810 protein-coding genes, 16 tRNA genes, 6 rRNA genes, 2 other RNA genes, 7 pseudogenes and 1 riboswitch (2 of these 842 cut by a window edge) are annotated in these 922746 nt (G+C 59.8%); of the genes and pseudogenes, 306 read left to right on the top strand and 535 right to left on the bottom strand.

The features are described 5' to 3' along the window. Positions 1 to 131: the end of an arylesterase gene (locus tag AC0J1C_RS07325; protein WP_375193775.1), read on the top strand. Its footprint begins 505 nt before the window's first position; 131 of the gene's 636 nt are visible here — the last part of the coding sequence; its start codon lies beyond the left edge, outside the window; the stop codon is at positions 129 to 131. On the opposite strand, the gene AC0J1C_RS07320 is transcribed toward AC0J1C_RS07325, so the two are convergent. Beyond that, complete coding sequence (locus AC0J1C_RS07320; protein WP_473046240.1) at positions 128 to 1039, bottom strand: YheT family hydrolase; 912 nt, start codon at positions 1037 to 1039, stop codon at positions 128 to 130. The two genes, AC0J1C_RS07325 and AC0J1C_RS07320, sit on opposite strands and share 4 nt — an antisense overlap. Positions 1040 to 1168: 129 nt before the next feature. On the opposite strand from AC0J1C_RS07320, the gene AC0J1C_RS07315 reads away from it, so the two are divergent. Next, positions 1169 to 1244 (top strand) — tRNA-Asn (locus AC0J1C_RS07315). A gap of 54 nt (positions 1245 to 1298) precedes the next feature. On the opposite strand, the gene AC0J1C_RS07310 is transcribed toward AC0J1C_RS07315, so the two are convergent. Continuing rightward, complete coding sequence (locus tag AC0J1C_RS07310) at positions 1299 to 2588, bottom strand: M18 family aminopeptidase (protein ID WP_473046238.1); 1290 nt, start codon at positions 2586 to 2588, stop codon at positions 1299 to 1301. Positions 2589 to 2720: 132 nt separating this feature from the next. Between AC0J1C_RS07310 and AC0J1C_RS07305 the strand changes: the two genes are divergently transcribed. Together AC0J1C_RS07305 and AC0J1C_RS07300 are read left to right on the top strand one after the other, a co-directional pair. Beyond that, positions 2721 to 3209 carry a hypothetical protein gene (locus tag AC0J1C_RS07305; RefSeq protein WP_473046237.1) on the top strand — a complete coding sequence of 163 codons (489 nt, stop codon included), beginning with the start codon at positions 2721 to 2723 and terminating at the stop codon, positions 3207 to 3209. Positions 3210 to 3313: 104 nt separating this feature from the next. Beyond that, positions 3314 to 3934, top strand: coding sequence for an outer membrane beta-barrel protein (locus tag AC0J1C_RS07300; RefSeq protein ID WP_473046236.1), 621 nt, complete (start codon positions 3314 to 3316; stop codon positions 3932 to 3934). Between the two features lie 22 nt (positions 3935 to 3956). Here the strand turns inward: AC0J1C_RS07300 and rlmKL are convergent, their stop codons facing one another. After that, complete coding sequence (gene rlmKL / locus AC0J1C_RS07295; RefSeq protein WP_473046235.1) at positions 3957 to 6131, bottom strand: bifunctional 23S rRNA (guanine(2069)-N(7))-methyltransferase RlmK/23S rRNA (guanine(2445)-N(2))-methyltransferase RlmL; 2175 nt, start codon at positions 6129 to 6131, stop codon at positions 3957 to 3959. A gap of 319 nt (positions 6132 to 6450) precedes the next feature. Between rlmKL and rmf the strand changes: the two genes are divergently transcribed. Then, the gene (gene rmf / locus AC0J1C_RS07290) at positions 6451 to 6663 is read left to right on the top strand and encodes a ribosome modulation factor (protein ID WP_091984597.1); all 213 of its coding nucleotides are present in this window, start codon (positions 6451 to 6453) and stop codon (positions 6661 to 6663) included. 172 nt (positions 6664 to 6835) lie between these two features. Here the strand turns inward: rmf and AC0J1C_RS07285 are convergent, their stop codons facing one another. Next, entirely contained in the window at positions 6836 to 7855 is a 1020-nt protein-coding gene (locus AC0J1C_RS07285; protein WP_473046234.1) for a quinone-dependent dihydroorotate dehydrogenase, read from the bottom strand. A gap of 410 nt (positions 7856 to 8265) precedes the next feature. Here AC0J1C_RS07285 and AC0J1C_RS07280 point away from each other — a divergent pair, with 410 nt between their 5' ends. Beyond that, positions 8266 to 9426, top strand: a complete 1161-nt coding sequence (locus tag AC0J1C_RS07280) for a cation diffusion facilitator family transporter (RefSeq protein ID WP_473046233.1) — start codon at positions 8266 to 8268, stop codon at positions 9424 to 9426. Positions 9427 to 9441: 15 nt separating this feature from the next. On the opposite strand, the gene AC0J1C_RS07275 is transcribed toward AC0J1C_RS07280, so the two are convergent. Next, entirely contained in the window at positions 9442 to 10941 is a 1500-nt protein-coding gene (locus AC0J1C_RS07275; RefSeq protein WP_473046232.1) for a RimK family protein, read from the bottom strand. A 199-nt stretch (positions 10942 to 11140) separates the two neighbouring features. On the opposite strand from AC0J1C_RS07275, the gene rimI (AC0J1C_RS07270) reads away from it, so the two are divergent. Then, positions 11141 to 12253 (top strand): ribosomal protein S18-alanine N-acetyltransferase, encoded by a 1113-nt coding sequence (rimI, locus tag AC0J1C_RS07270; RefSeq protein ID WP_473046514.1) that lies wholly within the window; start codon positions 11141 to 11143, stop codon positions 12251 to 12253. 176 nt (positions 12254 to 12429) lie between these two features. Here the strand turns inward: rimI (AC0J1C_RS07270) and uvrB are convergent, their stop codons facing one another. Continuing rightward, positions 12430 to 14490, bottom strand: coding sequence for an excinuclease ABC subunit UvrB (gene uvrB, locus AC0J1C_RS07265; RefSeq protein ID WP_473046231.1), 2061 nt, complete (start codon positions 14488 to 14490; stop codon positions 12430 to 12432). A 198-nt stretch (positions 14491 to 14688) separates the two neighbouring features. Between uvrB and AC0J1C_RS07260 the strand changes: the two genes are divergently transcribed. Both AC0J1C_RS07260 and AC0J1C_RS07255 read left to right on the top strand, forming a co-directional pair. Next, positions 14689 to 15873: a pyridoxal phosphate-dependent aminotransferase gene (locus tag AC0J1C_RS07260; RefSeq protein WP_375193785.1), complete on the top strand. Its 1185-nt coding sequence runs from the start codon at positions 14689 to 14691 to the stop codon at positions 15871 to 15873. Between the two features lie 71 nt (positions 15874 to 15944). Continuing rightward, positions 15945 to 16020, top strand: a tRNA-Asn gene (locus AC0J1C_RS07255). A gap of 466 nt (positions 16021 to 16486) precedes the next feature. Here AC0J1C_RS07255 and pyrF read toward each other — a convergent pair. The 12 genes from pyrF to purU form a co-directional block, all read right to left on the bottom strand. Then, positions 16487 to 17197 (bottom strand): orotidine-5'-phosphate decarboxylase, encoded by a 711-nt coding sequence (gene pyrF / locus AC0J1C_RS07250; RefSeq protein WP_473046229.1) that lies wholly within the window; start codon positions 17195 to 17197, stop codon positions 16487 to 16489. A gap of 31 nt (positions 17198 to 17228) precedes the next feature. Continuing rightward, entirely contained in the window at positions 17229 to 18398 is a 1170-nt protein-coding gene (gene lapB / locus AC0J1C_RS07245; RefSeq protein ID WP_375193911.1) for a lipopolysaccharide assembly protein LapB, read from the bottom strand. Further along, entirely contained in the window at positions 18398 to 18700 is a 303-nt protein-coding gene (locus tag AC0J1C_RS07240) for a LapA family protein (protein ID WP_091984573.1), read from the bottom strand. Before AC0J1C_RS07240 ends, lapB begins: the two co-directional genes overlap by 1 nt. A 59-nt stretch (positions 18701 to 18759) precedes the next feature. Then, a complete protein-coding gene (locus tag AC0J1C_RS07235) occupies positions 18760 to 19056 on the bottom strand; it encodes an integration host factor subunit beta (protein ID WP_008172061.1) in 297 nt (98 codons plus the stop codon). A gap of 134 nt (positions 19057 to 19190) precedes the next feature. Beyond that, entirely contained in the window at positions 19191 to 20885 is a 1695-nt protein-coding gene (rpsA, locus tag AC0J1C_RS07230) for a 30S ribosomal protein S1 (RefSeq protein ID WP_473046226.1), read from the bottom strand. Between the two features lie 128 nt (positions 20886 to 21013). Further along, the gene (gene cmk / locus AC0J1C_RS07225) at positions 21014 to 21694 is read right to left on the bottom strand and encodes a (d)CMP kinase (protein WP_473046225.1); all 681 of its coding nucleotides are present in this window, start codon (positions 21692 to 21694) and stop codon (positions 21014 to 21016) included. Next, positions 21694 to 23922: a bifunctional prephenate dehydrogenase/3-phosphoshikimate 1-carboxyvinyltransferase gene (locus AC0J1C_RS07220; RefSeq protein WP_473046223.1), complete on the bottom strand. Its 2229-nt coding sequence runs from the start codon at positions 23920 to 23922 to the stop codon at positions 21694 to 21696. The genes cmk and AC0J1C_RS07220 overlap by 1 nt, the downstream gene beginning before the upstream one ends. A gap of 28 nt (positions 23923 to 23950) precedes the next feature. Next, positions 23951 to 25075, bottom strand: a complete 1125-nt coding sequence (hisC, locus tag AC0J1C_RS07215; RefSeq protein ID WP_473046222.1) for a histidinol-phosphate transaminase — start codon at positions 25073 to 25075, stop codon at positions 23951 to 23953. A 23-nt stretch (positions 25076 to 25098) separates the two neighbouring features. Continuing rightward, on the bottom strand, positions 25099 to 26196 hold the full coding sequence (gene pheA, locus AC0J1C_RS07210) for a prephenate dehydratase (RefSeq protein WP_375193906.1): 1098 nt from the start codon (positions 26194 to 26196) through the stop codon (positions 25099 to 25101). Between the two features lie 2 nt (positions 26197 to 26198). Further along, entirely contained in the window at positions 26199 to 27281 is a 1083-nt protein-coding gene (gene serC, locus AC0J1C_RS07205; RefSeq protein ID WP_473046221.1) for a 3-phosphoserine/phosphohydroxythreonine transaminase, read from the bottom strand. 47 nt (positions 27282 to 27328) lie between these two features. Next, entirely contained in the window at positions 27329 to 29920 is a 2592-nt protein-coding gene (gene gyrA, locus AC0J1C_RS07200) for a DNA gyrase subunit A (RefSeq protein WP_375193904.1), read from the bottom strand. 126 nt (positions 29921 to 30046) lie between these two features. Continuing rightward, positions 30047 to 30901 carry a formyltetrahydrofolate deformylase gene (purU, locus tag AC0J1C_RS07195; RefSeq protein WP_375193903.1) on the bottom strand — a complete coding sequence of 285 codons (855 nt, stop codon included), beginning with the start codon at positions 30899 to 30901 and terminating at the stop codon, positions 30047 to 30049. Positions 30902 to 31044: 143 nt separating this feature from the next. Between purU and ggt the strand changes: the two genes are divergently transcribed. Genes ggt through ftsH form a run of 3 tightly spaced genes read left to right on the top strand, consistent with a single transcriptional unit; the run spans position 31045 to position 35020 of the window. Then, positions 31045 to 32808: a gamma-glutamyltransferase gene (gene ggt, locus AC0J1C_RS07190; protein WP_473046220.1), complete on the top strand. Its 1764-nt coding sequence runs from the start codon at positions 31045 to 31047 to the stop codon at positions 32806 to 32808. Positions 32809 to 32861: 53 nt separating this feature from the next. After that, complete coding sequence (locus AC0J1C_RS07185; protein WP_375193901.1) at positions 32862 to 33110, top strand: thiamine-binding protein; 249 nt, start codon at positions 32862 to 32864, stop codon at positions 33108 to 33110. Further along, entirely contained in the window at positions 33107 to 35020 is a 1914-nt protein-coding gene (gene ftsH, locus AC0J1C_RS07180) for an ATP-dependent zinc metalloprotease FtsH (protein WP_473046219.1), read from the top strand. Before AC0J1C_RS07185 ends, ftsH begins: the two co-directional genes overlap by 4 nt. A gap of 9 nt (positions 35021 to 35029) precedes the next feature. Here the strand turns inward: ftsH and AC0J1C_RS07175 are convergent, their stop codons facing one another. From AC0J1C_RS07175 to cysP, 5 genes are all read right to left on the bottom strand, one after another. Next, positions 35030 to 35755: a ZIP family metal transporter gene (locus AC0J1C_RS07175; RefSeq protein WP_473046218.1), complete on the bottom strand. Its 726-nt coding sequence runs from the start codon at positions 35753 to 35755 to the stop codon at positions 35030 to 35032. An 81-nt stretch (positions 35756 to 35836) separates the two neighbouring features. After that, a complete protein-coding gene (locus tag AC0J1C_RS07170; protein ID WP_473046217.1) occupies positions 35837 to 36928 on the bottom strand; it encodes a sulfate/molybdate ABC transporter ATP-binding protein in 1092 nt (363 codons plus the stop codon). 9 nt (positions 36929 to 36937) lie between these two features. Further along, positions 36938 to 37768, bottom strand: coding sequence for a sulfate ABC transporter permease subunit CysW (cysW, locus tag AC0J1C_RS07165; RefSeq protein ID WP_375193897.1), 831 nt, complete (start codon positions 37766 to 37768; stop codon positions 36938 to 36940). Between the two features lies 1 nt (position 37769). After that, entirely contained in the window at positions 37770 to 38642 is an 873-nt protein-coding gene (gene cysT, locus AC0J1C_RS07160; RefSeq protein ID WP_473046216.1) for a sulfate ABC transporter permease subunit CysT, read from the bottom strand. Positions 38643 to 38660: 18 nt separating this feature from the next. Further along, on the bottom strand, positions 38661 to 39695 hold the full coding sequence (cysP, locus tag AC0J1C_RS07155) for a thiosulfate ABC transporter substrate-binding protein CysP (RefSeq protein WP_375193895.1): 1035 nt from the start codon (positions 39693 to 39695) through the stop codon (positions 38661 to 38663). A gap of 416 nt (positions 39696 to 40111) precedes the next feature. Between cysP and AC0J1C_RS07150 the strand changes: the two genes are divergently transcribed. Continuing rightward, positions 40112 to 41746, top strand: a complete 1635-nt coding sequence (locus tag AC0J1C_RS07150) for a sensor domain-containing diguanylate cyclase (protein ID WP_473046215.1) — start codon at positions 40112 to 40114, stop codon at positions 41744 to 41746. 5 nt (positions 41747 to 41751) lie between these two features. On the opposite strand, the gene AC0J1C_RS07145 is transcribed toward AC0J1C_RS07150, so the two are convergent. After that, positions 41752 to 42153: a GFA family protein gene (locus tag AC0J1C_RS07145; RefSeq protein ID WP_473046213.1), complete on the bottom strand. Its 402-nt coding sequence runs from the start codon at positions 42151 to 42153 to the stop codon at positions 41752 to 41754. Positions 42154 to 42570: 417 nt separating this feature from the next. Here AC0J1C_RS07145 and AC0J1C_RS07140 point away from each other — a divergent pair, with 417 nt between their 5' ends. Together AC0J1C_RS07140 and AC0J1C_RS07135 are read left to right on the top strand one after the other, a co-directional pair. After that, the gene (locus AC0J1C_RS07140) at positions 42571 to 42816 is read left to right on the top strand and encodes a type II toxin-antitoxin system CcdA family antitoxin (protein WP_036149681.1); all 246 of its coding nucleotides are present in this window, start codon (positions 42571 to 42573) and stop codon (positions 42814 to 42816) included. Beyond that, the gene (locus AC0J1C_RS07135) at positions 42816 to 43133 is read left to right on the top strand and encodes a CcdB family protein (protein WP_473046211.1); all 318 of its coding nucleotides are present in this window, start codon (positions 42816 to 42818) and stop codon (positions 43131 to 43133) included. Before AC0J1C_RS07140 ends, AC0J1C_RS07135 begins: the two co-directional genes overlap by 1 nt. A gap of 59 nt (positions 43134 to 43192) precedes the next feature. Here the strand turns inward: AC0J1C_RS07135 and AC0J1C_RS07130 are convergent, their stop codons facing one another. The 14 genes and pseudogenes from AC0J1C_RS07130 to AC0J1C_RS07065 form a co-directional block, all read right to left on the bottom strand. Then, positions 43193 to 43486: a HigA family addiction module antitoxin gene (locus AC0J1C_RS07130; protein WP_473046210.1), complete on the bottom strand. Its 294-nt coding sequence runs from the start codon at positions 43484 to 43486 to the stop codon at positions 43193 to 43195. Then, positions 43486 to 43764 carry a type II toxin-antitoxin system RelE/ParE family toxin gene (locus AC0J1C_RS07125; protein WP_473046209.1) on the bottom strand — a complete coding sequence of 93 codons (279 nt, stop codon included), beginning with the start codon at positions 43762 to 43764 and terminating at the stop codon, positions 43486 to 43488. Before AC0J1C_RS07125 ends, AC0J1C_RS07130 begins: the two co-directional genes overlap by 1 nt. Before the next feature lie 118 nt (positions 43765 to 43882). Further along, entirely contained in the window at positions 43883 to 44146 is a 264-nt protein-coding gene (locus tag AC0J1C_RS07120) for a Txe/YoeB family addiction module toxin (RefSeq protein ID WP_473046207.1), read from the bottom strand. After that, on the bottom strand, positions 44143 to 44385 hold the full coding sequence (locus AC0J1C_RS07115) for a type II toxin-antitoxin system Phd/YefM family antitoxin (RefSeq protein WP_058092928.1): 243 nt from the start codon (positions 44383 to 44385) through the stop codon (positions 44143 to 44145). Before AC0J1C_RS07115 ends, AC0J1C_RS07120 begins: the two co-directional genes overlap by 4 nt. 166 nt (positions 44386 to 44551) lie before the next feature. Next, entirely contained in the window at positions 44552 to 44953 is a 402-nt protein-coding gene (maoP, locus tag AC0J1C_RS07110) for a DUF413 domain-containing protein (RefSeq protein WP_473046205.1), read from the bottom strand. A 130-nt stretch (positions 44954 to 45083) separates the two neighbouring features. After that, positions 45084 to 45914 (bottom strand): annotated as a pseudogene (locus tag AC0J1C_RS07105) (IS3 family transposase); the annotation flags it as partial. Beyond that, entirely contained in the window at positions 45893 to 46255 is a 363-nt protein-coding gene (locus AC0J1C_RS07100) for a transposase (RefSeq protein ID WP_473046506.1), read from the bottom strand. The pseudogene AC0J1C_RS07105 and the gene AC0J1C_RS07100, both read right to left, overlap by 22 nt. Positions 46256 to 46341: 86 nt before the next feature. Continuing rightward, entirely contained in the window at positions 46342 to 46770 is a 429-nt protein-coding gene (locus AC0J1C_RS07095; RefSeq protein WP_473046204.1) for a hypothetical protein, read from the bottom strand. A gap of 39 nt (positions 46771 to 46809) precedes the next feature. After that, positions 46810 to 47223, bottom strand: a complete 414-nt coding sequence (locus AC0J1C_RS07090) for an immunity 70 family protein (RefSeq protein ID WP_473046202.1) — start codon at positions 47221 to 47223, stop codon at positions 46810 to 46812. 969 nt (positions 47224 to 48192) lie between these two features. Then, positions 48193 to 48507, bottom strand: coding sequence for a DUF2695 domain-containing protein (locus tag AC0J1C_RS07085; RefSeq protein ID WP_473046200.1), 315 nt, complete (start codon positions 48505 to 48507; stop codon positions 48193 to 48195). Between the two features lie 416 nt (positions 48508 to 48923). Then, positions 48924 to 49238: a DUF2695 domain-containing protein gene (locus tag AC0J1C_RS07080; RefSeq protein WP_473046199.1), complete on the bottom strand. Its 315-nt coding sequence runs from the start codon at positions 49236 to 49238 to the stop codon at positions 48924 to 48926. A gap of 90 nt (positions 49239 to 49328) precedes the next feature. Continuing rightward, entirely contained in the window at positions 49329 to 49616 is a 288-nt protein-coding gene (locus tag AC0J1C_RS07075) for a hypothetical protein (protein WP_473046198.1), read from the bottom strand. 77 nt (positions 49617 to 49693) lie between these two features. Then, positions 49694 to 50110 (bottom strand): FxsA family protein, encoded by a 417-nt coding sequence (locus tag AC0J1C_RS07070; RefSeq protein ID WP_473046196.1) that lies wholly within the window; start codon positions 50108 to 50110, stop codon positions 49694 to 49696. A gap of 81 nt (positions 50111 to 50191) precedes the next feature. After that, positions 50192 to 50548 (bottom strand): hypothetical protein, encoded by a 357-nt coding sequence (locus AC0J1C_RS07065; RefSeq protein WP_473046195.1) that lies wholly within the window; start codon positions 50546 to 50548, stop codon positions 50192 to 50194. A 114-nt stretch (positions 50549 to 50662) separates the two neighbouring features. On the opposite strand from AC0J1C_RS07065, the gene AC0J1C_RS07060 reads away from it, so the two are divergent. Continuing rightward, a complete protein-coding gene (locus tag AC0J1C_RS07060; protein WP_473043714.1) occupies positions 50663 to 51802 on the top strand; it encodes an IS110 family RNA-guided transposase in 1140 nt (379 codons plus the stop codon). 851 nt (positions 51803 to 52653) lie between these two features. On the opposite strand, the gene AC0J1C_RS07055 is transcribed toward AC0J1C_RS07060, so the two are convergent. From AC0J1C_RS07055 to AC0J1C_RS07035, 5 genes are all read right to left on the bottom strand, one after another. Then, a complete protein-coding gene (locus AC0J1C_RS07055; protein ID WP_374843174.1) occupies positions 52654 to 53169 on the bottom strand; it encodes an ankyrin repeat domain-containing protein in 516 nt (171 codons plus the stop codon). A gap of 463 nt (positions 53170 to 53632) precedes the next feature. Continuing rightward, the gene (locus AC0J1C_RS07050) at positions 53633 to 54217 is read right to left on the bottom strand and encodes a hypothetical protein (protein WP_473046194.1); all 585 of its coding nucleotides are present in this window, start codon (positions 54215 to 54217) and stop codon (positions 53633 to 53635) included. A 452-nt stretch (positions 54218 to 54669) separates the two neighbouring features. Further along, positions 54670 to 55176, bottom strand: coding sequence for a DUF2199 domain-containing protein (locus tag AC0J1C_RS07045; protein ID WP_473046193.1), 507 nt, complete (start codon positions 55174 to 55176; stop codon positions 54670 to 54672). 93 nt (positions 55177 to 55269) lie between these two features. Further along, entirely contained in the window at positions 55270 to 55902 is a 633-nt protein-coding gene (locus tag AC0J1C_RS07040) for a hypothetical protein (RefSeq protein WP_473046192.1), read from the bottom strand. An 85-nt stretch (positions 55903 to 55987) separates the two neighbouring features. Continuing rightward, positions 55988 to 56458 carry a hypothetical protein gene (locus tag AC0J1C_RS07035; RefSeq protein WP_473046191.1) on the bottom strand — a complete coding sequence of 157 codons (471 nt, stop codon included), beginning with the start codon at positions 56456 to 56458 and terminating at the stop codon, positions 55988 to 55990. 361 nt (positions 56459 to 56819) lie between these two features. Here AC0J1C_RS07035 and AC0J1C_RS07030 point away from each other — a divergent pair, with 361 nt between their 5' ends. Continuing rightward, the gene (locus AC0J1C_RS07030) at positions 56820 to 57365 is read left to right on the top strand and encodes a phage integrase N-terminal SAM-like domain-containing protein (protein WP_473046190.1); all 546 of its coding nucleotides are present in this window, start codon (positions 56820 to 56822) and stop codon (positions 57363 to 57365) included. Here AC0J1C_RS07030 and AC0J1C_RS07025 read toward each other — a convergent pair. Both AC0J1C_RS07025 and AC0J1C_RS07020 read right to left on the bottom strand, forming a co-directional pair. Then, positions 57362 to 57637, bottom strand: a complete 276-nt coding sequence (locus AC0J1C_RS07025; protein ID WP_473046189.1) for a YrhK family protein — start codon at positions 57635 to 57637, stop codon at positions 57362 to 57364. The two genes, AC0J1C_RS07030 and AC0J1C_RS07025, sit on opposite strands and share 4 nt — an antisense overlap. 62 nt (positions 57638 to 57699) lie before the next feature. Further along, positions 57700 to 58047: a 4a-hydroxytetrahydrobiopterin dehydratase gene (locus AC0J1C_RS07020; protein ID WP_473046188.1), complete on the bottom strand. Its 348-nt coding sequence runs from the start codon at positions 58045 to 58047 to the stop codon at positions 57700 to 57702. 127 nt (positions 58048 to 58174) lie between these two features. On the opposite strand from AC0J1C_RS07020, the gene imuA reads away from it, so the two are divergent. The 3 genes from imuA to AC0J1C_RS07005 are packed head-to-tail and all read left to right on the top strand — an operon-like array spanning position 58175 to position 63411. Next, positions 58175 to 58867 (top strand): translesion DNA synthesis-associated protein ImuA, encoded by a 693-nt coding sequence (gene imuA, locus AC0J1C_RS07015; protein WP_473046187.1) that lies wholly within the window; start codon positions 58175 to 58177, stop codon positions 58865 to 58867. 6 nt (positions 58868 to 58873) lie between these two features. Next, positions 58874 to 60292, top strand: coding sequence for a Y-family DNA polymerase (locus tag AC0J1C_RS07010; protein WP_473046186.1), 1419 nt, complete (start codon positions 58874 to 58876; stop codon positions 60290 to 60292). Beyond that, on the top strand, positions 60292 to 63411 hold the full coding sequence (locus tag AC0J1C_RS07005; RefSeq protein WP_473046184.1) for an error-prone DNA polymerase: 3120 nt from the start codon (positions 60292 to 60294) through the stop codon (positions 63409 to 63411). Before AC0J1C_RS07010 ends, AC0J1C_RS07005 begins: the two co-directional genes overlap by 1 nt. A gap of 224 nt (positions 63412 to 63635) precedes the next feature. Here the strand turns inward: AC0J1C_RS07005 and AC0J1C_RS07000 are convergent, their stop codons facing one another. From AC0J1C_RS07000 to dbpA, 4 genes are all read right to left on the bottom strand, one after another. Beyond that, complete coding sequence (locus AC0J1C_RS07000; RefSeq protein ID WP_375194072.1) at positions 63636 to 64970, bottom strand: sodium ion-translocating decarboxylase subunit beta; 1335 nt, start codon at positions 64968 to 64970, stop codon at positions 63636 to 63638. A 13-nt stretch (positions 64971 to 64983) separates the two neighbouring features. Next, the gene (oadA, locus tag AC0J1C_RS06995) at positions 64984 to 66771 is read right to left on the bottom strand and encodes a sodium-extruding oxaloacetate decarboxylase subunit alpha (protein ID WP_473046183.1); all 1788 of its coding nucleotides are present in this window, start codon (positions 66769 to 66771) and stop codon (positions 64984 to 64986) included. A gap of 41 nt (positions 66772 to 66812) precedes the next feature. Then, positions 66813 to 67064 (bottom strand): OadG family protein, encoded by a 252-nt coding sequence (locus AC0J1C_RS06990; protein ID WP_091992420.1) that lies wholly within the window; start codon positions 67062 to 67064, stop codon positions 66813 to 66815. Positions 67065 to 67288: 224 nt separating this feature from the next. Next, positions 67289 to 68665 carry an ATP-dependent RNA helicase DbpA gene (dbpA, locus tag AC0J1C_RS06985; protein ID WP_473046181.1) on the bottom strand — a complete coding sequence of 459 codons (1377 nt, stop codon included), beginning with the start codon at positions 68663 to 68665 and terminating at the stop codon, positions 67289 to 67291. A 117-nt stretch (positions 68666 to 68782) separates the two neighbouring features. Here dbpA and AC0J1C_RS06980 point away from each other — a divergent pair, with 117 nt between their 5' ends. Then, positions 68783 to 69319, top strand: a complete 537-nt coding sequence (locus AC0J1C_RS06980; protein ID WP_473046180.1) for a DUF2058 domain-containing protein — start codon at positions 68783 to 68785, stop codon at positions 69317 to 69319. A 43-nt stretch (positions 69320 to 69362) separates the two neighbouring features. On the opposite strand, the gene AC0J1C_RS06975 is transcribed toward AC0J1C_RS06980, so the two are convergent. From AC0J1C_RS06975 to alaS, 7 genes are all read right to left on the bottom strand, one after another. Beyond that, on the bottom strand, positions 69363 to 69554 hold the full coding sequence (locus AC0J1C_RS06975; RefSeq protein ID WP_473046179.1) for a hypothetical protein: 192 nt from the start codon (positions 69552 to 69554) through the stop codon (positions 69363 to 69365). A 199-nt stretch (positions 69555 to 69753) separates the two neighbouring features. After that, a tRNA-Arg gene (locus tag AC0J1C_RS06970) sits at positions 69754 to 69830 on the bottom strand. Between the two features lie 26 nt (positions 69831 to 69856). Next, positions 69857 to 69933, bottom strand: a tRNA-Arg gene (locus AC0J1C_RS06965). A 61-nt stretch (positions 69934 to 69994) separates the two neighbouring features. Next, positions 69995 to 70085 (bottom strand) — tRNA-Ser (locus AC0J1C_RS06960). A 126-nt stretch (positions 70086 to 70211) separates the two neighbouring features. After that, on the bottom strand, positions 70212 to 70409 hold the full coding sequence (gene csrA / locus AC0J1C_RS06955; protein WP_008172808.1) for a carbon storage regulator CsrA: 198 nt from the start codon (positions 70407 to 70409) through the stop codon (positions 70212 to 70214). A gap of 189 nt (positions 70410 to 70598) precedes the next feature. Beyond that, positions 70599 to 71834 carry an aspartate kinase gene (locus tag AC0J1C_RS06950; protein ID WP_375193621.1) on the bottom strand — a complete coding sequence of 412 codons (1236 nt, stop codon included), beginning with the start codon at positions 71832 to 71834 and terminating at the stop codon, positions 70599 to 70601. Between the two features lie 105 nt (positions 71835 to 71939). Continuing rightward, positions 71940 to 74570 (bottom strand): alanine--tRNA ligase, encoded by a 2631-nt coding sequence (gene alaS, locus AC0J1C_RS06945; protein ID WP_473046177.1) that lies wholly within the window; start codon positions 74568 to 74570, stop codon positions 71940 to 71942. 141 nt (positions 74571 to 74711) lie between these two features. Here alaS and AC0J1C_RS06940 point away from each other — a divergent pair, with 141 nt between their 5' ends. Continuing rightward, positions 74712 to 75284, top strand: a complete 573-nt coding sequence (locus tag AC0J1C_RS06940) for an RDD family protein (protein WP_473046176.1) — start codon at positions 74712 to 74714, stop codon at positions 75282 to 75284. A gap of 24 nt (positions 75285 to 75308) precedes the next feature. Here AC0J1C_RS06940 and lptG read toward each other — a convergent pair whose 3' ends face one another. Then, entirely contained in the window at positions 75309 to 76370 is a 1062-nt protein-coding gene (gene lptG / locus AC0J1C_RS06935; protein WP_375193624.1) for an LPS export ABC transporter permease LptG, read from the bottom strand. Continuing rightward, entirely contained in the window at positions 76357 to 77466 is a 1110-nt protein-coding gene (gene lptF, locus AC0J1C_RS06930) for an LPS export ABC transporter permease LptF (RefSeq protein WP_375193625.1), read from the bottom strand. Before lptF ends, lptG begins: the two co-directional genes overlap by 14 nt. Positions 77467 to 77701: 235 nt before the next feature. Between lptF and AC0J1C_RS06925 the strand changes: the two genes are divergently transcribed. The 5 genes from AC0J1C_RS06925 to AC0J1C_RS06905 all read left to right on the top strand — a co-directional run bounded on the left by AC0J1C_RS06925 (position 77702) and on the right by AC0J1C_RS06905 (position 84116). Beyond that, positions 77702 to 79195, top strand: coding sequence for a leucyl aminopeptidase (locus tag AC0J1C_RS06925; protein ID WP_375193626.1), 1494 nt, complete (start codon positions 77702 to 77704; stop codon positions 79193 to 79195). Continuing rightward, positions 79182 to 79709, top strand: coding sequence for a DNA polymerase III subunit chi (locus tag AC0J1C_RS06920; protein ID WP_473046175.1), 528 nt, complete (start codon positions 79182 to 79184; stop codon positions 79707 to 79709). The genes AC0J1C_RS06925 and AC0J1C_RS06920 overlap by 14 nt, the downstream gene beginning before the upstream one ends. Positions 79710 to 79792: 83 nt before the next feature. After that, positions 79793 to 82645 (top strand): valine--tRNA ligase, encoded by a 2853-nt coding sequence (locus AC0J1C_RS06915; RefSeq protein WP_473046174.1) that lies wholly within the window; start codon positions 79793 to 79795, stop codon positions 82643 to 82645. 5 nt (positions 82646 to 82650) lie between these two features. Then, the gene (locus AC0J1C_RS06910) at positions 82651 to 83544 is read left to right on the top strand and encodes a ketopantoate reductase family protein (RefSeq protein WP_473046173.1); all 894 of its coding nucleotides are present in this window, start codon (positions 82651 to 82653) and stop codon (positions 83542 to 83544) included. Positions 83545 to 83558: 14 nt separating this feature from the next. Further along, positions 83559 to 84116, top strand: a complete 558-nt coding sequence (locus tag AC0J1C_RS06905; protein ID WP_091992407.1) for a cob(I)yrinic acid a,c-diamide adenosyltransferase — start codon at positions 83559 to 83561, stop codon at positions 84114 to 84116. Between the two features lie 39 nt (positions 84117 to 84155). Here AC0J1C_RS06905 and AC0J1C_RS06900 read toward each other — a convergent pair whose 3' ends face one another. The 4 genes from AC0J1C_RS06900 to AC0J1C_RS06885 form a co-directional block, all read right to left on the bottom strand. Further along, positions 84156 to 86186 carry a methyl-accepting chemotaxis protein gene (locus AC0J1C_RS06900; protein ID WP_473046172.1) on the bottom strand — a complete coding sequence of 677 codons (2031 nt, stop codon included), beginning with the start codon at positions 86184 to 86186 and terminating at the stop codon, positions 84156 to 84158. A gap of 143 nt (positions 86187 to 86329) precedes the next feature. Beyond that, on the bottom strand, positions 86330 to 87217 hold the full coding sequence (locus AC0J1C_RS06895; protein ID WP_473046171.1) for a histidine kinase: 888 nt from the start codon (positions 87215 to 87217) through the stop codon (positions 86330 to 86332). After that, complete coding sequence (gene ampD / locus AC0J1C_RS06890) at positions 87208 to 87843, bottom strand: 1,6-anhydro-N-acetylmuramyl-L-alanine amidase AmpD (protein WP_473046169.1); 636 nt, start codon at positions 87841 to 87843, stop codon at positions 87208 to 87210. The genes AC0J1C_RS06895 and ampD overlap by 10 nt, the downstream gene beginning before the upstream one ends. 69 nt (positions 87844 to 87912) lie before the next feature. Continuing rightward, entirely contained in the window at positions 87913 to 90216 is a 2304-nt protein-coding gene (locus AC0J1C_RS06885; protein ID WP_473046168.1) for a DUF1631 domain-containing protein, read from the bottom strand. A gap of 246 nt (positions 90217 to 90462) precedes the next feature. Here AC0J1C_RS06885 and nadC point away from each other — a divergent pair, with 246 nt between their 5' ends. Next, positions 90463 to 91302, top strand: a complete 840-nt coding sequence (nadC, locus tag AC0J1C_RS06880; RefSeq protein ID WP_473046167.1) for a carboxylating nicotinate-nucleotide diphosphorylase — start codon at positions 90463 to 90465, stop codon at positions 91300 to 91302. On the opposite strand, the gene AC0J1C_RS06875 is transcribed toward nadC, so the two are convergent. From AC0J1C_RS06875 to AC0J1C_RS06855, 5 genes are all read right to left on the bottom strand, one after another. Then, on the bottom strand, positions 91303 to 91638 hold the full coding sequence (locus AC0J1C_RS06875; RefSeq protein ID WP_375193635.1) for a YqcC family protein: 336 nt from the start codon (positions 91636 to 91638) through the stop codon (positions 91303 to 91305). 12 nt (positions 91639 to 91650) lie between these two features. Then, positions 91651 to 92448, bottom strand: coding sequence for a ParA family protein (locus AC0J1C_RS06870; protein WP_375193636.1), 798 nt, complete (start codon positions 92446 to 92448; stop codon positions 91651 to 91653). 61 nt (positions 92449 to 92509) lie between these two features. Then, a complete protein-coding gene (gene hda, locus AC0J1C_RS06865; protein ID WP_473046166.1) occupies positions 92510 to 93208 on the bottom strand; it encodes a DnaA regulatory inactivator Hda in 699 nt (232 codons plus the stop codon). Beyond that, positions 93205 to 93765, bottom strand: coding sequence for a CDP-alcohol phosphatidyltransferase family protein (locus tag AC0J1C_RS06860; RefSeq protein WP_375193638.1), 561 nt, complete (start codon positions 93763 to 93765; stop codon positions 93205 to 93207). The genes hda and AC0J1C_RS06860 overlap by 4 nt, the downstream gene beginning before the upstream one ends. Positions 93766 to 93789: 24 nt before the next feature. Then, positions 93790 to 95076, bottom strand: coding sequence for a DUF2066 domain-containing protein (locus tag AC0J1C_RS06855; protein ID WP_473046165.1), 1287 nt, complete (start codon positions 95074 to 95076; stop codon positions 93790 to 93792). 198 nt (positions 95077 to 95274) lie between these two features. Between AC0J1C_RS06855 and purM the strand changes: the two genes are divergently transcribed. The 3 genes from purM to AC0J1C_RS06840 all read left to right on the top strand — a co-directional run bounded on the left by purM (position 95275) and on the right by AC0J1C_RS06840 (position 97822). Then, entirely contained in the window at positions 95275 to 96339 is a 1065-nt protein-coding gene (gene purM / locus AC0J1C_RS06850; protein ID WP_375193640.1) for a phosphoribosylformylglycinamidine cyclo-ligase, read from the top strand. Beyond that, positions 96336 to 96998, top strand: coding sequence for a phosphoribosylglycinamide formyltransferase (gene purN / locus AC0J1C_RS06845; RefSeq protein WP_375193641.1), 663 nt, complete (start codon positions 96336 to 96338; stop codon positions 96996 to 96998). The genes purM and purN overlap by 4 nt, the downstream gene beginning before the upstream one ends. A 95-nt stretch (positions 96999 to 97093) precedes the next feature. Beyond that, positions 97094 to 97822 (top strand): DUF3108 domain-containing protein, encoded by a 729-nt coding sequence (locus tag AC0J1C_RS06840; RefSeq protein WP_473046164.1) that lies wholly within the window; start codon positions 97094 to 97096, stop codon positions 97820 to 97822. Here AC0J1C_RS06840 and AC0J1C_RS06835 read toward each other — a convergent pair. The 4 genes from AC0J1C_RS06835 to apbC all read right to left on the bottom strand — a co-directional run bounded on the left by AC0J1C_RS06835 (position 97819) and on the right by apbC (position 101790). Then, positions 97819 to 99096, bottom strand: coding sequence for a valine--pyruvate transaminase (locus AC0J1C_RS06835; protein ID WP_473046162.1), 1278 nt, complete (start codon positions 99094 to 99096; stop codon positions 97819 to 97821). The genes AC0J1C_RS06840 and AC0J1C_RS06835 overlap by 4 nt on opposite strands. Before the next feature lie 75 nt (positions 99097 to 99171). Then, complete coding sequence (locus AC0J1C_RS06830) at positions 99172 to 99771, bottom strand: YjaG family protein (RefSeq protein WP_473046160.1); 600 nt, start codon at positions 99769 to 99771, stop codon at positions 99172 to 99174. Continuing rightward, the gene (dcd, locus tag AC0J1C_RS06825) at positions 99768 to 100334 is read right to left on the bottom strand and encodes a dCTP deaminase (protein ID WP_008172848.1); all 567 of its coding nucleotides are present in this window, start codon (positions 100332 to 100334) and stop codon (positions 99768 to 99770) included. Before dcd ends, AC0J1C_RS06830 begins: the two co-directional genes overlap by 4 nt. 355 nt (positions 100335 to 100689) lie before the next feature. Further along, positions 100690 to 101790 carry an iron-sulfur cluster carrier protein ApbC gene (apbC, locus tag AC0J1C_RS06820; RefSeq protein ID WP_473046159.1) on the bottom strand — a complete coding sequence of 367 codons (1101 nt, stop codon included), beginning with the start codon at positions 101788 to 101790 and terminating at the stop codon, positions 100690 to 100692. 198 nt (positions 101791 to 101988) lie between these two features. Here apbC and metG point away from each other — a divergent pair, with 198 nt between their 5' ends. From metG to AC0J1C_RS06775, 9 genes are all read left to right on the top strand, one after another. Beyond that, positions 101989 to 104019, top strand: coding sequence for a methionine--tRNA ligase (gene metG, locus AC0J1C_RS06815; protein WP_473046158.1), 2031 nt, complete (start codon positions 101989 to 101991; stop codon positions 104017 to 104019). Between the two features lie 45 nt (positions 104020 to 104064). After that, complete coding sequence (gene rsxA, locus AC0J1C_RS06810; RefSeq protein ID WP_473046157.1) at positions 104065 to 104646, top strand: electron transport complex subunit RsxA; 582 nt, start codon at positions 104065 to 104067, stop codon at positions 104644 to 104646. A gap of 54 nt (positions 104647 to 104700) precedes the next feature. Further along, positions 104701 to 105279 (top strand): electron transport complex subunit RsxB, encoded by a 579-nt coding sequence (gene rsxB / locus AC0J1C_RS06805; RefSeq protein WP_375193648.1) that lies wholly within the window; start codon positions 104701 to 104703, stop codon positions 105277 to 105279. Next, complete coding sequence (gene rsxC / locus AC0J1C_RS06800) at positions 105279 to 107108, top strand: electron transport complex subunit RsxC (RefSeq protein WP_473046156.1); 1830 nt, start codon at positions 105279 to 105281, stop codon at positions 107106 to 107108. Before rsxB ends, rsxC begins: the two co-directional genes overlap by 1 nt. 21 nt (positions 107109 to 107129) lie before the next feature. Further along, positions 107130 to 108179, top strand: coding sequence for an electron transport complex subunit RsxD (rsxD, locus tag AC0J1C_RS06795; RefSeq protein ID WP_473046154.1), 1050 nt, complete (start codon positions 107130 to 107132; stop codon positions 108177 to 108179). 2 nt (positions 108180 to 108181) lie between these two features. Then, a complete protein-coding gene (gene rsxG / locus AC0J1C_RS06790) occupies positions 108182 to 108883 on the top strand; it encodes an electron transport complex subunit RsxG (protein WP_473046153.1) in 702 nt (233 codons plus the stop codon). A gap of 1 nt (position 108884) precedes the next feature. Further along, on the top strand, positions 108885 to 109601 hold the full coding sequence (locus AC0J1C_RS06785; RefSeq protein WP_375193652.1) for an electron transport complex subunit E: 717 nt from the start codon (positions 108885 to 108887) through the stop codon (positions 109599 to 109601). A 28-nt stretch (positions 109602 to 109629) separates the two neighbouring features. Further along, positions 109630 to 110268 (top strand): endonuclease III, encoded by a 639-nt coding sequence (gene nth, locus AC0J1C_RS06780; RefSeq protein WP_473046151.1) that lies wholly within the window; start codon positions 109630 to 109632, stop codon positions 110266 to 110268. 87 nt (positions 110269 to 110355) lie between these two features. After that, a protein-coding gene (locus AC0J1C_RS06775; protein WP_473044084.1) for an IS3 family transposase occupies positions 110356 to 111605 on the top strand; the annotation gives its coding sequence in 2 pieces (ribosomal slippage) (positions 110356 to 110710 and positions 110710 to 111605; 1251 coding nt in all). A gap of 28 nt (positions 111606 to 111633) precedes the next feature. Here the strand turns inward: AC0J1C_RS06775 and AC0J1C_RS06770 are convergent. The 17 genes from AC0J1C_RS06770 to AC0J1C_RS06690 all read right to left on the bottom strand — a co-directional run bounded on the left by AC0J1C_RS06770 (position 111634) and on the right by AC0J1C_RS06690 (position 130311). Then, complete coding sequence (locus tag AC0J1C_RS06770; protein ID WP_473046150.1) at positions 111634 to 112209, bottom strand: chalcone isomerase family protein; 576 nt, start codon at positions 112207 to 112209, stop codon at positions 111634 to 111636. 203 nt (positions 112210 to 112412) lie between these two features. Then, the gene (rpoS, locus tag AC0J1C_RS06765; protein WP_091992382.1) at positions 112413 to 113408 is read right to left on the bottom strand and encodes an RNA polymerase sigma factor RpoS; all 996 of its coding nucleotides are present in this window, start codon (positions 113406 to 113408) and stop codon (positions 112413 to 112415) included. Between the two features lie 202 nt (positions 113409 to 113610). Then, positions 113611 to 114477 (bottom strand): peptidoglycan DD-metalloendopeptidase family protein, encoded by an 867-nt coding sequence (locus tag AC0J1C_RS06760; RefSeq protein ID WP_473046513.1) that lies wholly within the window; start codon positions 114475 to 114477, stop codon positions 113611 to 113613. 219 nt (positions 114478 to 114696) lie between these two features. After that, on the bottom strand, positions 114697 to 115680 hold the full coding sequence (locus tag AC0J1C_RS06755; RefSeq protein ID WP_473046149.1) for a polyprenyl-phosphate transporter: 984 nt from the start codon (positions 115678 to 115680) through the stop codon (positions 114697 to 114699). Between the two features lie 2 nt (positions 115681 to 115682). Next, a complete protein-coding gene (locus AC0J1C_RS06750) occupies positions 115683 to 116339 on the bottom strand; it encodes a protein-L-isoaspartate(D-aspartate) O-methyltransferase (protein ID WP_375194043.1) in 657 nt (218 codons plus the stop codon). Beyond that, entirely contained in the window at positions 116336 to 117106 is a 771-nt protein-coding gene (gene surE, locus AC0J1C_RS06745) for a 5'/3'-nucleotidase SurE (RefSeq protein WP_473046148.1), read from the bottom strand. The genes AC0J1C_RS06750 and surE overlap by 4 nt, the downstream gene beginning before the upstream one ends. 20 nt (positions 117107 to 117126) lie before the next feature. Continuing rightward, positions 117127 to 118170, bottom strand: a complete 1044-nt coding sequence (truD, locus tag AC0J1C_RS06740; protein WP_473046146.1) for a tRNA pseudouridine(13) synthase TruD — start codon at positions 118168 to 118170, stop codon at positions 117127 to 117129. Then, positions 118167 to 118646, bottom strand: a complete 480-nt coding sequence (gene ispF, locus AC0J1C_RS06735; RefSeq protein ID WP_473046145.1) for a 2-C-methyl-D-erythritol 2,4-cyclodiphosphate synthase — start codon at positions 118644 to 118646, stop codon at positions 118167 to 118169. Before ispF ends, truD begins: the two co-directional genes overlap by 4 nt. A gap of 27 nt (positions 118647 to 118673) precedes the next feature. Next, positions 118674 to 119375, bottom strand: coding sequence for a 2-C-methyl-D-erythritol 4-phosphate cytidylyltransferase (ispD, locus tag AC0J1C_RS06730; RefSeq protein ID WP_473046143.1), 702 nt, complete (start codon positions 119373 to 119375; stop codon positions 118674 to 118676). A gap of 6 nt (positions 119376 to 119381) precedes the next feature. Continuing rightward, a complete protein-coding gene (locus tag AC0J1C_RS06725; protein ID WP_375194048.1) occupies positions 119382 to 119654 on the bottom strand; it encodes a septum formation initiator family protein in 273 nt (90 codons plus the stop codon). Between the two features lie 205 nt (positions 119655 to 119859). Then, a complete protein-coding gene (eno, locus tag AC0J1C_RS06720; protein ID WP_473046142.1) occupies positions 119860 to 121155 on the bottom strand; it encodes a phosphopyruvate hydratase in 1296 nt (431 codons plus the stop codon). 206 nt (positions 121156 to 121361) lie between these two features. Continuing rightward, a complete protein-coding gene (gene kdsA / locus AC0J1C_RS06715; protein ID WP_473046141.1) occupies positions 121362 to 122207 on the bottom strand; it encodes a 3-deoxy-8-phosphooctulonate synthase in 846 nt (281 codons plus the stop codon). A gap of 2 nt (positions 122208 to 122209) precedes the next feature. Beyond that, the gene (locus tag AC0J1C_RS06710; protein ID WP_473046139.1) at positions 122210 to 123838 is read right to left on the bottom strand and encodes a CTP synthase; all 1629 of its coding nucleotides are present in this window, start codon (positions 123836 to 123838) and stop codon (positions 122210 to 122212) included. 87 nt (positions 123839 to 123925) lie between these two features. Continuing rightward, a complete protein-coding gene (gene tilS, locus AC0J1C_RS06705; protein WP_473046138.1) occupies positions 123926 to 125281 on the bottom strand; it encodes a tRNA lysidine(34) synthetase TilS in 1356 nt (451 codons plus the stop codon). Beyond that, positions 125265 to 126218: an acetyl-CoA carboxylase carboxyl transferase subunit alpha gene (accA, locus tag AC0J1C_RS06700; RefSeq protein ID WP_375193833.1), complete on the bottom strand. Its 954-nt coding sequence runs from the start codon at positions 126216 to 126218 to the stop codon at positions 125265 to 125267. The genes tilS and accA overlap by 17 nt, the downstream gene beginning before the upstream one ends. A 139-nt stretch (positions 126219 to 126357) precedes the next feature. Then, positions 126358 to 129840, bottom strand: a complete 3483-nt coding sequence (gene dnaE / locus AC0J1C_RS06695; RefSeq protein ID WP_473046136.1) for a DNA polymerase III subunit alpha — start codon at positions 129838 to 129840, stop codon at positions 126358 to 126360. A gap of 45 nt (positions 129841 to 129885) precedes the next feature. Next, the gene (locus AC0J1C_RS06690) at positions 129886 to 130311 is read right to left on the bottom strand and encodes a TlpA family protein disulfide reductase (RefSeq protein ID WP_375193856.1); all 426 of its coding nucleotides are present in this window, start codon (positions 130309 to 130311) and stop codon (positions 129886 to 129888) included. A gap of 109 nt (positions 130312 to 130420) precedes the next feature. Between AC0J1C_RS06690 and arsC the strand changes: the two genes are divergently transcribed. From arsC to tfpB, 4 genes are read left to right on the top strand one after another with little or no spacing between them, the layout of a single operon-like run. Continuing rightward, positions 130421 to 130774: an arsenate reductase (glutaredoxin) gene (gene arsC, locus AC0J1C_RS06685; RefSeq protein WP_375193835.1), complete on the top strand. Its 354-nt coding sequence runs from the start codon at positions 130421 to 130423 to the stop codon at positions 130772 to 130774. 45 nt (positions 130775 to 130819) lie between these two features. Further along, positions 130820 to 131425 carry an NAD(P)H:quinone oxidoreductase gene (wrbA, locus tag AC0J1C_RS06680; RefSeq protein ID WP_473046135.1) on the top strand — a complete coding sequence of 202 codons (606 nt, stop codon included), beginning with the start codon at positions 130820 to 130822 and terminating at the stop codon, positions 131423 to 131425. A gap of 56 nt (positions 131426 to 131481) precedes the next feature. Beyond that, positions 131482 to 131841, top strand: coding sequence for a DUF2069 domain-containing protein (locus AC0J1C_RS06675; protein ID WP_473046134.1), 360 nt, complete (start codon positions 131482 to 131484; stop codon positions 131839 to 131841). Positions 131842 to 131875: 34 nt separating this feature from the next. After that, entirely contained in the window at positions 131876 to 133693 is a 1818-nt protein-coding gene (tfpB, locus tag AC0J1C_RS06670; protein ID WP_473046133.1) for a type IV pilus assembly ATPase TfpB, read from the top strand. Positions 133694 to 133706: 13 nt separating this feature from the next. On the opposite strand, the gene AC0J1C_RS06665 is transcribed toward tfpB, so the two are convergent. From AC0J1C_RS06665 to smrA, 9 genes are all read right to left on the bottom strand, one after another. Beyond that, positions 133707 to 134780 (bottom strand): DUF3080 domain-containing protein, encoded by a 1074-nt coding sequence (locus AC0J1C_RS06665; protein ID WP_473046132.1) that lies wholly within the window; start codon positions 134778 to 134780, stop codon positions 133707 to 133709. Between the two features lie 33 nt (positions 134781 to 134813). Then, positions 134814 to 135506: an acireductone synthase gene (mtnC, locus tag AC0J1C_RS06660; protein WP_375193840.1), complete on the bottom strand. Its 693-nt coding sequence runs from the start codon at positions 135504 to 135506 to the stop codon at positions 134814 to 134816. Continuing rightward, on the bottom strand, positions 135503 to 136063 hold the full coding sequence (locus tag AC0J1C_RS06655; RefSeq protein ID WP_473046131.1) for a 1,2-dihydroxy-3-keto-5-methylthiopentene dioxygenase: 561 nt from the start codon (positions 136061 to 136063) through the stop codon (positions 135503 to 135505). Before AC0J1C_RS06655 ends, mtnC begins: the two co-directional genes overlap by 4 nt. Continuing rightward, positions 136060 to 136686 carry a methylthioribulose 1-phosphate dehydratase gene (locus tag AC0J1C_RS06650; RefSeq protein ID WP_473046130.1) on the bottom strand — a complete coding sequence of 209 codons (627 nt, stop codon included), beginning with the start codon at positions 136684 to 136686 and terminating at the stop codon, positions 136060 to 136062. The genes AC0J1C_RS06655 and AC0J1C_RS06650 overlap by 4 nt, the downstream gene beginning before the upstream one ends. Positions 136687 to 136751: 65 nt before the next feature. Beyond that, positions 136752 to 137783, bottom strand: coding sequence for an XdhC family protein (locus AC0J1C_RS06645; protein ID WP_473046129.1), 1032 nt, complete (start codon positions 137781 to 137783; stop codon positions 136752 to 136754). Then, complete coding sequence (locus AC0J1C_RS06640; RefSeq protein WP_473046128.1) at positions 137776 to 139977, bottom strand: molybdopterin cofactor-binding domain-containing protein; 2202 nt, start codon at positions 139975 to 139977, stop codon at positions 137776 to 137778. The genes AC0J1C_RS06645 and AC0J1C_RS06640 overlap by 8 nt, the downstream gene beginning before the upstream one ends. A gap of 1 nt (position 139978) precedes the next feature. Further along, complete coding sequence (locus AC0J1C_RS06635) at positions 139979 to 140458, bottom strand: (2Fe-2S)-binding protein (RefSeq protein ID WP_473046127.1); 480 nt, start codon at positions 140456 to 140458, stop codon at positions 139979 to 139981. Positions 140459 to 140535: 77 nt separating this feature from the next. Next, positions 140536 to 140730 carry a hypothetical protein gene (locus AC0J1C_RS06630; protein ID WP_375193857.1) on the bottom strand — a complete coding sequence of 65 codons (195 nt, stop codon included), beginning with the start codon at positions 140728 to 140730 and terminating at the stop codon, positions 140536 to 140538. A 57-nt stretch (positions 140731 to 140787) separates the two neighbouring features. After that, positions 140788 to 141387: a DNA endonuclease SmrA gene (smrA, locus tag AC0J1C_RS06625; RefSeq protein ID WP_375193846.1), complete on the bottom strand. Its 600-nt coding sequence runs from the start codon at positions 141385 to 141387 to the stop codon at positions 140788 to 140790. 150 nt (positions 141388 to 141537) lie between these two features. Here smrA and AC0J1C_RS06620 point away from each other — a divergent pair, with 150 nt between their 5' ends. The 8 genes from AC0J1C_RS06620 (at position 141538) to AC0J1C_RS06585 (ending at position 152914) form a co-directional block, all read left to right on the top strand. Next, positions 141538 to 143454: a putative nucleotidyltransferase substrate binding domain-containing protein gene (locus AC0J1C_RS06620; RefSeq protein ID WP_375193847.1), complete on the top strand. Its 1917-nt coding sequence runs from the start codon at positions 141538 to 141540 to the stop codon at positions 143452 to 143454. Positions 143455 to 143471: 17 nt separating this feature from the next. After that, a complete protein-coding gene (locus AC0J1C_RS06615) occupies positions 143472 to 144179 on the top strand; it encodes a 3'-5' exonuclease (protein ID WP_473046126.1) in 708 nt (235 codons plus the stop codon). A gap of 212 nt (positions 144180 to 144391) precedes the next feature. Then, positions 144392 to 144655: a DUF4212 domain-containing protein gene (locus tag AC0J1C_RS06610; protein WP_375193849.1), complete on the top strand. Its 264-nt coding sequence runs from the start codon at positions 144392 to 144394 to the stop codon at positions 144653 to 144655. Between the two features lie 6 nt (positions 144656 to 144661). Further along, positions 144662 to 146428: a sodium:solute symporter family protein gene (locus tag AC0J1C_RS06605; protein ID WP_375193850.1), complete on the top strand. Its 1767-nt coding sequence runs from the start codon at positions 144662 to 144664 to the stop codon at positions 146426 to 146428. Between the two features lie 97 nt (positions 146429 to 146525). Next, positions 146526 to 147032 (top strand): hypothetical protein, encoded by a 507-nt coding sequence (locus AC0J1C_RS06600; RefSeq protein WP_473046124.1) that lies wholly within the window; start codon positions 146526 to 146528, stop codon positions 147030 to 147032. A gap of 52 nt (positions 147033 to 147084) precedes the next feature. Then, the gene (locus AC0J1C_RS06595; protein ID WP_473046122.1) at positions 147085 to 150603 is read left to right on the top strand and encodes a hybrid sensor histidine kinase/response regulator; all 3519 of its coding nucleotides are present in this window, start codon (positions 147085 to 147087) and stop codon (positions 150601 to 150603) included. Next, positions 150600 to 152237 (top strand): tetratricopeptide repeat protein, encoded by a 1638-nt coding sequence (locus tag AC0J1C_RS06590; RefSeq protein WP_473046121.1) that lies wholly within the window; start codon positions 150600 to 150602, stop codon positions 152235 to 152237. The genes AC0J1C_RS06595 and AC0J1C_RS06590 overlap by 4 nt, the downstream gene beginning before the upstream one ends. After that, on the top strand, positions 152234 to 152914 hold the full coding sequence (locus AC0J1C_RS06585; RefSeq protein WP_473046120.1) for a sensor histidine kinase: 681 nt from the start codon (positions 152234 to 152236) through the stop codon (positions 152912 to 152914). The genes AC0J1C_RS06590 and AC0J1C_RS06585 overlap by 4 nt, the downstream gene beginning before the upstream one ends. A gap of 73 nt (positions 152915 to 152987) precedes the next feature. On the opposite strand, the gene rrf (AC0J1C_RS06580) is transcribed toward AC0J1C_RS06585, so the two are convergent. The 9 genes from rrf (AC0J1C_RS06580) to AC0J1C_RS06540 form a co-directional block, all read right to left on the bottom strand. Further along, positions 152988 to 153102 (bottom strand): 5S ribosomal RNA (rrf, locus tag AC0J1C_RS06580). 106 nt (positions 153103 to 153208) lie between these two features. Beyond that, a 23S ribosomal RNA gene (locus AC0J1C_RS06575) occupies positions 153209 to 156102 on the bottom strand. A gap of 327 nt (positions 156103 to 156429) precedes the next feature. Further along, positions 156430 to 156505: transfer RNA gene (locus tag AC0J1C_RS06570), tRNA-Ala, on the bottom strand. 222 nt (positions 156506 to 156727) lie between these two features. Then, a tRNA-Ile gene (locus AC0J1C_RS06565) sits at positions 156728 to 156804 on the bottom strand. Between the two features lie 89 nt (positions 156805 to 156893). Continuing rightward, positions 156894 to 158433: ribosomal RNA gene (locus tag AC0J1C_RS06560) — 16S ribosomal RNA — on the bottom strand. The 16S, 23S and 5S rRNA genes sit together here with 2 tRNA genes alongside, the layout of an rRNA operon. Before the next feature lie 372 nt (positions 158434 to 158805). Continuing rightward, positions 158806 to 159996, bottom strand: a complete 1191-nt coding sequence (purT, locus tag AC0J1C_RS06555; RefSeq protein WP_375193083.1) for a formate-dependent phosphoribosylglycinamide formyltransferase — start codon at positions 159994 to 159996, stop codon at positions 158806 to 158808. Between the two features lie 21 nt (positions 159997 to 160017). Beyond that, on the bottom strand, positions 160018 to 160206 hold the full coding sequence (locus AC0J1C_RS06550) for a DUF1289 domain-containing protein (RefSeq protein ID WP_375193084.1): 189 nt from the start codon (positions 160204 to 160206) through the stop codon (positions 160018 to 160020). Then, positions 160203 to 160736 (bottom strand): gamma carbonic anhydrase family protein, encoded by a 534-nt coding sequence (locus AC0J1C_RS06545; protein ID WP_473046118.1) that lies wholly within the window; start codon positions 160734 to 160736, stop codon positions 160203 to 160205. The genes AC0J1C_RS06550 and AC0J1C_RS06545 overlap by 4 nt, the downstream gene beginning before the upstream one ends. 1 nt (position 160737) lies before the next feature. Next, entirely contained in the window at positions 160738 to 161325 is a 588-nt protein-coding gene (locus tag AC0J1C_RS06540; protein ID WP_375193086.1) for an NUDIX hydrolase, read from the bottom strand. Positions 161326 to 161422: 97 nt separating this feature from the next. On the opposite strand from AC0J1C_RS06540, the gene AC0J1C_RS06535 reads away from it, so the two are divergent. Further along, complete coding sequence (locus AC0J1C_RS06535) at positions 161423 to 161968, top strand: NUDIX hydrolase (RefSeq protein ID WP_473046116.1); 546 nt, start codon at positions 161423 to 161425, stop codon at positions 161966 to 161968. 12 nt (positions 161969 to 161980) lie between these two features. Here the strand turns inward: AC0J1C_RS06535 and AC0J1C_RS06530 are convergent, their stop codons facing one another. Then, positions 161981 to 162298, bottom strand: coding sequence for an NGG1p interacting factor NIF3 (locus AC0J1C_RS06530; protein WP_473046115.1), 318 nt, complete (start codon positions 162296 to 162298; stop codon positions 161981 to 161983). A 416-nt stretch (positions 162299 to 162714) separates the two neighbouring features. Further along, complete coding sequence (gene purL, locus AC0J1C_RS06525; protein WP_473046113.1) at positions 162715 to 166620, bottom strand: phosphoribosylformylglycinamidine synthase; 3906 nt, start codon at positions 166618 to 166620, stop codon at positions 162715 to 162717. Positions 166621 to 166968: 348 nt separating this feature from the next. Here purL and mltF point away from each other — a divergent pair, with 348 nt between their 5' ends. Then, complete coding sequence (gene mltF / locus AC0J1C_RS06520; RefSeq protein WP_473046512.1) at positions 166969 to 168468, top strand: membrane-bound lytic murein transglycosylase MltF; 1500 nt, start codon at positions 166969 to 166971, stop codon at positions 168466 to 168468. 14 nt (positions 168469 to 168482) lie between these two features. On the opposite strand, the gene AC0J1C_RS06515 is transcribed toward mltF, so the two are convergent. After that, positions 168483 to 168953: a regulatory protein RecX gene (locus AC0J1C_RS06515; RefSeq protein ID WP_473046111.1), complete on the bottom strand. Its 471-nt coding sequence runs from the start codon at positions 168951 to 168953 to the stop codon at positions 168483 to 168485. 170 nt (positions 168954 to 169123) lie between these two features. Here AC0J1C_RS06515 and AC0J1C_RS06510 point away from each other — a divergent pair, with 170 nt between their 5' ends. Beyond that, positions 169124 to 171586: a DUF349 domain-containing protein gene (locus AC0J1C_RS06510; RefSeq protein ID WP_473046110.1), complete on the top strand. Its 2463-nt coding sequence runs from the start codon at positions 169124 to 169126 to the stop codon at positions 171584 to 171586. A 14-nt stretch (positions 171587 to 171600) separates the two neighbouring features. Here AC0J1C_RS06510 and AC0J1C_RS06505 read toward each other — a convergent pair whose 3' ends face one another. Next, positions 171601 to 171864: a late competence development ComFB family protein gene (locus AC0J1C_RS06505; protein ID WP_091992162.1), complete on the bottom strand. Its 264-nt coding sequence runs from the start codon at positions 171862 to 171864 to the stop codon at positions 171601 to 171603. Between the two features lie 192 nt (positions 171865 to 172056). Here AC0J1C_RS06505 and AC0J1C_RS06500 point away from each other — a divergent pair, with 192 nt between their 5' ends. The 4 genes from AC0J1C_RS06500 to AC0J1C_RS06485 all read left to right on the top strand — a co-directional run bounded on the left by AC0J1C_RS06500 (position 172057) and on the right by AC0J1C_RS06485 (position 178666). After that, entirely contained in the window at positions 172057 to 173265 is a 1209-nt protein-coding gene (locus AC0J1C_RS06500; RefSeq protein ID WP_473046109.1) for an acetyl-CoA C-acetyltransferase, read from the top strand. Positions 173266 to 173294: 29 nt separating this feature from the next. After that, positions 173295 to 175445, top strand: a complete 2151-nt coding sequence (locus AC0J1C_RS06495) for a 3-hydroxyacyl-CoA dehydrogenase NAD-binding domain-containing protein (RefSeq protein WP_473046108.1) — start codon at positions 173295 to 173297, stop codon at positions 175443 to 175445. Between the two features lie 228 nt (positions 175446 to 175673). After that, the gene (locus AC0J1C_RS06490) at positions 175674 to 177854 is read left to right on the top strand and encodes a carboxy terminal-processing peptidase (RefSeq protein ID WP_473046107.1); all 2181 of its coding nucleotides are present in this window, start codon (positions 175674 to 175676) and stop codon (positions 177852 to 177854) included. A gap of 23 nt (positions 177855 to 177877) precedes the next feature. Continuing rightward, on the top strand, positions 177878 to 178666 hold the full coding sequence (locus tag AC0J1C_RS06485; RefSeq protein WP_473046106.1) for a helix-turn-helix domain-containing protein: 789 nt from the start codon (positions 177878 to 177880) through the stop codon (positions 178664 to 178666). A 14-nt stretch (positions 178667 to 178680) separates the two neighbouring features. On the opposite strand, the gene mtnA is transcribed toward AC0J1C_RS06485, so the two are convergent. Then, the gene (gene mtnA, locus AC0J1C_RS06480; RefSeq protein ID WP_473046105.1) at positions 178681 to 179739 is read right to left on the bottom strand and encodes an S-methyl-5-thioribose-1-phosphate isomerase; all 1059 of its coding nucleotides are present in this window, start codon (positions 179737 to 179739) and stop codon (positions 178681 to 178683) included. Positions 179740 to 179849: 110 nt separating this feature from the next. Here mtnA and AC0J1C_RS06475 point away from each other — a divergent pair, with 110 nt between their 5' ends. The 8 genes from AC0J1C_RS06475 (at position 179850) to rdgC (ending at position 185682) form a co-directional block, all read left to right on the top strand. Beyond that, positions 179850 to 181187: a TRZ/ATZ family hydrolase gene (locus AC0J1C_RS06475; protein WP_473046103.1), complete on the top strand. Its 1338-nt coding sequence runs from the start codon at positions 179850 to 179852 to the stop codon at positions 181185 to 181187. A gap of 34 nt (positions 181188 to 181221) precedes the next feature. Beyond that, entirely contained in the window at positions 181222 to 181938 is a 717-nt protein-coding gene (ubiG, locus tag AC0J1C_RS06470) for a bifunctional 2-polyprenyl-6-hydroxyphenol methylase/3-demethylubiquinol 3-O-methyltransferase UbiG (RefSeq protein ID WP_091992156.1), read from the top strand. After that, on the top strand, positions 181928 to 182596 hold the full coding sequence (gph, locus tag AC0J1C_RS06465) for a phosphoglycolate phosphatase (RefSeq protein ID WP_473046102.1): 669 nt from the start codon (positions 181928 to 181930) through the stop codon (positions 182594 to 182596). The genes ubiG and gph overlap by 11 nt, the downstream gene beginning before the upstream one ends. Before the next feature lie 57 nt (positions 182597 to 182653). Further along, positions 182654 to 183403 carry a YciK family oxidoreductase gene (locus AC0J1C_RS06460; RefSeq protein WP_375193099.1) on the top strand — a complete coding sequence of 250 codons (750 nt, stop codon included), beginning with the start codon at positions 182654 to 182656 and terminating at the stop codon, positions 183401 to 183403. After that, on the top strand, positions 183403 to 183636 hold the full coding sequence (locus tag AC0J1C_RS06455) for a glutaredoxin family protein (RefSeq protein ID WP_473046100.1): 234 nt from the start codon (positions 183403 to 183405) through the stop codon (positions 183634 to 183636). Before AC0J1C_RS06460 ends, AC0J1C_RS06455 begins: the two co-directional genes overlap by 1 nt. A gap of 12 nt (positions 183637 to 183648) precedes the next feature. Beyond that, the gene (yaaA, locus tag AC0J1C_RS06450; RefSeq protein ID WP_473046099.1) at positions 183649 to 184419 is read left to right on the top strand and encodes a peroxide stress protein YaaA; all 771 of its coding nucleotides are present in this window, start codon (positions 183649 to 183651) and stop codon (positions 184417 to 184419) included. Positions 184420 to 184443: 24 nt separating this feature from the next. Beyond that, complete coding sequence (locus AC0J1C_RS06445; RefSeq protein WP_091992151.1) at positions 184444 to 184644, top strand: DUF2788 domain-containing protein; 201 nt, start codon at positions 184444 to 184446, stop codon at positions 184642 to 184644. Between the two features lie 111 nt (positions 184645 to 184755). Continuing rightward, positions 184756 to 185682 (top strand): recombination-associated protein RdgC, encoded by a 927-nt coding sequence (rdgC, locus tag AC0J1C_RS06440; RefSeq protein ID WP_473046097.1) that lies wholly within the window; start codon positions 184756 to 184758, stop codon positions 185680 to 185682. 16 nt (positions 185683 to 185698) lie between these two features. On the opposite strand, the gene AC0J1C_RS06435 is transcribed toward rdgC, so the two are convergent. Then, a complete protein-coding gene (locus AC0J1C_RS06435; RefSeq protein WP_473046096.1) occupies positions 185699 to 188443 on the bottom strand; it encodes a bifunctional acetate--CoA ligase family protein/GNAT family N-acetyltransferase in 2745 nt (914 codons plus the stop codon). Between the two features lie 165 nt (positions 188444 to 188608). Between AC0J1C_RS06435 and AC0J1C_RS06430 the strand changes: the two genes are divergently transcribed. Continuing rightward, entirely contained in the window at positions 188609 to 189535 is a 927-nt protein-coding gene (locus tag AC0J1C_RS06430) for a histone deacetylase family protein (RefSeq protein ID WP_473046095.1), read from the top strand. A 5-nt stretch (positions 189536 to 189540) separates the two neighbouring features. Here AC0J1C_RS06430 and AC0J1C_RS06425 read toward each other — a convergent pair whose 3' ends face one another. Beyond that, on the bottom strand, positions 189541 to 190458 hold the full coding sequence (locus tag AC0J1C_RS06425) for a flagellar protein MotY (protein ID WP_473046094.1): 918 nt from the start codon (positions 190456 to 190458) through the stop codon (positions 189541 to 189543). Positions 190459 to 190645: 187 nt separating this feature from the next. Between AC0J1C_RS06425 and pyrC the strand changes: the two genes are divergently transcribed. Both pyrC and rnt read left to right on the top strand, forming a co-directional pair. Further along, a complete protein-coding gene (pyrC, locus tag AC0J1C_RS06420; RefSeq protein WP_473046092.1) occupies positions 190646 to 191677 on the top strand; it encodes a dihydroorotase in 1032 nt (343 codons plus the stop codon). A gap of 47 nt (positions 191678 to 191724) precedes the next feature. Next, on the top strand, positions 191725 to 192381 hold the full coding sequence (gene rnt, locus AC0J1C_RS06415; protein ID WP_473046090.1) for a ribonuclease T: 657 nt from the start codon (positions 191725 to 191727) through the stop codon (positions 192379 to 192381). A 49-nt stretch (positions 192382 to 192430) separates the two neighbouring features. Here rnt and AC0J1C_RS06410 read toward each other — a convergent pair whose 3' ends face one another. Next, complete coding sequence (locus AC0J1C_RS06410) at positions 192431 to 194416, bottom strand: SDR family oxidoreductase (protein WP_473046089.1); 1986 nt, start codon at positions 194414 to 194416, stop codon at positions 192431 to 192433. Positions 194417 to 194808: 392 nt separating this feature from the next. Here AC0J1C_RS06410 and AC0J1C_RS06405 point away from each other — a divergent pair, with 392 nt between their 5' ends. Beyond that, positions 194809 to 195108 carry a hypothetical protein gene (locus AC0J1C_RS06405; RefSeq protein WP_473046088.1) on the top strand — a complete coding sequence of 100 codons (300 nt, stop codon included), beginning with the start codon at positions 194809 to 194811 and terminating at the stop codon, positions 195106 to 195108. 64 nt (positions 195109 to 195172) lie between these two features. After that, complete coding sequence (locus AC0J1C_RS06400; protein WP_473046511.1) at positions 195173 to 197995, top strand: insulinase family protein; 2823 nt, start codon at positions 195173 to 195175, stop codon at positions 197993 to 197995. On the opposite strand, the gene AC0J1C_RS06395 is transcribed toward AC0J1C_RS06400, so the two are convergent. Both AC0J1C_RS06395 and AC0J1C_RS06390 read right to left on the bottom strand, forming a co-directional pair. After that, positions 197992 to 198642 carry a TIGR04282 family arsenosugar biosynthesis glycosyltransferase gene (locus AC0J1C_RS06395; RefSeq protein ID WP_473046087.1) on the bottom strand — a complete coding sequence of 217 codons (651 nt, stop codon included), beginning with the start codon at positions 198640 to 198642 and terminating at the stop codon, positions 197992 to 197994. The two genes, AC0J1C_RS06400 and AC0J1C_RS06395, sit on opposite strands and share 4 nt — an antisense overlap. Further along, positions 198629 to 199336, bottom strand: a complete 708-nt coding sequence (locus AC0J1C_RS06390; protein WP_473046086.1) for a TIGR04283 family arsenosugar biosynthesis glycosyltransferase — start codon at positions 199334 to 199336, stop codon at positions 198629 to 198631. The genes AC0J1C_RS06395 and AC0J1C_RS06390 overlap by 14 nt, the downstream gene beginning before the upstream one ends. 87 nt (positions 199337 to 199423) lie before the next feature. On the opposite strand from AC0J1C_RS06390, the gene AC0J1C_RS06385 reads away from it, so the two are divergent. From AC0J1C_RS06385 to AC0J1C_RS06325, 13 genes are all read left to right on the top strand, one after another. Beyond that, positions 199424 to 199500, top strand: a tRNA-Arg gene (locus AC0J1C_RS06385). A 295-nt stretch (positions 199501 to 199795) separates the two neighbouring features. Beyond that, the gene (locus AC0J1C_RS06380) at positions 199796 to 200053 is read left to right on the top strand and encodes a hypothetical protein (RefSeq protein WP_473046085.1); all 258 of its coding nucleotides are present in this window, start codon (positions 199796 to 199798) and stop codon (positions 200051 to 200053) included. 15 nt (positions 200054 to 200068) lie between these two features. Next, a complete protein-coding gene (locus AC0J1C_RS06375; protein WP_473046084.1) occupies positions 200069 to 200284 on the top strand; it encodes a hypothetical protein in 216 nt (71 codons plus the stop codon). Between the two features lie 291 nt (positions 200285 to 200575). Further along, a complete protein-coding gene (locus AC0J1C_RS06370; RefSeq protein ID WP_473046083.1) occupies positions 200576 to 201847 on the top strand; it encodes a hypothetical protein in 1272 nt (423 codons plus the stop codon). A 42-nt stretch (positions 201848 to 201889) separates the two neighbouring features. Continuing rightward, positions 201890 to 202171, top strand: coding sequence for a hypothetical protein (locus tag AC0J1C_RS06365; RefSeq protein ID WP_473046082.1), 282 nt, complete (start codon positions 201890 to 201892; stop codon positions 202169 to 202171). 17 nt (positions 202172 to 202188) lie between these two features. Further along, the gene (locus AC0J1C_RS06360; RefSeq protein WP_473046081.1) at positions 202189 to 203334 is read left to right on the top strand and encodes a hypothetical protein; all 1146 of its coding nucleotides are present in this window, start codon (positions 202189 to 202191) and stop codon (positions 203332 to 203334) included. A 291-nt stretch (positions 203335 to 203625) separates the two neighbouring features. Then, complete coding sequence (locus AC0J1C_RS06355) at positions 203626 to 208878, top strand: DEAD/DEAH box helicase (protein ID WP_473046080.1); 5253 nt, start codon at positions 203626 to 203628, stop codon at positions 208876 to 208878. Beyond that, positions 208875 to 211730 (top strand): helicase-related protein, encoded by a 2856-nt coding sequence (locus tag AC0J1C_RS06350; protein WP_473046079.1) that lies wholly within the window; start codon positions 208875 to 208877, stop codon positions 211728 to 211730. Before AC0J1C_RS06355 ends, AC0J1C_RS06350 begins: the two co-directional genes overlap by 4 nt. 121 nt (positions 211731 to 211851) lie before the next feature. Then, a complete protein-coding gene (locus tag AC0J1C_RS06345; protein ID WP_473046078.1) occupies positions 211852 to 212529 on the top strand; it encodes a hypothetical protein in 678 nt (225 codons plus the stop codon). Next, positions 212526 to 216761 (top strand): Eco57I restriction-modification methylase domain-containing protein, encoded by a 4236-nt coding sequence (locus tag AC0J1C_RS06340; RefSeq protein WP_473046077.1) that lies wholly within the window; start codon positions 212526 to 212528, stop codon positions 216759 to 216761. The genes AC0J1C_RS06345 and AC0J1C_RS06340 overlap by 4 nt, the downstream gene beginning before the upstream one ends. Then, a complete protein-coding gene (locus AC0J1C_RS06335) occupies positions 216758 to 219412 on the top strand; it encodes an AAA family ATPase (protein WP_473046076.1) in 2655 nt (884 codons plus the stop codon). The genes AC0J1C_RS06340 and AC0J1C_RS06335 overlap by 4 nt, the downstream gene beginning before the upstream one ends. Next, complete coding sequence (locus AC0J1C_RS06330; protein WP_473046075.1) at positions 219409 to 220644, top strand: McrC family protein; 1236 nt, start codon at positions 219409 to 219411, stop codon at positions 220642 to 220644. Before AC0J1C_RS06335 ends, AC0J1C_RS06330 begins: the two co-directional genes overlap by 4 nt. A gap of 345 nt (positions 220645 to 220989) precedes the next feature. Beyond that, a complete protein-coding gene (locus AC0J1C_RS06325) occupies positions 220990 to 221190 on the top strand; it encodes a hypothetical protein (protein ID WP_473046074.1) in 201 nt (66 codons plus the stop codon). A gap of 546 nt (positions 221191 to 221736) precedes the next feature. On the opposite strand, the gene AC0J1C_RS06320 is transcribed toward AC0J1C_RS06325, so the two are convergent. Further along, entirely contained in the window at positions 221737 to 222564 is an 828-nt protein-coding gene (locus tag AC0J1C_RS06320; protein ID WP_473046072.1) for a hypothetical protein, read from the bottom strand. A gap of 556 nt (positions 222565 to 223120) precedes the next feature. On the opposite strand from AC0J1C_RS06320, the gene AC0J1C_RS06315 reads away from it, so the two are divergent. From AC0J1C_RS06315 to AC0J1C_RS06305, 3 genes are all read left to right on the top strand, one after another. After that, the gene (locus tag AC0J1C_RS06315; RefSeq protein ID WP_473046071.1) at positions 223121 to 224020 is read left to right on the top strand and encodes a cation diffusion facilitator family transporter; all 900 of its coding nucleotides are present in this window, start codon (positions 223121 to 223123) and stop codon (positions 224018 to 224020) included. Positions 224021 to 224119: 99 nt separating this feature from the next. Further along, positions 224120 to 224962, top strand: a complete 843-nt coding sequence (locus tag AC0J1C_RS06310; RefSeq protein WP_473046070.1) for a cytochrome c oxidase assembly protein — start codon at positions 224120 to 224122, stop codon at positions 224960 to 224962. Then, positions 224959 to 225576 carry an SCO family protein gene (locus AC0J1C_RS06305; RefSeq protein WP_473046068.1) on the top strand — a complete coding sequence of 206 codons (618 nt, stop codon included), beginning with the start codon at positions 224959 to 224961 and terminating at the stop codon, positions 225574 to 225576. The genes AC0J1C_RS06310 and AC0J1C_RS06305 overlap by 4 nt, the downstream gene beginning before the upstream one ends. Here the strand turns inward: AC0J1C_RS06305 and AC0J1C_RS06300 are convergent. Genes AC0J1C_RS06300 through AC0J1C_RS06290 form a run of 3 tightly spaced genes read right to left on the bottom strand, consistent with a single transcriptional unit; the run spans position 225573 to position 230551 of the window. Continuing rightward, on the bottom strand, positions 225573 to 226196 hold the full coding sequence (locus tag AC0J1C_RS06300; RefSeq protein WP_473046067.1) for a condensin complex protein MksE: 624 nt from the start codon (positions 226194 to 226196) through the stop codon (positions 225573 to 225575). The genes AC0J1C_RS06305 and AC0J1C_RS06300 overlap by 4 nt on opposite strands. Beyond that, positions 226189 to 227616 (bottom strand): hypothetical protein, encoded by a 1428-nt coding sequence (locus AC0J1C_RS06295; protein WP_473046066.1) that lies wholly within the window; start codon positions 227614 to 227616, stop codon positions 226189 to 226191. Before AC0J1C_RS06295 ends, AC0J1C_RS06300 begins: the two co-directional genes overlap by 8 nt. After that, positions 227609 to 230551, bottom strand: a complete 2943-nt coding sequence (locus tag AC0J1C_RS06290; protein WP_473046065.1) for a hypothetical protein — start codon at positions 230549 to 230551, stop codon at positions 227609 to 227611. Before AC0J1C_RS06290 ends, AC0J1C_RS06295 begins: the two co-directional genes overlap by 8 nt. Positions 230552 to 230703: 152 nt before the next feature. Between AC0J1C_RS06290 and AC0J1C_RS06285 the strand changes: the two genes are divergently transcribed. Together AC0J1C_RS06285 and AC0J1C_RS06280 are read left to right on the top strand one after the other, a co-directional pair. Then, positions 230704 to 231354 (top strand): MBL fold metallo-hydrolase, encoded by a 651-nt coding sequence (locus tag AC0J1C_RS06285; protein ID WP_473046064.1) that lies wholly within the window; start codon positions 230704 to 230706, stop codon positions 231352 to 231354. Positions 231355 to 231491: 137 nt separating this feature from the next. Then, on the top strand, positions 231492 to 232157 hold the full coding sequence (locus tag AC0J1C_RS06280) for a hypothetical protein (RefSeq protein WP_473046063.1): 666 nt from the start codon (positions 231492 to 231494) through the stop codon (positions 232155 to 232157). A gap of 9 nt (positions 232158 to 232166) precedes the next feature. Here AC0J1C_RS06280 and AC0J1C_RS06275 read toward each other — a convergent pair whose 3' ends face one another. Both AC0J1C_RS06275 and AC0J1C_RS06270 read right to left on the bottom strand, forming a co-directional pair. Continuing rightward, a complete protein-coding gene (locus tag AC0J1C_RS06275; protein WP_473046062.1) occupies positions 232167 to 232790 on the bottom strand; it encodes an L-threonylcarbamoyladenylate synthase in 624 nt (207 codons plus the stop codon). Next, positions 232790 to 233143 carry a BolA family protein gene (locus AC0J1C_RS06270; protein ID WP_473046061.1) on the bottom strand — a complete coding sequence of 118 codons (354 nt, stop codon included), beginning with the start codon at positions 233141 to 233143 and terminating at the stop codon, positions 232790 to 232792. Before AC0J1C_RS06270 ends, AC0J1C_RS06275 begins: the two co-directional genes overlap by 1 nt. Positions 233144 to 233420: 277 nt before the next feature. On the opposite strand from AC0J1C_RS06270, the gene AC0J1C_RS06265 reads away from it, so the two are divergent. The 4 genes from AC0J1C_RS06265 (at position 233421) to AC0J1C_RS06250 (ending at position 240645) form a co-directional block, all read left to right on the top strand. Beyond that, positions 233421 to 235616: a DNA topoisomerase III gene (locus tag AC0J1C_RS06265; protein ID WP_473046059.1), complete on the top strand. Its 2196-nt coding sequence runs from the start codon at positions 233421 to 233423 to the stop codon at positions 235614 to 235616. A gap of 66 nt (positions 235617 to 235682) precedes the next feature. Beyond that, positions 235683 to 236417, top strand: coding sequence for a response regulator transcription factor (locus AC0J1C_RS06260; RefSeq protein WP_375183413.1), 735 nt, complete (start codon positions 235683 to 235685; stop codon positions 236415 to 236417). Beyond that, the gene (locus AC0J1C_RS06255; protein ID WP_473046058.1) at positions 236410 to 238044 is read left to right on the top strand and encodes a FecR family protein; all 1635 of its coding nucleotides are present in this window, start codon (positions 236410 to 236412) and stop codon (positions 238042 to 238044) included. Before AC0J1C_RS06260 ends, AC0J1C_RS06255 begins: the two co-directional genes overlap by 8 nt. A gap of 33 nt (positions 238045 to 238077) precedes the next feature. After that, positions 238078 to 240645: a CHASE2 domain-containing protein gene (locus AC0J1C_RS06250; protein WP_473046057.1), complete on the top strand. Its 2568-nt coding sequence runs from the start codon at positions 238078 to 238080 to the stop codon at positions 240643 to 240645. Between the two features lie 28 nt (positions 240646 to 240673). Here the strand turns inward: AC0J1C_RS06250 and AC0J1C_RS06245 are convergent, their stop codons facing one another. The 17 genes from AC0J1C_RS06245 to rpsB form a co-directional block, all read right to left on the bottom strand. Beyond that, positions 240674 to 241051, bottom strand: coding sequence for a fibronectin type III domain-containing protein (locus AC0J1C_RS06245; protein WP_473046055.1), 378 nt, complete (start codon positions 241049 to 241051; stop codon positions 240674 to 240676). 288 nt (positions 241052 to 241339) lie between these two features. Next, positions 241340 to 241416: transfer RNA gene (locus AC0J1C_RS06240), tRNA-Met, on the bottom strand. A 70-nt stretch (positions 241417 to 241486) separates the two neighbouring features. Further along, entirely contained in the window at positions 241487 to 242170 is a 684-nt protein-coding gene (gene rnhB, locus AC0J1C_RS06235) for a ribonuclease HII (protein WP_473046054.1), read from the bottom strand. Beyond that, positions 242170 to 243351 carry a lipid-A-disaccharide synthase gene (gene lpxB / locus AC0J1C_RS06230; RefSeq protein WP_473046052.1) on the bottom strand — a complete coding sequence of 394 codons (1182 nt, stop codon included), beginning with the start codon at positions 243349 to 243351 and terminating at the stop codon, positions 242170 to 242172. Before lpxB ends, rnhB begins: the two co-directional genes overlap by 1 nt. A gap of 18 nt (positions 243352 to 243369) precedes the next feature. Beyond that, a complete protein-coding gene (gene lpxA, locus AC0J1C_RS06225; protein WP_473046051.1) occupies positions 243370 to 244161 on the bottom strand; it encodes an acyl-ACP--UDP-N-acetylglucosamine O-acyltransferase in 792 nt (263 codons plus the stop codon). Beyond that, a complete protein-coding gene (fabZ, locus tag AC0J1C_RS06220) occupies positions 244161 to 244598 on the bottom strand; it encodes a 3-hydroxyacyl-ACP dehydratase FabZ (RefSeq protein ID WP_375192096.1) in 438 nt (145 codons plus the stop codon). The genes lpxA and fabZ overlap by 1 nt, the downstream gene beginning before the upstream one ends. Positions 244599 to 244609: 11 nt before the next feature. Then, entirely contained in the window at positions 244610 to 245635 is a 1026-nt protein-coding gene (gene lpxD, locus AC0J1C_RS06215) for a UDP-3-O-(3-hydroxymyristoyl)glucosamine N-acyltransferase (protein WP_473046510.1), read from the bottom strand. 46 nt (positions 245636 to 245681) lie between these two features. Further along, positions 245682 to 246179, bottom strand: a complete 498-nt coding sequence (locus tag AC0J1C_RS06210; protein WP_091992126.1) for an OmpH/Skp family outer membrane protein — start codon at positions 246177 to 246179, stop codon at positions 245682 to 245684. A gap of 45 nt (positions 246180 to 246224) precedes the next feature. Further along, positions 246225 to 248543 (bottom strand): outer membrane protein assembly factor BamA, encoded by a 2319-nt coding sequence (gene bamA / locus AC0J1C_RS06205; RefSeq protein ID WP_473046050.1) that lies wholly within the window; start codon positions 248541 to 248543, stop codon positions 246225 to 246227. 44 nt (positions 248544 to 248587) lie between these two features. Further along, the gene (gene rseP / locus AC0J1C_RS06200; RefSeq protein ID WP_473046049.1) at positions 248588 to 249937 is read right to left on the bottom strand and encodes an RIP metalloprotease RseP; all 1350 of its coding nucleotides are present in this window, start codon (positions 249935 to 249937) and stop codon (positions 248588 to 248590) included. Positions 249938 to 249985: 48 nt separating this feature from the next. Further along, on the bottom strand, positions 249986 to 251170 hold the full coding sequence (gene ispC, locus AC0J1C_RS06195) for a 1-deoxy-D-xylulose-5-phosphate reductoisomerase (RefSeq protein WP_473046048.1): 1185 nt from the start codon (positions 251168 to 251170) through the stop codon (positions 249986 to 249988). Between the two features lie 2 nt (positions 251171 to 251172). Next, positions 251173 to 252012 (bottom strand): phosphatidate cytidylyltransferase, encoded by an 840-nt coding sequence (locus AC0J1C_RS06190; RefSeq protein ID WP_473046047.1) that lies wholly within the window; start codon positions 252010 to 252012, stop codon positions 251173 to 251175. A 21-nt stretch (positions 252013 to 252033) separates the two neighbouring features. Next, positions 252034 to 252804: a polyprenyl diphosphate synthase gene (gene uppS, locus AC0J1C_RS06185; RefSeq protein WP_473046045.1), complete on the bottom strand. Its 771-nt coding sequence runs from the start codon at positions 252802 to 252804 to the stop codon at positions 252034 to 252036. A gap of 70 nt (positions 252805 to 252874) precedes the next feature. After that, positions 252875 to 253432, bottom strand: coding sequence for a ribosome recycling factor (gene frr, locus AC0J1C_RS06180; RefSeq protein WP_091992120.1), 558 nt, complete (start codon positions 253430 to 253432; stop codon positions 252875 to 252877). Between the two features lie 64 nt (positions 253433 to 253496). Next, on the bottom strand, positions 253497 to 254225 hold the full coding sequence (pyrH, locus tag AC0J1C_RS06175; protein WP_473046044.1) for a UMP kinase: 729 nt from the start codon (positions 254223 to 254225) through the stop codon (positions 253497 to 253499). 187 nt (positions 254226 to 254412) lie between these two features. Then, complete coding sequence (tsf, locus tag AC0J1C_RS06170; protein WP_375192087.1) at positions 254413 to 255282, bottom strand: translation elongation factor Ts; 870 nt, start codon at positions 255280 to 255282, stop codon at positions 254413 to 254415. Between the two features lie 92 nt (positions 255283 to 255374). Next, positions 255375 to 256127: a 30S ribosomal protein S2 gene (gene rpsB / locus AC0J1C_RS06165; RefSeq protein ID WP_091992117.1), complete on the bottom strand. Its 753-nt coding sequence runs from the start codon at positions 256125 to 256127 to the stop codon at positions 255375 to 255377. 253 nt (positions 256128 to 256380) lie between these two features. Between rpsB and map the strand changes: the two genes are divergently transcribed. Genes map through dapE form a run of 6 tightly spaced genes read left to right on the top strand, consistent with a single transcriptional unit; the run spans position 256381 to position 263549 of the window. Next, on the top strand, positions 256381 to 257151 hold the full coding sequence (gene map / locus AC0J1C_RS06160; RefSeq protein ID WP_473046042.1) for a type I methionyl aminopeptidase: 771 nt from the start codon (positions 256381 to 256383) through the stop codon (positions 257149 to 257151). Continuing rightward, positions 257152 to 259797: a [protein-PII] uridylyltransferase gene (locus tag AC0J1C_RS06155; protein ID WP_473046040.1), complete on the top strand. Its 2646-nt coding sequence runs from the start codon at positions 257152 to 257154 to the stop codon at positions 259795 to 259797. It begins immediately after the preceding gene. Then, positions 259794 to 260996, top strand: a complete 1203-nt coding sequence (gene dapC, locus AC0J1C_RS06150) for a succinyldiaminopimelate transaminase (RefSeq protein ID WP_473046039.1) — start codon at positions 259794 to 259796, stop codon at positions 260994 to 260996. Before AC0J1C_RS06155 ends, dapC begins: the two co-directional genes overlap by 4 nt. After that, positions 260993 to 261343, top strand: a complete 351-nt coding sequence (locus AC0J1C_RS06145; RefSeq protein WP_473046038.1) for an ArsC family reductase — start codon at positions 260993 to 260995, stop codon at positions 261341 to 261343. Before dapC ends, AC0J1C_RS06145 begins: the two co-directional genes overlap by 4 nt. Positions 261344 to 261397: 54 nt before the next feature. Further along, complete coding sequence (gene dapD / locus AC0J1C_RS06140) at positions 261398 to 262426, top strand: 2,3,4,5-tetrahydropyridine-2,6-dicarboxylate N-succinyltransferase (protein WP_091992112.1); 1029 nt, start codon at positions 261398 to 261400, stop codon at positions 262424 to 262426. Further along, on the top strand, positions 262413 to 263549 hold the full coding sequence (gene dapE, locus AC0J1C_RS06135; RefSeq protein WP_473046037.1) for a succinyl-diaminopimelate desuccinylase: 1137 nt from the start codon (positions 262413 to 262415) through the stop codon (positions 263547 to 263549). The genes dapD and dapE overlap by 14 nt, the downstream gene beginning before the upstream one ends. Here dapE and AC0J1C_RS06130 read toward each other — a convergent pair whose 3' ends face one another. Then, positions 263550 to 263768, bottom strand: a complete 219-nt coding sequence (locus AC0J1C_RS06130; protein WP_091992110.1) for a SlyX family protein — start codon at positions 263766 to 263768, stop codon at positions 263550 to 263552. Positions 263769 to 263990: 222 nt separating this feature from the next. Between AC0J1C_RS06130 and AC0J1C_RS06125 the strand changes: the two genes are divergently transcribed. Further along, positions 263991 to 264515: a cold-shock protein gene (locus AC0J1C_RS06125; RefSeq protein WP_473046035.1), complete on the top strand. Its 525-nt coding sequence runs from the start codon at positions 263991 to 263993 to the stop codon at positions 264513 to 264515. Positions 264516 to 264678: 163 nt separating this feature from the next. Here the strand turns inward: AC0J1C_RS06125 and AC0J1C_RS06120 are convergent, their stop codons facing one another. The 4 genes from AC0J1C_RS06120 to AC0J1C_RS06105 all read right to left on the bottom strand — a co-directional run bounded on the left by AC0J1C_RS06120 (position 264679) and on the right by AC0J1C_RS06105 (position 268482). Then, complete coding sequence (locus tag AC0J1C_RS06120) at positions 264679 to 266091, bottom strand: IS1182 family transposase (protein ID WP_473046034.1); 1413 nt, start codon at positions 266089 to 266091, stop codon at positions 264679 to 264681. Positions 266092 to 266173: 82 nt separating this feature from the next. After that, a complete protein-coding gene (locus AC0J1C_RS06115; RefSeq protein WP_375192080.1) occupies positions 266174 to 266548 on the bottom strand; it encodes a hypothetical protein in 375 nt (124 codons plus the stop codon). Then, positions 266520 to 267944, bottom strand: coding sequence for a hypothetical protein (locus AC0J1C_RS06110; RefSeq protein WP_473046033.1), 1425 nt, complete (start codon positions 267942 to 267944; stop codon positions 266520 to 266522). Before AC0J1C_RS06110 ends, AC0J1C_RS06115 begins: the two co-directional genes overlap by 29 nt. Before the next feature lie 97 nt (positions 267945 to 268041). Continuing rightward, positions 268042 to 268482 (bottom strand): VOC family protein, encoded by a 441-nt coding sequence (locus AC0J1C_RS06105; RefSeq protein ID WP_091992106.1) that lies wholly within the window; start codon positions 268480 to 268482, stop codon positions 268042 to 268044. A 74-nt stretch (positions 268483 to 268556) separates the two neighbouring features. Here AC0J1C_RS06105 and AC0J1C_RS06100 point away from each other — a divergent pair, with 74 nt between their 5' ends. Then, positions 268557 to 269453, top strand: a complete 897-nt coding sequence (locus AC0J1C_RS06100) for a DUF1853 family protein (RefSeq protein ID WP_473046032.1) — start codon at positions 268557 to 268559, stop codon at positions 269451 to 269453. 15 nt (positions 269454 to 269468) lie between these two features. Here AC0J1C_RS06100 and AC0J1C_RS06095 read toward each other — a convergent pair whose 3' ends face one another. Genes AC0J1C_RS06095 through AC0J1C_RS06085 form a run of 3 tightly spaced genes read right to left on the bottom strand, consistent with a single transcriptional unit; the run spans position 269469 to position 276057 of the window. After that, entirely contained in the window at positions 269469 to 270545 is a 1077-nt protein-coding gene (locus AC0J1C_RS06095) for a hypothetical protein (protein ID WP_473046031.1), read from the bottom strand. Next, entirely contained in the window at positions 270542 to 273868 is a 3327-nt protein-coding gene (locus AC0J1C_RS06090; protein ID WP_473046029.1) for a hypothetical protein, read from the bottom strand. Before AC0J1C_RS06090 ends, AC0J1C_RS06095 begins: the two co-directional genes overlap by 4 nt. Further along, positions 273865 to 276057 (bottom strand): type VI secretion system Vgr family protein, encoded by a 2193-nt coding sequence (locus tag AC0J1C_RS06085; RefSeq protein ID WP_473046028.1) that lies wholly within the window; start codon positions 276055 to 276057, stop codon positions 273865 to 273867. Before AC0J1C_RS06085 ends, AC0J1C_RS06090 begins: the two co-directional genes overlap by 4 nt. 178 nt (positions 276058 to 276235) lie before the next feature. On the opposite strand from AC0J1C_RS06085, the gene AC0J1C_RS06080 reads away from it, so the two are divergent. Next, complete coding sequence (locus AC0J1C_RS06080; protein ID WP_473046027.1) at positions 276236 to 277261, top strand: NADP-dependent oxidoreductase; 1026 nt, start codon at positions 276236 to 276238, stop codon at positions 277259 to 277261. Positions 277262 to 277295: 34 nt separating this feature from the next. Here AC0J1C_RS06080 and AC0J1C_RS06075 read toward each other — a convergent pair whose 3' ends face one another. The 5 genes from AC0J1C_RS06075 to AC0J1C_RS06055 all read right to left on the bottom strand — a co-directional run bounded on the left by AC0J1C_RS06075 (position 277296) and on the right by AC0J1C_RS06055 (position 283091). Further along, on the bottom strand, positions 277296 to 278264 hold the full coding sequence (locus tag AC0J1C_RS06075) for an NAD(P)H-quinone oxidoreductase (RefSeq protein WP_473046026.1): 969 nt from the start codon (positions 278262 to 278264) through the stop codon (positions 277296 to 277298). 72 nt (positions 278265 to 278336) lie between these two features. Then, positions 278337 to 280076 (bottom strand): sugar phosphorylase, encoded by a 1740-nt coding sequence (locus AC0J1C_RS06070; protein WP_473046025.1) that lies wholly within the window; start codon positions 280074 to 280076, stop codon positions 278337 to 278339. Continuing rightward, positions 280073 to 281296 carry a glycosyltransferase family protein gene (locus tag AC0J1C_RS06065; RefSeq protein ID WP_473046024.1) on the bottom strand — a complete coding sequence of 408 codons (1224 nt, stop codon included), beginning with the start codon at positions 281294 to 281296 and terminating at the stop codon, positions 280073 to 280075. The genes AC0J1C_RS06070 and AC0J1C_RS06065 overlap by 4 nt, the downstream gene beginning before the upstream one ends. A 15-nt stretch (positions 281297 to 281311) precedes the next feature. Then, on the bottom strand, positions 281312 to 282124 hold the full coding sequence (locus AC0J1C_RS06060; RefSeq protein ID WP_473046023.1) for an HAD-IIB family hydrolase: 813 nt from the start codon (positions 282122 to 282124) through the stop codon (positions 281312 to 281314). A 13-nt stretch (positions 282125 to 282137) separates the two neighbouring features. Beyond that, positions 282138 to 283091 (bottom strand): hypothetical protein, encoded by a 954-nt coding sequence (locus tag AC0J1C_RS06055; RefSeq protein ID WP_473046022.1) that lies wholly within the window; start codon positions 283089 to 283091, stop codon positions 282138 to 282140. A gap of 74 nt (positions 283092 to 283165) precedes the next feature. On the opposite strand from AC0J1C_RS06055, the gene AC0J1C_RS06050 reads away from it, so the two are divergent. Then, positions 283166 to 284620: a protein adenylyltransferase SelO gene (locus AC0J1C_RS06050; protein ID WP_473046021.1), complete on the top strand. Its 1455-nt coding sequence runs from the start codon at positions 283166 to 283168 to the stop codon at positions 284618 to 284620. A gap of 71 nt (positions 284621 to 284691) precedes the next feature. On the opposite strand, the gene AC0J1C_RS06045 is transcribed toward AC0J1C_RS06050, so the two are convergent. Beyond that, complete coding sequence (locus AC0J1C_RS06045; RefSeq protein ID WP_473046020.1) at positions 284692 to 286206, bottom strand: fumarate hydratase; 1515 nt, start codon at positions 286204 to 286206, stop codon at positions 284692 to 284694. Positions 286207 to 286388: 182 nt separating this feature from the next. On the opposite strand from AC0J1C_RS06045, the gene AC0J1C_RS06040 reads away from it, so the two are divergent. Continuing rightward, positions 286389 to 287162 (top strand): enoyl-CoA hydratase, encoded by a 774-nt coding sequence (locus AC0J1C_RS06040; RefSeq protein ID WP_473046019.1) that lies wholly within the window; start codon positions 286389 to 286391, stop codon positions 287160 to 287162. A gap of 99 nt (positions 287163 to 287261) precedes the next feature. Further along, positions 287262 to 290726, top strand: coding sequence for a hypothetical protein (locus AC0J1C_RS06035; RefSeq protein ID WP_473046018.1), 3465 nt, complete (start codon positions 287262 to 287264; stop codon positions 290724 to 290726). A gap of 67 nt (positions 290727 to 290793) precedes the next feature. Here the strand turns inward: AC0J1C_RS06035 and AC0J1C_RS06030 are convergent, their stop codons facing one another. Next, on the bottom strand, positions 290794 to 291852 hold the full coding sequence (locus tag AC0J1C_RS06030; RefSeq protein ID WP_473046017.1) for a CaiB/BaiF CoA transferase family protein: 1059 nt from the start codon (positions 291850 to 291852) through the stop codon (positions 290794 to 290796). Between the two features lie 192 nt (positions 291853 to 292044). On the opposite strand from AC0J1C_RS06030, the gene AC0J1C_RS06025 reads away from it, so the two are divergent. Further along, positions 292045 to 293064: an AraC family transcriptional regulator gene (locus AC0J1C_RS06025; protein WP_473046016.1), complete on the top strand. Its 1020-nt coding sequence runs from the start codon at positions 292045 to 292047 to the stop codon at positions 293062 to 293064. A gap of 10 nt (positions 293065 to 293074) precedes the next feature. Here AC0J1C_RS06025 and AC0J1C_RS06020 read toward each other — a convergent pair whose 3' ends face one another. Both AC0J1C_RS06020 and AC0J1C_RS06015 read right to left on the bottom strand, forming a co-directional pair. After that, positions 293075 to 293920 carry a hypothetical protein gene (locus AC0J1C_RS06020; RefSeq protein WP_473046015.1) on the bottom strand — a complete coding sequence of 282 codons (846 nt, stop codon included), beginning with the start codon at positions 293918 to 293920 and terminating at the stop codon, positions 293075 to 293077. Between the two features lie 5 nt (positions 293921 to 293925). Next, positions 293926 to 295587: a DNA recombination protein RmuC gene (locus AC0J1C_RS06015; protein ID WP_473046014.1), complete on the bottom strand. Its 1662-nt coding sequence runs from the start codon at positions 295585 to 295587 to the stop codon at positions 293926 to 293928. Between the two features lie 289 nt (positions 295588 to 295876). Between AC0J1C_RS06015 and AC0J1C_RS06010 the strand changes: the two genes are divergently transcribed. The 4 genes from AC0J1C_RS06010 (at position 295877) to AC0J1C_RS05995 (ending at position 299684) form a co-directional block, all read left to right on the top strand. Then, a complete protein-coding gene (locus AC0J1C_RS06010) occupies positions 295877 to 296284 on the top strand; it encodes a hypothetical protein (RefSeq protein ID WP_473046013.1) in 408 nt (135 codons plus the stop codon). Positions 296285 to 296423: 139 nt separating this feature from the next. Further along, positions 296424 to 297221 (top strand): ATP-dependent zinc protease family protein, encoded by a 798-nt coding sequence (locus tag AC0J1C_RS06005; protein WP_473046012.1) that lies wholly within the window; start codon positions 296424 to 296426, stop codon positions 297219 to 297221. Beyond that, on the top strand, positions 297218 to 298735 hold the full coding sequence (locus tag AC0J1C_RS06000; RefSeq protein ID WP_473046011.1) for an inactive transglutaminase family protein: 1518 nt from the start codon (positions 297218 to 297220) through the stop codon (positions 298733 to 298735). Before AC0J1C_RS06005 ends, AC0J1C_RS06000 begins: the two co-directional genes overlap by 4 nt. 1 nt (position 298736) lies before the next feature. Further along, positions 298737 to 299684: an alpha-L-glutamate ligase-like protein gene (locus tag AC0J1C_RS05995; RefSeq protein WP_473046010.1), complete on the top strand. Its 948-nt coding sequence runs from the start codon at positions 298737 to 298739 to the stop codon at positions 299682 to 299684. A 72-nt stretch (positions 299685 to 299756) separates the two neighbouring features. Here the strand turns inward: AC0J1C_RS05995 and AC0J1C_RS05990 are convergent, their stop codons facing one another. After that, on the bottom strand, positions 299757 to 301346 hold the full coding sequence (locus tag AC0J1C_RS05990) for a BCCT family transporter (protein WP_473046009.1): 1590 nt from the start codon (positions 301344 to 301346) through the stop codon (positions 299757 to 299759). Positions 301347 to 301610: 264 nt separating this feature from the next. On the opposite strand from AC0J1C_RS05990, the gene AC0J1C_RS05985 reads away from it, so the two are divergent. The 3 genes from AC0J1C_RS05985 (at position 301611) to AC0J1C_RS05975 (ending at position 304795) form a co-directional block, all read left to right on the top strand. Further along, on the top strand, positions 301611 to 303254 hold the full coding sequence (locus AC0J1C_RS05985) for an FMN-binding glutamate synthase family protein (protein WP_473046008.1): 1644 nt from the start codon (positions 301611 to 301613) through the stop codon (positions 303252 to 303254). Positions 303255 to 303379: 125 nt separating this feature from the next. After that, a tRNA-Pro gene (locus AC0J1C_RS05980) sits at positions 303380 to 303456 on the top strand. A gap of 89 nt (positions 303457 to 303545) precedes the next feature. Beyond that, positions 303546 to 304795 (top strand): IS3 family transposase gene (locus AC0J1C_RS05975; RefSeq protein ID WP_473044084.1). Its coding sequence is split into 2 segments (ribosomal slippage): positions 303546 to 303900 and positions 303900 to 304795, totalling 1251 coding nucleotides; the frame shifts between segments, so codons are not numbered across the junction. Positions 304796 to 304890: 95 nt separating this feature from the next. On the opposite strand, the gene AC0J1C_RS05970 is transcribed toward AC0J1C_RS05975, so the two are convergent. The 21 genes from AC0J1C_RS05970 to AC0J1C_RS05870 all read right to left on the bottom strand — a co-directional run bounded on the left by AC0J1C_RS05970 (position 304891) and on the right by AC0J1C_RS05870 (position 332048). Then, the gene (locus tag AC0J1C_RS05970; RefSeq protein WP_296932289.1) at positions 304891 to 305256 is read right to left on the bottom strand and encodes a MerR family transcriptional regulator; all 366 of its coding nucleotides are present in this window, start codon (positions 305254 to 305256) and stop codon (positions 304891 to 304893) included. Beyond that, the gene (ihfA, locus tag AC0J1C_RS05965) at positions 305237 to 305539 is read right to left on the bottom strand and encodes an integration host factor subunit alpha (protein ID WP_007151838.1); all 303 of its coding nucleotides are present in this window, start codon (positions 305537 to 305539) and stop codon (positions 305237 to 305239) included. The genes AC0J1C_RS05970 and ihfA overlap by 20 nt, the downstream gene beginning before the upstream one ends. 3 nt (positions 305540 to 305542) lie before the next feature. Beyond that, a complete protein-coding gene (gene pheT, locus AC0J1C_RS05960) occupies positions 305543 to 307915 on the bottom strand; it encodes a phenylalanine--tRNA ligase subunit beta (RefSeq protein ID WP_473046007.1) in 2373 nt (790 codons plus the stop codon). Between the two features lie 59 nt (positions 307916 to 307974). After that, a complete protein-coding gene (pheS, locus tag AC0J1C_RS05955; protein ID WP_473046006.1) occupies positions 307975 to 308973 on the bottom strand; it encodes a phenylalanine--tRNA ligase subunit alpha in 999 nt (332 codons plus the stop codon). Positions 308974 to 309124: 151 nt separating this feature from the next. Beyond that, a complete protein-coding gene (gene rplT / locus AC0J1C_RS05950) occupies positions 309125 to 309478 on the bottom strand; it encodes a 50S ribosomal protein L20 (RefSeq protein WP_008170485.1) in 354 nt (117 codons plus the stop codon). Positions 309479 to 309528: 50 nt separating this feature from the next. Next, positions 309529 to 309720: a 50S ribosomal protein L35 gene (rpmI, locus tag AC0J1C_RS05945; protein WP_007151842.1), complete on the bottom strand. Its 192-nt coding sequence runs from the start codon at positions 309718 to 309720 to the stop codon at positions 309529 to 309531. 94 nt (positions 309721 to 309814) lie between these two features. Beyond that, positions 309815 to 310360: a translation initiation factor IF-3 gene (infC, locus tag AC0J1C_RS05940; RefSeq protein ID WP_375192113.1), complete on the bottom strand. Its 546-nt coding sequence runs from the start codon at positions 310358 to 310360 to the stop codon at positions 309815 to 309817. Continuing rightward, positions 310357 to 312282, bottom strand: a complete 1926-nt coding sequence (thrS, locus tag AC0J1C_RS05935; protein ID WP_473046005.1) for a threonine--tRNA ligase — start codon at positions 312280 to 312282, stop codon at positions 310357 to 310359. The genes infC and thrS overlap by 4 nt, the downstream gene beginning before the upstream one ends. A 163-nt stretch (positions 312283 to 312445) precedes the next feature. Continuing rightward, positions 312446 to 315046 carry a TRAP transporter permease gene (locus AC0J1C_RS05930; protein WP_473046004.1) on the bottom strand — a complete coding sequence of 867 codons (2601 nt, stop codon included), beginning with the start codon at positions 315044 to 315046 and terminating at the stop codon, positions 312446 to 312448. A gap of 82 nt (positions 315047 to 315128) precedes the next feature. Further along, positions 315129 to 316112 carry a TAXI family TRAP transporter solute-binding subunit gene (locus AC0J1C_RS05925; protein WP_375192047.1) on the bottom strand — a complete coding sequence of 328 codons (984 nt, stop codon included), beginning with the start codon at positions 316110 to 316112 and terminating at the stop codon, positions 315129 to 315131. Between the two features lie 196 nt (positions 316113 to 316308). Next, the gene (locus tag AC0J1C_RS05920) at positions 316309 to 318693 is read right to left on the bottom strand and encodes an efflux RND transporter permease subunit (protein WP_473046003.1); all 2385 of its coding nucleotides are present in this window, start codon (positions 318691 to 318693) and stop codon (positions 316309 to 316311) included. A gap of 46 nt (positions 318694 to 318739) precedes the next feature. Continuing rightward, positions 318740 to 319834, bottom strand: coding sequence for a WD40/YVTN/BNR-like repeat-containing protein (locus AC0J1C_RS05915; protein ID WP_473046002.1), 1095 nt, complete (start codon positions 319832 to 319834; stop codon positions 318740 to 318742). 199 nt (positions 319835 to 320033) lie between these two features. Beyond that, entirely contained in the window at positions 320034 to 321422 is a 1389-nt protein-coding gene (locus tag AC0J1C_RS05910; RefSeq protein ID WP_375192044.1) for a DUF1329 domain-containing protein, read from the bottom strand. Positions 321423 to 321556: 134 nt separating this feature from the next. After that, the gene (gene pepN / locus AC0J1C_RS05905) at positions 321557 to 324199 is read right to left on the bottom strand and encodes an aminopeptidase N (protein ID WP_473046001.1); all 2643 of its coding nucleotides are present in this window, start codon (positions 324197 to 324199) and stop codon (positions 321557 to 321559) included. Between the two features lie 78 nt (positions 324200 to 324277). After that, positions 324278 to 325117, bottom strand: coding sequence for a DUF2797 domain-containing protein (locus AC0J1C_RS05900; RefSeq protein WP_473046000.1), 840 nt, complete (start codon positions 325115 to 325117; stop codon positions 324278 to 324280). Beyond that, complete coding sequence (locus tag AC0J1C_RS05895) at positions 325114 to 325404, bottom strand: YeaC family protein (protein WP_091992066.1); 291 nt, start codon at positions 325402 to 325404, stop codon at positions 325114 to 325116. Before AC0J1C_RS05895 ends, AC0J1C_RS05900 begins: the two co-directional genes overlap by 4 nt. 166 nt (positions 325405 to 325570) lie before the next feature. Further along, positions 325571 to 326431 (bottom strand): rhomboid family intramembrane serine protease, encoded by an 861-nt coding sequence (locus tag AC0J1C_RS05890; protein WP_473045999.1) that lies wholly within the window; start codon positions 326429 to 326431, stop codon positions 325571 to 325573. A gap of 39 nt (positions 326432 to 326470) precedes the next feature. Next, positions 326471 to 327484, bottom strand: a complete 1014-nt coding sequence (locus AC0J1C_RS05885) for a metallophosphoesterase (protein ID WP_473045998.1) — start codon at positions 327482 to 327484, stop codon at positions 326471 to 326473. Between the two features lie 2 nt (positions 327485 to 327486). After that, on the bottom strand, positions 327487 to 328371 hold the full coding sequence (locus AC0J1C_RS05880; protein WP_091992063.1) for an NAD(+) kinase: 885 nt from the start codon (positions 328369 to 328371) through the stop codon (positions 327487 to 327489). A gap of 129 nt (positions 328372 to 328500) precedes the next feature. Then, positions 328501 to 329748: a DNA repair protein gene (locus tag AC0J1C_RS05875; protein WP_473045997.1), complete on the bottom strand. Its 1248-nt coding sequence runs from the start codon at positions 329746 to 329748 to the stop codon at positions 328501 to 328503. Positions 329749 to 329978: 230 nt separating this feature from the next. Next, positions 329979 to 332048 (bottom strand): oxidoreductase, encoded by a 2070-nt coding sequence (locus AC0J1C_RS05870; protein ID WP_473045996.1) that lies wholly within the window; start codon positions 332046 to 332048, stop codon positions 329979 to 329981. A 160-nt stretch (positions 332049 to 332208) separates the two neighbouring features. On the opposite strand from AC0J1C_RS05870, the pseudogene AC0J1C_RS05865 reads away from it, so the two are divergent. Beyond that, positions 332209 to 333243 (top strand): annotated as a pseudogene (locus AC0J1C_RS05865) (AraC family transcriptional regulator); the annotation flags it as partial. Between the two features lie 11 nt (positions 333244 to 333254). Here AC0J1C_RS05865 and AC0J1C_RS05860 read toward each other — a convergent pair. Together AC0J1C_RS05860 and AC0J1C_RS05855 are read right to left on the bottom strand one after the other, a co-directional pair. After that, positions 333255 to 333331 (bottom strand) — tRNA-Asp (locus tag AC0J1C_RS05860). 137 nt (positions 333332 to 333468) lie between these two features. Further along, positions 333469 to 334500: an AraC family transcriptional regulator gene (locus AC0J1C_RS05855; protein WP_375192037.1), complete on the bottom strand. Its 1032-nt coding sequence runs from the start codon at positions 334498 to 334500 to the stop codon at positions 333469 to 333471. 266 nt (positions 334501 to 334766) lie between these two features. Here AC0J1C_RS05855 and AC0J1C_RS05850 point away from each other — a divergent pair, with 266 nt between their 5' ends. Then, positions 334767 to 335642, top strand: a complete 876-nt coding sequence (locus tag AC0J1C_RS05850) for a MaoC family dehydratase (protein WP_473045995.1) — start codon at positions 334767 to 334769, stop codon at positions 335640 to 335642. On the opposite strand, the gene AC0J1C_RS05845 is transcribed toward AC0J1C_RS05850, so the two are convergent. From AC0J1C_RS05845 to AC0J1C_RS05835, 3 genes are read right to left on the bottom strand one after another with little or no spacing between them, the layout of a single operon-like run. After that, entirely contained in the window at positions 335639 to 337216 is a 1578-nt protein-coding gene (locus tag AC0J1C_RS05845) for an ATP-binding response regulator (protein ID WP_473045994.1), read from the bottom strand. The two genes, AC0J1C_RS05850 and AC0J1C_RS05845, sit on opposite strands and share 4 nt — an antisense overlap. A gap of 45 nt (positions 337217 to 337261) precedes the next feature. Beyond that, a complete protein-coding gene (fixJ, locus tag AC0J1C_RS05840) occupies positions 337262 to 337888 on the bottom strand; it encodes a response regulator FixJ (RefSeq protein ID WP_375192034.1) in 627 nt (208 codons plus the stop codon). 40 nt (positions 337889 to 337928) lie between these two features. Further along, on the bottom strand, positions 337929 to 340337 hold the full coding sequence (locus AC0J1C_RS05835) for an AAA family ATPase (protein ID WP_473045993.1): 2409 nt from the start codon (positions 340335 to 340337) through the stop codon (positions 337929 to 337931). Positions 340338 to 340556: 219 nt separating this feature from the next. Here AC0J1C_RS05835 and AC0J1C_RS05830 point away from each other — a divergent pair, with 219 nt between their 5' ends. Next, on the top strand, positions 340557 to 340934 hold the full coding sequence (locus AC0J1C_RS05830; RefSeq protein WP_375192032.1) for a PilZ domain-containing protein: 378 nt from the start codon (positions 340557 to 340559) through the stop codon (positions 340932 to 340934). 19 nt (positions 340935 to 340953) lie between these two features. Here AC0J1C_RS05830 and AC0J1C_RS05825 read toward each other — a convergent pair whose 3' ends face one another. The 3 genes from AC0J1C_RS05825 to pncC form a co-directional block, all read right to left on the bottom strand. Beyond that, positions 340954 to 341424 (bottom strand): flavodoxin family protein, encoded by a 471-nt coding sequence (locus tag AC0J1C_RS05825; RefSeq protein ID WP_473045992.1) that lies wholly within the window; start codon positions 341422 to 341424, stop codon positions 340954 to 340956. Between the two features lie 465 nt (positions 341425 to 341889). Beyond that, positions 341890 to 342936 carry a recombinase RecA gene (recA, locus tag AC0J1C_RS05820; RefSeq protein ID WP_091992052.1) on the bottom strand — a complete coding sequence of 349 codons (1047 nt, stop codon included), beginning with the start codon at positions 342934 to 342936 and terminating at the stop codon, positions 341890 to 341892. 165 nt (positions 342937 to 343101) lie between these two features. Further along, positions 343102 to 343602, bottom strand: a complete 501-nt coding sequence (pncC, locus tag AC0J1C_RS05815) for a nicotinamide-nucleotide amidase (RefSeq protein ID WP_473045991.1) — start codon at positions 343600 to 343602, stop codon at positions 343102 to 343104. Positions 343603 to 343684: 82 nt separating this feature from the next. On the opposite strand from pncC, the gene mutS reads away from it, so the two are divergent. After that, complete coding sequence (gene mutS / locus AC0J1C_RS05810) at positions 343685 to 346306, top strand: DNA mismatch repair protein MutS (RefSeq protein WP_473045990.1); 2622 nt, start codon at positions 343685 to 343687, stop codon at positions 346304 to 346306. 152 nt (positions 346307 to 346458) lie between these two features. After that, positions 346459 to 346782 carry a ferredoxin FdxA gene (fdxA, locus tag AC0J1C_RS05805; RefSeq protein ID WP_088828887.1) on the top strand — a complete coding sequence of 108 codons (324 nt, stop codon included), beginning with the start codon at positions 346459 to 346461 and terminating at the stop codon, positions 346780 to 346782. Between the two features lie 102 nt (positions 346783 to 346884). Here the strand turns inward: fdxA and AC0J1C_RS05800 are convergent, their stop codons facing one another. The 5 genes from AC0J1C_RS05800 to AC0J1C_RS05780 all read right to left on the bottom strand — a co-directional run bounded on the left by AC0J1C_RS05800 (position 346885) and on the right by AC0J1C_RS05780 (position 352535). Next, positions 346885 to 347532 (bottom strand): LysE family translocator, encoded by a 648-nt coding sequence (locus tag AC0J1C_RS05800; protein WP_473045989.1) that lies wholly within the window; start codon positions 347530 to 347532, stop codon positions 346885 to 346887. A 41-nt stretch (positions 347533 to 347573) separates the two neighbouring features. Next, positions 347574 to 348608: a hypothetical protein gene (locus AC0J1C_RS05795; protein ID WP_473045988.1), complete on the bottom strand. Its 1035-nt coding sequence runs from the start codon at positions 348606 to 348608 to the stop codon at positions 347574 to 347576. A 148-nt stretch (positions 348609 to 348756) separates the two neighbouring features. Further along, positions 348757 to 349707, bottom strand: a complete 951-nt coding sequence (locus tag AC0J1C_RS05790; protein WP_375192026.1) for a DegV family protein — start codon at positions 349705 to 349707, stop codon at positions 348757 to 348759. Positions 349708 to 349817: 110 nt separating this feature from the next. Continuing rightward, positions 349818 to 350651, bottom strand: a complete 834-nt coding sequence (locus tag AC0J1C_RS05785; RefSeq protein ID WP_473045987.1) for a metal-dependent hydrolase — start codon at positions 350649 to 350651, stop codon at positions 349818 to 349820. A 255-nt stretch (positions 350652 to 350906) separates the two neighbouring features. Further along, positions 350907 to 352535 (bottom strand): acyl-CoA synthetase, encoded by a 1629-nt coding sequence (locus tag AC0J1C_RS05780; RefSeq protein WP_473045986.1) that lies wholly within the window; start codon positions 352533 to 352535, stop codon positions 350907 to 350909. A 152-nt stretch (positions 352536 to 352687) separates the two neighbouring features. Here AC0J1C_RS05780 and AC0J1C_RS05775 point away from each other — a divergent pair, with 152 nt between their 5' ends. Both AC0J1C_RS05775 and AC0J1C_RS05770 read left to right on the top strand, forming a co-directional pair. Beyond that, positions 352688 to 354190 carry a sensor histidine kinase gene (locus tag AC0J1C_RS05775; RefSeq protein WP_473045985.1) on the top strand — a complete coding sequence of 501 codons (1503 nt, stop codon included), beginning with the start codon at positions 352688 to 352690 and terminating at the stop codon, positions 354188 to 354190. Continuing rightward, the gene (locus AC0J1C_RS05770) at positions 354183 to 354851 is read left to right on the top strand and encodes a response regulator transcription factor (RefSeq protein WP_473045984.1); all 669 of its coding nucleotides are present in this window, start codon (positions 354183 to 354185) and stop codon (positions 354849 to 354851) included. The genes AC0J1C_RS05775 and AC0J1C_RS05770 overlap by 8 nt, the downstream gene beginning before the upstream one ends. A gap of 11 nt (positions 354852 to 354862) precedes the next feature. Here the strand turns inward: AC0J1C_RS05770 and AC0J1C_RS05765 are convergent, their stop codons facing one another. After that, on the bottom strand, positions 354863 to 356278 hold the full coding sequence (locus AC0J1C_RS05765) for an aminotransferase-like domain-containing protein (RefSeq protein ID WP_473045983.1): 1416 nt from the start codon (positions 356276 to 356278) through the stop codon (positions 354863 to 354865). A 261-nt stretch (positions 356279 to 356539) separates the two neighbouring features. Here AC0J1C_RS05765 and AC0J1C_RS05760 point away from each other — a divergent pair, with 261 nt between their 5' ends. From AC0J1C_RS05760 to AC0J1C_RS05740, 5 genes and pseudogenes are all read left to right on the top strand, one after another. After that, positions 356540 to 356824 carry a hypothetical protein gene (locus AC0J1C_RS05760; protein WP_473045981.1) on the top strand — a complete coding sequence of 95 codons (285 nt, stop codon included), beginning with the start codon at positions 356540 to 356542 and terminating at the stop codon, positions 356822 to 356824. After that, positions 356821 to 357627, top strand: coding sequence for a PhzF family phenazine biosynthesis protein (locus AC0J1C_RS05755; RefSeq protein WP_473045980.1), 807 nt, complete (start codon positions 356821 to 356823; stop codon positions 357625 to 357627). Before AC0J1C_RS05760 ends, AC0J1C_RS05755 begins: the two co-directional genes overlap by 4 nt. Positions 357628 to 357670: 43 nt before the next feature. Next, complete coding sequence (locus AC0J1C_RS05750; RefSeq protein WP_473045979.1) at positions 357671 to 358864, top strand: BaiN/RdsA family NAD(P)/FAD-dependent oxidoreductase; 1194 nt, start codon at positions 357671 to 357673, stop codon at positions 358862 to 358864. A 364-nt stretch (positions 358865 to 359228) separates the two neighbouring features. After that, positions 359229 to 360347 (top strand): RCC1 domain-containing protein, encoded by a 1119-nt coding sequence (locus AC0J1C_RS05745; RefSeq protein ID WP_473045978.1) that lies wholly within the window; start codon positions 359229 to 359231, stop codon positions 360345 to 360347. A 791-nt stretch (positions 360348 to 361138) separates the two neighbouring features. After that, a pseudogene (locus AC0J1C_RS05740) lies at positions 361139 to 361321 on the top strand (NAD(P)/FAD-dependent oxidoreductase); the annotation flags it as partial. A 32-nt stretch (positions 361322 to 361353) separates the two neighbouring features. Here AC0J1C_RS05740 and AC0J1C_RS05735 read toward each other — a convergent pair. The 6 genes from AC0J1C_RS05735 to dctP all read right to left on the bottom strand — a co-directional run bounded on the left by AC0J1C_RS05735 (position 361354) and on the right by dctP (position 367984). Next, positions 361354 to 362109 (bottom strand): maleate cis-trans isomerase family protein, encoded by a 756-nt coding sequence (locus AC0J1C_RS05735; protein WP_473045977.1) that lies wholly within the window; start codon positions 362107 to 362109, stop codon positions 361354 to 361356. Between the two features lie 21 nt (positions 362110 to 362130). Further along, positions 362131 to 363660, bottom strand: coding sequence for a malonate--CoA ligase (locus AC0J1C_RS05730; RefSeq protein WP_473045976.1), 1530 nt, complete (start codon positions 363658 to 363660; stop codon positions 362131 to 362133). Next, on the bottom strand, positions 363657 to 365018 hold the full coding sequence (locus AC0J1C_RS05725) for a malonyl-CoA decarboxylase (RefSeq protein ID WP_375193220.1): 1362 nt from the start codon (positions 365016 to 365018) through the stop codon (positions 363657 to 363659). The genes AC0J1C_RS05730 and AC0J1C_RS05725 overlap by 4 nt, the downstream gene beginning before the upstream one ends. A 22-nt stretch (positions 365019 to 365040) precedes the next feature. Further along, entirely contained in the window at positions 365041 to 366378 is a 1338-nt protein-coding gene (locus AC0J1C_RS05720) for a TRAP transporter large permease (protein ID WP_473045975.1), read from the bottom strand. A gap of 2 nt (positions 366379 to 366380) precedes the next feature. Further along, entirely contained in the window at positions 366381 to 366902 is a 522-nt protein-coding gene (locus tag AC0J1C_RS05715) for a TRAP transporter small permease subunit (RefSeq protein WP_375193222.1), read from the bottom strand. Positions 366903 to 366985: 83 nt separating this feature from the next. Beyond that, on the bottom strand, positions 366986 to 367984 hold the full coding sequence (dctP, locus tag AC0J1C_RS05710; RefSeq protein ID WP_375193223.1) for a TRAP transporter substrate-binding protein DctP: 999 nt from the start codon (positions 367982 to 367984) through the stop codon (positions 366986 to 366988). 144 nt (positions 367985 to 368128) lie between these two features. Between dctP and AC0J1C_RS05705 the strand changes: the two genes are divergently transcribed. Next, on the top strand, positions 368129 to 368803 hold the full coding sequence (locus tag AC0J1C_RS05705; protein WP_091992034.1) for a GntR family transcriptional regulator: 675 nt from the start codon (positions 368129 to 368131) through the stop codon (positions 368801 to 368803). Between the two features lie 19 nt (positions 368804 to 368822). Here AC0J1C_RS05705 and AC0J1C_RS05700 read toward each other — a convergent pair whose 3' ends face one another. Together AC0J1C_RS05700 and AC0J1C_RS05695 are read right to left on the bottom strand one after the other, a co-directional pair. Continuing rightward, positions 368823 to 369674 (bottom strand): universal stress protein, encoded by an 852-nt coding sequence (locus tag AC0J1C_RS05700; protein ID WP_473046508.1) that lies wholly within the window; start codon positions 369672 to 369674, stop codon positions 368823 to 368825. 70 nt (positions 369675 to 369744) lie between these two features. Further along, the gene (locus AC0J1C_RS05695; protein WP_473045974.1) at positions 369745 to 371232 is read right to left on the bottom strand and encodes a SulP family inorganic anion transporter; all 1488 of its coding nucleotides are present in this window, start codon (positions 371230 to 371232) and stop codon (positions 369745 to 369747) included. Between the two features lie 165 nt (positions 371233 to 371397). Between AC0J1C_RS05695 and AC0J1C_RS05690 the strand changes: the two genes are divergently transcribed. Beyond that, positions 371398 to 372678 (top strand): MgtC/SapB family protein, encoded by a 1281-nt coding sequence (locus AC0J1C_RS05690; protein ID WP_473045973.1) that lies wholly within the window; start codon positions 371398 to 371400, stop codon positions 372676 to 372678. Positions 372679 to 372695: 17 nt separating this feature from the next. Here the strand turns inward: AC0J1C_RS05690 and alkB are convergent, their stop codons facing one another. Continuing rightward, the gene (gene alkB, locus AC0J1C_RS05685; protein ID WP_473045972.1) at positions 372696 to 373346 is read right to left on the bottom strand and encodes a DNA oxidative demethylase AlkB; all 651 of its coding nucleotides are present in this window, start codon (positions 373344 to 373346) and stop codon (positions 372696 to 372698) included. 112 nt (positions 373347 to 373458) lie between these two features. On the opposite strand from alkB, the gene AC0J1C_RS05680 reads away from it, so the two are divergent. Beyond that, on the top strand, positions 373459 to 376284 hold the full coding sequence (locus AC0J1C_RS05680) for an HD domain-containing phosphohydrolase (protein WP_473045971.1): 2826 nt from the start codon (positions 373459 to 373461) through the stop codon (positions 376282 to 376284). Between the two features lie 48 nt (positions 376285 to 376332). Beyond that, the gene (gene djlA / locus AC0J1C_RS05675) at positions 376333 to 377115 is read left to right on the top strand and encodes a co-chaperone DjlA (RefSeq protein WP_473045970.1); all 783 of its coding nucleotides are present in this window, start codon (positions 376333 to 376335) and stop codon (positions 377113 to 377115) included. Between the two features lie 23 nt (positions 377116 to 377138). Here the strand turns inward: djlA and AC0J1C_RS05670 are convergent, their stop codons facing one another. Further along, complete coding sequence (locus AC0J1C_RS05670; protein ID WP_473045969.1) at positions 377139 to 377747, bottom strand: methyltransferase family protein; 609 nt, start codon at positions 377745 to 377747, stop codon at positions 377139 to 377141. A 178-nt stretch (positions 377748 to 377925) separates the two neighbouring features. Between AC0J1C_RS05670 and AC0J1C_RS05665 the strand changes: the two genes are divergently transcribed. After that, positions 377926 to 379413, top strand: coding sequence for an amidase (locus AC0J1C_RS05665; protein ID WP_473045968.1), 1488 nt, complete (start codon positions 377926 to 377928; stop codon positions 379411 to 379413). Positions 379414 to 379562: 149 nt separating this feature from the next. Then, positions 379563 to 381422, top strand: a complete 1860-nt coding sequence (locus AC0J1C_RS05660) for a putative bifunctional diguanylate cyclase/phosphodiesterase (RefSeq protein ID WP_473045967.1) — start codon at positions 379563 to 379565, stop codon at positions 381420 to 381422. Here the strand turns inward: AC0J1C_RS05660 and AC0J1C_RS05655 are convergent. From AC0J1C_RS05655 to AC0J1C_RS05645, 3 genes are read right to left on the bottom strand one after another with little or no spacing between them, the layout of a single operon-like run. Further along, positions 381410 to 382156 carry a pseudouridine synthase gene (locus AC0J1C_RS05655; protein ID WP_473045966.1) on the bottom strand — a complete coding sequence of 249 codons (747 nt, stop codon included), beginning with the start codon at positions 382154 to 382156 and terminating at the stop codon, positions 381410 to 381412. The two genes, AC0J1C_RS05660 and AC0J1C_RS05655, sit on opposite strands and share 13 nt — an antisense overlap. Further along, entirely contained in the window at positions 382156 to 385239 is a 3084-nt protein-coding gene (locus AC0J1C_RS05650; RefSeq protein WP_473045965.1) for an efflux RND transporter permease subunit, read from the bottom strand. Before AC0J1C_RS05650 ends, AC0J1C_RS05655 begins: the two co-directional genes overlap by 1 nt. A gap of 5 nt (positions 385240 to 385244) precedes the next feature. Beyond that, positions 385245 to 386327, bottom strand: a complete 1083-nt coding sequence (locus AC0J1C_RS05645) for an efflux RND transporter periplasmic adaptor subunit (RefSeq protein ID WP_473045964.1) — start codon at positions 386325 to 386327, stop codon at positions 385245 to 385247. 279 nt (positions 386328 to 386606) lie between these two features. Between AC0J1C_RS05645 and ilvG the strand changes: the two genes are divergently transcribed. Together ilvG and AC0J1C_RS05635 are read left to right on the top strand one after the other, a co-directional pair. After that, complete coding sequence (ilvG, locus tag AC0J1C_RS05640; RefSeq protein WP_473045963.1) at positions 386607 to 388307, top strand: acetolactate synthase 2 catalytic subunit; 1701 nt, start codon at positions 386607 to 386609, stop codon at positions 388305 to 388307. Further along, positions 388304 to 388582: an ACT domain-containing protein gene (locus AC0J1C_RS05635; protein ID WP_473045962.1), complete on the top strand. Its 279-nt coding sequence runs from the start codon at positions 388304 to 388306 to the stop codon at positions 388580 to 388582. The genes ilvG and AC0J1C_RS05635 overlap by 4 nt, the downstream gene beginning before the upstream one ends. Positions 388583 to 389028: 446 nt before the next feature. Here the strand turns inward: AC0J1C_RS05635 and cynS are convergent, their stop codons facing one another. Genes cynS through AC0J1C_RS05615 form a run of 4 tightly spaced genes read right to left on the bottom strand, consistent with a single transcriptional unit; the run spans position 389029 to position 392710 of the window. Continuing rightward, the gene (cynS, locus tag AC0J1C_RS05630) at positions 389029 to 389472 is read right to left on the bottom strand and encodes a cyanase (RefSeq protein WP_091992003.1); all 444 of its coding nucleotides are present in this window, start codon (positions 389470 to 389472) and stop codon (positions 389029 to 389031) included. 28 nt (positions 389473 to 389500) lie between these two features. After that, positions 389501 to 390403 (bottom strand): ABC transporter ATP-binding protein, encoded by a 903-nt coding sequence (locus tag AC0J1C_RS05625; RefSeq protein ID WP_473045961.1) that lies wholly within the window; start codon positions 390401 to 390403, stop codon positions 389501 to 389503. Between the two features lie 55 nt (positions 390404 to 390458). After that, positions 390459 to 391286, bottom strand: a complete 828-nt coding sequence (ntrB, locus tag AC0J1C_RS05620) for a nitrate ABC transporter permease (RefSeq protein WP_473045960.1) — start codon at positions 391284 to 391286, stop codon at positions 390459 to 390461. 2 nt (positions 391287 to 391288) lie between these two features. After that, a complete protein-coding gene (locus tag AC0J1C_RS05615; RefSeq protein ID WP_473045959.1) occupies positions 391289 to 392710 on the bottom strand; it encodes an ABC transporter substrate-binding protein in 1422 nt (473 codons plus the stop codon). A gap of 315 nt (positions 392711 to 393025) precedes the next feature. Between AC0J1C_RS05615 and AC0J1C_RS05610 the strand changes: the two genes are divergently transcribed. After that, complete coding sequence (locus AC0J1C_RS05610) at positions 393026 to 394936, top strand: sigma 54-interacting transcriptional regulator (RefSeq protein WP_473045958.1); 1911 nt, start codon at positions 393026 to 393028, stop codon at positions 394934 to 394936. Between the two features lie 21 nt (positions 394937 to 394957). Here AC0J1C_RS05610 and AC0J1C_RS05605 read toward each other — a convergent pair whose 3' ends face one another. The 16 genes from AC0J1C_RS05605 to AC0J1C_RS05530 all read right to left on the bottom strand — a co-directional run bounded on the left by AC0J1C_RS05605 (position 394958) and on the right by AC0J1C_RS05530 (position 416347). Beyond that, a complete protein-coding gene (locus tag AC0J1C_RS05605; RefSeq protein WP_473045957.1) occupies positions 394958 to 396310 on the bottom strand; it encodes a phosphohexomutase domain-containing protein in 1353 nt (450 codons plus the stop codon). Positions 396311 to 396393: 83 nt separating this feature from the next. Next, a complete protein-coding gene (locus AC0J1C_RS05600) occupies positions 396394 to 397869 on the bottom strand; it encodes a mannose-1-phosphate guanylyltransferase/mannose-6-phosphate isomerase (RefSeq protein WP_473045956.1) in 1476 nt (491 codons plus the stop codon). Positions 397870 to 397967: 98 nt separating this feature from the next. Next, positions 397968 to 399149: an alginate lyase family protein gene (locus AC0J1C_RS05595; RefSeq protein WP_473045955.1), complete on the bottom strand. Its 1182-nt coding sequence runs from the start codon at positions 399147 to 399149 to the stop codon at positions 397968 to 397970. Between the two features lie 33 nt (positions 399150 to 399182). After that, positions 399183 to 400607, bottom strand: coding sequence for an alginate O-acetyltransferase AlgX-related protein (locus AC0J1C_RS05590; RefSeq protein WP_473045954.1), 1425 nt, complete (start codon positions 400605 to 400607; stop codon positions 399183 to 399185). Next, complete coding sequence (locus tag AC0J1C_RS05585; protein ID WP_473045953.1) at positions 400604 to 401254, bottom strand: alginate O-acetyltransferase AlgF; 651 nt, start codon at positions 401252 to 401254, stop codon at positions 400604 to 400606. The genes AC0J1C_RS05590 and AC0J1C_RS05585 overlap by 4 nt, the downstream gene beginning before the upstream one ends. Before the next feature lie 30 nt (positions 401255 to 401284). Further along, positions 401285 to 402424, bottom strand: coding sequence for an alginate O-acetyltransferase (locus AC0J1C_RS05580; RefSeq protein ID WP_473045952.1), 1140 nt, complete (start codon positions 402422 to 402424; stop codon positions 401285 to 401287). Positions 402425 to 402433: 9 nt separating this feature from the next. After that, positions 402434 to 403870, bottom strand: coding sequence for an MBOAT family O-acyltransferase (locus AC0J1C_RS05575; RefSeq protein ID WP_473045951.1), 1437 nt, complete (start codon positions 403868 to 403870; stop codon positions 402434 to 402436). 1 nt (position 403871) lies between these two features. Then, entirely contained in the window at positions 403872 to 405461 is a 1590-nt protein-coding gene (locus AC0J1C_RS05570) for a NosD domain-containing protein (RefSeq protein WP_473045949.1), read from the bottom strand. Between the two features lie 9 nt (positions 405462 to 405470). Continuing rightward, positions 405471 to 406910 (bottom strand): alginate export family protein, encoded by a 1440-nt coding sequence (locus AC0J1C_RS05565; protein WP_473045948.1) that lies wholly within the window; start codon positions 406908 to 406910, stop codon positions 405471 to 405473. 5 nt (positions 406911 to 406915) lie between these two features. Then, positions 406916 to 408301, bottom strand: coding sequence for a tetratricopeptide repeat protein (locus AC0J1C_RS05560; RefSeq protein WP_473045947.1), 1386 nt, complete (start codon positions 408299 to 408301; stop codon positions 406916 to 406918). 4 nt (positions 408302 to 408305) lie between these two features. Beyond that, positions 408306 to 409475: a PilZ domain-containing protein gene (locus AC0J1C_RS05555; protein WP_473045946.1), complete on the bottom strand. Its 1170-nt coding sequence runs from the start codon at positions 409473 to 409475 to the stop codon at positions 408306 to 408308. Positions 409476 to 409534: 59 nt separating this feature from the next. Next, positions 409535 to 411019 carry a glycosyltransferase family 2 protein gene (locus AC0J1C_RS05550; protein WP_473045945.1) on the bottom strand — a complete coding sequence of 495 codons (1485 nt, stop codon included), beginning with the start codon at positions 411017 to 411019 and terminating at the stop codon, positions 409535 to 409537. Positions 411020 to 411109: 90 nt separating this feature from the next. Further along, positions 411110 to 412420: a nucleotide sugar dehydrogenase gene (locus tag AC0J1C_RS05545; RefSeq protein WP_473045944.1), complete on the bottom strand. Its 1311-nt coding sequence runs from the start codon at positions 412418 to 412420 to the stop codon at positions 411110 to 411112. Between the two features lie 646 nt (positions 412421 to 413066). Then, positions 413067 to 414248: a thiolase family protein gene (locus AC0J1C_RS05540; RefSeq protein WP_473045942.1), complete on the bottom strand. Its 1182-nt coding sequence runs from the start codon at positions 414246 to 414248 to the stop codon at positions 413067 to 413069. Positions 414249 to 414410: 162 nt separating this feature from the next. After that, positions 414411 to 415562, bottom strand: a complete 1152-nt coding sequence (locus AC0J1C_RS05535) for an acyl-CoA dehydrogenase family protein (protein ID WP_473045941.1) — start codon at positions 415560 to 415562, stop codon at positions 414411 to 414413. A gap of 23 nt (positions 415563 to 415585) precedes the next feature. Further along, entirely contained in the window at positions 415586 to 416347 is a 762-nt protein-coding gene (locus AC0J1C_RS05530) for a 3-hydroxyacyl-CoA dehydrogenase (RefSeq protein WP_473045940.1), read from the bottom strand. A 103-nt stretch (positions 416348 to 416450) separates the two neighbouring features. On the opposite strand from AC0J1C_RS05530, the gene AC0J1C_RS05525 reads away from it, so the two are divergent. The 9 genes from AC0J1C_RS05525 (at position 416451) to AC0J1C_RS05485 (ending at position 427433) form a co-directional block, all read left to right on the top strand. Continuing rightward, positions 416451 to 416894, top strand: coding sequence for a MerR family DNA-binding transcriptional regulator (locus AC0J1C_RS05525; RefSeq protein WP_375193243.1), 444 nt, complete (start codon positions 416451 to 416453; stop codon positions 416892 to 416894). A 26-nt stretch (positions 416895 to 416920) separates the two neighbouring features. After that, entirely contained in the window at positions 416921 to 418090 is a 1170-nt protein-coding gene (locus AC0J1C_RS05520; RefSeq protein WP_375193244.1) for an isovaleryl-CoA dehydrogenase, read from the top strand. A 188-nt stretch (positions 418091 to 418278) separates the two neighbouring features. Then, entirely contained in the window at positions 418279 to 419886 is a 1608-nt protein-coding gene (locus AC0J1C_RS05515; RefSeq protein WP_375193245.1) for a carboxyl transferase domain-containing protein, read from the top strand. A 14-nt stretch (positions 419887 to 419900) separates the two neighbouring features. Beyond that, positions 419901 to 420707, top strand: a complete 807-nt coding sequence (locus AC0J1C_RS05510) for an enoyl-CoA hydratase-related protein (RefSeq protein WP_473045939.1) — start codon at positions 419901 to 419903, stop codon at positions 420705 to 420707. Between the two features lie 2 nt (positions 420708 to 420709). Next, positions 420710 to 422707 carry an acetyl/propionyl/methylcrotonyl-CoA carboxylase subunit alpha gene (locus AC0J1C_RS05505; RefSeq protein ID WP_473045938.1) on the top strand — a complete coding sequence of 666 codons (1998 nt, stop codon included), beginning with the start codon at positions 420710 to 420712 and terminating at the stop codon, positions 422705 to 422707. Further along, positions 422707 to 423615, top strand: a complete 909-nt coding sequence (locus tag AC0J1C_RS05500) for a hydroxymethylglutaryl-CoA lyase (protein WP_473045937.1) — start codon at positions 422707 to 422709, stop codon at positions 423613 to 423615. Before AC0J1C_RS05505 ends, AC0J1C_RS05500 begins: the two co-directional genes overlap by 1 nt. A 145-nt stretch (positions 423616 to 423760) precedes the next feature. Next, positions 423761 to 424339: a peroxidase-related enzyme gene (locus tag AC0J1C_RS05495; protein ID WP_473045936.1), complete on the top strand. Its 579-nt coding sequence runs from the start codon at positions 423761 to 423763 to the stop codon at positions 424337 to 424339. Positions 424340 to 424392: 53 nt separating this feature from the next. Continuing rightward, positions 424393 to 426081 (top strand): AMP-binding protein, encoded by a 1689-nt coding sequence (locus AC0J1C_RS05490; protein ID WP_473045935.1) that lies wholly within the window; start codon positions 424393 to 424395, stop codon positions 426079 to 426081. A 102-nt stretch (positions 426082 to 426183) separates the two neighbouring features. Continuing rightward, a protein-coding gene (locus AC0J1C_RS05485; protein ID WP_473044084.1) for an IS3 family transposase occupies positions 426184 to 427433 on the top strand; the annotation gives its coding sequence in 2 pieces (ribosomal slippage) (positions 426184 to 426538 and positions 426538 to 427433; 1251 coding nt in all). A 30-nt stretch (positions 427434 to 427463) separates the two neighbouring features. Here the strand turns inward: AC0J1C_RS05485 and AC0J1C_RS05480 are convergent. Beyond that, the gene (locus AC0J1C_RS05480; RefSeq protein WP_473045934.1) at positions 427464 to 428735 is read right to left on the bottom strand and encodes an MFS transporter; all 1272 of its coding nucleotides are present in this window, start codon (positions 428733 to 428735) and stop codon (positions 427464 to 427466) included. Between the two features lie 138 nt (positions 428736 to 428873). On the opposite strand from AC0J1C_RS05480, the gene AC0J1C_RS05475 reads away from it, so the two are divergent. Further along, complete coding sequence (locus AC0J1C_RS05475; protein WP_473045933.1) at positions 428874 to 429917, top strand: TauD/TfdA dioxygenase family protein; 1044 nt, start codon at positions 428874 to 428876, stop codon at positions 429915 to 429917. Positions 429918 to 430045: 128 nt separating this feature from the next. Further along, positions 430046 to 430186: a hypothetical protein gene (locus AC0J1C_RS05470; protein WP_473045932.1), complete on the top strand. Its 141-nt coding sequence runs from the start codon at positions 430046 to 430048 to the stop codon at positions 430184 to 430186. Between the two features lie 10 nt (positions 430187 to 430196). On the opposite strand, the gene AC0J1C_RS05465 is transcribed toward AC0J1C_RS05470, so the two are convergent. Together AC0J1C_RS05465 and AC0J1C_RS05460 are read right to left on the bottom strand one after the other, a co-directional pair. Further along, a complete protein-coding gene (locus tag AC0J1C_RS05465) occupies positions 430197 to 430583 on the bottom strand; it encodes a phosphate-starvation-inducible protein PsiE (protein ID WP_473045931.1) in 387 nt (128 codons plus the stop codon). 23 nt (positions 430584 to 430606) lie between these two features. Further along, on the bottom strand, positions 430607 to 431527 hold the full coding sequence (locus AC0J1C_RS05460) for a M14 family metallopeptidase (protein WP_473045930.1): 921 nt from the start codon (positions 431525 to 431527) through the stop codon (positions 430607 to 430609). Between the two features lie 123 nt (positions 431528 to 431650). On the opposite strand from AC0J1C_RS05460, the gene AC0J1C_RS05455 reads away from it, so the two are divergent. After that, positions 431651 to 433135 carry a glutamate-cysteine ligase family protein gene (locus AC0J1C_RS05455; RefSeq protein ID WP_473045929.1) on the top strand — a complete coding sequence of 495 codons (1485 nt, stop codon included), beginning with the start codon at positions 431651 to 431653 and terminating at the stop codon, positions 433133 to 433135. After that, on the top strand, positions 433132 to 434178 hold the full coding sequence (locus tag AC0J1C_RS05450; protein WP_473045928.1) for a M14 family metallopeptidase: 1047 nt from the start codon (positions 433132 to 433134) through the stop codon (positions 434176 to 434178). The genes AC0J1C_RS05455 and AC0J1C_RS05450 overlap by 4 nt, the downstream gene beginning before the upstream one ends. Before the next feature lie 9 nt (positions 434179 to 434187). Here AC0J1C_RS05450 and AC0J1C_RS05445 read toward each other — a convergent pair whose 3' ends face one another. The 14 genes and pseudogenes from AC0J1C_RS05445 to AC0J1C_RS05380 all read right to left on the bottom strand — a co-directional run bounded on the left by AC0J1C_RS05445 (position 434188) and on the right by AC0J1C_RS05380 (position 444100). Then, positions 434188 to 434622, bottom strand: coding sequence for a hypothetical protein (locus tag AC0J1C_RS05445; protein ID WP_473045927.1), 435 nt, complete (start codon positions 434620 to 434622; stop codon positions 434188 to 434190). Between the two features lie 96 nt (positions 434623 to 434718). After that, complete coding sequence (locus AC0J1C_RS05440) at positions 434719 to 436737, bottom strand: PA domain-containing protein (RefSeq protein ID WP_473045926.1); 2019 nt, start codon at positions 436735 to 436737, stop codon at positions 434719 to 434721. A gap of 952 nt (positions 436738 to 437689) precedes the next feature. Beyond that, positions 437690 to 437971, bottom strand: coding sequence for a hypothetical protein (locus AC0J1C_RS05435; RefSeq protein ID WP_375193262.1), 282 nt, complete (start codon positions 437969 to 437971; stop codon positions 437690 to 437692). 68 nt (positions 437972 to 438039) lie between these two features. Then, the gene (locus tag AC0J1C_RS05430; protein WP_473045925.1) at positions 438040 to 438393 is read right to left on the bottom strand and encodes a hypothetical protein; all 354 of its coding nucleotides are present in this window, start codon (positions 438391 to 438393) and stop codon (positions 438040 to 438042) included. An 81-nt stretch (positions 438394 to 438474) separates the two neighbouring features. Beyond that, positions 438475 to 439290 (bottom strand): GIY-YIG nuclease family protein, encoded by an 816-nt coding sequence (locus AC0J1C_RS05425; protein ID WP_473045923.1) that lies wholly within the window; start codon positions 439288 to 439290, stop codon positions 438475 to 438477. 16 nt (positions 439291 to 439306) lie between these two features. Next, positions 439307 to 439480 (bottom strand): hypothetical protein, encoded by a 174-nt coding sequence (locus tag AC0J1C_RS05420; protein ID WP_473046507.1) that lies wholly within the window; start codon positions 439478 to 439480, stop codon positions 439307 to 439309. Between the two features lie 157 nt (positions 439481 to 439637). After that, a complete protein-coding gene (locus AC0J1C_RS05415; RefSeq protein WP_473045922.1) occupies positions 439638 to 440102 on the bottom strand; it encodes a GNAT family N-acetyltransferase in 465 nt (154 codons plus the stop codon). A 96-nt stretch (positions 440103 to 440198) separates the two neighbouring features. Continuing rightward, positions 440199 to 440657, bottom strand: a complete 459-nt coding sequence (locus tag AC0J1C_RS05410) for a hypothetical protein (protein ID WP_473045921.1) — start codon at positions 440655 to 440657, stop codon at positions 440199 to 440201. A 190-nt stretch (positions 440658 to 440847) separates the two neighbouring features. Beyond that, a complete protein-coding gene (locus AC0J1C_RS05405; RefSeq protein WP_473045920.1) occupies positions 440848 to 441246 on the bottom strand; it encodes a GFA family protein in 399 nt (132 codons plus the stop codon). Positions 441247 to 441306: 60 nt separating this feature from the next. Then, positions 441307 to 441843 (bottom strand): hypothetical protein, encoded by a 537-nt coding sequence (locus AC0J1C_RS05400; RefSeq protein WP_473045919.1) that lies wholly within the window; start codon positions 441841 to 441843, stop codon positions 441307 to 441309. 125 nt (positions 441844 to 441968) lie between these two features. Further along, positions 441969 to 442799 (bottom strand): annotated as a pseudogene (locus AC0J1C_RS05395) (IS3 family transposase); the annotation flags it as partial. Beyond that, positions 442778 to 443140 carry a transposase gene (locus AC0J1C_RS05390; RefSeq protein ID WP_473046506.1) on the bottom strand — a complete coding sequence of 121 codons (363 nt, stop codon included), beginning with the start codon at positions 443138 to 443140 and terminating at the stop codon, positions 442778 to 442780. The pseudogene AC0J1C_RS05395 and the gene AC0J1C_RS05390, both read right to left, overlap by 22 nt. A gap of 96 nt (positions 443141 to 443236) precedes the next feature. Further along, entirely contained in the window at positions 443237 to 443725 is a 489-nt protein-coding gene (locus tag AC0J1C_RS05385) for a hypothetical protein (protein ID WP_473045917.1), read from the bottom strand. Positions 443726 to 443824: 99 nt separating this feature from the next. Next, positions 443825 to 444100 (bottom strand): hypothetical protein, encoded by a 276-nt coding sequence (locus tag AC0J1C_RS05380; protein ID WP_473045916.1) that lies wholly within the window; start codon positions 444098 to 444100, stop codon positions 443825 to 443827. A gap of 984 nt (positions 444101 to 445084) precedes the next feature. Here AC0J1C_RS05380 and AC0J1C_RS05375 point away from each other — a divergent pair. The 3 genes from AC0J1C_RS05375 to AC0J1C_RS05365 all read left to right on the top strand — a co-directional run bounded on the left by AC0J1C_RS05375 (position 445085) and on the right by AC0J1C_RS05365 (position 446820). Continuing rightward, positions 445085 to 445858 (top strand): SGNH/GDSL hydrolase family protein, encoded by a 774-nt coding sequence (locus AC0J1C_RS05375; RefSeq protein ID WP_473045915.1) that lies wholly within the window; start codon positions 445085 to 445087, stop codon positions 445856 to 445858. Then, a complete protein-coding gene (locus AC0J1C_RS05370) occupies positions 445833 to 446420 on the top strand; it encodes a phospholipase effector Tle1 domain-containing protein (RefSeq protein ID WP_473045914.1) in 588 nt (195 codons plus the stop codon). The genes AC0J1C_RS05375 and AC0J1C_RS05370 overlap by 26 nt, the downstream gene beginning before the upstream one ends. Positions 446421 to 446487: 67 nt before the next feature. Then, positions 446488 to 446820, top strand: a complete 333-nt coding sequence (locus AC0J1C_RS05365) for a DMT family transporter (RefSeq protein ID WP_473046505.1) — start codon at positions 446488 to 446490, stop codon at positions 446818 to 446820. Between the two features lie 48 nt (positions 446821 to 446868). Here the strand turns inward: AC0J1C_RS05365 and AC0J1C_RS05360 are convergent, their stop codons facing one another. Continuing rightward, the gene (locus tag AC0J1C_RS05360; RefSeq protein WP_473045913.1) at positions 446869 to 448548 is read right to left on the bottom strand and encodes an NAD-dependent malic enzyme; all 1680 of its coding nucleotides are present in this window, start codon (positions 448546 to 448548) and stop codon (positions 446869 to 446871) included. A 203-nt stretch (positions 448549 to 448751) separates the two neighbouring features. Here AC0J1C_RS05360 and AC0J1C_RS05355 point away from each other — a divergent pair, with 203 nt between their 5' ends. From AC0J1C_RS05355 to AC0J1C_RS05345, 3 genes are all read left to right on the top strand, one after another. After that, complete coding sequence (locus tag AC0J1C_RS05355) at positions 448752 to 450059, top strand: short-chain fatty acid transporter (RefSeq protein WP_473045912.1); 1308 nt, start codon at positions 448752 to 448754, stop codon at positions 450057 to 450059. A gap of 147 nt (positions 450060 to 450206) precedes the next feature. After that, on the top strand, positions 450207 to 451028 hold the full coding sequence (locus AC0J1C_RS05350) for a YciI family protein (RefSeq protein WP_473045911.1): 822 nt from the start codon (positions 450207 to 450209) through the stop codon (positions 451026 to 451028). Between the two features lie 23 nt (positions 451029 to 451051). Next, positions 451052 to 451534, top strand: a complete 483-nt coding sequence (locus AC0J1C_RS05345; RefSeq protein WP_473045909.1) for a VOC family protein — start codon at positions 451052 to 451054, stop codon at positions 451532 to 451534. Between the two features lie 21 nt (positions 451535 to 451555). Here the strand turns inward: AC0J1C_RS05345 and AC0J1C_RS05340 are convergent, their stop codons facing one another. Both AC0J1C_RS05340 and AC0J1C_RS05335 read right to left on the bottom strand, forming a co-directional pair. Beyond that, on the bottom strand, positions 451556 to 453214 hold the full coding sequence (locus tag AC0J1C_RS05340) for an acetolactate synthase large subunit (RefSeq protein WP_473045908.1): 1659 nt from the start codon (positions 453212 to 453214) through the stop codon (positions 451556 to 451558). A 58-nt stretch (positions 453215 to 453272) separates the two neighbouring features. Further along, positions 453273 to 454886: an FAD-dependent oxidoreductase gene (locus AC0J1C_RS05335; RefSeq protein ID WP_473045907.1), complete on the bottom strand. Its 1614-nt coding sequence runs from the start codon at positions 454884 to 454886 to the stop codon at positions 453273 to 453275. 89 nt (positions 454887 to 454975) lie between these two features. Here AC0J1C_RS05335 and AC0J1C_RS05330 point away from each other — a divergent pair, with 89 nt between their 5' ends. After that, positions 454976 to 455986, top strand: coding sequence for an AraC family transcriptional regulator (locus tag AC0J1C_RS05330; protein ID WP_473045906.1), 1011 nt, complete (start codon positions 454976 to 454978; stop codon positions 455984 to 455986). Positions 455987 to 455989: 3 nt separating this feature from the next. Here AC0J1C_RS05330 and AC0J1C_RS05325 read toward each other — a convergent pair whose 3' ends face one another. Beyond that, a complete protein-coding gene (locus AC0J1C_RS05325; RefSeq protein WP_473045905.1) occupies positions 455990 to 456661 on the bottom strand; it encodes an SDR family oxidoreductase in 672 nt (223 codons plus the stop codon). A 90-nt stretch (positions 456662 to 456751) separates the two neighbouring features. Here AC0J1C_RS05325 and AC0J1C_RS05320 point away from each other — a divergent pair, with 90 nt between their 5' ends. From AC0J1C_RS05320 to AC0J1C_RS05290, 7 genes are all read left to right on the top strand, one after another. Continuing rightward, complete coding sequence (locus AC0J1C_RS05320; protein ID WP_473045904.1) at positions 456752 to 457984, top strand: RNA polymerase sigma factor; 1233 nt, start codon at positions 456752 to 456754, stop codon at positions 457982 to 457984. Positions 457985 to 458061: 77 nt separating this feature from the next. After that, positions 458062 to 458421: a YciI family protein gene (locus tag AC0J1C_RS05315; RefSeq protein ID WP_473045902.1), complete on the top strand. Its 360-nt coding sequence runs from the start codon at positions 458062 to 458064 to the stop codon at positions 458419 to 458421. 14 nt (positions 458422 to 458435) lie between these two features. Beyond that, positions 458436 to 458789 (top strand): DUF1428 domain-containing protein, encoded by a 354-nt coding sequence (locus AC0J1C_RS05310; RefSeq protein WP_473045900.1) that lies wholly within the window; start codon positions 458436 to 458438, stop codon positions 458787 to 458789. Positions 458790 to 458899: 110 nt separating this feature from the next. Continuing rightward, entirely contained in the window at positions 458900 to 459286 is a 387-nt protein-coding gene (locus AC0J1C_RS05305) for a cupin domain-containing protein (protein WP_473045899.1), read from the top strand. 242 nt (positions 459287 to 459528) lie between these two features. Beyond that, on the top strand, positions 459529 to 460074 hold the full coding sequence (locus AC0J1C_RS05300; protein ID WP_473045898.1) for a sigma-70 family RNA polymerase sigma factor: 546 nt from the start codon (positions 459529 to 459531) through the stop codon (positions 460072 to 460074). Further along, the gene (locus tag AC0J1C_RS05295) at positions 460071 to 460874 is read left to right on the top strand and encodes an anti-sigma factor (protein ID WP_473045897.1); all 804 of its coding nucleotides are present in this window, start codon (positions 460071 to 460073) and stop codon (positions 460872 to 460874) included. Before AC0J1C_RS05300 ends, AC0J1C_RS05295 begins: the two co-directional genes overlap by 4 nt. Positions 460875 to 460979: 105 nt before the next feature. Beyond that, positions 460980 to 461408 carry a DUF7282 domain-containing protein gene (locus AC0J1C_RS05290; protein WP_375193750.1) on the top strand — a complete coding sequence of 143 codons (429 nt, stop codon included), beginning with the start codon at positions 460980 to 460982 and terminating at the stop codon, positions 461406 to 461408. A gap of 22 nt (positions 461409 to 461430) precedes the next feature. Here the strand turns inward: AC0J1C_RS05290 and AC0J1C_RS05285 are convergent, their stop codons facing one another. The 3 genes from AC0J1C_RS05285 to AC0J1C_RS05275 all read right to left on the bottom strand — a co-directional run bounded on the left by AC0J1C_RS05285 (position 461431) and on the right by AC0J1C_RS05275 (position 464489). Further along, positions 461431 to 462774, bottom strand: a complete 1344-nt coding sequence (locus AC0J1C_RS05285; RefSeq protein WP_473046504.1) for a sensor domain-containing protein — start codon at positions 462772 to 462774, stop codon at positions 461431 to 461433. A 2-nt stretch (positions 462775 to 462776) separates the two neighbouring features. Then, positions 462777 to 463013, bottom strand: a complete 237-nt coding sequence (locus AC0J1C_RS05280; RefSeq protein ID WP_091991193.1) for a hypothetical protein — start codon at positions 463011 to 463013, stop codon at positions 462777 to 462779. 99 nt (positions 463014 to 463112) lie between these two features. Continuing rightward, a complete protein-coding gene (locus AC0J1C_RS05275; protein WP_473045895.1) occupies positions 463113 to 464489 on the bottom strand; it encodes a fibronectin type III domain-containing protein in 1377 nt (458 codons plus the stop codon). A 383-nt stretch (positions 464490 to 464872) separates the two neighbouring features. Here AC0J1C_RS05275 and AC0J1C_RS05270 point away from each other — a divergent pair, with 383 nt between their 5' ends. Beyond that, positions 464873 to 465349, top strand: a complete 477-nt coding sequence (locus tag AC0J1C_RS05270; RefSeq protein ID WP_473045894.1) for a gamma-glutamylcyclotransferase family protein — start codon at positions 464873 to 464875, stop codon at positions 465347 to 465349. A gap of 5 nt (positions 465350 to 465354) precedes the next feature. Here the strand turns inward: AC0J1C_RS05270 and AC0J1C_RS05265 are convergent, their stop codons facing one another. Further along, positions 465355 to 466635 carry an NAD(P)/FAD-dependent oxidoreductase gene (locus AC0J1C_RS05265; RefSeq protein WP_473045893.1) on the bottom strand — a complete coding sequence of 427 codons (1281 nt, stop codon included), beginning with the start codon at positions 466633 to 466635 and terminating at the stop codon, positions 465355 to 465357. Between the two features lie 228 nt (positions 466636 to 466863). Between AC0J1C_RS05265 and AC0J1C_RS05260 the strand changes: the two genes are divergently transcribed. Then, positions 466864 to 468345 (top strand): aldehyde dehydrogenase, encoded by a 1482-nt coding sequence (locus AC0J1C_RS05260; protein ID WP_473046503.1) that lies wholly within the window; start codon positions 466864 to 466866, stop codon positions 468343 to 468345. A 69-nt stretch (positions 468346 to 468414) separates the two neighbouring features. On the opposite strand, the gene AC0J1C_RS05255 is transcribed toward AC0J1C_RS05260, so the two are convergent. After that, entirely contained in the window at positions 468415 to 469779 is a 1365-nt protein-coding gene (locus AC0J1C_RS05255; RefSeq protein ID WP_473045892.1) for a glutamine synthetase family protein, read from the bottom strand. A gap of 221 nt (positions 469780 to 470000) precedes the next feature. Between AC0J1C_RS05255 and AC0J1C_RS05250 the strand changes: the two genes are divergently transcribed. The 5 genes from AC0J1C_RS05250 (at position 470001) to AC0J1C_RS05230 (ending at position 474586) form a co-directional block, all read left to right on the top strand. Further along, a complete protein-coding gene (locus tag AC0J1C_RS05250; RefSeq protein WP_473045891.1) occupies positions 470001 to 470333 on the top strand; it encodes a hypothetical protein in 333 nt (110 codons plus the stop codon). A gap of 270 nt (positions 470334 to 470603) precedes the next feature. Next, on the top strand, positions 470604 to 471710 hold the full coding sequence (locus tag AC0J1C_RS05245) for a polyamine ABC transporter substrate-binding protein (protein WP_375193742.1): 1107 nt from the start codon (positions 470604 to 470606) through the stop codon (positions 471708 to 471710). 3 nt (positions 471711 to 471713) lie between these two features. Continuing rightward, the gene (potA, locus tag AC0J1C_RS05240) at positions 471714 to 472832 is read left to right on the top strand and encodes a polyamine ABC transporter ATP-binding protein (protein WP_375193741.1); all 1119 of its coding nucleotides are present in this window, start codon (positions 471714 to 471716) and stop codon (positions 472830 to 472832) included. A 4-nt stretch (positions 472833 to 472836) separates the two neighbouring features. After that, positions 472837 to 473766 carry an ABC transporter permease subunit gene (locus AC0J1C_RS05235; RefSeq protein ID WP_473045890.1) on the top strand — a complete coding sequence of 310 codons (930 nt, stop codon included), beginning with the start codon at positions 472837 to 472839 and terminating at the stop codon, positions 473764 to 473766. Further along, positions 473759 to 474586 carry an ABC transporter permease subunit gene (locus AC0J1C_RS05230; protein ID WP_473045889.1) on the top strand — a complete coding sequence of 276 codons (828 nt, stop codon included), beginning with the start codon at positions 473759 to 473761 and terminating at the stop codon, positions 474584 to 474586. The genes AC0J1C_RS05235 and AC0J1C_RS05230 overlap by 8 nt, the downstream gene beginning before the upstream one ends. A gap of 24 nt (positions 474587 to 474610) precedes the next feature. Here the strand turns inward: AC0J1C_RS05230 and AC0J1C_RS05225 are convergent, their stop codons facing one another. Next, positions 474611 to 475501, bottom strand: a complete 891-nt coding sequence (locus AC0J1C_RS05225) for a LysR family transcriptional regulator (RefSeq protein ID WP_473045888.1) — start codon at positions 475499 to 475501, stop codon at positions 474611 to 474613. A 103-nt stretch (positions 475502 to 475604) separates the two neighbouring features. On the opposite strand from AC0J1C_RS05225, the gene AC0J1C_RS05220 reads away from it, so the two are divergent. Both AC0J1C_RS05220 and AC0J1C_RS05215 read left to right on the top strand, forming a co-directional pair. Then, positions 475605 to 476045, top strand: coding sequence for a DoxX family protein (locus tag AC0J1C_RS05220; protein ID WP_473045887.1), 441 nt, complete (start codon positions 475605 to 475607; stop codon positions 476043 to 476045). A gap of 25 nt (positions 476046 to 476070) precedes the next feature. Further along, positions 476071 to 476844, top strand: coding sequence for a dioxygenase family protein (locus AC0J1C_RS05215; protein WP_473045886.1), 774 nt, complete (start codon positions 476071 to 476073; stop codon positions 476842 to 476844). A 45-nt stretch (positions 476845 to 476889) separates the two neighbouring features. Here the strand turns inward: AC0J1C_RS05215 and AC0J1C_RS05210 are convergent, their stop codons facing one another. The 24 genes from AC0J1C_RS05210 to AC0J1C_RS05095 all read right to left on the bottom strand — a co-directional run bounded on the left by AC0J1C_RS05210 (position 476890) and on the right by AC0J1C_RS05095 (position 504356). Further along, positions 476890 to 478194, bottom strand: a complete 1305-nt coding sequence (locus AC0J1C_RS05210) for a TRAP transporter large permease (RefSeq protein ID WP_473045884.1) — start codon at positions 478192 to 478194, stop codon at positions 476890 to 476892. After that, the gene (locus tag AC0J1C_RS05205) at positions 478184 to 478678 is read right to left on the bottom strand and encodes a TRAP transporter small permease (RefSeq protein WP_473045883.1); all 495 of its coding nucleotides are present in this window, start codon (positions 478676 to 478678) and stop codon (positions 478184 to 478186) included. The genes AC0J1C_RS05210 and AC0J1C_RS05205 overlap by 11 nt, the downstream gene beginning before the upstream one ends. A gap of 61 nt (positions 478679 to 478739) precedes the next feature. After that, positions 478740 to 479735 carry a DctP family TRAP transporter solute-binding subunit gene (locus AC0J1C_RS05200; RefSeq protein WP_473045882.1) on the bottom strand — a complete coding sequence of 332 codons (996 nt, stop codon included), beginning with the start codon at positions 479733 to 479735 and terminating at the stop codon, positions 478740 to 478742. A gap of 68 nt (positions 479736 to 479803) precedes the next feature. Beyond that, a complete protein-coding gene (locus AC0J1C_RS05195) occupies positions 479804 to 480799 on the bottom strand; it encodes a branched-chain amino acid ABC transporter permease (RefSeq protein ID WP_473045881.1) in 996 nt (331 codons plus the stop codon). A gap of 2 nt (positions 480800 to 480801) precedes the next feature. Next, on the bottom strand, positions 480802 to 481689 hold the full coding sequence (locus AC0J1C_RS05190) for a branched-chain amino acid ABC transporter permease (RefSeq protein WP_473045880.1): 888 nt from the start codon (positions 481687 to 481689) through the stop codon (positions 480802 to 480804). A 105-nt stretch (positions 481690 to 481794) separates the two neighbouring features. Continuing rightward, positions 481795 to 483006 (bottom strand): ABC transporter substrate-binding protein, encoded by a 1212-nt coding sequence (locus AC0J1C_RS05185; RefSeq protein ID WP_473045879.1) that lies wholly within the window; start codon positions 483004 to 483006, stop codon positions 481795 to 481797. 72 nt (positions 483007 to 483078) lie between these two features. Further along, positions 483079 to 483801 carry an ABC transporter ATP-binding protein gene (locus tag AC0J1C_RS05180; RefSeq protein WP_375192900.1) on the bottom strand — a complete coding sequence of 241 codons (723 nt, stop codon included), beginning with the start codon at positions 483799 to 483801 and terminating at the stop codon, positions 483079 to 483081. Next, entirely contained in the window at positions 483798 to 484598 is an 801-nt protein-coding gene (locus AC0J1C_RS05175; RefSeq protein WP_091991246.1) for an ABC transporter ATP-binding protein, read from the bottom strand. Before AC0J1C_RS05175 ends, AC0J1C_RS05180 begins: the two co-directional genes overlap by 4 nt. 84 nt (positions 484599 to 484682) lie before the next feature. Next, on the bottom strand, positions 484683 to 485480 hold the full coding sequence (locus AC0J1C_RS05170; protein WP_473045877.1) for an alpha/beta fold hydrolase: 798 nt from the start codon (positions 485478 to 485480) through the stop codon (positions 484683 to 484685). A gap of 124 nt (positions 485481 to 485604) precedes the next feature. Beyond that, complete coding sequence (locus tag AC0J1C_RS05165; RefSeq protein ID WP_473045876.1) at positions 485605 to 486030, bottom strand: PaaI family thioesterase; 426 nt, start codon at positions 486028 to 486030, stop codon at positions 485605 to 485607. Beyond that, positions 486027 to 487676 carry an AMP-binding protein gene (locus tag AC0J1C_RS05160; RefSeq protein ID WP_473045874.1) on the bottom strand — a complete coding sequence of 550 codons (1650 nt, stop codon included), beginning with the start codon at positions 487674 to 487676 and terminating at the stop codon, positions 486027 to 486029. Before AC0J1C_RS05160 ends, AC0J1C_RS05165 begins: the two co-directional genes overlap by 4 nt. Positions 487677 to 487835: 159 nt before the next feature. Beyond that, positions 487836 to 488897, bottom strand: coding sequence for a proline racemase family protein (locus AC0J1C_RS05155; RefSeq protein WP_375192905.1), 1062 nt, complete (start codon positions 488895 to 488897; stop codon positions 487836 to 487838). Continuing rightward, a complete protein-coding gene (locus AC0J1C_RS05150; RefSeq protein WP_473045872.1) occupies positions 488894 to 490039 on the bottom strand; it encodes a zinc-binding dehydrogenase in 1146 nt (381 codons plus the stop codon). The genes AC0J1C_RS05155 and AC0J1C_RS05150 overlap by 4 nt, the downstream gene beginning before the upstream one ends. A gap of 130 nt (positions 490040 to 490169) precedes the next feature. Beyond that, positions 490170 to 491273 carry an AI-2E family transporter gene (locus AC0J1C_RS05145; protein ID WP_473045871.1) on the bottom strand — a complete coding sequence of 368 codons (1104 nt, stop codon included), beginning with the start codon at positions 491271 to 491273 and terminating at the stop codon, positions 490170 to 490172. A gap of 162 nt (positions 491274 to 491435) precedes the next feature. After that, a complete protein-coding gene (locus AC0J1C_RS05140; RefSeq protein WP_473045870.1) occupies positions 491436 to 492398 on the bottom strand; it encodes a formylglycine-generating enzyme family protein in 963 nt (320 codons plus the stop codon). Positions 492399 to 492550: 152 nt separating this feature from the next. Further along, positions 492551 to 493510: a formylglycine-generating enzyme family protein gene (locus AC0J1C_RS05135; protein ID WP_473045869.1), complete on the bottom strand. Its 960-nt coding sequence runs from the start codon at positions 493508 to 493510 to the stop codon at positions 492551 to 492553. A gap of 13 nt (positions 493511 to 493523) precedes the next feature. Next, positions 493524 to 495641: a LysM peptidoglycan-binding domain-containing protein gene (locus AC0J1C_RS05130; RefSeq protein ID WP_473045868.1), complete on the bottom strand. Its 2118-nt coding sequence runs from the start codon at positions 495639 to 495641 to the stop codon at positions 493524 to 493526. Further along, complete coding sequence (locus AC0J1C_RS05125; RefSeq protein ID WP_473045867.1) at positions 495641 to 496447, bottom strand: DUF4123 domain-containing protein; 807 nt, start codon at positions 496445 to 496447, stop codon at positions 495641 to 495643. The genes AC0J1C_RS05130 and AC0J1C_RS05125 overlap by 1 nt, the downstream gene beginning before the upstream one ends. After that, positions 496444 to 498567, bottom strand: coding sequence for a type VI secretion system Vgr family protein (locus AC0J1C_RS05120; protein ID WP_473045866.1), 2124 nt, complete (start codon positions 498565 to 498567; stop codon positions 496444 to 496446). The genes AC0J1C_RS05125 and AC0J1C_RS05120 overlap by 4 nt, the downstream gene beginning before the upstream one ends. A 205-nt stretch (positions 498568 to 498772) precedes the next feature. Next, on the bottom strand, positions 498773 to 499660 hold the full coding sequence (gene mmsB, locus AC0J1C_RS05115) for a 3-hydroxyisobutyrate dehydrogenase (protein ID WP_375192912.1): 888 nt from the start codon (positions 499658 to 499660) through the stop codon (positions 498773 to 498775). Between the two features lie 40 nt (positions 499661 to 499700). After that, positions 499701 to 500774 (bottom strand): enoyl-CoA hydratase/isomerase family protein, encoded by a 1074-nt coding sequence (locus tag AC0J1C_RS05110; RefSeq protein ID WP_473045865.1) that lies wholly within the window; start codon positions 500772 to 500774, stop codon positions 499701 to 499703. Positions 500775 to 500810: 36 nt separating this feature from the next. After that, entirely contained in the window at positions 500811 to 501590 is a 780-nt protein-coding gene (locus AC0J1C_RS05105; RefSeq protein WP_091991283.1) for an enoyl-CoA hydratase, read from the bottom strand. A 13-nt stretch (positions 501591 to 501603) separates the two neighbouring features. After that, positions 501604 to 502770 (bottom strand): acyl-CoA dehydrogenase family protein, encoded by a 1167-nt coding sequence (locus tag AC0J1C_RS05100; protein WP_473045864.1) that lies wholly within the window; start codon positions 502768 to 502770, stop codon positions 501604 to 501606. Between the two features lie 92 nt (positions 502771 to 502862). Then, entirely contained in the window at positions 502863 to 504356 is a 1494-nt protein-coding gene (locus tag AC0J1C_RS05095) for a CoA-acylating methylmalonate-semialdehyde dehydrogenase (protein ID WP_375192916.1), read from the bottom strand. Between the two features lie 168 nt (positions 504357 to 504524). On the opposite strand from AC0J1C_RS05095, the gene AC0J1C_RS05090 reads away from it, so the two are divergent. The 5 genes from AC0J1C_RS05090 to AC0J1C_RS05070 all read left to right on the top strand — a co-directional run bounded on the left by AC0J1C_RS05090 (position 504525) and on the right by AC0J1C_RS05070 (position 508497). After that, complete coding sequence (locus tag AC0J1C_RS05090; RefSeq protein WP_375192917.1) at positions 504525 to 505400, top strand: AraC family transcriptional regulator; 876 nt, start codon at positions 504525 to 504527, stop codon at positions 505398 to 505400. A 103-nt stretch (positions 505401 to 505503) separates the two neighbouring features. Beyond that, entirely contained in the window at positions 505504 to 505932 is a 429-nt protein-coding gene (locus tag AC0J1C_RS05085) for an SRPBCC family protein (protein WP_473045863.1), read from the top strand. 146 nt (positions 505933 to 506078) lie between these two features. Next, complete coding sequence (locus AC0J1C_RS05080; RefSeq protein WP_091991297.1) at positions 506079 to 506882, top strand: oxygen-binding di-iron domain-containing protein; 804 nt, start codon at positions 506079 to 506081, stop codon at positions 506880 to 506882. Positions 506883 to 506991: 109 nt separating this feature from the next. Then, positions 506992 to 507717: a YebC/PmpR family DNA-binding transcriptional regulator gene (locus AC0J1C_RS05075; RefSeq protein ID WP_091991300.1), complete on the top strand. Its 726-nt coding sequence runs from the start codon at positions 506992 to 506994 to the stop codon at positions 507715 to 507717. 33 nt (positions 507718 to 507750) lie between these two features. Then, positions 507751 to 508497 carry a glutamine amidotransferase gene (locus AC0J1C_RS05070; RefSeq protein WP_473045862.1) on the top strand — a complete coding sequence of 249 codons (747 nt, stop codon included), beginning with the start codon at positions 507751 to 507753 and terminating at the stop codon, positions 508495 to 508497. Positions 508498 to 508519: 22 nt separating this feature from the next. Here the strand turns inward: AC0J1C_RS05070 and AC0J1C_RS05065 are convergent, their stop codons facing one another. The 3 genes from AC0J1C_RS05065 to AC0J1C_RS05055 are packed head-to-tail and all read right to left on the bottom strand — an operon-like array spanning position 508520 to position 511285. After that, a complete protein-coding gene (locus AC0J1C_RS05065) occupies positions 508520 to 508870 on the bottom strand; it encodes an FHA domain-containing protein (RefSeq protein ID WP_473045861.1) in 351 nt (116 codons plus the stop codon). A 13-nt stretch (positions 508871 to 508883) separates the two neighbouring features. Then, the gene (locus AC0J1C_RS05060) at positions 508884 to 509636 is read right to left on the bottom strand and encodes a PP2C family protein-serine/threonine phosphatase (protein ID WP_473045860.1); all 753 of its coding nucleotides are present in this window, start codon (positions 509634 to 509636) and stop codon (positions 508884 to 508886) included. After that, positions 509636 to 511285 carry a serine/threonine-protein kinase gene (locus AC0J1C_RS05055; RefSeq protein WP_473045859.1) on the bottom strand — a complete coding sequence of 550 codons (1650 nt, stop codon included), beginning with the start codon at positions 511283 to 511285 and terminating at the stop codon, positions 509636 to 509638. The genes AC0J1C_RS05060 and AC0J1C_RS05055 overlap by 1 nt, the downstream gene beginning before the upstream one ends. Positions 511286 to 511504: 219 nt before the next feature. On the opposite strand from AC0J1C_RS05055, the gene AC0J1C_RS05050 reads away from it, so the two are divergent. Together AC0J1C_RS05050 and AC0J1C_RS05045 are read left to right on the top strand one after the other, a co-directional pair. After that, positions 511505 to 511906, top strand: a complete 402-nt coding sequence (locus tag AC0J1C_RS05050) for a PA2779 family protein (RefSeq protein ID WP_473045858.1) — start codon at positions 511505 to 511507, stop codon at positions 511904 to 511906. A 33-nt stretch (positions 511907 to 511939) separates the two neighbouring features. Next, positions 511940 to 512920 carry a PA2778 family cysteine peptidase gene (locus tag AC0J1C_RS05045; RefSeq protein ID WP_473045857.1) on the top strand — a complete coding sequence of 327 codons (981 nt, stop codon included), beginning with the start codon at positions 511940 to 511942 and terminating at the stop codon, positions 512918 to 512920. Between the two features lie 4 nt (positions 512921 to 512924). On the opposite strand, the gene AC0J1C_RS05040 is transcribed toward AC0J1C_RS05045, so the two are convergent. Genes AC0J1C_RS05040 through AC0J1C_RS05030 form a run of 3 tightly spaced genes read right to left on the bottom strand, consistent with a single transcriptional unit; the run spans position 512925 to position 514999 of the window. After that, the gene (locus AC0J1C_RS05040; RefSeq protein ID WP_473045856.1) at positions 512925 to 513563 is read right to left on the bottom strand and encodes a class I SAM-dependent methyltransferase; all 639 of its coding nucleotides are present in this window, start codon (positions 513561 to 513563) and stop codon (positions 512925 to 512927) included. A gap of 4 nt (positions 513564 to 513567) precedes the next feature. Beyond that, positions 513568 to 514554: a CobW family GTP-binding protein gene (locus tag AC0J1C_RS05035; RefSeq protein ID WP_473045855.1), complete on the bottom strand. Its 987-nt coding sequence runs from the start codon at positions 514552 to 514554 to the stop codon at positions 513568 to 513570. A 49-nt stretch (positions 514555 to 514603) separates the two neighbouring features. After that, complete coding sequence (locus AC0J1C_RS05030) at positions 514604 to 514999, bottom strand: hypothetical protein (protein ID WP_473045854.1); 396 nt, start codon at positions 514997 to 514999, stop codon at positions 514604 to 514606. Positions 515000 to 515134: 135 nt separating this feature from the next. On the opposite strand from AC0J1C_RS05030, the gene rluF reads away from it, so the two are divergent. Continuing rightward, on the top strand, positions 515135 to 516067 hold the full coding sequence (rluF, locus tag AC0J1C_RS05025; protein ID WP_473045853.1) for a 23S rRNA pseudouridine(2604) synthase RluF: 933 nt from the start codon (positions 515135 to 515137) through the stop codon (positions 516065 to 516067). A gap of 14 nt (positions 516068 to 516081) precedes the next feature. On the opposite strand, the gene AC0J1C_RS05020 is transcribed toward rluF, so the two are convergent. The 8 genes from AC0J1C_RS05020 to AC0J1C_RS04985 all read right to left on the bottom strand — a co-directional run bounded on the left by AC0J1C_RS05020 (position 516082) and on the right by AC0J1C_RS04985 (position 522282). Then, positions 516082 to 516426 (bottom strand): YdbL family probable chaperone protein, encoded by a 345-nt coding sequence (locus AC0J1C_RS05020; protein WP_473045852.1) that lies wholly within the window; start codon positions 516424 to 516426, stop codon positions 516082 to 516084. 29 nt (positions 516427 to 516455) lie between these two features. Next, positions 516456 to 516680: a YnbE family lipoprotein gene (locus tag AC0J1C_RS05015; protein WP_473045851.1), complete on the bottom strand. Its 225-nt coding sequence runs from the start codon at positions 516678 to 516680 to the stop codon at positions 516456 to 516458. Continuing rightward, on the bottom strand, positions 516677 to 518200 hold the full coding sequence (locus tag AC0J1C_RS05010) for an intermembrane phospholipid transport YdbH family protein (RefSeq protein WP_473045850.1): 1524 nt from the start codon (positions 518198 to 518200) through the stop codon (positions 516677 to 516679). Before AC0J1C_RS05010 ends, AC0J1C_RS05015 begins: the two co-directional genes overlap by 4 nt. A 24-nt stretch (positions 518201 to 518224) precedes the next feature. Further along, positions 518225 to 519793: a nitrilase-related carbon-nitrogen hydrolase gene (locus AC0J1C_RS05005; RefSeq protein WP_473045849.1), complete on the bottom strand. Its 1569-nt coding sequence runs from the start codon at positions 519791 to 519793 to the stop codon at positions 518225 to 518227. A gap of 72 nt (positions 519794 to 519865) precedes the next feature. Continuing rightward, entirely contained in the window at positions 519866 to 520408 is a 543-nt protein-coding gene (gene thpR, locus AC0J1C_RS05000) for an RNA 2',3'-cyclic phosphodiesterase (RefSeq protein WP_473045848.1), read from the bottom strand. Positions 520409 to 520412: 4 nt separating this feature from the next. Beyond that, positions 520413 to 521183, bottom strand: coding sequence for an SDR family oxidoreductase (locus AC0J1C_RS04995; protein ID WP_473045847.1), 771 nt, complete (start codon positions 521181 to 521183; stop codon positions 520413 to 520415). 17 nt (positions 521184 to 521200) lie between these two features. After that, positions 521201 to 521893, bottom strand: a complete 693-nt coding sequence (locus AC0J1C_RS04990) for an SDR family oxidoreductase (protein WP_473045846.1) — start codon at positions 521891 to 521893, stop codon at positions 521201 to 521203. A gap of 65 nt (positions 521894 to 521958) precedes the next feature. Next, positions 521959 to 522282 carry a DUF2007 domain-containing protein gene (locus AC0J1C_RS04985; protein WP_375192936.1) on the bottom strand — a complete coding sequence of 108 codons (324 nt, stop codon included), beginning with the start codon at positions 522280 to 522282 and terminating at the stop codon, positions 521959 to 521961. 109 nt (positions 522283 to 522391) lie between these two features. Between AC0J1C_RS04985 and AC0J1C_RS04980 the strand changes: the two genes are divergently transcribed. Further along, the gene (locus tag AC0J1C_RS04980) at positions 522392 to 523474 is read left to right on the top strand and encodes an alpha/beta hydrolase (RefSeq protein WP_473045845.1); all 1083 of its coding nucleotides are present in this window, start codon (positions 522392 to 522394) and stop codon (positions 523472 to 523474) included. On the opposite strand, the gene arfB is transcribed toward AC0J1C_RS04980, so the two are convergent. After that, the gene (arfB, locus tag AC0J1C_RS04975; RefSeq protein WP_375192938.1) at positions 523471 to 523884 is read right to left on the bottom strand and encodes an alternative ribosome rescue aminoacyl-tRNA hydrolase ArfB; all 414 of its coding nucleotides are present in this window, start codon (positions 523882 to 523884) and stop codon (positions 523471 to 523473) included. The genes AC0J1C_RS04980 and arfB overlap by 4 nt on opposite strands. An 81-nt stretch (positions 523885 to 523965) precedes the next feature. On the opposite strand from arfB, the gene AC0J1C_RS04970 reads away from it, so the two are divergent. Next, positions 523966 to 524634: an SOS response-associated peptidase gene (locus AC0J1C_RS04970; RefSeq protein ID WP_473045843.1), complete on the top strand. Its 669-nt coding sequence runs from the start codon at positions 523966 to 523968 to the stop codon at positions 524632 to 524634. A 115-nt stretch (positions 524635 to 524749) separates the two neighbouring features. Continuing rightward, on the top strand, positions 524750 to 525250 hold the full coding sequence (locus AC0J1C_RS04965; RefSeq protein ID WP_473045842.1) for a C40 family peptidase: 501 nt from the start codon (positions 524750 to 524752) through the stop codon (positions 525248 to 525250). 73 nt (positions 525251 to 525323) lie between these two features. On the opposite strand, the gene AC0J1C_RS04960 is transcribed toward AC0J1C_RS04965, so the two are convergent. Further along, positions 525324 to 525929, bottom strand: coding sequence for a LysE/ArgO family amino acid transporter (locus AC0J1C_RS04960; protein WP_375192941.1), 606 nt, complete (start codon positions 525927 to 525929; stop codon positions 525324 to 525326). An 88-nt stretch (positions 525930 to 526017) separates the two neighbouring features. On the opposite strand from AC0J1C_RS04960, the gene AC0J1C_RS04955 reads away from it, so the two are divergent. From AC0J1C_RS04955 to AC0J1C_RS04945, 3 genes are read left to right on the top strand one after another with little or no spacing between them, the layout of a single operon-like run. After that, the gene (locus AC0J1C_RS04955; RefSeq protein WP_473045841.1) at positions 526018 to 526899 is read left to right on the top strand and encodes a LysR family transcriptional regulator ArgP; all 882 of its coding nucleotides are present in this window, start codon (positions 526018 to 526020) and stop codon (positions 526897 to 526899) included. Continuing rightward, positions 526859 to 527275, top strand: coding sequence for a gamma-glutamylcyclotransferase family protein (locus tag AC0J1C_RS04950; protein WP_473045840.1), 417 nt, complete (start codon positions 526859 to 526861; stop codon positions 527273 to 527275). Before AC0J1C_RS04955 ends, AC0J1C_RS04950 begins: the two co-directional genes overlap by 41 nt. A gap of 34 nt (positions 527276 to 527309) precedes the next feature. After that, the gene (locus AC0J1C_RS04945) at positions 527310 to 527729 is read left to right on the top strand and encodes a DUF2721 domain-containing protein (protein WP_375192944.1); all 420 of its coding nucleotides are present in this window, start codon (positions 527310 to 527312) and stop codon (positions 527727 to 527729) included. On the opposite strand, the gene AC0J1C_RS04940 is transcribed toward AC0J1C_RS04945, so the two are convergent. Then, positions 527720 to 528340 carry a lysostaphin resistance A-like protein gene (locus tag AC0J1C_RS04940; RefSeq protein WP_473045839.1) on the bottom strand — a complete coding sequence of 207 codons (621 nt, stop codon included), beginning with the start codon at positions 528338 to 528340 and terminating at the stop codon, positions 527720 to 527722. The two genes, AC0J1C_RS04945 and AC0J1C_RS04940, sit on opposite strands and share 10 nt — an antisense overlap. After that, complete coding sequence (locus AC0J1C_RS04935; protein WP_473045838.1) at positions 528341 to 529195, bottom strand: crotonase/enoyl-CoA hydratase family protein; 855 nt, start codon at positions 529193 to 529195, stop codon at positions 528341 to 528343. Positions 529196 to 529381: 186 nt separating this feature from the next. On the opposite strand from AC0J1C_RS04935, the gene AC0J1C_RS04930 reads away from it, so the two are divergent. Continuing rightward, a complete protein-coding gene (locus tag AC0J1C_RS04930; RefSeq protein WP_375192947.1) occupies positions 529382 to 529801 on the top strand; it encodes a universal stress protein in 420 nt (139 codons plus the stop codon). A gap of 66 nt (positions 529802 to 529867) precedes the next feature. Here the strand turns inward: AC0J1C_RS04930 and AC0J1C_RS04925 are convergent, their stop codons facing one another. After that, entirely contained in the window at positions 529868 to 530311 is a 444-nt protein-coding gene (locus AC0J1C_RS04925) for a MaoC family dehydratase (protein ID WP_473045837.1), read from the bottom strand. A gap of 44 nt (positions 530312 to 530355) precedes the next feature. Beyond that, positions 530356 to 531417, bottom strand: a complete 1062-nt coding sequence (locus tag AC0J1C_RS04920) for a GGDEF domain-containing protein (protein WP_375192949.1) — start codon at positions 531415 to 531417, stop codon at positions 530356 to 530358. 194 nt (positions 531418 to 531611) lie between these two features. On the opposite strand from AC0J1C_RS04920, the gene AC0J1C_RS04915 reads away from it, so the two are divergent. Further along, positions 531612 to 532439, top strand: a complete 828-nt coding sequence (locus AC0J1C_RS04915; protein WP_473045836.1) for a M90 family metallopeptidase — start codon at positions 531612 to 531614, stop codon at positions 532437 to 532439. A gap of 63 nt (positions 532440 to 532502) precedes the next feature. Further along, positions 532503 to 532679 carry a DUF2897 family protein gene (locus tag AC0J1C_RS04910; RefSeq protein WP_091991395.1) on the top strand — a complete coding sequence of 59 codons (177 nt, stop codon included), beginning with the start codon at positions 532503 to 532505 and terminating at the stop codon, positions 532677 to 532679. A gap of 36 nt (positions 532680 to 532715) precedes the next feature. Here AC0J1C_RS04910 and AC0J1C_RS04905 read toward each other — a convergent pair whose 3' ends face one another. Together AC0J1C_RS04905 and AC0J1C_RS04900 are read right to left on the bottom strand one after the other, a co-directional pair. Next, the gene (locus tag AC0J1C_RS04905; RefSeq protein WP_473045835.1) at positions 532716 to 533243 is read right to left on the bottom strand and encodes a copper chaperone PCu(A)C; all 528 of its coding nucleotides are present in this window, start codon (positions 533241 to 533243) and stop codon (positions 532716 to 532718) included. Positions 533244 to 533349: 106 nt separating this feature from the next. Then, positions 533350 to 533925 (bottom strand): histidine phosphatase family protein, encoded by a 576-nt coding sequence (locus AC0J1C_RS04900; protein WP_473045833.1) that lies wholly within the window; start codon positions 533923 to 533925, stop codon positions 533350 to 533352. Between the two features lie 277 nt (positions 533926 to 534202). Between AC0J1C_RS04900 and AC0J1C_RS04895 the strand changes: the two genes are divergently transcribed. The 9 genes from AC0J1C_RS04895 (at position 534203) to AC0J1C_RS04855 (ending at position 544468) form a co-directional block, all read left to right on the top strand. After that, positions 534203 to 534655, top strand: a complete 453-nt coding sequence (locus AC0J1C_RS04895; protein ID WP_375192953.1) for a YaiI/YqxD family protein — start codon at positions 534203 to 534205, stop codon at positions 534653 to 534655. A 73-nt stretch (positions 534656 to 534728) separates the two neighbouring features. Further along, positions 534729 to 535691, top strand: coding sequence for a hypothetical protein (locus AC0J1C_RS04890; protein WP_473045831.1), 963 nt, complete (start codon positions 534729 to 534731; stop codon positions 535689 to 535691). Between the two features lie 207 nt (positions 535692 to 535898). Beyond that, complete coding sequence (locus AC0J1C_RS04885; protein ID WP_091991405.1) at positions 535899 to 536564, top strand: NirD/YgiW/YdeI family stress tolerance protein; 666 nt, start codon at positions 535899 to 535901, stop codon at positions 536562 to 536564. 123 nt (positions 536565 to 536687) lie between these two features. Continuing rightward, the gene (locus AC0J1C_RS04880) at positions 536688 to 538490 is read left to right on the top strand and encodes an ABC transporter ATP-binding protein (RefSeq protein WP_473045830.1); all 1803 of its coding nucleotides are present in this window, start codon (positions 536688 to 536690) and stop codon (positions 538488 to 538490) included. A gap of 73 nt (positions 538491 to 538563) precedes the next feature. Then, on the top strand, positions 538564 to 539337 hold the full coding sequence (locus AC0J1C_RS04875) for an ABC transporter ATP-binding protein (RefSeq protein ID WP_473045829.1): 774 nt from the start codon (positions 538564 to 538566) through the stop codon (positions 539335 to 539337). After that, the gene (locus AC0J1C_RS04870) at positions 539327 to 540265 is read left to right on the top strand and encodes an ABC transporter substrate-binding protein (protein ID WP_473045828.1); all 939 of its coding nucleotides are present in this window, start codon (positions 539327 to 539329) and stop codon (positions 540263 to 540265) included. Before AC0J1C_RS04875 ends, AC0J1C_RS04870 begins: the two co-directional genes overlap by 11 nt. After that, complete coding sequence (gene fhuB / locus AC0J1C_RS04865; protein WP_473045827.1) at positions 540255 to 542285, top strand: Fe(3+)-hydroxamate ABC transporter permease FhuB; 2031 nt, start codon at positions 540255 to 540257, stop codon at positions 542283 to 542285. Before AC0J1C_RS04870 ends, fhuB begins: the two co-directional genes overlap by 11 nt. Then, on the top strand, positions 542272 to 543081 hold the full coding sequence (locus tag AC0J1C_RS04860; RefSeq protein WP_473045826.1) for a (2Fe-2S)-binding protein: 810 nt from the start codon (positions 542272 to 542274) through the stop codon (positions 543079 to 543081). Before fhuB ends, AC0J1C_RS04860 begins: the two co-directional genes overlap by 14 nt. Positions 543082 to 543346: 265 nt before the next feature. Next, on the top strand, positions 543347 to 544468 hold the full coding sequence (locus AC0J1C_RS04855; protein WP_473045825.1) for a PQQ-dependent sugar dehydrogenase: 1122 nt from the start codon (positions 543347 to 543349) through the stop codon (positions 544466 to 544468). Here AC0J1C_RS04855 and AC0J1C_RS04850 read toward each other — a convergent pair. Then, positions 544462 to 544875: a GFA family protein gene (locus AC0J1C_RS04850; protein ID WP_375192962.1), complete on the bottom strand. Its 414-nt coding sequence runs from the start codon at positions 544873 to 544875 to the stop codon at positions 544462 to 544464. The two genes, AC0J1C_RS04855 and AC0J1C_RS04850, sit on opposite strands and share 7 nt — an antisense overlap. Before the next feature lie 137 nt (positions 544876 to 545012). Between AC0J1C_RS04850 and dkgB the strand changes: the two genes are divergently transcribed. Next, positions 545013 to 545822 (top strand): 2,5-didehydrogluconate reductase DkgB, encoded by an 810-nt coding sequence (dkgB, locus tag AC0J1C_RS04845; RefSeq protein ID WP_091991427.1) that lies wholly within the window; start codon positions 545013 to 545015, stop codon positions 545820 to 545822. Here the strand turns inward: dkgB and AC0J1C_RS04840 are convergent. The 4 genes from AC0J1C_RS04840 to AC0J1C_RS04825 form a co-directional block, all read right to left on the bottom strand. After that, complete coding sequence (locus AC0J1C_RS04840; RefSeq protein WP_473045824.1) at positions 545791 to 546468, bottom strand: hypothetical protein; 678 nt, start codon at positions 546466 to 546468, stop codon at positions 545791 to 545793. The two genes, dkgB and AC0J1C_RS04840, sit on opposite strands and share 32 nt — an antisense overlap. Continuing rightward, positions 546465 to 547400 carry an aldo/keto reductase gene (locus AC0J1C_RS04835; RefSeq protein ID WP_473045822.1) on the bottom strand — a complete coding sequence of 312 codons (936 nt, stop codon included), beginning with the start codon at positions 547398 to 547400 and terminating at the stop codon, positions 546465 to 546467. Before AC0J1C_RS04835 ends, AC0J1C_RS04840 begins: the two co-directional genes overlap by 4 nt. 197 nt (positions 547401 to 547597) lie before the next feature. After that, entirely contained in the window at positions 547598 to 548368 is a 771-nt protein-coding gene (locus AC0J1C_RS04830) for a glutathione S-transferase N-terminal domain-containing protein (RefSeq protein ID WP_473045820.1), read from the bottom strand. A 38-nt stretch (positions 548369 to 548406) separates the two neighbouring features. Continuing rightward, positions 548407 to 548880 carry a hypothetical protein gene (locus AC0J1C_RS04825; RefSeq protein ID WP_473045819.1) on the bottom strand — a complete coding sequence of 158 codons (474 nt, stop codon included), beginning with the start codon at positions 548878 to 548880 and terminating at the stop codon, positions 548407 to 548409. Between the two features lie 315 nt (positions 548881 to 549195). On the opposite strand from AC0J1C_RS04825, the gene dacB reads away from it, so the two are divergent. Beyond that, positions 549196 to 550767: a D-alanyl-D-alanine carboxypeptidase/D-alanyl-D-alanine endopeptidase gene (gene dacB, locus AC0J1C_RS04820; RefSeq protein WP_473046502.1), complete on the top strand. Its 1572-nt coding sequence runs from the start codon at positions 549196 to 549198 to the stop codon at positions 550765 to 550767. A 59-nt stretch (positions 550768 to 550826) separates the two neighbouring features. On the opposite strand, the gene AC0J1C_RS04815 is transcribed toward dacB, so the two are convergent. Further along, positions 550827 to 551087 (bottom strand): DUF2798 domain-containing protein, encoded by a 261-nt coding sequence (locus tag AC0J1C_RS04815; protein WP_473045818.1) that lies wholly within the window; start codon positions 551085 to 551087, stop codon positions 550827 to 550829. A gap of 138 nt (positions 551088 to 551225) precedes the next feature. Here AC0J1C_RS04815 and AC0J1C_RS04810 point away from each other — a divergent pair, with 138 nt between their 5' ends. Further along, positions 551226 to 552104, top strand: a complete 879-nt coding sequence (locus AC0J1C_RS04810; protein ID WP_473045817.1) for a DUF6279 family lipoprotein — start codon at positions 551226 to 551228, stop codon at positions 552102 to 552104. A 51-nt stretch (positions 552105 to 552155) separates the two neighbouring features. On the opposite strand, the gene AC0J1C_RS04805 is transcribed toward AC0J1C_RS04810, so the two are convergent. The 7 genes and pseudogenes from AC0J1C_RS04805 to AC0J1C_RS04775 all read right to left on the bottom strand — a co-directional run bounded on the left by AC0J1C_RS04805 (position 552156) and on the right by AC0J1C_RS04775 (position 558497). Next, complete coding sequence (locus tag AC0J1C_RS04805; protein ID WP_473045816.1) at positions 552156 to 552926, bottom strand: SDR family oxidoreductase; 771 nt, start codon at positions 552924 to 552926, stop codon at positions 552156 to 552158. A 17-nt stretch (positions 552927 to 552943) separates the two neighbouring features. After that, a complete protein-coding gene (locus tag AC0J1C_RS04800) occupies positions 552944 to 553633 on the bottom strand; it encodes a histidine phosphatase family protein (RefSeq protein WP_375192972.1) in 690 nt (229 codons plus the stop codon). Further along, positions 553633 to 554697: a phosphotransferase family protein gene (locus tag AC0J1C_RS04795; protein ID WP_473045814.1), complete on the bottom strand. Its 1065-nt coding sequence runs from the start codon at positions 554695 to 554697 to the stop codon at positions 553633 to 553635. The genes AC0J1C_RS04800 and AC0J1C_RS04795 overlap by 1 nt, the downstream gene beginning before the upstream one ends. A 42-nt stretch (positions 554698 to 554739) precedes the next feature. Beyond that, positions 554740 to 555558, bottom strand: coding sequence for an SDR family oxidoreductase (locus AC0J1C_RS04790; RefSeq protein ID WP_473045812.1), 819 nt, complete (start codon positions 555556 to 555558; stop codon positions 554740 to 554742). Positions 555559 to 555808: 250 nt separating this feature from the next. After that, positions 555809 to 556051, bottom strand: a pseudogene (locus tag AC0J1C_RS04785) (phosphotransferase family protein); the annotation flags it as partial. 21 nt (positions 556052 to 556072) lie between these two features. Further along, positions 556073 to 556894, bottom strand: coding sequence for an SDR family oxidoreductase (locus AC0J1C_RS04780; protein ID WP_288589772.1), 822 nt, complete (start codon positions 556892 to 556894; stop codon positions 556073 to 556075). Positions 556895 to 557285: 391 nt separating this feature from the next. Next, positions 557286 to 558497, bottom strand: a complete 1212-nt coding sequence (locus tag AC0J1C_RS04775; RefSeq protein ID WP_473045811.1) for an acyl-CoA dehydrogenase family protein — start codon at positions 558495 to 558497, stop codon at positions 557286 to 557288. Between the two features lie 154 nt (positions 558498 to 558651). Here AC0J1C_RS04775 and AC0J1C_RS04770 point away from each other — a divergent pair, with 154 nt between their 5' ends. Continuing rightward, the gene (locus tag AC0J1C_RS04770) at positions 558652 to 559560 is read left to right on the top strand and encodes a LysR family transcriptional regulator (RefSeq protein WP_473045810.1); all 909 of its coding nucleotides are present in this window, start codon (positions 558652 to 558654) and stop codon (positions 559558 to 559560) included. 55 nt (positions 559561 to 559615) lie between these two features. On the opposite strand, the gene AC0J1C_RS04765 is transcribed toward AC0J1C_RS04770, so the two are convergent. Both AC0J1C_RS04765 and AC0J1C_RS04760 read right to left on the bottom strand, forming a co-directional pair. After that, positions 559616 to 559972, bottom strand: a complete 357-nt coding sequence (locus tag AC0J1C_RS04765) for a hypothetical protein (RefSeq protein ID WP_375193034.1) — start codon at positions 559970 to 559972, stop codon at positions 559616 to 559618. 29 nt (positions 559973 to 560001) lie between these two features. Next, on the bottom strand, positions 560002 to 560772 hold the full coding sequence (locus tag AC0J1C_RS04760; protein WP_375193035.1) for an EAL domain-containing protein: 771 nt from the start codon (positions 560770 to 560772) through the stop codon (positions 560002 to 560004). A gap of 179 nt (positions 560773 to 560951) precedes the next feature. On the opposite strand from AC0J1C_RS04760, the gene AC0J1C_RS04755 reads away from it, so the two are divergent. Next, a complete protein-coding gene (locus AC0J1C_RS04755; RefSeq protein ID WP_375193036.1) occupies positions 560952 to 562106 on the top strand; it encodes an isocitrate/isopropylmalate dehydrogenase family protein in 1155 nt (384 codons plus the stop codon). A gap of 10 nt (positions 562107 to 562116) precedes the next feature. Here AC0J1C_RS04755 and AC0J1C_RS04750 read toward each other — a convergent pair whose 3' ends face one another. The 3 genes from AC0J1C_RS04750 to AC0J1C_RS04740 are packed head-to-tail and all read right to left on the bottom strand — an operon-like array spanning position 562117 to position 564112. Continuing rightward, positions 562117 to 562692 carry a YceB family lipoprotein gene (locus AC0J1C_RS04750; RefSeq protein ID WP_473045808.1) on the bottom strand — a complete coding sequence of 192 codons (576 nt, stop codon included), beginning with the start codon at positions 562690 to 562692 and terminating at the stop codon, positions 562117 to 562119. After that, complete coding sequence (locus tag AC0J1C_RS04745) at positions 562685 to 562876, bottom strand: CPXCG motif-containing cysteine-rich protein (protein ID WP_091991466.1); 192 nt, start codon at positions 562874 to 562876, stop codon at positions 562685 to 562687. The genes AC0J1C_RS04750 and AC0J1C_RS04745 overlap by 8 nt, the downstream gene beginning before the upstream one ends. Before the next feature lie 9 nt (positions 562877 to 562885). Further along, complete coding sequence (locus AC0J1C_RS04740; protein ID WP_375193038.1) at positions 562886 to 564112, bottom strand: pyridoxal phosphate-dependent aminotransferase; 1227 nt, start codon at positions 564110 to 564112, stop codon at positions 562886 to 562888. Positions 564113 to 564348: 236 nt separating this feature from the next. On the opposite strand from AC0J1C_RS04740, the gene AC0J1C_RS04735 reads away from it, so the two are divergent. Beyond that, positions 564349 to 565332, top strand: coding sequence for a D-2-hydroxyacid dehydrogenase (locus AC0J1C_RS04735; protein WP_473045806.1), 984 nt, complete (start codon positions 564349 to 564351; stop codon positions 565330 to 565332). A gap of 150 nt (positions 565333 to 565482) precedes the next feature. Here the strand turns inward: AC0J1C_RS04735 and AC0J1C_RS04730 are convergent, their stop codons facing one another. The 5 genes from AC0J1C_RS04730 to AC0J1C_RS04710 form a co-directional block, all read right to left on the bottom strand. After that, the gene (locus tag AC0J1C_RS04730; protein WP_473045804.1) at positions 565483 to 566571 is read right to left on the bottom strand and encodes a fatty acid desaturase family protein; all 1089 of its coding nucleotides are present in this window, start codon (positions 566569 to 566571) and stop codon (positions 565483 to 565485) included. Positions 566572 to 567043: 472 nt separating this feature from the next. Continuing rightward, positions 567044 to 567709, bottom strand: a complete 666-nt coding sequence (locus AC0J1C_RS04725; protein WP_375193041.1) for a LuxR C-terminal-related transcriptional regulator — start codon at positions 567707 to 567709, stop codon at positions 567044 to 567046. 43 nt (positions 567710 to 567752) lie between these two features. Next, positions 567753 to 569702 (bottom strand): acetate--CoA ligase, encoded by a 1950-nt coding sequence (gene acs / locus AC0J1C_RS04720; protein WP_473045803.1) that lies wholly within the window; start codon positions 569700 to 569702, stop codon positions 567753 to 567755. A gap of 338 nt (positions 569703 to 570040) precedes the next feature. After that, the gene (locus AC0J1C_RS04715; protein WP_473045802.1) at positions 570041 to 571576 is read right to left on the bottom strand and encodes a fatty acyl-CoA reductase; all 1536 of its coding nucleotides are present in this window, start codon (positions 571574 to 571576) and stop codon (positions 570041 to 570043) included. Positions 571577 to 571799: 223 nt separating this feature from the next. After that, positions 571800 to 573128, bottom strand: coding sequence for a MinD/ParA family ATP-binding protein (locus AC0J1C_RS04710; RefSeq protein ID WP_473046501.1), 1329 nt, complete (start codon positions 573126 to 573128; stop codon positions 571800 to 571802). A gap of 204 nt (positions 573129 to 573332) precedes the next feature. On the opposite strand from AC0J1C_RS04710, the gene AC0J1C_RS04705 reads away from it, so the two are divergent. From AC0J1C_RS04705 to AC0J1C_RS04690, 4 genes are all read left to right on the top strand, one after another. Beyond that, a complete protein-coding gene (locus AC0J1C_RS04705; RefSeq protein WP_473045801.1) occupies positions 573333 to 575318 on the top strand; it encodes an HDOD domain-containing protein in 1986 nt (661 codons plus the stop codon). A 24-nt stretch (positions 575319 to 575342) separates the two neighbouring features. Next, positions 575343 to 577517 (top strand): GGDEF/EAL domain-containing response regulator, encoded by a 2175-nt coding sequence (locus AC0J1C_RS04700; protein ID WP_375193046.1) that lies wholly within the window; start codon positions 575343 to 575345, stop codon positions 577515 to 577517. A 236-nt stretch (positions 577518 to 577753) separates the two neighbouring features. Next, positions 577754 to 578407 carry a class I SAM-dependent methyltransferase gene (locus AC0J1C_RS04695; protein WP_473045800.1) on the top strand — a complete coding sequence of 218 codons (654 nt, stop codon included), beginning with the start codon at positions 577754 to 577756 and terminating at the stop codon, positions 578405 to 578407. Between the two features lie 45 nt (positions 578408 to 578452). Beyond that, a complete protein-coding gene (locus AC0J1C_RS04690) occupies positions 578453 to 579460 on the top strand; it encodes a DUF2156 domain-containing protein (RefSeq protein WP_473045799.1) in 1008 nt (335 codons plus the stop codon). On the opposite strand, the gene murI is transcribed toward AC0J1C_RS04690, so the two are convergent. Together murI and nudC are read right to left on the bottom strand one after the other, a co-directional pair. Next, positions 579438 to 580310 carry a glutamate racemase gene (gene murI, locus AC0J1C_RS04685; RefSeq protein WP_473045798.1) on the bottom strand — a complete coding sequence of 291 codons (873 nt, stop codon included), beginning with the start codon at positions 580308 to 580310 and terminating at the stop codon, positions 579438 to 579440. The genes AC0J1C_RS04690 and murI overlap by 23 nt on opposite strands. Continuing rightward, complete coding sequence (gene nudC / locus AC0J1C_RS04680) at positions 580307 to 581122, bottom strand: NAD(+) diphosphatase (RefSeq protein ID WP_473045797.1); 816 nt, start codon at positions 581120 to 581122, stop codon at positions 580307 to 580309. Before nudC ends, murI begins: the two co-directional genes overlap by 4 nt. Before the next feature lie 152 nt (positions 581123 to 581274). On the opposite strand from nudC, the gene plsB reads away from it, so the two are divergent. Further along, positions 581275 to 583743, top strand: coding sequence for a glycerol-3-phosphate 1-O-acyltransferase PlsB (plsB, locus tag AC0J1C_RS04675; RefSeq protein ID WP_473045796.1), 2469 nt, complete (start codon positions 581275 to 581277; stop codon positions 583741 to 583743). 26 nt (positions 583744 to 583769) lie between these two features. On the opposite strand, the gene AC0J1C_RS04670 is transcribed toward plsB, so the two are convergent. The 6 genes from AC0J1C_RS04670 to ppc all read right to left on the bottom strand — a co-directional run bounded on the left by AC0J1C_RS04670 (position 583770) and on the right by ppc (position 590734). Then, positions 583770 to 584597, bottom strand: a complete 828-nt coding sequence (locus AC0J1C_RS04670; protein ID WP_473045795.1) for a class I SAM-dependent methyltransferase — start codon at positions 584595 to 584597, stop codon at positions 583770 to 583772. After that, positions 584597 to 584953: a UDP pyrophosphate phosphatase gene (locus AC0J1C_RS04665; protein WP_473045794.1), complete on the bottom strand. Its 357-nt coding sequence runs from the start codon at positions 584951 to 584953 to the stop codon at positions 584597 to 584599. The genes AC0J1C_RS04670 and AC0J1C_RS04665 overlap by 1 nt, the downstream gene beginning before the upstream one ends. A 120-nt stretch (positions 584954 to 585073) precedes the next feature. Then, complete coding sequence (gene tsaB / locus AC0J1C_RS04660; RefSeq protein WP_375193052.1) at positions 585074 to 585769, bottom strand: tRNA (adenosine(37)-N6)-threonylcarbamoyltransferase complex dimerization subunit type 1 TsaB; 696 nt, start codon at positions 585767 to 585769, stop codon at positions 585074 to 585076. A 34-nt stretch (positions 585770 to 585803) separates the two neighbouring features. Continuing rightward, positions 585804 to 586457 carry an adenylate kinase gene (gene adk, locus AC0J1C_RS04655; protein WP_091991502.1) on the bottom strand — a complete coding sequence of 218 codons (654 nt, stop codon included), beginning with the start codon at positions 586455 to 586457 and terminating at the stop codon, positions 585804 to 585806. Positions 586458 to 586658: 201 nt separating this feature from the next. Beyond that, positions 586659 to 588029, bottom strand: a complete 1371-nt coding sequence (locus tag AC0J1C_RS04650; RefSeq protein ID WP_473045793.1) for an HDOD domain-containing protein — start codon at positions 588027 to 588029, stop codon at positions 586659 to 586661. A 59-nt stretch (positions 588030 to 588088) separates the two neighbouring features. Continuing rightward, positions 588089 to 590734, bottom strand: a complete 2646-nt coding sequence (gene ppc, locus AC0J1C_RS04645; RefSeq protein WP_473045792.1) for a phosphoenolpyruvate carboxylase — start codon at positions 590732 to 590734, stop codon at positions 588089 to 588091. A gap of 114 nt (positions 590735 to 590848) precedes the next feature. Here ppc and AC0J1C_RS04640 point away from each other — a divergent pair, with 114 nt between their 5' ends. After that, complete coding sequence (locus AC0J1C_RS04640; protein WP_091991508.1) at positions 590849 to 591082, top strand: hypothetical protein; 234 nt, start codon at positions 590849 to 590851, stop codon at positions 591080 to 591082. Positions 591083 to 591107: 25 nt separating this feature from the next. On the opposite strand, the gene AC0J1C_RS04635 is transcribed toward AC0J1C_RS04640, so the two are convergent. The 5 genes from AC0J1C_RS04635 to cysM form a co-directional block, all read right to left on the bottom strand. Then, a complete protein-coding gene (locus AC0J1C_RS04635) occupies positions 591108 to 591452 on the bottom strand; it encodes a hypothetical protein (protein ID WP_008176163.1) in 345 nt (114 codons plus the stop codon). 133 nt (positions 591453 to 591585) lie between these two features. Then, a complete protein-coding gene (gene mazG, locus AC0J1C_RS04630) occupies positions 591586 to 592446 on the bottom strand; it encodes a nucleoside triphosphate pyrophosphohydrolase (protein ID WP_473045791.1) in 861 nt (286 codons plus the stop codon). Then, positions 592443 to 594680: a GTP diphosphokinase gene (gene relA / locus AC0J1C_RS04625; RefSeq protein WP_375193056.1), complete on the bottom strand. Its 2238-nt coding sequence runs from the start codon at positions 594678 to 594680 to the stop codon at positions 592443 to 592445. The genes mazG and relA overlap by 4 nt, the downstream gene beginning before the upstream one ends. A 69-nt stretch (positions 594681 to 594749) precedes the next feature. Beyond that, positions 594750 to 596099: a 23S rRNA (uracil(1939)-C(5))-methyltransferase RlmD gene (rlmD, locus tag AC0J1C_RS04620; protein ID WP_473045790.1), complete on the bottom strand. Its 1350-nt coding sequence runs from the start codon at positions 596097 to 596099 to the stop codon at positions 594750 to 594752. Between the two features lie 22 nt (positions 596100 to 596121). Continuing rightward, a complete protein-coding gene (gene cysM / locus AC0J1C_RS04615; protein ID WP_091991514.1) occupies positions 596122 to 597015 on the bottom strand; it encodes a cysteine synthase CysM in 894 nt (297 codons plus the stop codon). A gap of 222 nt (positions 597016 to 597237) precedes the next feature. On the opposite strand from cysM, the gene AC0J1C_RS04610 reads away from it, so the two are divergent. Then, on the top strand, positions 597238 to 600114 hold the full coding sequence (locus tag AC0J1C_RS04610; RefSeq protein WP_473045788.1) for an ATP-binding protein: 2877 nt from the start codon (positions 597238 to 597240) through the stop codon (positions 600112 to 600114). Between the two features lie 21 nt (positions 600115 to 600135). Here the strand turns inward: AC0J1C_RS04610 and pdxJ are convergent, their stop codons facing one another. The 13 genes from pdxJ to rpoE form a co-directional block, all read right to left on the bottom strand. After that, the gene (pdxJ, locus tag AC0J1C_RS04605; protein ID WP_473045787.1) at positions 600136 to 600876 is read right to left on the bottom strand and encodes a pyridoxine 5'-phosphate synthase; all 741 of its coding nucleotides are present in this window, start codon (positions 600874 to 600876) and stop codon (positions 600136 to 600138) included. Next, complete coding sequence (gene recO, locus AC0J1C_RS04600) at positions 600866 to 601594, bottom strand: DNA repair protein RecO (RefSeq protein WP_375193077.1); 729 nt, start codon at positions 601592 to 601594, stop codon at positions 600866 to 600868. Before recO ends, pdxJ begins: the two co-directional genes overlap by 11 nt. A gap of 16 nt (positions 601595 to 601610) precedes the next feature. After that, positions 601611 to 602528 (bottom strand): GTPase Era, encoded by a 918-nt coding sequence (gene era / locus AC0J1C_RS04595; protein ID WP_473045786.1) that lies wholly within the window; start codon positions 602526 to 602528, stop codon positions 601611 to 601613. Then, positions 602528 to 603217 (bottom strand): ribonuclease III, encoded by a 690-nt coding sequence (gene rnc, locus AC0J1C_RS04590; protein ID WP_091991523.1) that lies wholly within the window; start codon positions 603215 to 603217, stop codon positions 602528 to 602530. Before rnc ends, era begins: the two co-directional genes overlap by 1 nt. Then, on the bottom strand, positions 603214 to 603603 hold the full coding sequence (locus AC0J1C_RS04585; RefSeq protein ID WP_473045785.1) for a DUF4845 domain-containing protein: 390 nt from the start codon (positions 603601 to 603603) through the stop codon (positions 603214 to 603216). The genes rnc and AC0J1C_RS04585 overlap by 4 nt, the downstream gene beginning before the upstream one ends. 26 nt (positions 603604 to 603629) lie before the next feature. Beyond that, positions 603630 to 604433 (bottom strand): signal peptidase I, encoded by an 804-nt coding sequence (lepB, locus tag AC0J1C_RS04580; protein WP_375193062.1) that lies wholly within the window; start codon positions 604431 to 604433, stop codon positions 603630 to 603632. Between the two features lie 12 nt (positions 604434 to 604445). Next, on the bottom strand, positions 604446 to 606248 hold the full coding sequence (gene lepA, locus AC0J1C_RS04575; protein ID WP_375193063.1) for a translation elongation factor 4: 1803 nt from the start codon (positions 606246 to 606248) through the stop codon (positions 604446 to 604448). A gap of 105 nt (positions 606249 to 606353) precedes the next feature. Beyond that, the gene (locus AC0J1C_RS04570; RefSeq protein ID WP_375193064.1) at positions 606354 to 609080 is read right to left on the bottom strand and encodes a bifunctional diguanylate cyclase/phosphodiesterase; all 2727 of its coding nucleotides are present in this window, start codon (positions 609078 to 609080) and stop codon (positions 606354 to 606356) included. Between the two features lie 149 nt (positions 609081 to 609229). Beyond that, complete coding sequence (locus AC0J1C_RS04565; protein WP_375193078.1) at positions 609230 to 610639, bottom strand: DegQ family serine endoprotease; 1410 nt, start codon at positions 610637 to 610639, stop codon at positions 609230 to 609232. A gap of 150 nt (positions 610640 to 610789) precedes the next feature. Continuing rightward, the gene (locus AC0J1C_RS04560; RefSeq protein WP_473045784.1) at positions 610790 to 611239 is read right to left on the bottom strand and encodes a SoxR reducing system RseC family protein; all 450 of its coding nucleotides are present in this window, start codon (positions 611237 to 611239) and stop codon (positions 610790 to 610792) included. After that, positions 611236 to 612186: a MucB/RseB C-terminal domain-containing protein gene (locus AC0J1C_RS04555; RefSeq protein ID WP_375193079.1), complete on the bottom strand. Its 951-nt coding sequence runs from the start codon at positions 612184 to 612186 to the stop codon at positions 611236 to 611238. Before AC0J1C_RS04555 ends, AC0J1C_RS04560 begins: the two co-directional genes overlap by 4 nt. A gap of 81 nt (positions 612187 to 612267) precedes the next feature. Continuing rightward, positions 612268 to 612828 carry a sigma-E factor negative regulatory protein gene (locus tag AC0J1C_RS04550; protein ID WP_375193066.1) on the bottom strand — a complete coding sequence of 187 codons (561 nt, stop codon included), beginning with the start codon at positions 612826 to 612828 and terminating at the stop codon, positions 612268 to 612270. 15 nt (positions 612829 to 612843) lie between these two features. Continuing rightward, positions 612844 to 613530, bottom strand: a complete 687-nt coding sequence (rpoE, locus tag AC0J1C_RS04545; protein ID WP_473045783.1) for an RNA polymerase sigma factor RpoE — start codon at positions 613528 to 613530, stop codon at positions 612844 to 612846. A gap of 135 nt (positions 613531 to 613665) precedes the next feature. On the opposite strand from rpoE, the gene nadB reads away from it, so the two are divergent. From nadB to AC0J1C_RS04520, 5 genes are all read left to right on the top strand, one after another. Further along, entirely contained in the window at positions 613666 to 615270 is a 1605-nt protein-coding gene (nadB, locus tag AC0J1C_RS04540; protein ID WP_473045782.1) for an L-aspartate oxidase, read from the top strand. Between the two features lie 40 nt (positions 615271 to 615310). Further along, entirely contained in the window at positions 615311 to 615583 is a 273-nt protein-coding gene (locus tag AC0J1C_RS04535) for a succinate dehydrogenase assembly factor 2 (RefSeq protein ID WP_375193068.1), read from the top strand. Next, positions 615567 to 616031 carry a hypothetical protein gene (locus AC0J1C_RS04530; protein ID WP_473045780.1) on the top strand — a complete coding sequence of 155 codons (465 nt, stop codon included), beginning with the start codon at positions 615567 to 615569 and terminating at the stop codon, positions 616029 to 616031. Before AC0J1C_RS04535 ends, AC0J1C_RS04530 begins: the two co-directional genes overlap by 17 nt. Positions 616032 to 616052: 21 nt before the next feature. Further along, positions 616053 to 617045: a CAF17-like 4Fe-4S cluster assembly/insertion protein YgfZ gene (gene ygfZ / locus AC0J1C_RS04525; protein ID WP_473045779.1), complete on the top strand. Its 993-nt coding sequence runs from the start codon at positions 616053 to 616055 to the stop codon at positions 617043 to 617045. A gap of 125 nt (positions 617046 to 617170) precedes the next feature. Next, positions 617171 to 618004, top strand: a complete 834-nt coding sequence (locus AC0J1C_RS04520; protein WP_473046500.1) for an HDOD domain-containing protein — start codon at positions 617171 to 617173, stop codon at positions 618002 to 618004. Positions 618005 to 618167: 163 nt separating this feature from the next. Here AC0J1C_RS04520 and ung read toward each other — a convergent pair whose 3' ends face one another. The 13 genes from ung to ffh form a co-directional block, all read right to left on the bottom strand. Continuing rightward, positions 618168 to 618902 carry a uracil-DNA glycosylase gene (gene ung / locus AC0J1C_RS04515; RefSeq protein ID WP_473045776.1) on the bottom strand — a complete coding sequence of 245 codons (735 nt, stop codon included), beginning with the start codon at positions 618900 to 618902 and terminating at the stop codon, positions 618168 to 618170. A 3-nt stretch (positions 618903 to 618905) separates the two neighbouring features. Further along, positions 618906 to 620441: a lysine--tRNA ligase gene (gene lysS / locus AC0J1C_RS04510; RefSeq protein WP_473045774.1), complete on the bottom strand. Its 1536-nt coding sequence runs from the start codon at positions 620439 to 620441 to the stop codon at positions 618906 to 618908. Positions 620442 to 620492: 51 nt separating this feature from the next. Beyond that, a protein-coding gene (gene prfB, locus AC0J1C_RS04505) for a peptide chain release factor 2 (protein ID WP_473045773.1) occupies positions 620493 to 621588 on the bottom strand; the annotation gives its coding sequence in 2 pieces (ribosomal slippage) (positions 620493 to 621515 and positions 621517 to 621588; 1095 coding nt in all). A gap of 363 nt (positions 621589 to 621951) precedes the next feature. Beyond that, the gene (recJ, locus tag AC0J1C_RS04500) at positions 621952 to 623685 is read right to left on the bottom strand and encodes a single-stranded-DNA-specific exonuclease RecJ (RefSeq protein WP_473045772.1); all 1734 of its coding nucleotides are present in this window, start codon (positions 623683 to 623685) and stop codon (positions 621952 to 621954) included. Positions 623686 to 623691: 6 nt separating this feature from the next. Beyond that, a complete protein-coding gene (thrC, locus tag AC0J1C_RS04495) occupies positions 623692 to 625092 on the bottom strand; it encodes a threonine synthase (RefSeq protein ID WP_473045771.1) in 1401 nt (466 codons plus the stop codon). 11 nt (positions 625093 to 625103) lie between these two features. Continuing rightward, positions 625104 to 626405, bottom strand: coding sequence for a homoserine dehydrogenase (locus AC0J1C_RS04490; protein ID WP_473045770.1), 1302 nt, complete (start codon positions 626403 to 626405; stop codon positions 625104 to 625106). A gap of 131 nt (positions 626406 to 626536) precedes the next feature. After that, positions 626537 to 627268 (bottom strand): DsbC family protein, encoded by a 732-nt coding sequence (locus AC0J1C_RS04485; protein WP_473045769.1) that lies wholly within the window; start codon positions 627266 to 627268, stop codon positions 626537 to 626539. Positions 627269 to 627370: 102 nt separating this feature from the next. Further along, positions 627371 to 628273, bottom strand: coding sequence for a site-specific tyrosine recombinase XerD (gene xerD, locus AC0J1C_RS04480; protein ID WP_473045768.1), 903 nt, complete (start codon positions 628271 to 628273; stop codon positions 627371 to 627373). 108 nt (positions 628274 to 628381) lie between these two features. Then, positions 628382 to 628738, bottom strand: coding sequence for a 50S ribosomal protein L19 (gene rplS / locus AC0J1C_RS04475; protein WP_473045767.1), 357 nt, complete (start codon positions 628736 to 628738; stop codon positions 628382 to 628384). A 25-nt stretch (positions 628739 to 628763) separates the two neighbouring features. Next, positions 628764 to 629489 (bottom strand): tRNA (guanosine(37)-N1)-methyltransferase TrmD, encoded by a 726-nt coding sequence (trmD, locus tag AC0J1C_RS04470; protein ID WP_473046499.1) that lies wholly within the window; start codon positions 629487 to 629489, stop codon positions 628764 to 628766. Positions 629490 to 629525: 36 nt separating this feature from the next. After that, positions 629526 to 630053 carry a ribosome maturation factor RimM gene (gene rimM / locus AC0J1C_RS04465; RefSeq protein ID WP_473045766.1) on the bottom strand — a complete coding sequence of 176 codons (528 nt, stop codon included), beginning with the start codon at positions 630051 to 630053 and terminating at the stop codon, positions 629526 to 629528. Positions 630054 to 630081: 28 nt separating this feature from the next. Further along, entirely contained in the window at positions 630082 to 630321 is a 240-nt protein-coding gene (gene rpsP, locus AC0J1C_RS04460) for a 30S ribosomal protein S16 (protein WP_473045764.1), read from the bottom strand. Between the two features lie 163 nt (positions 630322 to 630484). After that, positions 630485 to 631870, bottom strand: a complete 1386-nt coding sequence (gene ffh / locus AC0J1C_RS04455; RefSeq protein WP_473045762.1) for a signal recognition particle protein — start codon at positions 631868 to 631870, stop codon at positions 630485 to 630487. A 181-nt stretch (positions 631871 to 632051) separates the two neighbouring features. Between ffh and AC0J1C_RS04450 the strand changes: the two genes are divergently transcribed. The 4 genes from AC0J1C_RS04450 to AC0J1C_RS04435 all read left to right on the top strand — a co-directional run bounded on the left by AC0J1C_RS04450 (position 632052) and on the right by AC0J1C_RS04435 (position 637528). Next, on the top strand, positions 632052 to 632858 hold the full coding sequence (locus tag AC0J1C_RS04450; protein ID WP_473045761.1) for a cytochrome C assembly family protein: 807 nt from the start codon (positions 632052 to 632054) through the stop codon (positions 632856 to 632858). Positions 632859 to 632944: 86 nt separating this feature from the next. After that, positions 632945 to 634228, top strand: a complete 1284-nt coding sequence (locus tag AC0J1C_RS04445; protein ID WP_375193926.1) for an HlyC/CorC family transporter — start codon at positions 632945 to 632947, stop codon at positions 634226 to 634228. Between the two features lie 291 nt (positions 634229 to 634519). After that, positions 634520 to 636733: a DUF1631 domain-containing protein gene (locus AC0J1C_RS04440; protein ID WP_473045760.1), complete on the top strand. Its 2214-nt coding sequence runs from the start codon at positions 634520 to 634522 to the stop codon at positions 636731 to 636733. A gap of 3 nt (positions 636734 to 636736) precedes the next feature. Then, positions 636737 to 637528 (top strand): TonB family protein, encoded by a 792-nt coding sequence (locus AC0J1C_RS04435; protein WP_473045758.1) that lies wholly within the window; start codon positions 636737 to 636739, stop codon positions 637526 to 637528. 24 nt (positions 637529 to 637552) lie between these two features. Here AC0J1C_RS04435 and grxD read toward each other — a convergent pair whose 3' ends face one another. Next, positions 637553 to 637879 (bottom strand): Grx4 family monothiol glutaredoxin, encoded by a 327-nt coding sequence (gene grxD / locus AC0J1C_RS04430; protein ID WP_091991581.1) that lies wholly within the window; start codon positions 637877 to 637879, stop codon positions 637553 to 637555. Positions 637880 to 638116: 237 nt separating this feature from the next. On the opposite strand from grxD, the gene argF reads away from it, so the two are divergent. After that, the gene (argF, locus tag AC0J1C_RS04425) at positions 638117 to 639031 is read left to right on the top strand and encodes an ornithine carbamoyltransferase (protein WP_375193923.1); all 915 of its coding nucleotides are present in this window, start codon (positions 638117 to 638119) and stop codon (positions 639029 to 639031) included. 4 nt (positions 639032 to 639035) lie between these two features. Beyond that, complete coding sequence (locus AC0J1C_RS04420; protein ID WP_091991585.1) at positions 639036 to 640109, top strand: ABC transporter ATP-binding protein; 1074 nt, start codon at positions 639036 to 639038, stop codon at positions 640107 to 640109. Between the two features lie 14 nt (positions 640110 to 640123). On the opposite strand, the gene glpK is transcribed toward AC0J1C_RS04420, so the two are convergent. The 3 genes from glpK to AC0J1C_RS04405 all read right to left on the bottom strand — a co-directional run bounded on the left by glpK (position 640124) and on the right by AC0J1C_RS04405 (position 644254). Continuing rightward, entirely contained in the window at positions 640124 to 641605 is a 1482-nt protein-coding gene (gene glpK / locus AC0J1C_RS04415; protein ID WP_473045757.1) for a glycerol kinase GlpK, read from the bottom strand. 269 nt (positions 641606 to 641874) lie between these two features. Further along, complete coding sequence (locus AC0J1C_RS04410; RefSeq protein WP_473045756.1) at positions 641875 to 643494, bottom strand: ATP-binding protein; 1620 nt, start codon at positions 643492 to 643494, stop codon at positions 641875 to 641877. A 22-nt stretch (positions 643495 to 643516) separates the two neighbouring features. Next, complete coding sequence (locus AC0J1C_RS04405; RefSeq protein WP_473045755.1) at positions 643517 to 644254, bottom strand: response regulator; 738 nt, start codon at positions 644252 to 644254, stop codon at positions 643517 to 643519. A gap of 245 nt (positions 644255 to 644499) precedes the next feature. On the opposite strand from AC0J1C_RS04405, the gene AC0J1C_RS04400 reads away from it, so the two are divergent. After that, on the top strand, positions 644500 to 645261 hold the full coding sequence (locus AC0J1C_RS04400; protein ID WP_473045754.1) for a GNAT family N-acetyltransferase: 762 nt from the start codon (positions 644500 to 644502) through the stop codon (positions 645259 to 645261). Between the two features lie 26 nt (positions 645262 to 645287). Continuing rightward, positions 645288 to 646160, top strand: coding sequence for a lysophospholipid acyltransferase family protein (locus tag AC0J1C_RS04395; RefSeq protein ID WP_091991593.1), 873 nt, complete (start codon positions 645288 to 645290; stop codon positions 646158 to 646160). On the opposite strand, the gene AC0J1C_RS04390 is transcribed toward AC0J1C_RS04395, so the two are convergent. From AC0J1C_RS04390 to AC0J1C_RS04375, 4 genes are all read right to left on the bottom strand, one after another. Next, positions 646078 to 646548, bottom strand: a complete 471-nt coding sequence (locus AC0J1C_RS04390) for an FKBP-type peptidyl-prolyl cis-trans isomerase (protein WP_091991595.1) — start codon at positions 646546 to 646548, stop codon at positions 646078 to 646080. The genes AC0J1C_RS04395 and AC0J1C_RS04390 overlap by 83 nt on opposite strands. Beyond that, positions 646548 to 648755, bottom strand: coding sequence for an acetyl-CoA hydrolase/transferase C-terminal domain-containing protein (locus AC0J1C_RS04385; RefSeq protein ID WP_091991597.1), 2208 nt, complete (start codon positions 648753 to 648755; stop codon positions 646548 to 646550). Before AC0J1C_RS04385 ends, AC0J1C_RS04390 begins: the two co-directional genes overlap by 1 nt. A gap of 126 nt (positions 648756 to 648881) precedes the next feature. Continuing rightward, positions 648882 to 649205 carry a hypothetical protein gene (locus AC0J1C_RS04380; RefSeq protein ID WP_091991598.1) on the bottom strand — a complete coding sequence of 108 codons (324 nt, stop codon included), beginning with the start codon at positions 649203 to 649205 and terminating at the stop codon, positions 648882 to 648884. Between the two features lie 211 nt (positions 649206 to 649416). Then, positions 649417 to 650454: an NADP(H)-dependent aldo-keto reductase gene (locus tag AC0J1C_RS04375; RefSeq protein WP_091991600.1), complete on the bottom strand. Its 1038-nt coding sequence runs from the start codon at positions 650452 to 650454 to the stop codon at positions 649417 to 649419. Between the two features lie 114 nt (positions 650455 to 650568). Between AC0J1C_RS04375 and AC0J1C_RS04370 the strand changes: the two genes are divergently transcribed. Both AC0J1C_RS04370 and AC0J1C_RS04365 read left to right on the top strand, forming a co-directional pair. Beyond that, the gene (locus tag AC0J1C_RS04370) at positions 650569 to 651789 is read left to right on the top strand and encodes a glycosyltransferase family 4 protein (RefSeq protein WP_473045753.1); all 1221 of its coding nucleotides are present in this window, start codon (positions 650569 to 650571) and stop codon (positions 651787 to 651789) included. Further along, entirely contained in the window at positions 651755 to 652333 is a 579-nt protein-coding gene (locus tag AC0J1C_RS04365; protein ID WP_473045752.1) for a phosphatase PAP2 family protein, read from the top strand. The genes AC0J1C_RS04370 and AC0J1C_RS04365 overlap by 35 nt, the downstream gene beginning before the upstream one ends. Positions 652334 to 652351: 18 nt before the next feature. Here the strand turns inward: AC0J1C_RS04365 and dinB are convergent, their stop codons facing one another. Next, positions 652352 to 653416 (bottom strand): DNA polymerase IV, encoded by a 1065-nt coding sequence (gene dinB, locus AC0J1C_RS04360; protein WP_091991607.1) that lies wholly within the window; start codon positions 653414 to 653416, stop codon positions 652352 to 652354. A gap of 115 nt (positions 653417 to 653531) precedes the next feature. On the opposite strand from dinB, the gene AC0J1C_RS04355 reads away from it, so the two are divergent. The 8 genes from AC0J1C_RS04355 (at position 653532) to AC0J1C_RS04320 (ending at position 658976) form a co-directional block, all read left to right on the top strand. Further along, positions 653532 to 653810 (top strand): DUF1244 domain-containing protein, encoded by a 279-nt coding sequence (locus AC0J1C_RS04355; protein ID WP_473046498.1) that lies wholly within the window; start codon positions 653532 to 653534, stop codon positions 653808 to 653810. Beyond that, on the top strand, positions 653810 to 654199 hold the full coding sequence (locus AC0J1C_RS04350; RefSeq protein WP_091991611.1) for a HopJ type III effector protein: 390 nt from the start codon (positions 653810 to 653812) through the stop codon (positions 654197 to 654199). The genes AC0J1C_RS04355 and AC0J1C_RS04350 overlap by 1 nt, the downstream gene beginning before the upstream one ends. Continuing rightward, complete coding sequence (gene minC, locus AC0J1C_RS04345; RefSeq protein ID WP_091991613.1) at positions 654196 to 654957, top strand: septum site-determining protein MinC; 762 nt, start codon at positions 654196 to 654198, stop codon at positions 654955 to 654957. The genes AC0J1C_RS04350 and minC overlap by 4 nt, the downstream gene beginning before the upstream one ends. A gap of 77 nt (positions 654958 to 655034) precedes the next feature. After that, a complete protein-coding gene (gene minD, locus AC0J1C_RS04340) occupies positions 655035 to 655847 on the top strand; it encodes a septum site-determining protein MinD (RefSeq protein ID WP_473045751.1) in 813 nt (270 codons plus the stop codon). Positions 655848 to 655850: 3 nt separating this feature from the next. Then, positions 655851 to 656102 carry a cell division topological specificity factor MinE gene (gene minE, locus AC0J1C_RS04335; RefSeq protein ID WP_091991617.1) on the top strand — a complete coding sequence of 84 codons (252 nt, stop codon included), beginning with the start codon at positions 655851 to 655853 and terminating at the stop codon, positions 656100 to 656102. 170 nt (positions 656103 to 656272) lie between these two features. Then, positions 656273 to 657037, top strand: a complete 765-nt coding sequence (locus AC0J1C_RS04330; RefSeq protein ID WP_473045750.1) for an START domain-containing protein — start codon at positions 656273 to 656275, stop codon at positions 657035 to 657037. 37 nt (positions 657038 to 657074) lie between these two features. Further along, a complete protein-coding gene (locus AC0J1C_RS04325; RefSeq protein WP_473045749.1) occupies positions 657075 to 657566 on the top strand; it encodes a CBS domain-containing protein in 492 nt (163 codons plus the stop codon). A gap of 24 nt (positions 657567 to 657590) precedes the next feature. Then, on the top strand, positions 657591 to 658976 hold the full coding sequence (locus tag AC0J1C_RS04320) for a PhoH family protein (RefSeq protein ID WP_473045748.1): 1386 nt from the start codon (positions 657591 to 657593) through the stop codon (positions 658974 to 658976). Positions 658977 to 659048: 72 nt separating this feature from the next. On the opposite strand, the gene AC0J1C_RS04315 is transcribed toward AC0J1C_RS04320, so the two are convergent. Further along, positions 659049 to 660743 carry a methyl-accepting chemotaxis protein gene (locus AC0J1C_RS04315; protein ID WP_473045747.1) on the bottom strand — a complete coding sequence of 565 codons (1695 nt, stop codon included), beginning with the start codon at positions 660741 to 660743 and terminating at the stop codon, positions 659049 to 659051. Positions 660744 to 660999: 256 nt separating this feature from the next. Between AC0J1C_RS04315 and AC0J1C_RS04310 the strand changes: the two genes are divergently transcribed. After that, the gene (locus AC0J1C_RS04310) at positions 661000 to 662949 is read left to right on the top strand and encodes an alpha/beta hydrolase family protein (protein ID WP_473045746.1); all 1950 of its coding nucleotides are present in this window, start codon (positions 661000 to 661002) and stop codon (positions 662947 to 662949) included. Between the two features lie 53 nt (positions 662950 to 663002). On the opposite strand, the gene AC0J1C_RS04305 is transcribed toward AC0J1C_RS04310, so the two are convergent. From AC0J1C_RS04305 to AC0J1C_RS04260, 10 genes are all read right to left on the bottom strand, one after another. Continuing rightward, positions 663003 to 664355, bottom strand: a complete 1353-nt coding sequence (locus AC0J1C_RS04305) for a sigma-54-dependent transcriptional regulator (RefSeq protein WP_375192012.1) — start codon at positions 664353 to 664355, stop codon at positions 663003 to 663005. After that, a complete protein-coding gene (locus AC0J1C_RS04300; protein WP_473045745.1) occupies positions 664352 to 666166 on the bottom strand; it encodes a sensor histidine kinase in 1815 nt (604 codons plus the stop codon). The genes AC0J1C_RS04305 and AC0J1C_RS04300 overlap by 4 nt, the downstream gene beginning before the upstream one ends. A 109-nt stretch (positions 666167 to 666275) precedes the next feature. Next, positions 666276 to 668465, bottom strand: coding sequence for a TRAP transporter permease (locus AC0J1C_RS04295; protein WP_473045744.1), 2190 nt, complete (start codon positions 668463 to 668465; stop codon positions 666276 to 666278). A gap of 89 nt (positions 668466 to 668554) precedes the next feature. Then, positions 668555 to 669529: a TAXI family TRAP transporter solute-binding subunit gene (locus tag AC0J1C_RS04290; RefSeq protein ID WP_473045743.1), complete on the bottom strand. Its 975-nt coding sequence runs from the start codon at positions 669527 to 669529 to the stop codon at positions 668555 to 668557. Positions 669530 to 669769: 240 nt separating this feature from the next. After that, positions 669770 to 670195 carry a secondary thiamine-phosphate synthase enzyme YjbQ gene (locus tag AC0J1C_RS04285; protein ID WP_473045742.1) on the bottom strand — a complete coding sequence of 142 codons (426 nt, stop codon included), beginning with the start codon at positions 670193 to 670195 and terminating at the stop codon, positions 669770 to 669772. A gap of 41 nt (positions 670196 to 670236) precedes the next feature. Further along, a complete protein-coding gene (locus tag AC0J1C_RS04280) occupies positions 670237 to 671301 on the bottom strand; it encodes a succinylglutamate desuccinylase/aspartoacylase family protein (RefSeq protein ID WP_375192007.1) in 1065 nt (354 codons plus the stop codon). Between the two features lie 3 nt (positions 671302 to 671304). Beyond that, a complete protein-coding gene (gene rimK, locus AC0J1C_RS04275; protein ID WP_091991656.1) occupies positions 671305 to 672213 on the bottom strand; it encodes a 30S ribosomal protein S6--L-glutamate ligase in 909 nt (302 codons plus the stop codon). Further along, on the bottom strand, positions 672210 to 672719 hold the full coding sequence (locus tag AC0J1C_RS04270) for an ATP-dependent zinc protease (RefSeq protein ID WP_375192006.1): 510 nt from the start codon (positions 672717 to 672719) through the stop codon (positions 672210 to 672212). Before AC0J1C_RS04270 ends, rimK begins: the two co-directional genes overlap by 4 nt. Further along, positions 672700 to 673584, bottom strand: coding sequence for a mechanosensitive ion channel family protein (locus AC0J1C_RS04265; RefSeq protein WP_375192023.1), 885 nt, complete (start codon positions 673582 to 673584; stop codon positions 672700 to 672702). The genes AC0J1C_RS04270 and AC0J1C_RS04265 overlap by 20 nt, the downstream gene beginning before the upstream one ends. A gap of 52 nt (positions 673585 to 673636) precedes the next feature. Continuing rightward, positions 673637 to 674446 (bottom strand): hypothetical protein, encoded by an 810-nt coding sequence (locus AC0J1C_RS04260; protein WP_375192005.1) that lies wholly within the window; start codon positions 674444 to 674446, stop codon positions 673637 to 673639. 225 nt (positions 674447 to 674671) lie between these two features. Between AC0J1C_RS04260 and phrB the strand changes: the two genes are divergently transcribed. Then, entirely contained in the window at positions 674672 to 676075 is a 1404-nt protein-coding gene (gene phrB / locus AC0J1C_RS04255) for a deoxyribodipyrimidine photo-lyase (RefSeq protein ID WP_473045741.1), read from the top strand. A 248-nt stretch (positions 676076 to 676323) separates the two neighbouring features. On the opposite strand, the gene AC0J1C_RS04250 is transcribed toward phrB, so the two are convergent. The 4 genes from AC0J1C_RS04250 to hemA are packed head-to-tail and all read right to left on the bottom strand — an operon-like array spanning position 676324 to position 680318. Continuing rightward, complete coding sequence (locus tag AC0J1C_RS04250) at positions 676324 to 677070, bottom strand: molybdopterin-synthase adenylyltransferase MoeB (protein ID WP_091991664.1); 747 nt, start codon at positions 677068 to 677070, stop codon at positions 676324 to 676326. 29 nt (positions 677071 to 677099) lie between these two features. Further along, positions 677100 to 677954: a peptide chain release factor N(5)-glutamine methyltransferase gene (prmC, locus tag AC0J1C_RS04245; RefSeq protein WP_473045739.1), complete on the bottom strand. Its 855-nt coding sequence runs from the start codon at positions 677952 to 677954 to the stop codon at positions 677100 to 677102. Then, positions 677944 to 679032 carry a peptide chain release factor 1 gene (gene prfA / locus AC0J1C_RS04240; RefSeq protein ID WP_473045737.1) on the bottom strand — a complete coding sequence of 363 codons (1089 nt, stop codon included), beginning with the start codon at positions 679030 to 679032 and terminating at the stop codon, positions 677944 to 677946. Before prfA ends, prmC begins: the two co-directional genes overlap by 11 nt. Beyond that, positions 679029 to 680318, bottom strand: a complete 1290-nt coding sequence (gene hemA / locus AC0J1C_RS04235) for a glutamyl-tRNA reductase (RefSeq protein WP_473045736.1) — start codon at positions 680316 to 680318, stop codon at positions 679029 to 679031. Before hemA ends, prfA begins: the two co-directional genes overlap by 4 nt. A gap of 244 nt (positions 680319 to 680562) precedes the next feature. Here hemA and AC0J1C_RS04230 point away from each other — a divergent pair, with 244 nt between their 5' ends. The 10 genes from AC0J1C_RS04230 to AC0J1C_RS04185 all read left to right on the top strand — a co-directional run bounded on the left by AC0J1C_RS04230 (position 680563) and on the right by AC0J1C_RS04185 (position 689001). Beyond that, positions 680563 to 682311 carry a tetratricopeptide repeat protein gene (locus tag AC0J1C_RS04230; protein ID WP_473045735.1) on the top strand — a complete coding sequence of 583 codons (1749 nt, stop codon included), beginning with the start codon at positions 680563 to 680565 and terminating at the stop codon, positions 682309 to 682311. Further along, positions 682308 to 682940, top strand: a complete 633-nt coding sequence (gene lolB / locus AC0J1C_RS04225; RefSeq protein ID WP_473045734.1) for a lipoprotein insertase outer membrane protein LolB — start codon at positions 682308 to 682310, stop codon at positions 682938 to 682940. Before AC0J1C_RS04230 ends, lolB begins: the two co-directional genes overlap by 4 nt. Then, on the top strand, positions 682937 to 683800 hold the full coding sequence (ispE, locus tag AC0J1C_RS04220) for a 4-(cytidine 5'-diphospho)-2-C-methyl-D-erythritol kinase (RefSeq protein WP_473045733.1): 864 nt from the start codon (positions 682937 to 682939) through the stop codon (positions 683798 to 683800). Before lolB ends, ispE begins: the two co-directional genes overlap by 4 nt. Before the next feature lie 19 nt (positions 683801 to 683819). Continuing rightward, positions 683820 to 683894 (top strand) — tRNA-Gln (locus AC0J1C_RS04215). A gap of 52 nt (positions 683895 to 683946) precedes the next feature. Next, entirely contained in the window at positions 683947 to 684897 is a 951-nt protein-coding gene (locus AC0J1C_RS04210; RefSeq protein ID WP_091991677.1) for a ribose-phosphate diphosphokinase, read from the top strand. 165 nt (positions 684898 to 685062) lie between these two features. After that, positions 685063 to 685707, top strand: a complete 645-nt coding sequence (locus tag AC0J1C_RS04205) for a 50S ribosomal protein L25/general stress protein Ctc (protein WP_375191996.1) — start codon at positions 685063 to 685065, stop codon at positions 685705 to 685707. A gap of 30 nt (positions 685708 to 685737) precedes the next feature. Beyond that, complete coding sequence (gene pth, locus AC0J1C_RS04200) at positions 685738 to 686328, top strand: aminoacyl-tRNA hydrolase (RefSeq protein WP_375191995.1); 591 nt, start codon at positions 685738 to 685740, stop codon at positions 686326 to 686328. A gap of 75 nt (positions 686329 to 686403) precedes the next feature. Next, positions 686404 to 687495, top strand: coding sequence for a redox-regulated ATPase YchF (ychF, locus tag AC0J1C_RS04195; RefSeq protein ID WP_091991681.1), 1092 nt, complete (start codon positions 686404 to 686406; stop codon positions 687493 to 687495). 91 nt (positions 687496 to 687586) lie between these two features. Beyond that, positions 687587 to 687663, top strand: a tRNA-Met gene (locus AC0J1C_RS04190). Positions 687664 to 687751: 88 nt separating this feature from the next. Next, a protein-coding gene (locus AC0J1C_RS04185) for an IS3 family transposase (RefSeq protein ID WP_473044084.1) occupies positions 687752 to 689001 on the top strand; the annotation gives its coding sequence in 2 pieces (ribosomal slippage) (positions 687752 to 688106 and positions 688106 to 689001; 1251 coding nt in all). A gap of 44 nt (positions 689002 to 689045) precedes the next feature. Here the strand turns inward: AC0J1C_RS04185 and AC0J1C_RS04180 are convergent. Beyond that, the gene (locus tag AC0J1C_RS04180; RefSeq protein WP_473045732.1) at positions 689046 to 689771 is read right to left on the bottom strand and encodes a hypothetical protein; all 726 of its coding nucleotides are present in this window, start codon (positions 689769 to 689771) and stop codon (positions 689046 to 689048) included. A 255-nt stretch (positions 689772 to 690026) separates the two neighbouring features. Here AC0J1C_RS04180 and AC0J1C_RS04175 point away from each other — a divergent pair, with 255 nt between their 5' ends. From AC0J1C_RS04175 to AC0J1C_RS04155, 5 genes are all read left to right on the top strand, one after another. Next, positions 690027 to 690209 carry a hypothetical protein gene (locus tag AC0J1C_RS04175; protein ID WP_375183424.1) on the top strand — a complete coding sequence of 61 codons (183 nt, stop codon included), beginning with the start codon at positions 690027 to 690029 and terminating at the stop codon, positions 690207 to 690209. Between the two features lie 95 nt (positions 690210 to 690304). Then, a complete protein-coding gene (locus tag AC0J1C_RS04170) occupies positions 690305 to 691582 on the top strand; it encodes an O-acetylhomoserine aminocarboxypropyltransferase/cysteine synthase family protein (RefSeq protein WP_473045731.1) in 1278 nt (425 codons plus the stop codon). Positions 691583 to 691756: 174 nt separating this feature from the next. Beyond that, positions 691757 to 692812 (top strand): lipoyl synthase, encoded by a 1056-nt coding sequence (gene lipA / locus AC0J1C_RS04165; protein WP_091991685.1) that lies wholly within the window; start codon positions 691757 to 691759, stop codon positions 692810 to 692812. An 8-nt stretch (positions 692813 to 692820) separates the two neighbouring features. Beyond that, positions 692821 to 694041 (top strand): methyl-accepting chemotaxis protein, encoded by a 1221-nt coding sequence (locus AC0J1C_RS04160; protein WP_473045730.1) that lies wholly within the window; start codon positions 692821 to 692823, stop codon positions 694039 to 694041. 48 nt (positions 694042 to 694089) lie between these two features. Then, positions 694090 to 696591, top strand: coding sequence for an efflux RND transporter permease subunit (locus tag AC0J1C_RS04155; protein ID WP_473045729.1), 2502 nt, complete (start codon positions 694090 to 694092; stop codon positions 696589 to 696591). A 418-nt stretch (positions 696592 to 697009) separates the two neighbouring features. Here the strand turns inward: AC0J1C_RS04155 and AC0J1C_RS04150 are convergent, their stop codons facing one another. Then, on the bottom strand, positions 697010 to 697477 hold the full coding sequence (locus tag AC0J1C_RS04150; protein WP_473045728.1) for a Spy/CpxP family protein refolding chaperone: 468 nt from the start codon (positions 697475 to 697477) through the stop codon (positions 697010 to 697012). A 242-nt stretch (positions 697478 to 697719) separates the two neighbouring features. Between AC0J1C_RS04150 and ylqF the strand changes: the two genes are divergently transcribed. The 3 genes from ylqF (at position 697720) to fnr (ending at position 700811) form a co-directional block, all read left to right on the top strand. Continuing rightward, positions 697720 to 698589, top strand: a complete 870-nt coding sequence (gene ylqF, locus AC0J1C_RS04145; RefSeq protein WP_473045727.1) for a ribosome biogenesis GTPase YlqF — start codon at positions 697720 to 697722, stop codon at positions 698587 to 698589. 110 nt (positions 698590 to 698699) lie between these two features. Then, positions 698700 to 699914: a beta-ketoacyl-ACP synthase I gene (gene fabB / locus AC0J1C_RS04140; RefSeq protein ID WP_375191989.1), complete on the top strand. Its 1215-nt coding sequence runs from the start codon at positions 698700 to 698702 to the stop codon at positions 699912 to 699914. 147 nt (positions 699915 to 700061) lie between these two features. Further along, positions 700062 to 700811, top strand: a complete 750-nt coding sequence (fnr, locus tag AC0J1C_RS04135; RefSeq protein WP_091991698.1) for a fumarate/nitrate reduction transcriptional regulator Fnr — start codon at positions 700062 to 700064, stop codon at positions 700809 to 700811. A 32-nt stretch (positions 700812 to 700843) separates the two neighbouring features. Here the strand turns inward: fnr and AC0J1C_RS04130 are convergent, their stop codons facing one another. Further along, positions 700844 to 701722 (bottom strand): sugar nucleotide-binding protein, encoded by an 879-nt coding sequence (locus AC0J1C_RS04130; protein ID WP_375191987.1) that lies wholly within the window; start codon positions 701720 to 701722, stop codon positions 700844 to 700846. A gap of 166 nt (positions 701723 to 701888) precedes the next feature. On the opposite strand from AC0J1C_RS04130, the gene AC0J1C_RS04125 reads away from it, so the two are divergent. Continuing rightward, positions 701889 to 702245 carry a hypothetical protein gene (locus AC0J1C_RS04125; RefSeq protein ID WP_473045725.1) on the top strand — a complete coding sequence of 119 codons (357 nt, stop codon included), beginning with the start codon at positions 701889 to 701891 and terminating at the stop codon, positions 702243 to 702245. Between the two features lie 18 nt (positions 702246 to 702263). Here AC0J1C_RS04125 and alr read toward each other — a convergent pair whose 3' ends face one another. The 8 genes from alr to rnr form a co-directional block, all read right to left on the bottom strand. Further along, on the bottom strand, positions 702264 to 703340 hold the full coding sequence (gene alr / locus AC0J1C_RS04120) for an alanine racemase (RefSeq protein WP_473045724.1): 1077 nt from the start codon (positions 703338 to 703340) through the stop codon (positions 702264 to 702266). Further along, positions 703340 to 704746 carry a replicative DNA helicase gene (gene dnaB, locus AC0J1C_RS04115; protein WP_375191984.1) on the bottom strand — a complete coding sequence of 469 codons (1407 nt, stop codon included), beginning with the start codon at positions 704744 to 704746 and terminating at the stop codon, positions 703340 to 703342. The genes alr and dnaB overlap by 1 nt, the downstream gene beginning before the upstream one ends. Before the next feature lie 233 nt (positions 704747 to 704979). Next, positions 704980 to 705426 (bottom strand): 50S ribosomal protein L9, encoded by a 447-nt coding sequence (rplI, locus tag AC0J1C_RS04110; protein ID WP_091991708.1) that lies wholly within the window; start codon positions 705424 to 705426, stop codon positions 704980 to 704982. A gap of 20 nt (positions 705427 to 705446) precedes the next feature. Continuing rightward, positions 705447 to 706313 (bottom strand): hypothetical protein, encoded by an 867-nt coding sequence (locus AC0J1C_RS04105; protein ID WP_375191983.1) that lies wholly within the window; start codon positions 706311 to 706313, stop codon positions 705447 to 705449. Between the two features lie 26 nt (positions 706314 to 706339). Then, entirely contained in the window at positions 706340 to 706570 is a 231-nt protein-coding gene (gene rpsR, locus AC0J1C_RS04100; protein ID WP_007154918.1) for a 30S ribosomal protein S18, read from the bottom strand. Between the two features lie 25 nt (positions 706571 to 706595). Continuing rightward, the gene (gene rpsF, locus AC0J1C_RS04095) at positions 706596 to 707012 is read right to left on the bottom strand and encodes a 30S ribosomal protein S6 (RefSeq protein ID WP_375191982.1); all 417 of its coding nucleotides are present in this window, start codon (positions 707010 to 707012) and stop codon (positions 706596 to 706598) included. 244 nt (positions 707013 to 707256) lie between these two features. Then, positions 707257 to 707994 carry a 23S rRNA (guanosine(2251)-2'-O)-methyltransferase RlmB gene (rlmB, locus tag AC0J1C_RS04090; protein WP_375191981.1) on the bottom strand — a complete coding sequence of 246 codons (738 nt, stop codon included), beginning with the start codon at positions 707992 to 707994 and terminating at the stop codon, positions 707257 to 707259. A 15-nt stretch (positions 707995 to 708009) separates the two neighbouring features. Next, the gene (gene rnr / locus AC0J1C_RS04085; protein WP_375191980.1) at positions 708010 to 710547 is read right to left on the bottom strand and encodes a ribonuclease R; all 2538 of its coding nucleotides are present in this window, start codon (positions 710545 to 710547) and stop codon (positions 708010 to 708012) included. A 255-nt stretch (positions 710548 to 710802) separates the two neighbouring features. Between rnr and AC0J1C_RS04080 the strand changes: the two genes are divergently transcribed. Beyond that, positions 710803 to 710889: transfer RNA gene (locus AC0J1C_RS04080), tRNA-Leu, on the top strand. A gap of 180 nt (positions 710890 to 711069) precedes the next feature. Here AC0J1C_RS04080 and AC0J1C_RS04075 read toward each other — a convergent pair. The 4 genes from AC0J1C_RS04075 to mpl all read right to left on the bottom strand — a co-directional run bounded on the left by AC0J1C_RS04075 (position 711070) and on the right by mpl (position 716444). Continuing rightward, entirely contained in the window at positions 711070 to 712950 is a 1881-nt protein-coding gene (locus AC0J1C_RS04075; protein ID WP_473045723.1) for a hypothetical protein, read from the bottom strand. A gap of 137 nt (positions 712951 to 713087) precedes the next feature. Further along, the gene (locus tag AC0J1C_RS04070; RefSeq protein ID WP_375191978.1) at positions 713088 to 714227 is read right to left on the bottom strand and encodes an acyl-CoA dehydrogenase family protein; all 1140 of its coding nucleotides are present in this window, start codon (positions 714225 to 714227) and stop codon (positions 713088 to 713090) included. Positions 714228 to 714354: 127 nt separating this feature from the next. Continuing rightward, entirely contained in the window at positions 714355 to 715002 is a 648-nt protein-coding gene (locus tag AC0J1C_RS04065) for a flavin prenyltransferase UbiX (RefSeq protein WP_375191977.1), read from the bottom strand. A 47-nt stretch (positions 715003 to 715049) separates the two neighbouring features. Beyond that, entirely contained in the window at positions 715050 to 716444 is a 1395-nt protein-coding gene (mpl, locus tag AC0J1C_RS04060; protein ID WP_473045722.1) for a UDP-N-acetylmuramate:L-alanyl-gamma-D-glutamyl-meso-diaminopimelate ligase, read from the bottom strand. Between the two features lie 155 nt (positions 716445 to 716599). Between mpl and AC0J1C_RS04055 the strand changes: the two genes are divergently transcribed. Then, positions 716600 to 717862, top strand: coding sequence for a 6-phosphofructokinase (locus AC0J1C_RS04055; RefSeq protein ID WP_473045720.1), 1263 nt, complete (start codon positions 716600 to 716602; stop codon positions 717860 to 717862). A 110-nt stretch (positions 717863 to 717972) separates the two neighbouring features. On the opposite strand, the gene AC0J1C_RS04050 is transcribed toward AC0J1C_RS04055, so the two are convergent. Continuing rightward, on the bottom strand, positions 717973 to 718227 hold the full coding sequence (locus AC0J1C_RS04050) for a GrxA family glutaredoxin (RefSeq protein WP_375191974.1): 255 nt from the start codon (positions 718225 to 718227) through the stop codon (positions 717973 to 717975). 154 nt (positions 718228 to 718381) lie between these two features. Between AC0J1C_RS04050 and AC0J1C_RS04045 the strand changes: the two genes are divergently transcribed. Next, the gene (locus AC0J1C_RS04045) at positions 718382 to 718825 is read left to right on the top strand and encodes a YqaA family protein (protein WP_091991730.1); all 444 of its coding nucleotides are present in this window, start codon (positions 718382 to 718384) and stop codon (positions 718823 to 718825) included. Here AC0J1C_RS04045 and AC0J1C_RS04040 read toward each other — a convergent pair. Continuing rightward, entirely contained in the window at positions 718765 to 720210 is a 1446-nt protein-coding gene (locus AC0J1C_RS04040; RefSeq protein ID WP_473045719.1) for an ABC1 kinase family protein, read from the bottom strand. The two genes, AC0J1C_RS04045 and AC0J1C_RS04040, sit on opposite strands and share 61 nt — an antisense overlap. A 250-nt stretch (positions 720211 to 720460) precedes the next feature. Here AC0J1C_RS04040 and AC0J1C_RS04035 point away from each other — a divergent pair, with 250 nt between their 5' ends. Beyond that, positions 720461 to 721552 carry a GGDEF domain-containing protein gene (locus tag AC0J1C_RS04035; protein WP_473045718.1) on the top strand — a complete coding sequence of 364 codons (1092 nt, stop codon included), beginning with the start codon at positions 720461 to 720463 and terminating at the stop codon, positions 721550 to 721552. A 1-nt stretch (position 721553) separates the two neighbouring features. On the opposite strand, the gene lipB is transcribed toward AC0J1C_RS04035, so the two are convergent. The 10 genes from lipB to AC0J1C_RS03985 form a co-directional block, all read right to left on the bottom strand. After that, positions 721554 to 722192, bottom strand: a complete 639-nt coding sequence (lipB, locus tag AC0J1C_RS04030; protein ID WP_473045717.1) for a lipoyl(octanoyl) transferase LipB — start codon at positions 722190 to 722192, stop codon at positions 721554 to 721556. 5 nt (positions 722193 to 722197) lie between these two features. Further along, entirely contained in the window at positions 722198 to 722467 is a 270-nt protein-coding gene (locus AC0J1C_RS04025) for an HP0495 family protein (protein ID WP_473045716.1), read from the bottom strand. Between the two features lie 30 nt (positions 722468 to 722497). After that, on the bottom strand, positions 722498 to 723664 hold the full coding sequence (locus AC0J1C_RS04020; RefSeq protein WP_375191969.1) for a D-alanyl-D-alanine carboxypeptidase family protein: 1167 nt from the start codon (positions 723662 to 723664) through the stop codon (positions 722498 to 722500). A gap of 66 nt (positions 723665 to 723730) precedes the next feature. Then, positions 723731 to 724624, bottom strand: a complete 894-nt coding sequence (locus AC0J1C_RS04015; RefSeq protein ID WP_375191968.1) for a septal ring lytic transglycosylase RlpA family protein — start codon at positions 724622 to 724624, stop codon at positions 723731 to 723733. Between the two features lie 159 nt (positions 724625 to 724783). Further along, entirely contained in the window at positions 724784 to 725926 is a 1143-nt protein-coding gene (gene rodA / locus AC0J1C_RS04010; RefSeq protein ID WP_473045715.1) for a rod shape-determining protein RodA, read from the bottom strand. Further along, entirely contained in the window at positions 725926 to 727821 is a 1896-nt protein-coding gene (gene mrdA, locus AC0J1C_RS04005; RefSeq protein ID WP_473045713.1) for a penicillin-binding protein 2, read from the bottom strand. The genes rodA and mrdA overlap by 1 nt, the downstream gene beginning before the upstream one ends. A 9-nt stretch (positions 727822 to 727830) precedes the next feature. After that, the gene (rlmH, locus tag AC0J1C_RS04000; protein ID WP_473045712.1) at positions 727831 to 728301 is read right to left on the bottom strand and encodes a 23S rRNA (pseudouridine(1915)-N(3))-methyltransferase RlmH; all 471 of its coding nucleotides are present in this window, start codon (positions 728299 to 728301) and stop codon (positions 727831 to 727833) included. A gap of 2 nt (positions 728302 to 728303) precedes the next feature. Then, a complete protein-coding gene (gene rsfS, locus AC0J1C_RS03995) occupies positions 728304 to 728654 on the bottom strand; it encodes a ribosome silencing factor (RefSeq protein WP_375191964.1) in 351 nt (116 codons plus the stop codon). A gap of 70 nt (positions 728655 to 728724) precedes the next feature. Beyond that, positions 728725 to 729375 (bottom strand): nicotinate-nucleotide adenylyltransferase, encoded by a 651-nt coding sequence (gene nadD, locus AC0J1C_RS03990; protein WP_473045711.1) that lies wholly within the window; start codon positions 729373 to 729375, stop codon positions 728725 to 728727. 5 nt (positions 729376 to 729380) lie between these two features. After that, the gene (locus AC0J1C_RS03985; protein WP_473045710.1) at positions 729381 to 730637 is read right to left on the bottom strand and encodes a glutamate-5-semialdehyde dehydrogenase; all 1257 of its coding nucleotides are present in this window, start codon (positions 730635 to 730637) and stop codon (positions 729381 to 729383) included. A 160-nt stretch (positions 730638 to 730797) separates the two neighbouring features. Here AC0J1C_RS03985 and AC0J1C_RS03980 point away from each other — a divergent pair. The 3 genes and pseudogenes from AC0J1C_RS03980 to AC0J1C_RS03970 all read left to right on the top strand — a co-directional run bounded on the left by AC0J1C_RS03980 (position 730798) and on the right by AC0J1C_RS03970 (position 734258). Beyond that, positions 730798 to 731803, top strand: a pseudogene (locus AC0J1C_RS03980) (GGDEF domain-containing protein). Beyond that, on the top strand, positions 731800 to 732798 hold the full coding sequence (locus AC0J1C_RS03975) for a GGDEF domain-containing protein (RefSeq protein ID WP_473045709.1): 999 nt from the start codon (positions 731800 to 731802) through the stop codon (positions 732796 to 732798). The pseudogene AC0J1C_RS03980 and the gene AC0J1C_RS03975 overlap by 4 nt, the downstream one beginning before the upstream one ends. Next, the gene (locus AC0J1C_RS03970) at positions 732795 to 734258 is read left to right on the top strand and encodes a bifunctional DedA family/phosphatase PAP2 family protein (protein ID WP_473045708.1); all 1464 of its coding nucleotides are present in this window, start codon (positions 732795 to 732797) and stop codon (positions 734256 to 734258) included. The genes AC0J1C_RS03975 and AC0J1C_RS03970 overlap by 4 nt, the downstream gene beginning before the upstream one ends. A gap of 15 nt (positions 734259 to 734273) precedes the next feature. On the opposite strand, the gene AC0J1C_RS03965 is transcribed toward AC0J1C_RS03970, so the two are convergent. After that, positions 734274 to 734852 (bottom strand): LON peptidase substrate-binding domain-containing protein, encoded by a 579-nt coding sequence (locus AC0J1C_RS03965; protein WP_375191958.1) that lies wholly within the window; start codon positions 734850 to 734852, stop codon positions 734274 to 734276. Positions 734853 to 734904: 52 nt separating this feature from the next. Then, complete coding sequence (locus AC0J1C_RS03960) at positions 734905 to 736161, bottom strand: HDOD domain-containing protein (protein ID WP_375191957.1); 1257 nt, start codon at positions 736159 to 736161, stop codon at positions 734905 to 734907. Positions 736162 to 736319: 158 nt separating this feature from the next. Between AC0J1C_RS03960 and ilvD the strand changes: the two genes are divergently transcribed. Continuing rightward, positions 736320 to 738155: a dihydroxy-acid dehydratase gene (ilvD, locus tag AC0J1C_RS03955; RefSeq protein ID WP_375191956.1), complete on the top strand. Its 1836-nt coding sequence runs from the start codon at positions 736320 to 736322 to the stop codon at positions 738153 to 738155. Positions 738156 to 738228: 73 nt separating this feature from the next. On the opposite strand, the gene AC0J1C_RS03950 is transcribed toward ilvD, so the two are convergent. Then, positions 738229 to 738648, bottom strand: coding sequence for a peptidoglycan-binding domain-containing protein (locus AC0J1C_RS03950; protein WP_375191955.1), 420 nt, complete (start codon positions 738646 to 738648; stop codon positions 738229 to 738231). 153 nt (positions 738649 to 738801) lie between these two features. Next, a complete protein-coding gene (locus AC0J1C_RS03945; RefSeq protein WP_375191954.1) occupies positions 738802 to 739896 on the bottom strand; it encodes an AI-2E family transporter in 1095 nt (364 codons plus the stop codon). A 153-nt stretch (positions 739897 to 740049) separates the two neighbouring features. On the opposite strand from AC0J1C_RS03945, the gene AC0J1C_RS03940 reads away from it, so the two are divergent. The 3 genes from AC0J1C_RS03940 (at position 740050) to AC0J1C_RS03930 (ending at position 741768) form a co-directional block, all read left to right on the top strand. After that, the gene (locus AC0J1C_RS03940) at positions 740050 to 740400 is read left to right on the top strand and encodes a hypothetical protein (RefSeq protein ID WP_473045706.1); all 351 of its coding nucleotides are present in this window, start codon (positions 740050 to 740052) and stop codon (positions 740398 to 740400) included. Positions 740401 to 740475: 75 nt separating this feature from the next. Continuing rightward, a complete protein-coding gene (locus AC0J1C_RS03935) occupies positions 740476 to 740724 on the top strand; it encodes a hypothetical protein (RefSeq protein ID WP_375191953.1) in 249 nt (82 codons plus the stop codon). Positions 740725 to 740868: 144 nt separating this feature from the next. Next, positions 740869 to 741768 carry a haloalkane dehalogenase gene (locus tag AC0J1C_RS03930; protein ID WP_375191952.1) on the top strand — a complete coding sequence of 300 codons (900 nt, stop codon included), beginning with the start codon at positions 740869 to 740871 and terminating at the stop codon, positions 741766 to 741768. A gap of 38 nt (positions 741769 to 741806) precedes the next feature. On the opposite strand, the gene AC0J1C_RS03925 is transcribed toward AC0J1C_RS03930, so the two are convergent. Next, positions 741807 to 742595, bottom strand: coding sequence for an acyl-CoA thioesterase (locus tag AC0J1C_RS03925; protein ID WP_473045705.1), 789 nt, complete (start codon positions 742593 to 742595; stop codon positions 741807 to 741809). A gap of 205 nt (positions 742596 to 742800) precedes the next feature. Between AC0J1C_RS03925 and AC0J1C_RS03920 the strand changes: the two genes are divergently transcribed. After that, on the top strand, positions 742801 to 744318 hold the full coding sequence (locus tag AC0J1C_RS03920; protein WP_473045704.1) for a DEAD/DEAH box helicase: 1518 nt from the start codon (positions 742801 to 742803) through the stop codon (positions 744316 to 744318). Here the strand turns inward: AC0J1C_RS03920 and AC0J1C_RS03915 are convergent. From AC0J1C_RS03915 to AC0J1C_RS03900, 4 genes are read right to left on the bottom strand one after another with little or no spacing between them, the layout of a single operon-like run. Further along, positions 744297 to 744812 (bottom strand): dihydrofolate reductase, encoded by a 516-nt coding sequence (locus AC0J1C_RS03915; RefSeq protein ID WP_473045702.1) that lies wholly within the window; start codon positions 744810 to 744812, stop codon positions 744297 to 744299. The two genes, AC0J1C_RS03920 and AC0J1C_RS03915, sit on opposite strands and share 22 nt — an antisense overlap. A gap of 21 nt (positions 744813 to 744833) precedes the next feature. Continuing rightward, on the bottom strand, positions 744834 to 745673 hold the full coding sequence (locus AC0J1C_RS03910; RefSeq protein WP_473045701.1) for a thymidylate synthase: 840 nt from the start codon (positions 745671 to 745673) through the stop codon (positions 744834 to 744836). Beyond that, entirely contained in the window at positions 745673 to 746458 is a 786-nt protein-coding gene (lgt, locus tag AC0J1C_RS03905; RefSeq protein WP_473045700.1) for a prolipoprotein diacylglyceryl transferase, read from the bottom strand. The genes AC0J1C_RS03910 and lgt overlap by 1 nt, the downstream gene beginning before the upstream one ends. 10 nt (positions 746459 to 746468) lie before the next feature. Then, entirely contained in the window at positions 746469 to 747266 is a 798-nt protein-coding gene (locus AC0J1C_RS03900; RefSeq protein WP_473045698.1) for a sulfite exporter TauE/SafE family protein, read from the bottom strand. 94 nt (positions 747267 to 747360) lie between these two features. On the opposite strand from AC0J1C_RS03900, the gene AC0J1C_RS03895 reads away from it, so the two are divergent. The 4 genes from AC0J1C_RS03895 (at position 747361) to dxs (ending at position 751446) form a co-directional block, all read left to right on the top strand. Beyond that, positions 747361 to 748134, top strand: coding sequence for an NRDE family protein (locus AC0J1C_RS03895; protein ID WP_473045696.1), 774 nt, complete (start codon positions 747361 to 747363; stop codon positions 748132 to 748134). Positions 748135 to 748189: 55 nt separating this feature from the next. After that, positions 748190 to 748444, top strand: coding sequence for an exodeoxyribonuclease VII small subunit (locus tag AC0J1C_RS03890; RefSeq protein WP_473045695.1), 255 nt, complete (start codon positions 748190 to 748192; stop codon positions 748442 to 748444). Beyond that, the gene (ispA, locus tag AC0J1C_RS03885) at positions 748444 to 749340 is read left to right on the top strand and encodes a (2E,6E)-farnesyl diphosphate synthase (RefSeq protein WP_473045694.1); all 897 of its coding nucleotides are present in this window, start codon (positions 748444 to 748446) and stop codon (positions 749338 to 749340) included. Before AC0J1C_RS03890 ends, ispA begins: the two co-directional genes overlap by 1 nt. Before the next feature lie 174 nt (positions 749341 to 749514). After that, a complete protein-coding gene (dxs, locus tag AC0J1C_RS03880) occupies positions 749515 to 751446 on the top strand; it encodes a 1-deoxy-D-xylulose-5-phosphate synthase (protein ID WP_473045693.1) in 1932 nt (643 codons plus the stop codon). 77 nt (positions 751447 to 751523) lie between these two features. Here the strand turns inward: dxs and ribA are convergent, their stop codons facing one another. From ribA to AC0J1C_RS03850, 6 genes are all read right to left on the bottom strand, one after another. Then, positions 751524 to 752138: a GTP cyclohydrolase II gene (gene ribA / locus AC0J1C_RS03875; protein ID WP_473045692.1), complete on the bottom strand. Its 615-nt coding sequence runs from the start codon at positions 752136 to 752138 to the stop codon at positions 751524 to 751526. Positions 752139 to 752272: 134 nt separating this feature from the next. Then, positions 752273 to 752755 carry a cyclic pyranopterin monophosphate synthase MoaC gene (gene moaC, locus AC0J1C_RS03870; protein ID WP_091991799.1) on the bottom strand — a complete coding sequence of 161 codons (483 nt, stop codon included), beginning with the start codon at positions 752753 to 752755 and terminating at the stop codon, positions 752273 to 752275. After that, positions 752743 to 753744 (bottom strand): Nudix family hydrolase, encoded by a 1002-nt coding sequence (locus tag AC0J1C_RS03865; protein ID WP_473045691.1) that lies wholly within the window; start codon positions 753742 to 753744, stop codon positions 752743 to 752745. The genes moaC and AC0J1C_RS03865 overlap by 13 nt, the downstream gene beginning before the upstream one ends. A gap of 13 nt (positions 753745 to 753757) precedes the next feature. After that, positions 753758 to 754975 carry a bifunctional glutamate N-acetyltransferase/amino-acid acetyltransferase ArgJ gene (gene argJ, locus AC0J1C_RS03860; RefSeq protein WP_473045690.1) on the bottom strand — a complete coding sequence of 406 codons (1218 nt, stop codon included), beginning with the start codon at positions 754973 to 754975 and terminating at the stop codon, positions 753758 to 753760. Positions 754976 to 755090: 115 nt separating this feature from the next. Then, positions 755091 to 757829, bottom strand: a complete 2739-nt coding sequence (gene secA, locus AC0J1C_RS03855; RefSeq protein WP_473045689.1) for a preprotein translocase subunit SecA — start codon at positions 757827 to 757829, stop codon at positions 755091 to 755093. 178 nt (positions 757830 to 758007) lie between these two features. Next, positions 758008 to 758961, bottom strand: coding sequence for a M23 family metallopeptidase (locus AC0J1C_RS03850; RefSeq protein WP_473045688.1), 954 nt, complete (start codon positions 758959 to 758961; stop codon positions 758008 to 758010). Positions 758962 to 759174: 213 nt separating this feature from the next. Between AC0J1C_RS03850 and AC0J1C_RS03845 the strand changes: the two genes are divergently transcribed. After that, positions 759175 to 759621 (top strand): DUF721 domain-containing protein, encoded by a 447-nt coding sequence (locus AC0J1C_RS03845; RefSeq protein ID WP_473045687.1) that lies wholly within the window; start codon positions 759175 to 759177, stop codon positions 759619 to 759621. An 11-nt stretch (positions 759622 to 759632) separates the two neighbouring features. On the opposite strand, the gene lpxC is transcribed toward AC0J1C_RS03845, so the two are convergent. The 18 genes from lpxC to AC0J1C_RS03755 form a co-directional block, all read right to left on the bottom strand. Continuing rightward, complete coding sequence (gene lpxC / locus AC0J1C_RS03840) at positions 759633 to 760547, bottom strand: UDP-3-O-acyl-N-acetylglucosamine deacetylase (RefSeq protein WP_375191939.1); 915 nt, start codon at positions 760545 to 760547, stop codon at positions 759633 to 759635. Between the two features lie 210 nt (positions 760548 to 760757). After that, complete coding sequence (ftsZ, locus tag AC0J1C_RS03835; protein WP_091991813.1) at positions 760758 to 761915, bottom strand: cell division protein FtsZ; 1158 nt, start codon at positions 761913 to 761915, stop codon at positions 760758 to 760760. A 97-nt stretch (positions 761916 to 762012) separates the two neighbouring features. Then, positions 762013 to 763248, bottom strand: coding sequence for a cell division protein FtsA (gene ftsA / locus AC0J1C_RS03830; RefSeq protein WP_008176504.1), 1236 nt, complete (start codon positions 763246 to 763248; stop codon positions 762013 to 762015). Positions 763249 to 763284: 36 nt separating this feature from the next. Further along, positions 763285 to 764124 carry a cell division protein FtsQ/DivIB gene (locus AC0J1C_RS03825; RefSeq protein ID WP_375191938.1) on the bottom strand — a complete coding sequence of 280 codons (840 nt, stop codon included), beginning with the start codon at positions 764122 to 764124 and terminating at the stop codon, positions 763285 to 763287. After that, positions 764117 to 765088 carry a D-alanine--D-alanine ligase gene (locus AC0J1C_RS03820; protein WP_375192021.1) on the bottom strand — a complete coding sequence of 324 codons (972 nt, stop codon included), beginning with the start codon at positions 765086 to 765088 and terminating at the stop codon, positions 764117 to 764119. Before AC0J1C_RS03820 ends, AC0J1C_RS03825 begins: the two co-directional genes overlap by 8 nt. 1 nt (position 765089) lies before the next feature. Beyond that, the gene (gene murC, locus AC0J1C_RS03815; RefSeq protein WP_473045686.1) at positions 765090 to 766535 is read right to left on the bottom strand and encodes a UDP-N-acetylmuramate--L-alanine ligase; all 1446 of its coding nucleotides are present in this window, start codon (positions 766533 to 766535) and stop codon (positions 765090 to 765092) included. Continuing rightward, complete coding sequence (murG, locus tag AC0J1C_RS03810; RefSeq protein ID WP_473045685.1) at positions 766528 to 767613, bottom strand: undecaprenyldiphospho-muramoylpentapeptide beta-N-acetylglucosaminyltransferase; 1086 nt, start codon at positions 767611 to 767613, stop codon at positions 766528 to 766530. The genes murC and murG overlap by 8 nt, the downstream gene beginning before the upstream one ends. After that, positions 767606 to 768805, bottom strand: coding sequence for a putative lipid II flippase FtsW (ftsW, locus tag AC0J1C_RS03805; protein ID WP_473045684.1), 1200 nt, complete (start codon positions 768803 to 768805; stop codon positions 767606 to 767608). The genes murG and ftsW overlap by 8 nt, the downstream gene beginning before the upstream one ends. Beyond that, complete coding sequence (murD, locus tag AC0J1C_RS03800) at positions 768805 to 770145, bottom strand: UDP-N-acetylmuramoyl-L-alanine--D-glutamate ligase (protein WP_473045683.1); 1341 nt, start codon at positions 770143 to 770145, stop codon at positions 768805 to 768807. The genes ftsW and murD overlap by 1 nt, the downstream gene beginning before the upstream one ends. Positions 770146 to 770160: 15 nt before the next feature. After that, complete coding sequence (gene mraY, locus AC0J1C_RS03795) at positions 770161 to 771246, bottom strand: phospho-N-acetylmuramoyl-pentapeptide-transferase (RefSeq protein WP_091991827.1); 1086 nt, start codon at positions 771244 to 771246, stop codon at positions 770161 to 770163. Further along, positions 771231 to 772619, bottom strand: coding sequence for a UDP-N-acetylmuramoyl-tripeptide--D-alanyl-D-alanine ligase (locus AC0J1C_RS03790; RefSeq protein WP_473045682.1), 1389 nt, complete (start codon positions 772617 to 772619; stop codon positions 771231 to 771233). The genes mraY and AC0J1C_RS03790 overlap by 16 nt, the downstream gene beginning before the upstream one ends. Beyond that, complete coding sequence (locus AC0J1C_RS03785; protein ID WP_473045681.1) at positions 772616 to 774100, bottom strand: UDP-N-acetylmuramoyl-L-alanyl-D-glutamate--2,6-diaminopimelate ligase; 1485 nt, start codon at positions 774098 to 774100, stop codon at positions 772616 to 772618. The genes AC0J1C_RS03790 and AC0J1C_RS03785 overlap by 4 nt, the downstream gene beginning before the upstream one ends. Before the next feature lie 4 nt (positions 774101 to 774104). Next, a complete protein-coding gene (locus AC0J1C_RS03780; RefSeq protein ID WP_473045680.1) occupies positions 774105 to 775844 on the bottom strand; it encodes a peptidoglycan D,D-transpeptidase FtsI family protein in 1740 nt (579 codons plus the stop codon). A 34-nt stretch (positions 775845 to 775878) separates the two neighbouring features. After that, on the bottom strand, positions 775879 to 776283 hold the full coding sequence (ftsL, locus tag AC0J1C_RS03775) for a cell division protein FtsL (protein ID WP_375191930.1): 405 nt from the start codon (positions 776281 to 776283) through the stop codon (positions 775879 to 775881). A gap of 2 nt (positions 776284 to 776285) precedes the next feature. After that, a complete protein-coding gene (rsmH, locus tag AC0J1C_RS03770) occupies positions 776286 to 777269 on the bottom strand; it encodes a 16S rRNA (cytosine(1402)-N(4))-methyltransferase RsmH (RefSeq protein WP_473045679.1) in 984 nt (327 codons plus the stop codon). Then, positions 777266 to 777718, bottom strand: a complete 453-nt coding sequence (mraZ, locus tag AC0J1C_RS03765; RefSeq protein WP_296933794.1) for a division/cell wall cluster transcriptional repressor MraZ — start codon at positions 777716 to 777718, stop codon at positions 777266 to 777268. Before mraZ ends, rsmH begins: the two co-directional genes overlap by 4 nt. Before the next feature lie 302 nt (positions 777719 to 778020). Next, an RNA gene (gene rnpB / locus AC0J1C_RS03760) (RNase P RNA component class A) lies at positions 778021 to 778218 on the bottom strand. 277 nt (positions 778219 to 778495) lie between these two features. Further along, on the bottom strand, positions 778496 to 779050 hold the full coding sequence (locus AC0J1C_RS03755; RefSeq protein WP_473045678.1) for a recombinase family protein: 555 nt from the start codon (positions 779048 to 779050) through the stop codon (positions 778496 to 778498). A gap of 332 nt (positions 779051 to 779382) precedes the next feature. Between AC0J1C_RS03755 and AC0J1C_RS03750 the strand changes: the two genes are divergently transcribed. Beyond that, on the top strand, positions 779383 to 781116 hold the full coding sequence (locus tag AC0J1C_RS03750; RefSeq protein ID WP_473045677.1) for a hypothetical protein: 1734 nt from the start codon (positions 779383 to 779385) through the stop codon (positions 781114 to 781116). A 316-nt stretch (positions 781117 to 781432) separates the two neighbouring features. On the opposite strand, the gene AC0J1C_RS03745 is transcribed toward AC0J1C_RS03750, so the two are convergent. Genes AC0J1C_RS03745 through AC0J1C_RS03730 form a run of 4 tightly spaced genes read right to left on the bottom strand, consistent with a single transcriptional unit; the run spans position 781433 to position 788170 of the window. After that, positions 781433 to 782140, bottom strand: a complete 708-nt coding sequence (locus tag AC0J1C_RS03745; protein WP_473045676.1) for an Abi-alpha family protein — start codon at positions 782138 to 782140, stop codon at positions 781433 to 781435. Positions 782141 to 782169: 29 nt separating this feature from the next. Beyond that, positions 782170 to 785379 carry a type I restriction endonuclease subunit R gene (locus AC0J1C_RS03740; RefSeq protein WP_473045674.1) on the bottom strand — a complete coding sequence of 1070 codons (3210 nt, stop codon included), beginning with the start codon at positions 785377 to 785379 and terminating at the stop codon, positions 782170 to 782172. After that, on the bottom strand, positions 785376 to 786620 hold the full coding sequence (locus tag AC0J1C_RS03735; protein WP_473045673.1) for a restriction endonuclease subunit S: 1245 nt from the start codon (positions 786618 to 786620) through the stop codon (positions 785376 to 785378). Before AC0J1C_RS03735 ends, AC0J1C_RS03740 begins: the two co-directional genes overlap by 4 nt. After that, the gene (locus AC0J1C_RS03730; RefSeq protein ID WP_473045672.1) at positions 786617 to 788170 is read right to left on the bottom strand and encodes a type I restriction-modification system subunit M; all 1554 of its coding nucleotides are present in this window, start codon (positions 788168 to 788170) and stop codon (positions 786617 to 786619) included. The genes AC0J1C_RS03735 and AC0J1C_RS03730 overlap by 4 nt, the downstream gene beginning before the upstream one ends. Before the next feature lie 252 nt (positions 788171 to 788422). Here AC0J1C_RS03730 and AC0J1C_RS03725 point away from each other — a divergent pair, with 252 nt between their 5' ends. Together AC0J1C_RS03725 and AC0J1C_RS03720 are read left to right on the top strand one after the other, a co-directional pair. After that, positions 788423 to 788587, top strand: coding sequence for a hypothetical protein (locus AC0J1C_RS03725; protein ID WP_473046587.1), 165 nt, complete (start codon positions 788423 to 788425; stop codon positions 788585 to 788587). Continuing rightward, a complete protein-coding gene (locus tag AC0J1C_RS03720) occupies positions 788533 to 788988 on the top strand; it encodes a MarR family winged helix-turn-helix transcriptional regulator (protein ID WP_473045671.1) in 456 nt (151 codons plus the stop codon). Before AC0J1C_RS03725 ends, AC0J1C_RS03720 begins: the two co-directional genes overlap by 55 nt. On the opposite strand, the gene AC0J1C_RS03715 is transcribed toward AC0J1C_RS03720, so the two are convergent. From AC0J1C_RS03715 to rsmI, 3 genes are all read right to left on the bottom strand, one after another. Continuing rightward, complete coding sequence (locus tag AC0J1C_RS03715; protein WP_473045670.1) at positions 788965 to 790359, bottom strand: tyrosine-type recombinase/integrase; 1395 nt, start codon at positions 790357 to 790359, stop codon at positions 788965 to 788967. The two genes, AC0J1C_RS03720 and AC0J1C_RS03715, sit on opposite strands and share 24 nt — an antisense overlap. Positions 790360 to 790411: 52 nt before the next feature. Beyond that, an RNA gene (rnpB, locus tag AC0J1C_RS03710) (RNase P RNA component class A) lies at positions 790412 to 790762 on the bottom strand. Between the two features lie 57 nt (positions 790763 to 790819). Then, on the bottom strand, positions 790820 to 791710 hold the full coding sequence (rsmI, locus tag AC0J1C_RS03705; RefSeq protein ID WP_473046497.1) for a 16S rRNA (cytidine(1402)-2'-O)-methyltransferase: 891 nt from the start codon (positions 791708 to 791710) through the stop codon (positions 790820 to 790822). Between the two features lie 82 nt (positions 791711 to 791792). Here rsmI and AC0J1C_RS03700 point away from each other — a divergent pair, with 82 nt between their 5' ends. Genes AC0J1C_RS03700 through AC0J1C_RS03690 form a run of 3 tightly spaced genes read left to right on the top strand, consistent with a single transcriptional unit; the run spans position 791793 to position 794715 of the window. Next, the gene (locus tag AC0J1C_RS03700; protein ID WP_473045668.1) at positions 791793 to 793721 is read left to right on the top strand and encodes a penicillin-binding protein activator; all 1929 of its coding nucleotides are present in this window, start codon (positions 791793 to 791795) and stop codon (positions 793719 to 793721) included. Between the two features lie 27 nt (positions 793722 to 793748). Continuing rightward, positions 793749 to 794114 (top strand): YraN family protein, encoded by a 366-nt coding sequence (locus AC0J1C_RS03695; RefSeq protein WP_473045667.1) that lies wholly within the window; start codon positions 793749 to 793751, stop codon positions 794112 to 794114. Positions 794115 to 794124: 10 nt separating this feature from the next. Next, a complete protein-coding gene (locus AC0J1C_RS03690; RefSeq protein WP_473045666.1) occupies positions 794125 to 794715 on the top strand; it encodes an SIS domain-containing protein in 591 nt (196 codons plus the stop codon). A gap of 45 nt (positions 794716 to 794760) precedes the next feature. On the opposite strand, the gene AC0J1C_RS03685 is transcribed toward AC0J1C_RS03690, so the two are convergent. The 23 genes from AC0J1C_RS03685 to AC0J1C_RS03575 form a co-directional block, all read right to left on the bottom strand. Further along, positions 794761 to 795174 (bottom strand): ClpXP protease specificity-enhancing factor, encoded by a 414-nt coding sequence (locus AC0J1C_RS03685; RefSeq protein WP_473046496.1) that lies wholly within the window; start codon positions 795172 to 795174, stop codon positions 794761 to 794763. Between the two features lie 59 nt (positions 795175 to 795233). Next, positions 795234 to 795863, bottom strand: coding sequence for a glutathione S-transferase N-terminal domain-containing protein (locus AC0J1C_RS03680; RefSeq protein WP_473045664.1), 630 nt, complete (start codon positions 795861 to 795863; stop codon positions 795234 to 795236). A 108-nt stretch (positions 795864 to 795971) separates the two neighbouring features. Further along, the gene (locus tag AC0J1C_RS03675; protein WP_473045662.1) at positions 795972 to 796727 is read right to left on the bottom strand and encodes a cytochrome c1; all 756 of its coding nucleotides are present in this window, start codon (positions 796725 to 796727) and stop codon (positions 795972 to 795974) included. Further along, complete coding sequence (locus AC0J1C_RS03670; protein WP_091991855.1) at positions 796727 to 797959, bottom strand: cytochrome b; 1233 nt, start codon at positions 797957 to 797959, stop codon at positions 796727 to 796729. The genes AC0J1C_RS03675 and AC0J1C_RS03670 overlap by 1 nt, the downstream gene beginning before the upstream one ends. Next, positions 797959 to 798552, bottom strand: a complete 594-nt coding sequence (gene petA, locus AC0J1C_RS03665) for a ubiquinol-cytochrome c reductase iron-sulfur subunit (protein WP_091991857.1) — start codon at positions 798550 to 798552, stop codon at positions 797959 to 797961. The genes AC0J1C_RS03670 and petA overlap by 1 nt, the downstream gene beginning before the upstream one ends. A gap of 242 nt (positions 798553 to 798794) precedes the next feature. Then, complete coding sequence (gene rpsI / locus AC0J1C_RS03660) at positions 798795 to 799187, bottom strand: 30S ribosomal protein S9 (protein WP_064226992.1); 393 nt, start codon at positions 799185 to 799187, stop codon at positions 798795 to 798797. 12 nt (positions 799188 to 799199) lie between these two features. Next, positions 799200 to 799628 carry a 50S ribosomal protein L13 gene (gene rplM / locus AC0J1C_RS03655; RefSeq protein ID WP_008176556.1) on the bottom strand — a complete coding sequence of 143 codons (429 nt, stop codon included), beginning with the start codon at positions 799626 to 799628 and terminating at the stop codon, positions 799200 to 799202. Between the two features lie 192 nt (positions 799629 to 799820). Continuing rightward, the gene (locus tag AC0J1C_RS03650) at positions 799821 to 800606 is read right to left on the bottom strand and encodes a TatD family hydrolase (RefSeq protein WP_473045661.1); all 786 of its coding nucleotides are present in this window, start codon (positions 800604 to 800606) and stop codon (positions 799821 to 799823) included. Positions 800607 to 800630: 24 nt separating this feature from the next. Further along, a complete protein-coding gene (gene prfC / locus AC0J1C_RS03645) occupies positions 800631 to 802211 on the bottom strand; it encodes a peptide chain release factor 3 (RefSeq protein ID WP_473045660.1) in 1581 nt (526 codons plus the stop codon). Positions 802212 to 802305: 94 nt separating this feature from the next. Continuing rightward, entirely contained in the window at positions 802306 to 802791 is a 486-nt protein-coding gene (gene rimI, locus AC0J1C_RS03640) for a ribosomal protein S18-alanine N-acetyltransferase (RefSeq protein ID WP_473045659.1), read from the bottom strand. Next, complete coding sequence (locus AC0J1C_RS03635) at positions 802791 to 803582, bottom strand: 2-isopropylmalate synthase (RefSeq protein WP_473045658.1); 792 nt, start codon at positions 803580 to 803582, stop codon at positions 802791 to 802793. Before AC0J1C_RS03635 ends, rimI (AC0J1C_RS03640) begins: the two co-directional genes overlap by 1 nt. 31 nt (positions 803583 to 803613) lie before the next feature. Next, positions 803614 to 805164 carry a 2-isopropylmalate synthase gene (locus AC0J1C_RS03630; protein WP_473045656.1) on the bottom strand — a complete coding sequence of 517 codons (1551 nt, stop codon included), beginning with the start codon at positions 805162 to 805164 and terminating at the stop codon, positions 803614 to 803616. A gap of 122 nt (positions 805165 to 805286) precedes the next feature. After that, a 5S ribosomal RNA gene (gene rrf / locus AC0J1C_RS03625) occupies positions 805287 to 805401 on the bottom strand. 106 nt (positions 805402 to 805507) lie between these two features. Further along, positions 805508 to 808400 (bottom strand): 23S ribosomal RNA (locus AC0J1C_RS03620). A 308-nt stretch (positions 808401 to 808708) separates the two neighbouring features. After that, positions 808709 to 808784 (bottom strand) — tRNA-Ala (locus AC0J1C_RS03615). Positions 808785 to 808908: 124 nt separating this feature from the next. Continuing rightward, positions 808909 to 808985: transfer RNA gene (locus AC0J1C_RS03610), tRNA-Ile, on the bottom strand. A 212-nt stretch (positions 808986 to 809197) separates the two neighbouring features. Beyond that, positions 809198 to 810737 (bottom strand): 16S ribosomal RNA (locus tag AC0J1C_RS03605). Between the two features lie 418 nt (positions 810738 to 811155). After that, positions 811156 to 811779, bottom strand: coding sequence for a protein-methionine-sulfoxide reductase heme-binding subunit MsrQ (locus AC0J1C_RS03600; protein ID WP_473045655.1), 624 nt, complete (start codon positions 811777 to 811779; stop codon positions 811156 to 811158). Next, positions 811779 to 812753, bottom strand: a complete 975-nt coding sequence (gene msrP / locus AC0J1C_RS03595; protein WP_473045653.1) for a protein-methionine-sulfoxide reductase catalytic subunit MsrP — start codon at positions 812751 to 812753, stop codon at positions 811779 to 811781. The genes AC0J1C_RS03600 and msrP overlap by 1 nt, the downstream gene beginning before the upstream one ends. 119 nt (positions 812754 to 812872) lie before the next feature. Further along, a complete protein-coding gene (gene pssA / locus AC0J1C_RS03590) occupies positions 812873 to 813691 on the bottom strand; it encodes a CDP-diacylglycerol--serine O-phosphatidyltransferase (RefSeq protein ID WP_473045652.1) in 819 nt (272 codons plus the stop codon). Between the two features lie 89 nt (positions 813692 to 813780). Then, positions 813781 to 814839: a ketol-acid reductoisomerase gene (ilvC, locus tag AC0J1C_RS03585; protein ID WP_473046495.1), complete on the bottom strand. Its 1059-nt coding sequence runs from the start codon at positions 814837 to 814839 to the stop codon at positions 813781 to 813783. A 21-nt stretch (positions 814840 to 814860) separates the two neighbouring features. Beyond that, the gene (gene ilvN, locus AC0J1C_RS03580) at positions 814861 to 815352 is read right to left on the bottom strand and encodes an acetolactate synthase small subunit (protein ID WP_070970156.1); all 492 of its coding nucleotides are present in this window, start codon (positions 815350 to 815352) and stop codon (positions 814861 to 814863) included. A 2-nt stretch (positions 815353 to 815354) separates the two neighbouring features. Then, the gene (locus tag AC0J1C_RS03575; RefSeq protein ID WP_473045650.1) at positions 815355 to 817073 is read right to left on the bottom strand and encodes an acetolactate synthase 3 large subunit; all 1719 of its coding nucleotides are present in this window, start codon (positions 817071 to 817073) and stop codon (positions 815355 to 815357) included. A gap of 523 nt (positions 817074 to 817596) precedes the next feature. On the opposite strand from AC0J1C_RS03575, the gene AC0J1C_RS03570 reads away from it, so the two are divergent. After that, positions 817597 to 818058 carry a DUF4124 domain-containing protein gene (locus AC0J1C_RS03570; RefSeq protein WP_473045649.1) on the top strand — a complete coding sequence of 154 codons (462 nt, stop codon included), beginning with the start codon at positions 817597 to 817599 and terminating at the stop codon, positions 818056 to 818058. A 109-nt stretch (positions 818059 to 818167) separates the two neighbouring features. Here the strand turns inward: AC0J1C_RS03570 and clpB are convergent, their stop codons facing one another. The 3 genes from clpB to rluD form a co-directional block, all read right to left on the bottom strand. Beyond that, positions 818168 to 820744 carry an ATP-dependent chaperone ClpB gene (gene clpB / locus AC0J1C_RS03565; protein ID WP_473045647.1) on the bottom strand — a complete coding sequence of 859 codons (2577 nt, stop codon included), beginning with the start codon at positions 820742 to 820744 and terminating at the stop codon, positions 818168 to 818170. Positions 820745 to 821042: 298 nt separating this feature from the next. After that, positions 821043 to 821804: a peptidoglycan editing factor PgeF gene (gene pgeF / locus AC0J1C_RS03560; protein ID WP_473045646.1), complete on the bottom strand. Its 762-nt coding sequence runs from the start codon at positions 821802 to 821804 to the stop codon at positions 821043 to 821045. Continuing rightward, positions 821794 to 822771 (bottom strand): 23S rRNA pseudouridine(1911/1915/1917) synthase RluD, encoded by a 978-nt coding sequence (gene rluD, locus AC0J1C_RS03555; protein WP_473045645.1) that lies wholly within the window; start codon positions 822769 to 822771, stop codon positions 821794 to 821796. The genes pgeF and rluD overlap by 11 nt, the downstream gene beginning before the upstream one ends. Positions 822772 to 822905: 134 nt before the next feature. Between rluD and AC0J1C_RS03550 the strand changes: the two genes are divergently transcribed. Then, positions 822906 to 823739, top strand: coding sequence for an outer membrane protein assembly factor BamD (locus AC0J1C_RS03550; RefSeq protein WP_473045644.1), 834 nt, complete (start codon positions 822906 to 822908; stop codon positions 823737 to 823739). A 2-nt stretch (positions 823740 to 823741) separates the two neighbouring features. Here the strand turns inward: AC0J1C_RS03550 and AC0J1C_RS03545 are convergent, their stop codons facing one another. Continuing rightward, positions 823742 to 825406, bottom strand: a complete 1665-nt coding sequence (locus AC0J1C_RS03545) for an NAD+ synthase (RefSeq protein WP_473045643.1) — start codon at positions 825404 to 825406, stop codon at positions 823742 to 823744. A 94-nt stretch (positions 825407 to 825500) separates the two neighbouring features. Here AC0J1C_RS03545 and AC0J1C_RS03540 point away from each other — a divergent pair, with 94 nt between their 5' ends. From AC0J1C_RS03540 to AC0J1C_RS03530, 3 genes are all read left to right on the top strand, one after another. Then, positions 825501 to 827156, top strand: coding sequence for a sensor histidine kinase (locus tag AC0J1C_RS03540; protein WP_473045642.1), 1656 nt, complete (start codon positions 825501 to 825503; stop codon positions 827154 to 827156). Positions 827157 to 827212: 56 nt separating this feature from the next. Continuing rightward, positions 827213 to 828601: a sigma-54-dependent transcriptional regulator gene (locus tag AC0J1C_RS03535; RefSeq protein ID WP_473045641.1), complete on the top strand. Its 1389-nt coding sequence runs from the start codon at positions 827213 to 827215 to the stop codon at positions 828599 to 828601. Between the two features lie 113 nt (positions 828602 to 828714). Next, positions 828715 to 829281 carry a GspH/FimT family pseudopilin gene (locus tag AC0J1C_RS03530; protein WP_473045640.1) on the top strand — a complete coding sequence of 189 codons (567 nt, stop codon included), beginning with the start codon at positions 828715 to 828717 and terminating at the stop codon, positions 829279 to 829281. A gap of 11 nt (positions 829282 to 829292) precedes the next feature. Here the strand turns inward: AC0J1C_RS03530 and AC0J1C_RS03525 are convergent, their stop codons facing one another. The 13 genes and pseudogenes from AC0J1C_RS03525 to murJ form a co-directional block, all read right to left on the bottom strand. Then, positions 829293 to 829688, bottom strand: a complete 396-nt coding sequence (locus tag AC0J1C_RS03525) for a type IV pilin protein (RefSeq protein WP_473045639.1) — start codon at positions 829686 to 829688, stop codon at positions 829293 to 829295. Between the two features lie 73 nt (positions 829689 to 829761). Next, complete coding sequence (locus AC0J1C_RS03520; protein ID WP_473045638.1) at positions 829762 to 833487, bottom strand: pilus assembly protein; 3726 nt, start codon at positions 833485 to 833487, stop codon at positions 829762 to 829764. A gap of 23 nt (positions 833488 to 833510) precedes the next feature. Continuing rightward, entirely contained in the window at positions 833511 to 834035 is a 525-nt protein-coding gene (locus tag AC0J1C_RS03515; protein ID WP_473045636.1) for a pilus assembly PilX family protein, read from the bottom strand. Positions 834036 to 834039: 4 nt separating this feature from the next. After that, positions 834040 to 834933 carry a PilW family protein gene (locus tag AC0J1C_RS03510; protein WP_473046494.1) on the bottom strand — a complete coding sequence of 298 codons (894 nt, stop codon included), beginning with the start codon at positions 834931 to 834933 and terminating at the stop codon, positions 834040 to 834042. A gap of 84 nt (positions 834934 to 835017) precedes the next feature. Continuing rightward, positions 835018 to 835095: pseudogene (locus tag AC0J1C_RS03505) on the bottom strand (prepilin-type N-terminal cleavage/methylation domain-containing protein); the annotation flags it as partial. Then, positions 835092 to 835481: a type IV pilus modification protein PilV gene (gene pilV / locus AC0J1C_RS03500; protein ID WP_473045635.1), complete on the bottom strand. Its 390-nt coding sequence runs from the start codon at positions 835479 to 835481 to the stop codon at positions 835092 to 835094. The gene pilV and the pseudogene AC0J1C_RS03505, both read right to left, overlap by 4 nt. 38 nt (positions 835482 to 835519) lie before the next feature. Next, positions 835520 to 835966 (bottom strand): GspH/FimT family pseudopilin, encoded by a 447-nt coding sequence (locus AC0J1C_RS03495; protein ID WP_473045634.1) that lies wholly within the window; start codon positions 835964 to 835966, stop codon positions 835520 to 835522. Between the two features lie 242 nt (positions 835967 to 836208). Further along, positions 836209 to 837162: a 4-hydroxy-3-methylbut-2-enyl diphosphate reductase gene (gene ispH, locus AC0J1C_RS03490; protein WP_473045633.1), complete on the bottom strand. Its 954-nt coding sequence runs from the start codon at positions 837160 to 837162 to the stop codon at positions 836209 to 836211. An 18-nt stretch (positions 837163 to 837180) separates the two neighbouring features. Continuing rightward, positions 837181 to 837633 (bottom strand): FKBP-type peptidyl-prolyl cis-trans isomerase, encoded by a 453-nt coding sequence (gene fkpB / locus AC0J1C_RS03485; RefSeq protein WP_091992321.1) that lies wholly within the window; start codon positions 837631 to 837633, stop codon positions 837181 to 837183. A 9-nt stretch (positions 837634 to 837642) separates the two neighbouring features. Continuing rightward, complete coding sequence (lspA, locus tag AC0J1C_RS03480; protein WP_375193575.1) at positions 837643 to 838164, bottom strand: signal peptidase II; 522 nt, start codon at positions 838162 to 838164, stop codon at positions 837643 to 837645. Beyond that, positions 838164 to 840983, bottom strand: coding sequence for an isoleucine--tRNA ligase (ileS, locus tag AC0J1C_RS03475; RefSeq protein ID WP_473045632.1), 2820 nt, complete (start codon positions 840981 to 840983; stop codon positions 838164 to 838166). Before ileS ends, lspA begins: the two co-directional genes overlap by 1 nt. 93 nt (positions 840984 to 841076) lie before the next feature. Next, positions 841077 to 842048, bottom strand: coding sequence for a bifunctional riboflavin kinase/FAD synthetase (gene ribF, locus AC0J1C_RS03470; protein ID WP_473045631.1), 972 nt, complete (start codon positions 842046 to 842048; stop codon positions 841077 to 841079). Between the two features lie 80 nt (positions 842049 to 842128). Further along, positions 842129 to 843709 (bottom strand): murein biosynthesis integral membrane protein MurJ, encoded by a 1581-nt coding sequence (murJ, locus tag AC0J1C_RS03465; RefSeq protein WP_473045630.1) that lies wholly within the window; start codon positions 843707 to 843709, stop codon positions 842129 to 842131. Positions 843710 to 843969: 260 nt separating this feature from the next. On the opposite strand from murJ, the gene rpsT reads away from it, so the two are divergent. After that, on the top strand, positions 843970 to 844239 hold the full coding sequence (rpsT, locus tag AC0J1C_RS03460) for a 30S ribosomal protein S20 (protein ID WP_091992316.1): 270 nt from the start codon (positions 843970 to 843972) through the stop codon (positions 844237 to 844239). A 69-nt stretch (positions 844240 to 844308) separates the two neighbouring features. Here the strand turns inward: rpsT and proB are convergent, their stop codons facing one another. The 4 genes from proB to rplU form a co-directional block, all read right to left on the bottom strand. Then, positions 844309 to 845433, bottom strand: a complete 1125-nt coding sequence (proB, locus tag AC0J1C_RS03455; RefSeq protein WP_473045629.1) for a glutamate 5-kinase — start codon at positions 845431 to 845433, stop codon at positions 844309 to 844311. 27 nt (positions 845434 to 845460) lie between these two features. Then, positions 845461 to 846654 (bottom strand): Obg family GTPase CgtA, encoded by a 1194-nt coding sequence (cgtA, locus tag AC0J1C_RS03450; protein ID WP_375193569.1) that lies wholly within the window; start codon positions 846652 to 846654, stop codon positions 845461 to 845463. Positions 846655 to 846798: 144 nt separating this feature from the next. Beyond that, positions 846799 to 847059: a 50S ribosomal protein L27 gene (gene rpmA, locus AC0J1C_RS03445; protein ID WP_008170742.1), complete on the bottom strand. Its 261-nt coding sequence runs from the start codon at positions 847057 to 847059 to the stop codon at positions 846799 to 846801. Between the two features lie 36 nt (positions 847060 to 847095). Then, on the bottom strand, positions 847096 to 847407 hold the full coding sequence (gene rplU, locus AC0J1C_RS03440; RefSeq protein WP_091992313.1) for a 50S ribosomal protein L21: 312 nt from the start codon (positions 847405 to 847407) through the stop codon (positions 847096 to 847098). Positions 847408 to 847672: 265 nt separating this feature from the next. On the opposite strand from rplU, the gene ispB reads away from it, so the two are divergent. Next, on the top strand, positions 847673 to 848641 hold the full coding sequence (ispB, locus tag AC0J1C_RS03435; RefSeq protein WP_473045628.1) for an octaprenyl diphosphate synthase: 969 nt from the start codon (positions 847673 to 847675) through the stop codon (positions 848639 to 848641). Between the two features lie 55 nt (positions 848642 to 848696). Here ispB and AC0J1C_RS03430 read toward each other — a convergent pair whose 3' ends face one another. After that, positions 848697 to 849683 (bottom strand): glutathione S-transferase family protein, encoded by a 987-nt coding sequence (locus AC0J1C_RS03430; RefSeq protein WP_473045627.1) that lies wholly within the window; start codon positions 849681 to 849683, stop codon positions 848697 to 848699. Positions 849684 to 849963: 280 nt separating this feature from the next. On the opposite strand from AC0J1C_RS03430, the gene AC0J1C_RS03425 reads away from it, so the two are divergent. Both AC0J1C_RS03425 and AC0J1C_RS03420 read left to right on the top strand, forming a co-directional pair. Continuing rightward, a complete protein-coding gene (locus AC0J1C_RS03425; RefSeq protein WP_473045626.1) occupies positions 849964 to 850875 on the top strand; it encodes a LysR substrate-binding domain-containing protein in 912 nt (303 codons plus the stop codon). Between the two features lie 116 nt (positions 850876 to 850991). Further along, complete coding sequence (locus AC0J1C_RS03420; RefSeq protein ID WP_473045625.1) at positions 850992 to 852521, top strand: wax ester/triacylglycerol synthase family O-acyltransferase; 1530 nt, start codon at positions 850992 to 850994, stop codon at positions 852519 to 852521. A 28-nt stretch (positions 852522 to 852549) separates the two neighbouring features. Here the strand turns inward: AC0J1C_RS03420 and AC0J1C_RS03415 are convergent, their stop codons facing one another. Beyond that, complete coding sequence (locus tag AC0J1C_RS03415; RefSeq protein ID WP_473045624.1) at positions 852550 to 853254, bottom strand: DUF2057 family protein; 705 nt, start codon at positions 853252 to 853254, stop codon at positions 852550 to 852552. Between the two features lie 213 nt (positions 853255 to 853467). Here AC0J1C_RS03415 and AC0J1C_RS03410 point away from each other — a divergent pair, with 213 nt between their 5' ends. Next, positions 853468 to 853725, top strand: coding sequence for a DUF6316 family protein (locus tag AC0J1C_RS03410; RefSeq protein WP_375193563.1), 258 nt, complete (start codon positions 853468 to 853470; stop codon positions 853723 to 853725). 21 nt (positions 853726 to 853746) lie between these two features. Here AC0J1C_RS03410 and AC0J1C_RS03405 read toward each other — a convergent pair whose 3' ends face one another. From AC0J1C_RS03405 to glyA, 8 genes are all read right to left on the bottom strand, one after another. Next, positions 853747 to 854274: a phosphatidylglycerophosphatase A gene (locus AC0J1C_RS03405; protein ID WP_375193562.1), complete on the bottom strand. Its 528-nt coding sequence runs from the start codon at positions 854272 to 854274 to the stop codon at positions 853747 to 853749. Beyond that, positions 854271 to 855227 carry a thiamine-phosphate kinase gene (gene thiL, locus AC0J1C_RS03400; RefSeq protein ID WP_473045623.1) on the bottom strand — a complete coding sequence of 319 codons (957 nt, stop codon included), beginning with the start codon at positions 855225 to 855227 and terminating at the stop codon, positions 854271 to 854273. The genes AC0J1C_RS03405 and thiL overlap by 4 nt, the downstream gene beginning before the upstream one ends. A gap of 3 nt (positions 855228 to 855230) precedes the next feature. Then, on the bottom strand, positions 855231 to 855707 hold the full coding sequence (nusB, locus tag AC0J1C_RS03395; protein WP_375193560.1) for a transcription antitermination factor NusB: 477 nt from the start codon (positions 855705 to 855707) through the stop codon (positions 855231 to 855233). Then, positions 855707 to 856183, bottom strand: coding sequence for a 6,7-dimethyl-8-ribityllumazine synthase (gene ribH, locus AC0J1C_RS03390; RefSeq protein ID WP_375193559.1), 477 nt, complete (start codon positions 856181 to 856183; stop codon positions 855707 to 855709). The genes nusB and ribH overlap by 1 nt, the downstream gene beginning before the upstream one ends. A gap of 47 nt (positions 856184 to 856230) precedes the next feature. Further along, the gene (ribBA, locus tag AC0J1C_RS03385) at positions 856231 to 857346 is read right to left on the bottom strand and encodes a bifunctional 3,4-dihydroxy-2-butanone-4-phosphate synthase/GTP cyclohydrolase II (RefSeq protein ID WP_375193558.1); all 1116 of its coding nucleotides are present in this window, start codon (positions 857344 to 857346) and stop codon (positions 856231 to 856233) included. Between the two features lie 54 nt (positions 857347 to 857400). Continuing rightward, on the bottom strand, positions 857401 to 858516 hold the full coding sequence (gene ribD, locus AC0J1C_RS03380; protein WP_375193557.1) for a bifunctional diaminohydroxyphosphoribosylaminopyrimidine deaminase/5-amino-6-(5-phosphoribosylamino)uracil reductase RibD: 1116 nt from the start codon (positions 858514 to 858516) through the stop codon (positions 857401 to 857403). Further along, positions 858513 to 859031, bottom strand: a complete 519-nt coding sequence (gene nrdR / locus AC0J1C_RS03375) for a transcriptional regulator NrdR (RefSeq protein WP_091992300.1) — start codon at positions 859029 to 859031, stop codon at positions 858513 to 858515. Before nrdR ends, ribD begins: the two co-directional genes overlap by 4 nt. Positions 859032 to 859108: 77 nt before the next feature. Further along, positions 859109 to 860362, bottom strand: coding sequence for a serine hydroxymethyltransferase (glyA, locus tag AC0J1C_RS03370; RefSeq protein WP_473045622.1), 1254 nt, complete (start codon positions 860360 to 860362; stop codon positions 859109 to 859111). 395 nt (positions 860363 to 860757) lie between these two features. On the opposite strand from glyA, the gene ettA reads away from it, so the two are divergent. Together ettA and radA are read left to right on the top strand one after the other, a co-directional pair. After that, complete coding sequence (gene ettA / locus AC0J1C_RS03365; protein ID WP_473045621.1) at positions 860758 to 862419, top strand: energy-dependent translational throttle protein EttA; 1662 nt, start codon at positions 860758 to 860760, stop codon at positions 862417 to 862419. Continuing rightward, entirely contained in the window at positions 862419 to 863795 is a 1377-nt protein-coding gene (gene radA, locus AC0J1C_RS03360; RefSeq protein WP_473045620.1) for a DNA repair protein RadA, read from the top strand. The genes ettA and radA overlap by 1 nt, the downstream gene beginning before the upstream one ends. A 311-nt stretch (positions 863796 to 864106) precedes the next feature. On the opposite strand, the gene AC0J1C_RS03355 is transcribed toward radA, so the two are convergent. The 12 genes from AC0J1C_RS03355 to AC0J1C_RS03300 form a co-directional block, all read right to left on the bottom strand. Beyond that, positions 864107 to 864475, bottom strand: a complete 369-nt coding sequence (locus AC0J1C_RS03355) for a PilZ domain-containing protein (RefSeq protein WP_473045619.1) — start codon at positions 864473 to 864475, stop codon at positions 864107 to 864109. A gap of 327 nt (positions 864476 to 864802) precedes the next feature. After that, positions 864803 to 865867, bottom strand: coding sequence for a uroporphyrinogen decarboxylase (gene hemE, locus AC0J1C_RS03350; protein ID WP_473045618.1), 1065 nt, complete (start codon positions 865865 to 865867; stop codon positions 864803 to 864805). Positions 865868 to 865994: 127 nt separating this feature from the next. Next, the gene (locus AC0J1C_RS03345; RefSeq protein ID WP_375194061.1) at positions 865995 to 867413 is read right to left on the bottom strand and encodes an FAD-dependent oxidoreductase; all 1419 of its coding nucleotides are present in this window, start codon (positions 867411 to 867413) and stop codon (positions 865995 to 865997) included. A gap of 76 nt (positions 867414 to 867489) precedes the next feature. Then, positions 867490 to 871938 carry a glutamate synthase large subunit gene (gene gltB / locus AC0J1C_RS03340; protein WP_473045617.1) on the bottom strand — a complete coding sequence of 1483 codons (4449 nt, stop codon included), beginning with the start codon at positions 871936 to 871938 and terminating at the stop codon, positions 867490 to 867492. 211 nt (positions 871939 to 872149) lie between these two features. Continuing rightward, entirely contained in the window at positions 872150 to 873709 is a 1560-nt protein-coding gene (locus AC0J1C_RS03335; protein ID WP_473045616.1) for an SPOR domain-containing protein, read from the bottom strand. A 54-nt stretch (positions 873710 to 873763) separates the two neighbouring features. Then, positions 873764 to 874861 carry a 3-dehydroquinate synthase gene (gene aroB / locus AC0J1C_RS03330; protein ID WP_473045615.1) on the bottom strand — a complete coding sequence of 366 codons (1098 nt, stop codon included), beginning with the start codon at positions 874859 to 874861 and terminating at the stop codon, positions 873764 to 873766. Continuing rightward, the gene (aroK, locus tag AC0J1C_RS03325; protein WP_473045614.1) at positions 874854 to 875420 is read right to left on the bottom strand and encodes a shikimate kinase AroK; all 567 of its coding nucleotides are present in this window, start codon (positions 875418 to 875420) and stop codon (positions 874854 to 874856) included. The genes aroB and aroK overlap by 8 nt, the downstream gene beginning before the upstream one ends. 136 nt (positions 875421 to 875556) lie before the next feature. Then, the gene (locus AC0J1C_RS03320; RefSeq protein ID WP_473045612.1) at positions 875557 to 877626 is read right to left on the bottom strand and encodes a type IV pilus secretin PilQ; all 2070 of its coding nucleotides are present in this window, start codon (positions 877624 to 877626) and stop codon (positions 875557 to 875559) included. Between the two features lie 65 nt (positions 877627 to 877691). After that, on the bottom strand, positions 877692 to 878240 hold the full coding sequence (locus AC0J1C_RS03315) for a pilus assembly protein PilP (RefSeq protein ID WP_091992290.1): 549 nt from the start codon (positions 878238 to 878240) through the stop codon (positions 877692 to 877694). Positions 878241 to 878242: 2 nt separating this feature from the next. Next, complete coding sequence (locus AC0J1C_RS03310; RefSeq protein ID WP_091992289.1) at positions 878243 to 878854, bottom strand: type IV pilus inner membrane component PilO; 612 nt, start codon at positions 878852 to 878854, stop codon at positions 878243 to 878245. Then, positions 878854 to 879417, bottom strand: coding sequence for a PilN domain-containing protein (locus tag AC0J1C_RS03305; protein WP_375193350.1), 564 nt, complete (start codon positions 879415 to 879417; stop codon positions 878854 to 878856). The genes AC0J1C_RS03310 and AC0J1C_RS03305 overlap by 1 nt, the downstream gene beginning before the upstream one ends. Beyond that, complete coding sequence (locus tag AC0J1C_RS03300) at positions 879417 to 880481, bottom strand: pilus assembly protein PilM (protein WP_091992287.1); 1065 nt, start codon at positions 880479 to 880481, stop codon at positions 879417 to 879419. Before AC0J1C_RS03300 ends, AC0J1C_RS03305 begins: the two co-directional genes overlap by 1 nt. 197 nt (positions 880482 to 880678) lie before the next feature. Between AC0J1C_RS03300 and AC0J1C_RS03295 the strand changes: the two genes are divergently transcribed. Then, complete coding sequence (locus AC0J1C_RS03295; protein ID WP_473045611.1) at positions 880679 to 883210, top strand: penicillin-binding protein 1A; 2532 nt, start codon at positions 880679 to 880681, stop codon at positions 883208 to 883210. A gap of 68 nt (positions 883211 to 883278) precedes the next feature. On the opposite strand, the gene AC0J1C_RS03290 is transcribed toward AC0J1C_RS03295, so the two are convergent. Both AC0J1C_RS03290 and rpmE read right to left on the bottom strand, forming a co-directional pair. After that, positions 883279 to 884544, bottom strand: coding sequence for a malic enzyme-like NAD(P)-binding protein (locus AC0J1C_RS03290; protein WP_473045609.1), 1266 nt, complete (start codon positions 884542 to 884544; stop codon positions 883279 to 883281). Between the two features lie 230 nt (positions 884545 to 884774). After that, complete coding sequence (gene rpmE / locus AC0J1C_RS03285; RefSeq protein WP_091992284.1) at positions 884775 to 884996, bottom strand: 50S ribosomal protein L31; 222 nt, start codon at positions 884994 to 884996, stop codon at positions 884775 to 884777. A 262-nt stretch (positions 884997 to 885258) separates the two neighbouring features. Here rpmE and AC0J1C_RS03280 point away from each other — a divergent pair, with 262 nt between their 5' ends. From AC0J1C_RS03280 to hslU, 5 genes are all read left to right on the top strand, one after another. Next, entirely contained in the window at positions 885259 to 887436 is a 2178-nt protein-coding gene (locus tag AC0J1C_RS03280; protein ID WP_473045606.1) for a primosomal protein N', read from the top strand. 129 nt (positions 887437 to 887565) lie between these two features. Next, positions 887566 to 889251 carry an arginine--tRNA ligase gene (argS, locus tag AC0J1C_RS03275; RefSeq protein ID WP_375193345.1) on the top strand — a complete coding sequence of 562 codons (1686 nt, stop codon included), beginning with the start codon at positions 887566 to 887568 and terminating at the stop codon, positions 889249 to 889251. Positions 889252 to 889257: 6 nt separating this feature from the next. Further along, positions 889258 to 889893, top strand: coding sequence for an SPOR domain-containing protein (locus tag AC0J1C_RS03270; RefSeq protein ID WP_473045605.1), 636 nt, complete (start codon positions 889258 to 889260; stop codon positions 889891 to 889893). A gap of 91 nt (positions 889894 to 889984) precedes the next feature. Next, a complete protein-coding gene (hslV, locus tag AC0J1C_RS03265) occupies positions 889985 to 890515 on the top strand; it encodes an ATP-dependent protease subunit HslV (RefSeq protein ID WP_091992280.1) in 531 nt (176 codons plus the stop codon). 12 nt (positions 890516 to 890527) lie between these two features. Beyond that, on the top strand, positions 890528 to 891856 hold the full coding sequence (gene hslU, locus AC0J1C_RS03260) for an ATP-dependent protease ATPase subunit HslU (RefSeq protein WP_473045604.1): 1329 nt from the start codon (positions 890528 to 890530) through the stop codon (positions 891854 to 891856). 61 nt (positions 891857 to 891917) lie between these two features. Here hslU and AC0J1C_RS03255 read toward each other — a convergent pair whose 3' ends face one another. The 3 genes from AC0J1C_RS03255 to AC0J1C_RS03245 all read right to left on the bottom strand — a co-directional run bounded on the left by AC0J1C_RS03255 (position 891918) and on the right by AC0J1C_RS03245 (position 896133). Beyond that, positions 891918 to 893159, bottom strand: a complete 1242-nt coding sequence (locus AC0J1C_RS03255) for a patatin-like phospholipase family protein (protein ID WP_473045603.1) — start codon at positions 893157 to 893159, stop codon at positions 891918 to 891920. Positions 893160 to 893280: 121 nt separating this feature from the next. Beyond that, positions 893281 to 895587: a phosphoenolpyruvate--protein phosphotransferase gene (ptsP, locus tag AC0J1C_RS03250; protein WP_473045602.1), complete on the bottom strand. Its 2307-nt coding sequence runs from the start codon at positions 895585 to 895587 to the stop codon at positions 893281 to 893283. 33 nt (positions 895588 to 895620) lie between these two features. Further along, the gene (locus AC0J1C_RS03245; protein ID WP_473045600.1) at positions 895621 to 896133 is read right to left on the bottom strand and encodes an RNA pyrophosphohydrolase; all 513 of its coding nucleotides are present in this window, start codon (positions 896131 to 896133) and stop codon (positions 895621 to 895623) included. Between the two features lie 172 nt (positions 896134 to 896305). On the opposite strand from AC0J1C_RS03245, the gene AC0J1C_RS03240 reads away from it, so the two are divergent. Continuing rightward, complete coding sequence (locus tag AC0J1C_RS03240; RefSeq protein ID WP_473045598.1) at positions 896306 to 896962, top strand: histidinol-phosphatase; 657 nt, start codon at positions 896306 to 896308, stop codon at positions 896960 to 896962. 8 nt (positions 896963 to 896970) lie between these two features. On the opposite strand, the gene AC0J1C_RS03235 is transcribed toward AC0J1C_RS03240, so the two are convergent. From AC0J1C_RS03235 to AC0J1C_RS03225, 3 genes are read right to left on the bottom strand one after another with little or no spacing between them, the layout of a single operon-like run. Further along, positions 896971 to 898167, bottom strand: a complete 1197-nt coding sequence (locus AC0J1C_RS03235) for a class I SAM-dependent rRNA methyltransferase (protein ID WP_473046493.1) — start codon at positions 898165 to 898167, stop codon at positions 896971 to 896973. Positions 898168 to 898172: 5 nt separating this feature from the next. Beyond that, positions 898173 to 898565, bottom strand: a complete 393-nt coding sequence (gene gcvH / locus AC0J1C_RS03230) for a glycine cleavage system protein GcvH (RefSeq protein WP_473045596.1) — start codon at positions 898563 to 898565, stop codon at positions 898173 to 898175. A 33-nt stretch (positions 898566 to 898598) separates the two neighbouring features. Further along, positions 898599 to 899513: a LysR family transcriptional regulator gene (locus AC0J1C_RS03225; RefSeq protein WP_473045595.1), complete on the bottom strand. Its 915-nt coding sequence runs from the start codon at positions 899511 to 899513 to the stop codon at positions 898599 to 898601. A gap of 129 nt (positions 899514 to 899642) precedes the next feature. Here AC0J1C_RS03225 and metE point away from each other — a divergent pair, with 129 nt between their 5' ends. Beyond that, complete coding sequence (metE, locus tag AC0J1C_RS03220) at positions 899643 to 901922, top strand: 5-methyltetrahydropteroyltriglutamate--homocysteine S-methyltransferase (protein ID WP_473045593.1); 2280 nt, start codon at positions 899643 to 899645, stop codon at positions 901920 to 901922. Here metE and cpdA read toward each other — a convergent pair. The 4 genes from cpdA to thiC form a co-directional block, all read right to left on the bottom strand. Beyond that, entirely contained in the window at positions 901916 to 902722 is an 807-nt protein-coding gene (cpdA, locus tag AC0J1C_RS03215) for a 3',5'-cyclic-AMP phosphodiesterase (RefSeq protein WP_473045592.1), read from the bottom strand. The two genes, metE and cpdA, sit on opposite strands and share 7 nt — an antisense overlap. A 264-nt stretch (positions 902723 to 902986) precedes the next feature. After that, entirely contained in the window at positions 902987 to 903472 is a 486-nt protein-coding gene (locus AC0J1C_RS03210) for a DUF1249 domain-containing protein (RefSeq protein ID WP_473045590.1), read from the bottom strand. Then, positions 903472 to 904089, bottom strand: a complete 618-nt coding sequence (locus tag AC0J1C_RS03205; protein WP_375193334.1) for an NUDIX domain-containing protein — start codon at positions 904087 to 904089, stop codon at positions 903472 to 903474. Before AC0J1C_RS03205 ends, AC0J1C_RS03210 begins: the two co-directional genes overlap by 1 nt. 61 nt (positions 904090 to 904150) lie before the next feature. Beyond that, complete coding sequence (gene thiC, locus AC0J1C_RS03200; RefSeq protein ID WP_473045588.1) at positions 904151 to 906028, bottom strand: phosphomethylpyrimidine synthase ThiC; 1878 nt, start codon at positions 906026 to 906028, stop codon at positions 904151 to 904153. Between the two features lie 88 nt (positions 906029 to 906116). Then, a riboswitch (TPP riboswitch) is annotated at positions 906117 to 906239 on the bottom strand. Positions 906240 to 906382: 143 nt separating this feature from the next. Between thiC and AC0J1C_RS03195 the strand changes: the two genes are divergently transcribed. Further along, positions 906383 to 907765, top strand: a complete 1383-nt coding sequence (locus AC0J1C_RS03195; protein WP_473045587.1) for a TolC family outer membrane protein — start codon at positions 906383 to 906385, stop codon at positions 907763 to 907765. 51 nt (positions 907766 to 907816) lie between these two features. On the opposite strand, the gene waaA is transcribed toward AC0J1C_RS03195, so the two are convergent. Next, positions 907817 to 909070 carry a lipid IV(A) 3-deoxy-D-manno-octulosonic acid transferase gene (gene waaA, locus AC0J1C_RS03190; protein ID WP_473045586.1) on the bottom strand — a complete coding sequence of 418 codons (1254 nt, stop codon included), beginning with the start codon at positions 909068 to 909070 and terminating at the stop codon, positions 907817 to 907819. A 122-nt stretch (positions 909071 to 909192) separates the two neighbouring features. Here waaA and lpxL point away from each other — a divergent pair, with 122 nt between their 5' ends. Genes lpxL through AC0J1C_RS03170 form a run of 4 tightly spaced genes read left to right on the top strand, consistent with a single transcriptional unit; the run spans position 909193 to position 913309 of the window. Next, positions 909193 to 910140 (top strand): LpxL/LpxP family Kdo(2)-lipid IV(A) lauroyl/palmitoleoyl acyltransferase, encoded by a 948-nt coding sequence (gene lpxL / locus AC0J1C_RS03185; protein ID WP_375193330.1) that lies wholly within the window; start codon positions 909193 to 909195, stop codon positions 910138 to 910140. A gap of 9 nt (positions 910141 to 910149) precedes the next feature. Further along, a complete protein-coding gene (locus AC0J1C_RS03180) occupies positions 910150 to 911154 on the top strand; it encodes an ELM1/GtrOC1 family putative glycosyltransferase (RefSeq protein ID WP_473045584.1) in 1005 nt (334 codons plus the stop codon). Next, on the top strand, positions 911151 to 912269 hold the full coding sequence (locus AC0J1C_RS03175) for a glycosyltransferase family 4 protein (RefSeq protein WP_473045583.1): 1119 nt from the start codon (positions 911151 to 911153) through the stop codon (positions 912267 to 912269). Before AC0J1C_RS03180 ends, AC0J1C_RS03175 begins: the two co-directional genes overlap by 4 nt. Next, the gene (locus AC0J1C_RS03170) at positions 912266 to 913309 is read left to right on the top strand and encodes a glycosyltransferase (protein WP_473045582.1); all 1044 of its coding nucleotides are present in this window, start codon (positions 912266 to 912268) and stop codon (positions 913307 to 913309) included. The genes AC0J1C_RS03175 and AC0J1C_RS03170 overlap by 4 nt, the downstream gene beginning before the upstream one ends. Positions 913310 to 913341: 32 nt before the next feature. Here the strand turns inward: AC0J1C_RS03170 and AC0J1C_RS03165 are convergent, their stop codons facing one another. Continuing rightward, positions 913342 to 914139: a glycosyltransferase family 2 protein gene (locus AC0J1C_RS03165; protein ID WP_473045581.1), complete on the bottom strand. Its 798-nt coding sequence runs from the start codon at positions 914137 to 914139 to the stop codon at positions 913342 to 913344. Positions 914140 to 914270: 131 nt separating this feature from the next. On the opposite strand from AC0J1C_RS03165, the gene AC0J1C_RS03160 reads away from it, so the two are divergent. Genes AC0J1C_RS03160 through AC0J1C_RS03150 form a run of 3 tightly spaced genes read left to right on the top strand, consistent with a single transcriptional unit; the run spans position 914271 to position 918618 of the window. Next, on the top strand, positions 914271 to 915692 hold the full coding sequence (locus tag AC0J1C_RS03160) for a mannose-1-phosphate guanylyltransferase/mannose-6-phosphate isomerase (RefSeq protein WP_473045580.1): 1422 nt from the start codon (positions 914271 to 914273) through the stop codon (positions 915690 to 915692). Beyond that, entirely contained in the window at positions 915689 to 916594 is a 906-nt protein-coding gene (locus AC0J1C_RS03155) for a lysophospholipid acyltransferase family protein (protein ID WP_473045579.1), read from the top strand. Before AC0J1C_RS03160 ends, AC0J1C_RS03155 begins: the two co-directional genes overlap by 4 nt. Then, positions 916588 to 918618, top strand: a complete 2031-nt coding sequence (locus AC0J1C_RS03150; protein ID WP_473045578.1) for a glycosyltransferase — start codon at positions 916588 to 916590, stop codon at positions 918616 to 918618. Before AC0J1C_RS03155 ends, AC0J1C_RS03150 begins: the two co-directional genes overlap by 7 nt. On the opposite strand, the gene AC0J1C_RS03145 is transcribed toward AC0J1C_RS03150, so the two are convergent. Genes AC0J1C_RS03145 through AC0J1C_RS03130 form a run of 4 tightly spaced genes read right to left on the bottom strand, consistent with a single transcriptional unit; the run spans position 918615 to position 922535 of the window. Beyond that, entirely contained in the window at positions 918615 to 919625 is a 1011-nt protein-coding gene (locus tag AC0J1C_RS03145) for a hypothetical protein (RefSeq protein WP_473045577.1), read from the bottom strand. The two genes, AC0J1C_RS03150 and AC0J1C_RS03145, sit on opposite strands and share 4 nt — an antisense overlap. A gap of 7 nt (positions 919626 to 919632) precedes the next feature. Then, complete coding sequence (locus AC0J1C_RS03140) at positions 919633 to 920703, bottom strand: CDP-glycerol glycerophosphotransferase family protein (RefSeq protein WP_473045576.1); 1071 nt, start codon at positions 920701 to 920703, stop codon at positions 919633 to 919635. Continuing rightward, complete coding sequence (locus AC0J1C_RS03135) at positions 920704 to 921822, bottom strand: glycosyltransferase family 4 protein (RefSeq protein ID WP_473045575.1); 1119 nt, start codon at positions 921820 to 921822, stop codon at positions 920704 to 920706. Further along, the gene (locus AC0J1C_RS03130; protein ID WP_473045573.1) at positions 921819 to 922535 is read right to left on the bottom strand and encodes a 3-deoxy-D-manno-octulosonic acid kinase; all 717 of its coding nucleotides are present in this window, start codon (positions 922533 to 922535) and stop codon (positions 921819 to 921821) included. The genes AC0J1C_RS03135 and AC0J1C_RS03130 overlap by 4 nt, the downstream gene beginning before the upstream one ends. A 153-nt stretch (positions 922536 to 922688) precedes the next feature. Here AC0J1C_RS03130 and AC0J1C_RS03125 point away from each other — a divergent pair, with 153 nt between their 5' ends. Further along, positions 922689 to 922746, top strand: partial view of a glycosyltransferase family 9 protein gene (locus AC0J1C_RS03125; RefSeq protein ID WP_473045572.1) — the beginning only. 1007 nt of this gene lie beyond the right edge of the window; only the first 58 of its 1065 coding nucleotides appear in the window; it begins with the start codon at positions 922689 to 922691; the stop codon falls past the right edge of the window.

The following is a 922746-nucleotide window of genomic DNA, read 5'->3' as shown; positions in this document are numbered from 1 at the left end:
TTTTCCTGGATGGCATTTACAACCAGGAGGGCATGATGCAGGACGACGGCATTCACCCCTCCGAGCAGGCACAAGGCAAATTGCTCGACAATATCTGGCCGGTTCTCAAGCCCATCCTCACTGAGGGCTAGCCGGCAAGCCCCTGAACGAACGCGAGAGCACGGCGCTCAGACCAGTAGAATCCGTCACGCGCGTGCTCGACAAAACCCACGTGTCCACCCCAGCGCGGCGCTTCCAGTCGCACATACTGGCCGAGCTGGCGTCGGGATTCCGGAAAGCAGGCGGGCGAGAGAAACGGGTCGTCTGAGGCGTTCACCATCAACGCGGGGACGCGGATATCCCTGAGCCGGTCGAGGGCGGAACACCGGGCCCAGTAGTCCCGGGCACTCGCAAAGCCGTGCAATGGGGCCGTGTACCGATCGTCAAACTCGTGAAAGCGCTCAATATCGTCGAAGCCTGAAACGTCAATGAGGTCGGGAAACCGCTCTGCCTTCTCCTCCATCTTCGCTTTCAGGTCCCGCAAAAACCGCTGCATGTAGATTTTACGGCTGGGCAGCGCCAGCATGTCGGCACTGCCTGCCAGATCACAGGGCACGGAATACCCCACGGCGCCACAGATGCGGCTGTCCACGCGCTCGCCCTGTTCGGCCAGGTAAAGCAGCGTAAGGTTACCTCCCATGCTGAAACCGGAGAGAAACAGGGCCTGGTAGCGCTCACCCAGGGCGCGATTGACAACCAGCCTCAGGTCGCCCGTTGCGCCGCTGTGGTAGAACCGCGGCTGCCGGTTCATGACGCCCCCGCAGGAACGGAAATTCCACGCGAGCACATCCCAGCCTTCTTTCAACAACGCCCGCGCAAGACCCAGCACGTAGGGCCGCTGACTGTGCCCCTCCAGTCCGTGAGAGACAATGGCCAGACGGTCATTGCCCTGGCGGTACCAGTCCAGATGCAGTTCGTCGTCGTCCGGCGTTGCCAGAACTTCACGCTCCGGCTCGGCCATCGGGACCTTGCGGAACAGCGTAGGCCACACCGATTGCACGTGGCCGTTCCGCAACCAGAGCGGAGGTCGGTACTGGAGGATCCTGCTTTCGTACAATTTTTAGCCTTTCAGATCAGGGGCTTGACCCCGCTAGTTAAAGCGCTTAAGATGCGCGCCACTTGATGCTGTTCCCCGATAGCTCAGTTGGTAGAGCAACGGACTGTTAATCCGTTTGTCGCTGGTTCGAGCCCAGCTCGGGGAGCCACTTATTCCGAAATGCCGCCAGGGTAAAACCTGGCGGCATTTTTCGTTTCCGGCCTCAGAAAACCTGTTCACGCTGCATGAATTCGGTCAGCACCCGGAACAGGGTGTAGCCATCTTCGTTACCGATCAGCTCACGAATGGAGTGCATGCCAAACTGGGGCACGCCGATATCCAGCGTGGTCACGCCGAGGTTACCCGCGGTCAGCGGCCCAATAGTACTACCGCAGCCCATGTCACTGCGCACCACGAAGGTCTGGTGAGGCAGCCCCAGTTCATCGCTGATGTGGCGGTAAACCGCTGCCGAGCGGCTGTTGGTGGCGTACCGCTGGTTGTGGTTAACCTTGATCACCGGCCCCCGGTTCAGGATGGGTCCGTGGTTCTCATCATGCTTGTCCATGTAATTCGGATGGATGCCGTGGGCGTTGTCAGCCGACACCATCATCGAACGGGCAATGGCCTTGCCCTTGCCGGTGCCGGCCCAGCGATCCAGTACCGAGGTCAGGAACGGCCCCTGGGCCCCCTCAGCCGACATGCTGCCCACTTCCTCATGGTCGTTGCACACAAGCAGCGCCGCTTCCTCACCCGAGGTATTCAGCAGCGACTGCAGGCCAATGTAGCAACTGAGCAGATTGTCCAGGCGGGCGGACGCGATGAACTCGTCCCGCAGCCCCACAAACGAGGCTTCCCTCGCATGGTAGAAACTCAGCTCGTAACCCAGTACTTTGCGAACCGCAAGACCGGATTCGGACTTGATCTGCGATGACAGCAGATCCACAAAACGGGTGGTGTCGCTTTCGGGTACCTGCATGACCACCGGTGGCAGATCGGTCTGGGCGTTGACCGTGCGGTTGCTGTTCGCTTCACGATCGAGATGAATGGCAAGGCTTGGAATAAAGGCAATCGGTTTGCGGAAGTCCACCAGTGTGTCCCGCACCTGACCATCTTCGTCGAGCACGGTTACCCGACCGGCCAGGGACAGGTCACGGTCAAACCAGGGGTTGAGGAGGACGCCGCCATACACCTCAACGCCCACCTGGAAAAAGCCCTTGCGGCGAAGCTCGGGATTGGGCTTGACCTTCAGGCAGGGGCTGTCGGTGTGCGCGCCGACCATGCGAACGCCCGATGTGGCGACATCGCGGCTGCCGGTTCGAAAGGCAATGATCGACGAGCCATTGCGAATCACGTAATAGCCCTGCCTCGCGGCAAGTGACCAGTCTTCGCGCTCGTCAAGCGCCTGGAAACCGGCGGCATCAAGCCGCTTTCTCATGGTATCTACCGCATGCCAGGGGGTTGGCGATGCATTCAGAAACTTCAGCAAATCTTTGTTGAATTCAGCGTGTTCCATGATGTCCCTGATTTGAAGATAATGGCCGCAACAGTATGGCATGAAGCCGCAAAGGCTTATAGCAAGTCAACGGACATCACCTATTGGTCGCTGACTCCACCCACCCCTTACCAACACAACCGGGAGCCGAACGTGCCAGCACCGAGATTTCTCGATATCGAATACTGCCAGACCGAAGACGCGCTGTTTCCCACGGCTATGGCCTGGTCCCTGGAGGACGGTCGGATGAAAACCGTCGTGATAGCGCCTTCCGACGACTGGCTGCCGGACGATGGCGACCTGGGCGATGTCGACCTGTTCTACCTGGAGGAACAGGGCGTGCCCCTGATCGAGCTTGCCCGCGAGTTGCATCAGGATCTGCCCGACCAGACGGTGTACGTGGATGGCCTGGATCCGGACGAGGTTCTGGTGGACCTCATCTTCACCGCCGTGGGTCAGGAAGCGCCTTTTGAGATCGCGCCAATCACTGAACTGATTACCGGCCTCGACAGCGACAGCCTGGAAGATCGCAGGCGCCAGCTTCTGTTCGAGGAAAGCCTGGAGCCCCAGTTGCCAGAGAACGGCGTGTATGCCCTGCTCTTGCTGGCACGGGAAGAAGGCCTGTTCGACGAGGAGTTCTGAACGGCCACACCTGAGACGGGGAAGTGTGACACGGGTCGACGTAACAAACCGTTACACGAGGCAGAATCAGCCCCTATTCGCCCATGTCAGGAAGCCCGATAACAATGAACAAGGCCGTGCGAACTTCCCTGGTCAGCGCTGCAGTTTTTACGTCCGCATCCGCCCTGCTGGCTTTTTCCCCGACGGTTCTGGCGCAGGAAACACCCCGGGCCGACAAACATTACATCGGCCTGCTGGCTACCACTTACAACCACCGGACCATTGGTGAAAACATCAAGGAATCGGCCTGGGGCACCGGCGGTACGCTGATTGTGGGCGGCCACATTACCGACCGGTTCCACGCCGAACTGCGAGCCGGTGGCGGCTTCAAGGACGCCGAGGTACCGGATTCGGACCTGAGCCTGGCGGTTGACTACTACGCCAGCTGGTACATCGGGATGCATTACCCGATCACCGAGTACGCCAACGTCTATGGACAGTTCGGGTTTTCCTACATCCAGGGCGAGGGCGACATCAGCGACCCGGACAACAACCGCAACCGGCCCTTCGAGGAACTGGACGGCGAATTCCCCGACAGCGGCTTCAGCGTCAGCTGGCTGGCGGGGCTGGATTTCGAGGTAATGGACAACACCTTCCTGGTGTTCGAGGGCGGAAAACTGTTCGAGGACACCGGCACCGACGTCAACACCTTCCAGTTTTCCGGCGGCCTCCGCTACGAATTCTGATCCGCCCTGCCCCGGGTAACGGTTACGCCTTGTGGCGAATGTGCCAGCACCGGTGGATGCGGGCGTTGCGCTGGAAATCCTTGTCCAGGGTATCCCGGGTCACTTCCGTCACTTCAAATTCGCTCTCCAGGGCTTCCTCCAGCCGGAAACGCCGGAAGTTGTTGGAGAAGATCAGAAGCCCATCGGAACTGAGCCGGGCCATCGCCTGCCGCACCAGAGCCGGATGGTCTTTCTGGATGTCCAGCACGCCAGCCATCCTTGCCGAATTGGAGAAGGTGGGCGGATCCATGAAGATCAGGTCGAAGCGCTGGTCCATGGTTTTCCGGTCGGCCAGCCAGGCCAGGCAGTCCGCCTGCTCCACTCGATGTTTCGCCGGATCGGCCCCGTTGAGCGCCAAGTTATCCTGCGCCCAGGCCACATAGGTCTTCGACATATCCAGGCTCAGTGACCGGCTGGCACCACCCACTGCCGCGTGCACCGTTGCTGCCCCGGTGTAGCAGAACAGGTTCAGAAACCGCTTGTGGGACGCATGCTGCTGAATCCAGTGGCGCACCGGCCGGTGGTCCAGGAACAACCCAGTGTCCAGATAATCTTTGAGGTTGACCTTCAGCGCACAGCCGTGCTCGTGCACATTGAAAAACTCGCCGCTCGCGGCCTGTTTTTCATACTGGCTGGTGCCGGCCTGACGCTGGCGCTGCTTGCAGACCATCTCCTCGGGATCAATGCCCAGGACCTCCGGTATCACCGCCAGGGCCTCGGCGAGACGCTCACGGGCCGCTCGCTCGTCTACCGACTTGGGCGCCGCGTACTCCTGCACGTGGACCCGCCCCTCGTAGACATCAATGGCCAGGGCGAATTCGGGCATGTCGGCATCGTACAACCGGTAGCAGCCGATGCCCTGCTTCCGGGCCCACTGGCCAATGGTTTTCAGGTTCTTTTTCAGGCGATTGCGCAGCATGGCTGCGCGCTCTTCGTTGGCGATACGTGGCGCAACCTCACCCGGTGCCGCAGGTTGCCTGGGGGTCATCGCGCTGGCTTCGTCAATGTCAAACAGCAACAGTTGGGCCGGCAGTTTGCCGTTGAAGAGCCGGTACTGCTTGAAGCTGCGCAGACCAATAGAGCGACCGAACTCGGGGGCGCCGGTGAACACACCCAGGTGCCAGCCCGGCGTCGCCCGTTTAACGGCATCACCCAGGCTCTGGTAAAGCCCGCCCAGTTCTTTGCGCTCACTCAGGCGTTCACCATAGGGTGGATTGGTCAGCACCAGGCCCTGATCGGACCAGTCGCCGTCCAGATTCAGGTCTGCCACCGCGCGAGTCTCCACGTGCACAATACCCTCAAGGCCCGCACGCTGGATGTTCTTCCAGGCCGTCGCAACCACCCTGCTGTCCTGGTCAAACCCGGCAAACCGCGGGATCCTGCGCTGCTTGGCCTCATGGGCCCGACGCTCGGCCTCCTGACGCAGCGACAACCAGAGCTCTGGCTTGTGGCCCGGCCACTGCTCGAAGCCGAACCGCTCCTGCTTTCGCCCGGGAGCGAGGTCCAGGGCCATCATGGCCGCTTCAATCACCAGGGTGCCGGAACCGCACATGGGGTCGACAAAATCGCCACCATTGGCCGCAATATCGGGCCAGCCAGCCCGCATCAGCAATGCGGCGGCCAGGTTCTCCTTCAGGGGCGCAACGCCCTTATCGGTGCGGTAGCCCCGCATATGCAGGCTGTGCCCGCTCAGATCAATGCCCAAAGCCAGGCGACCACGGTTCAGCCGCGCGGAGACAACAATGTCCGGGTCCTTCGCCGCAACTGAGGGCCGGGGCCCGCCACCTGCCCGAAAGCGGTCCACAATGCCATCCTTGACGCGCTGGGCACCAAACTGGGTGTTGCGGATGGCCTCGTTCTGGCCCAGGAAGTTCACCCGGAAACTACCGTGAACGGGGATGTGCTGTTGCCAGTCCAAATGCACAACGCCGTCATAGAGCTGATCGCCACTGGTGGCTTCCACCTCATCAATGTGAAGGATCACACGATTGGCCAGGCGCGACCACAGACAGGCCCGATAACCGGCCTCCAGCGGACCCTCGACCCACACACCCGCCGGCGCGTTGCGCACCGTGGCAAGGCCGAAGGTGGCAAGTTCGTCCGCGAGAAGATACTCCACTCCCTTGGGGCAGGTTACGAAAAAGACAGGTTTGGACAAGTTCAACTCCAGGTTGATTGGACGGCTCGAAGTAAGTTTCCGGAATAGCTGCTTTTACGCAAATCCGTGCCGTTTGTTATTTCATGCAACTATAAAAAAAGGGTCACATAGATGAAATAAATAGTGTACATGGGCGCAAAGTTCGACTTACCTTGTAACTGACGCGTCGTTCCGGAAGGGCAAACTCCCTCCGTTAACAGGATCCTGACTGCTCTGGCTTGAGCTGACAATAGTGGGTTATCCGGGATCGGATACCACAGGTCGCAGCCACTGCAGATGTGTACACGCTTGTTCTGTTAATCCATCAGTGAGGAACGGCATGAAAAGACAGAAAAGAGACATGTACGCTCGTGCATTCAAGCGGGGTTATCTCGCTGGCGTGTCCGGAAAATCCAAAGACAGCTGCCCGATTGAACAGGCGGAAATCCGCCAGGAATGGCTCAACGGGTGGCGAGAAGGCCGCACAGATCAATGGGAGGGCATGACCGGCGTATCCGGCATTCACAGACTGGCCAACGTTACGACGGCGTGACGCCACAACCAACCCCGAATCTTAATCTGATCTTTTTCTACACAATTTGACGCAGTATCAAGAGCAACCCAAACGGGGCCTCCCGCCCCGTACCATGCGATGAAGCGCCACGGGGTTCATTCCCCGCTCGGGCCCGCTAAGCGGGCCCACCTTCGTTCTGGCGCCCGGGAAATCACTTCAGCCGACGAATGGCTTCAACAGATTCCCTGATCAGTTCCGGTCCCCGGTAGATAAACCCCGTGTAGACCTGCACCAGCTTCGCTCCCGCGCGAATCTTTTCGGCCGCACTCTCACCGTCGGTAATGCCACCCACGCCGATAATAGGCAACGAATCGCCCAGCTCGGCGTAAAGCCCCCGAATGACCCGCAACGAGGCCTCCCTGACCGGCGCCCCGCTGAGCCCACCGGTTTCCTCCGCATGCCGGTGCCCTGCCACCGCGTCGCGACTGACCGTAGTATTGGTGGCAATTACACCGTCAATACCGGTATCGCGGAGTGCGTTGGCCACAAACCGGATGCCCTCATCGTCCATGTCCGGCGCAATCTTCACCGCCACTGGTACGTACCGACCGTGCTGCTTTTCGCAGGCAAGCTGCTCATCCTTGATGGCCCCAAGCAGTCCCTTCAGCGAGTCGCCGAACTGGAGATCCCGCAGGCCCGGAGTATTGGGGGATGACACATTGACCGTGATGTAATCGGCACGGCTGTAGACCGCCGAAATACCCTTCCGGTAGTCGGACTCCGACTGATCGTTCGGGGTGTCCTTGTTCTTGCCCACGTTGATACCGAGCACGCCCCGGTACTTGCGCTTATCAACACGGGCGAGCAGGTGCTCAAGGCCCTCATTGTTAAAGCCCATCCGGTTGATGATGGCCTGATGCTCCGGTAGCCGGAACATGCGGGGTTTCGGATTACCCGGCTGGGCCAGCGGCGTGACCGTTCCCACTTCAATAAAGCCAAACCCGAGTGCGCCGAGGGCATCCAGGTGATCCGCGTTCTTGTCCAGGCCAGCGGCCAATCCGACCGGGTTGGGAAAATCGAGCCCCATAACATTGACCGGCAATGCATCTATTTTTGGCGAAAAAACGCTCAGAAATCCGAGTCGGTGGGCCACATCAAGGCCGTTGAGGGCAATCGTGTGGGCTTGCTCCGGTGGCAGTTGGAACAGCAGGTTACGCAGAACGCCGTACATCTGAAAAAAACTCCGTTGATCCAGGTGGGCGGAGTATACCGGAAGTTTTCCACAGCATCCCGGAATCCACCAAAATCGTCTCTAAATGGTTGTCCTGTCAGTACCCCGAGAGCTTTTCCACGGAATCTGTGGATAACCCTGTTGAAAATCGAGGGGCAACGGTTTCTATCCCTTGATAACTGCGCCTATCTACAGATTGATCATTTTTTGACCAGTTATTTTATTGTTTATTTTCAGTAGGTTATAAATTTTTATAGCGGGTATCGACAATTCCTAAACAAAATGTTACCCAGTCACCGTTCTGCAATGATGTGTATAAATCACACAATACACCGCCTTTTGGGCCACCCCGTCACAAGTCTCTGGAATAAGGCTATACTGGCGTCTCCTCGTTGTGTCCGGAGTGGTCCATGGAAGAGTCGATTTCACCCGCCCAGCAGCATCGGGAAAACCTTGCCTCGGAAATGAAAGCCGCGTCCAGGGTCACCATTATCGGAATGATTCTCGATGCCGTGCTCGGGGTAATTAAAGTCATTTCAGGTGCTCTTTTTAACTCCCAGGCGCTGATAGTAGACGGAATCCACTCGTTCAGCGACGTGGCCTCGGACCTGGTGGTGCTCGGGGTCATGAAGGTCTCCCGCCAGGAACCGGACCAGGACCATCCCTATGGCCATCAACGCATCGAGACCTTCGGCACGCTGGTTCTCGGCAGCATACTGATTGCGGTTGGCGCCGCCCTCGCCTGGGACAACACCCTGAGGCTACTACAAGGAGGCATTGATACAGTGCCCGGTTGGCCGGTTCTGGTGGCCGCTGCCGTTTCCGTTGGCAGCAAGGAGTGGATCTACCGCTACACCCGCCATGTCGGCCAGAAAATTCGCTCAGACCTGATCATTGCCAATGCCTGGCACAGCCGTACCGACGCTTTCTCCTCGGTGGTCGTGCTGGTTTCGACGGCCGGCGCCATGCTTGGCATGGTGTGGCTGGATGTGTTGGCCGCGGCGGTGATCGCAGCAATCATCATTCACATCGGCTGGAAGTTTACCTGGGACAGCGTAAAGGAGCTGGTGGATACCGGCCTGTCCCGGGAAGATACGGAGATGCTGAAGACCATTGCCAGGGACACCGACGGGGTCCGTGATGTCCATGAACTGCGCAGCCGACGCATGGGCCACGACATTCTCCTCGACATACATCTGGTGGTGCGCCCCGAAATCAGCGTGTCGGAAGGGCACCAGATCGGTATGCGCGTAGTGGCAGGCATGCGCGACGCCCTGGACAACATTCGCAGCATCAATTTTCACATTGATGCCGAGAACGACGAGGACCAGCCGGTTACCTCCGAACGATTGCCCTCCAGGGAGGACATCCGGTCAATCCTGGCGGCCCAGCTGGGAGCGCTCCCCCACCACAGCCGGCTTCGCCTGCATTACCTGAAAAACCGCGTCCACCTCGAGCTCTTCCTGGAAGAACCCGAAGCGGACACCCCGTTCAACGCTGCCAATATCAAGGCTCGCCTTGGCGACTATCCCTGGTTTGGCAGCGTTCGGGTCTGGGTAGCCGGCCCCTGAGTATAAGACCGGCACCTAGCGGCGCCGGTTTTCTTCCATCCGGGAGAGGAATTCCTGCATGATCAGGGTGTAGAGTTCGCCGCCGAGGAAGCGGTCTTCGACACCGGCGTCGATGCTGGGGTTGTCATTCACCTCGATGACGGCCACCCGGTTGCCCGACTGCTTGATGTCTACACCATAGAGGCCGTTGCCAATCAGCTTGGTTGCATTCAGCGCAGCCTGAATCACGTTTCTGGGCACTTCGTAGGTGGGCATGGTCTCAAAGCCGCCGCTCTCGCTCTTCGACTCGCCGTGCTGGTAGATCTGCCAGTGCCCCTTCACCATCATGTATTTGCACGCATAGATGGCTCTGCCACCAAGAACGCCGATGCGCCAGTCGTAGTCGGTGTAAAGGTATTCTTGGGCCAGCACCAGGGCTGACTGCTTGAACAGATCCCGTAGCCCGGCCCGCAGGGATTTTTCATCCTCGGCCTTAGTCACACCCCGGGAAAAAGCACCATCGGGTATCTTGATTACAACCGGGAAGCCCAGCTCGCTGACCACCTGCTCCACCGCGTCTTTCTGATCCTTGGACAGGATCAGGGTTTTCGGGGTGGGCACCTTGTTGTTCTTCAGCAGGTCCGCCAGGAACACCTTGTTGGTGCATTTAAGGATCGAGACCGGGTCGTCGATCACCACCATACCCTCGGCGTCCGCCTTGCGGGCAAAGCGGTAGGTATGATGGTCAATGGCGGTGGTTTCACGGATGAACAGGCCATCGTACTCCGGCAGGCGCATGTAATCCCGGCGGGTAATCTGCTCCACGTTGATCCCCAGCTTGCGACCGGCCTTCTCGAAACGCTTGAGCGCCACCTTGTCGCTCGGGGGCATCTCCTCTTCCGGATTTACCAGCACCGCCAGGTCGTATCGGTAGCGGCGGCGGGTGCGCGGCTTGCGCCATACCATGCTGCTGAAACGGTCGAGTGCGGCCGCGAAGGCATCCTGTTCTTTCTCACCCAGGTCGGCTGGCGCCGCCGGTTTCATGGACTCGATCTGCCACTGTTTCCGCCGCTTGAAGACAACCTCGAGAATGGGGCACGGGAAGCGCTCGAACAGGGCCCTGGCCACCGGTTTGAGATCCGGGTGTTCGGCCTGCCCAAAATAGGTCCGTACCTTGACCTCGTGGGTGGCGTCCCGATCGTCGCTGGCCGGATCAATCGCTGAACCGGCGGCATCCAGCCAGTTGATCACGCTGGCGTCCAGCTCTTCCAGCTCCAGGGAAAACAGCCCTTTCCGGCTCAGATCGTTCAGAGTCATCACCGAGGGCACCACGTGATGGCCCCGGGCCTCCGCCAGCAACGAGCAATAATAGCCCCGGCTGAGGTAGCGGGCGCTCTGACACAGGTTGATTACCCGAACCCGGCTGGTGGGCGGCGCAGAGAACTGAAGGTACTGATCAAAGGTCAGCACATCTTCACTGGGGTAATACGGTGCCCAGTCTTTGGCTCGGTCTACTACAATGAGCAATCGGGACATGCAGGATGTTCCTCCCTGGAGGTTATTCTGTGATTATTTGCCGCAACAATACGCTGCCGGGCAGCCTCTCACAATCGGCGAATAATGCGTGCTTTTACGCATACTTGCGCTATTTGAGTATTGCTGTCTCTCACCCATAATAGCCCAGTAAGGGAAGCCTACCAGCATGCCCGCACGTTTCTTCTCAAGGCCCCGCCTGATGCCCGAACTTCACATTCGCCAAGCCACCGGCAAAGATCTCGATGCTATCGTCAAGCTGGAGAACCGGTGTTTTACCGAGGACCGGCTGTCCCGACGGAGCTTCCGCCGTTTCCTGGAGATGCCCAGGGACCGTCTGATCGTGGCCGAATCGGATAGCGAACTGGTGGGATATTGCCTGGTACTCATGAGCGCTGCCACACGTCTTGCGCGGATTTACTCGATTGCCGTTTCGCCGTCTGCCCGGGGCCAGGGCGTTGGCGAGACCCTGGTACGCGAAGCTGAAAAGGAAGCTGTGGACGCAGACCGGATTATCATGCGGCTTGAGGTCCGGGAGGACAACGCAGGTGCCATCAACCTCTACAAGCGGCTCGGTTACCGGCAGTTTGGCACCTATCGGGATTACTACGAGGATCACGGCAACGCGCTGCGGTTCGAGCGCCGCATTCTGTTCTATGAGCCATCGCGGGATTACCCGGCGGTGCCTTATTACCCTCAGACCACGGAATTTTCCTGTGGCCCGGCGGCATTGATCATGGCCATGGCATCCCTCGATGAACAGCAGCCTCTGACCACGCTGGAGGAGCTGAAGATCTGGCGCGAGGCCACCACCATTTTCATGCTGTCTGGCCACGGCGGCTGCGGCCCCCATGGGCTGGCCCTCGCGGCCTGGAATCGGGGGTTTGAGGCCAGCGCCTGGATCAGCATGGAAGGTGCCCTGTTCAAGGATACGGTTCGCAATGACGACAAGAAGCGGGTGCTGGAGCTGGTGCACGAGGGCTTTCTGCACGATATCGGCCAGACGGGCATCAAGCTGCACCATGACCCGCTAACACTGGAGGCCATGGAGCAGGCCCTGCACGAGGGGCAGATTCCGGTGATCCTGATCAGTACCTGGCAGTTGAACCGCAGTCGGGTGCCCCACTGGGTGACGGTGTGTGCCATGGACGATCAGTTTGTGTATCTGCACGATCCGGAAATTGATGTTGAAGCCGGGGAGACGGTGGTCGACAAGCAGTATTTGCCGGTGGACAAGCGGGTGTTCAGTCAGATTTCGAAGTATGGGCGGAATCAGCCTTTGCAGGCTGCAGTGATTGTGGGGCCCAAGCGCTAGCCTGGTCCTCGGTTCTTAAACTTCGGGGGCTGCATGGGCCGGCGTATTCTTTGCCAGAAAACGCCCGTGAATACGTCCATGTAGGGCTCGGTCGCGCCATCCCTGGCGCTCCACGTTTCTGGCAAAGAATACGCCGGCCCACGCGATGAAACCTCTCAGTGGTCGTCCAACAGAAACTAACCGGTTCGCAGCGCCGCTTCCTTGAGCTCTGCAATCTCATCTCGCAGTCGCGCTGCCGTCTCGAAATCCAGATCCGAGGCGGCCTTGTACATATCGTCTTCGAGCTTTGTGATTTCCTTGAGTACTTCTTCCGGCGATTTGTTGCCGGCCTTGGCACGATATTGCTCGGCCTCTTCAGCGGCCTTCTGGCCAGGACGCTCGGCCTTGCGCTTGCCGCGCCCGCCGCCACCGCTGGCGCCTTCCATGATGTCGGCGATTTTCTTGTTCAGGCCCTGGGGCGTGATGCCGTGCTCTTCGTTGTGGGCCTGCTGCTTGGCGCGACGGCGTTCGGTTTCGTCGATGGCTCGCTGCATGGAGCCGGTGATCTGGTCGCCATAGAGGATAGCCTTGCCGTGGACGTTCCGGGCGGCCCGGCCGATGGTCTGGATGAGGGAGCGGTCGGAGCGCAGGAAGCCTTCTTTGTCGGCGTCCAGAATGGCCACCAGGGAAACTTCGGGCATGTCCAGGCCTTCCCGGAGCAGGTTGATGCCCACCAGCACGTCGAATTCACCGCGGCGCAAGTCGCGGATGATTTCCACCCGTTCCACGGTGTCGATGTCGGAGTGCAGGTAGCGCACCTTGATGTCGTGTTCCATCAGGAAGTCAGTCAGGTCTTCGGCCATCCGTTTGGTCAGCGTGGTTACCAGCACCCGCTCCTGCACCTTCATGCGGGCATGAATTTCAGAGAGCAGGTCGTCCACCTGGGTGGAGGCGGGGCGTACTTCGATTTCCGGATCCAGCAGGCCGGTGGGCCGAACCACCTGCTCCACCACCTGGCCGGCGTGCTCGCCTTCATACTTACCCGGGGTGGCGGAGACGAAGATCATCTGTGGCGCGATGCGCTCCCATTCCTCGAATCGCATGGGCCGGTTGTCCAGCGCCGACGGCAGCCGGAAGCCGTACTCCACCAGGGTTTCCTTGCGGGAGCGGTCGCCCTTGTACATGGCACCTATCTGGGGAATGGTCACGTGGGATTCATCCACCACCAGCAACGCGTTGGGCGGCAGGTAATCGAACAACGTGGGCGGCGCTTCGCCGGGGCGCCGGCCCGAGAGGTAGCGGGAGTAGTTCTCGATGCCGTTGCAGTAGCCCAGTTCCAGCATCATCTCGATGTCGTAGCGGGTGCGTTCTTCCAGGCGCTGCGCTTCCACCAGGCGGTTGTTGTCGCGCAGTTGCTGCAGGCGCTCGTCCAGTTCCACCTTGATGTGCTCCACGGCATCGAGCACGGTCTGGCGCGGAGTCACGTAGTGGGATTTGGGATAGATCGTCACCCGGGGCACGCGGCGCAGCACCTCGCCGGTGAGCGGGTCGAAGTAGCTGAGGTTTTCCACTTCGTCATCGAACAGCTCAATGCGGATGGCCTCTTTTTCCGATTCCGCCGGGAATACGTCAATGACATCGCCGCGCACCCGGTAATTGGCCCGGTGGAATTCGATGTCGTTGCGGGTGTACTGCAGCTCGGCCAGTCGGCGCAGGATAAAGCGCTGGTCGATCTGGTCGCCACGGTCGAGGTGCAGCATCATCTTCAGGTAGGACTGGGGGTCGCCCAGACCATAAATAGACGAGACGGTTGCCACGATGATGGCGTCCGGCCGTTCCAGCAACGCCTTGGTGGCCGATAGCCGCATCTGTTCGATATGTTCGTTGATGGAGGCGTCTTTCTCGATGAAGGTATCGGAAGACGGCACATACGCCTCGGGCTGGTAGTAGTCGTAGTAAGAGACGAAGTACTCCACCGCGTTGTCCGGGAAAAACTCCCGGAACTCGCCGTAAAGCTGTGCGGCCAGGGTCTTGTTGTGGGCCATGATGATGGTGGGCCGCTGGATTTCCTGAACCACGTTGGCAATGGTGAAGGTTTTGCCGGAGCCGGTCACCCCAAGGAGGGTCTGGTGCGCAAGGCCGGAGTGGATACCGTCAACCAGGCCCTCGATCGCCTTGGGCTGGTCACCGGCGGGCTGGTACGGGGAATCAACCCTGAACACGCCTTCTCTGGCTGCAGTGGACTCTTTCTTGGCCATAATGGGCGGATAACCTCCGGATGTCTGGCACGTCCCGGCAAAACGGGCGTATACCTTCTAGAAATTTAGCGATATGCCGGCTTCATGATACCATCACTGCGATCGACGGCTGGGCGAAAACCAGCCAGTGCCAATCTGGCTCCGTTTCAAAGCCCGCCGGTCGCAGCCTAATCAGACGCAGCTTTAAGGAGCGCAAGTTTGGACCTTCAACTTTCCAGCCGAGTACAGGCGATCAAGCCTTCCCCTACCCTCGCAGTCACCAACAAAGCCGCCGAGTTGCGCGCGGCTGGCCAGGATATCATTGGCCTGGGTGCCGGCGAGCCGGACTTCGATACCCCCGATCACATCAAAAAGGCCGCCATTGAGGCCATCAACAACGGCCAGACCAAGTACACCGCCGTTGATGGTACGCCGGCCCTGAAGAAAGCGATTATTGCGAAGTTCAAGCGGGACAACGGACTGGAATACGAAGCCAACCAGATACTGGTTAGCAGTGGTGGCAAACAGAGCTTTTTCAACCTCGCCCTGGCCACACTGAACCCGGGCGACGAAGCCATCATCCCGGCCCCCTACTGGGTGTCTTACCCGGATATGGTGCTCGTGGCCGAAGGCAAGCCGGTGATCATCGAGACCGGCGCTGACACCCGATTCAAGATCACTCCGGAGCAGCTGGAAAACGCCATCACAGAGCGCACCCGTCTGTTCGTGATCAACAGCCCGTCCAACCCCAGCGGTATGGCCTATACCCTGGAAGAGTTGAAGGCGATTGGCGAAGTGCTCAAGAAGCACCCCAATATCATGATCGCCACCGACGACATGTACGAACCGATCCTGTGGACCGGCAAGCCGTTCTGCAACATCCTGAACGCAACCCCGGAACTGTACGACCGCACCTTCGTGCTCAACGGCGTTTCCAAGGCCTACTCCATGACCGGCTGGCGTATTGGTTACGCGGCTGGCCCGGCCAGGATCATAGGCGCCATGAAGAAGATTCAATCCCAGAGCACCTCCAACCCGGCCTCCATCTCCCAGGCGGCTGCCCAGGCAGCCCTCGACGGCGACCAGGCCTGCGTTGGCGAGATGGTGAAGGCGTTCAAGGAACGCCACGACTGGCTGGTGGGTGCGCTGAACAAACTGCCGGGCGTTGAGTGCCTGAACGGCGACGGAACCTTCTACGTGTTCCCGAGCTTCCAGGGTGCTATCGATGCCGACTCCAGCGTGAGCAATGACGTGGAGTTTGCCGAGAAGCTTCTCACCGACGCCGGCGTGGCGCTGGTACCCGGCTCGGCCTTCGGTTGCCCTGGCCACATGCGTCTGAGCTTTGCGACCAGCATGGAAAACCTGGAAAAGGCCATCGAGCGTCTGCAGAAAGCCCTGGGCTAAAAAGTTCGGAGGCAGGGGTTGACGGGGCGGTATAGCCAACTTAATATACGCGCCTCGTCACACGACGACGTTCCCCGATAGCTCAGTTGGTAGAGCAACGGACTGTTAATCCGTTTGTCGCTGGTTCGAGCCCAGCTCGGGGAGCCATTATTCTGAAAGCCCGCTAATTCTTTGAGTTAGCGGGTTTTTTATTGGCTTTTTTTTGTTTTGCTTCCAAGACTGACCTTGGACTTTTGGTCGTGGTGGCTGTTTCTGCACTAGCCTGCTTGCTTGGGGGGCTGTGGCGTGGGGACGCCCTCCCAAAAAACGCTACAAGCACATCCATGTGCGCTTGGCTGTGGCCATCCATGGCCACAGACATTTTTGGGAGGGCGTCCCCACCCCACCGCTCAAAATACTTAGATATCGTAGAGCAACCTTTGACTCGGCTTTAGCGTAGCTCGACATACCCTTGATGTCCGAACGGGGCGGCAGGCGGGTCTTTCCAAAACTGTAGAGGGCCATGGATGGCCCGATTCAAGCGCACATGGATGTGCTTGTAGCGTGTTTTGGAAAGACCCGCCTGCCGCCCCGCCGCCCAAACCCGAAAGCTAGGGCCAGAGTCAGCCATACATTAAACGGCAAGCACCTCAGAGTGAATGGCCTCCAGGGCAGCCAGAGGATCCGGCGCCTGGGTAATCGGGCGACCGATCACCAGGTAGTCGGAACCGGCCTTGAGGGCATCCGTGGGGGTCATGATGCGCTGCTGGTCGCCCTTGTCGGCGGTCAGGGGTCGAATACCGGGGGTGATCAGCTTGAAGTCAGCGCCCTGCTCTGCCTTGAGCTTGGGGGCTTCCTGCGCTGAGCAGACCACGCCGTCGAGGCCGCAGTTTCTGGCGAGGGTTGCCAGGCGGGAAACCTGGGCTTCCGGAGAATCGGTGATGCCGATACCCGCCAGGTCGTCGGCGTTCATGCTGGTCAGCACGGTAACGGCAATCAGCATTGGCCTGTCGGCACCGAAGGCTTCGAGTTTCTCCCGGCAGGCGGTCATCATCCTCTCGCCGCCAGAGGCGTGAACATTCACCATCCAGACTCCGAGGTCAGCGGCGGCTGCGACGGCCGCGGAGGTGGTGTTGGGGATGTCGTGGAATTTCAGGTCGAGAAACACCTCGAAGCCCCGCTTCTGCAGGCTTTCCACCAGTTGTGGCCCGGAGCGTGTGAACAGCTCCTTGCCGACTTTCAGGCGGCACTTGGCCGGGTCCAGCTGGTCGACCAGCGCCAGGGCCGGCGTCTGGGAGGGAAAATCGAGAGCGACGATGATCCTGGGATCGTTTGCGGTTTGCACGGTGTTGTTCCTGCGAAGATTGGGTAAAAGTTTATTCGGCTTCAACGCCCTGAATCGGGCGCACCGTTTCCCACTGCTTGCAGCTCGGGCACAGCCAGTGGAGCTGGCGCCCTGAAAAGCCACAGCTCACGCAGCGGTACACCGGGCGGTTGGCCAGGATCAGGTGGCCGATTCGGCTCACCAACCGGCCTTCGTCGGTGGTCATGCCTTTCTCGTAGCCAGCCATTTCCACCAGGCGCAACAGGCCTCGCACGCTTGGCCGGGTTTCCAGTTCCTGTCGGAGAAGGTCGATGGCCGCCGGTCGGCCCGAAGCCCGCTCCACCGACTCTACCAGGGCCAGCAGCAGACTGGTGCTCGGGTAACTCTCGTAAAGCTTGCGCAGTTTCCTCGCCAGTCGGCCGATGTCGCCGTGCTCACGTTCAAGTTTCATCAGCCGGTCAATGGCTTCGGGGCCAAACTCGGGGTTCTGGTCAAACACTTTGAAACAGTGACCACCGGCCTCCCGGTAGCTGCCCTGACGGACCAGCAGCTTCATAAGAATCAGCGTGGCGCGAACACAGGATCGGTCGTACTCCAGGGCCTCTTTCGCCAGTTTCTGGGCCGCCCAGCGATCGTCATGCTTGAGGGCTTCCTCCGCAAGCTCGCAGGTGAGGTAAGCCAGCACCTTGAACATGGCCGGATCGGCGTCACCACGGGTCAGGGTGCGGGCCACCTCAGCGGCCTTGCCCCACTCTTTCTCCTGCTGGTACAGGTCGATCAGTTGCTGTGCCGAATGACGGCCATAGTCCCGGTCGCCCATCAGCTGATGCAGCAATGCTTCTGCCCGATCCAACAGGCCGGCATTGAGATAATCCCTGGCCAGTTCCAGTGTAACCTGCGGAGAAAAACGCGGCGGCAGCTCTGGCCGGGCCAGAAGGTTCTGATGAATCAGGATGGCACGATCCGTCTCGCCTTTGTTGCGGAAATGGCTGCCAATGGAAAGGTGAAGGCTGACGGTGTCCTTGTTGACGGCGAGGGACTGCACGAAGTTTTCGACAGCCTGGTCAGAGTAATTGGTAAAGAGGAACTGCAGTCGATCCCTGACGGATTCTTCATCGGAGATCGTTTTTCCGGAGCGGTTATCACTGCTGCCAAGCCGGCCCACCAGCCAGCCCACTGCCACCGCAACTGTCAGCAGCAGCCACTGAAGTACCATGTCCATTAAAGAGTCCGGTCGTTCTGGGCCCTGGATTTTTCCAATGCCTGCTCGGCGCGATCAAGTCGTTTCTGCAGTGCGCGACGCGATACCGAGGTGCGCACGGTCGCCAGAGTGGTGATCAGAACGCCAACCAGAGCGCCTATCACGAATGCCATGATAATCCAGACCGCAACGCCGTGGGGCTGGGTTTCAAACAGAAGGAAATTGAGGGAAACGGCCATTTGGTTGTTGAGCGAGAACACCAGTGCCAGCAGAATCAGGAATAACACCAACAGAATAAGGATAATCTTCTGCAATCCTGCCATAGCAATAGCGCTCCAGAAGGGCCAGTTGGCCCGAATTGTACCTGTTCCCCGGCCGGCGATTAAAACCCTTTCTTCAAGCTGTCGTTAACCTGCTCTCGCAGCTCCTTGCCGGGCTTGAAATGGGGCACATACTTGGCGGGCAACTGAACGGCTTCGCCTGTCTTGGGATTACGGCCGGTGCGGGCCGCCCGGTGATGAAGAGAAAAACTGCCAAACCCGCGAATCTCAATTCTCTGCCCATCAGCAAGGGATTGGGACATGTGCTCGATGATGGTCTTTACCGCCAGTTCCACATCTTTCACAGAGAGCTGGGTTTGCTTGGAGGCAATCAGCTCGACCAGTTCGGACTTCGTCATGAGGCGTTTCCCTCTTTGATTTTTATTCGGCCGTCGGTTACCGGGTTCCCATGACTACCTAGTTTAGCCAAACCAGAAAAAAACACAAAAAAAACGGGCTCTTAGAGCCCGTTTTTTTCGTACCAACCGGAAACTTATTCCTTGTTGGCGTTTTGCTGCTGCATCTGCTCCTTGATGAGATCACCGATGGTGGTCGCACCAGAAGCGGTTTCAGCCGCTTTGCTCCGCACGTTTTCGAGTGCCTGCTTGTCGTCCTCGACGTCCTTGGACTTCACAGACAGGTTGATGATGCGGTTCTTGCGATCGATGCTGATGATCTTCGCTTCAACTTCTTCGCCTTCTTTCAGCGCGTTGCGTGCGTCTTCAACACGGTCGCGGCTGATTTCAGAGGCCTTCAGTACCGCTTCAACCTCGTCGTTCAGGGCGATGGTAGCCGCCTTGGCGTCCACGGAAGAGACGGTGCCCTTGACGATGGAGCCCTTGTCGTTCAGCTGAACGAACTCGGCGAACGGATCGCTTTCCAGCTGCTTGATGCCCAGGGAGATACGCTCACGCTCGGGATCAACAGACAGGATAACGGTCTCAACCTCGTCACCCTTCTTGTACTCGCGAACGGCTTCTTCGCCAGTCTCGTTCCAGCTGATGTCAGACAGGTGAACCAGACCGTCGATGCCACCGTCCAGACCGATGAAGATACCAAAGTCAGTGATGGACTTGATCTTGCCGGAGATGCGGTCGCCCTTGTTGAAGTTGCTGGAGAACTCTTCCCACGGGTTGGCTACACACTGCTTGATACCCAGGGAGATACGACGACGCTCTTCGTCGATATCCAGAATCATCACGTCCACTTCGTCGCCTACCTGGACTACCTTGGACGGATGGATGTTCTTGTTGGTCCAGTCCATTTCGGATACGTGAACCAGGCCTTCAACACCTTCTTCCAGCTCGGCAAAGCAGCCGTAGTCGGTCAGGTTGGTAACACGGGCCTTGACCTTGGATCCTTCCGGGTAACGACCCTTGATGTCGACCCAGGGATCTTCGCCCAGCTGCTTCAGGCCGAGAGATACGCGGTTGCGCTCACGGTCAAACTTCAGGACCTTGACGTTGATCTCGTCGCCCACGTTGACGATTTCGCTCGGATGCTTGATGCGCTTCCAGGCCATGTCAGTGATGTGCAGCAGGCCGTCAACACCACCCAGATCCACGAACGCGCCGTAGTCGGTCAGGTTCTTGACGATACCCTTGATTTCCAGACCTTCGGTCAGGGTCTCGAGCAGAGCTTCACGCTCGGCACTGTTTTCAGCTTCCAGAACGGCGCGGCGGGAAACAACCACGTTGTTACGCTTCTGGTCCAGCTTGATAACCTTGAATTCGAGTTCCTTGTTCTCCAGGTGCGCGGTGTCGCGGACCGGACGAACATCTACCAGCGAGCCAGGCAGGAAGGCGCGGATACCGGCCAGATCGACGGTGAAACCACCCTTGACCTTGCCATTGATAACGCCCTTGACCACTTCCTCAGCTTCGAAGGACTTCTCGAGTACCTTCCAGGCTTCTGCACGCTTGGCTTTTTCGCGGGACAGACGGGTCTCACCGAAGCCGTCTTCCACAGCGTCGAGAGCTACATCGACAACATCGCCGATAGCAATTTCCAACTCGCCTTTTTCGTTCAGGAACTGGGAGGCGGGGATAACGCCTTCGGACTTCAGTCCGGCGTTAACGGTGACCCAGTCGTTGTCGACGTCAACTACGGTTCCCTGGACGATGGAACCCGGTTGCATGTCAATTTCTTTCAGGCTTTCTTCAAAAAGATCTGCAAAGCTCTCGCTCATTATGAGTCCTATATGATCAACGCAAGTGTGCTCCGTGCCACCAGCAACACGGTCTGTTAACGATTCCGGAGGCAGCCTGTGGCTGGCAGTTGCGCTACATCCGGCCTTTCAACAACAAAAAGGTGTAGTCAGGCCTGGCCTGCTGCGGCCATACACCTGTCCAACACCTCTTCTATACTCAACCCCGTAGAATCAATGACTTGCGCATCATTCGCGGGCTTGAGAGGGGCGGCGGACCGGTTCATATCCCGCTCGTCGCGCACCCGTATCTCCTCTAAAAGGGCGTCAATATTAACATCGACACCCGCGTCCTTCAACTGACTGTAGCGCCGTCTGGCCCTCTCCTCGGCGCTCGCCGTGAGGAAGATCTTCACCGGCGCGTCGGGGAAAACCACCGTGCCCATATCGCGCCCGTCGGCGACCAGCCCGGGAGCCTTGCGAAAATCCCGCTGGCGCTGCAACAGGGCATCACGAACCGGCTGTATTACCGCCACTTTCGACGCGTTATCGCCGGCCGACTCGGTGCGGATTTCCGCGGTCACATCCTGTCCCGCCAGAATCACCTTCACGGGCTCACCGGCCGGCGTGGGCTCGAACTCTACGTCCAGCCCCGCCGCAACCTGCACCAGGCCGGGCTCGTCGTCCAGGGCAACGCCCTGACGCACAGCCGCAAGCGCGGTAAGCCGATACAGGGCGCCGCTGTCGAGCAGATGCCAGCCCAGCCTGCGGGCGAGCATCTGGGTAATCGTGCCTTTCCCGGACCCACCCGGCCCGTCGACGGTGATGACCGGAGCGCGGCTGTCGGCCATCACTCACTCCCCTCGGCTTTGATATTGATCCCGGTTTCACGGGCAAGTTCCACAAAACCCGGAAAAGAGGTTGCCACATTGGCGCAATCGTTGATCGTGATATCGCCCGCCGCCCGCAAGGAGGCCACCGCAAATGACATGGCAATCCGGTGATCCCCGTGACTGTTCACCGTGCCGCCACCGATCGTCTGGCCCCCATCGATGACAATGCCATCCGGCGTCACGGTGGTTTCCACGCCCAGGGCGGCAAGGCCATCGGCCATCACCTGGATACGATCACTCTCCTTGACCCGCAACTCCTCGGCGCCACGAAGCACGGTACGACCCCGAGCACAGGTGGCCGCGATAAACAGCACCGGAAATTCATCAATGGCCAGGGGCACCTGGTCCTCGGGGATGTCGATGCCCTTGAGCTCGGCAGAACGTACCCTCAGGTCCGCCACCGGCTCGCCGCCAATTTCGCGTTCGTCCAGCACCTCGATATTGGCCCCCATCAGACGCAGGATATTGATTACCCCTACCCGCGTCGGGTTCATACCAACGTGACGCAGCACCAGGTCGGAGCCGGGCGCGATACTCGCGGCCACCAGGAAGAACGCGGCTGAGGAAATGTCGGCCGGCACATCAATGTTGGTGGCGGTCATCTTGCCACCGCCGCTGACGCTCGCCGTTGCGCCATCCCGATGCACGTGATAGCCAAAACCGGCCAGCATGCGTTCGGTGTGATCCCTCGTTGGTGCCGGCTCGGTCACCGAGGTGCTGCCCTCGGCGTACAGGCCGGCAAGCAGCAGGCAGGACTTCACCTGGGCACTGGCCACGGGCATTTCGTAATGGATACCGGTCAGCGCCTGGCCACCGCGAATTTTCAGCGGCGGGCGGCCGCCCTCTGCGGTTTCGATCACTGCTCCCATGGCCCGCAGAGGCTCTGCCACCCGCCCCATCGGACGCCCCGAAAGGCTGGCATCGCCGGTCAGTTCCGAGTCGAACGGCTGCGCCGCCAGCAAGCCGGCAAACAGACGCATGGCAGTGCCGGAGTTGCCGAGATACAGCGGCCCTCGCGGCGCCTGCAGCCCATGCATGCCGACACCGTGAATCCGCACGAAGCCGTTATCCGGGCCTTCAATGGTCACGCCCATGTCACGGAAGGCCTGAAGCGTAGCGAGGCTGTCCTCACCCTCCAGAAACCCTTTTACCTCGGTCACCCCATCAGCGAGCGCACCGAGCATAATGGAGCGATGAGACATGGACTTGTCGCCGGGCACGCGGATATCACCGGTAATCGCGCCACCGGGCTGAAGACGGAACCTGACCTGTTTAGCACTGTTGTTTGTCACGTAAGCCTGTCCTGAGAGCATCTTGGAAAAATGTTCACGCGCCGCCTTGGCGCGACTGAAAACCCGCAGCAGCGTGGCACTGTCCTGATTGGCGATGGCCGTGCGCAGCTGCTCGAGGTCGTGGGTAAAATGATCAATCACCCGCAGAACCGCGTCGCGGTTCGATAGAAAGATATCGTGCCACATCACCGGATCACTGGCAGCAATCCGGGTAAAGTCCCGGAACCCGCCGGCAGCGTAGCGGAAAATGTCCATGTTCTCGTCTTCCCCGGCCAGGGTATCCACCAGCGAGAACGCGATCAGGTGAGGCAGATGGCTGGTGGCTGCCAGCACTTCGTCGTGATAGGCCACCGACATGGTCAGCACGGTTGCCCCGCAGCCTTCCCAGAGAGCCTGCAAACGCCGCAGGTGAGATTCACTGACGTTGTCCGGCGGCGTAAGAATCACCTTGTGGTTGGCGAAAAGATCGGGGTTGGCCGCCCGGATGCCGCTCTTCTCCGACCCGGCAATGGGATGGCCGGGAATAACCAGCGGCCCCTGGGAACCAAACACCGCTTCTACATCGGCCACAAAACTGGATTTGGTGCTGCCTACATCGGTCAGCACTGCCCCTGGCTCCAGCGCGGGGCGCACCTGTTCAAGCACCGACCGGGTTGCCCGCACCGGCACGGCCAGAACCACCAGGTCGGCGCCGCGAACGGCATCGGCCACCGTTGGCGCGGCCTCGTCGATAATGCCAAGCTGCTGACCCAGGTGCAGATCCTCTTCACGCTGGTCGGAACCAACCACCGTATCCGCAAGCCGGTTACGGCGCATGGCGCTGGCCAGGGAGCCGCCAATCAGCCCGAGGCCAATCACGGCAACCCGCTGGAAGAGTGGTTCCGACCCGCTCATATCAAATGCTTACCCTTGTCGTTCACCCTTAATCACTCAGGCCTGACGCTGTCAGGGCCTTGGCCAGGGCCTCAATGAAGCGCTCATTCTCTTCGGGCAGCCCGACGGACACCCGCAAATGCTGCGGCATGCCATAGCCGGCTATCGGGCGCACAATAACACCGTGAGCCAGCAGGGCCTGATAGACGCCCATGGCATTCTCGCCCACTTCCACCGCGATAAAGTTGCCAGCCGAGGGTATGTAGCTCAATCCCATGGCGTCGAACGCCTGCTCAAGCTGACGCAACCCGGCGGTATTCACCTCCCGGGACCGTTGCAGATAGGCTTCGTCACCCAGAACCGCGGTGGCGGCCGCCAGGGCCACCGTGTCAACGTTAAACGGCTGGCGCACCCGATTGAGCACGTCGGCAATGGCCGGCGAGCTGATGCTGTAACCCACACGAAGCGCGGCCAGCCCCCAGGCTTTGGAGAAGGTGCGACAGACGATCAGATTCGGGAACCGGGACAACAGCTCAACGCCATCCGGATAGTCTTCACCGGTGAGGTATTCGCAGTAGGCCTCGTCCAGCACTACCAGAACGTCCTCGGGAATCTTTTGTAGAAAGGCCTCAATGGCGTCGGCCTTGTGTACGGTTCCGGTCGGGTTGTTGGGGTTGGCAACAAACACCAGACGGGTACGATCGGTAACCGCTGCGGCCATGGCATCCAGGTCGTGCCCCCACTCTCGCGCCGGCACCGATACGCCCATGGCACCGATAGCCTGGGTCACCAGCGGATAAACCGCGAACGCATATTGGGAGAAAACCACTTCCGAGTCGGCATCCGCAAAACAACGGGTGATCACCTCAAGCACATCGTTGGAGCCATTACCCAGGGTAATCTGGTCCATGCCCACGTTCAGCCGGTTCGACAGGGCCTGCTTCAGGTTGAAACCATTGCCATCGGGATAGAGGCAAAGCTCGGCAAGCGCAGCCTGCGCCGCGGACAGCGCTTTTTCACTGGGTCCGAGGGGGTTCTCGTTGCTGGCGAGCTTGATGATCTCAGCGGGATTCAGGCCCAGTTCCCGGGCCAGTTCCTCAATCGGCTTGCCCGGCTGATAGGGCGACAGGGCCTGGACTCCGCGAACAGCCAGGCACTGGTAATCAATGGCCATAATACGTCCTCGACCTGCTTTGCTCAGAGCACGCCAATCGGGTAAGACCCAAGGCGTTTCAGTTCAACGGCTTCCTCATCCACTTCCGCCAGCACCTTGCGAACCTGTTCGTCCTCCACATGCCCCTCGAAATCGATGTAGAACACGTAGGCCCAGGTGCCGCTGGGCGACGGCCGGGTTTCGATGCGCGTCAGGCTGATGCCGTGGCGGTGGAACGGCTCGAGCAGCTTGTACAGGGCCCCCGGCTTGTTGCGCATGGACACCAGGATGGACGATTTATCGTGGCCGCTGGCCGGCACCGCTTCACGACCGATGATCAGGAAACGGGTAGTGTTATCCGGGCGGTCCTCAATGCTGCTGGCCAGCATGTCCAGACCATAGAGCTCTGCAGCCATGTCACCGGCAATCGCTGCCGTGCCGGGCTCAGCGGCAGCGCGGCGGGCCGCCTCCGCATTGCTGGACACGGTCACCCGCTCGACGCCGTAGCGATGGGTATCCAGCCACTGTCGGCACTGGGCGAACGACTGCTGGTGGGAGTAGATACGGGTAATCTCCTGGTCAGCATGCTTGGGCGAAACCAGCAGATGGTGATGAATCCGCAGCTGGACCTCACCACAGATTTTCAGGGGTGAGGACATGAACATATCGAGGGTGTGATTGATCATGCCCTCGGTGGAGTTCTCCACCGGCACCACGCCGTAATGGGCCGCCCCGGATTCCACTTCCCGGAACACGGCGTCGATGGCGGGCAGCGGAACGCTGATAACCGAATGCCCGAAATGCTTCAGTGCCGCTGCCTGGGTGAAGGTACCGATCGGCCCCAGGAAGGCGATGTGCATGGGCTTTTCCAGGGCCAGGCAGGCGGACATGATTTCCCGGAACAGCCGGGCCATTTCCTCACCGGACAACGGCCCCGGATTCTGCTCCTTGATCCGCCGGAGCACCTGGGCTTCGCGCTCGGGACGGTAGAAGAACACGTCCTGCCCCGGATTGGCGGCCATCTTCACATTGGCCACTTCCTGGGCACAGGTTGCCCGAGCGCTGATGAGCTCCATGATCTTCTGATCAATCCCGTCGATTTCGTCCCGCAGCTCCGCGAGCCTGGTCTGCTCATCGCTCATGATCAGCCACGCTCCTTCGCAAAGTCGGTCATGTAATCAATCAGCGCATCCACACCCGCTTCCGGCATGGCGTTGTAGATGCTCGCCCGCATACCACCGACCGAGCGGTGGCCCGCCAGATTCAGCAGACCACGGGCGTTGGCGCCCTTCAGGAACTCGCTGTTCAGGGCATCGTCCGCCAGAGTAAACGGCACGTTCATCCAGGAGCGGAAACGGGGGTCGATCGGATTGGCGTAGAAATCGCTGGCATCAATGAAATTGTAGAGCTTGCGGGCTTTGCGCAGGTTGATCTCACCCATCGCCTGAACACCGCCCTGCTCTTTCAGCCATTTGAACACGAGGCCCGCCAGGTACCAGCTGTAGGTGGCCGGCGTGTTGTACATGGAGTCGTTATCCGCAATCACCTGATAGTTCATCATGGTGGGCGTTTCCTTCCGGGCCTTGCCCAGCAGATCCTTGCGGATGATCACCACGACCAACCCAGAGGGGCCGATGTTCTTCTGGGCGCCCGCGTAGATCAACCCGAACTTCGAGACATCCACCGGACGGGAGAGCATATTGGAGGACATATCCGCCACCAGAGGCACATCGGGGCTGTCTGGCACGAAGTCGAACTCCAGGCCACCGATGGTCTCGTTGGGCGTGTAATGCAGGTAGGCGGCCTCGGCGCTGGTTTGCCAGTTGGCCTGATCCGGAATGGTGGTAAAGCCGCTGTCTTCGGAGCTGGCCACCACGTTCACCTTGCCGTAGCGACTGGCCTCGGCAATGGCCTTCTTCGACCAGATGCCGGTGTTCACGTAGTCGGCACTGCCCTTTTCGCCCAGGAGGTTCAGGGGAATGGTGGAAAACTGACTGGACGCCCCACCCTGCATGAACAGCACAGCGTAATCGTCTGATACGCCAGCCAGCTCACGCAGATCCTTCTCTGCAGTTTCGGCAATCTGGACAAACTCGTCGCTGCGATGGCTCATCTCCATCACCGACATGCCGGTGCCGCGCCAGTCGAGCATTTCATCTCGCGCCTGACGAAGCACGCTTTCCGGCAAGGTGGCCGGACCTGCACAAAAGTTATACGCCCTGCTCATTTTCCGTTGATCTCTCCAGTCTCGCTGACTCTCTCGGTTGCGCCGGCTTACTCTTCGCCGGCGCCTTCTTCGTTCGCTCCGTCGTTCTCGCCGTCGATGTCTTCATCGTCGGTTTCGGCAATCCGCTCGACGCCCACCAGACGCTCGTCTTCCTGGCTGAGCTTGATCAGGCGAACACCCTGGGTGTTGCGGCTGAGAACGGACACTTCATCGGTACGGGTACGCACCAGCGTGCCCTTGTCGGAGATGAGCATCATTTCATCACCCTCGAACAGCTGCAGGGCAGTAACCAGGTTACCGTTACGCTCGGAACACTGCATGGCAATGACACCCTGGCTGCCCCGGCTGTAGGTCGGGAACTCATCAATGGCCGTGCGCTTGCCGTAGCCGTTCTCGGAGGCGGTCAGAATCACGCCACCTTCCTGAGGGATGATCAGCGACACCACCTGATGGCCTTCCGGCATTCGAATACCGCGCACACCGCGAGCGGTCCGGCTCATCGGGCGCACCGCTTCCTCATTGAAACGCACCGCCTTGCCGGCGCTGGAGAACAGCATCACCTCGGCATCGCCCTGGGTGATGGCGGCGCCGATCAGGGTATCCCCCTCGTCGAGGGACAATGCAATCAGACCGCTGCTGCGCGGACGCGAGAAGTTCGGCAGCGGGGTTTTCTTGACCACACCGGCGGACGTGGCCATCAGTACGAACTGGTCTTCCGGATAATCGCGAACCGGCAGGAAGGTGGTGATACGCTCACCTTCTTCCAGAGGCAGGATGTTGACCATGGGCCGGCCACGGGATGCCCGGCTGGCGCGCGGAATCTCGAACACCCGCAGCCAGTAGACCTTGCCGCGGTTGGAGAAGCACAGGATGGTGTCGTGGGAGTTGGCCACCAGCAGCTTCTCAACGAAGTCTTCATCCTTCATGGAGGTGGCGGCCTTGCCGCGACCGCCCCGGCGCTGGGCCTGGTAATCCTCAACCGCCTGGGTCTTGGCGTAACCACTGTGGGAAATGGTCACCACCAGGTCTTCTTCGTCGATCAGGTCGGCGATGGTCAGATCACGACGGGAGCTGGTGATCTCGGTACGTCGCTCGTCGCCAAACTCGGAGACAATGGCTTCCAGCTCTTCACGGATGACCTGGAGCAGGCGCTCCGGATCGCCCAGGATATCCAGCAGATCGGCGATCTTCTCCAGGATTTCCTTGTATTCGTTCTGCAGCTTCTCGGTTTCAAGACCGGTGAGGCGGTGCAGACGCAGATCCAGGATGGCCTGGGCCTGCTCCGGCGACAGATGGTAGAGGCCGTCACGCAGGCCGTAGATTTCCGGCAGGTCGTCCGGACGGCAGGCATCCTGGCCGGCCCGCTCAAGCATGGCCAGCACATCACCCGGTGACCAGCCCTTGTCGACCAGCTTTTCCTTGGCTTCGGCCGCCGAAGGCGATGCCTTGATCAGCTCGATCACTTCATCAATGTTGGCGAGGGCAACTGTCAGGCCTTCCAGAATGTGGCCGCGCTCGCGCGCCTTGCGCAATTCGTAGATCGTGCGGCGGGTGACCACTTCCCGGCGATGGCGGATGAACGCATCCAGCAGCTCTTTGAGGTTCAGGGTCTTGGGCTCGCCGTTGATCAGGCCAACCATGTTGATACCGAATACGGTCTCCAGCTGGGTATGGGCAAACAGGTTGTTGACCACCACGTCCGGGTTCTCGCCGCGGCGCAGCTCGATCACCACCCGGATACCTTCCTTGTTGGACTCGTCCCGCAGCTCGGAAATGCCTTCAACACGCTTTTCCTTCACCAGCTCGGCGATCTTCTCGATCAGGCGGGCCTTGTTGAGCTGATATGGCAGCTCGGTGATGATGATGGCGTCGCGGTTGGTTTTGTTATCGTGCTCGATCTCATGACGGGCACGGATGTAGATACGGCCACGACCAGTGCGATAAGCCTCAACGATACCGGCACGGCCATTAATAATGCCTTGGGTCGGGAAATCCGGGCCCGGGATGAACTCCATCAGCTCATCCACTGTAAGATCCGGGTTATCGATCAGCGCCAGGCAGCCGCTCACCACTTCCTTGAGGTTGTGGGGAGGAATGTTGGTGGCCATACCCACGGCAATACCTGAAGAGCCGTTGACCAGCAGGTTCGGTACCCGGGTGGGCAGCACGTCCGGAATGCGCTCGGTGCCGTCGTAGTTATCGACGAAGTCAACGGTTTCCTTGTCCAGATCCGCCAGCAGGGAGTGGGCAATCTTCTCCATGCGGATCTCGGTGTAACGCATGGCGGCGGCGTTGTCGCCGTCGATGGAACCGAAGTTGCCCTGGCCGTCCACCAGCGGATAACGCAGGGAGAAAGGCTGGGCCATACGAACGATGGTGTCGTAGACTGCCGAGTCGCCGTGGGGATGGTATTTACCGATAACGTCACCCACCACACGGGCGGATTTCTTGTAGGGCTTGTTCCAGTCGTTGTTCAGTTCGGACATGGCGAACAGAACACGACGGTGAACCGGCTTGAGACCGTCCCGCACATCCGGGAGGGCCCGCCCGACGATGACGCTCATGGCGTAATCGAGGTAGGACTGCTTCAACTCGTCTTCAATATTGACCGGCAGGATCTCTTTGGCTAACTCACCCATCGAGAAAGGTTCCTTTGCGTTATCTGGAAGTCGTATCAGGGCCGTGCCCCAGCCCCATAGTTATTCTTCAACAAGCCGCCAAGTCTACCACAGTCGCGCCCTGTCCGGGGCAACTGTGAGGCAGCCTTAATCAAACACCACTGTCTTGTTTTCGAAGGTGATTACCCGGTCTTCGATGTGCGAGCGCAGCCCCCGGGCCAGCACGTTCTTTTCAACGTCCTTGCCGAGGCGAACCATGTCTTCGATGGAGTCGCTGTGGGTAATGCGGATCACGTCCTGCTCGATGATCGGGCCTTCGTCGAGATCCTGGGTGACATAGTGGCAGGTGGCACCGATCAGTTTCACGCCACGGCTGTAGGCCTGGTGATACGGGCGGGCACCTGCGAACGACGGCAGGAAGCTGTGGTGAATGTTGATCACCTTGCCAGCGTACTTCTCGCACAGCTCGCCCGGCAGGATCTGCATGTAGCGGGCCAGCACCACCACGTCGGCCTCATACTTCTGGAACAGCTCGTCGATGTGGGCAAAGGCCTCGGCCTTGTTTTCCTTGCTCACCGGCACGTGGTGATAGGGAATCTCGTGCCATTCCACCATTCGCCGCAAGTCGTCGTGGTTGGAGATGACCGCCACAATCTCGGCATTGATCTCCTTGCTGTGCCAACGGTGCAGCAGGTCTGCCACGCAGTGGGATTCCTTGCTGCACATGAGAATGACTTTCTTCGGGCGGGCGGAATCGGCGATGTGCCAGTTCATGTTGAACTCGCGGGCAATGGGCTCGAAGGCCGCGCGGAACTGGTCCAGGCCAAAGGGAATCGAGCTGGCCTTGATCTCGTGCCGCATGAAGAACCACCCGGTCTGCGTATCCGAGTGGTGGCTCGCCTCGGTAATCCAGCCGTTGTAGGTGGACAGGAAATTACTCACCTTGGCGACAATCCCGACCCTGTCCGGGCAGGAAATCACAAGACGATAGGTATGCTCCATGGAAGCCTTTCCTTAACTGAAATACGGGAAAGCAGGTGTGTCAGGGAATCACCACCAGCGGCGCCGGCAGGTTAACGGTACGCACCTATGAAAATGACCGGCTATCATAGCCTATCTGAACGCCAGAAACGAGGAATGGAGATATGGACAGAGGCCTCTACCAACGTGCAAACGGAAACCCTGCCAGGGTACGCTCAGGCCGCCTCGCGAGGATCGCGGCGATGGTGCTTCTGATCGGTTCGGGCCAGGCGCTCGGCCAGGCCATTCTCGAGGGCGAACGCTTCCACCCGGTCACCGCCAGCCAGGGCATGGTGGCGACCAGCCATACCGTGGCAACCGAAGTGGCGCTGGAAGTCTTGAAGAAAGGCGGTAATGCCGTGGACGCCGCGGTAACCGCCGGCTTTGCCCTGGCGGTTACCCAGCCCCGCTCGGGCAATATCGGCGGCGGTGGTTTCATGCTGGTCTCCCCGGGCGACGGCTCCGATCCCGAGGCCATCGACTACCGGGAGAAAGCACCGGCAGCCGCCACTGAAACCATGTTCCAGGACGATGCCGGCAATGTGGTACCCAACCGGAGCCGGTTTACCCACCTGGCCGCGGGCGTGCCCGGCACCGTCGCCGGGTTGGCGCTGGCCCTGGAGCGCCACGGCACCATTACCCTGCCACAGGCGCTGGCACCGGCCATCAAGCTGGCGCGAGAAGGCTTTATTGTGCCAAGACGCTTCACCGAGGGGCTGGAAGAAGCACGGGAGCGCCTTGAGCGCTGGCCCGCCACGCTCAACACCTTCTACAAACCGGATGGCAGCGCCTGGCAACCCGGCGAACGCTTCCGCCAGCCGGAGCTGGCCGCCACCCTCCAACGGATCTCCGACCAGGGCGTGAAAGGCTTCTATGAGGGCGAAACCGCCCGGCTGATTGCCGCGGAGATGGAACGCCACGGTGGCCTGATTACCCTCGAAGACCTGAAAAGCTACCAGCCGGAAGTGCGCCAGCCGGTCCGAGGCACCTACCGGGGCTACGAGATCTACTCGATGTCGCCGCCCTCCTCCGGCGGCACTCACATTGTGCAGATCCTGAACATCCTGGAAGGCTACCCGATGGCCGAATTCGGGCACAATTCTGCCGATGCCATCCACCACATGGCCGAGGCAATGAAACTGGCCTACGCCGATCGTTCAAAGTACCTGGGCGACACCGATTATGTGGAGGTGCCGCTGCGAGGCCTGACCAGCAAGGCGTATGCCGAGTCGCTGCGCAAGGGTATCGACCCGCAGCGGGCGACACCGGCCAGCGAGATCGGCCCCGGTGACCCAACGCCCTGGGAAAGCCCGGAAACCACACACTTCTCGGTGGTGGACAAATGGGGCAACGCGGTCTCCAACACCTACACCATCAACTTCAGTTACGGCTCCGGCATTACCGTGGAAGGCGCCGGCTTCCTGCTCAATAACGAGATGGACGATTTCAGTGCCAAGCCGGGCGTGCCCAACGCGTACGGTCTGATTGGCGGCGAGGCGAACAAGGTGGCGCCGGGCAAGCGCATGCTCAGCTCCATGTCGCCCACCATTGTCCGGAAAAACGGTCAGAACTGGCTGGTGACCGGCAGCCCGGGCGGCTCACGAATCATCACCACAACCTTGCAGGTGATCCTCAATGTGATTGATCATGGAATGAACATACAGACCGCCGTCAGCGTGCCCCGCATTCATCACCAGTGGCTGCCGGACGAAATCCGTATTGAGCAGGGCATCAGCCCTGACACCGTCCGCATTCTGGAAGAACGGGGCCACGCGGTGGTCGGTGGATCGGCCATGGGCGCCATCCAGAGCATCCTCAGGGAGGAGGACGGAACCCTGCACGGCGGGGCAGATCCAAGGAGAAGCACCTCCTCCGCCATGGGTTACTGAAACACGATTGAGACCGGCAATTGACCAGGGTCACATCCCTGAAAGGAGGCAGCATGTATCTTTCTGTACAACTGAGCTGGTATCCGCTCAATGAAGAGTACAAAGAGCCCATTCGTAACCTGATTGCCAGGCTTGAACAGACCGGCCTGGAGGTTTACCCGGGCCGAATGAGCACGGAAATCTTCGGCGACTACGACGAGGTGATGTCTGTACTCTCGGACACCATGAAGTGGTCCTTTGAAACCTACGGCAAATCGGTCTTTGTGGCGAAGATCATGGAGGGCGATCGGAGACCCAGATGACAACACCCGAAGGTCCGGGCAATTCCAGGCGAACCCCGGACGACAACCGGCAACCGGTGGTGCCGAACCAGTATTCCTTCCTGTGGCTCAGCGCTGCCATATTCCTGGTGGTGCTATGGCTGCAGGATGGCAACCAGCCCCGGCTCCACGAACTGGCCTACTCGGAGTTCAAGACAGCGGTGACCAACGGCCAGGTGGCGGAGGTAACCCTCAGACAGGAAGCCATCACCGGCCTGTTCACTGACAGTGGCGCCGCCACATTCAGCACTGCCAGCCCGCCCACTGGCAGCAGCCCCGGATTTCGGACCATTCGCCCACCCATGGAAGACCCGGCCCTGCTCGGCCTCCTCGAAGAAAACCAGATCACCATTCGAGCGGCTCCGTCCAGCCTGCCCTGGTGGCAGGAAATGATCCGCAGCTTTCTGCCCTGGCTCCTGTTCCTGGCCCTTATGTTCTGGTTCTGGGGCGCTGCACAGAAGCGCATGACCCAGGGCGGCGGCCCGTTCAACTTCGGACGCTCCAAAGCCCGACGGGCCCGCCGGGAAACTTCCAATACCACCCTGGACGACGTTGCCGGCATTGAGTCGGCGAAACGGGAAATCGGTGAGATTATCGACTTCCTGAAAGCCCCGGAGAAATACCGCGCGCTCGGTGCTGTCATGCCCAAAGGCGTGCTGCTGGTCGGTCCGCCCGGCACCGGTAAAACCCTGCTGGCCCGGGCCATCGCCGGTGAGGCCGAGGTGCCCTTCTACAGCATCAGCGCCTCGGAATTCATTGAGATGTTTGTGGGTGTGGGTGCGGCCCGGGTGCGGGACATGTTCGAGGAAGCCCGCAAAGACGCGCCCGCACTGATTTTTATTGACGAACTGGATGCCGTTGGCCGCTCCCGGGGTGCCGGCCTGGGTGGCGGGCACGATGAGCGGGAACAGACCCTGAACCAGATCCTGACGGAAATGGATGGCTTCGAGGCCCATGAGAACGTGCTCGTGCTGGCAGCCACCAACCGTCCCGACGTGCTCGACAGCGCCCTGCTCCGCCCCGGCCGGTTCGACCGCAAGATCACCCTGGACCGCCCCCACAAGAACGCCCGCTCCGCCATCCTTCAAGTGCATGTACGCAAGGTACCACTGGCCAATGACGTGGACCTGGAGCAGATCGCCGCCCGCACCATCGGCTTCTCCGGGGCCGACCTCAAAAACCTGGTGAACGAAGCCGCGCTCACCGCCGCCCGGGAAAACCTCAAGGAGGTGAACAACCACTGCTTCGAGCTGGCCCGGGACCGGATCATCCTTGGCGAGGAGCGAGACATGCAGCTTTCGCCGACCGAGCGCGAGGCCGTGGCCTACCACGAGTGCGGCCACGCCATCATGGCCTACTACATGCCCAATGCCGACCCCCTCACCCGGGTGACCATTATCCCTCACGGCATGGCCATGGGCGTCACCGAGCAGACGCCCCGTGAAGATCACTACACCTACACCGAAAGCTACCTGCGGGACCGCATCAAGGTGATGCTGGGCGGCCGCTGTGCGGAAAAGCTGGTCTACGGAGAGGTCAGCACCGGTGCCCAGAACGACCTGAAGGAAGCCACCGCCCTCGTGCGGAAGATGATCGGACAGTGGGGCATGAGCGAGAAAATCGGCCCCCTCGGCCTCAACATTGGCGAGGAGCACGTGTTCCTGGGCCGGGAAATGGGCCTGCCCCGGGAATTCAGCGAAAAGATGGCCGAGCTGGTGGATACGGAAATCCAGTCGCAGCTCCTGGCCCAGGAGAAAGCAACCCTGGACTTCCTCAAAGAGCACCGCCGCCAGCTCGAAGCCCTGGCCCGTGCGGTACTGGAACACGAGACCCTGTCGGCCGAGCAGATTGGCGACATTCTGCAAAAAGAGGACGCGAGGAAGATTGCCTGAACGGCCTGTTCAGACCTGGCCCACCAGGTCGTGACTGAACAGGGCAAGGCAAAACCCAACCACGGCGCCCAGGGGCGGCCCCCAGTGTTTGTCCAGCCGGGATTGCGGCGCAATGTCCTGGAAAATCAGGTACAGGATGCCCCCGGAAGCAAACAGCATGATTGCACCCAGAGCAAAGGGGCGGCCGGTCAGGAAGAAATAGCCCAGCAGGCCGGCAAGAGGCCCTGTAACCACCAGGCAGCTCATGAAGATGAGCGTCTTTCGGGAGGTGTAGCCGGGCAGGCAGACGATCTCGCGATAGGCGTTGAAGCCCTCCGGCAGGTTCTGCAGCGCAATCAACACCGCCATCAGCGCCGCGGTTTCCGGGCTCAGCACCGCCAGCCCTCCCAACGCAGTCGCCTCGGGAATGAAATCGAGCATCACGCCCATCAACTGGGGAGATTCCCGGCGTTTGAGGCCCAGTATCCGCTCGATCACAAAGAATACAAAGCCGCCGAGAATGATGGTGGGAATGGCCCAGAGCGAGTCGCCCATACTGGCCTGCCCCTCGGGAATCAACACCACCGCCACAGCGCCCAGCAGAATGCCGCCGCCGAGGGCAATCAGGAAGTGACGGAACTCCTGATCCAGCCATCCGGGGCGTATCCGCTCGAAACTGGCCAGTAATCCGCCAAGGGGAATACAGGCACCGGCCAGTACGGTAAGGCCAACGATGTGTAAGACGTGCTCCAGCATGGCAGGTTCGTGCTCCGGAAACGTGGCGTTTACTCAGCCCAGAGCCTAGCAGGTTCTGGCGAGCCTAGCGCCTCAGGGACACTAGCGCCACTCGAGCGTCTTCGGTTCCGTTGCGTGTTCGCAGAACAGGTGCCCCACATCGGGAATCGCAAAACAACGGTCGCCACGCTGGGGCTGGCGGCTGTTGAATTCAGTGTGGCTGATGCCCACTTCCCAGATCTCCTCGCTCTCCCAGCCGTCGGGCTTGAGCTCAATGCGCACCTCGGCTCCAATCAGGTTGATGGCCTCGATCCGGAACGGCAGATGGGCGCTGTCGCTGGCGTGCTGGGAAAGACGCACCTCGTGGGGGCGGAGGTAAAGCTGGCCATCATCGTTCTCGCAGCTCCGGGGCAGGCAGATCCAGGCCTCACCCTGGCGCATCACGCCATCCTGTATCCGGCCCGAGAGCACGTTTACCTGGCCGAGAAATTCGAAGACAAACCGGCTGTCTGGCCGGCCGTAGAGCTCCAGGGGCGTATCCACCTGCTCAATTCGGCCATTGCTCATTACCACCACTTGGTCGGAGAGCTCCAGCGCCTCTTCCTGGTCGTGGGTTACGAATACGCTGGTGAAGTGAAGCTCATCATGCAGGCTGCGCAACCAACGGCGCAGGTCCTTACGCACCTTGGCATCCAGGGCGCCGAACGGCTCGTCCAGCAGCAGAATCTCAGGTTTCATGGCCATGGCGCGGGCCAGGGCAATGCGCTGCTTCTGCCCGCCGGAGAGCTGCGCCGGATACCGGTTGGCCAGGTGCTCCAGCTGCACCATCTCCAGCAGTTCCTGTACCCGCTTGCGGATCTCGGGTTTGGACGGGCGCTCGTTGCGGGGCAACACATCCAGGCCAAAAGCCACGTTCTGGGCCACGGTCATGTGGCGGAAAAGAGCGTAATGCTGAAACACAAACCCGACTCGACGGTCGCGCACGTGAAGGTCGGTCACGTCTTTGCCACTGAAACGGATGCTGCCCTGCTCCGGCGTCTCAAGGCCGGCAATGATACGCAGCAGCGTGGTCTTGCCGGAACCGGACGGCCCCAGCAGTGCCGTCAGCTGACCATCCGGGATGGTCAGGTTGATGTCATGCAGGGCCTGGAACTTGTCGAAAAACTTGTTGATACCCTGTATCTCGATACTCATGGAGAACCCTTAATTACGACTCTGACGCCACTCAATGATGGCCTTCACGACAAGCGTAAGCAGCGCAATGCCCGCCAGCAGGGACGATGCGGCAAAGGCCCCGACAATGTTGTAATCCTGATACAGCAGCTCTACCTGCAGCGGCAGGGTATTGGTTTCGCCGCGGATATTACCGGACACCACGGATACCGCGCCAAATTCCCCCACCGCCCGGGCGTTGGTGAGAATCACGCCGTACAGGAGTGCCCAGCGGATATTGGGCAAAGTCACCCGGCGGAACAGCTGCCAGCCAGAGGCGCCAAGCACCACGCCGGCTTCCTCCTCTTCCCGACCGTGCTGCTGCATCAGCGGAATCAGTTCCCGGGCGACGAACGGACAGGTGACAAACACCGTTACCATCACAATACCCGGCCAGGAGAACATCAGCTGGATATCGTGCTCACCCAGCCACTGCCCGATCCAGCCGTTGCTGCCATAGAGCAACAGGTACAACAGACCGGCCACGACTGGCGATACCGCGAACGGAATATCAATCAGCGTTGCCAGCAGTTTTCGCCCGGGAAACGTGAAACGGGTAACCAGCCAGGCCAGGAAAACCCCGAACACCAGGTTCAGTGGCACAGTCAGCAGGGCCACCAGAAGGGTCAGGCCGATCGCATGCAGGGTGTACTCGCTCAGGATGTTGCTGATATAGCCGCCCCACCCGTCTGCGAAGGCCTGCACGAAAATCAGCACCAGGGGCATGAACAGAAGCAGCACGGTCATGCCAACTGCCAGGCCAATCAGGGTGCGGCGCACCAGCGGTGTATCGCCCACACGGCGATGTTTGCGGGTTGCCATATCAGCCTCCGTGCAGGCGCTTGAGATAACGCCCCTGCCAGACATTGATCGCCAGCAGCAACAGCAGCGACACCGTCATCACCACAGCTGCAATGGCACTGGCCGCCGGGAAATCGTATTCCTCAAGGCGCACAAAAATCATCAGGCTGATCACTTCACTGACGTACGGGGAATTACCGGCAATAAAGATAACGGCCCCGTATTCGCCCAGGCTGCGGGCAAACGACAGGGCGCCACCGGTGACAACCGCGGGCCAGAGCATGGGAAACAGGATTTTCCGGAACACCGTCAGATCCGAGGCACCGAGGCTCATGGCCGCCTCTTCGTCTTCCGGCGCCAGCTCCTCGAGCACCGGCTGAACGGTGCGCACAACAAACGGAACACTGGTAAAGGCCATGGCCACCACAATCCCCACAGGCGTGAAGGCTATCTCAACACCCAGTTCGGCCAGGTACTGGCCATACCAGCCGCTTTCGGCGAACAGGGTTGCCAGAGTGATGCCCGCAACCGCCGTTGGCAATGCAAACGGCAGGTCCATGATGGCGTCGAGCAGGCGTTTACCGGGAAACTCGTACCGCACCAGCACCCAGGCCAGCAGCAGACCGAACACACAGTTGAACAGCGATGCCGCCAGCGCTGCCAGGGCCGTAACCTTATACGAGGCGACCACCCGGGGATCGGTGATGACGAACCAGAATTCTTCCCAGCCCATGCCCGCTGCCCGAATAAACAGGCCGCTGATGGGGAGCAAAAGAACCAGACTGATAAAGAAAAGCGAAATGCCGAGGCTCAGTCCGAACCCCGGCAGCACGCGCTTGGTGGCAGAAGCGCTCAGCCTTTTCGCCGGGCGCTCTGCAGTGTCAGTGGTAGCCATGGATCAGTTGCGCATCCCTTAGCGGCGACGTTGCAACTGGTCCAGTTTTCCACCGCTGGCAAAGTGGGTTTCCATCGCGTTCTCCCAGCTGCCCGCAATGTCCTGGATCGGCATCAGCTTCAGTTCTGGGAACTTCTCGGCCACTTCCTTCTTAACCGTCTCGTTGTGAACCCGATAGTTGAAGCTGGCCAGCAGGCGCTGCGCCTCTTCAGAGTACAGGTGCTTGAGATAGGCCTGAGCAACGTCTTCCGTGCCCTTCTTTTCGATGTTCTTGTCAATCCAGGTAACCGGGAACTCGGCCAGGAAGCTTACCTTCGGAACCACCACCTGGAAATTCTTGTCCGGGTTCAGTTCCGGAATGTTGTTCACCTCAGACTCGAACGTCAGCAGTACGTCACCCAGGCCACGCTCAACAAAGGTGGTGGTGGCGCCACGGCCGCCGGAGTCGAATACCTTTACCTGGCCCAGCAGGTCACTAAGGAAGGCGTCAATTTTTTCCTGATCGTCGCCAAACCGGTCCTGGGCATAGCCCAGAGCGGCCAGATAGGTGTAACGGCCGTTACCGGACGTCTTCGGGTTCGGCATGATGAGCTCAACATCTTCGCGCACCAGGTCGTCCCAGTTCTGGATGTTCTTGGGGTTACCCTCACGCACCAGGAACGCCATGGTGGAATAGTACGGAGAACTGTTGTTGGGCAGGCGTGACGCCCAGTCCTCAGGAATCAGGTTGCCACGCTCGGCCAGGATGTTGACGTCTGTTACCTGGTTATAGGTCACCACATCGGCGTCCAGGCCTTGCAGAATGGCGCGCGCCTGCTTCGAAGAGCCAGCGTGGGACTGCTGGATGTTGACCGATTGACCCGTCTTCTCTTTCCAGTACTCCTGGAACAGAACGTTGTATTCCGCGAACAACTCACGGGCGATGTCGTAGGAAGAGTTGAGCAGCTCACGCTCCTGGGCAGTGGCCGGGCCCGACAGCGAGAACGCCAACGCCAGCGCGCTGAACCACAGCCCCTTGCGCGCCTTGGAACCGGAAAAACTTGAATTTGGCATACTGGGCATAGCTCCCTGTTGACAAAGAATCTTAATATGCACTTAGAGAATAAGGGTCGTGCTTGGTTAGAACGCAAAGATAAGGTACGAGATTAGTAAGAACAATGCCCGCACTAGATGATTTAAGACTGCCCTGGAAACTTTTGGTTATAACTGCTGAGCGCCTGCACAAAGGAACAGAATGACAAGCCCATCACAGGAGCAACTTGCGCCTAACAGCTACACTTATAAAACAACAGCGAGGGAAAGCGGGCATTTTCAGGCACCAAGGGATCGTTCCATTAACAGCAGACGGGACATCAGCTATCAGAACCCTGAACACGCTCAAAGTTCGACTAGTACTGTCTTTCGGCCTCCTGATCCTGGCTGCCACGGCCGTTGGCACCTGGCTGACCAGCGATCTGGCGGTGAACGCTTTGCGCAAATCCACCGGACAGAACCTGCAGGAAGTATCCGTTCAGCTCCGGGATAAAATCGAGCTGGATCTTCACGAGCGATACAGCGACCTGGCCGTAGCGGCGGCGTTATCAAACCAGCAACTCCTGAAACGGCAAACCGGCGATATCACGGTTCTTCTCAATGCACTCGCGGCAAACTTCTCGAGTTACGCCTGGATAGGCCTTACGTCCCCAGAAGGTAAGGTTCTGGCCAGTACCGGCAATCTCCTGAAAGGCATGGATGTCAGTCATCGCCCCTGGTTTCAGGAAGCACGTGACGGCCCCTATCTAGGTGACGTGCACGAGGCATTGTTGCTTGAAGAAAAACTCAACAACGAGTCCGGCGCGCCCCTGCGCTTTGTGGATGTGGCTGTGCCGCTTCAGGACGTCGACGGAAACTTCAACGGCGTACTGGGCGCCCATCTTTACCTGGATTGGGTCGCCAGTATCGGGCAATCCCTGCTCTCTCCCCTGCAGGACCGCTTGCGGGCAGAACTGTTACTGGCCGACAAGAATGGTGTGGTGATGATCGGCCCCGAGGGAAGCGTCGGGCAAAAACTGAATGAGCGACTCCTGCAGGCAGCCAACTCCGACATTCCCGGATACGTTACCCTGCCCATGGACATGGCGGGTGAAGACGGCACCGAACCCTACCTCGTGGGATACAGCCGTCTGCGCGACCGTGAGGAGTACGCCACCTTCAATTGGCTGGTCCTTGTACGAAAACCCGCCACCGAAGCGTTTCAGCCCGCGCAGGCACTGCGCAACACGCTGATCTACGGCGGCGCACTGCTGGCCCTGATGCTGATTGCCTTTGCGGTTTTCACCGCCCGGCGCACGACACGCCCCCTGCTACAGATGGCACGTGAGGCCAACCGCATCGACTTCAACAACCCCGCCACCCTGATTCAGCTTCGCGACGACTATGAGGAAGTTCGGGTACTTTCATCCGTGTTGCGGGACCTGCTTCACCGGCTGGCCCGGAAAACCCAACAGATGAACGATCTGAATGCCAGCCTGGAACACCGGGTATCCGAGCGCACCCGGGCACTGGAAGAGGCCAATCGGCGCCTGGAGGAAACCGTGCGCACTGACGCCCTGACCGGGCTGAACAATCGCCGCTACTTCTTCGAACTGGGCCGCACTGCCCTGAAAAAAGCCATCCGCGCCGGCAAACCCGTGTCTGCCATTATGTTCGACGCCGACATGTTCAAGAAAATCAACGACACCTATGGCCACGCCGTGGGTGACAAGGCGCTGATTCACCTCAGCGTTATGTCCCAGGAAGCCCTGCGCGACACCGACATACTGGCTCGTCTCGGCGGCGAGGAGTTCGCGGTATTGCTGGAGAACACGGAAGAGAGCATCGCTGGTGACGTGGCCGAACGCCTGAGAAGCACCATCAACAGCAATCCCCTGGCCCTGGAAAGAGGAGAACTGACGGTCAGTGTCAGCGCGGGCGTTGCGTGCCTGTACCCGGAGGGCGGCGATGACCTGGACGGCCTGCTGGCGCAGGCGGATAAGGCGCTGTATGCGGCCAAATCAGGCGGACGTAACCGGGTGGCTCTCTATTCGCAGCTGGACGGCCATTCGGCCTCGCCGGGTTTGAGGTGACTGGCCTACTCTGGCAACGCCCTGAACTCTGGCACGTCACCCATCGCCCCCTCCCAAACCGCCCTGCTTGAGGTGAAGATGTGGGCCGTTGGCGACACAGCAACTTCAGTGTCCAGACACCCCGCAGGAACAACAAGCAGGCTTTTGGATTGGGCTCCTGGCAGTGCTGAACCACACAATCTGCAAAAGCTTTTGCTGTGGCGAGTGCCAGGAAGCGTAAAGGAAGTCACAGCATCAGAACCCGCCTGCCAGCTCAGTGTCGCCGATTGCGAAAACAAGTTTGCCGCGTACGCAGATCCCGTACCTTTCTGGCAATACTTACAATGGCACAGGTAAAAGCTGCTGAAGTCCCCATAAATCTCAAACCGCACTGTACCACACAGGCAAGAACCGACATGCTTGGACATAGGTTTTCCTTCCATCAAGCCCGCTATTAGCCCGATTTTCGAGGGCTCACGGTTCTATGGTTCAGACTTGAGCACTTCCGCCCTATCCCTCTTGTATTCCTCATAGGACTTAGTGGAACGTTCGATGCACTCTTCATACTGAGCGGGCGGCACACCAACACATTCTTGTCGGGCGTTCCTCTGCATATTGTCATACACAGCTTTGCTGCTACATCCAGCCACCGAAACACCCATCAACAGTAAATACAAAATCTTGCTCACGGCTCATCATCCATGTGGTGCGTAACGCCTGGGCTTTGCGGCATGACTGAGCGCCAGCGTAGGCACTTCCGACAACAGTCAAAGGTTAGATGCTTGTATGCGCATATCAATGCGCATAAGATCAACTTAATATTCGACATCTTCTGGGAGGCCCTCATGGCCGAACTCTACAACTCAGCCGCCCCCAAAAAAGCAGCGAACCTCTCAATCAACAGTGATCTTCTGCGTAAAACTCGGGAATTGAACATTAACTTATCTGCCACCCTTGAACGAGCTCTGAAAGAAGAGCTTTCGAAACGCGAAGCCGCTCAATGGGTTGAAGATAATCGCGCTGCGATAAAAAGCTACAACGATTTCGTCGAACAACATGGATGCTTCGGCGACGAATTCAGAGAGTTCTGATGGCACAGTTCGATGTGTACCCCAACCCGAGCAAAATCAGCAAGGCTCACTATCCTTACCTGGTGGATATTCAAAGCAGCCTTCTGCGCGATTTGGCAACTCGCATTGTTATCCCTTTGGGCAAACGTTCTGCCTTCGGTGGCGAAGCCATGCAAGGGCTCACTCCCGAAATCAGCTTTGCCGACGAGGAGCTGTTGCTGTTAACTCCGCAAATTTCCTCCGTGCCTGAAAAACATCTCAAGAGCCCTATTGGCTCTCTCTCACATTTCAGAGACCAGATTGTTGGAGCTTTGGACCTGGCTATCACCGGTATTTAACGCCCGGCTTTGCGGCGTGCCGGAGCGCCAGCGCGGGCACGTCCGACAACAGCCATTGGTTAAGCTGCATCGAAGTCCAGGGGATGAATTTCATCAAGATTGACCGTATTGCGGGCCACCCACAGATCGTAGATATCCTGCATCGCCAACCAACTCTCAGGAGAACGTCCGAGAACCTTGGATAACCGAAGCGACATTTCCGGGCTAATGCCACTATCTCCTTTGAGCAGCCGAGACAAAGTGGAGGGAGAGACCCCCAGACTGGAAGCAAGCTGACGGGAACTGATGCCAAAAGGCTCTAGGTAAACTTCCCGAATGAATTCACCAGGATGCGGCGGATTATGCATAGACATTAGTGATAATCCTCATAATCAAGAATGTAGGCGTTGCCGTCCTGAAACTCGAACGTCATGCGCCAATTTCCGTTAACACGAATCGACCACCGCCCTTTATCTCTACCCTTCAATGGATAAAGCCGGAAACCCGGTATATCCATATCTTCCACCGAAGTGGCCGTGTCCAGAGCAGCCAGCTGCATTCGCAGCTTCTTGGCGTGGCCAGGCTGTATGCCAGACGTGTTGCCAGTCGAGTAGAACCGTTTCAGTCCTTTGTGACGGAATGATTTAATCATGAGGGAATGCTAGCATGTTGCGCATCACGCAACAACCAAGCTTAACGCCAAGCTTTGCGGCAATTTTGGAACCGCGAAGCGGTGGAAAAATTGTCCGACAACAGCGGCTGGTTATGCATTACTCGTAGTGGCTCCAGAGCCTGAGAACTTTCACCATCCGCTCGTCTTCCAGCACTTGGTAAACCAGACGATGCTGAATATTGATGCGGCGCGAATACGCCCCCGCAAGGTCACCAATGAGCTTCTCAAACGGAGGCGGCTTGCAGTATGGATCTTCCGCTATCAGCGCTAACAGTTCCTGGGCTTTCGGTTTGAGGCCACTGGAGGCCAACTTCTTTGCATCTTTCTGGGCTTGCTTGGTGTACACCAACTTCCATGTCACCAGTCCAGCTCCTCATCGCATTCATCCACGGGGGTATCCATCCCCTCACGAATGGACTCTCGCATACCAGGTACGGAGAGCAGGTAAAGTGTTTCCTGAATTGCAGACCAGTCTTCCTCGGATACCAGAACGGCTTTGTTCCGCTTACCCATAATGACGATTGGCTGGTGGGACTCGGCAGTTTCATCAATCAACCGATAAAGGTTGCTGCGCGCCTCAGTTGCTGTGATTCCGGTCATGACGCACCTCTTGCGTGTTTAACTTTTAATCAAGTGTACGTTTTTGGGTACGTACGTCAAGACGAACGAATTGCATAACGCCAGCCAGCATGCGCGGCTACGGAATGGAGGCAAAGCCGCAATGTAGTAGACGTCGCCGTGCCTGGCCTTGTTAAAATCTCTTGGGTCACTTGGAATAATGCCCCTCTACTGTAATTTGTACCGGCGTGCAGCCAACACGTCCGGCACCATGGCAGCCATAGCAGGTTTCCCTTTCCCCAGTTTTCGGGTTGTCGTAATACCCGACACCGGCGCATACCTCGCAAGGACAGCCATTTGCTGAGAGCCTTTTATACTTCAGCCATGTTTGCTCCAGCAATGTACTTGGTTCTGCCTTTCCAGTAACCACATCCAACAAATGTTGGTGCTCGGCATTGATGGGATTGAGAACACCTTGCTCTAAAGCCCTAACCCAACAACCATTCAGCTCCAGCTCCATATTTTCCTGATGGCTAAATTGTCGCTCGAGCCATGCGGGTAACAGAAAATCTATCTCTCGATATTTTTTGTGTTGTTTTTCATCGTTCATGGTGTCACCAGGGCATACCCCGTTTTAACGCCGCCATAAACGGCTGCCGAAGCAGCGCGAAGGCAGTCCGGTGGAGGCCACGTCTTTTGTGGCCGTAATGGACTTCCCCCAATAAATTGGACACGCTCCATCAGTTAGTTCCCTCGAACTCTATCGGAGTCCGGTAGCCAAGGCTGCTGTGCAGCCGTTCGGTATTATAAAAGCGCTCAATATAGTGCTTTATATGGTGTCTTAATTGGCGAAGCGTGACAAAGCTGGTTGCGTGCAGCAGTTCTCCTTTCAGGCTTTTGAAGAAGGACTCCACCTCGGCATTGTCCGTGCAGTAACCCGGTCGGCTCATGCTGTGAACAATTTGGTGACGAGCAAGCATGTCACGCATTTTAAGAGCCCTGAATTCGGTCCCCCGGTCGGTATGCAGTAACAGACCAGGTGGCGGTGAGCGGTCCGTCAGGGCTTGTTTAAGAGCGCCGCTGGATAGCTCGCCGTTCAGATTGGCCTCCAGTTTCCAGCCCACGATACGACGCGAGAACAGGTCGAGTACTACCGCCAGAAACACGTTCCTCCGACCCATTTTGATGTAGGTAACGTCGCTGCTCCATTGCTGGTTTAGGGTAACTGGCTTCTCAGTGGCCAGACGGTAGTTTGGCCATGCCCGCAGGAGGGCCCGCCGGGTGAGCAAACGCCGATAGATTCGGTAGGTCCTAGCCTTCATGCCCCATTCCCGCATCAAGCGGGCCACACGGTTTTCTCCCACTCGCACACCTTGGTTTTTCAGGGCTTGGTAAACCTTTGGGCTGCCATAGCGGCCTTCACTATCACGAAAGATCCTGCGTATTTTCAGCAGCAGATCGGCATTCTCCATCGCTCGCTTGCCAGGCTTTCGGTTGGCCCATGCGTAGTACCCAGAGCGCGAAATGTTCAAGTGGCGGCACAGAGCTTTTACGCCGTGTTCTCGTCGATGCTGCCAGACGAATCGGAACGCTTCCGTCGTTCCTCGGCCTGAAAACGTTGAAACTTTTTTAGGATGTCGTTTTCCTCCTGAAGCTCCGAAATACGGCGTTTCAGGCGAGCAATCTCATCCTGCTCTTGGATCTTCTTCTTGGCATCAGCCGGCGCTTTCTTGACCCGTTTCATGGCGAATTTTCCTTCTCGGTATTCCTTTCGCCAGCGTGACAGCATGAAGGGGTGGATATCCAGCGCTTCGGCAACGCTTTTGACACTGCGGTGGGCTTGGTGACTCCATTCCACTGCTTTGACTTTGAACTCAGCGGTGTACTGCTGAGTTTTCTTCCCAGTGAGCATTTTCGGCATCATAGTTCTCCTGTTTCGGAGTTATCGATGCGTGTCCATTAGACTGGGGGAAATGCATAACGAATTTGATGGCCTTGTTATGTGCGACCAGACTCATACGCGTCGGTTAATTCCTGAGCTTGCCAGTCAGTGAGGCTGTAGATTAGAGAACCCCGATACTGGTCAAAAGAAGCTCTATCAAACCACTCACCCAAATAAGGCCAACACCTCTTGTTGCGGCCGATGTTCTCTAAGATTCCGCAGTAGACAGCTTGCTGAATTTGGGAGCTTTTGTCACCGAGTACGCCGCTCGTACAGTAATTCAGAAAGCCAATCACTTTCTGCTGAAACTCGGAGTCTCCTCGCTCCACGGCTTTGAAAAACCAAAACTCGATTTCAATCCAAAGCTCCGATGGGGACTCAACGGCTAACAAATCCGTCTCAATATCAGGGAAAACTTTGATTGCCGCTTGCTTCCAATTTTCCATGGCTACCAGCACACATAACGCCTTGGCTTTGCGGCGCAACGGAGCGCCAGCGTAGGTGCGTCCGACAACAGCCACTTGTTAGCAATGGACAATGGCGGCTGACCTGTTATGCCTGACAGCTTCATCCAGTGCCTCTTTCAGAGTTTCAATGAGATCACGCCCTGTGGACGTTACAAAATAGTTGGCCAATGACGTGATGTCCGGTGAGATGTCCGAACCCCATGGAGGTTGCTTTGAGGGATCTTCGATATCCCAAACCACGCTCTTCGGGGAGAATTCTGCCAACTCTTCTTTAACTTGCTCTAATTCGGCTAGAGCTTTTGCAGCGAGCCCTGCTTCTAGCTCACCTTGATATAGATTGGTGAGGAGAACAGGAAAACGACTCCCCCACCGCTTTTCGAGGTTGGAGCTCACCGTGCTGAAAAAGGCATGAAAAAAGTCCGGGGTGCCAATTTCGTCTGTGATACTCCCAACTTTAATGCCCACAGCCATACTTGATCCTTTGTGGTGCTAACGCCAGCGCACAACGGCGCCCTTGTAATGGAGGCGCAGCCGCAATGTAAAGCGCGTCCGGCGGCCAACGGCCGCGTATTGATGCGCATTGTTATGCATTATTGGCACTCGTTGACTTAGTAAAGAAAACAAGAGGCAAAAATGCGAAGGCAACAAGAGTCCACGTGTAAAGATAGATAGAGCCTATTCCGTGTACGAAAATCAGTGCAAAGGCCGCCTTGGTCCAACGACCGCTCAAGAATAGAGCTGAACAGAAGAGACATATTGCGACAGATGCCAAAAGAAATATGAAAAACCAGCCAGACTCTGACGGACTCACCGAGGAAATAAAAGCGATCTTAGCTGCCTCAAAGGAGGAGACACTTTCAGGCTTTACTCCAAACAGAAATATCCACCAAATGTAGATAAAACTCCCTGCGGCGATAAGGCTGAACACCCCTGCACCCTTGTTTCTCATACATACCTCAAACTGCATAACGCCGCGCTCAGGGGCGGCTTGCTTTGGGCGCATTTTGCGCAAAAATGGGAGCGAAGCGACCTGCGCAAAAGGTGCACAAAGTAAGCCGTCCCCTGCAGCGCCTGGTTATGGCTGGCCGCGTTGCGGACTCGCTTACTGGCACGCTGCCAGCCACGGCTTGGCTGGCCACTGCCCGAATAAAACGAGGAAAGAATACCGTACTTCCCTCGACCTGTTTTTATCTTATTGGCACTCCACGATACTGCAGCGGAGTGCGCCCTCCACTGAACCCAAGCGAACGCTCTAGGAACGAAACTGCTTGAATGTGGCCTGGCAAAAAGCCAAATACTGGATGCCAAAACTGTGCGCAAAACTTGCAGCGATACAAATAATATTTTTACCGACCGGCACCATAACGCCAGCCATAAGCGGCGGCCCGACAGGGCCGTCCGGTGGAGGGCCGAAGGCCCGGAACAACCTTCATGGCCTTGTTATGTGTTTTTGGCGATTTCACTTTCCCAGCCCTCTTCAACATTTGCGAGTATTTCGCAATCACAGGAGCCGCCTTGTTCCGAAAGCCAGGGCAAAATTTCATCTGTGTTGAGATTCAAGCATACGAGAAATGAAGAGGTGATTCTCGGGGTATGGTCGCAGCCTTGTATCCCTAGCTGGACATCTGAGTGGTCGAAGAGCCTACCAAGATCTTTCAGCGAAAGCGGCATTTCTTCGATAGCCTTCTTCGTATCTTCGGCCACCATTGCCTCGACTAAAGCTGCTCGTCGCCTTTTTTCGTGCTTAGATGTCACGGTATCTCCTACACATAACGCCCGCCATAAACGGCCGAGTGAAACGAGGTCCGGCGACCGAAGGGAGCGTATTTGATGGCTTGGTTATGCATTCAGATTTACCTGTGCTCCCAGTGGCTTCTTAAGAAAGTCTCTTTGTACTCTTCTTCTGCGTGGCCGGGACAACCTTTCTCAAGTTCTTGAAATAGTTCTGTGAGGTCTTCCATAGGCCTCGATCTTAGGCCAGGTACATGATCCCACTTCCCTTCGTGCATTTCGGCAACCAACTCATCGGCGGCCTCTCTTAGCTTTACCCGAGCTTGATGCTTCTTTTTAGTCATGAAATTCACATTGATGCATAACGCCAGCCATAAGCGGCGGCCCGACAGGGCCGTCCGGTGGAGGGCCGAAGGCCCGCAACAACCTTCATGGCCTTGTTATGTGTTATTGGCGATTTCACTTTCCCACCCTTCTTCAACATTTGCGAGTATTTCGCAATCACAGGAGCCGTCTTGCTCCGAAAGCCAGGGCAAAATTTCATCTGTGTTGAGGTTCAAGCTTAAGAGAAATGAAGAAGTGATTTTCGGGGTATGGTCGCAGCCTTGTATCCCTAGCTGGACATCTAAATGGTCGAAGAGCCTGCCAAGATCTTTCAGCGAAATCGGCATTTCTTCGATAGCCTTTTTCGTATCTTCGGCCACCATTGCCTCGACTAAAGCTGCTCGTCGCCTTTTTTCCTGCTTAGATGTCACGGTATCTCCTACACATAACGCTTGCAGCATGCGCGCCCACGGAATGGAGCCGAAGGCGCAATGTAGTGGGCGTCGCCGTGCCTGCACTGGTTATGTGTTTTTGGCATCACGGTACTGTCGGTGAAATTCGCTAACTCTGATGGCCATCTCTGGGATTTGGCTGGCAAGAGTATTTCCCCATGCGCTGAGCAACGTTGATTCCCTTATGTTCTTCGGAACACCTGTGCCATTTATCAGGTCCAGAGCTTCGGCCCTTACAGTAGCTGCCTCATAGCCAAGAATGTCATGAGCATCCGATCGCACATTGTACGATTTGGAGAGATCTTCCAAATCTTGGGCAAGCCCAATTCCTGTTTTCGACAAGGCATCTACATCCATGACCTACCTTCCCTACACATAACGCTGAACGCACCGGCGGCCATTTATGGCCGTCCGAGTGCCGTGACTTGTTATGGCTAGTTCCGTACACGAGACATAGCCTTGTATTTCTGGCGCTTGATTAGCCACGACGACACGCCCGGCAACACCATGAATATACCGATCAGGTCACCAATGAGGCCAGGGATAGCAATTAGAACCAATGCTGGTACGTAAAGCCCAATGAACAACATGGGGCTGAGCTCTTCAACTTCCTCAGGTGTGGGTTTGTACTCTGGCTCTTTTGCCTTTTCTCTGAGCCCTCCTTCCAGACCTCTCATTGCCTTCATCGCGGCTGTGAATTCCGAGGATTTCAAATATAAGAGTACAGCCCCTATCGCAGTGGTAACGATATAGAGCAAAACAAGGTTTCGTGTGCCAAGCACTGAGTGGACTTGTCCGATGGTAGCGACCTCAGCAACACCCAGAACTATCAACGCCAGAATCCACTTCATACTTTTTCGCCATAACGCCAAGCACAGCGGCGGCCCGTCAGGGACGTCCGGCGGCCATCGGCCGCGTACTGCTGCGAATTGTTATAGGTTTTCCCGATACTGTGCATGACGTTCCTTGATTTTCGGTACGGCCTGGGTCAAACCAAGTTCTTCGATAAGTGGCCATATATCTCTAAGAAAACACCTAGCTTCTGGTAGAGGCAAAGAAAACATTCTTTCGGGCATCCAGTCATCATTCATGGACCACTCGATTTCATCAGCGATTCCACGATAAAGCTCCTTCACTGGTTCATCCAGTTGGTTTAGCTCAGCATTTGCACCTGAATATTCGTGTAGTTCTCTAATGTGCGCAGAGCCAGGAGCATTCTCGTTCTCCCATCGATCTGATCGAGCCGCCTCCCTGATGATTGAGACAATTGCGTCCTGAGCCTTACTCATGCCTTACCTAGACATTATGACTCCCCACTAAGGGGGCTGCCCCCACCTCGTGGGTTAGCCTCAGCCAGAGCCATAATTTACGTGTTCACATGCGTAAAATCGGGGGGCAGCACCATGAAAAAACATAGCACAGTGTTCATTGGCCTGGATACGCACAAAGACTCCATCTCCGTGGCCTACGCCACAGATTCTCGAACGGAACCGGTCACTTACCTCGGTGCTATCGGCACCCAGCACTACGCCATCCGAAAGATGGTTCGACAGTTCCAATCCCGACACCCTGGATGCCAGCTTCAGTTTGTCTATGAAGCCGGTCCCTGTGGCTACTGGCTCTATCGTCTGCTTTCAAGCTGGGACTATCCTTGCTTTGTCGTCGCACCATCACTGATTCCGAAGAAACCCGGCCAGCAGGTCAAAACCGATAAACGCGACTGCATGCAGCTCGCTCAGTTGCTGCGTAACGGTGACATCGATCCTATCTACGTGCCAGAACCGGAAGACGAGGCCATTCGCGATCTGTCACGGGCCCGGGAAACCGCCATGTGGGATCTCAAGAATGCCAAGAGCCAACTCAAGGCATTCCTGTTGAGGCACGATATCCGATACGCGGGTACGGCCAACTGGTCGGCGGCACACATCCGATGGCTCTCGGAACTGGTCATGCCAACACCAGCACAGAACACCGTGTTCCGGGAGATGCTCTACACCATCGTCGAACGCCACAAGCGTCTCGAACGGCTCGACAACGAACTCACCTATCAGGTGCGTCGATGGCGATTCTACCCACTGGTCAAAGCAGTCCAGGCACTACGGGGTGTTCAGTTGCTGGTCGCTACCAGCGTTGTCGCTGAACTGGGGGATCTCCAGCGCTTCGACAACCCCAGAAAACTGATGGCCTATGTCGGACTGACACCCAGTGAACGATCCAGCGGTAACCGGCGACGAATTGGGCCGCTCACCTGTGCTGGAAACAAACGAGCAAGGCGCATGCTCATTGAAGCGGCTCATGCCTATCGATACCCGGCCAAAACCTCCCGGATACTGCAGCAACGGCAAGAGGATCTACCAAAGGCCATCGTAGAAAAGGCCTGGGATGCCCAGGTTCGGCTCTGCCGACGCTATCGATCGCTGATGCAGCGAGGTAAACATCGAAACGTCGTGGTGGCCGCTATTGCCAGAGAACTGGTCGGTCACATCTGGGCCATTGCCCGGGAAGTCGTGATCGTCAAACCCGATCCAAGGTTGATGCTATGACAACGATTATGGGACAGGACAGGCGCTTCAGGCCGCGGAGTGTGAAGCAACCCTCGACGCGCGTTAGGAAGCCTGGCTGAAGCCTCAGACCAGACGCTCGTTCCTAGACGGAGGACCGGCTTCACGACGGAAAAGTAAGGTGGTGAGAACCCACGGATATCAGCATGAGAACCGTCGACGATTACTGGCCTCAACGTCTGTCCTGACCCGCCCTATATCAGCGGGAACCTAGCTCTGAAAAACGGGCCTGGACTGGTACGTGCTTCTTGACGTGGGGAGTCATATCAACGCTGAAAATAAGCGGCGCCCGACTAGGGCGTCCGGTGGAGGCCGTAGGCCGGAACGTACTTAATTGACTTGTTACTTGTTGCCAGCGATTTCCTCCAAGGCCCTTCTAATGCGGGAGTGATCGCTTTTCACGAGCGCGTAACCCCCAAAAGTTAGTAGGCCACAGGCGACATAGCCAAATAACGAGAAGCCCTGAGCAAACATTATTGCAACGCCCAGAGCGCCAAAAGCTATTCCAACGCCAGTGGCCAAACTTACATCGCTGAATTTCCCAACGATGCAGGCTTTACCGTCGACTTCCTGAACAAAACCATCGAATCTCCCTCTCCCAGGGAAATGGAAGGGACCTGCCCTCCGAATCAACCGGATTCGTGATCCCTCTACGCGACCATCAATCTCTTTAGGTCTCGAGTACCAAGTTTCATACTCGACGAAACTTGCAGCTCTCGCGAGAACTGTGTCCTTTGAAAAATCAGAATCGCAGCGATAGTTCATACAAGTAACGCCAGTGGTAATGGGCGGCAACGGAGCGCAGCGTAGTTGGCGTCCCGTTGACCACCTTGTTATGAGTGGAACAAACTACCGACATATTGCCGAAATTCCCCACTGTTTGACGGCGTGTCAGCGAATTCCAAAGCTCCCATATTGCCCCCAATTTCAGTAGCGGTTGCATGTATGTCGCAACCTCTCGAGACAAGCAGCCGTGTTAACTCGGCGACGCCTCGCGTGCAGGATTTGAGAAAGGGCGTTTTATCCCAATCACCTCTTCCCTCGATGTTGGCACCTTGTTCCAGCAATAGCTCGACAAGCTGAACAGCTTTCTTTGGGTCTTGGTTGGCGCCATCAATTGTTGAGAGCAGGGGAGTAAATCCAGTGCTGCCTTTTGAATTCACATCCGCTCCGGCCCTAATCAATTCACGTGCTAAATCCAGGTCTAGCGCCCGGCACACAGGCTCGAGGACAAATAGACCATCGTTATCCGGCTGACCGGGATCAAAACCATGAGCCAGCAGCTCATCAATTGAGACGTATTCACTGCTCTCAATTAGCTCATCGTAAGCTTTGAACATCTGCACCACTCAGAACTCATAACGCTTTTGTTTAGCGGCGGCCCGTCAGGGCCGTCCGGTGGAGGCCGTAGGCCGGAACAAACTACAACAACTTGTTAAATGGAGTTAGCAATCACCACCACCGCTGAGATCGCCACCAGCCAGAAAAGTTGAGCCCGTGCTTGGATTAGGCGCTGCTGAGGTATTTGCCTGCAGATCTTTGGCTAGCTTTTGTTTCGATCTCAGAATCTCATTCTTCTCTTCTGGAGTGAACCGTTGCTCAGCTTCCAAGCTTGCACCGCAATACATGCAGGTGTCGGTAACAGTCTTCTGAATTTTACGATCACAATTGGGGCAGTTACCTTTCAAATGCATGCTCCCGAAAACATTTAACGCTTTTGTTCAGCGGCGACCTTTTCGGAGCGAAGCGGAGAAAAGGGCGTCCGGTGGAGGGCCTTCAGGCCCGGAACGAACTGGAACTATTGGTTAGGACTTACCCGCTACAACCACCAAATTTTTGCCAAGCTTCCCCGGCAATTATGTCCGATACATCTCGGGCAATTTCCAAGAATTTGGCTGCCTCGTATTCTGAAATGCTTGCACTTAGCTCATGAACAGCTTTGTTTCGTAGAAGGCGCAACTCATTAATGATCCGCATATCGTTGTCGGAAAGAACACCTGCGGTTACGAGCGCCTTTATCGCTGATGAAGCAGTTACCCTCGCTCCCTCCGGCATTAGCTTAAAGTGCGTGGCGGTGGATACTGCTGAGGATTCGAGACCCAGCCATGCTTCGATGACGGCATTTCTTGGCGAGGATTCCCGAACCTGCTGCAAGTAATAGTCTAAATCTGCAACTACCGATTCGTCAGAAGGAGGAAGCGTAGTTTTTGACCGCGCGTCCCGAGCTTCTTCCCGGAGTTTGTCCAAATCTCTTTCAAACTCCAACTCCAGATCCTTGTACTTCAAGCGCTGCAACATTGGAATCAAGTCAGCGATGGGCCTCCGTAAGACGAACAGAGCGATGAGGGCCACTCCAGGCCAAGCTAAGGCTTCAATAATTCTGACTAGATGTTCCATATCGTCCTAACGCAAAGCGCAGAGGCGCCCTTGTAATGGAGGCGCAGCCGCAATGAAAAGGGCGTCCTGCGGCCTTCGGCCGCGTACTGACGCGACTGGTTAGCTGGGGGTAATTGCGATGCCTGTTCCCTGGCTAACAACATGACGGCCCACTGCGCTGCCTTGGCACCGGAAACTGCCGATGCACGTTGATGAAATCACCGCCTATGAAGCGGTGAACGAACCTGAACTTCAGACTAGCAGATCACAACCGAGTTAGCGGCGGATTGCCCCACACGGCGAACACCGGTGTTGCTGAAAATGACGGTGATCGATTTGGCTGCGATTATGACGCCGGTTTGAAACCAATGGGCACACAGCCAACAAAAAACTACGCCAAACCAAACAGATAACGCCAGTGGTAATGGGCGGCTACGGAGCGCAGCGTAGTAGGCGTCCCGTTGACCACATTGTTATGCGATTTTCTTGCCATGCACCCTGTTCGCATATATTTCCGAAACCCTCTTAACGGAAATGCCCTGTTGCTGCTCAAGGGCCAAAGGATGATCGGTAGGCTCAAGTTCAATGTATGGCCGAACTCCATCATCCCTGATGTGTACTTTGGTTTTGAGGTTCAGAGTTTCAGGATAGATATTTATTGAAGCAGAGAACCAACCGAAATACGGACCAAATTTCGACCGTTCTTTCACTTCCAGTAAGTCCTGAAACTCAAAAAAGTTGTCCTCACTTAGTGACACCCACACTCCCCAGATGAATGGATCGTCGTGGCCTATTACGGGTATTTCCAAGCAACCTCTGACGAAAAACCATTTATCGTCAATTACACAGAGATCGCTGGTTAAAAATACACGCTCTGGTCTCTCCGCCTCAGGGACGTCCAAGTAGTGGATGGGATAATCCCAACCGAAAGTGGGAATGCCCTCGACGATTTCGTCACAACAGGCACACTGAAATTTCATCCGACACTCCCTGCATAACGCCAGCCATAAGCGGCGCCCTGACAAGGGCGTCCGGTGGAGGGCCATCGGCCCGGAACAACCTTAATGGCCTTGTTAGGCATGCATTAATTCCAAATACAACTCTGACGCTTTAGCACTCGGCATCCCGCTTATCCTTAGGCCCTGAAGAATATGCCGCTCGCTTTTAAACGCATCGGAAACATTCGTGAATAGGCCCATCCGCACTAATTCCTCGCACATCCAGGTGACATTTGCGTTCAGTGTGCGAACTCCAAAATAGCTGTTTACCTGATACATGTGGAATATTTCTGAACTCATGCGCAACCAAATGAGCAACCGTTGATCTTTAATGCGATCAAGTTGCTCGGCTACTTTGCTGGCTGAAAAAGTGAATACAGGAGCTACCACCTTTAAAACGTGGTAGCTCAGATCAATGAGATGCTCACAACCCTCAATCACCTCGCAGGAACCGCGCTCGCAATACAGAAGTTGTCTCTTGGAGCCAGCAACTTCGACCCTGTGCCAATCTTCGACGTATTCACCGAATACGGGCCAGGACGACGTCTTATATGGCAGTTTTCTGGCTAAACGACGCAGTTCACGCTCATAAGCGATAGATGTATCAGCAGAAATTAAATCCGTGAAGTCAGTGAATGGAAGGTGACCTCTCGGTACGGGCTCCTCCGCCGGACGCAGAGATAGCAACTGAGTTTCATACGCTTTCATATCTATGCCTAACGCCAGCCAGCATGCGCGGCTTTGTAGTGGAGGCGAAGCCGCAACGAAAAAGGCGTCGCCGTGCCTGGCCTTGTTACGAGAGCGGCTTCCATAAATGCTCTCTCAGTCTGACCTTACTTTCCATAAGCCCTGCTTCGAGAGACTCCGCCTGATCCACCAACCGCTCTAGCTCTGAAAATTCAATTACTTCATCTTCTTTTTTTTCTGAAGCAATAGCTTCAATGAAGTTATCTTCTTCGCTGAAAAGGCATAGCACTAAAGGGTTGTGAGCGACAGCATTACGTTTTTCGGCAAGCTTTCGAGCTTTCTTAAGATTAGCGATGAATGCTTCAATTTGTTCGGCCGGTGCATCCTGCTCTCTAGCAAGGTCAACTACCAAATCGACTCTCTGTGCAAATCTCATATTCATTACATGGCAGTAGACCGAAGGCTTGAGCCACTCTTTTAAGCAGCGCAAGGTAAGGCTTTCCATTGCAGCGAAGGCGATCAAAAATCGACCAACCAACGTCGCCCACTTGTGATCAAGGTCTACGATCTTTGCCATGGTATTCCTTGCTCGTAACAGCTAATTATACGAACGCGTTCGTATATCACCCGTTCGTAAAACTCCATTCAAAAGCGCCCAAAGAAAAAGACTTTCTTTAACAAAAACAGTCCCTTTGAGCACCAACCACCACAGCTACCGTCGGAGTTATACGCCCTTTTCCGAGCTACTCCTACTTCGCCGTGGGCGTATAACTCCATCCTTCTTTCTGCAACTTTTCAACCCTATCAGATAGTTAGCAAAATTTCTCAAGCAATTTCAGGAGTTTTGCGAACGCGTTCGTATAACTCCGCCAACACCAGCCTCTTGACTTCAACGCAAACCGATATACTGTATAAAAAAACAGTGGATGAGGATGGATATGGATATTCCTACCCCGATACCTGCGCAACCAACCCGTTTTTTAGACAAAGTTCGAGGTTTTATTCGCCTGCGGGGCATGGCGTATAGAACAGAGAAAACCTACCTGTTCTGGATCAAACGGTTCATCCGCTTCCATAGTCTCCAACATCCTGAAGCCATGGGTTCGGCAGAAGTCGAGGCATTTCTGTCTCACCTGGTTTTACAGGCAAACGCCAGTGCCTCTACCCAAAGAGTCGCTCTAAACGCATTGGTATTTTTATACCGCGAATTCCTCGGCCAACCCCTGGACGACCTGAAATTCGAACATTCCAGAAAGCCGGTGAAGCTGCCAACAGTGTTCAGTAAGGAAGAAGCCAGCTCTGTTATTCGCAACCTGAGCGGAGATTACCGGTTGGTTGCCATGCTCCTGTACGGATCCGGCCTGCGTATTAATGAAGCGCTGCGTCTACGAGTGAAAGATGTTGATTTTGATATTCAACAATTGATTGTTCGAGGCGGCAAAGGCGGCTTTGGTGTTCGAAGCCCGGTCGACGAAGCCTTCTAACTCTCCCAGTTACTGGCAGGAATTCGTTTTACGTGAATGTGGCTGATCAGGCGGATGGTCGGGCGGATCAGGAACTGGAAGCTGCCGATGATGAAAAGCCAGATGGCGGCTTTCTCGTAGGCCGGGAACAGGAACAGAACACTGCCCACCAGAAACCAGATGGCGATGAAGAAGTCGTTGATGATGCTGATCATCTCGTAACGGCGGCGGATGATCAGCTCTTCGTGGCCAAATTTCAGGGTGAGCGGGTTGTCGGTACGGTCTTCAACCATTCTTTGGATGATCTCCGGTGCGGTGGGAACACGGCGAAAAGCGGGTTCCGCCGTGGTGGGAGTTATTGCAGTTCGTTGAAAGCAGCGTCGGTCCGGGCCGCCAGGATAAAGTCGTTCTTGTGCAGGCCACCGATTTCGTGGCTCCACCAGCTCACGGCAACTTTGCCATACTCCAGTACGATCACCGGGTGATGGTTTTCGGCTTCAGCCAGGTCGCCGATTTTGTTGGTGAACTCCAGAGCCTTCACAAAGTTCTTGAGTTTGTAGACTTTGTGAAGCTGCTCTTCCTTGTCTATTTCCAGGATTTCCCAGTCTGGCACGTCTTTGTGCAGTTGCTGTTTTTCTTCCTCCGTGGCCTTGGGTGCGTTCGGGCTGCAGGCTTCGCAGCTGTGTTCTTTCAGGGCACTCATGTCAACCTCCTGGTTGATGGCTGTACTACAAGCGTGGGTCGCACCTCCGGGTTTATCAACCCTTCTCTTGAAATCCCGCCGCTTTCCGAATACTGTATATTTAAACAGTATTTCGAGAGATCACACCATGAGCGAGCTTCTGAACACGCTGATGCAGGATGCCCGTGTCTGGCAGGGGCACCGTCACACCCAGACCACACAGCCTGCGGCGCCCACCGGGTATCAGGTTCTGGATAACCAGCTTGGTGGGCTGGGCTGGCCCCGCGGTGCCCTGAGCGAGTGCCTTCTGGACGCGCCGGGTATTGGCGAGCTGCACCTGTTGCTGCCGCTGATGCAGAGGGTATGCGACGAGGGCCAAACCGTGTTCTGGCTGAACCCGCCCCACACGCCCTATGCCCCCGCCCTGGCCAGGGAAGGTGTGAATCTGGATCAGGTGGTTCTGATTCATACCGAAGACGACGGGGATTTTCTGTGGACACTGGAGAACTGCCTGCGCTCGCCGGTTACCGGCCTGGTGATGGCCTGGCCGGGCAAGCTGGCCGCCCGGGAGGTACGGCGCCTGCAACTGGCGGCTGAAGCCGGCAGCAACGTGTGCGTGCTGTTCCGGGAACGGCATTACGCCGGGCAGAACTCCCCGGCCGCCCTGCGCCTGGAGCTGGAGCCCGATGAGCAGCAGGCACTCAAGGTGAATGTGCTCAAGCGCCGGGGCAGCTGGCCCGGGCAGCGTTGCTCACTGGCAATGGCGCACCGGGCAGATCTTGCCTTCCGGGACGCCACCCGGGTTGTTCGCGGCCCCTGGTCGGGTTCAGCCGGGCAATAACGCACCATGCTCTGGCTGTATCTGCACTTTCCGCACCTGGTGCTGGACCACATTCGTCGCACCCGGGAAAACCAGGGCGCGCTGGTGATTGTGGAAGGGTCTGGCCAGAAGGTGGTTCAGGCCTGCCCCGAGGCAAGAAGCCTGGGTATCCGCAAGGGTATGCGCCTGAAAACCGCCATCAGCCTGGCGCCGGATCTCGGCATGGTGCGTTCCGACCATGCCCTTGAGGCGTCAATCCTGGAGGATCAGGCCCGCTGGCTGTACCGGTACGCCGCCCACATTGTGCTGGTACCGCCCGATGGCCTGCTGGCCGAAGTGGGCAGCCTGCAAAAGCTGTACGGCGGGCTGCCCGCCGTCTGGCAAACGGTGGAACAGGGGCTCAACGAGCGCCAGCTCAATGCCTGGATCGGTATTGCCCATACGCCCCTGGCTGCCCGCCTGATTGCCCGCGCCGGTAAAGGCGAGTGCACCGACGACAAAGGCCACATTCTCAGAACCCTGGGCCAGATGCCGCTTCTGGCCGCAGAATTCGATGAGAAGGCCTGCACACGGCTGCAACGCCTGGGCCTGAACACCCTGGGGGAAGTGTTCGGGTTACCAGTCAACGAACTGGCGCGGCGCCTGTCTCCGGAACTGCTGGCCTATATCCAGAAAATCCAGGGCACCCGGCCAGATCCGCGCTCCCCCTGGCAGCCGCCCCACTCGTTCCGGCAGCAGGCAGACTTTGTGCAGGAAATCGAGCATACCCAGGGGCTGCTGTTCCCGTTGCAGCGCATCCTGAATGAGCTGGAAGAGGATCTGTGCTGGCGCCAGCAGGATACCGACAGCCTGCGGCTGGTTCTTAGGCACCGGCACTCGGAACCCACCCGGCTGCAGATCCGCACCTCCGGGCCGGAGCATCGGGCCGAGCAGTTCCTCAATCTGATTCGTTTGCGGCTTGAGCAGCACGAGCTGCGGGCGCCGGTGATTGCCCTGGTGCTGTCGGTCAAACGCTTCCTCTCCAGGGAGGCGCCATCCGGGCAGGATCTGCTGGGCGAAACCCGGGATCTGAACGAGGCCTGGCATACCCTGATCAGCCGGTTGCAGGCCAGGCTTGGCGATCAGGCGCTCAGGCAGCTCTCGCCCCAGGCGGATCATCGTCCCGAACGGGCCTGGTCGGCCTCAGATGTCCTGCGCAAACCCCGAACCTCATCAGCGCCGGCGGTAGAGCTGCCAAGGCGCCCGCTGTGGTTGCTGAAAGGCCCGCAACCGCTCACCGAGGCACCCGTTGCCTGGTTTTCCGGGCCGGAACGCATCAGCGGCGGCTGGTGGGATGGCCAGCGGGTACATCGGGACTACTACATTGCCCAACTGACCAGCGGCCAGTTGGCCTGGGTCTTCCGGGATGCCCGGGAAGGCTGGTTTGTGCATGGATGGTTTGGCTGATGGCCGAACAGCCATACGCAGAACTGTTCTGCTTCAGCAATTTCACCTTCCTGACCGGCGCCTCACACCCCCACGAGCTGGCTGAGCGCGCCCACGAACTTGGCTATACCGCCCTGGCCATTACCGACGCCTGCTCGGTGGCGGGCATACCCCGGGCCTGGGCGGCGTTGGCAGAGAGCCCGGTCAAGCTCATTACCGGCAGCTGGTTCGAGCTTGCCGACGCGCCGCCGGGCGCCTGTGAGCCGCGCTTTATCCTTCTTGCCCGCACCCGCCAGGGCTACGGCCAACTCTGCCAGTTAATCACCACGGGCCGACGCCGGGCGGAGAAGGGTCAGTACCGCCTGTTCTATCGGGATATTGAAACCCACGCCCTGGACGACTGCCTGTGCCTGTGGCTGCCACCCTCGCCCACCGAGGCTGGCTCCGACCAGGCCCTGGCCTGCGGCGAGTGGCTGGGCCGCCTGTTTGACCCAAGGCTCTGGATCGGCGCCGCCCGCACCCTGGAATCCGGCGAGGAACAGCGCCTGGCCCGAATACACTGGCTGGCAGACCAGCTGCGCCTCCCGGTAGCCGCCGTGGGCGAGGTGCACATGCACAGCCGGGAACGTCAGCCTCTGCAGGACGTGCTGACCGCCCTGCGCAACCACACCAATCTGGAAAACGCCGGCCATTGCCTGTTCCAGAACGGTGAACGATACCTGCGGCCACTGCCGGTATTGCAACGGCTGTTCCCCCAAGCCTGGCTGAACGAAACCCTGGTAATTGCCCGGCAGTGCACCTTCGAGCCCGGCAGCCTGCGCTACGAATACCCGCCCGATCTGGTGCCCGAAGGCGAAACCCCGGCCGGCTATCTGCAGCGCCTGACCCGCGAGGGTGAACGCCGGCGCTATCCGGAGGGCACGCCACTGCAGGTGCAGAGCCTGATCCGCAAGGAACTGGGCCTGATCTCGGAAATGCAGTACGAGCACTACTTCCTCACCATCCACGACATCGTGGCATTCGCCCGCAGCCAGGGCATTCTCTGCCAGGGTCGGGGCTCGGCCGCCAACTCCGCGGTCTGCTACTGCCTGGGCATCACCGAGGTGAACCCGGCCAATGTAGAGTTGCTGTTCGAACGCTTTATCTCCAAAGACCGGAACGAGCCACCGGATATTGATGTGGATTTCGAGCACGAGCGCCGTGAGGAGGTTATCCAGTACATCTACCGGCGCTATACCCGCGAGCGCGCCGCCCTGGCCGCCACGGTGATCCGTTACCGACCAAAGAGCGCCATTCGCGATGTCGGCAAGGCCCTGGGCTTTGATCCCGCCCTGGTGGAACAGCTACTGGAAGGCATCGACTGGCGAGACAAGGCCACCAACTGGCGCCAGCAGATTCTCGACAAGAACATCACCCGCAACCCCCGGGTGGCCGACCAGTTCTTTACCCTGGTCAATACCCTGCTGGGCTTTCCCCGGCACCTGTCCCAGCATGTGGGCGGCTTTGTGATCAGCGCCGGGCCACTGGCCGAACTGGTACCGGTGGAGAACGCCGCCATGGCCGATCGCACCGTTATCCAGTGGGACAAGGACGATCTCGAGAGCCTGGGCCTGATGAAGGTGGATGTGCTCGCCCTCGGCATGCTGTCTGCCATTCGCAAGGCGCTGGAGCTGATCAGCGAGGAAAAGGGCCAGACCTTCCGGATACAGGATGTGCCCCAGGAGGACCGGGCCACCTACGCCATGCTCCAGAAAGGCGACAGCATCGGCGTATTCCAGGTGGAATCCCGGGCCCAGATCAACATGCTGCCGCGCCTGAAGCCGGAAACCTACTACGACCTGGTGATCGAAGTGGCCATTGTGCGCCCCGGCCCCATCCAGGGCGACATGGTGCATCCGTACCTGCGCCGCAAACACGGCCTGGAGCCGGTAGACTACCCCAACGATGCCGTGCGCAAGGTGCTGGAACGCACCCTGGGCGTGCCCATTTTCCAGGAACAGGTGATCAAACTGGCCATGGTGGCCGCGGGCTTCTCTGCCGGCGAGGCTGACCAGCTGCGCCGGGCCATGGCCGCCTGGAAATCCCACGGCGACCTGACCCCGTTCCGGGAAAAGCTGGTGTCCGGCATGCTCGAACGTGGCCACGATGCCGACTTCGCCGAACGCCTGTACCAGCAGATCTGCGGTTTTGGCGGCTACGGCTTCCCGGAATCCCACGCCGCGAGCTTTGCCCTGCTGGTGTATGTGTCGGCCTGGATCAAACGGCACTACCCGGCCGCCTTCTACTGCGCCCTGCTCAACAGCCAGCCCATGGGGTTCTATTCGCCCTCACAGCTGGTACAGGACGCCCGTCGCCATAACGTGGCCGTACTGCCACCAGACGTGAACGCCAGCCAATGGGATCATACCCTGGAAGGCGAAACACGCCACCTGCGCCTGGGCCTGAGAATCATCCAGGGCCTGTCCGCCAGCGGCGCCGAACGTATCCACCAGAACCGGCCGGCGGGCGGCTATCGCTCCGCCGGCGAACTGCGCCGCCTGGCCGCCTTGAACCAGCGGGACGTGGAACTGCTCGCCGGCGCCAACGCCATGCCGGGCTTCACCGCCAACCGCCACCAGGCCTACTGGCAACTGCTCGACCACGAACAGCCCACCGAACTGTTTGCCGAAGACCCCGCGGTGGATTACCAACCCGAGGGGTGTCCACAGCTGCCGGAACCATCCGAAGGCCAGAACGTACTGGCCGACTACGCCAGCCAGGGCCTCACCCTCCAGCGCCACCCCCTCGCCCTGCTCCGGGAACAGGGCCACCTCCGCTTCTGCCTCACCTCCGAACAACTCAAAAGCACCAAAGCCGGCATCCCCGTCCAGGTCGCCGGTCTCGTCACCGGCCGCCAACGCCCCGGCTCCGCCTCCGGCGTCACCTTCGTCACCCTTGAAGACGAAACCGGCAACGTAAACGTGGTGGTCTGGCTGGAAACCGCACGGCGGCAACGAAAGCCATTACTGACTGCCCGGCTGTTACACGTGAAGGGAGTACTGGAGAGAGAGGGAGATATTGTGCATGTGATGGCAGGGAAACTGTCGGACCTGAGCCATCTGATTAACTCATTACCGATCAGTTCGAGAGATTTTCATTAACTCGCTAATTAGAGAGCGATAACTCCGAGCATTACAGAGTGGATGTGGGGCCTCCTTTCAGGAATGTCGGAGGCCATGGATGGCCGGAGTCAAGCGCACATGGATGTGCTCGTAGCGGTTCCTGAAAGGAGGCCCCACATCCGCTCAAACTCCAGAACTATCAGTCTTATAAAACAAGAAAACCCCGCACAAAGGCGGGGTTTCCTCAAAGCAGCGGTAAATGATCAGCTCAACAGCTTGATCATCACACCCGCAGCCACCGCAGAGCCAATAACGCCGGCCACGTTCGGGCCCATGGCGTGCATCAGCAGGAAGTTCTGCGGGTTGGCTTCCAGGCCGACCTTGTTGGAGACCCGGGCCGCCATTGGCACCGCGGATACACCGGCAGAACCGATCAACGGGTTGATCTGCTCCTTGCTCATCTTGTTCATCAGCTTCGCCATCAGAACACCGCAGGCGGTGCCGATACCGAAGGCCACGATGCCCAGGCCCAGGATACCCAGAGTCTGGGCATCCAGGAACTTGTCGGCCATCAGCTTGGAGCCAACGGACAAGCCCAGGAAAATGGTGGTGATGTTGATCAGCGCGTTCTGGGCGGTATCGCTCAGACGCTCCACCACGCCACATTCACGCAGCAGGTTACCGAAGCAGAACATACCCAGCAGCGGCGCCGCATCTGGCAGGAACAGAACCACCGCAATCAGTACAACCAGCGGGAAGGCAATCTTCTCGCGCTTGCTGACCGGACGCAGCTGGGTCATCTTGATCTTGCGCTCTTCCGGAGAGGTCAGCGCCTTCATGATCGGCGGCTGGATCATCGGCACCATTGCCATGTAGGCATAGGCGGAAACCGCAATCGCACCCAGCAGATGCGGAGCCAGAACACTGGCCACGTAGATGGACGTGGGGCCGTCAGCGCCGCCGATGATACCGATCGCTGCCGCTTCCAGGATGTTGAACTCCAGGACACCGGTCCAGTCCAGCAGGGCCGCACCCAGCACGGTTCCAAAGATACCGAACTGAGCGGCCGCACCCAGGAGCATGGTCTTGGGGTTGGCCAGCAACGGACCGAAGTCGGTCATTGCGCCCACGCCCATGAAGATCACCAGAGGCCCGATGGTGCTGCCGATAACCACCGAGTAGAAGTTGTAGAGCATGCCGTTGCCGTAACCGAAGTCCTGGGCAATGGAGTTGGCCATTGCCATTTCGGAATAGCTGGCCTCTTTCACCGCTACCTTGAAGGCTTCCTTAAGCTCGGGCGTTACCGCCTGCCCGGCCTGGTACGCCACGTCCAGCGGCGCCGCCAGCGCGGCCAGAATCTCGGCCGTGCCGTTCTTCAGGGCAAAGTGAATGGCATTCTCAGCCGCAGTCAGGGCAAGCCCTGCCTCCGGAATATTCGCCAGGATACCGCCGAACCCGATGGGTACCAGCAGCAACGGCTCAAACCCCTTACGAATCGCAAGGAACAGAAGAAGAAGGCCGATGGCAATCATGATTACCTGGCCGATCTCTATGTTGAACAGGCCACTGCCTGTCCAGAGCGTCATTAGTTTATCCATGGAATGCTGGCCCTTATGCGATTGTCAGCATTTCATCATCAGGAGAGACGGCATCACCGACCTTGATGAAGACTTCGCCGATGGTACCGGCCTTCGGTGCGCGAACCTCGGTTTCCATCTTCATGGCTTCGAGGATAATCAGCACATCGCCCTCTTCAACGGTATCACCCGGTGAAACCAGAACCTTGAAGATGTTGCCGCCCAGAGGCGCAACCACTGGCTCACCCTCACCGGCAGCAGGAGCCGGAGCGGAAGACGCCGCAGGTGCGGAGGCAGCGCCGCCTTCACCCTGGATCTGGCTGATCTCACCACCCTCGGAAACGGCCACCACGTACTTCTTGCCGTTGACTTCCACGGTGTAGGTTTCAGGGCCGGAAGCCTTCTTGGCCGGGGCAGCGTCCTCTTCGCTCGGAACCGGTTCGAACGCGTCCGGATTGTTCCGATTCTCGAGGAACTTCAGGCCAATCTGCGGGAACAGTGCGTAGGTCAGCACGTCGTCCTCGAGGTTGTCGGCCAGCTTGATGCCCTTCTCGTCCGCCAGCTTCTTCAGCTCGTCGGTCAGCTTGTCCATTTCCGGCTCAAGCAGGTCCGCCGGGCGACAGGTCACAGGCTCTTTGCCATCCAGAACACGCTCCTGCAGCTCCTTGTTGAACGGGGCCGGCGCAGCGCCGTACTCGCCCTTCAGGATCGCGGAGGTTTCCTTGGAAATGGACTTGTAACGCTCGCCCGTCAGCACGTTCAGTACCGCCTGGGTACCAACGATCTGGGAGGTGGGCGTTACCAGCGGGATGTAACCGAGGTCTTCACGAACCTTCGGAATCTCAGCCAGCACGTCGTCGAACTTGTCGATGGCATTCTGTTCTTTCAGTTGGTTTTCCATGTTGGTCAGCATGCCACCCGGCACCTGGGCAATCAGGATGCGGGAATCGGTGCCACGCAGGCTGCCTTCGAAGCGCGCGTACTTCCGGCGTACCTTGCGGAAGTAGCTGGCGATTTCTTCCAGCAGGTTCAGATCCAGGCCGGTGTCACGGTCAGTGCCTTCCAGGATCGCAACCACCGCCTCGGTGGGCGAATGGCCGTAGGTCATGCTCATGGAGGAGATGGCAGTGTCGACGTTGTCGATACCGGCTTCCGCCGCCTTGATGGCAGTGGCAGTGGACATGCCGGTGGTGGCGTGGCACTGCATGTGGATCGGGATATCCAGCTCTTTCTTCAGCCGGCTGACCAGCTCGTAAGCCACGTAGGGCTTGAGGATGCCCGCCATGTCCTTGATGGCGATGGAATCGGCGCCCATGGAGGCGACTTCCTTGGCCATGTCCACCCACATGTCGATGGTGTGCACGGGGCTGGTGGTGTAGGCGATGGTGCCCTGGGCATGCTTGCCGGTTTTGCGCACGGCCTTGATGGCGCGATCCAGGTTACGCGGATCGTTCATGGCGTCAAAAATACGGAACACGTCTACGCCGTTCTCGGCGGCGCGCTCACAGAAACGGTCTACCACATCGTCGGCGTAGTGCCGGTAACCCAGGAGGTTCTGGCCACGCAGGAGCATCTGCTGCTGGGTGTTGGGCATGGCCTTTTTCAGTTCGCGAATGCGCTCCCAGGGATCTTCGCCGAGGTAACGGATGCAGGAGTCAAAGGTAGCTCCACCCCAGGATTCCAGAGACCAGAAACCGACCTTGTCGAGTTTCTCGGCAATGGGCAGCATGTCATCAAGCCGCATACGGGTGGCAAGCAGGGACTGGTGGGCGTCACGCAGGATAACGTCCGTAATCCCCAGCGGTTTCTTTGTGTCAGTCATCGTGTCAGCCTTCTGTTTAAAGGTTCTAGTCTTTTACCGGTTCACTTCTTGTGGCGGGACCGGAATTGTGCAATCGCCTTCTTGATGGCCTCGGCGGTGTCAGGGTCAACCGACGCGGGCGCCTTCGGCTTGGCACGTGGCGTTTTGGCCGGGGTTGCCGGCTCCTCTGGAGCAAACCGCAGGATGAGTTTGGACATCAGGCCGGTTGCGAACACCAGAATAATCAGGAACACAAACACAAAGCCCATACCCGCAATCATCAGATCGACGGCTTGTGACATCAGGTCATTCATATCGAACAGCTACCTGTATTGATTTAGGTTTCTCCGGAACTTGCGCGGCCTGACCAGTTAGACTAAGGTCTAATGCTCTGGCCGAACGAATTCCGTCGGCAAAATCCTGCGTAATTTACCGTTTTAGCTGCTCAGGGGCAACCTGAATGCAAAATGCTATACGGAGTTTCCGAGTGTCGAGGCCCAAAATGACACCCGGGCAACGCAGCCGTATCAGGGCTTATTCAGGCATATCGAACACGCATTTTTCGTCCCTTCACCCGACCGCTATCGAGCCTGGAAAGCGCCCTGGCAGCCTGGGATTTTTCCACTGCCACAAAGCACTGGTGATCAAACAGATCAATCTTGCCGACCGCTGATCCGGCAATACCGGCCTCGCCGGTTAAGGCACCGAGCACGTCCCCCGGACGCAACTTGTCCTTCCGGCCAGCCGCAATGCAAAGGGTTCTCATGGCCGGCGTTACGGGGCGAGTGGGCGTTGCCAACAGCGCTTCGGTATCGCCCCAAACCACGCTGCGACCGCGCTCGGCCTCAATACGGCTGATTTTAAGGCCCTGGGCGGGCGTACAGAAGGTAATGGCATGCCCCTGCTCCCCGGCCCTGCCGGTGCGACCAATGCGGTGGGTGTGCACCTCGGGATCGCGGGCAGGATCGGCGTTGACCACCAGCGGTAACGACTTGATATCCAGTCCCCGGGCGGCAACGTCGGTGGCCACGAGAATGGAGCAGCTCTGATTGCCGAAGCGCACCAGCACACTGTCCCGATCTTTCTGCTCCAGATCCCCGTGCAGGGCCAGCGCAGAAAACCCCCGCTCTCCCAACTCGGTCGCAAGCTCATCGCAGTGTTGTTTGGTGGTGCAAAACACAATACAGGACTCCGGCTGACGCTCGGACAACAGCGCCACCACCGCATCCGTTCTCGAGGATGGCGACACCTCGTAGAAGAGTTCTTCGATATCCGGGTTGTCACCGCCGCCTTCCTGCGCCCGCACATCCAGAGGATCCTTCTGATACTGGCGGCTCAGGTCACGGATGGCGGCCGGCCAGGTGGCCGAGAACATCAGTGTCTGACGCGTATGCGGCGTCTGCGACAATATGTCTTCCATCGCCTCCTGAAACCCCATGTCGAGCATCCGGTCGGCTTCATCAAGCACCACCGTTTTCAGCCGCTCAAGGGACAAGGTCTGCTTGCGCAAATGGTCCTGAATCCGGCCCGGGGTTCCAACCACCACGTGGGCGCCGTGACTCAGGGAACCAATCTGAGGGCCGATTGGAACGCCACCGCAGAGCGTCAGCACCTTGATATTCTCCCGGGCCCGGGCCAACTCTCTGATCGCCTTGGCCACCTGATCCGCCAGCTCACGCGTTGGGCACAACACCAGGGCCTGCACCGCGAACAACTTGGGGTTCAGCCGCTCAACGAGGCTGATACCAAACGCCGCGGTTTTGCCACTGCCAGTTTTCGCCATGGCAATCACATCCCGGCCCGAGAGCCCCGGCCGGATGGCTTTTGCCTGGATTTCTGTAGGCGTTTCAAAGCCCAGATGAGCGAGGTTGGTGAGCATGGCGGGCGAGAGGCCAAAGTCATTGAAAGAAGACATAGAAGCAAATTCCGGAATCAGCACTAAGCTGGCTATGAAGGCGAGTTTGAGGGCGTATAATGGTGCGCGTCTGGCCGCAAGAATACCAGAATCCGACACGAAAGAACGGAGCAACTGATGCCATCCCTGCAGGATCAACTACTCAAAGCCGGCCTCGCCGACGAGAAAAAAGCCAAGGCCATTCGCAGCGAAAAACGCAAGCAGCGCAAGCAGCAACCCAAGGGCACCGTCCAGGAAAGCGAGGCGGAGATTCGGGCGCGCAAGGCCCGCGAGGAAAAGGCGGAGCGCGATCGCCAGCTAAACCTCGAGCGGCAGAAGGCCGCTGAGAAAAAAGCCATTCAGGCCCAGATCAGGCAGTTGGTGGAAACCAATCGGTTGGATCGAAGCCGCGGTGAAACTTCCTACCAGTTTGTTCATGACAAGAAGATCAAGAAAATCTTCGTGGACGACACCATGGTTGATCAGCTCTCACGCGGTCGCCTGGCTATTGTCTTCGTGAACGATCAATACGAGATTGTGGCCGAGGCAGTGGCGCGGAAGATCATGGAACGGGATGAAAGCGCCGTGGTTGTCCTGCACGATCGCAAGGCCGATGACGCTGGCGAGGACGACCCTTACGCCGGCTATGAAATTCCTGATGACCTGATGTGGTAATGGAATAGCGGGCGCCCCGGTTCAAATCGGAGCGCCCGGACGCTCAGTGCAACCCGTGGCGATCAAAAATCTCGCGCACCTCGCGCTCTGTCTCCTCCGGAACAATGACCTTGACCAGTTTGGCCTCTTCATCCAGGTAGATATTGTCTCGTGGAATGCCGGTGGCAATCAGGTCATCCCAGGTGTTTTTCGCCTGGTCGTGGTTATCGTAAGAGCCATTGATGGTTTTGTTCATAGCACGACTCCTTCTTTCCGATAATAAATGTCCCTGCATTTATAAGCGTAGGATCGAAGGCACGGGCTGTGCAAATATTGATCAGCCCAAAATTGACCGGGAGCAATTGAACCTCTTATCGGCTCAAATCATCCCAGCTATACAAAGCAAAACGCCTCAGCCTGTGGGGTACACAAACTGAGGCGTCTTGATCTTTATTTGGCGCGGCTGGGAGGATTCGAACCTCCGACCGCCTGGTTCGTAGCCAGGTACTCTATCCAGCTGAGCTACAGCCGCTTGAAACTGATTGCAGTGTCGATCGATGGCGCGGCTGGGAGGATTCGAACCTCCGACCGCCTGGTTCGTAGCCAGGTACTCTATCCAGCTGAGCTACAGCCGCACATTGATCGATTGCAGTGGCCGAATGCTAATTCAGCCTGTCTCCTTTCCCGGGAGGGAAATGGCGGAGAGGGAGGGATTCGAACCCTCGATACGCGCAATGCGTATGGTTCCTTAGCAGGGAACTGGTTTCAGCCACTCACCCACCTCTCCTTGAGAACGGGGCGTATACTACCATAATTTTTCTGTTTTCATAGGGTTGACACGAGATTTTTCAGTCCCGCCTGGCCCGCCCATCAAAAAAGCCGTTCAGGTTTCCCATGAACGGCTTTCGGTCTTTCAGCTGTTGCCGGGTTCCGGCTCTTCAGAGCCTTTTTCCGACTGAATTCGCTGATAGATCTCTTCACGATGTACCGCAACTTCCTTCGGGGCATTAACGCCAATGCGTACCTGATTGCCCTTTACTCCAAGAACGGTGACGGTGATGTCGTCGCCGACCATCAGAGTTTCGCCAACACGGCGAGTCAAAATCAACATATCCCTTACTCCCTATCCAGAGCTACCTGTTCCGAAAAAAATCATTGTTTCTACTTTTTTTGCTTTTATAGTGAGAACTCAGGCTGTGCAAAAGAAGCACATTCCCTTATACGGACACTAATCTCCATAAGCTCAGCCAATGGTTCTCTTTCTTCTTGAGCCCCGCAAACCGACCTGACGTTTGCGTTTTCAGGCTTCTTCCACCCCGGGCTTGTCGAGTTCAAAAGCACTGTGCAGTGCGCGAACCGCAAGCTCAAGATATTTCTCATCAATCACCACGGAAATCTTGATTTCCGAGGTGGAGATCATCTGAATGTTGATGCCTTCGTTGGACAGGGCACCGAACATCTTGGTGGCAACACCCGCGTGGGAGCGCATGCCTACACCAACAATACTGACCTTGGCGATTTTGCTGTCACCAGCCACTTCACCAGCCCCCAATTCGCTGGCCACGCCTTCCAGCACGCCTTTGGCCCGCTTGAAGTCGTTACGGTGAACGGTAAACGTGAACGCGGTTTTGTTATCCTCGCCCACGTTCTGGACAATCATGTCCACCTCGATGTTGGCATCACTCACCGGCTTGAGAATGCGCAGCGCGCTGCCCGGCGTATCGGGCACACCGGATATGGTCAGTTTGGCTTCATCGCGGTTAAAAGCAATGCCGGAAACAACCGGTTGTTCCATGGCGTTTTCATCCTCAAGAGTAATCAGGGTGCCCTCGCCTTCCTGGAAGCTGGAAAGAACCCTCAGTGGAACGTTGTACTTGCCTGCAAATTCAACGGAACGAATCTGGAGCACTTTGGAACCCAGGCTCGCCATCTCAAGCATTTCTTCAAAGGTAATGCGATCCAGCCGCCGCGCGCTGTCCACCACCCGGGGATCGGTGGTATAGACACCGTCCACATCGGTGTAGATCTGGCATTCATCGGCTTTCAATGCAGCCGCCAGCGCCACCGCAGTAGTATCTGACCCACCCCGTCCGAGCGTGGTGATGTTGCCGTTGTCATCAATACCCTGAAAACCGGCGACGACAACCACACGGCCAGCGTCCAGATCCTCACGCATGCGCTGTTCATCAATCTGCTTGATACGCGCTTTGGTATGACTGCTGTCGGTCACAATCCGCACTTGCGCCCCGGTGTAGGAACGGGCTTCACAACCCCGTTTCTGCAATGCCATGGACAGCAAGGCAATGGTGACCTGCTCGCCGGTTGAAACCAGCACGTCCATTTCACGGGGAGTGGGCTCCTCCATGATCTGGTTTGCCAGCGCAATCAGCCGGTTGGTCTCGCCGCTCATGGCGGAGACAACCACCACCACATCGTGGCCTTCCCTGCGGAAACGGCACACCTTCTCGGCCACCGCCTCGATACGTTCGGTGGATCCCACCGAAGTACCACCAAATTTCTGAACCAACAGAGCCATTTTCGTCCAATATCCGGAAAAGGGAACTCACAGCGGGGCTCTGCCCCGCCACTCGACATAAACGGGCGGAATTATAAACTCCGGTCCGCCCGCAAAAACAGTTGCCTACGCGATATTTTTCTCGACCCAGGCCGGAACACCGGCCAGCGCCTCGGCCAGCTTGGAGGGGTCGCTGCCGCCGCCCTGGGCCATGTCCGGGCGACCGCCACCCTTGCCGCCCACCTGGGCGGCGAGGTGCTTCATCAGGTCGCCGGCCTTGATCTTGCCGGTGGCGGATTTGGTCACGCCGGCCACGAGGGTCACCTTGCCATCCTCAACACTGGCCAGCACAACCACGCCCTCGCCCAACTTGTTCTTCAACTGATCGGCGGTTTCCATCAGGGCCTTGCGGTCAGCGCCTTCAAGTTCCGAAGCCACCACCTTCAGGCCGCCCACTTCTACTGCCGATGCCGCCAGGTCGCTGCCGGCTGAGCTTGCCAGCTTGGCCTTCAGGGCGTCGATGTCTTTTTCAAGCTGGCGATTGCGATCCAGGGTCTGCTGTACTTTCTCAACCACGGACTCGCGGGTGGCTTTTACCAGACGTGCTGTCTCGCGCAGGGTGCGCTCGGTGCCCTCAATCCACTCGAGAGCGCCCAAACCGGTGACCGCTTCAATCCGACGTACGCCCGAGGAAATGCCACTTTCCGAGGTAATGCGGAACAGCCCGATATCCCCGGTGCGGCCAACGTGGGTGCCGCCACACAATTCCACCGAGTAGTTGTCGGTGCCCATGCTCAGCACACGAACCACATCGCCGTATTTCTCGCCGAACAATGCCATGGCGCCTTTCTTCTGCGCCTGCTCCATGTCGGTAATTTCCGTCTGTACCGGCGTGTTCTCGAGGATCTGCTCGTTCACCTGGCGCTCGATTTCACGCAACTGTTCCGGCGTTACGGCCTCGAAGTGAGAGAAGTCAAAGCGCAGTTTGTCCGGGTCTACCAAGGAGCCTTTCTGGGTGACATGCTCACCGAGCACCTTGCGCAGCGCCGCGTGCAGCAGATGTGTCGCCGAGTGATTGCGCTTGGTGCGTTCCCGACGACGATGGTCGATGCGCGCATCCACTTCCAGGCCCGGGAACAGCTCGCCCTCGATCAGCGTACCCAGGTGCAGGTGGTTGTCACCTTCCTTACGGGTATCGGTTACCTGGAAACGGCCGCCGCTCCAGGTCAGAAGACCGGTATCGCCCACCTGGCCACCGGATTCGGCATAGAACGGCGTGCGCTCGAGAACCACCACCGCTTCGTCGCCGGCTTCGGCGGTTTTCTCTTCGCCATTGACGATAACGGCGCGAATCTTCTCGTGGCCATCAATGTGTTCGTAGCCGGTGAACTCGGTCTTGCCCTCGATCCGCAGGCCTTCAGCGTTGTAGTCAATTCCGAACTTGCTGGCCGCGCGGGCGCGCTCGCGCTGGGCTTCCATCGCCTTTTCGTAGCCCTCGTAATCCAGCGTCAGGCCGCGCTCGCGGGCGATGTCGTTGGTCAGGTCTACGGGGAAGCCGTAAGTATCGTACAGGGTGAAGATGGTCTCGCCCGGAATCTCGGTGCCCTTGAGCTCGGCAATGTCCTGTTCGAGCAGGCGCAGGCCTTTGTCGAGGGTCTTGGCAAACTGCTCCTCTTCCTGCAACAGCACCTTCTCGATCTGGGTGCGGCTGCTGACCAGCTGCGGGTAGGCCTCACCCATCAGTTCCACCAGCGCACCGGTCAGCTTGTAGAAGAACGGGCCGGTAGCGCCCAGTTTGTTGCCATGACGGGCCGCCCGGCGAATGATCCGGCGCAGCACGAATCCGCGGCCTTCATTAGAGGGCATCACGCCGTCGGCGATCAGGAAGGCACAGGAGCGGATATGGTCAGCCACCACCCGCAACGAGGCCTCGGTGGTTGCCGCACCACCCAGAACCGACGACGCTGCCGCCAGCAGGTCCTGGAACAGGTCGATTTCGTAGTTGCTGTGCACGCCCTGCAACACCGCGGTGATGCGCTCAAGACCCATGCCGGTATCCACGGAAGGCTTGGGCAGTTTCATCATCTCGCCGTCAGCCGTGCGGTTGTACTGCATGAATACAACGTTCCAGATCTCGATGTAGCGGTCACCGTCTTCCTCAGGCGAACCGGGAGGGCCACCGGCCACGTCTGGACCGTGGTCGTAGAAAATCTCGGTACAGGGTCCGCAAGGGCCGGTATCGCCCATCTGCCAGAAGTTGTCCGAGGCGTAGCGGGCCCCCTTGTTGTCACCGATGCGCACGATGCGGTCGGCTGGCACGCCGATTTCCTTGTTCCAGATGTCGTAGGCTTCGTCGTCTTCGGCGTACACCGTTACCCAGAGCTTTTCCTGGGGCAACGCCAGCCATTCCTTGCCAGTGAGGAAAGTCCAGGCATAGTTGATCGCTTCGCGCTTGAAGTAGTCGCCGAAGCTGAAGTTGCCCAGCATTTCGAAGAAGGTGTGATGGCGGGCGGTGTAACCCACATTCTCAAGGTCGTTGTGCTTGCCGCCGGCGCGGACACACTTCTGTGAGGTGGTCGCCCGGTTGTAATCGCGCTCTTCGCGACCAAGGAACACGTCCTTGAACTGGTTCATCCCGGCATTCGTGAACAGCAATGTCGGGTCATCCGCAGGTACCAGGGAACTGCTGGGAACGATGGTATGACCTTGCTGTTTGAAGTAATCCAGGAACGCCTGACGCAATTCTGCGGTTTTCATAGCCCTTTGATACCTTTCCAGAAACCCGCCGGTAAAAACGCCGGGTCCGCGATTGAACACGAATACTTACATGCCTGTGCAAATCCGCTACTCTAGCACACGCCGAGAACAGGAAAAACGTGAAACATCACAGGAGAATCCATGCCCCGACGCTTCCATGACGCCGAGGAACTGCTTCCCCCCGCCACTGCTCTGAAGCGGGCCCTGGCCATTATTTACGACGGCCTGATCAGCATTGCCGTCCTTCTGGTCGCCACCTGGGCCTACACCATCGTAGCGGGCTGGATCACCGGCTGGGAACGCTACGAACAGATGGCCGAAGCGGGCCAGATCTCCGGCGATCCCGGCCTTACCTTCACCCTGTTCCTGGTGCTCTACCTGTTCTTCGCCTATTTCTGGACCCGCATAGGCCAGACCCTGGGCATGCAGGTGTGGCGGGTAAGAATCGAGAACCTGGACGGAACGTCCGTGAGCTGGACACAGGCTCTGAAGCGCTACATCACGGCAGCCGCCGTGTTGTTCCTGACGCTGCTGGCAAGTTACTACGTCGGCGCCGTTACGCTGCTGGTTTCCATCCCCGCCATCATTGCCCTTTTCTACCCCATCAACGGCCTGTCAGTGACCGATCGGTTATCGGGGAGCGTAGTGGTTGCCGTGCCCAGGGAAACGGCCAACAAGAAGCACGGCGTGGACAAGACGCCCAAAACCGGATGATCGAGTCCTGACTTGCTGACGCGGTCAGCCTGCCCGTCGCATCAGCAAGGCGCCGGCCACTGCGCTTATGGCGATCGGTATCAGCACCGCCAGCATCGGGTTAAAACCGTAGACCAGCGACATGGGGCCAAGCAGATCCTGCATGTATTTGAACAGCAGGCCTACCAGCAGCCCTGTGAACACCCGGAAGCCCATGGTAACGGAGCGCAGCGGGCCGAAAATGAAAGAAATGGCCACCAGCACCATCACCGCCGTTCCCAGCGGCATCAACGCCTTTTTCCAGAACGCCAGCCAGTAGGGCGCGGCATTCAGGCGCTGCTCGTCCAGATAGGACGCATAGGTGTAGAGGCCGGTCATGGAGAGGTTTTCCGGCTTCACGATCAGAACGCTCAACACGCTCGGCGACAGCCCGGTTTGCCAGCGCTCGCTCGGTGAGGTTTCCCGAACCGTGCGGGACTCCTCCAGGCGCGTGGTGCGAACGTTCTCCAGAAGCCAGTGGTCGCCCTGGTAGATGGCCCGACGGGCAAAGCTGGCCGACACCATCTGCCTCTGATCATCGAACCGGAAGCGGGAGATGCCATGGAGCACGCCGTTGGGCTGAACCGCGTTCAGGTGAATGTAGACATTGCCTTCCTTGTGCCAGACCCCGGAAGCCGATGCCACGTTACTCCCGGCACCCAACGCCACCGCCTTGTCGCTCTGGGCAACCCGCTCGGCCGGTGGCGCCACGTACTCACCGATCAGAACACCGAGAATCACCACCAGCAGAGCCGGCTTCATGGCAGACCAGACAATACGCCGCAGGGACACACCGGCCGCGCGGATGACAGTGAGCTCCGAGGAACTGGCCATGGAGCCCAGCCCCACCAGACAGCCCATGAACGCCCCGAGGGGCAGGTAGTCGTAGATCCGTCGGGGCAGTGTCATCACGACATACCAGAGCGCCTGGAGGGTCTGGTAATCGTTCCGGGTATCCTCAAGCTCGGCGATGAACGCGAAGATCAGGTCCAGTGACAGCACCACCACCATCACCAGGAACATCGCACCGCCGACCGTGCGCATGACATAACCGTCAATCCGGCGCATGGGCAGCCCCCTCCCTGGTCAGTCGGCGGCGATACAGCCAGGCCGGACCAAACTGCAGCCAGAGCCCGAACGCAAGGAACAGCGCGTGCACCCAGAGCATGCCAACCCACTCCGGGACCTTGCCCTCGGCCAGCCAGTCACGGGCAACAATCAGCAGACCCAGATAGGTGATGTAGACGAGCATCGCCGGAAGCAGGTGGAAGAACCGCCCCTGCCTGGGGTTCACCCGGCTGAGTCGCACGGCTAGCAAGGTGACCACCGGTACAATGAGAGGCAGTGACAGTCGCCAGTGCAGCAGTGCCCGATCTTCCGGACGATCCGACTGCATCAGGCTCCAGGTGCTGGTGCCCTCCTCCAGTTCCCGGGTGCCGGCCTGTCCGCTTTCGATCTTCAGCCCGTAGGCTTCGAAATCGATGGTGGTGTAATCCAGCTCACCCGCTGCGCCCTCAAATCGGCCGCCGTCTTCCAGAATCAGGAACCGGCTGCCGGTTTCCGGATCCACCAGCTGGGAGCCGGACTCGGCGGTAATGATGGTCAGCCCCTTGCCGTCCTCGGCATACTCGGCAATGAACACGCCCTGTAACTGGCGTTTGTCCTCGCTCAGCCCCTCCGTGTAGGTAACACGCCCCCCGGAGGAAAAGTCCTGAAACCGGCCCGGCGCCAGCATCTCGAATTCCGTTGCCTTGCGCTGCTCGTTGAAAATTTTCTCTACCTGGCTCATGCCCCAGGGGGAGATGTACAGACTCATGGCACCGACAACGATCATCACCGGCAGGCTACCCAGGAGCGTTTTGCCAAGAAGTGCCCGATCACTGACGCCACAGGCAAAAAGCACGGTCATCTCGCTTTCGAGATACATGCGCCCGTAAGCGAGCAGAATGCCAATAAACAGCCCGAGCGGAAGAATCAGTTCAAGAAACCCCGGAAACCGGTAAGCCATGATTTCGAACAGAACGCCGGCCGAAATACTTCCCTGCGCCGCGCTGTCCAGATACTTCAGGAAACGGCCACTCATGAACACCAGCAGCAGAATGCCGGAAACAGCAATCATACTGACCATGATCTGGCGTATCAGATAGCGGAATATAATGCTCAAATCGGACTCTCTGGCCGTGGGCGTTGCATGTGATGGCTACCGGGAACTGCGCGTATTCTATGTAACCTTTTAGCCGAATGACAGAGCGCTGGGCACGTCAGACCACCGGGCCGGGCGTTGGCACCGCGCCGATCGCTTGATAATGTTCCCGCCAGCCCCAATGCTAGACTAGATCAGATTCCCCAACGATTCCGCCAGTGGCGGAGCGTCGACAGAACAACCAACAGGAGTTGCCATGAATTTCAGCCTGAGCAGTAAAGCCATTGTCAGCACCAAAGCCGACTGCCTCGTGGTCGGCTTGCCCGAGAAAGGCACCTGGCCAGAATCCACTGTGCAGGCCGACGAAGCTCTGGGCGGGCTGATCAAAGCGCTCCAGAAAGCGGGCGACCTGTCCGGCAAGAACGCCAACACGGCGACAGTCCCCCTCAAGGATCAGCCCTGGAGCCGCCTGCTGGTGGTGGGCACCGGCAAGGACAACGACCGCACGCCGGCCAACTATCGAAAGGCCCTGATCGCCATGATGGGCGCACTCAAGGATGGCCCCTCGAAGAGCGCGTTGATTGCCCTGGCCGATACCCCGGTCACTGGCGAGGACGCCGTAAGCTCAGAGGCGGCCCGCCTGAACCTTATTGGTCGGGTACTGGAAGACCAGCTGTACCTGTTCAGCGAGTTCAAGAGTGAAAAGCCTGCGGCACGCAAGCTGAACAAAGTGGTGGTTGCGGCCTCGGGCGCTGGCAAAGCGCTGAAGGACGCCTTCAACCTCGGCCTGGCCACAGGTCGGGGCATGAATTTCACTCGGGATCTGGGCAACACACCGCCTAACGTATGCCATCCGGAATGGCTGGCCGAGCAGGCCCGGAAAATGGCCAAGGACTACGACACCATCAAGACCGAAGTGCTTGATGAAAAACAGATGGAAAAGCTGGGCATGAACACCATTCTCGCTGTGGGCAAGGGCAGTACCCAGCCGCCGCGGCTGATCGTGATGGAGTATCGGGGCGGCAAGCCGAAGGACAAGCCCCATGTGCTGGTTGGCAAAGGCATTACCTTCGACACCGGCGGCATCAGCCTGAAGCCCGGCGAAGCCATGGACGAAATGAAGTACGACATGGGCGGCTCTGCCAGCGTCTTCGGTGCCATGAAAGTGCTGGCTGAAACCAAACCGAAGATAAACGTGGTGGCGGTCATCGCGGCCGCCGAAAACATGCCAGACGGCGGCGCCTCCCGCCCTGGCGACATTGTCACCACTCTCTCCGGCATGACGGTCGAGATTCTCAACACCGACGCCGAAGGCCGACTGGTGCTGTGCGACGCCCTCACCTACGTGAAAAAATTCGACCCGGCGGCGGTTATTGATCTGGCCACGCTCACCGGTGCCTGCATCATTGCCCTGGGCAACCACGCCACCGGCCTGCTCGCCAACAACGACGAGCTGGCCAACGAGCTGCTGGCTGCCGGCGAGCGCGCCGGCGACCGGGCCTGGCGCCTGCCGCTGTGGGACGAATACCAGAGCCAGCTCGACAGCAACTTCGCCGACATGGCCAACATCGGCGGCCGGCCAGCAGGCACCATCACCGCGGCCTGCTTCCTGTCGCGATTTGCCAAGGACTACCGCTGGGCTCATCTCGACATCGCCGGCACCGCCTGGCACTCCGGCAAGGCCAAAGGCTCCTCCGGCCGCCCGGTACCCCTGCTGGTCGACTACCTGATGTCCCATGCCGGAAAATAACCCGGCCACTATCGACGGGCAGAACAACCCGGAACCCGGCAGCGCTGCTGCCGGGGCGCCCGGGCAGGACGACCGCAACCAGCGCTACTGGTTCCACATTCTTGCCCAGGGCACACCCGCCGCCCGCAACCTGCACGCCGCCAAACTGGTCGAAAAGGCCTTCCACCAGGGCGACCGCGTGTGCATTATCTGCGACACCATGCAACACGCTGAGGAACTGGACGACCTGCTCTGGAACTTCAGTCCTGATGCCTTCATTCCTCACAGCATCGTCCCGGATTCCGCCACCACCTGCACAGACCCCGTCGGCATCCTGCTGTGCCCGCCAGTGGCCGAAGACTGGGACACCGTCATCATCCTCTCGGCCACCCTGCCGGCAGACGCAGACCGATTCAAACGCCTGGCCCTGGTTGCCCATAACGATCCCAATGTCCTGAACCAGGCCCGGTCGCATTTCAAGCAGTTACGGGCATTAGGGATTGAGCCGCGGGTGCATGACCAGAGAAAGCGTTAGGTTCGCCGCAAACCGGGCGACCATGTATAATCGAGCGTCTCAATTTTCCCTTGTGAATCAACCAACGGTCACTGCAGAACCCCATGGAAAAAACCTACCAGCCAGAAAACATCGAGCGCCAGTGGTACGAGAACTGGGAGTCCAAAGGTTACTTCCGCCCCAGCGGCGAAGGTGAGTCCTACAGCATCGCCATACCCCCGCCCAACGTCACCGGCAGCCTGCACATGGGCCACGCGTTCCAGCACACCATCATGGACACCCTCACCCGCTTCAAGCGCATGCAGGGTCGCAACGCGTTGTGGACCGTTGGTACCGACCACGCAGGCATCGCCACCCAGATGGTGGTCGAGCGCAAACTGGCCGCTGAAGAAGACAAAACCCGCCATGACCTGGGGCGGGAAGAGTTCATCAAGCGCATCTGGGACTGGAAAGAACACTCCGGCGGCACCATCACCCGCCAGATCCGCCGCCTTGGCAATTCCGTGGATTGGGACAACGAACGCTTCACCATGGACGACGGCTTCTACAAGGCCGTTCAGGAAGTGTTCATCCGCCTGTACGACGAGGGCCTGGTGTATCGCGGCAAGCGCCTGGTGAACTGGGACCCGAAACTGCACACCGCCATTTCCGACCTGGAAGTGGAAAACAAGGAAGAGAAAGGCTTTTTCTGGCATCTGCGCTACCCGCTGGCTGACGGCGTGCAGACCAAAGACGGCAAGGATTACCTGGTGGTGGCAACCACCCGCCCGGAAACCATGCTGGGCGACACCGCCGTGGCCGTTCACCCGGACGACGAACGCTACCAGCACCTGATCGGCAAGCACGTAATGCTGCCGCTGGTGAACCGCCGCATTCCCATCGTGGCCGACCACCATGCCGATCCCGAGAAAGGTTCCGGCTGTGTGAAGATCACGCCGGCCCATGACTTCAACGACTACGCCGTGGGCAAGCGCAACAACCTGCCCATGATTAACGTCATGACCCAGGATGCCAACATCCGCGCCGTGGCCGAAGTGTTCAACGCCGACGGCACCGAAAACACCGAGCTTGATGGCACCCTGCCCGACGCCTACGCCGGCCTGACCCGCGAGGCCGCCCGCAAGCAGATCGTGGCCGACATGGAAGCCGAGGGCCTGGTGGAGAACATCGAAGACCATGTGCTCAGCGTTCCCCGGGGTGATCGCTCTGGCCTGATCATCGAGCCCATGCTGACCGACCAGTGGTTCGCCGACGCCAAGACCCTGGCCAAGCCCGCCATCGAGGCCGTCGAAGATGGCCGTATCCAGTTCGTGCCCAGGCAGTACGAGAACATGTACTTTGCCTGGATGCGGGACATCCAGGACTGGTGTATCTCCCGTCAGCTGTGGTGGGGCCACCGGATTCCGGCCTGGTACGACGCCGACGGCAACATCTACGTGGGTCGCAGCGAGGAAGAAGTGCGCCAGAAGCATAATCTGGCCGCGGACGTTGCCCTGGAGCAGGACGAAGACGTTCTGGATACCTGGTTCAGCTCAGCCCTCTGGACCTTCGGAACCTTGGGATGGCCGGAGATTACCGAGCGCCTGAAAACCTTCCACCCGACCGATGTGCTGGTCACCGGCTTCGACATCATCTTCTTCTGGGTTGCCCGGATGATCATGATGACCATGCACTTCATGAAAAACGAAGACGGCACACCCCAGGTGCCCTTCCACACCGTGTACGTCACCGGCCTGATCCGGGACGAGCACGGCGACAAGATGTCCAAGTCCAAGGGCAACGTTATTGATCCGCTCGACATGATCGACGGCATCAGCCTGGACGACCTGCTGGAGAAGCGCACCGGCAACCTGATGCAGCCCAAGCTGGCCGAGAAGATCGGCAAGCGCACCAAGAAAGAGTTCCCCGAGGGCATTGCAGCCCACGGCACCGACGCCCTCCGGTTCACCCTGGCGGCCATGGCCACTACCGGCCGTGACATCAACTGGGACATGAAGCGCCTTGAGGGCTATCGCAATTTCTGCAACAAGCTGTGGAACGCCGCCCGCTATGTGCTCATGAACACCGAAGGCGAGGACTGCGGCGTTAATGACGAGCCGGTGGAGCTTTCCCTGGCCGACCGCTGGATTATCAGTGAGCTGCAGAACTGCGAGCAGCAGGTCATTCGCCATCTGGACCAGTATCGTTTTGATCTGGCCGCCTACGCCCTGTACGAGTTCATCTGGAACGAGTATTGCGACTGGTACCTGGAGCTGTCCAAGCCGGCGCTGAACGACGACAGCGCCAGCGCCGAAGCCAAGCGTGGCACCCGTCGCACTCTGGTTCGGGTACTCGAAGCGGTGTTGCGACTGGCACACCCGATCATGCCCTTCATCACCGAAGAAATCTGGCAACGGATCGCGCCCCTGGCTGGCAAGGCCGGCGACAGCATCATGCTGCAGCCGTTCCCGCAGCCGGATGAAAGCAAACAGGACGCCAGCGTTACCGCCGACATCGAGTGGCTCAAGGGCGTGATCGTGGCGGTTCGTAACATCCGGGGCGAGATGAATATCTCTCCGGCGAAAAAGATTCCGGTGCTGCTGCGGGGCAAAGACGCGGAGGACCAGCGCCGGATGAACGACAACCGCCAGTTCCTGATCTCCCTGGCCAAGCTCGAGAGCCTGGAGTGGTTCGATGGCGGCAAGGCCCCCATGTCGGCCACCCAGCTGGTGGGCGAGATGGAAGTGCTGGTGCCCATGGCCGGCCTGATCGACAAAGACGCCGAGCTCAAGCGCCTGGACAAGGAACTGGAGCGCCTGCAGAAGGAAATCGGCCGCCTGGAAGGCAAGCTGGGTAACGAGAAGTTCACCGCCAACGCCCCGGCCGACGTGGTTGAAAAGGAGCAGGAAAAACTCCGGGACGCCCAGAGCAGCCAGGCCCGCCTGAGCCAGCAAAGGGCCGACATCGAGGCCATGTAACCGCCATGATCGGGATCCTCGGCGCCGGCGCCCTGGGCCGGCTCTGGGCGGCAAGATTGCCCGCAGGCCAGGCGGCATTCCTTGCCCGTCCCGGGCAGCCGCCCGGCGCCGATACCCGCTACCGTTTCCGGCCCGTAAGCGGGCCGGAAACCGGCATTCAGGTCCCCTGGCTCGGCGCCGGCGACCTACCCGATCTGGTTCTGGTTACCACCAAGGCCGGCGACACCCTGGACGCTCTCACCCGCGTGATCGACCGGATTCCGGAAACCACCCCCATCCTGTTGTTCCAGAACGGCCTCGGCAGCCAGCAGGCCGTGGCCCAACGGTGGCCGGAACGCCCCATACTTGCTGCCAGCACCACGGAAGGTGCCAATCGCCCCGACACAGACCTGCTGGTGCACGCCGGCGCTGGCGAAACCTGGATCGGGCCCATGACAAAGGCGGCAGACCAGGTGGTTGAGCGGGCAGCGTCCCAACTTGCTGAAAGTGGCCTCACGCTTCATCAGGAGCCCGACATTCTGTCCCGGCTCTGGCAGAAGCTGGTGGTGAACGCGGGCATCAATCCCTACACGGCGATTCTGGATTGCCCCAATGGCGAGATACTGACGACTCACCTGTATCGCGAGACCATCGATGGCCTGTGTGAGGAGCTGTCTGCGGTAATGGCAGCCGCAGGCCAGAAAGCCACCGCACCGGAAACCCTCCGCCAACGCATCGAGGATGTCGCCCGAAAAACGGCTCACAACACCTCGTCGATGCGGGCCGATGTGCTTCGGGGCCGTACCACAGAGATTGACTTCATCAACGGCTACCTGGTCCGGCGGGGCAAGGAACTGGGAATCGCGACACCGGTGAACCAGATGCTGACCGAACAGGTACAACAACTGTCGCCACATTGATCAGGAGCAGATACATGGGCAATCGCCTTTCCAAGATATACACCCGCACCGGAGACGACGGATCCACTGGCCTGGCGGACGGCAACCGCATTGCCAAGAACGCCCAACGGGTAGAAGCCATGGGCACCGCTGACGAACTCAACTGCCACATCGGCCTGCTGATCGAAACCCTCGACAGCGACGATGAGTTCGTGGATAGCCTGCGCCGGATCCAGCACCACCTGTTCGACCTGGGCGGCGAATTCGCCATTCCCGGCAGCCGGGTGATCGGCGACGACCATATCGAATGGCTGGAGAGCACCCTGGATCGGCACAATGAAGACCTGCCGCCCCTGAAGAACTTTGTGCTGCCCGGCGGCAGTCCCGCCGCCGCCCAGTGCCATCTGGCCCGGGCCGTGTGCCGGAGGGCCGAGCGTGTTGTGGTTGCCCTCGGCCACGAAGACTCCATCAACACGGCCTCGCGGCACTACCTCAATCGACTGTCAGACCTTCTGTTCGTCATCGCCCGGGTTCTGGCCCGCCGGAATGGCGGCGAAGAGATTCTCTGGGAACAAAAAAAATCCGGCCTCTAGGGGCCGGATTTCGGGCGTCTGTAACCGCGCGCTCTTGGCTCAGACCTTGAAGGCTTCCACCAGCCGCTGAAGCGAGGCCGTCAGCTCCGACATCTCCCTTGAGGAGGCGAGCGTCTCCTCGGCATTGGCGGCGGTGCTCTTGCCCAGTTCGCCGATCTGCTCCACGTTGGCGTTAACGTTCCTGGCGACCGCCGACTGCTCCTCCGCCGCCTGGGCGATCTGGTGGCTCATGTCCACAATCACCGCAATGCCATTGGCAATGCGATCCAGGGCTTCGGTAACTTCCCCGGACTTCTGAACCGTCGTTTCCGTAACATCCCGGCTGTTGGTCATGGCCGAGACGGCATCCTTGACGCCGCTCTGCAGCCTGGAAATCATTCCCTCGATCTCTTCGGTGGACTTGTGAGTCCGCTGGGACAGGGAACGCACCTCATCGGCCACCACCGCGAAGCCCCGACCCTGTTCACCCGCACGGGCCGCTTCAATAGCCGCGTTCAGTGCCAGCAGGTTGGTCTGCTCGGCAATCGCCTTGATTTCCACGAGCACCTGGCTGATGTTGTCACTGTCCTTGCTCACCCGGTTGATCACTTCCACCGCGCCGGAAATTTCGGTGGCCAGGTGATTAATGGTTTTCACGGTGTCGGCGACCACTCCCCGACCGGTTTCAGTGTCGCGCTCGGCGTTACCGGCACTGTCGGCAACCCGGTGGGCGCTCTCGGTCACCTCATTTACGGCATCGACCATCTGGTTCATGGCCTCGTTGATCTGCCCGCTTTCTTCCATCTGCCGGGCAACTGCCTCGCTGTTGGCGGCGGCCGTGTCGTTAACCCGTGTGGCCTGCTGGTCCACGTCCGCCGTGGTGCGACTGACCGAACGGATCAGCTCGGCAATGCGGTCGGTCATGTTGTTGAACTCGGTGGTCAGCTCACCCAGTTCGTCGCGATTACGGAGGTGAATATGAGTGGTCATGTCACCGGCGGCCACACTGCGGGCAGCCTGGCTGAACCGGTTGATCGCCGTGCGCACCGACATGAAGAACCCGATGTACAGGTACACCACCACCAGCAGCACCGCCACCAACGCAACCAGAATCAGCGTACGCTGGTTGATTTCGCTGTCCAGACGGGCCCGGAGGTTGGCCTCCACCACTTCGAAAGACGCCTGTTTGAGCTCATCGTAATAACCCAGTTGCTCCGACATCAGGCTGTCGTATTCGGTCCACGGCATTTCCAGGCGCATCGGCGTGATCACGTTCTGGTCCAAATCGTCGCGAACCACCATCAGGCTTTCATCAACCTTGTTCAGGGCATCGCCTGGCTTTGCGACCAGAGCGGGAGATGCGTCCGCCGTTACCGACAGCGCCGGAGTCAGCAGTGAACTCCGATTGGTCAGCTGGTCATAGATCTCGTTCAGGGTTTCACTGAGGGCGTAGCCGACCTGCCCTTCAACGAGGGCGTAGATGCCATAGGATTTGGCTCGACCAATAACGGTGCGGGCAGCGGGGAGCGAATCGCGAACCAGCCCCAGAATCAACTGGTTCTCACGGGAAGCCCCCTGACTCAGGCCGGAAATCTCGATGGTTGCAGAAAGCAGCGCCTGAGCCTTCTGGACAAACTCCTGATAGTACTTGAACTGCGGATCGAAGCTGCCCTGGTAATTGTCATCCGCCCGAAGCGCCTCCCAGTCATTGCGCAGGGACTCAACCTGGTCCAGCCAGGCACCCGAGGTATCGAACGAGCGCTGCTCCGCGGTCAGCGCCTCGAAGGCCGCCGCCACCGCGTCTGCGGCTTCTTCAGACACCACTCTGATAGCGTTCTCATCTTTTATGATGGCCGGCGATCGGTAATCGCGGTAATCCATGGCGGCGTCTACCAGGGCGTCCACCTGTTGCAACTGTTCCAGGCCCTCAACTCCCCTGTTCATGGTCTGAACCGACTGGTTGAGCCCCGAGATGACCAGCCACGACAGTGCGCCAATCGGTAAAAGAAACAAGATGCTGATGAGGCTGAACTTATAAACCATCGGCAGACGGTTCATCAGGGCAATGGCGGGATTGATAAGTTGCTTCACAACGACCCTCGTGCTGGCAGGTAACAACGGAACGTTTATTCTGGTTCTTCTGTTCTCGTTCTTCTTTTATTCTATTGTCGCCTAAAGTCGTAAAAACTTAAGCTTTATTTGGTGATAATCTGTAATATTTTCAAAAATTTTGCTTACACGACCCCCGATATCACCAGCAACGCGAGCGTGCAAATCCACACCAGCATGCTCCGATTCAGCAGATCCCGCAGCGCCGCCAGGCTCCGTCCACCGAAATTGGTCCAGTCCTCCGGATGCAACCGGGAGAAACGGTCCGGCTCCAGCGCATACCCGGTTAACGACCCGCTGGCGGAAATCATTAGCACATCGCCCGCTTTTTTCCTGACGCCGGACAAGGATTTACCCATCTCTCGCAGCCAGCCGGCGAGGTCTCCGGCAATACCAAAGGTCAGCGACAGCAGACGTGCGGGAATCCAGCCTGCCCATTCGGCCATGCGCGCAAATCGTGGCCGGGCCGAGGCCTGTGGCCATTGATCCGCCAGTGCCACCAGCCCCCGGACCAGCACCGCCAGAGCCACGCCTCCGACCATGTACCAGAACGCCACCAGGAAAAACCTCTGGAACACCGACACCAGCAGCGCCCTCGACAGGGACAGGTGCATCGCTTCGGGTGAGAGGGCAGCGCCGCGTTCCTCCGCTGGCAGCCAGTCTTTTACATGGTGCCAGGCGGCCTGCATGTCGCCCCGCTGCCAGGCCTCTGCGTAGGCCCGTAACAGTTGGCGCCAGCCCGGTGTGCCCATCAGCAGCACCAGAATCAGGAAGTCTGCCGGATAGGCCACCATACGCCAGTCGGACACCACCAGCACATACTCGGCGAGCCCCAGAATCAGCGCCGGCAACAGAACCAGGGCGAGGCCGGCGTACACATCCGCTTCGTGCCCTGCCCTGGCCTTTCGGCCGTTGTGGAACCACCGCCGCCACAGCTCATCGCTGTGAAGCCTGTCAAGAGAGTCAAGGCGTCTGCGCACAGAGTAGGCCAGCAGAAACACAATCAGCTCCATTCCCCTGCCTCCCCGGCATCACGACTGGAATGCACCATGTCTCGAAAAAGCGGCCAGTCAAAGGCTGGGCCCGGATCGGTCTTTCTGCCCGGTGCAATGTCACTGTGGCCTGTGATACGCGCTGGCGTAATCTCGGGCCAGGCCGCCATGATCTCACGGGCCACGGTGGCCAGCTGGCGATACTGCGCCCCGGTGTAGGGTATGTGATCAGTCCCCTCCAGCTCGATGCCGATGGAATAGTCGTTGCACTCCTCCCGCCCCTCAAAGCTGGACCGGCCCGCGTGCCAGGCCCTGTCGTGCAGATTGACGAACTGAACGACGGACCCGTCACGACGGATCAGCAGATGGGACGAGACTTCAACACCGGCAATGGTCTGGAAGAAAGGGTGGGCCGAGGCGTCAAGACGATTGCAGAAGAAGTCTTCGATTTCAGGTCCGCCAAACTGGCCGGGGGGCAGGCTGATGTTATGAATCACCAGGAGAGAAATGCCTGCGCCCTTCGGACGAGGCCCGAAATTCGGCGAAGGGCACCAACGGGCGCCCCGGATGTGCCCGGTTTCCCGGAGCCGCGTCGCCTGCTCTGCGGAAGGCGTCGGATTTTCAGGCAAGGCATCTGGATCTGGCAAGGTAATTCCAACGGTTTCAGAGGATTACACCTGCAGATTGAATCACAAAGCGTTAACGGTTGCTACGGATCAGTCTTTACGGCTACTGCGCAGGTTATCGATGATGGATTCCAGTGCCCGATCGAAGATCAGTCCATCATCAAGCATGGCAACGTTGCCAGACTCCATTTCCGCAGCCAGTTCTTCCCGTTGATACTCTGCCACTTTCGCGCCACTGCGATTGACAAAAATGTACTTGCCGGTGGCCTTGATGAAGGCCGCCAGTTTGCAACGAACCTTGGCATCATCACGGCTGAGCTCGATCCAGGACCCTACCCGCAGGCTGTCAGCCCGCTCCAGCCACTGAGCGGACACCGCACCCGATGCGGTGGCGGTTGGCGCTGCCTGTGCCTCTACCGCTGGCTCTGGCGTCGTCGACGCTCCGGTCTCGGCAGGCGCATCGGTCGAAGCGACCGGCGCATCGGTTATTGCCTGCGGCGCGGGCTCGGCGGGCACTGCCCGAGCGGCGCCGTCAGCTACCACATCAGGCCCGGCCTGCTCGGGTTCCTCGCGGGCCGGTGCGGTTACCAGCCGCTGGAAAACATCCACATGCACCAGCTCCAGGTCGCGGATGACCGCGTCGGTCGCAAATGGATCCCAGGAGATCTCCTGCAGCGCCCGGCGTAGCTCATCCACAATACCCGGGATGGCACGGAGCAGGTCACTTCGGGTGGTCTCGGTGACCGGCCTCGGGTCAACACTCCACACCAGTCGCTCGGTCAGCTCGCGCGCGTGCTGCCAGCGCTCGCTGTCCTCACCCTCACGGAGCGCCACCCATTGCAGGTAGCGGCTCCAGGCCTCGTTCAACAGACCGGCCACAGGCTCGGGCAACTCCCGCTGGTCGGTCAGTTCAGCCACCAGCTCCCGGGCTACCTGGGCCGCACGCTCCTGCCGGGCACGACCTTCCTCGGCGTCGCGCAGGCGCTGCTCAACGAGCTCCCGGCGCCGGCGATCCAGGTCCATGAAGTGGCTGAAGTCTTTCAGTAACTCATCAAACAAGGCCACATTGTCGGTGAACTCGTTGAGCACCCGCTCCACCACGTATTCGATTTTTTCCCGCAGCGGATCGCGCTGGCCGGTCTTCTTCTCGCTCCAGCCTATGGCCGAAAGCGCGAGTTCATTCAGTAACTTGCGCACCGGGTGACCACCGCGATTGAAGAAGTTCTGATCGCTCAGGGCCACCTTGAGCACAGGAATCTGCAGGCGTCCGATCAGAGCTTTCATGACCGGATGAAGCTGGCGATCCTCAAGGATGAAATCAAACAGCATGGACACCAGGTTGATGACATCGCGATCAACCTGCCCGGGGTTCAGGCTTTTACCATCGCCTCCACGCAGCAGCGGACCCAACTGCTCATTGAGGGGGATCACAACGCCCTCGTCCCACTGCCGGCTGCTCACCTGGGCCTCGGTTAACCGCGCCACCAGCCGATCGGTGTCGATGTAACCTTCGCCGCCCTCACCTGCGCCGGCGGTATAGCCGCCGTCACCCTTGTGAAGCAGCGCACTGAGCTCGGAGAAAGTGGCCTGGGACTCTCCCGCGGCCGATTCGCTCTGGACACTGCCCTGCCCGGCGCTTTTGCCGGGCGAGGTTGATTGTCCTGCACCCGAGCGTTGCGGGGACTGACCGGCGCCTTTGCCAGAAGGAGGGCGCTTCATATCCGGCAGAACCCCTTCTTTGATCAGGGTTCGGTTCGCCTCCTTGTAGAAGTCACCGAGTGTATCGGCCAGCAGGCGGTCAAACAGTTTGAGAACCACAAGTTTCGCCCGAATGTCGATATCCAGGTCGGCACAGGCTTCGGCCAGACCACCGCAAATAATCTCAGGGCTGAGCGGCATCTGCGCATCCCTGAGCTCAATACCCGGCACCAGGTGACCCACACGTATGGTCAGCAGGCGAATCTGCTCCGTGTAGCGGTTACGCAGCTTGTTGATCAGGTTATCGACGGCAACCTGTTGTTCCAGCTCGGAGTGGTCCACCAGGCTGAGGGAGTCCTGGTCAATATCATCGAGGGCACGGGATGTCTGCTGGGGCTGGAATCGTCCGATTTCATTGAACGCCTGGCTGACGTACTGGAGTATGGACACCACCATCGCCTTGCGCCGCAGACGCAACTCACGCATGGCATCGAAGTAGGCTGTCTGGTCGAGATTGGAGCCGGCGCGATCGGCCAGCTCAAACAGGGCATCGTCCGCACGGTCAAAAAACGCGCCGAGCACAGACTTCAGAGACTGACCCGATGCGTCACGTAAATGGACCAGCGCGGACGGCAGATCGAACCGACCGGGCGCCTTCTGGCCGGAAAATCGGACAACCTTGTTATCGTGCGCCATGTCGCTGCTCCGCCTGCTGTCACTTTCACTTGAGAGGCTCTCTTATCAAAGCATGATACGAGCTCGCTGCGTCACCTTGTGTCAGAAATTGTCACCTTTTGTGTAGACCTGACGTGCGTCACGTTTTGAGAGTCTGCTATCGCAGTTTAGCAGGGGCCGCTTGTGGTTTGGCGATTTGCCGAACGGGCTTTAGAATTGTGGCCTCAGAATCCTCTCCCACCCCCAATGACGGACATCAAGCGCCCTATGATCACACCAGAACGTCTCCGGCAGGCCCGAATCGAAAACGTCGCCCAGAGTCTGCGGGAGGACATGGGGGATGGCGACATCACGGCCATGCTGATCCCGGAACACAAGCAGGCGACCGCCCGGGTGATAACGCGGGAATCCGCGACGATTGCAGGCCGGGCCTGGGTAGAGGAAGTGTTCCGGCAGGTGGATCCGACGGTAACGCTGGCCTGGCAGGTGGCTGACGGCGACACTGTGGCACCCGATCAGTTGCTGTGCACCATGAACGGACCGGCTCGCAGCCTGCTGGGTGCCGAGCGCTCGGCTCTCAACTGGCTGCAGACGATGTCTGGCGTGGCCACCGCCTGCGCAGCCTATGCCGCCAGGGTAGCGCACACGAACGTACGTCTGCTGGACACCCGAAAGACCTTACCGGGCCTGCGCCTTGCCCAGAAATACGCCGTAACCTGTGGTGGTTGCTACAACCACCGGATCGGGCTCTGGGACGCCTTTCTGATCAAGGAAAACCACATTGCGGCCTGCGGCTCCATTGCAGATGCCGTCCGGGCCGCCCGTCAGATCGCGCCGGGAAAACCTGTCGAAGTGGAAACCGAGAACCTGGATGAACTGGAACAGGCCCTGAGCGCCGGCGCCGACGTTATCATGCTGGATGAATTCACGCTTGAAGACATGCGAACTGCCGTCGCCCGCACCGGCGACCGGGCCAAGCTCGAGGCGTCCGGCGGTATCAATGCCTCGACCCTGGTGCCCATTGCAGAAACCGGCGTGGACTATATCTCCATTGGCGCGCTGACCAAGGATGTCAGGGCCGTGGACCTGTCCATGCGGCTTGACTGATTACTCTCCCGACAACAGCCGGTCTATTTCCTCAAGCTCCCGAACCAGAGCATTACCGGACTCCTGACGCCCCCGGAAATGCTCTTCGGCCATGGGCGCAATACCCGAGGTGGCCGGCAGGGAATGGTCGCTTTCAATAATCACCTTCATCCTTGCCACGAACACAAACTGCAGCCACTGGGGAAATTCCAGCGTGTCGATACAGAATGGCTGTGTGCTCTCAAAGGCTTCGTCTGGTGGCGGCTCTGCCTCCCAGAGCCCCAGTCGCCGAAGTTCCATCTCGATGCGTAACAGGCTGTCCGCAACCTGGCCAAGCTGATCGTCTGCTGTGCTCATAACGTTCTTGCCTTAGTCGGTCAGGGGTTCCAGCTCCACGGTTTCGCCGTGCAGGACCCGGAACAGGTCTTCGTACTGGCGCGTCAATGGGTGCTTCGGCGCCATGTGAATAAGCGGCTGGCGGCTCTGATGGGATTCCTTCATTTTCACCGAGCTCGACAACCGTACCGGCAACACCGGCAAACCTTCCTCGGTGAGCTCTTTTACCAGCTGGCGAGGCAGGCTGGCGCGAGGCTGGAACTGGTTGGCAACAATGCCCTCCACCACCAGATCCTCGTTGTGATCTTCCTGCAAATCCCGGATTTCGTTAAGGATGTTATAGAGCGCCTGGCGCGAGAAATCGTCGCAGTCAAACGGAATCAGGCAACGCTGTGCGGCAATCAGGGCCGACCGGGTATAAAAGTTCAGGGCCGGCGCCGTGTCGATGTAGATGGCATCAAAGGTTTCGCCCAGCTTTTTCAGTGCTTCGCGCAGCTTGTAGATCTTGTGCTTGGCTTCGAGCTTGCGCTCGAGAAAATCGAGTTCCGGGCTGGAGGGCATCACAAACAGGTTATTGAACGGCGAGGCATGGACGAATTCGTCTGGCCGCCGGTTGAAAACGGTGAACGCCACGGTCTGCTCGAGCATGTCTGCCACCGTGTCTTTCAGTTCACTGGCGGGCTTGCCCAGCAAGTAATGGGTCGAGTTGCCCTGGGGATCCAGGTCCACCACCAGTGTCCGCTTGCCACGGGCCGCACTGATTGCGGCCAGATTGCAGGTGATACTGGATTTACCCACGCCACCCTTCTGATTGAAAACCACCCGTCTCATTCTGTCTCTCCCTCGATTAAGCCGTTATCGTTCTTTTCCGGTTCAGCCCCGTTGCCTTCGGCTACCATTCCATCACGGTTTTAACGAACGGAATGGTCAGCCTGCGCTGCGCCTGCAGTGAATTCTCATCCAGCATATCCAGAATTCCGAGCAAGTCACCCAACCCACGGGGCGCCCGGCGCATGATGTAGGCGGCCACTTCGTGTGACATCACCAGTCCGCGCTTTTCCGCCCGGGCCATCAGTATGCGGAGTCGATCCTCGTCTCTGTATATGCCCAGCTGGATTGTCAGCCCATGCTGCAACCGGGACACCAGGTCTGGAAGCTGGAACGGCAGGTTGCCCGGCAAGTCCGAGGCACTCAGGATCATCATCGCGTTGCGGTCGTCTATCCGGTTGTACAGATGGAAGATGGCCTCTTCCCAATCCCGCTTGCCGGCCACCAGGTCCAGGTCGTCCAGGCACACCAGATCCTGACTCTCCAGCCCGGACAGCGCTGCGGGGCCAAATGGCTGCAACTCGGCGACGCTGATGCAGACGGCCGACATCCCCTGCTGATCGGCACTATGACAGGCCGCCTGAAGGAGGTGACTTTTGCCGGTGTCGGCATCACCACAGAGCACCGCCACGGGCACCCCGCCTGGCTGCCGGCAAAGCGCCTCCAGCCTGGCGGCGGCCTCACAATTACGCTCGCCGTGGAAATTGTCAAACCTGGCGTCGTCCCGCAACTTGACGCCAAGAACCAGCTGCGATGCCGTCATGACCGGGTCGCCCTCCAGGCCCGCACACTCCAGACCACCAGATAGTGCCCGCCGCTGGCAATCGCCGACACCGCAACCAGCACGATGCCCGCATCCACCACCCAGGGCTGCATGGGTAGATCAGCGAGCAACACAATGATGGCCAGTGCCACGAGAATCTGAACAAAGGTGTTGATCTTGCCCGGAATGCTCGGCTCCATATCGTAACGACCCACACAATAATGATAGGCCAGAGCTCCGCCCACAATCAGCAGGTCTCTGCCCAGAACCACGGCAAACAGCCAGACGGGGAGCACCGAGGTCAGGGTCAGCATCAGATAGGCGGTAATCAGGAGGGCTTTATCCGCCAGCGGGTCGGCGATGGCCCCCAGCCTGGAACGCCAGTTGAAGTGCCGCGCCAGGAATCCATCAATGGCGTCGGTTGCCGCCGCCAGGAAGAAAATCACCAGAGCTCGCCTATAATCGCCAACCAGCAGGGCGCCAGCGAAGGGAGCAATCAGCAGAATTCGCAGGAACGTCAGGGCATTGGGAATCCAGCGCCAACGGTGTAAATTCAAACGATTCCCTCCGATTACCCCTGCTTATTCGCTGCCACCGCTCCCGATGACAGAGGCCGGTTGCCACCGATAATACAGGACCTCGTACAGGGATTCGAACGCCTGCTGGGCCTCTTCTTCATCGACGGGGACGGGCTGGTAGGTGAACATGGCCGATTCATCGGCCGCAGTCCGGGATTCCTCGCCCTCAGGTTTTGCGGGCGGCTCGCTGGCACTGACCCCGCTCTCCTGGCTGCCCGGAAGCTTGGTCGAGGCAGAACCCGCCACTTCCGGCTCCGCGGGAATGCCAGATTCGATGGGCACGAAGCGGGGATCCAGCGCGATGTATTCCTGCAGTTGGTCCAGCTCGCCAGAGAAGGCAACCCGCAGCGTTAGCTGATCATCGCGCACTCGGTGCGCGCCTACGCCAACGACCGGCGTGAGGTCCTGCAGGATTTTGTTCACCCGGGCGTAGTCCTCCAGGGAACTGACACCCCGAAGCACAATATCCACCTGTGGGGAATCACCTACTTCGGAGGCAGCAACGGCGTAACGGCCCGCATAACGCTCTGCCCAGCGGTTGATCACGGCCTCGGCGAGCGCCTCCGGCGTGGGCGCAGTGACAGACTCCTCACCGGCGTCCATCGACATGCCATCAAAAACCCAGCCAGCGCGCCATTGACCGCCCGCGCGGCTGACCCGCACCAGGGCCAGTACGTCGTGCTCCAGGTCGGACGACGCTGATTTGACCCGGCCAACAAACTGCCCCCAGATGTCCGACAGGAGTTCCCGGCTGGTGTTGAAGCTCTCTGGCGGTGTCGCCAGGGGCAACCCCCTCTTCCGGGCGGCTGCATCGAAGGCCGCGCTCCAGACGCCATCGGCCGTGGCATTCGCGCTGCTTTCGGAGGCACCCGTGACGAGGATCCGGGCGCCGCGGTCTTCCACCGCGATCCACGCCAGCGTCAGCGGCCGGTTGGCGCCCCACACAGGCGCATCAATGGACGCCAGCGCACGGTTAACTCCGACCGCACCAAAGGACATGCTCAGAATGCTCTGGCCTGATTCGTCACGGGCAACCTGATACGACAACAGAAGTGATTCGGCATCTGCAAGCAGGCCGTCCACGCCTTCCGTGGCCAGAACATCCTGGCTGCCGGATACACGCACCAGCACCTGCCTCAGGCCATCCGCATAACCCTTGGTCAGCTGCGCCTCGGACGTGCCCTCCACCGGAACCCGGGCGGAATACAGCCCAGACACCGTCACCGCGGTGGCCGGCCCGGAGCAGATGAGCAGCAACAGCCCGATGAATGCAAAAAACCGAGCAGCCAATCCTGGCGCCTGTGGCAACTTGTGTCCTGATAACGACATGAAACACCCTGCAATTCGCATGAATGGCGCATAGGATACACCATGCCCTACAGGCTGAGTAGCAGCCCCGGGTTTCCGAAAAGCAATATACATTTGGAGCACTACAGCGCACCTGTTAAAATCCGCCGCCTGACCCACTGGCCAACGGTTAAGAACCCCATGAGCGAACAGAAGCCCTCCCTTACCTACCGCGACGCTGGCGTTGACATTGACGCAGGCAACGAACTCGTACGCCGCATCAAGGATACCGCAGCGCGCACCCGCCGCCCGGAGGTGCTGGGCGGCCTCGGCGGTTTTGGCGCGATGGTCTCGATTCCCGCTGGCTACAATGAACCGGTACTTGTGTCCGGCACCGATGGGGTAGGCACCAAACTGCGCCTGGCCATGCAGCTGGAAAAGCACGACAGCATTGGCATCGACCTGGTCGCCATGTGCGTTAACGATCTGGTCGTGGGCGGTGCCGAGCCCCTGTTCTTCCTGGACTATTACGCAACCGGCAAGCTCAATGTAGACGTGGCCGCCCAGGTGGTTGCCGGCATTGGCGCCGGATGCGAGCTGGCGGGTTGCGCCCTGGTGGGCGGCGAGACCGCCGAGATGCCCGGCATGTATGAAGGCGATGACTATGACCTGGCCGGTTTCTGTGTTGGCGTTGCCGAGCGCAGCGAAATCATCGATGGCAGCCGCGTTCAGTCTGGCGATGTTCTGCTCGCCCTTGGTTCGTCCGGCCCGCACTCCAACGGCTACTCACTGATTCGCAAGATCCTGGAGGTCAGCAAGGCGGACCTGAACCAGCCCGTGGGCCAGGAAACGCTTGCGGACGCACTGATGGCGCCAACGCGCATCTACGTGAAAAACCTGCTCCAGCTGATCCGGGAAGTGGACGTACGCGCCCTCTCCCACATTACCGGCGGTGGGTTGCCTGAGAACATTCCCCGCGTCCTGCCAAACGGCACGGTCGCCGCCATCGACACCAGCAGCTGGAAACTGCCCCCGGTGTTCCAGTGGCTGAAAGACCAGGGTGGCGTTGCCAGCGAGGAAATGTATCGCACCTTCAACTGTGGCATTGGCATGATCGTGTGTGTGCCGGCCAACCAGAAGGATCTGGCCCTCGACACCCTCCGGGCACTGGGCGAGCACGCCTGGCAGGTCGGCGTTATCGAGAGCGCTGCCACGCAAGACGCGGAGCCCTGCGTTCGCTACGCCCCGGGGCTGTTGTCGGCATGAAGGCAGACCCGACGCCCCTGCCAAGAATCCTGGTTCTTGCTTCCGGCAGCGGAACCAATCTCCAGGCACTGATCGAGGCCAGCCGGGAGCGGGACTTTCCCGGCCAGATCGTTGCCGTGGGCTGTAACCAGCCCGGCGCCTTCGCCCTTGAGCGCGCAGCGCAGGCGAATATTGAGTCCTTTGTGGTGAACCACAAGGATTTTGGCTCCCGGGAAGAGTTCGACGCCTCGTTAATGGCGGAAATCCTCCGCCACAACCCGGACCTGATCGTCCTCGCCGGCTTCATGCGCATCCTGACCACGGATTTTGTGCGAGCCTTCCGGGGCAGGATGCTGAACATCCACCCGTCCCTGCTGCCCAGGTATACAGGCCTGAACACTCATCGGCGGGCGCTCGAAGCCGGTGACAAGGTGCATGGTGTTTCCATCCATTTCGTTACCGAGGAGCTGGATGGCGGCCCGGTCATTGCCCAGGCGGAGGTCTCGGTGAGCCAGGACGACACACCGGAATCCCTGGCCGAAAAGGTCCAGATCCAGGAGCACATCCTCTACCCCATCGTGGTGCGCTGGTTCTGCGAGGGCCGCATCCAGCTTGGCAACGAGGGCGTGCTGTTCGATGGTCAGCCCCTGAAGCAGCCAATGCGCCTGAGCGCCCACTGAGGATTGCCTGAACGAATTGTCATGCTCCAGTACGGCCCAAACGTCTACACTGTCGCCAATGATGACGGTAACAGTTCCTGTTTGAGGCCTTTTTCATGACACTGCCCTCCAACCGACTCTGTTCCATGCTGCTGGTGCTTATCGGCGCTTTTGCCAGCCCAGCCGCAGGCGCGGCAGACACCACACCTGAACTGGTTCCTTTCGAAGCCAGCTACACCGCTGCCATGGAAAAGGGGCTCACGCTCAATGGCACCGCCAAACGTACCCTGACCGCCCAGGGCAACGATATCTGGCTATACCGCACCGATGTGGATTCGTTCATTGCCGACATTGACGAGTCGCTCATCTTCCGTTGGCAGGATGGCCGTGTTGTTCCCATGCGCTACCGGTATAGCCTGTCCGGTTTTCTGGTCAGCGACCGGAAACAATCCATCGATTTTGACTGGGAAAAGGGGCTGGCTACCGGACGCTACAAAGGCAAACCATTCGAGGTTGCCATTGATGAGGGCGTGCTCGACCCCCTTGGCTACCAGCTGCAACTCCACCAGGACATCCGTAGCGGACTCCGTGAGATGAGCTACCAGGTACTCGACAAGGGACGCATCGACGAGGAACGCTTTGCGGTTATCAATGGCGAATCGGTCAGGGCCGGCGGACAAACGCAGGCCACACTCAAGGCGGAAAAGGTTCGCGAGAACTCTGACCGGCAGACGCTGATCTGGTTCTCGAAGGAGCAGAACTACCTGATGGTTCGTCTGCGCCAGGTGGAACCGGACGGCAGCACCTACGAGCTGCGACTGAAAGACGCAGAGTTCGAGCGCTAGAGCGCGCGTCCGGCCTCCCGCCAGACAGCCTTTACCTCATCCGCAATAATACGAAGCCCCTCGGCCACCCGGTCATCATCCTGGGAATAGGTCACCCGCAGGCACTCGTGGCGATGTTTCCAGTCGTCCTCGGGCAACCCCGGGAAGAAATAATGCCCGGAAACCACCAGCACCCCTCGTCCTTTCAGACGCTGATACAACTCCAGACTGGTGATGGGCAGGTCCGGGAACCACAGCCAGAGGAACATGGCGCCCTCGGGTTTATGGACATACCAGCGGCAGCTGTCTTCACCCATGGCCTCCCGGAACGCCGCCACCGCCCGCTCCATCTTCGCCTTGTAAAATGGGCAGACCACATCCCGGCTCAGTGACAGGATCTCACCGGAGCGGACCAGGGGCTCCGCCAGCATGGCGCCGAAGCTGCCGGTGGCCAGGTTCATGATGGCATTGATCCCGGACAGCGCCTTGATGATCGGCTCGGCCGCAATCACGATACCGGTTCTGGCTGCGGGCAGCCCCAGTTTGGACAGGCTCAGGCAGAGAATGATCTGGTCGTTCCAGGTGGGCGTGGCGTCCACGAACAGCAGGCTTGGGAACGGCGTGCCGTACGCGCCGTCCACGATCAGAGGGATGTCATGCTCGCGAGCCAGTTGCTCCAGCCGGGCAAGTTCCTCGTCGGTCACCACATTGCCGGTGGGGTTGGTGGGCCTTGAAACGCAGATGGCGCCGGTTTCTCCGGTAACTTCTACGGCATCAAAGTCCACCCGGTACTTGAACTCGTGGGCATCGGTAAACGAGATGTCCGGCTGCACGGCATGAAACAGCCCCGGCTCAATGCCGGCGTCAGCGTAGCCGATGTACTCGGGGGCCAGCGGCAACAGAATGTGTTTCCGGTGCCCTTCCCCGTAATCGCCGCCAAACATGTTGAACAACATGAAGAATGCGGCCTGGCTGCCGTTGGTCAGGGCGATGTTTTCCGGCTTCAGGCCCCAGCCGTATTCACGATTTAGCAGTTCCGCGAGGGCGGCAATGAACTGTTTCTCGCCCTGGGGCGGATCGTAGATTCCAACCAGCCGGCGTACATCCCCCTCATTCCGGCTCATGTCCGCCAGGATTTCCTGCACCCGCTGCTGCACTTCCGGTATGTGCCCGGGGTTGCCGCCGCCCATCATGATCATGTCGTCGCCCGAGGCCATGGCGTTGCCCAGATCGTCCATCAGGGAGGTAATACCGGCATCGGCGGTGAACTTGCGACCAAAAGCAGAGAGTTTCATGGGGTAACATCCATTGGCACTGAGCTGAGAGTTACGGGTAATACCGGAAGTGTAGCCTGCCCACGGCTGCGGCGTTTACTCGTTGAGCGAGATACCGAGGTTGCTGATGCCGTCGTTGGCTGACTCTTGCCGAAGCCTTTCAACAAATTGGTCCGTGGGCGTGCGCCGGCGTTTCAGGGCCAGCACCAGGTCGCGCTGGAAGGTTTTGTCTTCTTTCATCAGCGGGTGGTGGTCCAGCAGCCGAACCAGCTCGTCCTCGTCCAGTTCATCGCCTTCGGAGAGCTCGATAAAGTTCATGACGGTGCCGGTGGCCATCTGGGAAGCATCGGTGGCGCGATGCTTGGCCGGGTTCAGCCGGTTGAGCAATGCCTGCTCCAGCAACTGGCAGAAATCGAAGGCGGGGTACACGCCATAGGCGTCGTAGGCATCCACATCCGGCGAAAGAGTTTCAAGCTTGGCCAGCAGTTGGGGTATGGCGGCTTCTGAGACGTCCTTTTGCAGCATGTCCCAGCCAAGATCCAGGAGCTGTCGCATTTTGGCGCCGGTTTTCAGGCCAACGGCATCGGCGAACAGGGCGTAGTTGGGAAAGGAGCGCTCGGCCAGGGCCAGCAGGAAGGCGCATTCGCGCCAGCCCTGCAGTTGTGAGACGGCCTTGAGGAACTGGTTGGCGTTCATGTCCTGGGCAGGGTCACGCCGGTCTGGCCAAGGTATTTGCCGCCGCGATCCTTGTAGCTTGTTTCGCAGATTTCGTCGGACTCGAAGAACAGCATCTGGGCCACGCCTTCGTTGGCGTAGATTTTCGCCGGCAGGTTGGTGGTGTTGGAGAATTCCAGGGTGACCTGGCCTTCCCACTCCGGCTCCAGCGGAGTGACGTTGACGATGATTCCGCAGCGAGCGTAGGTGGACTTGCCCAGACAGATGGTCAGTACGCTGCGCGGAATGCGAAAGTACTCGACGGTGCGCGCCAGTGCGAACGAGTTCGGCGGGATGATGCAGACGTCGCCGGTGTAGTTGACGAAGCTGTTTTCGTCGAAGTTCTTCGGGTCCACGGTGGCGGAGTGGACGTTGGTGAAGATTTTGAATTCGTTGCTGCAGCGTACGTCGTAGCCGTAGCTGGAGGTGCCGTAGGAGATCACGCGGCCTTTTTCGGTTTCACGAACCTGTCCGCTCTCGAACGGTTCGATCATGCCGTGCTGTTCGGACATCCGGCGAATCCACTTGTCGGATTTGATGCTCATTGGCGAAGTCTCGTATCCACTGGGAAAAATTGAGGCGTAGTTTACCTGTTCCCATGGGGTCTGTCGAAGTCCGTCGAGTGCCCAAAACTGGGGTCTGCGACTATGGCGCTAGACTTCGCTATTGGCGGGCTACGTCCACAGGGGCAGCCTTCCAAAAACCGCTACAAGCACCCCTTCGGGGTCCAGCCAGCAATCAAAGATTGCTGTCGTTCGGCTGTCGCATGAAGCTTCGCTTCATAAACGCTCGGCCTCACCCATGTGCGCTTGTTTCCGGCGATCCCTGGCCTACAACATTTTTGGACGACCTTTCCTGCAACCGCGAACGGGCCGCGTGCAAGCCCGCCCGCGAATCCGGTCAATGTTCGGTTACCGAGACACTGGAGATCGAACCAGTCAGGTTCCGCTCCCGGGTTGAGAGTTCGGCGCCTACCCTTCTTGCGATATCGCGGTAACGGCGGGCCACTTCGGAGTCTGGTTCGGCAATCACCGAGGGCGTGCCGCCGTCGGTCTGTTCCCGGATAGTCATGTGCAGGGGCAGTTGGCCGAGGAGTGTGGTGTCGTATTCCTCGGCGATGCGTTCGCCGCCGCCGTGGCCGAACAGGGGTTCTTCGTGGCCGCAGTTGCTGCAAATGTGCACACTCATATTTTCGACCACGCCCAACACGGGGATGTCGACTTTGCGGAACATTTCGATGCCTTTTTTGCCATCCAGCAGGGCAATGTCCTGGGGTGTGGTAACGATCACCGCGCCGGTGACCGGGACTTTCTGGGCCAGGGTGAGCTGGATGTCGCCGGTGCCCGGCGGCATGTCGACGATGAGGTAGTCGAGTTCGTTCCAGAGGGTCTGCTGGAGCAGTTGCATCACGGCGCCACTGACCATGGGGCCGCGCCAGACCATGGGGGTTTTCTCGGTGACCACAAAGGCCATGGAGTTGGCCTGCAGGCCGTGGGCGTCCATGGGAACGAAGTATTTGTTCTCACGGGTGTCGGGGCGCTTGCCTTCGGGCACGCCGAGCATCATGCCGATGCTGGGGCCGTAGATGTCGGCGTCGAGGATACCGACGCGGGCGCCTTCAGCCTGGAGGGCCAGGGCCAGGTTGACGGCGGTGGTGGATTTGCCAACACCGCCCTTGCCGGAGGCAACGGCAATGATGTTTTTCACGCCCGGCACGGAGGGCAGGTCTTTCTGGACCTTGTAGGAGTGGATGTTCTGTCCCACGTGGACTTCCACGCTTGCCACGCCGTCGACGTCTTCCAGGGCGTTCCCGACCAGTTGTTTGAGGGCGCCGGCGATGCCTCTGGACGGGTAAGGCAACTCCACCATCAGTGTGACCTTGCCGCTGTCGTCGGCATTCAGGGATTTGACGGCACCCAACTCGTAGAGGTCCTTGTTCAGGTACGGATCACGGTATTGGCGAACCGCTGCCTGCAGGGCCTGCTCAGAAATCTGTGTCATCGGGTTCTCCGGAATAAGCTCATGCTCGATTTTAAGCACGGAAACAGGTGATTCGGGTGAAAAATATCTGCTCGGAAGGTATCATCTGTGCCCGTTTCTGACCATATGGGGTCTTTACCTGGCGCAATCAATCCGGAAGCCGCCAGAACCCCGAAATCGTCTTTCCAACCCGACTCAACATAAGGTTCGGACATCACCATGACGCAAGCGAGCAAGCAACAGCGCGACATTCTGGTTACCAGTGCCCTGCCGTACGCCAACGGCCCGATCCACCTGGGGCACCTGCTGGAGTACATTCAGACCGATATCTGGGTGCGCTATCAGAAGATGCGGGGCCAGAACTGCTACTACGTTTGCGCCGACGATGCCCACGGCACCGCCATCATGCTTCGTGCCGAGCGCGAGGGCATTACCTCCGAGCAGCTGATCGATCGCATCCGTGGCGAGCATCAGGAAGACTTCGCCGGCTTCCACATCCGTTTCGACAACTACTACAGCACGCACTCGGAGGAAAACCGCCAGTTCTCCGAGTACATCTATCGCCAGTTGCAGGAAAACGGGCACATTGCCACGCGCAACATCACCCAGTTCTACGATCCTGAGAAAAAGATGTTCCTGGCGGACCGGTTCATCAAGGGCACCTGCCCCAAGTGCAAGACCGAGGACCAGTACGGCGACAACTGCGAGGCCTGCGGCGCCACCTACACGCCGGCGGAGCTGATCAACCCGCGCTCTGCAGTGTCCGGCGCCACGCCCATCGAGAAGGAATCCGAGCACTACTTCTTCAAGCTGCCGGATTTCCACGATTTCCTGGCCAAGTGGACCCGCAGCGGCACCCTGCAGCCTCAGGTTGCCAACAAGTTGGCCGAGTGGCTGGACGCCGGCCTACAGGAGTGGGACATCAGCCGCGATGCGCCCTACTTCGGGTTCGAGATTCCCGACGCGCCCGGCAAGTACTTCTACGTGTGGCTGGACGCCCCCATCGGCTACCTGGCCAGCTTCAAGAACCTGTGTAACCGCGAAGGCATCGATTTCGAGCACTTCTGGAAGGCCGATTCCACCGCCGAGGTCTATCACTTCATTGGCAAGGACATTATCAACTTTCACGCGCTGTTCTGGCCGTCCATGTTGCACGATGCCGGCTTCCGCACGCCCACGGCCGTCTGGGCCCACGGCTTTGTCACCGTCAATGGCAAGAAGATGTCCAAGTCTCGCGGTACCTTCATCATGGCCCGCACCTACCTGGACCATCTGAATCCGGAATACCTGCGCTACTACTTTGCCGCCAAGCTGACCGGCAGTGTGGACGACATGGACCTGAACCTTGAGGACTTTGCCGCCCGGGTGAATTCGGACCTGGTGGGTAAGGTGGTCAATATCGCCAGCCGCAGTGCCGGCTTTATTACCAAGCGCTTCGACGGTCAGTTGGGCCAGGTTACCGAGCACGCCAAACTGAAAGAGTTCATTGAGGCCGGCAAGGAGATCGAGGAATTCTACGAGACCCGCGAGTTTGGCCGCGCCATGCGCCGGATCATGGAACTGGCAGACATCGCCAACCAGTACGTGAACGATGAGCAGCCCTGGGTGATCGCCAAAGAAGAAGGCCAGGACGAGAAACTCCAGGCGATCTGCACCAACGCCATCAACATGTTCCATCTGCTGATGACCTATCTGGCGCCGGTACTGCCTGAAACTGCCAAGGCGTCGGAAGCGTTCCTCAATGCGCCCCTGGACTGGAACAAGCGCAGCGAGCGCCTGGAAAACCATGGCATCAACAAGTTCACACCACTGATGAGCCGGGTGGACATGGCACAGATCGAGAAAATGCTCGACGCCTCCAAAGAGGAGTTGCCTGCAGCGACCGGCAAGCCGGCACCGGCTGCCAATCTCGAGCCAATTTCCGATGAAATAGAATTTGGTGATTTCGCAAAAGTGGATCTTCGGGTGGTGAAGATTGTCAAAGCCGAACACGTGGAGGGCGCCGACAAGCTGCTTCGTCTGACCCTGGACGTGGGGCATGGCGAGCGTAATGTGTTTGCGGGCATCAAGTCTGCCTACAAACCGGAGGATCTCGAAGGTCGGCTAACGGTGATGGTGGCTAACCTCAAGCCCCGGAAGATGAAGTTCGGCATGTCGGAAGGCATGGTTCTGGCTGCAGGCCCCGGGGGCAAGGATATATTCATCCTGTCTCCGGATTCCGGCGCCACGCCGGGCATGCGGGTTATGTGACGACCGGCGGTCAGAGCGCTGTCAGTTGCCAATGGAGCAGGTTAAATGACCGAATATCTGCTGATTCTGGTCAGCACCATTCTGGTGAACAACTTTGTGCTGGTTCAGTTCCTGGGCCTGTGCCCGTTCATGGGCGTTTCCGGCAAGCTGGAGACAGCCATGGGCATGTCGCTGGCCACCACCTTTGTGCTGACCCTGGCGTCTGTGTGCAGCTACCTGGCCTTCACCTATTTGCTGGAGCCCCTGGACCTGGCCTTCCTCCGCACCATCACCTTCATCCTGGTGATTGCGGTGGTGGTGCAGTTCACCGAAATGGTGGTGCGCAAGACCAGCCCCCTGCTCTATCGCGTGCTGGGTATCTTCCTTCCGCTGATTACCACCAATTGCGCCGTGCTTGGCGTCGCGCTGCTGAACATCAACAAGCAGAACAATTTTGTGGAGTCGGTGCTGTACGGATTCGGTGCGGCAGCGGGCTTCTCCATGGTGCTGGTTCTGTTTGCGGCCATGCGTGAGCGGATTGCCGTGGCGGATGTGCCGGTGGCGTTTCGGGGCGCTTCCATTGGTCTTGTGACCGCAGGTCTGATGGCGCTGGCGTTCCTGGGCTTCACCGGCCTGGTCAGCGTGTGACAGAGTTGAAACAAGAGTTGAGACACGAGTTGCGGAATCAGGAGTAACAGCCTTATGTGGACAAGCGTTCTGATTGCCGTTGTGGTTCTTCTGGCCCTGGCCGTGGTCTTCGGTGGCCTGCTGGGCTTCGCCGCCGAACGATTCCGGGTGGAAGGTAACCCGCTGGTTGATGAAATTGATGCCCTGCTGCCCCAGACCCAGTGTGGTCAGTGTGGCTACCCCGGCTGCCGCCCCTACGCCGAGTCCATCGCCGACGGCGGCCCGATCAACAAGTGCCCGCCAGGCGGTGAAGGCACCATCAAGGCACTGGCAGACCTGCTGGACGTTGAACCGGAACCTCTGGACGCAGAACACGGAGTAGAACAGGTCAAACGGGTGGCTGTGATCCGTGAAGACGAATGTATTGGCTGCACCAAGTGCATCCAGGCATGCCCTGTAGATGCGATTCTCGGCGCCGCCAAGCACATGCACACCGTCATCGAGAGCGAGTGCACCGGCTGCGATCTGTGCGTTGACCCCTGCCCCGTGGACTGCATTGACATGGTGACAGTTGAGCCCGACATCCGAAGCTGGACCTGGACCCCACCCCGGCCCGGAGTAATCGCCACCGACCGTCAGGGAGCCAGCGCCTGATGACACAGCTTTGGGATTTTTCCGGCGGTATCCACCCCGCCGAGCACAAGGAGATTTCCACTGCGCGCCCGATTCGGGCGGCAGGCCTCCCCGAGCGCCTGGTGTTGCCGCTGCAACAGCACATCGGCGAACCGACCGAAGCCCTGGTAGCCGTTGGGGACCGGGTTCTCAAGGGACAGAAGATCGCAGACGTGCCGTCGGGAACGGGTGTTCCCGTGCACGCGCCAACCTCGGGCGTTATTGAAAGCATTGCCGACCTCCCGGTACCGCACCCCTCGGGCATGACCGACCGTTGCCTTGTCCTGAAACCCGATGGCGAAGACCAGTGGCAATCGAGGCAGCCGATCCCGGATTACCGCTCGCTGGATCGGGATCAGGTACTCCAGGTGATTCGCGACGCCGGCATCGCGGGTATGGGCGGCGCAGGCTTCCCCACCAATATCAAACTTCGCCCGCCCCGGGACCGCAAGGTCGGCACACTGATCCTCAACGGCGCCGAATGCGAGCCCTACATCACGGCCGATGACATGACCATGCGCGAGAAGGCGGACCGGGTGGTTGCGGGCCTGAAGATCATGGCGTGGATTCTCCGCCCGGAGCGCTGCGTGATCGGCATCGAGGACAACAAGCCCGAAGCCATCGCCGCCCTGCGCCAGGCCATTGAAGGCACGCAGACAGAAATTGCTGTGATCCCGACCAAGTATCCTTCGGGGGGCGAGAAGCAGCTGATCCAGATTCTCACCGGGATGGAGGTGCCCAGTGGTGGCATTCCGGCCGATATCGGCGTCATGTGCCAGAACATAGGTACCGCCGTTGCCGTGGCAAACGCCGTACTGGATGGCTCGCCGCTGATCTCCCGGGTGGTCACCATCACCGGCGATGCCGTGCGCCAGCCGGGCAACTTTGAAGCCTTGATCGGCACGCCCATCGAGTACCTGCTTGAGCAGGCGGAGGTGGACCAGAGCACGGTGAGTCGCCTGGTGCTGGGTGGCCCGATGATGGGCTACACGCTGACCACCGAGGCGGTGCCTGTCGTCAAGACCACCAACTGTGTAATTGCCGCCACTGCAGAGGAATTGCCTGCACCACCGCCGGAACAACCCTGCATACGCTGCGGCCAGTGCGCCGAGGCCTGCCCCATGGAGTTGCTGCCCCAGCAGTTGTTCTGGCACGCCAAGGCCACGGAATTCGAAAAGGCCGAGCACCTGAATCTGTTTGACTGCATAGAGTGCGGCGCCTGCTCCTACGTGTGCCCGAGCTCGATTCCGTTGGTGCAGTACTACCGGTTTGCCAAGGGTGAAATCCGGATACAACGAGCCGAGCAGATCAAGGCAGACCGCGCCAGGGAGCGGTTTGAGGCCCGCCAGGCACGCCTGGAACGGGAGCAGCAGGAGAAGGAGCTGCGCCGCAAGGAGCGGGCCCAGGCTGCCGCCGAGGCCCAGGCGAAGAAAGCGGCAGAGGCGGAAAAAGCCGCGGAAAGCAGTGAGGCCGGTGACGAGCGAGCCGCCAAGGCGGCGTTGGTTGAGCAGGCACTGGCGCGCAAGAAAGCAAAAGCCGAGGCAGCCAGGCCCCAGGAACCCGCGCAAGCCCCGGCGGAAGAGGCACCCGATATCGAGGCGTTGGAAAAGCAGCTGACCCAGGCCCGTGCCAAGCTGGAGACCATGCAGGGCATGCTCGACGAGGCGAAAGCCCAGCAGGCAGACAACGTCGACAAACTGGAGCGGGCCGTGGCCAAGAATCACGACCGTGTCCAGAGGGCCGAAGCGGCCCTGTCGGAGGCAAAACAGTCCCAAGCCGGCCAGCAGGCCGAGTCTCAGACCACCCAATAAGCGGAATCAGGCACGACACCCATGGCGTTTGTTCAGCAATCCTCCCCCCACGCCCACAGAGCCCGGCCAACCTCCCGGGTAATGATGTGGGTGATGATCGCCGCCTTGCCGGGCCTGCTGGCACAGACCCTGTTTTTCGGCTGGGGTAACCTGATCAATGTGGTGTTCTGCATTGCCGTTGCCATTGGCTCTGAAGCCGCCCTTCTGGCCCTGCGCAAAAAGCCGGTGGGCTTTTTTATCCGGGACAACACGGCGGCTGTGACCGGTCTGCTCCTGGGGCTGTCCTTGCCGCAGTTCACCCCCTGGTGGGTGTCGGCGGTGGCGGTTATTTCCGCCATTGTGGTTGCCAAACAACTCTACGGTGGCCTTGGCTCAAACCCCTTCAATCCGGCCATGGTGGGCTATGCCCTGGTGCTGGTGTCCTTTCCCGTGGCCATGACCACCAACTGGGCTGAACCGGCAACGCTCTGGGGCGGCGCACCGGGCTTTGGCGACACCCTGGCAGCCATCGCCTCCGGACAGCAAACGGCGGTGGACGGCTGGACCATGGCCACGCCCCTGGACGAGTACAAACACAAGATCGCCACACACACGGCGTCGGAGGTGCTTGTGCACCCGACCTTTGGTGGGGGCGTTGCCCGGGGCTGGGAGTGGGTCAACGCGGGTTTTCTGGCCGGTGGCCTGCTGCTGATTGGACTTCGCATCATCAGCTGGCACATTCCGGTCGGTTTCCTCGCTGGCCTGGCGGTAATGAGCCTCGCATTCGGCAGCAACGCCGATCTGTATGCACCGCTCTCCCTGCACATGCTTGCAGGCGGCACCATGCTGGGCGCCTTCTTCATAGCCACCGATCCGGTCTCGGCAGCAACCAGTCACCAGGGCAAGCTGATCTACGGCGCCGGCATCGGCATTCTGATCTATCTGATTCGCACCTGGGGCAATTACCCGGATGCCGTCGCCTTCAGTGTGCTGCTGATGAATTTTGCAGTACCGTTCATTGACCATTACACCCCACCACGCACTTACGGCCACCACAAGGCCCGTCGGGGCGTACCGGGGAGTCAGGGATAATCATGGCTGCAGTTGCCAAATCCATCCGTCGCAGCGCCATTGGTCTCGGCCTGTTTGCCATCATCACCGGTGGCACCATTGCGGTTACCCAGGTCGCCACCGAGGAGCGCATCCGTGAACAGGCGGCCCGCGCCGAGGCCCAGGCCCTGTTCGAAATCATTCCCGAAAGCCGCCATAACAACGACCTGCTCAGGGACACCGTACAGCTTCCCGCCAGCGAACGGTTGACCCAGACCGGCCCGGTGACCGTCTGGGTAGCTCGACAAAACGAGCAACCGGTGGGGCTGATCATGCCCGTGGTGGCGCCCGACGGCTACTCCGGCAATATCAACCTGCTGGTTGGCATTGATATGAAAGGCACCATCCTGGGCGTTCGCGTGACGAGCCACAAGGAAACTCCGGGGCTCGGAGACAAGATTGAGCTCAAGAAATCCGACTGGATCCGGACCTTTACCGGGCGCTCCCTGGGAAGCCCACCGCATCGGGAGTGGAATGTCCGGAAGAACGGCGGCGAGTTCGACCAGTTTACCGGTGCCACCATTTCACCACGGGCAGTGGTAAAAGCCGTACAGAAGGCCCTGGTTTATTTCCGCGAACATCGGCAGGTGATTCGCGAGCGCCTCAACGAGCCGCCGTCCCCGAGGGAACGCCCACTCGACCCGGAAGCGATCGCCGGAAAGTCACCCAACAGGGAGCACTCCTGACATGGCAACCAAATCAGGCAGCGATATCATCCGAGACGGACTCTGGACCAACAATCCGGCGCTGGTACAGGTCCTTGGACTGTGTCCCCTGCTCGCCGTCACCAGCACTGTGGTCAATGCCATCGGCCTGGGGCTGGCCACTCTGATGGTACTGATGGGGTCCAACCTCGCCGTCTCGCTGATCCGTAACTTTGTTGGCGAGTCGGTCCGCCTGCCGGCGTTCGTCATGATCATTGCCTCCTTCGTAACCTGTGCGGAGCTGTTGATGCAGGCGTATACCTACGAGCTGTACCAGATTCTCGGCATCTTCATTCCGCTGATTGTCACCAACTGTGCCATCCTCGGCCGCGCCGATGCCTTCGCCTCCAAGAACGCCCCCGGCCCCGCCCTGCTCGATGGAGCGATGATGGGTGTCGGGTTCCTCCTGGTACTCATTGTTCTGGGTGGCATGCGTGAGCTCGTTGGCCAGGGCAGCCTGTTCGTGGACATGAACCTGCTGTTCGGCCCCACGGCCGCCGACTGGGTTATTCGCCCCTTCGAGAACTATCCGGACATGCTGTTCATGATTCTTCCACCGGGCGCCTTCATTGGCCTTGGGCTGCTGATTGCCCTGAAAAATGGCATTGACCATCAGCTCAAGGAGCGCCGTAAGGTTAACGAACCTGCACCGGTGAGCTCGGGCAGCAAACGGGTTCGGGTAACAGGCAACGTATCCTGACATTCCGCCAGACAACGATCGACAACCGATGAACAAGCAGAAGCGTACCGAGATCTTTACCCGGTTGAGGGAAGCCAACCCGAATCCCACAACGGAACTGAACTACACGAGCCCTTTTGAGCTGCTGATTGCGGTGATTCTGTCGGCTCAGGCTACCGACGTGGGTGTCAACAAGGCTACCGATCGTCTGTTTCCGGTGGCCAACACCCCCGAGGCCATCCTGGCGCTGGGCGTGGACGGGCTGAAGGAATACATCAAGACCATCGGGCTCTTTAACAGCAAGGCCGAAAACGTTATCAAGACCTGCCGGATTCTGGTTGAGCAACACGGAAGCCAGGTACCCGAGCGCAGAGAGGATCTCGAGGCCCTGCCGGGTGTTGGCCGGAAAACGGCGAACGTGGTTCTTAACACCGCCTTTGGCCAGCCAGCGATGGCCGTGGACACCCACATTTTCCGGGTATCAAACCGCACGGGCATTGCGCCGGGGAAGAACGTTCTGGAAGTGGAAAAGCGTCTGATGCGCCTGGTGCCGAAGGAGTTTCTGCTGGATGCGCACCACTGGCTGATCCTGCACGGCCGGTACACCTGCACCGCCCGGAAGCCCAAATGCGGGGCCTGCATCATCGAGGACCTGTGCGAATTCCGGCACAAGCGCGACTACCTGTAACTGCAGTTACAGAAAAGCCGGCCCAGGGCCGGCTTTTCTTTCATGCTTGACCCGTCCTGAAATACGTTGTCATCTGGAGATGCAGAGATGGACAACGTCACTCCCACCCGCAAGAAGCGCACGCAGCGTGATTACAACCTGGGCTTTAAATTAGCGGTTGTTGATCAGGTCGAAAAAGGCGAGCTCACCTATAAACAGGCCCAAAGGACCTACGGCATTCAAGGGCGCAGCACGGTTCTCACTTGGCTGCGCAAGCATGGTAGATTGGACTGGTCCCTGCCGAGGAACTCGCCCATGAACCGATCCCAGGAAACGCCCGAGCAGAAGATCAAGCGACTTGAAAAAGAGCTAGAAGATGAGCGTCTTCGCAATCTCCTGCTCAATGAGATGGTCGATATTATGGATCGGGAATACGGAGCCGGTCTGCGAAAAAAGTATTTATCCAAGGAGCGCGTACGCTGCAAGCAAAAGGCAAAGTAAGCCTGAGCAAAAGCTGCTCGCTCTTTGGAGTAACACGCCAGGCGGTTTATCAGCGTCTTCAGCGGCGGAGAAGGCGCCAAAGTGAGCTGGAGCCGGTTAAAGCGCTTGTGCAGCAGATTCGAAAACGATTGCCGCGACTGGGAACACGCAAGCTGTATTATCTGTTGCGCGAAGAATTTCAGGCCCTTGGCATCAAGCTGGGTCGAGATGGTTTGTTTGATTACCTGCGTCAGCACCAGTTACTGGTTCATCCGAAGAAAAACTATACGAAAACAACCGACAGCCGCCATTGGATGAGGAAGCATCCCAACCTGTTTGCAGGATGTGAGCTGCATCGTCCCGAGCAGGTCTTCGTGAGCGATATCACCTACGTCGAAACAGATGAGGGGGTGCATTATCTATCCCTGGTTACGGATGCCTTCTCACGCAAGATCATGGGCCATAACCTCAGTCACGAGATGAAAGCTTCCGATACCGTGGCCGCGCTGAACCAGGCCGTCCGTCATCGTATGACCGACCAACCCCTGATACATCATTCGGATCGAGGCATCCAATACTGCTCTTCTCTGTACCAAGGAGTGCTGCGGAAACATCAGATTCGGCCATCCATGACCGATGGGTATGATTGCTACCAGAATGCTCTTGCTGAGCGGATCAACGGCATCCTCAAGCAGGAGTTCCTGATCAATCGATGTCGAACCTTTGCCGAGTTGGGCGTACTGATCAAGGAGTCTGTTGATGCCTATAATACCTACAGGCCACACCTCAGCCTCGGCATGAAAACGCCACAAGAGGTACATGAAAAAGCCAGCACCCGAGGGGAGCTGGCTTCAACAAAAACCGTCAACGTATATTAGGACGGGTCAGCTCCTGAATGGTCGCGCCTTAGCGTTGACCGAGCATTTTCTCTTTCAGGTCCTTCTGGGCGGGCTTGTCCGACAGCCAGATGCCAAACAGCGCTTTCTTGAACGCCAGACCGCCAATGGTGTCCTTGTGTTGGCCGTTCTTGAGCACTTTCACGCCCTCGTCCGGCAGATACACCAGATCAAAGACGTCACCTTCGGTGATTTCATCCTGGAACACCGCCATGAACTGATCCACCTGGTCCTGGATTGCAGCCATATCACCGTCGGTGGAGGCTTCAAACCCTTCGAGCGTCGCTTCGGTCATACGCTCGCTGGTGATCATCCCGGAAATGATATGCAGGGTAATCGCCTGGGGTTCGTCGGCATTGATGACCGCTTCACCATCGTTGATGGTCTCCGGAACGTAAAGACCGCCCACGTACAGATCCATGAACCACTTGGAGCGGGTGCCTGCGCCGTTGAGCTTGAGCTCGGTATCCATGGCGGAGTAAGTATCCGGAACGTCAACACCTTCTACCTCAAGTGCCGACGCCGGTGCAGACAGCACGGCTGCCATGACGACGGAGGCAAAACCGGTTGTAAGAGCCTTCTTCATAGTCCTTTCCTTTTCGATCGTTATTATTGACGTGTTTCATTCGTGCACCGGGTTTCGACACCCTTATCCCCGCCCGGTGCTCGCATTCTATCAATGAGGCCGGCCTGCGAAGCGCAACCTGGTTCTCATTTGCGGCGATCCTGAAACACAAAAGCCGGCGGGAGCTTCTCCGGCCGGCTTTTGATCGAAAGATAATGCTTAGATTACTTGAACAGCAGATTCCCCGACAGACCCTCCTTTTCGAGAATCTCCCTCAGGCGGCGCAGGGCCTCAACCTGGATCTGCCGAACCCGCTCTCGGGTAAGGCCAATCTCCTGTCCGACTTCCTCCAGTGTGCTCACCGGGTAGCCCCGCAGTCCAAAGCGGCGTGACAGAACTTCCTGCTGTTTGTCGCTGAGCTGGTCGATCCACTTCTCGAGGCACGAACACATGTTGTTGTCCTGGAGAAGGTCCGCCGGATCTGAGGCGCCTTCGTCGGCCACCGTGTCCAGCAACGACTTTTCGCCGCCACTGCCAATTGGCGTATCCATGGAGGCTACGCGCTCGTTCAGGCCCAGCATGCGCTTCACATCGGCCACGGGCTTGTCGACCATGCGGGCTATTTCCTCCGCTGAGGGCTCGTGGTCCAGTTTCTGGGTGAGTTCCCGGGCGGCCCGCAGGTAGAGGTTGAGCTCCTTTACCACATGAATCGGCAGGCGAATGGTGCGGGTCTGGTTCATGATCGCCCGTTCAATGGTCTGGCGAATCCACCAGGTGGCGTAGGTGGAGAACCGGAAGCCGCGCTCCGGATCAAACTTTTCGACCGCCCGGATCAAACCCAGGTTGCCCTCTTCGATCAGGTCCAGCAGCGTGAGGCCACGGTTCACGTAGCGTCGGGCAATCTTGACCACCAGGCGCAGGTTGCTCTCGATCATGCGTTTACGCCCGGATTCCTCGCCCTTGCGCGCCAGCCGGGCAAAGTAGACCTCTTCTTCCGGTGTCAGAAGTGGGGAAAATCCGATTTCGTTGAGATAAAGTTGGGTGGCGTCCAGCTGCTTCTGGCTGGTGAAGTAACGCCCCTGGGTAGGAAAGTCCTCTTCGACCTCGGCAACCTCGTCGTTTGCCTCCTTGTCGACTTTTTCTTCGGCTAACAGTTGATCGTCTGCATCCTCAATGTCTGACACGCGATCGATAATGATGTCTTCTTGCTCTGCTGACATAGGTGTTGCCCCGCCTCAATAATCCTGGATGTTTGCCCGATACTTCTTGTTATTGCGGACATTCTGGTTTCGTGCTTTTCTTCAGGACATTTTGTTGGCTGACCTTTATCGGCCAGTACCGTTCTTGTTTTTGTGTCGAATGCGGTTTTTTGTCAGTGCCGTCGTGATCTGGCCGCCTCAGCTGAGCTCACTGCCTTCCCTGCTAGCGTGGCGGCAGGTAGTGGACCGGATCAACCGGGTTGCCATTTTTGCGGATCTCAAAATGCAACATGGGTCGTTCAGCGCCACTGCTACCGAGCTCTGCGATCACCTGCCCGGCGGTTACATCCTCCCCTTCCTGCACCAGAATCTTCCGGTTGTGAGCGTAAGCACTCAGATAGTGCTCGTTATGATTCACGATAATGAGATTACCGTAACCTAGCAACCCGTTACCGGCATAGACGACATTTCCTGCCGCCGCTGCCTTTACAGCATCCCCGGGTTTTCCGGCAATATCAATACCTTTGTTGACTTTTCCGGATGTTGAATATCCAGCAATTACGGTGCCAACGTGCGGCCATCGCCACTCGATACGGGCCACCGTCTGCGTCTGCGACGCCAGAGGTTTGTTGCTGGCCGGCGCCCGGGTCACCGCGGGCTTGGGTGCCGTCGCAGCCGTTTGCCGGGGCGGTGAAACCCTGCTGGCTGACCTTGGTGGCGAACTCCCCGCAGAAGCAGTCTGCCGGCTGGATGTGACAGTTCCGCGAAGGTCCAGGCGCAGCACCTGGCCGGCCTTCAGATTCCAGGGGGGGCCGATACCGTTGGCGCTGCCCAGCTCCCGATAATCACGACCGTAGCGCCAGGCGATGCTGTATAGCGTCTCGCCCGGTTGCACGACGTGTCGGCCCCAGTAGACCGGCGGGTTGTAGATATCGTCCTGATACAGTGCCGGAGTGTTGCAACCGCCCAACATCAGCAGGAGCAGAAGAAGAGACAGAAGACGAGACGTTTTTCCGGGCCAAGCGCGCCCGAGGGCACCGAAGGGGAACCGCGGGGAAGCCAGCAGGCCGGCCAGGGAGAGCCCACGCAAAAAAATCACAGAAATAAAAACGACCCAGTTATGAAAATTCGGTATAAATAGCCTGTCCGTTCAAAGCTATTTCTAGGTTTCTTATAAAGTTTAAGGACTAACTTGCTAATATATTGCACATTTCCTGATGCAAGCCAAGTTACCTTCCGGTCACTGCTGTTACCTCAAGAAACAACCGGCCGGCCCATCTGGTAACACTTCCGGTGGTCCGGTCGGGCCTCAGGCCCTCTGGGCCGCTCCGGATCCGCGCCCGCCAATCCACTCCACCACAATCACAAGAAAGAAACCGGCCAGGGCCGCCATAACGGCCAGGGCCAGCTTCGGATCCTGCCCCATCTGCTCGGCAAAGGTCCATGGCAGGATGCTCACCTCGTTCACCGGGACTTCCTCGCCGGCGCTGTTTACCCGCCAGCTCAGGGTTTCCTTCCATGGCCAGACCTTGTTCAGGGCACCGATCATGAAGCCGGTCAGCAAAGCCAGCACCAGGTCGTGAAAATGATGGAACGCCCAGGTGATCAGGCGAGCGATTGAAAGCAGGCCCACCAGACAGCCCAACATGAAGAGCAACAGCACGCCCAGGTCCAGGGACTTGATGGCGGCCAATACCGGAGCGTACATTCCGATCACAAGCAGAATGAAGCTACCGGATATGCCCGGAAGGATCATTGCGCAGATGGCCAGCGCCCCGGCCCCAAAGAACACCAGAGACGACGGCGATGCCTCACCGGCCGACAGGGTGGTTACCCACCAGGCGAACCCGATGCCAATGAAAAGGGGCAGAGCAAGGCCAATCTGGTAATGGCGCACCTGTCGCCCCACGTGCCACACGGAGGCGACAATCAGTCCGAAGAAAAAGCTCCAGATCAGGATTGGATACTGCGCCAACAGGTAACTGATGGCCGAGGCGAGTGTTGCGATACTGGTCAGGATGCCGGCCAACAGGGACAACAGAAAGGTTCCGTCGCAGGCGCGCCAGAATACGCCCAGCTGGCGTTTCCTGAGCAGATCATAAAGCGCCGGCGGCACCGCATTGATGGCCTCCAGAAGACGGAAATAGATGCCCGTGATAAACGCAATGGTGCCACCGGACACCCCGGGTACGATATCCGCTGCCCCCATGGCCAGCCCCCTCAGGAACACGCCACCCGGGCTCTGGGATCGCTCGATGTCCTGATCGGCGCTACGGCTCTGCGGATTATCCATGGTTATCGGACAACCCCGCCAAGCAGAGGAACAAAGCGGACAGGCTCCAGCTCCCGGTGCTCGAACCGGTCGCCCCGACGGATCACCTCCACCAGCACCTGGTCTTCCTCCCCCACCGGGGCAATCAGAACGCCGCCGTCTTCGAGTTGCGCCAAGAGTTCTCTCGGTATTTCCACCGGCGCTGCGGTTACGATGATACCGGCGAAAGGCCCCCGCTCGGGCCAGCCCATGCCGCCATCTGCATGTTTGAGAAAGACATTGCGCGCCTGGAGCTGGCGCAGCCGTTCCCGGGCCCGGTCCTGCAACGCCTTGATACGCTCAACGCTGTAGATCTCCGGGAACAGGCGTGACAGCACAGCCGTCTGGTAGCCGGACCCCGTACCCAGCTCGAGCACTCGGGCCGGCCCATGAGCAAGCATCAGCTCTGTCATGCGGGCGACAATGTAGGGCTGCGACAGCGTCTGTCCATAGCCGATGGGTAGTGATGTGTCCTCGTAGGCCCGGTGCGACAGGGCTTCGTCCAGAAAGATATGGCGCGGCACTTCGCCCATAACCTCAAGAACCCTGTCCGACTGGATACCCGCATCCCTCAGGCGCTGTACCAGCCGCATCCGGGTGCGCCTGGAGGTCATTCCGATGCCTTCAAGCTGAGTTGTCATTCGCTCGCTCCCGAACCACCCTCCAGGGCGTCAACCCAATCCCGCAGGGAGCTCAGCGCCTCGTGGCGGGTCATATCAATGTGCACCGGCGTCACCGAGACATATCCCTCACGCACCGCATGAAAATCGGTACCCGGCCCGGCATCCCCGCCCTCGCCCGCGGCGCCGATCCAGAAGCGCTCCTTTCCACGTGGGCAGGTCATCGGGACCGCTCCCTCGGCCCGCTCCCTGTGGCCCAGGCGGGTTACCCGGATACCCGCCAGCTCGTTCCAGGGGACGTCCGGCACATTCACGTTCAGAATGGATCGCGGCCCCAGCACCATGGGCCGGCCGTTTTCCAGAAGCATCCGCACCACACGGGCCGCGGTTTCATAATGAAAGTGGCCGTTGTTGACCAGGGATACGGCGATGGCTGGCAACCCCAGGTGCCGGCCTTCAGTGGCGGCAGCCACGGTTCCGGAGTAGATGATGTCATCGCCAAGATTGGCGTGGGTATTAATGCCCGACACCACCCGGTCGAAGGGTTCGCGAAAGAGTCCGTTCACGGCCAGGTGAACACAATCCGTGGGCGTACCGTCAACGGAACGGAACCCATTGGGATGCTCTTCCACGGTCAGAGGGCGGTTCAGGGTCAGCGCGTTGCTGGCGCCGCTATGATCGCGGTCAGGGGCAACCACTTCCAGGTCCCCCACTCCCTTGAGTCCTTCGTGAAGGGCAATCAGCCCCGGTGAATGAACGCCGTCATCGTTGGACAACAGAATACGCACAGTGTTCTCCGCTAGCCTTGTTATTCGTTATGTCGGCCGAGGCTCATGTCCTCAAGCTCGAAAAGATCACCCAGCATGGTGGTCGCGTACTGGCCCGGCGTAAGGAAGAACGCCAGCTCCAGGCAATCGTCTGCCAGCCATCGCCAGGTCAGTTTCTGCGGCTTCAACGCCAGTGGCCGCCGTTCGGGTTTCATGCGGGTTGACGAAAACACGGCTGCCATCTCTGGCGCGCGGGCAACCACCTCCCTCTCCAGCGCACCAGTCTCGCCGGTGGCCGTGGTACCACCATCTCCCCACAGTGGACCGGTCGCGCCTTCGTGGCGCCAGCTGCCGTCCATTACTCGGGCCGCAAGCACTTCATTGAACAACCAGGAACGTGCCGCCGAAAAGTACAATACGTTTTTCGAGTCTTCGCTGCCACCACGCTTGCCACGCCCGCGACGTTTTCGGCCGGAACCTGGCTGACGATTCATCGCGGACGGATCCATGGAAACCGCCCGATCCAGGTTGGCGCCCCCCTGCCCGAAGCGTTGGGGACCGAAATAATTGGGAGCGCCGAACTCGGCAAGGCGGGCCAGAGCCTGCTCAATCTCGATCCGGGAGCCCTGTACGTCGCGCAGAGTGATCGCAAAGTGATTGCCGCTGTGCTCGCCCCGGCGCAGTTTTCTGGACTGCCGGCAAGCCGAAAGCACCGGCCAGCGCTGACCGATAGCGTGAATCAGCTCGGCGTCCTGCAACTCCCCGCCCGGACGATACAGGCTGAACCACTGGCAGGTAACGGCGTGTCGGTCCTTGAGGCCACAAAAGCCCACATCAAAGTGTCGGCTACCGGCCATCCTGGCCAGTTCCCGGGCGACATACTCTGTATTGTCGCCGGTTTTCTGAAGTTTCACACAGAGATGCTCTCCAGCACCGGCTACTGAATCACCGCCGATGGGATTCGCATCCGGAACGGGCAGCTGCAGCTCCTCGTCAACGCGAAAATCCTCAGGGGAGCATTTGAGCAGAGCCCGTGCCACACGAGCACCACCGGACGTCGGCCAGTCGAGACGCCACGGGCTCACGACTCCACCAGTTCCAGCAGGCAAATGGCCTGACAGGCAATCCCCTCACCGCGGCCGGTAAACCCGAGTTTTTCCGTTGTAGTGGCCTTGACGCTGACCCGGCTGGCGGGAATACCGAGATCTTCGGCAATATTGAGACGGATGGCATCAATGTGCGGCGCCATCTTTGGCGCCTGGGCAATGATCGTGGAGTCGACGTTGACCACGCTCAGCCCTTCTTCACGGATGCGGACCATCACCCGGCGCAGCAAATCACGGCTGTCGGCCCCGGCCCACTCGTCACTGGTATCCGGAAACAGGTGGCCGATGTCGCCTAGTGCAGCCGCGCCCAACAGGGCATCCGCCAGCGCATGCAGGAGTACGTCACCGTCCGAGTGTGCTTTAAGACCATGAGAATGGGGGATCTTGACGCCCCCCAGGGTGACAGTATCACCTTCACAGAAGGCGTGGACGTCAAAGCCCTGACCAATACGCATAGTATACTCCGGGGAGATTCGGACAACTCAGAACTGACCAAGGATAAACTTGGCCAGTGCCAGATCTGCAGGTACGGTTATTTTAATGTTGTCGGGCCGCCCTTCAACCAGAACCGGCATGTTACCGGAAAACTCGATCGCAGAGGATTCATCGGTGACCTCCACGCCAGCATCCAACGCGGCTTCGAGCGCGTCGACAAGCGGGCGATACCGGAACATCTGCGGGGTAAGTGCTCGCCACAATCCCCGGCGGTCCAGGGTGGACTCTACTTCCGGTAACTCCCCGGCAGTGGCTCGCTTCAGGGTATCGGCCACCGGTGACGCCAGCAGCCCTCCAACCGGATGTTCGTAAACGCTGTCGATCAGGTTTGCCAGGTCGGCGGTGTGCACACAGGGACGGGCGGCGTCATGGACCAGCACCCAGTCCCGATCATCCGCCTGTTCCGCCAGGGCCCGAAGCGCAGCCAGAACCGAGCAGGCACGTTCGGAGCCCCCCGTGCAGGTCTGAATACGGCTGTCATGCCGGGCATCGGTATCGGGCCACCACCGGTCAGCGGGGTGTAGCGGCACCATGCAGCCAGCGAAGGGTGCTGCGTCCATCACCCGAGACAGGGTGATGTCGAGGATAAAACGTTCGTCAATACGGAGATACTGTTTGGGCTGCTCCGCTCCCATGCGCTGTCCGATACCGGCAGCGGGGACGATGAGCCAGAGGCGGGGTGCGGTCATAGGCAATCAGTTTTCGACCACAAGGAAGAAGGTTTCGTCCTCCCTGATCAGCCCAAGGTTCATACGGGCACGCTCTTCAACGGCCCCCTGCTCGTTGCGCAGGTTGCGAACCTCGGCGTAGAGGCGCTCGTTCCGGGTGGCCAGTTCGGCATTCTCGGCCTTCTGCTCGGCAATGGCCTGTTCAAGTGCCCAGACTTGCGCAAAGCTGCCCTCCCCGACCCACAGGCGCACCTGCAGCAGGAGAATGACAACCACCATGATGGTCCAGAGCAACTTCATTACCGATTCCGTTCAAAAATTAGCCAATTAAAATACCAACGCCGGACGTTGAGTATAGACCTTAGAGTAGATTAGCAACAAATTCTTCTAACTGCCTGTACAAAAAGGCCATCGTGCCGAAACTTTCGCTCGGAACACGATGGCCATAACAGTTTTATCTGGTGACCGGCCCAGAACCCTGCCCGAACCGGTCAATCCTGATGGATCAGCCCTGGCCCTTGATCTCGCTCAGGCCGCGGTACGGCGCCTTGCCATCCAGCGCTTCCTCGATGCGCAGCAACTGGTTGTACTTGGCAACGCGATCCGAACGGCAAAGGGAACCGGTCTTGATCTGGCCCGCACAGGTGGCCACTGCCAGATCAGCGATGGTGGTATCCTCGGTTTCACCGGAACGGTGTGAAATCACCGCGGTGAAGCCTGCATCCTGGGCCATCTTGATGGCGTCCAGAGTCTCGCTCAGGCTGCCGATCTGGTTGAACTTGATCAGGATGGAGTTGCCCACGCCCTTCTCGATACCCTGCTTCAGGATCCTGGTGTTGGTGACGAACAGGTCGTCACCCACCAGCTGCACCTTGCTACCGAGCTTGTCGGTCAGCACTTTCCAGCCGTCCCAGTCGCTCTCGTCCATGCCATCTTCGATAGACACGATCGGATAGCGCTCGCACAGGCCCGCCAGGTAGTCGGCAAAGCCCTCGGAATCGAAGCTCTTGCCCTCGCCAGACAGCTGGTACTGGCCGTCCTTGTAGAACTCGGAAGAAGCGCAGTCCAGGGCCAGGGTGACGTCGGTGCCCAGCTTGTAACCGGCTTTTTCCACCGCTTCCCGGATCACGGCCAGTGCAGCCTCGTTGGACGGCAGGTTCGGGGCAAAACCGCCCTCGTCACCCACCGCGGTGTTCAGGCCCTGGGCCTTCAGCACTTTCTTCAGGCTGTGGAAAATCTCGGCGCCGACCCGCAGGGCTTCCGCGAAGTTCTTTGCGGATACCGGCTGAACCATGAACTCCTGGATATCGACGTTGTTGTCGGCGTGCTCACCGCCGTTCAGGATGTTCATCATCGGAACCGGCATGGAGAACTTGCCGGAGGTACCATTGATGTCCGCGATGTGCTCGTACAGCGGCTTGCCCAGGGAAATGGCCGCGGCCTTGGCAGCGGCAAGGGAGACGGCCAGGATGGCGTTGGCGCCCAGGTTAGCCTTGTTCTCGGTGCCGTCCAGATCCAGCATGATCTGGTCCAGGGCACGCTGGTCGGCGGCATCTTTGCCCACCAGAGCATCACGAATTTTGGTGTTAACTGCTTCCACCGCCTTCAAAACACCCTTGCCAAGGTAACGGGAAGCATCACCATCACGCAGCTCCAGGGCTTCACGAGAGCCGGTGGAAGCGCCGGAGGGCGCACACGCGGAACCGATGGTGCCGTCTTCAAGAATAACGTCGGCTTCGACAGTCGGGTTACCGCGGGAATCAAGAACCTCACGGCCTTTGATGTTGGCAATCTTGGTCATTCCAATGAATCTCCGTTTATCCAGAATCAAAAAGGTTTCTAAATTGTCAGATCGAGAGCAGGCGGGGGATGGCTTTATGAAACTGTGCGGAGCCATGGATGGCGGAGCCCAAGCGACACATGGATGTGCCGCAAGGAGCGTGTTTCAGAAAGCCATCCCCCGCCTGCTCGGTTCCCCCAAAGCAGAACAAAAACAAACACCGCCAATCAGGCGGTGTCGATCGATTTAAAACTTTTTACCAGATCATCCACAGCTTTCACCCGATGCAGAAACGGCTCCAGCTGGCTGAGTCGCAGCGCACAGGGACCGTCGCATTTGGCTTTGTCTGGGTCCGGGTGCGCCTCCAGGAACAGACCGGCCAGGCCCTGGGACATGCCCGCCAAAGCCAGGTCGGTCACCTGGGCTCTTCTGCCACCGGCGGAATCCGCCCGTCCGCCCGGCATTTGCAGGGAGTGGGTCACATCGAACATCACCGGCACGTTCATGGCCTTCATGATGCCAAACCCGAGCATATCCACCACCAGGTTGTTGTACCCGAAGCTGCTGCCCCGCTCGCAGAGGATCACCTTGTCGTTACCGGCTTCCTCGCACTTGGTGATGATGTGCTTCATTTCCTGAGGCGCGAGAAACTGCGCCTTCTTGATGTTGATCACTGCACCGGTTTCCGCCATGGCCACCACCAGGTCGGTCTGGCGGCTCAAAAATGCCGGAAGCTGGATGATGTCGCAGACTTCCGCCGCCGGCGCTGCCTGAGCGGGCTCGTGGACGTCGGAAATGATTGGCACTCCAAACTTGCTCTTGATGTCCGAGAGGATCTGCAGACCTTTTTCAAGACCTGGTCCCCGGAAGGAATGCACCGAAGACCGGTTGGCCTTGTCGAACGAGGCCTTGAAAACATAGGGAATGCCCAGCTTGCCGGTGGCTTCCACGTAGGCCTGGGCCACTTCCATGGCCAGCTCGGGCGATTCCAGCACATTCATGCCGCCGAACAGCACAAACGGCTTGTGGTTGGCGACCTCGATACCGGCGACGTTTACCGTGCTCTGGGCCATGTTCAGGATCCTTTCTTGTGGGCCAGCGCCGCCTCAACAAAGCCTTTGAACAGCGGATGACCGTCCCGCGGCGTGGAAGTGAATTCCGGGTGGAACTGGCAGGCCACAAACCAAGGATGGTTCGGCGCCTCGACCACTTCCACCAGGCGAGCGTCGGTAGAGCGACCAGAAACCTGGAGGCCTGCTTCTTCCAGACGCGGCAGGAAGTGGTTGTTCACCTCATAGCGGTGGCGGTGACGCTCGCGGATGGTTTTCCGGCCGTAGCAGTTGGCGATGGTGGAGCCTTCGGTCAGCACACAATCCTGGGCGCCGAGGCGCATGGTTCCGCCCAGATCCGATTCTTCGGTGCGCTCTTCCCGCTCACCGGTGGCATCCAGCCATTCGGTAATCAGACCTACCACGGGCTCCGGGGTGTGGGCGCGGAACTCGGTGCTGTGGGCATCCTTCAGGCCGGCGACATTCCGGGCGTATTCGATCACCGCCACCTGCATGCCGAGGCAGATACCGAGGTACGGAACCTTGTTCTCACGGGCATACTGAACGGTGCGAATCTTGCCTTCTACACCGCGCTCACCAAAGCCACCCGGCACCAGGATGGCGTCAGCACTTTCCAGTGCCCCGGTGCCATCGCGCTCGATGTCCTCGGAATCGATGTAGTTGATGTTAACCTTGGTACGGGTCTTGATTCCGGCGTGCAGCAGGGATTCAATCAGGGACTTGTAAGCGTCCAGAAGTTCCATGTACTTGCCAACCATGGCAATGGTCACTTCCTGCTCCGGGTTCATAAGCGACTCGACCACGTCATCCCACTCGCTGAGGTCCGCCGGGCGCGCGTCCAGACTGAACCGCTCGATAACCAGCTGGTCCAGGCCATGCTCGTGCAGCATCCGGGGAATGGCGTAGATGGATTTGGCATCCTGCAGCGGAATAACCGCCCTTTCCTCAACGTTGGTGAACAGGGCGATCTTGCGTCGGGAGCTGGCATCCACCTCGTGCTCGGAGCGGCACAGGAGAATATCCGGCTGCAGGCCGATGGAGCGCATCTCCTTCACCGAATGCTGGGTCGGCTTGGTCTTGATCTCACCGGCCGTGGCAATGTACGGAACCAGCGTCAAGTGCATGAACAGGGCACGCTGGGGGCCAACCTCAACCTTGAGCTGGCGGCAGGCTTCCAGGAACGGCAGCGACTCGATGTCGCCCACGGTGCCGCCGATCTCGATCAGGGCAACGTCGGCTCCGGCCGCACCTTCAACCACACGCCGCTTGATTTCGTCGGTGATGTGGGGAATGACCTGAACGGTGCCACCCAGATAGTCGCCCCGGCGCTCCTTGCGGATGACTTCTTCGTAGACGCGACCGGTGGTGAAGTTGTTGCGCTTGCTCATCGGTGTTCGAATGAAGCGCTCGTAATGGCCCAGGTCGAGATCCGTCTCGGCGCCATCCTCGGTGACGAATACCTCACCGTGCTGGAACGGACTCATGGTGCCGGGGTCCACGTTGATGTACGGGTCCAGCTTGAGAATGGTGACCTTCAGGCCGCGTGCCTCGAGGATCGCAGCCAGAGAAGCCGATGCGATACCTTTCCCCAGGGAGGACACGACACCGCCGGTGACGAAAATATAACGCGTCATGCAGATTCCATGATTGTCTGGTTCGGTGAAGGAGGGAGATTGTCATCTCAAGATGGGACGCCAGACTACCAGAAAGCCCCCCCTGACTCAATCAAATTCCCGCTCTACAACCAGCCGCCAGCCAGCGGCATGGGCGCCTTCGGAGTATTGTTCAGAACACCAGAGATCGCCAACCGCGACCAGTTCCGGGGCATCACCGGCGCCGGCAAAAACCAGCGGCAGACGGGCCCTCTCCCACGGTGGCACCCCCTGCTCCTGCAGCCATTTTTTCAGCGACCTGGACGTACCGCCGGGCCGCAAACGAACGCGTTCCCCGCCCTGCCTCGTACTTATCCGTATTGCCGGTGATTCCACGGATGGCGTACCCACGGGTAACAGACGTATGCGCCATCCGGCCCAGTGGACGCTTTCCCCGGCGTTCAGCGTCCGTGGTTCCGCAGGCAAGACTGGCGGGTCTGGAACCAGATAGAGGCAGCCGCGGAATCTCCGGAGGCTGAAGCCATTGGCCCGGAACTCCGGTTCACGGTCGTCCCCGGCCCGCAGCAGGTCACTGAGGACCTGTCGCCAGTCGCCCGGAGACGGCGCCTGAAACCCTCGTTCTTTTGCCCACCAGCGGATCAGGTTTTTCTGCTCCGGCAACGACAATTCCAGCAGCCCGGACACCGGAATCCGGTTACCCTCCCCCCCGAGGTCGCGCCACTGCAGCGAGGCAAGGGTCTGGTTAAGCACGTCGCTCTCGGCACAGGCGCGGGCAGAATGAGAGAGTCTCTGGTTCAGCCCCGGCCACCGTTCGCGCAGCTCGGGCAGAATGCGATGTCGGAGGAAGTTCCTGTCGAAACCTTCATCGGTGTTGCTGGGATCATCGATCCACGACATCCCGGCCGCCTGGGCCCAATGCTCCAGCTCTGCTCTGTTGAACGCCAGCAGGGGCCGGAACAGCCGACCTGCGCCGAGAGGCCGATCAGTGGGCATGCCCGCCAGCCCCGCCACCCCGGTGCCCCGCAGTAGCCTGAACAGAACGGTTTCAGCCTGATCGTCCGCATGGTGTGCCATCAACAGAAGATCATCGGTTTCAAGGAGTTCCTCGAATACCCGATACCGGGCTTCACGGGCTGCCTCCTCCAGGCCGCCGGCCCGGCCACGGCTTGAGGCGGCCGACAGGTCGACTCGCCGCACCGTCAACGGCACCCCGAGTCGTGAGCAAAGGTCACCACAGAACGCCTCGGTTTCCGGGGCATTTGGTTGCAACTGATGGTTGATGTGCACCGCCCGAACGTCGGTCGAAACACGGTGGCAATGCACCACCAGGTGAAGTAACAGGGTTGAATCCAGGCCACCGCTGAGCGCGACCCAAAGACGGGCATTTGCAGGGAGGGCTCTGACCGGGGCGCACAGCGCCTCCGGCCAAGAAAAACCGGAGCCGGGCTCAGCGCCCGGTGTCATAGCGGGTCAGGCGCTCATATCGGCGTGAAACCAGCTCGTCCAGCGGCAGTCGGCTGAGCTCCGCAATGCCTTTACTCAGCACCTGCTTGAGCGACTCGGACATTTTCTCCGGGTTGCGATGGGCGCCACCAAGGGGCTCCTTGACCACGTTGTCCGCCAACCCGAGATCCCTCAACCGGTCAGCCGTAACCCCCATGGCCTCGGCAGCCTGGGCTGCATACTCGGCACTCTTCCAGAGAATCGAAGCACAACCCTCCGGGGAAATTACCGCATAGGTGGAATACTGCAGCATGTTCAGCTGGTCGCAGACACCAATGGCCAGTGCACCGCCGGAGCCGCCTTCCCCGATCACCGTGGAGATAATCGGGGTCTTGAGACGCGACATGACCGCCAGATTGAACGCAATGGCCTCACTCTGGCCACGTTCCTCGGCACCGATGCCCGGGTAGGCACCGGGGGTGTCGATAAAGGTGAGGATAGGCATCCTGAACCGCTCGGCCATTTCCATCAGTCGCAGGGCCTTGCGGTAGCCCTCGGGCCTTGGCATGCCGAAGTTGCGCTTGACCTTGTCACGGACCTCACGACCTTTCTGGTGACCGATGACCATAACTGGCTTGTCGTCCAGACGGGCGGTACCACCCACAATAGCCTGGTCATCCGCGTAGCGGCGGTCGCCATGAAGCTCGTCGAAATCCTCGAAAATGGACTCGATGTAGTCGAGGGTATACGGCCTGCGGGGATGACGGGCGAGCCTGGCCACGTCCCAGGGCTGAAGATTCGCGAAGATGCTCTCGGTCAGGCTGACACTCTTCTTCTTCAACCGGGTAATTTCATCGGTGATGTTGATGTCGGTATCGTTGCCCACCATGCGAAGCTCTTCGATCTTCGCTTCCAGATCGGCAATGGGCTGTTCGAAATCCAGATAGTTAGGGTTCATGATGATCCATCATTTTTTGCCAGGCGGAAAAAGCGCCGCCAAACCAGAATTTGAACCAAAGATAGCAGTGCCCGATCAGGGGCTAAAGCGGACATTGGTATGAGTCCGCTATCTGACAAACTTTTAATTAATCACGTGGTTAATCATAGACCAACTCCACCGACTGGTCGCCCACGAGGTAACGCAGCTCCAGCAGCAGGTTGTCGTCGGGCTGTACCCGCCAGGATTCACCTAGCTCAATCCGCGTGGAAGCCTCGTGGCTGTTGTACTCGATCCAGACCGGACTGCCCTCACAGCGGAAAGGCCTCAGCGTATTGTCCAGCTTTTCCAGCAAACCGTTCTGCAACTGGTCTGCGTGCAGGTTCAGCTTCAGGCCACGGCTGAACTGCTGGCGCGCGGTGCCCACGTCCATGACCGAGCTGACGCGCATTTTCATTTGCCCGGAGTAATCATCGTGGCTGACCTGCCCCTCCACCACGATGACCTGGTCGGACTGCAGCAGTTCGCGGTTCTCGAAAAACGCCTCGGAAAAGAGCGTGGCCTCAATCCGGGCGCTGCGGTCGTCCAGAGTAATAAAGCACATGGTGGAGCCGGTGCGGGTTTTCATGGTGCGCTGGGCCACGACCAGGCCTGCGACGCGCTGGGGTGACTTGTTCGGCTTGAGCTCGGCAATCGACGAGCGCACGAACCGACGAACTTCCTTCTCGTATTCGTCAAACGGATGGCCGGTCAGATAGAGACCGAGGGTATCCTTCTCGCCCTTCAATCGCTGTTTCTCTGGCCATTCGCGCACACCGGCCACGTCCTCGTAGGGGTCACCATCTTCTCCCGCTTCCAGCATTTCCCCGAACATGTCCATCATGCCCACAGACTCGTTGCGGGACTGCTGGTCGGCCTGCTGGACCGCCTTGTCGATACTGGCCATCAACTGGGCCCGACCGGGGCCCAGTTTGTCCATGGCGCCGGAGCGGATCAGCGCCTCCATGGCCCGCTTGTTGACCTTCTTCAGGTCCACCTTGCGACAGAAATCGAAGATATCCTGGTAGGGCTCGCCATCCGCCCGCCCCTCAACGATGCTCTGGATGGGGCCCTCGCCCAGGCCTTTAATGGCGCCGAGACCGTAGACAATCTGGCCCTCGTCGTTGACCGTGAAGGTGTACTCCGAGCGGCTGACATCCGGCACCAGGAGGTCCAGCCCCATGTTCCGGCATTCCTCCACCAGGGTGACCACCTTGTCGGTATTCTGCATATCGGCGGTCAGTACCGCCGCCATGAATTCGGCCGGGTAATGGGCTTTCAGCCAGAGCGTCTGGTAGGACACCAGGGCGTAGGCTGCCGAGTGTGATTTGTTGAAGCCGTAGCCGGCAAACTTCTCCACCAGGTCGAAGATGTTCTCGGCCAGGGTCTTGTTGATGCCGTTCTTCTCGCAACCATCCAGGAAGATCTGCTTCTGCTTGGCCATTTCCTCCGGTTTTTTCTTACCCATGGCCCGTCGCAGCATGTCGGCGCCGCCCAAGGTGTAGCCCGCCATCACCTGGGCGATCTGCATGACCTGCTCCTGGTACAGGATAACCCCGTAAGTGGGCTCCAGAACCGGCTTCAGCCCCTCATACTGGTAGTCCGGGTGCGGATAGGACAACGGCTGGCGACCGTGTTTCCGGTCGATAAAGTCGTCCACCATGCCCGACTGCAGAGGGCCGGGGCGGAACAGCGCCACCAGGGCGATCATGTCTTCCAGGGAGTCCGGCTGCAGGCGCCGGATCAGGTCTTTCATGCCTCGGGATTCCAGCTGGAAGACCGCCGTGGTTTCCGCCTTCTTGAGCATGTCGAACGACGGCACATCGTCCAGGGGGATGGCATTGATATCCAGCGGCTCAAGCCCGCGCTTTTCCCGGCGCGGGTTGATCATCTTCAGGGCCCAGTCGATGATCGTCAGCGTCCGCAAACCCAGGAAGTCGAATTTCACCAGGCCGGCGTCCTCAACGTCGCCCTTGTCGAACTGGGTGACCAGGCTGCCGCCCTCGTCGTCGCAATACAGCGGCGAGAAGTCGGTAATCTTGGTGGGCGCAATTACCACGCCCCCGGCGTGCTTGCCCGCGTTCCGGCAGACGCCTTCAAGCTTGAGTGCCATCTCCCAGATTTCCTGGGCTTCCTCGTCCTGGTCGAGAAACTCCTGCAGCTGGGGCTCTTGCACCAGGGCCTTTTCAAGGGTCATGCCCGGTTCGAACGGGATCATCTTGGACAGCTTGTCCGCCAGACCGTAGGACTTGCCCTGCACCCGTGCCACGTCACGTACCACCGCCTTGGCGGCCATCGTACCGAAGGTGATGATCTGAGAGACCGCCTCCCGGCCGTATTTCTCGGCCACATAGGCGATGACACGGTCCCGTCCCTCCATGCAGAAGTCGACGTCGAAGTCGGGCATGGACACCCGTTCCGGGTTCAGGAACCGCTCGAACAGCAGGTCGTATTCCAGGGGGTCGAGATCGGTGATCAACTGCGCATAGGCCACCAGGGAACCGGCACCGGAACCCCGGCCAGGGCCTACCGGTACGCCGTTGTTCTTGGCCCACTTGATGAAGTCCATCACGATCAGGAAGTAGCCCGGGAAGCCCATCTGGATGATGATGTCGAGCTCGAAGTTCAGACGCTTGTAGTAGGCCTCACGCTTGGCCTCATAATCCGGATCGTCCTTGCTCAGGGATTTGGCGAGGCGCTCCTCCAGGCCCTCCTCGGAGACCTTCCGGAAGTACTCGTCCATGGTCATGCCATCGGGGATCGGGTAGTTGGGCAGGAAATACTCGCCCATGCGCACCTTCACCGAACAACGCCGGGCAATCTCCACGGTGTTCTCGATGGCCTCCGGGATGTCGCTGAACAGCTCGATCATTTCTTCCGGGCTGCGCAGGTACTGCTGTTCGCTGAAGCGTCGATCGCGGCGGGGATCGTCGAGGGTGCGGCTCTCGCCAATGCAGACCCGGGCCTCATGGGCCTCAAAATCCTCGGCTTCCAGGAAGTGCACATCGTTGGTGGCCACCACCGGAAGGCCCATTGCCTGCGCCAGCTCCACGTTCAGGTGCAGGCAGTCCTCGTCGCCGGCGCGGCCGGTACGCTGCAATTCCAGGTAGTAGCTGTCCGGGTACAGGTTCATCCAGTAGCGGGCTCGCTCCCTGGCCAGATCTGTTTTGCCAGCCAGCAGCGCTTTGCCTACGTCGCCCAGTTTGCTGCCAGAGAGTGCGATCAGCCCCTGCGCCCTCTCCTCAAGCCAGCCACGCTGGATAATCGGCTTACCGAAACGCTGGCCGTCGGTATAGCCGAGCGAAATGATTTCCGTGAGGTTGAGATAGCCGTCGTTATTGCGGGCCAGCAGCGTCAGGCGGAAGGGGTTGTCAGGCTCATCCGGGTTCTCGAGCCAGAGGTCGGCACCGATGATCGGTTTGACACCCGCGCCCATGGCCGCCTTATAGAACCGCACCAGCGAGCACATGTTGGACTGCTCGGTGAGCCCCACCGCTGGCATGCCCAGCTCTGCCACGCGATTGACCAGGGGTTTGACCCGCACCAGGCCGTCCACCATGGAATACTCTGAATGGACTCGAAGATGTACGAATGTCTGCGCCATAGTGTCGGATCAGTCCTGCTTGCGTCTTTGGTTCTGAAAAGGTGGTCAACCGCCCACCAGCGCCCGGATGTCGTCCTCGGTCTGGGGACCGAAACGGGTTTCCACCAGCTCACCCTGGGGATTGACAATAAACGTGGCCGGCAGTGCCACCGGCATTTTCCAGCCGAATGTTGGCCCAGGGTCCTTTTCCAGCATGGTGAATTCTATGCCCATTTTTCCGCCCAGGGCGGTCAGGGCCTCGCCACTCACGCCGTCAAAGTTGACGCCGAGCACGGTCATGTCCGGCGCTTTGTCAATTTCGTTCAGTTCGGGAATTTCCTCCAGGCACGGCTTGCACCACTCTGCCCAGTAATTCACCAGGACCCATTGTCCACGGAGGTTGTCCCAGTTCATCGGAGGGCCGTCTGCCCGTTGCAGCTCGATTTTCTCACAACCGGCCAGCGCTACCACCAGGAGAAAAACGCCAAGCATGCCCGGCCAGCGACGGGAACATGGCCATTCAGGGTACTGCACCGATATACCTCCTGTTAGACTACGGGCCACCGAACCCATGGCACCCCTCACTTGATCAGGCAAGACGATGACAGAAGCCACCCGGATTTTCCATAACCCCCGCTGCTCGAAATCCCGCCAAGCCCTTGAGTTGCTTCACGAACGCGGCATTGAACCCGAGATTATACGCTACCTGGAAACCCCACCGACAGCACAAGAGCTCAACGATATTCTGGACAGGCTGGAACTGGCACCCAGACAACTGATGCGCACCAAGGAAAAGGAGTACCTTGAGCTGGGGCTGGATAACCCCGAACTCACCCGCGAACAGCTGATTGCCGCCATGATTGAAACGCCCCGACTGATCGAGCGGCCGATTGTCCTGGCCAACGGCAGGGCAGCGGTGGGTCGGCCTCCGGAAAAGGTGCTCGACATTCTCTGAACTTCCGCCAGACCGCACTATAACCATCGCAGCACAGGACTCTTCATGTCGGAATCATTGCCCTACATTCTGGTGCTTTATTACAGCCGCAATGGACAGACCGCTGAACTGGCCCGCCAGATTGGCCGGGGCGTTGCCCGGGTCAGCGGCATCGAGGCCAGGCTGAGGTCGGTTCCGCCGGTCTCGCCGGACACCGATGCCTCTCTGCCCGCGGTGCCGGACTCCGGCGCGCCCTACGCCACCCGGTCGGAACTGGCCAACTGCTCTGGTCTCGCCCTGGGCAGCCCGACTCGGTTCGGTAATATGGCGGCTCCGCTGAAATATTTTCTGGATACCACCGGCGATCTCTGGCTGAGCGGCGCCCTCGCAGGCAAGCCGGCTGGCGCCTTCACATCGACTGGTAGCCTCCACGGCGGCCAGGAGAGCACTCTGCTCACCATGATGGTGCCTCTGCTACACCACGGCATGGTGCTCTGCGGCCTGCCTTACACCGAGAAAAGTCTCGGAGACACTCACACTGGCGGCACCCCCTACGGACCCAGCCACTGGGCAGGCACCGGGGAACAATTGCCAGTCAGCGACGACGAAAAAACCCTGTGCCAGGCTTTCGGTGAGCGACTGGCCCGACTGGCGCTGAAACTGGCAGACTGAGAGATGCCAGCGCCCTGCACGTACATTGAGAGCCCACTTACTTTCGGAAGATGATCATGCTGAACAACCCCAAGGCACGCACCACGGCGCAACTGGCCACCGCGCTCTATGTGGCCGTACTTGTCACACTTCTGGTCACCACGTTTTACCCGGCGCCCGTGGAAGGTGTCTCCATTGCCCTGATGCTGTCTGTAAAGCTGCTGCCACTGCTGCCTTTTGCAGTCCCGGTCGTTCGGGGCCACAATCGCGGTTACATCTGGATGTCGTTTGTTCTGATTTTCTATTTTACCCAGGCGGTGGTCTCGGCCTGGCTCAGTGAAGGCGCCGTTGGCCCGGTTGCGCTGACCGTGCTGACCTTTCTCCTGTTCACTGTGGCCATGGTTCACCTCAAGGTAAACCGCAGGCTGACCGCGTGATGTTTTATTGATTCGAGCAGGGAAACCGAGCCCTATGGCAGAAACAGACAAGTCCGCCACCCTGCAGCGGCCGCCAGCCCCTGGCCAGCGCAACCTGACGCTGCGAGACATCTGTAACGCCCTTGTCAGCAGCGGCGAGATCAGCCAGGAAGATGCCGAGCGCGTGATTTCCGGCAACCTGGGTGCAGCGACTGGCGGTGGCACCGCAGGCAGGCGCCACCCCCTGGAACTGGTTGCGATTGCTGCCCCGACCAGCCAGATCAGCGGCCGCACCCTGGATCTCGATCGCCTCACTCAATGGCTCGCTGACTGGGCGCAGCAGCCGTACTACCACATCGACCCGCTGAAGATCGACACCCCGGCCATTGCCCGGGTAATGTCCTACGCCTTCGCCCAGCGCCACGGCATCCTGGCCGTTGAAATTACCCGGGACGAGGTAGTCATCGCCAGCGCCGAGCCGTTTGTCAGCGACTGGGAGCAGAACCTCCAGCAGGCGGTGCGCAAGGACATCCGGCGGGTCGTGGCCAACCCGGAAGACATACGCCGATACACTGTGGAGCTTTATCAGCTGGCCAACTCGGTGAGCAAGGCCAGCGGCGGTCAGAGCCCGGGCAAGGCCGGCAGCCAGAACTTTGAACAGCTACTGGACCTGGGCGCCAATGAAAACCCCGATGCCAACGACCAGCACGTGGTCAAGATTGTCGACTGGCTGCTCCAGTACGCCTTTGACCAGCGGGCCTCGGACATCCACATAGAGCCAAGGCGAGCAGTCACTCAGGTCCGGTTCCGCATTGATGGGGTGCTGCACAACGTCTATGAGTTTCCGGAGCACGTGGGCGTGGCGGTAACCAGTCGCCTGAAGATCCTGGGCCGCCTGAACGTGGCGGAAAAACGCAAGCCCCAGGACGGCCGCATCAAGACCCGCAAACCGGACAACAGCGAGGTGGAGCTGCGTCTTGCCACCATGCCCACCGCCTTCGGCGAAAAAATGGTGATGCGGATTTTCGATCCGGACGTGCTGCTGAAAACCTATGAACAGCTGGGGTTCAGCCGCGAAGACCAGCAGCGCTGGCAGGACATCACAGCCCGTCCTCACGGCATTGTGCTGGTTACCGGGCCGACTGGATCGGGCAAGACCACCACCCTGTACTCTACTCTGAAGCAGATCGCCTCGCCGGAGCTCAATGTCTGCACCATTGAGGACCCGATCGAGATGGTGGAACCAGCCTTTAACCAGATGCAGGTGCAGAACAATATCGATCTCACCTTTGCGGCTGGCGTGCGGGCACTGCTCAGACAGGACCCGGACGTGATCATGATCGGGGAGATCCGCGACCTGGAAACCGCCGAAATGGCCGTACAGGCGGCCCTGACTGGCCATCTGGTGCTCTCGACCCTCCATACCAACGACGCTCCCAGTGCCATCACCCGCCTCATGGAGCTGGGCATTCCGCCCTATCTGATCCGGGCAACCGTGCTCGGAGTAATGGCCCAGCGTCTGGCGCGAACCCTGTGCCCCTACTGCAAGGCGCCTGGGCCGGCGGATGAGCAGGCCTGGCAAACCCTCACCCGACCGTGGAAGGCGCCGGTTCCCAAGCAGTTCTACCAACCGGTGGGTTGCCTCGAATGCCGCAACACCGGCTACATGGGCCGGGCCGGCGTCTACGAAATCATGACGCTCTCCGGACCTCTGATCCGCCAGATCACCGACCAGTGTGAACTGGAGCAGCTGCGACTGGACGCCTACAAGGATGGTATGAAATCCCTGCGCCTGAGCGGTGCGCAGAAGGTGGCCGCCGGGCAGACCACGGTTGAGGAAATTCTGCGGGTTACCCCGGAAAGCCAGCGCTGAGCGTCTTGCCCGTTCAACCGCCGGGGCGCAACCCACACTGCCCGAGCAGTTCCTGCCAGGCCCGGGTGTGGTCCGCGATGGCCTGATCCAGCGCCTGCCACAGACTCCCCGCTCCTGTCCGGGAGAGGTGGCGCCGGTACCAGGGCCTGAACGCCTCCGGCATGACCTCAGCCTGCTGGTCCGCCAGCTGCTCGAACGGTTCGATGAGCGCAACCCGCCCCCGAGATACAGCGCTCAGGTAAGGCTGCACCTTGCCTATGTAAACGCTGAAGAACATGTTCTGCACAATATCCGATTGATTGTTGGGCTGACTGTTCAGACACAGCGGTCGCCCCTCGATGCGCTGCCGGAGCAGCGCGGTACCATCCTGCAGCCTGGCCGTCAGAAGCCGCGCGCTGTTGATCAGCTGCCCGGCACGATATTCGGCCTGCCAGCGCTGGTGAACCTCGCCTACAAAGTCCAGAGAGACATCAAGATTACCGGATTCAAGTTCGGCGACCACACCGTTCAGACGGGTAATGTCCCGGGCCAGATCCGACACCGGATTTCCCTCGCCTGCCACCGCCACCGCCACCGCCACCGGATAATAGCCTTTCGCCAGCGTGAACAGCGTTTCCACCTCCTCTACACCCCAGGTGGCGTTCCACAGGGCAATGGGAAGAGAGTCCAGCTTGCTCCCGATGGCTTCGCTCAGTTCTTCAGCAAAGTCCTCGTCCTCGATATCAGGAAGACACTCGCGGGCGGTCTGGATAAAGCGGATTTCGTACCTGAGACGGTTCAGCGGCTGCATCACCCGGCCCATCACGGAATTCTTCTCGCCTACGACGTACTGCAACTCGCACCCGTAGAGCGACAGAAAATCCAGCATGCCCATGTCCAGGTCCGGAAGGTCAAGTACTCGCTCCCGGCGACGGGGCAGCTGGCTGGCAGCAGGAATGTCGGAAAACCGGGGCTCGGTTTCCAGAACCCGGGCCACCCGCTCCACGTATTCATCCATCATGGGGCGGGCTTCGGAGAAGGGGTCACAGCCGGCCAGTAGCAGGGCCATCGCCGGCAGACACATTTTCAGGAACCCGCTACCGGGCATCGCTTCCTCCTGCGCAGGCCGTGGGAGCCGTGGCTATCGCGCCTGGAGAAGGGCATCAACCTCCGCGAAGTCACGGGCTACAAATCGTTCTGTTTCCGGCAGGTCGCCGTCTCGCACCAGCCAGGCCGTCTTCATACCCGCCTGCTCTGCCGCCTCCAGTTCTGCCTCTACATCCGACAGGAACAGGACCGTGTTGGCCTCAACCCCCAGTTCGGACAGGATATTGTGGTAGGAGGCCACCTCTTTCTTGCCGCCCACCCGGGTGTCGAAGTAGCCAGAGAAGAACGGGGTAAAATCGCCTTCTGTCGTAAAACCGAAGATCAGTTTCTGGGCCTTCACCGAACCGGAGGAATATACGAACAGGCGCAGCCCCCGATCATGCCAGCGCTGGAGATAGTCTGCCGCGTCCGGATAGATGTGTCCTTTGAGTTCCCCCTGCTGGTAGCCCTGCTCCCAGACCATACCTTGCAGCGCCTTCAGGGACGTCTCCTTGCGGTCCTCCCGGATCCAGCTCTGGAGCACTTCAATGAGACCCTCAAGATCGGTCCGATCAACACCCGAGACCTCGGCCACGGCGTCCAGCTGCTCCGACACGGCCAGGGTGTCACCATGCCGCTGCCGGACAAACCCTGGCAGATGTTCACTGGCGTAGGGAAACAGCACATCGTGGACGAAAGAGATGGAGCTGGTGGTACCCTCGATGTCGGTGAGGATAACCCGGATCATTCCGTCGCCCCTGCCAGGGCTTCGTAGCGCGGCAGACGCCCGGCAATGTCTTCACCGGTAAAACTGGCCACCCAGCCTTCGGGGTTGGTGAATAGCCGGATGCAGGTAAAGGCGGGTTGCGGCCCCATATCGAACCAGTGCCGGGTGCCGTTGGGCACGCTGATCAGGTCATTTTTCTGGCACAGCACGGCGTATACCTCGTTCCCGAAGTGCAGGTAGAACAGGCCCTGCCCTCGCACGAAGAAGCGCACCTCGTCCTCGCTGTGGGTGTGTTCGTCGAGGAATTTCTGGCGGAAGGCCTCTTTCTGCGGGTTGTCCGGGTTCAGACTGATCACATCGGCGGTCTGGAACCCACACTCGTCCTTCAGGCTTGCCACTTCTTCCTGGTAAGCCTCGAGAATAGCGTCTGGCGATGCATCCGCCGGCAGCTCCCGGGTCGGCCACTGCTCGAAACGAACGCCCTGGGCCGCCAGCAGATCGCGGATTTCTGCCGGGTCTTCCGTTACGGTGTGAGCCGCTTCCGGGCGGTTCTGGTCAAAAATACTCAAGGTTGTCATGGACGCACCCTCATGGTCTCTAGTTCGCATTCAAACAGGAATTCAAAGGCCTCGACGTGACGCAGGCAATCAGCCATGGTCCTGCCCCAGGTATAGAGCCCATGGCCCCGAATGAGGTAACCGGGTTGCTCGGGGTGGGCCCGGAACCATTCGCGGGTTTCCTCGGCCAGGGCGTCAATGTCCTGAGTGTTCTCGAACACCGGCACGCTCAGGACCGACTCGTGGGTCTCAACGCCGGCAAACGCCTTTTGCAGTTCATAACCCTCCAGGACCAGTGCCTGCCCGGATTCAATCAACCGACTCAGCACAGTGGCCTTCACCGAGTGGGTATGAAGCACAGCGCCGACATCCGGGAACAGCTCATAAATCACGGTATGCAACCGGGTTTCGGCCGAAGAGCGGCAGTTGCTCTGAACTGCATGGCCTGCCAGGTCCACCACCATCACGTCGCCCGCGCCCAGCTGTCCCTTATGGCGGCCGGAGACGGTAATGGCAATGTGCTCGCCATCTATGCGTGCCGAGTAATTGCTGCTGGTGGCGGGCGACCAGCCCCGCTGATAGAGAAATCGACCGGCCTGCACGATTTCATCGGCGGCAGCGGCGTATCGGGTCACATCAAACACAGGCTTTCTCCCGGTTAACGGGTACCCTGACGGCGAAACGCCTCAGGCACCCACATTTGCCGACATTATAGGGGTGCGCCCGCCTGTCGCAAATGGTGGCGGGCGGCAATCAGGTCGGCAACCACCGATATGGCAATTTCTGCCGGGGTTTTGCTGGGAATATCAACACCGATCGGGGCCCGAAGGCGATCCAGGGTTGCCTGGTCGAGGCCCAGCGATGCCAGCCGCTCCCGCCTCGCCTGCGAGGTGCGCTTCGACCCCATGGCGCCCACGTAGAATGCGCCGGTTTGCAGCGCCGCCAGCAGCCCCATATCGTCGATCCTCGGATCGTGGGCCAGGGCCAGAACGCCAGTGAACGGGTCGTTGAAGGTCGCCGCAACCAGATCGTCGGGCAGTCGGCGGTCGAGCGGAATGTGGTGGTGGCTCCAGCCGGCTGCAAAAGCCTCCCTGGGCTCACACAGGGTGACGGCAAAATCGGCGGCCAGCGCAAACTCGGCGACGTAACGGGCCACTTCGCCCGCACCAATCAACAGCAGGCGGCATTCCGGTTGCAACGCATGGATGAATTGCTCTCCGTCCCGGGTGACAGAACTGTTTCCCTTCACCGGCTGATAGTCGAGTTGCGCGACGCCCTGGGCAAGCGTGCGCTGAACGCTGATTCTCCGCACCACCGCCCGGTGCCGGGACAAGGCTTCGTCCAGTTCCCGAACGTGGGCCAGAGAAGCGTCTCCGGCCAGCGGCTCCACCAGCAAGCGGATACGGCCGCCACAGGGCAACTGGAACTGGTCGCGGTCCGAGTCAGTGATGCCGTAATCAATCAGCACAGGCCCCTCGCCGCCCTGATCTGCAACACCCCGAAGCAGATCCTCCTCCAGGCAGCCGCCGGAGACCGAACCACTCCAGTCGCCTGCTTCACTGATGGCAAGCCAGGAACCGACGGGCCTTGGGGACGAGCCCCAGGTCTCCACGATGGTGCATAACCAGACCCGCCGACCGGCCTCAAGCCACTGGCGGGCATCCCGAATTACGGAGAGATGGCCTGCGGTCACTGCGGCACCGGACCCGTGGCCGCCCGGCTGCCCCACAAACTCAGGCATCGGCTTTCAGCGGCAGTGTACGCTGCCGTTTCCCGGTCAGGGCAAACAGTGCATTGCCAAGGGCCGGCAACACCGGCGGCACGCCGGGCTCGCCAACCCCGGTGGGAGGCGCCGTGCTCGGGATGATCTCAACTTCCACTTCCGGGCGCTCATACAGACGCATCAGTGGATAGTCGTGGAAATTGCTTTGCTGGACTTCGCCATTGGTAAAGGTGATTTCGCCATACAGAGCCGCGGTCAGACCGAACAGTATGCCGCCTTCGATCTGGTCCACCACGATTCGCGGGTTGATCACCTGGCCACAGTCCACAGCGCAAGCCACCTTGTGCACCCGGATAGCCCCGTTTTCGATACTGGCCTCCACCACCTGGGCCACGTAGGTGCCAAAGCTTCGAACCAGTGCAACGCCTCGCGCCCTTCCCTCGGGTGCCGGTTGATCCCAGCCCGCCATCTCGGCGGCCCTGTCGAGCACCGCCAGGTGCCGTGGCTCGGAGGCCACCAGACCTCGGCGGAACCGGTAGGGGTCTTCGCCGGCGGCATGGGCCAGTTCGTCCATGAAGGTTTCCACCGCAAACCCGTTGTGGGAATACCCCACGGAACGCCACCAGGAGATGGGAACGCCGGGGTCGGTGTGGGTATGGCGGACATCAATGTTGGCCACCGCGTACGGGTATTCGATGGCCCCCTCGATGGCCGAATGATCCTTGGGTGTGGCAATGCCCTCTGCCATCAGACCGACCTTGCCCAGGGTGTTGTACATGAACTTCGGTGCCCAGGGGTACTGGGCCGGGGCCGCGTTGCGAACGTACCAGTCCAGGATCTGGGGACCCACAATCTGGTGGTGCCATCCGGTCAGCTCTTTGCCAGAGAGGCTGGCCTTCAGGCGGTGCAGCATGGCCGGTCGGTAGACATCGTGACGGGTGTCTTCCTCCCGCGACCAGATCAGCTTGACCGGCCGATCCATCCGGTAGGCCACCGCCGCCACTTCCTCGATGTAGTCCTGGGTCAGGCGTCGACCGAAGCCGCCGCCGAGAAAGGTGGTATGAATGGTCACGTCGTCCGGACGCAGGTCGGTCACCCGGGCGGCGGCAATCCGCCCCAGATCCGGCGCCTGGGTCGGCGCCCAGACTTCGATCTGGCCATTCCGGTACCAGGCGGTCGCGTTCATCGGCTCCAGGGTGGCATGGGCCAGGTAGGGCTGCGTGTACTCGACTTCCACTACCCGCTCAGCGGATTCGCTGGCGTTCTCGAAGCTGCCCTCACTGCGCTCCGATACGCCCGGATCCTCGTCGGCGGCCTCGCGGTAGGATGCAAACACCTGGTCATTGGAGAGCGACAGGGCGTCCGAGTAATCCCAATCGATCGCGAGGACCTTCTGGGCTTTACGCGCCCGCCAGTATCGGTCGGCAACGACCGCCACGCCGCGTTCAATCTCAAACACGCCGAGCACGCCCGGCATGCCGCTGACTTCGTCGCCGTTAAAACCTTTTACTCGCCCGCCAAACCGGGGCGAACGGGAGACCACGGCGTACACCATATCTGGCAGCTCGACATCAATGCCATAGACGGCGGTACCGGTGGATTTGGCATGGGCATCCAGCCGGTTCTGCTGCTTGCCGATGTATTGCCACTCGGCGGGCAGTTTCAGGGGTATATCGCCCCGGACCACTTCGGTTGCCGCCAGCCTCACCAGCTTGCCATACGGCAACGAATCAATACCGTTAGGGTGAACGACCCTGCCATTGCGAGCTTCGCAGTCGGAGGGATCAACTTCCCAGATCCGGGCCGCGGCCATGACCAGCATCAGGCGGACTTCCGCACCGGCCAGCCGCAAGGGCTCCCAACTGGTGGCAACGCTGGTACTGCCGCCGGTCAGTTGCAGTTTGTACAACGGGTTACGGTATTCCGGTGCCACGGGTGCAAAACGGGGCGTGATGCGCTCCGGCGCGACCGCAAGCTCCTCGGCAATCAGCGTGGTGAGCCCGGTGTAGGTGCCCTGACCCATTTCCACCCGTGCCAGGGTGAAATAGATCTCGTCGTTTTCAGTCAGTTCCAGCCATGCATCCGGGCGCCACTCGCCGGTTTCCGCCTGGTAACCGGTCTGGACACCGGCACAGCCGGGCAGCGCCATGGCAACCACCAGGCCGCCAGAGGCGCCAGCACTGACCTTCAGAAAGTCTCTGCGATTGATCATGTTACGCCTCCTTTGCGTCGGAGGCGTTGCCGGCAGCAACGGATTCGACCGCCGCGATGATGCGCGAGTAGGTTCCACAGCGGCAGAGGTTGCCGGTCATGGCGGCGACAATCTCATCCCGGGAGGGCGACGGATTGGTCGCCAGCAGGTGAGCGGCACTCATGATCTGGCCAGACTGGCAGTAACCGCATTGCGGCACGCCGTGATCGATCCATGCCTGCTGCAGCGCATGAAGCCGATCCTCGCTGCCCAATCCTTCGATGGTGACAACGTCCGCGCCAGCGGCCATTTCCACCGGCGTCGAGCAGGACCGCACAGGCTGACCGTTCAGATGCACGGTGCAGGCACCACACAATCCGGCACCGCAACCAAACTTGGTGCCCTTGAGCCCCAGTTCATCCCGCACTACCCACAGCAGTGGGGTGTCACCTTCCACGTCCAGCGATCGTGGTTCTCCGTTGACCGTCAGGCTCAAGGCCATGCCCGCTCTCTCCTCATTTTAACTACCCGGCTTTTCGCCCGGTTTTCTTGTAAGCCGCCCCGGGGCGGCAGGTTGCATCACTTGATGACGTCTTCGCCGTCCTTGTTCACCCAGATCTTGCGCTCGCCGGTTTCCATCTTGCCGTTGGAATCCCAGACCTCGCGATCGGTGGTTGCCTGCTCCACCTTGCCGTTGTCATTCCAGATCACACGATCCTTGCAACCGGCCATAGCCAGCAATGCCACTGCGATCAATACAAATCTGTTTCCCACAAAAACCTCCTGGCAGCCGCCGAGCGGCTCTACGTTCAAGAATTGAAATACAAAGCCTTAGCGGCTTCCATGGATTTCCCGATTGCGCTGCTTATCCCGCTCGCCCTTGCGAACCATGACATAAACCGCGCCGGTTCCACCATGGTGTTTCTGGGCCGAATGAAAGGCCAGAACATCGTCAAGCTCGGGCAGCCATTTGGCAAGGTAGCTCTTCAACTGAGCAATTCCGTCGGGATTGCGTTCACCCTTGCCATGAAGAATGATCACCGTGCGCAGGCCGTATCGCAGGCAGTCGCCGATAAAGGCGAATACTTCGCGCCGCGCCTGCTCAACGGTCATGCGATGAAGGTCAAGACGGGCCTCGATGGGATACTGGCCCAGGCGCAGCTTACGAAACACCCCGTGCTGTACGCCAGGGCGCTGCCAGCAAAGCACGTCCTGAGCGGTCAGGGGCTCCACCATGTCGGAGGTGAGCGGGTTATTGTCCCGGATCGGCTTTTCCACCGCCGCACGCTGGCGCTCCAGATGCCCCGGCGTCAGTTCTCTCGGCGTGGTGACCTCGGCCCGGTTGGGCTTGCGGATACGCCGCACATCCTTCATTTCCTCAAGAAAGCTGAGGCGCTCTTCTTTGGTCGTCATGGCGTTACGTTCAATCACCTGTTTCAATCCGGACTTTACCATCCGCCCCCCTGACCATAAAGAAAACTGACCTGGATCAGTCCGAGTGCGACGAAAATCTCAGGGAGCAGAGTGCCGGGCATAAACTACACTTCAAGCGGATCACCCTATTCAGCGAGCGAACACGGCATGGCGGCAGCAATTCAGGAACACGACAATCCCCAGAACATCCGGGCCATCATGACTTTCCTGCGCGAGCACGCGCCCTTCTCCAGCATGGATGACGCTCACCTGGCCCACTTTGCCGAGAATGCGTCCATTCAGTTCTACGCAGACGGAGACGAAGTGCTGTCTCCGGAACAGGGTGTCGTCAAACGGTTCTACGTTGTCAAACAGGGTCGGATCCGTGGTGAGCGCCACAACGATAAGGAGGGCCGGACGGAAACCACCTTCGAGATAAGCCAGGGCGAGTGTTTTCCTCTCGCAGCCATGATCGGTGAGCGCCCAACCCGGACCCTGCACCGGGCGGCGGGCGACACCTTCTGCCTGAGTATCGGACAGGCCGCCTTTGTAACGCTTTTTTCCGAGAGTGAGCCGTTCCGCGACTTCTGCCTGCGGGGTGTCAGCAGTCTGCTGGATCAGGTAAACCGTCGCATCCAGTCCAACGCCATGGCATCCATGGGTTCGAGCACTTCGCTGGACACGCCACTGGAACGTTACGCTCTGCGCAACCCCATTGTGTGCTCGCCGGATCTGCCGGTGCGTAAGGCGGTTGCCCGAATGCACGAAAACAACGTTGGCAGCATCATCATTACCGACGACAGCCGTCACCCGACCGGTATTTTCACGCTCCGGGATTTGCGAACCATGATCGCCGAGGACAAAGGGCCCCTCGACACACCCATCCGACAGGTGATGACGCCGGACCCCTGCTGCCTGCCCTCCCACGCAGATGCCTTTGAGGCGGCCATGCTGATGGCAGAGCACCATTTCGCCCATCTGTGCGTGGTCGATGATGAGCACCGGCTCATCGGTGTGGTGTCTGAACGGGACCTGTTCGCACTGCAGCGTGTGGATCTGGTGAACCTGGCACGCACCATTGGCACGGCCACCCACCTCAATACCCTGATAAGCCTGCGTGCTGATGTGTCCCGACTGGTAGATGCCATGCTCGCGCACGGTGCGGATTCCGGCCAGGTGGTGAAGATCATCACCACGCTGAACGATGTAACGGTACGACGGGTTCTGGAGCTGAATCTGAAAAGAAACGATCCGGGCATTCCCTTCACCTGGCTGACCTTTGGCAGTGAGGGGCGGCAGGAACAGACCCTGCTGACCGACCAGGACAACGGCATCCTGTTCGAAACACCGGAGGGCATGACCGAAGACCAGGTACGGGAAAAGCTTCTGCCCTTTGCGCAGACCGTTAACAAGGAGTTGGCAGACTGCGGCTTCACGCTCTGCAAGGGCAACATCATGGCCAGTAATCCCAAGCTCTGCCTGAGCGGACGCGAGTGGGACGACTGGTTTATCCGTTTTATCGATGCCTCCACGCCCCAGAATCTGGTGTACTCCTCTATCTTCCTCGATATGAGAGCCGTGTTCGGGCCTACCGAACCACTGCAGGCATTGCTGGAAAAGGTTCTGGCCCGCATCCGCAAGAATGCGCTATTCCAGAAGATGCTGGCGGGCAACGCTTTCCAGAGGAAGCCTCCTCTGACCATGTTTCGCAACTTTCGCTACGTGACCGACGGCAAGAAACACTCCCTCGACCTCAAGCGCCAGGGTCTGGCTCCGTTTGTGGAGGCGGTGCGGGTGTTTGCGCTGGCCAACGGGGTGGAAACCGCCAACACCCTGGAGCGCATGGACGAGCTGGCGAAAAAGGGCATCTTCGACCCCAAGGACGCCAATGCCTGGAAAGAGGCGTACAGCCTGATCCAGGCCATTCGGATGCGGGCGCATCAGGAAATGCTGGCACGTGAAGAGGAGTTGACCAACTACATTGATCCGGACGACCTGAACCCGCTTGACCGCCGCATATTGCGGGAGTCCTTCCGCCAGGCCCAGCGGCTTCAGCAGAAGCTGGAAGTTACCTACCAACTCTGACTCCCGGACTCGTCTTTATGCTGGAACAGATCAAACAGTGGCTTGGACAGCGCCGAAGCGGTCGCGTAGGCAACCACGACCCGGGCAACCTGCCCAATCCGAAGACCCCAGGTGACCAGTTGCTCTCGGACTGCCGCCTTATTGTCCTGGACCTTGAAACCACCGGCCTGAATGCCAGCAAGGACGAGGTGATCGCTATCGGGGCCGTTGCCATACGCGGCGGCGTCATTCATCTCGGCGACCAGTTCGACCTGATACTCCGCCGGCCAGAGCTGGATATCAGCCAGACCGTGCTGATTCACGGCATCGGCCCCGAAGCCCTTACCCGGGGTCATGAGACGGAGGACGCACTGCTGTACCTGCTCGAATGGATGAACGGCGACCCGATATTGGCCTACCACTCCGCCTTCGACCAGAAATTCCTGGAAAAGACCTTGCGCAGCCAATTGGGATACGTCGTTCCGCACACCTGGATGGATGTGGCGGATCTCATGCCTGCCTTCTTCCCGGATGCCCGAACCGGTGGCAAAGGGCTCGACAACTGGGCCGACTACTTTGGCCTGGAAGTCGGCGAACGGCATCACGCAGCCTCCGATGCCATGGCGACGGCGGAACTGACCCTGATTGCCCTGAATCGGGCCCGGAAAGACGGAGTCAAAACGCTCAAGGGACTGCAGGAAAAACTGCATTATCGTCGCCGGCTTCAAAACATGCATCGCTTCTGAATCGAATCGGCGACGGCCGCACAATTTTGGGGCAAGGGTGCGGCAAATGACTGAGAATTAGACCTTTTGCCAATATCTATAAATCCCTTGACCAGTAAAGTCGGTAGAGACAACTAGTCGGAGAAGTACTTATATGAATAATAAATTCTCTAACCGAAGTGCCTCACCAAAAACCCACCCAACCTCCACAACAACAACACAGGAGTGATCCTATGTCAGGTCATAGCTACGACGCTGAAGCCTACTGGAAGGCAAACCTACGCCTGATATTCGGGAGCCTGATTGTCTGGGCCCTGGTATCTTATGGCTTTGCGATTCTGCTCCGTCCGATGCTTTCAGGCATCGCGATTGGTGGTACCGATCTGGGCTTCTGGTTCGCCCAGCAAGGTTCCATCCTCACGTTCATCGCTCTGATCTTCCACTACGCGTGGCGCATGAACAAGATCGACGAAAAATTCGGCGTGCACGAGGAGTAAGAACGAATGAGCCAATTTGCCATTAACCTCATCTTCGTAGGGGGCTCTTTCCTCCTCTACATCCTGATTGCCATCTGGGCAAAGGCCGGTAGCACCAGCGACTTCTACGTTGCCGGTGGCGGCGTTCACCCGATCACCAACGGTGCTGCTATCGGTGCGGACTGGATGTCGGCCGCATCGTTCATTTCCATGGCGGGTCTGATTGCCGCCGGTGGTTATGCCAACTCCACCTTCCTCATGGGCTGGACCGGTGGTTACGTTCTGCTGGCGATGCTGCTGGCTCCGTACCTGCGGAAGTTCGGCAAGTTCACGGTGCCCGAGTTCATCGGCGACCGGTTCTACAGCAAGAACGCGCGACTGGTGGCGGTTATCTGCCTGATCGTGGCCTCGGTCACCTACGTAATCGGCCAGATGGCCGGTGCCGGCGTGGCTTTCTCCCGCTTCCTGGAAGTAGACGCCACCATGGGCCTGATCATCGCGGCCGTGGTTGTTTTCGTGTACGCCGTACTCGGTGGCATGAAGGGCATCACCTACACCCAGGTTGCCCAGTACTGCGTTCTGATCATCGCCTACACCATCCCGGCGGTGTTCATTTCCCTGCAACTGACTGGTAACGCCCTGCCCCCGATCGGCCTGTTCTCCACCCACGTGGATTCCGGCATGCCGATTCTGGAAAAGCTGAACCAGGTGATCACCGATCTGGGCTTCAACTCCTACACGGCTGACATCGACAACAAGCTGAACATGGTTCTGTTCACCCTGTCGCTGATGATCGGTACCGCGGGTCTGCCCCACGTTATCATCCGGTTCTTCACCGTGCCGAAGGTTGCTGACGCTCGCTGGTCTGCTGGCTGGGCCCTGGTGTTCATCGCCCTGCTGTACCTGACTGCTCCGGCCGTTGCTTCCATGGCTCGCCTGAACCTCATGACCACCATCTACCCTGACGGCACCGACGCGGCTCCGATCCTCTATGAGGAGCGTCCGAACTGGGTGAAGGAATGGGAAGTCACCGGTCTGATCCAGTACGAGGACAAGAACAACGACGGTCGCATCCAGCACTACAACGACAGCCCTGCCTTTGCTGATGAAGCGCAAGCGCGCGGCTGGGCCGGCAACGAGCTGACCGTTAACCGGGACATCCTGGTACTGGCCAACCCGGAGATCGCCAACCTGCCCGGCTGGGTAGTAGGCCTGATCGCAGCCGGTGGTCTGGCAGCAGCACTGTCGACAGCGGCCGGTCTGTTGCTTGCCATCTCCTCGGCGGTCAGTCACGACCTGATCAAGGGTTCGATCAACCCGAACATCACCGAGAAAGGCGAGCTCATGGCAGCGCGGATTTCGATGGCCGTTGCCATCGTGGTCGCGACCTACCTGGGTGCCAACCCACCCGGCTTTGCGGCCCAGGTGGTGGCCCTGGCCTTCGGTATTGCCGCCGCGTCCCTGTTCCCGGCCCTGATGATGGGTATCTTCTCCAAGCGGGTTAACAACAAGGGCGCGATTGCAGGCATGCTGACCGGTCTGGCCTTCACCCTGGTGTACATCTTCGTGTACAAGGGCTGGCTGTTCATCCCGGGCACCAACAACCTGCCAGACACTCCGGATAACTGGGTGCTGGGCATCTCCCCGCTGTCTATCGGTGCGGTTGGTGCAATCGTCAACTTTGCGGTAGCCTTCATTGTGTCCAACGCAACTGAAGAACCGCCCGTTGAGATTCAGGAACTGGTCGAAAGCGTCCGTTACCCGCGTGGTGCCGGTCAGGCTCAAGACCACTAAGCAACATCTCAACCTGATCCATTCCATGAATTGACAGGTTGATACTGAACGGGCTTCCTCAATGAGGGAGCCCGTTCTTTTTTGAGGAAACGATTTTATGTTCTGGACTTTTATCGCCACGGTATTCTGCGGTCTTGGCGCCGCCGGCATTGCGCTCGGCATCCGCGCGGTTACCCGCCAGAAAGCTCCCAGGTGGATCATTCCGGTGTTTGCCGGCGCTGGCATGCTTGGCTATCTGATCTACACGGAGTACACCTGGTACGATCACAAGAAGACCCTGCTGCCCGAGGAAGCGGTGATTGTAAACACCGAATCAGACGGCATTCTGTGGCGCCCCTGGACCTTCGTCTTCCCGTACGTGACGGCATTTTCCACGGTTGATGTGAACAGCATCACCCGGGACACCGACCGCGAGGAGATTGTCCGTTTTACCCTGTACAAGTTTGAGCAGAAAATGACCGATGCGGTTTCCCACCGCGTGCATCTGATCAACTGCGACAGCCGCGAACTGGTTCCGCTGGGGTCTGACGGCACTCCAAGGGTGGATAACCTGAAAGTGCTTGGCAGCAATGATCCGCTGTTCCAGACCGTCTGCGAGGACTGACCGGGACCTGACTCAACACCGCTGACATCGACCCGAGAAGGGAACGCGCATTATGATTAGTGCCTGGTTGCTGGCCCTTATATCCATCACCTACATCTCCATTCTGTTCGTGATTGCATGGGCCGGCGACAAGCACCCCGGCCTCTATCGGCGGCGCCTGGCGCGAACCCACATCTACGCACTTTCCCTGGCGGTTTACTTTACCTCCTGGACGTTCTACGGCGCCGTTGGTCGCGCCACCCAGGAGGGACTCGCGTTCCTGCCCATCTACCTGGGCCCCCTGCTTGTCTTTGTGTTTGGCGCGCCTTTGCTGCGCCGGATCATCTACATCAGCAAACGCAGCAACAGCACCTCGATTGCCGATTTCATCGCCTCCCGCTACGGCAAGTCCCAGCTTCTGGCGGCCATGATCGCAACCTTCGCTCTGATTGGCAGCGTGCCCTATATCGCGCTTCAGCTGAAAGCCATTGCCATGGGCTTCAATGTTCTGTCCGAGACCGGTGCCGGCTATGACGAGCTGAGCTCCGCTGCCTGGACTGACTCCGCCTGGTACATCACGCTGGCACTGGCGGTATTCACAGTGTTGTTCGGGACCCGACACCTTGAATCCACCGAACACCACCGGGGAATGATCCAGGCGGTGGCGTTCGAATCACTGATCAAGCTGGTGGCCTTTGTTGCGGTCGGCCTGTTCGTGGGTTTTGGCCTGTACGACGGCTTTGGCGACCTGTTCTCACGAGTCAGGGAGGCTGACCTGATCGGAACCCTGACCACCGATGGCATCGAGGCGCCCGCCTTCATTACCCAGACCCTGATCGCCATGTTCGCTATCATCTGTCTGCCGAGGCAGTTCCATGTAATGGTGGTGGAAAACACGGACCACCGGGACTTCGAGATTGCTCGATGGGCGATGCCCATCTATCTCATAGTCGCCAGCGCCTTCGTGCTGCCCATTGCGGCGGCGGGTCTTCTGATGCCCGAGTCCGGGTCAGGCAACCCCGACATCCTGATTCTCCAATTGCCCATCCTGGCGGGTGAGGAATGGCTGGCCATCCTGGCCTTCCTGGGTGGCGGTTCAGCGGCGGCTGCCATGGTTATTGTGTGTTCCGTCGCCATCGCCACCATGGTGAGCAATGAGATCATCATGCCAGCGCTGCTGAAGTTCTTCCGCCCGGGAATGAACCGGCGTGCCGACCTCAGCTCTCTGCTCCTGAGCATTCGCCGAGTCGCCATCTTTGTGGTTCTGCTCACCGCTTACGGCTTCTACCGGATGGCAGGTGAGGACTACAGCCTGACCGCCTTCGGCCTGCTGTCCTTTGCGGCCGCGGCCCAGTTTGGTCCGGCCCTCGTGGGCGGCATCATCTGGCGTCGTGGCAACTACGTGGGCGCCGTCTGGGGCCTCGGGCTCGGTTTCCTGATGTGGTGTTACACGCTGCTGCTGCCCGCGCTGGTAACCACCGGCTGGGTATCAAACACCTTGATTGAAGAAGGGTTGTGGGGGCTCAATTGGACCCGTCCTACGGCCCTCTTCGGCTCGGACCTGGATCAGATCAGCCATGGCATCATCTGGAGCCTGGGCATCAACACCGTGGTTTACATACTGCTGTCGCTGGTCACCCGTCAGCGCGTGCGCGAGAAGATCCAGATCGCCTCCTTCTTCCACGACCCCCAACCTCGCGCCGAAACCGCCCAGCACCAGAGCTGGCAGGGCGAGATCCTGACCTCAGACCTGCAGGCGCTGACCGACCGCTTCATGGGCGATGAGCGCTCGGAGACCATCTTCCGGAACTACGAGCGCCGTAACGCTATTCGCCTTCACCCGCACAGGCCGGCATCCGCCCACCTGATGAAATACATTGAACGGCAGTTGGCGTCGGTTATCGGTGCGTCTACGGCCCGGGTGGTATTGGAATCAACCCTGACCGGCCGCGACATGCAGATTGAAGATGTGGTCAGTATCGTCGATGAGGCCTCACAGGCCATGACGTTCAGTCGGGAGCTGCTGCAGTCTGCCATCGAGAACATCAGTCTGGGCGTGTCGGTGGTCAATCACCAGCAGCAACTGGTGGTCTGGAACCACCGGTATCTGGAACTCTTCACCTATCCCAAGGGGTTTGTCAGGGTCGGCCGACCGGTCGAGGACCTGATGCGCTACAACCTGACCAACGCCAATCTCTCGGCCCGGCGGATCGATGAAATTGTCGCAGACCGATGCGGCAGTATGCGCGAAGGCCGTCCGATGTCTTATGAACGACAGCGACCAGACGGCACCGTACTCCGGGTAGATGGCAGCCCCATTCCCGGCGGGGGTTACGTGACCACCTTCCAGGATATCACTGCCATGCGCCGCACCGAGCAGGCCCTGAAGGAAACCAATATCTACCTTGAGCAGCGCGTGAAGGAGCGGACCCAGGAACTGCAGGTCATTAACGAACAGATGCTGAAAGCCAAGTCTGTGGCAGAACAGGCAAACCAGAGCAAGACACGCTTTCTGGCTTCGGCGAGTCACGACCTCCTGCAGCCGCTCAATGCCGCCCGGCTGTTTACCTCAGCCCTTGCCGGCAAAGCAGACGATGGCGAGATGAAAGACCTGGTGGACCACATCGACAGCTCTCTGGGAGCCGCCGAGGAAATCATCAGCACACTGCTGGATATCTCCAAACTGGACGCCGGCGCCCTGGAGCCTGACATCGGGGTATTCCCCGTGAACGATATCATGCGCCACCTGGCCACCGACTTCTCCGCCATCGCCAAGGATCAGAATCTGGACCTCCACGTGGTACCCAGCAGTGTCTGGATTCGGTCCGACGCCAAACTGCTTCGTCGTGTTGTGCAAAACTTCCTTTCCAACGCCATCCGGTACACGCCGGAGGGCAAAATCCTTCTGGGCTGCCGACGTCTGAAGGGCTATATCCGCATCGAGGTTTGGGACACCGGTCCGGGTATTCCGGAAGACCAGCTCACGCACATTTTCGAGGAGTTCCGGCGATTCCAGCACGGCAGGGATAAGAAAGGACTCGGGCTGGGCCTTGCAATTGTTGACCGGATCAGCGGCATGCTCAACCACCCGGTCACCGTGCACTCGGTACAGGGGCGAGGAAGCGTTTTCGGGATTACCGTGCCGGTAGCACCGCCCGAGCAGACCGTGCCGTCGGAAGCCCGGCCCGCAAGCAGTTCACGGCGCGTGTCGAACCTGGGCGGGCTGCATTTCCTGTGTATTGATAACGACCCGACCATCCTGCAGGGAATGGTGGCCCTGCTGAGCAATTGGAAATGCGATGTTACCGCCGCCGAGAGCCTCGAAGACGCCCTGGAGAAACTGGACGGGCAACAGCCAGACATTATACTTGCCGACTATCAGCTTGATGATAACAAGAATGGTCTCGACGCCATGGACAGCATCAGGGAAAATCTGGGCAAAGAAATACCTGGTATCCTGGTTACTGGTTATATGGCGCCCGAAGTCCGGGAGGACGCCATCAATCGCGGCTATCAGGTCCTCTACAAACCCGTTAAACCGGCCGCACTGCGGGCGCTGGTTAACAAACAGCTCAAGCAGAAACGCCCATGACCGATTCCAGCAGTGATTTTAACCCGTTCGGGAAGCTGACCTACCTGGTTATAGACGATTTCGAGAATTTCCGTCTGTCCATGCGTCAGATGCTCCGGAGTTGCGGTGCCGACAAGATCGAACTGGTATCAAACGCCAATCAGGCGATCCAGTACTGCACTTACAACCACGTTGACGTCGTACTGTGTGACTTCAATCTGGGAGAAGGACGAAACGGGCAGCATATCCTGGAGGAACTGCGCCACAAGAAACTGCTCAAGCGCTCGTCGCTGTTTCTGATGGTGACCGCGGAAACCTCCAAGGAAATGGTAATGGGGGCGCGGGAATACCAACCGGACGCCTATCTCACCAAACCCATCAATCGAGCCGTACTGGAGAAGCGCCTGGGAAGCCTGATCAGCCAACGAAACGCGCTTATGCCGATCAACCGGGAAATCGATCGGGAAAACTACCCGGAAGCCATTTCACTGTGCCTCCAGGCCTTGCCCCGACAGCCACGCTACAAGACCTGGCTGATGAAAACCCTCGGCGATCTCTACTTCCGCCTCGGTGATCTCTCCCACGCGCTCAAGATCTACGACGACGTGCTATCTCAGCGCGAGCTTTCCTGGGCCCAGCTGGGGCGCTGCAAGGTGCTGCTCGCCAACCGCAGCTTCGATGAAGCAGTACAGAACCTCAAGGAGCTTATCGCCAAGCATCCCGACTACATGGAGGCCTATGACCTCCTGGCCGAGGGTCTGGAACGCCAGGGACGACCTACCCAGGCACAGCAAATCCTCGAGAAGGCCGCTGAACACTCGCCCAACGCCCTCCTCCGCCAGAAGCACCTGGCCGAGCTGGCAGGCTCAAACCAGGATATGGATACTGCCTCGGAGGCCTGGAGACGCACCGTGGAACTGGGCACCTACTCCATCCATGACAACTCTGAGCATTATCTTGCACTCGGAAAGACCCTCTCGGATCTCAGCGAAGGCGATCAGGACGAGGAAGGGACCGCAAGGGCACGGGAAGCCCTCGCGGTGCTCAAGAAAATGGAAAAGCGTTTTCCGGAGGAAGAAGGAATCGGCCTTCGGAGCAAGATTGTCCAGTGCCGTGTCTACGCCGGTCAGGGCCACACGCGGCAGGCCAACGAAATGCTGCAGGCCATACGATCGGAAGCGGGTGACCCGTCTGCCATGGGCGCCCAAACGGGTCTGGATTTTGCCAAAACCCTGTTCCGCATGGGCCAGGACAGCGAAGCCAAGGCGCTACTTGCCAACATGTCGGACCGGTTCAGTGACGACCCGGATATCCTTCAGAAGATCGAAAGCCTGCTCGACGAACCCGTCGGCTTCCGCCAGAAGATCAAGGCACGGTCGCTCAACCGTGACGGCATAAAGGCCTTCGAGGAAGGCAAGCTCCAGGAAGCTGCCGACACTTTTGCCCGGGCGCTGGAAATTGTGCCAGACCATGCGGCACTCAACCTGAACCTGGTTCAGGTGCTTCTCAAGGAACACGGCAAGAATCCGGCGGACACAGGCTTGCTACGCCGGTGTCAGACCTGTCTGGACCGTCTCTCCGACCTGCCTCCCCAGCACAGGCAGCACAAACGCTACGTCGCCTTACAACGCAAACTCAAAGGGCTTTCAGAATGAACAACCAGAACATCGACTTTTCCATGGTGCTCGCATCGGCCGTGCACGACATGAAAAATTCTCTGGGCATGCTGCTGAATTCCCTGGATGAGTTGCGGACGGAACACGAACAGACCCTCGGTGAATCCTCTCGTTTCAACACCCTGCAGTACGAAGCCGAGCGCATGCACAATGACCTGGTGCAGTTACTTGGCATCTATCGTCTCGGCGAAAACAACCTTTCCGCGCACATCGAAGAACACTTTGTTCCGGACTTTCTCTCGGAACACATGGCACGCCACACGCCCCTCCTGGAAGGCCTTGGCATCAATTACTCAATAGACGCAGACCAGATCAACGGCTTCTTCGATGCGGATCTGCTGACCGGCGTGCTCAACAACACCATCAACAATGCCATTCGATACACCAAGAGCAGAATCCGGCTGACGGCGAGCCAACGGGACGGGTATCTCGTGATCGGAGTTGAGGACGATGGCCGGGGTTACCCTGACAGCATGCAGCATACTGGCACTCTGAGCTTCAAGGCACTGGACTTCAACAGCGGCAGCACCAGCCTTGGACTGTTCTTTGCGTCTTCGGTAGCAAGTCTTCACAGTGAGGGCGGGCGCCAGGGATCGATCAAGCTTCACAACGGCGGGAGCTTTGGTGGCGGAGTGTTCGAAATCTGGCTGCCTTAAGCACACCAGAGAGATTTTATCCGGCCAATAAAAAACCCCAGCATCGGGGATGCTGGGGTTTTAGGCATTAGGAGCCTGACGATGACCTACTCTCACATGGGCAACGCCACACTACCATCGGCGCTGGTCTGTTTCACTTCTGAGTTCGGGATGGGATCAGGTGGTTCCAGACCGCTATGGTCGTCAGGCAAAACGGTTGATCACTGGGGGGACGGGATAGAGTGTGATAGTGATTTCGTTTGAGCGAGGCATTTGCGTCGCTGTTGCGTTATCCGCAATTGTCTTGGGTGTTATATAGTCAAGCCGCACGAGCAATTAGTACCGGTTAGCTCAACGCCTCGCAGCGCTTACACACCCGGCCTATCAACGTCCTGGTCTTGAACGGCTCTTCAGGGGCCTCGAGGGCCCGGGGAGATCTCATCTTGGAAGGGGCTTCCCGCTTAGATGCTTTCAGCGGTTATCCTGTCCGAACATAGCTACCGGGCAATGCCACTGGCGTGACAACCCGAACACCAGAGGTTCGTCCACTCCGGTCCTCTCGTACTAGGAGCAGCTTTCCTCAAATCTCCAACGTCCACGGCAGATAGGGACCGAACTGTCTCACGACGTTCTAAACCCAGCTCGCGTACCACTTTAAATGGCGAACAGCCATACCCTTGGGACCGGCTTCAGCCCCAGGATGTGATGAGCCGACATCGAGGTGCCAAACACCGCCGTCGATGTGAACTCTTGGGCGGTATCAGCCTGTTATCCCCGGAGTACCTTTTATCCGTTGAGCGATGGCCCTTCCATACAGAACCACCGGATCACTATGACCTACTTTCGTACCTGCTCGACGTGTCTGTCTCGCAGTCAAGCGGGCTTGTGCCATTACACTAACCGCACGATGTCCGACCGTGCTTAGCCCACCTTTGTGCTCCTCCGTTACGCTTTGGGAGGAGACCGCCCCAGTCAAACTACCCACCACACAGTGTCCTTATCCCCGATCAGGGGACGAAGTTAGAACCTCAAACATGTCAGGCTGGTATTTCAAGGTTGGCTCCACGAGAACTGGCGTTCCCGCTTCAAAGCCTCCCAGCTATCCTACACAAACATGCTCAAAGTTCACTGTGAAGCTATAGTAAAGGTTCACGGGGTCTTTCCGTCTAGCCGCGGATACACCGCATCTTCACGGCGATTTCAATTTCACTGAGTCTCGGGTAGAGACAGCGCCCCCATCGTTACGCCATTCGTGCAGGTCGGAACTTACCCGACAAGGAATTTCGCTACCTTAGGACCGTTATAGTTACGGCCGCCGTTTACCGGGGCTTCGATCAAGAGCTTCGCACGAGTGCTAACCCCATCAATTAACCTTCCGGCACCGGGCAGGCGTCACACCGTATACGTCCACTTTCGTGTTTGCACAGTGCTGTGTTTTTAATAAACAGTCGCAGGGGCCTGGTATCTTCGACTGGCTTCTGCTCAACCCGCGAAGGGCGTCACATACAACCAGCGTGCCTTCTCCCGAAGTTACGGCACCATTTTGCCTAGTTCCTTTACCCGAGTTCTCTCAAGCGCCTTGGTATTCTCTACCTGACCACCTGTGTCGGTTTGGGGTACGGTCTCGAATAGCCTGAAGCTTAGAAGATTTTCCTGGAAGCAGGGCATCAATGACTTCCCGCCCAATGGGCAGTCGTCGTCGCGTCTCGGGATTGTGGACCCGGATTTGCCTAAGTCCACTCCCTACATGCTTAAACCGGGACAACCGTCGCCCGGCTCACCTAGCCTTCTCCGTCTCTCCATCGCAGCTATCCAAGGTACGGGAATATTAACCCGTTTCCCATCGACTACACCTTTCGGTCTCGCCTTAGGGGCCGACTCACCCTGCGCCGATTAGCGTTGCGCAGGAACCCTTGGTCTTCCGGCGTGCGGGTTTTTCACCCGCATTGTCGTTACTCATGTCAGCATTCGCACTTCTGATACCTCCAGCATGCTTTACAACACACCTTCGCAGGCTTACAGAACGCTCCCCTACCCCGCACACGTAAGTGTGCAGCCGCAGCTTCGGTGACCAGTTTGAGCCCCGTTACATCTTCCGCGCAGGCCGACTCGACTAGTGAGCTATTACGCTTTCTTTAAAGGGTGGCTGCTTCTAAGCCAACCTCCTAGCTGTCTGAGCCTTCCCACATCGTTTCCCACTTAACTGGTACTTGGGGACCTTAGCTGGCGGTCTGGGTTGTTTCCCTCTTCACGACGGACGTTAGCACCCGCCGTGTGTCTCCCGGATAGTACTCACAGGTATTCGGAGTTTGCATCGGGTTGGTAAGTCGGGATGACCCCCTAGCCGAAACAGTGCTCTACCCCCTGTGGTATTCGTCCGAGGCGCTACCTAAATAGCTTTCGGGGAGAACCAGCTATCTCCGGGCTTGATTAGCCTTTCACTCCGATCCACAAGTCATCCCCTGGCTTTTCAACGACAGTGGGTTCGGTCCTCCAGTGCCTGTTACGGCACCTTCAACCTGCTCATGGATAGATCGCCCGGTTTCGGGTCTATGCCCAGCGACTAATTCGCCCTATTCAGACTCGGTTTCCCTACGGCTCCCCTAAACGGTTAACCTCGCCACTGAACATAAGTCGCTGACCCATTATACAAAAGGTACGCCGTCACAGAACAAGTCTGCTCCGACTGCTTGTACGCATACGGTTTCAGGGTCTATTTCACTCCCCTCACAGGGGTTCTTTTCGCCTTTCCCTCACGGTACTGGTTCACTATCGGTCAGTCAGGAGTATTTAGCCTTGGAGGATGGTCCCCCCATGTTCAGACAGGATACCACGTGTCCCGTCCTACTCGATTTCACTGAACTCAGGTTTCGGATACGGGGCTATCACCCACTATGGCGGCACTTTCCAGAGCCTTCTCCTACCAGTTGTTCAGCTTAAGGGCTGGTCCCCGTTCGCTCGCCGCTACTGAGGGAATCTCGGTTGATTTCTTTTCCTCGGGGTACTTAGATGTTTCAGTTCCCCCGGTTCGCCTCTTACACCTATGTATTCAGTGCAAGATACCGACCCGAAAGTCGGTGGGTTTCCCCATTCAGAGATGTCCGGATCACAGCTCGTTTGCCAGCTCCCCGAACCTTATCGCAGGCTTCCACGTCTTTCATCGCCTCTGACTGCCAAGGCATCCACCGTATGCGCTTAGTTGCTTGACTATATAACCCCAAGACAACTGATCACGAACTCACACTCATCACCAGGCAAGCCTGATTCCGAGGTACATTCGAGACAGTCGACTGAAGTCATACAACAACCACTTCAACGACAACACCGGATAACGCTTGAAATCGCTATCACTTTGAACATCTTCTCTCGGAGATAATGAGAGAAGAATGTTCGTTCTATCTCGTCCAATTTGTTAAAGAGCAAATCTGACCCAGTGATCAGAAAGAAGGGCTTCGAACGTCATCACGTTGAAACACTTGTTTCTGCACACTGCTAACCGCAGTTAGTCAGTTTAAAGCATCGATCGTTCAGGCGTTTGGTGGAGCTGAGCGGGATCGAACCGCTGACCTCCTGCGTGCAAGGCAGGCGCTCTCCCAACTGAGCTACAGCCCCAGAACTTGTCCAGCTTCCGTTACCCGTCGTTGCAGCATTCGTTCGCTTCGGTCATGACCCATCGAGGGTCACTCCCTTACTCACTCAAGCTGCGCCTAGGTTAACGAAACCTGTCCTGCGCTCTGCTATCGTCGGAAGACCAGGGTTTTACTGATCTAGGCGTCAAAGTGCGCCGCATAGCCTGCTATGCAAGTGCTTTGACAACGACGAGCAGTGAAATCCTGGTGGGTCTGGGTGGACTTGAACCACCGACCTCACCCTTATCAGGGGTGCGCTCTAACCACCTGAGCTACAGACCCAAAAACACGGGCCTGCAACGACCCTTTGCTCTCTTTATTAGCCAACCAAGTAATTCGTGTGGACTCTGACCGAAGCATTCGGCTTCGTTTAAGGAGGTGATCCAGCCGCAGGTTCCCCTACGGCTACCTTGTTACGACTTCACCCCAGTCATGAACCACACCGTGGTGATCGTCCTCCCGAAGGTTAGACTAACCACTTCTGGTGCAATCCACTCCCATGGTGTGACGGGCGGTGTGTACAAGGCCCGGGAACGTATTCACCGTGACATTCTGATTCACGATTACTAGCGATTCCGACTTCACGCAGTCGAGTTGCAGACTGCGATCCGGACTACGACGCGTTTTGTGAGATTGGCTCCCCCTCGCGGGTTTGCAGCCCTCTGTGCGCGCCATTGTAGCACGTGTGTAGCCCTGGCCGTAAGGGCCATGATGACCTGACGTCATCCCCACCTTCCTCCGGTTTGTCACCGGCAGTCTCCCTAGAGTTCTCAGCCGAACTGCTAGCAACTAGGGATAGGGGTTGCGCTCGTTACGGGACTTAACCCAACATCTCACGACACGAGCTGACGACGGCCATGCAGCACCTGTGTTTGGGTTCCCGAAGGCACCAATCCATCTCTGGAAAGTTCCCAACATGTCAAGGCCAGGTAAGGTTCTTCGCGTTGCGTCGAATTAAACCACATGCTCCACCGCTTGTGCGGGCCCCCGTCAATTCATTTGAGTTTTAACCTTGCGGCCGTACTCCCCAGGCGGTCAACTTAGTGCGTTAGCTGCGCCACTAAGACTTCAAGAGTCCCAACGGCTAGTTGACATCGTTTACGGCGTGGACTACCAGGGTATCTAATCCTGTTTGCTCCCCACGCTTTCGCACCTCAGTGTCAGTGTTGGTCCAGGTAGCCGCCTTCGCCACTGGTGTTCCTTCCTATATCTACGCATTTCACCGCTACACAGGAAATTCCACTACCCTCTACCACACTCTAGCCTGACAGTTCGAAATGCCGTTCCCAGGTTAAGCCCGGGGCTTTCACATCTCGCTTATCAAACCACCTACGCGCGCTTTACGCCCAGTAATTCCGATTAACGCTTGCACCCTCCGTATTACCGCGGCTGCTGGCACGGAGTTAGCCGGTGCTTCTTCTGTGAGTAACGTCAAGCCTCATGGGTATTAACCAGAAGGTTTTCCTCCTCACTGAAAGTGCTTTACAACCCGAAAGCCTTCTTCACACACGCGGCATGGCTGGATCAGGGTTGCCCCCATTGTCCAATATTCCCCACTGCTGCCTCCCGTAGGAGTTCGGGCCGTGTCTCAGTCCCGATGTGGCTGATCATCCTCTCAGACCAGCTACGGATCGTCGCCTTGGTAGGCCTTTACCCCACCAACTAGCTAATCCGACATAGGCTCATCCAATAGCGCAAGGTCCGAAGATCCCCTGCTTTCCCCCAAAGGGCGTATGCGGTATTAATCCGGGTTTCCCCGGGCTATCCCCCACTACTGGGCAGATTCCTATGCATTACTCACCCGTCCGCCGCTCGTCAGCGGGGTGCAAGCACCCCCTGTTACCGCTCGACTTGCATGTGTTAAGCCTGCCGCCAGCGTTCAATCTGAGCCATGATCAAACTCTTCAGTTTAAATCATACTGAGATCCGAAGATCCCAAAATCATGCTCAAGACAAAACTCAATTTCGACGAGTCACTGTCCTGATATTTCATATCCGAAATACCTCAGCCAGCGCCCACACGAATTACTTGGTTAACTTTTTAAAGAGCGTTGAGCCTCTGCTCAATCAAGGCCGCGTATTCTACATCGTTGCGCCGCCTTGTCAACCGTTTATTTGAAGAATTTGATTGCTCAGTTTCTTCAATACTTTCAAGCGGTTGCCTCGCTGGTGAAGGGCCTGTTTTCTGGCCTCATCACCCGAAGGAGATGCGCATTCTACAGACCTCCACGAAGGAGTCAACGGGGCAATTCAACTTTTTTCTTCCGGCCCCGTTCCTGCCCTCTAGATGTCCACTTTCACCGCGTCTGCAACTTTTCGCGCCATCGATCTCGCTTCATCCAGGGACGCCCCCTTTGCGAGCGCCACCCCCATCCTGCGACGACCTTTCAGCTCAGGCTTACCAAAAAGACGCAACTGGGTGTCGGGTTGCGCAAGCGCGACCTCAAGGCCCGAGTATGCGACTTCTGCCGAATCGCCTTCAGGCAGGATCACGGCAGAAGCAGACGGACCGTTCTGTCGGATGGTCGGAATCGGGAGCCCGAGGATGGCCCGTGCGTGCAACGCAAACTCCGACAGATCCTGGGAAACCAGCGTGACCAGCCCGGTGTCGTGAGGCCTTGGCGACACCTCTGAAAACCATACGTTGTCTTCCTTGACGAACAGCTCGACACCGTAGATTCCATAGCCCCCAAGATTCTCGACGACCGCTCTTGCGATCTCGGCAGAGCGTTGGTACGCCAGTGGCGCCATCGGCTGGGGCTGCCAGGATTCCCGGTAATCGCCGTCTTCCTGCCTGTGTCCTATGGGCTCACAGAAAGACACACCGTCGCGATGCTTCACGGTAAGGAGAGTAATCTCGTAGTCGAAATCAACAAAGCCTTCGACGATAACCCGACCCTTGCCTGCTCGGCCGCCAGATTGCGCGTATTCCCAGGCCGGTTCGATATCTGCCTCGGTCCGAACCGTTGACTGGCCCTTTCCGGATGAGCTCATCACCGGCTTGACCACCAGGGGCAGCCCCACCTCTTCTACGGCAGCAAGGTATTCTTCCCGGCTTCCAGCAAAACGGTATGGAGATGTAGGCAACCCGAGCTCTTCCGCGGCCAGCCGTCGTATGCCCTCCCGATTCATGGTGAGATTCACCGCCCGGGCCGTTGGCACCACGCGAAACCCCTCTTCTTCCAGCTTGACCAGCTCCGGCGTTGCAATGGCTTCGATCTCCGGAACAACCAGATCCGGATTCTCCTGCTCAATGATTCGGCGCAAGCTTGCTCCGTCGAGCATGTCGATGACATGACTCCTGTGCGCAACCTGCATGGCCGGAGCATCCGCATAGCGGTCAACAGCAATGACCTCAACGCCGTACCGCTGAAGCTCAATCACCACTTCCTTGCCAAGCTCTCCGGAACCGCAAAAAAGCACCTTGAACGCATTCCCCTTCAAAGGGGTTCCAATTCGAACCGTTTCTGTCATGGTGTACCAGCGCCTTTCGAATCAACTCTGAATCAGGGACTTCTGTTCGCGCTCGGCAACCTTTTTGAGCACGTCCAGCCTTTCGTCATTATTCAACTGGCTCCATCGAGTGATTTCATCACCACTTCGATGGCATCCAATGCAGATATCGTTTTCATCCAGACAACAGATGCTCACACAGGGTGAGCGAACTTTATCGGCAACGCTCATGTACGGGGCTCACAGGGTTTCAGTTCGTTCCGATATCGCTGGGCATTCTGCACATAATGCTGAGCGCTCATTTCCAGCATTTTCTTCTGATTGTCATTGAGCTCACGCTTGATTTTCGCCGGAGAGCCAACCACCAGTGAACCGTCCGGCACTTCCATGCCTTCCGGGATGAGCGCATTGGCGCCGATCAGACAGTGCTTGCCAATTTTCGCGCCATTGAGAACCACCGCGTTGATACCGATCAGGGAGTAATCGCCAATCTCGCAGCCGTGCAGCATGACCTTGTGCCCGACCGTGACACCACGCCCCAGAGTGAGCGGCATACCCGGGTCGGTGTGGAGAACGGATCCGTCCTGGATGTTGGATTCCGGGCCCACCAGAATGAGCTCATTGTCACCCCGGATAACCGCATTGAACCAGACACTGGCTTTGTCCATCAGGCGCACCCGCCCGATCACCGAGGCATTTTCGGCAACAAAATGCCCATCGCCCTCAAGCTCCGGCGTTCGATCGTTCAACTGGTAAAACACATCAATCTCCTCCAGGTGGTTCGAGCAAATCTATCCCGGCATCGTACACAGCGTTCATGAAATCGACCAGAACCACCGCCGAAAGCCCCCAGATCTCATATCGCTCCCACCGGTAACAGGGCACATAGAATGTGTGGTTGAGAAAATTCAGGGCATCGGTCCGTTCCCGACGGTCTTCCAGAAAGAATGACAGCGGTACTTTGAAGACGCTGTCAATTTCGTGCGGATTGGGTTCCAGCGGATGATCGCCAGGGATCACGCCAACGTACGGGGTCACCAGTATTCCGTAGCGGGACATCACCTGACTCAGGGGTGCGATGATCTGGACCTGGTCTGGCGGCAGACCAATTTCTTCGTGGGTTTCCCTGAGCGCGGTAGCCGCCAGGGATGGGTCCTCGGGGTCGCGCTTGCCTCCCGGGTAGGCCACCTGACCACGATGGGTGCTCAGATTTTCCGATCTCAGCGTAAACACCATTTCCGGGTTACCCGGATTGTCAGTCACCGGTACCAGAATGCCGGCTTCAGGGTAATCGAGAGCCAACTGGCGGGGTGCATAGCCAGCGAGCCTCTCGGCGAGTAAATCACGCAAATCGTATCTCCAGGGTACAGCCGTATCTTGGATGAGACAGAGGCAGCCGGGATCGTTAAACTGACTACCAAACCAATTTCAGTATACGGGGAAAAACATGAAGTATTGCAGCACATGCGGCCAACCGGTTGAGCAACGCATCCCTGAAGGCGATAACCGGCACCGCTATGTTTGTACAAGCTGCAATACCATACACTACCAGAACCCGAGGATTGTCGCCGGAACCGTACCCGTCTGGGAAGGCCGGATCCTGCTATGTCGACGAGCCATTGAGCCCCGCTACGGCTACTGGACTTTGCCGGCCGGATTCATGGAAAACGCGGAAACCACGATCGAAGCCGCAGAGCGAGAAACCCGGGAAGAAGCCCTGGCCGAAGTTAATATCGAGGGCCTGTATTCGATCATCGATGTCCCCCATATCAATCAGGTGCACATGTTCTATCGCGCCACCCTGAAGGATGGCCAGTTTGGCGCCGGCGAGGAATCCCTTGAGTCCAGACTGTTCGACGTGGATGACATTCCCTGGAACGAGATTTCCTTCCCGACGGTCAAACGCACGCTTGAGCTGTTCCTGGCCGACCTCGCGCAAGAATCCTTCGGCGTGCACGTAAGCGATATTCGCCGCCCCATGGGCCGGGACTGACCAGACGGGCCTCTACCCCTGGATGTCTTCCATCCGGTAGATCTCATAGGCAGGCTCTTCGTACGGGTGCGACCGCTTCAGCGCTGCCAGGGCGTCGTGTATCAGCCGATCCTCACACACCAGCTCTACCTTGTATTCTTCCACGCGTTCCAGCTCTCCGGTTCTGCCAAGAAACGGGTCGCTTCCTGCCAGAGGTCGAAACTGGCCTTCCCCAAGGCATTGCCAGGCACAGCTATCGTAATCCCCAATGCGACCTGCACCTGCCTCAAAGAGGGCCTGCTTGGTTTCATCGAGGTGGCTGGAGGGGACGAAATAGCACATCTTATACATCGAAAACCTCCCTCATAGCGGATATTTTTTGTACAGATTAATGGCTTAGCCACTTACCCACAGAAACTGTGGATAACTCTGGGGAAAGTTTTTGGGAACAGCGCCCCAAACCCCGTAATCACTGCACTTCTCTCAAATTGGCGACAAAATCACCTTTCTCACAATTGTCTTATTTTTCAGCATCTTATAAGCATTGAACAAAAGTTGAACCGAAACCCAGAGCTTTGCTCACAGAACAAACAGAAAGGCACCAGGAATGTGCATAAACTTAGTGAGTCAAGGATTTTTTTGCCACTTTTCGAGAATTTTCACCCCGGCAGTCGCACAAAAAATGGGCACAGAAACAAAAAGGCCGGTTCCGGAATTCACGCCTGAAAGACGTTCTCCCGAAACCGGCCCAGTCAAGTCACCGGAAATCAGCCGAACCAGCGCCTCGCATTTCTGAACATACGCATCCAGGGACCGTCCTCTTGCCAGTCCGAGGGCCGCCAGGAATGTTGCACGGCTCTGAATACCCGTTCTGGATGCGGCATCATGATGGTAACCCGGCCATCGCGAGTGGTAACACCGGTGATACCGCCCTCGGAACCGTTCGGGTTATAGGGATAGCGAACGGTAGCCGCACCGCGGTTGTCGACATAGCGCAGGGCCACCAACTCATTCTCGGCCAGACTGGATGCGGACGTACCGCTGGCAAACTCCACCCGCCCCTCACCGTGCGCAACCGCAATCGGCATGCGAGAGCCGGCCATACCATCCATGAACGCCGACGGTGACGGCAGAACTTCCACCATAACCAGCCGCGCCTCAAACTGCTCTGACTGGTTGCGAACAAAGCGAGGCCAGCCCTCGCTCCCGGGGATCAGTTCGTGAAGGTTGGAAAGCATCTGGCACCCGTTGCATACCCCTAGCGCCAATGTGTCCTGACGGTTGAAGAAGGCGGCAAACTGGTCCCGAACACGGTCGCTGAACAGGATAGATTTTGCCCAGCCCTCACCGGCACCCAGCACATCACCGAAGGAGAAGCCGCCACAGGCGACAAGGCTGTTGAAGTGATCGAGGGTGACACGGCCGGACAGCAGGTCGCTCATGTGAACATCCACCGAGTCAAAACCGGCACGATCAAAGGCCGCAGCCATCTCGACCTGGCCATTGACCCCCTGCTCCCTGAGAACCGCCACTTTCGGGCGGGCGCCCTTGTTGATGTAGGGAGCAGCAACGTCCTCATTAATGTCGTAGGACAATTGCGCCTGCAAACCGGGGTCGCTGGTGTCCAGCAGGTTGTCGAATTCTTCCCGGGCGCAGTCGGCATTGTCCCGGAGCGACTGGACCCGGTAGCTGGTTTCGGCCCAGAGACGCTGAAGCTCGACTCTCGCCTCATCGACCACCGCAGCGCCTTCAAAACTCAGCCGCAGGCGATCCGACTCGTTCGGACTGCCGATCACGCTGATGTGATCACCGAGACCGGCCGCGGAGAACTGCTGCAGAACAAAGCCTGTGTCTTCCCGACGCACCTGAATGACTGCCCCGAGTTCCTCGTTGAACAGCTCCCGCGCGAACTGGCTCTGGTCTTCCGCCAGGCCATCCAGTTTGATATCTGCACCGCAACGCCCGGCAAAGCACATCTCGGCAAGGGTCACGAACAGACCGCCATCCGAGCGGTCATGGTATGCCAGGAGCTTGCCATCGGCGTTGAGTCCCTGGATGACGGCGAAAAACGCTTTGATGTCTTCCGGGTCGTCAAGATCGGGCGCCACCGCGCCAACCTGGCGGTACACCTGCGCCAGCGCAGAACCACCAAGACGATTCTGGCCCGCCGCCAGGTCTACGAGAATCAGATCCGTTTCCCCGGCATCCGTTGCCAGCTGCGGGGTAAGGGTTCGAGCCACGTCGGTTACCGGTGCAAAACCGCTGACGATCAGTGACAAAGGCGCCGTCACACTTTTCTGCTCGCCGTTGTCTTCTTCCCAGACGGTCTTCATGGACATGGAGTCCTTGCCCACCGGAATGGTGATACCCAGGGCCGGACACAGCTCCATACCGACTGCCCGCACGGTCTCATAGAGGTTTTCATCTTCTCCCGGGTGACCGGCAGCAGCCATCCAGTTCGCCGACAAACGAATATCGGAAAGTTTGCCAATGGGCGCCGCCGCCAAGTTGGTGATGACCTCGCCCACCGCCATACGACCAGAAGCGGGTGCATCGATGGTCGCAACCGGTGTGCGCTCGCCCATGGCCATGGCCTCACCGGTGCGAACGTCAAACGAGCTGGCGGTAACCGCCACATCCGCCACCGGCACCTGCCAGGGCCCGACCATCTGGTCGCGTGCCACCAGGCCTGTGATGGTGCGGTCGCCAATGGTAATCAGAAAGCTCTTGGAGCCAACCGATGGCAGGCGCAAGACCCGCCGAATGGCATCGTGGAGATCAATCTTCGTGGAGTCGAAGATCGGCTTGGTGAAAGAGGCACGCCTGATGCTCCGATGCATCCGCGGCGGCTTGCCGAACAGCACCTCCATCGGAAGATCGACCGGCTTGTCGTCAAAATAGGAATCGCCGAGCTCCAGGTGATGGGCCTCGGTTGCCTCGCCAATCACTGCATAGGGGCAGCGCTCGCGACGACACAGTGCGTCAAACAGATCAAGGTTTTCGGCCGCAACCGCAAGTACGTAACGTTCCTGGGACTCGTTGCACCAGATTTCCAGAGGCGACATGCCCGGCTCGTCACTGGGAATATCACGGAGCTCGAATTTACCGCCCCGGCCGCCGTCCTTGACAAGCTCCGGCATGGCATTGGACAGACCACCGGCGCCAACGTCGTGAATAAAGGCGATCGGGTTGCTGTCGCCCATCTGCCAGCAGCGATCAATCACTTCCTGGCAGCGGCGTTCCATCTCGGGGTTGTCGCGCTGCACGGAAGCGAAGTCCAGGTTTTCATGACTGGAACCCGAATCCATGGACGATGCAGCGCCGCCGCCCAGCCCGATGAGCATGGAGGGGCCACCCAGCACGATGAGCTTGGCGCCCACCGGGATGTTGCCCTTCTCCACGTGTTCTTCGCGGATATTGCCAAGACCGCCGGCGATCAGGATCGGCTTGTGGTAGCCCCGCACTTCCTCACCGGCAGCGCCGGGCACCTTTTCTTCAAAGGTGCGGAAGTAACCCGCCAGGTTTGGCCGGCCAAATTCGTTGTTGAACGCGGCACCGCCTATGGGACCCTCGATCATGATATCGAGCGCGGAGGCAATCCGCTCCGGCTTGCCGTAGTTGATCTCCCAGGGCTGGGCATCGTCCGGCAGATTCAGGTTGGAAACAGTGAATCCGGTCAGGCCCGCCTTGGGTTTGGACCCACGACCGGTTGCGCCCTCGTCCCGGATCTCGCCCCCGGAACCGGTGGCGGCACCGGATGCCGGTGCGATCGCGGTGGGGTGGTTGTGGGTTTCCACCTTCATCAGGATGTGAATATCTTCCTGATTGTAACCGTAGACGCCGGTGTCCGGATCCGGGAAGAACCGCCCGCCACGGCTCCCACGGATCACCGAAGCGTTGTCCTTGTAAGCTGACAGCACGCCCTCGCTGTTCATCTCAAACGTGTTGCGGATCATGGCGAACAGGGATTTTTCCTGGCCCTCACCATCGATGTCCCAGGAGGCGTTGAAAATCTTGTGCCGACAGTGCTCTGAGTTTGCCTGGGCAAACATCATGAGCTCTACGTCGGTGGGGTCGCGCTCGAGGTCAGTGAAGGATTTGACCAGATAATCGATTTCGTCTTCCGCCAGCGCCAGGCCCAGCCGCGCATTGGCTTCCACCAGGGCGGTGCGACCGCCAGCCAGCACCGGTACGCGACCCAGCGGGCGTGGCTCCTCATGGCTGAACAGAAGCTCTGCCCCACCCATCTCGTGAAACACTTTCTGGGTCATCCGATCGTGTAACAACGCCGCTATCTTTTCGCGCTGTTCCAGGCCCAGTTTGCAGCCTGAACGCACATAGAAAGCCGTGCCGCGTTCAATACGGTGAATCTGCCGAAGCCCGCAGTTACGGGCGATATCCGTCGCCTTGCTCGACCAGGGCGAGAGGGTGCCCGGCCGCGGGACCACAAGAAACAGTACGCCATCCGGCTCTTCAACCGGTACACTCGGCCCATAGGTCAGCAGACGATCGAGAATAGCCTGTTCCGCATCCGAGAGATCAGCCTCCAGATCGACGAAGTGCATGAACTCGGCGTAGATGTGTTCGACTTCAGGCACGATATCCTGAATCCGGGAGTGCAGCTTGCGGGAGCGGAAAGGCGAGAGCGCGGGAGCGCCGCGAAGTTCAAGCATGATATCAACCTGTATCGCGCGTAACGGGGAAATCCGGGTGCATTCTGAAAGGCCGCCATGATACTCGAAAGGCAGGCCGGGATACAGCGCGGAAAGGATTATTCACACGCCGTCGAATTGACATTATTTTGCATATTAATTGAGCAGATTTATTGACCGACCATGCGCCAGGAAGGATCATTGTGAAACGCAAAAGGGAGTTTTGCGTATCCGATAGTCAGGCAAGCGGGTTATCTACCCCGTAACCGGCGCACGATTCGCGCCTGCAAAGTGCCCGCAAAAAGTGCCCCGCCAGGGGGCTCTTAGCGAGGCGTTCCAGCCGTACCGGAGATCAGGGATTTGTCCAGAATGCTCACTGCCATCAAATACGCTCCACACAAGGCGCTGATTTCGCTGTGTGCCGTGCTGGTCGTGGCCGGGTGCTCCCAACCCTCCACGCTGCAGGAGATTCGGGACGAAGGCGTTCTCCACGTCATCACACGGCAGTCTCCCTCCATCTACATAGAAGGCCAGGACGGCCCCAGCGGTTACGACTACGAACTCGCCAAACTGCTCGCCGACGAGCTGGGCGTGGAGCTGCGGGTACGAGTGGCCAGCGACAACACCGAAATCCTCTCGGTCCTCGACAAGAACTTCGCTCACATCGGTATGGCCGGCCTGTCACCACAGCCCGCCCTGGAGGGCCGCTACAAGACCGTTTCCATTGGCATTGCCGCTCAATCCATGCTGGTGTACCACCGTGAGCTTGACCGCCCGGAATCCCTGGCGGAGCTGGCCGGGAAAACCATCCACGTTGCCGCCGACAGCAATCACGAGTTCCGGCTCAATACGGCGAGGCAGGCCCACGAAGGTCTCCAGTGGCAGGTTCATTCGGGACTCGACGCGGCGGGGGTCCTGGCGCGGGTCGAAAGTGGCGAATTCCCCTATGCCATGGTCTCGTCCAACGAGCTCGATCTGAACCACGTGTTCTTCCCGATGGTGAAAGAAGCGTTTGCGGTGGGTGACACCACCGACCTGGCGTGGTTCTTCCCGGCGACCCAGGACAACTCCCTGAGCAATGCCGTCAAAGCGTTCTTCGAACAAAAAAGCAACGATGGCACCCTTGCACAGATATCCGAACGCTTCTACGGTCACCTGGATCGACTGAACTACGTTGGCGCACGCACCTTCATGCACCACGTCGAAAACCGGCTGCCGAAATACGAGGACCTGTTCCGGGACTATGCGGAAGCTTTCGATATGGACTGGCGGTTGCTCGCGGCCATTGGCTACCAGGAATCCCACTGGCGCCCCAATGCGGTTTCACCCACGGGTGTACGGGGCCTGATGATGCTGACCCGAAACACCGCCAGCCACATTGGCATCAACAACCGGCTGGATGCAGAGGAGAGCATTCAGGGCGGCGCCAAGTACTTTCGAATCGTGCACGAAAAAATTCCGGAGCGGATTCCAGAACCGGACCGCACCTGGTTCGCACTGGCCTCCTACAACGTTGGTTTCGGCCACCTGGAGGACGCCAGGAGGCTAACAGAGGAAGCGGGCCGGGACCCGGACCGCTGGATGGACGTGAAGGAATTTCTGCCCCTGCTGGCGCAGAAAGAGTGGTACAGCAAAACCCGCTTTGGCTATGCACGAGGCCACGAACCGGTCATCTACGTTCAGAACATCCGGCGTTACTACGACGTACTCTCCAGGCTGAACGCGCCCCTGGAGCCGGAACCCGATCAAACAGAGCGTTTTGTGCGGATTGAGGGCTCAGAAAAAGCCAAACCGGACACTGGCGCTGCCGAGGGCGAACTTCGCGCCGCCCTGCCCCGTGAACTCGGCATGATTCCGCCAACGCTGTAGCCCGTGCCAACCCGTCAGTCCTCCCGAGCCTCCAGAGCCCTCTCTACCTGGGTGGCTGAGTAGCCGCGACGGCTCAGAAATCTCGCCTGTCGTACTTTTTCGTCCCAGTCGTCGGCGAGATTGGCCAGACCGAAACGCTTCTCGCGAACGCTGATGGCCTGTTGGCACCAATCCTCGTCGGTCATGGCCTCAAGGCATTCCGGGCTTTGATGCACACCCCGCTGCTGGAGTTCACCGAGAATCAGGAGCGGACCATACCCCAAATCCATCCGCTGCCGGGCGTAGACATCCGCAAACCGGTCATCATCAAGCCAGCCCTCCTGCTCGTACTCATCCAGAACCGCCTCAATAATCTCCCCTGGCAGCTTTCGCTGGCGCAATTTCAGGGTCAGTTCCAGCCGGCTATGCTCGCGCCGGGCCAGCAGCCTCAGCGCTGCCGACCGGGCCCGGTATTCCTGCTCGTCCTGATTTTCCGGTTTTGCCATACAGACCCTTTCCGCTGATGCTCACAAAACGCTAGACTACCCGCGATTTTCACTGACTGACCAGCCCCTGGCAGATCAGAACTGTCCGGCCCTTCTCCGGGGCCGATGGCCGGTGGCGGCGAAACCATGCCCGACACCGTGAACTGGTTGCAATACCGAAGGATACTCTAATGGCCGCGTTCATCCAGAAACTGTTCAGATCCAGAAAAACACCGGAAACCACCAGCACTGGAAAACGTGCACCGGCGCCCGTAGCGGACGAGCAGGAACCGTCGCGGTCAGACCAGCGCGAGGAACAGCTTCGGATCCTGGATGGCTCACCCTCACAGGCAGACCTCGCAGAACTTGCCATAAACGGTGCCACGGCCGACATACGCCAGAGTGCGGCTGCCCGACTGTCCGACCCAGATACGCTGCAGGACGTGCAGAAGCGGGCAAAAGGCAAAGACAAAGGCGTGTACCAGACCGTCAAACTGGCCCTGCAGGCGCACCGGGAAGAACAGGCCCGGCTCGACAACATCCACCAGAGCATCGCCACCCTGATCAGTCATGCCAGCGAGCAGGCCAGAAGCGAAGACACCAAGCTCTACAAGGCGCGACTGGATGCCCTGGTTAACCAGTGGTCCGAGGTGGAAAAGCACGCCACGCCCGAGCAGACCCAGGCGTTCCTGGAGGCGATCCACCGTTGCCGGGAGCGGTTGGCTACCATGCAGTCGGCAGCGGAGGACGAACAGCGCCAGCGCGACCAGGCAACACAGCGAGCAGAAACCCTGACCTTGCTGGCTGACACGCTTGACGAGCTGAAACGCCATACGCCTGACACCCTGCCCTCCCTGGCATCCCTTGATGCGCTGCAGAAAACCCAGGAGAACCGCTGGCTGGAGGCCACCCGCGACACCTCTGTGGATAAACAGGAGCAGAAGCGCTACGAGACTTCCATGCTGACGCTTCGCAACTATGTGAACGCCGTGAGACGGGCCACCCAGGCACGGGAGGAAATCAGCCACATTACTGCCACACAGGCAAACGGAGAAAGCGCCTCTGACGAACAGCGCGCCAGAGCCAGCACTCTGTTGAAAGAAATCAACTGGCCGGACGGCTATCCGGAGCCCGCGCCTGTGGCGTCTCTGCGGCAACTGTCCGGCAAACGCGCATCAGCGAGCACCACCTCCGACAACCCGGAGCGCCAGAAAGCCCTGGTGGAACGACTGGAACGCACCATTGCGCAGCTGGAAGCCGCCCTTGAGGCGAAACAGCTCAAGGAATCCAAACAGCTGTTCAAGGCTGCCCAGCAACAACTTCGTGAGCTGGATGGGCGCCGAAGCAAACCGTTCCAGCCCCGCATGCAATTGCTTAATGGCCAACTGAGGGAACTCAGCGACTGGCAGGGCTTTGCCACCGAACCCAAGCAAATCGCCCTCTGTGAGCAGATGGAATATCTGGCCGAGCAGCCCATGGACCCGGAGGCAAAAGCCGAACGGATCAAGGAACTGCAAAATGAGTGGCGGGAACTCGGCGGTTCTTCCGACCGCACGCTCTGGTCACGCTTCAAGGCAGCATCGGATCGTGCCTTCGAACCCTGCAAGGCCTACTTCTCCGCAAAATCCGGGCTAAAGCAGGCGAATCTGGAGAAGCGCACCGCCATTTGCGACCAACTGGAAGCCTTCCTCGACAACGCCGACTGGTCGTCCGTGGACTGGAAAGCGGCCGAGCGCATTCACCAGACCGCCAGGCAGGAATGGAAAGAAGCCTGGCCCGTGGAGTTCCGAGACAACCGGCAGGTGCAGAAGCGCTTCGATGAGCTTCTCAAACGCCTGGAGGCGCCACTGGATCAGGAGCGTCTGAACAACGAGCAGTTGAAGCAGGACATCGTGCAGCGGGCCGAGGCACTGGTGCAGCACGAACCACTGCAGGACGCCATGAACCAGGCCAAGTCCCTGCAGTCCGAGTGGAAATCCATCGGCATTACCCGACACCGGGAAGACCGCAAGTTGTGGCAGGCGTTCCGCAAAGCCTGCGACCAGATCTTCGCCCGTCGGGATGCCGAGCGCAGTGAGCAGCAGGAAGCAGCCCGGGCCGCCGACGAAGCGGCACAAGCCCGTCTGCAAGAGGCAGCCGGGCTGGCTGTGGCCAACGACGAGGCATCTGCAAGCAAAGCCCTGTCGACACTGCGCGCTATCGACACATCGGCGGTTTCACGGACTGTTCGGGAGGAGGTCCAGCAGGAGCAGCAGCGAGTCAAGGCAATGCTGTCTACCCTTCGCCTGCAGAATCAGGTGGCGTCCTGGCAGGCGCTGATCACAGCCGCCGCCAACGGCGAGCCGGTTAATGAGCAGATCCCGGACCACTGGCCGTCACTGGCACGGGGGATTGGCGTGGAAAGCCAGGCCGAACTGGTCATCCGGGCAGAAATCCTCTGCGGCGTCCCATCGCCCGAGAGCGACCAGCAACGCCGAATGGAAATCCAGGTTAAGCGTCTCGCGGACGGTATGGGTACCTCGGGCAATGAGGCCGATCCGCTGCAAGAGGTCGAGTCGCTGGTCGCGTCCTGGTGTCTGGGACAATCGGGCAGCGCCGACTCCGACCTGGCGGAGCGTCTCAGCTCAGCGCTTGCCAGCCTGAAACCGGCCTGATCTAGAAAGGCCAGTCAGTCCCGCTGGTGTTCCCTGACAAATGCCCTGGCCTCTTTCACAGCGGCCAGGGATTTGCGCTTCATCTCCTTCAGTTCATCGTCCGCCAGATAGAACATCATATCGATGGAATGGCGATAGTAACGTGTTGGCAGCCGATTCAAGGCCACACACATCACGTCCGTCAGGAAGTCCGCCGTGTCAGCCTCCTCCCGGGTTGCGTCTATCGCATCCACCACCAGGCGTTCGTAGAAATTGTCGATCGCATCGCGCAGAGACATGGCTATCGCCCCCCCAGAATCCATACCGCTCTTGCTATCACCATAGAAGCCGCGGCGCGGCTTGTCATGGATCCTGAGCAATTTTGTCAATGCGATTGGCAGCCGGCGTCATTACCCCGCGCCGCCGCAACCGGCTATGGTTGCATCACACAGGTTATCCACTTCAGGACAACGACAACCAGAGGACAGACCATGACCACCGAAGCGTACATCTTCGATGCGGTCCGCACGCCCAGGGGGCGCGGAAAGAAAGACGGCTCCCTGCACAGCGTCAAGCCAATCACCCTGCTCACTACCGTACTTAACGCCCTGCAGGAGCGAAACAACCTGGATACGGCGCAGGTAGACGACATTGTTATGGGCTGCGTCACCGCCGTGGGTGACCAGGGTGCCGACATTGCCAAGACCGCTGCCCTGGCAGCCGACTGGGACGAACGGGTGGCCGGCGTTACCCTCAACCGGTTCTGTGCGTCTGGCCTTGAAGCGGTGAACCTTGCAGCCATGAAGGTGCGTTCCGGCTGGGAAGATCTGGTGGTTGCCGGTGGCGTCGAGGCCATGTCCCGGGTTCCCATGGGCTCCGATGGCGGCGCCTGGGCGACCGATCCGGAAACCAACCTGCACACCGGCTTTATGCCCCAGGGCATCGGCGCCGACCTGATCGCAACCCTGGAGGGCTTCAGCCGGGAGGATGTCGACGGCTTTGCCGTAAAATCCCAGCAAAAAGCGGCCAATGCGTGGGAAAAGGGCTACTTCGGTAAATCCATCATTCCGGTTTGTGACCCGAATGGCGTGGTGATCCTCGATCGTGACGAACACGTGCGCGGTAACACCACCGTGGAATCGCTTGCCGGCCTGAAGCCCTCGTTCCAGATGATGGGAGAGATGGGCTTCGACGGAGTAGCACGCGAGAAGTACCACTATGTAGAGAAAATCAACCATGTGCACCACGCCGGCAATTCGTCCGGCATTGTTGACGGCGCCACCGCCCTGCTGATCGGGAGCGAAGCCAAGGGCAAGGCCCTGGGGCTGACACCCCGCGCCCGGATTGTCGCGACTGCGGTCACCAGTACCGACCCCACCATCATGCTCACCGGCCCAGCCCCGGCCGCCCGCAAGGCTCTGGATAAAGCCGGCATGAGCGTCGACCAGATCGATCTGTTTGAAGTGAACGAGGCATTCGCCTCGGTGGTGATGCGCTTCCAGCGGGAGCTCTCGGTTCCCGATGACAAAGTGAACGTGAACGGCGGAGCCATCGCCATGGGGCATCCGCTGGGTGCCACTGGCGCGATGATTCTCGGCACCCTGCTGGACGAGCTCGAGCGCCGTGAGCTGCGCTACGGCCTGGCCACCCTGTGTGTGGGCGGCGGCATGGGCATTGCCACCATTATCGAGCGCATCTGACCCCGATCACGTTTCAAGGAGAACCGAACATGAATGCCATCCGTTACGACCTGGGGGCAGACCAGATTCTGACTCTCACCATCGATATGCCCGGCCAGTCCGCCAACACCATGAACTCGGCCTTCCGGGAAGCCCTTTCGGAGACAACGGCCCGGGTAAAAGGCGATCTCGACAAGATCCGGGGCGTCATCATCGCGTCCGCCAAAAAAACCTTTTTCGCCGGTGGCGACCTCAAAGAGCTCCACAAGGTCACCCGTGATGACGCCCAGGCATTTGAGAACATGGTCAACGGCCTGAAAGCCGACATGCGATTTCTGGAAACCACCGGCAAGCCGGTGGTTGCAGCCATCAACGGGACCGCTCTTGGCGGCGGGCTGGAAATTGCGCTGGCTTGCCATCACCGCATTGTTCTTGATGACGACAGCATTCAACTGGGGTTGCCCGAAGTGACCCTGGGCCTGTTACCGGGCGGAGGCGGCACCCAGCGGCTGCCGAGAATGATTGGTCTGGAAGCCGCTTTCCCCTTACTGATGGAAGGCAAGAAGGTAAACCCCAGGGCTGCTTTGAAAGCCGGCATCGTCGATGAGGTGGCGGAGTCGGTGGATGACATGATGGCCCGGGCCCGGGCGTTTATCGACGCCAACCCGACATGTCACCAGCCCTGGGACCAGAAGGGCTTCAAGTTCCCCGGCGGCGCACCGCACCACCCGGCCATGGCCCAGAAGCTCGCCATCGCTCCAGCCATGCTCAAGCAGAAAACCCGGGGCTGTTACCCGGCGCCCGAGCGGATTCTCTCGGCTGCCGTGGAAGGCGCCCAGGTGGATTTCGACAACGGCAGCCTGATCGAGACCCGGTACTTTGCCGAGCTGGTCATTGGCCAGGTGGCCAAGAACATGACCGGCACCTTCTGGTTCCAGCTCAACGCCATCAAGGCAGGCGGTAGCCGGCCAGACGGCGTTGAAAAAGAAACCTTCCGCAAGGTGGGTGTGCTCGGTGCCGGCATGATGGGGGCGGGTATTGCCTATTCCACGGCGACCCGAGGCATCGACGTGGTTCTCAAGGATGTCTCCCTGGAAAATGCCGAGAAAGGCAAGGCCTACTCCGAGAAACTCTTGGCCAAGAAAGTCAGCCGGGGCCGGATGACCGAAGAGCAGAAAGCCGCTGTCCTGGACCGCATCAGGCCCACCGATTTCGCAGGTGATCTTGAAGGCTGTGATCTGGTGATTGAAGCCGTGTTCGAGGACAGCGAGCTGAAAGCCAGAGTCACCCAGGAAGCCGAGCCCAAACTGGTGACGAACGGAATCTTCGCGTCCAACACGTCCACCATTCCCATTACCCAGCTCGCAGAGGCCTCGGCAAAACCCGAGAATTTCATCGGTCTGCATTTCTTCTCTCCGGTGGACAAGATGCAGCTGGTGGAAATCATCGTGGGCGAGAAAACCTCGGATGATACCCTGGCGCGCTCGTTCGATTACGTGCAGCAGATTGGCAAAATCCCGGTGGTGGTCAACGACAGTCGTGGCTTTTTCACCTCACGGGTATTCGGCACGTTCGTCAACGAAGGCATCTGCATGCTGGGCGAAGGCATCCACCCCGCCAGCGTTGAAAATGCCGGATTGCTGTCGGGCATGCCGGTGGGCCCCCTGGCCATCTCGGATGAAGTCAGCATGACGCTGATGCAGCACATCCGTAACCAGAGCCGGAAAGATACCGAAGCCGCGGGTGGTACCTGGAACCCGCACCCGGCCGAGGCCATCATCGATGCCATGGTGAACGAGCACGGCCGCAAGGGTAAGGCCGCCGGCGCCGGCTTCTATGAATACCCCGCCAACGGCAAGAAATACCTCTGGCCCGAGCTGGAGAAGCTGTTCGTGAACCCGGAAACCGCCAGATCCGTACCGTTACAGGAATTGAAAGACCGCATACTGTTTATCCAGGCCATCGAGACGGTGCGCTGCCTCGAAGAGGGCGTTCTCAGAACCGTGGAAGATGCCAATATCGGCAGTATTTTCGGGATTGGCTATGCCCCCTGGACCGGTGGCGCCATCCAGTTCATCAACCAGTACGGTGTCAGGGCCTTTGCCCAACGCGCGGCAGAACTGGCTGACGCCTACGGCGAGCGGTTTGCGCCGCCCAGGCTGCTTCTGGAAAAGGCCGAAAGCAACACGGCTTTCTCATGACCTGAGCACCTACGTGCGCCGGAAAGCGACTTTCCGGCGCACGTCCCGATCGGGCCTTCTCTACCCCGCACACCGTTACCAACCTGCCAACTTCATGGACAGATTGTCACGAACCGATACGCCACGCCTATGGCAACCGATGTGGCGCTTGCCTACAATCATTTTAATCGATCACGGGAAATGGCCAGAAGCATCGGGCCTCTGTCCCACCGTCAGGTAAGTAATTCTATGACCATTGCGGAAATCATCTCGGCTCGTTCCACCCTTGGAGGCAGTCGCCGCACCGGGGTATGCAAGGCAATCACGATTGCCCTCCTGCTGTCGGCGCCACTCGGTTTGCAGGCGAAAATTGACTCCAATGCTGTATATGAGCCGGTGTCTCCAACCATCGACCAGGCCCGGGCGAACATCCTGATTGCTCGACAGCTTCAGTTCACCCATTTCCGCGATCTGGGGATCAGTGATGAGCTGTCCGGTGATGTCTTTGACGCCTACCTGGATTACCTCGACGGACAACGGATCTATCTCTCCCAGGAAGACATTGCGAAATTCGATCAGGTACGTACCAAACTGGGTTCTGCACTCAAGACCGGTCAATTGCAGCCGGGCTTTGATATCTACAATCTGGTTCAGCAGCGGATTATCGAGCGCCTGAAGTTTGCACTGAATACCATCGACAACGGTCTGGATTCGCTGGATTTTTCCTCGAATGAGCGCATCCTCGTGGATCGTTCCGAAGCCGATTGGGAGCCGGACGCCAAGGCCCTGGACGAGCTCTGGATAAAGCGCATCAAGAATGCCGTTCTGGCCCAGCGCCTGAACGGGGCCGAAGATGAAGACATTGCCGACACCCTGCGCCGCCGCTACGAAGGCCAATTGAAGCGTGCCTACCAGGCCCGCAGCGAAGACGCCTTCCAGGCCTATATGAATGCTTTCACCGGCATGTGGGATCCGCACACCTCCTACTTCTCGCCGCGCACGTCCGAGAACTTCAACATCAACATGAGCCTGTCTCTGGAAGGCATTGGAGCGGTGTTGCAGTCGGACAACGAGTACACCAAAGTAGTTCGACTGGTACCGGGCGGGCCTGCCTCCAAGCAGGGCGAACTGCAGCCCGCGGATCGAATTGTCTCGGTCGCTCAGGAGGGTGAGATGCCGGTAAACGTGATCGGCTGGCGCCTGGACGAGGTGGTTGACCTGATTCGCGGCCCCAGAAATTCTACCGTAACCCTCGAGGTGATTCCGGCCAACGCCTCGGACGAAACCATCACCGAGACCATTGCCATCAAACGCGACGAAGTAAAGCTCGAGGAACAGAGTGCCAGCAAGGATGTCATCCAGCTGAACCGGGGCGGCAAGGACTACCGTATCGGCGTGATCACCATTCCCACCTTCTATGCGGACTTCCAGGCCATGCAGGCCGGCGATCCGAACTACAAGAGCACCACCCGTGACGTTCGGCAGTTGATCACCGAGCTGGAAGCCGAGGGCGTTGAAGGCCTGGTGATCGATCTGCGCAACAATGGTGGCGGTGCCCTGCACGAGGCCAACGATCTGGTGGGACTGTTCATCGACAAAGGGCCCACCGTACAGATCCGTAACGCCAACAACGATGTCCAGGTGCTCAATGACGAAGACCCCTCCGTTGCCTACGACGGGCCCCTGGTGGTTCTCACCAACCGCATGAGCGCCTCGGCCTCTGAGATCTTCGCAGGAGCCATCCAGGATTATGGTCGCGGCCTGGTTGTCGGCTCCCAGACCTTTGGCAAGGGCACTGTACAGGCCGTGCGGCCCCTGAATCACGGCCAGCTAAAGATCACCCAGTCCAAGTTCTACCGGGTCTCTGGCGGCTCCACCCAGCACAAGGGTGTGATTCCGGATATTGAAATCCCGTCCCGGATCGACAAATCCAGGATTGGCGAAGACGCACTGGAACACGCCCTGCCCTGGGACCAGATCGAAGCGGTTCCGCACACGCGGTACTTCGATTTCAGCGGCATCATTGACGAACTTCGCAAGCGCCACGAGGAGCGTTTCGCCACCAACCCGGAGTTCAGCCTCCTGCAACAGGAAATCGACTTCCTGGAAAAGCAGCGTAAAACCGACACGGTTAGTCTGAACCTCGAAGAGCGGCGGGCCCAGCACGAGCAGATCGAACGCACCCGTCTGACCATCGCCAATGCCCGTCGCGAGTTGCAGGGCAAGGAGCCGTTCGATTCTCTGGAAGATCTCGAAGACTGGCAGGACCAGCAAGCAGCCGATCCGGACACCACCGACGACGAACTCGACTTCATCATCCGTGAAGGCGGCCACATCATGGCGGACATGCTGGATCTGGACCAGAAAATGGCCTCTATCCTGAACCCGCAGCAGTTTGCCGTGCAGGCCCCGGCAGCGGCCGCCCGATAGTCCGGCGCCACCAAGGATGAACGATGACCGACAGGGATAAGGAAACCCCGGCCAGTCCCCAAAAGGCGCGCATACTCCAGGACATGTTGCTGGATGCGCTGCACGCCATGCGTTCCATGGAACAGGTGGAAGGCCTGGAAAAACCGGACGCAGCCGAGCGTACGCCAGAAGGCCTGGTCGACCGGCTGGCAAGCCTTACCGGCTCGGCCCTGCGCTTCGGCGCCAGAGCCACGGATACCTCACTACGGGTGGGCCGGGCGCTGATCAATTCACAGGATCAGCTTCGGGCCATGCTCACCGCCGGGCAATCCCTACGGGATATTCGTGAAGTGGCGGGCCTGACGCTCTCCGAGATGAGCGAAGCCCTGAATCTCCGGGACAAGTCCGTGCTTGAAGCCATTGAAAACGGCACGACCACCCTCTCCTTCGAACTGATCCTTCGGCTCGCGGCGCTGATCGCCCGGAACGACCCCATCCCGTTCATCATGCGCACCACCCGGAACTACAATCCCGAGGTCTGGCAGATCCTGAACGACTGGGGCGTCGCCCGACTGCCATTGCAGTTCGAGCGGGAGCGGGAGTTTATCAATATCTTCCGTCGCCACGACGACGCCCGCGCCCTGTCCGACGAGGGTTTCCGCAGGGTACTCGAGTTCACCCGACAGAGCTTTGAGATGTCCCTGCATTTTGTCGAGGAGCAGGAGCGACAGGTGGCCGAGATAAAGGCCGCACAAACGCAGGGCCAGCCCTCAGAGAGCACCAGAGCCGGTCAGGCTCCGAAGGGCAGAAAACCGCCCCCTGGAGAATCCTGAGCCCCTGCATACCTCTAGCCAAACAGTGCCTTCATTCCTGTGATGTTGGGGCTGTGTACAACCCCCTTCTCGGTGACGATCGCATCTATCATGCTGGCTGGCGTTACGTCGAACACCGGGTTGAACACATTGACTCCCTCCGGGGCCAAGGGAATGCCGCGGATCTCGCGCACTTCCAGGCCATCCCGCTCTTCCAGCGGGACCTCCTCCCCGGACGCCAGGGACATGTCTACTGTGCTTGAAGGCGCCACAACCATAAAGCGGACCCGGTGATGGCGGGCCAGCACCGCAAGACTGTAGGTGCCGATCTTGTTTACCACATCGCCGTTGGCGGTAATGCGGTCGGCGCCAACGATAACCCAGCGCACGTCCTTGCGGGCCAGAATGGAGGCGGCCGCACCGTCGGCGTTCAGGGTCACCGGGATCTGGTCCCGGGCCAGTTCCCAGGCGGTCAGACGGCTACCCTGCAACCAGGGCCGGGTTTCATCAGCAAAGACTTCTTTCAGCAGTTTCTTCTCGTGCATTCGCCGAATCACACCGAGCGCCGTTCCATAGCCGCCCGTGGCCAGCGCTCCGGTGTTGCAATGGGTCAGTACCGAAACCGGCTTTTCCAGGTCCATCAGCTCCAGGGCATGGTCGGCCATGGCCACATTGGCTTCCACGTCTTCACGGTGAATGGCCTCCGCTTCGCTGGCGAGTCGCTTAACCGCCTCATCCAGCGAGTGACAGGCGTGAAACACACGCTCCATTCGCTGCAGGGCCCAGAACAGGTTGACCGCCGTCGGGCGTGAGGCCGCCAGTTCGCGGATCGCCTGCTTGATTTCCGCCTTCCAGTCGCCGCCTCCTGCATGCCGGGCGGCCAGGGCCACCCCATAGGCCGCACTGATGCCGATCGCGGGCGCGCCCCGAACCACCATATCGCGGATACTCTGAGCAACCCCGGAAGCCCCCTCGAGAGTCATCCAGTGTTCCTCCCCGGGCAGCAGTCTCTGGTCCAGCAACTCGAGACGGCTGCCATGCCAGCGAATTGCCACTGTGCCCATAGCGGTGGAAGAGGTGCCTTGTCTTGCCATGTGGTTTGCTCCGGTTTCAAGCGCTGAAAACCGCCAGTATAACGGTTATACTTCCGGGCTACATTTCCGACGTGCGCTGGTAAGTCACCGGGCGCTGAAAGGCAGGTTTAATGACGGCAGACACCATTACCGCAGCCGATATCCGTATCAATGCCCGTTGGCTGATCCCGATCGAGCCGGCCGACACGGTGCTTGAACATCAGGCAATCATTCTTCAGGGCGACCGGATTGCGGCGGTGCTCTCCCAGTCCGAGGCCGACCGGCTTTACCGGACCCGGGAAACCGTGAACCTGCCCGATCACGTCGTAATGCCCGGCCTGATCAACATGCATGGCCACGCAGCCATGACCCTGTTCCGCGGCATGGCAGACGATCTGCCCCTGATGACCTGGCTGAACGATCACATCTGGCCCGCGGAGGGCCGTTTCATCAGCGAGCATTTCATCGCCGACGGCACCCAGTTGGCGATGGCCGAGATGCTGCGTACCGGCACAACCACCTTTTCGGACATGTACTTCTTCCCGGAGATTGCCGCCCAGGTGGCACACGATGCCGGTATGCGTGCCCAGATCTGCTTTCCGCTACTGGACTTCCCAACGCCATGGGGCTCTGGCCCGGATGAATACCTGCGAAAAGGCCGCGAGTTTATAGAGACCTGGCAATCGAATCGATACATCACACCGGCGATTGGCCCGCACGCACCTTACACGGTGTCCGATGCCCCATTGAAGGAGGCAGTGGCCCTGTCGCGGGACACGGGCGCGCCCATCCAGATCCATCTTCATGAAACCGCGTTTGAAGTCGCCGAGGCCAGCGAGAAACTGGGTCAGCGACCGACAGCCCGCCTGGCGGAGCTCGGCCTGCTGGGCGCCAATACCCAGTGTGTACACATGACGCAAATTGATGACAGTGACCTGGCCCTGCTCCGCGAGACCGGTGCCCATGTGATCCACTGCCCCGAGTCCAACCTGAAACTGGCCAGCGGCCTGTGTCCGGTCCAGAGGCTTCTCGATAACGGCGTGAACGTGGCGATCGGCACGGACGGCGCGGCCAGCAACAACGACCTGGACCTGTTCGGCGAGCTGAGTACCGCCGCCATGGTCGCCAAAGTCGTGGCCGGCGATGCGTCCGCCCTGTCGGCCCACAAGGCTCTCGAGATGGCCACCATCAACGGGGCCAGGGCCCTGGGCCGAAGCCACGAACTGGGCACCCTCGCCGAAGGCAAACTGGCGGATATCATCGCCATCGATCTCAGCGACCCATTCTTGCAGCCAGTGTATGACCCCGCCTCGCATCTGGTGTACAGCAACCATGGCCGAGCGGTAAGCCATAGCTGGATCAACGGCGTACCACAGTTACAGGACGGCCGCCCAACCCGGATTGACGTGGCCGATCTTGCGCTCCGGGTCCGGGACTGGGCTGACCAGATTCGCCGTCAGGCCGATTGACCGATTTCCGATTGATTCACCAGGCAGAAGCAACATGACAAACCAGAATGTAGACCGGAACGAAATCGCCAAGTTCGAGGCGCTCGCCAGCCGTTGGTGGGACCCGACGAGTGAGTTCAAGCCGCTGCACGACATCAATCCGCTGCGTCTGAATTACATCGACGAACGGGTATCTCTGGCTGGCAAGCGAGCGCTGGACGTGGGATGCGGGGGCGGCCTGCTGTCCGAAGGCATGGCCCGGCGAGGTGCCCACGTAACCGGTATCGACATGGGTGAAGCGCCCCTGTCCGTTGCCAGATTGCATGGCATGGAAAGCGGCGTGAACGTCGACTACCGCCAGACCACGGTGGAAGAGCTGGCCAATGATCCGGAGCACAAGGGCCAGTACGATGTGGTCACCTGCCTGGAAATGCTCGAGCACGTGCCCGATCCTGCTTCTGTCATTCGGGCCTGCGCGGCCATGCTCAAGCCCGGCGGACACATGTTCGTGTCCACCATCAACCGCAACCCGAAGTCATTCCTGTTTGCCATTGTCGGCGCCGAGTACGTACTGAGGCTGCTTCCCAAAGGCACCCATGAGTGGAAGAAATTTATCCGGCCGTCCGAGATGTCCGACCATCTGCGCCACGCGGGTCTGGAGGTCCGGGAACTGACGGGCATGACCTACAACCCGATCACCAAGGTGTACAAGCTCGGTCGGGACGTGGACGTTAACTATCTTATGCACGCCAGGGACGCTCGTGACGCCTGAATCGCCACCCATTTCCGCCGTTCTGTTCGATCTGGACGGCACGCTGATCGACACAGCGCCCGATTTCATCCGGTGCCTGAACCAGTTGCGCCTGAAACACGGTTTGGCACCGTTGCCAGCGGAGCAGATCCGACGCTCCGTTTCCAACGGTGCCCGCGCCATGATCCGGGTCGGCTTCGGGCTGGAACCCGAGCACCCGGATTATCTGGAAAAGCACACGGCGTTCCTGGACCTGTATGAAGCCGGCGTTGCCGAGGAAACCCGACTGTTCGAGGGCATGGAGGAACTCCTGCAGGCGCTGGAGCACCGGGGAATCCCCTGGGGGATTGTAACCAACAAACCCGCCCGCTTTGCCGTCCCGCTCATTGAGGCGCTTGGGCTATCCTCCCGCTGCGCCACGCTGGTCTGCCCCGACCATGTTACTCACCGCAAGCCCCATCCCGAATCTCTGATCCTGGCCTGCCGCCAGATCGGTACCGAGCCCGGTACCGGCCTGTACGTGGGTGACCACGAGCGCGACATAGAGGCCGGCCGAAACGCCGGCATGCGAACCGTGGCCGTACGCTATGGCTACATTGAGCAACCCGAGCGCGTTGACCTCTGGCAAGCGGACCTGATTGCCGATACCGTCAAAGACCTGGCAAAGCTGTTACAATAGGCGTTTATTTTCAGGACGCGGTTTCCAACCGCACACAGCTCGACACGGAGACAGGTTATGCAGGATTACCAGGCACCCGCCGATCTTCTGAAAGACCGCATCATCATGGTGACGGGCGCGGGTAGTGGTATTGGCCGGGCGGCCGCGAAGGCCTACGCCGCCCACGGCGCGACCGTCATTCTGGTAGGGCGCACCGTCAGCAAGCTCGAAACGGTTTACGACGAGATTGAGGCAGCCGGCCATCCCAAACCCGCGATCGTTCCCATGAACTTTGAAGGGGCTGCGGTCAAGGATTACGAAGAACTGGCCATGACCCTGGAAGACAACTTCGGGCAACTGGATGGCCTGCTGCATAACGCGGCCATTCTGGGTGATCGCAGCCCCGTTGAGCTTTACGACCCGGAGACCTGGAACAAGGTCATGCACGTGAATGCAACGGCGCCGTTTCTGCTGAGTCGGGCCATGATCCCCCTGCTTCGCAAATCCGATAACGCCTCGGTGATCTTCACGTCTTCCGGCGTAGGCCGGAAAGCCAAAGCCTATTGGGGCGCCTATGCGGTGTCCAAGTTTGCCGTGGAAGGCCTGAGCCAGCTGCTCTCGGAGGAACTGGACGACGACCGCCACAACATTCGGGTAAACAGTCTGAACCCGGGCGCGACGCGTACCAACATGAGAGCCCATGCGTACCCGGCAGAGAACCCGCAGCAGAATCCGGCACCGGAAGATCTGATGCCTGTTTATCTGTATCTCATGGGCAAGGACAGCGAGGGTGTGAACGGCCAGAAGCTGGATGCCCAGCCAAAGTAATGGAACTGCTCTTCTACACCACGAGCCAGTGCCATCTGTGCGAACTGGCCGAAGCCCTGCTTGTTAACACGCCCATGCCGGAACCGATTCCGGTCGATGTGGTGGACATTGCCCAGTCCGAAGAGCTGGTGGCACGCTACGGCACCCGAATACCGGTGCTCAGACGCAACGACACTGGTGCGGAGCTGGACTGGCCGTTTACCAGGGATGAATTACTCACATTCCTGCAATGAGGATTGCCTGACATGTTGATGGTTATTTCCCCTGCAAAAACGCTCGATTACGAAAGCCCGCTGGCAACGGAGCGCTACACCCAGCCGGATTTTCTCGACGATGCCTGCGAACTGGTGGATCAGCTCAAGGAGCTGGAGCCACACCAGATCAGCAACCTGATGAGTATCAGTGACAAGCTCGGCCAACTGAACGCCGAGCGTTTTCAGAACTGGCATACGCCGTTTACCCCGGAGAATGCCCGGCAGGCTGTGCTGGCATTCAAGGGCGATGTCTACACCGGACTGGATGCTGAGAGCTTCAGCGAGCAGGATTTCGAGTTCGCCCAGAATCACCTGCGCATGTTGTCGGGCCTGTACGGCGTGCTCAAGCCACTGGACCTGATGCAACCCTACCGGCTTGAAATGGGAACCCGCTTCGAGAATCACCGGGGCAAAGACCTGTATGAGTTCTGGGGTGGCAAGATAACGTCGGAAATCAATCGTTTGCTGGCAGCGGACGACGGCGTGCTGGTGAACCTGGCCTCCAACGAATACTTCAAGTCGGTCAAAAAGAAAGAGCTGGATGGCCGCCTGGTAACCCCACAATTCAAGGACTGGAAGAACGGGCAGTACAAGATGATCAGCTTCTACGCCAAGAAGGCGCGGGGTCTTATGTGCCGCTATGCCATCCAGAACCGCATCACCCAGGCCGACGACCTGAAAGGCTTCAACCTTGAAGGCTATTACTTCAGCGAAGACCAATCCGATAAGAACAACTGGGTTTTCCTGCGTGACGAACAGTAATCCACGTTGATATCGGAGCAAGCAATGAACGAAGCCGTCTTTTCGCAACTCGCGCTGCTGGTCTTCCTGACCGGACTGATCGTCTGGATGGGGTTCATCGTCTGGGACCTCGCCAAAAAATCCCAGGCCGGCCGGTTTGGCACCATCGCCCTGTTTACCGTACTCGGGGCCGGCGTGGTGGGCTTTATCGTGAAGACCGTCCTTGTCGAGATCATGCAGATCTAGCGCCAGAACCGTCACTTTACGGCCACCGCCCGGTGGCCGTATCATCCCTCTCCCGTTTTCGAACCGTCACCGGTTCAGATCGATGCAAACCAATAGCAAGGACCGAGCCTGATGTGGTTTCGTAATGCCCGCGTATTCCGTTTTACCAAACCTTTTACTATTACCGCTGAAGAACTCGAGGAAAAGCTGGCGGCCGATGCCTTCAAACCCTGTGGTCCGCAGGAAACCAGCCGCCAGGGCTGGGTCCCTCCCCTGGGCAAGCACGGCGAGCAACTGGTTCACAGCGCAGGCGGCTACCACCTGATTGCGCTGCGCAAAGAGGAAAAGATCCTCCCGGGCCCGGTGGTCAAGGAAGCCGTTGAGGAGCGGGCCGAGGCCATCGAATTCGAGCAGAGCCGAAAAGTCCGCCGTAAGGAAAAGGACGAAATCAAGGAACAGGTGATGCTGGAAATGCTGCCCCAGGCCTTTTCCCGAAACCGTCGCTGCTACGCGTACCTGGCACCGCAGGACGGCGTTCTGGTGGTGGATGCCGGCTCGGCGAAACAGGCCGACGACCTTGCCTCCACTCTGCGCAAGAGCCTGGGTTCGCTGCCGGTTCGGCCGCCAGCCGTGGAACAGGCGCCGGCGTTCACCTTCACAGGATGGCTTAACGAAACCATTGATCTGCCCGGCAGCATCGTTCTGGGCAGCGAGTGCGAACTGAAAGATCCGTCGGAAGATGGCGGCGTGGTGCGCTGCAAAGGCCTGGATCTGAGGGCCGACGAGATTCGCAATCACCTCGACGCCGGAATGCAGGTCACCAAACTCGCCCTGACCTGGGACGATAACGTCTCGTTTGTGCTGGATGAAGAGCTCGGCATTCGTCGCCTGAAGTTCGGCGAAACGCTGCAGGAGCAGCTCGACGCTGTCGACGTGGACGACGCCGTCGCCAAGTTCGACGCCGCCTTCACCCTGATGACCCTGGAACTGTCCCGCCTCATTCCCGGACTGCTGGAGGCCCTGGGCGGCGAGGATCGCTCGGCCATCGTTGAAGAGTGAATCCCGGTGAGCGCCCTCAGTGGGCGCTCTTGCCCAGCCGCTCCCGCTGCCAGTCCTTTTCCGGTTCGTTAAGCACCAGACGCAAATCCATGACTTCCTCCTGGGTGTTGAACTTGATCTCGAAACCCAGGTGTTCGGCCAGTTGCAGCATCGGGCGGTTGTCCGGCAGCACGTTGCCGACCATTTCCATGGTGCCGCGAGCGCGGCAGTAGTCGATCATCTTCTGCATCAGGGCAACACCCAGCCCCTCGCCCTTCATTTTGTCGTGCACCATTACGGCGAACTCGCACTGCAGGTTATCGGCGTCTGTCCAGGTGCGCACGGTGCCCAGGGTTTCTTCGCCCTCCCCATCCTCCCGGGGCGCGTTGGCGATGAACACCATCTCCCGGTCGTAGTCGATCTGCACCATCTGGGCAACGTCTTCCCGGGAGAAGTGCTTGCGATACTGGAAGAACCGGTAACGGATGGACTCCGGCGACTGCAGTTCGTGAAAGGCCCGGTGGGCGGGCTCGTCCTCGGCCAGCACGGGGCGGATGATCACCCTCCGGCCGGATTTCGGCAGCACGATCCACTCCTCAAGCTCTCTCGGATAGGGCTGGATAATGGGCTTGCCGGGCTTGTCCGACAGATCAATGGCAATGTTCACCGCCACAGCGCCCTGCTCGTTGAACAGCAGCGGTGAAATTTCCAGGCCCTGGATTTCAGGAATGTCGATGACGATCTGTGAGAGCGTCACCAGGGTCTCGGAGACCGCCCGGATATCCTCTTCCGGCTTCAGACTGTGCTCTTTGAGCAGCTTGTACATGTAGGTACGGCGCAAAAGCTCGCGGGCAAGCACCATGTTCAGCGGCGGCAGCGCAATCTGCCGGTCGGTCATCACATTAATCTGCGCGCCGGCAGCGCCACAGACCACCAGCGGGCCGAACAGGGGATCGCGGGTAATGCCCACACTGAACTCGATACCGCCCACGTGCTGGTAGGAACGTTGCACCGCAAAGCCAAGAAAACCGCTGTCTGGAAAATGCTTGCGGTATTCCTCCATCAGGTAGCGGCAGGAATCCATGATGGCAGCCTCGCTGTTGAGCTTCTGGACCGTTCCCTTGTAGCGGCGCTGGGTCGGGCTCAGATCCAGGAACGGATGGCAGGCCTGCTCGTGAATGATGGTGATGTCGATGGGGCGGCGCTCCACCGAAAATACCTCCAGCACCTCCTCCATGTCGTCGCAGTACATGGTTTCGATGGTGCTGATGCCATAATCGCGCACCAGGTCTCGGGCTTCGCGGTTGGACAGGTGGTAGCGGCCCGAACGCCTGGCGGATGCCACCAGACGGCGCGTTTGCGTGCGATCGGCAAAGTGATCGGTAAAGGATTCCGGTGTCTCGGTGAGCAGCCGCTGGACCCGCTGATGCCGAACGTGCTGCATGAACGCCATCACCGCCTTTTCCGGATTGAAGAACGAAGGCAGGCCAGCCCGGTAGAACTCCTCCCGGGAATCCATCACCGTACTCTGGCCCAGCCAGCAGGTGAACACGTTCAACCGGGTGCCCTTGGAGGCCTGAACCACCGCGTCCGCGATTCTCAGGCTGTCCTCGGTGAGGCTGGGCGCATACATCACGAGCACATTGGCCACTTCCGGATCCTTTGCCAGGATCTTGATGGCCTTGCCGTAGAGCTCCGGCGAGGCGTCGTAGTTGAGGTCAATCGGGTTCTTCCGGGTCCAGTACGGGGGCAACAGCTCGGCGAGCGCTTCTATACTGGACTCTGACAAAGGAGCCAGTTCGCCACCAAGATCCGCCAGCCGGTCGACCGCCAGCACACCGGGCCCCACACCGTTGGCCATGATCGCCAGGGATTCCCGACGCAACGGGCGCATCCGCGTCAGCGTCTCCAGGGCATCGAACATCTGCCCCAGGCCGTCCACCCGGAGCACACCAGCCCGCTGAAGCATGGCGTCGTAGATCGGGTCACTTCGCTTCAGCCCGGCCGGCAGCTCGTGGGGGAACCACTCGGATTCCGGTACCCGGCCGGATTTCACGGCAATAACCGGCTTGGTGCGGGAGGCTACACGAACCGCCGACATGAACCGCCGGGCGTTCGGTATGTTCTCGATGTGCAGCAGAATGGCGCGGGTCTGGGTGTCCTGGGCCAGATAATCGATCAGGTCGTCGTGATCAATGTCCATGCCATCGCCAAGGGTCAGGAAATAGGAGAATCCGACCCCCCGGGCGAAGGCCCAGTCCAGAACCGAACTGGCGATGGTACCGGACTGCCCCACAAACGCCACCCGGCCGGGGATGGCCCCCATGTGGGCGTAGGTTGCGTTGAGGCTGCGGGCGGGCACCATCAGGCCGATGGTGTTGGGCCCCAGCACGCGAATGCCGGTTTCCCGCGCCGCTTCCCGCACCGCGTACATCAGCGGCTGACCGGTCTTGCTGTGGGTACGGGACATACCGCCGGTCATCACGATGGCGGTGCGCACCCCGGCCTCGCCCAGCTTCTTGATGGTTTTGGCCACGGTGTCGGGTGGTGTGCAGATGATGGCCAGGTCCGGGCAAAAATCCATCTTTGAGACCCGGCGGACGCAGGGCACACCATGCACGTTGTCGTAGTCGTTCTGGTTTACAACCAGCAAGCGCCCGGGGTAGCCGCCACCCATCAGGTTCCGCAGCACCATGCCGCCAAGGTTGTCGGCCCGCTCAGACGCGCCTATCACCGCAATGGATGCAGGGTTGAACAGGCTTTCCAGGTAACGGGTACTCAAGCATTCTCTCCTTGGCGATCGCTTTTTATGTGTCTTCTATCTTAGGCACAGAGCTGGCGATGTAAAACGTCTATCGCCCCCATAAGACCAAAGAAACACGGCACCATTCGGGTATCCCTGATAGAGTAAAAGGAAATATAAGTACAGGCAGGACAGTCCGAACGTATGACCACGGCATTCTTTTCCCACGATGATTTCATGAAGCACAACATGGGGCCGGAACATCCGGAAAGTCCGGAAAGGCTGGCCGCAATCATCAGTTACCTGGCCGACACCGGACTGGACCAGAAGCTCGACTGGGTGCGCCCCGAAGAGGCAACCCGCGACCAACTGCTGATGGTGCATCCCGAGAAATATCTGCACCAGCTGGATCTGATGCAGCCGACACGGGGCCGGGTGTTCACCGACCCGGACACCGCGATGATGCCGGACACCTTGCGGGCCGCCCGGCTGGCCGCAGGAGCCAACGTGCAGGCGGTTGATATGGTCATGAGCAGCCAGGTAACCAACGCCTTTGTCTGCGCGCGTCCGCCGGGGCACCATGCCGAGCGGTCGAAATCCATGGGCTTCTGCTTCTACAACAACGTGGCCATCGCGGCCATGCGGGCGCTGACGTTTCACCACCTGGAGCGGGTCGCCATCATTGACTTTGACGTGCACCAGGGCAACGGCACCGTCGACATTGTGGGCGGCGACGAACGCATTCTGATGTGTTCAAGCTTCCAGCATCCGTTCTACCCACACTCCCACGTGCACAGACAGGCGGGCAACATCGTGAACATCCCAATTGCCGCGGATTGTTCGTCGGAGGAATACCGTCAACGTGTTCAGGATGGCTGGATGGAGAGGCTCAATGACTTCAAACCACAGCTGATTCTGATTTCCGCGGGCTTCGATGCACACAGGCTGGACCCCATGGCAGAACTGAATATGGAAACCGACGACTATCGCTGGTTGACGGAACTGATCGTGGGCGTGGCGCACGAGCACAGCAACGACCGGATTATCTCAACCCTGGAGGGCGGATATCACCTGCGCGCCCTGGCCGAGAGTGTCAACGCCCACCTGGAAGTGCTCGACTCGGTGTACTGACGCCCTCACCCGGTCGGTTCGCCGCCATAGCCTGTCGCCTGCTGCAGTTCCGGGCGATCCCCGGCCCTCTGCAAGCGGATGTTGGTGCGCCGGTTATCCGCCGGACGATTGGATGCCGGGTACTGGTCACCGTGGGCCCGGACGGTAATCATGTTCTCATCGATGCCGCTGGCCTTGAGGTAGTCGGCCACCACATTGGCCCGCTCCTCCGAGAGTGCCCGGTTGTCGATCCGGCTTCCGATACTGTCGCTGTGGCCATCCACGAAGATGCGCTCCACCGTTGAGTCCGCCATCACGTAGGACACAATGTTATCCAGAAGTTTGCGGTCGGCGTCTGACAGGCTTGTGCTGCCGCTGGCAAACGGAATCCTGGAACGCTGGATCTGATCAAAGTTCACCGGCAGCAGGTTCGAAGTGCAGCGCTGATAGCGCTCGAACTCGCCTGCAAAGTTGATGTTGGACACCTGCACCCGCACCGGTCGGTCGTCAAACCAGGCCTCGCGGGTAATCGTGGGTCGCATGCCATCCAGCAGGCTGTGCGCCAGAACGTGGGCCTGACGGGTTCCCAGCGAGACCTGTCTGTTGCCCTCCGCGACATTGACGCTGGCCACGGGTCTGGGAGCGATTCCCGGTCTCCATACCGGCGCCTCAACCACCAGATCACCCCGTCCCGGCCGCATCAGGGGCGTGCTCGCCTCCAGAAAAAACGACAGATCCTCGCCGGCACGGTGGTTGAACACCGCACGTCCGTAGCCGGGCACTTCGTGCACAAGGCGGCACTCGAACACAGACTCAGACAGATACCACTGGCTGTTCTCGATGCCGGCGCCATAGCTGGTAGCCTGCACCGCCACCGGGGCCAGCGCACCGGCCGCCACGCTGGCCGCCAGCATCAATGATCGCTTCAGGTTAGGGGATCTCATCGGCATTGCCATGGCTGCTTGAATCCAAATCGGTATACCCGTGTTAACGGCCGGTTCGCCGGTGGCTTTAGGGCTTAACCAGAAAACATTCGTCGGCCCGATCTGGTATAATCCGCCAAATTTTTCGGCCTCCGGACCTGCCGATGCTCCGGAGTACCTCTTGCCCAAGGCACCGCGGAAAACCATCATGACTGAACAGCTCACCATCACGCGCCCGGACGACTGGCACCTGCACGTCCGGGACGGCGACATCCTGAACGACGTGGTTCCAGCAACCGCCGCCTGTTTCCGTCGAGCCATCATCATGCCCAACCTGGTGCCACCGGTGACCACGGCCGCCGACGCCGGCGCCTACCGGGACCGGATTCTGGCTGCCGCCAAAGGCTCCGGCTTCGAGCCGCTGATGACCTTGTATCTCACTGAAAGCACCACCCCCGAGATCATTCGGGAGGCCAAGGCCGCCGGTGTTGTAGCCGCCAAGCTTTATCCGGCCGGCGCCACCACCAACTCCGCCTCGGGCGTCAAGGACATCCGGAACATCTATCCCGTGCTGGACGCCATGGCCGACTGCGGCATGCTGCTGCTGGTGCACGGTGAAGTTACCGACGGCGACATCGACATCTTCGATCGCGAGAAAGTGTTCCTGGATCGGGTCCTGGCTCCGGTTCTGGAGGCCTTCCCTAACCTCCGGGTGGTCCTGGAGCACATCACCACGGCGGATTCCGCGGAGTTTGTCCAACAGCACAGCGGCGGCAACCTCGGCGCCACCCTCACTCCCCAGCACCTGATGTACAACCGCAACCATATGCTGGTGGGTGGCATTCGGCCACACCTGTATTGCTTGCCGATCCTCAAACGCAATCGCCACCAGCAGGCCCTGCGCGATGCCGTGGCCAGCGGCGATTCGCGGTTCTTCCTGGGCACCGATTCCGCGCCACACTCGAAAAGCCGCAAGGAAACCGCCTGCGGTTGCGCCGGCTGTTACTCGGCCTACGGCGCCATCGGCCTGTATGCCGACATTTTCGAGGAACTGGGCATTCTCGACAAACTGGAAGCCTTTGCCAGCTTTAACGGCGCCGATTTCTACGGCCTGCCGCGTAATACCGATACCATTACCCTGGTGCGCGAGCCCTGGACCATGCCGGCGGAGCTACCGTTGGCCGACGGCACCATCGTGCCCCTGAAGGCGGGTGAAACCGTTAACTGGCGGCAGGCGTAAACCTGACTGATCGAATTCCTTCTCACACGGCCAAGACCGGAGCTTGAGTGACTGACGAGAACAAACCACCCCACCCCATGTCCCGCCGGTTCCGCGGGTTTCTGCCCGTGGTTGTCGATGTTGAGACCGCCGGCTTCAACCCGGAGCGGGATGCCCTGCTGGAAGTGGCGGCCGTTATCCTGACCATGGACGAGGATGGCTGGCTGACCCGCGCCGAGACCCACGTCCAGCAAATCGACCCGTTCGAAGGGGCCAATCTCGAGCAGTCGGCCCTGGACTTCACCGGCATTGATCCGTGGAATCCCGAGCGGGAGGCAGTGCCGGAACGGGAGGGCCTGAGTGAAATTTTCAGCCCCATTCGCAAAGCGGTGAAGGCCCACGACTGCAAACGGGCCGTGCTGGTCGGCCACAATGCCACCTTCGACCACAACTTCATCTTTGCCGCGGCCCTGCGTTCAGACATCCGCCGAAATCCGTTCCACCCCTTTTCCACCTTCGACACCGCCACCCTGGCAGGCCTCGCCTACGGGCACACCGTGCTGGCCCAGGCCTGCAAGCTGGCCGGCATCCCGTTCAGCAACAAGGAAGCGCACTCTGCGGCCTACGATGCCGAGAAAACTGCCGATCTGTTCTGTGGGATCGTAAACCGCTGGCGTGAACTGGGCGGCTTCCCGCCCCCGCCGGTGCCGGCAGACCCCGAATAACGGCCACAAAAAAACCCGCCGAAGCGGGTTTTTTTGTGGCTGCCGAAACTTACCAGTAGATACCGCGCATAATCGCCGCGAAGGCCACCTGTTCGGTGGATACCTTCGGCTTTTCGCCGGACTTGCTGCCGGCCGCGGCCGGAGAATCCGGGAACATCCGGTAACCGGTGTTCATGACGATCTCGCCCATTTTCGGAGCCAGGGCGTGCAGCACCTGGGCAAAGATGCCCAGCCGCGTGGCAATCCGCTTGGGACGGTAGACGATGGCATCGGCCACCATGCCCGCCGCCTCGTCCGGTGTCAGGGTCGGCACCGAATCGTAGATCTTGGTGGGCGCGATCATCGGCGTACGCACCAGCGGCATGTTGATGGTGGTGAAGGTCACGTTGCGATCCGACCACTCGGCCGCGGCACAGCGACTGAATGCGTCCAGCGCCGACTTGGAGGCCACATAGGCCGAGAAGCGGGGCGCATTGGTCAGCACGCCGATGGACGAGATGTTCACAACGTGGCCACGACGACGCTCCAGCATCTTGGGCGCAAAGCCCATGATCAGGCGTACAGAGCCAAAGTAGTTCAGCTGCATGGTGCGCTCGAAATCGTGGAATCGGTCGAAGGACAGATCCAGGGAACGGCGAATGGAACGGCCGGCGTTGTTCACCAGCACATCCACATGGCCGTGATTGTCCAGCACCGTCTTCACGAACTCGTCGCAGGCGTCCATGTCCGAAAAGTCGCAGGGATAGGCATGCACACTCGCGCCACGGGATTCCAGCTCAGCGGTGACTTCCTTCAGACGCTCAAGCTTACGGGCACCAATCACCAGGATCGCACCAGCGTCAGCAAGCTTCTGGGCGGTCGCCAGGCCGATGCCCGAAGTCGCACCGGTAACCACACACACGCGGCCTTCCACGGTGCCCTTGAGGGTCCGGTCCTTGAACAGGTCGGGATCCAGATTCCGCTCCCAGTAATCCCAAATTACCGGTGCATAATCCGGCAGGCGAGGCACTTCAATGCCGGTGTCCTTCAGCACCCGCTCGGTTTCACGGGCGTCGAAACGGGTCGGATAGTTGATGAACGACATCACGGAGGGCGGAATGCCCATGTCATCCAGTACTGCGGCGGTCAACCGTTTTACCGGCGGCAGGTTCTTCAGGCTCTGGCGGATAAACGGCGGAATGAAGCCGAACATGCGGGAATCGATGCGCATGCCCATCTTGGGGGCATGGCCGGCCTCGCTGAAGATATTGAGGATCTCGCCAACCTTGTAGGGATCGGAATCCACCAGGTGGAAGCACTTGCCGTCCTCACCTTCCAGATGGGCAATGTGGTCCATGGCGTTAACCACGAAGTCCACCGGCACAATGTTCAGCCTGCCACCCTCAATACCAACGGTAGGCACCCACTGCGGCAGGGCGTGGCGAATTTTCTGGATCATCTTGAAGAAGTAATAGGGGCCGTCCACCTTGTCCATTTCACCGGTGGCGGAGTGGCCGATAACCATACCCGGACGGTAGATGCGGAACGGCACCTTACACTCCTGGCGCACGACCTTCTCGGATTCGTGCTTGGTGCGCAGGTACGGATGGTCCAGCTTCTCAGCTTCCTCAAACATGTCCTCGCGGAAAGTGCCCTTGAACAGACCCGCTGCCGCAATGGACGACACGTGATGGAAGTGTTTGGCGTCCATGGCCTCGGCGGCGTTCACTGCGGCACGGGTACCCTCGATGTTAGTCGCCTGCTGAGCCTCCTCGTCGGCGCCCATGTCGTAAACAGCCGCCAGGTGGAAAAAGTGGTCGATGTTTCCCTTGAGCGACTTGAGAGTCTTGGCGTCGATACCCAGGTTTTTGCTGGTAAGATCGCCAATCACGGCTTTTACCTGAGTGTCATCTGCGCCCCAGCGCTCCCGCAGCTTGTCCAGCTTTTCTTGCGACTGTTCACGCACCAGCACGTAAACCGTGCCGCCCCGCGCGAGCAGTTTTTCTACCAGAAACCGGCCAATAAATCCGGTGCCACCCGTCAGGAAATAATTCATCGATCTTCCACCCTGCCTGTTGCTCAGTTGTTGTCTATCCATGCCGGATCGTTCGTTTCGCTACGACTAAAGTCGTATATCGATCCGGAAACGCCGGCATTGTACTTAATTGCAACCCTCATGTACCGAACTTTTTTAGAGTTTTTACTCTGTAAGCCTTTGTTTTTATTAGAGCTGTTACTCTAAATCCCGTACATGCGCACTCGGAGCGCCTGTCCGGTTCGCCGACACAATGTGTTTGAGACTAGCACAGGAATCCACCCGTGCCTGCCCCGGCAAACAATTACCACAAGGCAATGAAACACCCCGCCAGCAATGACATAATCGGGAACTAATCAGGCCTTTGGGCCTCTCTCTTTTTCGACCCCTGAACAGATTCCGGACGACCAGCCATGCAAAAAGACAACCCCAACGCCGAACGTTACATTTCCATCGCCAGAGCCTGCCTGCGGGCAATCAACGACACCGCGGAGAACGCGGGGAGCCGTGAAGAGAAGATTCAGGCGGTTTACGAGGCCATCGATCAGGCCTTCCAGGCGGAGTTTTCAGACTATCGGCAATCGGTGGCCATCATGGCAACGGTGCTGGAACGCATTGCCTCCGGCCAACTGGATGGTGAGAAAGCCGCCGACCTCGCCCGTAAAACCCTTGACCAGCAGCCGGAAAGCACCCGTAACGCGCTGATGCACTGATCGTCAAACCGTTTCCGAGGACCCAAGAGAGCCTATGAGCAACCGCAACGCTTCCAGAGTGACCATGCTGCAGCCGGCAATACGCCTGGCAACCCTGCTCCTTTTCCTGTTCGCCGGCGGTTCCGCCCTGGCGGCCACGGTGCCGGAGAAGAGTCCAAACGACGACAACCAGTACCGGTTTATTGAACTGGATAATGAACTGCGGGTGATCCTGGTGTCGGACAGTGACGCCGACAAGGCAGCGGCCTCAATGAATGTGGCCGTAGGCAGCGGTGACGACCCCAGGGACCGGGAGGGGCTCTCCCATTTTCTCGAACACATGCTGTTCCTGGGCACCGAAAAATACCCGGACCCGGGCGAGTACCAGCAGTTCATCAAGAGCCACGGGGGACAGCACAACGCCTTCACGGCCTTCCAGGACACCAATTATTTCTTTGACATCCAGGCCGAGTTTCTGGAGCCCGCCCTGGATCGCTTTGCCCAGCAGTTCGCCGCGCCGCTGTTCACTGCAGAACTGGTGGACCGGGAACGCAATGCAGTGCACTCGGAATTCAGCTCGAAGCAGAAGGACGATGGCCGACGCTTCTACTCGGTAAAGAAAGCCGTCAGCAATCCCGACCACGCCTTCAACCAGTTCGCGGTGGGCAACCTCAGCACGCTTGAAAACACCGAGGAGAACCCGCTGCGCCCGGACCTGATCGAGTTCTGGAAGCAGCACTATTCCTCCAACCTGATGACCCTGGCCGTGTATGGCCCGCAATCGCTGGATCAGCTGGAGGCCATGGTTCGGAGTCGCTTTGACGCCATCGAAAACCGCAACCTGGAGGCCAAACGGCACCGCCCGGCTCTGTATCAAAGCGAAGACCTGCCCGCAAAGGTGACGGTAGAAGCGCTGAAGGATGTGCGCAGCCTGACCCTGACCTTCCCGATTCCGTCCCAGCAGGACAAGTACCGGACCAAGCCCGCCAGTTACATAGCCAATCTGCTGGGGCACGAGGGACCGGGTAGCCTGTTCGATGTACTCAAGCGCGCCGGCCTTGCCGACAGCCTGTCCGCGGGCCTGGGCATGGACACCGGCGAGAACGCCACCCTCGAAATCAACATCGCCCTGACGCCTGAAGGCCTTGAACGCCAGGACGCCATTCTGCCCCTGGTGTTCGATTACATTGAAAAGATCCGGACCAAAGGCATCAGCGAGCAGCGTTTCCGGGAAATGCAGAACCTGGCCCGCATCGACTTCCGCTTTCGGGAACAGGGCAACCCGATCAGCGAAGTGACTCGCCTGTCCAGCTACCTGCAGGAATACCCGCCAGAGGACATCCTGCGCGCCCCCTGGTTGATGGAGCGCTATGCCCCTGAGCAGTATCGAGACATCCTGGACCGGCTGACGGCGGCCAACCTGCTGGCGTTTTTCCTGGCCCCGGAACCGGGCCTCGACAACCCCAACCGCACCCAGTGGTACGAGGCGGCCTGGTCCATCGAGCCGCTGGATATCCAGTCCCTGAGGACGCAAAGCCTGCCTGCCCTTGCCGCGCAGCTTCGTTTACCAGAGCCCAACCCGTTTGTTCCGGAAGACCTGGAAATGGTGGCTGGCGCCGCTATGGACAAACCGGCCAAGCTCGGTGTGATCGAGGGTATGGACGTGTGGTATGCCAGAGACACCCGGTTTGAAACCCCGAAAGCAAACGTGTTCATTGGCCTCCGCAGCCCGGCCACCCGGGCATCGGCGAGAAGCTACGTGCTTACTCAATTGCTCGTGGACAGTATCAACGCCAACCTCAACGCCTGGGCCTATTCCGCCAGCCTGGCCGGGCTGGATTACAGCGTTTACCCGCATCTGAGGGGCATTACCGTGCGCGTAGGTGGCTACAACGACAAGCTGCACACCTTGATGAACCGCATCCTCCTGCAGCTGGCCAGGCCGGAGCTGACCGAGCAACGGTTCCGGATTGCCCGGCAGAACCTGATCGACAGCCTGCAGAACAAAGCCAAAGACCGACCGGTGGAGCAGACCTCCGAGTTTGTCCAGAGCGCCCTGATTGAAGGCGTGTGGAATACCGAGGACAAACTCCGGGCCGCTCAACAGGTCACCTTCGAAGAACTGGTATCGTTTTCCGAGGCGGTGTTGTCCCAGGTGGATCCAGTGATGCTGGCCCACGGCAACCTTACCCGGGCGTCGGCGCTGAACCTGGCCAGACAGGTCAACGCTGTTGTCCTGCGCGACAGCGATCTGATTACCGTGGAGCGCAGCCGGGTGCGACAGCTGCCGGAGCGCGAAACCCAGGTCTCCCTCAAGGTTGACCATCCGGACACCGGATACACGCTGTACATGCAGGGTGACAACACCAGCTTCCGGGAGCGGGCCCGCTTCCGGTTGCTGGCACAGATCATCAGCAGCCCCTTCTATGAGGCCATCCGTACCAACCGGCAACTTGGCTATATCGTCTATGCAACGCCATTCGAGATGCTGGAAACCCCTGCCCTGGGCTTCGTGGTCCAATCGCCGTCGGCCTCTCCCCAGGAGATCGATCAGGCCGTACAGGCCTTTGCCGCTGAGTTTGAACAAAGCCTTACGGCACTAACAGACGCGGGGCTGGCTCGGGAAAAACAGGCCGTGATCAGCAGCCTGCTGGAGAAAGATCGACAGCTCGGGGAAATTTCCAGTCGGTACTGGCAGGAGATTGACCGGGGCGAAACCGGTTTCAACTCCCGGGCACAACTGGCAGACGCCGTTCGGCAGGTGGGCCGCCAGGAACTCCTGACCACCTTCCGGGAGTCTGTGCAGGCAAGACTTCAGGCATTGCGCGTGGTGACGGGAGGCGAGGGCCTGAACGCGGACTCGGCCCTGAGCAAGCTGTTGGAGCTGCCACCCATGCCGGCGGGCTAACCGGCCACGCTCATCCCGAGGAACCGTTGCCAGTCCTCGGGTTCGTCCACATCCCAGCGGGGCTCAAGCAAACAGTAGCTGAGTCCCGCTTTATTCAGGCGTTCGACGGTCTGCTCGAGCACCTTCGGAGTGCCCCACTCGATTCCCTCGAGCATCCCCGCAACCACGCGGGAGGCGCCAATCAACACATAGCCGCCATCGTCCGAGGGACCCAGCACCACGTCGTGATCCGCCAGGCAGGCGATGGCCTTGCGGGCATAGTCCGGATCCACCGAAGGGCAGTCACTGCCCACGATCACAGCGCGGTCACACGTTGAAAGGGCTTCAGTGAGAGCGTGGTACATACGCTCCCCGAGATCGCAACCCTGCTGTACGCCCTGGGCCAGACCCGCCCCCTCAATTTCCTCGAGAATCGGCAGTGCCTCGCACCGTTCGCCGGGTTCACTCCCGGGCGACCTGTCCCACCAGACTTCCACGGGATACCCGGTAGTACACAGGTTATCCAGGACCGCCAGGGTCAGTTGCACATGGGCCTCAAGAGCGCCAGCGGCACCCAGCTCCGGCATCAGCCGGGTCTTGACCCGGCCCGCTTCCGGCCATTTGGCAAACTGGAGGAACGCCGCCGAACAGGGACTACTCTGGGGCATGACGAACATCCGATCGATAGGCTTGGGCCAGACTCTCCGGCGACTCGCCGCGCCAATAACGCCAGCGCAGACGCCACATGAGGAAAATCGTACGCCAGGCTCCGTGTTTCTGCCAGCGACGGCTGTCGGTCACCACGGGCTCCCGGATGCAAAAAGGGCGGGAGACCAGGCACAGGCGGCGGGAGAATTCCACATCCTCCATCAGCGGCAACGGCGCGAACCCGGCCAGTGCCTCAAACACATCACGACGCACGAACAGGGCCTGATCGCCGGTGCAGATTCCGGTCAGGCGAGAGCGTTGGTTCATGAACCAGGCAATCACCCGAAACAGCGGCCGCGTTCCGCTCAGCCGCACATCGAACCGGCCCCAGGCGCGGCGGGATTCAAAGAAGGCCGTCAATTGCTCCAGGGCACTGGAGGGCAGGCGCGTGTCGGCATGCAGGAACAGCAGAAGATCGCCCCTCGCCACAGCCGCACCGGCGTTCATTTGCACCGCCCGGCCCTTTTCAGACTGGACCACCCGATCGCACAGGGGCCGGGCGCGTTCGGCGGTACCGTCGCTGCTGCCGGCATCCACCACTATCACCTCATGACCGCGGGCACGGACGGGCGCCAGGGCCTCAAGCGTGTCTACCACGGAGGCGGCTTCCATCCACACCGGCACGATCACGCTTAAAGAGAAAGCTTCGGACAAAACACACTCCGGGAAAGTCACCGAAACAGGGCTGCACCTTGAGCCGCACGGTCCAGACCGCTATCATACCGCCCTTCTCGCGGTTTTGCCCCCGTAGCTCATCTGGATAGAGCGTCCCCCTCCTAAGGGGAAGGTAGCAGGTTCGAGTCCTGCCGGGGGTACCAACCTACTAATAAATTCAAATAGTTAGATCACAAAATCCAACTGACCCACCAACCTACCCCTCAACCCCAAAACGATCAACTTTTAGCCATAACCTTTCGCTCCCCAGCCACATAATTTTTACGAGTTGGCGATCGCCGTTCGTCAATAGGAGCGGTATCTCTCTGTTTTACCTGACATTCAATCACACGGTCCGGCCAAAATCTATTTGCTTGCTAGAACGATGAAATGGGGTAACGTCGAAATAGGTCTCGAATGGCGTGACCAATTCAAGAAGCAAGCAGAGGATATCCGAGAATGATGAAACACTTGATTGACCAGATTACTGACCTGCTCAAACAGGCCAATGCACTGGCGGAGACTCTCGACAACTTCGAGCTGAGCAAAGCCGAAGTGCGGGTGTCGTGCACGGACGGCACCCGCCTCGTGATCGGCGACAATCTCCAGAATTACAGCGATGGCACTACCGGTGACAGCTCCTTGTCACAGCTGACTCCAGAGACTGCCAGCGCGGCGAACCAGCTGGGCACTATCAAAAAGAACGTCTGGTTCTGATCGGAGGGATTCAACATGGATTTCATGAAAAAGACCCAGAGCCTGGCCGCGACGCTCACCAAGGAATTCAATTGTGAGGAGATCAATCTCACCGTCCAGATGCGACGGGGAGAGGACTGGATTACGCTCGATCTCTTCCAGAATTCTGAGGAGCCAAACAAGTTCTACGCGACCATTGACTACTCTTCCAGCCAACACCTCCAAGTTGGTACGGGCAGTACCGTTCACTGAGAGAAGCGGCCCATCCTCCAACACCCAATATGTGGGTAGGAGGATGGGTCCTAATTCGCGCAATTCAGAAAGTTCTGACGTCTCCCTCCTCCAATACTTACCCCCGTTAGCCCCTTTGAATCACCTTGAGACTGCCCCCAATGATGACCAAGCCAGCCTACATTTTAGCCTGACCAAAAAATATATTTGGCAGCCAATTAACTTTTTTCTTGCGCAAACGCCAAACCGCCAGTAAAGTCAGTAGTGTATTTGGCAACCAACAACACTCTTACTCCTTGCCGAGGGCACGACATGGAAAACCTGAGTCGCGAAAAACTTCAAAAAATTGCTCAAGACTTTATCAACCATGAGGTCAGTGACGTCATCAACCTGTTCCTTGGCCAGGACCGGACAGCGCTCGCCCTGGACCTTGAGAGCCATAAATCCCCGGATCTCTCTGGTAGTACCAGGGAACAGTTCGACATTGAACTATTACTTGACCGCTGTTTCGACTTTGCGGTCGAACGTCGTCAGGGCGGGGATGACCAGGCGGATCAGGATTCACTGCGGGCACTGGTAGAATTCAACGCCGGTGACGCTGTGATCAATTCGACTCTCACAGAGCGCCAAGAAACCCTCGGTTTACTTCTGGATCTACATGAGGCGGTAATGGCCTTTGAGTACGGTGAGGATGACGACACCCTCACCAGGGAGCAAATCGCCCTTTTGAGTGGGCTGGCGGTCGAAACAGTGCGCCTGGCGGGCTTCACAGAAGGTGAAGACAAGCTCCCACAAGAGCGTCCAGGAGTCGCCCGTAAAGCCGATGTGCAGCGCTGGCTGCTTCACAAAGGCAAGTACCGTGAATTCCAATGGCTGCCCCCCTTCGTTCTGAAACCAGAGGCCCCCTCGCCTTCTGCTCGGGAGCTGGCGGAAACCATCCATCACCAAGTTCTGAGACAGCTGGATAAAACCAGCGAGGTGTACTCGCTTCTCCCACTTGAACATCGACCTGGCTTTGAGGCCTACCTGAAAGCCAAGGCATTTGACCCTGACAACCTCCAATGGGTAACCCCGGAGAACGCCGAAACCTTGGGCACTGCTTTGATGATCGACCCATGCTGGCTGTTCGAAAACCTGGACTTCTGGGCATCAGAAGCCAGACGCCGACACATGGTAGGCCAACTCGCGGAGCAAATGGCGCGCAAATCCCCGCCCAAAGCCCCTTCTGGCGTAGTCGCAGATAAAGAGACTCTGAGGGAAGTTCTTACAAACCACCCGTCGATTGAGAAGCACCCTGCCCAGCGCAAGCCCAATGCAAAAATTGACGGCTACCGGGTCATTGGAGGAATAGCGTTCGCACACCAGCATGAAGGAAAAACTCAATTTCTCTGGGTTCCGGATGAGATCGCCGTGCCAGACACCTCGATCATCAAACACTACCCGGCAGTGGGCGCTGATGAGCCAACCACCCGCCACAGCGGCCTGGCGAAATTCCCCGAACTCGGTCGGGCTGGCATCAACAAGATCAAAGTCAAAGACAGTGACTCATTCAACGAGATACTGAACCTCTTGGTGGCTCAGTAACAACGGGGTTTGCACCCACGGCGGTCAGGGAGCGGCATTAACATGACAAACGTTAACTACGAACTTACGGAACATGGACGCAAACGCGCTGCCCAGCGAGCTATCTCAGACATCGTGCTCGATGTGCTGTTGGAATACGGCGAAATGGAGGAGCAAAAAGGCGGGACTTCGCTGGTTGAGTTTGATCGACGACAGCGAAAGGCTCTTATCAGGTCGCTGAAACAGCTACTCCGGGCACTGACAAATGATGCCCCGCCGTTTGCGGTAATGGGCGAGCGTGGCGGCGTCATTACGGTTGGCCATAAATACAAACAACAACACTAAGAATGGAGCAAAACGCCATGGAACACTCCAACCTCAATTCTCTGGCACAAGTTGAAATCAACGGAAGAGATCTCCCGAAGGAGCTGCTTCTATCCGAAAACGGAAGGTACGCGACCTACTACGCCCCTTTCGAGTTCGTCAATGAATCTGCCAGAGTAGTCATCTGCGGGATCACTCCGGGCATCCAGCAAGCCACGATTGCCATTAAAGCAGCGCAAGAACGGCTCAGGCAGGGTCTACTGGCCGAGGAAGTGCTTAAACACGCCAAACACTCCGCCAGCTTTGCTGGAGCCATGAGGCGCAACCTGGCTGAAATGATGGATTTTATTGGCCTGCAGCATTGGCTGGGTGTTGATAGTTGTGAGGACCTCTTCCAAGGCCGCCAAGACTTGGTGCATTTCACATCCGCGTTGCGGAATCCGGTACTCGACCAAGGTCAGAATTTTTCTGGCGGCAGGACTATGATTTCAAACAGCTATCTTTGGGATCAAATACAGACCGGACTGGTGGCAGAAATAAATGCGCTGCCAAATGATTGTGTATTTATTCCTCTCGGGCAGGGTGTGGACGCGGTATTCGAGAAACTTGCCAGTGAAGGGGTTATCAATCGAACTCGCGTGCTTTCGGGCCTACCTCATGCTTCCGGGGCAAATGCGGAGCGGATTGCCTACTTTTGCCAGCGTAAGGAACGGAATCAACTCTCGGACAAAACCAACGCTGACAAACTCGACGAGGCTCGCTCAGGACTCCTTGACCAAATAGCCATACTCTCCGGCAAGCAAAACGCCCCAACCAGCAAGAAACTCGAAACGGCGCAAGCCACTGTGCAGATGCCAGCAGCACGTGTAGCTTTAGCGAATGATGAGTTCGCAACGGCGAGCCATGGAGAGGTCAAACGGATCTATGCCATCGGCAAGGTGAAAGGTGAACCTACCCTTTTCATCGCCAAGCACGACCGCTCCGGACGGTATGTGCTGAATCGGAAAAAGTCATCACCGATAAACGGCAATACGACAAACCGCGCTGAGAACAAAGTATATGTTGCCACGCTTCGAGAAGCCGCCGAGCTGCTAGAGACAGGTGAGTATTTGATCAACTTGGTAACCGATCATGGGATTCGAGCACTGCGAAGCCATAAAGCTGTAGTTATCGAACTCGCTTGATATCACCTCGACCACAACGATGAGTTCAAACGAGTAAAATAACCCATCCCGCAACTCGTTCCGCGAGGATGGGCTAAATAAGCAAATCAGTACCCGAGTCCTCGACTGGAAGAATCTTCTGGCTTAGTGACGCAGACCTCCCAAATGCGCTCCCTCACAACATGCCCTTGATCTATCCACGTTTTCTCCTGAAACTTTGGTAGACTTTCGGAGTTAGCCTAAATCGCTCAATGCCAACAGTATTCTGCCTGCTGGGGCACCAATAATAAGGCAAGGGAGGCGCCAAGCCTGATGGACGTTTTTGAATTTCGGGACAAGCTGGTCGGTGACTACCGAGACTTTACCCGCTCCTTTATTCAACCCAAGGCTGAGGACATCAGCAGCTTCCTGGACAGCGAATATGATGGAGGCCGATATTGGCCCTCTCCACTGATTCAGATCAACCCGTCCTACGTCACCACTGGCACCGTCGATTCCCTAGCCTCCGAGGGCATCCTTACGCCCGTTACCGCCAACATTTTCCGGTTCGGCAAGAGCGCCACTTCCACTGGAGTGCCTGCGACACTCTACAAGCACCAGCGAGAGGCCATTGATTGTTGCCAGCGCAGTGAGCCCTATGTTTTGACAACAGGCACCGGCTCGGGCAAGTCGCTTTCCTACTTCATACCCATGGTTGATGCGATCATCAGGGAAAAGCAACAAGACCCCACTGCTCGAATTCGAGCTATCGTCATCTACCCGATGAACGCCCTCGCGAATAGCCAGAAAGAAGAACTGGAGAAATTTTTATCTGACTACTCTGATGACACCCGGCCTATCAGTTACGCCCGCTACACCGGTCAGGAAGACCAGGAAGAGCGGGAAAGAATCATGCAGAACCCGCCGGACATTATCCTCACCAACTACATGATGTTGGAGCTGCTGATGACGCGGCAGAATGAGCGGGACAAAGCGGTTATCCGCCACTCCAATGGGCTGCAATTCCTGGTACTGGACGAACTGCACACCTACCGCGGCCGCCAGGGTGCCGATGTTGCCATGCTAGTCCGCCGTGTTCGGGAACGGATGAATCTAAACCTTGTCTGCATCGGCACCTCTGCGACCATGGCTACCGATGGCACCCGGGAAGAGCGTCAGGCCAAGGTAGCAGAGGTTGCCTCCAAGATGTTTGGCCAAAAAGTGCCCGCGGCGAACATCATTGGCGAAACCTTGCAGCGCCAAATCCCGGCTAACATGCCAGATAAATGCGAACTTGCTGCGGCACTGCAACAACCGCTCCCGGCGCAGATAGAGTTCGACACATTACGAAAGCATCCTGTTGCCGCCTGGGTGGAACTCACTCTCGGCATCACTGAAGAAGAAGGGATGTGGGTCCGGGCAAAACCAAAGACCCTCGAAGAAGCAGCGGACCTTCTGAGTGGAGCCTCTGGCCTTAAACCCGAAGACTGCCAACGTTACCTCGCACAGTTTCTTCTACTGGCCTACAGAACGAGAGATATCAGCGATAAACCACTGTTTGCATTCCGCCTGCATCAGTTTATCTCAGGTGCAGGCGACCTCTACGCCACCCTCGAAGAGCCAGGTAAACGCACCCTCGATCTACACGGCCAACAATACGTTCCTGGTGATCGCTCTCGGCGCTTTTACACCGTGCATTTCTGCCGTAGTTGCGGCCAGGATTACTACCCTGTCTGGCATAAACAAAATGATGAAACCGGCGAACTCGGATTCCAGCCCAGAGACATCAAGGAAACGTCTGCAGAAGAGGAAGACACGGGCTACGGTTTTGTCATGCTCGGTCACTGGAACGAAGAGGACTACCCGGAAACCTGGCTGGACTTCAAAAAAGACCCACCCAAAATAAAGTCTTACTATTCAAAGTTCCGACCCCAGGAGATTCATGTCCTGCCCAGTGGGGCTCAGCATCTGGACGGCGCACGAGGCTACTATTTACCTGGTGGTTTTCGTTTTTGCCTGAACTGTGGCCAGGCACATAGCTCCGGTCGGGACTGGACCCGACTCGGCTCTTTATCAGCGGAAGGTCGGAGTTCTGCCACTACAACCCTCACACTGTCGTCACTGAGATACCTTCTGGGCGCTGATAATGAGCTGGCGGATGAAGCCAGAAAGCTGCTTGGATTCAGCGACAACCGACAGGATGCTGCGCTCCAGGCCGGCCATTTCAACGATTTTATGCAGATCCTGCTGGTTCGAGCCGGTGTTCTTGCCTCTCTTGAGCAACAAGATGGTGCGCTGTTAACCGACCGGGACCTCGCCCAGCACATCTTCAATGCCCTGGGAATGGACAGTAACGACCCCGCCATCCGGGCAGACTACCTCCAAAACCCAGAGCAACGTATTCCCCGGCTCAAGCGTGATGCCGAGGAAGCCATGCGCAACGTACTGGGCTACCGGGCATACCACGACCTGCGCCGTGGCTGGCGTTTCACAGTGCCGAACCTCGAACAATTAGGTTTGCTGGAAATAGCCTACGACGGACTGACAGAACTGACAGAAGATCACAGCGTTTGGGAAAAGTCCCCCGATATGCTTGCAAAGGCAACCCCTGCAGTTCGTTATCAGGTGTGCAAACTGGTACTGGATGTCATGCGCAAAAACCTGTGCATCCGTACCCGTTACCTGGACCACCTGCAGCACGAACAATGGGTGAACCTGGCTACTACGCATCTGACAGAAAAGTGGCAGCTTGGCAGCGCAAGAGACATGGCCAAAGGCAGCCACGCCATCATCGGCCGCCGCCCAAAGGGCCGGGAGTTCGACCTCGTTTCATTGGGCAGCCGGTCCCGTCTTGCCCAGGAGCTTAAAAAGCCGGGCATATGGGGCAATGCTCCTTACGAGCCTCTGAACGATAAAAACTGGCCGGCGCTCATCGAAGCACTGCTTCAGGCACTGGAAACCTATGGATTGATTGAAGCCGAAGCCGTCGATAAAGAGCTCAACGGTTACCAGCTGATTGGGGAAGTTCTGGTCTGGAAACGGGGCAGTGGAACTCCGGAGCGTGACCCCCTGGCACCGGCCATCGCCAACAACCCTTACTTCACTGCACTCTACCAGGCTGTCGCAGATAGCCTGAAACATCAGCACCATGATTGGTTCCAGTTCCTGGCGCACGAACACACCGCACAAGTTGATCCAGAAGACCGCGAAGATCGGGAACGTGCATTCCGCGCCGGTGAGCTAAGGGTTATGTTCTGCTCCCCGACCATGGAGCTGGGTGTAGATATCAGCTCCCTGAACACGGTCTACCTGCGAAACGTTCCGCCAACACCGGCGAACTACGCCCAGCGCAGCGGCCGGGCAGGCCGATCTGGCCAGCCAGCACTGGTGGTCACCTATTGCGCTGCACAAAGCCCGCACGACCAGTATTTCTTCCGAGACCCAAAGCGCATGGTGCACGGACAGGTCACCCCGCCCATGCTGGACCTGGCAAACGAAGAACTGGTCAGCAGTCACCTGTTCGCCATCTGGCTATCTGAAACGGGAACTCGATTACCAGCCGCCATCAACGAACTGATCGACGTAACCGAAGAGGGCATGCCAATCAGTGAAAGCTACGCCGACTCCCTGGCCAACGAAAAGGCGCTTGCCGGTGCCCAACAACGCGGCAAACGGCTGATGCAGCTGCTTGGCGATGCGCTAGCGCCGGCCCAGGGCGTATGGCTTAACAGCCAGGAGCCACTGGAAGTGGCTGCATCAGGGTGGGCAGATAAACGCCTTCAGCAGGCCATGGCAAGGCTCAACGACTGCTTCACTCGCTGGCGCGATCTTTATAGATCTACGTTGAAACAGATCGAGGAAGCCAATCGCTTGATGACCAGCCCGGCCAGCAGCAAGCGGGAGCGGGATATTGCCAAAAGGCGCTGGGAGGAAGGTACCATTCAGTTCAATCTGCTTCAGGATAACAGCAAGCGGCAGTCGGACTTTGAAACCTACCGTTACCTGGCCGGCCAGGGTTTCCTTCCGGGCTACAACTTCCCCCGCCTGCCACTGGCAGCCTTTATTCCCGGCACCCGAACCAGTCGGCGGGAAAACCATAACCGTGTATTGTCACGGCCCCGATTCCTGGCGATTTCGGAATTCGGTCCGCTCAGTCTCATCTACCACGAAGGCCAGCAATACAGAGTTAAACGGGTCATTCTCGGTGCCGTGGATCAGCAACACGTAACAGAGGCCAAGTTACCCGAGCAGCAGGCCAAAATGTGCGGGCATTGTGGTTACGGGCACTTCAACGAACAGCTTGACCTGGATTTGTGCGTCGCCTGCCAGACACCGCTGTCGGAAGGGAAAATGGTGCACAACCTTTTCCGCATTGAAAACGTGGCAACGCGCCCGGTAACCCGCATCACTTGCGACGAAGAAGAGCGCATGCGCCAGGGCTACGACCTTCGCACCACGCTCCAGTACCCGGAAGAGAATGGCGTTCTGAAGGCCGTGCGCAGCAACATGCAACAGGGCGATAACCCGCTCGCTGAGATGGAGTATGCGCAACAAGCCCACATCTGGCGCATCAACCTGGGCTGGAAACGACGCAAAAATAAAGAAATTGACGGGTTCATGATTGACCCGCTCAATGGCACCTGGCTGAAAGACGATGAACAGGGTGGCAACGAAGAAAACGAGGCCGACGAACCGGTAAATCAGCGCCAGCGTATTTCTCCCTTCGTCACCGATCGGCGCAATGTCCTGGTCATCCGGCCAAGACTGGCCATGTCACCCACCACGGCTGCCACACTGCAATACGCGATCAAACGCGGCATTGAGCTCAACTTCCAGCTGGAAGAAAGCGAGCTGATGGCAGAGCCGCTGCCAAACATGCATGAGCGCAATGCCCTGCTCTTTTATGAAGCTGCCGAAGGCGGTGCCGGGGTATTGACGCGCCTTGCCACAGAACCCTCTACGTGGCGCCAGGTGGCTAAAACCGCCCTGGAGCTAATGCACTGGCAGCGCCCGGATGACACCGTTGCCTGGCATGAGTTGCCTCAAAGCCAATGGCAAGACACCAACGCCAGCTGCGAAGCAGGCTGCTATCGCTGCATTCTTAGCTACTTCAACCAGCCAGATCACGAAAACATCGACCGACGCGATCAGGAAGCACTGCAGTGGCTTGCCCAGCTAACCGAAATGACGCTGGAAACAGGCTCTGGCGGTAACCGGCCAGCGGACCAGGCGGCGCAGCTCAAACAAGCCAGCGGAAGCAGTCTGGAGCAGGCCTGGCTGGATGCGCTCCAGCACTATTCACTGCGCCAACCGGATGCGGCACAGCCTTACCTCAAAGAGTTCAATGTACGGCCGGACTTCGCCTACCGCGATAGCCGGGCCCTGATCTTTGTAGACGGCCCCCATCACGACCACGAAGACCGCCGCATGATCGACCAGCAACAAACACGGGATCTTGAAGACGCGGGCTTCCTGGTGTTGCGCTTCCCCAAAGAAACCAACAGCTGGCCCGCCTTATTTGCGCGCCATCCGGATGTATTCGGCACCATGACTGAACCAGCCAAACGGGAGACTTTTGACTCATGAATGCACCAGCCACCTCACCCGCTTATAACCCGGGCAGCATTGTCAGGGCGCGCGATCGGGAGTGGGTTGTGCTCCCGGAGTCTGCCGGAGACGACCTTTACCTGAGAGCCCTGGGTAGCGGCGATGACGACCGCATACGACTGCTGGCGGCACTTGAGCGCGTGGAGCAGGCCCTCTTCCCTGCACCGCACCCTGAGGATGCCCGCGAAGGTAACCAGCAGTCCGGCCAATTACTCCGCGATGCCATGCTGCTGAAGCTTCGGGCCGGTGCCGGGCCTTTCCGGGCCATTGGCAACCTGGCGTTCGAACCAAGGGCCTACCAACTGGTGCCTCTGCTCATGGCACTCAAACAGGAGGTAGTGCGTCTGCTGATTGCCGATGACGTGGGTATCGGTAAAACCATCGAGGCTGGGCTGATTCTGCGTGAACTGATCGACCGCGGCGAGGTTAAAGGCTTCACTGTACTTTGCCCGCCCCACCTGTGCGAACAGTGGCAGGAAGAGCTGAGCGAAAAATTCCACCTGCGCCCGGTGATTGTCAGCCGTCACACGGCGGCTAGACTTGAGCGAGGCCTGCTACAAAGCGAATCCCTGTTCCAGCACTACCCATACACAGTGGTCAGCCTGGACTACATAAAATCCAACCGTCGCCGGGACGAATTCCTCAGCAGCTGCTCCGATTTCGTGATCGTAGACGAAGCCCACACCTGCGCCCAGGGCAGCGGTCAGGGTCGGCACCAACGCTATGCCCTGCTCAAAGGGCTGGCTGAAAAAGCTACTCGCAACCTGCTCTTGCTGACAGCCACACCCCACAGCGGCGATGAGCAAGCATTCCAGAACCTCCTTGGCCTGCTCGATACGGAATTTGCCACCCTGACACGTCTGGACGACAGCCGAAACCCCATCCGAAGGCGCCTGGCCAGGCATATGGTTCAACGTCGCCGCCAGGACATCGCCGAATGGCAGGACAATACCCAGTTCCCGGATCGAGAGGTGGCAGAAACGGCCTACCGCATGCAAGGCGATTGGATGGGGCTGTTCCAGGATGTCGTCAATTACGCCAGAGAGTTGGTAGACCGCGCTGAGGACCTGGACCAATTCCAGCAGCGCCTGCATTGGTGGGCCGCTCTGGCCTTGTTGCGCTGCATCTCCTCGTCACCTGCGGCAGCCGTTCGAACACTCCAGAACCGGATAGACCGCTCCATCCAGCCAGAAGCAGACTCCGCAAAAGCCATCAATACTCTGGACGAGCTGGGCAACAGAACCATTCTGGACAGCAGTGACGAAAGCCAGGACGACCTGGAGCCAAGCGCCCAGGTTGAAGACGTGCCGTTGCTGCAACAACTGATTGCACGAGCCGCCAGCCTTCAAGGCCCAACGGCCGACCCCAAGCTGAAGCAGCTGATTGCCCGGCTCAAACCCATGCTTGAGGAAGGCTTCCGGCCCGTCATTTTTTGCCGTTACATACCAACGGCGCATTATGTGGCAGAACACCTTGCCAAGGCGTTCAAGGGGTACAACGTTCAATGTGTCACCGGTGAGCTGCACCCGGCCGAGCGCGAAGAGCGTGTAGAAGCACAGGCCAACGAGGAAGAACCACCCATTCTCGTGGCCACCGATTGCCTGTCAGAGGGTATCAACCTGCAAGAGCACTTTGATGCTGTCATCCATTACGATCTGGCCTGGAATCCCACCCGCCATGAGCAGCGAGAGGGCCGTGTAGACCGGTTCGGCCAGCGCACTCCGGTGGTTAAAGCGCTAATGCTCTATGGCGATAACAATCCGGTAGATGGCGCGGTACTGCGGGTCATCATCCGCAAAGCCGAAGCCATCCGCAAAGCACTGGGGGTCAGCGTGCCCATGCCAGAAGACGAAAACCGGGTGACTCAGGCCATCATGCAGACCGTTCTGCTCACCCGCGGCCTGGACAGCGGCATGAGCCAGATGGGCCTGGGGCTGGAGGAAGTCGAAACCCTGGACGACATAGAACAACAAGTGGACGTAAGCTGGGAAAGTGCTCGGGACAAAGCCAAACGCAATCGCACCATCTTTGCCCAGCAAGCCATCCATCCGGAAGAGGTGCTGCCGGAATGGCAGCGAATGCAGGAGGTTCTGGGCAGTCAGGCCGACGTGCAGCGCTTCATTATCAAAGCTCTGGTGGCATTGCGGGCACCGCTTCAAACCCACCGGCAACACTACCGCATGAGTTGGGGTGAGCTGCCAGCGGCCATCCAGCAAAGACTGGAAGGTCATGGCATCCGCCGACTGGATCAGATCGGATTTACGCTACCGCTACCACGAGATGTGGCTTACATTCACCGCAGCCACCCTCTGGTCACCGTGCTGGCGGATGAGCTGGCCGAACGCGCCCTGGAATCGGAAGACCTGCCTGCCGCAGACCGCCCTGCCCGCCGGGCGGGTGCCATCACCACCAATCAGGTGAATCAACGCACCATCATCGCCCTGCTGCGTTTGCGCACCAACCTGGTGGTAGAGCGGGAGGGTAATCGCAAGGAAATGCTAGCGGAGGAAGCCGTCACCGTCGTGATGGAGGGTAACCAGGTGCCCCGCCAGCTCAGCACAGAGGAAGCGGTATCACTGTTTAACCTGGATGCTACACAAAATACCACACCCGATGTGCGCGAACGCGCCGTTAAGCAGGCTCTGGAGCGTCTTCAGGAACAACAAGCGGCTCTGGATGACATTGCCCGCGGGCATGGCCAAAAACTCCTGCAAGATCACCGAAGGGTGCGGGATTCAGAACGGGAGGGCCGCGGTACTTTCCAGGTTCACCCACAACTGCCAGCCGACATTCTGGGCGTGTACGTATTAATGCCAGAGGTCGCGTTTTGATCAGGGAAGAAAAACAGAGGGGAGAAAAAAATAACCCCGGGTTCGTCACCAGTAGCAAGACTGGGAGAGGAATAGCCCGGGGACTGTGCGAACAGTATAACCGGTTGAGAGGTCATGCTCAATGACTAACCAACTGGACTCACTGATCGCCGGCCTGTCTCCCCAGCGGCTGGGGCCCTATCTGGCCCACAGCCAGGGTGACTACCGCCTTGCAATGGCACATTACCACTGGAACCTGCGCCTGAGCGAGGCTTTATACCCGGTACTGCACCTCAATGAAGTGGTGTTCCGCAATGCCATGCATCGGGCCCTCAGCACAGAGTTTGATACCGAAAACTGGTTCCAGGGCTTGTGGCTGCACAAGCGCGAGCAGCGCTCTATCGAGAAAGTGATCGCCGAACTGCGCAAGCGAGACAACGAGCAGCCCATCAATCCGGACCAGGTCGTGGCAGAGCTGACGTTCGGGTTCTGGTGCAGCCTGTGCGACACCCGGTATGAGCACAAACAAATTCTCTGGCCCAAACTACTGCGCCACCCACCGCTGAGACAACTGCCGAAGCGCCAGCGGCAAAGAAAAGAGCTCAGCCGGGCCGTCAACCGATTGCGACAACTCAGGAACCGGGTATTTCACCACGAGCCCATCTGGCACTGGAAAGACCTGCCGCGTCGCCATACCGATGCCATAGAACTGCTGCAATGGTTCAACCCGGAAGCGGCGCGGGTACTCAAGCATACCGACCGTTTTAACGAGATCTACCAGCAAGGCCCCACCGCCTTGATTCAGGAGCTTTATCCATGAGCAACACACAAGCCAACCAGAACGGCATTTTTACTCTGGAGGGCGGCCTGTTGCCCGCCGACCTGTTCAACCAATTGGCAGGCCTGCAGCTGAAGGGGCAAACCGCAGCTGACTACAACATTCCCCGGGGCCTGACCCTCCGGGACGAAATCGGCCGCTTCTGGCGAATTGCCCAGGCCAACTGGCAAAACTTTGACCAGCAACGCCAGCGCAGTGACCTTGCCAACCCGACCTCAGCCGCCCAGCACTGGCTGCAGAGCCTGCTGACCCAGGTATTTGGTTTTTCCGACCTGCACGCCTATTCCGAACCGCAAATGATCGACGAGCGCGGCTTCCCGATTACCCATTATGCCTTCGGTGGCCAGGTACCCATGGTGTTTTGTGCACCGGGCGACAAAGCCCTGGATACCTCCGACCCACGCTTCGGCCACGAAGGCCGCCGGCGCAGCCCCACCGGTTTGTTACAGGAATACCTGAACGCCAACGACCAAGCACTGTGGGGCTTGGTCAGCGATGGCCAACGCCTTCGTATTCTGCGGGACAACCCGTCCATGACTCGCCCTGCTTATATCGAAATAGACCTGGCCACGTGCTTTGCCGAGGAACAGCTGCCGGAGTTTCGTATTCTGTGGCTGCTGCTCCACGCCAGCCGCTTTCAGCCGGGCACCAATAGCGATGGCGAAACAGCACCCAGCCAATGCTGGCTGGAACAATGGCGCGCTGAGGCAGAAGAACAGGGCGAACGGCTGCTGGACAAGCTGCGCGTGGGCGTTACCGAAGCGCTGGGAGCTCTGGGTAATGGCTTCCTGCGCCACCCGCAAAACGATGAACTCCGCCAGCAGTTTGAATCCCGTGAGCTGGATGCTCAAACTTATTACCAGGAACTGCTGCGCATGGTGTATCGCCTGCTCTTCCTGCTGCGGGCAGAAGCGCGCGACCTGCTGCACCCGGAAGGCAGCGACCCATTGGCTCGGGAGCGCTATCGGGAGGGCTACAGCCTGGATGTACTGCGCCGGGCGGCCCGCAAGCCCCATCGCTTTGAAGCCCGCCATCACGATCTCTGGTTGACGCTGCAAAACACTATTAACGGCCTGGCCGCCGGTCAACCTTTGCTGGCACTGCCAGCTCTGGGCGGCCTGTTTGGCAACGATCAATGCCCCAACCTGGACTATGCACTGATTGATAACCAGTCCCTGCTAAAAGCCATCAAGGCCCTCACCTGGCACCCCAGCGAGACCAGCAACAGCCTGGTGGCCACCGACTACGCCAATATGGATGCCGAAGAGCTTGGCTCGGTGTACGAAGCCCTGCTGGAGCTGGTACCGGCCATTAACACCACGCCCTGGCAGTTCAGCTTTATCGGCCTGGATGAAAACAACACCACCGCCGGCAACCTGCGCAAGCTCACCGGCTCCTACTACACGCCGGATGTGCTGGTACAGTCACTGATTGATACCGCTCTCAAACCGGTGATTCGTGAGCGCCTGGCGGATCACTTGGACGAACCGCGCCAGGCCCTACTCGACCTGCGCGTGGTAGACCCGGCCTGTGGCTCCGGCCACTTCCTGCTGGCAGCCACCCGCACCCTGGCCCGGGAACTGGCACAACTGGATGCCGAGGGTAGCGAACCCACACCGGCCCAGTTCCAGCACGCCCTGCGCGAGGTAGTACAACACTGCATCTTCGGGGTAGATGTAAACCCCATGGCCGTGGAGTTGTGCCGCACCGCGCTGTGGATGGAGGCCCTTGAACCCGGCAAACCGCTGACTTTCCTCGACAGCCACATCCAGTGTGGCAACGCCCTGGTTGGCGTGTATGACCCCGCCGTGCTGGAAACCGGCATACCCGATGATGCCTTCAAAGCCCTGGAGGGCGACGACAAGGCGCTGCTGAAAGACCTGAAGAAAACCAATAAACAGCAGGCCCAAACCCTGGCGATTGACTTGCGCATCAACGCTCAGCAGCTTGCGGCTGTCGAGGAGCTGCCGGAAGAATCCCTGGACGAGGTGCTCAACAAGCGCCAGCAATGGCAGGCCGCCCAGCAAAGCCAGGAAGCCCGCCGTGCCCGGCTACTGGAAGACCTCTGGACGGCCGCATTCTTTGTCCCGAAGAACCAGGGCTACGCCAACCGCATCCCGGACAACGGTGCGCTGAAAGCCGCCCATCGGGGCGAGCTCAGCCCGGAAGTGGAAGCCGAAGTGCGGCTACGTGCCGAACAGAACCATTTCTTCCACTGGCCACTGCAATTCCCGGAAGTCTTCAACCGGGACAACGCAGGTTTTGACGTGGTGTTGGGTAACCCGCCATGGGAACGTATCAAGCTCCAGGAGCAGGAGTTCTTCGCCTCCCGCTCCCCAGAAATCGCGACGGCACCCAACGCTGCAGCCCGCCGGAGGATGATTCAGGCACTGAAGTCCAGTAGCAGTGAGCATGATCAAGCCCTGCACCGGGATTTCTTCGAAGCTCGACATGCCGCAGAAGCTGCCAGTCAGTTTGTACGTGGTAGCACACGCTTTCCTCTGACCGGTACCGGTGACGTCAACCTCTACGCCCTGTTTGCGGAATTGGCGCTGAACCTGACTGCCAGCCGTGGCCGTGCCGGTATTATTGTACCCACGGGTATTGCCACGGATGACAGCACCAAGGCCTATTTTGATGCGCTTTCTACCGGAAAACGCTTGGCAAGCCTTTACGATTTTGAGAATAGAGAAAAGCTGTTCAAGTCCGTCGATAGCCGGATGAAGTTTGTGCTTCTGACCATCGCTGATCAAATCGACCATGCCGACCTGATGTTCTTCTCGACCCGGATTGAGCACCTGGACGACAAAGAACGCCTGTTCCAGCTGTCGCCGGAAGACTTCGCACTGATCAACCCGAACACACGCACCTGCCCGGTGTTCCGGGCGAAAAAAGACGCGGAGCTCACTCGTAAGCTGTATCGCCAAGCGCCGGTGTTGATGCAGGAGAACCCTGAAACCAATCCTTGGAATATCAAGTTCCAAGCTATGTTCCACATGTCCGCCGACAGCGACCTGTTTCGCACTTATGAGCAACTCGACGACCAAGGCGCACAACTCGAAAGCAATCAGTTCCTCTTTGATGGCACTAGGTACCTGCCGTTGTATGAAGCCAAAATGGTCCACCACTACGACCACCGCTTCGCCACCTATGAAATCGACGGCGAAACCACTCGCGATACGACGGTGGCCGAAAAGCAGCAGCCTGACTACGCACCGCTTCCTCGGTACTGGGTGGAAGAGCGTGAGGTATTGCTGCGCACCGCTGATATGCCTCGTACCTTGCTAGATGGCCTGAAAAAGCAGGACACCGCCAAGTTGGAGGAAGGCCTGCGGCAGTGGTTGGCAGGTCAACTGCTGGTCCGGGAGCAGTTTGAAGAAGCCTCCCAGCTGCTGGGTAGCCAGGTAACCAAGCGCGGCACCACCGGCAACCTGTTCCAAACCGCTGAGTTCACCAAAGATGGTCTGGCAGCTCGAAAAATGGCTGAAGATCACCCGATGACCGATGCTGAGTTGGACGATTGGCTGACGGCGTTTTCCGCACAGCAAGATTACGCAGTGCTTGTGGAAGATCGACTGGAGGGTCGAAGCCCTAGATACCTTCTCGGATTTCGAGACATCTGCCGAGCAACTGACGAGAGAACCTTTATAGGCTCAACGATCCCCTTCACGGCTGTAGGAAACAAGTTTCCCTTGATGCTTATACCAGTTGCTACGCCCTCAGAACTAGCTGCCGCTCTGCAAGCTAACTTGGCTACGCTGCCATTTGACTATATTGCACGGCAGAAAATCGGTGGCACCACGATGAACTTCTTTATCGCGAAGCAGCTACCCGTGTTGCCACCGGAGACATATAGAGAGACGGATCTGGCCTATATCACTCCGCGCGTTCTGGAACTTACGTACACCAGCCACGACCTCGCGCCCTTCGCCCGCGACCTGGGCTACGACGGCGAACCATTCGGCTGGGAGCCAGACCGCCGGCACCAACTGCGCTGCGAACTGGATGCCTACTATGCCCGGCTGTACGGCCTGACCAGAGACGAGCTGCGCTACATTCTCGACCCGGCCGACGTGATGGGCCCGGATTATCCATCTGTCACTTTCCCCGGCCTCAAGCGCAAGGAAATCGCCGAGCACGGCGAATACCTCACCCAGCGCCGGGTGCTGGAAGCCTTTGATCAACTCGCCGCAACTGAAGGAACTCCGTCATGAGCCAGTACAATTCTCGTCATGACATCAAAGCTCTGCTTGAGGCCGCCCAGCTCTGGAAGGATCAATGTCTCCTGGATAACGGCCCTCTGCTGGGTGATGGCAAATATTGGAGCACCGACAAGCTGGCGGAGTTGGATCAACGCTTTATCCAGAATCCCCAGGAGGGCGACGAGAGCTACTTCGACAAGTTAGCGCTACAACTAACGGATGCCTCCCCCGAAGCGATCAAGCTGATGGCGGAGCTGAACTGGTTGTTGCTACTGTTCTCCACCAACATCAAGCCGGGTACCAAGCGGGATCTGGTGCTCAATATCTGGGAATTGTCCGGCGACACGCTACCTGAAAGTTGGCTACTGGAAGACGCGACTCTCTCAGGAGCCGGGAGTACAGGTACTGGCTACAACACCCTGCGGTGGCGTGAGTTGGTGTTCCTGATTGAAATGATGAAAGCCTTCAAGGCGCTTGCGCCGGAAGCCCAACGCCAGACCCTGGAAAGTCCCTGGTCCTTTGCAGACTGGCTGGAAAGCATTCCGGATGCCAGAGCGAGACAGTTTCGCCATATTATCTGCTTCCTGCTCTTTCCCGATCACTTTGAGTCCATCTCGGTGGGCAGTGATAAGAAAGAAATAGCCCGGGTGCTCGGCGACCTACCCAAAGCCAAGCTCAAGGCAATGAGCAATTCGGAAGTGGATGAAATCCTGCTAGAGATCCGCAAGCAGTTGGAAGAGCAGGAGGAGCAAGGCGTTGATTTCTACGCCTCACCCTGGATCGACCAATGGCGACCGTCGCCCCGTGTTTGGTTAATGGCCTGGAATCCGGAGAACTGGGAGTGGAAATCGTTTCAGGATGACCGGCTTCGGGTGGCCCAAGGCGAGAATGTCACCCTACCCTGGCGAACCGCCTCCAAGCAGTTGAAAGAGGGAGACACCGCCTACCTGGTGAGACTGGGTGAAGAGCCGAAAGGCCTGGTCGCCCGGGGCACAGTGACCAGTGAACCGTATGAAGATGCCCACTACGACCCAGAGTTGGCGGACAAGGGCGAGAAAGCACTGTATGTGGACATCACACTGACCGATCTGCGTGATCCAAAGGCAGAGCCCTACATCAGCCTGGCGGACCTGAAAGCCGGCACTGTGGATAGCCAGAACTGGACACCGCAAGGCTCTGGTATCGAAATCAAACCCAGGTCCGCGAAACTCGTGGCTGGCCTCTGGAACAAGTTGCCGCCTGTAAAGGTGGTAGAGGCCAATCAGCCTACGTCTCGTCAACAAGCCATCAATATCGGCAGACCGGTGAATCAGATTTTCTACGGGCCACCCGGCACAGGCAAAACCCATCATTGGCGTAATCACATCCAGCCCAAATACGAACGGGCCGCCAGCCAGGTCTCAACGGGCGAATGGCTGGAGGAGCAGTTGGCCAACACCTCCTGGTGGGAGGCGGTAGCGTTAGCCCTCGCAGACCTGAGCCAAAAGGGTAAAACCGCGACGGTCAACGAACTGTTGCTGCATCCCTACTTTAAGGCAAAGACCCGGGTGCAGGGCCGTGTTGGCAGCAGCAACCTCCGCGCCCAATGCTGGGCTGCCTTGCAGAGCCACACGATAATGGAATCGGAAACCGTCAACTACTCACCGGATAAACGCCAGCCTCCGCTTATCTTTGACAAGAAACCCGGTGGACAGTGGATCTTCGCCGGCGATTGGGAGGAAGCCGGGGAAGGCTTGCGCGAGCAGCTCAAGAAACTGCAGTCAGGACCACAAAACGAAGAAACTCGGATCAAACGCCACCTGACCGTAACCTTCCACCAGTCATACAGCTACGAGGACTTCGTGGAAGGCATCCGGCCGCAAACAACCGCCGAAGGCGGCATCAGCTATGAAGTACGAGACGGCCTGTTCAAAGCCTTCTGCAACCGGGCCCGGCAAGATCCGAACCAACGCTACGCTTTGTTCATTGATGAAATAAACCGAGGCAATATCTCCCGTATCTTTGGTGAGCTGATTACCCTGATCGAGGCCGACAAGCGAGCTTGGTGGGATGAAGAAGACCAGCTGGTGGACGGCATGGAGATCACCCTGCCCTATTCTGGCGAACGCTTTGGCGTACCAAAGAACCTCGATATCTACGCCACCATGAACACCGCCGACCGTTCCATTGCCCTGATGGATGCTGCATTGCGCCGGCGGTTCCGCTTCATTGAGCTGATGCCGGAGCCCAAACAGATAACTGGCAACCAAGGGGATGGCTATATACCGGATGGCGAAGGGGGCCTTCTGAGCCTGCGCGATTTACTGAATGCCATTAACCTGCGCCTGCGCTATCTGTTGCACCGGGACCAGACCTTCGGGCATGCGTACTTCATGGAAGTGAAGGATATCGATAGCCTGCGCCACGCCATGGTGTACGACATTATCCCCATGCTGGCGGAATACTTCTATGACGACTGGCAGCAGATTCGCCGAGTGCTGGCGGACGACACAGCGCCGGCCGAGCACCAGATTATTACCCGCAAGATACTGGACCCCGGCCAGCTGTTTGCCGGCTCGGACGTGGATATGCCAGAGAAGCCCGACTTCCGGGTGAAGCAGCCAGGCGAGATCACGCCGGATGCCCTGCGCAAAATCTATGACTCACTGGAAATGCCCGCGTGAAGCTGGTGAGTGCCGTTGAGCATGGCTGGCTAACCATCGGCAAGGAAGGCGATCTAACGGCGCCGGAGGCCGATGCACTGGCTAGTGCAGAGAGCATGCTTCCCAAAAATTGTCTTGAATGGGGCCGCAACCGGGTCAAGTTCCGGCAGTTCTGTGGTGTGGTACAGGTCCAGCAGGTACTGCAAATCGAAATTCTGCCCAAGGTTTTTCCGCATCAGACACCGGAACAGCAACGCACCACCCTGATCGAAATGCTGGACACCGCAGGTGATATCGAGGGACTGACTGCCCAGCAAGCGGGCCTGGGCACCAGCAATCACCGACTTCTGGATGTATTCATACGCCACTTTTTGAAGTTGCTTGAAGCTCAGCTTCAACAGGGCCTGCTTCGGGACTACCGGGATGTGGAGGATACGCTCGACCAAGTTCGAGGCCGGATTGACCTGATCCGCCAGCAACGGGAGAACCTGTTCAAGCCCCAGCGCCTGGCTTGCCGTTTCAATGAGCTGGTGGTGGATATTCCCGTGAACCGCCTCCTGCATACAGCACTGCTGTGTATGACCCAACTGGCAAGCTCGCCCATGCTTCGCCAACACATTCAGAGTATGCGGATGCGCTTTGGCGGCATCGGTGTCATTCACAAAGGCGATCACCTGCCCCGCGCCGACGACCTGAACCGGATGCAGCGTCGCTATGCCAGCGTGGTGGAGCTGGCCCGGCTGTTTATTGACGGCCAGTACCTCGATGCCCGGGCCGGCCAGCGGCAGGTTTACAGCCTGCTGTTCGACATGAACCAGCTATTCGAACGCTTTGTAGCCGTAAAACTCAGGCCGACCGCCCGAAAGATGCGGCTGCGCCTAGTGGAACAAGGCCCACGTAAATATTTGGGCGAAGATGACTCCGGCAAAGGCCGGCTTCTGATGCGCCCGGATATTAGTTTGTTGAATGCTATGAACCGGCCGGTTGCCATCATGGATACAAAATGGAAACTGCTGGAGGCCAGTAACCCTCTGGCTTCTCTCTCCTCAGCAGATCTCTATCAGCTGAGTACCTATGCCAATGCCTACCATTGTAACCAGGTAACGCTCTTGTATCCGGAGCAATCCGGGTTTAGGGGGGAGTACCAGATGACATTGAGCCCTGGCCGACCAGTGACGCTTCATGTGCTGGCAGTACCTTTGACTGGAAAGAGCTTATCGCTAACTTTTCGAAGAGTCGCTGAGCTTATTTAGAGAACAGGCTAATACTACTACTGGAACGAATCTATTGTTATCGATATTACAAATATAATTAAAATCAAATAGTTATGATGGCAGGCAGGATCAGCTCACGACAGATCGCTTGATAGCAATCACTTTTTCTACAACAGTCATCATTTAATTTAAGTTAGCATTCATAACGAAATAATAAAAATATAAACCAATTCAGATTTTATGCCACTCTAGCCATATTTAGCCCTACGCAGGACAGTCTTTTACTCAATATTTATTTAAATAAAAATTTAAACAGAAAACTTGACATATGCATCATTTGCCATGATTATATACCACTAATCATAATAAATATTAGGTGATCAAATGAGCAATGTTGTTAAAATCAAGAAACATACGATGGAAGAAGAAATAATCGCTCTGGAGCGAATCTTGAGTATGGCTGAATCGCTGGCGTTGCTCGCCAAAACGCCAGAACAAGCCAAACGATTGAATGCCAGAGTGGAAAAAATAAGAGCCGCAGTTCAAAATCATAAAGAGAGAGCTGAACGCCTGGACAAGTTTTAAATGTCCTACGTAGGACCTAAAAGTTTTTAGCGTAAGGAGGGTGTTGTGGGGAGAGGAGGCGGAACTCGGATGCATTGTCCGAAATGTAAGAAGACTACTACCTGCGCAGCTGTCCCACTTACGCAGCTCGGTGAAAGCTCGGAACAGCGGTGGTTTTATGCGGATCATCTAGATATCCACTGGTTCAGGAGGGGTAGGGAGTGCCTAACTTGCTTCCATGAATTCACAACTTCGGAGGTGAACGAAAAATTTCTGGAGGAACTAGTTGAACTCAGAGAAGCGCTCTCAGAGATCAAGAAAAACGCTGAACAGTTTAGCTCAGAGGCAGGCCAAGCAGCTAGCACTCTTGGAAAACTGTCTCAATCATTAAACGTATTAAAGGCACTTAAAGTTTATCAAGACGAGCCTTGATTTAGAGCTGTAACAGGACTCAATCTATTGAAATTGGCTGAGAGCCGACGTTTAACTGAGAGACTAAAACCTAAAACCTGGATGGTATTAGATTACTGATTGCAACCCCTACTCTGAGGTAATTATATAAAAACTCTATTCAATATCCTCTAGATCTTGAACGGATGATTCGAATGCCGTGAGAATATAGTCATCCATTTTTTCCTCCGGTATTCCTAATTTTCTGGCAAGCTTGAGATGCCTATTTCTAGAAGTCGATTCTTTTGCATCTACTAAAGTAACCAGCGTAATTGTTAGAATATTTTCACATTTAACTATGAACTCGTATCCTTGGCAATATATCGAAGCCTTTGCGCCAACGATTTCCTCTTCACTGTATTTTTCATGCTGACTTCGTAGTGCTCCATAGAACGTGCCCCAAACTAATATCAAAACACTAGTGAACTCACCAATATCGATTTCCCCGTCTTTCGTTAAGCCATAACCGCGCTGAAACAATCGCTGTGTAGCATGGCGTGTGATGTAAAGATTTGGAGTCAAGGTTAATTTTGCACGCCCCTTTGACCCATTACGAAATTCACTCCTAGTGAATAAATGACTGCCTATAAGCAGGCGCTGATTACTCGGATTGGACTGATCAAAGAAGAGCCCCGTCAGTAGTACAGCTTTTGTCCGTTTTTCATGTCCCTCAAGTTCCTCCTCACCGTTGGATTTGAAGAAGCGGACCTGTGAATTTGGGATCAGGTCATGCAGTCGTAATATCCTGCGCCATAGACGAATTCCTGGTTCAATCGATCCTTGGCAATTGGCAAGCACTGCCAAAATCTGCGTGTCATGTCCTTTCTCATTCTGTACGATTTTCCATAACCTATCCGCTTTGATCGCCGCCGTTGTGTCGGAAATCTGAGACTTAAGAATCCTTGGAAATCGGAGCGGTTTCACATGATGTCGAAGTCTGGCCATGATTATGTCTTCCTTGAGTTCTGCTTTTTTAGAGACATTATTAAAACAAGCCCCCGTAGAAGCATATAACAAATGACAGGAGCCGCAGCTTCCCCTGAGCCGATAATTAACATAAGTGAGTTTCTAGACAGGATCATTGGCCGGCGCGAACAAGGGGGTTGGACTCAGCGACCTGTCGATATGACTTCCCGGCTGAAGCTGGCAAAACACCTGGAGCAATTTCCAGAGCAGCATTTATTGAAGAAGCTGGATTTGAGCGGGATCGGGATTACGGAAGATTGGAAAGACTGGTGGTAGTCAGAAAATAAAAACCCCAACGTAGGTTGCAAGCAACCAAGAGGCCGGGGTCATGTTCCTCCTAGTATTAGGTACGCAGGGGCTGAAACGCCACCCTAAAGCGAGCCGCTAATGATCATCGGAGAGGAATGTTCCGATTAAGTGGACGAGCAGCAAACCACTCCTTCCCGACTCCCCCACCCTGCAGCCACAACGATTTGACCCTATAGTTACTACAGGGTTTAAAACAGGGCCATCGTTGATCTTCCACGGGGTAACCATGCACGACCACAATCACGACCACAGCCATCATTTCGATACCCACAACCGCTCGTTCGCCCTGGCGGTTGTTCTCAACACCCTGTTCGTGGTGATTGAGGCGGTGTACGGCGTACTGTCCGGATCACTGGCCCTGGTTGCGGATGCCGGCCACAACCTGAGTGACGTGATGGGGCTGGTCATGGCCTGGCTGGCAAGCTGGCTGGCCAGCAAGGCAGCGACCTACAGCCGGACCTATGGGCTCAAGAAAACCACCATTCTGGCCGCGCTGTTCAATGCCCTGTTCCTGATTGCCGCCGTGGGCGGTATTACCTGGGAGGCCATCCAGCGGCTGAGTAACCCCGCCAGTGTCGCGGGACTGACCGTTATCGTGGTTGCCGGCATCGGCGTTGTGATCAACGGCGCCACCATGCTGCTGTTCATCAAGGGCCAGAAAGGCGACATCAACATTCGCGGGGCTTTCCTGCACATGGCGGCGGATACGGCTGTCTCGGTAGGGGTGGTCATTTCGGGCATTATCCTGATGTTCACCGGCATTACCTGGATTGATCCGGTGGTCAGCCTGGTGATTGCCGCCGTGATCTTCGTGGGCACCTGGCATTTGCTCAAGGACTCGGTCAAGCTTGCGGTGGATGCCGTGCCCAAGGGCATTGATCCCGCCACTGTCCAGGAGCGCCTTGAAAACCTGCCGGGCATTCAGTCTGTCCATCACCTTCACATCTGGCCTCTGAGCACCACGGAAACGGCGCTGACAGTCCATCTGGTGAAGCCGGACCCGGCCGATGACGACCAGATCCTGGAGACGGCCTCGGCCATGTTACGTCGCGAGTTCGATATTCATCACACCACCATCCAATGGGAACGCAACGGCAGCGGATGCCCCAGCGGAGGCCATTGCTGATGCGGAGAACCACGTTGCCACCAGCGCCACCGGCACGCCGGGTGGAGGTGTGTTTCGTGATGGGCTACCTTCGTGGCGTGATGTATTGATGGACGTGCCATGACCGCCTTCGATTACCTGTTGCCATATGATTACTCGCCCCTGACCATCCTCGTATTCGGGCTGGTGCTGGCGCTGTATGGCGTGGCGCTGGTTCGAATGCCCGAGAGCGAGCGGCCCGGTTCCGGGCGGATTGTCACCTTTGTTCTGGGCGTGTTGCTCTGCTACGGGGTGATGCAGACCCGGTTCGACTACTACTCCCAGTACATGTTCTTCGTGCATCGGGCCCAGCATCTCGTGCTGCACCATCTGGGGCCGGTCCTGATTGCACTCTCCAACCCGCTGCCCATCCTGCGCTTCTGGTCCCGGCGCATACCCACAAAGGCGTTACCCTGGCTTCGGCCTCTGGGCGTGGCGTACCGCTGGTTGCAACATCCATTCGTCGCGCCGGTGCTGTTTGTGGGGCTGATCTACTTCTGGCTGTGGCCCCCGATTCACTTCGATGCCATGCTCAGCCGCTCCCTTTATTGGGTGATGAACTGGAGCATGCTGCTGGATGGCCTGCTGTTCTGGTGGCTGATCTTTGATCCGCGCTCGCCGACTGTTACCCGCGCCCTGGGCCACGGCAAACGCATCCTCATACTGGCCCTGGTGGCCATTCCCCAGATGATCCTGGGGGCCATGATCGTATTCTCGCGAAGCATGGTTTACGACGTTTACGAGGTGTGCGGACGGGCCTGGCCCATGGCGCCGGAAACCGACCAGCTTTTCGGGGGGCTGCTTACCTGGATACCGCCAGCAATGATGAGCATCCTGGGCATCCTGATTATCCTGAGACGGGCCATGCAGGATGATGACAGGTACAACTCGCTGGCCGCGCGACAACAGGAGATCCCACAATGACGGCAGGAAGCATCCGCAGATACGCGCGAAGCCTGTGGCTGACAGTGGCCATGACCGCGCTGTTGGCCCTGGCTGGCTGTTCCGACTCCGCCCGGAGCTGGAATGCCAAGGACATCAGCGGACTGATGCCAGACCTGGAATTCCAGCTGGTGAACAGCGAGGGCGAACCGGTCACTGCCGCCGATTCCGCCGGCCAGATTCGCCTTCTGTTCTTCGGATTCACTTCCTGTCCGGATGTCTGCCCCACCACCCTCCAGAAAGTCACCCAGGCCACCAGGGGCCTGCCCGACCCGATTCGAGAGGATGTGCAGACACTGTTCGTGAGTGTCGACCCGCAACGGGATACACCGGAACGACTGCAAGAGTATGTGAATTTTTTCGGCGACCGGATTGAGGGGCTCACCGGCACAGAGCCGCAACTGCGGGACCTGGCCAAGCGCTACCGAACTACCTTTGGCTACGATGAACCGGACGCCGAAGGCAACTACAGTGTCTCCCACAGCAGCGCTGTCTATGTGTTCGACCGGGACGGTGCTGCACGCCTCCTTATCCGGCCAGATACCAGCGCCTCCGAGATTCGCGAGGATCTTCAGCTGTTGGCAACCGAAGGCTAGCTCTGCTCGTATTCGCGTACCAGCTCGTTGAGAAAATACAGGCCCGCCGAACTCAGGAAACACCGATCCGCTCCTGTCCTGAACAGCAGGTTCCGTTTGTCCAGGTAATCCAGCGCCTCTGTCATCCCCTTCTCAAACCGGGCCGCCCTGAGGATGTCCTGATACTCCTCATCGGCGGCCAGCGCCGCGAGGTCCTGGCCGTTCAGGCCGGCATCCGCCCGCCCCAGGTACTCGAGATCCCGACCGCTGCGAGCGAAGTAACGGCCGATCAGCAGCATCACCACCTGTACCCGGAAGGCGTTTTCGTCGTGCTCCTCGCTCTCGTCGTCGCTGCTTTCCTTGAGAAAGAAGAAGGCGCCGGTTTCGTTGAACACCAGCTCGCTGCCGAGGTGCTCGTAAAAGGTCCGGAAATGCGAGAGGTGGTTGTACAACAGGTTGTAGAGCGGATTGGCGCGCAGTTCCGAGCGATTGTTGTCCCACACGTCCCGCACAATTACCCGGCCGGCCTGGAACTCGCGATAAACGGCGGCGCTGTGCGCGGGCAGGATCTGGTCAAAGTTGCCGGCTTGGGGCGCGCCCGGGCTGCTTTCCGGCTCCACGGTTTCAGAAAAATCAGGCATGATCTGGCTCTTGTTTCAGTTCGGTACGGTCGGTTTCAAGTCGGCGTTTGCGGTACACAAACTGCTCGCCTTCCGGGGTCTGTTCGAGAGTCCGGAAACGGTTGGTGGTGATTACCTTTAGCCCTTCCGGCGGCACGTTCACCAGCCGATTCAAAGCCGCCAACAAATCCGGGAAGCGATAGCCGGGCATGAAGCCATCCAGCCGCCCGTGGAGCTCCCGAACCAGGTCCGCCGTGGGCCGCAATTCAAGCGTTGCCAGCCATTGGTACAGCTGGTTGATGCGTTGCACATCAATGCGGCTTTGCCGGCCACTGCCAGCCACTGCCTCCAGTACCGGCACTTCGGCTTGACGGCGCAGGTCACTCAGGCGCAGGTCCAGTTCGCTGAACAACAGCTGGTAGTAGCTGGACGACCCGCCAAAGGCATAGTGCTTGGGCCGCTGCTGCGCCCGCAGGCCCACCAGAAAACCGGTGCTGCGGGCAAAGTCCCCGCCTTCCAGCCATTTACGGCGCAGGCTCAGGGTTTCGGTGTCGTCCTTCAATGCCCGCAGTTTGCCGTAGAAGTGTTCCATGGCGTTGTACTGGGCCATACCCCGGCGGGTCTTGCGCAGGAAGTGCTCCACCTCCTGGGCCACCGCCTGAATGGGCTTGTACAGGGCGTTCAGGCTGATGGAAGAACGGAACAGCTGGTCCGCCAGGCTGTGATCGTCGTGGTTTTCCAGCAGGCGCACCATGGCTTCCAGGGTTTCGAACAGGTTGCTGCCGTCGGGCAGCCTTGTGTCCGGGTTCAGGAACACGAGCGTGGGTTTGATGTGCCGCTCGTACAGGGTCACGATCTGCTCGAACAGGTTCTGGCGAAATTCCAGGTACTTCTCCGGTGCCCGGCTGGCATCGCCGGACAGGTCCGCCAGCTGGGCGCTGATGGTCTGCATGCGCAGCACGTTCTGGCGCAGCAGGCCGATCAGCTGGCTGACGCGCTCGTTCAGGTCGTCCCTCAGCTCAGTGTAATCCGGGTCGGCGTCGCTGAAGCTGCTGGTTTCCAGTCGGTCACGCACGTCCCGAAGGGTCACCAGGTGGCCGCGCAGCCGGGCGTCGGTGAGCTCCTGATAGAGCGAGGCGTTGCAGGCCCGCATCAGGTTGATCAACGCGTCCTGGAACACCAGGCGGCGCTCGCCCTCGGCCTTGATGATGTCGATGATGAGTCCGCTGCGAAACAGGTTGTCGGTGTTCAGGGCCAGCCGCACCCGTTCCCGATCGGCCTTGCCGAGACTGCGGGTGTAGTCCATCACCTCGGCCACCAGGTCGCTTTCGCGAATGTAGCGGGCCTCGTTCCGGTCCATGCGCTCAATCATCCGGAACAGGATTTTCGGGTGCTCGAACAGCAGCCGGGTGGTGTCCAGGGTGCTGAAGCGTTTACTCATTCACCGGCTCCAGCAGGCTGTTCTGGGTCTGGTCTGCCCAGTGGCTCAGGGCTTCTGCACCGGTAAAGCCTTCGGCGCCGCCCCAGAAAACCAGCGTACGTTCCTTGCTGTAGGGCCGCGCGGTGCGCATCTGCCCCACTTCCAGATGCCGGCCGATCAGGTAAATGACTTCGGCGCTGGCGCTGTGTGTGGCTGCGGAGAACAGGTTGAAGCCTTGTTTGCGTAAACGCTCCAACAAAGACGGCATCTGGCTGATATCCACGCTGGCCAGTTCGTCGAGTACCATGGGGAACGACAGCTGTACGCCCGGGTAAAGCACCCGCTTGAGCAGGCGGTACACCAGTTCCAGGTTAATCAGCGCGGTGGTGGAAGTGGACTGGCCTTTCTTGTCCAGGTTGGCAGCGTTTTCCTTGCGGGTGCGGTAGGAAATACCGGTGATTACCTTGTCCATGGTCAGGCGCTTGCTGCCGCCCTGCTCCCCGAAGAAGTCCGCCACGAACACCCGCAGGCGGTCGTAGAAGGCGTCGGACTGCAACTGGTTGCCGTAGGGGTCGATGTTGTTGGCTTCTTCCACCAGGTTGCGGAATTTCGGGTCGGTGTGGATATCCACCCGGATTTCCACCAGATCGTTGATGCGCACGCCGTCAAGTTCCCGGTTGAGCTGGGCCTCGAAACGGGCGATGTGTTCGTGGTTGGATTTCAAGGCCTGGCGGTAGCTGGCCACGGTCTCATTGTGAATAGCCACCTGCTCTTCCAGCACCCGCCAGCGCTCGGACATACCGGCAAACAGGTCTGCGAGGCTCTTGAAGGTCTCGCGGATCACCGAGGTGGCGGGGCTGTCCTTCTGCAGTTCCCCTTCACCGTCTTCATGAATCCCCAGGTACACGAACTGGCGAAGGTGGTCGAGGATGTTGCGGCGGCGCTCTTCCAGGTCGTCCAGCTGGGTTTGCAGATCGTCGAAGGCGGCGGCCGATACGCGCTCGATGTCCAGCGGCTGCTCCGCTTCCACCGTTTTCAGGTGCGGGAAACGGTGTTCCACGGTGCCAACGCTCTTGCTCAGGGCCGCCAGCTCCCGTTCCCGTTCCTCAATACGGTCTTTTTCAGCCTTGGCTTTTGCCGCTTTCTGCTGCACCGCGTCCTGCTTCTCCTGCTCCAGCCGGGACTGTTCGTCCAGCTTCGCCAGCTGTTCTTCGGCGGCCTGCTTTTCCTCGGAGGCGTCTCGCAGTGTGGTGGCCGCCCCCGGGTAGCGCTGAAGCGTTTCCAGGTCTTTCTCGATGGACCGGATTTCTTTCTCCGTGCGCTCGATCAGCCGGGGCCGGTCGTGTTCCTGATTCGCGGTATCGGCCAGTTCCGAGCGCTCTTTTTCAAGCCCGTTCAACTCGCCTTCGATGTGCTGGCGCTGCTCGGCAAAGTTTGTGTGTCGGGCCCGCTGGCCCTGGTATTCGGTGTCAAACCAGTCAAAACCGCGCTCGTTGGGCGCAAACAAACGGGCGAAGGCTTCAATGGTAGCCTTGCTGTCCGCGTCCAGATCCTGGCCCGGGCTGGCCATCATCAGCCGGGGGTCAACGGCCCGAAGCGGCGCAGCGGTGGTTTCATCCAGCTGGTTCTGCAACTGCCACTGCTGTTTGCTTTCCCGGTCTCTCAGGCTTTCGAGCTGGCGTTCCAGATCCTGCTTCTTGCGCTGGATCTGCTCCAGACGAATCTCCGCCTGGGCGGCGCTTTTCAGGGCAGCCAGATGGCCTTTCTTGCCTTCCAGTTCCTCGTTCTGGATCTCCGCGATCTCCTGGAGCGTCATATCACCATACTGCGAAACCAGAAGTTCGCCATCTTTCTGGTTCTGTTCCGCCTGTTTGATGCGCCGGTCGGCAGAGCGGATCTCCCCCTTCAAACCACTGGCTTCCTGTTCCAGCTTCTTCAGGGTCTGCAATACATGGCGCAGGGTGTCGTTCTGCTCGTTGTAGGCTTCCAGCGCCACCCGGCGTTTGGCCGCAATGTCGGCCAGAGCGTTGGTCACGCCATCGCGGAAGGCGGCGAACTCGTGCTGGCTGCGCAGCAGGGCCTGGTAGGCCTGGTAGTCGCGGTTCAGTTTTTCGAAGCGCGGCCGTTCTTTCTCGATGCGGTTGAGCTGGCTTTGCTGCTGCTTGAGCTGGTCGTGGCGATTCAGGAAATCGTCGATGTTGAAATCGAAGGCGTCGTCGGCAAATTTCTTGTCCGCCTCGATGATGCTGGCCACCGCGTTGGCCATGGCCTGATCATCAGCCTTCATTTCAAACAGCAGCAGAATCAAAGTGCGCAGTGACTGCACCCGGCGTTCATCGGACTCGCCCAGGGGCAACACGGAATATCGCACCGCATCCGCGTTCATCAGCTCGCTGCTGTAAAGCATGGACTTCAGTTTGGCCGGATCGTTGACCAGCCGGGTGTCTTTGGACAGCTTTTTCAGCGACTCTGACAACCGGCTGAACGAGAGTTCCGGCACCGCTTGGCCAATGCCGTCTTCATCGTCGCCGTTCCAGAACAGCGGCCGCAGCTGGTCGTAACTTACGGGCACAAAGGCCCGGCCATAGCTGAGCTGGCTGGCGTTGTCGCGGTACAGGATCTGGCAATGGGTGCCCGCCGGGTTTTCCGCTTCCATAATCAGGAAGCTGAACTGGCTGGGGAAATAGTGCTGATAGCTTTCCTCGTTGGTGTAGAAGCTACCCGCGCTCGCGTTCCGGAAGGCGAATTTCTTGCGGCTGTTCTTGAAGTTGTTCTCCGGCAACAGGAACAGGCGCAAAGAGTTCAACAGGCTGGATTTGCCCAGGTTGCCCGGCCCAAGAATCAGGCCGTGGTTGTCCACCGGAATTTCCACGTAACAGAAGCCGGCAGAGTCCACCAGCACCAGGCGGCGAATGCCAAAGGTAAAGGTGCTTGCGCTCGCCTGTGAATCACTCATCCAGAATCATCTCCTGTTCCATGAATTTGCCGGCGGTCCGGGAGGCTTGCGCCAAGAATACAAAGCCGAAATCTTCCGCCACTAACAGGGCTCTTGTAAACCTTGCATTCATACCTTGGTAAACTTGCGCAAAAGTCTACAGCGTGAGGCAGATGATGTCCCTGAAATACCGAGTGATCCCCGTAACGCCCTTCGAACAGAACTGCACCCTGCTCTGGTGTACCGAGACCATGAAGTCAGCCGTGGTGGACCCGGGCGGCAATCTGGAGCGCATCCGGGCTGCGGTAGAGGAAGAAGGCGTCACGCTGGAGAAAATTCTCCTGACCCATGCCCACATTGACCACGCAGGCGGCACCGCCGAACTCGCAGAGGCCTCGGGCCTGCCCATTGAGGGCCCGCATCGGGAAGACGATTTCTGGATTCAGGGCCTGCCCATGCAGGCGCAGATGTTCGGATTTCCGGCACCGGGGATTTTCACGCCGAACCGGTGGCTTAAGGACGGCGACACCGTCACCGTGGGCAATGAAGTTCTTGAGGTGCTGCATTGCCCTGGCCATACGCCGGGTCACGTGGTGTTCTTCCATCGCGACTCGAGGCTGGCCCAGGTCGGCGATGTACTGTTTAAAGGTTCCATCGGCCGCACGGATTTTCCCAAAGGCGACTACAACACCCTGATCCGGTCCATCCGGGAAAAGCTCTTTGCCCTTGGCGACGATGTACAGTTCATCTGCGGCCATGGGCCCATGTCCACATTCGGCCGGGAACGGCAAACCAACCCGTTCGTGTCTGACCATCGGGGCTGACCGACCGCCGCCCCAAGCATTCAAACGCTTTCTTTCCATCCTGGCCTGAAATCTGCATTGCCTTCGGGAGAACCCGAATTTGCAACGCAGATTTCCCGGCAGCCGCACTACGGCGTGCCGAAGGAGGAAAGCCACCCATGTCCCTACTGACTTCCCTGATCCGGGCGAGCACCCAGTTCCAGCAGGCCATGGAAAAACGTCAGGCTCCGGCCACCGGCCAGGAAGCCGCGCCGGACAAGGCCAGAGGCGCAAAGGTAGAGGTTGAGCCCTCACCCGGCGATGACCGATTCACGCCCTCGGAAAACAGCCAGGCGGACCTGGCTCGGTTGAAAGCACGCAGGCTGGCCATGGCCGACTACAAGCAAACGGTGGGGCAGGACCTTGCCTTTGTTCGGGAAACACTGCGGCACAAACTTGCCGAGTACAACCTGCCGCCGGCAACCGCCCTGAGCGTGGCGAAGAACGATTCCGGCAACATTGCAGTGGAAGGAAACGTCCCGGCTAAAACCCGGGCCCTGATCGAGAACGACCTCAACGTGAACCGGAGTTTCCGTGAGGCCTTCAGCCGGCTGAGCATGAACGAACCCACGCTGCACTTCATGGATAACGCGCTCAAACTGAATCAGGCCTATGGCGTCAACAACCCGCTTCTGGACACCCTGATCAGCGAGAACGAGCAGTTCAACGGGTTGCAGGACCTGGTGCACCGCTACGACACCCTGCGCCGCACCGCCAGCGCGGAACAGTTGGAAGCCGCGGGCAATGCCCGAAGCTACGCGTTCAACCTGAACGCCCGGGCCTGATCGGCCGGCTCACACCTCGAAGGGTGCCGGGTCACCTTTACCAACCCGGGTGACCACTGGCACGTCCCCGGTGAAGTCCACCACCGTGGTGGCCTCCAGACCACAGAAACCGCCATCGATGATCAGATCCAGCTCGTGCTCCAGGGTATCCCGGATCTCGTAGGGATCGGTCATCGGCTCTGATTCACCGGGCAGGATAAGCGTACTGCTCATGATCGGCTCGCCCAGCTCGCCCAACAATTCCTGAACAATGGCGTTATCGGGCACCCGAACACCGACAGACCGACGCTTCGGATGCAGCAACCGCCGAGGCACTTCGCTGGTCGCATCCAGAATGAACGTGTAGGGCCCCGGCGTGAAATTCTTCAGCAGCCGGTACTGGGTGTTGTCCACCTTGGCGTAAACCCCGATGTCCGAGAGATCCCGGCACACCAGCGTGAAATTATGCTTGTCATCCAGCCGACGAATCCGCTTGATCCGATCCGCCGCCTGCTTGTCACCCAGGTGGCAACCGATGGCGTAGGCGGAGTCCGTGGGATACACAATCACCCCACCGCGCCGCAGGATATCCACGGCCTGATTGATCAGACGCTTCTGCGGCGTCTCCGGGTGAATCTGGAAAAACTGACTCATCAACTCTCTCCCTGAGCGGTGCGCGCCGCCATCGCCGGATCCTTCTTGGACCCGCCCATACAATTCGGAGACTCCGGCGCCGCCTGCCCGGTAGCCTGCCACTCCTCCGGCGAATACAGGTGCAGAGCCAACGCATGCACCGGCCCCGCCAGTTCCTCGGCAAGCACCTTGTAAATCGCCTGATGCCGCCGAACCTTCATCTGCCCCTCAAACTCCGGCGACACCAGGGTCACCTTGAAATGGGTTTCCGAATTCGGCGGCACGCTGTGCTTGTGGCTCTCGTTCTCCACCTGAAGCACCTGCGCGTCAAACGCACCGTTCAGCTTCGTTTCAATGGCGTTCTGGATTTTCATCTCTTAATACTCCTGCCTCGGCATTTACAGTAGCGAGGCGAATAGCACGTTGTCAGAAGCGGGTGTGGCGATGGCTTTGCCAAAAGTGTGTGTTGCCAGGGAAGGCAACACCAAGCCCCCATGGATGGGTTCACGGCGTCTTTTGGCAAAGCCATCGCCACAGCCGCCTCCACCACACCTATCAGTCTACTATACATGACAACCCCAGCCGGAGAGCCTTGACACCACAAACCCAAAGCGCCACATTCCCATCCCGATTAACCAACACCCAAACCCCATGCACCTCTACATCGCCGAAAAACCAAGCCTCGGCCGCGCCATCGCCGCCGCCCTCCCCGGCCCGCATCAGAAGGGCCAGGGCTGGATCCGCTGTGGCGATGGGGAGAACGCGGCTACGGTGAGCTGGTGCATCGGCCATCTCCTGGAACCCGCCGAACCGGCCCGCTACAACCCGGCCTGGAAGAAATGGCGGCAGGAGGACCTGCCCATGTTCCCTGACCAATGGCAGGTCATGCCCAAGGACAGCGTGCGCCAGCAGCTCAAGGTGCTCGAATCGCTGATCCGCCAGGCCCAGACCATTGTGCACGCAGGCGACCCGGACCGGGAAGGCCAGCTCCTGGTGGACGAAGTCCTCCGGTATTTCGGGGCCAGCGTTCCGGTACAGCGGATACTGATCAACGACCTCACGCCAGCGGCGGTAGCACGCGCCATCAAGAGCCCGCGCGATAACCGGGAATTCCGACGCCTGTCCCACTCCGCCCTGGCCCGCCAGCGGGCAGACTGGTTATACGGCCTCAACCTCACGCGCTTTTACACCCTCAGTTACCAGCAACAGGGCGAACAAGGCGTTTACTCCGTTGGCCGGGTGCAAACCCCGGTGCTCGGGCTGGTGGTGGAGCGGGACAACACCATCGAAAACTTCCAGCCAAGGCCCTATTTCCGCATCGAGGGAACCTTTAAAGCCCAGGAAGAAGAGGCCGACGCGCAGCCGTTCAACGCCCGATGGCTGCCAGACGAGCAGTTCCGCGAACACCTGGATGAGGAAAACCGGCTACTCAGTCGGGAAGTCGCTGATCAGATTGCCGAGAGTATCAAGAGCAGGCCCGGCACCATTACTGAATCCCGCTTCCGGGATCGCCCCGAAGCGCCACCCCTGCCCCTGTCGCTGTCGGCCCTGCAGATTGAAGCGGGGCGACTGTTTCGCATGGGCGCCAAAGAGGTACTGGATACCGCCCAGAATCTCTACGAACGCCACCAGCTCATCACCTACCCCCGTTCCGATTGCCGCTACTTGCCGGAGGGCCATTACAGCCAGAGGGAACAGGTAGTCGGTGCTATTTCAAGGGTTGCGCCAGGCCTCAATGACGCCTGCCAGGCCGCGGACTTTGACCGGAAAACCGCCGCCTGGAACGACAATCAGGTGGATGCCCACCACGCCATCATCCCGACCACCCGGCCATCCGCCAATGGCAAGCTGACCCAGGCCGAGGACAACATCTACGGTCTGATCAGCCGGTACTATCTGATGCAGTTTGCCGCCGATGCCATACACCGTGAAGGCAGGCTGACCGTGCGCGTGGCCGATCATCAGTTCCGTGCCACAGAAACCGCCGTGTTGGAGCCCGGGTGGAAGGCGCTGGAATTGAAACTCCGCGAACAGCGCGCTGAGCCGGACAAGGCGCCGCTTCCAAGACTGGAGAAGGGCGAACCGGTGTTCTGCGAGGAAAGCCACGTTTCGGAACGCAAGACCCAGCCGCCCCAGTATTTCACCGACGCCACCCTGCTGTCGGCCATGACCAACATTGCCCGCTTTGTGAGCGATGCGGAGCTGAGAAAAACCCTCAGGGAAACCGATGGCCTGGGCACCGAAGCAACGCGTGCGGCCATCATCGAGACCCTGTTCAAGCGGGATTACCTCTACCGGGACAGTCGGCACATCCGGGCCACCGACAAGGGCAAGGCCCTGATCGGCGCCCTGCCGGAATCGGTCAGCAAGCCCGACCGCACGGCGGTGTGGGAGGCGACCCTGGAAACCATCCGGCGTGGCGAGGGCGATCCGCGGCAATTCCTCGACACACTCAAGCAGGAAATCCGCGAGCTGATGGACCGCCCCGAGGGCCGGCCCGCTGACATTTCAGGAAACCCTTCAACGCACCGCGCCGGGCCCGCCGAGTCAGGCTCCGTACACTGCCCCAAGTGCCGGGCGCCCATGCGCGAGCGCGAAGGCAAGTTCGGTCGGTTTCACGCCTGTACGCGTTATCCGCAGTGTCGCGGCACCCGGCCCCTGGAAGAAACTCGCCCCGAGGACGGAACCAGCCAGAAACCGGTACCCTGCCCCCACTGCTTCTCGCCTCTGGTAAGACGCCAGGGGAAAAAAGGCTGGTTCTGGGGCTGCAGTAATTTCCCCGCCTGCCGACAAACAGTTGATGACGACAACGGCAGGCCCGCCCTGCGTTTACGCAAGACTACATAACGAAACTGAACCCGGATCCACATTTTGTGATAATTCGCCGACGCATTCTTATTCTGGAGACGGTCGATGCGCATTGCTCTGCTTGAAGACGAAACCGAACAGGCACAGCACATTCAGGCAATTTTGTCTGAGCGTGGTCACCACTGTGACAGTTTTCCAACCGGCCAGAATTTTCTGAGCGCCGTTTTGCACAGAAGTTACGATCTGCTGATCCTCGACTGGCAGATACCGGACATGACCGGCATCGACGTTCTCGAGAATGTGCGAGCGCAGTTAAACTGGCCGATTCCGGTCCTGTTCCTGACCCAGCGGGACAGCGAGACAGACATCGTTCGGGCCCTGGACGCTGGCGCCGATGACTATCTCGCGAAACCGGCGCGGGCCGCCGAACTGGTCGCCAGAATCAATGCGCTGGCCCGACGCTCCAATCCCGACAGCGACAAGGAAGTGCTGCGCTACGGCCCGTTCGAAATCAACACCCAGCAGCGCACCATTGCCTTGCATGGCACTCAGCTGACCCTAACCGACAAGGACTTCGACCTGACCCTGTTCCTGTTCCAGAACCAGGGGCGGCTGTTGACCCGGGAAATGCTTCTGGAGCGTGTCTGGGGCCTGGCCAGGGATATCAACACACGCACTGTGGACACCCACATGAGCCGGCTGCGCCGGAGGCTGGGCCTGAACCCGGAAAACGGATTTCGCATCAAGACCATCTATCAGCGCGGCTACCGCCTGGAGGCGATGAAAACGCCGGCTCCGGCGGTCGAGGACGGGGAACTTCAGAAGGCAGCCAATGACTGACCGCACCACCGGGCTTTCTGCCCTGCTGTTCTCCGTCCTGATAGCACTGGGGTCGGCCCCGGCAGGCGCCGAGCTCTCCGTTACCCGCGGATCGGCGGGGCAAACGGATATTGTCTCCGCTAACCAGATGCCCGAGTGGATCTACACGCTCCGTCCCGGCGAGAGCTTTCGCGAGGTGGCCGATGAGCTGCTCGCTAACGGATACACCGGCGCGCGACTGCTGCAGTACAACAGAATCAGCAATGGCGCCGCCCTGGCTGCCGGCGACAGCGTTCGCATCCCGCTTTCCTGGCTGAAACGCCAACCGCAGCCCGCCAAAGCAACCTCCGTGTCCGGCACGGTTCAGTTGATCTCCGCCAGTACCGGCCGGAAGACGCCGCTGGACGAAAACGCTCTGATACGGGTGGGTGACGAAATTCTGTCAGCCTCCGGTACCGCGACGGTGGAACTGGCGGACGGCTCCGAGGTCCGGATTTCCCCCAACTCCCGCCTCATCTTCAATCGCCTGACCCAGTACGGCAAGGCTGGCATGGTAGACACCCGCCTGAGACTCGACCGGGGTGAAGTCCACACCCGCGTTAAGCCGGTTATGGAGGGCGGTGCCCGTTTTGAGATCGAGACACCCTCAGCCGTGGCCGCCGTAAGAGGCACTGTTTTCGCCCTTCAGACATCGAGCACCGGTAGCAGCCTGCAGGTGACAGAAGGTAACGTCGATTTCGGGGCACCCGGCAAGATTCGCCGTATCCCGGCGGGCTTCGGAGCCAGCCTGTCCACCGGTGATCGCAGTGGTCTGAGCATCCGGCGACTGCCTCCCGCTCCTCAGATCAACCCGTTGCCGGCAACGCTCACCAGCCTGCCATCGACCATGACATGGCAGGATAGCCGGGCGCCACGGCACCGCATCGATATTTTCGAGACCGAGACCGGCCGCTGGGTGGAAAGCCGCACCACCGCCGCAAATTCATTCGACATCGGGCTCCTGGACAACGGCCGATACGAGATTCATCTGGCGGCACTCGACAGCCGTGGCATCGCCGGCATGCCCGGCGTGGTGCCGGTAGAGGTGGATCTTCAGGCTCGCGCTGCAAGCCTTGTGGCGCCGAGCGATGGCGAGACCGTGAACGACGACATGCCGGAGTTCCGCTGGCAACTCAAGGGCCAGAACGAAGTCGCCCGGGTTGAAATTGCTGCGGATCAGAATTTCAGCAACCTGATCACCAGCAGCGAGTGGGCACCCGAAAACGCCGCCCTGCCGTCGCGTCCACTGGGGCCGGGCAAATATTACTGGCGGGTAGTTACCGAGGCCGGTGGTAACTCCGTGGCCACCACCGAAGCGCGCTCACTGGTGGTGAACGGCAGCCTGCCGCCCGTTCGAATCATCAGCGTGAACTACATCGACAGCCAGGTGCGGGTATTCTGGGAGAAAGTCGACACAGCCACAGACTACCGACTGCAGCTCTCTGAGGAGCCGGGATTCAACAATATCATCAAGGAAGCGACGCTCTCTGATACCACCGCAGCCTTGCGTCTGATTCCCGGAAGGCGGTATTTTGTGCGCCTGAAAGCTCTTTCTGATGGCCCACTGGAAAGCCGGTGGGGACCCGGGAGGGAACTGTACCTGGAATAAACCGTTGATCGACCGAAACACACAGCAGGACTCATGAACCGGGATTGGCTGCCAATACGAACAACCCCCTGGACCCTGGGCCTGATCCTGCTGACGCTTGTACTCCTGGTTCAGATCAGCGCCCTGCCACAACGCCTGGACTTCTGGCTTTACGACCAGGCCATAACCTCTGCCCCTCCCCGGATCTCAGACGACGTGGTGCTGGTCACCATTGATGAGCGGAGTCTGGGTCATCTTGGGCGCTGGCCCTGGCCGAGGAACCTGCATGCGGAGCTGGTCTCCAAGCTCCACCAGGCCGGTGCGAAGACCATCGTGTTCGATATCCTGTTTTCCGAGCCCTCCCCCGACGACGCGTTACTGGCAAAGGCGATGAGGCGACACGGCAATGTCTTCCTTCCGGTTTACCTGTCGCCGCCGACCTCCCATTATCTCCTGCAGGAACAACTGCCTGTAGCCCCGCTCGCCGGTGCCGCTGCCGGCCTGGGCCACGCTCATGTGGAACTGGACAGTGACGGCGTGGCCCGCGGCCTGTATCTGTACAACGGGATGGGGCAGAAGCTGTGGCCCAGTCTCTCTCTGGCGGTGACCGGCGCCGAACCGGAACACGCATCAACGGCAGGTGCGCCTGCCTATGTGAACGTCCGATCCGGTTATCGGGCCGTTCCCCTTGCCGGAGGTGCAGGCTCTATTTCCGCCTATTCCTATTCGGAGGTTCTCAACCGGCCACCCTCACCGGAACTGTTCCAGGGTAAAACGGTGTTCGTCGGCGCCACCGCCGCCGGTTTCGGTGACATTCTGCCTACCCCGTTCTCCGGGCTGAGCCGGCCCATGTCGGGGGTCGAGTTTCACGCCAATGTGTTCTCTGCCCACCAACAGGGGCTGCTGATCCGCACGGCTCCACCCTGGGCCGCCGCCTTGCTGACAGTCCTGGCCATCCTGGTGTTGGCAACGGTACTGCCCAGAATGCGGCCGGCACACACCTTACTCGCCTGCGGCGCGGCGGCGCTTCTTCTTCTCGGTCTGTTTCTGTTCGGCCTGTTCCGGCTGGGCTGGTGGCTTCCAGTAGCCAACGCACTGCTGGTTCCACTGCTGGCCCTGCCCGTTTCCAGCGGCCTGCGATTGGCCATGACCAACCGTTTTCTGAACCGGCAGCTCGATGATCTTGCGAGAAGCCCCCAGGTCTCCCTCCCGGCACCAGCCGGGCGCCACCCGACCCAGCTTCTGGAGCATTTCCGGGCTCTGCTGAGACCGGAAGGTTGGCTACTCATGGAGGAGAACGATCTGCTTGCGGCAAAGGGGCTGGTCCCGGCTGACATCCCGGCTGATCTGACACCAGGCTACTGGCACCACGACAGCAACCGCAGCTGGATCCAGCTGTTACGGGGTGGCACGCGCTACCATCTCGGCCTTTTGTTGCCGAACGATCTTGGTCGTGAGGCCATCCAGCGTTACCTTCGCAGGCTGCGCCTTGAAGATCCTGCACAGACATCGCACTCGTCCAGGCCACGGGAGAACATATCGGCACGGATCGAGCGGGTCCGTCTCGCAACCGAGCGACTCAATCACATGCAGGAGTTCATTCGGCGCAGCTTCGAGCACATGCCGGATGGCATTATCGTGACCGACGAGCTGGGCGTGATTCGCTTCGCCAATGGCCACATTGAGGAATGGTTCCGGGAGCCGATGCCGAGCCTCAGCGGCCTGCCACTGGTCAAACTGCTGGAGGGCCACGACCCGAGGGAGACACCGCCCTGGCATGAAACCGTATCCGACACCCTTACCCTGCAGCAGAGCCGCACAGTGGACCTGAAGGTCCGCTACAAGGACTTTCTCATTCACTTCGCGCCCTTCTCCCTGCCCGATGGTGACCAGCAAGGCATCATTGCCAACATATCCGACATCTCGGAACTCCGGGAGCAGCAGCGGCAGCACCGGGAGGCAATCGACTTTATCTCCCATGATGTGCGTTCACCTCTGGTGTCTCAACTTGCACTGATCGAACAACTGAAGCGTGACCCGAGCCATATCGATCAGGAACAGCTGGACCAGTTGGGCCGACTGGCGCGGCGAAGCTATCACCTGGCCGAGGAATTTGTTCAGTTGGCCCGCGCCGAGCAATTAACCGAAACCCGTTTTTATGAATGCGAATTTCTGTCCATCGTTGAGAACGCCCGAGATAGCGTCAGTGAACAGGGCGTTGAGAAGCAGATCGAGATCCAGCTCCATGGCACCGAGGATCTCTGGCTCAAGGGTAACGCCGAACTGCTGGAGAGAGCTGTCATTAACCTTTTGACGAACGCCATCCAGTACAGCCCGGAAGCGTCTACCGTCAGCATTCAGGTATTCCGGGCCGGCCATCAGGCCTGCCTGACCATCGCCGACGAGGGCAGTGGCATAGATCCAGACGAGCTACCACACCTGTTTGATCGTTACCGGCGCCAGAAGCGCACAGAGCTCGCTGGCATTCACGGTACCGGCCTTGGCCTGTCGTTCGTTAAAACGGTGGTTGAAAAGCATCGTGGAGAGATTTCGGTGGCATCAAGCCCGGGCCATGGATCGGCGTTTACGCTGAAACTGCCAATCGCAAACCCACTTCAGTAAGGCGGGCCGGCCTTGAGCCGGCTGTGAATCATGAACTGATCGATTTGCTTACAACGTCAGACGGGGCGCTGATCAAACCGTTGATATCCTGTACCTGAATCGTGAAATACCAGGTACCCGTGGCGAGGCCACCGATCCGGTAGGACATGTCGGCCTCGGCCGCCGCATTTTCGACAACCACTTGCTTGGTCAAGTCTCCCGCATCCTGACCATAGCGAATAACATACTTATCCAGCTCACCCATCGGGATACTTTCGCCGTTCACCCGGGTCAGCGGCGCTGTCCAGCTCAGGGTTGCTGCACCCTGCCCGCCACCGCCGGAGCCTCCACCGCCACAGCCGGTTAAAACAATCCCTACCATGCACGCGGCAATCCATGCCTTTGACATTTTAATGACGCGCTTCATATGGATTTTTGACCAAAATGTCGTCGAATTTTTAAAATTTTACAAAACAGACCGGATTATCTATGTGAAGCCCGTCATTTCCCAAGTTACGAAATTGTCAATTTCTCGTCAGGAATCGGTAAGAAAGCAAGGGAAGTCTCTGAATTATCGGGCAAAAATTTGCCCGCAAAAGACAGAACAAGGCGCACGCATGATACGGAAGTTGTACGGGCAGACTGAATGGTGAGATTGCATCGGAGGGCGATGACTGGAAACAAAAAAGCCCGCTTGAGCGGGCTTTTTAAAAGATGGTAGCGGGGGCTGGATTCGAACCAACGACCTTCGGGTTATGAGCCCGACGAGCTACCAGACTGCTCCACCCCGCATCAAAACTGGTTGTTGCCGGGACACCCCCCGATCAACGTGCGCGTATATTAAGGATTCGATTGGAAGCTGTCAATCGATATCTTCGAAAAGATCGGTCCGGAAAACGGGTTCGGACTCAACCCTGGGGCCGCCGCTAAACAAACCCACCTGTTCAATTACCTCCTGAACCGGACGGAAGGACCGACGGTGTTCCGGTGTCGCCCCAAGGCGGCGCAGGGCGTCCAGGTGGACAGGCGTCGGGTACCCTTTGTGCTGGGCCAGCCCGAACCCCGGGAACCGCTCATCCAGCGCCTCCATCTCCCGGTCTCGGGTCACCTTCGCCAGAATGGAAGCCGCGCTGATGGCCTCGACGCGGCTATCGCCCTTGATCACAGGCTCCGACGGCCAGTGCCATTTGGGGCAACGATTACCATCCACAAGGACATACTCCGGCGGAATCGTCAGTCCGCAGACCGCTCGCTCCATGGCGAGCATGGTCGCCTGGTAGATGTTCAGCTCATCAATTTCCCGGGCCTCGCATCGGCCAATACTCCAGGCCAGCGCCTGATCGAGGATCTGCTCATACAGGGCGTTTCGACGCTTTTCAGTCAGTTTCTTCGAATCGGCCAGACCAGCAATGGGCCTGTCGGGGTCCAGAATCACGGCGGCGGTAACGACAGCACCGATCAACGGGCCGCGCCCTACTTCATCCACGCCCGCCAGCAGGGATCCGGTATAACGACATTCGAACGGAGGCAACGGAACCCTGGCCATTATTGCCCTTTATACTCAAGGAGATCGGAGATGGCCTGGGCTGCTTTTTCATCGGCATCCTGCCGAAGGGTCTGGTGTAAGTCGGTAAACGCCTCTTTCAGCCGCGCTCGCTCATCAGTGTTCTCAAGCCGCTCGAGTACGGCGGCGCCAAGACTTTCCGGGGTGGCGGCATCCTGCAGCAACTCCGGCACCAGCGGCTGCCTGGCAAGCAGATTGGGCAACGCGACGTGGGGCACCTTCACCAGCCGTGAGACCAGAGCGTAGCTGAAGCCACTCAATCGATAGCCCACCACCATGGGCTTTTTCAGCAACATGGCTTCCAGAGTGGCAGTACCGGAGGCGAGCAGCACCACATCGGAGGCTGCCATCACATCCCGCGAGCGGCCCCGCACGACGGTAACAGGCAGCTTGACGGCGAGTGCGTCCACCAGGGCCCGCACCTGCTTCTCACGCTCCCGGTTCACACAGGGAATCACCAACTGCAGGTCCGGCCGCTTTTCCTGAATCCATCGGGACGCCTCCAGAAACAGTGTGCCCAGGCGCTCCACTTCACCGGCGCGACTGCCGGGCAGCACGGCCAGAACCGGCGCCTCGGGGTTCATGCCCAGGGAGGCTCTCATCGCCAGGGTATCGGGCTCCATTGGAATCCGATCGGCGAGCGGATGACCCACAAACGCCACAGGCACGTGATGTTCCTCGTAGAATCGTGCCTCAAACGGAAACAGGGTAAGCATCAGGTCCACGGATTTCGCGATTTTGAAAATCCGCTTCTGCCGCCAGGCCCACACTGACGGACTCACGTAGTGGACAGAGGGGATGCCAGCCTCACGACAGCGTCGCTCGATGGCAAGGGTGAAATCCGGGGAATCGATGCCGATCACGACATCCGGCGGCGTGGTGAAAAAGTAATCGAGCAATCGGGCCCGAATGCGGAACAGCTCCCGGATACGGCCCAGCACTTCCACCAGCCCCATCACCGAAAGCCGCTCCATGGGCACCAGAGAGTGGAAACCCTCGGCCACCATCTCCTCGCCACCAATGCCGACGAAACGGGCGTTCGGGTAGCGCCTGCGCAGGGACCGAATCAGTCCGGCACCGAGGATATCCCCCGATGCCTCACCGGCAATGATGCCAAACGTCCGTTTACTCTGGCTGATAATTGCGTGAGACGGTTCTGTCACCAACAGGCTCCCGCCGGGTTAGCGGATGATGCCGCGGTGCGCTCCGCGCAGTGAGTCGATGAGGGGTCGAATTTCTGCAACATCGGCAAAGGACTTCTCAAGCTCTTCCACGGCCTGCTCGGTGGTTAGCCCCTGACGGTAGATAACCTTGTAGGCCCGGCGCAATGCCAGCAGCACTTCCCGGCTGAAGCCACGGCGTTTCAGCCCTTCCACGTTCATGCCATGGGGCTGCGCCGACTGGCCACTGGCCATGACGTAGGCAGGAATATCCTTGAGCACGATACTGCCACCGGCTGCCATGCTGTGGGGGCCGATGTGGCAGAACTGATGCACCATGGTGCCACCGCCCAGAATCGCATAGTCGCCCACCGACACATGGCCTGCCAGGGTGGCACAGTTCGCCAGAATGGTGTTGTCCCCTACGATGCAGTCGTGGGCCACATGGACGTAGGCCATCAGAAGATTGCCACTGCCAATGCGGGTTTCACCGCGATCCTGCACGGTGCCGCGATGAATCGTACAGTTTTCGCGGATAACGTTATTGTCCCCGATCACCAGCGTGGTTGGTTCGCCGGCGTATTTCTTGTCCTGACACTCTTCACCGACACTGGAAAACTGGAAAATGCGGTTGTTCCTGCCAATGACCGTGGGCCCCTTGACGACCACATGGGAGAGGATTTCGGTGCCGTCGCCAATTTCCACATCCGGGCCAATATAACTCCAGGGACCAACGGTAACGTTGCTCCCCAGTTTGGCTGACGGGTCCACAATTGCCTGAGGATGGACACCCGACCAGTCATTTGTCGCCATCAAACTTCTCTCTCAGCGGTAAGAATCTCTGCCACGCAAACGACTTCGCCGTCGACCAGCGCGCGACAATCAAATTTGTAAATGCCACGTTTTCCGGAAATGAATTCCGATTCCATGCACAGCTGATCCCCGGGCAGCACCGGGCGCTTGAAGCGCGCCTTGCTAGAACCAGCGAGGTATTGTACCACGCCGTCCGAGGGTTTCCGGCCGACCGTCACAAACCCGAGAATGCCTGAAAGCTGGGCCATGGCCTCAATAATCAGCACGCCGGGCATGATGGGATTGTTCGGAAAATGGCCCTGGAAGAACGGCTCGTTGAACGAAATATTCTTGTACCCCTTGATCGATACTCCTTTTTCGACCTCCGTTACCCTGTCCACCAGAAGGAACGGGTATCGATGCGGGAGGTACTCCAGAATTTCGTCAATCTTCATCATGTTGATCGGCCTCAGCCCTTGAGTTTCTTTTCCAGTTCTTTCACTCGTCGCGCCAGCACATCCAGCTGACGGAAACGCACCGCATTCTTTCGCCACTGGCGGTTGGTATCGGCACTGGTACCGGAAGAGTATACGCCGGGCTCACGAATATCGCCGGTTACCAGGGTCATGCCGGTGAGGTGCACGTGGTCCGCAATCTCAAGGTGCCCCGCAACGCCCGAGGCACCGCCAAAGACACAATGGCGCCCGATACGGGTACTGCCGGCAATGCCCACCATCGCTGCCATGGCACTGTGGTCGCCAATGCGCACGTTGTGGGCCACCTGAATGAGGTTGTCGAGCTTGACCCCATCTCCGATCACCGTGTCATCGAGGGCGCCACGGTCAATCGTGGTGTTGGCGCCAACCTCAACGTCATCACCCAACACGACCCGGCCCAGCTGAGCAATTCTCTGCCAGGCGCCTTTTTCGTTGGCAAACCCGAATCCGTCGGAACCAATCACCGCACCGCTGAGGATGTGACAACGCTGGCCAATCACCACATCATGGGCCAGGGTAACGCGCGGCCGAATCAGGCTACCTGCGCCGATACGGGTTCGGGCACCCACCACGGTGCCCGCGCCCACCACGACTTTCTCACCGATGCTGGCCTCAGCTTCCACGACCACATGGGGGCCAACGCTGGCGTCGTCGGCAATGGTGGCTGTCGGGTCAATCACGGCCGTCGGGTGGATGCCGGCGGGTGCCTTCGGAGCGGGGTCGAACCAGTGGCTCAGGCGAGCATAACCAAGGTATGGGTTATCGAGTAACAGGACATTGGTGGAAACATCCTCGGCGGAGGCAGGTGAAATGATGACTGCCGAGGCCCGGGTGTCAGCCAGGTACTTGCCGTAGGAGGGGTTGGCCAGAAAGCTGATCTGCCCGGGGCCTGCAGCCTGTAGCGTAGCCAGCCCCGAAACCCGGATTTCGGGATCGCCCCGAAGCTCCGCACCAAGCGCGCTGGCGACATCTCCCAGGCGATACGTCCGATCTGTCATCATGCACTCTCCAGCCACATTCCGGTCGATCCTGTGGGCGTCAGGATCAACGGTTGAGTTTGTCCAGAAGCTGGGAGGTCAGGTTCATTTCCGGCTTCACATAGACCACCGCCTCGCTGGGCAGGATCAGGTCCAGATCGTTCTCTTCAAGCAGTTCCTTTACAGCGGCGTCCACCTCGGGCCGTGCCTGCTCCAGGAATGCTTGCTTGCGCTGGTTGACCGTCGAGTCCAGGCGTTGTTTCAGGAAGTTGAATTCCTTGACCTTTTCCTGGAACTCGCTGGCCAGCTTGTTACGCTCACTTTCATTCATCATGGCGCCGTCTTTTTCCAGGCGCTCTTGCAGCTTGCGCGCGGCTTCCTGGGCTTCGCGCACACGGGCTTCATCCCCTGCGAAGTCTTTCTGCAGCGTTTCGCTGAAGGCCTTGGCGTCGTTGGAGGAAAAAAGCGCCTGGCGCAGATCGACAACACCGATCCGGGTCTCTGCCATGGCCGGCGACGCCATCGCCATAACCGCTGCAGTGATGATCAAAAGGAATCGGGACATTGGTTTTCTCCTGGTTTTCATCCGTTGGTTGTTATTATCCATGCTTTAGAAGGTCTGGCCCAGCGAGAACTGGAACACCTGGGTATCGTCGCCCGCCTTGTCGTTCAGCGGGTAAGCCAGACTGAAGGCCAGTGGGCCAACTGCGGTAATCCACTGGAAACCGACCCCGGCCGCGGTCCTGATCTCACCCAGTTCAGGATCGAAGCCACGAGCGGTATCAAAGACCTGGCCGGCGTCCAGGAAGAACGATGTCCTCATGGACCGGGTGTCGCCCGCAAACGGTGTCGGGAATATCAGCTCCAGGCCGCCTTCGGTGAGCAGGTTACCACCGAAGGGGTCCGGATCAGAAAGGTCGTTGGGGCTGTTGGTCGCCCTCAGGCCCAGGGAGTTCGCCTCGTAGCCACGAACAGAACCGTAGCCGCCTGTGTAGAAGTGCTCGTAGAACGGCATCTGGGTACGATCACCATAACCGTCGCCAAAGCCGATTTCCGACCGCGCCCGGAAAACCCAGCGGTTGTTATCGGTGATCGGGAAATAGAAATCGGTCTTGTGGGTGGCCTTGTAGAACGTAAGGTCGCTGCCCGGCACCGCCACATCCAACGACAGTGAATGACTGTAGCCGTCCGTGGGAAGGACGCCACGGTTCAGGGTGCTGCGGCGCCAGCTTCCGAACAGGAAATAGTTGGTGAAGGAGTCGCCCTCCTCATCAATGAATTCCGTTACCTCCTGAGAGGTGAACAGGCCTTCCTTGATGTTGGATTGGGTGACGCCGGCACCGAAGTTCAGTCGGGTAATACTGTCTATCGGGTAGCCGAAAGTTACCCGGCCGCCGTACTCGTCCAGCAGGAAGGAGGAAATATCCTCTTCCTCATAGTCGGTTTCCCGGGCAAAAAGGCTGAAGCCGCGGCTCACACCATCCACCGTGTAGTAAGGATCGAGGTAGGAAATGTTGGCGCTCTTGACCGAGTCGCTGACGTTCACCCCAAAGGAGACCCGTTTGCCGGTACCAAAAAAGTTGTTCTCCGACACGTTCGCCCCGAGGATGACGCCGGAATCCTGGGAGAAGCCCACGGAGGCGGAGAGACTGCCGGTAGGCTGCTCTTCCACGGAATAGTTCACATCCACCAGATCGTCGGTTCCCGGCACTGGCACGGTGTCCACATTGACGGTTTTGAAAAAGCCAAGGCGCTCGAGTTTGGTCTTGGAGAATTCAATCCGGTCCGAGGAAGCCACGCCGCCCTCCATCTGCGTCATTTCCTGCCGCAGAACATCATCCCGGGTGGATACGTTGCCCTCGAAGTTGATACGGCGCACATAGGCGCGTTTGCCAGGCTCTACAAAGAAAGTAACCGCCGCGGTGTTATTCTCACCCGGTTCAGGTACCGCGTTGACATTGGCAAAGGCATAGCCCTCGCGGCCAAGCCGGAAGGCGAGCGCCTCGGAAATCGCGGTCATGCGGGAGCGGGAGAACACATCACCCTCCTCCACCGGAATCAGGGATCTCAGTTCCTCCTCGCCGACGATCAGCTCGCCCCGGAGCCGGATATCTGAAATGGTGTACTGCGGCCCCTCGTTGAGGGCAATGGCAATGAACACCTTCTGCTTGTCCGGAGAGATGGACACCTGGCTGGACTCGACGTTGAAGTCCAGATACCCGCGATCGAGATAGAAGGAACGCAACGATTCCAGATCGCCGCTCAGACGTTCACGGGCGTATTTGTCGGAGTTGGTGATCGAATTCCACCAACTGGTGGTCTCCAGCTCAAAGAGCTCCTTGAGTTCTTCGTCGGTAAAGTCCCGGTTGCCAATCAGGTTGATGTGATGAATGGCGGCCACGGAGCCTTCATTGATTTCAAGACGGATTGCAACCCGGTTACGGGGCAGTTCCTCCGCCGTCGCCTTCACCCTGGCGTTGTAGCGGCCCTGGGCGATGTAGGAGCGCAGAATTTCCAGTTCCAGGCGCTCCAGAGTGGCGCGCCTGAATACCTGGCCTTCCTGAAGGCCCGCGCCGGCAAGCGCATCCATGAGCATTTCGGTTTCGATATTCTTGTTGCCCTCAATCTCGATATCGCTGATGGAGGGCCGCTCGCGCACCGTCAATATGAGAACGCCCGCATCCCGACTCGCCTCTATATCGGTAAAAAGCCCCGTTCTGAACAGGGCCTTGATGGCATCGGCCAGCTCGGTTTCATCCAGTTGCTCGCCAATGTTCACCGGAAATGCGGAAAAAACCGTGCCTGCAGAAACCCTCTGCAAACCTTCAACTTCAATATCCGAGACCGTGAACTGATCGGCCATGGCCGACATCGGAACGGACACTGCCGCAGCGAGGCCGACGGCTACACCTAGAAGAGAACGTCTCATTCAAATATTTCGCCTGGTTAATGCGCGTAAGGAGCTCGCAATTCTCACAACCGCATCAGGTCGTTGTAAAGAGCAAACACCATTAATGTGAGGATCATTGCCATACCGATTCTTAATCCGAACGCCTGGGCTTGCTCGGAAAGCGGCTTTCCGCGGAGCGCCTCGATGGAGTAGTACACAATATGACCACCATCGAGCACCGGCACCGGCAGCAGATTGAGAATACCCAGACTCACACTCAGATAGGCCAGAAACCGAACGAAGTCCTCAAACCCGGAACTGACGCTGGCCTCGGCCACTCGGGCAATGGTGATTGGCCCACTGAGGTTGTTGGGTGAAAGCAGACCGGTAATCATTTTCTGGATGGCCACCAGCGTGAGTCGCGTGTCGGCCCAGGTCTCGCTCAGTGCAACCGGCAAGGCGGCAATCGGACCATAGCTGACGTCCCGCAGAACCTCCTCTGGCCAGGTTACCGCCTCGACGCCGGCACCAATAAAGCCGATCGTCTCGCCGCCTTCCTCCGTGCGGGCTTCGGGCGTCACCTGGAACATCTGCTCGGAGCCGCCTCGTTCCACGGTAAACTGCAGCGTCTGTCCGGGCGCATTACGAACGCGCTCCACCAGATCAAACCAGCTACCGACAGCCTCGCCTTCAACCGCCAGCACACGGTCTCCGGTTTTCAGGCCGGCGGCCTGGGCCCTGCCGTCATTGGAAATCTGGCCAAGAATCGGAGGGATCGCCGGTCGCCAGGGGGTAATGCCGAACTCCGCCAGCGGATTGGGCGTGTCTTCACTCAGTCGCCAACCATCCAGTGGCCCGCTAATGGTTCCACGGGCGCCATCATCCGATACGCTGAGGGCGATTTGCCCGTGTTCGCCCGTGCGCTCGAGAATCCGCATATTCACGTCGCGCCAGGACGACACCCTGTGTCCGTCCACGGAGTGGATTTCCATGCCTTCCTGCAGCCCGATCCGCTGGGCAACGCTGCCATCGGCAACCTCGCCGACAATGGGAGCGACGTGGGTAACGCCCACCACGCCCAACAACCAATAAGCCGCTATGGCAAACAGGAAGTTGGCCACCGGGCCCGCCGCCGCGATAGCAATACGCTGCCCCGGAGTCTTGGAGGTGAAGGCCTGATCGCGGAGCTCCTCCGGGACAGGGCCCTCGCGCTCGTCGAGCATCTTGACATAACCACCGAGTGGAATAGCGGCAACCGCGAATTCAGTGCCGTGCCGGTCGTACCAGGAAAACATGGGTTTGCCGAATCCAACGGAGAATCGCAATACCTTCACGCCACAGCGCCGGGCCACCCAGAAGTGACCAAACTCGTGCAAGGTCACCAGGATGCCCAGGGTCAGCGCAAGCGCAAGAACGGTTTCGATAATCTGCATAATCTTCCCGATTGATGGCTTCTGCAGCGCGCCTTAATGCTGCGACTCTCAGACAGTTAACAACCCTATCTGTTCCCGGGCACGGATACGGGCCTCGGCGTCCCTGGCAAAAATGATGTCAAAACTGTTGGCCGGCTCTACGGCAATCGCAGCCAGTGTCCGCTCTATGATAACGGGGATATCCGCAAAACACAGGTCGCCCGCCAGAAACGCGGCAACCGCTACCTCGTTGGCAGCGTTCAGAACCGCTGGTGCGGTACCGCCCGCCTCGAAGGCCTCGGCCGCCAGCCGCAGGCAGGGAAAACGCACCAGGTCTGGCCGCTCGAAATGGAACCGGCCAATGGCAAACAGATCCAGAGGCGCCACACCTGCGTCTATGCGTTCCGGCCAGGCCAGGCCGTTGGCAATCGGGGTCCGCATGTCCGGGCTCCCCATCTGGGCCAACACCGAACCGTCGGCATACTCCACCATCGAATGAATGATGCTTTCGGGGTGAACGTGAACCTCGACATTACGGGGCGTGGTATTGAACAGCCAGCAGGCCTCGATCAACTCAAGACCCTTGTTCATCAACGTGGCGGAGTCCACAGAGATCTTCTGCCCCATGGACCAGTTGGGATGCGCACAGGCCTGAGCTGGAGTCACCGACCTTAGCTGGTCAGCACTGAATTCCCGAAAAGGGCCGCCCGAGGCGGTCAGCAGGATCCGGGTAATACCGGCACCCTCTGGATCCCTCACCTTGTCCGCCGGCATGCACTGGAAAATGGCGTTGTGTTCGGAATCAATGGGCAGGAGTTCGGCGCCGGAGGCCGCCACCGCATCCATGAACAGCTTGCCCGACATCACCAGGGCTTCTTTGTTGGCCAGCAGCACCCGCTTGCCCGCGCGTACCGCCGCCAGGGTGGGAGACAGCCCGGCGGCACCCACGATCGCAGCCATCACGGTGTCGACTGCCGGAGCCGACGCCACTTCACACAGACTCTCCTCACCTCCGAGCACCTGAATGTCCGGCACATCAGCGAGCAGAGCAGCCAGGGTTTGCGCGGCTTCGGGACAGGCCATGACGGCTACCTGCGGGCGAAATTCCCGACACAGCACCGCCATCTCGTCAGCTCGGGTGTTCGCCGTCAGCGCGTGAACGGCAAAGCGCTCCGGATGGCGCCGAACGACATCCAGCGTGCTGAGTCCGATGGAGCCCGTGGCCCCTAAAAGGCTGATTCGGCGAACGACCATAGTCACCACTGCCCGGCTGTAAGCCAACCCAGTTTGGTCACGATGAGCGCAAACACCGGAATAGCGGCGGTCAGGCTGTCGATTCGATCCATGATCCCGCCATGGCCAGGCAGCAACTGGCTGCTGTCCTTGATCCCGCGATAGCGCTTGAGCATGCTTTCAAACAGATCCCCCAGGACCGACACCAGGCCGGTCGCAAGACTGGCAATCACCAGCAAGAAAATCTCAGAGAGCCCGGCGGCGGCTAGGAAACCGATCAACAGGGCAAACAGGCCAACCGCAACAAGCCCACCCCAGACGCCGGCCCAGGACTTACCGGGGCTTACCCGGGGCGCCAGTTTGGCCTTGCCAAAGGCCCGGCCCGCAAAATAGGCGCCAATGTCGGCCACCCAGACCACACAGAACACGTACAGGATCAGCAGCAAGTTGCTACTGCTGTCGCCGAACTGGAAGCCACCGGTGCGCATGTGGTTGAGCCCGACCCAGGCCGGCACCAGCACCAGCAGTCCCATGGTGGCCCTGACCGGCAGACTGCCCCATCGCTCAGAGCCGGCAGGGTAGCTGCGAACCAGGAGGAAACACACCAGCCACCACACCAGCGCCAGCCAGAGCACGACCTCGAAGGACACGTTCAGCAGGGCGAACAGGATGGCCGCCGTTATCAGGGCATAGACCACCCGACCGGCGCCACTGCCCACGCCTGCCATGTTCGCCCACTCCCAGGCGCCAACGGTGATGATGGCACCCGTGAACAATGCGAAGCCCAGAGGCGGAAGGAAGAAAATCCCGCCAATTGCGATGGGGGCGAGGACCAGTGCAGTGATGATTCGGGTTTTTAACACGAGTAAAGTCGCTATCGTTCGTTATTGTTGTAGAGCCTTGGCGGCGATCTGATCGTCCGTCTGGCCAAAACGGCGCTGCCGACCGGCGTATGCCTCCAGCGCCTTGCGCATTTCCTCATGCTGGAAGTCTGGCCAATAGACCGGTGAAAAGTACAGTTCCGTATAGGCGAGGTGCCAAAGCAGGAAATTGCTGATGCGCTGTTCACCAGCGGTGCGGATCATCAGGTCAGGTACCGGAAGATCGCCGATACTGACGTGTTGCTGAATCAGGTCATCGGTGATGTCAGACGGCTCAAGCTGCCCTGCCCGAACCTTCTCGGCTATCTGGCGCGTAGCCTGGCTGATATCCCAATGTCCGCCGTAGTTAGCGGCGATGACCAGCGTCATCTGGGTGTTGTTGCGGGTCAGTTCTTCTGCCGCCGCCATGTGCTCCTGAAGCGTTGGGCTGAAGGCCGAACGGTCACCGATGATGCGAAGACAGATGTTGTTGCGGTGGAGTTTGCGAACTTCGCGCTCCAGCGCCAGCAGGAACAATCTCATCAGCGCCGAGACTTCGTCCTTCGGTCGGCGCCAGTTCTCGCTGGAAAAGGCGAACAGGGTCAGTACTTCAACCCCCTCACGGGCACAGGTTTCCACAACCGCCCGGACCGCATCCACGCCGGCCTTGTGGCCTGCTACACCCTTCAATCGGCGGGCCTTGGCCCAGCGATTGTTACCATCCATGATAATGGCCACATGCCGGGGCCGGCTGTCTGCCGACACCGGAAACTCTGCGGATACCGTTCCCGTCATGAAATCCCCTGTGCGGCCGGGACAGCGTACCTCCCGGCCAATCAGTTCGCTTGCGAGTGAACCTGGCGGATCAGACCGCCATCAGGTCCTCTTCTTTGGCCTTGAGCATTTTATCAACTTCCGCGATGTAGCGGTCGGTGAGCTTCTGGATCTCATCCTCACCCTTGCGCTCGTCGTCCTCGGTAATTTCCTTTTCCTTCAGCAATTCCTTGATCATGCTGTTGGCATCGCGACGAGCGTTACGGATGGAGACGCGACCGTGCTCGGCATCCGCCTTGGCCTGCTTGACCATTTCACGACGGGTTTCTTCCGTCAGCATGGGCATGGGCACGCGGATAATGTCACCGCTAGTGGCCGGATTGAGTCCCAGATCAGACATCATGATCGCCTTCTCGATGGTCGGCACCAGGTTCTTCTCCCAGGGCGATACCGTCAGTGTGCGATTGTCTTCGATGTTGACACTGGCCACCTGTTTGAGCGGTGTTTCCTGGCCGTAGTAATTCACCATAACGCTGTCCAGGATGGACGGATGCGCGCGGCCGGTCCGGATCTTGTTGAATGCCGAATGCAGAGCGTCCAGGCTCTTCTTCATCTTTTTCTCGGCTTCTGCTTTGATGTCGTCAATCACTTCATCATCCTCGATTCGTTCGTCATTTCATTCGCTGATCTGGCTGCTGCATCGGACAGCCCTGTTATTCAATCAGTGTACCTTCTTTTTCACCGGTTACGATGCGGGTCAGAGCGCCAGGGCGGTTCATATCGAAAACCCGCAGTGGCATGCCGTGATCCCGGGCCAGGCAGATCGCGGTCAGATCCATCACCCCGAGCTTCTTGTCCAGCACATCATCGTAGGTAAGGTAATCGTATTTTTCGGCACTGCTGTCCAGATGCGGATCGGCTGAGTATACGCCATCCACCTTGGTGGCTTTCAGTACTGCGTCCGCCTCAATCTCGATGCCCCGCAGGCAGGCTGCGGAATCCGTGGTGAAGAACGGGTTGCCGGTACCGGCACAGAAAATCACGACATCGCCGTCCTTGAGATCCCGAACGGCGCGCCTGCGGTCATAGTGTTCAACAATCCCGCTCATGGGAATGGCCGACATTACCCGGGTACGGATATTCGAGCGCTCCAGGGCATCGCGCATGGCCAGGCCATTCATGACCGTTGCCAACATACCCATGTGGTCACCGGTAACCCGGTCCATGCCAGCGGCATTGAGGGCCGCGCCGCGGAACAGGTTGCCGCCACCAATAACGAGGCCAACCTGCACACCGATGCCAATCAGCGCACCGATTTCCAGGGCCATGCGGTCGAGAACTTTGGGATCAATACCGAAATCGTGTTCCCCCATCAGGGCCTCGCCACTGAGCTTGAGCAGAACACGCTTGTATCTGGGCTGGGTTTTCGATGAAGTCGGCATGATGATCCCCTTGTCGTCTGTTGGCTGCGCTCCGGCGTGGTATCCGTTGCAGGCTTGTATCTGACATACTCCTCCCAAAAAGGGGTATCTCAGATACAAGCCCGCCACGAGAGCCGGACCAACCGGCTAACGTGGCAGACTCAGGTGACGCAGCAAGCCCGGGGACCCGCTGCGCCAGAACGAAGGATCAGGCCTTGCCGGTACCAGCTGCAGCAGCAACCTCGGCGGCGAAGTCCACCTCTTCCTTCTCAATGCCTTCACCCACTTCCAGGCGAACAAACCCAACCAGCTCACCGCCGTTGGACTTGATCAGTTCACCGACGGTCTGGTCCGGGTTTTTCACGAAAGGCTGTTCAACAAGGCTGTTCTCCTTGAGGAACTTCTTGATGCGGCCGCCCATCATCTTCTCGACGATCTCGGCAGGCTTGCCTTCCATATCCGGCTGGGCCTTGATGACTTCTTTTTCTTTCTCGAGCTCTTCAGCCGGCATATCTTCCGGCTTGCCAACGCGCGGGTTAACAGCCGCAGCGTGCATGGCGATGTCACGAGCCACTTCAGGATCGCCGGCGGTCAGAGCCACAACGGAAGCGATCTTGTTGTTGCTGTGCACATAACCACCAACAACCGGACCTTCAACCTTGACGATGCGACGTACGGTAATGTTCTCGCCGATTTTCTGTACCAGCGCCTCGCGCTTGGACTCCAGATCGCCTTCCATCAGCTTGGCAACGTCGGTTTCGCCCTTGCTGAAAGCAACGTCAAGCACTTCATTGGCGAAGTTCAGGAAGTTGTCATCGCGAGCGACAAAGTCGGTCTCGGAGTTCACTTCCAGAATGTAGGCCACGGTGTTGTCGTCGGAAATCTTGATCAGTGAAGCGCCTTCAGCGGCAGTACGGCCAGCTTTCTTGGCGGCCTTCAAACCAGAAGACTTGCGCAGCTCTTCGATTGCCGCGTCAACACTGCCCTCGGCTTCCACGAGCGCCTTCTTGCACTCCATCATGCCAAGGCCGGTACGCTCACGCAGCTCTTTGACCATTGCAGCGGTAATTGCAGCCATGTTCAATCCTCTTAACTGTTCCGAATTCGGTGGGAAGGAGCGCCCGCAATCACCGCGAGCGCACCTCAGATCTTCAACGTGAAGGTAAAGCGTTACTCGGCGGCCGGAGCAGCGCCTTCAGCGTCTTCGCTGACTTCAACAAACTCGTCAGCACCGGCACCGGCCGACTGAGCTGCTTCGATGCAGGTATCAGCAACGGCTTTCACGTAAATCTGGATCGCACGAATGGCGTCGTCGTTGCCCGGAATAATGTAGTCCACACCGTCAGGATCACTGTTGGTATCGACAACACCGATCACCGGAATGCCCAGTTTGTTGGCTTCCTTGATGGCGATACGCTCGTGATCCACGTCGATCACGAACATGGCGTCTGGCAGACCGCCCATGTCCTTGATACCGCCGATGGAACGCTCAAGACGGTCCATTTCGCGGGTACGGTCCAGGGCTTCTTTCTTGGTCAGTTTGTCGAAAGTACCGTCCTGGCTCTGTGTTTCCAGGTCACGGTAACGACGGATGGACTGACGGATGGTCTTGTAGTTGGTCAGCATGCCACCAAGCCAGCGGTGGTTCACGTAGGGCTGGCCAGCGCGCTCGGCTTCTTCCTTGATGATCTTGGCCGCGGCACGCTTGGTACCAACGAACATGATCTTGTTCTTGTTCTCTGCCAGCTGCTGAACGAACTTCAGGGCGTCGTTCATGGCAGGAACAGTCTGCTCAAGGTTGATGATATGAATCTTGTTACGGGCGCCGAAGATGAACTTCGACATTTTCGGGTTCCAGTAGCGGGTCTGGTGACCGAAGTGAGCACCTGCCTTTAGCAGGTCACGCATATTTACCTGAGCCATGATAGTTACCTTCTTTAGCTTCGGGTTAGTCCTCCACGTGTCCGATCATCCCAACCTCGCTCCTTGAAACCAGAAGCAGGCACCCTGGGATAACGTGTCGACACGTGTGTGAATTTGCCGGATTCGTTTCCGGCGGGCGCGTTTATACCATAATCGGCCCATCGGACGCCATTATTTTTGCGCGCCCGCTTCCTTGTACCCGGGCAGCAGGCCCCTTAAAATGCCGGTTTGACACACATCGACGGGAAACCCAATGCAGGTATCGATCAAGACTCCGGAAGAAATCGAAAAGATGCGCGTTGCAGGTCGTCTGGCGGCCGAGGTTCTTGAAATGATCGGCGAACATGTGAAGCCGGGCGTTTCTACCGAAGAACTGGACCGGATCTGCCACGACTATATAGTCAACGAGCAGAAAGCGATTCCGGCGCCGCTGAACTACAAAGGGTTTCCTAAATCCATCTGTACCTCGGTGAATCACGTCATCTGCCACGGCATCCCGTCCGAGAAGAAAATTCTGAAGGATGGAGACATCCTGAACATCGACGTCACCGTAATAAAGGATGGTTACCACGGCGACACCAGCAAGATGTGGATTGTCGGCAAGCCCAAGCCCGGCACCGAGCGCCTGATCCAGATCACTCAGGAGTGTCTTTACAAGGGCATCGAACTGGTGAAACCGGGCACGCGACTGGGCGACATAGGCCACGTGATTCAGCAGCACGCCGAAAAGCATCGTTATTCGGTGGTGCGGGATTACTGTGGTCACGGTATTGGTGCTGTCTTCCACGAGGAGCCCCAGGTGATGCATTACGGCAAACCCGGCACCGGCATGGAGCTGAAGGAAGGCATGACCTTCACCATCGAGCCGATGATCAACCAGGGCAAGTACCAGACCAAGCTGCTACCTGACGGCTGGACAGTGGTAACCAAGGACCACAAGCTTTCAGCCCAGTGGGAGCACACCATCCTTGTGACCGCAGACGGCCACGAGGTACTGACCAAGCGAACGGAAGAATCCTTCTAAGTGGACCTGAGCGAGCTGGAATCCCGCATCAGTAACGACCCCTCTCCGGTAAAGGCGGCACGTGAGCTATTAAAGGAGAGATACAATGCGGATGCCGAGGCGTTCCGGCAGGGTGCGGATGTTCGTGCCCTCGTCCACTCCCGGGCCGACACCGTCGACACAGTGCTTCGGTTGATCTGGAACCGCTACCCTTTTGCCCGGTCGTCCGACATCGCCCTGATTGCCGTAGGTGGCTATGGCCGGGGAGAACTGCACCCCCACTCGGACATCGACCTGCTGATTCTGACCCGCAACGGCATCGACGAAGCCTGGCAGGAGGATCTCGGCGCCTTCGTAACCCTGCTCTGGGATCTGCGACTGGATATCGGACACAGCGTTCGGAGCATTGACGAAAGCAAGGCTGCGGCCCGGGAAGACGTAACCATCCTCACCAATCTTCTGGAAACACGTACCATCGCAGGGCCGGATGAACTACGCAGCGAGCTTAGCGAGCAGGTCTATTCGGACAATGTCTCCACCGACCGCGACTACTTTATTGCCAAGCGGGAAGAGCAGAAGGAACGCCATCAGAAATACGGCGACACGGAGTACAACCTTGAACCCAATGTGAAAGGCTCCCCAGGCGCCCTGCGGGACATTCAGACTATCGGCTGGATTACCAAACGCCATTTTGGCCTGCAGAACATTGCCGACCTGACCCGGTTCAGCATCCTCACCGAAGAGGAACACCAGATCCTGTTCCAGGGGGAAACCTTCCTGTGGCAGTTGCGGTTCGGTCTTCAGCTTCTGGCCGACCGCAACGAGAACCGGCTTCTGTTTGACCACCAGCGTGCCCTGGCCCAGATGCTTGGCTACAAGGATGAAGGAAAGCGCCTGGGCGTCGAACTGATGATGCAGTCCTATTACCGCACGGTGCTGGCGCTGGCCGAGCTGGCTGACGTGATCCTGCAGTACTACGACGAGGCCATCCTTGGCAGTTCGTCCGACGACGCCATCCAGCCCATCAACAAGCGGTTCCAGATCCGCAACTACTACATTGAGGCGGTGAACAACCAGGTGTTCGCCTACGCGCCTTACGCCATCATGGAAATCTTCGTGCTGATGGCCCAGCATCCGGAGATCAAGGGCATTCGCGCCACCACCATCCGCTCGCTCCGGGCGCACCGCCATCTGATTGACGACGCCTTCCGGTCGGATCTGGCCGTCACCACGCTGTTCATGGAGCTGCTGCGGACCCCGCACGCGCTCGACCAGACCCTGTCGGCCATGAAGAAGTACAACGTGCTGGGCCGGTACCTACCGGAATTCGGCCAGATCATCGGCCAGATGCAGCACGACCTGTTCCATATCTACACGGTGGATGCCCACACCATGCGGGTGATCCGCAACATGGTTCGCCTGGGGAGCGCCGAGGCCCGCACCGAGTACCCGCTCGCCTCACGCCTGATCCACCGTCTGCCCAAGCTGGAAACCCTCTACATTGCCGGCATCTACCATGACGTCGCCAAGGGCCGGGGCGGCGACCACTCAGAATTGGGTGCTATCGATGCCGAGGCCTTCTGTGCGCGGCACCATCTGAGCGAGCGGGACACCCAGCTGATTTCCTGGCTGGTGGAGAACCACCTGCTGATGTCGATGACGGCCCAGCGCAAGGACATCTCCGACCCGGACATCATCCACGGCTTTGCCCGGGCGGTACCCAGCCAGGCACACCTGGATTACCTGTACGTACTGACCGTCTGCGACATCAGCGCCACCAACCCGAAGCTCTGGAATACCTGGCGTGCCTCGCTGTTGCGACAGCTCTACATCGAGACCAAGCGTGCCTTGCGCCGTGGCACCGAGACACCCATCGACCGGCAGGAGTGGGTGCGGGCGACCCAGTCCGAGGCGCGGGAAATCCTCCATGCCCAGAACATGTCCGACGAGCAGATCGACGCCATCTGGGACACCGTTGACGAGGACTACTTCCTCCAGGACTCCACCGTCGATATCGCCTGGCAGACCGCAGCGATCATCCGCCACGGCGACAATCCGGACCCGCTGGTGCTGATACGCGACACCCGGGGCGGCCCCACCGACGGGTATTCCCAGATCATCATCTACATGAAAGACCGGGTGGCCCTGTTTGCCGCCACCACGGCGGTGCTCGAGCAGTTGAACCTGAACATCGTCGACGCCCGGATCAGCTCCAGCGAAGGCCCCTACTCCATCAGCTCCTACGTGGTTCTGGACGAGAAAGGCCAACCCCTGGGCATTGACCCGGCCCGCAAAGAGCGGGTGCGCCTACGCCTGATCGAAGAGCTGGACGACCCGGAGGACTATCCGGACATCATCCACCGCCGAACGCCGCGGCAGCTGAAGCATTTTGCCTTCCCGACGGAGGTGACCTTCTCCAACGACACCATCAACCAGCGTACGGTGATGGAAGTCATCACGCCGGACCGACCGGGCCTGCTGGCCCGCATCGGCCAGGTGCTGCTGGAGCACCGGGTTCGCCTGACCAACGCCAAGATTGCGACCCTCGGGGAGCGAGTGGAAGACGTGTTTTTCGTGACCGACGAACACGGCGAGCCGCTCAGGGACCCCGCGGTGTGCCACAACCTGCAGCAAGACCTCTGTAAAATGCTGGACGACATTCAATGAATCCGAACCTGGACAGACTTCACCCCTACCCGTTCGAGAAACTGGCCAAGCTGAAAGCCGGCATCACCGTGCCCACGCACCTCCGGCCGATTTCCCTGGGTATTGGCGAACCGAAGCACCCATCGCCGGAATTCGTCAAGAACGTGATTGCCAACAACCTGGACAAGCTCGCCAACTACCCGACAACCCGGGGCACCGACGAGCTGCGCGAGGCCATCTGCGCCTGGGCAACCCGGCGGTTCAACCTCGCTCCGGGCAGCCTGAGCGCGGCCCGCCACATCGTGCCGGTTAATGGCACACGAGAAGCGATTTTCTCCCTCGTGCAAGCGGTCGTCGACAGCAGCAAACCGGCGAAGGTGGTCAGCCCCAACCCTTTCTACCAGGTTTACGAGGGCGCGGCTTTCCTGGCCGGGGCAGACCCGGTTTACCTGCCCTGCGACGGCTCCAACGGCTTCATACCGGACTTCGATGATGTGCCGGAAAGTACATGGCGTGATTGCCAGGTGCTCTTCTTATGCTCTCCCGGCAACCCCAGCGGCACCGTGATTCCCAGGGAAACCCTGGCAAAGGTGATTGAACTGGCCGACCGGTACGATTTCATCGTTGCCTCCGACGAGTGCTATTCGGAACTTTACCCGGATGAAGGCAACCCTCCCGAGGGCCTGCTGCAGACCTGTGCCGCCCTGGGTCGGGACGACTACGCGCGCTGCGTGGTCTTCCACAGCCTGTCCAAGCGCAGCAACCTGCCTGGATTGCGCAGCGGCTTTGTCGCTGGCGACGCCAGGATTCTCGACGGCTACCTCAAATACCGCACCTACCATGGTTGTGCCATGCCCATTCACAACCAGTTGGCCAGCATTGCCGCCTGGAACGACGAGGACCATGTGCGGGAGAACCGCGCCGCCTATCGGGCCAAGTTCGAGGCCGTTGTGCCCATTCTCCGTGAGGTTATGGCGGTGGATTTTCCAGACGCCGGTTTTTACCTGTGGCCAGAGACGCCCCTGGACGACGAAACCTTCGCCCGTGAGCTGTCGGCGCAGCAGAACGTTCATGTACTGCCCGGCCGCTACCTCTCCCGAACAGTAAACAGCCACAACCCGGGCGAAAACCGCGTGCGAATGGCCCTGGTGGCTCCCCTGGACGAGTGCGTGGAAGCCGCGCACCGGATTGTTGAATTCGTAAAGGCAAACAAGGCATGAAGCTCTACGGCATCAAGAATTGCGACACCGTGAAAAAAGCCCGCAAGTGGCTGGACGAAAATGGCATTGGGCATGAGTTCCACGACTTCAAGAAAGACGGCCTTGATAGCGAGCTGCTCTCGCAATGGGAACAGGCCGTTGGCTGGGAAACCCTCCTGAACCGGCGCGGCACCACCTGGCGCAAACTTCCCGACGAGGTTCGTGATACCATTAGCGCCCAAAGCGCCCAAAGCGCCCACGACATCATGCTGGAAAACCCGTCCATCATTAAACGCCCGGTCGTCGACCGTGACGGAGAGATCTCCGTCGGCTTCAACGCAGAAGAATGGGCCAGCTGGCGCAACTGATTCCATTATCAATTTCGAAAACAGGCAATTTCATACAACAGGAGCAACCATCAGATGAGTTTTGCATTCGGTATCGGCATCGGCACCCAGAACAACCAGGGCGAGTGGCTGGAAGTGTTTTACCAGCAGCCGGTCATGACACCCGACAACACCCTGATGGATGTGGTCTCCAACGCCCTGGACTATCGCGGTGGCAACCAGGCCATCAGTGCGTCAGCGGAGCAGCTCAGCCATCTTTCAACCGCGCTGCGCCAAGCCGGGCAAACCGACCAGGCCGCTCTCGCGGAGAAAGCGGCCGGCAGCAAGCGCCCGGTGGTGGTCACCATCCTGGAAACCGACGACACCGCTTCCAGCACCCCGGAGGTCTACCTCAAGCTGCACCTGATTTCTCATCGCATGGCCAAGCCGCACGGCCTGAAGCTGGACGGCATCTTCGGGCTGCTGCCTAACCTGGCGTGGACCAACGAAGGCGCCATCGACCTGAACGAACTGTCGGAGCGACAGCTACAGGCCAGGCTTGAAGGTCGAACCCTTGAAGTGAAGTCTGTTGACAAGTTCCCACAGATGACCGATTACGTGGTACCCAAAGGCGTGCGCATTGCCGATACCGCCCGGGTTCGCCTGGGCGCCTACGTGGGCGAAGGCACCACCGTGATGCACGAAGGCTTCATCAACTTCAACGCCGGCACCGAAGGCACCAGCATGATCGAAGGCCGCATCTCGGCCGGCGTTATGGTGGGCAAGGGCTCCGACCTGGGCGGCGGCTGCTCCACCATGGGCACCCTCTCCGGCGGCGGCAACATCATCATTTCCGTGGGCGAGAACTGCCTGATTGGCGCCAACGCCGGTATTGGTATCCCGCTGGGCGACCGTTGCAAGGTGGAAGCCGGCCTGTATATCACCGCCGGCACCAAGGTGGCCCTGCTTGATGACAACAACGAGCTGGTGGAAGTGATCAAGGCCCGGGACCTGGCCAACCAGCCCGACCTGCTGTTCCGTCGCAATAGTCAGACGGGCGCTGTGGAATGCAAGACCAACAAGTCCGCCATCGAGCTGAACGAAGAGCTGCATGCAAACAACTGATTCCCCCACTCTCGATCTGGCCATCGACCTGATCCGCCGGCCATCGGTCACCCCCGATGACGCCGGCTGCCAGGAACTGATGATGTCGCGCCTGGCGCCCCTGGGCTTTTCCGGGGAGCACCTGCGGTTCGGCGACACCGACAATCTCTGGGCCCGCAAGGGCTCCGACGGCCCGGTGCTGGCCTTTGCCGGCCATACCGATGTGGTTCCCACCGGCCCGGAGAAAAACTGGGCCCACCCGCCGTTTGACCCGGTGATCCGAGACGGCTTTCTGTACGGTCGGGGCGCCGCGGATATGAAAGGCAGCCTCGCCGCTTTCGTGACCGCCTGCGAGCGTTTCGTGGCGGCCTACCCGAACCATCGCGGCTCCATCGCCCTGCTGATCACTAGCGACGAAGAAGGCCCGGCCCAGCATGGCACAGTGAAGGTGGTGGAAACCCTCGAAGCCAGGAACGAAAAGATCGACTGGTGCCTGATCGGCGAGCCATCCAGCACCCGCGAAGTGGGTGACGTGATCAAGAACGGGCGCCGCGGCTCGCTGCACGGCTACCTGACGGTTCGCGGTGTTCAGGGCCACGTGGCTTATCCGCATCTGGCCGAGAACCCGGTGCACTCGGTGGCGCCGGCTCTGGACGCGCTGGCCAAGGAGTTCTGGGACAACGGCAACGATTTCTTCCCGCCCACAACGTTCCAGATTACCAAGCTGGAAGCCGGAGTCGGCAGCAACATCATTCCCGGCGAATGCCTGGTGCATTTCAATTTCCGTTACTGCACGGAAAACACGGCTGAGAGTCTCGAGGAACGGGTGGTAGCCATTCTTGATCGGCACAACCTCAAGTACGACCTGCAGTGGCATTTGAGCGGTCGCCCTTTCCTCACCGATCGCGGCGCACTGGTGTCTGCGAGCCAGGACGCCATCCGGCGGGTAACGGGCCGTGAAACCGAGCTTTCCACCTCCGGCGGCACCTCCGATGGCCGCTTTATTGCCCCCACCGGCGCTCAGGTAGTGGAACTGGGCCCGATCAACGCCACCATCCACAAAGTGGATGAGTGTGTGAAGGCCGAGGATCTGGACATACTGTCGGAGATCTACGAGCAGATACTGATCGACCTGCTGGCGTGATTAATAATGCGGAGGTGGTGTCTCTTCCTGCTCGGACTTGATGTTTGACGGCGAGACATCCTTGAGCTGTTTATGCAGCAGGCGCTTGGCCTCCCAAAGCTCCCGGATGTCCATCTCCTGTTTCGCCACCTGTTCACTGAGGGTATTGATCAGGTCATCCTGGAACGCGAGCCGCGTTTCCAGCTCTTCCAGACGGGTCTCCAGATCGTTCTGGCTCATTGGCTTCGGGCTCTCCCCTGCGTCGCTCTCTGAAGAATGTGATCGATAACACTGACTGCGCCGTTGCTTGGTCAGCGCTCGGGATAATCTGGTATCATGCGGCTTTTGCCCGCCAGCGCTCCCTTTTCACGGGAATTGGCGGTTGTCACCGGCCGGATGTGCGATTTTACCCGATATCCGGTTTTTACCGTTAGCGTTACAAGAATGGAGAATTTTCAGTCAATGCGTAATCCATCCAAAGCGATCCTTGTTGCTCTCCTGATCGCCATTCCAGCTCCCCTGGTCCTTGCCCTGCTGCTCACCCTGACCCCGGAGCCGCTGCGCCTGATTGCTGCGGGCCAGCTTGTTGAAGCTCTGGGCAGCAATGGCGGCATTCTCGCCTACATCCTCACACTGGTGCTCTTCGGTACTGCGGGCTTTCTCGCCGTTGCCATTGCCGCCAAACAGCCGGCCCGTCAGCGTTCCTCATCGCGCCCCAGCAACCGTGCCCAGCAGCAGGCCGATGACGACGACGGCTATGACGACACCGGCCCCGAAGGCAACGAGGAAGGTACCGTTAAATGGTTCAACGTGAAAAAAGGCTTCGGCTTTATCGTTCGGGACAGCGGTGACGAGGTGTTCGTGCACTTCCGCGCCATTCGTGGCCGTGGTCGCCGGGTTCTGCGCCAGGGCCAACTGGTTCGTTTCAACGTTGTGGAAGCCGACAAGGGCCTGCAGGCCGATAATGTTTCCATCCTGAGTGACTGAAGCTCGCCCGGCCTGAATCAGAAAAGGCAGCCCTCGGAGGCTGTGTGAAAACTCGATTTACATAGCTTCTGAGCGGGCCCACAAAATGCCTCGGACACCGTCCGGGGCATTTTTGTTTTAAGTCCGTTGGTATTTCCAGACAATAAAAACGTTGGGAGCAAGCTCAAGCCAGTCTTGCCAGCATTCCCTTCACACCCAACACGTTGATCGCCCGCATCAGGTTATAACTCAGAACACCCAGACCGTACTCACTACTGGCAGAACCCAGACCCCAGCAGGTAAATCGTCCGTTGTTCAGCAGTCGTTTGAGTGTGGCAAAGGTCGGCTCAACGGTGGCCATCCGGCGGATCATCCGCTCAGGTGTCGCGGCTTTGCTCGCCGTTTCCAGAGCCTGCTCATCAAAGTGCCGCGTGACCCAGCGTCGATCGGCCTTGGTGCACTGGGTCTGAAGCGGGCACTGATTGCAACCGGAGCGCGCATACAGGTGCATCCGGTCCTTGTTGCTCACGGTCTTGTGAGGCAACAACTCCCCGGCAGGACAGCGGTAAGCGTCCTCTTCGGGCAAATAGGTGAAGTCACTCTTCTGGAAATACTCACCGGTTCCCTGATTGTTGACCGCCCGGTTCGATGGCACGGCCACATCGTAACCAGAGGCGTGAAGATCGCTTATCTGTTCGCCGTTCGAATAGCCAGCATCAGCAACAACCGTCTCTAAATCACCCTCGAGCACCTCATGGGCCTCTTGGGCGATCGGTTTCAGTTGCTGGTTATCGTTGCCGGCCTGAGTCAACTCGTGGTGAACGATCAACTGGTGTGCTTCATCCACGGCATTCTGCGCGTTATAACCCACCACCATGCCTTCCCGGCCGGATTTCATCAGCCTGGCCTCCGGCTCTGTGCGGCAGAGCTGGGTTTTACCCTCATCAACCAGCGTCTTCAGCTCATCCTGCAGTTGTGACTTGTGGGCGTGCAGGTAAGCCAGGGCTTCGGACACCTTGTCACGGTTCAGGTCGGCGTCATCGCCTTGTTCCGAAGCCGCCAACCGAGCAAGGTAACGATCGATTTTCTGGTCCAGCTTGCCCAGCTGTTTCTCCAGCTGCTTGCGGGTGATGGCCTGATCTTTACTGGCGGCCGCTTTGAATTTGCTGCCATCAATCGCCACCAACTGGCCGCTGACCAACCCCGCCTGTTTGCAGAAAACGATGAACTGGCGGCACACCTTCTTGACCGCATCACCGTTATCCTTACGGAAGTCTGCAATGGTCTTGAAGTCTGGGGCCAGTTGCTTCATCAGCCACAGCACTTCCAGATTGCGATGGCATTCCTTCTCCAGTCGCCGGGTGCTGCTGGTCTGATTAAGATAGGCGTAGATATAGAGCTTGAGCAGGTCGCCGGGATGATAAGGACGGCGGCCTGTGTGAGCGGTCTGCGCTTTCCTGAATCCCATGTCCGACAGATCCAGTGAATCCACAAAGGCATCAATTACGCGCACCGGGTGATCTTCGGGAACATAATCTTCAACGCTGGGTGGGAGCAGCAGCGTCTGATTGCGAGGAGAACCTTCCAGATGTCTCATAAAAAATAACCGCGAGCCATGTCGCGGTTATTTTGCCAACTTCGGAGGCTGTTTTCACACAGCCTCCCTCGGGCTGCCTTTTTCAGTTCCAGACCACCTGCTGCTCTCCGCGGTGGTCCAACCGCCACCATTTGCCGTCCTCAACCGGCTCGCCCTCTTTCCAGTCCCCGGGACTGCATCGGATCTCGGTGTCCAATGTGCGCCAAGCGCTACGCGCGCAGTCGAGGTCGGAGCTCCAGGGCACCGTGCTGCCCTCAATCAGCAACGAGGTGAATCGCTTCCCGAACGCTTCCGGGTAAAGGGTGATTCTAAGACGCTGCCCCTCATATCGGGCCTCTCCCTTCACCACCCCGGCGAGTTCGCGATCGTCCAGTTGCAGCTCCTCAACATGGCTAACCAGCCACTCGGACACGGCACCCGGTTTGAGGTCACGAATGTAAATTTCCAGATCCTGCACCCGCTGAATCTCCGTCCTGCTGATGATATTGCTGGCTATAGTGAACCGGCCCGGGCCGGGCTGCAACCCATCGCTCCAGTTCCTGCCTCAGATCATCCACGGTTAATTCCCGGAGAGTGCCTGCGGCTCGACGTTCGTGCCAGGCCACTTCCGACGCCGCGCGATGCAGCCGTAATTCCTCCAGCGACGACTCAATATCCGCGGTTGACTCGTGTCTGGCCAGCGCCACCAGAGACTGCCGCTTCAGGGTATCGCTCTGGGCCGAGAGTGCCTGGGCCTCGGCCGGGCCTCTCCGGGCAAACAGGTTCAACCTCGCGGCGGCGCGCTCCAGCCACTGAAGCATGCCACCCGGCGTACTGACACAGCGGCTGCGACGGGACGCAACGAATCGAATAACCGGCCGGGGAATCTGTACCTGCCACTGTCGCTCAATGGCCGGCTGGTGCGCTGTCAGTATGGCCTGTCGTTGCACCACGCTGGCAATGGGCAGATCGAACGCTTCCAGTGCCCGGCCTAAGCGATGTTGCAGGGCCTGCACCGATTCATGACTGCTCGGTCCGCTCGGACCCAGCAAGATTACCGGTCCGGCCCAGCGAGGCACGAGGGTCCTCGCCAGGCTGTCCGGAACTGCCATCAACGCCAAGAGATCGTCCGGTGAGATGTTGTCCAGCACCAGAACGGGCCAGCGGCGGTGTTCCCCCGCGATTTCAACGCTGTCTGCTCGCCCCGGTATGACAGGCAACTCGCTGGCCATGATCTCGGTCTCTCGTCGCAGATCCAGTTCCAGGTAGTCCTGCTCGAGGGCCGATAACATCGACTGGAGCCAGGCGGTCTTGCCCGCCCCTCGCTCCCCTCGAACCCAGATCAGCGAAGACGGGCTCGCGCCAAGGCTGATGGCCACGTCCTCCGCCAGCTCTACCCAGCCTGAATCGGCGACCACAATGGGCGCCCTCTGGGACTCCTCCACAGGTGGCGACGCCCGGTCGTTAACCGAGTCCGGCCATCGGCTGACCAGCTCCAGCACCGCAACGTAGGCTTTCTCCTGCAGGCGCTCACTTGCTCGAACCAGTGTCTCCAGAAGATCCGCCCAGCCCAGCCATGCCGCCTGCCTTGCCTCTCTCGCGCAGGCGAACCAGTACATCAGCTGGGAAGACAGCTGGTCCTCGCCGGTCACCTCGGTAACGATGGGTTGTTCACACTGAATGGTGCGGGTGAGCTCGTCCATGTCCACCCCACAGCCCCGCAAAAATCGCGCAATGGAGGGATCGGAGTCCAGCAGGGCGAGTAAATAATCTTCAACGGTAATGACCGAGCCGCCCCGGCGTTCCACGCTTTCCCGGGCGTGTAACAGAGCGGTCTGGCACAGGGGATCCAGGCATCCTTGCCAATCTTCCATCGAACGTCTCCATGTTCTGACTGCATCATCCTGATGCGAAAGCGTTGGTGCAGCCCTGAATCATATCACTTTTTGATCGCTCAGGGCCTGCACCCGGCTACCAGGTGCCGGTGTTCTCCATGCTAGCCCAGGGTTCCTTCGGTGGCAGGGCCTCACCCTTCTGGAGCAACTCGATGGAGATGTTGTCTGGCGTGCGGATAAAGGCCATGTGACCATCCCGGGGCGGCCGGTTGATAGTCACACCGTTGGCCATGAGGTGGTCGCACAGCGCGTAGATATCGTCGACCCGATAGGCCAGGTGCCCGAAATTGCGGCCACCGGTGTACTCTTCCGGATCCCAGTTGTAGGTCAGTTCGATCATCGGCGCACGATCCTCGCGGGCCCGCGCCTCGTCTTCCGGGGCCGCCAGAAAAACCAGCGTGAACCGGCCTTTGTCGCTGCTTTTGCGGCTGATCTCGACCATACCCAGAAGATCACAGAAAAAATGCAGCGTTTCATCCAGGTTGCTCACCCGGATCATGGTGTGAAGATATTGCATAACGCCTCCTCAAAACCGGATTGATCGTAAATTCAGAGTCTTACCTTGCCCATAGTTTACGGTATTCTGGCCCCATGGATGAAAAAACCAAACCACACTCCCTCTTTGATCTGCGTACGCCAGCGGTGCGCCACCTGGCGTGGCTTTGCCAAGCACCGCAACTGCTCCGCTCGCCCCTGACTTTCGAGCTATCTCGTTACCTGCCAGACGGCTACCAGGCTCTGCTCAGACACTGGGACCAGCATCCCGACACCTTGCCTCCTCTGCTTCGCGAAACGCCGCCGAAGCGTCTGGGCTTCTATTTTGAGCGCCTGTACCGGGTGCTTCTGGAGAACCTTCTGGGGTGGGATATCCTGCTTCAGAACCGGCAGATACAGGCCAACGGTCGCACCCTCGGCGAGCTGGATTTCATCGTACACAACCGAAACGAGGGACGGCTTGAGCACCATGAGATCGCCATCAAGTATTATCTGGGAGTTCCGGAAACAAACGGCCTTACCCGCTGGTACGGACCCAACGCCAAGGATCGCCTGGACCTGAAAACCAGCCGCTTGATCAACATCCAGAGCCAGCGAACCCGACTGCCCGAAGCGCAGGCACTGCTGGCTGAAACCGGCGTCTCAGGGCCGATTACACCGCGCCTGTTCATGCCAGGGTATCTGTTTTACCCGTCCCGGTCGGATTATGCGATTCCCGATTACGTGCCAGCGGATCATCTGGCCGGCCAGTGGCGCTACGTTTCTGAGCTCACTGCCTCATCAACCCGGCATTGGGTGGTCTTGAACAAACCCGACTGGATCGGGCCCTGGCAACAGGCTGACGAGCCTGAGGAAGAGGAATTGGTCCGGGCTCTGGACACCATTGCGCAGAAGCACGTACCACTGCTGTTTGCCGCGCTTGCTCAGGATGGGCCAGAAGGCTCCTGGCGGGAAGTGGAGAGGATCTTCGTGGTGCCGGAGAGCTGGCCATAAGCCCGCAACGAAGCCTCAGATCGGCCAGGCGTTCGCCGGCCGCAGCTTTCTGTACTCTTCCATAGGAATCTTGCCCAGTTGCGGAGTGAGCTTGCAGGTTCGGCTGGCCCAGGGGTACGAAACCTGTCGCCGGTACACTTCCGACCGGCCCTCGCCTTCCTTCCAGGATTCCAGATCCAGATCGCGCCAATACCTGGGATTTCGGCCGGTTTTTCGGTCATGCTCCGCCGTTACCGGATCCAGGTGCCGGAAAGGCTCCAGGCGCGGGGTATCAGGCAACGGCTGGCTCACGTCCATGTAACGCTGCAGCATATCCCACATCGCCAACACCTCGGTCTTATCCGATTCAATGGTGCTGAAACCGGTTTTGTTGAACGTTTTCTGGGTGTAGCGGTGCACCAGCATCAACCGATAAAACACCCCGCTTTCCTGAATGACCCGCTCGATATAGGCATCAAACTCGACGAACGGTGCTTCAAAGAACCGGCCGCGACCGAGGGCAATTCGGACCTGACCCGTGAGGCGGTTGAATTCGCTGCATCCGTCTTCGAGAGTCTTGTCCAATTTCCTGTTGATGGCTTTTTCAAAAGGCTTGAGGAGGAATCCGAGGCCGGTGCTCATGATCCAGTTGGTGGTTGAGGGTGTGACCCAGATCGCGAAGCCGTACCACGCAATTGTCAGGATAATGCCGAGCAACCCAACCACTAACCCAGGTAGTTCCCTGACAGCATTAACTTCGGCAACCATCCAAACCAACACGGCCGGGCCAGCCAACCACAAGGAAAGCACCCAGACCAATGGAATAATGAGCAAAAGGACCTTGAGTCCCATCTTGCCGTTGAGGAACCGAATTCGTTGATGATCCCACCACCAGTCATTGGATTTGAAATCAGGATCAGTCTGCTCGTGTTCCTGAAGAGCTTCTGCGTCCTCAATCGCTGATAAATAAGGTATCACCCCGGCGTAAGTGCCGACAGGTTGAAGTTCCTCTCCAATGCGAATGCGATCTTCGGGCGCTTTGGGAAGCGGGCCGAGTGTCGTGGCACGAAAGGCTCCCTCATTAAGCGCTGTCATTCTGGAAAGCTCACTCATACATTGACCTCAGTAAAGTGCCAGTAGGGAGATTTGGGCTGACTGTAAGGATCTAAAACTCGCCTGACTTTGCTCGGCGGCTGGCCGTGTTTGACCAAATCAAAGGGTTCGAAATCATCAAACACGGGTGCAGGAAAGACCAACGGGCCAAGCTCTGTATCCAGAGTCGTCTGAATGCCAACCCGAACGCTAGTGGTGATAGATTCGCGATAATACAGGCCCTGATAATCACTTTCCGTGATCTCACGCCGAACCAGAAACCGAACCGCCGATCGGTTGGGAAGTGACTGTCGAGAGATCACCTTTTTCAGGGGGGTTGCCTTTAACATTTGAGTGCTAGCTGCGGGCGCTGATAGCCCAAGGCTAGGAGACTGAGTCGTGGAAGTGAGATAGGCAATCTCCTGCACCACCAGACGAAAAGGAGCTTGGGGTAGATTCATCTCCTTTTCTCCGCGAAAACGCAGGCGACTTACCAATGGCGTCTGAATCGTAATAACGTAGTCATCCTCGCGAGGCGCGTAACTTGGATGGACCAGAGCCGGGTCCGGCTGCACTTCTGAATATCGTTGCGCTGTTACATTTACCGGTGACAACAAAGAGAGAAGCTGGCTGTAATAGGCCTTATCTTCACGACCGGGTAGAGAGTCATCCGGATGAGTGCCCCACGGCCCGCGCTTGAGAAGCTGTTCAAGATCATCATCAGTAGTTAATCCTGCATATAGGCTGCCACCGACAGCCATAGATAATCCGAATATGGCCCAACCCCATCCCGGAATGGCAAGCAAAGAAGCCATAAGAGGAGACGCCAGAACAATCAAACTCCCTGCCATCGCTATTGCATGGCCGTTTGCAGCGTCAAAGTCTTTGTTTGCGAGGCTAATTCGCATTTCCCAATAGCTCAAGCCTGCGCTAGCAGAGCCCGCTAAAAATGTTGCCAACCCAGTTACTCGAACGAGCGTTGAAACCTTTAGTCTTCTCAGCCTTTTCCCAATGAGCGGCCAGCTCTTCATATTGAAGAGCGGTCGAGTTGCGACTCTGTATGCCCTTGAAGTATCTTTACCTGCATTGGATACATGGCGACCCATTACTTCGCTGAGCTTGAGAGAGGCCGCCACCAAGTCAGTAGTCGCGCCAATAATCTTTGCAGAGGAAAGCAAGAACGCTTCAGTATTGTGCCGAGACAATTGGTTAAAGTTATGTAGCTCCAGAAACAGGTTGAACGCCGCCAAAGCCACCAGCCCCCGTGAAACGGCTGGCCCATCGACAACATCGTTGGCGCGCTTCGCCAGGTCGACTTTCAGAAGGCTGAGTTTACGCATCTCCGGGTGATCACTCGGCGCATAAAACACATTGGTTTCGCCCGCAATCCTGTTAACTGCTTCGTCAATTGCATTTGCCACTCTGGAGGGACTGCTGGACGCAACGAGTTTTCCGGAATCATCGAGCAAGTCGGCGTACAGATAGTCTTTGGCGCGAGTAAGTATCCCTTCCGTCCGGTCAAAATCCGTCAAGCCCCGGACAAGCCCATTCCCGGAGACACCAACAATCGAGCCGCTGGTCACCGCTCCCGTTCTGCTCATAATTTCAATTTGCCGGAGGGACTGGTCCACACGAACGAAGTTGGTGAAGGCAGCACCCATAATCCTCTTAACTTCAATCTGTTGAATGGCATCCTCCTCGATGAGGCGTTTGCACACCGCGAGTATCGCAGAGCTCCACTCGTTCAGAGAGCTGGACACCATTCCGCTGACCTTGCCTGCGTTAGCCACACCTTTTACTCCGGATTCTGTGACATCGTTCTTTTCATCCAGCTGCTTTTCCAGATAAACGAGTGATTGTAGGTTCAGCCGTTTCAGAAGCTCGTCATCAATTTCAGTTTTGTCATCCACCAACGACTGAATGCGATCAAGAATCGCGGTCTGGCCACCTCGGCTGTTCGGGTCATCGGGCGCCCAATCAATCAGGAACGAACCGTCGACGATCCAACGTCGAAGGTCTCCCAGGATTTCGCCTCTATCTGCCACCCCTTGCGCCCGGAGCACACCGGGTATCTGCTGCAGAAGATTCAGCGTGTCAGCAATAAGCAGGTAACCTTCGCAGATCGCCACGTCTTTACACGTTCTGTAGTCCTCAAGAACCGCATCAAGAGTCCGGTTAATTAACATACGGCGCAAGACAACAAGGTTCCGATCGATGACTTCAATGGCGTGATCTTTCTCGCTGCTCTTCAACACGTCATCTAGTTTCGACCGATCTATCGCGCTCGCGTACTTTGACAAGGGATTACTTCCACCGGGGCGCGGATCAAATATGGCCTGCCGGATGAGCATGGCGGAATGTGCCATGGGATTGCTCTGAACCGACACGTCCACGGCATCCAGATAATGAAGTGCAAGATGCAGTTGCGTCATCGCGTGCCTGAGTACAAACAGGGGATCAGGAAGGGAGACACAGGCCACCCCTTGTCGGGATCGCAAGTGAGCAAGCTGATCCTCTTGTGGCTCGCAGGTCAGGTCGAACGAGTGGTCGAGAAGGTTACCGAGTTTTGTACACAGTTCCTGATCGCCCGGCTTTTCAAAGCCGACGACGAAGTCACCCGGGTTTTCCAACATCAACTCAATGCCAAGGTCCCGTTCCCGCAGCTCCGCAACATCTTCTAGCCTCGAGGCCGGAAACCCGGAGGAAAAACTCAACGACTCTGAAGCATTCAAAGCCCAAGCGTGGCCGATAGACGTTGTCCTCAAATGACGGGCTGATTCATTTGCTTCGAGATATTCAACGTATGACCAATCCCACTGGACCTCACTGTAGGCCATCCTGAACTCATTCATCACCGCTCGACCCTGAAGAAAAACCGGCACAAGCAGGTCGTCGATCCACTGGCCCACAGAAGGGCGAACGACGCGACTGGGAGACTCCGAATCTGCACCTTCCCTCCGGGCCGCCTCCAGGTCTACATCGCCAAACTGGGAATGTTCGCTTACCTCCAGCTCTCGCCAGAGTCGGTTGTTTCGAAAAATATAGAGAAAACCGGGGCGCAAAAGCGCAACGGCTTTCCCTTGATTAATCGTCACTCCACCGGTTTTGACAGGGAGATTACCGGCGATTTCTGCGAGTGGTTTGACTCTGAGGAGAGTATTTTCCTGATAGTCCTCTCGCTCAATATTGGATCGCGCCCTCTCAAGCAATGGTATCTGGAGCTTGCCACCGTCTCTTGTGGGTATTAACAGCACGAGATCTTTAGGGTCATTGTCATCGTAGTCCGCCCGTCTCAGAACTGACCGGTCGCGGGACTCATCGGAAAAATCCACGGTGTCCGTCATGTGTCTTGCTCCCTGATAGTTCCTTTAACAGCTTCCACAGACTCCTGCTCGAGATGACCGCCGATTACATCGACGATCAGTTTTCGATCAGACCCCGGTAACCGATCGACGCCCTTCTGGTTCGCAAGCGCCGTTTTGCGTTTGCCCACGGTTGCCAACTCAGCGGATTCCGCTATCGCGGCACTCTGTTGAAGATGATGTGGCATCTCCGGCGTTAAGCCACGTTGCCCGCTCCCACTCCCTGGCGCCCCACCCGAGTTAATCTTTATCCCCGGCCCACTTAACGTCACCCCACTCGGGTCCAGTTTCAGGAGACTGCCACCTGCCGAAATGGTCAGCTCCGCACCAGCATCCAGAACCACCTTCGCACCGGCCTTGTGGTGCACCTCGGTACCCGACTCGCTGAGGGTGGCCTGCGCAGATTTCTGGTGAAATGTGCCGCCGATGCTCTGGCTGCAATCACCACCAACAGCCTCTCGTTTTTCACCCAACACACTGCAATGGTGGTCACCTTTGATATGACTGAACCGGTGGTTCTCCAAGGTCAGGTGGCTGTCGTTTTTGATCACTTCGGTGCGGTTGTGTTCGGTCAGCAGGTCCAGGTCTTTCTGGGCGTGGATGTAGATCTGTTCCTGGTCTGCTTCGTCCTCGAACCGCAGCTCGTTGCTGCCCTCGCCCTTGTGGGTTTTGGTTTTCAGGGTGGTGCGGGTTTTGTGCTGCGGCAGCGCGTAGGGTGGCGTGTTGGTGGCGTGGTGGGTTCTGCCGGTAATGATGGGCTGGTCCGGGTCGCCGTCCAGGAACGAGACAATGACTTCGTGGCCGATTCTCGGCAGAGCCATGAAGCCATACTGGCCACCGGCCCAGCCCTGGCTGACCCGCAGCCAGGCGCTGCTGTGTTCGTCGTTCTTGCTGTATCTGTCCCACGGGAACCGGACTTTCACTCGCCCGTGCTCATCGCAGTGAATCTCCTCGCCCTCTGGGCCGGTCACGATGGCCATCTGCGGGCCGTCCATCAGAGGGCGATTCGGGCTTTGCGGGCGCCAGATCCGGTCGGCAGGAATGGCCGTGAACCGGTTGTGATAGCTGGTGGGTTCGCTGCCGCCCTCTTCTTCCAACGCCTGGGGCTGGGTGCCGGTGTGGGTCACCGCCGTCAGCAGCCAGTCCCGGTTCAGGGCCTCGCTGTCGTGGTCGGTGATGGCCACTTTGGCACCGGCGCTGAAGTCCGGTCGGTTGCTGTCACCGGCAGCGGTGCTGGCGTCGTTGCGCAGCGCCTGCAAGCGGGCTTCGGTAAAGGGCTGGCCGCTGGCGTCGGCCTTGAAGCGGCCGGGGTAGTCGTAGTGCTGATAGTGTTCGGCGCGTCCATGCGCCTCACCCCTTGCGGGGCCAGCCTGCGGCTGTCCAAAATTGCTCCCGGCAATTTTGTCTTCCCGGTGGTTCACCTCCCCGGCCGCCTGTTCGTGCATCAGGGCGTAGGCGGGATTCTTGAAGGTGTAGTCTTTCATGGCCACGGAGGCCACGCGTACCCGCTCTTCGTACCGGAACCGAAAGACGGCCGGCTGCCGGGTGCTGCCGCCGGCCTGGGCGTTGTACCGGGCCGATTCGAGCACCAGGGCATCGCCGTGGTGGTCGGCGATTATCAAAGCGGGCTGGGTGTCGCCGTCCACACTGCCGTGTTCGTAGCGGTAGTGCCAGCCTTCCTCGGCGGCCAGGCGTTCCAGGAAAGCCAGGTCGCTCTCCCGGTGCTGCACGCAGTACTCGCGCTCCTCGGGCGGGCGCTTGAGGTCGAAGACGGTGTCGATCAGGCCCCGCTCTTCGAGCAGGGTGCGCACGATGGCGTCGGTGCTTCGGGTCTGGAAGATCCGGCTGTTGTGCATCAGGCCCAAACGCCACAGGGGTGGCTGGATAACCAGTTCGTAGCGGGTGCGCCGGTGGCCGGTGTCGCCCCGGGCGAATTCGTTGACCACGCCGGTGAAGCGCCGCAGCGGCTCGCCGTGCTGCCAGACAACAAGGTCCACCGGCTGTTCGAGAAGCTCGGAGGCCTGGATCGAAGGGTCAAAACTTGCCAGCTCCAGCCGACCTGAAAACACCTCGGACAGGCGCTCGGTGAGGGTGAAGCCAACCACTGAGAAAAGATCAGAAGGGAGATCGCCAACGCGGGCGGTAAACTGCAATCCACTTGCCTGGGGCATGTCTTCAATCCTTTGAAGATAAATCGGTTTCCGGCTCGTCCTGAGCTGCCACTGATTATAGCGATCAGGGTAGATAATGAAACCCCGTGCCCTGCCCGATCATTCAGGATGAGAGGTTGACCGGCGATTCGTTCTGCTGCACCCTAATCTGGTTTCATTACGCAACCGGAGAGAGCGAGTGGCTGATTTCAAGAACCGAGCGGTAGTGCTTAAACAACGTCCCCAGGGTGAGATCCAGGAAGGCGATCTGGTACTGGAAGAACGTCCTGTCCGATCCCCGAACGAGGGCGAGGTGGTTGCCCAGGTACTCTGGCTGTCCCTGGATCCGTACATGCGCCCAAGGATGAACGATGCCAAGGGCTACATGGACCCGATTGGAATTGACGAGCCGATCGTGGGCGAGAGCGTGGCCCGGGTGGTGGAATCCCGTTCCGACAAGCTCAAGGTGGGCGACCTGGTCACCTGCTATTCCGGCTGGCAGGAGTATGTGACCTTCCCGGCCGATGCGCCGATGGTGTACAAGATTCAGCAGCGCGACAACGTGCCCCTGCAGGCCTATCTGGGCGTGGCCGGCATGCCCGGGCGCACTGGCTACTGCGGCCTGATGTACGTGGGCAAGCCCAAGGCGGGTGAGACCGTGGTGGTGTCTGCCGCCTCCGGCCCGGTCGGCACCGTGGTTGGCCAGACCGCAAAATCCGAGGGTTGCCGCGTGGTCGGCGTGGCCGGCGGGCCGGAGAAATGCAATTTCGTGGTGAACGAACTGGGCTTCGACGCCTGCGTGGACTACAAGGCCGGCAACCTGGAAGCCGATCTCAAGGCGGCTTGTCCCGATGGTATCGACATTTACTTCGAAAATGTCGGTGGCGCAGTCACCCGGGCCGTGGCGCCGCTGCTCAATCCCGGTGCGCGGGTGCCCATCTGCGGCTATGTGTCAGCCTACAACGCCACCGACATGGCCAGCGTGGAAACGCCCTTCCACGTGCTCAAGGCGCTGGATCCGGTACCCGAGCACCGCTTTTTCCTAGTGACAGAATGGCAGGACCAGCACCAGGAAATCACCGATATCCTGGCATCACGGGTGGCATCCGGAGAGCTGAAATACCGGGAGACCGTGGCGGAAGGCCTGGAAAACGCCGTTGACGCCTTCAAGGGCATGCTCAAAGGCCGCAACTTCGGCAAGCAGCTGGTTCACGTCGCCGACTGAACCAACCGAGCCGCCGGCCCCGGGCCATGGTCTATCACTCGGCGATCTGCAGGAGCACCTTGCCGGTGTTCTTGTTTTCGCCCACGTAGGCCATGGCCTCCTCCACCCGCTCGATGGGCCAGGCGCTGTCAATGATCGGCTCAATCTGGCCCGCGCTCAGCAGTGGCCAAACGTGTCGATACAGGGCCTGCATCACGTCGCCCTTGTCCTTTACGGTACGGGATCGAAGCGTGGAGCCAATCAAACGCTGGCGTTTGACCAGCATCAGGCCGAGATCTACCTCGGACATACGCCCGCCCATCAGGCCGATCAGTACGATTCGGCCATCCACGTTCAATACCTGCTGGTCTTCGGCGATGTAGCTGCCACCCACCGGGTCCAGCACCATGTCTACGCCACCCCAGTGTTTCACGGCATCAACGAACGAGCCCTGGTTACGGTTCCAGACGCCACTGGCGCCCAGCTTGCGGCAGGTTTCCAGCTTGGCGTCGTCGCCGGCGGTGGCAAACACCGGGTTACCGAAAGCAGTGGCCAGCTGAATGACAGCAGTGCCCAGACCACTGGCGGCAGCGTGCAACAGCACCCGCTCCCCCGGCTTCAGCTGGGCTTCGTGGTACAGGTTCAACCAGGCAGTAGCGAAAACCTCCGGTATTGCCACGGCCTTTTCCAGCGACAGGCCCTTGGGTACCGGCAACACCTGAACTTCCGGCACCACCACCCGAGTGGCATAGCCGCCGCCGGTCAACAGGGCGCACACTTCATCACCGGGCTGAAACCGGCTGACGCCGGAACCAACCGAGGCAATCCGGCCACTGACCTCCAGGCCCAGGATGTCCGAGGCGCCAGGCGGCGGCGGATAAAGCCCTGCCCGCTGCATCAGATCTGCCCGGTTGATGGCGGTCCAGACAACTTCGATTTCCACGTGGTCTGTCGGCGGCGTGCCCGGGCCATCCCAGTCCTCCCAGGTGAGATTGCCGCCGGTAACCTTGATTGCTCTGTTCATGTCTGACGTCTCGGCCTTGCTGCTATGGCCACAGCATACCCTATGTTTTTCGGGCATTGCACAACCGGCGTCTCAGTTGGTTACGTCACGGTTCGAGAGCCAGACACTCTGGTAGGGCTTGAGGGTAATCGAGCCGGAGAGGTCATCGATCCTGAGGCCGGAGATCAGGTCCTGCCAGCGATCGGTGCCAATCAGGTTGATGTCACTCAGCGCCACTTCCTGCAGCTGGTCGCTGATGTTGTGAATACAGAAGATGGACTGATCGCGGCGCATGCTCTGGCGCCAGAAGCCAAACAGCTTCAGCCCCAGGTGCAGGGTGAACTGGGTGGCATTGGGATGAAACGCTGGCTGCTTGCGGCGGATAGCAATCAGGCGCTTGAGTTCGGCAAAGGCCTTGCCGTGGTGACTGAGCGGGTCGGCCAGCTTTTCCTCCAGTTCATCCAGCTGCCACTGGCTCCGGTTGATGGAGCGCAACCGGCCGGTATGCTCTACCCGGGCCAGATCGTTTTCCGTGGCCAGCAGGCTGTGAATGTAGAAGGCCGGAATGCCCTCGAGCGCCAGCATGATGGTGTGGGCACAGAGAAACCGCGGAAGCTGCCAGTGGTCGCGACCGGATTCGGCGGTGCCCTGCAGCGCATCGTACAGGGCAATGTTGATCTCGTAGGGCTGGTCCCGGCCATCGGGCGTGCGCCGGAACGACACCTTGCCGCCGAAGGATTCCATGGTGTTGATCAGCCGCTGCTTCTCCTCGTCACTCAAAAGCCCGTCGGTGGGTCGCATGCCAACGCCATCGTGGGAGGCGATGAAGTTGAGGTAGGTGGTGCCCATCTGCGCCGGCGGCATGCTCATCAGCCAGGTTTTCAGGTGCTTGCAGTCGCCGGTAACGAGCGTGTTGATCAGCAGCGGCGGCAGGGAGAAGTTGTAGATCACATGGGCTTCGTTGGCGTTGCCGAAATAGGTCAGGTTCTCCCGGTTCGGCACGTTGGTTTCGGTGATCACCACCGCGTTCGGGCTGAGGTGCTCAATCAGCAGCCGCAGAATCTTGATCAGCTCGTGGGTCTGCTGCAGGTGAATGCAGGGCGTGCCAGGCTCCTTCCAGAGGAAGGCCACGGCATCAAGCCGGAACAGGAGGATGCCCCGGTCGAGGTAGTAGCGGATAATGGCGGCGAACTCGACCAGCACCATGGGATTGGCGAAATTCAGGTCCACCTGGTCCTCGCTGAAGGTGCACCACACGTAACGCTCGCCGTCGTCGGTCTGTACCGCATTCAGCAGCGGAGAGGTTCTCGGCCGTACTACGGCGCTCAGATCATCCCGGGGATTGCCTTCGAAGAAGTAATCCTTGCCCGGCTCAACGCGCTTGCGGAAGTTTTCGAACCAGCGGCTGCGGGCGGACATGTGGTTGATCACCAGGTCGGCCATCAGCTTGTAATCCCCTGCGATACGCTCGATGTCTTCCCAGGTGCCGTGGGACTCGTTCACCGCCAGGTAGTCCATAACCGAAAAGCCATCGTCCGAGCTATAGGGGAAGAACGGTAGAATGTGCACCGCGGAGACGGTATCGGCGAGGCAGTCTTCCAAAAACCGGTGCAGGGTCACCAGTGGCTTCTCGTCGGCCCGCTGCACCGTGTCGGCGTAGGTGATCAGCACCACATCGGACTCGTCCCAGTGGTTCTGGTGCGCCGGCGGTGGCTCCTGGTTGGGCTCCAGCCCCATGGTGGCAAGCAACTGCTCCGCCAGGAAATCGCAGTCCAGCTCGGGATAGACCACTTCCAGCATGGACTCCAGTTTGACCTTGAGCGGCTGGGTCATGGTTTGAATTCCTCGTTATCCAGCTCCACGGCCTCCAGCAACTGCTCCTTGATGTCGGGAATGGCGCTGGTTACCCGGTTCCAGCTGGGAATGAACGGCGTGTCCATGGGGTTGTCGAGGAAGTAGGCGCCGGCACGCATCACATTCTGGGCAAACAGCTCCACCGCCTTCTCCTCTTTGTGCCGGTCGAAGGTCAGGCCATTGATGATGGCATCGTTCTGGTAGGTCTCCACAAAATCCAGCGCGATGCGGAAGTAAGTGGCTTTGATGGTGCGGAACTTCTCGTTGGAGAAGATCTCGCCGTTGGTGGCCAGCTTGCGGAACAAGGCCTTGGCGATGTCCATGCTCATCTTGGACAGGCCCTTGCTGGCATCCTCCGGCGACAGGTCCTGGTGCTTGTGGTCGTACACGTCGGCAATGTCTACCTGGCACAGGCGGTTGGTGGCGTAGTTGCGCTTCATCTCCGAGAGCACCCCAATCTCCAGGCCCCAGTCGCTGGGAATGCGCAGATCGTTGATCACATCAGTGCGGAAGGAGAACTCGCCGGCCAGCGGGTAGCGATAGCTGTCGAGGTAATCCAGGAAATCGCTGGGGCCACACACCTTCTTCAAGGACCGGATCAGGGGCGTGACCAGCAGGCGGCTGACACGACCGTTCATCTTGCTGTCCGCCACCCGAGCGTAATAGCCCTTACAGAACATGTAGTTGAAGCCGGGGTTCGCCACCGGGTATATCAGCCGGGCCACCAGATCCCGTGAGTAGGTCAGAATGTCGCAATCGTGCAGCGCCACGGACTTGCTCACGCCCGAGGCCAGCACGTAACCAAAGCAGTACCAGACGTTGCGCCCCTTACCCATCTCCGTCGGCGCCAGGTTCTGTTCGCGCAGCTTCAGATCGATGTCGCGCAGCCTCGGGCCGTCGTTCCACAGTACCCGGAAGTTCTGGGGCAGTTCGGAGAAGTATTCCAAAGCATGGCGGTACTCCGCCTCGTTCGCGCGGTCGAGCCCGATAACAACCTGGTCAAGATACGGCACCTTGCCGAGCTCCTGCACAATGTTCTTCAGGGCCGGGCCCTCCAGCTCGGAATACAGCGACGGCAGCACCAGCGACATTGGGCGGGCTTTCCGGAAACTCATCAGTTCCGCTTCGAGCTCCTCCACCGGGCGCCTGACCAGGTTGTGGAGGGTGGTGACAATGCCATTCTGGTAAAAGTCGCCCATGGCGGCTCTCCTTCGCTAATAGCCGTACTCGAACAGCAGATTGAGTACGCACTCGTTCCAGCCCTCGGGGCCGGGTTTGAGAGAACGCATGGCGTGTTTTGCCGAGGGCAGCTGGACCTGCTCACTGTTCACGCCCCGGATCACCACCGGTATATCCGCCGCTTCCAGCATTTGCTGATCGTTGGGGCTGTCACCCAGAGCAATCGCAATCAGAGGTCCGTCGCCATGCTCCTGGTACTGCTCTTGATATTTCGAAAGCAAGAACCGGGCCCCGTCGGCTTTATCGAAGACACCCATGGCATGAAGGAACCGCCCGCCGGCCACCAGCCGCAGGCCTTCCCGGGCCAGCGCAGCTTCAAATTCCGCACGCTCCCCATCAGTGCCCTGCCAGAGCAACGGCTCGGTACCCACCCGCTGTTTGGCCAGCACCGCTGCGGCCACCTTCAGGCCCGCTTCACGCGCAAGTTCCTCGGCCGACATGTCCTCAAAACCCCTAAAACGGGCACCCTCTGCCCGCAACTTCTCGAGCACGGCCAGCACCTGCGCCCGGGTTGCACCAAAATTCACCACCTCCTCCTCGCTGTTGCCGAAGATGTGGGCCGGTATGATTACTGCTGCACCGTTTTCGACGATGAACGGGTCGGTATTACCCAGGTCTTTGCGCAGGGCCTGGATCTCCGGCCGCGTCTTGCTGGAATTGAGAATCAGTGGAATACCGCTGGAACGCAGTTTGGCCAGGGCCGGCTGCGCGGCCCGCCAGTCGTAATTATCATGGTCGAGAAGTGTGCCATCGAGGTCTGAAAAGAGGATCAGGCGGGGCCTGGCCATGGTGAGTTCTCCTTCAATCTGAACGGAACTTCGGCAGACCGAGCGTGTGGTCCTCGGCCACTTCAATCAGCACATCCGCCCTGCCCGGCATCTCGGCAAGGCAGGCGCGGGTCACCCGCTCGTAATGCATCACGAACCGGGCCACCTCGGCCTCGCTCATAATGCGCAGGTTTTGCGCGCCCCCGGAAACGGTGCCCTGTTTTGGTGCATTATGATCCAGAGCTGCGCCGGCCTTTCTGGCCAGCTTCTGCTCCTGAAGCCTCCGCCATTCCAGTACACAGTCCATGGAAGGCGCCCTCAGCATCACCAGACAGTCCATCTGGCCAAAGAAATCCCGGTACTCGCCCTTGAGGCACTGGTTCACGTATCCTCGCCAGGTGCCATTCGAATCCTCTTCCGACTCCAGGCGGTTCACAGGGTCGGCCAGGGCGGCTTCGTCCTCAGGCAAGGCACCCAGGCACCAGCCTTCTATCAGGATGCCATCGGCCCTGCCGTCGAAGACCGGCCAGTCTGCCTCGGGAACCCGATCGTCCCGGGCCTTGTCGAAGGCCGGAATGGGGGTCTGTTCGCCGGGCCCGGCCGCACGCAATTGGTCGAGCACCTGCTGCCCCAGTGCCAGGTCGTGAGTGCCCGGCACGCCTCGCGTAATAAACAGCGGGTGGATACGTTCGGCGAGGTCCTGGCGCTCGGCTCTGGTAAGGTAGATGTCATCCAGAGAGAAATTGGCCGTGCCCGTGCCAAAGTGTTGGGACAGGATTTCCCGTAAAAACAGGGTGAGCGTGGACTTGCCGGTACCCTGGGCCCCGTGTATCCCCACCACAACCGGCCGCTGCTTCGACCGGCGCAATGCCAGTATGTGGTTTGCCAGGGGCAACAGGGTCTTTTGAACGGTATTTGCATAGCTCGTTGGCAGGTCTTCCCGGGCAATCAGGTCAAGAACGGTTTGTTGTAAAGCGTGTTCAGGCACGTTGAGTTTTCCGATTTTGTCAGCAGTTAGAAGATAGGCAGCAGAATTCATACCAATGGGAGTATAGGCGTTTTATGAGTGGCAACGGTTTTCGCGTGGAGCACCGCTACCTGGAACTCCCTGACAGTTTTTATACCCGGGTCCAACCCACGCCGTTGAAAGACGCCAGGATGGTGTGCTTCAACCACTCCCTGGCCGAGGATATGGGCTTCCGGGCGGATTCGGAAGACGACTGGGCCGGTATCGGCGCCGGCACCGAGCTCCTCGATGGCATGGACCCTGTTGCCATGAAATATACCGGGCACCAGTTCGGCGTTTACAACCCGGACCTGGGCGACGGTCGGGGCCTGCTGCTCTGGGAAACGGTGGGGCCGGACGGCCGCCGTTGGGACTGGCACCTCAAGGGTGCCGGCATGACGCCCTACTCCCGCTTCGGCGACGGCCGCGCGGTCCTGCGCTCCACCGTCCGGGAATACCTGTGCAGCGAAGCCATGTACGGGCTGGGCATACCCACCACCCGGGCTCTGTTCATGGTGAGCGCCAGAGACCCGGTGCGCCGGGAATCCATCGAGACCGCCGCGGCGCTTGTGCGGGTCGCCCAGAGCCACATCCGCTTTGGCCACTTCGAGTTTGCTGCCCATCACGAGGGGCCCGAAGCGGTCAAAACCCTGCTGGAACATGTTATCGCCCTGCATTTCCCCCACCTTATTGACCTGCCGGCGGAGGAGCGCCACAGCCGCTGGTTTGAGGAAGTGGTAGAGCGCACCGCCCGGCTGATTGCCGACTGGCAGGCCGTCGGTTTCTGCCATGGCGTGATGAACAGCGACAACATGTCCATTATCGGCGACACCTTCGACTACGGCCCCTACGCCTTCCTGGACGATTTCGACGCCGGCTACATCTGCAACCACACCGACCAGGGCGGCCGCTACGCCTACAACCGCCAGCCGCAGGTGGGCTTCGAGAACTGCCGGTTCCTGGCCACCGCGCTGCTGCCCATCATGGATGAGGACGACGTGCGCCGGGGCCTGCGCCGCTACGAGGTGGCCTATAACGAACGTTTCCTGCAGAACATGCGCGACAAGCTGGGGCTGGCACAGGAGGAGGAGAGTGATCTGAGCCTGATCATGGATACCTTCAGCATGATGCACGAGCATCACGTGGACTACACCCTGTTCTTCCGGGCCATTTCCAACCTGCACAGCCGCGGCCACGCCCCGGTGCGCGACCTGTTTGTGGACCGCAGCGTGGCAGACCAGTGGCTGGAGCGGTACGAGGAACGGCTACTGAAAGAGACCCGCGCCCACGATGAGCGGGAATACGCCATGCGCGGAGTAAATCCGAAGTACATCCTGAGAAACTACCTCGCGCAGCAGGTGATTCAGGAAGCCCAGAATGGGGATTACGAACCCATGAAAGCGCTGTTGAAGGTACTGGAGAGGCCTTTTGATGAGCAGCCGGAGAACGAGGCTTATGCGGCATTACCGCCGGACTGGGGCAAGCATCTGAATATCAGCTGTTCAAGCTGACAAGGATTGAATTTGGGGTCAGATGAAAATTTCATCTGACCCCACATTCATCTGACCCCAAGTTCAGGTCTTCAGACCGCCTTGGCGGCGATAATCTTCTCGTGCCACTCGGCCGGGCCGGTCTGGTGGACGGACGAGCCACGGGAATCCACCGCCACAGTCACCGGCATGTCTTCCACTTCAAACTCGTAGATGGCTTCCATACCCAGCTCCGGGAAGGCCACTACTTCCGCCTGCTTGATGGCCTTGGAGACCAGGTAGGCGGAACCGCCCACGGCCATCAGGTACACCGCGCCGAATTCCTTGATGGCGTCGATGGCCACCTGGCCACGCTCGGCCTTGCCGATCATGCCGGTGAGGCCGGTTTTCTCGAGCATGGTGTGGGTGAACTTGTCCATGCGGGTGGCGGTTGTGGGGCCTGCCGGGCCAACCACTTCCTCGCGCACCGGGTCGACCGGGCCCACGTAGTAGATGAAGCGGCCTTTCAGATCGACCGGCAGTTCCTCGCCCTTCTCGATCATGTCCACCATCTTCTTGTGGGCAGCGTCGCGACCGGTGAGCATCTTGCCGGACAGCAACACGGTTTCACCCGGCTGCCAGTCTTTCACGTCTTCCGGGGTGACGGTGTCCAGGTTCACGCGGCGCACGTTCTCGCCCACTTCCCAGGTGATTTCCGGCCAGTCGTCCAGGCTCGGCGGCGTTTGCAGCGACGGGCCGGTGCCATCCAAAGTGAAATGGGCGTGGCGGGTAGCCGCGCAGTTGGGAATAATCGCCACCGGCTTGTTGGCGGCGTGGGTGGGATAGTCCTTCACCTTCACATCCAGCACCGTGGTCAGGCCGCCCAGGCCCTGGGCGCCGATGCCCAGATCGTTCACTTTCTCGAACAGTTCCAGGCGCAGCTCTTCGGCGCGGTTGGAGGCGCCGCGGGCCTTCAGATCGTGAATGTCGATCGGGTCCAGCAGGGCTTCCTTGGCGAGTTCCATCGCCTTCTCGGCGGTACCGCCAATGCCGATGCCCAGCATGCCCGGCGGACACCAGCCGGCGCCCATCTGCGGAACCATCTTCAGCACCCAGTCCACCACCGAGTCCGACGGGTTCAACATGGCGAACTTGGACTTGGCCTCGGAGCCGCCGCCTTTTGCCGCCACATGCACTTCCACTTTGTCGCCCGGCACCATCTTGTAGTGAATAATGGCAGGGGTGTTGTCCTTGGTGTTCTGGCGCTTGCCGTCCGGGTCCGCCAGCACCGACGCCCGCAGCACGTTGTCCGGGTGGGTGTAGGCTCGGCGCACGCCCTCGTTGATCACGTCATCCAGCGGCCGATCGAAGCCCCACTGAACCTGCATGCCGATATTGACGAACACCGTCACGATACCGGTGTCCTGGCAGATCGGGCGATGCCCCTGGGCACACATGCGCGAGTTGATCAGGATCTGGGCCATGGCGTCCTTGGCCGCCTGGGACTCTTCCTTCTGGTAAGCCTCATAAACGCCCTGGATAAAATCCTTGGGGTGGTAATAGGAAATGAACTGCAGCGCGTCTGCGACGCTCTCAATCAGATCGTCCTCGCGGATTACGGTGGTCATAGGCGCCTCATCAGGTGAGTATCGTTATGTCGTGTCGTCAAAAAACGGAGGCGAGAGTTTACCAGAAAAACCGATGAGCGAGTGATTGGACGGAAGGCGAAACGCTTATGAAAAGCCGTTAAACCCACCCAAGAAAAAAGGTATCATCCTAACCAAACCACAAGAACAACTGAGGAGCTCCCGTGACCGACCTCGTCCAGACCGAGACCAAGGACCGCATTCTCACCGTTCGGCTGAACCGCCCGGACCGCAAGAACGCTCTCACCCACGACATGTACACTGCCATGGGCAATGCCCTGGAGCAGGCCCGGGACGACACCGGTATTCGTTGCGTGCTGTTCACCGGCTCCAGTGAATGTTTCACTGCCGGCAATGATCTTGGCGAATTCGCTGCGGGGCTTCCGGGTGATTTCGAGCACACACCCGTAGGCCGCTTCCTGCTTTTGTTGGCAACCGCCAGCAAACCGGTAGTAGCGTCGGTAAATGGCCCCGCCGTCGGCATTGGCACCACCATGCTGCTGCACTGCGACCTGGTGTTCGCCGGCAACAACGCCAAATTCCAGATGCCCTTTGCCAGCCTCGGCCTGTGCCCCGAGGGCGGCTCCAGCCTCTTGCTACCGGCCTGGCTCGGCCGGGTTCGCGCTGCCGAACTGCTGATGCTTGGCGACGCCTTCAGCGCCGAAGACGCCCAGGCCTTCGGGCTGATCAACCGGGTTTGCGAGCCCGAACACACCGAACAGGCCGCCCTGGACACCTGCCGCCGACTGGCCAGCAAAGCCCCCGCCGCGATCCGGGCAACGAAAGAGCTGCTCAATCGCCCCAACCTTGAGGCCCTTCGCGCCACCATGCTGCAAGAAGGTGAGCTGTTCAGCCAGCGACTCAAATCCCCGGAAGCGGCAGAGGCGTTCAAAGCCTTTATGGAAAAACGGCCACCGGATTTTTCACGGTTCGAGTGACCCGCCGGAACGCATCACAACCCGGCGCCCTGGCACTCGACAAACCGTTAACCCGGAACTATTTTTCAGAAAGGCCGGACTCCAACCGTTCTGGGAGGGTTGTATCCACAAGAATCACACTTTTGGCTGATCAACACTTGCCATACTGTCGCTATAGTCAGAGTTACAGAAATTGGCTCAAAGCGCTGGCTACAATTTCAGACAACAGTTCAAGCAGAACAGGCCGCTGACAACGGGCTTACCGGATCAGACCGGCTCCCTCAGCTGCCGAACATAACGACACAACAACAGGAAAAGGTTCCACCCATGTTCAAGAAAACTCTAATAAGTCTTGCCGTGGCGTCTTCCCTTGGACTCACAGGCTGCTTTGATAGCGGTAGTACCGGGAAGAATGCGAATCCGCAGTATCGAATCAGCAACCCGGCGATTGATGGCAAAACCTGGCCGGTATTCAACCCGGTTCAGAGTCAGTTACCGATTCCAAATGATCTCATTTTTGATTCGGTAGCGGGTGACGGAACCTTCGCTGTGAGTGATTCAGCACCACCAGTGACCACTGCACTGAACAGCCTGAGCGGCGCATCTACTGTTGCGCCGATTGACATTGCTTTTAACGCTGACATTGATGCATCTTCCGTAGACGGACAACCTTTCCTTGTTGATGCTGACGGAGAGCTGGTTCTTAACTCGGGCGTGGCAGTGCCAAACCCTAATCAGAACGTATTCCTCATTGAACTGGACTATGCCAGTGGCGACCCACTTCGCGGGCTCACCGGAAAAGAACCTCCGACAATCCCGGCCGCAGTGCCATTTGGCACCATCGCAGCAACACTTGCGGCAGGCGGAACGCCTTCTGCAAGCCTAGTTACATCAGCGAATGCCGCAGCACGCGCCGCAGTTGATCAATATGAAGTTTCTGTCATTGAGCAGTCTGGAACAAGCGTCATTAGGATTAATCTGCTCACTCCACTCGATCCTCAGAAGCGTTACGTCGTTGTGGTAACAAATTCTGTAATCGATGCTAAAGGCGAAGCGATTATAGCTTCCCCTTCTTACAACAACATTTCAGACGCAGATCAGCCACTTGGAGCGAGCAGCCTGCAACCCGTCAGAGACATTGTGAATGGACTATGGGAGCCAATTGCAAGCAGCTATTTTGGTCTAACCAACAGCACCCGTGCCTCAATGGGCATGGAACCGATTTCGGACTCTAACGTTGCGATTAGCTACTCGTTTACGACTTCCGGAGATGAGAAGGTCGTAAGCTATATTGCAGATCCTGATGACTGGTTCACTGATCAGATCACTAGCTTTGTTCGCTCTTCCGCATCCGCCAGCGTTGTAAAAGGCAAGGTAGATGTTGACGGTGATGGCGATACATCACCCGACTATGACGACGTGAAACTGGCGACAGATGGGGCAGTCGCATTCTTCCCTCTTAATCCGAGCAACCCAGGGGACACCAGCACTCGAGATGCACTGGTGAGCGCGGGAATCGAAGCAGCTTTCGCCAGTGGGGCTTTCTCTACGGAAAGCGGCACCAACTGTAACACCTTGGACCCGAGCGCGGGTGGATATGGCTCTGCGAATGAAGGTGCGACCTATATCGACTGTATCGGCGAGGTTTTAACAACACTGCCGTCTCCAAATGGTTTTGCAGACTTGCTTCCCACCCCTGCCGATCAGTCAGCAAGCGTTTCTTTGGATTACGCGAGTGCTAATCGCGCCGCGTTGCTCTCTGGCGCTATTGGGTCCGTGACTGGTTCATCAGATGCGTTCGTCGTTCAGGGAAGTATCGAGCTGCCATATTACCTCGGGATTCCGACAGGCTCTAACGGTAGCACCATCAATAGCTCCACCTGGAATGCTGACAACGAACTGGCCGCCGCAATCAACACCAAGTTCTCCAGCCTTGGTTTGAAGTTGCCGCAAGGTGACGCGACCGTTAGCGATGTTGTCAACTATATATTCCCGTTCCCCGAGAAATCAGGTGATGGCAATGTAAAGATACCGATGCTGGCGATGTATCCCGCACCGATTTCCCAAGGCGGATCGTGGGATCCGGTGACTACAGACCTGCCGGTCGTCGTATTTCAGCACGGCATCACAACGGACCGAAGTGCGGCCCTCTCGGTTGGATCCGTCCTGACGTCAGCGGGTTTCGCAGTGGTTGCAATCGACTTACCTCTTCATGGCGTTGATGCGCAGGATCAGTCTGATTTGACTTCCGGAGTCACAGAAGAGAAACAAGCTCTCGCAGCAGCTTTGCTTGCAGGCTTTGATGCGGCTGCTAGCACCTCAGAAAATAATGCCGACAACATTGCATTACTGCTCGCAGGAACCTATCCGGACGACGTTCAAGCAAGGATTGTCGCTGGTAGCGGGGGATTATGTCCAAATGACCGATCAGTGATCCTTGCAGGGACATGTGGTGCTGACGCAGCACAGTTTTTGGGCTTCGCCATCGGCGCACAAAGCTCAGTAAACAACCATACCAGCGTTATCCCTGGTATCGCCCGAACCAGCTTCGAGCGTCATTTCAACTTCACGGCTGACGCAAGTCTTACGCCGACGGCCATGAACTTCGATAGTGGATTCGGTAGCTCCGGCAGCCTTTTCATTAACCTTCAGGGGTTCCTTAACTCTCGCGACAAGAATCGTCAGGGCGCCGTGGATCTGCTCAACCTGATTCAGTCTTTGGGCAACATTGACGTCAACAATGACGGGAATTCGGACTTCGATACCAGCCGGGTATTTCTTGCCGGCCACTCCCTTGGCACTGTGATCGGCACTGGAGCCGTAGCTGCAGCCAATCAATCGGATGTCATGACAGATGTTGTAGCAACAGCGTTGTTTGCCCCGGCTTCCGGTCTGGTTCGAATGCTTGAAAACAGCCCGAGCTTTGCACCCCGAATCATTGGAGGTCTCGCCGCAGCAGGGGTTGATCAAGGAACTTCGAATTACGAATCGTTCTTACGTGTTTTCCAGCACGCTATTGACGCTGCAGATCCGATCAACCTTGCGGACAACCTGGTCGATAATGGTAACGGGGTAATCACCTTCAACGTTGTCGGTACTGCAAATGGCAACGGAGATACAGTTTACAAGGCCGACCAAACCAACATCATGGAAGCGGCGAAGGTCCAGCTGACCTCCCAGTTTGGCATCAAACCATTCCAAGACTTCCTTGCTGGCGCAATTCCTCTGACCGAGGAATTGGGCGCAACAAACGTGGTCACCAACACTGGAGCCGAGGCCTTCCTGACCGCTAACCTAGCGTATGGCAACCACAGCCTGTTTGTTCTTCCATCAGAAGATCGTACTATCACAGACGCCGCAGAACGGGCTGCCGACCTTCAGCGTCAGAAGGATGTGTTCGCCGAGACCCTTCAACAGACTGCTGAGTTCTTCCTGAACAGCGGAACGCTGATGGGCCCGGTGGACAAAAATACCGGCCGGATAGGTACTCCCGCTACTCAGCCAATTTTGGATGATAAGGAAACGCCTACTCCTCAGGATGTCATTGACTCCGACGATACTGATGAAATTAAACAGCTGAATTAAACTGAAGCGAGAACCCCGGCACTAGCCGGGGTTCTTTTTTTGTGATTTAGAACAGGTGGTGACCCGATTATTGAAACTTAATTGGGTACCCAATCTGTTTCTGCATCACCCCATCCCCGCGGTCCTCCTCGATCAACATCCCCCGAGCCTTGATCTGAGAATGCTCTATAGCCTCAGCAATGGCTAGCACCGGCTCCACACACGCATCCACATCCGCAAAAATCTCCCGCCATTCCGCCAGCGTCTTCTCACCCACTTTCTCCTTGATGGCTGCTTTCAGGGCTTTCTGATGCTCGGGCTTCTGGCTGGTTGCCAGGCTTTTCATGTCACCAATGCCCAGGGTGTCGCACAGTCGCGCCGAGAACTGGGGTTCCAGGCTGCCCACGGAAAGCCATCGGTCGTCACTGGTCCGGTAGTAATCATAGAAGGTACCGCCATTCAGCATGCCTGTCTCGGGCGCCTGGTGCTGGCCGCCGGCCAGGGCGGCGGCACCGGCCATGGCGTTCAGGGCGAACGCTGCGTCGGTCATGCTTATGTCGATGAACTTACCCTCGCCTGTATTCTGGCGATGGATAACGGCGGCCAGGATGCCCATGACGGCGTGATGGGAGCCGCCGGCCACGTCGGCGATCTGGATACCCATGGGCGGCGGGCCGCTTTCGGCGCGCCCGCAATGGCTGGCGACGCCGGAGATGGCCAGATAGTTGATATCGTGGCCCGCCCTGTCCCGGTATGGCCCGGTCTGGCCGTAGCCGGTGATGGCGCAGTAGATCAGCTTCGGATTGATTGCTTTGAGCGTCTCATAACCGATACCCAGGCGATCCATGACGCCCGGCCGGAATTGTTCCACCACAACGTCGTAGTCTTTGACAAGTTCCTTGACCCTGTCGACGCTCTCCGGCTTCTTGAGGTTCAACTGGAGGGTTTGTTTGCCCCGGGTCAGGTAGGAAAAGGCGGTGCTGAACTTTCCGTCGAACGGTGGCATCACCTTGGTCAGATCCACCCTGTCCGGCGCCTCCACCCTCAGCACTTCCGCGCCCATATCCGCCAGCATCATGGTGGCGTAAGGCCCCGGTAACAGGGTGCTGAAATCCAGGACTTTCAGTGAAGACAGTGGTCCTGCCATGGCAATCTCCTTGTTGTTGGATCGATTTGAAACGGTTTTGATGATTTCATGCTGCCCGGTTTTGCCGACCGGGCCAACTGCCGGTTGCATCATTCCTATTGGCCGTTTCTACCAGCATGGCCGGCGTTGGTCGGTTGCATTGTTTCACCGGGGTTTTATGATGGGTTTCGTTTTCTTGGAATGGCGAGCGTAATGTCCGATCTGACGGTTTCCAGGCACTTTGTTCAGGCTGCTCTGGTGGGTGCGGAAAGACTGGGTTTTGATACCCGCGAGATGCTGCGTGATGCGGGCATTTCACCGGATCTCCTGCGCATCGAGATGGCCCGGGTGAGCAGTGACCAGTTCAGTCGTTTGATGCAGGTGCTCTGGAGCCGTCTGGGCGATGAGTTCATGGGCCTTGGGCCCAGACGTGCCCGCGCGGGTACGTTTGCCACCATGTGCGCCCTGGTGATCGACTGCCCTAACCTGGAGTCGGTGTACCGCCAGGCGTTCCAATTCTCGAGGCTGTTCGAACCGATGGTGGCCATGGAACTTGAGGTGGGCGAGGAAAAGGCGCGCCTGGTGACACGGATTGAAGGCGAGATCCACGATCCGAGCTTCTTCCTTCGGGAGAGTATTCTGGTGATCTGGCACCGTCTCGGCAGTTGGCTCATCGGGCAACCGGTGGAGCTGGAACAGGCGGAATTCGACTACCCCCGGCCCGAGCATGGCGATGAGTACCGCCACATTTTCCACTGCCCACTCACCTTCGAGTCCGACACCACGGCGCTGACCTTCGACAAGCGCTTTCTCTCTGCCCCGGTGATTCGGGATAAGCCAGAGATGCGCCAGTTCCTGAAAACCTCGCCGGCCGATCTGCTGTCCCGGCCCGACGAGAGCAATACCTTTACCGGCCGCATTCGCGCACTGATTGGTCGGGATTTTTCCAGGCCCCTGCCGGATTTCGAGTGGATTGCGGCGGAGATGCACACCAGCCCGCAAACCCTTCGGAGAAGGCTCAAGCAGGAAAACACCTCGTTCCAGGAAATAAAGGACCTTTTGCGCCGCGATATGGCGATCTACTACCTGGCCCGGCAGGACCTGCCCATCAATGATATCGCGGCAAAGGTGGGCTTTACCGAGCCGTCTACCTTCCACCGTGCGTTCAAGAAATGGACGGGCGTGACGCCCGGAGCCTATCGAGAGGGCGAGCGCGGCAACCTGGAGAACTAAGTAAGGAACGCTAGGGCAACTGCACCGAACGAACCAGCTGGCCCAGGGTCTCAGCAATCTCCTGTGCCTGGTCCCGGTTCGCAGCCAACTGGAGCAAGCGAGAGCCGTCCCGGGGATCGTAGACCCAGCAGGTTGCCGCGGCGGCTTCACAGCGCCACTCCACCTGCGGGTTAATACCAAATACCTGGATCTGTTCGGTGCTTCTCAGGATCCGGCCGGCTTCATCCCGCCGGATCTCCTGAATGTGGATTTCGCTGCCCTCGGTGGTGACACGGTATTCCACATCCGCCGGGCGATCGAGCCTTACGATGGCCTGATCCCGGCGCCAGCCCGCCAGCTCCAGCAGACTGTTGATATGTAGGGTCAGCGCCTCGCGGTCGGTGTCTGCCAGGTACAGCTTCTTCAGCGATGCCAGCTGGCCGTCGCCCGCCGGCTCGATCACCGCGACCTGTTCGCTCTCGGCGGCGGCCTGGGGCGCCACGTTGTTCTGTTTGCGAGTCTTCTCAATGGTGGTGATCAGCTTGAGCGCCTCCTGGTAATGAGCGCCCTCGGCGCCGGCCTTGGTTACATAGGTTTCCAGGGCCGACTGTGCCTCGTTCAGATGCGAAGCCTGGAACATCACCCGACCACGGTAAAAGTGGTAGTCGGCAGGTTTCTCACCCTCCAGTTGCTGAAGCTGGTTGAGGTACTCGCCCGCCTCGCCCCAGTTTTTGGCCATGACGGCCTCCTCGGTGGCCAGCATCAGCCTGCGGGTTTCATGTTCAGGCGCCAGAGCATGGGCCTGCGCGGTCACCAGGAAGGACGCAAGGAGGGCGCCACGGGCAATCCGGCGACCTGTTGCAAACGATACTGCCATGGCATTCACTCCTGCTCGTTATCTGCACCAACCGCCTGCTCAGACGCTTCAGGCAGCTCATTGTCTTCAGTTGTATCTTCCGTTTTGTCTTCAACGGTGTCTGCGTCGTCCCGATCGTCCACTTCGGCCTGGTCGATGATGCCTTTCGGCAATTCCTTCTTCACCCGCACTCCAAGCTCTACAAACCGGTTGGCCTGCGAAATGAGGTTACCACGGCCCCGGGTCAGGGTATTCATGGCCGAGTCGTAGGTACCCTGGGCCGTATGCAACTGGCCGCCAAGGCGCTCCATGGCCTCAACAAACACCCGGAGCTTGTCGTATACCGCTCCGGCCCGTTCTGCGATGCGCCGGGCATTCTGACTCTGGCGCTCATAGCGCCATATATTCTCGATGGTGCGCAAGGTGGCCAGCAATGTGGTTGGTGTTACCACAATAATCTTTCGCTCGAAGGCTTCTGCGAAAAGGTTCTCGTCCTGCTGAAATGCCGCCACGAACGCCGGCTCTATGGGCATGAACAGGAGCACGAAATCCGGCGAATGCAGTCCATGAAGCTGGCTGTAGTCCTTCTCGCTGAGCGTGCGAATGTGGTTGCGCACCGCCTCTACGTGCTGCTTGAGCGCCTCATCCCTGACGGTCGAGTCCTCTTCTTCGGTCACCCACTGCTGATAGGCCACCAGTGACACCTTGGAGTCGATGATCAGGTTGCGGCTGTCCGGCAGGTGCACAATCACGTCCGGCCGATACAGCTGGTTGTCGCTGTCCCGGTAGCTGCCCTGGGTTTCGTATTCCACGCCCTTGCGCAGCCCGGACTTCTCAAGCACCCGCTCGAGAATCAGCTCGCCCCAGTTACCCTGGATCTTCTTGTCGCCCTTGAGGGCCCGGGTAAGGTTGGAGGCTTCCTCGGTGATCTGGCGATTCAGCTCCTGCAGAGATTTGATCTCACTTCTCAGGGCCTGGCGGTCACGGGTCTCCGTGGTATAGACATCCTCTACCCGCTTGCGGAAGTCCTGCAACTGGTCGCGGAACGGGTTCAGCAGCGTATCCAGGCTGGTTCGGGTCTGCTGGCTGAAACGCTCACTCTTCTGCTCGAAGATCTTGTTGGCCAGGTTCTCGAATTCCTGCTTCAGGGCATCGCGGTTGCGCTCGAGCAGTTCCAGTTTCTCATTGGCCGCACGGCGTTCCTTGTCGAGGGTTACCTCCTGCTCCCGCAGCGCCACACGGGCCTCGTTGAGCTCCCGACCCAGCTCCTCGCTGCGTGACTGAAGCGCCTGCCGCTCGCGCTCAAGCTCGCCGATGCGCTCCCTGCGAGCTTCCAGATCCGACTCCAGACCGGCCACGCGGTTCTCAAGGCCGGTCGCCCGCTGGCGCCACTGTTCGATATCCTGCTCGATTCGAGTGTTCCGCTCCCGCAAGTCAGAAGCCGCCTGCTCGAGCTGGGTCTGGCGCTGGGTATCCAGCGCGCGTTCGTGGTCAGCGTCTTTCAATTGCCGCTCGAGGCCGGCAGCACGGGCTTCAAGCGCGGACAACTCGTCGGACAATCTGCGTTTTTCCGCCGCGGACCTTACCAACAGCCCCGCCAGTACCGGGACGGCAATCGCCAGGACGATTACCAGAACCGCCATGGTTTCCGGCCGGGACATCATCAACTGCGTGATGGCTTCGGGCACTGAACTGCACTCCCTTCCTCAAGATCTGTATATGTTCGCACTTTCGCTCTGGTGTACCTGCGTGACAGTCTAACCCAGTTATGGAACCTTTTTCCCGACGCGCCGTGATTCCTTGTGATGACCCGAGAACGAACCACGACTGTTTGGCAATTATTCACTGAGCCGCCATCCAGCTCTGGACGCCCGTCGTAAGATCATCTAAAAGGTTAGGATGTTCGCTGGCTCCGGGGTTATTACGCTTTTTTAACCGGACGCCGGTCTGAACCGGATCAGAAACGGATTATCGATCATGCTGAAAGAACTCTGGCGAAAACTGGGTGCGGAATTTCTGCAGGCCGACGAGGGCTGTTCGGCACAGCATGGGCTCTCAAACAGCCACGCAGGGTTGTTCGGCAAGGGATCGGCGAACCAGGACGATGCGTTCAGACTGCTTCCCCATATTACTCACACCGGTGAGTTTCACCTTGAGCGCCTTACTCACCTGCTCAAGGCGAGATACGGCAAAAGCTTCGGCGAGCCCGCCACCGCCTCGGAAAGCGATGAGGAAATCCGTGAGCTGATCAGCTTCGCCGCCCGCATCCAGGACCAGGACGTTCAGCGCGAACTGCTACTGTTCTATCTCAACTGCTCGCCGGTCATTCAGGAGTATCTCCGGTCCGAGACAATCCTTGGAGACGGGAACTTCTTCTCACTATAGCCCCCCTTAACCATCTGTAAATCAACCACACAGATCGGATGTTGTATACTCCCCTTTCCTAAATCACCTGGTTGTATCCAATCGAACAGGTCGCGGGCAGGATTGCCCGGGTTACCGTTTGCCAGTTCAGAGGTTCTTGATGGGTTCTAAAACGTTTCGGGTCGCACTGCCAAAGGCGCCGCTGCTCGCCCTGGCGGGCATTCTGATGCTCTCAGGCTGCTCGGCAGACCGCTATTTCATGGTGCCGAAGACAGATCTGGAAGAGCTTGGAAGCTCGATCAAGACGCAACGGGCAACCCTGGTGACCATGGAAGACAATGCTGCGGTTCGCCACAACCAGGTCATGGACCAGAGCCGCTCATCAACCCAGACCATTCTGGATGCCATTGCTACCCAGGTGGAAAAGCCCGAGTGCCCCCCCATTCCGGCCCAGAAGCAGTGCGCCGCCACCGACAGGTCTAAAGGCCGGGCCGACAGACTCAAGGGCAAGGTGATTGTTGGTGAGGTCGAGAACTTTTATCTGGCCGGCCCCGGGCTGATCTATAAGGCACGAATCGACAGTGGCGCAGAGACCTCATCAATCCACGCAGAGAACATTACCCGATTTGAGCGGGATGGCAGCAACTGGGTGCGCTTTGATGTGGTTGTGCCTGGCACCGAGCGCCATGTCACCCTTGAAAAGGAAATCTCACGCCGGGTACGAGTCATTCAGGCCAGCGCCGACGAGGCTGAGCGACGCGTGGTGGTTGAGCTTCAGTTCTTCATCGGTGACCATCAGCAGGTAGCCGAGTTCACATTGGCCGACCGTACGAACCTCACCTATGAGGTGCTCATTGGTCGAAACATCCTGCGCGACGTCATGTTGATTGATGTCGGTAAGGAGTACGCGACCGAGTTACCGGAATCACTCCGCAACAGTAACGGAAAAGAATCGTGACCACCCGTTCGCGCCTGCCGTTTTACATTGCCGTCTTCCTGCTTATTGCAGCGGGCATTTCACTTGCCGTTTGGCGGCATGTGGAGTTTGGAATTCCCTGGCTGACCGGGGAACAACGACCGGTGTGGATGGTGGAAGCAAGGGTAGACTTCGAGGCCGAGGAGGGCCCCGCCCTGGTCAGCCTGAACATACCGGAACAGCCACCGGGCTTCCGGATTCTGACCGAGCAGGCCGCCTCTCCCGGCTATGGTTTCTCGATCATTGACAGTCCGGAAGGTCGGCGTGCCGAGTGGACCAAGCGGGAGGCCAATGGCCCACAGACGCTGTATTTCAAGGCCCAGTTTGTGCCGGATTCATCGGCGGAGACCGAGATACCAAGCCGCACCCCCGCGACCCCTCGCACGTTCTGGGAGGAGCCCCAGGCTACCGCTGTCCAGGAAACCCTGGATCAGGCCAGAGCCCGGTCCAGCACCCCTGAGAGCATGACCCGCGAGCTGATCCGGCTGATGCAGCCCGATACACGCACCCAGAACACGACGCTTCTGGTGTCCGAGGATAATTACCTGCAGCTGTTGGTCGACATGCTCAACCACGCCGGCATTGCAGCCCGAACCGCGGATGGCCTGAAGCTTGAGGACGCTCGCCGGCGCCAGCAACTGACACCCTACCTGCAGATCTACAACGGCAAGCGCTGGCTGACCTTCGACCCGAAAACCGCCGAGCAGGGTGTTCCGGAGGATCTCCTGTTGTGGCGCCAGGGCTCCACCTCTCTCCTGGACGTTGTCGGCGGCGAGAACTCCGAAGTCAGTTTCTCCATGCTCCGGCAGACCGTTCCGGCACTGCAGCTGGCGACTCTGGAATCCGCCTCGAACGGGCTCGGCATTCTGAGTTTCTATGAGCTGCCCATTGAAGAGCAAAGCATGTTCCGCATGTTGTTGCTGCTACCGCTGGGTGCCCTGATGGTGGCCTTCATGCGGATCGTGATCGGCATTCGCACTTCGGGTACCTTCATGCCGGTACTTATTGCCGTGGCGTTTGTCCAGACCACGCTGGTTCCGGGCCTGATCGCTTTCCTGTCGGTGGTAGCCATCGGCCTGCTGATGCGTGGCTATCTCTCCAGTCTCAACCTGCTGCTGGTGTCCCGGATATCGGCCCTGATTATCCTTGTGATCTTCATTACCGCTGGCCTCAGCATTATTGGTTACCAGATGGGCTTCAACACCGGTATGACGGTCACCTTCTTCCCGATGGTGATCATCGCCTGGACCATCGAGCGCATGTCCATCCTCTGGGAGGAGGAAGGCGCCCGGGAAGTCATGGTGCAGGGTGCGGGCAGCCTGTTCGTGGCCATCTGCGCCTATCTGCTGATGAGCATGCCGCTGGCCGGACACCTCACCTTCAACTTCCCCGAGCTGCACCTGGTCATTCTGGGCCTTATCCTGCTGATGGGCCAGTACACCGGGTACAAGCTCAGCGAACTCAAGCGGTTCACGCCCATGAAGGTCTACGACTGATATGGACTGGATTTCACCGCGGGTACTGAACCGACTGGGCATGCTGAACATGAACCGGCGCAATGTGGATTACATTGCCCGGTATAACGAACGTTCATCCTACCCACTCGTGGACAACAAGCTGAAAACCAAGCTGGTTGTCGCCGAATATGGCGTAAAAACGCCGAAATTGCTTCAAGTTGTTCGCCAGCAGCATGAGATATCCCACTTCCGGGAAATGGCGGAAGACCTTGCAGGCTTCGCGATCAAACCGGCCAAGGGTTCCGGCGGCAAGGGCATTACCGTGATCACCGGCCGGGATGGTGAGGACTACATCAAGGCGTCCGGCGCCCGGGTCGACTCGGCTTTCCTTCAGCGGCACCTGACAAACATCCTGGCCGGTCTCTACTCCCTGGCCGGGACGCCTGATGTGGCCATCGTAGAAGCACTGGTGGAGTCTGCGCCCTCGCTGGCCAAGTATTCCCACCAAGGGGTTCCGGATATTCGTATTATCGTCTTCCAGGGCTACCCCGTGATGGCCATGCTGAGGCTGGCAACCACCGCCTCCGACGGCAAGGCCAACCTGCACCAGGGTGCCGTTGGTGTGGGGCTGGATATCGGAACGGGTAAAAGTCTGAATGCGGTGCAGTTCAACCGCCCCATCAAGCTCCATCCAGACACAGGTCTGGCGCTGGAAAACATTCAGATAGAAGCCTGGGATGAAATGCTGGAGATGGCAGCCCGCTGTTACGAAGCAACCGAACTTGGCTACATCGGCGTGGATCTCGTTGTCGACGCCAACCAGGGGCCTCTGCTGCTGGAACTGAATGCCAGACCGGGTCTTGCCATCCAAATGGCCAATGGCCGCGGCCTCCTCCCTCGCCTCAGAACCATCGAGGCGATCCGGCGGCCGCACTTCTCGCCGCTGGACCGCTCCAGGTTCGCCATGGAAACCTTCGCCAGCCTCTGAGTCATCAAGCCCAGGGCGCAGGCATAAAAAAACCGGGGTCGAAACCCCGGTTTTTTTGTAACCGCCTACCGGTCAGAGCTCGCCTCTGGCAATCAGAAGCTTGCGCTCGTGGGTCAGCCCTTTGAGCAGACCCCAGGTCATGATCAGCAGGATCGCGGTGAACGGCAGGCCGGCGCTGATCGCCGTTGCCTGTATGGCCCCCAGGGCATCGGCACCACCGCCAAAGATCAACGCGGCCGCAATGGCGCCCTCGGCAACCACCCAGAACACACGCTGTGCTGTCGGGGCGTCAGTCTTGCCGCCCGCGGTGATGCTGTCAATCACCAGCGATCCCGAGTCGGACGAGGTCACGAAGAACACCAGCACCAGGATAATGCCCACGAACGAGATGATGCCAGTGATGGGCAGGTTGGCGAACATCTGGAACATGGCCAGGGAGACCTCGGTGAGGCCGTTCTCTGCCAGGGCACCAATGCCGTCCTGAATCTGCTCAAGCGCGGTGCCGCCGAAAGCACTCATCCACACCGCCGTGATAACGGTCGGGATGATCAGTACCGCAGTAACGAACTCCCGTACGGTGCGTCCCTTCGAGACCCGCGCGATGAACATGCCCACGAACGGTGACCAGGAGATCCACCAGGCCCAGTAGAACACGGTCCAGCCCTGGAACCAGGCTTCGTCTTCACGGCCAAACGGGTTACTCAGGGGAATCGCGTTGGCGATGTAGCTGGAGGACGTAACCCAGAGCGTCTCCAGAATGGTCATGGTCGGGCCGGCAAAGATGATGAAGAACAGCAGAATACCGGCCATGCTCATGTTGATGTTACTGAGGATCTTCACACCGCCATCCAGGCCCCGCAGTACGGAAACCAGCGCAACGGCCGTAACACCCACGATAATCGCCATCTGGACGTTGACACCACCGCCCGTGTCGAACAGGTAGTTAAGGCCTGAGGCCGCCTGCTGTGCACCAAAACCCAGTGAGGTAGCCAGACCAAAGATGGTGGCAACCACGGCAAGCACATCAATGATGTGTCCCGGCCAGCCCCAGACCTTGTCCTTCAGGAGCGGGAAGAAGGCAGAGCGGATGGTCAGCGGCATGTTCTTGTTGAACGCGAAGAACGCCAGTGAAAGCGCTACCACGGCATAGATGGCCCAGGGATGAAGACCCCAGTGGTACATGGTGGCACCCATGGCCAGATTGGCTGCCTCGGCCGTGTTCGCCTCAACGTTGAACGGCGTTTCATACCAACCGGTGTAATAGGCGACCGGCTCGGCAACCGCCCAGAACATCAAGCCGATACCCATGCCCGCAGCGAACAGCATGGCAAACCACGACATGGTGGAGAACTCCGGCTTGGCGTCCATACCGCCCAGGCGGATTTTGCCCACCGGCATGAAGATCAGGGCCAGGCACACCACCACGAAGATGTTGGCACTGATCAGGAAAAACCAGTCAAAGGTTGCGATGATGTCCCATTTTGCGCCATCGAGCAGCTCTTTGGCCTGCTCGGGGAACATCAAGGTACCAATTACGAACGCTATAACCAGTATTGCCGTAATCGGAAATACCGGCGCGTGGAGATCCAGCCCGAACGGCGTTATGTTGTCCTGGCCGGCCACGTAGTCCGTCTGATATTCGTCTTTCACTACTTCGCCCACGTTATGGCGCCTCCTGAGTTGATAAGCCGTTTTTTCAGAATCGGAATTCAATTATTACAAGCGCGTTAGTTTAATGCTTTGAGTTCAAAACATCAAAATGGCACTATTTTCGCTCTCCCTTGTTCTTGAGATATATCAAGCATAGCCCAAGCTACGAGTCAGGCCAGCGAATCCGGCAACAATCTGGCGTTGGTCCCCGTGCGTCGCGGGCTACACTTCAAATAGACCCGGCGCTGCCGGAAAGACGCCGCAACCGAGGGCCCCATGGAAAGAACAAAGACGTTTCCCCTTCGCTACACGGTTTACGTGCTGAGTGTTGTCGGTTTTCTGGTATCGCTGGCACTGTCCGTGTTGTCCGGTGCCGGCTACCTCTTCCCTGTCATTTTCGGCCTTTTCGCAGCCCTGGGAACCTATGACCTGGTGCAAAGACGGCATACGGTCAGCCGGATGTACCCGATCACGGCGCATTTCCGGTACATGCTGGAGTCCATCGGGCCGGAAATCCGTCAATACTTCATCCAGTCCGACACCGAGGAGCGCCCGTTCTCGCGCGAGCAGCGAAGCATTGTCTACCAGCGTGCCAAGAACGTGCTGGACAAACGACCTTTTGGATCTCTTCTGCACATGTATGAGGAAGGGTTTGAATGGATGAACCATTCACTCGCACCAACCCGCCTGACCGACAGCGATTTCCGGGTGGTGATCGGCAAGCGCTGTGAAAAACCATACAGTGCAAGCGTGTTCAACATATCAGCCATGAGTTTCGGGTCGCTTTCCGCGAACGCGATTCTCAGCCTGAATACCGGCGCCAGGATGGGCGGCTTCTATCACGACACCGGCGAAGGTTCGATTTCGCAGTACCATCGGGAGCCGGGCGGGGATCTGGTCTGGGAGATCGGCTCCGGGTACTTCGGCTGCCGCCACAAGGATGGCTCATTCAATGAGGAGATGTTTCAGAAGAACGCCACTCTTGATCAGGTGAAAATGATTGAGCTCAAACTATCCCAGGGGGCCAAGCCGGGTCACGGAGGCATTCTGCCTGGCGCCAAGGTTACCCGGGAAATCGCCGAAGCCAGAGGCGTGTCTGTGGGAGAGGATTGTGTCTCCCCGGCCAGCCACTCGGCGTTTTCCACGCCACTGGAAATGCTTGAGTTCATTGATCGCCTTCGGGAACTTTCAGGTGGTAAGCCCGTGGGTTTCAAGCTGGCCATCGGGCATCCCTGGGAATGGTTCGGGATCGTCAAGGCGATGCTTGAGAGCGGACGTCGCCCAGACTTCATTGTGGTAGACGGTGGTGAGGGCGGCACAGGCGCCGCGCCTCTGGAATTCATCAACCGCCTCGGCATGCCGATGACCGAAGCCCTGCTTCTCGTTCACAACACCCTCGTGGGCACCAACCTTCGGGAGGACATCGCGTTGGGCGCCGCCGGCAAGATCACCTCGGCGTTCAACATTGCCAGAACCCTGGCCCTCGGCGCCGACTGGTGCAACGCGGCGCGCGGGTACATGTTTGCCCTGGGCTGCATCCAGTCGCTCAGCTGCCACACCGGCAAATGCCCAAGCGGCGTAGCCACACAGGACCCCAGGCGCGGTAACAAGCTGGACGTACAGGACAAAAGTGTACGGGTCTACAACTACCACAAGAACACCCTGGACGCCCTTCAGAACCTGCTGGAAGCCTCGGGGCTGCGCCATCCCTCGGAGCTCGGCCCGGAACACATCGTGCGGCGGGAATCGCGAGCCGAGGTACATTCCTACATGGAGATCTTTCCGTTCCTCGAACCCGGAGCGCTTCTTGAGGGCGAAACGGGGCTGACGATTTTCGACAAGTACTGGGAATCCGCAAGGGCGGATTCGTTCGGGCCGCCCGAGTTCATCCTGAAGCTCCGTGAAACCAAGCTCCGCTGACGGGCCAGAAAAAATGCGCACCAAATTCACGCCCGGATGTTTATTTTTGGGTTGCTCTCGTGTAGACTTCGCTCCCGCTAAGCCACTGAGATTACTCTCAAGTTTCCCGGTGGCATGCAGCGAATCGGGGCGTAGCGCAGCCTGGTAGCGCATCTGCATGGGGTGCAGAGGGTCGCAGGTTCAAATCCTGCCGTCCCGACCAGATTCGAGAAAAAGCCCGGACCGAAAGGTCCGGGCTTTTTTATTGCGTATGACCCGTCCTGAAATACGTTGTCATCTGGAGATGCAGAGATGGACAACGTCACTCCCACCCGCAAGAAGCGCACGCAGCGTGATTACAACCTGGGCTTTAAATTAGCGGTTGTTGATCAGGTCGAAAAAGGCGAGCTCACCTATAAACAGGCCCAAAGGACCTACGGCATTCAAGGGCGCAGCACGGTTCTCACTTGGCTGCGCAAGCATGGTAGATTGGACTGGTCCCTGCCGAGGAACTCGCCCATGAACCGATCCCAGGAAACGCCCGAGCAGAAGATCAAGCGACTTGAAAAAGAGCTAGAAGATGAGCGTCTTCGCAATCTCCTGCTCAATGAGATGGTCGATATTATGGATCGGGAATACGGAGCCGGTCTGCGAAAAAAGTATTTATCCAAGGAGCGCGTACGCTGCAAGCAAAAGGCAAAGTAAGCCTGAGCAAAAGCTGCTCGCTCTTTGGAGTAACACGCCAGGCGGTTTATCAGCGTCTTCAGCGGCGGAGAAGGCGCCAAAGTGAGCTGGAGCCGGTTAAAGCGCTTGTGCAGCAGATTCGAAAACGATTGCCGCGACTGGGAACACGCAAGCTGTATTATCTGTTGCGCGAAGAATTTCAGGCCCTTGGCATCAAGCTGGGTCGAGATGGTTTGTTTGATTACCTGCGTCAGCACCAGTTACTGGTTCATCCGAAGAAAAACTATACGAAAACAACCGACAGCCGCCATTGGATGAGGAAGCATCCCAACCTGTTTGCAGGATGTGAGCTGCATCGTCCCGAGCAGGTCTTCGTGAGCGATATCACCTACGTCGAAACAGATGAGGGGGTGCATTATCTATCCCTGGTTACGGATGCCTTCTCACGCAAGATCATGGGCCATAACCTCAGTCACGAGATGAAAGCTTCCGATACCGTGGCCGCGCTGAACCAGGCCGTCCGTCATCGTATGACCGACCAACCCCTGATACATCATTCGGATCGAGGCATCCAATACTGCTCTTCTCTGTACCAAGGAGTGCTGCGGAAACATCAGATTCGGCCATCCATGACCGATGGGTATGATTGCTACCAGAATGCTCTTGCTGAGCGGATCAACGGCATCCTCAAGCAGGAGTTCCTGATCAATCGATGTCGAACCTTTGCCGAGTTGGGCGTACTGATCAAGGAGTCTGTTGATGCCTATAATACCTACAGGCCACACCTCAGCCTCGGCATGAAAACGCCACAAGAGGTACATGAAAAAGCCAGCACCCGAGGGGAGCTGGCTTCAACAAAAACCGTCAACGTATATTAGGACGGGTCAGTACTCGCCAATAAAAAACCGGAGCAGTCACGGGACTGATCCGGTTTTTCTGAACCTTCAAAGAATGCCTGAACCTTCTGGCTGCCCTATTTCACGGGCGCGTTCAGAACCTCAAGCACCTCTTCCAGCTCGGTAATCATCTGGCGGATGAGCTGTTTGTACTGGGAGGTATCGTCTTTGACCTCGTGGCTGCTCAGCTTCTGCTTGGCGCCACCGATGGTGTAGCCCTGATCGTACAGCAGGCTGCGGATCTGGCGGATGGTAATCACATCTGCCCGCTGGTAATAGCGGCGGTTACCACGGCGTTTGACCGGCGACAGCTGGGGAAACTCCTGCTCCCAGTACCGCAGCACGTGCGCTTTCACGGCACAGAGCTCGGCCACCTCACCGATCGTGAAATACCGTTTTCCCGGAATCGCGGGAAGTTCGTTGTTATGACTGGGTTCCAGCATACGCTTCAACTTTTTGCTTTAGTTTTTGTCCCGGGCGAAACGTAACAACACGCCGTGCACTGATCGGAATCTCTTCACCGGTCTTCGGGTTCCGTCCCGGCCGCTGTTTTTTGTCACGCAGGTCGAAATTGCCAAAACCGGACAACTTAACCTGCTCGTTGTGACTGAGTGCGCCTCTGATTTCGTCGAAAAAAGCTTCCACCATTTCCTTGGCTTCGCGTTTGTTCAGGCCCAATTCCTCGTACAACCGCTCTGCCATTTCCGCTTTCGTCAAAGCCGCCATCTCTCAACTCCTCAGTGTTGCCCCCAGCTCTTCTTTCAATGCGTCAATCACACCGTTGAAGAGCGAATGCACTTCGTCTTCGTTCAGCGTGCGCTCAGGATGCTGCCAGAACAGGCTCAGGGCCAGGCTACGATTGCCCTCACCCAGGCTTTCACCTTCATAGACATCGAACGCACGCAGAGCGGTCAGCCGCTCGCCAGCGTGCTTTCTGGCTACACGCTCAACGTCGGCAAACGCCACATCGCTCCCGATAATGATAGCCAAATCCCGCCGAACTTCCGGGAATTTTGAAATTTCTTTGAAATTAGGCACATAACCAGTGACGATCGAATTCAAGAATAGCTCAAACATCAGGATCGTGCCATTAAGTTCAAGATTTTTCTGCACTTGCGGGTGCAGCGTCCCCAGCCAGCCCACATGCTCGCCGTCGCGTAGCAGTTCTGCGGTCTGTCCGGGATGGAGCGCCGGATGCTGGCTGCCGATGAACTGGATTTCCACCCCCAGCAGCCGGAACAGGCTTTCCAACTCCCCTTTTACATCAAAGAAATCCGCCGATCTGCGACCGTTTGCCCAGTTTTCAGGATACTGACTGCCAACCACAACGCCCGCCAGCATCGGCTGCTGGTCGATACGCTCGCCTTCCTGAAGGAAGCGCAGGCCGGTTTCAAACAGTCGGATTCTCGGCTGCTGCCGGTTCTGGTTATGGGCCACGGTTTTCAGTAGGCCGCTCCAGAGGCTGGTGCGCATCACCGACAGGTCCGAGGATATGGGATTGGCCAGGGCAATGCCCTCCCGGCCGGGATCCACCAGCTGCTGGACTTTCGGGTCAACAAAACTGTAGGTCACCGCCTCCTGGTAGCCCTGATCCACAAAGAAATTGCGAATCGCCGAAACCGGCCGAACGGCTTCGGCTACCGGCCGCAGGCCCAGGGAACCCATAGGCTCGGTCACGGGGAGGTTGTTGTAACCAAAGATCCGGCCAACCTCTTCAATCAGATCTTCTTCGATGGAGATGTCCGGACGGAAGCTCGGCACGCTGACACGCCAGCCGTCCTTGAGGAGCTTTTCCACGTGCAGGCCAAGCCGGGTCAGAATTTCCTCAACGGTGGTGCGGTCAATGGCCATGCCCAGCACGTCGTTCAGTCGACCGGCGCGCAGATCCACCAGCCGGTCCTCTGGCAGATGCTCGTCGCTGGCCACCTCGACAATCTCACCGGGTTCGCCGCCGACAATGTCCATCAGCAGCTGGGTAGCGCGCTCCATGGCCTCCCGGGCAAGCTTGTAATCTACTCCGCGCTCGAAACGGTGTGAGGCGTCGGTATGAAGGCCGTAATGACGGGCCTTTCCGGCAAGAGTAATCGGGTCAAAATAGGCCGCTTCCAGAACCAGATCGCGGGTTTTCGGGCTCACGCCCGAGTGCTCGCCACCCATAACACCGGCAATGGCAATCGGCTTTTCGTGGTCGGCGATGATCAGGGTTTCCGCGTTCAGCTCCACTTCCTGGCCATCCAGCAACACCAGCTTTTCACCAGCCCGCGCCATGCGCACAACGATGCCGCCCTGGATCTCGTCCCGATCAAAGGCGTGCATGGGCTGGCCAAGCTCGAGCATCACGTAGTTGGTGACATCCACGGCGGCATCGATCGCGCGAATACCGGAGCGGCGAAGCTTTTCCTGCATCCACAGGGGCGATTCCGCCTGCAGGTTCACGTTGCGAAGAATGCGTCCGAGGTAGCGCGGGCAACCGGCAGGTGCTTCAATCCGGATATCCGGGACTTCCGAGTGAGCGGCCTCCACCGGCTCGATCTCCGGGCTTTCAACCAGGAGGCTGTTGAGAACACCCACTTCACGGGCAAGGCCCTTGATGGAGAGACAGTCGGCGCGGTTGGGCGTCAGGTCCACATCGATGGTCACATCGTTCAGCTTCAGATAATCCGCCACGTCCTTTCCAACGGGAGCGTCTGCCGGCAGCTCCATCAGGCCATCGTGATTCTCGGACAGCCCCAGTTCGGCTTCGGAGCACAGCATGCCCTCGGAAGGCTGACCACGCAGCTTGGCCTTCTTGATCTTGAAATCGCCGGGCAGCTGGGCACCCACCACGGCAAACGGTACCTTCAGACCGTCTCGCACATTCGGCGCACCGCACACAACCTGAACCTCGGAGCTGCCGTCGCTCACCTGGCAAACCCGCAGCTTGTCAGCATCCGGGTGGGGTTTCACCGAGATCACCTCGCCCACGATCACGCCACTGAACTGGCCAGCAACCGGCTCGAAACCATCCACCTCCAGACCCGCCATGGTGATCTGGTCCATCAATTCCTGGGTTCCGATTTCCGGATTCACCCATTCGCGCAGCCACTGTTCACTGAATTTCATGGTTCTTGCCTTGTCCTGATGCGGTTTTGCCTGATTGGTTCGATGCCTGACTCTGCGCCTTACCGGAACTGGCGCAAAAAGCGCAGATCGTTCTCGAAGAACATGCGCAGGTCGTTCACGCCGTAGCGAAGCATGGCCAGACGCTCAACGCCCAGACCAAAGGCAAAGCCACGGTATTGCTCAGCATCAATTCCGCAATGTTCGAATACCTTGGGGTGCACCATGCCGCACCCCATTACCTCGAGCCACTTGATGGAGCCGTCAGCTTCGCGGCCCCACTCAATGTCCACCTCCGCGGAGGGCTCTGTGAACGGGAAGTAGGACGGCCGGAAACGTACCTGCAGGTCACGCTCGAAGAACACCCGCAGGAACTCTTCCACGGTGCTTTTCAAATCCGCGAAGCTCACATTCTCCTCAACCAGCAACCCCTCCACCTGATGGAACATGGGGGTGTGGGTCATGTCGGAGTCACAACGGTACACCCGACCGGGACAGATCATCCTGAACGGCGGCTTGCCGGCTTCCATGGTGCGAATCTGCACGGGCGATGTGTGCGTGCGCAGCAGTGTACCCGGGTTGAAGTAGAAGGTGTCGTGCATGGCACGGGCCGGATGGTGGCCGGGAATATTCAGGGCCTCGAAGTTGTGATAATCGTCTTCGATTTCGGGCCCCTGCTCCACGGTATAGCCCGCACGGGCGAAAAACTGTTCAATTCGCTGCAGGGTTCGGGTTACCGGGTGCAGGCCGCCAAGGTCCTGGCCACGGCCCGGGAGGGTCACGTCAATGGACTCGCTGGCGAGCTTCTTCTCGATGGCAGCCCGCTCAAGGTCATGGCGTCGGGCATTGATCGCCTCTTCCACCCTGGTCTTGGCTTCGTTGATCTTCTGGCCCGCCGCCGGACGCTCCTCGGCGGAGAGCTTACCCAGGGTCTTTGCCTGCTGGGTTATCGAACCCTTCTTGCCAAGGTATTCCACTCGAATTTGATCAAGTGCCTGCAGGCTGTCCGCGTTATCGACCGCCGCCAGACCGTCCTGAACCAGTTGCTCCAGGTTTTCCATTGACCCTGCTCCAAACCAGAAATGGGAGTACTAAATCTGCAGTTTCACAAACAAAAATAGGGGAAGAGCGTGCCCTTCCCCTATCAGAGGGCGCCATCATGATCTCACGAGGCGCCCATATCGATCAGCAATCGATGAAAGAGCTAAGCGATCACAGGGACGCTTTGGCCTTCTCAACAACAGCGGCAAACGCCTGCTGCTCGTTCATGGCCAGGTCGGCCAGAACCTTACGATCGATTTCAACGTTTGCCTTCTTCAGGCCAGCAATCAGACGGCTGTAAGACAGACCGTTCGCGCGGGCGCCAGCGTTGATACGGGCAATCCACAGGGCGCGGAATGCACGCTTGCGGTTACGACGGTCGCGGTAAGCGTACTGACCGGCCTTGATAACCGCCTGCTTGGCTACGCGGAATACACGACTGCGCGCACCGTAGTAACCTTTGGCCTGATTAAGAATCTTTTTGTGACGACGGCGTGCGACCACACCACGTTTTACACGAGCCATACTTTAATCCTTCTACCTTTACTTTCTAAGGAATGATTGGCGCGGCTGGATCAGCACGCGGTCATACGCTTGATAGATGCCACATCAGACTTGGCGATGAGCTTGGTGCCGCGCAGCTGACGCTTACGCTTCGGGCTCTTCTTGGTCAGGATGTGACTGGTGAAGGACTGCTTGTGCTTGAAGCCGGTGGCGGTTTTCTTGAACCGCTTGGTGGCTCCGCTTTTGGTTTTCATCTTCGGCATTTTTTAAAACTCCGCATTCTATTTTAGATAAACAATCGCGTGTTCCTGAACGACAAATCCCCCGCATGCGCGGGGGACAAGCACCCGATCAGGCTCACTTCTTCTTGCGGGGCGCCACAACCATGGTCATCTGCCGGCCTTCCATTTTCGGCCGCATCTCTACCTGGGCAAGCTCTTCCACGTCTGATTCAATGCGCTGCATGAGCTGCATACCAATTTCCTGGTGTGCCATCTCACGGCCACGGAAGCGGATCGTGATTTTGCCGCGGTCCCCGTTTTCAAGGAAACGTATCAGGTTGCGTAGTTTGACCTGATAATCCCCTTCTTCAGTTCCGGGACGGAACTTAAGCTCTTTGACCTGCGTCTGCTTCTGTTTCTTCTTGGCAGCCGCCTTGGCCTTCTTCTCTTCGAAGATCTTCTTGCCGTAATCCATTATCTTGCAGACGATCGGATCGGAATCCGTAACCTGCACCAGATCGAGTGAGGCCTCCTCGGCCTGCTTGAGGGCATCCTCAATCGGTACAATTCCGACCTGATTGCCTTCGGCATCGATCAGGCGGACTTCAGTTGCGTCAATGTTCTCATTGATAGGCGCCTTGGGAGAACGCCCACCCCGATTCGTTCGCTGTTTAATAATCAGATCTCCGTTTTGGTTCTGCCTTTGCGCTGAATGTCCTCTGCGAGCAACTGTTCGAACGCTTCAAGCGATAAGGTACCCAGATCTTCGCCTTTTCGGGTGCGTACGGCAACCGCGTTATTTTCAACTTCCTTGTCGCCGACGACGACAAGATAGGGAACCTTGTTAAGAGTATGCTCGCGGATTTTAAAGCCGATCTTCTCGTTTCTCAAGTCAGCATTAACCCGATAGCCCAAAGAATCCCACTTTTTCGCCAGTTTCTGGCAATAATCACGCTGATTGTCGGTAATATTGAGGACCGCCACCTGCGTCGGCGCCAGCCAGGTCGGGAAAGCCCCTTCGTACTCCTCGATCAGAATACCGATAAAACGCTCGAACGAGCCAAGCACCGCACGGTGCAGCATCACCGGTGTGCGACGCTCGGAATTGTCGGCCACATACTGCGCCCCCAACCGTCCCGGCATGGAGAAATCGACCTGGATGGTGCCACACTGCCACACCCGGCCGATACAGTCTTTCAGGGAGAACTCAATCTTCGGGCCGTAGAATGCGCCTTCTCCGGGCAGCAACTCCCAGTCCACGCCTTCCCGGTTAAGAGCTTCTTCCAGAGCCGCTTCCGCCTTGTCCCAGACCTCGTCAGAGCCAACCCGTTTTTCCGGACGGGTCGAGAGCTTGTAGAGAATCTCGGTAAAGCCGAAATCGGTGTAGATCTCGTGCAGCATTTCAATAAACGCAGACACCTCTTCCTGGATGGCGTTTTCTTCACAGAAAATGTGGGCGTCATCCTGAGTAAACCCGCGTACCCGCATTAACCCGTGCAGAGCGCCGGAAGCCTCGTTGCGGTGACAGGAGCCAAACTCCGCCAGCCTCAGCGGCAGATCCTTGTAGCTTTTGAGACCCTGATTGAACACCTGCACATGGCACGGACAGTTCATGGGCTTGATGGCGTAGTCGTGCTTCTCCGACTCGGTGGTGAACATGTCATCCTTGAACTTGTCCCAGTGGCCCGACTTTTCCCAGAGGGTCCGGGACACCACCTGCGGGGTCTTGATCTCCTTGTAGCCATGCTCCTGCTGCTTGCGGCGCATGTACTGCTCGACTTCCTGGTACAGCGACCAGCCGTCCGGATGCCAGAACACCATGCCCGGCGCCTCTTCCTGCATGTGGAACAGGTCGAGCTTCTTGCCGATCTTGCGGTGATCCCGCTTTTCCGCCTCTTCCAGACGGTGCAGATAAGCCTTCAGATCCTTCTTGTTGCCCCAGGCGGTGCCGTAAACCCGCTGCAGCTGTTCGTTGCTGGTATCACCACGCCAGTAGGCGCCGGCCACCTTGGTCAGCTTGAACGCCTTGAGTTTGCCGGTGCTGGGCACGTGCGGGCCCCGACACAGGTCGATGAAATCGCCCTGGCGATAGAACGAGAGATCCTCATCACCGGGAATGTCCTGGATAATCCGGACCTTGTACTCCTCGCCCATCTCTTCAAAGAGTTTGATGGCCTCTTCGCGGGACAGGATAGAGCGATGCACGGGAATATCCTGCTTGGCGAGTTCTTCCATGCGCTTCTCGATGCGCGCCAGATCTTCGTTGGTGAAGGGGCGATCGTACTTGAAGTCGTAGTAGAAGCCGTTGTCGATCACCGGACCGATGGTGACCTGGGCACCCGGAAACAATTCCTGGACCGCCATGGCCATCAGGTGGGCGGTTGAATGGCGAATAACATCCACACCCTCTTCATCGCGCTCGGTGACGATGGCCAGATCGGCGTCTTTCTCGATACGGTAGCTGGTGTCTACCAGCTTGCCGTCCACCTTGCCCGCCAGGGCGGCCTTGGCGAGGCCAGCGCCAATGTCGGCGGCGACATCGTGAACGGTAACGGGTTCGGCAAAACTGCGGTGGCTGCCGTCAGGCAGGGTTACGACGGGCATGCAATACTCCTGTTGGTTACTCAGCGGTGATCTATACCAGAGACCACTTGGTGACGGCACTGCGCGACACAAACCGCGGGCCATTTCGTGGCGAAGTCTAACAGAAAAAAACCCGGCAGGTTAATGCCGGGTTTCAAGGTTTTCTTCCAGAGGTTGCGTGCCGTCAGGCCGTCTGGCCCAGGGCTTCTTCCCTTGCCCGCCGTCGCAGTTGGCCATAGGCAAGCAGCCCCAACAGAAGCAATGCCGGGATGAACATCAGCTCTTTCGGCGGCCGGGGCAACTCCACCTGCACCGCGTCGATGGTCCAGCCAAACTGGATACCGACTCTCTCTGCGGGGCTACCAAACCCGACAAAATCCACCGCCATCTTGTCGCCATCCGGACTCAGTTCCAGGCCAGCCTCCATGAGTCGCTGCTCCGGTGTCTCGCCCGCGGGTATGGGCAGCCGGACATAGGTGCTCACCTCGTCGCCGTCGATGTTCATGCCAGACGCCTTCAGGATGATCGGCTGGTCCGCCGGAATATCTTCAACATATTCCATAACCTGCACACCCGGGCGGTCTTCAGTGGGGGGATAGATCATGTCCCACCAGAATCCGGGACGGAACATGGTGAAGGTAATCAGCAACAGCAGCAGGGTTTCCCACTTGTGGCTCTTGGTGAACCAGTAGCCCTGGGTTGCCGCCGAGAACACCAGCATGGCGGTAACCGCGCTGAACACCGTAACCAGCAGATCAAACCATCCGGTCAGGCCGATCAGCAGCAACTGGGTATTGAAAATGAACATGAACGGCAGGATCGCTGTTCGGATGTCGTAGGTGAAACCCTGGACACCGGTACGTATCGGGTCGGCACCCGAGATGGCCGCCGCCGCATAGGCCGCAAGCCCCACCGGAGGCGTATCATCGGCGAGAATACCGAAGTAGAACACGAACAGGTGCACCGCGATCAGCGGCACGATGAGCCCGTTCTGGGCACCCAGGGTTACGATCACCGGCGCCATCAGGGTCGAGACCACAATATAGTTGGCGGTGGTCGGCAGACCCATGCCGAGAATCAGGCTGATAACGGCGGTAAAGATCAGCATCAGCAGCAGGTTGCCGCCAGACAGGAATTCCACGAAGGCCGTCATCACCAGGCCAATGCCCGTTAGAGTGACGGTGCCCACAACAATACCCGCCGTGGCGGTCGCAACACCGATGCCGACCATATTGCGGGCGCCGGTGGCCAGTGAGTGGGCCAGATCGAAGAAGCCATCCTTAGTCAGGCGACCCAAGTCGCCGTGTTTTCGGAAGAAGGCCTTCAAAGGCCGCTGGGTTATCACAATAAAGATCATGAACAGGGTCGCCCAGAACGCAGAGAGCTGGGGCGAGAAACGCTCCACCGTCAGGCACCACACCAGAACCACAACCGGAAGCAGGAAATACAGGCCGGTTTTCACGGTTGGTCCAACCGGGGGCAACTCGCCCATGTCCCTGTTCGGATCGTCTTCTTCCAACTCGGGAAAACGGGTCGCGTAGCCCACCAGTGCCACATAGACAAGCACAAGCAGTGGCGCAAGCACCCAGATAGCGGCTTCGCCCAGAAGGGTCTTTATCCAGCCAATGCCGTAATACACCACCAGGGTAACCACTATCAGCCCAATCAGAATGACCACCCAGTTGAGCATCCGCTGAGCCAGGGTCGGCTTGTTGAGACGCTCGATGCCCTGCATCTTGAGCTTGCAGGCCTCAAGGTGGACGATGTAAATCAGCGCCACATAGGAAATCAGGGCAGGCAGAATAGCGTGCTTGATCACCTCGAGGTAAGAGATTCCCACATACTCCACCATCAGGAATGCAGCAGCACCCATGATCGGAGGCGTCAGTTGCCCGTTGGTGGAAGCGGCAACCTCAACGGCACCGGCCTTGGTTGCCGGGAAACCCACCCGCTTCATCAGCGGAATGGTGAAGGTACCGGTTGTCACCACGTTGGCAATCGAGGAGCCGGAAATCACGCCGCTCAGACCGCTGGACACCACCGCCGCCTTGGCAGGACCGCCACGCATATGACCCAGCATGGCGTAGGCTACCTTGATGAAATAGTTGCCGGCGCCGGCCCGCTCCAGCAGGGCGCCAAAAAGCACAAACAGGAAGACGAAGCTGGTAGACACCCCAAGGGCGACACCAAACACGCCTTCGGTACCGAGCCATTGATGAGACGCCAGCTTGCTGAGGCTAACCCCCTTGTGCGCAATCACATCCGGCATATAAGGGCCGGCAATGGAATAGGTAATGAAGACCGCGGCCACAATGGTCAATGGCAGGCCAAGCGAGCGCCGGGTTGCTTCCAGCAACAGCACCAGGCCAATCAGGGCAACCCAAAGATCCTGGGTGATCGGCGCGCCCGGGCGGGTGGCCAGCTCTTCATAGAAAACATACAGGTAGGAGGCGCAAAACGCCGCCACCAGGGCGAGGACCCAATCGTAAAACGGCACATTATTGACGTGCCGACCGCGGATCATCGGAAAGGACGCGAAGGCCAGAAAAACAGCGAAGGCCAGGTGAATCGAACGGGCTTCCGTCGAATTGAAAATCCCGATATCCAGAATAAACGGGAGCGGTGATGCAATCCACAACTGAAACAGCGACCACACCAGGGGAACGATAAACAGAATAACGGCCGCATAGCCGCTGGCCGCCCTGCCCCCGGTTTCAGTCTGCAGGATTTCCTCTACATTGCCGCCGCCAGCGCTACCTCCGTTCGACGGATCGCTCGTTGCCATAAATTATTCCTGTAGCGTGAAAGGTTAATCTCTGGAAGGAAACCCGGCGGGCAAACGCCCGCCGGTCCGGATTAACGACCGATCAGTCGATCAGGCCAGCTTCCTTGTAGTACTTGGCAGCACCCGGGTGCAGCGGCGCACTCAGGGCATCAGAGACCATCTCTTCCTTGTTCAGGTTGGCGAAGGCAGGATGCAGTCGCTTGAAGCTGTCGAAGTTCTCGAAGACCGCCTTGACCACGGCATAGACCACATCGTCCGGCACATCGGTGGAGGAAACGAAGGTGGCAGCCACACCGAATGTGGTCACGTCTTCATCGCTTCCACGGTACATGCCGCCCGGGATTACCGCCTTGCGGTAGTACGGGTTCTCTTCGATCAGGGTTTCCGTAGCCTCGTTATCCACGCTGACGATTACGCTGTCGCAGGATGTGGTGGCTTCCTTGATCGCACCGGAGGGGTGGCCGACGGTGTAGAAGAAGGCATCGATGTTGCCGTCACACAGGGCCTGGGACTGTTCCGCAGCCTTGATCTCGGCCGCCAGAGCGAACTTGTCCATACCCCATCCCATTTCTTCCATCAGAACTTCTGCTGTGGCGCGCTGACCGGAGCCCGGGTTACCCACCGATACCCGCTTGCCCTCGAGGTCTTTGAAGGTCTTGATACCGGACCCTTTGCTGGCAACAACGGTGAACGGCTCAGGATGCAGCGAAAACACCGCGCGCAGTTCCTTGTTGGCGCCGTCGTCCTTGAACTGGCTGGTGCCGTTATAGGCATGATACTGCCAGTCAGACTGGGCAACCGCCAGATCAAGCTCGCCCTGGCGGATGGCGTTCAGGTTATAGACTGAGCCACCGGTGCTTTCCACCGAGCAGCGGATACCATGCTCTTTACGGTCCATGTTCACCAGACGACAGATCGCCCCACCGGCCGGATAGTAAACGCCGGTAACCCCGCCAGTACCGATGGTCACAAAGCGCTGTTCCTGAGCTGAAACGGACGTGGAGGCAGCACCGAGACTGACGGCTGCAGCGACAGCGAGTGCGGAGGCTTTGAGTTTCAGTGTCATGTGAGTTCTTCCTTTTCTGTGTGTTATTGGCAATCGCCCGCACGTTCCTACGGACAGACTTCATGGTCGTTTGAAAACATAGACCACTTCACACCATAAATAAAGTATGGATTAGCTGGCTAACCGGTTGACGGAACAACAAAAAAGCCCGCAATGCGGGCTTTTTTGCTCATCATCTCCCGAGGAGACTGACGATCTATTTGGCCGCTCGGGCCTTGGCGACCATGCGATCCGGTCGCAGCAGGAAGCGGGCCAGAGCCGGCAGCAGCCAGATGGCACCGACCATGTTCCAGATGAACATGAAGAACAGCAGCAGCCCCATGTCTGCCTGGAATTTGATCGGAGAGAAGATCCAGGTCACCACGCCAAGACCCAGTGTTACGCCGGTAAACATAACCGCCTTACCGGTGGAACGCAGGGTCTCGTAATAGGCCTCCTGCAGGGTCTTGCCTTCCAGCAGGTACTTCTCCAGCTTGCTGTAGATATAGATACCGTAGTCGACACCGATACCCACACCCAGTGCAATCACTGGCAGCGTAGCCACCTTGATGCCGATGCCGGAGACCGCCATGATCGCCTCACACAGGATCGAAGTGAGTCCCAGCGGAATCACGATGCACAGTACCGCACGGAGGGAGCGGAAAGTGACAAAGCACAGCAAACTCACCACGCCGTAGACCAGAATCAGCATCTTGTCCTTGGCGGAGGAAATCACCTCGTTGGTGGCCGCTTCAACGCCGGCGTTACCGGCTGCCAGCAGGAACCGGTGTTCTTCGTTGCTGTTTTCCTCGGCAAACGCCTCGACACGCTCAACCACAGTCTGCAGGGTTTCTGCCTTGTGATCTTCCAGGAACACCAGCACCGGGGTCAGACTGCAGTCGGTGTTGATCAGCCCGGCCGGAGCCTCGCGGATGGAGGCGTTGATGATGGTCTGGTTCCGGGAGATCTCATACCACTTCCAGTTACCCTCGTTCAGAGCCTTGGTCACAATCTTGGAGACGTCGGCCAGTGAAGCAGACGACTGGACACCCGGCGTGTTCTGAAGCTCCCACTGCAGCTTGTCCATGGCCCTCAGCACGTTGTACTGGGTGCACTGCTCTTCTGGCGTCTTGACCATAACCACCAGAACATCGGCACTGGTGGAGTAGTTGTTGATGATGAAGGCGTTGTCCTTGTTGTAGCGGGAATCCTTCCGCAACTCCGGCGCACCCTGGTCAAGGTCACCAATCTTGAGGTCCTGCTTGTAATACAGCCCAAGACCGAGACCGATGACCGCGATAAGCAGGGAAATCGGAGCCACGCCCGGGTGCGAGAAGTAGGACATGACGCGCCACTTGCGATCCTGCTTCTCACCATGGTTCTGCACATGACGCACGCCGCCCTTGGAAATGCCCAGGTAGGACATGATCAGAACGTGCAAGACCAGGTTGGTGATGATCACGAACGCAACACCGATACCGGCGGCGACCGCCAGATCGCGGATTACATCGATCTCGATGAAGAACAGGGTAAGGAAGCCAAAGGCGTCGGAGACCAGTGCCAGCATGCCCGGGATATAAAGAGCCCTGAAAGCAAGCCGTGCGGCCGTTACCGAGTCAAAGCCTTTGGCCGCTTCAACCGCCATGGCATTGACGATCTGTACACCGTGACTGATACCGATCGCGAACACTAGGAACGGCACCAGAACGGAATAGGGGTCGAGCCCGTAGCCGAGCAGACGGAGGGCGCCCAGCTGCCAGAACACCGCGATGATCGATGTGAAGACCGGGACCAGCGTGCCGGTGATGGAACGCGAGTACCAGAACAGCAGAAGCGTGGTGAGCACAATGGTGATGCCCGCGAACCAGGCAATGGAGCCGATGCCTTCAATCAGATCGCCCACTTTCTTGGCGAAGCCAACGATGTGGATCTGGATGTTGGGGTTCTGCTCTTCGTACTTGTCGCGAATCTTTTCTTCAAGCTGACGGGAAAATTCCGCGTAGTCCAATGCCTCCCCGGTTTCGGGGTTCTTCTCGTAAAGCGGGGCATAGACGATGGTGGACTGGAAGTTATCCGAGACCAGACGCCCCACTTCGTTGGAGCGCAGCACATTCTGGCGCAGCTGCTCCAGACTGTCGCGGGAGCCGTCATAGCCATCGGGGATGACCGTACCGCCCTGGAAGCCCTGCTCGGTCACCTCTACCCAGCGGACGTTGGAGGTCCACAGCGATTTCAGACCGGAACGGTCCACGCCGTTCAGATAGAACACCTCATCGGTGATCTGCTTCAGGGTTTCCATGTACTCCTGAGTGAAAATATCGCCTTCTTCCACAGCAACGGCGATACGCACGAAGTTACCCAGGTTTTCCAGATCTTCCCGGTGCTCCAGCATGTTCACGATGTACGGATGTTCGAGCGGAATCATGCGCTCGAAACTGGCATCGGGCTGGATCTTGGCAGCGTTATAGCCAAGGAAAACAGTCAGCAACGCGAGAACCGCCAGGATGGCTGCCCGGTTATTGAACAGCAGTCGCTCGAGGAAAGGTTCCGCCTTGGGGGTGGTCAGGTAGTGCTCGCCCCTGTCATGTTTCGGGTTGGACATTCAAAAGCCCCTCTATTGTTCGTTCGGTTATTGCCACATCAGGGCGTTATTGAAGGTTCTTTCCGCGGGCGTCCGTGATCTTGGCGCCACCTTCACCGACAATCAGCAGATCGGTTCCGGAAATGGGCACCACACTCATCACACCCTCGCGATCACTACGGAAATGCTCCCGAAAGGTTTCCGCGCCGTTGGTACTCAGCAGAACCGCGCCACCGTTACCAACCAGCGTTATCCGTCCGTCTTCGGCAACAACGCCATCGTTGAGGGTGGCACCGGCCGAATTCGGAACCATGCGCCAGGACTTGCCCAGATCAGTGGAGAACAGCATGTTGCCCCGCAGGCCGAATGCCAGGATTTCGTTCACCTGGCCGGTACCGATAACACCGAACAGGGAGCCGTCATAGGGGGACTCGCGGCGCTCGAAGGTTTCGCCGCCATCTACCGATACGTGGATCTGACCAGCCTCACCTACCAGAACAATCGCTCCGCCGGTGATCCGGGTGATGCCGTTAAGGTGGAAGTTCTGGCGGTTATCAATTCGCGGGGCCCAGTCACGCCAGGTTTCACCGCCATCGACGGTACGCAGGAACATACCGTAAGCACCGACCACAAAGCCGCGCTGTTCGTTCTCAAACCATACGTCCAGCAGCGGATTCACGGGACCAATGTCCAGGTCTGCCTGGAGGTTCTCGAGGGCAAAAAACAGATCGTCCAGCGCCCACTCGAGGTCGCCCTTTTCTTCTTCCGGAGCCTCCTCGATCCGCTCTTCCATCGCGGCAATCTGCTCTTCACGGCTCTCGATGGCCAGCTCCAGGGCACGGGTGCCGTCCAGCTGCAGCTCCCAGGTAGTACCGGCGTCGGTTGTTTTAAGAACAACGCCACTGTGGCCTACCGCCCAGCCATGGGTATCCGAGCCGAAGTCGATACCGGTCAGGGTCACAGAAACGGGAACCTCACCCTGAGTCCAGGTTTTGCCCTCATCATCGGAATAGATGATGTGACCACGCTCTCCCACAGCCACAATACGCTCGCCTGCGCGGGTCACGTCCGTCAGGAGATTTTCCGGGGCCAGATCGGTCAGCCGGGCCGGGGTTTCGATGATATCTGCAAGCGCAAACGCTGCCGGCGCAGACCATGCCATGGAAAGTCCAAGACAGGCCGCTCCCAGAGTCTTGCACATCAACCTTTTAGCCATTCAGATTGCCTATTGTGTTGTGTTGAACTGTGTCTCTGCCCAGCATTGCCGGGTATAACTGTAAACATACCGACAGCCTCACGGCTGCCGGTATGTCGGGTCGCCACTTCCCTGGGGCGGGGGCACGTCCTCCGTCACCGGGGCCTTATCGGACACTCCGGCGGCGCAGGGACGCCGGCGAGAAGTAGCGCCGGTTCGGAACCTCGTTGGTGAATACCCGGGTATTCGGCTCTTCGGTATCCAGGCCAAGCACGTGATACCGGCGGGCCTGAAGATCATGATAGACGTCCAGAACCGTCCACACGCCCGGAAGTTCGTAGTAATTCTTTGGCAGGCCCATGGTCACACGCCAGAGCTCGCCCCGACCGTCGTACTGGTCCAGCAGCACGGTATTCCAGCTGTCCTCGTCGATGTAGAACCGACGCTTGCCGTAGATGTGCCGCTCACCTTCCTTGAGAGTCGCTTCCACCACATGCACCCGATGCAGCTCCCAGCGGGTCAGATCCGGGTTGATGTGGGTAATCCCGAGGATCTCCTCATAGGGCAGCCCTTTCTCACCGATGCGGTAGTTGTTGTAGGGGATGTAGATTTCCCGCTTGCCCTCGTAGGTCCAGTTATAACGGTCCAGGGCACCGTTGAAGATATCGGTGTCGTCTGCGGTCCGCAGGTTATCAGCCGCCGCGATGGGCGAATCATAGCCAAGGTTCGGGGCCCGACGCACGCGCCGCTGCCCGGCGTTGTAACCCCAGCCGTTACGCGGGTTGATGATCTGGTTCAGGGTCTCGTGAATCAGAATCGCGCCACCGGCCAGACGGGGCGGAGACTGGGTGAAGGAGAGGTAGTAGAAGATGACGTTATCCAGCGTCTCCTCACTGCCCTCAGGGTTGTAGAAGTTGAAGAAGGCTTCCTGCTGTGAGGTTACCAGGCCATACTCGCCGTTGGTCTGTACGGCAACCTCACTGGAACGACGGGTCACGGAAACGCCGCGCCACCGGGTCAGGTGGTTCCAGATTGCCTGCCAGGCCTTTTCCTCGTTGTTGCCGTGCAGAATCGGGAACGGGTAGCCCCCGAACGCACCATCAAGGCCTTCGCCCTCGCCCACGATTTCGGCGCTGACTGCATTTTCCTTGGTATTTTCTGCCACCCAATCGGGCACGGCGTGGGTGCGCCGGGACCGGTAAACCGGCACCTCAAAGGTAGTCGGATAGGTCTCGAGGAGGGCCTTCACGCCATCGGTGAGGTATTCCTCGTACTGATCCATATTAGCCGGGGTGATCGTGAACAGCACCTCATCGTCCGGAAACGGATTGATGTGATGCTGACCGCTACCCTCATAGCCCGGAGGCGGTTCGGTAAGACCGCCAGTCCAGGGCGGAATGGTACCGGCCTCATTGCCGGCCTTGGGTGAGCCAAAGGGAGTCAACTCGTTCCCCAGGCGTGCCGCCTCACTGGCAGACACCGCCGCCAATGCCGACGACGATGCCACGGAAAGCGCCAGAAGGCCGCCGAGAATCACGTTTTTGTTGTATGTCATTTTGGAACCTTAAGTGCGTCTGGAAGCCTCTGAAGAGGCTCTTATTATCGTCTTATGGAACTACCGACTTTCACCCAGATTAGCCGATCTGCCACTAAAGTCTATCGACCGAAAGTGCGATTTTGTATCTGGCCTTACCCGGCCAGGCTCTTGTGCACAACCTCATAGACATCCCGGGAAAGGCCCTCCTTGTCGCGGATACGCTCGAGCGCCGATTGCATCTGGCTGCTGTAAGCCGGCGCAAACTTCCGCCAGCGGGTCAGCGGCGTTACCAGACGGGCCGCAATCTGGGGATTGCTGTCGTCCAGGCGGCAAACCTGGTCTGCCAGGAACCGATACCCCGAACCGTCGGGATTATGGAAGGCCGCCAGGTTCTGGCCGGCAAAGGACCCGATCACCGACCGGATCTTGTTGGGATTCTTCCAGTCGAACGCCGGATGCGCGAGCAACTGCTCAATGTCGGACAACTGACCTGCGCGGTCGCTGGCCGCCTGCACCGAGAACCACTGCTCGACCACCTGGGGGTCATCGCGGAAGCGGTCGTAGAAGTCATCCAGCGCCTGCCGCCGGTCGGCCTCGTAATCGGAATTGACCAGCGCCCGCAGCGCTCCCATCCGGTCCGTCATGTTGTCGGCCCCGTTCAACTGGCGCACCGCCAGCGCCCGTCCCTCATCATCATTGATCATCAACAGCCAGCCCAGGGCGGTATTACGCAGACTTCGGCGGGCGATCGCCTCAGGCGTCACCTCATAGGCACCGCTGTCGTGCTGGCGCTGGTAACAGGCAACCAGCTCATCCCGGAGCGCCACCGCCAGATGCTCCAGAACACGCTCCCGGGCCCGATGGATGGCTGGCACATCGGCACTTTCCGCCAGCTCGATCAGATAGGCCTCTGAGGGCAACTGAAGCATTTTCGCGACCAGAGCCTGATCAAGGCCGGTGTCGGTAATCAGTTTGCGGTAAGCCTCGACCAGCCTCGGATCTATGGCCGCGTCATCCGGTGAGCCAATGAGCCGCTGAATGACATCCACCGCCAGACGCTGGCCGGCATCCCAGCGATTGAAGCCGTCCGGGTCGTGATTCATCAGGAACAACATTTGCTCCCGGGTCCAGGGATAACGCACACGCACCGGCGCCGAGAAATGCCGCAGCAGAGAGGGCACAGGCTCTGAAGGGATACCGTGGAACTCGAAGGTATGCACCCCTTCGGTCAGCTCAAGGACTCGTTCGGTTGGCGCCTCCGCCTCATCGCCGGACAGGCGCAATGGCAGCGGCTGACCATCAGAGCCCAGTAACCCGAGGGCAAACGGAATATGCTGGGGCTTCTTGTTGCTCTGCCCCGGGGTATCGGGAATGGTCTGCTCGATGGTCAACCGATAGACGCCCCGACCTTCATCGAATTCATCCGACACGGTCAGTACCGGCGTTCCGGCCTGCTCGTACCAGAGACGGAACTGGCTCAGGTCACGGCCCGAGGCATCCTCCATGGCCCGCACGAAATCATCGGTGGTTACGGCCTGGCCATCGTGGCGCTGGAAGTACAGGTCGCTACCCTTGCGGAACAGATCGGGCCCCAGCAGGGTGTGGATCATGCGCACCACTTCGGCGCCCTTCTCGTAGATGGTCAGCGTGTAGAAGTTGGAGATTTCCATGTAGGACGCCGGCCGCACCGGATGGGCCATCGGGCCACCGTCCTCGGCAAACTGGGCGGTTCGCAACAGGGTGACATCCTCGATGCGCTTGACCGTGGGCGACCCCATGTCTGCGGAAAACTGGGAATCCCGGAACACGGTAAACCCTTCCTTGAGACTGAGCTGGAACCAGTCCCGGCAGGTCACACGGTTACCCGACCAGTTGTGGAAGTACTCGTGGGCGACAATGGCTTCAATACGCTGGAACGCCAAATCAGTAGCGGTTTCCTGGCTGGCCAGCACGCACGATGAGTTGAAGATGTTGAGCCCCTTGTTCTCCATGGCGCCCATATTGAAATCGTCCACGGCCACGATCATGAAGATATCCAGGTCGTATTCCCGGCCGTAGACATCCTCATCCCAGCGCATGGACCGCTTGAGGGAGTCCATGGCGTGGTCACACTTCTCGGCGTTCCTGGGCTCTACATACATGCGCAGATCAATGTCGCGGCCGCTGCAGGTGGTGAACGTGTCACGCTTCTCCACCAGGTCGCCGGCCACCAGCGCGAAGAGGTAGCATGGCTTGGGGAACGGATCCTCCCAGGTCACAAAGTGGCGACCATCGTCCAGTTCGCCCCTGTCCACGTCGTTGCCGTTGGACAACAACACGGGATAGGCCTCTCGATCGGCTTCAATGCGGGTACGAAAACGGGCCATCACATCGGGACGATCCGGGAAGAAAGTAATGCACCGGAATCCCTCGGCCTCACACTGGGTGCAGAACATTCCGGAGGATTTGTACAAGCCCTCCAGCCGGGTATTGTTCTGGGGCTCGATCCAGGTCACCACGCTCAGTGAGAAGCGCTCGGGCACCGACCGGATAACCAGCTGCTCGCCGCGGTTTTCATAATCGCCTTCAGACAGGGCGGTACCGTCCAAAGCAACCGACTCCAGCACCAGACTGTCGCCGTCCAGTTTGAGCGGAGCGGCAGACTCCTGAGAATCGGGGTTACGACGGATAGCCAGCGTGCTATGTACTCGGGCACCGTCCTCGAACAGCTCGAATCGCAAATCAACGGTGTCCACCAGATACGCGGGTACCTTGTAGTCGCTCAGGTAGATGGTTTGTGGCTGGCTGGTACGCATGGATGGTCTCCTGAATTCGTAGCCCGCAGGGGCGCTCGGGCCCGGCAGGCGAAAAAAGATCACTCGGGCCCGTGGCGGTCAGCCTTCCAGGACCCGGAAACGGATTTCATAACCGGTGAACTTCCGGATGTTGATCACACCGGTATCCAGAATAAGGTATTGCCCCTTGATACCCTCGAGCGTGCCTTCAACCTCTGGCGTTTTATCGAGGTTATGGGTTTTGATCTTCGCTGGCCAGGTCTGAACCGGGTAACTGAGACCCAGGCCCTGCTCATCCACCGCCCGAATGGCGTCCTCACCGTGCTCTGCCCGGAGCGCGTCAAGATCGTCGGCTATGAGGGCCAGCATCCGCTCACGCTCCTCCTTCAGCTCCAGCTCCGGCACTTCGCCCTTGAGCATCCGCTGCCAGTTGGTGCGGTCGGCAACATGGGCCTTGCACGCCACTTCAACCAGACCAGCCAGATACCGGGTGGCCACCCGAACCATGGGAATGGCGTCGACAGCCCCCTGGTCTATCCAGCGCGTCGGCACCTGTGAGGCCCGGGTAATACCAACCTTCAGCCCGGACGAATTGGCGAGGTAGACCACGTGCTCGATCATGCAGTGAGTCTCTCCCCACTCCGGCTCACGACAGGTTCCCAGATGATAATGGCACTTCTCCGGGCTCATGATGCAGCTGTCGCAGGCGGCCAGCTTGCGGAAACACGGGAAACAGAACCCCTGATTGAAACTCTTGTTGGTTTTGCGATCACAGTGGATGCACCGGATCACGCCGTTGAAATCCAGCCGCAACGGCCTGCCGATGAGATCGTTCATTGGAATGCGGGTGTCACCCACGGCAATGGTGTAGGACACCGGATGCCCGGCCTCCACCGGCATCTTGCGCAGACGGCCTGTTACGTCGATCAGTTCGCTCAAGACTTGACCTCGACAAACTGGTCCGGGTCTACCTTGCCCTGCCCCTGCGATCGCTGTACGGAAGGGTCGCAGGCCGTGCCAGCCTTGCTGCCCCGATCCAGATAGCCGGTGCGCTCTTCTTCCGGGATATTGTGCAGGTTCTCGTAGTAAATCACGGCTTCAAGGCTGATTTCCCGCTGTTCAGGCGTCAACTTGCGGCCATCGGGCCATTTGCCCAGCTCAATCGACTGGCGCAGGCTCCGGTACACGTTCGGGTCCAGCCGCTCGATCAGTTCTTCATAGGTCATGCCGCCCTCCTGAAAAAACGTTCATAAAAAATCCGGTATATCGTTTGACATTCTCAAACGACAATGATTATCATTACCTCACCAAATGACAACGGTCGTTTCATTTGGTCTCTCTCATCAGGAGCTGAATGCTCTTTTAATGCCCCGCTTTTGCGGGGCTTTTTTATTACCGCCTCCGCTGCCTTACGGGCAGAACCACCGCCAGGGCCAGCCCTGCAACAAATCCTCCCAGGTGCGCCTCGTTAGCCATCCGTCCCAGGCCTACCAGTTCAGGCAACGACGTGAAACCAATCACCATCCAGGCCACCGCAAAGGTCACCAGGGCCGGCGGAAACTGGAACCTGGGCGCCGCACGCTGGCTCAACCAGCAATAGCCCAGAATACCGTAGACCACGCCGGACAGCCCGCCGAACAACGGCCCCGAAACAAAGTACTGCAAGCCGTTGGAGAGCAGACTGGTCACCACGAACAGAGTGATGAAGCGGGCACGACCGTCGAACCATTCAATCTGACTGCCCAGAAACCACAGCATCACCGAATTGAAAATGATGTGGGTCCAGCTGAAATGGAGGAAATCGGGCGTCAGCAATCGCCAGATCTGGCCGCTGGCCAGGGTCGCTGTCAACGCGTCCACGCGACCGCCCAGGGTGCTCCAGTCAAAATCCCGGGGATCGACGATCATCAGCGCTGCGGCAAGCTGGTTCTGCCCCATGGCTGTGAGCCAGACCATGATTACCGCCAACCCGATGATACCCAGCACCAGGGGCGCGTGGCCGGGGGATGGCTGCCAGCGACCGCCCACGAACGCCGGCGACCGGTTCTGGCGATCCACGGCATCACGGATTTCCGGTTCGGCCATGAACCGGTCAAGGGCAGCCAGTACCGGCTCGGCGTGCGCCGGATCTTCCAGCCAGAGCACCTGAAAGCCGCCTTCTTCGGAAATCCGATGGGCCACGCCCTGGCCATTCAGCCAGCGACTGAAACCGGCCAGATTTACCCTGGTATCCAACTGCTTGACTCGATACACCCTTTGCTCCGCCTCAGGACCTGTTATCGCCGGCGCGTCCTAGCGCGCGACACTGTCTTCACTGGAGGGATAATCTGCCTGCTCCGGCCGCTCCACATCTACCCAGACAAACTTGTCCCGGGAAAGTGCCCGCTCACCGTCCATCCGGTAGGCCACCAGCCGACCGTATTTCACTGCGCTGTAGTCGATGCAGGCCACATTGGCCTTCAGCGGTGCCGGTTCACCTTCCATCCAGTAGTGACCCACAAACACCGGCGGCGCGTCCAGCGGATAACTGATCAACTGCCGGTGCTCGGCCGCCGTCAACTCACGACTCGCAACCTCTGGCGGCAGTGGATCCGGCTGGAACACCACATCAGCGTAGGTTCTGGGATCGTCCGCCCAGAATTTGGTGCGGAAAAACTGGCGCACATAGCCATCGCGACCGGTGATGGACATGCCCTCTGGCAGCCGCAGATCGGTGCCTCGCAGCAGGGTATCCATGACCTGCCCGGCAAAGGATTCAATGGCAGCCGATGCGTGCAGGAAATCCTCGTCGATACAGGCACCGCCCTGGATCCGTTTGAACTTCTCGATCAGGTCGCCATCCCAGCAGGCGTGGACCACCCGGAAGTTCTCTTCCTCGATGAACAGCGGAATGGTGTAGAACCAGTCGAGGAACTCGTTCCACTCGTAGGGATGGGCCTCGAACTGGTCCAGGGTCTCGCGGATCAGGCGATTGTGACGGGGGTTGTGCTCCCGCAGCCACTTCTTGCCACTGCCGGCCCGGGCCCGGGTGCAATAACCCAGGGCGTTGTACTCGTGGTTACCCATCACGATCCGGGCCGAGCCATGCTCCACCATATCGCGCACCAGGTGCAGTGACTCACGGATCCTGGGGCCACGATCGATGATATCGCCGATAAAAATCGCCTGGCGCCGCGGGTGCTGGTATACGCCGTTGATCTTGCGATAACCCATCTGGTCCAGCAACCTGACCAGGGTGTTCGCGCAACCGTGAATGTCGCCAATAATGTCGTAACCGCGACTAGCGGTCTGTTTCGATACAGCCATGATCAACTCGCTGATATTTCACTGGCCCAGCCAAGCTTGTCACGGCAGGTGGCGTAGAAGTTGTGGTCGGTGGGGTGAATCAGCCGGATCTTGAACGGCTTCTTGGTGATACGGATGATGTCGCCCGGCGCACAGGCAATGTTCATCTGCCCGTCGAAGCTGATCTGCGGATAGGTTTCATTGGTTTCCCCGATCACCAGTTTGATCTCACTCTTGCCATCGACAACGATTGGCCGGCTACTGAGAGTGTGGGGAAACATCGGCACCAGAACAATGGCATCGAGCTTGGGGTGCATGATCGGTCCGCCGGCAGACAGCGAGTAGGCCGTGGAGCCAGTGGGAGTTGATACGATCAGGCCGTCCGAGCGCTGGCTGTAGACAAAATGGCCATCAATGAACAGGTCAAAGCCGATCATCCGGGTCGATTTGCCCGGGTGCAGCACCACATCATTCAACGCGGTACCGAACCCCAGGGGCTGGCCGTTGCGCTCAACATTGCCGTCCAGCAGAAACCGGGTTTCCTCGATGTACTCGCCTTCCAGCACCTTCCCCAGGCGCTCCTCGAGATCGGCCGGAGAGATATCCGTCAGGAAGCCGAGACGCCCCCGATTGACACCCAGCAAAGGTATCTTCGACTTGGCCAGTTCCCGGGCCGCACCGAGCAGGCTGCCATCACCGCCCACCACAATCACCAGGTCACAGATCTCACCCAGCAGCTTTTTGCTGGCCACCTGCAGGCCGTGACCGGGCAGCATACTGGCCGTGTCTTCTTCGAGAATAACGTGGTAGTTGTGGGTGATCAGGTACTGCTTGAGCTGGCGCAGGGATTCAACCACCTTCACGCTGCCCATCCGGCCAATCACACCAATGTTCCTGAACTGATCCATGAAGCTTCCTGTGGTGTCGGGATGCCGCCGGACGCCGAGCTGTCGTCCGGCTCCGGTTGAAACTGGGCTACAGTTTAACGAAAGTCGACGGGATACTGAAAAAAGTTGGCAATGGCAGGCTGTCGTTGCTCAACCCGGGTTCTGATGCTGCTCGCACCTGTCGTCCACCCCCGGGCGGAATTCCGACGGCTGGCTGACCCTCAGGATGGGCTCCCCGCAGCGCTTTCCATCGTCGGTTTCGTGGGCACACACCGGGTTCTCGTAGTGCTCAAGCCACTCCCGGTAGGCGGGCTCATTCATGCCACACCGGTCGGCGGCATAGGCCGTTGGATTCTCGAAGTAGGTCTCAATGTCTTCGAACGGCAGGGTCAGGTGCCCCACGCCGGGATGGTAGGCCACCAGAAACACCGATTGCCGCTTCAAGTGGTCCATGATCGAATTTTCCACGGGCTCCCGGTTTCTGAGCTCGTGGTTTTCCTGCTCCAGGGCGACGATCTTGTCGTCCCGCAACTCGAGCTCCCGCTGCCGGCGTTCCAGCTGATCCTTCAGCAGCACCAGTTCGGCGTCGGCGTTCGACTCCTCGCGCTGCTTGTCGGCGCCACTGTCGGCAATCTGCTCCTGCATGGTGAGGTATTGTTCGTTACGCTCCGCCAGTCGCTTTTTCAACTGCTCGTTGCTCAGCCGCTGGCGTTCGTACTTCTGCTCCAGATCCGCAATCTCACCCCTCAGGGTCTGCATCTCGAGACGATGCTCGCGCTGCAGATCAGACAGGGAATCCCGGTGCACGCTCTGCAGCGTCTTGATCCTCAGACGTTGCTCGCGGATCAGCTGCGCCAGCCTGGAGCGGTCTGCGGCCGCCGAGTCGTCTGTACCCGGTGCTTCCGCCTGGGCATTGAGTACGGGGATCTCCTCTTCCCGCGCCGGTTCTTTCTTGCGGAATTTGAGACTGTTGGCCTCCACGGCCTTGCGAATGGTCTGGAAGTGGTTGTTCCCCGGTGTCATATCGGGGTCCCAGAGATCCTCCTTGAACCGGGGATCCGGGCACTGGCTGCGGCACACCAGGCGAATGGCGCCGCCACCCATGTCAGGGCCCTTGGCCCCGTTTCTGGCCAGTTCCTCAATGGGGACGTTCCAGTGCGTGTCGGCCCGGCCTTCCTCGTCGAACCAGATGCGGAAGAACACCAGGGATTGAACCAGCAGCTCTCCATTCAGTTCAACCAGAACGGCCCGGACATCGGTCTCGGCCAGATCCGACAGTCCCACATAACCATCCAGGAAAGCGCCGAACTCGCTGGCGCGCATCTGCCGCGAAACCTGGCTACCGTCCATGAAGAACACCGCCGCATAACCATCAGTTGCCTGGTCGGCAGACACCATTGCACTTTCTCCGCACTAGACTCCGAAATCGAACGTATCCGTACCCTCACGACAGAACCGGACAGGTTGTTCCATTCCGGAGGGTAAAAACCCCTTGCGCAATACGTGGTCGCCAGGGAGCAACCACGAATCGCGGAAGGGGCAAGCTGACAGACCCAGCGCTATTAGTCTAGCCAGACAATCGTTCGTGCACAGGGAAAAACTGCAACGATTTGTGATCTTGTGACCGATCAGAGTTCGGCGGCGAGCCTGCTCCCCTGATTGATGGCGCGCTTGGCATCCAGTTCGGCAGCAACATCGGAACCGCCGATCAGATGCACCGGCAGGCCGGCCGATTCCAGATCCGCCTGCAATTCACGCAGCGGCTCCTGGCCCGCGCACACGATGATGGTGTCCACCGCCAGCACTCGGTCTTCGCCCTGCTCGGCACCCTTCGGTGTAATGGTGACATGCAGCCCCTCGTCGTCAATCTTGCGGTAAGTGACACCCGGCACCATCTGCACCTGCCGGTTCTTGAGGGAGGTACGGTGGATCCAGCCGGTGGTCTTGCCCAGGTTCTTGCCCACCTTGGAGGCTTTGCGCTGCAGCAGATACACTTCCCGTGCCGGCTCCGGCACCTCCGGGGTCACGCCCTGGATACCGCCACGGTGCTCCACGCTAAGATCCACGCCCCACTCGCGCATGAAGTGGCCAGTATCCAGCGCGGCCGACTCGCCTTTGTGAACTATGAATTCGGAGACATCGAAACCGATGCCGCCAGCGCCGATCACGGCCACTTTCCGGCCAACCGGCTTGCGCTCAAGCAGAGCATCCAGATAGCCGATCACCTTGGGATGGTCGATGCCCTCGATATCGGGGATGCGGGGCTTCACCCCTGTAGCCAGGATCACCTCGTCGAAACCACCGGCCTTGAGGTCTTCGGCACTGACACGGGTATTCAGGCGAACATCCACGCCGTGCTTGTCCAGCATGACCCGGAAATAGCGGAGCGTCTCGTAAAACTCCTCCTTGCCCGGAATCAGCTTCGCCACATTGAACTGGCCGCCGATTTCGCTGCCCGCATCAAACAGCGTGACCTTGTGACCGCGCTCCGCCGCAACCGTGGCAAATGCCAGACCAGCGGGACCGGCTCCAACCACGGCAATGGCTTTCGGGTTGGCCGTTTTCACGTAGGTCAGCTCGGTTTCGTGACAGGCCCTCGGGTTCACCAGGCACGAGGTCAGCTTGCCACTGAAGGTATGGTCCAGACACGCCTGGTTACAGCCGATGCAGGTGTTGATTTCATCGGCACGGTCTTCGGCGGCCTTGAGAACCAGATCGGCGTCGGCCAGGAACGGGCGCGCCATGGACACCATGTCGGCGTCGCCATCGGCCAGGATCTTCTCGGCGACATCCGGCATGTTAATCCGGTTGGTGGTGACCAGCGGAATGCTCACTTCGCCTTTCAGTCGCGCGGTCACCTTGGTGAAGGCGCCCCGGGGTACGGAGGTGGCAATGGTCGGAACCCGGGCTTCGTGCCAGCCGATACCGGTGTTGATGATGGTGGCCCCAGCCTTCTCGATCTCTTTCGCCAGGTGGACCACCTCGTCCCAGGTGCTGCCGTCTTCGATCAGATCCAGCATCGACAACCGGTAGATGAGAATGAAGTTCTCGCCCACCCGCTCGCGTACACGGCGGACAATTTCCAGGGGCAGGCGGATGCGATTCTCGTAACTGCCGCCCCAGCGATCGGTTCGGTGGTTGGTGTGAGAAACAATGAACTGGTTAATGAAATAGCCTTCCGAACCCATGATCTCCACCCCGTCATAGCCGGCCCGCTGAGCCAGGGCGGCACAATCGACGTAGTCCTGGATCTGCTTCTCGATGCCCGCTTCATCCAGTTCTCTGGGCTTGAAAGGGTTGATCGGCGCCTGGATGGCAGACGGGGCGACCAGCTCCGGAGAGTAGGCGTAGCGACCGGCATGAAGAATCTGCATGCAGATCTTGCCGTCTGCCTCATGCACCGCCTCGGTGATGATCCGATGCCTATCCGATTCCTCCTCAGTGGTCATCTTGGCAGCGTGCTGGAAAACCCCGCCTTCAACATTCGGCGCAATACCACCAGTCACAATAAGCCCCGCACCACCACGGGCCCGCTCTGCGTAGAACGCCGCCAGGCGCTGGAATCCATTCTTCGCTTCCTCAAGCCCTGTGTGCATGGAGCCCATCAGGGTGCGATTGCGCAACTTGGTGAAGCCCAGGTCCAGGGGCTCAAGCAGATTCGGGTACCTGGCAACGCCGGGGGTAGTGCTGGTGGTCATGTCCTGTCTCCTCATCGGGTTCATCAGCGAGGCCATGGCTCTTGCGGCCGGTTCATCCCCGCTCGTGATCGCCCCTAAAGCTACCGCCACCCCTTGCTCCCAGCAATATCCAGGAATAACATTCTATTATCTTTGGATAACATGTCAGACAAAGGCTTCAATGAGCGAACCCCGATCCCTCCAGCCGGTGCCCCGTAATTCGCTCGGCGACATCAGTGTTCTCTATGTCTCCGTACTGATGCGCGCCGCAGCGGCAGAGGGCGCCGATACCGCTGAACTGGCATCCCGCTTCCAGCTTGACAGTGAGACCCTGAACTCGCCGGATGCCAGGATCAGCATCCCGCGTTTCATGCGGCTCGGCCATGCGGCCATCGACGTAACAGGCAACCCTGCCCTCGGACTGCGCATGGGGGCGCTGTCGCGACCGGTAGACGCGGGCCTTGCCGGTCTTGCCGGTGAAACCGTCGGCACCGTGGGCGCCGCCATCAGTACACTGATACGCTATGCCCTTCTAACCAGCCGGAACAGCCGGGGCACGCCCTCGGTGCGCCCGGACGCCAGGCAGGCCTGCTTTTATTCCATCCGGCCCTACAACAGCTTCAACTATTTTGTGGTGGATTCGGTACTTGCCGCCTGGACCCAGTTCCTCCGCGCTATCAGCGGTCGCTACGACGTCCTGGAACGAGTCAGCATTGAATACCCCTCCATCGGGCAGGACGAACTGTTTGAAGGCTGGTTTCGCTGCCCGGTGCATTTCGGCGCTGCAACCAACAGCATCACGGTGCGTCGCGAGATCTGGGAGATGCAGAGCCTGCAGGCACAACCAGCCATGCATGAACACCTGGTGCGCCAGTGTGAGGGCGAACGTCAGCAAATCGAGAAAGGCTGGACCACCAAAGACCGGGTGAAGAACCTGCTTACCCCCCTGTTCCGGGGTGAAACACCGGACCTTCAGACCATTGCCATGAAACTTGGCGTGGCGCCCTGGACCCTGCAGCGGTTGCTGGCCTCGGAGGGCACCGGCTTCCGGGAGCTGGTTGACGAAACACGAAAGCAACTGGCGCGGGATTACATCCGGGAGACAGATACATCGCTTGCGGAAATTGCCTGGCTGCTTGGTTTCGCGAACCCGCCTGCGTTTCACAAGGCGTATCGGCGGTGGTTCAACCTGAGCCCGGGAGAGCATCGAAAAAGGGAGAGTAAAAATGGCGGAGCGGACGGGACTCGAACCCGCGACCCCCGGCGTGACAGGCCGGTATTCTAACCAACTGAACTACCGCTCCGTGCGGCGCATCACAGGAACCTTGAACAGGCGGTGCAATCAGGGGTGTGACTGCTCTGTGACAACGAGGGCGCATTATAAAGAGGCGCCCTGCCATGTCAACGTTTTTTCTGAAAAAAATTGGTGGATGGCCAGCCGTTACATGGCATCGACCATCGCATCCTTACCCTGTGCGGTTTTGCGATATTCGATCGGGGTCATGCCGGACCAGCGCTTGAACGCCCGGTAGAAGGTGCTGGGCTCGGAGAAGCCAGTCAGGTAGACGATTTCGTCAATGGACTCGTCGGTGGTGGCCAGCAGCTGACGGGCGAGACGGTAACGGAAATCGGCCAGCACCTGGTTAAAACTGGTTTCTGCTTCCGTTAGGCGCGTGCGCAGGGTCCGGGCCTTGATACCCAGCCTCTCGGCCACGGCATCGAGGGTGACTTCGCCACTGTCGAGCAGTTCGGCGACAATTCGCTCAACCTGCCCAACGATGTCCTTTTTCTCCAGACGCGCCACCTGCTCACTGGCGAAACGCTCGTGCAGGTCCAGCAGTTCTGGCTCGGCGTGCGGCGAAGCGTGAGAAAGCAACTTGGCCGGGAAGTAAAGCCGGTTTTCCTCTGCGCCGAAGGTCACATCGCAGCCAAGCACTTCCCGCACATGGTCCTGCCCTTCTGCACGCTCGTGTTCGAACTCGATGCGCGATGGGTAGAAACTGCCGTCTGTGATGGACTTGAAGAAAGTAATCAGCCCCTGAACAAAGCACTCGTTGAAGTGTTTGAGGCGGCGAACGTCATCGGAGGCGGCGTCCAGCACCATGCAGGCATCATCGCCCTCGATAAAGAAATCGGTGTTGGCGGCGTCGCTGAGCAACCGCTGGTAGTTCTGTGCGCGGCGCAGCCCTTCGCCGAAGGTGGGACTGCTCAGGAACAGGTATTCGAGCACCTGCCCCTTATAGGCTGGCAGCAACTGTCCCAGATGAAGGCCGACATCGGGATCTCCGGACACCTCCTCAACGGCCTGCCAGAAATACATCTGGGCGCTGTGGGGTGTTCGCAGCTGCTCGGTGTAGACGTAGTTCTCATCCACCCCCAGGCGACTGAAGATGGCGTCCGTATCAACTCCCTGCTTCTTCATCGCCTCATAGATCAGGCGCAACATCACGCCCGCGTCACGAAGTTCCTGCATAAGATCCCGCTTTTCTTATTCGTTAACTGATACCTTGACCGGCTGGACAAACACCGGGAAACCCCAGGTCAATGCCCTGCCCGACGGTTTCTGCCAGACTAATCGAGTATATAGAATACACACTCCCGGGCGTTCGCCTGTTATCAGAGCATATCAGGCCACGACCGGAGAGTTGTACCAAATTGTAAAAATAAGCGGTATCTGCGCGACAGAACCCCCCGTTATGGTTCCGCCCGGCCCGCCACAGGACGCACAAGGAGTCACCTATGCCCGAGCCTCTTGTCTACCACGGCACGCCGCCGGCTTTGCTGCCTCTCTACGGCAAGGCTCTGCTCCCCAAAAAGAAGCATTCGGGAGATTCCATCGTCATTCCTGAGCTCTCCGCCCGCCTGGTCGGCGTGGCAACCGCCACCGACAAACTCCGCAAGTACCAGCAGGTCTGTGGCTTTGCCAGCCATCACCACGTGCCCGTGACCTGGCCCCATATTCTTGCCTTTCCCCTGCATCTGAAGCTGCTGACGGATGACCGATTCACCCTGCCCCTGCTGGGACTGGTACACCTGCGCAACACCATCACCCAGCACCGACCGATCGGACACGGGGAAACGCTCGACCTGAACGTCGCGCTGGGGAACACCACAAAATCTTCACGGGGAGTTGAATTCGATCTGATCACGCAGGCCCACTCGGCCGGCCAGCTGATCTGGGAAGAAGCAAGCACTACCCTCTTCCGGCAGGCCAGCGGCAACGGCCAATCCGGTGGCGGCAAGCCGCCAAGAGAGCTGGAGCGATTCCCGGATACCCTGAACCTGAAAGCGCCGGAATCGATCGGACGCCAGTACGCGCGGGTTTCGGGCGACAGCAACCCCATCCACATGCACGCTCTGAGTGCCCGGGCCTTTGGCTTTCCGCGGGCTATCGCGCACGGCATGTGGACCAAGGCCCACGCCCTGGCGCTACTGGAGCGGCAGCCCGGCTGGAAATCGGGGGCCCTGAGTGTGAGCTGTCAGTTCAAGAAGCCGCTGTTCCTGCCTGGCACGGCCCAGTTGAACTGGCGAAGCGGCGCAAACGGCTGGGATTATCAGGTGTTGAATGGCAAGGGCGATGCGCCCCATCTTACCGGGCGCATCGACTGGCTCTAGGAGACCGAATCCTCCGGTGCGCAGGGCGAACCCTCCGCCCCGGCGACCGGCAGGGTGAAATAGAAGCAGGCGCCGCCGTCTTCGGGGCGCTCAAACCCGATATCACCGCCCTGGGCCTGAATGAGGGAGCGACAGGTCGAAAGCCCGATGCCCATGCCCTCGTCCTTGGTGGTGAAAAACGGCAAAAACAGCTTTTCCTCAGCGTCGGGAGACAACCCCATTCCGTGATCCCGAACCTGGATACGCACACAGCTGCCCCCCTGAACCCGGGCGCTGACCTCCACGGGCGCGTCTGAGTCAATACTGCTGGTTGCTTCCAGGGCGTTGCGGATGAGGTTGAGAGCCACCTGCTGAACCTGGATGGGATCCGCCAGCACCTCCGGCATATCGTCCGGCACCTCAAGAGAGATAGCGCCCTTATTGTTGCGCATATCCACCTCGGCGAACTGGCGGGTATCCTCCAGCAATGCCGATACCGACAGCACTTCCTTGCCGGTGGCCGGTTTCTTCATGAACCGGCGGATCCTGCGAATGATCTCGCTGGCCCGGTGGGACTGGGCCTCGATCTTGTCCAGGGTTTCCCGAAGCAGATCCATATCGGGGCTTTCCTTGGCCATCATCCGCTTGGCCACCCGGGCGTAGTTGGTTATGGCTGTGAGCGGCTGATTCACCTCGTGGGCGACGCCGGCCGCCATCTCTCCCATGGTGGTCAGGCGCGAGGTGTGGGCAAGCTGGTCCCGCTGCTCCTGAACCAGCTGCCTGGCCTCCTCCAGAGCTCGTTCATTGTCCAGCTCGGCGGTAATGTCTCGGAAGACCACAACGGCGCCATGGAGTTCATCGGCATCCAGCTTTGGCGTGGAGCGATACTCAGCCGGAAAACCGGTGCCGTCGGCACGCAGCATCCGGATGTCCCGCTGGTTCTCCGCCACGCCCTGCTGGCAGGTAGCCCGAACAGGCAGACTGTCCGGGCAAGCGGCAGAGGTGGCAAAGTGAGTTTCAAAAAAATTGCGGCCGATCAGCTCGTCAACCGGGCAACCAACAATGGCGGCCGCGGCCGGGTTGGCAAACTCGATAATGCCATTCTCATCCAGTCCGTAAATGCCTTCACTGATGGAGTTGAGAATGCGGGTCTGGTCGCTCTGCAGCTCCCGGTTCCGCGCCTGCAGCTGCCGCTCCAGACGAATGACGCTGGCGTGGGTTTTCACCCGGGCAATTACTTCCTGAGACTGGAACGGCTTTGAAATATAGTCGGCGCCACCCAGGGAAAAACCCTTCACCTTCGCCTGCAGGTCGTCGAGGGCAGACAGGAAGACCACAGCGCAGTCAGCGGTCTGGGGATCGGTCTTGAGCCGCTGGCAGACTTCGTAACCGTCCATTTCCGGCATCATGATGTCGAGGAGAATCACCTCTGGCTGGTGACGGTGTGCAAGGTCAAGGGCTTTCTCGCCCTCGTTGGCAATGAGCAGTCGGTAGCCTTTGTCTTTCAGGGTCTCATAGAGGACTTTGAGGTTCTGCGGATTATCGTCCACGAGCAGAACCGTCACCTCCGAGTTCTCGCTGACAGCTTCAGTCATAGTTGTCGGACCGGTTAGAAAAGTAACCGTATGATGGCGCCGGGATCACCGTGCGTCGATAAGGTCCTTTACGGACAGGACCATACGGACGAGATGTGCGAGGGAATGGGTTCCCATTTTGTGCATGACGCGGGAGCGATGGATTTCCACCGTCCGCTGACTGATCTCAAGCTCAATGGCAATTACCTTGTTGGCCTGGCCGGCAATCATCCGGTCCATGATCTCGTGTTCCCGGGGTGTCAGGCTCTTGATGCGACGGATAATCTCCTGTTTTTCATCCAGCGACTTACGCTGCTCCAGGTCCTGCTTCAGGGCCGCCTCGATCTTCTCCAGCAGCGCCTCCTCGCGGTAGGGCTTCTGGATGAAGTCCACTGCGCCTTCCTTCATGGCATCAACCGCCATGGGCACATCGCCGTGCCCGGTCACAAAGATGATTGGCAGAATCGAGTGCTTCTCGTTGAGCTTTTTTTGCAACTCCATACCGTCCATACCCGGCATACGGATATCCAGCACAATGCAGCCGGCCATCTTGTCGGAATAGTCCTTCAGGAAAGCGGTGGCACTCTCATAGGTCTTGACCGGCTTGCCGTCGGATTTCAGCAGCAGCTCCAGGGAATCGCGGACTGCTTCGTCGTCCTCTACCACGAATACGGTTTGCTGGATGTCAGTCATGGATGTGTTCTCTCCTGTCCGTTTTCTTGTTCGTCGCCGGTCAGTGAATTGACGGGTCTTTATGGTCATCACGGGCGTGTTCCTGACGCTCGTGTTCCCGCATTTTTTCAAGTCGTTGCTGGATAATGCCAAAAACGCTCTGTTTGGGGTACCTGCCTTTGTCATCGGCCTTGCCCGCAGGCTTGCCAAGCAACAGGGTGACAGCCTCTTCAACCCGGGACACCGCATACACCGCAAAGCGCCCCTCCCTTACCGCCTGAACAACCTCGCTGTCGAGCATCAGGTTCTGCACGTTTGTGGTCGGGACAATCACGCCCTGCGTGCCGGACAACCCACCCTTGAGCTGACAGGTGGTGAAAAAGCCCTCTACCTTCTCGTTCACGCCACCGATGGGCTGAACCTCACCAAACTGGTTCACCGAGCCGGTAATCGCCAGATCCTGTCGCACAGGCACGCCCGAGAGGGCGGAAATCAGCGCACACAGCTCTGCCAGTGAGGCGCTGTCACCATCCACCTCACCATAATTCTGCTCGAAGGTCAGGCTGGCCGAGAGATGCATGGGGTCCGTCACCGCAAAATGCGAAGACAACCAGGAGCTGAGGATCATCACCCCCTTGGAATGCAGGTTGCCGCCGAGCTTCACATCCCGCTCGATATCCATCACCGCGCCATCTCCATAATAGCAGGTGGCCGTCACCCGGTTGGACAAGCCGAATTCAAAGCCACCGGTAGACAACACAGACAGCGCGTTGACCTGCCCGATGGTCTTCCCAGTGGTAGATACGAGCGTCGAGCCATCACGGATGGAGTTATAGAACTGGTCGCGAATACGGCTGCTACGGTACCGGGCACTCTCCAGTGCCCGCTCCACGTGAACATCCTGGATCAGTTTTGCGCCGGCCTGTCTCGCCCAGAAATCCGACTCCCGAAGCAGGTTGGCAATATCTGCCGCATGCAACGAGAGCCTATCCTGGTGCTCCGCCATACGCGCGCTGTGCTCGATGACCCTTGCCACTGCCTTGTTGGAACAGTGCAGCAGTTTTTTCTCGCTCACCAGGCTGGCAATGAACTTGGCGTACAACAGCTGGCTGTCGTCGGACCGGTACATTTCATTTTCAAAATCGGCCGTTACCCGGAACAGCTCGGCGAATTCGGAATCGTATTCCTGCAGCAGCATCCAGGTTTCACGATCGCCAAAAAGAACAATCTTGACATCCAGCGGCACCGATTCCGGTTCGATGGAAATCGTGCCGGACAGGGTCATTTCCCGCTCCAGGGAGTTGATCTGTATGGATCGGGAACGCAGAGCCCGCTTCAAGCCGTCCCAGACGAAGGGTTGCTCCAGCACCTTGATGGCATCCATCAGCAGATAGCCGCCATTGGCCCTATGCAGGCTGCCGGGGCGTATCAGGGAGAAATCAGTGAACACCGTACCCTTGTAGGTAACGTTTTCCACATAGCCAAACAGGTTGTGGTAGGTGGGGTTGTCTTCCACCACCACCGGCACCTCGTTGGTTTTCTGGTGCACGAGCACGTTGACCAGGTAACGCCGCGGCATCTTCTTGTCGAGGGAGGCGTAGGCAATCGCCGCCTGCTCTTCGTTGTCATCCAGGAAGATATCCAGGTTCTCCACCATATCGGCCCGGACTGCCTCGAAGTAGGTCACCACGTCAGGCAGATCCCGGTACTTTTCGATCAGCTCGTCAATCTGGTGGCCAGAGATGCTCTCCAGGGTTTCCTGGTTCAATGCCTGCTGCTTCTCCGCATACTCCTGCTCCCAGTCGGCCAGTTTACGGAGGGCCTGCCGGAGCTTTTTCTCAAGCTTGTTGATGGCATCCTCGAATTTGTCCCGCTGCTCCTGGGACAACGCCTGGAAGGACTCGGCGGTATGCGGTTCATCACCGTTCATGGCCACCAGCCGGTAACCGCCCGGCGTGGTCACAGTCAAGCTCACTTTTTTGCGCTTGGCCTGCGCCGCCACTTTCTCAAGCTCATCTTCCTGCTTCTTGCCGTACTCGTTCTTGAGCTGCTCCGAGCGCTCGAGGAAGCTGTCGCTGTCGAAGGTCTGGGGAACCACCTTCACCAGGCGACTCATCAGCTTTTCCATGTCCTGTTTGAGCTCGGTCGCCTTGCCCGCGGGCAACTGCAGCAACTTGGGAATGCGCGGCTCCTCAAAGTTGGCCACGTAGCACCAGTCATGGCTTTGCTGATCCGTATCCACATGGTGCTCCAGGTACCGGAGCATCATGGTGCGCTTGCCAAGGCCGTTCCGGCCCACTGCATACACGTTATATCCACCATGGGGCATCGCCAGGGCAAAACGTACCGCTTCCTGGGCACGGTTCTGGCCAACGATTTCGGCCAGGGGTTCCAGTTGGCGGGTGGTCTTGAACGGCAGGTCCTTGAGGACACAGGCTTTGTAGAGCTGATGCAGAGGCAGTGACTTCAAGATTGGTTCCTGTAGCGGTTAACACATTGGCCGGTCATTGTAGTTTCTGGAGGCGGCCCTGTCGCGTTCGCCGAAAAGATTTCGCCCGGCCTTGGCGGCCACCGGAAATATGTTAGGTGGTTCACACTTCTGCGACCGTTCATTTTTCAGCCAGCAGGGCCTTGACTACACTTCGTCTCCCGACAACAAAAATACGATGCACGCAACGGATGCCCGCGTATGACGAGTGATTCCGCCGACCGCAGAATCAAGGACCGCTACCCCGCCTCCTGCCTGAAGGTTCGCCTTCGTGAACGTGGTTTTTTTGGCCGGGGCAAGCACGCTACACCGGTAACCTGCCTGGATCTGAATCGTTATGGGATGGCCGTTCTCTGTCCTCGCCCGGTGGAGCGGGGGGCCAGACTGTTCCTGGACTTCGACGGCAAATACATCAGCGAGTCGCGGGTGGGTGCCAGAGTCGTGGATTGTCAGCCCTACCAGACCGGCTACCGGGTCAGCGTACAGTTCAGCTATTGCCAGGATCCGAAAGGCTATTCCCGTACCGTCGATAACGCCCTGTCCCGGATTGAAGGATTCTATAACCGCTTCGCGAGCTGAGCTGCGTTAAAACGGCAACTCAGATCAGCCCCGCGTCCAGACTGGCCGCCACGTACAACCCCAGCTCCCGGCACTGCTCCTCAAACTCATCACGGTAGTCGCCGCGGCAAATCAGTGGCTCCTGAATTCGCTTCCAGCGCAGCCCGGTGGTGATGCTCTCGATGGCCCTGCGGGTACCGGTGCCATCGTGACCAGCGCGAATGTAACAGGCAAACGGCAAGGCCTCGGTCTTCTCCAGGCAGGGATAATAGCTCCGATCGAAAAAGTCCTTGAGCGCCCCACTCATGTAGCCAAGATTCTCGGTGGTACCCAGGATAATGGCATCGCACGCCATCACATCCTCCGGCCCGGCCTCAAGTGGTGACAGAACCCGCACCTCAACATTTTCAATGTCTTCCTGGCGAGCGCCGTCCACCACCGCCTGCCTGAGTTTCAGGGTGTTCGGGGAAGGTGCATGGGCAACCACCAGCAGTTTTTTTTGCGCTTCCATAACAAGTTCCCAGTTTCGGAATTGCCGTTGACGGGCCGCCACCGGCCCGAAGAGCACAGGTGGTCAAATTTCGAGCAGTACAGACCTACAATCCCGGCAATCTGTACCGGAATGAAACCGCGGATCTGACTCGATACCCGGGCAAGCCATGAGCCTAGTATGGACAAACAGCAACAGGGAGGAAGAACCCATGCGCCAGATCCACTTCAGATCATTCCGGAATTTTGTCCGTCGACTGCAACATCGACAATGGATTAGGAATCAGCTTGCACAAGCCGGAGGTGCAGACTATCTCAGGCGATTGGAAGAAGACATCGGCGCCGAGCCGGGGCATTTCCGAAAGGCGCTTGAAGCGCCTCTGTTCTCGGTGAACAGAGGCGACAGAGATAGCCGGCGCGGGGCCAGCGATGGGCAGCACGCGTGGACTCTCACCCTGCCACCGCACCGCCTGCCCGCCGGGAAATGTTAGAGCAGCTCGCCGTTGGCTTCCGCCGGCGCCTCTTCCGCCTCTTTCTTGGCGGTCGGCTTGGGCATCAGCTTGTCACGAACCTTGGCTTCGATCTCGTTGGCGATGTCGAGGTTCTCTTCGAGGAACTTGCAGGCGTTGGCCTTGCCCTGGCCGATCTTGTCACCGTTGTAGGCGTACCAGGCGCCGGACTTGTCTACAAAGCCTTCCTTGACGCCCATGTCGAGCACCTCGGCCATGTGGTAGATGCCCTTGCCGTACATAATCTGGAATTCTGCCTGCTTGAACGGCGGTGATACCTTGTTCTTGACCACCTTGACCCGGGTCTCGTTGCCGACCACTTCGTCGCCTTCCTTCACCGAGCCAATGCGGCGGATATCGAGACGTACGGAGGAGTAGAACTTCAGGGCGTTGCCGCCGGTGGTGGTTTCCGGGCTGCCGAACATCACGCCGATCTTCATGCGGATCTGGTTGATGAAGATCATCAGGCAGTTGGCGTGCTTGACGTTACCGGTCAGCTTCCGCAGGGCCTGGGACATCAGTCGCGCCTGCAGGCCAACGTGGCTGTCGCCCATTTCGCCTTCGATCTCCGCTTTCGGGGTCAGGGCCGCCACCGAGTCGACGATGATGACATCGACGGCGTTCGAGCGAACCAGCATGTCGGCAATTTCCAGTGCCTGCTCACCGGTATCCGGCTGGGATACCAGCAGTTCGTCAACATTCACACCCAGCTTCTCGGCGTAAACCGGATCAAGCGCATGCTCGGCGTCCACGAAGGCGCAGGTTTTGCCTGCCTTCTGGGCCTCGGCAATCACCTGCAGGGTCAGTGTGGTTTTACCGGAGCTTTCCGGGCCGTAGATCTCACAGATCCGACCATAGGGAAGCCCGCCAATGCCCAGGGCCACATCCAGACCAAGGGAACCGGTGGACACCGCAGGAATGGCCTCACGGGGCTGATCGCCCATTTTCATGACCGCGCCTTTACCAAACTGGCGCTCGATCTGCCCAAGTGCTGCGCTCAATGCTTTCTTGCGGTTGTCTTCCATCAGTGCAAACCCTCTTTCGCCTGGGCCATCAGTTCTCTTTGGAACCTGACAGCGGAATCGTGAACCGGGACGCCGTACAACAAACACCTGAGCAATCCCTGTATATTTGAACAGTATTAAAACATAACCGGAAAAGGAGACCAACCCCTGCGGCAGTGAAATCGGTCAGACTTCATCCAGAAAGCCGGTAACCCCCTGAAGCGCAAAGAGAACGGCCTGCCGACGCACCCGATCCCGGTCGCCCTCGAAATGCCTGACCACCGCCACCGTGCTCGCCGGGCTGCTGCCCCAGGCAAACCAGACCGTGCCCACCGGCTTCTCCTCACTGCCTCCGCCAGGGCCGGCCACGCCACTGATGGCCACCGCCACGCTGGCGCCCGTGGCGGCCAGGGCGCCGGCCACCATCTCTCGCACCACGGGCTCGCTGACCGCGCCGTGCTCATCCAGGGATTTCTTTGTAACGCCCAACAGCGCCTGCTTGGCCTCGTTGCTGTAGGTCACCAGGCCACCGAGCACATAGGCCGAAGACCCGGCCCGATCCGTCAACACCTTGGCCACCCAGCCACCGGTACAACTCTCGGCAGTGGCTACCGTGCGGCCGGTACCAAGTAGCCGGTCGCCCAGGCGGTTGCCCGCGTCTTCCAATTGCTGATCGCTGGCCAGCATAATGACCTCCTTCGTTTCATCGCGGCGGTTATTTTCTTACAATTCACGCCTTCACCCAAAGCCAGGCGAACCGGACCCGTTCATGTCAGCAGCTCAGACCGATCTTTCCAAGCACACCCCGATGATGCAGCAGTACCTGAAGATCAAGGGCCAGCACCCCAATGAACTGGTGTTCTACCGGATGGGCGATTTCTATGAGCTGTTCTACGAGGACGCCAAGAAAGCGGCCGAACTCATGGACATTACGCTCACCGCCCGGGGCCAGTCCGGCGGCAACCCCATTCCCATGGCAGGTATCCCCTACCATTCCTCTGAGGGTTACATTGCCCGGCTGGTTCGGGCGGGTCAATCCATCGCCATCTGCGAGCAGATCGGCGACCCGGCCACCAGCAAGGGGCCGGTCGAGCGCCAGGTGGTGCGTATTGTAACCCCCGGTACCCTGAGCGACGACGCGTACCTCGAAGACCGCCGCGACAACCTGCTCGTGGCCATCTTCAACAACCGGGAACAGTTCGGTTTTGCCTCCCTGGACATCTCCAGCGGTCGGTTTGCGGTGTCTGAACTGGAGAATCTTGAGGCCCTGCAGGGTGAGCTCCAGCGGCTGAGGCCGGCAGAGATCCTGATCAGCGAGGATTTTCCCTTCGAGGAGATCCTGGAGGGCTTCACCGGCATCCGGCGCCAGGGTCCCTGGCTGTTTGAATCCGACACCGCCCGGCGGGTGATTACCCAGCAGCTCCAGGTGCGCGACCTCACCGGTTTTGGCTGTGAAGACCTGCACCTGGCCATCTGCGCCGCCGGCTGCCTGTTGCAATACGCCCGGGAAACCCAGCGTACCGCCCTGCCCCACATTCGCAAGCTGACCCGCGAGCGCCGCGACGAGGCCGTCATCCTCGACGCCGCCAGCCGCCGCAACCTCGAGATCGACACCAACCTGATGGGCGGCCACCAGTACACCCTGGCCTGGGTGATGGACCGCACCGCCACCGCCATGGGTGGCCGCGAACTGCGGCGCTGGCTCAACCGGCCGCTGCGTGACGTGGAGATTGTGCGCCAGCGCCAGCAGGCGGTTTCCGCGCTGCTGGACGGGTTCCACTACGAGCCGGTGCACGATCTGCTCAAAGCCGTGGGCGACATTGAACGGGTACTGGCGCGGGTGGCACTGCGCTCGGCCCGTCCACGGGACCTGGCGCGCCTGCGCGACGCCTTCCAGACCCTGCCGGAGCTGCAGGAAGCCCTGAAGCCGGTTAACTCCCACCACGTGGTCAAGCTGGCCACCACCATTGGCGAGTACCCCGAACTGGCCGACCTGCTGGAACGGGCGATCATCGATAATCCACCGGTGGTGATTCGCGAGGGCGGCGTGATCCGGGAGGGCTTCGACGAAGAGCTGGATGAGTTGCGCAACATCAGCGAGAACGCCGGCCAGTACCTGTTGGATGTGGAGACCCGTGAGCGCGAGCGCACCGGCATCAGCACCCTGAAAGTGGGCTATAACCGGGTGCACGGCTACTACATTGAAATTACCCGGGCCCAGTCGGCCCAGGCGCCCGCGGACTACATTCGCCGCCAGACCCTGAAAAACGCCGAGCGCTTTATTACCCCGGAGCTGAAGGAGTTCGAGGACAAGGCGCTGAGCGCCAAAAGCCGGGCCCTGGCCCGGGAAAAGGGCCTGTACGACGAGGTGCTGGAAACCGTGGCCGAGCAGCTGGCGCCACTGCAGGACGCGGCCCAGGCACTGGCGGAGCTGGATGTGCTCAGCAACTTTGCCGAGCGGGCTACCTCACTGCGGTTCTCCGCACCGGAATTCAGCGAATCGCCCGGGTTTGATATCGAGGAGGGCCGTCATCCGGTGGTTGAACAGCTGCTGGACGAGCCCTTTGTGCCCAACGATCTGTTGATGGACACCCAGCGGCGCATGCTGGTGATCACCGGCCCCAACATGGGCGGTAAGTCCACCTACATGCGTCAGGCGGCACTCATCGCACTGCTCGCCTACACCGGCAGCTTCGTGCCCGCCAACCGGGCGGTGATCGGCCCGGTGGACCGTATCTTCACCCGCATGGGGTCCTCCGACGACATTGCCGGTGGCCGCTCTACTTTCATGGTGGAAATGACCGAAACCGCCAACATCCTGCACAACGCCACCGAGCACAGCCTGGTGCTGATGGACGAGGTGGGCCGGGGCACCAGCACCTTTGATGGCCTGTCACTGGCCTGGGCCACCGCCGAACACCTGGCCCGGGAAATCCGCTGTTATACCCTGTTTGCCACCCATTATTTCGAACTGACGCAGCTGGCCGACGAGCTGCAGCACGCGGTGAACGTGCACCTGACAGCCACCGAGCACGATGACAGCATCGTATTTCTGCATAACGTGCACGATGGCCCCGCCAGCCAGAGCTACGGCCTGCAGGTGGCAAAACTGGCCGGGGTGCCCCAGGACGTGATCCGCAATGCCAAGGCACAGCTGTCCCATCTGGAAGGCAGCGCCAGCCCGGCCACGCCAGGCAGTCAGGATAAAACCCGGCCTGCTCCAGCACCGGCTGCCCCGAAGGCCAGCGAGCCCGTCTACCAGGGCGACATGTTTGCCAGTCTGGAGCCCAGCGCTGTGGAAGAGGCACTGAAAGCGCTGGATGTGGATGATCTCACGCCCCGGGAAGCCATGAACCGGCTGTACGAATTGAAAGAGTTACTGAAAAAATAGCAGCGAGTTGATCTGGGTAATAAGGTTATAGCAGGGCAACGCTTGCGGCTGTGAGGGTCCCTCCCTACAATATCGCGCACTAAAATATAACGGTGGGGCTCCGTACGGCGCTCCTGATGAGATTGACCGACCACTGGACCAGGGATCTGACTATGGCGTTTATCGTTACTGATAACTGCATCAAGTGCAAATACACAGACTGCGTGGAAGTCTGCCCGGTAGATTGTTTCTACGAAGGACCGAACTTCCTGGTAATTGATCCGGACGAGTGTATCGACTGCGCCCTGTGCGAGCCCGAGTGCCCGGCCGAGGCCATTTTCTCCGAGGACGAGCTGCCTGCCGACCAGGTCCAGTTTGTGGAGCTCAATGCCGAGCTGGCCGCCAAGTGGCCGAACATCACCGAGAAGAAAGACCCGCTGCCGGATGCCGAGGAATGGGACGGCAAGCCGAACAAGCTCCAGTACCTGGAGAAGTAACACGCCGGCGCTGGAACGAAAAAAGCACCGGAACGGAAAAGGGAAGCCTCGGCTTCCCTTTTTCTTTGAGCAGTTACGGCGCCCGGCCGCGCTCGCCTGTTCTCAGCTGCTGGCTAGCTTGGCACCCATGGCAACGAAGAATCCACCGGTCAGGCCGTTGAGCAGCTTTTTCAGCCGGGCGTTAACCCCCAGGCTGCGGAAGGTGACCACCACCCACGCCAGGCCACATTGCCACACCATCGCCAGCAGGAAGTGCACCCCGGCCAGCAGCAGCGATTGCTGGAAGGCATTTCCGGCAGGATCAATAAACTGCGGCAGCAGCGCCATATAGAACAACGCGGTTTTGGGATTCAGAACGTTGGAGAGTACGCCCTCCCGAAACGACACCGCCACGCCAACATGCCTTAGAGCGATTGACGCGGGCACGTCTGCGGTCGCACTGTCAGGAGCCGCCCGGCTCCGGCGAAACGCCTGGCGCAGCGAACCAATACCCAGCCAGATCAGATAGAGGGCACCGGCCCACTTCAGGGCGGTAAAGGCCCAGGCCGTTTCCACCAGCAACAGGGAGATGCCGAGGGCAGAGAGTGTAGCGTGAATGAACAGGCCGCTGCAGATGCCGACACTGGTCGCGCAGCCATCCCGCAAACCACCCCGACCGGTATTGCGCATCACCAGGAGCGTATCGACTCCCGGCGTAATGGTAAGCAGGGTAATGGCGACCAGATAGGCCCAGAACAGATCGGAGATCATGGCACTGCCTCCTCAAAGCACAACAGGAGGCCGCGACCTGATCAGGCCCCCTGCTGGAGAATCTTCTTTGCCGCGGCAGACTTGTAGAACGGTGTCAGTCGTCGGCGGATCAGGGCTTCAACATAGCCCTCTTCCCGCAACACGTCTATAACCGGAATTGCGTAGGCGTCGATTTCGGCCATGATCACCTCCTGGCTCACACCAACGTCGCCCAGCAGGTCAACCACGGGCCGGTCACCGTACTTCTCGAACAGATGCGCGACCACCGCCCGGGCACAGCCCTCGAAGTAAGGGGTTTTGCGGAACTGCAGCCAGAACTCGTAGCCCAGCACCACAAACTCCTGCAGCTCCACATCGCCCAGCCCTTCCTGGAGCTCGGCAATGGTGCGATCCTCCACAGCCACCCAGGCAGCCATCACGCTGTCCCGAAGCTCGTCATCCGACAACGCCTTGTGGAGAAACTGCTCACTCCGGCTGATCAGGCCCGGCAGGCTGTCGGACAGCCAGGCCTTGAGGCGACGCTCGAAGGTTTCGTCCAGGCCCGGCACCGCCCTGTTGGCCATGCGCTTGCCGAATTTCATCATCGAACCCACGCCCGGCACCGATTTGGTGATCAGGTTGTCCTCGTACAGGTAATTCACCAGCCCGTGGTACACCACATTGGCGACCAGTTCCTGATACACAGGATGAGACATGATCTCGCTGATCACCCGCTCCCGCTGCTGGCGCAACTCGAGGGCCTCTTCCAGGAAGCCGGTGGCCTGATCGCGGGAAATGATCTCGCCCAGGGTGGTCGTCGACTGCACATCCGCATTCAGCACTTCTGTCGCCATTTCCGCCGCCAGCTCAGGAATACCGGCGTCCAGTTCCATGTTCATCACGATCCGGTGAATCACGCCCATCACCTGATCCTCGGAGGTCACGCGGTTAAGGGTCAGCGTACCGGCCTGTTGCCAGAGTTCCTCCAGCTCCTGCTTGAGGAACTTGCGCAGTTTGGCACCCTTCAGCAAGGCCAGCTCGTGCTTTACGTGCTGCTCCAGCAACTGGTCGGCGAGATCCGTTGTGCCTTTGGTCATGGTGTCAGATGTCCTGTGGTTAAAGTGAAAACCGATGGCCGGAGGCTAACACGAACGAAGGCCCGGCGGGTTTGCCAAAACTACAGGCGAAGGGATGCACGGGGGCCAGTCAGCCCCCGATCCGGCCAGAGAGAAGGTCTTGAAGAGGCTACTGGAAGTCGCTGAAGCTGTGGGGCTCGGCGGCCAGGGCCAGGCACAGGCTGCCGGGGCCCACGTAGATACTGCTGGTAATGCCCATCTGGGAAAGCAGCAGCTCAACACCGTTACGCTCGCAGGCATCGCGCAGGCGGTTCAGCCCCGGAAGGTCCTCAATTTCGGTCCAGGTCAGCCCGCAGGAAAGACTCACGTAGGGGGTCAGGAGACCCGCTTCCACCCGTGCGGCGGCGTAATTCATCACCTTCTCCACCGCCACATCGAAGCTCCGGGTTTTGGCAACGGGCTGACCCTCTGCCCCCTGACCGAAGATGACCGGGGTAATATTCAGGGCCTTGCCAAGAAACGCGACCAGCGCCGACACACTCTTGTCGCCGCGGCGGCGGGCCCGCTCGCGAATGTAGTGCAGATCCCGTGGAATCACGCAGGTGTAGATCTTGTCAGTGAAGGCCTCCACCTCGTGCCGCAGCGCATTCTTGGTCAGCTTCTGGTCAATCAGACGGAGTGTGTGCGCCGCCAGGAGGCCCTGGCCGGCAAAAATCTGCTTGCTGTCGATCACCCGCATGAAAAACCGACCCTCGCGGCCGGCCGCCGTCCTGGCCCGTTCATAGTTCGACAGAACGCTGTTCATGGCCTCGGTGGCGTTCTGGAAAATCAGGCTGCGAGTCTTGGTTACGGTTTCGCAGATGGCAAGGTCAAACTGAGTCACGATCTTTTCCATGAACAGCTCATGGATCTGCTCGGCACTGAAGGCACGGGTTTCGGCCTCGTGGCCTTTCTGCAGCAGGCCGCTCTGGTAGAACTCCTGGGTTCGGACGGGGTCGTGTTCGTCTATGTAGGTCTGGCCGTCGATAACGGCGGTCACGGGAAGGATGAACAGGTCGTGTTTTCTGCTGAACTCATACGGTAAATCACACGCGGAATCGACGATCAAACCAACTCGCATGGCGGGCCTCCAGCTCCGGACCGCTTCCTCGCCGGAAGCGCCCTTTATTGTCATTATTTTTGGTGCCGTCCAGTCTTACACAACCTGACCAGAATTTCAGCAACGAGAAGCTAACCCGCCGGAGGCGCCAGTTCAAGCTCCTTGAGCGTGCGCTCAAGCAAGTCCCGGTTGTCCTGCTGCCAGGGGTGAAATCCCTTGCGGAAGTACGCCAGGAACTCGGGGAGGCAAGTACGTAACACGCCCGGCTTTCCCCACAGAAAGTTGATGCCGCCCAGCCAGGTGCGCAGGCTCCAGAGCTTGCCATCGGTCTTGAGCAGGCTGCAGGTGTTCAGGAAGGTGTACTTGAAGAAATTCCAGGTGACAAACAGGAACACGATCCGGCGCAGGCGCTCGTTGCCCACGCATTCCCGGTAGACATCAAAGGCCACCGATTTATGCTCGGTTTCCTCAATGGCGTGCCAGCGCCAGAGCCTGGCCATCGTCGGCGACGCCCCTTCCATCCATTCCGGGTGGCGCAGAATGGCGTTGGCCAGAACCGCCGTGTAGTGTTCCGCACCGCAGGTGCCCGCCAGTTGCCGGCTCGGGGGCAACTTGCCTACCCACTCCATGTGCTTGCGAAAACGCCGGTCGAGGGCGTCGATGTCATAACCACGGGCCTTCAGGGCGTCGTTGTATTCCCTGTGCTCACGGCTGTGCAGGGCTTCCTGTCCGATAAAGCCCCGGATTTCCGCTTTCAGCTTGGGGTCTTCAATCCGGTCACGGTACAGCCTCACGGCATTGATAAACTGCTGCTCGCCGTCGGGAAACTGCAGCGACAGCGCGTTGAAAAAAGCGGTACGGAATGCGTCGTTGCCGTGCCAGAGCGTTTTCAGATCTTCGCTGACATCGAACCGCAGATGCCTGGGCTCAACGGAGACGCCCTCGGGCGTGGAGCTGATGGTCATAACTGCCTCCCGTTTTTCTTGTGTTGTTATCCTGAACGAAGAGCGGGCAAAAATTCACCAGAAAGGTCAGTGTAAACCCGGCGAGCAGCGCGAAGGAAGGCGTTAGGGGCAATAATTCGACAAATTGTCACGAAATGACATTTTGTCAAAACGAAACAGCCAGGCGCCGAACAGCAAAACCCGACCGGCAAAAAAAGGGAGGCTCAAGGCCTCCCAAGGACACACAGGGGGTTGGCGTCGCCGAAGCGGTGGGGCTCAGTCCAGCTCTTTGGCCTGGTCCCGCAGAACAAACTTCTGGATCTTGCCCGTGGAGGTCTTGGGCAGCTCCGAGAACACAACGGTCTTGGGCACTTTGAAGCGCGCCAGATGCTCCCGGCAGAAGGTGATGATGTCTTCCTCGGTCACCTGGCCGGCTTCCGGCTTGAGGGTGACGAAGGCGCAGGGTGTCTCACCCCACTTTTCGTCGGGCCGGGCAACCACCGCCGCCTCCAGGACGGCCGGGTGACGGTACAGGGTATCTTCCACCTCGATGGTGGAGATGTTCTCGCCACCGGAAATGATGATGTCCTTCAACCGGTCCTTGATTTCCATGTAGCCGTCTTCGTGCCAGACCGCGAGATCACCGGTGTGGAACCAGCCACCCCGGAAGGCTTCCTCGGTGGCCTTGGGGTTCTTCAGATAACCCTTCATCACGGTATTGCCGCGCAGGAAGATCTCACCAATGGTCTTGCCGTCTTTCGGTACCGGTTCCATGGTGTTCGGGTCGCCCACCATGGTGCCGCCCAGGGTGTGGTAACGAACGCCCTGGCGGGCCTTCTTGCGTGCACGATCGTGCAGCGGCAGCGCATCCCACTCGGATTTCCAGGCACACACGGTTACCGGCCCGTAGACTTCGGTCAGGCCATAAACGTGGGTCACCTGAATGCCCATTTCCTCAATCGCACCGATCACCTGGGCAGGGGGTGCAGCACCGGCGGTCATGGATTTAACCTCGTGATCAATCCCCGCCTTGGCGGATTCCGGTACGTTCAACAGCGCGTTCAGGACAATCGGTGCGCCGCACATGTGGGTCACCTGGTGGTCTCGAATCAACTGCAGAATCTTCTCCGGGTCCACCCGGCGCAGGCAAACATGAGTGCCGGCCATGGCAGTGATAGTCCAGGGGAAACACCAGCCGTTGCAATGGAACATCGGCAGGGTCCAGAGGTACACCGGGTGCATGTCCATGGACCACACGGCCTGATTGCCCAGTGCATTGAGGTAAGCACCACGGTGGTGATACACCACGCCTTTCGGATTGCCGGTGGTGCCTGACGTGTAATTCAGGGAAATGGCATCCCATTCGTTCTCCGGGAAGTGCCATTGGAAGGCCGGATCCCCTTCCCGCAGGAAAGCCTCGTAATCCAGATCGCTCACCTGAACACCCTCGCCGTATTCAGGATCGTCCACATCAATCACCAGGGGTTTGGTGTCGAGACGACCGACCGCGTCCCGGATCACCTCGCCGAATTCCCGATCGGCGATCACAACCTTCGCTTCACCATGTTCCAGCATGAAGGCAATGGCCTCGGCATCCAGACGAACGTTCAGAGTGTTGAGTACGGCGCCGATCATGGGCACGCCAAAGTGGGCCTCCACCATGGCCGGAATGTTCGGCAGCATCACCGCCACGGTGTCACCGCGACCAATACCACGCCCCTGCAGGGCAGACGCCAGGCGACGACAGCGCTCGTAGGTCTGGGCCCAGGTATAGCGGATGGCGCCGTGAATCACCGCCGGGTACTCGGGGTAGACAGCGGCGGTGCGTTCAATGAAATCAATGGGTGACTGAACGGCGTAGTTGGCATCAACGGGCGCGAGGCCCTGATCAAAAATCGAGGTCATGGTGTGGTCCTCTCAGGTGCTGTTGTTCTTATGGCGTATTCAGGAATATCGCAGAACTGGCTATACTTTGAGCTGGAAAAAATAGTATTTGATAGAATGAATACTAGAAATTACACCAACGTATTATAGTGCACATACCATATGTCCCAGCCATGAACGATGCTTCCTCTTCCAGTGTATTTAGTTTGCACGAGGCCGACCCGCAACCCGCGCTGCTCCTTGATGCCAGCGGCGCCGTACTGGAAGGAAATCACGCCAGCACCGCCCTGTGTCAGGAGAAGGCGCTGGCGTCACCAGCCCGGCTTCTGCCCGTCAACGTACAGGCACTGGCCGCTGCATCGCTGGGACAGCGACGGGCCATTGAGCACGTGGAATCCCGGGTCGGCTCCACCATTCTGATGTGGACGTTCATCCCGGATACCGGCTCGGGCCGTGTACTTGCGCGGGCCCGGGACGCCACCGATGACGTACTCACCCGGGAAGACGCCACCCGCGCCAGCCGCCTGTATCGGCTGATTACCGAGAACACCACCGATCTCATTTCCCGCCACGCCCCGGACGGGCGCTTTATTGATGCCACGCCCGCTTCCTGGCGGCTTCTGGGCTATTGGCCGGAAGAGCTGCGTGGCAAGGCGCTGGAAGAGGTGTTCCAGGGCAGCAACGTGGCCCAGCAACTGGCGGAGACCCGCAACCGCCTGCGGGACGACGGCTACGCCACCATGACTCTGGAGATCACCCACCGGGACGGCTCCCGCCGCTGGTTCGAGATTGCCAGCCGGGCCATCCGGGAAACCTACACGGGCGCCGTGGTCGAGGTGGTCAGCGTGTCCCGCGATATTACGGCCCGGGTGGAATCCGAGGAAAACAATCGCCGCCTGGCAGACGAACTGGCCCACACGGCTCGCCTCGCCACCCTGGGGGAACTCGCGTCCAGCATCGCCCATGAGATGAACCAGCCGCTGGCCACCATCGTGAACTTCGCCAGCGCCAGCCAGCGCTACCTGAAAAGCGCGCAGACCAATGCGCAATGCCTCGAGCGGGTAGACGACGGCCTGCAGAAAATTGTTCACCACGCCAATCGCGCGTCGGAAGTGATCAAGCGCCTGCGCGCGTTCCTGCGCAAGGGCCAGAAGCGCACGGCGCCCGTGTCCCTGAACGACGTGGTCAGTAACGTCGCCCGGCTGTGCCAGTGGGAAGCGGAGAAGAGCCATGTCAAAATCCGGGAAAAGCTGGCACGGTGCGCCCCGGTGATCACCGCCGACCCGGTGCTGCTGGAGCAGGTACTGATCAACCTGATCCGCAACGGCATTGAGGCAAACGCCGAGCACCAGAATCCAACGTCACCAGAGACCCCGTCGCAGATTGTGATCAGCACCTGCGTTAATGAGCAGAACGAAACCCTGATTGAAGTCACCGACGAGGGGCCAGGCCTTGCGGAGGCGGAGATCCGGCAGATGTTCCAGCCGTTTTTCACCAGCAAGCCTCAGGGGCTTGGTCTCGGGCTGTCCATGAGCCGGTCGATCATCGAAGGCTTTGGCGGCTTTCTGGACGCACGCCCGGCGGCCACCGGAGGCCTCTCCCTGATCTGCCGCTTCCCGGCCGGCGCCCCGCAAAACTCCAGAACAAGAACCGAGGAGATCGAACCTGATGAGTAAACACGTCGCACCGGCAGCCACGGCCATCCCGGACGCCTCCACGGTCTTCGTGGTGGACGACGACGCCGGCATGCTGGAATCCACCCAGTGGCTTCTGGAATCGGTCGGGCTGAACGTGAAAGCCTACAGCGACGGCCGGCAGTTCCTCGACGCCCTGGGCGACTCCCAGGCCGGGTGCCTGGTGCTGGACATCCGGATGCCGGGGCTAGGCGGGCTGAACGTGCAGGAAGAGCTCCAGAAACGGGGGTTGGCGCTGCCGATCATTTTTGTCTCGGGCCATGCGGACGTTCCCATTGTGGTCCGGGCCTTCAAGTCCGGTGCCTTTGACTTCATCGAGAAGCCTTTCAACGAGCAGCTTCTGCTCGACAGCGTGCAGCAGGCCCTGCAGGACCATCGCCAGAGTAGCGAACGTTTTCAGGGCGATGACGCAACCGAAGCTCTGCTGGCCACACTCACCCGGCGGGAACGGGATGTGTTCCTGCCCATGGCACAGGGTTACACCAGCCGGGAGATTGCCGAGCAGCTGGATGTCAGCGTGAAGACCATCGATCTCTACCGGGCGCGGGTCATGAAACGCCTGGGCGTCGACCGCCTGCCGGATGTGACCGGCCTGGCGATCGCCGCCGGGCTGCTGGCGCCACTGAACCTTCGTGGCGAGTAGCCAGAAGACCACTAATCCCGGGCAGCCAGGTCTTCGTGAGCCATGGCTCCGAGCCGGGCCACGGCCTGCTCTATGCGCTCGCTCCAGGGGTTGGCGCTGTTCAGTCTCAGGCAGTTTTCGTACTTGTTGGCGGTGGAGAACATCAGGCCGGGGGCTACATTGATGCTCTCCGCCCTCGCCTTCTGGTACACCCGGGTTCCCGACACGCCATCCGGTAGTTGCACCCAGAGCACAAACCCACCCTGGGGCCGGCTGACCGCCGTTCCCTCAGGAAACGATCTGGCGACCGCCGTGCGTAACCGCTCGGTGCTCTCCCGGTAATGCTGCCGGGCCGAACGCAGGTAACGATCGTAACCGCCCTGCTCCAGGAAATGCGCCACCGCCATCTGCGGAATCGACGAGGTGGCGAGGTTAACGAAATACTTGTGCTGCCGCGCGCTGGCCATGAACCGCCCCGGCACCATCCAGCCGAGGCGCAGGCCCGGTGAAATGGTTTTCGAGAAGGAGCTGCAGTAGATCACGCTGTCGGTACGGTCAAACGCCTTGGCCGGTCGGGGCCGGTCACCGGAATGGTAAAGGTCGCCGTAGATGTCATCCTCGATCAGCGGCACGTTGGCCGCCGCCAGCATGGACACAAGCTGCTTCTTGCGCTCGTCGGACATGCGCGCGCCCATGGGGTTGCTGTGATTGGTCACCACCACGCAGGCTTTGAGCGGCCACTGTTCCAACGCCAGTTGCAGGCCTTCAAGGCTCAGCCCCTCTGAAGGATGGGTGGGAATTTCGATCACTTTCAGACCCACCACTTCCAGTGCCTGCAGGATACCGGGAAACGACGGCGACTCCACCGCCACAATATCACCGGGCTGTGTCACCGCCCGCAGTGCCAGAATAATGGCCTCCTGGGCCCCGTTGGTGGCCAGCACGTCATCCGGCGTTATCGGTACACCCAGCGTTGCCATGCGCTGGGCAATCTGTCGACGGAACGATTCCTTGCCCGGAAAGGCGTAATCCAGGGTTTCCAGCCCCCGACGCGCGGCCCAGAGTGTGCTTTGCTGGATCTGTCGCAGCGGCAGGTAATCCGGGTGAGGAATGGCCGTGGCCAGGGGCACCATACGCTTCTGTTCGTCGGCACAGAGATCCAGCGTCATTTCCCGGGCGCTGACCGGGACCGGCCGGCTGCGGTGCCTGCGCATCACCGGCTCGGGGGCATCCACCGCCGGCAACCGCACGAAATAGCCACTGCGTTCCCGCGCCTGCAGAAAGCCCCGGGCTTCGAGCGTCTGGTGGGCCTGGAGGATGGTGGAGATGCTCACCCCGAACTGCCGGCTGAGCATTCGCACGCCCGGCAAGCGATCACCGTCGCGGTAGACACCGTCCCGGATCAGTTCCTGAAGCTGATCCGCCACCTGGTTGTAGAGAATGCCCATGTCACGTCCCTCGTCTGCCTGACCTTCGTTTCCTTCACCCTTGGAGCATTACACCCTTAGAGCATTACACCCGTAGAGCCTTACACCCTATTGCACCAGACCTGGCACTGGTCCGTGCAGTACAGATACCGCCGAAAATCACCGTAACAGAGACCACTGGCACCTCTCTGTACCGGTTCAATTCCAGAATATCTGAATCTGTTATGGCTGTCAGCGAGGACGGACAATAGCAACATCGAGAACCGAAGAAGGAGTTTCACCATGGGTATCGCCAACACACACCTCGCACCACCGCCGACAACGCGCAAGGATCTCCTGGGCCTTCAGGCCTGTGCCGCGCCCCTGCTGAAAGGCATGGATGTCACTCGTCAATGGCTGGATGATCTCGGCTTTTCAATGAGTGAACCGGCCCCGGACCACTGGGTACTGACTCATTCGGCGCCGCTACCGGAGCTTCATTTCTACACAGCCCATGAGCTGGAGTTGTTTGCCCGGCACCGGGCACACCAATACGCTAGACGATCATTCAGGGAGAACAGACTATGAAACACCCCATCTACCAGGTTGATGCCTTTACCAACACAGTGTTCGGGGGCAACCCGGCTGCCGTTATGCCGCTGGAGCAGTGGCTGCCCGACAACGTGATGCAGTCGCTGGCGCTTGAGAACAACCTGTCGGAAACCGCGTACTTCGTTCGCCTCGACAACAACGAAGACGCCGACTTCCACATTCGCTGGTTCACGCCGGGCACTGAAGTACCGCTGTGCGGCCACGCCACCCTGGCGAGCGCGTGGGTGATCTTCAACAAGCTTGGCTGGACAGGAGAGCAGATTCGATTCCGCTCAAAAAGCGGCCCGCTTGCCGTGAGGCAAACCGACGATGGCTGGCTGGTTCTGGATTTCCCGAACCTGCCTTTCGAGCAGAAGCCGACCCCGGCGCTGGTCAGGGAGGCCTTGGAAGGCGCCCCGGATACCGCGTTCTTTGTTCCCAACGACACCAACTATATGGTGGTCCTTGAGGACGAAGCCGCGGTGCGGGCGGCACAGCCGGACCTGCGCAAACTGAAACAGCTGGGCAACCAGGGACTGATCGTGACGGCGCCGGGCCAGGACTGCGACTTTGTCAGCCGCTATTTCGCCCCCGGCGCTGGCATTGAGGAAGACCCGGTCACCGGATCCATTCACAGCGTGCTGGTGCCCTACTGGGCCGAACAGCTCGGCAAGACCCGCCTGAATGCCCGGCAGGTGTCCGCCCGGGGCGGCGTGCTTCGCTGCGAACTGAAAGGCGACCGGGTGGACATCGCCGGCCAGGCCGCTTTCTACATGGAAGGCTCCGTCCACCTGCCCTGAGGCTGGTATACTGCCCGCCATTTTCCTCGGATTGGCGGGCAGTATGGCGGCAGGTTCAGCATCCCACTTCAACGTAATCATCGTCGGTGCCGGCGCCGCCGGCCTGATGTGCGCGGCTACCGCAGGTTATCGTGGCCGGAGCGTGCTGGTACTGGACCACGCCAACAAACCCGGCAAGAAAATCCTCATGTCCGGCGGCGGTCGGTGCAACTTCACCAACCTGAACAGCACCCCCGCCAACTTCCTGTCGGACAACCCCCCTTACTGTATTTCCGCGCTCAAGCGCTACACACCCCAGGACTTCCTGGAACTGGTGGACCGCCACGGCATTGAGCACGAGGAAAAAGCCCCGGGACAGCTTTTCTGCAAGGACAGCGCAAAGGACATTCTCAACATGCTGCTGACCGAGTGCGAGTGGGCAGGCGCCGAGGTGCGCCTTAAAACCGCCGTTGAGAGGGTCTCCGAAACCGACGGCGGCTACCGCCTGCGCACGGGCTCCGGGGACCTGACCTGCGATTCACTGGTGATTGCCACCGGCGGCCTGTCGATTCCCACCATGGGGGCCACCGGCTTCGGCTATCGCATTGCCGAGCAGTTCGGCCTGAAGGTGCTGCCCACCCGCGCGGGCCTGGTGCCGTTTACCCTGCATCCGGAGCTGAAGGAGCAGCTGGCACCGCTTTCCGGCGTCAGCTGTCCTGTCGACGTGCACTGCCATGGCCAGCATTTCCGCGAACCCATGCTGGTGACCCATCGCGGGCTCAGCGGCCCGGCCATGCTGCAGATCTCCAGCTTCTGGCAGCCGGGCGACAGCCTGGCCATCAACCTGCTGCCCGCCTGCCAGATCCGCAGCGATTTGCTCGAACTTCGCAAACAACGCCCCCAGTCCACCATCGGCCAGTACCTGGGCCAACACCTGCCAAAACGCTTCGCCCAGGCCTTCAACGAATTGCAGGGCTGGAGCGGCCCGCTGCAGGCGTACAAAAACAGTGATATTGACCAGGTGGCAGAGGTTCTGGGCCAATGGTCCATCAAACCGGCCGGCACCGAAGGCTACCGCACAGCGGAAGTCACCCTTGGTGGCGTCGACACCCGCCAGCTCTCCTCGAAAACCATGGCGGTGCTGGAGCGGCCTAACCTGTATTTCATCGGTGAGGTGGTGGATGTCACCGGGCACCTGGGTGGGCACAACTTTCAGTGGGCCTGGGCGTCAGGCGTGGCGGCGGGCAACAGCGCCTGACCATTGGCTTCGAACAATTCAGATTGGGACAATAGCAATTATCGTTAGACCAACAACTTCAGTGCATTGTTGGTTTAGGACAATTGTCGAGTATCGAGAGCCTGAAAGGCGCCGGGGCGCCCGAGATGCGGGTTATCCAAGTGGGCTTTTAAACAAAAGCGGACATTCGCGCTCATCTAGATTCTCCCCAATAAATGCATTGAGGTGAACCCTTTGGAATCTGGTTTTGCTACCGATGCCCGTCTGCGATTAATTTTGGCACATAGCCTTCTAGCATCAGCGGCCTGCACAATTTTCATTGATTGCAGGTCCAGCCCGAGTATGGGCTCTGAATTCTGATGAATGCTTTACAGAGGAACCAGCAATGCCCACAGCAAAGGAAAGCAAGACAGTTATTGGCATACTCTCAGGGCTACTCATTCTGCTCTGCGTATCCGGGAAGGCACTGGCGGCCAAGGATCATAAAGCCAGCGTTAGCAGTGGAACGCTCTATGTGGTCCAGGCAGATGGTAGCGTCTTTGGTTATGGTCGAGGGAATATTTATCTTAGGACCTCTAGGCCTCTGGACGATGAAGTGTTCCGCGTCCCGGTTCTGGGAAATATTGTCGGTATTGATGTCGGTAAAAATCATGCGCTTGCCCTGGATTCTGACGGATGCATTTGGGCCTGGGGAAGTAATAGGTATGGCCAGTTAGGTTTTCAAGAAGAGAAAATAATTGAAGCGCCTAAAAGGTTTGATGGCCTTTGTGGAGTGGTGGATTTTGACTCTTCTCATTATGCATCGATTGTTCTGTTTGATGATCATACAACTGTTCAGATATGGGGGGCTGATATCAACGATGAGTATCAAGGCCGAAAGTATCAACTCGAAGAACCAATAAAAAAGGTAGTTTCATACTCTATATCTTTTGCAATTTCAGAATCAGGTAGCGTTTATGCTTGGGGCAATCCTGGTTCCATGAAAGGTCTACTGGGAAAAGAAGACAAAATCTCTTGGGAGCCTAAGAAGCTCGATATTCCATGCCTTGTCAAGAATATAGATATTGGAGTGGATGTGATGTTCGTATGTGAATCGGGTGATGTCTACATGTTCGGTTCAAATACGGCGGGCACACTCGGAAATGGAAATACCAAACCTGTTGATCGTATAACTAAACACCCGACTTTATCCGGTGTGGAAAAAATAATGGGGTCGGGGGTAAGAATAGCCAAAACATATGATAGTGAATATCTTGGGTGGGGAGATCAACTATTGGGACCTATTGAATGGACAAATAGCGGGTACATTACTGATCCAGAGTTTATAAAAGTACCTGACGGTGTTGTTGATTTTTACTCGCAAAATTACTCGATTTTTTTCATAAAAAACAATGGCAATGTACTCAGGTTGGTTCCTGAGGAGCATTGGCTGTTTCCGGTTAAATATTTCCTCGAGGATTACTCGTTTCAAGAATACCAGTCTCCAGACAAAATTGAGGAGTGAGTATGTCTGAGTTTGCCCCGTTGATCTTCTTCGTGGTAGCCAGCATTAGCATCTGTTAGGATGGGGACACATCGTATTTTATTCTTGGGTGTAGGTTGGTGATAAAAACCGTCTTGGTCAAGCGTGTGCCCTGCGCTTTGATCTTCTCCTTGCTGGGGGGCTGCGGTAGCAGTCTTGGACCGGTTAAGGTCGAGCCAGCGTCGTTTACAGGCTTTTTTTACCCGATCAAAGAAAACTTCGTTGGCGCCGACCCACGTTGTCCGAGCGACTCTCGATTCCTGATTTACAGCGTCGAGGCGGATTTCCTGGATTTGATGGAGGCTCGGCAGGTCCTTTCCAGGGCGATTTACAAAGACCAAGGCTATCAGGGGTTCTCGTTACCCGAGGACCGGAGCGGTGATCCGTCTGTCCCTATACCCGAGCGTCGAATTGTGTACCGAATGATCGTGCCGAGAAACTGTGGGGACCCGCATCATGAATCTGTTAGGACCGATCCAATGGAGGAGCGATTAGCAAGGCAGCTGTCCCACAAAGAGCCGCTGCAAGCGCCCGGCGCCAGCCCGCGCACCAGTTCAGAAATGATGCCCAGCTTGATGCGATCTGAATCTCCCGGGCTGAAAGCGACAACGCCCGAGTGATCAAGCTAGGTCTCGGGATCTCCTGTTCTGAGTCGCAAACACCATCGAGCCTATTCCTAAAGACACCTCAAACAGAGCGGTATGCCGGGCGTATGCTTGAACAATCTGAATGTCCGCTTCGCATCCTTTAACAACTTTCTAAGAGGTGTTATGAAAACGGCGGAAGTCACCCTTGATGGCGTAGACATCCTCCGCCTCAACTTAAAAACCATGGCAGTACCGGACCGATCAAACCCCCATTTCATCGGTTGGGTGGTGGATGTCACCGGGCACCTGGGCGGGCACAACTTCCAGTGGGCCTGGGCATCCGGCGTCGCCGCAAGCAACGACGCCTGACTCAATGGCGCAGTCTTTACTACCGTTATTACCTAGCGATAACGCCCGCTCAGCAATCTCCCCGCGTTCGGAACCACGGTATCGAGGCCCAGCGCCTTGAGGATCTGGAACGTGGTGCAGGTAGCCGCCGACACTACAGGCTTGCCGAGGGCGTCTTCCACCTGCTGGATGGACGCCAGCGAGGGCATCTGCACACAGGCAGACAGCACAACGGCATCCGCCCCCTGGGTGTCGAGACGCTGGACGATGTCGGTCAGCGCCAGCGGATCCTGGCGGCCCACCTCAAGGTTGTCCGGTATCTCCAGCGCGATGCTATCAACCACCTGGAAGCCTTCGGCCTCGATGTAGTCGATGACCATGTCGGTCAGCGGTCTCATGTAAGGCGTGATGATGGCGACCCGTTTGGCGCCCAGGACAGCCAGCCCCTGAGTGAGCGCGCCTGCACTGGTAACCACCGGAGTCGGGTGTCCGTTAGACTCGGCAACACCCTGCAGGCGGGCCTGTGACTCCCGATGGTAGCCGGCGCCGCGGCTCATGATGGCAACCAGGCAGGCGTAGCCCATCACGTCCACAGCGGCATCGGAGAGTTCCAGGGCACAGCGATCAGACTCGTCGTCCATGGCCGCCAGCTCTTCCCGGGTCACCTTTTTCATGCGCATGCGGCTTGAATGGAAGGTAAAGCGTTCCGGCTCAACGGCTCCCCGGGCCCTCAGCATGGCCGGGATTTCGGTTTCCATGGTGGTATTGGAACTCGGCACTATCTGGCCGATCCGGTAGGTTTTCGTCATAGCAGGTCTCCGGTTCCCGAATCAGGCGTCCTGGTAAATGTCTTTGTATTCGTCCCGGAGCTGCTTCTTCTGGACCTTACCCATGGTATTGCGGGGCAATGCCTCAACAAAGAACACGCGCTTGGGTTGCTTGAACTTCGCCAGGTGGCCGGCCAGTGCGTTGATCACATCCGCTTCTTCCAGCTTCTCACCGGGCAACAACACCACCACGGCGGTCACACCCTCCCCAAAGTCTGGATGCGGCACGCCGATGACGGCGGATTCCATGACCTCGGGCATGGCGTCAATGACCTGCTCCACCTCTTTGGGATACACGTTGAAGCCGCCGGAAATCACCAGATCCTTGTCACGCCCGACAATCTGCACATAGCCGCGCTCGTCGATCAGGGCAAGGTCACCGGTGATGAAAAATCCGTCGCCCAGGAGCTCCGCTTTGGTTTTCTCGGGCATGCGCCAGTAACCCTTGAACACGTTCGGGCCGCGAACCTCCAGCATGCCGATTTCGCCCGCTGGCAGGGGTTTGTGATCGCCCGCCTCCGGATCGGTAATCCGTATTTCCACGCCCGGCAGTGGCATTCCCACGGTGCCGGCGATGCGGTCACCGTCGTAGGGGTTGGAAGTGTTCATGTTGGTTTCTGTCATGCCATAGCGCTCGAGGATGGCGTGCCCTGTGCGTTCTTCAAAGCGTTGATGGGTCTCCGCCGTGAGCGGCGCCGAGCCGGAAGTAAACAGGCGCATGTTGGCTGTGAGCTCCGGCGTCAGGCGATCGTCCTGCAGCAAGCGGGTGTAGAACGTGGGGACTCCCATCAGAGAAGTGCCCTCGGGCATGGCCTCAATAATCATGTCGACATCGAATTTGGACATGAAGTACAGGCTGGCACCGGTGATCAGAATGACATTACACGCCACAAACAGACCGTGAGTGTGGAAAATGGGCAAGGCGTGAATCAGGCGATCCTTCTCGGTGAAGCGCCAGGCCTCCGCCAGGCTCTGACAGTTCGAGCCGAGGTTCCTGTGGGTCAGCATGGCGCCCTTCGAGCGGCCGGTGGTACCGGACGTATACAGGATGGCCGCCAGATCGTCGTCGGCGCGCTGCTCGATTCCGGTATAGGCATCGGCCTTGCCGACCTTGTCCATCAACGAGCCATCCGCGTTAACACCGAGCGTCTCAACGCAGGGACACCCGGTTTCCTTCGCGATGGCTTTGGCCGCTTCCAGGGCAGCCGGCTGACACACGAACAGCGCCGGCTCCGCATCGCCCAGGAAATAGCCAATTTCATCAGCGGTATAACCGGTATTCAGCGGCAGATACACACCACCGACCCGCAGCGTTGCCAGATACAGCAGAATGGCTTCGGGGCTCTTGTCGACCTGAACCGCCACCCGGTCGCCGGGCTCCACGCCCAGGCTCTTGAGAGCGCCGGCGATCTGCTCGGTGGTGGAGAGGGCCTCAGCGTAGGAGTAGGTCTTGCCTTCCGGCGTGGTAATGAAGTTTGCTGTTCCCCGCTCCTGCATCTTCGCTGCGAATGTTGCAAACAGGTTGTTATTCATTTCTCGGCTTCTCCTTTGAACAGTTTCCGACCCAGCCTGCTCAGCTCGCGGACACTGGGGGAACAGACAATTTCACCGTTGGCAGTGAATTTTTCATTGTTGCGCTCAATGTTCTCGAGCACGTACAGGTAATTGACCATCAGCCCGGCCGACTGCTTCATGCCGTTTGCGGACACATCACCCAGCCAGTTGATCCGGTGCAGCTCTGCGCCATTGCCCAGATGGAATCTGGCGACCGGATTCATGGGGAGACCGGCGCTGTTTTTCTCCTTCAGCAGATACCGGGCGGCGAGCGGCCGCACAACCTGGTTCAGCCGTTCAGACAGTTCCGGGTGGTTGATCCACTCGGGGTTGTCCAGGTGGCTGAGCACCTCCTGGGCTTCCGGCTTGAGCAGTCCTGAGTCGGGGTGATAGGTCTGCTCAAGCCAGCTCCGGAACATCGGCAGCGGCGACAGCGTGACAAAGTTCTTCAGGTTGGGCAGTTCCTGCTTGAGCTCCTGCACCACCTGCTTGATCAGGAAATTGCCAAAGGAAATGCCGCGCAGGCCAACCTGACAGTTGCTGATTCCGAAGAACGCGGCCGAGTCGGCCAGCTCCGGGTCGTCGATATCGTAATGGTCATTGGAAAGAATGGGCTGAATCCTGTCCGGCAGCCCCTTGGTGAGCGCAACCTCCACAAAGATCAGCGGCTCATCACCTATCGCCGGGTGGAAAAACCCGAAACACCGCCGGTCCCGGTTATCCAGCCGGCGGCGCAGGTCCTCCCACCCCTGGATCTTATGAACCGCCTCGTACCGGATGATTTTTTCCAGGATGGAAGCGGGTGTTGTCCAGTCAATGCGCCTCAGAACCAGGAAGCCGCGATTGAACCAGGAGCCGAACAGATGCACGAAATCCGCGTTGATCGGTTCAAAGTCCTTGTGGCTTTTCATCAGCGCCAGGAAATCCTGGCGCATTTTTACCAGTTCGTAGGTCGCACCACGGCCCAGGTTCAGTCGGCGGAAGAGTTCCTGTCGCAGCGGCTCCGACACCTCGAAAAGCGCCGCCAGGTGCTTGTTGGAGCGGTCTTTGCTGTACACCCGGTAAGCCTGGTCAATCTTGTCAGGATCGGCGGCAAAGTCCTTTGCCAGGACACAGAAGAACGCCTTCTTCTCCTCGTCATCCAGAGACTGATAGATTTCCAGGGCCCGGCTGGCCATGACAATGCTGGCGGCCTCGCCATCACTCTGCAGCAGTTCCTGGCAGGCCTCTACCATGTGGCCGTGGCTGTAATGGTTCTTCTTGCCTCCGAACCGCCGTTGCAGCGCGTCCCGGTGCGTAATGCTGCTGAACAGCTCCTGCAGAAAACTCATATTCATGAGGAACACTCCTTTTCCGGGATCATGAACCCGCGCCCATGATCAGATCGGGCAGCCAGAGCGCAATCTGCGGGAAGAAACACAGCAGGATGATGCCGAGAATCATGCACAGCGCGTACGGCAGGCTACCCAGCAGGATGTCGCGCAACGCAATGTCCGGCGCAATCCCCTTGATGATGAACAGGTTGAGTCCCACCGGTGGCGTAATCAGGCCGATCTCGAGGTTGATCGTGAGAATGACGGCAAACCAGTAGGGGTCGAAGTCCGCGGCAACAATGATCGGCAGCAGTATCGGTGCGGCCATAACGATCACGCCCACCGGCGGCAGGAAGAACCCGGCCACCAGCAGGAACAGGTTGATCACCGCCATCAACACCCAGCGATTCACCTCCAGATCCGCAATGGCACCGGCAACTGTCTGGGTAATGAACAGGGACGACAGGGCAAAGGCAAAGATCTCGGCGGTTGCAATGATCAGCATGATCATCACGCTTTCCCGCAGGGCGTCGCGCATGATGTTGCCCACGGGTTTGGCCTGCCACATGCGATACACCGCAATGGCCAGCACCAGGCACAGGAAGGCCCCGACACCCGCCGCCTCGGAGGGCGTCGCCACGCCGCCATAAAGCGCAAACAGGATGCCCATCACCACCAGCAGGAACGGGAGCACCCGCACCAGGGCCTTGAGGTTGCCCTCGACGTTCTCCTTGACCTGGGCCGCCACCTGCGCAACCGGGTTGGGCGTGTTGTAGCCCCCTGCCAGCTTGCAGGCAATCAGGGTCCAGACCATGAACAGAACCGCCAGCATGAGTCCGGGAATGGCGCCAGCGATGAACAGGCGGCCAATCGAGGTTTCCGTGGAGATACCGTAAACAATCATGGTGACCGAGGGCGGAATGAGAATGCCGAGGGTACCGCCTGCGGCAATACATCCCGCCGCCACCCCGTCCGGGTAGCCCCGCTTACGCATTTCAGGAATGCCGAGCTTGCCGATCGCCGCACTGGTGGCCGGTGAGGAGCCGGAAAGCGCCGCAAAAATGGAGCAGGCGGCAATGTTGGATATCGCCAGACCGCCGGGCAGGCGCCCCATCCAGAGATCAAGCGATCGATACAGGTCTCGCCCGGTGGGGGACGAAGCAACCGCGGCCCCCATCAGGATAAACATGGGAATGGCGACAAAGCCGAACGAGGCCACGCTGCCAAAGAAGGTCTCCCCGAAGTAGACAAGCTCACCGAGACCGCGATCCAGTAACAGTGCGCCGAGCGACACCGCACCCAGGGCAAAGGCAATGGGCGTTCCGATGGCCATGAGCACGAGCAGGAAGATGACAACAAGAATACCGCTGGTAACCGGATCCATGATCAGAGCTCCACTCGAAGAATTTCAGCCACATATTGCAGCGACAACAGGGACGCCCCGACGGCCACGGGAAGAATGGCCGGCCACAGGGGCGGGTTCCAGACCGTACCGGTGGTCCAGTCAAACGCGTAGGCTTCGTAGAAGTAGTACCAGCAGCCATAGGCCAGGGCGAGACAGAACGCCAGGCCAACCAGCGAGGCGGCAATTCGCATCAGGCGCTTGGGCAGGCCGTGCAGTGCGTCCGGCAATACGGTCACCGCAACATGCCCTCCGGTCTTCAGAACATAGGGTGTGCCCAGCAACATGGACGCGGTGATGGCAAACGTGGTGAATTCCGTCTGCCAGATCGTACTTTCGCCCATGACATAGCGAACAAACACCATGTGCACGACAGAAAGAACGCCCAGCGAAAGAAGAAAGCCCGCCACTATGGCGACAGCCACCGAGAGTGTGTCCATCAGGCGGATATAGCCGCCGACAACTCCCCGACCGGCGGCTGGTTGATAACCAGTAGATTCAGACATAAAGAGAACCCGAAAGATGAAGCGAATACCTGCCCCGGTGAAGCACCGGAGCAGGTAGACCGGAACGAAAGCGCAGTTACCGGTTATTCGACAGCCAGTGCAGCATCAATCAGCGCCTGGCCATTGGGGACGTTTTCCGCGAAGGTCTTGTAGGAGCTCTTCTTGGCGATATCGAGCCAGGCCTGGTAGTTTTCCGGAGACATGTTGACGACCTCAACACCATTCTCCTTGAACACGTCGATCATCTTCTGGTCCAGACCGGCCGCCTCTTTGGCGAAGTACTCTTCCGCCTTCTGGCCGGCCGCAGCCAGTGCCGCCTGCTGTTCTTCATTCAGGCTGTTCCAGCTGCGCTCGGAGATGAGTACCGGCTCATACATGAACCACAGGGCATTTTCTCCCGGGGCTGTCAGGCAGGTCACCTGCTCGTAGATGCGGTAGGACACGAAGGAACCGGAGGAGGTGTTGGCGCCATCAAGAACGCCGGTCTGCATCGCGGTGTAGATTTCCGAGGACGGCATCGAGGCAATGGAGGCACCAGCGGTAGCCAGCATTTCGTCGAAGGCCGGCCCGGCGGCGCGCAGGGTCTGGCCCTGAACGGTATCCGGCGAGGTGATGCACTGCTTGTTGGAGGCAAAGCCACCGGCCAGCCAGGCGTCAGCGAGAACCCGAGCGCCGGCGTCATTGATCACTTTCTTGATCATGCCCATGAATTCTGAATCGTTCAGACGGGCGGCACGTTCGTGGTTACGGACCAGACCCGGCATCAGGGTGGCGGAAAATTCGGGATGGCGACCGCTGGCGTAGTCCAGAGGCAGAGACGTCATATCAAGACGGCCACGCACCAGAGCGCCCCACTGTTCCTTGGCCTTGAACAGGGACTGCCCCGGGTAGACCTGGAGCTCCAGGCCCACATCCGCGGCCGCAACTTCACGGGCCATCAACTGAACCATTTCGTCCCTGACATCACCCTTGCCACCGGGGAACTGATGGGACACCCGAAGCACGGTTTCTGCAACGGCAACACCGGAAACGAGAATAGACAGAGAGGCCGCCATGGCCACTTTCGCGAATGGCATTTTCATCGTTTTGTCTCCAAAGTTGTTTTTGTAGTATTGATCAGATAAATCTGATGTATACATCATTAGACTTGATGTATATTAATGTCAACAGGAATTGACTAAAGTATGATCATCACGATTTCGTACCACCCAAACCGGCACTGACTTATGAAACGCTCCAACGCCCAGAAACTGAAAGACGCGCTTGAGGAAGACATCATCAATGGGCGCCTTCTGCCCGGCGACAAGCTCGACCACGACGCGCTGGCAGAAAAATACAACGTCTCAAGAACACCGATTCGGGAAGCCGTTCAGCAGCTGGTGGTGAGCGGGTTGGTGATCGTCAAACCCAAAAAGGGCACGTTCGTCGCGAAGGTAGGCTTTGATCAGTTGATCGAAATGTTTGAGGTCATGGCCGAACTTGAAGGGATGTGCGGTCGGCTGGCCGCCAGAAGGATTCAGCCTTCCGAGCTGGAACGGCTGCGCACCGCCCTGGAGCGATGCGAGGATCGTGACGTGATGTCCGACCCGGACGAATACTATTACGAGAACGAGGAATTCCACAGCTGCATATACGATGCCAGCCACAACGGCTTTCTGGCATCCGAAGCCAGGCAGCTCAAGCAGCGGCTGAAGCCCTATCGTCGCCTCCAGCTCCAGGCCCGGAACCGGGTCTCGAATTCTGCCGCCGAGCACCGCCGCATTTACGACGCCATCGCCAGCGGTAATGAGCTTGAGGCTGAACGGGCCCTGAAAGAGCACGTCCTGATCCAGGGCACCCGCTTCAGTGACTTTGTATCACAGATCAGAAAGTTCGGGCATGCCACCCCAGCCACTGCCTGAGCCGGTAAAAACACTCACGCTAGCGCAGTACCACCAGGGGTTTGTCGGCAGTCTTGAGCATGGTGGTTGTGGTACTGCCCACCAGGAACTGCCGGATTCGGGAATGACCGTAGGCGCCCATTACCAGGATGTCGATGTCGTGCTCTTCCTGGTAGGCGTGCAGGGCCGGCTCCACATCACCGGCGCGAATGGCCAGGGTGATCTCGGTGCCCAGGCCCGCCAGCATCTTCTCGGCCTTCCTGAGCTGTTCCCAGCGATCATTGGTATCCGGACCAATCATTACCAGGTGCAGGGGCATGCCCCGGAGCACCGGACTGCCGGCCAGCAGTTCCACACCCTTGAACGCCGTGGCGCTGCCGTCGAAGGCCAGCATGGCACTGCGGGGCTCACGGTATTCATCCGGCACCAGCAGAATCGGCCGATGCATGCTGCGAATCACCGTCTCCAGCTGGCTGCCAATGTGGGTGTCCCGTTCGGAACTGCTTTCACCATGCAGCCCCATCACCAGCAACCTCGTCTGATTCTCCAGCGCCAGCAGAGACTCGGCGAGCCCGCCATGGCGCTGGCGCTGGATCACGTCCTCGATGCCAGCCGTGCTGACTCTCCGTTGCGCCTCATCCAGCAGGTGGTGGCCGTGTTCGAGAGCCAGCTTTGCACGCTTGCGGTCCAGCTCAGCAAGGTCCTCGAGCAACTGCTCACGACTGCCCAGGCCAATATTGCCGGCCAGGTCCGGCTCTGCCGGGTAGCGCTCCTCATCCAGCACGTGCAGCAGCATCATGGGCGTTTCCATGTGCCTGCTCGCCCAGGCGGCGTAATCACACACCGCGGGCGCGGCCTGAGAGCCGTCAATACAGGCCACTACTCGTAACATCTCCACCTCGCCTTCGTGTTCTTCGTGATTATTCTTCTGGCCTTGGTCGTTCACCGCTTGCGGAGGCATATCAGTGCCCCATCAACTGGTCGACGGCGTCCGGCTTGTCGTGCACGCCAAAGCGGTCAACGATGGTGGCACTGGCCTCGTTCAGACCAATCACCCGGACCTCCGAGCCTTCACGCCGGAACTTGATCACTGCCTTGTCCAGGGCGCCCACCGCGGTGATGTCCCAGAAGTGCGCGCGACTCAGATCAATCACCACATTATCGACTGCTTCCTTGAAATCAAAGGATTCCATGAACTTTTCCGAGGAACTGAAAAATACCTGGCCAACCACCCGGTAGGTCCGGGTATCGGTGGCTTCATCCAGTTCGGAGGTCACCAGCATGTAGTGGCCCACCTTGTTGGCAAAGAACAGCGCCGCCAGCAACACGCCGGCAAGAACACCAAACGCCAGGTTGTGGGTGGCCACAACCACCACAACAGTCACAAGCATCACAATGTTGGTGGAGAGGGGATGTTTGCGAAGGTTGCGGATGGAGTCCCAGGAGAAGGTACCGATGGACACCATGATCATTACCGCCACCAGGGCGGCCATGGGAATCTGCACCAGCACGTTGTCCAGCAGCAGAACCATAACCAGCAGGAAGAGACCCGCCGTGAGGGTGGACAGACGCGTCCGGCCGCCGGACTTAACGTTGATAATGGACTGGCCAATCATCGCACAGCCGGCCATGCCACCGATCAGGCCAGAGCCTATGTTGGCGATCCCCTGCCCCTTGCATTCACGGTTGCGGTCGCTGGTGGTGTCGGTCAGATCATCCACGATGGTGGCGGTCATCATGGACTCCAGCAGGCCAACGATGGCCAAAGGCACCGAATACGGCAGGATAATCATCAGGGTTTCCAGGTTCAGCGGCACGTCCGGCCACAGGAACACCGGCAGGGTGTCCGGCAATTCGCCCATATCGCCCACGGTTCGAATATCGAGCCCCGTCACCACCGCCACGGCGGTGAGAACCACGATGCACACCAGCGGCGAAGGCAGCACCTTGCCCACCACCGGCACCAGCGGAAACAGGTAGATGATGCCGAGCCCCGCGGCGGTCATGGCATAGACGTGCCAGGTCACATTGGTGAGCTCCGGCAACTGGGCCATGAAGATGAGAATGGCCAGGGCGTTTACAAAGCCGGTCACTACCGATCGCGATACAAACCGCATCAGGCTACCGAGTTTCAGATAGCCGGCGATCACCTGCAGCACGCCGGTCAGCAGGGTGGCAGCCAGCAGATACTGCAGACCATGCTCCTTTACCAGCGTTACCATCAAAACCGCCATCGCCGCCGTGGCGGCCGAAATCATTCCGGGCCGCCCGCCCACGAAGGCAATGATCACCGCAATACAGAAAGAGGCGTAAAGACCGACTTTCGGGTCCACACCGGCAATAATCGAGAAGGCGATGGCCTCCGGGATCAGCGCCAGTGCCACCACGATACCGGCGAGCACATCGCCCCGGATGTTCGAAAGCCAGTTGGCCTTGAGGGAATTCACCATATATTCGGATGTCCAGCTTGCTACCATTTCAGAGGCCGCGAAGCTTATCAGCCGCCTGAACGGAAAGTAAGGCTCTTAGGGGTATTTTCTTAGAGCTCTAACGACCTCCCGCGCAGGCTGCTATGATCATGATATCCATTGCGTAACAGGAGCTTGCACCACCCCATGGACGACGTTGCTGCCCAATTTCTGGCTGGAAACCGAACCACCCTCAACCTCGCCGTTGCCCTTCTGCTGGGCGCCATCATCGGCCTTGAACGAGGCTGGGACGCCCGCGAGCAGAAATCCGGCGAGCGTATTGCCGGTATCCGAACCTTTGCACTGGTGGGCCTGCTGGGCGGTATCTCGGCGCTTCTGGCGGAGGAAATCACCGAATGGGCATTTCCGGTGCTGCTGGTGAGCGTGGTGGCCATGGCCATCGTCGCCTACAGCGAGCGGCTTCAGCACATTCGCAACTTCAGCATCACCGGCATGGTGGGCATGGTGCTCACGTTCTGCTTTGGCGCGGTAGCAGTGGCGGTGGACCCGGTAATCGCGACAGCCGCCGCGGTGGTTACGGCAATCATCCTGGACAACAAGGAAAAGATTCACGGGTGGGTCAACCGGCTGATGGAGCACGAACTGGATGCGGCCTTGAAGCTGTTGCTGATTTCCGTGGTCATGCTGCCCATCCTGCCGGACGAAGCGATGGGGCCGGGCGGCGTTCTCAACCCCCGGGAAATCTGGTGGATGGTGGTGATGATCGCCTCCATTTCCTTTGTCGGCTATTTCGCCATCCGGGTGGCAGGTACCCGCAAGGGCATTCTCTTTACCAGCCTGTTCGCCGGGCTCAGCTCATCCACCGCCCTGACTCTGCATTTCGCCCGCCAGGCGTCGAAAAATCCCCAGCTTAATGCCCAGTTCGCCACCGGCATCCTGATTGCCTGCGGCACCATGTTCCCCCGCATCCTGGTGTACTGCCTGGTGATCAACCCGGGCCTGCTTCCAACCCTGGTGGGGCCGGTGCTCGTTATGACGGTGCTTCTCTATCTGCCCGCCATTGTCATCTGGCGCAGCAATACCCACAGCTCGGAGGTCAGCCAGCCCACCCTCAACCAGAACCCGCTGGACCTGACCTCGGCGCTGGTCTTCGGCGTTCTGCTTACGGTCATCCTGCTGCTGGGTGAATTTCTCCGCAACTGGCTGGGCAATGCCGGTATCTATGCGCTGGCGGCCACCTCCGGCATTGCCGACGTGGACGCCATCACCCTGTCACTGACGCGCATGTCCACCGACACACTGGCCATGACCACCGCCGTTATCGGCATCGTACTGGCGGCTGCCTCGAACAACCTGGTGAAGTCAGCCATGGCCTGGGTGATCGGCAACCGCAAGATCGGGCTGCTGGTCGGCGGGCCGATGGTGTTGTCCCTCGCAGCCGGACTGTTGACGGCCTGGCTACAGTAGGGAGCCAATAAAAGACACTAGAGCGCGCGACGGAAGGTGAGATTGTAGCGATAGGGGCCGGTCAGCGGGTGGTGGCCGGTCTTGAGGGTCAGCACCCCGTGGTAGTTCAGGCGGGATGGGCCGCCCCAGACCACCACATCACCGTGTGCCAGGGGCACCTTCAAGGGGCGATCGCTGCGTTTACGGCCGCCAAACTGGAACACCATCGGCAATCCCAGGGAAACAGACACGATCGGCTGGCTGAAATCCCGCTCGTCCCGGTCCTGATGCAACCCCATTTTCGCCCCTCTCTGATAGCGGTTGATCAGGCAGGCGTCCGGCTCGAACCCCGGATAACCGGCGTCTTCGGCGGCCTCCGCGGCCAGTCTACGGAACACCCCCGGCATCGCGGGCCAGGGATTACCCGATTCCGGATCCTCTGCCTGGTAACGATACCCTCGCTGGTCGGTCACCCAGCCCAAATGGCCACAAGCGCTCATGGCGGCCGACATGGCATGGCCTCCAGGGGTTCTCATGTGCCGGAAGGGCGCCTGTTGGCTCACCTCGTCAATGGCCTGCAGCAGAGCCTGTTCGTTGGCAAGCGCGAACCCCCGGAGCACCACAGCGCCTTCGGTGATGGTCTCCCGGATGAGCTCCCCGGGCTGGTCGGAAAACAGATCAGATGTCATCGCTCTCGATTTTACGGCATATGCATGAAAAAAGCCGGACAACGGCTACGCTTGCAGTAGTGGGCGCCCCCTTCGCTGGTATTACGCCTATCCACGCCTTCAAGGATCATCCATGGAACGAACACGCCAGTCAGCCCAGGTGTCACTACCTTTTCTGATCGCATCCGCCATTACCCTGGGAATGCTGGTGCTGACCGTGGTATTGATTGGCCAGAGCTTCCGGGGCATGGAGGCCGCAAAGGTGTCAGCGGCAAGCGCCGCCGCCCGACAGCTGGCCATCAGCGTGGACGACCGTATCCACGCCATCACCGCACCGCCCTCAACGGCCCTGGCGGTACTGAGCCACGATGCCCTGGGCGAGGCTGAAAACCTCGAGCAGCGCCTGGATCGGTTACCGGTGCTGGCCGACATTCTGGCCAGCAGCGAGATTGTCAGCGCGGTCTACGCCGGCTATCCAGACGGCGATTTCGTACTCTTGCGCAAGGTGCTCAGCTCCGGCACCCTGCAGTTCCCGGACGCCCCCGAGGGCACCCGTTACCTGCTTCAGACCATCACCCAGGGTCGGGAAGGTGCCCCTGGCGAATGGCGGTTCTACAACGCCGATATGGTACGGCTGGAACAACGCAGTGTGCCCGGCTACCGCTACGACCCGCGAACCCGGCCCTGGTACAGCGCGGCCCGGAGCTCGGATTCCACCGAACTTTCGGCACCCTACCTGTTCTTCACCACCCAGGAAACCGGCATTACCCTGTCTCGGCGCGCAGCTTCCGCGACCGCCGACACCGGCGCAGTATATGGCATCGACGTTACGGTCACCGACCTCAGTCGTCAGCTGGCCGAGCTTCGGCAGACCCCGGACACACGTATTACCATCGTCAATCGCAATCAACAGGTTCTGGCCGATTCCGGCAACCGGCAACAGCCCGGCCCCGCCATCAGCAAGGTTCTGTCCGGCACTGGCGATATCGTGGATGGCAGCCCGGTGTCCCGGTTCAGCGCAGACGGCAAAGACTGGTACGGCATGGCCGAATCCCTCGATGCCCTGGAAAACGAGGGGCTGAGCATCGTGGTAGCCATACCCTCGGATGAGCTGTTGGCGGAAGTCTGGCAGGCCCTCGCACGGCAAACCGTGATTGCCGGTGTAATTGCCCTGCTCCTGCTGGTTATTGGCTGGTTCCTGGGGCGCCAGGTGGGCCGGCCGCTGGAGCACCTCACCAATCAGGTCAGCCGGCTTTCACGCTTCCGGTTCGATACCCCGGTCCGGTCTGATTCGCACATACGCGAAGCCCGCCAGCTCAGTGTGGCCCTGGACGACATGGCCCGGACCATCCGCAGCTTCCAGAGCATCGCCACGGTCCTGAACCGGGGCCAGGACCTGAACAATCTGCTGCGGGACATACTCGAACAGATTGTGCACATTGTCGGCCAGGCCCGGGGCGGCATCTACCTTTTCAGCCGCCAGCACCAACAGCTGACCCTGGCGGTGAACCAGAACCTCACTCTGCCGGCAACCATTGAAGGCGTGTCCTCGGATGACGACGACAGCGACATCATTCGGCTGCTCCGCCAGCAGCTCACGGGCAACCCGGTCTTCGCCATTCTGCGCAACCGCCGAAAACGCCTCATCGGCGTGCTCACGATCGAGATGGAGCACGGCGACAATACCCAGCTCAGCGATGACCTGATCGTGTTCGTGGATGAAATCGCCGGGTCTGCCGCCGTGGCCATCGAAACCCGGGAGCTCATTGAAAGCCAGCAGGCCCTTCTGGAGGGTATTATCCGTCTCGTGGCCAACGCCATTGACGCCAAATCCCCTTACACCGGAGGCCACTGCGAGCGCGTACCCAAACTGGCGCAAATGTTGGTGGATGAGGCGATCCAGAGCGACAGTCCGGCGTTCCGGTCGTTTTCCATGACCGAGGAACAACTCCAGGAATTCCACCTCGCCGCCTGGCTACACGATTGCGGCAAGATCACCAGTCCGGAGTACGTGGTCGACAAGGCGGTTAAACTGGAAACCATCCATAACCGGATCCACGAAATCCGGACCCGCTTCGAAGTCCTCCATCGGGACGTCGAGATCGAATACCTCAACAAGCGACTGAATGGCCAGGATGACGCCCTTGCAAGGCAGGAACGGGAGCAGGCCTGGCAGGATCTGCAGGACGACTTTGCTGTGGTTGCCCGGGCCAATCACGGCGGCGAGTTCATGGCCGAGGCGGATATTGCGGAGATACGCCGCATTGGCAAGAGAACCTGGCAGCGCCATTTCAACGACCGGCTGGGCCTGACCCCGGACGAACAGGAAGCCCTGGCTGGCATCCCGGAAGCGCCCCTTCCGGCGACCGAACAGCTGCTTGCTGACAAACCCGAGCATCTCCGGGCCTGGGGCGAACACCTGCCGCCCGTGCGCAAGGACGACCCCCGCAACCAGTGGGGCTTCGACATGACCTTGCCTGAGTACGCCTACAACCGGGGCGAACTGCACAATCTCACGATTGCCCGGGGCACGCTCACGCCGGAGGAGCGCTTCAAGATCAACGAGCACATTGTGCAGACCATTTGCATGCTGGACGCCCTGCCCCTTCCCGACCGGCTGGCCAACGTTCCCAGGCTCGCCGGCACCCACCATGAACGCATGGATGGCAAAGGCTATCCCTGTGGCCTGTCGGCCGGGGACATGGGCATACCCGAGCGCATCATGGCGGTGGCCGATGTGTTCGAGGCTCTGACGGCCGTTGACCGGCCCTACAAGGAAGGCAAAACCCTCACCGAATCCCTCACCATCCTCGATCGAATGGCCGACGAGGGACACATCGACCGCCCGGTGTTCGAGCTGTTCATTCGGTCAGGAACCTATCGGCGTTACGCCCGGCAGTTCCTGAAACCCGAACAGATCGATGACGTCGATGAAAGCCTGTTCATGAAGCAGGACTGAAAAACACGTATATTCTATGGCCTGTTTTCCGCTTTAAAGGATTTATGGATGCTGTTTGCAATCATCGTCGGCGGCCTGATTGGCTATGCCTTTGGAAGATTCCCGGGATTCCTGGTGGGCGCTGCCATCGGCGCCTTCCTGCTCAATCGCCTCAAACGCCGCCTGATCGGTAAACTGCAAAGCATCCAGTCCGGGTTCATCGATTCCGTCTTTGCGGTCATGGGTGCTCTTTGCAAGGCCGATGGCGTGGTGTCGCGGGATGAAATCCAGATGGCGGAAACCATGTTTGTGCGCTTCCGCCTGAATGAAGCCCAGAAGGCCCAGGCCAAAGCGGCGTTCACCCGGGGCAAACAACCGGACTTTGATCTTGAGGCTGAGCTGGGACGCTTCCTGCAGGCCAGTGGCCGCCAGCCGGCATTGCTGCAGATGTTTCTTCAGGTGCAGGTATCCGCTGTGGCCGCCGATGGCACCGTGCACCCGGCAGAGCATGACATGCTGCTTCGCATCGCGCGGGGGCTGGGCCTGCCGGAAAGCCAGGTGGAACAGCTGGAAGCCATGCTTCGCGGTGGTGCCCATTCAGGCCAGGCCGGTGCCGGTCAGCGGTCCTCTGCCGACCAGATCAGTGACGCCTACAAAGTGCTGGGCGTGTCGCCTTCGGTGAGCGATGAAGAACTCAAGAAGGCCTACCGCAAACTGATGAGTGAAAACCACCCGGACAAGCTGGCGGGCAAGGGGTTACCGGAAAGCATGCGAGAGATGGCGGAAGAGCGCACCCGGGAAATCAGCCACGCCTACGACGTCATCAAGGAAGCCCGCAAACGCCAGGCATGAGCCATACCCGTTAGCGTTACGGCTCAGAGCCAGCGCGGCACCCTCACCCGATAACGCTCGTATTCATCGCCGAATTTCTCCGCCAGGGCCTTTTCCTCCTCCCGGGCCTGGCGGGTAATAACCAGCACCCCGGCCACCAGACACACCAGCGAGAACAGGCTAGGCAGCGCCAGGAAAAATCCCAGCTGGCCGGCGATCACGGCCATGAACAGCGGGTTGCGTGATCGGGCAAACGGCCCCTCGGTAAGCAGCTTGCTGCGGTTTTTGCGGGGGTCGATCCCCGAACGCCAATCCTCATGCATGTACGCCTGCAGGTAGTTAACAACCGCAAAGGACCCGAGCAACAGGACCATCCCGGCCGCCAGCACCGGCCACTGGTACAGCCAGCCAAACACCCCCAGCCAGCCGTCAATGTCTGCAAAGATACGCACCACGCACACGGTAAGAATCAGCGCCCGGAACACATTGAAAATGTGTCTGTGCCACCAGGGTGCGGAACCACGCTCACCATAATTGATATGGGAAAAGTGCATGCGGCTGTATAGCCCAAGGCTGCGACCAGCAAACTGCAGGCCGATCATCAGGAAAAAAATGCCGAGAAAGTGGCGTACAAGGGGTTCTGTGATGTCCATCGTGATCGCTAACAAAGAATCAAACCACCAGCTTATTACCTGAAAACACGGATGAAAAGAGCCTTTTTACGGACTTTGATCACGCCCATGCCTCCGCTTCCCGAAATGACATGTTGCCACGCCGGGGATTACCGTAGAGTAAATTCTGAACTGGCCACCAGACAGACAGGGAAGCACCATGCCCGATACCCAGGCTCCAAAGACCTGCTCGACGTTCAGAAACGATGCGCTGGGGCACGATGACGCCACGGCCCTCGCCCGCCGCCTGAGGTCCGGGGAGGTGTCTGTGGCGGAAGTGACCCGGGCCGCCATCGACCGTGCAAACGCGGCACAACCCCTGCTGCAGGGCGTGGCCGCAGAGGACTACGAGCGGGCCATGGCGGAGGCAAAAGCCCTCGACAACCACGACCGCCCCGCATCCTGGCCATACTTCCGGGGTGTGCCCACGTTCATCAAGGACAACACCAACGTTGCCGGGCAGACCACGCAACATGGTTCCCTGGCCGTTCCGGCCGCCCGGGCCTCCGACACCAGTCCTTTCGCCCGCCAACTGCTGGCCCAGGGCTTCGTTTGCCTTGGCAAAAGCACACTGCCCGAGTTCGGATTCAATGCCACCACCGAACCTGCCCATGCGCCTGCCACCCGCAACCCCTGGAACCTGGCGTATTCTGCAGGCGCCTCCTCCGGTGGGTCTGCTGCGCTGGTGGCCGCCGGGGTGGTGCCCGTCGCCCACGCCAACGACGGCGGCGGCTCCATCCGGATACCCGCGGCCTGCTGTGGCCTGGTAGGCCTCAAGCCTACCCACGCCCGCCTGCTGGACAACGAAGCCGCGGCCTCGCTGCCACTGAACATTATTGGCGAAGGCATTGTTTCCCGTTCGGTTCGGGACACCGCGAATTTCCTGGAACAGGCCGAGCTTTTTCACAGGAACACCAGGCTGGCCGCCGTTGGCCACAGGGAGGGCCCTTCGGATCGAAAGCTGACAATTGGCCTGGTGCTTGACTCCATCAATGGCCACAGGACGGACGACATTACCCGCAAGACCGTGGAGCAAACCGCCCATACCCTGGAGAAACTCGGCCACCGGGTCGAACCGGTCCCCGTGCCGGTACACCGCTCTTTCCCGGAGGATTTCGCTCTCTACTGGGCACTCCTGGCCTTCGGGGTTCGGGCCAATGGCAAGAAGCTGCTGCATCCCGGGTTTGACAAGCACCGGACGGACGGCCTGACCAACGGGCTGGATGCTATGTTCCGGAGGCAGTTCTGGCGCCTGCCCGCCGCCCTCTGGCGGCTCAAACAATCCCAGCGGGACTACACCCGAGCAATGAAGGGCTACGACGCGGTGCTAACGCCCGTCCTTGGCCATTCCACGCCGGAACTGGGCCACCTGAGCCCGGACGTTCCCTTCGAAACCCTGTTTGAGCGTCTGCGGCGCTATGTCAGCTTCACGCCACTGGCGAACGCAACCGGCGCGCCCGCCATCGCCCTGCCCATGGGACGCACCCCGGAAGGCCTGCCGGTTGCCGTGCAGTTCATGGGGCAACACGGCGGTGAAGGCACCCTGCTGGACATAGCGTTCGCACTTGAGGCGGAGGCGCCTTGGCCACTTCTTTACTCCGCTGAGGCCACCGGTAACGCCGGCCAGCCTGTGCCGGACACGGTGTGAGCGCGCCCGGCGTTGGACAAGAAACACCTGAACTGTCATATTCTTTAGGAAGCTCAGGACTGACCTGATCTGCTCTTGACCTTCCCGACAGAACCAGCAAACAGGGCCGCCCGTATTTCAATAACAAGGATCTGACATTGAGCCCGGCCATGCGCGACAGTGATGTTCTTGTGACCCACCATAAGGCACTGATGGAGCTGAGCCACAACACCAGCTTCATCGACCTCCCCAGGACCCGGAAACTCGCGGCTCTGCTGGAGCTTTGCGCCAACCGCCTGGGCCTCCGGCGTGCCAGCGTCTGGCAGTTCCCACCCGAGCGCGATCGTATTCGATGTGAATGGCTGCACGACCAGAGCGAAGCGCGCAGAAAAGCGCCCCCCGTAGCGCCGTCGGATATCCAGCTGTTCCGTTCCGACCACCCCGCGTATTTCAAGGCGATTACCGAGGAACGAGTGATTGCCGTAGAGGACGCCCGCAACGACCCTCGAACCAGTTCCTTCGATCGCGAATACCTGTCGGTGCAGAACATCCAGGCCATGCTCGACGCACCGATTTTTGACGGTGAACGGCTGAGCGGTGTTGTCTGCCTTGAGTCCGGTACCTGCCGGGCATGGACGGTACCGGACATCTCCCTGGCGGTCGCCATCGCTGACACCATCAGCCTGATGAACACCCACGAGGCCTGGCTGCGGTCTAAACGGGCCCTCGACTATGTCCGCCGCTACGATGCCCTGACCGGCCTGGCCAATATCGATTCTTTGCGGGATCGCCTGGAGCACCTGGTACGCAAAATCAAGCAGCGGGGTACTGGCAGTCTGGCCCTGCTGTGGATTGATGTGGATCGGTTGAAAACCATCAATGACGGGCTGGGGCCCCAGGCGGGAGACCAGGTGATTGCCGGCATCGGGCAACGCCTGAGAGAGCTCCAGCTTGCTGGAAAAGATTTTCTCGCCCGGATTGGCGGCGACGAGTTCGCCCTGGTAATCCGCAACTATACCCTGCCCGATTTCCTTGGTGAGGTTACTCGTGAAATCCAGGGTCGCATCCGCCAGCCCATCAAGGTTTCCGACCAGACCCTGAACATCAGTGCCAGCGTGGGCATCTGTCATTTCCCCGGTGACTGCGAAGAACCGGAGGAACTGCTCAGGGGCGCTGAAGCGGCCATGTACCATGCCAAGCGGCAGGGTCGGGACCGCTCAACCCTGTTCGATTCGGAAATACAGATGACCGCCCGATCCCGGTTTGCTCTGGAGAGGGAGTTGCGGGAAGCGCTCAAGAGTCAGGGACTGGACGTATTTTACCAGCCCATCATGGACCGCACCGGCCAGCATCTTGAGAGTCTGGAGGCGCTGGTGCGCTGGCAACACCCGCGTCGTGGCTGGCTATCCCCCATCGAGTTTCTCGATGTTGCCCGCAGCGCAGGCCTGATGTTCGAGCTGGGCGCCTGTGTGCTGGAGCGGGTTTGCCAGCACTGGCGAGAGGCCAGGGATTTGGGAGTTCACCTGCCCACTGTCTCCGTCAATCTGTCTGCGGAACAAGTGCTTGTTCAGGAACTGCCCGAGCTTGTCCGGCGCATCTGCGAGCGCTATAAAATGCCTGTCAACGCCCTGCAGTTCGAGGTGACCGAGGATTCGATCCAGGGGGATTTCGAGGTAATCAGCGGGGTCCTTGAACAACTTGTGGCGGACGGAGCCGAACTGGCGATCGACGACTTTGGCACGGGCTACTCGTCTCTGTCACGACTCAAGAGCCTTCCGTTCTCGCGTATCAAGATTGACCGCTCCTTCATCAATAACCTGCCTGATGACGAGAATGACTGTGCCATCACGCTCTCGATCATAGGGCTTGCACGGGGCCTGGGGCTCTCGGTGGTGGCTGAAGGGGTAGAGCTGGAAGCTCATGAAACCTGGCTGTTCGACAAGGGCTGCGATTACCTCCAGGGCTACCGGTACAGCAAGCCCCTGCCCTTCGCGGACATTTGCGCCAAATTCCTCAATCATCCGGCCTGACCGGGCAAAACAAAGCCCGGAAATATCGACAGCACCTCCATAAAGCTTGCTTCCGGTCTTGCCCGCACCACCATAGACTCGCCCGAGACCGGATGTTCAAAGGCAATCGCCGTGGCCGCCAGCATCAACCTGCCCTGGCCGAAACGTTCGGCAAAGTAGCGATTGTGACGCCCGCGGCCGTGATTGGCATCTCCGATGATCGGGTGGTGAATGTGCTTCATGTGCCGACGAAGCTGATGCTTCCGTCCGGTCTCCGGATACAGCTCCACGACCGCGTACCTGCTGCTTGGGTATTTCTCGATGGCCACTCGAATCTCGGTGGTTGCCAGGGTCCGGAAACGGGTTAAGGCCTCGCGAACCGGTTGCTCGGAACCTTTCAGCCGGCGATCCTCGGACTCCTCCCTCAACGGGTGGTCAATCTCGCCCTGCGCTGGCGGCCACCCTCGCACCATCGCCAGGTAGGTCTTTCGAACCGATCCCTCCATCATCGCCAACCCGAGGCGACGGGCCGTTTCGCTGTCTCTGGCAAACACCAGGACACCAGAGGTCGGCCGATCCAGTCGATGCATCGGGTAAACGTGCTCTCCGCCATTCAGCGCCCGGGCATACTGCAGCGCAAACTCCGTCTCGTGCCGGTCAATGGGGCTCCGATGCACCAGCAGGCCTGCCGGTTTGTGAACCACAAGCAGGTGCTCATCGCGGTAAAGCAGTGTCAGGGGGTTGGAATTCTGCATCAGGCGTTGCGCATCCGTGCGGCCAGGCTCCGTAACGACTGGCCGGCCCGGTTTCCCAGCACCAGCAGGGCCGGTGTCAGCAGCAGGGTCAGCACGGTGGCAAAGGTGAGTCCGCCGGCAATGGCGCTGGACAGCTGGGTCCACCACTGGGTGGAGGGCGCGCCGAGGCCCAGGGAGGGTGTGAGCAGGTCCACGTTGACGCCAAGAACCATGGGCATCAGGCCCAATACCGTTGTGATCGCGGTGAGCAAAACCGGCCTCAGACGCAGGCAGCCCGTTTCCAGCGCAGCCTCATAGGCGCCCAGCCCTTCCTTGCGCATCTGGTTGTAGGTGTCAATCAGAATGATGTTGTTGTTCACCACAATTCCCGCCAGGGCAATGGTGCCCATGCCCACCATCACAATGCCGAAGGACTGACCGTTCACCAGCAGCCCCATCAGCACCCCGGCGGTGGACAGCACAATGGCGGAGAGAATCAGGAACGTCTGGTACAGGGAATTGAACTGGGTGACCAGGATCAGCAGCATCAGGCCAATAGCCACCAGGAACGCAGTGGCCAGGAAGTTTGAAGCCTGCTGCTGGTCTTCATTCTCGCCAGCGAACTTCACCGATACGCCCTCTGGCGGCTCGGGCATCGCGGCCTGGAGCGAGCGCAGCAGTTCATCCACCCGACGGCCCTCGGCCAGCTCGGATTTGATGGTGACGGTGCGCTGGCCATCCACCCGCACAATGCTGTTGGTCTTGTCACCCGGGCGCAGGTCCACGAATTCCGACAACGGCACCTGGCCCCTGGGCGTGTTGATGGTCTGCCGCTGAAGATGGTCCAGTTCCCGCCAGTTGTTGGGCACGCGGACCACAATATCGACTTCGTCCCGCACGTCTTCCGGCCGGTAGGTAGCCAGAACCAGGCCGTTGGTCACCAGCCTCACCGCACTGCCGATACCCAGTACGTCCGTGCCGAAGCGCGCCGCTGCCTCACGGTCCACCTGCAGCCGCCACTCGATTCCCGGCAGGCTGCGGTCGTCCTCGATGTCCACGAAGCCGCCCAGCTCGCGCATCTTTTCCTTGATCTCATTCACGTAGCCATTCAGGTTTCCGGCACTGCGGCTGCTCACCTGCAGCTCAATGGGCTTGCCCTCGGCCGGTCCGCCCTCCTGTTTCCGGAACTCCAGCTCTATGCCGGGAATGTCCGCCGTCAGATCCCGGAAGTCCTCCAGAATGGCACTGGCCGGGCGACGGGTGAACCAGTCGGTAAACTGAAACTGCAGAACACCGATCACGTCCGGCGCCAGCTGGGAGCCGGGGCGAACCATTGAACGGGCGTATAGAGCCTTCACCTCAGGCATGCCACGCAGACGCTGTTCCACTTCCCGCACAATGACATCCCGCTCCCAAACGGAGAGATCGCCGCGGGCCCTGACCTGCACCTGCGCCGAATCCGGCTCCACGCTCGGGAAAAACTCCACCCCATGGTTGAAGCGTGCATAGGCCACGTAGATCACGCCAATCACCAGCAGCACGCCCACCAGAGTCAGACCCGGCGATTGCAGAAGCCTGGACAGCAACTGGCGATACCCTCGCATCAGCTGCCCGCCCGGCTGCGTGTTGAGCGACCGCCGGCCACCACTGACGCTGCCAAGCACTGGCAGGAACACCAGCGCCATCGCCAGGGAAGCGATAAGGCAGATGATCACGGTCAGCGGCAGGAACTTCATGAACTCACCCACCACACCGGGCCAGAACAGCAGTGGCAAGAATACCGCCAGCGTGGTCGCGGTGGAGGCGATGATGGGCCAGGCCATGCGGCTGGCCGCCTCGGCCCAGGCGTGCCTGACCGGATGGCCCTCGGTCAGGTTTCGGTCCGCCAGTTCAGAGACCACGATGGCGCCGTCCACCAGCATGCCCGCCACCAGAATCAGGCTGAACAGCACCACGATGTTGAGAGTGAGACCCATACTCCAGATCACCAGGATGCCGGTGAGGAAGGCGCCCGGAATGGTCAGGCCGACCATCACGGCCGACCTCGGCCCCATGGCGGCAATCACCACGATCAACACCAGTACAATGGCGGTCAGCACGTTGTTGAGCAGGTCACTGAGAATGTCCCTTACTTCCTGGGACTGATCCATGATGTAGCGTATTTCCAGGGCATCCGGCAGTTGCGGTCGGGCCTCGTCAATCAGCTCACGAACCTGGGCGATGGTCTCGATGATGTTGGCGCCGGCACGTTTGGACACTTCCAGCACCAGGGCCGGCTCACCGTTGATGCGGGCAAAACCCTTGGGGTCCTTGAAGGTACGCTGGAGCATGGCAACGTCGCCAAAGGTCACCACCGTGTCGCCCTCCACCTTCACCGGCATCGACATGACATCCTCGATGGTCTCGATCACCCCGGGTACCTTGAGGGCCATGCGGCCGTTGCCGGTGTCGAGAGAGCCTGCCGCCACCAGCTGGTTGTTCCGGGTAACCAGGGCGGCCAGCTGGTCAAAATCAATGCCGTAGCTCTCAAGCACCTGGGGGTCCACCACGATCTCGAGCAGATCCTCCCGGTCGCCGCCGATGTCGACTTCCAGCACTTCCGGAATGGACTCGATGGCATCCTGGAACCGCCGAGCAATGGTAATCAGCTCACGTTCCGAGAGCGGGCCAGAAAGCCCCACCGACAGCACCGGGAACAGCGATACGTTGATCTCGTTCACCCTCGGCTCGTCCGCCTCCTCGGGCAGCTTGGTGCGGGCCGTATCCACCTTCTCCCGCACGTCCTGCAGCGCTTTGTCCGGGTCGAAGCCGGCATCGAACTCCAGCATCACCGAAGCATGGCCTTCCGAGGCGGTACCGCGCATTTCCTTGATGCCTTCCAGGGTACGCAGCTCCTGCTCCATGGGCCGAACCAGCAGGCGCTCGGCGTCCTCCGGGCTGATGCCGTCCAGGGTCATGGAGACATAGATCATCGGGATGGTGACGTCGGGATTGGCTTCCTTGGGGATGGTCTGGAACGCCACCAGACCGCCCAGAATCAGGAACAGCAGGGTCAGCAACGTGGTCCGGCTACGATCAATGGCGGCAAAAATGAGGGTGCGCATCGGCTCTAGCCCCGGTTTTCAGCAGCATCAACGGGCAATACGCGCTCGCCGATACTGACAAACCCGCCGCCCCGAGTGATCAGTCGGATCTCATCCGGCAGGCCGGTCACCCAGGCGCCTTCGGTGGACACGCTCAGCAGTTTCACCCGACCGAACGCCACTTCGTTATCGCCATTGACGTACTTCACACCGGGCCGTCCATCGTCGCCGAGCGAGAGATAGGCCGGCGAAATGAACATGGCCTTAACCTCCGGCAGGGCCACACGCAGGCTGGCGCTGCCGCCGGCGATCCGCTTGCGATCCGGGTTCTCCACCGCAATTTCCACCGCAAAACTGCGAGTTTCCGGTGACGCGGCACTGGCCACAAAGGTAACCACGCCCGAGAGCTGGCTGCCGTCCAGAAGATCCACCCGAACCGCCTGGCCCGGCGCGACATCGGCCACGGACTGCTGGGGCACCCGGGCGGTTGCTTTCAGGCGATCCACCTGTACCAACTCAAGCAGCGGCGAGCCAATCTGCACCAGGTCGCCGGTATCCACGGATTTCTGGTTGATGATGCCATCAAAGGGCGCTTCCGGAGTCAGGTGGTCGACCACCTGCCGGGCGCTGGTCAGCTCGGCTCTCGCGGCGGCCAGCTCACTTTCCAGCCCCAGCACCTCGGATTCCGCGGCCAGGTTGCCAGACCTCAGGCGCCGGGCCGCCGCCAGATCAGCCTCCAGCTTCTTTACCCGGGACTGCCAGCGCAGAACCTCGGCACTGCGCCCTTCATCAGAGATCTCCAGCAGTTGCTGACCCTGGCGTACCTGCTCTCCCAGCCCCACAGAAAGGGATTCCACCCTGCCCGACACCTGCGCACTGAGCAGCACCGAACGCCAGGGCTCAAGCTGGCCCTGGAGCATAAGCCCGGGCTCATGGAGCCTGGCACTCAGGGTTTCCACCTGTACGCTGGTGAGCGAGTCTTCGGCGTTCTCCTGGCGTTCCGGCACTTCCTCGCTGGCCACCTTCACTTCTCCGGTCGCCATCCAGATCACCAGAACCACCACGATAAGAAGGGAAAGTCCGATCGACCCCCATTTTGCTTTCGTCATTGAATGCTCTCTGTAAATAAGGCTTGCGCCCGGCTAAAAATGTGGGTTAGATTCTACACAGAATCGTTTTGTGAATTCAGAGCAGACCGTCGACTTTATGAATCTCAACTCAGTGATTGTCCTTGTGAAGCTTGTCCTGGTGGTCGTGGTACCGTCCGGGGGCTTTTGCGTGGACAAGCGGGTGAGATAGCGACAACCTGACAAGACACCAGAAACCCCCGGCACCGAAAGGTCCCGGGGGTTTCTTTTTTTACGGCAAAAGAAAAGGGAAAAACGACCATGAACGGCGCACAGCACATTCTTGAAGCGTTCCACCGCCACCACATCAGCACGGTTTTCGGTTACCCGGGCGGCTGCATCATGCCGCTCTACGACGCGCTGGTGGACGATGTGGGCGTGGAACACGTGCTGTGCCGCCACGAACAGGCCTGCGCCCTGGCCGCCGACGGCTACGCCCGGGCCAGCGGCAAGCTGGGCGTGTGCATTGCCACCTCCGGCCCCGGCGCCACCAACCTGATTACCGGCGTGGCCAACGCCCACCGGGATTCCATTCCCATGCTGGTGATCACCGGCCAGGTGCCCTCCGGGCTGATCGGCACAGACGCTTTCCAGGAGACCGACGTACTCGGCATGACCCTGGGCATCGTCAAACACAGCTACCTGATCGACGATGCGGACAGCCTGCCCGGCATCCTGGAAGAGGCGATTGAACTCGCCCAGAGCGGTCGCCCCGGTCCCGTCTGGATTGATATCCCTAAAGACCTGTTGCTGACCGAAGTGGCCGAGGCGCCCGCCCCTCAACAAGCGACAGCCTCCAACGCCGCTCCGGATCTGACCGAGGTACTGGCCATGCTGCGCACCGCCCGCAAGCCCCTGCTCTACAGCGGTGGTGGCGTTAGCCTGGCCCACGCCGAGGACAGTTTCCGGGCCTTTGCTCAAACCTCGGCCCTGCCTGCGGTTGTTACCCTGAAGGGCATCGGCAACCCCGGCAAACACAATCCCTACAATCTGGGCATGCTGGGCATGCACGGCTCCCGGGCCGCCAACAAGGCGGTGGACGAATGCGACCTGCTGCTGGTGATCGGCGCCCGCCTGGACGACCGGGCCACCGGCAAGCTGGACGGCTTCGCGCCGAACGCCCGGCTGATTCACATCGACGCGGACGCCGCCGAGATCAACAAACTGCGCCCGGCCGACCTGGCAATCCGTGGCGATCTGAACGCTATTCTGTCGGCACTCACCGAGGCGTTTGAGAAACAGCCGCTGGTCATCGGCCCCTGGCAGAAACAGTGCCGAACCTGGCATACCACCGGCGGTTTCCATGCGGCCGACAACGAGGAGCCCCTGGCCCCGATCACCGGCCCGGCCTTTATCCGCCAGCTGTCACGGATTGCCCCGGACGACACCGTCATCGCCTGCGACGTGGGCCAGCACCAGATGTGGGTGGCCCAGCACTACGATTTCGACCACCCGCGCCACCACCTTACCAGCGGCGGCCTGGGTACCATGGGCTTCGGCCTGCCCGCCGCCATCGGCGCCCAGTTTGCGGATCGCAACAGCACCGTCATCAACGTCACCGGGGACGGCTCGTTCATGATGAACGCCCAGGAGCTGGCCACCATCCGCCGGTACAACCTGCCGGTGAAACTGATCGTGATGGACAACCAGTGCCTGGGCATGGTCCGCCAGCAGCAGGAGCTGTTCTACAACAACAGGGAAAGCCAGATAAACCTGGACGACAACCCCGACTTCGTAGCCATGGCCCGGGCCTTCGACATCCCGGCCCTGCACATCGAACGCACCGACCAGATCCGCCGTGGCATCGAGACCATTCTGGCCTACAACGGCCCGATGCTGCTGCACGTGGCCATCAGCCGTGAAGAAAACGTCTGGCCCATCGTCAAACCCGGCGCCAGCAACATCGACATGATCGACGAAACCCGACGCACCGCGAACAACAAGCAGGAGCAGGTAGCATGAACCCGCAAAGCCAGCCAGCAACGCCCAGCTACACCATCCACTGCCGAATGAATCAGGAAGCGGCCGCCCTGGAGCGGCTCTGCCAGGTAGTCCGCATTCGCGGGTTCCGGATCGCCACCATGGCGGTGGAAACCGCCGGCGAGCATCTGAACATCGCCCTCACTCTGGAGGGCACCCGGCCGATCGCCATGTTGCAGTCGCAACTGGAGAAACTGCATACGGTGGCCGAGGTTGCCCTGGCGGCTGGGTCTGTGGCCCGTTCCCGTTCGGCTTAAGCTTTGGGGGTCTGGCTTTTTCTTAGCCTGAGGTTTGGCGGGCGGGTACGCGGGTGGCGGTATTTTTTCTTCGGGGAAAAGAACTCGCTTCGCTCAGACACCTTTTCCCTGTCAGAAAAAATACCACCACCCCCTACCGACGGGCAGCAACGATATGCCTAACGAAAAGATGAAAGATTTAACGCGCAAAGGGACTTCTCAGAGGGGAAACGCTTGCGGCTGATTGTCGCGTTCACCGGTAAGTCCAGTTCGAAAGAAAAAAAGTCTTTAAGCCAGTGAACCCGTGTTGCACGTCGGCGCGGGGTGGTAGGTGGATTTTTCGCCGGAAAAAGCTGTCTGAGCGAAGCGAGTTCTTTTTCCAAGAAAAATCCACCTGCCACCCCGCAAGCCCGCCCCTCAACCAAAAGGCTACAAGGACGGGACCTCCGAGGTAATAGAACTCGGAATTACCAGGCCTTATAAGGCAGGAACTTCCCGTTCATGGTGACCACCACCCGGTCGCCCTTCGGATTCTCCTCCTTCTCGATGTCCATGGTGAAATCGATGGCACTCATGATGCCGTCACCGAACTTCTCGTGAATGAGTTCCTTCATGGTGTCACCGTATACGCCCACTACCTCGTACAGACGGTAGATCAGCGGATCCTGGGGCACGGCACCATCCCAGGCTTTCTTCGGGCACACCTGCAGGGCTTCGGCCACCGGCTTTTCCAGGCCCAGGGTTTCGCACAGGGCGAACGCCTTGTCTTCGGTGAGGCTGTTCATGCCCAGAGCGGCCGAGGTGGTGAACACCGGGGACATGCCGATGGCTTCGGCAATGGCTTCCCAGGTCATGCCCTTGGCGACTTTGGCTTCCAGGATTTTTGCGGTCATCAGTTCTTTGTTCATCATGGCTGTTTTCCTCTCTTGGGTTGTTACGTCAGGCATTCACCGCGCGAGCGGCGGTATCGGATTCGGTTTCGGTGGCCTCGGGGGCCGGTTGGCTGACACCTTTCGCCGGTTCGGCGACTTTCGGGGTGCCGTCTTTTTCCGGCAGGGCCGAGCCGCTGCGGTTCACCAGGAAGTCCACCAGGTAATCCCGGGTCTTGTGGTAGGCCGGGTTCTGGAAGATGGTGGAGCGTGCCCGCGGGTGCGGGATGTCTACTTTCACGCTCTCGGCAATCCGCGCGTTGGGTCCGTTGGACATCAGGAAGATGCGATCAGACAGCAGGATGGCCTCATCCACGTCGTGAGTGATCATGAAGACGGTCTGGCGGGTTTCTTCCCAGATTTTCACCAGCTCGTCCTGGATCACGCCCCGTGTCAGCGCATCCAGCGCGCCGAAAGGTTCGTCCAGCAGCAGCAGTTCCGGTTGCGTGGCGAAAGCCCGGGCGATGCTCACCCGCTGGCGCATGCCGCCTGAGAGCTGCGAAGGCTTGCGGTTCATGGCGTGCTCCAGGCCCACCATTTTCAGGTAGCGCTCGCTGTGCTCTCTCACCTTTTCCTTGGACCAGCTCGGCCAGCGCGCTTTCACGGCAAACACGATGTTGTTCAGGGCGGTTTTCCAGGGCAGCAGGCTGTAGTTCTGGAACACCACGCCGCGCTCCAGGCCCGGGCCCTTTACTTCCTTGCCGTTCATTACCACGTTGCCGGCGCTGGCTTCGTCCAGGCCTGCCAGCACGTTCAGAATGGTGGATTTGCCGCAGCCGGAGTGGCCGATGATGCAGACAAACTCCCCTTTCTCCAGGGCAAAGCGGACATCCTCGAAGACGGTCAGCTCACCGCCCTGGCCGTCCGGGTAGATCTTGGACAGACCATCTACTTCCAGGAATGATTTCGTCATAACAGGTCTCCGTTCGGAGGGTTGAGGCCGGCACCGAAAACCGGTGCCGGGCCGCTCATTCTTTGTATTCCACCAGTTTCTGGGCCTTGCCCAGGGCCAGGTCCAGCAGCATGCCCACCACCCCGATCATGAGGATGGAAAAGATCACACTGGCCAGATCCAGGTTGTTCCATTCGTTCCACACGTAGTAGCCAATGCCGGTGCCGCCCACGAGCATCTCCGCGGCCACGATGACCAGCCAGGCGATACCAATGGAGATGCGCATGCCGGTGAGGATGGTGGGTGCGGCGGCCGGCAGGATGACCGTGAGCGCGGTCTTGATCGGGCTGAGCTCGTGGGTGCGGGCCACGTTCACCCAGTCCTGCCGGACGTTGGCCACGCCAAAGGCGGTATTCAGCAGCATCGGCCAGATCGAGCAGATAAAGATCACGAAGATGGCCGAGGCGTCTGAATCCTGGATGATGAACAGCGCCAGGGGCATCCAGGCCAGCGGCGAGATCGGTCGCAGCACCTGGATGTACGGGTTCAGGGCCTTGTACATCAGCGGCGACATGCCGATCAGGAAGCCGATGGGCAACGCGATGGCCATGGCCGCCAGGTAGCCGGTAAGTACCCGGTACACCGAGTAGGCCAGCTGGATGCCGATGCCCTTGTCGTTGGCGCCGGCGTCATAGAACGGGTTGGACAGCTCGGCCCAGGCCAGCTTGATCACCTCCGAGGGCGGCGGCACCCGGGATTCCTGGTCGGCCCCGCCCATCAGGCGCTCGTACTCGGTCATGGCCGCGTCCGCTTCCGGCGGCTGGGTTGCCATTTCCCAGAGCCCGAGGGCCAGAATGAGGAACGACACCGACAGCAGGGCTGCGCGTACGTTCAGGGAAGCCATGGTTACACCCTCCCGATGGCAAAGCTGCGGGCATACTCTTCAGGACTCTCCGGATCGAAGGTCTTGCCCATGATGGTGTGGGTCTTGTAGGTCTTGTCCGGCGCGCTGTAGCCCATTTCCTCCATCAGCTTGCCGGTCTCACCGGCCAGGTAGACCTGCTCGGCGATGCCCTTGTAGTCCACATCCCCCTCGATGTAGCCCCAGCGCTTCATCTGGGTGAGGATCCACACGCCCATGGAGTGCCAGGGGAACGGGTCGAAATCGATGCGGTCCGGCACGTTCTTCACTTCACCCAGGCCGTCGGCGTAGTAGCCGGTGAGCACCTGCTGGATGACCGGTACCGGCTGGTTCAGGTAGTTCTTCGGCGCGATGGCCTCGGAGATTTCCTTGCGGTTTTCCGGGTTGTTGGAGTATTGGGTAGCATCAATGATGGCCCGCAACAGGGCGCCGTAGGTGTTCGGATTCTCGGTCGCGAACTTCTGGCTGCAGGCAAAGGCGCAGCACGGATGGCCTTCCCAGATGTCCTTGGTGAGCATGTGGATGAAACCTACCTTCTCCCACACGGCACGCTGGTTGAATGGGTCCGGGCTCAGATAACCGTCGAGGTTACCGGCGCGCAGGTTGGCCACCATCTCGGGTGGCGGAACCACGCGGATTTGCACATCTTTGTCCGGATCGATTCCGTTCTCGGCCAGGTAGTAGCGCAGCAGGAAGTTGTGCATGGAGTACTCGAACGGCACCCCGAACTTGAAGCCCTTCCACTGCTTGGGATCGCGCTTGTCCTTGTGATCGACGTGCAGCACGATGGCCTGGCCATTGATGTTCTCTACCGCCGGCATGATGAACGGCTCCGGCGTGGAGCCCGCGCCCATGGTCATGGCGAGGGGCATGGGAGTGAGCATGTGGGAAGCGTCGTATTCACCGGCCAGGGACTTGTCCCGGGCCACCGCCCAACCAGCGGTCTTGGTGACGGTTACATCCAGGCCATAGCGCTCATAGAAGCCCATGGGGTGGGCCATGATGATCGGCGTGGCGCAGGTAATGGGCACAAAGCCCACGTTCAGTTTGGTTTTTTCCAGTTTGCCGAGGGATTCCTTCACCGCGGCCTTGGCTTTGTCCATGGGGAACACGCTGCCGAGCAGTGCGGCCGCGGTGCCGGCGCCCATCATCTTCATGAAGCTGCGGCGGCTGTGGTCGTTGTGGCCGAACACGGAGCGCACCACGGCACTCTCGATAGCGCGGTCCATCATCGCTTCGGAGTCCATTCGCTCCTCTGCTGCGCCCTGGTGGCTGGCCGCAGGTTTCAGGTCAAGTGAAATGGAAGGCGCACTGTCACCGGGCTGGCACTCATGGCAACCGCAGTTTTTTGCGTGGATCAGGGACTTGTCACCGTCAAAGGGATTTCCAAGGCTTTTCGTGGTCATTGGGCACTCTCCTGGGTATTGGACCTGGTTTTCAGGGTGTTTCTGCACTCTTTTGGTGCTACTAACGGTGCGACTCGGACCCGGTGGCGACATCGCATCGGGTCGGCTACGCGTTCTAAAGGTGATATGGCAGGGTTTGTGCCAAGTCCGAATATTTTTTCAAGGCACTGTTTTCTTTGCTTTTTTATGGGTCCCGCTGATCAGCCGCGCACTACGATTTTTCGTAATTAACGATTTTTCGTAGTACCGATTGCGATATTTCGTAGTTGGCATGGGGTTTGTAATGGCCAGTTCAGACTGACCCAGGACACCGCCATGAACACCGACACCCGCATTGCGCTCTTCGACAACCTGGAGTGGATTGATCACCTGCCGGAAGCCGCCTTGCTGGTGGATGCCGGCCGCGACCTGATCCTCGCTGCCAACGGCGCCATGGGCCGACTGATCGGCACTGATCGCAAGTCAATAAGCGGCAAGCCCTGCACCCAGCTGTTCACCGACCAACGCCCGCAGCTGATTGCCTTTACCGAGGAAACCCTGTTCCGCAGCCAGGGCTGGAGCCGGGATTTCTTCCTACAGCACCGGGACGGCCACACGGTGGAGCTGGAAATTTCGTCCTCGCGGGTGGGTGAGGCCGAATCCCAGAACCTGCTTTTGCTGCTGCGGGACCGGCGCCAGCTGCGTACCCTGAGGGAGCGTCACGATGCCAACCACTACCACCGGGGCGGCCTGCTGGAATGGCGCCGGGTGGAGGAACTGTTCAAGGACATGGAGCGGGAAAACCAGCTGATCCTGCATGCGGTGGGCGAAGGCATTTACGGGGTGGACGCCGAGGGCCGCACCACCTTCGCCAATCCGGCGGCAGAACGCATGCTGGGCTGGCGCATTGATGAGCTCATGGGGCGTGTGATCCATCGGGTTGTGCATCACTCCCACGAGGACGGCTCCATTTTTCCACTCAAGGAATGCCCCATCTACGCCGCCTTCCGGGATGGCAGCGTCAAGCGTGTGGGTGAGGACTGGTTCTGGCGCAAGGATGGCAGCGGTTTCCCGGTGGAATACACCAGTACGCCCATCCTCGATAACGGTCATCCGGTGGGCGCCGTCGTTGTGTTCCGGGACATCTCCTCCCGCCTGGAAGCGCGCAAAGAGTTACAGGAGGCGCTGAAGGAAGTGGAGTCCCTCAAACACCGCCTGGAAATGGAAAACGCCTACCTGCAGGAGGAACTGAGCGCCGAATACCACTTCCACGAGATCTTCGGCCAGAGCGATGCCATCAAGGCCATTGTGCGGCGCATCGGCATGGTGGCCCCCACCGATGCCAACGTGCTGATCACCGGCGAGTCCGGCACCGGCAAGGAGTTGATTGCCCGCGCCATCCACCAGTCCAGCAGCCGGCGTGACCGGCCCCTGATCCGGGTGAACTGTGCTGCCATTCCCAAGGACCTGTTCGAGAGCGAGTTCTTCGGCCACATCAAGGGCGCCTTTACCGGTGCCGTCAGCGACCGGGTGGGCCGGTTCGAGCTGGCCGACGGCGGCACCCTGTTCCTGGACGAAGTGGGGGAAATCCCGCTGGAACTTCAGGGCAAACTGCTGCGGGTGCTACAGGACCAACAGTTCGAGCGGGTGGGCGAAAACCGGACCCGCGGCGTGGACGTACGGGTGATTGCCGCCACCAACCGCGACCTCAAAGCCGAGGTCCAGCAGAAAACCTTCCGGGAAGACCTCTATTTCCGACTGAACGTCTTCCCCATCGAGTCCGTACCCCTGCGACGTCGCCTGGAAGACATCCCGATTCTGGCCCAGGAATTCCTCAACCGGGCCTGCCAGAAATTCAACCGCCCCACCCTGGTCCTGCGGGAAAAGGACGTAGAAACCCTGAAGGCCTACCACTGGCCAGGCAACGTGCGGGAGTTGGAGAATGTGATTGAGCGCCAGGTGATCACCGCCGACGGGCGCCTGGATCTGGATCTGCTGGGGCAGGAGTCCGGAGCATTGACAACGACAACGCCTGCCCCACCAGACCGGCACTTCAACAGCGACCTGCTCACCGAGCAGGACCTGCGGGATCTGGAGAAGAAGAATCTGCTGAGAGCCCTGAAAATCAGCGGCGGCCAGGTGTTCGGCGAGGATGGCGCGGCGGCCCTGCTGGGGATCAAGCCCACCACGCTCACCTCCCGACTCAAAAAACTCCGGATAACGCCGGAGCGGGCCAGCAAATACTGACGGCCATGGACCTTGAGCCGCTCAGGTGCTGACTCCGGCAATCGCATCCAGCAATTCCTGGGTTTTCTCCTTCATCAGGGGTATATCGCCCCTGGATTCGACATTCAGCCGAACGACCGGCTCTGTGTTGGACATCCGCAGGTTGAAGCGCCAGCGCTCGAACTCCACGCTGAGGCCATCCACGTGCCCAACCGAGAGCGCATCACCTCCGTAGATTTTCTCGATCGTCTCCAGAAGCCGGCGCGGGTCCTCCACGGTCCGGTTGATTTCGCCACTGGCGGGATAGGCGGCAATGCGCTCGTCTATCAGAGATGACAGCGTCTGCCCGCTTTGGCACAGACGCTCGGCAACCAGCAGCCAGGGGATCATGCCGCTGTCGCAGTAGGCGAAATCCCGGAAATAATGGTGTGCGCTCATTTCTCCCCCGTAGAGGGCATCTTCATCGCGCATTCTCTGTTTGATAAAGGCGTGGCCAGTTTTGCTCTCTATCGCTTCTCCACCGGCAGCCCGAACCAGATCCAGGGTGTTCCAGGTCAGGCGCGGATCGTGAATGATCCGACCACCACCTGCCTTGCGCAGAAACTGATCGGCCAGCAAGCCAACGATGTAATAGCCTTCGATGAACCGGCCTTTCTCATCAAAGAAAAAACACCGGTCGTAGTCTCCGTCCCAGGCAATCCCCATATCTGCCCCCTCGCGCAATACCGCTTCCGCGGTTTCGGCCCGGTTTTCCTCCAGTAACGGGTTGGGGACTCCATTCGGGAAATGACCATCGGGCTGGTGATGCAGACGCACAAACTCGAAGGGCAAGCGCCTGTCGAGAGCATCGATCACCTTCCCCGCGCCGCCGTTGCCGGCATTCACCACGATCTTTAAAGGGCTCAACACGCCCTCATCCACAAATCCCAGCAGGTGATTGATGTAGTCCTGCTCGATGGTCAGGCACTCCGTGCGCCCTGGCGTCGGTGCGTCCTGGAAGACGCCGGGCACCAGATCCCGAAGGGTGTTCAAGCCACTGTCCGAACTGATTGGCCGCGCGCCCGGCCCAACCAGCTTCATACCGTTATAGTCTTTGGGATTGTGACTGGCCGTGACCATGATGCCGCCATCCATGTTGTAGTGGCTGGTCGCAAAGTACACTTGCTCGGTGCCACACAGGCCGATGTCGTACACATCCGCGCCTCCGGCTTTCAGTCCGGCACTCAGGGCCGTGGCAATCTCGGGGCTGGACAACCGGATGTCGTAACCGACCACAACCCGTTCGGCCGCAGTCATCTCCACGTACGCACGCCCGATGCGCTCCGCCAGCGCGGCGTTCAGCTGGTCCGGCACCCGGCCACGCAGGTCATAGGCTTTAAAACAGGACAAATCCACAACGTTACCTCCCTTCATTACTGTCAGCATGCGGGGCTGCACGCGACGCCAGGGTGCCCCCTGAACGAAGCGTGCACGCCGCGTCACACCCGTTCAGACATCAACGGCAGTTCTTGCTCCTCGGCCTCGTTCTCAGCCTCCGGCTGCGGCGTCGACCGTCCGTACCGATCATCGAGCCGCTCAATGTCGTCCTCACCGAGGTAGGCGCCGGATTGCACCTCGATCAACTCCAGCGGAATGCGTCCCGGATTGAAGAGGCGGTGCACCGATCCGATGGGGATGTATGTGGATTCGTTTTCAGACAGCAGGAAGGTTTCGTCATCCCGGGTCACCTCCGCAGTGCCCCGCACGATGATCCAGTGCTCGGCCCGATGATGGTGCTTCTGTAGTGACAGCTTTTCACCCGGCTTGACCGTGATCCGTTTCACCTGAAAGCGGTTACCGTTATCGATGCTGTCGTAACTGCCCCAGGGGCGGTAAACCTGCCGGTGGGTCCGCGTTTCCGATCGCTGCTGGCTTTTCAGCCGGGTTACCAGCTTCTTCACATCCTGGACCCTGTCCCGGTGAGCCACCATGACAGCATCACTGGTATCAACCACCACCAGGTCTTCAACGCCCAGCAATGCCACCAGCTTGTCGGAGCCATGCACCAGACAGCCGCTGGTATCTTCCAGGCAAGCGTCTCCGACCACCGCATTTGATTCGTCGTCTTTCGCCGTTATGTTCCAGATCGTTGACCAGGAACCAACGTCACTCCAGCCCGCATCCATGGGTACCAGCAACGCCCGGGATGTCTTTTCCATGACCGCATAATCTATGGAATCGTCCGGACAGTGCTCGAAGATCTCGGCTGGAATACGGGTAAACGGCAGATCGCGGGTGAAGCCCCGGGCGGCCAGCAGGCAGGTGTCATAGATGTCGGGGCTGTGCTTCTTCAGTTCCGCCAGATAAGTATCCGCACGAAACATGAACATGCCGCTGTTCCAGTAGTAACCACCGGCGGAGAGCAACGCCGCGGCCTTTTCCGCATCGGGTTTTTCAATAAAGCGTGATACCGGGCGCGCGCCACCCGGCGCCTCGCCACCGTGGCCAACGCCAATGTACCCGTAGCCCGTTTCCGGGCGGGTCGGGGTTATCCCGAAAAGTACCAGTCCACCCGACCTCGCGGCCTCCTGCCCCTTGAGGACGGCGTTGCGGAAAGCCTCGGTATCATCAATGGCGTGATCCGCCGGTAACACCAGCATGATGGCTTTGGGATCCTTTCTTGCCACCTCAATGGCTGCCAGAGCCACCGCCGGCGCGGTATTCCGGCCAAAGGGTTCAAGCAGGATCGAGAGCGGTTCGCGCCCCATCGCCTCCAACTGTTCCTTGACGATAAACCGATGCTCGTCGTTGGCGACCACCACCGGTGCCTCGGTCTCTTCTGTCGGAAGTCGACTGAGGGTCTGCTGCAACATGCTCTGGGATCCAACCAGAGGCAGAAACTGCTTCGGATAAGCCTGGCGCGATAAGGGCCAGAGTCTGGAACCGTTACCACCTGAAAGAATGACTGGAATCATTGTCCTGCTCCTTTGCGTCTCGTCTGACTGACTGGGAAATCATCCCCAGGGCTATTCCCGTACCTCCCGAGCCCCGCGCAGGGGCTCCTCGGGAAAATTCATGAGCCTTGCAATTTGATATCGCCGGGCGGGTTGGGCCTCGTCTCAACCGGCCACAGCGGATCGATCTGGTACAGAAAGGAAATGTCACCACCCAGGCGGGTGGACTTCATGGGTCGGTACTCGTCCAGAAACGCCGACATGCCGCCGACGTCTTCCCACATGACCACCCACGGCTCCATCCAGGCCAACGACCAGGACTTGTAAAGACCATCGGTGATCTGTTCGTAGCCCACCACTTCTTCAATCCGTTGAGGCTGCTCAAGTCCCTGAACCACATTCGTTGCCAGCGTACGAAACTGTTCCTGATAATCGTTGTGGAGGGAGTAGCCGTTCACCTCCGCAAAGGTCGCGATCATGGTCAGCGGCTGCATGGCGTAATTGAGGTATTCGAGGGCCCGGGTCTGCCGGCTGAGCTCCCGGGGCAAATAGCCGGCAGCGTTGACCTGCCCCATGGCCTCGTTGAATTTACCGAGCGACCAGTTCCAGTCGCCGCATTCCTGGGTTGCCACCGCAGAAGACATGACGGCCCAGGCTGCCCAGTAATCGTGGTTGTTGACCTTGTCCGGGTCGCGATCGGTGTAATAGCCGCGGACGCCATCGCTCAGCTGTCGAAACCAGCGCTCGATACGCTCGGATCGGGCACCGTCGAGTGCCTCCGCCGGCGCAGCGGACTCGACCCGAAGGTAAGCGTTGGCCGCCGCAGCCAGGGCCCACTTCCTGACCGCCTGCCCCACATGGTTGATGTCATCGGTCAGTAGCGAATCCGCGCTGGCCCAGGCGTCCAGATTGTCCATCAGGCAGTTCAGGGCCGGCTCGCCATCACCATCCACCTGATAGTCATCAGCCGCTGCAATCACCGCTTTTTCGAAATTCCGTATCCGCTCCGTGGCTTCCTTGTAGACCTGCAGGGCTTCTTCATTCAGCACATTCCGGGCATCGTCGCTGCCCTCGTACTTGCTGGTGAACGACAGGGTTCCCACGTGAGGCTCAACCTGCTGGCAGTCATAGTCACCGCCATCATCCGCCTCCGGAATCTGGTAGTAGCCCGCGGGTGCCCTGAGCTCGCCTTCAACACACTCTCCGGCATTGGCCGCGGTGATTCCAAAGCTCATGGAGACTGCCGCGGTCAAAAGTGTCCGGCGCCAATGACCCCGTCCGGTCCGTTGTCGGATCTTCATGGCTTTCCTCTCCTTACTCTGGGTGAATGTGCGTCAGATATCCTGACGCCGACATATCTTTGCGGTGACCGAAAGCCCCTCACTCACCTGCTCGGGTTTGAGCTCGAGATCCAGTGACATGAACAGTTCGTCGTTCCAGTTCGGCCCCTCGGGGAGTTCGAACACGAACCGGCCGGGCGTTTCCACGCGATCGCCGTACTCCATGTCGACCCGATCCTTTCGGCCAAAGACAAACCACACGAAGGCATCCACTTCTTTCACGGCCGGATCACTGAACTGCAGATCCACCACGTACTCATCACTGGGCATTTCCACGAACTGCCCGCCGCCGTTATAGAGCACCTCGTTGACACCAGGGCTTATGGCGGTTGTGTTCTGAATCACCGGCTCAACGCCCTCGCATCCTCCGCTGATCATGGGCGTCACCTGGCGGTAGAACTCGACGCTATCGAGGTTGTGGTAGCCGGGCACCTCCCAGATCAGGATCTTGGGGGGCGACTGCCGGAAGTTATCAGAGAGCAGATACTCGAACATGGAGCCGTCATAACTGCCGCCGGCCAACGCCACATTCAGAATTTCCACGCCCAGGAATTCCTGCAGCGAGCCAACGAAGTTGTAGTCCTGGGCGCCCTTGCTGTTACTCGTGCCAACGAGGGTGATGGGCGGCAGGCCCTGATCCTCGAAGAGCGCGCTGGCGCCAGCGATTTCACCGGTACCGACGGACTCGGTGCGGAATTCGTCCACATACTGGGCGCCATACTCGAAGCCGCAGATTCGACGCACCGCGTCCTGCAATGAGCCGTCCTTGCGGATCAGTCCGGATCGGCGGGTGGCAAACTCGAGTTTGGGCAGCGACTGATACACCGGCATCTGCTTGATCCGCTCGGCAACCAGCCGGGCGGTGCGGCGCGCGCCAAAAGGTGTCCAGTGGTGGTCGCGCTTGAAATAGTAGGCTTCCTCACCGGTTGGCTCGGTCAGCAACGGCGTCAGGTCTGGCACCACCAGCCCCGCCTGGCGGAAGCGCTCCAATGCCTCGGCATAACTGTGTCGGGCCAGGTTCCAGCTGAACGGCACCGGTGAGGTGTCCGGCAAACGATCGGGATGAACCAGCCCCTTGGTGGGCTGGAACACCATGACCAGCTCCGTACCGGTGGTTTTCTTGAGGTGCCGGGCGAACCGTGTAAGGTGCTTCAGCCCCTCCAGATCCGGGCCGAACTTTTCCACCAGCTCGGCCTCGGACCGGAAAAGCCAGCCATCCTCGCCCTGCACCAGCATCTTGAAGTTCTTCAGATAACTGGTGTCATAGCTGGCCGGATCTGCCGTCATCGGGCAGAGGTCGCAGCATTTCTCAATGTCGTATTCAGGCGGCTGCACGGCGCCGGAGAGCTGCGCCCACCCACCAGCCAAGATGGCCAACACCAGCGCCCGGAAAGGGCGCGACCAAAACTGCCTGCTCATACCGATGTGTCCACCCGGTTTTCAGCGACCACCAGACGGGGCGATCCGCCCACATCAATGGCAAACACACTGAACACCTTGCCTCTCTGCAGGCTGATCTGGGGTGTTTTGGCCAGGGGTTCACCGCTCTGGAACGCCCCGAGCATGATCTTGACCGCGTTAATCTCGCGGTTGTCCACGCTGATCGCGTCCACAGATTCAATAACAGCCACCTTGCCGTCTGCGGTCTTCAGGCTGACACCACCCTCTTCTGTCAGGTTGTAGAACGACAGCAGAGCCTTTCTGGGATTATCGAAAGCAACGTCCTTGAGCACTTTGGTCTCGCCGGAATCCAGGACAACCGCCGTGTAGAATTCGTTCTTGTCCATCTGAACGGGCGTAGCGCTGCCGGCAATCTCAAGCTGGTAGGTGCCGGCCGGCAGGTAAATGTAGGGGCTTGCGGAGAGAGGCTCGACCTCCTTGATGGTTTTCCCTCCTATCTCCGCCTGGGCCAGGGAGCCGCTGGCATCGGCGTTTACCACCCGGATAAACGCGGCACCGTCGGGCGCTTCGGCGGCATAGAGCGCGCCTTCACCGGCGTAGGAGGTGCTCACAGCACCAAACAGGCTGATCACAACAAGAAAAGCGGCGTGCTTAAGCGTTTTCATAAGGTTGATCCTCAGGGGTTGGTTTCGGGGTTAAGGGTTCCGGCCGGATTTCGCGGCCAGCATGTTGTCCGCCTGGCGGAACCAGGCCAGAGCCTTTTCGGACTCCAGTGGTTGCGCCAGGTAACGTTCGGGAAACTCCCAGATCACCAGTTGCGGAGGGTGTTTCTGGAAGTCGGGTGATTGCAGGTAATCCGTCATCGGTTCGATCGGGCCCTTGCCTTCCTCTGCCACGTTGATCAGATCGCGCCCCAGGTACTGTTTCAGCGCACCCGGAAAATTCCACAGACGGTTGGCGCTGTAACTGGTACCCACCAGCACCGTGTCGGCGCTGGTTTCGCCAAACAGACTGCTGGCGCCGTCGGTGGGCTCTTCGGTCACTTCCGTGGTGCGGGGCCTGAACCGGTCGGGTTCCGGGCCGATGCCCTCAAAAGCCGGGGCCACGGGAATGTAGGTCAGCAGGTCTCCGCGGTGCGTGATCGGCTCCGCCACCGTCGTCACAAACGTCTGCTCGCCCCAAGGAAGCGTGGGAAACCGGTCGCGGATAAAGTCCGCAGCGTGTCGGGCAAAGAGATCGGCACCCGACGGTGTCCAATGGGTATCGGTGCGCAGGTAAACTGTCTGACCGTCCCTCTGTGCCTGCTCCATCTTCGGAGCCAGGTCGGGCACCGGAACCTCGGCTGCCGACAGGGTTTTCAGGAGGCGCGGATAAAGCGTTTCCATCACTGCCTGTGGCTCGGTTTCAGCCAGCTTTTCCGAGTAGATCCGGGCCTTCGCCGGCACCACCAGAATCACCAGCCTGGTGCCGCGGGCATTGAGAAACTCGCTGACACGGGTTACCCGCTCGAGGTTTCTGGAAACCAATGGCTGGTCGGGCTTCGCGGGATAGAACTCCTCGTCACTGAACAGCCAGCCCTGGCGGCCAACCACCACGCCGGGCCGCCCCTCATCAAACAGGGTGTAATTGATGGCCGCCCAGAGATTGGTGCCCAGGTCCCGGACCGGGAATTCGTCGTCGTAGTGACTTTCCAGATTTCGTGCCCATTCACCGTTCACCAGGCGAAGGTTGTCGGGCCCCTCGTACCCCATCAGAGGGCGCACCGACAGGGCGCCGAGCGCAAGCACCAGGGCAATGAACAGAAGGGCTGTCAATTTCGCGGCAAAAGTATTCATCACGCCCTCTCAGAACTGGAAATAAAGGAATGGCGAAAAGCTCTCGGCACTCAGCTTGAGCACAGCCAGGGCAAAGACCGGCACCAGCAGCGGACCGGTTGCAGACCGCCAGGCCGAAACCACTGGAGCGCTCAGGCCAGGCCCGGTAGCCCCCGGCTGGCTTATCCGGTCCCGCAGCCCCATCAGCGCAATCACGCCGTAGCCAAGGGCCAGAATGGCCAGGTTCAGGTCACGAATGTCCTGCACATACAGGCTGCTCAGGCCAGCGCCATCAAAGCTGAACATGGCACCGTAGAAGCCAAAGGCCTCGGTAATGGTGCTGGCCCGGAAAGTGACCCAGCCCAGCATCACGAACAGGAAGGTACTGGCCCATCGGAGCCAGCGGAAACCCGCCGGATTACCGGATACGCCAAGCCAGCGCTCGATCGACAGCAGCGTGCCGTGCCAGGCGCCCCACAGCAGGAACGTCCAGTTCGCCCCGTGCCACAGCCCGCCGAGCAGCATGGTCAGCAGGAGGTTCCGGTAGGTCTTGAAGGTGCTGTTGCGGTTGCCGCCCAGCGGGATGTAGAGGTAATCCCGCAGCCAGGTCGAAAGGCTGATATGCCAGCGACGCCAGAACTCGGTAATACTCTGGCTGATGTAGGGCTGGTTGAAGTTCTCCGGAAACCGGAAGCCCATCATCAACCCAAGGCCAATGGCCATATCCGAGTAACCGGAAAAGTCGAAATACAGTTGCGCGGTGTACGCCAGGATACCCAGCCAGGCATCGGCCATGGTGGGGTCCGACAACGCAAAGGCGCTGTCCGCCAGAGGCGCAATGGAATCGGCAATGAAAACTTTCTTGATGAAGCCCTGCATGAACCGCATCGAGCCCTCACCGAATTTCTGCAGCGTGTGCGTGCGCTCGCGGAACTGGTCCGCCAGATCCTTGTAGCGCAGAACCGGGCCGGCAATCAGCTGCGGGAACAGTGCGATGAACGCGGCAAAATCCACGAACCGGCGGGTCGGTTCGGTATCACCCCGATAAACATCCACAACGTAGGAAATGGCCTGAAAAATGTAGAAGGAAATGCCGATCGGCAAGATGATATTCGCCATCTCCAGTGGCCCACTGCCGGCAGCAACCAGCAGCTCATTCAGGCTGTCGACACCGAAGTTCGCGTACTTGAAGTACGCCAGGGTGGCAAGGTCCCCGGCCACGCCCACGGCCACCCACTTGCGGGCGACAGCCGTGCCAATGCCGGCCCTGTGGATACCAAGCCCGATCACGTAGTTCCACACCGTGACGGCCACAAACAGCAACAGGAAGTCGACCCGCCACCAGGCGTAGAACGCATAGCTGCCAAGCAGGATCACCAGGGAGCGATACCGGAACGGTGTCAGGTAGTACACGCCCAGGAACAGCGGCAGAAACAGGAACAGGAAGATGTTGGAGGAAAAGACCATATTAATCCCCCACCTGTGTCACTTTGGCAGCGGCCGTGCCGGAAGGCTTGATCAGAACCGCCCGGTTCTCGTTCAGCATTGCGTCAAGGATCTGCATCTGGAAGTGCCCCAACACCCCCTCAAAATGAATGCCCGCATCCGACCTCGGGAACCGCATGCCAACGTCATGGAGCGCAATGTATTCAGGGTTGTCAGAAGAGATAGGCCCGCTGGCATTGGACACCAGCTCGCCGCCAACCACGGTCATGGAAACCGCGTAATCGTAGAAATCCTCCTTGAAGTTACGGTCGGTGGCCGAAAGGTCCTTCAACTGCCCGTAGATGCCCCAGGTGCCATTCAGCACGGCCACATTGTGGTAAAGGTGCACATTGGTGCTGTTACGAACCCGGATGCCATTGCGCAGGTTATTCATCAACCGGTTGCCCCAGAGCATGTTGTCCGGCGACTCATACAGGCCGATGCCATCGCCCTGGTTGTCGTGGGAGACGTTGTTGGCCACCACGTTGTTACGGCTCTGTCGATCCAGAACAATGCCGGAAAGTCCGTTGTCGTAGCTCCGGTTGCCAATGATCCAGCTGTTGTTGACCTGGCGGGAAATGATGATGCCGTGCTTCTCGCGGGTGCCGTAGACCTCGTTACCGGCGATGATCAGCCGCTCGGAATAGTCGTGCGGGTCGATGCCGTACACGATGCTGTCCCGGTACACGTTATTGACGATGGCCACATCCTCGGCCTCGTAGCAGTAGAAGCCGTAGTACAGCTCCTCGAAGGTGGAGTCCACCAGCCAGGCGTGGGGCGCGCTGCGCTGCAGGCGGGCATTGTCGTATTCCGAATACTGCGCGACCGTGAACCCGTAGGATTTACTCTGGTGGTAACCGAGATTGGCCATGGTGGTGCCCAGGATGAAGGTCTCGCTGCCACCCCATCCCACGAAGAACGGGCGAAAATCGGTTTTCTTGCGGAAGGTCGCGGGGCCATTGGCCTGCTCACGCCAGCCAAGCACCTTGCTGTCGATCACAAACAGCCAGCCGTCGTTGGCGAAAAAGGCGCCCCGCTCTTCGGACAGCCTCAGTGTCCGGTCGCGTATCACCAGCGTTGCATCCTGGCGAACCACCAGGGGGAGCCGAACGATGTAGGTGCCATCGGCAATCCGCTCCATGTAGCGGCTGTCGTCCACCTGCCGGTACACTTCGTCAAGTGTGACCTTGCCACTGTGCACCAGGATCGCCTGCGGATGGGAAAACTGCCGGATGACCCATTCCCGCGCCCGGCCCTCGTCCACAAAATCGCCCAGGGCACTGACATCGCCAATGCGGTCCACCGAGACACGGGGCGCCTCGTCAGGCCGCTGCGACAGTTTTGACTCCACGGCATCGCGGGTGAATCGCGACAGGTCAGGCAGCTCAGGGTCCGGCCGATAGAGCGCCTCCGCTGATTTGACTTCAAAACCATAGTCCTCCAGCGCCGGAGCTTCGACAGGCGGAGGTGTGGAGGTTTTGCCGGCAATTCCGGCAGCCGCACTCACCAGCCCCGGCAACAAAAGAACCGCGACCATCAGCGCCAGAATCCACCGTGTTCTCGGGATTTTCATGCGTTCTCCTCAGAACCGTTTGGACACATCCAGAATGACTCGATGCCTGAGATCGTCCGCCTGCTCTCCGTAGGCATCGCCAGGCATGAACACGCCGCCACTCAGACGCACATCGAAGGTTGCCCACGAGGAGGGGTTATCTCCGTAGTAACCCAACACCAGATCCACCGACTGCCCAACGTCGTCGCTGGTACCCGTGAAGCCCGGCTCGATCAGGTCCGAGCGGAGGGTTCCGGCCTGGTCAGCCAGCCAGTAGCGGTGGTAGATGAGGTTGGCATCCCACAGGTTCCGGTCCGACAGCGCCGTGTAGACGGTGGCCACCTTGAGGTTGCTCCACTCTGGCTGGATCGCCTCGCCAAAACGCTGAACCTGGGAGCGTGTGCCCGTGTAACGCGAGCGGTTGCTCGCCAGGCTGGTCTGCCGGAAGGTGTCGGTCTCGTCGCGCTCGCCGCCCCCGGAGGCGTAGGCACCGTGGGCACCGATGACCCAACGGGGGATATCCACCAGTTGGGCCCGAATCCCCAGATCCGCCGCCCAGCCGGAAACATCCCGTTCCCGGGCCCGGTATCCACCGGGGGCTGTGCTGTCCGGGCCGACCACGGAGTCAGTACCGTGCACCGCGCCAACCTGGGCGAAGTACTGGAAGACATCGTGGGAATGCCAGTCGAAATAGGCCCGATCGGCCTGAATAGCCGCCCAGGTGAGCGACTCGGTATACATCTCGTCAGAGGGTTGGCCGCGGCTCGCCACTTCCCTGGCCTGGTCACCGGAGCCCTGGCCATGCGTCACCAGAAATCCCAGGTAGTGACTCTTGCTCCATTGCCAGTCGGTCTGTGCAAAGAAGCGGGTAATCTCCTGCTCCTCATCCTGGAGCACGTTGCTGTCCGTGCGCATCTCGGCGAATTTCTGGGCAACACCCACCGTGCTTTTCAGCAGTGAGGTATCGAAGATCCAGCGAACCAGCGTGATGTCATCGTCCCACCAGAGGCCACTGTTTTCCTTCAGCCGCTCACGGCCGAACCGGATCGATTCGCCCGGATAGTCACTGAGGCCGTTGTAATCCAGCCAGGCCTCGCGCAGGGCGAAGAAGCCATCGGTGGTGGTGCCGCCTATTTCGTCACTGACATCCACCTGACCGGTGGCGCCGAATGCCTGAAGGCGGAGTTTTGAGCGCCAGTGGGGTGACAACTGCCAGACCCACTCGGGCTTGATATCGAGCCCGGCTTCCGTGGATTTGGTCGCGCCGTTCGGCCCGAGACCAAGACGCCGGTCGCCCTCACTGATCACGCTAAGCTTTGAGCGAACGCTCTGCTCCAGCAGTCGTGGGTAGCTCTGCTCCGTTTCGCTCTGATCACTGGACTGTGCCAGGGCCGGCGTCGCACCCAGCATGGCCAGACAGCTGACTGACAGTGCCAGGCGACTGATCCGATAGTATGTTCGAGGCTGCATTGAGCTCATCCTCCTTGTCCTGAATTGCCGTCGGCGTCTGCCTCACTGCCTGCGAGGATTTGCCCACGGGCTTCACGCTCCCGCCGGTGAAGGGCTTCGGCTGCTTTTTCGAGGTCGTGTGGCATGGTGGGCACCATCTCCAGCAGGAGTGCCTTGGCGCGCTCGACGCCACCCTCCATGGCCAGCAAGCCGAAGCTCCACGCGTACCGACGGTTCACCTCGATGCCCTTGGCTTCCCAGAACATCTCCGCCAGGGCGTAATCCGCTTTCGGAAAACCCCTCCGAGCAGCTTTCAGCAGGTAAAACCGGGCTTTCTCCGGATCCGGCTCACCGAGATACCCCCGCTTGTAGATGCGGCCGAGCAGATAGTCCGCTGATGGGTATTTTTCCCGGGCTTCCAGGGCGTATTTCACCGCCTTCTCGGGGTCCGCTGTCACGATGTCGCCACGCTCGTAGGCCCGCGCCAGGGAAAGCGATGCTTTCAGATCACCGCTGGCCCGCGCCCGGGTGAGCATGTCGAGCACTACCTCGGGCTCTGCCAGGTAGGTGTTCTCCATGATCAGCTTGGCCCTGGCCGTGAGTGCCGGGACATAATCCGGTATCAGCAGCTTGTAGAGTTCGTTGGTGGTAGCAACCTGCTTTTCGGGCGACTCGTCGTCAGAGAGCGCGCGGGCAAACACATACAGGTCCCGGTCCTCTATCCGACCTTCCCGCCAGGCCGTGGTAACCCGCTCGACCAGTGCCTTGAGCTCCTCTCTCTGGCCCTGGGACAGATGCACCCACGCCAGCAACTGGAAGCACTCGGGATGAGTTTCCGCGATGGGCCCGCACAGGGCTTCGATGTCCTTGGCACGGGACTCCAACTGGCCTTTCAGAACGAAGTAGCGTGCCAGGGCCAGGTCGCCCCTCGGATCGCCAGCGGCGCGGGCCTGCTCAATGAGTTCCAGCGGATCCCGGCGGGGGAACTCCCGGGGATAGTTCATGTACAGGTTCACCAGGGGAATCAGCGCCGACTTGTCGCCCTCGGCCAGCGCCTTCCTCAGGTACCTGGCGCCGCTGGCCCGCTGCTCCGCGGTCATGCCATCACGGGCGTTCATCTTGCCGATCCGGATGGTGGCGCGCTCGCTGCCCTGTTGCGCAGCCCTGTGATACCAGCTCAGAGCCTTCTCACGGGCCTCGGGTGTGTCCTGCTGGGCGTAAAGATCTCCAAGTTCCACCTGGGCATCCGCCAGCCCGAAGCGCGCCAGCTCTTCCAGCTGGGCCCGTGCCTCCTCCACATTGCCGCTGGCCGCGGCCCGTTCGGCCCGCTGAATATCCGGGATTCCCCCACAACCGGCCAGCGTCAGGGACAGCACACTGATAACAAAGCCTTCCCGAAACATGTGGCGCATCCCCTCAGCTTTCCACAAAACGATCAATCACTTTGTCCAGGTCCGGCATGTTGAACTGATCGATGGTGACGCCAATCGGCCGACCGATTGCGCCGGTCGGGAGAGGCTGGTCCGCCTCGATCATTGCGCTGATAACATCGATCGCGCCGCCCCCTGCCTGGCTGTTTACCGTCAGCGAGGTGATATGACCGGTCTGTTCCACGCCATTGGGCAGGCGCAGGGTTACCCGCTGCCCTTCCTCGAGTTTTTCGCCTTGCTCAAACAGGAAGTTGGCAACCACGTGGGCGGTCGCGTCGGTTGGCGCCATCACGGCCACCTGCTCGCCTTTGGTCATGTACTGGTTTTCCGCCGGCCGCAGGTTCAGCACCTGGCAATCGCAGGGACTGGTGAGCGTTCCCCGCACGCGCTGGTCCAGCAACTCTTCGATCTGGCTCACGCTGTAGTTGCCTTCGCCCACAAGGTCATTGACGTAGGACAGCATGGGGGCGTCAAAGGTGGCGATGGTCTGCCCCGCCTCAACGGTCTCGCCCTGTTTGACCAGCGTGGTGACCCTGGCATCCTTGGGAATGCGCACCGGAATCTGTTCGGACGCGACCATCGCAGACTCCGCCTTGGTCACGAAATAGATATCCCAGAGCTGGGACGCCACAAAGCTGATGGCGAACAACCCGATGACCATCACGATCAGGCTGCCAACCATGGCTCTGAGCTTGCCGAAAAAGCCCAGATCGTTACTCCCCTTGTTCTTCCGGGTCTTGGTGAAATTCTCACGGGACAGCGTGTTCAGAACGTCACCGGCGGACACCACCTCGCCACTGAGAAAGGCGGTAATCAGGTAACGCAGCGCAGACACTTCCGGAGCGCCCAGGTTCTGGAATTCGCAGCCACAACGGTCATTGGTGGAATCGAAATTCCTGGGTACAAAGCTGACTTCTATCGCGAAGTCGAAGCCGTCGACCTTGAACACCAGACGCCCGTTGTAGAGCCGTCCCTGGCGAAAGGATTCAAGCCCGGTGTTGACACTGAAGCCTCCGGCTGAGAGATCAGACACCGGGAACTTGTAGGTGCTGCCGTCCAGGGTCACGAACAGTCTCGCGGGTATTCGTACCCGCGCGTACTGACGCTGAGCCTCGGATTCGTGAACGAATTGCGGTGCAACTGCTGCCGTATTCATTGTTCTAGCCCTTATCTGTTTTCATTCGGTGATGGATGCATGGTGGAGTCCTCGTTGCGTCAGACCAGTTTCATAACCAACGCCAGAAAAATACTGCCCGCCGATAGCGTCATGATCCGGGACGACCAGCGATTCATTCGCTGCTGGAAAGACGCCTTGTCTGAGCTGAAGCGGGTTTTCTGTCGGGTCCAGGACTGCCGGTCGAGCCGGAAAAAGACATAGATCTTCACCAGCGACCCGAAAATCTGATTGAAATAGAGAATGCACGGGTACGCCGGCCCTACCGGGTGCCCGGTGGCAATCAGCAGAAGGGTCAGAAGCAAACGGGTCAGACCAATCCACAACAGGTAAGCCACAAGTACCAGTCCGGAGTATTTGATGGCCGCCACAATGGCTGCGGTGAGCCCCAGAATGCTGGTCCACATGGAAATGCGCTGATCGAAGAGCACGTACCAGGTAAACCATCCCAGCCGTCGCGGGCCCAGCCCGGTGGCCCTGGAGTTCTGCCGCAGCGAGTTGCCATACCAGCGGAACATCAGCTGTCTTGCAGATCGCAGGAAGCTCGGATCGGGTGGATGCTCCACGGTGCGGATAGTCGCATCCGGCACATAGAAGGTGTCGTACCCGAGGCGCATCATGCTGTACCAGCTGGATTTGTCGTCGCCGGTCAAAAAGCGGAATTCCCCCAGCCGCCAGTGTTTCAGGGAGTCGTACTCCACATCGGCGATGAATTCCGGACGGGTAACCACGCTGGCCCGGAAAACCGACATCCGGCCTGTCAGTGTGAGTACCCGGCGGGCCAGCCCCATGGAACACATGTTCATGTGCCGCTGGGCAAACCGCAGTTTGTGCCACTCGGACATCAGGTAGCTGCCGCGTACCTCGCAAAACTCATTGGTGGTGAGGGCGCCAACGTTTGGCATCAGCCGGAAATACGGCGCCGTGGTTCGCACCACGCCCGGCTCAAGCACGGTGTCACCATCCACCACGGCAACGATGGCGTTCTCATCCGGCAGATCACGGGAAATGGCCCGGAATCCGTACGCCAGACCATCGCGCTTGCCCGTGCCCGGTATGCGAACGATCTTCAGCTGGATCCGTTCCGGCGGCGCCATCTTCCGCCACAGCGCCCGCATGATCATCTCATCCGAGAGCTCCACCACAGAGGCCACCACCGTGACCGGCCACTGGCACTCGATGGCTTCGTCAATGATGGAGCGATACACCATGGCGGTGGTGCCCGAATCGATCCGGAAACTGGTTACCATCAGATAGACGTGCGACGGCGCAGCCGACTCGCCCAGGGCCCGGGCCTGGCGCCGGAGCTTGGGGTAGGCCCATTTGAGGAAATACATGGCACGCAGAAAGTGGGTGATACCCACGGAGTACCGCCAGATACCAATCACACCGATGACCAGAAGAAAGTGGGCACCGCCCCGCACGGTGTAGGTGCTTGGCAGGGAAACCGCCAAAGCCCCCAGCGCCGCGAGGAACAGCAACCAGCCACCGGTCCTGGATACTGGATTGTCGGAGATATAAGACATGCCGCAGGTTCCTGAAAGTCCGTTACTCGCTGAGCCAGCTCACATGCCCTCGTCCCAGGTCAGGGACCGAGGGCCGTGATGAACCGGCAACTACCAGCAGATGCCTTCGAGCACATCGTTTGATGTGGTTTTCATGAAACCCACGAGATCCACCACCCGCTTTCCTTCCGGAACATCGGCGATCACGGTCTCGAACAACTCATCGTTGTTGCCCACCACGATCACATCGCCATGATCAACCACCCCTCGCAGATCGCTGTGCATCAGGTTCGAAAGGTGGGGGATCTTCTGGTTGATGTATTCGCGGTTGGCGCCGTGCGTGCGGGCATAGTCCACGTTGCGATCGAAGATCTGCAGGTCGTAACCCTTGCCGATCAGCATTTCGGCAAGCTCCACCAGCGGGCTTTCGCGCAGGTCGTCGGTGTTGGACTTGAAGCTCAGGCCCAGCATGCTGATCTTGCGACAGCCATAACCGGTGAGGATCCGGAAGGCGTGGGCCACCTGCTCGTTATTGCTGCTCATGATTGAGCTCAGCAGCGGGTGATTCACGTCCATCTGGCTGGCACGGTAGGTCAGCGCACGCACGTCTTTGGGGAGACAGGAGCCCCCGAAGGCGAAACCGGGGCGCATGTAGTAACGGGAGATGTTGAGTTTGGTGTCCTGGCACACCACGTCCATCACATCGCGGCCATCAACACCCATGGACTTGGCAATGTTGCCGATCTCATTGGCAAAACTGACCTTGGTGGCGTGCCAGACATTGCAGGTGTACTTGATCATCTCGGCCACTTCGATGGGCTTGCGGATAAGCGGGGCGTCGAGGTCCTCGTAAATGCGGGCCAGCATGCTTCCGGAGCGTTCATCCAGTTCACCGATCACGGTGATGGGCGGATGATCGTAGTCCTTGATTGCAGTGCTCTCGCGCAGGAATTCCGGGTTTACACAGACGCCAAAATCAACGCCCGCCTGCTTGCCGGACGCTCGCTCGAGCGAGGGAATTACCACATTGCGAACGGTTCCCGGCAGGACCGTGCTGCGCACCACCACCAGGTGCCAGTCGCCCTTGTCTCTGAGCGCCGTGCCGATATCTCCGCACACCTTTTCAACAAACTGGAGGTCCAGATCACCATTGGGCTTGCTGGGCGTACCCACGCAGATCATCGACAGTTCGCTCTCCTGAACCGCTACATAGCCTTCAGTCACGCCCTTGATGTATCCGTTGGCTCGCCCCGCCTGGAGCAACTCTTCCAGTCCCGGCTCAACAATCGGTGATTTGCCGTTGTTGATCAGGTCAATCTTGACCGGAGAAACGTCCACGCCCACAACATGGTGTCCACGCTGGGCGAGGCTTGCGGTACAGACCGCACCGACATACCCCAGACCAAAGATACTGATTCGCATTTCCTATCTCCCTGACTGTCGTCTCAATGGTCCACCCGGTGAACCTTGCGAAAACCGAAGAGTTCGTTGGCGAACGTTTTGCCAGACCCCTCGGATTGAATCGGGAGAACGCGGCGACAGAAAACACAGGGAACATGACGTCCCATAGCCACCGCGTTCCGACAGCCAGCAAACTATCGTAACGAAACGTTAAAAACCGCTTACGAAAAGATAATTTTTATTATATAAATCAAGTACATGTACGAATGATCGGTGTGCACTCGAGATTTACAGAGCCGAACCAAATTACTGTTTTAAGGTATTTTTCTTGTTTACAGTTTTGAGACGTGTCGTTTGAAATAACGCATTAACGTTGCAGTTTTCGAGACTGGTTATTCCCGAAGGGTCACGCAGCGGAAAAGGCATATTCGTTTTTCATCTCAGGCGAATTTTTTTCGATTGAACAAGATGGAACGAAAAGGAATCTCGACTCGTCCCCTTGGGATGTGCCGACAAAACATCGCGCCTGGAAACGGGAAAAAGCGCCTCTGAGGAAAGCTCGTGAAAGGAGCTGGAGGAGGCTGGAAGGGGTTTGAAAAAGCTTAAGGGAAAAATCCTGGCCCGCCCCGCAGCATCACGGAGCGAGCCCTTCTTTGCAAGGGGGCCGTTACATCAACTCGATGGCAACAGCGGTACCCTCACCACCCCCAATACACAGTGAAGCCACGCCACGCTTGAGGCCACGCTGCTTGAGCGCGTTGATCAGTGTGACGATGATGCGCGAGCCCGAGGATCCAATCGGGTGCCCCAGGGCGCAGGCGCCGCCGTGCACGTTGACCTTCTCCGCCGGCAGCTTGAGCTCATTCATGGCGGCCAGGGTCACCACCGCGAAGGCCTCGTTGATCTCGAACAGATCCACGTCATCCTTGCTCCAGCCGGCTTTCTTGAGCACTTTCTCGATGGCACCAATCGGCGCCAGGGTGAATTCGGCCGGCAGGCGGGCGTGGGTGGCGTGGGCCACAATTCGGGCCTGAGGTACCAGGCCGCGGGCATCGGCTTCGCCTGCAGAAGCCAGTACCAGCGCGGAAGCGCCGTCGCTGATGGAGCTGGAGTTGGCCGCCGTTACCGAACCGTCCTTGGCGAAAGCGGGCTTCAGGTGCGGAATCTTCTCGGGCTTGGCGTTGCCCGGCTGTTCATCGGTGTCCACCTCGGTATCACCGCCGCGGCCAGGCACGGTTACCGGGACGATTTCGTCGCGGAACCAGCCGTTCTCGATCGCCGCCAGGGATTTCTGCAGGGAGGCGATGGCAAATTCGTCCATGGCCTGTCGGCTGATGTCGAACTTGTCGGCGGTGCGCTGGGCAAACACGCCCATCAGGCCGCCCTCGTAGGCGTCTTCAAGGCCATCGAGGAACATGCTGTCGAGCACCTGGCCATGGCCCATGCGCATGCCGCCGCGGGCCTTGGGCAGCAGGTACGGCGCCTGGCTCATGTTTTCCATGCCACCGGCGATCATGACGTTGTTGGTGCCGGCCTTGATCTGGTCGTGGGCCATGATGACGGCCTGCATGCCGGAGCCGCACATTTTGTTGATGGTGGTGCAGCCGGAGCTGTCCGGTATGCCAGAGGCACGGGAGGCCTGGCGCGCCGGGGCCTGGCCGAGGCCGGCGGGCAGCACGCAGCCCATGATTACTTCCTGGATATCCGCCGGCTGCAGGCCGGCCCGCTCGATGGCGGCCTTGATGGAGATGGCGCCCAGCTGCGGGGAGCGTACCGAGCTCAGGGAGCCCATCATGCCGCCCATGGGGGTTCTTGCTGAGCCTGCGATTACTACGTCGTTACCACTCATTTCAAATGCCCTCTAGTTTGGTGCGGGGCCAAGTGCCAGACGCCTTTCCGGGACACGCTGTGAATACGTCCCTGTACGCTTGACTGCAGCATCCATGCTGCAGACAGTCCCGGAAAGGCGTCTGGCACTCGGCCCTCGAGCTTGTGAGTTCGTCTGCCTTAATCAGGCTTTGCCCAGCACAGAGCGGGCAATAATTTCTTTCATCACCTCCGAGGTGCCGCCGTAAATCCGCTGCACCCTGGCGTCGATGAAGTTCCGGGAAATCGGGTATTCGGTGGTGTAGCCGTAGCCGCCGAACAGCTGCAAACAGCCATCGGCCACCCGGCACTGCATCTCGGTGGCGCTGTACTTGGCCATGGAGGCGGTGGGCGCATCCAGCTCGCCACGGTCGTACTGGTCGATGCACTGGTCCACGAATGCCTTGTTTACCCGGTAGTCGGTTTCCATGCGTGCGATCTCAAAGCGGGTGTTCTGCAGTTGGGCCAGCTTCTGGCCAAACAGTTCCCGCTCCTGGGCGTAGGCGATGGTCAGGTCCAGGGAGCCACGGGCAGCGGCCACGCCAAGGGCGCCGATCACCAGGCGCTCGCGGGGCAGCTCGCGCATCAGGTACACGAAGCCCTGGCCTTCCTCACCAAGCAATGCAGACGCGGGAATGCGCATGTCGGAGAAGAACAGCTCGGAGGTGTCGCCGGAATGCTGGCCGATCTTGTCCAGGTTGCGGCCCTTGCTGTAGCCCGGCAGCGAGGTGTCGACCAGGAACAGGCTGATGCCACGGGCGCCCGCCTTGGGGTCGGTCTTGGCGGCCACGATCACCATGTCGGCGTGCTGGCCGTTGGTGATGAAGGTCTTGGAGCCGTTCAGGATGTAATCGTCGCCGTCTTTGACCGCGCTGGTACGGATGGCCTGCAGGTCACTGCCGGCGCCGGGCTCGGTCATGGCGATGGCGCCAACGGCCTCACCGGATACCAGTTTTGGCAACCATTGCTGCTTCTGCGCTTCGTTACCAATGTGGCTCAGGTAGGGCGCAACAATGTCGGAATGCACCATCACGTTGGTGGACAGGGCACCAAAGCCCATGCGGGCCAGCTCTTCGCCTACCACCACGGAAAACTGGAAGGGCGCGCCGATGCCGCCGCAATCCTCGGGCACGTCCACGCACAGCATGCCGGCGTCGCCCAGGGTGTTCCAGAGCTCTCTCGGTACCAGCCCGGATTTTTCCCAGGCTTCGTAGTGCGGCGTCACTTCCTTTTCCAGGACCTTGATGACGGACTCCCGGAACATCGCCAGTTCTTCTTTATCAACAGACACGGTCATGAATGTCTCCTGCTGTGAATGCTTTACTTGGGCGCCATGCGCAACGCGCAGTCGAGACGAATCACTTCGCCATTGAGCACCGGGTTCCGAACCATCTGGTCCACCATCATGCCGAACTCCTCCGGCTTGCCGAGGCGCTTGGGGAACGGCAGCGTGGCCGCCAGGCTCTCCTGCACTTCTTCAGGCATACCTGCCATCATGGGGGTCATGAACAGGCCGGGTGCAATCGTATTTACCCGGATGCCCTCGCGCGCCAGTTCACGGGCGGATTGAAGCGTGAGCGACACCACGCCACCCTTGGAGGCACTGTAAGCGGCCTGGCCGATCTGGCCCTCGTAGGCCGCAATGGAGGCGGTATTGATGATCACGCCCCGCTCGCCCTCGGCATTGGGCTCCCGCTGCGCCATGTCGGCGGCTGCCAGGCGCAGGATATTGAACGTGCCAATGAGATTGACCTGTACAACCTTGCTGAAGTTCTCCAGCGGCATCACGCCCTCGCGGCCCAGAATCTTGCCCGCGGTGGCGATGCCGGCGCAGTTCACGGCAATACCGCAGGGGCCGTGGGCTTCACGCGCTGCGTTGATTGCGGCCTCGGCGCTGTCGGCGGAGCTGACATCGCATTCCAGGAAAATCCCGCCGATGTCCTCGGCTACTTTTCGGCCCTGCTCCTTCTGCAGATCCAGAATCGCAACCTTGCAGCCGGAAGCGGCCAGCGCACGGGCTGCGCCCTCGCCCAGCCCGGATGCGCCGCCTGTTACAATGGCCGGAACATTTTTGAATTCCATGCTTCGCTCTCCTTTCAGGGAACCTGTTGGTGAAAATTGGACCAGAAAACTACTTTACGTTTACGTAAACTTTATCTAACCTAAGTCGAAAAAGGAAATCGCAATGGTCGAAAAAAGAACGTTCAGCATCAGCGAACTCTCACAGGAGTTCGATGTCACGACTCGAAGCATCCGCTTCTATGAGGACCAGGGGCTTCTGAAGCCACGGCGCCGTGGACAGACACGCATCTTCAGCACCAAGGATCGTGTCCGCCTGAAACTGATCCTCCGTGGCAAGCGCATGGGCTTCACCCTGGCAGAAACCAAGGAGCTGTTCGACCTGTGGGACGAAACGCTCACCGGCAATGAAAAGCAGCTGCTGAAGATGCTCGAGATCCTCGAAGGCCGCAAAGCCATGCTGGAACAGCAGAAGAACGACATTGCCCAGGCAGAAATGGAAATAGACACCGCGGAAGCCCGGTGCCGGGAGGCACTGGCTGAACTGCAGAAAAAGAAAGAAGCGCAGGCGCCGGCCAACGACGAGGCCAGGCAGCCCGCTGAAACCTGATAACAGAAACGCAAAGGTAGCCAACGATGAAATCACAGTACTCAGAGCTCAACTTCGGCCTCGGCGAAACCCTCGACATGCTCCGCGAGCAGGTCAACGGCTTCGCTGCCGCTGAAATCGCGCCCCGCGCCGAGGAAATCGACCGCAACAACGAATTTCCCATGGACCTGTGGCGGAAAATGGGCGACATGGGTCTGCTGGGTATCACTGTGAAAGAAGAATACGGCGGATCCGACATGGGCTACCTCGCCCACGTGATCGCCATGGAAGAAATCAGCCGTGCTTCCGCCTCCGTTGGCCTCTCCTACGGTGCCCACTCCAACCTGTGCGTGAACCAGATTCACCGCAACGGCACCGAGGAACAGAAACAGAAATACCTGCCGAAACTCGTCAGCGGCGAGCACGTCGGCGCCCTGGCCATGTCCGAGCCCAATGCTGGCTCCGACGTTATCTCCATGAAACTCAGCGCCCGCGACGAAGGCGACCACTTCGTCCTGAACGGCAGCAAAATGTGGATCACCAACGGCCCGGATGCCCACACCTACGTTATCTACGCCAAAACCGACACCCAGGCCGGCTCTCGCGGCGTAACCGCCTTCATTGTTGAGCGCGACTACCCGGGCTTCAGCCGCCACCAGAAACTCGACAAACTCGGCATGCGCGGCTCCAACACCTGTGAACTGGTGTTCGAAGACTGCAAGGTTCCCCGCGAGAACATCCTCGGCGGCGAAGGCAACGGCGCCCGCGTACTCATGAGCGGCCTCGACTACGAACGCCTGGTCCTCTCCGGCGGCCCCCTGGGCATCATGCAGGCGGCCATGGACGTGGTGGTTCCCTACATCCGCGAGCGCAAACAGTTCGGCCAGGCCATCGGTGAGTTCGAACTGGTACAGGGCAAAGTCGCCGACATGTACACCTGGATGAACACCGCCAAGTCCTACGTCTACATGGTGGCCATGTCTGCCGACCGCGGCGGCGAAACCACCCGCAAAGACGCCGCCGGCGCGATCCTCTACTCCGCCGAAATGGCCACCAAAATCGCCCTGGACGCCATCCAGCTGCTCGGCGGTAACGGCTACATCAACGAGTACCCGACAGGCCGCCTGCTGCGCGACGCCAAACTCTACGAAATCGGCGCGGGCACGTCTGAAATCCGCCGCATGCTGATCGGCCGCGAGCTGTACCTGAACAAGTAAGCCGTCGCTGATCACTTCGATTTACGGACGCTAACTCCCTCGGTACGTCGAGGGGGTGGCGGGTGTTCCTCCCGGGAATGTCTGCGGCCAGGGATGGCCGCAGTCAAGCGCACATGGATGTGCTCGTAGCGGTTCCCGGGAGGAACGCCCGCCACACCCGGATGCCCCCGAATAAGAAGGCAGGGAAAATGACCATACTCCAAAGCAAAATCAATCCGCGGTCCGAAGAGTTCCAGGCCAACCAGGAATCCATGGCCAAGGCCGTCGCCGACCTGCGCGACAAAGTCGCCACCATCCAGCAGGGCGGCGGCCCCGACTACCAGAAGCGCCACACCGACCGGGGCAAACTGCTCCCCCGTGAGCGCATCAACCGCCTCCTGGACGACGGCTCCCCGTTCCTGGAAATCGGCCAGTTCGCCGCCTACAACGTGTACGGTGAAGAAGTTCCCGCAGCAGGCGTGATCGCCGGCGTGGGCCGCGTCTCCGGCACCGAGTGCATGATCATCGCCAACGACGCCACCGTAAAAGGCGGCAGCTACTACCCGCTCACGGTCAAAAAACACCTGCGGGCCCAGGAAATCGCCCTGGAAAACCGCCTGCCCTGCATCTACCTGGTGGACTCCGGCGGCGCCAACCTGCCCCGCCAGGACGAAGTCTTCCCGGACCGAGATCACTTCGGGCGCATCTTCTACAACCAGGCCCGCATGAGTGCCGACGACATTCCGCAGATCGCCGTTGTAATGGGCCTGTGCACCGCCGGTGGCGCCTACGTGCCCGCCATGGCCGACGAATCCATCATCGTACGCAACCAGGGCACCATCTTCCTGGCCGGCCCGCCGCTGGTAAAAGCGGCCACCGGTGAGGTGGTCAGCGCTGAAGACCTCGGCGGCGCCGATGTACACTGCAAGATCTCCGGCGTAGCCGACCACTACGCCGAAAACGACGCCCACGCCCTGGAAATCGCCCGGCGAAGCGTCGCCAACCTCAACCGCCGCAAGCCGGTACCCGTGGAAGTCCAGAAGCCCCGGGCACCGCTGTACGACGCCGAAGAAATCTACGGCATCGTGGGCACCGACCTGCGCAAACAGTTTGACGTGCGCGACGTGATTGCGCGCATTGTTGACGGTTCCGAGTTCGACGAATTCAAACGCTACTACGGCCAGACCCTGGTCACCGGCTTTGCCCACATTCACGGCTACCCGGTGGGCATCATCGCCAACAACGGCATTCTGTTCAGCGAAGCGGCCCAAAAAGGCGCCCACTTCATTGAGCTCTGCTGCCAGCGCAACATTCCGCTGCTGTTCCTGCAGAACATCACCGGCTTCATGGTTGGCCAGAAATACGAGGCCGAGGGCATTGCCAAGCACGGCGCCAAGATGGTCATGGCCGTGGCCTGCGCCAACGTGCCCAAGATCACCGTGCTGATCGGCGGCTCCTTCGGTGCAGGCAACTACGGCATGTGTGGCCGCGCCTACAGCCCCGACTTCCTGTGGATGTGGCCGAACGCCCGCATCTCCGTCATGGGTGGCGAGCAGGCCGCCGGCGTACTGGCCCAGGTGAAGCGCGAAGGCATGGAGCGCAAGGGCCAGCAGTGGAGCGCCGAAGAAGAAGCCGAGTTCAAGAAGCCGGTCATCGACAAATACGAAGAGCAGGGCCACCCCTACTACGCCAGCGCCCGCCTGTGGGACGACGGCGTAATCGACCCGGCCCAGACCCGGGAAGTGGTCGCCCTGAGCCTCTCTGCCACCCTTAACCGACCCGCCAAGCCCACGCGCTTTGGCGTGTTCCGGATGTGATCGGGGAGACTGCCATGACAGACAACGAAACCGCAGTCCTGCTCAACCGGCGCGACGATGGCGTGGCCGAGGTGGTGCTTAACCGCCCGGACAAACGCAACGCCTTCGACGACGTGATCATCCAGCAACTGATCGGCGCCCTAACCGCCGTGAACGCCGACGACAGCGTAAAGGTGGTGATCCTGCGCTCCGAGGGCAAGCACTTCTCCGCCGGTGCCGACCTTGGCTGGATGCGCCGCATGGCCGAGAACACCCGCCAGGAAAACCTGGATGACTCCCGGGAACTGGCGCGGCTGATGAACGTGCTCAACCACCTGTCCAAGCCGGTGATCGGTCTGGTACAGGGCGCCGCCTTCGGTGGCGCGGTGGGCCTGGCTGCCTGCTGCGACATCGTGATCGCCACCGAGAAATCGAGCTTCTGCCTGAGCGAAGTGAAGCTCGGACTGATTCCGGCGGTGATCAGCCCCTACGTGGTGCGCGCCATTGGCGAACGCCAGGCCCGGCGGTATTTCATCTCCGCCGAAGTGTTTACCGCAAAGCAGGCACAGGAATACGGCCTCGTGCACATCGTCTGCGACGACGTCGACGCCATGAACGCCCGCTGCAACGAGATGCTCCAGCAACTGGCCATGAACGGGCCCGAGGCCATGAAAGCCGCCAAGGACCTGGTATTTGCCGTCAGCCACAAGCCCATCAGTGCCGACGTGATTGACGACACCGCACACCGCATCGCGGATATCCGGGTGGATGAAGAAGGGCAGGAAGGGCTCAGCGCCTTCCTGAACAAGCGCAAGGCCAACTGGGTTCCGGAGGAAGAATAACAATGTTCAGCAAGATTCTGATCGCCAACCGGGGCGAAATCGCCTGCCGGATCATACAAACCGCCCACCGCATGGGCATCCGCTGCGTCGCGGTCTATTCCGACGCAGACGCCAACGCCCGGCACGTGGCCATGGCCGACGAGGCTTTCCACATTGGCCCGGCACCCAGCGGTGAAAGCTACCTCAAGGCCGAGAAGATCATCCAGGTCGCGAAGGAAAGTGGCGCCCAGGCCATCCATCCGGGCTATGGCTTCCTGTCAGAAAACACCGCATTCGCCGAAGCCTGCGAGGCCAACAACATCGTGTTCATCGGCCCGCCCTCCTCCGCCATTGCCGCCATGGGCTCCAAGTCCGCCGCCAAGGCCATCATGGAGAAAGCCGGCGTGCCGCTGGTGCCGGGCTACCACGGCGATGACCAGTCGGTGGAAACCCTGCGCGCCGAAGCCGAGAAATGCGGCTTCCCGCTGCTGCTCAAGGCCGTGGCCGGCGGCGGTGGTAAAGGCATGCGCGTGGTGCAGAGCATGGCCGAGTTCGACGACGCCCTGGCCGCGGCCAAGCGCGAAGCCAAGAACGCCTTCGGCAACCCGGACATGCTGATCGAACGCTACCTGACCCAGCCGCGGCACGTGGAAATCCAGGTGTTCTGCGACCAGGACGGCAAAGGCGTGTACCTGGCCGAGCGCGACTGCTCCGTACAGCGCCGCCACCAGAAAGTTCTGGAAGAAGCCCCGGCCCCGGGCCTGAGCGAAGACACCCGCAAGGCCATGGGCGAAGCCGCCGTGCGCGCTGCCCAGGCCATCAACTACGTGGGTGCCGGCACCGTCGAATTCCTGTACGACGTGGACGGTTCTTTCTTCTTCATGGAAATGAACACCCGCCTTCAGGTGGAGCACCCGGTTACCGAGATGGTCACCGGCCAGGACCTGGTGGAATGGCAGCTGAAAGTGGCCTGGGGCGAGCCCCTGCCCTTGGAGCAATCCCAGGTGAAAACCCGGGGCCACGCCCTGGAAGCGCGGATCTACGCCGAAGACCCGGACCAGGACTTCCTGCCCGCTACCGGCAACCTGCGCTACCTGAGCACGCCGGATGAAAGTGCACACGTGCGCGTGGACACCGGCGTGACCGAAGGCGACGACATCAGCATCCACTACGACCCGATGATCGCCAAACTGATCGTGTGGGACGAAACCCGCGACCAGGCCATCAACCGCATGGTCCAGGCCCTGGAGCACTACCGCATCGCCGGCGTGAAAACCAACATCCGGTTCCTGCACGCCCTGGCCGACGCCCAGCCGTTCCGGGAAGCGGACCTGACCACCGGGTTTATCGAAGACCACCGGGAACTGCTGTTCCCGAAATCCAGGCTCGATACCCACAAGGCCCTGGTGCTGGCCGCCGGTTTTGTACTGGAGCAGCGCAAATCCTCCGAACCGCTCACCGCCGACCCCTGGTCGCCGTTCAGCCGCAAGAACAGCTGGCGCATGAACTCCGAGTACGCCCAGCCCCTGAAACTGCAGGTGGGCGAAGAGGTGCACGAGCTCAAGATCCTCGAGCGCGACGACCGCTACCAGGTGTTCGTGGGCGACAGCATCTACCACCTGAACGCCAAACTGGATGACGACTACCTGCAGGCCGTGATCAACGGCCACCGCATCAGCATCCACGGCAATCTGCACAACGACCAGCTGGTGCTCTTCTACGAAGGCGACACCTTCAACTGCACCGTGTACAAGGAAAGCTACGGCTTCGAGGAAATGGCCGGCGACGGCAGCCTGGCCGCGCCCATGAACGGCGCCATCGTCGCGGTGCAGACCAAGGTTGGCGACAAGGTTACCGCCGGCCAGAGCCTGGTGATCATGGAGGCCATGAAAATGGAACACGCCATCAAGGCTCCGGCCGACGGCGTGGTGACCGAGATCTTCTTCGCCGAAGGCGACCAGGTCTCCGAAGGTGCCGAGCTGATTGCCATTGAAGTCACCGAAACCGAGGAGGCAGGCTGATGGCCTTTCCCAAACAGGTACGCCTGGTTGAGATGAGCCCCCGGGACGGACTCCAGAACGAGCCCGGCCCGGTGATTGCCACCGACATCAAGACCGGGTTGATCAACCGCCTGGCCGACACCGGCCTGAGCCATATAGAGGCCGCCAGCTTCGTGTCCCCGAAATGGGTGCCACAGATGGGCGACGCGGCAGAGGTTATGGCCGGCATCCACCGCAAGTCTGGCGTGCGCTACTCCGCCCTCACCCCGAACCTCAAAGGCTTCGAGGGTGCCCTCGCGGCCAGGGTGGATGAAGTCGCTGTGTTCGGCGCCGCCTCCGAATCCTTCACCAAAAAGAACATCAACTGCACCATCGCCGAAAGCCTCGAGCGCTTCGCCCCGGTGGTGGAAGAAGCCCGCAAACACGGCATTCCCGTGCGCGGCTACGTGTCCACCGTGATGGGCTGCCCGTACGAAGGCGACATCGCGCCAGAACAGGTGGCCACCGTGGCCAAAGCCCTGTACGACATGGGCTGCCACGAAATCTCCCTGGGCGACACCATCGGCGTGGGCACACCGCTGAAAGCCAAACGCATGCTCGAAGCCGTTGCCGCCCACGTGCCCATGGACAAACTCGCTGCCCACTTCCACGACACCTACGGCCAGGCCCTGGCCAACCTGTACGCGGTGCTGGAAGAAGGCGTGTCCGTTATCGACGCCTCCGTCGCCGGCCTCGGCGGCTGCCCCTACGCCAAAGGCGCCTCCGGCAACGTCGCCACCGAAGACGTGCTATATCTGCTTAACGGTTTAGGTATTGAAACGGGCGTCGATCTGGACAAACTCGTCGCCACCGGCGACTGGATATGCGGCCAACTGAACCGCCACAACGGCTCAAAAGTCGGCCAGGCCTTAGGCGGTAGCTGCCAATGATTGAACTGGCAGGTGGGGTGCAACCTCCCGGGACTGTCTGCAGCATGGATGCTGCAGTCAAGCTTACATGGACGTATTCACAGCGTGTCCCGGGAGGTTGCACCCCGCCTGCCAGCGCACCAAGACAAGAAGGCTAGGAGCAGTCATGAACCAGAACAAGAATGTGGTAGCCCTGGACCTCCCGATCCCGGAGATCAAAGATCTGCCAGAAGACACCCAGAAGTACTTCCAGATCTGCCAGGAAAAACTCGGCATGATCCCGAACGTACTCACCGCGTACAGCCAGAACCTCAAACAGCTGGAAGGTTTCACCCGCCTCTACAACGAGCTCATGCTCGGCGAGGGTGAACTCTCCAAACTGGAGCGGGAAATGGTGGCCGTGGTGGTCTCCTCCGAGAACAAATGCTTCTACTGCCTGGTGGCCCACGGCGCCGCCGTGCGGGTACTCAGTGGCGATCCGCAACTGGGCGAGCACATGGTGATGAACTACCGCAGCGCCAGACTCGACAATCGCCAGCGGGCCATGCTCGATTTCGCATCGCACCTCACCCGCTCCCCGGCCACGGTCAGCGAAGAACACATCCAGGCCCTGCGGGGTGCCGGATTCAGCGACCGCGCCATCTGGGACCTGAGCAACCTGGTGGGCTTTTACAACATGTCCAACCGCGTGGCGATTGCCAGCGATATGCAACCTAACCCCGAGTATCACAATCAGAGTCGCTAGCAGGTGATAATCCCCTGCTCGCCCTCGACTACAAAAACAATGGAGGCAGAGAAATGAGCAAGACTCTACCGAGCTATACCAGCGGAACCGCAGACGTGCCCCTGCTGGGCATGACCATCGGCGAAATGCTCGACCGCACCGCCGAGAAATACCCGGACACCGAAGCCCTGGTGTGCCTGCATCAGGACATTCGCTGGACCTACAAAGAGTTCGTGGAAAAAGTGAACGAAGCTGCCCGCGCCTTTATGGCCATCGGCGTGAAGCGCGGTGATCGCGTGGGCATCTGGTCACCAAACCGCTACGAATGGACCGTTACCCAGTTCGCAACCGCCAAGGTGGGCGCCATCCTGGTAAACATCAACCCCGCCTACGGTGTGCATGAACTTAAGTACGCCCTCAACCTGGCAGGCATCTCGGTACTGGTCACCGCCGACAGCTTCAAGGCCTCCAACTACCGCCAGATGATTTACGAGCTGGCGCCAGAGCTCAAGAACTCCACCGCCGGCAAACTCAAGGCCGAACAGGTGCCCGAGCTGCGCGCCGTGATCAATGTGCACGAAGACAAGCACGACGGCATGTGGAGCTGGAAAGAGTTTCTCGGCTTCGCCGGCGAGGTTACCGAAGCGCAACTGTATGAGCGCCAGGACCAGCTGCAGTTTGATGACCCCATCAACATCCAGTTTACCTCCGGCACCACCGGCAACCCCAAGGGCGCCACCCTCACCCACCACAACATCCTGAACAACGGGTACTTTGTGGCAGAGAGCCAGCTGTTCACCGAGAAAGACCGCCTGGTGATCCCGGTTCCGCTGTACCACTGCTTCGGCATGGTGATGGGCAACCTCGGCTGCATCACCCACGGCTCCACCATGATCTACCCGGGCGAGGGCTTTGAGCCCAAATCGGTGCTCCAGGCCGTGCACCAGGAGAAGGCCACCGCGCTGTATGGCGTGCCCACCATGTTCATCGCCGAACTGGCCGAGCCGGACTTCGAGACCTACGACCTCTCCAGCCTGCGCACCGGCATCATGGCCGGCTCCATCTGCCCGGCCGAGGTGATGAAGAAGGTCAACGGCAAGATGAACATGAAGGAAGTGCAGATTGCCTACGGCATGACGGAAACCAGCCCGGTGTCCACGCAGACGAGCTCCCTCGACCCGTTCGAGAAGCAGGTCACCACCGTGGGTCGCACCCAGCCGCACCTGGAAACCAAGATCGTCGACCCGGGCACCGGCAACGTGGTGCCCCGTGGCGAGATTGGCGAGCTGTGCACCCGTGGCTACAGCGTGATGCTGAAGTACTGGAACAACGAAGAGAAAACCCGCGAGGCCATCGACGACGCCGGCTGGATGCACACCGGCGACCTGGCCACCATGGACGAAGACGGCTACATCCAGATCGTCGGCCGCATCAAGGACATGGTGATCCGCGGCGGAGAAAACATCTACCCGAAAGAAATCGAAGAGTTCCTCTACACCCACCCGGCCATCGAAGAAGTGCAGGTAACCGGCATCCCGGACGAGAAGTACGGCGAAGAGCTCATTGCCTGGGTGAAACTGCGCCCGGATGCAGACCCGGTCACGGCCGACGACCTGATGGCCTTCTGCAAGGGCAAGATCGCCCACTTCAAGATCCCCCGGAACTACAAGTTCGTGGACGAATTCCCGATGACGGTGACCGGCAAGATCCAGAAGTTCAAGATGCGGGAGATCTCCATCGAGGAGATGGGGCTGAAGAAGTAATCCGAACGCCCGCTCCGGGCACCCCAAAGCCCCGGCCAACGCCGGGGCTTTTTTTGTTAAAGTGACCCGTCCTGAAATACGTTGTCATCTGGAGATGCAGAGATGGACAACGTCACTCCCACCCGCAAGAAGCGCACGCAGCGTGATTACAACCTGGGCTTTAAATTAGCGGTTGTTGATCAGGTCGAAAAAGGCGAGCTCACCTATAAACAGGCCCAAAGGACCTACGGCATTCAAGGGCGCAGCACGGTTCTCACTTGGCTGCGCAAGCATGGTAGATTGGACTGGTCCCTGCCGAGGAACTCGCCCATGAACCGATCCCAGGAAACGCCCGAGCAGAAGATCAAGCGACTTGAAAAAGAGCTAGAAGATGAGCGTCTTCGCAATCTCCTGCTCAATGAGATGGTCGATATTATGGATCGGGAATACGGAGCCGGTCTGCGAAAAAAGTATTTATCCAAGGAGCGCGTACGCTGCAAGCAAAAGGCAAAGTAAGCCTGAGCAAAAGCTGCTCGCTCTTTGGAGTAACACGCCAGGCGGTTTATCAGCGTCTTCAGCGGCGGAGAAGGCGCCAAAGTGAGCTGGAGCCGGTTAAAGCGCTTGTGCAGCAGATTCGAAAACGATTGCCGCGACTGGGAACACGCAAGCTGTATTATCTGTTGCGCGAAGAATTTCAGGCCCTTGGCATCAAGCTGGGTCGAGATGGTTTGTTTGATTACCTGCGTCAGCACCAGTTACTGGTTCATCCGAAGAAAAACTATACGAAAACAACCGACAGCCGCCATTGGATGAGGAAGCATCCCAACCTGTTTGCAGGATGTGAGCTGCATCGTCCCGAGCAGGTCTTCGTGAGCGATATCACCTACGTCGAAACAGATGAGGGGGTGCATTATCTATCCCTGGTTACGGATGCCTTCTCACGCAAGATCATGGGCCATAACCTCAGTCACGAGATGAAAGCTTCCGATACCGTGGCCGCGCTGAACCAGGCCGTCCGTCATCGTATGACCGACCAACCCCTGATACATCATTCGGATCGAGGCATCCAATACTGCTCTTCTCTGTACCAAGGAGTGCTGCGGAAACATCAGATTCGGCCATCCATGACCGATGGGTATGATTGCTACCAGAATGCTCTTGCTGAGCGGATCAACGGCATCCTCAAGCAGGAGTTCCTGATCAATCGATGTCGAACCTTTGCCGAGTTGGGCGTACTGATCAAGGAGTCTGTTGATGCCTATAATACCTACAGGCCACACCTCAGCCTCGGCATGAAAACGCCACAAGAGGTACATGAAAAAGCCAGCACCCGAGGGGAGCTGGCTTCAACAAAAACCGTCAACGTATATTAGGACGGGTCAAAGGCGGGATGCAGATACGGACTAGTAGCTCTCGCTCTTACCGGTCACCGGCGTGAGGGGCTCCCCTTCCTCATTCTGCAGCTGGTAGTCGTACGCTGCCTGCAGACCGGTATCCAGCTCGCCTTCTTCCTCTGGCTCGTATTCCAGGTAGCGCGGGTAGAACGGCGACAGCATGGCCACCACAATGCCGATTACACAGAACAGGGCGAAGGCGTCGGCATAGCCAACGCTGCCCACCAGTGAACCCACAACCGGCGAGCCACTGGCCTGCCCCAGGGAAATGGCGATGAACGGCAACACCGGCCCCACGGACAGCCGGCCCGGCAGCAGGCGGATGCCGGTCATCAGGTACAGGCCGGTAAGACTCATATAGGCCAGGCCAAACACCAGGGACGAGAACGCCGCAATCAGCAGGTTGTCCGGGCTGGCGGCCACCAGGGCGAGACTGGCCGCCAGCATCATCAGCATCAGCGCCTGGGTGATGGGCGGGTTGTTGCGATCGGCCAGGTCGGCCACCACCGCCCCACCAAGACCCGCGATACCGACACCGAGCCACAGCCAGCCGGTGTAATCGGACGGCATCTCGCCCAGGTTGACCACCAGATCCGGCGCGAAAATCCAGTACGCGGCCGAAACAAACCCCATCAAGAACCCGAACAGCGATAGCCGGAACAGGCGCCACCACTGGTCAGCACTGATGGGCGCCGCCGGCGCGGCGTTGGAAGGCACCACCCGGGAAACCGAGGGAATGAAAAACCAGGTGGCCAGCACCCCGATCAGCGCAAGAACGGCAAACGACGCGTACGCGAAGCGCCAGGCGCCGGCAAGAAACAGAATGGTTGGCACGGCAACGACAACACCGATACTGGTACCGGCATTCATCACCGAGCTCACCCGGCCATGCAGCGAGCGCTTAACCAGGGCCTGCATGGCGGCGGTCAAAGCCGGCATCATCAGGCCAGTGCAGATACCACAGGCAGCCACACCCACCCCCAGTGAAATGGCACCGGAAGCCTGGCTGATCAGCCCCAGGCCAACCACGCCAAAGAGCCCTGACGCCATCGCGGTGTTACGGGCACCGAGCCGATCGGCCGAGAAAGGCGCAAGTATCGTGGCAAACACAAAGCTGATCAGTGGCAGCGCACCAATCACACCAATCACATCCGGCGCCAGCCCCAGATCGGCCCTGATGGGCGGAACAAACAGACCAAAGGCAAAACGCGCCAGCCCATAGCTGATGGCAATCAGAGCGGCACCGAGTAACGCAAAGGCTGTGCTTGATGGAAACTTCATTCCACCTCCAGATCACTGGCTTTTGTGTTGGCATCCACAGTCAGCGTAGCCGCCGGGTCAATCATCGACCAGATTTGAATTGGAAAATCCGCCTGGGTTAGTCTGTCCAAAAAACAGACACGAGGGTGACCCGCAGAAATGGCAACCGTTCCCCCGCTCAGCGCCGACCGTGTTTCACTGATTGAGGAAGCAGGACTGACCATCAGACAGATCGAACCCATGGGGGCAGAGATCTACGGCGCCGATGTTCGAACGCGATTGCCCGAGAACGTGATCACAGCCCTGGAACAGGAAATGGCGAACCGGGGCTTTATCGTTTTCAAGCACCAGACCAACCTATCCCCGGATGAACTGGTGGAGGCCAGCCGTTGGTGGGGCGCCCATGAAATTCACTCCACCCATGGGGTTCATCCGGCAACACCGGGCCGCAACCGGCACATCTTCCGGTGTTCCAACGACGCCCGTCACGGCATCCTGGGCGTAGGCCCGCAATGGCATAACGATGGCAGTTTTGAAGCCGCCACCTTCTCCCACAGCGCCTATTACATGGCCCGGGCACCGGAGCGCGGCGGCGGCACCCACTTTGCCCACCAGGGCGCGGCGTTCGATGCTCTGCCACGACAGAAGCAGGACTTCTGGCAACGGCTGGTGTCAGTCAATTCCGCCTCCAGCGTGACCCACCCTGTGGTGCACACCCACCCCATCTCCGGCCGCAAAAGCGTGTGGCTGCACCTGGGCATGACCGGCGCTGTCATCGAACGATTGCCCGACGACCAGCTGACACTGGACCAACTGAGAATGCTGCCGGCCGACGCCGACAAATTCCGCCTGCTCGATGAACGGGCCATGAAAGAACTGTTCAACGACTACAACGAGCTGCTGAACAACTCTTTCGAGGGAGGCTACGGCACCCGTTACCAATACGACACCGGCGACCTGCTGTTTGTCGACAACTGGGCCGTGGCCCACCGGGCCGCGCCGGAAGCCCACCTGCCCGCCGAACAGCAGGGCCTGCGAATCATGGACAGGGTAACGGTAAAAGCCAGGCAGAACCTGGCGCCCCACTTCGGGCTGCCGCAGTACATCAACATTACCGGCCCCCACCCCTTCAACAAGGATGGCGTGTGGCAGGCCGGAGGCGTGGGATTCCGCTGGAAAGACGACATTCGCATGCAGAACTGAATGGCAGGCGTTCAGGCAGCATTCATGCTAAGGTTGCGGTTTTGAACAGAGGCGCATAGATGGCCAACCTTTCCAAACACCAATCCGGAACCGCGGGACATTCCTGGAAATTGTCGGCAGTGGCCGCTGTGGCATCCGTTATCGCAGCCATCGTCAGCTTTGGCGAGGTGTCGCCCATCATCACCGGCCTGATCCTGCTCACCGCCGTCGGCTGGGGATTCACTGCCCGGGATAACCGGCGCGCCCAGCAATCACCAGACGAATCCTGAGCACCTGCGACTAATCGTCCGGTCGGGTCTGGTTGAAATGTGTTAGCACCCAAGCCGCCACCGACAGTATCAGAATGGCCACGGCCTCATAGAGAATGTTTTCCGGCGCCATGTCCTTGCCCTGAAGAATGATCAGCCGCGCAAGGGCAGTGATGGCAATGAAGATCGGGAAGACCGAAGCCGACCGCCGATTCGAATAAAACACCGCAACCATGCCGATCACCTCCATGTAGAGGAACATCAGCAGGATATCGCCCAGATCCAGTGTTTGTGCGAGGTACAGAGACCGGATCTCTACGAAAACGCCTACCAGCGTCATCACTACCACGATAAACAGCAGGATGCGCTCGATAATCTGGAACAGCTTGAGCGCGATGTTTTTCTCTGAAGAGTTCATCTGGTTCGCCTTACAGGATGGATTTAATGCGCCAGCGCATAGTCGATGGCCGCACACACGGCCGCCACCTGGGCCGCGTTGCACTGCTCCGGGGTTACCCGCTGGCTGTCCGGATACACCTCGGTGGTGGTTCGGAAGGGCGCACGGGTAATACTGGTGCACAGCCCCCACTCCGTGAGCGGGTAGGCAATCACACCCCGGGCCAGGACCGGTGAGCCGAACAGCTCGCCTTTGTCATCGGCCGGGGCAATGTGAGTAACCTGCTCCACCGCCTCGACCACCGCCTGCTGGAAGTCCGGGTTGGGATCGGCACTGTCATCCACCACGTAGAAGCCATCGGGAATACCCGCCGGCTCGAACGGCTTGCCATCGCGGGCCGCCAGCGCCGGGCGAAACTCGGATTCGTCGGTATCGGTGGTCTCGTGCAGATCAATGTGCAGCAGGGCGCTCTCACGAATGGGCGCCACCAGGCGCAGCAAGGCCTCAGATTCTTCCACGCCGCTGCCCTCGCGGAACGACCGGTTGGGGTCCTGCGCGTTGGCGTTCCAGCGATGAATACGCTCGTAGGCCCAGGGGCTGACACAGGGCGCAACCAGCAGGTTTACACTGCCCGCGTAATCCGACGCACGTTGCTCCAGAAACTGCAGCGCACCGTGCACGCCGCTGGTCTCGTAGCCGTGCACCCCGCCGGTAATCAGCACCACCGGCAGGTCGTTGTTCCAGCTCCGGCTGCGCAGGGCCACCAGCGGATAGGCATCCTGGCCGTAGACAACGCGGCCGTATTCCTCAACATCAAAACGTGAGCCCAGGCGGTCGACTGCGGCGAGCACATCCTGCTCGTAGCTGCGTTGACGGGCCTGGCGCGACAACCACTCGGCGCGTTCGTTGTCGCCCCAGGGTTTGCCGGGGGTGCCAATGGGATAGGGGTGGGCGGTGGAGCTCATGTCGCCTGTCTTCTCCTTTGCTTATTCGTGTTGAGGTACGGAATCTTCCGCTACTATCTAAATATAGGTTCTGGCTAATTGTAGGTTCTGGCTCGTTAAGTAAGTCCTGGAGATGATGCCACCGTGGGACTGTCGATCAAACAATCGGAATTTGCGGCGGAAGAATTCGAGCGTTTTGCGGCCAAGGTGCGAACAGACCTTGCCGCGCTCCGTCGTCTTCTGGACCGTCCGGACTTCGGCGAGGGTGAGAGCTCCATCGGCGCCGAAGTGGAGTTTTACATCGTCAACCCTGATCTCTACGTTCAGCCCATCAACACCGAAATCGCCGCCCGCGTGCAGGACCCTCAGCTGACGGTGGAACTCAACCGCTTCAATCTCGAGTACAACCTCACGCCCCAGGCGTTCAGCGGAACCCCGTTCGCCCGCACAGAGCAGGAGCTGCTCGCGGCCACCCGGCGTATCAACCAGCACGCCAAACCGCTTGAAGGTGAGCTGGTGCCGATCGGAATTCTGCCCACCCTGCGCCAGTCGGACATGGGCGCCGAGGTAATGACCGACCTGCCCCGCTACCACGCCCTCTCCAGCGCGCTGCTCAAACAGCGGGGCGAGCCGTTCAGTATCCACATCGGCGGCAACGATGTCATCGACCTGACCGCCGACGACGTGTACATGGAAGGCGCCACCACCTCCTTCCAACTGCACTGGCGGGTGCCCGCCAGCCGGTTTGCGGACTATTTCAACGCGGTGCAGCTGGTTACCCCCGTCGCCCTGGCCCTGGCCAGCAATTCACCCAGCCTGTTTGGCCACCACCTCTGGGACGAAACCCGGATTGCCCTGTTCAAGCAGTCCATCGACAGCCGCTCGCCCCACCACAAAACCTGGCGCCACCCGCCCAGGGTGTATTACGGCAACGGCTGGGTGCGCAGCGCCTGGGAACTGTTTGCGGCCTCGGCCTCACTGTATCCCCCCATCCTTCCGGTGCTGTCCGAGGAAGATCCGATGGCGATGATCGACCACGGCCAGGTGCCGGAACTGGCCGAGCTGCGCCTGCACCAGGGCACCACCTGGCCCTGGAACCGGGCCATTTACGATCACGCCGACGGTGGCCACCTGCGCATCGAGATCCGCTCCATGCCAGCAGGGCCCACGGCCGTGGATATGTGCGCCAACGGACTGTTCGTAATTGGCGCTGCGCTGGCCGTACTCGACGACATCCAGCATCTGACGTCCATACTTCCCTTCCACTACACTGAACACAACTTCTACCGCGCCGCCAAGTACGGTATCGGGGCCGAGATTATCTGGCCGCACAAGGATCAGGTTCAGTTGCAGGACACGCCACTGCTGAACGTAGCCCGGGCGCTGCTGCCACGGGCGCGGGAAGCGCTGCAGCGCACCGCCGTGGACGACACCGAGATTAACCGCCTGCTCGGCATCATCGAAGGCCGCATTGAAACCACGCTCTCCGGCGCCCGATGGCAGCGTTACATGACCCAATCCCTGCTCCGCTCCCTGGGCCCGAGCGAGGCTTTCCGGAGTATGTTGGCGCTGTACATGGCCAACCAGAAGCAAAACACACCGCTCCACGAATGGACACTGTCACCGTGAGCACCTCCAACCGGCTTGAGTACCTGAACGACCCGTCGCCCCAGACCCTGGGCCGCTCGCCCCTGGAATGGCTGGAGCGCCTGAACGGGCCCACGGTGGTGCGGGTGGCCGGCCGCGATCGTTCCCGCACCCGGGCAATGGCCACTCTCATCCACGGCAACGAACCGTCCGGCTTTTTTTCCCTGCACCGGTGGCTGCTGGAGCAGCGTACGCCCGAGGTGAACATGCTGTTCCTGCTCGGTGGTGTTTACCCGGCAAAGATCGCTCCGGTACTGACACAACGCCAGCTACCCGGTGGTCGCGACCTCAACCGGTGTTTCAAAGAGCCCTTTGAGGGGGATGAAGGCGCCATCGCCCGCGCCCTGCTGGAAGAGCTCCGCGACGCCAACCCAGAATGCCTGCTGGACGTGCACAACACCTCCGGCACCGGCCCGGCCTTCGCCGTCACCATCACCAACGACGCCGCCCATCAGGCACTGACCTCGCTGTTCACCGACCGACTCATCATGACCGACCTGCGCCTGGGCGCACTCATGGAGTATTCCGAACAGGAGGTGCCCACGGTAACCATCGAGTGCGGCGGCGCCCAGGACGATCACGCCCACGAACTGGCGTACGAGGGCCTTGTTCGGTACACCTCGAGAGCCGATGTGCTCTCACTGGAAAAAGCAGACTGGGACGTGGCCGTATTGCGCAATCCCATTCGGGTGGAGCTGGCGCCGGAGGCCACCATTGAATACCGGCTTGAACCCACGGGCCTGGCGGACCTCACGCTGCCGCCCGACATTGAACACCGCAACTTCGGCGTGGTCTCGCCAGAGGAGCCCCTGGGATGGGTGGGCAAGAAGGGCCTAAGCATACTCAACGCCATCAGCCACAACCGCACGGAGAACGTAACGCAGGTACTTCGGGTGAAGGACGGCCAGGTTTACCCGGCCCAGGCCATCAAGGCCTTCATGATTACCACCAACCCGGCCATCGCCAAGAGTGATTGCCTGTTCTACGCCGTGAAGGCCACCGGCGACCCCCTTTTTGAATCGTAAACGAACCGATCAAACCCCGCCTGAATCCGTTTTCCGGCGCCCGTGCTCCGGGCGTCGCCGCTCATCGCCTTCGGCCGCGGTATAAAGCTCTGTCTGTAGGGTCTGGATGCGCCGATCCTGCTCATTGGTACGTCGGTCGTTCTGGTGGGCGTATTTACAGTCGCACCCGGACACATTCGTGCATTCATCCAGGGGTAAGGTGGGCGTGTTGTGATGGCTGTCCAGAAAGAGCTCGTCCTGCAAATCCTTCGCGGCCTGGCAGGCGTTCGCTCCCGGAACAATCCGCGTGGCCGGGAAGTCAGCCTGGCCGCTACTGGCCGCAGCCCGACTGCCCGCTTTACGGGTGCGTTTGCCCGCCACGCGTCTCCTGCCACCTGTGGACTTCAGCTTCCACAGCACCACCAGAACGGCTACAACACCAGCCAGTATCAGGAAATACACCATACAACGTCCTTTTAAACTCTCGCTCTGCCTGAAGTAGCAAACCCGTAAGGGGGGCTTGCGCCCCCCTTCCATTTTTCACCGATTGCCTGCCTGTGGCTAGGGTGTCGGCGCGTTGCAGTACAGCGTGCTCGTGGCGTCTTCACACTCCCACTTGAAGATCCACAGCCCGGTGCTGCGGTCGGAGCCCAAAACGAATTGCTCACCATTCACTTCGGTGACCGTCACACCCCAGAAGTTCGAGCCTGCCAGTTCGCCAAGCTCCTCACCGGCGATAAAGCGACCCACCTCGTGCATGTTCCAGGACACCACGCCTTCTCCCTGCGCGTTGATATGGAAGTGGCCAGGACGCCACTCAACGGCTCGCATGCCCAGTGAGTACCAGGAAATGAACACCCGATTGGGTTGCTGGGGATCGGCCTCCAGGTTGTGCATGGTGAGGTCGCCCGCGCCCGATGCCAGTGCGGGATCTGTGAGCTCAGCCGGCGCGTAGAAGCCGATTTCGCCCAGATAGCCCACGGTAACCGGATCCTGGGCATTGGCGCCCATACCAACCGGAACAGTGACATCGCCCTGGGTGTTATTCAGCACATGCAAATAGCCCCAGCCATCGAAGGCCGCGCCAATGGTACTCGCAATGCCGGGCGTACCGACGGCCGGCAAGGCCGGGTTGGTGCCATCGTCCGCACCACATTGGGCCGGGTCATAGCCGTTAATGCCAAGAATGCCAAAGCCGGAGGAACGAGGCACAAAGACCATCGGAATGCCTGCCTCCACGAGCATCGAAACCGACGCCTCGCAGCGGTCCGGCGCTACCCCGTTAAACACAATACCCGCGGAGTAACCGGCGGCTTCGATGGTTTGTGCCTTGGTGGTAAAGGCGCAAACGCCGCGCTCGATAACCGCAATGCTTGCCCCGGTTTCCGCAGCGGTCGGGATCGCCTCGCCACAGGCAAGGCCAACGAATACCGTGTTCCCGGTTACGCTTTCAATCGCAGCGCCCGGCCCTACCTGGGGCACATCGCTGCCCTGGGATGCCGGGTATTCATTGCTACCGACAATAACCGCCGTGAAGAACGCATCGAAGTCTTCATCACCGCCGAAAATCTTGTCGAAGCCAGCGCCACCAAACACGGCCGCATGGGCATTTCCCTCGGCCGGGCTGATGCCCAGAACCGGGTCGATGTCCGGATAGGTGGAGTCGCCCAGGAACACCGGATTGGCAGGATCATTCACGTCCAGAATGATAAACCCGGCGTCCCAGTACGAGAGCACCGCATGCCAGTCTTCCCCGGGGCCCGGGTCCATGTCATTCACCCAGATGTCGTGCAGCAGGGGCGCCGCGAAAACACCGGTGAATAACTGCCCGTCGGCTGCCACCTCCGGATTGGTTTCCAGCCAGGTGCCGATGCCGGTGGTGGCGATCTTCTTCGGACTCTGTGGCTTGGTGATGTCCGCAATGATGACATCGTCTACGTTGATATCGTCGACGATCATCAGGAAGGTTTCGCCGGCTGCGGTTGTCCAGGCAAAGGTATTGTGTACGGGGGTGTTCAGAAAGTTCTGCTTGAGGGCATGGGGCATGGTTGGGTCGGTCACATCCCACAGCGAAATACCGCCCTGCCCCTGTTGCTTACCGCCATTGCCGCCGCCAATTGCCTGGCCATTGCCTCTCAGCGGGCCACAGGGTTCCAGGGAATGAATGAGAACGGATCTGGCGCCAACCTTATGGACTTTGACATCGTTGATCCGGGTGTTGGGTGGCGATTTGATCATGCCGATGGTGGTCGGATTCGCCGGGTCCCGGATGTCTGAAATAAACACACCGGACCGGTCACACGTAGGCTCCTCAAAGGTGCCCACATAGGCATACCCTTCATGAGCCCAGACATCCGTGTATTTGCCATCGGAGATACCGCCCAGCGCATCGTGACCAATCACCGTAAAACCGTAATTCACATTGCTCGGTACATGGCCGTCGGGGTTGGGGGTGTCGTGCAGGAGGTGTTTGTTATCTGCTTTGCTACCGTCAGAGGCGCTGTCTTCGTGGGCCCAGACCAGGCCGCTTGCGACAGTCAGGCACAGGGACCCGACCAGTAGAGTGGATCTCATGTTCATTGAAACTCTCCTTGTATCGAGGTTTTAGCGCGCCGTGTTGCTTTCAGAATGAGGGTTTGTTGTTTTCAGCGGCACGGCCTGATCATTCACTACTCCATAACGATCTTATTGAGTGTTACCCGTTTCCTTCGATAATCAAGGTTGGCTGGACAAAAAACGCTCAACCGGGTTCCGTTTTAGTTGCACGCAAACTTCCCCTGACAGAATGCATCAAGCAACAAAACCAGAAACACGATAACCATCGGCGCGAGTAAACCGACAAGGGTGTATTTTCTCAGGGTGTGAATCGCCCCTTCCTTTCGATTTTTCCAATACCCAAGAATGCCTGTAAGCACCGGAACTGGATAGATGAAGATCGATAGCGCGAGGGCGAGAGTAATCGGGTTGGTGTCGGATCCCGGGGCATCAAACATAAACAGACTGCCCAAAAGGCCTATGGGCCAGGCCAGTAGGCTTATTGCCAGGATCGAATTAATAGCGCCATATGCCAACCGCACCCGCACCCCCTAATAAACATCACGCCAGTGGTCATTGAAGTGTCGCTTCGGGAACCGGTGCCCGATGCTGTTGGCGTGCAGTTGATCACCTGACTAACCGCTACCGCCGCCAGAATGCCCACCACTTTTTGCCGCTCCCTGCGTTCATCTCTTTTGCTCGGTCGTAACAGGCACCGCACAGCAAACTGACGCCAGCAAATGACTCGGACTCTTCATTCCATTCCCCCACGCGATTTACCACTTCTTCGCAGTCTGAACACCACGAATCTGGTCGGGGGGCGTCTGGATTTTCTCCGGACGACCAGAACCCTCTTGGCTGCCCGTCCCGGAGGCTTTGAACAATGTGCTGGCAGACAAACGTGGCCTGTTGCTTTCCATGCTCGCAGCATTCGACGTAGTGTTCTTCTTCAGTCATCTGGCTTGCCTTCTGGCGCTCCGACAGGTGCGTACGATTTTTAGTCGCTGTTCTTTTGAACAAGCGCTTCAGTTTCGTCGAGTTTTACAACCTCCCCGTCTCCAAGGTATCTGAAGAACTGCCCCTCATCATCCCTGAAGACTTCGCCAGAACTGATGACCGCCGGCTTGGAAGATATGACTCTCAGCTCCCCGGTATTCTGGTTAAGCAGATAGACAACACCTGCGGAGGTTTCAAACAGCGAGAAGTTGGGGGCGGCTGACATTGTGGTGTTGTCGCACCCTGTGAGAACGAGAGCGGTAAGAAGAATCCAAGGCCTCATTGAGAGTCTCCCTGTGGATTAGCGCTTGCATAGGCTGCACGTCTCACGCTGCCGCCTTCCGTGGTTTGTCAGACTCCATCCTGAAGCACGGACCGTAACGTTTCCGCTGCTTCTGCCAGGTACGAAAACTCACCATCCTGTTCCTCCTTGAGTCGGTAATAGACCATATTTCTCTGGTCTAGCAAGCGAGAGCCTGAAGCCAAATGAATATTGACCTCAAACCCATAATCCACACCGTGAAACGCATTCAACACTTCAACCAATTGATCGCTGTGCGGGTTCCGGAAGGTCAGGCGATGTGTGTAAGCGGAGCTCTCATCCAATGCTGGTTCGAAGCCAAACTCCTTCTGTAAGAAAGCGAAGTGTTCCATTACTTGCGCTTTAAATTCGTGGCCTGATGCCGCAATGGAATGCTCATTCATAAGGTGGCCTAACATCAAAATCAGGAGATCGGAAACCGCACCGAAGTTTTTTCGGTCGCCCTGAGTTTACTTGATATGTTCTTAATTTGAGTTGTAGCCATGCTCTCTCGTCAGGAGAACGTCCTTCCAGTGAGATTCGCGACGAAGAACGTCTTTCTCACTTGAATGGATATCTGCGATTTCCAGCACAGCAAACCGAAAATTCTCGGCAGAGACTGCCCCAGTTTCCCGAAGCAATTCTCGAAGTTCCTTGTTACCACCATGGCCAGTAGAGGCGTACTGGCTCCACCGCTGCCAGATACCGCCTTCGCCAGTGGCGCTCCCGACATACAGTTTACCGCTTGCGGTATCTGATATGACGTAAACACCCGCGACATTGGATAAAGCGGTACGCCAAGACTCAATTGATTGGCGCACGATTGCATCAAGCTCCCCCTTGGATAGATTGATGCTGCGATATCCCGGGAACTCCGCAATGGAGAGTTTTTCCGCTTTCAGCTCTGCTACAGAAATCTGGGCAACCCAGGTTTCAGCATTCAAGTACGACTGCCTTCCTGTGCGGGAAAAGGACACCACCAAGCGCCCTGCAAATTCCTCGCATGAGACGTGTGGGGCCATCTTGTAATAGTGCAAATTATGCTCACTTTTCCACTCGGAGCCATGAGCCGTATAGAGCCCGGCGAATAGCCACTGATTTTGCGCAGGGAGCGAAATCAAAGCGATAACGTATTTCCGTTGGAAATTGCGTTTTGTTTGCCACCGTTGCCATTCATCGAAATCACCAGCCAGGAAAACATCGAGTGGATTTTCTTTTCCGTTCCAGGTGGCCAGGTGGAGTTTGCACTCCTCGGGGACGAGGCCAGGGTTTGCGACTTGTAGGAGATCGAATAGCTGCACGTTGTGAACCTAGCACTTATATAGAGGGCGCCCGGCGGCAATCGGTCAAGAACTTCAGCGCCTTGTTAAATGGCCCTGGGCACACGGTCCCCATGAGCCACTGTTTTGTTGAGTTGCCGAAGTTTGTTGAGAGAAACTTGAAACTGACCACCATATGACCATCCGGGGTGAAGTGCCTGCCTGGAAACATTTCTTCTAACTCATTTACTGTGGCATAGAGCTGCTTGACCAAGGCCTGGAATTTATCGTGATCGATCATCAACATTTAACGCTGGTGGTAACCGGCGCCAGAGCGCAGCGGAGTGAACCAAAAACGGTACGCTTTGGGCGTGCGGTTGACCGCCTTGTTACATGGTGATTCGATAGTATCGGCCATGCTCTCCACCCTTAGTTCCGCTATGTGTGGACTGCCAACCCAATTTTTCAGCTACCCTTTTGCTGGCAACATTTTCATCTGCAATGAAAACCTGGACGGTCTCTAAATCAATATCCGCGACCAGCTTTTCAACTGCCAACTCACACGCCCGGACAGCTATGCCGCTACCCCAAAACTCTGACCTGATGAAGTAGCCAAAATCTGGAACGCCATCTATTTGTTTAACCCCGCAGAACCCGATAAATTCATCAGTATCTACATCTGCGACAGCGAACCGGGCCGGATGAGCGAGCGCACTTTCGAACCATAAAGCCGCCTCGTCTTCAGTCAGAGCGCGGCGGGGCCCAAGAAACCTCATTACCTTCGGGTCACGAAGCATGGCTAATACATTCGCTTTATCTTGGTGTTGAAGATCCCTCAGTTTCACCGCAGTCATAACCCTGAATTCACTATGTAACGCCCGCCATCACCGGTGACAAAACCGGCGCGAAGCAGGGGTTTCGGCATCCGGTGCATGACTTGGTTGTGCGCTCTAGCGGATAGCACGAATATCCTCGATATCCACAGGACGTGAGAGAGCAGATTTATATTTAATCAAATCGTCTTTCAGCATAAGTGGAAGGTCTATGCCCAGCAAACGCACGATCGCATATCGAGAAAAATCAATTTCGAGCGGAACCCAATCCGCCTTGCCTGCATCGAAGATTTGCGGACCGTCAGCGTTACCGACTTCCACCTTGATGCCCTCATATTTGAACTGAACGTAAGTCAGATTCCAGCCTTCCTCCTGACGATGGGCAGCGGCTTTCGATACAAATTCCTGGCCGGCCTGCACCACAGCGGAAAAGCATTCACCGGGAACGAAAAGGTCGATGTCATTCAGAGCCCGTTCAGAGCCATACCCCTTTGCTGCTAGCCCGCCACAGATCAAAAAGGGGATATTCTGATCTTTGAGTAACTCGACAATCCATTGGGCTGCCAGGTGGTGCATGCGTTCTCCTTATTGGGCATAGGGCCAAGCGCAGGGGCGCACTACCAAGGGAGTCATACGGACACCGGCCGCGAATTGATGCGTCTTGTTAACCCTTGAGTTCGAGGTCTTCCCGAATAACCTCGGGATGGCGAAAGGCGATCTCGATGAGCGCCTTTGCCGGCCCGGAAGGTTTACGTCGCCCCTGCTCCTATTCGGGTAACCGTTGGTGTTGATTGTATTCATCGTTGATTTCGTACCAGCTTACTTTTTGAGAAACAAATGCGTGATACTGTTTGCTCGGCTGCACGATGGTATCCAAAGTGCCAACGCGCAGGCGCTTGATACCGGGTAGATCGTCTCGCGCGCTATACAGCGGACTACCGCACTCGCCACAGAAAACCCTGCGTTTGCCTGGACTAGCACTGAACTCCTTTAAGTACGCCTGACCTTTTACGAGACGAAGCTTGTCAGCTACAACCGGCGCAACAGCCACGAAGGCAGTTCCCTGGCCCTTTTGGCATTGATTGCAGTAGCACCTGGAGATTTCGTTGATTTCGCCCTCGTACTCGTACTGCACGTTTCCGCACAGGCAGCTTCCTTTGTGCATTCGTTACTCCTTAAGACAGTGAGCGCCCTAAAGCCGGCCCGCAGACGCACTGGTTAAAAGTCACTTACTCCCAGCCTCACGAAACCTCCGAAGCAGCCCGCTAAGACCATTAGCACGTAAGCAGAGGAAAAGGCCTATTGCCATTTCTATGACTGTTACAGCCTGATTAATGAGATATTTATGGGAACCATCCTGCCCCCACAGACGGCTCGTTTCACCATGACTGGAATACCACCACCAAATGCCATTATCGAAAACATCAGGTATGGCGAAAGACAGAATGTAGACGCCGATGATTACAAACGCGGCCGTTTCAACGTCGTGGACCGATCCGTTGAGGATCGGTTCCTGGTTCTTCGATTTCGGTAGCAACCAATTTGAAACAGATACCGGGAATTTGATCATTAATAGCGCTGCTGCCAATAGAAGGCCAACCTGGGCTGTAGCCAGAAAGCGGACAAGGGTCAGTTCGTTTTCGACGTTTGACTGAAATTGAAGAATAATCTGGTACTGGTATAAACCCGTCTTAATAGCATAAATCAGAGCAAAGATTCCCAGCACTCTGATTCCAATCGCCAGTAATTCGATGCTCTTCATCTTTCCTCTACTTTTAACGCCAATGTTTAGCGGCCGGTTTGGAGGCGCTCCGCGCTGGAAAACCGGTCCGGTGGAGGCCCTTCAGGGCCGGAATGGACTTCCCCCAATAAATTGGACACGCTCCATCAGTTAGTTCCCTCGAACTCTATCGGAGTCCGGTAGCCAAGGCTGCTGTGCAGCCGTTCGGTATTATAAAAGCGCTCAATATAGTGCTTTATATGGTGTCTTAATTGGCGAAGCGTGACAAAGCTGGTTGCGTGCAGCAGTTCTCCTTTCAGGCTTTTGAAGAAGGACTCCACCTCGGCATTGTCCGTGCAGTAACCCGGTCGGCTCATGCTGTGAACAATTTGGTGACGAGCAAGCATGTCACGCATTTTAAGAGCCCTGAATTCGGTCCCCCGGTCGGTATGCAGTAACAGACCAGGTGGCGGTGAGCGGTCCGTCAGGGCTTGTTTAAGAGCGCCGCTGGATAGCTCGCCGTTCAGATTGGCCTCCAGTTTCCAGCCCACGATACGACGCGAGAACAGGTCGAGTACTACCGCCAGAAACACGTTCCTCCGACCCATTTTGATGTAGGTAACGTCGCTGCTCCATTGCTGGTTTAGGGTAACTGGCTTCTCAGTGGCCAGACGGTAGTTTGGCCATGCCCGCAGGAGGGCCCGCCGGGTGAGCAAACGCCGATAGATTCGGTAGGTCCTAGCCTTCATGCCCCATTCCCGCATCAAGCGGGCCACACGGTTTTCTCCCACTCGCACACCTTGGTTTTTCAGGGCTTGGTAAACCTTTGGGCTGCCATAGCGGCCTTCACTATCACGAAAGATCCTGCGTATTTTCAGCAGCAGATCGGCATTCTCCATCGCTCGCTTGCCAGGCTTTCGGTTGGCCCATGCGTAGTACCCAGAGCGCGAAATGTTCAAGTGGCGGCACAGAGCTTTTACGCCGTGTTCTCGTCGATGCTGCCAGACGAATCGGAACGCTTCCGTCGTTCCTCGGCCTGAAAACGTTGAAACTTTTTTAGGATGTCGTTTTCCTCCTGAAGCTCCGAAATACGGCGTTTCAGGCGAGCAATCTCATCCTGCTCTTGGATCTTCTTCTTGGCATCAGCCGGCGCTTTCTTGACCCGTTTCATGGCGAATTTTCCTTCTCGGTATTCCTTTCGCCAGCGTGACAGCATGAAGGGGTGGATATCCAGCGCTTCGGCAACGCTTTTGACACTGCGGTGGGCTTGGTGACTCCATTCCACTGCTTTGACTTTGAACTCAGCGGTGTACTGCTGAGTTTTCTTCCCAGTGAGCATTTTCGGCATCATAGTTCTCCTGTTTCGGAGTTATCGATGCGTGTCCATTAGACTGGGGGAAATGCAGAACGAACTTAAGCGACTTGTTAAAAGGCATCAGGCCCGCCCCCTAAGTTTCTGGAATAGTTTCATCCAAAAAGACGAGTTGGTTACAAGCCATAACCCAACTACAAGCTGAAACACCAGCCCCACCGCCCAAAGCAAACTAGAAACGGAGATGTCCGTCGTATTCGGGATAAACCCCAAGGAACGAGGTAGGTACACGATCGCATCAACAACAAAGTACAGGCCAGCCAATTGAAAAAGCGCTTGTTGAGAATCATGGCTCAAGGAATTTCCCGAGTCGGTCTTGGCTCGTAGAAGGACGGATTTCGCCGCCTTATTGATGAAAAATACGGCAACCAAACCGATTAAGAGGAATGATCCAATAAGGCCGATGTAAGCAAATAGCGGCATTTCCTGCTGTTGATACTGCTCGATACTAGAGTAAGCCAGAAAAATGCTCGGCAAATTTAAAACAACCTCGATCAGCAACCAGATCGAGATTAGCTTTAGCGCGATTGCTGTGACTTGCCGTGAATCCATTCTTTACCTTTTAACGCCAGCCATAAGCGGCGCCCTGACAAGGGCGTCCGGTGGAGGGCGATCGGCCCGGAACAACCTTAATGGCCTTGTTAAAAATCACTATTCCACAACCCGGAGATTCTCACCAACCGCTTTAGTGATGAGGAACGAACCTACGGCAGCGATTGATAGGGGGACAACAAGCTGCAAGTTTGAAAGACCAACCTTCAACCATATTAAAATTCCCGTGTCCAAGTCGCCCTGCGCGTGCGGTAACCAATAATCTATTTTATCGAGGGTATACCCAAACCCCCCAAGAATCGTTGCCGAGACAAGAACCAATAAAATACCGTGAACCAAAAGCCACTTTTTTCTAATGGTTTCTTTGCGATACAACAGAACCATGTCCGCAAAAGCAAAAACAGTTGCTATAACACTGCACCAGAATAGGTTTGTAACTGCTAGCTCCCAAATCAAAATCAGACTCCAGTAGAAGATATACTTTTAACGCTGAGCTAAGCGGCGCCACGACAGTGGCGTCCGGTGGACGGCCGATAGGCCGGGAACAAACTTGAGCGACTTGTTATGCATTTTAGGACCGTTTAGACCTAAGTTTTTCTCGTAGCTCATTTTGATGGTCTCGAAGTGCCGGAAAGCTGCAAGAATCAAACTTCTCTTCTTCGAGGTCCATTCCATTGGCAAAGGTCGTTGAAAAACAGTCTGCAAACGATTCTCCTGACGGCCTAGAATCCTCACCTGCTTCAGTCTCTTCATAAATTTGCAAAGCAAACTCGTCGCAGTGCTGAACCGAACGCTCAATTGCAGAAACGCACTCACCCTTTTTTGCCGCAGCGCATTCCAGAAAACCCTCATGTTCACAGAACATCTCTGAGTACTTTGCGGCTAGCGAGTCTAAGAAACTCTGAGCCGATGCATTATGCGAAACCAACATTACCAACAAAGCAGCTAATCTAAGCATTGATCAAAACCATATGCATAACAGCTAATTATACGAACGCGTTCGTATATCACCCGTTCGTAAAACTCCATCCAACCAATCCCCCAAAAAATGGGGATTCCCCAACAAAACTAGCACCTTGCCCACCATTTGCCACAGCTGTCATCGGAGTTATACGCCCGGAGGCGACCCACTCTGGCTGCGCCGATGGGCGTATAACACCAACCGTCGATTCCTAACATTTCAACCCTATCAGATAGTTACCTCAATTTCTCAGGAAATGCCTCGGACTTTTGCGAACGCGTTCGTATAACTCCGGGCGGGCGGCCGTATGATGGGTACCTGTGATTAATGTCCAGTTAACGGCGATGATATGGCCCTGCACCCATTCGCTTGGTAACGGACGACTTCGGAGCCGCACCATGCACCTTCCCTTCTGGTTAACCACTGCCCTGCTCTTTCCGGTGCTGCTCTACCAGGGCAAGCGGGTGCGGCGCAGCACGCCCAGGCTGCCGGAGGCTGCCGGGCCCAGGTCTGGCCAGTACGGCTTGGGGGTACCGGCGAAGCGTATCCTGGTGATTGGTGAATCCACGGCTGCCGGTGTCGGTGTTGAAACCCATGAGCAGGGGCTGGCTAGCCAGTTGGCGCGGCGGATTCACGAGCGCAGGGGCCAGACGGTTGCCTGGCATACGTTTGGTATGAACGGCATTCGGCTTGGCGATCTGATCACGGAGCTGAAAAAAGCCGAGCTGCCGGAGGCAGACCTGGTGCTGCTGAGTATGGGGGTGAACGACACCACGGGGTTCACGCCCCGCTTCCGCTTCCGCCGGCAGTTGATCGAATTGCGTCAGTGGCTGGCAGCCCGTTATCCCGGTCCCTTGCAGCTTCTGAGCGTACCGCCCATGCACCTGTTTACCGCGCTGCCGGCACCGCTGCGGTACGTGGTGGGCTGGCGGGCGCGGCAGCTGGATAACGTCTATGTTCGTCTCGCTCGGCGGTCCCCGGCGGATTTTGGTTACCTGCACTACCCGGTGATTACCGATCCGGGGCTGCTCTCCAGTGACGGCTACCACCCGGGGCAGAAGGGCTACCAATATATCGCCCAGGCACTGGCAGGATCGATAAACGACGATAGTCTGAAAGGAAGGAATGTGACAGGAGGTCACCCTCATGAAACGGATCGCTATTTGCTTTGATGGCACCCGGAATCGCCCGGAGCAGATTCTGGGTGAGGATTTCCCCACCAATGTTCTGCAGTTTGCCCGCGCTATCCGGCCCACCGACGGTAACGGGGTGGAGCAGGTGGTGTTTTATGACTGGGGCATCGGCTCCTATCACGATGAGATTCGCGCCGGCGCCACCGGGTACGGGCTGGAGAAGAACGTGATGGATGGCTACCGGTTTCTGGTGCACAACTACGAGCCCGGTGACGAGATCTTCCTGTTCGGCTTCAGCCGTGGCGCCTACACCGCGCGCAGCCTGTGCGGCATGATCAATAACTGCAGCATTCTGAAGAAGCAGAACGCCAGGCTGATCGAGCAGGCCTTCCGGCTTTACAAGACGAAGAAGCACACCGCCAACGGTGATCACTCGATGGAGTGGAAGGCCCGCCATTCTGTGGAGCAGCGCGCGCCCATCAAGTTTGTGGGCGTGTGGGATACGGTAGGTGCGCTGGGCCTGCCATCTGGCCGGAGTAACCGGGCCCGGCCCGCACATCCGGTTTTTCACGCACGGCTTGCCGCCTGCGGGGTTTGCTAGACTGTCGGGTTTTCAGATCCGGCCCGTGAATGCGGGCGTGTGGAACCCGGTGCAGGAGTTGAGCATGTTGAAGAGCTGGATTTTTCTGGGTGTCGCCATCGTTGCCGAGGTGGTGGCCACCTCTGGGCTGAAAGCCAGTGAGGGCTTCACCCGGCTATGGCCCAGCCTGCTGGTGATTGCCGGTTACTCGGTGGCCTTCTATTTCCTGTCGATCAGCCTGAAGGACATTCCGGTGGGCCTGGCCTACGCCATCTGGGCCGGGCTGGGCATTGTGCTGGTGGCGCTGATCGGCTGGCTGATCTACGGCCAGACTCTCGATGCCGCCAGCTTGATTGGCATGGCCATGATCATTGGCGGTGTTGCGGTGATCAATGTGTTTTCCAAGACCGCCGTCCACTAGCCGGCGACGATCACCGGAGCCCGTGGCCGGGCTCCGTCTTCCCCAACATCAAACCGCGCGCCTGCGGTAACTCCGATACCGCGGTCGCCAGAAATTGCGTTCGATGGACTGGCGGATGGTCTCGTCATCGGAGCCCAGTGCCACGCCTTCTTCCTGGGCCTGTTTGGCCACGTCGAAGGCGATGGTGCGGCTGATGTCCTGAATGTCGCGCAGCTTGGGCAGCAGCTCGGTGCCGGTGCCCTGAACAATCGGCGCCTGCTTGGCCAGGGCGTTGGAGGCGGCGGTGAGCATGGCATCGGTAACCCGTGAGGCGCCGGCGGCCACCACGCCCAAACCAATACCCGGGAAGATGTAGGCGTTGTTGCACTGGGCAATGGCGTAGGTTTTACCGTCCAGCTCCACCGGCTTGAAGGGGCTGCCGGCAGCCACCAGGGCCCTGCCGTCGGTCCATTTCAGGATATCTTCGGGTGTGGCCTCAACCCTTGAGGTCGGGTTCGAGAGGGGCATCACCACCGGCTGGTCACAGTGTCCGTGGAGCGTTTTGATCACCTCCTCGGTGAACAGGCCGGGCTGGCCAGAGACGCCGATCAGCACCGTCGGCTTTGTCTGCTTGACGACATCGATCAACTCCCGGCCCTGCCAGTCCTTGATGCGTTCCGGATCTTGCGCCAGTGCTTTCTGGAAATCCTGCAAGGCGTCCTGATCGGTGGTCAGCAGGCCGTCCCGATCCACCATGAAGATCCGCTTCCGCGCCTCCTGCTCGGACATCCCGTCGCTGGTCATGGCCACGATCACCTGCTCGGCAATGCCACAGCCGGCGGAACCCGCGCCCACGAAAGCCAAGGTCTGCTCGCTGATTTTCTCCTTCTTGGCCTTGCAGGCCGCCAGCAGCGTGGCCAGGCACACCGAGGCGGTGCCCTGGATATCGTCGTTGAAGCAGCAGGCCTCGTCGCGGTACTTGTTCAGCAGCCGCATGGCGTTGTTCTGGGCGAAGTCCTCAAACTGCACCAGCACATCGGGCCAGCGTCGCTTCACCGCCGCCAGGAAGTCGGCCACGAAGGCGTCGTATTCCTTCTGGCCGATGCGTTTGTGCCGCCAGCCCATGTACATGGGGTCGTCCAGCAGCTCCTGGTTGTTGGTGCCCACGTCGAGCATGATCGGCAGCGTGTTGGCCGGGCTGATGCCGCCACAGGCGGTATAGAGGGAGAGCTTGCCGATGGGGATTCCCATGCCGCCGATGCCCTGGTCGCCCAGGCCGAGGATGCGCTCGCCGTCAGTAACCACGATCACCTTCACCCGCTGTTTGGTGGCGCTGTGCATGATGTAATCCAGGTGCTCCCGGTCCGGGTAGGAGACGAACAAGCCGCGGTGGTTGCGGTAGATGTTGGAGAACTCCTGGCAGGCGTCCCCCACCGTGGGGGTGTAGATGATGGGGAGCATCTCCTCCAGGTGGTCTTCCAGCAAGCGGAAAAACAGGGTCTCGTTGTCGTCCTGGATCGCCCGCAGAGTGATGTGGCGGTCGAGATCGTTCTGGCACAGCTGGTACTGCCTGTAGGCCCGCTCCGCCTGCTCTTCGATGGTTTCCACGTGCTGGGGCAACAGGCCAATCAGGTTGAAGTCCAGGCGCTCCTGATGGGAAAACGCACTGCCCTTGTTCAGCAGTGGCAACTCGAGCAGCGAGGGGCCGGCGTAGGGAATGTACAGTGGGCGTTTTTCGCTATCGGTCATGATCACCTCTCAAACCGGGCGGGCAATGCAGGCGGGCGAAGCGCGAATCACAATGGCCGATGTGTGCCCCGCCAGTCGCCTTTTCTAAAAGCATAGCCGCTGGTGCAAAAAACAATACTGCCAAAGCCTAATGGGTGAATGGGGTGTTTTTCGTTTAGCTTGCTACACTCGAAAAAGACCGTCCAAAAACAATGAGGTATCGCATGCTAGAAAGAGCATCCAAACCCATGGTGAGCCTGGTGGACAAGTATCTGCCAGACCCCTACCTGTTTGTGATCATCCTGACCCTGGTGGCATTCGTGGCTGCCATGGTGTTTGAAGGCCACAGCCCGATGGCGGTGGTGGAGATGTGGGGCAACGGCTTCTGGAACCTGCTCACCTTCTCCATGCAGATGCTGCTGGTGCTGGTCACCGGCTTCATGATGGCCAGCACGCCGCTGGTGCGCGGGATACTGAACAAAATTGCCGGGCTTGCCCGCACACCGGGCCAGGCGATTGTACTGGTTACCTTCATCGCCCTGATTGCCAGTTGGATCAACTGGGGCTTCGGCCTGGTGGTCGGCGCCCTGTTCGCCAAGGCCCTGGCGCGCCAGATCCGGGTGCACTACCCGCTGCTGATTGCCAGTGCCTACTCCGGGTTTATCGTGTGGCACGGCGGCCTGGCTGGCTCCATACCGCTGACCATCGCCACCGAAGGCCACTTCACCCAGCAAACCATCGGCATCATCGGCACTGGCGAGACCATCTTCGCGTTCTTCAACCTGGCCATTGTGGTGGCCCTGTTCATCATCGTGCCGCTGGTCAACCGGCTGATGCTGCCGGCCGAGCGGGACAGCATCTACGCTGACCCGAAGGTGCTGGACGACGAACCGGATACCTCCGTTGTGATCAACCGCCCCGCCGACTACCTGGAAAACAGCCGCACCCTGGCCTGGCTGATCGGCTTCAGTGGCCTGGCGTTTATCTTCCAGTACTTCATGGACAACGGCGGCCTGAACCTGAACATTGTGAACTTCATGTTCCTGTTCATCGCCATCATCCTGCACCAGACACCCAAGCGCCTGCTGGATAGCCTCAACGAGGCGGTTAAGGGTGGCTCGGGGATTGTGATCCAGTTTCCGTTCTATGCGGGCATCATGAGCGTGATGACCGCCTCGGGGCTGGCCGCCAGCATCTCCAGCGGGTTTGTGTCGATTGCCAGCGCCGAGAGCCTGCCGTTCTGGAGCTTTATCAGTGCCGGCGTGGTGAACATCTTCGTGCCCTCCGGCGGCGGCCAGTGGGCGGTGCAGGCACCGGTGATGCTGCCAGCGGCGCTGGAACTGGGCGCGGATATTCCGCGGGTGGCCATGGCCGTGGCCTGGGGCGACGCCTGGACCAACCTGCTGCAGCCGTTCTGGGCCCTGCCAGTGCTGGCCATTGCCGGCCTGAAGGCCAAGGACATCATGGGCTACTGCCTGATGCTGCTGATCATCACCGGCATTATCATCAGCGCCGGCCTGACCTGGCTGTAACACCCCTACCGTGACCACACCGGGGAGTTGTTCGTCTCCCCGGTGTCTCCCTGACCTGCCACCTCTATTTCCTCTTGGTGTCGATTTCCGGATCCATTGCGCGACCAACCAGTGAAGACAATCCGTTTTTTACTGGAGACCGACACGATGAAATACATGTTGATTCGCAAGGCCGATGCCGACACCGAGAATGGCGTAATGCCGTCCGAAGACATCCTGCAGGCAATGGCAAACTACAATGCGCAAATGACACATGCCGGAGTTTTTTCCGACGGCCATGGGTTGCGGCCATCGAGCGAAGGTTGCCGCATTCAGTTCAGAGGCGGCGAGCCCAGCGTTATTTCCGGGCCATTCGAGCCGGCGGGAGAGCTACTGGCCGGCTACAGTGTACTCGAAGTGGAGTCACTGGAAGACGCCATCGCCTGGGCCAAACAATGGCCCCGAGAGGATGCCGGAGGCAACGTGACCCTTGAGCTTCGGCGATATTTCGAGCTTGAAGATTTCGAGCCAAGCCCGGCACTCGAGCAACATCGGTCCCTGGGACGCCTCCCGAGGGAGATGAATGTGCATGTGGCGTTTGCGGGCAACTGCAAAGAAGCCATGGAGTTCTATTCGGTAGTCACCGCAGGCAACCTGGAAGCCATGATTACCTATGGGGAAACGCCGGCAGCAGGGGATGTTCCACCAGAGATGCATGGCCGCATCGTACATTCCTCACTGAATATCCGCGGGCGTCGGCTCATGGGCGCTGATATGGCGGGCGATTGCTACCAGCCACCCCAGGGTTCCCAGATACACCTTGAATACGACGATCCGGAACAGGCCGAGCAGGTATTTGACGCCCTGTCCGATGGAGGTTCAATCATCATGCCATTTGCAGAGACCTTCTGGGCACATCGTTTCGGAATGACAACAGACCGATTCGGTATCCAGTGGATGATCAGCAGCCAGATTGAACACTGCCAGTAACGCCAACCCGGAGGGCCAACTCAATGACACATCCAAAAAATACCATTTGTCTCTGGTACAACACCGAAGCAGAAGAAGCGGCGAGGTTCTATGCCAGCGTCTTTCCGGATTCTTCTGTTGGCAGGGTGCTCAGGGCACCGGGCGACTACCCTTCCGGTTCCGCCGGGGATGTTCTCACCGTGGAATTCACCGTGCTGGGCATTCCCTGCCTCGGGCTCAATGGTGGCCCGACGTTCGAGCACAACGAGGCGTTTTCCTTCCAGGTTACCACCGAAAGCCAGGAAGAAACCGACCGCTACTGGAGCGCAATTGTGGAGAACGGCGGCCAGGAAAGCGCCTGCGGCTGGTGCAAGGACAAGTGGGGGATCTCCTGGCAGATCACCCCGGTGGCCCTAACCGAGGCCATCAACGACCCGGACCCCGCGGCTGCCAAACGGGCCTTCGAGGCGATGATGACCATGGGCAAGATCGACATTGCTGCCATTGAAGCAGCACGGCGGGGATAACCCCGCCAGCGTCGGGTCGATTCAGGGCGCCAGCTTGCGCTTCAGCGCCCGCGACACCGACACCGGTAGGCTGGGCAGTGCCCGCAGCATCCAGGGCAGCACTCGGCGCTTCACACCACTGAGGGATTCCGGAATCACCGCTTCGATCAGGTGCGGCCCGGGCATGCGCTGGGCGTATTCCAGGGCCTTGGCCATTTCTTCAGCCGTGTGCACCCGCACGCCATGCACGCCCATGCCATTGGCCATTTCCGCAAAGTTGATCACCGGGCCGCGCAGGTCCAGCTGGGATTTCGCTTTCTCGCCGGCCTCTTCGGCGCCCACCCGCTCCAGCTCGATGTTGAGCACCGAGTAGGAGGCGTTGTTGAAGATGATGGAGGTGACGTTCAGCTGCTCCCGCGCCATGGTCCACAGGGCCTGGATGGTGTACATGGCCGTGCCGTCGCCGATCAGGGCGATCACCGGCCGGTCCGGGCAGGCTACGGCGGCACCCACGGCATTGGGCAGGCCCTGGCCGATGGCCCCACCGGTGAGGGTGAGCATGTCGTGGCGGGGGGCGCCTGCGGTCATTACCGAGAGCATGAGGCTGGAGGTGATGCCTTCGTCCACAATGATGGCGTTCTCCGGCATCAGCTCGCCCACGGCCTTGCAGACCTTTTCGGCGGTGAGCTTGCCACGGGGGCGGCCCGGCCGCTTCTCGGGCTGGAGCTTTGGTTGGCTCTGGCTGGCACCCACGGCCTCGTTGAGCTTGTTCAGGCTGGCCAGGATGTCCTGGTCCGGCGCGGCCAGGGTGTGAACCTCGCAGGTATCCGGCACCAGATAGCTCTTCTTGCCGGGGTAGGCAAAGAACGAGACGGGCGCCTTGGCATCCACCAGAATCAGCTGTTCCACGTCGGTAAGCTGTACCGTGGCCAGTTCGGCCAGGTAGGCGAGGCGCTCAATGTAGGGCAGCCCGGCACCGCGCTCCATGCGCGTGGGGAAGGTTTCCGCCAGCAGGGTTATACCGCTGTGGGCCGCCAGTTTGGCGGCGGCCAGCATGCTGGGTTCGCGCAGGGAGTGGCCTCCCATCAGCAGGGCGGTTTTCTTGCCAGAGCGAATAGCCTTGGCAATCGCTTCCACCGTGGCATCGTCGGCGGGCTCGGGCGTTGGCGGCGCCGTAGGCGCGCTGGGCACACCGCCCTCGCCCCAGGAGACATCGGCCGGGAGGATCAGCGTGGCCACCTGGCCGGGTGCGGTTCGAGCGGCCGCGATGGCTTCAGCGGCGTCCTGGCAGAGGGTTTCGGTGCTCTTGGCGGTACGCACAAACCCCGGCGACACGTTCCGGGCCACGGTTTCGATGTCTGACTGCAGCTGGGCGTCGTACTTCACATGGTAGGTGGCATGGTCGCCCACAATGTTCAGCACCGGCACCTTGCCCTTGCGGGCGTTGTGCAGGTTGGCCAGACCGTTACCCAGCCCGCAGCCCAGGTGCAGCAGCGTGGCGGCGGGTTTGTCGGCCATGCGGGCGTAGCCGTCGGCGGCGCCGGTGGCCACCCCTTCGAACAGGGCCAGCACGGCCCGCATTTTGGGCTCGTCATCCAGGGCCGCCACAAAGTGCATTTCGCTGGTACCGGGGTTGCTGAAGCAGACCTCCACGCCGGCATCCACCAGGGTTTTCATCAGGGCTTGTGCGCCGTTTGTCATTGTTGTTCTCCCGCCTTTGAAAGTTCGAGTATTCGGTTGAGTACGCCGGCCATGGTGTTCAGCCGCCCGCCACAATGGCGCGTACCGCCGCCCGGGCCGTCAGGATGCAGCCGGGCAAAAAGGTGCCTTCCAGGGAACGCTTGCCGTTGGCGCCACCGCCGCCGAAACCGGCCGCCTCCCCCACGCAGTACAGGCCCGGCACAGGCGAGCCCCCGGCGTTCAGGATGCGACTCTGCAGATCGGTTTGCAGGCCGCCCAGGCTCTTGCGGGTAATCAGCTGCATGCGGATGGCGATGTAGGGGCCGGCACCCGGCTTTTGCAGCGGCGCCGGCTTGCAGGTGCGCAGTCGGTCCGGCTTCCATTCCCGGGCGTGCTGGATCATGCGGATCTGGGCGTCGTTGTGCATGCTGGTGCCGCTGGCAAAGTTGGCGTCGAAAGCATCCGCAGTGGCCTGCAGCGTTGCCGGGCTGACATCGTGGGAACAGGTCAGCGCGTTCATCTTGCCGGCAAGTTCGGCCAGGCTCTCTGCCACCAGGAAATCCCGGCTTTCGTGCTGCATCTGCCGCACCAGGTTGTGGTTGCCCAGCAGCAGTTCCTTCACGAACTGCGGGAACTGCTTGTCGCGAATGCGGGCGTTGTGTTCCGAGCCGGAAATGGCAAATTCCTTGGCGGCAATGCGCCAGTTGAGCAGGTGCCAGGTCCAGGGCTTTTCCTGCTCTGCCACCCGTTGGCACAGCCAGTGGGTATCAAACCCGGTGACCAAAGGCTCCGGGCCAATGCGCTCGCCCCGGTGGTTCAGCCACAGGGCGGATTTGCAGGGAATGGTGGAAAGCCCGTGGCCGGGAAAATGGGGGTACGGGTGCGGGAAGCCAGCCGCGTAGTTCCACATTTCGCCGGCGTGGGTAATCTGCCCGTTGAGATGGTCGGCCACCCAGTGATGCATGCGGCCGTCGGCGTATGGGTGGGCGCCGTTCAGCATCTGCGTGGGCATCGGGCGATCCGCCGGCCAGTTGGCGCGGCATTCCTCATGGCTGCCGTTGATGCCGCCGGTGGCCATAACCACGGCGGGCGCCGCCAAGGTCACTTCCTCGCTGGTGGCTTCGTTGATTGCCAGGGCCCCGCACACGCGGCCGGCCTGGTGATCCAGAGCGGTAATGCGGTGCCCGTGCAGCAGATTCAGCCGGCCTGCCGTGTTTTCGCTGTGGAGCGCGGTCATCAGGCGAGACACCAGTTCCCGGGCCGTGCCCCAGACCACATGGTAGCGGGGCAACCGGTTACCGTCGCCAAAACGGCCGCGCTCCACCCAGTTAACCGCCGGCAGGAATTTGATGCCCTCGCCGCTCAGCCAGTCGTACACCTCGGTGCGGGAATGCTCCACGTAATAGCGGGCCCATTGCAGCGGCCATTCGTCGTCTTCAGACAGGTCGGCAAAACTGAGCCAGTCCTGCAGGGCAATCTCTGGGGTGTCGGCGATCTTCATGCGTGCCTGCAAGGGGGTTCCCACCAGCGCCATGCCGCCGAAGGCCCAGCGGGCCAGGCCTCCGATTCTCTCGGAGGTATCCCGGTCGGCCAGGGTAACGGACTTGCCCGCCCGCAGCGCCTCGAGCGCCGTTACAATGCCCGCGAGGCCACCTCCGATCACCACAATGTCCGAAGAGAGTGTTTTGCCCATAATCTGAATCCGGTCGCCATGTTGTTATTGTCAGCGTCAAAGATATACCGCTACCATGGCTTAAAAATTGACCTTAGAGGCCAGCAAAATTGACATTAGAGGCCACGGTTTCCATTGGCTGGGTGAATACGGTGATCAGCGCGGCGGAGCGACTCTCGGTAACGGCCGATCGGCTGCTTGCTGAGGCATGCATTCCAGCCTCCGCCAGTGAACTGGAGCGCTGGCCCATTGATGACATCACCCGGCTCTGGCATGCGGCGGAGCGCTGCACGGGAGACCCGGGCTTCGGGCTGAAGGTGGGCGCGGAATTTTCGCCCATGAGCATCAGCGGCGTGGGGTTCGCACTCCAGTCCGCCGCCACGCTGCGCGAGGCCATTGTGATGGTGCAGCGCTTCCAGCGGCTGATCTCCGATGGCGGCCGGTTCCAGGTGGTGGCCGGCAATGCCGCCACCTGGCTCGTGTACCATCCGCGCCAGGGCCGGTTGGCGTTCAGCCCCCATCAGATTGAGGCGGTGCTGGCGTCGGTGGTGGGTTTTGGTAGTTGGGTGACGGGCACCCGCATGCAGCCGGCGCGGGTGCAATTCAGCCAGCCACGGCTTGGGCCTCTGGCGGGTTATCAAACGGTGTTTCACTGCCCGGTGGAATTCGAGCAGGCCTTCAGTGGCATCCTGTTAGACAACGCCGTTCTGGATCAGCCCCTGCCCCAGGCCGACCCGCAACTGGCCCAGCTGCATGAGCGGTATACCACCGCCCGCCTGGCGGCGCTGTCCATGAACAGCGCCTCGGCGCCCGAACTCAGGCGCTGGCTGGCAGCACGAATCGGGCCGGTTCTGCCCCGCAGGGCAGACGCCGCCGTGGCCCTGGGCATCAGCGAACGCACCCTGGCCCGACGCCTGAAAGATCAGGGCCACACCTTCGACCAACTGCTGGACGACGTTCGTCGCGAACGGGCACTGCATGCCGTGGCCAACACCGACACACCCTTACCCGAAATCGCCGAAGCCCTGGGCTTTGCCGAAGTGAGCACCTTCTACCGGGCTTTCCAGCGCTGGACCGGCCTGCCGCCGGTGCGCTGGCGCAAGCAGGTCGGCAGTCGGTAGCCCTTACCAGGGCAACTCCTCACCATTGCTGTGCCAGAACGACCCGGTGTTCTCCAGGGTCAGGCCTTCGATGCGCGCCGCGAGGCCCTTGGCGGATTCCTCCGGCGTAATCAGGCCACCGAAGTTCACCATTCGCGTTTTAACGTAGCCCGGGTGCAGCTGGGCCACGGCAATGCCCCGGGGTTTCAGGTCCATGGCCAGGGATTTGCCAAAGGCGTTCAACGCCGCCTTGGACGCTCTATAGCCATAGCGCCCACCGGAATCGTTGTCGGCAATGGAACCCATGCGGCTGGTGATGTTGGCTATCTTGCCTCCTGAGGGAATCTGCGAAGCCAGAGCCTCGGCCACCCGCAGGGGAGCGTAGGCGTTGATTTCCATCTGGGTGCGAATGGAATCGAAATCGATGCTGCCCAGCTTTTCGTCCTGGAGCAGGCCGGCGTTGTTGATCAGCAGATCAATGCTCTGGCCATCGAGTTCGCTGGTGAGTTTGCGGATGCCGGCGTCGGTGGTTACGTCCACGCCATCAATCACCCGGGCGGCCACCTCATCGAGTTCGCCAGCGGACTGCCGGCACACGCCGATTACCTGCCAGCCTTCGCCCGCGTAATGGCGGGCAAGTTCCAGACCGATGCCCCGGTTGGCGCCGGTGATGATTACGGTTCTGCTGTCTGTCATGGAAACCTCCTGCGTTTTGGTAAAGACTGTCCGGTACGAGAAACGCCGGGCGACCGTTCACCTTTCGGGCCTCGAAAACGGGATACCACGATGATTACCGATGACCAATGGATTGGGCAAATCTATCAGCAACAGTCACGACGAGTGCTGTCCACCCTGATCCGGCTGCTTGGGGATTTCTCATTGGCGGAAGAATGCATGCAGGAGGCCTTTGCGGCTGCTGTTCGCCAGTGGCCAACTGATGGCATACCGGACAATCCCTCTGCCTGGCTCATACGGACCGGCCAACGCCGGGGAATCGACCAGATTCGAAAAGCACAGACCGCGCGCAGCTATTCCCACCTCGTGGCCGAACCTGAGGCCGACGATGCCGAGACCGATGAAGAAACCATCAACGACGACCAGCTCCGGTTACTGTTCACCTGCTGTCACCCCGCCCTGTCCCTGGACTCCAGAATTGCCCTTACCCTGCGTGAGATGTGCGGCCTGACCACCGAACAGGTGGCCAGCGGCCTGCTGCAGAAACCCGCCACCCTGGCCCAACGGATTGTCCGGGCCAAGCGCAAGATCCGGGACGCCGGCATTCCTTATGAAGTGCCAGAAACGAAAGAACTGCCCGAACGCCTGCCCGGCGTTCTACGTGTAATCTACCTGGTATTCAACGAGGGTTATTCCCGCAGCGACGGCGATCAGGTTGTTAATGTTCAGCTTTCGTCCGAGGCCATTCGCCTGGCCGAAGTGCTGGCCCGCCTCCTGCCGGATGGGGAAGTGTTTGGCCTGCTCGCCCTGATGCTGCTGCAGAGGTCCCGGGATAAGGCCCGCCAGGATGCCGAGGGCAATCTGATTACCCTGGAAAATCAGGACCGTTCACTGTGGGATCGTGCCAGCATCGATTCCGGGTTTCGTTGGCTCGAAGCCGCCCTCGCCCTCACACCGACCGGGCCGTACACCCTGCAGGCGTCGATTGCCGCTGTCCACGCAGACGCCGATACTCCCGGAGAAACCGATTGGGCCCGCATTGTCCGCCTGTACAACGCGCTCTACCAGCAGCAACCATCGCCGGTGATCGCGCTGAACCGGGCCGTGGCTGTTGCCATGCGGGACTCACCCGCTGTCGGCCTGGAAATGCTGGAGGCGTTGATGGGCCAGCGGGCGATGGCCGGCTATCACCTGTTTCACGCGGCTCGCGCCGACCTGCAACGCCGTAGTGGCCATACCGAAGACGCCCGGCAATCGTACCAGCGGGCTCTTGCGCTCGTGTCCCAGGGGCCAGAGCGTCGGTTTCTTGAGCACAGACTGGCAGAGCTCAAAAAATCACCCTGATTTCGTACCCCCTGTCGATTTCCGCGCCAGCCATACGACTACCTCTCAGAACACCACCAAGAAACGGAGGATCACCCATGAAATACGTTGCCCTGGTGTATTACCAGGAGAGCATCATCAACGCCATGACCGAGCAGGAATGGCACGACCTCAACCAGGAATGCGTGGCCGGCGTGGAGCGCCTGATTGATCAGGGCAAGTTCATCACGGGCCAGCCCTTGCAAACGGTGGAGACAGCAACAACAGTCAGGGTCCGCGACGATGAAGTACTGGTGTCTGATGGCCCGTTTGCTGAAACCAAGGAACAACTGGCCGGCTTCTACCTGCTGGATGCCCGGGACCTGAACGAAGCGGTGCAACTGGCCAGCCGGATCCCGCCTGCCCGCTTCGGCAGTATTGAAGTGCGGCCAGCGCGGGAGCTGCCGCCGAAAGACTGAAACGGAGAATAACCATGAGCTATGTCGACGGATTTGTTGCAGCTGTGCCAACTGCAAACAAGGAAAAGTACATCAAGCACGCCAGCGATGCCGCTGTGGTTTTCAAGGAACACGGGGTGCTGCACATGGTGGAGTGCTGGGGCGACGATGTTCCGGAGGGGGAAGTGACGTCTTTTCCCAAGGCGGTGAAATGCAAACCCGATGAGACCGTAGTGTTTGCATGGCTGTTCTGGCCATCCAAGGAGGTGCGAGACCAGGCCATGCCGCGGATCATGGAGGACCCTCGCCTGCACCCGGACGTTAACCCCATGCCTTTTGACGGCAAGCGACTCATCTACGGCGGCTTCTCCGTGGTTGTTGACGCCTAACCCGGTCACAGCATCGAGCGATCTGTGCTACCTTGACTGACAGGGCCGAGCCCGACGTTAAGCATGCAGTGGGTTCGGCCCTGCCATCAATCGACACGGAGGTATTCTTTATGCACATTGCAAAAGAAGAGATACCTGTTCGGATCGACTCACCTGGAGCCATAGCCCGCCAGAAAACCGACTTTGGCGATGTTACGGGCTACGGCAAAATTGGCGCCGAGTATTTTTCCTTTGGCGCCGGCACCGATATCACCGAGCTTTTGCACGGCCTTGAGCACGACAATTGCCAGAGCCCGCACTGGGGTTATGTGATCAGCGGTGCGATTACCGCCATCTTCTCCGATGGCACGGAAGAAACCTCCCGTCGTGGTGATCTGTTCTACTGGCCACCCGGCCACAGTGTGAGGGCGGAAGAGGACACCGACATTGTGATGTTCAGTCCCCAACACGAGCACGGCGAAGTGATCGACCATATCGGCCGGCAGGTCACCGGCTGACCTGCCGGCAGTATAAGGGCTGCGGGACTGCGTACCTTCGCCCCGCGGCCCTCTTCGGCTCGCTCCCCCATCTATGCAACCTGCCTGACCGGCCAGATTTCGGTTGACTAGAATTTGGTGTTGAGCAGAAGACAGCCAACCAGTACTCTTCTGGATCAGATACCAACGCCCGGGGCCCCATGAAGTCTGACCCTAATCCGCCTTTCAATACCCCACCTGAGGGCCAGCAGCCGGCAGCGGCTATGGCGACGCCCGAACAGGTGGCCTCGCTGATTGCCCGGGTGGCCCGCAAAGACCGTCAGGCGTTCGAACAGCTTTACCGGCAAACCGCTCCGAAACTTCTGGGTACCGTGTTGCGTATCCTCAAAGACCGGGGTTGGGCGGACGATGTTGTGCAGGAAAGTTATCTGAATATCTGGCAGAAAGCCGAGCAATTCGATTCCGGCCGCTCCTCGCCCATTACCTGGCTGGTGTCGGTGGCTCGCAACAGGGCCATTGATGAACTACGCAAACACCCGACCGGGCGCACCACCACCAGCGATGAACTGGACGACCTGGCGGGACAACAGACCACGGCCCAGGAACACCTGGAGGGACGGCAGGCGGTGAACCACCTCAACCGCTGCATCGACCAGCTGGAAAAGGACCGCCAGGATATGGTGCGCCTGGCCTATCTGAACGGCTGGTCCCGCGAGGAGCTGGCAAGCCACTTTGACCAGCCGGTGAATACGGTGAAAACCTGGCTGCACCGAGCCCTGAAACAGATCAAAAGGTGCCTGGAACCATGACTGAACGAGACGACCTGGACATGCTGGTTGCCGAGTTCGTTCTGGGCACGCTGCCGGCGCACGAGCGGGACGACCTTGAGAAGCGTCGTCAAACCGACACCGAGCTTGATAACCTGATCCTGCAGTGGCAGGAACGCCTGGGTAGCCTGACCGAGGAAGCGCCGGAGGTACAGCCATCGCCCGAGCTGTTCCCCAGGATCGAAAAAGCGCTGGATCAGCTTGAGGCGAAACGTCCCGGGGCCGCTGCCGCGCACTCTGCCAGGAGCGCTGCTCAAAGCCCTGCTGATAGCCCTATGGATAGCCCGATAGATAGCAACGTGGTCACCCTGCGCAGGCAGCTTCGCAACTGGCGCCTGAGCACCGCCATCGCCTCGGTGGCGGCACTGGTTCTGGTGGCCGTGCTGGTGTTCCAGCCAGCCCCGACGCCCTCCCCACAGTCGTTTGTCGCGGTGTTCCAGCACAACGATGAACAACCGGCTTTCCTGCTGTCTGTGGATCTGCAGAACCGCCGCCTGGATATCCGGCCAATCACCGCCGAGCCCCGGCAGGACAAGTCCTACCAGCTGTGGATCAAGGCCGACGAGCTGGGCCCCAATCCCCGCTCTGTGGGCGTTCTCAGGGATGGCTTCACGCTGAGCGACGACGCCCTCAAGGACTATGACCCGGCTCTGCTCAAGCGCGCCACTTTCGGCATCAGCCTGGAGCCGCCCGGAGGCTCGCCCACCGGCCAGCCCACGGGCCCGGCCATTCATGGTTACCTGTACCCGGCCGGCACGGGGGCAGGCAACACCACCCCCTGATAATTTTTTTCAGGGGGCTGAAACTCTGCGCCTCCTGCTCCGTAGCTGCCAGTATCCTGCTTCCGAAAACGGGAATGGGAAACACTGACAGATAAGGAGAATGCCATGAACAAGCACGTGAAACTGTCTACCCTTCTGGCCGCTCTGGTAGCCGGTAGCCTGACCGCCGGCGCAGCCGTTGCCGGCGAGCACAAGGCCGGCGTATGGAGTAACGATCAGTCAGTCGCCAATGGCGTGGTTTCGGCCCGCAAGGTGGTGGCTGAAGATAACGGCTGGCTGGTTGTTCACAGAACCGATGAAGCCATGAAGCCCGGCCCGGTGGTTGCCCATGCGCCGCTTCGCGCCGGTCAGAACATGGACGTGGCGGCCATTCTTACCGAAGACGTCATGCCCGGCGATATGCTGATGCTGATGGTGCACAGCGAGGCCGGCGGCATGAAAACCGGGATTTTCGAGTACACCCTGGGTGCCAAGGAAGACGGCCCAATCCGCAAGGATGGCAAGCTGGTGATGACGACCATCACCGCAAAGTGAGCCAGCCAGCGCTGAACGGCTGTTAGCGGCCGTTCGCGTGCGCCGGGGCCTGGCCCTTGCGGTCAGGCCTCTTGCCGGCGTACATGTTGGTGTCGGCGCAACCAAGCAGTTCCCCCGCCGTTGTCCCGTCCTCCGGGTACATTGCCACTCCGATGCTGCAGGCAATGCGAAGGGACTCCCCGCCCAGATCCACAGGCAGGGTCAGAAGTTCGCGAAGTTTGCTCACTGCCGTCTCAACGTCGTTCCGGTCACCAATGTTGGTGAGCAGTACCGTAAATTCGTCCCCGCCCATACGGGCCACCGTATCCGTATCCCGGGTGCCATCTTCAAGACGATGGGCCACCTCAACGAGAATGCGATCGCCCATCACGTGTCCTCGGGTGTCGTTGATTTCCTTGAAGCCGTCGAGATCCAGAAACAGAAGCGCAATGCGGTTTTCATGGCGGTTGGCAGAGCGCAGCGCGGTTTCCAGGCGATCGTAGAACAGTGCCCGGTTGGTCAAACCGGTCAGGCCATCGTGATGGGCCAGAAAACGAAGCCGTTCCTCCGCCCGTTTGCGATCAACCACCGTTGCCACCTGAGTGGCGACGAACTGCAGCAAATCCTGATCGCCCCGGTCGTAACCCGAGCGAGGCTCCCGGGTTTCAATCACCAGGGCACCCAGCAATCGCTCCCCCACTGTCATGGGCACGCCGAGCCAATTGGCGCCATCCGTGTCGGCCATGCCAACGCCCGGTGTTGCCGGGTCAACCGTTGCCAGCAATGAGCGTTTGGCCAGGGTAACGTCGGCCAGGCCGGTTCCCGGTGTCAGCGCCTGTTCGGTCCAGTCGGCGGCGGTGTGCCAGTCGGGCGACCTGAGCGCGCCGGTATCGGGGTCCTGGAGAATCAGGAAGAAGGCGGACTCGGGAAACAACTCGCCAATCAGCCCCCGCACGCCATCGCACAGGGCTCGGATGGTGGGTGCCTCGTGGGCCGCCTCGGAAATGCGGTACAGCGCATCCCGGGTTTTGTTGGAACGCCTGAGCGCCGTGACATCCCTCGCCACGGCGATCCGCAGGCGGTCTTCCTCGTACCAGCGCGCCGACCAGAGAATGTGAACCACGTGGCCGGCCTTGTGCAGGTATCGATTCTCGAAATCAATGTGGGGCTGACCGGACATCACCCGCTCAGCGGCAGCCCGGGTGCGCTCGAAATCATCCGGATGCAGGTAACTGAGTACCCTGGTGCCGATCATTTCCTCCGGGGTATAGCCCAGCAGCTGTTCGCAGGCTTCGCTGACAAACACGATCTCACCATGCTCATCCACCGCGAAGACGGTATCGAGCAACAGGTTCACGAGCTTCGGGTAAAACGCGCTTGCATCCACCTTCAACGGCCGTCCCCCTTAACGCCGAGCCGGTCCAGATAGAGATGAAGCTCCCTTTCACTCATATCGGCATATTCCAGCACGCGACCATAGAGCATGGCCGTGGGCACGTTGCGGCCACCCAACTCCCGCTGGGTCTCACGCAATACGTAGAGAATCACGCGCTCGGTGCGGGTCAGTCCGTCCCGGACATCGGGAATGGTCTCAAGGAGCGCGGAACGATCATCGGAAGTGGCCACTATGAACTCAATATCAGACAACGGACACTGACATAGTAGCAGGATAGTTGCAGGCCGACAGCCACGCCCGGGGCGGCGTGGCTGTCTTTTTCAGGAGGTTCAGATCTGCTTGTAGACAACCTCGGACAGCCGGCTGCGGTTGCCATCGGTGTCGAGGGTGCGGATGGCGAAGTACCAGGTGCCCTCGGCCAGCTCGTCCACCAGCAGTTCATCAACCGAGGCATCGCCAATGGCCAGGCTCTGATCCAGGTTTTCGGCGCTGGTGCCGTAGACCACTTCGTAACCCGCAATCTCGCCCATGCTGAGGCTTTCGCCATTTTCCCGGGTCAGGGGCGCGGTCCAGCTCAGCAGCGCGGCATTGGCCGGAATGGCAGGTTCTGTGGTGGCGGTTTCCCCGGTGCCTGATCCTGTGGTGGATCCGGTGCCAGACTCCGTGCCGGTTTCGGTGGTGCTGCCTGTTTCCGTGGTACTGCCGGATGTGCCGCCGGTCGCGGTTTCGGTGGAGGTATCGGTGCTACTGCCGGAATCGGCGACGCTGGTTTCACCGCCATCCACCTCGTCGATGGTTTTGAACCGGGTTACGTTCCGGTATTCGACTACCACCAGCTTCTGGCTGATCACGCTGGAGCTCACCACAGCCTGGAGTTCAGACGACTGCAGGGCGGCGGCGCTGATCAGGTCGGCCAGCGCCACGTTGGTACCGTCGCCCATAATGCTGATCTGACCGGTGGCGCGGATCTGGCTGGTGGCATCCGCAAGTACGTCGGAGATGGAATTCCACTGACTGTTGTCGTTGACCAGGGCCAGGAAGGCGGCGTTGGCAATGGCCACTTGGATGGCGTCGGCGGAAACGCTGGTCATCTCGTCCAGACGGGTCAGATCCGGCGGCGTCAGCCGCAGGGCGCCGGCGGGCAAACCAAACCAGTTCTCCACCGTGGTGTAGGCCCCGGAGATGGCTCCCGGAGAGAGACCGTCCGCGCCACGCTCTGCCAGGGTCACTGCCAGGTGGGTCAGCGGAGTGAGGTTAACGGTTTCCAGTTTCAGGTCCCCGGCGCCGCGAAGGGCAAAGCTGCTGTCCAACGCCATACCCTGACCGAAGGCAACCGTCTCGCCGCCGGGCTGATCACAGCCGGGCACGACGTCGCAGATCATCCGCGTGTTGTTATCCGCGGTAAGCTCCACCAGAGCCCAGCCATCAGCCTTGCCACGCAGCTGCCAGGTATAGCTGCCATCGTCTGCGGTCAACACAGGCTTGGCCGCCTGGCGCTGGGGGGCATAGTAACCCTCCTTGTCGGCAATCAGACGATTGGCCACCACCAGGCCCCGCTGAATCACGCCCTTTACCGCCGAACCTGCTATCTGGACACCGGGATCGGCCGATGCGCTGTTGGCGCTGGTTTCCTTCTCGGATGAGTCAAAGCCGCAGCCTGACAGCAGCAGCGCCATGGACAACATCAGCACTCCCTGCTTAGACATTTTTTCGCCGCGATATGACATGTTTTTGCACCAATATTTTGACTACGATGGCCAAATCTTACAGCGGCGGTTTTTGGTTATATGCGCTCTGGTTCCGGATTTTTCCGCAAAATCCGTCAGGAATTTGTCGTTTACGGAGAGATACACGTTGTGATGGAAGGTAACAGCCTGGCCACCATAAACAGAGACTTAAAGCGTTGTTTTTTCGAGCTTCCGTGAACTAAGCTGGTTATGGATCCGGGCACGGCGCCCGACTGGCGCGGGGCCTGATTACAAATTTAAACGTTGCTCAAGCGCGAGCCATTTCACAGTTTTTCACCGGCAGCTCCGCTCCGACGGAGATTCAACACCTGGCCATGCTCTGTTTCAGTTACGGATCAAACATGTCAGCCCGCAGACTCCAGGCCCGGGTGCCCTCTGCCCGCTTCGTGGCGGTGGCGGAACTACCCGGGCACCGGCTTCGATTCCATAAAGTGGCGGGCGACGGCTCAGCCAAGTGCGATGCACAGGAAACCGGCAATCCAAGCGATCGGGTGATCGGTGTCGTTTACGAGATAGACGATGCCGAAAAGCCCGAGCTGGATCGGCACGAGGCGCTAGGGTTTGGCTACGATGAGAAACCGGTGGCACTGAACACGTCGGAGGGGAAAATCGAGGCCTGGATGTACTACGCCACCCGCATCGACAGAACACTGAAGCCCTTTCACTGGTACAAGGATCACGTGCTTACAGGGGCAAGAGAAAACGGTTTACCCGCAGACTACATTGCCCGGATTGAAGCCGTGCCATCCATTGACGACCCGAAACCCGAGCGCCATGCCCGCGAGCTGTCGATTTACGGCAGCCCGCACGCACACTGATTTTTTTAAACGCCGAGCCGGTCCCGTAAGGCGTAGTACCAGGCACCAAGCGCCGTGAACGGCACCCGGAAGGCCCGGCCACCCGGGAAAGGGTAATGGGGCAAACTGGCGAAGGCATCAAACCGCTCCGCCTGGCCCTGCACCGCCAGCGCCAACGCTTTGCCGGCCACGTGGGTGAAGGTTACGCCATGGCCGGAGCAGCCCTGGGAGTAGAACACGTTGTCCTGCAAACGGCCCATTTGTGGCAGGCGCGAGAGCGTGAGCAGGAAATTGCCGGTCCAGGCGTAATCAATGCCCACCCGGTCCAGTTCCGGGAAAGTTTTCAGCATCTTGGGGCGAATCAGCCGCTCGATGTTGGCCGGATCGCGGGCGCCGTACACCACGCCGCCGCCATAGATCAGCCTCTTGTCCGCGGACAGCCGGAAGTAATCCAGCAGGTAGTTGCAATCCTCAACGCAGTTGTCGAACGGCAAAAGCTTTGCAGCCAGCGCTTCGTCCAGTGGCTCGGTGGCGATGATCTGAGAGCCACAGGGCATGGATTTGGCACCAAGCGCCGGCACCAGGCCGCCCAGGTAGGCGTTGCCCGCGAGCACCACGTATTGGGACTTCACCTCGCCCTGTTCGGTTTGCACCGTGGCGATCTTGCCCGGCACGATCTTCACCACCGGTGAGTGTTCGTGAATCACGCCACCCCGGGACTCAATGGCCGCGGCCTCACCCAGCGCCAGGTTGAGCGGATGGATATGGCCGCCGGTGTGGTCAATGGCGCCGCCCACGTAGCGATCGGTGCCAACCCTCTCACGAATCCCATCCCGATCCAGCAACTCGAGCTGCTCGTAGCCGAAGCGTTTCCAGAGCGCCCGCTGGCCCTCCAGGTGGTCCAGCTGCCGGGCATTGAGGGCAGCAAAGATACCGCCCTCTTTCAGGTCGCAATGGATGTGATAACTTTTCACCCGCTGACGGATAATCTGGCTGCCCTCGAACGCCATGCTGGCCAGCAAGTTCAAGTGGTCTGGTGTGGTCTGCCGTTCAATATGGTCAAGATCGCGGCTGAAGCTGTTGACCATCTGACCGCCGTTGCGTCCGGAGGCGCCCCAACCCACGGTTGCGGCCTCCAGCACCACCACCCGGAACCCGGCTTCCGCCAGGAACAGGGCCGTGGACAGGCCGGTATAACCGGCACCGACAACGCAGACATCCGCCTCGCAGGTTCCGCGAAGTGCGGGGCGTAAGGGCGCGGGATTTGCCGAGGCGGCGTAATAGGACGGGACCGGGGGATACTGCATCGTGGGTGGCTTCCTCTGGTTTTACGGGAACGCTGCGACAGCGCTGCTCCCGCGCTCGCAAAACAGAGTCTATGCCAGGTCTCGCATTCGGGAAGACACGTTCTTCTACCTATAGCGCTTCGCCTGCCACACGGGCGATTGTGGCTGAAAGTGCTGCTATGATGGAGCCATCACTTTGCCTGCGAGACACACATGAACCAACCCCTCAGTTCCTCAACGCCCTCCTCCATGTCTGACTGGCAGGCGCTGGCCGAAAAGCTCACCATCGAAGGCCGGGCCTACATCAACGGCGCCTATCAATGGGCCGCCCGGGGTGAGACCTTTGCCTCGGTGAGCCCGCTTGACGGACGGGAGCTTGCCGCCATCGCCAGCTGCGATGACGCCGACGCCGACCTGGCCGTTGAGGCGGCAAAGTCGGCTTTCGAAAGCGGTGTCTGGAGCCAGTTACCACCCGGCAAGCGGAAGGCGGTACTGCTGCGGTTTGCTGACCTTATACAGACCCACGGCGATGAGCTGGCTTTGCTGGAAACCCTGGATATGGGCAAGCCTATTCGCCATGCCCGATCGGTGGATGTACCGGCCACGGCCCGTGCTATCCGCTGGACCGCCGAGGCCATCGACAAGGTGTACGGCGAGCTGGCACCCACGCCCCACAACCAGATTGGCATGATCTCCCGGGAGCCGGTGGGCGTGGTGGCCGCCATCGTGCCCTGGAACTTCCCGATGATCATGGCGTCCTGGAAGATTGCACCGGCCCTGGCCACCGGCAACTCGGTGATTCTCAAACCCTCCGAGAAATCGCCGCTTACCGCCCTTCGCCTGGCTGCCCTGGCCGAGGAAGCCGGTATTCCCGCCGGGGTGTTCAACGTGCTGCCCGGCTACGGACACACTGTGGGCAAGGCCCTGGCCCTGCACATGGACGTGGATTGCCTGGTATTCACAGGCTCCACCAATGTGGCCAAGCAGCTGATGATCTATGCCGGTCAGTCCAACATGAAACGGGTATGGCTGGAGGCCGGCGGCAAGAGCCCCAACATCGTCTTTGCCGATGCCCCCGACCTTAAGAAAGCCGCCGCCGAAGCCGCCAGCGCCATTGCCTTCAACCAGGGCGAAGTGTGCACGGCGGGCAGCCGGTTGCTGGTGGAAAACAGCATTCGCGGAGAGTTTGTCGGGCTGATTTGCGAGGCCCTGAAAACCTGGCGCCCGGGCCACCCCCTGGACCCGGCCACCACCTGCGGCGCGATCGTCGACCAGGCCCAGCTGGACCGCATTATCGACTACATCGGCGTTGGCCAGTCTGAAGGGGCCTCCCTGGTGGAGGGCGGCCAGCGCATTATGGAAGATACCGGCGGCCTGTTTGTGCAGCCCACGGTGTTTGACGGGGTGAACAACCGTATGCGCATTGCCTCGGAAGAAATCTTTGGGCCGGTGCTGTCGGTGATCGGGTTCGACACCATGGATGAGGCCATCGCCATTGCCAACGATTCCATCTACGGCCTGGCAGCGGCGGTATGGACGGCCAACATCAATACCGCCCACAAGGTGGCCAAAGCCCTGCGGGCCGGCAGCGTGTGGATCAACCACTACGACGGCGGGGACATGACTGCCCCGTTCGGGGGCTTCAAGCAGTCCGGCAACGGCCGGGACAAGTCGGTGCATGCCTTCGACAAGTACACCGAACTGAAGGCCACCTGGCTGGTTCTGGAATAAACGCCAGAACGCAAAACGGCGCCCCGTTGGGCGCCGTTTTTGTATCAGGCTACCGTATGGCCGCCGCGCTCACACCGTGTGCAGGTACCAGAGGTATTCCAGGTCCGAGATGGTCATCTCGAATTCCTTGAGCTCGTTCTCCTTGCAGGCGACGAACACATCCAGGAAAGCACTGCCAAAATAGTCCGCCATCACGGCCGATTGCCCCAGCTCCCGCAACGCATCCCGGAGATTATTCACCAGGGTGGCCTCGTGCTGTTCATGGGCGTTACCCACGGTGGCAGGGGGCGGTTCAATCCGGTTGGAAATGCCGTAGTGGATGCCGGCCAGCACCGCCGCCATCAGCAGGTAGGGGTTGGCGTCGGCGCCAGCCACCCGGTGCTCGATGCGCAGGGCATCGGGATCTCCGCCGGGCAGCCGCAAGGACGCCGTGCGGTTGTCCACGCCCCAGGTCGCGGCACTGGGCACGTAATACTCCGGGCTGAAGCGCCGGTAGGAGTTGATGTTCGGGCAGAACAGCGCCATGGCATCGTTCATGGTAGCCACCAGACCGCCCACGGCCCAGCGCAGCATGTCGTTAGGCTGCTCGGCGTCGCCGGCAAACACGTTGCGGCCCTCGCTGTCCTTCAGGCTCACGTGCAGATGCATGCCGCTGCCGGCCTGGTTGTGATAGGGCTTGGCCATGAAGGTGGTGTCCATTTCATGGTCGTAAGCCATGTTCTTGATCAGCCGCTTGAGCAGGGTGGCATGGTCGCAGGCGCGCACGGCGTCCTCGACGTAATGCAGGTTAACCTCGAACTGCCCGGGTGCGGATTCCGCCACCAGGGCGTCCGCCGGCAGCTCCTGCTCGTGGGCCGCATCCAGAACGTCGGCCAGAAATTCGGCATATTCGTCCAGATCATCAATGGAATAGGCCTGGGTACCTGCGGGGCGTTTGCCGGAAATCGGTGACTTGGGCGGCTGAGGGCGGCCCGAGAGGTTTTCCTGGTCAATCAGATAGAATTCCAGCTCGAAGGCAGCCACCGGCGTGAGGCCAAGCTCGTTGAAGCGTTCGACGATGTTCTGCAACACCACCCGCGGATCTGCGAAGAACGGCGTTTCCCGATCCAGTTCGTACATGGTCAGCAGCATTTGGGCGGTCGGCCGCTTCTGCCAGGGTTCCATGGTGAGGGTTCCCTCGATGGGAAGGCAGACCCGGTCGGCCTCGCCAATATCCAGCCCCAGGCCGGTCTCCTCAACCGTTGTGCCCTGAATATTCAGGGCAAAGATGGAGGCGGGCATGGCAACGCCCCGTTCGAACACCTTCGCAAGGGTGGAAGGATCAACCCGCTTGCCGCGGACAATGCCGTTGATGTCCGGGATCAGAAGATCAATAAACTGCAGCTCGGGATGCGCCTGCAGGAAGGCCTCAGCGCCAGCAAAACCAGAATCCATAGGGAACGCCTTACAAAAACTCCGTCAGGCCTGTGGCGAAGGGCCGGCACAGGAGAACCGATCGCTCCTTTATCCTGTTTTTCCGGGTGTTTTGCAAGATAGGCATATACCGTATGCGTCCCGGGCCCGCGCCGGAAAGCCGTGGAGACGCGAGGCCATAAACGGTATGGTTGAACCTCGGCTCGAATAAAAGCAATTCACCGTAGTGCTCGGGAGTACCCATGAAATCGTCCCTCTGCCTGTCACTGTGCCTGCTGGCTTTCAGCCCGACCGGCCTGGCGCAAACCATCGATTACGACCAGCGCAATCTGCATATTTTCTGCGCGTCGCACCTGGCGGTAGTCAGTGAATCGCTGGACAAGGACGGAGATGAGTACCAGGCACTCGAATACCTCTCCGGCATGCACCGTACCGCAGCCCGACGACTGCAGGCGGAGCCCCAGCATTTCGTGGATGTGGTGCAGTACCTGAAGCGGGTGCGCGCCAGCGATCCGCAGAAGTGGCAGGCACTTTCCGACCAGAGTAAACGGGTTTGTCTGCCCGATTCTCAATGACCAGAAGCAGGAAGGGTTTTGATAGGGATAACCCCTGATCCCCGGCGAAAAATTTCAGTAGCGCGAGGTTAAATCTCATGTTAAATATCGCGCGAATACGGTCGGTTCTGCACCGCCGTTTCCAGGACAAGCCTTAAAGGAGTCAAAAGGCGGCAGTCCGGTGTCCTGCAAGGCCACCTGCCACCCGCGGCCACCCTCAGCAGACCTGCACAACACCGCGTGCGTCCTGCACGCTTTGTATCCATCCCTTTTAACTGAGGGACAACACCGATGTTGAAGTTGTGTAAGCCCGCGGCGCTGGCCGCCGCTATTGCTGTGTCACTGGGTACGTCTTCTGCCATGGCGGCCGAAGAGGTGCGTGTCTATAACTGGTCCGATTACATCGCCGAGGATACCCTGGCGAAGTTCACCGAAGAGACCGGCATCAAGGTGATCTACGACGTTTACGACAGTAACGAGATCCTCGAAGCCGCCCTGCTCTCGGGCCGCTCCGGTTACGATCTTGTGGTGCCCTCCAACCACTACGTGGCCAAGCAGATTTCTGCCAACGCCTTCGTGGCGCTGGACCACAGCAAGCTGCCGAACATGAGCAACCTGAACCCGGACCTGATGGACGACCTGGAAAAGGTGGACCCGGGTAGCAAGTACTCCTTGCCCTACCTCTGGGGCACCAACGGCTACGGCTACAACGAAGGCCGTATCCAGGAAATCCTCGGTGACAGCGCGCCGACCGACTCCTGGGCCCTGGTGTTTGATCCGCAAGTAACCGGCAAACTGGCCGCTGGCGGCTGTGGCATCGCCATGCTGGATTCCGGCGAAGAGATGGTGCGTGCGGCCATGGCCTACATCGGCCTGGACCCGAACAGCAACAACGCCGACGACATTAAAAAAGGCGGTGAAGTGATCAAGGCCGTGCGCCCGAACATCACCTACTTCCATTCGTCCCGTTACATTGGCGACCTGGCCAACGGTGACCTGTGCGTGGCCGCCGGCTACTCCGGCGACATCCTGCAGGCCGCTGCCCGTGCCGAAGAAGCCGGCAACGGCAATGTCATCCGCTACACCATCCCGAAAGAGGGTGCGGTGCTGTGGTTCGACATGATGACCATCCCGGCCGGCGCCCCGAACGTGGAAAATGCCCACAAGCTGATGAACTTCCTGATGCGTCCGGAAATCATCGCGGACGTTACCAACTACGTGTGGTATGCCAACCCCAACAAGCCGGCGGATGAGTTTGTGAACCCGGAAATCCTCAGCGACACCAGCATTTATCCCACCGAGGAAGTGCTGAAGAAGCTGTATGTGATGGAAGGCCGGCCTCAGGACGCCCAGCGCCTGATGACCCGCACCTGGACCAGCGTGAAGTCTGGTCGCTGAGCGGTGGAAAACGGCAACAACACCTCCGCGCAAGCGGAGGTGCTTCTCAGCATCCGGGGTGTATCCAAAAGCTTTGACAGCACGCTGGCCGTGGACGATGTCAGCCTGGACATTCACAAGGGCGAGATCTTCGCCCTGTTGGGTGGTTCCGGATCAGGCAAGTCCACGCTGCTGAGGATGCTGGCCGGCTTCGAAACACCGAACGCCGGTCGCATTGTACTGGACGGCCAGGATATCACTGGCCTGCCGCCGTACCTGCGCCCTACCAACATGATGTTCCAGTCCTATGCCCTGTTCCCCCACATGACGGTGGAGCAGAACATTGCCATGGGCCTGAAACAGGACAAGCTTCCGAAGGACGAAATCCGCGAGCGCGTGGCGGCCATGCTCAAGCTCGTGAAGATGGAGCCCTACGCCCGGCGCAAACCCCAGCAACTCTCCGGTGGACAGCAGCAGCGTGTCGCCCTGGCCCGTTCCCTGGCCAAACGCCCGAAGCTGCTGTTGCTGGACGAGCCGATGGGGGCCCTGGACAAAAAGCTGCGCACCGAAATGCAGCTGGAGCTGGTGGACATCCTCGAGAATGTGGGCGCCACCTGCCTGATGGTCACCCACGACCAGGAAGAGGCCATGACCATGGCCAGCCGGATTGCCATCATGTCCCATGGGCGCATTGCCCAGGTGGGGTCACCGGTGGATATCTACGAGAGCCCGAACAGCCGGATGACGGCGGAATTTATCGGCTCGGTGAACATCTTCGAGGCCAACATCCGCGAGGATGAGGCCGACAGCGTTACCCTGGCCAGCGCCCTGCTGGACGCGCCGGTGTTTATCGACCGGGGTGTCACCACGCCCGCAGAAACCACCGAGACCCTCATTGCCCTGCGCCCGGAAAAGATCTATCTCACGGCAGACAAGCCCGAGAGCGAGCACAACTGGAGCTGCGGCACTGTCGACAACATTGCCTACCTGGGTGACATCACGTCCTATTACGTGAAGCTGGCCAGCGGCAAGCGGGTGCAGGCCACCATGGCCAACGTGGAGCGCCGTGGCGAGCGGCCCACCTGGGGCGACCGGGTCTACGTGTCCTGGGAAGCCTCCAGCCCGATCCTGTTGTGGAACTGAACCCATGAAGCGCCGCCTGTTGCCCGCGCCGATATTCGAGCGCGTGCGCGCCGTGCTGTTCCATCGCCGGGCCGTGTTCGGCATTCCGTTCCTGTGGCTGCTGCTGTTCTTCCTGCTGCCCTTCGCCCTGGTTCTGAAGATCAGCCTGACGTCAGCCGTGATGGCCATTCCGCCCTACGAGCCGGTGTTCCGGTGGGTGGAGAACTCGCTCACCGTGGTGGTGAACTTTGGCAACTACCTGTTCCTCGCCTCCGACAGCCTGTACATCGCCGCCTACTGGGGCTCGGTGAAAACCGCCTTCCTGGCAACCGTGGTTTGCCTGCTGATTGGCTATCCCATGGCCTATGCCATGGCCCGGGCGCCGAGGCACTGGCAACTGGTGCTGCTGCTGATGGTGATGCTGCCGTCCTGGACGTCGTTCCTGATTCGCGTGTATGCGTGGATGGGCATTCTCGGCAACCAGGGCCTGCTGAACAGCTTTCTGATGTGGCTGGGCCTGATCAGTGAGCCGCTCCGGATGCTGAACACCAATTTCGCGGTGATTCTGGGCATCGTCTACGCCTACCTGCCGTTCATGGTGCTGCCCATCTACACCAACCTGGTGAAGCTGGACGTGCGCCTTCTGGAGGCCGCGTCGGATCTGGGCTGCCGCAGCCTGACCACCTTCTGGGCCATCACCCTGCCGCTCTCGAAGGCCGGCATTCTGGCCGGCTCCATGCTGGTGTTCATTCCCGCGGTGGGTGAGTTTGTGATTCCGGAACTTCTTGGTGGGCCGGACACCCTGATGATCGGCAAGGTGTTGTGGGAGGAGTTCTTCAACAACCGCGACTGGCCGGTGGCCTCGGCGCTGGCGATTGTGATGCTCGCGTTGCTGCTGGTGCCGATTGTGCTGTTCCACCGCTTCCAGGCCAGGGAGATGGAAAAGAATGGTTAAGCTCAGGACCCCCGGTTTCTCCAGGACCATGCTGGTACTGGGCCTGCTGTTCCTTTACCTGCCGATGTTCGTGTTGATCGTGTATTCGTTCAATGCATCCCGGCTGGTGTCGGTTTGGGCGGGCTTCTCGACCCACTGGTACGGCGAGCTGTTCCGGGACCAGCAGATCCTGTCGGCGGTGTGGATGAGCCTCCGGATTGCCTTCTACGCCGCCAGCATGGCGGTGTGCCTGGGCACCCTGTGCGCGTTCGTGATCACGCGGTTCAAGAACATGCGTGGCCGTACCCTGCTCTCGAGCATGATCACGGCGCCGCTGGTGATGCCCGAGGTAATCACCGGCCTGTCGCTGTTGCTGCTGTTTGTGCAGATGGCGCAAACCATCGGCTGGCCGGCAGACCGGGGCATGGCCACCATCTGGATAGCCCATACCACCTTCTGCAGTGCCTACGTGGCGGTAGTGGTGTCGGCCCGGTTGCAGGAAGTGGACCGCTCCATTGAAGAGGCGGCCATGGACCTGGGCTGCACGCCCCTGAAGACGTTCTTCGTGATCACCCTGCCGGTGATTGCCCCGGCGCTGGTATCCGGCTGGCTGCTGGCCTTCACCCTGTCCCTCGATGACCTGGTGATTGCCAGCTTCGTATCTGGCCCAGGCGCGACCACGCTGCCGATGGTGGTGTTCTCCTCCGTGCGCATGGGCGTTTCCCCCAAGATCAACGCCCTGGCCACGCTGATCATTCTGGCGGTCTCGCTGATCGCGTTCATTGCCTGGTACCTCATGCGCCGGGCCGAACACAAACGGCTGGAGAAGCCGGACGCCTGACCGGTTGTGCGTTCCCTGCGCCGCTCACACCGACGCCGGGAAGGCCGCGATCAGGAAATCCACGAGGGCACGCACCTTGGGCGAGACAAACTTGCGGGTGGGGTAAACCGCGTAGACCCCAAGCTCGGTGGACCGGTACCCGGGCATCAGTTCCACCAGTTCGCCGGCGGCCAGATGTTTAGCCACCAGAAATCCGGGCTGCAACACGATCCCCTGGCCCGCCAGGGCGGCGCCGCAGCAGGTTTCGCCGTTGTTGGCGTACATCCACGGGCGAACCCGCACGCTGGTGGCTCCCTCAGGGCCCTCGAAGGGCCAATCGTTACCCGTGGTGAAATTGCTGTAGCCAATGATGCGATGACTGGCCAGATCCCCCGGGTTGGTCGGGGCTCCCCAGGCCGCCAGGTAGGCCGGCGACGCGCAGGCCATCAGCCTTGTGGAGGTCAGCTTGCGGCTGACCAGTGTTGAGCTCTGCAGAGTGGCAATACGAATGGCCAGGTCAAACCCCTCCTCAACGATATCCACCAGCCGATCCGACAGATCCACCGATAACTCCACCTCCGGATAGCAGGCATGGAACTCGCCCCATAGAGGCGCCAGGTGGCTGATTCCAAAGCTCACCGGCACGTTCACACGCAACATGCCCTTGGCCACCTCATTGCGGGCGGTGATTTCCGCTTCGGCCTCCTCCACACCCGCCAACAGCTCCCGGCAGCGGACATAGAAAACCTCGCCCTCACCCGTCAGCGACAGGCGACGGGTGGTGCGTTGCAACAGCCGCACTCCGAGCCGGCCCTCCAGTTCGCTGACATACCGCGAAACTGCCGCTTTCGACATGCCCAGGCTCTCGGAGGCCGCCACGAAGCTGCCGGCGTCCACCACCGCGCAGAACGTCTGCATTTCCAGCAATCGATCCATTATCTCAATATCTGCAACAGTTAATTTATTATAGACACGTTTATCCCGTTTTTTGATATTTGTAAAGTATCTCCATGCTCAAACACACCCAAGGAGATTGACCATGAACAACGCATTCCTGAACAAACTGATCGCCACCAACGCCGGCTGGGACGCTCTGGCCCTTCGCATTCCCGTTGGTATCATTTTCGCCGCCCATGGCGCCCAGAAACTGTTTGGCTGGTTTGGCGGCTACGGACTGGAAGGCACCGGCCAGTGGATGGACTCCATCGGCCTGAGCCCGGGTTACCTGATGGCGCTGCTGGCCGGTGGTGCGGAGTTCTTCGGTGGTCTGGCTCTGATTGCCGGTCTGCTGGTTCGCCCTGCCAGCGCGGTACTGGCCTTTGCCATGCTGATCGCGATCTTCAGCGTGCATATCGGCAACGGCCTGTTCATGAGTAACAATGGTTACGAGTTTGGCCTGGCCTTGCTGGCGGTATCTGTGTCGCTGGTGTTCAGCGGTGCCGGCCGGGCTTCCATCGATCGGGTCCTCGCAGCCCGATAAACACGGCCAACCGGAGGTGTCTGCCATGAGTCTGTTCGTATCCCACGGCGCTCCCACCTTTGCACTGGAGCCGGGCCTCGCTGGCCCGGCTCTGACCAGGCTGGGGAGGCAACTGCCCAGACCCGAAGCGGTACTGGTGGTGTCGCCCCACTGGATGACGGAAGGCATCCGGGTAGGCACCTCGGCAAAACCTGAGACCATTCACGACTTCGGGGGCTTTCCTTCCGCGCTTTACGAGTTGAATTACCCGGCACCGGGACATCCGGCGCTGGCGGAAACCACCCTGGCCCTGCTGAAGGCAGATGGATGGCCGGCCCAGGCAGACGCAAACCGCGGACTGGACCACGGAGCCTGGGTGCCCATGATGCACCTGTTTCCCGATCACTCGGTGCCGGTATTTCAGGTTTCAATGCCGATGGATCTTGATGCCGAATCCGCCTGGCAACTGGGGGAATCAATGCGCCCCATTCAACAGAAAGGCGTTATGATTGTGGGATCCGGGAGCCTGACACACAACCTGTACGAGGTACGCTGGGGCGACAAAAACGCCTCGCGCTATGCCCAGGAGTTTACCGACTGGATTCGCTCACGCGTTCAGGCAGGTGCCCATCAGGAGCTGATAAAAGCCCTGGAAACAGCTCCCCATGCCCAACGGGCGCACCCAACCAGCGAGCATTTCCTCCCTCTGCTGGTGGCCGCGGGCGCCGCAGGCGAACGTTGTTCAGGCTCATTGATTGAGGGCGGCATTGAGCACGGCGTGCTGGCCATGGATGCCTTTGTTTTTCAGGGTCCGGCGTGATATCGGCGACCTTTCCGCATCGCGGCGAGCCCTGCAGCCCGCAGGTTACCAGTCACCGACAACAAACCCCAGTTGCTCAGGTAACCAGAGCGCGATGGCTGGAAAGGCCATGACTAACAACAAACTTATCGCCATTGCCATTATAAAGACCATAACCCAACCGAAGGTTTGCTCCAGCCTGATATCGGCGATTCGGGTCGTCACCATCAGATTGACCGCCACCGGTGGCGTGAACTGACCGATTGCAATATTCATGGCCAGCAGGATGCCGAACCAGACCGGGTTCCAGCCGAAGTGCTCCATTAGCGGGATAATGATTGGGGTCAGAATCAGGTAGATCGATACCGCATCCAGCAACATTCCGGCGATCAGTACCAGCACCATAACCAGTCCCAGCAGAACCCAGCTGTTCTCGGACAGGGATAACAAGGCATTGGCCAGATGCTGGAAGGTGCCCAGAGTTGTGCCGGCCCAGGCGAAAATGCCAGCCAGGGCGATGATGAACATCACCACACCTGAGGTGACTGCGGCATCCGTCACCAGGGCGTAAAGGTCTTTCAGACTGAGATTTCGGTATACGAGGCAACCAACAATCACACCGTAGGCAACCGCGACCACAGCCGCTTCAGTGGGCGTGAACAGTCCGGATCTCAGTCCACCAAGGATAATCACCGGTGCGAACAAAGCCGGAAGCGCCGCTCTGAAACTGGGCCAGAATTCCGGCCGCTCAACATCTGTCGGGTTTTCCCAGCCATATTTTCGAGCAAGGTACAGGGCCGGTACCAGGAGAGATAGCCCGGCCAGGATTCCCGGAAACAATCCAGCTGCAAACAGCGCTCTCAGGTCGACGCCGGGTACCACGATGGAATAGAGAATCAGGGCAATGGACGGAGGAATCAGGATCGCGGTGGACGACGACGCGGCTATCAGGCTGGCAGAAAATGGTTGAGGATAGCCTGCCTTGCGCATACTGGGGAGCATGACCATGGCCACCGCCGCGGCATCCGCCGGCCCGGAACCGCTCATGCCTCCCATGATCAAGCAAACCAGCACGGCAACAACGGTGAGTCCACCGTGCCGAGGCCCGATGATCGCCTGGGCAAATCGTACCAGGCTGGCCGCTACGCCAGCTCTCTCAAAAATGAGCCCGGTAAGAATGAACAGTGGAATAGCAATCAACGGGTACTTGGCCACGCTGTTATAAGTGTTGGTTCCCAGAGTCGCCAACATCACGGATGGCAAACCCGCAACAATGCCGATCACGCCACCCAGGCCCAGGGCAATCGCCACCGGCACGCCCAGCAAAAGCGCAATCAGAAAGCTGCCGATCATGAGGATATCAGGACTCATGTATGACCTCCGGGTCTTCCTTACCCCTGAGGCGATCGATAAGGCTCTGGGTGAGGCGAACCATTATCGCCGCTGACAACAGTGGCAACCAGACCACATAGATCCAGTTAGGCAAACCCAGCCCTGGTGAGAGCGACTGCCACTGGTACTCCTCCAGTGCAAACTTACCCCCATACCAGGTGGTTAGTCCGAGCACGACCACGCCGGTGAGCCACTGCAGTACGTACACGGCCTTTTTCAATCGAGGCGGCAGATAGTGCTCCACCAGTTCAATACGGATGTGCTGGTTGTGCCGCGCCGCGACAGACGCCCCCGCAAAGGTCAGGACTACCAGCAAGAACACGGAAAACTCTTCGGTAAACGCAAACGAGGCATCCGTGGCGTAGCGAACGATGACGTTACCCAGGCTAATGACGCAAATAATGATCAGAGCGAGGGAGGCAAGCAAAGCATCCAGTCGGAACTTCGGGGGGCGGGCAGGCATGAAGACTCCGTATTAAACGACGGCGCCCGCCATAATTGACGGGCGCGGGAACACTACGGATCTATTGGGAACGGTTGGCGACGGCCTCTTGCGCCATGTTCACCAGATCTTCACCAATTTTCGGTGTCCAGGTATCGTAGACGGATTCGGTAGCTTTCACAAAGGCATCATGCTGCTCATCGGTCAGCTCCGTAACCTGCACGCCACGCTCCTTGATCTTTTCCAGTGTATCGGCCAGCTCGGCGCGGGATTTTTTGATTTCCCACTGGCCCGCATCAATTGCTGCCTGCCTGAGCAAGGCCTGATCTTCGGGGCTGAACTGATTCCATACACGGTTACTTACTGCAAAGACCAGAGGATCTGCCATGTAATGCCAGAGCGTTAGATATTTCTGACCGACCTGATCAATTCGGGCGACATCAAATACAGAGAGCGGGTTCTCCTGGCCATCGACTGCGCCCGTAGTCAGGGCAGGCTTGGCATCCGCCCAACTCATCTGGGTCGGGTTCGCTCCCAAGGCGTTAAAGGTGTCCTGGAACAGCGGTGAACCGACAACCCGGATCTTCAGGCCGTCCAGATCCTTCGGCTCATCGATGACTCTCTTGGAATTGGACAATTCACGGAAGCCGTTTTCGCCCCAGGCCAAGGGCGTTACACCCCGCTCTTTGATCGCATCAAAGATGACCTCTCCGGCCTCGCCCTGTGTAATGGCATCAATCGCGGCATAATCCGGCATCAGGAATGGCAGGGAGAAAAGGTTAAGCTGAGGTACCTGGGGTGACCAATTGATAGTTGAGCCAACAGCCATATCGATCAGGCCCGAGCGCATCGCAGAGAATTCCTTCGTCTGGTCACCGGAGACCAGCTGGGAGTTACTGTAGATTTTCATGTTAATCCGGCCATCGGAACGTTCCCGGACCAGCTCCACCCATTTGTCGGCGGCCTGCCCCCAGGGAAATGCCGATGGCAGCACAGTAGAGACCGTGTATTCGTCCTTGTATTGGGCAGAGACAACAGAGCTGAACAGCACAGACGCGACGGTGACGGCAAAAATCATTTTGGACTTCAGCATCAGAACTTCCTTATTTTTTATTGGTCGTCTGGGTTTTATTTACTGCCTGGACCCTAGCCCAGGTTCTTCTTCATGAACTTCTGGATTTCGCCCACGATACCGCTCCGGAACGCCAATACCGTCAGTACGAAGACGCCGCCGAGAATCGGATCCACCCAGTCCCGGAGCGCGCCCTGAGAGAGCTGGTACTCGATGTTCACCACGAAGGTGGCGCCCACCACAGGCCCCAGCAATGTACCCATACCACCGACGAGGGTCATCAGGATCACCTCCCCCGACATGTGCCAGTGCGCGTCGTTCAGGGAGGCAAGCTGGAACACCACCGACTTCATGGAACCGGCCAGGCCGGCAAGCGCCGCTGAGATAACAAACGCCAGTACCTTGTACCGGTCCACGTTGTAGCCCAGCGATACCGCACGGGGTTCATTCTGCTTGATGGCCTTGAGCACCTGGCCGTATGGGCTGTTGACGGTGCGCTGTACCAGCAGGTAGCAGGCAATGAAGACCACCAACACAAAATAGTACATGTTCAGGTTATCTTCGAGGTTGATGAAGCCGAGCAAGTGTCCCCGGGGAATACCGTGCATGCCGTCCTCACCGCCGGTGAATTCCGACTGCACAAAGAAGAAGAACACCAGCTGCGCCAGGGCCAGGGTCACCATGGCAAAGTAGATGCCCTGGCGGCGAATGGACAGCAGCGCAAAGCCGAGGCCCAGAACCGTTGCCGCCAGCGTACCGGCGATAATACCCATCTCGGTGGTCAGTCCCGGGTAGTTACTCAGCAGGTAACCGGTGGTGTAGCCGCCGGTGGCCAGGAACGCTGCATGACCGAAGGACAGCAGGCCGGTAAAGCCAAACAGCAGGTTGAAGGCCACGGCGAACAGGGCGAAACAGAGGATCTTCATCAGGAAGACCGGATAGATCGCAAACGGCGCGGCCAGTAACAGCAGCAACAGGACGCCGTTGAGCATCATCTTCTTGCGATCCTGGGCCGCCTGCTGCTCCACTATGGCCTTGTGAATGTCGGTAGATTGTGTCGGCTGGTTCATGCTTATGCCTCCTTACCGAACAGGCCACTGGGCCGGAACATCAGCACCAGAACCATGACCAGGAAGATGACCGCCGAGGAAGCCGGCGGGTAGAAAGTTTTGGTGAGGCCTTCGATCACGCCCATGAGAATGCCGGTGATGATCGCGCCACCGATGGAGCCCATGCCACCAATCACCACCACCGCAAACACGGTGATCAGGGTCGCCGACCCCATCACCGGCGTTACCGAGTAGATGGGCGCGGCCAGCACGCCTGCGAACGCGGCGAGCGCAACACCAAAGCCGTATGTCAGGCTGATCAGCAGGGGCACGTTGATACCGAAGCCCTGCATCAGCTGTGAATCCTCGGTGCCGGCACGCAGGTAGGCGCCCAGCTTGGTTTTTTCAATCATGAACCAGGTACCGAAGCACACCAGAAGCGCCGCAACGATTACCCAGGCACGGTAGTACGGCAGGAACATAAAGCCCAGGTTGACGCCGCCCTTGAACATGTCTGGCATGGTGTAGCGAAGGCCGGAAACACCGAACCAGTTCACCAGCACGCCGGTGATGATCAGGGCAATACCAAAGGTCAGCAGAAGGCTGTAGATGTGGTCCTGCCCGGCAATGCGACGGAGCAGGAAATATTCGATGACAACGCCGAAAGCGCCGACGAGCAGCGGCGCCAGCAGAAGTGCTGCCCAATAGTTGACGCCGAGGTAGTCAAACATCAGGACCGTGGTCATGGCGCCCAGCATGTACATGGCACCGTGGGCAAAATTGATGATCTTCAGCAGACCGAAGATGACCGCGAGCCCAAGGCTCAGCAGGGCGTAAAAGGCGCCGTTGATGATTCCGATCAGGAGCTGGCCGGAGAGCACAGCTACAGGGACGCCGAAAATCATGGACATTGGGCTAACTCCAGAAGCAGCACAGGGGTTGGTTGTTGTTCTTTCTCACTTTGCCGATGAACGGGCTCACCCTGCCCTGTTGCCGGGTGAGCCCGAGGGCTGGCCTCAGTTCTTGACCAGCTTGCACTTGCTCTCGGAAAGCGGACGGTAGGCTTCGTCGGCCGGAATAGTCCGCAGAATCTTGTAAAGATCCCACTCACCGGTGGATTCGGCCGGTGTCTTCACTTCCGCCAGGTACATATCGTGCACCATACGACCGTCGACACGGATCTTGCCGTTCTTGGCAAACATGTCGTTGATGGGGGTTTCCATCATCTGCTTGCGAACGGTCTGGGCGTCATCCGAGCCAGTGGCCTTGACCGCGTTCAGGTACTGCATGGTGCTGGAGTAGATACCGGCATGAACCATGGTGGGACGAACACCGGTCTCCTCGAGGAAGCGATCGGACCAGGCGCGGGTCTCGTCGTTCATGTCCCAGTACCAGCCGGTGGTCAGCTGAATGCCCTGGGCGGTTTCTGCGCCAAGCGCATGAACGTCGGTCAGGAACAGCAGCAGGGCTGCCAGAGTCTGGCCAGACTGGGTGACACCGAACTCACTGGCGGTGGTGATGGCGTTGGTGGTGTCGGCGCCGGCGTTCGCCAGACCGATGACATCAGCTCCGGAAGCCTGGGCCTGGAGGATGAAAGAAGAGAAATCCTGGGTCGGGAACGGATGGCGAACGGCACCAATTACTTCACCACCGTTGGCCTCAACCACCCGGCGAACGTCCCCTTCCAGGGCGTGACCGAAGGCGTAATCGGCGGTCAGCATGTACCAGGTCTTGTCCCCTTCCTTGACCACCGCACTGGCGGTACCGTTGGCCAGCGGATAGGTGTCGTACACGTAGTGGATGTGGTTCGGGGTGCAGTGCTCGTTGGTGATGCTGGAGGCCGCGGAGCCTGAGATGATACCCAGCTTGTCGTTTTCCTCGAGGATCTTGCTCACTGCAATGGAAACCGACGAAGCCACCATGCCGGCCACCAGGTCGACATTCTCGTTCTCCACCCAGCGGCGAACGGTGCTGGAGGAGGTGTCCGGGCTGTTCCGGTCGTCGGCGCTGACCACTTCAATCTTGGCACCGTTAACCGTGCCGCCGAAATCCTTGATGGCCATGTTCAGGGCCGCCAGGCCGTTGGGGCCGGCCAGATCGCGATAGGTGCCGGACATGTCTGCCAGGTAACCGATCTTGACCGTATCGTTGGAAACTGCCGCCTGGGCGCCACCCACCATCATGGCTGATGCAACGGCTGATGTCAGAAGCTTTTTCATCATTGTCATTGTTGTATCTCCGCTACTGTCTTGCGTTGGTTCGGGTTATTGTTGCTCTTCCTGCTTTCGTTCTATCCGGGATCAGACCCCCAAATAGCGATCCAGCACCGACTGCTTTGCACTCAGTTCATTGGCGCTGATTTCTTCCACAATCTGACCGTGCTCCACCACATAGTGGCGGTCGGCAAGCGGTGCTGCGAAGTGGAAATTCTGCTCTACCAGGACAATGGTCAGCCCCTTTTTCTTGAGCGCGACCAGAACCTCTCCCAGCTTCTCCACGATCACCGGGGCAAGGCCTTCGGTGATTTCATCCAGCAACAGCATGTTCGCCCCGGTGCGCAGAATGCGCGCCATGGCCAGCATCTGCTGCTCGCCGCCGGACAGCTTGGTGCCCTGGCTGAAACGGCGCTCGTACAGGTTGGGGAACATGTTGTAGATTTCTTCCAGACTCATGCCGCCGCTGCGTACCACCGGCGGCAGGGTGAGGTTTTCCTGCACACTGAGTGAGGAAAAAATGCCCCGATGTTCGGGGCAATACCCGACACCCAACCTGGCAATATGGTGAGGCGCACACGACATGGTCTCCTCACCGTTGATCATGATGGAGCCGGTGCGGCGGCCCACCATGTTCATGATGGCCTTGAGCGTTGTGCTTCGGCCCGCGCCGTTGCGGCCCAGCAAAGTAACCAGCTCACCCCGGTTCACGACCATGTTGATGCCGTGCAATATGTGGGATTCGCCATAGAACGCGTGGAGGCCCGACAGGCGCAACTGCTCGTACTCGCGATCCGGATTCGCGCTCATTGTGTCGTCTCCTTCTGCTCACTGTCGGCGGACCCGCGTTCACCACTGCCATCGCTGCCCATGTAGACTTCCCGGACTTTCGGGTCGGCAGATACGGCGGCGTAGTCGCCTTCGGTAAGCACAGCGCCCTGGGCCAGCACGGTGATGCGATCACAGAGCTTGCTGACCACGCTCAGGTTATGCTCCACCATCAGAACCGTGCGCCCGTGAGCGGCCTTGCGCACCAGCTCCACCACCCGATCCACGTCCTCCGAGCCCATGCCCTGGGTCGGCTCGTCGAGCAGCAGGATTTCCGGCTCCATGGCCAGGGTGGTCGCCAGTTCCAGTGCCCGCTTACGGCCATAGGCCAGCTCCACGGTGGTGGTGTTGGCAAACTCGGCCAGGCCCACGGCGTCCAGCAACTCCATGCAACGCTGGTTGAGCTTGTTCAGGGATTTGCCGGATTTCCAGAAGCTGAATGAGGAGCCTTCGAAGGTCTGCAGCGCTACCCGGATGTTCTCGAGCGCGGTCATGTGCGGGAATACCGCGGAAATCTGGAATGAACGGACAATGCCCTCACGGGCAATGGCGGCTGATTTCAGGGGCGTGATGTCCTTGCCCTTGAACAGAATCTGACCCCGGGTAGGAATGAGGAACTTGGTGAGCAGGTTGAACACCGTGGTCTTGCCCGCACCGTTCGGGCCAATCAGGGCGTGGATATGGCCTTTCTGAACCTGCAGGTTCACGTCGTCGACCGCAACAAAGCCCTTGAACTCTTTGACAAGGTTACGGGTCTCCAGAACGTACTGTTCACTCATGAGCCAATTTACCTTTGTTATTGTTGTGCGTTTTGTCGTCTTCACAGAGTAGATTGACGTATACGTAAACGTCAATATCTAATTTCAATTTATTCCCGGCACTTCCCTGCACAAAAAGTCGTAGAGAATGTCCACCAGCTCGTCCTGCTTTTCCAGGTGCGGCGAGTGACCGGCCCCCTCGATAAAAAGGGCCTCTGCGCTGGCTCCGATACCCGCTGCGATGTCTGTGACCTGCTCGGGCACGCCGTATTCGTCGTTCTCCCCCTGGATGATCAGCGCCGGGCAGCGGATGTCCGAGAGCCAAGGGCCGAAGTCCATGGCTGCCAGAAAACCTTCGTCGCGCCAGACCGTCTGCCAGGCGGTAAACAGCTCGTCGGTGCGGTCGCCGTGATAGCGCCGCAGCCGCTCACGGATATCGGTTTCCCGGAACCGCCGTGCCATCTCATCCATTCCCGCCCGGGTCAGGGGGTCGGAATAGATGTGCGCCGCCATGGTGACCAGCGCCCTGGCCCGCTGCCCGAGGGCGGCAGAAGCAATCAGGCCGATAGAGCCGCCGTCGCTGTGACCGACCAGCACCACGTTTTCGATATCCAGCGCATCCAGCAGCCGGGGCAGCCAGGTGTGGCCGGCAGTCTCAAGATAGTCCTGGGGGCGAGGCAGCGGTTCGTTGGACGACTGGCCATAGCCAAGCCGGTTGTAGATCAGCGCATCGCATCCGGTTGCCCGGGCGAGCTTTTCTGGAAAGGCGCGCCACAGATCAATATTGCCCAGGGATTCGTGCAGGAACACGAGTACCGGCCCCCGGGAATCCGTGTGCAAAATCTGCCTTGCCTCCAGTACCACCCCGTCGCCTACCGGCACCAGGGAATCGCGAATGTTCACTTGGGCTACTCTTGGATTATTGTTGTATTACTCAATTAATCCTGAATCTAGCGGGACATCCCCTAGAGGGTCAAGATTTATTTATAAAGCTAATACTAATTAATTATAGTACTTTTACTATATATTAGCCGCGGCGATCCGCTGGCGGAATCGAATAGGTCATGGTGGAGTGCGCCACCGGCTCCTCGGCGCCTTCGGAGTAGACAAACACCTCGCCCACTCCCATGGTGCGCCCCACTTTCAGCATCGTCGCCCGCGCCCAGATGGGCTTGTGCGCCACCGGTTTGCGCAGGAAGTTGATGTTCAGGTTGGTGGTCACCGCCAGCGGCACCAGCCCGATTTTGCTGAGCAGAGCCGCATAAAGGGTCACGTCCGCCAGCCCCATCATGGCCGGGCCGGAGACGGTACCACCGGGCCGCAGGTGCTCTTCATCCACCTCAAGTTTCATTTCCGCCCAGCCGTCCCCCAGCTTCTGCAGGGAGCCGTAGGCGGCCCCCTGCGGAAACTGCTCATCCAGGAAGGCCTGCAGCTCTTCGAACGTGATGATCATGCGCCGACTTCGTCCTTGGCCTGGTTACGCAAAACAAAGCGCTGGATCTTCCCGCTGGGTGTTTTCGGCAACTCGTCCACGAATTCGATTTCCCGCGGGAAGGCGTGGGTGGACAGGCGCCGGCGAACCAGTTCCTGAAGCTCATCCTTCAGGGCCTGTTCGTCACCGACCGGGTAGTCGCCCTTGATCACCACGTAGGCCTTGATGATGGAGCCGCGCTTTTCATCGGGCTTGCCCACCACACCGGATTCCGCCACTGCCGCGTGCTCGAGCAACGTGCTTTCAACATCTGCAGGGCCCACACGGTAACCGGCCGTGGTGATGATGTCGTCGTCCCGGCCGCTGAAGGAGAAGCAGCCGTCACCATGGCTGATGACCATATCGCCCGTGAGGTAGTAACCGTTCACGAACGGGTCTTTCTCACCCCAGGTGTAGCCGTCGAAATGGAACAACGGAGAGGCTTTTACGTCTACCGCCAACTGGCCAACCTCGCCCTCGCCCACTTCCTCGTTCTTCTCGTTGAGGGCGACTACTTTGTGGCCGGGCGACGCGTAACCCATGGAGCCCGGGCGTACCGGATGCTCAAGACCGTGGAAGTTGCAGCAGGTCATACCGGTCTCGGTCTGGCCGTAGTGATCCTTCACCGGACAGAAATGGCGGTTGCGGATCCAGTTCACCACTTCCGGGTTCAGGGGCTCACCGGCACTGCTTGCGACGCGAAGGCCAAGATTCTCACCCTCGGGCAGCACATGATCGTTCGCCTTCAGCAGGCGATAGGCCGTGGGCGCTGCCGCCAGGTTGGTGATCTTGTACTTGCGAATCATGTCGTAGGTGGTTTCCGGCGTGAAACCGCCCGGGTTGAAATGGGTGGCATGGCCCATCAGCAGCGGCCCCACCACGGCGTAGTAGAGGCCGTAGGCCCAGCCCGGATCGGCCACGTTCCAGAACTTGTCGTCGTCGCGCAGGTCGATGGCGTACTTCATGTACACGTAGAACGCCAGCAGCGCTTTTGCCGGCACGGCCACGCCCTTGGACTTGCCCACCGTGCCTGAGGTGAACATCTGCAGGAAAGGATCGGCACCGGTAATCATCACCGGCTCGAATTCGCCGGACTGAGCCGCCAGTGTTTCTTCGAAATCGGGAATATCGGCGTCGATCTGGCTGGCGTTAACGCCCACCACGGGCGGGCACACCTTCACATCGTTCAGCTTGGGGTAGTTCTCCGGATTGGTCACCACCAGCTTGGTGCTGGCCCGCTCGAAGCGGTATTCAATGGCACCCGAGCCGAAGGCAGTGAACAGCGGCTGATAAACCGCGCCCGCGCGCAGGGTCCCGGCAATCACAATCAACAGTTCCGGGGTACGCGGCAACAGGGCTGCAACCCGATCGCCCTTACCAATGCCTTTTGATTTCAGATAGTTGGCGAAGCGAGCAGACGCCTCCTTGAGTTCCGCGAAGGTCAGTACACCATCGCCGCCACCTTCTTTCTCGTAGTAGAGCGCGACCCGGCTGGGGTCATCTGCCCACTTGTCGCAGATCTCGTGACATACATTGAGCCCGCTATCCAGACGTCCATCCAGGATGTCCGCTTCCAGAGCGGCAGGATCGAAGTTGTTATAAACGTCGGTGTATTCCGGAAGACCCATTTTCAACTCCTGTTGTTTTTGTCATTGAAAGCACGGGTCAAGGTTTAGCACAGGCTTCACTTTACGTAAAGGTAAACTTTAGACCAAAACGGAAGTAATCAGCGGCGTTTTATGAGGCAGGAAAACCGACGCGACCGGTTGGCCGCGCCGGGGCAGAGCTCAGGATTTCGGCGTGATTTTGCTGGTGTGCCGGCTCGACAGGATGTGGTGCAATGAGCCGCATTCCACCATGGGATCGTCGCAGTTCACCACGATATCGGAGCGGGCGATGACATAGCTTTTGCCGGTGATACTGTTCTTGATCACTTCGTACTCGCCTTCCTGCTCCACCGAGGTGAACTCCCCGATAAAACCGGTTTCCCTCAGGGAGATGGTTTCGAGCTTGTCTCCAGGGCGGATACTGCCCTCGTAGTTCATCAGCGCCAGGCGGGCAGAGGTGCCGGTGCCGGTGGTGCTGCGGCAAATAACACCGGGGTGGACATAGGTGGCCGACCGGGAGCGGTAGTAGCCCTCCGCCACATGCTCGACAGGCCCCATGAAGTGCAGGAACGGCAGCGGACCCACATCGCCGAGGGTGTAATGGGAGAAGCCGCCTTCCGCCTGGATGGCCTCGACAATGGCGTGGGCGGTCTCTGCCAGCTTGCGCTCCTCGTCCAGTGTGAGGTCAAACCCGAGGCTGGAGGCATCCACCAGGGCGTAGAAGCCACCGCTGTAGGCAACGCTGTAGGTAATCTCGCCCAGCGACGGTACATCAATGGTGGCTTTGTAGGTGTGGATATAACTCGGCAAGCCCTCGCAGGTAATCGCCTCGACTACGCCGTCGTGTACGGTCGCCTCGATCTGCACCAGGCCAGCCGGGGATTCCAGCAGAAAGTTCTGCTTGCCTTCCTGCTTTTCAACGATCCCCAACTCAAGCACCGCCGTTGCAGTGCAGATGGTATTGGAGCCCGAGTAGATCGGATAGCCCATCACTTCCATGATGATATAGCCGGCCGCCGCCCGGGGGTCAGTCGGTGGCACCAGCAGATCCACAGACATCTCCGGCACCCCGTAGGGCTCTTCCAGCAGCAGCCGGCGCAGGCCATCGGCATCGTCTCGCAGATACTCCATCTGCGCGCGCACGGTGTCGCCGGGCAGCAGATCAATGCCGCCGGTGACAATACGGCTGACGTCACCGCCGGCGTGGGTGTCCATCAATTGAATGCTCAGTTCCGGTTTCATCGGGCATTCTCCAGAGACCAGGGCTGGCCGTGTTCTTCCCACTGGGCGTCGGGAACAATCACGATCTTGCCGAGATAGTTGCTGCCCCGGTCGACAAAGTACTCTTCCGCCCGGTGCAGGTCGGAGAGCCGGAAGGCGCCGTGCAGAACCGGTTTGAGCTGACCGCCTCGGATCCAGGCCATCAGTTGTTCCGCCTCCTCCCGGGTGCCATGGGAAACACCGAAGATCTGTACCTGGTAGAGGTAGATCCGGGTCCAGAGGATCTCGCTGATGTTGCCGCCACTGGCGCCGGCAATACTCAGGCGCGGGTAGGTATTGCGGGCGTTCATATCGAAGATCATGGTGTCGATGAAGACGTCCGTCATTTCACCCCCCACCAGATCCATCACTGCGTCGATGGGCTTGCCGCCGGTTTCCGCCTTCACCCGCTCAACGAAACTGCCCATATCGGAACGGTCGAGCACCGCCTCGGCACCCAGCTTGAGCAGTGGCTCGGCTTTATCCTGCTTGCTCAGTGCATAGGGAACGGCGCCCATGATGCGGCAGAGCTGGATGAGGGCGGTACCCACGCCGCCACTGGCACCGGTGACCAGCACACGCTCTCCCGCCTTGACGCCGGCAGACGTGAGCATGTGCATGGCGGTCTGGTAGGAACACATGCCCATGGCCGCTACCTGGGCGTCTGCCAGTTCCGGATTGGGAATGTGATGGAACTGGTCCGAAGGCAGCACCACGTATTCGGCGTAGCCACCGTCCGCGCCGTGGCCGTAGTAATCCGGTGTGAGATTGATGTCCCGACGCTCGTTAGCGTAAATGTTGAAGTCCAGCAGGCCACGCTCGCCAATCCGGGATTCGTTCACACCCTCACCAACCGCAACAATACGACCGGCGATATCGGCACCCTGGATGCGCGGGAAAACCAGCGTGGGCTTGCCACCCATCTGGAACGAGGTCATCTCACCCTTTTTGGTGGGATACAGCCCCTCCCGCGCCTTGCGATCAGTATTGTTCTTCGCCGTCGCGGTTACCTGAACCAGCACCTCACCGGGCCCCGGGCCGGGCACCGGCACGTCCTGGTATTCGAGCTTGTCGATACCACCGTGACCAGTCAGAACCATGGCTTTCATGGTAGTGGGATACATGGGCTGATCATCCTCCCTGCGTCCTGAAGTGTGGGTATTCAGTGAGGATAGGTGAGTTTCAGGAAGGTGTCAGTGCGTGTTACGGGTATCCATTACCCAACGGGCGAAGCCCCGCAGGTTTTCGCTGCCGCTATCGCGCGATGACCTTGTATACCGGCCTTAGTTTCGGGATCTGTTTAAGCACCACCTGGATCACGGTCATCAGGGGAACGGCCAGAAGCACGCCCACCGGTCCCCAGAGCCAGCCCCAGAAGAAGATGGACACAAAGATGATCACCGGATTGATGGCCATGCGGAAACCGTGAATCCAAGGCTCAATGAAGAACCCCACCAGAGTGGTCAACCCGAGAAACCCCAGCGGGGCGATGGCCATCATCCAGAGTTCGTCCAGGCTGATGGCCGAAATGGTCGCCAGCATGGAAATGGAAATGATCACCCCGAGGTAGGGAATGAATCGGGCAAGCCCGGCGACCAGCCCCCAGACTGCCGGGTCCGGCAGCCCCACCGCCCAGCAGATCAGGCCGGTGATGGTCCCGACCGACAGGTTACTCAAACCGAGCACACCCAGGTACTGGGCAATCTGATGCTGGGAATCGTGAGTGATGCGCAGTACCGTCTTGCGCTGGTCGATAGGCAGTTGGCGCACAAAGTTCTTGATCAGCCGATCGCCGCTGACCAACAGGAAATACGTCAGCGCCAACGCCAGCGCCAGCCCCGCAACCCCGTTCTGGACCTTGTTCATCAACTGGCTGCGCCAGGAATCCGTCTTCAGAACCACCGCGGTGGGCTGCGGCTGTTCCGAATCAGACAGTTCTTCCACAGACTTCTCTACCTGCTCGGCAGACTCCGTAACCCGGGCGATCTGGCGGCTTATCTCGCTCTCGCCAACCAACAGACGCGAGATACCCTGCGGCACCTCCTCCGCCCACTTGAGCGCCGGCGTCGCGACCGCCACCGTGATACCCACGATACCGGCCAGCACCAGCAACACGAACACCAGGGAACTCACCATCCTGGGCACCCGCCATTTCACGTAGGCCTTTTTGACCAGCGGCGACAGCAACAGGCTGGTGAGAACCGCAAGCAAGATAGGCAGGACAATCTGGTGAGCCACGTACAGGGTGTAGAGAATGCCAAGCGCAAACAACCCATAGATGGGCGTGGCGAGGTCTGAGGAAATCAGTGGGCGTTTGTTATCGCCTGCCGGCTCGTTGTCTTGGGTCTGGCCGTCCATGCTGGATCCTGTCTGCCATAGAAATAGCGTGGCCCGGGAGATCCCGGGCAAGCGGCGGAATGGTCAGTTTACAGATCGATGAGGCTGGACGCACTTTTGGGAGAGTTACGCAGAGTTTATCCGGGCATTTTGGCTTAACCCCTGGAGGCCTCTGCCCGGCGTTCAATTAATTGGTTCAGGGTGATTAACGACGCAGCGAAAGCCTATGCTTCCGGATTCAATAGATACTCCGCTTCTCGCAAAGACAGTATCTCCTCCCCCGAAACTGCCTCCCATCCCAGCCCAGTCGCGAACAGTCTTCTGAGGATCTTCAGGATCAGCAGGCTTCTGAGGACCTCTCGGATTATCAAATTTTGCCTCCGCGTAATAGTCAGGCTTGAACCAATCCTGAGTCCATTCAGCGACGTTGCCGGTCATATCATGAACTCCCATCGGATTTGGTAGATAAGACCCTACCGGGCGACGCTCCATCACACTGAAATCGTGGCTCAGCATGTTTCCAGAAGGAGGAATACTCGGATCGATGTATTGAGTAGGTCTCTGTAAATAGGTATCGGGATCCTTCTGTCCCGAGCTAGTCGCGTACGGTACTTTCCTTCCGCGGCTTCGCGCCGCGTATTCCCACTGAGCCTCAGTAGGTAACGCAAAGGGTAAACCTGTTTGGTCACTCAACCACGCGCAGTAGCCCTCGGCCTCGGCATAGTTCGGTGTTCTGGCGGGCTTTAAATAAAAGTAGGGGGACAAAGGATCTTCACTCGGCTCAACGACGAATTTTTCGTCATAGCCAGAGCCCTCGTACAATGAAGACCGTCCAAGTGCCTCGTAATATTTGTACATCTCGCCCCAAGTTGTCTCGTACTTGGATATCGAGTAGCTATCGACGCTAACCTCTACAGTCGGGCGAGCGTGGTCCGTTAAGACGACATAAGGTGAACCATCCGGATGACCCACATCACCTAACTCGAAGCTGCCGCCTTCGACAAAAACTTGATTTCGTATGGCCCGCTGCGCTACCGCCTCCGCTGCTTCTCCCTGACTATTGCTGCTCACGGGTCCGGCAAAACCAGCCATCATCGTTGAAGCCAAGAGAAGACCAGGTAACTTCAGTCCGTTTGAGTTTAACACGTCCTTGCTCTCCCTTTAGCCAGCCCTGCCAACGTGGCAAATACCAGGTGGACCCTTTTCTGAGGGCTTTTTTGCTGCAGCTGAATGTTCTTTCAAATTGTGCATGAACAGACGCCGGATTGGCTTTCATTCGCAAAGGTTTCCCGACCTTTCTAGTTGATCGGTTCAGGATGATTAACGACACACCGAAAACCCGTTCCCGACGCCGATACATGCTCCCCTGCTCGCATGAACACTGTGCCCGCTCCCGCCATGCTATCTCCGTGCCCTGCCCAATCCCTCACAGTCTTTTCTGGCCTGTCCGGATTCGCCGGCTTCTCCGGTCCGCTAGGATTGTCTCGAGGAGCTTGCTCATAATAATTCTCCTGAAACCAATCTTGCGTCCACTCAGCGACATTCCCAGTCATGTCGTAAAGGCCCAACGGATTCGGAGGGTAGCTGCCTACCGGCCGACGCTCGAATTTGACGGAGGAGTGGATGAGAGTATTGCCAGAGGGGGGAGTCGACGGGTCCACCTCCCCTCTGGGACTCAGCAAGTATGGATCTTTTTGCACTTCACCAGAGTCTGTCGCGTAGGCTACCTTGCGCCCTCGGCTTCTGGCCGCATACTCCCATTGCGCCTCAGTCGGTAGCGCAAAAGGCAACCCGGATTCCTGAGCCAACCAAGCGCAATACCCTTCGGCCTCTCCGTAATTCGGCACTCTGGCAGGCTTGTTTCGGAAATAAGGTGATAAAGCATCGTCAGTTGGCGGGCTAACATATCGTTGTTTGAACGGGGATTCCTCATATTGGGAAAGCTTCTCCGTTGCTTCGTAATACACCCGCATTTGGCCCCAAGTAGTTTCGTAGCGTGAAATTGAGTAGCTATCGACCTTTACCTCATTTACCGGGCGACTTGAATTAACCAAAGTCACGTAGGCAGAACCATCGGGGCGACCGACGTCTCCGAGTTCAAATTTACCGCCTTCAACAAAAACCTGATCATTGATGGCCTCTTCCACGATCCGGGATACGGAGCTATCTTCGCCAGCATCAACAAGACCACCACATGCGACCAAGAAAGTCAGCGTTATCGTAAGGCCAATTAGCCTCAGTCGGTCAATTCTAAACATCCATCAGTTTTCCTTAACCAATCCTACAAATACGACAAACACCAAAAGGATCCATTCTCACCGGCCTGTCAGCAACGGCTACTTGATTCTTCAAGCCTTGAATGAAGAGACGCTGATCCGAATTGTTCTTGTCTATGAAGTCAAACAATCGCTCGAGGTTCTGATCGAAATCATCCATGCGGGCTAAGCCTTGCGGGTTCATTCGTGACACTGTCTCCTCGAAATCACGCCACCCCTGAAAAGAATTCAGAATCAAATTCACGGCTCGTATTTTGATATCGTCATCACTCCAGAGATCGGGCGTTAGCCACCAGTCATAGAGGATATTGTCCAGAATTGCGCCTTTAACCTCAGGTGGAGAGTGCAGAAAGACTGAACTTTCTTTGGCTGTAAGGTCCTGAACGACATTCTCTGCGATTTCGCTGCCCTGTTGTTCTCGATAGCGGTCAACAAACACGGCATGAACATAATCCACAACCCCCTCCACGAAATTGTCTGCTAGTTCTTCGGCCACTTCTATTGCTTTAAGCCCCCGAGCCAGAGCGTACAAGCTCATACGCCGATACCAATCGAACGCCTCTGTATCACGATCGAAAAGTTCAAGATATCTAAAATCCACATCCATGAGAGCGTTATAAATGAAGTGAAGCATCCTCAATATTTTTTGAGTTTCAATCTCCAGCAAGAAACTCCCGGACGCACCAGCACCGAAAACAAGCCCCGCATGAACATTGAGGTAAAATTTTCCAGTGGCGCGACTGAATTTCAGCCGAACTTCGAATTCAGCACCCGCACCCAAAGCTCCCTCGACTTTCTTTCCAATAGCGCAGAGCGTGTCCCACTCTCTCTGTTTCGTGAGCACGTCTTTCCACCGCAACTCACCAGAAACCTCACAACCGCCACGAATTCCGGCGAAAACACCGGCCTCACCGCCGGCTTTCTGTCCGTGCTCCCGAGCCGCAATGCCTTTGACAGTGGGCAACCCATCCGTAGTGGACACATGGACATTCCCTGCGATAACCGCGGATGCGCCAGCAAATCCGCTCAGCGATGCCTGGATAGCCGCCTGGAAGTGTCCCAATGAAGCGACTTTTCGCTCGCCGTCCCATCCACCCACCCGGTACGGAACCCGAATTTCCGAACGGTTATTTACCGGGAACGCCTGCTCGACACCCACTTTTCCCTGGGCCAGCGCATACTGCCCTTCCAATTTTGTCTGGAAATGCACCAACCCCTTTCGCGGATCGAATTCACCAGAAGCCGTCGCACCCGCAGCGAAGCGCATGAACTGTGCTTCTGCGGAGGCATCAAAACCGGTTTCATCCACGGCTTTCTGGCGGGCTTCGGCGTCACCCCAGATCGACCAGGATGCTTCATCGTAGAATTTGTTCAACGTCGTCATCAGCGCGCCATTGTTATCGGGCTCCCAGAGCGTTGTGTTGAACTTGATATTGAGCTCACTTCGAATGGCGTCTCGTAACTTCGCCGGATCCACGCCATTTTCGGTCAACCATCCCTTGCTACGCTGCCGGTCTCTGCCCGCTATGGAATAGCGGCGGCGGTGGTTCTTCAGCTTGTCTGAGCGCACAAAGGTAACGTGTTTGTCGCCAGCCAACCGCTTGATCTCAGTGATCGGCGGCAGGGTCTGCATGTCGTTGGTCAACACCGAGCGCGTCTCAAGCTCGGTCAGGAGTCGCTCCTTTTCTTTCTGGACCTCAGTCAGCAGCTTTCCCTCACCTTGGGTGGCGGCCAGTTCCGAGTCGGTTTCCCCATCATCAAGGCCTTCCAGCTTCTTGTAGAAGTCGTTTATGGGCCCACAAACGAATTCCTCTTCCTCCAGCCACTCGGAGAGCTCGTCCTCGGTGAGGAGAATCAGCTCGTCGGAACCGGTGGCGTGAACAACTTCCACAATTTCCTCAGCACAGGAAGGCGCCTGAACCACCTCGCCCACCTCACAGCTGGAAAATCCGGGATCGTTGGCCGCCGGCAATTTGAGTAGCTGCCCCGGGAAGATGCGATCCGGGTTTTCGATGCCGGGATTCAGCCTCAGCAGGCTGGTCAGCGTGGTTTGGTATCGCTGAGCGATTGCGCTCAAAGTGTCGCCGGAGCGAACCGTGTATTCAGACGTCATCAGGCACCTCCTTGTGCCAATCCGTAGGCCAGATGTTGATCCAGTTCAGTGAGGCGCGCTGCACTCGGCAGGCTCAAATTTGAGAGGATCGCCTGGCATTCCGGCAGACGGATTCTGTTGCCGTGAGTCACCGCCAGTTCCGCATACCGGCTGACATCCTTTTCTGAGCGAAAGCCCAGCCCGTTTGCTTCCTGCAACAGTCTGGCCAGCCGAGGCTGATCATTGATCGATAGAAAGCGCCCGAGCCTGCCCAGAAACTCCTCCCGGGCGTCTTCCGCCAACGCTTCCAGATGCCTGTCAGTGAGCGCAAACCAGCCTTCATCCGACGCAGTCATTGCCGGCTGCAGAGTCCCCGCCCGGAAAGAATGCCAGTTTCCCTCTGGCTGAAACGCCAACCACTCACGGACCGGCCCACTAAAGCGCTCCCGCTCCTGATCATTGAGCGCCAACATGAGGCGGCGAAGCTGCCTTGGAGAGTAAAAACGAAGATAGGAGTAGCCTCCGTCTGGCAAGGCCACGCTCAGCAGGCTTCGCAGGTGCCCGGCAATAACCGGCAGCTCCTCCTCAGCGAGCACAACGACGGCCTTATGCTGCCAATCATTCTGTTTCTGCCAGAGACGACTCGTTTCCGAGGGCTTAACCAGACAGGGACTGACCTCCAGCGCCGCCTGATGGCGGGTGCCCAGAAACAGGTAGTCAATCTCAGGCTGGTCGTCGTTCTCGTAAACAAATCGGGGTGCATCGAATGCCGCACCGTCCAGCAGGAGGAAAGCCCGGGACCGCAGATCAATGCCCAGCTCCGTCATGCGGTCACCCCTTCGTCACAGGCGCAAGCGGCCAGGGCGCAGCTTCCATCGGCTTGCCGGCCGCACTGTTTGATAAGGGCGACATCCCGGGAGGCTGCCGTCTTCAATGCCTCGACGGAGCTCGGTGAAGGACCGAAATCCGACCGCGTCTCGGTTTGCGCGAGCGCTTTCGGCGGCGTGCTACCCGAGACCTCATCCAGGCCGTTAGGCTGATCCGGCACCTGAGCCGCCACCCCGCTACCACTGCCCGGCCCGCCGCCGGAGTTCATCCTCACCAGCGGCCCGGACACCGTCACACCACTGGGGTCTACCTTCACAAAGCTGCCACCCGCCTTGAGGGTCACTTCGGCACCGGCTTCGATCACAATTTTCAGGCCCGCCTTGTGGTGAATCTCGCTGCCTGCCTCGATGAGCTGGTTCTTGCCCTGTTTGCTGTGGTGGCTGCCGTTCACAGTCAGGCTGTAGTCGCCGCCGATTCGTTCACGACGTTCACCATCCACCGTGCCGTGATCGTTGCCCTTGATGTGGCTGAACCGATGGTTCTCCACGGTCAGGTGGCTGTCGTTTTTGATGACTTCGGTGCGATTGTGTTCGGTGATAAGGTCCAGATCCTTCTGGGCGTGCAGGTAGATCTGTTCCTGGTCCGCCTCGTCCTCGAAGCGCAGCTCGTTGCTGCCCTCGCCCTTGTGGGTTTTGGTTTTCAGGGTGGTGCGGGTTTTGTGCTGCGGCAGCACGTAGGGTGGCGTGTTGGTGGCGTGGTGGGTTCTTCCGGTAATGATGGGCTGGTCCGGGTCGCCGTCGAGGAAGGAGACAATCACCTCGTGACCGATACGCGGCAGGGCCATAAAGCCATATTGACCACCGGCCCAGCCCTGGCTCACCCGCAGCCAGGCGCTGCTGTGTTCGTCATTTTTCGAGTATCGATCCCACGGGAATCGGACTTTCACGCGCCCGTGCTCATCGCAGTGAATCTCTTCGCCCTCCGGGCCGGTCACGATGGCCATCTGCGGGCCGTCCATCAGCGGGCGATAAGGGGTCTGCGGACGCCAGGTCCGGTCGGGAGGAATGGCCGTGAAATGGTTGTGGTAGCTCGTGGGTTCGCTGCCGCCCTCTTCTTCCAGTGCCTGGGGCTGGGTGCCGGTGTGGGTCACCGACGTCAGCAGCCAGTCCCGGTTCAGGGTATCGCTGTCGTGGTCGGTGAGCGTGACTTTGGCGCCAGCGCTGAAGTCCGGGCGGTTGCTGTCACCGGCGGCGGTGCTGGCGTCGTTGCGCAGGGCCTGCAGACGGGCTTCGGTGAAGGGCTGGCCGCTGGCGTCGGCCTTGAAGCGGCCGGGGTAGTCGTAGTGCTGGTAGTCTTCCCGGTGGCTCACATCGCCGGCGGCCTGTTCGTGCATCAGGGCGTAGGCCGGGTTCTTGAAGGTGTAGTCCTTCATGGCCACGGAGGCGACCCGTACCCGTTCTTCGTATCGGAAACAGAAGACGGCAGGCTGCCGGGTGCTGCCACCGGCTTTGGCGTTGTACGTAACCGGCTCCAGAACCGGGGCATCGCCGTGGTGATCGGCCAAAATCAAAGCGGGCTGGGTGTCGCCGTCCACGCTGCCGTGTTCGTAGCGGTAGTGCCAGCCTTCCTCGGCGACCAGGCGATCCAGAAAGGCCAGGTCGCTTTCCCGGTGCTGCACGCAGTACTCCCGCTCTGCCGGCGGGCGTTTGAGATCGAAGACGGTGTCGATCAGGCCCCGCTCTTCGAGCAGGGTACGCACGATGGCGTCGGTGCTTCGGGTCTGGAAGATCCGGCTGTTGTGCATCAACCCCAGGCGCCACAGGGGCGGCTGGATGACCAGTTCGTAGCGGGTGCGCCGGTGGCCGGTGTCGCCCCGGGCGAATTCGTTGACCACACCGGTGAAGCGCCGCAGCGGTTCGCCGTCTTGCCAGACCACCAGATCCACCGGCTGCTCGAGGATCTCGGACGCCTGTATCGACGGATCAAAACTTGCCAGCTCCAGCCGACCCGAAAACACCTCGGACAGGCGCTCGGTGAGCGTAAAGCCAACTACTGAGAAAAGATCAGAAGGGAGATCGCCAACGCGGGCGGTAAACTGCAATCCACTTGCCTGGGGCATATCTTCAATCCCTGAAGGTATGGTTATGTCCTGCTCCCGGCATCGTCAAAGCAACCAGATCCGTGGTCGCGATACCGGACAACAACTGGCCGGAAAAGTACCAGCACTGGCTGAGAAAATCCAGTGACAGGGCCTCAACCTGAGGCTCAAACAAAAACAGGGGCGGGTGAACGCTTCATCCGCCCCTGCTTTCTCTGGCGTCGATTTATTCCGGCTTGTAGAGCCGCTGAATGCTGGAGAAATCCAGGGTGCCATTACCCTGCCCGGCATGAAGCTGGAACAGGTTGCGGGCCAGCGAGCCCATGGGGATAGACGCCTGGTTCTTCACCGCGTTGTCGAAGGCCAGGCCCAGATCCTTGGTCATCAGGTTCACGAGGAACCCGCCCTCGTAGTTGCGTGAGGCGGGCACACCTTCCATCACACCTGGCCACGGGTTGTAGACGTTCAGCGCCCAGTTGCCGCCGGAGCTCTGCTTCATGATTTCCGAGAGCACCGCCGGATCCAGGCCGTTCTTCACGCCCAGTGCCAGGGCTTCGCTGGTGCCGGCCATCAGGATGGCCAGCAGCATGTTGTTGCAGATTTTGGCCACTTGGCCCGAGCCGTGGTCACCGGCGTGGAAGATGTTCTTGCCCATGGCGTCCAGAATCGGCTTGGCCTGGTTGAACGCTTCTTCTGCACCGCCGCAGATAAACGTCAGCGTACCCGCCTTGGCACCGCCGACACCGCCGGACACGGGCGCATCAAGGAACGGAATGTCCTTGGCACGGGCCACTTCGGCAACGCCCCGGGCGGTCTCCGGCGCAATGGTAGAGGAATCAATCACCAGGGTACCGGCGGGCAGTTTCGCCAGCAGACCGTCGTCGCCCAGGTACACCGCTTCCACGTGCTGCCCCGCCGGCAGCATGGTGATGACACACTCGGCGCCATTGGCTGCCTGGTGGGCGGTGTCCGCGGTTTTGGCGCCTTCGGATACCAGGGCGGCAACGGCGTCCTTGGACAGGTCGAAGACCGTCACTTCGTGGCCGGCTTTCACCAGATTGCTGGCCATGGGGCCGCCCATGTTACCGAGGCCGATGAAGGTAATTTTTGCCATGTTCATTCCCCTTGTTCTTATAGTCTGAATGTTGGTCGGATTACGCTTTGAAAAAGTCTTCAATCCAGGCGCTGTCCATCTCGGCAAGGGATGCATAACGCCACCGGGGCTGCTGGTCCTTGTCGATCAGCAGTGCGCGGATTCCTTCTGCGAACTCGCCTTTGCTCAGGCACTTGGTGGAGAGCACCAGCTCTTTGTCGAGCACTTCCTTGAGGCTGTTGTGCTTGCAGCCATGAAGATGACGCCACACCAGGGCCAGAGACGTGGGTGATGCCCCTGCCAGCGAACGGGTGGCCTTGGCGACCCAGCCCTCGCCACCGGACAGCTCCTTGAGCTGGTCCACGGTGGCTTCCAGGGTGTCGGCGTCGGTTACCCGGTTGATCTCATCGAGGTGTGTGCGCACCGGCGATTCCGGCATGGCCTCGGCGCTTTCCCGCTCATACTGGCGCAGTACGCTGCCAACCACCGCATGGGCATCTTCGCCCTGCCAGTTGCGTTTGCACAGCTCGGCCACCACGTCGGCCTTGAGGTCGTGCCGGATAAAGCGGTCGGCCAGGCCGGTGAAAATGGCATCGGCACCGTTCAGGCGGGCACCGGTCAGTCCCAGGAACAGGCCGGTGCGACCCGGCGTCCGGTTCAGGAACCAGCCGGCACCGACATCCGGATAGAGGCCGATGGTGATCTCGGGCATGGCCAGTTTCGAGCTCTCGGTGACCACCCGATGGGAAGCGCCTTCCAGAATGCCCATGCCGCCACCCATCACAATGCCATGGCCCCAGCACACAATGGGTTTTGTGAACGTGTGGATCAGGTAGTCCAGCTCGTATTCCTCGGTGAAGAATGCCTCACCCTCGCTGGCGCCCTGGGGCTCAGTCATGCTGCGATAAAGAGCAACGATGTCACCGCCGGCGCAAAAGGCCTTGTCGCCCTCCGCTTCCAGCCAGACGGCCTGGATCGCCGGGTCGTCCGCCCACCGCTTCAGTTGCGGTGTCAGCAGCCGGATCATCTCCAGGGACAGGGAGTTGAGCGCCTTGGGCGTGTTCAGCCGGGCAACGGCGATCAGTGCGCCGTCGCCGGTTTTCCACTCTTCAAAGATAATCGGTTGATCACTCATAACAGGTCCTTGGGCCAGCGGGTTCGGGCGCCGGCTTCAGCGGTTTTTCCATTCCGGCTTGCGCTTGTCGAGAAACGCATTCACCCCTTCTTTCTGGTCTTCGGTGGAGAACAGTTCCACGAACAGTTCCCGCTCCATGCGCCAGCCGTCATCGTGGCTGCGGCCGTCGCGGGCGCTCATTACCAGGGTCTTGCAGCGGGCGGTGGAAGACGGGCTCTGCTTGCAGGCCATTTCCGCCAGTTCCAGGGCTTTCTCCAGGCTCTTGCCGGAGGGGACCACCTCTTCCACCAGACCAATCTGCAGGGCCTTGTCGGCCTTTACGCGCTCGCCGCACAGGATCATGCGCTTGGCCCAGCCCTCGCCGACCAGCCAGGGCAGATTCTGGGTGCCACCCGCGCAGGGCAGCAGGCCCACGCCCGCCTCGGGCAATGCCATCTGGGCATGCTCTTCAGCGATGCGGATGTCACAGGCCATGGCACATTCCAGGCCGCCCCCCATGGCATAGCCGTTCACTGCGGCGATGGAAACGCCACGGAAACGTCCCAGAGTGGAGAAAGCCTCGCCGAACAGCTGGGCCATCTCGTTGGCACGGGCCTTGTCGCCGTCGGCGAAGGTTTTCAGGTCGGCACCGGCGGAATAGAACTTCTCGCCCTGCCCGGTCATCACCAGTGCGAAGATGTTCCGGTCTTCGTTCAGTTCCCGGACGATGTCGATCAGGGCGATCAGGGAATCCCTGGTCCAGGTATTGGCCGGAGGATTGTTGATGGTAAGGATCGCGATGTGCCCGCGCTTTTCGAGCTGGATAAGATCGCTCATGGAATTCTCCTTGTTATTGAATCGCTTCCGCCACGCCGTTATCGAGCAGACGACGGGCCACAATCAGGCGCATGATTTCGTTGGTGCCTTCGAGGATCTGATGCACCCGCAGGTCACGCAGGTAACGCTCCAGCGGATACTCTCGAATGTAGCCGTAGCCACCGTGCAGTTGCAGCGCATCGTTGACCACCTCGAAGCAGGCATCGGTGGCAAAGCGCTTGGCCATGGCACAGTGCAACGTGGCTTCCGGGTCGGCGTTGTCGAGCTTGAAGGCGCCGAGGCGAACCATCTGCCGCGCCGCCACCAGGTTGGTGGCCATATCGGCCAGCTTGAACTGCAACGCCTGGAACGCCGCCAGGGGTTTGCCGAACTGTTCACGTTCGTGCATGTAATTGCGGGCGCGAACCAGCGCCGCCTGGGCACCACCAAGGGAACAGGTAGCAATATTCAGCCGGCCGCCATCGAGGCCTTTCATGGCGATGGCAAAGCCGTCGCCCTCCTCGCCCACACGGTTGCTGGCGGGTATACGCACGTTCTCCAGGCTGATCATCCGGGTCGGCTGGCTGTGCCAGCCCAGCTTTTCCTCGTTCTTGCCGTAGGAAATGCCCTCTGCGTCTGCCGGGATCACAAAGGTGGAAATGCCCTTGTAGCCGGAATCCGGCGCCCCGGTGCGGGCCATCAACACCAGGATGTCGGTGGCACCGGCGCCGGAAATGAATACTTTACTGCCGTTGATCACGTAGCTGTCGCCATCGCGCACGGCCTTGGTCCGCAGGCTGGCGGCGTCGGAACCGGCGCCGGGCTCGGTCAGGCAGTAGGACGCCAGCCATTCACCGCTGGCCAGCTTGGGCACGATTTCCTGCTTGAGGTCGTCGGAGGCAAAACTGGCAACCATCCAGGTGGCCATGTTGTGAATGGTGATGAAGGCCGCCGTTGACGGGCAGGCAGAGGCCAGCTCTTCCACGATCACCGAGGTATCAAGCCGCGACAGTCCCATGCCGCCCAGGGCTTCCGGGGTGTACATGCCCATGAAGCCCATCTCGCCGGCTTCCTTCATCACATCCACCGGGAAGATGTGCTCGTCGTCCCACTTCGCCGCGTGGGGCGCCATGGATTTTTCCGCAAACGCCCGTGCAGCCTCGCGAAACGCCAGTTGGTCTTCGGTCAGGTTAAAGTCCATCGTTACGCTCCAGAATAAAGAGGGTCTGGCTGTGATGGGAAAACAAGGGGCCGGAAACGAGTTCCGGCCCAAACACCCCACCTTCAACGCAATTAACGCAACTGGATCGAGAAGTTGGCTTCCGAGCTGGTCGCTTCGCTGGAGAACCAGCGGGAAGTAACCGTCTTGGTTTCGGTGTAGAAGCGCACCGCCTGCTTGCCGTAGGCGTGCTGGTCACCATAGAAGGAGCCCTTCCAGCCGGTGAACGAGAAGAACGGCAGGGGCACCGGAATGGGAATGTTCACGCCCACCTGGCCCACATCGATCTCGTGCTGGAAGCGACGGGCCGCACCCCCGGAGCTGGTGAAGATAGACACGCCGTTGCCGTACGGGCTCTTGTTGATCAGCTCGATCGCCTCACCCAGGCTGTCCAGCTCGACGCAGGACAGGACCGGGCCAAAGATTTCCTCGTTGTAGATGTCCATCTCGGTGGTCACACCGGAGAACAGGGTCGGCCCCACCCAGTTGCCATCGGGCAGACCGTCCACGGTGCAGCCGCGGCCGTCCAGCAGCAGCTTCGCACCCTGGGCTTCGCCGGTGGCGATCAGGGACTCGATACGGTCCTTGGCCTTGGCGGAGATAATCGGGCCGTAGCTGGCACCGGAGTCGTTCCAGGCGCCGGGGCGCACTTTCGCCATGGCTTCCTTCAGTTCCGGAATCCACTGCTGGGCCTCGCCCACAAACACGGCCACGGAGATGGCCATACAGCGCTGGCCGGCGGCGCCCACGGAGGCGCCCACCAGGGCGTTGATCACCTGCTGCTTGTCGGCATCCGGCATGATCACCATGTGGTTCTTGGCACCGGCGAAACTCTGCACGCGCTTCATGTGGCGGGTACCGGTTTCATAGATGTAACGGCCAACCGGTACAGAACCTACAAACGAAACGGCCTTGATGGCGGGGTCGGTCAGCAGTACGTCCACCTGCTCCTTACCGCCGTGAACCACCTGCAGAACACCCTTGGGCGCACCGGCCTGCTCGAACAGCTCGGCAAGGCGCATCGGTGTCAGCGGATCCTGCTCGGAGGGCTTGAGGATGAAGGTGTTACCGCAGGCGATGGCCATCGGGAACATCCACAGCGGAATCATGGCCGGGAAGTTGAACGGGGTAATGCCGGCACACACGCCCAGCGGCTGGATCCAGGAGTGGGTATCCACCTCGCGTGCCACGTTCTCAACGGTCTCGCCCATCATCATGGAAGCCACGTTGGCGGCGTGCTCAACCACTTCAATGCCACGCCACACGTCGCCCTTGGCATCGTCAAAGGTCTTGCCGGTTTCCTGGGAGAGGATTTCGGCGATCTCGTCGTGGTGTTCTTTCAACAGGGCCTGGTAGCGCAGCATCACTCGGGCGCGCTCGGACACCGGTACTTCTTTCCAGGTTTTGAACACCTCTCCAGCGTTTTCGATGGCGCGGCGCATCTCGGCGTCGGTGGTGCACGGCGCCTTGGCGATCACTTCGTTGGTGGCGGGGTTGGTAACATCGATCCATTCACTGGTCTGGCTGTCGACGAATTCGCCTGCAAGATACAGCGGAACATTTTTCATGTTGATATCCCTGTTTGTTGTTGTGCGTGGGGCCGACCGCACCCTTCACATCTGAGGGAACGGCCACGATTTCCAAAAGGCTAGCATGGGTTCGCCGGATGGGTGATTGACTAAATTTCGCCCGTGATGGATTATTTTTCGGTAGCGAGACAACCAACAGGGCAATCCATGACCCAGACATCCCAGTGGCCGGTGCCCAAGGACAGCATCCGTTACGTAGTGCCGGAGCCAATTATTCGCCTATTGGCGAGCCACCCGCTGACGCGGGACCTGTATCCGCTGGCCTTTGGCCATTATCGCCGGGCGGCGGGGCACCATATGCACCGGGAGCATCACCACGACAATCTTTTGATCTACTGCACCGAGGGCAAGGCTTTCCTGAACGTGCTGGGCGAACCGTACACCGTGGAAGCCGGAGACCTGCTCCTGCTGCCAGCCGGCGCCAACCACCGCTACACCGCCGACCCGGACAATCCCTGGACCATCCACTGGGTGCACTACACCGGCCCCCTGGCGGAAGATTTCCGGAACTACATGGGTTTTGACGGTCCCACGCGCATCCGCCATCTGGGCCGGCAGCCGCGTTTGCTGGTTGATTTCAACGGGCTGCTGTCGGTACGCCAGACCGGCTTCCGGGCCCGGGGCCTGATCCACGCGGCTAACAGGCTTCGCCAGTTGCTGGCCGCGGTACCAATCAACGCCGACGAAACCGGGCACGAACGCCAGGCAGAGCTCGACACCATTCATAACTACATGCGGGAGCATCTGGATGAACGCATCACTCTTGAGGAACTGGCAGACCTGGCAGGCCTGTCTCCGGCGCATTTCGCCACCCGTTACCGGGAGCAGACGGGCACCTCCCCTATCCAGCATTTCCTGCACCTGAAGGTGGAGCGCGCCTGCCAGCTGCTCGACACCACCAGCTCGAGTTTCGCCGATATCAGCCGGCGCCTGGGCTACGACGACGCCTATTATTTTTCCCGGCTTTTCAAGAAGGTGATGGGCCAGTCGCCGCGCGACTACCGCCACACTGCAAGACACTGACAGCGCGCAGGGGGCCAGATTGGCATGTGCCGCCTGCTACGACTTTTGTTGTAGGAGCCAAGGGGTTAGGCTTGGATTATCTGCTAACGGAAAGAGTGAGCCCATGGCCATGTATACCATTGAAATTGATGAAACCTTCGATGTGCCGCGACGAAAAGTCTTTGCCCTGTTCGCCGATCACCACCGTTTTGGCAAACTGCTTGGTGCACCGGTAAAACGGATCAAGGACAGCGACCAGGCCGACCCAAACGGCATCGGCTCGGTTCGCAAGATCGGTATCGGTCCGATTGGACTTGAAGAGACCGTGCTGAATTTCGAACCGGACTCCCTGATTGAATACGCCATTACCAGCCTGAGCCCGATCCGCAATCACCACGGGCGCATCCGGTTCGACGAAACTCCTGATGGCGGCACCCGGCTGAACTACACCATCACCTTCGAGGACATCGTACCGTTCACTGGCAAGGTGGTGAGCACGGCGCTCGAGCAAGGCCTTCGCCGGGGCATCAAACGGGTCCCCAAGCTGGCCTGAGCGCCGGCGCCAACAAAACGTTACTTGAGGAATATCAGGTAATTGACCTGAGGCAATTGTTGGCTTTGGTCAATTCTGTAATCTCCGCGCAGCTTGCACCAACCGGCCCCGTGGCCGGTTTTCTTTGATTTCTGCGGGAGACCGGAATGGCCAACGATCCCATCGTTCTGTTCGACAACGGGCACCACAAGTGCCTCATGTTCGATTCCCTGGTAACCGGTGAGGGCGTTCAGTCCAACCAGTTCCTGATTGTGGACGGCAAACACGAAGCGCTGATCGACCCGGGCGGCGACCTCACCTACACCCCGCTCTCGGTCGCGGCGTCGCGCTACATGAATCTGCGGGATATGGACTATGTGTTCGCCTCGCACCAGGACCCGGACATCATCGGAGCCATCGACCGCTGGATTGTCCACACCCGGGCCAAAATCGTGACATCCCGGCTCTGGGCACGGTTCCTGCCGCATCTTGTTTCCGGCTACGTGACCAATCAGCTCAGCGGCAGCGTGTACGACCGGATCATCGGTGTGCCGGATGCCGGCGCCAACGTGCGGTTTGGCGATAGCTATCTGCAATGCCTCCCGGCCCATTTCATGCACTCGGTAGGCAACCTGCAGTTCTACGATCCGGTCTCGAAGATTCTGTTCTCCGGAGACCTGGGTGCCTCCATGGGCAGTTCGGATGATCACCTGCCGGTGGCCGACTTCGACCAGCACATCCCGAACATGGTGGGCTTTCACCGCCGCTACATTGGCTCACGGAAAGTCTGCGCCCTCTGGGCGGATATGATTCGGGGGATGGACGTGGCGATGATTGTGCCCCAGCATGGGAAACGGTTTGAAGGGCCCCTGATGGTCGATCGCTTCCTGACCTGGGTCAGCGAGATGGAGTGCGGAATAGACCTGATGACGCAGGAGAACTACCGGCGCCCGGTGGACTATGTGTCGTAAGGCCGGGCACTCGCCCGAAGCGCTGGAACAAGGGGCCAAATAAGCCTGTCCCAAACGGGCAATGTTGAGTAAAATCCGGCCCTTTCCCGAGCATCAAGAGGCAGCGCAAATGGGCAGAGCCTACCAGAACCGCAAAGAGTCCATGGCCAAGACGGCTGCGGCAAAAACCAAGGTCTACAGCAAGTACGGCCGCGAGATCTACATGGCCGCCAAGTCCGGCGGCACCGACCCGCAGGCCAACCTGTCCCTGCGCGGTCTGATCGACCGGGCGAAGAAAGACCAGGTGCCTTCCCACGTCATTGAGAAGGCCATCGACAAGGCCAAGGGCGGCGCGGGAGAAGACTACTCTCCGGCCCGTTACGAGGGCTACGGACCGGGCAATTGCATGGTGATCGTTGACTGCCTGACCGACAACCCGAACCGCACCTTTGGCGATGTGCGCCTGGCGTTCACCAAGACCAAGTGCAAGATCGGCACTCCGGGCGCCGTCGCTCACATGTTCGATCACTCGGCGATCTTTGCGTTCAAGGGCGACGACGAAGAGGCGGTGCTGGAAGCGCTGATGGAAGCCGATGTCGATGTAACCGATATCGAGAATGAAGACGGCCTGATTACCGTGTTCACCCCGAACACCGAGTATGCCAAGGCACGCCAGGCCCTGGTGGATGCCATTGAGGGCATCGATTTCGAGGTGGACGAAATCCAGTTCCTGCCCAAGACCACCACCCCGGTGGAAGGGGATGACATTCCCATGTTCGAGAAATTCCTCGACATGCTGAATGAACTGGACGACGTTCAGAACGTGTTCCACAACGCCGAACTTCCTGACCAATAAACTTCTGGCCCAGCCACGCAGGACGACAGCAGAATGCAAAGCAACGCCTCAGGAATCCGCAAAGCCAGGGTGGTCGTGCTGAAAACCGGTTCCACCTATCCGGACCTCAAGGCGCGGTTTGGTGATTTTGATCAATGGTTCCTGCGGGGGCTGTCTGACGAGCTGGACATTACCGTTGCCAACGCCGAAGCCGGGGAGCTGCCCGGCAAACCGGAAGACTGGGACGGTATTGTTGTGACAGGCTCGCCCGCCATGGTGAGCGACCGCGCGGAGTGGAGCGAGAATGCCGGCCGCTGGCTGGTCCGGGCGGTTGAAAGCGAAGTACCGGTACTGGGCGTGTGCTACGGACATCAGCTTCTGGCCCATGCTCTGGGCGGCGAAGCGGGGTATCACCCCAAAGGCCGCGAGACAGGCACGCACGAGGTGGAGCTGCTGCCGGAAGCCGCCTCCGACCCCCTGTTCCGGGACCTTCCCACCCGGTTTCCCGCCCAGTTGACGCATCGACAGTCAGTGCTGCGACTGCCCGAAGGCGCGGTGCTGCTGGGCCGCAACCGGTTCGAGCCTCATCAGGCCTTCCGGGTGGGGCCCTGCGCCTGGGGCGTGCAGTTTCACCCGGAGTTCACCGATGCGGTCATGAGCGCTTACCTGAAGGTTCAGGCGCCGGATCTGCTCCGGGAAGGGCTGGATGCGGAGGCGCTGATGTCCGGCGTGAAGCCGGCACCTGATGCGTCCTCCCTGCTGCCCCGATTCAGCCAGATAGTGAAGGATCGAATTCGTTAAGTGGCGGTTCTATAGGCCCGGCTCAGTCGAGAATGTAAGCGGTTTTCTCCAAGGCCTGCTCCTCTTCATCAATAAAGCGGAACTCATTCCAGCCGATGCGCACCACATCGTTGCTGTTCAGCCGCTGTCGGCCACTGATTCTCAGCTCGTTCACAAAGGTGCCGTTGGTGCTGTTGCTGTCCGTAATGTAGTAATCCACGGTGCCGTCAAGATAGGCATTGGGGATGGCCTCAATCAACGCATGCTGGCCACTCACCGAGATCTCATCAATCTGGATGTCGTTGTCCGGGCGCCGCCCGATTCGGGTTTCCGGCTGGCTCAGCTCAAAGGTGTTCACCACAACGTTATCGACCAGTTGCGAAAATGAAGCCATGTCAGTTTCCTCATTACTCCAGAGTCAGTAGTACCACAGACACATTGTCGCCGGCGCCGTTGGCAAGACCGGCCTCGATCAGGGTTTGAACAGCAGACGCAGGCCCGTCGTGACCATGCACAATCCCGGGCCACCGGTCTTCGGGTACCGAGTCGGTCAGGCCATCAGAGCACAGTAACAGCGCATCGCCTGGCTCCAGTATTTCCGTGCGGTGGCTGGGCGCCGCCTCTTCCACAGATCCCACCGCCCGGGTCAGCACGTTCCGGAATGGCACATGGGGCACATCGGCCAGGGTGATGCTGCCGTCCTCCAGCATGTTCTGAACCACGGTGTCGTCCCGGGTCAGGCACACGGCCTGCTGCTTGCGCAGACGGTAACAACGGGAGTCCCCGATGTGGGCAATGTGTGCCCGACGGCCGCTCACCCAGGCAAGCACCAGGGTTGTGCCCATTTTTTCCAGCCCGGGCTCCTCTGCCCTGCGGGCCTTTATACGGTCGTTGGCCAGGGCGAAGCCGCGATCCAGAATCTTCCTGATCTCGTGATCCGGCGCATCCGGCGGCATGCTGGCGAGCGCCTCGCCAGCGGCATCCAAAACCGCATCAACCGCCAGCCGGCTGGCAACTTCACCGCCCTGGTGCCCGCCCATGCCATCGGCCACCACGAGCAGGGCCCGGTCAGCTGCTTCGGAAAGCTGCCACTCCACAACATCCTGATTTGATTTCCGGACAGCACCCGTATGGCTCTGCCCGGCTACCTGATACCCCATCAGGACACCTCCTGGCGCGCTTCGCGCACGGCGAGCCGGTGCACGGCCTCAGCCATGGTGGCGGCACTGGTAAACCGCTTGTCCGGCTCACGCTGGATGGCCTTGTTGATCAGGCGAACCACCCCGTTAGGCAGTTCGGGGTTGAATTCCCGAACACTGCGTGGCCGTTTGTTGAGAATCTGGTAGGTAAGGTTTGCCAGGGTATCGCCCTGGTAGGGTGTTTCGCCGCTGACCAGCTTGTAGAGAGTGACCCCCAGGCTGTAGATATCGGACGCCCCGGTTACCTTCTGGCCTTTCAACTGCTCCGGCGACATATACAGGGGGCTGCCCATGACAGCGCCGGTGCGGGTGCGGGAGTCATCGGAAATCTTGGCGATGCCAAAATCGGTGATCTTTATATCACCCGTGTCCGGATTGAAGATGATATTGCCGGGCTTGATATCGCGGTGCACGATCTTCTGGCTGTGGGCATAGGCCAGGGCGTCCGCTGTCCGGGCGATAATGTCCAGTACCTGATGCAGAGGCAACAGCCGACCGGGCCTGCCAAAGTCACTGAGTGGCCGCCCCCTGGCATAATCCATGGCAATGTAGGCGAGGTCCGCCTCCTCGCCGACATCGTAGACGGTGACGATTGCCGGATGATTCAGTCGCCCGGCCGCTTCCGCCTCACGGAAAAATCGTTCTTTGAGATCCCCGAGCTGCCCATCGTCTAAGGCCTGATAGCTCAGGGTCTTGATGGCAACGGTACGGGCAATCTTCGGGTCCTTGCCCAGGTAGACCACGCCCATGGCGCCGCGACCTATTTCGCGCTCGATTTCATAGCGCCCAAGCGTCGGTCGGCTGACCGAGGGTTCAGGCATCAACAGGGTGCGGGTGCTGTCGAAGCTGCCAGGAGACAGCGTTGTGGCCTCCGGCACAAGCTTCTCGAGCGCGGCCAGGCGCGCGGGAGTGTCGCGGAAACCCCTCCGGCGCTCCAGGATACTGCGGTAGGTATCCGCTGCCCTGTCATACTGACGTTTTCGTTCCTGCTGGATGGCAATGTCGTAGCGCAGATCCAGCTCGTCCTGGCAGGTGGGGCAGCCGTTCAGGGCCTCAAGAGCCTCATCAGTGTGGCCCTGTTTCAGGAACAGCCCGGACAGCCGCAAACGCGCCTCGCGCACGTTATCGGAGAGCGCACGGATGTGCTTCTGCGGCTGCAGCCAGAACAGCATTATCACAAAGCCCGCCGCCAGAAGGGTAAGGACAACGCCCAGTGGAACCCAGGCACTGTGATAGAACATCAACGCGGCCTGGATAACCACCAGCGAACCGCCAAACAGCAAGGTGACCGGCAGGGAAACAGCGACGCCCATCAGCGGCACCGCCAGAACCAGATACAGTGCCGTTACAGCCAGCCCTGCCCTCACCGCCATCTCCGACCAGGGCGGCTGAGACAGCCCACGGTCGGCCATCGCCGGGCCCAGGGCCTCCGGTGCCAGTATCGCTCCCGGCGTATCACCCTCGGGCACCCCGAGTATGCTGAACAGCGCCCTGTCAGCCCATCCCACAAGGGCAAACTGATCACCGGCCAGGGCGAACACCGCAGCCAGAACGAGCACAACGACCCGCAGGCTGAACAGGCGGGGAATAAGAGCGGTAATAGCGTTCACAGGCGTCTTTGTTATGGCGTTTGAATCCAGCAAGTTTAGAAAGCATGGCGGCAGTTCGATACTGCAAGCGCGGTTTTTTTTTGTAAGTGTTTGTTTACGTGGGAGCAGGGTCACGTATCCTATACTTTGGGAACCAAGCACGCGGATCTACCGTCCTTTCTGGGTAACCGAAAGGAAATAACCGCTGCGCGTAGCGCAGCCAACAACGAGGAGTGAACCATGTCTGGAATTCGCAAGCACCTGAGGTACGTCTCGTTTTTCATGGCCATGATGATGGCCCTTGGCTCCGTATGGTCCGCCACCGCGACCGCCGGAATGGTGGGAACCGGCGAGATGATCGGGCAGCAACAGGTTCAGCTGGATCGACAGCAGTTACTGAACATGCTCGAAAGACAGGATGTGCAGGACAAGCTGGCAGATCTTGGCGTCAGTCAGGACCAGGTCAAGGAACGCATCCAGAACCTCACCCCCACCGAACTGGCGGATTTTGAGCAACAGCTGGCCGAAGCGCCCGCCGGGCAGGATGTGGTAGGCATAATCGTGCTGTTCCTGCTGGTGTTCATCATTACCGATATGCTCTGCGCCACAAATATCTTCCCCTTCATCAACTGCATCCGATAACGGCAAATCGTGGCCGTAACATGCGCGACAAAGATGGCCACCCGCCTCAGGCTGACCCTGATCGTCGTGGTCAGCCTGCTGGCCGGCTGTGCCAGCGCGCCAAAATGGCCGTCCTCGCAAGCACCGGGGCAACCCTCGCTGCCGGACCGGGTGATGCTTGCGGACGTGCCCTTCTATCCCCAGGAGCGCTACCAGTGCGGCCCTGCCTCACTGGCCATGATGCTCAACAGTCAGGGGCTGGAGACGCAACCGGAGGTACTCAAGGAGCTGGTTTACATACCCGGTCGTGAGGGCACCTTGCAGGTGGAGATGGTGGCTGGCGCCCGGGCGCACGGAATGCTGGTGTATACCCTCGACGGAACGCTGGAGAGTCTGCTGAGTGAGGTGGCGGCTGGCAACCCGGTACTGGTCATGCAGAACCTGAGGTTCGATTGGTGGCCGCAATGGCACTTTGCCGTGGTTATCGGCTACGACGCCCGGGAGCGCGACCTTATTCTGCACACCGATACCCGCGAGCAGCAAGCCGTCGACCTGGAAGTGTTCAGCAACACCTGGGGACGGGCCGATCGATGGGCGGTGACCATTCTGCCACCAGACCAGGTACCCACAACGGCGACGCCCCTGCGATTCCTGCAATCGGCCCACGACCTTGAAACCACGGGGCGGACAACCGCTGCAGGTATTGCCTACCGGACTGCCGAGGCCACCTGGCCAAACCAGCCCGCCGTTCCCATGGCCCGGGGCAATCTGGCCTGGCAACTGGGTCAACGGGAGGAGGCCATCGGGCATTTCCTGCGCACGACCAGACAGTTTCCCGAGTTTCCCGAAGGCTGGAACAATCTGGCCTACGCGCTGGAGGCAAGGCAGTGCAAAGCCGCCGCCTCACAGGCCGCGCGCTGTGCCGCCAAGTTGGCACCGGAACGATTCGGGGATTCGGACCTGCTCCGGGAGCCCGGGAGTGCCACATCAGGGCAACCGGAGACCTGCCCCGTGGTGCCTGCCTGCGCTCGCTGAGTGTCTAGGATGACTTCCTGAACAGGGCCACATCTTTTACCGGTATCTCCAATACCCAGCCGTACTTCGCCGCAAGCCATTCAAAGGTGGCAGCGCGGTAGAACACCACGTGCGTGGGGTCGCGGCGATAATGCCAGTTATCAAACCGGTCGTCGTCGGTCTGAAAACAGGTCATCACCGCCAGCCAGCCGCCGGGCCTGAGCATGCGGTCCAGTTCCCGGAACACTCCGGCGGGAGCGTACAGATGCTCCACCACCTCGGTGCATGTGATGAAATCATAGGTTTCTGACAAAACCTCCGGCGCAGGGTGGAAAAACGGATCGTACAGGCTCACCGACAGGCCCCGGGACTCAAGCATGGTCGCAAGAGCCGGGCCGGGACCGCAGCCGAAATCCAGGCCGGCAGCCTCAGGCGGAAGCCGCTGGAGTAAGGGTTCGGTCAACTTCGAAAGAAATTTCCGGTAGCCAGGATCGGTTGGGTCATTGTCGTGCAGCTCGTAGATTTGCCGCTCCTGCTCGGGTGAGAGCCGGCACTTCTCGTCCATTACCGTGGCCAGGCAGACACCGCAGCGGAGATAACGCTGATCGTTCACCACCCGAAACTCGTCTAATGCCGACGTTTCGCACACTGGACACAGTGTCATGACGTTACCTCGGGGAAAGCCCTGCCGCTGCCCTCATGCGAGCATCGAGCTCGCGGGCATCAATCTGATCCGAGGCAATCACCTCGGCCCGGCTGCATTCCTGGGGCTCCGCGCCGATAACCGTGAGCGCTCCATCGGCGACGTTGATGGCCCGCCAGCCTTCGGCAGTGTGGACAACGGCCTTGAATCGCACAAACGCCGAATCCATCGCCATGACCAGCAGTGCGCTTTCATCCAACACCCTGTCGGCATGAATGCGCCAGCCAACGCTGAAATGCCCCTGCCCCTGGTTGGTAACCTGCTGCCAGGGTTCCTCCTCGATGGAGGGTGCCGGCGACTCGCTTTTATGATGATGGTGATGATGGGCGCCCGGATCGCTGACCGGTAGGGCATCGGAGTGGCCATCGAGCCAGCCCGGAGCCAGTTGCCCGTACCGGGTGTGATGGACAGCCTGCTTGGCAGGCTCAAGTTCGGCCGCCCACTCATCGAAGTGGCCAAGTTGCTCCGGTGTGCACAGATCGGTCTTGTTGGCCACCAGAATATCGGCGGCCGCCACCTGGTCCCGAAACTGGACATTGCCCAGAACCTTCGGCTCCTCGAGCCTGCGCGGGTCCACCAGGCAGATCACCGGGCCCATGGCGAGCACGTCGCGGTAGTGCTCGCTGGTCAGTGTGTCCAGAATCTGGGACGGATGCCCCAACCCCGTTGGCTCAATCAGCAGCCTGTCCGGCTTCGCCTTGTGTATCAATTGGTTGAGCCCGATCTGCATGGGCAGGCCGGCGACACAACACATGCAGCCGCCGGGAATTTCCTTGATGAAGGCGCCCTCGGTCTGCAGCATGGCGCCATCAATGCCCACCTCACCGAATTCGTTCACCAGAACCGCCCAGACTTCGTTCTCCGGTTTGCGCTTCAGCAGGTCGAGGATGGCGGTGGTTTTACCAACCCCCAGAAAGCCGAGAATCAGGCTGGTAGGTATGGGCTGTTTCATAAGACCGGTGGCGCTCCTGCGCTGAAGGAAGCGTTATACTATAACACGTTTACTGCTCCGCCCCTCCGTTTTTCAGGAATTTGGCAACCACCCGCTCAGACAACAACGCATGGGCCAGGGCCGGGTACGGCAGGTAATGCAGGAACAGGGTGGCCAGGGTGACCGAGTCCATGGCGTCGTCCAGGAACATCCAGGCACCGAAGGCCGCAAACAGGGCACCCAGAAAGCCACCGTAGATCCACAGCGCCCGTGACCTCTCCTCGGGCATGGGCAGGCGCTGCAGGGCCCGGGCCACCGAGAAACTCATGTAGACGGCGATCAGGGCAGCTATTACCAGCGACGCCAGCAATCCGCTGAAGCCGATCAGGTACCGGAACAGGTAGTTGGTCAGGAAGAACAGGGCGATGCAGGTGACAGCAACAATGGTGATGCGGGTCTTTTCCATGATGGTCTGTTTTTGTGAGGTTAGTGGAACGCGCCGCCAAGAATGGCAGAGACGCCCACAAAGAACCAGCCCTGCTGCGACCCGGTGGCCAGACTGCTATCATGCCCGACATTCTCACTGGCAACCGGACAACCGATGACCACTGGCAACTCCACGCGCCTGAACAAGTACATCAGCGAAAGCGGCCTTTGCTCCCGCCGGGAGGCCGACCGCTACATCGAGCAGGGCAACGTTTTCATCAACGGCAAACGGGCGGTTGTCGGCGACCAGGTGTTGCCGGGTGACAAGGTGAAGGTCAACGGCCAGGTGATCGAACCACGCGCGGAGGAGGATCTGGTATTCATCGCCCTCAACAAACCCGTGGGCATCGTCAGTACCACCGACAGCGCCGAAAAGGACAACATCCAGCGGTTCGTCGGCCACAGTGAACGCATTTTCCCGATCGGCCGCCTGGACAAGGACTCCCAGGGCCTGATTTTCATGACCAGCAACGGCGACCTGGTCAACAAGATCCTGCGAGCCGGCAACAATCACGAGAAAGAATACCTGGTAACGGTGGACAAGCCGGTTACCCGGGAATTCGTCGAGGGCATGGCCGGCGGCGTGCCGATTCTTGGCACGGTCACGAAAAAGTGCAAGGTCTCAAGGGAATCACGGTTTGTGTTCCGGATTACCCTGGTGCAAGGCCTGAACCGTCAGATTCGCCGCATGTGCGAGCACTTCGGCTATCAGGTAACCAGGCTCGAGCGGATCCGGATCATGAACGTGAGCCTGAAAGGCCTGGCGCCCGGGCAGTGGCGGGACCTCACGGAACAGGAGCTGTCCGGGCTGTTCGATGCCATCCGGAATTCCTCATCGGAGGCACCGCCGAATTCGGGCAAGGCGGTAAAAAAGAAGCCGGGCGGAAAGGCCCAAGCCAGCGGCAAGCCAGGCCTTTCAGCGAAGCCCGGCAAACCAGGCGGCCCACGACGACCGGCCGGCAAAGGCAAACCACCTGCGGGCGGAAAACCTGCCCCGGGCAAGCGACCCAAGGGTGGCAAACCCAGGCAGAAGAGCGTCAAGCGCTAGCCTGTCGCCGGGGACTATTTTTTCACCCACTCGCCACCGATCTGCACGTACTGGCCGGCAGGTGTTTTCTCGATAGCCTTCTTGCCGGCCACTGTCTCCACCTGGGTTACCGGAATGTTGTGTTTCTCGGCAATGCGCTTGTACTCGTCGCGCCGCGCACTGTTTATGGCCTGCACCACTTCTCTGGCCTGACCTGCAGGCCGCACCACTTCGAGGTAACCGGTGGGCGTTTCCCCAACCAGACCCTGCTGCTTGACCGAGTCCAGTTTCTGCTTGGCTTCGTCCAGCCCCATGGCCAGCGCGGAAGCGGCAATACCCAGGGCCAGCACCATGGCGAACATCTGCATCAGTCGTTTCATCGTCAACCCCTCAAACTTTGTGCGTCGGTTCAGAACAGGCCCTGTTCGCTGAACAGTTCATCCACTTCCTTATCCACTTTCACGTAGATTTCGTGCTGGATCTTCACGTTCAGGTTTACCGTGATCGGCTCCTTGGGTGCCGCCATCTGGACCGTTGGCGTGCAGGCAACCGTGGCAAGTGGCAGTATCACGCCTATCAACACGGCTTTGATCGATGACCCACCGGGCCACCTCGGCTGTTCAGAGTTTTTCATGGTGATGTCTCCTTACCGGATTCCTGCAGCATCTCCCGGACGCGTCGGGTAACGGCTTCATTAACCCGGCCACTGAGCTGGAGGCTGGTGAGCAGTGCCGGGATGTCCTCTTCAAGATTGACATTGAGCACCACAGGCTGCCCGCCCCTGAGTTCCGGGTTCCGGCCTTCAAGCCTGAGACCGAGGGTTAACTTACCCTGTTCATCGTAGTCTATCGTGCTGTTGAGCACGGAATAGTGAAAGTTTTGCAACGCCTGAACCACGAGATTCATGGCCTGGTTGCCGCCGAGCATGGCCTGGAGCCTGTCGGCGGGCAGCTGCAGCTGGCCACCGGGGTCTACCGCTGACACGCGCCCTCCTCTCACCCGCACCTCTCCGCTGCCGGTAATGTCCAGGGGAATCCGTCCCTGGAGTCTTCCGCTGCCAGAAAGGTTTTCCGCGGGGTACACCTCCATCAGGCGACCGAGGGAAACCTCCTGCAATTCGACAGGGACCTGCACGGAGCCATTGGCCAGCGCGTAGGTCCCTGGAGGAATCCGCAACCGGCCGTCCAGAAACGCCGCCCTGGCCTGCTGGATATCCAGGGTTCCCTCAAGAGGACTTGACGTCGACGCCGTGTAATCCCCACTGAAACGCACGTCGCTGATCGGGATGCCGGGGTTTATGCCGGCTATCCTCATGTCCCGAAAATCAGCGCTCAACTTATCCTGCTCCAGACCCCCCCGCACCTCGCCGCTCAATCCGGAAACCGCCGTTCGATTGACGATTCCCGACACCGACTCAAGTTCTGCCCGACCCGTGATCTCGAGGCCATCCTCGGGGCTCATCCAGGCATCGACCGACAGTTGGGCAGTACCGGATTCAACGGTGAGCAGAGCCGGCCAATCGGTGAAAGTGGCGGCCAGGGCCCGGACATCCTCCGGCCCTTCAAGAGCCGTCTCTGCGTTAATGGACACGGCTCCGCCGGGGTGAAGTTGCACGTCGAGCTCCGCCGCCAGACCGGCCGCCGATGTGAGTGTGCCGTCAATCCGAAGCGCCGCCAGCCGACCGCTAACCGAGCCCTCGAAGTGCCACGCCTGAGATAGCAGGCGGGGATGGTCTATCCGCCCAGCGTCCATTCGAAGTTCGCCATTGATGGCAACCCGCTCTGACCAGGGGCCTGTTGCACGATAATCCAGTTGCACCTTCGTCTGGCTGAGGTCTGTTCTGAGGTTGCGGAGCGTCAGGGATTGCCCACTCTGGGCGAACGAGAGGCGGTCGGTCAGGATCAGCGAAGAGGGCGCAAAATCAAAGGATGCAGAATCGCCGCCTGCAGACACGGTCGGCCGGATGTTGGCGCGATTACCGGTGATTTCCCAAGCCCCGGACCGGATATCCGGCAAGGCCACCTCCACCGAGCTTTGATCAATGGCAAAGGTCCAGCCCCGGACCGCCAGCGGTACGGCCACGGCTGCCAGACCGGCGGCCCAGAGGAATCCCCGGGCGAAACTTCGCGCTGATGCACATCCTTTCCGCGGCAAAACGACGCTCCTGTCGGTTCGGTTTCACTCGCCGCGCCAGCTAACGCTGTACAGATCGTGACGGCGGTCCTGGAGGTTTTTCACGGTACCACTGTTGCGGGCGGTGATCAGCACTTCTGGTCGCAGATCGGCAAAGGCCACGGTTTCCACGTTGGGTTCGGTATCGGCGGCGATGCCGTCCCGGGCAAAAGGAAAGTCGCAGGGGGTCAGGATGCAGCTCTGGCCGTACTGGATTTCCATGTTCGGCACGTTGGGCAGGTTGCCGACATTGCCCGACATCACCACGTAGACCTGATTCTCCACGGCCCGGGCCTGGCAACAATAGCGCACCCGCAGGTAGCTCTGCCGCTCGTCGGTGCAGAAGGGCACGAAAACGATCTGTACGCCCTGATCCACCAGATGCCGGGTCAGCTCCGGGAACTCGGCGTCGTAACACACCAGCACGCCGATGGTACCGCAGTCCGTCTCAATGGCGCTCACCCGGTTGCCGCCCTGCACGTTCCACCAGAAGGCTTCGTTGGGGGTGGGGTGGATCTTGGGCTGGCTGAACACCTGGCCATCGCGCAGGAACACATACGCCATATTGCGAATGGTGCCGTCTTCTTCCCTCACCGGCGTGGAGCCACCCACGATATTGATGTTGTAACGCAGCGCCAGGTCCCGCATCAGCTCCCGATAGCGCTCCGCGTAGAGGGTCACGGCGGCAAAGGTTTCCGCCGGACTGCCCTTGCGCGCCTCGATGGAGAGCAACTGCAGGGTAAACAGCTCCGGAAACACCACGAAGTCACCCTTGTAGGTGGAGACCACATCCACGAAATAGCGGACGATCTCGCTGAATTCGCCAAACGAACCCACCGGGCGCTGCTGATACTGAACGGTGCCAATGCGCACGGTATCGCGCATGCGATGGCCATAGCGCTTGCGCGGTTCGGCGTGGCCATTGCGAGGCACCTTGGGATTACGCCAGATCAGGTGAATGCCATAGCCCATGGAGTCGTGATCGGCATCCAGATAGTGGGGGATGATGCCGTGCACCTCGAACCCCTGGTGCAGCTGGAACGACAGCACCGGGTCCTTCTGCTCCTTGCTCCTGATTGCGTCCACGTAGGCCTCAACGCTGCCGAACTTCTTCAGGCGCTGTCGCAGGCTTGGCAGGCGGCCGGCAAACACCACGCCCTGGAGGTTCAGGGCCTGGCACAGCTGCTTGCGTTCGTTGTAGAGCCGCTCGCCGATGCGGTAGCCGCGGCAATCCGGATCTACACACACCTCCATGCCGTACAGCCAGTCCCCCTCCGGGTCATGCCGGGAGGCGTAGCCGTTTCCGGTTATGGAGGTCCAGTCGTGGGCTTCCAGGGCAATGTCGGCGGCTATCCGGAAGGTGGCACAGTAGCCCACCACCGCCTCGCCGAGCATGGCGACAAACTGGCCTTCCGGGAACGTGTTGATCTGACCGGTAAGCGGGCCTCTGGTGTAGCCGTACATACCGGTGCCTTCGTAGACCCGGCGGCTGAGCTGGATAATGCCGGGAATATCCGCGAGGGTGGCATTACGAACGAACAGGCGTTGATCAGGATCGGAAAACGGCGGGCACATAGACACCTCGGAAAAGGCGTTGATTTGCCTCCATCTTTGGCGTGCCAGTGGCGTTTCGTCAAGCCAGACCGGTCAACCACCGGCCCCCAGCGGAAAGCGTTCCAGCACGCTGTAGACGGAACCGGATGGTCCCCGGCTGCTCTCGAACAGGCAGAATTCATCAACCGGGAAATGGCCAAAGGCGGCGTTACCGTACTCTTCCAGCAGAGCTTCCACGGAGCCGGCCTGGCGTTTGAAGCGGGCCAGGGTGATGTGAGGGCGGAAAGTCCTTCGCTCAGATGGCCGGGCCGGGGCCTGTATCCGCCTCATGAGCGTATCATGAAGCATGCCCAGGGGCTCCGTGGGTGCCACGGCCGCCCAGAGATTGCGGGGGCTTTGCGGTTGGCCGAAGCACCCCAACCCGGACACGGCCAGCCAGAATTGCGCCTGCTGAACCCCTCGGGCCGACGCACAAACCGCCGGTACCTGGTCATCGTCCACGGCCCCCAGGAACAACAAGGTAAGGTGCAACTGCCCCGCATTCTGCCATTTGGCGCCCGCAATCGGCGCCTGGACACTCAGCAGGCACTCTTTAATGGCCGGCGGGATTTCCAGTCCGAAGAACAGGCGTGGCACGGAATTATTCCCGATAAATCATCTTTCGAACCATGCCACCATCAGCGACGAAGTTCTGACCGGTAATGAACGAAGCCGCCGGGGAGATCAGATACGCGACCAGACCGGCGATGTCCTCGGGCTCTCCCACCCTGCCAGCCGGGTGCTGGGCATGATCATCGTCTTCGAGCGGAGCCACCGGCTCCTTGCCACCCTGCCAGGCGCGGGTGTCGATCCAGCCAGGGCTGACACAATTTACGCGGATGTCCGGCCCCAGACTCATGGCCAGAGCATGGGTCAGAGCCACGATGCCGCCTTTTGTGGCGGCGTAGGCCTCGGTATCGGGCTCGGACTGCAGCGCCCGGGTGGAGGCCATGTTGACGATGGCGCCACCGCTTTCACGAAGCGCCGGAACGGCATGCTTGGTCACCAGGAAAGGGCCGGTCAGATTCACATCCAGCCGCCGCTGCCATTGCGCCAGGCTGAGCTGCTCGACCGGCCCGGTTTCCGGGTTGGCGATACCGGCGTTGTTGACCAACGCATCCAGGCGGCCTGCCCAATCCAGTGTGGCCGCCACAATACGCTCGACATCCGGCTCGCAGGCAACATCCCCGTGGAAGAAACGAAGGCGGCGACGATCGGTGGCTGCCAACTCCTCACCTGTGTCACGGTCGGTGTCGCAGAACGCCACCAGCCAGCCGGACTGCGACAGGTCCTGCACAATGCCCCGACCGATGCCCCTGGCACCACCGGTGACAAGAGCGACCCGGTTCGAGGACTTCGTGTTGTTTTCCATACTGCCGCTGTTCCCTGTTAATCGATTTTGGGCGTGGGTCGAACGAGGATTTCGTTCACATCCACGTGGGCCGGTTGCGCCACCGCGTACATCACCGCGTTGGCAATGTCCTCCGGCTTCAGAGCGTGCTCGGGCCTCTCGTCGAAAAACGGTGTATCAACCATGCCCGGTTCAATCAGGGTCACGCGGATGCCGGAGCCACGGAGCTCTTCCCGCACACCGTAGCCAATGGCCGATACGGCCCATTTCGTAGCGCTGTACATGGAGCCGGGGATGGTCACGCGCCCGGCGGCAGAGCCGGTCAGCAGCAGATGGCCCCTGCTCTCCCGCAGTGCCGGAAGGCAGTGCTGTAACGTAAGCCCAACACCGTAGATATTGGTGAGGATCATGTCCTTCCAGACCTCCGGATCGGCCCCGCTGAATCCGCCCGGTTCGCCACCCCGGCCGGCATTGGCAAACACCGCATCGATGCGGCCAAACCTTTGCAGCGCCTGGTCCACCATGTTCTTCTGGTCATCGCTGCTCTGCACATCGCACTGAACGGTTAATACCTTTTCCTCACCGCCCAGCGACTGTTGCAGGCCCTTGAGTTTGTCCTCCGAGCGCGCCGCCAGCACCAGGCGGTAGCCCTGCTTTGCCGCGGCCTTGGCGGTTTCTGCACCAATTCCTGAGGAAGCGCCGGTGATCAGCATTACCGGTTGGTCTGCCATACGATTGGTCTCCTGTTGCTTGAGCATGTGCACAGGCCTACGCCGGCCCGCGCCGGATCGATCAGTCAGTAAACCTGTAACAGGATCAGCGCAATCAGGGCCAGGGCCAGCAAAAACCACCGCGCGTAGTGGTCGGGGCGGTCGTCCTCGCCATTGGCAACGCGGCTGGCACCATTGCCCGCGCTGGCTTCATACTCCGACACCAATTGGCGCGCCTGATAAAGGTCTTCATCCTCCACATGCACGTTGGTGAATCCGGAGGCGCCGATTTCCCCCATGGCGCCCTGGAGGTAGTGGCCGCCAACATGGGCCTCTATGCCATTGGCCTTCAGCAGGCCGGCCACAATGTGGGCCTCGGTGAGGTCTCTGGCCCGATAGGCAATTTGCAAGGCGCGACTCCTTCTGTAACCGTTCCGGGCAGAACCGGGACAAATCTGCGAATATTACCCAAAGGATAGTTTGCTCCCTCCCGGGGAGCCACCAACAAACGGATCGCCCATGCTCTGGATACTGCTAGCTGTCATTGCCCTCGTGGTTGCGGCCACCCTGACCCTGTTTCGTCTTGAGGATCTCTCGCACCTGGACCGCCAGCCACACCCGGTGCGGGAGGGCACGCCAAGCCCGGCCAACCGTGAGGTCCTCGGGCGCATACGGGAAATGGGCGAGGCCTCCCGGGGCCTGCGTGGCAAGGCGCGGCTGATGGCGCTGCGCAAGCATATGGATGGACTGAGTGAGGGCCTGGAACTGGCCTCGGAGTTCCGGTTTTGCGAGGAACCCCGAGGTGAGTGGGTACTTGCCCCCGGCTGCGACACACGGCGGCGCATCCTGTACATCCACGGGGGCGCCTGGGCTGCCGGCAGCCCTCGCAGCCACCGGGCCATCACCGACAGACTCGCCACAATGACCCGGGCTGCAGTGTTTGCCGTGGATTACCGGCTGATGCCCGAGCACCGGTTCATGGACGGTGTGCGGGATTGCCGTGATGCCTACACATGGCTGGTGAAACACGGCCCGGAGGGCACCGAGCCCGCCGATTTTCTGGTAGTGGCGGGGGATTCGGCCGGGGGCAGTCACACCCTCGGGCTCATTGCCTGGGCGAGGGACAACGGCCTGCGCCAGGCCGATGCCGCCATAGCCCTGTCACCGTCTACCGACCTGACCCTGACAGCGCCCAGCAATCGCGAGAACATCGGCACCGACCCGTTGCTCGGGCCGGTATTCGGTGGCCTGTCGAAAATACCCTTGCCGGTGATCTGGTGGGCGACCCTGGCGGCCTTCCGGGTTTCTCCCACCAGCCCGGTTGCCTCGCCGCTGCGGGGCAACCTGGAAAACCTGCCGCCAACGCTGATTCAGGCGAGCGATACCGAAATGCTGCTCGATAATGCCCGGCGCTATGCGGCGCGAGCCGGGGCGGCCGGCTCCCCGGTGGCCCTGCACACCTGGCCTGGCATGGTGCACGTGTGGCAGATTTTCGTGCCCCTGTTGCCCGAAGCCGAAGAGGCTTTCGACGACATCCGGGACTTCCTCTCCGATGTCGAGTCAGGCCGTTTTGAGCCGGCCTCGACCGAGTCGGGACCCTAGAGCGACACCTTGCCCCGGAGGGCTTTCGTCTTGCCCCTCTGGGTTTTCTTGTCTACCCGCTTGCGCTGGGAGGAGCGGGTGGGTTTGGTGGGCCGACGTGCCTTGCGCGGCTTCACCGCTTCCTGGATCAGCTCCTTCAGCCGCTGCAAGGCGTCCTCCTTGTTCAGTTCCAGGGTGCGGAAAGACTGCGCCTTGATAATCAACACACCTTCCTTGCTGATGCGCTGATCGTTGAGCGCCATCAGCCGCTCCTTGTAGAAGGGCGGGAGGGTGGAATGGAGAATGTCGAAGCGCAGGTGCACGGCGGACGCCACCTTGTTCACGTTCTGGCCACCGGCGCCCTGGGCCCGGATCTGGGTGATCTCGATTTCCCAGTCGGCAAGTTCAACAGCGTTGGATAGTTTCAGCATCTGCTAAGGTTAACAAAATACCGGCCGGCGCACTGCCGGCCGCTTGTGCCCTACCCAAACACGAGGGAACCCAGACCCACCATGTGCGGACGATTCACCTTCTACACACCGCCGGACACCCTGATCCTGAAATTCTTTCCGGAAGACATGGAGGTGGACGGAACCTTTGAGCCCAGCTACAACATTCCCCCGGGTACCGGCATCCCGATGATTCGTATGAGCATGAACGGCAACCTGATCATGGCCCATTCGCACTGGGGCTTTCGTCCTTCCTGGGCCGGCGACAAGGCCCCGGCACCGATCAATGCCCGTGCGGAAACCGCCGCTACCTCCAAGTACTTCCGGGACGCCTTCGCCCACCACCGCTGCCTTATTCCGGCCAATGGCTGGTACGAATGGCAGCAGAACAAGCGGGGCAAGATTCCGCATTACATCACGCCAGCAAATCCCGAACAGGATCCCGCGATTTTCCTGGCCGGCCTCTGGACTCCCCACGAGGGGGATGAAACCACGACCTGTGCCATCATCACCGAGCCCGCCAGTGAGCACCTGAAGCACATTCACGACCGGCAGCCAGTGGTGCTCGATCCAGCGTGCCTCAGGGACTGGCTGAATCCTGACATTACCGACCGGAGCCATGTGCGATCGGTAACCCACCGCCTTGATCCGAAGCGACTGCACGCCATTCCCGTTTCCCCGGAGGTGAATAACCCGAGGCACGACTCGCCAGCGCTGATCAAAGAAGTGTGAGTGCGGGCCAGCCAACGCGATGTCGCCAGTTCAACAAATCCTCACCATCCGTAACCTGACATTTCCGGAGCCGGAAAGTACATTGGAAGAGAGTGCTCCAGGTCGGAAGGAAAATATGCGCAATTTCCTGCAGAGCGTGGCGTTGCTGGCCGCGATAACCCTTGTCCTTGGCGGGTGTGCAAGCACCGGAGGTATGTCGCCGGAGCCATCGCCACAGGCGCAGCCAATGCCCGCTGAAGCCCAAAGCTCCAGCAAGGCGCAAAAGCTCTGGCAAGTGTTCGAGCGTTACCGTGGCACGCCTTATGAGTACGGCGGCTCATCCGCCGAAGGGTTTGATTGTTCCGGTTTTATTGTCACCGCCTTTGAGGAGGGACTGGGGCAGCAATTGCCGCGTACCACCTCACAAATGCTGGCGCTGGGTGATGTGGTTCATCCCGGCCAGATCCAGCCGGGGGATGTGGTGTTCTTCCAGATCGGCGGAAAGGAGCAGCACGCCGGCATTTATATGGGTGGCGATCGGTTTGTCCATGCCTCGACCTCTGCCGGTGTAATCCAGTCATCGATCAGCGGCTATTACTGGCAGGGGCGCCTGACCCAGGCGCGACGGTTCGACTGAAACAGAAACCCCAGCGTGATCCCGACGATTTCAGTGGCGACGATATCCAGGCATTCACCAGACCACTGGAATTCTAGAGACCACTGACCGTGAGATGCAGGGCGATGGCCGCCATCATCACGCCAATCACGCCATCAATAATTCGCCAGGCCAGTGGCCGGGCGAGGATAGGCGCCAGCGCGGAGCCACCCCAGGCCAGCAGGCCAAACCAGAGAATGGAGGCACTGCTGGCACCGGCAACGAAGGTGGTCGCGTCCTCCTGCTGGGCGCCTACGGCGGGAATCAGCAACAGCGTATCCAGATAAACCTGTGGGTTGAGCAGGGTAACCGCCAGCGTAGTGAACACCACCGCCTTGAGACTGCGTTTGGTAACCTCTCCCGCCTCCAGCGCAGCCCGGCCACGACCGGCCCGCACGAAGGACTGAATGGCGAGCCAGCCAAGGAAGGCCACCCCAAGCCAGCGCAGGATCTCCAGAGCTTCAGGCATTGCCATCAGTGCCGCGCTGATGCCAAACATGCCCAGGGTAAACAGCGTGACATCCGCCACCATGCATAATCCGGCGGACCACCAGTGGTGCTCCCGGCGAATGGCCTGGCTCAGCAGGTAGGCATTCTGCGCCCCGATCGCCACGATAATGCCACCGCAAACGATCAATCCGGTCAGGTAACTCTCAAGCACGTTGGTGTCTCCTTAATCAATGGCGCAAGGTTACCGTTTTCGACCTATACTTGAAATTCATACTCATAATGCTGCATCAGTTTTACTTATGGTTGACTACAAACTGCTGGAAGCCCTCGCAACGGTGATTGAGACCGGCGGGTTCGAGCGGGCTGGCCTGGCCCTGGGTCTGAGCCAATCGGCGGTATCCCAGCGCATTCGAACCCTGGAAATCCGGCTCGGGCAGCCGGTGCTGGTGCGCAGCCCGGTGCTCAGAGCTACACCAGCGGGGCAACGGCTGCTCAACCATGTCCAGCAGGTGCAGTTGCTGGAGCGGGACCTGGCAAAATCCATCCCCGCCCTTTCCGAGCCGGCCGCACGCCTGCGCATCGCCCTGAATGCCGATAGTCTGGCCACCTGGTGGGCAGCCGCGGTTGGGGAGGTTTCAACCCGGGAAGGCCTGCTGCTCGACCTGGTGGTGGAAGACCAGGACATCGGACTGCGCCGCATGCGCGAAGGGGACGTAGCCGCCTGTTTATGCAGTAGCCCACAACCGGTGGCCGGCGCGCGATGTGTGCACATTGGCACCATGACCTACAGCCCCCTGGCCACGCCTGACTATATGCGGCGGTATTTCGGCAAGGGCCTGACCGAAGTGAGCCTGCAAACGGCACCGGCCATCGTGTTCGGGCCCAACGATCAGCTGCAGCACCGGTTTCTTGCCCAGTGCGGGTACCACGGCACCTTTCCCCACCACCTTTGCCCTTCGTCGGAAGGTTTTGTAAAACTGGCACTGGCGGGCATGGGCTATGGCATGATTCCGGAACTGCAGGCACACGCGGAAATCCAGGCCGGCAGGCTGGTGAGCGTGGCGCCGGAACACACGCTGGAGGTGTCCTTGTACTGGCATTTCTGGCGCCATGGCGGGGGCGTGATGGAGCGGCTGACCAATGCCCTGCGCTCCGCCGCCCTCCTTCATTCCACTGGCTGAACCGAGGAGAACGACAATCAGACGGACACAGCGAGTCGCGGTATACGGCACCCTGAAACGGGGACGCTCCAACAGCCGGGTTCTGCAAGGCAGCCGTTTTATCGGTACGGACACCCTGCCCGGCCTGGCACTTTACCACCTGGGAGCCTATCCGGGGGCGGTTGAAGAGCGGTCCTTTAGCGTGCACGTGGAGGTTTACGCCGTAACCGAACCAACGCTCGAGGCCCTGGACGAACTGGAGGATTTCTTCCCGGAGCGTCCCGGAACCAGCCTCTACATTCGACGAACCATGGACACGCGCCACGGGCCGGCCTGGGTGTATATTTACAATCGACCGGTCAAGACGATCCAGCGACTCAACTCAGGCCGCTGGTGAGCCAGCCCACACCATTGCAGAAAAAGGACGCCCCTTGGACCTGACAACCCCTGCCCTGCTCTTTCCGGCCATTTCGCTGCTGTTACTGGCCTACACCAACCGGTTTCTGGTTCTGGCGCAGCTGATCCGCCAGCTCAAGCAGATGGACACCGAAGAGGACCACGCGCTGATTGCCCGGCAAATCAGCATGCTGCGCAAGCGGATTGTGCTGACCAAACGCATGCAGGCCTTCGGCGTGCTCAGTTTCTTCCTGTGCACCGTGTCCATGTTTCTGCTGTTTCTGGGCGCGGAGCTGCCGGGGGTGGTGGCGTTCGGCGCCAGCCTGGTGCTTCTGTCATTCTCGCTGCTCTACTCTCTGTACGAAATACAGATCTCAACCAACGCCATCAACGTGGAACTGTCCAATTTCGAGGCCCGCAAGAGCGCGGATCGGGAAGACATGGATTACTCCTGAAGCGGGCTGTTGTCCTGGTCAACCGGCCGTACGCCAAACCAGCGGGGAAACCTGAGCAGGCAGAACAGTGCAATCATGTCGTAAATGGCGTGCCAGACCATGACCAGCAGCAGGCTTTCCGAGAGCAGGTAGGCCGTGCCGAGTATCAACCCCAGACCGGTGGCAACCAGGAAATAGGTAAACGACACATAGTGAACCAGCCCGAATAACACCGACGCCGCCAGCAGTGCCGTCAATGGACCGGTATGGGCCATCAGCCAGCCCTGCAACGCGCCCCGGAACAGCAGTTCCTCACCCACGCCGGCCAATACCGACAGAAACACCAGCACCGCCGGAGGATAGCTTGAGGCGAAGTTGTAGAGCCCCTGCATCTGCCGCTCCAGGTTTTCCGGGAACAGATGCGGAATGCGGGTGAGCAGAAGCAGCAGACCGTAGGTGGCAGCGGCACCAACGATGCCATAGATGAGACCGGACCAGACGCCGGCACCGGCCAGATGCACCGGTATCCCGACCAACAGAATGGCCAACAGCCCGAGTATGCCGATGCCCCCCTGGAACAGGAGGGCAGCAGAAGAGGAAATACCGGTTTTACGCCGTTTGCCCGATGCCATCTACTGATCGAACAGCGGCTTTACCGGAAACAGAGCGTCGTATTTCGGTGCCTGCTTCTGGGCCTTGGCCTGGAACGATTTCATCATATCCGTGGGCCGGAACATGCCGGCCTGCCAGGTAGCCATGTACTTCAGGCTGTCTTCCACGCTGTGGTCACGACTGTAGTTGAGCATTTCCTTGCAACCGGTCACCGCCAGGGGCGAGTTGGCGGCAATCTGGCCGGCAACGTCCATGACCGCCGCCAACATGGCTTCCTGGTCGGCGTAAACGGCATTCACAAAGCCCATCCGGTGGGCCTCGTTGGCAGAGAACTTGCGCCCGGTGTAGGCCAGTTCGCGAACCACGCCTTCTGGCATCAGCTTGGGCAGGCGCTGCAAGGTGCCCACATCGGCGGTCATGCCCAGTTCGGTTTCCTTGATGGTGAAGTAGGCGTCTTCGGTGCAGTAACGGCTATCGGCTGCACACACCAGATCCAGGGCGCCGCCAATACAGCCACCATGGATGGCGGCCAGCACCGGCAGACGGATCTTTTCCAGCGAGGTCAGGGTGTCCTGCAGTTGCAGCACCACCCGACGCAGGTTCTCGGCCATGCGCCCCGGGTCGCCGTTCATCGGCACCGCCTTGGGATCGCTGAACACGCCAAGGTCCATGCCGGCCGAAAAATGCTTGCCTGTGGAAGAGATCACGATCACCCGGGCGTCGGTGTTGGCCTCGATGTCCTGCATGCAGCGAGGCAATTCCAGCCAGAACGCCTTGTTCATGGTATTCAGGGCTTCTGGCCGGCTGAACCGTACATGGGCGACGTGGTCGTTGACCTCGATCGAAAAGCTTTCGTAGTTGGACAAGTCAGACAAGACGATACTCCTGGTAGATGATGACATCGACGCCTGAGCGCTCGAGACCGTTTATGCTACCTTCGTCGAAGGCCATTGAAAACGTCGACGGGCCACCACTTTTGACAGATCCGGCACCCGACTGCCAATCTTGAAACAGGACCGCATACATAGATGTTTCCGTTCCTTCGGAAAAGGAGAACTCTCATGTACAGCAAGATCCTCGTGCCAGTTGACCTGGCCCACACCGATAAAATCGTGAAAGCGTTGAATACAGCCATCGACATGGCCAAGCACTACAACGCCACGCTCTGTTACGTCTCCGTTACCAATACCACCCCGGGGGCGGCTGCCCACAACCCGAAAGAACTCGCCGAGAAACTGAACGAATTTGCCGAGGAGCAGGGAAAGTCTCACGGTATCAGCACCGACAGCATGGTGATGGAATCGCCGGATACCGCGGTGGAGCTGGACGACAAGTTGTTGCAGGCGATCAGGGAAACCGGTGTTGATCTGGTGGTGATGGCGTCACACCCACCGGGCATTGGTGATCGGCTCCATATCCTGCACTCCAATGGCGCCAATATCGTGAAACACAGCGATGTATCGGTGTTTGTGGTTCGCTGAAGAAGGGGAAAAGAGGGGGAAAACCAGTGGCGTGTTGCCCGAGGCACGCAGGCGGGGCTTCGGCGCTCAGGCCAGCCCTGCCATGACCTCCCGCTCCTTGTCGCCGGGTAGAATGCCCGTGAGCCACGCCTCGATCACAATCTCGCCCTGCTGATTGGACAGGGTCGCCTCTGCGCGCGCCCGGTTGCCTTGCTCGACCTCGGTAATGGTGAACTCACAGGTTATGGTATCGCCAAAGTACACCGGCCGGCGGAACCTGAAATTCATGCCGGAAGCCAGCCAACCGATCTGCCCACCGACTTCCGTTATCATTCCGCCCACAAGAAGGCCGTGGCAGATTTTTCCGTTCAGGTTCTTTGCCATGGCGAAATCATCGCTGTAATGGACCGGATTCTGATCGCGACTGATCTGGCCAAAGGCAAGGGTTTCCTGCTCGGTAAACGTTCTGGTTAGCCGGAATGAGTCGCCGGCACTCAGACCAGCAAGGGTTCTTTCTCGAATCTCAGTCATCGATTGCACTCTCTCCAGACGATCGGCAACGCTTGGTTCGTCGCTCAGGCAGTTTCCAGTTCCACCCGGTTTCGGCCGCCGGTTTTCCCCTTGTACAGCGCCATATCGGCCCTGCTGACCGCCGTACTCAGGTCATCGCCGGCTCGCAGCTCGCTGACGCCGATGCTGATCGTAACGCTCAGCTCTTCACCCATGATCGGGTTCCAGTCCCGGGACAGAAAGGCGTTGCGGATCCGCTCCGCGCTTGCCTGGGCCTTCGCGGCATCGGTATCGGGAAGAATGGCGAGAAACTCCTCACCACCCCAGCGTCCGATCAGATCCTGGGTTCGCAATTCGCCCCGGATGAGATCTGCCACGGCCGACAGTACCCGATCGCCCACTTCGTGGCCGTGACGATCATTGATGGTTTTGAAGTGATCCACATCCAGCAGCAGGAAACTCACCGGGTGCCCGCTACGCTGGAAGCGCGCCAGTTCTTTTTCCGCCAGATACGCCATGTGACGCCGGTTGAACAGGCCGGTCAGCGAATCGGTTGTTGCCATCTGGCGCAACTTCCGCTGGGCCAGGACCACCATTCGCAGGTAATAGGAAGCCAGGTAACTGAACATCGCAAACACGACGCTCAGGTTGAACAGCTGCACCAGATGAAGGGCACTCTGGGGAATTGGCTGCAGAGGCTGGATTGACCACATCAGGACATCAAGAGCAACGTAATAGGCCCAGAGAGACAGAAGCGCAACAATGGCCCAACGCCGAGGCGCGGATACACAGATGGCCGGAATGAACATCAGCAGGTAATAGTGGAAGCCACTGTCCCAGCCAATCAGGATGATGCCCAGGGCCGCATGAATGAGAACCTCGGACCAGATCAGGACAACGGCTGTCCGATTGTATCGGTACTTCAGCGCGTAGTAGGCACCGGCATACATGCCCACGCTTACCACGTTGACCCAGGCGAGAATGGGCGAGCCCAGAGCGTGGAACAAAAAGAAAAAGGCAATATCCACACAGGCGGCGATCTGCGCACACCGCATGGCCAGTCGCCAGAACTGCGGTCGGCGGTCCCGCGCCGGCTCGTACATCGCTCGGTTATCGGAGCTGTCCATCAACGTCATAATTCCTTGTGAGTTGCCAAAGACTACGCCGAAATCTTTCCCTTTGCCTCCGTGAAATGCAAACAACTGAAAATTCTCAGGTACAGATGCTGTCCTGGCAGGGCACCCCACAAAATACCACCCCAGATTTGCCGGTTTTTTCGGTAGTATGGGATCTGGCTCGGTGACTCCATGGCAGGCTCGGTATGGCGGCAACAACCTTTGGACTTTTCGCGGTGCTCCTGATCGCCGGCTGCGTTTTCTATCTGTTCTTTTACCGCACCTGGCGACGAAATCGCGAACTGAATGAACCCTTCCCGGCCTCCTGGCGCCAACTGCTGGAAGACCGCGTTCCCCTTTACCGGGCACTGGACACCTCCCGGAAACGGGCACTGGAACGCAGGGTGCAGCTGTTTCTCGCCGAGAAAAGCTTCTACGGCTGCGATGGCTTCGAAGTGGACGAGGGCGTCAGGGTCACCATTGCCGGCCATGCCTGTCTGCTGATCCTGGCACGCCCCTATTCCGATTACGATGAGGTTCGCAGCATCCTGGTGTACCCCGATGCCTATCACGCCACCGGTACGGAGAGCGACGGTTATGTGGTGAGCGAGACCAGCGAGATACGGGCGGGCGAGGCGTCAACCCACGGACAGGTTGTACTGGCCTGGACGGAATGCGAAGAGGCCGCCAGCAACCCGGACAGCCCCCACAACGTCATCCTCCACGAGTTTGCTCATCAACTGGATTATCTGGATGGCAGTGCCGATGGGGCTCCGCCGCTGAGCGGAGAACAGGCCCGTCGCTGGCAAAGCACCATGACCGACGCTTACGAGCACCTGCTGAACACCCTTGAACACCACGACCAGCCATGGCTCGATCCTTACGGCGCTACCGAGCCTGCGGAATTCTTCGCCGTGCTCACCGAAGCCTTTTTCCAGACACCGGCCTCGCTCAAGGCCTCGCAGCCGGCGGTTTTCGGGGCCCTGAAAGATTACTACCGGTTGGACCCGACCTCCTTCGGCCAGCAAACCTGACGGTTGTCGGCGGGGCCCGGCAGGTCCATCATGGGAGGTAAAGACCCGTGTGAGAGGTGAATCATGCCCCTTATTGGATGGATTATCCTGCTGGTAGCGCTTGCCCTGATCGTTGGCAGCCTGATGCTGCTCCGCGACAGTGCCCACAGCATGAAGATATCGGATGAAAAAATGAAAAAGATCCAGGCCCGGAAAGCCGAGATCGAAGCGGAGGAAAGCGCCGAAGACAAGGAATGGTAGCCCGGCAGTAACGCCTGCGTTGCCGGGCTCCGCAACTCAATGACCGCTGTGGTTCATGCCCTGGCCGGAATGCTTCATCCCCTCACCGCCGTGCATACCACCATCGTTTGTCGGCATTGCGGGTCCGTCCAGAGACTCCACGTTGAGCTCAACGGCCATATCGCCGGCACCTTCGAACTCCAGTGTCAGTGGAATCTTCTCCCCTTCCTGCAAAGGGCTGGTCAGCTTCTCCAGCATCAGGTGGTAGCTGTGGGGTTTGAGCGTCACCGTTTCCCCAGCGGGGATCTCCAACCCTGCCGGTAACCGCTCCATGCGCATGACACCGTCCTGGATGCGGGATTCGTGAATCGACACCTGCCCCGCCCTGGGTGACCGGGCACCCACCAGCGTAACCGTGGTGTCACCAGTATTTGAAATGGCCATGTAGCCCACTCCCATGTCGATTCCCGGAGGTGTGGGGCGGCTCCAGGGATGCTCAATGCTCAGAGCGCCCTGCCGATAGTCATGGGCAACAGCCGGGAGAGCAAGCAACAGCAACAGCGGTAGACTCAGGCGAAACGTCATACAGAAGTATCCTTGCAGGGAAAGACTCTGCGAAAGCATACAGCCCCCGCTCGCGCCTTCCCAGCCCGCCGCGCTGTAACACCCGATTTTCACCGGAACCGCAACGCTAGCGCCCGGGAGATACCCGGGCCAGAATGGTCGGCTCCTCCGACAACGGCAGGCTGATGATCACGCCTTCATTGGAGGACGGAAAAATCCCGGTCAGCGCCGTTATATTCACCTGATGCGACACAAGAATCACCGGCGCCCCGCTGTCCATTTGATTCACCAGCGCTATGGTCTGCCGGATCTGAGCCGGACCGTCACCTCGGTTACGGAAAAATGAATTCAGCGATGGCCACTCGATCACCTCTCCCATGGCCATCTCCCGTGCAGTATCCATACAACGGCACCACTGGCTGCTGAACACCCGGGCTTCGGTAACGCCATGCTCTGCCAGAAACGGCTTCCAGGCCCGGGCCTGTTCGCGCCCGGTGTCGTTGAGATTCCTCTGGGTGCTGCAATCATAGAGCTCAAAATCGGCCGGGTCCCCGGTACCGGGCGCCAGTGCATGACGAAGCATCAACACCGCCCGGCCGTCTTTCAGGGCTTCCCAGGCTTGTTGATTACTCTCAGAACCCAGCGTCGTTGCCGACAGCAAAGTTGCGAAGACAACACTCAGGATCTTCCAGATTCTCATCATCAGGACCTCGTCTATAGTCAGAGCGAATACCTTGATTCCCGCGGAAACACCGCCCGTGTCTGGCGGAGGCATTGTGGGCGTCCTTCCAAAAATGTTGGAGGCCATGGATGGCCGGAAACAAGCCACATGGACGTGCTCGGAGCGGTTTTTGGAAGGACGCCCACAATGTCTCCCCCCGCCAGAGCTGAATCCATCAATGAATACGCGGAACCAAACTACCAGGCTCACCACAACAAACGGTAAACTCCCTTAAAGCAAACCAACTGAAGGAACCACCATGCCAATCTGGGTCGACGCCGACGCCTGCCCCGTTCCCATCCGGGAGATCCTCTGCCGCGCCGCTACCCGCTGGCAAATAACCACCACCTTCATCGCCAACCACGCCATCAATCTGCCGCCAAGTCCCTACATCAAGCGCCGCCAGGTGCCCCACGGTTTTGATGTTGCCGATAACGAAATCATGGACCAGATGCAGGCGGGCGACCTGGTGATTACCCAGGACATACCCCTGGCCGCCGAGGCCATCGAAAAAGGCGCCGACGTCTTCAACCCCAGGGGTCAGGCCTTCACCAAAGAGAACATCCGCCAGCGCCTGGCCATGCGCAACTTCATGGAGGAGATGCGCAACGCCGGCCAGGTTACCGGCGGCCCGGCACCGTTCAGCCAGACCGACCGGAAGGAATTCGCCGACAAGCTCGACCGCTGGTTGCAGCGAAATCACCGGAGCTGAAACCGCCTCTGGCATTCGCGGCCGCAGTGGTTCAGGGTAGGAACGTCAACCGAAGCCCAAACGGAGGATGACCATGAGCCACCCGCAGGCAGACCTGGCCCGGCTGGAACGGTACGGGCCCGAAACCCGCGAATACACCCTTGCGATCATCACCGACGAAGACCATGCCTCGCAGGTGGAACTGGAGGACGGGCAGATTGCCTGGCAGTCCACCCTGCGCTACGACCGCCTCTATCGGGAGCAGGACCCCACCACCGGCAAGGTGCGCTATCGGATGGAGGAAATACCGCCCGAGGAAGGCGGCGAACATCAACTCATAAGCCTGATTGCGGAGGGAGGCCGGGGGGCCGAGTTCTCGGAGCTGGTGCTTTTCGGGGAACGCCTGATCACCTTCGATGACCGGACGGGACTCGTCTGCGAAATCCGGAACCAGAGCCAGCTGGTGCCAAGGCACATCCTGATGACCGGCAGTGGCGATGAAGCCTTCAAGGGCTTCAAGAGCGAATGGGCCACCCTGAAGGGCGACGAAATGGTGGTGGGCAGCCACGGCAAAAATGCCAGGGAGGAGTGGATCAAGATTCTGGATCGCAACTACGGCCTGCGCAGCCGCGACTGGCACCGGAACTACCAGCGCATGCGGGAGGCACTGGGCGTAGGCGAGCAGGGTTATGTGACCCACGAGGCCGCCGAATGGCATCCCTACCGCAACTGCTGGCTGTTCTTCCCCCGCAAGATATCCGGGACTCCCTTCGATGAAGCCGTGGACGAGCGCGAGCGAGGCGGCAATACCCTGATTATGGCCAGCGCCGATTTTACCGACATCAAAACCGTGGCGGTGGGCCCGCTAACCCCCGAGCGCGGCGTATCATCCTTCAAACTCATTCCCGGTCGCCCGGACGAATGCATCGGGCTGAAGAGCGTTGAAATCGGCGACCACACCGAAACCTACCTGTTCTGTTTTGACCTTCAAGGCAATGTGTTGCAGGAGGATACATTAATAGGCCGGTACAAATGCGAAGGTGTGGAAATACTCTGAACATGCCGGCATGGGCGGCCCGCCGACCTTTGCCGGCGACGGCAGCGTCCTTTCCGGGCCATTAAGGAACATTCAGAATCCTTTATTTTCGTGAACCTGAGAGCCAATCAGATGACTGAGGCGGTGAATGTGGCGTTAAAGAGAGCGAGACCACATTCAGACATTTCAAGATCCGAGTCTGATAAAAGACCAAAAGGAGATCTGAGTATGAAACGTTCACTGCTTTCACTGTCGATTGCCTCAACCCTGATCGCAACTCCGGTGGCTGCCCTGGCGGCCGACAAAGGCGCAGAAAACGAGAGCCCCTACCTTGCGGCGGATGGCTCCTGGATCACGTTGAGCGGCAAAGTGACCAGCACCACCGCCGACACCTTCATGCTGGACTATGGCAGAGGCCTGGTTACGGTCGAGATGGACGATTGGGACTGGTTCGAAGAGAACGGCGAAGTCCTACCGGGCGACAACGTCACTGTGTATGGCGAAGTCGACGACGACACCTTCGAGGGTGCGAAAGTCGAGGCCAGCAGTGTCTACGTGGAGAGCCTGGGAACCTACTTCTATGCCAACGCCGCTGACGAGGAATCGTTCAACGACCTGGACGTGGCACCCACCATCGATATTGGCCAGATGATCGTGACCGGAACGATAACCAGCGTCTCTGGCTCCGAGTTCACCATCGACTCGGGCGTTCAGGAAATGACCGTCGACACCGCTCTGATGCCTTATGATCCCATGGATGATGAAGGATTCCAGCAGCTCGAAGTCGGCGACCTGGTGTCCGTAACCGGCGATATTGAGGACGACACCTTCGAGGAATCCGAACTGCTCGCAGACACGGTCGTCACTCTGGAAGACGATAGCGTCGATTCCTGATAACCACAGAGGTCGAAGCCCCGCACACCGCGGGGCTTTTTTTGATAATGATTCTCTTTTAATTGATGCCCCAAGCGGGTACGCTTTGCGCTTTTCCAGACACAACTCCGGAACGAGCGCTCCATGTCCACGTCCCACACCAAAGCAACCAGCAGTTTCGCCGCCCTGGCCCGCCTGCTCCGATATGCCCGGGGTTACCGCCGGCAGATCATTGCGGCCACCACCTGTTCCATCATCAACAAACTGTTCGATATTGCACCGGAGATCCTCATTGGTGTGGCCATTGATGTGGTGGTCAACCAGGAAGAGAGTTTCGTGGCCGGTCTTGGCTTCGAAACCGCACAGGAACAGATCACTGTACTGGCGGTGCTCACGTTCTTCATCTGGGCCGGTGAATCCCTGTTCGAATACCTGTTCCAGATCCTCTGGCGTAACCTCGCCCAGCGTCTGCAGTCCGATCTGCGCCAGGATGCCTACGAGCACGCCCAGCGACTGGATATGAGCTTCTTCGAGGCGCGCAGCTCCGGCCAGCTGGTGGCGACCATGAACGACGACGTTAACCAGCTGGAGCGCTTCCTGGATGGCGGTGCCAACGCCATGATCCAGGTGCTGGTTACCGTGATTGCCGTGGGTGCGGTGTTCTTCGTACTGTCGCCCCTGATTGCCCTGCTCGCGTTCACCCCCATCCCCCTCATCATCTGGGGCGCGTTCTACTTCCAGCGTAAAGCCGGGCCGCTGTACGCCGATGTGCGCGAGAAAGTCGGGGACCTGTCCAGCCGGCTGGCCAACAACCTGGGCGGCATTGCCACCATCAAGAGCTTTACCGCCGAGCAGCGGGAAGCAGCCCGGCTCAAGCAGAGCAGCGAGGCCTACGTGGAGGCTAACCGACGCGCCATTCGCATCAGCTCTGCGTTCATTCCGGTCATCCGGATGGCCATCCTGGCCGGCTTTCTGGCCACGTTTACCGTCGGCGGCATGATGGCCCTCGAAGGTACCCTGAATGTGGGCGCCTACGGCGTGCTGGTATTCCTCACTCAGCGGCTGCTGTGGCCACTGACCGGCCTTGCCGAGGTGATCGACCTGTTCGAACGCGCCATGGCCAGCACTCGCCGGATTCTCGATCTGCTGGCCGAGCCGGTGCATGTGCGGGACGAGGGCGGCAAGCCGCTGCAAACGCCGGTGAAAGGCGACGTGACCTTCGAAAACGTGAGCTTTCACTATCCCGCCAGCGGCGCCGGCATCCGGGACATCAGCCTCAATGTCCCGGCGGGCAACACCCTCGCCCTGGTGGGCGCCACCGGTTCCGGCAAGTCCACGCTGGTCAAGCTTCTGCTGCGCTTCTACGACCCCAGCAACGGCGAGATTCGCATCGACGGCCAGCCCGTGCGCGAGCTCAGCCTGAACTCGCTGCGTGGGGCCATTGGTCTTGTCAGCCAGGATGTGTACCTGTTTGAAGGCAGCATTCGCGAGAACCTGGCTTACGGCAATCCCCGGGCTACCGAGGCGGAGATCATCGAGGCGGCGCGAACCGCCGAGGCCTGGTCGTTCATCGAGTCCCTGCCCGAGGGCCTGGACACGCCGGTCGGCGAGCGGGGTGTGCGCCTCTCCGGCGGCCAGCGCCAGCGGCTTTCACTCGCCCGTGCGCTGCTGAAAGATCCGCCCATTCTGGTTCTCGATGAAGCCACCAGCGCCGTTGATAATGAAACCGAGGCTGCCATCCAGCGCTCACTCAAACGCATCGGCCATAACCGCACGGTGATCATGATTGCCCACCGGCTGTCCACCATTGTGGAGGCCGACGCCATTGCCGTAATTGAAAACGGCAAGGTACAGGAACTCGGCACCCACCGGGAGTTGCTGGAGCAAGGCGGCGCCTACGCCAAACAGTGGCAGGTGCAGACCGGGCAGCTTCAGGCACTGGCTTGAACACTATAAATATTGATAGTGATTCGCATTTAGACTATCCTGCAGGCCCTCTGTAGTACTTCCGGGAGCCTGCATGTCTGTCTTTCTCGACGTTTCCAACCTCGATGTCCACATTGGCGGCACGGCCATTCTGCGCCAACTCAGCCTGGACTTCCTGGAGGGCGAAGTAACCGCGCTGCTGGGCCACAACGGCTCCGGAAAATCCACGTTGCTGAAAGTGCTGGCGCGCCAGCTCTCACCCAGTGCCGGCACCGTACAGTTGCTGGGCCGCCCCTTCACCGCCACCGGTGCCCGGGAGTTTGCCCGGCATGTGGGTTACCTGCCCCAGCATCCGCCCGCCACCGACGGACTGACGGTTCGCGAACTGGTGGCCCTCGGGCGCTATCCCTGGCGCGGCCCGCTGGGGCGCTACACCGATGAGGATCATGGGCTGATTGATCAGGCCATTGACGACACTGGCCTGCGAGCGTTCCGGCACCGCTCGGTGGATACACTTTCGGGCGGCGAACGCCAGCGTGCGTGGATTGCCATGCTGCTGGCGCAGCAAACCCGATGCCTGCTGCTGGACGAACCCATCTCCGCGCTCGATGTAAAACACCAGGTGGAAACCCTCCGCCTGGTGCATCGGCTTGCCGATGACAGGGAGCTGACGGTGATTGTGGTACTCCACGACGTGGACCTGGCGGCGCGGTTCTGTGACCGTCTGGTGGCCCTGAAATCCGGCCAACTGGTGGCCGACGGCGCCCCCAGGGAGATCATGGATTCGGGCGTGCTCGAATCCATCTACGGCGTGCCCATGGGGGTTATGGAGCGAGCTCCCGGGCAGTGGGTTTCCTATGTGCACTAGGCATAAGCGGATTCTCCGGCTCTGCATTGCTCTGCTGCTCAGCGCTTTGCCCTTTTCGGCAGCAAGCGCGGCCACCTGGCAACACGAACAGGGCAGCCTCACCCTGGAGGAGCCCCCCAAGCGGATTGTCGCTCTCAACTGGGCCGCCACCGAGGCCCTGTTGCTGCTCGGCGTAACGCCGGTGGGCGTGGCCGATCGTGATGGCTACGAGGTATGGGTGGGCGAACCCGAACTGCCGGACGGGGTTGCCAACGTGGGGACCCGCGTGGCGCCCAGCCTGGAAGCCATTGCCCAACTTGAACCGGACCTGATTGTCACCAGCTCGGAAATGGCGCCGGCCGCCAACCTGCTGGAGCGGATTGCCCCGACCTACGTTGTGAGTGTTTACAAACCCGGCTCCCGCCCGTTCGCTAAGGCCCGCGACATGCTGACCACGCTCGCCGACATGCTGGACCGGGAAGACCGGGCCCGGGCGGTACTGGCAGACATCGAACAGACCCTGGCCACCCAGCGCGCCCGGCTTGAGCAAGCCGGCCTGACCGAGCGGCCGGTGGCACTGGTGAATTTCCTGGATGCCCGGCACGTTCGGATCTACACGTCCAACGGCCTGTACCAGAGCACGCTGAACGCCCTGGGCCTGGAAAATGTCTGGCCGAATGAGGGCAACTACTGGGGCTTTTCAGTGATTGGTCTGGAGGCACTCGCGCCCTATGAGCAAAGCCGGATCGTGGCCATCTCCCCGACCCCACCAGGCCTGTCGGACTCCCTGGCCGAAAGCCCGTTCTGGACCTACCTCCCGGCGGTGAAGCGGGAACAGGTCTATCAGCTTGACGCGGTATGGCCCTTTGGTGGCGTGTATCCGGTAAAACGGCTGGCCGTCATGCTCGCAGACAGCCTGTTGCAGGGAGGTTCTGGCAATGTACGCTGACTCCACGGCAACCCCGGGCCGCGCCCCGGCATTGCCCGCCAGGCTGCCGGTCGCCGCTGCCCTGATCTGGCTCGGCGCCCTCCTGGCCAGCGCCGCACCCTGGTTTGGCGATCTCGACCCGGCCGCCCTTGTGGCTGCTTTCTGGACCTTCGAGGCTGATTACTACCCCTCGGTACTGGCCCATTACAGCTGGGCCCCGCGAGTGGCCATTGCCATTCTGATCGGCCTGGGCCTGGGCCTGGCCGGCGCGGTAACGCAGCAGATTCTTGGCAACCCCCTGGCCTCGCCCACAACACTGGGGGTAGAAGCGGGCGGGCAGTTCGGGGTTACCCTGGCCACCCTGTTCTTTCCCGGACTGCTTGCCTTCAGTCCAGACCTTGTAGCGGTGGCTGGCGGACTCCTGGCTATCGGTCTGGTGATCGCCCTCACCTGGCGGCTTGGATTCTCGCCGGTGTCAGTGATTCTCGCGGGGCTGGTCATCACCTTTTTCCTGGGCGCCGTGAACATGGCGTTCCTGCTCCTTAAGGGCGAATGGCTGGGCAACCTGTTCATCTGGGGGGCCGGTTCCCTGGTGCAGAACAACTGGCAACCGTTCATGGACCTCTGGCCAAGGGTGCTGGTATTGGGGGCCCTGATGATCGCCCTGATGCGCCCGCTTCAGATCCTGCAGTTGGGCCAGAGTTCGGCCAGCTCGCTGGGCGCCCGGGTTGGCATGATCCGTTTGCTGGCCCTGTTGCTGGTGGTGCTGATGAGCGCCACCGTGGTCAGCCGGGTCGGCGTTGTGGCCTTCGTGGGCCTGGCAGCGCCGGTTCTGGCCAGATTGCTGGGCGCCCGTACACTGGTGGCCCGACTGGCCTGGAGCAGTGTCCTGGGCGCAGGCCTGCTGTTGCTGGCCGATACCCTGGCCCATTGGGCCTCCACCTGGGGCAATGGCTCGCTGGTGCCCACCGGTACCGCCACCGCTCTTATTGGCGGGCCGATCATTCTTCTGGCCCTGCAGAATTTCAAGAACACCCACCACATGCCCGGGCAGGCAGACGGACCGGCCGGCTTTCTGCCCGCTCGCCGTTCGACCCTGGTCATCGGCGGGCTGCTAGCCTCGTTTCTCCTGCTGACCATGGCCCTCTCCATGGCCTGGTCGCCGGGCCTCGAGGGCTGGAACTGGACCGCCCCGGCACAATGGGGAGAAGCCTGGGTCTGGCGCGGCCCACGCCTGCTGGCCGCAGTACTGGCCGGCGTCGCCCTGGGCCTGGCCGGCACCCTGATCCAGCGCATGACGGGCAATCCCATGGCCAGCCCGGAAATGCTCGGCATCAGCGGTGGCGCCGCCGTAGTGATGGTGATTACGGTGCTTATCGGGGCCGATATTGGCCGCGCCGGCCAGATTGGTGCAGCGACCGCTGGCGCCGCCGGTGCCCTGGCACTGCTGTTGCTGCTGGCTCGCAAGCATCGGTTTGCCGGCAACCAGCTGTTGCTCGGGGGCCTCGCGCTCTACGTATTCATGGATGCCGGCCTGCGCCTGGTCATGGCGTCCGGCGGCACGGTTGCCTCCCGGCTGCTGAACTGGATGTACGGTTCCACCTGGCTGATCTCGGAATCCGAGGCCCTGGGGCTGATGGTTCTGATCCTTCTGATCGCCGCCCTGCTCTTGTTGATCATCCGGCCACTGACGTTGCTGCCCCTGGGAGAGACATCGGCCTCCTCACTCGGGCTGCCGGTTCCCAGGACGCGACTTGCGCTGTTGCTGCTGGCCGCGCTGCTGACTGGCGCGGCCACCGTGGTGATCGGTCCACTCAGTTTTGTGGGACTGATCGCGCCCCACCTGGCCCGGGTTCTGGGCCAGCAGACCGTAGGTCGGCAGTTGATTGTCGCGGCACTGGCGGGAGGGTTACTGCTGGGCGTTGCCGATTATCTGGCCCGAACCGTCATCTACCCGAACCAGTTGCCGGCGGGCCTGTTGGCGGCTCTGGTCGGCGGGCTCTATTTTCTCTGGGGGCTGAGCCGCCATGGCCGTGCCTGAGGTGTATGTCCCGGGGAAATGCTGGTCGAAGCGCTACGAGGTGCTTCTGGCCGAATCAGGGCTGGACGCCCAGGCCATTCTCGGTGGCGCTCTTCAGCCGGCACCGGGCGAACGCCGGGGCCTGTTTTCTCTGGCCCAGTGCCTGGAGCAACCGGCCATCCTGACCCGCCAGGTCATCCACGACTACCCGGAGAGCAACGGTCGCCAGGCCCTGAGGGCCCACGCCTCCGTATTACAGCAGAATCTCGCCCTGAGCGTAATCGCGCCCCTTACCCTGAGACTGTTCCGGAACGGGGCTGCACCACTGCCAAACCCCGACCGAATTTTCCTGGCGCCGATCGATAGCGCCAACGAGAGTGCGACCGGGCGCTGGTTTCAGGTGCCGGGGGAACCACTGGTCGATGAAGCAACCTTCATACACTCTGTTGGCAGGATGACGGCGGATTGGTATCCGGTATTCCGACAGGACCTCGGCGTAAGTCCCGGCGCTTACTGGAGCAGTGTCGGGCTGGGGCTGGGGGCGCCTTTCTCAGCGGTGTGGAACCTGGCAGAGCCGGAATCCCTGTGCGCACTGGCCCAGGCCTGGCTGACCATATTCCGGAACGATGCCAACCGTTTTATTGACTGGATTCCGGCCGTCTTCGGCGATCAGCAAACGGCCATTCCACAGCGAAAAGGCTGCTGCCTGAAGTACCTGCTACCGGGCGGGGGTTATTGCGGCACCTGCGGTATTTACCGCAAACAGCGACTTGCCGAACTCAGCCGCCAATCGTCGACGCAAGTACAGCACCGATAACCAGAACCCCGATCATCGCGCCCGCACTGGCGGCAATTTTCAGTCCCTCGATAAGTTCCTGCTCTGGCACCATACCGCTTTCTCCCTGACGTGGACGATGCCCACACATTAATAGCATTGATTCTCATTTGCAATATAAACCAATGATCCAGGCTGACATCGCCCACCTATATACTCGGTGCGACTGACAAACGGCAGAGCCGCCATCAGCTGCTATCCTCAGGTATCATTCCGGTGTCCGGTGACCCCAGAAACGGAGGCTCCCATGCGCGTCATCCCCAAGATACTGCTTGCCAGCCTACTGGTTTTCTCAACCATGGCAGCCAGGGCAGACATGCAGTTTTCGTCTGAAAAGGCCAATTTCAGGCTGGAGACTGTGGCCGACTACCTGGCGCACCCCTGGAGCCTCGCTTTCCTGCCGAACGGCGATAAATTGGTGACCGAGCGTGAAGGCCGATTGAGGCTTATTCGCAACGGTTCGCTGCTGGAAGCTCCGATTGAGGGCTTGCCGGAACTGGTCGTCTCCGGCCAGGGCGGGTTGCTGGACGTGCTGCTCCATCCGCAATTCGAGCGCAACAACACCCTGTTTCTCAGCTATGCCCACCGCGCCCCGGAGGGCATGACCACCCGGGTGGCCCGTGCCATCCTGGACGGCAACCGTCTGAACAAGGTTGAGGTTATCTTCGAGGCTCTGCCGCGCTCCGGAACAAGCCGGCACTTCGCCGGGCGCATGGAATTCGACCGCGACGGCAACCTCTACGTGTCCGTGGGCGACCGCGGCGACATGGACCGTGCCCAGGACCTGAGCGACGACGCCGGTGGTGTGCATCGCATCACCACCACCGGCGCGCCTGCCCCGGGCAATCCGTTCCTCGACAAGGCGGGCGCCCAGGACACCCTGTTCACCTACGGCAACCGCAACATCCAGGGCATGACCATCCACCCGGACACCGGCACTATCTGGACCCACGAGCACGGTCCCAGAGGTGGCGACGAGATCAATATCCTGAGGGCGGGTACCAACTACGGCTGGCCGGAGATTACTTACGGCATCGACTATTCCGGCCTGCCGATCACCGATGACACCGCAAGGCCCGGAATGGCCCAGCCACTGCACTACTGGGACCCATCGATTGCCCCTTCAGGAATGGCGTTCTACACCGGCGACCTGTTCCCCCAGTGGCGCGGGGATCTGTTTGTCGGCGCTCTCAAGATGCGAAAGCTGGTGCGGTTGACCATCCGGGACGGCCAGGTGATAGAGGAAGAGGATCTGCTGACCGACCTGGGCGAGCGGATACGGGATGTTCGCATGGGGCCAGACGGCGCCCTGTGGCTGCTGACGGATTCGCCCCGGGGCAAGGTATACCGGATGCTGCCGGCTCAGTGAGGGTCGTTCGTTCGCTCGGTTTTTTCGAATTGCGGCAGGTTGTCGGTGATCTCGAACCAGTCGGCTTTCGAACCCACATAGACGTGCTGTGCGGGGCCCCGTTCGAGGGGCTCATTAATGCAGCCGACCCGCAGCCGCAGAATGCCGGGAATGGCGTCGACCCGGCTATACAGCTGGCTGCCACAGCGACTGCAGAAACCGCGATATTTTCCGGGCCGCGATTCGAACTCCGATAACCGATCTTCACCGGAAACAAAGCGGAACCGTACCTTCTGCACCGGGGCACTGGCAGAAAAGGCACTGCCATGGGCGCGCCTGCACTGGCTGCAATGGCAGAGCGCCACGGGGCCCAGCGGACCGTCGTATTCGAAACGGATATCGCCACAGAGGCATTCGCCGGTATACATGGAAGCCCTCTCGTACTCGCGGTTGTGAAAGTCCGGCGCCGATGATACCGGCCGGGCACTTGAAGAACCAGAGCAGTGGCACCACTTTACACTCAGTCCACATGGCCGACTCGCCATTCTTTGCAAAGGAGGACAGAATGTCATTCAGCGACCTTCCCAAAATAGGAATGGGCACGTTCCGTCTCAAGGGGAACGACGCCCGTGACGCCGTAAAAAGCGCTCTGTCTCTCGGTTATCGTCACATAGACACTGCCCAGATGTATGAGAACGAAGCGGAAGTGGGTGATGGCATCACCTCCAGCGGCATACCCCGACGCGAAATCTTCCTCACCACCAAGATCTGGTTTGACCAGCTGCACGCCAGCGATCTGATCAACAGCCTGCACGACAGCCTGGCCAGACTGAAGACCGACCACGTGGACCTGGCACTTATCCACTGGCCCTCGCCGGGCGACGAAGTGCCCATGGCCGAATATCTCAATGCTCTGCGAGACGCCCAGCGGGAAGGCCTGACCGACCACATCGGCATATCCAACTTCACCTGCGCCCAGATGGATCAGGCCCGGGAGATTCTGGGCGACACGCCTATCTTCACCAACCAGGTGGAAGTACATCCGTTTCTGGCCAATCGCCAGGTGGTTGAGCACGCCCGCAAACTGGGCATCAAGGTGACCGGTTACATGCCGCTGGCCGTTGGCAAGGTGATGGAAGACGAAACCCTCCAGCGGATTGCCAGGGAGCGAAACGCCACACCGGCTCAGATTGCCATTGCCTGGGTGGTGTCCCGGGGTGTGGTGCCCATCCCCTCGTCAACCCGATCAGAGCACCAGAAAGCCAACCTGGATGCCCTGAAAATCAAACTGAGCGACGAGGAAATCGAGGCGATTGACGCCCTGGACCGCAATGACAGGATCGCTAACCCTGACTTTGCGCCGGCCTGGGACTGAGCCATAGGCCCGCTGCCAGCAGCATCAGGGTTGCCGCTGGCAGCGCCAACAGCCAAGACGTGGCGAGCGCCCAGAACATGGCGCCACTGGCCAGCGCCCAGACCAGGGGAATGATCAGATACAGCCAGCGCCAGACGCCGGCAAGCAGCGGGACTGCCAATCCACCCGCGGCGGCCGTCACCCAGGGCCCAACACCGAAAACCGCAACTGACTGCCAGCTTCCCGACTCGCCAACCACCAGCCAGGGCAAAGCCAGAACCGCCAGGAACCAAAGTATCAGCAAAGGCGGCCGCGACACCGGTCGGGCAGGTAGCGCACCACGCAAAACAGCTAACAGCAGAAAAGCGCCCTGCCCCACAAACGCCCACCCGAACCAGGTGGCTGGCCAGTTAATAGGGCCAAAATAGCCCACCAGAAAACCGAAGCCGCTGCTCATCCAGGCCAGCCCGATCAGGAAAAGACCCAGTTTCCGGCGAAGTAAATGGTTGCTGACCACCAGAAACGGAATTAGCAGCGAGGCCGCCACGCCCAGAATCTGCCAGGGCCAGAGATCGTCGTTGATACGGACAAACAGCCTCAGGAAAACCTGCGGCCCGAACATCACGAAATCCTGCAGAGAGTAACTGAGCCAGTCGGCACCGCTCACAGCGACCTCACATAATCCGCCATACGCTGGCGCTGCCGGCTGTCGGGCAAAACACCGTAGAGAGCGCCCATATTCTCGCGCATGTGCTCCACCTGGCTGGTGGCGGGAATGGCGCAGGTGACCGCCGGATGCGCAATGATGAACTTGAGGAAGAACTCCGCCCAGTTACGCGCACCAACTTCCTCTGCCCAATCCGGCAACGGCTCCGACTGAAACCGGCGAAACAGCGACCCGCCCTGGAAGGGCCGGTTCACAATCACCCCGATACCTCGCTCGGCGGCCAACGGCAGCAACCGGTCCTCGGCCTCACGGTCCAGCACGTTGTAGGTCAACTGCACGAAATCCAGCGGCTCACGCTCCATGATCTGCTCAAATTCCCGGTGCCGCCGACCATGGGAAGTAGTAATACCGATGTAGCGTACCTCGCCCTCCGCCTTCATCTGCTTCAGGGTTTCCAGATGCCCTTGCCAGCCCAGCAGATTATGCACCTGCAACAGATCGAACCGGTCGACTCCCCAACGCCGCTCCGACCGGGCGGCCTCCTCGCGGGTTTCCGATTCATCGCCGGTCCAGATCTTGGTGGCCGAAAACACGCGGTCATGGGCATCGAGGGCATCCAGCGCCTTACCCAGCACATCCGGAGAGCTGCCATACATGGGCGAGCTGTCCACCACGGTACCACCCAGCTCGAAAAAGGTTTTCAGAACCTCGGTACGCTGCGCAATCAACTGCTGATCGCCGCCGACGTTGAAGGTGATCCAGGTGCCCATACCAATGGCGGGAATGGTTTCGGAGGTGCCCGGAATCGGGCGGGTGATGGGAGAAGACGAGGGAGTCTTCGGAGGGTTCGCAAACAACACGGGTGATTTTAGGGCCAGCCCAGCCACGCTGGAACCGATAAGGAACATCCTTCGACTGATACGGTGCGACATACCGTGTCTCCTCCCACTGACGATGAATGCAGTGCGAATAGCACAAGGTGCGACAAGTCCGTGCGGGTCATCCCTTTGACAGACCGTAGAGGGCCAGGGATGGCCCGACCGAGCCTACATGGATGTATTTACGGCGTGTCTGTCAAAGGGATGACCCGCACGAACGACTCCCCCAGGGTGACAGTCCTCAGCGAAGATCAGTTCCCGTACTCAGAATCCAGATACCTGAGAATCCGGGACGACTCAAACAGGCCCTGCCCGGTATTGGGATCCTCCAGATACGGCACCTGCACCCGCTGATGCTTCTGGAAGAACGCATCCCGTTTGCCGCCAGGAATCGGCTTATAAGGCCCCGGCTTGATGCGCTGTTTGGCCGGCCCGATCTCCGTCCAGTGCTCCTTTCCCAGATTATGCAGGGTGTAGGGAACCTCCAGCTCACACAGCCGCTCCCGGACCAGACGTGAGAACGGACTGCCCTCGAAACTCCAGAGATGCAAGGGCTGCTCTGGCCGCTTGCCCGGACTGACCCGCAGGCCCCTCATGGCACTGGCCACCGACGCAAAGGACCCCAGAACCGGCTGCCAGACCCGGCGACGGTAGTAGGTTGGCACAGACCGCCCGGCGTATTGCCGGAACAGATACTCAATGATCTCCTCCGATTCATACATCACGGTGCCGGTATTCTGATCCGCCAGCAACGGGAACTGCTGGCGACCACCCAGGGCCTCGGCCTGGGCCCGGAACACCGTGCCGCCTTTCGGGCAGGGTCGGATCTCCACATCCAGATTCAGGGCGGTAAGTGCCTCACGAACCCGGCGGCAGTACGGGCAACCCTCCATGTCGTAGAGCACGATCGGCTTGTCCGGCTGAGGCACCGGCCTGACCACAAGGCACCCACGCCACGCGGTGAGCGACGACGTGGCGACCGAGCCGAGAACCTGTACATTGTGAGAAAGCATGTTGGACATTGAACGACCTTCTGTTGGGGATTGGAATTGCGTCGAGTTCACGCAATCTGTCGGCTTTCCATGGGTTCGCGGGTGCCCATGATATGGTCAAACCAGGGCCGGGTGACACACCAGTTGGCATTCGGGTTCGGCCCCATGTGGTGATCGTAGTGCCAGGGCAGATGTTGCCTGGCCCACTCCGGATCCAGATGGGAGCGCTTGTGTACGCGGTAATAATTCCACGCGCTGTAATAGAGCGTGCCCACGAAAAATGGCGCTACGGGTAACAATGGCGTGACCGCCGCGGCACCGGCTACCAGCGCAGCGACTTCCTTGGTCTGCGCATTCCAGGCGATAGGGGCATCCCGGTAATCCTCATCCAGGAACCCGTTACGGCGCACGTTGCGATGGTGATCATGCCAGTGGAACGACCAGAAGCTCTCGCGGTTCCGTCCCCTATTGTGCAACACATGCTTGTGAAACACCCATTCCACCGCATTGGCGGTGAACAGGCCCAATGGTATTCCGATCATGGTGTCGTTCCTTTTTTGTTGTTGCGATTGCCGGTGACCCACTTGTAAGGAAACGCCGATTTGCTGTCAGAATCCATGACTCAAATGCCGGCAAATCGGGCAAAAATCCGCCCGCCAAAGTCATTGACATCCGAAACGTTACACTTTGCCCACCTAACCCCATGATTCCTAAGGGTGCTTACAGTGCGTCACAAAAATCCAATACAAACAACGACACTACTGCCATTTTTTAACGTCATGTAGAGGTTTTCTGCATAGTACAAACCGCCAGGATAGGCTATTGTTCAGGCATAACGATTTCATCGGATGGCCGCTATGATAATTCCGGGGTTGCGACACTCTGGCAGTGCAGGAAAACCAGCCAGCGAACGGGGACGCTTTGCGATTGCCCTGAGCGCCGCCGTCGCCATGCTGGTGCTGCCGTCGGCAGCGGCGGCCGACGAAGCCGAATCCGGCTACTCCGGCAAGAGCCTTTGGAGCAACCAGGTGCGGTCGTACGCTCTTGAGTCCCTACAGAGTGACGAAGCCATGAGCGTGGCGGCCATTCCTCTCAACGGTCCGGGCATCGAGCAGTACATCAATGCCGACGCGCTGATGAGCCCCGGCTCCATCATGAAACTCGTCACCACCTATGCCGCCCTGGAAATCCTGGGCCCGAATCACCACTGGGACACCGATTTCCTGACCGACGGCGTGATGGTGGGCGACACACTTGAGGGCAACCTTTACGTGCGCTTCGGGGGCGATCCCAAGCTCACGATCGAACGGCTGTGGAGCACGCTCAGCGAATTGCGCAGCATGGGCATTACCCGTATCGAGGGCGACCTGGTACTGGACGGCAGCTACTTCGAAATTGATGGTGGCTTCCCGGAATTCGAGGACAACGGCGACAATCCCCACGCCCCCTTCCTGGTGGAGCCATCAGCCTATCTGACCAACCTGAACCTCCTGCACTTCCAGGTTCGGGCCGACGAGCGTGGCACCCAGGCCTGGAGCACGCCAGCCCTGAACGACGTTGTGATCGACAACCGGGTAATTGCTACTGCGGAAGGCCCCTGCCCCGCTCGAAGGAGCTTCGAGTGGCAGCCAATCTTCCACGATGACAATCGGGTGACCGTGAGGGTGACCGGTGAACTGCCTCGCGGATGCCGATCCACCACATACCTGTCGCTGCTGCCCCAGGATCGATACAGCGCCTCGCTGATCCGCTCCGTGCTGGCCGATGTCGGCGTTACCCTCTCGGGCTCCCACGTGAACGCGGAGACACCGGAGGAGGCGCGACTGGTCATGAAAACCACGTCACCGGATTTGGTCACCATGGTGCGGGACATCAACAAATGGAGCAGCAACGTCATGGCCCGCCAACTCCTGCTGACCATAGGGGCGGAGAACCGGCAGGAAGACGAAGACGACGACCGGGTGGCCGGTATCCGGGTGATCTACGACTGGCTTGAAAAGAAAGGCATCGACACCGCAGGCATGGTTATCGACAACGGCGCCGGCCTCACCCGCCACGGCCGGATCACCGCGCGCCAGGGCGCCCGGATCCTCCAGCACGCCTGGAACAGCCCGTACTCAGCGGATCTGATGGCGTCCATGCCCATCATTGCCACCGACGGAACCATGGCCCGCCGCCTTCGCAACACCGGCATGGACGGCGAAGGACGCATCAAAACCGGCTACCTGGAGAACGTGCGCTCCATTGCCGGCTTTACGCGGGACGCCAACCACACCACCTGGGCGGTGGTAGGCATGGTCAACAACGATCCGGCCTGGAACGGCCAGGCCGTGCTGGACCGGGTTCTCTACTCCCTGCACTTCCGACCGCCAACAGGCACTGCGATCTCGCGGGCGCCCGGCGGCGATTCGAAGACCAGTATCCAATAGCCAGCGCCCTTCTGCGAACACTCGTGGCATCAGACTATCCGCAGCGGTGTTTCTGGTAATCAGTTTACGGGCGTCTGCTCGTTGTCGAACCGTCGCAATGTCAGTGCCGTGAGCTTGCCGGCAAGCGGCGCGATGAACGTGACCAGCGGAAATGCCACTACCCAGGCCACGAGGAAGGCCGCCATCCAACGCCCTACAAAGTTGCCCTCCAGACCGGTGTTGATGACGGTGATCACACCGGACATCAACAACGACATGATGCCGGACATGTAAAAACCAAAGACCAACGGACGGATACGGGAAAGTTTGATTCGGCTCATGGCGTCTCCTGGTCTCAATGCAGAGCGGAAAGCTGGATCTGACGTTCTGCCTGTGGCGTATAGTGAATGGGCAGGCCCTTTATGGTAATGAGCTTGCGATCTTTTATCGATACGCCTTTTTGCCAAGCCAGGTGCGATATGGATTTCCACAATGACCAACGAAGGCACCACGCCAGAATCTGTCTGCTACTGATCCTCGTGGCGGCTCTGGCCGCCGGATGCAGCTCCACCAAGCTCGCCTACCGTTACGCAGACTGGGGCATTATGTGGTGGGTGGAGGACTATATTTCCCTGACCGAACCACAAAAGCAGCGGCTTAACGACGATCTGGAGAATCTGCGCCAGTGGCATTGCAGCGCCGAGCTGCCGCGTTACCAGGACTGGCTCGGCGAGCTACAGGCCGACGTAGCCGCGGGCGTTCCCAGCCGTTCTGACGTTACCCGCCATCAGGCGCAACTGTTCGGCTTTTTCCCGCCCCTGCTTGAGCGTGCCACACCGGTGGCCGCCAACCTCCTGGCAAGCCTGAGCGATGAGCAGGTTCGGGAACTGGCAGAGAACATGGAACGGGGCCAGCGGGAACGGGAGGAGGAATACCTTGCGGACACCCGCGCAGCCACCGCCGAAGCCCGGGCCGAGCGAACCACCGAGCGCGTTGAACGCTGGCTGGGGAGCCTGAATGCCGAGCAACGTCAGATCGTAGAGGAGTGGTCTGAAAACCGCGGCGCCCAGACCGAAATCTGGCTCGAAGGTCGGAGGAACTGGCAACAGGCGTTGCTGGCGCTACTGGAAGAGCGGGATCAGCCGGATTTTCGCGAGCGCCTCCGGCAGCTCATCGTGAACTCCGAAAAGGCCCGTGGCGAGGCGTACGAAGCGATGATGGCGGAGAGCCGCGTGGCCATGGCCAGTTTGATGCACGACCTGATTCGTGCCGGCAATACCGCCACGCTGGCCCACCTGCAGGATCGGACCACGGAGCTGAAAAGCGACTTCGCGGTTCTGGAGTGCGAGCCGGCCTGACCGGGATTCAACCGGGCCCCGGGAAAACGCCGGGGCCACAGGCAAGGACGGTCAAACCGTCAGGTAGCCACCGTCGGCGTTGATGCAGGCGCCGGTGGTGTAGCTGGACGCCTCAGACACCAGGTACAGCACGGTACCAGCCATTTCACTCGGGTCCGCCACCCGCTTCATGGGAATGTGGGCCATGGCCTGCTTCTTGATGGCTTCGTTGGTGGTCAGGGCACTGGCGAACTTGGTGTCGGTAAGGCCTGGCAAGAGCGCATTTACCCGAATTTTCTGCTGGCCCAGCTCCATGGCAAAGGACTTGGTCATGGAGATCACCGCCGCCTTGGTGACCGAGTAAATGCCCTGGTAATGGCCAGGGTTCACGCCGTTCACCGACGCCACGTTGACGATCGAGCCACCACCGGCTTTCTTCATCATCTGGGCGCCCCGGGCGCACATGAAGAAGTAGCCACGGATGTTCACATCCACGGTCTTGTTGAACGCGCCCAGGTCGGTGTCTTCCACTGGCCCGAAGTAGGGGTTGGCGGCGGCGTTATTCACCAGGATGTCCAGCTTGCCGTGGGTCTGTTCAATGTGGGCCCAGATGCTGTCGATCTGATCCATTTCGCCGATGTGGCAGGCATAGGCTTCGGCGCTGCCTCCAGCATCACGGATGCTGCTGGCCACGGCTTCACAGCCGTCGATCTTGCGGCTGCTGACAATCACATGGGCACCATACTCGGCCAGGGTGCGGGCAATGCTCTCGCCGATGCCACGGCTGGCACCGGTAATCAGTGCAACCTTGCCGGTCAGATCAAACAGGTTCTTGCTGCTCATTCGTTCACCTCAATTCACTATCGGAATGTCACCAGGGCGGGGTCTTCCGCTTCCAGGTGGCTGTAATTGTTGAAAACGGCCAGGTTGCGCCGGGAGCCCGAGTAAAGCACCCGAGACACGCTGGTGTTGGCAATGACTTCATTCAGGGCCAGGGCCTTGCTGTCGGTGAGCCCGAGGAGGGACTGGGCGATCACCGAAATCGGCCCACCGGACGTGGCCACCAGTACATCGCCGCCGTCGGCGTACTCGATCATCTCGCCAAAGGCGGCCAGCACCCGGGCTTTGAACTCGGGCCAGCTTTCGTCATAGTCGTGGTCGTACTCGCCGGAAGCCCAGCGCTGGACGGCATGCACAAAGGCCTCCTGAAAAGCCCTGGCCGGCTTCGGAAATGCCTGAAGGTCCCGCGCCATCACTGCGCGATCACTCCACTCGGGCCGATACCTTTCCACTACGGCTGTGTGGTCGAACTCGTTGAAGCCCGGCGCCACCTGCATATCCGGCAGGGCACTTCCGTAGCCGGTGGCAATGGCCTCCACGGTTTCCCGGTGCCGCTCCAGATCACCACCGAACACCGCCGCTGGCTGCACCTTGCCGGCTAGCCAGCGGCCCAGCACCCGGCCCTGCTCCCAGCCCCTGGGCGAAAGCTGATCGTAGTTCTCCTTGCCAAAACTGGCCTGGCCATGGCGCACGAGGTAGATCGTGGCCATTACAGGCTGCTCTCTGCGATCAGGCGCTGGCAGCGCTTTTCCAGGTAATTGGCGGCGTGGCCAAAGGCTGCGAAGCGCTTGTCTTTGGTCTGGCCATGGTAATAGCGGTAGTAGATCTGCTGGATAATCACCGCCAGCCGGAACAGACCGTAGATCTCGTAGAAATCGAAATTATCAGCCCGGAAGCCGGACTGCTCCATGTAGTACTCCACCACCTCCTTGCGGGTAAGCATGCCCGGACGGTGCGTGGGCTGCCTGCGCAGCATCTGGAACGGGCCCTCGTCGTCCGCCTCGATCCAGTAGGCCAGGCTGTTGCCCAGATCCATCAGCGGGTCGCCGATGGTGGCCATCTCCCAATCCAGTACGCCCACCACCTCGAACGGGTTGTCCGGGTTCAGCACCACGTTGTCGAAGCGGAAATCGTTGTGGATCACCACCTGTGCGATGTCAGTCGGCATCTTGTCGTTGAGCCACGCCATCACCTGCTCGAAGTCGCCGACGTCATCGGTGCGGGCCTTGCGGAAGCGATCGCTCCAGCCGCCGATCTGGCGCTGCACGTAACCCTCGCCCTTGCCCAGCTTGTCCAGGCCGGCCGCCCTGGCATCCACCCGGTGCAGGTCCACCAGCTTGTCGATCACGTTCAGGCACAGCTTGCGGGTGTCGGCCTCGCTCAGCTCAAACCCTTTGGGGAAATCCTGGCGCAGGATAATGCCCTTCAGCCGCTCCATCACATAGAAATCACAGCCGAGCGCGTCGTGATCGTCACAGATGGCGATGATATCGGGCACGTAGGGATAAACCGGCTTCAGGGCCTGCATCACCCGTGCCTCGCGCAGCATGTCGTGGGCCGACTTGGCAATCTTGCCAAAAGGCGGCCGGCGCAGGACAAAAGAACGGTCGCCGTAATCCACCTGATAGGTCAGGTTGGAAGCACCACCGGGGTACTGGCGAATCTCCGGCTCGCCCTGCAAATCCGGAATGGCCTGCTTCATGAAGCGGTCCACCGCGCTGGTGTCCAGTTCCTCGCCCTCGCGGATGTCCACGGCCTGGTCGATCTGGGTCATTCAGGACTCTCCTCTTGAATCGTCGATCTCAGACAGCCGCCCTCAGGCCTTGCTGCCGCCCATCTTGCTCATCCAGCGCTTGCTCTCCTGATGCATCAGCCAGTCGAACGCCCAGGGAGCGTGGCGCTTGAGCATCCACATGCGGCGCTCCTTGGCGTGGGGCAGTACCCAGAAGTCTTTGTCTTTCACACTGCGGAAGATATCCTCGGCCACGTCTTCGGCGGTAATGCTGGAGCGCTTCATCAGCTTGTTGACGTTCTGCTGGATACCGGGAATGTCCGAACGCATGGTGCTGGTCAGATTGGTCTGGAAAAACGCCGGGCACACGCAGCTGACATGAATACCGGCATCCCGCAGCTCCTGGCTGAGAGTTTCAGACAGAGCAATGACTCCGGCCTTGGAGACATTGTAGCTGTCCATCAAGGGGGCAAGCATGAGCCCGGCCATGGAGGCTACGTTCACAAACGCGCCGGAGCCTTGTTCCTTGAACAGCGGGGTGAAGGCTTTGCAGCCACGGACAACGCCCAGTACGTTGATGTCGAGGATCCATTCCCAGTCTGCCATGGTGGTGTCTTCGATGGAGCCTGCGGAGGCGACGCCGGCGTTGTTGACGACCACGTCCACACCGCCCCATTTCTGTACCAGGTCATCACGGACTTTCTCGAAGTCGCTCAGGCGGCGTACGTCACACTCAACAAAGTAACCTTCGCCACCGGCGTTGTTCAATTCCGCCTCAACGGCCACGCCCTGTTCCGGGTTGATGTCCCCGATGCAGACTTTCGCGCCCTCTTTGGCGTACCGCAATGCAATCGCCCGGCCCAGGCCACTGGCCCCGCCGGTTATGAATACCCTCTGTGTCATGTTCGTGCTCACCGTTTTTACGTTTGAGTTCGTTTTATATTTTGGAGTTCGCGTTCTTTTTGCTTTGGAGTAAGAGCTGCTACCGGGTAAGGCCTTCCAAAACACGCTCCTTCGGCACGTCCATGTGACGCTTGAGCTCCGCCATCCATGGCTCCGCACAGTTTTGGAAGGCCTTACCCGGCATCAGCTCCCATACTCTCTAGTCAGCTGTTCAAAAAACCAAATCTAGCTGGCACATCCTTAATGCCTCACGGCATTCCCGCAGCATGTCGTGGGCAGACTTGGCAATCTTGCCGAACGGCGGCCGGCGCAGCACGTAGGACTGGTCGCCGTAATCCACCTGATAGGTCAGGTTGGACGCACCGCCCGGGTACTGCTTGATGCTCGGCTGGCCTTCCAGGCCCGGAATGGCCTGCTTCATGAACCGGTCAACAGCACCAACATCCAGCTCCTCGCCTTCGCGGATGTCTACGGCCTGGTCGATCTGTGTCATTCAATTTCTCCTGTGATGTGTTCAGGCGTTCGCCTTGCCACCCATCTTGCTCATCCAGCGTTTGGTTTCCTGGTGCATCAGCCAGTCAAACGCCCAGGGCGCATGGCGCTTGAGCACCCACATACGGCGCTCCTTGGCGTGGGGCAGCACCCAGAAATCCTTGTCTTTCACACTGCGGAAAATATCCTCGGCCACGTCTTCGGCGGTAATGCTGGAGCGCTTCATCAGCTTGCTCACGTTCTGCTGGATACCGGGAATGTCCGAACGCATGGTACTGGTCAGATTGGTCTGAAAAACCGCCGGGCACACGCAGCTGACATGAATACCGGCACCCCGAAGCTCCTGGCTGAGGGTTTCCGAAAGGGCAATCACGCCGGCTTTAGACACATTGTAGCTGTCCATCAAGGGAGCAAGCATGAGGCCGGCCATGGAGGCTACGTTCACAAACGCGCCGGAGCCTTGTTCCTTGAACAGCGGGGTGAAGGCTTTGCAGCCACGCACTACGCCCAGTACGTTGATGTCGAGGATCCATTCCCAGTCTGCCATGGTGGTGTCTTCGATGGAGCCTGCGGAGAGGACGCCGGCGTTGTTGACGACCACGTCCACACCACCCCATTTCTGCACCAGGTCATCACGGACTTTCTCGAAGTCGCTCAGGCGGCGTACATCACATTCAACAAAGTAGCCTTCGCCACCGGCGTTGTTCAGTTCTGCCTCAACGGCTACACCCTGTTCCGGGTTGATGTCCCCGATGCAGACTTTCGCGCCCTCTTTGGCATACCGCAATGCAATCGCCCGGCCCAGGCCACTGGCCCCGCCGGTTATGAATACCCGTTGTGTCATCGTTGTTTCTCTCCGTTATGTTTTGGAGTTCCTGTTCTTGTGATTGGGCGCAAGAGTTGGCACCAGAAGGTACTTTCCAAAAACCGCTACGAGCACATCCATGTGCGCTTCTCTCCGGCCATCCATGGCCTCCGAAATTTTTGGAAAGTACCTTCTGGTGCCAACTCCCATACCCTTCAGTAAGCTGTTCCAGATTCTGTTATTCGCAGCCTATCACCAATATTGAAGAGGGGGCCGTTGGGGTGGGGCTTCTGAAAATTTGTGGAGCCATGGATGGCGGAACACAAGCGCCACATGGACGTGCCGAAGGAGCGCTTTTCAGAAGCGCCACCCCAACGGCCACCCACTCCGAGCCAAGAGGCCAGAAGAGCCAAAGCACCCAAGCCCGAAATCAGGACTTGTACTTCCGGAGCTCCAGCCGCGCCACCATAGCCCGATGAACCTCGTCCGGGCCATCGGCTAATCTCAGAACCCGAGCGTAACCGAACAACGCCGTCAGCGGGAAATCATCGTCGCTGACGCCGGCACCGCCGTGAATCTGAATCGCATCGTCCACAATCTGCTGCAGCATCTTCGGCACCACTGCCTTGATCATGGAGACTTCCTGCAACGCACCCATGATGCCCTTGGTATCCAGCGCCCAGGCGCATTTCAGGGTTAGAAGCCGAGCTTGTTCGATGTTCATTCGGGCATTGGCGATGATGTCTGGGTTGCCGCCTAGTTTGGCGATCGGGCGGCCGAAGGCTTCGCGGGTCATGGCGCGTTTGATCATGATCTCCAGAGTGCGTTCAGCAGCGCCGATGGCGCGCATGCAGTGGTGTACGCGGCCCGGGCCAAGGCGGCCCTGGGCGATTTCGAAGCCGCGGCCGGGGCCGGCGATGATGGCGCTTTTGGGCAGGCGTACGTTGTCGAACAGTACCTGGCCGTGGCCATAGGGCTCGTCGTAGGCGCCGAAAACCGGCAGCATGCGCTCAACGGTGATGCCCGGGGTGTCGAGCGGCACCAGCACCATGGAGTGACGGCGATGTTTCTGGGCGTCCGGGTCGGTTACGCCCATGAAGATGCCAACTTTGCAGTCCGGGTGGCCGATGCCGGTGCTCCACCATTTGCGGCCGTTGAGCACGACTTCGTCGCCTTCAACGGTGGCGGTGGCTTCCATGTTGGTGGCGTCGGAGGAGGCCACGGCCGGTTCGGTCATGCAGAAGGCGGAGCGGATTTCGCCGCTCAGCAGTTTCGGCAGCCACTCGGCTTTCTGTTCTTCAGAGCCGTAGTGGATCAGCACTTCCATGTTGCCGGTGTCCGGCGCGTTGCAGTTGAAGATTTCCGGGGCGATGAAGCTGCGGCCGGTTTCTTCGGCAATCAGGGCGTAGTCGGAGTTCAGCAGGCCGCAGCCGTATTTGTCGTCCGGGAAGAACATGTTCCACAGGCCCTGGGCCTTGGCTTTCTCCTTCAGTTCCTTGATGACCGGCAGTACTACCCAGCGGTTGTCCAGAGAAGCCAGCTCCCTGTGATACTGTTCTTCAATCGGATAGATCTCCTCCTTCATGAAGCGCTTTACACGGTTCAGATAATCCTGGCCTTTTTCGGAAATATTGAAATCCATCGCCGTATCCTCGCTGACGGTTGCACCCGGGGTGCACGAAAGTTCACGTTGGAAACAGTCTAGGGGATGGGCAAAGTATTACGCGACTGAATTTTTCTTATCGTTTATCATAAGCATGACTTATTCACAGCGACCTGATTAACGGACTTCGATCATGGCCCTCAATCGCCTCGACCTGAATCTGCTCCATGTTTTCGACACTATCTATCGGGAGGGGAGCCTGACGCGGGCCGCCAGGGCCCTGCACCTGACACAGCCGGCGGTAAGCCATTCGCTGTCGAGGCTGCGGGATCATTTCAACGACCCACTGTTCACCCGCCAGGGCAACCAGATGGTGCCAACACCTCTCGCCCGTCGTTTCCTGGAATCCATGCGCCCGGGCCTCACCCAGATCCAGGGGGCGGTCAATCAGTTTCACGCGTTCGACCCGGCCACCCAGCGTAAAACCTATTACCTGGGCCTGCGGGATATTCTTGAATCCACCTTCCTGCCCCGCCTGATGAGTCGGCTCAACGCCTATCCGGAACTGGAAATCGCCAGTCAGCGCGTCGCGCGGCGGGAGATGGAGACGCAGCTTGCGGCGGGCAAACTGGATTTCGCCGTGGATGTATTGCTACCGGTGAGCAACCAGACGGCCCACGAGTTACTGCGTCGTGATCGTTTGGTGGTGCTGGCCCGGGAGGGACACCCGCTGGCTTCGGGCAAACTGGACATGAACGGCTATCTCTCTGCCAGGCATGTTCTGGTGTCATCGCGGGCAGAAGGCCCGGGCATTGAGGATTTCGAGCTCTCCCGGCTCGGGGTACAGCGCAATATCCGGCTGAGATGCCAGCATTACTACGCGGCCTGCCGGGTAGTCGAGGAAACCGATTTGTTGCTGACCATGCCGGAGGCCTACGCCCGTATCATTGCCGAGCGGGCCCGTATCCGGATCATGGATCCGCCAGCGGACCTGCCTTCCATCGATGTGCATCTTTACTGGCACAAAGCCTACGAACGGGAGCCCGCACTGATCTGGTTTCGTGAGCAACTGCGGGCTGTCAGCGGCTCTCCCGGAACCTGAAATCCCGGCGAGGCGTCATCATAAGAATCGTGAACAGGGCGGGCGAAAGAGCCGGTCAGTAGGCGCCGACCAGCATCAGAAAACCGAAAAAGCCCAGTGCGGTGATCAGAAGTGACGCCAGAACAATGGCAAACCCCCACCAGACGGCGACGCCATCGGAGATGTCCACGCCGTGACCCCTGAGTGTCCGATAGAAGGCCCAGGGACCCAACACCAGGGCACCCACCACGGCGAAGACCAGGCCCACGCTGATACCGGCAAAGGTCCAGGTAGCCAGGACGGTAGCACGATCCTTGACCTGATCGGTCACCCCATGGTGTTCCAGGAACTTCCGGCAAAAAAACCAGACCAGCCCGAACAGGATGATGACGAACACCAGCCCGCCGACGACAGTAATGATTCGATAGAGCAAGGTATGTTTCCCGTCTGTTCAGACCCGGATCAAGCCGGAAACTCCGGCTCGGGGAGGCTTTCGAAACCGGGCTTTGCGAAAAGGTAGCCCTGGTAGAGGTTGATGCCCTGGGACCTCAACCAGAAGTATTCTTCCTTGGTTTCCACGCCTTCGGCAATGATCTGACCGCCCAGCTGTTTCATCATGGTGATGATCCCTGCCACGACAGCCTGCTTGTTGGGCTTGTCGTGAATGTCACGCACCAGCGCCATGTCCAGTTTCAAAAGGTTGGGCGGGCTCGCCATCATGATGTTGTATCGGGAGAATCCCGCACCGAAATCATCGATGGCCGTGCTGAATCCCATCTCGTGATACGCCTCAATAATCGACACAAGATGGTCAACAGAGGTGGATGTGAGATTCTCGTCCTCGGTCAGCTCGAAAATGATCTTCCGGGTATCAAAATCATAGGTCTTGGCGGCGGCAAGCGTTGTACGAATGCAGTATTCCGCGCGATACACGGCATTGGGCATGAAGTTGATGCTGAGCATGGTGTCCATACCCAGCTTCGCAGCGAGCTTGACGGCCTTCACCCGGCAAACCTGATCAAAGGCGTACCGGTTGCGGTCATTTACCTGAGACAACACGCTCATGGCACCCTGACCCTCGGTACCCCGGACCAGGGCCTCGTAGGCGTAAACGCTCTTGTTAAGAACATCGACGATCGGCTGAAAGGCGAAAGTGAAGGAAAAATCCAACCCCTCACCACAGGCACACTGCTCGCAATGAGACTCATCAAACAACACGGCGGGCTGATTCACAGAAACTCCTGCACTCTACTGCTGGCGGTATTTTCGGATTTCTAATACGTATTTTCGATTCACTATAGCTGTGAACACTTCGCCGGTAAAACCGTTTTCAGTTTACGGTGGCATCCGGCGTTCACATGACTAAACTGGAACTTACTTTATACGCGTATAGTCCCAAAAGGAGTTTTCTGATGGCCCAATCTACCCGAATCGCGGTCACCCCGGGCGATGGCATTGGCCCTGAAGTGGTGGCTGAGGCGGTCCGGTGCCTGGAATGCCTGCGTGCCAAACATGGCCTTGCCCTCGAGTGGACCCGTTTTCCCTGGCCGTCCCACGCCTGGCATGAAGAGCATGGCGAATCGATGCCCGCCGATGCCCTGGAACAGTTGCGGAAGTACGACGCCATCCTGCTCGGAGCACTGGGCGATCCGGGACCGGTGGACGACCCTGACCGCTACCTGCTTCCCGACAGTATTTCACTCGCGCCCCTGCTCGACATGCGCAAGGGCTTCGACCAGTGGGTATGCGAGCGTCCGGCCCGGCTCCTGCCGGGGGCGCGCCAGTACCTGGCTGACGAGCGGGCCAAAGACATCGACATGCTGGTAATCCGGGAAAACTCGGAGGGTGAGTACGTGAGTCAGGGCGGTCGCCTGCGCAAGGGCACGCCGGACGAAGTGGCCACCCAGATGGAAGTGTTTACCCGCAAGGCGACCGATCGCATCATTCGCTACGGCTTTGAGCAGGCCCGTAACCGTGCAGCAGACCGGGTGAAGGAGGGCCGCACGCGAACCTTCAGAACTCTGGACGGCCGCACTTGCGAAAGCCAGGTGTGCCTGATCACCAAGCGCAACGCCCTCCGTTACTGGGGCGACATGTATACCGAAGCCTTTGAGGAGATCAGCCAGGAGTACCCGGATGTCGCTACCCACCATGAGCTGGTAGACGCCGCCTGCATGAAGTTCGTGCAGAGCCCCTGGGCGTTCGACGTGGTGGTGGCCAGCAACCTTCAGGGAGACATCCTGACCGACCTGGCCGCGGTGCTGTCCGGTGGAATGGGGGTGGCACCCTCATGCAACCTCAACCCCACGGATGCCGACATGCCGTCGATGTTCGAGCCTACCCATGGCAGCGCCCCGGACATTGCCGGCCAGGGCCTCGCGGATCCCACTGCGATGCTGTTTACCACTGCCCGCATGCTGGAATGGCTGGGACGCAAGGACCCGGCCATTGCCGCGGCAGGCAAGGAACTGTTCGATGCGGTGGCGGCAGATCTGGCGGAGAACGCCGGCGCCAGACGCGGCACCCACGAGATCGGCTCCGCCGTGTGTCAACGCCTGCAGGCGTAAGGCAAATGCCCTACTGGTCGGCCATCACGAATTCGAGCCGGCCAGGGGCAACCCGCACGTCCACCGGCATCATGCCGAACATCCGTTCCGCAAAATTGGCCTCATTCAGCCGGTAGACGGGCATGGTTTCCAGCATCTGGGCCACCACCCGCATCACGGTATCCGTGACCGGCTTCAGATCGCCCTTGAACAATGGCGAGTCGATGCTGCTCTCCAGCAACTGCAGCCGCCGGATGAAGATTGCCTTCTCGGCACTGTCGTAGACAGGCGCACCCTCCACCTTCAGGGCAATATCTACCGGCAGCTTTGTCAGCAGGGCATTCAGTGCCACCTGCCCCCGCACATCAATCACGGCCACGTCCCGCCCGTCGGGACCCAGCGTAATGTCAGCGTCCTCGAGACTGAGGCTCAGGGGTGATCCGCTATTGAGCTGTTTTCGGTCGTACTCGCTCACCACATCCTTCAGGTGGCGTTCCAGTTCACCCTCGGAGATCGAATAGGGCGACATGCTGGCACAGCCACTGGCCAGAGCCAGCGTCACTAGTAAAAGCGAAGAACACAGGGTTCTCCAGGGTGTTCTATTCATTCTCGGCTCTGGCCTCTACGTGTGGGGTCAGGTTGTCATCTATGACAACCCGTAACAGAATCGGCTGGCAGCATACCTGACAGTCCTCGACGTACTCCTGCTCGGCCACCGACGGATCAATGCTGATATCCAGTGTTTCCCAGCAGTATGGGCACTGGACCAGCACGGAGTCGAGGGCGGACATGGCGATTCCTCAGAACTGCTGCTTAGCCATCCAGGGGATGACGCGATCAAAGGCCTCCTCGAGCTTCTCACAGGTCGTGGAGAAACTGATGCGGACCGCATTGGTGCAGTGCTCTCCGAAGGCATCACCGGGCACCATGCACACCCCGGTCTCCTTGAGCATTCGCAGAGCAAGGTCCGAACCGTCCACGTGGGGCGGCAGGTCGGGAAACGCGAAAAACGCACCCCCGGGCTTGTAGCCGGTCATGTAGGGGGTCTGGTCGACCAGCTCCACGACCTTGTCGCGCCGCTCACGGTAGATATCCACCATGTCCCGCACGCACTGCTGATCACCCGTCAACGCCGCCACTCCGGCATACTGGGAGGGCGTGTTGGCCACCGAGGTGGTGAACATGTGGTACCGACGCAGCGACTTGATGGCGGCCTGACTCGAAATCACCCAGCCGACCCGCAGCCCCGCCATGCTGTAGGTTTTTGAAAAACTGCTGATGCACATGATGTTGTCCAGGTCCATCGAGCAGTTCAGCACGCTGGCAAAGTCATCGTCATCAAAGATCAGGTGGTCATAGACCTCGTCGGCGTAGACCTGGATGCCCCGGTAGGCACACTCCTCCAGGATGGTTTCCACGGTACTGCGCGGATACACGGCCCCGGTCGGGTTGTTCGGGTTGTTCAGGATCAGCGCGAAGGTGCGGGATCCCATGGCCCGGATTACTTCATCCGGATCCAGCTGGTGGTTATTCTCGGCCCTGGTCGGCACGAACTTCACCTCACCACCATTCATGCGGATCAGCGGCGCGTACAGGAGGAACGACGGGTCGGTGACAATGAACTGCCGTCCCGGCGCGGAGGTGGCGGAAATCGCCAGATACATGGCTTCGGTGGCGCCGCTGGTAATGAGGATGTTGTCCCGCGTCAGCTTCCGGTTGTAGCGCTTGCCGTAATAATCCCGCAGGGCCACCAAAAGCTCCGGCAGACCGGCATCCATGGTATAGCCCGTTTGCCCGGCGTTGAGTGCATCAATGTAGGCATCAATCACGTGCTTGGGGGTGGGCAGGTCCGGCTGGCCGATTGACAGGTGAATCACATCCTTCATGGTGGCCGCCATGTTCACCATGCGCCGGATGCCCGGCACCGGAATGGCCTGCATGGCAGGGTTCCAGCTGGCCTTGGTCTTGCGGTATTTCACACGACGCGGTTTGGACTGGCCAGTATCTTTATTGGCGGCTTCTGCCATAAACACCTCCTGCAGACAGGGCTGATTTCATCGTCTCTTGCAGGTTAGTCAGTATAGGAAGCCTCTACAAGACAAAACGGCAGAAAGATGAGGTACGTGAAAGTACGGTCATGGGCGCTTTCAGGGCAAATTCATCGGCCAGCGAAGTTGACCCGGCGAGACCCGCCGACCAGACTGTTTATGTGCCCTCGAAAGCACCGGGCGCACGTTCACTCATCGGACAAGGCGGAGGCCCAATGACCCAGCACAACAAACCCGTTGTAACCGTTCTCACCGCGCCGGGCGAGCAGGAGCCGCCGGGAATGGACGCAGTCCGGGCCCGGGCCGATGTGCGATTCGCCTGCGATGAGCAAACCCTTCGGGATACCCTGCCGGGAACCGACATCATGATGGTCACGGATTTCCGGACCGAAGCGCTGGCAGCCGCCTGGCACACGGCCGACAGGCTGAAATGGATTCACGCCACCAGCGCGGGCGTGGATGCGCTGATGTTTCCGGACCTGATCAAGGGCGACGTCATTGTCACCAATGCCCGGGGCATTTTTGACCGCACCATTGCCGAGTATGTGCTCTGCACCATCCTGATGTTTGCCAAGGATTTTCCCAATTCCATACGCCTGCAGATGAAACACGAGTGGAAGCACCGGGATACCGAGCGGGCAGAAGGCAAGCAGGTACTTGTGGTGGGCGCCGGCTCCATCGGTCGCCAGATCGGCCGCCTGGTTGGCGCCGCAGGACTGCAGGCCCACGGCATTGCCCGCAAGCCCCGCAAGGAGGATCCGGATTTTGTGGCGGTACACGGCAACGACGACCTGTACGAGCAGCTGGGGCACGCCGATTTTGTGGTAATCGCCGCCCCCCTGACACCCCAGACCGAAGGCCTGTTCGATGAGAAGGCATTCAAGGCCATGAAAAAGTCCGCCCGATTGATCAACATTGGCCGTGGCCCCATCGTAAAGACCGACGACCTGATCGCCGCCCTCCAGAGCGGCGAGATTGCCGGCGCCGGCCTGGATGTCTTCGAGGAGGAGCCACTGCCGGAAAATCACCCTCTGTGGGACATGGAAAACGTGACCATGACTGCCCACATGGCCGGCGATTTCATCGGCTGGAAGCGGGCGCTTACCGACCAGTTCCTGGAGAACTTTGACCGCTGGCACAAAGGCGAGGAGTTGTTCAACCTGGTGGACAAGGAACTGGGGTACGCCGGGAGCAAGTGATTTATTGACCGCTTAGTCCGGAGCCATGGGTGGGCCGGCCTCCGGAAACACGCTGTGAATACATCCCTGTACGCTCGGCTCCGCCATCCATGGCTCCGCACGGTTTCCGGAGGCCGGCCCACCCATGGCTCCTACGAGTCTAGCCGCGCATCAGTTCCCGGCGCTTGCCGCGTATTGGCTCTGCAACGGCAACAAATCGAACACCCTTTCCGGGTTATTCGGGTCCACCAGCTCCGTCGGTGACTTGTAAACCCGAGGCGTGCTGTACAACAGCTTCAGCGCCGTACTGTGCGGCATGGCCACATACCTCTCCCCATGATTCTCCTCCAGCCAGCGGCGCACCCGCGGCGCCATGTTGTGGCCCATTTTCGGGAAGAAATGGTGCTCCACGTGATGACTGAACCGGAAATGCAGCCGATCCAGCAGCGGGTGGCTGCGCAGGCTCATGGAGTTGTCGAGCGGGTTATTGGTCGCCGTTTGCGGTCGCAGGAAATGGTTGGTGAGAATATACCCCTGCCCCAGCGCATTGGCCGCCATGAACGGAACCAGCACGGTAAACACAGCCAGGGGCCCTGACAAAATTGCCAGCACAGCCCAGGCCGCCACACAGGCAAACGACTGCTGGATGGCCTTGCGGCGGTCAAACCCCTTGAACTGCTTCCGCCGCTTCGCCTGGAACCAGAGCACCAGCTGGGCGTGGAAGGTAAAGGAATAAGTCAGGAACAGATAGCTGTACCACGTCCCTGAACCGGGAGCCAGTTTGGTGAACTTCTTCTGCTTCGGGTCCGTCTTGTAACGCCGCAACGTCCCGAAACTGTCCGGGTCCGTATCGCCGGCGTTGGTATTACCGTGATGCACCACGTTGTGCCAACGACGCCAGAACTCCGGCGGCACAATCAACGGCCCGAACCCGAGCCAGCCAAAAAAATTCTGCCAGCGCCGGCTCATCCCCAGCGCCCCGTGCAATACCTCATGGGCAAGTAACGCCTGGCAACCGATGGTATGCCCCACCAGCAACCCAAGCCCCAGATTCGCATACCAGGGCAACCCCGCCAGCAGAATGGCGGCAATGCCACCCCAGATCATCAACTGCAACGGCAGAAACCAGACCACCCGCCAGGTTTGCGGCCTGAACGTATCCGCCGGCAGCTCCTCCTTCATCCTGTCCCTTAGTTCCCGCTCATCGGGTTTGCCAAAAACGGGCTGACCCAGTGAGTCGGGTTGTACGGCAGCGTTCATTTTTCACCTTTGGTTAGTCGGTTAAATACAGTCACGAAACATTATTTCAGGGTACAACTGTGCGCTGAATTTAACTAACAAATGCAGTTATCGCAAACCAAAATTCAGAAAATGAGAAGAATACGAAATAGACTGGAACAGCTGTACCGTTTTCATTAAGCAGGAAAGTCGTTCACGGAAGCTGAAGTGCGGGGTGCGGAAGGGCCCCCGCAGGATGTCTTTGGCCATGGATGGCCAAAGCCAAGCGCACATGGGTGAGGCCGAGCGTTCATGAAGCGAAGCTTCATGCGACAGCCGAACGCCAGCAATCTATGATTGCTGGCTGGACCCGCTTGCGGGTGCTCGTAGCGTTCCTGCGGGGGCCCTTCCGCACTCTGCACCACTCGAATGGCAACGGACCAAAACCAAAAGCAAAAAAAAACGGGAGCCCTATGGCTCCCGCTCACTATCCATTAAAACCAGTAAAAACCGATCAACTACCAGACAACGACTGATCCGAAGGATCGATTTCCATCTGCTGGATCGCAATCACCGCCTGAGTCCGGTTCCGAACCCCAAGCTTCCGGAACACCGCCGTAATATGCGCCTTGATGGTCGCCTCCGACACATCCAGATCATAGGCGATCTGCTTGTTCAGAAGCCCCTCGGCCAGCATACCCAGCACACGGAACTGCTGCGGCGTCAACGACGCCAGCTTCTCGGAGAAATCCGTAGCATCTGAATGCATCCGCTCGATCTTCTCGGCCACGCCATCCGGCAGCCACACATCGCCTTCCAGCACCGCCTGAATCGCCTCGGTGATGGTTGGCAACGGCGCCGACTTCGGAATGAAGCCGGAGGCGCCATAGTCGATCGAGCGGCGCATCACCTGCAATTCCTCGGATCCTGACACAACCACCACCGGCAGCCCCGGGTACTGCCCGCGCATGAACACGAGCCCCGAGAAACCGTGGGCACCCGGCATATTGAGATCCAGCAGGACCAGATCCGCATCCGGGTGCGACTCTACCGCCGCCTGCAATGCCTTAATGCTGTCGACTTCCACCGTCTCGGCATCCGGCACCGCCTGACTGACCGCCTGCTTCAATGCTGCACGGAACAGCGGGTGATCATCAGCGACGATAATTGTTTGTGCCATTCAAAGATTCCTTACAGGTACAAGGCCTGGTAACACACAGGCGTTACTGGTTCGCACGACCGCTGATCAAGTCGTCCACCACACCCGGATCGGCCAGGGTGGAGGTATCGCCCAACTGGTCGTGCTCGTTGGAAGCAATCTTACGCAAAATCCGACGCATAATCTTGCCCGAACGGGTTTTTGGCAGCCCCGGCGCCCACTGGATCACATCCGGAGAGGCAATCGGACCGATCTCCTTGCGCACCCACTGAACCAGTTCCTTCTTCAGTTCGTCGGTGGGCTCCTCACCGTGCACCAGGGTGACATAGACATAGATGCCCTGCCCCTTGATCTCGTGGGGGTAGCCAACCACGGCGGCCTCGGCGACCTTGTCGTGGGCCACCAGGGCACTTTCCACTTCGGCCGTACCCAGGCGGTGGCCGGACACGTTCAGAACGTCGTCCACCCGGCCGGTAATCCAGTAGTACCCGTCCTCGTCGCGACGGGCACCGTCACCGGTGAAGTACATACCCTTGTAGGTGCTGAAGTAGGTCTGGGCGAAACGCTCGTGATCGCCGTAAATGGTGCGCATCTGCCCAGGCCAGCTGTCCAGGATTACCAGGTTGCCCTCGGTCTTGCCTTCCAGAATGTTGCCGTCGTTGTCCACCAACGCGGGCTGGACACCGAAGAACGGCACAGTGGCGGAACCGGGCTTGAGATCAATTGCGCCGGGCAGCGGAGAAATCAGGATGCCGCCGGTTTCGGTCTGCCACCAGGTATCCACGATCGGGCACTTGCTGTTGCCGATCACACGGTAGTACCACTCCCAGGCCTCGGGGTTGATCGGCTCGCCAACGGAACCCAGCAGCTTCAGGCTCTCGCGGGTGGTGCCGTTCATGCAGGACTCGCCTTCAGCCATGAGGGCGCGGATGGCGGTCGGCGCGGTATACAGGATGTTGACCTTGTGCTTGTCAACCACCTGCCCCATGCGGGAAGTGTCCGGGTAGTTGGGCACACCCTCGAACAGAACCGTAATGGCACCGTTGGCCAGCGGGCCGTACAGGATGTAGCTGTGGCCGGTAACCCAGCCAAAGTCTGCGGTACACCAGTAGACATCGCCGTCGTGGTAATCGAACACGTACTGGTGGGTCATGGAGGCATAGACCATGTAGCCACCGGTGGTGTGCAACACACCCTTCGGCGCACCAGTAGAGCCGGAGGTGTACAGCATGAACAGCGGGTCTTCGGCGTCCATGGGCTCCGGCGGGCAGTCGGCGGAGGCCGACTTCATAAGGTCTTCATACCGGGCATCGCGAGCGTCGTTCCAGGGCACCTCGGAGTTGCCAGTACGGGTAACCACCACCACTTTCTCAACGTTGGCGGTGTCTTCGTTCTTCAGGGCCGCATCCACGTTCTTCTTGAGCGGGATTTTCCGGCCGCCGCGCACGCCTTCATCGGCGGTTACTACAAAGCGGGACTTGCCGTTCACAATCCGCGCGCCCAGAGCTTCTGGCGAGAAGCCACCAAACACCACCGAATGAATCGCGCCGATACGGGCACAGGCCAGCATGGCCACGGCGGTCTCGACAATCATCGGCATGTAGATGGTTACCACATCGCCTTTCTTGACCCCCAGACCCTTCAACACGTTGGCAAACTTGCTGGTTTCCTCGTGCAGTTCACGGTAGGTCACGTGGCGGGAATCGGCGGGATCGTCGCCTTCAAAGATAATGGCGGTCTGGTCACCGCGCTTTTCCAGGTGGCGGTCCAGGCAGTTGGCGGCTGCGTTCAGCTGGCCGTCTTCAAACCACTTGATGGACAGGTTGTTGTAGTCGTAGGTCGTGTTCTTGACCTTGGTGAAGGGCTTGATCCAGTCGATCCGCTTGCCGTGTTCGGCCCAGAAGGTATCCGGGTCTTCGACCGACTGGCGATACATCTTCTCGTATTGTTCACGGTTCAGAAGGGCCTGTTTGGCCACTTCCGGGCTCACCGGATACAGGTGCTTCTCAGTCATTGTGCTCCCCCTTAGTCTAGAGACTGTTGTCATTATCGGTTCTGGAATTCAGAGCAATCGGGCCTCTCCGGCCCTGAAGACGGATAGGGGTAGTTCACCATGTGAACCGCTACACAATGAATTAGACTAACGTCCTAATCCGCCTCAACTTTTAGACAGATCCTGTCGGTAAAGCGCACGAAAACAGCGGTATCGTGCATCGAACGAGAAGCTTTACTAAGGATAGTTGTAACACCACGAATGGCAAACCCGAGCGGGCGGTGTGGAAAGGTGCAGAAGCAATAACAGGGAGCAAGCAGACCCGAGCCCGGGGCAGACCCGGGCTCGGGGTCAGGCCATCAGGCCGCCTTCTTCCGGGCCTTGGCTGAACGCAGGCTGTATACCTTGCGCTCTTTCAGAGCGTAGCGGTTAAGACCGGCAAGGTGGATCTTGCGCAGGTAGGTTGCCCAATCAATCTGACGGGCATCAACCGGGAACAGCATCGTATCCAGCTCGCCCATCCGGGCCGCCAGGGCTAACAGCTCATCGTTACGGAAGATATAGTCCGGCGCGGTGTAGAACCCGAAGATGGTCGCCAGAGAGCGGGTGGTATCCAGGTTGCGCAGGATCTTCAGTTCGCGGTCGTGCCCGAACATGCGCAGAACCTTGCCGGTCAGCGTCAGGGGCAGGCGCACGCCACCAACCACCGCATCGAACAACCGGCGGTTTACCGCCATGAAGGGCTTGGTCGGCTGACGGTAGAAGAGCTGGTCGTAGGCGGCATAGTTGGCCTTCGACTCGGCCATCAGGTGATCAATGAACTGCCCCAGCGTCACGGGATTGGAGCTGCCGCTGCAACACTGATAGATCCGGTGCCTCGGCACTTCTGCCAGGGCTTCTGCCGCTGCCAGGATGATGGCATTCGCCACCAGATCCACCGGAATAACATCGATGATGCCCGAGCGCTTGCCGGGGAACAGGGTGACCTTTTCCCGGGCGTAGGCCAGGATGATCGCATCAGCCACCTTCACGCCCTCGATCCAGCCCGGTGCCGGCTCCTCCAGAGCACTTTCGATTATCGATGGACGCACAATGGTCAATGCCCGGCCGGAGAGCGCCTTCAGCAAGAGCTGCTCACCCAGCCATTTGGTAAAGGTGTAGGTGTCGCTCCAGCCGTAGCGGTTAGCCTCGCGAATACCCAGGTCCACCAGCTTTTTCTCCAGCTGCTTACCGGAATAACGCGAGCGGACATCCGCTATCTTGTCATCCAGCAGTCGCACCAGCTCGTCAATTTCGTAGTATCCCTCAGTGCTTCGGGGAATCGCCTCGCCCGCGGGTTTGATCACCGATTCGGTAATCTGACCGGAGTTCATGCCATTGACGTAGCAGGTGGAGACCTGAAGCACGGCCAGGGCCGCGTTCTGGCGAGCCAGTTCGGCAACGTTATCAAGACACCGGGTATTGATGGCGAGTGCCTTGTCCAGCTCTTCGCGGAAATTCACGCTGGCCGCGGAGTTGATCACCATATCGAGACCCGCTGCGAGCTTGCGGAAACGCTCCGCGGGCAGGCCGAACAGTGGCTCGGTAACCTCGCCGGTCACACAGAAAACGCGCTCATCGATGAAGGTGTCGAAGCCATCGGGGTCTTCCTGGCGAAGGCGGTCGAATACCGACGAGGTGGCAATTTCCTCGAAGAATCGCTCGCGGGCGTCGGGGTGGCGTTTGTTGCCTCGGATCAGCAGGTGGATGCCACCGATATCCGGAACAGCCCGAATCAGCTTCTCAAGAACCACCTTTCCCAGAAAACCTGTGGTACCGGTGATCAGAACATGCTTTCCCCGGAGCTGCTCGAGGACTCGTGAAGACGCGTTGGGATTCAACGGCTGTTTTGCCATGGGAGAACTCCTTCTCAATGACTGTGCTACACCGGCCAGGGCCTGCCGGCTGTTAAAAATAGGTGAACCGACTGCACCAGACCCGTTGCATATTACGGGCCACGATCACGAAATATGGTCAATCCTTGCACAACTCTCGTGACAGGGCGGTGACACAGAGCAAAGTTACGCTACAAAAAGTGCTAATAAAATGACAAAAATGGTGGCAGATGTGGAGGGTGGTTCAGGACCCGTCGCGGCTGTTGCCAGACAGGGAACGCAGCAGCTGATCAAGGGAGATATCGGCGGGCTGCTCCCGCAGGACCCGCACCAGGCGGTCCTGCTCGCCAAAGCTGATTCGGTCATAGACCGGTTCGCTCTGGGCCGGCGCGCGCTGGGTTTCCGGGGTAACTCGCGCCGCTGTCGGGGCCACCTGGTCCGCCAGGTTCCGGAGATGGGCCGCCAGGTGATTCCGGCGTTCCATATCCAGGTTTTCCCAGTTCATCGAACCGAGACCGGTCTGGATGATCTCCACTGCATCGCTGTCGAGCGTGCTTCCCAACAGTGCAAACAGGCGGGTAAACGCCTCATAACGCAGCAAAGGCTCCACCTCACCCTGGCCGAACACCGCCTCGAGTTCACCGACCGCCTCCAGAACACTTTCTTTCCGGGGCGCCGGCCGGGTTGCCGGCTGCTCACCATTCGACTGCGTTTGCTGGCCATCCGGCTTCGGGGCGTCCCGGCGGGAAACCCGGTGCCAGTAGGCAGCAATACCGGCCTTGCGAGGCGGTAACTGGGACAACCGGACATCCAGCATGTCGGCCAGAGTGTGGAACTGGCGGCACGAAGGGTCGGATACCGGGAGCAGGGCCACAGGCTTCTGGTTGAGAACGGACTGGCGGAGGGTTTCGTCCCGCCAGATACCGCCCATGTAATGCAGGGTAATGCCCAGGTGACGTTGCGCCGCGGAGTCCAGGCGCTGGAACACTGAGCGGGCCTGGCTTGCGCCCTGGGCCATGTTGACCAGGATACTGGGAATCCGGCTGTAGCCACGGCGCCGCAACACCTTGATCAGGGAAAACGCATCCGTGAGCGACGCCGGATCGGGGGTAACAACCACGCAAGCCAGCTCAGCCGCTGCGATCATGTGCAGGCCGGCAGCCTGGAGGCCGGCGGCGGTATCAGTGATCACATAGTCGTAACGGCTCTCGAGGTTGTTCAGCGCCCGGAGTATTCGCAGACTCTCGGCCTGCCCCATATCCATACAGTCCTGAACCCCGGAGGCACCGGGCACGATGTGAAGGCCGTAGTCGGATTCGAGAATTATGTCTTCAAGCGGACACTCCCCGGCCATGACATTGGCGAGAGTCCTGCGCGGGTACAACCCCACCATGATGCTGACATTCGCCAGATCGGTATCGCCATCAAGCAGCAGCACGCGCTTGTCCTGCCGCGCCAGGGTCAACGCCAGGTTGAGGGCGACCGACGTTTTGCCTACCCCACCTTTACCCCCGGTGACGGCGATCGTCCGGGGCTGGTTCGGACTGTGCTTGGAAGGCTCTCTGGCGTTCATCACCGGTAATCGGAGTCCCTGATTTTACGGTCTGGATCATCTAATCTGTAAAAATTCTACACATATCACGGATTAGATAATATATTGCTTAAAAAAAGAGCAATAAGTATTTAATAACGACGGATTATTGTCTAAGCTCTTTTCGACAATAAGAATGAACACTCCGTCATATATAGACTGTCTCACTGCACGGCAGGTAAGCCTATGCACATTGCGCCTGATCTACAGCTACCGAGCCTCCCGGAAGTTACCTTGCGGGCGCTCGATGCATGTCATCAGGACGAAAGCTACAGGACCATCAGCGAGATTGTCTCGGCCGACACCGCCCTGGTCGCCCGCATACTGGCCCTTACCAATTCAGCCCTGTACGGGCCCTCAACGCCGATCCGCTCGGTGGACCAGGCCCTGTTGCGCCTGGGCACCCATAGATTCCACACCCTGGTGCTCACTGCCGCGCTGCGTCAGCTCCTGTTCGAGCTCGGCGGTGACGAATGGCAGCAGCTCAGGGATTTCTGGCGTCACTCGCTGACCACCGCGCTGACCGCTCGAGCCCTCGCCACCCTCACCCGGTACCGGGAGCCGGACGAGGCCTTCATGCTGGGCATGCTGCACAACATTGGTGAATTGATTGCTATTAAAACGCCAGCGACCGAGGCGAAGCAACACTATCTTGACTGCCAGGCGGAAATTGCCGCAGACCTGGTCACCGCGTGGGGTCTCGGGCCCATGGCCGCCGATGCCATGCGGTATCAGCAGGCCTTGCCCAACGAGCTGCGAGACGCGGGCCACCTGGTGAAACTGATCAGCCTGGCAACCCGGCTCGCACTCTCGGACGCCGCCGGCATTGCCGCAGCCGGCACTGTGTTTGGTCTGAATGAAGAACTTACCCGGGAAATCAACCGGCGAATCAGTAACGAAGTATCCGGCATGGCGGCCTCGCTCGGCATTCCCCTGGACGAGGACTACTGCGGGGAAAGTGCGTCGCGCCAACTCAAACAGACGATCCTGCGCCAGGCCATGGCCAGCCAGGCCATCGGTCTGGCTGATATCAACGGCGAGGTGGATGACATCCTCGCCGAAACCGTCAACAGCCTGACCCTGGTAACCGGTCTCCCCGCCCTGTGCTTCGGACATGCAGGCGACAACCTTGTGCTCCTTTCCGGAACCATCGGCGAGGTACCGGAACTGGCGGTGACCGCCAAAGCCGGGGGCAGCGTACTCACCGAGGCGTTTATCTCAGGCCTGCCGGTGGGTCTTGGCGACCGCGCCCCGACGGTGCTCGACAAACAATTGCTGTCACTGCTTCACACCCCTTCCCTGCTGGCCATACCGGTGCAGAGTGGCGCTCACTGCCCCGGGGTCTTTGCGCTCGGCACGGACAACGACGCCCTCGAGAACACTCGCGAGCTGGCGCAGATTTTCACCAGCGAGCTTGCCTCGGTGCTTGCCAACCGGCCCATGCATACAGGTGCGGGTGGACTGGATGCCAGAAAGCTGGACCAGGACATGGCCCGGGAACGTTTGCGCCGACAGGTTCACGAAGTCAGCAACCCGCTGACCATCATTCGCCAGTACATCTACCAGCTGCGCAGCCGGATGGACGACGCCGACGTGCAGCAGGAACTGGATGTGATACGGGACGAACTGGACCGGGCGGGCAACCTGCTGCTGCAGATGAGCCACGCCGATACCCTTGGCGACGGTGGCGGAGGGGTGGAACTGAACACGGAACTGGAAAGCCTGGCCCGGATCCTTGAAGATAGTGTGTTCAGCGAGGGCAACCGGCAACTGGCCCTGAAGCTCTGCGCCAGCCCAACTCTGGTGGCGGCTGGGCCCACCGGCATACGCCAGGTGGTGATCAACCTGGTACGCAACGCCGCCGAAAGCCTGCCGGAGACCGGCGGCACCGTTACCCTACAGACAGCTTCCCCGGTATGGCAGAATCAGCGAACCTGGGTAGAGCTCGAAATTTCAGACACCGGCGCAGGGATTCCCGATGAGATCCGGGACAGACTGTTCGCGCCGGTGAGCACCACCAAAGGAGAGGGCCACAGCGGTTTGGGCCTGAGTATTGTGAAGCAGCTGGTTGATGACATGGAGGGCATCATCGCTTGTCGCACGGGGCAGGAAGGCACCACCTTCAGGATTTTGCTGCCGGCGGCCAGCCACAAAAAGAACGAGAACGACTGACGCAGAAACAATGGACACAGACCGATGGCACCTGAACACTCTGATCAGCCTTTCAGTCACGGGTTAACGGCACGGATTCTGGTAGCAGACGATGAACCCCGCCTGCTCAATACGCTGGCCTCGCTGCTACGTAGCCGGGGCTACGATGTTTTCGAAGCCCACGGCGGGCAAAAAGCCTGTGACCTGATCAGCCAGCAGGCCTTCGATCTGGCGCTCCTGGATCTGCGAATGCCGGAAGTAAACGGGTTCGACGTGATGGCGCGTCTTGCCGAGAGTCAGCCGGACTGCGGAATTATTGTGGTCAGCGGAGAAAGTTCGTTCAGCTCCGTCAGCCGCGCGCTCCGGCGCGGCGCCCTCGACTACATCCGCAAACCCTTCGACCCGGAAGAGCTGCTCGCCACCGTGGAAAGCGTCATCGGCAAGAAGACGCTTCTGGAAGCCCACCAGCACATCCAGATGCGCCTGGAGAAATCCGAGGCCCTGCATCGGTACATCGTCAACAGCTCGCCCGACATTGTGTTCATGCTGGACCAGGAAGGGCGCTTCTGTTTTGTGAACAGCAAGGTGGAGAGCCTGCTGGGCTACCGACCGGAGGAGCTGTGCGGGCAGCATTTCAGGCACATTCTCGACGATCGTGACGTCACCCGGGGAACCCTGGCCCTTAAAGGTCCGAACATCACCGCTGACAACCCGAGAACCCTGGAACTGCGCCTGAAAACCCGGGGCAGCCGGCGGGCAACACGCCACTTTGAAATCACCGCCTTCCCCATTGATCCACAGACCTGGCCCCATTCCGGCGTCACCCAGGGCGGCGGCAACGGCAACGGTGCCCGTTATTATGGAACCGCCCGTGACGTAACCGAAAGAAAGGAGGCGGAAGCCTTCATCAACTTCCAGGCCTACCACGACCTGCTGACCCGCTTACCCAACCGTGCCCTGTTCAAGGACCGCCTCGAGCTGGCCATCACCCATGCCAAACGGGGCGGGCAGAAGCTGGCGGTGATGTTCCTGGACCTCGACCGTTTCAAGGTGATCAACGACACCCTGGGGCACGCCATGGGCGACCGGTTGCTGCAGGCGGTCACGCACCGGCTGGAAAAGTGCCTGCGCAAGGGCGACACCCTCTCCCGCTTTGGCGGCGATGAGTTCACCTTGCTGCTTCCCTCGATCCACAATCATGAAGATGCCCGGCAGATTGCCAAGAAGCTCATTGACGCCCTCCGCGCGCCCTTCCAGCTTGGCGATCACGAGGTGTTCGTGGGCGTCAGTATCGGCATCACCATCTTCCCGGAAGCCGGCGAAAGCATGGATCAACTGATCCAGAACGCCGATATTGCCATGTACCACGTGAAGGCCAAGGGCAAGGACGGTTATCGTTTTTACTCGCAGAGCATGAGCATCGACACCGCCAACCGGCTGAACCTGGAACGGGACCTGCGCCAGGCGCTGGAACGGGACGAGCTGCGGGTGTTCTATCAGCCCCAGGTGTGCTCCCGCACCAATCGGGTGGTTGGCCTGGAAGCACTGGTGCGATGGCAGCACCCTGAGCGGGGGCTACTCTACCCTCGGGATTTCCTGCCCCTGGCGGAAGAAACCAAGCTGATCGGGCAACTGAGCGAGCGCGTGCTCGACCAGGCCTGCCAGGATGTGGGCCACTGGATCCGTGCCGGGCATCCGGACCTTCGACTGGCGGTCAACCTCTCACCGATCCAGGTGGAGCACCCCCGCTTTGTCGAAACCCTCATGCAGCAGGTCAAGGCCCACGATTTCCCACCCGGCAATCTGGAGATCGAGATCACCGAGAACGTGATCATGAACGATCTTGAGCAGATCAGTCAGAAACTGCGGGAACTGGCGTCGTTCGGCGTCCGCATTGCCATCGATGATTTTGGTACTGGCTACTCCTCACTGAATTACCTCCACCGACTGCCCATCCATACGCTGAAAGTGGACCAGTCGTTCGTCAAGGCCATCCGCAGCGGTGAAGACGGCGCCTGCATTGTGAACGCCATTGTGGCCATGGCCCATGGCCTGAAGCTCGAAATTGTCGCCGAAGGCGTGGAGACTGACGAACAACTGGAATATCTGAGAAGTCTGGGCTGCCATCAGGTGCAGGGCTTCTTCTACGGCCCCGCGCGGCCAGCGGCTGAAGTGTCCCGAAGCCTGGGCGTTACCAAGGCCCGCGCCGCATCCTTCTGAATACCAATTATCCATTGTCGGACACTCCGATATAAAAGCGCGATCTGGTTAGCAAAGTATTGCAGTGCGTTACTTTATGTATCCGGAAATGCGCAGTGCTGCACATCTTTCTCCCACCCTGTTCTCTAAGCTCATTTTCACAAGGCGCCAACCACCGATACGGCCTGCCCTCGCTCGGGCCGAAAACGACAACAAAGGTGGTGGCATCCAGGGAACAAGAACAGGCAGCTGTCATCATGCGCGACAAGTACAAGTACATTGGTCCGGTTTACGATTTCCTCAGCAACCTTTACAGCGGCAAGAACATCCACCGGTGCAAAACCGCCATGCTCGACGTGGAAACGGTCCGTCCCGGCGATCGCATCCTGTTTGCCGGCGTGGGTCATGGCCGCGATGCCATCCGCGCCGCCGAACTCGGCGCCGACGTTACCGTGGTGGACCTCTCGGAAACCATGTTGCGCAAGTTTGCCCAGGCCCAGGAAAAAGAAGCACCCGAGCTGACCATCCGCCGCATTCACAGCGACATCATGAAGGTGGAAGAGTTCGAGCAATACGACATGGTGGTGGCCAACTTCTTCCTGAACGTGTTTGACGAAGACATGATGGTGCGAGTGCTTGAACACCTGATCCGCCTCGGCAAGGCCGACGCACGGGTCGTGGTAGGCGATTTCTGCTATCCCACCGGCAACGTCCTCTCGCGTCTGTTCAAGAAACTCTACTGGTACATGGCCGTTTTCATCTTCTGGCTGTTCGCCAACAACGCCTTTCACAAGATCTACAACTACCCCGAACACATGCAGCGACTGGGCCTGCAGGTTACCGACAAGAAGCATTTCAAGCTTCTGAACATGAACTGCTACTGGTCCATTCTCGGGCGCAAGCAGGCCTGAGCGCCGGCACCTAACCACCAATAACAAGACACGGGGAGCAGAGACATGACGGATCAGATACTTGCCCTGGACAGGATCGGCGCGCTGGAAAGCGGTTCATTCACCTTCAGTGAACGTGTCGGCTACCTGAAAAAATACGGCATCCATTCCCAATCCTTCTCCACCCTGCAGCCGGGCATGCAATATTTCGATGTACCGGGCGTCGGCTACATTGCCTACATGCGCAAGTGGGGCGGTACCTTCGTACTGTCCGATCCGGTGTGCGCCCCGGAAGACTTCGGCAGCCTGCTGGAAAGCTTCCACCAGCAGTTCCCCAACGCCTGCTACATTCAGGTTTCCAAGGCCGTGGTGGACTTTCTGCATCTGAGATTTGGCCTTTACGGCACCCAGTTTGGCTGCGAGTCCCGCATTGATCTGGCCCGCTGGTCCCTGACCGGCAAGAAAAAGCAGGTATTGCGCACAGCCCTGAACCAGGCCGAGAAGAACGGCATTGTGGTCAAGGAGCGTTTCAGCGACGACCATACCCGGGAAATTTCCGAAGCCTGGATCCGTACCCGCAAGTGCAAGAGCAATGAAATCCGGTTCCTGATCCGCCCCATGGAGATGGACTATCGGGAGAATGAGCGGCATTTCTACGCCTACCAGGATGGCAAGGCGGTCGGCTTCATCTACTTTGACCCGATCTACCGGAATAACGAAATCATCAGCTACGTGCCGAACATCTCCCGGGCCAACGCCGACTTCCGCCAGGGCATTTTCTACACCCTCATGGCCCATGCCATGGAGGTCTTCAAGTCCGAAGGGGTGCCCTTTCTCGATCTCGGCCTTATCCCGCTGTCACTGGATCCTGCTACCGAGCACCAGGAAAGCCGGCTCCTGAAGCGGCTGATGCACGAGGTCTATGAGAAAGGCAACTTCCTGTATAACTTCAAGGGGCTGGAGTTCACCAAGTCACGCTTCCGCGGCGAGAATTTCAAGACCTACTGCTGCCATCGCCGGGCGCTGCCGGTGGTTGAGTTCCTGGCCATGTTCAAGCTGACCCGGCTGCTCTGACGCCGGGCTCCGCCGGCCAGTTACCGGCAACCTGTGCAGGCAACAGGCCCAGCCCGGCCATGAACGGGGCAATGCCCTCAGGCGCGGGACCGGAAAACAGAGCTGCCAGCACGGCCGTTTTTTCGCCTGCCAATGCATCATCCGGGTGAACGTCCGCGCCAGGAACCGCCAACCCCGCCTCGGCCAGCAGCCAGGCCACCCGCCGGGCAATCGCTTCGCCGGAGTCCACCCAGAAGCGTACTCCAGGCAGACTTTTACGCAGGCTCTCGAGCAACAGCGGGTAGTGGGTGCAGCCCAGCACCACCGTGTCCACCGCCGCAGACCGGAAAGGGGCCATTGCTTCGGTCAGTTCTCCTTCCGGAACCGCGTGCCCGGCAACCAGCCTCTCAGCCCAGCTCACCAGCCCCGGGTGCCCCATACGCTCGATGAGGCAGTCGCTGGCAAATTCCTCGATCAGACGGTCAATGTAGGGCCTGCGCACCGTGGCAGGTGTTGCCAGGAGCCCGATTCTGCGATTGACGGTTTTTGCGGCCGCCGGTTTGATGGCCGGCACCACGCCCACCACGGGTACGCTGGTCATTGCGCGCAGATGGGGCAACACCACCGTACTGGCGGTATTACAGGCCACAACAATCACATCGGGAGCGTACACCCCGAGAGCGCTCGAAATCAGGCGAGTGCAACGCTCGACAACCTCGGCCTCCGGCTTGTCGCCATAGGGAAAACCGGCGTTATCCGCCAGGTACACCAGATCCAGCCCCGGCAGTTGCCGATGGATGCAGTCAGCGACGCTGAGGCCGCCCACGCCGGAATCGAACACCAGAATCCTGGGTCCGTGCGTTGTCTTCAAACCGGAAGGCCTCCCTGGGTGATCTCTTTCTCCATGGCCCGGATAAGCCGGCCGGAAATGGTGGTTTGCGGCGGCACCGGGGGCGTATCGCCGGGCAGGAACCAGCCCGCATCCGCCAGTTCATCCTCCTGCAGCACCAGCTCGCCATCAGCGTAGTCGGCAAAGAAACCCACCATTAACTGGTGGGGAAACGGCCAGGGTTCGGACGCGTGGTAACGGATGTTGTTGACCTCAAGGCCCGTCTCTTCCTTCACTTCCCGTTTTACCGCTTGCTCCAGGCTCTCACCCGGTTCCACGAACCCGGCAATCAGGCTGTAGAAATGCCGTTTGACCCTCGACGATTTTGCCAGCAGCAGGCGATCCCCCTTCCGGATAACCACAATCACACAGGGCGCAAGCCGCGGGTACCAGGGTATGCCACAGGCATCACACCATTTGGCGCGCTCCACAGCGTGGAACCCGGTCAGTTCGCCACACCGGCCGCAATACCGGTGATCCCGCCACCATTGCCATACCTGGAATCCGGTGCTGAGCATTGCCGCGGGCGCATCCTCCATCATCAGCAGGGCGTCGCGTAGCGGAATCACCTCCCGCCCGGCAGCGGCGTCTTCCGGCACTTCGGTAACGAACACGCCGCACTCGCCCAGACTTCCAAGCGATACAGCCTCCGGCATGTCCCGCGAAAAAAGGGAGCCGTTTGCCGCGTGCAACCAGCCGGACGACGGCTTCACGATTCCCTGACCGTGGAGTGCCAGGATCAGGTCGCCCGCGGCGGGCTGCACCGTTGTCCAACCGGGTTTCCACTGACTCATTGAGACCACCATCTTTTTGCGCGCCTGGGCGATTGATTGATCATGCTGAAATGTACCACATTGCCGTACCGGCCAAGAACGCAGGCGCGACTTTCCGCCCCGTACTCAACCAAGTAAACTTGGCTCCTGTTTCTATAACGGAGTTGCACTTTATGCGTCTTTACCAGGGCATTCGCAGCCTGATCCTGGCCCTTTTTCGAAAGATCCTGTTTATCTGGGTCAGGACCGATGTCAGCGGCAACAGCGTTGAAGCCCTCGCCCTGGATCCTGACAAGCCGGTCTGCTACGTGCTGCAGTACAGCTCACTGTCCAGCCGCCTGGTACTGGAACAGGAAGTCATCCGCGCCGGACTGCCCGGGGCGACCGAAGCACTGCCCGTGAAGAACGGGCCCTCCCATTCGTTTTTCTTCCTGTATCGCCGGATCGGTGGCTTCTTCCGCGGCCGCCAGGCGCCGGCCCCGACCAACGAGTTCCAGGCCCTGGTTCATTATGGACTGGAGCACCCCGATCAGGACGTCCAGATTGTGCCGGTATCGCTGTTCTGGGGGCGCTCGCCCGACAAGGAAAAGTCCCTCGTTAAACTACTGCTTTCCGACACCTGGTCCATCGCCGGCCGCCTGCAGAAATTCCTGATCATCATGGTGCACGGTCGTAATACCTACGTGCAGTTCAATCAGCCGCTGTCCCTCAAGCAGGTCATCGACGAGTACCGCCACAGTGAGGAGCGTGCCAACCGGAAACTGGCCCGGATTCTTCGAACCCACTTCCGCCGGGTGCGCCAGGCGGTGCTGGGGCCAGACCTGTCGCACCGCCGTACCCTGGTTGCCGGGCTGGTGAGAACCCAGGCGGTCAAGGAGGCGATCCGGGAAACCGCGGCGAAAGATGACATTCCGCCGGAAAAGGTGCGGGCCAAGGCCTACAAGTACGCGGACGAGATTGCCGCCAGCATGTCCATTGTCACCATCCGCTTTCTGGAGGTGGTGCTGGCCTGGCTCTGGAACCGCATCTACAACGGCATCGCCGTCAACAACATTCGGGTCGTCAAGGAAGTCGCCCAGGACAACGCCGTGGTATACGTGCCCTGCCACCGGTCACACATCGATTATCTGCTGCTGTCCTACGTGCTTTACAAGAACGGCCTGATGCCGCCCCATATCGCTGCGGGCATCAATCTCAACATGCCTATCGTGGGACCGATTCTCCGCCGCGGCGGGGCCTTCTTCATGCGCCGGAGCTTCAAGGACAACCCCCTGTACGCCACCGTGTTCAACGAATACATGCACGTGATGTTCTCCCGCGGCTATTCGGTGGAGTATTTTGTTGAAGGTGGCCGCAGTCGCACCGGTCGCATGCTGCAACCTCGCCCGGGAATGCTGGCTATGACCGTGCGCAGCTTCCTGCGGGATCACCGCAAACCGATCGTCTTCGTACCTGTTTACATCGGCTACGAGAAGGTCATGGAGGGTCGCTCCTACCTTGGCGAGCTGCGCGGCAAGAAAAAACAGAAGGAAAGCATCTTCGGCCTCGCCAAGACCGTCCGCAAGCTCAGTAATTCCTTCGGCCGCGTTGCGGTGAATTTCGGTGAGGCCATTCCTCTGGCCGAGGTTCTAGACGATGTCCACGACAGCTGGCGCGATGAGGCCTACGATTCCGAGTACCGGCCGGCCTGGCTGAACCAGGCGGTTTCGGAGCTGGCGTTCCGGGTGGCCTCGAACATCAACGCCTCGGTTGCCGTAAATCCCATTGGCATGACGGCCACAGTGCTGCTGGGCACCGAGCGCCTCGCCATGGACGAAGGCCAGCTGATCCGGCTGATGGACCAGTACGCCGCACTGCTAAAGGCGTTCCCCTATGCCGAGACCGTTACCCTGCCGGAGGGCAGCGGCAAGGACTGGGTCGCCTACTGCGAGGGCATGGGCCTGATTACCCGCCAGCCCCAGAAGCTGGGCGACATCATCGCCCTCGAGGGCAGCAACGCCATTCTGATGACCTACTACCGCAACAACATCCAGCATCTGTTTGCCCTGCCCTCGCTGGTGGCCAGCCTGTTCGAGAACAAGGACTCCCTGGCCCGGGACAAGATTGTCTTTCTGGCCAGCGTGGCCTACCCCTACCTGCAGTCGGAGCTATTCCTGAAGTACCAGCCCGAGGAGGCAGAAACCGTTATCAACCAGTGGATTGACGTGTTGATTGAGCAGGGACTGCTGATACCGCTGGCGGATAACCGGATTGGCCGCCCTGAGGAAGGCACCGAGCCGATGCTGCGTCTTCGGGTCCTGTCGCGCTTTATCATCCAGACAGTAGAGCGCTATCACATCGCCCTTGGCATCCTGCGTAAATACGGCTCCGGCAAAATCAGCGCCACAGAGCTGGAAGAGCAGAGCGCCCTGCTGGCCGAGCGGATGTCGATCCTGTTCGGCCTCAACGCGCCGGAGTTCTTCGACAAGAGCCTGTTCCGCAACTTTATTGCCAACATGCAGAACAACGGCGTTATCACCACTGATGAGGACGGACTGCTCTGTTATGGGGAAGGCCTGGACGAAGTGGCGGATGATGCCCGACTGGTGCTGAGCGTGGAAAAACGCCAGGCCATCCAGCAGGTCACCATGATGGGCGCCTGAGGGTGCCCTCAGGCCCGGGGTGCCACCTATTGGGTGGGCAAGGCCCTGATGGCATAGACGTCGTACCGGCTGCTCTTGCCCTCAACCCGGGTCGAGGGCTCGGGGCCGGCAATGGCCGATGCCTTCCTGGGACGCTTCACCACGACCCGGTAGCGGGCATGCCCCAGGGCCGCGGCAAGCAGCCGTTTGGAATCGTCGTCGTCACCCACCAGCAGACGAAACACCTGCATTTCCTTCTTCACCAGCGCAGATTTGTCCCGGTGTGGGAACATCGGGTCCAGATAGACCACATCCGCGGACTCGCTCTCTGCCTGTTCCAGCCAGTCGATGCTGCTGCCGTCGCGCAGCTCCATGCGACCAATGATGTCGCTGCACTCCACGTTCAGAGCGGCGCGGGCCAAACCGTCCTCCAGCAGGGCATGAATGACCGGGTGGCGTTCAAACAGCGTTACCCGACAACCCAGGCTGGCCAGCACGAAGGCGTCCTGCCCCAGCCCCGCCGTGGCATCGACCACATGCAGACAGGCCCGGGTTTTCTGCAGCCCCACCGCCCTGGCCACCAGCTGTCCGGTGCCACCACCATGCTCGCGGCGGTAGCCCATCTTGCCGCTGACAAACTCGGCGCGCACCGGCCCGGGCGCCCCTTTGCCGGTCATCTGGAGGCCCAGCCCCTGGTCATCAAGAAACAGCAAAAGGGGAAAGTCGCGCACGGCTTTTGGAACAACCACGCCAAGGTCCTTCAGTTCAAGGGAATGCGCCAGGGCCGCAGCCTGCTGACTGTCACCGAGAGGGCTGCGAGCAACGGCAACGCTGTCGCGCCAGGAAGTAAGAACCGGGTCGTCGGATACAGACATCAAACCAGGATATCGATACCGGCGACATCTGCGCCGGCGTCCTGGCCGGCCGCGGCAACAGAGGCAAAGGTTGAAAGGGCTCGTGCCGCCGGCAGGGAAACCTCATCGGCCCGAAAACGCTCCAGGCGGGCATCCTCAGAGGCACGGCGGGCTTCAACCCGACGCTCCAGGCTTTCGGTGGCACTGCGCTCACGGGCAGGAGCCTGTGGCTGGTCCGCCAGGTCGCGGCGAGCCGGATCCGGCGCTTTCTCAGGAGCGGCCGCCGGGGCCCGGGCCACGTCAGTGCGTTCCCGCAGGGGACTGTTGTTACCAGTCTGGAAACCAAGGGTGTTGCCCGGATTAATGCCGCCAATCATGTTCAGATACCGCTGGCCGGATGGAGATGGTGTGCAGGGACAAAGTATGGAAGATTCAGCGGCGGAAGAAAAGTCGACTGTTCAAATTCTGCACAGAATCCCGATCACAAACATCGAAAATCATCGACCGGGCAGTTTCTTCCAGGTCACTTCATCGCGGATATAAACTGGCTGCGCCTGCTCCGCCGGAACGGACTGTCCCCGCGCCAGGTCTACCTCTGCAAGTCTTGCCACCCAACTGGCTCGAAGCAACAGCGTCTCGTCTACGGTGGCGACGCGGTCAGACACCTCTGCGGGCATCTGCGATCGGTACTGCCATCCGGGACCTACGCCACACCAGGGATCGTAACCATCGGCCAGGAGAACGCTCTCGGGCGGGCACACCTGCTCGTCGCGCAGGGGGTCAGGCAGTCCCCCACGGGCGGCAAAGCAGCCCCAGTAGACTTCACCCATGCGGGCATCGAAGGCAACGGCAATGCCCCGGCCGTCCGCCAGGTTGAACGTATCAATGGCTCCAAAGGCAACCGCCCTCAGGGAGGAAACCGGCACCACCGGAATTTCCAGCCCCCAGGCCAGGCCCTGGACAACACCCGTGGCAATCCGCACCCCCGTGAACGAACCGGGACCCCGGGCAAACGCCAGGGCGTCGAGGTCGGCGGGCACCAGACCATGCTCTGCCAGCAGCTCGCGTACCATGGGCATCAACAGGCGGGTATGCCCCCTGGGTGCCAGTTCGAAGCGCTCGGAAAGTTCACCATCCGTCAGAAGGGCCGCGGAGCAGCCCTCTGAGGAGGTATCCAGTGCCAGCAGTTTCACGGGTGTGAAAGCCTCGGGTCAGGAAAAGGTCGGATTACTTGAGCTCAGACAGGATCTGGTCGCGAATGCTTTCCAGGCTACCCACGCCCTCTACCCGCACGTATTTGGGCGCTGCGGAGGGGTCCTTGGCAGCCCAATCCTGGTAGTAGCCAACCAATGGAGCCGTCTGGTCGTGGTAGATCTTCAGGCGGCGACGAACGGTCTCTTCCTTGTCATCCTCGCGCTGAACCAGCGGATCTCCGGTCTCGTCGTCCTTGCCTTCAACCTTGGGCGGATCGTATTTCACGTGATAGATACGACCGCTCGCCTCATGCACTCGACGGCCGGACAGGCGGCTGACAATCTCCTCGTCGTCCACGGCGATCTCAACCACGTAATCAATGGCGATGCCCTGCTCTTTCAGAGCTTCGGCCTGGGGAATGGTGCGGGGGAATCCATCCAGCAGGAAGCCGTTCTTGCAATCCGGCTGCTGGATACGCTCCTCGATCAGCGCGATGATGATGTCGTCAGAGACCAGCCCCCCGGTGGCCATGACTTCCTTCACCTGTTTGCCCAGCTCGGACTCGGCCTTCACTGCGGCCCTCAGCATGTCTCCCGTGGAGATCTGGGGAATACCAAACCGTTCAGTGATGAACTGGGCCTGGGTCCCCTTGCCTGCGCCCGGCGCGCCTAACATGATGATTCGCATAACGCTGTGCTCCCGTTGTAGTCATTATCGTTTGAAAAGCTGTGGCAAATACCTCTGCCTTTGCGACAGCCTCTCCTGCCCGGAACAGGTGTCAGCCGGGACCGGCGAAGGCGCATTATACGAACTCAGCCACCACAGAGAAAGTCGACCTCCGTATCATGCACCGAAAGGACGCATCGGGAGGCAGGTCAGGGCTGATCGTCAGGATGACAGGGAGTTGGCCAGTGCGTCCAGGTCGGGCGCCACGCGGTCCATATCGGCGGTAAGATCCCCGATGATGTCCGGCCCCAGCCCCAACTGGTCCAACATGGCGGGAACATCGTCCGGATTGAACTCGTCACCAATGCCCCGTTCCTTGAGCAGGGCATTGGCAAGTTGCACCATCACCACATAGTGCTCGTGCTCACCGTGATAACCGGGCTGCTGATGGACACCCGCGGCCTTGACCACCGGATCCGGAAGCTGCCAGAGACGATGTAGTATGCCGCCGATGGCGCCGTGCCCCACCGACAGGATTTCCTGACCGTTACCCGAACCGAACACCTGTTGCTCCAGGGAGTGCATGCTGGCCTCGGGATTGGCCTCCCGGAGCTGGTTGAGTTCGTCGAACTCGGCGGGGAACAGGTGGCCCACCAGCAACAACCCGAAGTTGTGCAGCAGGCCACACAGGTAGGCAAGCCCCTTGTCGGCGCCACAGCGCGGCGCAATACTCTGGCACAGGAACGCACAATACAGGGAATGGCGCCAGAAACTGTCCATCCCCAGCATGCCCTTGCGGGGCACATCAAAGGCGCGCACCGAGGCAATACCCAATGCAATGTGGGCCACCCGGTCAAATCCCAGAACCCGGGTAACCGCTTCCTGTACCGAATGAATCTGGCCGGGATAGTTGAACAGCGCCGACCGGGCGTAACGCATGACCTGAGCGGTCAGGCTCGGGTCGAACTCGATCAGCTCGGCCAGTTCCCGGGCTGTAGCGTCGGTATTGGCCGTCAGCCTCAGGATACGAAGGGCCAGTGCCGGCATCGGCGGCAAGCGATACAGCCGCTGCAGCTTGTCGGCCACCTCTTCCAGAGTCAGTGCTTCCCGGGCACCATTGCCCGGGCCCCGAATCACCAGGTGGCCTTCTCGGGCGCCAGCGAGCGCCAGCCGGAAGTCACGGCCCGTCATTTCCACCAGGGAATGGTCTGTGCCACTGGTGAAAACCACAGTTTCCGCCTGCAGGACATCTTCATCAACAATAACAGCCAGGTCATAGGCCTGCCCGATCGGCGGCGTGAAACCCGGGTCGCAGTCCCCGAACAGGCGCATGGTCTGGCGGGCGGTCAGGGGTTGCAGGCGTCGGCCAGTCAGTTGTTGAACCGCATCGGGATCGAGGGAACTGTCAAACCGGTGCACGGCCATGACCACGCCACTGATGTCGATCAGCAGGGTTGCCCGGATGATCTTCTCCTGGCTCAGCCCGGAGGCAATGACAGCGGCGTCGAGGCTGGTGACCTGATCGATCGGCAGCTCCCGGTAGTTGAGCCCCTTGCGGGCAAAGAAATGATCTAAACGCGCTGCCAGTGCCACACCCTGCTCCTGTCAAATAATGATCAATGGCCGGTTCCTCCGGCCCCTGCTGTCAATACTCAGCCGGTGTTGCGCATGCCCGCGGCAATACCGGCCATGGTCACCTTCAGAGCCCGCTCGACCAGCTCGGGCACCTCGCCCTTGCCCTCGCTCTCGCGGTCCCTGCGGAGCAACTCCGCCTGCAGATAATGAAGTGGGTCCGTATAGGGGTTACGCACTTTCATGGAATGAGCGAACACCGGCTCATCCTCGAGCAGCTCGTTCTGCTCCTTGAGTTCAAGCAACCGCTGAATACAACCCTGCAGGCGAACCCTCAGGCTCTCACCAAGGGACGTGAGCCGGTCATCATCCAGCAGTGTCTGTTCATAGTAGCTGGCAATCCGCAGGTCGGCCTTGGCGAGAACCATTTCCAGCATGTCCACATAGGTTCGGAAAAACGGCCAGCCCTGCATCATTTGCCGCAGCACCGGCAGCCGGTTATCCCTTGCCGCCTCTTCCAGCGCCACATCACTGCCCAGCCAGCTGGGCAACATCAACCGCATCTGGGTCCAGGCAAAGATCCAGGGGATCGCGCGCAGGCTCTCCACGCCGCCGGTGGCCTTGCGGCGGGCCGGACGGCTGCCCAGGGCCAGCTTGCCCAGGGCCTGCTCCGGCGTTACCTGCCGGAAATAGGGCACGAAGTCCGGGTTCTCCCGCACCACATCACGGTAGGCCTTCAGGGACCGCTCGGTGAGCCAGTCCATGGTTTCCCGCCAGCTGTCCTCGGGCTTCGGAGGGGGTGCCAGGGTGGCTTCAATAACTGCCGTGGTGTAGAGGGTCAGGCTCTGGACCGCAAGCCGGGGCAGACCGAATTTGAACCGGATCATCTCGCCCTGCTCGGTGATCCGGAAGCTGCCGTTCACCGACCCCGGCGGCTGGGACAGGATGGCGCGGTTGGCCGGCCCACCCCCGCGACCCACGGTGCCGCCGCGGCCGTGGAACAGGGTCAGGTGCACGCCATATTCGCTGGCCACCCGGGTCAGCTCCTCCTGCGCCTGGTATTGCGCCCAGGCGGCCATCAACTGGCCAGCGTCCTTGGACGAGTCCGAGTAGCCAATCATCACTTCCTGACGGCCCTGGCAGTACTCCCGGTACCATTCAACCTCGTACAGGGCAGCCATGCTGCCCGGTGCACCGCGCAGGTCATCCAGGGTTTCAAACAGAGGCACGACCCGCATCGGGAATTTCATGCCCGATTCGCGCAGCAGCAGGATCACGCTGAGCACATCCGAGGGCTTGCTGGCCATGGAGATCACGTAGGAGCCCAGCGCTTCGGGGGTCTGTCGGGCAACCACTTCGCAGGTGGCCAGTACCTCCCGAACCGGATCAGACGGCTCCCAGTTGCGCGGCACAAGCGGCCGCCGCCCCTGAAGTTCCTTCACCAGGAAAGCCTGACGATCCGCCTCCGACCAGGACAGGTAATCCCCGAGCCCAAGGTAATTGACCATTTCCGCCACTGCCTCCGCGTGCCGCGAGGCCTCCTGACGGATATCCAGGCGTATAAGCGGCAGACCGAAGGTGTGGGCCCGGCGAATGGTGTCCAGAAGCGGTCCGTTGGCAATGGTCTCCAGGCCGCACTCCACCAGGGAGCGATAGCACAGCTCCAGGGGCCCGGTGAAGTCCTCGTTCTCGAACAGGATGCCGGAGGCGTCGGCGGATTCGCCATTGACACTGGCTTCGGCCCAGTCCCGGGTGCGAATCAGGCGTTCGCGGAGGTCTGCCAGTACCTGGCGATAGGGCTCCCGGGCATCGCCAACGACCGCCCTGAGTTCATCGCTGGCCTGCCACATGGACAGCTCAGCCCGCAGGGCCTGGATATCGCGCAGGTACAGGTCCGCCGCCATCCAGCGCCCGAGCAGAAACACCCGCTCGGTTACCTGATGGGTCACATTGGGGTTACCATCCCGGTCGCCCCCCATCCAGGAGGCAATACGGATGGGCGATGCCCCCAGGGGTAACCCGCTGCCGGTGGCTTCCTCCAGGGAGAGATCCAGGCTGCGCAGAAACTGCGGCAGGGCCTGCCAGAGGCTGTTTTCGATCACCGCAAAGCCCCATTTGGCCTCATCCACCGCCGTTGGCCGTTCGTGCCGGATTTCGTCGGTGTGCCAGGCCTCGGTCACCAGCTGGGCCAGCCGGTCGACCACCTCGTCACGCTCAGCCGGCATCAGGTCCTCATGGTCCAGCCTGGCCAGGCAATCGGACATCTCGTCGTACTTCATGATCAGGGTCCGACGGGCCACTTCGGTGGGGTGCGCGGTCAGCACGAATTCAATCCGCAGATCAGAGACCCGGCGGTGCAGCTCCTCGGCACTGATGCCGCCCGATTTCAGACGCCCGAACACTTCCCCCAGGGATTCCACCATCAGGTCGGACTGATGACCACGTTTTCGGCGAATGCCGTGGTACTGTTCGGCCAGATTCGCCAGGTTCAGGAACTGGTTGAACGCCCGGGTCACCGGGAGAAGTTCGTCGTCGCTGAGCTTGCCCAGAAGGTTGACCAGCCGCTGCCCGGAGCCGCTCTCCTGGCGCCGGTCTGCCTTGGCGGCGGCCCGGATCTCCTCGATCAGTTCGTAGCACTCCTGCCCTGGATAGCCGCGGATACTCTGGCCCAGAAGCTCGCCCAGCATTCGGACATTCTCTCGCAGATCGGGGTGTAGCTCAGTCACATTGACGTCCTTTTGAATTGACGGAGGCAAAGTAAACTTACGATACTAAGGAAACGACGAGAAAGTCTATTGGCGATTCAAGCCTGTAGCCGCGAGTAGCCGTAAGGAGCCATCATGAAGGTGACCGATCTGCCCAAACACTGGGAAAAGCAAAAAGAGCCTGTGGAGCGCACCCACGACTACAATCTACGCCTGCCCCTGGAAGATGCAGCACGGGTTGCAGCGCTGGCCGAGCTCTACCCCGACCGCAGCGAGAGCGATATCCTGAACGACATGATTGGCGCGGCCCTGGACGATCTCGTTCGCCAGAGCCCGCTGAAGGACAAACTGGAAGGGAAAGACAAGTAAGCGGTGACGGGCAGTCCCCTGCCCGTCAGGCCACCGACTCCAACTGCCGGGCCTTGAGCCGCTGGATGTGCTTCTGGCTCAGGCTGACAAACTTCGGTGTCAGCCCCTGGTCCTCATAGATCTCGAAGCCGTCTTCGTCGTAGGCCACTACTTTGGTGCCCTGAACGTAGGGAAAGCTGGTTTCCATTTCGTCCAGTGCGGCAGAGATAAGATCGCGCATCAGATCCTGCGGCGATTTCATCGGGTAGAGTGCTGCAAGCTTTTCCAGGCGCTTGTGATGCTGGTCAGACAACGCCATGAAATAGGCGTCTCGGGTAAGCCGACCGCGTGCATGCTTGTCCCAGTAGTTGACCAGATCTTTGATCTTCATGGTGCCTTCACTCCTGCATCTTTTCGCTGGCGTACGGCGCACTGCATCTGTGCATCCGTTTCCGGAAGTGTAGACGAAGCCGTCGGTCCGGGGGCAAGGAAATTGGTAACGGATTGTACTTACCGGACCGCCGTCACGGGCGGCCCCCGCCCTCCCGCTCGACACCCTTGACCGCCTGCCAGACGGCATCCAGCGCCTCGAGCGATTCTTCGTCCATGTCACGCCCCTCCCGCTCCAGCACTTGTTCAATGGCCCGGAAGCGGGCATCGAACTTGTGGTTGGTGCGATTCAGGGCCTGCTCAGGATTCACCTTCATGAACCGTGCCAGATTGACGCAGACAAACAGCAGGTCGCCCAATTCGTCTTCAACGGCATCCGGATCGCCGCTTCCGGCCTGCGCCGCCTGCCACGCCTCCTTGAGCTCGTCGATTTCCTCGTGCAGCTTGTCGAACACGGGGCCGATCTCGGGCCAGTCAAAGCCGTGGCGAGCCGCCCGCTTCTGGAGCTTCTCGGCCCGGGCCATGGCCGGCAGGGTTCGGGCAATGCCATCCAGCCGACTGGTAGCCGCCTCGGCATCCGGAGCCGGCTTCATGGCCCGTTCCTCCGCCTTGATCCTTTCCCAGCTTTCCTTGATCCAGGCTTCATCGGGCCGGTTATCCGGGTCGATCCGGCTGTCCAGGGTTCCCTCTGGAAAAACGTGGGGGTGCCGGCGCACCAGCTTGCGCACCAGATGGTCCACCACACCATCAAAATCGAAGTGGCCATCCTCCCGACCCAGCTGGGCATAGAAGATCACCTGGAACAGCAGATCACCCAGCTCGTCCTTCAGGTGCGGATAGTCTTCCCGCTCAATGGCGTCCGCCACTTCGTAGGCTTCTTCCAGGGTGTGGGGCACGATGGTCCGGTAGGACTGTTTGGTGTCCCAGGGGCACCCGGTCTCCGGGTCCCGCAGGCGCGCCATCAGCGTTTTCAGGTCCTCGATGGTGTATCTCATCCCCGCTTTCGCCTTACGTCGATAATATTGGGCAGGTTGCGGATCTGCGCCAGCAGCCGCGCCAGTTGCTCCAGACTGGAAATCTCCACGGTGACCGTCATGGTGGCGGTGTTCTCGTCCTTGTTGCTGAGGGTATTCAGCGCCAGCACATCACTCTTGGAGGACGACAGCACCTGGGTAATGTCCCGCAGCAGGCCAGACCGGTCGTAGGCTTCTATCTCGATATCCACCGGATAGACCGCCGCTGGCCGACCACCCCAGCTCACCTCGATAATACGGTTGGGCTCAAACTCGCGCAGATTCAGGAACGTGAGACAGTCCTGGCGGTGCACCGTCACTCCCCGTCCCACTGTGATGTAACCACCGATGGCGTCACCGGGCAGGGGTTTGCAGCACTTCGCCACCTGGGTTTTCAACTTGCCGACACCGACAATCTGGATATCCGATTCGGTATCGTAGGGCTTACGCCGCGCCGTCGTCAGCTTGAGATCCAGCTGCTCGGACTTGGGCTCCAGCATCTGCTGGGCCACGTTGGCCACGTGGGTGGGGCGAAGATCACCGGCGCCAATCGCGGCAAACATGTCCTCGGCGCTGTGATAATTCACCTTCTCCGCCAGCTCTCCCAGATCCACGTCATACAGTGACAGGCGCTTGAACTCGTCTTCCAGAATGGCCCGGCCGTCAGAGATATTGCGACCACGATCCTGTTGCTTGAACCAGTGGGTCACCTTGGCCCGGGCCCGGGAGGTCTGGATGTAGCCCAGGCTAGGGTTCAGCCAGTCGCGGCTGGGCGCCGGGTTGTTGGAGGTCAGGATAAACACCTGGTCGCCGGTTTTCAGGGGGTAGGTCAGCGGCACGATGCGACTATTCACCCGCGCGCCACGGCAGGCGTGACCAATCTCGGTGTGGACCCGGTAGGCGAAATCCACCGGGGTGGCGCCCTGGGGCAGGTCCACCACATGCCCCTCGGGGGTGAACACATAGACCCTGTCGGAGGCCACGTCGGATTTAAGATGGTCCGCCAACCCGGACAGGTCCCCCAGTTCTTCCTGCCATTCCAGAACCTGGCGCAGCCAGTTGATCTTGGCATCGTACCCGGTGGACTTGTTGCCCTTGTCCGTGCCCTTGTAGAGCCAGTGGGCACAGACCCCCAGCTCCGCTTCCTCGTGCATCTTGTGGGTGCGGATCTGCACTTCCATGACCTTGCCCTCGGGCCCGATCACGGCGGTGTGCAGGGACTGGTAACCGTTTTCCTTGGGGTTGGCGATGTAGTCGTCAAACTCATTGGGAATGTGGCGCCAGAGCGTATGCACGATACCCAGGGCGGCGTAGCAGTCGCGTACTTCGGGTACCAGGATGCGAACGGCACGCACATCGTAGACCTGGGAGAAGTCGATACCCTTGCGCCGCATCTTCCGCCAGATACTGTAGATATGTTTGGCCCGACCGGTAAGCTCTGCCTCAATGCCATAGGCCTTCAGTTCGGTCTGCAGGGTTTCGATGACGCGCTTGATGTAGCTGTCCCGGTCGAGGCGCTTCTCATCGAGCAGCTTGGCAATTTTCTTGTAGGCCGAGTCGTGCAGGTAACGGAACGAGAGATCCTCCAGCTCCCACTTGATGTGGCCAATGCCCAGGCGGTGTGCCAGCGGCGCGTAGATATCGAAGACTTCCCGGGCCACGCGCATGCGCTTTTCTTCCGGGGCGTTCTTCACCGCCCGGATGGCGCAGGTACGTTCGGCAAGCTTGATCAGGGCAACCCGGACGTCGTCGATCATGGTCACGAGCATCTTGCGGACGTTGTCCAGTTGGCCCTCGCTCTGCCCCAACACGTTGCCCTTGAGAGGATGATGGATGGAGGATATCGCCGCCATCTGCTGGACGCCGTTGATCAGGCCGGCCACCTCGTCACCGAACGCCTTGCGTATCTCCTCCAGGGGCACCCGCTCTTCCCGTACGGCGCGGTAAAGGATGGCAGCCACCAGGCTGGCCTGATCAAGGTGCAGCTCGGCCAGCACCTGGGCCATTTCAATGCCAATGCGGAAGCTGCTGGACCCGGGTGCCCAGAGGCGATCCTCCCGAAACGCCTGCAGGTCAATCTCGGCCGCCTTCTCGCAGGCGCGACGAAACTGGTCCGGGTTGTCCAGGTGGGTTTGCGAGGCAATCTGGTTTACCCAGCCCTCAATGTCCACCTGGCCATCGCCGGTCATCGCGTAGTCTTCTCGAACTTTTACCATATCAGTCTTGTTGTTCCTGATGGTTTGCTCAGCCATCCCTGACTGGCCGTTATCCTCTCAGCAAGCCCGTCAGACAGCGTCGCGCTCAAACAGTGCAATCGATTCCACATGGGTGGTGTGCGGAAACATGTCCATCACACCCGCCTTCTTCAATCGGTAGCCGTTGCGCACCATAACGCCGGCGTCCCGGGCAAGGGTTGCCGGATTGCAGGAAACGTAGACAATCCGCCTGGCCCCGAAAGCGGTCAGGTATTTGCAGATGTCCTCGGCCCCGGAACGCGGGGGATCAATCAGGATCTTGTCGAACCCCTCCTTCGCCCAGCTCTGCCCGGTAAAATCCCCATGCAGGTCAGCGCCGTGGAAGGTGACATTCTCCAGACCGTTCAGTTCCGCGTTTTCACGACCCCGGACCACCATGGTCTCGTCGCCCTCAACGCCCACTACCTGGCCACCTTTGCGGGCCAGCGGCAGGGTAAAATTGCCCAGCCCGCAAAACAGGTCGAGCACGCGGTCTTCAGGCTGCACATCCAGCCATTCCACGGCCCGGTGTACCATGGCCCGGTTGATGCCTGCATTGACCTGGGTAAAGTCCATGGGATGAAACGCCAGGGTCAGGTCGAACTCGTCCAGCCGGTAACTCAGTCGCTCGTCCTGCGGGCCGGAAGACTCCGGCCAGATCCGGTGGACGGTGTCAGGGCCCTTGGGCTGCAGGTAAATATGCAATTGATGGGCCTGACCGAAGGCAATCAGCTTCTCGCGATCGCTTGCCGACAGCTCGTCCATGTTACGGAACACCATCACCGCCACATCGTCACCACAGGCCACTTCCACCTGGGCAATCCGGCTGTAGGCCTCAAGGTCATGAAGCAGATTGCGCAACGGCAGGATGCGCTCACCGATCCGGGGATCCAGCACCACACAGCGATCGATATCGGTCAGGAAGCTGTTGCGCTTTTCCCGGAACCCCACCAGCACGGATTCACGGGCCTTAACATAACGCACGCCCAGACGCGCCTTGCGGCGATAGCCAAGGCTGTTTTCCGAGCGAAGCGGCTCGATCCACTGCTCCGGCTCAATGCCCCCGAAGTGGGCAAAATGCTCACGCAGGGTATTTTCCTTGAACCGGATCTGCGCATCGCCACTCATGTGCTGCAGGCTACAGCCACCACACAGGTCGGCGAACTCGCAGGGCGGGGTCTGGCGATCTACAGCCGGCTCCAGCACCTCCAGGGTGCGCAGCTCATCGAATTTGCTGCGGCTGGAGACCACCTTGGCCATCACGGTTTCCCCGGGCAGGGCACCGTCAACGAACTGAGTCTTGCCATCCTGGCGGGCGATACCACGGCCATCATGGCTCAGTGTTTCAATCTCACAGCGCACGGGCTCTTTGGGAAGAACCTTCCTGCGTCGTCTGCTCATACTGGGTTCTCTTGAAAAGGATTCAGGCGCCGGGAAACACACCGGTGGACAGGTACCGGTCGCCACGGTCACAGATAATGGCCACGATGATGGCGTTTTCAACCTGCTGTGAAAGCTTCAGCGCGGCCGCAATGGAACCGCCGGAAGACACGCCACAGAAGATTCCCTCTTCAGAGGCCAGGGCGCGCATGGTGTTTTCGGCCTCTTCCTGGCCGATATCCAGCACCTGATCCACCCGGGTGGCGTCATAGATTTTCGGCAGGTAGGCTTCGGGCCAGCGCCGGATGCCGGGAATAGAGGCGCCTTCCTTCGGTTGCAGCCCGATAATCCGGATATCAGGGTTGCGCTCCTTCAGGTACCTGGAAACCCCCATAATAGTGCCCGTGGTTCCCATGGAGCTGACGAAATGGGTGACCCGGCCGCCGGTCTGCTCCCAGATCTCCGGACCCGTTGTGCGATAGTGAGCCAGCGGGTTGTCCTGGTTGCTGAACTGATCGAGTACTTTGCCCTTGCCCTCGGCTTCCATTTTGAGTGCCAGGTCACGGGCGGTTTCCATGCCCTCTTCTTTGGTCACCGTGACAATCTCCGCACCGTAGGCCCGCATGGAAGCCCGGCGCTCCTCGCTCATATTGGCGGGCATGATCAGAACCATCCGGTAACCCTTGATGGCCGCGGCCATGGCCAGGGCGATGCCGGTATTGCCGCTGGTCGCCTCGATCAGGGTGTCACCGGGCTTGATCTCACCCCGGCGCTCGGCTTCCTGGATCATACTGATGGCCGGCCGATCCTTCACCGAGCCGGCCGGGTTGTTGCCCTCCAGTTTGGCCAGAATCACATTGCTGGTGTCACCCGGGAGACGCTGCAGGCGAACCAGAGGGGTATGGCCAACAAAATCTTCAATGGTGGGAAAATGCATAGGATTACCCTGTGGTACACTTTTGGCTTCGCATGATACGCGTAATGACGCCGGTCTCCCAATACAGCTTCTCGCTATATCCATGACCGGCGGCTATATCCGCCGGCATTATCTGGCGCAGCCGGGACTGATACCACAGTTATCCGCCTCCGGATCAACTATTCTTCACAGGGACGTACTCCGCACCGGGTGCGGAGCAAGGCATTGACTCAGGAACACCGTATGCGACGTTGGGGCATTCGCAAGAAAGTTCTGGTGGTAACTCTGGTTCCCACCCTGCTGACCACGCTGATGCTGGGACTTTTCTTTACCTACAGCTGGGTCAACAACATCGAGAGCCTGCTCAGGGATCGGGGCGAATCTCTCTCCCGGCAACTGGCGGCCGGCTCCGAATACGGCCTGTTCACCGCCAACCGGAGTCTGTTAAGCAGCCTTTCCAACGCCCTGCTCGAGGAGCAGGATGTCCGCTCCATAACCTTCTTCGGCAGTGACGGCTCGCGCCTGCTGCACACTGGTCCGGGCAGTTCGGACACGGTCCAGGCAAGTGAACTGAACGCGGAACAGGCCACACGGGTTTCCCGCCAGGACAGCACCCGCTTTGTCACACCGGTGTTTCTCCAGGATCTGATGATCGAGAACATGCTGGACCCGGATGCGCGACAATCCATGTCGAGCCTGCGCGAACCCCTGGGCTGGGTGGTGGTGGAGATGTCCCACATCCGGACCGAAAAGGAAACCTACAAAGCCCTGCTGATCTCACTGCTGCTGGTGCTCGCCGGCGTCATCATCAGCCTGGTGATCGCCCTGAGGCTGAGCCGGGCCTTCACCAACCCGGTGTTCGAGCTGAACGCGGCCGTGGCGAAGCTCAAGGAAGGAAAACTGGATACCCGGGTTTACACCGGGGCAGGCCCCGAATTCGAGCAGCTGGAATCCGGCCTCAACGCCATGGCCGAGGAACTGAGCAAAGCCCAGGCCGAGATGCAGCAGAACATCGATCAGGCCACCGAAGACCTCCGGGAAACCCTGGAAACCATCGAGATCCAGAACATCGAGCTGGACTTTGCCCGCAAGGAAGCCCTGGAGGCCAGCCGGATCAAATCCGAGTTCCTGGCTAACATGTCCCACGAGATCCGCACCCCACTGAACGGTATCATCGGGTTTACCGAGCTATTGCTCAAAAGCCCCCTGCCCCGGCAGCAGCGGGACCACCTGAGCACCATCCGCAAGTCCTCGGAGATACTGCTGACCATCATCAACGATATTCTCGACTTCTCGAAGATCGAGGCCGGCAAGCTGATCCTCGATCGGGTGCCTTTCCAGCTTCGCGATATTGTCGAGGAGGTGATGGTGATGCTGGCCCCGGCGGCCCACAGCAAGAACCTGGATCTGGTGCCGCTGGTCTACAACGATGTGCCCGACAACATCATGGGCGACCCGCTTCGGGTGAAACAGGTCATTACCAACCTGGTGAACAACGCCATCAAGTTCACCCAGACCGGCGAAGTAGTGCTCCGGGCCAGCCTGGAGGAAGAAGATGCCGAGTCCAACCAGGTTACCCTGCGCCTGAGCATCTCGGATTCCGGCGTGGGCCTCTCCAGGGCACAGCAGCAGTCGCTGTTCAATGCCTTCAGCCAGGCCGATGCGTCCACGGCCCGGCAGTACGGCGGCACCGGCCTCGGCCTGGCCATTTCCAAGCGCCTGGTGGAAGAGATGGGGGGCAAGATCGGCCTGGAAAGCGAACTTGGCAAGGGCTCCACGTTCTGGTTCACACTCACCTCCGAACTTACCGGCGCAGGCGAGGCGGTTGCCCCCAGAGACGCCTTGCGGGGCGAACGGGTGATCTACCTCGAACAGCAGAAAACCACCGGTCTGGCGGTGGAACACCTGCTCCGTGACTGGGGTATGGTGGTGGACCGGGTCGCCTCGCCAGGGGCGCTGCAGGAACAGATAGAGGAAGCCCAGAAGAGCCAGACCGGTTACGCGCTCGCCATCATCGGTATCACCCGCCACCTGCTGAACTCGAGCCAGTACTGCGGGCTGGTGCGCACCCTGGAAATCGAGCGCGATTGCCGTACCCTGCTGCTGACCCCGACACTGGAAACCCACGACACACCGCTGTCCGGACTGGCCAGCGGGCACCTCACCAAACCGGTGTGTCGTGGCGCGCTGTACGACGAGCTGCTGCTTCTGGTGCACGGCATCAACACGGGCGGTCGACTACCGGAAGAACAGGAAATTCCGGGCAAACGCCTGACCGGCAGCCCGGTGCCACGGGTCCTGGCCGTCGACGACAACGAAGCCAACCTGAAGCTTGTCATGACCCTTCTAGCCGACTGCCAGCTTGAGGCGGAGGGCGCGTCGAGCGGGTTCGAGGCTCTCAGCAAGGCACGACAGAAGCCGTTTGATCTGGTGTTCATGGATTTGCAGATGCCGGGAATGGACGGGGTTGAAACTACCGCGCGGCTTCGGGAAATGGACACCGGCAACCACCGCACGCCCATTATCGCGTTGACCGCCCATGCCCTTGCCGAAGAACAGGACCGGCTCACCCGGCAAGGGTTTGACGGCTATATGGCCAAACCCATCAGCAGCGGCCAACTGAATGACATCATTCACGAGTACACCGGTTACGTATGTCCCGGTGCCACTACCGGCGGCCGGATTCAGGTACCGGAGATTCGCGACACCCGTCGGGCGCTGCGCCCATCCACGAGAAAGCTTCAGCAGGATTGCGTCAGTGTTGACGAGAGCATCCAGCTGGCTGCGGGCAAGGCCGACCTGGCAGAGGAGCTGTTCAGCATGCTGCTGGAGCAGGTGCACGTCGACAGGGAGCGCATTCCGGAATTATGGAGCGCTGACCGAATGGACGAACTGCTTGAGTGCGTGCACAAGCTTCACGGCGCGACCCGTTACTGTGGTGTGCCGGAATTGCGGGCCTCGGCCAATCGCCTGGAAACGGCCATCAAATGCTCCGCGGCGGATCTGGAGCACCAGAAGGATCAGCTGCTCTCCGCCATGGAACGGCTGCAGATCTGGAGCGACCAGACCGACTGGCAGCAGCTGTTCCGCGAGCGCCACCAGGCAGCCGAGACCAGCTGACCTTTCCGGTTCCGGGCCCGATCAGGCCCGGTTGCGGGCCAGCTCCAGGATCGCCTTCATGTCCCGGACCGCATCCTTGAGGCCGGTAAAGACCGCCCGGGCGATGATGGCGTGGCCGATGTTGAGTTCGTTAATCCCTGCAATGGCCGCCACCCGTTCGGTGTTGTGGTAGTGCAGACCGTGGCCGGCGTTCACCACCAGCCCTTTCTTTCGGGCATAGGCCACCGCCTCGGCAATGGTCCGGAAGGCGGCGTCTGCGGCCTCCGGCGTGTCGGCCTCAGCGTATTCGCCGGTGTGCAACTCCACCACCGGTGCACCGCAGCGCACGGCAGCATCAATCTGCAACGGGTCCGGGTCGATAAACAGGGACACCTCGGCGCCAATGCGACCTAGGCGTTCACACGCCTTGGCCACCCGGGATTCCTGGCCGTCCACATCCAGACCACCCTCGGTGGTCAGCTCCTCGCGCTTTTCCGGCACCAGACAGACGCATTCCGGGCGCACCTGTTCGGCAAAAGCGAGCATGGCATCGGTCACGGCCATTTCAAGATTCATCTTGGTCTGCAGCACTTCCTTGAGCAGCAGGACGTCCCGATCCTGAATATGCCGACGGTCTTCTCTCGGGTGGATAGTAATGCCATCCGCTCCGGCTTCCTCAGCCAGCAGGGCCGCCTGCACCGGATCCGGATACCGGGTCCCGCGGGCCTGACGGAGGGTGGCCACGTGATCGATATTGACGCCAAGCAATACTCTAGGATTCATCAGATTCTCCCCGAAGGTGCATGAACAGGCTGCGACTGTTGAGGGGCCGCCCCTGCAGAAGATAGTCCACCAGAACACGCATGACCCGCTTCGCCATGCGTCTGCACGGCTCAGACCGAAAGTCTCCGCCGGCCAGATCCAGCAGCACCTGCCCGGAAAGGTTCTGCAGGCGCACACCGGGTGCCGGGTTCGAAACTATGCCCTGCTCCGGATCATAACAATACTGGCCGTCGGGCTCGACGGGCTGGCCCGTATCCGTGGCCAGATCCCAGGCAAAGTCATAGCCCAGGGCGCTGGCAAAGGCCCGTTCGAAATGCCGGAGCACCGGCTCCACGTCAGTGGATTGGGACAGCTGCTCAAGTGCCTCGATGTAGGCGGCAAACAGGGTCGGATGCGGATCGGCGACGGGGAGCACCCGCTGGAGCAGCTCGTTCAGGTAGAGGCCACTGTACAGGGCGACGGTTCGGGTCAGCGTCGGCCCATGACGAACATCCACCTGGGTCAGGGTTTTCAGATCGCCCCGACCGGCCCAGTCCAGCATCAGGGGCTGGAACGGCTGCAACTGGGCTTTCAGGGGGCTTTTCGCGCTGCTGGCACCACGGGCAATCACCGTCATCCGGCCATGGTTGAGGGTAAACACATCCACCAGCAGACTGGTTTCACGCCATGGACGGCGATGCAGAACATAGGCGGGTTCCTGGGACGGCGGCTCCTTCATCCGCGCCATCAGCGCCTCAGAGGTCGTTCATGCCCAGGCTCTTGAGGGCCCGGTCGCTGTCGGCCCAGCCGCGCTTGACCTTGACCCAGAGCCGGAGCATGACCTTGCTGTCAAACAGCCGCTCCATATCGGTCCTGGCCTCCTGGCCGATGCGACGCATGCGCTCACCCTTGTCTCCGATGATGATTTTCTTCTGGCCTTCCCGCTCCACCAGAATCAGCGCGGAAATGTGCAGGGTCTTGCCCTGACGCTTGAATTCCTCGATTTCCACGGCCACCGAATAGGGCAACTCGGCCCCCAACTGCCGGGTGATCTTCTCGCGCACGATTTCCGAGGCCAGAAAACGTTCGCTGCGATCGGTAATCTGGTCATCCGGGTAGAAGTGAATGCTCTCGGGCAGATAGCGGCCCACAGCCTCTTCCAGGGGTTCGAGATTGGTCTCTTTCAGCGCCGACAGCGGGATGATCTCGGCGAAGTCACGCTTCCTGGACAGCATGTCCAGGTGCGGCAGCAGGCTTTCCCGCTTTTCAATCTTGTCGACCTTGTTGACCGCCAGGATTACCGGACAGGTCAGGCGGCTGAGTTTCTCCAGCACCAGTTCATCGGCGGTGGTCCAGGCCAGCTGATCCACCACGAACACCACCACATCGACGTCGACCAGGGCCGAGGTAGCGGCTTTGTTCATGTAACGGTTCAGGGCCCGTGGCTCCTCCTCGTGCATACCCGGCGTGTCCACGTAGATGGCCTGTACCGGCCCGTCGGTCTTGATACCGAGCACCTGGTGGCGCGTGGTCTGGGGCTTGCGGGAGGTGATGCTGAGCTTCTGGCCGAGGATGTGATTCAGCAGCGTGGACTTGCCCACATTGGGGCGGCCCACAATGGCCACAAAACCGCAGCGGCTGTCTGGATTCTCCGGACGGGTGATTTCGTTCATTACTGGTTCTCCACGCCCAGTTCTTTCAGGGCGTTTCGGGCTGCCTGCTGCTCAGCGACGCGGCGGCTGCTGCCGGTGCCGGTGGTTTTCCGGTCCAGGGAAGGGAGCGCACAGGACACGTGAAAAGTCTGGTTGTGGGCCTCGCCATCCACGGAAATCACATCGTAGCGCGGCAGCGGAAACTGTCGGGACTGAAGGTATTCCTGCAGCCGGGTTTTCGGGTCTTTCTGGGTATCCTGCAGATCCAGCTTCTCCAGGCGGTGCTCGAACCAGCGCAACACCTGCGCCCGGCAAGTGTGGAAGTCGCTGTCCAGGTAGATGGCACCGATGATGGATTCCACGGCGTCGGCCAGGATGGATTCCCGGCGATACCCGCCGCTCTTCAGCTCACCGGAGCCCAGTCGCAGGTAGTTGCCGAGCTGAAACTCCCGCCCGATCTCCGCCAGAGTCACCCCCTTCACCATGCGGGCGCGCAGGCGGCTCAGCTGCCCCTCTCGGGCTTTTTCAAAGTGCAGGAAAAGGTACTCGGCAATCACCATGTTTACAATGGAATCGCCCAGGAACTCCAGGCGCTCGTTGTTCTGGTTGCCGTAACTGCGATGGGTAAGCGCCAGCAGCAGCCGCTCCGGCGATTTGAACTGATAGCCAATGCGGCGCTGTAGCTGATCCAGATCCGGTTGCGAACTCACTTGCCCTTCATCTCGTATTCGTGCTTGAAGTGGACCACCGTGTCCACGTTGCTGAACAGGTTATTGCGCACCTCATAGTCCACCTTGATCACCACGAACTCACCGTTTTTCTCAACGGAGATATTCTTGGCATCAAAGCCACGCACGTTATTCACGCTCAGGCGTTTATTGATCAGGGTGCGCACCTGGGCAGGTCCCATCTGCGAGAGCCCCTCGGTACCATCGAGACTTTCCAGCGCCTCCTGAATGGTGATGTCATCGAGGTAGGCCGGACCGAGCTTGATCACCAGGGTCAGCAGACCACCAAAAAACAGCACCATGACCATCATGGTCAGGGCCGACGCACCGCGCTGACGGCCGAGGCCGGAAAGATTGCTTTTCTTCATTACAACTGCGCTCCGAATAGTCCGAGTTACTCGATTCCGCCCACACGATCAAAGGATGGCAGACTGGTAAGGGATTTCCAGTGCATCCAGATGGCAAACGCCTTGCCGACAACCATTTCATCGGGGACCGTGCCCCAGTAGCGGCTGTCGTTGCTGTTGTCGCGGTTATCACCCATTACGAAATAGTGGTTCTCGGGCACGACCCACTCGCCCTCGCCACTGCCACCGGGTTGCCCGAGGGTGAGGAAGATATCGTGCTCCACCCGGCCCAGGTCTTCCCGGCGCAATTCCACCGGTGGCAACCGGGCAATGAAGCGGGTTTCCACACGCTCGCCGTTGATATACAACTGCTTGTCGCGGTAGCGGATCCGGTCACCGGGCAGGCCGATCACCCGCTTGATGTAGTTGGTCTCGCCGTCTTCCGGAAACTTGAACACCATCACGTCGCCGCGCTGCGGGTCGCCAACCTCGACCACCTTGGTGCCCACCACTGGCAGTCTCAGGCCATAGGCGTATTTGTTCACCAGGATGAAGTCACCCACCTCCAGGGTCGGCAACATGGAGCCGGAGGGAATCTGGAAGGGCTCCACCAGGAACGATCGCAACACCAGAACAATGGCCAGCACCGGAAAGAACGACCGGCTGAGATCCACCAGGTAGGGCTCCCTGGGCTCCTCGGACTCGGCGCCCTCGCCCGCGTCAACGGCCGTGCCACCACTGGCGCGGTAAGCCGCCATCCGACGTTCACGCAGAAACAGCTTGTCCGCCAGCCAGATCAGACCCGTTGCAAAGGTCAGTACCACCAGAACCAGGGGAAAATCGATATCCATCGAGGACGCCTTTTATTTGTCTACTTTCAGTACGGCAAGAAACGCTTCCTGAGGCACCTCGACGTTACCCAGCTGCTTCATACGCTTTTTACCTTCTTTCTGCTTCTGCAGCAGTTTCTTCTTGCGGCTGACATCGCCGCCGTAACACTTGGCGGTCACGTTCTTGCGCAGCGCCTTGACGGTCACCCGCGACACCACCTGGTTGCCAATGGCAGCCTGGATCGCAATATCGAACATCTGCCGGGGGATCAGCTCCTTCATTTTTTCAATCAGCTGACGCCCCTTGTGATGGGCCTGTTCCTTGTGCACGATCAGCGCCAGGGCATCCACCCGCTCGCCGTTGATCAGTACGTCCAACCGAACCAGATTGGCGGTCTGGAACCGGGTGAAATGGTAATCGAGCGAGGCAAAGCCCCGGCTGGCCGACTTGATCCGGTCGAAGAAGTCCATCACCACCTCGGCCATGGGCAGCTCGTAGGTGAGCTGGACCTGGGTCGACATGAAGTGCATGTTCTTCTGGATGCCCCGTTTCTCCTCGCACAGGGCGATCACGTTCCCGATATGCTCCTGGGGCACCAGGATGTTGGCTTCCACGATCGGCTCGCGCATTTCCTCAATGGAACCAATATCCGGAAGCCGTGAGGGGTTGTCCACCGACAGGGTCTCACCCTGCCTGGTAACCACCTCATAGATCACCGTCGGTGCCGTGGTGATCAGATCAATGTCGTATTCCCGCTCCAGCCGCTCCTGGATGATTTCCATGTGCAGCATGCCCAGGAACCCGCAGCGGAAGCCAAAACCGAGGGCGTCGGAGTTTTCCGGCTCGAAGAACAGGGAGGCGTCGTTGAGGGTCAGCTTTTCCAGGGCGTCCCGGAAATCGTTGTAATCGTCGGCACTGACCGGGAACAGGCCGGCGTAGACCTGCGGTTTGACCTTCTTGAAGCCCGGCAGCATGGGCGTCTGCTCGGCAAACTTCTGGTGCACGATGGTGTCGCCTACCGGCGCTCCGTGGATGTCCTTGATGCCGGCTACAACAAACCCTACATCGCCAGCCTCAAGCACATCGGTATCGGTAGGCTTGGGATTGAAGATACCCACCTTGTCAGCGTTCCAGGCTTTGCCGGTGGATTTGATGACAATCTTGTCGCCTTTCTTCAGGGCGCCCTCAGTTACCCGAACCAGAGATACAACCCCGAGGTAGTTATCGAACCAGGAGTCGATGATCAGCGCCTGCAGCGGCGCACTGCGATCGCCCTTGGGCGGCGGGATCTTCCGGATCAGGTCCTCCAGCACGTCCTCAACGCCCATGCCGCTTTTGGCACTGCAGCGCACCGCGTCACCGGCCTCAATGCCAATAATGTCCTCAATCTCCGCGGCCACGCGCTCCGGCTCTGCCTGGGGCAGGTCCATCTTGTTCAGTACCGGCACCACTTCCAGGCCCTGTTCAATCGCCGTGTAGCAGTTGGCCACCGACTGGGCCTCAACGCCCTGACCGGCGTCCACCACCAGCAGCGCGCCTTCGCACGCGTACAGGGAGCGGGACACCTCGTAGGAGAAGTCAACGTGTCCCGGGGTATCGATGAAGTTCAGCTTGTAGACCTGGCCATCCCGGGCCTTGTAGTTCAGCGTGACACTCTGGGCCTTGATGGTAATCCCGCGCTCCCGCTCAAGATCCATGGAGTCCAGAACCTGCTCGGCCATTTCACGGTCGGTCAGGCCGCCACAGACCTGGATAAAACGGTCTGCCAGTGTGGATTTACCATGGTCAATGTGGGCAATGATGGAAAAGTTACGGATTCGGCTCAGTTCAGTCACAGACGATGAATACTCATAAAAAGACGAAGGATTGAGCCCGGAGGGGCCGCGACCGCGGTCCGGGAACGGCGTGATTTTACCGGTTACCGGCCGCCATTGCCATGATCAGGAAATGAGCGGCCGCTCGTACTGGCGAATCAGGAAGCCAATAAGGGCATCTTCATCCAGCGGATAGCTGAACAGATTGCCCTGGCACTGGGCGCAGCCATGGGTTTTGAGGAAGCTCAGCTGCTGCGGCGTTTCCACGCCCTCGGCGACAACGGTGAGGTGGAGCTTGCGAGCCAGAGCGATGACCGCCGAGGCAACGTCGGTGGCGCTGACGTTGTAGGGAATGTCGCGAATGAACCGGTGATCAATCTTGATTACGTCCAGGGGCAACTGTTGCAGGGCCACCAGGGAGCAGGAACCGGTACCAAAATCGTCGAGAATCAGGCACACCCCCAGGTCGTGGAGGGACACCAGCAGTTCCCGAAGCATCCGGGGGTCTTCATTCAGTAGCTCGGCCGGCATCTCCAGCTCCAGACGTTCCGGTGCCACGCCGGTTTCAGTGATCACCTGCCGGATCATGTCGAGGAAACCGGTATCGGTGAGCTGGCGCACCGACAGATTCACGGCCATCTTGAGGGACTCGAAACCGGCGCGCTCCAGCGCCTGCACCTGAATGCAGGCCTGGCGCAGGGCCAGCTCACCCAGCCGGACGATCAGGCCGGTTTCCTCGGCAAGGCCAATAAACTGCTGGGCCGATACCAGGCCCTTCTCCGGATGATGCCAGCGCAGGAAGGCTTCCACGCCGATCACACGCTCGGTCGCCAGATCCACCTTGGGCTGGTAATGAAGCACAAAGCGCTCGCCGTCGAGGGCGCTGGCAAGCTCCTCCTGCTGCAACAGGCGGCGGGCGGCCTTGATGTTCATGGCCGGCGTGAAGAACTGGAAGGTGTTGCGCCCCAATTCCTTGGCCCGGTACATCGCGAGGTCGGCGAACTTCATCAGGGTGCCGGCATCTTCGCTGTCGTGGGGGAGCATGGTGATGCCAATACTGACGGTAATACCAACCTCATGATCATTGAGCCGGATCCGTTGGCAAAGGCTGCGCAGAATACTTTCGGCGACTTTGCCGGCGGCGTCCGACCCGCTGATGCGGGACAGCAGCACCACAAACTCGTCACCGCCAAGGCGGGCCACGGAGTCCTCTTCCCGGACACAGCCAACGAGCCACTGGGCCACCTGCTTCAGAAGCTCGTCGCCGGCGTCGTGGCCGAGGGTATCGTTGATACGCTTGAAGCCATCCAGATCCAGGAACATCAGCGCCGCGGGCTCGCCGCTTCGTCGGCAGCGACTGACCACATGCTCCAGGCGGTCGCGGAACAGCTGCCGATTGGCCAGCCCGGTCAGGGGATCGTAGAAGGCCAGGCGATGCAATTCGGACTGGGCTGCCTTGAGCTGGGTGAGATCCCGCAGGCTCAGTACCACACCGTTTACCCCGGGCACCGAGAGCATGGCTGTGAAGGTGCCTTCCATATCCCGCCAATGGCCTTCCGCATCCCTTATCCGGGTGCGAATCACCGGCATCTGCTTGCCCGGGGCGGCCAGCGATTCATCGAACCCCTTCTGCAGCTGCGGCCAGTCGTCTCCGTGAACCAGCTGCTCGAAGTCCAGCGCCTGCACTTCGTCCGGCTCGAAACCGAGTATGTCGAGACTGGATGGGCTGGCGTACAGGGGCTGCCCATCCTGGTCCATCACCAGCGTGACGTTGGCAGCGCCCTCGGTGATGGCACGGTAGCGACCGGCACTCACCTGCGCCATCAGTCGTGAGCGAATGAGGGCCAGCACGAACAGGAACAGCAGAACACTGATCACCAGCCCGCTGCCCAGCACGATGGGCGGCCGGGGATCCGACGCGAGGAAATCGAACGCGGGAGTGGAGCGGGTCTGCAACAGCCACTCCCGTCCCCCGTGGCTGATGGTCTGGCTCATCTGGAAGCTGAACTCGTTGTCGAGAGAGCCCAGGTTAGAGCCGTACATGAGGTTTTGCCGGGCGACCACACCCGCATCGTAGATGCGAACGTCCAGAAACGGCGAAATCAGGCCCACAATGCCGTCGATCAGGTTGTTCATGCGGAAGGCACTGAACACATACCCGGCCAGCATCATCCGTCGTTCGGCCCGGATCTCGGGAATGTCTCCGCCCTGGAACACCGGGTAGTACATCAGGAAGCTGGCCTGGTCCTCGGCAAGCTCCTCCTGCACCAGAACCACCTTTGCCGTTACCGTGGGCGTTGCTTCATCCCGGGCCCGCTCCATGGCGCGACGATGGATCGGATCGCTGAACGCATTGTAGCCGAGCGCGCGTCGATTCCGTTCGGTGCCCGGCTCAAGGTAAACCATCGGGTAATAGTAGGGGCCGGAGCCGAGCGGATTAACCAGGTAGTTGTGCACACCTTCCGTCCGGACCGATGAAATGTGATCTGCCATCTGCCGGACACCAATCCGACGGACATAACCGATACCCTGGATGCCTGGGTAGTAACGGTTGATGTCGACCTTGTCGACGTACTCCCGCCACTGATCCCGGGAAACCTCGCCGGCGACCGCAAACAGGCCAGCGCTACCAGCCAGCACCTGCTCATAGTTCAGCAGACGCTCTTCGATGGCGGATTTCAGCTGCAGGGACTGGGTGCGAAACCGGGCTTCGGTGCGATCCTCCACCAGGCGTATCGACACCTGCCAGAGCAGCACGGTCACCCCTATGGACACCAGGAAAACGAGCCAGGCCACCCAGGCGTGACGGAATTCCAGAAGTTTTCGGAGGGAAATTTCCTGTCGGTTCATCATGGTTCTGGTCCGTTCCCTGGCCATTCATTCTTCTTTTAACCGGCTGAGTATAACAAAAGCCCCCGGGGATGTCCTCGCGGACACCCCCGGGGGCTCGTACACCCGTTGGTTAGACGGGCTGCTGACCAGATTCCTTCGGGATCAGCCGATCAGGGTTTCATCACCAGATACAGGGCACGGCCTTCCCGGACAATCCGGACCGACACCGCCTTGCCCTCGGGCAACCCGCGGACAACCTCCCGGAACTCATCAACCGAGGACACGTTCTGGCGGTTGATCTCGGTGATCACATCGCGCGGACGAATGCCTGCCTCGGCGGCCGGGCCGCGGGCCACATTATTGACCAGCACCCCGCTTTCAACCCCAAGAGATTCCGCCAGCTTGGAGGGCAGCGGCTCAACCGTCATACCCAGAGGTGCGGAGGCGGGACCGCTGCTGTCACCGGCGGGCGCCGAGGCCTGCTGACCGCCCTGCTCCGGCAAACGGCCGATCTCGACCTGCAGCTCCATTTCCTTGCCGCCACGCAGCACCGTCAGGTTGGCTGTCTCGCCGACCGGCGTCCGGCCCACCATGGGTGGCAGATCTGAGGACAGCTCGACTTCCTCTCCGTCGTAGCTGAGAACAATGTCACCGGCCTGCAAACCAGCCGCCTGGGCCGGGGAATCCGCCATCACCTCGGCAATCAGGGCGCCCCGCGGCCGGCTGAGGCCAAAGGACTCCGCCAGGTCGCGATTGACTTCCTGAATCAACACACCCAACCAGCCCCGGGAAACGGAACCCTTGTCCCGGATCTGGCGGAACACGTTCATGGCGTCGTCGATGGGAATGGCAAAAGACACGCCCATGAAGCCGCCGGAGCGGGTGTAGATCTGGGAGTTGATGCCAACCACTTCGCCGTCCAGGTTGAACAGCGGCCCGCCCGAGTTGCCCGGGTTGATTGCGACATCGGTCTGGATGAACGGCACGTAGTTCTCGGACGGCAGGGACCGACCGAGGGCGCTGACAATGCCGGCCGTTACCGTGTAGTCGAATCCGAACGGTGAGCCAATGGCAAACACCCATTCACCGACTTTCAGCTCTTCCGACTTCCCGATCTGGACTACCGGCAGGTCTTCCCCGTTCTCGATCTTCAGGACGGCCATGTCGGAGCGCGGGTCAGTGCCAACCAAGGTGGCGGGAAGCTCCCTTCGATCGTTCAGGCGCACGATGATCTCGTCGGCACCTTCCACAACGTGATTGTTGGTCAGAACGTAGCCGTCCGAGGACACAATGAATCCGGAGCCCATGGAGCGGCGCGGCTGCGACTGTCCGGGGCCGCCACCATAGGGCGACTGGGGCCCTCGGAAGAAATCCTGGAAAAACTCAGGGAGCTGCTCCAGTTGACGCTCATCAAACGGCATGCCCCGGTTACCCGAGGTGTTGGCTTTCGGGGCGGTCGTGGTACTGATGTTCACCACTGCGCCGGCGTTTTCCTCCACCAGCTCGGTGAAGTCGGGAAGGCTTCTTGCGGAGCCCGGCTGACTCCAGGCCACCAGCAACAGGAAGCTCAGAACCAGCATCATACCCAGGGGCCTGGTCTGCGACTGGGCATTCCAGGGCAGCTCAACAACGTGTGCTCTGCTTGACATCATAAACTCCAGTTCTTTGTCATGGCTGACGGTAGATTTTGGGATCACCCAGGGCGTTTTCAACTTAAAAAACCGTAGGGTTCAGGGACAGTTCGCGGAGGTGATACGGTTCACCCGAACCAGACGGGGCTCGTAGTGACTGCCGACCCGGCTCTGCAGTTTACGTCCTCCCCAGAAGCCTGCGGCGAGGCCCACGACGGCGGCCATCATCGCCGGTGCATCCTGACCACCGCTGAGGCGATGACCCAGAACACTGGCCACCACCATCAGCAGGAGTGGCAGTGCGTAGACCAGCAGCGAGGCACCCAGAAGGGCGCGTTCATCGATACCGATGGTTACTTCATCGCCAACCCGCGCGTTGATCGAGTTGGGCACGAGAATCTGGTTTGCCCGACCACCGGTGGCCGAGGCGAGCACGCGCTGCCCGCAGCCGCTGCGGGCGGCGCAACTCTGGCAGGCACTGGCACGAATGGTCTGGACCCAGACCCTCGCCCCTTTCTCGGCAACGACCTTTCCGGTTTCCGTGATCATGGGCTCTCCGATCGGGCGGCGACGGCGTTCTCGATGCGAACCGATTCGGCCACCTGCCGCGCGGTGTGAGGCGGCAATTCACCGACCACGGTCACCAGGAACCCACTGCCGCCTTTATTCACCTGGTGCATGTACACCGTTGTTGCGCCAATCAATGAGGCACCGGTGGGCATGTCCACCTGACCGGCCGGCTCGACAAACACCGAGAACGCGGCCAGACCGTCGGAAAAGGCCACGGCCTGCCCCTTGCCCGAACGGGGTGCCGCCGCGGGCATGAAACCGTCCGGTCGCCAACCGAGGTGCCAGCCGTCCATCTGGCCAATCCGGGAGGCCTCGGGCTTCCCGGCATCCAGGGTGGTCGCTATTTCGCGACCCTCGGTACGAATCTCGAACTCACTGTCCGGAATGTCGTTGCCGATTCTCAGGCTGGTGAACTGAAAGTGTTCCAGAACCTCGCCGTCGGCGTTGCGGACCTGGCTCTTGACCAGCAGACCCGTGGTTTTCTCCAGCCAAAGACGATGGCTGTAGCGGTAGGCGTCCCGGGCACTCAGGGCCACCGAAACCACGTCATAACCGGCGACCCGGTCCTCGCCCTTCATCTCTGCCCGATACCAGCGACTGACCGGAACCAGCTGACTGGTAAACGCCTCGGCGAAAGGCCCTGACGGAATCACCTGGTCGAGCTTCACGCGACCGCGCTCCGGGAGCACACACACCACGTTCATGCCCTTGCGGACAATCTCGCCGTTACCGCCATCCTGTAGCACCAGCCGCTCTTCCACCACGCCATTGTGGTAACGGTGGGCAATCTGCATGGAGTGAACACTGTCTCCGCGGGCGTAGACAAACACGCCCTGGTAGGAGGTCATGTTCAGCGCCGGGCCCAGCCGCTTGAGCCAGTCAGAGGCTTCCTGTTCATCGGAGAGAACCGGCACAGCGAAGGCCATCAACACAATGAGCAGTGCCGTTGACCAGGGATGTCGATGGGCGGTTGGGGTCTGCATAGTACTCACTGTCGCTCCGGGAACTCAGTATCCGCCGCCGTTGGCGCTGACCAGTCGGGCATAGCCAACTGCACCGCGACCAGCCCCGACGCTGTTGTGTTGCGCGTGCTCCAGCAGGTACCGGCTCATCTGTTGCCACTGCTCCTCATCCAGCCCCTGCAGGGCGATTTCCCGAACCGGCGCTTGCGGTGCGGCAGCGTCTGTAGTGGCCGCAGTCACCGGCTGAACCGTCCCGGTCGCGGAGGAATCCCATCCCGCGCCGGCACCAAACCCCACGAGCAGGGCCATGGCTACCATGGCAACGGCAGGCCAGTGCCAGCGTCTCGTGGATGCCCTGAGGGCACCCGCCCCGGAGCGGTCCAGGGCCGAGTGGCGACCGTCCAGAACCTCCCGAACCCCCTTGCTGATATCAAGGCGGTCGGCCGGCACATGGGTATCGTGCATGAGATCGCGCACATCCTGCCAGCGTTGCCACTGGGCACGCACCTCGTCCTGGCGGTCATGGGACAACAGGCGGCGAACCGACAGCTCATCGGCCTCGTCGTCCATCATGGCAGACAGTGTTTCTCTGAGACGATCATCCATGGGATGCAACCTCAATTACGTCACCGAATGGTTGAGCAGGGGTCCGAGATGGCGGTCTACCGCGTCCCGGGCCCTGAAAATTCGAGAGCGAACGGTTCCGATCGGACACTCGAGTATGCCGGCGATGTCCTCATAGCTGAGGCCATCGTATTCCCTGAGCAGGAACGCCGACCGGAGTTCTTCCGGCAACTGCGCAATAGCCCTGTTCAGTTCCTTCTGGAGCTGCTCCCGCTGCAACAGGCGTTCCGGCGAGGCGGTATCCCGCAACCGGGCCCCCTCATCAAAGTTTTCCGCCTCGGACGAATCCGCGCTGCCCTGTGGTCGCCGCCCGCGCGCCTCGAGGAAGTTCTTGGCGGTGTTCACGGCAATGCGGTAGAGCCATGTATAAAAGGCGCTATCGCCCCGAAAACGATCAATGGCGCGGTACGCCTTGACGAAGGTTTCCTGGGTCAGATCCATGACTTCCTGGCTATCGTAAACGTAGCGGCTGATGATGGAGGCGACCCGCGACTGGTACTTGACCACCAGCAGGTCGAACGCAGCGCGATCGCCATTGCGTACCTTGCGAACCAGTTGCAGGTCCGTCTGGCTCTCGGGATGTTCGCCTTGTACCTTGTCTGTATCAGCAGTCATGGACCGGTTGCCGGGAAGTTCTGATTTGATGGCCAACTGTCCGGCCTGTACCAGGTGTTTCTCGATCATTGCGGCTGTCCGGCCTCCGTTCATTGAGTCGGGTCCACCACCTGTTCCGGCGGCGTGCCCCGTCAGGCCAAATAGACAGCACGCGTAAAGTTTAGTTCAATACACGTCCACATTATGGCCCGCGATAACGACCCGATGCCACAGTCCTTCGAATACGATGTTCTCATTATCGGCAGCGGAGCTGCCGGCCTGACCGTCGCGCTGAACCTGCCCGAGCACCTGCGCGTCTGCGTGGTGAGTAAGGCCGACATCAGCAGTGGCGCCACCCTCTGGGCCCAGGGCGGAATTGCGGCGGTACTGGACGACCAGGACTCCACCGAGAACCATGTCACGGACACCCTGAACGCTGGCGCCGGCCTTTGCCACGAGGATGCCGTGCGCTTTACCGTGGAACACGGGCGGGAAAGCATTGACTGGCTGATCGATTCAGGCGTGGATTTCACCCGCAACGACGATGCCCAATACCACCTCACCCGGGAAGGCGGCCACAGCCATCGGCGCATTATCCACGCTGCCGACGCCACCGGCCACGCAGTGTCCACCACACTGACCAGCCAGGCCCAGGCCAGGCCCAACATCGAGTTGATGTCCGGCCGCGTGGCGGTAGACCTGATCACCAACCGCAAGTTGGCGCTACCCGGGAATCGCTGTGTGGGCGCCTACATCCTGAATCTGAAAGACAATCATGTAGAGCTGTTCCGGGCCAGGTTTACGGTGATCGCCACCGGCGGTGCGTCCAAGGCCTATCGCTACACCACCAATCCGGACGGCGCTTCAGGCGACGGCATTGCCATGGCCTGGCGGGCCGGCTGCCGGGTCGCCAACATGGAGTTCAATCAGTTCCATCCCACCTGCCTGTATCACCCCCACGCCAAATCGTTCCTGATAACCGAGGCGGTACGGGGCGAAGGCGGCCTGCTGAAACTTCCGGATGGCTCCCGCTTCATGGACCGGTTTGACGAACGGGGCGAGCTGGCGCCCCGGGACATCGTGGCCCGGGCCATTGACCATGAAATGAAACGACTGGGTGCCGATCACCTGCTGCTGGATATCAGCCATAAACCGGCGGACTTCATCAAGCACCACTTCCCGACCATCTACGAGAAGTGCCTCGGGTTCGGCATCGACATAACCCGGGAGCCGATTCCCGTGGTTCCCGCGGCCCACTATACCTGCGGGGGTATCATGAGCGACGAGCGTGCCCGCACCGACATCAACCAGCTGTACGTGGTGGGCGAAGCGGCCTTTACCGGACTGCACGGCGCCAACCGCATGGCCAGCAACTCGCTGCTGGAATGCCTGGTGTACGGGCGCGCGGCCGCCGCCGACATTGCCCGCCGGGAAGCGGACATTCCCTCGCCACCACAGGCGCCGGACTGGGACGAGAGCCAGGTCCGGGACTCCGATGAAGACGTGGTCATTTCCCACAACTGGGACGAGCTGCGGCATTTCATGTGGGACTACGTTGGCATTGTTCGAACCACCAAGCGCCTGCAGCGGGCCAAGCACCGTGTGGATCTGCTATCCGCGGAGATCGGCGAGTTCTACAGCAATTACCGGGTCACCAACGACCTGCTGGAACTGCGCAACCTGGTCACTGTTTCAGACCTGATCATCTGCTCCGCGCTGCAGCGGCGGGAGAGTCGCGGCCTTCATTACACACTGGACTATCCGGGACTGCTCCACGAAGCCCGGGACACCGTACTGGTCCCCACTACCTATCGTACGCTTTCACCGTGAACCGGTGCCGATCCACTCATTCCATCCGATGGTAAAGACTATGTCAGAAACCACTGCACCCTCCGACAATTCCGAGTTCAACCGCCTGTGGTGGCACAGTCGTCGCGGCATGCTGGAGCTGGACGTCCTGCTGATTCCCTTTGTGGAGCAGGCCTACCGTGATCTGGCCCCGGAGGACCAGGCCCGCTACCGGAAGCTGCTCAGCTGCGAGGATACCGACATGTTCGAGTGGTTCATGCAGCGCAGCCGGCCCGAGGACCCGGACCTGCAACGCATGGTTGATCTGATTCTCAGCCGTGTCCAGCCGGATTGAACTGGACCTTTCCCCTTCCCGGCTGGCAGGAGTTATCGCAGGCCTTCCCTGGCTGGTGCTGCTGGCATTCCTGCTGATTGCCTCCCTGGAGGGGAAACCCTGGCTCCTGACGGCTGTCCCTTTCGCCTTTGCCGGTGCACTGTTGCAATACCGGTGCAACGGGGCCCTGCTGGCGAAACGTTCAGTCACGGGCTTGTTGGTCGATCAAGGCCAGCTGTACGTGGTGACCGGTGATCACCGGCGCATACCGGTGCGCCCGGCGCCATCCAGCCGCCTGTGGTCGCGGCTGGCACTCTTGAAACTCCGCCCGGTCGGCACCAGATTGCAGGCGTACAGTGCCGTTATTGTCTCATCTGGCGGGGGCTGGCCGGGCAACGCACCGGAAGCGGATTTTCGTCGTCTCAGAATGTGGCTGAGGCTGGGCCCGCAGGGACAAGCATCGAACTGATTTCATGATCTGGAGCACGCAATGTCCGACACAGACCCAAAAGCACCCGCTGTTGCCGACTCTCCCCTGCCCGATCACGGCTGGACATTCCTCGACGACCGGGTGGTGATGCGAGTCAGCGGACCCGGCACTGACAAGTTTCTGCAAGGGCAGTTCAGCCAGAACCTGGCCGAGGTTGTTGAAGGCAGATCGCCACGGGCCGCTGCCGCAACCCCCAAGGGTCGGGCCTACTGCCTGACCCGCATGGTGCGAACCGACGCCGATGTATTGATAGATTTTCCGGCCGATCTGGCCGACAGCGACGTCTCCCATCTGCGCAAATACCTGATGCTGTTCCGGGGCACCAGTATGGAGGCAGCCGCCAACGTTCGCATTGCCGGCATCCTCGGCAACCAGCTGGCCCAATCGCTTGCTGGCGACCGGCTGGACCAGTTGGTCGAGCCCGGTGACTCCGCCACCCTGGATAATGGCATCCTGATCCGGACTGAGCCGACCGCCGAAGGCTGTCCTCGTTTCGAGTTCTGGCAAACCGGTGCTGATGCGCCCGCCCTGACGCCGGAGCTGCGCATATCTGCTGCCGACTGGCAGGCCTCGGAGATTGCCGCCGGGGTAGCCAGGCTTACGCCAGCAACCCGGGAATCCTTCGTGCCCCAGATGCTCAACTGGCAGCATGTCGGCGGTGTCCACTTCAAGAAAGGCTGCTACACCGGGCAGGAGGTGATCGCCCGCATGCATTTTCTCGGGCAGCTCAAGAAGAGTCTCTTCCGCTTCCGGATGGAGGGAACCTCTGCTCCCGAACCGGGAAGCGCGCTCAGAACCGCCGAGCGGGCCGTGGGCGAGGTGGTTACGTCAATTGTCTATACTGATGGCAGCTGCGAGCTTCTGGCCGTTGTCCGTCATGACTCGGCGGATGAATCTCTGCATCCGGAGGCACAGCCGGATGTCACCCTGCGTCCCATGCCGCTGCCCTACCCGGTGCCGGAAAGGGAAAAAAGCGCACAATCAGATACATAAGTTGACAGGCAAAGAGCCCAGAATTTGCTATTTTGCTATAAAGTAGCTCACATATTTGATTATCGGGCGAATGGCCGCCGCAATCCGGCCATTGCACGGAACCCAAACGCGGACCCCAAGTGACCATGTCGAATATTGTCGAAACCATCAAAGCCGATCTCACCGCCGCCATCGAAGCCGATAAGCTGGTGCTGCCCACCCTTCCGGAAGTGGCCCTGCAGGTAAGGGACATTGCCCAGTCTGATGACTCTTCGATTGCTGATCTGGTGAAGGTGATCAGTAACGATACCGCGCTGTCAGCGCGCATCATCCGGGTGACCAACAGTCCCCTGTTCCGTGGCAGCCGGGCCATCGAGAACCTGAACATGGCGGTGAGTCGCCTGGGCATGGCCTACACCAGCAACCTGGCCATGGGCCTGGCCATGGAGCAGATGTTCCAGGCCACGTCGGACATGATCGACAAGCGCATGCGCGCCACCTGGCAGACCAGCACGGAAGTGGCCGGCGTGTGCCACGTGCTGGCCCAGCACTACACCAAGCTCAAACCAGACCAGGCAACACTGGCGGGCCTGGTGCACCTGATCGGGGTGTTGCCGATCCTGCGCTACGTGGAAGACCAGGACATCCAGATCAGCAGCATCATGCTGGATAACGTGGTCGACGAGCTGCATCCGAAGATTGGCGCGACCATTCTCAAGAAATGGGATTTCCCGAAGGAGCTTCAGAACGTGCCTCTGGAGTACGCCAACTTCCAGCGGCAGGTGCCAGCGGCCGATTACGCGGATCTGGTGATGGTGGCCAATCTGCAACTGGTCGCAGGCTCGGACCATCCGTGGACGGAAATGGACTGGAGCACCATTTCGGCGTTTGATCGGCTGGGGCTGGATCCGAATATCGACATGAGCGAGGAAGAGGATCTGAACGCCCAGATGGAAGCGGCTATGGCGCTGCTTCAGTAATACCCGGCTCTTCTTGCCCCCTCGCTTTTTGGTGGCTGGCGGGGGGCGGTGAGTCTTTCCCTCGGGAAAAGAACTCGCTGCGCTCAGACACCTTTTCCTGTCGGGAAAGACTCACCGCCCCCACACCGACCGAACATCGGAAGGGCACTTCTTACCTACCCTTTCAGCGCTTCTTGTATCTCTCGATGAGCTCAGCTTTGCTTGGCAGCGCCCAGTTTACCGTGGGCTTGCCTTGCTGTTGCAACCAGTCGTTCGCCTTTGAGAAGTGCTTGCAACCGAAGAAGCCCCGGTAGGCGCTCAGCGGTGACGGGTGCGGGCCATCAAGGACCAGGTGTTTGCGGCGGTCGATGTGCTGGCCTTTCTTTTTGGCGTAGCTGCCCCAGAGCAGGAAGACCACGCCCTCGCGCTCCCGGTTGACGGTTTCGATGACTTTGTCGGTGAAGGTTTCCCAGCCTTTGCCCTGGTGGGCGCCGGCCTGGCCCTGGACGACGGTGAGAACGCTGTTAAGGAGGAGCACGCCCTGTTCGGCCCAGGGTTGCAGGCAACCGTGGTCGGGGGGCGTTATGCCCAGGTCGTCCTGGATTTCCTTGAAGATGTTGACCAGTGACGGCGGGGTGGCCACGTTCGGCCGCACGGAGAAGCACAGGCCGTGGGCCTGGCCGGGGCCGTGGTAGGGGTCCTGGCCGAGAATGACCACTCGTACTTTGTCCAGCGGGGTGCTGTTCAAGGCGTTAAAGCAATGCTGACTGGCAGGGAACAGGACTTTGCCAGCCTGTTCCTCGGCGGCCAGAAAGTCCGCCAGGCCCTGCATGTAGGGCTGGCGGAACTCGTCTGCGAGGTGTTCTTTCCAGCCCCGGTCGGGCCTGAGCTGGCTGGCCAGTACCTCAACCGGGCTCATGGCTTATTCCTCGTCTTTGCGCGGCTCGGCCTTGTGCTCGGGGCGCATGGCCGGAAACAGGATGACGTCGCGAATGGACGGGGAATCGGTCAGCAGCATGGCCAGGCGGTCGATGCCGATGCCTTCGCCAGCGGTGGGCGGCAGGCCGTATTCCAGGGCCATCACGTAATCTTCGTCGTAGAACATGGCCTCATCGTCTCCAGCGTCTTTCTCGGCCACCTGGGCCTGGAAGCGCTCGGCCTGGTCTTCGGCGTCGTTGAGCTCGGAGAAGCCGTTGGCGATCTCGCGGCCACCCACGAAGAATTCAAAGCGTTCCGTCACGAACGGGTTGCTGTCCTTGCAACGTGCCAGGGGCGACACTTCTTTCGGGTACTCGGTGATGAACGTCGGCTGCATCAGGCGGTGCTCGGCGGTCGCCTCGAAGATCTCGATCTGGACCTTGCCCAGGCCCCAGCCGTCTTTCAGGTGGATGCCGAGATCCTTGGCTACCTGGCGGGCGCTGGCATCGTCGGCCAGCTGTTCGGCCTTGATGTCCGGGTTGTAGCGCAGGATGGCGTCAACCACGGTCAGTCGCTCGAAGGGCTTTCCGAAATCGTACTCGATGGTCTCTTCCGTGCCATCGGCCAGGGTGCGGGTGTTCACCACGGTGGTGGTGCCAAGTACCTTTTCGGTAATGGTGCGCAGCATGTCCTCGGTGAGATCCATCAGGTCGTTGTAGTCGGCGTAAGCCTGGTAGAACTCGACCATGGTGAACTCGGGATTGTGCCGGGTAGACAGGCCTTCGTTACGGAAGTTGCGGTTAATCTCGAACACCCGCTCGAAGCCGCCCACCACCAGGCGCTTGAGGAACAGCTCCGGCGCAATACGCAGGTACATGTCGATGCCCAGGGCATTGTGGTGGGTCACGAACGGCCGGGCGGTGGCGCCACCGGGGATCACCTGGAGCATGGGGGTCTCTACCTCCATGAAGTCACGCTCGGTGAAATACTGGCGCATGGTGTTGATGATCTTGGAGCGGGCGTAGAACACCCGGCGGCTGTCTTCGTTGACCATCAGGTCCACGTAACGGTGCCGGTACCGGGCCTCGGTGTCGGTCAAACCCTTGTGCTTCTCCGGCAACGGCCTCAGTGACTTGGTGAGCAGCACGTACTCGTCCATGGTCACGTACAGATCACCCTTGCCGGATTTGGACAGGGTACCGCGCACGCCGATTATGTCACCCAGGTCCCAGTGCTTGGTGTCTTTCTGGACGTCCTTGGAGGCGTAGATCTGGATTCGGCCGGTCATGTCCTGAACCACCTTGAACGCCTTGCGGTCGAGCATCATGCGGCCGGCAATGGCTACCTTGATGCCCAGGGACTCCAGCTCTTCCTTGGTTTTGTCACCGTATTTCGCCTGCAGTTCGGCAGCGGTGGCATCACGACGGAAGTCGTTGGGGAAGGCATTGCCCTGCTCGCGCATCTCCGAAAGTTTGGCGCGGCGCTCGGCAATCAGCTTGTTGTCCTCATGCTGTGCGGCATTCTGAGTTTGTTCGGTCATGTTGGCTCACTAGGAATCGGGGTTGTCCGGGTTAGCGTGCAAAGGCGCTGGTTACAGCGCCATCTTCAGGCTGGCTTCGATGAATTTGTCGATATCACCGTCCAGCACCGACTGGGTGTTGCTGGTTTCGACCTTGGTGCGCAGGTCCTTGATACGGCTGTCATCCAGAACGTAGGAACGGATCTGACTGCCCCAGCCGATGTCGGCCTTGGCGTCCTCGGCCTTCTGCTTCTCGGCGTTGCGCTCCTGCATCTCGCGCTCGAACAGTTTGGCCTTCAGCTGTTTCATGGCCTGGTCCTTGTTCTGGTGCTGGCTTCGGCCAGCCTGACAGGCCACGACAATGCCGGTAGGGTTGTGGGTCAGACGCACCGCCGATTCGGTCCGGTTAACGTGCTGACCACCGGCGCCAGAGGCCCGGTAAACGTCCACGCGCAGGTCCGCAGGGTTGATCTCGATCTCGAAGCTGTCATCCACCTCGGGCGATACGAACACCGACGAAAAGGAGGTGTGGCGACGGTTGCCGGAATCGAACGGCGACTTGCGCACCAGCCGGTGCACGCCGGTTTCGGTGCGCAGCCAGCCGTAGGCGTAGTCGCCCTGGATATGGATGGTGGCACTCTTGATACCGGCTACCTCGCCTTCCATCAGCTCGACAATCTCGGCCTTGAAACCCCTGCGCTCGGCCCAGCGCAGGTACATGCGCAGCAGCATGTTGGCCCAGTCCTGGGCCTCGGTACCGCCGGAGCCGGCCTGGATGTCCAGGTAAGCGTTGTTGGCGTCCATCTCACCGGAGAACATTCGGCGGAATTCGAGCTTCTCCAGTTGCTGGTCCAGACCATCAAGGTCGGCCTCGATCTCGGCAACGGTGCCCTCGTCCTCTTCCTCGGCGGCGATGTCCAGCAGGCCTTCGGCGTCTTCCAGGCCAGAGGTGAGGGTGTCGATGGTCTTGACGATCAGTTCAAGATCGGCGCGCTCTTTGCCGAGCGCCTGCGCCCGCTCCGGGTCGTCCCAGACGCTGGGCTGTTCCAGCTCTCGCTCAACTTCGGTCAGTCGTTCACTACGCTGATCGTAGTCAAAGATACCCCCTGAGCGCTTCAGTGCGCTCACGAAGCTCTTTAATCTTCGTCACAATGGGATTAATTTCCATGAAACCCTTACTCGCTCTTGAAAATGGAGAGTAAAAACAGAGGGCGGATTCTACCCGAAATTGGTTTGTAAATCAGCCGTGGTTGACCGCAACTTCGGTGCAAGCGGGAGGCAGGCAGGGCTTTCCGGGAGACGCGGTGAATACGTCCCTGTACGCTTGACGAAAACATCCCTGTTTTCGACACTCCCGGAAAGCCCTGCCTGCCTCCCGCCCAAACATTTGAGCTTGCCTGAGAGTCTGATCGGCCGGGGGCCGGGGTGCTTTTTCTGCCGGGAAAAGGTGTCTGAGCGCAGCGAGTTCTTTTCCCAGAAGAAAAAGCACCCCGGCTCGCGGCCAGCCCTCAGGGCCCGCAAACTCAATGGATCAGGAAAGCGGTTCGAGGTAATCCACCAGCAACTGCAGATTGGTCCGCCCCCGGAAGGTATTGGCGTCCGGCTTGTACACCACCCGGGCCCCGGTGCGGGTGTAGTCCGGCACTTCCGGGCCGGTGTTGAAGGCGATGCCATCGATGATGCCGCCGCCTTCCACCGGCTGCAGCACCAGTTTCAGGTGGTTCTCGCCAACAATCCGCTGGCTCACCACCCGGAATTCGCCGTCGAACAACGGTTCCGGGAAATGCTGACCCCAAGGCCCGGCGCGCTTGAGCAGTGCGGCGGTGCCCAGACACAGCTCGTCCAGGGCCAGGGGGCCGTCGGTGGTGATGGCCGCTTCCAGGTCTTCGGCGGAGGCGGTGTCGCGCACGGCCCGGTCGAAGGCCTCGGAGAAGGCGTCCAGGTCGGATTTGGCCAGGGTCATGCCGGCGGCCATGGCGTGGCCGCCAAATTTCTTCAGCATGCCCGGATGCCGGGCATCCACCACCGCCAGTACGTCGCGGATGTGCAGGCCGGGGACGGACCGGGCCGAGCCCTTGATGTCCTCGCCGTTGTCGTCCGGGGCGAAGGCAATGGTGGGCCGGTGGGTCTGCTCACGAATCCGTGCCGCGAGAATGCCGATCACCCCCTGGTGCCAGTCGGGGTCGAACAGGGCCAGCCCCCACGGCAGACCTTCAATATCCAGCGACATCGAGGCCAGCAGGTCCTGGGCCTGGGCTTTCATGTCCTTCTCGATGGTCCGGCGTTCGCGATTGAAGGTGTCCAGTTCACGGGCCAGTCGTCGGGCTTCATCCGGGCTGTCGGCCAGCAGGCAGGCAATCCCGATGCTCATGTCATCCAGACGGCCGGCGGCGTTCAAGCGGGGGCCAACCACGAAACCGAGATCCGTGGAGCTGATCGCGGTGTGATCCCGGCCGGCCACTTCCAGCAGGGCCAGAATGCCGGGGCGGGCTTCGCCCTGTCGGATTCGGCGCAGGCCCTGCTCCACGAAAATCCGGTTGTTGTGATCGAGCGGCACCACATCGGCTACGGTGCCCAGGGCGACCAGGTCCAGCAGGCTACCCAGGTTGGGCTCCGGATCAGGCAATCGACCGGTTTCCCGGAGGTGTTTGCGCAGGGCGGTAAGCACATAGAACATCACGCCCACGCCGGCGGCGTTCTTGCTGAGGAACGGACAACCGGGCTGGTTGGGGTTGACGATGGCGTCGGCATCGGGCAATTCGTCACCGGCGAGGTGATGATCGGTTACCACAACTCTCACGCCCAGCTCCTTTGCTGCCCGGACGCCCTCTACGGCGGATATGCCGTTATCCACAGTAACCATCAGATCGGGAAGCTGACCCTCGTCGCGCAGGCGATCGATGATCCCAGGCGTGAGCCCGTAGCCATCGGCAAACCGGCTAGGCACCCGGAAATCGATACTCTGCAGGCCCAGCATGGAGAGACCAAGCATCGCCACGGCAGTGCTGGTGGCGCCGTCGGCGTCGAAATCCCCCAGCACCAGGACGCGCTGCTGTCGTGCGATGGCATAGGCAAGGAGCTCCACGGCTCGGTCGATGCCGCGAAGCGACATGGGCGAGGCCAGGTGCTTGAGGGTATAACTCAGCTGTTCATCGGAGGTGACGCCGCGGGCGGCGTAAAGACGGCGCAGCAAAGGAGGCAGGTTTTGCCCCCAACCCACATGGGTGTCGGGCTGGGAGCGACGCAGGATCTTTTTCGGTGTCATACCCGATCAGGCGTTTTTCCAGTGCTTGGCAATGAACTCCTGAACACCCGCGATGTTGTTGTCCAGCACCGTGTAGCGCTCTTCCCGCTCGAACAGATCGGCCATGTGCGCCGGCAGTGGCGGCTCGACGCTAACGCCGGACTCAGCCACGGCATCCGGGAACTTGGCCGGATGGGCGGTGCCCAGGGTGATCATCGGCACTGCCGGATCGCGGCGACAGGTTCTGGCAGCCCGAACGCCAATGGCGGTGTGCGGATCCAGCAGGTATTCGTTCTGCTCGTAGACTTCGCGAATGGTGTCGCAGGTGGTCTTGTCGTCCACGGCGTCACTGTCGAACAACTTGCGCGCATGCTTCCAGCGGTAGTCCTCGATGCTCACCGGGCCTTTCGCTGCGTTCTCGAGCAGCGTCTTCACCGCGAGGCCATCACGACCGTGCAGGTCGAACAGCAGGCGCTCGAAGTTGCTGGACACCATGATGTCCATGCTCGGCGAGAGCGTGTGCTCAAGCTGGTGCTGCTCGTATTTGTTGCCGCTCATGAACCGGTGCAGGATGTCGTTGCGGTTGGTGGCGATCACCAGCTGGGAGATCGGCAGGCCCATCTTCTTGGCCAGGTAGCCGGCAAAAATGTCTCCGAAGTTACCGGTGGGCACCGAGAACGCCATGCTGCGATCCGGACCACCAAGGGCCAGGGACGCGTGGAAGTAGTAAACAATCTGGGCCATGATGCGAGCCCAGTTGATGGAATTCACCGCAGCCAGCTGGGTCTTACCGCCCAGGAACGACTGGTTGCCGAAGCTTTCCTTTACCATGCGCTGGCAGTCGTCGAAATTACCCCGCACAGCGATGTTGTGGATGTTGTCACCCTGTACGGTGGTCATCTGCCGGCGCTGCACCTCGGAGACCCGCTGGTACGGGTGCAGGATGAAGATGTCCACGTGCTCGCAGCGGCGACAGCCCTCAATGGCGGCGGAACCGGTGTCGCCGGAGGTGGCCCCCATGATCACCACGTGCTGCTTGCGCTTCTCCAGCACGTAATCGAGCAGGCGACCCAGCAGTTGCAGCGCGAAGTCCTTGAACGCCAGGGTCGGACCCCGGAACAGCTCCATCACCCACTCGTTGGTGTCCAGCTGCACCAGCGGGGCGACCGCCTTGTGGGCGAACACTGCGTAGGTCTCGTCCAGCATCTTGCGGAAATCGGCCGCAGGGATGGCGTCGTCCACAAACGGATGCATGACGTTGAAGGCCAGCTCACTGTAGGACAGTCCGCGCCAGCTGCGAATCTCCTCCAGGCTGAAATGCGGGAGGGACTCGGGTACGTAGAGGCCGCCATCGGTGGCAAGGCCGGTCAGCAATACGTCTTCAAAGCCCAGGGCGGGGGCTTCGCCCCGCGTACTGATGTATCTCACGTGCTTACCTGTCAGTTGAAGTTTTCAGCGCGAATGCGAACAACGTGGCCGTCGGTGTCAGACAGGGCCTCAAGCTCCTCGATCGCCCGGTTGATCTGACGCTCCTGAACCGTATGGGTCAGGATAATCACCGGAATGCGCCCGTCCTTCACCTCGGACTCTTTCTGCATGATCGACTCGATGTTGATGCCGTGCTCGCTCAGGATGGAAGCAATTTTGGCCAGCACACCCGGGCGATCCAGCGCGGTAATGCGCAGGTAGTAGGCGGACTGGATATCCTCCATGGACAGGACATCCAGATTCTCGATGGCGTCCGGCGCAAAGCCCAGGTAGGGCACGCGCTGGCTGCTCTCAGTGGCCACGGCACGGGCCACGTCTACGATGTCGGCAATGACCGCTGAGGCAGTGGCTTCATCCCCGGCACCCGGACCGTAGTACATGGTCTGGCCGACCGCGTCACCGTCCACAAGTACCGCGTTAAGCACACCGTCTACCTGGGCAATCAGATGGCTCTGGGGTACCAGGGTCGGGTGCACCCGCAGCTCAATGCCGTCGTCCCGGCGACGGGCAATACCCAGGTGCTTGATGCGATAACCCAGCAACTCGGCGTGGGAAATATCGTAGGGGGTGATCTTGGAGATACCCTCGGTGAAACCTTTTTCAAACTGAAGCGGCACACCAAAGCCGGCCGAGGCCAGGATGGTGAGCTTGTGGGCGGCATCGATACCTTCCACGTCGAAGGTCGGATCGGCCTCGGCGTAACCCAGATCCTGGGCCTCTTTCAGTACTTCCGAGAATTCACGACCGGCGCGCATTTCAGTCAGGATGTAATTACCGGTGCCGTTGATGATGCCGGCGATCCAGTCAATTCGGTTGGCGGCCATGCCTTCGCGCACCGCCTTGATCACCGGGATACCACCGGCAACGCCAGCCTCGTAGGCCACCACGACGCCGGCTTTCTGAGCCGCTTCAAAAATCTCGTTACCGTGCACGGCGATCAGCGCCTTGTTGGCCGTGACCACGTGCTTGCCATTGCGGATGGCAGCAAGCACCAGCTCCCGGGCAGCGTCGTAGCCGCCGATCAGCTCAACCACGATATCCACTTCGGGGTCGTTGACCACGTCATAGATGTCGGTACTGAAGGGCACGTCCCCAAGGTCCATGTCCTCGCGCGCCCGGCGACTGGCAATCCGGGTAATCCGGATGTTGCAGCCTGCCCGACCGGCAATAAGCCTGGCGTTGCGGGTCAAGACATTGAAGGTACCGCCGCCGACGGTTCCCAGTCCGCAGATTCCGACACTGACGTCTTTCAAACTCTCACCTCTGATCCCGAAGGGGTGCTGATGAATGATAATGAGGGGCTAGTATACCGATTCAGGCGGCGGTGAATAAGCCCTGAATCACGGTCTGCCCAAGACCGCAGCCATCTCCCCCGGAACACGCCTTAGAGCAGTCCGAGACCCTCGGCCAGGCGTGCTGCCGGAACATAGCCCCGAACCATGGTGCCGTCCTCCAGGACAATCGCCGGCGTGCCTGTTACACCGACCTTCCCGCCGAGGCGATACTGGGCCTCCACCGGGTTGTCGCAGCTCGCCTGCTCCACGGTCCGTCCGGCCTTTGCGGCATTCATGGCGGCCTGCTGGTCATCGGCACACCACACGGACACATACTTGGTGAACGACGGAGTACCAGGACCTGAACGGGGGAATGCGTAGTAATTCACGGTGATGCCATATTCGTTCAGCTGCGCCACCTCGTCGTGCAGTTTTCTGCAGTAAGGACAATCAATGTCAGTGAACACATCCACAACGGCCTTTTCGTTCTCGGCCGCAAAGGTAATGGCGCCCTCGTCACCAAACTCGGCCATGGTGGCGCGACGGGCTTCGGCACGGCCGGCCTCGGTTACGTTGGCGATGCCCTGGTCGGTGATTTTCAGGAGATCGCCGGTCATCAGGTACTGGCCATCGGCGGTGGTATAGATGGTTTCACCGTTATTGCTTTGCACCTCGTAGAGGCCGCTGGCTTCGGATTCGCGAACCGAAGTTACCTGAAGGCCTGGCACCGCTTTACTCAACCGCTCGGCAATCCTGTCCTCAATTTCACCGGCACTGACGACGGCGGAGGAGAACAGTCCGGCAACCAGACCGAGCACGACAACAAAGGGTTTGATATTCATGTTGGCAGACGTACCTTTTTTCAGAGAGCTCTTCAAACCCGGCAGTAATGACACAGGCCGGGGACCAAATCAATGCGACACGCAGAGTTTGCCAAAGTTCACTCAGCCGCGGGGATGATGGGCCTGATGCAGCGCCTGCAATCGCTGGCGCGCCACGTGGGTGTATATCTGCGTGGTTGACAGGTCCGAATGCCCCAACAGCATCTGCACAACCCGAAGATCCGCGCCGTGGTTCAGCAAGTGCGTGGCGAAGGCGTGCCTGAGCGTGTGTGGAGACAGATGCTTGCGAATCCCGACCCGCATTGCGTAATGCCGTATCCGATACCAGAAGGTCTGGCGCGTCATCGCGGCAGCGCGATTGCCCGGGAAAAGCGCGTCACAGGGCTGCCCTTTGAGGAGCTCGGGGCGCGCCTCCTTCATATAGCGAACCAGCCAGTCCACCGCCTCCTCTCCCAGAGGTACCAGCCGCTCCTTGCCGCCCTTCCCGGTAATCCGGACCACACCCTGGCGCAGGTTGACCTGATCAACCCTCAGGCCGGTGAGCTCCGAGACCCGCAGACCACACCCGTAGAGGATTTCCAGCATGGCCTTGTCCCTGAGTTCGATCGGAAGCTCGGGGTCAGGTTCGGCCAGTAGCGAATCCACCTCTTCCTCGGTCAGGGAATCCGGCAGACGCCGGGGCAGCCTGGGGCTGTCGATCTGCAACGTGGGATCCTCGGCAACGATCCCTTCGCGCAGCAGGTAGCGGTAAAACCGGCGAAGACCGGAGAGCCGCCGGGCCGCCGTTGACGTCTTGACACCCTCGGCAAGGCCACTGGACATCCAGGCCAGCAGATCGACCCTCCGGACACTCACCAGCCCCGCACTGCCGGGCTGATCTGCCACCCACTGAGCCAACCGGCGCAGGTCACTGGCGTAGGCCTGACGGGTCTTCTCACCCAGGCCATCTTCAAGCCAGAGAGCATCAACAAACTGACTGATCAGGGATTCATCGTCCAGAGGCACGCTGCGTTCGTCCTTTTTTCGACAGTCGGAGCAGATTACCAGAGGCCTGAACACAAAAAAGGCAGCCCTGGGCTGCCTTTTTCTTCGTACTGTTCAGCGCGTGGCTGCTCAGCCCAGCTTTTCCTTGATGCGAGCTGCCTTACCAGACAGATCACGCAGGTAGTAAAGCTTGGCCTGGCGCACATCGCCACGACGCTTCACGCTGACGCTGTCGATCAGCTTGGAGTAGGTCTGGAAAGTACGCTCAACGCCAACACCGTAGGAAATTTTACGCACGGTGAAAGAAGAGTTCATGCCGCGGTTGCGCTTGCCGATGACCACACCTTCGAACGCCTGCAGACGCTCACGGTTACCTTCGGTCACGCGAACCTGAACGACCACGGTGTCACCCGGCGCAAAGGCAGGGATTTCCTTGGTCATCTGTTCTGCTTCAATTTGACTGATGATGTTGTTCTTGCCGCTCATCGTAATGCTCCTGATACCCAATCTGTTAATGCCCTGACCATTCAGAGGCACCCGGTTCGTTCAAAATCTCATCCAGCAGCGCACGCTCTTCGTCCGTAAACACCCGCTTTTCCAGCAGGTCGGGGCGTCGCTCCCGGGTTCGCCTCAGCGACTGCTTCAGTCGCCAACGCCGGATCTGATCATGGTGACCGCCCAATAAAACATCCGGCACCGCCTGACCTTCATAAACCTCGGGCCGGGTGTAGTGCGGACAATCCAGCAAACCGTCGGCGAACGAATCCTGCTCTGCCGACTGCGCATGACCCAGCGCTCCGGGGATGAGGCGTGTTACCGCGTCGATGACGGCCATGGCCGCCAATTCGCCACCGGAAAGTACAAAATCTCCCAGCGACACTTCCCGGTCGACTTCCGCGGTGATCAGGCGCTCATCAACGCCTTCATACCGACCTGCCACCAGAATCAGCTGCTGCTCGGCCGCCAACGACTCGACCAGCGACTGGTTCAGGGTTTCACCCTGGGGCGACAGGTAAACCACGCAGGGCTTTGCCGGTGCCGACTTTCGGGCTGCATGGATGGCGTCTCTCAGGGGCTGAATTTTCATCAGCATCCCGGGGCCGCCACCATAAGGCCTGTCGTCCACTGTGCGGTGCCGGTCGTGGGTGAAATCCCTCGGGTTCCAGCACTGGAAATCCAGGAGACCGTCCCGAACAGCCCTACCGGTGATACCGAAATCCGTTACCGCACTGAACATGTCCGGGAACAGACTGACCGCGCCAATCCACACCCGTCAGAACTCCGGATCCCAGTCGACGACCATGCGCTTCGCCGCCAGGTCCACACCCTGAACCACCTGGTCCGGGAGGTAGGGAATCAGGCGTTCACGCTGGTCAATGGAACCCGCGTTTGCCTTTACCACCAACACATCGTTGGATCCGGTTTCCATGAGGTGGTGCACTTCACCAAGGCACTCACCGTCAGCCGTAACGACCTCAAGGCCCTCAAGCTGAAACCAGTAATACTCCCCCTCGGGGAGCTCCGGCAGCTCAGCCGTTGAAACCCGGATTTCTGCGCCACAATAGGTGCGCGCAAGGTCCCGATCATCAATACCTTTCAGCCTGACAACGATCCCCTGCCCCTGGCGGCGACCTTCCTCAAGCTTGGCCGGAATACGCTTTCCGTCCAGATCAAGGATCCAGTGCGGATACTCGAGTATTCCTTCCTTGGGATCGGTATAGGAGTAAACCTTGAGCCACCCCTTGACCCCAAACACCGAGGTTATCCGGCCGATCACAGTTTCCTGCGAAGTCTGTGTCATGCCACGAACCCCGGCGCTACAGCTGAACTTACTGGGCCGCCTTCAGCAGCTGAGCAACGCGCTCGCTGGTCTGTGCACCCTGGCCCAGCCAGAAATCAACGCGCTCACGATCCACACGCAGACGCTCTTCCTGACCACGGGCGATCGGGTTGAAGAAACCAACACGCTCGATGAAACGACCGTCGCGTGATTTGCGGCTGTCAGTGACTGTCAGATGGTAGAACGGGCGCTTCTTGGAACCGCCACGAGCCAAACGGATTGTTACCATTTAACCAATATCCTGTTCTGTTGTACGAACTTTGTACGATTCACGCCGACGAACTTGCGGCCGGCGTGAAGACCCATACTCGAAAGGGGCGCTATTCTATGCTAAAAAAACGCCAAAGAAAACAGCAAAACCGGTGGATTGCGCGTTTTCTGCGTAAGGCTTTTTACATACGACCGAAGGGCGGCATTCCACCGCCGCCACCCGGGGGCATCATGCCTCCCATGCCGCGCATCATATTCGCCATTCCGCCCTTCTTGCCAAACTTTTTCATCATCTTCTGCATCTGCTTGTGCTGCTTGAGCAGACGGTTCACATCCTGGATCTGGGTGCCCGAGCCAGCAGCAATGCGTCGCTTGCGTGAATTGTTGATCACATCGGGGTAGCGCCGTTCTTTCGGTGTCATGGAGCAGATGATGGCCTCCATCTGACCCATGGACTTGTCGTTGACCTGTTGCTGGGCCATCTGTGCCATCTGACCCATGCCGGGCAGCTTGTCGAGCAGGCCGCCGATGCCACCCATGTTTTTCATCTGCTGCAGCTGGTCCCGGAAGTCTTCCAGATCAAAACCCTTACCTTTTTTGATCTTCTTGGTGAGCTTCTGCGCCTTCTTCTGGTCCAGCTTGCGCTCGGCTTCCTCTATAAGGGAGAGCACATCCCCCATACCGAGAATCCTGGAGGCCACCCGATCGGGATGGAACGGCTCCAGCGCATCGGACTTTTCGCCAACACCCAGAAACTTGATGGGCTTGCCGGTGATGTGCCGAACGGACAATGCCGCACCACCACGGGAGTCGCCGTCGGTCTTGGTGAGCACCACACCGGTCAGGGGCAGCGCGTCGTTGAATGCCTTGGCGGTGTTGGCTGCGTCCTGGCCGGTCATTGCGTCCACAACAAACAGGGTTTCGACCGGCTTGACCGCTTTGTGAAGCCGGCCAATCTCCCCCATCATCTGCTCATCCACGTGCAGACGACCGGCGGTGTCCAGAATCACCACATCAATGTGCTTCTTGCGGGCGGCCGCGATGGCGCCCTCGGCAATGTCCACCGGGTCCTGCTCGGTTGTGCTCGGGAAAAACTCGACGCCAACCTCTCCAGCCAGCGTTTCCAACTGCCGAATCGCCGCAGGGCGGTATACGTCGGCACTGACCACCAGCACGGATTTTTTCTGACGCTCCTTCAGGAAGCGTGAGAGCTTGGCCACGGTGGTGGTCTTACCGGCACCCTGCAGACCGGCCATCATGATCACAGCGGGGGGCTGCACATTCAGCGCCAGGGACTCATTGCGCTCGCCCATGACCCGTTCCAGCTCCTGCTGGACCACTTTTACAAAGACCTGGCCCGGGGTCAGGCTGCGCTGGACTTCCTGACCAATGGCACGGGTTCGGACACCTTCAACGAAATCCTTCACCACCGGCAGCGCGACATCCGCCTCGAGCAGCGCCTTGCGCACCTCCCGGAGGGTATCCTTGATGTTGTCATCGGTAAGACGGGCCTGGCCGGAAATCTTGCGCAGGCTGCCCGAAAGTCGGTCTTGGAGGTTCTCAAACATGTTGCTCTTCCGTACCCCGGATAAATTGAGTGCCCGGATCGTCAGAGCCTGCCCGGCTCCTTGATTCCAGTTGCATAATCGCGACATTATAACCAGACTATCGCCCTGAAACGACCAGCCCGGTCACATCGGCTCAAACCTGCGCCGATCCCCAGTCAGAACAGTGGTTAATAAGGACGTCATGGGAACGCTGATTCTCGCGGTCACCTCTCTTTTTCTGTACAGCGTGGGTACTGCGCTGAAAGCCCTCCATTTCCGGGGCCGGGTCCAGAGCAATCTTGCAATTACCACCCTGATCGGAGTGCTGGCACTGACCAGCCATGGCCTTCTGATTGGCCAGACTCTGCACCAGTCGGGCGGCTTCGACCTCAGCTTTTTCAAGAGCTCCATGCTCATTTCCTGGCTGATCGTCCTTCTGCTACTCGGCCTGAACCTGAAGAAGCCGGTTCAGAGTCTCTTCCTTGGCGTTTATCCTCTGGCCATCCTGACCATTATTCTGGCGCTGGTTGCCCACGGCCCTTCCCGGCTGGTATCTGACCAGAGCTACGGCATGCTGTCACACGTCGCACTTTCCGTAACCGCCTACAGCCTGTTCTCCCTGGCCGCCATCCAGGCGGTACTGCTCTATGTCCAGAATCGGCAACTGAAGCACAACTACAACAGCCTGCTGGTGCGCAACCTGCCGCCGCTCCAGACCATGGAATCCCTGCTGTTCGAAATGGTATGGGCCGGCGTCGTGCTGCTGATCCTTGCCATTGTTACCGGTGCGCTGTTCATCCAGGATCTGTTTGCCCAGGATCTTGCTCACAAGACGGTGTTCTCGATCCTCTCGCTCATGGTCTTCATCGCCTTGCTGATTGGCCGGTACACCCGGGGTTGGCGTGGCATCACCGCCAGCCGCTGGACCCTGGCCGGCTGCCTGCTGCTGATGCTCGCCTTTTATGGCAGCAAGTTTGTTCTCGAACTGGTATTCCACCGCGGCGGCTGAGCCTCCCTATCAACGGCAAGCCGCTTGACACGAGGCTTCGCTAACACCTATTTTCGCTACTTGTCAGTTATATAAGGACACCTCTTTTGAACGAAACATCGCTGACCGCGCTGTTTATCCTGCTCGTTGGGCTGATTCTTTTCTCCGCGTTCTTCTCCAGCTCCGAAACCGGCATGATGTCGCTGAACCGGTACCGCCTGAAACACATGGCAAAAACCGGCCACAAAGGCGCCAAGCGGGCCCAGGGGTTACTGCAACGTACCGATCAGCTGATCGGCGTTATCCTGATTGGCAACAATTTCGTCAATATCCTGGCATCGTCCATCGCCACGGTCATCGCCATTCGGGTATGGGGCGATGCGGGCATTGCCATCGCAACCGTCCTGCTGACGATTGTCATCCTGATCTTCGCGGAAGTAACACCGAAAACCCTGGCCGCCCTGTTCCCTGAAAAAATTGCCTTCCCCGCCAGCCACGTACTCGGACCACTGCTCAAAATCCTGTATCCGATTGTCTGGGCGGTAAACCTGTTCACCGGGGGCATTCTGAAAGTGCTGGGCGTTTCAGCCACTGACGCCGCCAACGACCACCTTAGCCGGGAAGAACTTCGAACCCTGGTGAACGAGGCGGGCGCACTGATTCCAGCCAAACACAAGGACATGCTGGTCAGCATCCTGGATCTGGAAAAGGTGACGGTGAACGACATCATGGTGCCCCGCAACGAGGTGGTCGGCATTGATCTGGAAGACGACACCGACACCATCCTGCGACAGCTGCGCAGCAGTCAGCACACCCGGCTGCCCGTGTACAAGGGCGACATCAACAGCATCCAGGGCATTCTGCACCTGCGCAGCGCCTCCAAACTGCTGCAGCAGGAAGAGATCAACAAAGCGATGATCATGCAGCTCTGCCAGGAGCCCTACTTCATACCTGAAAGCACCCCGCTCAACACCCAGTTGATCAACTTCCAGAAAGGCCGGCGCCGCTTCGGCATTGTGGTCGACGAGTACGGCGATGTGCTCGGGCTCGCCACTCTGGAGGATATTCTTGAGGAAATCGTGGGCGACTTCACCACCGATTACGCGGCTACCAGCCCGGATATCATTCCCCAGGACGACGGCACCTTTATCATCGACGGCACGGCTGCGGTGCGAACCATTAACAAGACCCTGGGCTGGAAACTGCCGACTGATGGCCCGAAAACGCTCAACGGGCTGATCACCGAGACTCTCGAGAACATTCCGGACACCAACGTTTGCCTCAAGGTATCCGGGCACCGGGTGGAGGTACTTCAGATCAAGGACAACGTGGTCAAAGCCGCCATCGTGCACCCCAAAAAACGCAAGAAGCGGGCGCTGTCGCTGGGCTGACACCCCTCACCCCGGTCAGCGCACGCCATATACCTTACCGTTATAGCGGACGCCACCGTTGAAAGATCAAAATTTAACCACCCGCTTGACCGGCAGCAGCGCCCGGACAACACTGAGATGCTTCGGCTAAAGCCCGCGCATCGATACCATCCGTCCTTTTTGAATTTGCTCTCAGGTTAGCGTTTGGTCATGTTAACTTTTGAGAAAATGCGGTAAATTTAAACAATAACGAGAAGACAGGGAAAACCAGCTCGGTCATGTATCCGGTTGAGGCGTAAACAGGAGTCTGCCATGAACAAGCAGTCCGGCATACATTACCTCCGCGAACACAGGGAAGCGGGAAGCAACAAACCGGTTCCGGCGGAGGTTACCCGTATCCGGGACACGGTTGTCGCCGGACTTGGTGATTTGCTCCAGGGCGCCTTTGACGCTGTGGACGACTCGCTGTTTGAACTGGCCAACAACGCCCGAAGCAACAACGAACAGAACCGCTACTTCGAGGCCATGCGCGAGATCCGCATCAAGCGCAAGGGCGTGGAGCGGCATTTCCAGAATACCGTGGCGCAGTATTTCGCCAATCCGCCGCACACCGGGCCACTTCACGAAGAAACGGCCAGCCGGCAGGCCAGCGCCGATACCCTCTCCCTCGTTGGCAATGATGACCTGGAAGAACAGGTAGCCCTGAATGCCATGATCACCAAGGCACAGGCGCATTTCCAGGGGCCACTGCTGCAGCTTCAGACCCGCTTCAGCCAGGTCTATCCCGGGGCCACCGAGGAGTCTCCGGTCAACCCGATGGCGCCAGAACACCTGTGCAGCGCATTTACCGAGGCGATACAGGCGCTTGAGATCCAGATCCGCGAACGCCTGATCCTGCTCAAGCAGTTTGATCGCTACGTGGTCTCCAACCTCGGCATGCTTCTGGACGAAGCCAATCGCATTCTGATCCAGGCCGGCGTCATTCCGAACTTCCGGTATCACGGCAAGACCGGGCAACAGCAAAACAGCCCGGACGCACAAGGCAGTGGAGCCCACGAGGACACCAAAACCCGGGAGTCCTCTGTCGCATCGGGCCAAAGTGGCGCCGTTTTTGAACAGATTCGCCAGATGCTAGCCCTTCAGCGCGCCAATGCCGGCATACCGCCGCGTTCGGCCAACCCCAACGTGCGCGTGGTGGGTGATTCGGAACTGGCCAGTCTACTGAACTCTCTGCCCTTGTCGGTGACCCGGCAGAACGAGCAGAACCTCAGTGACGGCGAGCCCGTGACCGTAGACCTGCGGCAACTGGTCAGGCAATTGATTGCCCAGCAGGCAGACCGCGGTGACGGCCGGAAGCCGGAACTGAACGAGGTGGATGAGGACCTGATCAACCTGGTCTCCATGCTGTTCGAGTTCATCCTCGACGACTACAACCTGTCGGCACCGGTACAGGTACTGATCAGCCGGTTGCAGATCCCCATTCTGAAGGTGGTCATCCGCGACAAGAGCTTCTTCAGCCAGGCGACGCACCCGGCCCGACGGCTGCTCAACTCGCTCGCCAGGGCCGGTATTGGCTGGAGCACCAGTGACGAGAAGGCCAAGGACAAGCTCTACGGCCAGATACACAACATTGTCCAGCGGATCCTCAACGAATTCGACGGGGACATTGAGCTGTTTGAAACCCTGAACCAAGAATTCGAACGTTTTCTTGAACGGGAGAATCGCAAAGCGTCCCTCGTGGAACAGCGAACCCGGGAATCCGAGCGGGGCCGCATAAAATCCCAGGCCGCCCAGCAGACCGTCGATAACCTGCTCAGGCAAAAGGTGTCACGCTACAAGCTGCCACAGCCCATCCACGACATCCTCATGAATGGCTGGAGCCGCGTTATGTTCCTGGCCTACCTGCGCGACGACGTTGAGCATCGCTGGAACGCCACCGTCAAGGTGGTCGATGACCTGATCTGGTGTCTGCATCCCCACCAGGAGGATGAAGAAAGGGACCAGTGGGTACGCGTGGTTCCCGGTCTGCTGAAGGCGCTACGCGCGGGCTTGGAAGAGGTTTCCTACAATTCCTCGCGCCTCGACGAAATGATGGGTCAGCTCAAGCATGAACTGGCCGAAGCCTTCCGGACCAACGCCGCCATTGAAGCCCGACAGGATTCTCCGCAGGATCCGGAACCGGAGGAAACGGCAGCAGTGCACCAGACCGCCGTTGAAAGGCAGCAGGAACTCGAGGACGCGGCGGTATCCGAGTATGTTGCGCAGATCGAGGGTATCGAAATAGGCAACTGGGTGGAATTCCGCCTGGTCAACGGCGCCAGCTTCCGCTGCAAACTCTCGGCAATCATTGAAGAGGCCGACTGCTTTGTGTTCGTTAACCGGATGGGGCTCAAGGTGATCGAGAAAACCCGCATCGAGCTGGCCCATGAAATGCGACGGGGCAGGCTCACCCTGCTGGAGCAGGGCGCGCTGATTGACCGGGCACTGGACGCGGTGGTTGGCAGCCTGCGGAGCAAGACAGCCTGACACATGCCTGACCAGAGCAGTACAAGCGCCCTGCCGGCCGCCTACCGGCTGGGCCTGGCCGTATCGCTTGCGCTTCTGGCTCATACCCTGCTTCTCTCGGGCCTGCCCACGCCATTTGTCAGCCAGCCGGACCGGCACAGGGAAAGCCTGAGTGTCGAATTGGTCACCGAGGGCTCACGCCCGTCCAGCCCGCAGGCCAGTGGTCAGCCCTCGACCGACCGAAAAGCCACGCCAATTCCTCCGTTCGAGCTGCAGCCGGAGATTACAACAGTCCCGAGCCCCGAAGTGGTGACCACCAACGATACCCGGCGATCGCCCCCTCCCGCCGAGCAACCAGCGCCCGCACCTGCCGAGCCTGTCCAGCAACCGGACACCAGCTCATCCCCGTCACCCGCAACCAGCTCGCAAACCGCGAGCCCGAGCCGGGCCGGAAGCCAGGCCCCAGCCGACAGCGCGCAGGAACCTGAGCCGATGACCCGGATTACACGCTCACCGGCGGAGGCCGATCCCTACCTGGTTAAACTCGCCACGCATCTGGCCAGAGAGCTTGAGAACATGCGGGTACCGGCCATCAGCCAGTTGCCGGGGCCGGTGGCTATGGAAGTGGAACTTCAACTGCTGGGAAATGGGGCACTGACCCGTGCCAGGGTGGTGAAATCAACCGGAGTGGCGAACATAGACAGCGCCGCCTATCGGGCGGCTCTCGCTGCCAGCCCCTATCCGGAACCTCCGGGGGCGGGCCCCGGAGAAAACCGCTTCGAAGTAGAACTGCTGTTTACCCCGAAGCGGCTTTGACCCACATCCTATCGAAGGCGGGGATCAGGCTTCCGCCTGCTTTGCAGCGGCCTTGACCATCTTGGCCAGTTCACCACTCTCCGACATCTCCAGCACGATATCGCAACCACCCACCAGCTCACCGTTGATGTAGAGCTGCGGATAGGTCGGCCAGCTGGAATAAACCTTCAGGGCCTCGCGGAGCTCCTGGTTGTCCAGGATGTTTACAAACGCAAACCGCTCGCCGCAGGCCATCAGGGCCTGTACGGTCTTGGCCGAGAAGCCGCACTGAGGCGCCTGGGGGCTGCCCTTCATGTACAGAATGATCGGGTTCTCGTCGAGCTGGCTTTTGATGGTTTCATTGATGTCCATGAACGTCTACCTCTGTTGGAACACTCTTGCCACACGGCAATTGACTTGGCACTCATTGTACACGGCTGCCGAACACCTCTCCAAATACCGTGATTTGACCCCGGACAAGTGCCCTGGTTCCACCCCGGTAACGGCGTTGTCATACCGGGCCCGACGGGCTAGACTTGATCCCCCATTTTCAAGCCAGCAGTCCGGCAAACCGCCAATGGCGGGATTCGTGGAGATAAGGGCCAGTCCATGGCAGCAAGACATTTTCTGACATTGAACGACATGACAACCAGTGAACTGGAAGATCTGGTTGATCATGCCACGCACCTGCGCAACGAATGGCGTCAGGGCAAGGTGCGGGACTCCCTGAAAAACCGGGTCCTGGCGATGATCTTCGAAAAGTCCTCCACCCGGACACGCGTGTCCTTCGAGGCAGGCATGGCCCAGCTGGGCGGCTCCGCCATGTTTCTGTCTCCCAGGGACACCCAGCTCGGCCGGGGCGAACCCATTGAAGACTCCGCCATTGTGATCTCCAGCATGGTGGACGCAGTGATGATCCGCACCTTCGCCCACGAGACGGTCGAGCGCTTTGCCGCCGCCTCCCGGGTTCCGGTCATCAATGCCCTGACCGACGAATTCCACCCCTGCCAGTTGCTGGCCGACATGCAGACTTACCGGGAACACCGGGGCAGTATCCGCGGGGCAACCGTGGCCTGGATCGGCGACGGTAACAATATGTGCCATTCCTACATCAACGCGGCCGCACAGTTCGATTTTCACCTGAACGTTGCCTGCCCGGAAGGCTATGAACCCGCAAAGGAACTGCTGGAAGCCCACAGCGACCGGGTCACCCTGTTCCGGGATCCTCGCGAAGCGGCGCGACAGGCCCAGCTTCTGGTGACTGACGTCTGGGCCTCCATGGGCCAGGAGGACGAACAGAAAGCCCGCGAGAAGGCTTTTCGTGGCTACCAGATCAATCCGGACCTGTTGGCCGTGGCCGACAAGAACGCCCTGTTCATGCACTGCCTGCCCGCGCATCGGGGCGAGGAAATATCCAGCGACATGATGGACCACCCTGCGTCGGTGGTCTGGCACGAGGCAGAGAACCGCCTTCATGCCCAGAAGGCGTTGCTTGAATTTCTGATTCTGAACCGTCTGGGCTGACGCGATGGATACCTCTGCTCACTCCCCGGCCGACTGGCTGCTTGAGGTGACCAACCTCTCGTGCGGTTATGGCGGCGATTCCGTGGTCAAGGACGTCAGCTTTGCACTGAGCCACGGCGACATTGGCTGCCTCCTGGGGCCCAGCGGCTGCGGAAAAAGCACGATATTACGGGCACTGGCGGGATTCCTGCCGTTGAACGGTGGAGAAATCAGCTTGCAATCCCAGGCCATCAGCCTGCCTGGCCGAACCTTGCAGCCAGAAAAACGCAGAATCGGCATGGTCTTTCAGGATTATGCCCTGTTCCCCCACCTGACCATTGCTGACAACGTCGGTTTCGGTCTGCGCAATCTGGGCAAAGCCGAAAAACGTCAGAAGGTCATGGAACTGCTCAATGTGGTGCATCTGCAGGACCTGGCCGATAACTACCCGCACGAACTGTCTGGTGGCCAGCAACAGCGTGTCGCCCTGGCCCGCGCTCTGGCGCCCGAGCCCACGCTGATCCTGCTGGACGAGCCCTTCTCCAACCTCGACGCGGACCTGCGCCGGAGACTGAGCCTGGATGTCCGGGAAATCCTCAAGACGCTGGGTATCAGCGCCATCCTGGTGACCCACGACCAGCAGGAAGCCTTTGCGATGTGCGACCAGGTGGCGGTGTTGCGGGACGGTCGAATCCAGCAATGGGACGTGCCCTACAATCTTTACCACGAACCGGCCAACCGCTTCGTCGCCAGCTTTGTCGGCCAGGGTGGTTTCATTCCCGGTACGGCCCTTGGGCCGGACGCCATTGAATCAGAGCTGGGCGTGATCCATGGCAACCGGGCCTATAAATGGTCACCGGGCACCCTGGTGGATGTGCTGATACGGCCCGATGATATCGTGCACGATCCGGAGTCAGATCTGCGCCCCAAGGTGATTGAAAAGACCTTTGCCGGCACCTCAACCCTGTATCGCTTCCGTTGCTCGGAAGACACCGAGTTCGAGGCACTGTTCCGAAGCCACCTGGACTTCCACCTCGGCGAACACGTGCCGGTCCGGGTCGAGGCGGATCACCTGATTGCCTTCGAGCGGACCGCCTGACCCACCGTTACCTATCAGTTGTTGCACACCCGCTCGACCGCGTCCAGCCAGCCTGCGTAAAGTGACTCCCGCAGGGCCGGGCGCATGGCCGGGTGGAATTGGCGCTCGCACTCCCAGAGTTCTGAAATCTGCTCAAGACTCTCGAATAGCCCGGTCTGCAGGCCAGCGAGATAAGCCGCACCGAGCGCGGTGGTTTCAGTGACCCGGGGCCGGTCGACGGTGACATTGAGAATGTCGGCCAGGAACTGCATGACCCAGTCGTTGACCGCCATACCTCCGTCAACCCGGAGTGATGCCAGACTGGCGCCGTCGTTCTGGATTGCCCGTACCAGGTCCTTGGTCTGGTAACAGACCGATTGCAGCCCGGCTGTCACAATCTCGCCTATGCCGGTATCCCGGGTGAGGCCCATGATGGCACCCCGGGCGTGGGGATCCCAGTGGGGAGCGCCCAGTCCGGTGAACGCCGGCACCAGGTACACCGGGTTGTCCACGCCCACCGCCTCGGCATGGGCCGAGGACTCGCTGGCGTGCCGGATCAGCTTAAGCCCGTCCCGCAGCCATTGCATGGCCGCTCCCGCCACGAAAATACTGCCCTCCACTGCATAGCAGGGTTTGCCATTCAACCGATAGGCCATGGTCGTCAGTAGCCGATTTTCGGACCGGACGGCCCGATCCCCGGTATTGAGCATGAGAAAACAGCCGGTACCGTAAGTGCTTTTGGCCATACCCGGGCTGAAACAGGCCTGGCCGATGAGGGCGGCGTGCTGGTCCCCGGCGATTCCGGCAATGCTGACCGGCGCCCCGAGCCACTCGGGCTGCGCTGTGCCATAGTCGGCGGCGCTGTCGAGCACCTCAGGCAGCAGAGACTTCGGAATGCGGAAGAGCTCAAGCAGGGTCGGGTCCCAGTCCTGATCGTGAATGTTGAACAGCGCTGTACGGGAGGCATTGGTGGCATCGGTACGGTGGGAACGGCCTCCGGTCAGGTTCCACAGCAGCCAGCTGTCGACGGTGCCGAACGCCAGCTCACCGGCTTCAGCCCGGGCCCGGGCGCCGTCCACATTGTCGAGGATCCAGGCAATCTTGGTGGCCGAAAAGTAGGGATCAATAAGCAGGCCGGTTTTATCAACGACGGTATCCTCGTGGCCATCCGCCTTCAGCTTGGTGCACAGGGAGGCGGTTCTGCGATCCTGCCAGACGATGGCGTGATGGATAGGCCGGCCACTTTCCCGCTCCCAGACCACCGTGGTTTCCCGCTGATTGGTGATGCCGATGCCGGCCAGCTCTCCAGCCTCTATACCCGCCTGCTTCAACGCACCGCGGCACACCGAGAGGGTGCTTTCCCAGATTTCCAGGGCATCGTGCTCCACCCATCCGTCCTTCGGAAAATACTGGTGAAACTCCTGCTGGTCGGTGGCAATGCTGTTGCCGGACTGGTCAAAAACAATGGCGCGGGAACTGGTAGTTCCCTGGTCAATGGCAAGCAGATAGCGGGTCATGAACGGCCTCCTGTTGTTTCCTGCGATTCTAGCAGCAGTGGGGGCCTTAAAGAGTGACGAACCGGGAATTTCACCGGAGACTTGAAACGCAGACATAAAAAAAGGCCGGAAAACCGGCCTTCAAATGACGAATGAAACAAGGAAAGTTCGTAAGAACTACAACCTCAAAAGTCATCCCTTACGCTTTGCATTATGCGCAGGGGCGGCCCGCTGTTCAGTAGTGCTTGTGTAGCGCATTTGTTACATCAGGTGAGGTTGTGAGCACTGGGTCACAGAACGGCTTCGAGCGGTTTTTTCCGGGGCCACACCAGACTGAACCGGGCACCGCCCAGGGTGTCGCTACGACCAACAAACGCGTGGCCGCCGTGCCAGTACAGAATGCGCCGGACAATAGACAGCCCCAGGCCGTAGCCGCCGGAAGTTCGGGTGCGGCTGTCGTCGAGGCGGGCAAAGGCGGTAAACACCTTCTCCCAGTCCTCCTCGGGTATACCGGGGCCATCGTCCTCTACATCGATACGGCAATTGTCCTCATCGCAATGGCAGGTCACTCGCACGTTACCGGCGGCATAACGACCGGCATTGCCCACCAGATTCTGGATTGCCCGGTGAATATAGCGGGGCTCAATATCTGACATCGACCAGTGCTCCGACTCAGGGTCCACCAGGCCTTCGATGGTCAGCTCCGGACGCACCATCTGCTGCTCCGAGACCACCTGGCGAACGATGTCAGTGACCGATGTTTCCTGCAGCGAGAACACCGGACCACCCTGCTCCAGCCGGGCATAGGTGAGTATTTCGTCGATCAGTTCATCCAGTTCCTGGATGTCTCCGTCTATTCCGTCCAGCTGCCTCTGGAGGGCCTCCTGGTCCTGGCAGTCCTCAATCATCTGCACACCGAAACGAATCCTCGCCACCGGCGTGCGCAGCTCGTGAGAGACCGCATGGATCATTTCCCTCTGCACCTGCACCAGGCGCTGGATGTGCTCAGCCATGCCGTTGAACGATACCGCCAGCCGGGTCACCAGCCGGCTTTCCCCGGCCTCCACGCGGGCGCCCATTTCCCCACGGGCAATCCGTACCGCCACCGACTCCACCGCCCGCAGATTGCTGTCCACCTCCCGCAGCGCCAGAAACAGCGCAATGGCCAGCACGCCGCCCAGTACCAGTGCCACCAGCAACAGCAGAGGCCAGGCCCAGGGGTTAAAGGGCGCCGGCATATCAATCCGGAACAGTTCGCCGTCCGCAAGCTGGATCATCACCCGGCCGCGTCCATTGTGCCCCTCCCGATAGAACGCCAGGCCCCGCTCTGCCACCTGCGCCAGCACCTCGGAATCGGGCAGCAGGCGTTCATCGGCCACCGACTGGATGTCCACATTCAGGGCCTCGGCCATCTGGTCGGCCACTTCCAGCCTACCGGCCGGTTGCACCGAATCCAGATGCCAACGCAGGATAAGCCCTGTGGCTCTGGCAATGTCGCGATAGGGATCGGCAAGTCGCAGCTCAAGAATGTCTCCGGACACGCCGGCCACGAACAGACGCAGGCCAACGTTGCTGTCGAGGCTTACCACCTGCCCGTATCCGAGGCGCTCAGCCACCACCGGGGACAGATCGAATTGAGCGGCATTGCCCTCTCGAAGCTCCAACACCGCTCCGAGCCAGTGATACTGCTCCGCCGGTGCCGGAGCTGCCGCCAACCAGCGCATAAGTGGCTCGGGAAACCGTTCCTGCCAGTACTGCAGGCGGACCGAATTGATACCGGTAAACAGGGCAGCGCAAAGCAGTACCACCAGTGCGGTAACGCCTGCGAGACGGGCATAGAGCTTGAGGAAGAACTTCAGGGGCATGGCACCAACCCTGGCGGGGGCCACCGGTGTGCGCTCGGGCCACACACCGGCTCCGGAGACAGAATCGTCAGGCTTCCTTCACAAACAGGTAGCCTTTACTGCGAACGGTCTTGATGCGCCGTGGATGGATCGGGTCATCCCCGATCTTGGGCCGGATCCGGGACACCCTGACGTCGATGGAGCGATCCTGGCCGTCGTACTCGATGCCGCGCAGGGCAGTAAAAATCTCCTCCCGACTGAGTACCCGGCCGGCGTTGCTGGCCAGTAACCAGAGCAAATCGAACTCCGCGCTGGTCAGATCGATGCTCTCGTCGTTCAGCCAGGCCTCCCGCATGGAGCGATCCACCACCAGGTCGTTGAACTGCAGACGCACGGGCTCTTCACCGCTGCCTTCATCGCCGGCACCCTGGCCGCCCTCGGTGACCCGGCGGAGCATGGCGCGGATGCGAGCCAACAGCACACGCGGCTTGACCGGCTTACCGATGTAATCGTCGGCACCCATTTCCAGGCCGAGCACCTGGTCCAGATCATCGGTGCGCGCGGTGAGCATGATGATGGGACCGGAATAGAAGGGACGGACCCTGCGACAGATAGACAGGCCATCCTCGCCGGGCAGCATCAGATCAAGCACCACCAGATCCGGCTGCTCGTTGCGGATCCGCTCGACAGCGGGGCCACCGTGGGTTTCGAGGGAGACTGTCAACCCGTTGCTTTCGAGGTACTCACGGGTCAACTCAGCCAACCGCTCATCGTCTTCGACAATCAGAATTCGCCAACTTTCGTTCGTTTGTTCCACGCCGTCCATCTCTGATTTTGTTATTCCGGTTTCAGGTCATTCTGTGTTTCCGACCATACAGGCAACCTGCTGTAACAGCAATTATACATGCTATTCAGAAATATACATGGAACCGGTGCTTGGTTACAGCCTGTGACACAGCTCCATCCGGCCCACCCGGATCTCCATGTCATACAGACGTCATTCCCCGGTCACCGGCCTGTCACACCGGCTTCATAGGCTTGTCGGCAAATGGAAACAAAAGAGACTGAGCCATGACCACACCCGCCGCAAACGCCCGCCGCAGTGCACGTCGACTCAAAACCGAACTGACCCGCTGCCCCCAGCAGGTGGAAGCAGCACAGCGTCTGCGCTACCACGTGTTCTCCGAAGAATACGGCAGCGACCTCGGAGCCCGGACGCCCGGCCTCGACGCCGATGAGTTCGACAACGTCTGCGACCACCTGATCGTCACTGATCTCGATTCCGGACAATTGGTCGCCACCACCCGCATCCTGCACCAGGCGGATATTGGTGCCGTCAACCGCTTCTATTCGGCCAGCGAGTTCGATCTCACCCCCCTGCAGAACCTGCCCGGCACCATCGCCGAACTCGGACGTACCTGCGTGCATGCGGATTACCGCAACGGCGCCACCATCAGCCTTTTGTGGTCCGCGGTGGCAGCTTACCTGATGGAACGCGACGTCGATTACATGATTGGCTGCGCCAGCATCAGCATGTCCGACGGCGGCCTGAAAGCCTGGCGCATTGCCCGGCACCTGCAGAATCAGTACCTGGCCGATCCCGCTCACCTGGTGGCCCCCTTGCGGGCGCTGCCCCACCTGACCCATGCCCGTGATACCGACCGTCCGGTGGAGGTTCCGGCCCTGATCCGGGCCTACATGCGCCTGGGCGCCAGGGTTTGCGGCGAACCGTGCTGGGATCCGGAGTTTCGCTGTGCCGATCTGCTGGTGCTGCTGGAAGTCAGCAAGCTGGCCGGCCGGTACAGCCGGCACTTCATGCGAACGGCTTCCTGAGCCAAATCCGGGAGAGGACCTGCCCCATGAGCTGGCTGCGACTGGTGTTCCGACTGACTGCGTTCGTGCTGTTCCTCGCGGCGACCTCCGGGCTGGCTATCGCACTGTGGATTATCGATCTGGTACGCACCACACCCATCAACCGGACACCCTGGGCTAACAGCTGTTTTCGCTGGGCCTGTCGCTGTCTGGGGCTGGAGATCCATCAGCATGGTACTCCGAGCGATACCACGGTTCTGTTTGTCAGCAATCACATCAGCTGGTCAGATATTCCGGTTCTCGGGAGCCTTGCCCCCATCCGCTTTCTGTCCAAGGCCGAGGTGGGCCGGTGGCCACTGATTGGCTGGCTGGCACGACAGGCGGGCACACTGTTCATCAAACGTGGCGGCGGCCAGGCGAGAAAGGTACGGGAGCGCATTGCGGACAATCTGCGAACCGGCGAGAGCGTGCTGGTTTTTCCCGAGGGCACCACCAGTGAGGGTCTGGCGGTACTGCCGTTCCATGGACTTTTGCTGGCGGCCGCGCCGGAAAGTGATACGCCGGTGCAGCCGGTCACCATCGCCTACCGCAGGGCGGGGAGACCCGACCACCTGGCCCCCTTCATCGGCCAGGACGAGTTCCACCGTCACCTGCTGCGCCTGTTACGCCAACCCGCGGCACGCGTCGACGTTATCTTCCATCCACCTATCAGTTTTCACGGGCCATCGCCGGTCGGCCCGAACACCGGCGCGTTGGCGGAACATGTCAGGGAAACCGTCAGCGAGGGCCTGGCCAGAATCCATGAGGGCAAGCTTGACCAGGAGAACACCGATACATTCAGAACAGAGGCCGACCCTGGGCAATCTCGTCGTCGGTCGCTTCCCGCCGGCCAACAATCTCCAGATCAAAGTACAGGGTAAAGCCCGCCAGCGGGTGGTTGGCGTCCACCTTCACCAGGTTGCCGTCAATGCCCACCACCTGCACCACCTGGGCGTCATCGCCGGTATTGGTCTGGAATTTCATGCCGACCTGGAGATTCTCGACTCCCTCGAAGAGCGAGCGCGGAACTTTTCGCACCAGATCCTCCCGGTGCTCGCCGTAGGCCATCTCTGGCGGCACGGTTACTTCCAGACAGTCGCCGACGTTGCGGTCTTTCACGGCCTTCTGGATGCCCTCGATGATCTCGGGAGTGCCATAGAGGAAGTGCAGCGGCTCGCTGCCCTCCGAGGTATCCACCAGCTCGCCGATCCGATTTTTAAGGACGTAATGGACGGTAAAAACGTCGGGTCTTGTGTCTGAAGCAGTCATCAGGTTGTCGAGTTTCCTGTATCCGAAGATGTATCGAGTTGCTGAAGGCCATGTATGACCAGTCGCTGATCGAGCCGGTCTCGCAGACTCGCGGGATTCAGCAATCCCATGCGCTCAAGCAGGGATCGGTATCGGTTGTCCTCATCCCGTGCCCGCAGGGCCTGCCAAAGGGTCGACAGTTTACCACGACGGGTGGCGGTTGCGGCCTTCAAGGCCTTAAGGGCTTTCCCTAACCGGAGTTCCTCTTCGGTGAAATCGCAGCCGAACGGAAAGGCCGGGAAGCTGCCCTCACCAGCCTCGGCGATGGCACGACGCACCGCAGCGGGCGTGTTGTTGCACCAGTGCGAGGGTAGCCGGAACGCCGGATCCACCTTGCCCGCCTTCTGCGCCCGGGCCAGTAATTCCGGCTGGAAGCGGGAGTCCGCAATGCGGATGAGTCGCAGATAGACCTGCTCATCGCACTGCCCCCGGAGATCCGCAACACCATATTCGGTCACCACGATGTCCCGCAAATGCCGGGGTATCGTGCAATGGCCGTAATTGAACACGATATTGGACAGCACTTTGCCGTGCGCATTCCGGGTACTGCGCAGGGTCAGGATGGAGCGGGCTCCCGGCAGCTCGTGAGCCATGGCCACGAAGTTGTACTGCCCCCCCACGCCACTGACAACCCTTCCGTCATCCAGGCCGTCGGATACTCCGGCGCCGTTGAGGGTGTACATCATGGCCGAGTTGATAAAACGGGCAGACACCCGCTGCGCTGCCTTGAGTTTCTGGTCACCGAACGGGTGATCGTAGAGCTGATTGATGAAATTGACGCTGGTCATGCAGATGCGGGCGCGCTGGTGTTCGCTGAGCTCCCTGAGGTACTGGTAAAAACGCTCCGGCCCCACGTAAAACCCGCCATGCAGGACAATGCCGCCGGTCAGGCGCTCTCCGAGCATCAGGGCCTCGATGATTTCCCGGGCCTCGGCGTCGTCCAGGTCACCCTCCACCGAGTGACTTCTTAAACATAGCCGGCCACCCTTGAATTCTACCTCGTCCCCGAGAATGCCGTGCCGGACCAGCCAGCGAACGTCCCGGGCCCTGAGCGGATTGTCAATCAACTTTTCCTGCCGCAGGGTATCCAGGGTTTCCAGGGACACCTTCGACGTCAGTTCACCGCGGTTCATCAACGACTGAAGCCCGGCATGCTCGAACACCTCCCGGGTAAGGATGCCTTCCTGCATCAGGTACAGAAAGCCATCAACCATCATCTCGCTGCAGCCGTACAAGCCTTTCTCAAACGGCTCGGTACCGCCGTCTTCAGCGACTACCGGAAACTGCTCGTCGACCCGAAGATGATCGAACACCTTTCGCCAGGTGTCGTTATGCTTGTGACGCATGATGGCACTATGCACCAGCGCGGCGCCGAGCGATCCGATACCGACCTGGAGTGTGCCGCCGTCCTTCAACAGCGCACTGGCGTAGAACCCGATCAGGTGATCCTCCGGGCTCACCGCCATTTCAGGGGCGGAGAAAAGAGGGTAGTCCGATGACGGCTGTTCAAAAACAATATCGAAGCGGTCCGCATCGACCGCAGCATGATTCCCGAACCAGGGGAGACTCTCATTGAGCTCGGCGACCAGAGCGACGGGGGTACCGTTAGCCTCCCGCTCTCGCAGGCGCGGAATGAGATCGAGTGTGAGGTCGGGATTACAGCTCAGGCTGACGAGCCCCGGTTGGCCGTGAGCGGTGCCAGGCGCCACCATCTGGGCGACCACGTTCACCCCCTGAGCCATCAGATCGCGCACGGCATGGGTGTAGTTGGTGCACACATAGTGGCGTTGCTGGGCCCGATTGTTCAGAAAACTGCCGGCCTTGAAAAAGAATTCCGAGACCCGAATGTTCCCGGGCAACCGCCCTTCCGACACGTCCCGTGCGTAGGCCAGCTCCGGAATCGGGCCATACAATCGTTCGGCGAAGGGCCCCATGAATCGCCGCTCCAGTGACGAGTTGCCTCTCGGCGCCAGCAGAGACAGTGCGGTGACGATGTGCAGTTGAATGCCCGGATCGTCTTTGGCTCTCTGGTACAGCGCATTAACAAACCGGACCGGTTTGCCCAGCCCCAGCGGAAGGCCGAGCGTAATGTTCTTGCCAACCCGGCGGATCACTTCATCCACGCAGGCGTTTACGTCGTTCGATACCTGCCCTCTGTCACCTGACATTACCTAGCTCCCTTTATTCAAACGATCCGTTCGGGGGATCCGCAGTTCACACCGGATGATCACACGAGCATCCCGCGCAAACAATGCGTCAGGTCATGGCAGAGGCAGATGAGGGGATGGCCTGGCTCAGAAATTCCACTTGAGATTAAGGCAGGCGCCTTCAGGGAGCAACGCAATGCCGTGGTCGGCCTGGGCCGGGTCGGAGGCGTAGTGCTTGCCGGACTGGCGGGAGCGGGACAGGGTCAGGCTCAGCAGGCGGGACCCGATTTCGGCGAAGGCATCGGAGCTGTCTTCATCAATATCGCCGGAAACCCGCTCCTGAATCGCAAAGATCTCTTCGCTGGCCGTTGTCATTTCCGCTTCTTCGAACACGCGCTCAGACGCTTCGGCGCGAACGACGAAAGCCACGAGATTGAGAGCGAGTAATGCGACGAAGATACGAATAATCATGACACTGCCTGAGACCTTTTAGCGAGACGGAAGTCTACGGAAACCTAAGGCTTTAGTCTAATGATTACCGACCCGAAAGATGTGAATCTGCACACAAAGACGTCGATTTTTTGTCACCACATCGGGCTTTTTTTGTCAATTTATGATCCCCAATATTGCTGATTGTAACCAGCCCCGATAACCGGCGGATATCGGGGCTGAACGTGAGGTATCAGGGACAGGGGTAGGTGAACTCCTGGTGGATAGCTTCGATGGCTTCCAGCACCGCCGGGCTCAATGTGACCTTCGCCGAGCCAACGTTCTCCTTCAACTGCTCCATGGTGGTGGCGCCAATGATATTGGCGGTCAGGAAACTGCGGCTGTTGACGTACGCCAGTGACAGCTGCACCGGGGAAAGACCGTGCTGATGCGCGAGGTCGACATAGGCCCGGGTCGCGTCCATGCCGCGACTGCTCGTATAACGGCTGAACCGCTCGTACAGGGTCATTCGGGCCTTCTCCGGCCACTTGCCGCCCAGATACTTGCCAGAGAGCATGCCAAACGCCAGGGGCGAATAGGCCAGCAGGCCCGCCTGCTCGCGATGGGCGATTTCGGCCATACCCACCTCAAAGGCCCTGTTCAGAAGATTGTATGGATTCTGGATGCTGGCCACCCGCGGCCACCCCTTCTCACGGGCGAGGCGCAAGTATTCCATGGTTCCCCAGGGCGTTTCATTGGACAACCCGATATGCCTGACCTTGCCCGCACGCACCAGTTCATCGAGCGCTTCCAGCGTTTCCTCGATCGGAGTGAAGGTTTCGTCAGGATTATGCTCATACCCCAGTTTGCCAAAGAAATTGGTGCTGCGATCCGGCCAGTGCACCTGGTAGAGATCGATGTAGTCAGTCTGCAGACGCTTGAGGCTGGCGTCGCACGCCTGATGGATGTGATCGCGTGTCAGCCGCGGGCCGTTACGCAGGTACTTGAGCCCGTTGCCCGGCCCGGCCACCTTGGAGGCGATAACCAGATCGTCACGACGGCCCCGGCGGGCCAGCCAGTTGCCCAGGTAGGTTTCGGTCAGTCCCTGGGTCTCGGCCCTGGGAGGCACCGGGTACATCTCTGCGGCATCGATGAAGTTGATGCCTTCGGCCGTTGCGTAATCAAGCTGCTCGAAGGCTTCCTGCTCGGTGTTCTGCTCGCCCCAGGTCATGGTGCCCAGGCAGATGAGGCTCACGTCGATGTCCGTCTTGCCAAGCTTTCGTGTCTGCATAACGTCTCCGAAGCGGTTCGGTTAATAAGTAAACGGAATGTCACGGGATTGTCGCATGGCTGTCATGCCGCGTTTCCATAGTAGGGGCATGTCAAAGGACGCACAGGAAACACCGTGACCGAGACCCTGAAGGCCAACCGGCACCCGCAACACGTTACCATTGTTTCCGAGACTTTTCCGCCGGAAATCAATGGCGTGGCCAATACGCTCAGACATTTGTGCCAGGGACTGATGCAGCGTGGGCACCGAGTGACCGTTATACGGCCGAGGCAGCAACATGAGAGCAAGGGGCATTTCAAAAGCGCCGGCGAAGCGCTGTTCACCCACGAGCATGTAGTATCCGGATGCCCTCTGCCCGGCTATGCCGACCTGCGCTTCGGTGTGGCAACACCGGGGCGACTGAGAAGGCTGTGGGTGACCGATCGCCCCGACGCCGTCTATATCGCCACCCAGGGCCCCCTGGGGGTCTCGGCGACATCAGCCGCCCGCCAGCTCGGCATTCCGGTAAGCTCCGGCTTTCACACCAATTTCCACAGCTACAGCCGCTATTACGGTGTGGGCGCGCTCGAACGGTTGCTTTGTCTTTATGGTCGATGGTTCCACAATCGCACCGCCATTACGCTGGTGCCAACCCGGAAAATGCAACATGCCACCCGGGCCATGGGCATTACGGCTACCGGCATATGGAGTCGCGGCGTGGATTGCCGACGCTTTACCCCGCACAACCGTGACGCCGCGCTACGTGAATCCTGGGGGCTGGCCGCCAACGACCGGGCCGTTCTTTATGTTGGCAGGCTGGCGCCAGAGAAGAATCTGCGCATGGCCGTCGCCTGTTTCGAGAGAATCCGGGGACTACATCCGCAAGCCAGGTTCGTGTTGGTTGGAGACGGGCCGCTGCGGCGCCAGCTCGCCCAACGACACCCGGATTACATTTTCGCCGGCACCCGCCGGGGCGACGACCTTGCCCGGCATTTTGCCTCGGGGGATCTGTTCCTGTTTCCCAGCAAAACCGACACCTTCGGTAACGTGGTATTGGAGGCCATGGCCAGCGGGCTTGCCGTGGTCGCCTTTGACGATGCTGCTGCAGCCGAGCATATCCGTCATGAAGAGAACGGCATGAAGGTTCCGCTGGACCAGGACGAAGCGTTCGTCGACAGCGCGTTGCGCCTTGCCGACCAGCCCACCCTGCTGAACCGGGTTCGCGCCCAGGCCCGACTGGACGCCCTGGAACAAAGCTGGGCTGCGCAAATCGAACAGTTCGAGCAACTGGTTTTCAACCAAACGACAAAGGCCGGATATCATGCCTCCAGCAAGCAAAGCGTCTCGCTTCTTTGAACAGGCAGACCAGCGCGAAGTTGCCCTCTGCCAGGCCATCAATCGGGCCGTGCAATTCCGCCCGGCCCGGGGCTATTTCAGGCTGGTCAGCCGACTGGGCGACGGCTGGTTCTGGTACGCGCTGATCCTGCTGGTGCCCTTCCTGCACCCGGTGAAAGGCCCGGGGCTGGCCCTGTTGATGGCACTGACGGGGCTCACCTGCACCCTGACCTACAAGTTACTCAAACGCTGGCTGATCCGTGAGCGGCCGTTCATCTCGTTTCCCGCCATCAATTGCGCCACACCACCCCTGGATCGTTACAGTTTTCCCTCCGGCCACACCCTGCACGCCGTCTGTTTCCAGGTGATGCTGACCCTGGCCCTGCCGGGGCTGGCACTGATGGTGCTGCCTTTCACGCTCAGCGTTGCCGCCTCCAGAGTGATACTGGGCCTGCACTACCCCAGCGATGTGGCGGCCGGCGCATTGATTGGCGGCCTGATGGGTTACGCGGCCATGCAGATTCTTTACGCCGACTGGGCCCTGAAGTTCGCCAGTGCGCTCTGATGCGCCACGGTACCCCGGTTAGTCGAACAGCCGGAGCTGGGTCACCGGTGCTTCATCATTGCGGAAGCGAACGCCGAGCCCCAGCAAACGTACCGGTCGCTCCCGGTTGGTGACCAGCTCGGAAAGCAGCGGCAGGTAGTCCTCCAGCTCGGGCTCGGTAACCTGCTCACGAACCCGCTCCAGAGTGTGAGTGGAAAAGTCGCTGTAGCGGATCTTGATGAACAGCTTGTGAATGGGCTTGCGTTGCGCCTTACGCGACAGCCGCAGGTTAAGGTCGGCCACCAGTGAAGCCATGACGGTGACGCAGGCGTCCATGTCGGGCAGGTCCTGGGAGAACGTCCGCTCCACACTGACCGACTTGGCAATGCGCGAGACCACCACCGGCCGCTCATCTCGCCCATGGGCCATCTCGTGAAGACGATACCCCTGCTTGCCGAAGCGCTCGATCAGCCGGTCGGCGCCGAGCGCCTGCATGTCGCCGCAGGTGTGAACACCCAGATCATGCAACTTACCGGCAGTCACCTGCCCCACCCCGAACAGCTTCTCCACCGGCAACTGTTGCACAAAATCGTCAACGTCCTCCGGGCGAATCACGAACAGGCCATCGGGCTTCTGCCAGTCGCTGGCAATCTTGGCCAGGAACTTGTTCGGCGCCACGCCTGCGGAAATGGTAATGCCCACTTCCTGGCGCACCCGCTCCCGCAGATGCCGGGCCATCAGGGTGGCACTGCCTTTGTGGTCTGCCACATCGGAGACATCCAGGAAGGCTTCGTCGAGGGACAGGGGCTCCACCAGGTCGGTGAGTTCCCGGAGAATGGCCATCACCTGTCGGGACACGGCCCGATAGCGGGCCATGTCCGGCGGCACGGTCACCAGCCCCGGGCACAGGCGCCGGGCCTCGCTGCCGGGCATGGCTGAACGCACCCCGAAGGCCCGGGCCCGGTAGTTACAGGTGGTGACCACACCGCGCCCGCCCTCGCCGCCTACTGCCAGCGGCACCTCCCGAAGGCTGGGATCGTCCCGCATTTCCACCGCCGCGTAGAAGCAGTCACAATCCACGTGGATGATCTTGCGTTGTGGCATAATCAGCGGGACTCGCGTCGAATTTCTGTACATTTATACAGCCTTGTATCTTAGGCTAACATGCAGAGAATGTCAGGAACCTTCATCCAGCAGTTCATGAATGAGTGAGAGCCCCATGAGTAACCCGATTCCCGAATCCAAACGCACAGAAATCGAAGCTGCCGCCTTCCGTCGGCTGGTCAAGCATCTGAGAGACAACACCGAGGTCCAGAACATCGACCTGATGAACCTGGCCGGTTTCTGCCGCAACTGCCTGTCCAAATGGTATCGGGCCGAAGCCGACGAGCGCGGCTTCGAGATTTCCGATCCGCAGGCCCGGGAAGAAATCTACGGAATGCCCTACGACGAGTGGAAGGCCAAGTACCAGACCGGCCCCAAGCAGGACCACAAATAATGAGCATCAAGGATGCCGTGAGAATACACCTGGCATCTCTGGACGCCGGCCACGCCAATTTCGCCGACTCCCTGGCCCTGATCGAACAGCACTTCGAATACCAGCCGTGCCGTTTCCATAACGGCCCTCTGGTCAATGCCGAAGGCGAGAACGCCGGCTCCTGCCGCATCTTTGGCCTGGGCCAGTACTGCAACCTGTCCGAAGTGGATACCCTCAAGCTGTTTGCCGAACATTATCAGCAGGTTCTGGACGACCCGGTGGGCGACAGCCATGGCAACATCCGGCAATTCATCAGCACCGGCTGGTCCGGCATCCGATTTGACGGGATGCCCCTGCGGCCACGCCCCAACCCAACCGACAACATGACCAGGGAAGAGACTCCTTCATGAGCGATGCCGCCACGTCCGGGGTAAAACAGGGCTTTCAACTGAAAAGCGCCAGCGTCTCGATGACCGCACTGGAGCTTTACTATTTCGACGACGCCGAATTCGAGGGTGCCCTGCGGGACAAGATCAGCCAGGCGCCCGGGTTCTTCAAGGACATTCCCCTGATCATCAGTCTCGAGAAATACGAGGGCCTGGACAGTGAACTGGATTTCTTCAAGATCATCGGCACCTGCCGGCGCAACCACATCCACGTGATTGGCGTTCGCGGCGGCACCGACGATCAGCGGCGCCTGGCCCGCGGTGCCGCCCTCGCCCTGCTGCCGGGCAGCGGGCAGCGCGACCGGGCCCACGAGACTGACCAAAGCGCCGAACCGTCATCGGAGCCGGTCGAGACGCGTGCCGCCCAAGCCGGCGCAGGCGATCCACCGCCGGCGCGCATCGTGACGCAACCAGTGCGGTCCGGCCAGCAGGTGCACGCTCCGGAAGGTGACCTGGTGATCCTGGCCCCGGTTCAGGCCGGGGCGGAAGTGCTGGCCGCCGGCAACATCCACGTCTACGGGCCACTACGAGGCCGGGCACTGGCGGGCATCCACGGCGCCGAGTCGGCGCGAATTTTCTGCCAGTCTCTCGAGGCAGAGCTTGTGTCCATTGCGGGACACTATAAAATCTCCGAGGATCTTCAGGACAATGGCTGGAAAAGCGCTGTGCATATCCAGCTCAGGGACGACCTGCTGGTGGTAACGCCACTGGACAAGGCCTGATGTTGGAACGCAACACAATAATTTGACCGGACAATTCGGCAGACACGACGAATCCACCGAGAAACAGGAACAGAACCTTGGCTAGAATCATTGTCGTTACCTCAGGAAAGGGCGGCGTTGGCAAGACCACCACCAGCGCCTCAATCAGTACCGGCCTTGCCAAGCGGGGCCACAAAACCGTCGTGATCGATTTCGACGTGGGCCTGCGCAACCTCGACCTGATCATGAACTGCGAGCGCCGCGTGGTTTACGATTTTGTCAACGTGATCCAGGGCGAGGCCTCCCTGAACCAGGCCCTGATCCGCGACAAGCGCGTGGACACCCTTTACATCCTTCCGGCCTCCCAGACCCGTGAAAAAGAGGCGCTCACCAAAGACGGGGTGGAGAAGGTCATCAACGAACTGTCCGAGAGCTTCGATTACATCGTCTGTGACTCACCGGCAGGCATCGAACACGGCGCCCTGATGGCGCTCTACTACGCCGACGAAGCCATTGTGGTCACCAACCCCGAGGTGTCTTCGGTCCGCGATTCCGACCGGATTCTGGGCATTCTGCAGAGCAAGTCCCGCCGCGCCGAAATGGGCCAGGACCCGGTGAAGGAACACCTGCTGCTGACACGCTACAACCCGGCCCGGGTAGAAAAAGGTGAGATGCTCTCGGTGGCCGACGTTGAGGAGATTCTGGCCATCCCCTTGCTGGGCGTGATTCCGGAAAGCCAGATTGTTCTGAACGCCTCCAACCAGGGACTGCCCGTGATCCTCGAAGAAGACAGCGATGCTGGCCAGGCCTACGAGGACGCCGTCGCACGGCTTCTGGGTGAGGAGCGGGAACATCGCTTCATGACCGCCCAGAAGAAAGGGTTCTTCTCGCGGATGTTCAAGGGGGGCTAAGGGATGAGTTTCCTCGATTATTTCAAGGGCAAAAAGAAGAACACCGCCAGCGTCGCCAAGGAGCGCCTGCAGATCATTGTCGCCCACGAGCGCGGCCAGCGTGAGCAGCCGGACTATCTGCCCCAGCTCCAGCAGGAACTGCTGCAGGTAATCCGCAAGTACGTGCAGATCAGCGACGACATGGTGCAGGTGGAAGTGGACCGGAACGAGAGCTGCTCGGTTCTGGAACTGAACGTCACCCTACCGGAACGGTAACACTACACGCCGCCTGCCCCATCCGGGGCAGGCCCCACCCGGCAGATCAGGCCAAATCCCCTCACCCGGCGCACAGGCCGCTACCTGGTTCACAATCCCTCGCATCCACCGCCGAATCGGCGTAAGGCTCATGCTAGACTCGGGCCTCCATTTCCAGGGAAGAGTCATTCATGAGCAAGCACTGTGGCGGGAGCACCAGGGACTGGTTGGCTATCGGGCGTGTGCTCGCCTACGCCCTGGTGGTTGCATTACTGACCACCCCGGCCCGCGCCGAGTTGCCGACCGAAGACAACGAGGACTGGACCCTTCGAAAGGAAGCCGGTGACATCCGGGTCTATACCATCGACCAGCCGGATTCCAGCTTCAAGGCATTCAAGGCCGTTGGTGTGCTGGATGCCCCGATCGAGAACCTGATGGCCGTCATGATCAACCCGGGCTCCTGTGTGGAATGGGTGCACAACTGCACCGAATCCTACGCGTTCGGCGCGGGCGACTTCCATGACCGCTTTGCCTATTCAGTCAATGACATGCCATGGCCGGTGACCGATCGCGATTACGTGCTGCGCATCCAGACCCGGGGCAACGAGGCCTCCGGCGAAGTGGTCATGGACCTGAATGCCACGCCGGACCAACGCGCAGAGAGCACAAGCCGGATTCGGGTGGATCGCTCAGACACGTTTTACCGCTTCACGCCCCAGGGCGAACAGACCCGAATGGTGTGGATCCAGCATACCGACCCCAACGGCGCCCTGCCCGGCTGGCTGGTGAACTCGCTCCTGGTGGATATCCCGGTGCGTTCCATGGAGGCCCTGGAGCGGGTGGCCAACCTCGAGAAATACCGCGGATTCCGGCTTGAGTTTGACGACTCGGGTGCGCTGATTGGCGTCGTCCGCAATGCGCCCGGAAGGGATGACGCAACCGGCATCACGCGCTAAGCTTTGGGAAAGGACTTCACAAGGCAGGCCCCGTTCAATGACTGTTCTCGCTTACGAGATCATGACCCCCAGCATCAAAGCCGTACCGCAATCCTGGACCATGGACCGGCTGGCCCGCTTCCTGACCGACAACGAAATTACCGGCAGCCCCGTTACCGATGACGAGGGCGAGATTGTCGGTATTGCCACCCTCAAGGACATCACCGAATTTCGCTGGAACGCGGCCCAGTCGGGCGCGGAACGGCATCTGACGCCCGAGGAGCGCCAGGAAGCAAGGCGACTTCGCATGGTGATTTTCGAAGAGATGGGCAAGGTCCCGGTGGAAGTGCGCGACATCATGACCCCCATCGTTTTATCTGTTGACGAGAAGACTCCGGTGCGCGACATTGCCAATATCATGATGCGCGAGCACCTGCACCGGATCTTTGTGACAAGCGACTCGAAAATTACCGGTATCATAACGACTTACGACATGCTGAAAGTGATATCGGATGAGAAGCTCACGCAACGCTGTGCCGATAACCACTGAGCCACCAGAGAGGTAGCGCACCCTATGCCCAGAGCACCGCAAGCTCGCCGAAAGATGTACGTCCTCGACACCAACGTCCTGATCCACGACCCGAACGCCCTCCTCAACTTTGAAGAACACGATGTCATCATCCCGATGACGGTCCTCGAAGAACTCGACAGCCTCAAATCCGGTAAACAAGCCGTGGCCGCCGACTGTCGCCAGGCCATCCGCAACATCGACAAGCTGCTGGGCGATGCCAGCCCCAAAGTTATCGAGAAAGGCGTTCCCATCGTGCGGGGCCAGAAGGCGGAACCACTGGGCACCCTGTCGATCCTGATGAGCACCGGCGACAGTGGCAACCACTCCCTGCCCGAGCACCTGAACGACAACAAGATCATCAACACCCTGGCCGCGTTGCAGAACCGCCACAAATCCCGGGACATCATCCTGGTGTCCAAGGACATCAACATGCGCCTCAAGGCGCGCGGCTTTGGCGTGGAAGCCCAGGACTACCACAACGACCAGCTGCTGGATGACATTGACCTTCTGCCCAAGGGCTATCGCGAGTTCCCCAACTCGTTCTGGGACACCATCGAGAAAGTTGAAACCGTTCAGCGCGAAGGCTCAACCGAGCATATTCTGAAGCGGGAGGGTGATCTTGCCCGGCTGAACATCAACGAATTTGTCGTGGACGAGATGGGCTTTGTCGGCAAGGTGGTGGATCTGAGCGACACCCAGCTGGTGATCAAGGACCTGCACCAGCACGACCTGATGAACGAGGAAGTCTGGGGACTGGTGCCCAGGGACATCTACCAGGCCATGGCGCTCAACCTGCTACTGGACCCGGACATTCACCTGGTCAACCTGACCGGTTCGGCGGGCTCCGGCAAGACCATCCTGGCGTTGGCCGCGTGCATCGAAATGACCGTGGCCAGCAAGCTCTACAAACGCATCATCGCTACCCGGTCCACCCAGGGCCTGGATGAGGATATCGGCTTCCTGCCCGGCACCGAGGCCGAGAAGATGGAGCCCTGGCTGGGCGCTATCGTCGACAACCTGGAAGCCCTCCACGAGGACGACGAGAACATGACCGCCAGCGTCGACTACATCCTCAGCAAGGTACCACTGCACTTCAAGTCCATGAACTACATTAGCGGCCGCAGCTTCCAGCACAGCCTGATCATCATCGACGAATCCCAGAACCTCACGCCGCACCAGATCAAGACCATCATCACCCGGGCCGGGAACGGCTCCAAGGTGATCTGCCTGGGTAACCTGGCGCAGATCGATACCCCGTATCTGAGCGCCCTGAGTTCGGGACTCACCTACATGACCGAGCGCTTCAAGAGCTTCCGCCATGGTGGCCACATTCACCTGCAGGGCGTGCCCCGTTCGGCGCTCGCGGAGTTCGCCGAAGCCAACCTCTGAGGCTCCACGGCGGCCACAAAAAAGGGCGGAATTCCGGTTCCGCCCTGACTTCCCGATACCTGAAGCGCTGCCCTATACCCGGTAGCGGCTGACCTGGTCGGACATCTCGGAGGCAAGATCCCTCAGCCGCTGGGTCGCATTGCCCGCCGTACGCGTTCCCTGCGCTGTCTGCTCCGTGATCGCAACGATCTCGTGCACGTTCTGGTTGATGGTCTCGGACACACTGGTCTGCTCTTCCGCCGCGCTGGCGATCTGGGTATTCATATCGGTAATCGTTGCCACCGCCTGGCCAATGCGCTGAAGGGCATCGTTGACCCGGCGGGTCTCGGACACCGTCGCTTCGCTGCGCTCGCTGATCGAGCCGATCAGACTGACCGCGTTGCCAGCGCCAGACTGCAGCCGTTCAATCATATCCTGGATTTCCTGGGTGCTTTGCTGAGTCCGTCGTGCAAGTGTCCTCACTTCGTCGGCCACCACGGCGAACCCGCGCCCCGCCTCACCGGCTCTCGCCGCTTCAATGGCGGCGTTGAGCGCCAGCAGGTTGGTCTGGTCTGCAATTTCCCGGATCACCTCAAGCACGCTGTCGATCTGCCTGGAATCAGCACCGAGCTTCTCAATCACCCGGACTCCTTCTTCCACCTGCTCGGAAAGACCACCGATGACCTCCGTGGCCTGATGAACGAGCCCTTGCGCATCACATACCTGACCGTTAGCACTGTCTGCGGCCGCCGAGGCTTCACTGGCATTGGTCGCGACTTCCTGGGCCGCGGCCGTCATTTCACTCATCGCGGTGGCCACCTGGTCACTTTCAGACGTCTGCCGCTCAACACCCTGCTCAGCTTCGGCCATCACCCGGTTCAGGTCGGCGGTGGCCTCGTTGAGCGTTCGCGTTGATGACAGTACGCGCTCAACCAGTCCGTGTACCTGATCGGCAAAGCTGTTGAACGCCGTTGCCAGCTGGCCCAGTTCGTCCCGGCCGGACACCTCGAGCCGACGGGTAAGGTCGCCATCACCGCTGGCAATATCGTTCATGGCAGACACAGCGGACTTCAGCGGGCGAATAATGGTGCGAACAACAAACAGTGCCAGCAGAACAATCAGCACCAGCGCCACCAGCGACGTGCTGACCGACGCAATCACGGCGTCTTCCAGCGAGCCCGCCACCTCGCTTTCCATCTCCGCCACCTGCTTTTCGAGACCGTCAATCCAGAAGCCGGTACCAATCATTACACCCCACTTGGGCAGCATTTCAGCGTACCCCAGTTTCGGTGCAACCTCTCCGGTATCACTGTTTTTCCAGCCGTATGAAACATAACCGCCGCCATTACGGGCGGCTTTGACCAGTTCGCGGATGAGGTAGGTGCCGTTGGGGTCCTGAAAATCCCAGAGATTCCTGCCCTCGAGAGTCTGATTGACGCCGTGCATCACATTGACGCCGTTGGTGTCGTAGACGAAGAAATAGCCGGTGCTGCCCGAGTCGTTGAACCTCAACTGGCGCAGGATCTCCCAGGCTTGCGCCCGAACGGCGGGATCGTCCGCGGAGCCCGGCTGGTTATACAGGTGGTCTATGGACGACCGGGCGACAGCCAGATAATTCTGCAGCTCCTGGCGCTTGCTCGCTTCCATGTCTGAGGAAAAACCGGCAACCGCCTGATCGCCGATATCAGCAGCCTGGTTCAGGTTGTAACTGGTCAGGAAGGCGGTCAGTACGATAACGGGCACCAGGGCAAGCAGAAGCACCCGGGTCTGGATAGTGAGGTTTTTCATGGCAGTCCGTCTTCAGAGTCTGGTTCGCTGGGCAGCCGGCGGGACCGGCCGTGAAAAAGTCGCGCACTCTACTGAAAAACCGCTTCTGCCGTTATTGAGAAAAATGCGTAGTTTGTGTCTGGTCTGTAACTGACTTTTCCGCCACCGACAGCCGGCAACCGGGCCATCGCTCTCTTTGCAGCCACGCCTTAGTGTGACGCAGGTAACAAATTTCAACGCGTCTTAACAAAAACTGACAAATAACAAGGCAAACGCAATGAACCACATGACCCGATTGGCGCTGGTGTGCGCTGGCTTTACCCTGTTGTCCGCCTGTGGCGGCGGTGGTGGCGAGACGGCTCCGGCGACCCCGGACACCGTTCGGGCCGACGCATCACGGGCTCCCCATTCCTCTTCCCGGCAACCGGCTCGCACCATCAGCCGGCCGGTACCCGAGAACAGCAGCGAAATGGCACATGCCTCCTGTAACAGCGGCGAGAACCTGAGCGGCGGGCGAAGTTACCGGGTCCAGATGCCCTCCCGGGTGGATGGCGCCGCCATCGTGTTTCAGGTATTCGAGCCCGCCCTGTTCGATTGCGACACCCGGCACCCTCTGATTCTCCAGGGCCACGGCTTCAGTGGATCCCGAACCACAGAAGCAGGCGACGATCTGCTTTCTCCCGTCCGGCCGTTGGTCGAGGCCGGCTACACGGTGATCAGCATTGACCAGCGTGGGCACGGTGAAAGCGGCGGCACCATTCGCGTGATGGACCCCGATTTTGAAGGTGAAGACCTCGTTCAGATCCTGGACTGGGCCGAAACCCGCCTCGACTACCTGAAATACGAGGACAACAACCTTCTGCTTGGCGCCGTGGGCGGCAGCTACGGCGGCGGGTTCCAGTACCTGCTGTACAACGTGGACCCGGATCGCCGGATGGACGCGATGGTGCCCCAGATCACCTGGCACGATCTCACCTACAGTCTCAACCCTGGCGATGTCACCAAGAATTACTGGCTGGCCTTCCTCTCGCTGGCCGGCGATGCCGGCTCCGGCGGCTCTATGGATCCCTACCTGCGCAGCACGCTGATTGACGGCATCGTGAATAACCGTGTGGCGGAGCCGGCCCTCGACTTTTTCCACTACCACAGCCCCAGCTACTTCGCAGACAACGAGCGACAGCTGGCGCTGTTCGACAGCGGCAACACCCAGGAATACCTGCTGGACCCGATCACCGGCCAGATTCCCATCACCGGTGACGGTCGTTATATTCTAAAGACGCCCCAGCGCGAGCCTTATCCGGTGGATGTGCTGATGTTCCAGGGCATGCGGGACAGCCTGTTCCCGTTCAACGACGCCTACGAAAACTACCGGATCATGAAGCGGGGCGGCGGCGACGTGCGCCTGCTCACCTACCCCTTTGGCCACCACTACCTGGCGCCCAATGCCGGCCTGATCCAGGAAACCCTGGCCAATCTCACCTTCTACGCGGGTGAACTGCCCACCCTGGCGACCGGTGATCTGAACGGCCTTGGCAACTGCGGTGATATCGAAGTTACCCGGGCCACGGTGGCCTGGTTCAACGAGAAGCTGCTTGGCAAGGGAGACGTGGATAACGTCATCACCACCGGTGATCAGATCTGCTATACCTTGACCCCCGGCGATGCGGTAGCCGCGCCAGAGGTGACGGTCGGGGGTGCCCGTTTCGCGGTAGCCAACAAGGTCCTCGGAGCCGAACTGCCGGTCACCGCAACCACCGGGGCAGGTGCCCTGTTACCGGCGATCGTGCCGCTGACCACGCTGCCGGAAGAAGCCGTGATTGCGGGCATTCCGACACTGGATGTAACGGTGGGTTTTGGTGTTCCGGAACTGGATGCCCTGTGCCTGGACGAGTCAGATCCGGTTACCGCGACAGGCACCTGCGATGCCATCCTGTTTGTGGGGGTCGGGGTGATCAGAAGTGGTCTTTCCGTTCCCGAGCTTATCGACGAGCAGGTACAGCCTCTGCGAGGGCTTGGACGCCACTCGGTGGAGCTGACCGGCATTGCCGAGCGTCTGCAGGCGGGCGACCGTCTGGTACTGATGATCTACGGCCAGCACCCGACCTTCGCAGGCGCCTTCTCGCGGGACATCGTGACAGCATCGGTTCAGGTCAGTGGTGAGGTGGCGCTTCCGATCCTGACGCCTGACGGGCAGCAGGCTCTGGCCCCGGAGTTGCTGGCAGACTGACCCGCCCCCCGGTCACCCGGCCTCACCTGGGCCGGGTGGCTGTGTACACACCGTCAATCCTTGAACTGGGCCTTGTCCAGGCCGTGCTTGCGCATCTTGTCGTAGAGCGTCTTGCGGGCAATGCCCAGCTGCACCATGGTGTCCTTGATGCTGCCATGGCAGGCATTCAGGGCACTGATAATGGCCGAGCGCTCAAAGCCATCCATCATCTCGGAGAGCGTCTGGCGACCGGCCACGTTGGCAGTACCGGACGGATCGTTCTCGTCGAGGGCGGCTGGCCCGAGCAACACGTAGCGTTCCGCCAGGTTCCTCAGCTCCCGCACGTTGCCGGGCCAGGAATGCTGCATAAGGCGGGCGGCCTGGCCCGCGTCCAGCGGCACGCTTTCCCGATCGTACCGGGCTGCCGCAATCAGCACGAAATGGTGAAACAGGAGCGGGATGTCCTCCTTTCGTTCCCTGAGCGGTGGAATGTCCACCTTGACCACGTTCAGCCGGTAGTAGAGGTCGGAGCGGAATTCGCCGTCGTCGCTGAGTTTTTTCAGGTCCGCCTTGGTGGCGGCAATAATGCGCACATCCACATCCTGAACCACATTACTTCCGAGGCGCTCAACCTTCTGCTCCTCAAGCACCCTCAGCAGTTTCACCTGCAGGGGCATCGGCATGCTCTCCACCTCATCCAGGAACAGCGTGCCTTTGTGGGCGTGTTCAATCTTGCCGATCCGGCGTTTGTCGGCACCGGTGAAGGCGCCGGCCTCGTGGCCAAAGAGCTCGCTTTCGATCAGGTTTTCCGGCACCGCGCCGCAGTTGATGGCAACGAAGTTATGGGCACTGCGGGCGCTGTTCTCGTGGATGTACCGGGCCAGCGCGTCCTTGCCCGAGCCGGTTTCGCCGTGCAGAAGAATGTTGGCGGAGATATCCAGGATCGGATCGATGGTGGCCATGACTTTCTGCATGGTGGGGGAATCCCCCAGAATCCGCGGGCCAGGCCTGGCCAAATGCCGCAACTGGGCCTTGAGGCGACGGTTCTCCAGGGCCAGATGGCGTTTCTCGAGGGCATGCCGCAACAGCTCGATGAGCTCATCGTGATCGAAGGGCTTCTCGATGAAATCGTAGGCGCCCTGTTGCATGGCGGTCACCGCCGTGCTGATGTCACCCTGGCCAGTGAGGATGATCACTGGTATGGCTTCGTCCATGCGGCGAATACGCTCGAGCATCTCCAGGCCGTTCATCTCCGGCATGTTGTAGTCACAAAGAACCACACCATCGTAGTCGGCAGTGATGTGACCCAGCGCCGTGGGCGCATCGCCAAAACAGCCAACCGGCAGCTCTTCCAGCGTCAGGGTCTGGGCGATAGCCTGGCGAATGTGCGGGTCATCGTCCACGAAGATTACCGAGGGCTCTTTCATTCCGTGGCCTCCCGTTTCCTGAGGGTTAGTACAAATTCCGCGCCCGGGCCGTCGCGACGATTCCGCCCGGTGAGGCTGCCGCCCAACGCGTCCACAATCTGGCGCGAGATCGAGAGCCCAAGACCGAGGCCCTGCTTCACCGACTTGGTGGTGAAGAACGGCTCGAAAATCTGTTCGGTATCGCCCTGCAAACCGGGGCCGTTGTCCCGCACCAGGCACCGCCAGAAGTCCTCGGTCTCTTCAATATCAATCCGTACCTCGGGGCGTTCACCGCCTTCCACGGCCTGAACGGCGTTGGCCATCAGATTCACCATCACCTGCTCGATACGAATAAGATCGCCATGGCACATCACCGGCTTGTCTGGCCGGTTCCAGCGTATGGCAATCTCCGAGCTGGATTTCTGGGCAACAATAATCTTCAGCGAGGCATCAATCGACTGCCGCAGATCCACCACCGCCGGCGGTCCCTCGGATTTGCGCGCGAACACCTTGAACTGACGCGTCAGCTCCGCCATCTTGTCGCACAGCGAGATAATTTCTGTCAGGTTAGCATCCACCATCTCGCTGGCGCCCTTTTCGAGGAATCGCCGGCTGTTCCTGGCGTAGGTCTGGATGGCCGTCAATGGCTGGTTCATTTCGTGGTTGAGGCCGGCCGACATCTGGCCCAGGACCGCCAGCTTGGCTGCCTGGATCAGCTCCTGCTGGGTTTCCCGCAATTCGTTCTGGGTGCGTTCCCGTTCGCGGATTTCCTCCACTAGCTTGCGGTTGGAGTTTTCCAGATCAGCGGTGCGCTCGGCCACGCTGCGCTCCAGCTGCTCACCCCGCAACGCCAGCTCGGCTTCGCGCCGATAACGCTCCCGCAGGTAGAGCCAGGTCAGTAACCCACCGAAAAACAGGGCGGCGCCGCCGATGACAAACCCGAGCCGGGTCCAGACCACCGAATGGGTGCTGACCATGACCTGAAGCGTCCAGTCCATGCGCGGCAGCGGGGTACGCACACTCAGGTACTCCCGGGGCTTGCCGTTTTCCCGGATCCGGATGGTGGCCGACTGGTCGGACAACCCGGCGGGCTTGCCCAGGTTTTCCAGGGCCATGGGCGCCAGATCGCGGTCGGGGTAGCGCTGGCGCGAGTACTCATCGGGTACCGCACTGTCCAGCCCGGAAAAGTTCCGGTAAAGCCAGTTGGGTTTGCTGGCAAGAAAACTGATACCGTTCTGGTCCAGAACCACCATTTCAGCCTCGCGCAGGCCCGCAGGGCGATCCCACTGTGATTCCAGCTCGTGGACCAGCACCTTCACCGCAACCACACCAAGCATACGCCCGTCTTCGTCCCGAACCGGGTGCGAGAAGTACAGTCCCCGCACCCCGGACATCAGACCAAGCGCAAAATAGATCGCGGAATCACCGGATTCCATGGCCTCGAAGAAATAGGGACGAAAACCGAAGTTGCGGCCGACGAAGCTGTCGGGCTGGAGATAGTTGTTGGCGGCGATGGTCAGGCCATCTGTGTCCATCAGGTAGACATCGGAACTGCCAACAATGGTCGCCATGCGCTGCATCTGCTCGTTGGCAGCCAGTATGGCAGCCGGGCTGTCTGGAGCCTCCAGCGCCCGGGCGAGTACCGGATGCTCGGCCATCAGTTCGGGCACAGGCAGGTACCGGTTGAGCTCATTGGCCACCAGCTGTCGGTAGCGGAAGGATTCTTCCAGGCTCTCCTGCTCGACCTGCCGGTAACCGACCCAGCCACCGAGCACCCAGCTGGCCACGAGGGTCACTACAAAGAGGAGAAAGACGCCGATCCGGTAGGCCATAGAAGCCGGTTCCTGCATGACTCTTGAAAGCCGCCAGAGTATAGCCGACCGAACCACAGAGCAACCGGGCCAGGGCCCGGCTGCTCTGTTCATCGGAGACCGCTCCCGGTCACGCCGGGTTGGCAGTCGCCAGACGGGCCCTGCGTTGCTTCTGGATAACAAACACCACCAGTGCCAGGCCAACGCCGGTGAGGTCGGTCCACAGACCGCCTTCGATCATCAGCAGAGCTGCGGCGATGAGCATAATTCGGCTCGTCCAGGAGGCAGATACCTGCCCGAACCAGCCCAGTACGCCGCCCGACAACAGGTATACACCGAAGGTGGCGGTCACCAGCGCCCGTGCAATCTCGAACCAGCCTGCGTCCATCAACAGCGCGCTGTTGTAGAAGAACATGAACGGTACGATGAACGCGGCAATACCGATCCGGAACGAGGCCACCGAGGTAGCCATGGCGTTGGCTCCGGAAATACCCGCCGCAGCGTAGGAGGCAAGCGCAACCGGTGGTGTGATGGCAGACACGACAGCAAAGTAGAACACGAAGAAGTGCGCCGTCAGCGGCTCAATGCCCAGCTGCACCAGACCGGGCGCAACCACCGACGCAGCCACCGCATAGGCGGCCGTGGTGGGCATGCCCATACCCAGCAGGATGGAAATGAACATCGCGAAAATCAGCGCCAGCAACTGACTGGCTTCAGCAACATCCAGCAGCAGCACCGAGAACCGCGCACCAACACCGGTCAGGGAGATAACCCCGACGATGATGCCCGCGGCAGCACACACCACGATGATCTGGATGGACATGATCGACGCCAGGTCCAGCGCCCGGAGGATGGCGCGAATGCCCATCTTGTTGGGCGACAGCCAGCTCACAACGGCGGCTGACACGGTCGCCAGGGTGCCGGCCCGGATAACGGAGTAACCCTGGAACAACGCCACAATCAGGATAATGATCGGGATGAACAGATAGATCTGCTTGATCAGACGCCGCAGCTTGGGCAGTTCGTCCTCACGCATGCCTCGCATGCCAGTCTTGGCGGCTTCGAAATCCACCATGAAGTAAACCGACGCGAAATACAGGATCGCCGGAATCACCGCCGCGATGGCGATTTCGGTGTAGGGGATGCCGGTAATCTCGGCCATGATGAAGGCACCGGCACCCATGATCGGGGGCATGATCTGACCGCCCGTTGACGCGGCGGCTTCCACGGCGCCGGCGGAGGTCTTCTTGTAACCCACTTTCTTCATCAGCGGGATAGTCAGCGAGCCGGTGGATACCACGTTGCCGGCACTGGTGCCGTTGATCATGCCCATAAGACCGGAGGCAAAGATGGCCACCTTGGCGGGACCGCCACGGGACCGGCCGGCGGCCGCAAAGGCAAAGTTCACGAAGTAGTCACCCACCTTGGACGCCTGCAGGAAGGCGGCAAAGATGATGAACAGGATGATGTAGGTGGACGACACCGCGGTGGTGGGTCCAAGGATACCGGCGTCGGTGTATACCTGACTGAAGAAACGTTTGACCGACAGGCCCGGGTAGCCGAGGAAGCCCGGCAGGTAAGGTCCGACAAACACATAGGCCACGAACACCAGGCCGATGATCACGAGCGCCATGCCAGCCACGCGGCGGGTCATTTCCAGTATCAGGGCGCTGCCAGCGACCGCGGCAAAGGAGATGCCCACGGGTGAGAACGGGGTGCCCGTCGACATACGGATGTTGGTGTTGTAAACCACCAGCAGATAAGCGGCGACAGACAGGGAGCAGACCATCAGCACGAGGTCCGGCACACTGCAACGTGAGCGTTCCCGCTGGTGGAACCAGCTCAGAATGATGCCGAGGGAGGTGGCGGCAAGCAGCGGCCAGCCGTAGTGCCAGGTCTCAAGCTCCGGCGCAATGCGCATGGCCCCGTTGTTGAGGGTCTGGTAGAAAGCGAACGCCTGGTACAGGGAATAGAACGCAGGCAACAGCGCCACGGCCGCCATCCAGGTGGTCCAGCGGTGGCGGGCACCGCCCTCTTCAGCGGTGGCAAACCGTGTGCCCGCATAGAGCATGAAGCCGAGCAGCAGTGCACCAGCCACGTGAACAATCCGGAACGACCAGGTTTCCAGCGGGGTGATATTCAGGGTGTACAGATGGAACGACGAATAGGCAATCGTCAGAACCGTCACCGGTTTCAGTAGCCAGCCATCGAACAACCGTCGATTGGCCTCGACCGGCTCCTCATCGACATTGTGGGCCAGAATGTGGTCTTCGTCCTCGGTTACCCGGGGCGAATGTTGGAGTTCGCGTTCAGTGGACATGGTTCAAGCCTGCTAGCGGGGCAACGAAATGGAATCTGGGCTAGAAAATCAGGAGGCTGCCGAAGCAGCCCCCTCAGAAGCTACGGGTGTTACTTGATCCGGTCTGCCGGAATCTCGTAGCCGTTTTCATTGAACCAACGCGCTGCACCCGGATGCCAGGGCAGAACATTGTTCTTGGTGTAGTTCTCAGGAACGCTGGTACGCGCCGCCTTGTGGATGGACACCATCTTGTCGTTGTTTTCCATGGTGGTCTTCACCATCTCATAGACCAGGCTTTCAGAGACGTCGCAGTTGGCGATCGCGAAGTTCCACATGGACACTACGGTGGACGGCTCATCCAGCGACTGATAAGTGCTGGCCGGGATCGTGAATTCGGCCACAGGGAAGGCATCGGTGATCTTCTTCAGCTCTTCCTCGGTCATACCGATGATGTTCACGTCGGTCTGCACTTCCAGCTGGCTTACGGCGGGAATGGGAATCCCGGCGGCAAAGGCAACCACGTCAATCAGGCCATCCTGAAGCTGGGTACCCAGGTCGGCCCAGCTGCCATTACGACGCTCGAAGTTCACACCCAGGGTTTCCATCATCTTCGGGAAATAGGTGTCAGAGGTGGAACCGGCCGGGCCGAAACCAATCTTGGCACCATTGGGGATGTCGGCGATGGACGTGATGCCGGAGCTGGACAGCGTGGTTACCGAGAACGGAGTCTGGTACATGGGGAACATGGCACAGACGTTGTCCATGGCCATGCCCGGAGCCAGCGGGCTGTTGCCTTCCAGTGATTCACGGGCCGGGCCCATGGTGGTCAGGCCAAAGTTGAGGTCACCGGTGTGCACCAGCGCCATGTTCTGCATCGGGCCGCCAGTGATCTCGGCGCCACCGGAAATACCCAGGGTCTCGGCCATGTAGTTGGCCCAGCCAGAACCGTAGGCAAAGTAGGTTCCGCCCTGACTTGCAGTACCGATGGTGAAGCTCTGGGGCCAGTCGGACTTGTCCTGGGCGGCTACGGGGCCGGCGATGATGGTAGTGGCAACGGCGGCTGCCAGAACGGCTTTGATCTTCATAGAGGATGCTCCCTGATATCGTTTTGTTAGTTGGGTGCTCAACGAAGCGAAAAGGCTTCGATTCTCCGGGTACAGCAAGGACCAGACCAAATCCCGAAAATTCTTTTAAACCAGCCGGTTAAAACTATTGGACTCCATACAGAACCCGACAATGGGTGGTTTTCCACCCATCCCTCGCAAGTGATGGGTGGGAACCGAAACACCTCGATGTGTGAGGGCTCCGGGCGAAACGATGCTGTCTTACCAACGCCCCTGCAACGTCGCCACGATCCGTCGGCTGCCGGCCCGGTCCCTGTGCTCGCAGAGATAGACCCCCTGCCAGGTGCCGAGGGCCAGGCGGCCATGATGTACCGGGAGAGTCAGGGACGGTCCGATCAGGATGCTCTTGATGTGTGCCGGCATGTCGTCCGGGCCCTCGGCCACGTGCTCGTAGTGGGGGGCGTTCTCGGGCACCATCACGTTGAAGTGACGTTCCAGGTCGCCCCGGACATCCGGATCGGCGTTCTCGTTTACCGCCAGGGAGGCGGAAGTATGCTGGATAAACAGATGCAACAGGCCGACCTCGCAATGGGTCAGCTCCGGCGCCTGTGCGACAACGTCGTTGGTCACCAGATGGAAGCCCCGGGGCATGGGTGCCAGCTCGATGAATGTCTGATCCCAGATCATGATGGCCCTCCTCGGTGCGCAGTTGCCAGCGCTAGTGCCTGCTATTTCTGCCGGTCGTCCCATGGGTGCACGGGCACTACCGCATCGCCCATGTCGCCCTCATAACTGCTGCGGAAATACTCCATGGCCTTCTCGGCCTCGCTAAGCTCGTCAAAGCGGGCCACGTGGTAAATGGCCTCGCCCTCGTTCACCAGGGGCAGGTTGTTCACGCAGATGACAATGCCCGAACAGGGTGATACCACGGCGGTTTCCGACTCACCAAAGGGGTCGGCCACCATGGCCAGGCGCTGGCCCTTACGCACCTTCTGGCCGAGGCGGGCGACCGGGCGCATGATGCCGTCGATGTCTGCCCTCGCCCACTGGGAGTTGGCGGCGGTTTCCGAGCGCTTCCTCGGGGCCTTGGGGCCTTTTTTCGGGGGCACCATGGCCAGTTCCCGCATCACCCGGATAACGCCTTTCACGCCACTGCTGATCACCACGTCATCGAACCGCAGCGCCTCACCGCCCTCGAAGGTGATCACCGGAATGTCCTGGGAGTCCGCGTAGGCGCGCAAACTGCCTTCGCGCAGACCGGAGTTGATGATGATGGGCGCCCCGAAGGCCTCGGCCATACGCACGGTCTCCGGGTTCTTCAGCTCGGCCCGGATCTGCGGCAGGTTGAACCGATGCACCGCGCCGGTATGCAGGTCGATGATGTGGGTGACCTTCTCCATGATCTGACTTCTCAGCAGGTAGGCAATTCGCCCACCCAGCGAGCCGGTTTCACTGCCCGGGAAACAGCGGTTCAGGTCGCGGCGGTCCGGCAGATACCGCGTGCGCTGCACAAAGCCGAAAATGTTGACGATGGGCACCGCCACCAGGGTGCCGCGCAGGTGCCTCAGGGCCGAATTGGTCAGCACCCGGCGAACAATTTCCACGCCGTTGATCTCGTCGCCGTGGATGGCACCGCACACCATCAGCACCGGCCCGTCCCGGCGCCCATGAACCACCTCCACCGGAATATGCAGGGGGGTGTGGGTGTACAGCTTGGCCACCGGTACTTCCACGGTCTGGCGGGTGCCCGCCTTGATCTGGCTGCCGGCAATCTCGAAGGGCGATCGGGCCATGGCTCAGCCTCTCCCCCCTTTGGTCCCGGTTTTCCAGGGCTTCTGGTTTTTCTCGGTCCAGTTGATGATCATGCCCGCCACGTTCTTGCCGGTGGCGTTCTCGATGCCTTCCAGGCCCGGCGAAGAGTTCACCTCCATCACCAGCGGTCCTCGACTTGAACGCAGCAGGTCAACGCCGGCCACGTTCAGGCCCATGGCCTTGGCGGCCTTGATGGCAGTTCGGCGTTCTTCCGGAGTAATGCGTACCAGCGAAGCCGTGCCCCCCCGATGCAGGTTGGAGCGGAATTCGCCCTCGGCCCCCTGGCGCTTCATTGCGGCAATCACCTTGTCGCCAATCACGAAGCAGCGGATATCGGCACCGCCTGCTTCCTTGATGAATTCCTGCACCAGAATATCAGCCTTCAGGCCCATGAACGCTTCAATCACACTCTCTGCTGCCTTGCGGGTTTCCGCCAGCACCACGCCAATGCCCTGGGTCCCCTGCAGCAGTTTGATCACCACCGGCGCGCCACCGACCATCTTCAACAGCTCCGGTACGTTATCCGGCTTGTTGGCAAAGCCGGTGATCGGCATGCCCACGCCCTTGCGCGCCAGCAGCTGGAGGGAGCGCAGTTTGTCACGGGAGCGGCTGATGGCAACCGATTCGTTCACCGGGAACACCCCCATCATCTCGAACTGGCGCAATACGGCGGTACCGTAGAAGGTAACCGAGGCGCCGATCCGGGGGATCACCACGTCGAAGTCCTCCAGGACCTCCTCGTGGTAATGGATCTGGGGATTGGCAGAGGTGATGTTCATGGAGCAGTGAAGGCAGTCGATCACCTTCACCTCATGGCCACGATTGATGCCTTCTTCCACCAGACGACGGGTGGAGTACAGATGGCGGTTTCGCGACAGTACCGCAATTTTCATTTATCAGTCCTTAGGGCCGGTTCACCGGCAAGATAGGAAGCTTCAGGATAGACCACCGCGCGACCCGCCATGGCGGTTCGACCGAGCAGCATCCGGAACCGCATGGAATCGCGGTTGGTCAATGTCATTTCAATGGGCCAGCTCTGGCCACCGATCACCAGCGTGGTTTCAATCACCAGGCGCATTTCCTTGTGCCCGCCGGAATCGGAAACGTTGCGTTCGTCCAGGACCCGGGCATCGCATTCCACCACCTGATGCAGGTCGTTCTGGACCGGATGCACCCAGAACCGGACGCGGCGTTCGCCATTCTCCGTGTAGGGTTCCACCCGAAAGGTATGCAGACACGAGGTGCGCGCCCCGGTGTCGATCTTGGCCTTGATCCGGCCGATGTCCAGGTCCGGCAGAGCCACCCATTCACGCCACCCCAGGTCAACCTTGTTCTCGGCAGGTTTTGGCCTGATCGTCTTCAACGGCGGGGCGGCTGTGTCAGTGGTTTTTGTCGACATCCGGGCGATCCTTATCGTTTCCTGTTTCAGGCACTGGTGCCGGCGCTCCGTCCGCACCCATCAACTGAATGCGGAAGGGCTCGGAATGACTGCCGGCATAAACACTGGTGTGGGGGAACGGAATCTCGATTCCCTCCTGGTCCAGGGTTTTCTTGATGGCGACCATCATCCCGCTACGCCCCTCAAGCACCCGGTCTTTGGGCACCCAGAAGGAAAACTGGAGATCCACGGACGAAGGGCCGAAGGCGGTCACCAGGGTAAAAGGCTTGGGCTCTTCCAGGCAGTTGGGGTCCTTTTCCGCCAACCCCAGCAGTAGCGCTTCAACTCGTTCCACATCTTCAGCGTAGGCAATTCCCACGGTCAGGTCGAGCCGGCGGATGGGAAACCGGGACCGGTTCACCACACGGGTCTTGATCAGCGTCTCGTTGGGAATGCGCACGTAGAGGTTATCGGAGGTTCGCAGTTTCACGCTGAGCATATCAATGCCCACCACCTCGCCCATGGTGGCTTCCACCTCAATAAAGTCACCAATCTCGAACGGTTTTTCCACCAGCAGGAACAGGCCGCTGATCATGTTCGAGGCCGAGGTCTGGGAGGCAAAACCAATGGCCACGGTAAGAATACCGGCAGCACCCAGTACCACATCCAGGGAAAAACCGGCCTCGCGCAAGGCCGCAACGAAAAACAGGATGATGATGAGATAGAACACCAGCCGCCGAACCATCACTGTGTGATGGCGGGTGGAGCGTTCGGCCATGAACCGGGTGACACTGCGGGCAGCCAGGGACGCCAGGAAAATACCGAGAACCATCAGGAATGCCGAACTGATCCACTGGCCCCAGGCGATGTCGGTAAACACCCTCATCACGCCTGCCTCGATTGTCTCTAGCACGATAACAGCTCCATCAAGATCCGGATCAGCCGAACATTCGGTCAAACGCCCGAACCAGACGGCCACGGGCTACTTTTTCACGGGCATCCGCCACGTGCCTGCAGGGGCCGGCGGCCGCAAGCAGGCTCTGCTCCACGTGCAGGCTGGCGGAATTCAGCTCCGTTTCCACCTCCACCGTCACACCCGGCGTCCACAGCTGGCCCCGCTCATTGAGGTGCAGCGACAACAACGGCGTTGGCAGACTGAACCGCTCCAGCAGCAGCGGCTCGTCCCGGCTGTTGATCAGGGTGACCGGTGTCACTGCCCGCCAGGGGCGCTTGGGCACAGCCTCCAACACCAGCCGGGCAACACTGGCCGATGCGTAACACAGCTCGCCCTCCATGGTGTTACGCCCCACCCAGGTGAGTGACGGCGTTGCCAGGGGAATTTCCGTCAGTACCGCCTGACGCTCCCCGACACAGACCTTCATCCAGACCAGCGTGCCCACATAGATGGTGCAGCGGCCGCCCGCCGGAATGGTGAGCGGCTGGAACGGCCGGATGACTGTGGGCAGCTTGGCCAGGGCAGGTACGAAGGTGACCGTCGAAGACGGGTTTTCCCGGATGAATCGCTGCAGCGGAACCGATGCCGACGGCAGGGTATGGCCAATGGTTTCGGTCCAACCGACCGGCTCGGTGTCGAGCTCGAGAGTCTCAGACCTGATCTGCCACTCGAGATCCAGCATCGTGACCCACAATCGGATGTGACCCAACTGGTGGTACTGGGTCTGCCCGGAAGCCAGCGAATACGGCTGGGCCCACACGCCGTCTCGACGGCCCTCGGTTGTGTTCTCCATGTTCCGAACCAGACTCCTGGAAATTGACCGGCTGACTGATGATGTTCTGCACTCGGGTATTCTGCACTGACCTATTCTTGACCGGCCTGGCGTGTTCTTACCCGTAAAGTGCCTTAACTATAATCCAATCCACCAGCCCGGGCGAATATCCAAGTCAGTGATTTTATTGAAGCACCGGGCTGTATTTACCCCTACACCAACCACTTCAACAGCAATGGATGACGGATGACACAACTGGTCTGGTTCCGAAACGATCTGCGCATTGCCGACAACCCGGCACTCACGGCCGCCTGTGAGAGTGAAGACACAGTCAGGGCCTGTTTTATCCTCACCCCGGAGCAGTGGCAGGAACACGACTGGTCACCGGCCCGGGTGCAGTTCGTCATTGCGCATGCCAACGCCCTGGCCGAACGGCTGGCGGAACTGGGCATCCCGCTCTCCTTTATCCACGCCCGGCGTTTCAGCGACAGCATCGATGCCCTGGCAGACCACTGTGCGCACGAGGGCATCCGTACCCTGCACTTCAACGAGGAATACGGCGTTAACGAGCGGAAACGGGACAAAACCATAAAAGCCCGGCTCGACGACCTGGACATCGGCGTGCGCAAATACCGGGACCAGACCGTGGCCCCCGTGGGCGAGATACTGACCCAGCAGAACGAGCCCTACTCCGTATTCACGCCCTTCTCCAGACGCTGGCGCAGCTGGATCGACGAGACCCAGCCAGGCCTGTTTCCAGCCCCGGCTTCCCGGGGCGATCGCCTGAAACCGGAGCGCATTGACGCCGTACCCGAGGCCTTCCGCAATGCCCCGGAGCCCCTGGTAGCCACCGGCGAAGACGCCGCCCACAACCAGCTGGAACAATTCCTCGAGCACCGGGCCGGCGCCTACAAGGATCAGCGAGACTTTCCGGCTGTTGATGGCACCAGCCAGCTCTCCCCTTACCTGGCCAACGGCGTGCTTTCCGGGCGCCAGTGCCTGATCGCCGCCAGACAGGCCCAGGGTGCGGGCGGCAACCAGCAGGGCCTGAGCACCTGGATCAACGAAATCGCCTGGCGCGACTTCTATGTGCACATTCTTTACCACTACCCACGGGTGAGCATGCACCGCGCCTTCAAACCCGAAACCGAAGACCTGCACTGGAACACCCCCGGCGAGCACTTCGAAGCCTGGAAAACCGGAAACACCGGCGTACCCATCGTCGACGCCGCCATGCGCCAACTCCGGGAAACCGGCTGGATGCACAACCGCCTGCGCATGATCACCGCCATGTACCTGACCAAGAACCTGTTCATCGACTGGCGCCTGGGCGAGGCCTGGTTCATGTCCAACCTGATTGACGGCTTCCTGGCCTCCAACAACGGCGGCTGGCAATGGAGCGCCTCCACCGGCACCGACGCTGCCCCCTATTTCCGGGTGTTCAACCCGGTGACCCAGAGCGAACGTTTTGACCCGAACGGCGACTTTATCCGGGAATGGGTTCCGGAACTCGCAAAGCTCGACAGCAAACGCATCCACGACCCGGGCGCCAAAGGCGGTGTGATTCCGAAAGGATATCCTCGACAGATCGTCGATCTGAAAGAAACGCGGAAAGAGGCAATCGCGAGGTTTCAGGAGCTGAAAAACTGAAAAAGCCCAAAACCGCGGAGAACAGCTGACTCAAATGTTCAACGAGGGTTTGGTGGGCGGCTTCCCAAAACCCTGCGGAGCCATGGGTGGAGTGCGCAGCACTTCACGGGCAAGCCAGGGAAGGCTTGCCCAGGACCTCTGGCGCGACGCAGGAGCATTAGCGACAGAGGGCGGAGCGGAGCCTACAAGGACGTATTTATGGCGTGTTTTGGGAAGCCGCCCACCAAGCCCGATACTCAGGAGTATCGTTAGCCCGAGCAAACCGGACAGGAAGGATCCCGAGCCAGCTTCATCTCCCGCCACTGCATCTGCCAGGCATCCAGAATCAACAGCCGCCCGATCAGCGGCTCGCCCACCCCCGAAATCACCTTGATGGCCTCCATCGCCTGGGCCGCGCCAATCATCCCCACCAGAGGCGCAATCACCCCAGCCTCCGAACAGGTCAGATCCTCATTGCCCTGCTCAGGATACAGACAGTGGTAACAGGGACTGTCCTCGCGCCGGCTGTCGTAAACCGAGAGCTGGCCTTCCCCGCGAATGGCGGCGCCGGACACCAGCGGCACCTTTGCCGCCACGCAGGCGCGATTCAGGGCAAACCGGGTGTTGAAGTTATCGGTGCAATCCACCACCAGACTCGCCTCCTCCACCCGACGGGCCAGAGCGTCGCCCTCCAGGCGCTCATTCACGGCAGTCACCGACACCAGCGGATTGATCCGGAGCACCCGCTCGGCCAGGCTTTGCGCCTTGGATTCGCCCAAATGGCCCTGGTCAAAACCTATCTGGCGCTGCAGGTTGGCCAGCTCCACCGTGTCGTCGTCCACCAGCGTGAGGTTACCCACGCCAGCGGCACCCAGGTAGAGCGCCACAGGGCAACCCAGGCCGCCGGCACCAAGCACCAGCACCCGGGCAGACTTCAGGGTTTCCTGGCCGGCAATATCGAACCTGGGCATCAGGATCTGCCGACTGTAGCGCAATAGTTCTTCGTCACTAAGCATTCACATCTCCCTACCCGGCCTGGGCCGTTTCAATCCGCTGACGCCAACCACTGGCCGAGGGTCAGCCGGTCCCGACCACCATAATCCTGTATTCCACGGATACTGGAAAAGCTTCGCTCCCGAAACAGGGCCGCCACGGATTCTGCCTGATCATAGCCATGCTCCACCAACAGCCAGCCGCCTTCAACCAGCCAGTCCGGCGCCTGCTCCACGATCAATTTCAGGTCATCCAGGCCATCGGGGCCCGAGACCAGGGCAGAGGCAGGTTCGAAGCGCACATCGCCAAGGACCAGATGTTCATCTTGCTCCGGTATATAGGGGGGATTGGAGACAATCAGATCAAATCGCTGCGGCTGCAGCCCGGCATACCAGGCGCTTTCAACCACGGTGACAGACAACCCCAAATCCCGAGCGTTCTCCCGGGCCAGATCCACCGCCCCGGCGACTGCATCACTGGCGACAATTTGCCAATCCGGGCGTTCACTGGCCAGGGCCAGGGCAATGGCACCGGTTCCGGTGCCCAGATCCAAAACCCGGGCATCCCCGGGCAACGGCAGTGCGAGGGCGGCTTCCACCAGGCTTTCCGTGTCGGGTCGGGGAATCAGAGTTGAGGCCGAGACTTTCAGGGGCAGCGACCAGAATTCCTGGTGTCCCAACAGGTGTGCAACCGGGCGACCGGCCTCCCGCTCCCGAACCAGGGCCTCGAACGCCTCCGCCTGATCTGCCGGAATTGACTGCTCCGGCCAGGCCCGGAAGCGGGTCCGGCTCAAGCCGGTGACATGGCTGAGCAGAAGCTCGGCGTCCAGCCTCGGCGAATCGCCACCAATCCGTACAGAGGCAGCCTGCAGGAGGGTCTCGCAGGTCAGTGAGGGTTCACTGGTCATCGGCAAGCGAGGCCAGCAACTCGGCCTGGTGCTCCTGCTGCAGAGGCACCACCACCGCATCCAGATCCCCGGCGATCACCTCATCCAGCTTGTAGAGCGTGAGGTTGATACGATGATCGGTCACCCGGCCCTGGGGGAAGTTGTAGGTGCGGATCCGCTCGGAACGGTCGCCACTGCCCACCAGGCTCTTGCGGGTCTCGGCCATGGATTTCTGCTGGCGCTCGTTCTCGGCATTCTGCAGCCGCGATGCCAGCAGACTCAGTGCCTTGGCCCGGTTCTTGTGTTGGGAGCGCTCTTCCTGGCACTCCACTACGATGCCCGTGGGCAGATGGGTGATGCGGATCGCCGAATCAGTCTTGTTAACGTGCTGACCACCGGCCCCGGAAGCCCGGAAGGTGTCCACCCGCAAGTCGGCCTTGTTGATCTCGATGGCCTCGGCCTCGTCGGCTTCCGGCATCACCGCCACGGTACAGGCGGAGGTGTGGATCCGGCCCTGGGATTCGGTTTCGGGCACCCGCTGCACGCGATGGGCGCCCGACTCGAACTTGAGAGTGCCATACACACCGTCGCCGGCCACCCGGGCGATGAGTTCCTTGTAGCCCCCGTGTTCACCCTCGCTCTCGCTCAGCACCTCCACCTGCCAGCGTCGGCGCTCGGCATAGCGACAGTACATGCGGAACAGGTCACCGGCAAAAATCGCGGCCTCGTCGCCGCCGGTTCCGGCACGGATTTCCAGGAACACGTTCTTGCCGTCGTTCGGGTCCTTTGGCAGCATCAGTCGCTGGAGCTCCTCGTCCAGCTCTTCACTCTTCTGCCGGGCCAGAGCCAGTTCCTCCTCGGCCATCTCGCGCATGTCGGCGTCGCCGTCCTTGGCCAGTTCCCGGGCCGCTTCGATGTCGCTGAGCGAGCTGCGCCAGGCCTCGAAGCACTGAACGATGGGTTCAATCTCGGCAAACTCCCGGGAAAGGTCCCGGAACTTGTCCTGCTGGGCAATGATGGAGGAATCACTGAGCAACGCGCTGACTTCCTCGAAGCGGTCTGTCAGTTGCTCGAGGCGGGATTGGATCGATGGCTTCATAGTTTTTCCGGAGTGGTCGTCGCGTCCGCGTCCAGTGCATCCAGCTGGTGCAATTCACGCAGCCACTCTGTCACCTCGGTTCGACCTTCGGTTGTGGCCTTGCGAACCTGAACCGAGGGTTCGTGCAGAAGCTTGTTGGTCAGGCCCCGCGCCAGACTGCGCAACACGGTTTCGGGGTCACCGCCGTTGCGCAGGGCTCTCAGGGCTTTATCGGTTTCGTTGTCGCGCAGCAGTTCCGCACGCTGCCGGAACTGCTTGAGGGTGGAAACAGCATCCAGGGCCCGGAGCTGATTGAGGAAATCCTGAACCCCTGCAGCCACCAGGTTTTCCGCTTCCCGGGCCGCGCCCTCACGGGAGCGGATGTTCTCTTCAATCACCTGGCGCAGGTCGTCAACGGTGTACAGGTACACATCGGCAAGCGAACCCACCTCGGGCTCGATATCCCGGGGTACTGCAATATCCACCATGAAATAGGGCCGGTGCTTGCGCCGCTTCAAGGCACGCTCAACGGCGCCCTTGCCCAGAATGGGCAGAGGACTGGCGGTGGAGGAGATGATGATATCCACATCCGGCAGGTGCTCCGGGATTTCGGACAGCACAATGCCTTTGCCGCCGCGTGATTCCGCCAGCGCCTGCGCGCGCTCAAGGGTACGGTTGGCCACCAGAAAGTCGCGGACGCCGGCATCGGCCAGATGACGAGCCACCAGCTCGATGGTCTTGCCAGCACCGATCAGCAGCGCCTTGTTGCGGGACATGTCGGCAAAAATGTGGTGCGCCATGCTCACCGCCGCGTAGGCGACTGATACCGGATTCTCGCCGATGGCTGTCTGGGTTCGCACCCGCTTGGCCACCGAAAACGTATGCTCAAACAGACGTGACAGGAAGGAGCCACTGGCCCCATGTTCCCGCGCCAAGGCATAAGCGTCTTTTAGCTGCCCCAGAATCTGGGGCTCACCCAAAACCATGGAATCCAGCCCGGCCGCCACACGCATCATGTGCCTCACGGCATCACCATCCCGATGCATGTAGAGCGCTTCTTCAAGCTCGGCCGCCTCAAGACCGTGGAAGCCTGCCAGCCACCGAAGCACCATGGGCGCACAGTCGTCATCGCCCGCCAGGTAGAGCTCGGTACGATTGCAGGTGGACAGGATGGCCGACTCGCTGGCGCCGGAGGTCGCGCGCAGCTCGGCAAACGCCTCGGCCATACGCTCAGGCGTGAACGCCACCCGTTCCCGAAGCTCTACGGGGGCGGTGCGATGATTGATGCCGAGCGTTAAAAGTGCCATGGGCGGGATGTACGACCTTTTACCGGAAAGATGTCAAAACCTTCACAATGCCTGCCATTTTAACGATCAGAAGGCCTTGCTGCCACCTGAAAGCTCGGACGCTTCGGCAAGTGCGGACAGGTTGGGCAAGATCAAACGCTTATGCCATTATAGGGGCTCGGCCTGAGCCCGAACCTTATCTATCCCGGTTCCACAGGTGGGGCGGCTATTCTGACGCGTTTTTCGACAGATCATGGGAAGTTGCATGCATAAATCCGTACCCTTGTTCCTCACCTCCCTTTTTGGCCTGACCCTGGCGGGTTGTGCAAGCCTGAACGGCACCGATGAGCCACCCGCCCCGGAGCCGGCGAACGCCAAGGCTGAGCAGAGCAAGTCGCCTGCACCCATTGAATACGCCGACTTCGAGCCGGAAACCCTCTACCTGCTGCTCTCTGCCGAAATTGCGGCCCAGCGGGGCCGCTTCGATATCACTCTGGTGAACTACCTCAATGCCGCCAAACAGTCCCGGGACCTGGGCGTTATTGAACGGGCCATGCGCATTGCCCAATCGCTGAACGGGGACAACGCCCAGAAGCAACTGGCGGAGCTGTGGCTTGAGGTGGATCCGGACAACCTGCAGGCCCACCGCATTTCCGCCATCCAGGCCGTCAAGGGCAGCGACCTCCAGACCGCCATGCACCACATGGAACAGATCATGAACCAGGGCGGCGATGCGGATTTCGACAGCCTTGCAGCCATGGCCAGCAACCTTCCAGAGGAGAACCAGCAGGAACTGCTCTCACTCTATAAGGAGATGGCGGACCGTCACCCCGACACGCCGGAACTCGAATACAGCATTGCCCTTCTGCTGAAGGTGACCGGTCAACCCCGGAAAGCCCTGGAACAACTGGAACCCCTGCTTGAGGAGAACCGCAATTTCCAGCCCGGCATCATCCTCAAGGGGGATCTGCTTTACCAGACCGGACAGGAGAATAAGGCACTCGATTACCTGCTCACCAACACCCGGCGGTTTCCCGCCAACCGCCAGATGGGCACCCTGTATGGCCGCATGCTGATCAACGAGGGTGAGCTGCAGGCGGCGCAGGACGAGTTCGCCCGGCTGGTAACACGCTATCCCGACACTCCGGGCCTGCGCCTTTCCCACGCCCTGGTGGCCCTGGAAAACGGGCAAACCCAACTGGCCCGTGAGGAACTGACCCGCCTGCTGGAACAGGGCCACCACGTGAGCGAGGCCAACTATTACCTGGGGCGCATTGAGGACCAGGCAGGCAATACCGAGCAGGCCATCGGGTATTACCAGAGCGTGGAGGAAGGCAACTACTATTTCCCCGCACTGGCCCGTGCAAGCGCCTTGCTGGCCGAGAACGGCCAGCTTGAACAAGCCATCGACCGGATTCACCGGTTGCGCGAGGCCAACCCCCGGCAGGCCGAGAACTTCTGGCTGCTCGAAGTGAACCTGCTATTGGATGAGAAACAGCAGCAGGAAGCCCTGACCACTGCAACCGAAGCCCTTGAGCAGTATCCGGACAACATCGAGATCCGTTACGCCCGCGCCATGCTCTACGACACACTGGGCCAGACCGCCGAAGCGGAGTCGGATCTGCGCCGCATCATTGAGCAGGAACCGCAGAACGCCGTGGCCCTGAACGCCCTCGGCTACATCCTGACCACGCGCACTGACCGCCTCCGGGAAGCCCGGGGGTATATCGAAGAGGCCCTCAAACTGGATCCGGACAACCCGGCCATTCTGGACAGCATGGGCTGGGTCCTGTTCCTGGAAGGTCGACTGGATGCTGCTCTGGACTACCTGGCCCGGGCCTGGGATGCCTACCCGGATCCGGAAGTGGCGGCCCATTACGGGGAGGCCCTCTGGATGAGCGGGGCCGAGGACCAGGCCCGGATTATCTGGCAGGAAGGCCTGGAGCAGGACCGCAGTCACGAGGTCCTGCGGGAGACCATTGACCGCCTGACCAACGGTAGCGAGCTGCAATGAGCCTGATCCGCTCACTGGCGGCCGCGGCACTGGCCGTCACGCTCGGCGCCTGCACCAGCATTCAGGTTGAACCCCTGCCGGAAGGCATGACCGACCAGCCGCCGGCAGAGTGGGCGGCCCGATCTGCCCGCTTGGCGCAACTGGACCAGTGGGAACTGAGCGGCAAACTGGCGGTGCGCCAGCCCTCGGACAGCGGCACGGCGATTATTAACCACTGGATCCAGGATGGAGAGGCCTACGACCTGGCCCTGTCCTCCTCCTTCCTCGGCATGGGCAGCACCACCCTCAGAGGCGTCCCCGGATTCATTGAACTCACCCTTGCCAATGGTGAAACCTACCGTTCATCCGAACCCGAAGCGCTGGTAGCCGCCGCCACCGGCTGGCAACTGCCCCTGGACGACCTCGTCTGGTGGATTCGCGGCCTGCCCTCCCCGGCCAGCGACTACCGGCTGCTGTTCGAAGAACAGGGCAGACTGGCAATGATCCGTCAGGCCGGCTGGGAGATCCGTTACGACCGCTGGCAGCCCTTCCTGGCAGACTATCCGGAGCTGCCGGCCCGGATTACCGCGCTCAAGGACGACAAAAGGGTGCGGGTGGTGATCAGCGACTGGCAGGAGCAGGCGCCGTGACGCCGGATCTGGTCCTGCCCTCGCCAGCCAAGCTGAACCTGTTCCTGCACATTGTCGGTCGCCGGTCGGACGGCTATCACGAGCTCCAGACGCTGTTCCAGTTCCTCGACTACGGTGATGAACTTGGCTTTACGCTGACCCCGGAACAGCCCGGGGTGCGACTGGCGGAACCCCTTACCGGCGTTCCCGACAACGACAATCTTGTTATCCGCGCCGCGCATGCCTTGATGAGGCAAGTCTCACCCTCCCTGACCGGAGTCACCATCCATGTGCGCAAGCGCTTGCCCATGGGCGGTGGCCTGGGCGGTGGCAGCTCCAATGCGGCCACCACCCTCCTCGGCCTCAATCATCTGTGGCAGCTGGGCCTCAATCTGGACCAGCTGGCCGACCTCGGCCTCAGCCTGGGTGCGGACGTACCGGTGTTTGTACGCGGCCATGCCGCCTTCGGAGAGGGTGTGGGCGAAAAGCTCACGGAGGCCCATCCACCGGAGGACTGGTTCGTGGTTCTCAAGCCTGCATGCAACATCAACACTGGCAAGATTTTTTCCGAGCAAGGGTTGACAAGGAACACCCCTAGAATCAAAATAGCGCCCGCTTTTGAGGGAGACGCCTCGAGGTACCGAAACGACTGTGAGGATGTAGTTCGCAAACTGTATCCTGAGGTTAACCAGAGCCTGGACTGGCTTTCACAATTCGGACCTGCAAGATTAACCGGAACCGGGGCTTGCATCTTTGGACGTTTCCCGACAGAATCCGCAGCCCGGATTATCTGGGAAAGCAAACCCTCCGGCGTCATGGGGTTCGTAGCTAAAGGGGTGAACATCTCACCTCTGCACAAAAAGCTAACAGAGCTGGAATGATGCCAAAAAAGCACGATACTGGGGTGTCGCCAAGTGGTAAGGCAACGGGTTTTGATCCCGTCATGCGCAGGTTCGAATCCTGCCACCCCAGCCACCTTTCTCCCGCTTCTTCTGAATCAAACGCCGATACTGAGAAGGATGCCGTCGTGTCCAAACTGATGATCTTCGCAGGCAACGCCAATCCTGAGCTCGCCCAGGCCATTGCCCGCAAACTCCACATTCCCATGGGTCAGGCCACTGTAGGCCGTTTCAGCGACGGAGAAACCACCGTCGAGATCAATGAGAATGTCCGCGGCCATGATGTCTTCATCATCCAGCCGACCTGCTACCCCACCAACGACAACCTGATGGAACTGATCGTGATGGCCGACGCGCTTCGTCGTGCCTCCGCCACACGGGTCACTGCGGTTATCCCCTACTACGGGTACGCCCGCCAGGACCGCCGGGTACGTTCCACCCGTGTTGCCATCAGCGCCAAGGTGGTCGCAGACATGATTTCCAGCATCGGCGTTGACCGGGTTCTGACCGTTGATCTGCACGCCGACCAGATCCAGGGTTTCTTCGACATTCCGGTGGACAACATCTACGCCACGCCGGTGATGCTTGAAGACATCTTCAAACAGCGTTTCGAGAATTTCGTAGTGGTCTCCCCCGACGTGGGCGGCGTGGTTCGCGCCCGGGCCGTGGCCAAACGCCTCGACGACGCCGATCTCGCCATCATCGACAAGCGTCGCCCGAAGGCCAACGTCTCCCAGGTCATGCACATCATCGGCGATGTGAAAGACAAGACCTGTATCCTGGTGGACGACATCATCGATACCGCCGGCACTCTGTGCAAGGCTGCCAACGCCCTGAAAGAGCACGGCGCCGCCCGGGTTGTTGCCTATATTACCCACCCGGTCCTCTCCGGCCCGGCCATTGACAACATCAATGCCTCACAGCTGGACGAACTGGTGGTGTGCGACACCATCCCACTGGGTGACAAAGCGAAGAATTGTGATAGAATCCGCGTCCTCGGAATGGCTGGACTGCTGGCGGAGTCCATTCGTCGCGTCAGCAATGAAGAGTCCATCAGCGCCATGTTCGAGAATGCCTGAGCGGCCTGCCGGCCCTAATATTTAGGCATAACAAGCAGTTACCGGGTCGGGAGCCTACACAGGCTCCCGACTCTTTTAGTCAGCCGGAAAAATCCGGCTTTTCGAGAACAGCATCCGGAGCCAGCCTGGTCGCGGGCCCTCCAGATGCCGATTGAGGTACATAGCATGTCTCAGGATTTTGTGATTGAAGCATTTCCTCGTGACGATCAGGGGAGAGGTGCGAGCCGCCGCCTGCGTCGCGAGGAGCGTAAAATTCCGGCCATCATCTATGGTGGCGGAAAAGACGCAACACCGGTTGCCATCTGGCACAACGAACTGAAAAAGGCCCTGGAAAACGAAGCCTTCTTCTCGCACATTCTGACCATCGAGCTTGGTGGCAAGAAGGAAAGTGTGATTCTGAAGGATCTGCAGCGTCACCCGTACAAGCCGATCCTGACCCACGCTGACTTCCTGCGCGTCGACAAGGACCATGAGATCCACGTGAACGTTCCGGTTCACTTCCTCAACGAGGAAGCCGCTCCGGCCGTGAAGCTTCAGGGTGGCGTAGTTTCCCACCAGATGACCGAAGTGGAAATCATCTGTCTGCCGCAAGATCTGCCCGAGTTCATCGAAGTGGATCTGATGGGCGTGGAAATGGATCAGGTGGTTCACCTGAGCGACCTGAAACTGCCCAAGGGCGTGCGTATTGCGGCTCTGCAGCAGGGCGAAGACCACGACCTGCCGGTTCTCTCCATCCACAAGCCCAAGGGCGCCAAGGCTGACGAAGCCGAAGAAGGCGACGAGGGCGAGGAAGGCGAAGACAAGGAGTAATCACTCCTGCGCGAACGGGAGCGACGGTAAATGGCACAGGATATCCTCATGGTGGTTGGCCTGGGAAACCCGGGCCCTGACTACGAGAATACCCGCCATAACGCCGGCGCCCTGTTCGTCGATGCTCTGGCCCGTAGCGCGGGCCAGACGCTCCGTCCGGAAAAGAAGTATCATGGGCTCTACGCCCGCATTCAGTGGCAGGGCCTGGACCTGCATCTGCTCAACCCCACCACGTTCATGAATCGCAGCGGCCTGGCCATCAAGGCCCTGGCAGACTTTTTCAAGATTGCCCCGCACCAGATTCTTATTGCCCACGACGAACTCGACCTGCCTCCTGGCACCGCCAAACTCAAGAAAGGCGGCGGCCACGGCGGACACAACGGTCTGCGCGACGCCATCGCCCATCTGGGTACCAACGAGTTCCAGAGGCTGCGCATTGGCATTGGCCATCCCGGCGACAGCCGAAAAGTCACCGGTTTTGTACTTGGCCGCCTGGGCAAACAGGAAACCGAAGAACTCAACGCCGTGATCGATGAAGTCCTGCGGGTACTGCCGGATGCAGCCAATGGCAAACTCCCGGCCGCCATGAACCGCCTGCACAGTTTCAAACCCGGGGTCTGACATTCCCCTTACTCGCTTACGCACCCCCACACCGGTATAATCCGCGCAAATTTTCAGCACCAGCAGAGGCATTCCATGGGATTTAACTGCGGCATCGTCGGCCTCCCCAACGTCGGCAAATCCACCCTGTTCAACGCATTGACCAAATCCGGCATTGGCGCGGAAAACTTCCCCTTCTGCACCATCGAACCCAACGCCGGGGTGGTGGCCATGCCCGACCCACGACTGAACAAGCTGGCCGAGATCGTCAAACCCCAGCGGGTCGTGCCCACCACCATGGAATTCGTGGACATCGCGGGTCTGGTGGCCGGCGCCTCCAAAGGTGAAGGCCTGGGTAACCAGTTTCTGGCCAACATCCGCCAGACCGACGCCATTGCCCACGTGGTACGCTGCTTCGAGGACGGCAACGTGATCCACGTGGCCAACAAAGTGGACCCGGCCTCGGATATCGACGTGATCAACACCGAGCTGGCCCTGGCCGACCTGGAAACCGTGGAGAAAGCCATCAAGCGGGTGCAGCGCGTCGCCAAGAGCGGCGACAAGGAAGCCAAGGCCCAGCTCGAGATGTTCGAGAAACTGCTGCCGGTTCTGAATGAAGGCAAGCCGGTGCGCAGCATGAACCTCGACAAGGACCAGATGGCCCTGATCCGCGAGCTGTGCCTGCTCACCGTCAAGCCCACCATGTACATTGCCAACGTCAACGAAGACGGCTTCGAGAACAATCCGCACCTGGACACCGTGCGCAAAATTGCCGAATCCGAAAACGCCGTGGTGGTGCCCATCTGCAACAAGCTGGAAGCCGAGATCTCGGAACTGGAAGACGATGAAAAAGCCATGTTCCTGGATGAAATGGGCATGGAAGAGCCGGGGTTGGATCGGGTGATCCGCGCCGGCTACAGCCTCCTGGGCCTGCAGACCTACTTCACCGCCGGCGTGAAAGAAGTGCGCGCCTGGACCGTGAAAATTGGCGCTACCGCCCCCCAGGCCGCCGGCGTCATCCACACCGACTTCGAGCGCGGCTTCATCCGTGCTGAAGTGGTCAGCTACGACGATTTCGTGCAGTTCAATGGCGAAGCCGGCGCCAAGGATGCCGGCAAGTGGCGCCTGGAAGGCAAGGACTACATCGTCCAGGACGGCGACGTTATTCACTTCCGCTTCAACGTGTAATTTTTCAGGAAAAACCAGCCCCAAGTCTTGACAGACTGGGCCCAAATACTGAAAATACGCGCCTCGTTTGGGGCGTTGCCCGAGACGAAATGGCAAGGTAGCTCAGTTGGTTAGAGCACAGCACTCATAATGCTGGGGTCGGCGGTTCGACTCCGCCCCTTGCTACCAGTATTCTGAAAAGCCCGTCGCGAAAGCGCCGGGCTTTTTTTGTGCCATTGACCCGTCCTGAAATACGTTGTCATCTGGAGATGCAGAGATGGACAACGTCACTCCCACCCGCAAGAAGCGCACGCAGCGTGATTACAACCTGGGCTTTAAATTAGCGGTTGTTGATCAGGTCGAAAAAGGCGAGCTCACCTATAAACAGGCCCAAAGGACCTACGGCATTCAAGGGCGCAGCACGGTTCTCACTTGGCTGCGCAAGCATGGTAGATTGGACTGGTCCCTGCCGAGGAACTCGCCCATGAACCGATCCCAGGAAACGCCCGAGCAGAAGATCAAGCGACTTGAAAAAGAGCTAGAAGATGAGCGTCTTCGCAATCTCCTGCTCAATGAGATGGTCGATATTATGGATCGGGAATACGGAGCCGGTCTGCGAAAAAAGTATTTATCCAAGGAGCGCGTACGCTGCAAGCAAAAGGCAAAGTAAGCCTGAGCAAAAGCTGCTCGCTCTTTGGAGTAACACGCCAGGCGGTTTATCAGCGTCTTCAGCGGCGGAGAAGGCGCCAAAGTGAGCTGGAGCCGGTTAAAGCGCTTGTGCAGCAGATTCGAAAACGATTGCCGCGACTGGGAACACGCAAGCTGTATTATCTGTTGCGCGAAGAATTTCAGGCCCTTGGCATCAAGCTGGGTCGAGATGGTTTGTTTGATTACCTGCGTCAGCACCAGTTACTGGTTCATCCGAAGAAAAACTATACGAAAACAACCGACAGCCGCCATTGGATGAGGAAGCATCCCAACCTGTTTGCAGGATGTGAGCTGCATCGTCCCGAGCAGGTCTTCGTGAGCGATATCACCTACGTCGAAACAGATGAGGGGGTGCATTATCTATCCCTGGTTACGGATGCCTTCTCACGCAAGATCATGGGCCATAACCTCAGTCACGAGATGAAAGCTTCCGATACCGTGGCCGCGCTGAACCAGGCCGTCCGTCATCGTATGACCGACCAACCCCTGATACATCATTCGGATCGAGGCATCCAATACTGCTCTTCTCTGTACCAAGGAGTGCTGCGGAAACATCAGATTCGGCCATCCATGACCGATGGGTATGATTGCTACCAGAATGCTCTTGCTGAGCGGATCAACGGCATCCTCAAGCAGGAGTTCCTGATCAATCGATGTCGAACCTTTGCCGAGTTGGGCGTACTGATCAAGGAGTCTGTTGATGCCTATAATACCTACAGGCCACACCTCAGCCTCGGCATGAAAACGCCACAAGAGGTACATGAAAAAGCCAGCACCCGAGGGGAGCTGGCTTCAACAAAAACCGTCAACGTATATTAGGACGGGTCACATACCGGCTCGGGAACGGATTCCATAGCGAGACCTCAAAGCCCCATGCCGTCGGCGCCCAACGGCTTCATTTCCGCGATGAACCGACACTCACGAACTGAACGCCTGATTTGATTGGCCAGATTGCTGCTGGCTCCTTCATGGGAAATGTAGAGTGACAGGTCGACCCAGGCAGCTGTTCGCTCGTAGTAGTCACCCTCAAAACCATCCATGTAATAATCAACGAGTACCCAGGGCAACACGACCACGTCCACGCGCCCACGGATCAGCATCTCAACGGCCTGCTCCCAATCCGAGACATGAATTACGCTCGGATCCTCTCCCCTCAAGAGCTGGTCGCCCACAAACCGACGGACGAATCCGTAGCGGAGACCACTCAGACTATCGAGTGGGGGCAGGTCTTCAACCAGCGGATAGACATACTCCGTCTGAAATAGCAGACCGCCAAAGTCTGCGTATTCATCCCGTCGCGATGTCTGGACCAGGGGCAAGCCGGCTGCGATTCCACCCTTGTCGAGCTGGTAGAGGATCTGGGCCAGTGGCATCTCGACGAATCGGAAATTGCCTTCCACGCGGCTGAACACGCATTCGTAGTAAGGCGAGAAGCGTCCTACCAGCTCACCCTCGGCGACGGCAATCTCGCGCTCAATGCCCTCAAAAACCCCGACCACATAAGGTGTCTCGGGATTCGCAAATGAAAGCTTGGAGGCAACAAGCAAGACGAGAAACAGGACTGGCTTCAAACGGGAAACTCGATCCATGATAAGACTCCACGGCATGCGTTCCTTACATGCACTACGAACACTCGGTCAGGACGTCTTACTGCGATTGACGATCATCCGTTGGCGTCCTGCACACAACTGTAGTTGCCCCACCAGTAATTTCCACTGCCCCGAAGAGGGTGATCCAGAGACAGCAAGAAATGGAACGTGACTTAAACAAACTTTGACAATGTCCCGCCCCGTATTCGGATAGGATTGAATCTTTCTCCGATGCGATGAAAGGCAGTACGCATTATGAAATCCCGCCACGCTCTCACGGTTTTCCTGGCCGTCGTTCTGGTGCCCGTCGCTCTCGGGTTCTCCGGCGCGAGCGTCAAGGCCGCCCTGCTGTCCATCGGCGTGTTCTGGGCCTGCCTGGGCATCTTCTTCTACCCCACCATAGCCGACTACGTGCGAGCCCGGAATCGTCACCGCTGACGCTGATGCCCCCCACGATGCTTAGCCGGTAAAGTCTGTGTCATACTCTCGGTCCTGAACGCCAGAACAACAAACCACCAGCAAGGATCGTTGACATGAAACCGGAAACTCTCGCCCTGCACGCAGGCTTCAAGAGCGACCCCACCACCCGGGCCGCCACCACGCCGATTTACCAGACCACGTCCTACACCTTCGACGACACCCAGCACGGGGCCGACCTGTTCGACCTGAAGGTCCAGGGCAACATCTATACCCGCATCATGAACCCCACCAACGCCGTGCTTGAAGAGCGGATGGCCGAACTCGAAGGCGGCGTGGGCGCACTGGCGGTGGCCTCGGGCATGGCTGCCATCACCTATGCCCTGCAGACCATCTGCAAGGTGGGTAACAACATCGTCAGCACCAGCCAGCTTTACGGTGGTACCTACAACCTGTTCGCTCATTCGCTGCCAAATCAGGGCATCGAGTGCCGGATGGTGCGCCACGACGATTTTGACGCCGTAGAGAAAGCCATCGATGCCAATACCCGCGCCCTGTTCTGCGAATCCATCGGCAACCCGGCGGGCAACGTGGTGGATATCCAGCGCTGGGCGGAGATTGCCCACAAGCACGGCATTCCGCTGATGGTGGATAACACCGTGGCCACACCCTTCCTGTGCCGCCCCTTTGATCATGGGGCCGACATCGTGATTCACTCGCTCACCAAGTACATTGGCGGGCATGGCACCACCGTGGCCGGGGTAATTGTGGATTCCGGCAAGTTCGACTGGAAGGCCAGCGCCGATAAGTTCCCTATGCTCAATGAGCCGGACCCTTCGTACCACGGCGTGGTCTACACAGACGCCCTGGGCCCGGCGGCCTTTATCGGGCGTTGCCGCGTGGTACCCCTGCGCAACACCGGTGCTGCCCTGGCGCCGTTCAACGCGTTCCTGATCATGCAGGGGCTGGAAACCCTGGCCCTGCGTATGGAGCGCCATTGCCAGAACGCCGAGAAGGTGGCCAATTACCTGCAGGAACACCCCGCGGTGGAGTGGGTCAACTACGCTACCCTGGCCAACAGCCCCTATAAGGCAACCTGCGACAAGATCTGTGGCGGCAAGGCATCAGGGATCCTGAGCTTTGGTATCAAGGGCGGCCGGGAAGCCGGCGCCAAATTCATCGACGCCCTGGAGCTGATTCTGCGGCTGGTGAACATTGGTGATGCCAAGTCCCTGGCCTGCCACCCGGCCACCACCACCCATCGCCAGCTGAATCCCGACGAGCTGAGAAGCGCTGGCGTGAGTGAAGATCTGGTGCGCCTGTCCATCGGCATTGAACACGTGGACGACCTGATTGCCGATATCAGCCAGGCCCTGGACAAAGCCCAGGCCTGAGGGACGCGCGCCGCCGTATACCCGCCCCGGAAACGGGGCGTATTTGACAAGGGTCAAGGGGTACGACGAAAGTCGTGCCCTGCACCCCCGTGATTGCCACTACCCGCCTTGTATCTGATCTGGCAGCCCATTACTCTTAACGGTCCCCACGTTTTTATTGAGAGTCCGGTTGTAATGAGCGACAGCGCCAAGCCCCGCGTTACCAGTGGTTCCAAATTCCGCAGCGAGCACGGCTTTTCCGCCATCAAGGACGGCGTCAAGCGCTCCTCCAGACCGGAGGCAGAAGAGGCGGAGCAGAAGCCACAACGCAAGCCCAAATGGTTGCGGGCACGCATGCCCGGTGGCGAACGCTACGAGGCCGTGCGCAAGAACGTCAGCGAACATCGCCTGAGCACCGTGTGCCAGGAAAGCCACTGCCCCAACATCGGTGAATGCTGGACCGCTGGCACCGCCACCATCATGGTGATGGGCTCGGTGTGCACCCGGGCGTGCAAGTTCTGTGCGGTGGACACCGGCAACCCCAAAGGCTGGCTGGATCCGGAAGAGCCGGAGAACACGGCCAAGTCGGTGGAGCTGATGGGCCTGCGCTACATCGTGCTCACCTCGGTTGACCGGGATGATCTGGACGACGGCGGCGCCGCCCACTACGCGGCCTGCGTGTCGGCCATCAAGCGGCGCACGCCGGAAGTGGCGGTGGAAGCCCTGACACCGGACTTCGATGCCGTCATGTCCGACGTCGAAAAAGTGGTGGATTCCGGCCTGGACGTGTTCGCCCAGAATGTGGAAACGGTCAAGCGCCTGACCCGCCGCGTGCGCGACCCGCGCGCCGGTTATGAGAAAACCCTGCGGGTGTTGGAACACGCCAAGAAGCATCGCCCGGACGTGCTCACCAAAACCAGCCTGATGCTGGGCCTGGGTGAAACCGAGGAGGAGATCCTCGAAACCATGGACGATCTGCGTGCCATCGGCGTGGACATCCTGACCCTGGGCCAGTATCTGCGCCCTACCCCGAACCACCTGCCGGTGGAACGCTACGTGACCCCGGAAGAGTTCAACCGCTATCGGGAAATCGGCCTTGAGAAAGGCTTCATGGAAGTGCCCTCTGGCCCCATGGTTCGCTCCAGTTACCGGGCCGACAAGGTATTCGACAAAAACAATCTTGGTCTCGCCGTGCCTGAGGTCCCCCAGACCTCCAACGCCATGCAGATACCGGTGAAGGCCATCGACTGAGACCCTCCATGCTCACATTGCTGCGAAATGCCCGGCTGAAGTACAAGTTCTGGTTGCTGAATATTGTCGTTTTTGCAGTTCTCTGCCTTCTGGTGCTCTACGCCATGGATACCATGGCCGGGCAAACCGGTCGGCCTTTTGCCGATGTCTTCGGCGATACCGCGCCGGGGTTTGCCCTCGTGGTCGCGGTGCTGATGGTTCTGGAGATGGCCGGCTCGCAGCTGTTGATCTCTTTTATCGAGCGGCATGTCAACCGCCTGAAAGACACCATGGTTTCTGTCCAGGGCTCGGGCAATCTCAGCGAGCGGGCCCACGTGGACTCCACCGATGAGATCGGCCAGATGGCCAGTGCCTTCAACGCCATGCAGGACCGCACGGGCACGGTGGTTCGAAGCATGAAGGAGGCCATTGATCGTCTGCATCACGAAGTTCAGGAACTCACCACCGCCGCCGAGGCCCGACGGGACGACCTGAGCCGGCAGCAGGCCGGTGCCGACCGGTCAGCGGAAGTCATCGAGACCATGCTGCAGAGCTTTACCGGCATTGCTGAACAGGCCGGTATTGCCAAAACCCTGTCCCACGAAGCCCGGGATACCGCACGGGACGGAAGCCAGCGGGTGGGCCAGAGTGCCGACAGTATTCGCCGGCTGGCGGACGTGGTGCGCAGCTCCGCCAGCAGTGTCGAGGCCCTCGCCGAAAACAGCCACGAGATCAGTCATGCCATTACCGAAATTCGCGGTATCGCCGAGCAGACCAACCTGCTGGCCCTGAACGCCGCCATCGAGGCAGCCCGGGCCGGTGAGCAGGGCCGGGGATTCGCGGTTGTGGCCGACGAAGTTCGCAAGCTGGCCCAGCGGGTTCAGGACTCCACCGACCAGATCCAGGGCACCATTGACCGCCTGCTGGCAGCCATGGACACCGCCGTGCAACAGATGACAGGCAGCTCCGAGGACGCCACCCGCTGCGTTGAGGAATCTGAACAGGGACGCCGCGCCCTCGAAGCCATCAACGAAGTGGTGGGCCGCATCGACCAGACCAACCAGGAAATCGCCAACGTCTCAGCGCACCAGACCGCCGGTACCGACGAGGTGCTGGCCAATGTCCAGGGTATTCGCGAAACCACCCAGAACATGGTCACCCAGCTCGCCGAGAGCGCCGATATGAGTCTTCGGCTGAAGCAACTGATCGATTCTCTCGAAGAAGCGGGTTCAAAGGTCACGGTTCACTGAGGTTTGTGGCACACTCTGCACTCGTTTTCACCGGCAGAGTAGTTGTTCATGAATCGTCTTCGCGCCCTGTATGATCGCCTGATCCTTCCACACCCATTGCTTGTGCTGGCCGTTTTCGGGGCGCTGCTCGCCCTCGCGGCACTGCGGTTCAGCGAGTTCCGTCTGGACGCCTCCGCCGAATCCCTGGTACTTGAAAACGACCGGTCACTGGAACAGTACCGCCAGGTCAACCGCCGCTTTACCACCTCCGATGACTTCCTGGTGGTGACCTACACCCCCGACGGTGAACTGTTCTCCGAAGAAGGGCTTGCGCGGCTGACCAGCCTGCGCGATGAACTGCAGGCGCTGGACGCCGTGGGCTCCACCAACAGCATCCTCAGCGTACCCCTGTTGCACAGTCCTGACCTCACCCTCGACACCGTCGACAGCGAGATCAAAACCCTTGACCAGCACGACGTGCCACCAGACACGGCCAGGCAGGCGTTGCTGAACAACCCGCTCTACCCCAACCTGCTTATCAGTGAAGATGGCCGCACCACCGCCATTCAGGTCAACCTGCCGACACCGGATCGCTACTTCGAGCTGCTCAGAGCACGCAATGACCTGCGGGACAAGGCCAGTGCCGGTAACGCCTCGGAGGCCGAACTGGCAGAGCTGGAGCGGGTCCAGCAGGCATTCATCGACTATACCGAAACCCTGGGCGTGGAACGGGATGCCACCATCCGGACCGTGCGGGACATCCTGGACAAGTACCGTGATCACGCCGAGATCCACCTGGGCGGCGTGCCGATGATCGTGGCCGACATGATCCGCTTCATCGAGAACGACCTGTCCACCTTTGGCCTGGGCGTGCTGGCCTTCCTGCTGCTGACACTGGCCATCATCTTCCGCCAGTGGCGCTGGGTGCTGGTGCCCATGCTGTGTTGCGGCTTCACGGTATGGCTGATGATCGGCTTCCTGGGCTGGACCCAGTGGCCGGTGACGGTCATCTCATCGAACTTCATTTCCCTGCTGCTGATCATGACCCTGTCGCTCACCATCCACCTGATCGTGCGCTACCGGGAATTCCAGCACGACGAACCCCAGGCCAGCCCCCGGGAGACGCTGCGCAACACAGTGCTGGCGATGATCAAACCCTGCTTCTACATGGCCATCACCACCATCGTCGCCTTCGGCTCCCTGACTTTCAGCGGTATTCGCCCGGTCATTGATTTTGGCTGGATGATGACCCTTGGGCTGACCGTGGCGTTCCTGATCACCTTCCTCATATTCCCGGCGCTGCTGACCCTGCTGCCACCGCCTATCGACAGCCATGTGAGCGCCAACCGGGTGCCCTTTACCGACACCTTTGCCCGCTTCACCGAGCGCTTCGGCAATACGGTGCTGGTCGGATCTGCGGTGATTGCAGCGTTGTGCGTGGTCGGCCTGACCCGGCTCTCGGTTGAGAACAGCTTCATCGACTACTTCAAACCCTCCACCGAAATACACCAGGGCATGATCACCATCGACAACCGTCTGGGCGGCACCACGCCCCTGGATGTGGTGATCACCGACGACCCGCCCCCCGAGGGTGCAGGCGGCGATCCGTTTGCCAGCGACTGCGACCCGTTCGTGGAGGACTGCGGCGCAGGCGAGGAATACCGGGACACCTGGTACACCTACCAGAAAATGCAGGAACTGGAGGCGGTTCACGAATACCTGGACGGCCTGCCGGAAACCGGCAAGGTGCTGTCCATCAACACCACCCTGAAACTGCTGGCGAGGATCAACGAAGGCGAACCCCTGAACGCCCTCGAGCTCGCCTTCGTACCGGCAGCCGTGCCCGACGATCTGCAGGATGTGCTGCTGACGCCGTACATCTCTGAGGAGCACGACCAGGCCAGGTTCAGCGTCCGCATTCTGGAAACCATGCCGGATCTGAAGCGGGAAGCCCTCCTGAACCGGATCCGCAACCACCTGACCACGGAACTGGGCTACGACCAGGACCAGATCATGCTGGCCGGCATGACGGTGATGTACAACAACATGCTGCAGAGCCTGTTTGATTCCCAGATCAAGACCATCGGCGTGGTGTTTGTGGCCATCATGCTGATGTTCCTGATCCTGTTCCGCTCCCTGAAACTGGCCCTGATCGGCATCGCTCCCAACCTCATCGCCGCAGGCTCGGTGCTGGGCCTGATGGGCTGGCTGGACATCCCCCTGGACATGATGACCATCACGGTTGCCGCCATCACGGTGGGCATCGCCGTGGACGACACCATCCACTACATCCACCGATTCAAAACCGAGTTCCGTAAAGACGGCGACTACATCGCCACCATGCACCGCTGCCACCGAAGCATCGGCCAGGCGATGTTCTTCACCTCGCTGACGATCATCTCCGGGTTCTCGATTCTGGTGCTGTCGAACTTTATCCCGACCATCTACTTTGGTCTGTTTACCGGGTTTGCCATGTTCATGGCCCTGGTCGGAGCGCTTACCCTGCTGCCTCGGCTCATTGTTCTCGTTAAGCCCTTTGGCTTGGATGGGGCTTCGGGCTTGGGCTCTTAGCCTTCTTGCTGGGTGGTAGCTCGGCGGGTGTAGGCCTTTGCCAGAACCGCTACGAGCACATCCATGTGCGCTTGACGTCGGCCATCCATGGCCGCCGACATTCTGGCAAAGGCCTACACCCGCCAAGCTCCGAACTTCAGAGTGATAGGAGACAAACGGACCAGCCAAGCTCCAGGCCGGCAAACCATTCGGTTGGTATAAACGTGGGCTCTGCAGAACAGGGGTGTTGGCCCCTCCCAAAAATGTCTGTGGCCAAGGATGGCCACAGCCAAGCGCACATGGATGTGCTCGTAGCGTTTTTTGGGAGGGCGCTACACCCCTGTTCCTCCCGCCAAACCAGCAGGCTACCAACCGAAAAAAAGGGCCACACCCAAGGATGCGGCCCTTCTCCAACAACAGGTCTGACTGAAAGTCAGGCTTACTGCATGCCCTGACCTTGCCCCTGCTGCATCTGCTGTTGCATCTGACGACGCTGCTGCATTTGCTGCTGCATCTGCTGCATACGCTTGTCCAGCTCGTCACGCTGCTCCTGGGTGAACACATTATCGACTTTCGCCTGCATGAGCGTGGACAGCGCCGCAATTTCGCCGGTCAGGTCGCCCAGCTTCTCCGCTTTCTCGCGGATCGCTCCTTCATCAAAGTCCGACTTGATCTCGCTCTGCATCTGCTGCTGCAGCGCACGGGCTTCCTGGCGCAGTTCTCCGATCTCACCCTGCATCTCATCGATGATCGCGCGGATTTCCTTTTGCTGGTCTTCGGTCAGCCCCACCATCTGGGCCAACTGGTCAACCTGGTCCGGTTGCCCGTCAGAGGCCTGCTGGGCCATGGCCGGAACGGACAGGCTCAGGGCAACCAGTGCGGTACCAAACAGTTTTCCAAGTTTCATAAATGTCTCCGTTACTGTTGGTGGTCACTGCCTTGGGACCACCTCGGTGCGTTGGTTTCATCGTTCAGGACCTACACCCTAAAGCATACGCCTACCGGTTTTCACCCCGATCAGCCCTCTTTTTATACATACTTCGCAGAAACCCGGGCCAGATCCCGCCACACACGGGGGTTCAAACAAATGTGAAAGTTTGGTCATTCCGCTTCATAATGGCGCCGTTTATTCGTTCCCGGAGCAACACAATGGCCATCAACTGGTTTCCAGGGCACATGCACAAGGCCCGCAAGGAGATCAAGAAAGTCATGCCGCAGATGGATCTCATCATCGAGGTCCTGGATGCGCGCATTCCTTTCAGCAGCGAAAATCCGCTGGTGCCAGCCCTGCGCGGTGATACCCCGCTGATCAAGGTGCTGAACAAGCGTGACCTGGCCGATCCGGAAGTGACCGGGCAGTGGCAGACCTGGCTGGAGAAGGAGCGCGGCGTGCGGGCGGTTACCCTTACCCACAACCAGCGCAACGAAGCCCTGGACATCCTGAAGCTGGCCGAGGATATGACACCGCACCACGATCGGCAGAAGAGCGCGCTACGGGTGATGATCCTGGGTATTCCGAACGTGGGCAAATCCACCCTGATCAATACCCTGGCCGGCCGCCCTGCCGCCAAGACCGGCAACGAACCGGCGGTGACCCGGGCCCAACAGGCGATCAAGCTGCCCCACAACATCCTGCTCTACGACACGCCCGGTTTCCTCTGGCCCAAGCTGTCGCCGGAAGCCTGCGGCTACCGGTTGGCGATCACCGGCGCCATCCGGAGCGCGGTGCTGGATTTCGAGGATGTTGCCCTTTTCGAAGCCGACTTTCTGCTGGCCGCCTATCCGGAACTGGTCAAGGCCCGCTATGGCTTTGAGGAACTGCCCCGGGATGGCCTGGCGCTGATGGACGGCATTGCCGCCAAACGCCGGTTTTTCAGCCGTGGCGGCGTGCCAGATCTGCACAAGGTGTCCGAGGTGCTGTTGAACGAATTCCGGGCCGGCACACTCGGGCGGATTTCCCTGGAAACGCCCGAGATGGTGGAGCGGGAGCGACGCGAAGCCGAGGAAGCCGCCGGGTAACCGCCCCTTACCAAGGTCAAATATCGTATCCGGCGCAAACAGCCTAGACTGTCGGACAGGGTAAATGATCACAGGGTTGGCCAATCGGGTCGGCCGGTAAGGAGGAATGTATGAGACGCGTCGTCGTCACCGGCATGGGCATTGTGTCCTGCCTCGGCAATTCACTGGACGAGGTAACGCAGAGCCTGAAGCAGGGGAAATCCGGCATCCGCTTCAATGAAACCTACAGGGAGATGGGCTTTCGCAGCCAGATTGCCGGTTCCGTGGATGTCGATACCTCCGTTATCGATCGCAAGATCCGCCGCTTCATGGGTCCTTCGGCCATGTACAGTTTCCTGGCTATGGAACAGGCCATTGCCCAGGCGGGCCTGACTGAAGACCTGATCTCGAACGACCGCACCGGCCTGATCGCCGGATCCGGAGGCGCTTCCTGCTCCAGCCAGGTAGAAGCCACCGATATCATGCGCGAGAAGGGCGTGAAACGCATTGGCCCGTACATGGTGCCCCGGATCATGACCAGCACCGTCTCTGCGTGTCTCGCTACCGCCTTCAAGATCCGCGGCGTGAACTATTCCATGTCTTCAGCCTGTGCCACCAGCGCCCACTGCATTGGCCACGCCATGGAGCAGATCCAGGCCGGCAAGCAGGACATCGTTTTCGCTGGCGGCGGTGAAGAAGAGGACTGGAGCCTGACCATGATGTTCGACGCCATGGGCGCGCTCTCCACCAAATACAATGACGCCCCGGACACCGCCTCACGGCCTTTCGATACCGGTCGCGACGGTTTTGTCATTGCCGGTGGCGGAGGCATGGTGGTACTCGAGGAACTGGAGCACGCGAAGAAGCGCGGAGCGACTATCATCGCGGAGCTCACCGGCTACGGTGCCACCTCCGACGGCTACGACATGGTAGCCCCCTCCGGTGAGGGTGCCCAGCGCTGCATGCAGCAGGCCATGGCCACCATCCGCAGCAAGATCGACTATATCAACGCTCACGGCACCAGCACGCCCGTGGGCGACGTTGCCGAGATGGGTGCTGTGCGCAAGACCTTTGGCACCGACATTCCGGCCATTTCTTCCACCAAGTCCCTTTCGGGCCACTCTCTTGGCGCCGCCGGTGTTCAGGAGGCCATTTATTCTCTGCTGATGCTGGAGCACGGTTTTATCGCTGGCACCAAAAACCTGGCGACGCCGGATGAGAAAATCGGCGACCTGCCGATTGTCGGGCCCGAGAGCAAAGAAGCAACCCTGAATACCGTGATGTCGAACAGTTTCGGCTTTGGCGGCACCAATGCGTCGCTGGTTTTCGAGAGACTCCAGGACTGAGCCGGGCGCGAGCGCTTTGATAAGGGCCTTCGGGCCCTTATGTTATAAAATTATAATCTAAGATCGTTCGTCTCGATCATTGGCAAGTACAGCGATCCGTATTAAGGTGAGAGCTTGATAAGGATCAATTCGGACACTGCTCTCCCCATGGCCCAGACTATCCCCTTTCGTCAAGCGTCTCCCCTGAAAGCATCCTGCCACCAGTGCAGCCTGAGTAACCTCTGCCTGCCGCTGGCGATCGAGGAGAACGACCTCGACAGGCTGGAGGACATTGTCCAGCAGGGGCGCATCTTTAACCGGGGTGAACACATTTTTGATCAGAGCACGCCCTTTCGCTCCTGTTTTGCGGTCAAGAGCGGCTCGGTCAAGACCTCTATTATCACCGAGGGTGGTGAAGAGCAGGTAACCGGGTTCTTCATGCCAGGCGAGCTGATTGGCCTCGACAGCATTGGTGGCAGTCACTATGCTTGCACGGCAAAGGCCCTGGAGCGCACCAGCGTGTGCGAGTTTCCGGTGGACAAGCTCGAAGACCTGACCGTCAAGCTGCCGGAACTGCAGCACCACATGTACCACCTGATGAGCCAGGAAATCCAGAACAGTCACCAGTTGGCCATGCTGTTGAGCAAGAACACGGCGGAAGAGCGTATCGCGGCGCTGCTGCTGTCCCTGTCCAGTCGGTTCCGGCGTCGGCGCATGTCACCCACCAACTTCAGCCTGCCGATGGCCAGAAACGACATTGCCAATTTCCTGGGATTGGCCGTCGAAACCGTCAGCCGGGTATTTACCCGGTTTCAGAATCAGGGAATCATCAAGGCTCGGGGGCGTGAAGTCGAACTGCTGGATGTCGAGGCACTGCAGATGGTGACTCGTGAGTTCTCCAGGCAGTGCAACACCTGAGAAACTGCTAGCGGGCCCTTGCCACCAACTTTCTAGCTGGTGGCTTCTCCCTCCACTTCCCTGCCGTTGGTCTGCCTGAGCGTCGCCAGCTCGTCCACCAGCCCAGAGCGCCAGGGAAACTGCTTGATTCCGAAGGTATTGCGGATCTTGGTACACACCAGGGTTGTGTTCAGCGGCTCCAGGTTTCCCCAATCCGGCACTGCATCCACCACGCGGATACCCTCCGGAATTCCCGGCAATCCGGCAATGGCCAGGCCCAGCTCGTACAGGTTGATTTCCTCCGCCCCGGCGTATTGATACGTACCCCAGACCTCGGCCCCGCAGTCGATCTGCAACACCATCGCCGCAATCACCCTCGCCAGATCCCGCACCGCCACCGGCTGTCCCCGACAGCGTCCCGGCAATGACAGGGTCACATTGGCACCGGTGCTGGCCTGCACCTTGCGGATGAACCGCGCCAGGCTCCATCCCGTGCGCAGGATGATGTGCCTGGGCAAGAGCGTCCTCAAGGCCTGTTCACACTCCCACTGCCAGTTGCCCAGCTCATTGACCGGCTGACCGGGGTTGGAGGTGATGTAGCCACTCTGCTTGCGACCGTCGAACACATAGCAGGACGACAGCTGGATCAGTGCCATGCCACGGTCCCGGGCAAACTCGGCCATGGCCACCGGCAGCGAAAACGCCGCCAGGTGGGCACTCTCAGGGTCGCTCTCCGCCACTTCAGGATCGGCCATCCAGAGGGCATTCACAATCAGGTCGGTATCTTCGGGTATCCAGTTCTCCAGGGCCTTGAGATCGGCGTTGGAAGGATCGCTGACCAGCAGCGGGCTGACCTGCAGGTGCGTCTGTCGCAGGCGTTCCAGCAAAACCTTCCCCAAGGGGCCGTAATCGTGAACTACAAGTACATGCACGAGGAGTCAATGCCTCCGGATATCACTGATATGACGGTTGTCCGGAACCGGTCTGGCCAATGGCTTCCACCGTCCGGTCTCTAAACTGGAGCCCAGTCTGAAACTTTCGTGTCTGTGATAGGCGCTTTGCTATCGCTTTCAAGAGCATACAACAACAGGAACCGTCATGCTGAAACAACAAAGCCACATTGTCGCCCCGATTCCCGATGATCTGCGCACCCGCGCCCTGTATACCGTGAATGAGCTGCGCGAACGGGGCAAGGCCGACAAGGAAGCCATCGATAAACTGTTCAACCTGATCGTGGACATGACCGAACAAGGTCTGGACTTCTTTTTTCTTGAGCCGCTACGTCGTCTGCACGCCAGCAACATGATGATGGGCATGGCCAGGATGGGCATTGGCAGCATGCTCAAGGGCAGCAAGATGGTCGTTCACAAGGTGCTGAAAAAGCTCGACGACCGGAGCCTGGCCGCCATTCTCGATTTTATCGAGGATATCATTCACGAGCCGGAACCGGCCTGAACGCCCAGCCGGTGAACGCTAGCGGTATTGCCGTCTTACCCGGGCGGTAATACCGGTCAAAAGTTCGTAGGCTATGGTGCCGGCACAGGTGGCCACTTCATCAACGCCTACCGTGCTGCCCCAGAGCTCGACGCTGTCGCCCTCCTTCGCGTCTGGCGCTCCGGTCAGGTCCACCGCGAGCATATCCATCGATACCCGCCCGATCAGCCGGATGCGCTGGCCGTTGATCGCCGCCGGCGTGTTGGTGCCGGCATGCCGCGGGTAGCCATCGCCATAGCCAATCGCCACCATGCCCATCCGGGTGTCCCGGTCGGCCACCCAACTGGCGCCATAGCCCACCGACTCGCCAGCGGGCACCATTCGGGTACTGATCAGTGGTGCTTCCAGAGACATGACCGGCTCCAGGCCTAGCTGCCGACCGGTCTTGCCGATCATCGGAGAGCCGCCATACAGCATGATGCCGGGCCGACTCCAGTCGTACAGCGGTTGCCCCGGAAGGAAGTGGGCTGCCGAGTTGCCAACGCTGCGCATACGGTCCGGCCAGGCCGCCGTGGCCTGCTCGAACACCTCGGTCTGCCTTGCCGTCATGGAGCTGTCCACGTCATCGGCGCAGGCAAAGTGAGTCACGAACCCCTCAAACGTTGCCAGCGCCCCGGCCCGATCAAGCCTTTGCATGACGTTTGCTAACTCTTCAGGGTGAAAACCCAGCCGGTTCATACCCGAGTTGACCTTTAGCCAAAGTCTGGGCCGGTTCCGGGAGTCGGCCAGCCAGGTCAGTTGCTGCTCACTGTGCAGCACCGGCTCGAAGCCCTGCTCTGCACAGTTGGCAAGGTCTGTTTCGGCGTGCACCCCCTGCAGCAACACCACCGGCTGTGCCAACCCCGCCTCGCGAATAGCCACGGCTTCCTCAAGACAGGCAACCGCGTATTTCGGCGCCAGATCAGCCAGCGCGGAAGCCACCCGGGCAATGCCGTGCCCGTATCCGTCGGCCTTGACCACCGCCATCACCCGGGCGTTACCGGCCCGCTGACAGGCAGTGCTGTAGTTGTGGCGCAGGGCCTCCAGATCAATCCGCGCGACGGTCGGGCGTGGCATCAATACTCCCCGCCGTAATCGCTGTAATCGCCGTGGGCCAGGTCCTCGAATTTGGTGTACTTGCCGATGAACGCCAGGCGGATGGTGCCGATCGGCCCGTTCCGCTGCTTGCCGATGATGATTTCGGCAATGCCCTTGTCGGGCGTGTCTTCGTTGTAGACCTCATCCCGGTACACGAACATGATGACGTCAGCATCCTGCTCGATGGCGCCGGACTCCCGCAGGTCCGAGTTGACCGGGCGCTTGTTGGGCCGTTGCTCCAGGCTTCGGTTCAGCTGCGACAGGGCCACCACCGGGCAGCTCAGTTCTTTGGCAATACCTTTGAGTGACCGGGAGATTTCCGAAATCTCGGCGGTCCGTCCCTCGGTGTTGCCCGGCACCCGCATCAACTGCAGGTAGTCGACCATGATCAGGCCAATCTTGCCGTCGTTCTCACGGGCAATGCGACGTGCCCGGGAGCGCATTTCCGTCGGGCTCAGGCCTGGCGTGTCATCAATGTACAGCGGTTTGTCCTTGAGCAGGCTGACCGCCGAGGTCAGCCGGGGCCAGTCGTCTTCCTCGAGCTTGCCGCCGCGCACCTTGGTCTGGTCGATTCGCCCCAGGGAGGAGAGCATACGCATGGCCAGGGCGTCCGCGGGCATCTCCATACTGAACACCAGTACCGGCGTGCCGGTGCTGATCAGGGCGTTCTCCACAATGTTCATGGCAAAGGTGGTCTTACCCATGGAGGGTCGACCGGCCACGATGATCAGGTCTGAAGGCTGCATGCCGGACGTCTGTTCGTCCAGGTCCTTGAAACCCGTGGTCAGGCCCGTGGTCTGCTCGCCGGATTCGAACAATTCCTCAATCCGGCTCAGGGTCTTGGCCAGAATCGGATTGATGGCCTGGGGGCCGGAGCCCTCCTTGACCCGGGCCTCGGCAATCTGGAACACACTGCGCTCGGCCTCGTCGAGGATCTCGTTGCTGTTGCGGCCCTGGGGATTGAAGGCGGAGTCAGAGATCTTGCCCGATACCTCCACCAGCTGGCGCAGGATGGAACGTTCCCGGACGATGTCGGCATAGGCCCGGATATTGGCTGCCCCGGGCGTTTTCTCGGCAAGTTCAGCCAGATAGGCCAGGCCGCCGGCATCTTCGATGTCGCCGGCCCGCTCCAGAAACTCCGCCAGGGTAACCACGTCCAGGGGTTCGTTTTCGCTGGCCAGGCGCTCCACGGCGCCGAAGATGAGCCGATGATCCTGGCGATAGAAGTCGGCGGCCGAGATCACTTCGGAGATTTCGTCGAAGCGCCGGTTATCGAGCATCAGGCCACCCAGGACCGCCTGCTCGGCTTCCACGGAATGCGGCGGAACCTTGATACGACTGGTTTCGAGATCGGTACTCGCGGGCTTGAGATTGGGCTTGGCCATGCACACTTCTTCAGTTGGACGTCGGAACCACAACAGTGTAAGCGACCTGTGGCGACAATGGGAGAGGGTTACAGCAAGGTAACAGGATATCAGACAGCAACAGGCCCGAAAGCCGCCAGGGGCGGATCGGGCCTGTTGGACCGGCCTGGTACCGCCTCCGCAGAGGCGGCTAGGGCCGCCAGCAATCTACCGGGTCGGGAGAGAGTCCCGATCCACCTTCCGGGGAAAGCGGATTACTCGGCAACAACCGCCAGCTTGATGGTCACTTCCACATCGGAGTGCAGCTGAAGCTCGATGTCGTACTCGCCAGTCACCCGGATCGGGCCTTCCGGCAGACGAACTTCGCTCTTCTCGATTTCAGTGCCACCGGCAGTAACGGCGTCAGCGATGTCACGGACACCGATGGAACCGAACAGCTTGCCTTCCTCACCTGCCTTGGAAGTGATGGTGAAGGAGGCGCCTTCCAGGGCTTCGGCACGGGCCTGGGCAGCGGCCAGCTTCTCAGCTGCAGCCTTCTCAAGCTCGGCGCGACGCTCTTCGAACGCCTTCAGGTTTGCTTCGGTGGCAGGAACGGCCTTGCCATAGGGAAGCAGGAAATTACGACCGTAACCGGCCTTGACCTTGACCTTGTCACCCAGGGCGCCAAGGTTTGCTACTTTCTCGAGCAGAATAACTTCCATCTCGTTAACCTCTTCGTGCTTTATTCAGCCGGCCCGGCGGGTTGTATACGCCTCCGGATATCCAGCCAGCTATCCACAAAAGCCAGAACTACTAACAGAATCATCAGGGTCGGGCCCAGCAGAACCAGTGCCACGTAAAACAGCGCCAACCACTGTCCGCTCAGCTTCTTGATACCAACCACGCCGTGAACCAGAGCCAGACTGGCCAGGAACAGCGGGGTTCCCGCAGCCCAGGCCAGCAGCATGGAGTTGAGCCCGAGTACCGGCCCTACCACCATGGTCACCGCGCACAACACCGCAATCGGGGGCGACAGACGCAGACCGTGGAATTCCTTGCGGAATCCGCCAGGGTTATAAAGCCCTGCCTGCCAGGCCCGCGCCAGCATGGTCATGCCCACACCTGTTGCCAGGTAGGTGCCCGCCATGCTCGCGTTCATCGTGTCCCGGATCACTTTCTCAAGATCATCTCCGAGACTCTTCGCAATTTCGGCATTGTACTGCTGGTAAAAGCTCACCCCGGCCTGGACCAGATCGTCCAGCAAACCCGGGTAGATCACAGGCAACATAAGACCTGTGACGATTCCGAGGAAACTCCCTCCAAGAAGGGCCTTTTCCCAGGACAGTGTGGTTCGCAAAAGCGCTGCCATCAGCATGACCTGAAGCAATACCGCCAGGGCGGTCGGGTCCTGCCCGAAAATGCTCCAGCCCAGGGCCGGTAGCAAGGCCCAGAGGCCAATATTAAGCCCCTGACTGATGCCAAGCCTGAGGATCACCAGGCCGACAACCGCTGCGCCAATCCAGAACAGCAAAGGTACCGCAGTCGTGACTGCTGCTACCCCGCCGGCCTGCAGGGGACCGCGCATTACATACTGTGCCAGTGCACGCATGGTCCCGGGTCCTGTGTTTCTGTTACTTAGTTATCGTGGCTGTCGGAGTACGGCAGCAGTGCCAGGTAGCGGGCGCGCTTGATAGCGGTGGCCAGCTGACGCTGATAACGTGCTTTGGTGCCGGTGATGCGGCTGGGCACGATTTTGCCGGTTTCAGTGATGTAGCCTTTCAGGGTGTCCAGATCCTTGTAATCGATCTCCTTGACACCCTCTGCCGTGAACCGGCAGAACTTACGACGTCTGAAAAAACGAGCCATATCTTAACTCCTCAACTCCGGTTGATTACTCTTCTTCGTCCTGGGATTCAGCCTGACGACGGTCGTCGGATTCGGCTGAACGGCGCGGACGGTCGTCTCCGCCGGAACGACGGTCCTCACGGGACTCGGCGGCTTTCATCGGAGACAGATCGGTAACGGCTTCATCGCGACGCAGGATCAGGTCACGGATGATGGCGTCGTTGAACCGGAAGTTGTGAGTCAGCTCGTCCATCGCAGCCTGTGAACACTCGATGTTCATCAGCACGTAGTGAGCCTTGTGGATCTTGTTGATCGGGTAAGCCAGGTGACGACGGCCCCAATCTTCCAGGCGATGTACCTTGCCGCCATCTTCAGTGATGACGCTGGTATAACGCTCGATCATCGCGGGCACCTGCTCGCTCTGATCCGGATGTACCATAAATACGATTTCGTAGTGACGCATGAGTTCTCCCTACGGTTTAAACAGCTTTCTTTTCACCTGCGGCGCAGGGCTCTGCACCCGGCGAACATGAAAGCAAGGAGTTGACAGCATCGGCTGCCGGTTTCTTTTTGCTTTATCAATAAGGCTTTACAAGAAAGGCTTGATCAAAAGCTCGGTTCAGCACCACCCGCGTTCAGGCAATACAAAACCGCCCCTTGAAAAAGGGGTCACGTATTCTAGGCGGGTAACGGTCAGTGTGCAAGGGTTAACCAAGTCTCTGGCGCAGGGCCTCGTACAGACACACGCCAGTCGCCACCGAAACGTTGAGACTGTCAACATGGCCAAGCATGGGGATGTTGATCAACTGATCGCAGTGCTCACGGGTAAGCCGGCGCATGCCCTTGCCTTCCGCACCCATCACCAGGGCCACAGGCCCCTTGAAGTCCGCCTGGTACAGCGTTGCCTGGGCTTCCCCGGCAGTGCCGATCAGCCAGACACCCTGGTCCTGCAGGCTGCGCAGAAAGCGCGCAAGGTTGGTTACCCGCACGAAGGGCACGGTTTCTGCCGCGCCACAGGCCACCTTGCGGGCCACCGGGGTGAGCGATGCCGACTTGTCCTTGGGCACGATCACCGCCTGAACGCCCACGGCATCGGCGGTTCGCATGCAGGCGCCCAGATTATGCGGATCAGTCACCCCGTCGAGCACCAGCAGAAAGGGCGGTTTATCACTGGCGGCGAGCTGGGCCAGGAGATCGTCTTCGGTCCACTCCCGACTCTCACTGACCGCGGCGACGATGCCCTGATGGACGCCGGACACCCGCTCGTCAAGCTCGCGACGATGCACTACCTGCCAACGCACACCCAGACCGTCCAGGGCGTCGGTAATACTCTTGACGCGCTTGTCCTGCCGACCGGTCTGGATCCACACCTGTTGCAACCGCTCGGGCTCGCGCTTGAGCACTGCTTCAACCGCATGCCAGCCAAATACAAACTCTCCGGACACTGCTTCGATTTCCTTTTATTTGGCAGACTTGCGGGGTTTCCGGGGTTTTCCGCCCGACGGAGATTTGCCCCGACCTTTACCCGAGGGCTTCCTGGCAGCTTCCCGGGCCGCCTCGGCAACAAGCTTGTCCTTGGCACTGCCAGAGCCTTTCTGCCTGCCTGACTGGCCGGCGCGCGCCCTGTCCTGTCTCGAAGAGGCGCCGCCACCTTTCTTGCGGCTGCTTTTATCATGCGCACCACCGTCACCGCGCTGACCGCCCTTGCCGCGACGCTCGCGCTTGGACACATCCAGAGCGTCACGATCGGCCTTGCGCCGTTTGGGCGTACTGATCAGTTCCAGATCGATCTTGCGATCTTCCAGATCCACGCGCACCACGCGCACCCGCACCTCGTCGCCGAGCCGGAAGCTGACCGCCGTGCGCTCGCCAATGAGGCGGTGCTTGGCGGCATCGTGGTGGAAGTAGTCGCCGCTGAGCGTCGACACATGCACCAGCCCCTCGATGTAGATATCCGACAGCTCGACAAAGAAGCCGAACGGCACCACCGAGGCAATAATGCCGTTGAACTCCTCACCCACGTGATCCCTGAGGAACTCGCACTTGAGCCATGCCATCACGTCCCGGGTGGCATCGTCTGCACGGCGCTCGGTCATGGAGGCGTGCTCACCGAGTTGCTCCATCTGCGCATAGTCATATGGGTACACCGCCAGCTCCGGGTCAGTGACCTTCGGTGTGACCACATCCTTGGTGACTTCCGGCTTGTGGATACGGGACTTGATGGCCCGATGCACGATCAGGTCCGGGTACCGGCGGATGGGCGAGGTAAAGTGCGTGTAGCTCGCAAAGCCCAGTCCGAAGTGACCGCTCTCTTCAGGGCTGTAGACGGCCTGGCTCAGGGACCTGAGCATCACCATCTGGATCACATTGGCATCGGGCCGGTCGGCCACTTCGTTCAGAAGAGCCTGGTAATCGGCCGAAGTCGGCTTGTCACCACCACCCAACTGAAGACCCAGCTCGCCCAGGAACAGACGCACCGCGTTGAGGCGCTCCTCGGAGGGCCCTTCGTGAACGCGGTAAAGCGCAGGCACCTGGTGTTTCTTCAGGAAACGGGCCGTTGCCACATTGGCGCAGAGCATGCACTCTTCGACAATCTTGTGGGCATCGTTGCGGTGCACCGGCACGATTTCCTCAATCTTGCGCTCGGCGTCGAACACGATCTTGGTTTCGGTGGTCTCAAAATCAATCGCGCCACGTTCGGTACGCGCCTGACGTAGCAGCTTGTAGAGGTCGTACAGGTTGTGCAGGTGCGGCAGCAGGTCGGCATACTGGGCCGACAGCCGGTAGCCCTGTTCGCTGTCCGGATGCTCCAGCATGGCGCTGACCTTGTTGTAGGTCAGTCGGGCATGGCTGCGCATCACCGCCTGGTAGAAGGTGTAACCACTGATGTTACCAGCGGCACTGATGGTCATGTCGGCCACCATGCACAGGCGATCCACGTCCGGATTCAGGGAACACAGGCCGTTGGACAACTTCTCCGGCAGCATCGGCACCACGTGATCCGGGAAGTACACCGAGTTACCCCGACGAAGGGCTTCCTCATCCAGCGGCGACCCCGGCCGCACATAATGCGACACGTCGGCAATGGCCACCACCAGCCGGTAACCGCCCCGTGGCCGTGGCTCACAATAGATGGCGTCGTCAAAGTCGCGGGCGCTCTCATCATCGATGGTCACCAGACGCATGTTGCGGATATCCACGCGATTGGCCTTGTCCTTCTCCGCAACTTCCGAGGGAATCGAGGCCGCCTGCTCACCCACCGCCGGTGGCCAACTGTGGGGAATATCGTAGGACCGGATGGCGACGTCGATTTCCATGCCGGGTGCCATGTGCTCACCCAGTATCTCGATGACTTTGCCCGTGGGCTGGGTGCGGATGGTCGGCTGGCGCAGGATTTCCACTACCACGTACTGGCCGTGGTAGGCCTCGCCAATGTGCTCCTCCGGCACCAGCACTTCGTGGTTGATCCGGGCGTTTTCCGGCACCACAAACGCAATACCACTTTCCTTGAACAGGCGCCCGACAGTCTGGGTGGTTCGATGCTCAAGCACTTCCACTATCACGCCTTCACGGCGACCCCGGTCGTCGACGCGGTCTACCCGGGCGGCGACCCGGTCACCGTGAAACACCTGGCGCATTTGCCGGGCGGTCAGGAATAAATCAGAGCCACCGTCGTCGGGCACCAGAAACCCGAAGCCGTCCTTGTGACCGATCACCCGACCCGTCACCAGGTCGGCTTCCTCTATGGGCAGATAGGCGCCACGACGGTTGCAGATCAACTGACCATCCCGACACATGGCAATCAGGCGCCGGCGCAGGGCCTCAATGCCCTCTTCGGAGGTCTGGCCAAGCTCCTGGCACAGGGTTTCGTGGGTCGCGGGGGCGCCCCGCTCTTTCAGATGCCCGAGAATGAATTCCCGGCTCTGGATTGGATTTTCGTACTTCTGGGCCTCACGGCTGGCGTGAGGATCCCTGTCATTTTTCTTCCTGGAAACCATTCGGATCCTTGTTTTGATTCCGCGCCACTGCGGCGCGACTTACATTCATTTGCACGGAGTATAACGTCGGTACGGAGTTCCTGCCTATCAACCCCGGCAGAATAGGCACAAATACCTGCCCGGTTTTTTGCGAAAAAATGTTTGACAGCCCTGATCGGAATTATTAAAGTACGCGCCATCGGTTGAGGGGCAAACCTCAACGATCGCGGAAACGTCGAGTTTTCAACAAACTAACGGCAATTCTGTGAATCACCTGCCGAGGTGGTGAAATTGGTAGACACGCTAGCTTCAGGTGCTAGTGGGGGCAACCCCGTGGAGGTTCAAGTCCTCTCCTCGGCACCACTTCCTCCCTCAGGAAGTGGCGATAAAATCCAGCAAACCGGCTACCGACGCCCCATCCTGCTGCGATCACTCAACAGATTTGTTTACCGCCAGACACTCTTTATCCAGGTTCGATCCAGGCTCGATCCACGAAAATTCCGATGCAGACGGTGGCGCCGTTCGTTTTTCCGTGCCTGCTGACTATTGCAGCAGCCCTACCAGATAGTCCGACAACGTCTCATAACTGTAGACAACCCGCGCGTAGGCACTGCTGGCTTCAGCCTCGAACTCACGGCCACAATCACCGGGCAGGGTGTAGGCCCTGAGAAAAGCTTCCTGAATAAGATTCGGTTGACTGGCCACGAACCCGCTTGCACCGCTCACCGGGTAGCGCATGGCCCACTTGAAGCCGCCATTGCCCGTAACTCGTCCGTCGGCCAGCTTCAGGGGATCCAGAAACCCGTAACTGAGCAGGCGAAGATCTTCATGCTCGCCCGAGGCAAAAGTCCGGGTGTCGAACTGTACCTCAAGATTGGTAAAGCCCGAGGGCTGGGGTTCATAGCCTGCAAAGGCATAGCTCTGAACGCCCGTCACCACCTGATCCGCACCAACTGCCTGTTCATCCACCGCACAGGTGACAACGTCAGAGAGAAAACTGACCGACTCCTGCTCCGCACCGCCCTGCTCAATACCATACCCCGGGAAAACCTCGGTAGCATTGGTAAGCCGGGGCGTCAGGATGCGCTCGGCGCCATTGGCGTATCGGGCCGTCACTGACGCCAGCACGCCGTTTTCCCGGGTCCAGCTGTAGACAATCTCCGGAGTGCCTCCCAGTTCGCTGGACTCAGGCTCTGCGCCCTGCGACAGATGGCAAGAGGTAACGGTATCAAAGGTGATGGTCTGCGCGTCCCAGTCAAACACCAGACGCTCGTCCGTGCCGGCCGCCTCATAGCTGACCCGGCTCTGGGCCGAGAGCGAGGCCGATGGCAACCACTGGGTTTCAAGAACCCCCATGCGGCCGTTCACCCGGATTACCCGGGCAAGTTCACGAAGCGTAGGTGCCATACACCCCTGGGCTGAGACGGAGCGGATTCGGCCATCCTCGGTGTAATCGAATGCCAGTTCCGCGGAAATCTCGAGCCCCGAGGTGCTCGCCGGGAGCGTGCCCCCGGAAGCCGGCTCGGCATACACTAACTGTCGGGTCAGCAGCACTGGATCTGTCAGCTCCAGCGTCACCTCCGGGAGTGCGAGGGCATCCGCATCCACGTTGGCATAATTGCCGCCGCCAGCGGCAGCATCCACCACGTCAGCCACACTGCCTGCGTTCTGCACCAGCGACACACCCAGAAGGAAGGCCGCCTCCTTGCTCAGGAAACGCTCTGTACCAGCGCTGCCGGGCTGCGCCAACAGCGTGTTGTACTCGTCGGGAAGCTGGCTGGCCATGAACCGGGCCAGGGCCCGCGCATAGGCGTGGGCGCGCTCATCCCCCGCAAGAATATAATCACGCACCAGGTTCAGGCCCGCCAGGCCTTCCAGTGAAGGTATGTCTGATAGCGAGGCCAGACCAACCATCTGACGGTACCGGTCGAGCGTGGTCAGGGGGGTAAGGTTACGGTTACCGGGTGCTGCCGACATCAGATAGGCCCGGGCAACCGGAACATCTCCATTGCGGGTTTCTTCCAGTGTGGTGCCCGGTATGGCCACGGCAAACAACGGGTAATCCCGCGGATCAAGATCCGGCCCTACCCCGGGCGGAAGCACCAGCCCGGAAATATCCAGCGAAAATACACCGCCGGGGCCACTCATGGCCGTGGGTTCGCCAGCGGTCAGTGTCACCTCACGGCCGTTGTCCAGCTCGAGGACCAATGGCCCCGGGGTGTACTGGCTGTCGCCGTCCATGTCCAGCCACACCCGCGCCCGGTTGAGGTAACCGTCGATAACCTTGCCGGTATAGGGCGCAGGCTGGCTGTACTCAACGCCGTCGAACTCACGACCATCCACGGGCAACTCGTCGGATTCCTTGCCGCAACCGGCAAGCGTGAGGGAGACAGCAGTAACAGACAGGCAGATCAGGCGTTTCATCGCGGCAACCGTTTATCCTTGTTTGATGCCGCTACTTTAGGGGATGTCCTGGCCGGAGACCTTGATAGGTTTGGCAATTTGTAAAGTTAGGTAACCGGGCATCCCGGAGCCGCCATAGCACCGGGATGCCCTCAGGCTCAGAAGGAGCGGGCCACGATTTCCTTCATGATCTCGTTGGTACCGGCATAGATGCGCTGCACCCGCGAATCCGCCCAGGCCCGGGCAATCGGGTATTCCCACATATAGCCGTAGCCGCCGTGCAGCTGCACGCACTCGTCCATGACCTTGCATTGCAGGTCGGTGGTGAGCTGCTTGAGCATGGCGGCGGTCGGAATATCGAGTTTTTTCTCCAGGTGCAGTTCCAGGCAGCGATCGGTGAACACCCGGGCAGCGGTAATCTCCGCTTTCATTTCCGCCATCTTGAAGCGCGTATTCTGGAAGGCGATGACCGGTTTACCGAAGGCCTTGCGTTCCTTCACGTAATCCAGGGTCCACTGCCAGGCGGCTTCCGCCGCGGCCACCGCAGCCAGTGCTACCTGCAGGCGCTCGGCGGGCAGTTCCTGCATCAGCTGGAAAAAGCCCTGCCCTTCCATGCTGCCCAACAGGTGAGTCGTTGGCACCTTCACATCCTGGAAGAACAGCTCCGAGGTGTCCTGGGCCTTCATGCCTACCTTGTTCAGGTTCTGGCCCTTCTGGAAGCCCTCCCAGGCGGTCTCCACCAGCAGAAGGCTGGTGCCCTTGGCGCCTTCCTTGGGATCGGTCTTGGCCACCACGATCACCAGGTCGGCCATCTGGCCATTGGTGATGAAGGTTTTCGAGCCGTTGAGGATGTAGTGGTCGCCGTCCTTGACGGCCGTGGTCTTGACGCCCTGCAGGTCGGAACCGGCACCGGGCTCGGTCATGGCGATGGCGGTGATCATTTCGCCGGACACCAGCTTGGGCAGGTAGTGCTGCTTCTGTTCCTCGGAGCCGTAGTTGAGGATGTAGGGGGCAACGATGTCCGAGTGCAGGCCCCAGCCGATTCCGGAAAGCCCCAGCCGGGACACCTCCTCCATGACCACAGCACTGTAGCGGAAGTCGGCGCCCACGCCGCCGTACTCCTCGGGAATGGTTGGACACAGGAAACCGAGCTCGCCGGCCTTCTGCCAGAGCTCCCGGCTGACTTGCCCGTCTTTCTCCCACTGGTCATGGTAGGGCACGGCTTCCTGTTCCAGAAACTTGCGAACGGAATCGCGGAAACCTTCCAGGTCAGCATCAAAGAGAGTACGTGGAATCATGGTGAACCTCGGTGAATAACGGGTGTTGTGATTGTCGTTCACCAAGTCTCGGCCCAGAGGCCCGCACGCTCAATGATGAAAAGCATCAATCGGGCTGACCAAAACCATCGTTGAACCGTTGACAGAATCAGCGGTCGCGACGGGCCTCGGCGCGCGCCTCGCCCCAGCGGGGCATCAGATCCTGCGGCAGGTCCAGATGGTCGAGTATGCGGGCAACAATGAAATCCACGAGGTCATCCACCGACCCCGGCTTGTGATAGAAGCCCGGGCTGGCAGGCATGATAACGGCCCCCATGCGGGTGAGCCTGAGCATGTTCTCCAGGTGCACTTCCGAGAAAGGCGCCTCTCGGGGCACCAGGATGAGGGTGCGGCGCTCTTTCAGGGCAACGTCGCCGGCCCGCTCGATCAGGTTGTTGCTGGCGCCGGTGGCCAGCGCCGAGAGCGTGCCGGTACTGCAGGGACAGACCACCAGCGGCGCTTTTTCTCCGGAGCCGGAGGCCGGTGGCGCGAACCAGTCTTCCCGACCGAACACGAGAACCTGCCCCGGCTCGGCATTGGCATAGGCGGAGAGCGTCTCCTGCATGGCCGGAGGGGTACCGGGCAATTTAAGTTCGGTTTCCGTGGCGATCACCACCTGGGCTGCCCGGCTGACCATGACATTCACCCGGCAACCAATCGCCACCAGACATTGCAGCAGGCGCAGGCCGTACTGGGCGCCCGAAGCGCCAGTAAAGGCCAGATTAACGGTTTTCGCCTGTGATTGCTTGTCTGTCATGACCTTTGTGTCCGTGGAATTCTCAGGTGGTAACCGGCGGGGCCAGATCAGCTTCCATTACGCTCAAGCTCGGCCACCAGTTTAGCGTGAATACCGCCAAAACCGCCGTTGCTCATGATGACAATGTGGCAGGGCTGGGGCAGATCTGCCAGAGCAGAGGCAATGAGCGCCTCCACCGAAGCCTCCACCCGGTGCCGACCCGAACCCTCGTTCTGCTCCTGCCAGTTGCTGACCAGCGTCGGCAGCCAGTCCATATCATTCAGGTTGGCCCAGAGCACCCGGTCAGCGGCGGCGGCGCTGGGCAGCAGTGCCTGCTGGTGAACGCCCTGCTTCATGGTGTTCGAACGTGGCTCGATCAACGCCAGAATTGGCTCGTCCCCGACCCGATTGCGAAGCCCCTCAAGCGTGGTGGCAATAGCGGTGGGATGGTGGGCAAAGTCGTCGTAAACCCTCACGCCGTCAATATCCGCCAGCAACTCCATCCTGCGTTTGACACCGGAGAACCGGCACAGGGCCGCCACCGCATGGTCGGGCGTGATGCCGATGTGGCGGGCCGCTGCAATGGCCGACAGGGCATTGCGAACATTGTGCAGGCCGGTGTGCTCCCAGCTCAGGGTGGCTACCGGCTGTTCGTGATGGATGACCATGAACCGGCTGCCATCCTCGGACAGCAGTTCGGCCCGCCAGTCGGTGGTGCGAGGAGTTTCGCTGCCAATGGCGGTATCCTGCACCGGGCTCCAGCAGCCCAGTTGCAGGGCGTTATCCAGGTGGCCGTCGACCGCGGGCCGGATGATCAGCCCCTGGGAGGGCACAGTGCGCACCAGATGATGGAACTGGCGCTCGATGGCTTCGACATTCTCAAAGATGTCGGCGTGGTCGAATTCCAGGTTGTTGAGGATCAGAGTGTGGGGCCGGTAGTGCACAAACTTTGAGCGTTTGTCGAAGAAGGCGCTGTCGTACTCGTCGGCTTCAATCACAAAGAAATCGCTGCTACCCAGCCGGGCCGAGACGGCGAAATCCCTGGGCACACCGCCCACCAGATAGCCGGCATCAAAGCCCGCCTGCTCCAGTATCCACAGCAGCATGGCCGTGGTGGTGGTCTTGCCGTGGGTTCCGGCGACCGCGAGTACCCAGCGGTGCCTCAGCACTTCCCGGGCCAGCCACTCCGGCCCGGACATGTAATCGATATTCCGGTTGAGCACCGCCTCCACTTCCGGATTGCCCCGGGACAGGGCGTTGCCGATCAGCACAAGATCCGGCCTGGGCTCCAGGTTGTCCGGGCCGTATCCTTCCATCAGGCTGATGCCCTGGGCCTCCAGCTGGGTACTCATGGGCGGATAGACGCCATGATCGGAGCCGGTCACGGTGTGGCCGAGCTCCCGGGCCAGCACGGCCAGGCTGCCCATAAAAGTGCCACAGATTCCAAGGATATGAATGTGCATTCGGCAACTGCTCCGCGTGTTGAAACCCGACAAGCCTCCCGTATCCGTTCCACCCCGTCAAGAGCCACGCCATCCGCAATCCTGCCCATGAAAAATCGCGTTGTTTGGCGTATCATCAGCGCCATTGTCGAACCAGCAGGAGGCCCCAGCCCGAGATGGCTATCAAGAACGCATTCTACGCTCAGTCCGGCGGTGTCACCGCCGTCATCAATGCCAGTGCCTGTGGCGTTATCCAGACCGCCCGCAAGCATCCGGATAAAATCGGCAAGGTGTATGCCGGGCGCAACGGCATTATCGGAGCGCTGAAGGAAGAGCTGATCGACACCAGCCTCGAGAGCGACGACGCCATCCAGGCCCTCATCCATACGCCCGGCGGCGCCTTCGGCTCCTGCCGGCACAAGCTCAAGAACATTTCGGAGAACCGTCGCGAATACGAGCGACTGATCGAGGTGTTCCGGGCCCACGACATCGGCTACTTCTTCTACAACGGTGGTGGCGACTCCCAGGACACCGCCTACAAGGTGTCCCAGATTGCCGACCGCATGGGCTATCCGATTACCTGCATCGGTGTTCCCAAGACCGTCGATAACGACCTGCCGTTCACCGACTGCTGTCCGGGCTTTGGCTCCGTGGCCAAGTACATTGCCACCTCCACTCTGGAGGCCAGCCTCGACATCAAATCCATGTGCGAAACCTCCACCAAGGTGTTCATCCTGGAAGTGATGGGACGCCATGCCGGCTGGATTGCCGCCGCCGGTGGCCTTGCCGGACAGGGTGAGGGCGAGCCGCCTCACATCATCCTGTTCCCGGAGATTCCGTTTGACCGGGAGACCTTCCTGGCCCGCGTGGATCACTGTGTGAAGGAATACGGCTACTGTGTGGTGGTCGCCTCAGAGGGTGCCCAGTACGAGGATGGCCGTTTCCTGGCCGACGCTGGCGCCAAGGACGCCTTCGGGCACACCCAGCTTGGCGGCGTGGCACCGGCCCTGGCCAACATGGTGAAGCAGGCACTGGGGCACAAGTATCACTGGGCCGTGGCGGATTACCTGCAGCGGAGCGCGCGGCACATTGCCTCTGCCACTGACGTCGAGCAGGCCTATGCCGTAGGCAAGGCTGCGGTGGAGATGGCGCTGGACGGCAAGCAGGCCCTCATGCCCACCATTGTGCGCGAGCAGGCCAAACCCTACCGCTGGAAGATCGGAGAAGCGCCGCTGAGCGAAGTGGCAAACCAGGAAAAGAAAATGCCGATCCACTACATTACCGATGATGGCTTCGGCATCACCCAGGACTGCCGGGATTATCTGGCACCGCTGATTGCTGGCGAGAGCTTCCCACCGTTTGACGATGGCCTGCCCCGTGTGGCCATGCTGAAGAACCAGCTGGTGGAACGGAAACTGAAAACCGAGTTCCAGCTCTGAGGCACTCACCCCAACCCCCGGGGGCTGAATTCCCGGAGCGAGAAGTCGATCAGGGCCTGGCGGAGTTTCCGCCGGGCCCGCCTCCTGACTCGCTTCGGACTGTAAAGCCGCTAGCGCGTCAGTTCCGTCTCATGATCGCGGACCCAGGCATAGAACTGGTCAAAACCGCCCACGTAGTCCCTGCCCACCAGAATCTGTGGCACGGTGTGGACCGGCCGGCCAATCTCGTTCGCAATGTCCTGTTTGCTCATGCCCTTTTCAACCATATCAATCCAGACATAAGGAATGTTCCTGGCCTCACACAGGTGCTTCGCCCGCACACAGAAGCCACAACTCGAACGGCCGTAGATGGTCACCTGCTCCATAAAGCCCTCCGCAGGAATTGGCGGTGAATGTAACGCGTAAATCTGTTGGAATGATGACACGGAGCCGGTCATTTGAAAATTAAGGCTTTGAATCGACACCATAGCGGCCAGCCATGAGGCTTTGGCGCCATTCATAGCATCAAAGGAGGAAGCGGTGGCATACCTGACGTTATTCCTGACCGCGTTTGCTGCCGCCACACTGCTACCTGCCTATTCGGAAGTCCTGCTCGGCACCCTGGTTACCCAGGGTTTTTCCTGGTGGTGGCTCTGGTTCTGGGCAACGCTCGGCAACACACTGGGCTCTGTCGTTAACGGGATCATCGGCAGACAGGTGGATCGCTTCAAACACAAACGCTGGTTTCCAATCAGCGAGCTGCAGCTGCACAAGGCGCGGAACCGGTTTAACCGTTACGGCCAGTGGTCACTGCTGATGGGGTGGCTGCCCCTGGGCGGCGACGCGCTGACCCTCGTGGGTGGAATCATGCGCGTGCCCTGGCTGAACTTTGTCATTCTGGTGGGTATTGGCAAGGGGGCGCGCTATGCCTTCGTACTCTGGCTGGTTGCCGAGGCGTCCGGCGCATCGTCGCCTTCGCCGTAGAGGTATTTACGCAGCAGCGGTTCGCCATTGAACTCGGAATGCAACACCGCCACGAACGTGTACACGCCGATCAGCTTGCGATTCAGGAACACGAATTCCTTTGGCGGCACCCGGAAATAGCGGCTGATCGCGGAACGAGCGGCGTGGCGCGCCACCCTAGACGGCAGATCGCTCTGTTTCCAGCGGTACTCACCGTGACTGTTCACCGCGTAATCCGGCCAGGCCGACCGGTCCGAAGAGAGCGGCTCCAGTACCGACATACACACCGCTCCGAACTTCTCCAGGACATCGTCAGGCCAGTCCCGGCTCATGAAGCGCAGCTTGACACCGCCGTCGATCACACCCTGCAGGTCGTTCTCATAGGACGCCCGAATCATCTGGATCACCGGCTGCAGGAACTGGTCGGAGTAGGACTGCACCGCCCCGAAATCGAGCAGCACGATGCGATCATAGCCAGGGTCCTCACCTTCCTCTCCGGCAATCCGAATGCGGTAATTACCGAAGTTGGGATCGGTCTGGATCTCGCCCCATACGAACAGCTCCCGGAAGAACAGTTCCAGAGCCGCCTCCCCGAGGGCAGTGCGACGCGCCAGAGGCAACTCTCTCACGGCCTGGGAACTGACCGAGTGTCCATGCTCGTAGGTTGAGGCAATGACATGGGCCGTCGAATACTCGGGCAGCACCCTGGGTACGATAAACCTGGGATCCGAGGCCAGCATCTGCCGGAACTTCTCGGTGGTCTTGGCCTCGAGCCGGTAATCCACCTCCCGGTGCATCATTTCGCGGACTTCCTCGAGCCAGTCATTGAACTCGGGGCCGAAGCTGACCAGCCTCGCTACCCGCAACAGCTGCGCCACCGCGTTCAGGTCGCTGTCCACCGCATCGGCCACGCCGGGGTACTGAACCTTGAGCACCAGCTCAAGACCGTCACTTCGACGCCAGGCGCGATGCACCTGCCCCAGAGATGCCGCCCCGATAGGCTCCGGCTCTACTTCCAGCTGGGCCAGGCGGTCGGCACCCAGCTCGCTTTTCAGTACCCGCTCAATGGCCGGCCACTCAAGGGAGGTGGTCTGGTCTTCCAGTGTGTGCAGGGCCTCGGTGACTTCCTCAGGCAGGAAATGCTCGCCGTACAAAGCCATGACCTGACCGATCTTGACCACACTGCCCTTGAGTTGCCCGAGCTCATCCACCAGGAAACGGGCCTGGCTCGAGAGCATGGCCCGATGGCGCTTCTCGCGGTTTTCGCGACTGCTGAACCAGTTGGTGGCCATGTGGGATGCCATGCGGGTGCCGGCGAACAGGCCCGCACGGGTGAGGCTCAGTCGGCGTTCGAAACTGCCTGTCTTGATGCGGGCTACCGATTTTCCTGAACGTCTGGAAGACATAGTGACCTGTTTGGATCGGAGAATTTCACCAGCTCTGGCGCCTACCCCATTATACGGATGTAACGCGAGGCTGACCTAACCGGGCAGACCATCGATCTCCGGCCCTTGGGCCAATGTCCGGCCAATTCGGGCCATGTCGACCAAAGCAAACGATTGTTTACGATTCGACACAGTTTTGGCCCCTGTTCCGGTCTAGTATTTCAGTATTCATAAGGTCAAAAAACGGCTATCACAAGAACAAGATCCGAACATGTCGACTGCTGCGCGCAAAACGCCGGACACCGAACTGTCCCAGTTCCGGGTCAAGGGCGAAATCCCGGTACCGGTCCTGATCAACTGGCTGACCATGGTCGCCGTGCCTCTCTTATGCTTCTTCGCCTGGCGTTCGAGCTTCCGCGAGGACCCCGTGGTGCCTCCATTGCTGGTGGGCTTCGCGGCGCTGCTGGCCGTCAACTCGATTGTGTACTGGATCTCGGGGCATCGCACCCTGCAGCGGCGGGCATTCATCACCATCATCACCGTCCTCTTCACCTACCTGGCGGTGCATGCGGTGGAAGACGGTTCGGCCATCATCTGGCTGTTTGCCTACCCTCCGATCATTTTCTACATCAGCGAATCGCGTATTGGCGTGATCGCCTGCGGCGGGGGTTTCGCTGCCGTTATCCTGCTGTTCAGCCCCCTGGGTGAGCTGCTGTTCTCGCCGCCCTACAGCACCAGCTTCCGCCTGACCATGATCGCCGTATTGGGTTTCGAGATGGTGACCTGCTACATACTTGATCAAAGCCGCCGGCGAAGCAAACTGGGCCTGCTGAAACTGGCGGCGGAGTTCGAGTACGCCGCCAAGCATGACGCACTTACCGGGCTTGCCAACCGTCGGGAAGCCCTGGAGCAGCTCGAGGCCGAGTACCAGCGCTACCTCCGCCATGACCGGACGTTTTCGGTGCTGCTGCTGGATATTGATCTGTTCAAAAGTGTCAACGACAACCATGGCCACCACATTGGCGATGAGCTGATTGTGCAGGTGGCAAACACGCTGCGGGAGGAATGCCGCCGGGTGGATACAGTGGCTCGCTGGGGCGGTGAGGAATATCTGGTGGTGCTGCCAGAGACTGGCCCGGCGGATGCGCTGAACTCCGCCAATCGCATCCGGGAGGCTTTTGCCCGCAAGACAGTGGCCACTGAACAGGGCCCGATTCAGGCCACACTGAGCGTGGGCGTCGCCTCAATCAGGCGCGCCGAATCCATCGACCGCCTGCTACAGCGTTGTGATGAGGCTCTCTACCGGGCGAAATCCCGGGGCCGCAATCGGGCCTGCGGCGACGAGGAGACTGTCGCCGCCTGATTTACCAGCCGTTCCGGAATTCGACGTCAGACTCGCCAAGACCGGCCACCAGCTCGGCCGCCAATCTCTCCTGAACGTCCGCGACGGTCGTACCGGGCACAAAATCCCGCACCTGGCACATGGCCATTCCGGCGTAGCCGCAGGGGTTGATGCGCTGGAACGGCTCCATGTCCATGTCCACGTTCAGAGCCAGGCCATGGAACGAACAGCCGCGACGAACCCGTAACCCCAGGGAGGAAATCTTGGAGCCGTCCACGTACACGCCCGGAGCATCCGGCCGTGGCGCTGCCTCGACTCCGAGGCCTGCCAGGGTGCGAACAATGCCCTGCTCGATCTGGTCCACCAGGGTACGCACGCCCATCTTGCGCCGTGGCAGGTTGATCATCAGGTATACCACGAGCTGTCCGGGGCCGTGATAGGTCACCTGCCCACCACGATCCACCTGGATAACGGGGATATCGCCCGGCGCCAGAATGTGCTCGGCCTTGCCGGCCTGGCCCTGGGTGTAGACCCTCGGGTGCTGCAGGCACCAGAGCTCGTCGGCGACCGAGTCATCCCGCTCTGCCGTGAACGATCTCATGGCCTCCCAGGTTTTCTGATAGGGCTGCTCGCCCAGTGACCGGACAATCAGTTTTGCCATGGCGGTCAGAGCACCATATGTACCCGGCCACTGGCCTTGAGCTCTTCAAACAGCGCTTTCAACTGATCTTCGCCGGTGGCGACAATCCGGAGCTGGACCGATGAGAAGCGCCCTTTACTGCTCTGGTTGACCGTAATGTCGGTTTCGCTGATGCCGGGTGCATGCTGCTCCACCACTTCCACGACGAACTCGGTGAAGTCCGGCGCGGCATTGCCGATCACCTTGATCACGTAGTCACAGGGAAATTCGATTTTTGGTGCTTTCGGCTGGCTCATGCCGCAGGACTCCCGGGGATTCACGTCACCCTATTGAAACAACTGAACAAAAAAGAGCTTGATGGCGTCCCACAGGCGCTTGAAAAACCCGCCCTCGGGCACGTCAGTCAGGGCCAGTACCGGCTGATCCACCAGCACTTCGCCGTTGAACGATACTTTCACCTGCCCAAGCTCGTCTCCCACCTTTATGGGTGCCTTGATCACGGAATCAAGCTCAACGGTCGATTCGAGGCTGTTTCTGGAGCCCCGGGGAATAGTGACGAACACGTCGTCTGTCATGCCCACGGAGATCTGCTCTGACTGGCCACCCCAGACCCGGGCGGTCATCAGTTCCTGCCCTGCCCGGAACAGATGCTCGCTCTCATAGTAACGGAAACCGTAATTGAGCATTTTCTGTACTTCCTGGGACCGTGCCTCGGGACTGCTGGTGCCCATCACCACGGCGATAAACCGGGTGTCCTGACGCTTGGCCGAGGCCACCAGGCAATAGCCCGCCTCTTCGGTGTGGCCGGTTTTCAGACCATCCACACTGTCGTCCCGCCACAGCAGGCTGTTGCGGTTGGGCTGGCGAATGTTGTTGTAGGTGAAATGTTTCTCGGCGTACAGCGGGTAGTTCTCGGGATAATCGTTGATGATCGCCCGGGCCAGCAGGGCGAGATCGTAGGCGGTCGAGAAATGATCCGGTGACGGCAGCCCCGTGGCGTTCTCGAAGTGGGTATCCTTCATGCCAAGAATCTGCGCCTGCTGATTCATGATATCCACAAACGCCCCTTCACTGCCGGCCACAAACTCCGCCAGCGCCACGGAGGCGTCATTACCGGACTGGATGATCACGCCTCGCAGCAGGTCTTCCACGGATACCTCGGTGCCTTCCCGCACGAATGTCCGCGACCCTTCCGTTTTCCAGGCGTTTACGCTGATGGGCACCATATCGCTCATGGAGATACGGCCTTCATCGAGCTCGCGCTCGACAATGTAGGCGGTCATCATCTTGGTCAGACTGGCCGGCGGCAGCCGCTCATGGCTGTTCTCCTCCATGATGATGCGTCCGCTCTTCGGATCCATCAGCACGTAGGAACTGCCGGCAATCTGGGGTGGCGACGGGATCAGCACCGACTGGGCCACTGCCTTGCCCACCAGGGCGAGCATGAGCGCAAACACGAGAGTCAGGTTTCTGAAAACAGGATTCAAAGCCATGGGTCCATTCATTCGTCGTTAGGTGTATTTTCTGGTTTATGCCCGGGTTCTCCGCCCGACACGTTTTTAATGGGTATCGGTCAGCAGGATTGACCTGTCGAACCCTCGGGCTTCCAGCACGCTCTGGGTTTGCCGCGCGCTGTGCTCGTCGCTGAACGGCCCCACCTGCACGCGATGGAACCGGCCCTCAGCCGTATCAACAGCCCGCACCCGCATAGGATTCTCCAGTACCGAGCGAACCTGGCTGAGAAGTTTCTCTGCCGGATCGCGGCTGCTGAAAGAACCCAGCTGGACAAACAGAGCCCGGTTTTCCATGGCTATGTCGCCACTGGCTCGCACCGGGTTTTCCGCGTACATCGCGGTATCTCCGGGGACAAAAGGCTTGCCGGCAAGAAACATCGAACCGTCCGACTTGACGGTAATGGCCGCCACTTCCACCCTCGCGGTACCGCGTGCCTGATACCCGAGTTTCTTGGCCGCCGCGTAGGAAAGATCAATGATCCGATCGCTGTGGAACGGCCCCCGGTCATTCACCCGCACGATCACCGACCGTCCGTTGTCGAGATTGGTTACCCGGGCATATCCGGGAATGCGCAGGGATTTATGGGCCGCAGTCATGGCGTACATATCGAAGGTTTCGCCGTTGGATGTCTTGTGGCCGTGGAACTTCTCGCCGTACCAGCTCGCCGTTCCCCGCGCCACGTAGCCATCGTTGCTGGCAAGTACCCGGTATTCCTTGCCCCAGACCGTATAAGGCGACTTGTTTCCGGCCCGGCGGGGGGCCTCGTACTTCGGCACAGCGTCGTCGAGCCCCGAGACATCAAAGCTGCCGGACGGTGCCCGATCCTGCGCAATGGTGTAGCGGGAGGAATGGTCCGTTTGCGGCGCGGAAGCGCAACCGACAAGCAGAATGGCCGCGAGCAGCGCCAGCAGGACGTTCGGGAAAGACAGGCTGTTCACAGTCCGGAGATCCTCATACACACGCGATATCGACCATCGTTTTCATTTGTTGGTCTTGCCTTCCTCATTGTAACGGGTTCCTTCGGCGAATCTCCATTACCCGGCCTCCATACTTCCTCGGGCGACACACGCCCAAGGGCATGGGGCAACCCCGACTCGTCACGCACTGATCATTCTTCGGTGGGTGTGGATCGACATGAGAACCCCGAACGCTGCCATCAAGGTGACGCTGGAGGTGCCCCCGTAACTGATCAGCGGCAAGGGCACACCAACCACCGGGAGCAGGCCGCTCACCATGCCCACGTTCACGAAGATGTAGATAAAGAAGGTCATGGTCAGGGCGCCCGCGAGCAGGCGACTGAATGAATCCTGCGCGGTCGAGGCAATGTAGAGGCAGCGCACAATGATCAGGAAATACACAGACATCAGGACCAACATACCGATAAAGCCGAACTCTTCGGCCAGCACCGCCACAATAAAATCGGTGTGGCTCTCGGGCAGGAATTCCAGATGGGACTGGGTGCCCTGCAGCCAGCCCTTGCCATCAACTCCGCCGGAGCCAATGGCGGTCTTGGACTGGATAATATTCCAGCCCGCACCCAGAGGGTCGCTCTGGGGGTCGAGCAACGTCAAAACCCGCTGCTTCTGGTAGTCGCGCATGACGAAGAACCACATCAGTGGCGCCGACACCGACACCATGGCGACGAACGCTGCGATCAGCTTCCAGCTGATGCCGGCAAAGAACACCACAAACAGGCCGGCCATACCCACCAGCAGTGAGGTGCCCAGGTCCGGCTGCTGGATGATCATCGCCATCGGCACCAGGACAATGGCGAGCCCGATGGCCACCTGCCGGAGCCTTGGTGGCAGGAAGTGCCGGGACAGGTACCAGGCGGCCATCATCGGCACCACCAGTTTCATCAGTTCCGAAGGCTGGAACCTCGGCAAACCCGGAACGGCCAGCCAGCGCTGGGCCCCTTTGGCACCCACACCCACCAGCAGCACCGCGACCAGCGCCAGCAGACCAACACCGTAGAGCCAGGGCGCCCAGCGCCGGAATACCGAGGGATCAAGCTGCGCAAACACCAGCATGACCACAAACGCGACCGCGAGACGGATACCCTGTGCCTTGACCACCTCCAGGTTTCGATCGGCACCGCTGTAGAGTACGAACAGACCACCGGATACCAGCAGAATCAGAAGCCCCAGCAGAATGGGATCAATGTGCAGCGCCGACCACAGACTTCGCTGCCTGCCCAGGGGGTTCGTGGCCGTCGGATCCAGTATTGCCTTGATCGCCATCAGTCGCTTCCCCGTGCCCGGACATCGCTGACCAGCGTTGCGTCCGCCTCTTTACCGAATTCCAGTAGCCAGGAATCGAACATGGCCCTGGCTACCGGCGCTGCGGTACCACTGCCGCTACCGCCATTCTCGACAATCACGGCAACGGCAATCTGGGGGTCATCCACCGGGGCGAAACCGACAAACAGGGCGTGATCGCGCAGCCGCTCTCTGACTTCCTCGGCGTCGTACTCCTCGTCCTCGGCAAGACTGAACACCTGGGCCGTGCCGGTTTTCCCGGCCATCCGATAGGATGCTCCGGCAGCCGCGCCGCGGGCCGTACCCTTGCGGCCATGCATGACCTCGACCATGGATTCGACCACGTACTCCCAGTCGTTCGGGTTTTCCAGGGTGAGCGGCTGGTGGGTTTCCTCGGGCAGGAACTCATCGACCGGATGATCGCCCCTGATGTCTTTCAACAACCGTGGCTCCACCCACTCGCCCCGATTGGCGATCAACGCGGTCGCCGTTGCCAGTTGAAGCGGCGTCGCCAGCATGAAACCCTGGCCAATACCCAGGTTGACCGAATCGCCCGGGTACCAGGGCTCGTTGCGCACCGCGCGCTTCCACTCCCTGGACGGCAGCAGACCGCTCAGGGCACCGGACACGTCCAGTGCCGCGTCTTCTCCGAAACCGAACCGGGACAGATAGCTGTACATGGTGTCCACCCCCATCTCGGTGGCCACCTCGTAGAAGTAAACGTCGCAGGATTCGGCAACGGCGTCCTTGAGATCCACCCAGCCATGACCGGTTCGCTTCCAGTCGCGCCAGACCCGACCACCCTCGTTCAGGCGGAAATGACCAGGGTCCCAGATGGTGTAATCGCGGGTGGTGGCGCCGCTGTCGAGGGCGGCAACGGCAAGCATGGGCTTGAGTGTGGAGCCGGGCGGGTATTGCCCTCTGAGGGCCCGGTTGAACAGGGGCTTGTCCTTGCTGTCGCTCAACTCCCGATAATCATCCACGCTGATGCCGGTGACGAACTTGTTGGCATCAAAGCCGGGCACACTGGCAAGGGCCAGGATCCCGCCGGTGTCGGGCTGGATGGCAATGATGGCGCCGCGACGCCCGTCCAGCAGTTCGTGGGCGCGCTGCTGGAGGCGCAGATCCAGGTGTAGCTGGAGATCCTCGCCAGGCACAGGATTTTCCCGCTCCAGCACACGCAGAGTTCGACCCCGGGCGTTGGTTTCCACGTGCTGATAGCCGACCTTGCCGTGCAGGATTTCCTCGTAGAAGCGCTCAATGCCGGACTTGCCAATGTAGTTGGTACCGGCGTAGTTGACCGGATCGATCCGCTGCAATTCCTCGCGATTTATGCGACCAACGAAGCCCAGGGCATGGGCGGTCAGCTCACTGTGCGGGTAGTAGCGCACCAGTTCCGCTTCCACTTCCACGCCCGGGAGCTCATGCCGATGCACGGCCAGCCGGGCCATTTCCTGCTCGGTCAGGTCGTACCGCAGGGGGATCTCCTGAAAGGGCCGACGGGGCTCTTCCAGGCGCCGGTGGAAACGTTCCAGATCCTCGGGAGAGATGGCGAGAAATTCGCCCAGCCTGGCCAGGGTTTCGTCCATGCCTTGCACACGTTCAGGCACGAGCGTGACACTGAACACCGGACGGTTCTCAGCCAGCAGCACGCCATTTCGGTCGTACACCAGACCACGGGGCGGTGGCACCGACTGCACCTGCACCCGGTTCTTGTCCGAGAGGGTGGTATACACTTCGTGCTCGACAACCTGGAGCTGGTACATGCGGGTGAGCAACAACCCCACAGCCAGGATGACACACACCAGCATAACCACCGTCCGGCGCTGGAAAAGCCGGCGTTCCGCTGCGGTATCCTTGAATTCGCCCCACGCCATGACAGCCCCCTAAGCCCGGTGGTACGGGTGGTTGCGGGTTATTGACCAGGCCCGGTACAACTGCTCGGCGAGCACAATGCGTACCAGCGGGTGGGGCAGCGTAAGCGGTGACAGCGACCACTGCTGGTCGGCCCGTTTCCGGCAGTCCTCCGCCAGGCCATCGGGGCCACCCACCAGAAAACTGACATCCCGGCCGTCCTGCTGCCAGCTTTCAAGCTGGCTCGCCAGTTTTTCGGTCGACCAGGGGCGCCCGCCAACTTCCAGAGCAACTACCCGATCACGGGGACCGGCGGCGGCCAGGATGGCATCGCTCTCTCGCTGCATCAGTCTGGGTATGTCAGGATTCTTGCCCCTGTGGGCCACGGGGATCTCAACCAGGTCCAGGGGCAATTCCGGTGGCATTCGACGGGCGTATTCTGCAAACCCGGTACTGACCCAGTCGGGCATTTTCTGCCCCACGCAGATCAGACGTAACCGCATGATTATTCGCTGCCTGCAACACCAAGATCGGGAGCATCGCGCCAGAACCGCTCCAGATCGTAGAATTCCCGCGTGGCTGGCATCATGACGTGGACAACCACATCGCCCAGATCCACCAGAATCCAGTCACTGGCGGCACCACCCTCGACATTGCTGGCACGCACGCCTTTGTCCTTGGCTTCGCCAACCACGGAATCAGCAAGGGATTTGACGTGTCGATTGGAGGTTCCGGATGCCAGTACCATGAAGTCGGTCACGCTGGTACGGTCGCGGACATCGATGACGCTGATGTCCTGTGCTTTCACATCTTCTAGCGCGTTGATGACCAGTTCTTTCAGTTGCTCTGCCTGCATAATCACCCTGTTGATCGGGCGTTTGCCGGTATGGCCGCCCGATGTCTGCTGTTCAGACGCGATTGTAGCACTAAAAGTTCCCGTCAGGGCAGGCGCCATACAGCCTCAGGCGACGAATTTCCGCCCATACCGGATCTGGAAGGAGGTAACGTGGTGAACGGCCATCGGCGATACGCTCACGGATGGCCGTGGCCGAGATATCCAGCAACGGCGGCTCCAGTTCGATGAGGCAACCGGCAGGTCTGGAATGCAGGTCATGGGGCTCGGTTACGCGCCGCTCGGCCAGCAGCTTGCCGGGCAATCCGGAAGTGGACACCTCCGCGCCCGGGCGACGCACTACAATCACATGCGCCAGCTCCGGAATCTGCTGCCAGTCACGCCAGCGGTCGAAACCCGCGAAAGAATCGGTGCCCACCACCATGGCCAACGGCTCGTCGGGGCCGAGCTCATAGCGCAACTGGCGCAGAGTGTCCGCCGTATACGATGCACCCTGGCGCCTGAGTTCCCGGTCGTCGATCTTCAGCCCGGGCTCCCCGGCAACGGCCAGCCTGAGCAACGCGAGCCGCTGATCCGGGGTTGCTCCGGTTTCGTCCCGGTGGGGCGGAATGTGGCAGGGTACCAGGCTGATGGTATCCACACCGATGCGATCCCGCACCTCGACGGCCAGCCTCAGGTGGCCATGGTGTACCGGGTCGAAGGTGCCGCCATAGATCACATGCATGGCGATCAGGTCCGGATGTGGCCGTCGCCGAACACCACGTATTTCTGGGACGTCAGTCCTTCGAGCCCAACTGGCCCACGCGCGTGAATCTTGTCGGTGGAAATACCGATCTCTGCCCCCAGTCCATACTCGAAGCCATCCGCAAACCGGGTGGACGCATTGACCATCACCGAACTCGAGTCCACCTCGGTCAGGAACCGCCGGGCCCGGGTGTAGTTCTCGGTGACTATGCTATCGGTGTGCTGGGAACTGTAACGGTTGATGTGCTCGATGGCACCGTCGAGGCCATCAACCACACGGATGGCCAGAATCGGCGCCAGGTACTCCGCCTCCCAATCGGCCTCGGTGGCTGCCGCCACGCCCTCTACCAGTGCACGGGTCTGCTCGCAGCCGCGGAGCTCCACGCCTTTCTCAACGAAGGCCGAGGCCAGCAGTGGCAGGATATCCTCGGCAATCTCCCGATCCACCAGCAGGGTCTCCATGGTATTGCAGGTGCCATAGCGCTGGGTCTTGGCATTGACCGCCACCTTCAGTGCTTTCTCGGGATCTGCATGGCTGTCGATGTAGACATGGCAAACACCGTCGAGGTGCTTGATCACCGGAACCCGGGCGTCGCGACTGATTCGCTCGATCAGGCCCTTGCCGCCCCGGGGCACGATCACATCGACATAGGCCGGCATGGTGATCAATTCGCCAACCGCGGCGCGGTCTGTGGTCTTGATGACCTGCACCGCCGACTCGGGCAAACCGGCGCTGGCCAGCCCCTCAGCCAGGCAGCGGGCGATGGCCTGGTTGGAATGGATGGATTCGGAACCGCCGCGCAGGATGGTGGCATTGCCGGATTTCAGGCACAGGCTGGCGGCCTCCACTGTCACATTCGGCCGGGACTCGTAGATGATGCCGATGACCCCCAGCGGAACCCGCATCTTGCCCACCTGGATACCGGAAGGCCGATAGGTCATGTCGGTGATGGCGCCGATCGGGTCGGGCAGCGAAGCCACCTGGCGCAGTCCCTCGATCATGGCGTCAATGCGCTGGCCCGTCAGCTCCAGCCGGTCAAGCATCGCCGCATCCAGACCGTTTTCACGGCCGCGCTGCAGATCCTTGGCATTGGCCAGGGCCAGCTCCTCCCGCGCCGAATCAAGGGCCTCCGCGGTGGCCAGCAGAGCCTGATTGCGCACGGCGGTGGTCGAGCGGGCGACCCGGGTGGCCGCTGCACGCGCCTGTTGCCCCACCTCGGCCATGTAAGCTGCAATATCCATTCTGTTACCTTTCTGTTTCAAAGCGGAATCGGGAATAAGGGCCTAACTTTACCTTTCCCGTTTCAAGTACGCATCCCAAACAGATATTATACCGCTGCGGTATGCCATACTCCGGCATTACCTGACGTTTTTTCAGGGAGTTCAAAAAAGGAAGGACACCATGGCCCAGATGGCCGAAAAATTCCTGTTGAGCAAGCTGTCCAGAACAGGGTTTGTGGCGCTGGTTGCCGTCGCGGCTGCCTGCGCGCTGCTCGGTGAGCACCTGGTTTCTGCCGCAGCGGCAGCAGCGGCAGGGATGGTCGTTTCCGGGAGGACCTTTCACCCGGGCCGTGCGAGGCAGCCGTGGCCCAGGGTTCAGCAGGGTTTTTTCGTGGTTCTTCTGCTTATTCTGCTGGTCAGTTTCTGGACCGGGCCCTGGGTGCTCAGCCACTGGCTCTACGCTCTGCCGCTGGTGGCCTTTGCCCTGGTTCCGCCGCCCGTAGCGGCTGTGGTAACTCTGGTAGTGATTGGCCTGGCCGTCAGCGCAAGCCAGTGGGCCGTGGGGCTTGCCGACCGGCACCAGATGATCAGCGCCTTTTTGCTGACGGTGCTTCTGTCCGCACTGCTGATCTTTCTGCGCGAGTACAAGAGCCGCCAACTGGCGCCGCTTCGCCGAACCGATGAACTGACCCAGGCCGCCAGCCCGGGAGTACCTGTCTGCCGACCTGCACAAGGAAATCCAGCGCAGCGAGCGTGAAGGCACCGACATGTCGATTCTGATGATCGGGCTGGATGCGCATCTGAGCGAGAGTGAGCCTGACGAGGATATCCGCTCGATCCTTCCCCGGATCGGCCGGTATCTGCACTCCCAGATCCGGGATTTCGACACCTACTACCGGGTGGCCGATCTCCAGTTTCTGGTGATCCTGCCAGGCATTTCCACGGGCGACGCCCTCACCAGGGCGGAGATTATCCGCAAGGGTCTGGCCACCCTGCTTGAGTCGCACGGCATGAATCTGACTGTCAGCACCGGGATTGCCGGACTGAATATCGGCGATGACGCCAACACCCTGCAACAGAGTGCCGCCAACGCCCTGCGCCGGGCGCAACAACAGGGCGGCAACCGCAGCCAGGCCTACAGCGCCTGGTCGAAGCCCGCACAGCCAAGCCGGGGACAGGCATCATGACCGAGACCCGCCTGCGTACCTGGACCCATGCCTTCGGCTACGGCCTCGCCTGCGTGTTCATCTTCACGCTGGCAATGCAGAACCTGCGCTATGGCTTCTATGAGCTCTTCTATCTGGCCGCCGGCATGGCAGTCCTCACCTTCGCCGGTGCTGTCTACACCGTGATCTGCCGGCGCCACCAGCTATCGGCGCCAGGCCACCTGATCATCCTGGCCGGCCTGAACAGCGGCCTTCTGGCGGCCCTGCTCAGCATGGAAGCGCCCGGCATCAGCCACTGGGCCATGCCCCTGGTGGTACTCAACCTGCTGATTCTGCCCCTGCGCCAGGGGCTGGCACTGTCACTCCTGCTGCTGGTGCCGATGTCAGTTGTGCTGCTATTTGACCGGGCCCCGGCCGAAGCTCTCACGGTGATCAGCGGGCTGTTTCTGCTGTTGGCTGTGGCCTCGCTTTACATCTGGCACTACGGCCATATGGCCCAGTCTGCAGAAGACCTCGCCATCACAGACCCGGTGACCGGCGCTCACAACGCGCGGTTCCTGGACGAGACACTGCAGAAAGAAATCAGCCGCGCCATCGCCACAGGCCATTGCCTGTCGGTGATCAACCTGCGCATCGACTACGCGGACGACATCAGCGACCTCCATGGCCGGGACCAGGCCCAGGTGCTGCTGCGCAACATGACCGAACACCTGTTCGGCGTGATTCGCGCCGGCGACACCCTGTACACGCTCAAGGATGCCGAGTTTTTCCTGATTCTGCCCTTCACACCCGAGGAAGGCGTGCGGGTGATCGCTGAACGGATTCGCCGAACCATTGCCGAGCACCAGTGGCCGGTGGTGGGCCGTGTTACCGTCAGCCTGGGCTGCACCACTCGCGGCAGCGGTGACACCCGCACCGACACGCTCCGCAAGCGGGCGCACCAGGCCATGGAGGAAGCCCGCAGGCGTGGCGCGGATTCGGTCTGGTTCAGCCCCGGAGAAACCATCACGACATGAGCAGTGGCTGGCTGAACGAGCTCTCGGCCTGGCTCGGCGCCAACCCCGGCTGGCTGGCCCTGGCGCTGTTTGTTACCGCCTTCATTGAGTCCCTGGCCCTTGCCGGGATTGTGGTTCCCGGCGTCGCTATCCTGTTCGCGGTGGCCGTTCTGGCCGGGGAAACCGGCATGCCCCTGCCCGAGGCGCTGCTCTGGGCCGGACTTGGCGCCATCGCCGGGGATACCGCAAGCTTCGCTCTCGGCCGTCGGCTTCAGGGCCGACTGACCGACCTCTGGCCACTCAGCCGCTACCCCGTGCTGATTGGCAAGGGGGAGAGGTTTTTCCACCGGCATGGCGGCAAGAGCGTCATTATCGGGCGCTTCGTTGGCCCGTTGAGACCCATCATTCCGCTGATAGCTGGCGCACTGATGATGTCCTGGCGCCGCTTCCTGGCTTTCAATGTCGGTTCCGCGCTGGCCTGGGCACCGGTCTACATTGTTCCGGGCTTCGTCGTCGGCAGCGCTCTGGCCAGTGACATCCGGCCGCCGGCTCACTTCTACGCAGTAACAGGCGTCAGCGTCGTAGTGCTGGTGCTGGTCTATTTCCTGGTGCTCCGGTTCCAGATGGGACTGGGCGAGGACAGTCGGCTGTATCAGTGGCTCAAACGATGGATGGCACAGTACGAGGCAACCCATCGGTTCTGGCGGCTTTATACCAATCATCGCCCCGCAAGGGAGGGCGAGTTCCCCCTCGCCTCCCTGCTGCTTGCCCTGGGCGCCTCGTCACTCTGCCTTCTGTGGGGCCAGCTCGCCACCTCAACCCACCTGCTGGACGGTTTCAACCAGGCCACGCTTCAATGGTTCGATCAGCTGCGCCAGCCCCTGCTGGACGCTCCCTTTATTGCCCTGACCCTGCTGGGTGATCCGCCGGTGCTGATTGCCGCCGGGGTGCTCGCGTGCGCCGCCCTGGCGTTCAGGGGCTACTACGCGGCGGCATTGCACATAGCACTGGCTGCGGCGGTGACCATCCTGCTGGTGTGGAGTCTGAAATCACTGCTCGCAGTGCCCAGGCCCCATGAGGTCCTGCTACCGCCGTCGTCGGGCGCGTTTCCGAGCGGCCATGCCGCAGGCATTACTCTGTTGGTGACGCTGGCTGCGAGCTTTGTTGCGGGCGAAAGCCGGCACCGCAAGCGCTGGCAACACTACGTGCTGCTGTCCCTGCCCCTGATTCCGGTGGCTCTGAGTCGACTCTACCTGGGGGTTCACTGGTTTACCGATGTGATCGGCGGACTGTTGCTGGGGCTTGCCGTGACCGGCGCGGTGAGGGCCAGTTACAGCCGCTACGACCGTGTACCACTGGCGCCGGATATCACCCTGGCGGCGGCCGTCGTGCTCTGGCTGTTGTTCGCCGGCGCCTACGTAGCGCATTCCTGGGAAGAAGCGGTGGTCGGTTTCCAGCCCGCCCCCGCCGAGATCCGCTAGGCGGCTCCCGACCTGCTAGCCTTCCTCCAGGGCTTCCAGCAATCCCTGGAGGCGGTCGAGGCGTTCCAGGGGGTCCTGCAGCTCAACCAGCTTCTGTTTTTCCTGTTTGTCCAGCGGCAGCAGTTCGGTCAGCCGCCAGCCAACGTCCCGGGCATCCTCGTAGTCGATGTCCATGTTGAGATCGCGGATCACCGGGTGCCGAAACAGGGCCCGCAGCACCGAGGGCAATTCGCTGTAGCGTTCCGGCACCTCGCTTCCGGCCTCTTCCACCAGACACTCGACATCGCCCACATTGAGACCGTCCTCCTGTTGCCAGCTTCGCACCACGGACACCTTGGATTCGCCCTCCACCGTGATTCCCAGCAATCCGTTCTCCAGCTGCTGAAAGTCGATGATGCGCACGTAGGTGCCGATGTCGTAGAAAGCCGCCACCGGCCCGGTCTCGCCGCCCTCGCGCAGCAGCACAACAACAAATCCACGGTCTTCCTTGAGACAGCGGGTCAACATGTCGATGTACCTTGGCTCGAACAGCTGAAGGGGAATCCGCCCCCTGGGCAGGACAATGGAATTCAGGGGGAACAGAGGTACATTCATAAGTTCAACAGTCACCGGCAATCAGGCTCCACAGTCCACGCTATCCATCACGCTATCGAATGGACAGCAATTGCTGCACTTCGTCGACCCGGGCCCTGGCCTCTGTCAGAAGCTGCAAACTGCGCGAAGCGTTCAATTCAAGTTCTCCCAGACGCCGGTAGGCCGGCACACGGTCGAACGGGGGCAGGTCTGCATTCTGGCTGGAACCGATCATCGAATGCAATTGCGCCACGATCACCACGTCCACCAGCTGGGGATTGCTCTCCCGGCACTCGTAGTCCCAGTCCTCGGCATGGCGAACCGCCTCGACAAACGCCGGCGGAAACGACCAGTTCTCCAGCACCGCGGTGCCCACGTCAGCCCTGAGCTCATCGATGGCGTGGCGCAGGTTGGCCTCATCGGCAAAGAGGTTCACGTGATGCTCGGCCTGTACCAGGATGGGCACTACACCGATGTCGTGCAGCAGGCCCGCCAGCAGCGCTTCCTCAGGGTCCAGACGGGTGGCGTGGTCTGCCAGCACCCAGCTCAGTGCCGCCACCTCACGGGAATGGCGCCAGAGCTTCTCCATTTCTTTCTGCAGCGCCGGCTGCCGGGTCTTGAACACTTCTCGCATGGAAAACACGGTCACCAGCTGCCGGGTAGTGCGCATGCCCAATCGGACGACGGCCTCACGCACGTTGCGCACATCGCTGAAGCCCCGGTACAGGGGGCTGTTACAGGCACGCACCAGTTTCGCCGCCATGGCCGGGTCGGCCGAGACTGCCAGCGCCACCTGATCCGCGGTGGAGTCTTCTCGGTCCACAGCGCGGCGCACTTTCCAGGCAACATCCGGAACGCTTGGCAACTTGATCTGATTCGACCTCAGCTCCGAGTAGAACTCCATCAGCAGGTGATGTTCCTCACTTTCGCCACTCCCCAGGCCCTCGCCGGAATCCATCTCCACCTGTGCCACCGGTGCGGCCCGTAGTAGTTGGTTCAGGATCTCCTGCTCCACCACCAGGAACTCGCAGGGCTTGACGGCGGTAACGTGGTACATGCGTGGCTGCAGGCGCGCAATGGGGTTCAGGGCCTTTTCGGTCTCCGCCTCGATCACCGATTTTCGACCATCCTGGGATTCCAGTTCGATCTTGCCGGCAATCAGGAAGAAATCCAGGCCGTCGCGCACGCCCCGCTCCAGGACCCGCTGCCCGGGCCCGTGGGTCCGGCGCTCGGCCCGACTGGCCAACAGCACCAACTGATCATCGGTCAGCCGGTTCAGGGGCTGGAACTCTTTCAGACGACGAAGCGGCAGGCTTTCCTGGCCAGCCATAGGCATACTCCTTGCCGGTTCAAACCGGAACAAAAATGAACACTGTGTTAACTATTGTAAACAGCACCCCTGAAAACAACCATGCGCCTGGAGTCTAATCTGGTATCCTCTGTTTTTTGATCGACGTCATCAGGCCCCAACAGAGAGACCAGACCACCATGCCTCAGTATCGTTCGCGGACTTCCACCGCCGGTCGCAACATGGCCGGCGCCCGCGCCCTCTGGCGCGCCACCGGTATGAAAAACGAAGATTTTGGCAAGCCGATTATTGCGGTTGCCAACTCCTTCACCCAGTTTGTACCGGGCCACGTGCACCTTAAAGACCTGGGCCAACTGGTGTGCCGCGAGATCGAGGCGGCCGGCGGCGTTGCCAAGGAATTCAACACCATCGCCGTGGACGATGGCATCGCCATGGGCCACGACGGCATGCTGTATTCCCTGCCGTCCCGGGAAGTGATCGCCGATTCGGTGGAATACATGGTCAATGCCCACTGCGCCGATGCCCTGGTGTGCATTTCCAACTGCGACAAGATCACCCCGGGCATGCTGATGGCCGCCATGCGCCTGAACATACCCACCGTTTTTGTCTCCGGCGGCCCCATGGAGGCCGGCAAGACCAAGCTGTCGGAACACAAGCTGGATCTGGTGGATGCCATGGTGATCGCGGCCGACCCCAATGCCAGCGATGAAATGGTCGAGGAGTACGAGCGCAGCGCCTGCCCCACATGCGGATCCTGCTCCGGCATGTTCACCGCCAACTCCATGAACTGCCTGACCGAGGCCATCGGCCTGGCCCTGCCCGGCAACGGCTCTCTGCTGGCCACCCATGCCGACCGCGAGCAGCTGTTCCTGAAGGCCGGTCGCCAGATTGTGGAGAATGCGAGACGCTATTACGAGCAGGACGATGCCAGCGTGCTCCCCCTGAGCATTGCCTCCATGGCCGCCTTCGAAAACGCCATGGTGATGGACATTGCCATGGGCGGCTCCACCAATACGATCCTGCATCTGCTGGCGGCGGCCCAGGAAGGTGGGGTGCCGTTCACCCTCAACGAGATCGATCAACTGTCCCGCCGTGTCCCGCAGCTGTGCAAGGTGGCGCCCAACTCCCCGAAATACCACATGGAAGATGTGCATCGGGCCGGCGGTATCATGGGCATCCTGGGTGAGCTGGAGCGCGGCGGACTGATCAATACCGATCTTCCCACGGTGCACAGCAAGACCATGCGGGAGGCGCTGGAGACCTGGGACATCATGCGCTCGCCAACGCCCGAGGTGGTGGAATTCTACAAGGCCGGGCCGGCAGGCATCCCTACCCAGACCGCTTTCTCCCAGAGTACCCGCTGGCCTTCCCTGGACGGTGACCGGGAAACCGGCTGCATCCGTTCGGTGGAGAACGCCTACAGCTCCGAGGGCGGCCTTGCCGTGCTCTATGGCAACATTGCCCTCGACGGCTGCGTGGTCAAGACCGCCGGTGTTGACGAGAGCATCTACGTGTTCGAAGGGAGGGCCCGGGTGTTTGAGAGCCAGGATTCGGCCGTGGCCGGGATTCTCGCCGACGAGGTGAAACCGGGAGAGGTTGTCATCATCCGTTACGAAGGTCCCCGTGGTGGGCCTGGCATGCAGGAGATGCTGTACCCCACCAGTTACCTGAAATCCAAGGGGCTGGGCAAGGAATGCGCGCTGCTGACCGATGGCCGGTTCTCCGGGGGAACCTCCGGCCTGTCCATCGGGCACGCCTCACCGGAGGCGGCAGCCGGCGGTGCCATCGGCCTGATCGAAAATGGCGATCTTATCCGGATCGACATTCCCAATCGGACCATCAACGTCGAGCTCGACCAGCGTGAACTGGACCGTCGCCGTGAGGCCCGCGATGCCAAGGGCTGGAAACCGGAGCTGCCCAGAGACCGCAAAGTGTCTGCCGCACTCAAGGCCTATGCGCTTCTGGCCACCAGTGCCGACAAAGGCGCCGTTCGGGATCTTTCCAAGCTCGACTGACCCGCGGAGCGCGCTTCAGGCACAAAAAAACCGCCGACAGACTGTCGGCGGTTTTTATTTGGCTGGCCAGGATTTACCAGAGGGACCAGCCGCCGTCCTCGTCTTCCTCAATGGCGCCATCCTGCGACTGCTCCGACTGCTCGCCAGCGGCTGCCGCGCTGTCCGACGTCTTCGCCTGCGAACCGGAAGTGTTGGCCGTCTGCTCGGGCTTGGCAGCTGCCACCTGCACTTCGATCATGCCAAGAGCCTTCTTGGTCGGCTCATCAAGAATGCCAGTGGCCTGGAGCCCCTGGTCTTTCTGGAACTTCGTCAGCGCGGCCCGGGTGCTGTCGTCCATCTGCGGGCTGACATTGGTTACTTCGTACCCTGCGCCGTAAAGTGCATTTTTGAGTGCAACAATCTCGTCTGCGAATGCCGCGGGGGCAAAGCCCAGGGTAACGGCCAGGCCGGCTGCAGCGGCCAGTCGTCCCAGTCGGGTGGTTGCTTTTCTCATGGTACTCACCTGCTCAACTCCTGATATCCCACCGATATCGGTTTCTTTCTTGTTATGTGGTGCCTATCTCCACAGGCTGGGGCAAACACTTCAAAGACTACCATACTTTTGTCTCATGTCGCCTTGATCGACATCACCTGCCTCTGCCTCCGGCTACTCGGGGCTTTTCGGCCCCCGGGAATCTCGCTCCGCATTGGGGCTCTGGGCCCCTTCACTGAACTCCCGGATAAAAATGCCCCAGAACGCCATGAACAGGGCGGCCACCAGGGGGCCCATCACGAAGCCGTTCACTCCGAACATGACAATACCGCCGAGCGTTGACAGCAACACGATGTAATCAGGCAGCTTGGTATCCCGGCCCACCAGAACCGGGCGCAGCAGATTATCCGCCAGCCCGATGACCACCACGCCAAACGTGGTGAGAATGGCCGCCTCGAAAATATCGCCAATCGCCGCCAGGTAGATGGCAGCCGGCACCCACACCAGGGCCGCACCCACCGCCGGTAACAGGGAGACAATCGCCATGACAACGCCCCACAGAAGGGCGCCGCTGATGCCGAGTATCCAGAAAATCAGCCCGCCAAGGGCACCCTGGATGATGGCAATCAACAGATTGCCTTTTACGGTTGCCCGTGTGACCTCGGCGAACTTGGCGAACAACAGCCTTTCCCGCTCGTCGCCCAGGGGCAGGGCCCGGATGATCAACTCCACCAGGGCACTGCCGTCCCGCAGCAGGAAGAACGCCAGGTAGACCATCAACGCCAGCCCCAGGAAGAACTGGAAGGTATTCTGGCCAACGCCCAGGGCCTGCCTGGCCAGGAACTGGCTGCCACCGACAAACAGATTGACGGCGCGATCCCGAAGTTCCGCGAAACTGATATCGAACTGGGCCAGAAACGCCTGGATGGCCGGAAACGACTGGTTGACCCGGTCAATATACTCGCCCGGGCGAATCTCGCCGCTCTGGATCTGCTGATAGAGCGCGACGCCCTCCGCCACCAGGGACGTAATCAGCACCAGCACCGGAATAACCACGATCACCAGACAGATAAACAGGGTAATCAAGGCATTGAGATTCGGGCGCTCGCCGAACTTTCGCACCAGCAGCTGCTGGACCGGATGGAAGATCAGGGCGATGGCGACGGCCCAGAAGATCGGCCCGAAAAACGGCTTCATCAGGAAGACAAACGCCAGGGAAACCCCTACCAACAGGGCCAGAAAAGTCCGTGTTTCAAGTTTTGCGTACATAGTTCAGGTTGTTCCCCGAAAATGAATCCTGGATTTGGCGCCCGATGCGGTTCAGACCGGGCTGCCCGGCTAGCTAGCCTACCACGCTGTCATGGCCACTGTAGCCCTCTTCGGGGTATAGTGGTCGGTTATTGATCAGCCAACTGACAGGTCATGTTATTGGATTTGGAAACCTTTACCGTTGAATCGGCACTTGAGGCCGCCACAGAACTGCGCCGGGTGCTCGCGGCCAGAACCCATCGGCGCAAAGTCCTCGGGCAGGAAGTGATCGTGCCCGGACAGCTGGGCGAGGCCCTGCAACTGCCGCGGATTATCAGCCGCTTGCAAAGCAAGCAGCAGCGGCAGCGGGAAGCCGGCCTGGAAGATTTCCAGGACCTGTGGCCGACACTCTCACCCCAGACCCGGGAGCGGGTACTGACAGCCATCGGCTGGTACGACCCGAAGGAACTGGACTGGGACGACAAGCGTTCAAACCGGCGACCGGTGGTCGATCCGGACAGGTGAACCGTATTTAACCGTCGCTCCGACTTTGAAATGTCATACTTGACCCATATGTTGGCAATTAGCAGGAGGTTATCTATGACTCAACATCAACATTACACAGCACTTCTGGCCGAAGGCAGCGCCGTTCCCACTCTGCTTTGTGGCCATTGTCACTCCATTCTCTCCCGTGCCCGGATTTTCCGGAACGAAGGCAATCAACACCAGGACATTGAGTGCCGAACCATCGGCCTGTGCTCCGCTGATGACTGTGGCGCGGTGAATTGCTGCGATCAGGCCCTGGCCCGCGTCGACAACCCCGAGCGCCTGTTCGGCATCGCATCCTGACACACAGACAACGCTCTGTTACGCAACTCAAACACAGTAACGTTCCATCTGATTTATCCTGATATTCGACGATTGTAGTAGGGCTGAAACACCCGCCGGGAAGCCCGACAATCACGCATTCAATCAGTCAGGACAGTCGATGGCATGCGTATTCTGAGAACCGATGAAGCCCGCTTCGCCGGCCTTCCGGATTACCCTTTCGCTCCTCACCACCTCAACGTAGCGCCCGGCCTCCGGATGCATTATGTCGACGAGGGACCGCGCGACGGCTCACCGGTGGTGATGCTGCACGGAGAGCCTTCCTGGTCGTACCTGTACCGACACATGATTCCTCCGGTTGCCGGTGCCGGACACCGGGTGCTGGCGCCCGACCTGATCGGCTTCGGCAAGTCTGACAAACCCGCATCGGTGGAAGACTACAGTTACAGTCGGCACCTGGCCTGGCTGGCGAGCTGGCTGGAACAGCTTGACCTGAGCAACATCACCCTGGTGTGCCAGAACTGGGGCTCGCTCCTGGGTCTGCGACTCGCCGCCGAGCACCCTCAGAGGTTCAGCCGTATCATCGTAGGCAACGGCATGCTGCCCACCGGCGATACGCCGGTGCCGACCGTGTTTTCCGTATGGAAGGCGTTTGCCAGCCATAGCCCCTGGTTCCCGGTTGGTCGCATTGTCCAGTTAGGCACTGACCGCACCCTGAGCAAGGCGGAACTGGCCGCCTACGAGGCGCCATTCCCGTCCTCGGAGTTCAAGGCTGGCGCCCGGGCGTTCCCCAAACTGGTTCCAACCGAACCTGGCTCACCGGACAGCCTGGCCAATCAGGCCGCCTGGCGGGTACTCGAGAAGTGGAAAAAGCCCTTTATTACCTGTTTCAGCAACGGCGACCCGATCACCCGGGGTGGCGAGAGAACCATGCAACGCCGCATTCCCGGCGCCCATGGCCAGCCCCACATTACACTCCGGGGTGGCCACTTCCTCCAGGAAGATTCACCGGAGGACTTTGCCCGGATCGTCATTGATGCCCTGAGATCGGAGCTGGCGGCCTGAGGCGGGGGGGGGTTATCCGAGCACCTTATCCGAACACCTTACCCGAACACCGTTACCGTCTGGCGACTGAGCGCGACCAGCTCGCCGCGTGCCGTCCAGATACCGGCCTGGGTATGTCCATAACCCGCGCCGGCCTGGTCAATCGACGCTTTGTACAGCAGCCAGTCGCCCGGCTCGATGACTGGCCTGGGGTGCAGGATATCCAGCGCCCAGCTCAGGGAGCTGGCGCTGACCGGTTTGCCAAAGTGAGGCAACAGGGCCGGAGGCCAGGCATCCACCAGCGCGACGATGTGAGCATCGGTGAATGTCCGGGGAGGGGTCCGGAACTGCATCCAGCCGCCCATTTCCCGCCCACCCTTGCCACTGAAGGGAAAGTGACCAAACGCCCAGCGCATCTCGATGTGCTGAACGAAATCGGGAGTCACACCCGGGATATGATCAAGGCTCGGGCACTGGTCTACCGGGGAAGCGTCCGGCGCAGGCTGTGGCTCCAGTTGCACCTGTGATTCCCGGTCACCGCCGAAGCTTGCCAGGCACACCAGCCGCGGCTCGCCGTTCTGCATGATCCGGCCCTGCACCTGGCTGACCGCCCGCCCCTCACGCAGAATGTCTGTTTCGAAGCCGGCTGGCACCCCGGGCTCCACCGGCCCTACGAAGGAGACCTGCATGGATCGCATGGCACGATCCTTGGGTACCCTCTGCGCCATACGTTCAAACACCAGCGCTGCCGTAAGACCACCAAAGGTCGCCCGCCCCTGTGACCAGCTTTTGGGCATCGCCAGTGGCTGGCCGCTGTCGGCGGCCTGTAACAACTCATCAAAAGTCATCGTCTGTTTCCTGTTAGCAACCTATCGGGATAAGGAGCAAGATTGCCCAATATCCGCCGACAACGCAACGGCGCATCCCCGGCAACTACCTACGCGACGGAATTGGTTTTTCATACAAAAAGCTGGACAAAACCGCTATACTGCGCCCACATCATGCATGGCCATTGCCCGGCCATGCTCTACCTCCCGAATTCCGAGTAAATCCATGTCTGAATTGACCTTTGCCGAACTGGGGCTTGATCCGGCCGTCCTTGATGCCGTCTCCGCCGTTGGCTACGAAACCCCGTCTCCCATCCAGGCGCAGTCCATCCCTGCGCTGCTGGCGGGCAATCACCTGCTGGGCGTTGCCCAGACCGGCACCGGCAAGACCGCCGCGTTCGCCCTGCCCCTGCTCAGCCGGATCGACGCCTCCATCGCCGAGCCCCAGATTCTGGTGCTGGCACCGACCCGGGAACTGGCCATCCAGGTGGCAGAAGCCTTCACCACCTACGCCAGCCGGTTCCGCAACTTCCATGTGCTGCCGATCTACGGTGGCCAGGACTTTTACCCCCAGATCAAGGGGCTGCGCCGCGGTGCCCAGGTGATCGTAGGCACACCGGGCCGGATGCTGGATCACCTGCGCAAAGGCACGTTGAAGCTGGACAACCTGAAGGCACTGGTTCTGGACGAAGCAGACGAAATGCTGCGCATGGGCTTCATTGACGACGTTGAGGCGATTCTTGCCAAGACGCCGGAGAACTGCCAGCGCGCCCTGTTCTCGGCCACCATGCCGCCACAGATCAAGAAGGTGGCCCAGACTTATCTGAAGAATGCCACCGAAGTGCGGATCGAGAGCGAAACCCGTACCGTGGAGCGCATTGCCCAGTTCGTGCTGCCGGTCTACGCCGAGCGCAAGCTCGACGCCCTGACCCGCATCCTGGAAGTGGAGCCGTTTGACGCCTCGATCATCTTCGTGCGCACCAAGGCGGAAACCACCCTGCTGGCCGAGAAGCTGTCCGCTCGCGGCCATGCCGTGGCGCCCCTGAATGGCGACCTGAACCAGCGCCAGCGGGAACAGACGGTGGAAGATCTCAAGCGCGGCAAGAAAGACATTATCGTGGCAACGGACGTGGCAGCACGCGGCCTGGACGTGCCGCGCATTACCCACGTGATCAACTACGATGTGCCTTACGACACCGAAGCTTACATCCACCGGGTTGGCCGCACCGGACGCGCCGGGCGGGAAGGCAAGGCCATTCTGCTGGTTACTCCCCGGGAGCGGAGCTGGCTGCGCACTCTTGAGCGCGCCACCAACTCCCCGATGCAGGCCTACGAGCTGCCCTCGCCGGTGGAACTGAAGAAAATGCGCGAGCAGCAGTTTGAAACCCAGCTGCTGGCGTTCGCCGAGGACAAAAAGCTGGCCAAGACCATGGCCCTGCTGGACGAGATTGCCGAACGCAACGAAATGGACATGGCCATGGTTGCAGGTGCCCTGGCCTGCTGGATGGAGGCCGCCCAGCCTGGTTCACTGCCACTGGAGCAGCCAGATGCACTGCCGGTGGTTTCCGCCACTCCGCCGCCCCGTCGCGATCGCAAGGGTGGTCGCCCGGGTGAGCATCGCAAGGGCCCCAAGGGCGGCTTCAAGAAAGGTCGTGGTGGCCCCGCAGCCAAGGGCAAACCGCCCGGCAAGGGTGGCAAGCCCTCAGGCAAACGCCCTCCGCGTCAGGCCGACGCCAAGCGCTGATAAACCACGAAACTGTAGTCGTAAGGATTGTTGTCGGACGCGGAGAAATCCTCCCGTCCGATTTCTTCCCATTCATCCCAGTTCACTTCCGGAAAGAACGCATCTCCATCCACCTCGGCATGTACCTGGGTGATGTACATGCGATCCACCATCGGCAGAGCCTCGGCGTAAATCTGCCCGCCACCGATGATCATCACCTCGTCACCCCCTTCGAGCTCCGCCTGAGCTTCGGCCTTTACCAGCGCCTCCGGCAATGACGCAGCGGCCACGGTGCCTGCTGGCGCCTCCCAGGCCTCATTCCTCGAAATCACCACATTCATTCTGCCTGGCAGCGGCCGGCCAATGGAGTCCCAGGTTTTCCGCCCCATGATGATGGGCTTGCCCATGGTGGCCTGCTTGAAGTAGCGGAGGTCGCCCGGCAGGTACCAGGGCAGTTTGTTGTTGCGGCCGATGACCCGGTTGCGGGACATGGCAACGATCAATGCTTTTCTCATGTGCTCGCCTGTCTCGATCGGTCAGATGGCAATGGGCGCCTTGATGCCCGGATGCGGGTCATAGCCCTCAAACTCGAAGTCCTCCAGCTCGTACTCGAAGATGCTTGCCGGCCGGCGCTTGATCACCAGCGTTGGCAGCGGCCGGGGCTCGCGCTTCAGTTGCTCGAAGACAATGTCGTCGGTCAGGTGGTTCTGGTAAAGATGGCAGTCACCAAAGGTGTGGACAAACTCGCCCACGTCCAGGTCGCACTGCTGCGCAATCATGTGGGTAAGCAGCGCATACGAAGCGATGTTGAAGGGCACGCCCAGAAAGAGGTCCGCGCTGCGCTGATACAGCTGACAGGACAGTTTGCCGTCAGCCACGTAGAACTGGAACAGGCAATGGCAGGGGGCCAGCGCCATCCGACCCTGGCGGACATTGTCCTGGGGGCCGACGGATTCGTCCGGCAGCTCCGCCGGATTCCAGGCCGAGACAATCAGACGCCTCGAATTTGGCTTGGTGCGGATCTGCTCGATCACCTCGCTGATCTGGTCCACCACCTCGCCGCTGGGGCACTGCCAGCTGCGCCACTGCTTGCCGTAGATGGGGCCCAGGTCGCCATTCTCCAGTGCCCATTCGTTCCAGATGGACACTTTCCGCTCCTGCAACCAGGTGTTGTCAGTGGAGCCACGCAGGAACCACAGCAGCTCGTAGATGATGCTGCGCAGATGAACCTTCTTGGTGGTCACCAGGGGGAAACCTTCCTGCAGGTTGAAGCGGATCTGCCGGCCAAACACAGACCGGGTTCCAACACCGGTCCGGTCTCCCTTGTCAAACCCGTTGTCGACAACGTCCTGCATCAGGTCGAGGTAGGCTTTCATCAGGCTTGTCTCCGGTAAGCAATGAACATCAGGACAGCGCCGGCGACGATCATGGGAGCGGACAGGACCTGCCCCATGGTCAGCCAGTCAAACGCGAGGTAGCCCAGCTGTGGATCGGGCTGACGCACGAACTCCACCAGGAACCGGAACACCCCGTAACCGATCAAAAACAGCCCCGACACGGCCATGGTTGGCCGCTGACGGGACGAAAACCACCACAGAATCACGAACAGGGCCACGCCTTCAAGTGCAAACTGGTAGAGCTGGGACGGATGCCGGGCCAGGGAGTCTGGCGCGGTCCGGAACACCATGCCCCAGGCCACATCCGTGGGCTTGCCCCACAATTCACCATTGATAAAGTTGCCAATACGCCCGGCGCCCAAGCCCACGGGAACCAGGGGCGCCACAAAGTCGGCCATGCGCCAGAATCCGCAGCCCACTTTACGCCCGTACCACCACATCGCAACCATGACGCCGAGCAGCCCGCCGTGGAAGGACATTCCGCCCTCCCATACCCGGAACAGCCAGAGCGGGTCGGCCAGGAAGGCATCAAAGTTGTAGAACAGCACGTAACCGAAACGGCCCCCGAGAATAACGCCGAGGGCCAGATAGAACAGCAGATCCCCCATCTGTTCCTCATTGATCGGCGACCAGGGCTTGCGGGTGCGCAGGCGGCCCAACCACCAGCCTGCGACAAAGCCGACCAGGTATGTCAAACCGTACCAGTGTATTTTCAGGGGGCCGATGGCGATGGCCACCGGGTCAATCTGGGGGTGCTGCAGCATCAACTACCTCTCAGCTCAATAGAAAACGGAGCCCCACCAGCAGAAGCATGATGGAGAAAATTCGCTTCAGGCGATTGGCGTTCAGTCGGTGCGCCAGATTGGCGCCAACACGGGCGAAGAATACGCTGGTGAGAATCACACCAACCAGGGCGGGCAGGTAGATAAAGCCCACGCTCAACCCCGGTAGCGCCGGATTCTGCCAACCGGTCCAGATGTTTCCGAGTGTACCCGCAATGGCGATGGGCAAGCCGCAGGCGGCAGAAGTGCCAACCGCCTGTTGCATGGTCACATTTCGCCACACGAGATAGGGCACGGTCAGCGTACCTCCGCCAACGCCAAAGATGGCAGAGGCCCAGCCAATGCCCCCGCCCGCTACGGTCAGCCCTCGCGAACCCGGCAGACCTCGATCCGACTTCGGATCCACCTGAAAAAACATCTTGAGACTCATGACAATCACGAAAACACCGATGGTAAGCTCAAGAGCCCGACCACTCAGCAGCGACGCAGTCCATGCCCCGGCCAGCGCACCCACGACGATTCCGATCACCATGGGGCGGAACAGTTCCCACCGAACGGCTCCGTGGAGATGGTGCGACCGGATGGAGCTGACCGACGTGAACATGATGGTAGCCAGGGAGGTGCCAACCGCAAGATGGGGGGTGATATCCGGGTCCATGCCCTGCAGGTCAAAACTGAAGATCAGCACCGGCACAATGATCAGACCACCACCGATGCCGAACAGGCCGGCGAGGGTGCCCGCGAAGGCTCCGAGGGCAAGGTACGATGCAAGAACGAAAAAAACAGTCATGGACAGGGGGCACCCGGAAAAACCAAGGCTGGTATGATACACAGCGCAACGGTCAACTTCATTACCATTAACTGTGGGAGCGACATCCGCCACCATGTGCCTGATCGCCTTCGCCCTGGGCCAGAATCGTCACTTCCCTCTGGTGGTTGCCGCCAACCGGGACGAATTTTTTCGGCGACCCACTGCCGCCATGGACTGGTGGACCACCAATAACGGTAACCGGGTCCTTGCGGGCCGCGATTTGCAGTCCGGCGGAACCTGGCTGGCCGTGACCTCCGCTGGCGAGGTCAGTGCCGTGACCAACGTGCGCGAAGGTGCTTCGGAAACCGGCCGCATCAGCCGTGGGGAGTTGCCGCTTCGGGCCCTGGAGAGCTCCCGGGAACAGCTTGCCGACCACCTTCACAACCGGGGCGACCGGTATTCCGGCTTCAACCTGGTCCATCTGACGCCTCGAAGCGGATGGTATTACAGTAACCGGGATGCCCATCCAGGGCGTCATATTCACCGCGGCGTCTACGGTCTCAGCAACCACCTGCTCCAGACGCCCTGGCCCAAGCTGCTTCGCCTTCGCGAAGCGGTTGGCGCGACCGTCATGGCGGCGGGCGACGATGCAGAGGGCCTGCATCGACGCCTGATACCGTTACTCCAGGACACAACCCCCGCACCAGACCGCCTGTTGCCAGACACCGGCGTGGGCCTAGACACCGAACGCTTCCTGTCTTCTCCATTTATCGCCGGCACCGAGTACGGCACCCGCGCCACCACCATCGTCACCGTCTCTGCCGCAGGCGACATCCAGGTTACCGAGCAATCCTGGGGTCCGGATGCCGAAGCCGGGGAACGGCGTCGCTTCCACTGGCAGCGATAGCGCTCAGGCTCTGATATAATCCGCCAAATTCTGTTACCCGATCGGAGGGTCCCTGATGGCCGGTGAACAAGGCACCACGTCCATAGCCGACTTTGAGAAATCCCTTGATGAGCTGGAGAAGCTGGTTCGCGATCTGGAACAGGGCGAGCTGTCCCTGGAGCAGTCTCTGGCCGCCTTCGAGCGAGGGGTGAAACTGACCAGGGAATGCCAGCAGGCACTGAAAAGCGCGGAGCAACGGGTGGAGCAGTTGATGCAGAACAGCGATGGCAGCCTCGAGACGCGACCGTTCTCTCCGGATGATGCCGAGTGATGTCAGCACAGAACTCGTTTGCGATAGACTTTCTTGAGACCTGCCGGGCCCGTGTAGACGCGGAACTCGACCGCTGCATCAGCCGGGAATCCGCCTCTGATCGCTTGCAGGCCGCCATGCGTTACAGCGTGCTTGGCGGTGGCAAAAGAATTCGACCGGCCCTGTGCCTGGCAGCCGCCCGGGCAGTCGGCGACACCGGGGACAACGCACTCGCCCCGGCCTGCGCCGTGGAACTGATCCACGCCTACTCCCTGATACACGACGACCTGCCGGCCATGGACGACGATGACCTGCGCCGGGGCCGTCCCACAACCCACATTGCCTTTGATGAAGCCACTGCCATTCTGGCCGGCGACGCCCTGCAGGCCCTGGCCTTTGGCCTGCTTGCCGATGCCACAGGGCCGTCCGAATCCGCCCGGCTTACCATGGTCCGCGAGCTTGCCCGGGCCAGTGGCCACGGTGGCATGGTGGGCGGCCAGGCCATCGACCTGGAGGCCGTGGGCAAGACCCTGACCCTCGCGCAGCTGGAAGTAATGCACCGGCACAAGACCGGCGCCCTGATTGAAGCCAGCGTCCGTATCGGCGCACTCTCGAGCCCCCGGACACAGGAACGGGACCTCGAGGCCCTGGCCGGATACGCCAGAGCCCTGGGTCTGGCGTTTCAGGTGCAGGATGACCTGCTGGACATCGAGGGAGAGACCCAGGTGATTGGCAAGCGACAGGGTTCTGACGCTGCCAGGGCCAAGCCCACCTACCCCGCCCTGCTTGGCGCTGATGGCGCCCGGGCTCGCCTGGCCGAATTGCTGGACAACGCCCAGCAAAGCCTGGCCGTGTTCGGCACTGAAGCCGACCCACTTCGTGCCATGGCCGATTACGTGGTGGCGCGGAACCACTGAGTTCTCTCGACCGAGTTCTGTGCATTGAGGTCTCACCATTGAATGCTGGCGCCGGAAAGGCGCACACTGGACATCAACATTTTCGTAACAACTGGCCCTGTTTGTGTGAAACAGCCTCCCCTGTTCCCTTATAATGCCAGGCAGTTACCGAACGTACCGGAAAGACCCGAGCAGATGCAGGACACATACACTTTCAAGGAAATCCCGTCACAACGGCCCAACACACCGTTGCTGGACCGGATTGATGAACCCGCCCAGCTACGAGAACTGGCGCCAGAGCAGTTGACCCAGCTGGCCCGGGAGCTCCGGGCGTTTCTGCTGTGGTCCGTGGGCCAGACCGGCGGCCACTTCGGCGCCGGCCTGGGCGTGCTCGAATTGACCGTTGCCCTGCACTATGTCTTCGAAACCCCGCGAGACCGCCTGGTGTGGGATGTGGGCCACCAGGCCTACCCGCACAAGATCCTGACCGGCCGCCGGGAGGCCATGGGCAGCATCCGCCGCAAGGGCGGCCTGGCGGGTTTCCCGAAACGGGCCGAAAGCGAGTACGACACCTTCGGCGTGGGTCATTCCAGCACCTCCATCAGCGCGGCACTGGGCATGGCCATCGCGGCCCGTCTGCACAAGACCGGCCGCAAGAGCATTGCCGTTATCGGCGATGGCGCCATGACCGCCGGCATGGCGTTCGAGGCCCTGAACCACGCCGGCCACCTGCATGCCGACATGCTGGTGATCCTCAACGACAACGACATGTCGATTTCCCGGAACGTGGGCGGGCTGTCGAACTACTTCGCCAAACTGCTCTCAAGCCGAACCTACAATCAGGTGCGCGACAGCAGTAAGAAGGTACTGCAGGGCGCGCCCCACCTGATGGCCCTGGCCAAGAAAACCGAGGAGCACTTCAAGGGCATGATTGCCCCGGGCACCCTGTTCGAGGAGCTTGGCTTCAACTACATTGGCCCCATCGACGGCCATGATCTGCCCCTGCTCGTCGAAACCCTGGAAAACATCCGCGAACTGGAAGGCCCGCAATTCCTCCACGTGGTGACCACCAAGGGCAAGGGCTTTGCGCCAGCCGAAGCAGACCCGATCGGCTATCACGCCATCAACAAGATCGAACCGGTGCCGCCAAGCAAGCCCGAGCCGGTCAAACCCAAGGCCGCCAGGCCCAAGTACGCCAATGTCTTCGGCCAGTGGCTGTGCGATGCTGCTGAACAGGACGAGCGCGTGGTGGGCATCACGCCGGCCATGTGTGAAGGTTCGGATCTGCTTGCCTTTTCGCAACGGTTTCCCGACCGCTATTTCGATGTCGCCATCGCCGAACAGCACGCCGTCACCCTCGCGGCCGGCCTGGCCTGCGATGGCGCCAAGCCGGTGGTGGCCATTTACTCCACTTTCCTGCAACGGGCCTACGACCAGCTGATACACGACGTGGCCATCCAGAATCTCGACGTGCTGTTTGCCATCGACCGCGCCGGCCTGGTGGGCGAAGACGGCCCCACGCACGCTGGGGCGTTCGACATCAGCTACCTGCGCTGCATCCCCAACATGGTGGTGATGACGCCCTCGGACGAAAACGAAACCCGACAGCTCCTGCAGACCGGCATGTTGTACGAAGGGCCCGCCTCGGTCCGCTACCCCCGGGGAACCGGGCCCGGCGCGACCATCGAACAGGCACTGACACCGCTTGAAATCGGCAAGGGGCGCCGTATCCGGGATGGCAAAGGCGTCGCCATACTGAACTTTGGCACGCTGCTGGCGCCGGCCCTGGAAGCTGCGGAAGCGCTCGGCGCCACGGTGGCCGACATGCGCTTCGTCAAGCCCCTGGACGAGGAGTTGGTGCTGGAGCTGGCCGAGCAGCACGATGTTCTCGTGACCCTGGAAGAGAACGCCGTTGCCGGCGGCGCTGGCAGTGCTGTCACCGAGTTTCTGAACAGCCGCCTGGTGTCCATGCCGGTACTGCAACTGGGACTGCCGGACACGTTCATGGACCACGGCAAGCACGGCGAGTTGCTGACAGAGTGCGGTCTGGATGCGGGGGGCATTGAAGCCGCCATCCGCGACCGGCTGGAGCAACTCAGTCACCAGAACCTGAAAGTGGTCAAATAGCGGCGTCCCAAGGGAAGCCAGCAGCCACAAAAAAGCCCGCATGTTGAGCGGGCTTTTTTACATCATGGCCTCAGCGGCTAGACGTCGGGATCATCGTCCTGATGGGTCTCCAGCCAGTGGCCCAGCTTGGACTGCTTGGTGTCGAGATAGTGCTCGTTGTGCGGATTACGGCCCACATGCAGGGGCACCCGCTCGGCAATACCAATACCGTAGGACGACAGCGCTTTGACTTTCCGCGGATTGTTGGTCATCAGCCGCAAGCTCTTGATACCCAGATGCTCCAGCATGTCCTTGCACATACTGTAATCCCGCAGGTCCGCGGCAAACCCCAGGCGTTCGTTGGCTTCAACCGTGTCGGCGCCCTGGTCCTGCAGGTGATAGGCGCGGATCTTGTTGAGCAGACCAATGCCACGGCCTTCCTGGCGCAGGTACATGAGAATGCCACGGCCTTCGCGGGCAATACTGCGCAGCGCTTCTTCCAGCTGATAGCCGCAGTCACAACGCATGCTGTACAGGGCGTCACCGGTGAGACACTCGGAGTGGGTACGGGCGAGCATCGGTTCGTCACTGTCCAGATCACCCAGCGTCAGGGCGACGTGCTCCTTTCCGGTATCCGGCTCCTCAAAGCCGTGCATGTCGAACACCCCGAACGGGGTCGGCAGCCGACAGGTCTGGATGTAACGAACAGCCACAGTGCTTCCTCGTGGTTCAGTCAATCGGGCCGCGCATTCTATCACGGGCCCGCCCGCTTGGCGTAGTCTCTCCACTGTCGCTTCTCCGGCGTGGTTTCATTACCCAACACTTACGAGCGCAGCATCACGCCAGATCAGGAATGACCGGCCACCCAGTGCCCGCTGCGACCGCCTTTTTTCTCAAGCAGTCGGACAGCATCGATCTCCATGCCACGGTCCACGGCCTTGCACATGTCGTACAGGGTCAGCGCGGCAACGCTGGCCGCAGTCAGCGCTTCCATCTCGACGCCGGTCTGGCCAGACAGCTTGCAGCGGGTGAGGATGTAAACCGAGGCACCGTCTTCTCCGGGCGTCAGCTCGACCTTTACCGACGTCAGGTTGAGCGCGTGGCAGAGGGGAATCAGGTCGTGGGTTTTCTTGGCCGCCATAATGCCGGCAATGCGCGCCGTCGCGAGCACGTCGCCCTTGGGGTGTTCGCCATCGATGATCATTTTCAGGGTGGCGGGCGCCATTCGGATGGTCGCCTCGGCCCTGGCTTCCCGTTCCGTGACCGCCTTGTCGGTCACGTCTACCATCCGGGCTTCGCCCTTCTCATCCAGATGCGTCAATTTTGCCACTGCTGTCTCCCGTTTGATGCTAGCTGGTTTTGGCAGTCATCCTGCCACCAGAATCCAATGCCCGCGATGCCCTGGGCCCCGTGGCGTCGGGCGATCTCAAGATGGCCCATGCTCATTCCTCCGAGCGCGTAGACCGGAAGCCTCGCCGCTGCCACCAGATCGGCGAACCGCGACCAGCCCATACCGGATTCGCCCGGATGGCTGGGGGTCGGCAACACGGCCCCCAGTACTGCGTAGTCTGCGCCCAGGGATTCGGCGTGGGCGAGCTGCTCGGCCGAGTGGCAGGAAACCCCGAGCCAGCTGCTCGCCGGAACCGGCCGCTCCGACAACTTCTCCGCCTCCCGCCACGGCAGGTGCAAACCGGCGACGCCTGGTGTCTGCCCAAAGCGCTCCGGCGAACCATGCACGAGCATATCGACCCGGTGCGCCTGCGCCAACGCCACCGCTTCCCGAGCGTACTGGCGATAGTCAGCCTCCTCCAGCAACGGAGCCCTCAGCACCACCAGAGCCGGCGGCTGCCCGGTCAGGGATTGCGCCAGGCAAGACACACCCTGGCCCGCTGAGCCGATGGTACCGGTCAACGCCAGCGCCGCAGGCAGCCGCAGGGCGCGGATGATCGGTCGATTGGCTGCCGGAAACTCCTCGTCACGCAGGCTTTCCGCACAACGCCACTCCACCGGCTGCCCTTCCCGCCCTACCGGCTCGCCCTCGGCGTCTGTGGTGCGCCAGACGTCCAGCAACACGCATTTGTCGCCATAGTCGTGATGGATGGTGATCACCGGCGCCAGCCCGGACTCTGACAGCCTCAGACCCGTTTCCTCGTAAATCTCTCTCACCAGCGCCTGCTGCACCGTCTCGCCCGGCTCCACTTTGCCCCCGGGAAACTCCAGCAAACCACCCTGGTGCGCATGATCGGGCCTCCGGGCAATCAGTACGCGCCCGGATCGTTCGATGACCCCGACCGCAACATGAACAAGCTTACTGGTCATGCTTCTGGGCCACTCAGGTGCGATATTCGGCGTTGATGGTCACGTAGTCGTGGGAGAAATCACAGGTCCACACGGTTTCGCGAACATTACCGCGCTTGAGGTCGATGGCGATGGTAATTTCTTCACCGTTCATGACCGCCTGGCCCCGGGCTTCCGAATAATCCTCGGCCCGCCCGCCGTTGCGTACGAGACAGACATCGCCCAGGTAAATTTCCAGGGCCTCCAGATCCAGGTTCTCGACACCGGCCCGCCCCACGGCCGCCAGAATTCGACCCCAGTTCGGATCCGAAGCGAACAGCGCGGTCTTGACCAGCGGTGAGTGAGCGACCGTGTAGGCCACATCCAGCGCCTCCTGCTGAGACGCTGCGCCGGCCACGTCGATGGTGACAAACTTGGTGGCTCCCTCTCCGTCCCGGACAATGGCATGGGCCAGTTCCAGGTAGACGGACTCAAGCGCCTCCCGCAGCTTCGGCAGCTGAGGACTGTCCGCCGTGATTTCGGGGCCGCGGTACTGACCGGTGGCAACCAGCATACAGGCGTCATTGGTGGAGGTGTCGCCATCAATGGTGATGCGATTGAACGACTTTTCACCCAGCTCCGAGGCCAGGGTCTGGAGCAGCGCAGGCTCGATACGTGCGTCGGTGCCGATGAAGCCGAGCATGGTGGCCATGTTCGGGCGAATCATTCCGGCACCCTTGCTGATCCCGGAAATGGTGACCGTGTGATCTCCCAGGGTTACCTTGCGAGTGGCGCCCTTGGGCCGGGTATCGGTAGTCATGATTCCCCGTGCTGCCTCTGCCCAACGGTCTTCCCGCAGATCGGCCAGAGCCTCGGGCAGGGCCGAGACTATCTTCTGTACCGGCAGCGGCTCACCAATCACGCCGGTGGAAAACGGCAGGATCTCCACATCTCGCGCACCCGCCTGACTTGCCAGCGCCTGGCAACAGGCCTCGGCGTCACGCAGGCCGCGGACACCGGTTCCGGCGTTGGCGTTACCGGTATTGATCAACAGGTATCTGGGAGCGGCTTCGGCCAGTTGACGGCGACTGAGCGTAACCGGCGCAGCGCAGAACTGGTTCTTCGTGAAGATACCGGCCACCCGACTGCCCGGGGCAAGTTCGAAGACCACCACATCCTTGCGCCCCGGCCTCTTGATCCCGGCGCTGGCAATGCCAAGCCGGAGACCGGCCACCGGATGAAACTCGGGTAAGGTTTCCGGACCTACTGCCATTGTGCCACTCCTCTTTTGCAAAAACGGAATCCACCTGACCAGAACGGAAAAACCCGCAGCCCGCCAACGTTCGCCGGCAGAGTGCGGGTTCCGGATTCTGGTTCAGCGTTGTGTATCAGCTGACCTTGCCACAGCACTGCTTGTACTTTTTCCCGGACCCGCAGGGACAGGGCTCGTTGCGCCCCACCTTGCGCTCCTGACGCACAAAGGTTTCCGGCGTCGACTGACGCCCACCTTCGGCCTCACCCTCGCCCTGGCTCTCGGCCGCGGCGCTGGTTTGATCGTGACGCAGACGGGCACGGGCGAGCTCCTGTTCAAGCTCCTGCTTGCGACGGCGCTCCACCTCTTCCATTTCTTCACGGCTCTGGACACGCACGTGACAGAGAACACGGGTAACATCCCGCTTCATGGTCTCCAGCATGTCCTCGAACAGGTTGAAGGCTTCGCGCTTGTATTCCTGCTTGGGGTTCTTCTGGGCATAGCCACGCAGATGGATACCGCGACGCAGGTGGTCCATGTTGGACAGGTGCTCTTTCCAGAGCGTATCCAGCACCTGCAGGAACACCTGCTTCTCGAATTTGCGCATGGCCTCGGAACCGGCAATGGCTTCCTTGGCCTCATAGGCGGCAACGATCTCGTCGAGGATCTTCTGACGCAGGTTTTCCTCGTACAGCTTGCTGTCTTCCTCGAGCCACTTCTGAATCGGAAGATCGATCGCCATCTCCGACTGCAGCTGGGATTCCAGGCCAGCAACGTCCCACTGCTCCGGCATGCTCTGGGGCGGGATGTACTCGCTGATCAGCGCGTCTACTACATCCTCCCGGATGGTTTTGACCATCTCGGAAATGTCATCCGAGGACATCACCTCGTTGCGCTGGTCGTAGATCACCGTCCGCTGGTCGTTGGCCACGTCGTCGTATTCCAGCAGGGTTTTCCGCATATCGAAGTTGCGGCCTTCCACCTTGCGCTGGGATTTCTCGATGGCATTGGTCACCATGCGGTGCTCGATGGCCTCGCCTTTCTTCATGCCCATGGCCTGCATCAGGCTCTTGACGCGATCCGGGGCGAAGATGCGCATGAGGTTGTCTTCCAGTGACAGGAAGAAGCGGGAGGAGCCAGGGTCGCCCTGCCGGCCTGCCCGGCCACGCAGCTGGTTATCGATCCGGCGGGACTCATGACGCTCGGTACCAATAATGTGCAGACCGCCGGCCTCCAGCACCTGGTTGTGACGCTCGGTCCACGCCGCCTTCACCCGGGCAACCTCTTCCTCGGTCGGGTTGTCCATGGCGGCCACTTCGTGTTCCCAGTTACCACCGAGCACGATGTCGGTACCCCGACCTGCCATGTTGGTGGCGATGGTTACTGCGCCCGGACGCCCGGCCTGGGCGATGATATGGGCCTCGGACTCGTGCTGCTTGGCGTTCAGGATCTTGTGCTCGATACGGGCCTTCTTGAGCAGCATGGACAGCAGCTCGGAAGCCTCGATGGACGCCGTACCCACAAGGATAGGCCGCCCCTCTGCGGTCACGTCCTTGATCTCATCAATAATGGCGTGGAATTTCTCTTCCTGGGTGAGATACACCAGATCGTTATAGTCGACCCGCTGGATCGGCTTGTTCGGCGGGATGACGACCACATCCAGGCCGTAGATCTGGCGGAATTCAAAGGCTTCGGTATCGGCGGTGCCGGTCATGCCGGCCAATTTGTCGTACAGACGGAAGTAGTTCTGGAAGGTGGTAGAAGCCAGGGTCTGGCTTTCAGCCTGGATCCTGACACCCTCCTTTGCCTCGATCGCCTGATGCAGACCTTCACTCCAGCGACGCCCCGGCATGGTACGGCCGGTGTGTTCGTCGACGATGACCACCTGTCCGCCCTGGACGATGTAGTCAACATCCTTCTGGAACAGGTGGTGCGCCCGCAGCGCCGAATGCACGTGATGCAGCAGGCTAAGGTTGGCGGCCGAATACAGGCTTTCGCCTTCGTCCAGCAGGCCCTTGTCCAGCAGCAGTTGCTCTACCTTCTCATGGCCGCTTTCGGTCAGTTCGACCTGTCGGGATTTTTCGTCGAGGGTAAAGTCGCCGGTGGGCTCACCCTCTTCCGGTACTTCCCCCTTTTCCAGCCTGGGAATCAGTTCGTTTATCGCCTGATACAGCTTTGAGCTGTCTTCGGCGGCACCGGAGATAATCAGCGGTGTACGGGCCTCGTCAATCAGGATCGAGTCCACCTCGTCGACGATGGCGTAGTTCAGGCCGCGCTGAACCTTGTCTTCGGTGCTGAACGCCATGTTGTCGCGCAGGTAATCAAAGCCGAACTCGTTGTTGGTGCCGTAGGTGATGTCTGCCTGATATGCGGCGCGCTTTTCCTCCGCGGGCTGCCCCGACGCAACAACGCCCACCTGCATGCCAAGGAACCGGTAGAGCTTGCCCATCCACTCGGCATCCCGACGGGCGAGGTAGTCGTTCACGGTAACCACGTGCACACCCTTGCCCGGCAAGGCGTTGAGATAAACGGCGGCCGTGGCCACGAGGGTCTTACCCTCACCGGTTTTCATTTCGGCTATGCGGCCTTCGTGCAGGGTAATACCACCGATCAGCTGAACATCATAATGCCGCATGCCCATGACCCGACGACCGGCCTCTCGCACTGTCGCGAAGACCTCGGGCAGGAGCCCGTCCAGGGTTTCGCCCTCATCAAGACGGCGACGGAATTCCGCGGTCTTGCCTTGCAACTCGGAGTCGGACAGATTGCCGTACTGTTCCTCAAGCTCACTAACGCGCGAGACAACTTTGCGCATTCTCTTGATTTCACGGGCGTTTTTACTGCCGAACATCTTGGTTGCAAGCTTTGTGAACATAGACCACTGCTTCTTTGATTAAACGGAGGAAGCCGGCATTCTAACCTTATTTTGTAACAGGACAAAAGGCAGGCCGCACACTAGGGAGTTAGTACTGCGGAACCAGCCGGCTTCCTGACAGGAAAACCGGCCTGGGCTCACTGCTGGCGCCAGAAAACCGGAGCTGGTGGGAATAAGATCAGCGGCTGGCGCGCTTGATGTAGGTTTCCGGATTCTCGGACTTGCCGTTCCGGATGACCTCGAAGTGAACGTGGGGGCCGGTAGAGCGACCGGTGCTTCCCATGAGAGCAACCACTTGCCCTTTCTGCACCACATCGCCTACGGCAACCTTGACGGTCTTGCAGTGGGCATACCGGGTAATCAGACCGTCGCCGTGGTCGATTTCAACCAGGTTGCCATAGCCGTAGCGCTCACCGGCGTAGGTCACCACGCCACCGGCAACCGATATAATGTCGCTACCTTCTTTTCCTGCCAGATCCACCCCGGCATGCCAGGTGCGTTTGCCGGTGAAAGGATCGGAACGGTAGCCGTACTTCGAAGACAGCCAGCCCCAGGTAATCGGGCGCCCTTCAACGTACAACTCGTCCTCCAGGCGCTGGGTCGAGGCCAGTTGATCAAGCAACCGGAGCTGCTGCTCCCGGTCCTCGATCCGCTGTTCCATTTCCTCGATCATACGGGTCAGCTGGGGAGCGGAATAGGATTCACCCGACAGGGTGTCCTCGGGCCCACCAACGGCCGCCGGCTGATCAAAATCGAATTCGTCACTGGCCACCAGGCCGGACTCGACAAACCGCTGACCGAGGGCATCCAGGCGCAACAGGCGCCCCTGGATTGCACCCAGCCTCAGAGTCAGTGCATCGACCTGCTGCTGGACGTTCTCCCGAAGACGCGCCAGATCCGCTTTCTGCTCAGACAATCGCAACTGCCAGTCGGCCACCAATTCGGATTCACTGGGCTGTTCGGCACTGGCCTGCTGGACCGCAACCTGATATCCGGCCCAGCCGGCCCCGATCAGCAGAGACATCACCAAGACAAGAAGAGCGCCTGCGCGGGCCCCATTGATCGACAAAACACGAGACTTTCCGTGGTTTTTGCCAACGAGAATAATGTTCATATCGTCATCTGGTTTCATCGTTGAGCCGCAACCACCTCCTGTAGCGTTGCGCCCCGGAATATTCCGAGTGGGTCTGCCATCCTTTGGCAACAGCTACATACTGAAAAAATTGCAGCGCCCGGTAGACATACTCATTTGACACAATGTAAAACGAGTCCAATGCAGGCACTACGCACAAACCGTGCCGAAGTGTAACCAATCGTAATCGGAGCCGTCGAGCAAAAAAGCACCATGAACGGAAAAAGCGATCAGAAAATGACCTTCAACAAGCTCGGCAGAACCCCGGTACTCAGGGATCTGGTGGCCCGGGCGGAGCTGCACCGCCAGGCGGAGCAAGAGGTTCTGGCCGCCCTGCCCGCGGAGCTCGCCGGCGGGGTACGTTTTGTCAGTTGTACGGATGGCGAACTGGTACTGACCGCAGAAACCGCGGGAAAAGCCAGTCAGATTCGCTTCCGCCAGCATGAAATCCTCGAGGCCGTGCGTAACATCGAGCTGTTCCGGTTTACCTGGAAGCTGAAGGTCAAGGTGGCCCCACCCAGGTTTCGGGAAAAACCTGTTCGTAAAAAAGAGCCCCTGAGCAAAGAAAATGCCCGGCTCCTCAAAGAGGAAGCCGGGCACACGAAGGATAAAGCGTTACGCGAGGTTCTCGAAAAACTCGCGAGCCACGTCCGGGACTGAAGCTTCCTGCTTCAGCCCGCCGCCAGCACGGGTTTCATGTAGGAAATCGGGGCAGTGGCCTCGTCGTCAAAGGTCACCACTTCCCACGCATCCTCTTCAGCCCGAAGCTTGCGCAGCAACTTGTTGTTCAGGTCGTGGCCGGATTTGATACCACGGAACTCACCAATCAGGCTGTTGCCGAGCTGGTAAAGATCGCCAATGGCATCAAGCAGCTTGTGCTTCACAAATTCGTCGTCGTAACGCAGGCCGTCTTCGTTGAGAATTTTGTAGTCATCCACAACGATGGCGTTGTCAACGCTACCACCAAGCGCAAGGTTCATGGCCCGCAACTTCTCGATGTCCCGCATGAACCCGAAGGTCCTCGCACGACTCACTTCCTTGACAAAGGAGGTGCTGGAGAAATCAACGGTCGCGGTCTGGGCGCGCCCCTTGAACACCGGGTGATCGAAGTCGATGCCGAAGCTCACCTTGAAGCCTTCGAAAGGCAGCAGGGTGGCCTTCTTGTCGCCCTCTTCAACCGTTACCTCACGCTTGATGCGAATGAAACGCTTGGCCGCGTCCTGCTCGGCAATGCCGGCGGACTGCAGAAGAAACACGAACGGACCGGCAGAGCCGTCCATGATCGGCACTTCCGCTGCGCTCAGTTCGACGAAGCAGTTATCAATGCCGAGACCAGCCATGGCCGACAGCAGGTGTTCTACCGTCGCCACACGGACACCGTCTTTTACCAGCGTCGTGGACAGCATGGTCTCACCCACGTTCTCCGCACAGGCACGGATCTCGACCATGGGGTCCAGATCGGTGCGGCGGAAAACAATTCCCGAGTCCACCGGGGCCGGCTTGAGTGTCAGGTACACCTTTTCACCTGAGTGCAAACCAACTCCGGTGGCACGGATGGTGTTCTTGAGGGTCCGTTGTCTGATCATCGGTACATAATTCCGTCACAAAATGGCGATATTCTGGGCAAAAATCTGCCCGGAGGATACCAGAAAGCAAGACTGAATACCATTTAACCAACCTATCGTTGCCATTTGTTCATCCACAACGATATCAGGCAGTCAATGCTCGCACTGGCCGGCTCACAGGGTCCGTTGTTCGAACCCGGAGCGTAACCGGATCACAAGTGCGATACGTTATCAGTCAGCCTGCCGACGGAGGAATGCGGGAATATCGAGATAATCGACACCCTGCTCCTCACTGTCCTTGCTCTGGTCGATCGCGACGTTGCCGTGAGACACCGCACGACGACGCAGCACCGCCGGACGATCCAGCTGGTTGTAATCGGTCTTGCCATCCAGGGTGCGGGTGTTATCCACCACCTTGGTCGGCTTCTCGCGATCACCACCCAGGCCGGTTGCCACAACGGTCACCTTCAGCTCGTCGGTCATCTCCGGATCGATCACGGTACCGACCACAACGGTGGCGGAGTCCGAGGCAAACTCACGCACAATGTCGCCAACCTCGGAGAATTCGCCCAGGTTGAGGTCCATACCGGCGGTGATGTTGACCAGGATGCCTTTGGCGCCCTGCAGGTTGATATCTTCCAGCAGCGGGCTGCGAACGGCGGCTTCGGCCGCTTCCCGGGCACGGTTCTCGCCAGTGGCCCGCGCGGTACCCATCATCGCCATGCCCATCTCGGACATCACCGTCTTCACGTCTGCAAAATCTACGTTGATCATACCGTTGCGGGTGATCAGGTCGGCAATACCCTGCACCGCGCCCAGCAGAACATCGTTGGCTGCGGCAAAGGCATCCAGCAGGCTGGTCTTTTTGCCCATGACCGCCAGCAGTTTTTCGTTGGGAATGGTGATCAGCGAGTCGACGCTTTCCTCCAGCTCCTTGAGACCGGATTCGGCGACGCTCATGCGCTTGCCACCTTCAAACATGAACGGCTTGGTAACCACGGCAACGGTCAGGATACCCAGTTCGCGGGCCACTTCGGCCACGATGGGTGCCGCGCCGGTGCCGGTACCGCCGCCCATGCCCGCGGTGATAAACACCATATCGGCACCTTTGAGCGCCTCGGCGATGCGATCACGGTCTTCAAGTGCGGACTGGCGCCCCACTTCCGGGTTAGCACCAGCGCCCAGCCCCTTGGTGATATTGCCGCCCAACTGGATGATCTGGCGGGCGTCCAGGTCGGTCAGGGCCTGGGCATCGGTATTGGCGCAGATAAATTCCACACCTTCGATGTCGCTGTTGAGCATGTGACGCACGGCGTTGCCGCCGCCTCCGCCAACACCGACGACTTTAATGACAGCGTTTTGCTGGACATTATCGACGAGTTCAAACATTTCCCCTACTCCTTCGTGCTGTTTTCAGCCTTTTCCAGACTGTTTGTTCGAGATTGTGTTTTCGAGATACCTTCGTGTACTGCCGCCCGGGATACCGTCAGAAATGACCGGTAAACCAGGCTTTCATGCGCTCAAACAGCGAGGGTGCATCTTCACCCTTGAGCACCGGTGCCCGCCCAAGATCCATCTGGCGGAACCCATGGATCAACAGCCCGACGCCAGTGGCGTAGATGGGGTTGTTGACCACTTCCGTCATGCCGGAGACCGCCTGCGGACAGGCCAACCGTACCGGCATGTGGAAGATTTCCTCGGCCAGTTCCACCACCCCTTCCATGGTGGAGGAACCGCCGGTGATAACGATGCCCGCCGGGATCAGGTCTTCAAATCCTGATCGACGAAGCTCGGACTGAACCAGGGTGAACAGCTCCTCATAACGGGGCTCCACCACCTCGGCCAGCGCCTGCCGCGACAGATCCCTCGGGGCACGGTCACCAACACTCGGCACCTTGATGGTCTCGTCGGCGCCGGCCAGCTGGGTCAGTGCGCAGGCATACTTGATCTTGATCTCTTCGGCATTCTGCGTGGGTGTGCGCAGCGCCATGGCGATGTCGTTGGTGACCTGGTCGCCGGCAATCGGGATCACCGCGGTGTGGCGAATGGCGCCTCCGGTAAACACAGCGATATCGGTGGTGCCGCCACCAATGTCCACCACGCAGACCCCCAGCTCCTTCTCATCCTCGGTGAGGATGGCGTGGCTGGATGCCAGCTGCTCCAGGATGATGTCGTCCACCTCCAGACCGCAGCGCTTCACGCACTTCTCGATGTTCTGGGCCGCGTTCACGGCACAGGTCACCAGATGCACTTTCGCTTCCAGGCGGACACCGGACATGCCCATGGGCTCCTTGATGCCTTCCTGGCTGTCGATCACGAACTCCTGGGGCAGAATGTGCAGGATCTTCTGGTCGGCCGGAATCGCCACCGCCTGGGCCGCGTCGATCACCCTGTCGATGTCGGCCTGGGTCACCTCGCGGTCGCGGATGGCCACGATGCCGTGGGAGTTCAGGCTCTTGATGTGGCTGCCGGCAATCCCCGCATACACCGAATGAATGCGGCACCCGGCCATCAGCTCAGCCTCTTCCACGGCGCGCTGGATCGCCTGGACGGTGGTCTCGATGTTCACCACCACACCACGCTTCAGCCCCCGGGACGGGTGGGAACCAATACCCACCACTTCGATGGTGCCGTCCATCTTGCGCTTGCCGACGATCGCGACCACTTTCGAGGTTCCGATATCGAGGCCGACAATCATGTTTTCCGTTTCAACCGATGACATGTGTTTCACCAAACCGTAGGTCTGAACAAACCGTTGCTAGGATTTCGGGCCGGAAGCTTCTGCTTCGGCCTTCCACTGGACCGCTACCCCGTTGGTGTAGCGGGCATCCACCCGACTGACTTCATTCGATCGTGCCGCCAGCCGGTTTTCATAAACCGTCATAAACCGCTCAAAGCGCTGTTCTACCTGATCACGACCAAGCACCACCTCAATGCCGTTGGCCAGCTGCAGGGTCCAGGCGCCCCGATGCTCCAGCGCCAGGCCTGAGAAGCCAAGCCCGCGTGCCACCAGGCGGTCGCTCATAGTTCGCGCCATCGCGATCACATCGCGCACCCTCTCATCCGGCCCGGCCAATCGTGGCAGTGGCCCAGCCACCTCCGGGTTGGGAGGAGCAAACAGCTGGCCGGTGCGGCTGACCAGGCGACCGTCGGTCCAGTAGGCCAGCGGTTTCTTCTCCCGGATGTCGATCACCAGTCGATCCGGCCACACCCGGCGAACCGCAGCGGATTCCACCCAGGGCCGGCGTTCCAGGCTGGCCTTGATCTCGGACAGATCGGTGGCGAAGTAGCTCTTGCCGATCCAGTTACCGGCCGCTCTTTCGATCGCCACCCGGCTGTCGCCAACAAAGTTGCCTTTCACGTCCACCGCCAGGATCTGCTGGTCCATGGCGGTGAGAACCTTGCCGGTCCCCCAGGGCACCAGCCCGGCCAGCAGAACAATCACCGCGCCCAGCCCCACCTGGAGCCAGGGCACCGCGGCCAGCACACCTCGCAACAGGCCAAACCGGTCCCGCTCAGGCTCCAGGGAGGTGGCTCCCCGACGCCGTGGCGGCTCGGGCGGGGTCGCCCGACTCCGGATCAGCACTGTTTCAAACATCGCTGCCCTCCAGCGTGTCCTTGAGTATCCGCACCACCAGCTCCTCGAAAGAGATGCCGGCGGCCCTGGCCGCCATGGGCACCAGGCTGTGATCGGTCATACCCGGTACCGTATTCACTTCCAGCAACCAGAACTGTCCGTCGCTGTCCTGCATGACATCCACGCGACCCCAGGTGCGGCAGCCCACCACCCGAAACGCTTCCAGCGCGAGATGCTGGAGACGAACTTCGTCTTCCGGCGCCAGGCCACAGGGAATGCGGTACCGGGTGTCGTCGGCCAGGTACTTGGCTTCGTAGTCGTAGAACACGTGCTCGGTGCTGGCACTCAACCCGATGGCCGGCAGGGCCTGATCCTGCAGCAGGCTGACGGTAAACTCCGGCCCTTCAACCCATTCCTCTACCAGCACCATGCTGTCCAGGGCAGCGGCCGCCTCGTAGGCATCAACCAGTTCCGCTGCGGTGTGCACCTTGCGGATACCGATGCTGGAGCCCTCCCGGGACGGCTTCACGCTGAGCGGGGCCTTCAACTCCTTCAGGATCTGTTCCGCCTGCCCGACATCGGACATGGTCCGGAATTTCGGCGTCGGCAAGCCGCAACCCTCGAACACGTATTTGGTTCTGAGCTTGTCCATGGCCAGAGCGGAGGCCATCATTTCACTCCCGGTATAGGGAATGCCCGCCTGGGACAGGATCGCCTGCAGCGTACCGTCCTCCCCACCGCGCCCGTGGAGGGCGATAAAGACCCGGTCAAAATCGGGGTTATCGACGGTTCGAAGCAGACATCCCTGAACGTCAACGGCAAAGGCATCAACCCCTGCGGACACCAGCGCCGCCAGAACCGCCTTGCCACTTTTCAGGGAAACGTCCCGTTCTGCCGAATCCCCGCCCATGAACACGGCCACGCGTCCGAAGGCCCGGACCAGCTCGGGATCGGCCTGATAGGCCTGGGGTTCGGGATGATGCATATCACTCACTGGCAATCACTCCTGCGGCCGCCAGACGGGCCGCTACGCCACCAATATCTCCGGCGCCCTGGGTAATCAGCAGGTCGCCATCCTGCAGCACGTTGGCCAGCAGGGATTCAATTTCACGGTTATCCTCGACAAATACCGGTTCCACCTGGCCCCGCTGGCGAATACTGCGACACAGGGCACGCCCGTCGGCGCCAGGAATGGCCGGCTCGCCGGCGGAATAGACATCCATAAGCAACAGGCCATCCACTTCCGACAGTACCCGGACAAAATCTTCATAGAGGTCGCGGGTCCGCGTGTAACGATGGGGCTGATACAGCATCACCAGACGCCGATCCGGCCAGGCATCGTGGGCCGCTCGAATGACAGCCTCAACCTCGGTGGGGTGGTGCCCGTAATCGTCCACCAGGGTGACCGTGCCCCTGGGCGTCTTGTAATCCCCGTAGACCTGGAATCGGCGCCCGACACCGGCAAATCCGGCCAGGCCACGACAGATGGCGTCGTCTTCCACGCCCTCATCGGTGGCCACGGCAATGGCCGCCAGGGCATTGAGTACGTTGTGTCGGCCCGGCATCTTGAGCTCGACAGCCAGATCACTGCGGCCACCCGGGCGCTTGACAACAAAATGCGTCCGCAGACCATCGGAGGAAATATTCTCCGCCCGGTAGTCGGCGTCAGGATTATCGATGCCGTAGGTGATGATGGCCCTTGAGATTCTGGGAATAATCTCCTGCACATAGCCGTCGTCCACGCACATCACCGCAACGCCGTAGAACGGCAGGTTGTGCAGGAAGTCCACGAAGGTCTGCTTGAGCTTCTCCACATCACCACCATAGGTGTCCATGTGGTCCGCCTCGATGTTGGTGACCACCGAGATCACCGGCGTCAGGTGCAGGAACGAGGCGTCGCTTTCATCGGCCTCGGCCACCAGGTAGCGGGAACCGCCCAGCTGGGCATTGGTGCCTGCACTGTTGAGTTTACCGCCAATCACAAAGGTCGGGTCCAGGCCAGCCTCGCCGAGGATGGAGGCAATCAGGCTGGTCGTTGTGGTCTTGCCGTGCGTGCCGGCCACCGCGATGCCGTGCCGGTAACGCATGATCTCCGCCAACATCTCTGCCCTCGGGACAATCGGCACGCGACGGCTCCGGGCCGAAGCCACCTCCGGATTGTCGGCGCCGACGGCAGAGGAAACGACCACCACATCAGCACTGGCACTGTTCTCTTCCCGGTGACCAATCTGGACGTCTACGCCCATGGCCTTGAGACGTTCGGTGACCGCGCCTTCTTTCAGGTCCGAACCCGATACGTCGTAGCCCTGATTCTTCAGGACCTCGGCTATACCACTCATGCCCGCACCGCCAATGCCAACAAAATGGATGTGGCGGATCCGGCGCATTTCGGGCACCTGGTAGACCAGGGGCGGATTTGTTGCATCAGCCATGAGCGGCCTCCAGACAATAATTCACGACTCTCTCCGTGGCGTCCGGTCGCGCCAGGGCACGGGCTGCTTTCGCCATGTCCATCACCCGGTTGCGGTCCCGGGCCAGGTCGCCCAGGGTTTCCGCCAGCACCGTCGGAGTCATTTTGGATTGAGGAATCAGGATGGCCGCCTTCGCCGCCACCATGTGTTCGCCATTGCGGGTCTGGTGGTCGTCCACCGCATGGGGAAACGGCACCAGAACCGCACCCACGCCCACTGCGCAGAGCTCGGACACCGTAAGCGCGCCGGATCGGCACAACACCAGATCGGCCCACTGATAGGCTTCCGCCATGTCCTTGATAAATGGCTCCACGCTGGCCTCCACGCCACGGCGCTCGTAGGCGCCACGGGCGGCATCGGCATGACGCTCACCACACTGATGACGAACCAGAGGGCGCTCCTGTTCCGGCAGGAGGGCAAGCGCCTCCGGCAATTGTTCATTGAACGCCTGCGCACCGAGGCTGCCACCAATCACCAGCAATTTCAGGGATCCGGAACGTCCTGCAAGACGTTCGCCCGGCTCGGGCAGCGCGGCCAGATCCGAACGCACCGGATTACCGGTACAGCGGGTGACGACCCTGGCGCCAAAACTGCCAGGAAACGCTTCCAGTACGGTATGGGCGAATCGCACCAGCAACCGGTTGGTCAGACCGGCAATGGCGTTCTGCTCATGAATCACCAGTGGCGTGCGAGTCAGCCAGGCAGCGACGCCGCCGGGGCCAGTCACGAAACCACCCATGCCCACCACACAGTGGGGCCGGATGCGCCGCAATATGGTGTAGGCCTCGCCCAGCGCGCGCATCAGGCGGAAGGGCGCGGCCAGTAGGGCTAACCGGCCCTTGCCCCGCAGCCCGGAAATATGGATCAGCGATAGCGGAATCTCGGTGTCCGATATCAGTCGTTGCTCCATGCCTCCGCTGGCGCCCAGCCAGTACACCTGGTGACCGCGGGCCTCCAGCGCCCGGGCAGTCGCCAGGGCGGGGAAAACATGGCCACCGGTGCCACCGGCCATCATCAGGAAACGGCGCTGGTCAGTCATACACCGCACCTCCCCGGCTCCCGGGACCAGTCTTCTCCCGAGCCAGCTTTTCCTGGTCCAGGCGCTCCATCTCGATACGGGCCAGAACACCGATACAGACACAGGTGATCATCAGGCTGGAACCACCGTAACTGACCAGGGGCAGCGTCAAACCCTTGGTGGGCAGCAGCCCCGTGCTCACAGCCATGTTAATGCCGGCCTGCAGGCCGATCAGCAGTGTCAGCCCGTAGCCAAAACAGGCGCCAAACGGCATGTCCGCTTTCTCGGCCCGCCGCGCGATCACGAATCCACTCACCACCAACAGTGTGAACAGCGCCAGTACCAGCAATGACCCCAGCAGGCCGAACTCCTCGGCAATGATGGCGAAGATGAAGTCCGTGTGGGCCTCTGGCAGGTAGAACAGCTTCTGGATCGAGTTGCCAAGACCAACGCCAGCCCACTCACCGCGACCAAAGGCAATCAGTGACTGAGTCAGCTGGTAGCCACTGTCGAACTGATCCTTCCAGGGATCGAGATAGCTGACCACCCGCTTCAGACGGTAGGGCTGGGTCACGATCAGAATGGCGCCGAGCACCACCAGGGTGCCGATCAGCGGCATGAACCGGCTGAGCCGCACACCACTAAGGAAGATCATGCCCGCTGCCGCCGTCACCAGCACCACCGTGGCCCCGAAATCCGGTTGGATCACCAGCAGGACCGACGCCACGCCCAGCACCACCAGCGGTTTCAGGAAACCCGGCCAGGTGTTGAGCAGTTCTTCCCGGCGGCGGACCACGTAGCCGGCCAGATAGGCAATCAGACACAGCTTGGCAACTTCCGAGACCTGAACGTTGAACAGGCCAAAGGGAATCCAGCGAGTGGACCCGTTGACCGTACGGCCCAGGGGCGTGAGCACCAGGAACAGGGACAGCAATCCGATACCCAGAAGCAACCAGCCGCTGCGCTCCCACCAGGCAACAGGCACGTTGACTGCCACCAGCGCCAGCAGGCAACCCAGGGCGGCAAAAATAAGCTGACGAATCACGTAGTAGTAGCTGCTGCCCACGGTTTCGGCGGCCATGTCCATGGACGCCGAGGAGATCATGATCACTCCCAGCACCAGCAGGGCCGCGGCGCTGACTACCAGCATGGGCAGTGGCTGGATTTCTCCAACCCAGGCGTTACGACGTTGCAGTGAAAGATCTGCGTGCATCACAGGCCCTCCACCAGCGAACGGAACTGATCACCACGATCCAGGTAATCCCGGAACATGTCGAAACTTGCGCAGGCCGGAGACAGCAACACCCGATCACCCGACCGGGCAAGGTCGGACGACAGTGCAACGGCTTCGGCCAGATCTCCGGCGTAATGCACCTCGATACCGCTGCCGAACACGTCCGCGATGGCCCGTGCATCCCGGCCGATCAGCACCACCGCACGGCAATGCAGGGCCACGGGTGCCTCCAGAGCCGTGAAATCGGCGCCCTTGCCATCTCCGCCGGCAATCAGCACGACTTTGCCATCGCGCGGCGCGAGGCTTTCGATGGCCGCCACCGTGGCACCCACGTTGGTACCCTTGGAATCGTTGATGAAATCGACACCGTTGAGCCTCCGGATGAACTCGCACCGGTGCGGCAGGCCCGGAAACTCCCGGGCTACCGCCAGCATGATGTCCATGGGCAGCCCGGCGGCATGCCCCAGGGCAAGGGCCGCCATAACGTTACTGATGTTGTGGCTCCCCATCAGCTTGAGCTCGCTGGCCAGCAACAGGTTGTCGAAACCGAAGGTAATCCAGGTGCCCTGGTCGTCGTCACGGGTACTGAAAGTCTCGGGATTGACCCGGTGAAACCCGAAGCACAGGAAGCGCAGGTTATCCCTTGCCATAGGGGTGCTGAGCGCATCGTCCAGGTTGACAATGGCATTCTGGCATCCACGGAAGATCCGCTGTTTGGCCTGGAAGTACGCCATTTTGTTCGGGTAGCGATCCATGTGATCGTCACTGACGTTCAGCACGGTGGCGGCCAGAGCGTTGAGCTCTTCGGTGGTTTCAAGCTGAAAGCTGGACAGTTCCAGAACATACAACTCTGCCCCCTGCTCAAGCAGGTCCAGCGCTGGAGTGCCGATATTGCCGCCAACGGCCACCCTGCGACCGGCCGCCCTGGCCATCTCACCCACCAGGGTGGTGACGGTGGTTTTACCGTTGGAGCCGGTGATGGCAACGATGGGCGCGTCCGCCGCCTCGGCGAACAGATCGATATCGCCGCGAATCCGCGCACCCTTACTGGCGGCAGCAGCGATGGCCGGCTCGGCGACACTGATGCCCGGGCTGACCACCAGTTCGTTGAAACCGCAGAACAACTCCGGATCAAAACGGCCCAGGTACACTGGCACGTCCGGCCACTCGGCCTTCAGCTCTGCCAGCCCTGGCGGCTGCTCACGATTATCAGCGACAGCGATTTCCCGGCCTTGTCCGGACAGATAGCGCACGCACGAGAGCCCGGTTTTACCGAGCCCTACGATCAGTGTGCGACGATCCGAAACAATGACACTCATAGTTGCAGCGTTGTCCTATCTCAGTTTCAGACTGGCAATGCCAATCAGTACAAGAACCACGGTAATGACCCAGAAGCGCACGATCACTCGAGGCTCGGGCCAGCCCTTGAGCTCAAAATGGTGATGCAGCGGCGCCATCCGGAAAATCCGGCGTCCGGTCAGGCGGAACGACGCCACCTGGAGGATCACCGACACGGTTTCCATCACAAACACGCCGCCCATGATGAACAGTACGATTTCCTGGCGCACAATCACCGCGACCACACCCAGCGCCGCACCCAGAGCCAGAGCGCCAACGTCGCCCATGAACACCTGGGCCGGGTAGGTGTTGAACCACAGAAACCCGAGGCCGGCGCCGACCAGAGCACCGCAGAACACAATCAGCTCACCGGTGCCGGGCAAATGCGGTATCAGGAGGTAGTTGGCGAACTGGGCATGGCCCGACACGTAGGCGAAAATACCCAGGGCAGCCGCTACCATCACCGTCGGCATGATCGCCAGACCATCCAGGCCGTCGGTGAGATTGACCGCGTTGCTGCTGCCGACAATCACGAAATAGGTCAGCAGGATGAAGAGCACCGGCCCAAGCGTCAGCGAGACCTGTTTGACAAATGGCACGTAGAGCGACGTCTCCTGGGGCAACGAGGAACTGAAGAACAGCACCACGGCCGCCGTGGCCCCGATCACCGATTGCCAGAAATACTTCCAGCGCGCGGGCAGGCCCCTTGGATTGCGCTCCACCACCTTGCGGTAGTCGTCCACCCAGCCAATCGCACCGAACAGCAGGGTTACCAGCAACGTCACCCAGACATAGCGGTTGCTGAGGTCTGCCCAAAGCAGGGTACTGATGCCAATGGCCACCAGAATCAGCGCCCCGCCCATGGTCGGCGTGCCGGCCTTGCTGAGATGAGTCTGGGGGCCGTCGTCCCGCACCGCCTGGCCAATCTGGTACTGACTGAGCTTGCGGATCATCACCGGGCCGATGATCAGCGAGATCAGCAGCGCCGTGAGGGTTCCGAGGATCCCACGCAGGGTCAGGTACTGAAACACCGTCAGGGCGGAGAAATACTGTGATAGAACCTCTGTCAGCCAGAGCAGCATGAATCGTTCACCTTTTCTTTTATTCCCTCCACCACTCGATCCATGGCGGAACTGCGAGAACCCTTGACCAGCACGGTCAAGGCTGTCTGTCTTGCCCCGAGGGCTGATTCAACGGCCTGCTCGTGGCTCAGCCCCAGCTCGGCAGCCTCACCAAAACCGTCGCCATAGCCTTCGCTGCCGGGGCCGACAGCAATCAACCGGTCGATCCCAAGATTCCGGGCGTGTTCACCCACTTCCCGGTGCATCCTTCGGGCGTCCGGACCCAGCTCGGCCATGGCACCGAACACCGCGATCTTCTGCCCCGCACGGCCAGCCAGTACATCCAGCGCGGCCTTCATGGAGGACGGGTTGGCGTTGTAGCTGTCGTCAATGACCGTCAGCTCCGGCGTGAGTGGCAGGATCTGCAGCCGCCCCTTTGCCGGGGCAACACTTTCCAGACCGGCAACAATGGCCTCATCGCCGGCACCCAGCTCCCGGGTTGCTGCGATTGCCAGCAGCATATTGGTCAGATTGTGGTCCCCCGCCAGGTTCAGCCGAACCCGCAGACGCCACTGGCCAGGGCCGGTCACCATCAACTCCCGAACGCCTGAGTCCTCGCGCTCAACCACCACCTGATAATCGGCGTTGGCACCAAGCCGACTGACACCGACACACCGGCGGGAACCGGCACGGCGCCGCCATTGCTCAAACGCCGGATCGTCCTGGTTCAGGACCACCAGGCCATCGTCGGTTACACCATCAATAATCTCGCCTTTGGTGAGCACGATGTTTTCATAGCTACCGAACCCTTCGAGATGAGCCTGGCCAGCATTCGTCAGAATGCTCACCCGGGGCCTGGCCATGGCGACGGTGTGGGCAATCTCACCCACGCCGCTGGCGCCCAGTTCGATAACACCAAAGCGGTGCTCCGGGGACAGCCGGAACAGGGTCAGAGGCACACCGATGTGGTTGTTCAGGTTTCCCTCTGTAAACAGGGTGTTGCCCACCTGACGCAGGATTGCGGCACACATCTCCTTGACCGTGGTTTTGCCGCTGCTGCCGGTGATGGCCACGATACCGGCATCGCTTTCGAGACGATTCGCCGTGGCGAGTTGCGCCAGTGCCTCGATGGTGTCCGTAACCACTAGTTGAGGCATGGCCACCTCGGCAACCGGCGTGTCCACCACAGCAGCCACGGCGCCGGCTGCCGCCGCCTGCGACAGGAAACGATGGCCGTCAAAATTATCGCCCCGAAGCGCCACGAAAAGCTGGCCCGACTGGAGGCTGCGGGTGTCCGTTGAAACGCCTTCGAACACCAGCGCATCGAGGCCGCCGGTCGCGCATTCTGCGCCGAGCCATTGCCTGGCTTCCGCCAGGGAAAAGGCGCGCATCATGCCACACCTCCGTTCAGGTCAAGCATGTGGCGTACCTGTTCGGCATCGCTGAACGGATACCTCTGCCCTGCAATTTCCTGATAGGCCTCGTGCCCTTTGCCAGCCACCAGAACCAGGTCGTCCGGGCCGGCAGAACCGATCGCGGCCTGAATGGCACTGGCCCGATCATGAATCACCCGGACCATTTGCGGATCTTTGAACCCGGCCAGGATATCCCGGACAATGGCCTCGGGATCCTCGCTACGGGGGTTGTCATCGGTCACCATGACCAGGTCGGCCAGAGCCTCGGCCTCACGGGCCATTTCCGGACGCTTGCCCGGATCCCGGTCGCCGCCACAACCAAACACGCAGATCAGCTTACCGGTCACATGGGGCCGCAACGCCGACAGCGCGTTGGCCAGGGCATCGGGGGTATGGGCGTAATCCACCACAACCCGCTTACCCTGGGCACTGGCAAAACGTTCCAGGCGCCCAGGGGGCGGTGTCAGGCGACTCGCCGCCTGCTGAACACGTTCTACCGGAACCCCCAGGGTCAGCACCGTGGCCATGGAAGCCAGCACGTTGCTGGCGTTGAAGCTGCCCATCAGGGGTACCGAGATGTCAAACCGGCCCCATTCACCGTCCAGCTCAGCCTCGAAGCCATGATCGGTGGGGCGGAACTCCCGCATCCAGAGTTCGGTCTGGGCCTCATGCAGGCTGTACCGAACCCGATCACATTTGCCTTCCAGCTGACCAAACAGCTGCCGACCGAACGGATCATCGAAATTGATTACGGAAAAATGCAGCTCTTCCCGTTCGAAAAGACGGGCCTTGGCAGCGCCATAGGCTTCCATGGACCCGTGGTAATCCAGATGGTCGCGGGTCAGGTTGGTAAACACGGCACCGGTCATGGTCAGGTTATCCACCCGGCCCTGGTCGAGGGCGTGGGAGGACACTTCCATCACCGCTGCCCGGGCATCCTGCTTCAGGATACGCGCCAGCACCCTGTTAACCTGAACCACGTCGGGTGTGGTGTGGCTGGCAGGTTGCAAAGCACCCGGCATGCCGTAGCCCAGGGTGCCCAGTGTCCCACAGGGCGTTCCGGTTTCCTTGAGCAACTGGGCCACGAACTGGCAGACCGAGGTCTTGCCATTGGTACCGGTCACTCCGAGCAGGCGCAGACGCTGGGACGGGTGCTCGAAAAACCGGTCGGCGAGCCGACCAACCAGCTTTTGCAAACCGACAACGGGCACCACGAGGGCGCCATGGCGTTCCCGGCACGGGCCATCCTGCTCTGTCTGCAGAAGAATGACGGTGGCGCCCGCCTCAATGGCGCTGTCGACGTAATAGTCCGCCGGCGTTCGGGCTCCGGGCAGGGCAATGAAGGCATCGCCCGTCGTCACGTCACGGCTGTCGGTCTTCAGACCGTGGATGGTCACGTCAAATACTGACGGGACCGCGACCATGCCTTGCAACAGAGTGCTGAGTGATGTGATGCACATAGGCCTACCCTCGTTCTCCGGCAGCGGGAGCACCGTGTTTCATTTTTCCCACTTCCAGCTCAGGCTTCACGTTCAACAGTCGCAGTGCGTCACTCATCACCCTGGAGAACACCGGCGCCGCTACTTCGCCACCGTAGTATTCTCCGGACTGCGGCGCATCAACGGCCACAACCGTAACCAGTCTGGGGTTATCGATAGGCGCCATACCGGCAAAAATGGCCTTGTACTGGCTGTCCTCATAACCCTGGGCACCCACCAGGTGCACTGTGCCGGTCTTGCCACCGGCTGAATAGAAACCGGGCTGGGCTCGCTTGCCGGTGCCTCGAGCCACCGCCTCGCGGAGCATGTTGCGCACCTGGAAAGTGACCTGCTCTGACAACACCCGCTCGCCCACCGGCTTTTCATCTCGGCGCATCAGGCTCAGTGGATAGCGCACCCCGCCATTGGCAATCACCATGTAGGCCTGGGCCAGCTGCAGGGCGTTCACACTCATGCCATAGCCATAGGACAACGTGGCTTCCTCAACCGGGCGCCACTTGGGGGGTGCCGGCAGAACGCCGACCGCCTCGCCGGGGAATCCGATACCGGTGGGCTGCCCCAGGCCCAGACGGGCGTAGAGGTCCCGGATCACGTCTCCGCCCAGGTCGGTCGCAATTCTGCTGATGCCGACGTTACTGGATTTGACAATGATCTCAGTCATATCCATCACGCCATAATTGCGATGATCACGGATGGTAAAACGACCGAATCGCCGGAAGCCCGGATTGGTATCAATGGTACTGCTTACCGTATACCGACCGGACTCGAGCGCGGCCGCCATAGTGATTGGTTTCATGGTCGACCCGGGCTCGAACAGATCTGTGATGGCCTTGTTTCTCAGATTCTCCGCCGCCAGCTGACTGCGGTCGTTCGGGTTGTAGGACCCCTGATTGACCATGGCCAGCACTTCCCCGGTATCCACATCCAGCATCACCAGAGTGCCGCCCCGCGCGTTATGGGCCGCAACAACAGCCTTGAGCTCCCGATAGGCCAGGTACTGCAGCCTCAGATCAATACTGAGGGCAAGATTACGGCCGGGGCTGGCATCGCGAATGAGGGTAAGATCCTTGATGACGCGACCCCGGTTGTCCTTGAGCACGCGCTTCAGGCCGGTTTCACCAGATAACCAAGGGTTGTACGCAAGCTCGAGGCCTTCCTGGCCGCGCTCGTCAATGTCGGTGAAGCCGACCACGTGGGCGGTAACCTCGCCCGCCGGATAGTAACGCCGGTATTCCTGGCGGGTATAGACGCCATTGATGTCCAGGGCCATCACCTCGCGGGCGAGATCAGGCTGGACTTTGCGGCGCAGGTAGATAAATTCGCGCCCGGCATAGTCCTTGATACGTTGCCTCAGTGACGCCTCACTGATATCCAGCAACCTGGCCAGGTTAGTCAGACGGGGTTCCGTGGGGTCGGCTTCCGAGGGGTTGGCCCAGATGGTCTGCACCGGCGTGCTGACAGCCAGCGGCTCATCGTAGCGATCGGTGATCATGCCCCGGTGGGCGTCAATGCTCTCCACCCGGATGGTACGCACGTCGCCCTGCTCTCTGAGGAACTCGTTATCAACGACGTGCAGATCAACCAGGCGCCAGCCCAGAACGCCCACAACCAGCAAAAAGACGCCCACCACGGAGCCAAAGCGCCAGGCTGCCAGCCCGGACGCCAGACGCTGTCCCCATGTTGTCTTCTTTCCCTGATCGGACACGTCGATCACCCTGAAGGTTTGTTGTTATCGTGAATTACCGGCTCGCTACCGGAGACATCAAAGGCACCAGCACAATATCCTGGCGCTCGGGCACCACCATGCTGAAACGCTCGGCCGCCAGCTTTTCAACCCGGCCATGGGCGCTTAACGCGCTCTGTTCGAGCAAAAGCTGACTCCACTCACTCTGGTAACGGTCGCGCTCCGCCTGAAGCTGTGACAGGGTGTTGAACAACTCCCGGTTATCGTGAGCGCTGACCACTACGCCAATGGACGACGCCAGCAGCACCCCAACAAGGGCCAGCGTCACCAGCATCCGACCCTGACGCATGGCATCGAACACCCGGCGGGAAATCCGGACAGCGGTTGCCACACCCTCTCTGACTCTCTGCTTGTTCAGCTTTGCCGTTCTGACCGGCTCTTCTATAGCTACCGCGCCCATGATTACGCGCTCCCCTGCGAGTTTTTCCTGATATCGGTGCGTTCGAGCACCCGCATCACTGCGCTGCGGGCGCGTACGTTATCGCTCACTTCCTCGGCGGCCGCTTTGCTGGCCTTGCCCACGAGACGAAAATCCGAGGCATCCTGCTCAGCGGTCACCGGAACCCCCTTGGGCAGCTGAGGCCCTCGAGCCAGATCCCGCATGAAGCGCTTGACCAGGCGATCCTCCAGCGAATGGAAGCTGATAACCACGAGGCGCCCTCCCGGCGCCAGATGATCCACCGCTGCCCTGAGGCCCACCTCCAGATCTTCCAGCTCCCGGTTGATAAAAATCCGGATGGCCTGGAACGTTCGAGTGGCCGGATGTTTGTGCTTTTCCTTCTTGGGCACCGCCTCGCTGACCAGCTCGGCCAGCTGCCGCGTGGTTTCCACCGGCGTTTCCTGGCGACGCTCGACGATCAAACGGGCGATACGGCGAGAGAAGCGCTCTTCGCCGTATCGGAATATAACGTTGGCAATGTCTGTTTCTTCCGCCGTGGCCAACCACTCGGCGGCACTGGGCGACTGCTCCGTATTCATTCGCATGTCCAGCGGCCCATCGCGCATAAAGCTGAAACCGCGGGAGGCATCATCGAGCTGGGGCGACGATACTCCAAGATCGAGCAGGACACCGTTGACCAGGGGCCAGCCCCGGCTCTCCAGAGCGCGCCCCAGATCCGCAAACGATCCATGAAAACAACGGAACCGGGCGTCCTCGGTTTCAAGATTTTTTGCCACCTTGATTGCCTCGGGATCCTTGTCGATGCCCAGCAATCCACCAGCCTGGCCAAGCCGACCAAGAATGAGACGACTGTGGCCACCCCGACCAAAGGTGCCGTCCACGTAGTGTCCATCGGGGTCGTTGACCAGGTAGTCGACCGCCGAGTCCAGAAGCACCGAGCGATGCGAGTATGCCGCTCCGGCCTCCTGGCTGCGATCGGAGGTCATAGGGACAGCGCCTCCATTTCCGGCGGCATCTCTTCGTCATCGGAGGACTCGTCCAGCCAGGCAAACCAGCGCTCCTCGCTCCATAACTCGAGCTTCTTGCCCTGCCCGATCAACATCAACTTTTTCTCCAGATGGGCATAGCTTCTGAGCGTGGGCGGAATCAGGATGCGGCCCGCAGAATCCAGCTCCATGGGCGCGGCGTTACCCAGAATCAGCCTTTGCAGGCGCCGGGCGGCCTTGTTCATGTTGGGCAGTGCTTCGATCTTGGGACGCAAAACTTCCCATTCAGGTTCGGGATATACCAGAAGGCAGCGCTCTTCGTCGGCGTTTGCCGTCAACACAATGCGCCCGCCGCAGGCCTGCGCGAGCTCTTCGCGCACCTTGGCGGGGATCGCCAGGCGACCCTTCGCATCCATGTTGATGGCATGACTGCCGAGAAAATTGCTCATTTACGCCGTCTCTGGGTACTCGATATCCACAAAAAACCACTAGAAACCACTTTTTCCCACTTCTGCACACTATAGAAACACGCAATACACAATGCAAGCGCCGCAAACAGCGCCACTCTTGGGAAAGTTTCTTTAATGACAGGGGGTTACGAAGGCGGATTCGATGAGATGCTGAGATTACGGAAAAGAAAAGAAATAAAATCAAACACCTGCAAAAACCTCTGAAGAAGGCAAGTGAGGTGTAAGATTTTTTGGCTATAAAGAACGCCTGCTGAGAATGATGGGCGTCACAGAAAGGGAAAAGAGCGAGCTCGCCGATAAGCCGGGTTCTGTCGTGGACAGTCATTCATCTAGGGCCTGCGTCACCACAGGCCTCAAGCAACCTACCCGAATCCAGCGCGGGCCACGCCATTGGATTCCTATTTGGTCTTGCTCCAGGTGGGGTTTACCATCGCCGTGGAAGCCCCAAACCCAAGCCCCGACTGCCTTCAACGCTCTCTTGATATCAGAGTTATGGACTAGTTCATGTTTGGCCCGTGGACCGACTTTGTACCAGAGTTTGTACCACTCCACCAGCTGAAATTCTGAGCAATTGGGTCGCTCAATCGCCAGGAATGATCGCTGGGGACAAGTAGATCAGGAGAACCTGAGATGTGTGGGAATCGGTGGGGGCCGGATAAAAATCCGACAAAAATCTGAAGGGGCAATAGTGAACGGTCGAGATTAACTTCCCCCCGTACCCCCTGGCGGACAGGAGGTGAATTGAGGGGGCGACCCTCAGGTCTCCACGGCCTCTCTCTTTATACGGTAAACGGACATCCGACCTATCCCGAGCTCCTTGGCGATTGCCGAGGGTCCTACCCCTTGCCCCAGCATAGAACGCACCTTGTCCCGATCCACGACTTTCTTGCCCCCTTTATAGACACCTTTGCTCTTGGCTTTCGCGATGCCCTCACGCTGACGCTCAGCGATGATGGACCTCTCAAACTGCGCGAAGGCTCCCAGCATGTGGAACATGAGCTCTTTGACGGGATCGCTTTTCCCTGCGTCGAAAGTCAGATTCTCCTTGTGAAAGATGACGGTCACTCCCTGCTCTCTGAGTCCGTCAACCAGGCCCATTAGGTCACGGGAGTTCCGAGCGAGCCGATCAATGCTGTGCACATGGACCGTATCACCGTCCCGGACATAGTCGAGCAGAGCCATAAGCGCCGGTCGGTTGGTATCTCCACCTCCACACTTATCCTCAAACACCTTGTCGAAACTCATCCCATCGAGCTGGCGATCCGTGTGCTGATCTACCGTGCTCACCCGCCTATATCCAACATCCGCCATACAGCCTCCAAATGTATCAACAGGGTCTAGAGCTTTTAGATATATCTGTATCAGAACCCGAAAGCAACCCTGATGATACAAAGAAACTGTCTCAGTCAGATGCATCACCAGGGTGTACCCAGATGAGACTATCCGGATAGAGACAGCACTGAACTGCATGGAAAGGGATTACCCCACAGTACTAGAGGAACGAATACACGCTCTCCTCGCTCAACCGCTGCCAACTCTCCCCTCAATCAAACCCACGCCTATTTGAGGCAGTTTCTTCTTTGGTGCTTTGGAGGGGCCCTGTGTTGGCAGTATCGAAGTACTGTCAACGTGTGGAATCGCCAATGATTCGTGAAGACTTGTTTGTATCTGCAATGACTACTCGCTGGAAACAGCTAGGAAACTGCCCAAGCCCAAAGCTCACAGCAGTATGGCGTCAGTTATGTTCGACCCTAAACGAACAGGCTCAGGCAACCGACAGCAAGTGGCGGGTTGTCCAACCAGCTACAGGCACCGGCAAATCGCAGGGACTGGCCTTATACTCAGCCATGCACAAAGATCAGCCCCAGGTGGCAATACTCATTGTGGTGCGCTTGGTTAACCAAGCAAACGACATGGCCGCTCTGATTAATGAGCTAGCGGGACAAGAAATTGCCAGAACTCGCCATTCAAAAAGCCCTTTGTCCGCTGCCGACATGGCAGAGACTCAAGTCCTGGTAATCACTCACCGAGCTTATGAGCTCTCGTTAGACAGCTATACTCGGGGCGACGAGGAATCATTCGATAATTTGATGACCTATGATTTCTGCTTTGGCGGGAAACGTCAGCTTGTTGTCATAGATGAGTCTCTTGATATCGTGCGCCAATACCAAGTTGAACTGGACAGTCTGGCGCGCTTGCTCGGAAACATTCCTCACGAGCTCCGTACAGATCCAGAACACAAGGCTGCTTTGAAGTATCTTGATTCACTCCTTGAGACTCTGGAATCAATAAGTGACGATGAGGACTTTTCAGAAAGGCTTGTCTCCATGAAAGCAGAGAGCCTTCCAGAGTCGCTGTCGCTCCACGACTTCCGCGCCGAATGCAATCGGCTTCCTTGGGATGAGCTGATCCTGGGCTACCACTCACCGAAAGAACGCAAACGATTTTCAGAACGTGCCGATCAGCTTCTTGAGTCCTGCCAAGCCCTACTCGACCAATGGCGCTATTACAGCAAGAAAGGAAAGATGCACACTCTGAACACCTCCTCCCTAGTCGTTCCTGAAGGAGTTCAGGGAGCAGTGATTCTCGATGCGACCGCATCTCAAAACCTTTTGTATCTCCTCTTCTCTGGTAAGGCTGAAATTAAACCAGTGGTCGAAGCTCGCAGCTACCGTAATGTGAACTTGCACGTAGCGTGGATCAGTGGTGTCGGAAAGACAAAAATGATCAAACGAGCAAGGAATCGAGTTCCTCAGTTGATGTCGGATCTTTCTAAACGAATCCCCGCGCAATCCCGCGCGTTCTTGTGTTGCCACAAAGACCTCGAACCGCTCATCGCACAATACAAAACACCCTTTGCACTGCAGACGGGCCACTGGGGAGCGATCGATGGACTGAACGACTATCAGTTCTGCGATACCTTCGTTTGCTTTGGATTGCCGTATCGTGACCGGATCTGTTCGAGCAACACTTATTTTGCGTGCAAAGGGCCTCAGAGTGATGAATGGTTCCGTCAGAAAGAAAAGCGCTCCGACCATGGATTCGAGGACATCAGGAAAGCCATTGAACACCAGCAACTGGCCGTTGACGTTATCCAAGCACTGAACAGGATAAGGATCAGACGCGTTGTTGATGAGCATGGAAACTGCGAGAAGTCAGACTGCTACCTTGTGCTCGGACGTGATGAAGCTAGTAAACGACTTCTCGATAGCATCCGAAGAGCTATGCCTGGCATCAATATCAAAGAGTGGCCATTAGGCATGGATGAGGCGAATGGGCGCCAGACAGAGAAACGCAACTACTTCAGATCAGAATTCGGAGAGTCACTGTGTAAATTCTTCGAGGGACAGCAGACCGGAGAATGGCCAGCCCCATGATCCGAGAGAAGCTTCAGATCCCAGGAGAGAAATGGAAGTCACTTACACAACAGATAAGAACAGAGGGTTCCTCGCTATATCAGAAAATCTTAGAACTGGGTTGGATTCTTCATACAGAAGGAAAAGGGCGAGGTGCCCGAACTTACTTTCGAAGAACTACCGCTGGTTAGTCATGACAGCGTAGGGAGAGAAAAGGATTGTTAACCCTCTAAAGAACTTCTAGAGCATCAACAATCCATTTGTTTCCGAGTCCGTCCTCTCCCTTATGTCTGGATTATTCAGGCGTGAGGGAGAGTGCCCTTATTTTTTGTCCCCATCATAGATCCGTTTCATCGGGCGACTTACTTGATATGGGCTTTAAGCTGAGTGCTCGAACGAACTCCTGACCGAGTAGGGTGCGGTAAACGCAGCTCACAATTGCCATGCCACCCCATGAAGATCCTGTCGAAACCAAACCGAGCCTCGCCAAATTACCCAGGGAGACTTGCACGTTGTCAGAGGGAAGAAGCCCCTCATCTTCAGGCTTTGTTGTTGTTGCCCGGTCCGGCAAGTTATAAGTCCATACCTCATGACGCTCACCGAATACCATTGCCGGGTCATAGATCCTTTCCAGAACCACGGCATCAAGAGGAGAGAGATCTTCAAGGATACTGATAAAAGCTCGTCGGACTTCTGCTCCCGAGGACTCATCTCCCGCATTCGCAAGCAACATCGCCCATCGGTCTTGAAGCTCATTATCCTCCTCCAGAGATCCACCCTGAATCAGAGGAATCGCAATCTGGAGGGGGATATTCCTGGTCGGCTGTTGAAGGCCACGTTCAGCCAGAAAAGCATTGGCGCGCTCCATCAATCGGACCTGCCGCTCCCATCGGAGATACTTCAACCGGTCTTCGAAGATGCCCATTCCTTGCTCTAGTGGGCCTCCGACATACTTCGCAATGAAGCTGCCGAACTGGCGGCTGGCATCAATAGCCTTACCAGATGCATCGGCTACCGCCTTTACCGCCTTAGCTTCTTCACTCATACCCACCTCCCAGAGGTAACCAGCTCAGGTTAGGGCCGATCATAGACACTGCTTCCCGGTCCGAAGTAGCTGGAGAAAATATGATGGAAAGCCGCCTCGCACTTCTCGTCATAGAGATCCTCGTCGAAGCTCTCGGGCAGCCCCTTATCGAATTCAATCTCTAGGGTCCGGCGCACCTCGCTCTTCGCCCTGGCCTTCTTGCGCCAGTCCAGAACCAGCTTCTCGGTCTTCAGCACCCCAAGTAACTCTCGGCACATAGCCTTAACACGAGCTAACTCTTTCTCAGTCATCTCAGGGGCGGGCCTGGTAATGATATCGAACAGGGCCAGCTCTTCTTCGGTCAGGCCCTCGCGAATAGCCCTCTGATCCTCATCCTGGAGGTTCTCGGTGAAAGACATTAACTCCTTCATCAGCTCTTCGATATTCAGTGTCCCAGAGTTGTACTTATCGATCAGTTTCTGAAACTTCTCCATGAAGTCCGCCCGAGTAGGATTGGCGGTGACCATCTCCTCCAGCTTTTGGCTCAAGAGCGCCTTAAGTTTCTCGACCTCTGTCCGTTTCCTGCCCTTCTGAAATCGCTCCTTCAATTTATCGAAGTCGATCTTGCTTATGTCATAGAGCTTCGTGTCTTCATCGTCCCTAATAAGGTACGGAACTGGGGCGACTGATTGATCCAGCAGATCGTCTACATCCCGCATTACCCCCGAGATGTCCACTTCAGGATCTAGAGACTTGATCTTCTGAGCCAGAACAGAAATGAGTACCGCATCCGGAGCAAGATCCTGAGCTAACGGGTCTGGAAGAATTGCCCGGTAAACCCGAGAGATCGTCCGAGCCATCGCATTGAACGACTTCCTGGTCTCCTCATTCTCAAGTAGCTTCTCCACTGCGTCATCGAGAAGGGCCACCTTCTGGAATCCGCCAGTGCTCTTGATAGCCTCGTTATCGATCTGCTTGTTCTTGAGGAAGGCCACTGCCCTGGCAACTAGGTGCTTCAGGTGTTCCACCAACTCCGACTTCTGCCGAATAGGTGAGTCAGCGCCGGATCCGCCCTTGCCTCCGTATGGCGGGTGGTCCTCTCCTGCCTTCACACCGCCGTAAATGGCCAACGCCTCCTGGAGCTTCCGGAAGACCCCCGCATAGTCGACGATCAGACCGGCCTCTTTGCCTGGATACTTCCGATTAGCCCTGGCAATGGTCTGCATCAGGGTGTGGTTCTTCATTGGCTTGTCGAGGTAGATGGTGGAACAGGACGGAACGTCGAAGCCGGTGATCCACATCGCACAGACGAAGACCAGTCGCAGTGGGTCGGCGGCATCCTTGAACTTCTCATCCAAGTCTTCATCGATCATCCGCTTCCGGTGAGGGAGAATGTCCAGCCCTTTGTCCGCGAGTTCTTTGACCTCGTTTTGGCCCTGGGAGACCACCACTGCCATATCGGTATCAGTCAGCACCTGGATCTTGTGTTCAAGCTCTGGCCGTTTGTCTTCTGGAGCATCAGATAATTTGGCTTTGAGCTTTTCGAGGTTCGCTTTCCAATGAGCTTGCACCTTGTCGAACATGCGAACAGCGGTGGCCTTATCGATGCAGACCATCATCGCCTTACCCTGGTGGCCGCGACCGATGAAGTGGTGCACCAGATCTTCAGCGACAGCCTCCAGACGGTCATCACGCGTGATCAGGTGATACTCCCTGGCAAAGACACGTTCGACCTTCCGCTCTTGCTCTTCATCCAGCTCAGCATCTTCAAGGAGCTGGGCTAGATCATCGTTCAGATTCTCATTGACGAGCTGAAGCTCTGGAATTCTGTTCTCGTAATACAGCGGGACCGTGGCCCCATCTTCAATGGACTGACCGAAGTCGTAGACAGAAATGTAATCGCCGAAGACTTCCTTGGTCTTCTCCTCTCCAGCCATAAGAGGTGTGCCGGTGAACCCCAGAAAGGCAGCGTTGGGCAAAGCCGTCCTCATGTTCATTGCCAGGGTGTCGTACTGAGAGCGATGAGCCTCGTCGGTAATGACGATAACGTCCTGGCGATCTGACAGTTTAGGAAAAGCCTCGCCCTGCTTGGTCCCGAACTTCTGGATCAGAGTGAAAACATAGCGATGATCTTCGGTCAGGAGCTGTTTTAGATGAGCGCGGCTCTCTGCCTGGGCTTCAGCCTCATTCACCGATCCGGTAGCTGCGAAGGTCTTGTAGATCTGTTCGTCCAATTCCTGCCGGTCCGTCACAACCACGAAAGTCCAGTTTCCGGGGACGGTGCGATGAATCTTTTGGGTGAAAAACACCATCGAGAGAGATTTACCGGAACCCTGGGTGTGCCAGAACACCCCCAGTCTGCCAGCCTCACCCGCCGGTCGATCTTTCACCTTCAGCAGCTCGGCAATGGCCTTGTTGACCCCAAGGTACTGGTGATTCTTGGCAATCTTCTTGATCAGACCACCTTGGGCTTCTTCGAAAACCGTGAAGTTCTCCACGATGTCGAGAAGACGGCGAGGATCACCCATTCCGCGAATCGCGGTCTCCAGGGAAACCACCCCCTGCTCTCCTTCGTCATTGATCCGCTTCCACTCAAACAAGTGCTCCCAGGGCGAGAAGGTGCTACCAACTACTGTCTCGGACCCATTGGACAGGATCAGAGCTGCGTTGTAAGTAAACAATTGAGGGATTACTGCGCGGTAGTCGGTGAGGTTGTCGTCAAATGCTGCTTTGAGAGTCTTATGACTGGCCTTCAGCTCGACGAAGAGCAGGGGTATGCCATTCACGAACCCGACCAAGTCGGTACGGCGGGTATAAAGCTCGCCCTTCACCCAGAGCTGGGAGGCCAGCAAGAAATCGTTATTGCCTGGATCAGTCCAATCAATCAGCCTGACAGTCTCGGTGGAATGAACTCCATCATCGTTCACTACCTCAACTTTAATGCCGGACTTGAGGAGTCCATACACCTCTCGATTCGCATTCAAGGGAATCAGAGTAGACCGATCCCGAGTCAGCTCTTCCAGTGCTTTGTCCAAGGCATCCAAGGGCAAATCCGGGTTTAATCGTTCCAGCACAGACAGAAGCCTTGGTTGCAGAACGACTTCCTGCTGAGTTTGACGGCCCTCGCTGGAGTGACTCCCTGTCCATTCACCGTATAGATTTGCCGTTTCCCATCCGAGTGACTTAAAGAGTTCGATGGCTGGCTGCTCGACCAGGGAATCCTCTGAATAGTCGTGGGCGGAAAAGGGAGGGGGAGTCATGCTGCATCGACCTCCTCGTCGTTGGGCATGAGTAAAGTGGATACGTCGATCTCACCAGTAACCAACTTGGGCAGGAGCGCATCGCGCTGGGCGCGAAGGTTGGCATTTTTAGCTCGCAACACCAAGATCTCCTTTCTAATTGGTAGCGCGAAACTTTCAAAATCGTAAAGAATCCTTGGATCGCTTGGTACTGCTACCGAAATACTTTTCAAGATTGACTTGTTAAAACCTGCCTGGGCTGTCCTGCCGCTCATACCAATTAAGAGCTCTTGAGTGGTTTTTCCACTAAGAGTGCTCCTCAAAAACTCTCTAAAGTGAGGGCCTTTAGGCTGAACCTTTACTAATGCAACGTTATAAGCTCCGCTTAACCCCCAGCAAATGCGCCCAACCGAAGCGCCATACCTCGCTATCATGATGTCTAGGGGGCCGCATTTGCGCAATTTCTTGGTGTCCCTAACATATGCAACGTAAGAGTCACTCGCATAGTCACGTATTTGAACCATCCTGACGTAACCATCCGATTGCTTTTCAACCCACTCACACTTTGGTGGTTGTGAACCTCCCTGAAAGCTCATTAAGTGATCGAGCTCGGAAATTTCCCACTCCATAGGAATTTTCCCGAGCTCACTCTCCTTAAAGCTTACTTTCTCGTACCCAGGGAACCGGAAGTGCACGAACCACTCCTCGTAAAGCAGCCGGGCCATCTCCTCAAGGATCTCGATGCGGCGAGTGTTGTTCTCGATGAGTTCGTCGTACGCAGAGAGGATGCATGCAATGGATTGTTGAGTTGCCAGGGGAGGCACCGAAACCTCTACCATCGCCAAGTTCTGCCGGGGAAGATGTTTGATGGTTGACCCCGTGCAGTACTGATCAAATCCACCTTCTTGCCCACGATTAAGAAAGCAGTAGTACAGGAAACGGTTATCTAAGCAGTCATTTGGCCTGATGCGGTGAAGCGCCTTCTGAAACATCATGCCCGGAATCTGATTCTTCCAAATGGCACATCTTCCGGGTTCTCCACCTTCACACATCACGATGTCACCATGTTCTAAGCCATAACGCTCCTTCTCACGATTCTCAAACCGCATCTCTCTGAGGTCACCAAGCTCAAACTCACCCCAACGTACATTGACGTTTGCCAAGTAAGGCAGTAATTCACCCTTGTTCTTTTTCTTATCGAGCATTTTTCCAAGGTAGAAGTCGGCGACATCTCCCAGCTTTTTTGTTTCCCACTGCATCATCTTGCACCTAGCACTCTGGCGACGTTTTCACCAATCCGGCCCTCCAATTCCCTCGCCTCAGAGTTTAATACTTCTAATTCCTCAGCCAGTTCCTCAAGCCGTTCATTAAAGTCGACATCCTCGGCTTCTCTCGCTGCCGCCCCAACGTAGCGTCCGGGATTGAGCGACCAGCCTTGCGCCTCAATCTCTCCCCGAGTAGCCACCTTACAGAGTCCCGGCACATCCGCGTAGCCCTCCGCCAAGCCCTTATCGGCCAGGAGCGATTTGCTTCCCTGCTCCAGCTCAACAGTCTCTCCGCGGTAAAGCCGCACGATATTAGCCAGGAACTCAATCTGCTCTGGCAGCCAGTCACGGTGAGCTCGATCAATTTGGCGGAAGATATGACGAGCGTCGATAAACAGCACTTGATCAGCCCGATTTGAGGCCTCCTTAGCCTTATCGAAGAACCAGAGTGTGCAAGGTAGCGTCACCGTATAGAAGAAGTTGGGTCCCACCGAGACAATCACGTCCACTGCCCCAGACTCGATCAGCTTCTGCCGAATAGTCTGCTCACTGCCCCGAGCATCCCCAGCGGAGTTAGCCATGACAAACCCCGCACGGCCTTTCTCACTCAGTGAGTTATAAAACAGCTGAATCCAAAGGTAGTTGGCATTGTCAGTCTTCGGCATACCTAGAGAGAAACGGGGATCACCCTCGAGGCGCTCTTTGTCCACGCCCGACACATTGAACGGGGGGTTCGCCATGACGAAATCAAAACGTCCGCCCAGCTTATCTACCGAGTTGTGCGGGTCCTCGTAATAGGTATTGGAAACTCGCACATCGCCAGAAAGACCATGCACCGCCAGGTTCATCTTGTTCAGATTGACGGTTGTTTGATCCTTCTCAGTACCGAAGATTGAGATCTCGTCCATCGCTGTCTTGTGATGACGACTCACAAAATCTGCCGAGTGGACAAACATGCCACCGGATCCACAAGCGGGGTCGAAGATCCGCCCATGGTATGGCTCCAGAATCTCAACGATCAGCTTTACGATGGATTCCGGAGTGTAAAAGACCCCGCCTTTCTGACCTTCCTTCAAGGCAAAATTGGCGAGAAAGTATTCATAGACCTTCCCGAACGCATCACCCGAAAGATCGACAGGGCCAATTTGCTTGAGCAACTCCATCAGGACCCAGTTTTCGAGCGCCGTATAATTGCGAGGCAGAGCGCCCCTCAGCTCTGAGTTCTCTTCCTCAACGGCCTTCATGGCCTCGTTGATGGCCTTGCCGATGTTGTCCCCTTCAGTGAGCTCCAGGAGGTGGGAGAACCGAGCCTCTTGCGGAAGAAAGATAACCCCCTCTGCCAAGTAGTCTTCCTTCTTGACCTTCCGCCGTCCTCCGGAATTGATAGGGCCAAGCTTCTCTTCCGCTGCTGCATACTTCTTCTCGGCATATCGCAGAAAGATCAGGCCCAGAACGGGTGTCGAAAACTCAGCGGGCTTCAGTCCTGTGTTTGCCCACAGCTGGTCCGCTGCTGCCCATAGGCGCTTTGCTACATCTCCGTCTACCAAAGGTTTGTCTCCGACCGTTAGCTAATTAATGAGTGTTGCCAAGATCTTAGCAGATCGGCTGCCAATGGACGCACCCAGCGCTTTATTACCCCACAGTATTGGAGTACTGCGCAGACGACTTTTCTAACTGCCGGACCTAAACCTATGCAGCGTCTCAACTAACCCGAATGTGAATTGTAGATCATTGATTGATATATATTTTTACGATTGCTATACCTAAGAAGCCCTATCTTTTCGAAGGAGCAAGTTGATATGAAGATTCAGATTGAGGCATCAGGTGTCGGTCTTGAGGTTGGAAAGTTCGTTCTCTGCCTTTTTATCGGCGACTTCTACGTCCGACTCCCAAACGTGGGTGAAGTTGCATGGAACCAAACTGGCCTTCACCTGAACCGCCTCCCTATCCAAACCAAGGAATGAATAAAATGCTCGAACAATCCGCATCGACCCGTGATGACCCAACTACGTCTCCGGAGCCTTCAACCTCCCTGCGAATGAAGATCATGATGAACAGATGCAGTCATTTTCTCGGCCAATTCCGAAGCCTCGATAATGACCTACCACTTCAAACCGCTCACATTTTGCTCCTGATAGCGATGCAACCTGGAATCACGGTGAAAGAACTTATGGCACGAGCCAAACTGAGCCAATCTTCGTGCTCTCGAAACATTGCCCGGCTCTCAAAGACGAACCGCCACGGTGAGCCCGGGTACGATATGGTCGAGGCCAGACCCGATCCAACAGATTCCAGACGTCATAAGCTGTACCTTACCGAAAAGGGGAAAGAGTTCGCGGCGCTAGTCAATGACACCCTTCGATGAAACGTCGTCATGGTTGGCTGAGCCAGTAGAATGATCGGCTGGACTTCGTTGATAACTGACGAGGTCCACCACTGGCAAAACATCTCTGAGCGGGAACGAGTGGGTGTAACGATCCGTGATCCCTGCCCCTCGTTTCTCGTGACCAACGACCTGCTGGACAAGAACAGTGGACGCTCCTGCCGAGCGGGACTTGGTAATGAAGGTGTGACGCAGGGAGTGGAACACCAACCTTTCCCCGAGGTCGTTGGTTTTCTCGCCAACCAGGGAACCGAAATGGTCCGTGATCCTGTTGGGATTAGCCTGAACGATCCCAAAGAGAGGGCCATCGATCTCCCGGACCCAGGCCAGCAAGCCTTCCGCCACTAGGGTGTGATGTATGGGAACGATCCTTCGTGCGGCTCTCGTCTTCCCTGTCTTAACCACGAAATAGTGCCGCCCAGTGTCGGGACAGATCTTGAAGTCTTCTGTGTATAAACGAGCGATCTCTGACCTTCTTGCCCCCGAATAGGCAGCGATCAACAGGAACCATCGGACCCATTCCGGTTTCTTCCTGGCCTTCTCCAATACGCCAAGAACTTGGGCATCCCCGAGACAGGCAAAACGCTGATCCTCGACGTCCAGTCTGAGATTGTCCGTGGGGGAAACCTGCAGGATCTCACGCTCTTTGACGAGATAGGCGCTGAACAGGCTCTGACAAAGCTTGAGGTGCTCCTTCACCGTCTTGTCAGCTACTCGGTGCTCTTCCGGAATCTCCATACAAGAGATCTCCTGAAGGCTCTTCCCCCGATATGGCCCCCGGTTCCGCTGAGGCAATCCCCGGATCGACTCCAGGGCACCGCGAAGATCCCTTTTAGTGATCGTGTGGACCTGAACATCCCCGAGAAAGAACAAGAGGTTGTCCATTAAGTTGGCGTTGATACCGGCGCGTTTCTTCGTCCAACTCTTCCAAGCAACGAAATCGTTCCACGTCTCGGAGAGTGTTGGAGACTGGAGCTCGGGGGGAATGACTTCGACTGTTTCGGGTTTACCTTCAGGTATCGTTACGCCCGCCTGAGACCACGCCCAAGCCCCCTTTAGGCTGTCCGCAACCATCTTCTCTCGTTCATGATCGAAGCTTGCCAGAGAGCCACAGAGGCGCTTCAGCGTTACCCTGTCCCTTGACTGCTTTATTCGGACGATGAGCTCACTCTTCCCGTTGACCTGAACCACGGCCTCCGAGAAAGAGTCGGTCTTGAGAGTTCTTTTGATCTCAGTGGGCAACTCTGGACAGAGCTGCCGAACATGACGGGGAAGAGCAAACCGGAAGCAGTAGTTATTTCCGCGACGGGAAATGTAGGGATGATAACTTTGTACCAGTTTTCGTACCGACATCTTGAAACCTCAGCAAAATCGCCATAACATGCTGAAATATCAAGAGAAAAATTGAGCGAGCTCGCCGATAAGCCGGGTTCTGTCGTGGACAGTCATTCATCTAGGGCCTGCGTCACCACAGGCCTCAAGCAACCTACCCGAATCCAGCGCGGGCCACGCCATTGGATTCCTATTTGGTCTTGCTCCAGGTGGGGTTTACCATCGCCGTGGACTGTTGCCAGCCACGCGGTGCGCTCTTACCGCACCATTTCACCCTTACCGGCGCCCGAAGGCGCTTAGGCGGTATACTTTCTGTTGCACTTTCCGTCGGCTTGCGCCGCCCAGGCGTTACCTGGCACCTTGCCCTGTGGAGCCCGGACTTTCCTCCCCCGGTGAAACCGGCGGCGACTGTCTGGCGAGCTCGGCGCTGACCATACTCCTGCCCTCCCCACCATGCAAGAAAAACCGGAGTGCGGCCGACTCACCCTTCCTTCAGGGCGAGCGCCCTCTGATAGAGCTCGTTCTTCGACAACCCGGTGAGCTCGGAAGCAATCCTGGCCACCTTCTTTACCGGCAGTTCCGGCAACAGGGCCCGGATAAGCCTGTCCGTGTCCAGCTCACCGGTGCCTTCCTTGCCCGTCTCCGCCTGCGCGCCGCGAATCATCAACACAAACTCTCCGCGACTGCCATGAGGGTCAGCCTCCAACGCGTCCTGCACCGCCGAAACGGCGCCGGAATAAAAGGTCTCGAATGTCTTGGTGATTTCCCGACCGAGGACGATTTCCCGGTCCGGTCCCAGAATGTCCGCCACATCCTGCACACAGTCCAACACCCGATGCGGCGACTCGTAGAAAACCAGGGTCGCTGTTTCCGAACCCAGGGACTCCAGAGCTGATCGACGGGCAGCGCGCTTGGCAGGCAGGAACCCTGCGAACAGAAACCGATCGGTAGGTAGGCCGGCCGCACTCAGGGCGGCCACCAACGCGCAGGGACCGGGGATGGGACTTACCGGATAACCAGCCAAGCGAGCTTCGCGGACCACCACGTACCCGGGGTCCGAAATCAGCGGCGTGCCCGCGTCCGAGATCAACGCAACATCGCGCCCGGCCGCCAGCTCGGCAATCAGCGCCGACGCCCGGTCTTTCTCGTTGTGGTCGTGCAGGGCAATCAATCGCTTGTGCAAGCCGAGATGACTGAGCAGCCGCCCGCTGTGCCGGGTGTCCTCCGCTGCGACCACGGCCACGTGCGCCAGCGTTCGGGTGGCCCTGGTAGACAGATCATCGAGATTGCCAATGGGCGTTGCCACCACATAGAGAGTGCCCGCAGAAGACTCCTTCCCACCGACGTGGTTACCCGATTCATTACCCTCGATCTTCAAGCTGAATGCCTCTCTGGTATGGAACACCGGCTCCGTGACAGTTACGTCATGTGAATTGAACCGGGAGCTGTTAAACTTGCCACCGTTAAACTGGCGCTACAAGCCCAATCATCCGGAGTATGTCGAGCCTGCCATGATAAAGATCCGCGTTCATCACCGAGCCCTGGCCAGCATTATAACCGCGGTCCTTCTATCCGCCGGTTGTGCCAGCGTGAACCTTGAATCACACGTCGCCCAGACCGCAAACGAGGCCCTCCAGCTGGCCGGCAACGAAGACAACGCGGAAACCGCCCAGGCCTATCTGCTCCGGATTGCCAGCCGGTTCCAGGATCAGGGCAATCACACGGCCGCACGAACACTACTGCAGAGCGATCAGTTGGCGCAACCAGCACCAGGCCTTGCCGGCCAGAAGCAACTGCTTGCCATGGCCAGCGCCGTCGCGCTGGAAGACAGATCATGGGCCAAACAGCTCACTACAAACCTGTCGCCTGCCGATTTTGTTGACTACCCCCCCAACCTGATCACAAGGGCCGCCAATCTCCAGGCCGATACCTTCCTGCTCGCGGGCAAACCCCTGCCTGCAGCCAACACCCTGATGGTTCTTGCCCAAACCGATACTTCCTCCGATGCCCAGAATATTCACAACCGGATCTGGTCACTCCTGGAGAAGGTATCCGATGAGGAACTGGCGTCAGCTTCGGCCGACGCCCTTGGCTATGAAGCTCAGGGATGGCTCGAACTGGCCAGCCTCGTACGGGCGCCGGACGTCAGTATTGATGAGAAGGGCCGCATTATCAGGAGCTGGCAGAATAACTGGCCTGGGCACCCGGCGGCCCAGGTGCTGCCCTCGGAACTTCGTCTGATTGCCAGTCTTGCTGCAAGCAGGCCGGAAAGAATTGCACTGGCCCTGCCGATGCAGGGCCCTCTGGCAACGGCGGGCAAGGCTATACGGGACGGGTTCCTGGCAGCCTACTACCTGGATCAATCGGCCGACCGGAGCGAAACCGATATCCGGATCTTCGATACGTCCGAGACCTCCTTCACCGATCTGTACCAGCAGTTGTCACGGCAGAACATTGATCTGATTGTCGGCCCCCTGGAAAAAGACGCCCTGGCGCAACTTGGCAATATGAACACGTTGCCGGTGCCCGCCCTGGGCCTCAATTACCTGCCCGCCGATATCCAGCCACCCGATGGCCTCTACCAGTTCGGCCTTTCTGCCGAAGACGAAGCCCGCCAGATCGCCGATCGTCTGGCTGCCCGGGATCTGCAGCAGGTGCTGGTTCTCATCCCCCAGGGTGAATGGGGTGACCGCGTGGAGGCGGCACTACTTGAACGGATGGGCACTCATGGCGGCACCGCCCTGGATATAGAGCGCTTTTTCCGGGAGGACAATCTTCGCGCCGTAACCGCAGACCTGCTGGGCATTACCGTGTCCCGGGACAGGGCCATTCAGGTGGAACGAACCATCGGCATGGACGTGGAGTTCGAGCCGCGCCGCCGGCAGGATGCCGACGCCATCGTAATGGTGGCCGAGCCCACCATCGCCCGCCAATTCAAACCACTTTTTGCCTTCTACTTTGGCGGCGACCTGCCGGTCTATTCCCCATCCATCGTGTATGAAGGCTCACCGGCGCCGGGCCGGGACAGGGATCTCAATGGCGTTACCTTCACTGACATCCCCTGGGTCCTTGGCGCTGAGAATGAGCTACGCGAGCAGGCCACCGACCTGTTGTCATCTACACGCGGGCAACCTGGCCGACTGTTCGCCATGGGTGCCGATGCCTGGCAACTGAGCAAGCGCTTGCCGCTATTGAGGCAAGTGCAGAGCGCCTCCATTGCCGGACACACGGGCATACTTACCATGACCAGCGAAGGCAGCATTCATCGTGAACAGCTGTGGGCAAAGTTCCGGGATGGCGTTCCCGAACTGATTCCAGACCTCGCTCCCGAAGAAACCGACACCACTGAAAACACCGAGGCCAGTCTGCCCCCGCAAAACTGACTGCCAGCATAATGAGGACCCGGAGCCATGGACGGCAACAGAACACTCGGCAATCACTTCGAGGGCGTGGCCGCCCGCTATCTCAAACGCAAAGGCGTGAGGCTGATCGAGCGCAACGTGTATAATCGCGGCGGCGAAATTGACCTGATTGGCGAGGACGGCGAGACACTGGTTTTCTTTGAGGTTCGCTACCGGGGCCCCGGGCACCTCGTTGACCCGGCAAGCTCCATCAACCACACCAAGCAGCAGCGACTCGTTCGGGCCGCCTCGTTCTACCTCCACAGGCACGGACTCTGGGACCGGATAGCACGCATCGATGTCATTGCGATAACCCCCGGAACCGTCAGCAAATACCGGGTACAATGGATCCGGAACGCAATCCTGGCAGCATGAAGTAAGTACCATGACCGACACCGAACACCAGATCAATCAATGGTTCGCCAGCCATATGGAGCACACCGCACAGGCAGCCAGCAGCACCGCTCCGGCTATTGAGGGAGTTGCCAATGCGTTTGTGGCCACTCTGCTCCAGGATGGCAAGATCATCACCTGTGCCAACGGCAATGCCAACATCCTGGCCCAGTATTTCTGCACCGCGCTGCTCAACCGGTTCGACCAGGACCGTCCGGCGCTGCCTGCCCTGAACCTCGGAGCAGACGCCACAACCTACTCCGCGATCTGTCGGGACAATCGCTTCAATGACACTTTTTCACGCCAGGTTCGCGCCATTGGCAAACCCGGTGACCTGCTCTTCGTAATCGTCGACGATGGCCACAAGGCCAACCTGATTCAGGCCATCCAGGCGGCCCACGACCGGGAAATGAACGTGGTAGTTCTGAGTGCCCGGGAGAAATCCGACATTACCTCACTCCTTCATCCTGAAGATCACGAGATCGCACTCAATAACCTGAGCCCGTCGGAGGCTTCCCCGCTTCTGCTGCTCATCGTCAACGCCCTGTGCGGACTTATCGACAGCAAACTTTTCGGGGGCTAACAAAAAAGCCAGCGGCTGCTGGCTTTTTTCGGGCTCTTTCTGGATCTACTTGACCACTTTCAGGGTCGGCCTTCCAGAGGGGCGCTCCTCACCACCATTTGACGTATCCGATTCGCGTTCACGCCCGGGGCCATCTGGATCAGGGGAGCCCGGCTCACTGCCAAACACCATGCCTTCGCCATTTTCCTTGGCATAGATGGCCATGACAGCCTGCAACGGAATAAACACCTGCATGGGGACACCCCCGAAGCGAGCACTGAATTCCAGGGCACCGTTGCCAATCACCAGACCACGAACGGCACCCGGACTGATATTCAGGACGATCTGCCCGTTCGCCACATGCTCCGTCGGGACCTGAACACCCTGTACACCGGCGTCGACAACGATGTAGGGAGTGCAGTCGTTATCGAGAATCCATTCATTGAAGGCCCGCACCAGGTACGGACGACTCGACGTCATGGTGTGCTTGCTCTCTACCACTGCCACTCTCCTGCTCCGGCTGGCGATGCCTGGATCAATCAGCTGCGAATGTCTTCTTCCAGGTCAGACAGGCTTGCCTTGAAGCCCTCCCGGCTAAAGATACTGTCCATATACTTCTGCACCGGCTTCGCCTGCTTCTCGGTCAACTCGATACCCAGTGCGGGCAAGCGCCACAGAATCGGAGCAATGCAGCAATCGACGATGGTGAATTCCTCAGACAGGAAGAACGGCATCTCACCAAACAGCGGAGCGGTCGCCAGGAGACTTTCCTTCAATTCCTTACGGGCCGCGTCGGAAGCCTTGGCCGTCGGTTGCGCCAGAATCTGATCAACCAGGCCACACCAGTCTTTCTGGATCCGATGAATCATCAGACGACTGTTCGCGCGCGCCACCGGGTAAACCGGCAGCAGCGGAGGGTGGGGGAAACGCTCGTCGAGGTATTCCATCATGATATTGGGCTCGTAGAGCACCAGATCACGGTCCACCAGGGTCGGCAGGGCATTGTAAGGGTTGAGATCGGCCAGCTCGCCCGGGGGGTTGTCCGGATCCACGTCCACGATATCGACAGTAACACCCTTCTCGGCCAGCACGATACGCACCCTATGGCTGTAATGGCTGGCAGGATCCGAGAAAAACGTCATTGATGACCGCTTGGTCACAACGCCCATAGAACTACCTCACGAGTAAACAAACCGAAATGATCCTGAAAAACGCAAAAATCCAGCGGGCCGGTTATTGCCCGCTGGAACTCAGGGACGGGGATTATACCCTATTTCTCAGTGCACGTCCTTCCAGTACTCACGATTGAGCAGGTAGGCGAAGACGAAGAAAATGGCGACGAAAATCAGTACGAAGATCCCCAGGCGCTCTCGCTCCAGTTTGACCGGGTCACCCATGTAGGACATGAAGTTGGTCAGGTCGTACATGGCCTGGTCAAACTCCGCACCAGACATGGTGCCCTCAATGGCATACTCCGGACACACGTCGGCGTTGTTGATGTTCCCGCTGAGCGGCTCCACGGAGGCCTCAACGCCAATGTTCGGCTTCACCGCACACAGCCCCTGCATACTGACCATCACATGGGGCATACCGACATTCGGGAACACCACGTTGTTGACACCCAGGGGACGGCTTTCGTCCTTGTAGAAACCACGCAGATAAGAGTACACCCAGGCTTCACCGCGTAGGCGGGTCTCAAGCGTCAGATCAGGTGGCGGCGCACCGAACCAGTCGGCCGCCATTTCTTTCTTCATGGAGTTCTTCATTAGCTCGCCGATCTTGGCGCCGGTGAAGATCAGGTTTTCCTCGTACAGCTCGTCCGGGATATCCAGATCTTCGGCCACACGCTTGTAGCGGGCGAACTCCATGGAATGGCATCCCATGCAGTAGTTGGTAAACAGGGCTGCGCCCCTCTGGAGAGAGGCGTCGTCTGAATGATCCGCCTCGAATTCATCCAGCGGAACCGACGACCCTGCTGCCAGCGAGAGAGCCGGCAGGATTGCGATGAAAAGACCAAATATCAGCTTTCTCATTACCCTGTCACCCTCTCTGGAACTGGCTTGGTTTTCTCCATGCGCGTGTAGAACGGCATGAGAATAAAGTAGAGGAAGTAAAGCACGGTCAGGATCTGGGCGACCGCGGTACGACCGGCGGTAGCAGGCACCAGCCCCAGGTAGCCGAGCACCACGAAGCTCACCACAAAGATCGCCAGCGCGATACGGCTCATCCAGCCCTTGTAACGCATGGAGCGTACCGGGCTCTTGTCCAGCCAGGGCAGAACAAACAGGATCGCAATCGCGCCGCCCATGACCACGACACCCCAGAATTTGGCAGGGAGGCCGAACAGGTCGACAGTAACCGCACGAAGCATCGCGTAGAACGGCGTGAAATACCAGACCGGGGCAATGTGCTCAGGCGTTTTCAGCGGGTTCGCCGGCTCGAAGTTGGGCTTCTCGATGAACAGCCCGCCCCCTTCCGGGAAGAAGAACACCACGATAAAGAAGATGAAGAAGAACACGCCCACACCCAGCAGGTCGTGAACCGTGTAGTAAGGATGGAACGGGATACCATCTTTGGGTATGCCATTCTCGTCCTTGTTCTTCTTGATATCGATACCGTCAGGGTTGTTTGAACCCACTTCGTGCAGAGCCAGGATATGCAGAACCACCAGACCGAGCAGAACGATGGGCAGGGCCACCACGTGCAGGGCGAAGAAGCGGTTCAGTGTGATACCCGAGATCAGGTAGTCGCCACGGATCCAGAGCGACAGATCTTCACCGATGACCGGAATAGCGCCAAACAGGTTAACGATAACCTGGGCACCCCAGTAGGACATTTGCCCCCAGGGCAGCAGGTAACCCATGAACGCTTCGGCCATGAGGATCAGGTAAATCAACATGCCGAAGATCCAGATCAGCTCACGGGGCTTCTGATAGGAGCCGTACATCAGGCCGCGGAACATGTGGAGGTAGACCACGATGAAGAAAGCAGATGCGCCCGTGGAATGCAGATAACGGAGCAACCAACCCCACTGAACGTCACGCATGATGTACTCCACAGAGGCGAAGGCACCTTCCGCGGTCGGGTTGTAGCTCATGGTCAGCCAGATGCCGGTAACCAGCTGGTTTACCAGTACCAGCATGGCCAGAGAGCCAAAGAAGTACCACATGTTGAAGTTCTTCGGCGCGTAATACTTGCCGACGTGCTTGTTCCAGGCGTCAACGACCGGCAGACGTTCATCCACCCAGTTAATGAACTTGTTCATCACGCAGCCTCCGGATCAAGACCAATGGTCAGGGTGTCGTCATCGTCGTAACGGTATGGCGGCACTTCGAGGTTCAACGGCGCAGGCTGCGCTTCATAGACCCGGCCAGCCAGATCGTACTTGGAGCCGTGGCAGGGACAGAACAGACCGCCCAGCCAGTCCTCGCCCAGGTCTTCCGGGGACACTTCCGGGCGGTAGCTGGGCACGCAACCGAGGTGGGTACAGAGCCCGACGAGCACTGCGATTTCCGGCTTGAGCGCGCGGTAGATGCCGTCAATGTACGGCGGCTGCTGAGGCGCTTCCGACTGAGGATCTTTCACTTCCTCATTCAGCTTCTCGATGTTTTCAAGCATGGTATCGGTTCGGCGGATGATCCAGACCGGCTTACCGCGCCACTCGACCGTAATCTGCTGACCGGGCTCAATCTTGCTGACATTGACGGTTACCGGTGCACCGGCTGCTTCCGCTTTTGCGCTGGGGTTCCAGGACCCCAGAAACGGAACCGCCGCACCGACGACGCCCGCTCCACCTACCACAGACGTAGCACCGATCAAAAACCGGCGCCGGCCCTGGCTAACGTCGCCATTACTCATTATGGTTTTCTCCCATCAGGCGATGCTACAGCCCGCAGAACCGCCGGCACGTGCATCTTAAAGGACTTCACAACCCAAAAATATAAGCGCCCAAATGGTAATGAAATTACCAGGGGCTTACAAGTCGGAAAGCCCCGGCCAGACGCCCACACCCTGCGCCACGTCAATTCGGGGACCAACCGGCAAGACATAAAAAAACCCGACCGGAAGGGTCGGGTTTTTTCGGTTCTGCACCAGCGTGATTAACGCTTGGAGTACTGAGGACGCTTACGCGCCTTGCGCAGACCCACTTTCTTACGCTCGACTTCACGGGCGTCACGGGTAACGTAACCCGCTTTGCGCAGAGCCGGGCGCAGGGTTTCGTCATAGTCCATCAGAGCGCGAGTCAGGCCGTGACGAATAGCGCCTGCCTGGCCACTGATACCACCACCCTTGACAGTGATGTTGATATCGAAACGATCGGTGGACTCGGCAACCACGAGGGGCTGACGAACGATCATGCGCAGGGTCTCACGACCGAAGAAATCTTCGATGGAGCGACCATTGATGGAGATGTTACCGCTTCCCGGCTTGATGAAAACCCGAGCCGTGGATGTCTTGCGGCGACCAGTACCGTAATTTTGTGCTACAGACATATCCGCCTTCCGTTAAATGTCGAGTTCTTTGGGCTGCTGGGCTGCGTGAGGATGCTCAGCGCCGGCATAGATTTTCAGCTTCTTGAACATGGCACGGCCGAGCGGGCCTTTCGGAAGCATGCCTTTGACAGACTTCTGGATGATTTGCTCGGGCGCCTTGTCGACCAGCTTCTCGAAGTTGATGGATTTGATTCCACCTGGAAAGCCGGTATGGCTGTAGTACATCTTGTCAGATGCTTTTTTGCCGGTAACCCGCACCTGGCTCGCATTGATCACAACAATGTAATCGCCGGTGTCTACGTGAGGGGTGTACTCAGGCTTATGCTTGCCCCGCAGACGAAGGGCGATTTCGGTTGACAGACGACCCAGCGTCTTGCCGGCTGCGTCTACAACGTACCAGTCACGTTTTACTGTTTCTGGTTTCGCACTCAGAGTCTTCATGATTCCGCCTTGAACGCTATAAAAGAAACGTTAAAAACCACCACCGGTAAATGCAAGGCATCCGGAGGAGGTTCCATACCTGTGTTGCGCTGCCATCATTCGGGGCTGAGATAATGACATCGCCTTGAAAAGCCAGGGCGCGAAGTATACTCGAACCACCCGGGAAAACCAACCCCGCGCCACACTGTTTCGTTATTCACTTATCCGCACGCCGGGCCAGCCGTACAGTCGGCACGCGTTGTCGATCAGAGCCCGGGCCAGAACGTCCTCAGGCTCTGGCCGGATGCCTGCAAGCGCCCGGAAAATTTGAGGCAGATACACAGGGGAATTGCGCCCCTTGCCCACCCCCGCCGGCGCCATATCCGGGGCGTCGGTTTCCAGCACCAGGCAGTCCAGGGGTAATCCGGCAACCGCCTCCCGGGTCTTACGGGCCCGCGAATGGGTAATCACGCCCCCAATGCCGATAAAACACCCCAGATCGGCCAGCTTGCCGGCCTGTTCCTTGCTGCCGGAAAACCCGTGGATCAACGCACGACCGGACCAATGGCGCTGTCTCAGGCAACCGTGAATCTCGTCATGAGTTTTGACCGAATGCACCACCAGTGGCAGCGCAAGCTCCGAGGCCAGATTGATCTGCGCCTCAAACCAGGGCCACTGTTCGTCAAGACTGCCATGCAAACGGTCAAGACCACACTCACCCACGGCCACGCACCCGGCAGGCCTGGCAACCAGTTGCCGGCGCAGCTCCTCGAGGTCTTCCTCGGCATGCTCGGCAACGAACCAGGGATGAATGCCCAGGCAGTAGTAGAGGCCTTCATGGGCGTTCGCCGTCTTCTGCACGCGCGCCCAGTCGGCGCGTCTTACGCCCGGGATGACCAGGCGGCTCATGCCCTGGGCGCGAGCGGCCTCCAGCTCAGCAGCGCGGCAGTCGTCAAAGCGGGGAAAGTCGAAATGGCAATGGGCGTCAATCAACTCCATGGTCACCTCCCTGCCCCGGTAACCTCAATGCTCCCGGGTTTTGTGGAACTGAATGTCCGGGTAACGCTCCTGAGCCAGGTTCAGGTTTACCATGGTTGGCGCAATGTAGGCGAGCCTGTCGCTGCCATCCAGCGCCAGGTTGTCGTTGTTCTTGCGCTGGAACTCGTCGAGCTTGCGCTCGTCCTTGCAGGTCACCCAGCGCGCCGTCGCTACGTTGATCGGCTCGTAGATGGCTTCCACCTTGTACTCGCTTTTCAGGCGACTGACCACAACATCAAACTGCAGTACGCCGACGGCGCCTACAATCAGGTCGTTGTTGCGAAGCGGCCGGAACACCTGCACCGCGCCTTCCTCGGACAGCTGGATCAAGCCTTTCTGCAACTGCTTGGCCTTGAGCGGATCCTTCAGGCGGATCCGGCGGAACAGTTCCGGAGCGAAGTTCGGTATACCCGTGAACTTCATGTCCTCGCCCGCAGTGAAGGTGTCGCCCAGCTGAATGGTGCCGTGGTTATGCAGTCCGATGATATCGCCAGCAAAGGCTTCGTCTGCGTGCTCGCGGTCTCCCGCCATGAAGGTCAGGGCGTCCGAGAAGCGAACCTCCTTGCCAATACGGACATGACGGGCCTTCATGCCCTGGCTGTATTTGCCAGACACGATGCGCAGGAACGCCACCCGGTCCCGGTGCTGGGGATCCATGTTTGCCTGAATCTTGAAGACGAATCCTGAGAAGCCGTCTTCCGCAGGCTCCACCAGCCTCTGGTCGGTTTCCCTTGGCTGGGGCGCTGGCGCCCAATCGACAAGGCCATCCAGCATATGGTCAACGCCGAAGTTACCCAGAGCGGTACCGAAGAACACCGGCGTCAGCTCGCCCGCGAGGAAGGCCTGCTGGTCGAATTCGTGAGAAGCCCCCTTGACCAGCTCGATCTCGTCTCTCAGGTCGGCGGCATAGGCACCAATGGCCTTATCGAGCTCGGGATTATCCAGCCCGGGAATGACTCGCTTCTCCTGAATGGTATGGCCCTGGCCGGACTGATACAGGATGACCTCGTCCCGCAACAGGTGGTAAACGCCCTTGAAGCTCTTGCCCATACCAATGGGCCAGGTGATCGGCGCGCAGGCAATCTTGAGCACATCCTCCACTTCGTCCATGAGCTCGACAGGATCCCGCGTATCGCGGTCGAGCTTGTTCATGAAGGTCAGGATCGGGGTATCGCGAAGCCGAGTAACTTCCATCAGCTTGATGGTTCTCTCCTCAACGCCCTTGGCGCTGTCGATTACCATCAGACAGGAGTCCACGGCAGTCAGCGTCCGGTAGGTGTCTTCCGAGAAGTCTTCGTGGCCCGGCGTGTCCAGAAGGTTCACCAGCCGGCCACCGTAAGGAAACTGCATTACCGAGGTGGTGACGGAAATGCCCCGTTCCTTTTCCATCTCCATCCAGTCGGATTTGGCATGCTGTCCTGATTTCTTGCCCTTGACGGTTCCCGCCTTCTGGATAGCCTGCCCGAACAGAAGGACCTTCTCGGTAATGGTGGTTTTACCGGCGTCCGGGTGCGATATGATGGCGAAGGTACGGCGCTTGGCCACTTCCTTGGAAAGGGTAGACATAATCGAAACGGAACCTGAATCTGAAGTTCGTAAAAAGGCCGCCATTATAGGGCCTATGGGCTGAATTCGCGAACACCGACGTATGGACTGCGAGCTACCGCGACAGCGTGCGAACCATAACCAGAGCATCCTCACGGCCATCGGGTGCGGGGTAGTATCCGGGGCGCTGCCCGATCTCGCGAAAGCCCTCCCGACGATACAGGTCAATGGCGGGCCGGTTACTTGCCCGGACTTCCAATAGCAGCTGCGACATGCCTTCGTGGGCGGCGGTGGCAAGCAGGTGTTTAAGGAGGTAACCTCCTACGCCCTGCCCCCGGGCCAGCGGATGGACACAGAGATTGAGCAGGTGCGCCTCGCCCGCCATGTAGGCAACAACGGCATAGCCCGCAAGCTGATCCCCCTGGCTGGCAGCCCAGAGGCGGTAACTGTCCTTGAAACAGTCGAGGAAAACGGCCTCGCTCCATGGGTGGGAATAGCCCTGGCGCTCAATATCCAGAACCGAAGGCAGGTCCTCCTCTATCAGAGGTCTCAATTGCAGATCGGACAGCAGGACCTGTTGATAGACACCAGGACGAGCCATCAACCGGCGCCCAGAGGCTTGATCAGGTGCCAGAGCTTCCGCTTGAGGTCCGCATCACCCGCAAGCTCAGCCAGTGAATAGGAAAAGTTCACCGCCGGCGACCGCCCAAGGGCTTCTGCAACCCAGTCACTATTGCCCTTTGACGCACTCCTGAGCACCATGATCTCATGCTCATTGATTCCAGCCACCAGGCTGCGGAGGACCTCCTGCACGTCACTGCCAGTCCTGGCCAGAACTCGCAGATTGTTGAAGATTGGCCAGCCGATCCGCCCCAGGTCACGGGGCCGTTGCTCTCCAACGCTGGCCAGAATGTTGGCGGCCAGGTCTTCCTGAAGCCGCTGGCTGGCGTCGGAAGAAAAGTCGGCAATCAACGCCACCCGGTTGCCAGCCCAGATTCTGATGTCGATGACCTCGGCCGATCCGGAGACGGGCTGATCTGATTTCTCACTGTCTGACTCCCTTGCGGCCTCCGATCCAGGGGTGGTAGCCGCTGGCTCCTGCTCCAGCCCTTTGCGGGCGACGGGCTGGCCTTCCATGAGGGCCTGAAGGTCGGCAATGCGCGCTCCGCCGTCTCTCGCCTTTGCTTGTGACGGTGACGATTTCCTGGCCGCTCCGGGTTTCATACCGGGGGATGCAACCGGTCCCGGTGTCACCTGGTCGCCACGGGGCGGCTCCGGGAGGAACTCGAAATCAGGGCTCGGGGCCGCACCAAGTAACGGCCTGCGGGCGTACCACAGGCGAATGCCCGCGGTGCCCAGGTAAAACTGCCGCTCGGTTTCGGTTCGAATCATTCAGGATGCCTGTCTCTGTTGGTTGCCTGCGTCAGACATCCGCCACCTGCGGATGCTGCCGAACGCCACCCCGGCTGATCAGATTGAGCGCTTCAATGTAAGCCTTTGCGGAAGCGATGATAATGTCAGTGTCGGCCCCGACGCCGTTCACAATCCGGCCACCGCGCTCAAGCCTCACCGTGACTTCGCCCTGGGCATCCGTGCCGCTGGTGATGTTGTTGACCGAATACAACTGCAGGTTACAACCGGAATCCACCAGGGACTCAATGGCCTTGAAGGTGGCATCCACCGGGCCACTGCCCTCCGCCTCCACCTGGTGCTCCTTGCCATCGACCGTGAGGGTAAGGTTGGCTTTTGGCACCACACCGGTTTCAGAACAAACCTGCATGCAAACCAGTCCGTACCGGCCTTCTTCCTCTTTCTGCCGGGTATCGCTGGCAATGGCCTGGAGATCCTCATCGAAAATCTCATGCTTGAGATCGGCCAGCGCTTTGAAACGGGTAAAGGCTTCGTTCAACTCGGTTTCCGTTTCAAACTGAATACCGAGTTCGAGCAGCCGGGTCCGGAACGCGTTGCGACCGGAATGTTTGCCCAGTACCAGGCTGTTCGTGTGCCAGCCCACGTCCTGGGCCCGCATGATTTCGTAGGTTTCCCTGTGTTTGAGGACGCCATCCTGATGGATGCCCGATTCGTGGGCAAAGGCGTTCGCCCCGACAATGGCCTTGTTGGGCTGAACCGGAAAGCCGGTAATTGTCGACACCAGCCGCGAAGCCGGCACGATGTGCTGGGTATCTATCCGGGTATCGATATTGAACAGATCCTGGCGGGTGCGCACAGCCATCACAATCTCCTCAAGCGCCGCGTTGCCGGCACGCTCGCCCAGACCATTGATGGTGCACTCTACCTGACGGGCACCCATGGACACGGCAGCCAGGGAGTTAGCCACGGCAAGGCCCAGGTCATTGTGGCAATGCACCGAGAAGATCGCCTTGTCGGCATTTGGAATCCGGTTGAGCAACTGGTGGATGGTCTCGCCAAACTGCTCGGGAATGGCGTAGCCCACCGTGTCCGGAATATTGATGGTGCGGGCGCCGGCGTCGATCGCCGCCTCAATGATCCGGCAGAGAAAATCCAGCTCTGAACGGCCGGCGTCCTCACAGGAGAACTCCACGTCGTCTACATGGCTGCGAGCACGCTTCACGGCCCGAACCGCCTGTTCGACCACTTCATCCGGCTGCATTTGCAGCTTGTGCTTCATGTGGATAGGAGAGGTTGCGATAAACGTATGGATGCGCCCTTGCGCCGCTGGCCGAATAGCCTCCGCTGCGCGGTCAATGTCATTATCCAGCGCGCGGGCGAGGCTGCAGACCGTGGATTCCTTAATCGACTCGGCGATGGCTTTTACCGCCTCAAAGTCGCCCTGACTGGCAATCGCGAATCCCGCCTCGATCACATCCACCCGAAGCTTCTCAAGGGCCTTGGCGATGCGGAGTTTCTCGGCCTTGTTCATGGTCGCCCCGGGGCTCTGCTCGCCATCACGGAGCGTTGTATCGAAAATTACCAGATGGTCGGTCGCAGGCATTGTCAGGCTCCATTGGGGGATTGGGATTGTAGTGGAAAGAGTATATCACCGCGAACGCGGGAACTTTTATCCGGCCAATAAAAAACCCCAGCATCAAGGATGCTGGGGTTTTGGCATTAGGAGCCTGACGATGACCTACTCTCACATGGGCAACGCCACACTACCATCGGCGCTGGTCTGTTTCACTTCTGAGTTCGGGATGGGATCAGGTGGTTCCAGACCGCTATGGTCGTCAGGCAAAACGGTTGATCACTGGGGGGGACGGGATAGAGTGTGATATTGATTTCGTTTGAGCGAGGCTTTGCGTCGCTGTTGCGTTATCCGCAATTGTCTTGGGTGTTATATAGTCAAGCCGCACGAGCAATTAGTACCGGTTAGCTCAACGCCTCGCAGCGCTTACACACCCGGCCTATCAACGTCCTGGTCTTGAACGGCTCTTCAGGGGCCTCGAGGGCCCGGGGAGATCTCATCTTGGAAGGGGCTTCCCGCTTAGATGCTTTCAGCGGTTATCCTGTCCGAACATAGCTACCGGGCAATGCCACTGGCGTGACAACCCGAACACCAGAGGTTCGTCCACTCCGGTCCTCTCGTACTAGGAGCAGCTTTCCTCAAATCTCCAACGTCCACGGCAGATAGGGACCGAACTGTCTCACGACGTTCTAAACCCAGCTCGCGTACCACTTTAAATGGCGAACAGCCATACCCTTGGGACCGGCTTCAGCCCCAGGATGTGATGAGCCGACATCGAGGTGCCAAACACCGCCGTCGATGTGAACTCTTGGGCGGTATCAGCCTGTTATCCCCGGAGTACCTTTTATCCGTTGAGCGATGGCCCTTCCATACAGAACCACCGGATCACTATGACCTACTTTCGTACCTGCTCGACGTGTCTGTCTCGCAGTCAAGCGGGCTTGTGCCATTACACTAACCGCACGATGTCCGACCGTGCTTAGCCCACCTTTGTGCTCCTCCGTTACGCTTTGGGAGGAGACCGCCCCAGTCAAACTACCCACCACACAGTGTCCTTATCCCCGATCAGGGGACGAAGTTAGAACCTCAAACATGTCAGGCTGGTATTTCAAGGTTGGCTCCACGAGAACTGGCGTTCCCGCTTCAAAGCCTCCCAGCTATCCTACACAAACATGCTCAAAGTTCACTGTGAAGCTATAGTAAAGGTTCACGGGGTCTTTCCGTCTAGCCGCGGATACACCGCATCTTCACGGCGATTTCAATTTCACTGAGTCTCGGGTAGAGACAGCGCCCCCATCGTTACGCCATTCGTGCAGGTCGGAACTTACCCGACAAGGAATTTCGCTACCTTAGGACCGTTATAGTTACGGCCGCCGTTTACCGGGGCTTCGATCAAGAGCTTCGCACGAGTGCTAACCCCATCAATTAACCTTCCGGCACCGGGCAGGCGTCACACCGTATACGTCCACTTTCGTGTTTGCACAGTGCTGTGTTTTTAATAAACAGTCGCAGGGGCCTGGTATCTTCGACTGGCTTCTGCTCAACCCGCGAGGGGCGTCACATACAACCAGCGTGCCTTCTCCCGAAGTTACGGCACCATTTTGCCTAGTTCCTTTACCCGAGTTCTCTCAAGCGCCTTGGTATTCTCTACCTGACCACCTGTGTCGGTTTGGGGTACGGTCTCGAATAGCCTGAAGCTTAGAAGATTTTCCTGGAAGCAGGGCATCAATGACTTCCCGCCCAATGGGCAGTCGTCGTCGCGTCTCGGGATTGTGGACCCGGATTTGCCTAAGTCCACTCCCTACATGCTTAAACCGGGACAACCGTCGCCCGGCTCACCTAGCCTTCTCCGTCTCTCCATCGCAGCTATCCAAGGTACGGGAATATTAACCCGTTTCCCATCGACTACACCTTTCGGTCTCGCCTTAGGGGCCGACTCACCCTGCGCCGATTAGCGTTGCGCAGGAACCCTTGGTCTTCCGGCGTGCGGGTTTTTCACCCGCATTGTCGTTACTCATGTCAGCATTCGCACTTCTGATACCTCCAGCATGCTTTACAACACACCTTCGCAGGCTTACAGAACGCTCCCCTACCCCGCATACAAAGTATGCAGCCGCAGCTTCGGTGACCAGTTTGAGCCCCGTTACATCTTCCGCGCAGGCCGACTCGACTAGTGAGCTATTACGCTTTCTTTAAAGGGTGGCTGCTTCTAAGCCAACCTCCTAGCTGTCTGAGCCTTCCCACATCGTTTCCCACTTAACTGGTACTTGGGGACCTTAGCTGGCGGTCTGGGTTGTTTCCCTCTTCACGACGGACGTTAGCACCCGCCGTGTGTCTCCCGGATAGTACTCACAGGTATTCGGAGTTTGCATCGGGTTGGTAAGTCGGGATGACCCCCTAGCCGAAACAGTGCTCTACCCCCTGTGGTATTCGTCCGAGGCGCTACCTAAATAGCTTTCGGGGAGAACCAGCTATCTCCGGGCTTGATTAGCCTTTCACTCCGATCCACAAGTCATCCCCTGGCTTTTCAACGACAGTGGGTTCGGTCCTCCAGTGCCTGTTACGGCACCTTCAACCTGCTCATGGATAGATCGCCCGGTTTCGGGTCTATGCCCAGCGACTAATTCGCCCTATTCAGACTCGGTTTCCCTACGGCTCCCCTAAACGGTTAACCTCGCCACTGAACATAAGTCGCTGACCCATTATACAAAAGGTACGCCGTCACAGAACAAGTCTGCTCCGACTGCTTGTACGCATACGGTTTCAGGGTCTATTTCACTCCCCTCACAGGGGTTCTTTTCGCCTTTCCCTCACGGTACTGGTTCACTATCGGTCAGTCAGGAGTATTTAGCCTTGGAGGATGGTCCCCCCATGTTCAGACAGGATACCACGTGTCCCGTCCTACTCGATTTCACTGAACTCAGGTTTCGGATACGGGGCTATCACCCACTATGGCGGCACTTTCCAGAGCCTTCTCCTACCAGTTGTTCAGCTTAAGGGCTGGTCCCCGTTCGCTCGCCGCTACTGAGGGAATCTCGGTTGATTTCTTTTCCTCGGGGTACTTAGATGTTTCAGTTCCCCCGGTTCGCCTCTTACACCTATGTATTCAGTGCAAGATACCGACCCGAAAGTCGGTGGGTTTCCCCATTCAGAGATGTCCGGATCACAGCTCGTTTGCCAGCTCCCCGAACCTTATCGCAGGCTTCCACGTCTTTCATCGCCTCTGACTGCCAAGGCATCCACCGTATGCGCTTAGTTGCTTGACTATATAACCCCAAGACAACTGATCACGAACTCACACTCATCACCAGGCAAGCCTGACTCCGAGGTACATTCGAGACAGCCGACTGAAGTCATACAACAACCACTTCAACGACAACACCGGATAACGCTTGAAATCGCTATCACTTTGAACATCTTCTCTCGGAGATAATGAGAGAAGAATATTCCTTCTATCTCGTCCAATTTGTTAAAGAGCAAATCTGACCCAGTGATCAGAAAGAAGGGCTTCGAACGTCATCACGTTGAAACACTTGTTTCTGCACACTGCTAACCGGAGTCAGTCAGTAAGTTTTGGTGGAGCCAGGCGGGATCGAACCGCCGACCTCCTGCGTGCAAGGCAGGCGCTCTCCCAGCTGAGCTATGGCCCCTCGATACCGACCACACAAGCCCGACCGCATTCGGTCAAACTTAGAATTGTGTGGATCTAGGCGCTTTGTCGCGTAGCGTGCGAGTAGCAAGTGAGCGGCGAAGCAACGACGAGCCACGCAATTCTGGTGGGTCTGGGTGGACTTGAACCACCGACCTCACCCTTATCAGGGGTGCGCTCTAACCACCTGAGCTACAGACCCATTATCGCTTGATCTTGTTTCGCCTGGACTGCGTTGCAGCTCTCGCTCAATCGGTCACGTACTCATGTACGCTCCCTCTTTCACTCAACCTGCGCCTTGCCAGCCAAAACAATCTCGGCGCGCTAATGCTATGGGTCGTGTAGACCCTTTGCTCTCTTTATTAGCCAACCAAGTAATTCGTGTGGACTCTGACCGAAGCATTCGGCTTCGTTTAAGGAGGTGATCCAGCCGCAGGTTCCCCTACGGCTACCTTGTTACGACTTCACCCCAGTCATGAACCACACCGTGGTGATCGTCCTCCCGAAGGTTAGACTAACCACTTCTGGTGCAATCCACTCCCATGGTGTGACGGGCGGTGTGTACAAGGCCCGGGAACGTATTCACCGTGACATTCTGATTCACGATTACTAGCGATTCCGACTTCACGCAGTCGAGTTGCAGACTGCGATCCGGACTACGACGCGTTTTGTGAGATTGGCTCCCCCTCGCGGGTTTGCAGCCCTCTGTGCGCGCCATTGTAGCACGTGTGTAGCCCTGGCCGTAAGGGCCATGATGACCTGACGTCATCCCCACCTTCCTCCGGTTTGTCACCGGCAGTCTCCCTAGAGTTCTCAGCCGAACTGCTAGCAACTAGGGATAGGGGTTGCGCTCGTTACGGGACTTAACCCAACATCTCACGACACGAGCTGACGACGGCCATGCAGCACCTGTGTTTGGGTTCCCGAAGGCACCAATCCATCTCTGGAAAGTTCCCAACATGTCAAGGCCAGGTAAGGTTCTTCGCGTTGCGTCGAATTAAACCACATGCTCCACCGCTTGTGCGGGCCCCCGTCAATTCATTTGAGTTTTAACCTTGCGGCCGTACTCCCCAGGCGGTCAACTTAGTGCGTTAGCTGCGCCACTAAGACTTCAAGAGTCCCAACGGCTAGTTGACATCGTTTACGGCGTGGACTACCAGGGTATCTAATCCTGTTTGCTCCCCACGCTTTCGCACCTCAGTGTCAGTGTTGGTCCAGGTAGCCGCCTTCGCCACTGGTGTTCCTTCCTATATCTACGCATTTCACCGCTACACAGGAAATTCCACTACCCTCTACCACACTCTAGCCTGACAGTTCGAAATGCCGTTCCCAGGTTAAGCCCGGGGCTTTCACATCTCGCTTATCAAACCACCTACGCGCGCTTTACGCCCAGTAATTCCGATTAACGCTTGCACCCTCCGTATTACCGCGGCTGCTGGCACGGAGTTAGCCGGTGCTTCTTCTGTGAGTAACGTCAAGCCTCATGGGTATTAACCAGAAGGTTTTCCTCCTCACTGAAAGTGCTTTACAACCCGAAAGCCTTCTTCACACACGCGGCATGGCTGGATCAGGGTTGCCCCCATTGTCCAATATTCCCCACTGCTGCCTCCCGTAGGAGTTCGGGCCGTGTCTCAGTCCCGATGTGGCTGATCATCCTCTCAGACCAGCTACGGATCGTCGCCTTGGTAGGCCTTTACCCCACCAACTAGCTAATCCGACATAGGCTCATCCAATAGCGCAAGGTCCGAAGATCCCCTGCTTTCTCCCGAAGGACGTATGCGGTATTAATCCGGGTTTCCCCGGGCTATCCCCCACTACTGGGCAGATTCCTATGCATTACTCACCCGTCCGCCGCTCGTCAGCGGGGTGCAAGCACCCCCTGTTACCGCTCGACTTGCATGTGTTAAGCCTGCCGCCAGCGTTCAATCTGAGCCATGATCAAACTCTTCAGTTTAAATCATACTGAGATCCGAAGATCCCAAAATCATGCTCAAGACAAAACTCAATTTCGACGAGTCACTGTCCTGATATTTCATATCCGAAATACCTCAGCCAGCGCCCACACGAATTACTTGGTTAACTTTTTAAAGAGCGTTGAGCCTCTGCTCAATCAAGGCCGCGTATTCTACATCGTTGCGCCGCCTTGTCAACCGTTTATTTGAAGAATTTGATTGCTCGGTTTCTTCAATAATTTCAAACGGTTAATGATCTTCGGGAAGTTGCCGTAAGTGGCTTGTCCCTCAGAAGTGGTGCGCATTCTACAGGCGCCAGAAAAACTGTCAACGAGGTTTTGGAATTAATTTCTGACCATTTCGGTTTCCACCTACCTCATTGATCAAAACACAATCAGAACGATCATTCTTTGCCCAGGTTCAGCCCCTATTGAACGGAATCAGACTGCCTGGACCGAACCAACGCCACCTTAATGCCAGTAAACCCAGCACAATCACCCCGTACACCACCATTTCGCCCACATCACTGCGCGCCTGCCAGATGAAATGCAACCAGGCAATGACAACAGCCGGATAGATCGACCTGTGCACTGGTTTCCACTGTCGGCCCAGCTTTTTCATCATCCGTCGGGTGGACGTCGCCGCCAGCGGCACCAGCAATAAAAAGGACACAGCACCCGCGATAATGTACGGGCGCTTGGTGAAGGTTGCCCAGAGATCGTTCCAGCCCAGAATGAACTGCAGGAAAGCAAGTACATGCAGCAATGCGTAAAAGAACGCGAACAGGCCAAGCATTCGACGGATCCGCAGCCAGCCCGACCAACCTGTCCAGCGTTGAAGGGGCGTCATGAACAGTGTGGCCAGCAAGAGCTGCAACGCAGCGAGACCCAGAGCCTCGGTGACTTCCTGACCCGGGTCAGGCCCCAGACTCTGGCTCAGGATGTCGAGAACCACCAGGAACAGGGGCATACTTGCGAGAGCTGCCGCAGCAAGACGAAAAGCAAGCAGCGCAGCGGAACGTGATGCCCCGGGAGCAGTCGACATCAGTAGAACTTCCGCAGATCCATTCCCTTGTACAGGTGCGCAACCTGCTCACCGTAGCCGTTGAACTTCACCGTTTCGATCCAGTTTGGTGAAAGCAGACCGGAAGGAAGCCGGCGTTCACGCTTCTGGCTCCACCGGGGATGATCCACCTCCGGGTTCACATTGGCGTAGAAACCATACTCCTGCGGCGCAATCATCTCCCAGGTTGTCCTGGGTCGCTCTTCCTGGAAACGGATTCTGACGATCGACTTGATGCTCTTGAAACCGTACTTCCATGGCAGCACGAGACGTATTGGAGCGCCGTTCTGGTTCGGCATGGTCTTGCCATAGAGGCCCACCGCCAGAAAACTGAGCTCGTTCATGGCCTCGTCCATACGCAAGCCTTCCTGATAGGGCCAGTCGATGGTACTGAACATGGAGCGCTGGCCCCGCATCTGCTCCGGATCGTGCAACGTCTCAAAGTAGACGTATTTGGCCCGCGAATTCGGCTGCATCTGTTTGAGAACGTCGGCCAGGGGAATGCCTACCCACGGAATCACCATTGACCAGGCTTCAACACAGCGCAGGCGGTAGATCCGTTCCTGATAGTCGTGGGGCTTGAGCAAATCTTCCAGAGCGTAGGTTCCCGGTTTGTCGCATTCCCCTTCCACAACCACCGACCAGGGAGTCACGGACATCTCATCGGCGTACCGGGCCGGGTCGCCCTTGCCGGTGCCAAATTCGTAGAAATTGTTGTATCGGGTGACGTCATCATAGGGTGTTTTCTCCTCGTCCGTGGAGAAGCCCGGCATGGCGACATAATTCAGCGCCTCGCCAGGTACAGGGCGCGCTGCCGACGATGCCAAAGATGGCACGGATAGCCCGGCGGCCACGGCGATGGTTCCGGCCATGAACTGGCGCCGGTTCAGGTAAACGGATTCAGGAGTGACGTCAGAGTGCGACAGGGCCCAGCTCGGGCGCTTCTTGATGAACATGCAAAGTCTCCGTTCAGGCATCAGCCGGTAAGGCGTTGACCGGAGACCAGGGCAAAGATTCCCCGGGCCCTATCGCCACCGTGGGGCGGTGGCGGTGGCGCTGTGCCCGGGAGCCGATTTCAGTCGGCAGTTCCGGGAGATTTCCGGGGCTTTCCGCGGAACAGGGCACGAATGGGGCCGGACAACGCGTAGATCAGGAACCCGGTAAAGAGTACGGTTGCGGGGTCGAGTGCGATCACCACGAACACCAGAACCACCAGCAGAATCGCGGCAAAGGGTACCCGACCACGCAAATCCAGATCCTTGAAACTGCGGTACAGGATATTGCTCACCATCAGCACGCCGGCGCCGGCAACTACGACCATAGTCAACAACGTCAGCCAGGCTGCCGGCTCGAACTGGTGGAAGCACCAGACCAGGCCAGCCACACACGCAGCCGCCGAAGGACTGGGCAAGCCAACGAAGAACTTTTTATCCACGGACCCTATCTGGGTGTTGAAGCGGGCCAGGCGCAGTGCGGCGCCCGCAACGTAGATGAACGTGACAGCCCAACCTACTTTGTCGAACGCATTCAACGACCAGAAAAAAGCAACAAGACCGGGGGCCACCCCAAAGGCCACCATGTCCGCCAGGCTGTCGTACTCCTCGCCAAACTTGCTCTGGGTGTTGGTCATTCGGGCAACCCGACCGTCAAGACCATCGAGGATCATGGAGACGAAAATGGCAATGGCGGCATTATCAAAAACGCCGTTTGCGGCAGAGACAATGGCATAAAACCCTGAAAACAGGGAGGCTGTCGTCAGCGCGTTAGGCAGGAGGTAAATACCTTTCCGGCGCACCGGCGCCCCACCAACCAGCTCCTCTTCAACCACCTCACCCGCTTCGACTTCGTATTCGGTGCCCTGCTTGCCGTTCGCGGTGTTCTTCTGTTCGGTCATGTCCAAAACTCCGGAGCAAATTTCCACGAATTATAACGAAAAACGCGGCCACCCGGGGCCGCGTTTTCGAAAACCAGGCGGATAGCCGCTTAGTTCTTGTCCTTGTCCACGATCTTGTTCGCGGAAATCCACGGCATCATGCCACGCAGCTTCTCACCGACAACTTCGATCTGGTGAGCCGCATTCTGGCGACGACGTGCGGTCATGGACGGATAGTTCAACGCACCCTCGGAGATGAACATCTTGGCGTATTCGCCGCTCTGGATGCGCTTCAGTGCATTGCGCATGGCCTCGCGGGACTGCTCGTTGATGATCTCAGGGCCAGTCACATACTCACCGTACTCCGCGTTGTTGGAGATGGAGTAGTTCATGTTGGCGATGCCGCCCTCGTACATCAGGTCGACGATCAGCTTCAGCTCGTGCAGACACTCGAAGTACGCCATTTCAGGGGCATAACCGGCCTCGACCAGAGTCTCGAAACCAGCCTTGACCAGTTCAACGGTACCGCCACACAGAACGGCCTGCTCACCGAACAGGTCGGTTTCAGTCTCGTCCTTGAAGGAGGTTTCGATGATACCGGTACGGCCGCCACCGATTCCGCTGGCGTAGGACAGGGCCAGGTTCTTGGCGTTGCCAGAGGCGTCCTGGAAAATAGCGATCAGGTCAGGGATACCACCGCCGTTGGCAAACTCGGTGCGAACGGTGTGGCCCGGCGCCTTCGGAGCCACCATGATCACGTCCAGATCCTTGCGCGGCACAATCTGGTTGTAGTGGATGGCAAAACCGTGGGCAAAGGCCAGGGTGGCACCCTGCTTCAGGTTCGGCTCGATCTCGGCCTTGTACAGCTGGGCCTGGAACTCGTCCGGAGTCAGAACCATGACCACATCGGCAGCGGCAACCGCAGAGGGCACATCGCTGGTCTTCAGGCCGTAGGCCTCGGCCTTGGCGATGGAAGAGGAACCGGGGCGCAGACCCACGGTGACGTCAACACCGGATTCCTTAAGGTTGCACGCGTGGGCGTGGCCCTGGGAACCGAAACCGATGATGGCAACTTTCTTGCCCTGGATGATGGAAAGATCGCAATCCTTATCGTAGTAAACCTGCATGACAGACCTCTGTAATTGGTAATGGCTGCTGGAGCCATGAATTTCTTGCGTTGTTGGAAATCGTTAAAGGCTGAGGACCTTTTCGCCCCGGGCAATACCGGACACCCCGGTACGAACCACCTCAAGCACGCCGGAGGTACCCACAGCCTGGATAAAGCCATCGAGCTTCTCGCTGTCGCCAGCCAGCTGAACGGTATAGACCGAGCTGGTGACATCCACGATCTGGCCCCGGAAAATGTCCACCGTTCGCTTGATTTCGGCACGCTGGGAGCCCGTTGCCTTGAGCTTGACCAGCATCAGCTCCCGCTCGATGTGGGAACCTTCGGTCAGGTCCACCAGCTTGACCACCTCAATCAGCTTGTTGAGCTGTTTGGTGATCTGCTCGATGACCTTGTCCGAACCGGTGGTGGTGACGGTCAGACGGGACAGCGTCTCGTCCTCGGTCGGTGCCACCGTCAGCGTCTCGATGTTGTAGTTGCGCTGGGAAAACAGCCCCACCACCCGTGACAGGGCACCCGGCTCGTTTTCAAGCAAAACAGAAATGATTCGACGCATGATCACACCCTCTCCGTTTTGCTGAGCCACATGTCTTTCATGGAACCACGGGCCACCTGCATCGGATAGACGTGCTCGAACCGGTCCACGTAGATATCCACGAACACCAGATCGTCTTTCATCGCCAACACTTCCTTGAGCTTGGTCTCCAGATCTTCTTTCTTCTCGATCCGGACGCCTTTATGGCCGTAGGCTTCCGCCAGTTTGATGAAGTCCGGCAGGGATTCCATGTAGGACTCGGCGTGGCGAGACTCGTAGTTCATGTCCTGCCACTGCTTGACCATACCCAGCGCCTGGTTGTTCAGGTTGATGATCTTCACCGGCAGGTTGTACTGCTTGCAGGTGGACAGCTCCTGGATGTTCATCTGGATACTGCCTTCGCCGGTAATGCAGAGCACCTCATCATCCGGATGCGTCAGTTTGACGCCCATGGCCGCGGGCAGGCCGAAGCCCATGGTGCCCAGGCCACCGGAGTTAATCCAGCGATTGGGCTTGTCGAACTTGTAGTACTGGGCCGCGAACATCTGGTGCTGCCCCACGTCCGATGTTACGAAGGCCTCACCGTTGGTCAGCCGGCAGAGCATTTCGATGACTTCCTGGGGCTTGATCACGTCCGGGCTGGTCTCGTACCGCATGCCGTGGAACGCGCGCCACTCGTCAATCTGCTTCCACCAGGAGGCAATCGCATCCGCGTCCGGCTTTTCTTTGGCTTCCTTGACCAGCGACAGCATTTCCTTGAGCACCGCTTCCACGGGGCCCACGATGGGAACGTCGGCATCCACGGTCTTGGAAATCGAGGCCGGATCGATATCAATGTGGATGATGCGCGCGCCCGGGCAGAACTTCTCGGTGGCATTGGTCACGCGGTCGTCAAACCGGGCGCCAACCGCCAGGATCAGATCCGAGTGGTGCATGGCCATGTTGGCTTCATAAGTTCCATGCATACCCAGCCAGCCCAGATGCTGCTTGTCGCTTGCCGGGTAACAGCCAATGCCCATCAGGGTATTGGTGATCGGATAACCCAGCATGCGCACCAGTTCGGTCAGTTGATCCGAGGCCTTGCCAAGGATGACGCCACCACCGGCGTAGATGATCGGCCGCTTGGCCGCCAGCAACATGTCGACGGCTTTTTTGATCTGACCGGCATGGCCGCGAATGGCCGGGTTGTAGGAGCGCAGCTTGACCTTCTTGGGGTAGGCGTACTCATAGCGCTCGTTGGGCGTTGTCATATCCTTGGGAATATCGACAACAACCGGACCGGGGCGACCGGTGGAAGCAATGTAGTAGGCCTTGCGAATGATCTCCGGAATTTCTTCCGGGTGACGCACACTCAGGTTGTGCTTAACGACCGGACGGGAGACGCCCATCATGTCGGTTTCCTGGAAGGCATCCTCGCCAATCAGCGTAGACGCAACCTGACCGCACAACACCACCATGGGGATGGAATCCATGAATGCGGTGGCGATGCCGGTGATGGTGTTGGTGGCTCCAGGACCCGAGGTCACCAGTACGGTACCTGGTTTTCCGGTTGCGCGGGCATAGCCGTCGGCCATGTGGACCGCTGCCTGCTCGTGCCGAACCAGAATGTGCTTGACTTTGTCCTGCCTGAACAGCGCATCATAAATATGAAGGGCTGCACCACCCGGATAGCCGTATATGTACTCGATACCTTCATCCTGAAGGGACCGGATCAGCATATCGGCGCCAGACAATAACTCCACGATTTTCTACCCTCTTCTACGAGTGAATGAGCCGGGAACACTCCCGGTTGCCTGGATTCACGGTGTCCATGCTTCTTGTGAAAGCGGAACCGGCTGCTCCTCCACACCTTGATAAGAGGTTGTCTCCTGGCCAGCCGCCCTCCTGAGGGTTGCGGAGAACGGCCAATCAACGGGTTGCACGTAAGCAACAACCATCCCGCGACGAATGCGCGGCACGTTCAGTGTGGTCATTGATGGGGGATACTCGCTCGGGATTGCCTGCCGTATTGACCCCAGTCTTCAGGCAATCGGTAATTCTGACAGCGCGAAACTCCCTGTCAATAGCCGCTGCCGGTTTCTGTGCCTATACTGGCCAAAGGTCGCCTACACAGAGCGCGGCTCAGGCATAAAGATTTGAACCAGATGGAAGAAAAATCAGGACGCTGGTGGCATCATAGGTTCCAGCTAATGAATAAAGAGAACGGGCCCGGAAGTTTCAGGTTGTCCACCTGCCCGGGAGCAGTAAACACACGCGAGTAGAGCCATGAACCGAAAAACCCTGACGCTGACCCTTTTGCTGGCCGCCCTGCCCGGCCTTGCCATGAGCGCCTCTGTTTACAAGTGGACCGATGAAAACGGCGTTACCCACTTCGGTGACAGACAACCTGTCGGCTCCAAGGCCGAGCAGGTGAATGTCCGTTCCGGTACCTCTTCCGCAGCCTCTGGCAACCGGCCGAGCCCACAGGAGCGGATGGAGAATATGGAAGAGCGCCAGGCCGCCGCCGAAGAGCAGCGCAAGGAAACAGCGGCGGAAGAGGCTCGCCGCAAGCAGCGTGAAGCCAACTGCGCCACCGCGCGATCCAACCTGGACATCATCGCCAGCAACGCTCGGATCCGGGTCGAGGAGAACGGCGAGCAGCGTTACCTCTCACCCGAGGAAATTGCCGAAAAGCGCGCGCAGTTCGAGGAAATTGCTGCCGAAAATTGCGGGCCGGCGGAAGAGTAATCAACCAGACCGCTCAAAAAAAGGAGTCAGCGGAAGCGATCCGTCTGACTCCTTTTCTGTTTCTGCCCCGATCACCGGGGCACTCGGCGGGGATAACCCCTGATCAGGCTCAGGCCTTGTTAAACACCAGCTTGTGATCCTCCACGGTGCCGCGAATTACATCCCCCGGCACAAACTCACCCTGAAGCAGTCGCTGGGCCAGCGGGTTCTCGATCATCCGCTGAATGGCTCTCTTCAGGGGCCGCGCGCCATAAACCGGGTCGTAGCCGACTTCCGCCAGCAACTCCATGGCTGCTTCGTCCAGCTCCAGCTTCATGTCCTGATCCTTCAGGCGCTTGCTGAGAGATTCGATCTGGATACGCGCAATACCCTGGATCTGGTTCTCGGCCAGCGGATGGAACACCACCACCTCGTCCACGCGGTTGATGAACTCCGGGCGGAAGTGGGTGCCGACCACCTCCATAACCGCGTTCTTCATGGACTCGTAGTTCTCCTCGCCCGCTTTCTGCTGGATGATGTCGGACCCGAGGTTCGAGGTCATCACAATTACCGTGTTGCGGAAGTCCACGGTACGGCCCTGGCCGTCCGTCAGGCGTCCGTCCTCGAGCACTTGCAGGAGGATGTTGAACACATCCGGGTGCGCCTTTTCCACCTCGTCCAGCAGCAGCACGGAGTAAGGCCGGCGACGAACGGCTTCGGTCAGGTAGCCACCTTCCTCATAGCCCACATAGCCGGGAGGTGCACCGATCAGGCGAGCGACCGAATGTTTCTCCATGAACTCGGACATGTCGATGCGCACCATGGCTTCGTCGGTGTCGAAGAGAAACGATGCCAGCGCCTTGCACAGCTCGGTCTTGCCCACCCCGGTGGGGCCAAGAAACAGGAACGAACCGTTCGGACGATTGGGGTCCGACAGCCCTGCCCGGGAGCGGCGAACGGCGTTCGAGACGGCTTCCACCGCTTCGTCCTGGCCGATCACCCGGTCGTGCAGGGCTTCTTCCATGCGCATCAGCTTGTCCCGCTCACCTTCCAGCATCTTGGAGACCGGGATGCCGGTCCACTTGGAGACAATCTCGGCGATCTCCTCGTCGGTGACCCGGTTGCGCAGCAGCTTCATTTCCATCATTTCCGCCTGGCTGGCCATATCCAGCTGGCGTTCCAGCTCCGGAATCTGGCCATACTGCAGCTCGGACATCTTGCCCAGATCACCGGCGCGACGGGCATTCTCCAGATCAATCCGGGCCTGCTCCAGGCGGCTCTTGATCTTCTGGGAGCCGTGCAGGGCGGCTTTCTCAGTATTCCAGACTTCTTCCAGATCGGCGTACTCGCGCTCGACGCCCGAGATCACATCCGACAGCTCAGACAGGCGCTTCTTGGAGGCCGCATCGGTTTCTTTCTTGAGCGCCTCGCGCTCGATTTTCAGCTGGATCAACCGGCGCTCCAGGCGATCGAGCGCTTCCGGCTTGGAGTCCATTTCCATCCGGATCTGCGAGGCGGCCTCGTCCACCAGATCAATGGCCTTGTCCGGCAGCTGTCGGTCGGTGATGTACCGGTGCGACAACTTGGCGGCAGCAATAATGGCGCCGTCAGTCACTTCGACACCGTGGTGCACCTCGTAGCGCTCTTTCAGACCACGCAGGATGGCAATGGTGTCTTCCTCGTTGGGCTCACTCACCAGTACCTTCTGGAAGCGGCGCTCAAGGGCGGCATCCTTTTCGATGTTCTCTCGGTATTCATCCAGGGTGGTGGCACCCACGCAGTGCAGCTCACCCCGGGCCAGGGCCGGCTTGAGCATGTTGCCCGCGTCCATGGAACCTTCGGCCTTGCCGGCGCCGACCATGGTGTGAATCTCGTCGATGAACAGGATGATCTGCCCTTCCTGTTTCGCCAGCTCGTTGAGCACAGCTTTGAGGCGCTCCTCGAACTCACCACGGAACTTGGCACCGGCGATCAGCGCGCCCATGTCCAGCGACAGGACTTTTTTATCCTTCAGGCCGTCCGGCACTTCGCCATTCACAATGCGCTGTGCCAGGCCTTCCACAATGGCGGTTTTACCCACGCCGGGCTCACCGATCAGCACCGGGTTGTTCTTGCGGCGGCGCTGGAGCACCTGGATAGTGCGGCGGATCTCGTCGTCGCGGCCGATCACCGGGTCGAGTTTTCCGGCCTCGGCGCGCTCGGTAAGATCAATGGTGTACTTGGAGAGGGCCTGCCGGTTTTCCTCGGCGCTGGCGTCGTTGACGGCTTCGCCACCGCGGACATCGTCGATGGCCTTTTCAAGGGCCGCCTTGTCGACGCCCTGCTCACGAAGGACGCGACCCAGAGTCCCGCGATCCTCGAGGGCCGCCAGCAGCATCAGTTCGCTGGAGATAAACTGGTCTTTGCGTTTCTGGGCAAGCTTGTCGGCGATGTTGAACAATCGGCCCATGTCGTTGGACATGGAGACATCACCGGCCGAACCCTGCACTTCGGGCAGATGTTCGATCTCGCGGGCAATGGCCTGGCGAATCCGGCCGGGCTCTGCGCCGGCCTGTTTGAGCAGGGGTTTGATGGCGCTGTTTTCCTGATCCAGCAGGGCCTGCATCAGGTGCACCGGCTCAATAAAGTTGTGGTCTTTGCCCACCGCCAGAGACTGGGCGTCCGCGAGGGCGGTCTGCAGCCGGCTGGTCAGTTTGTCGATTCTCATGTGTGCGTTCCTCAAATTCTCTGCGAATTCCGGTTCAGGTGTTCAGACGGATATTCGGTTTGCTTTGAGGATTAATGTAGGGGCGCTGGGCGGGACTTCAAGCCGGGCTCCGGGCTATTCGTCAGAAAATTGACGGCCGTCAGTTTCAGGTTTGGTGCCCGACCGGGGTGGGAGTCGAGCTCCAGAACACGCCGTGAATACTTCCCTGTAGGCTTGGCTGCAGCATCCATGCTGCAGACAGTTCTGGAGCTCGACTCCCACCCCGGCCCTCTAACTTTTAGCACAACCGAACCGATTGTTAGCTGCCCGCCAGCCAAACCAGCGTCGCCATTCGACCGGTCTGACCATCGCGCCGGTAGGAAAAGAAACGGGCGTTATCGCTCACAGTGCACAAACCGCCACCAGAAACCGAATTTATGTCCAGGCGGTTCAATCGTTGGGTGGCCAGCGTATAGATGTCCGCCATGAAATGGCCCGGGCGTGCACCGCTGGTGTGGAAAGCGCTGGCTGCTGCGGGATCAGCAGCCAGAAAGGCGTCCCGGACTTCCGGGCCCACCTCGAAGTGGTTCGGGCCAATGGCGGGGCCGAGCCAGGCCTGGAGGGTGTTCGGCTTGACGTCCATGGCGGTGACCAGATTTTCGAGCACGCCACCACAGAGGCTTCGCCAGCCCCCGTGGGCAGCACCAACAACCGTACCCTCCTGGTCGGCCAGGATTACCGGGAGGCAGTCGGCGGTCAGTATGGCGCAGGCAACTTCTGCATGGTGGGTGAAGCTGGCGTCTGCAGTGGGAACTCTGGCGGCCATGGCAGGCGTGAGTTCGACCACGTCGGTGCCATGGACCTGCTTCAACCAGCCGATGCTTTCGGGGAGCAATCCTTCCGAGTTAGCCAGTCGCTGGCGGTTGGCGCCCACGTGATCCGGGTTATCGCCAACGTGGTCGCCGAGATTGAGAGTGTCCCACGGCGGCTGGCTGACGCCGCCGGCGCGGGTGGTACTGAGCGCCCGCACGTTGGCCGGCGCCGGCCAGTCCGGTCTCAGCAGATCGCCATCAAAACTCACGATTTTCCAGCTCCCGGGCGTGTTTGCGCAGAGCCTCGATCAGCTCGATCATGTCCTCTGGCAAGGGCACTTCCCAGCTCAGGATTTCACCGGTCTCGGGATGTTCGAGGGTCAGTTTACGGGCGTGCAGCGCCTGTCGATGGAAAGCCGACAGCGCGTCCCTGAGCTCATCCGTGGTGCCCTTGGGCAGTCGCAGGCGGCCGCCGTAGAGCGGATCGCCCACCAGGGGGTGTTTTACATGGGCCATGTGCACCCGGATCTGGTGGGTACGGCCGCTCTCAAGCTTGCATCGGATGTGGGTATGGGCGGCGAATCGTTCCGCCAGCCGGTAATGGGTCACCGCCGGTTTGCCCGAGGACACAACCGCCATTTTTTTGCGCTCTCGGGGATGACGGCCAATGGGCGCATCCACGGTGGCACCGCCGGTCAGGGTGCCAACCACTACGGCTTCGTATTCCCGACCCATGGTACGGGTCTGCAGCTGATCCACCAGGGAGGTATGGGCCACAAGGCTGCGCGCCACCACCATGATGCCCGAGGTGTCTTTATCAAGCCGGTGCACAATGCCGGCCCTTGGCAGGTTTTCCACTTCCGGCGCGTAGTTGAGCAGCGCGTTCACCAGTGTACCGTCGGCGTGACCCGCCGCCGGATGCACCACCAGGCCCGCCGGCTTGTTGATTACCAGGAGGTGTTCGTCTTCATACACAATGTCGAGGGAAATGGCCTCGGCCTGCCAGCTCACCTGGGCTTCGGGCTCAGCCTCCAGCTCCAGCCGATCGTCCAGCATGACCTTGTCCCGGGGCTTGCGGGTTTCGCCATTCACCGTCAGCGCACCGCTCTTGATCCAGGACTGCAGACGCGAGCGGGAATGCTCCGGCATCAGTTCGGCAGCGGCCTGATCGAGGCGCCGGTCGCTTAATTCCGGCGGTACTACAAAGCTGGCAACAATTTTGTTTTCAGATGACATTCAGCCCCCGGGGCCTGGGTGTGTTACGTTTCGGTCAGATTTCTTGCGTCTGCGGGGCAGAACTCTGCACATCGGCCGACTTCCCCGCTACAATGGCTGCCCTTGAATCAATCGACATTATACGGGATTCCGGAATGAGATCAGGTCTTCGTTTATTGCTACTTTCCGCACTGGTGGTGCTGGTCAGTGCCTGCGCGTCCAACAAGCAGGAAGAGGTGCTGCCAGAGAAGACCTATTACGAAAATGCCCGCGAGGCCATGGATTCCGGAAACTTCAACGAGGCGGAAGAAAACCTCGACGCACTCGAGACGTACTACCCGTTCGGACGCTATGCGGAGCAGGCCCAGCTGGATCTGATCTACGCCCGCTACCAGAACCTTGATCTGGAAGGCGCCCGCAACGCGGCGGACCGTTTCCTGCGGCTCAATCCCCAGAGTGACCACGCCGACTACGCCCTGTATATGCGTGGTCTGGCGTCCTACAATCTCGACCTTGGCCTCGCCGCCCGCTATTTCCCGATTGACGTCGCCGCGCGGGATCCCGGCGAACAGCTGCAGTCGTTCCGGGACTTCTCGGAACTGCTCAACCGCTACCCCGAAAGCCCCTACGTGGCCGATGCCCGCCAGCGCATGATTGCCATCCGTAACCGGATGGCAGAGCTGGAGATCCATGCGGCCCGTTACTACATCAAACGCCAGGCCTATATCGCCGCCAACAACCGGGCCCGGTACGTGGTTGAGAATTACCCATCCTCACCGGTTACTGAAGAGGCCATTATCATCATGGCCGAGACCTTCCGGTTTCTCGAGTTGAAGAAAGGCGCCCGGGACGCGATTGCCCTGCTCCGGTCGAATTTCCCCAACAGCGAGGCATTCAACGAGGAGGGCGAGTTCGAAGTCGACCTGCTGAGGGGTGAGAACCGCTCGCTCACCAACGTGGTGACTTTCGGACTGATGGGCGACGAGTAGGGCTACTTGCCGCTCTTCCAGCCGTTGGTGATCGGATACCTTCGATCCTTGCCGAAGCCTCGCTCGGTGATTCTCACGCCGATAGGTGCCTGCCGCCGCTTGTATTCGTTGATGTCCACAAGGCGAATGACTCGCTCCACGTCTGCGCGATCAAAACCTTCGGCAACGATCGCGTCCGCACTGAAATCCCGTTCCACGTACAGGTTGAGGATCTGGTCCAGCACATCGTAACCGGGGAGGCTGTCCTCATCTTTCTGGTCCGGCGCCAGTTCGGCCGAAGGCGGTCGGGTGATGACCCGCTCGGGTATCACCTGAGAGAGCGAATTGCGGTAGTTGGCCAGGCGGAAGACCAGGGTCTTGGGCACATCCTTGAGCACATCGAAGCCCCCGGCCATATCGCCGTAGAGAGTGGAATAGCCCACCGCCATCTCGCTCTTGTTGCCGGTTGTCAGCACCAGTGAGCCGAATTTATTGGACAGGGACATGAGCAGAACACCTCTCAAACGAGCCTGGAGGTTCTCCTCGGTGGTGTCCGGGCGCGTGCCCTCGAAAGGCTCCGCCAACGCAGCCATGAAGGCGTCGTACATGGGCTCGATCGAGAATACGTCGTACTGAACCCCGAGTGCTACGGCCTCCGCCTCCGCGTCCTCCAGACTCATGCTGGAGGTATAGCGGAACGGCATCATCACGGCGCGCACCCGCTCCTTGCCCAGGGCATCGACCGCCACCGCCAGAGTAACGGCCGAATCAATGCCGCCAGATAGTCCCAGTACCACGGACTTGAATCCGTTCTTGTTCACATAGTCGCGAACGCCGGTCACCAGCGCCCGATACACGTTGGCTTCCAGGGAGGGTTCCTCGGGCCTGGGCCGGGAAACCGGCTGGCAGTGGTGCTCACACAGGAAATCCACCGGATACAGCCCCTCCTCGAACTGGGGGGCTTCCGCCATCAACACTCCCGAGTGATCAAACACCATGGAGCCACCGTCAAACACCAGCTCGTCCTGTCCACCCACCAGGTTCACGTAAACGATGCTCACCCGGTTATCCCGGGATTTGGCCTCCAGGAGCGCCTTGCGGCGGGCCTGCTTGTCGATGTCATAAGGGGAGGCGTTCAGGTTCAGGATCAGGCGCGCCCCTGCGGCGGCGCAGTCCTCGACAGGCCCTTCCTTCCAGATATCCTCGCAGACAGTAATACCAACCGGAACGCCACGAATCTCCATGGTCAGGGTTTCCGAGCCCTCGGCGAAATAGCGCTTCTCGTCGAACACCTGGTAGTTGGGTGGGAAGCGTTTGAAGTAACGACCGGTGATTTCTCCACCCTCAATCACAACGGCACCGTTGTACAGCAGTGCACCCTCCCTGAGCGGGGCGCCAATTACCATGGCTGGTTCCAGTTTCTCGGCCCGAAGCTGTTCTATGGCCTCCGCCACCCGCAGATCAAGGCTTGGCCGCAACAGCAGATCCTCCGGCGGGTAGCCGGTCAGACAGAGCTCCGGAAACACCACGATGTCAGCCTGGTGTTCGGTACTGGCCCTGCGGGTGGCCTCAATGACCAGTGCGGTATTGCCTGGAATATCGCCCACCAGGAAATCCAGCTGCGCCATCACGACCTTCAGCTTTTTCGCCGGGGCCGACAGGGTGGCCTTGGTTCCGGAAACGGACATAAAAGGGGCTCCTGTAACTCATTGCCGTTGAAAGGCTATTATAACCCCGCAGACGCATGGATTTCCTCCGACCAACAACGGATTCCACTGGATCATGGCAGCCGACACCGTTTCCCGTTCCGCTGAAACCCTCAGCCCTATCCCATCGACGCCTTCGGGGCTGCAGCAGGCCAAGCTGTTCAGGATCTACAATCACTACCGGCTGGTGGTCAGTCTGATGCTGGTGGCCCTGCTGTTTGTCGATCCGGTGAACTTCGACATGCGCTTCCGACTCCTGGATTACTACCAGGCGGGTGTGTCTGCGTATCTCGGCCTCAATGCCTTCATCGCCCTGCTCCTGGTGGCCGGCTTTCATCCCAGCCAGCGGCACATCACCTTGTCCATACTGCTGGACATCCTGATCATGCACGGGTTGCTGCTCACCAGTACCGGCATTACCAACGGCCTGGCCAATCTGGTTATTGTCTCGGTGGCGGCCGGCAACATCCTCACCCCGAGCCGCATGGGCACCTTCTACGCCGCGCTTGCGGCCATCTGTTCCCTGGGCATTTCCGGCTGGGCGGTACTGGCCCTGGGTGATTCCGCCGACGACATTGTCCGTGCCGGGTCCCTCGGGATTCTCTACTTCGCGGCGGCGTTTGTGCTGCAGAACATCTCCCGCAGGATGATGCGCAGTGAAGCCCTTGCCAGCAGCCGTGCCCGCAGCATCGTTGAACTGGAAAAGATCAACCAGCAAATCATCCAGCGTATGCGCACCGGCATTCTGGTGCTGGATCGCTTCGGACAGATCCGACTGGCCAATGCCGCTGCAGAAGAACTGCTTTATGGGGCGCCCAGACGCTCCGACGGTCCCGGTGAACACCCCACGGTGTTGCCAAGACCTTTGAAACTGGGACTTGAAGCCTGGCTGAAGGACCCGGGCCGGCGCATCGAACCTTTCCAGCCCTCACCCACCTCGCCCATGCTTCAGGCGAACTTCACCCAGCTGGACCAGGAACGGGGAGACCAGATTCTTGTTTTCATCGAGGACATGAGCAAGGTAACCCAGCAGGCACAACAGATGAAGCTTGCCTCCCTCGGGCGCCTCACCGCGGGCATCGCCCATGAAATCCGCAATCCGCTCGGTGCCATCAGCCACGCAGCGCAGTTGATGGAGGAGTCGCCGAGCCTCGATTCAGGCGACCGGCAGATGCTGGAGATCATCCGCCGCCATTCCCGGCGTGTGAACGGCATCATCGAGAACGTCCTCGATTTATCCCGCCGCCGTGCCGCCAACGCCGAGCTGATCGAGCTGGCGCCCTGGTTACAGGAGTTTCGTGAAGACTTCCTGCAAACGCAGGATAACGGCGACAGCCCGGCCAACATTGTTTTGAAAATTGACCCGCAGCTGCCGCCAGCCCGATTCGACAAGAGCCAGATCGAACAGGTGATGGTAAACCTCTGCGACAACGGGCTGCGCTACAGCGAACAGCATTCCGGACAGCGTCGGATAGGCATTCACGCCGGCGCTACCGAGGACGGGGAGCGGGCGTTCATCGATATCCGTGACCAGGGCCCTGGCATTGCGGCCGAGAACCGAAGCTCGGTCTTTGAACCGTTTTTCACCACAGACAAGCGTGGCACCGGGCTGGGACTTTATCTGGCCCGGGAACTGTGCGAGGCTAATCAGGCCCATCTCGCCCTGGTGGACGACGGCCAGCCCGGCTGCTGTTTCCGGATTACCTTCGCTCACCCCGGGCGGATGATCTGACCAGGCGCCGGCGGAATTCGGGCGTCTGAATAACGACATGGAACCGATAACACACAATGACCACACACACTGCGCTGATCGTCGATGACGAGCCTGACATCCGGGAACTTCTGGAGATTACCCTCACCCGGATGGGCATCACCACCTACACAGCGGAAGATCTCGGCGCGGCCCGCGCGCTTCTCGAAAAACACGCTCCGCAACTCTGCCTGACCGACATGAACCTGCCCGATGGCAACGGCATCGAGCTGGTGCAGTGGATCCAGAAGCACTCACCCTCCACGCCGGTGGCAGTGATTACCGCCTATGGCAACATGGACACTGCCATTGAATCACTCAAGGCCGGCGCCTTTGATTTTGTCTCCAAACCGGTGGAACTGCCCCGGCTGCGCGAACTGGTAAACAGCGCCCTGAAACTCTCGGAACCGAAATCGGAGACCGAAGACACCGCCGACGAACCTGGCCTGCTGCTTGGGAAATCCCCCGAGATCAAGCGACTGCGCAATCAGACCCGCAAACTGGCCCGCAGCCAGGCGCCCGTGTTCATCAGCGGCGAATCGGGGAGCGGGAAAGAGCTGGTCGCCCGCATGATCCATCTCCAAGGCCCGCGGCGCGAAGGCCCATTCATCGCGGTTAACTGCGGTGCCATTCCCTCGGAACTGATGGAGAGCGAGTTTTTCGGCCACAAGAAAGGCAGCTTTACCGGCGCCGTGGAAAACAAGGACGGCCTGTTTCGATCCGCCAGCGGTGGCACACTGTTTCTCGACGAGGTGGCCGACCTGCCGCTTGCCATGCAGGTCAAGCTGCTGCGTGCCATCCAGGAAAAGGCTGTTCGGCCGGTGGGCGATACCAAGGAAGTCCCCGTGGATATCCGCTTGCTGAGCGCTACCCACAAGAACCTGCCAGAGCTGGTGCAGGAAGGCAGCTTCCGCCAGGACCTGTTTTACCGGATCAACGTGATTGAACTGGCGGTGCCACCGCTGCGGGAGAGGCCGGACGACATCCCCCTGCTGGCGAATCACATCCTTGAGCGGATTGCCCGGGAGTACGAGTGCCCGCCCGCCTCCCTGACGTCAGAGGCCATCGCGCGCCTGCAAGCCTACGACTTCCCCGGTAACGTGCGGGAGCTGGAAAACGTTCTCGAGCGTGCCTTCACCCTCTGCGATGCCGACCAGATTGATGCAGACGACCTGCACCTGGGCAACGGCGTCCATCAGCCGGCGTCTGCTTCCCAGATCATTACCGAAGGCCAGACCGAGGACGCCGGTGCGATAGAGGTTCCGGATGGCGAAATCGACCTGGAAGGCTACCTCGAGACGATTGAGCGCCAGGCCATCGAGAAGGCCCTGGAAGCCACGCGCTGGAACAAGACAGCGGCGGCGAAGCGGCTCGGGATAAGCTTTCGGGCGCTGCGGTACCGGTTGAAGAAGCTGGGAATGGAGTAAGCCGGGACGCTAGATCCTGACGCACCCCCGGCTTATACTGACGTCGACCGGAACAGGACGTTCTGGTCACTTGATGCTTTTCACTATCTGAATTCGTTACAGGGACGTAGACGATGAACAATTCACTCCAGGCCGGCCTGACGCTGGTCGAGCTGATTGCCGTTATGGCCATCAGCGCCATTATTCTCGCTTTCGCGATTCCAGGGACGTCCAGCCTGATCAATCACTCAGGGCGCCACACTGCGCTGGCCGATTTGATTGCCACCCTCAACCTTGCACGCAATACCGCCATCAACGAGCAAACAACGGTGACCGTGTGTGCCATCGGAGCCGATTCCAAATGCTCGAATGTCTGGTCGCTGCCAATCACCGCGTTTCGGGACCCCGGACGAACCCGGGAAATAACCGATGTCAGCCAGATCGTACGTGTGATTCACCCCCTGGAGACGGGCCGTCTGACGGTCAGTTCCGGCATCCATAACTATTTCCGGTTTGAAAGCAACGGCTGGTCCCGGGGAACCCTGGGGAATTTCATCTGGTGCCCGGACTCTGACGACGACCGATACGCGGCCCAGGTCCGGATTAACATGGGAGGCCGTCCCCGTACGGCACGGGACCACGACGGAGACGGGATTGTTGAGGATTCGTCAGGCAACCCGATCAACTGCAGCAGCCTCTAAGAGGGCAACGGTCAGTCCCAGTTGACCCTCTGGCCATTAGAGAGCAGTGCAATGGTTCCACCGCCCTGGCCATTCTTCGGCTGCGCTTCAATACGGAATGCAGTCGCAGTTTGCGTAGTGATCGCCAGATCGTAGAATTTGGCGCTGCCATCGAGCGGCGCCTCATCCGGGAAGATAGCGCCGGCAGTACTGCCGATCGTCGCTCCAGCGTAGGTCATGTTCTGGGTATGAAAGCGCTCCATGGCGTTTGCCAGCGACATAAGCGCACTCTTGGCGTCCGCTGCGCGGGCGTTCGCGACGTACCGGTTGTAACTGGGCAAGGCGATCGCGGCGATAATGCCGATGATCGCTACCACGATCATCAGTTCGATCAATGTGATGCCAGACTGCCGTTTGACTGCTGTCATTGTTGCTTCCCAACTCTGTTGCTGTGGGCCGGGGCAAACATCTTGCCCCGGCTGTCGTTATCAATCCTGAGAATCAATCGTAGAGTTCCTGCCAGCTCATCCGCCCGGTATTCTCAGACGTGCTGCCAACATCCACCTCTTCCGAAAGGATTTCACTGTCGGACCGTGGGATGAGCGCATAGTCACCCAGGAAGCCGGTTTTGTTAGGCAGTCCGCCCTTGGTCTTGAAGCCAACATAGGGCGCGCCCAGTTTCGGCCAGACGGCACGATCCGGAGTCTGGCCATCAAGGCCAAACGCCATCAGCCAGCCGCTGCCACCCACGTCGCAGGGATTGCTCGAGGGAATGGTGGAGTTCACGAAGACATACTCGCCTCGCACCTGGGGAGGCTGAACAATCCGTTCGCCGGTTTCGGTTGTAAAATCGGCATACCAACCATTCTGGGTATCGAAGTCTTCGCCGGAGGAAGAGCGAACATCGAACACCTCGTTTTCCACGGTAATGACGGAGTCGGTAATTGTCCTACCAATCAGATCGGATCGATCGAGCTCAGACGTGCCCTGGTCCAGCACACCATAGAACGACTGGACATCTTCACTGACCGTGTCGTCCTGAGTCAGATATTGGCCAGTCCCAAAGAGGACCATGACGTCCGGGTCCGGATTGTTTTCGTTATCGTTGGGGTTGCGGACCACCATCGGTGCAGCAGTTATAGGCTGTACAACACCAGAGCGCACCGCCGTGAACAGAGGTTTGGGAGTGCTACCCTGGCGATAGGCGGACGCCCAGCTGCCATTACCCGTATCCGCTGCCACCCAGATATTGCCTTTCAAATCACCCGCATAAACGCGATCGACAATCCGATCACCATTCAGATCTACCTGCCGCACGGAAGACAAGCCGGTGGCGTCTGCCGCTGCATCAAACTGTATGTAGCGGTAGTCTCCTGAATCCGTCCAGTCGCCGTCCAGACCACCCTCGATATCGAGCATGAACAGCCCGGTCGATGTTCCGGTTGAGTTGTAGCCGTTGGGTACGAAGGCCGTCCAGCGGTAGTCGTTGTTACCCCACTGAACCAGCGACACGGTCGGGGGTTCAATGATGTAGCCCATGCGGCTGTCGTCAGCGCTGCTGAACTCCCACATCACCAGACTCGAAGCGTTGAGCTCGGAGAAGTTGGCGGGGTTGGTAACATCCAGGGCGAACACTCCCTTACCACCGGTCCGGGCACCACCAATCACGATGGTCCGCCAGTCGGCCGCTGTGCCACCTGCGCCCTGCGTGTAGACATCCGAAACGACCGGCGTCAGGTCCACGTAGTAACGGTGTTGGTAGGCCTGCTGCGTCAGGTAATGAAGACCGGCGTCAGCCTGATCGGAGAAGATAAACTCAGGAATGTAACCAAAGAGCTCGCGACCGTCACTGCCCCGGAACGCATGCAGCATTCCATCGTTGGCACCCACATAGACCACTGGGGTGCGGCTACGCTGCTCGCTTCTATAATTGGCATAGGTATCGGTAGCCGTACCAAACGGCACGCCTGTGGGCCAGCCAAGGTCGGGCTCTGCCACGTAAACCGGGGTGGAATTGATAATGTCTCCCAGCAGACTGGCCCTGGTTCTCATTCCGGTAATCGGACTACCCCGGAGATAGGAGATGCGATTCTCGGCAAGCGTAAGGCTACCGGCACCGCCGTCGTACTTCAGGTCGTTCTGCTGGCGGGTTGTCAGGCTGCCCCAGTTGGTCCAGTTAAAGGCGAGGCCGTTGGCGCCGTTGTAGGTAATGATCTGGCGCGCATCCTGCGACAGGTCCCGGGCGTCCAGAACGCTGCCGGCTTCCCAGGTTTCGGTCTCGTTGATAGTGGGCGGTCCTGACTGGTTTTCAGTCAGCCCCGTGGCGAATAGATCGCCAGTCCAATTCGCCGAGTCAAACCGGGCACCGAACAGGAGTGTGTCCGTCTCGAGCGTGGCTGTGTTGAAGGTCACGCCCGTGGAGCTACCAACGGCTTCGGCAACGATGCTCTCAAAGGCCTTTTCGAGACTGGCGATCATTCGATCTGCCTGGCCGGCAATGTAATAGTTGTCCGGTCGCTTGAAGCTGGTGCCGCCCAGGGAAACGGTTTCGCCGTTGGTGTGCCACCATTCCTCTGGAAGCGCCTCTGTCCGCGTTGCAGGATCAAAATCGTCCGGAACGTCGAAGCCACCGTACTTGGCCGCCAGGTAATACTGGTTGCTGGCCGGTGGCTGCAAAACCTGGTTTTCCAGAACGTCGACCCAATGAGTGGTCGCAGTCTGCTTACCATCATCGTTCGGCCGCATATCGTTAACGAGGTTATCGAATGCCAGACCCGCAATGTAGGCGGAGTTCTGGCGACCAGTAAACGAGTTGGTCTCACCCAGGCTATTACCAAGGCCTTCGATGATGCCCACACGGTTAGTCATCGTAATCACGTTGACAGTATCGTCCTGGCGAACTTCACTGGGCATGTTCGGTTCGTCATCCCGGTAACTCGTCTCATTGCCGGGCAGGTTCTTGTCATCATGCGTGTTTACATCACCGATGCCCAGGATCGCAGCCGGCTGACACTCGTACTGAACAGGATCGACCCAGTCAGTAATCACCGGGAATCCGTCCGTGTATTTGTTCGTGGTGGCTGCATCCAGGCCGTTCAGGCTTGAGTAGGCACTGACAGAACCAAGCCCTTTCAGATAGCGCGTTGCCGCGTAATAAAGCTCACTCACCGGGTCCAGCGACTTGTGGTTGTTGCTGTTCAGTTGGCCGAATTTGTTGATGTAGTTGATAACACCACTATTCACGACCGTCCCGGGCGTATTCGAGGCAGCCGTTGGATCAGGATTGGTAACCAGAACACCAGTCCTCGCATCCCATTCCGCGTTCGGATTGCTCGTTAATCCGGTGGAGGGGAGGAACTGCTCCGGGCCAATGAATTTCTGTTGGGCTCTCAGAACACCCCCATCCCGGCTGTTACTATCGTCGTTCAGATAGCCGAATACACTATATCGCAGCGTCTCGGAGTTTTTCTGTAAAAGCCCCTCGGGTTTCCAGGCGCTGGCATACTGAACACAATTGGCTTCGAGGCCTACGGTTGAATCACACACCTTCACCCGCACATGCGCTTCTTGAGCGTTAGCCGCCGAAAAAGTGCCACTCGGATTGTACTTCACTGGGTTGGTGTTAACGTCCGTATCGCCTACGCTGAAACGCATTTCAACGCCCAGGCCCTGAATCCTCACGCGAACGCGATTGGCGGTGAACGGGGTTGCACCCGCCACAACCGTGGAACCGCTGATCTCCCGCACTGCGAGACCACTCTGCCCCGGATGTCGGGCCTTCTCCAGCCAGGTTTCCGTGGTGGTATCCAGATAACGGTAGCCACCAGTGAGGACTTTGCGGAAGGGATCGATGGTCTGGGTCGTGGCCCAGTTCAGAAAGTTACCGCTCCACTCGCCGGCACCACTGCAGGTTGCTGAAGTGGACACACTGGAGGGCTTGAAATGCCGCTTCGACGCATCGGCGTCGTAGTTGTAGAGATAACACTTCTGGGGATCAAAGTAGCCTTCGAACCGACGCTCGGCCGTGTAGGAGCCAAGGTTAGCCAGACTCTGGACTGTCGGGAATTCCACGGACGGTGTCAAAACCAGGTTGCCGGGAACCCCCCGGCCGCCAGCCAGATACAGCGGCTGATTCGCCAGTACGCCCGGTGCCGCATAGCCCTGGACTGGAAGCACGATGGCGACGCCGAAGAAGAAATAACAAAGCTTTCGTTTGAGCTGACTCATAGCATTATCCCCGGAGCTTTCGCTCACATTTCCCGAGCATAGTAGGATTCAATGATGCGGGTAGACTCGCCGGTCGGTCCGGGGCTCCACGCAACGATCCGGAAGGCCTGGGCCTCGGTTGCACCTGTTTCATGGGAGTACCCTTCGACCACCAGATCGGTCAACTGCTCCGGCTGTCGCGCCTCTCCCATATGCTGAATGAAGTATCTCGGTGTCACGCCGTCAACGGCAGTGGCGGTCCGCACGTTGGTGCTTCCCGTCCAGTCGAATGTCTTCGGATCCGGCGCCGTATCGGTCTCACCGTAAAGGCCGCCTGTGCCGTCGAATTCCGAAAGCAGGTTTACGTTCTCTACATACAACTCGGCGTCACGGAGCGCAGACTCTGCAATCTCCAGAGACTGCATGCCCTCCCGCTCGCCCGAAACCATCCGCTCCTGCATGATGGTTCCCTGCATACTGGATACCGCCAGAAGCGTGAGCACCAGCAGCATCAGCAGTGACAGAATAAGCGCGGCGCCTGCCTGCCTGGTGAAATTTACTCTGCCCATCACGTCAGATCCTGTTTCTCATGGTGATTGTGGTTGTGTAGACCCGATACAAAAAGGTGTCGTTGGCAGCTGCGGTTGTCGTCAGGGCTGTGTTGGCAGCACAGTCCAGCCAGCCGGGATAGCAGTAATCCTGGGCTCCATCCGTCACGCCATCCTCCGGAGAGCGAACCAGAACACTCAGGCGTATCGCGATGGTGTTGTCCGCCTGGGTACGACCTGCGGTGGTCAGACCAATGGGATCCTCCCAGGCATTCACCTGGCCATCCTGGTCGCTGTCCACGCCAAACTGGAACTGGAAGTCCATGACATCCTGCAAGATGGCAACCGGCGTCGAGAAATTACCGATACCCGACCCCGATATGCCGACGCCGTCAGTCACCAGTTCGCGCACACCGTTTGCGTTGTCAGCCAGGTAAAATCTCTGTTGGCGGGGCCTGAACACCGACGCGCCGTCAGGATCATCGTTATAGTTCGTAGAGAGAGATTGAGTGGAGTTGCCCGGCCCAGCACTCACGTTGCCAGAGTTATGAACAACGACTTCGTTGTTGGTGTTCAGGTTAGTGACCTGGAAAACATCACCAGCACTGCAGTTTGTAACAATGAGAATGTCATTTTCATTGAACGAGTCACTGTCATCCACCCGAAGGTTGGCAGCCTGCTGACTGGGCTGGAACGTCACCCGTACCTGAGAGTTTCCATTTACACCACCGAGATAAAGGATGTCAGAGTTCCCGGCACCGGCATTGTTCTCGGCATCAAGACCGCGCAGAAGGGCACCGACGTCAAAGCCGGTGTCATTCAGAATGCTGTTCAGGCGCCCATCTCTGACGCCATCACTACCCAAACAACCCCAGTAGGACGAATTACGAATTTCCCGCCCAACAATGGATGTCGCCAACCGACCGGTTTCCTGGATTCGGGCACTGGCCTCAGCCACCCGAAAACTCTGGCTGTTGGAGGTGAAAATCTGCGTCAGGCCGAGCGTAATGATGAGCGACAGGGCCAATGCGACCATCACTTCAATAATAGAAAGGCCTCTCTGGCGTGCCGAGATCCTCATTGCTCCAACCTCGCTGTCATGGTGTAAGACTGCTGCGCTGCGTCGTTGCCGTATTGCCGCTCATCCCAGGTGATGGTCACGTCAACGGTATTGGTGTTCATGGTGACTGCGCCGGTTGCCCCCGGAACATCCCGATCCAGACTCGCCTTCCAGGCATTCACTTCAGCCGTCGTTAGCGCGTCGTTATCGTTTGCTCGGATCATTTCCACCATCTGCTGGGCATGGAGGTTTACCTGCGATCGCAAATTCGCATTGTTAACCTGCTGGAGTGACAGGTATTGCATACCCACAACCCCAAGCAGCCCAACCAGAAGCACCAGTAGAGCCACCAGCACCTCGATAAGCGTAAAACCAGTCTGAGAACGTGAACCTGATCTGACCAACATGAACATTTTTCTCCAGAGATCTCGTCTGTTCCCCGGGATCAGGGACAATTAAAGTCCGCAGTAGACACACGGCCACCCGGCGTTACGGTAACGCTTGTGCCATCGGCCTCACCCGCGCAGACGTTGAACGTGACGTTCCCCGTGCTGGTGGTAAGTCCGTTCGCCCGAAACGTCACGGAACCCGTGCTGATGCTCAGATCCCCGCTCGCCTCCTCAATCTCCCGGATGACGGTGCCGCTGGAAGCAACGGTCGCCTGCATGGTGTTCGACGCAGACGTTGACGTGACCCGTTCACCCCTCCGAACAGCCTCGCTGCGGGAATAGTTCAACAGACCCACGATGGAGTTGCTTGTGGATACCACGCGATTGTTGTCGATGATCCGTCCGAATTGGGGAACCGCGAAGCCAGCGATCACCGCGATGAGCGCGATTGCGATCATCAGTTCGACGAGAGTAAAGCCTTCATTGCCTGACTTTGAATGCATAGTCTCTTCCCAGTTTTCCTGTAGACAAATTAATGGCCAAGCGGCAGACCCTCTACCGTTATCTGACTAGCGGCAGATGTGAGCGGACGAACGGCAGGAACGTCCTCCTGCTTCGTGAACAGAGTCTCATTCCGGGCTGACAGAGCACCGGTGCGGGATCAGGCATTTTGCATCAGTGGAAGGCGCAAGAGGGTACCGATCCAACGGTACCCCCCGGGAGATACGAAAGGGAGACTGCCAGCTCAGTGTATTTCAACGGCGTCGATGCGCAGCTCCTTCGGCATTGAAAACACAATATTCTCCTCGCGCCCGGCAACTTCCTCAGGCACGCTCCCACCAAGGTCCCGGAGCCGGGCAATCACATCACTCACCAGCACTTCGGGCGCCGAAGCACCGGCCGTAACGCCGATGGCCTGCTTGCCATCCAACCAGGCCGGGTCAATCTGTGCCGCCTCGTCGATCAGGTAAGCGGGGGTTCCCATGCGCTCGGCCAGCTCGCGCAGGCGGTTAGAGTTGGAACTGTTGGGAGAGCCCACCACCAGCATCAGGTCGCAGTCGCCGGCCAGCTGTTTAACGGCGTCCTGGCGGTTCTGGGTGGCGTAGCAGATGTCGTCCTTGCGGGGGCCCTGGATCTCCGGGAATTTGGCGCGCAGGGCGTCGATAACCCGGGCGGTATCGTCCATGGACAGGGTGGTCTGGGTTACGTAGGACAGCTTTGCAGGGTCTTTCACTTCGAGGTTGGCAACGTCGGCTTCGTCTTCCACCAGGTAGATATCGCCACCATTGCTGTGGTCGTACTGGCCCATGGTGCCTTCCACTTCCGGGTGCCCATGATGCCCGATGAGGATGCACTCACGGCCATCACGACTGTAGCGCATGACTTCCAGGTGCACTTTGGTTACCAGGGGGCAGGTGGCGTCGAAGACTTTCAGGCCGCGGCGGGCCGCTTCGTTCTGGACCGCCTGGGAAACGCCGTGGGCGCTGAAGATAACCAGCTTGCCGTCGGGCACTTCATCGAGCTCGTCCACGAAAACGGCGCCCCGATTGCGGAGGTTATCAACCACAAATTTATTGTGCACCACCTCGTGCCTGACGTAGATAGGCGCACCGAACACATCCAGGGCCCGGTTCACAATTTCAATGGCGCGGTCCACACCAGCACAAAAACCCCGGGGGTTGGCGAGACGGATCTGCATAATACCCTTCTACCCTGATCAGTGGGCCGGTCCAACCGGCTCGACATCAATGATTTCCACTTCAAACGTCAGTGTACGCCCTGCCAGGGGGTGATTGAAATCCACCTCGACTTCATCACCCTCTACCCGGCTGACAACCCCCGGCAACTCGCTCTGGCGCGCATCGGCGAATGAAATCATAACGCCGGGTTCCAGCACCATATCGGCACTGAACTCGTGGCGCTTGAACGTTTGCACATTGTTGGGGTTGTGCTGGCCGAAGGCTTTCTCCGGTGGTACTTCGTAGCTTTCCCGGTCTCCGGCTTTCATGCCCATCAGGTAGGCTTCGAAATTTTCCGGCAGGTTGTCATCGCCGATTTCGAGGGTGGCGGGTGCCTTTTCGAAGGTGGAGTCTATTACCTCGCCATCGGGGAATTTCAGCGCAAAATGCAGGGTTACCCGGGTGCCTTTATCAATCGGCAGCTCGTTCATAAAAGCCAGTCACTCCTTTTCCGCATTCCCACCGGTATCGGCGGGTTTGCGGAAGATATCGAGAATCATCATGCCGGCACCGATGGTGATCGCGGTATCGGCCAGGTTGAAGGCGGGGAAATGCCAGTCCTGCCAGTAAAGGTGCAGGAAATCGACCACGTAACCATGCACCACGCGATCGTAGACATTACCCAGGGCGCCGCCGAGTATCAGTACGATGGCAACGGCGGTCCAGGTTTCGTGTTTCTGGAGGTTTTTCAGCCAGTAGATAAGAACCACACTGACCACCAGGGCCAGGGTAACGAAAAACCAGCGCTGCCACCCCGCGGCATCGGCAAGAAAGCTGAAGGCCGCTCCGGTGTTATGGAGCAGTGTCAGGTTGAACATGGGGATCACCGGCACCGGGTCGCCGTAGCTCAACAAGGCGGTTGCCATCGCCTTGGTACCGAGATCCAGGGCGATCACGGCTACCGCCAGCCACAGCCACTTCAACTTGCTACCGGTGACTTTTTCCGTCATGGCCGCGTCCATCAGGCGTAAGCGCGGGCTTCGCCGGGCCCTTCCACGTTGGTCACGCAACGACCGCAGAGGTCCTCGTACTTGGCGTTCCGGCCGACATCCTCGCGATGGTGCCAGCAGCGCTCGCACTTGCTGTGGGCAGCCGGGGTCACCTTCACACGCAGCCCTTCGTGAGCCGTCATCTCCGCGTCTCCGGCTTCGGAAACCGGCTTCACGGTGGCCTCCGAGGTGATGAGCACAAACCGCAGTTCCTCACCGAGGTGCTTCAGGTCGGCGGCAAGGTCGCCTTCGCAGTACAGGGTCACTTCTGCGCTCAGGGAGCCCTTGATTTCGCCTCGCGCCCGGGCCTCTTCCAGGCATTTGTTCACCGCTTCCTTGACGCTGTAGATCTCACGCCAGTACTCGCGACCCAGCTCGGCGTTTTCCGGCAGCGCGGTCAGGCCCTCGTACCAGGTTTCGTAGAACACGGTGTCACTGCGCTGGCCGGGCAAGTGCTGCCAGATTTCATCCGCGGTGAAGCTCAGAATCGGGGCAATCCAGCGCACCAGCGCTTCGGCAACGTGGTACAGGGCGGTCTGGCAGGAGCGCCGCGCCAGGCTGTCGGCCTGGGTGGTGTACTGCCGGTCCTTGATGATATCGAGGTAGAAGCCGCCCAGTGTCGCTTCGCAGAAGTTATAGACCTTCTGGTAGATCCGCAGGAAAGCATAGTTGCCGTAGTCCTCGTGCAGCTCCTGCTGCAGCTGGAGCGCACGGTCGACCATCCAGCGATCCAGGGCAATCATGTCCTCCGGCGCCACCATATGCTGCTCCGGCTCGAACCCGGTCAGGTTACTCAGCAGGAAGCGGGCGGTATTGCGGATACGGCGGTAGCCATCGGCGGTCTGGCGCAGGATGTCCTTGGACACGGTCATCTCACCGCTGTAATCGGTGGCGGCCACCCACAGGCGCAGGATGTCCGCACCCAGCTCATTCATGACTTCCTGGGGCGCGATCACGTTGCCCAGGGACTTGGACATCTTGTGGCCCTTGCCGTCCACGGTAAAGCCGTGGGTCAGAACCTGCTTGTACGGTGCCACGCCGTTCATGGCGATGGAGGTCTTCAGAGACGACTGGAACCAGCCCCGATGCTGGTCGGATCCCTCAAGGTACATGTCGGCCGGGAACTGGCCCAGCTCTTCACGAACCCGAAGCACCGATTCGTGGGTAACGCCCGAATCAAACCAGACGTCCAGGGTATCCATGACCTTTTCGTACTGCCCGGCATCGTTGCCCAGCAGCGCCGCAGCATCCAGGTCGTACCAGGCGTCAATGCCGCCTTCCTCGATCTGCTGGGCCACCTTCTCGATCAGGTTCTGGGTATCCGGGTGCAGCTCCTGGGTTTCCTTGTGGATGAACAGGGTAATGGGTACGCCCCAGGTCCGCTGACGGGAGATACACCAGTCCGGTGACTGGTTGAACATGGCCTCGATGCGGTTCTGGCCCCAGGACGGCACCCAGCGCACGCCCTTGATCGCTTCCAGGGCATCAGCCCGCAGGTTTTCCTTGTCCATGCTGATGAACCATTGCGGCGTGGCCCGGTAAATCAGCGGCGTCTTGGTGCGCCAGCAATGGGGGTAGCTGTGACGGAACTTCTCGGATCGAACCAGCTTGCCCTCGCGCTCCAGCGCGCTGCACACTGGCTCGTCGGCCTTGTACACGTGCACGCCCGCCAGCTCACCGGCGGCCGAGGTGTAAGTGCCGTCCGCCTGCACGAGATTAAGGGTGCCAATGTGGTAGGCCTTGCCCACCTCGAAGTCTTCCATACCGTGATCCGGCGCGGTATGAACGGCACCGGTACCGGCGTCGGTCGACACGTGGTCGCCCAGGATCACTGGCACCTGCTTGTCGTAGATGGGGTGCTGAAGCACCAGGTGTTCCAGATCGGAGCCAGCGCAGGTGGCCAGGACTTCGAACTGCTCGACTTGCCAGCGCGCCATGATGCCATCCACCATGTCGGCCGCCAGGATCACGCGCTCCGGTCCCTGACCGACGTCGGTCTGCACCAGGGCGTAAGTCAAATCCGCGTTCAGCGAAACGGCCTGGTTAGCCGGGATGGTCCACGGAGTTGTGGTCCAGATCACCACCGACACATCGCCCTCACCTTTATCGGTGTTGAACACCGACAGCGCCTTCGCCTGATCGACTGCCGTAAAACGCACGTCAATCTGGGTGGAGGTCTTGTCCTGGTATTCCACCTCGGCCTCGGCCAGGGCGGACTGCCCCACCACACTCCAGTAAACCGGCTTGTAACCACGCACCAGGTGGCCCCGGGCCACGATCTTGCCCAGCGCACGCACAATGCCCGCTTCCACCTTCGGGTCCATGGTCAGGTAGGGTTTGTCCCACTCGCCCATGACACCCAGACGAATGAAGTCTTCCTTCTGCCCGGCAATCTGCTTGGTCGCATAGTCACGGCACGCCTGGCGGAAGGTCTTGTAATCCACCTTCACGCCGGCCTTGCCAATCTCCTGCTCAACCTTGTGCTCAATAGGCAGACCATGGCAGTCCCAGCCCGGCACGTAAGGCGCGTCATAGCCCATGAAGCTGCGGGACTTGACGATCATGTCCTTGAGGATCTTGTTGACCGCATGACCGATATGAATGCTGCCGTTGGCGTAGGGCGGGCCATCGTGAAGAATGAACTTGTCCCGCCCCTCGCGCTGCTTGCGCAGGTTGCCGTAGACGTCGAGATCCTGCCAGCGCTTGAGCATTTCCGGCTCGCGCTTGGCCAGGTTGCCGCGCATCGGGAAGGCGGTTTCCGGCAGATTCAGGGTGTGCTTGTAGTCGCTCATGGTCTGTGTGCGTACTCTTCCGGGTCTTGGTCAGTGTTGGTCAGTCATTCGTATCGACGCGCGCCTACCATCATTGCGGCGCTGTGCGGCGTTTCAATCCGCACTTTTCTCCGAGCCGTGTTCGGCGATCCAGGCACGGGCGTCTTCGAAATCGCGGGCAATCTGGTCTTTCAACTGGTCTACGGATTCGAACTTTTCCTCATCCCGCAGCCCGTGACGGAAGACCACTTCAAGGTGCTGGCCATAAAGTGTGCCAGCAAAGTCAAACAGGTGCACTTCCAGTGACGGCTGTTTGCCGTCCACGGTCGGGCGCAGCCCGATGTTGGCCACCCCATCGTATCGGGAGCCGTCATCCAGTGCGGCCGAGACAACATAGACGCCCCTCAGGGGCGCGGTCCGGTGCAGCAGGATGTTGGCTGTGGGCGCACCAATCTGGCGACCCAACTGGCGGCCATACACCACGCGCCCTCTGATCCGGTATGGGTGGCCCAGCAGCGCTTCGGCCTGCTCGAGGCCATTCACGGTCAGCAATTCACGCACCCGGGTGCTGCTGACCCGTTCGCCTGCCACGGTGACCGTGCGCGTGTTCTCCACCGAAAAACCACGGGCGCTACCGACCTCCTGCAACAGGTTGAAATCCCCGGCGCGGTCGCAACCAAACCGGAAATCATCCCCCACCACCAGGTGTCTCACTCCCAGCCCCTCGATCAGAACATCCTCCACAAAACCCATGGCGGAATAACTGCGAAACGCCTGGTTAAAGCGCAGGCAAAGCACAATATCGACGCCCTCGGCCAGCAGGGACTCGAATTTCTGGCGAAAGTTCATCAGCCGTGGCGGCGCCTCACTGCCCTGGAAGAATTCCCGTGGCTGAGGCTCGAAGACCATCACCACCGAAGGCACGCCAAGAGCCTCGGCCTTGCTGATGACCTGATCGATGATGGTTTTATGGCCGAGATGAACGCCATCAAAATTGCCGATGGTGGCAACGCAGCCACGCCTGAGAGGGGAATCCCCCCGCTGTGACAGCGCTTTCAGGTTGGTCAGGCCCCGGATCAGACGCATGTAATGCGAACCTTCAATTGCCAGCTAGCTTTCAGCGCACGTCCTTCGGTAACGCTGGTGAGAAAACGCGCGATTATACCTTACCTGTGGCGAAAATGTCTTACCCGAACCCCGGTGAGGGCCAGCACGAGAAAGTACACAAACACCCCGGCCGCCACCAGGACGGCCATATCGGCCGCCCGCTGGTAGCCGCCATTGGCCAGCCATTCGGCTACCGGCGGCTTGAGCCACAGAATAACCGCCGCCAGGGCGCCGTTGGCAAACAGGATCTGGAGCAGGAACCGGGGCCAGCCAGGCTGGCTCTGCCAGGCGCCTTCCTTACGCAACCCGCGCCACAACAGAAAGCCATTGAGCCAGGCCGACAACGATGTGGCCAGCGCAAGGCCGGCATGCGCCAGCGGAAACACCAGCATCAGGTTGAAGACCATGTTGGCCACCATGGCGATGATGCCGATCTTCACCGGCGTTCGGGTGTCTTCACGGGCAAAGAACCCAGGTGCGAGCACCTTGATCAGCATGAAGGCGAGCAAACCCGCCGAGTAGGCCCGCAGGCTCTGGGCCGACATAGCCACGTCGCGGTCGGTGACCTCACCATAATGAAACAGGGTGGCGATCAACGGCTCCGCCAGCAGAGCCAACGCCAGCGCCGCCGGCAAGCCAATCAGCAGCACCGCCCGAACCGCCCAGTCAAGAGTGGCCGCGAACTGATCTGCGGAGGCAGCGGCGTGCTTTCGGGACAGACTGGGCAGGATCACCGTGGCAATGGCAATGCCGAACACGCCCAGGGGCAACTCCGACAACCGGTCCGAGTAATAAAGCCAGGACACGCTGCCCGTCTGCAGGAACGAGGCCAGAACAGTGTCGAGCAACAGGTTGATCTGGCTTACCGAGACCCCGAACAGCGCCGGCACCATCAACTTCAGGATTCGACTGACACCCTCGTGGCGATAATCCACCCGGGGTCTGGGCAAAAGCCCCAGACGCATCAGAAAAGGCAACTGGAAGAACAGCTGCAGAGCGCCGGCAATGAACACCCCCCAGGCCAGGGCCATCACCGGCTCCGCCATCAGCGGCGTCAACCATATGGCTGCCGCAATCATTGAAAGATTGAGCAACACGGGCGTAAACGCCGGCACGGCAAAGCGGTCGTAGCTGTTGAGGATGCCCCCGGCGAAGGCGGTAAGCGAGATCAGCAAGAGATAGGGAAAGGTGATCCGCAGCATGTCGCTGGTCAGCGCAAACTTCACCTCATCATCAAGAAAACCCGGGGCAAAGATGGCCGTCAGCACTGGCGCCCCCAGGATGGCCGCGAGGGTTACCCCCAGCAGGACCAGCCCCAGGGACCCGGCCACCGCATTGACCAGTCGCTGAACGTCCGACACGGATTGGTTTTGCCGGTAGGATGACAGTACCGGCACAAAAGCCTGCGAGAACGCGCCTTCGGCAAACAGCCGGCGCAGAAAGTTCGGAATCTTGAACGCCACGAAAAAAGCATCGGCTCCGGCTCCGGCGCCAAAATACCGGGCGATCACCATATCCCGAACCAGCCCGAGCACCCGGGAGAGCATGGTCATGGCTCCCACCAGGCCAGAGGATCTCAACAGACCGGGCGCCCGGGGCAGTTGTTTCTGTTCTGGAGGCGTTTCAGATTGCGAGGACATGCAGGCCCTGGGGTGACATTGAGTGCATCCAAGTTGGCGGGTATTTCGGGAATTACCTGCTTCCCGTTTCAGCCCGCATCCGGTGAGCGGCGAGTTTAGCACAGGCCTTATGGCGTGGGGCATGAAATGGGTTTTGGTCTTGACATTTGGGGGATTGGGCGGCATAGTTCCGCGTCATTTATTTCGACGCGCTGGTTTTGGCGCGCCCGCGATGTAACGAATCATTCAGCAACGAATTCAGGATTTTCAGGAGTTTTACGGTGGCAAATTCCCCGCAAGCCAAGAAGCGCGCACGTCAGAACGAGAAGAACCGCAAGCACAATGCAAGCCTGCGTTCCATGGCTCGTACCTACATCAAGAAAGTTCAGTCCAAGATCGAAGCCGGCAACTACGAAGAAGCCCAGGCCGCTTTCCAGAAGGCCCAGCCGATCATGGACAGCATGGTGAACAAGGGTATCTTCGCGAAGAACAAGGTCGCTCGCAGCAAGAGCCGCCTGAGCGCCAAGATCAAGTCCCTGAAGAGCGCCTGATTCAGGCCCGCTTTCGGGAAAATAAAAAAACCGGCCATCTGGCCGGTTTTTTTATGAGCGGGAAGCCCGCTAGACAATTACCAGATTATCCCGATGAATCATCTCCTCGCCGGACATGTAGCCCAGAATCTCGGTAATCCTGTCACTGGAGCGCCCGGCAATGGCCCGGGCCTCGTCCGCGTCATAATTCACCAGCCCCCGGGCAATCTCGCGACCGGACTGATCCACACACGAGACCATTTCGCCGCGCCGGAACTGCCCGGCCACACCCTTTATGCCAACCGGCAGCAGACTGCGGCCACCCAGACACAGCACCTTGACCGCGCCATCGTCGATCGTGAGCTTGCCCCGGGTTTGCAGATGACTGGCCAGCCACTGCTTGCGGGCCGCAATCCGCCCCTGCTCAGGTAACAACAGGGTGCCAATCACATCACCCTGTCTCAGCCGGCCGATCACACCCTCGATACGACCGCCCACAATCACCGTGAAGGCGCCTGACCGTGCCGCGAGCCTCGCGGCACGCAGCTTGGTCTGCATGCCGCCGCGCCCAAGCACACCGGCACCACCCCCGGCCATGGCATCCAGCTCATGGTCGCCAGCCTTTCGCTCGGTGACCAGACAGGCATCGGCGTGCTTGCGCGGATCCTTGTCGAACAACCCTAACTGATCCGTGAGAATGATCAGGCCGTCGGCCTCAATCAGGTTGGCAACCAGCGCCCCCAGGGTATCGTTGTCGCCAAACCGGATTTCGTCGGTCACCACCGTGTCGTTTTCATTGACGATGGGCACCACGCCAAAATTGAGCAGGGCACGCAGCGTGCTCCGACCATTCAGGTAGCGTTTGCGATCGGATAAATCATCGTGGGTCAGCAGGATCTGCGCGGTATGGATATCGTGGCGCTTGAACTGCGCCTCCCAGGTCTGCACCAGCCCCATCTGCCCGACCGCAGCGGCGGCCTGCAGTTCATGCAACTGCTCCGGGCGCACAGTCCAGCCAAGACGACTCATACCCTCGGCCACGGAGCCCGATGACACCACCACAACTTCCACACCGTCTTCGATCAGTTCGGCAATCTGATCCACCCACAAACCCAGGGCAGCCACATCCAGGCCCTTGCCATCGTCTGTCAGCAGGGCACTGCCAATCTTGATCACCAGGCGTCGGGCCTGGCGCAACTGTATGCGTTCAGTCATGATCCGTGGACACTTCCTCTTACGCGACTACTCGGGGGCGTATACCACTTCAACGTCGTAGTCATCGTCGTCGAAGTCGTCGTCATCGTCGTCCTCGCGCGCTGCACGACGGGCCTGGCGCTCCGCCTCGATCCGCGCCCGGGCCTCTTCGTCCATGCGGCGACGCCTTTCCGCCTCGCGCTCTGCAAACTCTGGGTTCTGGGCCTCGGCCTCGGCCTGCTCCTCAATCCAGCGCATCACCGCCTGGGAAAGCGCCTTGGTGCCCTCGCCGCTCAGGGCCGAAATCCGGAATACCGGCCCGTCCCAGCCGAGCTCGTCGATGATCGCCTGGCAATGAGCCTCACGATCCTCTTCCGCCACCATATCGACCTTGTTCAGCACCAGCCAGCGCGGGCGGCTGGCCAGGGTTTCACTGAACTTTTCCAGCTCGTGCGCGATCGCGCGCACCGCCTCGGCCGGAGAGGAGCCATCGTAGGGAGCCACATCCACCAGATGCAGCAACAACCGGGTACGAACCAGATGCTTGAGGAATCGGATACCAAGCCCGGCACCCTCGGCGGCACCCTCGATCAGACCGGGAATGTCCGCGATCACAAAACTCTGGTGCGCCTGCACACTCACTACGCCCAGGTTGGGCACCAGGGTGGTGAACGGGTAATCCGCCACCTTCGGACGGGCAGCAGACACCGAGCGGATGAACGTGGACTTGCCGGCATTGGGCATCCCCAGGAGCCCTACGTCTGCCAGCACTTTCAATTCCAGCCGGAGGTTCCGCAACTCTCCTTCCGAGCCCTTGGTGGTCTGGCGCGGCGCGCGGTTCACCGAGGACTTGAAACGGGTGTTACCCAGGCCATGAAAGCCGCCCTGGGCAACCTTCAGCCTCTGCCCGACGTGGGTCAGATCCCCGAGCACCTCATGGGTGTCCATGTCCACCACCGTGGTGCCCACAGGCACAGGAAGCACAAGATCCTCGCCCTTGGTGCCAGTACAGTTGCGGCCAGCACCGGGCTCACCGTTCTGGGCCTTGTGCTTGCGCTGGAATCGATAGTCGATCAGGGTATTGAGCGACTCATCGGCCTCCAGATACACCGAGCCGCCGTCGCCGCCGTCACCGCCATCGGGACCGCCCTTGGGCACGTACTTTTCACGCCGGAAACTGAGGCAGCCGTGACCACCCTTACCGGCCTCGACAATGATGGTGGCTTCGTCTACGAACTTCATGGATCAACCCTTTGCGCCACGCGCATAAACTAAAAAGCCCCGCAGCCTCAAGGAAGCTTTGCGGGGCTCCGGATGGCTCTGTCACCCTGATGTTATCAGGATACCAGCGCCATCCAAGGTTCGACAGAACCGGATCGCCGCTGCTTACGCAGCCGGAACGATGCTCACGAACTTGCGGCTCTGCGGGCCTTTGGTCTCGAACTTCACCTGGCCGTCTGCTTTCGCAAACAGGGTGTGGTCCTTACCAATGCCAACGTTGCTGCCAGCGTGGAAACGGGTGCCACGCTGACGAATGATGATGCTGCCTGCAGAAACAGTCTCACCGCCGAAGCGCTTCACACCAAGTCGTTTCGACTCGGAATCGCGACCGTTACGGGTACTACCTGCTGCCTTTTTATGAGCCATTACCAGCCTCCTTCTCTAGGGGGTAAATCCAGGGTCTCAGCCCTTGATACCCGTGATCTTGACTTCAGTGAACCACTGACGGTGGCCCTGACGCTTCATGTGATGCTTACGACGACGGAACTTGATGATCTGAACCTTGTCGTGACGACCGTGGCCGACCACTTCTGCGGTTACCTTGGCACCATCAACCACCGGCGCGCCTACCTGAACCTTGTCGCCATCGGCGATCAGCAGAACGCGATCGAACTCAACGTTGCCACCGGTTTCAACTTCGAGCTTTTCCAGCTTCAGGGTTTCGCCTTCTTTCACACGGTGCTGCTTGCCACCGCTAACAATAACTGCGTACATTCACTCGTTCTCCACGATTGACCCATCCCTGCTCTTATCCACCTGGTTCTAAGGGAGGCGCTCTGGCGACCCTATAGCAGGGAGCGCAGGTTGGGATGAGTTGGGCGCGTGATTGTACGAAAAGACGCTTCGCAACACAAGCCAAGTTGACACTCATCTCGGCAATACCTAGCATTGCCGCGACCTGCCTTTATTACCGGTATTCGCGAGAACGACACATCAGCGCATCACCAGAACATCACCAGATTAGGGAACCACAAGCCGCATGACAGCCCAGCGCATCTACGACACCGTGGCCGATGACTTCAGCCAGGTTAACGACCTGATCATCCAGCGGCTTGCCTCGGATGTGCCCCTGGTGGAAAAGATCGCCCAGTACATCATCGAAAGCGGCGGCAAGCGCCTGAGACCCCTGCTGGTTCTGCTTTCCAGCCAGGCCGCCGGTTACGACCGTAACGACCACCTGAAGCTGGCGGCGGTCATTGAATTCCTGCACACCGCCACCCTGCTTCACGACGACGTGGTGGACACCTCGGACATGCGCCGGGGCCGCAGCACGGCCAATGCGCGCTGGGGCAACGCCCCCAGTGTACTGGTAGGTGATTTCCTCTACGCCCGGGCGTTCGAGATGATGGTGGAGCTGCAGAGCCTGCGCATCATGGACGTGCTATCCCATGCCACGGCGGTAATCGCCGAGGGCGAGGTGATGCAGCTGATGAACGTGAAGAACCCGGATCTCACCGAAGAGCAGTACATGAAGGTCATCCATAACAAGACCGCCATGCTGTTCGAAGCCGCCTCCCACACCGGGGCCCTTCTCGCCGGTGCGAACGCGGAGCAGGAGCAAGGGCTCAAGGACTACGGCAAGCACCTGGGGCTGGCGTTTCAGTTAGTGGACGACGTTCTGGACTACCGCGGCGATGCCGAAGCCATGGGCAAGAACGTGGGCGACGACCTGGCCGAAGGCAAGACCACCCTGCCTTTGATCCACGCCATGGCCCACGGCTCGGACGACGAGCGCCAGTTGATCCGTCAGGCCATTCGCAAAGGCGGCCTGGACGACCTGCCACGCATTCTGGACATCGTCGAGCGCTCCGGCGCCATCGAATACACCATGACCAGGGCCCGCGAGCAGGCAGAGCTGGCGAAGGCGTGCCTGAACGCCCTACCGGAATCGAGCCACAAAGAGGCCATGGAGCTCCTGACAGAAGTGGCCGTTGCCAGAGTAAGCTGATTTAAATGGGGGTCAGGTGAAAGCTTTCATCTGACCCCGGCGTCCACCTCCTACATCAATCAAGATGTTCGCGCCCATGGGGCGCGTCAAAATCCAGCGCCGGACCCACCGGTACGATCTGGGTCGGGTTGATGGTGCGCTGGCTCACGTAGTAGTGACGCTTGATCTGCCCGATATCCACCGTCTCGGCCACGCCCGGTTCCTGATAGAGATCCCGCACGTACGCAGAGAGCGCAGGGAAATCCTGGATCCGCTGCCGGTTGCATTTGAAATGGCTGAAATACACCGCGTCAAAGCGGATGAGCGTGGTGAACAGCCGCCAGTCGGCCTCCGTTAGCTGGCCGCCAACGAGATACCGCTGGCCAGACAACCGCTGCTCCAGCCAGTCGAGCGAATCAAACAGGGCTGTGTAGGCTTCTTCGTACTTGTCCTGCGCAGTGGCAAAACCGGCCTTGTAGACACCGTTGTTGACGGTGTCATAGACCCTGGCATTCACTGCATCAATCTCTTCTCTCAGACCCGCCGGGTAGAAATCCAGGTCTGTCCGCACACCATCGAGGTCATTGAACGCTGAATTGAACATGCGGATGATCTCTGCCGACTCGTTACTGGCAATTGTCTGCTTCTTGGTATCCCAGAGCGTGGGCACCGTCACCCGACCGGTGTAGTCCGGGGCCGCCCTGGTATAAAGCTCATGCAGAAAGCGCAACCCATGGAGGTGGTCACGGTGCTGCTCACTGTCCGGCCGGAACTCCCAGCCGTTCTCGACCATGTCCGGATGCACCACAGACACCGAAATATGCTTCTCCAGCCCCTTCAACTTGCGGAAGATCAGCGTTCGATGCGCCCACGGGCAGGCCATGGACACATACAGGTGATAACGGCCAGACTCGGCCTTGAAGCCACCCTCACCGTCCGGCCCCGGCGAACCATCGGCCGTCACCCAGTTCCGGAACCGGGCCGCCTCCCGCTCGAACTTGCCGCCGGTCTTGTCGGTGTCGTACCACTTGTCGTGCCATTTGCCGTCGATTAACAGGCCCATGAGGTCCTCCGATTAAAAATCCTGATGATCGGCAATGGCCTCTGGGAGAGACTGCTCGGAGTTTGCCGAGGGTGTCGGGCAAGGCCTTCGCAAACCGTGCATTGCCAGGGATGGCAATGCCGAGCCCCCAGGGACGGGTTCACGGCGTGTTTGCGAAGGCCTTGCCCGACACCCGCTGGCCCAAAAGCCAGAAGCCATTCGAAACTAAGAGCAGAATACCGGCGACCCTGCTACCCTCTCAAACAAGCATTTCTGGCCAACAACCTCAGATTATTCGAACATGCATACAGCCATCACCATAGACGCCCTCAAAGTCCTCGACGCCATCGATCGCAAGGGCAGCTTCGCCGGCGCCGCATCCGAGCTGTTCCGGGTACCCTCCGCCATCAGCTACACGGTGCAGAAGCTGGAGGAAGACCTCAATGTGGCCATCTACGATCGCACCGGCCACAGGGCCCGACTGACACCCGCTGGCCGATACCTGCTGGAAGAAGGACGCACCCTGCTCGAGGCCGCAGAAAACCTCGCCCACACTACACGGCAGGTGGCCCAGGGTTGGGAAACCCGCCTGCGAATCGGCTTCAATTCGTTACTGCCGGCGGAGTGCCTGTTTCCAGCCATCCAGGAATTCTATGAGCTCGGGGTGCCGGTGGATGTCCAGATTGTCGAGGAAGTGTTTGCCGGCACCTGGGATGCCCTGCAAAGCCGGCGAGTGGACCTGATCATCGGTGCCGACAGCCTCAGCAAACCGGCCGGAAGCTACACCACCAAGGCCCTAGGCGAGATGCCTTTCGTATTTGCTGTGGCCGCAGACCATCCGCTAGCAAGTGCGGACACTCCTCTGCAGGAGGAAGACATTTCCCGCTACCCTGCGGCCGTGGCTGCGGACACCTCTCGTTCGCTCCCTCCCGGGCATGCCGGGATTTTCCATCGACAGCGCACGCTGACCGTTGCCAACATCGACCAGAAAGTGGCCGTACAGGTGGCGGGCCTGGGGGTCGGCTGGCTCCCCAAATCACGAATCCGCCAGCAGCTCAAAGACGGCACCCTGGTGGCCAAGTCGGTTCAGGCGTCAAGACAACCGATCACCCTGCACCTGGCGAGGCACGCCGAAGACCAGGGTAAGGCGCTGATGTGGTTCTGGGAACGGCTCGGGCGCGAGGGTGCCGTCTCGGAATGGCTAAAAGACTGAAAACAAAGCCAATGGTATGACTTCGACAGATGTCCCCTCGGGTCGACTGAGTCAACGGAAACCGCCCCCAGATCATTTATACTGCGACAAACTTCATCGCCGAAGGGAGCTCTCTGATGCGGCAGCTGTCGGAACTGGATGCCTCGTTCCTGTACCTGGAATCAGAAACCACACCGATGCACATCGGTGGCATCTACCTTTTCGATGCCGGAGAATGCGACCGGCCACTGGCGTTCAGCACTTTCGTAGCCTATCTTCGCAGCCGCCTCCACGTGGTGCCTGTGTTTCGGCAGCGCCTGAGGGAAATCCCGCTTCGGCTCGGCCGGCCCTACTGGATTGACGATCCCGAGTTCAGTCTTGAGCGGCACCTGGCCTATGTGAACATGGGCGAACACGGGCAGAAGGCCAACCTGATGACGCTGGCTTCGCGGATTCTGGAACAGCCCCTGAAAAAAGACCGCCCGCTCTGGCACATCACCTTTGTGGATGGTTTCCGGCTGGGCGATGACAACGCCGGCAACGAAGGGTTCGCACTGATCGTCAAGTTGCACCACGCGGCCATCGACGCCTTCAGCGGTGAGGAGATCATCGGCAAGCTGCTCGAATACACCCCCGAGCCGCGCCCGATTACGCCGCCACGACCCTGGTCACCCCGTCCCCGGCCTTCGGAAGAACGAGTGATGCTACAGGCCGGCGCCAACATCCTGCGTACGCCCTTGCAGGTCACGTCCCTGGCAGCCAACGCGATCGAGGCCACGACCCGCGGCCTGATCCAGAAACAGCTGCGAAAACTGCCGTTGCCACTGCCCCTGTTCTCGGCGCCCCACAGCCCATTCAACCGACAGATCACCGCCAACCGGCAGATTGTTGCGGCCAGCGTTGAGCTGTCCCGCCTCAAAACCATCAAGGCCACGCTCGGGGACGTCACACTGAACGACGTGGTGCTGGGGCTCTGTGCCGAAACGCTTCGCCGCTACCTCATCAGTGAGGGTGCGGGCAGCGGCAAGTCCCTGGTGGCCATGACACCGATATCGGTTCGCTCCAACAGCCTTCGCAAGGCGACCGGCAATCAGATGTCGGCAATGCTTCTGGATCTGGCCACCAGCGAGGCCAATCCGGCTCAACGCATCCGGCGGATTCACTGGAACGCGGTTGCCTCCGAACCCTACCGCGAGGCCATAGCCGCAGACCGACTGACGGAGCTGCTGCCATCAACCATGCTGGCGCTCTCGGCCCGACTCTACTCGGAACTGCAGATTGCCCAGCGCTACCGACCGCTGTTCAACCTGCCGATCACCAACGTGCCCGGCCCCCAGGTACCTCTGTACCTGCAGGGGGCGAGGCTGGTGCAGCAGTACAACACTGCGCCGCTGTTCGACAGTATGGGACTGGTGATTGTCGCCGTCAGCTACGAGGGTCGCCTGACCCTCAATTTCACGCTCTGTCCCGATGTTGTCGCCAATGGCGATGCCCTGCAGGCGCATGTGGCTGAAAGCCTGGGCGCCATTGAAGACGCGGCCCATCGGCTGGGCACGGAAGATCTCGCGGAACCGGCGCCGGCCACAGCGACCCAGTCGCTGGCCGATGATGCCATGGCGATAATGGAAGGATTGCTGAAAAGAGCCATGCGCCGCTTTCGGGCCTGAATCCCCGAAAGCGGCGCAAACAACGGCTTTACTCGAAGGCCCAGCGGAGGAAGGCTTTCTTTTCCTCGTCGCTCGCGGTCTGCCAGATGGCCTTGAGCTGATCCAGCGGGGCGGTATCCTCGCCCATCTCGACCGAGCCAGACGCCTGCGCAGACTCGGGCAACGGCGTCCGGGCCAATGCGGCTGCCTGCGACGGATCCCAATCGGTAGACGTAGCAACAGTCTGCCCTGACGACGCAACGATTGCGGCACTGAATTGCGACATCATCTGCTGCGCTTCAGCGCGGGAATCCGGTTTCTCAAACTCGAAGGCGTAGGTCTCACCCGCCGCCGCGTCGAAACGCGCTACCTGAGGCTTGCTCTCGATCACATGCACTTTGGATTCGCCATTGCGAACCACCTCCGACTTGGCCCAGATAGTCTTGTAAACGAAAACCACCTCGTTTTCGCCGGGCAGCAGGGCGTAATCCAGGGCCAGGTCGTCCATCAGGAAATTGGACATTGTCCGCCCGTTCACCCTGGTAACAACAATCTCTCCGGGCGCTTTGAGAACGGCCGCATTGGCAGCGGCGTCAGGGTTGCCCTCCCAGGTTTCCACCACACTCACGCTGGACGCGCAACCGGACAGGACTAGCAACAGTAACGGGAGCAAAACGGCGCTTTTGCCAATGGTGTGAGACCTGGGTCGCCGTAGCCTGTGTATGAACGAACCGAATACCTGGAAAATGGTCATTGACTCTCCTTGAAAACATGAACGAAAGGGCCCGGGGCGTTGACCGCCGCTGTTGCATTCTGACGACTGCGTTTGACAAGGGCAAGACACCGAGACGGGCGCCTGCCAGGGCAGGTTGCGGCGTTATCGTGATCCCGGCTGAGACCTGGCTCGTAAAAATGTAAAAAAATGTTGAATTCGGCCCGATTTGGATTAACTTAAAACAGATCGGCAATGACAAACGTGGCGCCCGAAAAGCAAAAATCAAAAGGGGGCACAGGAGATAACATGGATACCCAACGCAGGACCGGAGAAGAAGGGCCAGTTCCCTTTCGCAGTAGCCGATTTTTCTGTGTAGGGAGCAAGTGGTACTTCACCACCCGGGAAGGGTTTGACAGTGGCCCCTTTGCTTCACGTGAACGCGCCGAGACCGGACTCAAGCGGTTTTTGCATGTTGTTCGATTGCTCCCCGAAGAGCAGCGGATGCACTAGCTCTCTGGCCCCGGTCATCGGCTAGACCATGACCGGTACCAGCCAGTAATCAACGGCCCACAGGCAGGCCAGGGCCATTGCGCCAGCAACCACATCGTCCACCATTATGCCCAGCCCGCCCGGCAGACGCCTGTCGAGCCAGCCAATCGGCCAGGGTTTGGCGATGTCGAAGAGCCTGAACAGTGCAAAGGCGCCCAAAACCCCGTAAATCGTATCCGGGAACAGCCCCAGGGCAATCCACATACCCACAAACTCATCCCACACGATACCGCTATGGTCGTGCACCTTGAGATCCTCGGCGGTCTTTCCGCACAGCCAGACACCAACCAGAAAAGCCACCAGAACCACCAGCCAGTAGGCTGACGGCGGTAGCCACGCGATTCCGTACCAGAGGGGAATCGCGGCCAGGCTACCCCAGGTGCCGGGCGCCCTGGAGGTGGCGCCGCTGCCAAGACCAAAGGCCAGCAGATGCACAGGATTACGAAGAAAGCCCGGGGGAAGAATCAGCGGCGGATCGTCCTGCTCTGGCGTCTGGTTGGAATGGCTCATTGACGCCTCCTGAAATGATCGAATCCGGCATTCGGGCCTGAGGGTCCACAGTCGGTGCCATCCAGGTAAAGCCCCGGGTCCGCTTCGATGGTTCCGATCACCGTAAACTGCTGCCTGAGCGCCTCCGGGGCACTTTTCCAGCGCTCCGGCGGGAAAGTCAGGCAGAGCTCGTAGTCATCGCCGGACCGCAGTGCCAGGTCCTGGGCACGCCCACCTGCCAGGCACACCAGGGCCGGTGAAAGCGGCAGCGAACCGGATTCGAGCCTGGCACCACACCCTGATGCCTCCAGAATGTGGCCAAGATCCGCCAGCAAGCCATCGGAAATATCGATGCCGGCACTGGCGAACGGGGCTGCGGCCACACCGAGCTGAAGTCTGGGTTGTGGCCGGTGATAGCGCTCAAGCACCGCCACAGCATCGGCCGACGGCTCGGCTTCTGACAGGTACGCCAGAGCCGCACCGGCATCACCCAGGGTGCCGGAGACCGCCACCAGGTCGCCTGGCCGGGCGCCATTTCGACAGATGGCGCGGCCGCGGGAGACGGTGCCGTGCACCTGCAGGGTCAGGGTCAGCGGCCCGGCCGTGGTATCACCTCCCGCCAGAGCGAGCCCGAACGCCTGCGCCGCCTCGGCCAGGCCCCGGGCAAAACCTTCCAGCCAGTCTTCATTGGCCTCGGGCAGGGTCAATGCCAGTGTAAAGCACTCCGGCTTTGCACCCATGGCTGCCAGGTCGCTGGCGGCAACCGCCAGCGACCGCCAGCCAAGGTAGTCAGGGTGATAGTCGTGGGGGAAATGCACCCCTTCAACCAGGGTATCAATGGAAAAGACCAGATCCTGGCCGGAGGGCAGCCGCTGTATGGCACAGTCATCACCCGGCCCGAGCACCAGAGAGGCCCCCTGCTGCCGGGAGGCCAGCGGCAGGAAGTACCGCCGGATCAGATCAAATTCACCCATGGATCAGCGGGCGCGGGTCTCGGCCAGACGCAGCCGACCGCTCAACTTGTCGAGAATGCTGTTGACGAACTTGTGCCCTTCGGTGCCGCCAAAGCGCTTGGCCATCTCAATGCCCTCGTTAATCACCACCTTGTAGGGCACATCCAGCCGGTGTTTCAATTCGTACGCCCCGAGTCGCACGATGGCAAGCTCTACCGGGTCCACTTCCTTGATGGGGCGGTCCAGAAACGGTTCGATCAGCTTGTCCAGCTCACCCTGCTCTCGATGGACACCGCGCAGCAGGTCCCGGAAATACAGCAGGTCGACCTTGGACATGTCATTATCCACCATGAACTCGGCCTCGATGTCCGAGATCGCGGTCTTGCTGAAATGGCGCTGATACAGCCCCTGCATCGCCAGCGCCCGGGCGCGACGGCGGTCACCGGCCTTGGGCTGGCCCGAGGCGGCAGGATTCGGTGACGTTTCTCCAGATTCGCTCATTACTCACCCAGCTTCCTGAACAGGCTGACCATTTCCAGGGCCGTTATGGCCGCTTCGGCGCCCTTGTTACCGGCCTTTGTACCGGAGCGCTCGATCGCCTGCTCAATGGAGTCAACTGTCAGCACTCCGAAGGTGACCGGCACATTGGTATCCAGGCTGACAGCTCCCAGGCCACTGGAGGCCTCGCCGGCAACGTAGTCAAAATGTGGCGTTCCGCCACGAATTACCGCACCCAGCGCAATGATCGCGTCGTATTCGCCGGTTTCCGCAACCCGTTTGACGGCCAGCGGCATTTCGTAGGCTCCAGGCACACGCACAATCGTGATGTCGTCACTGGAAATCCCGTGCCGGCGCAGGGTGTCCACTGCACCTTCAACCAGGCTCTCGACCACAAAACCGTTGAACCGGCCCACCACCAGCGCGTAGCGGCCGGTGCACTCGGTAAAATCACCTTCAATTACTCGGATATCTGCCATCGATGGCTCCTTCACGGGTGACCGCCCGAAGGCCGTCACCGGGTTCGTCATTCAGGGGTATAGGGCACGTATTCAACCACTTCCAGATCAAAACCGGAAATAGCCGAGAACTTGATGGGCGGGCTCAGCAGGCGCATCTTGCCGACGCCAAGATCCCGCAGAATCTGCGAGCCGGTACCAACGGTGAAATAGACACCGGAACCACCCTTGCCCGTGGTCCCCTGACCTTCGTTGAAAAATTCCTGGATACGGTCTTCCAGGTTGTAACTGTCTTCGGCGCTATTGAGCAGCACGACCACGCCGCGACCCTCTTCGGCCACTTTCTCCAGGGCATGGTGCAGCGGCCAGCTCCGGGAATCCTTGCGCCGGGCGCCCAGCAGATCCCGTAGAGTGTCGGTGATATGCACCCGAACGTAGACCGGGTCATCCGGCGTGATCTCGCCCATCACCATGGCCAGATGGGTGGCGCCCTGGATATTGTCCCGGTAGGTGCGCAGATTGAACAGACCATACTCGGTGTCGAGCTCGTTCTCTTCCACGCACTCCACGGTACGCTCGTTCATGGTGCGGTAGTGAATCAGGTCGGCAATCGTACCGATCTTCAGGCCATGCTCCTGCGCAAAACGCTCGAGATCTTCACGACGCGCCATGGAGCCATCATCGTTCATGATCTCGCAGATCACGCCCGCAGGCTCGCAGCCGGCCAGGGCCGCCAGATCACAGGAAGCTTCCGTATGACCGGCCCGGCTCAGTACGCCGCCGGGGTCTGACATCAACGGAAAGATATGGCCCGGTTGAACCAGATCGCTGGCCCTGGCGTTGCGCGCCACGGCGGCCTGAACGGTGCGGGCACGGTCGGCTGCAGAAATGCCGGTGGTGACGCCTTCGGCCGCCTCGATGGACAGGGTAAACTTGGTGCCAAAGCCGGACGCATTCTGCTGCACCATCAGGGGAAGCCCGAGCTGCTCGCACCGGTCACGGGTCATCGGCATGCAGATCAGACCGCGGCCGAATCGGGCCATGAAGTTGATGGCCTCGGCGGTACAGTGTTCCGCCGCCATCACCAGATCACCCTCGTTCTCGCGATCTTCGTCGTCCATCAGGATGACCATCTTGCCCTGACGAATATCTTCAATGATCTCTTCAATGCTGTTCAGTGCCATGAGGTTTTGCACCTTTGCGGTGTTCCGGCACCCGGAACACCGTGAATGTATGGATTACTCGCGGGCCAGGATCAGCCGTTGATCCTCACCCACCTGACGTCGGTCCAGCACCTTCCATTGTACTTTATCCGCCATGGTTTCCAGCGGCAGGTGGGCAGTCGGTCGCCCGGTACTGCCGAGGAACACAGGGGCCTGATAGAGCCATAGTTCGTCCACCAGGCCTTCACTGATAAACGTGCCGGCGAGCGTCGGCCCAGCTTCCACCAACAGTTCGTTGATGCCCAGCTCGCCCAGCGAGTCGAGTAATTCCGCCAGATCAATGCCGTTATCCTTCCAGGCAACACCCGTAAGGCTCACTCCAAGCGCCGCCAGATCCTGGGCCGGGGCCGTTGCCAGCGTGGAGGACGCACAGAACACCTGCACGTTCCCGCCATGCAGGATCTTGGCCGACGACGGCGTTCGGGCATCCCGATCCGCGATCACGCGCAGGGGCTGCCGGGAGGGTTCCGTGGCATCGCCTATATCCCCGAGCTCTTCACGTCTCACGGTCAGGGACGGGTCGTCTGCCAGCACGGTGCCCACCCCGGTAAGGATGGCGTCACTGATCGCCCGAAGACGCTGTACGTCCCGGCGGGAATCGGCGCCCGTGATCCACTGGCTCTCGCCGGAAGCCATGGCGGTACGGCCGTCCAGGCTCGCGGCCATCTTCAGCCGCACCCAGGGCCGACCGGTATTCATCCGCTTCATGAACCCGGGATTGAGTCGCGCAGCTTCCTCGGCCAGAAGGCCTTCGGTTACCCGCACGCCGGCGTCCCTGAGCATATCCAGGCCACGACCGGACACCGAGGGATTCGGATCCTTCGTCGCCGCGAACACATGGGCTACCCCGGCATCAATCAATGCCCGGGCGCAGGGCGGCGTGCGTCCAAAATGGCTGCAGGGCTCAAGAGTCACATAGGCAGTGGCGCCGCGGGCGTCGGGGCCGGCCTGACTGAGCGCCCGGGTTTCGGCGTGGGCTTCGCCAGCACGCTCATGCCAGCCCTCACCGAGGATCCGGTCGCCACGGGCAATCACACAACCCACGCGCGGGTTGGGATGAGTGGAGTACCGACCGCGCCAGGCAAGCTGGACAGCCCGGGCCATCATGGCCCTGTCGCGGTTCTCGATCATGCCTGTCCTTTCGGGGAGTGGTTGTCTGCCAGCGCCTTGGCCACATCAACGGCGGTATCGCCATTGCTGGCAGAGAGCCGCTCAATCTCTTCCTTGAATTCGTTGATATCCTGGAAACTGCGATAGACCGACGCAAAGCGGACGTAGGCCACCTTGTCGAGCTGACGCAACTCGGTCATCACCTCTTCACCGAGCTGCATCGACTTCACCTCCCGCTCGCCGGTGGCTCTCAGTCGGTATTTGATTCGATTGAGCGCGCCGTCGATCTCTTCGATGCTCACGGGCCGCTTTTCCAGCGCTTTCATGATGCCGGACCGCAACTTGTCTTCGTCAAAGGGCTGACGGGTGCCGTCCTGTTTCACCACCCGCGGCATGACCAGCTCGGCGGACTCGAAGGTTGTAAAGCGCTCCCGGCACGACAGGCACTCCCTGCGGCGACGTACCTGATCGCCCTCGGCCACCAGCCGGGAGTCAATCACCTTGGTGTCGGCTTCACCACAGAAGGGACAATGCATAGTCAGGAGCTCCGGAAAGGACGCCGGGCCGATGGATCGGCCCGGCAGAACATCACACTAGTCTAGACGGAAAACGCTCAGCCGTAGACCGGGAAGCGGGCACACAGGGCTTCCACCTGCTCACGAACCCGGCTGTTGACCGCTTCGTCCTCGAGGTTATCGAGAATGTCGCAGATCCAGCCCGCCAGGTCACGGCACTCGGACTCGCCAAAACCGCGCGTGGTGATGGCCGGAGTACCGATGCGCAGACCGGAGGTCACGAACGGCGAGCGCGGGTCGTTGGGCACCGCGTTCTTGTTGACGGTGATGTGGGCACGACCCAGAGCGGCATCGGCGTCCTTACCGGTGATGTCCTGCTTGATCAGGCTGACCAGGAACAGGTGGTTCTTGGTGCCACCGGACACAACGTCGTAACCGCGTTCCACGAACACCTGCGCCATGGCCGAGGCATTCTTGACAACCTGCTGCTGGTAGGCCTTGAACTCGTCACTCATGGCTTCCTTGAAGCACACGGCCTTGGCGGCAATAACATGCATCAGCGGGCCGCCCTGGCCACCCGGGAACACGGCGGAGTTCAGCTTCTTCTGCAGATCGGCGTCGTCGCAGGCCAGGATCAGACCGCCACGGGGCCCACGCAGGGTTTTGTGGGTGGTGGTGGCAACCACGTGAGCATGGGGAACCGGATCCGGATACACGCCGGCGGCAACCAGGCCAGCCACGTGGGCCATGTCCACGAACAGGTACGCGCCTACCTTGTCGGCAATCTCACGGAAGCGAGCAAAATCCAGCTCTTGTGAATACGCGGAGAAGCCGGCAATGATCATCTTCGGCTTGTGCTCAAGCGCCAGGGCCTCGACTTCGTCGTAATCGATCAGACCGGTTTCCGGGTTCAGACCATACTGCACGGCATGGTAGATCTTGCCGGAGAAGTTGACGCTGGCGCCGTGGGTCAGGTGACCACCGTGGGCCAGGCTCATGCCCAGCACGGTATCGCCTGGCTTGAGCAGTGCCATGAACACAGCGGAGTTGGCCTGGGAGCCGGAGTGCGGCTGAACGTTGGCGTAGGCAGCTCCGAACAGCTCCTTGGCGCGCTCAATGGCCAGTTCCTCGGCAATGTCGACAAACTCGCAGCCGCCGTAGTAACGCTTGCCAGGGTAGCCTTCGGCGTACTTGTTGGTCAGCACGCTGCCCTGGGCTTCCATCACCCGGGGGCTGGTGTAGTTTTCGGAAGCGATCAGCTCGATGTGAGCCTCCTGGCGCTTCTCTTCCGCCTGCATGGCGTTCCAGAGTTCGTCGTCAAAGCCGGCGATTTTCATTTCACGATTAAACATGGATGCGCTGCCCCTGTGTGCTTGGCTGGCCCGGAGTGCGTTCGCAAGCTCCACGCCCCTGAAAAATTGGGACGCTATTCTATCTTACAAACGGGTAAAAAATCATCTTTTATACCGTCCGCAGATACCGGCATGCGGCGGGCTCCGGTTTCTGCTCAATTGCTATCAATGGTGCGTTTCGTTACCTTAGCCGATTACTGTTCTCAGGTACCGGCATCAGTGGTGTCGGCCTTCGGGGTGGGCGGTCCGGGATACGCTGTGAATACATCCCTGTACGCTCGGCAAAATCATCCCTGATTTTGACGATCCCGGACCGCCCACCCCGAAGTCCTTGATCAGGCACCTGACGTGTATTCATTTCTAAAGCGACTGTTTGATAAAAGGATTCTGCCAACATGGCCCAATACGTCTACACCATGAACCGCGTGGGCAAGGTGGTTCCGCCCAAGCGCGAGATCCTCAAGGATATTTCCCTCAGTTTCTTTCCAGGCGCCAAGATCGGCGTGCTCGGCCTGAACGGCGCCGGTAAGTCCACCCTGCTGCGTATTATGGCGGGCGTGGACCAGGATTACATCGGCGAGGCACGGCCCCAACCCGGCATCAACGTGGGCTACCTGCCCCAGGAGCCGGAGCTGGATGAAGACAAGACCGTCAAGGAGATCGTGGACGAGGCGGTGTCAGGCGTACACGACGCCCTGGCCGAGCTGGACCAGGTGTACGCGGCCTACGCCGAACCGGACGCGGACTTCGATGCCCTGGCAAAACGGCAGGGCGAGCTCGAGGCCTACATCCAGGCCACCGACGGCCATGACATCGAACGCAAGATGGAAGTGGCCGCCGACGCCCTGCGCCTGCCACCCTGGGACCAGAAGGTGAAGGTGCTGTCCGGTGGTGAGCGCCGCCGGGTGGCCCTGTGCCGGCTTCTGCTGTCCGGGCCGGACATGCTGCTGCTGGACGAGCCCACCAACCACCTGGACGCCGAATCCGTCGCCTGGCTGGAGCGCTTCCTGCACGATTACGAAGGCACCGTGGTGGCCATCACCCACGACCGCTACTTCCTGGACAACGTCGCCGGCTGGATCCTGGAACTGGACCGTGGCCACGGCATTCCGTTCGAGGGCAATTACAGCCAGTGGCTCGAGAACAAGGAAAAGCGCCTGGAGATGGAAGCCAAGCAGGAAGCTTCTCACCAGAAGGCCATCAAGCAGGAACTGGAATGGGTTCGCAGCAACGCCAAGGGCCGCCAGTCCAAGAGCAAGGCCCGTCTGGCCCGCTTTGAGGAAATGAGCTCCCAGGAATTCCAGAAGCGCAACGAAACCAACGAGCTGTACATTCCGCCCGGACCACGCCTGGGCAACAAGGTGATTGAAGTCGACGGCATCAGCAAGTCCTTCGACGACCGCCTGCTCTATGAAGACGTGTCCTTCAGCGTACCGCCCGGCGCCATCGTCGGCATCATCGGTGGCAACGGCGCCGGCAAATCAACCCTGTTCAAGATGATTGCCGGCTTCGACAAGCCGGACTCCGGCAACATCACCGTGGGTGAAACCGTGGAGCTGGCGTACGTGGACCAGATGCGCGATCTGGATGGCAGCAAGACCGTCTGGGAAGAGCTCTCCGACGGCAACGACATCATCAAGGTGGACAACTACGAGACGCCCTCGCGCGCCTACGTGGGCCGCTTCAACTTCAAGGGTAGCGACCAGCAGAAGCGGGTTGGCGACCTGTCCGGTGGCGAACGCAACCGCCTGCACCTGGCGAAACTGCTCAAGCAGGGCGGCAACGTGCTTCTGCTGGACGAGCCCACCAACGACCTGGACGTGGAAACCCTGCGCGCCCTGGAAGAAGCCTTGCTGAACTTCCCGGGCTCGGCGCTGGTCATCTCTCACGACCGTTGGTTCCTGGACCGGGTGGCCACGCACATCCTGGCGTTCGAGGACGACGGTGAGGTGGTGTACTTCGAGGGCAACTTCAGTGAGTACGACGAGGACTTCAAGAAGCGCAAAGGCGATTCCGCCATGCAGCCCAAGCGCATGAAGTACAAGAAGCTGGCCTGATGGCAAAAACCAAGACCGCCTATGTCTGCACCGAGTGCGGTGCCGACTATTCCAAATGGCAGGGCCAGTGCACGGCCTGCCAGGCCTGGAATACCATCAGCGAAGTCCGCGGCGTCAGCAGCAACAACAAAGGCGCCCGCGGAGCCCGGTTTGAAGGGTTTGCCGGCAGCCTGTCCGAGGTACAGAGCCTGGATGACGTGAGCCTGGCCGAACGCCCTCGCATCAGCTCCGGCATGCAGGAGTTCGACCGGGTGCTGGGCGGCGGCCTGGTGGAAGGCTCGGCGGTATTGATGGGCGGGCATCCGGGCGCCGGCAAGAGCACCCTGCTGCTGCAGGCGGTCTGCCAGCTGGCGGCCAGCGTTCCGGCCCTGTACGTGACCGGCGAAGAATCGCTGCAGCAGGTGGCCATGCGCGCCAAACGCCTGGGCCTGCCCACCAAAGACCTGAAAATGCTGTCCGAGACCAGCGTGGAGCGGGTCATGCAGGTGGCGGAAGCCGAGCGGCCCCGGATCCTGGTGGTGGACAGTATCCAGGTGATGCACGTGGCAGAGATTGAATCCGCCCCGGGCAGTGTCTCCCAGGTGCGCGAAAGCGCGGCCTACCTGACCCGCTTCGCTAAACAGACCGGCACCATCCTGTTTCTGGTGGGCCATGTCACCAAGGACGGCAGCCTGGCCGGTCCGAAGGTCCTGGAGCACATGATCGACTGCTCGATCCTGCTTGAGGGCTCGAGCGACAGCCGCTACCGCACCCTGCGCGGCATCAAGAACCGCTTTGGTGCCGTCAACGAGCTGGGCGTCTTCGCCATGCTTGAGCAGGGCCTGAAGGAGGTGAAGAATCCCAGCGCGATCTTCCTGAACCGTGGCGAGGACGCCGCGCCCGGAAGTGTGGTGATGGTCGTCTGGGAAGGCACCCGGCCCATGCTGGTGGAAATCCAGGCGCTGGTGGATATGGCGCAGGGTGGCTACCCTCGCCGGGTTGCTGTGGGCCTGGACCAGAACCGCCTGGCCATGCTACTCGCGGTCTTGCATCGCCATGGCGGGATGCATGTGTCAGATCAGGATGTGTTCGTGAACGTGGTGGGCGGCGTCAAGGTCAACGAAACCAGTGCCGACCTCGCTCTGCTGGCCGCCATCGTTTCCTCCTTCCGCGACCGCGCCCTGCCCCAGGATCTGGTGATCTTCGGCGAAGTGGGCCTCTCCGGCGAAATCCGTCCGGTACCCAGTGGCCAGGAGCGCATCTACGAGGCCGCCAAACACGGCTTCACCCGCGCCCTCGTGCCCAAGGCCAATGCCCCGCGCAAGGCCATTGACGGCATGAAGGTGATTCCGGTGACCAAGCTGAGTGATGCCCTTTCTGCTCTGGAGGAGCTCTAGGCTTTGGTGCTTTGGAGTTTACGGAGCGGTTGGCAGAAGGGGCTTCCAAAAACCGCTACAAGCACATCCATGTGCGCTTGTCCTCGGCCATCCCTGGCCTCCGACATTTTTGGAAGCCCCTTCTGCCAACCCCTCCTGCCTGCCTCCAGCCAGACCTCAACCCACAAACCTCAAATAGTGTGAGCCTGAAAAATATGGGATGAGCGGGCAAACATGGGCTTGGACTAAATAGAGCCGATCTCGGACTGAAGAACCTAATCGATCAACTAGGTAGGTCGGATTAGGCAAAGCCGTAATCCGACAAAACCTGCCTAATCAATAAGGTGCGCAAACTCCCTCTCAAGCAGAGCTTGATCACCAAGATTAAGTTCAACCAGACGTTTCAGATGAGTGGCGCTATCCAGGTCAATGTACTGGCACTTAAACCCCAATCGGTGGGGTTCTACGTGCCGAAGCTCGACCGCCATCACAATACCTGCCTCGTGATCATTCAGGTGAATAATCACCTCACAGGGCTGCTTTAACGGCACCTTCCAACCCTCCGGTCGTTTGACGAGAACGCCCTTCAGAGAAATATCCAGCACCTCCGTCGTCCAGACAGATTCCTGGCAGTGAAGCTCGCACGGCGCATCGAACTCGATACGATGGAACCGGCGTTTTTCGGGGGTTTTGGTGGGCAAGAGGTTACTCCTGTTTACCGGTCTTGTTTCACCTGACTATAGACCGGACAGGTCGTTGCATCCAGAGGAGTTTTCGAAGGGGATCAGGTTGTCGGATTACGGCTCGCGTTGCGCGCCTAATCCGACCTACGAGACTGAACTGACGGAATTGGCCGACATATCTCCAATGCATGGGCGAGGCTGTTGTGGGGCCCTTTCCAAAAATGTCGTAGGCCAGGGATGGCCGGAGACAAGCCACAGGGACGTGCTCGGAGCGGTTTTTGGAAAGGGCCCCACAACAGACTCATGCTCCAGGCTCGAAGGCTAGGAAAGACGAGAACTCCGAGCTCAGCGGTGGTACTCGGGGCTTAGCTCCACCACCGCCTCGATGAACGCACGGGCGTGCTCGGGATCCACATCCGGTGTAATACCATGCCCGAGGTTGAAGATATGCCCGCTGCCAGAGCCAAAGCGCCGCAGAATATCCGCCACTTCCTGCCGGATACGCTCAGGCGGCGCGTACAGCATGGCCGGATCCATGTTGCCCTGCAGGGCTACACGGTCACCAATGCGGGCACGGGCATTGCCTATGTCCGTGGTCCAGTCCAGGCCAACCGCATCTGCGCCTGAATCGGCGATGGATTCCAGCCACTGGCCACCGTTCTTGGTGAACAGGATCACCGGCACACGCCGGCCGTCGTTCTCGCGAATCAGGCCGTCGACAATCTTCTTCATGTACCGCAGGGAGAATTCCTCGTAGGCCCAGCTGCTCAGTACGCCGCCCCAGGTATCGAAGATCTGTACCGCCTGGGCACCGGCCTTGATCTGGCCGTTGAGGTAATCAATAACGCTGTCCGCCAGATGGTCCAGCAACCGGTGCATCACCTCCGGCTGGCCATACATCAGCTTTTTCGCTTCCCGGAAGTCTTTCGAGGAGCCGCCCTCGATCATGTAGGTGGCCAGGGTCCAGGGGCTGCCGGAGAAGCCAATCAGCGGCACCCGACCATTGAGGGCGCCGCGAATGGTCGACACAGCGTTCATCACGTAATCCAGGTCCACCTCTGCGTTGATAGTCGGCAGCGCCGCTACGTCCGCCTCGGAGCGGATGGTGTTGCGGAACTTGGGGCCTTCGCCGGTCTCGAAATACAGCCCGAGACCGAGCGCATCGGGAATGGTCAGGATGTCGGAGAACAGGATGGCGGCATCCAGCGGATACCGCTCCAGTGGCTGCAGAGTCACCTCACAGGCCAGCGGCGTGTTCTTGCACAGGCTGAGAAAGTCGCCCGCTTTCGCCCGTGTGGCCCGGTATTCCGGCAGGTATCGTCCCGCCTGGCGCATCATCCACACCGGGGTGCGATCCACGGGCTGGCGCATCAGGGCGCGCAGGAAACGGTCGTTCTTCAGCTCAGTCATAGAAAATCCAGGATGTTCTGTGTATCAGGGGCTGTGGAATGGGGAGCCATAATACCCGGTTTGCCGGAATAAAAAAGGGCGGCTTTCCCGTAGGAAGCCGCCCTTCTGATCCGGATCAAGCCGGGCCTCAGATATCCAGGTAATCCATGATACCTTCGGCAGCCTGGCGGCCTTCCCAGATAGCGGTTACGACCAGATCGGAGCCACGGACCATGTCGCCGCCGGCAAAGATCTTCGGGTTGCTGGTCTGAAACATGAACTCGGCTTCTTCCGGCGCGGTCACGCGGCCGGAATCGTCGGTGTTCACTTTCAGCTCGTCGAACCAGTCCGCCGGGCTCGGGCGGAAACCGAAGGCTACGAGAACCGCGTCGGCGGGAATGACTTCCTCGCTGCCCGGAACCACTTCCGGACGGCGACGACCGTTTTCATCAGGCTCACCGAGACGGGTCTGGACCACTTTCACACCCTCAACCTGATCCTCGCCAATGATGGCGATCGGCTGGCGGTTGAAGAGGAACTTCACGCCTTCTTCCTTGGCGTTGGCCACTTCGCGGCGGGAACCGGGCATGTTGGCTTCGTCGCGGCGATAGGCACAGGTAACGCTCTCCGCCTGCTGCCGAATGGACGTGCGGTTACAGTCCATGGCGGTATCGCCACCGCCAAGCACCACCACGCGCTTGCCTTTCATGTCGATGAAGTCCGCGGCGTCCTTCTCGAAGCCCAGGCGACGATTGACGTTAGACACCAGGAACGGAAGCGCATCGTACACGCCGGGCAGGTTCTCACCCGGGAAGCCGCCTTTCATGTAGGTGTAGGTGCCCATGCCCATGAACACCGCGTCGTACTCGTCGATGATGTCCTGCAGCTGAACGTCCTTGCCGACCTCGGTGTTGAGTCGGAACTCCACGCCCATTTCCTCGAAGACCTTGCGGCGACGGGTCATGACCGATTTTTCCAGCTTGAACTCAGGGATACCGAAAGTCAGCAGGCCGCCGATTTCCGGGTAAATATCGAACACCACCGGCTTGACGCCATTGCGCACCAGCACGTCGGCGCAGCCAAGACCAGCGGGGCCGGCGCCAATGACGGCGACCTTCTTGTCGGTCCACTTGACCGCCGACATGTCCGGCTTCCAGCCCAGGGCGAAGGCGGTATCGGTGATGTATTTCTCGACCGAACCGATGGTGACCGCCCCATAGCCGTCGTTCAGGGTACAGGCCCCTTCGCACAGGCGGTCCTGCGGACAGACACGGCCACAGACTTCCGGCAGCGAGTTGGTCTGGTGGCACAGCTCCACCGCCCGCATGATGTTGCCTTCCGACACCAGCTTCAGCCAGTTCGGAATGTAGTTGTGTACCGGGCACTTCCACTCGCAGTACGGGTTGCCACATTCCAGGCAGCGATGAGCCTGGGACGATGCGTGATCGGCGGTGAACGGATGGTAGATCTCGCCGAACTCTTTCTTGCGCTTTTTCGCAGGCACTTTCTTCGGGTCAATTCGCCCTACTTCCACGAACTGGAAGTCGTTACTCAGTCGTTCTTTCATTATGACGCTCTCATCAACTCGATTTCGACAGGGGCCGCAGCAAGGCTGCCGGCCCCGAACCCTGGTTCCCGGCCCGTTATTCCGGACGCGCCCGGGTGCTCGCCAGCAGGCTGCGCAGGTTGGCCGCCTTGGGTTTCACCAGCCAGAAACGGCCGATGTAGTCGTCGAAATTCTCAAGAATGTGCTCTGCCCACTCACTGCCGGTCTCGGAAATGTGCTCCCGGATAACACCGCGCAGGTGATTACGGTAGGACTCCATGTCTTCGCTGGAAATCCGCTGGATCTCCACCAGTTCGTGGTTGTATTTGTCCACGAAGGTGTTGTTCAGGTCTATCACATAGGCAAAACCACCGGTCATGCCAGCGCCGAAGTTGTGCCCGGTGGATCCCAGAACGGTCACCAGCCCGCCGGTCATGTATTCGCAGCAGTGGTCGCCTGCGCCCTCAACCACCGCGTGGGCGCCAGAGTTACGCACCGCGAAACGCTCGCCAGCGGTTCCAGCGGCGAACAGCTTGCCGCCAGTGGCGCCATACAGGCAGGTGTTGCCCACGATGGAGGTTTCCTGGCTCTTGAAGGCGCTGCCGCGGGGTGGCTTGACCACCAGCTTGCCGCCGGTCATGCCCTTGCCCACGTAGTCGTTGGCATCACCTTCAAGGATGAGGTTCAGGCCGCCAACGTTCCAGACACCGAAGCTCTGGCCGGCGGTACCGGTCAGGTCCAGGGTGATGGGTGCGTCCACCATGCCCTGGTTGCCGTGCAACTGGGCGATTTCGCCGGACAGGCGGGCACCGATGGAGCGGTCGCAGTTGGTCACTTTGTAGGACCAGGCACCACCGCTCTTCTCTTTGATGGCCGCAGCGGTGTCAGCCACCATCTGCTCGGCCAGGGTGCCCTGGTCGAACGGATGGTTCCGCTCCACCTGGCAGGTCTGGGGCTTGTCCGCCGGAATGTGCTCGTTGGACAGCAGACGCGAGAGATCCAGCTTCTTCTGGCGCTCGGTATCGCCCGGCAGCCGCTCCAGCAGGTCTACCCGACCAACCAGTTCCTCAAGGCTGCGCACACCCAGCTTGGCCAGCCACTCACGGGTTTCCTCGGCGACAAACCGGAAGAAGTTCATGGCCATTTCCACCGTGCCCTTGAAGTGCTCTTCACGGAGATGGTCGTTCTGGGTGGCCACACCGGTGGCACAGTTGTTCAGATGACAGATGCGCAGGTACTTGCAACCCAGCGCCACCATCGGGGTGGTACCAAAACCGAAGCTCTCGGCGCCGAGGATGGCGCCCTTGACCACGTCCAGCCCGGTCTTGATGCCACCGTCGGTCTGCAGGCGGATCTTGCCCCGCAGGTCGTTGGCGCGCAGGGCCTGCTGGGTCTCGGTCAGGCCCAGCTCCCAGGGAGAACCGGCGTAACGGATGGAGGTCAGCGGGCTGGCCGCCGTGCCACCGTCGTATCCGGAGATGGTAATCAGGTCGGCGTAGGCCTTTGCCACACCGGCTGCAATGGTACCCACGCCGGGCTCGGATACCAGCTTGACCGACACCAGAGCCTCGGGGTTGACCTGCTTGAGGTCGAAGATCAGCTGGGCCAGGTCCTCGATCGAGTAGATATCGTGATGCGGCGGCGGCGAAATCAGCGTAACACCCGGTACCGAATAACGCAGACGGGCAATCAGGTCATTCACCTTGCCACCCGGCAGCTGGCCACCCTCACCGGGCTTGGCGCCCTGGGCCACCTTGATCTGCATAACGTCGGCGCTGCGCAGGTACTCGGCGGTAACGCCGAAGCGGCCGGAGGCCACCTGCTTGATCTTGGAACGCTTTTCAGTGCCATAACGGGCCGGGTCTTCCCCGCCCTCACCGGAGTTGGAACGACCGCCCAGGGTGTTCATGGCCACCGCCAGCGCCTCGTGCGCCTCGGGTGACAGGGCGCCCAGGGACATGGCCGCCGAGTCAAAGCGCGGGAAGATCTTCTCCACCGGCTCCACTTCGGAAATGTCGATGGGCTTGATGTCCTGGCGGAAACCCAGCAGGTCGCGCAGCGTGGCCACCGGGCGCTCGTTCACGAGGCCGGCGTATTCCTTGTAGTGGCCGTAGTCGCCGCTGGTCACGGCTTCCTGCAGCTTGCCCACCACGTCCGGGTTGAAGGCGTGGTATTCCTGACCGTGCACATACTTGAGCAGGCCACCCTGGGTGATCGGCTTGCGCGGTTTCCAGGCGGTCGACGCCAGTTGCTCCTGGTCCTGCTGGAACTCGTAGAAGCTGGCGCCCTGGATACGGCTGGGTACACCGCGGAAGCACAGGTCCACCACGTCATCGGCCAGACCGATGGCTTCGAACAGCTGGGCACCCCGGTAGGAGGTGATGGTGGAGATCCCCATCTTGGAGAGGATCTTCAGCAGGCCCTTGTTGATGCCCTTGCGGTAGTTGTTCTTGGCCTCGATCGGATCCATCAGCAGCTCGCCGGTGCGGATCAGATCGTTCAGTACCTGGTAGGCCAGGTAGGGGTACACGGCAGTGGCACCGAATCCGAACAGCACCGCGAACTGGTGCGGATCCCGCGCCCAGCCGGTTTCCACGATGATGTTGGAATCGCAGCGCAGGCCCTGCTGTACCAGATGGTGGTGAACGGCGCCGGTAGCCATCAGGGCATTGACCGGCAGCTCGCCTTCCCTGAGATCCTTGTCACTCAGGATCAGCAGTACCTTGCCATTGCGAACAGCCTGCTCGGCCTCCTCGCAGACCTGGCGGATGGCCTGCTCCAGGCCCTGTTCCGGCCGGTAGCTCATGGCAATGCGCGCCACCTCGAAGCCAGGCCGCTCGTTGTTGGCAATCTTCAGGAATTTGGCTGGCGACAGGACCGGCGTGGTCAGAATGATCCGGTCGGCATGCTCGGCAGTCTCCTCGAACACGTTGCGCTCGGCGCCCAGGCAGGTCTCCAGGGACATGACAATGGCCTCGCGCAGCGGGTCAATCGCGGGGTTGGTCACCTGGGCGAACTTCTGGCGGAAATAATCGGCAACATGGCGCACTTTGCTGGAGAGCACCGCCATCGGCGTGTCGTCACCCATGGAGCCCACCGCTTCCTGGCCGTTCTCGGCCAGCGGGCGCAGCACCTGATCACGCTCTTCATAGGTGACCATGAACATCTTCTGGTGCACCAGCAGCTCATCGGCGTCCATCAGGCGGAAGTCAGGCGTATCCTGGTTCAGGGTGGTCTCCACCCGCAGGGCGTTCTCCCGCAGCCAGCGCTTGTAGGGCTGGGCGGTTTTCAGGCGCTGATCGATGTCCCTGGTGTGCAGGACTTCACCGGATTCGGTGTCGATGGCCAGCATCTGGCCCGGCCCTACACGGCCCTTGGCCACGACATCGTCCGGCTGGTAACCGTAGGTGCCGATCTCGGAGGCCAGGGTAATGAAATCGTCTTTGGTGATAACCCAGCGAGCCGGGCGCAGGCCGTTACGGTCGAGCATACAGACCGCGTAGCGGCCATCAGACATGACCAGGCCGGCAGGGCCGTCCCAGGGCTCCATGTGCATGGAGTTGTACTCGTAGAACGCGCGCAGCTCCGAATCCATGCTGTCGACGTTCTGCCAGGCCGGCGGAATCATCATCCGTACGGCACGGAACAGATCCACGCCGCCGGCCAGCAGTACTTCCAGCATGTTGTCCATGCTGGAGGAGTCGGAACCGGTCAGGTTCACCAGCGGCTGCAGGGTCTGCAGGTCCGGCAGGTGCGGGGAACTGAACTTCGCTGCCCGGGCAATGGCCCAGTTCCGGTTGCCGTCGATGGTGTTGATTTCACCGTTGTGCGCCAGATAGCGGAACGGCTGGGCCAGCGGCCACTTGGGCATGGTGTTGGTGGAGAACCGCTGGTGGAACACGCAGATGGCGGTTTCCAGGTCCGGGTCGCCCAGGTCCTTGTAGAAGTTGGCCAGGTCCGCCGGCATCATCAGGCCTTTGTAGGCCAGGGTCCGATGCGACAGGCTGCAGATGTAAAACTCCGGATCGTCTGCCATGTCGCTTTCCGCGTGGCGACGGCCCACGAAGAGACTGATCGCGAAGTCTCGCTCTTCCTTGCCGGCAGGGACCACGAACACCTGTTCGATGCGCGGCAGGCAGTCCAGCGCCATGGGGCCCAGGCAGCTGTCATCCACCGGCACTTCGCGCCAGCCCATGATTTCCAGCCCCTGCTCGGTAAGACGCTTCTCCAGGGCAGCCCGACCTGCGGCCGCTTTGCTCTCATCCGGGTTCAGGAACACCTGGCCAACGGCAAAAAGATCGCCGGGCTCTTTGCCAAACGCCGCCTTGGCGGCTTTCTTCAAGAAACCATCCGGGCTCTGGATCAGCAGGCCACAACCATCGCCGGTCTTGCCGTCTGCAGCGATACCACCGCGGTGGGTCATGCAGGTCAGAGACTCGATGGCAGTTTGCAACAACTTGTGGCTGGCCTCGCCCTTCATGTGGGCGATAAGACCGAATCCGCAGTTGTCCCTGAATTCGTCGGGATGATACAAACCTGTCATCATAAGCGTTCTCTCGCGTAGAAATGCTTTTCAATCAAAGAGTTAGTGGGCGCCCGGCCCTACAACCACCCTTTGACACTGAAAATGGGGGCTGGCTATTTTACACACGTAGAAATACGTACTCAAATCGGAGTGAAATTATTGTGGGAAGCCCAGACCGGAATTACCAGCCCGAGGTATGGGCCACAAGGGATTAGGCTGAAGCCCCAACCCCTTACAGATCGCTGGCGGAACGGATCCAGGGAGACCGGGAGGCAAGCGCTTCCGGCAACCTCGATACCGCGGCGCTGGCGACCTCAAAACTGTCGAAGTTGCCATAGAATACCATAAACCAGGGGCGCTCTTGCCTTTCGCCTACGGTATATACAATACCATCCAGGGTGGCGTGGCGCTGCACCACATCAACAGCAGTCTGTTCGAGATTGCCGGCCACCAGTTGAATCGTCCATCCACCCCGGTCCCGAAGCTGGCCCAGGGGCACAAAGTACTCTGGATATTCCGGCTGGAAACCGGTGCCAGCCTGTAGCTCTGGCTCTGGCTCTGGCTCTGGCTCTGGCTCTGGCTCTGGCTCTGGCTCTGGCTCTGGCTCTGGCTCTGGCTCTGGCTCTGGCTCTGGCTCTGGCTCTGGCTCTGGCTCTGGCTCTGGCTCTGGCTCTGGCTCTGGCTCTGGCTCTGGCTCTGGCTCTGGCTCTGGCTCTGGCTCTGGCTCTGGCTCTGGCTCTGGAATAGCGTCGGCGGGGTTGTCGACAACTGTCAACGGAACCTCAGGCTCCTCGTCCGCCTCCTTCGGTGACGTCTCGACGGGCACTTTCACAACCTCGGTTTCCGGGCCGATGGTGATGCTCTTACGAACCGGCTCCGGCGCCTTGACCGGCGTCTCGGCCACCGACTGATCATACTGCTGCGACACGAACCACCAGGAACCGGCAAGCAGCACCAGAGCGAGCCCCGGCCAGGCAAACCGCGCCCAGGGCACACCTCCGGCTCGTTGCCGGGAGGGCGCTGTCACCATATCCAGCCAGACACCGGGCGCAACACGCTTCAGGCGCGCAAAGCTGCCCTGGCTCATGGCATGAAGCCTGGACAACCGCGATGACGCAAGCAACTCGCTGGCCTTGCCACCGGCGGCATGCACCCGAGGCTCCAGATACGCGAGGATATCTTCTTTCGTTAGCGGAGGCAGGTGAACCTGATGGACCCCGGTTGACGACGACTCCACCGCCAGCGCCCGAATCAGGCCGTCAGAGCCGGCAAACACCGGCACCGCGCTGGCGCCGCGCTCCGCCGCCAGAAAGGCCGCGAGCAACAAACGCAACAATTCGGGTGGCGCCCGGTCAGCATCATCAACGAGAAGCACCATGCGGCGGCCTTTACGGACCCGGGATTCCGTCCACCGGAAAAACTGATAGATAAGATCCCGGTGACTGTCACCGACACCAAAATCCGAACGGGCGACCGCTTTCAGATCCCTCGCCAGCGCCTGTGTGCTGGTCAGGGCCGCCGCGGGAATCCGGTGAAATTCCAGGCGTGCGGATTCGCTGCGAACCAGTTCTGCAAGAATGCGGGTTTTGCCTGCACCTTGCGCACCCGTGAGCAACAAGGCCATGTCGCCGAACCCACAAAGATGACGCAGGGTTTCAAGGGCATGGTGGCGCATGGCATCGGGAAAAAACGGGGTTTCCATGTCCAACGGATTTGCCCGCAACCCGAAACGCTGTTGCAGACGCGGAAACAGGCCGCCGCCATCCAGACTGTTGAGGTTGTCGTCGATCACCGTTCTCTTCCCTGCTCGCTCACCTGGCTCCCCTCTCTCGACTCCCGCCGATCCTTACGCAGCTGGCGTGCAGAAACGGGAGAAGGTGGTGGCCAGGTTGTCCGGATCTGCATCGGAGGTAACAAAGGCGTCCCCCACAGCTCTCAGCAGAACCAGTCGCAACTGGCCATCAACGTTTTTCTTGTCAACCGCCATGAGCTTCATGAAATCAGCCGCAGTCATGCCCGCCGGCGGCTTCTCGGGCAGCCCTGCGCGTGTCACGAGCTGCCGGATCCGATCGCAGTCCGCCCGTGAAATCATCCCTTCAAGGCAGGACAGCTCCGCTGCCATCAACATACCGGTGCCAACTGCCTCGCCATGCAGCCAATTGCCGTAGCCTGCATAGGTTTCTATGGCATGACCAAAGGTGTGTCCAAGGTTGAGGATGGCCCGAAGCCCACCCTCACGCTCGTCGAGGGCAACCACCTCCGCCTTGCAGGCACAGGATCGATAGATCGCCTCCGCCAATTCTGCAGGCTGCAGGGCAACAAGCGCATCCATGTTCTTTTCCAGCCAGGCCAGGAACCCGGTATCACGGATCAGCCCGTACTTGATGATCTCGGCCAGCCCGGCCGACACTTCCCGAGGCGGAAGCGTCTGTAAGGTGCCAGTGTCGATCAACACCGCTTTCGGCTGATAGAAGGCACCGATCATGTTCTTGCCGAGCGGGTGGTTGATGCCGGTTTTGCCACCGACCGACGAATCCACCTGAGACAACAGGGTCGTGGGGATCTGGATAAACGGCACGCCCCGCTGGTAACAGGCAGCGGCAAAACCGGCCATGTCTCCGACTACCCCTCCACCGAGGGCCACCACGGTCGTCTTACGGGTGTGCTGCTGCTCCAGCAGCCCATCGAAGATCCGGTTGAGCGTCTGCCACTCCTTGAACCGCTCACCATCCGGCAGGATGACCGAATGCACCTGCTTGCCCGGGAAACAACCCCGGGCCCTCTCCAGATAGAGCGGCGCCACAGTGTCGTTAGTCACCAACATGACCTGTGAGCCGGCAACAAAGGGTGTCAGATCCCGGGCTTCCAGCAGCCCTTCGCCGATCATGATGGGGTAACTCCGATCACCCAGCTGAACGGAGAGCTCTCGTACAGTCTCAGACATGATTACGACCTTCCTTTCGAATCTGCCGCTTGTGCCTTGGTGTCCTGGGGTTCAGACGATTCACCAGTTGCCGCACTACCAGCCTCGGGCTTTTGCGGTCTGTGTACATAACGATATCGGCCAGCCTGGTGTAGAGCGGATCGCGAACAGAAAACAGCTTCCTCAGGACGGCTTCCGGATCATCGTTCTGCAGCAGGGGCCGGTTGCGGTCTTTTCGGGTTCGTTCTACCTGCTGATCGATGGACGTCTTGAGATAGATAACCGTGGCGTCTTTCTTGAGCAGTGGGTGGTTCTCATCGCGCATGACCGCCCCACCACCGGTAGCCAACACCGTATTGCCCTCCGAGGACAGCTCCTCGAGCATGGCCGTTTCCCGCTGCCGGAAGCCGTCCTCGCCTTCAACGTCGAATATCCAGGGAATGTTGGCCCCGCACCGGTCTTCGATAATGCGATCCGAATCCAGGAACCGGTAGCCCAACTCCTTGGCGAGCATCCGACCGATCGTACTTTTCCCTGCACCCATGGGGCCAACGAGGACAACGCGTTTGGGCAATGGCATAACTTCCGCTCAGTTCTGTTCAGGCGGGTGAGAATAGCACAGGGTCGCAAATTCCATAAGTTCCTGCGCTTACTGGATGGTCTGCAGACACAAAAAAGCCGCCGGTGTCACGCGGCGGCTTTTTCTGCACCCCTGATTATCGAATGAGGTCGTTCTTGATGATCTTTGGCGTGATAAAGATCAGCAGCTCACTGCGCTCATCGATGTGCTCGGTGCGCTTGAAGATACGCCCGATGTAGGGGATGTCTCCGAGGAACGGGGTCTTGGTGGTCTGGGTGGCAACTTCGGACTGGAAAATACCACCGAGAACCACGGTTTCACCGTTACCCACCAGCACCTGAGTGGTCACCTCGTTGGTGTTGATGGATGGAATACCGGCGGTCACTTCGCCCCGGGAATCCTGATTCACCACCAGGTCCATGATGATCTTGTCGTCCGGCGTGATCTGAGGTGTCACTTCCAGAGACAATACCGCCTCCTTGAAAGAAACCGAGGTCGCGCCGCTTGAGGAGGCTTCCTGATACGGAATCTCTTCACCAGACTTGATGGACGCGGTCTGACGATCCGCAGTGACAACCCGTGGCTGGGAAACAACTTCGGCCTGACCATCGCTCTCCAGGGCAGACAGCTCCAGATCAACCAGGAAGTCGTCGCTGCCCCAGCCGATGGCGAAGGAAGACGCACCTTCTCCGGTCACGCCCAGGTCCACAGCCAGAGCACCCGGGAAAGAGGTCTGGAACGAACCGGGGGTAGCAGCGGAATCCCGTGCATCCTGCACGCCATCAAGGCCACCACCGATAGATACGATGTTGTCACCGTTAATGTCATAGGCCGCGCCGCCCCAGCGAACCCCGAGGTTCTCGGCAACGTTGGTCTGGGCACGAACAATCCGCGCTTCAATGGAAACCTGACGCACGGGCACGTCCCAGGTGGAGACGAGGCGACGGATCTCTTCGAGCTTCTCCGCTGTCTCCCGGACACTGATGGTATTGGTGCGAACATCGGAAGACACGAAGCCGCGGTCAGAGATCAGCTCTTCATCTTCCTTGATCAACGACACGATGTCCGCTGCCTTGGCGTAGTTGACCTGAATAATATCCAGGCGAACCGGGGCCAGTTCGGCGATCTGCTTGTTGGTTTCCAGCTCGAGCTTTTCCCGGGCGGCAATTTCGTCCGCCGGCGCTACCAGCAGCACGTTGCCGATCTGGCGCTTGTCCAGACCCTTGGTCTTGAGAATCAGATCCAGGGCCTGATCCCAGGGCACGTTCTGCAGGCGAAGGGTGATGCTGCCACCCACGGTATCACTGGCCACCAGGTTCAGCCCGGTGAAATCCGCAATCAGCTGGAGAACCGAACGCACTTCGATGTCCTGGAAGTTCAGGGAGAGTTTGTCGCCGGTGTACGGGAACTTCTCTTCACGGCGCGACTCGGCCTCTTCCTGGGTCAGTTCCTCTACGCTGACAGTAAACTGGCTGCCAGACTGGTAGGCGATGTAGTCGTAGTTACCCTGCGGACTGATCTCCACCACGGCGTTGCCGTCTTCCACGAACGTATCGATCCGGGTTACCGGTGTCGCGAAGTCCGTGACATCCAGCCGACGACGCAGGTTGCTGGGCACTGTCAGATCTTCCATGGTGAGGCGGATCTTGCCGGCCCTCTCGGTCAGATCGACCGGGGTACTGGAGCTGCCAAGATCCACAATCACACGGCCTTCACCGTCTTTGCCTCGACGGAAGTCAACGCCAGACAGGGCATTCGCAGCCCCACTGGCAGACGACGAGGAAGCAGAGGTGGCGCTTGACGAGCCGGCCGTGCTGGCCACGGCACCGTCGCCACCAATGGTCATGACCAGGGAGTTGCCAGAACGGGTCGTGTCGTAGGGCACCAGCTCCACCAGGTTGAAAATCAGCCGGGTGCGGTCCTTGGTTTCCACCACCGTCATGCTCTGGGCGTTGCCCGAGCCCAGCGGAATACTCCGGCTGTCCAGACCACTGGTGGTATCCCGGAGGTCGACCGCAATGCGAGCCGGCCGCTCGATGGTGTAGCCCGTTGGTTCCGGGGGTGTACCATCAAACTGGAGCTTGACCTCAAGCCGCTCGCCCGGTAGCGACGAAAACGACACGTCTTCCAGCGTGACCGCGTTGGCCAGGCCGGAGAACAACCCAAGAGCAATCACGCTGACGTATACATTGAGTTTTCTGAACATCGCTAGCCTCGACCCTAAACTTTTTTGTACGTGCATGGTTCTTTCATCTTTCATCCAGCCGCTCCTTAGCCCGCGTCTTCTTCCAGGGTCAGGGAGCGAGGACGCTCAACCCAGCCACCCCGGCCATTGGGAACGATTTCGATCAGTTCGATTCGGGTTTCACTGACGCCGACAATGCGGCCGTAGTTCTGCCCCATGTAGTTGCCCGTCCGGACCCGGTGAATACCCCCGGTGCTGTCTTCAACCAGTGCAAACAGGTTACCGGACGCGCCCTGCAGGGTGCCGACCATTTGCAGCGTCTTGAGGTCGAAATTCTCCAGCACTTCCCGGGGCCGATCCAGATCCGGCTCAACATTGCTCACCGGCTGTTCGTCTACCATGGTCAGCTGAACATCGATCGGTGGCTCGAAGGGCGCCCGACGGTCGGCTGCCGAATAGCTGAACGCCTCATAGGCCTTGAACTCCGGCAGCGGCTCCACATATCCGCGGGGCTTGGCACGGGTTTCCGCCATGAATTTATCAAGATCCGAAAAGCCACCGCCCTGGGAGCAGGCCGTCAGAAGCGACGCCGCACAGAGTCCCAGCCAGGCTTTTACCGCATGTTTTCCTGCCATGCTCATTCTCCAGCCCGGTAGCGGTAAGTTCGGGCAACAACCTGCATATCGAGCCGGTCTCCCTCTCCGCTAGTTGGTTTGATGGTCAGGTCATGCAACGTCACGATCCGAGGAAGGCTCGCGACACTGCTGACAAACGAGGCCAGCTCATGATAGGAGCCGGACACCCGGATATTGATGGGCAGCTCGGAATAGAAATCGCGGCGCTGCTCTGGCTGAAGCTTCACCTCCTGAAGCGACAGGCCATTGCCCAGCGCCGTGTTGGTGATGTCTTCCAGCAGGCCCGGAACCTCGGTTTCACTGGGCAACTGCCTGACCAGCGCGCCGAAGGTCTCTTCCATCTCTGCCATCTGGGCCTTGAAAACCTCCAGGTTTGCCACCTGATAGGCCTTTTCCTCGTATTTCTTGCGAAGTTCCTGCTCGGTCTTCTCCACCCGCTCGAGCTGCGCGTACTGGTCCTTGATGAAGAACCAGTAGCCACCACCGGCAATCAGACCAAAAATGATCAGGACAACGATGGCCTTGACCGGCGCAGGCCAGATACCCGCGTTGTTGACATCCAGATCATTGATGTCGAATTCATTAAGACTTTTGAGTGAGTCCGCGAGGCTCATTACTTACCCTCCCCTTCGGGCTCAGGTGTTTTTTGCTGCACCGAGAGGTTGAACTGGCTGTATCCGGCCCGACGACTGTCGGCGGCGGATACGTTGGAGAGATTGGGGTTGGTGAACCAGTCAGACTCCTCGAACTGACGCATCAGGTTGGAGATCCGGCTGTTGGATTCTGCCATGCCCACGATGTCGAGCCGGTCGCCTGTGCGCTTGAGGTCGGTGTAGTACAGGCCGTCCGGCAGCGTTCTGACCAGCTCGTCAAACACCCGGACAATGACCGGTCGCTTGCCCTGGAGATCCTGGATAACCTGCATCCGGGCAAGCAGCTCGTCGCGCTGGCGCTTGAGGTTCTCGATCTCCTTGATCTGCTGATCCAGCTTCTTGGTCGCGGTTTCAATGTAGGCATTGCGGGACTGCTGGTAGGCAATCCGGCTGTCCATGTCCGATTTCCAGAGAAACACCAGACCACCGGCGATAATGGCCGCGCCCAGAATCATGACCACAAACTGCTTCTGCTTCTCGGCGCGAAGCTCCTCGCGCCACGGTCGGAGGTTGATCTTTGCCATCAGTCGAAGCTCCTCATCGCCAGGCCGCAGGCAATCATCAATGAGGGCGCGTCATTGCTCAGAGCGGATGCATTGACCTTGGACCCCACCGCCATATCCGCAAAGGGATTGGCCACCAGAGTCGGCGTACCTGTTTTTTCCTCGACCATTTCTGTGAGTCCCTGAATCGACGCAGTTCCGCCGGCCAGAACCACATAGTCAACGGCGTTGTACTGACTGGCACCGAAGAAGAACTGCAGTGCCCGGGCGACCTGCTGAACCACCGCCTCCCGGAACGGCATGAGCACTTCCGTTTCGTAGTCGTCGGGAAGTCCACCCTGCTTCTTGGCCAGACCCGCTTCCTCGAGGGAGAGCCCGTATCGGCGCTGGATTTCTTCGGTCAGTTGCTTGCCGCCGAATATCTGCTCGCGGGTATATACGGTCTTGCCGCCTGCGAGAACACTCAGGGTGGTCATGGTGGCGCCAATGTCCACAATCGCGACCACCAGCTCCTCGCCCTGGGAGTCGAGCTGTGGCTCAATCAGGGCGTAGGCGCGCTCCAGGGCGTAGGCTTCAACGTCCACCACTTTGGTGGTCAGTGAGGCAATCTCCAGGGCATCTTCGCGAATATCAACGTTTTCCTTGCGGCAGGCAGCCAACAGTACATCCACCTGATCCGGATTACTCTCCGAGGCGCCCTGCACTTCAAAGTCGATAGCCACTTCATCCAGCGGATACGGAATGTACTGGTCGGCCTCGAGCGCGATCTGATCTTCCATTTCGAACTCGTTCAGCCCACCGTCCATCTGGATGACCTTGGTGATGACCGCCGAACCGGATACGGCCACAGCCACCTGCTTAACGCCTGAGCGGGATTTGGAAGCCACCCGCTTGAGCACTTCGCCCACGGCTTCGACGTCGGTGATATTTTTCTCGACCACGGCGTTGGCCGGCAACGGCTCAACGGCGTAGCTCTCGACCTTGTACCGGTCACCCTGCTTCGACAGCTCCAGAAGCTTGACCGAACTGGAGCTTATATCCAAGCCCAGCACTGCACTGGATTTCTTTCCAAACAATCCGAACACGCGCTCACCCTATACCTGGTTAGATGCACCCGGTTACGTAACTTATGTGATTTTTCTTTAAGAGAATTTCTTCATTATTCCGTCTACAATGCGTGTTCTTATTTATTCTCGAGAACCATTGCAGCGGTGAAGTGTCTCATCCTTCCTAAAGCAATTTCTCAAATGATAGACCTATATCCAACAGTTGTCAGAAAAAAATGTCTCATTTGTTGCGCACATCTCGCCTTCTTGCCTGGTTGTTTCTTACCGGACTGAGTGTCGCCGTAATCGTAACCTCAGGCTTTTATCTTTATCTCCGCCCGGGACTCCCTCCCGTCTCACAACTCCTGGACATCAAGCTCCAGACGCCGCTGCGGGTATATAGCAAAGACAACAGATTAATAGCAGAATTCGGTGAAAAGAGAAGGGCACCGATCACAATCGAACAGATCCCAACAATTCAGTTACAAGCCTTTATGGCCGCGGAAGACGCGCGTTTTTACGAGCACTTCGGGGTCGACATCAAAGGCCTGGCGCGGGCTGCCATCGAACTGGTCTCCACCGGCGAGATTCAGTCCGGGGGCAGTACCATCACTATGCAGGTTGCAAAAAATTACTTTTTGTCACGCGACCGAACCTTTATACGGAAGTTCAACGAGATACTTCTGGCTCTTCAGATTGAACGTGAACTGGAAAAAGACCGGATTCTTGAGCTCTACCTGAACAAGATCTATCTCGGCAACCGGGCTTACGGCATTGCCGCCGCAGCGCAGGTTTACTATGACAAACCGGTCGCCCAGCTGTCGCTTGCGCAAATGGCCATGCTGGCAGGCCTGCCCAAGGCGCCGTCGGCATTCAACCCGCTGGCAAATCCGGAACGCGCCATGATCCGGAGGAACTGGATTCTGGGCCGCATGCACTCACTCGGTTTCATTACCGAGGATGCCCGCGACCTGGCCGTTGCAGCGCCGCTGACCGCGAGCTATAACGCCACCGAGACCGAGATCGATGCCGATTACGTGGCCGAGATGGCGCGCTCTGAAATGGTCCGGCGCTTCGGAGAGGACGCCTACACCGATGGCTACACGGTGACCCTGACCGTGGACAGCCGCAAGCAGCAAGCGGCCACCGAAGCCCTTCGCGACGGACTTGAGGCCTACGATCGCCGCCACGGCTTCCGGGGACCGATCGGCCAGCTGGATGCCGACAGCCTCGCCGAGCGTGACCTGGGCAACCTAATGCTCAACTATCCGAAAGTGGCCTCTCTGCTGCCTGCCGTGGTAACGGAGGTCAATGACGAGGAGGGACTGGCCCGGGTCCACGTTCGCGGAGTGGGACCAGGCATCATGCCGTTCGAAACCATGACCTGGGCCCAACGCTACAAAACGGAAAATCTGACCGGGCCGGAGCCGGAAAAGCCGTCGGATGTCGTCGCCCGGGGCGATGTAGTCTACGTGCGCCCGGAGACGCCTCCGACTCAAGATGCCAGTGAGCAGGAAGCCGAGGCTGACAATCCGGAACAGGCTTCGGCACCGGCGAGCGTGGCCCTGGCGCAGATTCCAAGGGTTGAAGGAGCACTGATTTCCCTGCGCGCAGAGACCGGAGCCATCGAGGCCCTGAGCGGTGGCTACAGCTTCAGCCAGAGCAAGTACAACCGGGCCACCCAGGCCCGTCGCCAGCCCGGCTCCACGTTCAAGCCCTTCCTGTACCTGAGCGCCCTCGAGACAGGGATTACCCCGGCCACCATCTACAACGACGCCCCGATCGTGTTCGACGACTCCGAACTTGAAACCGCGTGGCGCCCACAGAATTCTTCCGGCCAGTTCTATGGCCCCACACGACTCCGGGAGGCCCTGTATCGCTCCCGAAACCTGGTGTCCATCCGCCTTCTGCGGGACCTGGGAATTGAGAACACCCTGGACTACCTGAAGCAGTTGAAAATCCCCACCGCCAACATGCCAGACAATCTTTCCCTGTCACTGGGCAGTGGTCAGTTAACTCCGATGGAACTGGCCCGAGCACTTGCCGTCATCGCCAATGGGGGCTATGACGTTCAGCCCTACCTGATTGAACGCATCCAGGACATCCAGGGCAAGACGATCTACAAGGCACCCGACACCATACTCTGCGACACCAACTGCGACGAACTGCTGGCACAGACAGAATCCGCCACAGCCCCGAACAAGCCCTCCACGCCGGAGGAAGACACGCAGGCACAGGAAAGCAGCACCGAAAAAGAGGCAAAGACCCGGGTTATGCGCCGACTCGCCGACGAACGGTCGGTCTACATTCTGCACTCCATGATGCGGGATGTGATTCGCCTGGGCACAGGGCGCAGAGCGCTGGCGCTTGGCAGGGATGACATCGCGGGCAAGACCGGCACCACCAATGAACAGAAAGACACCTGGTTCGCCGGCTTCAACCACAAGATTGCGACAACCACCTGGGTGGGCTTTGATCAGCCGGCGCCCCTTGGCCGCCGCGAATTCGGCGCCAGCACCGCCCTACCAATCTGGCTGGACTATATGGAGGTGGCTCTCGAAGGCACCGAGCCTGCGGTGATGCCGCGCCCCAACGGCATCGTCAACATTCGCATCAACCCGGAAACCGGGCAACGCGTGCGCCCAGGCGAGGAAGGCATATTCGAGATATTCCGTGAAGAGGACGCACCGCCTCCCCTCTCCGTTCAGGACGACGGCAACGGCAGTGGTGGTGCCGAGGAGGACGACCTGTCCCGCAGGATCTTCTGAGCACCGGCCGTCCAGCCATAAAAAAACCGGCGGGATCACCGCCGGTTTTTTTTGCCTGAACGCCAGGATCAGATGATGTCGTCCATGGACTTCAGGGGATAGTGCGCCGGATAGGGGTTGCGCGCAACACCCGAATCAACAGCGGCACGGGCAACAGCAGCCGGCACCACCTCAAGCAGCCGAACATCCATGGGCTTGGGAATGATGTATTCCCTGCCGAACTCGAAGCTCTCCACGCCGTAGGCCTCACAGATCTCCTGAGGCACCGGCTCTTTGGCCAGTTCGCGAATGGCGTTGACAGCCGCAACCTTCATTTCCTCGTTAATGGCAGTAGCCCGAACGTCGAGCGCGCCGCGGAAGATGAAGGGGAAGCCCAGAACGTTGTTGACCTGGTTCGGATAATCGGAACGACCGGTCGCCATGATGAGGTCATCACGGGTAGCCAGAGCGACTTCCGGGCTGATTTCCGGATCCGGGTTGGAGCAGGCAAACACGATCGGATTCGGCGCCATCTTCTTGAGCTGTTCGGCGCTCAGGAGGTCCGGGCCGGACAGACCGAGGAACACGTCCGCACCGTCGATAGCGTCGTCAAGAGTGCGCTTGTCGGTATCGTTGGCGAACATGGCCTTGTACTGGTTCAGATCATCGCGACCAGAGTGGATCACACCCTTGCGGTCGAGCATGAAGATGTTCTCAGAGCGAATACCGCAGCTGATCAGCAGCTTCATGCAGGCGATAGCGGCAGCACCGGCACCCAGACAGACCACTGTCGCCTCTTCAATTTTCTTGCCCTGCAGCTCAAGGGCATTGATCATGCCAGCCGCAGTAACGATGGCCGTACCGTGCTGATCATCGTGGAAGATGGGCACGTTGCACTTTTCAATCAGGGCCCGCTCAACCTCAAAACACTCGGGCGCCTTGATGTCTTCCAGGTTGATACCGCCAAAGGTGTCGGCGATACGCTCAACCGTTTCGATAAACGCCTGCGGGCTCTCGGAATTGACCTCAATATCAAAGACGTCAATCCCTGCAAAGCGCTTGAACAGTACGCCTTTGCCTTCCATAACCGGCTTGCTCGCCAGAGGACCCAGATTCCCCAGACCAAGAATTGCGGAACCGTCAGAGATAACAGCTACCAGGTTGCCCTTGGCAGTGTACTTGTACGCATTCTCCGGGTCCTTTGCGATCTCGCGGACCGGTTCGGCAACCCCGGGGCTATACGCCAGGGAGAGATCGCGGGAGGTTTTGGTCGGCTTGGTGATTTCAACACTCAGCTTCCCAGGCCGCGGCTTGGCGTGATATTCAAGGGCTGCTTCTTTCAGATCTTGAGACATTGCCACTGTTCCGTTTGTCACGTTTATAAAGGTAATGAACCGCTGGCAGAGGGCCATGCCCCTAACCGGCAGAGCGCGACATTATGGCCCGCCAGACCCAAAACGACAAGTGGCTCCCGAACAATTTATGAGCAGTCAATAAGGCAAATTGCGTATGTACCGTTTACCTACACAGCAGCCCTTAGAAAATAAAAAAGCGCCCGAAGGCGCTTTTTTCAGATCTCTGGTGATCAGTCTTTCTTGCCACCAATACGACCGCCGAAACGCTTCTGGAAGCGGTCGATACGACCACCGGTATCCATAACCTTCTGCTTGCCGGTGTAGAACGGGTGACACTGTGAGCACACGTCCAGCTGCAGATCCTGGGTGTAGGTAGACCGGGTCTTGAAGGAATTACCGCAGGAACAGGTGGCGGTGATTTCTTCGTACTTGGGATGGATACCTTCTTTCATGACGAACCTCGTTAGGTCATGCCGCTACCAGGTCACGGGGTATCTGAACTACCCTGGCGCCGGGCACCGCATGTTTGAATCAAGTGTGAAGACGGGGCACAATCATGCCCTGCCGGAAACAGACCGCGAATCTTACTTGCAATTGCCAATCCAGGCAAGCGCCACTCGGATTTTCCGCACCACCTCCAGGGATCAACCGACAGGCCAGCGCCTGCACAGGATAGGGAAATACCGTAATGTCCGTTTTTCTTTGGAGAGCCCAGTGCCCCTGACAGCACGTATTGCCCTCAACCGCCCCCTGCGCCGACTGTTTGACTACCGGATTCCCGCCGGAATGGATTTGAAGCCGGGCCAGCGAGTCACAATCCCGTTCGGTCGACAGCAGGCTATCGGGCTGGTGCTTGAAACCGGAGTCAATCCCCCCGAAGGCATCACCCTCAAACCGATTGCCGGGATTCTGGAGCCCTGGCCAGCCCTACCGGAAGAAACGTTTCGCCTGCTGAGCTGGGCCAGCGACTATTACCAGCACCCCCTGGGGGAGTGCCTGTTCACCGCACTGCCGCCCTCCCTGAGACGGGGGCGAAAGGCGGAAGAGAAAACCGAACAGTGGTGGTGCGCCTGCAGCAGCTCGGCCACCCTGCCCGGCAACGCCCATCGCCAGCGAGCCCTGGTGGATTGGCTGGCCACCCACCCCGAGGGGGCGCCTGAAAGCCGTATTGTTCAGGCCGGTTTTACCCGCGCCCAGCTGAAAGCGCTCCTTGAACGGCAACTGGCCAGGATGGTTGCACCTCCAGCCAACAGCCATCAGGCAACCCCGAGCGAATCCCCGAGCCGACAGCCAGTTCTTTCCGATGCGCAAAGCGCGGCGGCTTCGGAGCTTGAAAGCAGCACACGAGACAGATTCAGCGCCTTCCTTTTATACGGCATCACCGGTAGCGGCAAAACCGAGCTCTATCTGCATTACCTGAAGAACAAGCTCGAGGACTCAGACCAGGCCCTGGTACTGGTGCCGGAGATCAATCTGACCCCTCAGACCGTTGCCCGCTTCGAGCACTACTTCGGCGCTCGGATCCGCGTCTGGCACTCGGCACTGAACGATGGCGAACGCCTGAGCACCTGGTTAAAAATTCGCAACGGCGAGCCGGTGATCCTGATCGGCACCCGCTCGGCTGTGCTGCTCCCATTCACCAATCTGCGCGCCATCATTGTTGACGAAGAGCACGACAGCTCCTACAAACAGGGCGAGGGCTTTCGCTATTCCGGGCGGGACATGGCCGTTTATCGAGCGCATCTGAATCACTGCCCCATCATCCTGGGTTCCGCCACTCCGTCGCTGGAGTCTGTCCACAATGCCCGTCAGGGCAAATACCGGCTGGTGCGACTGGAAACCCGGGCGAACAATGCCACCCCTCCGGGCATCCATCTCCTCGACATCCGTAGCCGTCCCCTTGAAGGCGGACTGTCACGCCCCGCGCTCAATGCCATTGAACAGACCCTGGCGCGGGGCGAACAGGCGCTGGTGTTCGTCAACCGCAGGGGCTTTGCGCCGGTGATGATGTGTTTTGACTGCGGCCACATCAGCGAGTGCCCCCGCTGCGACAGCCGGCTTACCTACCACCGACGCGATCGGGCCATGCGCTGCCACCATTGCGACTATCAGACCGCCGCCACGGATCACTGCCCGAATTGCCAGAGCGAAGCTTTCAAGCCGGTCGGCCAGGGAACCGAGAGAACCGAGGACATTCTGGCATCCGCGTTCCCGGAGACTCCGGTGGTGCGGGTTGACCGCGACAGCACCCAGCGCAAGGGCAGCATCCAGAGCATTCTCAGCACCGTGAACAGCGGCAAGCCCTGCGTTCTCGTGGGCACCCAGATGCTCGCCAAGGGGCATGACTTTCCCAACGTTACGCTGGTGGTGGTGGTGAACGCAGACGGGGGACTTTTCAGCGTCGATTTTCGCGCACCAGAACAGCTGATCCAGACACTGCTCCAGGTCAGCGGCCGCGCAGGTCGGGGCTCGAAGCCGGGCAAGGTGCTGGTACAGACCTGCCACAGCGATCACCCCCTATTGAAAACACTGTGCCAGGGCCGCTATCTGGACATGGCCGACCAGTTACTTGGGGAACGGGAAGAAGGCCGGTTTCCCCCATTCCGGGCCATGGCCATCTTTCGCGCGGAAGCGGACACCATGGCCAACAGCCTGCAGGTGCTCGACAATATCAAATCGCTGGCCAACGCGCCGGGCATTGATGTCTGGGGCCCGCTACCGGCCATCATTGCCCGGCGAGCTGACCGGCACAGGGCCCAACTGATCCTGAACGCCAACAACCGCAGCGTCCTGAATCGACTGCTCACGCAGATCTGCCAGCAACTGGACCAGCAAAAACTGCCAGCCGGCGCACGCTGGATGATTGACGTAGACCCGCAGGAAACCGGATGAACCCTGTGCCCCACAGGCGCTACCCGGCTTTTGCTTGCAGCCCAACTTTCCGCGATAATAGCGGCCTTTCACGTTCAACGGGCGCCCTGCCCGATACCAATTTCCCTGCAAACCGAGTCATCTGACAGCATGAAAGAGACCGTTTCCGAACTGCTCCAGTCTGCACTGGCGGCCCTCCAATCCGATGGCACCCTGCCCGCGGACCAGACCTTCACGCCGCAGGTAGGCAACACCAAGGACAAATCCCACGGCGACTACGCCTGTAACATTGCCCTGGTGGCCTCCAAGGCTGCGGGCTGCGCACCGCGCCAACTGGCAGAGGCGCTGGTGGCAAACTTGCCGGCCAGCAAGGCAGTGGACAAGGTGGAGATCGCCGGGCCGGGCTTCATCAACTTTTTCATGAGCACGGCGAGCGCCTTCGAAGTTGTCGAAACCATCCTCGACCAGGCGGAGCGATTCGGTCGCAACAATCAGGGCAAGGGTGAGAAAGTGCAGGTGGAATTTGTCTCTGCCAACCCGACGGGGCCTCTGCATGTGGGCCACGGACGGGGCGCGGCCATTGGTGATTGCCTCTGCCGGCTGCTGGAAGCCAATGGTTACAACGTTACCCGGGAGTTCTACTACAACGACGCCGGAGCCCAGATCAACAACCTGGCACTGTCGGTCCAGGCCAGGGTGAAAGGCCTGACGCCAGAGGACGACAGCTGGCCAGCGGACGGCTACCGGGGTGATTACATTGTGGACGTGGCCAGGGCTTACCTTGCTGGCGAAACCGTCACCGCAGACGACCGTGCAGTGACGGCCAAAGCCGACCCGGAAGATCAGGACGCGATCCGTGAGTTCGCTGTCGCCTATCTGCGCCGGGAGCAGGACCTGGACCTGAAAGCCTTCGGTGTCCAATTTGATGTCTACTTCCTGGAATCCTCGCTCTACCAGGACGGCAAGGTGGAGGCCACGGTCAAGCGCTTGCAGGACAACGGCTACACCTACGAGCAGGACGGCGCCATGTGGCTGAAAACCACGGAATTCGGCGACGACAAGGACCGGGTGATGCGCAAGAAGGACGGTGGCTACACCTACTTCCTGCCGGATGTGGCCTACCACCTGGACAAATGGCAGCGCGGCTATACCACCGTGATCAACGAGCAGGGTGCCGACCATCACTCCACGGTTACCCGGGTACGTGCGGGGCTGCAGGCCCTGAACGCCGGCATCCCGCAAGGCTGGCCCGACTATGTGCTGCACCAGATGGTGATGGTCACCCGCTCCGGCCAGGAGGTGAAAATCTCAAAGCGGGCCGGCAGCTATGTGACCGTTCGTGATCTGATCGACGAAGTGGGCCGCGACGCCACCCGTTTCTTCCTGGCGGCCCGTCGGGTGGACTCCCAGTTGACCTTTGATATCGATCTGGCCCGCTCCCAGACCAATGAAAACCCGGTCTACTACATTCAGTATGCCCATGCCCGCATCTGCAGCGTACTGCGCAAACTGGCAGAGGAAGGTGAAACCCGGGGCCGTAACGAGTGTATCGGCGATCTGTCGCTGCTGACCCTGGATGAGGAAAAGGACCTGGCCAACCAGCTGGCCAAGTACCCGGAACTGATTGCCAACTCCGCGGCCCAGCGTGAGCCCCATCACCTCACGCATTATTTGCGGGAACTGGCTGGCCAGTTCCACACATACTACAACGCCCACAAGGTGCTGATTGAGGACAAGGCTCTGCGCGACGCCCGAGTAAGTCTTTATCTGGCAATCAGGCAGGTCATCGCCAACGGGCTCGACCTGCTGGGCGTCAGCGCTCCGGAAGAGATGTAACCGCTAATGTCCCGAGATTATGCCCGCAAGGACAGGCCTGCCAAGGCCTCGGCCACGCCCCGCAGCAAACCCGCGAAAGCGGCGAAGCCGAAGACCGCCCGCGCAAGGCCTGCGCCGTCTGCCCGGGCGCAGCAGGGCGGGCTGTCCCTGAAATGGATTCTGTCGCTGGCGGCGGTCGGTGGCTTTGTCGGGTTCATTGTCTATCTCAACTCGCTGCCCACCACCTCTGGCCCCCAGCAGCCGTCAGTGACCCAACCGGCCCCGAAACCGGCCGAAAAGTCTCCCGGAGCGACCGCCAGGGAAGACAAACCGGGGTTCCGTTTTTACGAGATGCTGCCCGAATCCGAGGTGGTGCCCCCGAAGGTAGAGGAGTATACGCCCGGGCCAGCGCAGCAGGAGTTCAACTATCTGGTCCAGTCCGGCTCTTTCCGCAGCCAGGAAGACGCCGAACGCCAGCGCGCCCAGATCGCCTTCCAGGGTCTGCGGGCAAACATACAGCGGATCGACCTGGACAGCGGCTCGGTCTGGTACCGGGTGAACGTCGGTCCGTTTACCTCGCGAAGCCAGATGAACTCCGCCATCGACAAGCTGGTGTCCCTGAATATTCAGCCACTGGTCCGGAAAATCCCCAAAGACGGGTGATTCAACGAGCTCGAATCAAACCACCTTGAATTCGCACCACCCGCCTCCATAACAACGGGATACCAATTTCAATCAGGCAATTGGAGCCCAAATGACTACCATTCTGTCGGTCCGACGTGATGACGAAGTTGCCATGGGTGGCGACGGCCAGGTTTCCCTGGGCAACACCGTGATGAAGGGCAACGCCCGAAAGGTACGCCGTCTATACAACGGCAAGGTAATTGCCGGCTTTGCCGGCGGCACGGCGGACGCCTTCACCCTGTTTGAGCGCTTCGAGGCCCAGCTGGAAAAACACCAGGGCAACCTGACCCGGGCCGCCGTGGAGCTGGCGAAAGACTGGCGCACCGACCGCGCCCTTCGCAGACTCGAGGCCCTGTTGGCCGTGGCCGACAAGACCGCATCCCTGATCATCACAGGCAACGGAGATGTCATTGAGCCGGAACAGGGCCTGATTGCCATTGGTTCCGGCGGGCCCTTTGCCCAGGCATCCGCACGGGCGCTGCTGGAGAATACCGACCTGTCTGCCCACGAGATTGTCGAGAAGGGCCTCGATATCGCTGCCGACATCTGCATCTACACCAACCACAATCGCACCCTTGAAGTGCTCTCTGCCAACGAGTGATCCGGAGCGACCATGTCTGCAATGACTCCCCGTGAGATTGTCCACGAGCTCAACAAACACATCGTGGGCCAGGAAGAAGCCAAACGTGCGGTGGCCATCGCCCTGCGTAACCGCTGGCGCCGGATGCAGCTCGACAGCAGCCTGCGCGAAGAAATCACCCCCAAGAACATCCTGATGATTGGCCCCACCGGTGTCGGCAAGACCGAAATCGCCCGGCGCCTGGCCAAATTGGCCGATGCGCCCTTCCTGAAGGTGGAAGCCACCAAATTCACCGAGGTAGGCTACGTTGGCCGTGATGTGGAATCCATCGTTCGGGATCTCGCCGACATGGCCATCAAGATGCTGCGCGAAGCGGAAATGAAGCGGCATGAGAACCGGGCGCTGGATGCTGCTGAAGAACGCATCCTCGACGCCCTGATTCCGCCGCCCCGGGACTTCAGCGAGGACAGCCAACGCGGCTCCGACTCCTCGACACGCCAGCTGTTCCGGAAAAAACTCCGGGAAGGCGAACTGGACGACAAGGAGATCGAGATCGACCTGCGCAACTCCGGCGCCGGCGTCGAGATCATGGCGCCGCCGGGCATGGAGGAGATGACCAGCCAGTTGCAGAACATGTTCTCCAGCCTGTCCTCGGACAAGCGCAAGACCCGCAAGATGAAAGTGGCGGACGCGCTCAAGCGGGTCAAGGAAGAAGAAGCCGCGAAGCTGGTCAACGAGGAAGAGATCAAACAGAAGGCCATCCAGGCTGTGGAACAGAATGGCATCGTGTTTATCGACGAGATCGACAAGGTGGCCAAGCGTTCGGAAAACACCTCCTCGGACGTCTCCCGGGAGGGCGTACAGCGGGACCTGCTGCCCCTGATTGAGGGCAGCACGGTGAGCACCAAATACGGCGCTGTGCGCACGGACCACATTCTGTTTATCGCCTCGGGTGCCTTCCACCTGTCCAAGCCGTCAGACCTGATTCCGGAACTGCAGGGCCGTTTGCCGATTCGCGTGGAACTGCAGGCCCTGACACCCGAGGATTTCAAACGCATTCTGACCGAACCGGACGCCTCACTGGTTCAACAGTACGAGGCACTGATGGCCACCGAGGGCGTGAAGCTGACCTTTGGTGAGGATGCCATTGCCCGGATTGCCGAAGTGGCCTGGAAGGTGAACGAGAGTACCGAGAACATCGGGGCGCGGCGCCTTCATACGGTACTGGAGCGGCTGCTGGAGACCCTGTCTTTCGATGCCGGCGACAAGGTCACCGAGACCTTCGAGGTGACTGCCGACTACGTGGATGAGAAGCTGGGCGAGCTGTCCGAGGACGAGGACCTGAGCCGCTACATTCTCTGACCGAAAAGGGGGCCGGAGTTAAAACGGCTCGGCCCCCTGTTGTGCCGGTATTGTGCTGGCGTTATTCGGCCTTTGAAAACAGGTGGGTCACGTTCTCCAGCCCCGAGGCCAGCTTGCCCTTGTCGGCCTTTTTCTTCCGCCCCTTGGCGACATACAGCGGCAGCATTTCGCCATAGAGGCTGGTACTGATGGTTCGCTGTTCGTCTTCCAGACGATCCCGTCTCAGAGTAATGCCGTATTTCGCCAGCTGAGGTTCCAGCTGATCGGCACGCTCCAGCAGATCCCGCCGGGTCATCTGGTAGGCATGCTCACACACCATTCGCCTGGACTGGAAGCTGAACACGTTGGAAAAGAACAGCTTGGCGTCATCCCGTGTTGGCTCGAACAGCAGTATGTCCTTGTCCGGATAGTCCCGCGCATACTGGGCGATGCCCGACTGCATTCTGGAATACACCATGGTTCGGAACGTCTGCGACAGCAGGTTCGGCATGCCTGAACGGGTAAGCTCCCCAGGCTTCATGGAACCGGCCCGCACGGCCGCACTGGCGTCTATCGGCACCTGCGGATTGACCGCAAACACCAGGTCCGCGCCATCCTCGAAGGCCACGGAGGCGTGCAAACCCTTGCGCAGAGTTCCATCCACATAGTAGCGACCGTCGATATCCACCGGTACATAGAGCCCGGGCGAGGAAGTGCTGGCCTGGATGGCCCGGGAAATGGGCACGTGATCAAAACCCGGCGCGCCAAAACAGACGGCTTCTGTACTTTCGACATCCGCCGCCACAATGTAAAGACTGCGCTTGAGCTGGCGGAAATCGTTGGTACGACCGAGCATGGTAAAGGCTCGCTTGAGATACTCGTGCAGGCCCTCATTATCAAACAGACCCGCCGGCGCCGCCTGGGCCAGAATGGTCATGGCCTCAAGCAGGCTCTGGTCGTAGGGGTTGTTGATGAAGCGGCTCATGGCAGTGGCGAGCAGGCCTGGCACCGCCAGCAACCGGCTGCCGATCTCACGGAACGCCGGACGATAGAACACTTCCGGGTGGAACGGATGCACCTCGGCTTCGTTACGCACGAAAATTCGACAGAGCTGCGCCGTAGTCATCTGGTTGGCGAGGTTGGCAGCCACAAAAGACCCGGCATTGACGCCTACGTAGACATCGATGTTGTTGAAATCGAGACCGTCCAGGGCTTCATCCAGGGCCCTCAGGGCTCCGATCTCGTAGATACCTCCCAACGGGCCACCGCCGCCCAGGGCCAGCCCGATGCGGGGAGCAGATTGAGAATCAGTTGGCGACGCCATAGCCTTCCTTCTTCCGGATGAAAATGCGGACCCGTACCGAGGGCCACCGGATACTTCAGGTAACAAGATAACAACCGGTTTTAGAGTTCACACCCTATATTGCCGGAAAATCCGCCAACACTCAGGAAACCGCCGCTTCCGACACCGCCATGGCCGTGGACTTGCCGGGGCGCAGGTAGCGACCGAAACCGGCATTTCGCAGGGCCAGATCAACACAGCTCTTGATTACATGGGGCGAATCCAGCAGCAGCACGTCCTCGAGCAACTGGATGGCCCACTCACGGCTGACGCTGCGGATCACCGACTTGACCTTCGGCAGGCTGGCCGCGTTCATGGACAGAGAATCGTAGCCCATGGCCATCAACAGGAGGGCACCGCCGGGATCGCCGGCCAGCTCGCCACAAATGCCCACCGGCTTGCCCACCGCGTGAGCGTCCTGGGCAATGCGCACCAGCGCCTGTAGCACGGCTGGATGGTAGGAGTGATACAGCTGTGCCACTCGCGGATTGTTCCGGTCCACGGCGAGCAGGTACTGGGTAAGGTCGTTGGAGCCCACCGACAGGAAATCCACCCGATCAGCGAGCTCGCGAATCTGATAGACCGCCGCCGGAATTTCCACCATCACACCGACTTTCGGCATGTGGATGTCATAGCCTTCTTCACGGACCTCGTGATACACGCGGTAAATCAGGTGCAGTGACTCCTCCACCTCGGAGATGTTGGAAATCATCGGCAGCATGATCTGCAGGTTGTTCAGGCCCTCGCTGGCCTTGAGCATGGCCCGCACCTGCACCAGGAAGATCTCCGGGTGGTCGAGGGTCACACGAATGCCCCGCCAGCCGAGGAAAGGGTTTTCTTCCTGGATCGGGAAGTAGGTGAGCGCCTTGTCGCCACCGATGTCCAGGGTACGCATGGTCACGGGATTGGGGGCAAAGGCCTCCAGCTGCTCCCGGTAATACTCCCGCTGCTCCTGCTCCGACGGAAAGCGATCCTTGATCATGAACGGCACTTCGGTCCGGTAAAGGCCAATGCCCTCGGCACCGTTGGAGAGCGAGCGGACCACATCGGTCATCAGGCCGGTGTTCACCAGCAACGAGACCCGGTGGTGATCCGTGGTTTCGCAGGGTTTGTCCTTGAGCACTTCCAGGCCACGGATCAGCTCATCTTCTTCATCGCAGATCGCCTGGTAAAAGGAGCGCAGATCCGCCGAAGGTGAGGCAAAAATCTGGCCCTCGAAGCCGTCAACAATCAGCTCCTTGCCATCGAGCTGGTTCACCGGAATATCGACCAGGCCCATGACCGTAGGCACACCCATGGCCCTTGCCAGGATCGCCACATGGGAGTTGCTGGAGCCCTTCACCGAGACCAGGCCCACCAGTTGCCCCTTGGGCACTTCACCCAGCATGGCCGGCGTCAGCTCCTCGCTGACCAGAACCGTCCGTTCCGGATAATTCAGGTGCTTCTGCTCACCTTCCTGCAGGTGCGACAGCAGGCGGCGGCCCAGGTCGCGGATATCCACGGCCCGCTCCTGCAGGTAATGGTCGTCCATCATCTCGAAATGGCGCACGTACTGCTGGACCACCTGTTTCAGGGCGCCCTGGGCCCAGATCCCTTCGCGGATCTTGTTGGCCACCTCGCCAGGCAAGGCGTCGTCACCGAGCATCCTCAGGTAGACATCAAACAGCGCCTGCTCTTCCGGCCGCAGCTGGGACGCCAAGCGCTTGGCAACGCGCTCGATGTCCTCGCGCACTGCAGTGACCGCCGCACGGAACAGCTCCAGTTCCTGGTCCACGTCCTCGGTCGGCTTCTCGGGAACCACATCAAGGTCGGCGGCGGGATAGACCACCACGCTCTGGCCGATTGCCACCCCCGGAGCGCCCGGAACGCCGTTAAAGCTGACATCGTGAGCCTCTTCGCCAGTCAGGGACAGGCCGCTGATGGCGCCGGTGGCTTCACTGTGGGCAATCACCCCGGCCAGTTGGGCAGAAACGGTGACCAGGAAGGCCTCTTCGCCCTCGTCAAAGCAGCGGGAACTCTCCCGCTGCTGCACCACCAGCACACCCAGCACCCGACGATGGTGAATAATGGGAACACCGAGGAAAGATCGGAAACGTTCCTCCCCGGTCTCGGGGAAATAGCGGTACCGGGGATGGGAGGGCGCATCTTCCAGGTTGATGGGCTCTTCCCGGGAGCCCACCAGACCCACCAGGCCCTCGGAGTAAGCGAGACTGACCTGGCCCACCGCCTTGCGGTAGAGACCCTCGGTGGCCATGAGGATGTAACGGTTGGTGGCCGGATCGAGCAGGTAAACGGAACAGACTTCCGTGCCCATGGCTTTCTGCACCCGCGATACAATGATATCCAGCGCCTCCTGCAGATCGCGGGCGCTGTTTACCTCTTGTACAAGACTTCGCAGAATGCTCAGCATGGCGGTGTCAGTCCGTCATTTCTGGTGTTCCTTTCAGCGCTGGTTCTGCTCGGCACGGTGCCACTGGTCCATGTTATAGAACAGTCGCGGCGCAAGCTCTCTCAGCGCGCGTCGATACACTTCACGCTTGAATGAAACCACCTGACCCAACGGATACCAGTAGCTGACCCACTGCCATCCGTCGAACTCCGGTGAATCGGTGCCATCCACGCATACCCGCGCATCTGGCGATAACATCCTCAGCAGGAACCATTTCTGTTTTTGGCCCACACAAACGGGGTGCGAGTTCTGGCGTACCATCCTCCTGGGGAGTCGATACCTGAGCCAGCCCCGGGTGCAGCTGATGATTTCCACATCACTGGCACTCAGGCCCACCTCTTCTCCAAGCTCCCGGTACAGTGCATCCTCGGGGGATTCGTCGTGCTTGATGCCACCCTGGGGGAACTGCCAGGAGTCCTGCCCTATTCGCCGTGCCCAGAGCACTTCGCCTCTGTGGTTGGCCAGAATGATTCCGACGTTGGGTCTGAAACCGTCTGAATCGATCACGGCACAGTCCTCTCAAAAGTCGGTGGACCGGTCAAAAATTCACCGGTCGGATTTATCCAAGTTGCTCTCATTCTTACAGAATCCCAAGGGTTCGGCAAACGCAGCCGATGAGGACAGGTCGTGGTAGACTTGGCGTTTATTTGCAACCCCCGTGACCGCTGGAGGTACCCGCTTGACGCTCGCAATTTTCGATCTGGACAACACCCTTCTGGCCGGCGACAGCGACCACGCCTGGGGCGAGTTTCTCGTGGAGGAAGGCATTGTGGATGCCGAGGAATACCGGCTGGCCAACGACCGGTTCTACCAGGAGTACCTGAACGGAGAGCTCGATATCCTTCACTACCTCGGCTTTGCCCTGCAGCCGCTGGCGCGTAACCGCATGGACGACCTCCTGGCCTGGCGCGAGCGCTTCATGGAGAAGAAAGTGAAGCCAATGATGCTGGCCAGCGCCCGCGCCCTGCTGGACAGCCACAGGACCCAGGGCCACACCCTGATGATCATTACCGCCACCAACCGCTTTGTGACCGAACCCATCGCCGAAGCGCTGGGGATTGAGCACCTGATTGCGACCGATCCGGAGCTGATCAACGGCCAGTTTACCGGGGAAGTAGCCGGCACTCCCAGCTTCCAGGACGGCAAGGTCACGCGGCTGGACGACTGGCTCGAAGCCCACAACAGGACCCTCGACGGCGCCTGGTTCTACAGCGACTCCCACAACGACCTGCCGCTGCTCCAGAAAGTCGATAACCCGGTGGCAGTCGACCCCGACCCCAGGCTGGAAAAGTTTGCCCGGGATCAGGGCTGGAAGGTGATGTCCCTGAGAGGCTGACAGCCCGCCTAGAAGAATCCGGTGAGTGAACGCACGAAGCAGGATTTGATGTAATCCGTCTCGGGGATGCCGGGAATCACCGGATGGTCCGGCGCCTGGTGGCCCTGCTCCAGCAGCTGGACAAAGCGGTCAATCTTGCGCCCACTGGCACGGATGATGTCCACCAGCTTCTCCTGGGAGAGGTGCATGGAGCAGGAAGCGGAGACCAGAATGCCATCCCGCTCCAGCAACCGGAGCCCCAACTGGTTCAGCCGGGCGTAGGCCTCCTCGCCGGCCTTCTGGTCCCGGCGCCGGGGAATCAGTGCCGGCGGATCCAGAACCACAATGTCGTATTTCTCTTTTTCCTCCGCCAGCGCCTTCAGTGCGTCGAAGGCATCGCCCTCGATGGTTTCCACATTGTCCAGGCCATTCAGCCGGGCATTGTGGTGGACTGAATCAATGGCACCGGCTGAGCTGTCCACACAGGTCACCTGGGTCGCGCCTGCACACGCGGCCTGAATGCCCCAGCCGCCTACATAACTGAACACGTCGAGCACCCGCTTGCCGGGTGCGTAGGCCTGCAGGCGGGCCCGGTTCATCCGGTGATCGTAGAACCAGCCGGTCTTCTGGCCGCCTTCCAGTGGCACCTGAAACCGAACCCCATTCTCCTCCACCTCGAGCAGGCTGACCTCGGGCCCGTGCGCCTGCTCCACGTAGGTGTCCAGACTCTCAACCTTACGCATCTTGCCATCGTTCTTGAGAATAATGGCCTGGGGATGCGCCAGTCGCTGCACCGCTCGCACGATGGCGTCCTTCATCAGCTCCATGCCGGCGGTGGAAATCTGCACCACCACCGTGGTATCGAACCGGTCGATCACCAGCCCTGACAGCCCGTCGCTGTCCCCATAGACCCACCGATAAAAGGGCCGGTCAAACAGCCGCTCCCGCATCGCCAGCGCCGCTTCCATCCGCTGGGTCAGCCGCTGCGGTGTCATACCATGCCCAGCTTCCCGACTGATCAGCCGGCCACAGATCAGAGCATGGGGGTTCACAAACACCGTGCCCAGGGCTTTGTCGTTGGATGCCCTAAGCTCCGCCTGCACCCCGGCCTCAAAATTGGTCAGTGGGCTTCGACGGGTGTCCACCTCGTTGCTGTAAACCCAGAGATGGCCAGCACGGAGACGGCGCTCGGCGCCTTTACGGAGATACAGAACCGGAAAATTCATCATGACTACCCCTCGGCAGCCACATGCTCCGAATAGGCCGTCGCATCCATCAGGCCCTCGAGTTCCCCAAGGTCGGCAAGCTTCACCTTGAACATCCAGCCATCGCCGTAAGGATCCTCGTTCACCTTCTCCGGCTCATCCTCCAGGCTCTCATTCACCTCGATGACCTCGCCGGTTACCGGACTGAACACATCCGACGCCGACTTCACCGACTCGGCCACGCCGGCCTCCTCGCCACCATTGACCGTGGCACCCACATCCGGCACGCCGATGTACACCACATCGCCCAGCTGCTCCTGGGCGAAATCGGTAATGCCGACGGTGGCAGTGCCGTCATCGGCGACACGAACCCACTGGTGGGTTTCGATGTATTTCAGATCTGCGGGAATCTCACTCATGGTCCGGTTTCCTGAAAGAATTTTCTGCGCAGTTTACCCGAAGACATCGTTTCCAGCGAACCCCTGAACGGTTCCGCGGGCCAGTTCCATGAACGCCTCGAGGTAATCCACCTCCCGGTCCCTCTCACGAAGGCCCAGGAAGATCTGCTTGGGAATGCCGGACGCCCCGAGTTGCACCGGCACCACCGGAATGCGACTGGAATAATCCGCCACCAGCCAGCGAGGCAGGGCCGCCACCCCCCGGCCAGCAGCGACCATCTGCAGCATGATGTCGGTGGTCTCGATGGTCTTGTGCCGGGCCGGGCTGGTGTGGGCCGGCAACAGGAACCGTGTATAGATATCGAGGCGCTCCACCTCCACCGGATAAGTGATCAGGGTTTCTTTTTCCAGATCCTCCGGCTCGGCCCAGGCCCTGCCGGCCAGGCAGTGGTCTTGACCAACGACCAGTACCTGCTCGTAGTCAAACACCGGCTCAAAGATCAGCCCCGGTCTGTGCAGGGGATCGGGTGTGACCAGCATGTCGATATCATGGCCGAACAGAGCGCCAATGCCGCCGAACTGGAATTTCTGTTTTACGTCCACATCCACGCCCGGCCAGCGTTCCAGGTACGGCCCCACGACTTTCAGTAGCCATTGGTAGCAGGGATGGCACTCCATACCGATCCGCAAGGTACCCCGCTGGCCACTGGCAAACTGGCCAATCAGCATTTCGGCGTGCTCAAGCTGTGGCAATAGCCGGTTAGCCAGCGAGAGTAAGTACTCACCTGACTGGGTCAGCCGGAGCTGTCGCCCTTCCCTCACCCAGAGGTCGGTTCCCAGTTGCTGCTCCAGCTTCCTGATCGAATGGCTCAGGGCGGACTGGGTCAGGTGAAGGTGCTGGGCAGCCGCCGTCAGTGAGCCCTGCCCCTGCACTGCACGGAGGATTTCGAGATGGTTACGTTCGATCATCGCACGCCCTGATCATGATTTATTTTCATGGAATAGTGAAATAATACCATTATTCTTCATCAATGAAGACCGATACCCTGCTCTCTTCACTTATTCGATTCCCATCACACATCAAGCAGAGGGCAACCCATGGTAACCACACACAATCTCGGCTTTCCGCGCATTGGCGCCCGTCGCGAACTGAAATTCGCCCAGGAGGCCTTCTGGAAAGGCCAGCTGAGCGAACAGGAACTTCAGGTAACCGGCGCCGACCTGCGCCGGAAGCACTGGCAGGCGCAACAGCGTCTCGACCGGGTGCCGGTGGGTGACTTTTCCTTTTATGATCAGGTGCTGGACATGAGCGCCACCCTCGGGAACCTGCCTGAACGCGCTTCAGAATCCGGCGGCACCGAGCTTGAACGGTATTTTCGCGTGGCCCGCGGCCGCTCCGGCCAGGAGTCCGCCTGTTGTGGCGTGCAGGCCGGGGAAATGACCAAGTGGTTCGACACCAACTACCACTACATTGTGCCGGAGTTTTCCCGCAACACCCGCTTCAGCCTCAACGCCAACCGACTGCTCGGAGAGATTGCCGAAGCCCGCGCCCAGGGACAGACACCCAAGCCTGTGATCATTGGTCCCGTGACCTACCTCTGGCTTGGCAAGTCCAAAGACGGTAGCAACCGCCTCGACCTGCTGCACACCCTCCTGCCACTCTACTCGGAGCTTCTGGAACGCCTGGCCGACCAGGGCATTGACTGGGTACAGGTGGACGAACCCGCCCTGGTGACCGACCTGGATGCTGACTGGCGCCACGCCTACAGCCTGGCCTACCACCACCTGAAAACCGCCAGGCCGAAGCTGCTGCTCACCACTTACTTCGGGGAACTGAGGGACAACCTGCAACTGGCCTGCGAGCTGCCGGTCGCAGGTTTGCATCTGGACGCCGTCAGTGCTCCCCAGGAAGTGGCGCGGGTTGTTGACTGGCTGCCGCCCCACAAGCAACTTTCACTGGGGGTTATCAACGGCCGCAACATCTGGCGAACCAACCTGGAACACACCCTCGACTGGCTGGAACCGATTCACGAAAAGCTGGGCGACCGCCTCTGGCTTGCGCCCTCCTGTTCGCTGCTTCATGTGCCCGTGGATCTTGCAAATGAGCAGAAACTGGACCCTGAAATCCGCAACTGGCTGGCCTTTGCCGTGCAGAAGCTTGAGGAACTGGCGACTCTCGCCACCGCCCTGAACCAGGGCAGAGCCGCGGTTTCCGAGGCACTGAAAGCCTCGGCTAGTGCTGCCCACAGCCGGAAAACGTCAAGCCGGGTGTGCAATCCGGACGTACGTAGCCGGACTGAGAGCATCACCCGCGCACTGGGGCAACGCCAGAGCCCGTACACCCAACGCATCGTTGCCCAGCAGAAGCACCTCGGTCTGCCGCGCTTTCCGACCACCACCATCGGATCCTTTCCCCAGACCCGGGATATTCGACAGACACGCCTGCAGTTCCGCCGGGGCGAACTGAGCGAAGCGGACTACACGGCGCGCATCCGCGAGGAAATCCGCCGCTGCGTGACCGAACAGGAAGCACTGGGCCTTGATGTGCTGGTACACGGCGAAGCAGAGCGCAACGACATGGTGGAGTACTTTGGCGAGCAGCTCGACGGCTACACCTTCAGCCAGTTTGGCTGGGTTCAGTCCTACGGCTCCCGTTGCGTGAAGCCGCCCATTCTGTTTGGTGACATCTCGCGCCCCAGGGCCATGACAGTGGACTGGATCCGCTATGCTCAGTCCCTGACCGACAAGCCCCTCAAAGGCATGCTGACGGGCCCGGTCACCATCCTCAACTGGTCGTTTGTGCGCGACGACCAGCCTCGTCGGGAAAGCTGTCGGCAGCTGGCCCTGGCTATCCGGGACGAGGTCCTGGACCTGGAGGCCGCCGGTGTTGGCATCATCCAGATTGATGAGGCAGCCCTGCGCGAGGGCCTGCCGCTGCGAAAATCCGACTGGAAAGACTACCTGGACTGGGCCATCGAAGCCTTCCGTGTGGCAGCCAATGGCGTAAGGGACGAAACCCAGATCCATACCCATATGTGCTATTCGGAGTTCAACGACATCATTGAAGCCATTGCACGCATGGACGCCGATGTCATTACCATTGAAACCTCGCGCTCGGACATGGAACTGCTGGACGCCTTCAAGGACTTCCAGTACCCGAACGACATCGGCCCCGGCGTGTACGACATTCACTCCCCCAACATTCCAGACAGTGAGCAGATCCACTCACTGATGCAGAAAGCGGCAGAACGGATCCCCGCCGAGCGGCTCTGGGTGAACCCGGATTGTGGCTTGAAGACGCGGCAGTGGGAGGAGGTGGTTCCGGCTCTGCAGCACATGGTGGCGGCTGCCCGGACATTGCGGGAGACGATTCAGTAACCGGTGCTGTTCTGGTCGAGCTGGAACTGGAACTCTGTGGCCCGGCGCACTTCGGTGGTGAAGTGCCCGGTGTCATGGAACTCAAACCAGCGATAGCCGGGCGGACGGTCCTCAACGGCGAACCGGCTGGAGCCGGCCGTGAACTGAATACAGGTGGAGGGCGTGGCCAGAAGTGTCACGCCGTTCCGGTCGCGCTCGTGCTCCTGATGGATGTGGCCCCAGAGCACCACTTTCACTTGCGGAAACCGGTCGACAACCTGCCAGAATGCCTCCCGATTCGTGAGTCCGATTTTTTCCATCCAGTCAGAACCGATGTCTACCGGGTGATGGTGCAGCGCCACCACAGCCGGCAGATCCGGATGCTTCTCGAGAGTGTCGGCGAGAAACGCCAGCTCCGAGTCAGCCAGGGCCCCATGCACCTTGCCGGGTACCGAGGAATCCAGCATCACAAACTGCCATCCGCCTTCAACGGCGTGCCGGGCACCGGCATGGAATTCCGCCGCGACCCGGCGGAGGTTATCGGCGTGATCGTGATTACCGGCAATCCAGAGTGAGGGGCAGGAGAACGCCCGCAGGCAATCGCCAAACACCCGGTACGCCTCCTCGGAGCCGTCCTGGGCGAGATCGCCCGTGGCCAGGATAAGATCCGGCTGACCGTGCGTCTTGAGAACCTCACTGATCACCGCCCGCAGGCTGTCCAGGGTCCGGACGCCAAGAAGGTCACCGTCGGCCCGGGCCATCAGATGCGGATCAGTCAGTTGAAGTACCCGGAACGGCCGGGTTGATTCCTTGGCGGTCATGGATGTCTGGATCTACTCGTTGGCAATTCCCTGTCTGGACACCAGTGTACGACGCAGGTTCCCGGATTTATCACCCGCGAATCGAACCCGAGTCACATTCTGGCCAGCCCATGGCAATTTATTGCAATTTTTGACAACTATGGCACATCCGTCGCCCATAGCCACACCACTTTAGTACACCACCCGCACCCGCGCGGGATGGCATAACGGGGCTTTCACGGGGCTTTCCATGACAACGGCGAATCCGTGACAGCAGCGAAAACGTCAGTCGACACCTTCACCGGCCGACCAGGCCGCATGCTCCATGGGCAAGTGGCCGAAACGCAAACAGTAGTCCAGCCAGTCGGCCAGAAAACCGTTGACCTGGACCTTCTCATCGGGGTGGTGCATGAAGCGGTTAGGGTAATCGTTCACCGGCGCGATCTGCCGATCCCGGTAACAGCTGATGACCTCTGCCATGCTGGCATCGTGGTAGACCCGCACGGTCATCTGCGGGTTATTGAGCCAGCGTCCGGAATTGTGGACCTGCTCAAGCAGGAGGGTTTCGGTGAACTTTGCGGTTTGCAGCACTTCGATCCGCACGCGGCCCAGATAGTGGTTTTCACGGTGCAGCTCGAACTCGCACACCGGCTTGCCGTCCACCTCCAGCTGGCGAAGCTTTGCCAGCCGCTGGTAATTGCCGTCACAGAGTGCGCCCAGCTGACGCAGGTCCGGTACGTACCGCTTAGGTTTCATGGTCCACTCGCCCATCACTGCCATCCTTTCCTGAGACGGGCCCGATTGAGCTCGAGCCACTGCAGCGCAATGATGGCGGCGGCGTTGTTGATACGGCCATCGTGGATCATCGCTATGGCGTCCTCGGCCGACACCACGTGGGCGCGGATGTCCTCGTGCTCATGCTCCATGCCGTACAGGCCGCCCGCATTCTCCGTGCTGACGCGCCCGCAGTAGAGATGGATCATTTCGGTGCTGCCGCCCGGTGAGACCAGGTAATCGCAGATCTTCTCCAGGGGTTCGAAGGTGAGGCCGGCCTCTTCCTGCCCTTCCCGCTGGGCCACCTCTTCCGGGCTCTCGCCGTCCTCGTTCATGCCGGCCACCAGCTCGAGCAGCCAGGGCGACTGCTTTCTGCCCAACGCACCGAGGCGGAACTGTTCGAGCAGAACCACCTCGTCCCGCTGTGGATCGTAGGGCAGCACGCAGGTGGCGTCGCCCCGGATGAACAGCTCGCGGGTGAAGGTGGGCATGTCTTCGCCATCAAAACGTCGGTGCGTCAACCAGAGCTTGTCCATGCGGAAGAAGCCCTGGAAGACGGTCTCGCGTTTTTCGACTTTGACGTCGTCGGCGGTGAACTGGAACGGCTTGGTCATTTTTCGTCCGGTCGTTGAATCGACTTTGAACGATAGCCTCTAGTCGGCCATGACTTCAAGCTCAAACCCTGTCGTAGAGTTTGCTCCCCGATTCCAGGAATTCCCGGGACTTCTCCTGCATGCCCGCATCCACCGCCGACACCTCGTCCAGTCCGTGCTCTCTGGCATAGTCCCGCACCTCCTGAGAGATCTGCATGGAGCAGAACTTGGGGCCACACATGGAGCAGAAGTGGGCCACCTTCGCTGACTCTTTGGGCAGGGTCTCATCGTGGTAGGCGCGGGCGGTGTCCGGATCCAGGCCCAGGTTGAACTGATCCTCCCAGCGGAATTCGAAACGGGCCTTGGACAGGGCGTTGTCGCGAATCTGGGCACCTGGATGCCCCTTGGCCAGATCCGCCGCATGGGCGGCAATCTTGTAGGTGATGATGCCGGTTTTCACATCGTCCTTGTTGGGCAGGCCCAGGTGCTCCTTGGGCGTGACGTAACACAGCATGGCGCAGCCGTACCAGCCGATCATGGCGGCACCGATGCCCGAGGTGATGTGATCATAACCCGGTGCAATGTCGGTAATCAGTGGCCCGAGGGTATAGAACGGCGCCTCATCGCAGCATTCCAGCTGCTTGTCCATGTTTTCCTTCACCAGATGCATGGGCACATGGCCAGGGCCTTCGATCATGCACTGCACATCGTGCTTCCAGGCAATCTTGGTGAGCTCACCAAGGGTTTCCAGTTCGCCGAACTGGGCGGCGTCGTTGGCATCGGCAATAGAGCCCGGGCGTAGGCCATCACCGAGGCTGAAGGACACGTCGTAGGCCTTCATGATCTCGCAGATGTCCTCGAAGTGCTCGTACAGGAAGCTTTCCTTGTGATGGGCCAGGCACCACTTGGCCATGATCGAGCCGCCACGGGAGACGATGCCGGTGACCCGGTTGGCGGTCAGCGGCACATGGTGCAGTCGCACGCCGGCATGGATGGTGAAGTAGTCCACGCCCTGCTCGGCCTGCTCGATCAGGGTGTCCCGGAAGATTTCCCAGGTCAGGTCCTCGGCCACGCCACCAACTTTTTCCAGGGCCTGGTAAATGGGCACGGTGCCGATGGGCACCGGGGAATTGCGAATGATCCACTCCCGGGTCTCGTGGATGTTCTTGCCGGTGGAGAGGTCCATGATGGTGTCCGCGCCCCAGCGAATGCCCCAGGTCAGCTTCTCCACCTCTTCCTCAATGGAGGAAGTTACCGCCGAGTTGCCAATGTTGCCGTTGATCTTCACCAGGAAGTTACGGCCGATGATCATCGGTTCGATCTCGGGGTGGTTAATGTTGGCGGGTATGATCGCCCGGCCCCGCGCCACCTCGTCCCTGACGAACTCCGGGGTAATTTCGCGCGGCAGATTGGCACCAAACGACTGGCCAGGGTGCTGCTGGTCGAGCAGACCCTGGGCCCGCGCTTCCTGCAGCTTCATGTTTTCGCGGATGGCGATGTATTCCATCTCCGGAGTGATGATGCCCCGGCGGGCGTAGTGCATCTGGGATACGTTGCAGCCGGGCCTGGCGCGCAATGGCTTGCGTTCGTCCATGAATCGCAGCGGGTCGAGCTGGGGGTCGTTCATGCGCCGGCGGGTAAACTCGGAAGAGTAGCCACTGAGCTGCTCCACATCCCCACGCTCGGCTATCCATGCGGCACGCACCGGCTTGAGACCCTTGCGCAGATCGATGGTGGCTTCGGGATCGGTGTAGGGGCCGGAGGTGTCATAGACCACCACGGGTGGATTTTTTTCGCCGCCCATCTCGGTGGGCGTGTCCTGCACGGTAATTTCCCGCATGGGCACGCGCAGATCGGGTCGGCTACCCTGTACGTAGATTTTGCGTGAACTTGGCAGGGGCTGTATGGCGGCGGAATCCACCCTGGCAGAGTCGCTGAGGTAATCGGGCAAGTTGGTCATCATTCGCTCCCGGAACAATTGTTGGATGTCGGGTCGCGTATGACGGAGCCTTGGACACGGATTTTCCCTTGGGGAAACACTGGTCTTTCAGCGCTGTGGTCTTAAATCCCTACGCCGGTATTATCCGGATCAGGTCGCGGGTTCTGCGATGCAATCTCAGCCGTCTGCCTGCCGTTAACCGGAAGACAGACCAGCACCCCGTCAAGACGCGAATCTGTAATGCGTGACACTCAAAATGAGTGCCATTTGCAAGTGTAGAGCTGCGAACGATTATTGTCCATAATGGCCGACCAGACCCGTCGACCCGCGCCCTGCTTGCCGGACAACGATGCGATACTGTATTCAGGAGACAGAATGAAAAAGCGATTGCTTTCCGGACTTATTGGCCTCATGGCGGCCCAGCCCGTCCTTTCCATGGATCTGGTCGAGACCTATGAGAAAGCACTTTCCTATGACTCCGGCATTGCCGCCGCCCGGGCAAGCTTCGAAGCCCAGCAGGCGGCCAGTGACGTCAGCCAGAGTGCGCTCCTGCCACAGGTGAATGCCTTTGGAGAAGGCAACTACATCGACGTCGACGGGCCGGGCCAGGACAACAGCTACCGCGAACTGAACTACGGCGTGCAGCTGACCCAGCCGCTGTTCCGGGCCGATGCCTGGTTCCGCTACGACGCCAGCCAGTTTCAGACCGAAGCTGCCCGGGCCGATTACAATCTGGCTCAGCAGCAGCTCATCCTCGACGTGGCAACGGCCTACTTCAATGTGCTGCGGGCACGGGACACCGTGACCACTGCCAGGGCAACCGAAGCGGCCATCCAGCGGCAGTACGAGCAGGCCCAGGAGCGCTTTGATGTCGGACTCATCGCCATTACCGAAGTCTACGAAGCACGCGCCAGCTATGACGACAGCAAGAGCCAGCGCATCGCTGCGGAGAACCAGCTCAACGTCGCTCGCGAACAGCTGGCACGGCTGACCGGTGAGTACGCCGAAGACCTGGAGAATCTGCGCCAGAACTTCCCCCTTGGCCGACCGGAGCCCATGGACCCGTCCGCCTGGGAGGCGACTGCCCTGGAGCAGAACTGGTCGATCCAGTCAGCCCTGTATGATCTGAACGCCAGTGAGGCGGGGCTGAAAGAGGCGAAGGCCGGACACTACCCGACACTCGATCTGAACGCGTCTTACGGCAAAACCAATCTGGACGGCATTGACGGCACCGGCGCACCCCTGACCAGTCAGCGGGATGGCACAACCACCCGCGGCGTCATCGGGCTGACCCTGAACGTGCCGCTCTACTCTGGCGGCGGAACCCAGGCAGGCGTGCGCCAGCAGCGGTCCCTGGTGACGGTTGCCGAGCAGTCACTGAATACCGTGCGCCGGGATGTACGGGTGAATACCCGGAGCCTGTTCCTGACCGTTAACAACAACATCGAAACAGCGTCGGCCCTTGAGCAGACCATCATTTCACGCCGCAGCGCCCTGGACGCAACCCGGGCTGGCTACGAGGTGGGTACCCGTAACATCGTGGAGGTGCTGGATGCCGAGCGCGCCTACTATGTGGCCCTGCGGGATTACGCCAATGCCCGCTACGACTACGTGATCAATTCCCTGCAGCTGAAACAGACCGCCGGCACCCTGAGCCCCCAGGACCTGCTTGAACTCAACAACTGGCTGAGCGCGGCCGCCCCGGGGATCGAGGCACTGGCCCACGAGGAAGAAACCCTCGACGACCCGACCCGCTAACCACGCCACACAGCCACGGAGGCGGGCCGCAGCCTGGCAGCCCGCCCGGTATCAGACCCGCTCGATGATGCCGTCCACGACGCGATCGAGTGCTCCACGATTGCGATTGACGACTTCCAGGGCCCGGCGCCCGATGGCCAGCCTTTCCTCATCGTCACTGAACAGATGGCAGATATGGCTGGCGAGGTCGTCACCATCGTCGACCAGTTTTACGCCATGGTCGTCCAGCAAACGCTGGTAGATGGTCTCGAAGTTGAAAATATGCGGGCCGGAAAACACCGGGATGCCCCATGCGGCAGGCTCCAGCGGGTTGTGGCCACCCCGCTCGATCAGAGAGCCGCCTACGAACGCCAGATCACTGGCACCATACAGCATCATCAACTCGCCCATGGTGTCGCCCAGGTATACCTGCGCCCCGGCGGGATCTTCAGAAAGTGACCGGCGGGCCAGGCTCAGCCCCATCTTTCCGGTACGCTCGGCCACCGGCCCGAACCGGTCCGGATGACGGGGCACGAGGATCAGCAATGCGCCCGGGTGCTTCTCCAGAACCTTGCAGTGGGCCGCCAGCAGCTGATCATTCTCGACGCCGTGGGTGCTGCCGGCAATCCATACCGGCCGGCCAGCCAGGGATTGCCTCAGTGATTGCGAGGCTTCGCGCACCGGCTCGGGGATGTCCACGTCGAATTTGACACTACCGGTTACCGCCACCTTGGCCGGCGCCACGCCAATCCGGCGGAATCGCTCGGCGTCTTTTTCGGCCTGGGCCGCTACCCAGCTGATACTCTGCATGATTGGACGGGCCAGACTGCGGACACGCTCATAGCCGCGGGCCGAGCGCTCGGACAAACGGGCGTTGATCAGAAACACCGGCACCCGGCGGTTCCTGCTCTGGCGGATCATGTTGGGCCAGATTTCGGTTTCCATGATCACCAGAATCCGGGGCCCGACCCGGTCGAGAAACCTGCGGATGCTTCCCGGCGTGTCGTACGGTGCGTAAGCGTAACGCACCTGATCGCCGAACATCTTGCGCGCCTGGGCCAGCCCGGTGTCGGTCATGGCAGTCATCAGGATGGTGATGCCCGGATTGCGGGCGAGCAAGCGTCGCACCATCGGCGCAGCGGCGATGGTCTCGCCCACGGAGACCGCGTGCACCCAGACCACCGTACCGCTGGCCCGTGGCACTATACCGAGGCGCTGGTACCAGTTACGTCTGAGCTCCGGAGCCTTGCGGCCATGCCACCATAAGCGCAGGAGAATGAACGGCAGAATCAGCCGGATCAACTGGGAGTAGATAAATTGCAGCACAGGGGACTCCGGGCAAAACAGTGCGTTATGATAGCGCAAAACCTATTGATTTGCTTCCGATTGCCGCCGGGCGACCAGGCGCGTCCGGCCCGGAAACCGACATCTTGCAGGACCCGCTCCACGTGAACAGGAAATACCGTAAACTCCCGCGAAACACCGACTATTCAGCCTACCGGCATCCCCGGTGGTGGCCCACCTGGCTGGGTATTGCCCTGATGTGGCTGGTATCGCAACTGCCTATCCGGCTGCAATGGTGGCTTGGCAGGATCGCCGGTCTGCTTGCCTACCGACTGGCCGGGAGTCGGCGCCATATCACCGAGGTGAACATTCGCCTGTGCTTTCCCGAACTGACAGCGCCCCAACAGCAGGCGCTGGTGCGCAAGGCCTTTATCGCCAACGGCATCGGTCTTCTGGAGCTCGGCATTGCCTGGTTCCGCAATCCGGCCAAACTGACCGGCATTACCCGCGTTCACGGGCTCGAGCATTTTGAGGCGGCGCTGAAACACGGTAAAGGCGTGTTGCTGCTGGGCGGCCATTACAGCACCCTCGACCTGGGCGGCAGCCTGGTAACCCAGTACATAGAAGCCGATGTCATGCAGCGGGACCACAACAACCCGCTGATGAACGCGGTGATGACCCGGGCCCGGGAGCGCCGCTACGGCACGGTCCTGGGCGCCCGCGACCTGCGCGGGCTGTTTCGCAGCCTGAAACAGAACCGGGCGGTCTGGTACGCCACCGATCAGGACTACGGACGCAAGGACATTGTCTTTGCGCCGTTTTTCGGCATTGAGGCGGGCACCATTACCGCAACGTCCCGGATTGTGGAACGCAGTGGCTGCCAGGTAGTGCCGTTCAGCCACTTTCGGCGGGAGGATGGCCCGGGCTACGATATCTACTTCCATCCAGCCCTGGAGAACTTCCCGAGCGGGGACGACCTCCAGGACGCAACCCTGATCAACCAGACCATCGAGCGTGAAGTCCGGCGTGCCCCGGACCAGTACTTGTGGATGCATCGACGGTTCAAAACCCGTCCGGACGAGTCGGATCCGGGTTTCTACAAACGCAGGTAACAGAGCGCCATGACGGATCACCCGAAAAAGGCCAGAAAGGAAGCACCCGTCGTCTGGCTTCTGACCGACAACAAGCCCGGCCATCGCAACCAGCTCAAGGGGATTGGTAATCGGCTACGGGTGTTGACCGGCGCCGCCACACACTGGGTGGACGCCACCACCCAGTCGATTTCATTATGGCGCGCGGTGCTGGGCGCTGCCCCGAGGATGCACCCGGAGCTGCCGCACCCGGACCTGGTGGTGGCCGCAGGCACCGGCACCCACCGACTGCTGCTGTCGCTACGCCGATTGCGCGGGGTGAAAACTCTGGTGATCATGAAACCTGGCTTTCCCCTGTCGCTGGTGAATGGTGCGGTGATTCCCGCACACGACCGCGTGCCGCCCGGAACCCGTACCCTGGTCACCGAGGGAGTCGTTAACGCGCTCACGCCCCTGGCCCGGATTACCGAAAAGCGGGAGGCATTGCTACTTATTGGTGGCCCATCTCCGCATTTCGACTGGGACGACGATGTCCTGCTCGGCCAGATTAACCATCTGATTGGCCAATACCCGGACTGGCGCTGGACCATCGCCACCTCCCGTCGCACACCGGGACCTTTACAGGCGCGCCTGGAGGATCTGTCCGGGCTGCGTGTGTCGGTGGTACACCCCGAGCAAACCCACGAGAACTGGCTGAGTCACCAACTGGCCGGTTCAAGAGCCGCCTGGGTCACGCCGGACAGCATGTCCATGGTTTGTGAAGCCGCCACCTCGGCCGTGCCCACCGGGGTTTTCGAGCTGGCCAACCGAACCGGCAGCCGCGTCGCCGAAGGCGTGGAACGCCTGGTACAGCAGGGTTATGTGGCGCGCTGGCCCGACCACGCGATCGTCATGGCCGGCCGAAACCCGGGCAACCGGACCCTCTGGGAGGCCGATCGTGCCGCCCGCTGGATTATCGACCAGAAACTGATCCCGGCCCCATCAGGCGACAATCGCAAAAGCTCCGCACACGGCGAGAGGGGATCCGCACCGTGAGAATTCTGCAGGCACTGCCGGCACTTTACAGTGGAGGCGTTGAACGCGGCACGGTGGAGTTTGCCGCGGATCTTGTCAGACGGGGGCACGAATCCTGGGTGGTTTCCAAGGGTGGCCCCATGGCGGAACAACTCCGTGGCCAGGGCTCCAGGCACGTGTATATGCCGATTCACCGAAAGTCCCCCGCCTCCTTCGGGCAGATATTGCCCATGCGAAAGCTGATTCTGGATCTCAAGCCGGACATTATCCATGTGCGCTCGCGCATGCCTGCCTGGATCATCTTCCTGGCCCTGAAAACCATCCCGAGGAACCAGCACCCCGCCGTGGTCTCCACCTTCCACGGCATGTATTCGGTCACGCCCTACAGCGCCATCATGACCCGGGCAGACCACATGATCGCGGTGTCCCGATGCGTGCAGGACTATGTTCTGAAGAATTACCAGGTGCCACCCGACAGGCTCACGGTTATCCAGCGCGGTGTCGATATCGATGCTTTCCGCCAGCGCGAGCTACCTCCGCAATGGCTTGAGCGCTGGTTTCGGCAGTATCCACAGCTTGCCGGCAAAAGGATCATCATGATGCCGGGGCGTATATCGCGCTGGAAGGGCCAGCTGGATTTCCTGACCATGATGGCTCGACTGGTGCAGGCCCGCCCGGACTGCCATGGGGTGATCGCCGGGGGCGCCGAACCCGGCAAGGAACATTTCCTGGAGGAGCTGGAACGGGCAAGGGATCGCCTGGGACTCACAGAGCACGTCAGCTTCCTGGGCCAGCGCAATGACATGACCAACCTGTATCTGCTGGCTGACGTGGTGTGCCATATGAGCACCAAACCGGAACCTTTTGGCCGCACGGTCACCGAAGCCCTGGCCTCGGGAACGCCCGTGGTTGCCTACAATCGCGGCGGCGCAGCAGAGACCCTGGAAGCCTGCTTTCCCCGGGGCCTGGTGCCGCCGGACGATATCGACGCTTTCACCGGGGTGGTCGGGCGGTTGCTGGATTCGCCGACACCGACCATCGAGATTCCCTATCGGTTCCGCCTCGAAGCCCAGACCGAGGCTTCCCTGAACGTCTATGAGAATCTCCTAAACCGGCGATCCGGCAAATCCACATGACCTCCGGGCGTCCCCTGACCGTTGCACTGCTAATGGCCACACCCGGGAGCGCCTGGGGCGGCATGGAACAGCACACGGCCGATCTGGCCCATGCGCTGGCGGCCGTGGGGCACCGGGTGCATGTGCTGGGCCATCGGGCCTACGAAGCCCGATTCCCGGCGCCGGTGCGTTTTCACCCGCTGCCGGTTCAGTTAAGTCGTCACAACCCTTTGCTGCACTTCCTGCTTCGCCGCAACCTCCGTCAGATTGCACCGGATATCCTGCACTCCCAGGGCAACAAGGCGGCCCAGCTGGCTGGCAAAGTCGGCGGGCCGAATACCGTGCGAATCGGCACGGTCCATGGCATCAAGTCCAGCCACACAGCCTTTGACCGGATGGACCGCGTAATCGCCGTGAGCCCGGCGATCAAACGTGCCCTCACTCATCCCCGCTGTCACCTGATATACAACGGCGCCCGCGTTGGCGAAGACTCCGGGCTTTCGCCATCGGAAGTGGATTTGTCGCCAGGGACCACCCTTGTGATTGCCGCCGGCCGACTGGAGCCGGTAAAGGGTTTCGACCGGCTGATTCAGGCCTGGTCCCTGCTTGGTCCGGTCGCTGACGGCTGCCATCTGACGATTTACGGCGAAGGTAGCCAGCGCTCGGCGCTGGCGCAACAGATTCGAGGCCTGGGCCTGGAAAACACAATCTCCCTGCCCGGCTACAGCCCTGATCTGGGCCGACACTATCGGCAGGCCCGGTTGAGCGTAATCAGCTCCGATCGCGAGGGCTTTCCCTATGTTCTGATCGAGTCCTTGCTGTGCGGCTGCCCGGTGGTCTCGACCCCGGTTTCCGGGCCTATGGAGCTGCTTCCTCCCGAAGCCATCAGCGGGGGTCACGAACCGGACGCCATCGCCAGCGTACTGACCCGCGCCCTGGCCAACCTGGAGCGGCTTGCCGAACGCGAGGCTGCGGCCATGGCGTTCGCACGAGCCAACCTCACCGTTGAGGCCATGGCAGCGAAAACAGAGGCATTTTATCGGGAAGCACTTCCAGACTGATCCCCCCGGAACAGACCCGCCCGACCGGCCCGCTAGGGTTTCCTGGTCTCATCCTCAAAACTGGCCAGCATCTGCAGTTCCCGGGCCTTGGCCAGACGCATGAAATTCCGGTTGGCGGCGGTAATGGCCACGCTCAGACCAAACCAGCCGTTCAGGATCTGCCGGTGAACAAGATAATACTTCAGGAATTTCAGCGGAAACTCCACAAACAGCCGGGCACTGGAGATTTTTCGTCCCTTTTTGGCCAGGAACCGAGCCTGCTCGCTCGACAGCTGGCAGTACTTGCGCTCCATCTGCTCCAGCGAGATCAGCGTGCGGTGCAGAACGTCGCCTTTGAGGTCCAGCACCCGCCCGGCCGTTACTCTGGGCCGATCGTCATTGCTGCCCTGTTCCGGCTGGATAGCGGCTCGCTTGCGGTGATAAAGCCGCAGGATCCACTTGCTTTTGTCGTGGCGAAAGGGATGGCGGGCATCCGGCTGGGACAACACCCAGCGCATCCGGAACCCGGCAATATCGTCGGCAACAGGACGTGAGAACAAGGCCTGGATGTTGCCGACCAGCCGGTCCGAGAGGACCTCGTCGGCGTCCAGATCCAGTACCCAGTCATTTCGGCACAGGCTGGCTGCAAAGGCCTTCTGGCAGGCAAAGCCCTGCCAGTCGTTGTGCACGAATCGGGCGCCCGCCGCCTCGGCAATGTCCTGCGTTCGGTCCGTGCTGCCAGAATCGACTACGATAATTTCATCCACCCAGCCGGACAGCTTGGCCAGGGACTCGGGTAAGCGGAGTTCTTCGTTCTGGGTGATGTAATACACGGACAGCGGTAGCTTCATCGGAATTTCCGTTTTGAGGCAAGCAATTCAGGGCCGGTTCAGAACAATACCACAACCGCCTTGTGGTAAGATGGCGCCCCTGATTTGGACGATTTCCACGGCATTCTATAACTCAAGCCCGGAGTGCACAGATGATTCACCCCGTCATTATGGCCGGCGGCACAGGCTCAAGACTTTGGCCGATGTCACGCCAGTTGAACCCGAAACAGTTCCTGAAACTGACCAGTGGCCCCCTGTCGATGTTACAGGCCACCGTTGCCAGGCTTGAGGGCGTGGACGCAGCCAATCCACTGCTGATCTGCAATGAGGAGCACCGCTTCCTCGCTGCCGAGCAGATGCGACAGTCCGGTCACGAGGACTCCCGGATCATCCTAGAGCCGTGTGGACGCAATACGGCACCTGCCATTGCACTGGCCGCCCTGCAACTGAAGGAAACCGTTGCGCCGGATGCGGACGATCCCCTGATGCTGGTGCTTGCAGCCGACCATCTGATCAAGGACGTGGCGGCGTTTCAGGAAGGTGTGAAGAAGGCCATCCCCCTGGCCCGGGAAGGCAAGCTGGTGACATTTGGCATTGTGCCCGACCAGCCGGAAACCGGTTATGGGTATATCCACCGGGGTTCGGAACTGGGGCCGGACAGCTTTGCCGTGGACCGCTTCGTGGAAAAGCCGGACCTGGCCACCGCGAACGCCTATCTGGACTCCGGCGAGTACCTCTGGAACAGCGGCATGTTCCTGTTCGGTGCCCGTGAATACCTGAAAGAGCTGGAAGCCCACCGGCCGGACATCCTGTCTGCCTGCCAGGCCGCTATTGCCGACACCGCAGACGACCTGCATTTCACCCGGGTCAACGCCGAACGCTTTGCCGAATGCCCGTCCGACTCCGTCGACTACGCGGTGATGGAGAAAACCGACCGGGCCGCCGTGGTCTCCCTGGATGCCGGCTGGAGCGATATCGGCTCGTGGTCCGCGCTCTGGGAAGTCAGCGACAAGGACGACAATGGCAACAGCCTGACCGGCGATGTGATCACCCACAACACCGCCAACACCCTGGTGCGTGCGGACAGCCGTCTGGTGGCCACCGTCGGCGTGGACAACCTGGTTGTGATCGAAACCAAGGATGCCCTGCTCGTGGCCCACAAGGACAGCGTGCAGGACGTCAAGACCGTGGTGGAGAAAATCCGCAACGACGGCCGCCACGAGCACATGAACCACCGGGAGGTCTACCGGCCCTGGGGGGTGTACGACTCCATCGATAACGGCGCCCGCTATCAGGTCAAGCGCATCACCGTGAAGCCTGGCGCCAAGCTGTCGGTGCAGATGCATCACCACCGTGCCGAACACTGGATTGTTGTCAGCGGCACCGCCCGGGTGACCAACGGCGACAAGACCTATCTGGTCACCGAAAACCAGTCCACCTACATTCCGGTGGGCCAGGTGCACTCGCTGGAAAACCCGGGCGTGATCAACCTGGAACTCATTGAGGTGCAGTCCGGCTCCTACCTGGGCGAGGACGACATTGTTCGGTACGAGGACCGGTACGGCCGCAAATGAGCAAGATCAAATACTTTCTGATTGCCGGCCTGCTCAGGATCGCCGGCGGGCTTTCCCTTGCCGGAGCCCAGCGAATCGGCCGGTTTGTTGGCTATCTGGTGTGGCGCCTGCCCACCAAGTCCCGACAGGTCACCGACGTTAACCTGGATATCTGCCTGCCCGAGCTGAAAGAGCCCGAGCGAGCGAACATGTCGCGGGAATCCCTCCGCCAGACCGGCATGACCATGCTGGAAGTGCCGCTGATGTGGGAATGGCCTGTGGACAAATGCCTGGGCCTGGTTCGGGAAACCGAGGGCCTGGAATTGATTGACGAGGCCATGGCCGGCGGCAAGGGCCTGATTCTGCTTGCACCGCACCTGGGCAACTGGGAACTGGCCGGCCTGTTCTTCTCGTCCCGATATAAAATGGCGGCCCTGTACAGCCCGCCCAACATGCCCGAATTCGAGGATTACATGATCAAGGTTCGCGGGCGCCTGGGCTCGGAACTGGTTCGGGGCGATCGACGGGGGCTGGCACGCCTCGCGGCGATCCTGCGCGAAGGCGGCGTTGCCGGCATCCTTCCGGACCAGTCGCCCCGGGGCAAAGGCAACGCGTTTGCCCCCTTCTTCGGCATGGAGGTGAAAACCATGACCCTCGTCTCCAAGCTGATCCAGCGCACCGGCGCCAATGTGCTGATCACCTACGCCGAACGCCTGCCAGACGCGGCAGGCTTCCGGATTGTGGTTCGCGACACCGGTCCGGGACTCGGAGACAGTGATCCGGTGGCGGCCACCACCGCCATGAACCAGGCCATTGAGCACTGCGTTCGGGAAATTCCGGCGCAATACCAGTGGGAATACAAACGCATGCGGCACAGGCCGCCGGGGGAGATCAACCCCTACAACCCGGACCGTGTATGCTAGCCATGACTGCCATGACTGCCATGACCCGAATACTCCCCGCAGCGCTGTTGATGGTCGGCCTCGGCGGCGCCCTGCTGTCGTCCAGTGTCCTGGCCGGGGCCACGCTGCTGCTGGCCATTTGCGGTATGGTCGTCAGTTTCCGTAAATCCCTGTACAACGCTGGCTGGGAAAAACCCAAGGAACTCAGGCTCCTGCATTTTGCCTTCTGGTTTTTCGTACTGGTCAGTGCGGTTTCCTGGGTTTTCGAGGGATTCGATTACGAGGGTGGCAAGACCCTGGGGACCCATGCGCGCTTTGTCCTGTTCTGGCCCCTGATCCTAGTGCTGACCCGGGCCGCCATCGGTGCGCGGGTAACGTTTGCCGCGATTACGCTGATTGCAGTGTCCGTTCTGGCGGTATTCCTGGTTACCATCGCAGCACGCCAGGGCGCCTTGCATCACGTGCTCAACTCCCGCTTTGGCGGCGGTATCAATCCAATCAGCTTCGGCAACCTCGCCCTGCTCGGGGGCATGCTGACCATTGTCGGCTCGCTGTTCTTCTTCCGCAGCGGGCGTCGGTTGCCTGCTGTTCCGGTGTTCCTGTTCGGATGGACGGCCATCGTCATTTCCATGCTGTCGGAAACCCGGAGCAACCTGGTTGCCCTGCCCTTCCTGCTGCTGGCACTGATTCCTCTGGTGGGCAAGCGGGCCCGTATTGCGGGCCTGGTTGCTATTCCAATCCTGGTGGTTGCAGCAGCCATCACCAGCGACCGGATGTCCAGCTCACTGGAAGGTTTCCTGAGTGATGGCAAGCTCGACAACGGTATGGAAATCCGGGTTGCGGTATGGCACGAAGCCTGGGACCTGTTCACCGAGAATCCGGTGATGGGTGCAGGCCTCGGCGGCTTCAGCCGACACATCCAGTCCCAGGTCGCGGCCGGTGAACTGCCCGAGGCTTTTATCGAGTGTTGCACCGGTCATGCCCACAACGACCTGCTTAACACGGCCGCCACCAGCGGCATCATCGGCGTGCTGAGCCTGGCCCTGCTGCTGCTCATACCCCTCGCGGTCTTTGCGAGGCACCTGTTTTCCAGGCACGCTGGCACTTCCCATCTGGCAGCCGCAGGCGTCATGGTCTGCACGGGCTATCTGCTCTTCGGGCTGACCGAAGCCACCTTCAACCGGTCGCTGTTCCTGACCTTCTACCTGCTGCTGGTGGCGTCCATTGCCTCGGCGATGTTCACGGAACTCAGCCGATCCTATGTGCGTAACCGCACCCGCAAGGTATCGGCGACCATCATCACCAAGAATGAGGAAGATCACATTGCCGACTGCCTTCGCTCTGCGAGACTGGTGGCCGATGAGATCATTGTTCTGGACAGCGGCAGCACCGACCGTACGGTGGAACTGGCACGGGAGCTGGCCGATGTGGTTGAAGTGACTGACTGGCCGGGGTTCGGCATCCAGAAGCAACGGGCACTGGAAAAAGCCACGGGCGAGTGGGTGCTCTCCCTGGACGCCGATGAGCGGATCACCCCGGAGCTGGCGCGGGAAATCAACCACCACCTGGCCGACCCGGATGCCGACGCCTACAAGCTGCCCTGGGCCGTGACCATCTACGGCAGTCGCCTGGACTTTGGCCGCAGTGGCCGGGCGCCACTGCGGCTGTTCCGGCGGGAAGGCGTCCGGTTTTCCGACGCACTGGTCCACGAGCGGATACTGATACCTGCCGGCAGGAAGGTTCGAACGCTTCGGGGACGGCTGACCCACTACACCCACCGGGACTTCGGCCATTCCCTTGAGAAAAGTGCCAAGTACGCCTGGCTTGGCTCGCTGGAAAAACACCGAAAGGGCAAGAAAACCCGCACCATGATCTACCCCACCCTGAGGGGGCTGCTGACCTTTGTTCAGGTGTATTTCATCCGGTTCGGTTTTTTGGACGGTGCCGTGGGTTATCTGACGGCGGTCACCTACGCCCAGGTGACCTTCAACAAGTATGCGGGGCTGTGGACGCTGGACAGGCCGTCACGCAAGCGGGAGCCCTAGCCCTCGTTCAGACGGACACTCTCAACCCCGGCCGCCCTGAAGAGATCAAGCATCTCATCGTAATAGACAAGCTTGACGGCCAGGGCAGGATCGTCGATCTGGACCACTCGGATGTTCGGAAACATGGTCTTGAGGGTGAACAGCGCGGTTGAGGCAAAACTGAAGAAGGCGAGGTAACGGTGTCCTGACAGCGCCACTTCTACTTCAATCGGCCGCCCGGCCTGTCGGATATCCACGGGGTATTCCGCCAGCGCCTTTTCCAGCTCGTCACGGTTCTCCTTCCGGTGCATGAAATACACGATTCGCTTTCCGGGATAGCTGCTCACGATGTGCTGCATTTGTAACGCGAGCCTGTGCAGGCGATCCTTGCCGCCGAATGGCTGCCCGAGAAAACCCACCAGTGGCTCCAGGCCACTGTCCCGGACCGTCGTCCGGAAACACTGCCGGAACACCGGAAAATCGTGATGGCGAACGTTTATCCGATCGGTACTGGGTAACGGGAAAAAAGTGAAAAAGACAATGCGTTGAGGAATCACCCTGTGCGTTCGGATGCCCAGGGTTCTGAGCAACCGTCTTTTGGACACCGATATCCGCGATGGCATACCTTCGCGATGGATCGCGTGGTAGTACTTCACTGTCGCCAGGCCGTCATCCACAAAAATCACCTGACTGCAGTCGAAGCTCCGATAGAACACTTCGTGAATCCAACTGGCCTTGTTGCCAATGAACAGACGGTCAATTCGGCTGCCAGAGAGGCGTCTCGCCAAACTGGCAAGGCGAACATAGAACGTGCGCTTGGTGAGATAGCGGATCTCGCTCCCCCGCCAGCCCAGGGCACTTATCAGCATGGCCATTTGCCGTTCGGTCTCGCGATTATCTGGCCGGGCAATCACCAGAAGCGTATCCTCCGGCCTGCACCCATAGGCGTGCCTGGCCTCCGCGCAGCTGATCAACTGCAAGGGCGTGCTGGCAACAAATACGCTGATAGGGGCCGACGCGTCCGTCAAGGCATCGTTACTCCAGAGTCATCCTGGCCAGCTCCTTTCGCAAACGCCTTCTGACCTTGAGTTTTCTCAGAAGATTAAGTGGTTTGGGTTTCAGTTTGTCGCGTTTGGTGGTCAGGAAATCTTCAACGGCATCGAGCACTCGCGCACTGGAACGGCCATCCCGGAAGCTGTGGAGCTGGTCGCACAGCGAACGGGTTTCCTCCATAAGATCGCGGGGATACTCGAGGGCACGTTCCAGAGCCGGTTCAACTTCATCAACCTCCTGGGCATCAATCAGGTAGGGACCGGGCATTTTCGTGCGGAAGGTGACCACCGGTCTGTCCAGGAACATGAATTCGAACATGATCGACGAAGTGTCGCACAGCATCACATCTGCCTGCGGCAGCAGGGGCAGTAAATCCTCGTCACTCTCCACGAAACGCAGGTGCTCGCCGGCCAGGGCCCGATACTGATCGACAATTTCCCGGTCCATCTTGGGGTGCAGGGTTACGATGAACTTGTAGTGGCCACTCCGGGCAAGCTCACCGATCTTTTCCACCAGCTGGGGTGCGGAGGTGACCGAGCGGCTGAACGTTGACGCGTAGAAAACCACGGGCAACTCGGGTGCAGGCAGTGGCCGCCGGCCCGGAAGGTTCGCCGAAAGCAGTGGATCAAGTTTCGGCCAACCGGTGTGGGCAACGGCAAAATGGCCATGCTGTTCCGCCAGCTCACTGAACTTTTCCGTGTCCTTCAGGGCATGGGTGCAGTGCAGGTCAAACCAGCCGCGAATCCGGTAGTGATCGCTTTCGTCCTCGCTGCTGTGACCACGCTTGTTCCTGGCCATGCCATGAAAGACTTCCACCTTGATACCCGGAAAAAAATAGGGAACCCAGTCTCCCGGCACAAAGGTGGCGTCTGCCTGGTAATCCATCACCTCCTTGACGTTTCGCAGACGACGTTCATCCGGGCGCAGGGGCGCGGTCGAGCAGCCGGCCACAAACCAGGCGGCTTCATCGCCGCGCCGGCGAATCTCCTCCTGCAGGGGGCGCAGGATGGAATAGGAATAGGGTTGGTTTACGAAAAACAGATACCGGCGCATTCAGCCCTTGCCCGTCAGTGTCTTGTAAAGGTCTCCGGTTTCCCGGACCGTTTGTGACGTATGGAAATCCCGGGCGATCCGCTCCCGCGCGGCCCGGCCCAGAGAGGCCGCCAGCTCACGATCGCGGTAGAGTCGCTCGATGGCAGATGCCAACTCACCGGTGCTCTTGGGCGCGACTACAAGACCACTGACACCGTCCTCGACGAGCTCGGGCATACCTCCAACCCGGGTCACCACCGGTGGCACTCCGTAAACCATGGCCTCTATAACAGCGCGGGGCAGGCCTTCGCGCACCGTAGACGGCAATACGAAAACGCTGCTGGCCGCGGCAATGGCCGGCGCGTCCGTCCGGAATCCGGTGAAGTGAATCCTTTCGGGGTGGGCGGTCTGGCCGGCCAGGGACCTGAGTTCCTCGTTCTTGTCCACGTCGCCCACAAGCAGCAGATGCGCCTCGATATCGTCCGGCAACTCGTCCATGGCGCGGATCAGTACATCAAAACCCTTTCGAGGGCTGTTGCGGCCGGTACAGCAGACCACGAAAGCACCCTCGGGAACATCGAATTCGGCAAGATCCGCAGGCTCGGCCTGATACCACGCCAGATCATGGCCCTTGTAGATGCGTTGGAGCTTTTGATCGGGAATGCGCATCCACAGGCATCGCAGACCCGCGAGATAATCTTTGATGGCGTCGGCCACGCAGACAATGCGGCTAACCCTCGGGTGCAGGAAGGTAATCCAGGATTCCGGATTGAAAAAACTGATGTTGCCGATCACGCCCCGATAAGCCACCACCTTGATGTCGGTGCCCCGGGAGGCCCGCAGGCCACAGGCCAGGGCTCGCGGGTTGTAGGCGTGAATCACATCGTAGGCTTTCTGGGATAGTTGCTCACGAATCGCCGCAGTGCCTTCCTTGTCGAACCGGTTCCTGAGCGCCATGGGTCTGGCGACCATGCCCTCATCCAGCAGGCGCTGATAATTCCGGCCCTTGGGGTTACACATGACATCAACGTTGAAGCCCGCATTCCGCAGGCCGATAAACAGTTCAGTCTCGGGACGATCGCAGGCGTCGGTGAGACAGAGTATGGACGGAAGCGATCCGTCTGGCTGTGGATTGGTCAAGAGGCCTTTCCCTTGTTGTAACCGTTCATGAATGAATCCCAGACCCGCCTGCGGGTTTCCTCGCCGGCGACCTTCACCAGCGAGCGGGCAAAGCGGTCGAGGTTCGCCTGCTGCCAACTGTCCGGACTGCCCTGGCCCATCAGGCGGCTCTTGTCGAAATCGATCAGGAAATACTGATCATCGCGCACCAGCACGTTGTAACAGTTGAGGTCGGCATGCATGACACCGGCATCGTGAAACCGACGGATGGTCGCCCCGAGCTGCTTCCAACCCTCGGGTGTTGTCTCGGCGATTTGGTCCGCCAGCGGGACCACCCCTTCCAACCGTTCAATCAGAATTGCCGCCCGATACTGGATGGGTGACTGCTTGTGGTACCAGGCGGCCACCGGTCGGGGTACGGGCAGCGACATGGCCTCAAGCTGGTACAGCAGCCTGAACTCTGCAAACGACCGAACCTCTGATTCGCGACTGAACAGGTAGGTGTGCCTGGCCAGCTTCGCCATCATACCGCCACGGCGGTACTCCCGAAGCACCAGCCGGTTGTCCCCGGCTTCAACAAACCAGGCCGCGCCCCGGCCACCACTGCTGACCGGCCTGGCCATGTCGCCCCAGAATGCCGGCTGAAACCAGTCCTCGCTGACCCGGCCCCGGTAGTCTGGATGAACCAGCATGGCCGAGCCTTTGTTCCGGAGACAGATTTCAGACTCCACCATGAAGGGCTACCCGATCCTCGGAATAATGACGGAAACACGCGCCCCACCATTGAGACGCGTGGGCACGAGTGCGATAGAATGGCGCCAGTTTAGCAATGATTGCCAGCAAAGCTCCACAGCACCGGGCACCACCCTGAAACGGATACTGTTCTGATGAAGTCCATCTGCATTCTGCGCCTGTCCGCCATCGGCGATGTTACCCACGTGATTC

This window comes from Marinobacter sp. E2, assembly GCF_055755345.1.
This window is presented reverse-complemented; position numbering and strand designations above follow the sequence as displayed.

What these genes read in the sequence shown, in the direction of transcription:
- AC0J1C_RS06250 (WP_473046057.1), top strand. Translation starts at nt 238,078, where the DNA reads ATGAACCGGGATTGGCTGCCAATACGAACAACCCCCTGGACCCTGGGC.
- AC0J1C_RS05665 (WP_473045968.1), top strand. Translation starts at nt 377,926, where the DNA reads ATGCCCGATACCCAGGCTCCAAAGACCTGCTCGACGTTCAGAAACGAT.
- AC0J1C_RS04880 (WP_473045830.1), top strand. Translation starts at nt 536,688, where the DNA reads ATGTCCACGTCCCACACCAAAGCAACCAGCAGTTTCGCCGCCCTGGCC.
- AC0J1C_RS05505 (WP_473045938.1), top strand. Translation starts at nt 420,710, where the DNA reads ATGTTCAGCAAGATTCTGATCGCCAACCGGGGCGAAATCGCCTGCCGG.
- AC0J1C_RS07175 (WP_473046218.1), bottom strand. Translation starts at nt 35,755, where the DNA reads ATGCTGGAGCACGTCTTACACATCGTTGGCCTTACCGTACTGGCCGGT.
- acs (WP_473045803.1), bottom strand. Translation starts at nt 569,702, where the DNA reads ATGACTGAGAAGCACCTGTATCCGGTGAGCCCGGAAGTGGCCAAACAG.
- AC0J1C_RS05920 (WP_473046003.1), bottom strand. Translation starts at nt 318,693, where the DNA reads ATGTCCAACCCGAAACATGACAGGGGCGAGCACTACCTGACCACCCCC.
- AC0J1C_RS06120 (WP_473046034.1), bottom strand. Translation starts at nt 266,091, where the DNA reads ATGAGACATCTGGAAGGTTCTCCTCGCAATCAGACGCTGCTGCTCCCA.
- relA (WP_375193056.1), bottom strand. Translation starts at nt 594,680, where the DNA reads ATGGTAAAAGTTCGAGAAGACTACGCGATGACCGGCGATGGCCAGGTG.
- AC0J1C_RS06265 (WP_473046059.1), top strand. Translation starts at nt 233,421, where the DNA reads ATGCACCTCTACATCGCCGAAAAACCAAGCCTCGGCCGCGCCATCGCC.
- aroK (WP_473045614.1), bottom strand. Translation starts at nt 875,420, where the DNA reads ATGCCATTGCCCAAACGCGTTGTCCTCGTTGGCCCCATGGGTGCAGGG.
- ihfA (WP_007151838.1), bottom strand. Translation starts at nt 305,539, where the DNA reads ATGGCGGCTTTGACGAAAGCGGAAATGGCAGAGCGGTTGTACGAGGAA.
- AC0J1C_RS05125 (WP_473045867.1), bottom strand. Translation starts at nt 496,447, where the DNA reads ATGACGGAGCTGGGCATTGATCTGCGGTCCCGGGCTTTCCTCCTGCTG.
- ptsP (WP_473045602.1), bottom strand. Translation starts at nt 895,587, where the DNA reads ATGCTGAGCATTCTGCGAAGTCTTGTACAAGAGGTAAACAGCGCCCGC.
- AC0J1C_RS04025 (WP_473045716.1), bottom strand. Translation starts at nt 722,467, where the DNA reads ATGAGCCAGCCGAAAGCACCAAAAATCGAATTTCCCTGTGACTACGTG.
- AC0J1C_RS05145 (WP_473045871.1), bottom strand. Translation starts at nt 491,273, where the DNA reads ATGGACGGCCAGACCCAAGACAACGAGCCGGCAGGCGATAACAAACGC.
- lipB (WP_473045717.1), bottom strand. Translation starts at nt 722,192, where the DNA reads ATGGCAAAACTGATTGTCCGGTCACTGGGCGAGCAGCCCTATCAGAAA.
- AC0J1C_RS06050 (WP_473046021.1), top strand. Translation starts at nt 283,166, where the DNA reads ATGAGTGGCAACGGTTTTCGCGTGGAGCACCGCTACCTGGAACTCCCT.
- AC0J1C_RS05880 (WP_091992063.1), bottom strand. Translation starts at nt 328,371, where the DNA reads ATGGATCAGTTCAGGAACATTGGTGTGATTGGCCGGATGGGCAGCGTG.
- AC0J1C_RS05565 (WP_473045948.1), bottom strand. Translation starts at nt 406,910, where the DNA reads ATGCAGCCTCGAACATACTATCGGATCAGTCGCCTGGCACTGTCAGTC.
- AC0J1C_RS05175 (WP_091991246.1), bottom strand. Translation starts at nt 484,598, where the DNA reads ATGAGTGAACAGTACGTTCTGGAGACCCGTAACCTTGTCAAAGAGTTC.
- AC0J1C_RS04640 (WP_091991508.1), top strand. Translation starts at nt 590,849, where the DNA reads ATGAAGGTGACCGATCTGCCCAAACACTGGGAAAAGCAAAAAGAGCCT.
- AC0J1C_RS03235 (WP_473046493.1), bottom strand. Translation starts at nt 898,167, where the DNA reads ATGAATTTTCCGGTTCTGTATCTCCGTAAAGGCGCCGAGCGCCGTCTC.
- AC0J1C_RS05580 (WP_473045952.1), bottom strand. Translation starts at nt 402,424, where the DNA reads ATGAATACTTTTGCCGCGAAATTGACAGCCCTTCTGTTCATTGCCCTG.
- AC0J1C_RS03495 (WP_473045634.1), bottom strand. Translation starts at nt 835,966, where the DNA reads ATGCATTCAAAGTCAGGCAATGAAGGCTTTACTCTCGTCGAACTGATG.
- AC0J1C_RS06130 (WP_091992110.1), bottom strand. Translation starts at nt 263,768, where the DNA reads ATGAGCCAGAACGATCTGGAGACCCGTCTGGAAGAGCTGGAAACGCGG.
- alkB (WP_473045972.1), bottom strand. Translation starts at nt 373,346, where the DNA reads ATGACATCTGATCTGTTTTCCGACCAGCCCGGGGAGCTCATCCGGGAG.
- rpsB (WP_091992117.1), bottom strand. Translation starts at nt 256,127, where the DNA reads ATGGCTCAGGTAAATATGCGTGACCTGCTAAAGGCAGGTGCTCACTTC.
- AC0J1C_RS03430 (WP_473045627.1), bottom strand. Translation starts at nt 849,683, where the DNA reads ATGGGCCTGTTAATCGACGGCAAATGGCACGACAAGTGGTACGACACC.
- AC0J1C_RS05190 (WP_473045880.1), bottom strand. Translation starts at nt 481,689, where the DNA reads ATGTCCATGATTTTCGGCGTCCCTGTAGCTGTGCTCTCCGGCCAGCTC.
- AC0J1C_RS03675 (WP_473045662.1), bottom strand. Translation starts at nt 796,727, where the DNA reads ATGAGAAAGCTGATATTTGGTCTTTTCATCGCAATCCTGCCGGCTCTC.
- AC0J1C_RS04740 (WP_375193038.1), bottom strand. Translation starts at nt 564,112, where the DNA reads ATGGCAGAAGCCGCCAATAAAGATACTGGCCAGTCCAAACCGCGTCGT.
- rplU (WP_091992313.1), bottom strand. Translation starts at nt 847,407, where the DNA reads ATGTACGCAGTTATTGTTAGCGGTGGCAAGCAGCACCGTGTGAAAGAA.
- AC0J1C_RS05735 (WP_473045977.1), bottom strand. Translation starts at nt 362,109, where the DNA reads ATGACGAAAACCTACCGGATCGGCCAGATAGTGCCGAGTTCCAATACC.
- maoP (WP_473046205.1), bottom strand. Translation starts at nt 44,953, where the DNA reads ATGAACGATGAAAAACAACACAAAAAATATCGAGAGATAGATTTTCTG.
- nadD (WP_473045711.1), bottom strand. Translation starts at nt 729,375, where the DNA reads ATGCATGTGATCTATGGCGGCACCTTCGACCCGGTACACCATGGCCAC.
- AC0J1C_RS05060 (WP_473045860.1), bottom strand. Translation starts at nt 509,636, where the DNA reads ATGGGGTATCAGGTAGCCGGGCAGAGCCATACGGGTGCTGTCCGGAAA.
- AC0J1C_RS06305 (WP_473046068.1), top strand. Translation starts at nt 224,959, where the DNA reads ATGACGGCAGGAAGCATCCGCAGATACGCGCGAAGCCTGTGGCTGACA.
- uvrB (WP_473046231.1), bottom strand. Translation starts at nt 14,490, where the DNA reads ATGGCCAAGAAAGAGTCCACTGCAGCCAGAGAAGGCGTGTTCAGGGTT.
- AC0J1C_RS03865 (WP_473045691.1), bottom strand. Translation starts at nt 753,744, where the DNA reads ATGACCAGTAAGCTTGTTCATGTTGCGGTCGGGGTCATCGAACGATCC.
- minC (WP_091991613.1), top strand. Translation starts at nt 654,196, where the DNA reads ATGAGCGATGCCGCCACGTCCGGGGTAAAACAGGGCTTTCAACTGAAA.
- dnaE (WP_473046136.1), bottom strand. Translation starts at nt 129,840, where the DNA reads ATGGCGCAGACATTCGTACATCTTCGAGTCCATTCAGAGTATTCCATG.
- rnhB (WP_473046054.1), bottom strand. Translation starts at nt 242,170, where the DNA reads ATGGCCAGGGTTCCGTTGCCTCCGTTCGAATGTCGTTATACCGGATCC.
- AC0J1C_RS03890 (WP_473045695.1), top strand. Translation starts at nt 748,190, where the DNA reads ATGGCCGGTGAACAAGGCACCACGTCCATAGCCGACTTTGAGAAATCC.
- AC0J1C_RS05410 (WP_473045921.1), bottom strand. Translation starts at nt 440,657, where the DNA reads ATGCACCACCTGGCAGCCCAATGGATTGTCGAGTTACTCAAAGATCAG.
- AC0J1C_RS04835 (WP_473045822.1), bottom strand. Translation starts at nt 547,400, where the DNA reads ATGTCGCACCGTATCAGTCGAAGGATGTTCCTTATCGGTTCCAGCGTG.
- djlA (WP_473045970.1), top strand. Translation starts at nt 376,333, where the DNA reads ATGCTGTTTGCAATCATCGTCGGCGGCCTGATTGGCTATGCCTTTGGA.
- AC0J1C_RS06405 (WP_473046088.1), top strand. Translation starts at nt 194,809, where the DNA reads ATGCAAAAAGACAACCCCAACGCCGAACGTTACATTTCCATCGCCAGA.
- AC0J1C_RS06125 (WP_473046035.1), top strand. Translation starts at nt 263,991, where the DNA reads ATGCGTAATCCATCCAAAGCGATCCTTGTTGCTCTCCTGATCGCCATT.
- fkpB (WP_091992321.1), bottom strand. Translation starts at nt 837,633, where the DNA reads ATGAACGAGCTGCCGATTGATAAAGGCACCCGGGTAACCCTGCATTTT.
- mmsB (WP_375192912.1), bottom strand. Translation starts at nt 499,660, where the DNA reads ATGGCAAAAATTACCTTCATCGGCCTCGGTAACATGGGCGGCCCCATG.
- AC0J1C_RS05600 (WP_473045956.1), bottom strand. Translation starts at nt 397,869, where the DNA reads ATGATTCCAGTCATTCTTTCAGGTGGTAACGGTTCCAGACTCTGGCCC.
- AC0J1C_RS05760 (WP_473045981.1), top strand. Translation starts at nt 356,540, where the DNA reads ATGGGTATCGCCAACACACACCTCGCACCACCGCCGACAACGCGCAAG.
- rnr (WP_375191980.1), bottom strand. Translation starts at nt 710,547, where the DNA reads ATGGTTTCCAGGAAGAAAAATGACAGGGATCCTCACGCCAGCCGTGAG.
- AC0J1C_RS03635 (WP_473045658.1), bottom strand. Translation starts at nt 803,582, where the DNA reads ATGATTCGAACCGAAACCGAGCGGCAGTTTTACCTGGGCACCGCGGGC.
- AC0J1C_RS05555 (WP_473045946.1), bottom strand. Translation starts at nt 409,475, where the DNA reads ATGAATACGGCAGCAGTTGCACCGCAATTCGTTCACGAATCCGAGGCT.
- AC0J1C_RS05350 (WP_473045911.1), top strand. Translation starts at nt 450,207, where the DNA reads ATGAAATACATGTTGATTCGCAAGGCCGATGCCGACACCGAGAATGGC.
- AC0J1C_RS05385 (WP_473045917.1), bottom strand. Translation starts at nt 443,725, where the DNA reads ATGGATTCACGGCAAGTCACAGCAATCGCGCTAAAGCTAATCTCGATC.
- AC0J1C_RS04745 (WP_091991466.1), bottom strand. Translation starts at nt 562,876, where the DNA reads ATGTCCGCCCTCGACTCCGTGCTGGTCCAGTGCCCATACTGCTGGGAA.
- AC0J1C_RS03725 (WP_473046587.1), top strand. Translation starts at nt 788,423, where the DNA reads ATGAAGATTCAGATTGAGGCATCAGGTGTCGGTCTTGAGGTTGGAAAG.
- AC0J1C_RS04150 (WP_473045728.1), bottom strand. Translation starts at nt 697,477, where the DNA reads ATGAAACTTGGAAAACTGTTTGGTACCGCACTGGTTGCCCTGAGCCTG.
- AC0J1C_RS05510 (WP_473045939.1), top strand. Translation starts at nt 419,901, where the DNA reads ATGACAGACAACGAAACCGCAGTCCTGCTCAACCGGCGCGACGATGGC.
- rplT (WP_008170485.1), bottom strand. Translation starts at nt 309,478, where the DNA reads ATGGCTCGTGTAAAACGTGGTGTGGTCGCACGCCGTCGTCACAAAAAG.
- AC0J1C_RS06905 (WP_091992407.1), top strand. Translation starts at nt 83,559, where the DNA reads ATGGGCAATCGCCTTTCCAAGATATACACCCGCACCGGAGACGACGGA.
- murD (WP_473045683.1), bottom strand. Translation starts at nt 770,145, where the DNA reads ATGAGTGTCATTGTTTCGGATCGTCGCACACTGATCGTAGGGCTCGGT.
- AC0J1C_RS03915 (WP_473045702.1), bottom strand. Translation starts at nt 744,812, where the DNA reads ATGAGAAAAGCATTGATCGTTGCCATGTCCCGCAACCGGGTCATCGGC.
- AC0J1C_RS05705 (WP_091992034.1), top strand. Translation starts at nt 368,129, where the DNA reads ATGAAACGCTCCAACGCCCAGAAACTGAAAGACGCGCTTGAGGAAGAC.
- AC0J1C_RS05275 (WP_473045895.1), bottom strand. Translation starts at nt 464,489, where the DNA reads ATGTCTAAGCAGGGAGTGCTGATGTTGTCCATGGCGCTGCTGCTGTCA.
- AC0J1C_RS05655 (WP_473045966.1), bottom strand. Translation starts at nt 382,156, where the DNA reads ATGCAGAATTCCAACCCCCTGACACTGCTTTACCGCGATGAGCACCTG.
- AC0J1C_RS03735 (WP_473045673.1), bottom strand. Translation starts at nt 786,620, where the DNA reads ATGATGCAGTGGGAAACAAAAAAGCTGGGAGATGTCGCCGACTTCTAC.
- ubiG (WP_091992156.1), top strand. Translation starts at nt 181,222, where the DNA reads ATGACAAACCAGAATGTAGACCGGAACGAAATCGCCAAGTTCGAGGCG.
- AC0J1C_RS03950 (WP_375191955.1), bottom strand. Translation starts at nt 738,648, where the DNA reads ATGAGAAAAGCAACCACCCGACTGGGACGACTGGCCGCTGCAGCCGGC.
- AC0J1C_RS06655 (WP_473046131.1), bottom strand. Translation starts at nt 136,063, where the DNA reads ATGACAACCTTGAGTATTTTTGACCAGAACCGCCCGGAAGCGGCTCAC.
- AC0J1C_RS04710 (WP_473046501.1), bottom strand. Translation starts at nt 573,128, where the DNA reads ATGAACGCCAGAGAGCCTTCCAAGCACAGTCCGAACCAGCCCCGGACG.
- AC0J1C_RS07115 (WP_058092928.1), bottom strand. Translation starts at nt 44,385, where the DNA reads ATGACCGGAATCACAGCAACTGAGGCGCGCAGCAACCTTTATCGGTTG.
- AC0J1C_RS06095 (WP_473046031.1), bottom strand. Translation starts at nt 270,545, where the DNA reads ATGAGTGAGCTTTCCAGAATGACAGCGCTTAATGAGGGAGCCTTTCGT.
- AC0J1C_RS05270 (WP_473045894.1), top strand. Translation starts at nt 464,873, where the DNA reads ATGTCAGCCCGCAGACTCCAGGCCCGGGTGCCCTCTGCCCGCTTCGTG.
- AC0J1C_RS03920 (WP_473045704.1), top strand. Translation starts at nt 742,801, where the DNA reads ATGTCTGAATTGACCTTTGCCGAACTGGGGCTTGATCCGGCCGTCCTT.
- tfpB (WP_473046133.1), top strand. Translation starts at nt 131,876, where the DNA reads ATGGCAGAAACAGACAAGTCCGCCACCCTGCAGCGGCCGCCAGCCCCT.
- rimI (WP_473046514.1), top strand. Translation starts at nt 11,141, where the DNA reads ATGCCCGAACTTCACATTCGCCAAGCCACCGGCAAAGATCTCGATGCT.
- cmk (WP_473046225.1), bottom strand. Translation starts at nt 21,694, where the DNA reads ATGGCCGACAGCCGCGCTCCGGTCATCACCGTCGACGGGCCGGGTGGG.
- rpsR (WP_007154918.1), bottom strand. Translation starts at nt 706,570, where the DNA reads ATGGCTCGTTTTTTCAGACGTCGTAAGTTCTGCCGGTTCACGGCAGAG.
- accA (WP_375193833.1), bottom strand. Translation starts at nt 126,218, where the DNA reads ATGAACCCTAACTATCTGGATTTCGAACAGCCCATTGCCGATCTGGAA.
- AC0J1C_RS03740 (WP_473045674.1), bottom strand. Translation starts at nt 785,379, where the DNA reads ATGACTCCCCCTCCCTTTTCCGCCCACGACTATTCAGAGGATTCCCTG.
- AC0J1C_RS05195 (WP_473045881.1), bottom strand. Translation starts at nt 480,799, where the DNA reads ATGAACCAGCCGACACAATCTACCGACATTCACAAGGCCATAGTGGAG.
- AC0J1C_RS04440 (WP_473045760.1), top strand. Translation starts at nt 634,520, where the DNA reads ATGAACAAGCAGTCCGGCATACATTACCTCCGCGAACACAGGGAAGCG.
- AC0J1C_RS05875 (WP_473045997.1), bottom strand. Translation starts at nt 329,748, where the DNA reads ATGGTGTCTGCCGACCAGGCAACTGATGGTTATGCGGCGGTGTTCTTC.
- serC (WP_473046221.1), bottom strand. Translation starts at nt 27,281, where the DNA reads ATGAGCAGGGCGTATAACTTTTGTGCAGGTCCGGCCACCTTGCCGGAA.
- AC0J1C_RS05150 (WP_473045872.1), bottom strand. Translation starts at nt 490,039, where the DNA reads ATGTATCCCACTACCATGAAAGCCATGGTTCTGACTGGTCACGGTGGT.
- purU (WP_375193903.1), bottom strand. Translation starts at nt 30,901, where the DNA reads ATGGAGCATACCTATCGTCTTGTGATTTCCTGCCCGGACAGGGTCGGG.
- nusB (WP_375193560.1), bottom strand. Translation starts at nt 855,707, where the DNA reads ATGAGCGAATCTGGAGAAACGTCACCGAATCCTGCCGCCTCGGGCCAG.
- AC0J1C_RS04305 (WP_375192012.1), bottom strand. Translation starts at nt 664,355, where the DNA reads ATGAAAGAGCCCTCGGTAATCTTCGTGGACGATGACCCGCACATTCGC.
- AC0J1C_RS04990 (WP_473045846.1), bottom strand. Translation starts at nt 521,893, where the DNA reads ATGGCAGACCAACCGGTAATGCTGATCACCGGCGCTTCCTCAGGAATT.
- AC0J1C_RS05400 (WP_473045919.1), bottom strand. Translation starts at nt 441,843, where the DNA reads ATGAAGAGCATCGAATTACTGGCGATTGGAATCAGAGTGCTGGGAATC.
- argS (WP_375193345.1), top strand. Translation starts at nt 887,566, where the DNA reads ATGAAAGAGACCGTTTCCGAACTGCTCCAGTCTGCACTGGCGGCCCTC.
- AC0J1C_RS06460 (WP_375193099.1), top strand. Translation starts at nt 182,654, where the DNA reads ATGCAGGATTACCAGGCACCCGCCGATCTTCTGAAAGACCGCATCATC.
- AC0J1C_RS04750 (WP_473045808.1), bottom strand. Translation starts at nt 562,692, where the DNA reads ATGAATAGAACACCCTGGAGAACCCTGTGTTCTTCGCTTTTACTAGTG.
- argF (WP_375193923.1), top strand. Translation starts at nt 638,117, where the DNA reads ATGGCAGCAAGACATTTTCTGACATTGAACGACATGACAACCAGTGAA.
- AC0J1C_RS05345 (WP_473045909.1), top strand. Translation starts at nt 451,052, where the DNA reads ATGACACATCCAAAAAATACCATTTGTCTCTGGTACAACACCGAAGCA.
- metG (WP_473046158.1), top strand. Translation starts at nt 101,989, where the DNA reads ATGACGCAAGCGAGCAAGCAACAGCGCGACATTCTGGTTACCAGTGCC.
- AC0J1C_RS07050 (WP_473046194.1), bottom strand. Translation starts at nt 54,217, where the DNA reads ATGGAACATCTAGTCAGAATTATTGAAGCCTTAGCTTGGCCTGGAGTG.
- arsC (WP_375193835.1), top strand. Translation starts at nt 130,421, where the DNA reads ATGACAGAAGCCACCCGGATTTTCCATAACCCCCGCTGCTCGAAATCC.
- AC0J1C_RS03750 (WP_473045677.1), top strand. Translation starts at nt 779,383, where the DNA reads ATGATTCGTGAAGACTTGTTTGTATCTGCAATGACTACTCGCTGGAAA.
- AC0J1C_RS04250 (WP_091991664.1), bottom strand. Translation starts at nt 677,070, where the DNA reads ATGCTTAGTGACGAAGAACTATTGCGCTACAGTCGGCAGATCCTGATG.
- AC0J1C_RS05775 (WP_473045985.1), top strand. Translation starts at nt 352,688, where the DNA reads ATGAACGATGCTTCCTCTTCCAGTGTATTTAGTTTGCACGAGGCCGAC.
- AC0J1C_RS04735 (WP_473045806.1), top strand. Translation starts at nt 564,349, where the DNA reads ATGACCCAGCACAACAAACCCGTTGTAACCGTTCTCACCGCGCCGGGC.
- AC0J1C_RS07035 (WP_473046191.1), bottom strand. Translation starts at nt 56,458, where the DNA reads ATGGCAAAGATCGTAGACCTTGATCACAAGTGGGCGACGTTGGTTGGT.
- AC0J1C_RS05560 (WP_473045947.1), bottom strand. Translation starts at nt 408,301, where the DNA reads ATGCGCCACATGTTTCGGGAAGGCTTTGTTATCAGTGTGCTGTCCCTG.
- AC0J1C_RS03910 (WP_473045701.1), bottom strand. Translation starts at nt 745,673, where the DNA reads ATGAAAGCCTACCTCGACCTGATGCAGGACGTTGTCGACAACGGGTTT.
- AC0J1C_RS03315 (WP_091992290.1), bottom strand. Translation starts at nt 878,240, where the DNA reads ATGGCAGGAAAACATGCGGTAAAAGCCTGGCTGGGACTCTGTGCGGCG.
- AC0J1C_RS03255 (WP_473045603.1), bottom strand. Translation starts at nt 893,159, where the DNA reads ATGGCGTCGCCAACTGATTCTCAATCTGCTCCCCGCATCGGGCTGGCC.
- AC0J1C_RS05110 (WP_473045865.1), bottom strand. Translation starts at nt 500,774, where the DNA reads ATGAGTGATCAACCGATTATCTTTGAAGAGTGGAAAACCGGCGACGGC.
- ettA (WP_473045621.1), top strand. Translation starts at nt 860,758, where the DNA reads ATGGCCCAATACGTCTACACCATGAACCGCGTGGGCAAGGTGGTTCCG.
- ribD (WP_375193557.1), bottom strand. Translation starts at nt 858,516, where the DNA reads ATGATCGAGAACCGCGACAGGGCCATGATGGCCCGGGCTGTCCAGCTT.
- AC0J1C_RS05465 (WP_473045931.1), bottom strand. Translation starts at nt 430,583, where the DNA reads ATGAACTCTTCAGAGAAAAACATCGCGCTCAAGCTGTTCCAGATTATC.
- AC0J1C_RS04890 (WP_473045831.1), top strand. Translation starts at nt 534,729, where the DNA reads ATGAGCCACCCGCAGGCAGACCTGGCCCGGCTGGAACGGTACGGGCCC.
- AC0J1C_RS07010 (WP_473046186.1), top strand. Translation starts at nt 58,874, where the DNA reads ATGCTCTGGCTGTATCTGCACTTTCCGCACCTGGTGCTGGACCACATT.
- AC0J1C_RS03530 (WP_473045640.1), top strand. Translation starts at nt 828,715, where the DNA reads ATGAACAATTCACTCCAGGCCGGCCTGACGCTGGTCGAGCTGATTGCC.
- fabZ (WP_375192096.1), bottom strand. Translation starts at nt 244,598, where the DNA reads ATGATGAAGATTGACGAAATTCTGGAGTACCTCCCGCATCGATACCCG.
- AC0J1C_RS03960 (WP_375191957.1), bottom strand. Translation starts at nt 736,161, where the DNA reads ATGGCTGGCCAGGAAAGCCTGCCGCTTCGTCGTCTGAAAGAGTTCCAG.
- AC0J1C_RS05020 (WP_473045852.1), bottom strand. Translation starts at nt 516,426, where the DNA reads ATGAAACGACTGATGCAGATGTTCGCCATGGTGCTGGCCCTGGGTATT.
- AC0J1C_RS05515 (WP_375193245.1), top strand. Translation starts at nt 418,279, where the DNA reads ATGACCATACTCCAAAGCAAAATCAATCCGCGGTCCGAAGAGTTCCAG.
- AC0J1C_RS05165 (WP_473045876.1), bottom strand. Translation starts at nt 486,030, where the DNA reads ATGATCATCACGTTCGAAGAGCTGCAGGCCTTCCTGGATGAGCAGTTT.
- AC0J1C_RS03650 (WP_473045661.1), bottom strand. Translation starts at nt 800,606, where the DNA reads ATGGAGTTGATTGACGCCCATTGCCATTTCGACTTTCCCCGCTTTGAC.
- AC0J1C_RS04290 (WP_473045743.1), bottom strand. Translation starts at nt 669,529, where the DNA reads ATGAAGATCAAAGCCGTTCTGGCAGCCGCCGTTGCCACTACCATCATC.
- AC0J1C_RS07135 (WP_473046211.1), top strand. Translation starts at nt 42,816, where the DNA reads ATGGCACAGTTCGATGTGTACCCCAACCCGAGCAAAATCAGCAAGGCT.
- ileS (WP_473045632.1), bottom strand. Translation starts at nt 840,983, where the DNA reads ATGAGCGACTACAAGCACACCCTGAATCTGCCGGAAACCGCCTTCCCG.
- AC0J1C_RS07070 (WP_473046196.1), bottom strand. Translation starts at nt 50,110, where the DNA reads ATGAAGTGGATTCTGGCGTTGATAGTTCTGGGTGTTGCTGAGGTCGCT.
- AC0J1C_RS07075 (WP_473046198.1), bottom strand. Translation starts at nt 49,616, where the DNA reads ATGGATGTAGATGCCTTGTCGAAAACAGGAATTGGGCTTGCCCAAGAT.
- AC0J1C_RS06490 (WP_473046107.1), top strand. Translation starts at nt 175,674, where the DNA reads ATGACCATTGCGGAAATCATCTCGGCTCGTTCCACCCTTGGAGGCAGT.
- AC0J1C_RS06065 (WP_473046024.1), bottom strand. Translation starts at nt 281,296, where the DNA reads ATGGGCGACTTTTACCAGAATGGCATTGTCACCACCCTCCACAACCTG.
- AC0J1C_RS05230 (WP_473045889.1), top strand. Translation starts at nt 473,759, where the DNA reads ATGGTTAAGCTCAGGACCCCCGGTTTCTCCAGGACCATGCTGGTACTG.
- AC0J1C_RS04895 (WP_375192953.1), top strand. Translation starts at nt 534,203, where the DNA reads ATGCCAATCTGGGTCGACGCCGACGCCTGCCCCGTTCCCATCCGGGAG.
- ilvN (WP_070970156.1), bottom strand. Translation starts at nt 815,352, where the DNA reads ATGCGTCGAATCATTTCTGTTTTGCTTGAAAACGAGCCGGGTGCCCTG.
- AC0J1C_RS03930 (WP_375191952.1), top strand. Translation starts at nt 740,869, where the DNA reads ATGCGTATTCTGAGAACCGATGAAGCCCGCTTCGCCGGCCTTCCGGAT.
- AC0J1C_RS06060 (WP_473046023.1), bottom strand. Translation starts at nt 282,124, where the DNA reads ATGGCCAGGCCCCGCCTGATCCTCTTTTCAGACCTCGATGGCACACTT.
- mraY (WP_091991827.1), bottom strand. Translation starts at nt 771,246, where the DNA reads ATGCTGCTCTGGCTGACAGAGGTTCTATCACAGTATTTCTCCGCCCTG.
- AC0J1C_RS06255 (WP_473046058.1), top strand. Translation starts at nt 236,410, where the DNA reads ATGACTGACCGCACCACCGGGCTTTCTGCCCTGCTGTTCTCCGTCCTG.
- AC0J1C_RS03320 (WP_473045612.1), bottom strand. Translation starts at nt 877,626, where the DNA reads ATGTTCAGAAAACTCAATGTATACGTCAGCGTGATTGCTCTTGGGTTG.
- AC0J1C_RS05245 (WP_375193742.1), top strand. Translation starts at nt 470,604, where the DNA reads ATGTTGAAGTTGTGTAAGCCCGCGGCGCTGGCCGCCGCTATTGCTGTG.
- hda (WP_473046166.1), bottom strand. Translation starts at nt 93,208, where the DNA reads ATGACGGCATCGCAGCTGGTTCTTGGCGTCAAGTTGCGGGACGACGCC.
- AC0J1C_RS05295 (WP_473045897.1), top strand. Translation starts at nt 460,071, where the DNA reads ATGACTGAACGAGACGACCTGGACATGCTGGTTGCCGAGTTCGTTCTG.
- dkgB (WP_091991427.1), top strand. Translation starts at nt 545,013, where the DNA reads ATGTCATTCAGCGACCTTCCCAAAATAGGAATGGGCACGTTCCGTCTC.
- rpsF (WP_375191982.1), bottom strand. Translation starts at nt 707,012, where the DNA reads ATGCGTCACTACGAAATCGTATTTATGGTACATCCGGATCAGAGCGAG.
- AC0J1C_RS06350 (WP_473046079.1), top strand. Translation starts at nt 208,875, where the DNA reads ATGAATGCACCAGCCACCTCACCCGCTTATAACCCGGGCAGCATTGTC.
- AC0J1C_RS05405 (WP_473045920.1), bottom strand. Translation starts at nt 441,246, where the DNA reads ATGCACAAAGGAAGCTGCCTGTGCGGAAACGTGCAGTACGAGTACGAG.
- AC0J1C_RS05065 (WP_473045861.1), bottom strand. Translation starts at nt 508,870, where the DNA reads ATGGCTTCATTTTCGCAACTGGTCGATAACGTTGTGGTGAACACCTTT.
- AC0J1C_RS03520 (WP_473045638.1), bottom strand. Translation starts at nt 833,487, where the DNA reads ATGAGTCAGCTCAAACGAAAGCTTTGTTATTTCTTCTTCGGCGTCGCC.
- tilS (WP_473046138.1), bottom strand. Translation starts at nt 125,281, where the DNA reads ATGACACCGGGCGCTGAGCCCGGCTCCGGTTTTTCTTGGCCGGAGGCG.
- AC0J1C_RS07000 (WP_375194072.1), bottom strand. Translation starts at nt 64,970, where the DNA reads ATGGATAAACTAATGACGCTCTGGACAGGCAGTGGCCTGTTCAACATA.
- AC0J1C_RS06785 (WP_375193652.1), top strand. Translation starts at nt 108,885, where the DNA reads ATGGCAACCAAATCAGGCAGCGATATCATCCGAGACGGACTCTGGACC.
- prfA (WP_473045737.1), bottom strand. Translation starts at nt 679,032, where the DNA reads ATGAAGCCATCGATCCAATCCCGCCTCGAGCAACTGACAGACCGCTTC.
- AC0J1C_RS06075 (WP_473046026.1), bottom strand. Translation starts at nt 278,264, where the DNA reads ATGAACAGAGCAATCAAGGTTACCGGCGGCAATCTCACCTGGGAGGAC.
- gltB (WP_473045617.1), bottom strand. Translation starts at nt 871,938, where the DNA reads ATGATGACAGGTTTGTATCATCCCGACGAATTCAGGGACAACTGCGGA.
- AC0J1C_RS05100 (WP_473045864.1), bottom strand. Translation starts at nt 502,770, where the DNA reads ATGGACTTTAACCTGACCGAAGACCAACTGGCGTTTCGCGAGGCTGCA.
- AC0J1C_RS03895 (WP_473045696.1), top strand. Translation starts at nt 747,361, where the DNA reads ATGTGCCTGATCGCCTTCGCCCTGGGCCAGAATCGTCACTTCCCTCTG.
- ispB (WP_473045628.1), top strand. Translation starts at nt 847,673, where the DNA reads ATGACAGCCCAGCGCATCTACGACACCGTGGCCGATGACTTCAGCCAG.
- hslV (WP_091992280.1), top strand. Translation starts at nt 889,985, where the DNA reads ATGACTACCATTCTGTCGGTCCGACGTGATGACGAAGTTGCCATGGGT.
- AC0J1C_RS05320 (WP_473045904.1), top strand. Translation starts at nt 456,752, where the DNA reads ATGATTACCGATGACCAATGGATTGGGCAAATCTATCAGCAACAGTCA.
- AC0J1C_RS03690 (WP_473045666.1), top strand. Translation starts at nt 794,125, where the DNA reads ATGACCGACACCGAACACCAGATCAATCAATGGTTCGCCAGCCATATG.
- AC0J1C_RS06400 (WP_473046511.1), top strand. Translation starts at nt 195,173, where the DNA reads ATGCTGCAGCCGGCAATACGCCTGGCAACCCTGCTCCTTTTCCTGTTC.
- AC0J1C_RS04910 (WP_091991395.1), top strand. Translation starts at nt 532,503, where the DNA reads ATGCCCCTTATTGGATGGATTATCCTGCTGGTAGCGCTTGCCCTGATC.
- AC0J1C_RS06090 (WP_473046029.1), bottom strand. Translation starts at nt 273,868, where the DNA reads ATGACGGACACCGTGGATTTTTCCGATGAGTCCCGCGACCGGTCAGTT.
- AC0J1C_RS03345 (WP_375194061.1), bottom strand. Translation starts at nt 867,413, where the DNA reads ATGAAAGAACGACTGAGTAACGACTTCCAGTTCGTGGAAGTAGGGCGA.
- AC0J1C_RS05970 (WP_296932289.1), bottom strand. Translation starts at nt 305,256, where the DNA reads ATGCTGGAACCCAGTCATAACAACGAACTTCCCGCGATTCCGGGAAAA.
- AC0J1C_RS03685 (WP_473046496.1), bottom strand. Translation starts at nt 795,174, where the DNA reads ATGACGTCGAGTCGTCCGTACCTGGTGCGGGCCTTCAATGAATGGATT.
- era (WP_473045786.1), bottom strand. Translation starts at nt 602,528, where the DNA reads ATGAACGAAATCACCCGTCCGGAGAATCCAGACAGCCGCTGCGGTTTT.
- ribH (WP_375193559.1), bottom strand. Translation starts at nt 856,183, where the DNA reads ATGGCAGATATCCGAGTAATTGAAGGTGATTTTACCGAGTGCACCGGC.
- AC0J1C_RS04885 (WP_091991405.1), top strand. Translation starts at nt 535,899, where the DNA reads ATGAAACGTTCACTGCTTTCACTGTCGATTGCCTCAACCCTGATCGCA.
- glyA (WP_473045622.1), bottom strand. Translation starts at nt 860,362, where the DNA reads ATGTTTAATCGTGAAATGAAAATCGCCGGCTTTGACGACGAACTCTGG.
- AC0J1C_RS05715 (WP_375193222.1), bottom strand. Translation starts at nt 366,902, where the DNA reads ATGTCTGAATCTACTGGTTATCAACCAGCCGCCGGTCGGGGAGTTGTC.
- AC0J1C_RS04715 (WP_473045802.1), bottom strand. Translation starts at nt 571,576, where the DNA reads ATGGCAAAACAGCCGTTGAATCCCAACGCGTCTTCACGAGTCCTCGAG.
- AC0J1C_RS04310 (WP_473045746.1), top strand. Translation starts at nt 661,000, where the DNA reads ATGAACCACATGACCCGATTGGCGCTGGTGTGCGCTGGCTTTACCCTG.
- AC0J1C_RS04780 (WP_288589772.1), bottom strand. Translation starts at nt 556,894, where the DNA reads ATGACACAACGGGTATTCATAACCGGCGGGGCCAGTGGCCTGGGCCGG.
- AC0J1C_RS04980 (WP_473045845.1), top strand. Translation starts at nt 522,392, where the DNA reads ATGCTCTGGATACTGCTAGCTGTCATTGCCCTCGTGGTTGCGGCCACC.
- ilvG (WP_473045963.1), top strand. Translation starts at nt 386,607, where the DNA reads ATGAACGGCGCACAGCACATTCTTGAAGCGTTCCACCGCCACCACATC.
- rmf (WP_091984597.1), top strand. Translation starts at nt 6,451, where the DNA reads ATGAAAAGACAGAAAAGAGACATGTACGCTCGTGCATTCAAGCGGGGT.
- rpoS (WP_091992382.1), bottom strand. Translation starts at nt 113,408, where the DNA reads ATGTCAGCAGAGCAAGAAGACATCATTATCGATCGCGTGTCAGACATT.
- AC0J1C_RS07040 (WP_473046192.1), bottom strand. Translation starts at nt 55,902, where the DNA reads ATGAAAGCGTATGAAACTCAGTTGCTATCTCTGCGTCCGGCGGAGGAG.
- AC0J1C_RS05625 (WP_473045961.1), bottom strand. Translation starts at nt 390,403, where the DNA reads ATGACGAAATCATTCCTGGAAGTAGATGGTCTGTCCAAGATCTACCCG.
- adk (WP_091991502.1), bottom strand. Translation starts at nt 586,457, where the DNA reads ATGCGAATCATCATGTTAGGCGCGCCGGGCGCAGGCAAGGGGACCCAG.
- mtnC (WP_375193840.1), bottom strand. Translation starts at nt 135,506, where the DNA reads ATGATCCGGGTTATCCTCACCGACATCGAGGGTACCACCAGCTCCATC.
- rplM (WP_008176556.1), bottom strand. Translation starts at nt 799,628, where the DNA reads ATGAAGACTCTGAGTGCGAAACCAGAAACAGTAAAACGTGACTGGTAC.
- AC0J1C_RS05250 (WP_473045891.1), top strand. Translation starts at nt 470,001, where the DNA reads ATGAAATCGTCCCTCTGCCTGTCACTGTGCCTGCTGGCTTTCAGCCCG.
- AC0J1C_RS06600 (WP_473046124.1), top strand. Translation starts at nt 146,526, where the DNA reads ATGTTCTGGACTTTTATCGCCACGGTATTCTGCGGTCTTGGCGCCGCC.
- pyrH (WP_473046044.1), bottom strand. Translation starts at nt 254,225, where the DNA reads ATGCCGACTTCATCGAAAACCCAGCCCAGATACAAGCGTGTTCTGCTC.
- cysM (WP_091991514.1), bottom strand. Translation starts at nt 597,015, where the DNA reads ATGCATTTTCCCACCATTGAAGATTTTGTTGGCCATACCCCTCTGGTT.
- rsxA (WP_473046157.1), top strand. Translation starts at nt 104,065, where the DNA reads ATGACCGAATATCTGCTGATTCTGGTCAGCACCATTCTGGTGAACAAC.
- AC0J1C_RS05300 (WP_473045898.1), top strand. Translation starts at nt 459,529, where the DNA reads ATGGCGACGCCCGAACAGGTGGCCTCGCTGATTGCCCGGGTGGCCCGC.
- AC0J1C_RS05235 (WP_473045890.1), top strand. Translation starts at nt 472,837, where the DNA reads ATGAAGCGCCGCCTGTTGCCCGCGCCGATATTCGAGCGCGTGCGCGCC.
- AC0J1C_RS05595 (WP_473045955.1), bottom strand. Translation starts at nt 399,149, where the DNA reads ATGAAGATCCGACAACGGACCGGACGGGGTCATTGGCGCCGGACACTT.
- AC0J1C_RS06510 (WP_473046110.1), top strand. Translation starts at nt 169,124, where the DNA reads ATGGCCGCGTTCATCCAGAAACTGTTCAGATCCAGAAAAACACCGGAA.
- msrP (WP_473045653.1), bottom strand. Translation starts at nt 812,753, where the DNA reads ATGTTCATCAAGAAGCGCCCGAGCTGGGCCCTGTCGCACTCTGACGTC.
- imuA (WP_473046187.1), top strand. Translation starts at nt 58,175, where the DNA reads ATGAGCGAGCTTCTGAACACGCTGATGCAGGATGCCCGTGTCTGGCAG.
- murC (WP_473045686.1), bottom strand. Translation starts at nt 766,535, where the DNA reads ATGGCTGATGCAACAAATCCGCCCCTGGTCTACCAGGTGCCCGAAATG.
- AC0J1C_RS06495 (WP_473046108.1), top strand. Translation starts at nt 173,295, where the DNA reads ATGAATGCCATCCGTTACGACCTGGGGGCAGACCAGATTCTGACTCTC.
- thiC (WP_473045588.1), bottom strand. Translation starts at nt 906,028, where the DNA reads ATGACCAACTTGCCCGATTACCTCAGCGACTCTGCCAGGGTGGATTCC.
- AC0J1C_RS06840 (WP_473046164.1), top strand. Translation starts at nt 97,094, where the DNA reads ATGACACTGCCCTCCAACCGACTCTGTTCCATGCTGCTGGTGCTTATC.
- AC0J1C_RS04160 (WP_473045730.1), top strand. Translation starts at nt 692,821, where the DNA reads ATGCTCACATTGCTGCGAAATGCCCGGCTGAAGTACAAGTTCTGGTTG.
- AC0J1C_RS03745 (WP_473045676.1), bottom strand. Translation starts at nt 782,140, where the DNA reads ATGAGTGAAGAAGCTAAGGCGGTAAAGGCGGTAGCCGATGCATCTGGT.
- AC0J1C_RS03210 (WP_473045590.1), bottom strand. Translation starts at nt 903,472, where the DNA reads ATGGGCGAGTGGACCATGAAACCTAAGCGGTACGTACCGGACCTGCGT.
- AC0J1C_RS03150 (WP_473045578.1), top strand. Translation starts at nt 916,588, where the DNA reads ATGCTAGCCATGACTGCCATGACTGCCATGACCCGAATACTCCCCGCA.
- AC0J1C_RS05725 (WP_375193220.1), bottom strand. Translation starts at nt 365,018, where the DNA reads ATGAATATGAGTTTTCTGCAGGAGCTGTTCAGCAGCATTACGCACCGG.
- AC0J1C_RS07130 (WP_473046210.1), bottom strand. Translation starts at nt 43,486, where the DNA reads ATGTCTATGCATAATCCGCCGCATCCTGGTGAATTCATTCGGGAAGTT.
- AC0J1C_RS03540 (WP_473045642.1), top strand. Translation starts at nt 825,501, where the DNA reads ATGGCAGCCGACACCGTTTCCCGTTCCGCTGAAACCCTCAGCCCTATC.
- AC0J1C_RS06645 (WP_473046129.1), bottom strand. Translation starts at nt 137,783, where the DNA reads ATGCCTGAGTTTGTGGGGCAGCCGGGCGGCCACGGGTCCGGTGCCGCA.
- AC0J1C_RS04965 (WP_473045842.1), top strand. Translation starts at nt 524,750, where the DNA reads ATGCGCAATTTCCTGCAGAGCGTGGCGTTGCTGGCCGCGATAACCCTT.
- AC0J1C_RS05080 (WP_091991297.1), top strand. Translation starts at nt 506,079, where the DNA reads ATGGCCAACGATCCCATCGTTCTGTTCGACAACGGGCACCACAAGTGC.
- AC0J1C_RS04690 (WP_473045799.1), top strand. Translation starts at nt 578,453, where the DNA reads ATGACGGATCAGATACTTGCCCTGGACAGGATCGGCGCGCTGGAAAGC.
- lepB (WP_375193062.1), bottom strand. Translation starts at nt 604,433, where the DNA reads ATGGATATCGATTTTCCCCTGGTTCTGGTGGTACTGACCTTTGCAACG.
- AC0J1C_RS05780 (WP_473045986.1), bottom strand. Translation starts at nt 352,535, where the DNA reads ATGACCTCGATTTTTGATCAGGGCCTCGCGCCCGTTGATGCCAACTAC.
- AC0J1C_RS05855 (WP_375192037.1), bottom strand. Translation starts at nt 334,500, where the DNA reads ATGCAGGAACTTCGTGACGCGGGCGTGATGTTGCGCCTGATCTATGAG.
- AC0J1C_RS06515 (WP_473046111.1), bottom strand. Translation starts at nt 168,953, where the DNA reads ATGGCAAAACCGGAAAATCAGGACGAGCAGGAATACCGGGCCCGGTCG.
- pssA (WP_473045652.1), bottom strand. Translation starts at nt 813,691, where the DNA reads ATGACCGAACAGAAGAACACCGCGAACGGCAAGCAGGGCACCGAATAC.
- AC0J1C_RS05570 (WP_473045949.1), bottom strand. Translation starts at nt 405,461, where the DNA reads ATGAAAATCCCGAGAACACGGTGGATTCTGGCGCTGATGGTCGCGGTT.
- lgt (WP_473045700.1), bottom strand. Translation starts at nt 746,458, where the DNA reads ATGCTGCAGCACCCCCAGATTGACCCGGTGGCCATCGCCATCGGCCCC.
- AC0J1C_RS04175 (WP_375183424.1), top strand. Translation starts at nt 690,027, where the DNA reads ATGAAATCCCGCCACGCTCTCACGGTTTTCCTGGCCGTCGTTCTGGTG.
- AC0J1C_RS06260 (WP_375183413.1), top strand. Translation starts at nt 235,683, where the DNA reads ATGCGCATTGCTCTGCTTGAAGACGAAACCGAACAGGCACAGCACATT.
- lpxC (WP_375191939.1), bottom strand. Translation starts at nt 760,547, where the DNA reads ATGATCAGACAACGGACCCTCAAGAACACCATCCGTGCCACCGGAGTT.
- AC0J1C_RS04725 (WP_375193041.1), bottom strand. Translation starts at nt 567,709, where the DNA reads ATGGCACAAACAATTATCGTCGCTGATGATCACCCGCTGTTCCGTGCA.
- AC0J1C_RS05770 (WP_473045984.1), top strand. Translation starts at nt 354,183, where the DNA reads ATGAGTAAACACGTCGCACCGGCAGCCACGGCCATCCCGGACGCCTCC.
- AC0J1C_RS07170 (WP_473046217.1), bottom strand. Translation starts at nt 36,928, where the DNA reads ATGAGTATCGAGATACAGGGTATCAACAAGTTTTTCGACAAGTTCCAG.
- lpxA (WP_473046051.1), bottom strand. Translation starts at nt 244,161, where the DNA reads ATGGCGACAAATGACTGGTCGGGTGTCCATCCTCAGGCAATTGTGGAC.
- AC0J1C_RS04930 (WP_375192947.1), top strand. Translation starts at nt 529,382, where the DNA reads ATGTACAGCAAGATCCTCGTGCCAGTTGACCTGGCCCACACCGATAAA.
- AC0J1C_RS05530 (WP_473045940.1), bottom strand. Translation starts at nt 416,347, where the DNA reads ATGGAATTCAAAAATGTTCCGGCCATTGTAACAGGCGGCGCATCCGGG.
- AC0J1C_RS05540 (WP_473045942.1), bottom strand. Translation starts at nt 414,248, where the DNA reads ATGAGTGGTAACGACGTAGTAATCGCAGGCTCAGCAAGAACCCCCATG.
- AC0J1C_RS04570 (WP_375193064.1), bottom strand. Translation starts at nt 609,080, where the DNA reads ATGATGAACCGACAGGAAATTTCCCTCCGAAAACTTCTGGAATTCCGT.
- AC0J1C_RS07100 (WP_473046506.1), bottom strand. Translation starts at nt 46,255, where the DNA reads ATGCTCACTGGGAAGAAAACTCAGCAGTACACCGCTGAGTTCAAAGTC.
- AC0J1C_RS04395 (WP_091991593.1), top strand. Translation starts at nt 645,288, where the DNA reads ATGAGCTGGCTGCGACTGGTGTTCCGACTGACTGCGTTCGTGCTGTTC.
- AC0J1C_RS03290 (WP_473045609.1), bottom strand. Translation starts at nt 884,544, where the DNA reads ATGTCTCAAGATCTGAAAGAAGCAGCCCTTGAATATCACGCCAAGCCG.
- AC0J1C_RS04860 (WP_473045826.1), top strand. Translation starts at nt 542,272, where the DNA reads ATGGCCGTGCCTGAGGTGTATGTCCCGGGGAAATGCTGGTCGAAGCGC.
- AC0J1C_RS05700 (WP_473046508.1), bottom strand. Translation starts at nt 369,674, where the DNA reads ATGTTACGAGTAGTGGCCTGTATTGACGGCTCTCAGGCCGCGCCCGCG.
- map (WP_473046042.1), top strand. Translation starts at nt 256,381, where the DNA reads ATGCAGGTATCGATCAAGACTCCGGAAGAAATCGAAAAGATGCGCGTT.
- AC0J1C_RS07045 (WP_473046193.1), bottom strand. Translation starts at nt 55,176, where the DNA reads ATGAAATTTCAGTGTGCCTGTTGTGACGAAATCGTCGAGGGCATTCCC.
- AC0J1C_RS03755 (WP_473045678.1), bottom strand. Translation starts at nt 779,050, where the DNA reads ATGGCGGATGTTGGATATAGGCGGGTGAGCACGGTAGATCAGCACACG.
- AC0J1C_RS04940 (WP_473045839.1), bottom strand. Translation starts at nt 528,340, where the DNA reads ATGGCATCGGGCAAACGGCGTAAAACCGGTATTTCCTCTTCTGCTGCC.
- ispC (WP_473046048.1), bottom strand. Translation starts at nt 251,170, where the DNA reads ATGGTCGTTCGCCGAATCAGCCTTTTAGGGGCCACGGGCTCCATCGGA.
- AC0J1C_RS04875 (WP_473045829.1), top strand. Translation starts at nt 538,564, where the DNA reads ATGTCTGTCTTTCTCGACGTTTCCAACCTCGATGTCCACATTGGCGGC.
- AC0J1C_RS03525 (WP_473045639.1), bottom strand. Translation starts at nt 829,688, where the DNA reads ATGACAGCAGTCAAACGGCAGTCTGGCATCACATTGATCGAACTGATG.
- AC0J1C_RS04915 (WP_473045836.1), top strand. Translation starts at nt 531,612, where the DNA reads ATGGCGGCAACAACCTTTGGACTTTTCGCGGTGCTCCTGATCGCCGGC.
- AC0J1C_RS06045 (WP_473046020.1), bottom strand. Translation starts at nt 286,206, where the DNA reads ATGACCACCGTAATCCGCGAGGACGATCTGATTGAGAGCGTCGCAGAC.
- cpdA (WP_473045592.1), bottom strand. Translation starts at nt 902,722, where the DNA reads ATGACCGCCAAGGAATCAACCCGGCCGTTCCGGGTACTTCAACTGACT.
- csrA (WP_008172808.1), bottom strand. Translation starts at nt 70,409, where the DNA reads ATGTTGATTTTGACTCGCCGTGTTGGCGAAACTCTGATGGTCGGCGAC.
- AC0J1C_RS04050 (WP_375191974.1), bottom strand. Translation starts at nt 718,227, where the DNA reads ATGGAGCAGGTGACCATCTACGGCCGTTCGAGTTGTGGCTTCTGTGTG.
- AC0J1C_RS06990 (WP_091992420.1), bottom strand. Translation starts at nt 67,064, where the DNA reads ATGAATGACCTGATGTCACAAGCCGTCGATCTGATGATTGCGGGTATG.
- AC0J1C_RS06640 (WP_473046128.1), bottom strand. Translation starts at nt 139,977, where the DNA reads ATGATCAATCGCAGAGACTTTCTGAAGGTCAGTGCTGGCGCCTCTGGC.
- fhuB (WP_473045827.1), top strand. Translation starts at nt 540,255, where the DNA reads ATGTACGCTGACTCCACGGCAACCCCGGGCCGCGCCCCGGCATTGCCC.
- AC0J1C_RS06830 (WP_473046160.1), bottom strand. Translation starts at nt 99,771, where the DNA reads ATGAACGCCAACCAGTTCCTCAAGGCCGTCTCACAACTGCAGGGCTGG.
- murG (WP_473045685.1), bottom strand. Translation starts at nt 767,613, where the DNA reads ATGACTGACCAGCGCCGTTTCCTGATGATGGCCGGTGGCACCGGTGGC.
- AC0J1C_RS04330 (WP_473045750.1), top strand. Translation starts at nt 656,273, where the DNA reads ATGAGCAAGCACTGTGGCGGGAGCACCAGGGACTGGTTGGCTATCGGG.
- mltF (WP_473046512.1), top strand. Translation starts at nt 166,969, where the DNA reads ATGCTCACTGCCATCAAATACGCTCCACACAAGGCGCTGATTTCGCTG.
- AC0J1C_RS05160 (WP_473045874.1), bottom strand. Translation starts at nt 487,676, where the DNA reads ATGGGTCTTCCGGAATACACCGACGTTTATAACAACTTCGATCCTGCC.
- phrB (WP_473045741.1), top strand. Translation starts at nt 674,672, where the DNA reads ATGACACAACTGGTCTGGTTCCGAAACGATCTGCGCATTGCCGACAAC.
- pheS (WP_473046006.1), bottom strand. Translation starts at nt 308,973, where the DNA reads ATGGAAAACCTGGAGCAACTGGTTCAGGACGGTCTGGCGGCGGTCGAT.
- rpmI (WP_007151842.1), bottom strand. Translation starts at nt 309,720, where the DNA reads ATGCCGAAGATGAAAACCAAAAGCGGAGCCACCAAGCGGTTCAAGAAA.
- AC0J1C_RS03965 (WP_375191958.1), bottom strand. Translation starts at nt 734,852, where the DNA reads ATGAATGTACCTCTGTTCCCCCTGAATTCCATTGTCCTGCCCAGGGGG.
- AC0J1C_RS03670 (WP_091991855.1), bottom strand. Translation starts at nt 797,959, where the DNA reads ATGAACAAGTTCATTAACTGGGTGGATGAACGTCTGCCGGTCGTTGAC.
- ftsZ (WP_091991813.1), bottom strand. Translation starts at nt 761,915, where the DNA reads ATGTTTGAACTCGTCGATAATGTCCAGCAAAACGCTGTCATTAAAGTC.
- AC0J1C_RS05755 (WP_473045980.1), top strand. Translation starts at nt 356,821, where the DNA reads ATGAAACACCCCATCTACCAGGTTGATGCCTTTACCAACACAGTGTTC.
- AC0J1C_RS06910 (WP_473046173.1), top strand. Translation starts at nt 82,651, where the DNA reads ATGATCGGGATCCTCGGCGCCGGCGCCCTGGGCCGGCTCTGGGCGGCA.
- AC0J1C_RS05690 (WP_473045973.1), top strand. Translation starts at nt 371,398, where the DNA reads ATGGACGACGTTGCTGCCCAATTTCTGGCTGGAAACCGAACCACCCTC.
- AC0J1C_RS04075 (WP_473045723.1), bottom strand. Translation starts at nt 712,950, where the DNA reads ATGAAACGCCTGATCTGCCTGTCTGTTACTGCTGTCTCCCTCACGCTT.
- ftsA (WP_008176504.1), bottom strand. Translation starts at nt 763,248, where the DNA reads ATGTCATCGGTTGAAACGGAAAACATGATTGTCGGCCTCGATATCGGA.
- AC0J1C_RS07300 (WP_473046236.1), top strand. Translation starts at nt 3,314, where the DNA reads ATGAACAAGGCCGTGCGAACTTCCCTGGTCAGCGCTGCAGTTTTTACG.
- AC0J1C_RS05850 (WP_473045995.1), top strand. Translation starts at nt 334,767, where the DNA reads ATGCCCGAGCCTCTTGTCTACCACGGCACGCCGCCGGCTTTGCTGCCT.
- AC0J1C_RS06295 (WP_473046066.1), bottom strand. Translation starts at nt 227,616, where the DNA reads ATGAGTAAACGCTTCAGCACCCTGGACACCACCCGGCTGCTGTTCGAG.
- AC0J1C_RS03535 (WP_473045641.1), top strand. Translation starts at nt 827,213, where the DNA reads ATGACCACACACACTGCGCTGATCGTCGATGACGAGCCTGACATCCGG.
- rsfS (WP_375191964.1), bottom strand. Translation starts at nt 728,654, where the DNA reads ATGCAGGCAGAGCAACTGAAAGAACTGGTCATCAACGCGCTAGAAGAT.
- AC0J1C_RS04635 (WP_008176163.1), bottom strand. Translation starts at nt 591,452, where the DNA reads ATGAAGATCAAAGATCTGGTCAACTACTGGGACAAGCATGCACGCGGT.
- AC0J1C_RS06690 (WP_375193856.1), bottom strand. Translation starts at nt 130,311, where the DNA reads ATGCTTGGCGTTTTTCTCCTGGTGGTAGCGCTGGCCGGTTGTGAGAAA.
- dbpA (WP_473046181.1), bottom strand. Translation starts at nt 68,665, where the DNA reads ATGTCTTCTTTCAATGACTTTGGCCTCTCGCCCGCCATGCTCACCAAC.
- AC0J1C_RS07145 (WP_473046213.1), bottom strand. Translation starts at nt 42,153, where the DNA reads ATGTCCAAGCATGTCGGTTCTTGCCTGTGTGGTACAGTGCGGTTTGAG.
- AC0J1C_RS05030 (WP_473045854.1), bottom strand. Translation starts at nt 514,999, where the DNA reads ATGGAAAAGACCCGCATCACCATTGTTGCTGTCACCTGCATCGCCCTG.
- AC0J1C_RS04790 (WP_473045812.1), bottom strand. Translation starts at nt 555,558, where the DNA reads ATGACACAGAGGGTATTCATAACCGGCGGGGCCAGTGGCCTGGGCCGG.
- AC0J1C_RS04870 (WP_473045828.1), top strand. Translation starts at nt 539,327, where the DNA reads ATGTGCACTAGGCATAAGCGGATTCTCCGGCTCTGCATTGCTCTGCTG.
- AC0J1C_RS04520 (WP_473046500.1), top strand. Translation starts at nt 617,171, where the DNA reads ATGTCGAATATTGTCGAAACCATCAAAGCCGATCTCACCGCCGCCATC.
- AC0J1C_RS07020 (WP_473046188.1), bottom strand. Translation starts at nt 58,047, where the DNA reads ATGAGTGCCCTGAAAGAACACAGCTGCGAAGCCTGCAGCCCGAACGCA.
- AC0J1C_RS04300 (WP_473045745.1), bottom strand. Translation starts at nt 666,166, where the DNA reads ATGGCCTACCGGATCGGCGTCTTTCTCCTCTTTGTAGTGACCCTCGTG.
- AC0J1C_RS04585 (WP_473045785.1), bottom strand. Translation starts at nt 603,603, where the DNA reads ATGAAGAAAAGCAATCTTTCCGGCCTCGGCCGTCAGCGCGGTGCGTCG.
- AC0J1C_RS06980 (WP_473046180.1), top strand. Translation starts at nt 68,783, where the DNA reads ATGCCATCCCTGCAGGATCAACTACTCAAAGCCGGCCTCGCCGACGAG.
- AC0J1C_RS06635 (WP_473046127.1), bottom strand. Translation starts at nt 140,458, where the DNA reads ATGGCCTTGAGCCTGACGGTCAACGGAGAACCACGATCGCTGGACGTG.
- AC0J1C_RS04380 (WP_091991598.1), bottom strand. Translation starts at nt 649,205, where the DNA reads ATGATTATTCGTATCTTCGTCGCATTACTCGCTCTCAATCTCGTGGCT.
- AC0J1C_RS04825 (WP_473045819.1), bottom strand. Translation starts at nt 548,880, where the DNA reads ATGATCGGAATACCATTGGGCCTGTTCACCGCCAATGCGGTGGAATGG.
- AC0J1C_RS06885 (WP_473046168.1), bottom strand. Translation starts at nt 90,216, where the DNA reads ATGGCGCACGATAACAAGGTTGTCCGATTTTCCGGCCAGAAGGCGCCC.
- rpmE (WP_091992284.1), bottom strand. Translation starts at nt 884,996, where the DNA reads ATGAAAGAAGGTATCCATCCCAAGTACGAAGAAATCACCGCCACCTGT.
- pepN (WP_473046001.1), bottom strand. Translation starts at nt 324,199, where the DNA reads ATGCGTACCAGCCAGCCACAAACCATCTACCTGAGCGACTACAAGGTA.
- prmC (WP_473045739.1), bottom strand. Translation starts at nt 677,954, where the DNA reads ATGACCAGTGAACCCTCACTGACCTGCGAGACCCTCCTGCAGGCTGCC.
- AC0J1C_RS05670 (WP_473045969.1), bottom strand. Translation starts at nt 377,747, where the DNA reads ATGGACATCACAGAACCCCTTGTACGCCACTTTCTCGGCATTTTTTTC.
- AC0J1C_RS04665 (WP_473045794.1), bottom strand. Translation starts at nt 584,953, where the DNA reads ATGATTGGCGGCATTAATCCGGGCAACACCCTTGGTTTCCAGACTGGT.
- AC0J1C_RS05745 (WP_473045978.1), top strand. Translation starts at nt 359,229, where the DNA reads ATGCCCACAGCAAAGGAAAGCAAGACAGTTATTGGCATACTCTCAGGG.
- ribBA (WP_375193558.1), bottom strand. Translation starts at nt 857,346, where the DNA reads ATGGCACTGAACAGCATTGAAGAGATCATTGAAGATATTCGTCAGGGC.
- AC0J1C_RS04265 (WP_375192023.1), bottom strand. Translation starts at nt 673,584, where the DNA reads ATGAGGGTGTTTACCGACATCGCCTGGGGCCAGTGGATCAGTTCGGCA.
- AC0J1C_RS05445 (WP_473045927.1), bottom strand. Translation starts at nt 434,622, where the DNA reads ATGGTGTATTTCCTGATACTGGCTGGTGTTGTAGCCGTTCTGGTGGTG.
- AC0J1C_RS05830 (WP_375192032.1), top strand. Translation starts at nt 340,557, where the DNA reads ATGACGAGTGATTCCGCCGACCGCAGAATCAAGGACCGCTACCCCGCC.
- AC0J1C_RS05390 (WP_473046506.1), bottom strand. Translation starts at nt 443,140, where the DNA reads ATGCTCACTGGGAAGAAAACTCAGCAGTACACCGCTGAGTTCAAAGTC.
- AC0J1C_RS05355 (WP_473045912.1), top strand. Translation starts at nt 448,752, where the DNA reads ATGCTAGAAAGAGCATCCAAACCCATGGTGAGCCTGGTGGACAAGTAT.
- AC0J1C_RS05480 (WP_473045934.1), bottom strand. Translation starts at nt 428,735, where the DNA reads ATGAAGTTTCCATCAAGCACAGCCTTTGCGTTACTCGGTGCCGCTCTG.
- AC0J1C_RS05885 (WP_473045998.1), bottom strand. Translation starts at nt 327,484, where the DNA reads ATGGCTGTATCGAAACAGACCGCTAGTCGCGGTTACGACATTATTGGC.
- nadB (WP_473045782.1), top strand. Translation starts at nt 613,666, where the DNA reads ATGCCACAGTCCTTCGAATACGATGTTCTCATTATCGGCAGCGGAGCT.
- AC0J1C_RS06335 (WP_473046076.1), top strand. Translation starts at nt 216,758, where the DNA reads ATGAGCCAGTACAATTCTCGTCATGACATCAAAGCTCTGCTTGAGGCC.
- wrbA (WP_473046135.1), top strand. Translation starts at nt 130,820, where the DNA reads ATGTCGGAATCATTGCCCTACATTCTGGTGCTTTATTACAGCCGCAAT.
- rseP (WP_473046049.1), bottom strand. Translation starts at nt 249,937, where the DNA reads ATGCAGATTATCGAAACCGTTCTTGCGCTTGCGCTGACCCTGGGCATC.
- AC0J1C_RS03790 (WP_473045682.1), bottom strand. Translation starts at nt 772,619, where the DNA reads ATGATGCGCGCCTTTTCCCTGGCGGAAGCCAGGCAATGGCTCGGCGCA.
- lolB (WP_473045734.1), top strand. Translation starts at nt 682,308, where the DNA reads ATGAGCCTGATCCGCTCACTGGCGGCCGCGGCACTGGCCGTCACGCTC.
- AC0J1C_RS03415 (WP_473045624.1), bottom strand. Translation starts at nt 853,254, where the DNA reads ATGACCATTTTCCAGGTATTCGGTTCGTTCATACACAGGCTACGGCGA.
- rluF (WP_473045853.1), top strand. Translation starts at nt 515,135, where the DNA reads ATGACCACTGGCAACTCCACGCGCCTGAACAAGTACATCAGCGAAAGC.
- AC0J1C_RS05220 (WP_473045887.1), top strand. Translation starts at nt 475,605, where the DNA reads ATGAACAACGCATTCCTGAACAAACTGATCGCCACCAACGCCGGCTGG.
- AC0J1C_RS04970 (WP_473045843.1), top strand. Translation starts at nt 523,966, where the DNA reads ATGTGCGGACGATTCACCTTCTACACACCGCCGGACACCCTGATCCTG.
- pheA (WP_375193906.1), bottom strand. Translation starts at nt 26,196, where the DNA reads ATGAGCGATGAGCAGACCAGGCTCGCGGAGCTGCGGGACGAAATCGAC.
- AC0J1C_RS05210 (WP_473045884.1), bottom strand. Translation starts at nt 478,194, where the DNA reads ATGAGTCCTGATATCCTCATGATCGGCAGCTTTCTGATTGCGCTTTTG.
- AC0J1C_RS05985 (WP_473046008.1), top strand. Translation starts at nt 301,611, where the DNA reads ATGGAAAGAACAAAGACGTTTCCCCTTCGCTACACGGTTTACGTGCTG.
- AC0J1C_RS06485 (WP_473046106.1), top strand. Translation starts at nt 177,878, where the DNA reads ATGACCGACAGGGATAAGGAAACCCCGGCCAGTCCCCAAAAGGCGCGC.
- AC0J1C_RS07310 (WP_473046238.1), bottom strand. Translation starts at nt 2,588, where the DNA reads ATGGAACACGCTGAATTCAACAAAGATTTGCTGAAGTTTCTGAATGCA.
- AC0J1C_RS06620 (WP_375193847.1), top strand. Translation starts at nt 141,538, where the DNA reads ATGGCGGCAGCAATTCAGGAACACGACAATCCCCAGAACATCCGGGCC.
- AC0J1C_RS03695 (WP_473045667.1), top strand. Translation starts at nt 793,749, where the DNA reads ATGGACGGCAACAGAACACTCGGCAATCACTTCGAGGGCGTGGCCGCC.
- AC0J1C_RS06675 (WP_473046134.1), top strand. Translation starts at nt 131,482, where the DNA reads ATGCTGAACAACCCCAAGGCACGCACCACGGCGCAACTGGCCACCGCG.
- AC0J1C_RS05215 (WP_473045886.1), top strand. Translation starts at nt 476,071, where the DNA reads ATGAGTCTGTTCGTATCCCACGGCGCTCCCACCTTTGCACTGGAGCCG.
- rsxC (WP_473046156.1), top strand. Translation starts at nt 105,279, where the DNA reads ATGACACAGCTTTGGGATTTTTCCGGCGGTATCCACCCCGCCGAGCAC.
- AC0J1C_RS05590 (WP_473045954.1), bottom strand. Translation starts at nt 400,607, where the DNA reads ATGAGCAGGCAGTTTTGGTCGCGCCCTTTCCGGGCGCTGGTGTTGGCC.
- AC0J1C_RS04260 (WP_375192005.1), bottom strand. Translation starts at nt 674,446, where the DNA reads ATGGAGAACACAACCGAGGGCCGTCGAGACGGCGTGTGGGCCCAGCCG.
- AC0J1C_RS05525 (WP_375193243.1), top strand. Translation starts at nt 416,451, where the DNA reads ATGGTCGAAAAAAGAACGTTCAGCATCAGCGAACTCTCACAGGAGTTC.
- AC0J1C_RS04285 (WP_473045742.1), bottom strand. Translation starts at nt 670,195, where the DNA reads ATGATCTGGGATCAGACATTCATCGAGCTGGCACCCATGCCCCGGGGC.
- AC0J1C_RS06005 (WP_473046012.1), top strand. Translation starts at nt 296,424, where the DNA reads ATGGGTTCTAAAACGTTTCGGGTCGCACTGCCAAAGGCGCCGCTGCTC.
- AC0J1C_RS03900 (WP_473045698.1), bottom strand. Translation starts at nt 747,266, where the DNA reads ATGACTGTTTTTTTCGTTCTTGCATCGTACCTTGCCCTCGGAGCCTTC.
- AC0J1C_RS05085 (WP_473045863.1), top strand. Translation starts at nt 505,504, where the DNA reads ATGGCCATGTATACCATTGAAATTGATGAAACCTTCGATGTGCCGCGA.
- oadA (WP_473046183.1), bottom strand. Translation starts at nt 66,771, where the DNA reads ATGACTGACACAAAGAAACCGCTGGGGATTACGGACGTTATCCTGCGT.
- AC0J1C_RS06370 (WP_473046083.1), top strand. Translation starts at nt 200,576, where the DNA reads ATGGAAAACCTGAGTCGCGAAAAACTTCAAAAAATTGCTCAAGACTTT.
- ispA (WP_473045694.1), top strand. Translation starts at nt 748,444, where the DNA reads ATGTCAGCACAGAACTCGTTTGCGATAGACTTTCTTGAGACCTGCCGG.
- AC0J1C_RS07030 (WP_473046190.1), top strand. Translation starts at nt 56,820, where the DNA reads ATGGATATTCCTACCCCGATACCTGCGCAACCAACCCGTTTTTTAGAC.
- AC0J1C_RS06590 (WP_473046121.1), top strand. Translation starts at nt 150,600, where the DNA reads ATGACCGATTCCAGCAGTGATTTTAACCCGTTCGGGAAGCTGACCTAC.
- radA (WP_473045620.1), top strand. Translation starts at nt 862,419, where the DNA reads ATGGCAAAAACCAAGACCGCCTATGTCTGCACCGAGTGCGGTGCCGAC.
- pheT (WP_473046007.1), bottom strand. Translation starts at nt 307,915, where the DNA reads ATGAAATTCAGTGAACAGTGGCTGCGCGAATGGGTGAATCCGGAAATC.
- AC0J1C_RS05545 (WP_473045944.1), bottom strand. Translation starts at nt 412,420, where the DNA reads ATGCGAATCAGTATCTTTGGTCTGGGGTATGTCGGTGCGGTCTGTACC.
- AC0J1C_RS06110 (WP_473046033.1), bottom strand. Translation starts at nt 267,944, where the DNA reads ATGGAAGATTGGCAAGGATGCCTGGATCCCCTGTGCCAGACCGCTCTG.
- AC0J1C_RS04995 (WP_473045847.1), bottom strand. Translation starts at nt 521,183, where the DNA reads ATGGAAAACAACACGAAGTCCTCGAACCGGGTCGCTCTTGTCACCGGT.
- AC0J1C_RS05650 (WP_473045965.1), bottom strand. Translation starts at nt 385,239, where the DNA reads ATGCGCACCCTCATTTTTGCCGCCATTGATCGTAGCCGGACCACGTTG.
- AC0J1C_RS07060 (WP_473043714.1), top strand. Translation starts at nt 50,663, where the DNA reads ATGAAAAAACATAGCACAGTGTTCATTGGCCTGGATACGCACAAAGAC.
- plsB (WP_473045796.1), top strand. Translation starts at nt 581,275, where the DNA reads ATGCGTCTTTACCAGGGCATTCGCAGCCTGATCCTGGCCCTTTTTCGA.
- AC0J1C_RS04730 (WP_473045804.1), bottom strand. Translation starts at nt 566,571, where the DNA reads ATGAACGCTGCCGTACAACCCGACTCACTGGGTCAGCCCGTTTTTGGC.
- AC0J1C_RS06355 (WP_473046080.1), top strand. Translation starts at nt 203,626, where the DNA reads ATGGACGTTTTTGAATTTCGGGACAAGCTGGTCGGTGACTACCGAGAC.
- rsxG (WP_473046153.1), top strand. Translation starts at nt 108,182, where the DNA reads ATGGCTGCAGTTGCCAAATCCATCCGTCGCAGCGCCATTGGTCTCGGC.
- AC0J1C_RS05800 (WP_473045989.1), bottom strand. Translation starts at nt 347,532, where the DNA reads ATGATCTCCGATCTGTTCTGGGCCTATCTGGTCGCCATTACCCTGCTT.
- lptG (WP_375193624.1), bottom strand. Translation starts at nt 76,370, where the DNA reads ATGCGCCGGATTGACGGTTATGTCATGCGCACGGTCGGCGGTGCGATG.
- hisC (WP_473046222.1), bottom strand. Translation starts at nt 25,075, where the DNA reads ATGGCCATTGATTACCAGTGCCTGGCTGTTCGCGGAGTCCAGGCCCTG.
- AC0J1C_RS05035 (WP_473045855.1), bottom strand. Translation starts at nt 514,554, where the DNA reads ATGAAACAGCCCATACCTACCAGCCTGATTCTCGGCTTTCTGGGGGTT.
- AC0J1C_RS05495 (WP_473045936.1), top strand. Translation starts at nt 423,761, where the DNA reads ATGAACCAGAACAAGAATGTGGTAGCCCTGGACCTCCCGATCCCGGAG.
- AC0J1C_RS04805 (WP_473045816.1), bottom strand. Translation starts at nt 552,926, where the DNA reads ATGAGCAGCAAGAACCTGTTTGATCTGACCGGCAAGGTTGCACTGATT.
- AC0J1C_RS05005 (WP_473045849.1), bottom strand. Translation starts at nt 519,793, where the DNA reads ATGTGCCCGCCGTTTTCCGATCCTGATCAACGCCTGTTCGTTCGTAAT.
- rimK (WP_091991656.1), bottom strand. Translation starts at nt 672,213, where the DNA reads ATGAAAATTGCGGTACTGTCGCGAAACCGCCATCTGTACTCCACCCGT.
- AC0J1C_RS03160 (WP_473045580.1), top strand. Translation starts at nt 914,271, where the DNA reads ATGATTCACCCCGTCATTATGGCCGGCGGCACAGGCTCAAGACTTTGG.
- AC0J1C_RS05475 (WP_473045933.1), top strand. Translation starts at nt 428,874, where the DNA reads ATGGCAACCGTTCCCCCGCTCAGCGCCGACCGTGTTTCACTGATTGAG.
- AC0J1C_RS05930 (WP_473046004.1), bottom strand. Translation starts at nt 315,046, where the DNA reads ATGGCAACGAGCGATCCGTCGAACGGAGGTAGCGCTGGCGGCGGCAAT.
- AC0J1C_RS06530 (WP_473046115.1), bottom strand. Translation starts at nt 162,298, where the DNA reads ATGTATAAGATGTGCTATTTCGTCCCCTCCAGCCACCTCGATGAAACC.
- AC0J1C_RS04055 (WP_473045720.1), top strand. Translation starts at nt 716,600, where the DNA reads ATGGCTATCAAGAACGCATTCTACGCTCAGTCCGGCGGTGTCACCGCC.
- ffh (WP_473045762.1), bottom strand. Translation starts at nt 631,870, where the DNA reads ATGTTTGAGAACCTCCAAGACCGACTTTCGGGCAGCCTGCGCAAGATT.
- AC0J1C_RS06665 (WP_473046132.1), bottom strand. Translation starts at nt 134,780, where the DNA reads ATGCCCGGTAGCGGGTTCCTGAAAATGTGTCTGCCGGCGATGGCCCTG.
- AC0J1C_RS04035 (WP_473045718.1), top strand. Translation starts at nt 720,461, where the DNA reads ATGTCGACTGCTGCGCGCAAAACGCCGGACACCGAACTGTCCCAGTTC.
- AC0J1C_RS03515 (WP_473045636.1), bottom strand. Translation starts at nt 834,035, where the DNA reads ATGGGCAGAGTAAATTTCACCAGGCAGGCAGGCGCCGCGCTTATTCTG.
- AC0J1C_RS05795 (WP_473045988.1), bottom strand. Translation starts at nt 348,608, where the DNA reads ATGACCAAAGGCACAACGGATCTCGCCGACCAGTTGCTGGAGCAGCAC.
- thrS (WP_473046005.1), bottom strand. Translation starts at nt 312,282, where the DNA reads ATGCCCGTCGTAACCCTGCCTGACGGCAGCCACCGCAGTTTTGCCGAA.
- AC0J1C_RS05790 (WP_375192026.1), bottom strand. Translation starts at nt 349,707, where the DNA reads ATGCGAGTTGGTTTGATCGTCGATTCCGCGTGTGATTTACCGTATGAG.
- AC0J1C_RS06280 (WP_473046063.1), top strand. Translation starts at nt 231,492, where the DNA reads ATGTCCCTACTGACTTCCCTGATCCGGGCGAGCACCCAGTTCCAGCAG.
- AC0J1C_RS04450 (WP_473045761.1), top strand. Translation starts at nt 632,052, where the DNA reads ATGGGAACGCTGATTCTCGCGGTCACCTCTCTTTTTCTGTACAGCGTG.
- AC0J1C_RS06455 (WP_473046100.1), top strand. Translation starts at nt 183,403, where the DNA reads ATGGAACTGCTCTTCTACACCACGAGCCAGTGCCATCTGTGCGAACTG.
- yaaA (WP_473046099.1), top strand. Translation starts at nt 183,649, where the DNA reads ATGTTGATGGTTATTTCCCCTGCAAAAACGCTCGATTACGAAAGCCCG.
- AC0J1C_RS05765 (WP_473045983.1), bottom strand. Translation starts at nt 356,278, where the DNA reads ATGGGCATTCTCTACAACCAGGTGGCGGATCAGCTTCAGGAACTGATC.
- AC0J1C_RS07275 (WP_473046232.1), bottom strand. Translation starts at nt 10,941, where the DNA reads ATGTCCCGATTGCTCATTGTAGTAGACCGAGCCAAAGACTGGGCACCG.
- AC0J1C_RS06505 (WP_091992162.1), bottom strand. Translation starts at nt 171,864, where the DNA reads ATGTCTCTGCGCGATGCGATCGACAATTTCTACGAACGCCTGGTGGTG.
- AC0J1C_RS06360 (WP_473046081.1), top strand. Translation starts at nt 202,189, where the DNA reads ATGGAACACTCCAACCTCAATTCTCTGGCACAAGTTGAAATCAACGGA.
- AC0J1C_RS05315 (WP_473045902.1), top strand. Translation starts at nt 458,062, where the DNA reads ATGAAATACGTTGCCCTGGTGTATTACCAGGAGAGCATCATCAACGCC.
- AC0J1C_RS03180 (WP_473045584.1), top strand. Translation starts at nt 910,150, where the DNA reads ATGACGGATCACCCGAAAAAGGCCAGAAAGGAAGCACCCGTCGTCTGG.
- AC0J1C_RS05910 (WP_375192044.1), bottom strand. Translation starts at nt 321,422, where the DNA reads ATGACATACAACAAAAACGTGATTCTCGGCGGCCTTCTGGCGCTTTCC.
- AC0J1C_RS06310 (WP_473046070.1), top strand. Translation starts at nt 224,120, where the DNA reads ATGACCGCCTTCGATTACCTGTTGCCATATGATTACTCGCCCCTGACC.
- AC0J1C_RS04815 (WP_473045818.1), bottom strand. Translation starts at nt 551,087, where the DNA reads ATGAGCCGAATCAAACTTTCCCGTATCCGTCCGTTGGTCTTTGGTTTT.
- AC0J1C_RS07090 (WP_473046202.1), bottom strand. Translation starts at nt 47,223, where the DNA reads ATGGCTGTGGGCATTAAAGTTGGGAGTATCACAGACGAAATTGGCACC.
- apbC (WP_473046159.1), bottom strand. Translation starts at nt 101,790, where the DNA reads ATGACACAGATTTCTGAGCAGGCCCTGCAGGCAGCGGTTCGCCAATAC.
- AC0J1C_RS06425 (WP_473046094.1), bottom strand. Translation starts at nt 190,458, where the DNA reads ATGAGATCCCCTAACCTGAAGCGATCATTGATGCTGGCGGCCAGCGTG.
- AC0J1C_RS06895 (WP_473046171.1), bottom strand. Translation starts at nt 87,217, where the DNA reads ATGGAGCTGATTGTGTTTCTGCTGGCCTACTCTGTGCGCAGACGCCTT.
- AC0J1C_RS04920 (WP_375192949.1), bottom strand. Translation starts at nt 531,417, where the DNA reads ATGGACAGCTCCGATAACCGAGCGATGTACGAGCCGGCGCGGGACCGC.
- AC0J1C_RS06535 (WP_473046116.1), top strand. Translation starts at nt 161,423, where the DNA reads ATGAAGTATTGCAGCACATGCGGCCAACCGGTTGAGCAACGCATCCCT.
- rimI (WP_473045659.1), bottom strand. Translation starts at nt 802,791, where the DNA reads ATGGCTCGTCCTGGTGTCTATCAACAGGTCCTGCTGTCCGATCTGCAA.
- AC0J1C_RS03715 (WP_473045670.1), bottom strand. Translation starts at nt 790,359, where the DNA reads ATGTCGGTACGAAAACTGGTACAAAGTTATCATCCCTACATTTCCCGT.
- AC0J1C_RS04325 (WP_473045749.1), top strand. Translation starts at nt 657,075, where the DNA reads ATGACTGTTCTCGCTTACGAGATCATGACCCCCAGCATCAAAGCCGTA.
- AC0J1C_RS05260 (WP_473046503.1), top strand. Translation starts at nt 466,864, where the DNA reads ATGTCTGACTGGCAGGCGCTGGCCGAAAAGCTCACCATCGAAGGCCGG.
- lapB (WP_375193911.1), bottom strand. Translation starts at nt 18,398, where the DNA reads ATGGACATGGTACTTCAGTGGCTGCTGCTGACAGTTGCGGTGGCAGTG.
- AC0J1C_RS05440 (WP_473045926.1), bottom strand. Translation starts at nt 436,737, where the DNA reads ATGAACATGAGATCCACTCTACTGGTCGGGTCCCTGTGCCTGACTGTC.
- AC0J1C_RS06070 (WP_473046025.1), bottom strand. Translation starts at nt 280,076, where the DNA reads ATGACCCAGCCGCTCAAGGTCAAACTGGAGTCCATGCTGGAAGTGGTC.
- proB (WP_473045629.1), bottom strand. Translation starts at nt 845,433, where the DNA reads ATGACTGAACGCATACAGTTGCGCCAGGCCCGACGCCTGGTGATCAAG.
- ispH (WP_473045633.1), bottom strand. Translation starts at nt 837,162, where the DNA reads ATGCAGATCCGTCTCGCCAACCCCCGGGGTTTTTGTGCTGGTGTGGAC.
- AC0J1C_RS05680 (WP_473045971.1), top strand. Translation starts at nt 373,459, where the DNA reads ATGGAACGAACACGCCAGTCAGCCCAGGTGTCACTACCTTTTCTGATC.
- AC0J1C_RS05120 (WP_473045866.1), bottom strand. Translation starts at nt 498,567, where the DNA reads ATGCCCCAGGCAAGTGGATTGCAGTTTACCGCCCGCGTTGGCGATCTC.
- purM (WP_375193640.1), top strand. Translation starts at nt 95,275, where the DNA reads ATGAGCGAACAGAAGCCCTCCCTTACCTACCGCGACGCTGGCGTTGAC.
- AC0J1C_RS04040 (WP_473045719.1), bottom strand. Translation starts at nt 720,210, where the DNA reads ATGTCTTCCAGACGTTCAGGAAAATCGGTAGCCCGCATCAAGACAGGC.
- cysW (WP_375193897.1), bottom strand. Translation starts at nt 37,768, where the DNA reads ATGGCAACCCGCAAACATCGCCGTGTGGGCGATACACCGCTGGTGCGC.
- AC0J1C_RS05310 (WP_473045900.1), top strand. Translation starts at nt 458,436, where the DNA reads ATGAGCTATGTCGACGGATTTGTTGCAGCTGTGCCAACTGCAAACAAG.
- AC0J1C_RS05155 (WP_375192905.1), bottom strand. Translation starts at nt 488,897, where the DNA reads ATGAAACCGGAACTGAGCATTCAATTGATGGACACCCACGCCGGCGGT.
- AC0J1C_RS05375 (WP_473045915.1), top strand. Translation starts at nt 445,085, where the DNA reads ATGCACCTTCCCTTCTGGTTAACCACTGCCCTGCTCTTTCCGGTGCTG.
- AC0J1C_RS05180 (WP_375192900.1), bottom strand. Translation starts at nt 483,801, where the DNA reads ATGAGCGCGAATCCGGATCGCGAGTACGAGCAGTTGCGCCTGTCGGGC.
- AC0J1C_RS03825 (WP_375191938.1), bottom strand. Translation starts at nt 764,124, where the DNA reads ATGTTTGAAACAGTGCTGATCCGGAGTCGGGCGACCCCGCCCGAGCCG.
- rsxD (WP_473046154.1), top strand. Translation starts at nt 107,130, where the DNA reads ATGGCGTTTGTTCAGCAATCCTCCCCCCACGCCCACAGAGCCCGGCCA.
- AC0J1C_RS05015 (WP_473045851.1), bottom strand. Translation starts at nt 516,680, where the DNA reads ATGAAAAACTCTGAACAGCCGAGGTGGCCCGGTGGGTCATCGATCAAA.
- ggt (WP_473046220.1), top strand. Translation starts at nt 31,045, where the DNA reads ATGGACAGAGGCCTCTACCAACGTGCAAACGGAAACCCTGCCAGGGTA.
- AC0J1C_RS05520 (WP_375193244.1), top strand. Translation starts at nt 416,921, where the DNA reads ATGAAATCACAGTACTCAGAGCTCAACTTCGGCCTCGGCGAAACCCTC.
- AC0J1C_RS04565 (WP_375193078.1), bottom strand. Translation starts at nt 610,639, where the DNA reads ATGCTGGTTCTGAGCTTCCTGTTGCTGGTGGCCTGGAGTCAGCCGGGC.
- ispD (WP_473046143.1), bottom strand. Translation starts at nt 119,375, where the DNA reads ATGACCGCACCCCGCCTCTGGCTCATCGTCCCCGCTGCCGGTATCGGA.
- AC0J1C_RS04125 (WP_473045725.1), top strand. Translation starts at nt 701,889, where the DNA reads ATGCTGAAACAACAAAGCCACATTGTCGCCCCGATTCCCGATGATCTG.
- AC0J1C_RS04855 (WP_473045825.1), top strand. Translation starts at nt 543,347, where the DNA reads ATGCGCGTCATCCCCAAGATACTGCTTGCCAGCCTACTGGTTTTCTCA.
- AC0J1C_RS05460 (WP_473045930.1), bottom strand. Translation starts at nt 431,527, where the DNA reads ATGAGCTCCACCGCCCACCCCTATCCCATTGGCACCCCCGGCAAACCC.
- AC0J1C_RS04775 (WP_473045811.1), bottom strand. Translation starts at nt 558,497, where the DNA reads ATGGATTTCAATATTTCCGAAAAAGGCCAGGATTATCTGAACCGTGTA.
- AC0J1C_RS05255 (WP_473045892.1), bottom strand. Translation starts at nt 469,779, where the DNA reads ATGGATTCTGGTTTTGCTGGCGCTGAGGCCTTCCTGCAGGCGCATCCC.
- AC0J1C_RS06475 (WP_473046103.1), top strand. Translation starts at nt 179,850, where the DNA reads ATGACGGCAGACACCATTACCGCAGCCGATATCCGTATCAATGCCCGT.
- AC0J1C_RS06010 (WP_473046013.1), top strand. Translation starts at nt 295,877, where the DNA reads ATGCTGAAAGAACTCTGGCGAAAACTGGGTGCGGAATTTCTGCAGGCC.
- AC0J1C_RS06025 (WP_473046016.1), top strand. Translation starts at nt 292,045, where the DNA reads ATGTCCGATCTGACGGTTTCCAGGCACTTTGTTCAGGCTGCTCTGGTG.
- AC0J1C_RS04400 (WP_473045754.1), top strand. Translation starts at nt 644,500, where the DNA reads ATGACCACACCCGCCGCAAACGCCCGCCGCAGTGCACGTCGACTCAAA.
- AC0J1C_RS03195 (WP_473045587.1), top strand. Translation starts at nt 906,383, where the DNA reads ATGAAAAAGCGATTGCTTTCCGGACTTATTGGCCTCATGGCGGCCCAG.
- AC0J1C_RS05720 (WP_473045975.1), bottom strand. Translation starts at nt 366,378, where the DNA reads ATGGATCCGGTTACCAGCGGTATTCTTGTTGTCATCTTCCTGCTCGTG.
- AC0J1C_RS05870 (WP_473045996.1), bottom strand. Translation starts at nt 332,048, where the DNA reads ATGACCACCAGCACTACCCCCGGCGTTGCCAGGTACCCGAATCTGCTT.
- AC0J1C_RS05550 (WP_473045945.1), bottom strand. Translation starts at nt 411,019, where the DNA reads ATGTCTTATATCTCCGACAATCCAGTATCCAGGACCGGTGGCTGGTTG.
- AC0J1C_RS04105 (WP_375191983.1), bottom strand. Translation starts at nt 706,313, where the DNA reads ATGCGTGCACTGGCACAGTATGTAATGCGCGGTCCCCTGCAGGCCGGC.
- AC0J1C_RS05225 (WP_473045888.1), bottom strand. Translation starts at nt 475,501, where the DNA reads ATGGATCGATTGCTGGAAATGCAGACGTTCTGCGCGGTGGTGGACGCC.
- AC0J1C_RS06870 (WP_375193636.1), bottom strand. Translation starts at nt 92,448, where the DNA reads ATGAGACGGGTGGTTTTCAATCAGAAGGGTGGCGTGGGTAAATCCAGT.
- dxs (WP_473045693.1), top strand. Translation starts at nt 749,515, where the DNA reads ATGCAGGACACATACACTTTCAAGGAAATCCCGTCACAACGGCCCAAC.
- AC0J1C_RS06245 (WP_473046055.1), bottom strand. Translation starts at nt 241,051, where the DNA reads ATGAAGCGCGTCATTAAAATGTCAAAGGCATGGATTGCCGCGTGCATG.
- purN (WP_375193641.1), top strand. Translation starts at nt 96,336, where the DNA reads ATGAAGGCAGACCCGACGCCCCTGCCAAGAATCCTGGTTCTTGCTTCC.
- nrdR (WP_091992300.1), bottom strand. Translation starts at nt 859,031, where the DNA reads ATGCATTGTCCCTTCTGTGGTGAAGCCGACACCAAGGTGATTGACTCC.
- petA (WP_091991857.1), bottom strand. Translation starts at nt 798,552, where the DNA reads ATGAGTAATGGCGACGTTAGCCAGGGCCGGCGCCGGTTTTTGATCGGT.
- AC0J1C_RS06275 (WP_473046062.1), bottom strand. Translation starts at nt 232,790, where the DNA reads ATGAGTCAGTTTTTCCAGATTCACCCGGAGACGCCGCAGAAGCGTCTG.
- lipA (WP_091991685.1), top strand. Translation starts at nt 691,757, where the DNA reads ATGAGCGACAGCGCCAAGCCCCGCGTTACCAGTGGTTCCAAATTCCGC.
- AC0J1C_RS04280 (WP_375192007.1), bottom strand. Translation starts at nt 671,301, where the DNA reads ATGGCCCGATCGCCCTTCGAGATTGCCGGCAGCCAGATCAAGGCGGGC.
- pyrC (WP_473046092.1), top strand. Translation starts at nt 190,646, where the DNA reads ATGACTGAACAGCTCACCATCACGCGCCCGGACGACTGGCACCTGCAC.
- AC0J1C_RS03720 (WP_473045671.1), top strand. Translation starts at nt 788,533, where the DNA reads ATGGAACCAAACTGGCCTTCACCTGAACCGCCTCCCTATCCAAACCAA.
- AC0J1C_RS03425 (WP_473045626.1), top strand. Translation starts at nt 849,964, where the DNA reads ATGCATACAGCCATCACCATAGACGCCCTCAAAGTCCTCGACGCCATC.
- AC0J1C_RS06410 (WP_473046089.1), bottom strand. Translation starts at nt 194,416, where the DNA reads ATGAATTATTTCCTGACGGGTGGCACCGGATTTATTGGCCGGTTTCTG.
- rluD (WP_473045645.1), bottom strand. Translation starts at nt 822,771, where the DNA reads ATGTCATCTGAAAACAAAATTGTTGCCAGCTTTGTAGTACCGCCGGAA.
- AC0J1C_RS06100 (WP_473046032.1), top strand. Translation starts at nt 268,557, where the DNA reads ATGGATGAAAAAACCAAACCACACTCCCTCTTTGATCTGCGTACGCCA.
- ylqF (WP_473045727.1), top strand. Translation starts at nt 697,720, where the DNA reads ATGGCCATCAACTGGTTTCCAGGGCACATGCACAAGGCCCGCAAGGAG.
- AC0J1C_RS05090 (WP_375192917.1), top strand. Translation starts at nt 504,525, where the DNA reads ATGACCCAGACATCCCAGTGGCCGGTGCCCAAGGACAGCATCCGTTAC.
- dapC (WP_473046039.1), top strand. Translation starts at nt 259,794, where the DNA reads ATGAATCCGAACCTGGACAGACTTCACCCCTACCCGTTCGAGAAACTG.
- AC0J1C_RS04320 (WP_473045748.1), top strand. Translation starts at nt 657,591, where the DNA reads ATGCCCAGAGCACCGCAAGCTCGCCGAAAGATGTACGTCCTCGACACC.
- rsxB (WP_375193648.1), top strand. Translation starts at nt 104,701, where the DNA reads ATGTGGACAAGCGTTCTGATTGCCGTTGTGGTTCTTCTGGCCCTGGCC.
- ilvD (WP_375191956.1), top strand. Translation starts at nt 736,320, where the DNA reads ATGCCTCAGTATCGTTCGCGGACTTCCACCGCCGGTCGCAACATGGCC.
- AC0J1C_RS06835 (WP_473046162.1), bottom strand. Translation starts at nt 99,096, where the DNA reads ATGAAACTCTCTGCTTTTGGTCGCAAGTTCACCGCCGATGCCGGTATT.
- AC0J1C_RS05610 (WP_473045958.1), top strand. Translation starts at nt 393,026, where the DNA reads ATGAACACCGACACCCGCATTGCGCTCTTCGACAACCTGGAGTGGATT.
- AC0J1C_RS04560 (WP_473045784.1), bottom strand. Translation starts at nt 611,239, where the DNA reads ATGATCACGGAAACCGGAAAGGTCGTTGCCGAGAAAGGGGCGAGGGTC.
- AC0J1C_RS04485 (WP_473045769.1), bottom strand. Translation starts at nt 627,268, where the DNA reads ATGAATATCAAACCCTTTGTTGTCGTGCTCGGTCTGGTTGCCGGACTG.
- AC0J1C_RS05995 (WP_473046010.1), top strand. Translation starts at nt 298,737, where the DNA reads ATGGACTGGATTTCACCGCGGGTACTGAACCGACTGGGCATGCTGAAC.
- AC0J1C_RS06875 (WP_375193635.1), bottom strand. Translation starts at nt 91,638, where the DNA reads ATGAGCACAGCAGACGATCAGCTTGGCCAGGTTGCGGACAGCCTGTTA.
- AC0J1C_RS03545 (WP_473045643.1), bottom strand. Translation starts at nt 825,406, where the DNA reads ATGTCCGTTTCCGGAACCAAGGCCACCCTGTCGGCCCCGGCGAAAAAG.
- AC0J1C_RS05205 (WP_473045883.1), bottom strand. Translation starts at nt 478,678, where the DNA reads ATGCCTGCCCGCCCCCCGAAGTTCCGACTGGATGCTTTGCTTGCCTCC.
- AC0J1C_RS06020 (WP_473046015.1), bottom strand. Translation starts at nt 293,920, where the DNA reads ATGGCAGTATCGTTTGCAACAGGTCGCCGGATTGCCCGTGGCGCCCTC.
- AC0J1C_RS04435 (WP_473045758.1), top strand. Translation starts at nt 636,737, where the DNA reads ATGCCTGACCAGAGCAGTACAAGCGCCCTGCCGGCCGCCTACCGGCTG.
- AC0J1C_RS06925 (WP_375193626.1), top strand. Translation starts at nt 77,702, where the DNA reads ATGAATTTCAGCCTGAGCAGTAAAGCCATTGTCAGCACCAAAGCCGAC.
- AC0J1C_RS06920 (WP_473046175.1), top strand. Translation starts at nt 79,182, where the DNA reads ATGCCGGAAAATAACCCGGCCACTATCGACGGGCAGAACAACCCGGAA.
- clpB (WP_473045647.1), bottom strand. Translation starts at nt 820,744, where the DNA reads ATGAGAATCGACAAACTGACCAGCCGGCTGCAGACCGCCCTCGCGGAC.
- alr (WP_473045724.1), bottom strand. Translation starts at nt 703,340, where the DNA reads ATGCCACGCCCGACCGTCGCGCGGATTGATCTGGAGGCCCTGCGCCAC.
- AC0J1C_RS06610 (WP_375193849.1), top strand. Translation starts at nt 144,392, where the DNA reads ATGTCAGGTCATAGCTACGACGCTGAAGCCTACTGGAAGGCAAACCTA.
- AC0J1C_RS06365 (WP_473046082.1), top strand. Translation starts at nt 201,890, where the DNA reads ATGACAAACGTTAACTACGAACTTACGGAACATGGACGCAAACGCGCT.
- ftsH (WP_473046219.1), top strand. Translation starts at nt 33,107, where the DNA reads ATGACAACACCCGAAGGTCCGGGCAATTCCAGGCGAACCCCGGACGAC.
- AC0J1C_RS06340 (WP_473046077.1), top strand. Translation starts at nt 212,526, where the DNA reads ATGAGCAACACACAAGCCAACCAGAACGGCATTTTTACTCTGGAGGGC.
- AC0J1C_RS04830 (WP_473045820.1), bottom strand. Translation starts at nt 548,368, where the DNA reads ATGTCCAACATGCTTTCTCACAATGTACAGGTTCTCGGCTCGGTCGCC.
- rplS (WP_473045767.1), bottom strand. Translation starts at nt 628,738, where the DNA reads ATGAGCGGCAAGAACAACATCATCAGTCAAATTGAAGCAGAACAGATG.
- AC0J1C_RS06550 (WP_375193084.1), bottom strand. Translation starts at nt 160,206, where the DNA reads ATGAGCGTTGCCGATAAAGTTCGCTCACCCTGTGTGAGCATCTGTTGT.
- bamA (WP_473046050.1), bottom strand. Translation starts at nt 248,543, where the DNA reads ATGAGACGTTCTCTTCTAGGTGTAGCCGTCGGCCTCGCTGCGGCAGTG.
- fnr (WP_091991698.1), top strand. Translation starts at nt 700,062, where the DNA reads ATGGCCCAGACTATCCCCTTTCGTCAAGCGTCTCCCCTGAAAGCATCC.
- AC0J1C_RS03940 (WP_473045706.1), top strand. Translation starts at nt 740,050, where the DNA reads ATGTTATTGGATTTGGAAACCTTTACCGTTGAATCGGCACTTGAGGCC.
- AC0J1C_RS06395 (WP_473046087.1), bottom strand. Translation starts at nt 198,642, where the DNA reads ATGCCCCAGAGTAGTCCCTGTTCGGCGGCGTTCCTCCAGTTTGCCAAA.
- AC0J1C_RS04550 (WP_375193066.1), bottom strand. Translation starts at nt 612,828, where the DNA reads ATGGATGATCGTCTCAGAGAAACACTGTCTGCCATGATGGACGACGAG.
- AC0J1C_RS04610 (WP_473045788.1), top strand. Translation starts at nt 597,238, where the DNA reads ATGCGACGTTGGGGCATTCGCAAGAAAGTTCTGGTGGTAACTCTGGTT.
- AC0J1C_RS05095 (WP_375192916.1), bottom strand. Translation starts at nt 504,356, where the DNA reads ATGAAAAATGTTCCGCTGTATCTTGCAGGCGAATTCGTCGACAGCCAG.
- AC0J1C_RS05435 (WP_375193262.1), bottom strand. Translation starts at nt 437,971, where the DNA reads ATGAGGCCTTGGATTCTTCTTACCGCTCTCGTTCTCACAGGGTGCGAC.
- AC0J1C_RS04950 (WP_473045840.1), top strand. Translation starts at nt 526,859, where the DNA reads ATGCCCTGCGCTCCGCCGCCCTCCTTCATTCCACTGGCTGAACCGAGG.
- AC0J1C_RS03630 (WP_473045656.1), bottom strand. Translation starts at nt 805,164, where the DNA reads ATGCCTGCGACCGACCATCTGGTAATTTTCGATACAACGCTCCGTGAT.
- rplI (WP_091991708.1), bottom strand. Translation starts at nt 705,426, where the DNA reads ATGGAAGTTATTCTGCTCGAGAAAGTAGCAAACCTTGGCGCCCTGGGT.
- AC0J1C_RS05070 (WP_473045862.1), top strand. Translation starts at nt 507,751, where the DNA reads ATGCAAAGCAACGCCTCAGGAATCCGCAAAGCCAGGGTGGTCGTGCTG.
- AC0J1C_RS06605 (WP_375193850.1), top strand. Translation starts at nt 144,662, where the DNA reads ATGAGCCAATTTGCCATTAACCTCATCTTCGTAGGGGGCTCTTTCCTC.
- rlmH (WP_473045712.1), bottom strand. Translation starts at nt 728,301, where the DNA reads ATGCGGTTACGTCTGATCTGCGTGGGGCAGAAAATGCCCGACTGGGTC.
- AC0J1C_RS03410 (WP_375193563.1), top strand. Translation starts at nt 853,468, where the DNA reads ATGACAAACGTGGCGCCCGAAAAGCAAAAATCAAAAGGGGGCACAGGA.
- AC0J1C_RS05750 (WP_473045979.1), top strand. Translation starts at nt 357,671, where the DNA reads ATGGCGGCAGGTTCAGCATCCCACTTCAACGTAATCATCGTCGGTGCC.
- AC0J1C_RS06290 (WP_473046065.1), bottom strand. Translation starts at nt 230,551, where the DNA reads ATGAGTGATTCACAGGCGAGCGCAAGCACCTTTACCTTTGGCATTCGC.
- AC0J1C_RS03130 (WP_473045573.1), bottom strand. Translation starts at nt 922,535, where the DNA reads ATGGTGGAGTCTGAAATCTGTCTCCGGAACAAAGGCTCGGCCATGCTG.
- AC0J1C_RS04365 (WP_473045752.1), top strand. Translation starts at nt 651,755, where the DNA reads ATGCCTCCAGCAAGCAAAGCGTCTCGCTTCTTTGAACAGGCAGACCAG.
- AC0J1C_RS05845 (WP_473045994.1), bottom strand. Translation starts at nt 337,216, where the DNA reads ATGACTGAAGCTGTCAGCGAGAACTCGGAGGTGACGGTTCTGCTCGTG.
- AC0J1C_RS04755 (WP_375193036.1), top strand. Translation starts at nt 560,952, where the DNA reads ATGGCCCAATCTACCCGAATCGCGGTCACCCCGGGCGATGGCATTGGC.
- ribF (WP_473045631.1), bottom strand. Translation starts at nt 842,048, where the DNA reads ATGCGTCTGATCCGGGGCCTGACCAACCTGAAAGCGCTGTCACAGCGG.
- eno (WP_473046142.1), bottom strand. Translation starts at nt 121,155, where the DNA reads ATGACCAAGATTGCCAACATCAAAGGCCGTGAGGTTCTTGATTCCCGC.
- AC0J1C_RS04770 (WP_473045810.1), top strand. Translation starts at nt 558,652, where the DNA reads ATGGCCCTCAATCGCCTCGACCTGAATCTGCTCCATGTTTTCGACACT.
- AC0J1C_RS05635 (WP_473045962.1), top strand. Translation starts at nt 388,304, where the DNA reads ATGAACCCGCAAAGCCAGCCAGCAACGCCCAGCTACACCATCCACTGC.
- purT (WP_375193083.1), bottom strand. Translation starts at nt 159,996, where the DNA reads ATGACAGAAACGGTTCGAATTGGAACCCCTTTGAAGGGGAATGCGTTC.
- rodA (WP_473045715.1), bottom strand. Translation starts at nt 725,926, where the DNA reads ATGGCGATCAAGGCAATACTGGATCCGACGGCCACGAACCCCCTGGGC.
- AC0J1C_RS03845 (WP_473045687.1), top strand. Translation starts at nt 759,175, where the DNA reads ATGAACGGAAAAAGCGATCAGAAAATGACCTTCAACAAGCTCGGCAGA.
- glpK (WP_473045757.1), bottom strand. Translation starts at nt 641,605, where the DNA reads ATGACCCGCTATCTGCTTGCCATTGACCAGGGAACTACCAGTTCCCGC.
- fabB (WP_375191989.1), top strand. Translation starts at nt 698,700, where the DNA reads ATGAGACGCGTCGTCGTCACCGGCATGGGCATTGTGTCCTGCCTCGGC.
- AC0J1C_RS06710 (WP_473046139.1), bottom strand. Translation starts at nt 123,838, where the DNA reads ATGACGCGTTATATTTTCGTCACCGGCGGTGTCGTGTCCTCCCTGGGG.
- kdsA (WP_473046141.1), bottom strand. Translation starts at nt 122,207, where the DNA reads ATGGCCCAGAGCACGGTAAACGTCGCCGGTATCGAGGTCGCCAACCAC.
- aroB (WP_473045615.1), bottom strand. Translation starts at nt 874,861, where the DNA reads ATGTCTGAGACTGTACGAGAGCTCTCCGTTCAGCTGGGTGATCGGAGT.
- AC0J1C_RS07065 (WP_473046195.1), bottom strand. Translation starts at nt 50,548, where the DNA reads ATGAGTAAGGCTCAGGACGCAATTGTCTCAATCATCAGGGAGGCGGCT.
- AC0J1C_RS04375 (WP_091991600.1), bottom strand. Translation starts at nt 650,454, where the DNA reads ATGCAGACACGAAAGCTTGGCAAGACGGACATCGACGTGAGCCTCATC.
- dapE (WP_473046037.1), top strand. Translation starts at nt 262,413, where the DNA reads ATGCAAACAACTGATTCCCCCACTCTCGATCTGGCCATCGACCTGATC.
- rimM (WP_473045766.1), bottom strand. Translation starts at nt 630,053, where the DNA reads ATGACACAGACTTCGCAGGAAACTGTGATCGGCCGGATAACCTCGGTG.
- AC0J1C_RS03935 (WP_375191953.1), top strand. Translation starts at nt 740,476, where the DNA reads ATGACTCAACATCAACATTACACAGCACTTCTGGCCGAAGGCAGCGCC.
- lspA (WP_375193575.1), bottom strand. Translation starts at nt 838,164, where the DNA reads ATGGACGCGGCCATGACGGAAAAAGTCACCGGTAGCAAGTTGAAGTGG.
- ychF (WP_091991681.1), top strand. Translation starts at nt 686,404, where the DNA reads ATGGGATTTAACTGCGGCATCGTCGGCCTCCCCAACGTCGGCAAATCC.
- nadC (WP_473046167.1), top strand. Translation starts at nt 90,463, where the DNA reads ATGATCACACCAGAACGTCTCCGGCAGGCCCGAATCGAAAACGTCGCC.
- ftsW (WP_473045684.1), bottom strand. Translation starts at nt 768,805, where the DNA reads ATGCACGCAGATCTTTCACTGCAACGTCGTAACGCCTGGGTTGGAGAA.
- AC0J1C_RS06285 (WP_473046064.1), top strand. Translation starts at nt 230,704, where the DNA reads ATGATGTCCCTGAAATACCGAGTGATCCCCGTAACGCCCTTCGAACAG.
- recJ (WP_473045772.1), bottom strand. Translation starts at nt 623,685, where the DNA reads ATGACACCGAAAAAGATCCTGCGTCGCTCCCAGCCCGACACCCATGTG.
- cgtA (WP_375193569.1), bottom strand. Translation starts at nt 846,654, where the DNA reads ATGAAGTTCGTAGACGAAGCCACCATCATTGTCGAGGCCGGTAAGGGT.
- AC0J1C_RS05265 (WP_473045893.1), bottom strand. Translation starts at nt 466,635, where the DNA reads ATGCAGTATCCCCCGGTCCCGTCCTATTACGCCGCCTCGGCAAATCCC.
- mpl (WP_473045722.1), bottom strand. Translation starts at nt 716,444, where the DNA reads ATGCACATTCATATCCTTGGAATCTGTGGCACTTTTATGGGCAGCCTG.
- dinB (WP_091991607.1), bottom strand. Translation starts at nt 653,416, where the DNA reads ATGCCACAACGCAAGATCATCCACGTGGATTGTGACTGCTTCTACGCG.
- AC0J1C_RS06755 (WP_473046149.1), bottom strand. Translation starts at nt 115,680, where the DNA reads ATGGATAATCCGCAGAGCCGTAGCGCCGATCAGGACATCGAGCGATCC.
- AC0J1C_RS03680 (WP_473045664.1), bottom strand. Translation starts at nt 795,863, where the DNA reads ATGGGCGTTGTGACCAAGCGGTCATCAATGACGTTTTTCTCGGATCCT.
- AC0J1C_RS06725 (WP_375194048.1), bottom strand. Translation starts at nt 119,654, where the DNA reads ATGAAGTTGCTCTGGACCATCATGGTGGTTGTCATTCTCCTGCTGCAG.
- AC0J1C_RS05045 (WP_473045857.1), top strand. Translation starts at nt 511,940, where the DNA reads ATGGCCACCCGCCTCAGGCTGACCCTGATCGTCGTGGTCAGCCTGCTG.
- ung (WP_473045776.1), bottom strand. Translation starts at nt 618,902, where the DNA reads ATGAGCCCGGTTGAGGTACTGGCCAGCCAGCTCAGGCCCGACCGGGGC.
- AC0J1C_RS05660 (WP_473045967.1), top strand. Translation starts at nt 379,563, where the DNA reads ATGCGCGACAGTGATGTTCTTGTGACCCACCATAAGGCACTGATGGAG.
- AC0J1C_RS05130 (WP_473045868.1), bottom strand. Translation starts at nt 495,641, where the DNA reads ATGACGTCTGAATACACGGTTCGCTCCGGCGACACTTTGAGCGCAATC.
- trmD (WP_473046499.1), bottom strand. Translation starts at nt 629,489, where the DNA reads ATGTTCAGTGCGGTAACGGATTTCGGTATCACCGGTAGGGCTGTTCGG.
- AC0J1C_RS06325 (WP_473046074.1), top strand. Translation starts at nt 220,990, where the DNA reads ATGAGCAATGTTGTTAAAATCAAGAAACATACGATGGAAGAAGAAATA.
- AC0J1C_RS05500 (WP_473045937.1), top strand. Translation starts at nt 422,707, where the DNA reads ATGGCCTTTCCCAAACAGGTACGCCTGGTTGAGATGAGCCCCCGGGAC.
- AC0J1C_RS04350 (WP_091991611.1), top strand. Translation starts at nt 653,810, where the DNA reads ATGAGCATCAAGGATGCCGTGAGAATACACCTGGCATCTCTGGACGCC.
- mtnA (WP_473046105.1), bottom strand. Translation starts at nt 179,739, where the DNA reads ATGGCAAGACAAGGCACCTCTTCCACCGCTATGGGCACAGTGGCAATT.
- AC0J1C_RS04810 (WP_473045817.1), top strand. Translation starts at nt 551,226, where the DNA reads ATGGATTTCCACAATGACCAACGAAGGCACCACGCCAGAATCTGTCTG.
- AC0J1C_RS06320 (WP_473046072.1), bottom strand. Translation starts at nt 222,564, where the DNA reads ATGGCCAGACTTCGACATCATGTGAAACCGCTCCGATTTCCAAGGATT.
- AC0J1C_RS04180 (WP_473045732.1), bottom strand. Translation starts at nt 689,771, where the DNA reads ATGGATCGAGTTTCCCGTTTGAAGCCAGTCCTGTTTCTCGTCTTGCTT.
- AC0J1C_RS04170 (WP_473045731.1), top strand. Translation starts at nt 690,305, where the DNA reads ATGAAACCGGAAACTCTCGCCCTGCACGCAGGCTTCAAGAGCGACCCC.
- fdxA (WP_088828887.1), top strand. Translation starts at nt 346,459, where the DNA reads ATGGCGTTTATCGTTACTGATAACTGCATCAAGTGCAAATACACAGAC.
- AC0J1C_RS06500 (WP_473046109.1), top strand. Translation starts at nt 172,057, where the DNA reads ATGACCACCGAAGCGTACATCTTCGATGCGGTCCGCACGCCCAGGGGG.
- AC0J1C_RS04925 (WP_473045837.1), bottom strand. Translation starts at nt 530,311, where the DNA reads ATGACTGAGATTCGAGAAAGAACCCTTGCTGGTCTGAGTGCCGGCGAC.
- AC0J1C_RS03295 (WP_473045611.1), top strand. Translation starts at nt 880,679, where the DNA reads ATGTCTCATTTGTTGCGCACATCTCGCCTTCTTGCCTGGTTGTTTCTT.
- AC0J1C_RS06975 (WP_473046179.1), bottom strand. Translation starts at nt 69,554, where the DNA reads ATGAACAAAACCATCAATGGCTCTTACGATAACCACGACCAGGCGAAA.
- AC0J1C_RS05415 (WP_473045922.1), bottom strand. Translation starts at nt 440,102, where the DNA reads ATGACTGCGGTGAAACTGAGGGATCTTCAACACCAAGATAAAGCGAAT.
- AC0J1C_RS06315 (WP_473046071.1), top strand. Translation starts at nt 223,121, where the DNA reads ATGCACGACCACAATCACGACCACAGCCATCATTTCGATACCCACAAC.
- thiL (WP_473045623.1), bottom strand. Translation starts at nt 855,227, where the DNA reads ATGGGTGAATTTGATCTGATCCGGCGGTACTTCCTGCCGCTGGCCTCC.
- AC0J1C_RS04315 (WP_473045747.1), bottom strand. Translation starts at nt 660,743, where the DNA reads ATGAAAAACCTCACTATCCAGACCCGGGTGCTTCTGCTTGCCCTGGTG.
- AC0J1C_RS04555 (WP_375193079.1), bottom strand. Translation starts at nt 612,186, where the DNA reads ATGGCCTTCGCTGTGCCGGTTCTCTCCGATGAACAGGAAGCCTCTGAC.
- AC0J1C_RS05335 (WP_473045907.1), bottom strand. Translation starts at nt 454,886, where the DNA reads ATGGGCAAAACACTCTCTTCGGACATTGTGGTGATCGGAGGTGGCCTC.
- dapD (WP_091992112.1), top strand. Translation starts at nt 261,398, where the DNA reads ATGAGTTTTGCATTCGGTATCGGCATCGGCACCCAGAACAACCAGGGC.
- AC0J1C_RS03205 (WP_375193334.1), bottom strand. Translation starts at nt 904,089, where the DNA reads ATGACCAAGCCGTTCCAGTTCACCGCCGACGACGTCAAAGTCGAAAAA.
- AC0J1C_RS04295 (WP_473045744.1), bottom strand. Translation starts at nt 668,465, where the DNA reads ATGTCCACTGAACGCGAACTCCAACATTCGCCCCGGGTAACCGAGGAC.
- AC0J1C_RS07140 (WP_036149681.1), top strand. Translation starts at nt 42,571, where the DNA reads ATGGCCGAACTCTACAACTCAGCCGCCCCCAAAAAAGCAGCGAACCTC.
- hslU (WP_473045604.1), top strand. Translation starts at nt 890,528, where the DNA reads ATGTCTGCAATGACTCCCCGTGAGATTGTCCACGAGCTCAACAAACAC.
- AC0J1C_RS03155 (WP_473045579.1), top strand. Translation starts at nt 915,689, where the DNA reads ATGAGCAAGATCAAATACTTTCTGATTGCCGGCCTGCTCAGGATCGCC.
- AC0J1C_RS04020 (WP_375191969.1), bottom strand. Translation starts at nt 723,664, where the DNA reads ATGGCTTTGAATCCTGTTTTCAGAAACCTGACTCTCGTGTTTGCGCTC.
- lpxD (WP_473046510.1), bottom strand. Translation starts at nt 245,635, where the DNA reads ATGACAGATCGGACGTATCGCCTGGGAGATGTCGCCAGCGCGCTTGGT.
- AC0J1C_RS03850 (WP_473045688.1), bottom strand. Translation starts at nt 758,961, where the DNA reads ATGAAACCAGATGACGATATGAACATTATTCTCGTTGGCAAAAACCAC.
- AC0J1C_RS05490 (WP_473045935.1), top strand. Translation starts at nt 424,393, where the DNA reads ATGAGCAAGACTCTACCGAGCTATACCAGCGGAACCGCAGACGTGCCC.
- AC0J1C_RS04420 (WP_091991585.1), top strand. Translation starts at nt 639,036, where the DNA reads ATGGATACCTCTGCTCACTCCCCGGCCGACTGGCTGCTTGAGGTGACC.
- AC0J1C_RS04385 (WP_091991597.1), bottom strand. Translation starts at nt 648,755, where the DNA reads ATGTCAGGTGACAGAGGGCAGGTATCGAACGACGTAAACGCCTGCGTG.
- AC0J1C_RS07185 (WP_375193901.1), top strand. Translation starts at nt 32,862, where the DNA reads ATGTATCTTTCTGTACAACTGAGCTGGTATCCGCTCAATGAAGAGTAC.
- lysS (WP_473045774.1), bottom strand. Translation starts at nt 620,441, where the DNA reads ATGACCGAACAAACTCAGAATGCCGCACAGCATGAGGACAACAAGCTG.
- AC0J1C_RS06030 (WP_473046017.1), bottom strand. Translation starts at nt 291,852, where the DNA reads ATGGCAGGACCACTGTCTTCACTGAAAGTCCTGGATTTCAGCACCCTG.
- dcd (WP_008172848.1), bottom strand. Translation starts at nt 100,334, where the DNA reads ATGAGCATCAAATCCGACAAGTGGATTCGCCGGATGTCCGAACAGCAC.
- AC0J1C_RS07280 (WP_473046233.1), top strand. Translation starts at nt 8,266, where the DNA reads ATGGAAGAGTCGATTTCACCCGCCCAGCAGCATCGGGAAAACCTTGCC.
- alaS (WP_473046177.1), bottom strand. Translation starts at nt 74,570, where the DNA reads ATGAAAACCGCAGAATTGCGTCAGGCGTTCCTGGATTACTTCAAACAG.
- AC0J1C_RS03820 (WP_375192021.1), bottom strand. Translation starts at nt 765,088, where the DNA reads ATGCATCATCCCGAACCCCAGGCCTATCAGGCCGATCCCGAGCTGGTC.
- AC0J1C_RS07005 (WP_473046184.1), top strand. Translation starts at nt 60,292, where the DNA reads ATGGCCGAACAGCCATACGCAGAACTGTTCTGCTTCAGCAATTTCACC.
- AC0J1C_RS07235 (WP_008172061.1), bottom strand. Translation starts at nt 19,056, where the DNA reads ATGACGAAGTCCGAACTGGTCGAGCTGATTGCCTCCAAGCAAACCCAG.
- AC0J1C_RS03305 (WP_375193350.1), bottom strand. Translation starts at nt 879,417, where the DNA reads ATGGCAAAGATCAACCTCCGACCGTGGCGCGAGGAGCTTCGCGCCGAG.
- AC0J1C_RS06145 (WP_473046038.1), top strand. Translation starts at nt 260,993, where the DNA reads ATGAAGCTCTACGGCATCAAGAATTGCGACACCGTGAAAAAAGCCCGC.
- nth (WP_473046151.1), top strand. Translation starts at nt 109,630, where the DNA reads ATGAACAAGCAGAAGCGTACCGAGATCTTTACCCGGTTGAGGGAAGCC.
- AC0J1C_RS04955 (WP_473045841.1), top strand. Translation starts at nt 526,018, where the DNA reads ATGGTTGACTACAAACTGCTGGAAGCCCTCGCAACGGTGATTGAGACC.
- AC0J1C_RS05825 (WP_473045992.1), bottom strand. Translation starts at nt 341,424, where the DNA reads ATGGAAGCGCAAAAAAAACTGCTGGTGGTTGCCCATGCACCTTCCCCG.
- AC0J1C_RS04155 (WP_473045729.1), top strand. Translation starts at nt 694,090, where the DNA reads ATGAATCGTCTTCGCGCCCTGTATGATCGCCTGATCCTTCCACACCCA.
- pilV (WP_473045635.1), bottom strand. Translation starts at nt 835,481, where the DNA reads ATGTTGGTCAGATCAGGTTCACGTTCTCAGACTGGTTTTACGCTTATC.
- mutS (WP_473045990.1), top strand. Translation starts at nt 343,685, where the DNA reads ATGTCAGCAGCTCAGACCGATCTTTCCAAGCACACCCCGATGATGCAG.
- rpsP (WP_473045764.1), bottom strand. Translation starts at nt 630,321, where the DNA reads ATGGTAACAATCCGTTTGGCTCGTGGCGGTTCCAAGAAGCGCCCGTTC.
- AC0J1C_RS05040 (WP_473045856.1), bottom strand. Translation starts at nt 513,563, where the DNA reads ATGACACTGTGTCCAGTGTGCGAAACGTCGGCATTAGACGAGTTTCGG.
- ftsL (WP_375191930.1), bottom strand. Translation starts at nt 776,283, where the DNA reads ATGGGCGCGGTAGCTATAGAAGAGCCGGTCAGAACGGCAAAGCTGAAC.
- AC0J1C_RS03270 (WP_473045605.1), top strand. Translation starts at nt 889,258, where the DNA reads ATGTCCCGAGATTATGCCCGCAAGGACAGGCCTGCCAAGGCCTCGGCC.
- AC0J1C_RS03985 (WP_473045710.1), bottom strand. Translation starts at nt 730,637, where the DNA reads ATGGATATTGCAGCTTACATGGCCGAGGTGGGGCAACAGGCGCGTGCA.
- AC0J1C_RS03600 (WP_473045655.1), bottom strand. Translation starts at nt 811,779, where the DNA reads ATGTCGACTGCTCCCGGGGCATCACGTTCCGCTGCGCTGCTTGCTTTT.
- pncC (WP_473045991.1), bottom strand. Translation starts at nt 343,602, where the DNA reads ATGCTGGCCAGCGATCAGCAATTGGAAGACGCGGGCAACCGCCTGGGC.
- recA (WP_091992052.1), bottom strand. Translation starts at nt 342,936, where the DNA reads ATGGAAGACAACCGCAAGAAAGCATTGAGCGCAGCACTTGGGCAGATC.
- AC0J1C_RS06380 (WP_473046085.1), top strand. Translation starts at nt 199,796, where the DNA reads ATGATGAAACACTTGATTGACCAGATTACTGACCTGCTCAAACAGGCC.
- AC0J1C_RS04355 (WP_473046498.1), top strand. Translation starts at nt 653,532, where the DNA reads ATGAGTAACCCGATTCCCGAATCCAAACGCACAGAAATCGAAGCTGCC.
- AC0J1C_RS06345 (WP_473046078.1), top strand. Translation starts at nt 211,852, where the DNA reads ATGACTAACCAACTGGACTCACTGATCGCCGGCCTGTCTCCCCAGCGG.
- hemA (WP_473045736.1), bottom strand. Translation starts at nt 680,318, where the DNA reads ATGGCACTTTTAACGCTCGGCATCAATCATCGCACCGCCCCCGTAGAG.
- AC0J1C_RS04850 (WP_375192962.1), bottom strand. Translation starts at nt 544,875, where the DNA reads ATGTATACCGGCGAATGCCTCTGTGGCGATATCCGTTTCGAATACGAC.
- cysP (WP_375193895.1), bottom strand. Translation starts at nt 39,695, where the DNA reads ATGCCAAATTCAAGTTTTTCCGGTTCCAAGGCGCGCAAGGGGCTGTGG.
- AC0J1C_RS04405 (WP_473045755.1), bottom strand. Translation starts at nt 644,254, where the DNA reads ATGGACGGCGTGGAACAAACGAACGAAAGTTGGCGAATTCTGATTGTC.
- mrdA (WP_473045713.1), bottom strand. Translation starts at nt 727,821, where the DNA reads ATGGCGTGGGGCGAATTCAAGGATACCGCAGCGGAACGCCGGCTTTTC.
- AC0J1C_RS05575 (WP_473045951.1), bottom strand. Translation starts at nt 403,870, where the DNA reads ATGGTCTTTTCCTCCAACATCTTCCTGTTCCTGTTTCTGCCGCTGTTC.
- ygfZ (WP_473045779.1), top strand. Translation starts at nt 616,053, where the DNA reads ATGTCCGACACAGACCCAAAAGCACCCGCTGTTGCCGACTCTCCCCTG.
- AC0J1C_RS06445 (WP_091992151.1), top strand. Translation starts at nt 184,444, where the DNA reads ATGAACGAAGCCGTCTTTTCGCAACTCGCGCTGCTGGTCTTCCTGACC.
- AC0J1C_RS04670 (WP_473045795.1), bottom strand. Translation starts at nt 584,597, where the DNA reads ATGTCTGTATCCGACGACCCGGTTCTTACTTCCTGGCGCGACAGCGTT.
- AC0J1C_RS04230 (WP_473045735.1), top strand. Translation starts at nt 680,563, where the DNA reads ATGCATAAATCCGTACCCTTGTTCCTCACCTCCCTTTTTGGCCTGACC.
- AC0J1C_RS05325 (WP_473045905.1), bottom strand. Translation starts at nt 456,661, where the DNA reads ATGACAGACAGCAGAACCGTAATCATCACCGGCGCCAACCGGGGCATC.
- AC0J1C_RS05305 (WP_473045899.1), top strand. Translation starts at nt 458,900, where the DNA reads ATGCACATTGCAAAAGAAGAGATACCTGTTCGGATCGACTCACCTGGA.
- AC0J1C_RS03945 (WP_375191954.1), bottom strand. Translation starts at nt 739,896, where the DNA reads ATGTACGCAAAACTTGAAACACGGACTTTTCTGGCCCTGTTGGTAGGG.
- AC0J1C_RS03970 (WP_473045708.1), top strand. Translation starts at nt 732,795, where the DNA reads ATGAGCAGTGGCTGGCTGAACGAGCTCTCGGCCTGGCTCGGCGCCAAC.
- AC0J1C_RS05730 (WP_473045976.1), bottom strand. Translation starts at nt 363,660, where the DNA reads ATGAATAACAACCTGTTTGCAACATTCGCAGCGAAGATGCAGGAGCGG.
- rsmH (WP_473045679.1), bottom strand. Translation starts at nt 777,269, where the DNA reads ATGACCTCCGATCGCAGCCAGGAGGCCGGAGCGGCATACTCGCATCGC.
- AC0J1C_RS05420 (WP_473046507.1), bottom strand. Translation starts at nt 439,480, where the DNA reads ATGTTTCCAGGCAGGCACTTCACCCCGGATGGTCATATGGTGGTCAGT.
- AC0J1C_RS03570 (WP_473045649.1), top strand. Translation starts at nt 817,597, where the DNA reads ATGAACCGAAAAACCCTGACGCTGACCCTTTTGCTGGCCGCCCTGCCC.
- rdgC (WP_473046097.1), top strand. Translation starts at nt 184,756, where the DNA reads ATGTGGTTTCGTAATGCCCGCGTATTCCGTTTTACCAAACCTTTTACT.
- AC0J1C_RS05915 (WP_473046002.1), bottom strand. Translation starts at nt 319,834, where the DNA reads ATGGCATGGTCTGCGCCGGCAGCGTTTGCGCTTGCAGATATCATCGAA.
- cysT (WP_473046216.1), bottom strand. Translation starts at nt 38,642, where the DNA reads ATGGCTACCACTGACACTGCAGAGCGCCCGGCGAAAAGGCTGAGCGCT.
- mraZ (WP_296933794.1), bottom strand. Translation starts at nt 777,718, where the DNA reads ATGAGCAATTTTCTCGGCAGTCATGCCATCAACATGGATGCGAAGGGT.
- AC0J1C_RS05290 (WP_375193750.1), top strand. Translation starts at nt 460,980, where the DNA reads ATGAACAAGCACGTGAAACTGTCTACCCTTCTGGCCGCTCTGGTAGCC.
- grxD (WP_091991581.1), bottom strand. Translation starts at nt 637,879, where the DNA reads ATGGACATCAATGAAACCATCAAAAGCCAGCTCGACGAGAACCCGATC.
- AC0J1C_RS04705 (WP_473045801.1), top strand. Translation starts at nt 573,333, where the DNA reads ATGCACATTGCGCCTGATCTACAGCTACCGAGCCTCCCGGAAGTTACC.
- AC0J1C_RS05185 (WP_473045879.1), bottom strand. Translation starts at nt 483,006, where the DNA reads ATGACAATGATGAAAAAGCTTCTGACATCAGCCGTTGCATCAGCCATG.
- AC0J1C_RS06585 (WP_473046120.1), top strand. Translation starts at nt 152,234, where the DNA reads ATGAACAACCAGAACATCGACTTTTCCATGGTGCTCGCATCGGCCGTG.
- purL (WP_473046113.1), bottom strand. Translation starts at nt 166,620, where the DNA reads ATGCTTGAACTTCGCGGCGCTCCCGCGCTCTCGCCTTTCCGCTCCCGC.
- AC0J1C_RS04795 (WP_473045814.1), bottom strand. Translation starts at nt 554,697, where the DNA reads ATGACCCAGATCGACCAGGCCGTGGACATCCGCGAGGGCGAGGAACTG.
- AC0J1C_RS03405 (WP_375193562.1), bottom strand. Translation starts at nt 854,274, where the DNA reads ATGAGCCATTCCAACCAGACGCCAGAGCAGGACGATCCGCCGCTGATT.
- AC0J1C_RS04905 (WP_473045835.1), bottom strand. Translation starts at nt 533,243, where the DNA reads ATGACGTTTCGCCTGAGTCTACCGCTGTTGCTGTTGCTTGCTCTCCCG.
- AC0J1C_RS03420 (WP_473045625.1), top strand. Translation starts at nt 850,992, where the DNA reads ATGCGGCAGCTGTCGGAACTGGATGCCTCGTTCCTGTACCTGGAATCA.
- pth (WP_375191995.1), top strand. Translation starts at nt 685,738, where the DNA reads ATGGCACAGGATATCCTCATGGTGGTTGGCCTGGGAAACCCGGGCCCT.
- rpsI (WP_064226992.1), bottom strand. Translation starts at nt 799,187, where the DNA reads ATGTCTGTAGCACAAAATTACGGTACTGGTCGCCGCAAGACATCCACG.
- AC0J1C_RS05895 (WP_091992066.1), bottom strand. Translation starts at nt 325,404, where the DNA reads ATGACCTATGAAGAACTGATCGAGCGGCTGGACCCGAACGTGTACCGG.
- AC0J1C_RS05370 (WP_473045914.1), top strand. Translation starts at nt 445,833, where the DNA reads ATGAAACGGATCGCTATTTGCTTTGATGGCACCCGGAATCGCCCGGAG.
- AC0J1C_RS04390 (WP_091991595.1), bottom strand. Translation starts at nt 646,548, where the DNA reads ATGACTGCTTCAGACACAAGACCCGACGTTTTTACCGTCCATTACGTC.
- metE (WP_473045593.1), top strand. Translation starts at nt 899,643, where the DNA reads ATGGTAACCACACACAATCTCGGCTTTCCGCGCATTGGCGCCCGTCGC.
- AC0J1C_RS05075 (WP_091991300.1), top strand. Translation starts at nt 506,992, where the DNA reads ATGGGCAGAGCCTACCAGAACCGCAAAGAGTCCATGGCCAAGACGGCT.
- rpmA (WP_008170742.1), bottom strand. Translation starts at nt 847,059, where the DNA reads ATGGCTCATAAAAAGGCAGCAGGTAGTACCCGTAACGGTCGCGATTCC.
- AC0J1C_RS05200 (WP_473045882.1), bottom strand. Translation starts at nt 479,735, where the DNA reads ATGATTTTTGCCGTCACCGTCGCGTCTGTGCTGTTCAGCTCTGTTGTC.
- AC0J1C_RS04900 (WP_473045833.1), bottom strand. Translation starts at nt 533,925, where the DNA reads ATGATGAGAATCTGGAAGATCCTGAGTGTTGTCTTCGCAACTTTGCTG.
- arfB (WP_375192938.1), bottom strand. Translation starts at nt 523,884, where the DNA reads ATGCTGAAACTATCCAACGCTGTTGAACTTGCCGACTGGGAAATCGAG.
- gcvH (WP_473045596.1), bottom strand. Translation starts at nt 898,565, where the DNA reads ATGAGTGAGATTCCCGCAGATCTGAAATACATCGAAACCCACCAGTGG.
- AC0J1C_RS06270 (WP_473046061.1), bottom strand. Translation starts at nt 233,143, where the DNA reads ATGAAAATCCAGAACGCCATTGAAACGAAGCTGAACGGTGCGTTTGAC.
- AC0J1C_RS05360 (WP_473045913.1), bottom strand. Translation starts at nt 448,548, where the DNA reads ATGACCGATAGCGAAAAACGCCCACTGTACATTCCCTACGCCGGCCCC.
- AC0J1C_RS05645 (WP_473045964.1), bottom strand. Translation starts at nt 386,327, where the DNA reads ATGACGAAAGCAAAATGGGGGTCGATCGGACTTTCCCTTCTTATCGTG.
- AC0J1C_RS04205 (WP_375191996.1), top strand. Translation starts at nt 685,063, where the DNA reads ATGTCTCAGGATTTTGTGATTGAAGCATTTCCTCGTGACGATCAGGGG.
- ntrB (WP_473045960.1), bottom strand. Translation starts at nt 391,286, where the DNA reads ATGGCTTCCCTGAACGTACGCGCAGCCCTGCTGTCGGTGTCGTTCCTC.
- AC0J1C_RS04065 (WP_375191977.1), bottom strand. Translation starts at nt 715,002, where the DNA reads ATGACAGACAAGCAATCACAGGCGAAAACCGTTAATCTGGCCTTTACT.
- secA (WP_473045689.1), bottom strand. Translation starts at nt 757,829, where the DNA reads ATGTTCACAAAGCTTGCAACCAAGATGTTCGGCAGTAAAAACGCCCGT.
- fixJ (WP_375192034.1), bottom strand. Translation starts at nt 337,888, where the DNA reads ATGACTGACATCCAGCAAACCGTATTCGTGGTAGAGGACGACGAAGCA.
- AC0J1C_RS06210 (WP_091992126.1), bottom strand. Translation starts at nt 246,179, where the DNA reads ATGTCCCGATTCCTTTTGATCATCACTGCAGCGGTTATGGCGATGGCG.
- AC0J1C_RS03925 (WP_473045705.1), bottom strand. Translation starts at nt 742,595, where the DNA reads ATGACTTTTGATGAGTTGTTACAGGCCGCCGACAGCGGCCAGCCACTG.
- tsf (WP_375192087.1), bottom strand. Translation starts at nt 255,282, where the DNA reads ATGGCTGCAATTACCGCTGCAATGGTCAAAGAGCTGCGTGAGCGTACC.
- AC0J1C_RS04535 (WP_375193068.1), top strand. Translation starts at nt 615,311, where the DNA reads ATGTCAGAAACCACTGCACCCTCCGACAATTCCGAGTTCAACCGCCTG.
- ispF (WP_473046145.1), bottom strand. Translation starts at nt 118,646, where the DNA reads ATGCGTATTGGTCAGGGCTTTGACGTCCACGCCTTCTGTGAAGGTGAT.
- AC0J1C_RS03165 (WP_473045581.1), bottom strand. Translation starts at nt 914,139, where the DNA reads ATGAAGCTACCGCTGTCCGTGTATTACATCACCCAGAACGAAGAACTC.
- AC0J1C_RS03140 (WP_473045576.1), bottom strand. Translation starts at nt 920,703, where the DNA reads ATGCGCCGGTATCTGTTTTTCGTAAACCAACCCTATTCCTATTCCATC.
- recO (WP_375193077.1), bottom strand. Translation starts at nt 601,594, where the DNA reads ATGAAGGAGCCGCCGTCCCAGGAACCCGCCTATGTTCTGCATCGCCGT.
- AC0J1C_RS03170 (WP_473045582.1), top strand. Translation starts at nt 912,266, where the DNA reads ATGACCTCCGGGCGTCCCCTGACCGTTGCACTGCTAATGGCCACACCC.
- AC0J1C_RS06950 (WP_375193621.1), bottom strand. Translation starts at nt 71,834, where the DNA reads ATGGCTCTGTTGGTTCAGAAATTTGGTGGTACTTCGGTGGGATCCACC.
- AC0J1C_RS06430 (WP_473046095.1), top strand. Translation starts at nt 188,609, where the DNA reads ATGACCACGGCATTCTTTTCCCACGATGATTTCATGAAGCACAACATG.
- uppS (WP_473046045.1), bottom strand. Translation starts at nt 252,804, where the DNA reads ATGACGGGAACGGTATCCGCAGAGTTTCCGGTGTCGGCAGACAGCCGG.
- pdxJ (WP_473045787.1), bottom strand. Translation starts at nt 600,876, where the DNA reads ATGAATCCTAGAGTATTGCTTGGCGTCAATATCGATCACGTGGCCACC.
- AC0J1C_RS03550 (WP_473045644.1), top strand. Translation starts at nt 822,906, where the DNA reads ATGAGATCAGGTCTTCGTTTATTGCTACTTTCCGCACTGGTGGTGCTG.
- cynS (WP_091992003.1), bottom strand. Translation starts at nt 389,472, where the DNA reads ATGATGAACAAAGAACTGATGACCGCAAAAATCCTGGAAGCCAAAGTC.
- AC0J1C_RS05135 (WP_473045869.1), bottom strand. Translation starts at nt 493,510, where the DNA reads ATGTTTAGAATTGACCGACTGAGGCTAATTGGCCTTACGATAACGCTG.
- AC0J1C_RS07220 (WP_473046223.1), bottom strand. Translation starts at nt 23,922, where the DNA reads ATGAGCGGGTCGGAACCACTCTTCCAGCGGGTTGCCGTGATTGGCCTC.
- AC0J1C_RS06615 (WP_473046126.1), top strand. Translation starts at nt 143,472, where the DNA reads ATGCTGGAACAGATCAAACAGTGGCTTGGACAGCGCCGAAGCGGTCGC.
- prfC (WP_473045660.1), bottom strand. Translation starts at nt 802,211, where the DNA reads ATGTCTACCCTTTCCAAGGAAGTGGCCAAGCGCCGTACCTTCGCCATC.
- AC0J1C_RS06595 (WP_473046122.1), top strand. Translation starts at nt 147,085, where the DNA reads ATGATTAGTGCCTGGTTGCTGGCCCTTATATCCATCACCTACATCTCC.
- rpoE (WP_473045783.1), bottom strand. Translation starts at nt 613,530, where the DNA reads ATGATCGAGAAACACCTGGTACAGGCCGGACAGTTGGCCATCAAATCA.
- AC0J1C_RS05105 (WP_091991283.1), bottom strand. Translation starts at nt 501,590, where the DNA reads ATGAGCGATCTTATCCAGCTCGAAAAGCGCGGGCACATCGCGATCCTT.
- AC0J1C_RS05785 (WP_473045987.1), bottom strand. Translation starts at nt 350,651, where the DNA reads ATGACCATCAGCTCCACGCCCGAGGGCGTCTCCGTTGAGCCCAGGCAT.
- AC0J1C_RS05535 (WP_473045941.1), bottom strand. Translation starts at nt 415,562, where the DNA reads ATGACCGTGTCTGTTGATAAAGAAGAACTGGCGATGTTCCGGGAGTCC.
- AC0J1C_RS05050 (WP_473045858.1), top strand. Translation starts at nt 511,505, where the DNA reads ATGTCTGGAATTCGCAAGCACCTGAGGTACGTCTCGTTTTTCATGGCC.
- AC0J1C_RS06085 (WP_473046028.1), bottom strand. Translation starts at nt 276,057, where the DNA reads ATGCCCCAGGCAAGTGGATTGCAGTTTACCGCCCGCGTTGGCGATCTC.
- AC0J1C_RS05925 (WP_375192047.1), bottom strand. Translation starts at nt 316,112, where the DNA reads ATGACACTGAAACTCAAAGCCTCCGCACTCGCTGTCGCTGCAGCCGTC.
- AC0J1C_RS06915 (WP_473046174.1), top strand. Translation starts at nt 79,793, where the DNA reads ATGGAAAAAACCTACCAGCCAGAAAACATCGAGCGCCAGTGGTACGAG.
- mazG (WP_473045791.1), bottom strand. Translation starts at nt 592,446, where the DNA reads ATGAGATACACCATCGAGGACCTGAAAACGCTGATGGCGCGCCTGCGG.
- dctP (WP_375193223.1), bottom strand. Translation starts at nt 367,984, where the DNA reads ATGAAAATGCCATTCGCGAAAGTGGCCATGGCGGCCTCTCTGTCTATT.
- AC0J1C_RS07125 (WP_473046209.1), bottom strand. Translation starts at nt 43,764, where the DNA reads ATGATTAAATCATTCCGTCACAAAGGACTGAAACGGTTCTACTCGACT.
- AC0J1C_RS03785 (WP_473045681.1), bottom strand. Translation starts at nt 774,100, where the DNA reads ATGTGCATCACATCACTCAGCACTCTGTTGCAAGGCATGGTCGCGGTC.
- AC0J1C_RS07285 (WP_473046234.1), bottom strand. Translation starts at nt 7,855, where the DNA reads ATGTACGGCGTTCTGCGTAACCTGCTGTTCCAACTGCCACCGGAGCAA.
- AC0J1C_RS03225 (WP_473045595.1), bottom strand. Translation starts at nt 899,513, where the DNA reads ATGATCGAACGTAACCATCTCGAAATCCTCCGTGCAGTGCAGGGGCAG.
- AC0J1C_RS04270 (WP_375192006.1), bottom strand. Translation starts at nt 672,719, where the DNA reads ATGTCGACAAAAACCACTGACACAGCCGCCCCGCCGTTGAAGACGATC.
- AC0J1C_RS04800 (WP_375192972.1), bottom strand. Translation starts at nt 553,633, where the DNA reads ATGGCCACGATCTACCTCGTGCGCCATGGCCAGGCCAGTTTTGGCAAG.
- minE (WP_091991617.1), top strand. Translation starts at nt 655,851, where the DNA reads ATGAGTTTCCTCGATTATTTCAAGGGCAAAAAGAAGAACACCGCCAGC.
- AC0J1C_RS05585 (WP_473045953.1), bottom strand. Translation starts at nt 401,254, where the DNA reads ATGAAAACGCTTAAGCACGCCGCTTTTCTTGTTGTGATCAGCCTGTTT.
- AC0J1C_RS03310 (WP_091992289.1), bottom strand. Translation starts at nt 878,854, where the DNA reads ATGAGCCTCGCGGACTCACTCAAAAGTCTTAATGAATTCGACATCAAT.
- dnaB (WP_375191984.1), bottom strand. Translation starts at nt 704,746, where the DNA reads ATGGCCAAGCCCAATCTCAAGCCCGCGAGTACCGATCTCGAAACCAGT.
- AC0J1C_RS06300 (WP_473046067.1), bottom strand. Translation starts at nt 226,196, where the DNA reads ATGCCTGATTTTTCTGAAACCGTGGAGCCGGAAAGCAGCCCGGGCGCG.
- AC0J1C_RS06105 (WP_091992106.1), bottom strand. Translation starts at nt 268,482, where the DNA reads ATGCAATATCTTCACACCATGATCCGGGTGAGCAACCTGGATGAAACG.
- AC0J1C_RS03975 (WP_473045709.1), top strand. Translation starts at nt 731,800, where the DNA reads ATGACCGAGACCCGCCTGCGTACCTGGACCCATGCCTTCGGCTACGGC.
- murJ (WP_473045630.1), bottom strand. Translation starts at nt 843,709, where the DNA reads ATGTCCTCGCAATCTGAAACGCCTCCAGAACAGAAACAACTGCCCCGG.
- AC0J1C_RS04695 (WP_473045800.1), top strand. Translation starts at nt 577,754, where the DNA reads ATGCGCGACAAGTACAAGTACATTGGTCCGGTTTACGATTTCCTCAGC.
- AC0J1C_RS05430 (WP_473045925.1), bottom strand. Translation starts at nt 438,393, where the DNA reads ATGAATGAGCATTCCATTGCGGCATCAGGCCACGAATTTAAAGCGCAA.
- argJ (WP_473045690.1), bottom strand. Translation starts at nt 754,975, where the DNA reads ATGGCAGTAGGTCCGGAAACCTTACCCGAGTTTCATCCGGTGGCCGGT.
- AC0J1C_RS04700 (WP_375193046.1), top strand. Translation starts at nt 575,343, where the DNA reads ATGGCACCTGAACACTCTGATCAGCCTTTCAGTCACGGGTTAACGGCA.
- AC0J1C_RS05615 (WP_473045959.1), bottom strand. Translation starts at nt 392,710, where the DNA reads ATGACCACGAAAAGCCTTGGAAATCCCTTTGACGGTGACAAGTCCCTG.
- AC0J1C_RS07025 (WP_473046189.1), bottom strand. Translation starts at nt 57,637, where the DNA reads ATGGTTGAAGACCGTACCGACAACCCGCTCACCCTGAAATTTGGCCAC.
- rpsA (WP_473046226.1), bottom strand. Translation starts at nt 20,885, where the DNA reads ATGAGCGAGAGCTTTGCAGATCTTTTTGAAGAAAGCCTGAAAGAAATT.
- gyrA (WP_375193904.1), bottom strand. Translation starts at nt 29,920, where the DNA reads ATGGGTGAGTTAGCCAAAGAGATCCTGCCGGTCAATATTGAAGACGAG.
- dacB (WP_473046502.1), top strand. Translation starts at nt 549,196, where the DNA reads ATGATAATTCCGGGGTTGCGACACTCTGGCAGTGCAGGAAAACCAGCC.
- AC0J1C_RS06375 (WP_473046084.1), top strand. Translation starts at nt 200,069, where the DNA reads ATGGATTTCATGAAAAAGACCCAGAGCCTGGCCGCGACGCTCACCAAG.
- AC0J1C_RS06940 (WP_473046176.1), top strand. Translation starts at nt 74,712, where the DNA reads ATGCCCCGACGCTTCCATGACGCCGAGGAACTGCTTCCCCCCGCCACT.
- AC0J1C_RS06750 (WP_375194043.1), bottom strand. Translation starts at nt 116,339, where the DNA reads ATGACAACTCAGCTTGAAGGCATCGGAATGACCTCCAGGCGCACCCGG.
- rlmD (WP_473045790.1), bottom strand. Translation starts at nt 596,099, where the DNA reads ATGAGCAGACGACGCAGGAAGGTTCTTCCCAAAGAGCCCGTGCGCTGT.
- AC0J1C_RS04070 (WP_375191978.1), bottom strand. Translation starts at nt 714,227, where the DNA reads ATGATTCCACGTACTCTCTTTGATGCTGACCTGGAAGGTTTCCGCGAT.
- nudC (WP_473045797.1), bottom strand. Translation starts at nt 581,122, where the DNA reads ATGAGTCAGTGGAAACCCGGTTGGACAACGGTGCAGCCCGCCGCGGGC.
- AC0J1C_RS05695 (WP_473045974.1), bottom strand. Translation starts at nt 371,232, where the DNA reads ATGGTGAATTCCCTCAAGGCCAACTGGCTTTCGAACATCCGGGGCGAT.
- AC0J1C_RS07240 (WP_091984573.1), bottom strand. Translation starts at nt 18,700, where the DNA reads ATGGCAGGATTGCAGAAGATTATCCTTATTCTGTTGGTGTTATTCCTG.
- AC0J1C_RS05340 (WP_473045908.1), bottom strand. Translation starts at nt 453,214, where the DNA reads ATGACAAACGGCGCACAAGCCCTGATGAAAACCCTGGTGGATGCCGGC.
- AC0J1C_RS06770 (WP_473046150.1), bottom strand. Translation starts at nt 112,209, where the DNA reads ATGAAGAAGGCTCTTACAACCGGTTTTGCCTCCGTCGTCATGGCAGCC.
- hemE (WP_473045618.1), bottom strand. Translation starts at nt 865,867, where the DNA reads ATGACTGAGCTGAAGAACGACCGTTTCCTGCGCGCCCTGATGCGCCAG.